Source organism: Bradyrhizobium sp. JR3.5 (assembly GCF_054057015.1).
In genome coordinates this window covers 856,772-1,760,981 of the sequence record NZ_JBSRYV010000001.1, presented here as the reverse complement: position 1 = coordinate 1,760,981, position 904,210 = coordinate 856,772, and the positions used below count along the sequence as shown (strand labels likewise).

Annotated in this window: 828 protein-coding genes, 14 tRNA genes, 104 pseudogenes and 5 riboswitches (2 of these 951 cut by a window edge); of the genes and pseudogenes, 386 read left to right on the top strand and 560 right to left on the bottom strand. The window is 64.2% G+C overall.

All coding sequences use genetic code 11. The features are described from left to right. Window positions 1-48, top strand: the 3' portion of a protein-coding gene (locus tag ACVWW1_RS08910) for a hypothetical protein (RefSeq protein ID WP_456655540.1). 192 nt of this gene lie to the left of the window's left edge; the window shows 48 of its 240 coding nt (coding positions 193-240); the start codon falls outside the window, past its left edge; it ends in the stop codon at window positions 46-48. 1 nt (window position 49) lies between these two features. Here the strand turns inward: ACVWW1_RS08910 and ACVWW1_RS08905 are convergent. Further along, window positions 50-126: transfer RNA gene (locus ACVWW1_RS08905), tRNA-Asp, on the bottom strand. 332 nt (window positions 127-458) lie between these two features. On the opposite strand from ACVWW1_RS08905, the pseudogene ACVWW1_RS08900 reads away from it, so the two are divergent. Next, window positions 459-759, top strand: a pseudogene (locus ACVWW1_RS08900) (HU family DNA-binding protein). Between the two features lie 162 nt (window positions 760-921). Further along, a complete protein-coding gene (pepT, locus tag ACVWW1_RS08895) occupies window positions 922-2,178 on the top strand; it encodes a peptidase T (protein ID WP_456655539.1) in 1,257 nt (418 codons plus the stop codon). On the opposite strand, the gene ACVWW1_RS08890 is transcribed toward pepT, so the two are convergent. Genes ACVWW1_RS08890 through ACVWW1_RS08880 form a run of 3 tightly spaced genes read right to left on the bottom strand, consistent with a single transcriptional unit; the run spans window position 2,179 to window position 3,685 of the window. After that, window positions 2,179-3,030 carry a class I SAM-dependent methyltransferase gene (locus tag ACVWW1_RS08890; protein WP_456655538.1) on the bottom strand — a complete coding sequence of 284 codons (852 nt, stop codon included), beginning with the start codon at window positions 3,028-3,030 and terminating at the stop codon, window positions 2,179-2,181. 33 nt (window positions 3,031-3,063) lie between these two features. Then, entirely contained in the window at window positions 3,064-3,369 is a 306-nt protein-coding gene (locus ACVWW1_RS08885; protein ID WP_456655537.1) for a YciI family protein, read from the bottom strand. A 22-nt stretch (window positions 3,370-3,391) separates the two neighbouring features. Continuing rightward, a complete protein-coding gene (locus ACVWW1_RS08880; RefSeq protein ID WP_456655536.1) occupies window positions 3,392-3,685 on the bottom strand; it encodes a hypothetical protein in 294 nt (97 codons plus the stop codon). Between the two features lie 512 nt (window positions 3,686-4,197). On the opposite strand from ACVWW1_RS08880, the gene ACVWW1_RS08875 reads away from it, so the two are divergent. Further along, window positions 4,198-4,377, top strand: coding sequence for a hypothetical protein (locus tag ACVWW1_RS08875; protein ID WP_456655535.1), 180 nt, complete (start codon window positions 4,198-4,200; stop codon window positions 4,375-4,377). Between the two features lie 341 nt (window positions 4,378-4,718). Then, the gene (locus ACVWW1_RS08870; protein WP_456655534.1) at window positions 4,719-4,940 is read left to right on the top strand and encodes a hypothetical protein; all 222 of its coding nucleotides are present in this window, start codon (window positions 4,719-4,721) and stop codon (window positions 4,938-4,940) included. Between the two features lie 989 nt (window positions 4,941-5,929). Here ACVWW1_RS08870 and ACVWW1_RS08865 read toward each other — a convergent pair. Further along, window positions 5,930-7,129, bottom strand: coding sequence for an IS256 family transposase (locus ACVWW1_RS08865; RefSeq protein WP_456655533.1), 1,200 nt, complete (start codon window positions 7,127-7,129; stop codon window positions 5,930-5,932). A gap of 57 nt (window positions 7,130-7,186) precedes the next feature. Between ACVWW1_RS08865 and ACVWW1_RS08860 the strand changes: the two genes are divergently transcribed. Then, complete coding sequence (locus ACVWW1_RS08860; RefSeq protein ID WP_456655532.1) at window positions 7,187-7,453, top strand: hypothetical protein; 267 nt, start codon at window positions 7,187-7,189, stop codon at window positions 7,451-7,453. 381 nt (window positions 7,454-7,834) lie between these two features. Further along, complete coding sequence (locus ACVWW1_RS08855) at window positions 7,835-8,041, top strand: hypothetical protein (RefSeq protein ID WP_456655531.1); 207 nt, start codon at window positions 7,835-7,837, stop codon at window positions 8,039-8,041. Between the two features lie 32 nt (window positions 8,042-8,073). On the opposite strand, the gene ACVWW1_RS08850 is transcribed toward ACVWW1_RS08855, so the two are convergent. Then, window positions 8,074-8,319, bottom strand: a complete 246-nt coding sequence (locus ACVWW1_RS08850; protein ID WP_456655530.1) for a hypothetical protein — start codon at window positions 8,317-8,319, stop codon at window positions 8,074-8,076. A gap of 90 nt (window positions 8,320-8,409) precedes the next feature. On the opposite strand from ACVWW1_RS08850, the gene ACVWW1_RS08845 reads away from it, so the two are divergent. Further along, on the top strand, window positions 8,410-8,880 hold the full coding sequence (locus tag ACVWW1_RS08845) for a hypothetical protein (RefSeq protein ID WP_456655529.1): 471 nt from the start codon (window positions 8,410-8,412) through the stop codon (window positions 8,878-8,880). Between the two features lie 160 nt (window positions 8,881-9,040). Here ACVWW1_RS08845 and ACVWW1_RS08840 read toward each other — a convergent pair. Next, window positions 9,041-9,117: transfer RNA gene (locus ACVWW1_RS08840), tRNA-Val, on the bottom strand. Window positions 9,118-9,209: 92 nt separating this feature from the next. Next, the gene (locus ACVWW1_RS08835; RefSeq protein ID WP_456655528.1) at window positions 9,210-9,614 is read right to left on the bottom strand and encodes a GFA family protein; all 405 of its coding nucleotides are present in this window, start codon (window positions 9,612-9,614) and stop codon (window positions 9,210-9,212) included. Between the two features lie 190 nt (window positions 9,615-9,804). Here ACVWW1_RS08835 and ACVWW1_RS08830 point away from each other — a divergent pair, with 190 nt between their 5' ends. Together ACVWW1_RS08830 and ACVWW1_RS08825 are read left to right on the top strand one after the other, a co-directional pair. Further along, window positions 9,805-10,473 carry a GntR family transcriptional regulator gene (locus ACVWW1_RS08830; RefSeq protein ID WP_456655527.1) on the top strand — a complete coding sequence of 223 codons (669 nt, stop codon included), beginning with the start codon at window positions 9,805-9,807 and terminating at the stop codon, window positions 10,471-10,473. A 1-nt stretch (window position 10,474) separates the two neighbouring features. Continuing rightward, window positions 10,475-11,686, top strand: a complete 1,212-nt coding sequence (locus ACVWW1_RS08825) for an MFS transporter (RefSeq protein WP_456655526.1) — start codon at window positions 10,475-10,477, stop codon at window positions 11,684-11,686. Window positions 11,687-11,707: 21 nt separating this feature from the next. On the opposite strand, the gene ACVWW1_RS08820 is transcribed toward ACVWW1_RS08825, so the two are convergent. Continuing rightward, a complete protein-coding gene (locus ACVWW1_RS08820) occupies window positions 11,708-12,358 on the bottom strand; it encodes a TetR/AcrR family transcriptional regulator (RefSeq protein WP_456655525.1) in 651 nt (216 codons plus the stop codon). Between the two features lie 106 nt (window positions 12,359-12,464). Here ACVWW1_RS08820 and ACVWW1_RS08815 point away from each other — a divergent pair, with 106 nt between their 5' ends. Further along, the gene (locus tag ACVWW1_RS08815) at window positions 12,465-13,430 is read left to right on the top strand and encodes an MBL fold metallo-hydrolase (protein ID WP_456655524.1); all 966 of its coding nucleotides are present in this window, start codon (window positions 12,465-12,467) and stop codon (window positions 13,428-13,430) included. A gap of 153 nt (window positions 13,431-13,583) precedes the next feature. Here ACVWW1_RS08815 and lon read toward each other — a convergent pair. The 5 genes and pseudogenes from lon to ACVWW1_RS08790 all read right to left on the bottom strand — a co-directional run bounded on the left by lon (window position 13,584) and on the right by ACVWW1_RS08790 (window position 20,518). After that, window positions 13,584-16,019: pseudogene (gene lon / locus ACVWW1_RS08810) on the bottom strand (endopeptidase La). 319 nt (window positions 16,020-16,338) lie between these two features. Then, window positions 16,339-17,614 (bottom strand): annotated as a pseudogene (clpX, locus tag ACVWW1_RS08805) (ATP-dependent Clp protease ATP-binding subunit ClpX). A gap of 454 nt (window positions 17,615-18,068) precedes the next feature. Then, a complete protein-coding gene (locus tag ACVWW1_RS08800; protein ID WP_092114669.1) occupies window positions 18,069-18,704 on the bottom strand; it encodes an ATP-dependent Clp protease proteolytic subunit in 636 nt (211 codons plus the stop codon). A 206-nt stretch (window positions 18,705-18,910) separates the two neighbouring features. Beyond that, window positions 18,911-20,269, bottom strand: a complete 1,359-nt coding sequence (tig, locus tag ACVWW1_RS08795; RefSeq protein WP_092114670.1) for a trigger factor — start codon at window positions 20,267-20,269, stop codon at window positions 18,911-18,913. A gap of 164 nt (window positions 20,270-20,433) precedes the next feature. Then, window positions 20,434-20,518 (bottom strand) — tRNA-Leu (locus ACVWW1_RS08790). A 135-nt stretch (window positions 20,519-20,653) separates the two neighbouring features. On the opposite strand from ACVWW1_RS08790, the gene ACVWW1_RS08785 reads away from it, so the two are divergent. From ACVWW1_RS08785 to ACVWW1_RS08765, 5 genes are all read left to right on the top strand, one after another. Then, entirely contained in the window at window positions 20,654-21,985 is a 1,332-nt protein-coding gene (locus ACVWW1_RS08785) for a multicopper oxidase family protein (protein ID WP_456655523.1), read from the top strand. Between the two features lie 31 nt (window positions 21,986-22,016). After that, on the top strand, window positions 22,017-22,202 hold the full coding sequence (locus tag ACVWW1_RS08780) for a hypothetical protein (RefSeq protein ID WP_456655522.1): 186 nt from the start codon (window positions 22,017-22,019) through the stop codon (window positions 22,200-22,202). Continuing rightward, window positions 22,135-23,103 carry an enolase C-terminal domain-like protein gene (locus ACVWW1_RS08775; protein WP_456655521.1) on the top strand — a complete coding sequence of 323 codons (969 nt, stop codon included), beginning with the start codon at window positions 22,135-22,137 and terminating at the stop codon, window positions 23,101-23,103. The genes ACVWW1_RS08780 and ACVWW1_RS08775 overlap by 68 nt, the downstream gene beginning before the upstream one ends. A 355-nt stretch (window positions 23,104-23,458) precedes the next feature. Beyond that, window positions 23,459-24,061 carry a hypothetical protein gene (locus ACVWW1_RS08770; protein WP_456655520.1) on the top strand — a complete coding sequence of 201 codons (603 nt, stop codon included), beginning with the start codon at window positions 23,459-23,461 and terminating at the stop codon, window positions 24,059-24,061. A 103-nt stretch (window positions 24,062-24,164) separates the two neighbouring features. Next, window positions 24,165-24,875: a hypothetical protein gene (locus tag ACVWW1_RS08765; protein ID WP_456655519.1), complete on the top strand. Its 711-nt coding sequence runs from the start codon at window positions 24,165-24,167 to the stop codon at window positions 24,873-24,875. A 33-nt stretch (window positions 24,876-24,908) separates the two neighbouring features. Here ACVWW1_RS08765 and ACVWW1_RS08760 read toward each other — a convergent pair whose 3' ends face one another. From ACVWW1_RS08760 to ACVWW1_RS08750, 3 genes and pseudogenes are all read right to left on the bottom strand, one after another. Then, the gene (locus ACVWW1_RS08760; protein WP_456655518.1) at window positions 24,909-25,127 is read right to left on the bottom strand and encodes a hypothetical protein; all 219 of its coding nucleotides are present in this window, start codon (window positions 25,125-25,127) and stop codon (window positions 24,909-24,911) included. 130 nt (window positions 25,128-25,257) lie between these two features. Beyond that, window positions 25,258-25,701: pseudogene (locus ACVWW1_RS08755) on the bottom strand (tetratricopeptide repeat protein); the annotation flags it as partial. Between the two features lie 194 nt (window positions 25,702-25,895). After that, window positions 25,896-26,861, bottom strand: a complete 966-nt coding sequence (locus ACVWW1_RS08750) for a LysR family transcriptional regulator (RefSeq protein ID WP_456655517.1) — start codon at window positions 26,859-26,861, stop codon at window positions 25,896-25,898. A 101-nt stretch (window positions 26,862-26,962) separates the two neighbouring features. Here ACVWW1_RS08750 and ACVWW1_RS08745 point away from each other — a divergent pair. Next, window positions 26,963-27,791 (top strand): annotated as a pseudogene (locus tag ACVWW1_RS08745) (oxidoreductase). 103 nt (window positions 27,792-27,894) lie between these two features. Here the strand turns inward: ACVWW1_RS08745 and ACVWW1_RS08740 are convergent. The 3 genes and pseudogenes from ACVWW1_RS08740 to ACVWW1_RS08730 all read right to left on the bottom strand — a co-directional run bounded on the left by ACVWW1_RS08740 (window position 27,895) and on the right by ACVWW1_RS08730 (window position 31,595). Then, entirely contained in the window at window positions 27,895-29,487 is a 1,593-nt protein-coding gene (locus ACVWW1_RS08740) for a B12-binding domain-containing radical SAM protein (protein WP_456655516.1), read from the bottom strand. A 168-nt stretch (window positions 29,488-29,655) separates the two neighbouring features. Further along, window positions 29,656-30,075, bottom strand: a complete 420-nt coding sequence (locus ACVWW1_RS08735) for a GNAT family N-acetyltransferase (protein ID WP_456655515.1) — start codon at window positions 30,073-30,075, stop codon at window positions 29,656-29,658. Window positions 30,076-30,094: 19 nt separating this feature from the next. Next, window positions 30,095-31,595: pseudogene (locus tag ACVWW1_RS08730) on the bottom strand (NAD(P)H-hydrate dehydratase). A gap of 230 nt (window positions 31,596-31,825) precedes the next feature. On the opposite strand from ACVWW1_RS08730, the gene ACVWW1_RS08725 reads away from it, so the two are divergent. The 3 genes from ACVWW1_RS08725 to glnA all read left to right on the top strand — a co-directional run bounded on the left by ACVWW1_RS08725 (window position 31,826) and on the right by glnA (window position 33,849). Further along, window positions 31,826-31,963, top strand: coding sequence for a hypothetical protein (locus tag ACVWW1_RS08725; RefSeq protein ID WP_171947603.1), 138 nt, complete (start codon window positions 31,826-31,828; stop codon window positions 31,961-31,963). After that, on the top strand, window positions 31,950-32,288 hold the full coding sequence (locus ACVWW1_RS08720) for a P-II family nitrogen regulator (protein WP_011441447.1): 339 nt from the start codon (window positions 31,950-31,952) through the stop codon (window positions 32,286-32,288). Before ACVWW1_RS08725 ends, ACVWW1_RS08720 begins: the two co-directional genes overlap by 14 nt. Window positions 32,289-32,439: 151 nt before the next feature. After that, window positions 32,440-33,849 (top strand): type I glutamate--ammonia ligase, encoded by a 1,410-nt coding sequence (gene glnA, locus ACVWW1_RS08715; protein WP_456655514.1) that lies wholly within the window; start codon window positions 32,440-32,442, stop codon window positions 33,847-33,849. 389 nt (window positions 33,850-34,238) lie between these two features. Here the strand turns inward: glnA and ACVWW1_RS08710 are convergent, their stop codons facing one another. Beyond that, entirely contained in the window at window positions 34,239-34,880 is a 642-nt protein-coding gene (locus tag ACVWW1_RS08710) for a TetR/AcrR family transcriptional regulator (RefSeq protein ID WP_176530986.1), read from the bottom strand. 155 nt (window positions 34,881-35,035) lie between these two features. Here ACVWW1_RS08710 and ACVWW1_RS08705 point away from each other — a divergent pair, with 155 nt between their 5' ends. From ACVWW1_RS08705 to ACVWW1_RS08665, 9 genes and pseudogenes are all read left to right on the top strand, one after another. Then, window positions 35,036-36,403, top strand: coding sequence for an aminotransferase class III-fold pyridoxal phosphate-dependent enzyme (locus tag ACVWW1_RS08705; protein WP_456655513.1), 1,368 nt, complete (start codon window positions 35,036-35,038; stop codon window positions 36,401-36,403). Between the two features lie 41 nt (window positions 36,404-36,444). Further along, on the top strand, window positions 36,445-37,554 hold the full coding sequence (locus tag ACVWW1_RS08700) for a class II histone deacetylase (RefSeq protein ID WP_456655512.1): 1,110 nt from the start codon (window positions 36,445-36,447) through the stop codon (window positions 37,552-37,554). A gap of 140 nt (window positions 37,555-37,694) precedes the next feature. Next, complete coding sequence (locus ACVWW1_RS08695; protein WP_456655511.1) at window positions 37,695-38,990, top strand: ABC transporter substrate-binding protein; 1,296 nt, start codon at window positions 37,695-37,697, stop codon at window positions 38,988-38,990. Window positions 38,991-39,077: 87 nt separating this feature from the next. After that, a pseudogene (locus ACVWW1_RS08690) lies at window positions 39,078-39,818 on the top strand (ABC transporter ATP-binding protein); the annotation flags it as partial. Beyond that, window positions 39,811-40,539, top strand: coding sequence for an ABC transporter ATP-binding protein (locus ACVWW1_RS08685; protein ID WP_456655510.1), 729 nt, complete (start codon window positions 39,811-39,813; stop codon window positions 40,537-40,539). The pseudogene ACVWW1_RS08690 and the gene ACVWW1_RS08685, both read left to right, overlap by 8 nt. Before the next feature lie 4 nt (window positions 40,540-40,543). Continuing rightward, on the top strand, window positions 40,544-41,428 hold the full coding sequence (locus ACVWW1_RS08680; protein WP_456655509.1) for a branched-chain amino acid ABC transporter permease: 885 nt from the start codon (window positions 40,544-40,546) through the stop codon (window positions 41,426-41,428). Between the two features lie 7 nt (window positions 41,429-41,435). Continuing rightward, window positions 41,436-41,621, top strand: a pseudogene (locus ACVWW1_RS08675) (branched-chain amino acid ABC transporter permease); the annotation flags it as partial. A gap of 76 nt (window positions 41,622-41,697) precedes the next feature. Beyond that, window positions 41,698-42,474 (top strand): branched-chain amino acid ABC transporter permease, encoded by a 777-nt coding sequence (locus ACVWW1_RS08670; RefSeq protein WP_456655508.1) that lies wholly within the window; start codon window positions 41,698-41,700, stop codon window positions 42,472-42,474. A gap of 15 nt (window positions 42,475-42,489) precedes the next feature. Next, a complete protein-coding gene (locus tag ACVWW1_RS08665) occupies window positions 42,490-44,076 on the top strand; it encodes a GMC family oxidoreductase (RefSeq protein ID WP_456655507.1) in 1,587 nt (528 codons plus the stop codon). A gap of 123 nt (window positions 44,077-44,199) precedes the next feature. Here the strand turns inward: ACVWW1_RS08665 and ACVWW1_RS08660 are convergent, their stop codons facing one another. Beyond that, a complete protein-coding gene (locus ACVWW1_RS08660) occupies window positions 44,200-44,463 on the bottom strand; it encodes a tautomerase family protein (protein WP_456655506.1) in 264 nt (87 codons plus the stop codon). Between the two features lie 128 nt (window positions 44,464-44,591). On the opposite strand from ACVWW1_RS08660, the pseudogene ACVWW1_RS08655 reads away from it, so the two are divergent. The 3 genes and pseudogenes from ACVWW1_RS08655 to ACVWW1_RS08645 form a co-directional block, all read left to right on the top strand. After that, window positions 44,592-45,095: pseudogene (locus tag ACVWW1_RS08655) on the top strand (DJ-1/PfpI family protein); the annotation flags it as partial. Window positions 45,096-45,201: 106 nt separating this feature from the next. After that, window positions 45,202-45,594 (top strand): helix-turn-helix domain-containing protein, encoded by a 393-nt coding sequence (locus tag ACVWW1_RS08650; RefSeq protein WP_456655505.1) that lies wholly within the window; start codon window positions 45,202-45,204, stop codon window positions 45,592-45,594. Between the two features lie 199 nt (window positions 45,595-45,793). After that, window positions 45,794-47,023, top strand: a complete 1,230-nt coding sequence (locus ACVWW1_RS08645) for an ABC transporter substrate-binding protein (RefSeq protein WP_456655504.1) — start codon at window positions 45,794-45,796, stop codon at window positions 47,021-47,023. Window positions 47,024-47,060: 37 nt separating this feature from the next. On the opposite strand, the gene ACVWW1_RS08640 is transcribed toward ACVWW1_RS08645, so the two are convergent. Beyond that, complete coding sequence (locus ACVWW1_RS08640; RefSeq protein WP_456655503.1) at window positions 47,061-48,128, bottom strand: ABC transporter substrate-binding protein; 1,068 nt, start codon at window positions 48,126-48,128, stop codon at window positions 47,061-47,063. Between the two features lie 461 nt (window positions 48,129-48,589). On the opposite strand from ACVWW1_RS08640, the pseudogene ACVWW1_RS08635 reads away from it, so the two are divergent. Then, window positions 48,590-49,935 (top strand): annotated as a pseudogene (locus ACVWW1_RS08635) (IS1380 family transposase). A 158-nt stretch (window positions 49,936-50,093) separates the two neighbouring features. Here ACVWW1_RS08635 and ACVWW1_RS08630 read toward each other — a convergent pair. Continuing rightward, window positions 50,094-52,106 carry a PAS domain S-box protein gene (locus tag ACVWW1_RS08630; protein ID WP_456655502.1) on the bottom strand — a complete coding sequence of 671 codons (2,013 nt, stop codon included), beginning with the start codon at window positions 52,104-52,106 and terminating at the stop codon, window positions 50,094-50,096. 214 nt (window positions 52,107-52,320) lie between these two features. Between ACVWW1_RS08630 and ACVWW1_RS08625 the strand changes: the two genes are divergently transcribed. Next, the gene (locus ACVWW1_RS08625) at window positions 52,321-52,509 is read left to right on the top strand and encodes a hypothetical protein (protein WP_456655501.1); all 189 of its coding nucleotides are present in this window, start codon (window positions 52,321-52,323) and stop codon (window positions 52,507-52,509) included. A 369-nt stretch (window positions 52,510-52,878) separates the two neighbouring features. Here ACVWW1_RS08625 and ACVWW1_RS08620 read toward each other — a convergent pair whose 3' ends face one another. Next, on the bottom strand, window positions 52,879-53,649 hold the full coding sequence (locus ACVWW1_RS08620) for a gamma-glutamyl-gamma-aminobutyrate hydrolase family protein (protein WP_456655500.1): 771 nt from the start codon (window positions 53,647-53,649) through the stop codon (window positions 52,879-52,881). 317 nt (window positions 53,650-53,966) lie between these two features. Between ACVWW1_RS08620 and ACVWW1_RS08615 the strand changes: the two genes are divergently transcribed. After that, window positions 53,967-55,094, top strand: a complete 1,128-nt coding sequence (locus ACVWW1_RS08615) for an AI-2E family transporter (RefSeq protein WP_456656642.1) — start codon at window positions 53,967-53,969, stop codon at window positions 55,092-55,094. Here ACVWW1_RS08615 and ACVWW1_RS08610 read toward each other — a convergent pair. From ACVWW1_RS08610 to ACVWW1_RS08590, 5 genes are all read right to left on the bottom strand, one after another. After that, complete coding sequence (locus tag ACVWW1_RS08610) at window positions 55,087-55,323, bottom strand: hypothetical protein (protein ID WP_456655499.1); 237 nt, start codon at window positions 55,321-55,323, stop codon at window positions 55,087-55,089. The genes ACVWW1_RS08615 and ACVWW1_RS08610 overlap by 8 nt on opposite strands. A 44-nt stretch (window positions 55,324-55,367) precedes the next feature. Further along, window positions 55,368-56,585: a GGDEF domain-containing protein gene (locus ACVWW1_RS08605; protein WP_456655498.1), complete on the bottom strand. Its 1,218-nt coding sequence runs from the start codon at window positions 56,583-56,585 to the stop codon at window positions 55,368-55,370. 246 nt (window positions 56,586-56,831) lie between these two features. Further along, complete coding sequence (gene rpsI, locus ACVWW1_RS08600; RefSeq protein WP_092114692.1) at window positions 56,832-57,308, bottom strand: 30S ribosomal protein S9; 477 nt, start codon at window positions 57,306-57,308, stop codon at window positions 56,832-56,834. Continuing rightward, window positions 57,308-57,772 carry a 50S ribosomal protein L13 gene (rplM, locus tag ACVWW1_RS08595; protein ID WP_050405657.1) on the bottom strand — a complete coding sequence of 155 codons (465 nt, stop codon included), beginning with the start codon at window positions 57,770-57,772 and terminating at the stop codon, window positions 57,308-57,310. Before rplM ends, rpsI begins: the two co-directional genes overlap by 1 nt. A gap of 152 nt (window positions 57,773-57,924) precedes the next feature. Beyond that, window positions 57,925-58,353 carry a PaaI family thioesterase gene (locus ACVWW1_RS08590; protein WP_456655497.1) on the bottom strand — a complete coding sequence of 143 codons (429 nt, stop codon included), beginning with the start codon at window positions 58,351-58,353 and terminating at the stop codon, window positions 57,925-57,927. Window positions 58,354-58,423: 70 nt separating this feature from the next. Here ACVWW1_RS08590 and ACVWW1_RS08585 point away from each other — a divergent pair. The 8 genes and pseudogenes from ACVWW1_RS08585 (at window position 58,424) to nadC (ending at window position 66,351) form a co-directional block, all read left to right on the top strand. Continuing rightward, window positions 58,424-59,253 (top strand): annotated as a pseudogene (locus ACVWW1_RS08585) (enoyl-CoA hydratase). A gap of 110 nt (window positions 59,254-59,363) precedes the next feature. Next, the gene (locus tag ACVWW1_RS08580) at window positions 59,364-59,948 is read left to right on the top strand and encodes a CoA-binding protein (protein ID WP_207829848.1); all 585 of its coding nucleotides are present in this window, start codon (window positions 59,364-59,366) and stop codon (window positions 59,946-59,948) included. A 148-nt stretch (window positions 59,949-60,096) separates the two neighbouring features. Beyond that, window positions 60,097-61,378, top strand: a pseudogene (locus ACVWW1_RS08575) (O-acetylhomoserine aminocarboxypropyltransferase). A gap of 156 nt (window positions 61,379-61,534) precedes the next feature. Beyond that, window positions 61,535-61,939, top strand: coding sequence for a hypothetical protein (locus tag ACVWW1_RS08570; RefSeq protein WP_176530966.1), 405 nt, complete (start codon window positions 61,535-61,537; stop codon window positions 61,937-61,939). 14 nt (window positions 61,940-61,953) lie between these two features. Then, complete coding sequence (locus ACVWW1_RS08565; RefSeq protein ID WP_456655496.1) at window positions 61,954-62,913, top strand: NUDIX hydrolase; 960 nt, start codon at window positions 61,954-61,956, stop codon at window positions 62,911-62,913. A gap of 54 nt (window positions 62,914-62,967) precedes the next feature. Then, window positions 62,968-63,954: a quinolinate synthase NadA gene (nadA, locus tag ACVWW1_RS08560; RefSeq protein ID WP_456655495.1), complete on the top strand. Its 987-nt coding sequence runs from the start codon at window positions 62,968-62,970 to the stop codon at window positions 63,952-63,954. Continuing rightward, window positions 63,951-65,503, top strand: a pseudogene (locus tag ACVWW1_RS08555) (L-aspartate oxidase). Before nadA ends, ACVWW1_RS08555 begins: the two are co-directional and overlap by 4 nt. Next, entirely contained in the window at window positions 65,500-66,351 is an 852-nt protein-coding gene (gene nadC / locus ACVWW1_RS08550) for a carboxylating nicotinate-nucleotide diphosphorylase (protein WP_456655494.1), read from the top strand. The pseudogene ACVWW1_RS08555 and the gene nadC overlap by 4 nt, the downstream one beginning before the upstream one ends. Window positions 66,352-66,355: 4 nt before the next feature. Here the strand turns inward: nadC and ACVWW1_RS08545 are convergent, their stop codons facing one another. Continuing rightward, window positions 66,356-67,441: a COX15/CtaA family protein gene (locus ACVWW1_RS08545; RefSeq protein ID WP_456655493.1), complete on the bottom strand. Its 1,086-nt coding sequence runs from the start codon at window positions 67,439-67,441 to the stop codon at window positions 66,356-66,358. Window positions 67,442-67,634: 193 nt separating this feature from the next. On the opposite strand from ACVWW1_RS08545, the gene ACVWW1_RS08540 reads away from it, so the two are divergent. Next, window positions 67,635-67,844: a DUF2842 domain-containing protein gene (locus ACVWW1_RS08540; RefSeq protein ID WP_050400909.1), complete on the top strand. Its 210-nt coding sequence runs from the start codon at window positions 67,635-67,637 to the stop codon at window positions 67,842-67,844. Here the strand turns inward: ACVWW1_RS08540 and ACVWW1_RS08535 are convergent. Then, a complete protein-coding gene (locus ACVWW1_RS08535; protein ID WP_456656641.1) occupies window positions 67,841-68,869 on the bottom strand; it encodes a polysaccharide deacetylase family protein in 1,029 nt (342 codons plus the stop codon). The two genes, ACVWW1_RS08540 and ACVWW1_RS08535, sit on opposite strands and share 4 nt — an antisense overlap. A gap of 168 nt (window positions 68,870-69,037) precedes the next feature. Here ACVWW1_RS08535 and ACVWW1_RS08530 point away from each other — a divergent pair, with 168 nt between their 5' ends. Then, window positions 69,038-70,231, top strand: a complete 1,194-nt coding sequence (locus ACVWW1_RS08530) for a GNAT family N-acetyltransferase (RefSeq protein WP_456655492.1) — start codon at window positions 69,038-69,040, stop codon at window positions 70,229-70,231. A gap of 3 nt (window positions 70,232-70,234) precedes the next feature. Here the strand turns inward: ACVWW1_RS08530 and ACVWW1_RS08525 are convergent, their stop codons facing one another. After that, entirely contained in the window at window positions 70,235-71,173 is a 939-nt protein-coding gene (locus ACVWW1_RS08525) for a LysR family transcriptional regulator (protein WP_456655491.1), read from the bottom strand. Window positions 71,174-71,497: 324 nt separating this feature from the next. Between ACVWW1_RS08525 and ACVWW1_RS08520 the strand changes: the two genes are divergently transcribed. Then, complete coding sequence (locus ACVWW1_RS08520) at window positions 71,498-72,835, top strand: MFS transporter (RefSeq protein ID WP_456655490.1); 1,338 nt, start codon at window positions 71,498-71,500, stop codon at window positions 72,833-72,835. 88 nt (window positions 72,836-72,923) lie between these two features. On the opposite strand, the gene ACVWW1_RS08515 is transcribed toward ACVWW1_RS08520, so the two are convergent. Further along, window positions 72,924-75,260, bottom strand: coding sequence for a GumC family protein (locus tag ACVWW1_RS08515; RefSeq protein ID WP_456655489.1), 2,337 nt, complete (start codon window positions 75,258-75,260; stop codon window positions 72,924-72,926). A 175-nt stretch (window positions 75,261-75,435) separates the two neighbouring features. Between ACVWW1_RS08515 and ACVWW1_RS08510 the strand changes: the two genes are divergently transcribed. From ACVWW1_RS08510 to ACVWW1_RS08495, 4 genes are all read left to right on the top strand, one after another. Further along, a complete protein-coding gene (locus ACVWW1_RS08510) occupies window positions 75,436-76,074 on the top strand; it encodes a polysaccharide biosynthesis/export family protein (protein WP_456655488.1) in 639 nt (212 codons plus the stop codon). A 3-nt stretch (window positions 76,075-76,077) separates the two neighbouring features. Next, on the top strand, window positions 76,078-77,217 hold the full coding sequence (locus ACVWW1_RS08505; RefSeq protein WP_207829865.1) for a glycosyltransferase family 4 protein: 1,140 nt from the start codon (window positions 76,078-76,080) through the stop codon (window positions 77,215-77,217). Window positions 77,218-77,332: 115 nt separating this feature from the next. Beyond that, the gene (locus tag ACVWW1_RS08500) at window positions 77,333-78,874 is read left to right on the top strand and encodes an undecaprenyl-phosphate glucose phosphotransferase (RefSeq protein WP_456655487.1); all 1,542 of its coding nucleotides are present in this window, start codon (window positions 77,333-77,335) and stop codon (window positions 78,872-78,874) included. Window positions 78,875-79,016: 142 nt separating this feature from the next. Further along, the gene (locus ACVWW1_RS08495; protein ID WP_456655486.1) at window positions 79,017-80,285 is read left to right on the top strand and encodes an O-antigen ligase family protein; all 1,269 of its coding nucleotides are present in this window, start codon (window positions 79,017-79,019) and stop codon (window positions 80,283-80,285) included. On the opposite strand, the gene ACVWW1_RS08490 is transcribed toward ACVWW1_RS08495, so the two are convergent. After that, window positions 80,257-80,730: a MarR family transcriptional regulator gene (locus tag ACVWW1_RS08490; RefSeq protein WP_456656640.1), complete on the bottom strand. Its 474-nt coding sequence runs from the start codon at window positions 80,728-80,730 to the stop codon at window positions 80,257-80,259. The two genes, ACVWW1_RS08495 and ACVWW1_RS08490, sit on opposite strands and share 29 nt — an antisense overlap. A gap of 148 nt (window positions 80,731-80,878) precedes the next feature. Here ACVWW1_RS08490 and ACVWW1_RS08485 point away from each other — a divergent pair, with 148 nt between their 5' ends. Beyond that, window positions 80,879-82,078 carry an FAD-dependent monooxygenase gene (locus ACVWW1_RS08485; RefSeq protein ID WP_456655485.1) on the top strand — a complete coding sequence of 400 codons (1,200 nt, stop codon included), beginning with the start codon at window positions 80,879-80,881 and terminating at the stop codon, window positions 82,076-82,078. 139 nt (window positions 82,079-82,217) lie between these two features. On the opposite strand, the gene ACVWW1_RS08480 is transcribed toward ACVWW1_RS08485, so the two are convergent. The 3 genes from ACVWW1_RS08480 to ACVWW1_RS08470 form a co-directional block, all read right to left on the bottom strand. Further along, window positions 82,218-83,393: a saccharopine dehydrogenase family protein gene (locus ACVWW1_RS08480; protein WP_456655484.1), complete on the bottom strand. Its 1,176-nt coding sequence runs from the start codon at window positions 83,391-83,393 to the stop codon at window positions 82,218-82,220. 93 nt (window positions 83,394-83,486) lie between these two features. Continuing rightward, entirely contained in the window at window positions 83,487-84,272 is a 786-nt protein-coding gene (locus tag ACVWW1_RS08475; RefSeq protein WP_456655483.1) for a DUF169 domain-containing protein, read from the bottom strand. A gap of 92 nt (window positions 84,273-84,364) precedes the next feature. Further along, complete coding sequence (locus ACVWW1_RS08470; protein WP_456655482.1) at window positions 84,365-85,159, bottom strand: YdcF family protein; 795 nt, start codon at window positions 85,157-85,159, stop codon at window positions 84,365-84,367. Between the two features lie 66 nt (window positions 85,160-85,225). Between ACVWW1_RS08470 and ACVWW1_RS08465 the strand changes: the two genes are divergently transcribed. The 4 genes from ACVWW1_RS08465 (at window position 85,226) to ACVWW1_RS08450 (ending at window position 88,971) form a co-directional block, all read left to right on the top strand. Further along, complete coding sequence (locus tag ACVWW1_RS08465; RefSeq protein ID WP_456655481.1) at window positions 85,226-86,167, top strand: acetamidase/formamidase family protein; 942 nt, start codon at window positions 85,226-85,228, stop codon at window positions 86,165-86,167. A gap of 87 nt (window positions 86,168-86,254) precedes the next feature. Continuing rightward, window positions 86,255-88,081, top strand: a complete 1,827-nt coding sequence (locus ACVWW1_RS08460; protein WP_456655480.1) for an AMP-binding protein — start codon at window positions 86,255-86,257, stop codon at window positions 88,079-88,081. 173 nt (window positions 88,082-88,254) lie between these two features. After that, a complete protein-coding gene (locus ACVWW1_RS08455) occupies window positions 88,255-88,455 on the top strand; it encodes a hypothetical protein (RefSeq protein ID WP_016844973.1) in 201 nt (66 codons plus the stop codon). Between the two features lie 48 nt (window positions 88,456-88,503). Then, a complete protein-coding gene (locus ACVWW1_RS08450) occupies window positions 88,504-88,971 on the top strand; it encodes a GcrA family cell cycle regulator (protein WP_176530946.1) in 468 nt (155 codons plus the stop codon). Between the two features lie 140 nt (window positions 88,972-89,111). On the opposite strand, the pseudogene ACVWW1_RS08445 reads toward ACVWW1_RS08450, so the two are convergent. Beyond that, window positions 89,112-90,075, bottom strand: a pseudogene (locus ACVWW1_RS08445) (SDR family oxidoreductase). Between the two features lie 238 nt (window positions 90,076-90,313). Between ACVWW1_RS08445 and ACVWW1_RS08440 the strand changes: the two are divergent. Then, window positions 90,314-90,445 (top strand): hypothetical protein, encoded by a 132-nt coding sequence (locus ACVWW1_RS08440; protein ID WP_456655479.1) that lies wholly within the window; start codon window positions 90,314-90,316, stop codon window positions 90,443-90,445. Window positions 90,446-90,587: 142 nt separating this feature from the next. Here the strand turns inward: ACVWW1_RS08440 and ACVWW1_RS08435 are convergent, their stop codons facing one another. Next, window positions 90,588-90,800 (bottom strand): hypothetical protein, encoded by a 213-nt coding sequence (locus ACVWW1_RS08435; RefSeq protein ID WP_456655478.1) that lies wholly within the window; start codon window positions 90,798-90,800, stop codon window positions 90,588-90,590. 408 nt (window positions 90,801-91,208) lie between these two features. Next, window positions 91,209-92,746: pseudogene (locus ACVWW1_RS08430) on the bottom strand (porin). Between the two features lie 453 nt (window positions 92,747-93,199). On the opposite strand from ACVWW1_RS08430, the pseudogene ACVWW1_RS08425 reads away from it, so the two are divergent. Beyond that, window positions 93,200-93,713, top strand: a pseudogene (locus ACVWW1_RS08425) (MarR family winged helix-turn-helix transcriptional regulator). A 63-nt stretch (window positions 93,714-93,776) separates the two neighbouring features. Here the strand turns inward: ACVWW1_RS08425 and ACVWW1_RS08420 are convergent. From ACVWW1_RS08420 to ACVWW1_RS08390, 7 genes and pseudogenes are all read right to left on the bottom strand, one after another. Continuing rightward, a tRNA-Pro gene (locus ACVWW1_RS08420) sits at window positions 93,777-93,854 on the bottom strand. A gap of 98 nt (window positions 93,855-93,952) precedes the next feature. Beyond that, window positions 93,953-94,547, bottom strand: a pseudogene (locus tag ACVWW1_RS08415) (MerR family transcriptional regulator). Window positions 94,548-94,670: 123 nt separating this feature from the next. Next, entirely contained in the window at window positions 94,671-95,006 is a 336-nt protein-coding gene (locus ACVWW1_RS08410; protein WP_021079083.1) for an integration host factor subunit alpha, read from the bottom strand. 130 nt (window positions 95,007-95,136) lie between these two features. Beyond that, a complete protein-coding gene (locus tag ACVWW1_RS08405; RefSeq protein ID WP_456655477.1) occupies window positions 95,137-96,114 on the bottom strand; it encodes a beta-ketoacyl-ACP synthase III in 978 nt (325 codons plus the stop codon). Beyond that, window positions 96,111-97,172 carry a phosphate acyltransferase PlsX gene (gene plsX / locus ACVWW1_RS08400; protein ID WP_092114721.1) on the bottom strand — a complete coding sequence of 354 codons (1,062 nt, stop codon included), beginning with the start codon at window positions 97,170-97,172 and terminating at the stop codon, window positions 96,111-96,113. The genes ACVWW1_RS08405 and plsX overlap by 4 nt, the downstream gene beginning before the upstream one ends. A gap of 325 nt (window positions 97,173-97,497) precedes the next feature. Then, window positions 97,498-98,085 (bottom strand): YceD family protein, encoded by a 588-nt coding sequence (locus tag ACVWW1_RS08395; protein ID WP_456655476.1) that lies wholly within the window; start codon window positions 98,083-98,085, stop codon window positions 97,498-97,500. Beyond that, window positions 98,082-98,633, bottom strand: coding sequence for a ubiquinol-cytochrome C chaperone family protein (locus ACVWW1_RS08390; RefSeq protein WP_456655475.1), 552 nt, complete (start codon window positions 98,631-98,633; stop codon window positions 98,082-98,084). The genes ACVWW1_RS08395 and ACVWW1_RS08390 overlap by 4 nt, the downstream gene beginning before the upstream one ends. 191 nt (window positions 98,634-98,824) lie before the next feature. Between ACVWW1_RS08390 and ACVWW1_RS08385 the strand changes: the two genes are divergently transcribed. Both ACVWW1_RS08385 and ACVWW1_RS08380 read left to right on the top strand, forming a co-directional pair. Then, window positions 98,825-99,250, top strand: coding sequence for an outer membrane protein assembly factor BamE (locus ACVWW1_RS08385; protein ID WP_224924451.1), 426 nt, complete (start codon window positions 98,825-98,827; stop codon window positions 99,248-99,250). Window positions 99,251-99,402: 152 nt separating this feature from the next. After that, window positions 99,403-100,411: pseudogene (locus ACVWW1_RS08380) on the top strand (Bug family tripartite tricarboxylate transporter substrate binding protein). A gap of 138 nt (window positions 100,412-100,549) precedes the next feature. Here the strand turns inward: ACVWW1_RS08380 and ACVWW1_RS08375 are convergent. The 9 genes and pseudogenes from ACVWW1_RS08375 to glyA form a co-directional block, all read right to left on the bottom strand. Beyond that, window positions 100,550-100,702, bottom strand: a complete 153-nt coding sequence (locus tag ACVWW1_RS08375) for a hypothetical protein (RefSeq protein ID WP_456655474.1) — start codon at window positions 100,700-100,702, stop codon at window positions 100,550-100,552. Window positions 100,703-100,869: 167 nt separating this feature from the next. Then, window positions 100,870-102,991: pseudogene (locus ACVWW1_RS08370) on the bottom strand (sodium-translocating pyrophosphatase). A 223-nt stretch (window positions 102,992-103,214) separates the two neighbouring features. Further along, window positions 103,215-104,216: a thiamine-phosphate kinase gene (gene thiL, locus ACVWW1_RS08365; protein ID WP_456655473.1), complete on the bottom strand. Its 1,002-nt coding sequence runs from the start codon at window positions 104,214-104,216 to the stop codon at window positions 103,215-103,217. Between the two features lie 177 nt (window positions 104,217-104,393). Next, entirely contained in the window at window positions 104,394-104,888 is a 495-nt protein-coding gene (nusB, locus tag ACVWW1_RS08360; protein ID WP_092114726.1) for a transcription antitermination factor NusB, read from the bottom strand. Between the two features lie 2 nt (window positions 104,889-104,890). Then, window positions 104,891-105,382, bottom strand: coding sequence for a 6,7-dimethyl-8-ribityllumazine synthase (gene ribH / locus ACVWW1_RS08355; RefSeq protein WP_092114727.1), 492 nt, complete (start codon window positions 105,380-105,382; stop codon window positions 104,891-104,893). 207 nt (window positions 105,383-105,589) lie between these two features. Then, complete coding sequence (locus ACVWW1_RS08350; RefSeq protein ID WP_456655472.1) at window positions 105,590-106,198, bottom strand: riboflavin synthase; 609 nt, start codon at window positions 106,196-106,198, stop codon at window positions 105,590-105,592. Then, window positions 106,198-107,358 (bottom strand): bifunctional diaminohydroxyphosphoribosylaminopyrimidine deaminase/5-amino-6-(5-phosphoribosylamino)uracil reductase RibD, encoded by a 1,161-nt coding sequence (ribD, locus tag ACVWW1_RS08345; RefSeq protein WP_456655471.1) that lies wholly within the window; start codon window positions 107,356-107,358, stop codon window positions 106,198-106,200. Before ribD ends, ACVWW1_RS08350 begins: the two co-directional genes overlap by 1 nt. Next, a complete protein-coding gene (nrdR, locus tag ACVWW1_RS08340; RefSeq protein ID WP_176530931.1) occupies window positions 107,355-107,837 on the bottom strand; it encodes a transcriptional regulator NrdR in 483 nt (160 codons plus the stop codon). Before nrdR ends, ribD begins: the two co-directional genes overlap by 4 nt. Window positions 107,838-107,863: 26 nt before the next feature. Further along, the gene (gene glyA, locus ACVWW1_RS08335) at window positions 107,864-109,177 is read right to left on the bottom strand and encodes a serine hydroxymethyltransferase (RefSeq protein WP_456655470.1); all 1,314 of its coding nucleotides are present in this window, start codon (window positions 109,175-109,177) and stop codon (window positions 107,864-107,866) included. A 603-nt stretch (window positions 109,178-109,780) separates the two neighbouring features. On the opposite strand from glyA, the gene ACVWW1_RS08330 reads away from it, so the two are divergent. Then, on the top strand, window positions 109,781-112,060 hold the full coding sequence (locus ACVWW1_RS08330) for a TonB-dependent siderophore receptor (protein WP_456655469.1): 2,280 nt from the start codon (window positions 109,781-109,783) through the stop codon (window positions 112,058-112,060). Window positions 112,061-112,316: 256 nt separating this feature from the next. Here ACVWW1_RS08330 and ACVWW1_RS08325 read toward each other — a convergent pair whose 3' ends face one another. The 4 genes and pseudogenes from ACVWW1_RS08325 to ACVWW1_RS08310 all read right to left on the bottom strand — a co-directional run bounded on the left by ACVWW1_RS08325 (window position 112,317) and on the right by ACVWW1_RS08310 (window position 115,709). Then, the gene (locus tag ACVWW1_RS08325) at window positions 112,317-112,598 is read right to left on the bottom strand and encodes a hypothetical protein (protein WP_456655468.1); all 282 of its coding nucleotides are present in this window, start codon (window positions 112,596-112,598) and stop codon (window positions 112,317-112,319) included. 145 nt (window positions 112,599-112,743) lie between these two features. Continuing rightward, window positions 112,744-114,243, bottom strand: coding sequence for a tripartite tricarboxylate transporter permease (locus ACVWW1_RS08320; protein WP_456656639.1), 1,500 nt, complete (start codon window positions 114,241-114,243; stop codon window positions 112,744-112,746). Continuing rightward, on the bottom strand, window positions 114,243-114,743 hold the full coding sequence (locus ACVWW1_RS08315) for a tripartite tricarboxylate transporter TctB family protein (protein WP_456655467.1): 501 nt from the start codon (window positions 114,741-114,743) through the stop codon (window positions 114,243-114,245). Before ACVWW1_RS08315 ends, ACVWW1_RS08320 begins: the two co-directional genes overlap by 1 nt. Then, a pseudogene (locus ACVWW1_RS08310) lies at window positions 114,740-115,709 on the bottom strand (Bug family tripartite tricarboxylate transporter substrate binding protein). The gene ACVWW1_RS08315 and the pseudogene ACVWW1_RS08310 overlap by 4 nt, the downstream one beginning before the upstream one ends. Before the next feature lie 409 nt (window positions 115,710-116,118). On the opposite strand from ACVWW1_RS08310, the gene ACVWW1_RS08305 reads away from it, so the two are divergent. From ACVWW1_RS08305 to ACVWW1_RS08280, 6 genes and pseudogenes are all read left to right on the top strand, one after another. Continuing rightward, window positions 116,119-116,352 (top strand): hypothetical protein, encoded by a 234-nt coding sequence (locus ACVWW1_RS08305; protein WP_456656638.1) that lies wholly within the window; start codon window positions 116,119-116,121, stop codon window positions 116,350-116,352. Window positions 116,353-116,463: 111 nt separating this feature from the next. Beyond that, the gene (locus ACVWW1_RS08300; protein ID WP_207829893.1) at window positions 116,464-116,853 is read left to right on the top strand and encodes a PRC-barrel domain-containing protein; all 390 of its coding nucleotides are present in this window, start codon (window positions 116,464-116,466) and stop codon (window positions 116,851-116,853) included. A gap of 669 nt (window positions 116,854-117,522) precedes the next feature. After that, window positions 117,523-117,903 (top strand): hypothetical protein, encoded by a 381-nt coding sequence (locus ACVWW1_RS08295; RefSeq protein WP_456655466.1) that lies wholly within the window; start codon window positions 117,523-117,525, stop codon window positions 117,901-117,903. A gap of 149 nt (window positions 117,904-118,052) precedes the next feature. Further along, window positions 118,053-118,301 (top strand): annotated as a pseudogene (locus tag ACVWW1_RS08290) (transposase); the annotation flags it as partial. A gap of 190 nt (window positions 118,302-118,491) precedes the next feature. Beyond that, a complete protein-coding gene (locus tag ACVWW1_RS08285) occupies window positions 118,492-118,695 on the top strand; it encodes a hypothetical protein (protein ID WP_456655465.1) in 204 nt (67 codons plus the stop codon). A gap of 10 nt (window positions 118,696-118,705) precedes the next feature. Continuing rightward, the gene (locus tag ACVWW1_RS08280; protein ID WP_275948955.1) at window positions 118,706-118,828 is read left to right on the top strand and encodes a hypothetical protein; all 123 of its coding nucleotides are present in this window, start codon (window positions 118,706-118,708) and stop codon (window positions 118,826-118,828) included. A gap of 936 nt (window positions 118,829-119,764) precedes the next feature. Here ACVWW1_RS08280 and ACVWW1_RS08275 read toward each other — a convergent pair. The 4 genes and pseudogenes from ACVWW1_RS08275 to ACVWW1_RS08260 form a co-directional block, all read right to left on the bottom strand. Next, window positions 119,765-119,986, bottom strand: a complete 222-nt coding sequence (locus ACVWW1_RS08275) for a hypothetical protein (protein ID WP_092114742.1) — start codon at window positions 119,984-119,986, stop codon at window positions 119,765-119,767. Between the two features lie 20 nt (window positions 119,987-120,006). Continuing rightward, complete coding sequence (locus tag ACVWW1_RS08270) at window positions 120,007-120,237, bottom strand: hypothetical protein (RefSeq protein ID WP_176530919.1); 231 nt, start codon at window positions 120,235-120,237, stop codon at window positions 120,007-120,009. A gap of 187 nt (window positions 120,238-120,424) precedes the next feature. Further along, window positions 120,425-120,943, bottom strand: a complete 519-nt coding sequence (ldtR, locus tag ACVWW1_RS08265; protein ID WP_018271925.1) for a transcriptional regulator LdtR — start codon at window positions 120,941-120,943, stop codon at window positions 120,425-120,427. A 664-nt stretch (window positions 120,944-121,607) separates the two neighbouring features. Further along, window positions 121,608-122,070 (bottom strand): annotated as a pseudogene (locus ACVWW1_RS08260) (DUF6163 family protein). Between the two features lie 208 nt (window positions 122,071-122,278). On the opposite strand from ACVWW1_RS08260, the gene hemB reads away from it, so the two are divergent. Further along, window positions 122,279-123,343, top strand: coding sequence for a porphobilinogen synthase (gene hemB / locus ACVWW1_RS08255; RefSeq protein ID WP_456655464.1), 1,065 nt, complete (start codon window positions 122,279-122,281; stop codon window positions 123,341-123,343). A gap of 5 nt (window positions 123,344-123,348) precedes the next feature. Here hemB and ACVWW1_RS08250 read toward each other — a convergent pair whose 3' ends face one another. Beyond that, window positions 123,349-123,987: a DUF6151 family protein gene (locus tag ACVWW1_RS08250; protein ID WP_456655463.1), complete on the bottom strand. Its 639-nt coding sequence runs from the start codon at window positions 123,985-123,987 to the stop codon at window positions 123,349-123,351. Window positions 123,988-124,144: 157 nt separating this feature from the next. Here ACVWW1_RS08250 and ACVWW1_RS08245 point away from each other — a divergent pair. Further along, window positions 124,145-124,703 (top strand): annotated as a pseudogene (locus tag ACVWW1_RS08245) (RDD family protein). 86 nt (window positions 124,704-124,789) lie between these two features. Next, a pseudogene (locus ACVWW1_RS08240) lies at window positions 124,790-125,568 on the top strand (arginyltransferase). 11 nt (window positions 125,569-125,579) lie between these two features. Here ACVWW1_RS08240 and ACVWW1_RS08235 read toward each other — a convergent pair. Beyond that, window positions 125,580-126,963 (bottom strand): annotated as a pseudogene (locus tag ACVWW1_RS08235) (Nramp family divalent metal transporter). 121 nt (window positions 126,964-127,084) lie between these two features. Between ACVWW1_RS08235 and ACVWW1_RS08230 the strand changes: the two are divergent. The 4 genes from ACVWW1_RS08230 to ACVWW1_RS08215 all read left to right on the top strand — a co-directional run bounded on the left by ACVWW1_RS08230 (window position 127,085) and on the right by ACVWW1_RS08215 (window position 132,174). Beyond that, a complete protein-coding gene (locus ACVWW1_RS08230; RefSeq protein ID WP_456655462.1) occupies window positions 127,085-128,215 on the top strand; it encodes a PspA/IM30 family protein in 1,131 nt (376 codons plus the stop codon). Continuing rightward, entirely contained in the window at window positions 128,212-128,850 is a 639-nt protein-coding gene (locus tag ACVWW1_RS08225) for an OB-fold-containig protein (protein ID WP_456655461.1), read from the top strand. Before ACVWW1_RS08230 ends, ACVWW1_RS08225 begins: the two co-directional genes overlap by 4 nt. A gap of 27 nt (window positions 128,851-128,877) precedes the next feature. Then, entirely contained in the window at window positions 128,878-130,632 is a 1,755-nt protein-coding gene (locus ACVWW1_RS08220) for a flotillin family protein (RefSeq protein ID WP_176530912.1), read from the top strand. Between the two features lie 300 nt (window positions 130,633-130,932). Then, entirely contained in the window at window positions 130,933-132,174 is a 1,242-nt protein-coding gene (locus ACVWW1_RS08215) for an MFS transporter (protein ID WP_456655460.1), read from the top strand. 105 nt (window positions 132,175-132,279) lie between these two features. On the opposite strand, the gene ACVWW1_RS08210 is transcribed toward ACVWW1_RS08215, so the two are convergent. Next, entirely contained in the window at window positions 132,280-133,533 is a 1,254-nt protein-coding gene (locus ACVWW1_RS08210) for an adenylate/guanylate cyclase domain-containing protein (protein ID WP_176530910.1), read from the bottom strand. 176 nt (window positions 133,534-133,709) lie between these two features. Between ACVWW1_RS08210 and ACVWW1_RS08205 the strand changes: the two genes are divergently transcribed. Next, window positions 133,710-133,901 (top strand): hypothetical protein, encoded by a 192-nt coding sequence (locus tag ACVWW1_RS08205; RefSeq protein WP_176530909.1) that lies wholly within the window; start codon window positions 133,710-133,712, stop codon window positions 133,899-133,901. Between the two features lie 45 nt (window positions 133,902-133,946). Here ACVWW1_RS08205 and ACVWW1_RS08200 read toward each other — a convergent pair. From ACVWW1_RS08200 to rpoZ, 12 genes and pseudogenes are all read right to left on the bottom strand, one after another. Further along, a pseudogene (locus ACVWW1_RS08200) lies at window positions 133,947-134,751 on the bottom strand (N-acyl homoserine lactonase family protein). Between the two features lie 146 nt (window positions 134,752-134,897). Continuing rightward, entirely contained in the window at window positions 134,898-135,860 is a 963-nt protein-coding gene (locus ACVWW1_RS08195; RefSeq protein ID WP_456655459.1) for a cation diffusion facilitator family transporter, read from the bottom strand. A 115-nt stretch (window positions 135,861-135,975) separates the two neighbouring features. Beyond that, a complete protein-coding gene (gene parC / locus ACVWW1_RS08190) occupies window positions 135,976-138,231 on the bottom strand; it encodes a DNA topoisomerase IV subunit A (protein ID WP_176530907.1) in 2,256 nt (751 codons plus the stop codon). A gap of 72 nt (window positions 138,232-138,303) precedes the next feature. Beyond that, window positions 138,304-139,053, bottom strand: a complete 750-nt coding sequence (gene recO, locus ACVWW1_RS08185; protein ID WP_456655458.1) for a DNA repair protein RecO — start codon at window positions 139,051-139,053, stop codon at window positions 138,304-138,306. Window positions 139,054-139,194: 141 nt separating this feature from the next. Beyond that, window positions 139,195-139,575: a hypothetical protein gene (locus ACVWW1_RS08180; protein ID WP_092114758.1), complete on the bottom strand. Its 381-nt coding sequence runs from the start codon at window positions 139,573-139,575 to the stop codon at window positions 139,195-139,197. 44 nt (window positions 139,576-139,619) lie between these two features. After that, window positions 139,620-140,543 (bottom strand): GTPase Era, encoded by a 924-nt coding sequence (gene era / locus ACVWW1_RS08175; RefSeq protein ID WP_207829925.1) that lies wholly within the window; start codon window positions 140,541-140,543, stop codon window positions 139,620-139,622. Then, window positions 140,536-141,357 (bottom strand): ribonuclease III, encoded by an 822-nt coding sequence (gene rnc, locus ACVWW1_RS08170; RefSeq protein ID WP_456655457.1) that lies wholly within the window; start codon window positions 141,355-141,357, stop codon window positions 140,536-140,538. The genes era and rnc overlap by 8 nt, the downstream gene beginning before the upstream one ends. Then, window positions 141,354-142,115 (bottom strand): signal peptidase I, encoded by a 762-nt coding sequence (gene lepB, locus ACVWW1_RS08165; RefSeq protein ID WP_456655456.1) that lies wholly within the window; start codon window positions 142,113-142,115, stop codon window positions 141,354-141,356. Before lepB (ACVWW1_RS08165) ends, rnc begins: the two co-directional genes overlap by 4 nt. Before the next feature lie 283 nt (window positions 142,116-142,398). After that, on the bottom strand, window positions 142,399-142,815 hold the full coding sequence (acpS, locus tag ACVWW1_RS08160) for a holo-ACP synthase (protein WP_207829929.1): 417 nt from the start codon (window positions 142,813-142,815) through the stop codon (window positions 142,399-142,401). Continuing rightward, window positions 142,812-143,585 (bottom strand): pyridoxine 5'-phosphate synthase, encoded by a 774-nt coding sequence (locus ACVWW1_RS08155; protein WP_456655455.1) that lies wholly within the window; start codon window positions 143,583-143,585, stop codon window positions 142,812-142,814. The genes acpS and ACVWW1_RS08155 overlap by 4 nt, the downstream gene beginning before the upstream one ends. 94 nt (window positions 143,586-143,679) lie before the next feature. After that, entirely contained in the window at window positions 143,680-145,971 is a 2,292-nt protein-coding gene (locus ACVWW1_RS08150) for a RelA/SpoT family protein (RefSeq protein ID WP_456655454.1), read from the bottom strand. A 216-nt stretch (window positions 145,972-146,187) separates the two neighbouring features. After that, window positions 146,188-146,580 carry a DNA-directed RNA polymerase subunit omega gene (rpoZ, locus tag ACVWW1_RS08145; RefSeq protein ID WP_016844003.1) on the bottom strand — a complete coding sequence of 131 codons (393 nt, stop codon included), beginning with the start codon at window positions 146,578-146,580 and terminating at the stop codon, window positions 146,188-146,190. Between the two features lie 360 nt (window positions 146,581-146,940). On the opposite strand from rpoZ, the gene ACVWW1_RS08140 reads away from it, so the two are divergent. Together ACVWW1_RS08140 and ACVWW1_RS08135 are read left to right on the top strand one after the other, a co-directional pair. After that, window positions 146,941-147,573, top strand: coding sequence for a LabA-like NYN domain-containing protein (locus ACVWW1_RS08140; protein ID WP_016844002.1), 633 nt, complete (start codon window positions 146,941-146,943; stop codon window positions 147,571-147,573). Further along, window positions 147,554-148,214: pseudogene (locus ACVWW1_RS08135) on the top strand (uracil-DNA glycosylase). Before ACVWW1_RS08140 ends, ACVWW1_RS08135 begins: the two are co-directional and overlap by 20 nt. A 41-nt stretch (window positions 148,215-148,255) precedes the next feature. Here the strand turns inward: ACVWW1_RS08135 and ACVWW1_RS08130 are convergent. The 4 genes from ACVWW1_RS08130 to dapA all read right to left on the bottom strand — a co-directional run bounded on the left by ACVWW1_RS08130 (window position 148,256) and on the right by dapA (window position 150,765). Then, on the bottom strand, window positions 148,256-148,852 hold the full coding sequence (locus ACVWW1_RS08130; RefSeq protein WP_207829933.1) for a peroxiredoxin: 597 nt from the start codon (window positions 148,850-148,852) through the stop codon (window positions 148,256-148,258). Between the two features lie 49 nt (window positions 148,853-148,901). Further along, a complete protein-coding gene (gene smpB / locus ACVWW1_RS08125; RefSeq protein ID WP_173642523.1) occupies window positions 148,902-149,375 on the bottom strand; it encodes an SsrA-binding protein SmpB in 474 nt (157 codons plus the stop codon). Window position 149,376: 1 nt separating this feature from the next. Continuing rightward, window positions 149,377-149,790 (bottom strand): large conductance mechanosensitive channel protein MscL, encoded by a 414-nt coding sequence (gene mscL / locus ACVWW1_RS08120; RefSeq protein WP_173643155.1) that lies wholly within the window; start codon window positions 149,788-149,790, stop codon window positions 149,377-149,379. Between the two features lie 84 nt (window positions 149,791-149,874). Continuing rightward, window positions 149,875-150,765 carry a 4-hydroxy-tetrahydrodipicolinate synthase gene (gene dapA / locus ACVWW1_RS08115; protein ID WP_176530895.1) on the bottom strand — a complete coding sequence of 297 codons (891 nt, stop codon included), beginning with the start codon at window positions 150,763-150,765 and terminating at the stop codon, window positions 149,875-149,877. A gap of 306 nt (window positions 150,766-151,071) precedes the next feature. On the opposite strand from dapA, the gene ACVWW1_RS08110 reads away from it, so the two are divergent. The 6 genes from ACVWW1_RS08110 (at window position 151,072) to ACVWW1_RS08085 (ending at window position 156,206) form a co-directional block, all read left to right on the top strand. Then, entirely contained in the window at window positions 151,072-153,573 is a 2,502-nt protein-coding gene (locus ACVWW1_RS08110) for a lytic transglycosylase domain-containing protein (RefSeq protein WP_456655453.1), read from the top strand. A 251-nt stretch (window positions 153,574-153,824) separates the two neighbouring features. Continuing rightward, a tRNA-Ser gene (locus tag ACVWW1_RS08105) sits at window positions 153,825-153,918 on the top strand. 198 nt (window positions 153,919-154,116) lie between these two features. After that, a complete protein-coding gene (locus tag ACVWW1_RS08100; protein ID WP_456655452.1) occupies window positions 154,117-154,398 on the top strand; it encodes a hypothetical protein in 282 nt (93 codons plus the stop codon). 101 nt (window positions 154,399-154,499) lie between these two features. After that, window positions 154,500-154,727, top strand: coding sequence for a DUF3606 domain-containing protein (locus ACVWW1_RS08095; protein WP_456655451.1), 228 nt, complete (start codon window positions 154,500-154,502; stop codon window positions 154,725-154,727). A gap of 492 nt (window positions 154,728-155,219) precedes the next feature. After that, the gene (locus tag ACVWW1_RS08090) at window positions 155,220-155,792 is read left to right on the top strand and encodes a hypothetical protein (RefSeq protein WP_456655450.1); all 573 of its coding nucleotides are present in this window, start codon (window positions 155,220-155,222) and stop codon (window positions 155,790-155,792) included. Between the two features lie 132 nt (window positions 155,793-155,924). Then, window positions 155,925-156,206, top strand: coding sequence for a hypothetical protein (locus tag ACVWW1_RS08085; RefSeq protein ID WP_456655449.1), 282 nt, complete (start codon window positions 155,925-155,927; stop codon window positions 156,204-156,206). Between the two features lie 50 nt (window positions 156,207-156,256). Here ACVWW1_RS08085 and ACVWW1_RS08080 read toward each other — a convergent pair whose 3' ends face one another. The 3 genes from ACVWW1_RS08080 to ACVWW1_RS08070 all read right to left on the bottom strand — a co-directional run bounded on the left by ACVWW1_RS08080 (window position 156,257) and on the right by ACVWW1_RS08070 (window position 158,159). Then, complete coding sequence (locus ACVWW1_RS08080) at window positions 156,257-156,481, bottom strand: hypothetical protein (RefSeq protein WP_456655448.1); 225 nt, start codon at window positions 156,479-156,481, stop codon at window positions 156,257-156,259. A 195-nt stretch (window positions 156,482-156,676) separates the two neighbouring features. Continuing rightward, window positions 156,677-156,901 (bottom strand): hypothetical protein, encoded by a 225-nt coding sequence (locus ACVWW1_RS08075; RefSeq protein ID WP_456655447.1) that lies wholly within the window; start codon window positions 156,899-156,901, stop codon window positions 156,677-156,679. A 352-nt stretch (window positions 156,902-157,253) separates the two neighbouring features. Continuing rightward, complete coding sequence (locus ACVWW1_RS08070; RefSeq protein WP_456655446.1) at window positions 157,254-158,159, bottom strand: DMT family transporter; 906 nt, start codon at window positions 158,157-158,159, stop codon at window positions 157,254-157,256. A 111-nt stretch (window positions 158,160-158,270) separates the two neighbouring features. On the opposite strand from ACVWW1_RS08070, the gene ACVWW1_RS08065 reads away from it, so the two are divergent. Further along, the gene (locus ACVWW1_RS08065) at window positions 158,271-159,044 is read left to right on the top strand and encodes an AraC family transcriptional regulator (RefSeq protein WP_224924456.1); all 774 of its coding nucleotides are present in this window, start codon (window positions 158,271-158,273) and stop codon (window positions 159,042-159,044) included. Here ACVWW1_RS08065 and gcvA read toward each other — a convergent pair. Beyond that, window positions 158,989-159,972, bottom strand: coding sequence for a transcriptional regulator GcvA (gene gcvA, locus ACVWW1_RS08060; RefSeq protein ID WP_456655445.1), 984 nt, complete (start codon window positions 159,970-159,972; stop codon window positions 158,989-158,991). The two genes, ACVWW1_RS08065 and gcvA, sit on opposite strands and share 56 nt — an antisense overlap. A gap of 195 nt (window positions 159,973-160,167) precedes the next feature. Between gcvA and ACVWW1_RS08055 the strand changes: the two genes are divergently transcribed. From ACVWW1_RS08055 to ACVWW1_RS08040, 4 genes are all read left to right on the top strand, one after another. Beyond that, window positions 160,168-160,674, top strand: a complete 507-nt coding sequence (locus ACVWW1_RS08055) for a PaaI family thioesterase (RefSeq protein ID WP_456655444.1) — start codon at window positions 160,168-160,170, stop codon at window positions 160,672-160,674. Further along, complete coding sequence (locus ACVWW1_RS08050) at window positions 160,671-161,933, top strand: MFS transporter (RefSeq protein ID WP_456655443.1); 1,263 nt, start codon at window positions 160,671-160,673, stop codon at window positions 161,931-161,933. Before ACVWW1_RS08055 ends, ACVWW1_RS08050 begins: the two co-directional genes overlap by 4 nt. A gap of 86 nt (window positions 161,934-162,019) precedes the next feature. After that, entirely contained in the window at window positions 162,020-162,724 is a 705-nt protein-coding gene (locus ACVWW1_RS08045; RefSeq protein ID WP_456655442.1) for a helix-turn-helix domain-containing protein, read from the top strand. 73 nt (window positions 162,725-162,797) lie between these two features. Next, window positions 162,798-163,577, top strand: a complete 780-nt coding sequence (locus tag ACVWW1_RS08040; protein ID WP_456655441.1) for a sulfite exporter TauE/SafE family protein — start codon at window positions 162,798-162,800, stop codon at window positions 163,575-163,577. Window positions 163,578-163,674: 97 nt separating this feature from the next. On the opposite strand, the gene ACVWW1_RS08035 is transcribed toward ACVWW1_RS08040, so the two are convergent. The 7 genes from ACVWW1_RS08035 to gatC form a co-directional block, all read right to left on the bottom strand. Continuing rightward, on the bottom strand, window positions 163,675-163,941 hold the full coding sequence (locus ACVWW1_RS08035; RefSeq protein ID WP_097673415.1) for a hypothetical protein: 267 nt from the start codon (window positions 163,939-163,941) through the stop codon (window positions 163,675-163,677). A 1,516-nt stretch (window positions 163,942-165,457) separates the two neighbouring features. Next, entirely contained in the window at window positions 165,458-166,948 is a 1,491-nt protein-coding gene (gene gatB, locus ACVWW1_RS08030; protein WP_456655440.1) for an Asp-tRNA(Asn)/Glu-tRNA(Gln) amidotransferase subunit GatB, read from the bottom strand. A gap of 118 nt (window positions 166,949-167,066) precedes the next feature. Next, window positions 167,067-168,428 carry a patatin-like phospholipase family protein gene (locus ACVWW1_RS08025; RefSeq protein WP_456656637.1) on the bottom strand — a complete coding sequence of 454 codons (1,362 nt, stop codon included), beginning with the start codon at window positions 168,426-168,428 and terminating at the stop codon, window positions 167,067-167,069. Window positions 168,429-168,605: 177 nt separating this feature from the next. Continuing rightward, the gene (locus ACVWW1_RS08020; RefSeq protein WP_456655439.1) at window positions 168,606-168,884 is read right to left on the bottom strand and encodes a hypothetical protein; all 279 of its coding nucleotides are present in this window, start codon (window positions 168,882-168,884) and stop codon (window positions 168,606-168,608) included. Window positions 168,885-168,887: 3 nt separating this feature from the next. Next, on the bottom strand, window positions 168,888-170,363 hold the full coding sequence (gene gatA / locus ACVWW1_RS08015; protein ID WP_456655438.1) for an Asp-tRNA(Asn)/Glu-tRNA(Gln) amidotransferase subunit GatA: 1,476 nt from the start codon (window positions 170,361-170,363) through the stop codon (window positions 168,888-168,890). Beyond that, window positions 170,360-170,602, bottom strand: a complete 243-nt coding sequence (locus tag ACVWW1_RS08010; RefSeq protein WP_456655437.1) for a hypothetical protein — start codon at window positions 170,600-170,602, stop codon at window positions 170,360-170,362. Before ACVWW1_RS08010 ends, gatA begins: the two co-directional genes overlap by 4 nt. Window positions 170,603-170,626: 24 nt before the next feature. Further along, on the bottom strand, window positions 170,627-170,914 hold the full coding sequence (gene gatC, locus ACVWW1_RS08005) for an Asp-tRNA(Asn)/Glu-tRNA(Gln) amidotransferase subunit GatC (RefSeq protein ID WP_092114784.1): 288 nt from the start codon (window positions 170,912-170,914) through the stop codon (window positions 170,627-170,629). 361 nt (window positions 170,915-171,275) lie between these two features. Here gatC and ACVWW1_RS08000 point away from each other — a divergent pair, with 361 nt between their 5' ends. Next, the gene (locus tag ACVWW1_RS08000; RefSeq protein WP_456655436.1) at window positions 171,276-171,452 is read left to right on the top strand and encodes a hypothetical protein; all 177 of its coding nucleotides are present in this window, start codon (window positions 171,276-171,278) and stop codon (window positions 171,450-171,452) included. A 29-nt stretch (window positions 171,453-171,481) separates the two neighbouring features. Here the strand turns inward: ACVWW1_RS08000 and ACVWW1_RS07995 are convergent, their stop codons facing one another. The 3 genes from ACVWW1_RS07995 to ACVWW1_RS07985 form a co-directional block, all read right to left on the bottom strand. Next, the gene (locus ACVWW1_RS07995; RefSeq protein ID WP_456655435.1) at window positions 171,482-171,796 is read right to left on the bottom strand and encodes an NIPSNAP family protein; all 315 of its coding nucleotides are present in this window, start codon (window positions 171,794-171,796) and stop codon (window positions 171,482-171,484) included. Window positions 171,797-171,922: 126 nt separating this feature from the next. Then, complete coding sequence (locus tag ACVWW1_RS07990; protein WP_456655434.1) at window positions 171,923-172,999, bottom strand: NAD(P)H-dependent flavin oxidoreductase; 1,077 nt, start codon at window positions 172,997-172,999, stop codon at window positions 171,923-171,925. Window positions 173,000-173,017: 18 nt separating this feature from the next. Continuing rightward, the gene (locus ACVWW1_RS07985; RefSeq protein ID WP_456655433.1) at window positions 173,018-173,998 is read right to left on the bottom strand and encodes an NAD(P)H-dependent flavin oxidoreductase; all 981 of its coding nucleotides are present in this window, start codon (window positions 173,996-173,998) and stop codon (window positions 173,018-173,020) included. A gap of 117 nt (window positions 173,999-174,115) precedes the next feature. Between ACVWW1_RS07985 and ACVWW1_RS07980 the strand changes: the two genes are divergently transcribed. The 3 genes from ACVWW1_RS07980 (at window position 174,116) to ACVWW1_RS07970 (ending at window position 176,603) form a co-directional block, all read left to right on the top strand. Beyond that, window positions 174,116-175,006 carry a LysR substrate-binding domain-containing protein gene (locus tag ACVWW1_RS07980; protein ID WP_456655432.1) on the top strand — a complete coding sequence of 297 codons (891 nt, stop codon included), beginning with the start codon at window positions 174,116-174,118 and terminating at the stop codon, window positions 175,004-175,006. A 185-nt stretch (window positions 175,007-175,191) separates the two neighbouring features. Then, complete coding sequence (ruvX, locus tag ACVWW1_RS07975) at window positions 175,192-175,674, top strand: Holliday junction resolvase RuvX (RefSeq protein ID WP_207829961.1); 483 nt, start codon at window positions 175,192-175,194, stop codon at window positions 175,672-175,674. 2 nt (window positions 175,675-175,676) lie between these two features. Beyond that, complete coding sequence (locus ACVWW1_RS07970) at window positions 175,677-176,603, top strand: AEC family transporter (RefSeq protein WP_456655431.1); 927 nt, start codon at window positions 175,677-175,679, stop codon at window positions 176,601-176,603. Window positions 176,604-176,649: 46 nt separating this feature from the next. On the opposite strand, the gene ACVWW1_RS07965 is transcribed toward ACVWW1_RS07970, so the two are convergent. The 7 genes from ACVWW1_RS07965 to ACVWW1_RS07935 form a co-directional block, all read right to left on the bottom strand. Further along, window positions 176,650-177,861 (bottom strand): ABC transporter substrate-binding protein, encoded by a 1,212-nt coding sequence (locus ACVWW1_RS07965; RefSeq protein ID WP_456655430.1) that lies wholly within the window; start codon window positions 177,859-177,861, stop codon window positions 176,650-176,652. 67 nt (window positions 177,862-177,928) lie between these two features. Continuing rightward, on the bottom strand, window positions 177,929-178,852 hold the full coding sequence (locus tag ACVWW1_RS07960) for a hypothetical protein (protein ID WP_456655429.1): 924 nt from the start codon (window positions 178,850-178,852) through the stop codon (window positions 177,929-177,931). A 157-nt stretch (window positions 178,853-179,009) separates the two neighbouring features. Beyond that, window positions 179,010-179,783 (bottom strand): CPBP family intramembrane glutamic endopeptidase, encoded by a 774-nt coding sequence (locus ACVWW1_RS07955; protein WP_456655428.1) that lies wholly within the window; start codon window positions 179,781-179,783, stop codon window positions 179,010-179,012. Between the two features lie 10 nt (window positions 179,784-179,793). Then, window positions 179,794-181,437 carry an acyl-CoA dehydrogenase family protein gene (locus tag ACVWW1_RS07950; RefSeq protein WP_456655427.1) on the bottom strand — a complete coding sequence of 548 codons (1,644 nt, stop codon included), beginning with the start codon at window positions 181,435-181,437 and terminating at the stop codon, window positions 179,794-179,796. A 131-nt stretch (window positions 181,438-181,568) separates the two neighbouring features. Further along, window positions 181,569-182,021 (bottom strand): hypothetical protein, encoded by a 453-nt coding sequence (locus tag ACVWW1_RS07945; protein WP_456655426.1) that lies wholly within the window; start codon window positions 182,019-182,021, stop codon window positions 181,569-181,571. 35 nt (window positions 182,022-182,056) lie between these two features. Then, on the bottom strand, window positions 182,057-182,470 hold the full coding sequence (locus ACVWW1_RS07940) for a hypothetical protein (protein WP_207829975.1): 414 nt from the start codon (window positions 182,468-182,470) through the stop codon (window positions 182,057-182,059). Between the two features lie 130 nt (window positions 182,471-182,600). Then, window positions 182,601-183,359: a M15 family metallopeptidase gene (locus ACVWW1_RS07935; protein WP_456655425.1), complete on the bottom strand. Its 759-nt coding sequence runs from the start codon at window positions 183,357-183,359 to the stop codon at window positions 182,601-182,603. A gap of 242 nt (window positions 183,360-183,601) precedes the next feature. On the opposite strand from ACVWW1_RS07935, the pseudogene ACVWW1_RS07930 reads away from it, so the two are divergent. From ACVWW1_RS07930 to plsY (ACVWW1_RS07920), 3 genes and pseudogenes are all read left to right on the top strand, one after another. Next, window positions 183,602-184,556 (top strand): annotated as a pseudogene (locus ACVWW1_RS07930) (aspartate carbamoyltransferase catalytic subunit). Window positions 184,557-184,560: 4 nt separating this feature from the next. Further along, the gene (locus ACVWW1_RS07925; RefSeq protein WP_456655424.1) at window positions 184,561-185,862 is read left to right on the top strand and encodes a dihydroorotase; all 1,302 of its coding nucleotides are present in this window, start codon (window positions 184,561-184,563) and stop codon (window positions 185,860-185,862) included. Between the two features lie 226 nt (window positions 185,863-186,088). Beyond that, window positions 186,089-186,685, top strand: a complete 597-nt coding sequence (plsY, locus tag ACVWW1_RS07920; RefSeq protein ID WP_207829979.1) for a glycerol-3-phosphate 1-O-acyltransferase PlsY — start codon at window positions 186,089-186,091, stop codon at window positions 186,683-186,685. Between the two features lie 7 nt (window positions 186,686-186,692). On the opposite strand, the gene ACVWW1_RS07915 is transcribed toward plsY (ACVWW1_RS07920), so the two are convergent. Beyond that, a complete protein-coding gene (locus ACVWW1_RS07915) occupies window positions 186,693-187,931 on the bottom strand; it encodes an amidase (protein WP_456655423.1) in 1,239 nt (412 codons plus the stop codon). Between the two features lie 101 nt (window positions 187,932-188,032). Here ACVWW1_RS07915 and dprA point away from each other — a divergent pair, with 101 nt between their 5' ends. Continuing rightward, window positions 188,033-189,148 carry a DNA-processing protein DprA gene (gene dprA, locus ACVWW1_RS07910; RefSeq protein WP_456655422.1) on the top strand — a complete coding sequence of 372 codons (1,116 nt, stop codon included), beginning with the start codon at window positions 188,033-188,035 and terminating at the stop codon, window positions 189,146-189,148. Between the two features lie 146 nt (window positions 189,149-189,294). Here the strand turns inward: dprA and ACVWW1_RS07905 are convergent, their stop codons facing one another. Then, on the bottom strand, window positions 189,295-189,693 hold the full coding sequence (locus tag ACVWW1_RS07905) for a winged helix-turn-helix transcriptional regulator (RefSeq protein ID WP_456655421.1): 399 nt from the start codon (window positions 189,691-189,693) through the stop codon (window positions 189,295-189,297). 99 nt (window positions 189,694-189,792) lie between these two features. Between ACVWW1_RS07905 and ACVWW1_RS07900 the strand changes: the two genes are divergently transcribed. Then, window positions 189,793-190,401, top strand: a complete 609-nt coding sequence (locus tag ACVWW1_RS07900) for an FMN-dependent NADH-azoreductase (RefSeq protein ID WP_456655420.1) — start codon at window positions 189,793-189,795, stop codon at window positions 190,399-190,401. Between the two features lie 57 nt (window positions 190,402-190,458). Here ACVWW1_RS07900 and ACVWW1_RS07895 read toward each other — a convergent pair whose 3' ends face one another. After that, on the bottom strand, window positions 190,459-190,623 hold the full coding sequence (locus ACVWW1_RS07895; protein ID WP_207829992.1) for a hypothetical protein: 165 nt from the start codon (window positions 190,621-190,623) through the stop codon (window positions 190,459-190,461). Window positions 190,624-190,780: 157 nt separating this feature from the next. Next, window positions 190,781-191,554, bottom strand: a complete 774-nt coding sequence (locus ACVWW1_RS07890) for an SDR family NAD(P)-dependent oxidoreductase (protein WP_456655419.1) — start codon at window positions 191,552-191,554, stop codon at window positions 190,781-190,783. 109 nt (window positions 191,555-191,663) lie between these two features. Between ACVWW1_RS07890 and ACVWW1_RS07885 the strand changes: the two genes are divergently transcribed. Beyond that, the gene (locus tag ACVWW1_RS07885) at window positions 191,664-192,140 is read left to right on the top strand and encodes a winged helix-turn-helix transcriptional regulator (RefSeq protein ID WP_456655418.1); all 477 of its coding nucleotides are present in this window, start codon (window positions 191,664-191,666) and stop codon (window positions 192,138-192,140) included. A 400-nt stretch (window positions 192,141-192,540) separates the two neighbouring features. Here the strand turns inward: ACVWW1_RS07885 and ACVWW1_RS07880 are convergent, their stop codons facing one another. Both ACVWW1_RS07880 and ACVWW1_RS07875 read right to left on the bottom strand, forming a co-directional pair. After that, the gene (locus ACVWW1_RS07880; protein ID WP_456655417.1) at window positions 192,541-193,581 is read right to left on the bottom strand and encodes an IS110 family RNA-guided transposase; all 1,041 of its coding nucleotides are present in this window, start codon (window positions 193,579-193,581) and stop codon (window positions 192,541-192,543) included. Window positions 193,582-193,814: 233 nt separating this feature from the next. Next, complete coding sequence (locus ACVWW1_RS07875) at window positions 193,815-194,054, bottom strand: hypothetical protein (RefSeq protein ID WP_456655416.1); 240 nt, start codon at window positions 194,052-194,054, stop codon at window positions 193,815-193,817. Between the two features lie 229 nt (window positions 194,055-194,283). Here ACVWW1_RS07875 and topA point away from each other — a divergent pair, with 229 nt between their 5' ends. From topA to ACVWW1_RS07855, 4 genes and pseudogenes are all read left to right on the top strand, one after another. Further along, the gene (gene topA, locus ACVWW1_RS07870; RefSeq protein ID WP_456655415.1) at window positions 194,284-197,061 is read left to right on the top strand and encodes a type I DNA topoisomerase; all 2,778 of its coding nucleotides are present in this window, start codon (window positions 194,284-194,286) and stop codon (window positions 197,059-197,061) included. Beyond that, window positions 197,062-199,423 (top strand): annotated as a pseudogene (gene rnr, locus ACVWW1_RS07865) (ribonuclease R). Then, window positions 199,414-199,851 (top strand): DUF983 domain-containing protein, encoded by a 438-nt coding sequence (locus tag ACVWW1_RS07860; RefSeq protein ID WP_176530854.1) that lies wholly within the window; start codon window positions 199,414-199,416, stop codon window positions 199,849-199,851. Before rnr ends, ACVWW1_RS07860 begins: the two are co-directional and overlap by 10 nt. A gap of 36 nt (window positions 199,852-199,887) precedes the next feature. Further along, the gene (locus ACVWW1_RS07855; protein WP_456655414.1) at window positions 199,888-200,637 is read left to right on the top strand and encodes an NUDIX hydrolase; all 750 of its coding nucleotides are present in this window, start codon (window positions 199,888-199,890) and stop codon (window positions 200,635-200,637) included. A gap of 530 nt (window positions 200,638-201,167) precedes the next feature. On the opposite strand, the gene ACVWW1_RS07850 is transcribed toward ACVWW1_RS07855, so the two are convergent. Continuing rightward, complete coding sequence (locus tag ACVWW1_RS07850) at window positions 201,168-202,325, bottom strand: IS110 family RNA-guided transposase (protein WP_456655413.1); 1,158 nt, start codon at window positions 202,323-202,325, stop codon at window positions 201,168-201,170. Window positions 202,326-202,560: 235 nt separating this feature from the next. Here ACVWW1_RS07850 and ACVWW1_RS07845 point away from each other — a divergent pair, with 235 nt between their 5' ends. From ACVWW1_RS07845 to ACVWW1_RS07835, 3 genes are all read left to right on the top strand, one after another. Continuing rightward, complete coding sequence (locus tag ACVWW1_RS07845) at window positions 202,561-203,886, top strand: LLM class flavin-dependent oxidoreductase (protein ID WP_456655412.1); 1,326 nt, start codon at window positions 202,561-202,563, stop codon at window positions 203,884-203,886. A gap of 128 nt (window positions 203,887-204,014) precedes the next feature. Then, complete coding sequence (gene rpmG / locus ACVWW1_RS07840; protein WP_018271988.1) at window positions 204,015-204,182, top strand: 50S ribosomal protein L33; 168 nt, start codon at window positions 204,015-204,017, stop codon at window positions 204,180-204,182. Window positions 204,183-204,291: 109 nt separating this feature from the next. Further along, window positions 204,292-204,822: a hypothetical protein gene (locus ACVWW1_RS07835; protein ID WP_176530851.1), complete on the top strand. Its 531-nt coding sequence runs from the start codon at window positions 204,292-204,294 to the stop codon at window positions 204,820-204,822. Here ACVWW1_RS07835 and ACVWW1_RS07830 read toward each other — a convergent pair. From ACVWW1_RS07830 to ACVWW1_RS07820, 3 genes are all read right to left on the bottom strand, one after another. Further along, window positions 204,819-204,947: an inositol phosphorylceramide synthase regulatory subunit KEI1 gene (locus tag ACVWW1_RS07830; RefSeq protein WP_244549481.1), complete on the bottom strand. Its 129-nt coding sequence runs from the start codon at window positions 204,945-204,947 to the stop codon at window positions 204,819-204,821. The two genes, ACVWW1_RS07835 and ACVWW1_RS07830, sit on opposite strands and share 4 nt — an antisense overlap. A gap of 72 nt (window positions 204,948-205,019) precedes the next feature. Further along, the gene (locus ACVWW1_RS07825; RefSeq protein ID WP_456655411.1) at window positions 205,020-206,414 is read right to left on the bottom strand and encodes an ammonium transporter; all 1,395 of its coding nucleotides are present in this window, start codon (window positions 206,412-206,414) and stop codon (window positions 205,020-205,022) included. A gap of 498 nt (window positions 206,415-206,912) precedes the next feature. Beyond that, window positions 206,913-208,145, bottom strand: coding sequence for an MFS transporter (locus ACVWW1_RS07820; protein WP_097673379.1), 1,233 nt, complete (start codon window positions 208,143-208,145; stop codon window positions 206,913-206,915). 133 nt (window positions 208,146-208,278) lie between these two features. Between ACVWW1_RS07820 and ACVWW1_RS07815 the strand changes: the two genes are divergently transcribed. Both ACVWW1_RS07815 and ACVWW1_RS07810 read left to right on the top strand, forming a co-directional pair. Further along, the gene (locus ACVWW1_RS07815; protein WP_456655410.1) at window positions 208,279-208,881 is read left to right on the top strand and encodes a TetR/AcrR family transcriptional regulator; all 603 of its coding nucleotides are present in this window, start codon (window positions 208,279-208,281) and stop codon (window positions 208,879-208,881) included. 128 nt (window positions 208,882-209,009) lie between these two features. Next, the gene (locus ACVWW1_RS07810) at window positions 209,010-210,215 is read left to right on the top strand and encodes a serine hydrolase domain-containing protein (RefSeq protein WP_456655409.1); all 1,206 of its coding nucleotides are present in this window, start codon (window positions 209,010-209,012) and stop codon (window positions 210,213-210,215) included. A gap of 143 nt (window positions 210,216-210,358) precedes the next feature. On the opposite strand, the gene ACVWW1_RS07805 is transcribed toward ACVWW1_RS07810, so the two are convergent. After that, window positions 210,359-211,732, bottom strand: coding sequence for a PleD family two-component system response regulator (locus ACVWW1_RS07805; protein ID WP_456655408.1), 1,374 nt, complete (start codon window positions 211,730-211,732; stop codon window positions 210,359-210,361). Window positions 211,733-211,747: 15 nt separating this feature from the next. Next, entirely contained in the window at window positions 211,748-212,113 is a 366-nt protein-coding gene (locus tag ACVWW1_RS07800; RefSeq protein ID WP_057845669.1) for a response regulator, read from the bottom strand. Between the two features lie 228 nt (window positions 212,114-212,341). On the opposite strand from ACVWW1_RS07800, the gene ACVWW1_RS07795 reads away from it, so the two are divergent. Next, entirely contained in the window at window positions 212,342-212,641 is a 300-nt protein-coding gene (locus tag ACVWW1_RS07795) for a DUF3572 domain-containing protein (protein ID WP_050425563.1), read from the top strand. After that, a pseudogene (locus ACVWW1_RS07790) lies at window positions 212,620-213,937 on the top strand (DNA polymerase IV). The gene ACVWW1_RS07795 and the pseudogene ACVWW1_RS07790 overlap by 22 nt, the downstream one beginning before the upstream one ends. Before the next feature lie 168 nt (window positions 213,938-214,105). On the opposite strand, the gene ACVWW1_RS07785 reads toward ACVWW1_RS07790, so the two are convergent. Further along, complete coding sequence (locus ACVWW1_RS07785) at window positions 214,106-214,507, bottom strand: RidA family protein (RefSeq protein WP_092114816.1); 402 nt, start codon at window positions 214,505-214,507, stop codon at window positions 214,106-214,108. A 125-nt stretch (window positions 214,508-214,632) separates the two neighbouring features. After that, a complete protein-coding gene (locus tag ACVWW1_RS07780) occupies window positions 214,633-215,496 on the bottom strand; it encodes a cell envelope integrity EipB family protein (protein WP_456655407.1) in 864 nt (287 codons plus the stop codon). Window positions 215,497-215,759: 263 nt separating this feature from the next. Between ACVWW1_RS07780 and ACVWW1_RS07775 the strand changes: the two genes are divergently transcribed. From ACVWW1_RS07775 to ACVWW1_RS07760, 4 genes are all read left to right on the top strand, one after another. Beyond that, entirely contained in the window at window positions 215,760-216,227 is a 468-nt protein-coding gene (locus ACVWW1_RS07775; RefSeq protein WP_456655406.1) for a RidA family protein, read from the top strand. Between the two features lie 3 nt (window positions 216,228-216,230). Beyond that, window positions 216,231-216,983: a glycerophosphodiester phosphodiesterase gene (locus ACVWW1_RS07770; RefSeq protein ID WP_456655405.1), complete on the top strand. Its 753-nt coding sequence runs from the start codon at window positions 216,231-216,233 to the stop codon at window positions 216,981-216,983. Window positions 216,984-217,161: 178 nt separating this feature from the next. Beyond that, complete coding sequence (locus ACVWW1_RS07765) at window positions 217,162-218,412, top strand: GNAT family N-acetyltransferase (RefSeq protein WP_456655404.1); 1,251 nt, start codon at window positions 217,162-217,164, stop codon at window positions 218,410-218,412. Window positions 218,413-218,465: 53 nt separating this feature from the next. Further along, the gene (locus ACVWW1_RS07760; protein ID WP_456655403.1) at window positions 218,466-218,891 is read left to right on the top strand and encodes an HIT domain-containing protein; all 426 of its coding nucleotides are present in this window, start codon (window positions 218,466-218,468) and stop codon (window positions 218,889-218,891) included. A 105-nt stretch (window positions 218,892-218,996) separates the two neighbouring features. Here ACVWW1_RS07760 and tsaA read toward each other — a convergent pair. From tsaA to ACVWW1_RS07730, 6 genes and pseudogenes are all read right to left on the bottom strand, one after another. Beyond that, a pseudogene (gene tsaA, locus ACVWW1_RS07755) lies at window positions 218,997-219,489 on the bottom strand (tRNA (N6-threonylcarbamoyladenosine(37)-N6)-methyltransferase TrmO). Between the two features lie 3 nt (window positions 219,490-219,492). After that, window positions 219,493-220,092, bottom strand: coding sequence for a Bug family tripartite tricarboxylate transporter substrate binding protein (locus ACVWW1_RS07750; RefSeq protein WP_456655402.1), 600 nt, complete (start codon window positions 220,090-220,092; stop codon window positions 219,493-219,495). A gap of 14 nt (window positions 220,093-220,106) precedes the next feature. Next, complete coding sequence (locus ACVWW1_RS07745) at window positions 220,107-220,475, bottom strand: Bug family tripartite tricarboxylate transporter substrate binding protein (RefSeq protein ID WP_456655401.1); 369 nt, start codon at window positions 220,473-220,475, stop codon at window positions 220,107-220,109. A gap of 60 nt (window positions 220,476-220,535) precedes the next feature. Further along, window positions 220,536-220,880 (bottom strand): AzlD domain-containing protein, encoded by a 345-nt coding sequence (locus tag ACVWW1_RS07740; RefSeq protein ID WP_176530835.1) that lies wholly within the window; start codon window positions 220,878-220,880, stop codon window positions 220,536-220,538. Beyond that, the gene (locus ACVWW1_RS07735) at window positions 220,877-221,629 is read right to left on the bottom strand and encodes an AzlC family ABC transporter permease (RefSeq protein WP_456655400.1); all 753 of its coding nucleotides are present in this window, start codon (window positions 221,627-221,629) and stop codon (window positions 220,877-220,879) included. Before ACVWW1_RS07735 ends, ACVWW1_RS07740 begins: the two co-directional genes overlap by 4 nt. 206 nt (window positions 221,630-221,835) lie before the next feature. Beyond that, window positions 221,836-222,942, bottom strand: coding sequence for a transglycosylase SLT domain-containing protein (locus ACVWW1_RS07730; RefSeq protein WP_456655399.1), 1,107 nt, complete (start codon window positions 222,940-222,942; stop codon window positions 221,836-221,838). A 91-nt stretch (window positions 222,943-223,033) separates the two neighbouring features. On the opposite strand from ACVWW1_RS07730, the gene ACVWW1_RS07725 reads away from it, so the two are divergent. Continuing rightward, complete coding sequence (locus ACVWW1_RS07725) at window positions 223,034-223,963, top strand: glycine/sarcosine/betaine reductase selenoprotein B family protein (RefSeq protein WP_456655398.1); 930 nt, start codon at window positions 223,034-223,036, stop codon at window positions 223,961-223,963. A 150-nt stretch (window positions 223,964-224,113) separates the two neighbouring features. On the opposite strand, the gene ACVWW1_RS07720 is transcribed toward ACVWW1_RS07725, so the two are convergent. Continuing rightward, window positions 224,114-225,196 (bottom strand): bile acid:sodium symporter family protein, encoded by a 1,083-nt coding sequence (locus ACVWW1_RS07720; RefSeq protein ID WP_456656636.1) that lies wholly within the window; start codon window positions 225,194-225,196, stop codon window positions 224,114-224,116. Window positions 225,197-225,223: 27 nt separating this feature from the next. Between ACVWW1_RS07720 and ACVWW1_RS07715 the strand changes: the two are divergent. Together ACVWW1_RS07715 and ACVWW1_RS07710 are read left to right on the top strand one after the other, a co-directional pair. Further along, a pseudogene (locus tag ACVWW1_RS07715) lies at window positions 225,224-225,565 on the top strand (LysR family transcriptional regulator); the annotation flags it as partial. An 85-nt stretch (window positions 225,566-225,650) separates the two neighbouring features. After that, on the top strand, window positions 225,651-226,076 hold the full coding sequence (locus tag ACVWW1_RS07710; RefSeq protein WP_456655397.1) for a LysR substrate-binding domain-containing protein: 426 nt from the start codon (window positions 225,651-225,653) through the stop codon (window positions 226,074-226,076). Window positions 226,077-226,405: 329 nt separating this feature from the next. Here ACVWW1_RS07710 and ACVWW1_RS07705 read toward each other — a convergent pair whose 3' ends face one another. Continuing rightward, a complete protein-coding gene (locus ACVWW1_RS07705; protein ID WP_456655396.1) occupies window positions 226,406-227,458 on the bottom strand; it encodes a phenylacetaldoxime dehydratase family protein in 1,053 nt (350 codons plus the stop codon). 35 nt (window positions 227,459-227,493) lie between these two features. Then, window positions 227,494-228,506 (bottom strand): annotated as a pseudogene (locus tag ACVWW1_RS07700) (carbon-nitrogen hydrolase family protein). 209 nt (window positions 228,507-228,715) lie between these two features. Here ACVWW1_RS07700 and ACVWW1_RS07695 point away from each other — a divergent pair. The 3 genes from ACVWW1_RS07695 (at window position 228,716) to ACVWW1_RS07685 (ending at window position 231,729) form a co-directional block, all read left to right on the top strand. Further along, entirely contained in the window at window positions 228,716-229,672 is a 957-nt protein-coding gene (locus tag ACVWW1_RS07695; RefSeq protein ID WP_456655395.1) for an AraC-like ligand-binding domain-containing protein, read from the top strand. Between the two features lie 151 nt (window positions 229,673-229,823). Beyond that, window positions 229,824-230,177, top strand: a complete 354-nt coding sequence (locus tag ACVWW1_RS07690; RefSeq protein WP_456655394.1) for a PilZ domain-containing protein — start codon at window positions 229,824-229,826, stop codon at window positions 230,175-230,177. A gap of 130 nt (window positions 230,178-230,307) precedes the next feature. Beyond that, a complete protein-coding gene (locus ACVWW1_RS07685) occupies window positions 230,308-231,729 on the top strand; it encodes an MFS transporter (protein WP_456655393.1) in 1,422 nt (473 codons plus the stop codon). Between the two features lie 84 nt (window positions 231,730-231,813). Here the strand turns inward: ACVWW1_RS07685 and clpA are convergent. Together clpA and clpS are read right to left on the bottom strand one after the other, a co-directional pair. Continuing rightward, window positions 231,814-234,220 (bottom strand): annotated as a pseudogene (clpA, locus tag ACVWW1_RS07680) (ATP-dependent Clp protease ATP-binding subunit ClpA). 259 nt (window positions 234,221-234,479) lie between these two features. Continuing rightward, window positions 234,480-234,815 (bottom strand): ATP-dependent Clp protease adapter ClpS, encoded by a 336-nt coding sequence (clpS, locus tag ACVWW1_RS07675; RefSeq protein ID WP_456656635.1) that lies wholly within the window; start codon window positions 234,813-234,815, stop codon window positions 234,480-234,482. A 576-nt stretch (window positions 234,816-235,391) separates the two neighbouring features. On the opposite strand from clpS, the gene ACVWW1_RS07670 reads away from it, so the two are divergent. After that, window positions 235,392-235,820, top strand: coding sequence for a Tad domain-containing protein (locus ACVWW1_RS07670; RefSeq protein WP_456655392.1), 429 nt, complete (start codon window positions 235,392-235,394; stop codon window positions 235,818-235,820). Further along, window positions 235,711-237,216 carry a TadE/TadG family type IV pilus assembly protein gene (locus ACVWW1_RS07665; protein ID WP_456655391.1) on the top strand — a complete coding sequence of 502 codons (1,506 nt, stop codon included), beginning with the start codon at window positions 235,711-235,713 and terminating at the stop codon, window positions 237,214-237,216. The genes ACVWW1_RS07670 and ACVWW1_RS07665 overlap by 110 nt, the downstream gene beginning before the upstream one ends. 71 nt (window positions 237,217-237,287) lie before the next feature. On the opposite strand, the gene ACVWW1_RS07660 is transcribed toward ACVWW1_RS07665, so the two are convergent. Then, window positions 237,288-237,623, bottom strand: a complete 336-nt coding sequence (locus tag ACVWW1_RS07660; protein ID WP_021078275.1) for a phasin family protein — start codon at window positions 237,621-237,623, stop codon at window positions 237,288-237,290. Between the two features lie 424 nt (window positions 237,624-238,047). On the opposite strand from ACVWW1_RS07660, the pseudogene ACVWW1_RS07655 reads away from it, so the two are divergent. Beyond that, a pseudogene (locus ACVWW1_RS07655) lies at window positions 238,048-239,842 on the top strand (serine hydrolase). Between the two features lie 245 nt (window positions 239,843-240,087). Here the strand turns inward: ACVWW1_RS07655 and ACVWW1_RS07650 are convergent. After that, window positions 240,088-240,807 (bottom strand): DnaJ domain-containing protein, encoded by a 720-nt coding sequence (locus tag ACVWW1_RS07650; RefSeq protein WP_456655390.1) that lies wholly within the window; start codon window positions 240,805-240,807, stop codon window positions 240,088-240,090. A 130-nt stretch (window positions 240,808-240,937) separates the two neighbouring features. Between ACVWW1_RS07650 and ACVWW1_RS07645 the strand changes: the two genes are divergently transcribed. After that, window positions 240,938-241,345, top strand: coding sequence for a DUF302 domain-containing protein (locus tag ACVWW1_RS07645; protein ID WP_092114840.1), 408 nt, complete (start codon window positions 240,938-240,940; stop codon window positions 241,343-241,345). Window positions 241,346-241,358: 13 nt separating this feature from the next. Here ACVWW1_RS07645 and ACVWW1_RS07640 read toward each other — a convergent pair whose 3' ends face one another. The 5 genes and pseudogenes from ACVWW1_RS07640 to ACVWW1_RS07620 form a co-directional block, all read right to left on the bottom strand. After that, a complete protein-coding gene (locus ACVWW1_RS07640; protein WP_456655389.1) occupies window positions 241,359-242,099 on the bottom strand; it encodes a VWA domain-containing protein in 741 nt (246 codons plus the stop codon). Window positions 242,100-242,197: 98 nt separating this feature from the next. After that, window positions 242,198-243,139: an alpha/beta hydrolase family protein gene (locus tag ACVWW1_RS07635; RefSeq protein WP_456655388.1), complete on the bottom strand. Its 942-nt coding sequence runs from the start codon at window positions 243,137-243,139 to the stop codon at window positions 242,198-242,200. 343 nt (window positions 243,140-243,482) lie between these two features. After that, a pseudogene (locus ACVWW1_RS07630) lies at window positions 243,483-243,677 on the bottom strand (MmyB family transcriptional regulator); the annotation flags it as partial. A gap of 94 nt (window positions 243,678-243,771) precedes the next feature. Beyond that, window positions 243,772-244,899, bottom strand: coding sequence for a serine hydrolase domain-containing protein (locus ACVWW1_RS07625; protein ID WP_456655387.1), 1,128 nt, complete (start codon window positions 244,897-244,899; stop codon window positions 243,772-243,774). Window positions 244,900-245,026: 127 nt separating this feature from the next. After that, a pseudogene (locus ACVWW1_RS07620) lies at window positions 245,027-245,952 on the bottom strand (division plane positioning ATPase MipZ). Window positions 245,953-246,238: 286 nt separating this feature from the next. Here ACVWW1_RS07620 and panC point away from each other — a divergent pair. Then, window positions 246,239-247,090 carry a pantoate--beta-alanine ligase gene (panC, locus tag ACVWW1_RS07615; protein ID WP_456655386.1) on the top strand — a complete coding sequence of 284 codons (852 nt, stop codon included), beginning with the start codon at window positions 246,239-246,241 and terminating at the stop codon, window positions 247,088-247,090. 67 nt (window positions 247,091-247,157) lie between these two features. Then, window positions 247,158-247,904 (top strand): hypothetical protein, encoded by a 747-nt coding sequence (locus tag ACVWW1_RS07610; protein WP_456655385.1) that lies wholly within the window; start codon window positions 247,158-247,160, stop codon window positions 247,902-247,904. A gap of 43 nt (window positions 247,905-247,947) precedes the next feature. Here ACVWW1_RS07610 and ACVWW1_RS07605 read toward each other — a convergent pair whose 3' ends face one another. From ACVWW1_RS07605 to ACVWW1_RS07585, 5 genes and pseudogenes are all read right to left on the bottom strand, one after another. Beyond that, a complete protein-coding gene (locus ACVWW1_RS07605) occupies window positions 247,948-248,388 on the bottom strand; it encodes a DUF1489 family protein (RefSeq protein WP_028336418.1) in 441 nt (146 codons plus the stop codon). Window positions 248,389-248,507: 119 nt separating this feature from the next. Continuing rightward, a complete protein-coding gene (locus tag ACVWW1_RS07600) occupies window positions 248,508-249,455 on the bottom strand; it encodes a hypothetical protein (protein ID WP_207830075.1) in 948 nt (315 codons plus the stop codon). Between the two features lie 153 nt (window positions 249,456-249,608). Continuing rightward, window positions 249,609-249,812 (bottom strand): hypothetical protein, encoded by a 204-nt coding sequence (locus ACVWW1_RS07595; protein WP_092114848.1) that lies wholly within the window; start codon window positions 249,810-249,812, stop codon window positions 249,609-249,611. Between the two features lie 216 nt (window positions 249,813-250,028). Continuing rightward, the gene (locus ACVWW1_RS07590; RefSeq protein WP_176530795.1) at window positions 250,029-250,397 is read right to left on the bottom strand and encodes a YidB family protein; all 369 of its coding nucleotides are present in this window, start codon (window positions 250,395-250,397) and stop codon (window positions 250,029-250,031) included. Between the two features lie 116 nt (window positions 250,398-250,513). Then, window positions 250,514-251,168: pseudogene (locus ACVWW1_RS07585) on the bottom strand (glutathione S-transferase N-terminal domain-containing protein). Window positions 251,169-251,285: 117 nt separating this feature from the next. On the opposite strand from ACVWW1_RS07585, the gene ACVWW1_RS07580 reads away from it, so the two are divergent. Further along, a complete protein-coding gene (locus ACVWW1_RS07580; RefSeq protein WP_456655384.1) occupies window positions 251,286-251,963 on the top strand; it encodes a DUF599 domain-containing protein in 678 nt (225 codons plus the stop codon). Window positions 251,964-251,976: 13 nt separating this feature from the next. Here ACVWW1_RS07580 and ACVWW1_RS07575 read toward each other — a convergent pair whose 3' ends face one another. From ACVWW1_RS07575 to psrA, 14 genes and pseudogenes are all read right to left on the bottom strand, one after another. Continuing rightward, complete coding sequence (locus tag ACVWW1_RS07575) at window positions 251,977-252,870, bottom strand: hypothetical protein (RefSeq protein WP_456655383.1); 894 nt, start codon at window positions 252,868-252,870, stop codon at window positions 251,977-251,979. Window positions 252,871-253,047: 177 nt separating this feature from the next. After that, complete coding sequence (locus tag ACVWW1_RS07570) at window positions 253,048-253,878, bottom strand: aldo/keto reductase (protein ID WP_456655382.1); 831 nt, start codon at window positions 253,876-253,878, stop codon at window positions 253,048-253,050. A 72-nt stretch (window positions 253,879-253,950) separates the two neighbouring features. Next, window positions 253,951-255,270, bottom strand: a complete 1,320-nt coding sequence (locus tag ACVWW1_RS07565) for a cytochrome-c peroxidase (protein WP_456655381.1) — start codon at window positions 255,268-255,270, stop codon at window positions 253,951-253,953. Between the two features lie 36 nt (window positions 255,271-255,306). Then, complete coding sequence (locus ACVWW1_RS07560) at window positions 255,307-257,004, bottom strand: phospholipase C (RefSeq protein ID WP_456655380.1); 1,698 nt, start codon at window positions 257,002-257,004, stop codon at window positions 255,307-255,309. A 286-nt stretch (window positions 257,005-257,290) separates the two neighbouring features. After that, window positions 257,291-258,202, bottom strand: a complete 912-nt coding sequence (locus ACVWW1_RS07555) for an alpha/beta fold hydrolase (RefSeq protein ID WP_456655379.1) — start codon at window positions 258,200-258,202, stop codon at window positions 257,291-257,293. A gap of 29 nt (window positions 258,203-258,231) precedes the next feature. Continuing rightward, window positions 258,232-259,645 (bottom strand): annotated as a pseudogene (gene hydA, locus ACVWW1_RS07550) (dihydropyrimidinase). Then, window positions 259,645-260,410: pseudogene (locus ACVWW1_RS07545) on the bottom strand (aspartate/glutamate racemase family protein). The pseudogenes hydA and ACVWW1_RS07545 overlap by 1 nt, the downstream one beginning before the upstream one ends. Then, window positions 260,407-261,165 carry a GntR family transcriptional regulator gene (locus ACVWW1_RS07540; RefSeq protein WP_456655378.1) on the bottom strand — a complete coding sequence of 253 codons (759 nt, stop codon included), beginning with the start codon at window positions 261,163-261,165 and terminating at the stop codon, window positions 260,407-260,409. Before ACVWW1_RS07540 ends, ACVWW1_RS07545 begins: the two are co-directional and overlap by 4 nt. Before the next feature lie 68 nt (window positions 261,166-261,233). Further along, window positions 261,234-262,010 (bottom strand): maleate cis-trans isomerase family protein, encoded by a 777-nt coding sequence (locus ACVWW1_RS07535; protein ID WP_456655377.1) that lies wholly within the window; start codon window positions 262,008-262,010, stop codon window positions 261,234-261,236. A gap of 53 nt (window positions 262,011-262,063) precedes the next feature. Continuing rightward, complete coding sequence (locus ACVWW1_RS07530; protein ID WP_342728600.1) at window positions 262,064-263,368, bottom strand: MFS transporter; 1,305 nt, start codon at window positions 263,366-263,368, stop codon at window positions 262,064-262,066. 439 nt (window positions 263,369-263,807) lie between these two features. Further along, a complete protein-coding gene (locus ACVWW1_RS07525; RefSeq protein WP_456655376.1) occupies window positions 263,808-265,124 on the bottom strand; it encodes an MFS transporter in 1,317 nt (438 codons plus the stop codon). A gap of 97 nt (window positions 265,125-265,221) precedes the next feature. Continuing rightward, the gene (phnY, locus tag ACVWW1_RS07520) at window positions 265,222-266,670 is read right to left on the bottom strand and encodes a phosphonoacetaldehyde dehydrogenase (protein WP_456655375.1); all 1,449 of its coding nucleotides are present in this window, start codon (window positions 266,668-266,670) and stop codon (window positions 265,222-265,224) included. 24 nt (window positions 266,671-266,694) lie between these two features. After that, the gene (gene phnA / locus ACVWW1_RS07515; RefSeq protein WP_207830102.1) at window positions 266,695-267,939 is read right to left on the bottom strand and encodes a phosphonoacetate hydrolase; all 1,245 of its coding nucleotides are present in this window, start codon (window positions 267,937-267,939) and stop codon (window positions 266,695-266,697) included. Window positions 267,940-267,967: 28 nt separating this feature from the next. Continuing rightward, complete coding sequence (gene psrA / locus ACVWW1_RS07510; RefSeq protein ID WP_456655374.1) at window positions 267,968-269,098, bottom strand: iron-containing alcohol dehydrogenase PsrA; 1,131 nt, start codon at window positions 269,096-269,098, stop codon at window positions 267,968-267,970. Between the two features lie 80 nt (window positions 269,099-269,178). On the opposite strand from psrA, the pseudogene ACVWW1_RS07505 reads away from it, so the two are divergent. Together ACVWW1_RS07505 and ACVWW1_RS07500 are read left to right on the top strand one after the other, a co-directional pair. Beyond that, window positions 269,179-269,640, top strand: a pseudogene (locus ACVWW1_RS07505) (LysR family transcriptional regulator); the annotation flags it as partial. Between the two features lie 4 nt (window positions 269,641-269,644). Continuing rightward, window positions 269,645-270,088, top strand: a complete 444-nt coding sequence (locus tag ACVWW1_RS07500) for a LysR substrate-binding domain-containing protein (RefSeq protein WP_456655373.1) — start codon at window positions 269,645-269,647, stop codon at window positions 270,086-270,088. Here ACVWW1_RS07500 and ACVWW1_RS07495 read toward each other — a convergent pair. The 4 genes and pseudogenes from ACVWW1_RS07495 to ACVWW1_RS07480 form a co-directional block, all read right to left on the bottom strand. Next, the gene (locus ACVWW1_RS07495; RefSeq protein WP_456655372.1) at window positions 270,057-271,223 is read right to left on the bottom strand and encodes an MFS transporter; all 1,167 of its coding nucleotides are present in this window, start codon (window positions 271,221-271,223) and stop codon (window positions 270,057-270,059) included. The two genes, ACVWW1_RS07500 and ACVWW1_RS07495, sit on opposite strands and share 32 nt — an antisense overlap. After that, a pseudogene (gene arsC, locus ACVWW1_RS07490) lies at window positions 271,220-271,646 on the bottom strand (arsenate reductase (glutaredoxin)). The gene ACVWW1_RS07495 and the pseudogene arsC overlap by 4 nt, the downstream one beginning before the upstream one ends. Continuing rightward, complete coding sequence (locus tag ACVWW1_RS07485; RefSeq protein WP_456655371.1) at window positions 271,643-272,329, bottom strand: aquaporin; 687 nt, start codon at window positions 272,327-272,329, stop codon at window positions 271,643-271,645. The pseudogene arsC and the gene ACVWW1_RS07485 overlap by 4 nt, the downstream one beginning before the upstream one ends. Then, window positions 272,329-272,688, bottom strand: a complete 360-nt coding sequence (locus ACVWW1_RS07480) for an ArsR/SmtB family transcription factor (protein ID WP_176530759.1) — start codon at window positions 272,686-272,688, stop codon at window positions 272,329-272,331. The genes ACVWW1_RS07485 and ACVWW1_RS07480 overlap by 1 nt, the downstream gene beginning before the upstream one ends. 49 nt (window positions 272,689-272,737) lie before the next feature. On the opposite strand from ACVWW1_RS07480, the gene ACVWW1_RS07475 reads away from it, so the two are divergent. Then, window positions 272,738-273,265, top strand: coding sequence for a DUF6428 family protein (locus ACVWW1_RS07475; protein WP_176530757.1), 528 nt, complete (start codon window positions 272,738-272,740; stop codon window positions 273,263-273,265). Window positions 273,266-273,304: 39 nt separating this feature from the next. On the opposite strand, the gene ACVWW1_RS07470 is transcribed toward ACVWW1_RS07475, so the two are convergent. The 3 genes and pseudogenes from ACVWW1_RS07470 to mgtE form a co-directional block, all read right to left on the bottom strand. Continuing rightward, window positions 273,305-273,514 (bottom strand): hypothetical protein, encoded by a 210-nt coding sequence (locus tag ACVWW1_RS07470; protein WP_176530756.1) that lies wholly within the window; start codon window positions 273,512-273,514, stop codon window positions 273,305-273,307. A 193-nt stretch (window positions 273,515-273,707) separates the two neighbouring features. Then, window positions 273,708-274,028 (bottom strand): helix-turn-helix domain-containing protein, encoded by a 321-nt coding sequence (locus tag ACVWW1_RS07465; RefSeq protein WP_173642426.1) that lies wholly within the window; start codon window positions 274,026-274,028, stop codon window positions 273,708-273,710. Between the two features lie 94 nt (window positions 274,029-274,122). Beyond that, a pseudogene (gene mgtE / locus ACVWW1_RS07460) lies at window positions 274,123-275,545 on the bottom strand (magnesium transporter). A gap of 99 nt (window positions 275,546-275,644) precedes the next feature. Here mgtE and ACVWW1_RS07455 point away from each other — a divergent pair. Together ACVWW1_RS07455 and ACVWW1_RS07450 are read left to right on the top strand one after the other, a co-directional pair. Beyond that, window positions 275,645-276,484, top strand: coding sequence for a polysaccharide deacetylase family protein (locus ACVWW1_RS07455; RefSeq protein WP_456655370.1), 840 nt, complete (start codon window positions 275,645-275,647; stop codon window positions 276,482-276,484). 95 nt (window positions 276,485-276,579) lie between these two features. Then, window positions 276,580-277,956: a polysaccharide deacetylase family protein gene (locus ACVWW1_RS07450; protein ID WP_176530750.1), complete on the top strand. Its 1,377-nt coding sequence runs from the start codon at window positions 276,580-276,582 to the stop codon at window positions 277,954-277,956. Between the two features lie 262 nt (window positions 277,957-278,218). Here ACVWW1_RS07450 and ACVWW1_RS07445 read toward each other — a convergent pair whose 3' ends face one another. Together ACVWW1_RS07445 and ACVWW1_RS07440 are read right to left on the bottom strand one after the other, a co-directional pair. Next, window positions 278,219-279,211 (bottom strand): Csu type fimbrial protein, encoded by a 993-nt coding sequence (locus ACVWW1_RS07445; protein ID WP_176530748.1) that lies wholly within the window; start codon window positions 279,209-279,211, stop codon window positions 278,219-278,221. Window positions 279,212-279,300: 89 nt separating this feature from the next. Further along, entirely contained in the window at window positions 279,301-281,079 is a 1,779-nt protein-coding gene (locus ACVWW1_RS07440) for a fimbria/pilus outer membrane usher protein (RefSeq protein ID WP_456656634.1), read from the bottom strand. Between the two features lie 142 nt (window positions 281,080-281,221). On the opposite strand from ACVWW1_RS07440, the gene ACVWW1_RS07435 reads away from it, so the two are divergent. After that, on the top strand, window positions 281,222-281,422 hold the full coding sequence (locus tag ACVWW1_RS07435; RefSeq protein ID WP_456655369.1) for a hypothetical protein: 201 nt from the start codon (window positions 281,222-281,224) through the stop codon (window positions 281,420-281,422). Window positions 281,423-281,526: 104 nt separating this feature from the next. On the opposite strand, the gene ACVWW1_RS07430 is transcribed toward ACVWW1_RS07435, so the two are convergent. The 5 genes and pseudogenes from ACVWW1_RS07430 to ACVWW1_RS07410 all read right to left on the bottom strand — a co-directional run bounded on the left by ACVWW1_RS07430 (window position 281,527) and on the right by ACVWW1_RS07410 (window position 285,088). Continuing rightward, window positions 281,527-282,027: an SGNH/GDSL hydrolase family protein gene (locus tag ACVWW1_RS07430; RefSeq protein ID WP_456655368.1), complete on the bottom strand. Its 501-nt coding sequence runs from the start codon at window positions 282,025-282,027 to the stop codon at window positions 281,527-281,529. Between the two features lie 154 nt (window positions 282,028-282,181). Next, window positions 282,182-282,517 carry a hypothetical protein gene (locus ACVWW1_RS07425; RefSeq protein ID WP_456655367.1) on the bottom strand — a complete coding sequence of 112 codons (336 nt, stop codon included), beginning with the start codon at window positions 282,515-282,517 and terminating at the stop codon, window positions 282,182-282,184. Window positions 282,518-282,629: 112 nt separating this feature from the next. Next, window positions 282,630-283,542: pseudogene (locus tag ACVWW1_RS07420) on the bottom strand (IS630 family transposase); the annotation flags it as partial. Continuing rightward, window positions 283,539-283,979: a 5'-nucleotidase C-terminal domain-containing protein gene (locus ACVWW1_RS07415; RefSeq protein WP_456655366.1), complete on the bottom strand. Its 441-nt coding sequence runs from the start codon at window positions 283,977-283,979 to the stop codon at window positions 283,539-283,541. The gene ACVWW1_RS07415 and the pseudogene ACVWW1_RS07420, both read right to left, overlap by 4 nt. 107 nt (window positions 283,980-284,086) lie before the next feature. Beyond that, window positions 284,087-285,088: a metallophosphoesterase gene (locus ACVWW1_RS07410; RefSeq protein ID WP_456655365.1), complete on the bottom strand. Its 1,002-nt coding sequence runs from the start codon at window positions 285,086-285,088 to the stop codon at window positions 284,087-284,089. A gap of 528 nt (window positions 285,089-285,616) precedes the next feature. Between ACVWW1_RS07410 and ACVWW1_RS07405 the strand changes: the two genes are divergently transcribed. From ACVWW1_RS07405 to ACVWW1_RS07390, 4 genes are all read left to right on the top strand, one after another. Next, window positions 285,617-286,150, top strand: coding sequence for a hypothetical protein (locus ACVWW1_RS07405; protein WP_456655364.1), 534 nt, complete (start codon window positions 285,617-285,619; stop codon window positions 286,148-286,150). 80 nt (window positions 286,151-286,230) lie between these two features. Beyond that, entirely contained in the window at window positions 286,231-288,042 is a 1,812-nt protein-coding gene (locus ACVWW1_RS07400; RefSeq protein ID WP_456655363.1) for a GMC family oxidoreductase, read from the top strand. A gap of 86 nt (window positions 288,043-288,128) precedes the next feature. Beyond that, window positions 288,129-289,142: a thermonuclease family protein gene (locus tag ACVWW1_RS07395; protein WP_456655362.1), complete on the top strand. Its 1,014-nt coding sequence runs from the start codon at window positions 288,129-288,131 to the stop codon at window positions 289,140-289,142. A 63-nt stretch (window positions 289,143-289,205) separates the two neighbouring features. Further along, window positions 289,206-289,640, top strand: a complete 435-nt coding sequence (locus tag ACVWW1_RS07390; protein ID WP_456655361.1) for a hypothetical protein — start codon at window positions 289,206-289,208, stop codon at window positions 289,638-289,640. 78 nt (window positions 289,641-289,718) lie between these two features. Here ACVWW1_RS07390 and ACVWW1_RS07385 read toward each other — a convergent pair whose 3' ends face one another. Together ACVWW1_RS07385 and ACVWW1_RS07380 are read right to left on the bottom strand one after the other, a co-directional pair. Further along, window positions 289,719-290,312: a sensor histidine kinase gene (locus ACVWW1_RS07385; protein WP_456655360.1), complete on the bottom strand. Its 594-nt coding sequence runs from the start codon at window positions 290,310-290,312 to the stop codon at window positions 289,719-289,721. A 234-nt stretch (window positions 290,313-290,546) separates the two neighbouring features. Further along, window positions 290,547-291,503 carry a transcriptional regulator GcvA gene (locus ACVWW1_RS07380; RefSeq protein WP_456655359.1) on the bottom strand — a complete coding sequence of 319 codons (957 nt, stop codon included), beginning with the start codon at window positions 291,501-291,503 and terminating at the stop codon, window positions 290,547-290,549. A gap of 266 nt (window positions 291,504-291,769) precedes the next feature. Here ACVWW1_RS07380 and ACVWW1_RS07375 point away from each other — a divergent pair, with 266 nt between their 5' ends. The 3 genes from ACVWW1_RS07375 (at window position 291,770) to ACVWW1_RS07365 (ending at window position 293,119) form a co-directional block, all read left to right on the top strand. Next, window positions 291,770-291,871, top strand: coding sequence for a DUF1127 domain-containing protein (locus ACVWW1_RS07375; protein ID WP_456655358.1), 102 nt, complete (start codon window positions 291,770-291,772; stop codon window positions 291,869-291,871). Between the two features lie 25 nt (window positions 291,872-291,896). Beyond that, window positions 291,897-292,592 (top strand): glutathione S-transferase family protein, encoded by a 696-nt coding sequence (locus ACVWW1_RS07370; RefSeq protein WP_456655357.1) that lies wholly within the window; start codon window positions 291,897-291,899, stop codon window positions 292,590-292,592. Window positions 292,593-292,828: 236 nt separating this feature from the next. Beyond that, on the top strand, window positions 292,829-293,119 hold the full coding sequence (locus tag ACVWW1_RS07365) for a hypothetical protein (protein ID WP_456655356.1): 291 nt from the start codon (window positions 292,829-292,831) through the stop codon (window positions 293,117-293,119). Here the strand turns inward: ACVWW1_RS07365 and ACVWW1_RS07360 are convergent, their stop codons facing one another. The 9 genes from ACVWW1_RS07360 to ACVWW1_RS07320 form a co-directional block, all read right to left on the bottom strand. Then, window positions 293,120-293,932, bottom strand: a complete 813-nt coding sequence (locus ACVWW1_RS07360) for a hypothetical protein (protein ID WP_456655355.1) — start codon at window positions 293,930-293,932, stop codon at window positions 293,120-293,122. Between the two features lie 23 nt (window positions 293,933-293,955). Next, the gene (locus ACVWW1_RS07355; RefSeq protein WP_456655354.1) at window positions 293,956-295,347 is read right to left on the bottom strand and encodes a hypothetical protein; all 1,392 of its coding nucleotides are present in this window, start codon (window positions 295,345-295,347) and stop codon (window positions 293,956-293,958) included. Between the two features lie 37 nt (window positions 295,348-295,384). After that, window positions 295,385-296,566, bottom strand: coding sequence for a chromate efflux transporter (gene chrA, locus ACVWW1_RS07350; RefSeq protein WP_456655353.1), 1,182 nt, complete (start codon window positions 296,564-296,566; stop codon window positions 295,385-295,387). Between the two features lie 98 nt (window positions 296,567-296,664). Further along, window positions 296,665-296,931 carry a hypothetical protein gene (locus ACVWW1_RS07345; RefSeq protein WP_456655352.1) on the bottom strand — a complete coding sequence of 89 codons (267 nt, stop codon included), beginning with the start codon at window positions 296,929-296,931 and terminating at the stop codon, window positions 296,665-296,667. 23 nt (window positions 296,932-296,954) lie between these two features. Then, a complete protein-coding gene (locus ACVWW1_RS07340) occupies window positions 296,955-297,110 on the bottom strand; it encodes a hypothetical protein (protein WP_456655351.1) in 156 nt (51 codons plus the stop codon). Between the two features lie 48 nt (window positions 297,111-297,158). Continuing rightward, window positions 297,159-298,103 (bottom strand): DUF1259 domain-containing protein, encoded by a 945-nt coding sequence (locus ACVWW1_RS07335; protein WP_456655350.1) that lies wholly within the window; start codon window positions 298,101-298,103, stop codon window positions 297,159-297,161. 66 nt (window positions 298,104-298,169) lie between these two features. Beyond that, window positions 298,170-298,520 carry a hypothetical protein gene (locus ACVWW1_RS07330; protein WP_456655349.1) on the bottom strand — a complete coding sequence of 117 codons (351 nt, stop codon included), beginning with the start codon at window positions 298,518-298,520 and terminating at the stop codon, window positions 298,170-298,172. A 37-nt stretch (window positions 298,521-298,557) separates the two neighbouring features. Next, the gene (locus ACVWW1_RS07325; RefSeq protein WP_456655348.1) at window positions 298,558-298,791 is read right to left on the bottom strand and encodes a hypothetical protein; all 234 of its coding nucleotides are present in this window, start codon (window positions 298,789-298,791) and stop codon (window positions 298,558-298,560) included. Window positions 298,792-298,856: 65 nt separating this feature from the next. Further along, a complete protein-coding gene (locus tag ACVWW1_RS07320) occupies window positions 298,857-299,651 on the bottom strand; it encodes a chromate resistance protein ChrB domain-containing protein (RefSeq protein ID WP_456655347.1) in 795 nt (264 codons plus the stop codon). Window positions 299,652-300,181: 530 nt separating this feature from the next. Here ACVWW1_RS07320 and ACVWW1_RS07315 point away from each other — a divergent pair. Together ACVWW1_RS07315 and ACVWW1_RS07310 are read left to right on the top strand one after the other, a co-directional pair. Then, on the top strand, window positions 300,182-300,760 hold the full coding sequence (locus ACVWW1_RS07315; RefSeq protein ID WP_456655346.1) for a c-type cytochrome: 579 nt from the start codon (window positions 300,182-300,184) through the stop codon (window positions 300,758-300,760). Between the two features lie 68 nt (window positions 300,761-300,828). Further along, window positions 300,829-301,041: a hypothetical protein gene (locus ACVWW1_RS07310; RefSeq protein WP_456655345.1), complete on the top strand. Its 213-nt coding sequence runs from the start codon at window positions 300,829-300,831 to the stop codon at window positions 301,039-301,041. 211 nt (window positions 301,042-301,252) lie between these two features. On the opposite strand, the gene ACVWW1_RS07305 is transcribed toward ACVWW1_RS07310, so the two are convergent. Then, window positions 301,253-301,852 carry a family 16 glycoside hydrolase gene (locus ACVWW1_RS07305; protein WP_456655344.1) on the bottom strand — a complete coding sequence of 200 codons (600 nt, stop codon included), beginning with the start codon at window positions 301,850-301,852 and terminating at the stop codon, window positions 301,253-301,255. 483 nt (window positions 301,853-302,335) lie between these two features. On the opposite strand from ACVWW1_RS07305, the pseudogene ACVWW1_RS07300 reads away from it, so the two are divergent. From ACVWW1_RS07300 to ACVWW1_RS07290, 3 genes and pseudogenes are all read left to right on the top strand, one after another. Continuing rightward, window positions 302,336-303,374: pseudogene (locus ACVWW1_RS07300) on the top strand (Cj0069 family protein). 3 nt (window positions 303,375-303,377) lie between these two features. Then, window positions 303,378-303,974: an ABC transporter ATP-binding protein gene (locus ACVWW1_RS07295; protein ID WP_456655343.1), complete on the top strand. Its 597-nt coding sequence runs from the start codon at window positions 303,378-303,380 to the stop codon at window positions 303,972-303,974. Further along, window positions 303,971-304,765 carry an ABC transporter permease gene (locus ACVWW1_RS07290; RefSeq protein WP_456655342.1) on the top strand — a complete coding sequence of 265 codons (795 nt, stop codon included), beginning with the start codon at window positions 303,971-303,973 and terminating at the stop codon, window positions 304,763-304,765. The genes ACVWW1_RS07295 and ACVWW1_RS07290 overlap by 4 nt, the downstream gene beginning before the upstream one ends. 123 nt (window positions 304,766-304,888) lie before the next feature. Here the strand turns inward: ACVWW1_RS07290 and ACVWW1_RS07285 are convergent, their stop codons facing one another. The 3 genes from ACVWW1_RS07285 to ACVWW1_RS07275 all read right to left on the bottom strand — a co-directional run bounded on the left by ACVWW1_RS07285 (window position 304,889) and on the right by ACVWW1_RS07275 (window position 305,885). Next, a complete protein-coding gene (locus ACVWW1_RS07285) occupies window positions 304,889-305,119 on the bottom strand; it encodes a hypothetical protein (protein ID WP_456655341.1) in 231 nt (76 codons plus the stop codon). A gap of 343 nt (window positions 305,120-305,462) precedes the next feature. After that, window positions 305,463-305,547, bottom strand: a tRNA-Leu gene (locus tag ACVWW1_RS07280). Between the two features lie 92 nt (window positions 305,548-305,639). Next, window positions 305,640-305,885: a FliM/FliN family flagellar motor switch protein gene (locus tag ACVWW1_RS07275; RefSeq protein WP_021080574.1), complete on the bottom strand. Its 246-nt coding sequence runs from the start codon at window positions 305,883-305,885 to the stop codon at window positions 305,640-305,642. Window positions 305,886-305,945: 60 nt separating this feature from the next. Here ACVWW1_RS07275 and lipB point away from each other — a divergent pair, with 60 nt between their 5' ends. Next, entirely contained in the window at window positions 305,946-306,674 is a 729-nt protein-coding gene (gene lipB, locus ACVWW1_RS07270) for a lipoyl(octanoyl) transferase LipB (protein ID WP_456655340.1), read from the top strand. 3 nt (window positions 306,675-306,677) lie between these two features. Here the strand turns inward: lipB and ACVWW1_RS07265 are convergent, their stop codons facing one another. Beyond that, window positions 306,678-307,103, bottom strand: coding sequence for a tautomerase family protein (locus tag ACVWW1_RS07265; protein ID WP_456655339.1), 426 nt, complete (start codon window positions 307,101-307,103; stop codon window positions 306,678-306,680). A 115-nt stretch (window positions 307,104-307,218) separates the two neighbouring features. Here ACVWW1_RS07265 and ACVWW1_RS07260 point away from each other — a divergent pair, with 115 nt between their 5' ends. Next, a complete protein-coding gene (locus tag ACVWW1_RS07260) occupies window positions 307,219-308,076 on the top strand; it encodes a LysR family transcriptional regulator (RefSeq protein WP_456655338.1) in 858 nt (285 codons plus the stop codon). A gap of 21 nt (window positions 308,077-308,097) precedes the next feature. Here the strand turns inward: ACVWW1_RS07260 and ACVWW1_RS07255 are convergent, their stop codons facing one another. The 4 genes from ACVWW1_RS07255 to ACVWW1_RS07240 form a co-directional block, all read right to left on the bottom strand. Continuing rightward, window positions 308,098-308,460: a hypothetical protein gene (locus ACVWW1_RS07255; RefSeq protein WP_456655337.1), complete on the bottom strand. Its 363-nt coding sequence runs from the start codon at window positions 308,458-308,460 to the stop codon at window positions 308,098-308,100. A 73-nt stretch (window positions 308,461-308,533) separates the two neighbouring features. After that, window positions 308,534-309,970 (bottom strand): TIGR01777 family oxidoreductase, encoded by a 1,437-nt coding sequence (locus ACVWW1_RS07250; protein WP_456655336.1) that lies wholly within the window; start codon window positions 309,968-309,970, stop codon window positions 308,534-308,536. Beyond that, window positions 309,967-310,632, bottom strand: coding sequence for a DUF4166 domain-containing protein (locus tag ACVWW1_RS07245; RefSeq protein ID WP_456655335.1), 666 nt, complete (start codon window positions 310,630-310,632; stop codon window positions 309,967-309,969). Before ACVWW1_RS07245 ends, ACVWW1_RS07250 begins: the two co-directional genes overlap by 4 nt. 26 nt (window positions 310,633-310,658) lie before the next feature. Then, window positions 310,659-311,216, bottom strand: coding sequence for a GbsR/MarR family transcriptional regulator (locus ACVWW1_RS07240; protein ID WP_176530732.1), 558 nt, complete (start codon window positions 311,214-311,216; stop codon window positions 310,659-310,661). Window positions 311,217-311,455: 239 nt separating this feature from the next. Between ACVWW1_RS07240 and ACVWW1_RS07235 the strand changes: the two genes are divergently transcribed. After that, entirely contained in the window at window positions 311,456-312,268 is an 813-nt protein-coding gene (locus ACVWW1_RS07235; RefSeq protein ID WP_456655334.1) for a class I SAM-dependent methyltransferase, read from the top strand. A 7-nt stretch (window positions 312,269-312,275) separates the two neighbouring features. On the opposite strand, the gene ACVWW1_RS07230 is transcribed toward ACVWW1_RS07235, so the two are convergent. From ACVWW1_RS07230 to ACVWW1_RS07215, 4 genes and pseudogenes are all read right to left on the bottom strand, one after another. Further along, window positions 312,276-312,575, bottom strand: a complete 300-nt coding sequence (locus ACVWW1_RS07230) for an acylphosphatase (protein WP_176530729.1) — start codon at window positions 312,573-312,575, stop codon at window positions 312,276-312,278. Further along, the gene (locus ACVWW1_RS07225; RefSeq protein ID WP_456655333.1) at window positions 312,572-313,438 is read right to left on the bottom strand and encodes an isocitrate lyase/PEP mutase family protein; all 867 of its coding nucleotides are present in this window, start codon (window positions 313,436-313,438) and stop codon (window positions 312,572-312,574) included. The genes ACVWW1_RS07230 and ACVWW1_RS07225 overlap by 4 nt, the downstream gene beginning before the upstream one ends. A 124-nt stretch (window positions 313,439-313,562) precedes the next feature. Further along, a pseudogene (locus ACVWW1_RS07220) lies at window positions 313,563-315,579 on the bottom strand (acetyl-CoA carboxylase biotin carboxylase subunit). Between the two features lie 166 nt (window positions 315,580-315,745). Beyond that, window positions 315,746-315,952 carry a hypothetical protein gene (locus tag ACVWW1_RS07215; RefSeq protein ID WP_016840474.1) on the bottom strand — a complete coding sequence of 69 codons (207 nt, stop codon included), beginning with the start codon at window positions 315,950-315,952 and terminating at the stop codon, window positions 315,746-315,748. A 342-nt stretch (window positions 315,953-316,294) separates the two neighbouring features. On the opposite strand from ACVWW1_RS07215, the gene ACVWW1_RS07210 reads away from it, so the two are divergent. Continuing rightward, the gene (locus ACVWW1_RS07210) at window positions 316,295-317,092 is read left to right on the top strand and encodes a thermonuclease family protein (protein WP_456655332.1); all 798 of its coding nucleotides are present in this window, start codon (window positions 316,295-316,297) and stop codon (window positions 317,090-317,092) included. Between the two features lie 91 nt (window positions 317,093-317,183). Continuing rightward, a complete protein-coding gene (locus tag ACVWW1_RS07205) occupies window positions 317,184-319,652 on the top strand; it encodes a PAS domain-containing protein (protein ID WP_456655331.1) in 2,469 nt (822 codons plus the stop codon). Window positions 319,653-319,671: 19 nt separating this feature from the next. Here the strand turns inward: ACVWW1_RS07205 and ACVWW1_RS07200 are convergent, their stop codons facing one another. The 4 genes and pseudogenes from ACVWW1_RS07200 to ACVWW1_RS07185 all read right to left on the bottom strand — a co-directional run bounded on the left by ACVWW1_RS07200 (window position 319,672) and on the right by ACVWW1_RS07185 (window position 324,081). Further along, entirely contained in the window at window positions 319,672-319,968 is a 297-nt protein-coding gene (locus tag ACVWW1_RS07200) for a septal ring lytic transglycosylase RlpA family protein (protein WP_224924462.1), read from the bottom strand. 107 nt (window positions 319,969-320,075) lie between these two features. Then, window positions 320,076-322,788, bottom strand: a pseudogene (locus ACVWW1_RS07195) (bifunctional diguanylate cyclase/phosphodiesterase). A gap of 132 nt (window positions 322,789-322,920) precedes the next feature. After that, the gene (locus ACVWW1_RS07190; RefSeq protein ID WP_456655330.1) at window positions 322,921-323,439 is read right to left on the bottom strand and encodes a hypothetical protein; all 519 of its coding nucleotides are present in this window, start codon (window positions 323,437-323,439) and stop codon (window positions 322,921-322,923) included. Between the two features lie 147 nt (window positions 323,440-323,586). Next, entirely contained in the window at window positions 323,587-324,081 is a 495-nt protein-coding gene (locus tag ACVWW1_RS07185) for an ArsI/CadI family heavy metal resistance metalloenzyme (RefSeq protein WP_456655329.1), read from the bottom strand. A gap of 94 nt (window positions 324,082-324,175) precedes the next feature. Between ACVWW1_RS07185 and ACVWW1_RS07180 the strand changes: the two genes are divergently transcribed. From ACVWW1_RS07180 to ACVWW1_RS07155, 6 genes and pseudogenes are all read left to right on the top strand, one after another. Then, entirely contained in the window at window positions 324,176-324,403 is a 228-nt protein-coding gene (locus ACVWW1_RS07180) for a hypothetical protein (protein ID WP_097675156.1), read from the top strand. Between the two features lie 74 nt (window positions 324,404-324,477). Beyond that, window positions 324,478-324,642: a hypothetical protein gene (locus ACVWW1_RS07175; protein ID WP_456655328.1), complete on the top strand. Its 165-nt coding sequence runs from the start codon at window positions 324,478-324,480 to the stop codon at window positions 324,640-324,642. Continuing rightward, a complete protein-coding gene (locus tag ACVWW1_RS07170) occupies window positions 324,639-324,851 on the top strand; it encodes a hypothetical protein (protein ID WP_456655327.1) in 213 nt (70 codons plus the stop codon). Before ACVWW1_RS07175 ends, ACVWW1_RS07170 begins: the two co-directional genes overlap by 4 nt. Window positions 324,852-324,964: 113 nt before the next feature. Then, window positions 324,965-326,188, top strand: a complete 1,224-nt coding sequence (locus tag ACVWW1_RS07165) for an efflux RND transporter periplasmic adaptor subunit (RefSeq protein WP_456655326.1) — start codon at window positions 324,965-324,967, stop codon at window positions 326,186-326,188. Beyond that, a pseudogene (locus ACVWW1_RS07160) lies at window positions 326,181-329,422 on the top strand (efflux RND transporter permease subunit). Before ACVWW1_RS07165 ends, ACVWW1_RS07160 begins: the two are co-directional and overlap by 8 nt. A 139-nt stretch (window positions 329,423-329,561) precedes the next feature. Beyond that, window positions 329,562-331,403, top strand: a complete 1,842-nt coding sequence (locus tag ACVWW1_RS07155; RefSeq protein ID WP_207830169.1) for an alkaline phosphatase family protein — start codon at window positions 329,562-329,564, stop codon at window positions 331,401-331,403. Window positions 331,404-331,442: 39 nt separating this feature from the next. On the opposite strand, the gene ACVWW1_RS07150 is transcribed toward ACVWW1_RS07155, so the two are convergent. Further along, window positions 331,443-332,024, bottom strand: a complete 582-nt coding sequence (locus ACVWW1_RS07150; protein ID WP_092114902.1) for a hypothetical protein — start codon at window positions 332,022-332,024, stop codon at window positions 331,443-331,445. Window positions 332,025-332,412: 388 nt separating this feature from the next. On the opposite strand from ACVWW1_RS07150, the gene ACVWW1_RS07145 reads away from it, so the two are divergent. Together ACVWW1_RS07145 and ACVWW1_RS07140 are read left to right on the top strand one after the other, a co-directional pair. Next, window positions 332,413-333,072, top strand: a complete 660-nt coding sequence (locus tag ACVWW1_RS07145; RefSeq protein WP_176530709.1) for a peroxiredoxin — start codon at window positions 332,413-332,415, stop codon at window positions 333,070-333,072. A gap of 21 nt (window positions 333,073-333,093) precedes the next feature. Beyond that, window positions 333,094-334,557 (top strand): cryptochrome/photolyase family protein, encoded by a 1,464-nt coding sequence (locus ACVWW1_RS07140; protein ID WP_456655325.1) that lies wholly within the window; start codon window positions 333,094-333,096, stop codon window positions 334,555-334,557. Window positions 334,558-334,565: 8 nt separating this feature from the next. Here the strand turns inward: ACVWW1_RS07140 and ACVWW1_RS07135 are convergent, their stop codons facing one another. After that, a complete protein-coding gene (locus tag ACVWW1_RS07135) occupies window positions 334,566-335,438 on the bottom strand; it encodes a DMT family transporter (RefSeq protein ID WP_456655324.1) in 873 nt (290 codons plus the stop codon). 102 nt (window positions 335,439-335,540) lie between these two features. Between ACVWW1_RS07135 and ACVWW1_RS07130 the strand changes: the two are divergent. After that, a pseudogene (locus ACVWW1_RS07130) lies at window positions 335,541-335,884 on the top strand (YkgJ family cysteine cluster protein); the annotation flags it as partial. Between the two features lie 30 nt (window positions 335,885-335,914). Here the strand turns inward: ACVWW1_RS07130 and ACVWW1_RS07125 are convergent. After that, window positions 335,915-336,391 (bottom strand): hypothetical protein, encoded by a 477-nt coding sequence (locus tag ACVWW1_RS07125; RefSeq protein WP_456656703.1) that lies wholly within the window; start codon window positions 336,389-336,391, stop codon window positions 335,915-335,917. On the opposite strand from ACVWW1_RS07125, the pseudogene ACVWW1_RS07120 reads away from it, so the two are divergent. Both ACVWW1_RS07120 and ACVWW1_RS07115 read left to right on the top strand, forming a co-directional pair. Further along, a pseudogene (locus tag ACVWW1_RS07120) lies at window positions 336,281-336,760 on the top strand (IS91 family transposase); the annotation flags it as partial. The gene ACVWW1_RS07125 and the pseudogene ACVWW1_RS07120 sit on opposite strands and share 111 nt — an antisense overlap. A gap of 417 nt (window positions 336,761-337,177) precedes the next feature. Beyond that, window positions 337,178-338,120 (top strand): IS630 family transposase gene (locus ACVWW1_RS07115; RefSeq protein WP_456655323.1). Its coding sequence is split into 2 segments (ribosomal slippage): window positions 337,178-337,513 and window positions 337,515-338,120, totalling 942 coding nucleotides; the frame shifts between segments, so codons are not numbered across the junction. A gap of 287 nt (window positions 338,121-338,407) precedes the next feature. Here the strand turns inward: ACVWW1_RS07115 and ACVWW1_RS07110 are convergent. Together ACVWW1_RS07110 and ACVWW1_RS07105 are read right to left on the bottom strand one after the other, a co-directional pair. Then, window positions 338,408-338,530, bottom strand: a complete 123-nt coding sequence (locus ACVWW1_RS07110; protein WP_256459054.1) for a hypothetical protein — start codon at window positions 338,528-338,530, stop codon at window positions 338,408-338,410. A 233-nt stretch (window positions 338,531-338,763) separates the two neighbouring features. Next, window positions 338,764-339,210 carry a hypothetical protein gene (locus ACVWW1_RS07105; protein WP_223967421.1) on the bottom strand — a complete coding sequence of 149 codons (447 nt, stop codon included), beginning with the start codon at window positions 339,208-339,210 and terminating at the stop codon, window positions 338,764-338,766. A 222-nt stretch (window positions 339,211-339,432) separates the two neighbouring features. Between ACVWW1_RS07105 and ACVWW1_RS07100 the strand changes: the two are divergent. The 3 genes and pseudogenes from ACVWW1_RS07100 to ACVWW1_RS07090 all read left to right on the top strand — a co-directional run bounded on the left by ACVWW1_RS07100 (window position 339,433) and on the right by ACVWW1_RS07090 (window position 340,898). Beyond that, a pseudogene (locus tag ACVWW1_RS07100) lies at window positions 339,433-339,718 on the top strand (hypothetical protein). Window positions 339,719-339,803: 85 nt separating this feature from the next. Continuing rightward, window positions 339,804-339,880 (top strand) — tRNA-Arg (locus ACVWW1_RS07095). A 160-nt stretch (window positions 339,881-340,040) separates the two neighbouring features. Further along, a complete protein-coding gene (locus ACVWW1_RS07090) occupies window positions 340,041-340,898 on the top strand; it encodes a sterol desaturase family protein (protein WP_456655322.1) in 858 nt (285 codons plus the stop codon). Here the strand turns inward: ACVWW1_RS07090 and ACVWW1_RS07085 are convergent. Then, window positions 340,895-341,905, bottom strand: a complete 1,011-nt coding sequence (locus tag ACVWW1_RS07085; protein ID WP_456655321.1) for a helix-turn-helix domain-containing protein — start codon at window positions 341,903-341,905, stop codon at window positions 340,895-340,897. The genes ACVWW1_RS07090 and ACVWW1_RS07085 overlap by 4 nt on opposite strands. 175 nt (window positions 341,906-342,080) lie before the next feature. Between ACVWW1_RS07085 and ACVWW1_RS07080 the strand changes: the two are divergent. Continuing rightward, a pseudogene (locus ACVWW1_RS07080) lies at window positions 342,081-343,248 on the top strand (alkane 1-monooxygenase). On the opposite strand, the gene ACVWW1_RS07075 reads toward ACVWW1_RS07080, so the two are convergent. After that, entirely contained in the window at window positions 343,245-343,730 is a 486-nt protein-coding gene (locus tag ACVWW1_RS07075) for a hypothetical protein (RefSeq protein WP_456655320.1), read from the bottom strand. The pseudogene ACVWW1_RS07080 and the gene ACVWW1_RS07075 overlap by 4 nt on opposite strands. 119 nt (window positions 343,731-343,849) lie before the next feature. Here ACVWW1_RS07075 and ACVWW1_RS07070 point away from each other — a divergent pair, with 119 nt between their 5' ends. After that, window positions 343,850-344,143, top strand: coding sequence for a hypothetical protein (locus tag ACVWW1_RS07070; RefSeq protein ID WP_456655319.1), 294 nt, complete (start codon window positions 343,850-343,852; stop codon window positions 344,141-344,143). 40 nt (window positions 344,144-344,183) lie between these two features. On the opposite strand, the gene ACVWW1_RS07065 is transcribed toward ACVWW1_RS07070, so the two are convergent. The 5 genes from ACVWW1_RS07065 to ACVWW1_RS07045 all read right to left on the bottom strand — a co-directional run bounded on the left by ACVWW1_RS07065 (window position 344,184) and on the right by ACVWW1_RS07045 (window position 347,241). Continuing rightward, window positions 344,184-344,555 (bottom strand): hypothetical protein, encoded by a 372-nt coding sequence (locus tag ACVWW1_RS07065; RefSeq protein ID WP_223967410.1) that lies wholly within the window; start codon window positions 344,553-344,555, stop codon window positions 344,184-344,186. A gap of 136 nt (window positions 344,556-344,691) precedes the next feature. Next, window positions 344,692-344,985 carry a hypothetical protein gene (locus ACVWW1_RS07060; RefSeq protein ID WP_095735203.1) on the bottom strand — a complete coding sequence of 98 codons (294 nt, stop codon included), beginning with the start codon at window positions 344,983-344,985 and terminating at the stop codon, window positions 344,692-344,694. A 215-nt stretch (window positions 344,986-345,200) separates the two neighbouring features. Further along, window positions 345,201-345,623 (bottom strand): zinc-ribbon domain containing protein, encoded by a 423-nt coding sequence (locus tag ACVWW1_RS07055; protein ID WP_456655318.1) that lies wholly within the window; start codon window positions 345,621-345,623, stop codon window positions 345,201-345,203. Window positions 345,624-345,774: 151 nt separating this feature from the next. After that, window positions 345,775-346,125: a MaoC/PaaZ C-terminal domain-containing protein gene (locus ACVWW1_RS07050; RefSeq protein ID WP_456655317.1), complete on the bottom strand. Its 351-nt coding sequence runs from the start codon at window positions 346,123-346,125 to the stop codon at window positions 345,775-345,777. Window positions 346,126-346,377: 252 nt separating this feature from the next. Then, window positions 346,378-347,241 carry a bifunctional 5,10-methylenetetrahydrofolate dehydrogenase/5,10-methenyltetrahydrofolate cyclohydrolase gene (locus ACVWW1_RS07045; RefSeq protein ID WP_456655316.1) on the bottom strand — a complete coding sequence of 288 codons (864 nt, stop codon included), beginning with the start codon at window positions 347,239-347,241 and terminating at the stop codon, window positions 346,378-346,380. A gap of 15 nt (window positions 347,242-347,256) precedes the next feature. Beyond that, a riboswitch (ZMP/ZTP riboswitch) is annotated at window positions 347,257-347,336 on the bottom strand. A 217-nt stretch (window positions 347,337-347,553) separates the two neighbouring features. Between ACVWW1_RS07045 and ACVWW1_RS07040 the strand changes: the two genes are divergently transcribed. Beyond that, window positions 347,554-347,970 (top strand): hypothetical protein, encoded by a 417-nt coding sequence (locus tag ACVWW1_RS07040; RefSeq protein WP_173642391.1) that lies wholly within the window; start codon window positions 347,554-347,556, stop codon window positions 347,968-347,970. Between the two features lie 123 nt (window positions 347,971-348,093). Here ACVWW1_RS07040 and ACVWW1_RS07035 read toward each other — a convergent pair whose 3' ends face one another. From ACVWW1_RS07035 to ACVWW1_RS07025, 3 genes are all read right to left on the bottom strand, one after another. Then, window positions 348,094-348,612: a hypothetical protein gene (locus tag ACVWW1_RS07035; RefSeq protein ID WP_456655315.1), complete on the bottom strand. Its 519-nt coding sequence runs from the start codon at window positions 348,610-348,612 to the stop codon at window positions 348,094-348,096. Window positions 348,613-348,829: 217 nt separating this feature from the next. Then, complete coding sequence (locus tag ACVWW1_RS07030; RefSeq protein WP_456655314.1) at window positions 348,830-349,060, bottom strand: hypothetical protein; 231 nt, start codon at window positions 349,058-349,060, stop codon at window positions 348,830-348,832. A 67-nt stretch (window positions 349,061-349,127) separates the two neighbouring features. Further along, window positions 349,128-349,469 carry a hypothetical protein gene (locus ACVWW1_RS07025; protein ID WP_456655313.1) on the bottom strand — a complete coding sequence of 114 codons (342 nt, stop codon included), beginning with the start codon at window positions 349,467-349,469 and terminating at the stop codon, window positions 349,128-349,130. A gap of 267 nt (window positions 349,470-349,736) precedes the next feature. On the opposite strand from ACVWW1_RS07025, the gene ACVWW1_RS07020 reads away from it, so the two are divergent. Further along, window positions 349,737-350,120: a VOC family protein gene (locus ACVWW1_RS07020; RefSeq protein ID WP_173642388.1), complete on the top strand. Its 384-nt coding sequence runs from the start codon at window positions 349,737-349,739 to the stop codon at window positions 350,118-350,120. A 15-nt stretch (window positions 350,121-350,135) separates the two neighbouring features. On the opposite strand, the gene ACVWW1_RS07015 is transcribed toward ACVWW1_RS07020, so the two are convergent. Beyond that, window positions 350,136-350,567: a hypothetical protein gene (locus tag ACVWW1_RS07015; RefSeq protein ID WP_375789532.1), complete on the bottom strand. Its 432-nt coding sequence runs from the start codon at window positions 350,565-350,567 to the stop codon at window positions 350,136-350,138. Window positions 350,568-350,805: 238 nt separating this feature from the next. On the opposite strand from ACVWW1_RS07015, the gene ACVWW1_RS07010 reads away from it, so the two are divergent. Then, window positions 350,806-351,156 (top strand): GrlR family regulatory protein, encoded by a 351-nt coding sequence (locus tag ACVWW1_RS07010; RefSeq protein ID WP_092114933.1) that lies wholly within the window; start codon window positions 350,806-350,808, stop codon window positions 351,154-351,156. 163 nt (window positions 351,157-351,319) lie between these two features. Here the strand turns inward: ACVWW1_RS07010 and ACVWW1_RS07005 are convergent. From ACVWW1_RS07005 to ACVWW1_RS06960, 10 genes and pseudogenes are all read right to left on the bottom strand, one after another. Then, window positions 351,320-354,002, bottom strand: a pseudogene (locus tag ACVWW1_RS07005) (PAS domain S-box protein). 274 nt (window positions 354,003-354,276) lie between these two features. Next, window positions 354,277-355,158 (bottom strand): DMT family transporter, encoded by an 882-nt coding sequence (locus tag ACVWW1_RS07000; protein WP_456656633.1) that lies wholly within the window; start codon window positions 355,156-355,158, stop codon window positions 354,277-354,279. A 35-nt stretch (window positions 355,159-355,193) separates the two neighbouring features. Next, the gene (locus tag ACVWW1_RS06995) at window positions 355,194-356,138 is read right to left on the bottom strand and encodes an alpha/beta hydrolase (protein ID WP_456655312.1); all 945 of its coding nucleotides are present in this window, start codon (window positions 356,136-356,138) and stop codon (window positions 355,194-355,196) included. A 119-nt stretch (window positions 356,139-356,257) separates the two neighbouring features. Then, window positions 356,258-357,055 (bottom strand): NUDIX hydrolase, encoded by a 798-nt coding sequence (locus tag ACVWW1_RS06990; RefSeq protein WP_456655311.1) that lies wholly within the window; start codon window positions 357,053-357,055, stop codon window positions 356,258-356,260. Further along, window positions 357,055-358,014, bottom strand: coding sequence for a dihydrodipicolinate synthase family protein (locus ACVWW1_RS06985; protein WP_456655310.1), 960 nt, complete (start codon window positions 358,012-358,014; stop codon window positions 357,055-357,057). The genes ACVWW1_RS06990 and ACVWW1_RS06985 overlap by 1 nt, the downstream gene beginning before the upstream one ends. Before the next feature lie 144 nt (window positions 358,015-358,158). Next, window positions 358,159-359,041: pseudogene (locus ACVWW1_RS06980) on the bottom strand (SDR family oxidoreductase). Between the two features lie 186 nt (window positions 359,042-359,227). Next, window positions 359,228-360,088: a MaoC/PaaZ C-terminal domain-containing protein gene (locus ACVWW1_RS06975; RefSeq protein ID WP_456655309.1), complete on the bottom strand. Its 861-nt coding sequence runs from the start codon at window positions 360,086-360,088 to the stop codon at window positions 359,228-359,230. A gap of 253 nt (window positions 360,089-360,341) precedes the next feature. Further along, window positions 360,342-360,731: a Zn-ribbon domain-containing OB-fold protein gene (locus ACVWW1_RS06970; RefSeq protein ID WP_456655308.1), complete on the bottom strand. Its 390-nt coding sequence runs from the start codon at window positions 360,729-360,731 to the stop codon at window positions 360,342-360,344. Beyond that, window positions 360,731-361,888: a thiolase domain-containing protein gene (locus tag ACVWW1_RS06965; RefSeq protein WP_456655307.1), complete on the bottom strand. Its 1,158-nt coding sequence runs from the start codon at window positions 361,886-361,888 to the stop codon at window positions 360,731-360,733. Before ACVWW1_RS06965 ends, ACVWW1_RS06970 begins: the two co-directional genes overlap by 1 nt. Before the next feature lie 279 nt (window positions 361,889-362,167). Then, window positions 362,168-365,664: pseudogene (locus ACVWW1_RS06960) on the bottom strand (indolepyruvate ferredoxin oxidoreductase family protein). A 234-nt stretch (window positions 365,665-365,898) separates the two neighbouring features. Between ACVWW1_RS06960 and ACVWW1_RS06955 the strand changes: the two are divergent. Continuing rightward, entirely contained in the window at window positions 365,899-367,125 is a 1,227-nt protein-coding gene (locus ACVWW1_RS06955; protein WP_456655306.1) for a cytochrome c, read from the top strand. Window positions 367,126-367,129: 4 nt separating this feature from the next. Here ACVWW1_RS06955 and ACVWW1_RS06950 read toward each other — a convergent pair whose 3' ends face one another. Continuing rightward, complete coding sequence (locus ACVWW1_RS06950) at window positions 367,130-367,771, bottom strand: trimeric intracellular cation channel family protein (protein WP_456655305.1); 642 nt, start codon at window positions 367,769-367,771, stop codon at window positions 367,130-367,132. Window positions 367,772-367,929: 158 nt separating this feature from the next. On the opposite strand from ACVWW1_RS06950, the gene ACVWW1_RS06945 reads away from it, so the two are divergent. Further along, a complete protein-coding gene (locus tag ACVWW1_RS06945) occupies window positions 367,930-368,343 on the top strand; it encodes a hypothetical protein (protein ID WP_456655304.1) in 414 nt (137 codons plus the stop codon). A 68-nt stretch (window positions 368,344-368,411) separates the two neighbouring features. On the opposite strand, the gene ACVWW1_RS06940 is transcribed toward ACVWW1_RS06945, so the two are convergent. From ACVWW1_RS06940 to ACVWW1_RS06930, 3 genes are read right to left on the bottom strand one after another with little or no spacing between them, the layout of a single operon-like run. Next, window positions 368,412-369,230 (bottom strand): isocitrate lyase/PEP mutase family protein, encoded by an 819-nt coding sequence (locus tag ACVWW1_RS06940; RefSeq protein ID WP_456655303.1) that lies wholly within the window; start codon window positions 369,228-369,230, stop codon window positions 368,412-368,414. A gap of 56 nt (window positions 369,231-369,286) precedes the next feature. Next, window positions 369,287-369,637: an antibiotic biosynthesis monooxygenase family protein gene (locus ACVWW1_RS06935; RefSeq protein WP_176530680.1), complete on the bottom strand. Its 351-nt coding sequence runs from the start codon at window positions 369,635-369,637 to the stop codon at window positions 369,287-369,289. Window positions 369,638-369,669: 32 nt separating this feature from the next. Continuing rightward, on the bottom strand, window positions 369,670-369,978 hold the full coding sequence (locus ACVWW1_RS06930) for an NIPSNAP family protein (RefSeq protein ID WP_456655302.1): 309 nt from the start codon (window positions 369,976-369,978) through the stop codon (window positions 369,670-369,672). A 93-nt stretch (window positions 369,979-370,071) separates the two neighbouring features. Here ACVWW1_RS06930 and ACVWW1_RS06925 point away from each other — a divergent pair, with 93 nt between their 5' ends. Both ACVWW1_RS06925 and ACVWW1_RS06920 read left to right on the top strand, forming a co-directional pair. After that, complete coding sequence (locus ACVWW1_RS06925; protein ID WP_456655301.1) at window positions 370,072-370,767, top strand: ArsR/SmtB family transcription factor; 696 nt, start codon at window positions 370,072-370,074, stop codon at window positions 370,765-370,767. A gap of 311 nt (window positions 370,768-371,078) precedes the next feature. Beyond that, complete coding sequence (locus ACVWW1_RS06920; RefSeq protein WP_456655300.1) at window positions 371,079-371,348, top strand: GCG_CRPN prefix-to-repeats domain-containing protein; 270 nt, start codon at window positions 371,079-371,081, stop codon at window positions 371,346-371,348. Window positions 371,349-371,417: 69 nt separating this feature from the next. On the opposite strand, the gene ACVWW1_RS06915 is transcribed toward ACVWW1_RS06920, so the two are convergent. The 3 genes from ACVWW1_RS06915 to ACVWW1_RS06905 all read right to left on the bottom strand — a co-directional run bounded on the left by ACVWW1_RS06915 (window position 371,418) and on the right by ACVWW1_RS06905 (window position 374,171). Then, window positions 371,418-371,729 (bottom strand): twin-arginine translocation signal domain-containing protein, encoded by a 312-nt coding sequence (locus tag ACVWW1_RS06915; RefSeq protein ID WP_456655299.1) that lies wholly within the window; start codon window positions 371,727-371,729, stop codon window positions 371,418-371,420. A 424-nt stretch (window positions 371,730-372,153) separates the two neighbouring features. After that, window positions 372,154-372,501: a hypothetical protein gene (locus ACVWW1_RS06910; RefSeq protein WP_456655298.1), complete on the bottom strand. Its 348-nt coding sequence runs from the start codon at window positions 372,499-372,501 to the stop codon at window positions 372,154-372,156. Window positions 372,502-372,638: 137 nt separating this feature from the next. Beyond that, window positions 372,639-374,171, bottom strand: a complete 1,533-nt coding sequence (locus tag ACVWW1_RS06905; RefSeq protein ID WP_207830234.1) for an acyl-CoA carboxylase subunit beta — start codon at window positions 374,169-374,171, stop codon at window positions 372,639-372,641. A gap of 157 nt (window positions 374,172-374,328) precedes the next feature. Here ACVWW1_RS06905 and ACVWW1_RS06900 point away from each other — a divergent pair, with 157 nt between their 5' ends. Beyond that, window positions 374,329-374,727, top strand: a complete 399-nt coding sequence (locus ACVWW1_RS06900; protein ID WP_456656632.1) for a DUF4260 domain-containing protein — start codon at window positions 374,329-374,331, stop codon at window positions 374,725-374,727. Here the strand turns inward: ACVWW1_RS06900 and ACVWW1_RS06895 are convergent. Further along, a complete protein-coding gene (locus ACVWW1_RS06895; RefSeq protein ID WP_456655297.1) occupies window positions 374,720-375,523 on the bottom strand; it encodes a PilZ domain-containing protein in 804 nt (267 codons plus the stop codon). The two genes, ACVWW1_RS06900 and ACVWW1_RS06895, sit on opposite strands and share 8 nt — an antisense overlap. A gap of 211 nt (window positions 375,524-375,734) precedes the next feature. On the opposite strand from ACVWW1_RS06895, the gene ACVWW1_RS06890 reads away from it, so the two are divergent. Continuing rightward, the gene (locus ACVWW1_RS06890; protein WP_456656631.1) at window positions 375,735-376,688 is read left to right on the top strand and encodes a dienelactone hydrolase family protein; all 954 of its coding nucleotides are present in this window, start codon (window positions 375,735-375,737) and stop codon (window positions 376,686-376,688) included. Between the two features lie 96 nt (window positions 376,689-376,784). Here ACVWW1_RS06890 and ACVWW1_RS06885 read toward each other — a convergent pair whose 3' ends face one another. After that, window positions 376,785-377,711: a DMT family transporter gene (locus ACVWW1_RS06885; RefSeq protein ID WP_456655296.1), complete on the bottom strand. Its 927-nt coding sequence runs from the start codon at window positions 377,709-377,711 to the stop codon at window positions 376,785-376,787. 54 nt (window positions 377,712-377,765) lie between these two features. Continuing rightward, a complete protein-coding gene (locus tag ACVWW1_RS06880) occupies window positions 377,766-377,951 on the bottom strand; it encodes a hypothetical protein (protein ID WP_456656702.1) in 186 nt (61 codons plus the stop codon). On the opposite strand from ACVWW1_RS06880, the pseudogene ACVWW1_RS06875 reads away from it, so the two are divergent. Beyond that, window positions 377,866-379,224: pseudogene (locus ACVWW1_RS06875) on the top strand (aminotransferase-like domain-containing protein). The gene ACVWW1_RS06880 and the pseudogene ACVWW1_RS06875 sit on opposite strands and share 86 nt — an antisense overlap. 63 nt (window positions 379,225-379,287) lie before the next feature. Here ACVWW1_RS06875 and blaOXA read toward each other — a convergent pair. The 4 genes and pseudogenes from blaOXA to ACVWW1_RS06855 all read right to left on the bottom strand — a co-directional run bounded on the left by blaOXA (window position 379,288) and on the right by ACVWW1_RS06855 (window position 382,918). Beyond that, window positions 379,288-380,100 (bottom strand): class D beta-lactamase, encoded by an 813-nt coding sequence (gene blaOXA / locus ACVWW1_RS06870; RefSeq protein WP_456655295.1) that lies wholly within the window; start codon window positions 380,098-380,100, stop codon window positions 379,288-379,290. Window positions 380,101-380,232: 132 nt separating this feature from the next. Further along, a complete protein-coding gene (locus ACVWW1_RS06865; RefSeq protein WP_456655294.1) occupies window positions 380,233-380,496 on the bottom strand; it encodes an EscU/YscU/HrcU family type III secretion system export apparatus switch protein in 264 nt (87 codons plus the stop codon). Beyond that, window positions 380,493-382,068: pseudogene (fliK, locus tag ACVWW1_RS06860) on the bottom strand (flagellar hook-length control protein FliK). The gene ACVWW1_RS06865 and the pseudogene fliK overlap by 4 nt, the downstream one beginning before the upstream one ends. Window positions 382,069-382,132: 64 nt before the next feature. Then, complete coding sequence (locus ACVWW1_RS06855; RefSeq protein WP_456655293.1) at window positions 382,133-382,918, bottom strand: ATP12 family chaperone protein; 786 nt, start codon at window positions 382,916-382,918, stop codon at window positions 382,133-382,135. Between the two features lie 70 nt (window positions 382,919-382,988). On the opposite strand from ACVWW1_RS06855, the gene ACVWW1_RS06850 reads away from it, so the two are divergent. The 7 genes from ACVWW1_RS06850 to ACVWW1_RS06820 all read left to right on the top strand — a co-directional run bounded on the left by ACVWW1_RS06850 (window position 382,989) and on the right by ACVWW1_RS06820 (window position 389,558). Continuing rightward, a complete protein-coding gene (locus ACVWW1_RS06850; protein ID WP_456655292.1) occupies window positions 382,989-383,444 on the top strand; it encodes a hypothetical protein in 456 nt (151 codons plus the stop codon). A 417-nt stretch (window positions 383,445-383,861) separates the two neighbouring features. Beyond that, the gene (locus ACVWW1_RS06845) at window positions 383,862-384,053 is read left to right on the top strand and encodes a hypothetical protein (protein WP_456655291.1); all 192 of its coding nucleotides are present in this window, start codon (window positions 383,862-383,864) and stop codon (window positions 384,051-384,053) included. A 26-nt stretch (window positions 384,054-384,079) separates the two neighbouring features. Further along, the gene (locus ACVWW1_RS06840; protein WP_456655290.1) at window positions 384,080-385,600 is read left to right on the top strand and encodes a multicopper oxidase family protein; all 1,521 of its coding nucleotides are present in this window, start codon (window positions 384,080-384,082) and stop codon (window positions 385,598-385,600) included. A 186-nt stretch (window positions 385,601-385,786) separates the two neighbouring features. Beyond that, entirely contained in the window at window positions 385,787-386,884 is a 1,098-nt protein-coding gene (locus ACVWW1_RS06835; RefSeq protein ID WP_456655289.1) for a hypothetical protein, read from the top strand. Then, on the top strand, window positions 386,808-387,776 hold the full coding sequence (locus tag ACVWW1_RS06830; RefSeq protein WP_456655288.1) for an alkaline phosphatase family protein: 969 nt from the start codon (window positions 386,808-386,810) through the stop codon (window positions 387,774-387,776). The genes ACVWW1_RS06835 and ACVWW1_RS06830 overlap by 77 nt, the downstream gene beginning before the upstream one ends. A gap of 139 nt (window positions 387,777-387,915) precedes the next feature. Further along, window positions 387,916-388,374 carry an N-acetyltransferase family protein gene (locus ACVWW1_RS06825; RefSeq protein WP_456655287.1) on the top strand — a complete coding sequence of 153 codons (459 nt, stop codon included), beginning with the start codon at window positions 387,916-387,918 and terminating at the stop codon, window positions 388,372-388,374. Between the two features lie 152 nt (window positions 388,375-388,526). Then, on the top strand, window positions 388,527-389,558 hold the full coding sequence (locus ACVWW1_RS06820; RefSeq protein WP_456655286.1) for an MBL fold metallo-hydrolase: 1,032 nt from the start codon (window positions 388,527-388,529) through the stop codon (window positions 389,556-389,558). Window positions 389,559-389,572: 14 nt separating this feature from the next. Here the strand turns inward: ACVWW1_RS06820 and ACVWW1_RS06815 are convergent, their stop codons facing one another. Beyond that, window positions 389,573-390,787, bottom strand: coding sequence for an amidohydrolase family protein (locus ACVWW1_RS06815; protein WP_456655285.1), 1,215 nt, complete (start codon window positions 390,785-390,787; stop codon window positions 389,573-389,575). Window positions 390,788-390,910: 123 nt separating this feature from the next. Beyond that, window positions 390,911-392,107 carry an RluA family pseudouridine synthase gene (locus tag ACVWW1_RS06810; RefSeq protein ID WP_456655284.1) on the bottom strand — a complete coding sequence of 399 codons (1,197 nt, stop codon included), beginning with the start codon at window positions 392,105-392,107 and terminating at the stop codon, window positions 390,911-390,913. Between the two features lie 580 nt (window positions 392,108-392,687). On the opposite strand from ACVWW1_RS06810, the gene ACVWW1_RS06805 reads away from it, so the two are divergent. Then, window positions 392,688-393,188, top strand: coding sequence for an alpha/beta hydrolase (locus ACVWW1_RS06805; RefSeq protein ID WP_456655283.1), 501 nt, complete (start codon window positions 392,688-392,690; stop codon window positions 393,186-393,188). A gap of 263 nt (window positions 393,189-393,451) precedes the next feature. Here ACVWW1_RS06805 and ACVWW1_RS06800 read toward each other — a convergent pair. Further along, window positions 393,452-394,788, bottom strand: a pseudogene (locus ACVWW1_RS06800) (replication-associated recombination protein A). Then, entirely contained in the window at window positions 394,785-396,143 is a 1,359-nt protein-coding gene (locus ACVWW1_RS06795) for a DegQ family serine endoprotease (protein ID WP_456655282.1), read from the bottom strand. The pseudogene ACVWW1_RS06800 and the gene ACVWW1_RS06795 overlap by 4 nt, the downstream one beginning before the upstream one ends. A gap of 344 nt (window positions 396,144-396,487) precedes the next feature. Here ACVWW1_RS06795 and ACVWW1_RS06790 point away from each other — a divergent pair, with 344 nt between their 5' ends. Then, window positions 396,488-398,083 carry an OprO/OprP family phosphate-selective porin gene (locus tag ACVWW1_RS06790; RefSeq protein ID WP_456655281.1) on the top strand — a complete coding sequence of 532 codons (1,596 nt, stop codon included), beginning with the start codon at window positions 396,488-396,490 and terminating at the stop codon, window positions 398,081-398,083. Window positions 398,084-398,155: 72 nt separating this feature from the next. On the opposite strand, the gene ACVWW1_RS06785 is transcribed toward ACVWW1_RS06790, so the two are convergent. Further along, window positions 398,156-398,536 carry a winged helix-turn-helix transcriptional regulator gene (locus tag ACVWW1_RS06785; RefSeq protein WP_176530658.1) on the bottom strand — a complete coding sequence of 127 codons (381 nt, stop codon included), beginning with the start codon at window positions 398,534-398,536 and terminating at the stop codon, window positions 398,156-398,158. A gap of 118 nt (window positions 398,537-398,654) precedes the next feature. Here ACVWW1_RS06785 and ACVWW1_RS06780 point away from each other — a divergent pair. The 3 genes and pseudogenes from ACVWW1_RS06780 (at window position 398,655) to ACVWW1_RS06770 (ending at window position 402,236) form a co-directional block, all read left to right on the top strand. Further along, a pseudogene (locus tag ACVWW1_RS06780) lies at window positions 398,655-399,669 on the top strand (zinc-binding alcohol dehydrogenase family protein). A gap of 297 nt (window positions 399,670-399,966) precedes the next feature. After that, entirely contained in the window at window positions 399,967-401,046 is a 1,080-nt protein-coding gene (locus ACVWW1_RS06775; protein WP_176530656.1) for a phosphotransferase, read from the top strand. 62 nt (window positions 401,047-401,108) lie between these two features. Further along, window positions 401,109-402,236, top strand: coding sequence for a hypothetical protein (locus ACVWW1_RS06770; RefSeq protein ID WP_456655280.1), 1,128 nt, complete (start codon window positions 401,109-401,111; stop codon window positions 402,234-402,236). On the opposite strand, the gene ACVWW1_RS06765 is transcribed toward ACVWW1_RS06770, so the two are convergent. The 33 genes and pseudogenes from ACVWW1_RS06765 to rpsL form a co-directional block, all read right to left on the bottom strand. Continuing rightward, on the bottom strand, window positions 402,233-402,529 hold the full coding sequence (locus ACVWW1_RS06765) for a DUF1330 domain-containing protein (RefSeq protein ID WP_456655279.1): 297 nt from the start codon (window positions 402,527-402,529) through the stop codon (window positions 402,233-402,235). The two genes, ACVWW1_RS06770 and ACVWW1_RS06765, sit on opposite strands and share 4 nt — an antisense overlap. A gap of 9 nt (window positions 402,530-402,538) precedes the next feature. Then, on the bottom strand, window positions 402,539-403,333 hold the full coding sequence (locus ACVWW1_RS06760; protein ID WP_456655278.1) for an SDR family NAD(P)-dependent oxidoreductase: 795 nt from the start codon (window positions 403,331-403,333) through the stop codon (window positions 402,539-402,541). Window positions 403,334-403,626: 293 nt separating this feature from the next. Continuing rightward, window positions 403,627-404,043 carry a 50S ribosomal protein L17 gene (gene rplQ, locus ACVWW1_RS06755; RefSeq protein ID WP_456655277.1) on the bottom strand — a complete coding sequence of 139 codons (417 nt, stop codon included), beginning with the start codon at window positions 404,041-404,043 and terminating at the stop codon, window positions 403,627-403,629. Between the two features lie 209 nt (window positions 404,044-404,252). After that, window positions 404,253-405,284, bottom strand: coding sequence for a DNA-directed RNA polymerase subunit alpha (locus tag ACVWW1_RS06750; protein WP_092114981.1), 1,032 nt, complete (start codon window positions 405,282-405,284; stop codon window positions 404,253-404,255). 118 nt (window positions 405,285-405,402) lie between these two features. Next, the gene (gene rpsK, locus ACVWW1_RS06745) at window positions 405,403-405,792 is read right to left on the bottom strand and encodes a 30S ribosomal protein S11 (protein WP_006021048.1); all 390 of its coding nucleotides are present in this window, start codon (window positions 405,790-405,792) and stop codon (window positions 405,403-405,405) included. Window positions 405,793-405,907: 115 nt separating this feature from the next. Continuing rightward, a complete protein-coding gene (gene rpsM, locus ACVWW1_RS06740; protein WP_176530651.1) occupies window positions 405,908-406,276 on the bottom strand; it encodes a 30S ribosomal protein S13 in 369 nt (122 codons plus the stop codon). Between the two features lie 191 nt (window positions 406,277-406,467). Continuing rightward, window positions 406,468-407,382 carry an adenylate kinase gene (locus tag ACVWW1_RS06735; protein WP_456655276.1) on the bottom strand — a complete coding sequence of 305 codons (915 nt, stop codon included), beginning with the start codon at window positions 407,380-407,382 and terminating at the stop codon, window positions 406,468-406,470. A 71-nt stretch (window positions 407,383-407,453) separates the two neighbouring features. Next, window positions 407,454-408,788 (bottom strand): preprotein translocase subunit SecY, encoded by a 1,335-nt coding sequence (gene secY, locus ACVWW1_RS06730; protein ID WP_176530649.1) that lies wholly within the window; start codon window positions 408,786-408,788, stop codon window positions 407,454-407,456. 158 nt (window positions 408,789-408,946) lie between these two features. After that, window positions 408,947-409,432 carry a 50S ribosomal protein L15 gene (gene rplO, locus ACVWW1_RS06725; protein ID WP_207830283.1) on the bottom strand — a complete coding sequence of 162 codons (486 nt, stop codon included), beginning with the start codon at window positions 409,430-409,432 and terminating at the stop codon, window positions 408,947-408,949. A 21-nt stretch (window positions 409,433-409,453) separates the two neighbouring features. Then, on the bottom strand, window positions 409,454-409,645 hold the full coding sequence (gene rpmD, locus ACVWW1_RS06720) for a 50S ribosomal protein L30 (protein WP_092114985.1): 192 nt from the start codon (window positions 409,643-409,645) through the stop codon (window positions 409,454-409,456). A gap of 39 nt (window positions 409,646-409,684) precedes the next feature. Continuing rightward, the gene (rpsE, locus tag ACVWW1_RS06715) at window positions 409,685-410,260 is read right to left on the bottom strand and encodes a 30S ribosomal protein S5 (RefSeq protein ID WP_028349043.1); all 576 of its coding nucleotides are present in this window, start codon (window positions 410,258-410,260) and stop codon (window positions 409,685-409,687) included. A 58-nt stretch (window positions 410,261-410,318) separates the two neighbouring features. Further along, window positions 410,319-410,678, bottom strand: coding sequence for a 50S ribosomal protein L18 (gene rplR, locus ACVWW1_RS06710; protein WP_029081760.1), 360 nt, complete (start codon window positions 410,676-410,678; stop codon window positions 410,319-410,321). Between the two features lie 11 nt (window positions 410,679-410,689). Next, window positions 410,690-411,223, bottom strand: coding sequence for a 50S ribosomal protein L6 (gene rplF, locus ACVWW1_RS06705; protein ID WP_092114986.1), 534 nt, complete (start codon window positions 411,221-411,223; stop codon window positions 410,690-410,692). Window positions 411,224-411,237: 14 nt separating this feature from the next. After that, window positions 411,238-411,636, bottom strand: coding sequence for a 30S ribosomal protein S8 (rpsH, locus tag ACVWW1_RS06700; protein WP_021081651.1), 399 nt, complete (start codon window positions 411,634-411,636; stop codon window positions 411,238-411,240). Window positions 411,637-411,652: 16 nt separating this feature from the next. Further along, window positions 411,653-411,958: a 30S ribosomal protein S14 gene (gene rpsN, locus ACVWW1_RS06695; RefSeq protein WP_092114988.1), complete on the bottom strand. Its 306-nt coding sequence runs from the start codon at window positions 411,956-411,958 to the stop codon at window positions 411,653-411,655. Between the two features lie 46 nt (window positions 411,959-412,004). Beyond that, complete coding sequence (gene rplE, locus ACVWW1_RS06690) at window positions 412,005-412,562, bottom strand: 50S ribosomal protein L5 (RefSeq protein WP_097675079.1); 558 nt, start codon at window positions 412,560-412,562, stop codon at window positions 412,005-412,007. Beyond that, window positions 412,555-412,869, bottom strand: coding sequence for a 50S ribosomal protein L24 (rplX, locus tag ACVWW1_RS06685; RefSeq protein WP_050402253.1), 315 nt, complete (start codon window positions 412,867-412,869; stop codon window positions 412,555-412,557). Before rplX ends, rplE begins: the two co-directional genes overlap by 8 nt. Next, window positions 412,869-413,237: a 50S ribosomal protein L14 gene (rplN, locus tag ACVWW1_RS06680; RefSeq protein WP_011473865.1), complete on the bottom strand. Its 369-nt coding sequence runs from the start codon at window positions 413,235-413,237 to the stop codon at window positions 412,869-412,871. Before rplN ends, rplX begins: the two co-directional genes overlap by 1 nt. Before the next feature lie 75 nt (window positions 413,238-413,312). After that, entirely contained in the window at window positions 413,313-413,561 is a 249-nt protein-coding gene (gene rpsQ, locus ACVWW1_RS06675) for a 30S ribosomal protein S17 (RefSeq protein ID WP_092114991.1), read from the bottom strand. Window positions 413,562-413,571: 10 nt separating this feature from the next. Then, entirely contained in the window at window positions 413,572-413,778 is a 207-nt protein-coding gene (rpmC, locus tag ACVWW1_RS06670; RefSeq protein ID WP_021081654.1) for a 50S ribosomal protein L29, read from the bottom strand. Window positions 413,779-413,783: 5 nt separating this feature from the next. Next, on the bottom strand, window positions 413,784-414,197 hold the full coding sequence (rplP, locus tag ACVWW1_RS06665) for a 50S ribosomal protein L16 (RefSeq protein ID WP_016843752.1): 414 nt from the start codon (window positions 414,195-414,197) through the stop codon (window positions 413,784-413,786). A gap of 30 nt (window positions 414,198-414,227) precedes the next feature. Continuing rightward, window positions 414,228-414,929 carry a 30S ribosomal protein S3 gene (gene rpsC, locus ACVWW1_RS06660; protein WP_018272135.1) on the bottom strand — a complete coding sequence of 234 codons (702 nt, stop codon included), beginning with the start codon at window positions 414,927-414,929 and terminating at the stop codon, window positions 414,228-414,230. Between the two features lie 20 nt (window positions 414,930-414,949). Then, window positions 414,950-415,336, bottom strand: a complete 387-nt coding sequence (gene rplV, locus ACVWW1_RS06655) for a 50S ribosomal protein L22 (protein ID WP_018272136.1) — start codon at window positions 415,334-415,336, stop codon at window positions 414,950-414,952. Window positions 415,337-415,346: 10 nt separating this feature from the next. Further along, window positions 415,347-415,625 carry a 30S ribosomal protein S19 gene (gene rpsS, locus ACVWW1_RS06650; RefSeq protein ID WP_018272137.1) on the bottom strand — a complete coding sequence of 93 codons (279 nt, stop codon included), beginning with the start codon at window positions 415,623-415,625 and terminating at the stop codon, window positions 415,347-415,349. 12 nt (window positions 415,626-415,637) lie between these two features. Continuing rightward, a complete protein-coding gene (gene rplB, locus ACVWW1_RS06645) occupies window positions 415,638-416,471 on the bottom strand; it encodes a 50S ribosomal protein L2 (protein WP_021081655.1) in 834 nt (277 codons plus the stop codon). 12 nt (window positions 416,472-416,483) lie between these two features. Continuing rightward, complete coding sequence (locus ACVWW1_RS06640; RefSeq protein WP_092114992.1) at window positions 416,484-416,783, bottom strand: 50S ribosomal protein L23; 300 nt, start codon at window positions 416,781-416,783, stop codon at window positions 416,484-416,486. Then, window positions 416,780-417,400 (bottom strand): 50S ribosomal protein L4, encoded by a 621-nt coding sequence (gene rplD / locus ACVWW1_RS06635; RefSeq protein WP_173637158.1) that lies wholly within the window; start codon window positions 417,398-417,400, stop codon window positions 416,780-416,782. The genes ACVWW1_RS06640 and rplD overlap by 4 nt, the downstream gene beginning before the upstream one ends. Window position 417,401: 1 nt before the next feature. Next, window positions 417,402-418,121: a 50S ribosomal protein L3 gene (rplC, locus tag ACVWW1_RS06630; protein WP_429033509.1), complete on the bottom strand. Its 720-nt coding sequence runs from the start codon at window positions 418,119-418,121 to the stop codon at window positions 417,402-417,404. Window positions 418,122-418,176: 55 nt separating this feature from the next. Then, entirely contained in the window at window positions 418,177-418,485 is a 309-nt protein-coding gene (rpsJ, locus tag ACVWW1_RS06625) for a 30S ribosomal protein S10 (protein WP_002712302.1), read from the bottom strand. Between the two features lie 94 nt (window positions 418,486-418,579). After that, a complete protein-coding gene (gene tuf, locus ACVWW1_RS06620; RefSeq protein ID WP_176530645.1) occupies window positions 418,580-419,770 on the bottom strand; it encodes an elongation factor Tu in 1,191 nt (396 codons plus the stop codon). 40 nt (window positions 419,771-419,810) lie between these two features. Beyond that, window positions 419,811-421,885: pseudogene (gene fusA / locus ACVWW1_RS06615) on the bottom strand (elongation factor G). Window positions 421,886-421,915: 30 nt separating this feature from the next. Further along, window positions 421,916-422,388 (bottom strand): annotated as a pseudogene (gene rpsG / locus ACVWW1_RS06610) (30S ribosomal protein S7). Between the two features lie 15 nt (window positions 422,389-422,403). Beyond that, window positions 422,404-422,775 (bottom strand): 30S ribosomal protein S12, encoded by a 372-nt coding sequence (gene rpsL / locus ACVWW1_RS06605; protein WP_028168167.1) that lies wholly within the window; start codon window positions 422,773-422,775, stop codon window positions 422,404-422,406. Window positions 422,776-423,475: 700 nt separating this feature from the next. On the opposite strand from rpsL, the gene ACVWW1_RS06600 reads away from it, so the two are divergent. Next, entirely contained in the window at window positions 423,476-424,684 is a 1,209-nt protein-coding gene (locus ACVWW1_RS06600; protein WP_456655275.1) for an FAD-dependent oxidoreductase, read from the top strand. A 105-nt stretch (window positions 424,685-424,789) separates the two neighbouring features. Here ACVWW1_RS06600 and ACVWW1_RS06595 read toward each other — a convergent pair whose 3' ends face one another. The 13 genes and pseudogenes from ACVWW1_RS06595 to ACVWW1_RS06535 all read right to left on the bottom strand — a co-directional run bounded on the left by ACVWW1_RS06595 (window position 424,790) and on the right by ACVWW1_RS06535 (window position 445,652). Next, window positions 424,790-426,844 carry an ABC transporter ATP-binding protein gene (locus ACVWW1_RS06595; RefSeq protein ID WP_456655274.1) on the bottom strand — a complete coding sequence of 685 codons (2,055 nt, stop codon included), beginning with the start codon at window positions 426,842-426,844 and terminating at the stop codon, window positions 424,790-424,792. A 224-nt stretch (window positions 426,845-427,068) separates the two neighbouring features. After that, a pseudogene (locus ACVWW1_RS06590) lies at window positions 427,069-429,131 on the bottom strand (FAD-dependent oxidoreductase). Between the two features lie 182 nt (window positions 429,132-429,313). Then, a complete protein-coding gene (rpoC, locus tag ACVWW1_RS06585) occupies window positions 429,314-433,516 on the bottom strand; it encodes a DNA-directed RNA polymerase subunit beta' (protein WP_176530640.1) in 4,203 nt (1,400 codons plus the stop codon). A gap of 127 nt (window positions 433,517-433,643) precedes the next feature. Next, entirely contained in the window at window positions 433,644-437,765 is a 4,122-nt protein-coding gene (gene rpoB, locus ACVWW1_RS06580) for a DNA-directed RNA polymerase subunit beta (RefSeq protein ID WP_456655273.1), read from the bottom strand. Between the two features lie 441 nt (window positions 437,766-438,206). Continuing rightward, entirely contained in the window at window positions 438,207-438,584 is a 378-nt protein-coding gene (gene rplL, locus ACVWW1_RS06575; RefSeq protein WP_050420389.1) for a 50S ribosomal protein L7/L12, read from the bottom strand. A gap of 53 nt (window positions 438,585-438,637) precedes the next feature. Further along, window positions 438,638-439,156 (bottom strand): 50S ribosomal protein L10, encoded by a 519-nt coding sequence (gene rplJ, locus ACVWW1_RS06570; RefSeq protein WP_456655272.1) that lies wholly within the window; start codon window positions 439,154-439,156, stop codon window positions 438,638-438,640. 580 nt (window positions 439,157-439,736) lie between these two features. Further along, window positions 439,737-440,690: a 2-hydroxyacid dehydrogenase gene (locus tag ACVWW1_RS06565; RefSeq protein ID WP_456655271.1), complete on the bottom strand. Its 954-nt coding sequence runs from the start codon at window positions 440,688-440,690 to the stop codon at window positions 439,737-439,739. Between the two features lie 195 nt (window positions 440,691-440,885). Further along, window positions 440,886-441,578, bottom strand: coding sequence for a 50S ribosomal protein L1 (gene rplA / locus ACVWW1_RS06560; protein WP_029081784.1), 693 nt, complete (start codon window positions 441,576-441,578; stop codon window positions 440,886-440,888). A gap of 6 nt (window positions 441,579-441,584) precedes the next feature. Beyond that, entirely contained in the window at window positions 441,585-442,013 is a 429-nt protein-coding gene (gene rplK / locus ACVWW1_RS06555; RefSeq protein WP_066499365.1) for a 50S ribosomal protein L11, read from the bottom strand. Window positions 442,014-442,143: 130 nt separating this feature from the next. After that, window positions 442,144-442,677, bottom strand: a complete 534-nt coding sequence (gene nusG, locus ACVWW1_RS06550) for a transcription termination/antitermination protein NusG (protein WP_044538613.1) — start codon at window positions 442,675-442,677, stop codon at window positions 442,144-442,146. A 20-nt stretch (window positions 442,678-442,697) separates the two neighbouring features. After that, complete coding sequence (gene secE / locus ACVWW1_RS06545; RefSeq protein WP_092115004.1) at window positions 442,698-442,889, bottom strand: preprotein translocase subunit SecE; 192 nt, start codon at window positions 442,887-442,889, stop codon at window positions 442,698-442,700. Window positions 442,890-443,220: 331 nt separating this feature from the next. Then, window positions 443,221-444,834: an acyl-CoA synthetase gene (locus ACVWW1_RS06540; RefSeq protein ID WP_456655270.1), complete on the bottom strand. Its 1,614-nt coding sequence runs from the start codon at window positions 444,832-444,834 to the stop codon at window positions 443,221-443,223. A gap of 53 nt (window positions 444,835-444,887) precedes the next feature. Beyond that, a complete protein-coding gene (locus ACVWW1_RS06535; protein ID WP_456655269.1) occupies window positions 444,888-445,652 on the bottom strand; it encodes a FadR/GntR family transcriptional regulator in 765 nt (254 codons plus the stop codon). A gap of 175 nt (window positions 445,653-445,827) precedes the next feature. Between ACVWW1_RS06535 and ACVWW1_RS06530 the strand changes: the two genes are divergently transcribed. After that, complete coding sequence (locus tag ACVWW1_RS06530) at window positions 445,828-447,033, top strand: ABC transporter substrate-binding protein (protein WP_375775255.1); 1,206 nt, start codon at window positions 445,828-445,830, stop codon at window positions 447,031-447,033. Between the two features lie 64 nt (window positions 447,034-447,097). On the opposite strand, the gene ACVWW1_RS06525 is transcribed toward ACVWW1_RS06530, so the two are convergent. Next, window positions 447,098-447,173, bottom strand: a tRNA-Trp gene (locus ACVWW1_RS06525). 169 nt (window positions 447,174-447,342) lie between these two features. On the opposite strand from ACVWW1_RS06525, the gene ACVWW1_RS06520 reads away from it, so the two are divergent. Next, a complete protein-coding gene (locus tag ACVWW1_RS06520) occupies window positions 447,343-448,566 on the top strand; it encodes a serine hydrolase domain-containing protein (RefSeq protein WP_456655268.1) in 1,224 nt (407 codons plus the stop codon). An 82-nt stretch (window positions 448,567-448,648) separates the two neighbouring features. On the opposite strand, the gene ACVWW1_RS06515 is transcribed toward ACVWW1_RS06520, so the two are convergent. Together ACVWW1_RS06515 and ACVWW1_RS06510 are read right to left on the bottom strand one after the other, a co-directional pair. After that, entirely contained in the window at window positions 448,649-449,416 is a 768-nt protein-coding gene (locus ACVWW1_RS06515) for an SDR family NAD(P)-dependent oxidoreductase (RefSeq protein WP_092115009.1), read from the bottom strand. Between the two features lie 74 nt (window positions 449,417-449,490). Then, the gene (locus tag ACVWW1_RS06510; protein ID WP_456655267.1) at window positions 449,491-450,198 is read right to left on the bottom strand and encodes a histidine phosphatase family protein; all 708 of its coding nucleotides are present in this window, start codon (window positions 450,196-450,198) and stop codon (window positions 449,491-449,493) included. A 140-nt stretch (window positions 450,199-450,338) separates the two neighbouring features. Between ACVWW1_RS06510 and ACVWW1_RS06505 the strand changes: the two genes are divergently transcribed. Next, on the top strand, window positions 450,339-451,124 hold the full coding sequence (locus tag ACVWW1_RS06505; protein ID WP_176530632.1) for an SDR family NAD(P)-dependent oxidoreductase: 786 nt from the start codon (window positions 450,339-450,341) through the stop codon (window positions 451,122-451,124). 137 nt (window positions 451,125-451,261) lie between these two features. On the opposite strand, the gene ACVWW1_RS06500 is transcribed toward ACVWW1_RS06505, so the two are convergent. Beyond that, entirely contained in the window at window positions 451,262-451,414 is a 153-nt protein-coding gene (locus ACVWW1_RS06500) for a hypothetical protein (RefSeq protein WP_456655266.1), read from the bottom strand. Window positions 451,415-451,444: 30 nt separating this feature from the next. Continuing rightward, window positions 451,445-451,570 (bottom strand): hypothetical protein, encoded by a 126-nt coding sequence (locus ACVWW1_RS06495; protein ID WP_456655265.1) that lies wholly within the window; start codon window positions 451,568-451,570, stop codon window positions 451,445-451,447. A gap of 168 nt (window positions 451,571-451,738) precedes the next feature. Here ACVWW1_RS06495 and argE point away from each other — a divergent pair, with 168 nt between their 5' ends. Next, the gene (gene argE / locus ACVWW1_RS06490) at window positions 451,739-452,908 is read left to right on the top strand and encodes an acetylornithine deacetylase (RefSeq protein WP_456655264.1); all 1,170 of its coding nucleotides are present in this window, start codon (window positions 451,739-451,741) and stop codon (window positions 452,906-452,908) included. A 38-nt stretch (window positions 452,909-452,946) separates the two neighbouring features. Beyond that, complete coding sequence (gene lepB, locus ACVWW1_RS06485; protein WP_456655263.1) at window positions 452,947-453,705, top strand: signal peptidase I; 759 nt, start codon at window positions 452,947-452,949, stop codon at window positions 453,703-453,705. 85 nt (window positions 453,706-453,790) lie between these two features. Here the strand turns inward: lepB (ACVWW1_RS06485) and ACVWW1_RS06480 are convergent, their stop codons facing one another. The 3 genes from ACVWW1_RS06480 to ACVWW1_RS06470 all read right to left on the bottom strand — a co-directional run bounded on the left by ACVWW1_RS06480 (window position 453,791) and on the right by ACVWW1_RS06470 (window position 457,478). Beyond that, on the bottom strand, window positions 453,791-454,705 hold the full coding sequence (locus ACVWW1_RS06480; protein WP_456655262.1) for a DMT family transporter: 915 nt from the start codon (window positions 454,703-454,705) through the stop codon (window positions 453,791-453,793). A 346-nt stretch (window positions 454,706-455,051) separates the two neighbouring features. After that, a complete protein-coding gene (locus tag ACVWW1_RS06475) occupies window positions 455,052-456,110 on the bottom strand; it encodes a phosphotransferase family protein (protein ID WP_456655261.1) in 1,059 nt (352 codons plus the stop codon). A 135-nt stretch (window positions 456,111-456,245) separates the two neighbouring features. After that, a complete protein-coding gene (locus ACVWW1_RS06470; protein WP_176530625.1) occupies window positions 456,246-457,478 on the bottom strand; it encodes an acyl-CoA dehydrogenase family protein in 1,233 nt (410 codons plus the stop codon). Between the two features lie 271 nt (window positions 457,479-457,749). On the opposite strand from ACVWW1_RS06470, the gene ACVWW1_RS06465 reads away from it, so the two are divergent. Further along, window positions 457,750-458,439, top strand: coding sequence for a TetR/AcrR family transcriptional regulator (locus ACVWW1_RS06465; protein WP_176530624.1), 690 nt, complete (start codon window positions 457,750-457,752; stop codon window positions 458,437-458,439). A gap of 11 nt (window positions 458,440-458,450) precedes the next feature. Here ACVWW1_RS06465 and ACVWW1_RS06460 read toward each other — a convergent pair whose 3' ends face one another. Continuing rightward, window positions 458,451-458,846, bottom strand: a complete 396-nt coding sequence (locus tag ACVWW1_RS06460) for a RidA family protein (RefSeq protein WP_456655260.1) — start codon at window positions 458,844-458,846, stop codon at window positions 458,451-458,453. A gap of 196 nt (window positions 458,847-459,042) precedes the next feature. Further along, window positions 459,043-460,269 carry a CaiB/BaiF CoA transferase family protein gene (locus tag ACVWW1_RS06455; protein ID WP_456655259.1) on the bottom strand — a complete coding sequence of 409 codons (1,227 nt, stop codon included), beginning with the start codon at window positions 460,267-460,269 and terminating at the stop codon, window positions 459,043-459,045. Window positions 460,270-460,555: 286 nt separating this feature from the next. Between ACVWW1_RS06455 and ACVWW1_RS06450 the strand changes: the two genes are divergently transcribed. Beyond that, window positions 460,556-460,801: a hypothetical protein gene (locus ACVWW1_RS06450; RefSeq protein WP_456655258.1), complete on the top strand. Its 246-nt coding sequence runs from the start codon at window positions 460,556-460,558 to the stop codon at window positions 460,799-460,801. Window positions 460,802-460,851: 50 nt separating this feature from the next. Here the strand turns inward: ACVWW1_RS06450 and ACVWW1_RS06445 are convergent, their stop codons facing one another. Then, window positions 460,852-461,685, bottom strand: a complete 834-nt coding sequence (locus tag ACVWW1_RS06445) for an amidohydrolase family protein (RefSeq protein ID WP_456655257.1) — start codon at window positions 461,683-461,685, stop codon at window positions 460,852-460,854. Window positions 461,686-461,810: 125 nt separating this feature from the next. Here ACVWW1_RS06445 and ACVWW1_RS06440 point away from each other — a divergent pair, with 125 nt between their 5' ends. Continuing rightward, entirely contained in the window at window positions 461,811-461,975 is a 165-nt protein-coding gene (locus ACVWW1_RS06440; RefSeq protein WP_456655256.1) for a hypothetical protein, read from the top strand. Here ACVWW1_RS06440 and ACVWW1_RS06435 read toward each other — a convergent pair. The 3 genes and pseudogenes from ACVWW1_RS06435 to nirB all read right to left on the bottom strand — a co-directional run bounded on the left by ACVWW1_RS06435 (window position 461,951) and on the right by nirB (window position 467,578). Then, a complete protein-coding gene (locus ACVWW1_RS06435; protein WP_456655255.1) occupies window positions 461,951-464,770 on the bottom strand; it encodes a molybdopterin-dependent oxidoreductase in 2,820 nt (939 codons plus the stop codon). The two genes, ACVWW1_RS06440 and ACVWW1_RS06435, sit on opposite strands and share 25 nt — an antisense overlap. Before the next feature lie 21 nt (window positions 464,771-464,791). Then, window positions 464,792-465,121 (bottom strand): nitrite reductase small subunit NirD, encoded by a 330-nt coding sequence (gene nirD, locus ACVWW1_RS06430; protein WP_176530618.1) that lies wholly within the window; start codon window positions 465,119-465,121, stop codon window positions 464,792-464,794. Then, window positions 465,118-467,578: pseudogene (nirB, locus tag ACVWW1_RS06425) on the bottom strand (nitrite reductase large subunit NirB). Before nirB ends, nirD begins: the two are co-directional and overlap by 4 nt. Before the next feature lie 113 nt (window positions 467,579-467,691). On the opposite strand from nirB, the gene ACVWW1_RS06420 reads away from it, so the two are divergent. From ACVWW1_RS06420 to ACVWW1_RS06405, 4 genes are all read left to right on the top strand, one after another. Continuing rightward, complete coding sequence (locus ACVWW1_RS06420) at window positions 467,692-467,892, top strand: hypothetical protein (RefSeq protein WP_456655254.1); 201 nt, start codon at window positions 467,692-467,694, stop codon at window positions 467,890-467,892. Between the two features lie 321 nt (window positions 467,893-468,213). Beyond that, on the top strand, window positions 468,214-469,473 hold the full coding sequence (locus tag ACVWW1_RS06415; protein ID WP_176530615.1) for an MFS transporter: 1,260 nt from the start codon (window positions 468,214-468,216) through the stop codon (window positions 469,471-469,473). A gap of 33 nt (window positions 469,474-469,506) precedes the next feature. Further along, window positions 469,507-471,210: a protein kinase domain-containing protein gene (locus ACVWW1_RS06410; protein ID WP_456655253.1), complete on the top strand. Its 1,704-nt coding sequence runs from the start codon at window positions 469,507-469,509 to the stop codon at window positions 471,208-471,210. A 76-nt stretch (window positions 471,211-471,286) separates the two neighbouring features. Then, window positions 471,287-472,372 (top strand): IS5 family transposase, encoded by a 1,086-nt coding sequence (locus tag ACVWW1_RS06405; RefSeq protein WP_456655252.1) that lies wholly within the window; start codon window positions 471,287-471,289, stop codon window positions 472,370-472,372. Between the two features lie 234 nt (window positions 472,373-472,606). Here ACVWW1_RS06405 and ACVWW1_RS06400 read toward each other — a convergent pair whose 3' ends face one another. Continuing rightward, window positions 472,607-473,827, bottom strand: coding sequence for an ABC transporter substrate-binding protein (locus tag ACVWW1_RS06400; protein WP_456655251.1), 1,221 nt, complete (start codon window positions 473,825-473,827; stop codon window positions 472,607-472,609). A 36-nt stretch (window positions 473,828-473,863) separates the two neighbouring features. Then, the gene (locus ACVWW1_RS06395; protein ID WP_456656630.1) at window positions 473,864-475,633 is read right to left on the bottom strand and encodes an acyl-CoA dehydrogenase family protein; all 1,770 of its coding nucleotides are present in this window, start codon (window positions 475,631-475,633) and stop codon (window positions 473,864-473,866) included. Window positions 475,634-475,946: 313 nt separating this feature from the next. Between ACVWW1_RS06395 and ACVWW1_RS06390 the strand changes: the two genes are divergently transcribed. Next, entirely contained in the window at window positions 475,947-476,885 is a 939-nt protein-coding gene (locus ACVWW1_RS06390; RefSeq protein WP_456655250.1) for an IclR family transcriptional regulator, read from the top strand. Window positions 476,886-476,928: 43 nt separating this feature from the next. On the opposite strand, the gene ACVWW1_RS06385 is transcribed toward ACVWW1_RS06390, so the two are convergent. The 4 genes from ACVWW1_RS06385 to ACVWW1_RS06370 all read right to left on the bottom strand — a co-directional run bounded on the left by ACVWW1_RS06385 (window position 476,929) and on the right by ACVWW1_RS06370 (window position 480,752). Then, complete coding sequence (locus ACVWW1_RS06385) at window positions 476,929-477,555, bottom strand: hypothetical protein (protein WP_456655249.1); 627 nt, start codon at window positions 477,553-477,555, stop codon at window positions 476,929-476,931. Next, window positions 477,552-478,094, bottom strand: a complete 543-nt coding sequence (locus tag ACVWW1_RS06380) for a c-type cytochrome (RefSeq protein ID WP_456655248.1) — start codon at window positions 478,092-478,094, stop codon at window positions 477,552-477,554. Before ACVWW1_RS06380 ends, ACVWW1_RS06385 begins: the two co-directional genes overlap by 4 nt. Window positions 478,095-478,173: 79 nt before the next feature. Then, complete coding sequence (locus tag ACVWW1_RS06375) at window positions 478,174-479,946, bottom strand: PQQ-dependent dehydrogenase, methanol/ethanol family (protein ID WP_456655247.1); 1,773 nt, start codon at window positions 479,944-479,946, stop codon at window positions 478,174-478,176. 143 nt (window positions 479,947-480,089) lie between these two features. Then, window positions 480,090-480,752: a copper chaperone PCu(A)C gene (locus tag ACVWW1_RS06370; protein WP_456655246.1), complete on the bottom strand. Its 663-nt coding sequence runs from the start codon at window positions 480,750-480,752 to the stop codon at window positions 480,090-480,092. On the opposite strand from ACVWW1_RS06370, the gene ACVWW1_RS06365 reads away from it, so the two are divergent. Continuing rightward, the gene (locus ACVWW1_RS06365; protein WP_456655245.1) at window positions 480,705-481,736 is read left to right on the top strand and encodes a phosphotransferase; all 1,032 of its coding nucleotides are present in this window, start codon (window positions 480,705-480,707) and stop codon (window positions 481,734-481,736) included. The genes ACVWW1_RS06370 and ACVWW1_RS06365 overlap by 48 nt on opposite strands. Window positions 481,737-481,739: 3 nt before the next feature. Here ACVWW1_RS06365 and ACVWW1_RS06360 read toward each other — a convergent pair whose 3' ends face one another. Further along, complete coding sequence (locus ACVWW1_RS06360) at window positions 481,740-482,447, bottom strand: NUDIX hydrolase (RefSeq protein WP_456655244.1); 708 nt, start codon at window positions 482,445-482,447, stop codon at window positions 481,740-481,742. A gap of 184 nt (window positions 482,448-482,631) precedes the next feature. Here ACVWW1_RS06360 and ACVWW1_RS06355 point away from each other — a divergent pair, with 184 nt between their 5' ends. Continuing rightward, on the top strand, window positions 482,632-483,675 hold the full coding sequence (locus ACVWW1_RS06355) for an SPFH domain-containing protein (protein WP_456655243.1): 1,044 nt from the start codon (window positions 482,632-482,634) through the stop codon (window positions 483,673-483,675). Then, complete coding sequence (locus ACVWW1_RS06350; RefSeq protein ID WP_456655242.1) at window positions 483,659-484,594, top strand: sugar kinase; 936 nt, start codon at window positions 483,659-483,661, stop codon at window positions 484,592-484,594. The genes ACVWW1_RS06355 and ACVWW1_RS06350 overlap by 17 nt, the downstream gene beginning before the upstream one ends. A gap of 27 nt (window positions 484,595-484,621) precedes the next feature. Here ACVWW1_RS06350 and ACVWW1_RS06345 read toward each other — a convergent pair whose 3' ends face one another. The 3 genes from ACVWW1_RS06345 to ACVWW1_RS06335 form a co-directional block, all read right to left on the bottom strand. Continuing rightward, window positions 484,622-484,783 (bottom strand): hypothetical protein, encoded by a 162-nt coding sequence (locus ACVWW1_RS06345; RefSeq protein WP_456655241.1) that lies wholly within the window; start codon window positions 484,781-484,783, stop codon window positions 484,622-484,624. A gap of 77 nt (window positions 484,784-484,860) precedes the next feature. Next, on the bottom strand, window positions 484,861-485,316 hold the full coding sequence (locus ACVWW1_RS06340; protein ID WP_456655240.1) for a cupin domain-containing protein: 456 nt from the start codon (window positions 485,314-485,316) through the stop codon (window positions 484,861-484,863). Window positions 485,317-485,423: 107 nt separating this feature from the next. Beyond that, window positions 485,424-485,939 carry an N-acetyltransferase family protein gene (locus ACVWW1_RS06335; RefSeq protein WP_456655239.1) on the bottom strand — a complete coding sequence of 172 codons (516 nt, stop codon included), beginning with the start codon at window positions 485,937-485,939 and terminating at the stop codon, window positions 485,424-485,426. A 198-nt stretch (window positions 485,940-486,137) separates the two neighbouring features. Here ACVWW1_RS06335 and plsY (ACVWW1_RS06330) point away from each other — a divergent pair, with 198 nt between their 5' ends. Then, window positions 486,138-486,824, top strand: a complete 687-nt coding sequence (plsY, locus tag ACVWW1_RS06330; protein ID WP_456655238.1) for a glycerol-3-phosphate 1-O-acyltransferase PlsY — start codon at window positions 486,138-486,140, stop codon at window positions 486,822-486,824. A 91-nt stretch (window positions 486,825-486,915) separates the two neighbouring features. Here plsY (ACVWW1_RS06330) and ACVWW1_RS06325 read toward each other — a convergent pair whose 3' ends face one another. The 17 genes from ACVWW1_RS06325 to ACVWW1_RS06245 form a co-directional block, all read right to left on the bottom strand. Further along, a complete protein-coding gene (locus ACVWW1_RS06325; RefSeq protein ID WP_456655237.1) occupies window positions 486,916-487,743 on the bottom strand; it encodes a cysteine hydrolase family protein in 828 nt (275 codons plus the stop codon). A 44-nt stretch (window positions 487,744-487,787) separates the two neighbouring features. After that, window positions 487,788-488,711: an ABC transporter permease gene (locus ACVWW1_RS06320; protein WP_456655236.1), complete on the bottom strand. Its 924-nt coding sequence runs from the start codon at window positions 488,709-488,711 to the stop codon at window positions 487,788-487,790. After that, a complete protein-coding gene (locus tag ACVWW1_RS06315) occupies window positions 488,708-489,802 on the bottom strand; it encodes an ABC transporter permease (protein ID WP_456655235.1) in 1,095 nt (364 codons plus the stop codon). The genes ACVWW1_RS06320 and ACVWW1_RS06315 overlap by 4 nt, the downstream gene beginning before the upstream one ends. A 7-nt stretch (window positions 489,803-489,809) precedes the next feature. Then, window positions 489,810-491,363: an ABC transporter ATP-binding protein gene (locus ACVWW1_RS06310; protein ID WP_456655234.1), complete on the bottom strand. Its 1,554-nt coding sequence runs from the start codon at window positions 491,361-491,363 to the stop codon at window positions 489,810-489,812. Window positions 491,364-491,365: 2 nt separating this feature from the next. Further along, window positions 491,366-492,355, bottom strand: a complete 990-nt coding sequence (locus tag ACVWW1_RS06305) for a BMP family protein (protein WP_456655233.1) — start codon at window positions 492,353-492,355, stop codon at window positions 491,366-491,368. Window positions 492,356-492,456: 101 nt separating this feature from the next. Further along, on the bottom strand, window positions 492,457-493,902 hold the full coding sequence (locus ACVWW1_RS06300; RefSeq protein ID WP_456655232.1) for an oxamate carbamoyltransferase subunit AllG family protein: 1,446 nt from the start codon (window positions 493,900-493,902) through the stop codon (window positions 492,457-492,459). After that, entirely contained in the window at window positions 493,902-495,500 is a 1,599-nt protein-coding gene (gene fdrA, locus ACVWW1_RS06295; protein WP_456655231.1) for an acyl-CoA synthetase FdrA, read from the bottom strand. Before fdrA (ACVWW1_RS06295) ends, ACVWW1_RS06300 begins: the two co-directional genes overlap by 1 nt. A 206-nt stretch (window positions 495,501-495,706) precedes the next feature. Then, window positions 495,707-496,087 (bottom strand): amino acid kinase family protein, encoded by a 381-nt coding sequence (locus ACVWW1_RS06290; RefSeq protein ID WP_456656629.1) that lies wholly within the window; start codon window positions 496,085-496,087, stop codon window positions 495,707-495,709. Beyond that, the gene (locus tag ACVWW1_RS06285) at window positions 495,972-496,667 is read right to left on the bottom strand and encodes a hypothetical protein (RefSeq protein ID WP_456656701.1); all 696 of its coding nucleotides are present in this window, start codon (window positions 496,665-496,667) and stop codon (window positions 495,972-495,974) included. Before ACVWW1_RS06285 ends, ACVWW1_RS06290 begins: the two co-directional genes overlap by 116 nt. Before the next feature lie 4 nt (window positions 496,668-496,671). After that, complete coding sequence (gene fdrA / locus ACVWW1_RS06280; RefSeq protein WP_456655230.1) at window positions 496,672-498,180, bottom strand: acyl-CoA synthetase FdrA; 1,509 nt, start codon at window positions 498,178-498,180, stop codon at window positions 496,672-496,674. Beyond that, a complete protein-coding gene (locus ACVWW1_RS06275) occupies window positions 498,177-499,124 on the bottom strand; it encodes a DUF1116 domain-containing protein (protein WP_456655229.1) in 948 nt (315 codons plus the stop codon). Before ACVWW1_RS06275 ends, fdrA (ACVWW1_RS06280) begins: the two co-directional genes overlap by 4 nt. A gap of 5 nt (window positions 499,125-499,129) precedes the next feature. Beyond that, window positions 499,130-499,429: a hypothetical protein gene (locus tag ACVWW1_RS06270; protein ID WP_456655228.1), complete on the bottom strand. Its 300-nt coding sequence runs from the start codon at window positions 499,427-499,429 to the stop codon at window positions 499,130-499,132. Window positions 499,430-499,439: 10 nt separating this feature from the next. Further along, the gene (locus ACVWW1_RS06265) at window positions 499,440-499,628 is read right to left on the bottom strand and encodes a hypothetical protein (RefSeq protein ID WP_456655227.1); all 189 of its coding nucleotides are present in this window, start codon (window positions 499,626-499,628) and stop codon (window positions 499,440-499,442) included. A 205-nt stretch (window positions 499,629-499,833) separates the two neighbouring features. Further along, the gene (locus ACVWW1_RS06260) at window positions 499,834-500,775 is read right to left on the bottom strand and encodes an oxamate carbamoyltransferase subunit AllH family protein (protein ID WP_456655226.1); all 942 of its coding nucleotides are present in this window, start codon (window positions 500,773-500,775) and stop codon (window positions 499,834-499,836) included. A 15-nt stretch (window positions 500,776-500,790) separates the two neighbouring features. Then, window positions 500,791-503,325 (bottom strand): branched-chain amino acid ABC transporter ATP-binding protein/permease, encoded by a 2,535-nt coding sequence (locus tag ACVWW1_RS06255; protein WP_456655225.1) that lies wholly within the window; start codon window positions 503,323-503,325, stop codon window positions 500,791-500,793. Then, window positions 503,322-504,197, bottom strand: coding sequence for a branched-chain amino acid ABC transporter permease (locus ACVWW1_RS06250; RefSeq protein ID WP_176530589.1), 876 nt, complete (start codon window positions 504,195-504,197; stop codon window positions 503,322-503,324). Before ACVWW1_RS06250 ends, ACVWW1_RS06255 begins: the two co-directional genes overlap by 4 nt. Window positions 504,198-504,237: 40 nt before the next feature. Continuing rightward, window positions 504,238-505,440, bottom strand: a complete 1,203-nt coding sequence (locus ACVWW1_RS06245) for an ABC transporter substrate-binding protein (RefSeq protein ID WP_456655224.1) — start codon at window positions 505,438-505,440, stop codon at window positions 504,238-504,240. Window positions 505,441-505,582: 142 nt separating this feature from the next. On the opposite strand from ACVWW1_RS06245, the gene ACVWW1_RS06240 reads away from it, so the two are divergent. The 3 genes and pseudogenes from ACVWW1_RS06240 (at window position 505,583) to ACVWW1_RS06230 (ending at window position 508,685) form a co-directional block, all read left to right on the top strand. Beyond that, window positions 505,583-506,566, top strand: coding sequence for a polysaccharide deacetylase family protein (locus tag ACVWW1_RS06240; RefSeq protein ID WP_456655223.1), 984 nt, complete (start codon window positions 505,583-505,585; stop codon window positions 506,564-506,566). Between the two features lie 17 nt (window positions 506,567-506,583). Then, a pseudogene (locus tag ACVWW1_RS06235) lies at window positions 506,584-507,805 on the top strand (amidohydrolase family protein). A 142-nt stretch (window positions 507,806-507,947) separates the two neighbouring features. Then, window positions 507,948-508,685: a TetR family transcriptional regulator gene (locus tag ACVWW1_RS06230; RefSeq protein ID WP_456655222.1), complete on the top strand. Its 738-nt coding sequence runs from the start codon at window positions 507,948-507,950 to the stop codon at window positions 508,683-508,685. 52 nt (window positions 508,686-508,737) lie between these two features. Here the strand turns inward: ACVWW1_RS06230 and ACVWW1_RS06225 are convergent, their stop codons facing one another. The 5 genes and pseudogenes from ACVWW1_RS06225 to ACVWW1_RS06205 all read right to left on the bottom strand — a co-directional run bounded on the left by ACVWW1_RS06225 (window position 508,738) and on the right by ACVWW1_RS06205 (window position 515,141). Next, window positions 508,738-510,330 (bottom strand): gamma-glutamyltransferase family protein, encoded by a 1,593-nt coding sequence (locus ACVWW1_RS06225; RefSeq protein WP_456655221.1) that lies wholly within the window; start codon window positions 510,328-510,330, stop codon window positions 508,738-508,740. 151 nt (window positions 510,331-510,481) lie between these two features. Beyond that, a complete protein-coding gene (locus tag ACVWW1_RS06220) occupies window positions 510,482-511,369 on the bottom strand; it encodes a 2-hydroxy-3-oxopropionate reductase (RefSeq protein WP_456655220.1) in 888 nt (295 codons plus the stop codon). Window positions 511,370-511,495: 126 nt separating this feature from the next. Then, complete coding sequence (gene hyi / locus ACVWW1_RS06215; RefSeq protein ID WP_456655219.1) at window positions 511,496-512,281, bottom strand: hydroxypyruvate isomerase; 786 nt, start codon at window positions 512,279-512,281, stop codon at window positions 511,496-511,498. Window positions 512,282-512,320: 39 nt separating this feature from the next. Next, window positions 512,321-514,109 (bottom strand): annotated as a pseudogene (gene gcl / locus ACVWW1_RS06210) (glyoxylate carboligase). A 192-nt stretch (window positions 514,110-514,301) separates the two neighbouring features. Next, window positions 514,302-515,141, bottom strand: coding sequence for an IclR family transcriptional regulator (locus tag ACVWW1_RS06205; protein WP_456655218.1), 840 nt, complete (start codon window positions 515,139-515,141; stop codon window positions 514,302-514,304). Between the two features lie 237 nt (window positions 515,142-515,378). Between ACVWW1_RS06205 and ACVWW1_RS06200 the strand changes: the two genes are divergently transcribed. The 6 genes from ACVWW1_RS06200 to pyk all read left to right on the top strand — a co-directional run bounded on the left by ACVWW1_RS06200 (window position 515,379) and on the right by pyk (window position 521,771). Beyond that, entirely contained in the window at window positions 515,379-515,792 is a 414-nt protein-coding gene (locus ACVWW1_RS06200; protein WP_456655217.1) for a CBS domain-containing protein, read from the top strand. 85 nt (window positions 515,793-515,877) lie between these two features. Then, window positions 515,878-516,894 (top strand): 2-dehydropantoate 2-reductase, encoded by a 1,017-nt coding sequence (locus tag ACVWW1_RS06195; RefSeq protein ID WP_456655216.1) that lies wholly within the window; start codon window positions 515,878-515,880, stop codon window positions 516,892-516,894. Window positions 516,895-516,899: 5 nt separating this feature from the next. Next, window positions 516,900-517,682, top strand: a complete 783-nt coding sequence (locus tag ACVWW1_RS06190) for a fumarylacetoacetate hydrolase family protein (protein WP_456655215.1) — start codon at window positions 516,900-516,902, stop codon at window positions 517,680-517,682. A 65-nt stretch (window positions 517,683-517,747) separates the two neighbouring features. Continuing rightward, the gene (oxlT, locus tag ACVWW1_RS06185) at window positions 517,748-519,067 is read left to right on the top strand and encodes an oxalate/formate MFS antiporter (RefSeq protein ID WP_456655214.1); all 1,320 of its coding nucleotides are present in this window, start codon (window positions 517,748-517,750) and stop codon (window positions 519,065-519,067) included. Continuing rightward, entirely contained in the window at window positions 519,057-520,352 is a 1,296-nt protein-coding gene (locus tag ACVWW1_RS06180) for a glycerate kinase type-2 family protein (RefSeq protein WP_456655213.1), read from the top strand. Before oxlT ends, ACVWW1_RS06180 begins: the two co-directional genes overlap by 11 nt. Before the next feature lie 3 nt (window positions 520,353-520,355). Then, a complete protein-coding gene (gene pyk / locus ACVWW1_RS06175; protein ID WP_207830423.1) occupies window positions 520,356-521,771 on the top strand; it encodes a pyruvate kinase in 1,416 nt (471 codons plus the stop codon). Between the two features lie 468 nt (window positions 521,772-522,239). On the opposite strand, the gene ACVWW1_RS06170 is transcribed toward pyk, so the two are convergent. The 4 genes from ACVWW1_RS06170 to ACVWW1_RS06155 all read right to left on the bottom strand — a co-directional run bounded on the left by ACVWW1_RS06170 (window position 522,240) and on the right by ACVWW1_RS06155 (window position 524,304). Then, on the bottom strand, window positions 522,240-522,389 hold the full coding sequence (locus ACVWW1_RS06170; RefSeq protein WP_171947620.1) for a hypothetical protein: 150 nt from the start codon (window positions 522,387-522,389) through the stop codon (window positions 522,240-522,242). A gap of 668 nt (window positions 522,390-523,057) precedes the next feature. Further along, entirely contained in the window at window positions 523,058-523,240 is a 183-nt protein-coding gene (locus tag ACVWW1_RS06165; protein WP_456655212.1) for a hypothetical protein, read from the bottom strand. A gap of 136 nt (window positions 523,241-523,376) precedes the next feature. Continuing rightward, window positions 523,377-523,631 carry a LysR substrate-binding domain-containing protein gene (locus ACVWW1_RS06160; RefSeq protein WP_456655211.1) on the bottom strand — a complete coding sequence of 85 codons (255 nt, stop codon included), beginning with the start codon at window positions 523,629-523,631 and terminating at the stop codon, window positions 523,377-523,379. Then, window positions 523,621-524,304, bottom strand: a complete 684-nt coding sequence (locus ACVWW1_RS06155; protein ID WP_456655210.1) for a LysR family transcriptional regulator — start codon at window positions 524,302-524,304, stop codon at window positions 523,621-523,623. Before ACVWW1_RS06155 ends, ACVWW1_RS06160 begins: the two co-directional genes overlap by 11 nt. On the opposite strand from ACVWW1_RS06155, the gene ACVWW1_RS06150 reads away from it, so the two are divergent. The 3 genes from ACVWW1_RS06150 to ACVWW1_RS06140 all read left to right on the top strand — a co-directional run bounded on the left by ACVWW1_RS06150 (window position 524,295) and on the right by ACVWW1_RS06140 (window position 525,899). After that, window positions 524,295-524,684, top strand: coding sequence for a DUF1127 domain-containing protein (locus ACVWW1_RS06150; protein ID WP_456655209.1), 390 nt, complete (start codon window positions 524,295-524,297; stop codon window positions 524,682-524,684). The genes ACVWW1_RS06155 and ACVWW1_RS06150 overlap by 10 nt on opposite strands. Window positions 524,685-524,710: 26 nt before the next feature. Beyond that, window positions 524,711-525,400 carry a glutathione S-transferase family protein gene (locus ACVWW1_RS06145; RefSeq protein WP_456655208.1) on the top strand — a complete coding sequence of 230 codons (690 nt, stop codon included), beginning with the start codon at window positions 524,711-524,713 and terminating at the stop codon, window positions 525,398-525,400. A 208-nt stretch (window positions 525,401-525,608) separates the two neighbouring features. Then, a complete protein-coding gene (locus ACVWW1_RS06140) occupies window positions 525,609-525,899 on the top strand; it encodes a hypothetical protein (protein WP_456655207.1) in 291 nt (96 codons plus the stop codon). On the opposite strand, the gene ACVWW1_RS06135 is transcribed toward ACVWW1_RS06140, so the two are convergent. From ACVWW1_RS06135 to ACVWW1_RS06090, 10 genes and pseudogenes are all read right to left on the bottom strand, one after another. After that, window positions 525,900-526,646 (bottom strand): hypothetical protein, encoded by a 747-nt coding sequence (locus ACVWW1_RS06135; protein ID WP_456655206.1) that lies wholly within the window; start codon window positions 526,644-526,646, stop codon window positions 525,900-525,902. It lies immediately after the preceding gene. 91 nt (window positions 526,647-526,737) lie between these two features. Next, window positions 526,738-528,156: a hypothetical protein gene (locus tag ACVWW1_RS06130; RefSeq protein WP_456655205.1), complete on the bottom strand. Its 1,419-nt coding sequence runs from the start codon at window positions 528,154-528,156 to the stop codon at window positions 526,738-526,740. Window positions 528,157-528,166: 10 nt separating this feature from the next. Beyond that, a complete protein-coding gene (gene chrA, locus ACVWW1_RS06125) occupies window positions 528,167-529,351 on the bottom strand; it encodes a chromate efflux transporter (RefSeq protein WP_456655204.1) in 1,185 nt (394 codons plus the stop codon). Continuing rightward, window positions 529,351-529,539 (bottom strand): hypothetical protein, encoded by a 189-nt coding sequence (locus ACVWW1_RS06120; RefSeq protein WP_456655203.1) that lies wholly within the window; start codon window positions 529,537-529,539, stop codon window positions 529,351-529,353. Before ACVWW1_RS06120 ends, chrA (ACVWW1_RS06125) begins: the two co-directional genes overlap by 1 nt. A gap of 220 nt (window positions 529,540-529,759) precedes the next feature. Then, a complete protein-coding gene (locus tag ACVWW1_RS06115) occupies window positions 529,760-529,939 on the bottom strand; it encodes a hypothetical protein (protein ID WP_456655202.1) in 180 nt (59 codons plus the stop codon). Window positions 529,940-529,961: 22 nt separating this feature from the next. Then, window positions 529,962-530,911: pseudogene (locus tag ACVWW1_RS06110) on the bottom strand (DUF1259 domain-containing protein). A gap of 69 nt (window positions 530,912-530,980) precedes the next feature. Beyond that, window positions 530,981-531,322: a hypothetical protein gene (locus tag ACVWW1_RS06105; protein ID WP_224924472.1), complete on the bottom strand. Its 342-nt coding sequence runs from the start codon at window positions 531,320-531,322 to the stop codon at window positions 530,981-530,983. Between the two features lie 7 nt (window positions 531,323-531,329). Then, on the bottom strand, window positions 531,330-531,563 hold the full coding sequence (locus tag ACVWW1_RS06100; RefSeq protein WP_456655201.1) for a hypothetical protein: 234 nt from the start codon (window positions 531,561-531,563) through the stop codon (window positions 531,330-531,332). A gap of 48 nt (window positions 531,564-531,611) precedes the next feature. Next, a pseudogene (locus ACVWW1_RS06095) lies at window positions 531,612-532,431 on the bottom strand (chromate resistance protein ChrB domain-containing protein). Window positions 532,432-532,678: 247 nt separating this feature from the next. Then, complete coding sequence (locus ACVWW1_RS06090) at window positions 532,679-532,822, bottom strand: hypothetical protein (RefSeq protein ID WP_456655200.1); 144 nt, start codon at window positions 532,820-532,822, stop codon at window positions 532,679-532,681. 204 nt (window positions 532,823-533,026) lie between these two features. Between ACVWW1_RS06090 and ACVWW1_RS06085 the strand changes: the two genes are divergently transcribed. Genes ACVWW1_RS06085 through ACVWW1_RS06075 form a run of 3 tightly spaced genes read left to right on the top strand, consistent with a single transcriptional unit; the run spans window position 533,027 to window position 535,461 of the window. Beyond that, window positions 533,027-534,058, top strand: a complete 1,032-nt coding sequence (locus ACVWW1_RS06085; RefSeq protein ID WP_456655199.1) for a Cj0069 family protein — start codon at window positions 533,027-533,029, stop codon at window positions 534,056-534,058. 3 nt (window positions 534,059-534,061) lie between these two features. Continuing rightward, window positions 534,062-534,658 (top strand): ABC transporter ATP-binding protein, encoded by a 597-nt coding sequence (locus ACVWW1_RS06080; RefSeq protein WP_456655198.1) that lies wholly within the window; start codon window positions 534,062-534,064, stop codon window positions 534,656-534,658. Further along, window positions 534,655-535,461 carry an ABC transporter permease gene (locus ACVWW1_RS06075; protein ID WP_207830449.1) on the top strand — a complete coding sequence of 269 codons (807 nt, stop codon included), beginning with the start codon at window positions 534,655-534,657 and terminating at the stop codon, window positions 535,459-535,461. Before ACVWW1_RS06080 ends, ACVWW1_RS06075 begins: the two co-directional genes overlap by 4 nt. 12 nt (window positions 535,462-535,473) lie before the next feature. Here ACVWW1_RS06075 and ACVWW1_RS06070 read toward each other — a convergent pair whose 3' ends face one another. From ACVWW1_RS06070 to ACVWW1_RS06055, 4 genes are all read right to left on the bottom strand, one after another. Further along, entirely contained in the window at window positions 535,474-538,713 is a 3,240-nt protein-coding gene (locus tag ACVWW1_RS06070) for an efflux RND transporter permease subunit (protein WP_456655197.1), read from the bottom strand. A gap of 1 nt (window position 538,714) precedes the next feature. Continuing rightward, complete coding sequence (locus ACVWW1_RS06065) at window positions 538,715-539,908, bottom strand: efflux RND transporter periplasmic adaptor subunit (RefSeq protein ID WP_456655196.1); 1,194 nt, start codon at window positions 539,906-539,908, stop codon at window positions 538,715-538,717. Between the two features lie 39 nt (window positions 539,909-539,947). Beyond that, window positions 539,948-540,226 (bottom strand): metal-sensing transcriptional repressor, encoded by a 279-nt coding sequence (locus tag ACVWW1_RS06060; protein WP_456655195.1) that lies wholly within the window; start codon window positions 540,224-540,226, stop codon window positions 539,948-539,950. Between the two features lie 254 nt (window positions 540,227-540,480). After that, entirely contained in the window at window positions 540,481-540,888 is a 408-nt protein-coding gene (locus ACVWW1_RS06055; protein WP_456655194.1) for a hypothetical protein, read from the bottom strand. 240 nt (window positions 540,889-541,128) lie between these two features. On the opposite strand from ACVWW1_RS06055, the gene ACVWW1_RS06050 reads away from it, so the two are divergent. Together ACVWW1_RS06050 and ACVWW1_RS06045 are read left to right on the top strand one after the other, a co-directional pair. Continuing rightward, window positions 541,129-542,079: a helix-turn-helix transcriptional regulator gene (locus ACVWW1_RS06050; RefSeq protein WP_456655193.1), complete on the top strand. Its 951-nt coding sequence runs from the start codon at window positions 541,129-541,131 to the stop codon at window positions 542,077-542,079. A 195-nt stretch (window positions 542,080-542,274) separates the two neighbouring features. Beyond that, window positions 542,275-543,216, top strand: a complete 942-nt coding sequence (locus ACVWW1_RS06045; protein ID WP_456655192.1) for a catalase — start codon at window positions 542,275-542,277, stop codon at window positions 543,214-543,216. Window positions 543,217-543,228: 12 nt separating this feature from the next. Here ACVWW1_RS06045 and ACVWW1_RS06040 read toward each other — a convergent pair. Then, a pseudogene (locus ACVWW1_RS06040) lies at window positions 543,229-544,162 on the bottom strand (helix-turn-helix domain-containing protein). Window positions 544,163-544,593: 431 nt separating this feature from the next. On the opposite strand from ACVWW1_RS06040, the gene ACVWW1_RS06035 reads away from it, so the two are divergent. The 12 genes and pseudogenes from ACVWW1_RS06035 to ACVWW1_RS05980 all read left to right on the top strand — a co-directional run bounded on the left by ACVWW1_RS06035 (window position 544,594) and on the right by ACVWW1_RS05980 (window position 556,071). Next, on the top strand, window positions 544,594-545,544 hold the full coding sequence (locus tag ACVWW1_RS06035; RefSeq protein ID WP_207830464.1) for a helix-turn-helix domain-containing protein: 951 nt from the start codon (window positions 544,594-544,596) through the stop codon (window positions 545,542-545,544). Window positions 545,545-545,645: 101 nt separating this feature from the next. Then, window positions 545,646-545,933 carry a hypothetical protein gene (locus ACVWW1_RS06030; RefSeq protein ID WP_456655191.1) on the top strand — a complete coding sequence of 96 codons (288 nt, stop codon included), beginning with the start codon at window positions 545,646-545,648 and terminating at the stop codon, window positions 545,931-545,933. A gap of 116 nt (window positions 545,934-546,049) precedes the next feature. Next, window positions 546,050-547,255, top strand: coding sequence for an NAD(P)/FAD-dependent oxidoreductase (locus ACVWW1_RS06025; RefSeq protein WP_456655190.1), 1,206 nt, complete (start codon window positions 546,050-546,052; stop codon window positions 547,253-547,255). A gap of 78 nt (window positions 547,256-547,333) precedes the next feature. Further along, entirely contained in the window at window positions 547,334-548,134 is an 801-nt protein-coding gene (locus tag ACVWW1_RS06020) for an acetoacetate decarboxylase (RefSeq protein ID WP_207840133.1), read from the top strand. 32 nt (window positions 548,135-548,166) lie between these two features. After that, window positions 548,167-549,345: a DUF3734 domain-containing protein gene (locus ACVWW1_RS06015; RefSeq protein ID WP_456656628.1), complete on the top strand. Its 1,179-nt coding sequence runs from the start codon at window positions 548,167-548,169 to the stop codon at window positions 549,343-549,345. A gap of 30 nt (window positions 549,346-549,375) precedes the next feature. Next, window positions 549,376-550,522: pseudogene (locus tag ACVWW1_RS06010) on the top strand (HlyD family secretion protein). Window positions 550,523-550,557: 35 nt separating this feature from the next. Next, window positions 550,558-552,168: an MDR family MFS transporter gene (locus ACVWW1_RS06005; RefSeq protein ID WP_456655189.1), complete on the top strand. Its 1,611-nt coding sequence runs from the start codon at window positions 550,558-550,560 to the stop codon at window positions 552,166-552,168. A gap of 28 nt (window positions 552,169-552,196) precedes the next feature. Beyond that, the gene (locus ACVWW1_RS06000) at window positions 552,197-552,661 is read left to right on the top strand and encodes a carboxymuconolactone decarboxylase family protein (RefSeq protein ID WP_456655188.1); all 465 of its coding nucleotides are present in this window, start codon (window positions 552,197-552,199) and stop codon (window positions 552,659-552,661) included. 37 nt (window positions 552,662-552,698) lie between these two features. Then, window positions 552,699-553,481 (top strand): 3-hydroxybutyrate dehydrogenase, encoded by a 783-nt coding sequence (locus ACVWW1_RS05995; protein ID WP_456655187.1) that lies wholly within the window; start codon window positions 552,699-552,701, stop codon window positions 553,479-553,481. Window positions 553,482-553,530: 49 nt separating this feature from the next. Next, window positions 553,531-554,028, top strand: a complete 498-nt coding sequence (locus tag ACVWW1_RS05990; RefSeq protein ID WP_456655186.1) for an SDR family NAD(P)-dependent oxidoreductase — start codon at window positions 553,531-553,533, stop codon at window positions 554,026-554,028. A 68-nt stretch (window positions 554,029-554,096) separates the two neighbouring features. Beyond that, window positions 554,097-555,182 (top strand): threonine/serine exporter family protein, encoded by a 1,086-nt coding sequence (locus ACVWW1_RS05985; RefSeq protein WP_456655185.1) that lies wholly within the window; start codon window positions 554,097-554,099, stop codon window positions 555,180-555,182. 766 nt (window positions 555,183-555,948) lie between these two features. After that, complete coding sequence (locus ACVWW1_RS05980; RefSeq protein ID WP_456655184.1) at window positions 555,949-556,071, top strand: hypothetical protein; 123 nt, start codon at window positions 555,949-555,951, stop codon at window positions 556,069-556,071. Between the two features lie 32 nt (window positions 556,072-556,103). On the opposite strand, the gene ACVWW1_RS05975 is transcribed toward ACVWW1_RS05980, so the two are convergent. The 10 genes from ACVWW1_RS05975 to ACVWW1_RS05930 form a co-directional block, all read right to left on the bottom strand. Then, window positions 556,104-557,108, bottom strand: a complete 1,005-nt coding sequence (locus ACVWW1_RS05975) for a formate dehydrogenase subunit gamma (RefSeq protein WP_456655183.1) — start codon at window positions 557,106-557,108, stop codon at window positions 556,104-556,106. 31 nt (window positions 557,109-557,139) lie between these two features. Further along, window positions 557,140-557,736 (bottom strand): formate dehydrogenase FDH3 subunit beta, encoded by a 597-nt coding sequence (gene fdh3B, locus ACVWW1_RS05970; RefSeq protein ID WP_207830490.1) that lies wholly within the window; start codon window positions 557,734-557,736, stop codon window positions 557,140-557,142. A gap of 13 nt (window positions 557,737-557,749) precedes the next feature. Further along, window positions 557,750-560,695 carry a formate dehydrogenase subunit alpha gene (locus tag ACVWW1_RS05965; RefSeq protein WP_456655182.1) on the bottom strand — a complete coding sequence of 982 codons (2,946 nt, stop codon included), beginning with the start codon at window positions 560,693-560,695 and terminating at the stop codon, window positions 557,750-557,752. 11 nt (window positions 560,696-560,706) lie between these two features. Beyond that, entirely contained in the window at window positions 560,707-560,916 is a 210-nt protein-coding gene (locus ACVWW1_RS05960; RefSeq protein WP_456655181.1) for a twin-arginine translocation signal domain-containing protein, read from the bottom strand. A 26-nt stretch (window positions 560,917-560,942) separates the two neighbouring features. Continuing rightward, window positions 560,943-561,719: a Cro/CI family transcriptional regulator gene (locus ACVWW1_RS05955; RefSeq protein WP_456655180.1), complete on the bottom strand. Its 777-nt coding sequence runs from the start codon at window positions 561,717-561,719 to the stop codon at window positions 560,943-560,945. A 119-nt stretch (window positions 561,720-561,838) separates the two neighbouring features. Beyond that, the gene (locus ACVWW1_RS05950; RefSeq protein ID WP_456655179.1) at window positions 561,839-562,498 is read right to left on the bottom strand and encodes a DUF3306 domain-containing protein; all 660 of its coding nucleotides are present in this window, start codon (window positions 562,496-562,498) and stop codon (window positions 561,839-561,841) included. Further along, window positions 562,495-563,010 (bottom strand): DUF3305 domain-containing protein, encoded by a 516-nt coding sequence (locus tag ACVWW1_RS05945; protein WP_456655178.1) that lies wholly within the window; start codon window positions 563,008-563,010, stop codon window positions 562,495-562,497. Before ACVWW1_RS05945 ends, ACVWW1_RS05950 begins: the two co-directional genes overlap by 4 nt. After that, window positions 563,007-564,014, bottom strand: a complete 1,008-nt coding sequence (locus tag ACVWW1_RS05940; RefSeq protein ID WP_456655177.1) for a DUF6352 family protein — start codon at window positions 564,012-564,014, stop codon at window positions 563,007-563,009. The genes ACVWW1_RS05945 and ACVWW1_RS05940 overlap by 4 nt, the downstream gene beginning before the upstream one ends. Then, a complete protein-coding gene (locus tag ACVWW1_RS05935; protein ID WP_207830509.1) occupies window positions 564,011-564,547 on the bottom strand; it encodes a DUF6505 family protein in 537 nt (178 codons plus the stop codon). The genes ACVWW1_RS05940 and ACVWW1_RS05935 overlap by 4 nt, the downstream gene beginning before the upstream one ends. After that, window positions 564,544-565,485, bottom strand: coding sequence for a biotin/lipoate--protein ligase family protein (locus ACVWW1_RS05930; RefSeq protein WP_456655176.1), 942 nt, complete (start codon window positions 565,483-565,485; stop codon window positions 564,544-564,546). Before ACVWW1_RS05930 ends, ACVWW1_RS05935 begins: the two co-directional genes overlap by 4 nt. On the opposite strand from ACVWW1_RS05930, the gene ACVWW1_RS05925 reads away from it, so the two are divergent. Together ACVWW1_RS05925 and ACVWW1_RS05920 are read left to right on the top strand one after the other, a co-directional pair. Then, window positions 565,460-567,430, top strand: coding sequence for a 4Fe-4S binding protein (locus ACVWW1_RS05925; protein WP_456655175.1), 1,971 nt, complete (start codon window positions 565,460-565,462; stop codon window positions 567,428-567,430). The genes ACVWW1_RS05930 and ACVWW1_RS05925 overlap by 26 nt on opposite strands. Before the next feature lie 36 nt (window positions 567,431-567,466). Next, window positions 567,467-567,784, top strand: a complete 318-nt coding sequence (locus ACVWW1_RS05920; protein WP_456655174.1) for a hypothetical protein — start codon at window positions 567,467-567,469, stop codon at window positions 567,782-567,784. Between the two features lie 17 nt (window positions 567,785-567,801). Here ACVWW1_RS05920 and ACVWW1_RS05915 read toward each other — a convergent pair whose 3' ends face one another. Together ACVWW1_RS05915 and ACVWW1_RS05910 are read right to left on the bottom strand one after the other, a co-directional pair. Next, window positions 567,802-569,094, bottom strand: a complete 1,293-nt coding sequence (locus tag ACVWW1_RS05915; protein WP_456656627.1) for a hypothetical protein — start codon at window positions 569,092-569,094, stop codon at window positions 567,802-567,804. A gap of 543 nt (window positions 569,095-569,637) precedes the next feature. Beyond that, on the bottom strand, window positions 569,638-569,853 hold the full coding sequence (locus tag ACVWW1_RS05910; RefSeq protein WP_456655173.1) for a hypothetical protein: 216 nt from the start codon (window positions 569,851-569,853) through the stop codon (window positions 569,638-569,640). 609 nt (window positions 569,854-570,462) lie between these two features. Between ACVWW1_RS05910 and ACVWW1_RS05905 the strand changes: the two genes are divergently transcribed. Further along, on the top strand, window positions 570,463-571,149 hold the full coding sequence (locus tag ACVWW1_RS05905) for a hypothetical protein (RefSeq protein ID WP_456655172.1): 687 nt from the start codon (window positions 570,463-570,465) through the stop codon (window positions 571,147-571,149). Window positions 571,150-571,230: 81 nt separating this feature from the next. On the opposite strand, the gene ACVWW1_RS05900 is transcribed toward ACVWW1_RS05905, so the two are convergent. Continuing rightward, on the bottom strand, window positions 571,231-572,064 hold the full coding sequence (locus ACVWW1_RS05900; RefSeq protein WP_456655171.1) for a DUF1194 domain-containing protein: 834 nt from the start codon (window positions 572,062-572,064) through the stop codon (window positions 571,231-571,233). Window positions 572,065-572,934: 870 nt separating this feature from the next. Here ACVWW1_RS05900 and ACVWW1_RS05895 point away from each other — a divergent pair. Further along, window positions 572,935-574,782 (top strand): caspase family protein, encoded by a 1,848-nt coding sequence (locus tag ACVWW1_RS05895; protein WP_456655170.1) that lies wholly within the window; start codon window positions 572,935-572,937, stop codon window positions 574,780-574,782. A gap of 152 nt (window positions 574,783-574,934) precedes the next feature. Here ACVWW1_RS05895 and ACVWW1_RS05890 read toward each other — a convergent pair whose 3' ends face one another. The 3 genes from ACVWW1_RS05890 to ACVWW1_RS05880 form a co-directional block, all read right to left on the bottom strand. Beyond that, window positions 574,935-575,579, bottom strand: coding sequence for a DUF4384 domain-containing protein (locus ACVWW1_RS05890; protein WP_456655169.1), 645 nt, complete (start codon window positions 575,577-575,579; stop codon window positions 574,935-574,937). Window positions 575,580-575,599: 20 nt separating this feature from the next. Beyond that, the gene (locus ACVWW1_RS05885) at window positions 575,600-577,378 is read right to left on the bottom strand and encodes a caspase family protein (RefSeq protein ID WP_456655168.1); all 1,779 of its coding nucleotides are present in this window, start codon (window positions 577,376-577,378) and stop codon (window positions 575,600-575,602) included. 140 nt (window positions 577,379-577,518) lie between these two features. Beyond that, complete coding sequence (locus ACVWW1_RS05880) at window positions 577,519-579,243, bottom strand: hypothetical protein (RefSeq protein WP_456655167.1); 1,725 nt, start codon at window positions 579,241-579,243, stop codon at window positions 577,519-577,521. Between the two features lie 282 nt (window positions 579,244-579,525). Between ACVWW1_RS05880 and ACVWW1_RS05875 the strand changes: the two genes are divergently transcribed. Together ACVWW1_RS05875 and ACVWW1_RS05870 are read left to right on the top strand one after the other, a co-directional pair. Continuing rightward, window positions 579,526-579,681, top strand: a complete 156-nt coding sequence (locus ACVWW1_RS05875; protein WP_456655166.1) for a hypothetical protein — start codon at window positions 579,526-579,528, stop codon at window positions 579,679-579,681. Window positions 579,682-579,712: 31 nt separating this feature from the next. Next, window positions 579,713-580,741 carry a DUF4424 domain-containing protein gene (locus ACVWW1_RS05870; protein ID WP_456655165.1) on the top strand — a complete coding sequence of 343 codons (1,029 nt, stop codon included), beginning with the start codon at window positions 579,713-579,715 and terminating at the stop codon, window positions 580,739-580,741. Window positions 580,742-580,749: 8 nt separating this feature from the next. Here ACVWW1_RS05870 and ACVWW1_RS05865 read toward each other — a convergent pair whose 3' ends face one another. The 11 genes and pseudogenes from ACVWW1_RS05865 to ACVWW1_RS05815 form a co-directional block, all read right to left on the bottom strand. Beyond that, window positions 580,750-582,093 carry a protein kinase domain-containing protein gene (locus ACVWW1_RS05865; protein ID WP_456655164.1) on the bottom strand — a complete coding sequence of 448 codons (1,344 nt, stop codon included), beginning with the start codon at window positions 582,091-582,093 and terminating at the stop codon, window positions 580,750-580,752. A 107-nt stretch (window positions 582,094-582,200) separates the two neighbouring features. Continuing rightward, a pseudogene (locus ACVWW1_RS05860) lies at window positions 582,201-582,458 on the bottom strand (protein kinase domain-containing protein); the annotation flags it as partial. 98 nt (window positions 582,459-582,556) lie between these two features. Then, complete coding sequence (locus tag ACVWW1_RS05855) at window positions 582,557-583,333, bottom strand: PP2C family protein-serine/threonine phosphatase (RefSeq protein WP_456655163.1); 777 nt, start codon at window positions 583,331-583,333, stop codon at window positions 582,557-582,559. A gap of 6 nt (window positions 583,334-583,339) precedes the next feature. Further along, window positions 583,340-584,041 carry a type VI secretion system-associated protein TagF gene (tagF, locus tag ACVWW1_RS05850; protein WP_456655162.1) on the bottom strand — a complete coding sequence of 234 codons (702 nt, stop codon included), beginning with the start codon at window positions 584,039-584,041 and terminating at the stop codon, window positions 583,340-583,342. Continuing rightward, window positions 584,038-587,590: pseudogene (gene tssM / locus ACVWW1_RS05845) on the bottom strand (type VI secretion system membrane subunit TssM). The gene tagF and the pseudogene tssM overlap by 4 nt, the downstream one beginning before the upstream one ends. Before the next feature lie 44 nt (window positions 587,591-587,634). Continuing rightward, complete coding sequence (tssL, locus tag ACVWW1_RS05840; RefSeq protein WP_456655161.1) at window positions 587,635-588,849, bottom strand: type VI secretion system protein TssL, long form; 1,215 nt, start codon at window positions 588,847-588,849, stop codon at window positions 587,635-587,637. Between the two features lie 305 nt (window positions 588,850-589,154). Then, complete coding sequence (gene tssK / locus ACVWW1_RS05835) at window positions 589,155-590,492, bottom strand: type VI secretion system baseplate subunit TssK (RefSeq protein WP_456655160.1); 1,338 nt, start codon at window positions 590,490-590,492, stop codon at window positions 589,155-589,157. A gap of 48 nt (window positions 590,493-590,540) precedes the next feature. After that, window positions 590,541-591,911: a type VI secretion system-associated FHA domain protein TagH gene (tagH, locus tag ACVWW1_RS05830; protein ID WP_456655159.1), complete on the bottom strand. Its 1,371-nt coding sequence runs from the start codon at window positions 591,909-591,911 to the stop codon at window positions 590,541-590,543. Window positions 591,912-591,923: 12 nt separating this feature from the next. After that, window positions 591,924-592,169 (bottom strand): DUF6931 family protein, encoded by a 246-nt coding sequence (locus ACVWW1_RS05825; protein WP_456655158.1) that lies wholly within the window; start codon window positions 592,167-592,169, stop codon window positions 591,924-591,926. A 58-nt stretch (window positions 592,170-592,227) separates the two neighbouring features. Beyond that, window positions 592,228-592,488 (bottom strand): annotated as a pseudogene (locus tag ACVWW1_RS05820) (DUF6931 family protein); the annotation flags it as partial. Between the two features lie 4 nt (window positions 592,489-592,492). Continuing rightward, complete coding sequence (locus tag ACVWW1_RS05815; RefSeq protein WP_456655157.1) at window positions 592,493-594,361, bottom strand: type VI secretion system Vgr family protein; 1,869 nt, start codon at window positions 594,359-594,361, stop codon at window positions 592,493-592,495. 351 nt (window positions 594,362-594,712) lie between these two features. Here ACVWW1_RS05815 and ACVWW1_RS05810 point away from each other — a divergent pair, with 351 nt between their 5' ends. The 11 genes from ACVWW1_RS05810 (at window position 594,713) to ACVWW1_RS05760 (ending at window position 609,813) form a co-directional block, all read left to right on the top strand. Continuing rightward, complete coding sequence (locus ACVWW1_RS05810) at window positions 594,713-596,026, top strand: type VI secretion system protein TssA (protein WP_456655156.1); 1,314 nt, start codon at window positions 594,713-594,715, stop codon at window positions 596,024-596,026. Between the two features lie 123 nt (window positions 596,027-596,149). After that, window positions 596,150-596,677 carry a type VI secretion system contractile sheath small subunit gene (tssB, locus tag ACVWW1_RS05805; RefSeq protein ID WP_456655155.1) on the top strand — a complete coding sequence of 176 codons (528 nt, stop codon included), beginning with the start codon at window positions 596,150-596,152 and terminating at the stop codon, window positions 596,675-596,677. Between the two features lie 17 nt (window positions 596,678-596,694). Next, the gene (gene tssC, locus ACVWW1_RS05800) at window positions 596,695-598,197 is read left to right on the top strand and encodes a type VI secretion system contractile sheath large subunit (protein ID WP_429020778.1); all 1,503 of its coding nucleotides are present in this window, start codon (window positions 596,695-596,697) and stop codon (window positions 598,195-598,197) included. 52 nt (window positions 598,198-598,249) lie between these two features. Next, window positions 598,250-598,735, top strand: a complete 486-nt coding sequence (locus ACVWW1_RS05795) for an Hcp family type VI secretion system effector (RefSeq protein ID WP_163153143.1) — start codon at window positions 598,250-598,252, stop codon at window positions 598,733-598,735. A gap of 67 nt (window positions 598,736-598,802) precedes the next feature. Continuing rightward, window positions 598,803-599,351, top strand: a complete 549-nt coding sequence (gene tssE / locus ACVWW1_RS05790) for a type VI secretion system baseplate subunit TssE (RefSeq protein ID WP_456655154.1) — start codon at window positions 598,803-598,805, stop codon at window positions 599,349-599,351. Window position 599,352: 1 nt separating this feature from the next. After that, entirely contained in the window at window positions 599,353-601,320 is a 1,968-nt protein-coding gene (gene tssF, locus ACVWW1_RS05785) for a type VI secretion system baseplate subunit TssF (RefSeq protein WP_456655153.1), read from the top strand. Continuing rightward, window positions 601,284-602,348 carry a type VI secretion system baseplate subunit TssG gene (gene tssG / locus ACVWW1_RS05780; RefSeq protein ID WP_456656626.1) on the top strand — a complete coding sequence of 355 codons (1,065 nt, stop codon included), beginning with the start codon at window positions 601,284-601,286 and terminating at the stop codon, window positions 602,346-602,348. Before tssF ends, tssG begins: the two co-directional genes overlap by 37 nt. Window positions 602,349-602,447: 99 nt before the next feature. Next, entirely contained in the window at window positions 602,448-605,084 is a 2,637-nt protein-coding gene (gene tssH, locus ACVWW1_RS05775) for a type VI secretion system ATPase TssH (protein ID WP_456655152.1), read from the top strand. A 5-nt stretch (window positions 605,085-605,089) separates the two neighbouring features. Further along, window positions 605,090-606,988 carry a methyltransferase regulatory domain-containing protein gene (locus ACVWW1_RS05770; protein WP_456655151.1) on the top strand — a complete coding sequence of 633 codons (1,899 nt, stop codon included), beginning with the start codon at window positions 605,090-605,092 and terminating at the stop codon, window positions 606,986-606,988. 524 nt (window positions 606,989-607,512) lie between these two features. Further along, window positions 607,513-608,391: a hypothetical protein gene (locus ACVWW1_RS05765; protein ID WP_456655150.1), complete on the top strand. Its 879-nt coding sequence runs from the start codon at window positions 607,513-607,515 to the stop codon at window positions 608,389-608,391. 39 nt (window positions 608,392-608,430) lie between these two features. After that, window positions 608,431-609,813, top strand: coding sequence for a hypothetical protein (locus tag ACVWW1_RS05760; RefSeq protein WP_456655149.1), 1,383 nt, complete (start codon window positions 608,431-608,433; stop codon window positions 609,811-609,813). Window positions 609,814-610,429: 616 nt separating this feature from the next. On the opposite strand, the gene ACVWW1_RS05755 is transcribed toward ACVWW1_RS05760, so the two are convergent. The 5 genes and pseudogenes from ACVWW1_RS05755 to ACVWW1_RS05735 form a co-directional block, all read right to left on the bottom strand. Next, entirely contained in the window at window positions 610,430-611,158 is a 729-nt protein-coding gene (locus ACVWW1_RS05755; RefSeq protein ID WP_456655148.1) for a M91 family zinc metallopeptidase, read from the bottom strand. 1,495 nt (window positions 611,159-612,653) lie between these two features. Continuing rightward, window positions 612,654-613,037 carry a DUF7736 domain-containing protein gene (locus ACVWW1_RS05750; RefSeq protein ID WP_456655147.1) on the bottom strand — a complete coding sequence of 128 codons (384 nt, stop codon included), beginning with the start codon at window positions 613,035-613,037 and terminating at the stop codon, window positions 612,654-612,656. A 219-nt stretch (window positions 613,038-613,256) separates the two neighbouring features. Beyond that, window positions 613,257-613,694: a hypothetical protein gene (locus ACVWW1_RS05745; RefSeq protein WP_456655146.1), complete on the bottom strand. Its 438-nt coding sequence runs from the start codon at window positions 613,692-613,694 to the stop codon at window positions 613,257-613,259. Beyond that, window positions 613,691-614,038 (bottom strand): hypothetical protein, encoded by a 348-nt coding sequence (locus ACVWW1_RS05740; RefSeq protein WP_456655145.1) that lies wholly within the window; start codon window positions 614,036-614,038, stop codon window positions 613,691-613,693. Before ACVWW1_RS05740 ends, ACVWW1_RS05745 begins: the two co-directional genes overlap by 4 nt. Window positions 614,039-614,155: 117 nt before the next feature. Continuing rightward, window positions 614,156-614,677 (bottom strand): annotated as a pseudogene (locus ACVWW1_RS05735) (type IV secretory system conjugative DNA transfer family protein); the annotation flags it as partial. A 679-nt stretch (window positions 614,678-615,356) separates the two neighbouring features. On the opposite strand from ACVWW1_RS05735, the gene ACVWW1_RS05730 reads away from it, so the two are divergent. Beyond that, entirely contained in the window at window positions 615,357-616,601 is a 1,245-nt protein-coding gene (locus ACVWW1_RS05730; protein WP_456655144.1) for a hypothetical protein, read from the top strand. 72 nt (window positions 616,602-616,673) lie between these two features. Here the strand turns inward: ACVWW1_RS05730 and ACVWW1_RS05725 are convergent. Continuing rightward, window positions 616,674-616,747, bottom strand: a tRNA-Gly gene (locus ACVWW1_RS05725). A gap of 492 nt (window positions 616,748-617,239) precedes the next feature. Here ACVWW1_RS05725 and ACVWW1_RS05720 point away from each other — a divergent pair. Next, window positions 617,240-617,626, top strand: coding sequence for a YciI family protein (locus ACVWW1_RS05720; RefSeq protein ID WP_176530530.1), 387 nt, complete (start codon window positions 617,240-617,242; stop codon window positions 617,624-617,626). Between the two features lie 6 nt (window positions 617,627-617,632). Here the strand turns inward: ACVWW1_RS05720 and ACVWW1_RS05715 are convergent, their stop codons facing one another. Then, window positions 617,633-618,040 (bottom strand): hypothetical protein, encoded by a 408-nt coding sequence (locus tag ACVWW1_RS05715; protein ID WP_176530529.1) that lies wholly within the window; start codon window positions 618,038-618,040, stop codon window positions 617,633-617,635. Window positions 618,041-618,128: 88 nt separating this feature from the next. Continuing rightward, the gene (locus tag ACVWW1_RS05710) at window positions 618,129-618,926 is read right to left on the bottom strand and encodes a lytic murein transglycosylase (protein WP_176530528.1); all 798 of its coding nucleotides are present in this window, start codon (window positions 618,924-618,926) and stop codon (window positions 618,129-618,131) included. A 300-nt stretch (window positions 618,927-619,226) separates the two neighbouring features. On the opposite strand from ACVWW1_RS05710, the gene ACVWW1_RS05705 reads away from it, so the two are divergent. Next, window positions 619,227-619,727, top strand: a complete 501-nt coding sequence (locus ACVWW1_RS05705; protein WP_456655143.1) for a MerR family transcriptional regulator — start codon at window positions 619,227-619,229, stop codon at window positions 619,725-619,727. Then, window positions 619,663-619,989, top strand: a complete 327-nt coding sequence (locus tag ACVWW1_RS05700) for a VOC family protein (RefSeq protein ID WP_210284217.1) — start codon at window positions 619,663-619,665, stop codon at window positions 619,987-619,989. The genes ACVWW1_RS05705 and ACVWW1_RS05700 overlap by 65 nt, the downstream gene beginning before the upstream one ends. Window positions 619,990-620,057: 68 nt before the next feature. On the opposite strand, the gene ACVWW1_RS05695 is transcribed toward ACVWW1_RS05700, so the two are convergent. Together ACVWW1_RS05695 and ACVWW1_RS05690 are read right to left on the bottom strand one after the other, a co-directional pair. Further along, window positions 620,058-620,285 (bottom strand): hypothetical protein, encoded by a 228-nt coding sequence (locus ACVWW1_RS05695; RefSeq protein ID WP_021081740.1) that lies wholly within the window; start codon window positions 620,283-620,285, stop codon window positions 620,058-620,060. Between the two features lie 155 nt (window positions 620,286-620,440). After that, complete coding sequence (locus ACVWW1_RS05690) at window positions 620,441-620,737, bottom strand: hypothetical protein (protein WP_173637265.1); 297 nt, start codon at window positions 620,735-620,737, stop codon at window positions 620,441-620,443. Between the two features lie 427 nt (window positions 620,738-621,164). Here ACVWW1_RS05690 and ACVWW1_RS05685 point away from each other — a divergent pair, with 427 nt between their 5' ends. Together ACVWW1_RS05685 and ACVWW1_RS05680 are read left to right on the top strand one after the other, a co-directional pair. Next, window positions 621,165-621,560, top strand: coding sequence for an NUDIX hydrolase (locus ACVWW1_RS05685; RefSeq protein WP_092115072.1), 396 nt, complete (start codon window positions 621,165-621,167; stop codon window positions 621,558-621,560). Between the two features lie 171 nt (window positions 621,561-621,731). Continuing rightward, window positions 621,732-623,045, top strand: coding sequence for a chloride channel protein (locus ACVWW1_RS05680; RefSeq protein WP_456655142.1), 1,314 nt, complete (start codon window positions 621,732-621,734; stop codon window positions 623,043-623,045). Window positions 623,046-623,053: 8 nt separating this feature from the next. Here the strand turns inward: ACVWW1_RS05680 and ACVWW1_RS05675 are convergent, their stop codons facing one another. The 3 genes and pseudogenes from ACVWW1_RS05675 to ACVWW1_RS05665 all read right to left on the bottom strand — a co-directional run bounded on the left by ACVWW1_RS05675 (window position 623,054) and on the right by ACVWW1_RS05665 (window position 627,050). Next, window positions 623,054-624,253 carry an adenylate/guanylate cyclase domain-containing protein gene (locus ACVWW1_RS05675; protein ID WP_456655141.1) on the bottom strand — a complete coding sequence of 400 codons (1,200 nt, stop codon included), beginning with the start codon at window positions 624,251-624,253 and terminating at the stop codon, window positions 623,054-623,056. Between the two features lie 163 nt (window positions 624,254-624,416). Then, window positions 624,417-625,662 (bottom strand): annotated as a pseudogene (locus ACVWW1_RS05670) (amidohydrolase family protein). Window positions 625,663-625,694: 32 nt separating this feature from the next. After that, window positions 625,695-627,050 carry an MFS transporter gene (locus ACVWW1_RS05665; RefSeq protein ID WP_456655140.1) on the bottom strand — a complete coding sequence of 452 codons (1,356 nt, stop codon included), beginning with the start codon at window positions 627,048-627,050 and terminating at the stop codon, window positions 625,695-625,697. 116 nt (window positions 627,051-627,166) lie between these two features. On the opposite strand from ACVWW1_RS05665, the gene ACVWW1_RS05660 reads away from it, so the two are divergent. Beyond that, window positions 627,167-628,084: a LysR family transcriptional regulator gene (locus ACVWW1_RS05660; RefSeq protein ID WP_456655139.1), complete on the top strand. Its 918-nt coding sequence runs from the start codon at window positions 627,167-627,169 to the stop codon at window positions 628,082-628,084. Window positions 628,085-628,106: 22 nt separating this feature from the next. Here ACVWW1_RS05660 and ACVWW1_RS05655 read toward each other — a convergent pair whose 3' ends face one another. Continuing rightward, window positions 628,107-629,567 (bottom strand): purine-cytosine permease family protein, encoded by a 1,461-nt coding sequence (locus tag ACVWW1_RS05655; RefSeq protein WP_456655138.1) that lies wholly within the window; start codon window positions 629,565-629,567, stop codon window positions 628,107-628,109. A gap of 300 nt (window positions 629,568-629,867) precedes the next feature. On the opposite strand from ACVWW1_RS05655, the gene ACVWW1_RS05650 reads away from it, so the two are divergent. Together ACVWW1_RS05650 and ACVWW1_RS05645 are read left to right on the top strand one after the other, a co-directional pair. Beyond that, a complete protein-coding gene (locus ACVWW1_RS05650) occupies window positions 629,868-630,539 on the top strand; it encodes an FMN-dependent NADH-azoreductase (protein ID WP_456655137.1) in 672 nt (223 codons plus the stop codon). Between the two features lie 36 nt (window positions 630,540-630,575). Further along, on the top strand, window positions 630,576-631,460 hold the full coding sequence (locus tag ACVWW1_RS05645) for a polysaccharide deacetylase family protein (protein WP_456655136.1): 885 nt from the start codon (window positions 630,576-630,578) through the stop codon (window positions 631,458-631,460). Here ACVWW1_RS05645 and ACVWW1_RS05640 read toward each other — a convergent pair. Further along, the gene (locus ACVWW1_RS05640) at window positions 631,441-632,370 is read right to left on the bottom strand and encodes a LysR substrate-binding domain-containing protein (RefSeq protein ID WP_456655135.1); all 930 of its coding nucleotides are present in this window, start codon (window positions 632,368-632,370) and stop codon (window positions 631,441-631,443) included. The genes ACVWW1_RS05645 and ACVWW1_RS05640 overlap by 20 nt on opposite strands. 24 nt (window positions 632,371-632,394) lie before the next feature. Next, entirely contained in the window at window positions 632,395-633,006 is a 612-nt protein-coding gene (locus ACVWW1_RS05635) for a DUF1989 domain-containing protein (RefSeq protein WP_456655134.1), read from the bottom strand. Window positions 633,007-633,145: 139 nt separating this feature from the next. Here ACVWW1_RS05635 and ACVWW1_RS05630 point away from each other — a divergent pair, with 139 nt between their 5' ends. Beyond that, on the top strand, window positions 633,146-633,985 hold the full coding sequence (locus ACVWW1_RS05630) for a LysR family transcriptional regulator (RefSeq protein WP_456655133.1): 840 nt from the start codon (window positions 633,146-633,148) through the stop codon (window positions 633,983-633,985). A 194-nt stretch (window positions 633,986-634,179) separates the two neighbouring features. Here ACVWW1_RS05630 and ACVWW1_RS05625 read toward each other — a convergent pair. After that, a tRNA-Tyr gene (locus ACVWW1_RS05625) sits at window positions 634,180-634,265 on the bottom strand. A 193-nt stretch (window positions 634,266-634,458) separates the two neighbouring features. Between ACVWW1_RS05625 and rlmB the strand changes: the two genes are divergently transcribed. Then, window positions 634,459-635,283, top strand: a complete 825-nt coding sequence (gene rlmB, locus ACVWW1_RS05620; protein ID WP_456655132.1) for a 23S rRNA (guanosine(2251)-2'-O)-methyltransferase RlmB — start codon at window positions 634,459-634,461, stop codon at window positions 635,281-635,283. Between the two features lie 61 nt (window positions 635,284-635,344). On the opposite strand, the gene ACVWW1_RS05615 is transcribed toward rlmB, so the two are convergent. The 4 genes from ACVWW1_RS05615 to ACVWW1_RS05600 form a co-directional block, all read right to left on the bottom strand. After that, complete coding sequence (locus tag ACVWW1_RS05615; RefSeq protein ID WP_456655131.1) at window positions 635,345-635,773, bottom strand: hypothetical protein; 429 nt, start codon at window positions 635,771-635,773, stop codon at window positions 635,345-635,347. A 90-nt stretch (window positions 635,774-635,863) separates the two neighbouring features. Further along, complete coding sequence (locus ACVWW1_RS05610; protein ID WP_456656625.1) at window positions 635,864-636,337, bottom strand: hypothetical protein; 474 nt, start codon at window positions 636,335-636,337, stop codon at window positions 635,864-635,866. A 171-nt stretch (window positions 636,338-636,508) separates the two neighbouring features. Next, window positions 636,509-637,222: a HoxN/HupN/NixA family nickel/cobalt transporter gene (locus tag ACVWW1_RS05605; protein ID WP_456655130.1), complete on the bottom strand. Its 714-nt coding sequence runs from the start codon at window positions 637,220-637,222 to the stop codon at window positions 636,509-636,511. Window positions 637,223-637,292: 70 nt separating this feature from the next. After that, a complete protein-coding gene (locus ACVWW1_RS05600) occupies window positions 637,293-638,009 on the bottom strand; it encodes a dienelactone hydrolase family protein (protein ID WP_456655129.1) in 717 nt (238 codons plus the stop codon). Between the two features lie 148 nt (window positions 638,010-638,157). Here ACVWW1_RS05600 and ACVWW1_RS05595 point away from each other — a divergent pair, with 148 nt between their 5' ends. From ACVWW1_RS05595 to ACVWW1_RS05580, 4 genes are all read left to right on the top strand, one after another. After that, the gene (locus ACVWW1_RS05595; RefSeq protein ID WP_176530509.1) at window positions 638,158-638,589 is read left to right on the top strand and encodes a hypothetical protein; all 432 of its coding nucleotides are present in this window, start codon (window positions 638,158-638,160) and stop codon (window positions 638,587-638,589) included. 164 nt (window positions 638,590-638,753) lie between these two features. After that, a tRNA-Thr gene (locus tag ACVWW1_RS05590) sits at window positions 638,754-638,828 on the top strand. 178 nt (window positions 638,829-639,006) lie between these two features. Continuing rightward, window positions 639,007-639,321 carry a DUF5658 family protein gene (locus ACVWW1_RS05585; protein ID WP_224924475.1) on the top strand — a complete coding sequence of 105 codons (315 nt, stop codon included), beginning with the start codon at window positions 639,007-639,009 and terminating at the stop codon, window positions 639,319-639,321. Between the two features lie 102 nt (window positions 639,322-639,423). After that, window positions 639,424-639,606 (top strand): hypothetical protein, encoded by a 183-nt coding sequence (locus tag ACVWW1_RS05580; protein ID WP_456655128.1) that lies wholly within the window; start codon window positions 639,424-639,426, stop codon window positions 639,604-639,606. Between the two features lie 6 nt (window positions 639,607-639,612). On the opposite strand, the gene ACVWW1_RS05575 is transcribed toward ACVWW1_RS05580, so the two are convergent. Beyond that, complete coding sequence (locus ACVWW1_RS05575) at window positions 639,613-639,903, bottom strand: hypothetical protein (protein WP_456655127.1); 291 nt, start codon at window positions 639,901-639,903, stop codon at window positions 639,613-639,615. Window positions 639,904-640,368: 465 nt separating this feature from the next. On the opposite strand from ACVWW1_RS05575, the gene ACVWW1_RS05570 reads away from it, so the two are divergent. The 4 genes from ACVWW1_RS05570 to ACVWW1_RS05555 all read left to right on the top strand — a co-directional run bounded on the left by ACVWW1_RS05570 (window position 640,369) and on the right by ACVWW1_RS05555 (window position 641,901). After that, window positions 640,369-640,557 carry a hypothetical protein gene (locus ACVWW1_RS05570; RefSeq protein WP_176530505.1) on the top strand — a complete coding sequence of 63 codons (189 nt, stop codon included), beginning with the start codon at window positions 640,369-640,371 and terminating at the stop codon, window positions 640,555-640,557. A gap of 86 nt (window positions 640,558-640,643) precedes the next feature. Further along, entirely contained in the window at window positions 640,644-640,823 is a 180-nt protein-coding gene (locus tag ACVWW1_RS05565; protein ID WP_456655126.1) for a hypothetical protein, read from the top strand. A gap of 191 nt (window positions 640,824-641,014) precedes the next feature. Next, window positions 641,015-641,215 carry a hypothetical protein gene (locus tag ACVWW1_RS05560; protein WP_456655125.1) on the top strand — a complete coding sequence of 67 codons (201 nt, stop codon included), beginning with the start codon at window positions 641,015-641,017 and terminating at the stop codon, window positions 641,213-641,215. A 134-nt stretch (window positions 641,216-641,349) separates the two neighbouring features. Further along, complete coding sequence (locus tag ACVWW1_RS05555) at window positions 641,350-641,901, top strand: hypothetical protein (protein ID WP_456655124.1); 552 nt, start codon at window positions 641,350-641,352, stop codon at window positions 641,899-641,901. A 35-nt stretch (window positions 641,902-641,936) separates the two neighbouring features. On the opposite strand, the gene ACVWW1_RS05550 is transcribed toward ACVWW1_RS05555, so the two are convergent. The 4 genes and pseudogenes from ACVWW1_RS05550 to ACVWW1_RS05535 all read right to left on the bottom strand — a co-directional run bounded on the left by ACVWW1_RS05550 (window position 641,937) and on the right by ACVWW1_RS05535 (window position 644,451). Then, window positions 641,937-642,650, bottom strand: a complete 714-nt coding sequence (locus ACVWW1_RS05550) for an SRPBCC family protein (protein WP_456656624.1) — start codon at window positions 642,648-642,650, stop codon at window positions 641,937-641,939. 76 nt (window positions 642,651-642,726) lie between these two features. Continuing rightward, window positions 642,727-642,993, bottom strand: a pseudogene (locus ACVWW1_RS05545) (DUF2652 domain-containing protein); the annotation flags it as partial. A 244-nt stretch (window positions 642,994-643,237) separates the two neighbouring features. Beyond that, a complete protein-coding gene (locus tag ACVWW1_RS05540; protein ID WP_456655123.1) occupies window positions 643,238-644,086 on the bottom strand; it encodes an alpha/beta fold hydrolase in 849 nt (282 codons plus the stop codon). Continuing rightward, window positions 644,083-644,451 carry a hypothetical protein gene (locus tag ACVWW1_RS05535; RefSeq protein ID WP_456655122.1) on the bottom strand — a complete coding sequence of 123 codons (369 nt, stop codon included), beginning with the start codon at window positions 644,449-644,451 and terminating at the stop codon, window positions 644,083-644,085. Before ACVWW1_RS05535 ends, ACVWW1_RS05540 begins: the two co-directional genes overlap by 4 nt. Before the next feature lie 497 nt (window positions 644,452-644,948). On the opposite strand from ACVWW1_RS05535, the gene ACVWW1_RS05530 reads away from it, so the two are divergent. Beyond that, the gene (locus tag ACVWW1_RS05530) at window positions 644,949-645,200 is read left to right on the top strand and encodes a hypothetical protein (protein ID WP_456655121.1); all 252 of its coding nucleotides are present in this window, start codon (window positions 644,949-644,951) and stop codon (window positions 645,198-645,200) included. A 63-nt stretch (window positions 645,201-645,263) separates the two neighbouring features. Here ACVWW1_RS05530 and ACVWW1_RS05525 read toward each other — a convergent pair whose 3' ends face one another. The 4 genes from ACVWW1_RS05525 to ACVWW1_RS05510 all read right to left on the bottom strand — a co-directional run bounded on the left by ACVWW1_RS05525 (window position 645,264) and on the right by ACVWW1_RS05510 (window position 647,762). Beyond that, complete coding sequence (locus ACVWW1_RS05525) at window positions 645,264-645,503, bottom strand: DUF6719 family protein (protein ID WP_050402822.1); 240 nt, start codon at window positions 645,501-645,503, stop codon at window positions 645,264-645,266. A gap of 196 nt (window positions 645,504-645,699) precedes the next feature. Next, window positions 645,700-646,416, bottom strand: a complete 717-nt coding sequence (locus ACVWW1_RS05520) for an outer membrane protein (protein WP_456655120.1) — start codon at window positions 646,414-646,416, stop codon at window positions 645,700-645,702. A 366-nt stretch (window positions 646,417-646,782) separates the two neighbouring features. After that, on the bottom strand, window positions 646,783-647,223 hold the full coding sequence (locus tag ACVWW1_RS05515) for a hypothetical protein (protein WP_456655119.1): 441 nt from the start codon (window positions 647,221-647,223) through the stop codon (window positions 646,783-646,785). A gap of 218 nt (window positions 647,224-647,441) precedes the next feature. Further along, window positions 647,442-647,762, bottom strand: a complete 321-nt coding sequence (locus ACVWW1_RS05510; protein WP_456655118.1) for a His-rich protein BRANT — start codon at window positions 647,760-647,762, stop codon at window positions 647,442-647,444. A 303-nt stretch (window positions 647,763-648,065) separates the two neighbouring features. On the opposite strand from ACVWW1_RS05510, the gene ACVWW1_RS05505 reads away from it, so the two are divergent. Then, on the top strand, window positions 648,066-648,602 hold the full coding sequence (locus ACVWW1_RS05505; RefSeq protein WP_456655117.1) for a tetratricopeptide repeat protein: 537 nt from the start codon (window positions 648,066-648,068) through the stop codon (window positions 648,600-648,602). Between the two features lie 129 nt (window positions 648,603-648,731). On the opposite strand, the gene ACVWW1_RS05500 is transcribed toward ACVWW1_RS05505, so the two are convergent. The 15 genes and pseudogenes from ACVWW1_RS05500 to ACVWW1_RS05430 form a co-directional block, all read right to left on the bottom strand. Next, window positions 648,732-649,001, bottom strand: a complete 270-nt coding sequence (locus tag ACVWW1_RS05500; protein ID WP_207830601.1) for a hypothetical protein — start codon at window positions 648,999-649,001, stop codon at window positions 648,732-648,734. A 141-nt stretch (window positions 649,002-649,142) separates the two neighbouring features. Continuing rightward, window positions 649,143-649,892 carry a cation transporter gene (locus tag ACVWW1_RS05495; RefSeq protein WP_456655116.1) on the bottom strand — a complete coding sequence of 250 codons (750 nt, stop codon included), beginning with the start codon at window positions 649,890-649,892 and terminating at the stop codon, window positions 649,143-649,145. Window positions 649,893-650,056: 164 nt separating this feature from the next. Further along, on the bottom strand, window positions 650,057-650,353 hold the full coding sequence (locus ACVWW1_RS05490) for a copper-binding protein (protein ID WP_176530494.1): 297 nt from the start codon (window positions 650,351-650,353) through the stop codon (window positions 650,057-650,059). Window positions 650,354-650,382: 29 nt separating this feature from the next. Next, window positions 650,383-650,844 (bottom strand): cupredoxin domain-containing protein, encoded by a 462-nt coding sequence (locus ACVWW1_RS05485; protein WP_456655115.1) that lies wholly within the window; start codon window positions 650,842-650,844, stop codon window positions 650,383-650,385. Between the two features lie 56 nt (window positions 650,845-650,900). Continuing rightward, window positions 650,901-652,257, bottom strand: a pseudogene (locus ACVWW1_RS05480) (multicopper oxidase family protein). Between the two features lie 12 nt (window positions 652,258-652,269). After that, a complete protein-coding gene (locus ACVWW1_RS05475) occupies window positions 652,270-653,688 on the bottom strand; it encodes a TolC family protein (RefSeq protein ID WP_456655114.1) in 1,419 nt (472 codons plus the stop codon). 9 nt (window positions 653,689-653,697) lie between these two features. Beyond that, window positions 653,698-654,009, bottom strand: a complete 312-nt coding sequence (locus ACVWW1_RS05470; protein ID WP_456655113.1) for a hypothetical protein — start codon at window positions 654,007-654,009, stop codon at window positions 653,698-653,700. A 66-nt stretch (window positions 654,010-654,075) separates the two neighbouring features. Beyond that, on the bottom strand, window positions 654,076-654,534 hold the full coding sequence (locus tag ACVWW1_RS05465; RefSeq protein WP_456655112.1) for a hypothetical protein: 459 nt from the start codon (window positions 654,532-654,534) through the stop codon (window positions 654,076-654,078). A gap of 94 nt (window positions 654,535-654,628) precedes the next feature. After that, window positions 654,629-657,832 (bottom strand): efflux RND transporter permease subunit, encoded by a 3,204-nt coding sequence (locus tag ACVWW1_RS05460; protein WP_456655111.1) that lies wholly within the window; start codon window positions 657,830-657,832, stop codon window positions 654,629-654,631. Continuing rightward, a complete protein-coding gene (locus tag ACVWW1_RS05455; RefSeq protein WP_456655110.1) occupies window positions 657,829-659,292 on the bottom strand; it encodes an efflux RND transporter periplasmic adaptor subunit in 1,464 nt (487 codons plus the stop codon). The genes ACVWW1_RS05460 and ACVWW1_RS05455 overlap by 4 nt, the downstream gene beginning before the upstream one ends. Continuing rightward, entirely contained in the window at window positions 659,289-659,696 is a 408-nt protein-coding gene (locus ACVWW1_RS05450) for a FixH family protein (protein ID WP_456655109.1), read from the bottom strand. Before ACVWW1_RS05450 ends, ACVWW1_RS05455 begins: the two co-directional genes overlap by 4 nt. Window positions 659,697-659,796: 100 nt before the next feature. After that, complete coding sequence (locus tag ACVWW1_RS05445; protein ID WP_456655108.1) at window positions 659,797-660,156, bottom strand: hypothetical protein; 360 nt, start codon at window positions 660,154-660,156, stop codon at window positions 659,797-659,799. Between the two features lie 115 nt (window positions 660,157-660,271). Continuing rightward, entirely contained in the window at window positions 660,272-660,541 is a 270-nt protein-coding gene (locus ACVWW1_RS05440; RefSeq protein WP_456655107.1) for a hypothetical protein, read from the bottom strand. 117 nt (window positions 660,542-660,658) lie between these two features. After that, window positions 660,659-661,300: an NrsF family protein gene (locus ACVWW1_RS05435; RefSeq protein ID WP_456655106.1), complete on the bottom strand. Its 642-nt coding sequence runs from the start codon at window positions 661,298-661,300 to the stop codon at window positions 660,659-660,661. Beyond that, window positions 661,297-661,854: a sigma-70 family RNA polymerase sigma factor gene (locus ACVWW1_RS05430; RefSeq protein WP_456655105.1), complete on the bottom strand. Its 558-nt coding sequence runs from the start codon at window positions 661,852-661,854 to the stop codon at window positions 661,297-661,299. Before ACVWW1_RS05430 ends, ACVWW1_RS05435 begins: the two co-directional genes overlap by 4 nt. 243 nt (window positions 661,855-662,097) lie before the next feature. Here ACVWW1_RS05430 and ACVWW1_RS05425 point away from each other — a divergent pair, with 243 nt between their 5' ends. Beyond that, a complete protein-coding gene (locus ACVWW1_RS05425; RefSeq protein ID WP_176530486.1) occupies window positions 662,098-662,316 on the top strand; it encodes a GDCCVxC domain-containing (seleno)protein in 219 nt (72 codons plus the stop codon). A gap of 135 nt (window positions 662,317-662,451) precedes the next feature. Here ACVWW1_RS05425 and ACVWW1_RS05420 read toward each other — a convergent pair whose 3' ends face one another. The 6 genes and pseudogenes from ACVWW1_RS05420 to coxB all read right to left on the bottom strand — a co-directional run bounded on the left by ACVWW1_RS05420 (window position 662,452) and on the right by coxB (window position 668,000). Then, on the bottom strand, window positions 662,452-663,360 hold the full coding sequence (locus tag ACVWW1_RS05420; protein ID WP_456655104.1) for a heme o synthase: 909 nt from the start codon (window positions 663,358-663,360) through the stop codon (window positions 662,452-662,454). Window positions 663,361-663,460: 100 nt separating this feature from the next. Further along, window positions 663,461-663,868, bottom strand: coding sequence for a cytochrome C oxidase subunit IV family protein (locus ACVWW1_RS05415; protein WP_176530484.1), 408 nt, complete (start codon window positions 663,866-663,868; stop codon window positions 663,461-663,463). Between the two features lie 9 nt (window positions 663,869-663,877). Then, a pseudogene (locus tag ACVWW1_RS05410) lies at window positions 663,878-664,601 on the bottom strand (heme-copper oxidase subunit III family protein). A gap of 17 nt (window positions 664,602-664,618) precedes the next feature. Next, entirely contained in the window at window positions 664,619-665,323 is a 705-nt protein-coding gene (locus ACVWW1_RS05405) for a cytochrome c oxidase subunit 3 (RefSeq protein ID WP_456655103.1), read from the bottom strand. Next, window positions 665,320-667,095 (bottom strand): cytochrome c oxidase subunit I, encoded by a 1,776-nt coding sequence (gene ctaD, locus ACVWW1_RS05400; protein ID WP_456655102.1) that lies wholly within the window; start codon window positions 667,093-667,095, stop codon window positions 665,320-665,322. Before ctaD ends, ACVWW1_RS05405 begins: the two co-directional genes overlap by 4 nt. A gap of 71 nt (window positions 667,096-667,166) precedes the next feature. Further along, a complete protein-coding gene (gene coxB / locus ACVWW1_RS05395; protein WP_456655101.1) occupies window positions 667,167-668,000 on the bottom strand; it encodes a cytochrome c oxidase subunit II in 834 nt (277 codons plus the stop codon). Between the two features lie 567 nt (window positions 668,001-668,567). On the opposite strand from coxB, the gene ACVWW1_RS05390 reads away from it, so the two are divergent. Beyond that, complete coding sequence (locus tag ACVWW1_RS05390; RefSeq protein ID WP_176530479.1) at window positions 668,568-669,464, top strand: DUF2189 domain-containing protein; 897 nt, start codon at window positions 668,568-668,570, stop codon at window positions 669,462-669,464. 227 nt (window positions 669,465-669,691) lie between these two features. On the opposite strand, the pseudogene ACVWW1_RS05385 reads toward ACVWW1_RS05390, so the two are convergent. Both ACVWW1_RS05385 and ACVWW1_RS05380 read right to left on the bottom strand, forming a co-directional pair. Then, window positions 669,692-671,870: pseudogene (locus tag ACVWW1_RS05385) on the bottom strand (molybdopterin cofactor-binding domain-containing protein). A gap of 3 nt (window positions 671,871-671,873) precedes the next feature. Further along, window positions 671,874-672,335, bottom strand: coding sequence for a (2Fe-2S)-binding protein (locus ACVWW1_RS05380; RefSeq protein WP_456655100.1), 462 nt, complete (start codon window positions 672,333-672,335; stop codon window positions 671,874-671,876). Window positions 672,336-672,517: 182 nt separating this feature from the next. Here ACVWW1_RS05380 and ACVWW1_RS05375 point away from each other — a divergent pair, with 182 nt between their 5' ends. Next, window positions 672,518-673,399, top strand: coding sequence for a LysR substrate-binding domain-containing protein (locus ACVWW1_RS05375; RefSeq protein ID WP_456655099.1), 882 nt, complete (start codon window positions 672,518-672,520; stop codon window positions 673,397-673,399). Between the two features lie 355 nt (window positions 673,400-673,754). Here ACVWW1_RS05375 and ACVWW1_RS05370 read toward each other — a convergent pair whose 3' ends face one another. Beyond that, window positions 673,755-675,338: a S10 family peptidase gene (locus tag ACVWW1_RS05370; RefSeq protein ID WP_456655098.1), complete on the bottom strand. Its 1,584-nt coding sequence runs from the start codon at window positions 675,336-675,338 to the stop codon at window positions 673,755-673,757. Between the two features lie 162 nt (window positions 675,339-675,500). On the opposite strand from ACVWW1_RS05370, the gene ACVWW1_RS05365 reads away from it, so the two are divergent. From ACVWW1_RS05365 to ACVWW1_RS05355, 3 genes are all read left to right on the top strand, one after another. Further along, entirely contained in the window at window positions 675,501-676,280 is a 780-nt protein-coding gene (locus ACVWW1_RS05365; protein ID WP_176530474.1) for an NAD kinase, read from the top strand. A gap of 108 nt (window positions 676,281-676,388) precedes the next feature. Further along, window positions 676,389-676,934 (top strand): response regulator, encoded by a 546-nt coding sequence (locus tag ACVWW1_RS05360; protein WP_092115128.1) that lies wholly within the window; start codon window positions 676,389-676,391, stop codon window positions 676,932-676,934. 9 nt (window positions 676,935-676,943) lie between these two features. Beyond that, window positions 676,944-677,522 carry an Hpt domain-containing protein gene (locus ACVWW1_RS05355; protein WP_456655097.1) on the top strand — a complete coding sequence of 193 codons (579 nt, stop codon included), beginning with the start codon at window positions 676,944-676,946 and terminating at the stop codon, window positions 677,520-677,522. 54 nt (window positions 677,523-677,576) lie between these two features. On the opposite strand, the gene ACVWW1_RS05350 is transcribed toward ACVWW1_RS05355, so the two are convergent. The 4 genes from ACVWW1_RS05350 to folE form a co-directional block, all read right to left on the bottom strand. After that, window positions 677,577-678,758, bottom strand: a complete 1,182-nt coding sequence (locus ACVWW1_RS05350) for a DUF2336 domain-containing protein (protein WP_207830650.1) — start codon at window positions 678,756-678,758, stop codon at window positions 677,577-677,579. Between the two features lie 160 nt (window positions 678,759-678,918). Then, window positions 678,919-679,923 (bottom strand): transglycosylase SLT domain-containing protein, encoded by a 1,005-nt coding sequence (locus ACVWW1_RS05345; protein ID WP_456655096.1) that lies wholly within the window; start codon window positions 679,921-679,923, stop codon window positions 678,919-678,921. A gap of 107 nt (window positions 679,924-680,030) precedes the next feature. Then, window positions 680,031-680,459 (bottom strand): phosphoribosyl-AMP cyclohydrolase, encoded by a 429-nt coding sequence (hisI, locus tag ACVWW1_RS05340; protein ID WP_456655095.1) that lies wholly within the window; start codon window positions 680,457-680,459, stop codon window positions 680,031-680,033. Window positions 680,460-680,487: 28 nt separating this feature from the next. Next, window positions 680,488-681,168, bottom strand: a complete 681-nt coding sequence (gene folE, locus ACVWW1_RS05335; RefSeq protein ID WP_456655094.1) for a GTP cyclohydrolase I FolE — start codon at window positions 681,166-681,168, stop codon at window positions 680,488-680,490. A gap of 240 nt (window positions 681,169-681,408) precedes the next feature. Between folE and ACVWW1_RS05330 the strand changes: the two genes are divergently transcribed. Then, window positions 681,409-681,855, top strand: a complete 447-nt coding sequence (locus ACVWW1_RS05330) for an iron-sulfur cluster assembly scaffold protein (protein WP_029080129.1) — start codon at window positions 681,409-681,411, stop codon at window positions 681,853-681,855. Window positions 681,856-681,876: 21 nt separating this feature from the next. Here ACVWW1_RS05330 and ACVWW1_RS05325 read toward each other — a convergent pair whose 3' ends face one another. After that, complete coding sequence (locus tag ACVWW1_RS05325) at window positions 681,877-682,794, bottom strand: hypothetical protein (protein ID WP_456655093.1); 918 nt, start codon at window positions 682,792-682,794, stop codon at window positions 681,877-681,879. A gap of 282 nt (window positions 682,795-683,076) precedes the next feature. On the opposite strand from ACVWW1_RS05325, the gene yidD reads away from it, so the two are divergent. After that, the gene (yidD, locus tag ACVWW1_RS05320; RefSeq protein WP_176530467.1) at window positions 683,077-683,388 is read left to right on the top strand and encodes a membrane protein insertion efficiency factor YidD; all 312 of its coding nucleotides are present in this window, start codon (window positions 683,077-683,079) and stop codon (window positions 683,386-683,388) included. 100 nt (window positions 683,389-683,488) lie between these two features. Beyond that, the gene (locus ACVWW1_RS05315; protein WP_171947627.1) at window positions 683,489-683,656 is read left to right on the top strand and encodes a hypothetical protein; all 168 of its coding nucleotides are present in this window, start codon (window positions 683,489-683,491) and stop codon (window positions 683,654-683,656) included. 72 nt (window positions 683,657-683,728) lie between these two features. Here ACVWW1_RS05315 and ACVWW1_RS05310 read toward each other — a convergent pair whose 3' ends face one another. Together ACVWW1_RS05310 and ACVWW1_RS05305 are read right to left on the bottom strand one after the other, a co-directional pair. After that, complete coding sequence (locus ACVWW1_RS05310) at window positions 683,729-684,865, bottom strand: MFS transporter (RefSeq protein ID WP_456656623.1); 1,137 nt, start codon at window positions 684,863-684,865, stop codon at window positions 683,729-683,731. A gap of 120 nt (window positions 684,866-684,985) precedes the next feature. Beyond that, window positions 684,986-686,299 (bottom strand): ATP-dependent Clp protease proteolytic subunit, encoded by a 1,314-nt coding sequence (locus tag ACVWW1_RS05305; RefSeq protein ID WP_456655092.1) that lies wholly within the window; start codon window positions 686,297-686,299, stop codon window positions 684,986-684,988. Between the two features lie 230 nt (window positions 686,300-686,529). Here ACVWW1_RS05305 and thrS point away from each other — a divergent pair, with 230 nt between their 5' ends. Together thrS and ACVWW1_RS05295 are read left to right on the top strand one after the other, a co-directional pair. After that, window positions 686,530-688,578 (top strand): threonine--tRNA ligase, encoded by a 2,049-nt coding sequence (gene thrS, locus ACVWW1_RS05300; protein WP_456655091.1) that lies wholly within the window; start codon window positions 686,530-686,532, stop codon window positions 688,576-688,578. Between the two features lie 84 nt (window positions 688,579-688,662). Further along, window positions 688,663-689,226 carry a nitroreductase family protein gene (locus ACVWW1_RS05295; protein WP_456655090.1) on the top strand — a complete coding sequence of 188 codons (564 nt, stop codon included), beginning with the start codon at window positions 688,663-688,665 and terminating at the stop codon, window positions 689,224-689,226. 107 nt (window positions 689,227-689,333) lie between these two features. Here ACVWW1_RS05295 and ACVWW1_RS05290 read toward each other — a convergent pair whose 3' ends face one another. Together ACVWW1_RS05290 and ACVWW1_RS05285 are read right to left on the bottom strand one after the other, a co-directional pair. After that, window positions 689,334-691,832: a putative bifunctional diguanylate cyclase/phosphodiesterase gene (locus tag ACVWW1_RS05290; protein WP_456655089.1), complete on the bottom strand. Its 2,499-nt coding sequence runs from the start codon at window positions 691,830-691,832 to the stop codon at window positions 689,334-689,336. 282 nt (window positions 691,833-692,114) lie between these two features. Then, window positions 692,115-693,185: a hypothetical protein gene (locus ACVWW1_RS05285; protein WP_176530460.1), complete on the bottom strand. Its 1,071-nt coding sequence runs from the start codon at window positions 693,183-693,185 to the stop codon at window positions 692,115-692,117. 272 nt (window positions 693,186-693,457) lie between these two features. Here ACVWW1_RS05285 and ACVWW1_RS05280 point away from each other — a divergent pair, with 272 nt between their 5' ends. After that, window positions 693,458-694,489, top strand: coding sequence for a patatin-like phospholipase family protein (locus tag ACVWW1_RS05280; RefSeq protein ID WP_210284215.1), 1,032 nt, complete (start codon window positions 693,458-693,460; stop codon window positions 694,487-694,489). Between the two features lie 3 nt (window positions 694,490-694,492). On the opposite strand, the pseudogene ACVWW1_RS05275 reads toward ACVWW1_RS05280, so the two are convergent. Beyond that, a pseudogene (locus tag ACVWW1_RS05275) lies at window positions 694,493-694,923 on the bottom strand (CBS domain-containing protein). A 188-nt stretch (window positions 694,924-695,111) separates the two neighbouring features. Further along, a complete protein-coding gene (locus ACVWW1_RS05270; RefSeq protein WP_456655088.1) occupies window positions 695,112-695,909 on the bottom strand; it encodes a rhomboid family intramembrane serine protease in 798 nt (265 codons plus the stop codon). A 476-nt stretch (window positions 695,910-696,385) separates the two neighbouring features. Here ACVWW1_RS05270 and ACVWW1_RS05265 point away from each other — a divergent pair, with 476 nt between their 5' ends. Further along, on the top strand, window positions 696,386-696,520 hold the full coding sequence (locus tag ACVWW1_RS05265) for a hypothetical protein (RefSeq protein WP_456655087.1): 135 nt from the start codon (window positions 696,386-696,388) through the stop codon (window positions 696,518-696,520). 311 nt (window positions 696,521-696,831) lie between these two features. Here ACVWW1_RS05265 and ACVWW1_RS05260 read toward each other — a convergent pair whose 3' ends face one another. Both ACVWW1_RS05260 and ACVWW1_RS05255 read right to left on the bottom strand, forming a co-directional pair. Next, window positions 696,832-697,143 (bottom strand): c-type cytochrome, encoded by a 312-nt coding sequence (locus tag ACVWW1_RS05260; RefSeq protein WP_207830678.1) that lies wholly within the window; start codon window positions 697,141-697,143, stop codon window positions 696,832-696,834. Between the two features lie 273 nt (window positions 697,144-697,416). Continuing rightward, window positions 697,417-697,719, bottom strand: a complete 303-nt coding sequence (locus ACVWW1_RS05255; protein WP_456655086.1) for a hypothetical protein — start codon at window positions 697,717-697,719, stop codon at window positions 697,417-697,419. A gap of 338 nt (window positions 697,720-698,057) precedes the next feature. Between ACVWW1_RS05255 and ACVWW1_RS05250 the strand changes: the two genes are divergently transcribed. From ACVWW1_RS05250 to ACVWW1_RS05225, 6 genes and pseudogenes are all read left to right on the top strand, one after another. Next, a complete protein-coding gene (locus ACVWW1_RS05250; protein ID WP_456655085.1) occupies window positions 698,058-698,225 on the top strand; it encodes a hypothetical protein in 168 nt (55 codons plus the stop codon). A 45-nt stretch (window positions 698,226-698,270) separates the two neighbouring features. Next, a complete protein-coding gene (locus ACVWW1_RS05245; protein ID WP_176530452.1) occupies window positions 698,271-698,576 on the top strand; it encodes a hypothetical protein in 306 nt (101 codons plus the stop codon). 1,125 nt (window positions 698,577-699,701) lie between these two features. Beyond that, window positions 699,702-700,257: pseudogene (locus tag ACVWW1_RS05240) on the top strand (PAS domain-containing protein). Window positions 700,258-700,392: 135 nt separating this feature from the next. Further along, window positions 700,393-702,126 (top strand): adenylate/guanylate cyclase domain-containing protein, encoded by a 1,734-nt coding sequence (locus ACVWW1_RS05235; protein ID WP_456655084.1) that lies wholly within the window; start codon window positions 700,393-700,395, stop codon window positions 702,124-702,126. A gap of 455 nt (window positions 702,127-702,581) precedes the next feature. After that, window positions 702,582-703,106, top strand: a complete 525-nt coding sequence (locus ACVWW1_RS05230; RefSeq protein WP_456655083.1) for a tetratricopeptide repeat protein — start codon at window positions 702,582-702,584, stop codon at window positions 703,104-703,106. Between the two features lie 147 nt (window positions 703,107-703,253). Continuing rightward, a complete protein-coding gene (locus ACVWW1_RS05225; RefSeq protein ID WP_456655082.1) occupies window positions 703,254-703,676 on the top strand; it encodes a cupin domain-containing protein in 423 nt (140 codons plus the stop codon). Window positions 703,677-703,715: 39 nt separating this feature from the next. Here the strand turns inward: ACVWW1_RS05225 and ACVWW1_RS05220 are convergent, their stop codons facing one another. Further along, window positions 703,716-704,873 carry an acyl-CoA dehydrogenase family protein gene (locus ACVWW1_RS05220; protein ID WP_456655081.1) on the bottom strand — a complete coding sequence of 386 codons (1,158 nt, stop codon included), beginning with the start codon at window positions 704,871-704,873 and terminating at the stop codon, window positions 703,716-703,718. 142 nt (window positions 704,874-705,015) lie between these two features. Here ACVWW1_RS05220 and ACVWW1_RS05215 point away from each other — a divergent pair. Together ACVWW1_RS05215 and ACVWW1_RS05210 are read left to right on the top strand one after the other, a co-directional pair. Next, window positions 705,016-707,374, top strand: a pseudogene (locus ACVWW1_RS05215) (Orn/Lys/Arg family decarboxylase). 18 nt (window positions 707,375-707,392) lie between these two features. Continuing rightward, window positions 707,393-707,951: pseudogene (locus tag ACVWW1_RS05210) on the top strand (N-acetyltransferase family protein). Window positions 707,952-708,154: 203 nt separating this feature from the next. Here ACVWW1_RS05210 and ACVWW1_RS05205 read toward each other — a convergent pair. After that, on the bottom strand, window positions 708,155-708,376 hold the full coding sequence (locus tag ACVWW1_RS05205) for a dodecin (RefSeq protein ID WP_456655080.1): 222 nt from the start codon (window positions 708,374-708,376) through the stop codon (window positions 708,155-708,157). Between the two features lie 241 nt (window positions 708,377-708,617). On the opposite strand from ACVWW1_RS05205, the gene ACVWW1_RS05200 reads away from it, so the two are divergent. After that, window positions 708,618-709,199: an HdeD family acid-resistance protein gene (locus ACVWW1_RS05200; RefSeq protein WP_456655079.1), complete on the top strand. Its 582-nt coding sequence runs from the start codon at window positions 708,618-708,620 to the stop codon at window positions 709,197-709,199. A gap of 110 nt (window positions 709,200-709,309) precedes the next feature. On the opposite strand, the gene ACVWW1_RS05195 is transcribed toward ACVWW1_RS05200, so the two are convergent. Beyond that, window positions 709,310-709,696, bottom strand: a complete 387-nt coding sequence (locus ACVWW1_RS05195) for a COG4315 family predicted lipoprotein (protein WP_207830710.1) — start codon at window positions 709,694-709,696, stop codon at window positions 709,310-709,312. A 145-nt stretch (window positions 709,697-709,841) separates the two neighbouring features. After that, window positions 709,842-710,582 (bottom strand): bestrophin-like domain, encoded by a 741-nt coding sequence (locus ACVWW1_RS05190; protein WP_176530442.1) that lies wholly within the window; start codon window positions 710,580-710,582, stop codon window positions 709,842-709,844. Between the two features lie 166 nt (window positions 710,583-710,748). Here ACVWW1_RS05190 and ACVWW1_RS05185 point away from each other — a divergent pair, with 166 nt between their 5' ends. Next, window positions 710,749-711,693, top strand: coding sequence for an ornithine cyclodeaminase family protein (locus ACVWW1_RS05185; RefSeq protein WP_456655078.1), 945 nt, complete (start codon window positions 710,749-710,751; stop codon window positions 711,691-711,693). Between the two features lie 112 nt (window positions 711,694-711,805). Here ACVWW1_RS05185 and coaA read toward each other — a convergent pair whose 3' ends face one another. The 4 genes and pseudogenes from coaA to ACVWW1_RS05165 all read right to left on the bottom strand — a co-directional run bounded on the left by coaA (window position 711,806) and on the right by ACVWW1_RS05165 (window position 716,512). Continuing rightward, window positions 711,806-712,744, bottom strand: coding sequence for a type I pantothenate kinase (gene coaA, locus ACVWW1_RS05180; protein WP_456655077.1), 939 nt, complete (start codon window positions 712,742-712,744; stop codon window positions 711,806-711,808). A 163-nt stretch (window positions 712,745-712,907) separates the two neighbouring features. Beyond that, entirely contained in the window at window positions 712,908-715,166 is a 2,259-nt protein-coding gene (locus ACVWW1_RS05175; RefSeq protein WP_456655076.1) for a xanthine dehydrogenase family protein molybdopterin-binding subunit, read from the bottom strand. Further along, a complete protein-coding gene (locus tag ACVWW1_RS05170; protein WP_207830721.1) occupies window positions 715,163-715,645 on the bottom strand; it encodes a (2Fe-2S)-binding protein in 483 nt (160 codons plus the stop codon). Before ACVWW1_RS05170 ends, ACVWW1_RS05175 begins: the two co-directional genes overlap by 4 nt. 4 nt (window positions 715,646-715,649) lie before the next feature. After that, window positions 715,650-716,512 (bottom strand): annotated as a pseudogene (locus ACVWW1_RS05165) (FAD binding domain-containing protein). 286 nt (window positions 716,513-716,798) lie between these two features. Between ACVWW1_RS05165 and ACVWW1_RS05160 the strand changes: the two are divergent. Then, a pseudogene (locus tag ACVWW1_RS05160) lies at window positions 716,799-718,411 on the top strand (ABC transporter substrate-binding protein). Between the two features lie 398 nt (window positions 718,412-718,809). Here ACVWW1_RS05160 and ACVWW1_RS05155 read toward each other — a convergent pair. The 5 genes and pseudogenes from ACVWW1_RS05155 to ACVWW1_RS05135 form a co-directional block, all read right to left on the bottom strand. Beyond that, window positions 718,810-720,819, bottom strand: coding sequence for an SPFH domain-containing protein (locus tag ACVWW1_RS05155; protein ID WP_456655075.1), 2,010 nt, complete (start codon window positions 720,817-720,819; stop codon window positions 718,810-718,812). A gap of 419 nt (window positions 720,820-721,238) precedes the next feature. Then, on the bottom strand, window positions 721,239-721,394 hold the full coding sequence (locus ACVWW1_RS05150; RefSeq protein WP_198964709.1) for a hypothetical protein: 156 nt from the start codon (window positions 721,392-721,394) through the stop codon (window positions 721,239-721,241). A gap of 524 nt (window positions 721,395-721,918) precedes the next feature. Beyond that, window positions 721,919-723,059, bottom strand: a pseudogene (locus tag ACVWW1_RS05145) (amidohydrolase/deacetylase family metallohydrolase). A gap of 60 nt (window positions 723,060-723,119) precedes the next feature. After that, entirely contained in the window at window positions 723,120-725,066 is a 1,947-nt protein-coding gene (locus ACVWW1_RS05140) for a cyclic nucleotide-binding and patatin-like phospholipase domain-containing protein (RefSeq protein WP_456655074.1), read from the bottom strand. 122 nt (window positions 725,067-725,188) lie between these two features. Further along, a complete protein-coding gene (locus tag ACVWW1_RS05135; protein WP_092115162.1) occupies window positions 725,189-726,340 on the bottom strand; it encodes a zinc-binding dehydrogenase in 1,152 nt (383 codons plus the stop codon). Between the two features lie 235 nt (window positions 726,341-726,575). Between ACVWW1_RS05135 and ACVWW1_RS05130 the strand changes: the two genes are divergently transcribed. From ACVWW1_RS05130 to ACVWW1_RS05115, 4 genes are all read left to right on the top strand, one after another. Next, window positions 726,576-727,103, top strand: coding sequence for a hypothetical protein (locus tag ACVWW1_RS05130; protein ID WP_456655073.1), 528 nt, complete (start codon window positions 726,576-726,578; stop codon window positions 727,101-727,103). A gap of 423 nt (window positions 727,104-727,526) precedes the next feature. Further along, window positions 727,527-729,083: an FAD-dependent monooxygenase gene (locus ACVWW1_RS05125; protein ID WP_456655072.1), complete on the top strand. Its 1,557-nt coding sequence runs from the start codon at window positions 727,527-727,529 to the stop codon at window positions 729,081-729,083. A gap of 149 nt (window positions 729,084-729,232) precedes the next feature. Next, the gene (locus ACVWW1_RS05120; protein WP_456655071.1) at window positions 729,233-729,850 is read left to right on the top strand and encodes a PilZ domain-containing protein; all 618 of its coding nucleotides are present in this window, start codon (window positions 729,233-729,235) and stop codon (window positions 729,848-729,850) included. A gap of 332 nt (window positions 729,851-730,182) precedes the next feature. After that, a complete protein-coding gene (locus tag ACVWW1_RS05115) occupies window positions 730,183-730,797 on the top strand; it encodes a transglutaminase-like cysteine peptidase (protein ID WP_092115167.1) in 615 nt (204 codons plus the stop codon). Between the two features lie 129 nt (window positions 730,798-730,926). Here the strand turns inward: ACVWW1_RS05115 and ACVWW1_RS05110 are convergent, their stop codons facing one another. After that, complete coding sequence (locus ACVWW1_RS05110; protein WP_456655070.1) at window positions 730,927-731,379, bottom strand: hypothetical protein; 453 nt, start codon at window positions 731,377-731,379, stop codon at window positions 730,927-730,929. A gap of 133 nt (window positions 731,380-731,512) precedes the next feature. Between ACVWW1_RS05110 and ACVWW1_RS05105 the strand changes: the two are divergent. The 4 genes and pseudogenes from ACVWW1_RS05105 (at window position 731,513) to ACVWW1_RS05090 (ending at window position 734,910) form a co-directional block, all read left to right on the top strand. Beyond that, window positions 731,513-732,857, top strand: a pseudogene (locus ACVWW1_RS05105) (IS1380 family transposase). A 206-nt stretch (window positions 732,858-733,063) separates the two neighbouring features. After that, window positions 733,064-733,693, top strand: coding sequence for a TetR/AcrR family transcriptional regulator (locus tag ACVWW1_RS05100; protein WP_456655069.1), 630 nt, complete (start codon window positions 733,064-733,066; stop codon window positions 733,691-733,693). Window positions 733,694-733,726: 33 nt separating this feature from the next. Further along, window positions 733,727-734,258 (top strand): annotated as a pseudogene (gene fabA / locus ACVWW1_RS05095) (bifunctional 3-hydroxydecanoyl-ACP dehydratase/trans-2-decenoyl-ACP isomerase). A gap of 160 nt (window positions 734,259-734,418) precedes the next feature. Further along, the gene (locus tag ACVWW1_RS05090) at window positions 734,419-734,910 is read left to right on the top strand and encodes a hypothetical protein (protein ID WP_176534970.1); all 492 of its coding nucleotides are present in this window, start codon (window positions 734,419-734,421) and stop codon (window positions 734,908-734,910) included. 387 nt (window positions 734,911-735,297) lie between these two features. On the opposite strand, the gene ACVWW1_RS05085 is transcribed toward ACVWW1_RS05090, so the two are convergent. The 3 genes from ACVWW1_RS05085 to ACVWW1_RS05075 all read right to left on the bottom strand — a co-directional run bounded on the left by ACVWW1_RS05085 (window position 735,298) and on the right by ACVWW1_RS05075 (window position 736,603). Then, complete coding sequence (locus ACVWW1_RS05085; RefSeq protein WP_176530426.1) at window positions 735,298-735,447, bottom strand: hypothetical protein; 150 nt, start codon at window positions 735,445-735,447, stop codon at window positions 735,298-735,300. A 203-nt stretch (window positions 735,448-735,650) separates the two neighbouring features. Continuing rightward, window positions 735,651-736,136, bottom strand: a complete 486-nt coding sequence (locus ACVWW1_RS05080) for a hypothetical protein (protein WP_456655068.1) — start codon at window positions 736,134-736,136, stop codon at window positions 735,651-735,653. Window positions 736,137-736,291: 155 nt separating this feature from the next. After that, window positions 736,292-736,603: a hypothetical protein gene (locus ACVWW1_RS05075; RefSeq protein ID WP_176528434.1), complete on the bottom strand. Its 312-nt coding sequence runs from the start codon at window positions 736,601-736,603 to the stop codon at window positions 736,292-736,294. Window positions 736,604-736,690: 87 nt separating this feature from the next. Here ACVWW1_RS05075 and ACVWW1_RS05070 point away from each other — a divergent pair, with 87 nt between their 5' ends. Further along, entirely contained in the window at window positions 736,691-736,945 is a 255-nt protein-coding gene (locus ACVWW1_RS05070) for a hypothetical protein (protein ID WP_173637351.1), read from the top strand. Window positions 736,946-736,949: 4 nt separating this feature from the next. On the opposite strand, the pseudogene ACVWW1_RS05065 reads toward ACVWW1_RS05070, so the two are convergent. Then, window positions 736,950-737,481 (bottom strand): annotated as a pseudogene (locus tag ACVWW1_RS05065) (gamma carbonic anhydrase family protein). A 136-nt stretch (window positions 737,482-737,617) separates the two neighbouring features. Continuing rightward, entirely contained in the window at window positions 737,618-737,947 is a 330-nt protein-coding gene (locus ACVWW1_RS05060) for a DUF6949 family protein (protein WP_092115175.1), read from the bottom strand. Window positions 737,948-738,166: 219 nt separating this feature from the next. Between ACVWW1_RS05060 and ACVWW1_RS05055 the strand changes: the two genes are divergently transcribed. After that, window positions 738,167-738,883, top strand: coding sequence for a hypothetical protein (locus tag ACVWW1_RS05055; RefSeq protein ID WP_456655067.1), 717 nt, complete (start codon window positions 738,167-738,169; stop codon window positions 738,881-738,883). A 108-nt stretch (window positions 738,884-738,991) separates the two neighbouring features. Here ACVWW1_RS05055 and ACVWW1_RS05050 read toward each other — a convergent pair whose 3' ends face one another. Together ACVWW1_RS05050 and cysE are read right to left on the bottom strand one after the other, a co-directional pair. Further along, window positions 738,992-739,210: a DUF3126 family protein gene (locus ACVWW1_RS05050; RefSeq protein ID WP_050406403.1), complete on the bottom strand. Its 219-nt coding sequence runs from the start codon at window positions 739,208-739,210 to the stop codon at window positions 738,992-738,994. Between the two features lie 138 nt (window positions 739,211-739,348). After that, window positions 739,349-740,177, bottom strand: a pseudogene (cysE, locus tag ACVWW1_RS05045) (serine O-acetyltransferase). A 183-nt stretch (window positions 740,178-740,360) separates the two neighbouring features. Between cysE and ACVWW1_RS05040 the strand changes: the two are divergent. Next, window positions 740,361-741,752 (top strand): annotated as a pseudogene (locus ACVWW1_RS05040) (hypothetical protein); the annotation flags it as partial. A 27-nt stretch (window positions 741,753-741,779) separates the two neighbouring features. Here ACVWW1_RS05040 and ACVWW1_RS05035 read toward each other — a convergent pair. Together ACVWW1_RS05035 and ACVWW1_RS05030 are read right to left on the bottom strand one after the other, a co-directional pair. Beyond that, window positions 741,780-742,532 carry an alpha/beta fold hydrolase gene (locus ACVWW1_RS05035; protein WP_456655066.1) on the bottom strand — a complete coding sequence of 251 codons (753 nt, stop codon included), beginning with the start codon at window positions 742,530-742,532 and terminating at the stop codon, window positions 741,780-741,782. 77 nt (window positions 742,533-742,609) lie between these two features. After that, window positions 742,610-743,743: a hypothetical protein gene (locus tag ACVWW1_RS05030; protein WP_456655065.1), complete on the bottom strand. Its 1,134-nt coding sequence runs from the start codon at window positions 743,741-743,743 to the stop codon at window positions 742,610-742,612. Between the two features lie 249 nt (window positions 743,744-743,992). On the opposite strand from ACVWW1_RS05030, the gene ACVWW1_RS05025 reads away from it, so the two are divergent. Both ACVWW1_RS05025 and ACVWW1_RS05020 read left to right on the top strand, forming a co-directional pair. Next, window positions 743,993-744,238, top strand: coding sequence for a zinc-finger domain-containing protein (locus tag ACVWW1_RS05025; protein WP_092115185.1), 246 nt, complete (start codon window positions 743,993-743,995; stop codon window positions 744,236-744,238). A 7-nt stretch (window positions 744,239-744,245) separates the two neighbouring features. Further along, window positions 744,246-745,448: an FAD-dependent monooxygenase gene (locus ACVWW1_RS05020; protein ID WP_456655064.1), complete on the top strand. Its 1,203-nt coding sequence runs from the start codon at window positions 744,246-744,248 to the stop codon at window positions 745,446-745,448. A gap of 151 nt (window positions 745,449-745,599) precedes the next feature. Here the strand turns inward: ACVWW1_RS05020 and ACVWW1_RS05015 are convergent, their stop codons facing one another. Both ACVWW1_RS05015 and ACVWW1_RS05010 read right to left on the bottom strand, forming a co-directional pair. Next, window positions 745,600-745,944: a twin-arginine translocation pathway signal gene (locus ACVWW1_RS05015; RefSeq protein WP_456655063.1), complete on the bottom strand. Its 345-nt coding sequence runs from the start codon at window positions 745,942-745,944 to the stop codon at window positions 745,600-745,602. Between the two features lie 193 nt (window positions 745,945-746,137). Next, complete coding sequence (locus ACVWW1_RS05010) at window positions 746,138-747,151, bottom strand: LacI family DNA-binding transcriptional regulator (protein ID WP_456655062.1); 1,014 nt, start codon at window positions 747,149-747,151, stop codon at window positions 746,138-746,140. 118 nt (window positions 747,152-747,269) lie between these two features. Here ACVWW1_RS05010 and ACVWW1_RS05005 point away from each other — a divergent pair, with 118 nt between their 5' ends. The 5 genes and pseudogenes from ACVWW1_RS05005 (at window position 747,270) to ACVWW1_RS04985 (ending at window position 751,076) form a co-directional block, all read left to right on the top strand. Then, window positions 747,270-748,172, top strand: coding sequence for a dioxygenase family protein (locus ACVWW1_RS05005; protein ID WP_456655061.1), 903 nt, complete (start codon window positions 747,270-747,272; stop codon window positions 748,170-748,172). 8 nt (window positions 748,173-748,180) lie between these two features. Further along, complete coding sequence (locus ACVWW1_RS05000; protein WP_456655060.1) at window positions 748,181-748,936, top strand: SDR family NAD(P)-dependent oxidoreductase; 756 nt, start codon at window positions 748,181-748,183, stop codon at window positions 748,934-748,936. Between the two features lie 10 nt (window positions 748,937-748,946). Continuing rightward, a complete protein-coding gene (locus ACVWW1_RS04995) occupies window positions 748,947-749,855 on the top strand; it encodes a 3-keto-5-aminohexanoate cleavage protein (protein ID WP_456655059.1) in 909 nt (302 codons plus the stop codon). A 9-nt stretch (window positions 749,856-749,864) separates the two neighbouring features. Continuing rightward, window positions 749,865-750,888: pseudogene (locus tag ACVWW1_RS04990) on the top strand (quinone oxidoreductase family protein). A 2-nt stretch (window positions 750,889-750,890) separates the two neighbouring features. Beyond that, window positions 750,891-751,076: a cupin domain-containing protein gene (locus tag ACVWW1_RS04985; protein ID WP_207830765.1), complete on the top strand. Its 186-nt coding sequence runs from the start codon at window positions 750,891-750,893 to the stop codon at window positions 751,074-751,076. Between the two features lie 116 nt (window positions 751,077-751,192). Here the strand turns inward: ACVWW1_RS04985 and ACVWW1_RS04980 are convergent, their stop codons facing one another. Then, a complete protein-coding gene (locus tag ACVWW1_RS04980) occupies window positions 751,193-751,975 on the bottom strand; it encodes an alpha/beta hydrolase (protein ID WP_456655058.1) in 783 nt (260 codons plus the stop codon). 144 nt (window positions 751,976-752,119) lie between these two features. Between ACVWW1_RS04980 and ACVWW1_RS04975 the strand changes: the two genes are divergently transcribed. Together ACVWW1_RS04975 and ACVWW1_RS04970 are read left to right on the top strand one after the other, a co-directional pair. Next, entirely contained in the window at window positions 752,120-752,566 is a 447-nt protein-coding gene (locus ACVWW1_RS04975; RefSeq protein WP_456656622.1) for a MarR family winged helix-turn-helix transcriptional regulator, read from the top strand. Window positions 752,567-752,752: 186 nt separating this feature from the next. Continuing rightward, a tRNA-Leu gene (locus ACVWW1_RS04970) sits at window positions 752,753-752,839 on the top strand. On the opposite strand, the gene ACVWW1_RS04965 is transcribed toward ACVWW1_RS04970, so the two are convergent. The 3 genes from ACVWW1_RS04965 to ACVWW1_RS04955 all read right to left on the bottom strand — a co-directional run bounded on the left by ACVWW1_RS04965 (window position 752,808) and on the right by ACVWW1_RS04955 (window position 754,500). Beyond that, the gene (locus tag ACVWW1_RS04965) at window positions 752,808-753,767 is read right to left on the bottom strand and encodes a hypothetical protein (RefSeq protein ID WP_456655057.1); all 960 of its coding nucleotides are present in this window, start codon (window positions 753,765-753,767) and stop codon (window positions 752,808-752,810) included. The two genes, ACVWW1_RS04970 and ACVWW1_RS04965, sit on opposite strands and share 32 nt — an antisense overlap. Window positions 753,768-753,774: 7 nt before the next feature. Further along, window positions 753,775-754,017: a hypothetical protein gene (locus ACVWW1_RS04960; protein WP_456655056.1), complete on the bottom strand. Its 243-nt coding sequence runs from the start codon at window positions 754,015-754,017 to the stop codon at window positions 753,775-753,777. Between the two features lie 195 nt (window positions 754,018-754,212). Continuing rightward, window positions 754,213-754,500, bottom strand: a complete 288-nt coding sequence (locus ACVWW1_RS04955) for a PilZ domain-containing protein (protein ID WP_456655055.1) — start codon at window positions 754,498-754,500, stop codon at window positions 754,213-754,215. A gap of 280 nt (window positions 754,501-754,780) precedes the next feature. Between ACVWW1_RS04955 and ACVWW1_RS04950 the strand changes: the two genes are divergently transcribed. After that, a complete protein-coding gene (locus tag ACVWW1_RS04950; protein ID WP_456655054.1) occupies window positions 754,781-755,095 on the top strand; it encodes a hypothetical protein in 315 nt (104 codons plus the stop codon). Window positions 755,096-755,179: 84 nt separating this feature from the next. Here the strand turns inward: ACVWW1_RS04950 and ACVWW1_RS04945 are convergent, their stop codons facing one another. Further along, entirely contained in the window at window positions 755,180-756,799 is a 1,620-nt protein-coding gene (locus ACVWW1_RS04945; protein ID WP_456655053.1) for an ABC transporter substrate-binding protein, read from the bottom strand. Between the two features lie 269 nt (window positions 756,800-757,068). Here ACVWW1_RS04945 and ACVWW1_RS04940 point away from each other — a divergent pair, with 269 nt between their 5' ends. The 12 genes from ACVWW1_RS04940 (at window position 757,069) to ACVWW1_RS04885 (ending at window position 771,517) form a co-directional block, all read left to right on the top strand. Beyond that, on the top strand, window positions 757,069-758,199 hold the full coding sequence (locus ACVWW1_RS04940) for a M20/M25/M40 family metallo-hydrolase (protein ID WP_456655052.1): 1,131 nt from the start codon (window positions 757,069-757,071) through the stop codon (window positions 758,197-758,199). 92 nt (window positions 758,200-758,291) lie between these two features. Beyond that, window positions 758,292-758,397, top strand: a riboswitch (glycine riboswitch). 3 nt (window positions 758,398-758,400) lie between these two features. Further along, window positions 758,401-758,514: riboswitch (glycine riboswitch) on the top strand. 65 nt (window positions 758,515-758,579) lie between these two features. Continuing rightward, window positions 758,580-759,887 (top strand): D-amino acid dehydrogenase, encoded by a 1,308-nt coding sequence (locus ACVWW1_RS04935; protein WP_456655051.1) that lies wholly within the window; start codon window positions 758,580-758,582, stop codon window positions 759,885-759,887. Between the two features lie 126 nt (window positions 759,888-760,013). Then, window positions 760,014-760,211 (top strand): hypothetical protein, encoded by a 198-nt coding sequence (locus ACVWW1_RS04930; protein WP_456655050.1) that lies wholly within the window; start codon window positions 760,014-760,016, stop codon window positions 760,209-760,211. Continuing rightward, window positions 760,208-761,506 carry an ArgE/DapE family deacylase gene (locus ACVWW1_RS04925; protein WP_456655049.1) on the top strand — a complete coding sequence of 433 codons (1,299 nt, stop codon included), beginning with the start codon at window positions 760,208-760,210 and terminating at the stop codon, window positions 761,504-761,506. The genes ACVWW1_RS04930 and ACVWW1_RS04925 overlap by 4 nt, the downstream gene beginning before the upstream one ends. A 263-nt stretch (window positions 761,507-761,769) precedes the next feature. Then, window positions 761,770-762,711 (top strand): ABC transporter permease, encoded by a 942-nt coding sequence (locus ACVWW1_RS04920; RefSeq protein ID WP_176530409.1) that lies wholly within the window; start codon window positions 761,770-761,772, stop codon window positions 762,709-762,711. Between the two features lie 3 nt (window positions 762,712-762,714). Beyond that, window positions 762,715-763,602 carry an ABC transporter permease gene (locus ACVWW1_RS04915; protein ID WP_092115207.1) on the top strand — a complete coding sequence of 296 codons (888 nt, stop codon included), beginning with the start codon at window positions 762,715-762,717 and terminating at the stop codon, window positions 763,600-763,602. A gap of 189 nt (window positions 763,603-763,791) precedes the next feature. Beyond that, window positions 763,792-765,441: an ABC transporter ATP-binding protein gene (locus tag ACVWW1_RS04910; protein WP_456655048.1), complete on the top strand. Its 1,650-nt coding sequence runs from the start codon at window positions 763,792-763,794 to the stop codon at window positions 765,439-765,441. Window positions 765,442-765,703: 262 nt separating this feature from the next. Continuing rightward, window positions 765,704-767,224 (top strand): M81 family metallopeptidase, encoded by a 1,521-nt coding sequence (locus tag ACVWW1_RS04905; protein ID WP_456655047.1) that lies wholly within the window; start codon window positions 765,704-765,706, stop codon window positions 767,222-767,224. 7 nt (window positions 767,225-767,231) lie between these two features. Further along, window positions 767,232-768,404, top strand: coding sequence for a M20 aminoacylase family protein (locus ACVWW1_RS04900; RefSeq protein ID WP_456655046.1), 1,173 nt, complete (start codon window positions 767,232-767,234; stop codon window positions 768,402-768,404). Then, window positions 768,397-769,815, top strand: a complete 1,419-nt coding sequence (locus tag ACVWW1_RS04895; RefSeq protein WP_456655045.1) for an amidase — start codon at window positions 768,397-768,399, stop codon at window positions 769,813-769,815. Before ACVWW1_RS04900 ends, ACVWW1_RS04895 begins: the two co-directional genes overlap by 8 nt. Window positions 769,816-769,952: 137 nt before the next feature. Then, window positions 769,953-770,843: a crotonase/enoyl-CoA hydratase family protein gene (locus ACVWW1_RS04890; RefSeq protein ID WP_229169103.1), complete on the top strand. Its 891-nt coding sequence runs from the start codon at window positions 769,953-769,955 to the stop codon at window positions 770,841-770,843. Next, window positions 770,840-771,517 carry an esterase/lipase family protein gene (locus ACVWW1_RS04885; RefSeq protein ID WP_456655044.1) on the top strand — a complete coding sequence of 226 codons (678 nt, stop codon included), beginning with the start codon at window positions 770,840-770,842 and terminating at the stop codon, window positions 771,515-771,517. Before ACVWW1_RS04890 ends, ACVWW1_RS04885 begins: the two co-directional genes overlap by 4 nt. 161 nt (window positions 771,518-771,678) lie before the next feature. Here the strand turns inward: ACVWW1_RS04885 and ACVWW1_RS04880 are convergent, their stop codons facing one another. From ACVWW1_RS04880 to ACVWW1_RS04870, 3 genes are all read right to left on the bottom strand, one after another. Continuing rightward, a complete protein-coding gene (locus ACVWW1_RS04880) occupies window positions 771,679-772,650 on the bottom strand; it encodes an NADPH:quinone oxidoreductase family protein (RefSeq protein ID WP_456655043.1) in 972 nt (323 codons plus the stop codon). Beyond that, a complete protein-coding gene (locus tag ACVWW1_RS04875; protein ID WP_456655042.1) occupies window positions 772,650-773,261 on the bottom strand; it encodes a DsbA family protein in 612 nt (203 codons plus the stop codon). Before ACVWW1_RS04875 ends, ACVWW1_RS04880 begins: the two co-directional genes overlap by 1 nt. 149 nt (window positions 773,262-773,410) lie before the next feature. Further along, on the bottom strand, window positions 773,411-774,115 hold the full coding sequence (locus tag ACVWW1_RS04870) for a glutathione binding-like protein (protein ID WP_456655041.1): 705 nt from the start codon (window positions 774,113-774,115) through the stop codon (window positions 773,411-773,413). 99 nt (window positions 774,116-774,214) lie between these two features. Between ACVWW1_RS04870 and ACVWW1_RS04865 the strand changes: the two genes are divergently transcribed. Next, window positions 774,215-775,237, top strand: a complete 1,023-nt coding sequence (locus tag ACVWW1_RS04865; protein ID WP_456655040.1) for a methionine synthase — start codon at window positions 774,215-774,217, stop codon at window positions 775,235-775,237. A 16-nt stretch (window positions 775,238-775,253) separates the two neighbouring features. On the opposite strand, the gene ACVWW1_RS04860 is transcribed toward ACVWW1_RS04865, so the two are convergent. The 3 genes from ACVWW1_RS04860 to ACVWW1_RS04850 form a co-directional block, all read right to left on the bottom strand. After that, complete coding sequence (locus tag ACVWW1_RS04860; protein WP_456655039.1) at window positions 775,254-775,877, bottom strand: hypothetical protein; 624 nt, start codon at window positions 775,875-775,877, stop codon at window positions 775,254-775,256. Window positions 775,878-776,058: 181 nt separating this feature from the next. Continuing rightward, window positions 776,059-776,586, bottom strand: coding sequence for a xanthine phosphoribosyltransferase (gene gpt, locus ACVWW1_RS04855; protein ID WP_092115219.1), 528 nt, complete (start codon window positions 776,584-776,586; stop codon window positions 776,059-776,061). Window positions 776,587-776,592: 6 nt separating this feature from the next. Continuing rightward, window positions 776,593-777,345 (bottom strand): competence/damage-inducible protein A, encoded by a 753-nt coding sequence (locus ACVWW1_RS04850; protein ID WP_456655038.1) that lies wholly within the window; start codon window positions 777,343-777,345, stop codon window positions 776,593-776,595. Window positions 777,346-777,572: 227 nt separating this feature from the next. On the opposite strand from ACVWW1_RS04850, the gene ACVWW1_RS04845 reads away from it, so the two are divergent. The 3 genes from ACVWW1_RS04845 to ACVWW1_RS04835 all read left to right on the top strand — a co-directional run bounded on the left by ACVWW1_RS04845 (window position 777,573) and on the right by ACVWW1_RS04835 (window position 780,941). Next, window positions 777,573-778,991 (top strand): circularly permuted type 2 ATP-grasp protein, encoded by a 1,419-nt coding sequence (locus tag ACVWW1_RS04845; protein WP_207830822.1) that lies wholly within the window; start codon window positions 777,573-777,575, stop codon window positions 778,989-778,991. A gap of 8 nt (window positions 778,992-778,999) precedes the next feature. Then, entirely contained in the window at window positions 779,000-779,944 is a 945-nt protein-coding gene (locus tag ACVWW1_RS04840) for an alpha-E domain-containing protein (RefSeq protein WP_176530395.1), read from the top strand. Window positions 779,945-780,104: 160 nt separating this feature from the next. Further along, window positions 780,105-780,941 (top strand): transglutaminase family protein, encoded by an 837-nt coding sequence (locus ACVWW1_RS04835; RefSeq protein WP_456656621.1) that lies wholly within the window; start codon window positions 780,105-780,107, stop codon window positions 780,939-780,941. A gap of 20 nt (window positions 780,942-780,961) precedes the next feature. On the opposite strand, the gene ACVWW1_RS04830 is transcribed toward ACVWW1_RS04835, so the two are convergent. The 3 genes from ACVWW1_RS04830 to pdhA are packed head-to-tail and all read right to left on the bottom strand — an operon-like array spanning window position 780,962 to window position 784,168. Continuing rightward, window positions 780,962-782,077, bottom strand: coding sequence for a dihydrolipoamide acetyltransferase family protein (locus ACVWW1_RS04830; RefSeq protein ID WP_456655037.1), 1,116 nt, complete (start codon window positions 782,075-782,077; stop codon window positions 780,962-780,964). Window positions 782,078-782,097: 20 nt separating this feature from the next. Continuing rightward, window positions 782,098-783,078 carry an alpha-ketoacid dehydrogenase subunit beta gene (locus ACVWW1_RS04825; RefSeq protein ID WP_456655036.1) on the bottom strand — a complete coding sequence of 327 codons (981 nt, stop codon included), beginning with the start codon at window positions 783,076-783,078 and terminating at the stop codon, window positions 782,098-782,100. Further along, window positions 783,071-784,168: a pyruvate dehydrogenase (acetyl-transferring) E1 component subunit alpha gene (gene pdhA / locus ACVWW1_RS04820; RefSeq protein WP_456655035.1), complete on the bottom strand. Its 1,098-nt coding sequence runs from the start codon at window positions 784,166-784,168 to the stop codon at window positions 783,071-783,073. The genes ACVWW1_RS04825 and pdhA overlap by 8 nt, the downstream gene beginning before the upstream one ends. Before the next feature lie 513 nt (window positions 784,169-784,681). On the opposite strand from pdhA, the gene ACVWW1_RS04815 reads away from it, so the two are divergent. After that, a complete protein-coding gene (locus tag ACVWW1_RS04815) occupies window positions 784,682-784,975 on the top strand; it encodes a GYD domain-containing protein (RefSeq protein ID WP_224924489.1) in 294 nt (97 codons plus the stop codon). Window positions 784,976-785,113: 138 nt separating this feature from the next. On the opposite strand, the gene ACVWW1_RS04810 is transcribed toward ACVWW1_RS04815, so the two are convergent. Beyond that, window positions 785,114-786,724 carry an ABC transporter substrate-binding protein gene (locus tag ACVWW1_RS04810; protein WP_456655034.1) on the bottom strand — a complete coding sequence of 537 codons (1,611 nt, stop codon included), beginning with the start codon at window positions 786,722-786,724 and terminating at the stop codon, window positions 785,114-785,116. 296 nt (window positions 786,725-787,020) lie between these two features. Between ACVWW1_RS04810 and ACVWW1_RS04805 the strand changes: the two genes are divergently transcribed. Together ACVWW1_RS04805 and ACVWW1_RS04800 are read left to right on the top strand one after the other, a co-directional pair. Continuing rightward, window positions 787,021-787,782, top strand: coding sequence for a peptidase (locus tag ACVWW1_RS04805; RefSeq protein ID WP_456655033.1), 762 nt, complete (start codon window positions 787,021-787,023; stop codon window positions 787,780-787,782). A gap of 14 nt (window positions 787,783-787,796) precedes the next feature. After that, window positions 787,797-788,558, top strand: a complete 762-nt coding sequence (locus ACVWW1_RS04800; protein ID WP_456655032.1) for an SDR family oxidoreductase — start codon at window positions 787,797-787,799, stop codon at window positions 788,556-788,558. Window positions 788,559-789,049: 491 nt separating this feature from the next. Here the strand turns inward: ACVWW1_RS04800 and ACVWW1_RS04795 are convergent, their stop codons facing one another. Further along, window positions 789,050-790,273: an MFS transporter gene (locus ACVWW1_RS04795; protein WP_456655031.1), complete on the bottom strand. Its 1,224-nt coding sequence runs from the start codon at window positions 790,271-790,273 to the stop codon at window positions 789,050-789,052. A gap of 116 nt (window positions 790,274-790,389) precedes the next feature. On the opposite strand from ACVWW1_RS04795, the pseudogene ACVWW1_RS04790 reads away from it, so the two are divergent. Beyond that, window positions 790,390-791,648, top strand: a pseudogene (locus ACVWW1_RS04790) (NupC/NupG family nucleoside CNT transporter). Between the two features lie 196 nt (window positions 791,649-791,844). Here ACVWW1_RS04790 and ACVWW1_RS04785 read toward each other — a convergent pair. Then, window positions 791,845-792,423, bottom strand: coding sequence for a cupin domain-containing protein (locus ACVWW1_RS04785; RefSeq protein ID WP_456655030.1), 579 nt, complete (start codon window positions 792,421-792,423; stop codon window positions 791,845-791,847). A 111-nt stretch (window positions 792,424-792,534) separates the two neighbouring features. Continuing rightward, window positions 792,535-792,825, bottom strand: coding sequence for an usg protein (locus ACVWW1_RS04780; protein WP_092115230.1), 291 nt, complete (start codon window positions 792,823-792,825; stop codon window positions 792,535-792,537). A 392-nt stretch (window positions 792,826-793,217) separates the two neighbouring features. Here ACVWW1_RS04780 and ACVWW1_RS04775 point away from each other — a divergent pair, with 392 nt between their 5' ends. The 4 genes from ACVWW1_RS04775 (at window position 793,218) to ACVWW1_RS04760 (ending at window position 796,334) form a co-directional block, all read left to right on the top strand. After that, a complete protein-coding gene (locus tag ACVWW1_RS04775; RefSeq protein WP_176530387.1) occupies window positions 793,218-793,532 on the top strand; it encodes a co-chaperone GroES in 315 nt (104 codons plus the stop codon). A 42-nt stretch (window positions 793,533-793,574) separates the two neighbouring features. Continuing rightward, a complete protein-coding gene (gene groL / locus ACVWW1_RS04770; RefSeq protein ID WP_342728235.1) occupies window positions 793,575-795,215 on the top strand; it encodes a chaperonin GroEL in 1,641 nt (546 codons plus the stop codon). 665 nt (window positions 795,216-795,880) lie between these two features. Continuing rightward, window positions 795,881-796,096 carry a hypothetical protein gene (locus tag ACVWW1_RS04765; RefSeq protein WP_016840464.1) on the top strand — a complete coding sequence of 72 codons (216 nt, stop codon included), beginning with the start codon at window positions 795,881-795,883 and terminating at the stop codon, window positions 796,094-796,096. Between the two features lie 40 nt (window positions 796,097-796,136). Next, entirely contained in the window at window positions 796,137-796,334 is a 198-nt protein-coding gene (locus ACVWW1_RS04760) for a hypothetical protein (RefSeq protein ID WP_176530385.1), read from the top strand. 17 nt (window positions 796,335-796,351) lie between these two features. Here ACVWW1_RS04760 and ACVWW1_RS04755 read toward each other — a convergent pair whose 3' ends face one another. The 4 genes from ACVWW1_RS04755 to ACVWW1_RS04740 form a co-directional block, all read right to left on the bottom strand. After that, window positions 796,352-797,146: a Crp/Fnr family transcriptional regulator gene (locus ACVWW1_RS04755; protein ID WP_456655029.1), complete on the bottom strand. Its 795-nt coding sequence runs from the start codon at window positions 797,144-797,146 to the stop codon at window positions 796,352-796,354. A 303-nt stretch (window positions 797,147-797,449) separates the two neighbouring features. After that, the gene (locus tag ACVWW1_RS04750; protein WP_456655028.1) at window positions 797,450-797,851 is read right to left on the bottom strand and encodes a hypothetical protein; all 402 of its coding nucleotides are present in this window, start codon (window positions 797,849-797,851) and stop codon (window positions 797,450-797,452) included. Continuing rightward, window positions 797,794-800,823 carry an adenylate/guanylate cyclase domain-containing protein gene (locus ACVWW1_RS04745; protein WP_456655027.1) on the bottom strand — a complete coding sequence of 1,010 codons (3,030 nt, stop codon included), beginning with the start codon at window positions 800,821-800,823 and terminating at the stop codon, window positions 797,794-797,796. Before ACVWW1_RS04745 ends, ACVWW1_RS04750 begins: the two co-directional genes overlap by 58 nt. Before the next feature lie 185 nt (window positions 800,824-801,008). After that, a complete protein-coding gene (locus tag ACVWW1_RS04740; protein WP_456655026.1) occupies window positions 801,009-801,839 on the bottom strand; it encodes a DUF3313 domain-containing protein in 831 nt (276 codons plus the stop codon). A 274-nt stretch (window positions 801,840-802,113) separates the two neighbouring features. Here ACVWW1_RS04740 and ACVWW1_RS04735 point away from each other — a divergent pair, with 274 nt between their 5' ends. After that, window positions 802,114-802,725: a TetR family transcriptional regulator gene (locus ACVWW1_RS04735; RefSeq protein ID WP_456655025.1), complete on the top strand. Its 612-nt coding sequence runs from the start codon at window positions 802,114-802,116 to the stop codon at window positions 802,723-802,725. A 69-nt stretch (window positions 802,726-802,794) separates the two neighbouring features. Here the strand turns inward: ACVWW1_RS04735 and ACVWW1_RS04730 are convergent, their stop codons facing one another. From ACVWW1_RS04730 to ACVWW1_RS04715, 4 genes are all read right to left on the bottom strand, one after another. Further along, window positions 802,795-803,946 (bottom strand): SPFH domain-containing protein, encoded by a 1,152-nt coding sequence (locus ACVWW1_RS04730; RefSeq protein WP_456655024.1) that lies wholly within the window; start codon window positions 803,944-803,946, stop codon window positions 802,795-802,797. A gap of 334 nt (window positions 803,947-804,280) precedes the next feature. Further along, window positions 804,281-804,347: transfer RNA gene (locus ACVWW1_RS04725), tRNA-Leu, on the bottom strand. Between the two features lie 5 nt (window positions 804,348-804,352). Further along, a tRNA-Phe gene (locus ACVWW1_RS04720) sits at window positions 804,353-804,421 on the bottom strand. 337 nt (window positions 804,422-804,758) lie between these two features. Continuing rightward, window positions 804,759-805,595 (bottom strand): LysR family transcriptional regulator, encoded by an 837-nt coding sequence (locus tag ACVWW1_RS04715; protein WP_456655023.1) that lies wholly within the window; start codon window positions 805,593-805,595, stop codon window positions 804,759-804,761. Window positions 805,596-805,723: 128 nt separating this feature from the next. Here ACVWW1_RS04715 and ACVWW1_RS04710 point away from each other — a divergent pair, with 128 nt between their 5' ends. Next, window positions 805,724-806,317, top strand: a complete 594-nt coding sequence (locus tag ACVWW1_RS04710) for a cysteine hydrolase family protein (RefSeq protein ID WP_456655022.1) — start codon at window positions 805,724-805,726, stop codon at window positions 806,315-806,317. A gap of 9 nt (window positions 806,318-806,326) precedes the next feature. Continuing rightward, window positions 806,327-806,956 (top strand): annotated as a pseudogene (locus ACVWW1_RS04705) (glutathione binding-like protein). A 57-nt stretch (window positions 806,957-807,013) separates the two neighbouring features. Here the strand turns inward: ACVWW1_RS04705 and ACVWW1_RS04700 are convergent. The 10 genes and pseudogenes from ACVWW1_RS04700 to ACVWW1_RS04655 all read right to left on the bottom strand — a co-directional run bounded on the left by ACVWW1_RS04700 (window position 807,014) and on the right by ACVWW1_RS04655 (window position 818,109). Beyond that, window positions 807,014-808,511, bottom strand: a pseudogene (locus ACVWW1_RS04700) (AMP nucleosidase). 209 nt (window positions 808,512-808,720) lie between these two features. Beyond that, a complete protein-coding gene (locus ACVWW1_RS04695; protein WP_456655021.1) occupies window positions 808,721-809,071 on the bottom strand; it encodes a DUF779 domain-containing protein in 351 nt (116 codons plus the stop codon). Between the two features lie 87 nt (window positions 809,072-809,158). Continuing rightward, window positions 809,159-810,676 carry an aldehyde dehydrogenase gene (gene adh, locus ACVWW1_RS04690; RefSeq protein WP_456655020.1) on the bottom strand — a complete coding sequence of 506 codons (1,518 nt, stop codon included), beginning with the start codon at window positions 810,674-810,676 and terminating at the stop codon, window positions 809,159-809,161. Between the two features lie 420 nt (window positions 810,677-811,096). Continuing rightward, a complete protein-coding gene (locus ACVWW1_RS04685; protein WP_456655019.1) occupies window positions 811,097-812,053 on the bottom strand; it encodes a GAF domain-containing protein in 957 nt (318 codons plus the stop codon). Between the two features lie 193 nt (window positions 812,054-812,246). After that, window positions 812,247-813,375 (bottom strand): annotated as a pseudogene (locus ACVWW1_RS04680) (tlde1 domain-containing protein). Between the two features lie 425 nt (window positions 813,376-813,800). Continuing rightward, complete coding sequence (locus tag ACVWW1_RS04675; protein ID WP_456655018.1) at window positions 813,801-814,496, bottom strand: DUF899 family protein; 696 nt, start codon at window positions 814,494-814,496, stop codon at window positions 813,801-813,803. Window positions 814,497-814,575: 79 nt separating this feature from the next. Continuing rightward, window positions 814,576-816,078 carry a glycosyltransferase family 39 protein gene (locus ACVWW1_RS04670; protein WP_456655017.1) on the bottom strand — a complete coding sequence of 501 codons (1,503 nt, stop codon included), beginning with the start codon at window positions 816,076-816,078 and terminating at the stop codon, window positions 814,576-814,578. A gap of 7 nt (window positions 816,079-816,085) precedes the next feature. After that, window positions 816,086-817,219 carry a glycosyltransferase gene (locus ACVWW1_RS04665; RefSeq protein ID WP_456655016.1) on the bottom strand — a complete coding sequence of 378 codons (1,134 nt, stop codon included), beginning with the start codon at window positions 817,217-817,219 and terminating at the stop codon, window positions 816,086-816,088. A gap of 247 nt (window positions 817,220-817,466) precedes the next feature. Beyond that, entirely contained in the window at window positions 817,467-817,670 is a 204-nt protein-coding gene (locus tag ACVWW1_RS04660; RefSeq protein ID WP_456655015.1) for a hypothetical protein, read from the bottom strand. Window positions 817,671-817,737: 67 nt separating this feature from the next. Next, a complete protein-coding gene (locus ACVWW1_RS04655; RefSeq protein WP_456655014.1) occupies window positions 817,738-818,109 on the bottom strand; it encodes a hypothetical protein in 372 nt (123 codons plus the stop codon). Between the two features lie 141 nt (window positions 818,110-818,250). Between ACVWW1_RS04655 and ACVWW1_RS04650 the strand changes: the two genes are divergently transcribed. The 3 genes from ACVWW1_RS04650 to ACVWW1_RS04640 all read left to right on the top strand — a co-directional run bounded on the left by ACVWW1_RS04650 (window position 818,251) and on the right by ACVWW1_RS04640 (window position 820,614). After that, window positions 818,251-819,078, top strand: a complete 828-nt coding sequence (locus ACVWW1_RS04650; RefSeq protein ID WP_456655013.1) for a DUF72 domain-containing protein — start codon at window positions 818,251-818,253, stop codon at window positions 819,076-819,078. A gap of 10 nt (window positions 819,079-819,088) precedes the next feature. Further along, window positions 819,089-819,550, top strand: a complete 462-nt coding sequence (locus ACVWW1_RS04645; RefSeq protein ID WP_456655012.1) for a DUF488 domain-containing protein — start codon at window positions 819,089-819,091, stop codon at window positions 819,548-819,550. Between the two features lie 300 nt (window positions 819,551-819,850). After that, window positions 819,851-820,614, top strand: a protein-coding gene (locus tag ACVWW1_RS04640; RefSeq protein WP_207832802.1) for an IS5 family transposase whose coding sequence is annotated in 2 segments (ribosomal slippage) — window positions 819,851-820,186 and window positions 820,189-820,614 — 762 coding nt in all. Because the reading frame shifts where the segments join, the coding sequence is not laid out codon by codon here. A 13-nt stretch (window positions 820,615-820,627) separates the two neighbouring features. On the opposite strand, the gene ACVWW1_RS04635 is transcribed toward ACVWW1_RS04640, so the two are convergent. The 9 genes from ACVWW1_RS04635 to ACVWW1_RS04595 all read right to left on the bottom strand — a co-directional run bounded on the left by ACVWW1_RS04635 (window position 820,628) and on the right by ACVWW1_RS04595 (window position 829,598). After that, window positions 820,628-821,545: a PhzF family phenazine biosynthesis protein gene (locus ACVWW1_RS04635; RefSeq protein WP_456655011.1), complete on the bottom strand. Its 918-nt coding sequence runs from the start codon at window positions 821,543-821,545 to the stop codon at window positions 820,628-820,630. 141 nt (window positions 821,546-821,686) lie between these two features. Continuing rightward, window positions 821,687-822,586 carry an amidohydrolase family protein gene (locus ACVWW1_RS04630; protein WP_456655010.1) on the bottom strand — a complete coding sequence of 300 codons (900 nt, stop codon included), beginning with the start codon at window positions 822,584-822,586 and terminating at the stop codon, window positions 821,687-821,689. A 15-nt stretch (window positions 822,587-822,601) separates the two neighbouring features. Beyond that, window positions 822,602-823,846, bottom strand: a complete 1,245-nt coding sequence (locus ACVWW1_RS04625) for an MFS transporter (protein ID WP_456655009.1) — start codon at window positions 823,844-823,846, stop codon at window positions 822,602-822,604. 44 nt (window positions 823,847-823,890) lie between these two features. Further along, window positions 823,891-824,619: a GntR family transcriptional regulator gene (locus ACVWW1_RS04620; protein WP_456655008.1), complete on the bottom strand. Its 729-nt coding sequence runs from the start codon at window positions 824,617-824,619 to the stop codon at window positions 823,891-823,893. Window positions 824,620-824,691: 72 nt separating this feature from the next. Then, window positions 824,692-826,005 carry an adenylate/guanylate cyclase domain-containing protein gene (locus ACVWW1_RS04615; protein WP_456655007.1) on the bottom strand — a complete coding sequence of 438 codons (1,314 nt, stop codon included), beginning with the start codon at window positions 826,003-826,005 and terminating at the stop codon, window positions 824,692-824,694. Between the two features lie 112 nt (window positions 826,006-826,117). Then, a complete protein-coding gene (locus ACVWW1_RS04610; protein WP_456655006.1) occupies window positions 826,118-827,281 on the bottom strand; it encodes an ABC transporter permease in 1,164 nt (387 codons plus the stop codon). A 6-nt stretch (window positions 827,282-827,287) separates the two neighbouring features. Beyond that, window positions 827,288-828,247 carry an ABC transporter ATP-binding protein gene (locus ACVWW1_RS04605; RefSeq protein WP_456655005.1) on the bottom strand — a complete coding sequence of 320 codons (960 nt, stop codon included), beginning with the start codon at window positions 828,245-828,247 and terminating at the stop codon, window positions 827,288-827,290. After that, a complete protein-coding gene (locus ACVWW1_RS04600; RefSeq protein ID WP_456655004.1) occupies window positions 828,244-829,041 on the bottom strand; it encodes an HlyD family secretion protein in 798 nt (265 codons plus the stop codon). Before ACVWW1_RS04600 ends, ACVWW1_RS04605 begins: the two co-directional genes overlap by 4 nt. Continuing rightward, entirely contained in the window at window positions 829,038-829,598 is a 561-nt protein-coding gene (locus tag ACVWW1_RS04595; RefSeq protein ID WP_456656620.1) for a TetR/AcrR family transcriptional regulator, read from the bottom strand. The genes ACVWW1_RS04600 and ACVWW1_RS04595 overlap by 4 nt, the downstream gene beginning before the upstream one ends. Here ACVWW1_RS04595 and ACVWW1_RS04590 point away from each other — a divergent pair. Then, on the top strand, window positions 829,573-829,776 hold the full coding sequence (locus tag ACVWW1_RS04590; RefSeq protein ID WP_456656700.1) for a hypothetical protein: 204 nt from the start codon (window positions 829,573-829,575) through the stop codon (window positions 829,774-829,776). The two genes, ACVWW1_RS04595 and ACVWW1_RS04590, sit on opposite strands and share 26 nt — an antisense overlap. A gap of 306 nt (window positions 829,777-830,082) precedes the next feature. On the opposite strand, the gene ACVWW1_RS04585 is transcribed toward ACVWW1_RS04590, so the two are convergent. The 10 genes from ACVWW1_RS04585 to ACVWW1_RS04540 all read right to left on the bottom strand — a co-directional run bounded on the left by ACVWW1_RS04585 (window position 830,083) and on the right by ACVWW1_RS04540 (window position 838,148). Continuing rightward, window positions 830,083-830,493, bottom strand: a complete 411-nt coding sequence (locus ACVWW1_RS04585; protein ID WP_456655003.1) for a DUF2000 family protein — start codon at window positions 830,491-830,493, stop codon at window positions 830,083-830,085. A gap of 32 nt (window positions 830,494-830,525) precedes the next feature. After that, a complete protein-coding gene (locus ACVWW1_RS04580; RefSeq protein WP_224924881.1) occupies window positions 830,526-830,882 on the bottom strand; it encodes a DUF4189 domain-containing protein in 357 nt (118 codons plus the stop codon). Window positions 830,883-831,164: 282 nt separating this feature from the next. Next, window positions 831,165-832,769 carry an NTP transferase domain-containing protein gene (locus tag ACVWW1_RS04575; protein WP_456655002.1) on the bottom strand — a complete coding sequence of 535 codons (1,605 nt, stop codon included), beginning with the start codon at window positions 832,767-832,769 and terminating at the stop codon, window positions 831,165-831,167. Next, window positions 832,766-833,467: an XdhC family protein gene (locus ACVWW1_RS04570; RefSeq protein ID WP_456655001.1), complete on the bottom strand. Its 702-nt coding sequence runs from the start codon at window positions 833,465-833,467 to the stop codon at window positions 832,766-832,768. Before ACVWW1_RS04570 ends, ACVWW1_RS04575 begins: the two co-directional genes overlap by 4 nt. Window positions 833,468-833,469: 2 nt before the next feature. Further along, window positions 833,470-833,793, bottom strand: a complete 324-nt coding sequence (locus ACVWW1_RS04565; protein WP_021077800.1) for an XdhC family protein — start codon at window positions 833,791-833,793, stop codon at window positions 833,470-833,472. Between the two features lie 29 nt (window positions 833,794-833,822). Beyond that, window positions 833,823-835,025 (bottom strand): vWA domain-containing protein, encoded by a 1,203-nt coding sequence (locus tag ACVWW1_RS04560; RefSeq protein WP_456655000.1) that lies wholly within the window; start codon window positions 835,023-835,025, stop codon window positions 833,823-833,825. 141 nt (window positions 835,026-835,166) lie between these two features. Continuing rightward, window positions 835,167-836,072 carry an AAA family ATPase gene (locus ACVWW1_RS04555; protein WP_021077802.1) on the bottom strand — a complete coding sequence of 302 codons (906 nt, stop codon included), beginning with the start codon at window positions 836,070-836,072 and terminating at the stop codon, window positions 835,167-835,169. 114 nt (window positions 836,073-836,186) lie between these two features. After that, window positions 836,187-836,993: an FAD binding domain-containing protein gene (locus ACVWW1_RS04550; protein WP_456654999.1), complete on the bottom strand. Its 807-nt coding sequence runs from the start codon at window positions 836,991-836,993 to the stop codon at window positions 836,187-836,189. 37 nt (window positions 836,994-837,030) lie between these two features. Next, window positions 837,031-837,516 carry a (2Fe-2S)-binding protein gene (locus tag ACVWW1_RS04545; protein ID WP_021077804.1) on the bottom strand — a complete coding sequence of 162 codons (486 nt, stop codon included), beginning with the start codon at window positions 837,514-837,516 and terminating at the stop codon, window positions 837,031-837,033. 185 nt (window positions 837,517-837,701) lie between these two features. After that, window positions 837,702-838,148, bottom strand: a complete 447-nt coding sequence (locus ACVWW1_RS04540) for an SRPBCC family protein (RefSeq protein ID WP_456654998.1) — start codon at window positions 838,146-838,148, stop codon at window positions 837,702-837,704. Window positions 838,149-838,357: 209 nt separating this feature from the next. Here ACVWW1_RS04540 and ACVWW1_RS04535 point away from each other — a divergent pair, with 209 nt between their 5' ends. From ACVWW1_RS04535 to ACVWW1_RS04525, 3 genes are all read left to right on the top strand, one after another. Next, a complete protein-coding gene (locus ACVWW1_RS04535; RefSeq protein WP_456654997.1) occupies window positions 838,358-839,713 on the top strand; it encodes a 3-carboxy-cis,cis-muconate cycloisomerase in 1,356 nt (451 codons plus the stop codon). Window positions 839,714-839,737: 24 nt separating this feature from the next. Continuing rightward, entirely contained in the window at window positions 839,738-840,520 is a 783-nt protein-coding gene (gene pcaD / locus ACVWW1_RS04530; protein ID WP_456654996.1) for a 3-oxoadipate enol-lactonase, read from the top strand. Window positions 840,521-840,630: 110 nt separating this feature from the next. Beyond that, the gene (locus ACVWW1_RS04525; RefSeq protein ID WP_456654995.1) at window positions 840,631-841,023 is read left to right on the top strand and encodes a carboxymuconolactone decarboxylase family protein; all 393 of its coding nucleotides are present in this window, start codon (window positions 840,631-840,633) and stop codon (window positions 841,021-841,023) included. Here the strand turns inward: ACVWW1_RS04525 and ACVWW1_RS04520 are convergent. Continuing rightward, window positions 841,003-841,530, bottom strand: a complete 528-nt coding sequence (locus tag ACVWW1_RS04520) for a hypothetical protein (protein ID WP_456654994.1) — start codon at window positions 841,528-841,530, stop codon at window positions 841,003-841,005. The two genes, ACVWW1_RS04525 and ACVWW1_RS04520, sit on opposite strands and share 21 nt — an antisense overlap. Window positions 841,531-841,723: 193 nt before the next feature. Between ACVWW1_RS04520 and ACVWW1_RS04515 the strand changes: the two genes are divergently transcribed. Together ACVWW1_RS04515 and ACVWW1_RS04510 are read left to right on the top strand one after the other, a co-directional pair. Continuing rightward, on the top strand, window positions 841,724-842,089 hold the full coding sequence (locus tag ACVWW1_RS04515) for a hypothetical protein (RefSeq protein ID WP_456654993.1): 366 nt from the start codon (window positions 841,724-841,726) through the stop codon (window positions 842,087-842,089). A gap of 207 nt (window positions 842,090-842,296) precedes the next feature. After that, complete coding sequence (locus ACVWW1_RS04510; protein WP_456654992.1) at window positions 842,297-842,455, top strand: hypothetical protein; 159 nt, start codon at window positions 842,297-842,299, stop codon at window positions 842,453-842,455. Between the two features lie 90 nt (window positions 842,456-842,545). Here ACVWW1_RS04510 and ACVWW1_RS04505 read toward each other — a convergent pair whose 3' ends face one another. Next, window positions 842,546-842,689 carry a hypothetical protein gene (locus ACVWW1_RS04505; protein ID WP_176530348.1) on the bottom strand — a complete coding sequence of 48 codons (144 nt, stop codon included), beginning with the start codon at window positions 842,687-842,689 and terminating at the stop codon, window positions 842,546-842,548. A 278-nt stretch (window positions 842,690-842,967) separates the two neighbouring features. Between ACVWW1_RS04505 and ACVWW1_RS04500 the strand changes: the two genes are divergently transcribed. The 8 genes and pseudogenes from ACVWW1_RS04500 (at window position 842,968) to ACVWW1_RS04465 (ending at window position 853,357) form a co-directional block, all read left to right on the top strand. Next, window positions 842,968-843,885, top strand: coding sequence for an ABC transporter permease subunit (locus ACVWW1_RS04500; RefSeq protein WP_456654991.1), 918 nt, complete (start codon window positions 842,968-842,970; stop codon window positions 843,883-843,885). A gap of 10 nt (window positions 843,886-843,895) precedes the next feature. Further along, a complete protein-coding gene (gene livM / locus ACVWW1_RS04495; RefSeq protein ID WP_456654990.1) occupies window positions 843,896-845,221 on the top strand; it encodes a high-affinity branched-chain amino acid ABC transporter permease LivM in 1,326 nt (441 codons plus the stop codon). Beyond that, on the top strand, window positions 845,218-846,051 hold the full coding sequence (locus tag ACVWW1_RS04490; protein WP_176530346.1) for an ABC transporter ATP-binding protein: 834 nt from the start codon (window positions 845,218-845,220) through the stop codon (window positions 846,049-846,051). The genes livM and ACVWW1_RS04490 overlap by 4 nt, the downstream gene beginning before the upstream one ends. Beyond that, window positions 846,048-846,798: pseudogene (locus ACVWW1_RS04485) on the top strand (ABC transporter ATP-binding protein). Before ACVWW1_RS04490 ends, ACVWW1_RS04485 begins: the two are co-directional and overlap by 4 nt. A 166-nt stretch (window positions 846,799-846,964) precedes the next feature. Beyond that, a complete protein-coding gene (locus ACVWW1_RS04480) occupies window positions 846,965-848,083 on the top strand; it encodes a branched-chain amino acid ABC transporter substrate-binding protein (RefSeq protein ID WP_176530344.1) in 1,119 nt (372 codons plus the stop codon). A 275-nt stretch (window positions 848,084-848,358) separates the two neighbouring features. Continuing rightward, a riboswitch (glycine riboswitch) is annotated at window positions 848,359-848,468 on the top strand. Window positions 848,469-848,471: 3 nt separating this feature from the next. After that, window positions 848,472-848,588, top strand: a riboswitch (glycine riboswitch). A 258-nt stretch (window positions 848,589-848,846) separates the two neighbouring features. Next, complete coding sequence (locus tag ACVWW1_RS04475) at window positions 848,847-850,457, top strand: ABC transporter substrate-binding protein (protein WP_456654989.1); 1,611 nt, start codon at window positions 848,847-848,849, stop codon at window positions 850,455-850,457. A gap of 148 nt (window positions 850,458-850,605) precedes the next feature. Continuing rightward, on the top strand, window positions 850,606-852,165 hold the full coding sequence (locus tag ACVWW1_RS04470; protein WP_456654988.1) for a GMC family oxidoreductase: 1,560 nt from the start codon (window positions 850,606-850,608) through the stop codon (window positions 852,163-852,165). Window positions 852,166-852,361: 196 nt separating this feature from the next. Further along, a complete protein-coding gene (locus ACVWW1_RS04465) occupies window positions 852,362-853,357 on the top strand; it encodes a P1 family peptidase (protein WP_456654987.1) in 996 nt (331 codons plus the stop codon). A gap of 127 nt (window positions 853,358-853,484) precedes the next feature. Here ACVWW1_RS04465 and ACVWW1_RS04460 read toward each other — a convergent pair whose 3' ends face one another. After that, a complete protein-coding gene (locus ACVWW1_RS04460) occupies window positions 853,485-854,312 on the bottom strand; it encodes an EF-hand domain-containing protein (protein WP_456654986.1) in 828 nt (275 codons plus the stop codon). Window positions 854,313-854,563: 251 nt separating this feature from the next. Between ACVWW1_RS04460 and rpe the strand changes: the two genes are divergently transcribed. Then, window positions 854,564-855,265, top strand: a complete 702-nt coding sequence (gene rpe, locus ACVWW1_RS04455) for a ribulose-phosphate 3-epimerase (protein ID WP_028339914.1) — start codon at window positions 854,564-854,566, stop codon at window positions 855,263-855,265. Between the two features lie 99 nt (window positions 855,266-855,364). Here rpe and ACVWW1_RS04450 read toward each other — a convergent pair. From ACVWW1_RS04450 to ACVWW1_RS04420, 7 genes and pseudogenes are all read right to left on the bottom strand, one after another. Then, a pseudogene (locus ACVWW1_RS04450) lies at window positions 855,365-856,845 on the bottom strand (serine/threonine protein kinase). Between the two features lie 5 nt (window positions 856,846-856,850). Further along, complete coding sequence (locus tag ACVWW1_RS04445; RefSeq protein WP_456654985.1) at window positions 856,851-857,591, bottom strand: metallophosphoesterase family protein; 741 nt, start codon at window positions 857,589-857,591, stop codon at window positions 856,851-856,853. 108 nt (window positions 857,592-857,699) lie between these two features. Continuing rightward, entirely contained in the window at window positions 857,700-858,293 is a 594-nt protein-coding gene (locus ACVWW1_RS04440; RefSeq protein ID WP_173637448.1) for a TetR family transcriptional regulator, read from the bottom strand. Further along, entirely contained in the window at window positions 858,290-858,424 is a 135-nt protein-coding gene (locus tag ACVWW1_RS04435) for a hypothetical protein (protein ID WP_275948961.1), read from the bottom strand. The genes ACVWW1_RS04440 and ACVWW1_RS04435 overlap by 4 nt, the downstream gene beginning before the upstream one ends. A gap of 609 nt (window positions 858,425-859,033) precedes the next feature. Then, window positions 859,034-859,642 (bottom strand): hypothetical protein, encoded by a 609-nt coding sequence (locus ACVWW1_RS04430; RefSeq protein WP_176530337.1) that lies wholly within the window; start codon window positions 859,640-859,642, stop codon window positions 859,034-859,036. Continuing rightward, window positions 859,635-860,306, bottom strand: a complete 672-nt coding sequence (locus ACVWW1_RS04425) for a hypothetical protein (RefSeq protein WP_456654984.1) — start codon at window positions 860,304-860,306, stop codon at window positions 859,635-859,637. The genes ACVWW1_RS04430 and ACVWW1_RS04425 overlap by 8 nt, the downstream gene beginning before the upstream one ends. Continuing rightward, the gene (locus ACVWW1_RS04420) at window positions 860,303-861,097 is read right to left on the bottom strand and encodes a MotA/TolQ/ExbB proton channel family protein (RefSeq protein ID WP_456654983.1); all 795 of its coding nucleotides are present in this window, start codon (window positions 861,095-861,097) and stop codon (window positions 860,303-860,305) included. The genes ACVWW1_RS04425 and ACVWW1_RS04420 overlap by 4 nt, the downstream gene beginning before the upstream one ends. 220 nt (window positions 861,098-861,317) lie before the next feature. Between ACVWW1_RS04420 and ACVWW1_RS04415 the strand changes: the two genes are divergently transcribed. The 4 genes from ACVWW1_RS04415 (at window position 861,318) to ACVWW1_RS04400 (ending at window position 866,205) form a co-directional block, all read left to right on the top strand. After that, on the top strand, window positions 861,318-862,688 hold the full coding sequence (locus ACVWW1_RS04415) for a sensor histidine kinase (RefSeq protein ID WP_456654982.1): 1,371 nt from the start codon (window positions 861,318-861,320) through the stop codon (window positions 862,686-862,688). Window position 862,689: 1 nt separating this feature from the next. Further along, window positions 862,690-863,373 carry a response regulator gene (locus ACVWW1_RS04410; RefSeq protein WP_456654981.1) on the top strand — a complete coding sequence of 228 codons (684 nt, stop codon included), beginning with the start codon at window positions 862,690-862,692 and terminating at the stop codon, window positions 863,371-863,373. 163 nt (window positions 863,374-863,536) lie between these two features. After that, window positions 863,537-864,844: an adenylosuccinate lyase gene (gene purB / locus ACVWW1_RS04405; RefSeq protein WP_456654980.1), complete on the top strand. Its 1,308-nt coding sequence runs from the start codon at window positions 863,537-863,539 to the stop codon at window positions 864,842-864,844. A 188-nt stretch (window positions 864,845-865,032) separates the two neighbouring features. Next, entirely contained in the window at window positions 865,033-866,205 is a 1,173-nt protein-coding gene (locus ACVWW1_RS04400; RefSeq protein ID WP_456654979.1) for a M20 aminoacylase family protein, read from the top strand. Window positions 866,206-866,371: 166 nt separating this feature from the next. Here ACVWW1_RS04400 and ACVWW1_RS04395 read toward each other — a convergent pair whose 3' ends face one another. Next, complete coding sequence (locus tag ACVWW1_RS04395; protein ID WP_456654978.1) at window positions 866,372-866,935, bottom strand: cytochrome b; 564 nt, start codon at window positions 866,933-866,935, stop codon at window positions 866,372-866,374. Between the two features lie 171 nt (window positions 866,936-867,106). Here ACVWW1_RS04395 and murI point away from each other — a divergent pair, with 171 nt between their 5' ends. The 6 genes and pseudogenes from murI to ACVWW1_RS04365 all read left to right on the top strand — a co-directional run bounded on the left by murI (window position 867,107) and on the right by ACVWW1_RS04365 (window position 872,377). Beyond that, a complete protein-coding gene (gene murI, locus ACVWW1_RS04390; RefSeq protein WP_456654977.1) occupies window positions 867,107-867,904 on the top strand; it encodes a glutamate racemase in 798 nt (265 codons plus the stop codon). A gap of 102 nt (window positions 867,905-868,006) precedes the next feature. Next, the gene (locus ACVWW1_RS04385) at window positions 868,007-868,741 is read left to right on the top strand and encodes an HpcH/HpaI aldolase family protein (RefSeq protein ID WP_456656619.1); all 735 of its coding nucleotides are present in this window, start codon (window positions 868,007-868,009) and stop codon (window positions 868,739-868,741) included. A gap of 302 nt (window positions 868,742-869,043) precedes the next feature. Continuing rightward, a pseudogene (locus ACVWW1_RS04380) lies at window positions 869,044-869,433 on the top strand (cupin domain-containing protein). A 117-nt stretch (window positions 869,434-869,550) separates the two neighbouring features. Then, window positions 869,551-870,332: pseudogene (locus ACVWW1_RS04375) on the top strand (acyltransferase). 267 nt (window positions 870,333-870,599) lie between these two features. After that, entirely contained in the window at window positions 870,600-871,217 is a 618-nt protein-coding gene (rpsD, locus tag ACVWW1_RS04370; protein ID WP_176530327.1) for a 30S ribosomal protein S4, read from the top strand. 92 nt (window positions 871,218-871,309) lie between these two features. Beyond that, window positions 871,310-872,377: a threonine aldolase family protein gene (locus ACVWW1_RS04365; protein WP_456654976.1), complete on the top strand. Its 1,068-nt coding sequence runs from the start codon at window positions 871,310-871,312 to the stop codon at window positions 872,375-872,377. Between the two features lie 17 nt (window positions 872,378-872,394). Here ACVWW1_RS04365 and ACVWW1_RS04360 read toward each other — a convergent pair. The 4 genes and pseudogenes from ACVWW1_RS04360 to grxD all read right to left on the bottom strand — a co-directional run bounded on the left by ACVWW1_RS04360 (window position 872,395) and on the right by grxD (window position 875,876). After that, window positions 872,395-873,679: pseudogene (locus ACVWW1_RS04360) on the bottom strand (serine hydrolase domain-containing protein). After that, window positions 873,660-874,946 carry a serine hydrolase domain-containing protein gene (locus tag ACVWW1_RS04355; RefSeq protein ID WP_456654975.1) on the bottom strand — a complete coding sequence of 429 codons (1,287 nt, stop codon included), beginning with the start codon at window positions 874,944-874,946 and terminating at the stop codon, window positions 873,660-873,662. Before ACVWW1_RS04355 ends, ACVWW1_RS04360 begins: the two are co-directional and overlap by 20 nt. A gap of 49 nt (window positions 874,947-874,995) precedes the next feature. Beyond that, window positions 874,996-875,547 (bottom strand): O-acetyl-ADP-ribose deacetylase, encoded by a 552-nt coding sequence (locus tag ACVWW1_RS04350; protein WP_456656618.1) that lies wholly within the window; start codon window positions 875,545-875,547, stop codon window positions 874,996-874,998. Beyond that, complete coding sequence (gene grxD, locus ACVWW1_RS04345) at window positions 875,544-875,876, bottom strand: Grx4 family monothiol glutaredoxin (protein ID WP_028336765.1); 333 nt, start codon at window positions 875,874-875,876, stop codon at window positions 875,544-875,546. The genes ACVWW1_RS04350 and grxD overlap by 4 nt, the downstream gene beginning before the upstream one ends. 292 nt (window positions 875,877-876,168) lie before the next feature. On the opposite strand from grxD, the gene egtB reads away from it, so the two are divergent. The 3 genes and pseudogenes from egtB to ACVWW1_RS04330 all read left to right on the top strand — a co-directional run bounded on the left by egtB (window position 876,169) and on the right by ACVWW1_RS04330 (window position 878,870). After that, a complete protein-coding gene (gene egtB, locus ACVWW1_RS04340; RefSeq protein ID WP_456654974.1) occupies window positions 876,169-877,422 on the top strand; it encodes an ergothioneine biosynthesis protein EgtB in 1,254 nt (417 codons plus the stop codon). Between the two features lie 53 nt (window positions 877,423-877,475). After that, window positions 877,476-878,445: pseudogene (egtD, locus tag ACVWW1_RS04335) on the top strand (L-histidine N(alpha)-methyltransferase). 29 nt (window positions 878,446-878,474) lie between these two features. Next, a complete protein-coding gene (locus ACVWW1_RS04330; protein WP_456654973.1) occupies window positions 878,475-878,870 on the top strand; it encodes a DUF4345 domain-containing protein in 396 nt (131 codons plus the stop codon). A 9-nt stretch (window positions 878,871-878,879) separates the two neighbouring features. Here ACVWW1_RS04330 and ACVWW1_RS04325 read toward each other — a convergent pair whose 3' ends face one another. Both ACVWW1_RS04325 and ACVWW1_RS04320 read right to left on the bottom strand, forming a co-directional pair. Beyond that, on the bottom strand, window positions 878,880-880,061 hold the full coding sequence (locus ACVWW1_RS04325; protein ID WP_456654972.1) for a low temperature requirement protein A: 1,182 nt from the start codon (window positions 880,059-880,061) through the stop codon (window positions 878,880-878,882). A gap of 30 nt (window positions 880,062-880,091) precedes the next feature. Beyond that, window positions 880,092-880,328, bottom strand: a complete 237-nt coding sequence (locus ACVWW1_RS04320) for a BolA family protein (RefSeq protein ID WP_021077843.1) — start codon at window positions 880,326-880,328, stop codon at window positions 880,092-880,094. 210 nt (window positions 880,329-880,538) lie between these two features. Between ACVWW1_RS04320 and ACVWW1_RS04315 the strand changes: the two genes are divergently transcribed. Continuing rightward, a complete protein-coding gene (locus ACVWW1_RS04315; protein WP_176530318.1) occupies window positions 880,539-880,898 on the top strand; it encodes a DUF427 domain-containing protein in 360 nt (119 codons plus the stop codon). 116 nt (window positions 880,899-881,014) lie between these two features. On the opposite strand, the gene ACVWW1_RS04310 is transcribed toward ACVWW1_RS04315, so the two are convergent. Continuing rightward, window positions 881,015-881,188 (bottom strand): DUF1328 domain-containing protein, encoded by a 174-nt coding sequence (locus ACVWW1_RS04310; RefSeq protein WP_021077845.1) that lies wholly within the window; start codon window positions 881,186-881,188, stop codon window positions 881,015-881,017. 184 nt (window positions 881,189-881,372) lie between these two features. Between ACVWW1_RS04310 and ACVWW1_RS04305 the strand changes: the two genes are divergently transcribed. Both ACVWW1_RS04305 and ACVWW1_RS04300 read left to right on the top strand, forming a co-directional pair. Further along, window positions 881,373-882,557, top strand: a complete 1,185-nt coding sequence (locus tag ACVWW1_RS04305) for an acyltransferase family protein (protein ID WP_456654971.1) — start codon at window positions 881,373-881,375, stop codon at window positions 882,555-882,557. A 214-nt stretch (window positions 882,558-882,771) separates the two neighbouring features. Continuing rightward, window positions 882,772-883,032 carry a GlsB/YeaQ/YmgE family stress response membrane protein gene (locus ACVWW1_RS04300; protein ID WP_456656617.1) on the top strand — a complete coding sequence of 87 codons (261 nt, stop codon included), beginning with the start codon at window positions 882,772-882,774 and terminating at the stop codon, window positions 883,030-883,032. Between the two features lie 110 nt (window positions 883,033-883,142). On the opposite strand, the pseudogene purL reads toward ACVWW1_RS04300, so the two are convergent. Beyond that, window positions 883,143-885,363: pseudogene (gene purL / locus ACVWW1_RS04295) on the bottom strand (phosphoribosylformylglycinamidine synthase subunit PurL). Between the two features lie 186 nt (window positions 885,364-885,549). Here purL and ACVWW1_RS04290 point away from each other — a divergent pair. The 4 genes and pseudogenes from ACVWW1_RS04290 to ACVWW1_RS04275 all read left to right on the top strand — a co-directional run bounded on the left by ACVWW1_RS04290 (window position 885,550) and on the right by ACVWW1_RS04275 (window position 888,617). Next, the gene (locus tag ACVWW1_RS04290) at window positions 885,550-886,041 is read left to right on the top strand and encodes a PaaI family thioesterase (RefSeq protein ID WP_456654970.1); all 492 of its coding nucleotides are present in this window, start codon (window positions 885,550-885,552) and stop codon (window positions 886,039-886,041) included. A gap of 342 nt (window positions 886,042-886,383) precedes the next feature. After that, a pseudogene (locus ACVWW1_RS04285) lies at window positions 886,384-886,896 on the top strand (alkaline phosphatase family protein); the annotation flags it as partial. Window positions 886,897-887,647: 751 nt separating this feature from the next. Further along, window positions 887,648-888,028 (top strand): annotated as a pseudogene (locus ACVWW1_RS04280) (alkaline phosphatase family protein); the annotation flags it as partial. Between the two features lie 133 nt (window positions 888,029-888,161). After that, a complete protein-coding gene (locus ACVWW1_RS04275; protein WP_456656699.1) occupies window positions 888,162-888,617 on the top strand; it encodes a hypothetical protein in 456 nt (151 codons plus the stop codon). Window positions 888,618-888,690: 73 nt separating this feature from the next. On the opposite strand, the gene ACVWW1_RS04270 is transcribed toward ACVWW1_RS04275, so the two are convergent. Continuing rightward, window positions 888,691-889,404 carry a glutathione S-transferase family protein gene (locus ACVWW1_RS04270; RefSeq protein WP_456654969.1) on the bottom strand — a complete coding sequence of 238 codons (714 nt, stop codon included), beginning with the start codon at window positions 889,402-889,404 and terminating at the stop codon, window positions 888,691-888,693. Window positions 889,405-889,510: 106 nt separating this feature from the next. Here ACVWW1_RS04270 and ACVWW1_RS04265 point away from each other — a divergent pair, with 106 nt between their 5' ends. Together ACVWW1_RS04265 and ACVWW1_RS04260 are read left to right on the top strand one after the other, a co-directional pair. Continuing rightward, window positions 889,511-889,873, top strand: a complete 363-nt coding sequence (locus ACVWW1_RS04265) for a winged helix-turn-helix transcriptional regulator (RefSeq protein ID WP_456654968.1) — start codon at window positions 889,511-889,513, stop codon at window positions 889,871-889,873. Between the two features lie 146 nt (window positions 889,874-890,019). Next, window positions 890,020-891,000, top strand: a complete 981-nt coding sequence (locus ACVWW1_RS04260; RefSeq protein ID WP_456654967.1) for a DMT family transporter — start codon at window positions 890,020-890,022, stop codon at window positions 890,998-891,000. A gap of 8 nt (window positions 891,001-891,008) precedes the next feature. Here ACVWW1_RS04260 and ACVWW1_RS04255 read toward each other — a convergent pair whose 3' ends face one another. The 5 genes from ACVWW1_RS04255 to purC form a co-directional block, all read right to left on the bottom strand. After that, on the bottom strand, window positions 891,009-891,989 hold the full coding sequence (locus tag ACVWW1_RS04255) for a tripartite tricarboxylate transporter substrate-binding protein (RefSeq protein ID WP_456654966.1): 981 nt from the start codon (window positions 891,987-891,989) through the stop codon (window positions 891,009-891,011). Window positions 891,990-891,994: 5 nt separating this feature from the next. Continuing rightward, complete coding sequence (gene purQ / locus ACVWW1_RS04250; protein ID WP_456654965.1) at window positions 891,995-892,696, bottom strand: phosphoribosylformylglycinamidine synthase subunit PurQ; 702 nt, start codon at window positions 892,694-892,696, stop codon at window positions 891,995-891,997. Between the two features lie 4 nt (window positions 892,697-892,700). Beyond that, window positions 892,701-893,012, bottom strand: coding sequence for a hypothetical protein (locus ACVWW1_RS04245; protein ID WP_456654964.1), 312 nt, complete (start codon window positions 893,010-893,012; stop codon window positions 892,701-892,703). Window positions 893,013-893,294: 282 nt separating this feature from the next. After that, window positions 893,295-893,537 carry a phosphoribosylformylglycinamidine synthase subunit PurS gene (purS, locus tag ACVWW1_RS04240; RefSeq protein ID WP_029083848.1) on the bottom strand — a complete coding sequence of 81 codons (243 nt, stop codon included), beginning with the start codon at window positions 893,535-893,537 and terminating at the stop codon, window positions 893,295-893,297. 11 nt (window positions 893,538-893,548) lie between these two features. Beyond that, window positions 893,549-894,316, bottom strand: coding sequence for a phosphoribosylaminoimidazolesuccinocarboxamide synthase (purC, locus tag ACVWW1_RS04235; protein ID WP_016843454.1), 768 nt, complete (start codon window positions 894,314-894,316; stop codon window positions 893,549-893,551). A 347-nt stretch (window positions 894,317-894,663) separates the two neighbouring features. On the opposite strand from purC, the gene ACVWW1_RS04230 reads away from it, so the two are divergent. After that, window positions 894,664-894,987: a DUF1476 domain-containing protein gene (locus ACVWW1_RS04230; protein WP_456654963.1), complete on the top strand. Its 324-nt coding sequence runs from the start codon at window positions 894,664-894,666 to the stop codon at window positions 894,985-894,987. A gap of 34 nt (window positions 894,988-895,021) precedes the next feature. Here ACVWW1_RS04230 and ACVWW1_RS04225 read toward each other — a convergent pair whose 3' ends face one another. Then, complete coding sequence (locus tag ACVWW1_RS04225) at window positions 895,022-895,966, bottom strand: LysR family transcriptional regulator (RefSeq protein WP_456654962.1); 945 nt, start codon at window positions 895,964-895,966, stop codon at window positions 895,022-895,024. A gap of 113 nt (window positions 895,967-896,079) precedes the next feature. Between ACVWW1_RS04225 and ACVWW1_RS04220 the strand changes: the two genes are divergently transcribed. Then, on the top strand, window positions 896,080-896,904 hold the full coding sequence (locus ACVWW1_RS04220; protein ID WP_456654961.1) for an isocitrate lyase/PEP mutase family protein: 825 nt from the start codon (window positions 896,080-896,082) through the stop codon (window positions 896,902-896,904). A gap of 216 nt (window positions 896,905-897,120) precedes the next feature. Next, complete coding sequence (gene purB, locus ACVWW1_RS04215; RefSeq protein WP_456654960.1) at window positions 897,121-898,551, top strand: adenylosuccinate lyase; 1,431 nt, start codon at window positions 897,121-897,123, stop codon at window positions 898,549-898,551. A gap of 59 nt (window positions 898,552-898,610) precedes the next feature. On the opposite strand, the gene cynS is transcribed toward purB (ACVWW1_RS04215), so the two are convergent. From cynS to ACVWW1_RS04185, 6 genes are all read right to left on the bottom strand, one after another. After that, window positions 898,611-899,099 (bottom strand): cyanase, encoded by a 489-nt coding sequence (cynS, locus tag ACVWW1_RS04210; protein WP_092115321.1) that lies wholly within the window; start codon window positions 899,097-899,099, stop codon window positions 898,611-898,613. A gap of 20 nt (window positions 899,100-899,119) precedes the next feature. Next, a complete protein-coding gene (locus ACVWW1_RS04205) occupies window positions 899,120-900,037 on the bottom strand; it encodes an ABC transporter ATP-binding protein (protein WP_176530303.1) in 918 nt (305 codons plus the stop codon). A gap of 2 nt (window positions 900,038-900,039) precedes the next feature. Then, window positions 900,040-900,879: a nitrate ABC transporter permease gene (gene ntrB / locus ACVWW1_RS04200; protein ID WP_456654959.1), complete on the bottom strand. Its 840-nt coding sequence runs from the start codon at window positions 900,877-900,879 to the stop codon at window positions 900,040-900,042. Between the two features lie 181 nt (window positions 900,880-901,060). Next, a complete protein-coding gene (locus ACVWW1_RS04195) occupies window positions 901,061-902,452 on the bottom strand; it encodes a CmpA/NrtA family ABC transporter substrate-binding protein (protein WP_456654958.1) in 1,392 nt (463 codons plus the stop codon). A 106-nt stretch (window positions 902,453-902,558) separates the two neighbouring features. After that, window positions 902,559-903,437, bottom strand: coding sequence for a sulfurtransferase (locus ACVWW1_RS04190; protein ID WP_207831010.1), 879 nt, complete (start codon window positions 903,435-903,437; stop codon window positions 902,559-902,561). 47 nt (window positions 903,438-903,484) lie between these two features. After that, window positions 903,485-904,210, bottom strand: the 3' portion of a protein-coding gene (locus ACVWW1_RS04185) for an acyl-CoA dehydrogenase family protein (protein WP_207831013.1). Its footprint extends 402 nt past the window's final position; only the last 726 of its 1,128 coding nucleotides appear in the window; the start codon falls outside the window, past its right edge; its stop codon occupies window positions 903,485-903,487.

Below are 904,210 nucleotides of genomic sequence, written 5' to 3'. Positions count from 1 at the left end.
CAAGAAATACTCTTGGGAACCGACATTTCTGCTAAGTCATTGAAATAAATGGCGCGAGAGACGGGACTCGAACCCGCGGCCTCCGCCGTGACAGGGCGGCGCTCTAACCAACTGAGCTACTCCCGCGGATGCCGATCATCGGATTGATCCGCGCAGGAACGAGGGCATAAAGGCCCGCATCCCGATAGTCAAGCACGTTGCGGAGCCCTGCACAGCGCGGGCATTTTCGCGCCACCGGCGCGAGTTGTCGCCTGTTTTCAGGGGAAACGGCGTAGTCAGCAAAGCCCCGAATCAAATAAGGCCTGATACGTCTGGGTTTCCTGTGGCCGGGCCCGGCGCTGCCCGTTCCCCAGAACCGGCGGTTTCAGGACTTTTCCGGACGCATTTTCCCGACGCGAACGGCGCGCCATTCGCGTGAAAGCAGCAATCCAGCCATTCAGCAACGAGGAGGGCCACACATGGCGAAGAAAGCAGCGACCCCGGCGACGATCACGCTGAAGCACCTGGCGGCGGCCATCGCCGAAGAGCAGGAGCTGTCCAAGAAGCAGGCCGAGGCGATCCTGACCGACATGGTCACCCGGATCACCAAGCACCTCAAGAAGGGTGAGCGGATTCGCATCGTCGGCCTCGGCATCCTCCAGGTTCGCAAGCGCGCCGCCCCGCATGGGCCGCAACCCGGCGACCGGCGAGCAGATCCACATCAAGGCGAGCAAGAAGGTCGCCTTCCGCGCCGCCAAGGAGCTGAAGGAAGCCGTCTAAGGCTCTTAGCCTTCCCGGTTTGATACCAGGCGCCATTCCGGCTCGTGACGCGGCCCCGGAATGGCGCCTTTCTGTTATAGAGTTGTCTTTCGATGCGCTTTGCTGCCCGAACCAACTTCGCCTGAGCGTCTTATTCCCGTTCTCCATCCTTGCGCGGTCTTCATGCTGGCACCGGCTCTCGACTTCAAGCACACCGTCACCGAGCGCTTCCTGCGCTATGTCGTGATCGACACCCAGTCCGATCCGGATTCGCCGACCACGCCCTCCACCGAGAAGCAGAAGAATCTCGGCCGCCTGCTGGTCGCCGAGCTGCAGGCGATGGGCATATCCGATGCGCACCTCGATCCACACGGATACGTCTATGCGACGATCCCGGCCAACACCGACAAGACGGTGCCGGTGATCTGCTTCTGCTCGCACATGGACACCTCACCCGACTGCACCGGCAAGAACGTCAAGCCGCAGCTCGTGAAGAATTATAGCGGCGGCGACATCGTGCTGCCGGCCGATGCCTCGCAGGTGATCCGCGCCGCCGAGCACGAGGCGCTGGCCGACCAGATCGGCAACGACATCATCACGACCGACGGCACCACCCTGCTCGGCGCCGACAACAAGGCCGGCCTCGCCGAGATCATGGACGCCGCGCATTTCCTGGTCACCAACCCGCAGGTGAAGCACGGCACCATCAAGATCCTGTTCACGCCGGACGAGGAGATCGGCCGCGGCGTCGACAAGGTCGACATCAAGAAGTTAGGGGCCGATTTCGGCTACACCATGGACGGCGAGACCGCAGGCCACATCGAGGACGAGACCTTCTCCGCCGACGGCGCCAGCATCATCATCGAAGGCGTCGCGACCCATCCGGGCTTTGCCAAGGGCAAGATGGAGCACGCGATCAAGATCGCGGCCGCGATCGTCGACCGCCTGCCGAAGGACACCTGCTCGCCCGAGACCACCGAAGGCAAGGAAGGCTTCCTGCATCCGGTCGCGATGTCGGGCGCGCTGGAGAACGCGCGGATCGACTTCATCGTGCGCGATTTCACCGAGCAAGGCCTGAAACAGAAGGAAGCGCTGCTCGAGAAGATCGTGCAGGACGTCATGAAGGGATATCCGCGCTCGACCTACCGCATGGAGGTCAAGCAGCAATACCGCAACATGAAAGAGGTGATCGATCGTCACCCCCAGATCGTCGCCTATGCGATCGAGGCGATCGAGCGCGCCGGGCTATCGCCGGTGAAGACCTCGATCCGCGGCGGCACGGATGGCTCGCGGCTTTCGTTCATGGGCCTGCCCTGCCCGAACATCTTCGCCGGCGAGCACGCATTTCATTCGCGGCTCGAATGGGTCAGCCGCCAGGATATGGAGAAGGCCGTGCAGACCATCGTCCACCTGGCGATGATCTGGGAAGAGAAAGCCTGATCAGGCCCGCGCCGTTACGATCCAGATCGCGCCCGGCAGCGGCACGGAATCGCCCTTGACGAACGGCGCCAGCGCCTCGCGCATCGACGCGATGGCGGCGGAGCGAACCTCATCCGGGTGCCCTTCCAGCGCGCGGCTGGCCGGCCCGATCTCGAGCGCGCCCTGGATCGCCGCATCGATGCCGCGCCCGGTCGCAACATCGAGTTCGACCCGGCACGGCTCCATGGCAATGTCGGAGAAGCCGGCTTCACCGAGGATCCTCTTCACCCGGGCTTCGGACGCGAATGAGAACGGACCGGGGTCTTCGGGACCAAGCTGCGGCAGCTTCGGCACGTGCTTGTAGACCGCCTGCAGCGGCGCCATGAAGAACGGGTTTTCGCGCGGCTCCTGCCAGCAGGCGAAGGCGAGCCGGCCCGACGGCTTCAGCGCCTTGTGCAGATTGGCGAACGACACCGCCGGATCGGCAAAGAACATCACGCCGAAGCGCGACGCCAGGAGATCGAAGCTTGCGGGATCGAACGGATAGACCGTGGCGTCGGCAAGCGCATAGGTGACCGGCGCATCCTTCGGCGTGCTTTGCCGTGCCCGCTCCAGCATCGGTCCAGAGACGTCGACGCCGAACACATGGCCTGACGGCCCTACCTTGGTCGCAAACCCATTCGTCGAGGCGCCGCTGCCGCAGCCGACATCGACGATGCGCTCGCCGGCCTTCGGCGCGGCGCGATCGATCAGCAGGTCGAGCACCGGCTGCAGCACGATATCCTGCGCGGCCTGCCTTGAGGCCCAGCGCTGACCGCCCGGCCCGTTCCAGTATGCAATCTGATCGGCGTTTTGCGGATGGCCTGCGTTCATGCGATCCAACCTTGTTGAGAACTTCGGGCGATCCTAGCAAGTCTCGCGCGTCGCAGCGCGCAGCATCGGCATCACCTGATAGGTGAATCCGGCATTGGCCTTGCAGACGGGATCGTTGGCGACGATCTCCTGCGGATCGGCATCGTCAGCCAGTTGCAGCACGCCCAGTCCCCAGACGCCGGCGGGATCGGCCACCGGCCCGAAGATCAGCGCCTTGCCGGCTTGCAGCAATTCGCCGCAATAGGCGACATGCGCCTGCATGATTGCCGCTTCCTGCGGCGTCATGTCCTGCGGGAAGGTCGGGCGCGGTCCGGTCAATTTGCAGACGAAATATCTCATCGACCTGGTCCGCTCTCTCGGATTACTTGGCGGCAGCGCTCGTGGGCTTGGCCGGCTTCGGCGCAGGCGTCTTCGCCGCATTGCCCTTCGGGGCGGCCGTTCCGTCATTGCTGCGCGCAATGCCCCAAGGGTCGGTGGGCTTCTGGTCCGGCACGCCGCTGAGCGCGCGCTGGTAGGCGCGCTGCTGCCGTGCCTCGTTGGCCACATCCGACGGCGACTTCTCGATCTCTTCGCGATAGCGCTGAACATGGTCCTGCTGCGCCCATGCCGGTCCGGCAATCATGGTGAGAAGAAAAATCGCGGAGAGTTTGCGCATGCATCAAGTTCCCGGTTAGACGCAGAGAATAGCATCGCAGCGGCGTCGGCATCAAACCTGAGCGGCAAGAATGATGATGAAGGGAGTCATAGTTTTGTCCGCCTCGGCTCGTAGCTCGCGGGGAACAGCAGCAATGGGATTTTGAACCGGTCCGCCTTCGCTCTTCGAGCTTCGGCGAGACAGCCTTCGCCCTGCCGCACCGAATGAATTCATCCACAAGGGCTGGCTTGCCCAGCCGTAGCCCGCAGGGCGAAGGCTGGTAGGCGGCGAGAGATTCGAACTCCCGACCCTCTCGGTGTAAACGACAAGATCAAAGCTGGTAGCATTGAATTTATTGCGATTTTCGCGAACGTCTGTTGTGCGCTTCGCTGTTCGTTCACGCCGTATCGTTGCCGTGCATTGCCGTGAACGCGGAATGTTCTTGCGCGGCGGCTTGCGCCCAGTCCCGTCCCTGGGAACAAGATTTCACAGTGCGGCGTTCTCGGTTGAGGCAGGCTGAATAGGACGTTTCGATGCACGGTTACACAGCGTACGTGCTCAGCCCCGATAATCGCATTTTGTGGCGGGTTGACCTGTTCTGCGGCAATGACGATGACGCACGCGAACAGGCCCAGAAACTGGCTCCCGATCAGCCGGTGGAGCTATGGGACGGCGCGCGGAAAATCGGAAAATTCGCGCCCCAACTGAATTGAGCCGCGTGCCATTGCCGCTACCGGGCGTTCTCGTTTCGCCCTATTTTGCCGCTTGGTAACTGTCCGTATTTGAGCCCCAGTGTCCCAAGTTGATTTTGGGAGTGTCCTAATTCAGATTAAGCAAGCGGAAACCGAGGCTTAGCCGTTCTTCTCGGTAGGACTACTGAGAAGTCCATTGGATGTTGCTGCCCGATCCACCCTTGACCCATTTCAAGGAATTTTATCCTCGTAGAACGAACAGCGAAGCCTAGGCCTCGTGGTCATCCGGGCGTGAACGGAGTTCCCGTGCTATAAGTGGAACTTGGCTTAGTTGCGCCAGTGAGCTGCTGAGGGCTGGAACAATGCCAATTAATCAGTTGCTGAAAGGCTGCGAACGCACGCCTGAGGAAATCGAACTTCTGAACAAGGCCTTCGACCACGCCCTACACTTGTTAGGCGTGCTTGACCGTGACGACCCACTTTGCAGGATGGTGGCTCGCGACGTTATCGACATCTGCGCAGCCGGCACCAACGATCCGCGCAAGATCGCGAAAATCGCCGTAGAGCGGATGGGCCTCCGGTGAGGTGTCCCCATCGGACGCTATTCGTTCTTGATCCAAATCAACGAGCGGCGCGGCAACAGCTTCAAGCGTTCACAGGATGAAATGGGACGCGATAACGATAGCCGGTTGCGCCACAATCGCACTTTCCGTGCTGATCCTGATTGTCGTCTTCACGATGTAGCCAAGAGTTCCTTGCGTGAAGCGCTTATTTTAAGTCGCGGGCATGATCTGTTTTGCTCAGGACGAGCCTTACCGCGCCTGATCTGGTCGAGCGATGTTCACAGCAACAGAATGCCGAGAAAAGGCAAATGCGAAGATAGCCCAAGCCGAGCGCAATATTGGGCACCGCCAGAAGAGGCTTCAGCGCGACGCGGAAGCGTGGCTGGTCCTTGCGGCTCTAATGGAAGACTGCCCGAAAGACTCAGTTGGCGGCCTCTTCCGGACAGCGCCGGGCGTGCAACAAACGGCTCGCTTCATTCCTGGTCCTAAGTGATTGCCTCGCAAACGTCCGGCATAGCCAGTTTGGGCGTTTCCCCCGCCTCGCGCTCGCTAATGTCTCTCGGGATTTTACGTTTTCCCTCCAGGACTAGAACCAGCGCCGTCTGCTAAAATTTTCAAGTGGGCGGCGTTATGTTGTGCTGTCCTAATTCCCTGTCGCGAGCGCCCGGAATCAAAAAGGGCCGCATTAGCGCGACCCCCGTGCCGGTAAAAATCTGTTCGGAATGAAATCCAGCCCCGGCAAGAGTCAGACTAGGGTTTTCCACAACCTTGTGGGATTGCGGGAGACTACGGTGTTTCGCTATTGGAACTAAACCGCCGTTTGTGAAGGAACGCGCTCAAATCCTACCGCGTTCTATTATCCGGGCAGGCCAGGCATGGGAGCCAAAACCATGCAGCGCCGTCGCTTCAAATATCTGTGGTCATTAGTCGACCGCCTTCGCCTGATCGTGCCCCGTGATGTGGTGTAGCTGGCGGCGGGTGACCGCGTTCGCCGGCGAGAGCCGGGCTGGTCAGCTGGCGATAGCCGTGAGGCTGACGTTGGGATCATCGCTCAATGGCGCGATTGTTTCCAGCGTCATGTAGCGAGCGCGTTGGACCGCCCATTCGTCGTTCTGTTCGAGCAGGATCGCCCCGATGAGGCGGACGATGGCATCTTCGTTGGGGAAGATGCCGACCACTTCGGTCCGCCGCTTGATTTCGCCGTTGAGGCGTTCGATCGGGTTGGTGGAGTGCAGCTTGGTCCGATGCTGCGGCGGGAACGTCATGTAGGCGAGCACGTCGGTCTCGGCCTCGTCGAGGAAGCAGGCCAGCTTTGGCAGCTTGGGGCGCAGCTGGTCGGCAACCTTACGCCATTGGGTGCGGGCGGCTTCGGCATCGTCCTGAGCAAATGCGGTGGCGATGAAGGCGGAGACGACGCGCCGGCCGCTCTTGCCGGCATGCGCCAGCGCGTTGCGCATGAAGTGGACACGGCACCGCTGCCAACTGGCGTTGAGCACCTTGGCCACGGTGGCCTTGATGCCCTCGTGGGCGTCGGAGACGACGAGCTTGACGCCGCGCAGGCCGCGGCGGGCGAGCTTGCGCAGGAACGCGGTCCAGAACGTCTCGGCTTCGGACGGTCCAATATCCATCCCGAGAACCTCGCGCCGGCCGTCACTGTTGACGCCGACCGCGACGATCACCGCGACAGATACGATACGGCCGTTCTGGCGCACCTTCACATAGGTGGCGTCGATCCACAGATACGGCCAGTCGCCCTCGATCGGACGGGCGAGGAATGCCTTCACCTTGTCGTCGATCTCCGCGCAGAGCCGGCTCACCTGGCTCTTGGAGATCCCGCTCATCCCCATCGCCTGCACCAGATCGTCGACCGAGCGGGTCGAGACGCCCTGCACATAGGCCTCTTGCACCACGGCGGTCAGCGCCTTCTCGGCCATCCGGCGCGGCTCCAGGAAACCCGGAAAGTAGCTTCCCTTGCGCAGCTTGGGGATGCGAAGCTCGACCGTGCCGGCCCGGGTCTCCCAGGTCCGGTCGCGGTAGCCGTTGCGCTGGGCCAGGCGCTCGGGATTCTTCTCGCCGTAGGCTGCCCCGGTCTGGCCTTCGACTTCCATCTCCATCAACCGCTGGGCAGCAAAGCCGATCATCTCGCGCAACAGATCGGCATCAGGGGTCTTCTCCACGAGCGTGCGCAGGTTCATCATGTCGTCGGTCATCGGTGGTTCCTCGGTTGCGTTGGCGTGTCGCAACCCGATCCTACCGGAGAACTGCCGGTGACCACCGCAAAGCCGCCCGCCCGCTACGGCGCTATTGGAGGCGCGCGTCCGGGCGGCTTTGCTCTACCGAGCTACACCACCTCCGGGGACACGACCCTTCGCCTGACCAAAGAGGCCAAGCATCTTCGAGAGAAGGCGGAGAAGCTACCACCCGGTGAGGAGCGCGATACCCTGTTTAAGAGGGCTCGCCGAAAGACCTTGCAGGCGGATGCGTTGCGCCCAAACAAATGGCTTTCATCACGGGAATTGCAGCCACCAAAATAACCCCCCGATTGAGCTAGTTACATTTTGCGTGGTCCTAACTGATTGCCCCGCAAACGTCTGGCCGGGTTTAACCCAGTGGCCCGCTGACGTTTGGTCATTCATGGCTACGCCCGGCGGAACTTTTCTTTCTCTCGGGCTTTTTGAATCTGTTTTTGTGGCAACGCCAGCTTTTGGAGAGGGAGCCATGAAGCGACGGCGCCGGGTTGAGCAGACTATTCCGCTTGAAAGACGCCTTGCCCAAGAAGCCGAAGAGTTTCGCCAACGGGCAAAAGAGCTTCCCCCCTGTCGAGAGCGAGAGGACTTGCTAAGGAAGGCGCGCCAGGACGAGGCCGTCGCCCATATGACCGAATGGCTAACCTCACCCGGCCTTCGGCCACCGCAATGAGCCAGAAGCAGCCTTTGATTATCATCAACGTATCGAACCCGGCCGCTTTCTCCGGGAAAGGAAGCCTTATTGTTCTCGAATACACCGATGAGGATGCCGCAAAGAAGGTGGCCCGAAAGATCGCTCTAGAGACGGGCCGATCCGTGACGATATGCGACGACGACATGCGCCTGATCGAGATAATCCCAGTCACGACCCATTGAAGTCGTTTCGAAGCCGCCCAGTCTCTCCTCGCTCAGATTTTCCGCGCAGCACCGGCCCGATCGAAGACGGGCGTCTCTTCTTCGTCGTCAGGTGCAGCACCGGTCGGCGTATCTTCTGTCGCGTGTCGCAACAACTCGGTGTCAGCGTCGAGCCCGTCAACGGTTTCGTTTGCCTGACTGCCCGAGTCGCGCCGCCGAGCGGGAACCTGTGCCGCGCCGGAACCAGTAATGGCATCAATTGCGCCCGACCGACGTGGCATCCAATTCTTCCGTGTCATTGGAACCTCCGTGACGAGTCAATCTTTTCGCTCGCTCCGCGTTCCACCGGTCTAGTCAAACCCGGCCCGCAGCACCCGGGCACTCATTAAGTGCTGCAATCGACCCGGAATTATCCGGCCATCAACCGTCGCGTTAGCGGCGGCCTTTACACCTATCAACAACAGAAAATGAAAATGATTATGAACGACAAAGACGCTTGCGTTGAATCGATCACCTCTTTCGAGAAGGAGCAGGGACGGCCGTATGTCGACGTTGAAAACGGTCTCTTCCATCGCACGTGGCTTGGAGAAAACGTGCCAGCGAACAAGCGGGCGCCTGTGCAACGCATCCCGGCCCGCCTTTTGGCGCACCTGAGGCGTTGGCGTCGGCTGGGCACGCGATACGTCTGCGAATATCAGGGGCGCGCCGCTGACCCTAAGAAGGCCTTTGGAAGGTTTGCTAGGGCCGTCTTTCCGGATACTGACATGAAGGTCGTCCGGCACACCTTCCGCCACACGGCGGCAACGTGGCTGATGCAGCGGCGGGCAGACAAGTTCGAAGCTGCGGATATCTGGGAATGACGATGAAGACCCTAGAGTCGACGTACGGACACCATCACCCGGATCATCAATCGAGTGTAGGCGACGCATTCTCGAAGAAGAGAGGCAAGGCGGCGTGAGGTTTCGTTGCCGTTATCGTTGCCGTAGCGAAATCAGCACTTCGCTAAGCTATTGAAAGTATTGGTAGGCGGCGAGAGATTCGAACTCCCGACCCTCTCGGTGTAAACGAGATGCTCTAACCAGCTGAGCTAGCCGCCCGTACCTGCGCGCCTCTTTAGCCTCGCCCGCCCCTCGGGCGCAAGATAGCCAGGGTCGCAAAGCCTCAATCCGTAGGCCTCAATCCCTGGGCTTCAATCCTTGGGCCGCGCCGGCAATCCCTTGAGATCATTGATCCAGGGCGCGGCGGAGCGGCACCAGACTTGGCGTCGCGGGGTCAATTCGCCGCGCTGGCGAATGCTGCCCCAGCGGATGCCCCAATCGTCAGGACCGCCGTCCTCGCCGCTCGTGAACAAGGGGGAACCACAGTCGCCGCAAAAATGCTGGAAGCGGATCCGGCCGTTATCGCCCCGCTTGCCGTAAATCTTCGGCGCACCTGCGGTCAGCCGGACCTGCTCGGCGGCGCAGATCACCGTGACGCGATAGGGTGAACCAGTCAGCGCCTGACAGTCCGTACAATGGCAAATCGACACCCGTTCGGGATCGATGTCGGCCTGATAGGTCACGGCCCCGCAATGGCATTGCCCGTCGATCCGCATCTGCGTTCTCCCAATTCGGCGTCGTGCAACAAGGCGGTCGCCAAGAGGTCGTTCCCGGGGATGCGGCCAGCAAGGTCTCCGGAACACCGTCGGTGCCCCGTTGAGACAATACTGGCATCCCAAAACGGGATTGTTTGGGATACCAATCTGGGATATGTCGGCATGACCGTCCTCCCACCGGCAGACCGCCATGTCGCAGATGCTTCAGATCCACGACCAGCTCCGGGAGATGATCCTCTCTCTCGACCTTGGCCCCGGCGAGCGGCTGACCGAGCGCTGGCTCGAGACCCGGTTCGAGGGATCGCGCACACCGATCCGCGCCGCGCTGGTGCGGCTCGAAGGCGAAGAGCTGGTCCGCCGCGACGGCCGCAACTGGATCGTCGCACCGATCGACCTCGGTGAGCTGGAGGCGCTGGCCGAGTTCAGGATTCCGCTGGAGACGACGGCCGTCCGCCTCGCCTGCGCGCGGGCGAGCGCGGCCGACATCGCCGGCGTCGAAGCGACGCTGGATGCCTGCCAGTCCGGCGCGCCGCGCGAGGAATGGCACCGCGTCGGCACCGATTTCCATGTCGAGATCGCGCGTCTCTCCGGCAATCCCTTCATCGTCAAGGCGATCGCCGGCGCCATGACCCGGCTGTCACGGGCACGCTGGCTCGAAGTGTGGACCGAACCCTCGCGCGAGCAGGCCTGGCGCGAGCACCGGCGCATTCTCGGCTTCATCAAGGCCAACGATCCGGATTCTGCCGCGCGCGAAGCCGCCAACCACATCACCGATACCCGCGATCGGCTGCTGCGTTCGCTGAACGAAGATCGCCGCGGCCTGCGTGCGCGCGGCTTCGCCGTCATCGGGCTGCGCTGACATGAACATGGAGATCGATCGCGAAGCAGCGCTCGACGCCGGCCCCTGGAAACGCAACCTCATCGTCTGCGTGTTCGGCTCCTTCACCACCATCGTGGGGATGACGCTGCTGCTGCCGTTCCTGCCGCTCTATGTCGAGCAGCTCGGCGTGACCGATCATGCCGCCATCGTGCAATGGTCGGGCGTCGCCTATGGCGCAACCTTCTTCAGCGCGGCGCTGACGGCGCCGCTGTGGGGACGGCTCGCGGATCGCTATGGCCGCAAACTGATGCTGATCCGCGCGAGCCTCGGCATGGCGGTTGCTATGTCGCTGATCGGCATGGCGCACAACGTCCATGAGCTGGTCGGCCTACGGCTGTTGACCGGCCTGCTCGGCGGCTACGCCTCGGGCTCGACCGTGCTGGTCGCGTCGCAGACGCCGAAGGCGCGGTCCGGCTGGGCGATCGGCGTGCTGTCGGCCGGCATCATGGCCGGCAGCCTGGTCGGTCCCTTGATCGGCGGCGTGTTGCCGGGCCTGATCGGCATCCGCGCGACCTTCTTCCTGATCGGCGGCGCCATCTTCATCACCTTCCTCGGCACGACCTTCCTGATCCGCGAGGATGCGCGTCCGAAGACGGCGAAAGACGCCAAGGCGCGCGGCGGCTGGTCGCTGGTTCCAGACAAGCGACCTTTGATCGCGATGTGGGGCACCGGCCTGCTCTTGATGATCGCCAACATGTCGATCGAGCCGATCATCACGGTCTACGTCGCGCAACTGGTCGAGGCGCCGCAGGTAACGTTCGTCGCCGGCCTCGTGATGTCGGCGGCGGCGTTCGGCAGCCTGCTGTCGTCGTCGCATCTCGGCAAGCTGGCCGATCGCGTCGGCCATTGGCGGATCATCACCGTCTGCCTGGCTGCCTCGGCGCTGCTGCTGATCCCGCAGGCCTTCGTGGCCAGCGGCTGGCAGCTGATCGTGCTCCGCTTCCTGATGGGGCTCGCGCTCGGCGGCCTGTTGCCCTGCATCGCAAGCGTGATCCGGCACAACGTGCCCGACACGGTCACCGGCAGCATGCTGGGCTATTCGATCTCAGCGCAATATGCGGGCCAGGTGATCGGCCCGCTCGCCGGCGGATTCATCGGCGGCCATATCGGCATGCGCGCCGTGTTCCTCGGCACCAGTGTGCTGATGGCCCTCGGGGCGATCGGCAATTTCGTCATCGAGAAGAAAGAGTAGTTCCGGGAGCGAGCAGCTCGCTCACGCTTTAGCTTCCGGCATGTCGCTCTGATGCGCAGCCAGATATGAGCGGAACATGATCGTGAGCTGCCTTTCGGCCTCAGCGCCATCAGCGGGGGTCAAGACCCGGTGGCAGAACGCCGGCACCGTCCCGTAAAGGGCTGCGGTCAGGGTTTGAGCGAGCAAGCTCGGATTGGCGAAACGGCCACCACCGGCATTGGATAGCATTGTCTCGATGGCCTTCGCACTCCGCCGAGACGCCAACTCAATCAACTCTCGCGCGTCGAGCTCCATGCCGATGCGATAAAGGGCGGGAGAAATCTCGGCTTGCGCCATCTTCGCCTGAAGATACGCGCTCACCACGGTCTCAGCGATCTTCTCTTTCGTAGAGCACGGGTTGTCGCCGCATGCTTTCTCTATGGCGCCCGCAAGCAGCGCGAGGTGTTGCTCCAGCACCGCGAAGAGCAAGGCCTCCTTGTTCGGGAAGTACTGGTACAGCGTTCCCACTGAGACGCCTGCACGGTGCGCCACGCGCGTGGTGGTGAGACGCATCAGACCATCGCCCAGCAAAACCTGAATAGTTGCCTCGAAAATGGCGTCGACGGTGGCAATCGCGCGCCCCTGACGCGGTGTTTTTCGGGGGTTTAGCGATGGCGCCGAACCGGTTCCCATAAGCGAATCCAAAACCTGAAAGATCCTTCATATCTAACTTATGTTCCCGTCGCTCCAGCATCAATGCGGTTCACGTCGGGACCGTTCACGACAACTGGAGACCAATATGGGTATCACGCTTCGCAAATCTCTCTTCGCCGCCGGTTTTGTCACCCTTGCGCTTTCTGTTGCTGCTTTCGCCACACTTCCCGGCTGGTCGCAGACGACCCATCCAACGGTGCGGTCCAGCCTCGGGACGCCGGTTAGCTCATCGGCCATGGAGGCTTTGATCGATAAGCCAGGACCGATCGAGGTCAGGACGGTCGCGAGTTCGGATTGGAAGGCTGATCTATCGGGACTGATCAATCTGAAGGATCCGAAAGCCATTCAGGCGGGGCTCGTGGATCACGAAGAGCCGATCCAGATCTATACGCATCTCGTGCGGCACCCGACGAAGGGATTTTTCATGATCGATACGGGTGTTTCAAGGCAGTTTGCCGAGGATCCGAAGAGCGTTGATGTCCCGTGGGTGCTGAGGAACTTTGCAAAGATGGACAAGCTTCAGGTCCGGGAAGATGCGTTGTCGGCCATCAAATCTGAAGGTGCTCCGCTCAATGGCGTCTTCATGACCCATCTCCATTTCGATCATATCTCGGCCATGCCTGATGTTCCCAAAGACGTTCCGTTTTACACGGGTCCCGGCGAAGCCGAGGAGAAGAAGTTCGAGAACGTCGTCGTTCAGGGCATGGAGGATCGCTTCTTCGATGGCAGGCCCGCAATCCAGGAGCTTCAGTTCACGAACGACCCGGATGGGAAGTTGGAGGGAGCGATCGATGTCTTCGGCGACGGTTCGTTGTTTGCAATCCTGACGCCGGGACATACGGCGGGCCACATATCGTTTGTCGCCCGCACACCAACGGGCCCTGTGCTCTTCACCGGCGACGCGTGCCACACGCGCTGGGGTTGGGAGCATAGTGTCGAACCCGGAAGTTTCACATTCGAACGGCAAAGCGAACGAAAGAGTTTGCTCCAACTGAAGGCGTTGAGTGAACGTCACCCGAAGATGATTGTGAGATTGGGTCATCAGCCGTAACTCGTCGGAAGCGCAGGACCGACAGCTTCGACAAGGCGAAGGCGCGGACCTCATCAGTAAACTCAATTGGGAGATCGGCTGTGAGCCTCGCTCGCATCCCAAAACAAAACGGCGCCCGAAGGCGCCGTTTCATTATTTCGATTGGAGCTCGCTTCAGTGCGCCGTCAGGCCACCGGACGCTTCATCCGAAGCGTCGGGCTTGACGTCGACCTTGCTGGTCTCCTCTTCCCAGACGATCGGCACAGGCACCCGGGTCAGCGCCTTGGCAACGACCTCATCCAGCCGCGAGACCGGAATGATCTCCATGCCGCCCTTGATCGCATCGGAAATCTCCGTGAGATCCTTGGCGTTGTCCTCGGGGATCAGCACCGTCTTGATGCCACCGCGTGCGGCAGCCAGAAGCTTCTCCTTCAGACCGCCGATCGGCAGCACGCGGCCGCGCAGCGTGATCTCGCCGGTCATCGCGACATCGTGGCGGACCGGGATGCCGGTCATGACCGAGATAATCGCGGTGGCCATCGCCACGCCGGCGGACGGACCGTCCTTCGGCGTTGCGCCCTCCGGCACGTGAACGTGGATGTCGCGGCGATCGAACATCGGCGGTTCGATGCCGTAGACGATCGCGCGCGAGCGGACGTAAGACGCCGCCGCCGAGATCGACTCTTTCATCACGTCGCGCAGATTGCCCGTGACGGTCATCTTGCCCTTGCCAGGCATCATGACGCCTTCAATGGTCAACAGCTCGCCGCCGACATCGGTCCACGCCAGACCGGTGACGATACCGACCTGATCCTCGTCGTCGATTTCGCCGAAGCGATACTTCGGCACGCCGAGGAACTCTTCGATGTTCGCCTCGGTGACCTTCACCGACTTCTTCTTGGAGATCATCAGCTCCTTCACCGCCTTGCGGGCGAGTGTGGAGAGCTCACGCTCCAGATTACGCACGCCCGCTTCGCGGGTGTAGCGGCGGATCATCAAGAGCAAGGCCGCGTCATCGATCGACCATTCCTTGGAGTCCAGACCGTGCTTCGAGAGCGCGCTCGGGATCAGATGCTTGCGCGCGATCTCGACCTTCTCGTTCTCGGTGTAGCCGGCGATCCGGATGATCTCCATGCGGTCCATCAGCGGGCCCGGAATATTCAGCGTATTCGCGGTCGTGATGAACATCACGTTGGACAGGTCGTAGTCGACCTCCAGGTAATGATCGTTGAAGGTCGAGTTCTGCTCGGGGGGGGTCCAGGACCTCAAGCAGCGCCGACGACGGATCGCCGCGGAAATCGGCGCCCATCTTGTCGATCTCGTCCAACAGGAACAGCGGGTTCGAGGTCTTCGCCTTCCGCATCGACTGGATGATCTTGCCGGGCATCGAGCCGATATAGGTGCGGCGGTGACCGCGGATCTCGGCCTCGTCACGCACGCCGCCGAGCGACACACGCACGAACTCACGGCCGGTCGCCTTCGCGATCGACTTGCCGAGCGAGGTCTTGCCGACGCCGGGAGGCCCGACCAGGCACAGGATCGGTCCGGTCAGCTTGTTGGCGCGCGACTGCACCGCAAGATACTCGACGATACGGTCCTTGACCTTCTCGAGCCCGTAGTGATCGGAGTCCAGCACCGCCTGCGCGGCCTCGAGGTCCTTCTTGACCTTGGACTTCTTGCCCCACGGGATCGACAGCAGCCAATCCAGGTAGTTGCGTACGACGGTCGCTTCCGCGGACATCGGCGACATCTGGCGCAGCTTCTTCAGCTCGTGTTGGGCCTTCTCGCGCGCTTCCTTCGACAGCTTGGTCTTGGAGATCTTCTCCTCCAGATCGGCCAGCTCGTCGCGACCTTCGTCGTCGCCGAGCTCCTTCTGGATCGCCTTCATCTGCTCGTTCAGGTAATACTCGCGCTGGGTCTTCTCCATCTGGCGCTTGACGCGCGAGCGGATGCGCTTCTCGACCTGCAACACCGAGATCTCGCTCTCCATCAGGCCGAGCACCTTCTCCAGGCGCTGCGTGACGGACAACGTCTCCAGGATCGCCTGCCGATCGGCAATCTTGACCGCGAGATGCGAGGCAACGGTGTCGCCGAGCTTGGCGAAATCGGTGATCGCTTGAACCACGCCGACGACTTCGGCGGAGATCTTCTTGTTCAGCTTCACATAGCTTTCGAAGTCGGACACGACCGAACGCGCCAAGGCCTCGGCTTCGACCGAGTTGGCGTCAGTGTCGGCGAGCGCGACCGCGGTCGCTCCTCGTAGTACTCGCTGCGGTCGGAATATTTCTCGACACGCGCGCGCTCGAGGCCCTCGACCAGTACCTTGACGGTGCCGTCGGGCAGTTTCAGGAGCTGCAGAACGCTGGCGAGCGTACCGGTCTCGTAGATTGAATCGGGAGCCGGATCGTCATCGGACGCGTTCTTCTGCGTCGCGAGCATGATCAACGCGTCGTTCTTCATCACCTCTTCGAGCGCGCGGATCGATTTCTCGCGGCCGACGAAGAGCGGCACAATCATGTGCGGGAAGACGACGATGTCGCGGAGCGGCAGCACCGGATAGGAATGGCTTTCGCCGTGGACGATCGTTGGCCGGGGTTTTGAAGTCGTCATGGCCTTATCCTTTTGTTTTGCCCCCTTGCACGCAGTCCGCCTGCTTGCGCAACCGCCACAAGGTGCCTTGGTGATCCGGAATTAGATTGCAGTTAGTAGCCGCATATTCCGCATCGAAAAGCGACGAATCTCAACGCATGAGATCCCTCACCGATAGCATTAGGTGGCTATCAGGCGGGGGGGTGTCAAGTCTGAGAAGTGCCGGGAAATATAGGCTAAACAGGCATTTACTGCGACGCGAAAATGACCTGCTGCTGCGCCGCAACGGCCGCCGGATCGCCCGGCAGCCGCATGAATTGCGACGACAGAAAGTTGCGCCTTACGCGCTCGCGCTGCTCTCGACGGCGCGGTCGGAACGATCCGCGTAGATGTAGAGCGGACGCGCCGTGCCCTCGACGACCTCGCGCGAGATCACGACTTCCTCGACGCCTTCGAGACCCGGGAGGTCGAACATGGTCTCGAGCAGGATGCTCTCCAGGATCGACCGCAGACCGCGTGCGCCGGTCTTGCGCTCGATCGCCTTGCGGGCGACCGCGCCAAGCGCCTCGTCGGCGAAGGTCAGCTCGATGTTCTCCATTTCGAACAGTCGCTGGTACTGCTTCACCAGCGCGTTCTTCGGATCGGTCAGGATCTTCTTCAGCGAGGCCCTCGTCGAGGTCCTCCAGCGTCGCGACGACGGGCAGACGGCCGACGAATTCCGGGATCAGGCCGTACTTCAGCAGATCCTCCGGCTCGACGTGACGGAAGATCTCGCCGGTACGGCGATCCTCCGGCGCCAGCACCTGCGCCGCGAAGCCGATCGAGGTCGAACGGCCGCGCGCGGAGATGATCTTCTCGAGGCCCGAGAACGCACCGCCGCAGATGAACAGGATGTTGGTGGTGTCCACCTGCAGGAACTCCTGCTGCGGATGCTTGCGGCCGCCCTGCGGCGGGACCGAGGCCACCGTGCCTTCCATGATCTTCAGCAGCGCCTGCTGGACGCCCTCGCCCGACACGTCGCGGGTGATCGAGGGATTGTCCGACTTGCGGCTGATCTTGTCGATTTCGTCGATATAGACGATGCCGCGCTGCGCGCGCTCGACGTTGTAGTCGGCGGCCTGCAGCAGCTTCAGGATGATGTTCTCGACGTCTTCACCGACATAGCCGGCTTCAGTCAGCGTCGTCGCGTCAGCCATGGTAAACGGCACGTCGAGGATGCGGGCCAGCGTCTGCGCGAGCAGCGTCTTGCCCGAACCGGTCGGACCGATCAGCAGGATGTTCGACTTCGCCAGCTCGACGTCGTTGTGCTTGGTCTGATGGTTAAGCCGCTTGTAGTGATTGTGGACGGCGACCGACAGCACCTTCTTGGCGTGGCTCTGACCGATCACGTAGTCGTCCAGGACCTTGCAGATTTCCTTCGGCGTCGGGATGCCGTCGCGCGACTTCACCAGCGAGGATTTGTTCTCCTCGCGAATGATGTCCATGCAGAGTTCGACACACTCGTCGCAAATGAAGACAGTCGGTCCGGCAATCAGCTTGCGAACTTCATGCTGGCTCTTGCCGCAGAACGAGCAATATAGCGTGTTCTTGGCGTCGCTCGTGCCGACCTTACTCATTCATTATCTCCGTCCGCCGTTCGACCTCGTTTGCCAGATCGACCCAATCCGGCACAAAACCGGAGTATTGGGTAGATAGAGCAAATTCCGTACCAAAAAAGACCCTACGCAATACTGACCGTGTGGATCACGGTTTATTCGAATCTCCGCGATCATAGCCGATGCATTACAGCCAACCATGCTGGCACCCGACTATCAAGAATTCGCTAATCGGAAGGCCGGCTCAAGACCGTGACAATACCGTGATTTTCCACGATCGCACGCGGAATACGCGTCGAAATCCACGAAACGTTGCGGGATTACCACGCCAGGCCATGAGCACGAAAGCGGAACTTTCTGCCCCCACATATGCGCTTGCGGGGTACTCCGCCGTCCTGCTTTGCCGACTATGTGAGGCGTCAATGTGGGGATCACACCGACGCCTCAGGTCGCCTGTCCAGATCAGGCAGCTTTGTTAGGCCGCCTTGGCCGCCGACGGGTCTTCCGGCCGCTTGTCGATGACCTTGTCGACGAGACCAAACGCCTTGGCGTCCTCGGCGGTGAGGAACTTGTCGCGCTCGAGCGCGTCCTCGATCGCCTTGTAGGTCTGGCCGGTGTGCTTCACGTAGATCTCGTTGAGGCGCTTCTTGAGATTCAGTATCTCCTGCGCGTGCAGCATGATGTCGGTCGCCTGTCCCTGGAAGCCGCCGGACGGCTGGTGCACCATGATGCGGGAGTTCGGCAGCGTGAAACGCATGTCCTTCTCGCCGGCTGCGAGCAGCAGCGAGCCCATCGAGGCCGCCTGCCCCGTGCACAGCGTCGACACCGGCGGACGGATGAACTGCATCGTGTCGTAGATCGCAAGGCCCGACGTCACCACGCCGCCCGGCGAGTTGATGTACATCGAGATTTCCTTCTTCGGATTCTCGGCCTCGAGGAACAACAGCTGCGCGACGGTCAGCGTCGCCATGCCGTCTTCCACCGGACCGGTGACGAAGATGATGCGCTCTTTCAGCAGGCGCGAGAAAATGTCGTAGGCGCGTTCGCCGCGATTGGTCTGCTCGACGACCATCGGCACGAGGTTCATGTAGGTTTCAACGGGATCGCGCATGAAAGAACCCAAGGGTTAGGGGTGATGCAGAACGTTAAGGCTTAACCCAGATATGGACCAATTTCCGGCCGACAAGACCGGCACTGGCCGTACTAGCCACCTGGGCAGGACGCAGAAGTTCAAGCCGATTCGCGTCGGCACGCCTAGCGACGGGGACCCGCCGCGGGCGTGCTTTCGCGGTTCATCATTAACGCGAGGTGCCGCAATTAGGCGGCAGTCTGCTCGGCGTCTTCATCCTTGAACAGCTCATCCTTGGAGACCTTCTTCTCGGTCACGTTGGCGAGCTCCAGGACGAAGTCGACGACCTTGTCCTCGTAGATCGGAGCGCGGAGCTGGGCCAGCGCCTGGGCGTTGCTGCGGTAGTAATCCCAGACTTCCTTCTCGCGGCCCGGCATCTGGCGTGCGCGCTCGATCACGGCGCGCGAGACCTCGTCGTCGGTCACGGTGATCTTGTTCTTCTCGCCGATCTCCGACAGCACGAGGCCGAGGCGGACACGGCGGTCGGCGATCTTCTGGTACTCTTCCTTGGCCGCATCCTCGGTGGTGTTCTCGTCGGCGAAGGACTTGCCGGTCGAGTCCATCTCGGCCTTGATCGAGTTCCACATCAGGTTGAACTCTTCGGCGACAAGCGACGGCGGCGCCTCGAATTTGTGGCTCTCGTCGAGCCGGTCGAGCAGCGCGCGCTTGACCTTCTGACGGGTCGCGCCGGCGAACTCGGCGGTCAGGCGCTCGCGCGCGGCTTCCTTCAGCTTGTCAAGCGACTCGAGGCCGAGCGTCTTGGCGAACTCGTCGTCGATCGTGGCCTCACCGGGCGCCTCGATCAGCGTCGCGGTGGTCTCGAACTCGGCCGGCTGGCCGGCGAGCTTGTCGTTCAGGTAGTTCTTCGGGAAACCAACCTTCAGCGTGCGGGTCTCGCCCGTGCCGATGCCGATCAGCTGCTCCTCGAAGCCCGGAATGAACTGGCCGGCGCCGATCACGACCTGGATGCCCTCGCCGGTGCCCCCCTCGAAGGCTTCACCGTTGATCGTGCCCTTGAAGCTGATGGTGACGCGGTCGCCCTTCTCCGCCGCACCCTCGGTCTTGGCGCTGTACGGGCGGCTGCCTTCGGCGATGCGCTTGATGGCATCGTCGACGTCGGCGTCGGAGACATCGACCACCGGCTTCTCGACCGAGAACGACTTGAAATCGGCGAGCTGGATCTGCGGCACGACCTCGATCGCGACGGTGTAGGTCAGGTCGGTCTTGCCCGACAGCAATTCCTCGACCTGGTCCTTCTCGGTCGGCATCGTGATCTTCGGCTCGCCGGCGAGGCGGAAGCCGCGATCTTCGAAAATCTGCCGGTTGGTGTCGCTGATGGTCTGGTCGATGGTCTCGGCCATGACAGACCGGCCGTAGATCTTCTTCAGGTGCGCCACCGGCACCTTGCCGGGACGGAAGCCGTTGAGACGGACCTTGTCCTTGAGGTCGACCAGCTTGGCGCCCGCCTTGGCATCGAGATCGGATGCCGGAACGCTGATCTTGAATTCGTGCTTCAGTCCCTCGTTGAGGGTCTCGGTGACCTGCATGGTATCAATCTTCTTCCGCTTTTGCCGCGGCCCGAGCGGCCGTGGCAGTGTCAATCTGTTCGACGGTGAGCCTTGCGGCCTAACGTCTGTGGGTTCGGCGAACCCTCGTCCCCTTCGGGGCCCAAGGTTCTCCAAGGAATCGTCATGCAAACGCTGTAAGCGCTTGGTGCGGGCGGAGGGACTCGAACCCCCACAACTTTCGTCACTGGAACCTAAATCCAGCGCGTCTACCAGTTCCGCCACGCCCGCGCGAAAAGCATCCAGTCCGGCCGCGATGCCGCGGGCGGCCGGGCTTATAACATGCGCCCACCGGTTCGCAGCAAAAAAATGGCCGCTGGAGAGCCCGCCCTGCGACCGATCGCGACTGGACAGGTACACTTGAAAATGGTCCGCATCGGCCGGATGGCAAGCCCCCCAGCAAGTCCCCAATTTTCCCTCACCCGGCGCGACCTGATCGCCGGCCTCGGCGCCGCGGCGCTTTGCCCCGCTTGGCCGGCCACCGGCTCGGCGCAGGGCCGGACGGCGGTTACGCTGCAGGCCAAAGCCGACCGCATCCTGCTTCGTCCCGACGGACCGGAGACCCCGGTCTGGTCGCTCGGCAGCGGCGATCTCCGCTTCAAGCGCGGCGAGGTCCTCGACGTGACGTTCGGCAACGAGCTGCCGGTCGCGGCCGCACTTGATTGCCGCGGGCTCGATGGCGTCCCAGCCGCGGAGCCGCTGGCCTCCCGGGCGCCCCTTGCCACGGGGGCAAAGGATACCTTCCAGCTGCCGCTTCGGCATGCGGGTACCTTCCTGTGCGAGCCGCTGTTCGGAGAGGGCACGGCGCCGGCGCGGCCGCGCCCGCTGATCGTGACCGGCACCTCGCCGGTCGCCGTCGATCGCGACGAGGTTCTGCTGATCGAGGAGTGGCGCCTGCAGCCCGATGGAACCGCGATCCCGCCTGGGAACGACCCAAAAGATTCGATGCAAATTCATACAATTAACGGCAAGACTTCATACGATATCTCGGCACCGGCCAATGCCCGCCTCAGACTCCGCTTTATCAATGGCAGCCAACGCAGCGTGCTGGCGGTCAAGCTGGACAACCTCGACGCCCGGGTGATGGCGATCGACGGCCAGCCGGCCGAACCGTTCCCGGCCCGCAACGGCGCGCTGGTCCTGGCTCCCGGAAGCCGCACGGACGTCTTTGTCGATGCGGCCGGTCCGGCCGGAACGAGCTTCCCGATCCTGCTGCACGACGGCAAGCAAGCCCGTCCGGTCGGCAAGCTCGCCGTCTCGAACGAGCCGCCGATCCGAACGGCGCCGTTCCCGCCGGCCCCACCGCTGCCGGGCAATGACATGCCCGCCCAACTCGACCTCAAGAGCGCTACGCGATTCGATCTGGCGCTCGGCGCGCCCACCGATTGGGTCCATCCGGCGGATTTCAAGCCGTCAGCGGCTCCGGCCTTTCAGGCCAAGGCAGGCCGAACCGTCGTGCTGGCCCTGACCAACCAGGCCACGATCGCCAGCGTCTTTCACCTGCACGGCCATCACTTCCGTCTGCTTGACCGGCTCGACGACGGCTGGAAGCCGTTCTGGCTCGACACGCTCGCGGTCGAACCGGGCCAGACCCAGCGCATCGCCTTCCTCGCCGAATATCCGGGCCGCTATCTGATCGAGCAGGTCGCGACCGATTGGACCGCGCCGCGGCTGCTGCGATGGTACAGTGTCCAATAACAAGAAGTGGTAACCGCCTGAGGAAACACCGATGAGCCAGACAGTTGCAGCGATTCGCGGGGTGAAGGCACGAAGCGTCGTGGTACCGCTCAAGCGTCCTGTGAAGACCGCGTTTGGCGTGATCGATTCCGGTCCGCTGGTGCTGATCGATGTCGAGACCGATCAAGGCGTTACCGGTCCGCACCTACATCTTCGCCTACAGCAAGCTCACACTTAACCCTCTCTGCTATCTGATCGAAGAAATCGGTCGCGAGCTAATCGGCAGGCCGGTCGCCCCGTTCGATCTGATGAAGGCGATGGACGCCAAGTTTCGGCTGCTCAGCGCGCAAGGTCTGGTCGGGATGGCCGTGTCGGGCCTCGACATGGCCTATTGGGATGTGCTCGGCCAACTCGCCGGCCGGCCGCTGGTCGAACTGCTCGGCGGCTCGGCGAGGCCGATCAAGGCCTATGACAGCTACGGCGCGGTCGATCCCGTTGCGGACGAGCGCGCGCTGCGCCGCTCGCTCGACCAAGGCTTCAAGGGCATCAAGATCAAGGGCGGCGACGGCGATGCCGCCAATGACGAGCGCGTCGTGAAGGGCGTGCGCGCCCTGCTCGGCCCTGACATCGCGCTGATGCTCGATTTCAACCAGTCGCTCGATCCGGCGGAAGCCACCCGTCGCATCGCCCGGCTTACGCCCTACGACCTGCACTGGATCGAGGAGCCGGTACCGCAGGAAAGCCTGTCCGGCCACGCCAGGGTCCGCGCGACCTCGCCGACGCCGATCCAGGCCGGCGAGAACTGGTGGTTTCCGCGCGGCTTCGCCGAGGCGATCGCGGCCGGCGCATCCGACTTCATCATGCCCGACGTGATGAAGGTCGGCGGCGTCACCGGCTGGATGCAGGTCAAGGGACAGGCCGACGCCGCGTCGATCCCGATGTCGAGCCATCTGTTCGCGGAAGTCAGCGCGCATCTGCTCGCGGTGACGCCGACCGCGCACTGGCTCGAGTTCCTCGACTTCGCGGGCGCGATCCTCGCAAGGCCCGCCGAGATCATAGACGGCGCAGTCACCGCCCGCGGTCCCGGGCTCGGCATCGAATGGAACGAGCCGGCGGTGGCGAAGTATCTCGTGAGCTAGCGCCTCGCCAGGTCAAGGGAGGAGCCCAAAGGTCGTGCCAGTTTCCCCGCGCATTCTGACCACCCCTTTCGGCGATTTTCCGTCGTTTCCGGGCCTTGTGCTGGCCTGTTTCATCGGCTCATGCTTGGCTGGACCAGCGTTCGGCAAAGATCGCGACGACGACAGCGGCGCTCCGCCAAATATCTATCTCGATTTGCGAACAAGCTACGCAACGGTGCCGGCCGGCGCTTTGCCAGTAGGTTTCGGCAGCCCGGCTCTGTTTAGCGCGCTACAGTCGCTTACGCTCGCGAACGGCAGCTCGCTTCCGACAAGCGTCTCCTTGCCGTCCCGGCAATCCCTCGCCGTCGATCTTCCATTGACGGTAGACGTCACCGATGCGGTCTCGCTGTATGCCGGCATTTCCGGAACGACGAGCTATGGCCCCGCGCAGGGGTGGTCGGCCTTCGACGTCACCAGCTGGAACGTCGGCTTTCAGGCGGACCTCTACAGCCAGAATGGTGGCTCAATCCCGACCATCACGTGGCAATCGACAATCACCCAGGCAATCCCGAACGGGCCGACTGGGTCGACGACCTTCAACAACATTCTCGAGTTCGACTATTCCTTCGACAAGGATGGAACGCGCGGAATCCTCGCGGGCATCCAGGACGCCCGCGTCGAGGTAGCGGCCGATCTCGCCCGGATCCACCCAAATATCATCGGCTATGTCGGCGGCTATTATCAGTGGCCGAGCAACTGGAAATTCACCGGCCGCGTCGGAGTACAGCATTTCGGCGGCGCGCAGCTCCTGAACTTCACGCCAATCCAGTCCTTCACCGGGCCCATCCTCCGGCTTGACCTCGATCGGATGGATGACAACGACAATCGACTGTTCGGGGTCACGGCCCAAATCATCTGGGTGCCGAAGCCATCCTATCAGCTGACGCTGAGAACGCCGCTCTATCTTGTGCGCAATTGATGGAGCCTGCCGACCGCCCTTGCAATCTGCCGATCTTGCGCCTGATCGTGAGCTTCACCTTTGCAACGCATTCATGTAGGTCATCACGGCATCGGAGTGCCCAATGTCCACCAACAGCAAACTGACGCTCAAATTTCGCTGTCCGACGGAGCTTGAGGGACTAATTCCGGCCCCCATCCCGGCGGCGCAGGGCGTTCCCGACTGGCTCAAGACAATGCCTGCGACGGCCTTCTCTTCGATCAACCTGCACGACGAGGACACCATCAAGCGCTGCCCGCCCTTCGTGGACGCGATGACCTGCGGGTTCCTGCTGCCACTGGTCTGCGATCTCAGAGTCGAGAACGGCGAAATCACCTGGGATCACGACCTGCCGCCCGGAGGCACACCCGAATTTCCGCGCTCGCCGATCGGATTTCACGACCCGGGTCAGGTCAGCGGCACGCCGCTGTTCGAAGAGGGCCGCTTCTTTCTCAAATTCCACAATCTGTGGACCGTCGAGGCACCCGAAGGCTACGCGATCTACTTCACCCATCCCGTCAACCGCTTCGACCTGCCGTTCACGACGCTCAGCGGCCTGGTCAATTCGGACCTCTATACCGACAACTGGGTGCACTTCCCGGCGTACTGGCACGACCGGAATTTCAGAGGTGTCCTCCCCAAGGGGACTCCCATCGCGCAATGCATTCCGGTCAAGCGAGACGACTGGACTGCGCAGACATCCTCGTTCACCGCGGATGAAGCCAAGCGCGTCGGCCAGTTCCGGGGTGAGCTCAGGCGGCAGCCCAACCTCTACCGGAGAAACTTCAGGGCGTGAGGCGCGACGAGATTTCGTCCAATGCGCCCGGCCTCACTCTCCACCGAGGAATTTCGCAACGTCGCGCTGGGAGAAGAAGAAGCGACCATGCGATGTCGCGGCCATGACGAATGCCGCGCGTCCCAGCAGCTGGGGCTGACCACGAATGATGGAGCGCAGCGCCGCTTCGGCAGCGTCGCGCTCACCCTGCTCGAACAAGGATGTGGCGAGATAGGCGCGGGTCGAGCGATCGTCCGGATAGAGCGCGAGCACGCGGCGGAAAGCGTCCGCGGCTGCGGCGTAGTCGCCAATGAAGGATCAGGACCCGCCCGAGCTGGTTAAGAATGTCCGGGCGTCCCGGCGCAGCATCACGTGCGGCGGTCAGGACACTCGCAGCCCGCGCGAAGTCATTGGTATCATGCAACAGCCGCCCGAGATCGAGCTTCAGATCGACGCTGCCGGGGGCAAGCGCGAGGCCGGCCTCGACCGTGCTGATCGCCTCGTCGTATTGACCGGCCTTGGCAAGCTGCCCGGCGAGTTCCTGAAACGAAGGGAGATATGGTGGGCGGCGTGCCGCCGTGCGCCGAAGCTGTGCGAGGCCGTCCGTGGCGCGCCCTGCACCGCACAGCAATGCGCCAAGCAAGGTCTCGACCTCGCCATCGTCGCCGCGGCGTGCAAGCCGCTCGAGCGGTGCAATCGCCTCGCCTCCCCGCTTTTGCCCCATCAGGGCATGCGCCAGCAGAAGCGCGGCGTGTCTGTCCGAGCGGTTTGATTTCAGAATGTTGGTGGCGATCTGCTCGGCTTCAGCAAACTGCCGCGCCCGCAATGCCAACACACCTTGTTGCATCGCCTGCGCGAGGAAATTGTTCTGCCTGCCGCTCACGAGAAAGCTTCCGGAGGATGCGAGGGAATATCATGCGCCTTTATCTCGCAATTCCCCACGCGTCCACCAAAAGTGTCGTGACGCAGCCATGGCGGGACCGACGCAGTCGCGTCCACGCCGGCGAAGCCATCGGCCGAACACCGGGTGGCCACGACGGCTCACGCGCGCTTGCGACGATCGCCCGATCGTTTGGCCCGGGGCGAGTGGACCTCCCCGCCCCTGGCAGCCACCTTCGTTTCCTCCCGCACCATGTCGACGAAAGCACGAAGCCCAGCCGTCATGTGCCGGTGCCGCGGATAGTAGAGGCGCAAGCCGGGAAATGGCGGCGTCCAGTCGTCCAGCACGGCGCGCAGGGTGCCGGCGGCGAGATGCCCCGCTACCCAAAAATCGCTGACGAACGCCAGTCCCACGCCTTCGAGCGCGGCTTCGACCATCAGACTGTCATTGTCGAGGGTCAGCCTGCCCCTGACATCCACCACCATCTGCTCGCCGCCGCGCTTCTCGAACTCCCAGTGATACAGCTTGCCGCTGGGCATCCGCCTGCGAATGCACTCATGGGCGAGCAGATCGAGCGGAGACCGCGGCACCGAACAGCGCGCGAAATAATCGGGCGCGCCGACGACAATGAAGCGCGTGTCCGGGCCGCAGGGGATCGCGACCATGTCCTGCGGCACGGCTTCGGCCAACCGGATACCGGCATCGAAACCTTCCGCGACGATATCGATGGGACGTCCCTCCAGGGTCAGTTCGACGTTCATGTCGGGATAGCGCCGCAGAAACTTTGCGACGACCGGGCGGAGGATCTGGTGCGCGGCGCGCTCCTTCAGGTTGATGCGCAGCGTTCCCGCGGGCGTGTCGCGAAACTCGTTCACATCCTCCATCGCGCCGGCAATCTCGCGCAGCGCGGGACTGACCCTGGCGAGGAAACGCTCTCCCGCTTCCGACAGCGCGACGCTGCGCGTCGTCCGATTGATGAGGCGCACGCCCAACCGCTTTTCCAGCGCGGCGATCGCATGGCTCAACGCAGAGGGCGAAATGCCGAGTTCAGTCGCGGCCGCGCGAAAGCTGCGATGCGTTGAAATCGCGACGACGGCGTTCAGCTCGAAAAGGCCAGCATGCTGCATTGTTCTATTATCTGCATTAGGTCATGCCACTCTATGCCGATTATTGCACTAATCATATCGCCTATATCGAGCCCGCGATCTCAATCCAAAGGACATCTCCTATGGCAAAGACCTTCCTCATCACGGGCGTTTCGTCCGGCTTCGGCCGCGCGTTGGCCGAAGCAGCATTGGGCGACGGCCATACCGTCGCCGGCACCGTGCGCAACGAGAATGACAAGCGGACATTCGAAGCGCTCGGCGCCGGCGGGCACGCGTTGGTTCTTGACATCACCAACACCGAGGCCATCGCGCCCGCCGTCGCCGACGTCGAGCACAGGATCGGCGCGATCGACATTCTGGTGAACAATGCCGGCTATGGCCACGAGGGCATTCTGGAGGAATCATCGATCGACGATCTGCGACGCCAGTTCGAGGTCAACGTCTTCGGCGCGGTGGCGATGATCCAGGCGGTGCTGCCCTTCATGCGCAAGCGGCGCGCCGGGCATATCCTCAACATCACGTCGATGGGCGGGATCATCACGATGCCCGGCCTCAGCTACTACCATGGCAGCAAGTTCGCGCTGGAAGGGATATCGGAATCCCTCGGCAAGGAAGTCAAGGATCTCGGCATCAAGGTCACCGCGGTCGAGCCGGGCGGCTTTCGCACCGACTGGGCCGGACGATCGATGGTACGGGCGGAGCGGTCGATCGGAGATTATGACGCTGTCATCGATCCAATCCGCAAACGTCGCATGGAACTGAGTGGCTGGCAGGTCGGCGATCCCCAAAAGGCCGCGCAGGCGATGTTGAAACTCGCACTGTCGGGCCGATCCGCCGGCGCATCTGCTGCTCGGCAGCGATGCTGTGCGGCTGGTCGAGGAAAAAATGAAACTGCTGCAAGCGGAATTCGATGCGTGGAAGAGCGTTTCGCTTTCCACCGACGTTGCCTGAGTAGCGTCATGCCGTCCAAACAAAACGCCAGAGCATCGGTTCTGATTCACTCAGAACCGATGCTCTGGCGAACTTTGCCATCTATCAAGACTTGATGAAATCACTAAGCAAGCGCCGTGGCCCTCATCGGAGGCCCAGCGTCCAACTCGGCAATCCGGCGATCAATCTCGCCGATCACGTATTTCGAGAACGGCCCGAAGTGCAAGTACAGCGCCATCAGCATCACGATGTAGCGCAGCGCGCCTGGATTGGACTTGGCGACCTCGACGAAGGTCTTCCAGAACGGCTCGCGAACCTCCGGCAACGCACTTATGACCTTGTGTACGCCTTCGATGCCGCCAAGCCTCTTGCGCATGTCGCCATCCGGCAGGTCGCGGCGCCGGTCGGAGCGGTCGAGCATGGCGGCAAGCCGCGACAGCCGTCCTGCATATGCCGTCGGGCTGTAGACGTGCCCAAGCACAGCCCTGTAATCCGTGAGGATGTCGCGAAGCGGACGCTTGGTGTCGAAATTACAGCCGAGCGTGCATTGGTCGCCCGCCTGCTCGACCTTCATCAGATCATGGCCCTCGTGCAGACGGCCTTCCTGGGCCAGCCGCCGCGTCAGCTGTGTGCCGGGCAGCGCATAGAGCAGCCCGACCATGCAGACTGGAATGCTCGCCTCCTCGATGAAGTCGATCATCGCCTGCGCCATCGAGACCTTTTCGGTATCGAATCCGACGATGAAACCCGCGGTGACGAACATGCCATAGTCGTAGATCTTGTGAACGCTCTCGGCGATGTTGCGCCTGGTGTTCTGCTTTTTCTTCATCTGCACGAGCGTCTCCGGATCCGGACTCTCTATGCCGACGAAAATTCCGAAGAAGTTCGCGTCCTTCATTGCCTGCAACAGCTCGCTGTCATCCGCGATATTGATCGAGGCTTCGGTCGAGAACTCGAACGGATAGTCTCGCTCTTCCAGCCAGGCTTTGAGCCGCGGCAGCAAGAGGCGGAGGTTCTTCTTGTTGCCGATGAAATTGTCGTCGACGAAATCGACATGCCCACGATAACCATGATCGTAGAGCGCTTGCAGCTCAGCGAGAATCTGATCGGGGGTCTTGGTACGCGGCACGCGCCCATACAGCTCAATAATATCGCAGAACTCGCAGGTGAACGGGCAGCCACGCGAATATTGCACGCCAATAAAGAGATAATGATCGAACTTGATCAGATCGTAGCGGGGCATCGGGCTTAATGTGACGTCGATCTTGAATTTCTCGGCGACGAACACGCCTTTGCGCGCGCCGCTTTCCCAAGCCGCGATGAATTCCTCGATGATATGCTCGGCCTCGCCGATCACCTGGAAGTCCGCGTCGGCGTAAAGGTGCGGGCTGGAGGAGACGTCGGGCCCGCCGACACATACCGGCTTGCCGTGCCGGTGGGCGAGATCGATCAGGTGGAGAAAATCAGGCTGTTGGTTGAGCATACCGCCAATCATGACAAGATCGGCCCAGTCAAGGTCCGCGTCGGTCGAAGACTCGGTGTTACGGTTGACGAGACGAATCTCCCAATGCTTCGGCAGCATGGCGGCGACGGTGATCAGTCCGAGCGGCGCCGCCGGATACTTCGCGCCGACGAGTTCGCAAGCTTCCGTATAGTTCCAGAACGAGTCCGGAACGAACTTCGGATAGATCATTAGAACGCGGCAGGGACTCGTCATGTTGCTCCGGTCCGTACCACGCGGCTTCGAGGCTCAAGGGTACTTTCGCTCGTCGATACAGGCATTAAGTGCTCAAATGGTGGCCGATTGCCAGATGATCTTTCGCCCCGCCGTGAGCCCCGTCCTGTTCCCCGGATCCGCCTGGGGTCAGTCAATCCGATCAATATGTCATCCGCCGGCCCTGCGTGCCCAGAGATAGCGCACGTCCGGCTCCCTCTCCTCATTGCGGCCGCCGTCGGTTTCCTCGACCGCGGCAAAACCGCGCGCCTCGTAGAAGCGGCGAGCCCGCGCGTTGCGCTGGAAGGTCCAGAGTTGCAGCCGGTCCGCACCCTGCTCTGCGATCTCGAGCAGCGTGCCGCCGATGCCGCGGCCCTGCGCGGCCGGCAGCACGTAGAGCTGTTCGATCCAGTCGTCGTGGAACGCGATGACGCCGCTCATCGCCTCGCCGTCGAACGCGCCCCACAGCGTACAGGTCGCAAACATCCGCTCGCGATAGAACCACCGATCTTCGTCCGGCGTGTGCTGGCCCGCGAGCCACGGCAACGCTTCGTCGAACGCCGCGCGGTGCACGCGTGCGGCGGCATCCATGTCGGAAAGCTGGAGCCGCCTAATACTCAATCCCGAATTCATCATAGAGCCGGCGGAACACGGCCGGCAGCACTTCGGTCAGATCTTCCGCGATCAGGCCGGGCCCCGCCTCGCTGGCCCCTTCACCGTGCAACCACACGCCGATGCTGGCCGCCTCGAATGCCGCCACGCCCTGCGCCAGGAAGCCGGCGATGATGCCCGCCAGCACGTCGCCGGCACCGGCGGTGGCAAGCCATGGCGGCGCGTTGGCGGCGATGGTGGCGCGGCCGTCCGGAGACGCGATCACCGTATCAGCCCCCTTCAGCAGCACCACCGCGCCGGAGCGCTCCGCCGCCGCGCGCACGCGCTCGAGCTTCGAGCGGCCGGGATGCTTGTTGGAGATATCGCTGAACAGCCGCGGAAACTCGCCCTCATGCGGGGTGAGCACCACCCCAAGACCGTCGGAGGCCTTGATCGCCTCGAACAGCCGATCCGGCGAACCGGCAAAGCTGGTCAGCGCGTCGGCGTCGAGCACGAGATGCCGCTGCGCCGACAACGCGGTGTGAACGAAGTCGCGGGTGCGCGCGCTGACGCCCGCGCCAGGGCCGATCAACGCAGGCGTTGAGACGCTTGTCGTCGAGCAGTTCGGCGAATTGGATCGGATTGTCGACCGCGCGCACCATCACCGCGGTCAGCGCCGCCGCGTTGACCGCGAGCGCATCGCGCGGCGAGGCCAGCGTCACGAGGCCGGCGCCGGCCCGCAGCGCCGCGCGCGCAGCGAGCCGCGCCGCCCCGGTCGAGGCAATGTCGCCGGAGACCACGACGGCGTGGCCCCTCGCATATTTGTGGCCATCGATCCGCGGCACCGGAAACGACCAGCGCCAGGCCTGCGGCAAATTCTCCGCGGTCAGCGGCTTGATCTCGTCGAGCACCTGCGCCGCGATGCCGATGTCGGCGACGCGCACCCGGCCGCTATACATCCGGCCCGGCAGCAACAGATGCGCCGGCTTCTTGCGGAAGAAGGTGACGGTTTCGGTCGCCTGCACGGCCGCCCCCATGACGGCGCCCGACGTGCCGTTGATGCCGCTTGGCAGGTCGACCGCCAGCACCGGCGTACCGTTGGCGTTGATGGCCGCGATCATCTCCAGCGGGTCACCCTTGACCGGGCGATTGAGCCCGGCACCGAACAGCGCGTCGATGATCAGCGCCGGCTTGCCCAGCGCCTGCGGGTTGAACGGCAGCACCGGATATTTCCAGCCCTTCGCCGCCAGCGCCGCGTCGCCCCGCAGGCTGTCGCGCTCGCAGAGCAGGATCACCGACACCTCGCGGCCGCGCGCGGCGAGCTCGGCGGCGGCGACAAAGCCGTCGCCGCCATTGTTGCCGCGGCCGGCGACGACGACGATCGGCCCCTGCTCGACCAGGTCCATTGCGGCTTCAGCGACGGCCTGGCCGGCGCTCATCATCAGCGCGAAGCCCGGGGTACCGGCTGCGATGGTCAGCCGGTCGGCGCGTTCCATCTCGGTGGTGGTCAGAACGTCCATGCCGAATCCTCAATCGCTTCGCCTTTTCGAGAGGCAATTCCTGTGACGTTCGCGGGGTTTCTACTGGCCGACTGCATACGGATTGATCTATTTGCCTATTTGTTGAGCTTGGATATCATGACCCATGTGGTTCGATACCAGCCGACTGCCTGTTAAAAGGCTGATAACATTCCGAAATCGGGGACCTTAACAACTTGGCATAGACCCTGCTTTTGAGGAAGCCGCGTACAATGCCGCTCGATGCGACCATTGCGCGTGTTTCCGGCCACCCGCCGGAAGGCTTAAGACCAACCAGACTGCGCCCCACGCGCATCGAACTCGACCCTGCAATCTGCAATGCCCGGGAGGCGCTCAGTGAAGAAGATTGAAGCCATCATCAAGCCCTTCAAGCTCGACGAGGTGAAGGAAGCGCTCCAGGAAGTCGGACTGCAAGGCATCACCGTGACCGAAGCAAAGGGATTTGGCCGCCAGAAGGGCCACGCCGAACTGTATCGCGGTGCGGAATATATCGTCGACTTCCTGCCCAAGGTGAAGATCGAGATCGTGATCGGCGACGACCTGGTCGAGAAAGCGATTGACGCGATCCGCCGCGCGGCCCAGACCGGGCGGATCGGCGACGGCAAGATCTTCGTCTCCAACATCGAGGAAGCCATCCGCATCCGGACCGGCGAATCCGGGCTGGACGCTATTTAAGCCCGGTGCTATCCGGATTTTCTGACGGCAAAAGAGAAAAAAGGCTGCTTCGGCAGCCTCATTTCGTTTCAGCAGTCACACGAACTCGCCAAAAGCGGGAATAACGTCCCTCTCCGCTGGAAACCGACCCGCACATCCATAAGGGGTATTCATGAAGACCGCCAAAGACGTCCTGAAATCGATCAAGGACAACGACGTCAAATACGTCGACCTGCGCTTCACCGATCCGCGCGGCAAGTGGCAGCACGTCACCTTCGACGTCGGCATGATCGAAGAGGACACCTTTTCCGAAGGCCAGATGTTCGACGGCTCCTCGATCGCCGGCTGGAAGGCGATCAATGAATCCGACATGTGCCTGATGCCGGACCCGGTCACCGCGACGATCGACCCGTTCTTCGCCGAGACCACCATGGTCATCACTTGCGACGTGCTCGAGCCGACCACCGGCGAGCCCTATAACCGCGACCCCCGCGGCATCGCCAAGAAGGCCGAGGCGATGGTGAAGTCGATGGGCGTGGGCGACACCGTGTTCGTCGGCCCCGAGGCCGAGTTCTTCGTGTTCGACGACGTGCGCTACTCGGCCGAACCCTACAATACCGGCTTCCGCCTCGACTCCTCCGAGCTGCCGATCAACTCGGCCACCGAATATGAAGGCGGCAACCTCGGCCACCGCATCCGCACCAAGGCCGGCTACTTCCCGGTGCCGCCGCAGGATTCGGTGCAGGACATGCGCTCCGAGATGCTCGGCGCGATGGCCAAGATGGGCGTCAAGGTCGAGAAGCACCACCATGAAGTCGCTTCGGCCCAGCACGAACTCGGCATGAAGTTCGACACGCTGACGCTGATGGCCGACCAGATGCAGATCTACAAATACTGCATCCACCAGGTCGCCCACATCTACGGCAAGACCGCCACCTTCATGCCGAAGCCGGTCTATGGCGACAACGGCTCGGGCATGCACGTCCATCAGTCGATCTGGAAGGACGGCAAGCCGACCTTCGCCGGCAACAAGTATGCCGACCTGTCGGAGACCTGCCTGCACTACATCGGCGGCATCATCAAGCACGCCAAGGCGATCAACGCCTTCACCAACCCGTCGACCAACTCCTACAAGCGTCTGGTCCCGGGCTATGAGGCGCCGGTTCTGCTCGCCTACTCCGCGCGCAACCGCTCGGCGTCCTGCCGCATCCCCTACACGGCGAACCCAAAGGCCAAGCGCGTCGAAGTGCGCTTCCCCGATCCGATGGCCAATCCCTATCTCGGCTTCGCCGCGATGCTGATGGCCGGCCTCGACGGCATCAAGAACAAGATCGATCCGGGTCCGGCGATGGACAAGGACCTCTACGATCTGCCGAAGGAAGAGCTGAAGCAGATCCCGACCGTGTGCGGCTCGCTGCGCGAGGCGCTCGAGAGCCTCGACAAGGATCGCGCGTTCCTCAAGAACGGCGGCGTGTTCGACGACGACTTCATCGACGCCTATATCGAGCTGAAGATGACCGAGGTCGCCCGTTTCGAAATGACCCCGCACCCGGTCGAGTTCGAAATGTACTACTCGCTGTAAGCTTCACGGCAGACACGATGCGAAAGGCGCTTCCACCGGAAGCGCCTTTTGTTTTGGGTGAACGCTGTGTGGATGGGTCGAGAAGTGCGAAGGATGGGTAGAGCGAAGCGAAACCCATCGCGCCTTGCGCAAGCGTCGACATGATGGGTTTCGCTTTGCTCTACTCATCCCACGGCTTGCCTCCGCAGGGGCGCACCGCCAAAACATCGAAAACAACCCCATGCAAAGGAGCCGGCGGCGTACCGGCATTCGACACGGCACGTTGACATGTCGGGCAAATCAGCGGCATAATTCTATTATTCGGAAATCGTGCAGGCGCACGTCGCCCCCGTGCTACGAGACGTGGCCGTAGCCATATGCGATTGCCGATCCCGCGCGCCTCCACACACTTATCTTCGCGCCTTGCGATCATTCGACACCCTGCTTGCGAATCCCTGGGCTGCCGCGATCAGCGTCTCGATCGCCCGTGACGACCGCGCCTTGTTCGGCTTCGCCAGCTCCTGCAACAGCAAGCCGTCGATACCGGCCAGCATGAAGCGGGCAACGTCGGCGCATCCCGCCGCATCTAGCTCACCGGTTCGAACCGCAACGCCTTGCAGGATGTCCTGATAGACCCTGACGTAGGCGTCATACTGATAGGCTGCGAGCCCAGCCGCATCGTCACGGCGCAGCGCGTACAGCGTCAGTTCATACTGCACGATCTGCAGCTCGAGCGTTCGCGTGAGATAGCGCCAGCCGGCGCGCAGGGATTCGCGGATACAGCTCGCGACGTCGGCGGTATCGCTGGTTTCCTCTCGCAACGCCGCGGTCGTCTCGTCGATCAGATATTCGAGCACCGCCAGCAGCAACGCGCTCTTGCTCTCGAAGTGATAGTGCAGCGTGGCGAGGCGAACGCCGGCGCCAGCCGCGATGTCCCGAGTCGTCGTTGCGGCGACGCCCCCGGTTCGCAGCGCTTGCAACGCTCCCTCGATGATCTGGCGTCGCGTTCGTTCGCCCTTTGCGCCGACCTGTTCACGTCCTGCAGTTGTCATCCGTCTCTCCGGTGCGCGCGACGATTGTCCATACCGTGCCGCACAAATTTGCATGTTGCACAAAATTGGTCATTTGACCAAATTTATCGCCTGTGTTTATCCTTGACGCAACGACACCGGGTTCCCGGGGGAAACAAAAATCGAGAGGAACGAGAATGACCGTAGCAGCCGCTCGAAACAACGACACGCTCACTCGTCACGTCGTCTACCCCTTCGCCAATGCCAACTTCCTTGCCGAGAACCCGCCAATCTGCATCGAGGGCGGTGAAGGTGTCTATGTCTCGGACGGCCAGGGTGGGCGCTATCTCGACGGACAGGCGGGGCTTTGGAACGTCAATGTCGGGCATGGTCGCGCCGAGATCAAACAGGCGATCGTCGAGCAGCTCGATCGTCTCAGCTTCTATTCAACCTTCGGCAACACCACCAACAGCCCGTCGGTAGCCCTTGCCGAGGAACTCTGCCGACTGGCCGCGCCGGAAGGCATGGTCCGCGCATTCTTCTCGTCCGGCGGATCGGAGGCCAACGAGGCCGCGATCAAGCTCGCCAAGCAGTATTGGCGGCTCGCCGGCGAGCCGCTGCGCACCAAGATCATCTCGCTGCGCGGCGCCTATCACGGCGTCACGCTGGGCGCGCTGTCGGCAGGCGGCGTCAATGTCTACAAGGAGCAGTTCGCGCCGCTGCTGCCTGGCTTCTTCCAGGTCGAGACGCCGCACGTCTACCGCAACCCGTTTACGTCGGATCCGGAGGCGCTCGGCCGGCTCTGCGCCGAATTGCTCGAGCGTGAGATCATCTATCAGGGACCGGGCAGCGTTGCGGCGTTCATGGCCGAGCCGGTGCAGGGCGCCGGCGGCGTGATCGTGCCGCCCGCGAATTTCTGGCCGCTGCTGCGCGAGGTCTGCGACCGCCACGGTGTGCTCCTGATCGCCGACGAGGTCGTCACCGGCTTCGGCCGCTCGGGCAGCATGTTCGGCAGCCGCGCCTGGGGCGTCAAACCCGACATCATGGTGTTCGCCAAGGGCATCAACAGCGGCTACATCCCGCTCGGTGCGACCCTGATCAATGCGAAGGTGGATGCGGCCTTCCAGTCCGACGACAAGTCCCAGTTCACGCCCCGCGCTTTCATGCACGGCAACACCTATGCCGGCCATCCCCTCGCCTGCGCGGCCGCGATCGCCAATCTACGGATCGTCGAGCGGGAGGAACTGCCGGCCAATGCCGGCAAGGTCGGCGCCTATCTGCTGGCGCGGCTGAAGGACATCCAGAAGCGCCACCCCAACATGGGCGACGTGCGCGGCAAGGGGCTGATGATCGGCATCGAGCTGGTCGCCGATCCCGAGACCAAGCGGCCGTTCGACCTCGCGGAGAATTTTGGTCAGCGGATCTGGGAGCGCTGTGTCGCCAAGGGCATCCTGATCCGCAACCTCGCCGACACCTTCATCATATCCCCGCCGCTGACCTTCACGACCGAACACGCCGATAGGATCGCGGACACCTTCGACGAGGCGATCAGGGCGGTCGAATAGATCAACACGAGTTCGGGCCGCCAGGACAAGGGATTGCACGCATGGCTACTGGGTTCGTCTGCCATGAACTTTACATGTGGCACAACACCGGCAACTGGGCCCAAGTGTTTCCGCCGGGCCTGACGATCCAACCCGGAACCCATGCCGAGAATCCGGAGACCAAGCGCCGCTTCCGCAATCTGATCGAGGTCAGCGGCCTGCTCGATCATCTCGTACATATCAAACCGCGCCCAGCAACGGTGGCAGAGCTCGCCCGCGTCCACACCTCAGATCATATCGCCCACATCAAGCGCCTCAGCGACGCCGGCGGCGGCGACGCCAGCACCCTGACGCCGCTCGGCGCCGGTAGCTACGAGATCGCGCTGCTCGCGGCCGGCGGCGCCATCGCTGCCGCCGAAGCGGTCGCATCGGGCGCGGTCGAGACAGCCTACGCGCTGATCCGCCCGCCGGGGCATCATGCCCGGCCCGACCTCGGCATGGGCTTCTGCCTGTTCGCCAACGCAAGCATTGCGATCCGTCATTTGCAGGCCACGGGGCAGGTCTCGCGCGTCGCCGTCGTCGATTGGGACGTGCATCACGGCAACGGCACCCAGGCGGTATTCTATGAAGACCCGAGCGTGCTCACGATCTCTCTGCATCAGGACAATCTGTTTCCGCCCGACTCCGGTTCACTTGCCGAGAACGGCGCCGGCGCAGGCGACGGCTACAACATCAACGTGCCGCTGCCGCCCGGCTCGGGCATCGGCGCCTATCGCTCGGCGTTCGAACGCGTCGTGCTGCCGGCACTGCATCGTTTCACACCTGACATGATCGTGGTGGCGTCCGGCTTCGATGCGTCCGGCGTCGATCCGCTCGGCCGCATGATGCTGTCGTCGGCGGCGTATCGCGAGATGACGCACATGCTGCGCGCTGCTGCCGAGACGTTGTGCAACGGCCGCATCCTGATGACGCATGAGGGCGGCTACTCGGAAATGTACGCACCTTATTGCGGGCTCGCGGTGCTCGAAGAACTATCCGGCATCAAGACCGATATCGCGGATCCCTGGGAGCCGTTGATGGCCGCGTGGGGCGGCAATGAATTGCAGCCGCATCAGGCCGCGGTGATCGACGCGGCTGCCGCGCTTGTCACTCGGCTGCCTGCTGCGCGTTGACGATGGGATTGCTGAAAGCGATTGCCGGATGCCATGGCACGGTTCGTGCAGCAGCCGCTGCAACAGCCGCGGCCGTGCATCTCCTGCTTTAAAGGGAGGCGTCGGATAGTCCGCGCCGGAGACGAAGGGTACTGACGATCATGCTCGACCGACGTTCACTTCTCGGCGGCGTCGCCGCCGGCGCAGGTTCAATTGCAATGCTGGCGAGCTTGAACAGCGGCGCGCGCGCCGCGGGCAGCCCGGTCAAGGTGGGCTCGGCCTTGCCGATGTCCGGCTTTGCCGCCGCTGACGGCATCGAGTTCAAGAACGGCCTCACGCTCGCCGCCGAAGAGATCAACGCCGCCGGCGGCATTTTGGGACGTCCGATCCAGATCGCGATCGAGGATACCAAGGAGATGGGCGCCGACATTGTGACCCAGGCGATGCAGCGCCTGATCGATCGCCATTCGGCGAGCGCGATCATCAACGGCTACAACGTCGGCACCAACATGGTGGAGATGGACGTCGCCGCCGACAACGACGTGATCTTCGTGCACTACAACACGCTGATCTCGCACAACACCAAGTTCCTGAGCGATCCGCAGCGCTATTATTCCTGCTTCCAGGGTGATCCGCCCGAGTTCTACTACGGCCCCGGCTTCCTGCTGTTCCTGAAATCGCTGATCGACAATAAGCAATGGAACCCGCCGAACAAGAAGATCGCGATCATCCCCTCGGCGAACGAATATTCGATCGTGATCGCCAACGCGATCCGCGACCGCGTCAAGGAATTCGGCTTCGAGCTCGGTCTCTACGAGACCGTGCCCTTCCCGACCAACCAATGGGGGCCGACGCTCGCCAAGCTGCGCCAGGATCCTCCGGCCGCGATCGCGGTGACGCACTTCCTGCCGCAGGATCTGGCGCAGTTCATGACCCAGTTCCTGCCGGAGCCGACCCAGAGCCTGGTCTACATGCAATACGGGCCCTCGCTTCCGGCGTTCCGCGAGATCGGCAAGGAAGCCATCAACGGCGTGATCTATTCCACCGTGATCGGCTGCCTGCCCGATGAGTTCTCCGCGGCCTATCGCAAGGCCTATCGTGAGAAGTTCGGCGCCAACGCCGCCTTCATCACGGGATCGCAGACCTATGACGGGCTCTGGCACTACGCGCTGTCGGCGGCGATCGCCGGCGGCGCCAGCGAGCCCGGCAACAAGGAGCAAACCCGCAAGATCTCGGAAGCGATGAAGCGGCTGATCTACCGCGGCGTCAACGGCATCTACCACGCCGATCCCAAGGGACAGTCCGCCTTCTGCTATCCGACCCAGGTCAAGGATCCCTCACTCGGCATGGCGCATCAGTTCCTACAGCACCAGGACTACCGAACCGATCCCAAGCTGATCGCGCCCGCGCTGTATGCAACCGATACGATGAAGCTGCCGCCCTGGATCAAGGCATAAGAGGCGCGCGCGGTGATCTCTTCCGACCAGACGAACGGCCCGCTGCTGATCTGCCAGGGGGTGACCAAGACGTTCGGGTCGCTCCGGGCGGTGGACGGCCTGTCGTTGACCGTTCGGCCGGGCGAGGTGGTCGGTCTCGGCGGACCGAACGGTGCCGGCAAGACGACGTTCTTCGATGTGGTCACCGCCGTTACCCCGATCACCGATGGCCGGATTCTGTTTGCGGGGCGCGATATCACCCGACTTGCGGCGCACGAGGTGTGCCGCGCCGGCATCGCCCGCACCTTTCAGCTCAACGCGGCATTCGACAGCCTCTCGGTCGAGGAGAATATCGAGATTGCTGCGCATTTCGGCGACACTGATCGCCGCTTCCCGGGCTTTTCGATCAGCCGCGCCGCCCGGCAGCGTGCCGCCGCTGCGCTCGATCTGGTCGGCCTCCCCGGCCGGCAGCGCATCGCGCGCGACCTGCCGGTGCTGGACCGCAAGCTTTTGATGATCGCAGGCGCCGTCGCGACCTCGCCGCGATTGCTGCTGCTCGACGAGCCGGTCGGCGGCCTCAGCCCGTCGGAGGTCGATCGCATCGCCGACGTCGTGAAGCGGCTGTCGACATCCGGGGTCGCGATCCTGCTGATCGAGCATGTGATGCGCTTCCTGCTCTCGCTGTCGACGCGCGTGGTGATCATGCACCATGGCAAAGCGATCTTCGAAGGCGCGCCCCCGGCGGTCGCCGACGATCAGACCGTGGTCGAGACCTATCTGGGCAAGGCCGCAACCAGCCGGCTCAAGGCCTTTTTCGTCAAGCAGCCGGAGCTGAACGCGCATGGCTGAACCGTCAAACCCGCCCTGCCTTGTCGTGAACGGTCTCGTGACCGGCTATGACGGCCGCAACGTGCTGACCGGCGTGTCGCTGTCGCTGAATTCAGGCGAGCTCGTCACGGTGGTCGGACCAAACGGACACGGCAAGACGACGCTGCTGCGCACGATCTCCGGCCTGCTTCCGGTCCGCAAGGGATCGGTGTCCTTGAACGGCCGCACCATCTCGGGCCTGCCCGCGCATCGCGTCGCCGCGGGCGGCGTGATCCACGTGCCGCAGGGCGATCTGTTGTTCGCAGGCATGAGCGTGCTCGAGAATTTGTTGATGGGCGCCTATCTCGATGCCGACCAGGCGGCGGTGACCCGGCGTCTCGACGAAGTGTTCACGCTGCTGCCAAAACTTGCGGAGCGGCAGACCCAGATCGCCGCAAGCCTCTCCGGCGGCGAACGACGGATGGTCGGCATCGGCCGCGGCCTGATGATGAAGGGCACGGTGATGCTGATCGACGAGCCGTCGCTCGGCCTCGCACCGATCGTCATCGAGCAGATCTACGAGGTGATCGCGCGGCTGAAGGCGAGCGGCCGCACCATCCTGCTGGTCGAGGAGAACCCGGCCCGCGTCGCCGATATCGCCGACCGCATTCACCTGCTCGACAACGGCGCCTTCGTCTGGTCGGGCGAACCGTCCGTCCTGCTGCAGCGCGACGAGTTGCTCGCAACCTATCTCGGAGGCTGATGACGTGGAGATCATAGGACCGGTCATCGTCTCCGGGATTACCACCGGCGCCTTGTATGCGCTGGCGACCCTCGGCCTCTCGCTGGTCTGGGGCTCGCTCGGCATGCTGAACATGGCGCATGGCACGCTGTTGACGCTCGGCGGCTACGCGGCGTTCACGGCTGCCGGCCAACTCGGCTTGCCGGTCCCCGCAGCGGTGCTTGCCGCAGCCGCGGTCGGCGGCGCGATCGGTGCGCTGATCTTCATGCTGGTCGCCTATCCGCTGTCACGCCGCAGCCCCGAGACCTTCGAGACCACCATCATGATCGCGACCTTCGGCGTCGCGCTCACCCTCGAGAATGTCGTGCTGCGGCTCTATGGCGGCCAGCCGCTGGGGCAACCGCTCGCGGTGGGCGGCTCGATCAATCTCGGCGGCTTCGTGCTGCCCTGGCAGAACCTCGTCATCATCGTCAGCGCCGTCGCGCTGATGGGGGCCACCGCCTTGTTTCTCACCCGGACCAGGGCCGGCCGCGCCATTCGCGCGACAGCCCAGAACCCCGACGCCGCGAAGCTGATGGGCGTGCCGGTGGCGCGGGTCTATCTGCAGGTCCTGATCCTCTCCGGCATGCTCGCCGGCGTTTGCGGCGTGCTGGTGTCGTCGATCACCCAGCTTTCGCCGGCGCTCGGCGCCGATCCGATGCTGAAGGCCTTCATCATGTGCGTGGTGGCCGGGCTCGGCAACCTGCCCGGCGCGATCATCATCTCGTTCGGCCTGGCGATTGTCGAGGCGCTGGTTCAGTTCCTGGCCGGTGCGCGCTGGGGCTTCCCGGCTCTCTTGGCCATCGTGATCCTGGTGCTCATCCGCCGGCCCGGCGGATTGTTCGGCCGGGTCGAAGTGCGACGCCTGTGAGGTCGATGTGAAACGCCAGGATCTCGCCAACCTCCTGATCGGTCTGTTCGTGCTCGCCGCGGCGATCGCGCTGCCTTTCTATGTCGACAGCCGCTACGTGATCGGTCAGGTCACGCTTGGCCTGTTCTATGCCATCGTCGCCTCGCAGTGGAACCTGCTGTTCGGCTTTTCCGGCGTGTTCTCGCTGGCGCAGATGGCGCTGTTCGGGTTCGGGGGCTACGCCACCGCGATGCTGTGCTCTCTATTTCGGCCTCAACGTCTGGGCCGCCATGCCGTTCGCGGCCATTGCGACCGTGCTGTTCAGCCTGGTGATAGGTGCGGCGTGCCTGCGTCTCAGCGGCGCCTATACCGCGCTGCTGACGCTCGCGGTCGCACAGGTGATGTATCTGTTGATCGTCACCGACACCGACTGCTTCGTCATGGTTGGCACGCAGTGCCGGCAACTGACCGGCGGCGCCGTCGGCTTTGCCCGCTTCGGCGATCTCGGCACGCGCGCGATGTTCAAGGCCAAATATCTGGTGGCGGACTACGCGCTGGTGGTGGCCCTGTTCGCGGTGACGATGCTGTTCACCTGGGCCATCATCCGCGGCCCGATCGGGCTCGCCTTCCGCGCGCTGCGCGACAATCCCGGCTGCGCCATGGCCCGCGGCATCAGCCGCTTCCAGATGCAGCTGCTCGTATTCGGCCTCTCGGCATTCTTCACCGGGCTCGCCGGCGGGCTCTATGCCGCGCATTTCAATGCGATCGGACCGGGCGTGCTGTCGTTCTCGCAGCTGTTCTTCATCATCGCGATGGTGGTGGTGGGCGGCATTGGCCGGCTCTGGGGGCCGCTGGTCGGCGCCATCGTGCTGGTCGCCGCCGATGAAGCGATGCGCGAGATCGGCGAATTTCGCTCGCTCGGGCTCGGCATCATCATCGCGGCCGTGATGGTGCTGATGCCGAACGGCCTGATCGGCCTGTTTGAGAGCATTTGGGCCAGATTGCGCCGGCTGCGCACACGCAGTCCCGCGATGACGGCAGAAGTATCCGGCGACACGCCGGCGTGACCAGTGGAGTGACAGATGTACGATACGATCATCGTGGGCGCGGGCTCGGCCGGCTGCGTGCTGGCCAACCGGCTCTCGGCCGATCCCGCCCGCAAGGTGCTGGTGCTGGAGGCCGGCCGCGCCGCTCCGCTGGCGTCCGATATTCCATCGGACTGGCCGACGATGTTCAACACCGCGGTCGATTGGGGCTACTACACCGAGCCGCAGGCCGGTTGCCGCGGCCGCCGCATATTCTGGCCGCGCGGCAAGATGGTGGGCGGCTCCGGCGCAATGAATGCGATGATCTACATCCGCGGCCTGCCCTCCGACTATGACGGCTGGGAGAAGGCCGGCTGCACCGGCTGGGGCTGGCGCAGCGTGCTGCCGGATTTCATCGCCTTCGAGAACAACGCCGACTTCACCGACAGCCCGCTGCACGGCACCAATGGGCCGCTTTATGTCGCCCATGTTCCGTTCATCGATCCGCATGAGGAGCTCTGGCTGGAAGCGGCGAAGGCCGCCGGTCATGCGCACAATCGCGACTTCAACGGCGCGAGCCAGGAGGGCGCAGGATTCTTCCAGTTCGTGATCAAGCAGGGCGAGCGCTTCGGCACCGGCAAGGCCTATCTGCGTCCCGCGCTGGAGCGCAGCAACCTGACGGTCAAGACCGGTGTCCGCGTGATCCGCGTGATCGTCGAGAAGGGCCGCGCCACCGGCGTCGCGTATCTCGAAAACGGCCAGCTGAAGACGGCACACGCAGCCGGCGACGTCGTGATGTCGTCAGGCGCGATCGGCACCGCACAGCAATTGCTGCTGTCCGGCATCGGCCCGGCCGACGAGCTCCAGGCCGTCGGGGTGACGCCGGTGCACGACCTCCCCGGCGTCGGCAAGGATCTGCAGGACCACATCAACATTCCGATCACCTTCTACACCAGGGAGAAAATCGGCGTCGGCGCCTGGACCGACGAGAGCCTCGAGGCCAGCCTGAAGCAGTGGCAGGACAGCCGCAGCGGTCCCCGCTCCTCGCCCTGGGTCGCGGCCGGTGCCCATGTCCGCAGCCGCCCCGATGTCGAGCCCGATCTGCAGCTCTATGGCGCCATCAGCCCGCACCGCGACTATGTCCGCTTCCTGTCGTCGAAGCCGGGCATCACGCTGCATTCGACCTTGCAACGGCCGAACAGCCGCGGCGAGCTGACCCTGCGCTCGGCCGATCCGCTGGAATATCCAGCGATCGACCCGCGTTACTTCGCGTCCGATCCGAGCGGCCGCGACATCGCAACGCTGGTCGAGGGCGTGCGGATCAACCGCCACATTGCCGCCCAGTCGCCGCTGAAAGAGCTGATCGAGGGTGAGATCACGCCGAGCGTGGAAGCGACCAGCAACGCCGACATTGCCGACTACGTCCGCGGCCATTGCACGACGCTGTATCACGCGTCCTCGACCTGCCGGATGGGCAACGACAGGATGGCGGTGGTGGATCCGCAAACCTTCAAGGTCCATGGCCTCGACAGTCTCCGCGTCGCCGACGCCTCGGTGATCCCGATCATGATCTCGGGCAACATCCAGACGCCGACGATCCTGATCGCCGAACGCGCCGCCGCCGCGATCGGGGGAGCCGCGTAATCCTGCGCCGCATCCGCCGTTGCGCGGAGCGAAGCGACGAAGCAATCCATGCCTCCGCGTGCGCGGTGAGATGGATTGCTTCGCTTCGCTCGCAACGACGAAGGAGTGAAAGCAGGCTTCTTCTTATACCTTCGCCTTGGCGATCCGCTGCCCGCCGGCGTCGAGCGGCCCGAATTTGCCCGCGATCATGTCCGGCGTTGGCATCATGCCGCCGAGCGACCAGCTCGCCGGCTCGCCCTCCTCGATCTTAACCCAGACGTTGCGGCGGAAGTCCGGGTCACCCTGCCCCTCGATCTCGACCATGAGATCGGTGACGCGCTCGAGCAGCGCCTTCTTCTGCGCCACATCGAAGATGCCGCGGACGGTGGAAATGGTGATGTAAGGCATGGTCTCTCTCCATTGCTGAGGTTGTAACAACGCAACGAAGATGGCCTGCCACGGCGAACTCAGGCAGTGGCCGATCGGACAGAGATCGGGCAATATCTGCCATGGCCTGATCGCACCGATCGGCTAGGATGACGGCAAATTCCGGAGGTCCCATGAAGCTTGCGATCCTCGCCGTGGAAGGCTGCATGCAATCGGCGATCGCCGGCATCGCCGATATCCTCACGCTCGCCAACCACGTGATGCAGCTGCGCGGCAGCAAGGCACGCTTCAGTTGGCAAACGCTCTCGCTCGATGGCAAGGCGGTCCGCGCAGGTGGCGGGAAGTTGCTCGCCGTCGATGGTGCCGTCGGCAAGCGGACCGCATGCGACGCGATCATCGTTCCCGGCAGCCTGGTCGATCATCTCACTGCCGAGCGCCTGCAACCGCAATATGACCGCGCCGGCGCCTGGCTGCGCCAGCAACATGCCTGCGGCCGGTTGATCGGCGCGTTCTGCAGCGGCGTGCTGCTGCTCGCCAATGCCGGCCTGCTCGATGGCCGCCGCGCCACCATCACCTGGTGGCTGCAAAGCGAGCTCCGCCGCCGCCATCCCCGGGTCGACCTCGCCAGCGATGCCGTCATCACCCAGGCCGATCGTTTGGTCTGCGCCGCTGGACCGATGTCCTGGGTCGATCTGCTGCTGCGGCTGATCGAGCTCGTCGAAGGGCCCGGAGGTCGCGAAGGTCTGCGCCGACTACGCCGTGATCGACACCGCGCAGCGCACGCAAGCGATCTTCATGCCGCTCGGCTACATGCTCGGCCAGGACCCGCTGCTGATCAAGGCGGACATGCTGGTGCGCCGCACCGGCAAGGCGCCGATCACCGTGCGCGGCCTCGCGCACGCGCTCGGCCTGAGCGAACGCACGCTGAACCGCCGCTTCCGCGAATTGACCCACGAGCCGCCGCAGGCCTTCATCACGCGCCGCCGCGTCGAGCGCGCCCGCACGCTGCTGGAGACGACCGCGCGGCCGATCAAGGCGATCGCCCGCGCCACCGGCTATGAGGACGAGAGCAGCTTTCGAAAGGCGTTCCGCAAGCTGACGCTGCTGTCACCCCAGGCGTATCGCGCACAACGGGCGATGCGCGCGGCGTAGGTGCAAGCTGCCCGCAAGACTACGGTCAGCAATACTGACGAACCCAATGACGTGACGCGAGCCGACACGCGAAAGCGCGATGTTCGGAATCGACAACGTGTGGAGTCGGGTGTTCACTTGCGGCAAGGACTCAAAAGCGGTCTCCGATAAAACAGGCACATTCATACAGACACATTCATTTCGCATGGGGAGAAACGAGATGTCTTTCGTCGCGCGACGAATGGCGGCGCTTTCGACCGCCGTCATCATCCTCGCTGTCGGTATAGGCAGCGCATTTGCCCAGAAGAAATACGACACCGGCGCCAGCGACACCGAAATCAAGATCGGGAACATCATGCCCTACAGCGGGCCGGCATCCGCCTATGGCACCAGCGGACGGGCCCAGGCGGCCTATTTCCGCAAGATCAACGCCGAGGGTGGCATCAATGGACGAAAGATCACCTTCATCTCCTATGATGACGGCTACAGTCCGCCTAAGACTGTCGAGCAGGCGCGCAAGCTGGTCGAAGGCGACGAGGTCTTGCTGATCTTCGCCGCTCTCGGCACGGCCTCCAATGGCGCGATCCAGAAGTACATGAATGCGAAGAAGGTGCCGCAGCTGTTCATCCAGACCGGTGCGACCAAGTGGAATGATCCGCAGAACTTTCCGTGGACCATGGGCTGGCAACCCAGTTATCAGAGCGAGGGACGAATCTACGCCAAGCACATCCTGAAGGAAAAGCCGGGCGGCAGGATCGCCGTCCTCTACCAGAATGACGATTACGGAAAGGACTACCTGAAGGGCCTGAAGGACGGCCTCGGCGACAAGGCGGCGTCGATGATCGTGATCGAGGATGCCTATGAGGTGGCCGAGCCGACGATCGACACGCATATCGTCAAGATGAAGTCGATGAATGCCGATGTATTCGTCAACATTGCCACACCGAAATTCGCAGCACAGGCCATCAAGAAAGCCGCCGAGATCGGCTGGAGGCCGTTACACATCCTCAACTCGGTCGGCTCCTCGCTCGGCGCCGTGATCCAGCCTGCGGGCCTCGAGAACGCACAAGGTATCATTTCGGTGGCCTACCTGATGGATCCGCTCGATCCGCAATGGAAGGACGACCCCGGCATGAAGGCATTCGACCAATATCTCTCCAAGTATTTCCCCGAGGGCAATCGAGCCGATAGCCTGGTGGTAACTGGCTACAACGCCGCCCAGACGCTGGTTCAGGTGCTGAAGCAGTGCGGCGACGACCTCACGCGCGCCAACGTGATGAAACAGGCCGCCAACCTGAAGGCCTTCCGGACCAACAACCTGCTGCCCGGAATTACGATGAACACCAGTCCGATCGATTTCGCGCCGATCAAGCAGATGCGGCTCAGACGGCTCACGGGCGAGCGATGGGAGCTGTTCGGGCCAATGCTCAGCGCAGAAGTCGGCGGTTAGCGCGATCTGTAGGGTAGGTCGAGCCAACGGGCCGCGCTCACACCCGAAACAGCTTCGCGTAGCGCGCCTTGATCTCCTCGCTCTGCGCCTGCACCTGGGCCGGATCGGCCTTCAGCATCTTCAATTTGTCGAGCGGCACATGGCCGGCCTTTTCCTTCACCTTGGCGTGGAACGAACGGTGCGCGAACTCGTCGGCCAGCATCTGCTGGGTTTCGGCGCTGAAGAAGTAGCTCTGGAACAGCCGTGCCGCGCTCGGGTTCGGCGCGCTCTTGAACACGCCGCTCGGCACGATGATCAGCGGCGCGCCCTCAGTCGGATAGACCACCTCGACCGGCTTGCCCTGATCCCTGGCCAGCACGAGATTGTAGTCGTTGCCGTCGGCCATGACCGCGCGCTCGCCGAGCAGGATCTTCTTCGGCGGATCGGCTGCCGATTGCACCTGCATCACGCGCTGCTGCGCCAGCTTTTCCAGATACGGCCAGCCGAGATCGCGCGCCAGCACGAAGGTCGCGGTCAAGATCGCGCCGGAGTAGCCCGGGTGGCCCTTGACGATCTTGCCGCGCCATTTCGGATCGAGCAGATCGGCGTAGCTCTTCGGCGCCTCCTCGCGCTTCACCTGCTCGGTGTTGTAGCCGATCACCTCGAACCAGGCACAGGATGTCGCCGAAGTGCCGTCGGGATCGATCTGATCGGCCGGAAAATGCCTGGCGACGTCTTCCGGCAGATAGGCCGCGAGCCAGTCGTTCTTCTTCCAGTCGAGGTAATGCGCGGGATCGGTCGAGTTGGCGACGTCGACGGCATGGATGCCGCTGCCCTGCTCCTGGGCGATGCGCTGGAAGATGCGTTCGGCGCCGGAGCGCTCGACACGGACACTGATCCCCGGATACTTCTGCTCGAAGTCGCGCGCGAGACGCTCCGCCGTGTTCAGTTCGAGTGCACTGTAGAACGAGATCTTGCCTTCCTTCTTGGCGGCCGCGATCAGCTCCGGCGTCACGGCCTCAGCCGGCGGTGGCGCCGCCCGCAACGGTTCGGCGAACACCATGCCCACGGCCGTCGCCGCCGTCACCTTGAGCCAGTCGCGTCTCGACCATTCGCGGTCCTGCATTCCACGCTCCCTGAATCGGGCCGCTAACCGGCCGCGCCGTTGTTGTGCAACCGCAATAGATCACGATCGACGGAAAGAGTGCAGCGATTTTCACCGCCAGCCAATTGTCGAACGCGATCTTGCGCAACGTGACCTCATCGAAGCCGTCCGCGCGCAAACCCTGGATCAAGTTCGGGAGGTGGCTTGCGGTCCTTCAACGGAACGGGCGTGAGCGCGCCATCGCCCGCCTTCCCGGTATTCAGCGAGGTGCTGAGCCGCGTCATTATGGCCGTCGAAGATCGCAACCTTGCGGCCTTATCGTGTCGGGGCTTGCGAAAGCGATGGGTCCACGCTGTGGACTAGCCCGTCTTATTCATCAGCGGCTTGTTGAGAGGCTGGCGAGCGTGGCGTAAGCCGCTGAGATGGCGTAGGATTCGGTTGCTGACACCCACCCTCCGCGCATCCGGGCCGCCACACTCGCCATGACCGACGATACGAGTCTGCCGTTCTCATTTCCAGCCGTTTCCCGCAAGAAGATCACAGCCTCGTTCGACGGCGGCAAGCTGACGTCGGATGGCGGCGTCATGCTTCTGGCCATGGCGGACCGGCGCCTCGGCTTGGCCGCGAAGTTGTCCTGCGTATTCCCCGAGCGGCGCGATCCGGGACGCATCGTGCACAGCCTTGCGGATATGATCCGCGCCCGCATCTTTGCCATCGCGTGTGGCTACGAGGATGGCAATGATCTCGATCGTTTACGCGGCGATCCGGCGTTCAAGCTGGCTTGCGGCCGACTGCCGGACACTGGCCGGGATCTGTGTTCGCAGCCGACCCTATCGCGCCTGGAGAATGCACCACACCTGCGCGAGGTGATCCGGCTGAGCTCTGTGCTGGTTGACCTATGGATGGACAGCTACGCGCGAGCGCCGAGCGCAATCACGCTCGACATCGACGACACGGTCGACGTGGTGCACGGCCGTCAGCAACTCTCGCTGTTCAACGCCCATTATGATGAACACTGCTTCCTGCCGATCCACGTCTACGACACCGAGCACAGCCGGCCTGTGTTGCGGTCATCCTGCGCCCCGGCAAGACGCCGAGCGGCCGCGAGGTGCGGGCACACCTGCGCCGCCTGGTTCGGCGCATTCGCCGGCGCTGGCCCGATACGCGTATCACCTTCCGCGGCGACAGCCATTACGCCGGCCCCGAGGCGATGACTTTTTGCGAGCAAAACGGCGTCGATTACATCTTCGCGCTAGCCGGCACGAAGCCGCTCGCCAGAAAGGTCGACGAGGTCTGTGATGCAGTTCGAACCGAACGTGCGATCGAGAACAAGATCGTGGTTCGCGGCTACACCGAGACCCGCCACGCGGCCGGCTCCTGGCATCGTGAGCGCCGCGTCGTCGCCCGCATCGAGGCAACCCAACAAGGGCTCGACGTCCGCTACGTCGTCACCAGCCTGGATATCGGCTCGGCTGAGTGGATCTATGACAGCCTCTATTGCGCTCGCGGACAGGCCGAGAACCTGATCAAGCTGCACAAGACCCAGCTCGCCTCCGATCGCACCAGTTGCCGCTCGGCGCTCGCCAACCAGGTCCGCCTCGTCTTCCACACCGCCGCCTATTGGCTCATCCTCGCCGTGCGCGATGCCATCCCAAAGCCGCGCGATCTGGCAACGGCCGAGTTCAACACGATCAGGCTCAGGCTTCTCAAGATCGCAGCCCGCGTCATCGAGACCGCCACCCGCGTCCGTCTCGCCTTCGCTGCGGCGTGCCCCGACGCCGACCTGTTCCGCGGCTTGGCAAACGCTCTCGTCCCGCAAGCACCCTGACGCGCGGGGCATGAGCCCCCGGTCACCCCGCTGCCGTCCTCCAACGCGTTCACGAAGTCGGGTCGAAAAGCGGCGAAAAAGCCGAAGCGTTCGCGCGCGCCTTCACCCCGACCGGAAATGTTCCAGCTGCCCCGCCCGGCAATCATGAATAAGACGGGCTAGTTCTTCTGAGGCGGGTTCTCGCGCAGGAAGCGTTCCAGATCGGGCTGCACGGAGTAAGGCTGCGGAACCGGATCGCCCTGAAAGTCGACCTGAAGATCGAGGCAGCGCCGCAGCATCCGCGCCAGCTCGCCGCGCCGATAGGGCTTGGTCAGCAGCGGAATGCCATGGCCGCCACGTCCCTGTTGCGCCGGCAGCGCGCCATCGCTGTAGCCCGAGGTGAACAGCACCCGCAGCGCCGGTCGCCCGGCCATCAGCGTCTCCGCCAATTGCCGGCCGTTCATGCTGCCCGGCATTACGATGTCGGTGAACAGGAGATCGAACGCGGTGCCGCGGCTGACGATCTCGAGCGCGGCATCTGCGTTTGCCGCGACCAGCAACTTGTAGCCGAGGCTTTCGAGCTGGCCCGTGACGTAGTCGCGGATCGTCGGGTCGTCCTCGACGCACAGGATGGTCTCGTTGCCGCCCCTGACCGGCAGATCGTCCTCCTCGATCGCGCCCTGCACCGTGCCGTCCGCCTTGGGCAGATAGATCCTGAAGATGGTGCCGCGCCCCTGCTCGCTCTTGACCTCGATCCCGCCGCCGCTCTGCTTGACGAATCCGAACACCATGCTGAGCCCGAGCCCGGTGCCCTGCCCGACCTCCTTGGTGGAGAAGAACGGATCGAAGATCTTCTCCAGATGCGACGGCGAAATTCCGGTACCGGTGTCGGTCACCTCGATCACGAGATGATCGCCGGCGCGCTCGACGCCGTGCGCGACGGCATCGGGAATCCCGAGCTGCATGTTGCGGGTCGCAAAGGTCAGCGTGCCGCCCTCGGGCATCGCATCGCGCGCATTGATGGCGAGATTGACCAGCGCGGCGCCGAGCTGACTGCGGTCGACAAAGGCGAGCCAGGCGTTGCGGCCGAGCTCCGTGCTGATCTCGGTCTGCGACCCCAGCGTCTGCGACAGCAGCCGGACCACTTCGCCGATCAAGTCGTTGACGTCGGTCTCGGCGGGCTGCAACGGCTGCTTGCGCGCGAATGCCAGCAGGCTCGAGGTTAGTTGCGCGCCGCGATCGGCGGCATCGCTGATCAGCTTGGCGATCGCGGCAAGCTGCGGGTTATCCCTGACGCCGTCGGCGAGGATCTCGATCGTGCCGGTGATCACGGTCAGCATGTTGTTGAAGTCGTGCGCGATACCGCCGGTCAACCGCCCGAGCGATTCCGTCTTCTGCGCCTGGATCAACTGCTCTTCGGCGCGCCGGCGCTGGGTGACGTCCCTGACGAAGGAATTGATGATCCAGCCATCGCCGCGGCGCAGCGCATTGAGCGAAACCTCGACATAGAACCGGTGGCCGTCGCGGTGCACGGATGCGGTTTCATAACGCATGCCCATGCCGCCGGCCGCGGTCTCCTGCAGGAAGCGGGTGATCCGCTGCCGGTGTGCAACCCGCAACTCTTCCGGAAAAACCAGTTCGACCACGCGCTGGCCGACCGCCTCGGAGCGCGTCCAGCCGGTCAGCGCCTCGGACTGCGGGCTCCAATCGAGCACGATGCCGTCCTGGTCGGTCTGAACGAAGGCGTCGAGCGCGGTCCTGACGATGGCCTGCGCCATCTGCTCGCTCTCCACCAGCGCCTGATGCGCCTGACGCTCCGCGGTGACATCGCGCAGCACGATGACCGCGCCGCGCAAATTGCCGGCATCGTCGCGCAGCGGCCTGGCGTTGGCGACAAGGCAGACAGCCGGTTCCGCCCGCAGGGGTTTGACGATCAGTTCGCAATCGTCGACGTCATCGCCGCGCAGCGCACGCGCCATCGGCGTCTCCGCGATCGGCATCACAGTCGTGCCGTCAGCATAATAGTTCTGAAAGGTGCGAACGCCGGTCAGGGTGTCAAAACCGGGTTCGACACGGTACAGCCGCCGCGCCGCGGCGTTGACGATCACGATCATCGCATGCTCGTCCGCGACCACCACCGGATCGCGGATGCTCTCGACGGTCTTCTCCAGCAGGTGCTGCCTGCTGCCCAATTGCGCGGACAGTTCGGCAAGCGTCGCAGCGAGCTGAGCGGCCTCGTCGTCGCCACTCGGGCGTTATCGAGACGGGCTCGCCGCGCGACAGCGCCTCCGCCGCCCGCACCAACTGGGCGGGCGTTCTGGACTGCGACCTCGCAATCATCTCAGCCGTCATCAACACCACCGAAACCACACCACCGGCGAGCAGAATGCCCGGCCAGGCGACGCCATGGATAAAGCCCAGCGCGAGCAGGAGTGTGACGACGGGAAGCACCATCCCGGCCGCCAGTCGGCCCGACAAATTCATCCCGACCAACTCACCGTGAGCAGTTGCACCGGAAAATGGAAAAGCAAAACAATATCGGAAAGGATTGTCGGCGCCGGGGCAATATCGGGTGGCTTGCGCCTTCTTGCTTAGCCGAGTCCGGCTCCGCAATCCGCCACTTTCGTATCCGTACAAGTACGGAGAAGGGTCGGTTAGGCGCGGAGGCCGGCGGGGTCGCGTCTCAGATTGAATTTTGTGGCATCAACGCGCCGATCCGGGCCAGCAAAGCCCTAAGTCGCTCCGCTCGAACGCCAGCAGAGCTCGGACGATTCGTGTCGCGAGAATGCGGAAGTGTGACTCATAAACGGTGCCACGCATTCAGCGTCGTGCCTGCGAAAGCAGGGATCAATAACCACCGATGGTCATCGTTGAGCAGCGTTGGAACGACGAGTCCTTTCCACAGCAACCGCCGCGGAGTATGGGTCCCTTGCTTTCGCAGGGACGACAGCGGTGCGGAGGTGCCTACGCCGCCCGCCGGCGCTCGCGCAGTGCGTCGCCGAACGCCTCGAACAGGGCGCGGTTGATCGGATTGCGCTGCGGATCGTATTCGGCGTGCCATTGCACGCCGAGCGCAAAGCCCGGCGCATCGGCGATGCGGATCGCCTCGATGGTGCCATCCTCAGCGATGCCCTCGATCACGACGCGCCTGCCGGGCTCGAGGATGCCCTGGCCGTGCAGCGAATTGACCCGAATGGTCTCGCAGCCGAGGATCCTTGCGAAGGCGCCGCCCGGCGTCAGCGCGACGTCGTGACGGTCGGCGAACACCACGGTGGGATCGGGATGGATCTCGCCGTTCTCCAGCCGCGGCATCCGGTGGTTCATGCGGCCGGGGATCTCGCGGATCTCTGGATGCAGCGAGCCGCCGAACGCGACGTTCATCTCCTGAAGGCCGCGGCAGATACCAAAGATCGGCACGCCGCGCGCGACGCAGGCCACCGACAGCGCCAGCGCGACGTCGTCGCGGTGGATGTCGTAGGGCTCGTGGGCCGCGCACGGTTCGGTGTTGAAGCGGGTCGGATGAACGTTGGCACGGGCCCCGGTCAGCACCACGCCGTCGACCACGTCGAGCAAGGCGCCGACCTCGGTGATTTCGGGGCTGCCCGCGAACATCAAGGGCACGGCACCCGACACCTCGGCAACCGCGCGAAGGTTGCGCTCTCCGACCATTTGGACTGTGAAACGATTTTCAATGCGATGGGCGTTTCCGATCACGCCGACCACGGGCCGTCTCATTATTGAAGTCTCGCGCAATGATTATTCTAAGCTTGCGACTTTGCGGAGACGATCATGCCTTCGAGTTCCTCCCGGATCAACTGCCTATATCTGCACAGGGGACCTTGCAGTCCTGCACAGATTCGCAGCCCTCGGGGCCCCAATCGGCCGGCTGCCCGGCGGTCATGCCCGGTGCCGTGCCGCGTCAGCGGCAAACCGGCACGGCCCGCCCAGCTTGATCCCGGCGGGATTTTCGCCAAAGACTGCCAGACACCGTCGCGAAGGGGGAATCACCCGTGACAGACTTGGCTGACAATCGCCTGCAGGCCCGCAACGACATGGCGTGGGCGATCGCCGTCGGCGGCATCGGCATCGTGTTGTTCGCCGCCCTGTTGACCTTCGCCTGGCAGTTCGCCGCGACCCTGTTCCTGCTGTTCGCGGGCATGCTGCTCGGGGTCGCCCTCAATGCCATGACCACCCTGCTCGGCCGGCTGACCGCGCTGCCTCACGCATTGCGGCTTGCGATCGTCTGCCTGGCGATGGCGGGACTGTTGTCCGGCATCGTGTTCCTCGGCGGCGCCACCATCGCGCAGCAGGCCACGGTGTTGAGCAACACGATCAAATCGCAGCTCGGCAGCGTCAAGGAGTTCCTCGAGCAGCATGGTGTCGACACCAGCTATCTCGATTTCACCAACGCCGCTGGCGAGACAAAGCCGGAAGGCACCGCCGTGACGACGACAACAACGACGCCGGCAGCGCCCCAATCGCATGGCATCCCCGGCGCCGGCGCGCTGGCTTCCAGCGGCGGCGCGATCATCAGTCAGACGCTGAAGGTGCTGCTCGGCACCGTCAGCGTCGTCGGCAATTTCTTCATCGTGCTGTTCCTCGGGCTCGCCTTCGCGGCCCAACCGAGCATCTACCGCGCCGGATTGCTGTTCATCGCGCCGGCCAAATACCGCGCCCAGGCGACCGTCATCGTCGACCGCATCGGCGAGACGCTTGAGCGCTGGCTGATCGCGCAGATCATCACTATGACCGCGGTGTTCCTCGTCACCTGGATCGGGCTTGCCATCATCGGAATTCCGAGCTCGTTCATCCTCGGCATCCAGGCCGGCCTGCTCGCCTTCATCCCGACGGTCGGCGCGATCCTTGGCGGACTGATCGTGGTGCTGGCGAGCCTCGCCACGGGGTGGATCGCGGCGCTGTCGGCCTTCATCCTGTTCCTCGGCGTCCACGCGCTGGAAAGCTACGTGCTGACGCCGATCATCCAGCGCCAGGCGCTCGACATCCCGCCGGCAACGCTGTTCGCGTTCCAGATCCTGCTCGGCGTCGTGTTCGGCATCTGGGGGCTCGCGCTGGCGCTGCCGCTGATGGCGATCGCCAAGGTGATGATCGACCACTTCAAGGCCGAGGATCAGGCGCCGGCGCAGACGCCCGCTCCGTCGAACGTGCCGCAGCTCAGTTGAAGAGCAGGATGGTACCGACAACCATCCGCACCACGCCGACCAGCATCACGATCGGCCAGCGGCGCCTCGGCGGTTGGTATCGTCCCTGCGCGCGGCGTTCGGCGATCAGCGCGGTCTCGTATTCATCGGAGTCCGAGAACAGGCAGGCGAAGCCGCCGCGCGCCGAAGCCGCGTCGGCTTCGAGCGACATCAGGGCTGATTGCGGATTGCGGGTGCTGATCGACTCCATGCCCGAAAGCATGGGATCGAACGGTTAACCAGTCGTTACTGCGCTCACGCACGGGCAGGCGCCGGCTTTTGCCGCGCCGATGCCGGCAGGCCCGCGGTCTTGCGCCGCCAGTTCTCCAGCGACAGCGGCAATTCTTCCGCGGCCTCGACGCGGTTGCGGCCGCCGCGCTTGGCCTGATAGAGCGCGGTGTCGGCCGAGGCCAGCAGCACCTCGAGCTCGGTCCCGGCGGGTCCACCGGCCACGCCGATGCTGACCGTGGTGTCGACCGCGCCGTCCTCGCAGGTGATGTTGCTGTTCTCGAACGCCTCACGCACGCGCTCGGCGACCAAGACGCCCTCCTCCAGCGAGCAAGGCAGCAGCGCCGCGAATTCCTCGCCGCCGATCCGGCCCGACAGATCGCTGATCCTGAGGCTGTTGACCACCACGGCGGAGAACAGTTTCAGGATCTCGTCACCGGCGGGATGGCCGAACCGGTCGTTGATCGACTTGAAGTGGTCGATGTCGAAGATCATCACGGTGACGGGCCGGCCGGCAACGGCCTCCCGCTCGATCACCCGCGTGCAGGCCTCGGTGAAGCCGCGGCGGTTGAGCATGCCGCTCAACGGATCGATCGACGCGGCCGTCTTGTGCACGGCGACCGCGCGGTCCGACACCATCATGAAGATCACGAACACCGTGCCGATCGCGTACAGCACGAGTTCGATCGAGAACAGCGTGACCCAGAAGCTGCTGACAAAGTTCTGGCCGTTTAGTCGCAGCACGTCGCCGACTAGGATCGGCAGCATCAGGACGCAGCCATGAGCGACCGGGATCGCGATCGCAATCCAGCGCCTCTGCATCGCGCGGCGGCGCTCGCTCCAGAGTTCGGAGGCGGTCAGCGCGGCGTAGATCGCGACGATCCCGGCGCCGATCGTCAGGCGCATCGCCGGATCCGCGACTGATGTCACGGCGCCGATCCACACGATCGGGCCGAGCACGAGACCCGGCAGGTTGGCCTTGCGGCCGTGGAAGATGCGCGCGGCATTCCAGACCATGCCGCAGGCGGCGAAGCCGATCGCATTGAGACCCAGCAAGACGAGCGGATCGAGCGTCGAGCTGCCGACCGTCCAGAGCGCGACGGAGGCCGCGCCGAGCAGATAGGCGGTGCCCCACCATTTCAGCGCGGCGATGTTCTCCTGCCTGCCAAACAACCAGAGCATGGCGCCGAGCATGCCCGCAACCATGGTGGCGAACAGATAAAGCGTCGATGGATCGAACGACATAGTGTCACCCCAGCCCGGTGATGCAACGTTCGCAGGCGCAAATAATACGGTGATGCAGCGCCAGTGCGAGCCCGCAAGCTAGAAGGCCCGAGTTCCAATTTCGTTTGCACGCACACGCAAGTTTTCATGAAAAACTGCGCTAATTCGCGTCGAAGCACGCCAGGCTTGGCGCAGCAAAAAGGGCGCCTCGCGGCGCCCTCTGCAACTCGATGCACGCGGCAATTGCCGCGAATTTGACAACCCGAATTAGCGCTTCGAGAACTGGAAGGACTTGCGGGCCTTGGCCTTGCCGTACTTCTTGCGCTCGACCGTACGGGAGTCACGGGTCAGGAAGCCGCCCTTCTTGAGGACGCCGCGCAGCTCGGGCTCGAAGTTGGTCAGCGCCTTCGAGATGCCGTGGCGGACCGCACCGGCCTGGCCGGAGAGACCGCCGCCGGCGACGGTGCAGATCACGTCGTACTGGCCGTTACGGGCGGCAGCGACCAGCGGCTGCTGGATCATCATGCGCAGCACCGGGCGGGCGAAGTAGATTTCGATGTCGCGGGTGTTGACCGAGATCTTGCCGGCGCCCGGCTTGATCCAGACGCGGGCGACCGCGTCCTTGCGCTTGCCGGTGGCGTAAGCGCGGTTGAACTTGTCGACCTTCTTGACGTACTTCGGCGCGTCGGGAGCGGCCGGCTTGACCTGCGAGAGCTGATCGAGGGACTGCAAAGTATCGGACATTATGCGGCCCTCGTGTTCTTGCGATTCAGGGAGGCGATATCGACCTTCTCGGGGCTCTGGGCCTCATGCGGATGCTCGGCACCCGGATAGACGCGCAGATTGCCCATCTGCATGCGGCCGAGCGGACCGCGCGGGATCATGCGCTCGATCGCCTTCTCGACGACGCGCTCGGGGAAGCGACCCTCGAGGATCTGCTTCGCAGTGCGCTCCTTGATGCCACCGATGAAGCCGGTGTGCTTGTAGTAGACCTTCTGGTCGCGCTTGCGACCGGTCAGCACCACATGCGCGGCGTTGACGATGATGACATTGTCGCCGCAATCGACATGCGGGGTGTAGGTAGGCAAGTGTTTGCCGCGCAGGCGCATCGCGACGAGCGTGGCGAGACGACCGACGACCAGACCCTTGGCGTCGATCACGACCCACTTCTTCGTCACTTCGGCGGGCTTGGCCGAGAACGTGCTCATGTGTGAAATCCGTGAAAAGGAAATCGGCGCCGTATGCGCCGAACTGGCGGCTTTCTAGAGAAGGTGCGGCCGCGCGTCAACGTCGGCGCGCGCGATTTATATCAACGAAAACAATAGCTTGAAAATATGGTGCGATAATACCGGAAAAAAGCCTATTGAGTTGGAATGGAATAGGTCGCCGTGACATGGGCGATCGGATCGGGCGAGGTGCCGGACAGCAGGTTCACTTCACCGACCGCAAGCCGCTTGCCGAGCTTGAGCAGCTTGGCGACCGCGAGCACGTCCTGCCCCGGCTGCCCCTTGCGCAGGAAGTTGATGTTGAGGTTGGTGGTGACGGCAAGGCCGATCGGCCCGATGGCCGACAATAGCACCACATACATCGCGAAATCCGCCAGCCCCATCAGGGTCGGTCCGGACACCGTGCCGCCCGGCCGCAGCATGCGCTCGCTGAAACGCTGGCGCAGCAGGGCCGTCTCGCCGTCGGCGCTTTCGATCCTGATGTCGTCGTGGGTGAACGCCTGCGGAAATTCCTTGCGCAGAAACTCCTCCAGATCAGCCACGCTCATTTTCGCAATCGCCATGCCGCCCCTGCCCTCGCTTCAGCCTGCCTGTTACATTAAGTTGTCATACAGACCAAAGTGGAATTTCACCATGTCCGCCCAAGCCGCCCGCGCAGAAGCGCCGCAAGACCATCCGATCCTGCTGCGCGAGACCGTCGGCAGTATCGCGCTACTGACGCTCAATCGCCCCGCGGCCCGCAACAGCCTCTCCGAGGGCCTGATCGGCGAGTTGCACGCGGCGCTGAACGATATCGGCGCTGACAGGAGCATCCGTGCCGTCGTGCTCGCCGCCAACGGCCCGGCCTTCTGCGCCGGCCATGACCTCAAGGAGCTCACCGCGCGCCGCACCGATGCCGACCGCGGCCGCGCCTATTTCGCGGAGATCATGAACGCCTGCAGCGCGATGATGCAGGCGATCGTGCACCTGCCAAAGCCGGTGGTCGCCTCCGTTCAGGGCATCGCCACCGCGGCGGGCTGTCAGCTCGTCGCGAGCTGCGACCTCGCGGTCGCCTCCGAGGCGGCGGCGTTTGCGACGCCGGGCGTCGACATCGGGCTGTTCTGCTCGACGCCGATGGTGGCGCTGTCGCGCAACGTGCCGCGCAAGCAGGCGATGGAGATGCTGCTGACCGGTGAACCGGTCTCGGCGGCAACGGCGCAGAGCATCGGCCTCGTCAACCGCGTGGTATCGGCCGGCACCGAACGCGACGCCGCGATCGCGTTGGCCGAGAAGGTCGCGCTGAAATCGGCCTACACCGTCAAGCTCGGCAAGGAGGCATTCTATCGCCAGGCCGAGATGAGCCTCGCGGACGCCTATCGCTTCGCGCGGCCGAGGTGATGACCGAGAACATGATGGCGCGCGACGCCGAGGAAGGCATCGGCGCCTTCATCGAGAAGCGCGACCCGAAGTGGCAGGACAAATAACCTTCGTCATTGCGAGCGGAGCGAAGCAATTCACCTTTCCATGCGACGATAGAACGGATTGCTTCGTCGCTACGCTCCTCGCAATGACGTCACCGGACAATTGATCAGAAATGAACCACGACGCCTACGACGACAACTACATCCGCAGCATCCTGAACAACGTGAAATCGATCGCGATGGTCGGCGCCTCGCCGGTCAATGTGCGGCCGAGCTACTTCGCGTTCAAATATCTGGCGCAGCGCGGCTACGACATGATCCCGGTCAACCCCGGCCATGTCGGCAAGGCGCTGATGGGCAAGCCGTTCGTCGCATCGCTCGCGGACATCGATCGCCCGATCGACATGATCGACATCTTCCGCAATTCGAGCCACATCATGCCGGTCGTCGAGGAGGCGCTGAAATTGTCGCCGCTGCCGAAGGTGATCTGGATGCAGCTCGGCGCACGCGACGATGCCGCCGCCGAGAAGGCGGAAGCCGCGGGTCTCAAGGTGGTGATGAACCGCTGCCCGAAGATCGAGTATGGCCGGCTGTCGTCGGAGATCTCCTGGATGGGCGTCAATTCGCGCACGCTGAGTTCCAAGCGCGCGCCGATCCCGACGCAGGGCATGCGGCTGTCGCTCAACCGCATGAGCGTCGGGGGCGGCCAGACTGCGGCATCCGACCGCGCCGCAAAAAACAAAACCGAGACGAGCTGACGTTCAGCGGAATAATCGTCGCGATCATCCGGTCAAGCGCAGCACACCCGTTTCAAACCGCGGCGCGCGCGCCGACGCAGCTTGACGGCGAGCGTCGTCGCCATCAGCATGCCGCGCGTTTCGACCAGGCCACAACAGGACACAAAGAATGACCGATCGCCTTCCGGGATTTTCCACCCTCGCCGTGCACGCCGGCGCACAGCCTGATGCCCACCACCGGCGCGCGGGCGACGCCGATCTACCAGACCACGTCATTCGTCTTCAACGACGCCGACCATGCGGCTTCGCTGTTCGGCCTGCAGGCATTCGGCAACATCTATACCCGCATCGGCAACCCGACCAACGCCGTGCTCGAGGAACGCGTCGCAGCGCTCGAAGGCGGCACGGCGGCACTTGCGGTTGCCTCCGGCCACGCCGCGCAGCTCGTCGTGCTGCAGCAGCTGATGAGGCCCGGCGACGAGGTGATTGCGGCACGCAAGCTCTACGGCGGCTCGATCAACCAGTTCACCCACGCCTTCAAGGCGTTCGGCTGGAACGTGGCCTGGGCTGATCCCGACGATATCGCTAGCTTCGAACAGGCGGTGACGCCGCACACCAAGGCGATCTTCATCGAATCGATCGCCAATCCGGCCGGCAGCATCACCGACATCGAGGCAATCGCAGCCGTCGCGCGCAAGGCCGGCGTGCCGCTGATCGTCGACAACACGCTGGCCTCGCCCTATCTGATCAAGCCGATCGACCACGGTGCCGACATCGTCGTGCACTCCCTGACCAAGTTCCTCGGCGGCCACGGCAACTCGCTCGGCGGCATCATCGTCGACGCCGGCACCTTCGACTGGTCGAAGGACAACAAATATCCGATGCTGAGCGAGCCGCGCCCGGAATATCACGGCATCCGGATCCAGGAGACCTTTGGCAATTTCGCCTTCGCGATCGCCTGCCGCGTGCTCGGCCTGCGCGACCTCGGTCCCGCGCTGTCGCCGTTCAACGCCTTCATGATCCTCACCGGAATCGAGACGCTGCCGTTGCGCATGCAGAAGCACTGCGACAATGCCAAGGCGGTGGCGGAATTCCTCTCCACCCACCCGGCCGTGTCGGCCGTGAACTATGCCGGCCTGCCTGGCGACAGGTACAACGCCCTGCAGCGCAAATACGCGCCGAAGGGCGCCGGCGCGGTGTTCACCTTCAGCCTCAAGGGCGGCTACGACGCGGGCGTCAACCTGGTGTCGAACCTGAAGCTGTTCTCGCATCTCGCCAATGTCGGCGACACCCGCTCGCTGGTGATCCACCCGGCCTCCACCACCCATAGCCAGCTCGACGACGCCGCCAAGGTGAAGTCGGGCGCGGCGCCCGAGGTGGTGCGGCTGTCGATCGGCATCGAGGACAAGGAAGACCTGATCGCGGACCTCGACCAGGCCCTGCGCGCCTGATCCCGACATTGGTTCCGGAGCGGTGCACCCGCATCGCTCCGGCAACCTTGCCCGAACGACCGTCTCGTTAACGCTTAATACCGACAGGTCTCTCGTTAACGCTCAATCCGGCATAAAGTGGCAGTGATAGGCTCCGGATGATTCGGGAGACCATTGATGCTGCGCTGGATATTGCCGCTCGCGATCGCGCTGTTTGCGATTTCGTCTGCTGACGCCGCCGACGGCCCTGTCGTCACCAAACGCGCCACCGTCAAGGCCGCGCGCCAGCTGCCGGCCGGCCTGCCGCGCCGGCACTACGCCTACCGCACCACCATCACGCAGCCGACCTATGTGCGGCGCGGACGCCAGCTGGTGGTCGTCGAGCCCGAAGTGATCCCGCTCAACGCAGAGCCGTATATCCCGTTCGTGCCGGGCGAACCGCTGCTGCCGGGGTCATCGTCGCTGCCCGGCTATTACGGCAACTGGCATTCCTACAACTATCTCGGCCCGTATTACGGCGGCGCCTATGTCGACTACTGGGATCGCCTGCCCTACGCCTGCGGCGTCTACGGCTACTGCTAGCCCGGGACGCGCGCGTGGCCAGATCGCCGCAGAAGAAAACCAGCGCACCGGCTTCGGGCAACGCGGTGACCGCCGACCTCGTCGCGGTGCTGGTCGCCGTGACCGACGGCACGCCGAAGATCATGACCATCGCCGGCGGCTCCGCGCTGCCGAGCGGCCCGTTCGAGTTCACCCACCGTTCGCTGCAGACCGCGTTGCGGGCGTGGGTCGAAGCGCAGACCGGCCATCCGCTCGGCTATGTCGAGCAGCTCTACACCTTTGCCGACCGCGGCCGGTCCGGCGACGCCAGGACGCCGCATAGCGTCTCGATCAGCTATCTCGGCCTGACCCGCGAGGACCAGGTCGGCGAAGGTTTCGAGGCACATTGGTCCGGCTGGTACGACTATTTCCCCTGGGAGGATCATCGCGCCGGCGCGCCGGTCTGCCTTGCAAAGATGATCGCGCCGAAGCTGAAGACGTGGGCGAAGTCGGCCCCGTCACCCACGCTGCAGCGCGAGCGCTGGCAGCGCTGCGCGATCACCTTCGGTCTCGATGACCGCGACTGGAACGAAGAACTTGTGTTGCAGCGCTACGAATTGCTGTACGAGGCGTTGCTGATCTCGGAAGCTGGACGCGCGCATGACCGCGAGGCGCCAATCGTGCCGGGCAAGCCGATGACGGCGGATCATCGCCGCATCCTCGCAACCGGGATCGCGCGGCTGCGCGCCAAGATCAAATACCGCCCGGTGGTATTCGAGTTGATGCCGGCCGAGTTCACCCTGCTGCAACTGCAACGCAGTGTTGAAGCGCTCGCAGGCCGGCTGGTCCACAAGCAGAACTTCCGCCGGCTCATCGAGCAGCAGGAACTCGTTGAAGAGACTGGTGCAATGGCCGCCGATACCGTCGGACGGCCGGCCAAGCTGTTCCGCTTCCGCCATGCCGTATTGGCCGAACGGGCCGTCGTCGGCACCAAGCTTCCGCTTTCGCGCTCTTGACACGCCTTATGCTCAGGATAAGTATAAGCCATCTTATGCTCAAGGAGAGTATAAATGGTTGCACTCGATACCGATCTGCTCACCCGCACCGCGCCGCTCTATGAGCGCGTCAAGCGCGTCGTCCCACCGTTCGAATGGGCCACTTTCGCCGAGGATGTCGATGCGATCCTCGACCTGAAGCGCCGCCGCAACGCGGTGGTGCTGGCGCACAACTACCAGACGCCGGAGATCTTCCACGGCGTCGCCGACATCGTCGGCGACAGTCTCTTGCTCGCGCGTGAAGCGACCAAGGTCGACGCCGACATCATCGTGCTCGCCGGCGTGCACTTCATGGCCGAGACAGCGAAGCTGTTGAACCCGGCCAAGACCGTGTTGATCCCCGACCTCAAGGCCGGTTGCTCGCTGGCGGATTCCATCACGGCACAGGACGTGCGGCTGATGCGCGCGCGCTACCCGGACGCGCCTGTTATCGCCTATGTCAACACCTCGACCGCGGTGAAGGCCGAGTCCGACATCTGCTGCACGTCAGGCAATGCGCTCAAGGTGGTGGAATCGCTCGGCGCCGAACGCGTCATCATGCTGCCGGATGAATATCTGGCGCAGAACATCGCCAAGCAGACCAGCAAGAAGATCATCGCCTGGAAGGGCCATTGCGAGGTGCACGAACTGTTCACCGCCGATGACGTGCGCCAGCTGCGTGAAAATTATCCCGACGTCACCATCCTGGCGCATCCGGAATGCCCGCCCGAGGTCGTCGCCGAAGCGGACTTTTCGGGGTCGACGGCTGCGATGCAGTCTTTTGTCGAGACCAAACGTCCGCCGCGCGTCGTGCTGCTGACGGAATGCTCGATGAGCGACAACATCGCGGCCAGCAATCCCGATGTCGACTTCGTCCGCCCCTGCAATCTCTGTCCGCACATGAAGCGGATCACGCTGAAGAACATCCGCCACGCGCTGGAGACCAATCAGCACGAGGTCACGATCGACCCCGCGATCGCCGCGCGCGCGCGCGAGAGCGTCGAAAGGATGCTGGCAATATGAGGACCGATATCTCCGATCTCAACGGCCGCCCGGTGATCATCGGCGGCGGCGCCGCGGGACTGATGACCGCGCTTCAGCTCGCGCCCGAGCCGGTCGTGCTGCTGTCGAAATCGCCGCTCGGCGCCGAAGCATCCAGCATGTGGGCGCAGGGCGGTCTCGCCGCGCCGGTCGGCGCGGATGACACTCCTGCCCTCCATCTCGCCGACACGCTTGCGGCCGGCGCCGGCCTCTGTGATGCGGCCGCAGCATCCCGGATCGTTCATGCCGCGCCTGCCGCCGTGGAGCATCTAGCCGAGCTCGGCGTCGCCTTCGACCGGCGCGCCGACGGCAGCTGGCGCCTCGGGCTCGAGGCCGCGCACGGCCGCAACCGCATCGTGCACGCCACCGGCGACGGCACCGGCCGCGAGATCATGCGGGCGCTGATCGCCACGGTCCGCCAGACGCCGTCGATCACCTTGCTGGAAGGCGTCGAGGCGCGGCGGCTGCTGGTCAAGGACAATGCGGTCAGGGGCGTGCTCGCAGCCAGCGACCGCGGCGCGTTGACGATCGCGACCAACCGCGTCGTGATCGCGACCGGCGGCATCGGTGGGCTGTTTTCAGACAGCACCAACCCGGGCGGATGTTTCGGCCAAGGGCTCGCGCTCGCGGCCCATGCCGGCGCAAAACTGTCGGATCTCGAATTCGTGCAGTTTCATCCGACCGGCCTTCGATGGGCCGTCACGGCCGATGCCACTGTTGACCGAGGCGATCCGCGGCGATGGCGCGACCCTGATCGACGAGACCGGCCGACGCTTCATGGCCGATCAGCCCGACGCCGAGCTCGCGCCACGCGACATCGTCGCGCGCGCCGTCTGGCACCATCGCGCCGCAGGACACCGCACCTTCCTCGATGCGCGCAAGCATCCGGGCGCGGACTTCGCGCAGCGCTATCCCGTGATCAGCGCGTTCTGCAAGATGGCGGGCATCGATCCCGCCAATGATCCGATCCCGATCCGACCGGCGGTCCACTACCACATGGGCGGCATCGCGGTTGACGGCCATGGCCGCAGCACGGTGCAGGGCCTGTGGGCCTGCGGCGAGGCCGCGCGCACCGGGCTGCACGGCGCCAACCGGCTCGCCAGCAACTCGCTGATGGAAGCGATCGTCTGTGCGCGCTGGGTCGCCGAAAGCATCGAAGGCGTCAGCGCAGGTCCGCGCGCGATGGCTGAGCGACGACCCGCTGTCGCCCGCCGCCGATCCTTCCGCCGTGCGTCCGATCCTCACCCAGGGGCTCGGCGTGCTTCGCGACCACGACGGCATTGCACGCGCGATCCGCGGCCTCTATCCGCTCGCGCGTAGTCCCGGTGGGGCATCCGACGCAGCATTGGTCGGACTGATGATCGCGGTTGCCGCCATCAGGCGCGAGGAAAGCCGCGGCGGTCATTTCCGCACCGATTTCCCGCACACCGCTTTGTCGGCGGCGCCGTCTTCCCTGACCCGTGCCGAGGCGCTCGCCGCCGTGCACGACATCGTTGAATCCAAGCTACCAGCCAGGAGTGCCCGCTCATGACCCTCAATCCCCTGTTGCCGCTGCTGTATGAGCCGATCGTGCAAACCGCCTTGCGCGAGGATCTCGGCCGCGCCGGCGATATCACAGCAGACGCCATCGTGCCGGCCAGCCAGCAGGCCCGGCTGGTGATGCGGGCGCGGCAGCCCGGCGTGATCGCCGGGCTCGACATCGCACGGTCAGCCTTCCAGACAGTGTCGCCGGCGATCGAGCTCCGTACCGAGCGGCCTGACGGCAGCGCGGTCGAACCCGACCAGGTGATCGCGATCATCGACGGTCCGGCGCGCAGCCTGCTGACCGCGGAGCGCACCGCGCTCAACTTCCTCTGCCATCTGAGCGGCGTCGCGACCGCAACCGCCACGCTGGTCAAGGCTGTCGCAGGTACGCGCGCGCAGATCGTCTGCACCCGCAAGACCACGCCGGGGCTTCGTGCGCTGGAGAAATATGCGGTGCGCGCCGGCGGCGGCGGCAATCACCGCTTCGGTCTCGACGACGCCGTGCTGATCAAGGACAACCACATCGCGCTCGCCGGCGGCATCCGCCCCGCGATCGAACGTGCCAAGGCCAATACCGGTCATCTTGTGAAGATCGAGGTCGAGGTCGACACGCTGGCGCAGCTTGAAGAGGTGCTGGCACTCGGCGTCGACGCGGTCCTGCTCGACAACATGACGACCGAGCAGCTCAGCCAGGCGGTGGCGATGGCGCGCGGCAAGGCGCTCACCGAAGCCTCCGGCCGCATCACGGCTGCGACCGCCGCGGCGATCGCCGCCACCGGCGTTGATTTGATCTCGGTCGGCTGGGTGACCCACAGCTCGGCCGCGCTGGATATCGGGCTCGACTATTTGTCCTGACGGACTAAAGCGACTGGCCGACCGGAACGAGGGTCGGCTGGTCCCGTTCGGTCCGGCGCGCAGCGAGGCGCTCGGCCTGCAACACCGCCAATGTCAGCACGACGATCGCGACCGCCTGGTGCGTCAGCGCCAGATCGATCGGCACCTGATGCAGCAGCGTCAGGATGCCGAGCGTCGCCTGCAGCGTGATCGCCGCCACCAGCCACCATGCGCCCGCTATCACCGCACTTCCGGCGCGCACACCCACCGCATCGATCGCATGCGCGATCGCCAGCGCGAACAGCAGGTAAGCGGTCATGCGATGCTCGAACTGCACCGTCAGCGTGTTGTCGAACAGATTGCGCCACCACGGCGTCTCGAACCACAGCCGGTCAGCCGACGGAATCAAGCCACCGTCGATCTCAGGCCAGGTGTTGTAGACCCGGCCTGCGCGCAGGCCCGCGACCAGCGCGCCGAAATAGAGCTGAACGAAGGTCAGCACGAGCAGCACGGCGCTCGTGATCTTCAGCCTGAGTGGCGCAATCACGGATGGACGATCCGTCAAGCGCCGCAGCGTCCAGACGATCGCCGCGAAGATCAGGAGCGCCAGCACCAGATGCGTCGCCAGCCGATATTGCGACACCTCGACGCGCTCCGAGAGGCCGGACGCCACCATCCACCAGCCGACGCCGCCCTGCAGCGCACCGAGACCGAAGATCACCCACAGCCGCCGGCCGAGCTCGCCGCTCACCGCGCCGCGCCACAGGAAATACAGGAACGGCAGCAGATAGGCAGCGCCGATCACCCGGCCGAGCAGCCGGTGGCTCCACTCCCACCAGAAGATCGTCTTGAACTGATCGAGCGTCATCCCGGCGTTGAGCTCGCGATATTGCGGGATGGTCTTGTAGCCCTCGAAGGCCTTCGTCCACTGCGCCTCGGTCAGGGGCGGCAGCGCGCCGGTCACCGGCTTCCATTCGACGATCGACAGGCCGGACTCGGTGAGTCGCGTGGCGCCGCCGACCAAGACCATCAGCGCGATCAGGGCCGCGACCGCGATCAGCCAGACCCTGACGGCGCGGAGCTGCGATGGTTGTGCGGAAATACCGGCCATTTCGCCCTGACTTGATTGGATTTTCGGGCCCCTTATAGTCCGGCCCGCAAGCGGCGCAAGCGCCGCCTGAGGCCTCGTTCCGATCGGTCGGAACGAGGCCTCAGCAATCTTTTGTTTTGACGCGTTTTCTTTGCGCGAACCGGTGTCCGCTTCGCTCGAAAACGCTCTGGATCACGAGTCATACATATCCGCCATGGCCATACGCACCCGCAAATTGCTCGGAACCATCGCCCTGCTCATCCTGGTCGTGGTGTGGTCGCTGCTTGGTATGACGGTGGCCCAGACCCCGTGGCTCGCCAATTCGGGGCTGCTGCAGGCGATCTTCTACGTCGTCGCGGGCCTCGGCTGGGTGCTGCCGGCGATGCCGATCGTCTCCTGGATGTCGCGGCCCGACCGCGCCTAGATCGCGCCCTCGTCGCGCGCACGCCGCGTTGGCCGCACCGGTGCGAACATCACACCCGAGAGCAGCACGCGCATCATCCGCAGCGAGCGCACGCGGCCGTCCCATGCGATGCGCGGCAGTGCGTGGAGGTTGGTGCGCCCTTGCGCCTCGACCACACCTGATATGGTCGACACCGCGCTGGCGAAGCCGGCCTCCTCGGCCATCACGACATGCGGACGGCGGAACGCGTCGCGGTCCCCGAACGGGAATGCGAAATGCTTGATCGGCCGCCGCAGCGCGCTCTCGGCGACCGCCTTTCCCATCGCCATCTCGCGTTGCGCGTCGGCATCCCTGAGGCTCGACAGGACGGAATAGTTCACCGTAGCGCTGCCGAACGTCACGTTCGGATCAGCCGCAAGCTTCGCCAGATCCGTCCAGTCGAGCGACGCGCCGCGTGACAATTGCGCCGCATCGGCCGAATAGCGCCGGCCGAGATCGTTCACCGCATAGGACAGATCGGACGGCGACAGCTTGCGCAGCCAGCCGGACAGGAAATCGAACAGCTCGTATTTGTCCGACAGGCTCGAGACCACGAAATGCCGCTCCCTGCCATCGATCATCAGGCTGATGCGGCTCTCGCGCGCGATGATGTCCTCAAGCACCAGCCACCACGCCGTGCCCACGCCGTCCGGGAAAGCCGTCGGCAGATAGAGGGTGAAGGGGACGCGGTGCCTGGCGAGCACGGGATAGCCATGCGTGACGAAGTCCTTGGTCGCACCGTCGAAGCTCAGGCAAACAAAGCGGCGGCGCTCCGGCAGGGTCACCGCGCGGCGGCAGGCCTCGTCGATCCCGACGATGTCGTACTTCCAGCGCTTCAGCGCGCGGAGCGTGCGATCGAGGAAGGCAGGCGTGATCTCCTGGGATTTCAGCGGCTGAAACCGGCCCCGGCGCGCAGGACGGACGCGCGCGAAGCGCAGGATCACCCCGGCGCCCCCGGCCTCGTGTTCCCGCAGCCTGAAGGCGCCGCTGAAATAGGCGAGCTCCATCCGGGCCCGCCGCAAAATCCCGTTGTCCGGCGTCAAGATCCCCGCCTCTGGCCGGCGGTTCCCACACCCCGCCGCGGCATTGTTATTACTCTTTGTTGACATTTCCCTGCGAAGGTCGGCCGCAGCCGAGACCTGTAAATTAATACCTTAAAAAATTTGGGCTCCGAGATGATCATGGCGGCGGCAGTTGAAGGCCAGACGGCGGGGACGCGACCATGGCCGAACGCAATCCGCGTCGCCGGCGTCGACATCTTTCATGACCTCACTGCGGCCGAGGCGACCTGGCGCAGTCTCGAGACACCGCAACACAGCTACACGCCCTATCAGCGCTTCGATTTCCTCGCCAACTGGCAGCGCCGGGTCGGCGAGCGCGAGGGCCTGCGGCCCTTCATCGTCGTCGCTCATGACAGCGAACGCCGGCCGCTGCTGCTGTTGCCGCTCGCCGTCGAGCAGCGCCTGGGCGCGAGCTGCGCGGGCTTCATGGGCGGCAAGCATGCAACCTTCAACATGGCGCTGTACGACAAGGACTTCGCCGCCAACGCAACCGAGGCCGACATCACGGCGCTGACCGGATCGATCGCCGAGCGGTCTCGCGTCGACGCGCTCGTGCTGTGTCAGCAGCCGCTGCGCTGGCAGGACCAGCCCAATCCGCTGGCGTTGCTGCCGCACCAGGCTGCGGTGAACGACTGCCCGCTGCTGATCATCGAGCCCGGCGCGGCACCCGCGGCACTGATCAGCAACTCTTTCCGCCGCCGCCTCAAGGGCAAGGAGCGCAAGCTGCAGGCGCTGCCCGGCTACCGCTACCATGTCGCAAGCGACAGCGCCGACGTCTGCCGCCTGCTCGACTGGTTCTTCCGCGTCAAGCCGCAGCGCATGGCCGAGCAGAAACTGCCCGACGTGTTCGCCGAGCCCGGCGTCGAGCAGTTCATTCGCAGCGCCTGCCTTGCGCCGCGCGCCGACGGCAAGGGCTACGCGATCGACATCCACGCCCTGGAGTGCGACGAGGAAGTGATCGCGATCTTCGCCGGCGTCTCCGACGGTCATCGGTTCTCGATGATGTTCAACACTTACACGATGTCGGCGAATTCCAAGTTCAGCCCCGGCCTGATCCTGATGCGCGACATCATCGATCGCCACGCCGGCCTGAACTACCGCGCCTTCGACCTCGGAATCGGCTCGGACGAGTACAAGCGGCTGTTCTGCAAGGACGACGAAGCGATCGTCGACAGCTTCATTCCGCTCAGCCTGCGCGGCAAGCCGGCGGCAAGCGCGCTGTCGGCCATCAGCCGCGCCAAGCGCGCCGTGAAGCAAAATCCGGCGCTGTTCGAAATCGCGCAGAACCTGCGCAGCATGTTCCGCTGAGCCTCAGCTCGCCGCTTCACCCTGCTCTGCGCCGCCACTCGGTACGCCGAGCCGCCTCATCGCGTCGAATAGCAGCGCCGCGGCAGGTGACAGCGCACGCTTGCGCAGCTTGATCAGGCCATAATTCTCCAGCAGGAGCCGGTCGCGAAGACGCAGCATCTTGAACCGCTGCGGGTCGACCAGATCGAACACCAGCATGGGAACCGGCACGATCGCGTCGATGCCGGCGGCGATTCCAACCGAGGCAAAGAACGACTCGGTGTTGATCACCCGGCGCGGCGGCGTCACGCCGCGGCTCATGAACAGCCTCTCCAGCGCCTGGCGCATGAAGGATTCCCGCGGCTGGCAAATCCACTGCTGGTCGGCCATGTTCTCCAGCTCGACGGTCTCGCGGCCGGCCAATGGATGCTCGGCACGAACCAGCAGCACCGCCTCTTCTGCGCCGATCTCATAATAGTCGAATTGCCGGGGGTCGATGCCGGCCGGAATCCTGGCGACGACGAAGTCGAACTCGAGCGCGAGCAGACGCGTGATCAATGGCGGGCTGGTGCTGACATCGAGCGAGATGTTCACCCGGTTCAGCTTCTCGCCCAGATACTGGATCACGTCGACGACCAGGTCGATGCTGGGCTTGGCGACTGTTCCGACGGAGACGGTGCCGAGCTCGCCGGACTTGTAGCCCGCGAACTCGTCGGTGACCTGGTCGAGATCGGCCAGCACGCTCTTGCCGCCGCGAATCAGGATCGAGCCATAGGCGGTGGGCTCGACGCCGCGCGCCGTCCGCTCAAACAGGGGAACCCGCGCCAGCGCCTCGATTTCGGCGAGCATCTTCGATGCCGCAGACTGGGTGATGTTCAACCGCTCGGCCGCCAGCTGCAGCTTGCGCTCATTGTCGAGAGCGACCAGCAGGCGCAGCTGGCGCAATTTCAGGTTATTGATCACGGCCTGCTACCATCCTGCCCGGCAAGGGCCTCTTCGTTCCGATTAGATCGGAACGGGGCTCCAGATTCTGTCTTGACGCGTTTTCCTGCCGCGAACCGGTATCCACTTCGCTGGAAAACGCTCTGGGGTTCCCGCGTTTATACCGCGGTGCATCATGACAGTTTCGCCGTGGCTCCATTCCCAAATGCCATTAGCCACGCGGCTGTCGATTACACAACAATGAATGCAATACTTGCAAGGGCAAGGCGACGGACCGCTGCGGGTGCACCAAGTGCCACCCCGGGCAGCGCGATTACCGTGCGCCGAATCGAAAAACCGGAAGGGATGGGAACGATGAGCGACGATGTCGAGAAGCGCGCAATCGGAAAGATGATGCGGCGGCTGATTCCGTTCCTCATCCTGTGTTACTTCGTGGCCTATCTCGATCGCGTCAATGTCGGCTTCGCCAAGCTGCACATGAATACGGCGCTTGGCCTCAGCGAAGCCGCTTACGGGCTCGGCGCGGGCCTGTTCTTCGTCGGCTACTTCTTCTTCGAAGTGCCCTCCAACATCCTTCTGGAACGGTTTGGCGCGCGGCGCTGGATCGCCCGCATCATGATCAGCTGGGGTATCGTCTCAGCGGCATTCGCGTTCATCCCGCAGATGTCTGCGGCGAGCGGTCTCTCGAGCGAGTGGATCTTCTACTTCCTTCGCCTGCTGCTCGGCGCCTGCGAGGCCGGCTTCTTCCCCGGCATCATCTTCTATCTGACGCTCTGGTTCCCGACGATCTATCGGGCCCGCGTCATCAGCCTGTTCATGCTCGCGATCCCGATCTCGAGCATCATCGGGGCGCCGATCTCGGGCCTGCTGCTCAACCTGTCCGGAGGCGGCCTGACCGGGTGGCAGTGGCTGTTCATCTGCGAAGCGCTGCCGTCGGTCCTGGTCGGCTTCGCGGTGCTCGCCCTCCTGCCCGACTTCCCGCGTCAGGCGACCTGGCTGCAGCCCGACGAGATCAAATGGGTTCAGAACACCCTTGAGATGGAGCGGCAGAAGAAGGAAGCGGTGGAGCACATCTCGGTGCTGCAATCGCTCACCGATTCGCGCGTGCTGGCCTGCGCCTTCGTCTACTTCTGCCTCAACGCAGCGAGCTACGGCGTCGCGTTCTTCCTGCCCACCATCATCAAGGCGTTTGGCGTCACCGACACCCAGACCGGCCTGATCGCAGCGCTGCCCTTCGTGTTCGGCGCGGTCGGCATGGTGCTGCTCGGCCGCCATTCCGACAAGACTGGTGAGCGGCGCTACCATGTCGCCGGCGCACTCGTGCTCGCCGCCGTCGGCATCGGCCTGGCCGGACTGGTCTCTAGTCCCGTGCTGATCATCGGCCTGCTCTGCGTTGCGCAGATCGGCGTTTCGGCTGTGCCGCCGATGTTCTGGCCGATGCCGGCCAGCATTCTGAACGGCGCCTCGGCCGCGGCCGGCATTGCCGCGATCAACTCGCTCGGCAATCTGTCGGGCTTCGCGGGCCCGTTCGCCATGGGCTATCTGAAGGATCTGACCGGTGGATTCACAGCAGGCCTGCTGCTGCTCGCGGTCGTCGGATTGATCGGCGCGCTGGTCACGATCAGGCTGCGGATCGATCCGGTCCTCGAGCGATCGATGCGCGAGCCGATGATGGCGCACTGAGGCGCCATCAGGAAGCATGTGAAGCGGCCTCCCAAAGCGAAGCGCGAATGACGTCTCAATCTGAGCTCATCGCGCCTTGGGGGTCCGGTCAGGCCGCCACCACGCGCGGACCCGCCACGACCGTTTCCGACGGCGCGCAGGGCTGGCTCAGCATCGTCACCTCGGAGAAGCCGACGGCCCTGAGCTGATCGACCATCGAGCGGCGGGCATCCTGCGCCATGCCGGCGTCGGGCACGACGACAGCTTGCGCCTTTGCGGTCAGCAGCTCGGCCGGCAGGTCGACGGCCGTGCCGGCGTCGAGCAGCACGTGGTCGTAGACCCGGAGCAGCGCGTCGATCGCAAGCGCCAGCCGCGGCGATTGCAGATGCGAGCGATCGAAGCCCGGACGCCCGGCGCTGACGATCTGAACCCGCGACTGCCGATCCTTGGTGATGATCTGTGCGAACGTCGCCTCGCCTTGCATCAATTCAGCAAGGCCGGGCGCGCCGGGATCGACCGTGGCCGCCGTCAGCGCCGGCGAGGACGCGACAAGATCGACCACCACGACCTTGGCCTGACGCGCCATCAGACGGGCCAGCGTCAGCACAGTCAGCGTGACGCTCTCGGCGGCAGCCGGGCCGAGCACCGTGACCTTGTGGGCGGCGGGACCGGCCGCGACCAGACGCTCGGCCAGCTCATCGATCTCGTTGGCCGTCCGGGCGGGCGCGGGCTGCGGCTCGCTGACGACCGGCTCATATGCAACTGCGGGGTCGGGCCTCAGATCAGGCTCGGGCGACAGGCTGGGCGCGAGCGGCGACGCGAGCTCAGGTTCAGGCGGCAGCGTCAGTGCCGGCTCGTCGACAGTTGCGGTTTCCATGACCGGTTCACGGCGCCGGATCACCGCGGCGGCCGGCGCGAAAGCACGACCCACCGCGCCGGGCGCGGAGATGCGCAGCAGCTCGCCGGTGATGATGATGCCGGCCGACAGCAGCAGCGTCGCCAGCGTCGCGATCAGCACGATCGGCAGCTTCTTCGGATAGGCCGGCGTGTTCGAGACCGTGGCGCGCGAGATGATGCGGCCGTCGGTCGGCGCGGCCTCGATGTTCTCGCGTGCGGTCGCCTCGCGATATTTTGCGAGATAAGCTTCCAGCAGATCGCGCTGCGCCTTGGCTTCACGCTCGAATCCGCGCAGCTGGACGTCCTGGCTGTTGCTCGACGACGCCTGCTTCTTGGATTGATCCAGGCCCACTTGCAGCGCCTGGACCCGGCCATCGGCGACGCGGGCGTCGTTGTCCAGCGAGCGCGAAATCTTGCCTGCTTCCTCGCGCAATTGGCGGTCGAGGTCGGCGATCTGCGCCTTCAGTTCTTTGATGCGCGGATGGTTGTCGAGCAGCGTCGACGACTGCTCGGCGAGCTGTGCGCGCAGCGTGCCGCGCTGTTCGGCGAGCCGGCGGATCAGCTCGGAATTGAGCACTTCCGTGGCCTCGATCGGCTTGCCGCCCTGAAGCATTTCGCGGATCAGGCGCGCCTTGGTCTCGGCATCCGCCTTCAGCGCGCGGGCATTGTTGAGCTGCGTGTTCAGCTCGCCCATCTGCTGGTTCGACAGCGGGATGTTGTTGGTGCCGACGAACAGGCTCGACTTGGAGCGGAATTCCTCGACCCGCGAATCCGCTTCCGCGACCTTGCTGCGCAGCTTGTCGATCTCGCCCAGCAGCCAAGTGCTGGCGGACTTGGCCTGGTCCTGCCGCGCCGCCTGCTGCAGCACCAGATAACCGTCGGCAATCGAGTTGGCGACGCGCGCCGCAAGCTCGGGATCCTCCGACTGGAATTCGATCACCATGACGCGCGACTTGTCGACCGCATAGGCCTGGAAGCGCTCGTAAAAGGAATCGAGCACCCGCTCCTCCGGCGTCAGACTGAACGGGTCGCGGCCGATGCCGAACAGCGCCAGCAGCGACTTCAGCGGGGAAAAGCCCCGCAGCACCGGATCGAACTCGGGACGCTCGGCGAGCTTGTTCCTCTTGATGATGTCGCGGGCGAGATCGCGCGACAGCAACAGTTGCACCTGGCTGGTCACGGCCTCGGCGTCGAGCGAGGTGCGCTCGAGGTCGCGCTCGCCGTTCGGGCGCAGGAAGGCGTTCTCGCGATTGTCGATCAGGATTCGCGCCTCCGACTTGTAGCGCGGCGTCACGACGTTGACTGCGGCAAGCGACACCGCAAACACGAGCACGGTCGGCACGATGATCCAGCTTCGCTTGCGCGCCAGCGCGCGTCCGAGCACATGCAGATCGAGATCTGTCGCCTCCGCTGGACGCGCCGGCTTGTCAGGAGCTGATGTCGGCGAAGCCGGCCTCGCAACGGCTTCGGCGGCAACGGGCGCAGACTTCGGCAACGCCCGTTGCACCGCAGTCTTTTCCTTGCCTCTACGCCAGAATGCAAAACGCATAACCAACTCCCGCGGACGCCGCGATTCCATCTCAATGGCGACGATTACAGTCCATTAAGGTTGCTGCTGGGTTAATCGGCGCGGTTGACGGATGCGGCGGCCACCACCACTCCGTCATCGTTTGTTAACCATGAGTATCGTTAATCGACGCCGATATTGTTGCGGGATTCCTCACATGCGCGATCTGCGCGCTCCCCTCGTTTGTCTGATTGCTGCGCTCGCGCTGTCGGGCTGCATGGGCCGGACGTCGCCGGTTGCCGGCGACCCGGCCCTCGATTCGATGGCGTATGGGCAGCAAGGCTTCGCTGCGCCCGCGCCGATGGCCGTGGCCTATGCCGATCCCGCGCCGACGCGTGAGGCCTATAATCTTGGCCCCGGCGACAAGCTTCGCGTCGTGGTCTATGGCCAGGAAGGCCTGACCAATTCCTATGCTATCGATGCCGCCGGCGCGATCACCATGCCGCTGATCGGCTCGGTGCCGGCGCGCGGCCGCACTCCTGCCGGACTCGCCGCCGAGATCACGGGACGGCTGCGCAACGGCTACATCCGCGAGCCTTCGGTGGCGGTCGAGATCGAGGCCTACCGCCCGTTCTTCATCCTCGGTGAGGTCGCAGCCCCCGGCCAATATCCGTATGTACCCAACATGACGGTCGAGAGCGCGGTGGCGATCGCCGGCGGCTTCTCGCCGCGCGCCCAGCGCGACCAGGTCACCCTCACCCATACCGATGCATCGGGCGCCGGCCGCTTTGTCGTTCCCTTGGGCACGCCGATCGGGCCCGGCGACACCGTCTTCGTCGGCGAACGCTGGTTCTGATCGATGACACAGGATCAAAATCAGGAACGGCCGCTCCGCATCCTGCATGTCGTCCGTGCCCCGGTCGGCGGGATCATCCGTCACATCCTCGATGTCGCCAACGGCCAGATCGAACGCGGTCACCATGTCGGCATCGTCGCCGACAGCCTGACCGGCGGCACGCGGGCTGACGCGGTCCTCGCCGAGATCGAACCGCGCCTCAAGCTCGGTGTCCACCGGGTGGCGATACGCCGCGAGCCGCGCTTCGCTGACTTCATGGTCTGGGCGCATATCGCCGGCCTGATCCGAAAACTGAAGCCCGATGTCGTACATGGTCATGGCGCCAAGGCCGGCGCCTATGTCCGGCTGCGGCGGCGCTCGAACAAGGTGATCCGGGTCTACACGCCGCACGGCGGCTCGCTGCACTATCCGCTCGACACCTGGAAGGGCCGCTTCTACAGCCAGCTCGAGCGCACGCTGATGAACAGTACCGACCTGTTCCTGTTCGAGAGCGCGTTTGCCCGCGACACCTATCAGCGCACCGTAGGCAAGCCCTCAGGCCTCGTCCGCTGCGTCTTCAACGGCGTCACGTCGGAGGAATTCGAACCGGTCGCCAAGGCCGACGACGCCTCCGACGTGGCCTATGTCGGCGAATTCCGGCGCATCAAGGGTGCCGACCTCCTGATCGACGCGGTCGCCAAGCTGCGCGCCGACGGCAAGCCGGTGACGCTGACGCTCGGCGGCGACGGCGAGGAGTTCGAACGGCTCAAGGAGCAGGTGAAGCGGCTGTCGCTCGGCGACGCCGTCCGCTTCATCGGCCACGTCAAGGCGCGCTTCGGCTTCTCGAAGGGCAGCGTTCTGGTGGTTCCTTCACGGGGCGATTCGATGCCTTATGTGGTGATCGAGGCCGGCGCGGCGGGAATTCCGATGATCGCCGCCAATGTCGGCGGCATCCCGGAGATCTTCGATACCCACACCGACGCGCTGTTCGCGCCCAGCAACGCCGGCGCGATGGCCGACGCCATCAAGGCCGCACTCGACAATCCCGCCGCGACCGCGGCGCGCGCCGAGCAACTGCGCGAACGGATTTCCGAACATTTCTCGCAGGGTGCGATGGTCGAGGGCGTGCTGGCCGGCTATCGCGACGCATTTGCCAAACATTAACCATTTCTTACACACGTAACCGTTTCTTCCGATTTGTCCCCTTAAGTCACGTCCGGGGGATTTTCGCTGTTGCGCGCGGATGCCCATCTGCTCGCGCAGGAATGGACGTGGACTCGTGGAACCGTTTAACGCACGCTCGATGCTAGATGCCGCTGCGTCTGCGACGGCTGCTCAGCCGCAGGTCGAACGACGCCGCCGCCTGTCGCCGGCCGCGCTCGCCGTTACCAATCAAAAAGTTCGCGGCGCCTACTCACCGGTCGTAATCGCCGGCGTGGTTCGCCTCGCCGATTTCGTGCTGCTCAGCCTGGTCGGCGTCGGGCTCTATCTCGCCTATGTCAGGCCGCTCGCAGGCGGCATCCACTGGGGATACATCGGTTCGATCCTCGGCATGTCGGCTGCGGCGGTCGTCTGCTTCCAGGCCGCCGACATCTATCAGGTGCAGATCTTCCGCGGCCAGCTCCGCCAGATGACGCGGATGATCTCGTCATGGGCCGTCGTGTTCCTGCTGTTCATCGGCGTCTCCTTCCTGGCCAAGCTCGGCGGCGAGGTGTCGCGGGTCTGGCTGTCGTCGTTCTTCTGTGTCGGCCTTGCGGTGCTGATCGCCGAACGGCTGGCGCTGCGCTCAATGGTGCGCGCCTGGGCCCATGACGGCCGGCTCGACCGCCGCACCATCATCGTCGGCGCCGACCAGAACGGCGAGAAGCTGATCGAGGCGCTGAATGCCGACGACGACACGGACATCCACGTGCTCGGCGTGTTCGACGACCGCAATGACGCCCGCGCCATGGAGACCTGCGCCGGCTCACCGAAGCTCGGCAAGGTCGACGACATCGTCGAGTTCGCCCGCCGCACCCGCGTCGACCTTGTGCTGTTTGCGCTGCCGATCTCGGCGGAGACCCGCATCCTGGAAATGCTGAAGAAGCTCTGGGTGCTGCCGGTCGACATCCGCCTGTCGGCCCATACCAACAAGCTGCGCTTCCGCCCCCGCTCCTATTCCTATGTCGGCAAGGTGCCGACACTCGACGTGTTCGAGGCGCCGATCACCGACTGGGATCTGGTGCTGAAATGGCTGTTCGACCGCGTGGTCGGCGGCCTGGCCTTGCTTGCGGCACTGCCGGTGCTCGGACTGGTGGCGCTTGCGGTAAAGCTCGATAGCCCCGGCCCGGTGCTGTTCCGCCAGAAGCGCTTCGGCTTCAACAATGAGCGGATCGACGTCTACAAGTTCCGCTCGCTCTACCATCACCAGGCCGATCCGACCGCCTCCAAGGTGGTGACCAAGAACGATCCGCGCGTCACCCGCATCGGCCGCTTCATCCGCAAATCCTCGCTCGACGAATTGCCGCAGCTGTTCAATGTGGTGCTGAAGGGCAATCTCTCGCTGGTCGGCCCGCGTCCGCACGCCGTGCAGAGCAAGCTGGAGAACCGCCTGTTCGACGAGGCCGTCGACGGCTACTTCGCCCGCCACCGCGTCAAGCCCGGCATCACCGGATGGGCGCAGATCAACGGCTGGCGCGGCGAGGTCGACACCGACGAGAAGATCCAGAAACGCGTCGAATACGACCTCTATTACATCGAGAACTGGTCGGTGCTGTTCGACCTCTACATCCTGCTCAAGACCCCGTTCTCGCTGATGACCAAGAGCGAGAACGCGTACTGAGAATTGAACTAGCCACCGTCTTTGCGAGCGAAGCGAAGCAATCCATATCGTAGCTCGGGATAGGTGGATTGCTTCGTCGCTTCGCTTCTCGCAATGACGAAGCAACTATTGTGTGTTTTGTACCGCGTTGCGTGAGTATCCGATGGCCTATGCGGCGACAGCCGGGACGTCCCAATCGCCGACATCAGCGCCGCCAGGCGTGCTGGCGCTGCAGCGGGCGCTGGTGTGGCTCGCCGGGGCCTCGATCGCCATCGTGTTCATCGAACCGAGCCCGTATGAACTCGTCACGCTGACCGCCTGCGTGCTGTTCTTTGGTACGGGCCTGCGCATGCAGCTCGTGTTCATGCCGCTGTTGTTCGCGCTGATCGTACTCAATGTCGGCTACAGCATCGGCGCGGTGCCGTTCCTCGACAAGCCGGAAGTGGTGAACTGGGTCCTCACCTCCTGGTACATGGCCGTCACCGTCATCTTCTTCGCGATGGTGATGTCGGAGGATACCGAAGCGCGGCTCGACATGCTGCGCCGCGGCCTGATCGTCGGCGCGATGATCGCCTCGCTTGCGGGCATCGCCGGCTACTTTCATCTGGTGCCCGGCGGCTACGATCTGCTGACGCTGTATGACCGCGCCCGCGGCACCTTCAAGGACCCGAACGTGCTCGGCGCGTTCCTGATCCTGCCGGCGCTGTTCACGCTGCAAAGCGTGGTCACCGACCGCTTCGGCAGGGCGTTCCGCAACGCGATCGCCTTCGGCATCATCTCGCTTGCGATCCTGCTGTCGTTCTCCCGCGCCGCCTGGGGCGGCCTGATCGTCACCGCGGCCTTCATGCTGGCGCTGATGGTGTTCACCAGCCGCTCGCAGGCGCACCGCTCGCGCATCATCGTGATGACCCTGATCGCCGCGATCCTGGCCATTGCGCTGATCGCGGTGCTGCTGTCGATCGGCTCGGTCGCCGACATGTTCAAGCAGCGCGCGAGCTTCGACCAAAGCTATGACGAAGGCCGCTTCGGCCGGTTCGGCCGCCACATCCTCGGCGCCCAGATGGCACTCGAATTGCCGTTCGGAATCGGTCCGCTGCAATTCCACACCTACTTCCCCGAGGACACCCACAACTCCTTCCTCAACGCCTTCATGTCAGGCGGCTGGATCTCGGGCATCTGTTATCCTGCGCTGGTGTTCGTCAGCGCGATCATCGGCTTCCGCTACGTCTACAAGCGGCTGCCGTGGCAGCGCGACTATCTCGCGATCTTCTCGGCGTTCCTCGGCATCGTCGGCGAGAGCTTCATCATCGATACCGACCATTGGCGGCATTTCTGGATGATGCTGGGCACGATGTGGGGCATGTATGCGGCGGCCGAGCGCGCCCGCGCGACACCGGCCGAGGTCAGCGACGAGACTTCGGCGGCAGCTTGAGCTCGGCGCGCTGCTCCGGCGGCATGTCGATCACCGCCTTCAATGCGCCGGTCGCTTCCAGCACGCCCTTGTAGCCGTCATTGGCGAAGCGCAGCAGCAGCCGCAGTTCGTCGTCGGTGTAGCGGCTCCAGAGCTTGAGCATCGCCTCCTGCATCGGCACGTAGAACTTGCCGATCTCCGCCGCCTTCTCCTCAACGACCGAAATGAAGACCTTGCGGCGGTCGCTCTCGTCCCGCTCGCGGCGCACGTAGCCCGCCTTCTCCAGACGATCGACCACGCCGGTGATCGCGCCGGTGGTCAGCCCGGTGACTTCCGCGAGACGTCCCGCGGTCACGCGTCCTTCAAGGTGGAGGATGTCCATGCATTCCATGTCGGAATTGGAAATTCCGGCCATGTTTGCAACGGCTTGGCCGTACATCACGCCCTGCGCGGATGACCGGCGCATCGCCTCCTCGAGTTCCTGCATCAGCGCTGCGCGCGACTTCGCACTTGACAAAGCTGCTCCTGTATCTTACTCGCCTAATATCTTATTTTCTAAGATAATTAGCAAATGACCTTTCGTAGGTATCCCACACGGATGCATGGAGCAAGGCATGACCTCACGTCCCCGTAAAGCTCTGATCATCGGCGCCGGCATCGCAGGTCCGGTGACCGCGATGTTCCTGACCCGCGCCGGCATCGAGGCCGAGCTCTATGAAGCATGGCCCTACTCCACCGGGATCGGCGGGGGCTTGCAGATCGCGCCGAACGGCATGCATGTGCTGGCGGAGCTCGGCCTCGCCGACGAACTGATCCGCAGCGGCTCGATCGCGGAGTCCTTCGATTTCTATTCGCAGGCCGGCAAGAAGCTCGGCTCGCTCAACCAGAACATGCAGCAGCGTTTCGGCCAGCCCGCGGTGAACATGTGCCGCGCGACCCTGAACGAGACGCTGATCGACAAGGCCTGGGCCTCCAACGTCTCGGTGTTCCTCGAGAAGAAGCTGGTGAAGATCGAGGATCGCGGCGACCAGCCGGTCATCGCCTATTTCAACGACGGCACCACCGCCGAGGGCGATTTCGTGATCGGCGCCGACGGCGTGCATTCGGCGGTGCGGCGGCACGTGATCCCCGACGGCCCGACGCCGTTCGACACCGGGCTGATCGGCTTCGGCGGCTTCGTGCCGCGGGCCATGTTCGAGCGCCTGGCGATCGGCCAGAAGGTGGAGACAACGTTCGGGCAAAGCGGCTTCTTCGGCTACGGCCTGTGCAGCCCCGATCCGGACACGGGTGGAATGTGGTGGAGCACGCAGCCCTCGCACGGCATGACCGCGGCCGCCTACCGCCTGCAAAGCCAGGACGCGATCAGGCAGCATCTGCGCGATTTCCACGCCGGCTGGCACGCGCCGATCCCCGAGATCATCGAGGCCGCCGAGAATATCGTGGTGACCGACACGCTCGACGTCGCGACGCTGCCGACCTGGTCGCGCAAGCGCACGCTCCTGATCGGCGATGCCGCGCACGCGACCAGCCCGCATGCGGGCCAGGGCGCATCGCTCGCACTGGAAGATGCGATGCGGCTCGGCATGCTGATGCGCGACGGCCAGGAGCTCGGCATGACGTTCCAGGCGTTCGAGCACGAACGGCGGCCGCGCGCCGAGAAAATCGTGGCGATCGCCCGGCGCAACGGCAACAGCAAGCGCGAGTTCGGCCCGACCGGCGCCTGGCTGCGCGATCACATGCTGAAGCTGCTGCTGCCGGTGTCGTCCAAGGGAATGGATTTCATGTACGCCTATGATCCGCGCGCGGCGGCGTAGGCCCCCGCCGTCATCACCCGCTTTCGCGAATGCGGGGGATCCAGTATTCCAGCGACGTCCGTGCTTGAGCCGAGAAAGCCGCGGAGTACTGGATCGCCGGGTCGAGGCGGGCGATGACATCGAGCGTTGTTGCGAGAACTTACTTCTCGACCTCAAACGTCAGGCCAGCGTGATCGACCAGGCGCTTGATCAGCTTGTGCTGCATCGCCGCTCCCGGCGTCCAGAAGCCGGCGGCGACGTCGGGCGTATCGCGCAACAGGCAGATCGCGCATTCCGAGATCATCTTCGAGGTCGAGCCGTAGCCGGGATCGCGATCGCCCTTGATGCCGGCGCGGACCATGCGGCCGTCGGGCGCGACCGCGAGATAAAGCAGATCGTAGCGGCCGTTCTCGCGCTCTTCCTTCGACGGTCCCTCGCCCGGCTTCGGCGCGCCGGGCCCGGTTTTCTCCGAATTCAGCGCCATCACCCGCTTGGCATTGGCCTCGCCCTTCTCGCCGGGACCGGTCAAAACCATCTCGTCGTAGACGAAGTCCTTGCCGTACGGAAAGCCCATCAGCATGTTGGAGCGATGGACGTTGCGCGTGTTGATCAGCGCCATCATGAACGGCGCGGTCCATGAGTGCAGGTCGTCCTCATAGGCCGGCTTGCTGCCGCGCGGCTGCTTCGGCCCCTCGAAGCCCGGCGTCAATGCAAACGGGTTGTTGAGGATCGCGACCAGGCTCAGATCCTTGGCGACTGCATCGAAGGTGGCCTTGGCGCTCGCGACCGTGCCGCCGGACAGCGTGCCGCGCATGTCGCGCACGCGGCCCTTGACGCGCTGCGCCGGCGCACCGAACACTCGCTTGGCTTCCTCCTGGACGAAGAAGGCCCCGAGTTCGAACGGCACCGAGTCGAAGCCGCAGGAGAACACGATCCGCGCGCCGCTGGCCTTTGCGGCGGCCTCGTGCTTGTCGATCATCTGCCGCATCCAGACCGGCTCGCCGCAGAGATCGAAATAGTCGGTGCCGCTTTCCACGCAGGCCGCGATCAGCTCATTGCCATAGAGCTGATACGGACCGACCGTCGAGATGACAGACTTGGTCTGCGCCAGCATCGCCTTTAGCGATGCGGCATCGCCGGCATCGGCAACGATCAGCGGCGTGTCGGCGGGCGCGCCGATCGCATCACGAACCGAGGCGAGCTTGTCCTTGCAGCGCCCGGCCATCGCCCATTTCAGGCCGCCGTCGCGATAATGCGCGGCGAGATATTCGGCGACGAGCTGGCCGGTGAAGCCGGTCGCGCCATAGACGACGATGTCGAGTTTCGACGAGGACATGGATCGGGCTCCCTGCGCAGCAAAATGGGCGCCCCTTTTGTCATCGCGGGCGCGGCGACGCAATCAGCTATTTCTTGCAGCTATTTCTTGCAGCTATTTCTTGGCATAGGACACGCCCATGCCGGCGCGGACGTCGGCCTGGATGCCATAGGGTGCGATCGGGTAGCGCAGGCCGTTCTTGGCGAGCTGCTTCATCCCCGCGATCGCCTTCACCAGATAGGCTGGCGGCAGCGCCATCAGCATCTCCTCGTCGGGCACGCCGCCATAGCGGCGCTCGGCGAAGCACGGCAACGACAGGCTCGGCTCGCCGGTCTTCAGCGCCCGGCCCCACGAGTCGGCGCACGCGGTTTCGCCGACCACGCCCCACTCGAACTTCTTGTAGCCGGTATACTGCAGCCCGTTGATCAGGATGATCATCTGCCCCGGCGTCGCATAGACGAGGCAGATGTCGGGCGGATTGAGGCGTCCGCTGGTCAGCGGGCTCACCGCCATCGCCTGATACTGACCGTAAGGCACCACGTCGAGCGCCTCCTGGCGCTTGCGCGCGTCTTCGGCCGTGCCGTGCCAGACGCCGACATAGTTCTCGCCGGCAAGCCACGTCTCGTCCTGCGGCGCGAGCCCGATCACCGCGCGGCATTGCGCGCCGACCAGATCGTCGCCGGTGATGCCGACGGTCCAGCCGAGCCGCGAGGCCATGCTGACGATCTGGTCCGTGGTGTGGACCGCCGATGGGCGGCGGATCTTCGGGATCGCCTCCATCTCCTCGACGCGCGCGAACATCTTGATGCCGATGACCGTGGTCTTCAGCCGCAGCAGGTTGTTCAGATCGGCCACGATTGCGGAGAGGTCGAACTGTTCCGGCGGTGTCTGCTGTTGCATGGCGAAAACTCCCGTGATCGGCGGCTTGGCGCCGCCTGTTGATTTGATGTTAGCCGGATTGGCCGGAGGAAGCGACAAGCTCGTGGTGCGGCTCAACGTGCGGCCGGTCCCGGAAGCAAATCGTCGGTCTTGCCCGCCAGATGATAGGCAACCAGCCCGATCCACTCCCGTGTGCCGAGATCGGTGCGCGACAGGCCGTCGATCGCAAGCGTCGCGAAACTCATGACATTGCCGACGCGCCAGTCGACCGGATAGGCCTCGACATTGAATCCCGCCTTGCGGAACAGCCCGACCGACCGCGGCATGTGATAGGCCGACGTCACGAGCAGCCAGCGCTCACCCGGCTTGGGATCGACCAGCGCCCTGGAGAACTCGGCATTCTCGACCGTGTTGCGCGAGCGGCGCTCGATGGTCAATCGCGATTTGGCAATGCCGAGGCTCTCGAACATCTCGGCGGCATAGTCGGCTTCGCGCGCGTCGTTCGAGATCAGGTTCGCGCTGCCGCCAGTGAACACGAGGCGCGCGTTCGGATATCTGCGCGCGAGCGCCGCCGCCGCGACGACGCGATCCGCCGCAGTGCGCACCACCGGCGTGCCATGCGCAACCGACAGATCGGCATCGATCGAGCCGCCGAGCACGATGATGCCGTCGGGCGCGCCGCGCGAGGCGTCCCATGGCGGGAAGCGCTGCTCCAGGGCGGAGATCAGGACATTGCCGAGCGGCGAGAAGCCGCAGATCGCGAGCAGCAGCGCTGACGCCACCATCAACCTGCGGCCGAGCCGAGCAAACCGCGTCAGCAGCAGAACGGCGCCGATCACGCCGATACCGATCAGGAAATTGATCGGCAGCAGTATGATGCCGAGCGTCTTGGAGAGCACAAAAAACAAGCGAAGCCTCTGCGAAGTTCTGCTACAGCGTCATACGCTGCCCGAAGCGCAATCAAAAGCCGTCACATGACCCATCATCATCTGAAATCCAGTCCCGAAACCTGCCATTGGGGCTTCTTCGAAGCAAAGCTGAAACCGGTCCTGACCATCGCGAGCGGCGACGAGGTCACGATCGAGACCGTCAGCGGCGGCCCCGACGTGGTGCCGGACCGCGGCAAGTTTTATGTGCCGCCGGAGCTCGACGACATTCATGCGAAGTGCGAGCGGATGGTGCCCGGGCACATCCTGACCGGCCCGATCGCGGTCAGCGGCGCCGAACCCGGCGACGTGCTCGAGGTCGATATTCTCGACGTCCAGCTCCGGCAGGACTGGGGCTATAATCTGATCAAGCCGCTGTCCGGCACCCTGCCCGACGACTTCCACGAGACCCGCATCCTCAACATCCCGCTCGATCGCGAGCGCATGGTCGGCCGCATGCCGTGGGGGCTCGACCTGCCGCTGAAGCCGTTCTTCGGCGTGATGGGCGTGTCGCCGCCGCCGGCCTGGGGGCGCATCTCCTCGCTGATCCCGCGCGCGATGGGCGGCAATCTCGACAACAAGGAGCTCGGGGCCGGCGCCAAGCTGTATCTGCCGGTGTTCGTGCCGGGCGCGCTGTTCTCCTGCGGCGACGGCCATGGCGTGCAGGGCGACGGCGAGGTCTGCGTCACCGCGATCGAGACCGCGCTCACCGGCCGCTTCCGCCTGACCCTGCGCAAGGATCTCAAGCTCGCCTATCCGCGCGCCGAGACCGCCGACCACTACATGACCATGGCGATGGATCCCGATCTCGACCAGTGCGTGGTGCGGGCGCTGCGCGACATGATCGTGCTGCTTGGCGAGAAGCGCAATCTGTCGCGCGAGGACGCCTATATGCTGTGCAGCCTGGCCGCCGACCTGCGCGTTACGCAGACGGTCAACGGCTCCAAGGGCATTCACTGCATGATCGCCAAATCGGTCGTTCACGGCTGACGGCCGGTCGATAAGCCGCACTTGTGTTCCGCAAGCGCGGCTCGATACAATCCCGCTCCCAACGAACAAAAATGGACGGGGACGGATATGCTGAAGGACAGGCTTTCGCCGGCCGACGAGGCTGCGCGCGACCAGGAGATGCAGGAAACGCTCGCCGCCTGCCCGCGCATCCTCGATCTCATTGCCCGTGGTCCGCAGGGCGCGCCTGAGGCAGAAGCCGCGATCTATCTGCGTTCGCCGCTCGATCCCAACCCGGTCGTGATCTCGAACGATCATCTGATGGGATGCATCAAGGCGGCCGAGAACTATTTCCGCAGCCAGGGCATCGGCAAGGACGACGCGGTCGCCGTCCTGCTCCCGGCCTGCCCCGCGACCGTGGTCGCGATCTTCGGCGCAGCCGCCTGCGGTGTCGCCGAGCCGCTCAACCTGCTGTTCACACGCGAGGCGATTGTCGCGCAGCTCAACGCCATCAAGGCAAAATTGCTGCTGGCGCCGCCGCCAGGCATGCCGGGCGGGCTCTATGAGCGGGTCGAAGGGTTGCAGCGCGAGGTGCCGTCACTGCAGCACATCGTGATCGTGCCGCTCGACGGCAGCATCGCGTTCGACGGTGAGGTGCTGCGGCCCGATCCAGCATGGCGCGACGACTACGGCAAGTCCAAGGATATGAGCGAGGCCGACCGTGTCGCCGTGATGCTGCCGACCGGCGGCACAACAGGTCATCCCAAGGTGGCGCGGCTCACCAACCGCGCGATGGTCGCCTCCACCGTATCCTCGCGCATGGCGCTCGATTTCCATCGCGGCGAGCGCGCGATGATCACGCTGCCGCTGTTCCATGTCGGTGGCTTGTTCTGCACGACGGCCAATTGCCTTTCCGCCGGCACGACGATTTTCATCCCCGGCCCGGCCGGCGCTCGCGATCCGGCGCTGATCACGCATTTCTGGAAGATCGTCGAGAAATACCGCGTCAACATCTCCGGCAACGTGCCGACCACGCTCGGAGCGCTGGCCGACATCCCGGTCGCGGACAGCGACATCTCGACCCTGCGCGTCACCGCCACCGGCGCCTCGATCTGCCCGCCGGAAATCGAACGGCGTTATCTTGCGACCTGGGGCGGTGCCTGCATCCAGCAGCTCTACGGCATGACGGAGCTCGCCGGCGCCATCACGCACGACGTGCACGGCGTCAAGCCGCGCGCCGAGAGCGTCGGCACCCGCAATCCGCTGGTCGAGCTCGCGATCCTCGACGGCGGCAAGCTGCACACCGGACCGTGGCCCTCGCCGGTCGGCGAGCTCCTAACCAGGGGCCCGCAGGTATTCGCCGGTTACGTCGACAAGAAGCAGACCGAAGAGGCGTTCCGCGACGGCTGGCTGCGCACCGGCGACATCTGCCGGATTGACGCCGACGGCTTCGTCTACATCCTGGGCCGCGCCAAGGACGTCATCATCCGCGGCGGCCATAACATCGACCCGCGGGCGATCGAGGATGCCGCGCTGGCGTTTCCGGGCGTGGCGCTGGCCGCGGCCGTCGGGCGTCCCGACACCTATGCCGGCGAAGTGCCGATGCTGTTCGTCTCGGCGCAGCCCGGCGCCCATATCGATCCGAACGCGCTCGCCGCTTTCGTGCAGGACAACATCCTGGAGCCGCCGGCGCGGCCGCGCATGGTCTCGGTGATCCCCGAGATGCCGGTCACGCCGGTCGGCAAGATCTTCAAGCCAAAGCTGCGCGAGATCGCCGCCGGCGAAGCCGCGCGCGAGCTGCTGGCTCGAGAAGGCTTATCGGGCGAGGTCAGTGTCGAGGCCATCACCGACCCATCCCGCGGGCTGTACCTGAGCGTGAGCGCGCCTGCGGACAAGGCCGAAACCGCTGAGCGGCTTCTCAAGAAGTTCCCAGTCAAGGTCGAATTGCGATCCTAACACACTCATCTGTCTAGTAAATTTGTCATCGATGGCGCGCCGGAACCAGCTTCCGGCGCGCGCGAGCGTGCGCGTCCAGTTTCGCCGCTCATGGCTTGACGGACCGTCAGATTCCTAAATAGACTCTAAATAGATACTTTTCAGTACAGGCGTTCAGGGTTAAGCGTTTTCTCATGGCTACAGAAAAGGCCGAAACCGACCGCGTCCCGGTCACGTTGGCACTCTCGACCATTGGTTACCTCGAGAAGCTGGTGAGACAGGGCACCCACGGCACGAGCGTCCCGGGCGTCGCACGGACATTGATCGAGGAAGGCATTCGGCTCGCCATCAAGGACGGGTTGCTTGCAATCCGCGACAACGGACGCACGCCCTGACGACGTGTGCGTCGGCGCGGCGGTTCAACAGAACGTGGAACCGTCAAAATGATTACCATCGAGCCGACCTGGACGCCCGAGCGCGTCGACCAACTCAAGATCTACTTTGAAGCCGGCCTCTCCTGCCGCGACATCGCCGTGAATATCGGCGTCAGCCGCAATGCGGTGATCGGCAAGCTGTCGCGGCTGAACCTCACGCGCACGACGCCGGACGAACGCCGGGCAAGGCGGAAGAAATCCAACGCCCATGCCGCGCAACGGGCGACCGCGAAGCAGCAGCTCCGGTTGCTGCAGGCGGTCTACGAACAAGAGCCCGACGATGCGCCGATCGTCAGCGCCAACAACTGCTCGCTGTTCGAGCTGAGCGAGCAACGTTGCCGCTGGCCGATCAGCACGCCGGGCGCCGATGATTTCTGCTTTTGCGGCAACACGCCGCTCGGCGGCATGCCCTATTGCTCCGGGCATTACCGCCTCGCCTATCAGGCGGGATCGCGACAGCGCGCGATGCGCGGGTAGTTTCGACTGCGTCGCAGAGCGTAGATCCGTGCAGTTCCGTCATTGCGAGGAGCGACAGCGACGAAGCAATCCATCGTTCCGTTATCCGAGCATGGATTGCTTCGCTTCGCTCGCAATGACAAGGTCAGTTGCACGCGAAGTCACCCGACCTTCCAGCCGGTCGCCGCCACGATGCCCTGGTAGAACTCCGACGTGTAGGCCTGCTCCGGGGTCTTGCGCACACGCTCGTCGAGCAGATGCGCGTCGTCGCCGACCAGGATACGCCAGCGATCGGCCTTCACGCCGTCGAGGATGATCTTGGCGGCGGCAGCCGCCGAGGTCGGTGCCTCGTCATGGAAGATGCGAGCGCGGTCGAGCGCGAGCTGCTGGATGTCGGCATCCGACATCTTGGCGACGTCGATGCCCTGCCCTTGCAGACGCTGGCGGGCCTGCTTGAGCTCGTCGGGATTGAGCTGATCAGCGCCGTTCTGCACCTTGCGCGAGTTCGACACGATCGAGGTGCCGATGTGACCTGGCATCACGACCGAGCATTTGACATGCGGCGCGTTGAGGCGGAGATCGTTGACCATCGCCTCGGTGAATCCCTTCACCGCGAACTTCGCCGCGCTGTAGGCGGTGTGCGACACGCCCATGCCGACCGACGCCCAGAAGCCGTTGACGCTCGAGGTGTTGACGATGTGCGCCCTCGTCGGCCTTCACAAGCAGCGGCAGGAAGGTGCGGACGCCGAGATAGACGCCGCCCCAGCAGATGTTGAAGGTGCGCTCCCACTGCTCGCGCGTGTTGGTGAACAGGCTGCCGCCACCGCCGATGCCGGCGTTGTTGAACAGCAGATGGATCTTGTCGGTCGCCTGCTGCTCGATCAGCTCATCGCGAAAACGCTTGTAGTGATCCTCGATCGAGACGTCGGCAACGTGGGTGGTGATTCGCAGGCCCTGCGGCAGCTTCTCGACCTCGCAGAGCCGCTTGGTCTCGGCCATCGCCTCGACCGAGACGTCGCACATCGCGACATTGCATCCTTCAGCAACGAGCTGCCGCGCCAGCTCGCGCCCCATGCCCGTGCCGCCACCGGTGATGACGGCAATCTTTCCGGCGAAATCCTTCATGTGAGATCCGTTCCTTCCTTGATTCTTCCTGCCTGCTTGTTCTTGGTTTCGGCTGGAGCGCGGATCGCAGCCCCAGCCGCTCGGCTGCGGCACTCTACATCACCGAATTATCGCGCAGCAACGGCGCCCGCCCTTCACGCGCAAGTGTGCCGCCAGCAGCAGATCAAGGCAGCCGGCGCTGTAACGAATTCATTCCGCGCAGCGAACAATCCGATATCGACAAGCGGAGACAACGATCGTGCAGATCCTGAACAGATTGGTCGCAACGACGCTGATGGTGATCGCGGCCGGCATTGCCGCTGCAGCCGCTGCAGCCGAGGTCACACCGCCGAAGCCGCGCGACGGCGCCTGCGCCGACGGCTCACGCTGATCAGATCAGACAGGCGCAGAAGCGGCGTGGCACAGTCCATCGTCATCGCATGCGCGCTCTCAGATGTCGGGATGATGTCGCTCGATCTCGAACGCTTGTCCGCGCCCCGTGACGCCAGGTCGGAGCGCGGGACCGCTCCGCGCTATTCGGCTGTCTCGATCTGCACAGGCGCGCGCCGCCGCAGAACGCTGGTGGCAACGCTCAAGACAAGCTTGAGCAGGCCGCGCCACGAGAAGTCGATGACCACCTCATGGTGCCGCAACCCCTTGCCGCCCTTCACCAGCCCGAGATCCCGGATCAAGCAGTAATGGCCGCTGCTCATCCGAGCCAGACGGCTGTTCTTGAAGCGTCGCATGAATGACGAGAATGCACTGCGGATCGATTCCGTCAAATCTTGACGACATCGAATCGGCCAGACGATGTCGGCCGTGCTTGCGATCAACTGTTTGCGACGGCCGCGCGCGTCACGATCGTCGGAGGCGGCCTGCGCCTTGAATCAAAAACCTCCGGCAGGGCATTGCCGGAGGTTTGGGAGGCTTAGCATGAGCTAAGAGCCATCATTCAATGTGTTGGCCGCCACCTATATAGTTTAGTAGATCAGGTAAGTAAATAAATTTGCCGCGAATGAATCGCATGGCACGTCTTCGTTGTTCGCCTGGACCGAAATGACGCAGCCAATCTTCCGCTACCTATTCCAGTCGAAGAAAAACCCCCGGCAGTTGCCTGCCGGGGTTCTGTAGGATCGTGATCAGATCAACCGGTATTACCAGTTGCGCTGAGCACGGAAGAGCATCTGGACAGTGTCCTGATCCTTCAGCTCGTAGGTCGCGGTCGGCTTGCCGATACCAGCCGACGAAGTGGTGATCGTGCCGGCATACTTCTGATCGAGATGGACGTAGGTCACGTCGGCCGAGAAGGTCAGGTTCTTGACCGGGGTCCAACGCGTGATCACGCCGATCTGCGAGATGTTGTAGTCGGGGTTGCAGCTGGTCACGCCAGCGCCGCCACCGAAGGCGGTGCGGAACGTGCCACCGACGCCGCCAACGCCGCAGATGAGCGACTTGGCCGTGTCGTTGTACATGACCGCAGCGAAGGCACCGTACAAGCTGGTGTTCCAGTAGGGATCCCAGTTGTGGGTGTACGCACCACGGAAGCCCCAGGTCTTGATCGACTGCTGCTGACCGTTCAGACCGAACACCGTGTCGGGTGCCGTGCCGAAGCCAACGCTTTGATAGACGCCGGGCAGGTTCGAACCGCCGTAGATGGCGACCGAGCTGAACTGGCTGGCCAGTTCCTGGATATTGTAACGGGTCGCACCGTCGGTGTAGACGCCCTGGACGTTGATGGTGTCGCCAGGTCCGGTCGGGATGTTCTTGATCGACAGGGCCAGTGCACCAGCCCAACCCCACTTGTCGTCGGGATGACCGGTCAGCTCCGTACCGCCGTAGTAGGCAGCATGGTTGTCATGCGCGGCGACCGACGCCTGGAAGATACCCCAAGCCTGGTCGACCTTGAGTGCGGCGACGAAGTCCGGCGCGATCGTGCCGGCATAGTCGCTCGAACCGTAAGCGCCACCGACCGAGAGATTGTTCACGCCAGCCTGCATGTACGCAACCTGGTCCTGTGCCGACAGGGCCAGCGACACGCCGTTGCCGAACTGCGCGGTGTAGGTGAACTGGTTGATGCCGTTGGTGGTGCTCACGCCACCGACGAGAGACCGTCGTAGTTGTTGCCCGGATAACCGTTCCAGGGAGCAGCGAACTGCGAGACCGCCTTACCCATGGTGAAGCCGGCAAACTGGATGAAGGCGTAGTAGACGCCGACCGTACCGGCAGCAACGCCGCCAGAGCTAGCGTTGTTCGGCGCCGCAGCAGTGCCGATCGCCGAATAGACCGACGAGCCGTTGCCCTGACCGGTGTAGGTGTCCGAGGTCCAGGTGAACACCGCATCGAAATAGGTGCGGACCACGCCGTACTCGGTCGCGGTGCGCGTATCGATGTTGAAGTCTTCACGCGAACGCCAGGTGTAGCCGTTGGTGAAACGGTTGTTGGCACCGCTCGCGCCGTTGACGTTCGGGCCGTAGACGCTGTTGCCGTTCACAACGACGTCGGCACGAACGAAGCCGCCCAGCTTGATGCAGGTGTCGGTGCCGGGAATGTAGTAGAAGCCCGGACCATAGAGCGAGCAAACCTTCACGTATTCGACCGCTTTGGCCTTAACGGGAAGATCGGCTGCCTGTGCCCCGCCGACCGCGACCAGCGCGGCGGCCGAGCCCAGAATAAGGCTCTTCGCCAATTTCATATTAAACCTCCAAGTTGCTCATACGCGTAGAGTCCGGGTCGCGAGCGCCCCGTGATCCTCCCGCATTGTCCAAGACCGTTTTCCCCAAACCTCGCACCCTCAGATCAATCTGTGGTGTGCGACGGACTTGAACGATCACCGCAACGGGACGATCGAGATTCCCCTACCGCCGGGTTCAATATGCATGGGCGAGTTGCCCAATCAAAATAGTTTATAAAGTCAGGAATGCGAATGCGGCCACACTGTGTCTCGCCGGCAACGCTCGACTTAAGCCCCTTACGTGCATGGGCAAATTTGTCGCACCCCAAATAGCCGAACCGTCACATACGCATCATAATTGCTTTACGTTCACTTGCCTTCCTGAGCGACTTACTAGAAAAAATGTCCCGCCGACGCGGGAATCAAGAAATAAATCAGCACAAAGCTGAGTCGGCACCTAGGGAAGGGGAAGCTGTGTCAGTGATCAGGAAGGACCAGGCGCGCCTGCGCGCCATCGAGAATCTCGACATCATCAAACGCTTTACGCTCGAGATCTCGTCCATCAACTCGCATCTCGAACGGGTTCGCCAGCTCTGGGGCAAGGCGCTTGGCGTCAGCGGTCCGCAATGGATGATCCTGATCGCGATCTCGGACCTCGACAAGGATGACGGCGTGCCGATCAACGTGGTGTCGAAGCTGCTGCATGTCGATCCGTCGTTCGTGACCACGCAGTCCAAGCTGCTCGAGCAGAAGGAGCTGCTGCGGCGCGCGCCCTCCCCGGCCGATGCGCGCGTGGTCCGCCTGTCGCTGACCGACAAGACCCGAAAGCATCTGGCGGGTCTCTCCGGCCAGCACAAGGCATTCAAGAAGACCGTGTTCGAGGAATTCAGCGAGTCTGAACTCGCCGAGTTCACGGCCAAGCTTGCGATGCCTCAACAACCGCCTGGAAAAGGCCTGCCTGATCGCCGCGATGGATTACGAGACCTGACGATGATCGCATCGGGGCGTAAACAACGCCCGAATGCACTCAAACACCGCATGCTTTGAAAAATGGTCGGAGCGAGAGGATTTGAACCTCCGACCCCTAGTCTCCCAGACTAGTGCGCTAACCGGGCTGCGCCACGCTCCGATGCCGTTCCATTAGCTGCGATCCTGCGTTCGCGCAAGGCGGAGCAGGCCCTTTAAGCGCTGCAATCCGGGCCCGGTTCCCATGGCAGCTTCCCTGGCTCAGCCGTCCTTCATCGCCGCATCGATCAGCTGCCGGCAGGCGACCAGCTCCTGCAGCACGCGTTCGAGCCGCTCCCGATCGACTGGCGGAACGGTCGGGCGCATCGGCGGCGCAGCCGACGCCTTGCCCGGGTGGGCGTGCGCCTTGTAGGTCGACAGAATCGGATCCACGTCGGGATCGACGAATCGGTAGTCGATTCCCCCCCTCGTCGCCGTCGCCCTCCTCGCCGTCGAAATCGAGGCCGTCATTGCCCTCGAGATCGTCGGGCTCGGCCATGCTGTTGCCAACCGCCTCCTCGACCGCGCCGAACGAGACGGCGGCGGTCTGGTCGGCGATGCCCTGCACCGACTTGATGCCGTGCTCTTTCAAGATCCGCTGCACGCCGCGGATAGTGTAGCCCTCGCCGTAGAGCAGCCGGCGGATACCTTTGAGCAGGTCGACGTCGTCGGGGCGATAATAGCGGCGTCCGCCGCTGCGCTTCATCGGCTTGATCTGCGCGAAGCGCGTTTCCCAGAATCTCAGCACATGCTGGGGAATATCGAGCTCATCTGCGACTTCGCTGATGGTACGGAACGCATCCGGCGCCTTGTCCAAATGCCCGCTCCTCTGGCTTCAATGCCTGGAGCCCTTTCCGTTCCGATCGAAACGGGGCTCCGGATTCTGGTTTTGGCGCATCTTCTTCACGCGAACCGGGTATCCACTTCGCTTGAAAACGCGCTAGTCGGCCTTGCTGCCGTCGCCATTGGTGACGGCATGGCCATTGATCCGCTGCTTCAGGATCGCCGACGGCTTGAACACCATCACCCGCCGCGGCGAGATCGGCACCTCGGTGCCGGTCTTTGGATTGCGCCCGATACGCTGGCCCTTCTTGCGCACCATGAAGGAGCCGAATGAGGACAGCTTCACCGTCTCGCCCTTTTCCAGGCAATCGGTGATCTCCTTCAGCACCAACTCGACAAACGCCGATGATTCCGTGCGTGACAGACCTACCTTTTGGTAGACCGCCTCACACAAATCGACGCGCGTCACTGTTTTTCCGGTTCCCGTGGTCATCGCCTGCCCCGCACTCTCGGCGAACAATTTCTTGACTGAAATTAAAAGCTTAGCGCGCAATGGTCAACAGTGACCAGCATCCGGGCGCTGGAAAGATGCCGGCAACCTACCGATACTCTTTGGCGATGCGCTACCAGCGCACGAGCGCCGAACCCCAGGTGAAACCGCCGCCCATCGCCTCGAACAGCACCAGATCGCCCTTCTTGACGCGTCCGTCCCTCACGGCAACCGATAGCGCGAGCGGGATCGAGGCCGCCGAGGTGTTGCCGTGCTTGTCGACTGTCAAGACCACCTTCTGCGGCGCAATATGCAGCTTGTGGGCCGAGGCATCGATGATTCGCTTGTTGGCCTGATGCGGAATGAACCAGTTGATGTCGTCGGCGGTGAAGCCAGTGGCGTTGAACGCATCGACGATCACATCGGTGATCATGCCGACGGCGTGCTTGAATACCTCGCGGCCCTCCATCCGGAGATGGCCGACCGTCTTGGTCGAGCCGGGACCGCCATCGACGAACAGCTTCGACTTGTGGCGTCCGTCCGAGCGCAGATGCGTCGTCAGCACGCCTGGATCGTCGGTCGTGCCGGAATGCTGCTGCGCTTCCAGCACCACCGCGCCGGCGCCATCGCCGAACAGCACGCAAGTACCGCGGTCGTTCCAGTCGAGGATGCGCGAGAAGGTTTCGGCGCCGATCACCAAGGCCCGCTTGTGGGCCCCGGCGCGCAGGAAATTGTCCGCGGTGGTCAGCGCAAAGACGAAGCCGGAGCACACCGCCTGCAGATCAAACGCGACGCCGTGGTTGATGCCGAGCCCGTGCTGGACTGCGACCGCGGTCGCCGGAAACGTGTTGTCGGGGGTCGAGGTCGCCAGCACGATCAGGTCGATCGACAGGGGGTCGATCTTGGCATCGGCGAGCGCGGCGCGCGCGGCATTGATGGCGAGATGCGAGGTGAACTCGTCATCGGCGGCGATGTGCCGCTCGCTGATGCCGGTGCGCTGCACGATCCAGTCATCGGACGTGTCGATTCGGCTCGCCAGTTCGGCATTGGTCAAAACCCGCTCCGGCAAATATGAGCCGCAGCCGAGCACTACCGAACGTATCGCAGTCACGAGACAGCCTCCTGCGCGGTCTGCGCCTTTACCAGGGCGCCGCCATCGCGGTTGAGCATCTGATTGATCTTGGTGAGGAGATCGTAGTGCGCCATCTCATAGCCAACATCCACCGCATAGGCAAAGCCTTCCGCGTTGATGCCGCCATGGCTCTTGACCACCACGCCGTTCAGGCCGAGCAGCAGGCCGCCATTCGACTTGTTGGGATCGAGCTTGTCGCGCAGCTTCTGGAACGCGCCGCGGGCAAACAGATAGCCGATCCGCGCCAGCCAGCTCGACGACATCGCCTCGCGCAATAGCGTGAACATCTGGCGCGCGGTGCCCTCGGCGGCCTTGAGCGCGATATTGCCGCTGAAGCCTTCCGACACGATCACGTCGGCGAGCCCCTTGCCGATCGCATCGCCCTCGACAAAGCCGATATAGTTGAACTGGGGTGCGTTCATCGCGCGCAGCATCTCGGCGGCCTCGCGGATTTCCCCGTGACCCTTGATCTCCTCGGACCCGATATTGAGCAGGCCGACGGTCGGCCGTTCGAGGTTGAACAGCACGCTCGCCATGGCGCTGCCCATCACCGCGAGCGTCGCCAGATGGCGGGCGTCGCCGCCGATCGAGGCTCCGAGATCGAGCACCACTGAATCGCCTCGCAGCGTCGGCCACGCCGCAGCGAGCGCCGGGCGGTCGACGCCCGGCAACGTCCGCAGATTGATGCTGCCCATCGCCATCAGCGCGCCCGAGTTGCCGGCGGAGACCGCAACGTCGGCCTCGCCGTGCTTCACCGCATCGATCGCCAGCCACATCGACGACGCCCTGCGGGTCCGCCGCAGCGCCTGGCTCGGCTTCTCGTCATTCTTCACCGCGACGTCGGTATGGATCACCTTCGATACCGCCTTCAGCGCCGGATGTTTCGCAAGCTCCGGCTCGATCTGGGCCCGGTCTCCGACCAGCAGGAATTCGCTGTCGGGATGACGGCTCAACGAGATCGCGGCGCCGGGAATGACCACCGATGCGCCGACATCGCCCCCCATGGCGTCAAGCGCGATTCGAACCTTATGAGGCATGCACGTCCCGGAAGCCTGCTCTCCCACAGCCCTTCAGATGAAGACCGCGAGCTTGAAGTCACCGCCGTCAACGGCGCGCGGCGAAACGCCGGGCCGCGACAATAGCGTGTCCGCGGTCCGACACAACCTCTTGACCACAAACAAGCGAGGCGCCGAACCGTCACGCAACACATCAAGACATACCAGAAATACATGATATTTCAAACTATTATGACGCTTACTTGAAGTAATCGGAAATCCCCCTCGCGCAGGCCTGCAGGCAAGCCATCCCCTCAAATGTTGGAGCAAACTGCCCTCAAATTCCGTCAGCTCCCCTCAACTCCCCTCAACTTCCCTTGGGCTTCTTGCCGTCAGCCTTTTCCTTCAGCGCCTTGAGCGCGGCGAAGGGATGATTTTCCGGATCAGGCGCTTCAACCTCTTGTTCAAAGACCGCATCCGCCTTGCGCGGATAGGGGTCGATGCCGAGAAACAGCGCATCGGTGGCGAGCCGGCCGATGTCGATGAAGCCGCCGACGATCGGCTCCGGCGGATCCGGCGTCTCCTCATCACCCTGCTCGGCGTCGTCGACGAGGTCGGCCATCTCCGGGATCTGCTCGGGCGGCGCGAACAACACGTCGATCGGCTCGTCGATCTCGTTCTCGATCGGATCCAGCGTCACCACGCAGGTCTGCCCGACCCTGGCCCAAACCCGGCCGGTGACGTGGCAGCTGCCGTCGCGCTTGGGCTGCAGATCGAACGCCGCCCGCGCGGAGACGACCTCGCGCAACTCGCCGACCTCGGCGATCGCCTTGCGCGTGGCCTCGTCGGCCACGATCTCGCGATGCAGCCCGGTATCCGGGATCTGCCCGACGTTGACGAGAACACGCCAAGGGTCCCGCGCGGCATCGGGCCGTCCTGTGCTGCCGCCGCTCATGCTGTGGTCCTCGCAGCCTGCGGCGCCGGGAAGCGCCATGCCCCCTGGGTCAGCGCCGCGAGGTCCGCGCGCGCCAACACCGCCATTGCCTCTCTGGCATAGACGGCCAGTTCGCGGGCCTTGTCGATGTTCTGACCATTGAGGATGTTCTTGCAGAGCGACTGGGCCAGGGCCTCGTCGCTGTCGGTCAGCGCCAGATCATAGGCCGCGGTGCGGCCGTAGAAGGCCTCGCCGAACGCCTGCATGCGCTTCGGCACCGTCAGGTCGCCGACGCCCATTTCCCTGAGATTGTCATCCATGTCGATGCAGAAATGATCGAACAGGGCCTGCGACAGCCCCGCGCCGCCTTCCGCGGATTTCAATCGCCGCAGTACCAGCCACAGATGCATCAGAAGCAGGTCAAAACGGCCATTAACCGTGTCCGGAACGCCCAAGTCACGGTAAAACAACGGTTCTCGCGCCTGCGTCACGATCATGCCATAGATGGTCTCAATGGTGCTGCGCGCGGGCACCCGGGGTCTTCTGAAGTGATTGAACGGCCAAAGCATGACGGGTTCCGGCTGCCGGCCCCCCAAAGGACGCCTGTTGAGGGTTCGCCCATTGGAGCTCGGCATGATTGCAATCCATTGAGCTGCCCGGTACGTCAATGCTCCCGCCGATGCAAGGGGACGGATCAGTTCCGCCGATGAACCACACTCTTCCAAGACAGTCTCGCACGGCTTCCGCGCGCGGGTTCTTCATGCGCTTCCGCGCCATCGCGGTCGTTGGTCTGTTCTGCGCTGCCGCGCTCGGCGGCTGCGCCGGCGAGCAATTCCAGAAGGGCTACATCCTGCCCGATGGAGCGCTCGAGCAGATTCCGATCGGAGCGAGCCAGGATCAGGTGCTGATCGTGCTCGGCACCCCCTCGACGGTCGCAACGCTGGACGGCGAGGTGTTCTATTACATCTCGCAGCGGACCTCGCGGCCGGTTGCCTTCATGAACCAGCGCGTGGTCGACCAGCGCGTCATCGCGGTCTATTTCGACAAGAACCGCCAGGTGCGCCGGCTCGCCAATTACGGCCTGAAGGACGGCAAGATCTTCGACTTCGTCAGCCGGACCACGCCGACGTCGGGCCAGGAAATGTCCTACCTGACACCGCTCTTCAAGCTGCTGAGCTTCAACTAGGGCATGATCCGGAAAAGTGCGAAGCGGTTTTCCGAAAAGATCATGCTCAAAAAATAAGGCCTGAAGGACTGCGCCAGTTTGTCGCTTGCCCCACGGGCAAGCGGTCCCCTACGCTTGCTCGCAAACAAGAAGCCTGAGCAGGGGGTAGGCGCGTGAGTGCCAAGAGATTTTCCCGTCGTACGCTATTGTCGAGCACGGCCGCATTGTCGGCGGCGGCGATCCTGCCGCGTGCCAGTCTCGGTGCGGGCGACTGGCGACCGTCCGAGACGGTCCGGATCATCGTGCCGGCGGCGGCCGGTGGCTCGACCGACGTGATGGGGCGGCTGCTGGCGGCGCATTTGCAGCCGCTCTGGGGCCAGTCGGTCGTGGTGGAGAATCGCTCCGGCGCCGGCGGCACCATCGGGCACCGCGGAGGTCGCGCGCAGCAAGGGCGACGGCCACACCATCCTGATCGGCAATCCCGGCCCCAACGCGATCGCCTTCAGCATCTTCAGGAACCTGACGTACAAGGCCGACCAGCTGCAGGCGGTCTCCAACATGATCCGGATCCCGAACATCGTCTCGGCGCATCCGTCGACCGGCATCAAATCGATCCCCGAATTGATCGCCTATCTGAAGAAGAACCCCGACAAGCTCACCTACGGCTCGTCCGGCACCGGGCAGAGCCCTCACCTCACCGGCGCCTGGTTCCTGCAACTCACCGGGCTGAAGATGACGCATGTGCCGTTCCGCGGCGCCGGCCCCGCGCTGCAGGCCGGGCTCGCCGGCGACATCCAGATCCTGTTCGACAATCTCTATCCGTCGCTGCCACAGGTGCAGGACGGCAAGCTGAACGGGCTCTGCGTCACCACGGCCGAGCGCAGCGAATCCGCGCCCAATCTGCCTGTGATGCGCGAGGGCGCGCCGGAGCTCGCCAAATTCGACGTCGCCTCATGGTTCGGCGTGTTCCTGCCGAAGACGGCACCGGCGCCCGTGGTCGACGAGCTGAACCGCCAGATCAAGGCGATGCTGGAGCGCGACGACGTCAGGAAGAACATCGGTGGCATGGGCGCGCGCGCCGACTACGGCACGCCGCAGCAATTCTCCGACTTCGTCAGCGCGGAGACCACAAAGTTCGCCGCCATCATCGAGAAGGAAGGCTTGCAGATGGAGGTCAAGTGACGGCGCAGCCGTCATTCCGGGGCGATGCGAGCATCGAACCCTGAATCTCGAGATTCCCCGGTGCGCAATTGCGCACCTGCGGTTCAGTTCTGCGGACCGCCCCGAAATGACAGGAAGAGCACGGTGCGGCTCACACTACTATGACTTGTTGATCTTCTTGATCTTGGCGTCGGTTGCTTCCATCGACGTCGCCAGTTGCAGGATCGCCTGCGACAACAGCTCGATGGCCTCCTTCTGATCCTGCGACTTGGAGGCGCGGAGCGCGTAGTTCCGTGCGGATGAGAGCGACATCGATTGATCTCCGTGTCGTTCGCGTCTGGTGCTCGGCGGATCTCGTTGGCGGAAGGCCGAACAATCCGGCAGTACACCGAACCAAGTCCCTGCAAAACAAAAACCCCGCGGCTTGCACCGCGGGGTTTTGCATTCGTTCGTTTCGCGCCGCTCAGTGCGCCAAGAACTTAGTGCGCCAGGATCGCCAGCAGCAGCAGCGCCACGATGTTGGTGATCTTGATCATCGGGTTGACCGCCGGGCCCGCCGTATCCTTGTAGGGATCGCCGACGGTGTCGCCGGTCACCGCGGACTTGTGAGCGTCGGAGCCCTTGCCGCCGTAGTGGCCGTCCTCGATGTACTTCTTGGCGTTGTCCCAGGCGCCGCCGCCCGATGTCATCGAGATCGCGACGAACAGGCCGGTGACGATAACGCCGAGCAGCATGGCGCCGACCGCGGAGAACGCCGCCGATTTTGCCGGCCGCGCCGCCGCCCGCGATCGCATAGATCACGAAGTAGACGAAGATCGGCGACAGCACCGGCAGCAGCGACGGGATGATCATCTCCTTGATCGCTGCCTTGGTCAGCAGGTCGACCGCCTTGCCGTAGTCCGGCTTGTCGGTGCCCTGCATGATGCCGGGCTTCTCGCGGAACTGACGGCGCACCTCTTCAACGATCGCGCTGGCGGCGCGTCCGACCGCCGTCATACCCATCGCGCCGAACAGATACGGCAGCAGGCCGCCGAACAGCAGGCCGACCACGACGTAGGGGTTGTTGAGCGAGAAGTCGGGATTGACCCCCTTGAAGTAGAGGTGGTTGGCGGAGTCCGCGATGAAGAATTTGAGGTCCTCATTATAGGCCGCAAACAGCACCAGCGCACCGAGACCGGCGGAGCCGATCGCGTAGCCCTTGGTCACCGCCTTGGTGGTGTTGCCGACTGCGTCGAGCGCGTCGGTCGACTTGCGCACCTCCTTAGGCAGACCCGCCATCTCGGCGATGCCGCCGGCGTTGTCGGTGACCGGGCCGAAGGCGTCGAGCGCGACGATCATGCCGGCCAGCGCCAGCATGGTGGCGGTCGCGATCGCGATGCCGAACAGGCCGGCCAGGCTGTAGGTAACCAGGATGCCGGCGATGATGACGAGCGCAGGCAGCGCGGTCGCCTCCATCGAGATCGCCAGGCCCTGGATCACGTTGGTGCCGTGACCGGTGACCGAGGCCGCCGCAATCGACTTCACCGGACGGTAGTCGGTGCCGGTGTAGTACTCGGTGATCCAGATGATCAGGCCGGTGACGACGAGGCCCACCACGCCGCATTCGAACAGCGCCATGCCGGTGTAGTCGACGCCATCGAGCTTGCCGAAGCCGATCAGCCAGTTGATCACAGCCGCGACGCCGACCAGCGACAGGATGCCGGTGGCGATCAGGCCCTTGTACAGGGCACCCATGATCGACTGGCTGGCGCCGAGCTTGACGAAGAAGGTGCCGATGATCGAGGTGATGATGCAGATGCCGCCGATCGCGAGCGGAAGCGTCATCATGTTCACCAGGATCGGCGTCTTGGCGAAGAAGATCGCCGCGAGCACCATGGTGGCGACCGCGGTCACCGCATAGGTCTCGAACAGGTCCGCCGCCATGCCGGCGCAGTCACCGACATTGTCGCCGACGTTGTCGGCGATGGTGGCCGGGTTGCGCGGATCGTCCTCCGGGATGCCGGCCTCGACCTTGCCGACGAGGTCGCCGCCGACGTCTGCACCCTTGGTGAAGATGCCGCCGCCGAGACGGGCAAAGATCGAAATCAGCGAGGCGCCGAAGCCGAGCGCCACCATGGCGTCGACCACGGTGCGGCTGCCCGCTTCCAGCCCCATGAACTTGACCAGCACCATGAAGTAGATGGTGACGCCGAGCAGCGCGAGACCGGCAACCAGCATGCCCGTGATCGCACCCGCCTTGAAGGCGAGCTCGAGGCCGCCGGCCAGCGAGGTGGTCGCCGCCTGCGCGGTGCGGACGTTGGCGCGCACCGAGACGTTCATGCCGATGAAGCCGGCCGCCCCCGACAGGATGGCGCCGATCGCAAAGCCGATCGCCACCAGAAGGCCAAGGAAGTAGGCCAGCACCACGAAGATCACGATACCGACCATGCCGATCGTGGTGTATTGCCGCCGCAGATAGGCTTGTGCGCCCTCGCGCACCGCGCCCGCGATTTCCTGCATGCGGGCATTGCCCGCATCCGCGTTCAAGACCGACTGCGTCGCCCAGATCGCGTAGACGATGGAAAGCGCCCCGCAGAGCACAATCAACCATAAAGCTGTCATTGAATGTTGCCTCAGATCCTTGATGTAACCCCCGCGCCTTCCTTGTGCCGCTAGGGGGCGGCAGGCGCTTATTTTGCGAGGACAATCCTCCCCAAAAACGGATTGCCTCAAATCGGGCGCGACCTTGCCAAAATCGTTACCGCTGTGCAACGCCACCTACGGCCGAAAACGCCGATATCGGCAGCAATTTAGAAGGAAAGTCGGCGCGTTTCGGCCGGACGTTCTAGAAATGGCTGTAGGACAGCCGCTTCAGCGCCAGTTCCCTGCCCTGTCCGTCGAGAAAGCTTGGCGGTGACAAGCCTGCAATGAGACCGCCAATGGCGGTGACCGCGACCTTGGCCTGCCGTGCCTCGCGCACAAAGGCGTCCGCGCGATCGCCCGGGACCGCGCACAAGAGTTCGTAGTCATCGCCGCCAGCCACCAAGGTCTCGATCCCGATCGCCTTGCGCGCGAGCAGCCCCGCGGTCGCAGGCGACAATGGGACGCTCGGCACATTGATCACGGCTGTCACGCCGCTGGCCGCGCAAAGCTTGGCCAGATCGCCGGCGAGACCGTCGGACACGTCCATCGCCGCGCTAGCGTAGTTGCGGACGGCCTTGGCAAGGGCGTTGCGCGGCTGCGGAACTCGGTAGCGCGCGGCAAGAAAATCCCGGCCGACGGCATCGCCCGCCAGCGCCGCCGCGACCGGGCCGCCCCGGAGCACATCGAGGCCGAGCGCGGCATCCCCGATCGTGCCGGTCACGAACATGCGGTCGCCGGCCTTTGCGCCCGCGCGGTGCACCATCTTGCCCTGAGGCAGCCGCCCGAACGCGGTAATCGAGATCATCAGCGGCCCCGGCGTCGAGACCGTGTCGCCGCCGAGCAGCGGGCAGCTGTAATCGCCGGCATCCTCGCCGAGCGCCTGGGCGAACGGCTTTAGCCAGGCCTCCTCGGCGTGGCGCAGCGCCAGCGTCAGCACGAAGCCGGCCGGCACAGCTCCCTTGGCCGCGATATCGGAGAGGTTCACCCGCAGCGCCTTGCGCGCCAGCGTGTCGGGCGGATCATCGGCAAGGAAATGCACGCCCTCGACGATGGCATCCGTGGTGACCACGATGTCCTCGCCGGCCGCCCTCAGCGCGGCGGCGTCATCGTCGAGCCCGAACGCGCCCGGGTCGGTCGCAAGCGGCCTGAAATAGCGCGCGATCAGGGCATCTTCGCCGGAGGTCGGTTTGCTTGCTTCGGTCATCAACCCGTCATCCTGAGGTGCGAGCGGAGCGAGCCTCGAAGGATGCACGGCCCCGATGCGACCACAACGCCACGCCGCCGCCCTTCGAGGCCTCCGCTTCGCTACGGCACCTCAGGCGTGAGCGCTTTGCGCTCATCGCCGGGGTGACGGCTACCGTGAGGGACGGCATCGCGGTATCTAACCCCGCACAAACTCGTCGCCGCGGAACTGGCGCGCGATCTGGTCGAGCACCGCGTTGACCATGCCGGTCTCGTCCTTCTCGACAAAGGCGTGCGCGACGTCGACATATTCGGAAACCACGACGCGGCCCGGCACGTCCCGGCGGTGCTCGAGCTCGTAGGACCCTGCCCTCAGCACCGCGCGCAGGATCGCGTCGATCCGCTTTAGCGGCCAACCCTTCGACAGCGCCTCGTCGATCAGGGGATCGAGCTTGGCCTGGTCGCGCACCACGCCGGAGACGACGTCGCGGAAGAACGCCGCTTCCGCCGGCAGGTATTTCTCGCCCTCGACCTCGTTACCGAGCCAGTGGCTCTCAAACTCGGCGAAGATGTCGTTGATGCCCGCGCCGCCAATGTCCATCTGGTACAGCGCCTGCACGGCGGCGAGCCTTGCCGCGCCGCGCCGGTTGGCTTTCCTGTCAGGGGCTTTCGCAGGCTTCTTGTTGTCAGCCATGGTCAGGCCTTTGCCAGGCGGCGTTTGATCCGCAGCATCGCGATCGCCGCGCGTGCGGCGTCGCCGCCCTTGTTCAGCTCGCTGGCGCGCGCCCGCGCCCAGGCCTGCGCCTCGGTGTTGACGGTGAGGATGCCGTTGCCGAGCGGGAATTTCCGGCTCACGGCCAGATCCATCAATCCGCGCGAGGACTCCTGTGAGACGATCTCGAAATGGATGGTGTCGCCGCGCACCACGCAGCCGAGCGCGATCGCCGCGTCATAGGGCTTGCCGTTTGCCGCCGCGGCGTCGATCGCAATCGCGATCGCGGCCGGAATCTCCAGGGCGCCCGGCACCGTGATCACGTCGTGGCTGGCACCGGCCGTCTTCAGCTCGGCGAGCGCGCCTTCCAGCAGCGCATCCTGGATGTCGTCATAAAACCGGGCTTCGACGATCAGCACGCGTGCGCCGGTGATGTCGGTCTGGTCCTTGAGGGGTGCGCGCCGCGCGTCAGCCATTGCAATACCAATCGGAACTTGGGGAGGAGTTGTGCTGCGTTTTAGGCGCAGCAGGCGGTAAAGCCAAGGGCAATACTGGCCCGGATGTCACCGCGATCAGCCTGATTTTTCAGGTCGGCTTAGCCCGCAATGCATAAGCCATCCGGCTGGAAGCCGCCCGAGGCGAACAGGCAGATAAAGATGTCTGTCTCCGCCGCAATGCCGAGGCTATTTCATCTCCGACAGCCGCGCGGCATAGCGGGCCATCAGATCGACCTCGATATTGACCTCGCTGCCGGCCTTCCAGCCGCTCAGGGTCGTGACGGACAGCGTGTGCGGGATGATCAGCACCGAAAAAGTGACGTCGTCGACCGTATTCACGGTCAGCGACACACCGTCCAGCGTGATGGATCCCTTCGCCGCAATGAAACGCGCGAGTTCGCGGCTGGTTCGCAGCTCGAAACGCGCCATGTCGGGCAGATCATCGCGCTTGACGATGGTGGCGATCCCGTCGGCATGCCCGGCCACGATGTGACCGCCGAGCTCGTCGCCGATCTTGAGCGCACGCTCGAGGTTGAGCCGGCCACCCTGCGCCCAGTGCTTGGCGGTGGTCATGCCGAGCGTCTCGGCCGCGGCATCGACATCGAACCAGGTCTTGCCGTCAGCCGTGCCGGAGGCGACCACGGTGAGACAGACGCCGTTGCAGGCGATCGAGGCGCCGTCGGCGATCGTGGTCTGGTCGTAGTCGCAGGCAATCCGCATCCGGTGCAGCTGCCCCTGCGCCACGGGCTTCAGGCTGGTGATCTCACCGATATCGGTGACAATTCCGGTAAACATTACGCACGCTCGTAGATCATGAGACTGTCGTTATCGAGGGTTTCGCTAGCACGAAGGCGGAAGGCGGGCGACTGCGTGATTGCGGCCAGCGGCAATGCGTCCAGCGCGGGAACGCCATCGGCACCGATCGGTTCAGGTCCGCGCAACAGCCAGATTTCATCGACCAGGCCGGCTGCCACGAAAGAATTTGCCACGCGTGCGCCGCCCTCAACCATCAGCCGTGTGACGCCCTTCTCCGCCAGCGCATGCAACACCGCCGGCAGATCGAGCCCCGGCTGCGCGCTGGACGCAACGCGGATCACCTCTGCCCCGGCAGCACCGAGCTTCATCGCGGCCGGCGCCTCGGCAAGATCCGATGTCATCACCCAGAGCGGCGTCTCGCGCGCCGAATGCACCAGGCGGCTGTCGCCGGAGATCCGCAGTGCGCGATCGAGCACCACCCGCACCGGCGAGCGTGCCGCCATGCCGGGCAACCGGCAGGTCAGGAGCGGATCGTCGGCCTTCACCGTGCCGATCCCGACCAGGATCGCATCGCTCTGCGCGCGCAACAGATGCACGCGCCTCTGCGCAGCCTCGCCGGTAATCGCTACCGGCTTATGGCCACCCGCTGCAATCTTGTCGTCGGCGGACACCGCGAGCTTGAGGATCACGTGCGGGCGCTTGTCCGTGATACGGCGAAAATGCCCGGCATGGTCGCGCGCGGCCTCGGCCGCACACAGCCCGACATCGACCGCGATGCCGGCGGCGCGCAGCTTGGCGTGCCCCTTGCCACCGACCTCCGGATTGGGGTCCTCGATCGCCGAAACCACGCGGGCGAGCCCGGCCGCGACGACGGCATCCGCACAGGGCGGCGAGCGGCCGAAATGCGAGCAGGGTTCGAGCGTGACATAGAGCGTGGCGCCGCGCGCCGCGTCACCCGCGCGCCTCAATGCCTCGACCTCGGCATGCGGGCGGCCGCCGGGCTGGGTCCAGCCGCGGCCGACAATCACGCCATCCTTGACAATGACGGCGCCGACCGCCGGATTGGGCCAAGTGCGCCCGAGCCCGCGTCGGCCGAGCGCGAGCGCAAGCTGCATGAAGCGCAGATCGGCGGCCTTTGCCGTTTCCTTTGCCTCTTTGGCTTTCTGCCCGAGCTGCTCTTCCAGAATGCGGAAGATCATTTTCGCAACGTCGCGATCCGCGGGTCGTCTTCGCCGGTCAGCTCGTCGAGCACGGCTTCAAAGTCCTTGGCCTCGCGGAAATTACGATAGACCGAGGCGAAGCGCACATAGGCGACGTCGTCGAGCTGGCGCAGATGCTCCATCACGATCTCTCCGATCGCCTCCGAGGAGACCTCCGCCTCTCCGCCGCTTTCGAGCTCGCGGACGATGGTGGACACCATCTTCTCCACCCGCTCGGATTCCACCGGGCGTTTGCGCAGCGAGATCTGCAGCGAGCGCACCAGCTTGTCGCGGTCGAACGGCACGCGGCGGCCATTGCGCTTGATCACGGTCAGCTCGCGCAGCTGCACCCGCTCGAAGGTCGTGAAGCGGAAGTTGCAGGCCATGCAGACGCGCCGCCTGCGGATAACCGCGGAGTCCTCGGTCGGACGCGAGTCCTTGACCTGCGTATCGAGAGAATTGCAGCTCGGGCAGCGCATCCGACGAGACCTTTACGAGCGAACGGCTACTGGTAGATCGGGAAGCGATCGGTCAGCGCCTTGACGCGTTCCTTGATCGCGGCCTCGACCAGCGGCGCCTTGCCGTCCGGCGACTGCGCCAGCGCGTTCAGCACTTCCGCGATCATGCCGCCGACCTGCTTGAACTCGGCGACGCCGAAGCCGCGGGTGGTTGCAGCCGGCGTACCGAGACGCAGGCCCGAGGTGACGAACGGCTTCTCGGGATCGAACGGGATGCCGTTCTTGTTGCAGGTGATCGCAGCGCGCACCAGCGCCTTCTCGGAGATGTTGCCCTTCAGGCCCTTCGGCCTGAGGTCGACCAGCATCAGATGGTTGTCGGTGCCGCCGGACACGATGTCGAGGCCGTGGCCGCGCAGCGTCTCCGCCAGCGCCTTGGCGTTCTCGACCACGTTCTTGGCGTAGACCTTGAAGTCCGGCCGCAGCGCTTCGGCGAACGCGACCGCCTTGGCCGCGATGACGTGCATCAGCGGGCCGCCCTGCAGGCCGGGGAAGATCGCCGAGTTCAGCTTCTTGGCGAGCGTCTCGTCATTGGTGAGGATCAGGCCGCCGCGCGGACCGCGCAGCGATTTGTGCGTCGTCGTGGTGGTGACGTGCGCATGCGGCACCGGCGAGGCATGCACGCCGCCGGCAACGAGGCCCGCGAAATGCGCCATGTCGACCAGGAGATACGCGCCAACCGAGTCTGCGATCTCGCGGAAGCGCTTGAAGTCCCAGGCGCGCGAATAGGCCGAGCCGCCGGCGATGACCAATTTCGGCTTGACCTGCTCGGCCTGCTTCTGGACTTCGTCCATGTCGATGATCTGGTCCTCGCGGCGCACGGTGTAATGCGCGGCCTTGAACCACTTGCCGGACATGTTGACCGGCGAGCCGTGGGTGAGATGGCCGCCGGCCGCGAGGTCGAGACCCATGAAGGTGTCGCCGGGCTGCAGCAGCGCCAGAAACACCGCCTGGTTCATCTGGCTGCCGGAGTTCGGCTGGACGTTGGCGAAGCCGGCGCCGAACAGCTTCTTGGCGCGCTCGATCGCCAGGTTCTCGGCGACGTCGACCCATTCGCAACCGCCGTAGTAGCGCGCGCCCGGGTAACCTTCCGCGTATTTGTTGGTCATCACCGAGCCCTGCGCCTCCAGCACCGCGCGGCTGACGATGTTCTCGGAGGCGATCAGCTCGATCTCATGGCGCTGCCGGCCGAGCTCGCCCTTGATCGCGGCAGCGATCTCGGGATCGGCCTCGGCAAGGGTTGCCGTGAAGAAGGAATCGGGCGCGGAAGCGGACGTTGCAGCGGTCTTGGAGGATGAGGTCATCGGCGAAATATCTCCACCGCCGCAAGCCTTTACACGGGATGCGGACGGTCACGAGTGGCGGTCGAAGCTGGTTTCAGAGGGTTATCACATCACCCCAAAATGGCCAAGCGGTTGCGGTCCGCGGCGGTCAATTATGCCAGATATGGTGGGGATGCCGGGGATTGCCAGCCGGCGGGGCCGGCCCCTCGCCGCCCCGGTTCCGGGCCTCCCGCAGGCCATAGCTGCCGGGGCCCGCGGGGGCGGATGGGACGCCCCTTCCCGATCGCGCGACCAGCCGAGGCTGACGCCTCAAGGCGAGCCGCGCCCTCGAACTTCACCAGAGCGCCCCCAATCACCCGACGTCCGTCTCTCTCGATCGTCACGCGCGCGATCATGACGCTCGAGTCACGAGATGATTTTGAATCGTTCGATTTTTGAATCGTTCAACACTGGATCGATTCAAGCCTCTCACGCGATGCGTGCAATTGTGCGTCGTACTCCGTTGTCTCTCAGTCACACACACCGGCTTTGCGTACAGCTTCGATAGCTTCTAACCGCGCGCGGGCTGTTCGCGAAAATCGCCGTGATAACGACGCCGAAGACAATTCTCTTTGGGGGCGTTGAATGACGGACGGATGGATTCGGCCGCAGCGGTTTGCTGCTTCGGCTCTGGTGGTGCTTTCGGTTGCTGGTCCGGACGAGGTCTTCGCGCAGACGCAATTGCCGTCAGTGACGGTCGATGCGCCGTCGCACCGGCAAGCGGCGCGATCGCAGCAGCCGTCGCAGCGGACCACGCGCGCACGCAGCGCCGCGCGCCGCGCAACGGTCGCGCCGGCAGGAGCGCAGCCACAGGCAGCACAGCAGGCTGCAGGCGCCGGCGCTGGGCACGAGCGCGCCAACGTCCCGGTCACCGGCTACCTGGCGCGGCAGAGCGCCAGCGGCACCAAGACCAGCACGCCGATCATCCAGACGCCGCAATCGGTGACTGTGATCAGCGCCGAGCAGATCCGCGACCAGAAGATCGTCAGCAAGTTCGACGAAGTGCTACGCTACACGCCGGGCGTCATCGGCGGCACCTACGGCGCGGATTTCCGCAACGACTGGTTCATGATCCGCGGCTTCCCCGCGCAGAACGAGTCGCTGTTCCTCGACGGCCTGCAGCTGTTCTATACCTCCTATGCGAGCTGGAAGCTGCAGCCCTTCAATCTCGAGCGCGTCGAGGTGCTGCGCGGTCCGTCCGGCATCCTGTATGGCGGCTCGGCGCCGGGCGGCCTCGTCAATGCGGTGAGCAAGCTGCCGCAGGCGGAGCCCATTCGCTACATCGAGACCGGCGTCAATAATTTCGGCAACGCCTATACCCAGTTCGACATCGGGGGCGCAGCGGCGCAGCCCGGCGGCGGCCAGGTGCAATATCGCCTGGTCGGCCAGGCCCAGGGCGGCGGCACCCAGACCGACTATGTCTACGACAACAACTTCTTCTTCGCCCCGTCGGTGACCTGGCGGCCCGACGCCGACACCAGCCTTACCGTGTTCGGCATGGCCTCGCACAGCAACACCCGCGCGCTGAACTTCCTGCCCTATGTCGGCACCGTCACCAACGCGCCGTTCGGCCGGATTCCGACCAGCCTGTTCGCCGGCGATCCCAGCGTCGACCAGTTCCGCCGCGACCAGGAGATGGTCGGCCATCAGTTCCAGAAGAGCGTGACTGATAACGTCGACTTCCGCCAGAACGCGCGCATGGCGCATGTCGACGTCTATTACGCCGGGCTCTACGGGCTCGGCTACGCGACGACGCCGGCGGCCGCCGACATCTCCCGCGGCAATTTCTACTCCCGCGGCATCGCCACGCAGCTCAACCTCGACAATCAGCTCGAATATCGCTTCTCAACCGGCGCGCTGCAGCACACCGCGCTGGTCGGCGTCGATCTGAAATATTACGGCATCGACGACCGGCAGGGTTTTGGCATGGGCACGAATCTCAACGTGTTCAATCCGGTCTACGGCAACAACCTGCCGTATGGCGGCCCGCTGTATCAGAACGCCTATCTCACCCAGGGCATGGCCGGACTCTATCTGCAGGACCAGGTCAAGCTCGACCGCCTCACGGTCGTGCTGTCGGGACGCCAGGACTGGGTCGATCTCACCAACAACAACCGGATCGGCGCCGATCAGAGCCGCGACGACAGCAAGTTCTCCGGCCGGGTCGGCGCGATCTACAATTTCGACAGCGGCGTCGCGCCCTACGTCTCCTACATGACCGGCTACAATCCGGTCATCGGCACCAATGCGGCGGGCCAGTTGCTGCTGCCGGAGACCTCCGAGCAGACCGAGGTCGGCGTCAAGTACGAGCCGGTCGGGCTCAACGCGCGGTTCGGCGTCGCGCTGTTCGACCTCAAGCGCAAGAACGCGCTGACAACAGATCCGAACAATACGCTGTTCCAGACCCAGAATGGCGAGGTCACCTCGCGCGGCGTCGAGCTCGAGGCGGTGGCGAACGTCACGCGGGATTTCAAGCTGGTGGCGAGCTACACCAACTACGAGCTGTTCGTCAGCAAGGACCTCAATCCCGCGCTGATCGGCACCGTGCCGACCAACACCCCGCGGCAGCTCGCCTCGGTCTGGACCGACTACACCTTCCGCGACGGCCCGCTGAGCGGCTTCGGCTTCGGCGGCGGCGTCCGCTATGTCGGCTCGTCCTTTGCCGACATCGCGAACACCGCGCGCGTCCCCGGAGTCGCGCTCGGCGACCTTGCCCTGCACTACGAATGGGACAACAACTGGCGCGCCGCGCTCAATGTCGTGAACGTCACCGACAAGATCTACGTCGCGAGCTGCGCGACCATCAATTCCTGTTACTACGGCGATCGCCGGCGCATCACGGCAAGCCTCGCCTACAAATGGTGAGCGTGCCGCGAAACATTTCGTTCACAAATCCATCATCGAGACAGAGGGGCGGCGTTCAGCCGCCTCTCCATTTTTTTGATGCCGTCAGGCTGGTGTCAGCATGTCGCGCTAGGTTCGCGGCGCGGCTACAGTTGCCGCGCCCAGACTGGCCCGCTCCGAATTGCGAGCCCCGGAGCGGGCCTTTTAGGTGACGAAGGTTTCCCGCGGCAACCCAAGGGCATCCGAGCCCGTCGCGCCGGCCGCCCGCGGATCGATATCAGAATGCACTCCTGAACTGCGCGACGTAGTCGGGGCTGCCATAGACCCACATGGGCTCGTCGCATTGTCGTGAGCCTGTGTCGTTCATGCAGGCCGAACTCCACGGCGGAGCCGCGATCTGACGACCGACGATCCCGTATCCCTGCAGTCCGTTGCCGATTGTCGGTCCTGTGCCGACATGCGTTCGATCGCTGCCTTTGCCGGTTCGCGCATGAGCGAAGGCCTGAGTCGCAAGAGATGGCGCCAGCACGAGCGCCGCCAGAAGGTAGATCATCTTCATCGTTCAGCCGCCTTGATAGCGCCTCGCGCGGGCGAGGCATGTGCGTTGCTGAAAGGAAGACCGAGATCGGAGCATGGATATTTCCCGATCACGCAAATGTTGGCAGCGTTACCGTCCGTCTCGACGCGGCCGATGGATTCACGTCCTAATCTTCGTTCGCCTTGAAACGCCCCAGTCCCCTAAGCACGAACGGTGCAGGCATCGCGATCAGCGCGATGCCGAGCAGCGCAGCCGACATCGGGCTTTGCAGCAGCACCATGGGATCGCCGAGGCTGATCGCCAGCGCGCGGCGCAACTGGCTTTCCGCGATCGGCCCGAGGATCAATCCGATGACGACGGGCGCGATCGGGAAATCGAACCGCCGCATCAAAAAGCCCATCACGCCGACCGCCGCCAGCATCGACAGCTCGACGACCGACGGCTTCGCCGCGATCGTGCCCATGGTCGCGAACACCAGGATGCCGGCATAGAGCCATGGCTGCGGGATCGCGAGCAGCCGCACCCACAGCGCGACCAGCGGCAGATTGAGCACCAGCAGCATGCCGTTGGCGATGAACAGGCTCGCGATCAGGCCCCACACCAGATCGGGCCGCTCCGCGAACAATAGCGGCCCCGGATTGAGCCCGTATTGCTGGAAGCCCGCAAGCATCATCGCCGCGGTGGCCGAGGTCGGCAGCCCAAGAGTCAACAGCGGCACCAGCGTGCCCGCGGCGGACGCGTTGTTGGCGGCTTCGGGTCCCGCGACGCCCTCGATCGCGCCCTTGCCGAATTCCTCCGGATGTTTGGTCAGCCGCCGCTCAGTTGAATAGGACAGGAAGGTCGGGATCTCCGCGCCACCGGCCGGCAGCGCCCCGATCGGAAAGCCGAACAGCGTGCCGCGCAGCCACGGCTTCCACGAGCGCCGCCAATCCTCCCGCGTCATCCACAGCGAGCCGCGCACCGGCTCGAGCTTCTCCTCGGCGTGATGCCGGTGCGAGGCGACATAGAGCGCCTCCCCGACCGCGAACAGGCCGACCGCGAGCGTCGTCACCTCGACGCCGTCGAGCAGTTCGGGGATGCCGAACGCAAGCCGCGCCTGGCCGGTGAGCTTGTCGATGCCAACCAGCCCGAGCGTCAAACCGATGAACAGGCTGGTGAGCCCACGGATCGGCGAGTCACCGAAGGTCGCCGATACCGTGACGAAGGCGACGCACATCAGCGCGAAGTAATCCTCCGGCCCGAACCGAACCGCGACGTCGACCAGCCATGGCGCGAGGAACGCGAGGCCGATGGTGGCGATGGTGCCGGCCACGAACGAGCCGATCGCCGAAGTCGCCAGCGCCGGGCCGCCGCGGCCGGCCTTGGCCATCTTGTTGCCTTCGAGCGCGGTCGCCATCGACGCGCTCTCGCCCGGCGTGTTGATCAGGATCGCGGTGGTCGAGCCGCCATACATGCCGCCATAATAGATCCCGGCGAACATGATCAGCGAGCCGCCGGGATCGAGCTTGTAGGTCACCGGGAGCAGCAGCGCGACCGTCAGCGCCGGACCGATGCCGGGCAGCACGCCGACCGCGGTGCCGAGGAACACGCCGATCAGGGCATAGAGCAGGTTCATCGGCTGCATGGCGACCGCCATGCCGTGCGCCAGCGCGGCGAAGGTGTCCATCACAGCAGTCGCTCCAGCGGGCCGGCGGGCAGGCTCAGCGTCAACAGTTTGTCGAACGCGAGATAGATGAGTGTCGTGATCACGAGCGCGATCGCGGTGTCGGCCGCGACGGCGCGTCGGCCGAAGGCGGTAGACGTCGTGACGAACAGCGCCGAGGTGGCGAGGATGAAGCCGCCGCCGAGGCCGATAATGGCGATCAGCAGCGCCAGGCCGCCGATGATCAGCCACACCGGCTTCGGATCCATGCTCTCGCGCGGCGGCAGCTTGCCGCGCAGCGCGTCGATCAGATTGCCGGCCGCGAGGATGACAAGGCCGATCGCGACGACAACCGGCATCGCCTCCGGCCCCATGCCGTACATCGTGGTGGACGGCAGCTTGCCCGCGTCCCAGACCAGCACCGCGGCGAGCCCGGCAAGCGCGGCGGCGATCGCGACGCCGGCGCGATCGACGCGCCGTGCCGGCGCGCGCGGGAGATTTTCCGAAGCCGTGTCCGGCGTCATGACTTCACGAGGCCGACGGACTTCAGCACCTCGGTCACGCGCGCGATCTCCTTCTTCAGGAAATCGGCGAAGGCATCGCCGCCGAGATAGGCGTCATCCCAGCCCTTCTGCTTCAGGATGTTCTTCCAGGCATCGGATTTCGCCATCTTCTCGACAGCGTCGCTCAGCACCTTGCGCTGCTCCGGCGTGATGCCGGGCGGTGCGACCACCGAGCGCCAATTGGCCAGCACCAGCTCGATCCCCTGCTCCTTGAAGGTCGGGATGTCGACGCCGGGCAGACGCTGCGCCGAGGTCACGCCGAGCGCGCGCAGCTTGCCGGCCTTGATCTGGCCTTCGTACTCGCTGAGGCCGGAAATGCCGGCCGTGACCTTGCCGCCGAGAATGGCGGCGAGCGACTCGCCGCCGCCCGAGAACGGAATGTAATTGATCTTCTTCGCATCGGCGCCGACCGTGCCTGCGAACAGCGCCGCCATCACGTGGTCGACGCCGCCGGCCGAGCCGCCGGCAAAGGTCACCTTGGCAATATCGGCCTTGAGCGCGGCGGCGAGGTCCTGCGCCGTCTTGATCGGCGAACTCGCCGGCACCACGATGACCTGGGTCTCCTCGGTGAGGCGCGCGATCGGCGTCACCTGGTCCAGCGTCACCGGCGACTTGTTCATGGCGAGCGCGCCCACCATGACGAAGCCGTTCACCATCATCTGGTTGCCGTCGCCCTTGGCGCCGTTGACGAACTGCGCGATGCCGACGCTGCCGCCGGCACCGGGCACGTTGGTGACCTGGACGCTGCGCGCGACACCGGCGGCGACCAGCGCCTGCTGCATCGAACGTGCGGTCTGGTCCCAGCCGCCGCCGGGCGCTGCGGGCGCCATCAGCTTGAGCTCGAGCTGCTGCGCGGGACGCCGGACCGTTCGCCCCAAGCAATAGCGCGACAACCGCGCCGAACAGGCGCATGTGGGACGAGATCATGAGGCTTCCTCCTGGATTTTCAGACGCGGCTTGCCGATCGCCGGCTGCGTCCAGTCGCGTGGTCGCATCGTCGATCGAAACGCGCGGTCCCTCGGGTTTTGGAATCGCGCGCCGAGCTCGCGTCTGCGCGTTCTTAGCGACCATTAGCCACAGCCTTCGGCAAGCCCGACGCCACAACCAGGCCGTGCTGCATATCGCCGCACCTCGACAGTCGGTTTTCGCTTGCCTTGATTCGAGCCGGGAGCCGGCCGGCTCGCTCGAAGTCGGAATAGCTAATGTCGCTGATCAAAAAATTCCGTCGCGGCAGCGCGGCGCGCAGCACGGTACTGCCGGTGGTTCAGCTCTAGGAACCATTGCTAGTTCTTCCCGTTCCACCTCCGCCGATAGATACGGCATTGGAGGAGAGAACATGAACGTTAAAACGATTGTCGCGGCAGCGTTGCTTGCCGCTTTTGTCACGCCTGCATTTGCAGCGGACGAATTCTACGTCGTGCAAGACGTGAAAACGAAGAAGTGCACGGTCGTCGATCAGAAGCCGGTCGACACGACGACCACCGTCGTCAGTCCGTCGGGCACGATCTACAAGACGCGCTCCGAAGCCGAGACCGGCATGAAGACTGTCAAGGTCTGCACGTCCGACTAATGGGCGCCGAGCGCGCCAGTCACCATACTTTGGGCCGTGCCGGCAGTCGTCATCCTGGGTGACGGCATCTGCCGGATCGGTCATCTCCACTGAAGGCGAGGAGTTTCCCTTATGAAGAAGTTTGCTATCGGCTGCATCTTGGCTGCGGCGTTCGCTACCGCCGCGCATGCGGCGACCACGATGCCCGCCGCCCCGACGGACAGCTGGACCATCACCAACTATTACAAGCAGAATGTCTATGATCCGAAGGAATCCAAGATCGGGACGATCGACGACGTGCTTGTCGACAAGGCGGGCAAGGTCACCGGCCTCGTCGTCGGCGTCGGCGGCTTTCTCGGCGCCGGCGAGAAGGACGTGATCGTGCCGTACACGGCCGTCAAATCGCAAAAGAAGGACGACAAGTGGTGGCTCACGCTCGACGAGACCAAGGACAGCCTGAAGGCTGCACCGGGCTTCAAGTACGATCGGGCCAGTACGACCTGGATCCCAGAGAACAAGTAACACCGAAAGTCCGTCTGCTCGGCGATGCATTGCCGATCACGCAGGTTGACGAGCAAAGCGGAAACACGAGCCCCGGCGCATTCCCGCGCTGGGGCTTTTGCTTGCACCTCGAACTTCGCCGCAGCCGGGCGAACAAGAGGCAGTGAAGCCGGATTCCCCGCGTTGATGACGATACCGCTAGCGGAAGGCAACGAACACGCGACAACCGACCAACCCACCGACCAACCCTTGGACGTGTTTCGGTTTCAAGATTGCTTGCTTGATCCGCAAACCAACGATCCCCGGGCGCCGGAGGTTTCACAGCGCCGGGGATCGCTACTCCCGGAGGGCTTGGGGGCAAAGGCCGGGAGCTGCGAGTCTACTCTGTCGATTTTTGTTGGTTCCTCGACAGAACAAGGGCCACGGACCGTCAGGGATCAGCGGCTGTGCTGGGTGTCGATCGGTTTGGATATGTGTCCCTCGCCCGCTGCTCGGGCGACTCGTGAGCGACCTCGCCAAAGGCCAGACTGGTCAGGCGAGGCTCCGGTAGCTTCCCGTCTTTCTCTTCAGACCGGGCAAAGCCGTCGTCCGGCAGTGGGGCGGCCGCGCGCTCAAGAGGGCGCGCAGGAACCATGCTCCTCGGGGTCGGTTGTCGGAAAGCATCCATCCATCCACGCACAAAGTATTGTCATGTCGTCACGACTGCTTTCGCTCATGGGTTTTGCGCTTCTGCTTGTTCTGAGCGGTTGTGGCGATCAGCTCGCGTGCGATTCGATCGACACCCGAAAGGCCGTGCTCCAGGCCATTGCCGATGACCATCGCAATCCGCTGGTCAACTACGCCGCCAGGGAGTCGACGGCCAAGCCCGATCCGCAAGACTTTCAACCACAATACCTGCTCGGTGAAAGAATCGTCACGACTTCGACGAGCAAGGACAAGCGAACCCTGCAGTGCAGCGGCGCGATTTCGGTATCCGTCGGCGACGTCAGGGCGTCAAAAGAGGTGGAGTTCACCGCGCAAAAATCAGCCGACGGAAAATTGTCCGTTTCGGTCGCACCATTTCAGTTTTGACTTCGAAGCGGCGGCGCGAAGCCCGCCAATATGACGGCGGATCGCATCGACCGTCGCTTTGCCAGGAACCAGAACGGCAAGCACAGAGTTGTCTGTCATAGTCGGGAGCGCGGAGAAAATTCCGTCCCGGCAATTTTCAATTCGAAAAGCTGGGCCGCTTCATTCATTCGCGCTCGCATCGCGAAGGGACGGTTGTGCATGCCGAGGAAGCGGCATCATGGGATAACCGACATGAGCGTTTCGAGATCAAGGGAATCAACCATCAGGAGGCACACAGCCTCGATGGCACGAGCATTGACATGGCTGAAGAATACCTTCCCCGCCTGCGACGGGCCGGGACCGGAGCTCACCGCCACATCGCCGGTGCGTATCTCCCCCGATCCGCGCCGCGGTCCACCTGGCGTGAGGACAACCGCCGGATCTCGAACCGGGGTCAGGTGAACGGGATTGCGCCGACGCGCGGCAACGCTCTTCCCGCACGCATTGGAGTAATGGAATTGGCTGCTGAAGGAGCTTTGAGCTTGGAACCTTACGGTATCCCGACAATTGGGCTCTTGTTCCGGGCAGGAACCGATAAAGGGAAAATGCATGGGACAAATCCGCCGCCGCGTGAAGCAAGCCGATGCGCTCGAAATCCGGTTCACGCAGGGAGCGAAAGAACTTCGCGACCGTGCCGGGCAACTTCCCGGCGGTCGAAACCGTGACGCGCTACTGCAGCGAGCGCAGCATAATGAAGCCGCCGCGCACATGTCGGAATGGCTGATGTCCCCAGGTCAACGGACGCCCATCTAGGAGGGCGACGATGCAGGCGAACCATCACCGCAACCATCACCATTTCGACGGCGTGGAGCTTGCCTTTGTCTGCGCGGCGGTGGTGTCGCTGATGGGCCTGCTTGCCAGCGTGGCGTGGCTTCTGCTGCGGTGAGCAATCCAATCGAAAAGGACCGTCACATGGACGGTCCTTTTCTGCCGGTTGGAATGGATCTGTAAAAACTCAAAAGTTAAGAAATGCTCGGTAAAAAAAAGCAGTGCCGGCAGAGTTGTATTACGACCATCCTGGCTTTTGATGAAATCCGGATCAGTACGGTGTTCCGGCGGCGGAACCGGGCCGGCGGCGTTTCCGGGACACACCAAGAGCCGCACAAAACAAGCCGCGTGCTTGCACGGCACCGCCTCCCCGCGACGTGCGGCAAACGACCCGACGGGCAACTCAGCAAAACCTGTGAACCGCCTCGCGCAAAATTGATTCGCTTTATCCGAAATATAACTCAATGTATGGTTTGCCCATCTCACCCGATCGCGGGGCGCTGCGCATCGTCACGGGTGCTGCGGTGAGATGCGGTGGACGCTGATCGCGCAGTCGACGAATGCGCGTGATGCGGACGGTGAAGTCGTTTGGTCCTGACGCCCTAGCGGCAGGTGTCTTTTCACAAAACGCTGACGCGTCTTGTGAAGGCGGTGACAAGCAAGCCCAGTCTCGCCGGGGAGAGCACGAAATAAGCCGTAACCCATCGCGCAGGGAAAGCCGGATTGCTCCGGTTACACCTGTGGTCCTACCCCCGAGCTTTCTACCCATTGCTCGGGGCCCATGGGTGCGATCGGCACCCGGCTTTCCCTGCGCCCTCTGATCCAAGAGAGGGTGAAACGAAGAGCAAGACTCGGACAATTCGTATCGCGAGAATACGAAGCTACGTCCCCACCGACACTGTCATCACCCGGCTCGACCGGGCGATCCAGTACGCCGCGGCCTCTCGGCTCAAGCACAGGCGTCTCTCGAATACTGGATCACCCGCATGCGCGGGTGATGACACCGAGTGGCTGTTTGACAATTGAATCTCGCAGGGACGACAAAAAGTACGCCCTACAGCCCGGTAAACCCGGCCTTCACATGGTCGGTGCTGCCGTCGAGCTGGCGCAGATAGGTCAGCCCGCACACGGTCAATCGATGCGTATCGCGCTCGCCCGCCTCGAACAGCGTCTGCACGTACTCTGTCACCTTCGCCCGTGCTTCGTCGCTTGCAGCGGACGTGCGGTTGAGCAGCAGATCATACGTCTGCATGATCCGATCGATCGCGGCTTCCATTGATGTCTCCGGGTTGACGCTCAGGCGACCACCAGCGTCTCGGCCTCAAACTTCGCGATCGCCTTGTTGGCGAGGCGGAGTCGGTTCAGCTCACCGCGCTGGAACAGCTTCACGACGATGCCGAGCAGGCGCTCATTGGTGGCGAAAGTGTCAGGAATGGCGCCGGATTTGCGCAGATAATTCGAGGCGATCGCGTAGGCGTCACCGACGACCTCGACATTCAGCACCTCAATCCCGCGTTCGACCAGCATATCCCTGCCTCTCCGTTGGGAGACGGGATAAAGCGCAGGAAGCGGCTTGGTTCCTCGCCGGACCTATTTATTTTCGCAGGTGCAGCATGAAAAACGCATCGGCCGGGCATGACCGATGCGTTGACTGGAGGGAGGCTGCCGGTCTTCTCAAGCGGCCGGCTTGGCCATCAGGCAAGAAGAGGAAGGCTCAGAGGCGATACAGGATCTGGTCGGTCCAGAAGCGCTCGAGGCGGTGCAGCGACTTGTTTAGGCTCGCGAACTCCTCGTTCGAGATGCCGCCGACCTGCTCGACCGTCTTGACGTGCTTCTGATAGAGCGCATCGACGATCTTGCGCACTTCCTGGCCCTGCGGGGTCAGACGGATGCGGACCGAGCGACGATCGACACGCGAGCGCTGGTGATCGAGGAAGCCGAGCTCGACGAGCTTCTTCAGATTGTAGGAGACGTTGGAGCCGAGATAGTAGCCGCGGGTGCGCAGCTCGCCGGCGGTCAGTTCCTTGTCACCGATATTGTAGAGGAGCAGCGCCTGCACCGAGTTGATGTCGGCGCGACCACGACGATCGAATTCGTCCTTGATGACGTCGAGGAGCCGGCGATGCAGCCGCTCCACCAAAGTCAGGGCTTCGAGATAGAGCGGCTGCACCGGAGCTTGACCGGTAGCGCGATCAGCGGCATCCGCCGCCGTTGTCGCAACGGCTTTCATCATGACACTTCCCCTGTTTGTCGTTTTTATCGACTTTATTTCGACGAAACTTGTGTCCCGCCTGATAGGTCCAACGTAAGGGGGCCGTTTGAATATCCGCTTAAATAAGAGAATAAAGAGATCATGAATTTAAGACAGTGAATCGTGGATTAAGCCCATGGATCAAGGACTTTTCGCAACTGTTCATTGACGGTGGCGGGCCCCTGTTCACGCTTCGTGTGCCTCACCTGTCACATTCGGAAACAGCAGCGTCCGAATTCGAAACGGTGGCGTAACGGGTATGAGGGAACCCTTTACGGTGACCGATCGGTTACCGGAAAATTCTCCGAAAATTTTATGGGAGTGCATCGGGGCGGGACGCGTGGGATGCGCGCAAGCGGCCCCCGTTCATCGCCGCGGCCAGATCGGTTCCGCCGTCGGCCCGCGCAAAGCCGGCCGGCACACGCGCCGAGATCCGGTGAAATGGGTCCCGACGGCAGGTCCCGCAAAGGCGCTGCCGCGATGGGACGCCTTAAATGGGATGCGATCTGAGGCATCCACCTAGCAGAACCAACGACGCTGTCTTCTCGTTGCGCGCACGACCGCGATATATTGTCAGTCATCGTGAGCTAATCGCCGCGCTGTCGCAGCCGGGCAACAGTGCATTAAGCCATTGCAGCGCGCGGGCCTATGGCGGGCGTTCGCGCGCCGACATCCATGGCGAGCGCAAGATAGGCCGCGAGCATCAGGGCCTCGAGCCCGACCACGGTGAGGCTGCCGCCATAGATGCCCGGAAACATCAGCTCGATGACTGCCATCGACACCACAGTGGTCAGCCAGACCACGGCGCCCCACGGCGTCGCGAGCCAGAGCCCGACAGCGGCGACGAGCTCGATGACGGCGAAATAGATCGTGGCGGTCTGCCAGGCCATCGACTGGTTCTCGAAGGCCTCCTCCTCACCGCCGACAAAGCCCGTCACCTGGGCCCAGTGATAGAGGCCCTTGGCGACCGAGACGACGGCCATGATGCGCAGGAAGATGACGAGGCGCCGCGTCCACGCATTGTCGTCCGGCTCGATCCGGTCGGACGAGATCGCGCTCACCGAGATGGCGTTGTCCCGCGCCTGATCGCGTGCAGAGGTGTCAGACATCCGAATCGCCGAATGGCGGCTGCAAAATGGGGTTCATGGCGCAGTCTTGGCCCGCCCGGGGGCCAAAAATCAATCGCCGTTGCGGCAAATCAAGGGCGCCAAGAATGCAACAGGGGTGCAATAGCGGCGCAATGACGGCGCCCCTGACAGGTGCTAGAAGCGGACTTATATCAAGTCCAGACCAGCCGTCCGTCGAGGAGAACAAGACATGGCGATCAAATTCGGGCGTCCGATCGAACTGCGCGATGCGCCGCGGCGCCAGACTGATGCCCTCGCCTCCCCCTCGCTCGACCTCACGATCCGGATGCGCCGCAATCGCAAATCGGAATGGGCCCGCCGCCTGGTGCGCGAGAACGTGCTGACTACCGACGACCTGATCTGGCCGATGTTCGTGGTCGATGGCCACAACGCCCGTACGCCGGTGGCTTCGATGCCCGGGGTCGATCGGCTCACGGTCGACCAGATCGTCCGCGACGCCGAGCGTGCCGCAAAACTCAATATCCCCTGCATCGCGCTGTTCCCCTTCACCGAGCCGGCCCTGCGCGACGAGCAAGGCTCGGAGGCCCTCAACCCCGACAATCTGGTCTGCCAAGCGGTGCGCGCGATCAAGAAGGAATTTCCCGACATCGGCGTGCTTTGCGACGTCGCGCTCGATCCCTTCACTAGCCATGGCCACGACGGGCTGATCGAGGGCGGCAAGATCCTCAACGACGAGACCGTCGCGGTGCTGGTCAAGCAGGCGCTGACCCAGGCCGAGGCCGGCTGCGACGTGATCGCGCCGTCGGATATGATGGATGGCCGGATCGGCGCGATCCGCGAGGCGCTCGACGACAACGGCTTCGGCGACGTCCAGATCATGTCCTATGCGGCAAAATATGCTTCCGCCTTCTACGGTCCGTTCCGCGACGCGATCGGCTCGGCCAAGACGCTGACCGGCGACAAGCGCACCTATCAGATGGACAGCGCCAATTCCGACGAGGCGCTCCGCGAGGTCGAGCTCGACATCGCCGAGGGCGCCGACATGGTGATGGTGAAGCCGGGCATGCCCTATCTCGACATCGTCCGTCGCGTGAAGGACCATTTCGCGATGCCGACCTTCGTGTACCAGGTGTCGGGCGAATACGCGATGATCGCAGGCGCCGCCGCCAATGGCTGGATCGACGGCGAGCGCGCGATGATGGAGAGCCTGGTCGGCTTCAAGCGCGCCGGCGCCGACGGTATCCTCACCTATTTCGCGCCGCGGGCCGCCGAGAAGATCAAGGCGGAATCGTAAGGGCGCTACACCGGTCCAGCCGGCGCGGTTGGACGTGGACCGCAGAGCGGGCGCAGCGCCTCGCGCTCGTCCTGCGACAGCACCCTCAGCGGGTAGATCGGCTCATTTGTCTCGCGCTTGAAGAACGGATGCGGCCAGGCCTTGCCGCGCAGGCGCCAGCCCAACACCTTGCCGATCGCGCGCAGGATCAGCGGCAGGTTGAAGCCGGTCGATCCCTTCGGGGCTTCGCCGATCGCATATTTGCCGAGGATTGCGCCGGTCGGCTTGCCGAACACCTCGTCCACGCGCGGTGCGCCGCCGTCGAAAGCCTGCGCCACGATTCCGACGAACGGGACGACAGGTGTCAGCGAGTTGCCCACCGGCGAATTGCAGCAGGTGGTGTGCCATCGGTACAGTCCTTTGGGCGTCAGCCGCAGCCCGGCGATCTTGTCATGCCCCTGCACGAAACTGAGCGACGCCGGGGCGACCTGGACGATGTCGGTACCGCCGTGGACATCGAGGAGATCGGCCCGGCCCACCCGATGCAGGAACGCCTGGCAGTCGTCGCAGTAGCAGACGACGCGGTTGACGGCCGCCGGCGCGGCGTTCGTGACCACACCCCGAACCTCTCCACAGCGGCAGCGCAACCCGATCTGTGTGCCCATATGTCCCCCGCCGTCACGCAACCTCCAGCCTACACCGAGGCGGGCGCTTTCGGCCGCCGAATCGCCGGAATATTTCAGCTAGTTAATGTTGGCGCAGCCTTGGCAGGCACACCTCGTGCTCCCATGTCCTGCGCGGGACTTTCATCGGAGATTGGTCATGTCCGACGGCAATGACGGTGGCACCTGGCGCAGGGAAGCCTGGCGCAACGACGGCGGCGTTCCCCCGCATGCGTTCGATCCGTTGATGCAGCCGGAGCTGTTCCGCGGCGTGCTGACGCGGCGCGTGTTCGCGTTCCTGATCGACCTCTTCGTGCTGTCGGTGCCGGTGATCCTGGCGGTGATCTTCATTGCGGTGTTCGGCCTCGTCACGCTCGGTCTCGGCTGGGCGCTGTTCTGGCTGGTGTCGCCGGCCTCGATCGTCTGGGCGATCGTCTATTACGGCGCCTCGATCGGCGGCCAGCACTCGGCGACCATTGGCATGCGGATGATGGATCTGGAACTGCGCACCTGGTACGGCGCACGCGGCTATTTCGTGCTCGGCGCCACCCACGCGGTGCTGTTCTGGGTGACGATCTCATTCCTGTCGCCGCTGGTGCTCCTGGTCGGCCTGCTCAACGGCCGTCGCCGGCTGCTGCACGACATCATCCTCGGGAACCGTCATTATCAACAGTTCGGTCCGGACCCTGGTCACCCCGGCTGCGCGGGCCTCCTATTAGGCCCGCCTAAACCATTTGACCGTTAGCCTCCGGGGGGCGATGCTAGCTCGGCTGCCTGTATTGTTTGTGGAGCCCGACGATCTGACGTGACCCAGCACTCGCGTGATACCCCGCAGTTCTATCTGACGGCGCCCTCTCCCTGCCCGTATCTGCCGGGCCGGCACGAGCGGAAGGTTTTCACGCACCTGGTTGGCGACAAGGCGGGCGATCTCAACGACTTGCTGACCCATGGCGGCTTCCGCCGCAGCCAGTCGATCGCCTACCGCCCGGCCTGCGATGCCTGCCGGGCCTGCGTCTCGGTCCGGGTGGTCGCCAACGAATTCCGCCCGTCCCGCAACTTCCGCAAGGTGCTGGCCCGCAATGCCGACATCATCGGCGAGCAGCGCACGGCGGTCCCGACCTCGGAGCAATATTCGGTCTTCCGCGCCTATCTCGAGACCGCCGCCACCGCAACGGCGGCATGGCCGACATGACCGTGCTGGACTACGCGATGATGGTCGAGGACAGCCATGTCGAGACCCGGATCATCGAGTACCGCAAGCGCAATGCCGACAGCGCCATCACCGGCCGCGGCGACGAGCTGATGGCGGTGGCGCTGACCGACGTGCTCAGCGACGGGCTGTCCATGGTCTATTCGTTCTTCGAGCCGGGGCTTGAAGCCCGCTCGCTCGGCACCTTCATGATCCTCGACCACATCGCCCGCGCCCGCCGGCAGGGCCTGCCCTACGTCTATCTCGGCTACTGGATCGAGGGCTCCAAGAAGATGGACTACAAGGGCCGCTTCCTGCCGCAGCAGCGACTCGCGCCGTCGGGCTGGCTGCGCGTCGACGCGTCAGGCGAGGCGCTGGCCGAGCCGCAGGACTAGCGCATCTTCAGTCAGGCGCTCCAGGTGCCGAAGATCGTATCGATCAGCAGCTTCACGTTCAGGATCACGATCAGGCCAGCGACGATCCATGCTGCCACCGCAACGGGGCGCGAAATCGCGAACGCACCCATCTTGCGCTTGTCGGACACGAAGCGCACCAGCGGGATCACCGCGAACGGCAGCTGCATCGACAGCACGACCTGGCTGAACACCAGCAGCTGCGCGGTGCCTCTCTCGCCATAGAGCGCGGCGACCACGATGACCGGGACGATCGCGATGCCGCGCGTCACCAGCCGCTGCAACCAGTCGGGCAGCTTGAGGTCGAGAAAGCCCTGCATCACGATCTGGCCGGCCAGCGTCGCCGTCACGGTCGAGTTGAGACCAGACGCCAGCAGCGCCACGGCAAACAGCGTCGAGGCGATGCCGAGCCCGAGCAGCGGCGACAGCAGCTCGAATGCCTGATCGATCTCGGCGACGTCAGAGTGGCCGCTCTTGTGGAAGGTCGCGGCCGCCAGCACCAGGATCGCGGCATTGACGAACAGCGCCAGCATCAGGGCGATGGTGGAGTCGGTGGTCGCCCATTTGATCGCATCGCGCCGGCCCTCCTCGGTGCGCGGATAGGCACGGGTCTGCACGATCGAGGAGTGCAGATAGAGGTTATGCGGCATCACGGTGGCGCCGATGATGCCGATCGCGATGTAGAGCATCTCCGGATTGGTGACGATCTCGCGCGAGGGCATGAAGCCGCCGATCACGCCGGCAATCGGCGGCGCGGCGGCGGCGATCTGGACCACGAAGCAGACCGCGATGACGATCAGGAGCGCGATCACGAAGGCCTCGAGGAAACGGAAGCCGCGGTTCATCAGGAGCAGCAGCAGGAATGCATCGAGCGCCGCAAGCAGCGCGCCGCCGATCAGGGGAATGCCGAACAATAGCTTCAGCGCGATCGCGGTGCCGATCACCTCGGCGAGGTCGCAGGCGATGATCGCGGCCTCGCAGGCGAGCCACAGCAGCAAATTCACCGGCCGCGAATAGGTCGCCCGGCAGGCCTGCGCCAGGTCGCGGTCGGTGGCCAATGCCAAGCCGGGCCGAAAGCGCCTGCAGCAGGATCGCCATCAGGTTGGAGAGTAAGATGACCGACAGCAGCGTGTAGCCAAACTTCGATCCGCCCGCGAGATCGGTCGCCCAATTGCCGGGGTCCATATAGCCGACCGAGACCAGATAGCCCGGCCCCGCGAAGGCCAGCAGTCGCCGCCACCACACGCCTGTGCTCGGCACCGCAACGGTCGCGTTCACCTCGGGCAGGCTGCGCGCATGCCCGGCGTCGCCCCGCCAGCCATCTGGCACGGTATCGGCAACAGAAACGGGAGACATTTCAGGGGTACGAGCGTCCATCCGAGAAGCATGACCGATCCTTCCCGTTATTGCAATTCATTTGCAACTGCATCTAGGTTCACGAAAATGATACCGAATGCCTGCCTTGTAAAGTACTGAGGAAGTGCTTTACGTTGGATGCATGATCAAGCTGCCCGTCGAGATGCCAACCGCAACGCTGCGCTACGCCCTCGCCCCTGACCCGTCGGGCATCGAGGCGATCGAGGCGACCTTTGCGGCCTATGACCGGATGATGGCGATCCTCGCCGAGGTCGCACCGGTCGGCGCCAACCTGGTCTCGCTGCACGCCCAGGCCTACGAGAAGATCCGCAAGGAGACCGGCCTGCCCGCAAGGCTGGTGACGCTCGGCCTGCGCGACCGCGCCAACTACATCGCAGGCGCCGCCGTCCGCCGGATACCGCTCGACGACAAGTTGTTTGCGATCAAGGGCCCAACTTCACTGACCATTAGCACTGTCAGCGGACGCGTCTTGGTGCCGTTCGACGTGCCGGGATATGTCTCGGGCTGGGAAAGCCCCTTCCCGGCGCATTTGATCTCGGATGGACGCGGCTACGAAATCCACATCGCCGTCAAATCGAAATCAGCACAACCGGAGGAGAAGACCATGCTTCACGAAGGCATCCTTGCGCGCATGGGCCGGCTTCTTGCCGCCATCGCGAGTCAGACCATCGACAACGTCGAGAGCAACAACAAGGTCGCGCTGGTCAAGCAGGCGATCCGCGAGATCGACGCCGGCGCCGACGAAGCGCGCTACGCGCTCGGCAAGTCGCGCGCCGAGGAATTCCGCTTGAAGAGGCGGCGCGAAGAACTGGATACCGAGACGACTGCTCTGAACGAGAAGATCCGTCTCGCACTTGCGGAAAGTCGCGAGGATCTCGCGCGCGCCGGTGTCGCACGACAAATTGACCTGGGGTCGCAGGTGATCGCGCTGGAACGCGCGATGGATTTCATCGAGCTCGAGATCGACGAGCAGACCAAGGCGCTGCAAGCCATGCTCGGCGCACGCCGCGAGGCAGAGGCGCGACTAGCCGATCTCGAACAAAGTCTGATCCGCGAGGCCAAGGACGAAACCAGCCGGGGCCCATCGACGACCAATACATTGAGTGCTGAGCGCGCCATGGCGGCGATCGCCCGGGTCACCGGTGTTCCCGCCTCCAGCGTGCTCGGCGACAAGGAACTCGACGAACTCGATCGCCTGCACCGCGAAAAGGAAATCGCGGCGCGGCTTGAAAGGATCAAGTCAGAAAAATGAGTGCAGTTGGCGACATTCTGCTCGCCCCGGACGTGCGGCCCTTCGCGGTCGCGGCTGCGATCATGGTGGCACTTGGCGGTATCGAGCTGCTGACCACCATGGTCGGACTTTCGATCAGCGAACTCGTCGGCAAGGATTTCGCGATCGAGGCCGAGAGCCACAACGCTCTCAGTGGCCTGTTTCTCTGGATCAACGCCGGGCGGCTTCCCCTCCTGATCCTGATCATCCTGATACTTGGCATATTCTCGATCGGAGGCTTCCTGCTTCAGGGACTGGCGCATGCCGCAGGCACCGCCATTCCGGTCTCGATTGCCGCGGTGGTGGCTGCCGCCGGCAGCGTCCCCGTGATCAGAACTACGAGCCGCGGCCTCGCCCGCATCATTCCGCGCGACGAGAGCTATGCGGTCAACGACAGCGACTTTGTCGGCAAGGTTGCAACCGTGTCGGTCGGCCCGCTCGATCAGGGCCTGCCCGGCAGGGTCCGTCTCAAGGATGTCTTCGGCAACTGGCACACCTTGTCGGCGCGGGCCAGCGCAGAGTCCGAGGCATTGCCGGTCGGCGCCAGCGTGTTGCTGGTCGACCGCGATGCCAAAGGATTCATTGCGATCGCCGCTCCTTCCGACCTCATTGAATAACAACAATCTTCCAACAGGGCATAACATATGTGGGAACTTGCTGTACCCGTCGCCATTGGCGTCCTCGCTATCCTCGTCATTGGCCTGCTTTTCGCAAAACTCTACAAGCGCTCGACTCGCGATGAGGCCTATGTGCGCACTGGCCTCGGCGGTCAGAAGGTGGTGCTCGACGGCGGCTCGCTCGTGCTGCCGATCTTCCACTCCACCGCCGCGGTGAACCTGAAGACGCTGCGGCTCGAGGTCGCGCGTGGCGGCCCGGACTCGCTGATCACCAAGGACCGCATGCGTGTCGATATCGGCGCCGAGTTCTATCTGCGCGTCAAACCCGACTCTTCGTCGATCGCGCTGGCCGCGCAGACGCTCGGCAACCGCACCAATGACGCGGCCGAGCTCCGCGAGCTGGTCGAGGCCAAGTTCGTCGACGGCCTGCGCTCGGTCGCCGCGACCATGAACCTCGAGGAGTTGCAGGAGCAGCGCGCGACCTTCGTCAAGGCGGTGCAGGACGCGGTCGGCGCCGACATCCAGAACAACGGTCTCGAACTCGAGTCGGTGTCGCTGACGCGGCTCGACCAGAGCGACATCAAGCATTTCAACCCGAGCAATTTCTTCGACGCGCACGGCCTCACCACGTTGACCAAGATCACCAAGGAGCGTGAGCAGGAGCGCAACCAGATCGTCCGCACCACCGAGGTCAATATCGCACAACAGGACCTGGTGGCGCGGCAAACCACGCTGACGATCGAGAGCACCAAGCGCGAGGCCGAGCTGGCACAGCAGCGCGACATCGCCAACAAGACCGCCGCGATGCGCGCGCAGACGGCGCAGGTCGAACAGACCGCGTTGCAGAACGAAGCCGAATACCGCATCCAGCAGGAGCTCGCGGTCGCCAACAAGCAGACTGAGGCCAACCAGGCCCGCGATACCCGCAAGATCGAGGCCGATCTCGCCGTGAAGCGCCGCACCACCGAAACCGACCGCGAGCTGCAGATCGTGGCGCAGGAGGCCGCGATCGCGGTCGCGACCAAGAGCAAGGAGCAGTCGGAAGCCCAGACCATCGCCGAGACCGCACGCGCACTTGCGATTGCAGCCGAGGAAAAGGTCACCACCGCCCGCGCCACCGAGGTCGCCGAGCGCGACAAGATCATCAATGTGATCGCCGCGCGCAAGGTCGCCGAGACCAACGCGATGCCGATCACCGTGATGGCGGAGGCCGAGAAGCAGGCTGCGGCCAACAAGGCCGAGGCCACCAACGTGCTGGCGAAAGCCGACGCCAACGCCGCCACCACCCGCGCCGCCGGCGTCAAGGCGCTCGGCCAGGCGGAAGCCGAGGTCGCAACCTTGAAGGCGGAAGCGCGTAACAAGCTGAGCGCCGACATGATCGCCTACGATCTCAACCTCGCGCGGATCAACGTGATCCCGAGCGCGCTCGCCGAGGCGGTGAAGCCGATCGAGAAGATCTCCGACATCCGGATCTTCGACACCGGCAGCATGCTCGGCCGCGGCGGCGCCAACGGCCATGCCAACGGCAATGGCGGCCTCGGGCTCGGCGACGGCCTCGCCGCGCAATTGCTGTCGGTTTCGGCGTTCAAGCCGATGATCGACAAGATCCTCGCGGAGGCAGGCTTCCCGGCCGGCCCCGACGCGCTCACCAGCCTGACCAGCGCGCTGGCGCAGCGCAAGACGGAGGTCGCCGAAACACCGGCAGTGAGCGTCGAAAGCGCGCCAACCGCTCTGGTCGGGACCATCAGCGGCCAACTTACTCCGGCTGCCAAACCGCTGTGACGCGGTCTGACGGCAGATGCGCTTCACCTCTCCCGCTTGCGGGGGAGGTCGGATCGCATCGAAGATGCGATCCGGGTGGGGGCGCTCTCCACGATGCGACTCGCGGATAGACCCCCACCCTAACCCTCCCCCGCAAGCGGGAACGCACGTCCGATGCGGTTGCAGAGCGAATTTCGTTGTCCAACGAAAAGCCCGCCTCTCACGGCGGGCTTTGTTTTTGGCGTTGTCGGGAAACGGGTGGGATCGGGCGTCTTCCAACCACACACTATGGCCAGATCGAATTTCCCTGAGGATTCTGCCATGTCCGCCGATACGCCGCGCCTGCCCGCCACCTTCAACCGCCTGGCCTGGTCCAACCTCGCCGCGCAATCGGCCGAGCAGATTGCGCTTGCGGCCGCGCCCATCGTCGCCGTGCTGGTGCTCGGCGTCGGCGAAGGCCAGACCGGCCTGTTGCAGACCGCGCTGACGCTGCCGTTCATCCTGTTTGCGATTCCCGCAGGCCTGCTGGCTGACCGCGTGTCGCGGCGCTGGGTGATGGCGGGCTCCGAGGCGCTGCGCGCCGCCGCCCTTGCCGCGATCCTGCTGTTGTTGTGGTTCGGCGCGATGACCTTGCCGTTGCTCGCTTTGCTCGGCTTCATCGCAGTCTGCGGCACGGTCGCCTACAGCGTCGCAGCACCTGCGCTCGTCCCGTCGCTGGTGACCTCGCAGCAATTGCCGGCCGCGAATGCCCGTATCGAACTTGCGCGCACCGTCGCTTTCGCCAGCGGACCCGCGCTCGGCGGCGTGCTGGTCGGCTGGGTCGGCGCTGCGCCGGCATTCGGCTTTGCCGCGGCGCTGTCGGCGATCGCGGTCGTGCTGCTCGCCGGCATCTACGAGCCGGCACGCCAGCCTGCCCCGCGACGTCATCCGATGCAGGACATCAAGGAAGGCGCTGCCTTCGTGATGCATCACGCCTTGCTGCGGCCGGTGTTCATCACCCAGTTCATCTTCAACACTGCGTCCTTCCTGCTGCTCGCCGTGTTCGTGCCGTATGCGGTGCGCCATCTCGGGCTCAGCGCGACCGGCGTCGGTACGACGCTCGCGATGTACGGGGTCGGCATGGTGGTTGGCGCGCTGTTCGCAACCCGCGTGATGAAGCGGCTGGCGTTCGGCACCGTGATCGGGCTCGGCCCGGTCACCGGTCTCGTGGCCTCACTCGTGATGGCGCTGACCATCTGGATTGCAACGCCGCTGCTCGCGGGCCTCGGCTTCTTCCTGCTCGGTGTCGGCCCGATCCTGTGGGTGATCTCGACCACCACGCTGCGGCAATCGGTGACGCCGCCGTCGCTGCTCGGCCGCGTCTCCGCGATCAATATCATGAGCTATGGCGCCCGCCCGCTCGGCTCCGCGCTCGGCGCCGTCGTCGGTGGCCTCTACGGCGCTGAAGCCTGCCTCTACCTCGCGGCCGCGATCTTCGCTGCCCAGGCGCTGGTGATCCTGATGTCGCCCGCAGTGTCGCTCAGGCGTCAGCCCGACATGGTCGGCGAACCCGCGCGCTGCTGAACCGCCCCTCACGTCATTGCGAGCGAAGCGAAGCAATCCATTCCCCCGCTTGTGGGAACATGGATTGCTTCGTCGCTGTGCTCCTCGCAATGACGGGGAGAGAGATCAGCTCGCCAGGTACCGTTCATATTTGCCGCCGACGACCTCGTCGACGGTAACGGCCGGATCCAGCGTATAGAGATCCTGGGCATGGCTGATGCCGCGCAAGACGAAGCGGCCGGTGGAGACCAGATAGTTGCGGCCGGCGGCGTCGATGCCGGTGCGGAAATCGGTCGAGGTCAGCAGTTCGCGGTCGACCGAAGCGCACATCGAGGCGATCCGGCTGACCTCGTTGACGGCGGGCCCGACCACCGTGAAGTCCAGCCGGTCCTCGCTGCCGATATTGCCATAGAAGACCTCACCGACATGGAGGCCGACATAGGCCGTGGTGGTCGGCCGGCCCTCGTTCTCGCGGCGATCGTTCAGCACGCGGATGTTATGGCGGAATCTGTACTCGGCGCGCAACGCCGCGCGCCTGGCGCTTGCCATGTTCTCGCTGGTGAACATCGCCAGCACGCCGTCGCCGATCAGTTTCAGCACCTCGCCACCGGCATCATGGATCGCATCGATCGAGGCCTGCGCGTAGTCGTTGAGGAACGGAATGATCTCGTCCGGGCCGATGCGCTCGCTGATCGCGGTCGAGCCGCGCACGTCGGAATACCACAGCACGGCCTTGATCTTCTCGGTGATGCCGCGCTGCATGCGCCCGCGCAGCACCTGCTCCGCCGTCTCGCGGCCGAGATAGACCCGTCCGAGCGTGCGGGCGATCTCGACCTGGGCGGCCGACTTGATCGCGAGCCCGAGCACCGGCACCAGGTCGCGCAGCGCCGACATATGGTTCTCGTCGAAGCCGTCCGAACGGCGGGTGGTGTAGTAGGAGTAGAAGCAGTCCATCTCGCCGATCGTGCCGGCCTCGCCGAAGCGGTGCACGAACGCGGCGAAATGCTTGTGGCCCTTCTCGGCGAGGTCGCCGATCATCGAAAAATCGTGCGAGCCGTTGAGATCGATCACCATCTCGTCATGGCCGTTTTCGAGCATGTGATGGAACGCCGACCGCCGCCAGTTCTGGCTAGCCTCGCCGCTGCTGGTCGAGCCGTATTCGAAGATGTCGGCCTCGTTGCTCTCGCCGTCGTTCCAGCGGAAGCCGCGGCCCTCGAAGATCGGATGCAGGGTGTCGATGAAGACGATCGCCCGCGACAGCGGCATGCCGGCGGCCCGGCAGCGCTCGCAGAAGCCGCGCAGCAGGTCGTTTTCCGGCAGGCCGGTCAGACCCTGGCGGACCAGCCAATTCATCAGGCGCAAACGGGGCGTCAGTTCCATACGTAGGATTATGCCGGGCAATTGGTGCGGGAGGAAGGGCTGGTCGTCGCGTGACAGATGCGGACGCCAGTCCAGCATTGCAAGGCCGCCGCGCCTCACCATTTTCGGGCGGAACGACGCCACCGAATGCCGGCGATTCCGCTTCCCTTTGCCCCGGCCTTCGCGCAAAAGGGCGCATGGATAACCACGCCGGCCAGCCGAACCCGATCCGACGCCTCATGCAGTGGGCGATCACCCCGCCGCAATCCTATGGGGTCTATCTGGCCGGCATCATCCTGGTCTACGCGCTGTCGTTCTACGCCGGCACGATGAAGCCGAAGCACGCGCCCGCCCCGTCGGTGACCGCGCCGTCCGCCCCGCACAACTGATCAGGCCGGTCGGGGCTGGGCGAAAGCGCGCGGTCCCGAAGCCGCTCAATCATAAAAGTCCGGCGACAGCTTCAGCCCGTCGCGCTGGGCCTTGTCGTGGTTGATCCAGAGCTGCGCCTTCTCCTTCGTCAGAGTGTCGGCGATCTTCTGCATCGAAGCCAGCGTCTGCTCCTTGCTGGCGTTCAGGCTCGGCACGCGCCGATTGTCCCAATTGTCCCTGAAGTGAACCGCATCGCGCGGTCAGCACGACCGCGCCGGTCTTCGGCAACTTCACCAGCAGCGACTGGTGGCCGGGCGTGTGGCCCGGCGTCGACAGGATGGTGACGCTGCCGTCGCCGAACACATCGCGGTCGCCCTCGAGTTTCGTGACGGGATGCTCCGGCTTGAAGCGCGGCGCGTTGTTGGCGCCGGGCCATTCATACTCCGCCTTCTGCACATACAGCATCGCGGCCGGGAACAGCTCGACATTGCCGATGTGATCGGGATGGGTATGCGAGACGGCGATCGCCTTGATGTCCGACGGCTTCACCCCGAGCTGGTCGAGCTGCGCGGCCAGCGTCTTCGGCCGCCGCCAGGTCACCGCCTTGGGATCGGGAGGCGCAAGGCCGTTCGGCATCGCCGCGACCGCGTCGGGAATGCCGGTGTCCCACAGGAACCAGCCCTGCGCGTGCTTGATCAGATAGCAATTGTCGACGAAATCCATCGACTTGCCTTCATTGACGCCGGGCGACCAGCGTGAAATGTCGCCGGCAACGCCTTCGCCGCAGTTGAGGATGTAGAGCCGCTCGACGCCTGTTTTCGCCGGCTGGGCGTCTGCCTGCGGCACGGCGCCCACGAGCCACAGCAACATCGCAAGACCGATTGCCTTCTTCACGTTGCCCTCCATTGATCGCGCCCGCTCAACGCGCGGCCGCAATGTGCCGCCTCATCGGCGGCCGTGGAAGACACGGACGTGGGTCGATCGATCAATTGAACGCGAGTGAATCTCGCCGCGGGCTAGACCATTTCCGCCGGCGCCAGCCGGCAGGTCTCGCTGCTGATCTCGACCTGCAGGGTCGCGTGGTGGATGCTGAATCGCTCCGACAGCTCGGCGCAGACGCGATGCAGGAAGACATCGTCATGTCCGCCGGGCCGCACCAGGTGTGCGGTCAACGCCGTCTCGCTCGTGCTCATCGCCCAGATGTGCAGGTCGTGCACCTCGGTGACGCCCTCGAGCGCGCCGAGATAGTCCCTCACCTGCTTGAGATCGATGCCCCTCGGCACCGCGTCGAGCGCGAGGTTGACGCTGTCGCGGGCAAGCTCCCAGCCGCTCAGCAGCACCACCACGGCAATGACGAGGCTGATCGCCGGGTCGAGCCACTGCCAGCCGGTCGCCATGATCAGCAGCGCGGCGATCACGACGCCGAACGAGACGCCGGCGTCCGCCGCCATGTGCAGATAGGCGCCGCGCACATTGAGGTCGCTGTCGCGGCCGCGCATGAACACCAGCGCCGTGCCGCCATTGATCAGGATGCCGAGCGCCGCGACCCAGACCACGGTCCAGCTCGCGACTTCGGCCGGCTCGCGGAAGCGGTTGATCGCCTCGACCGCGATGCCGCCGACCGCGATCAACAGCAGCCCGGCATTGAACAACGCCGCCAGGATCGAGGCACGACGATAGCCGTAGGTGTGGGTGTCGGTCGGGCGCCTGCCGGCCAGCCACGCCGCGCCCCAGGCCAGCAGCAGCGCGATGACGTCGGAGAGATTGTGAACAGCGTCGGAGACCAGCGCCAGCGAGTTGGCGGAATAGCCGAAGATCAGCTCGGCGATGACGAAGGCAGTGTTCAGCGACGCGCCGACCGCAAAGGCCGTACCGAAACTGTCCGGCGCGTGGCTGTGCCCGGCATGGGAATGCCCGGCGTGGGAATGTCCGTGAGAATGACCGCTGTGGTCATGGTCGTGGTCGTGATTGTGCGCCATGGCAACCGTCGCCCGATACCGTCGGCGACGGTTATAGCGCGGCGAAATGTGGATACTATCACACCACGGCTGTCGAACGGCGGGTTACGGCTTGCGCCCAACCCGCCCACCGCAACTACTCCACGCCGCGATTGAACTTGTTCGACTTCGGCAGGCCATGGGCGAGCCGACCGGCGTCGGCGCGGTTGCCGCGCCAGTCGGCCAGTTCCTTCAAGGTCATGCTGTGCTCACGGCCGGCGGAGTCCTTCCATGTCAGGCCGGCCTTGGCGTCGAACACCGCGACATCGGACAGCTCCGAGCTGCTGTATTTCTGCAGCCGAACGCCGCGGCCCCGCGCCATCTCCGGCACCTGGTCGAGACCGAACAGCACCATCTTGTGGTTGGTGCCGATCACGGCAACGGTGTCGCCATTCACGGTCGTGATCGCACGGGCCTCGTTCGGCATCTCGACATTGAGCACCTGCTTGCCCTTGCGGGTGTTGCCGACGCAGTCCTCTTCCTTGACGACGAAGCCCTGTCCCTCGCTGCTCGCGATCAGGAATTTGCGCTCGCCCTTGTTGACGAACAGCGAGATGATCGCGGCGTCCTGCTCGAGGTCGATGAACATGCGGATCGGCTCGCCATGGCCGCGGCCGCCCGGCAGCTTGGCGACATCGAGCGAGTAGAACTTGCCGTTGGTGGCGAACAGCAGCAGCTTCGAGGTGGTCTCGGCAAAGAACGAGTGCTCGAGCTTGTCGTCGGTCTTGAAGGCGAGCCCCGACAGATCCTCGACATGGCCCTTCAGCGTCCGCACCCAGCCCTTCTCGGAGATCACGACGGTGCACGGCTCGCGCTCGACCAGGGCTTCCTCGATCGCGGCGAGATCATGCTCGGGCGCATCGGCGAAGGTGGTGCGGCGCTTGCCGAGCGGTGTCTTGGGCCCGAAGATATCGCGGACCTTGCGGACCTGATCGCTGACCTTGGCCCATTGCTCGGTCTCGGAGCCGAGCAAGCCCTCGATGCCCTTCAGCTCCTTGCGCAGCTCCTTGTCCTCGGTGCGGATCTCCATCTCCTCCAGGCGACGCAAATTGCGCAGGCGCATGTTGAGGATGGCGTCGGCCTGGACGTCTGTGAGGTTGAAGGTCTTCATCAAGACCGGCTTCGGTTCGTCCTCGGTGCGGATGATCTTGATCACCTTGTCGAGATTCAGATAGGCGACGAGGTGGCCGCCCAGCACTTCCAGGCGGTGCTCGATCTGCGTCTTGCGGAAATTGGAACGGCGGACCAGCACGTCGCGCAGATGGTCGAGCCATTCGCGCAGGCACTCGGCAAGGCCGACCACCTTCGGGATGCGGCCCTTGATCAGCACGTTCAGGTTCAGCGAGATCTTGCTTTCCAGCTCGGTCAGCCGGAACAGCGATTCCATCATCAGCGCCGGATCGACGGTGCGCGACTTCGGTTCGATGACGAAGCGGACGTCCTCAGCGGATTCATCGCGCACGTCACCGACCAACGGCAGCTTCTTCTGGTCGAGGAGCTCCGAGATCTTCTCGTGCATACGCGACTTCTGCACCAGCCACGGGATTTCGGTGACGACGACGACCCAGGCACCGCGGGCACCCTCCTCCACCGACCAGCGCGCGCGGGTGCGGAACGAGCCGCGCCCCGTCGTGTAGGCCTCGACGATCGCTTCCTTGGAATCGACGACGATGCCGCCGGTCGGGAAGTCCGGTCCCTTGACCCATTTCAGCAGCGCCTTCGACTTGGCGTCGGGCTTCTCGATCAGGTGCAGCGCGGCGTCGCAGAGCTCGGCGGCGTTGTGCGGCGGGATCGAGGTCGCCATGCCGACCGCGATGCCCTGCGCGCCGTTGGCGAGCAGGTTCGGGAAGCCGCCCGGCAGCACCACCGGCTCTTTCGACTGGCCATCGTAGTTGAGGCGAAACTCGACGCCGTCCTCGTCGATACCGTCGAGCAGGAGCCGCGCGACTTCCGTCATGCGGGCTTCCGTGTACCGGTAGGCGGCCGGATTATCGCCGTCGATATTGCCGAAATTGCCCTGGCCGTCGACCAGCGGGTAGCGCGAGGAGAAATCCTGCGCGAGGCGCACCATGGCGTCATAAATCGCCTGGTCGCCATGCGGATGGAACGAGCCCATCACGTCGCCGACGATCTTGGCCGACTTCTTGAATGCCGCGCGCGGGTCGAGCCCGAGCAGGTCCATGCCGTAGAGGATGCGCCGGTGCACCGGCTTCAGCCCGTCGCGGGCGTCCGGCAGTGCACGATGCATGATGGTCGAGAGCGCATAAGCAAGATAGCGCTCCTCGAGCGCATCACGCAGCGGCACGTCGTGAATTTCGGCCGGCTTTTCCGGCGGAACCTGTCGTTTTCCCATGAGGAGGCGTTAAACCTTGGCGGTGAATCGGGCAAGCCGCGAATCACCGGGAATTTAGGGCCCGAATCGGCCTTACGGAACCGCCGTTCGGCTTCGCGGCTTGGTCACGGCGTTGATAAAGCCGTCGCGGGCGTCGGAATGGCCCTGCCCTCGCGGCTCCAGCACGTGGCGGAGCAGGAACAGACCGGTGATCTGGAAGCCGTCGCGCAGGTCCTGCTCCGACCAGCTGTTGGCGCCGCTCTCGCCTTCGCGCAGGAACGCCGGCAGCGGCAACAGCCGGTCGCGCCACGGCTCGCCAGCGGCGCGGGACACGGCGCCGCCGGATTTCGGCGACACGTAGATCAGGTCGGAGGTCTCTCCAGTCGCCGCGCAGTTTTCCAGGTCAAGCCCGAAGCCGAGCTCGGTCAGCATGGCCAGCTCAAACCGGATCAGGTGGACCGCCGCGACGTCGGCATCGTCGAAATCGTCGAGCGTCCCCTGCAGCATCTCGTAGATGTCTTGATGCGGATCGCGCTCCGGCAGCAGCCGCGCCAGCGCCGCCAGATGCGTCACGCCATAGACCGCGTGCGACGAAGCGAGCAGCGTCGCCGCCCGCAACCGCGTGCCCTCCAGCGCATACATGCCGAGATGCTCGTCGAGCCGCGCCCGCCACACCGCCGTGACGCTGTTGCCGGGCTGCAGCAGCGGCCGCATCCGCGAGCCGGCGCCGCCGCGCACCAGGCCGAGATGGCGGCCGTGCTCGCGCGTCAACAGTTCGACAATGGCGGAGGATTCGCCATGCCGCCGCACGCCCAGCACGATGCCTTCGTCGGTCCATTCCATGGCTGCAAAAGTATCATGTAGGGCGGATTAGCGCAGCGTAATCCGCCGATATCGCCAGGAAGTTACGCGGCGGGTTACGCCGGTAGTCTGTCATCGGGCCGCGCTGGCGCGGACCCGTTGGGCTAACCCGCCCAACGCAGCCTACGCGTTGAACCAGCCCTGCGCGTCGCCGGTGAAGGAATAATACAGCCCGGCCGTGGTCAGGATGCAGGACACCACCTCGATGGCGCTGTCGAGCTCCAGGCCCTTCTCGCCGATCACCTGCACCAGCGAGATCACCGACAGCACCAGCATCGCGCCCAGCGCCCAGCGCGGCCAGTTCTTGCGGTGCTGCGCGGCGAGCCGGACGAAATACACCAGCAGCAGGATCATGCAGCCGGCGGTCAGCGTCTCGCCGGTGATCATCTGATCAGTCCTCACGTCGGTCGGCGTGCGGTCCTGGAACGCCACCGACAACGCATCGAGCGTCAGCGACAGATAGAGCAGCACCTCAAACCACAGCACATTTCTGGGCACGTTCATTGCTTTGGGCACGCTCACTGCTCTGGGCACATTCAGGCGCCGGCTCATTCCTTGGGGAAGTCCAGTCCCATTTCCTTGTAGCGGTCGGGATCGTCGCCCCAGTTCTCGCGCACCTTGACGAACAGGAACAGGTGCACGGGAACGCCCATGATCTCGGCGATCTCGGCACGCGCCTGCGCGCCGATCGACTTGATGGTGGCGCCGCCCTTGCCGAGCACGATCTTGCGCTGGCTCTCGCGCTCGACAAAGATCGTCTGCTCGATGCGGATCGACTTGTCCTTGCGGTCGGTCCAGCTGTCGGTCTCGACCGTCGACTGGTACGGCAATTCCTGATGCAGATGGCTGTAGATCTTCTCGCGGGTGATCTCGGCCGCCAGATGCCGCATCGGCGCATCCGACATCTGGTCCTCGGGATAGAGGAACGGTCCCGCGGGCACCAGCTTGGCCAGCGCCTGGCGCAGATCATCAACGCCATCGCCCGACAGCGCCGAGATCATGAAGGTGTGCTCGAAGCGCATCCGCTCGTTGGCGGCCTGCGCCAGCGCCAGCAGCTTCTCGCGCTGCACGAGGTCGACCTTGTTCAGCACCAGGATCTTCGGATGCGCGACGGTTTCGAGCTTGGCGAGGATCGCATTGGCCTCCTCGTCGATGCCCGACTTCGCATCGAGCAGCACACAGACGAGATCGGCGTCGTGGGCGCCGCTCCAGGCGGTCGACACCATGGCGCGGTCGAGCCGGCGCCGCGGCGCGAAGATGCCGGGCGTGTCGACCAGGATGATTTGCGCGTTGCCCTCGATCACGATGCCGCGGATCAGCGCGCGCGTGGTCTGCACCTTGCGCGAAACGATGGTGACCTTGGAGCCCACCAGCGCATTGACCAGCGTCGACTTGCCGACATTGGGCGCGCCGATCAGCGCGACGAAGCCACAGCGCGTCGCATCCCCCTGCCCTTTGGCTTCGTCAGTCATTGGTACCGACGCCTTCACGCTCGATCATCGCGGATGCTGCTGCTTTCTCGGCCGCGCGCTTGTTGCCTCCGAGGCCCTCGGCGGAGGCGAGGCCCGGCAGGTCAACCGCAACGCGGAATTGTGGATCGTGGTGCGGGCCGGTGCGTTCGACCTCGCGATAGACCGGCGTCGGCAATCCCTTGCCTTGCGCCCATTCCTGCAACACGGTCTTGGGATCGCGCAGCGGCCGGCGCAGCTTGTGCATCCGCTCGGTCCAGTTGCGCTCAACGAACTGGCGCGCCGCCTCGTAGCCGCCGTCGAGAAAGATCGCCCCGATCACCGCTTCGCAGATATCGCCGAGCACGGATTTGCGCAGCCGCGCGCCCTCGACCGCCTTCACCATGCCGAGCTTGATGTCCTCGAGCAGCCCGAGCGACTTGGCGACGTCGGCGCAGCTTTCCTTGCGCACGAGATCGGCGAGCCGCTTCGACAACTCGCCCTCATCGGCCTTCGGGAACGCCCGGAACAGCATGTCGGACACGATCAGCCCGAGCACGTGGTCGCCGAGGAATTCCAGCCGCTGGTAGCTGTCGGCGCGGTTGCGGGTGGCGGGCTTCAGTGCGGAGACGTGGGTGAACGCGGTGGTCAGCAGCGCGGCATCCGAGAACGTATACCCGATACGCGCCTCGGTGCCGGCGATCGCGGCCTTCTCTTCAGCCGCCTTGGCGGCCTTGCTGCGCCGCTTCTTCGGCACGGCCGTGCTTTCGGCGGCGGGCGTCTGGCTCGGCTCGCCGGTCGGCGCTTGGTCGTTAATGGCTGCGGTATCGTCGTTCATCGCACGATGGAGAATAGGCGGTTCCACCGCACGGCGAACGGCCAGCGCCAGATCATCCAGGCCTGCTCGCCCTCGGCGATCGAGAAGAAGATCATCTGGGCCCGCCCGATGATGTTCTCGAACGGCACATAGCCGACCTGCGACAGGAAGCGGCTGTCGGTGGAGTTGTCGCGGTTGTCGCCCATCATGAAGAGGTGCCCGGGCGGAACGGTGTAGACGATGGTGTTGTCCATGTAGCTGTTGTCGGTGCAGTCGAGCGACTCATAGCTGACGCCGTTCGGCAGCGTTTCCTTCCAGCGCTTGACCCGCGCGGTGGCATCCGCCGAGCCGCAGGGATCCTCACCGACGAAATCGCTCAGCCGCTCGCGCTTGATCGGCTCATCGTTGATGTAGAGCAACCCGTTCCGGACCTCGATGCGGTCGCCCGGCAGTCCGATGACGCGCTTGATGTAGTCGGTGGAGTCATCCCGCGGCAGGCGGAACACCACGATGTCGCCGCGGTTCGGCTCCGAGCCGAAGATGCGCCCCGAGAAAATGTTCGGCGAGAACGGGATCGAATAGTGGCTATAGCCATAGGAATATTTCGAGACGAACAGGTAGTCGCCGACCAAGAGCGTCGCCTTCATCGACCCCGAGGGGATGTTGAACGGCTGGAACAGGAAGGTGCGGATGACGAGCGCGATCAGAAGGGCATGGATGACGACGCGGATGGTCTCGCCCACGCCGCTCTCAGATTTGGTCCCGGTGGTCGCGCTCATTGCTTTCCCAATTCCCGCAGGGCCCTGATGCCCACGCGGTGGCAGAACGTTCTCTCCACGCGAAGCGTTCGACCCCCGCGTGAGGAAAATGGCCTTGATTCTGATCTTGAGGGCAAATTCCAGCCTAAACTTGGAATCCGCGTCTCGCTCGATACCCTGCGGCGTTTTAGACGGTTGTTCGCAGGGGCGCAATCAATCGCCGCCTCAAAACTTCGCAATTCATTGAAATGTCAATGATTTTTTAGTTTGCTGAAGTTTTCTGGCAAATTCCGGCGCCACGCGCTCATCTGGCGGGAGCAACCGCCGAAATTATGACGAAGGCCTGCGCCAGCGGCCAATCGTCGGTGATCGAAAGGTCGATCTGCGCCTGCATGCCCTCGGGTGTCAGCTCCTGGAGCCGGGCCAGCGCCCCGCCGGTCAGCAGCATCGACGGCCGTCCTCCCGGCAGGTTCACCACCCCCATGTCCTTCCACCACACCCCGCGCCGGATACCGGTGCCGAGCGCCTTGGAGCAGGCCTCCTTCGCGGCGAACCGCTTGGCGTAGGTTGCGACCACCATCTTCTCGCTGTTGGCCCGGCGCACCGCTTTGGCGCGCTCGGCGTCGGTGAAGATGCGATCGAGGAAGCGCTCGCCGTGCCGCTCGATCACCTTCGCAATCCGGGTGATGTCGATCAGGTCGGAGCCAATGCCGATGATCATGCGCTGGCGGCACCTTGCGCCCTGGCACGGCCGTGGTTCATTGCCGCACGCATCTCGCGCACCGTTGCGGCGATGCCGACGAACAGCGCCTCGCCCATCATGAAATAGCCGATGTTGAGCTCGCGGATTTCGGGCAGCGCGGAGATCATCTCCGCGGTCTCGTAGTCGAGCCCGTGGCCGGCATGGACCTCGAGCCCGGCCGCCTGCGCGAGCTTGGCGCCGGCGACGATGCGCTTCCACTCGGCCTCCGCCTTGTCCTTGTGACCGTCGACCACGGCGTCGCACCAGCCGCCGGTGTGGATCTCGATCACGGGCGCCTTCAGCTGCGCGGCCATCTCGATTTGCCTGGGATCGGCGGCAATGAACAGCGAGACCCGGATGCCGGCATCATTGAGCCGCGCGATGAACGGCGCCAGCGCATTGTGCTGGCCGACCACGTCGAGGCCGCCTTCGGTGGTGAGCTCCTGGCGCCGTTCCGGCACCAGACAGACGGCGTGCGGCTTGGTGGCGAGCGAAATCCGCAGCATGTCGTCGGTCGCCGCCATCTCGAAATTCAGCGGCTTGGATATCTCGGCCTTGAGCCGCGCCATGTCCTCGTCGCGGATGTGACGGCGATCCTCGCGCAAATGCGCCGTGATGCCGTCGGCGCCGGCCTCGATCGCGGCAAGCGCCAGCCGCACCGGATCGGGCCGCGCCCCGCCCCGCGCATTGCGCAGGGTCGCGACGTGATCGACATTGATACCGAGACGGAGCGGAGCAGCCTTTGACATGTCTCTAACCTGCAATTCTAGCCTGTCATGCGCGGGCATAGCCGTCCGAAGGGAAGGCGTCGCTTCCGCTCGCCTATGCCCTGCGCATGCGTCTTTACCCATTGACGCGTTCGACCCGTGCAACGACGGCCTTGGCGCGCAACTGCGCTATGATAGCGCTGAGATGCTTGAGGTCATAGACCTCAAGATCGATTGTCAGCTCCGTGAAGTCAGGCGATTGGCGCGACATGTGAATGTTGTCGATATTGCCGTCGTGCTCGGCGATCACGGTCGCGATCTGGGCGAGGCTGCCCGGCTCGTTGACATTGTGGACCAGGATGCGCGCGGGGAAGCGCTGCGGCATGGTCTCGTCGATGTCCCAGCGCACGTCGAGCCAGCGCTCCGGCTCCTCCTCGAAATCCTTCAGCGCCGGCGACTGGATCGGGTAGATCGTGATCCCCTCACCCGCCGTGACGATGCCGACGATCCGATCGCCCGGCACCGCGCCGCCGTTCGGCGCGAACTTCACCGGCAGGTCGGAATTGATGCCGCGCACCGGGATCACCGAAGTGGCGCGCGCCGGATGCGGCGGGGTCTGCGTCTTCAGCTTGGCGGCGAGCCCCTTCTTGGCGCCATAGCGCACCAGCCGCTCTTCCTTGTAGTCGGGATACATCGCGCGCGCGACGTCGGAGGCCTTGATCTCGCCGCGTCCGACGGAGGCCATCACGTCCTCGATCGAGGTGCGGGCGAGCCGCGGCAAGGCGCCCTTCAGCTTGTCGTCGGCATATTCGATCTTGGCGCGGGCAAACAGGCGGTCGACGATGCGGCGGCCGAGGCCGGCATACTGGTCGCGCACCGCATCGCGGGTGGCACGCCGGATCGCGGCGCGCGCCTTGCCGGTGCGGGCCAGCGCTTCCCAGGCCGACGGCGGCGCCGACTGCGCCTTCGAGGTCAGCACCTCGACCTCATCGCCGTTCTGCAGCTCCGAGGACAGCGGCGCGAACTTGCCGTTGATCTTGCAGCCGACCGCGCTGTTGCCGACGCCGGTGTGCACGGCATAGGCGAAATCGATCACGTTGGCGTTGCGCGGCAGCGCGATCAGCTTGCCCTTCGGCGTGAAGCAGAACACCTGGTCGTGGAACAGCTCAAGCTTGGTGTGCTCGAGGAATTCCTCGGGATTGGAGCTCTCCGAGAGGATGCCGATGGTGTGGCGCAGCCAGGCGAACGCGTTCGACTCGTGCTTCAGCCGCTCATGCGGCGAGCCCGCCCCTTCCTTGTAGAAGGCATGCGCGGCGATACCGAACTCGGCGATCTGGTTCATCTCCTCGGTGCGGATCTGCAGCTCGACGCGCTGCTTGCCCGGCCCGATCACGGTGGTGTGGATCGACCGGTAGTCGTTCTGCTTCGGGGTCGAGATGTAATCCTTGAAGCGGCCCGGCACGACCGGCCAGGTGGTGTGGACAATGCCGAGCGCGCGGTAGCAGGCGCCGACATCATCGAGGATGACGCGGAAGCCGTAGATGTCGGAGAGCTGCTCGAAGCCGACCGACTTGCGCTCCATCTTGGTCCAGATCGAAAACGGCTGCTTGCGGCGGCCGAACACCCGCGCGGTGATGCCGTTCTTCTGCAGGTTCTTGGAGAGCTGGGCTTCGATCTCGCCGATCAGGTTGCGGTTGCGCTCGGCCAGTGAATCGAGCCGCTGCTTGACCACTGCATAAGCCTCGGGATCGAGCACGAAGAACGACAGGTCCTCCAGCTCCTCGCGCATCTCCTGCATACCCATGCGGCCGGCCAGCGGCGCATAGATATCCAGCGTCTCCTCGGCGATGCGGCGGCGCGAGGCCGGCGGCACGAATTCCAGCGTGCGCATGTTGTGCAGGCGGTCGGCGAGCTTGATCAGCAGCACGCGGACGTCGTCGGCGATCGCCAGCAGCAGCTTGCGCAAATTCTCGGCCTGCTTGGCCTCGCGCGACACCAGCTCCAGCCGCTTCAGCTTGGTCAGGCCTTCGACCAGCGCGCCGATCTCATGGCCGAACACATGGTCGATCTCGGCCCGCGTCGCCTCGGTGTCCTCGATCGTGTCGTGCAGCAGCGCCGCCACGATCGTGGCGTCGTCGAGCTTGAGGTTGGTGAGGATCGCGGCGACCTCGAGCGGATGCGAGAAATAGGGATCGCCGGAGGCGCGCATCTGCGTGCCGTGCGCCTTCATGGCGTAGACGTAGGCGCGGTTGAGCAGGTCTTCGTTGGTGTCGGGGTTATAGGACCGGACGCGTTCGACAAGGTCATATTGTCGCATCATTCGGGTCCGCGGCCTGGCTGGCCTTTCCGCCGTGGACGACGCCGGCGCGACCGCGACCGTTTCGGTTGCAGCCTGCATCTGGATGGAACTGCGGCGTCGATACGCCATGAACTCGCTGCCTCTCGCGGGACCGGAACGTCCCTTCTTCCTCAATCTAGTGCGCTTTCGAACGAAGCGGCACCCCGCGCGGGCCCTGGAACCATTCAATTTCGCGCGCCCGCATAGGACGCACCGTAACAGCAAAATTGTCAACAAAAGCAAAGGCCCGGAGCAATGTCCGGGCCTTTGGCAAATTGATCCGAGATGCGGAGCCGAATGACGAGCTTACTCGTCTTCCTCGGGCTGCTCTTCCGGGGGCGCCAGGCCCTCGAGGCCCTTCAGCAGCTCTTCCTCGGTCATGCGCTCGACCGCGACCTCGGTGTCGTCGGCGTCGACGCTGGCACCGGCGGAACCGATCAGCGGCACAGTGTCCGGCTCAGGCTCGTCGACCTCGACGAACTTCTGCAGGGAGTGCACGAGTTCCTCTTTCAGGTCCTCCGGCGAGATCGTCGAATCGGCGATCTCCCGCAGCGAAACGACCGGGTTCTTGTCGTTGTCGCGATCAACCGTAAGTTGCGATCCCGACGAGATCATCCGGGCACGATGCGCAGCCAACAGGACGAGGTCGAAACGATTGTCGACCTTATCAATGCAATCTTCGACGGTGACGCGAGCCATCTCGAGGCGCTCCGTGGTAAAAGGGACCGAACATGTAGGTTATGAGGGTTAGTTATAGGGCTAGTCCCCGTTTCGCAAGGCAAAATTTGTGATTTGCCTTCCCAACAGGCTCTGATAACCCCCTCTGCCGGGGCCAGAAGGGCCGGAGCGTCTGACGACATGGCTAGGTTGCTGTCCCAGGCAAGTAAATCTCTTCATTGCAATGTCAAAGGTCTAGGCTTTTTGCCCTCGCCTCACCATAATTGCGGTGGTGACTGTCGTGGGGAAAGATTCACAGAACTTTAGGCAGCAACGCCGGAAATTACGCGCGGTTGATCACCGCCGCGCTAAGAACACTAACAACCACGCGAGAACACTTTGATGTCGTCACCTGTTTCCAACAAGATCGCGCTCTTCATCGATGGAGCCAATCTTTACGCAACCGCAAAGACGCTCGGCTTCGACATCGACTACAAGCGCCTTCTCAAGGAATTCCAGAGTCGCGGCACCCTGCTCCGTGCGTTCTACTACACGGCGATCATCGAGGATCAGGAGTATTCGTCGATCCGTCCGCTGATCGATTGGCTCGACTACAACGGCTACACCGTAGTCACCAAGGCGACCAAGGAGTTCATCGACGCCAGCGGCCGCCGCAAGGTGAAGGGCAATATGGACATCGAGCTTGCCGTCGATGCCATGGAGCTGGCTGAGCACATCGACCAGATGATCCTGTTTTCCGGCGACGGCGACTTCCGCTCGCTGGTCGAGGCCGTGCAGCGCCGCGGCGTCCGCGTCACCGTCATCTCCACCATTGCCAGCCAGCCGCCGATGATCGCCGACGAGCTGCGCCGCCAGGCCGACGTCTTCACCGACCTCGTCGAGCTGCAATCCAAGCTTGGCCGCGATCCGTCCGAACGTCCGGCCCCGCGCGAACCGCGTCACCACTCCCCGCAATTCCTGCAGCGCGCGACCACCATGGCCCCCCGGGGAGCCGATGACGATTTCGACGAGTAATCTCGTCGCCGCACCCACGCGCCCCGACAGCAACTGTCAGCTCTGTGTCAGGCTGGCCGACTTTCGTGCACAGGCCCGCACACTCCACCCGGACTGGTTCAACTCGCCGGTGGAATCGTTCGGCGATCCGAATGCGCGGCTGTTGATCGTCGGGCTCGCGCCGGGCATGCAGGGCGCCAACCGCACGGGCCGTCCCTTCACCGGCGACTACGCCGGCGATCTGCTCTACGCGACCTTGCTCGAATATGGCTTCGCCAGCGGCGTCTATCAGGCGCGGCCGGACGACGGCTTAAAGCTGGTGGACTGCCGGATCAGCAACGCGGTGCGCTGCGTGCCGCCGCAAAACAAGCCGCTGCCGGCCGAGATTAACACCTGCCGGCAATTCCTCCGCGCAACCATCGCTACGATGCCGAAGCTGCGCGCGATCGTGCTGCTCGGGCGAATCGCACACGAATCAACGTTGAAGGCGCTGGATGTTCGTCTGGCTAACGCGCCCTTTGTGCACGGTGCAGTGCACAGCGCCGGAACATTCAAGCTCTACGACAGCTACCACTGCTCGCGCTACGAATACGAACACCGGCGTGCTGACGACCGACATGTTCCGCAAGGTCTTCGCGACCGTGCGCAAGGAGCTCGGCTAGAGCCCTTCTCCCGGTATCCACTTCGCGAACCGGTATCCACTTTATTTGGAAGCGCTCTCATCTTTCCGCGGATTGGCCTGCAGCCATTCCAGCACGTCGCCGGCATTCCGGTCAGGCGGGAACACCGGATAGAACACGTGCGTGATGCGCGCATCGTCGATGATGAGCGCTAGCCGCTTGATCAGCGTCAGGCCCGCCACCGACATCGTCGGCAGTCTCAGCGCGTGTGTCAGTTCCAGCGCTTCGTCGGACAGCACCGGGAACGGCAGGTGCAGACGCGACGCCATCTCGGTCTGGTACGCATTGCTCTGCGTCGACAGCCCGAACACCTGGGCGGCACCGGCCGCCTTCAGGTCGGCGAACAGGTCGCGGAAGGCGCAGGTCTGCGGCGTACAGCCGCGGGCCCCCGGGATCATGTCCCAATCGTCGACCAGCCCGATCTTGCCGGGCTCGCCGGTTCGCGGATAGGCGAACACCACGGTGCGGCCCTCGAGCGCCGACAGCGCCACCGAGGTGTCGTCGGTGGCGCGCAGCCTGACCGGCGGGATCGTCATGCCGGTCAGATGCGCCGCGCCGCCATCGTCGGTGGGTGCCGGGATCTTGCTCCAGTCGACGTCGGTGAGGCTGCTCTGGTTCATCGGACCAATCTCCATCCGCCGTCGTCGCAGTGGCGGCGCTCCGGACACCCTAGCCCCGCGCCCGCATCAGGCGGCCCTTTTCGCGGCCCCAGTCGCGCTTCTTCTCGGTCTCGCGCTTGTCGTGCAGCTTCTTGCCCTTGGCGACCGCGAGCAGCAGTTTGGCACGGCCGCGCTCGTTGAAGTACAGCTTCAGCGGAATGAGCGTCATGCCCTCGCGGTCGACCGCGCCGAGCAGCTTGTTGATCTGCTTGCGATGCAGCAAGAGTTTTCGCGGCCGCTTCGGCTCGTGGTTGAAGCGGTTGGCCTGCAGATATTCCGGGATATTGGCGTTGATCAGCCATATCTCGCCGTTCTTGGAATCCGCATAGGACTCCGCGATCGTGCTCTTGCCGCTGCGGATCGACTTCACCTCGGTGCCGGTCAGCGAAATGCCGGCCTCGACCGTATCCTCGATGGCGTAGTTGAAGCGGGCCTTTCGGTTTTCAGCGACAACCTTGATCGGACGTTCGTTCTTGTCGGCCACGTTAGCCCTTCTTGAGGAGGTCGCGGATTTCCGTTAGCAGCACGACCTCGTCGGACGGCTTCGACGGCTCGGCAGGCTTGGCCTCTTCCTTGCGCTTGAACTGACTCATGAGACGGACGACCATGAACAGCACGAAGGCAACGATCGCGAAGTTGATCGTCAGCGTCAGGAAGTTGCCCCAAGCGAGCACCGCACCTTGCTTCTTGGCATCGGCGAGATTTGTTGCGGTGACGTTTTTCGACAGACCGATAAAGTAATTAGAGAAGTCGAGGCCACCGATAGATCCGATGATCGGCATGATGATGTCGCCAACCAGCGAAGTCACGATGGCACCGAAGGCGCCGCCGATGATGACGGCGACGGCAAGGTCGACGACATTGCCCTTCATCGCGAAATCACGGAACTCCTTGAGCATTTGGGAGCCCTTCTGTTCAGCGTCACGTAGCGCCATGGCGGTCACTTCCAAAATCTGGCTGCGATGGGGTTAGCTTGAAGAGCTTCAGTTGATCAGGCCGGCATGCACCATGGCGCTGCGGACGGCCTGGCGGGTCGATTCAGAGACCGGCACCATCGGCAAGCGCAGCTTCTCGTCCAGCTTGCCGAGCAGCGACATCGCATACTTCACCGGCGCCGGATTGCTCTCGATGAACAGGTTGGTGTGCAACGGCATCAGCTTGTCGTGGATTTTCAGCGCCGTGGTGACATCGCCCTTCTGCCAGGCGGTCTGAAACTCCGAGCACAGCCGCGGCGCCACGTTCGAGGTCACCGAGATGCAGCCATGGCCGCCATGCGCCATGTAGCCGATGATGGTCGCGTCCTCGCCCGACAGTTGATTGAAGTCCTCGCCCATCGCAGCGCGCTGCTGCGACACCCGCACCATGCTCGCGGTCGCGTCCTTGACGCCGGCGATGTTCTTCAGCTCGAACAGCCGCGCCATGGTGTCGACCGACATGTCGATCACCGAGCGCGGCGGGATGTTGTAGATGATGATCGGAATGCCGATCGCATCGTTGATCGCCTTGAAGTGCTGGTACATGCCTTCCTGGGTCGGCTTGTTGTAGTACGGCGTCACCACCAGCACCGCATTGGCGCCGGCCTTCTCCGCGTGCTCGGCGAGCTCGATCGCCTCCTTGGTCGAATTCGAGCCGGCGCCGGCGATCACGGGCACCCGGCCCTTGGCCTCCTCGATGCACCACTCGACCACGCGCTTGTGCTCGTCATGGCTCAACGTCGGGCTCTCGCCCGTGGTGCCAACCGGCACCAGGCCGTGCGTGCCCTCGGCGATCTGCCAGTTCACGAGACTGCGGAATGCCGCCTCATCCACCGCGCCGTTTTTGAAGGGCGTCACCAAGGCAGTGAATGATCCCCGGAATTTTGTCTTGGCTGCCATGGACTTCCTCCAAACGCTTCAGGCTAAAGGCTAGGTCGACGGACCCTTGTTATTGTCGTGCTTCACGTCCGTGCAACCGGCACCCGGTTGATGCGAAACGCCATGAAGGGCAATTCATATCGGGTCTGACCCGCAGGCGAAAGGGCCGTACCGAACCTATTCCCAGCCGGTTCCAGCCGCGATTTCGCCGTTGTGCTGGCGCAAACAGCCGCACCGGCAGGCTTCTTAGTATTTTGTCTACGTTTTCAATCAAATAAGAACCCATGGCCCAACCGACCAGATGATTCGGGGCCGCAGAGGACTTCTGTGATCCGTTCCGCCCGCGCAGGCACTTTGCGATCGACGGCGCTGGCGACGAGCCTGGCGCTCGTCGTCGGCCTTGCCGCCATCACGGCCGACGCATGGGCCGCCGAGGATGTTCCAGCCGCGAAGCCGGCTGCCCAGGATGCTGCTTCCAAGACAGCTGCCTCGAAGAATGCGGCTTCCAAGGGCGCTTCCAAGACCGACGCCTCCAAGTCCGGCACCTCGAAGGCACACGCTTCAAAGCCAGCCGACGCCAAGAACGGCGACACCAAGACCAGCGCTGCCAAGGCGGATGCCGCCAAGACGACCTCTTCGAAGTCCGGCGCGGCGAAGACCGACGGCGCCAGGGCCGCGCCTTCCAAGACTGACGCTTCGAAGGCCGCCGCGTCAAAGAGCAGCACGTCCAAGACCACTACGACGAAGCCCACTGCGGCAAAGACCACCGCGTCGAAGCCCGCTGCTCCGGCTGCGACAGGAAGTCTGCCGAACAAGCCGGCGCCCATCCGTGCCGCCGCCCCCGCGCTGGTTCCGGCGACCCGCCAGCATGCCGCGCCGATCGCGCGCAAGCCGGTGCTGCCTGCGGCGGTAGCTGCGACATCGTCGACGTCGCAGTCCGACAAGGAAGCGCTCGCGAGCGTCGTCGAGCTGTTGCGCAAGCGCAAGCCGGCGGACGCCACCGAGGCCGAGGCTTCGATCTCCGATCCGGTTGCGCGCAAGCTTGCCGAGTGGCTGATCCTGCGCAGCGAGGACAATGGCGCCTCGGTCGAGCGCTACCGCGCCTTCCTTGACGCCAATCCGAGCTGGCCCTCGCAGACCTTCCTGCGCCGCCGCATCGAGGCCTCGCTATGGGACGACCATCGCGACGATTCCGCGGTGTGGGCCTGGTTCCAGAATGAATCGCCGGTCTCGGCCAAGGGCCGGCTTGCGCTCGCCAAGGTGATGATCGGACGCGGCGACCGCGGCAATGCCGAGCGCCTGGTGCGCGAAGCCTGGCGCAACGATCCGATGAGCGAGGACACCGAAACCACCGCGCTCGATCTGTTCGGCTCGTTCCTGACCGCCGGCGACCACAAGGCGCGCATGGACACCATGCTCTACGGGACGGACAACGAGGCCGCCGGCATCCGCGCGGCCAGGCGTCTCGGTTCCGGCTATCTGGCGCTCGCCAAGGCGCGCATCGCGGCCAACCGCAAGGGCTCGAACCTGCGCGCGCTACTCGAAGAGGTGCCGCGCGAACTCTCCGGCGACACCGGCTATTTGTTCGCCAAGATCCAGCTGCTCCGCCGCGAGGAGAAGTTCACCGAAGCCGCGCAGCTGATGCTGAGCGCGCCGAAGGACGCCGCGCGGCTCTTCAACGTCGACGAATGGTGGGTCGAGCGCCGCCTGCTGGCGCGCAAGATGATCGACGTCAACGAGTTTCGCACCGCCTATCTGATCGCGCGCGACGCGGCGCTGCCCGCCCGCGACATCTACAAGACCGAGCAGGAATTCACCTCGGGCTGGATCGCGCTGCGCTTTCTCAACGACCCCGCCCTCGCCGCCCAGCATTTCGCGCGGATCGGCGTCGGCAGCGCCAACCCGACCGCGCTGGCGCGTGCCGGTTATTGGCAGGGCCGCGCCGCGGAGGCCGCCGGCCGCGGCCAGGAGGCGCGCACCGCCTACGCACGCGCAGCCGAGCAGTCGACCAGCTATTACGGCCAGCTCGCGCGCGCCAAGCTCGGCCTGCCGCAGATCGAATTGAACAGCGCGCCGCGCGGCCGCGGCGCCGATCGGCTGGAAATCGTGCGCGCGGTCGGGCTGCTCTACGAAATCGACGCGCGCGAGCTTGCGATCCCGATCTTCGGCGACATGGGCGACAATGGCGATCCGGAAGCGCTGGCCGGCCTCGGCGAGCTCACCGCGCGCCACGGCGATGCCCGCGGCATGCTGCTGATGGGCAAGGCCGCGCTCAATCGCGGACTGCCGTTCGACCACTACGCATATCCGGTGAACGGCATTCCATCGTTCCGCCAGGTCGGACCGGAGGTCGAGCAGAGCGTCGTCTACGCGATTGCGCGCCAGGAGAGCGCGTTCAATCCGGCGGTGGTGTCGCCGGCCCAGGCCTACGGCCTGATGCAGGTGACGCCGGACGCCGGACGCTACGTCTGCAAGCGCGCCGGCATCGGCTTCGACCTCAACCGGATGAAGACCGACCCGGTCTACAACGCGATGCTCGGCGCGGCCGAGCTCGGCGGCCTGCTCGAGGACTATCGCGGCTCCTACATCCTGACCTTCGCCGCCTACAATGCCGGCCGCGGCAGCGTGAAGAAGTGGATCGAGCGCTACGGCGACCCGCGCGATCCCAAGGTCGACGCGGTCGACTGGGTCGAGCTGATTCCGTTCTCGGAGACGCGGAACTACGTCCAGCGGATCATGGAGAACCTGCAGGTCTACCGCGCCCGCTTCGGCGGCGGCACCAGATTGCAGATCGACGCCGACCTGCGCCGCGGCGCCAGCGTGGAATGAGCCGGCGCGGCCGGTTTTCAACAGCCTTGCGAGGGGCCGCGGTTAGCCCTGCGCAGATCTCGACCTAAACTTATTGTTATGGCTTGCATTTCCTGCGCTCACCTGAGCCATCGCACCGGAATCGGCGCGCAATATAAAGGCTCAGTGCCCGCTCCCGGGCCGCCGGCGGCACAGCTGCCACCAAATCACCTTGCCGCAAACTGAATCTGCCGCTTGCGGCTTAGCGCCCTCTCGGGCATATCGGCGCCATTGGAGACGTGGCCGAGTGGCTGAAGGCGGCGGTTTGCTAAACCGTTATAGGCTTGTAAAGGCCTATCGAGGGTTCGAATCCCTCCGTCTCCGCCAGTCTCATTGACATCATTGAAATTTCTGGAAAATCGCTGTTCAGCGCACGAGCGGCTGCACAAGCCGCCTTTGGCCTGAACCGGCAGTCACCTCCGCGTGAACGAAACATCATTCCCGGCACGTTGAAGCGAGCGCGAAACAAACCGCGCGCAGCATCGCCTGAGTTGTTCATCACCTGAATATTTCCGGAGTAAAGCCATGCAGCAGGACAGCGGCATTCAATTCCAGGATATCGACCAGGTTTTGCGTAACGCCCAGCTTCGCCGATCCGCCGATTTGACTCCCTGGTTACGGCAGCGCTTCTCATCCAAGGCAGGCAGGCTCGTCATCGCAACTTCGCTGGCTTGCCTGGTTGTCGTGCTGGCGATCGTCGCCGCCCCACGGCCCGTCTCGAGCGCTACGCTTGGCAGCGATTGGCAATGTAGCAAGGCAGCGTTTGTCTTGACGACCTGTCGTCAAACCGATCCTGCGCGCTCATAGCAAGGGGCCTCATCGTTGAAGGAACGTTGCCCCTGGCCGGGCGTTGCGTAGACGGCGACGGCACGTTCGCGAGGGCAACCGGTCCCATCGTCGACCGATCGATGTCGACGCAATGCCGCAACATCGCGAGCAACATGTCCTTTGCGAGCCAAGTTCCCATGAACAAACGCAGGCAAACCTATCTTCGCAATTCGCTGGATCTGCGCGACAAGGTCCAGGTCAAAGTATTGAGGAAGCGCCTCAAGGTCTCCGATCAACAATTTGCTTCAATCGTTCGAAAATCGGGCCCCTCGATTGCCGCCATCACCAAGGAAGCAAAGGTGATCTGATCCAACACCTCGAAGCGGCCGGACGGTCGCGACGGCAATTGGCTGGCGAAACCATTTGGCTGGCGACGCCGTAGCTCGACAGCTGGCCCATTCTTCCATTTTGGCACCGCGGGCCGGCTGAGGCCGTTCGGTCTATCCCAGTCACGAACGGCCTCACTTTTGAGTCCATCAATGAAATGCGTCAGCGGCTACGCGATCGATGATCGAGCCTTGAGGCTTGAGGTGATTGTGGCGGCTGGCGTAGCCACGGTGCCGGTTGAGGGTTAGAGCCGAGGTGGAAGTCGCAGCTTCCCCTCGGCTTGATTATTTGGCATCAAATAGTCATGAAGCCCGCACGAAGTATCCGCCGGCTTGTCGAGATCGGGCTGAAGGCGAAGAAATAAGATGGATGGCCCGAGTCGCGGTCTCAGGTTAGCGGTCTCCTTCGCACTGGCTATTGTCCTGCCTGCTGCTCAGACGCCGCCAACAGTGCATTCGCGGGACGCGCGTCGCGTGGTTGACAAGGAATGTCGCGATGTCTTGCCCGCGCAGGCAAAGATACGGGCATGCCTCAACCTCCTGAGCGATCGACGACTGTCGACTGCCTATATCGCGCCGATCAACAACGAAATATCGAGCACCTTCCAAAGCCTGCGCGACTACGACAACGCCATCAAATACAAGAAGATCGAAATTGAACGCGCACAGAGCGCGGCGAAGCAGCCTGCTTCTTCGGCCGAAACACTTCCCGCAAGTTTCGGCGCGATGTCTCAACGGTACACGGAGCTCGGAACACTCCAGGCGCTCAATCGCCTGGCCAACATCGACAGTCAATCGGATGATGCGCGCCGAGGCGCCACTGAGGAGCAAAGCAACTACACCCTGGCGCTTCAGTACAACCCAATGAACTACAGGGCATATCGATACCGGGCTGAAATTCACAGCCTGTTCTGCGATAGCGCGTCTGCCTCGCAGGACATGGAGGCCGCGGTCAGGTTTGCGGAAGAATCCGGAGATCAGAACGCCGCTCGAGACTACAGGCGCGTCACGCTAACCGCTTGCATTCCGGCTTGGCGCCGAGAATAGCAAGACCCATCAGACTTAGGCCCGACCGTATTCTTACGGACCCGCTCCTGGCAGGCGACTTGCGATGTATCCGTGAATAGTTCGGCGCCAGCTGTTCACGGTGTGCCGAACTCGGACATTCGGAGCACGCACATGAACATGCATCATCGTTTTGAGACAGCTCGCGCGAGCACCGGACGAGAGTCGACGGTCAGGAAGATGCTGTCCGATCTTGTCCTGGCCTGCCAGCAGATCGAAGCCGACATTGCGACCGAAGAAGCCCGCGCGGGAATTTATGACCGATCGAACCCAAGGTATCCGATCTTGGCAAGGTCGCTCCATGAGCGGCACGACAATCTCAAGGGAACCATCGCCACGCTCGAAATGCGTGCCATCGAGAGACCTCAGCACAAGCTGGTCACCGGCGCAGCGTAGCTCGGTCCCCGAGAAGCAAAGGGGCCCGCTGGAAGCGAGCCCCTGGCTGCTTACTGCACCGGGAAGCACTGCCGCTTGCTGTTGTTCGGGCAGTAGAAGCAGACCTTCGAGGAACAGCCCGACAGGTCTCCAGCCTTGTTCAGGGTATAGTTGCATCCTGCGGTTCTGTCGCACGCCTTCAGGACTGCTCCGATGGGGGCGGCAAAAGCCGACTGACCGAACGTGAACAGAGCAATCGCAGTTGCGACGGCGAAGCCCAGTGAAATTGCACGCATGATTTACCCTCCTCCACAATTGGGCTGACGCACCATTGCATCGCCTTGGTCGAAACACTCGCAGAACGGCTCCAGAAGTGATGTGAGGCGGGTCACTCAGGTACGCCGGAGCAGCCCTGGAACGATCACCCTCGCCACCGAAACGCCAGCGCGGGCAGCGTGATCGACGTGATGGAGCTGCGGCGCCGACCGACGTCAGCCGCTACCACGTGTGGATGGATCGAGATTTCGGTTCTCGCCCGGCGGGATCGGCCCGAAGCCGGGATATCTGTACCCGCCCGGCACGACCACCTCTTCGCTCGGACGGATGATGAAGTGCTGTCGCACGCGCCGGTGATGCGCAGCGGCCGCGTCGGCAACCGCACTCCACAGGATCACAAGAGGCAACGTCAAGACCAAGGCAACACGCATGGCGATCACTCCGTTTCACCGAACAAGTGACCGCCGACCGCGGCGTTCTATTCTGCCCCGGCCTTTCACATGTGATCAAAACCGCGAGATCGTCGATGTAGAGCCTGCGCGTGATCACGCAGCGTGAGCCCGCCCGCCGGACGGCGTACGCCCAAGCTGGGCAACGATAATGTCCCCTCCAACGTAGTTCGCGATGAAGACCCTGTCGCAGAAGGCCGAATAGAGCACGGCCGTTGGACTCCAGACAGGCAGTTCGACGTCGATCTCAAGCGGCGCCGCGGTGCAGTTATGCGGGCACGATGTCGCGACGCCAGCCCGGCGAGAAATAGATCAGACATCGCTTTGACGATAGGTCACATGCTCAGGCACGCTGCACTCGCAACAGCGGCCGCGGAAAGGCCTGCGCGCAGGCGACGCCGAGCAGCGCGAGGCCGCCGCCGATGACGTGAAACGTCCTGACCGGCTCACCCAGCAGCACGATCGCGGCCGCGGCCGTCAGCACCGGCAACAGGTTCATGAAGATCGCGCAGCGGTTCGGGCCAAGCTGCGCGACCCCGCGGATCCACAGGAACGGCAGCACCACCGAGGCCAGCGCGCCGGCATAGACGATCAGCGGCCAGGTCTCGGCGTTGACCTGCCGCAACGGCGCCGGCGTCGCGAGGAAGGCGGGAAACATCACGGCCAGCGCGCACAGCGCCTGCATGTAGGTCGATTGCCATCCGGTGATCGGCAAATTCCAGCGCTTCAGGAGCACGCCGTACAGCGCGTAGACGATCGCGGCGAGCAGCATCAGTGCGTCGCCAGCATGCACGCCGTTCTGCAGCAGCGACGACAATTCGCCGCCGCTGACGAGATAGACGAGGCCTGCGAACGACAGCGGCGCGCCGCAGACCATGCCAAGCGTCGGCTGCTCGCCGAGCAGCGCGGCGCTGAGCGCGACCGTCAGTAGCGGCGTCAGTGCGGTGAACACGGCCATGTTGGTCGCAGTCGTGGTCTGGGCGGCGAGATACGACAGGCTCTGGAACAGACACATCGCAAGGAAGCCGAGGATCGCGAGCGGCCCGAGATGCGGCCAGATCGCGCGGCGATTGCGCCAGGCAGCGCGTGCCACGAACGGAGACATCAGCAGCACCGCGACCAGCAGGCGATAGAAGGTGATCGCCTGCGGACCGATCGTGCGGGCCGACAGACGCGAGACAATGACGTTGCCGGCCCACAGCACGATGGCAACGAAGGGATAGAGAAGTGCAGCATTCTTCTTGAGCATGACCTGGCAGCGCATTGGTGAAGGACACACCAGCAACTACTTGTCGCGCCGAAGTCCGTCTCACGCTAGAATGACCTCACCTAGCGAGATTGGGACATGCGAGACTAAGACGTGTTGGACGAGCTGATCACACGGCACCTCGATTATCACGCCACGGCGCGGCCGATGGCGGCGATGGAAATCGACTATCCGAGCGGCACATCGACCGGCCTGCATGCGCATCCGCGCGGCCAGCTGCTCTATGCGATCGAGGGCGTGATGATCGTGCGCTGCGCCGAGGGCACCTGGGTGGTGCCGCCCAATCGCGCGGTGTGGCTGGTGGCCGGTCTCGCGCACGAGGTCCGGATGTGCGGGGCGGTCAAGATCCGCACTGTGTTCGTGGACAGCGACGCGGCTCCCAATCTGCCGCAGACCAGCTGCGTGTTCACGGTCTCGCCGCTGCTGCGCGAATTGTTCGTCGCCGCGATGGGTGTGCCGCTGGATTATGCGCCTGCGACGTCCGACGAGCGCCTGATGCGCGTGCTGCTCGACCAGCTGCGCGAAATCGATGTGCTACCGCTGCATCTGCCGATGCCGCGCGACGAAAGGCTCGCGCGGATCTGCGCGGCGCTGGTGGCCCGCCCCGACGACGCCTCCACCGCCGAGCACTGGGCGCGCCGGCTGAAGCTGACGTCGAAGACGATCCATCGTCTGTTCCCGCGCGAAACCGGCATGACGTTCGGCGAGTGGCGTCAGCAGGCCCGCTTGCTGTTCGCGCTGGAACGCCTCGCGCGCGGCGCGCGGGTGGTCGATGTCGCGCTCGATGCCGGCTATGCCAGCCAGAGCGCCTTCACCGCGATGTTCCGCAAGCATTTTGGTGTGCCGCCGAACGCGTTCTATCGGTAGGCCGTCGCGGCGGCGGCGAGATAGCTAGCGCTCCGCAGGCACTGACTGCGCCACCGGCCCCAATATCCATTCCCTGAACGCCGCGATCTTCGGAAGACCCCTGCCGGTTGTCGGGGCAGACGAGATAGTAGGCGAACTCCTCCAGATGCGCGGTGTCAAGCAACTGGATCAGCTCGCCGCTCTCGATCTCGTTTGCGACCATCGCCGCCGGCAGCAGGCCTGCGCCCTGGCCGGTCAGCACGGCTTTCAGGAGCAGACCGCTGTCGTCGAACGAGGGACCACGCGGTGTGCGCACCTCCGTGATGCCGTTGGCCTGAAACCACAGGCTCCACCCCTTGCGATCGGCATCATGCACCTGCGGCCAGCCCGCAAGCTCTGTGGGAGATGCGGGCCGCCCGAGACGCGCAACCAGCGACGGCGAGGCGACCGCCACCATCTCGACTGTGACGACGCGGTCGCTGCGCAGCCCCGGATAGCGGCCGAGGCCGTGGCGCACCGCGACGTCGATTCCGCTGCGCGAGAAATCGACCAGCGTGTTGCTGGTGACGATCTGCAGATCGATCTCGGGATGCGCGCCCTGAAACGACGCCATGCGCGGCACCAGCCAGGCCGACGCAAAGAACGGCGTGACGCTCACCGTCAGCGTACCGACGTCGACCGACGCAGCAACGCGGCGCGAGGCCTCCGCGATCTGGCGAAACGCATTGCGGATCGACGGCAGATAGTCGCGCCCGGCGTCGGTGAGATAGATGCCCCGCGGCACCCGCTCGAACAGCTTGACGCCGAGATGGGCTTCCAGCGTCTTGAGCATCTGGCTGACTGCACCCGGCGTCACGCACAGCTCCTCGGCCGCGAGCTTCACCGAGAGATGGCGGGCGGCGGACTCGAACGCCTTGAGCGCGTTCAGGGGTGGAAGCCGGCTCTCCATGATTTAGATATTCTAATCTCAATCGCGCAGCAAATCTGGTTTGCCAATGGCGCCTTCCTGGCGCTCAATCAGCCTATTGTAACGCTGAGAGCCGCGTCAACTCAGAGAAATCCGGGCCAATGGAGTTAGTTTTTCTAATCTTTTCCACAGCTCGCGACAGCGGCTCCCGGTTCCCTGATGGAGCCAGGACAGGACATGACCGAGGTCCCAAATAGACTCGCCCTGCACGGGACCGGTGCAGGCAGCGATATCCGCCAACGCGTCGACCGCATCAACGCGTCGCAAGCCGGCAGCCTGCCCGGCCTGCTGGACTTTCAATGGCTCGAAGCCGAACGCGGCCTCATCCGCGGCCGCTTCGAGATTGCCGCGAAGCACTTCTCGCCGCACGGGCTCTTGCACGGCGCAAGCATCGTCGCGCTGGCGGATAGCGCCTGCGGATTCGGCTGCCTCGCCTCCCTGCCGGACGGCGCGATTGGCTTCGCGACCGGCGAGTTGAAGACGAACTTCATCGGCGCCACGCGCGAAGGCGGCGTCAGCTGCGAGGCGCGCCTCGTTCATGCCGGCCGCACGACCCAGGTGTGGGATGCCGAGATCCGCAGCGAGGCGACCGGCAAGGCCATCGCGCTGTTTCGCTGCACGCAGATGCTGCTCTATCCGCCGGCCAAGGCGGGCGGCGGCGCATCACAGGGAGAACGATCATGAGGAACGCCGTCATGCACGCCGGTTATCGGAGAGCAAAGCCGTTCTATGGCTGGTATGTCGTCGCAGCCGCCTTCGTCGTGACGCTCGTCGGCTTCGGCAGCGCCTACACGTTCTCGTCCTTTGTCGAGTCGTTGCAGCGGGAGTTCGGCGCCTCGCGCGGCTCGGTCTCGCTGGTGTTCTCGTTCGCGGGCTTCCTGTATTTCGGACTCGGCATCGTCTCCGGCCCGCTTGCCGACCGCTGGGGCGCCCGCAGGCTCGCTGGCCTCGGAATGGCGCTGGTCGGTCTCGGCATGGTGCTGGCGGGACAGGCGCAGACCATCCTCCAGGTCTATGCCGCCTACAGCATCGGCATCGGTGCCGGCGTCGGTTGCGCATACGTTCCGACCTTGGGCGCCGTGCAACGCTGGTTCGTCAGGCGGCGCGGTTTTGCGTCAGGCCTCGCCGTCAGCGGGATCGGGGTCGGGACACTGGTGATGCCGCCGCTCGCGACCTGGCTGATCACGAGCCTCGGCTGGCGCGAAGCCTACGTCGTGTTGGGCGTCGTCGCTGCCGTCGCCGGGATCGGAGCATCGCTACTGATCGCCGACGATCCGCGCCGCCATGGCACCGGACCGGATGGCGATCCGCTCGAAGCAGTCTCGGGCGCGCCGCTCCGTCAGGGCGTCTCGATCCGCGGCGCGGTCAAGACCGCCCGCTTCGCCGGGCTCTATGCGGCCTGCCTGATCAGCGCGTTCGGGGTGTTCGTGCCCTTCGTGCACCTGGTGCCCTTTGCCGTCGACCATCAGGTGGCGCCGACGCTTGCCGTGCTGCTGCTCGGAATGATCGGCGTCGGCAGCACCGCCGGCCGGTTCTTCCTCGGCGGCATCGCCGATCGGGTCGGCCGCGATGCGTTCCTGATTGCGATGTATCTCGGCATGGCCGTCTCGCTGGCGATCTGGGCAATCGCCGGCAGCTTCTGGTCGCTCACGGTCTTTGCGCTGCTGTTCGGTGTGTTCTATGGCGGCTGGGTGGCGATCCTGCCTGCTGTGGTCACCGACCATTTCGGCGGCCGCAATGTCGGCGGCATCATCGGCATCCTCTACACCAGCGTCGCCGTTGGCACGCTGCTGGGCCCGAGCGCTGCCGGCTTTGCGTTCGACGTCAGCCACAGCTATTTCATCCCGGTGGCGATCAGCGCAGCCGCCAACCTCGTCGCCGCCGTCATCGCCGTCGCGACGATGCGAACGGCCTCGCCGATGGCTTCAGTCGCGCAGAGGTGACGTCCCATGACAGTCGGTGACCCCCGTGCTACGTTCGGGGATCACCCACCCATCGGTTCGAGACCTCTGTGATCACCCGGTTCGCCATGACCAATGCCTGGAACTACCGGCGCGCCACCAACGACGACATCGTCGAGCTGGCGTCGTGGCGCGGTGCCGGCTCGCTCGCCCTCAGACCGCACTTCCATGACGAGAGCCAGATCGTGCTGGTGCTGTCGGGATCGCGCGCCTTTCGCATCGACGGCGCGACCGTCACGGTGCCGGCGGGCCATGCCGCGCTCATCCCGGCGGGAATGCTGCATACACCGATGGCGACACCGGGCGCGGAGACGGTTTGCCTGAATGCCTATGTTCCGGCGGGCCGCGCCTGCTCGTCGCTCCGGATCATCAATGTCGGGGACCGCTGGCGGAGCATCGACGAGATATCGCCCAAGCATATCGGCGAGATCGCCAACGACACGCTGTCGCGCGAGCCGTCACGCCCGGCCGGTTGCATCGATAGAGCGAAGCTCGGTACCGCCTTGACGGAGAGCGTCGAGCCGATCGGCGAGATTGCCGCGAGCTTCGGGCGAAGCCGCGAAGGGTTCAGCCGCATGGTGAGGCGCGAACTCGGCGTTGCGCCGCATACCTTCCGCCTGCTCGCCCGGCTCAATCTTGCCCGACATTTGCTGCGCGCCGGCGAGCCGATCGCAGCCGTTGCGGCGGATGCGGGCTTTTCCGACCAGAGCCATCTCACCCGCCTGTTCCGCCACACCTTCGGCACGAGGCCGGGCGTCTACTGGCGCGATTGAAGCGGCGTCACAGACGTTCCAGACCGGCCGGCGCTCGGCCCGCTAGGCTGCTCACCCTGCAAAGGGGTGAAGGATGGATACCGGAACAAGTCTTCTGCTGCTCGCAGCCGGCGGCGCGGGGGGCATCATCAATGCATTGGCGGGCGGCGCGACGCTCATCACCTTTCCGGCGATGCTCGCCGCAGGCTTGCCCGCCGTCATCGCCAATGCATCGAATGCGGTGGCGATCTCGCCGGGGCATTTGATCGCAGCCCTCGCCGATCGCGGCAAGCTGCCGCCGCCGACGCGGCGCACGATCAGCTTCGTCGCCGCCTCCACGCTTGGCGGCGCGGCCGGTGCCGGCGTCCTTTTGCTGCTTCCCGAGCGGTTGTTCGTCCTGCCGGTGCCGGCCCTGATCGCATTCGCAACGCTGCTGTTTGCCTTCGCGCCACAGATCCAAGCATCGCAGATCCAAGCATGGACCGTCGGGCACCAGAAGGCAGCGGCTCTGCCCTCGACCGGCGCGAGCAGTGCCGTGCTCGGATTGGCGTGTGTCTATGGAGGGTTCTTCGGTGCCGGGCTCGGCGTCATCTTGACCGCGGTGCTCTCGATCACGGAACCCAACGACATCAGGGCGGTCAAGGCATTGAAGAACCTGCTGGCGACCTGCGTGTCGCTCGCCGTCACACTGATCTTCATCGTGCAGGGAGCGGTACGGTGGCCGGAGACCTCTGTGATGCTGCTCGGCGCCATGATCGGCGGCTATACAGGAGGCCACCTGATCCGGATCCTGCCTGGTCGCATCGTCCGGCAGTTCGTCATCGCCGCCGGAGCATTGATGACCGTGATCTACGCGGCGCGCTACTGGTTCTAGATGGAGCGAGGGAGCCGAGGCTCCCAGCTCGAGCTGTGCGTTTTCGAGCGACGTGGATTACCGGTTTCGCGTGAAGAAAACGCGTCAAAACGAAAACTTAGTGCGTCGTCATCCAGGCGCGGGCTTCGCGCTGGGCGGCAGCGATTTCGACGTCGGACATCTGCTCGGCGACTTCGCGGCGGTGCGCGATCGCGTCGGTACGTCCCTTGAGCGCCGCCAGGTTGAACCATTTGTGCGCCGCGACGAGGTTGACCACGCCGGAGCGGCCGCTCGCCCAATACATGCCGCGCTCGAACAGCACGTCCTGGATTGCAGTCGCAGCAACCGGGATAGCGCTTTCCTGATCGATGACCCCCTGAAACATTGTCGTCATTCCCCTTTTTGTTGTTGGCCGCCCTCCCCCGAGCGCGGCCCCCGTCCACTGTTAAGCTACCCTGTCATTCCCGGGCTGATCCTTGGGATCATGCCCCGCGCTGATCCCTGGGATCACCGCGCGCCGTTTGCCGGCTTGTTGGGGGTGATCATGGCCCATCAAATTTGAAGAGCGGTTTAAGTATCGCGATGAAACGGGATGTAAATCGGGCCCGCCGGGAGCGCTTCCCGGAATCGCAGAAGTGCCTGTGCCGCAGGCATTTCCGTGCATTCGTGAACGCCGGTTTACCCTGGTGTTTCGGAAAACGATAACCATGGCGGGCAATGGCCGCGGGCATCGGCCGGTCCCGGCCGCCGGCGCATGTGATCAATCGATGAGTTGACGGCGCGCTGGCAGGCCTGGCGGACGGTCCACGGAGCCGCGGTACGGTCGCGCGCGCAAAGGAACGCGAGGCCGTGAGGCCCGACGTCGATCCAGAAAATGGGATGTGGAAAGTGGCTGCCGGGCGCGGACTGCGCGGGCCGCCGGAACGAGGGGGTCGGCGAACACGTCAGGACCAGATTTCAGCTCGGCATTGTCGCCGGTGAAATTGCGGAACCAAGCGGGCTCCGCACCGAACGAAGAAATCTCTGTTTCTTCTGCCGGACCGCTTTTGGGAAGGTTGCCCTCTCCGAAATTCGATCCAGCCGTTTGACCTGATGTCTCGCCGACACCCTCTTTCGTCAGCCAGAGCCTTGGGGTGGGATGTGCCTCTCAGCAGTCCGTCCGCTGGCTCTCGCGACGTGCCGGCATCAAGCCGCCGGCAATCCTCTCAAGGCGAGAGGCTTACTTCTTCTTGGCGACCTTGCGGGTCTTCTTCGCAGTCTTCTTCACTGCGCTCTTCGCCTTCTTCGCCTTCTTCGCCTTCTTTGCCTTCTTAGCCATGTTGCCCTCCAGTATGTGAGATGGCTCTCGCTGCGTGCACTCGGGAATCGATATGCACTACTTCCCGAATACACCAACAGACCAAAAAAAACAGTGTCCCGCTTAAGGAAGTGTTGACGCAGCGGTGGCAGTGCGCACAGCGCGCGGCGCCGATCAAATCGGCATTGCATTCACGCGACGATACAAGAAATGCAGCAACGGCCGACATCGGCATTTGTCAACGTTGCAGGAAACGCCTGTATTGCAGCCATTTCTTGAATTCGCATTCCGAACGATCGACGCGCGATCGTCATTGCGTCGAGTCGCAAGCTGTGACGAAAAGCGGCGCGTCGCGAACGCCGAGTCGTAATTTTTGGCAACGAAAAAATTTTCGTGGGTAAGACCGCTTTTGCCTCGTTTGAGGTCACCGGGACCGGATTCGCGAACGAATCGCAGCTTCGCCGATTCGGCGCGCGGAAGGCGTCAGCGCGACCGTCGAGGGAGGGTGTGAGGCAAGATCACGCCGCGTTCACGCGCGCGCGACGGCGCGGGAGCATGATCCGACTGGATCATGCGCCAAGGACAACATCATTGTCCTGTTCGTTTAGACGCCGAGCTTGGACTTCAAGAGCTCGTTGACCGCCTTCGGGTTCGCCTTGCCGCCCGACGACTTCATCACCTGACCGACGAACCATTGAAGGGCTGCTGGCTTCGCCTTCGCCTGCTCGACCTTGTCGGGATTGGCCGCGATGATGTCGTCGACCACCTTTTCGATCGCGCCGAGGTCGGTGACCTGCTTCATGCCGCGCGCCTCGACGAGCGCGCGCGGATCGCCCCCCTCCCGCCAGACGATCTCAAACAAGTCCTTGGCGATCTTGCCGGAAATCGCTCCCTCGCCGATCAGATCGACGATCGCAGCAAGTTGCTCCGCCGACATCGGCGAGGCTGCGATCGCGACACCTTCCTTGTTGAGACGGCCGAACAGCTCGTTGATCACCCAGTTGGCGGCAAGCTTGCCGTCGCGCGCTTTGTCGGCGAGACGAGCGAGCACCGCCTCGTAGAACTCCGCGCTCTCGCGCTCGGCGACCAGCACGCTCGCATCATAGGGCGACAGGCCGAAGCCCGTAATAAAACGGGACTTCTTCTCGTCCGGCAGTTCCGGCAGCTGCGCCTTGAGTTCGTCGACGAAGGCCTGGCTGAATTCGAGCGGCAGCAGATCGGGATCGGGGAAGTAACGGTAGTCGTGCGCCTCTTCCTTGGAGCGCATCGAACGCGTCTCGCCCTTGTTCGGGGGGTCGAACAGCCGGGTTTCCTGGTCGATCGAGCCGCCGTCCTCGATGATCTCGATCTGGCGCCGCGCCTCGTACTCGATCGCCTGGCCGATGAAGTTGATCGAGTTCATGTTCTTGATCTCGCAGCGGGTGCCAAGCGCGGTCTCGCCGTAACGGCGCACCGAGACGTTGACGTCGGCGCGCAGATTGCCCTTCTCCATGTCGCCGTCGCAGGTGCCGAGGTAGCGCAGGATCGAGCGCAGCTTGGTGACGTAGGCCTTGGCCTGCTCGGCATCGCGGATGTCGGGCTTGGAGACGATCTCCATCAGCGCGACCCCGCAGCGGTTGAGGTCGACATAGGACATCGTCGGCGACTGATCGTGCAGCAACTTGCCGGCGTCCTGTTCCAGATGCAGCCGCTCGATCCCGATCGTGACGCTGCGGCCGCCATCGAGCTCGAGCACCACCTCGCCCTCGCCGACGATCGGCGACTTGTACTGGCTGATCTGGTAGCCCTGCGGCGAGTCCGGATAGAAATAGTTCTTGCGGTCGAACACCGAGCGCAGGTTGACCTGCGCATTCAGCCCGAGACCGGTGCGCACCGCCTGGCGGACGCACTCCTCGTTGATCACGGGCAGCATGCCCGGCATCGCGGCATCGACCAGCGAGACGTGGGAGTTGGGCTCGCCGCCGAACGCGGTCGACGCGCCAGAGAACAGCTTCGCGTTCGAGGTGACCTGGGCATGGACCTCCATGCCGATCACGACCTCCCAATCGCCGGTGGCGCTCTTGATTAGCTTGTGAGGGGCGGCAGATGCGGTCATGGATCTCGGTTTCCGGACAAGTGATATCTGGGATGGATTGGGCTTCGCGCAACCGATCGCGCCAGTCAAGCCGCCTTGCAGTCCCCTTGCAGCCCGTACCGGCGCATCGGGGCGGAGATCAGAGACCGCGCCGGAACTGCTGGTAGGCCTTGCTCGAGCGCAGCGCGTCCGCGCCGCCGGTGGTCAGCTGGTCGACCTGCTCCGGCGGCAGCGAAAGCCGCGTCGGGATGGCGTTCAGGATGCCGGCGCGCTCCGGTCCGAGCCGGTCGAAGCCGAGCCGCTCGACATAGATCGCGACGTCGCCGCACTTCCAGCCGGCGCCGACGCCGAGCCTGGCGCGATCCGCCGCCGACAGGCCGCAGCGCCAGTGCTTCAACTTGCCGGACCAGTCGTTGGCGAGCGACGTGAAGGCGGCGTAGCTCGAGCGCACGCTGGCATCGATCGCGGTGTCGGCGGCCGCGGACACCAGCTCGACACCACTCGGCCCTTCGAGCGTCTGCACGAAATCGCCGGAGATGCCGCGGCCGGCATCGACCACCAGGAACAGGATGCGCCTGAGCTTGGCCGCCTGCCGTTCGCTCAGCGGCTCGTAGGGACGTTGCGCGGCAAGCAGGCCGATGCTCAGCCCCGACAAGCCGTAATTGTCGACGAGGCCGCCATCGAGCAGCTTGACGTAGCGCATCGAGCCGCCGCGGTAACGCGCCTGGGCCTCGGCATAGGAGCGCAGCAGCGGCTGCGCGTTCGGATCGTTGCGCACCCGATCGAGCCAGGACGGCAGCGGCGCCGCGCAGCCGCCGGGATAGGTTTGCAGCACGATCGGGGCGAAGGCCAACGGCACCGCGGCGGACGCCGCCACCGCTTCGGCGACACGATAGGAGCGGATGTCGCTGCACAGCGCATCGAACGACGTCTTGCCGAACACGAACGGCGTGCGGTTGTAGATGTCGGACGCGTTGATCCACACCCGCGGCCGGCGGTCGTCCGGCAATGCCTCGAACCGCGCGCCGTCGAACAGGTTTTGATCGAGCCAGTCGGTGAACTGGCTGTCGTTGACGCCGCCGCCCAGCGCGCGCCCGATATTGCCGAGCGAGATCCTGGTTTTCAGTCCCTCCTCGGCATTGCGCAGCAGGAAACGCTCGCGGAAATCGTCGAGCGCCGCACGCCGCTTCAATCCGAAATAGGCCGCGGTGACCGATCCGCCGGAGACGCCGGAGACGAAGTCGACGCGGTCGAGCAGCGTCTTGGTGCCGGCGGCGCTGGAGCGCACACGGTCGAGCTCCTCCAGCACGCCGAACGAAAACGCCGCCGCGCGCGTGCCGCCGCCGGAGAACGACAGCGCAAGCAGCAGATCGTCTTCATAAGCCGGAATATCGCTGACACCGTTGGTGTCGGCAGCCGCGGCGCCGAGCGGCACATTGCCCGGGAGATTGTAGACGGTTGCGCAGCCGGCCAGGCCCACCGCCACCGCAGCCACCAGCAACGCTGACAGCCATCCCCCTATGCCCGACCCACGCACGAATACTCTCTTTGCCGCTGGCCCCCGCCCGGTTCCACCAGCCTATCACGGCCAATCTGGGCGGCGGCATGGCGGCCGAAACAGGGTTAATGCTCGCGGTGCCAAGACACCGCACAAGACACCGCACTTGGCACCGGTATTTCAGACCAGCGCGGAGACGATCCGCTCCCACTCGGCCTCAACAGTATCGCTCGCGACGGGTTGGCCGGCCCGGCGATACCAGTAGCCGGCATTGCCGAGATCGCCCTCGACGCGATGCAGATAGGCATGCACCCAGGCCGAATTTGCGTCGCCCTCGTCCTGCACGATCTTGTGCGCCTGATCCCAATCGCCCTTCCTCGCCCACCATAACGCCGCGAGCGGCGGCGACAGCGCCGCATCAGGCGCAGTGTCAGCGAGACTGGCGCGGAAATCCGCCATCGCTCACCACCATTTGGGCGCCGCGAACCGGCCGGCCGCCTGTTCGATCACCGCGCCGAGCGAGAACAGCGTCTCCTCGTCGAACGGACGGCCGATCAGTTGCAGGCCGAGCGGCAGGCCTTGCGTGTCCTTGCCCGCGGGCACGGCGATGCCCGGCAGGCCGGCCATGTTTACGGTCACCGTGAAGATGTCGTTGAGATACATCTCGACCGGATCGGCGCCGCCCTTCTCGCCGATGCCGAACGCCGCCGACGGCGTCGCCGGCGTCAGGATCGCATGCACGCCCTTGGCGAAGCAGTCTTCAAAGTCCTTCTTGATCAGCGTCCGCACCTTCTGCGCACGCAGATAATAGGCATCGTAGTAACCGGCCGAGAGCACATAGGTGCCGATCAGCACGCGGCGGCGTACCTCGTCGCCGAAGCCGTCGGCGCGGGAGTTCTCGTACATCTCGATGATGTTCTTGGCCGGCTCGCGCAGCCCGTAGCGCACGCCGTCATAGCGCGCGAGGTTCGATGAGGCCTCCGCCGGCGCAACGATGTAATAAGCCGGCAGCGCGTATTTGGTGTGCGGCAGCGACACCTCGACGAGCTCCGCGCCGGCCGCCTCCAGCCACTGCGCGCCCTCGCTCCAGAGTTTTTCGATCTCGGCCGGCATGCCGTCGAGCCGATACTCCCTGGGAATGCCGATCTTCGTGCCCTTCACGGACTTGCCGATCGCGGCCTCGTAATCCGGCACCGCGATGTCGACTGACGTGGTGTCCTTGGGATCGTGACCGGCCATCGAGCGCATCAGGATCGCGGCGTCGCGTGTCGTGCGCGCGATCGGGCCGGCCTGGTCGAGCGAGGATGCAAACGCCACGATGCCCCAGCGCGAGCAGCGGCCGTAGGTCGGCTTGATGCCGACGGTCGCGGTGAACGCCGCCGGCTGGCGGATCGAGCCGCCGGTGTCGGTCGCGGTCGCGCCCATGCAGAGCAGTGCCGCCACGGCCGACGCCGAGCCGCCGGACGAGCCGCCCGGCACCAGCGTGGTGTTGGACCCTTCGCGCCGCCACGGGTTGGTGACCGGGCCGAAGCACGAGGTCTCGTTCGACGAGCCCATCGCGAACTCGTCATTGTTGAGCTTGCCGAGCAGCACCGCGCCGTCGCGCCACAGCTGCGAGGTCACCGTCGACTCGTAGGGCGGAATGAAATTGCCGAGGATCTTGGAGCATGCGGTGGTTCGGATATCGCGGGTCGCGAACAGGTCCTTGATGCCGAGTGGGATGCCGGCCAGCGGGCCACCCTCGCCTTTGGCAATTTTCTCGTCGGCCGCCCTGGCCATCTCGCGGGCGCGGTCCGGCGTCTCGAGGACATAGGCATTGAGCACGCGCGCGGCCTCGATGGCGGCAAGATGCGCGTCAGTCAGTTCGCGGGCGGTGAAAGACTTGCTCGCCAGGCCCTCGCGGGCGTCGGCGATCGTCAGCGATGTCAAATCGGTCATTTATTGATCGGGCTGCAGAAGAACGGAGACAGGGTCTTGTCGTTGGCGGGATCGTCTTGCCGGGGGCTCATATTTCTCTGGGCATTTTCCCTGGCGCGGGCGGCATCGAGCGCCTCGAGATGGTCGAGCACCGCGTCCATCGCCGCATTGGGGTCGGCGACCTTCCCCTTGCGCTCCATCGCATCGAGGAAGTCCATATAGGCCTTGTAGGCCTTCTCATCGTCGCAGAGCAGACACATCGCCATCGTCCCAGAACAGAGAAACTACTCGACCACCTTCGGCACCAGGAAGAAATGGTTGGTCGTATCGGGCGCATTGCGGACGATGTCGTCGGCGATCTCGCCGTCATTGACCACGTCGGCGCGCTTCTTCATCTCCATCGGCGTCACCGAGGTCATCGGCTCGACGCCGTCGATATTCACCTCCGACAGCTGCTCGACAAAGGCCAGCATTGCGTTCAGCTCGCCCTGGAGATGGGGAACTTCGGCGTCGCTGACCGCAATCCGCGCCAGATGCGCGATGCGGCGGACGGTCGTGGCGTCGACGGACATTATATAGGGCCTCGGGGCTGAAAGGTCAGCCCGCCGTATAGCAGAGGCCGGTTTTGCGCCGCAACCGCGCGAATCCCTCAGCCCCGGGGCTTCGGCACCCTGCCGGGCACCCGGGCGAGACATTCCGGCGCGCATTCAGGCCGCAAAAGCCTGCGACGAAACCACTTTGCGGCTGCCACGAAGTGGTGGCGAAACATTCAGGGCGCCTACTCGCTCCAAATAGAAAAGTTCGGAGTGCGTCATGCAAACGCTGGAACGCCGCCCCCGGTCGGAGGGCTGGGATCCCGCCCTGTGGTCGATCGGCACGGTGCTGGGGATCGCGATCCTCTACGTGGCCTGTCTGGTCTGAGCGAGGCGAACGATGGCCATGTCCCAGGCAAAAGCTCTGCAGGAAAAGGCCGAGATGTTCGAGCGCCGCGCCGAGAGCGCCGCGGATCCGATCTCCCGGCAACATTACAAGGAAATGGCCGCGCATTATCGCAGGCTCGCGACCGAGCACCTGGAGATCAACCGGAGCGAGCCCGCGCGTCAGGCCTGAGAGAGGGCTATCCGGCCTGCCACGGTCGGCTAGGTCGGCTTCGGCAGCAATGGCCGAAAGAACGACCGCTCATAGCGGACGAAGCAGCGTGTCTCCCTCGCGAAGGCGATCGCCTTCTGAACGTCCGGATCGAGCGCTGAATCCTTGCGGTACTGTTCGTAGGCTGCAAGGCTCGGAAAGCTGAAAATTGCCAACGCGACGTCGCTTGCTCCCTCGGAAGGCAGGAAATAGCCGTGATGAATGCCGCCAAACCGCGGCACCAGTTCCAGCCACATCGCACCATAGGCCTCGAATTCGGCGAGCTTGTCCGCGCGGACTTCGTATCGCAGATAACAGGTGATCATGCCGTGGTGCTCCTGCGCCAGGTGGTGGGCCAAGTGATGCGACAAGTGAACTGCCGCCTCTCCATAGCCGGAAATCCGAGGCGGCAGTCCTGGGCATCCACCGAAATTGCGCTGGCGGAGGTGAAATCAGCCCGCCATCTTGCCCATCCGCGCCAGCGCGGCGCCGGCCAGCGCGCGGGTCAGCTCGGCGGCCGGCATCTCCTTGCCCATCCGCACCGCCTGCCCGGCCCAGAGATTGGTGAAATCGACCTTGCCCTGTTTTTCGGCAGCCACCTTCAGCGGCCCGAGGGCGGTCGCCGCGTGCGGAAACGCCGGCGCGTCCGGTGAGATCGGGCCGACCTCGCGCATCACGCGGTTGGCGACACCCCGCGCCGGGCGGCCGGTCATCACATTGGTGATGACGGTCGATTCATCGCTCGCTTGCGCCAGCGCCACGCGGCCCGCCGCGCTGACCTTGGATTCCGGACAGCGCAAGAACGCCGTGCCGATCTGCACACCGGATGCGCCGAGCGCAAAGGCCGCGGCGATCCCGCGTCCGTCGGCGATGCCACCGGCCGCGACGACCGGCACCTTCACCGCATCGACCACCTGCGGCAGCAGCGAGAACGTGCCGGGCTGCTCGGCGATATCATCGGTCAGGAACATGGCGCGATGGCCGCCGGCGTCGGCGCCTTGCGCGATGACGACGTCGGCACCGTTCTCCTCGAGCCAGATCGCTTCCTTCACTGTCGTCGCCGACGACATCACGATGGCGCCCGCGGCCTTCACCCGCTGCAACAGTTTTGGCTCCGGCAGGCCGAAATGGAAGCTGACGACCTCGGGCTTCAGCTCCTCGACCACGGCGCAGAATGCCGCGTCGAATGGCGCGCGGTTCGCCGCGCTGATCGGCGCATCCGGATCGAGGCCGTGTTCGCGATAGTAAGGCCCCAGCCGCTGCCGCCATTGCGCCTCGCGTGCCGGATCGGCGTCGACCGCCTTGTGGCAGAAGAAGTTGAGGTTGACCGGCGCGGACACGCGCTGGCGGATGATCTTGACCTGCTCACGCGCCTTCTCGGCCGAGAGCATCGCACATGGCAGCGAGCCGAGCCCGCCGCCCTGCGCCACCGCAATCACAAGCTCCGCATCCATCACGCCGGCCATCGGCGCCAGCACGATCGGGAATTCGGTCTTGAAACGATCGATCAATCGACGGTCCGGCCACATGGTCTGTCTCGCGCTTGTTCAGGACAAAGAGGAAAGAGAGTTGCGCCGGCCCCGCAGCGACTGCTCGGCCTCGGCGACGATACGGCCGATGATCTCGGCCGCGGGAACGATATCATGGATCAGCCCGACGGACTCGCCGGCGAACACCGCGGCAACGTCGAAATTAGCCGCGGCCCTCGCGGCGGCGTATTCCTCCGCGATCTCGTCCGCGCGTTGCATCAGCTCGATCTCGCGGCCGCTCCAGCGCCGCAGATGGTCGTTGGAGAGCGAGCGCGCGGTGAATGGCGCCGGCCACATCAGCTTGCGCGACCAGTCGAACACCACGCCGCGCACCGTTTCGCCGCTCTTCGCCGCGCAGATCAGCTGCTTCGCCCGCTCGGGCGCGTCGGCTTCGACGCTGGCATAGAAGCGCGTTCCCATCAGCACGCCGGATGCGCCGAGCATCATCATCGCTGCGAGGCCGCGGCCATCCGCGATGCCGCCGGCTGCGACGACCGGGACGCGCCCTGCCGCGAAATCGATGATCGCAGGCACGATGTCCAGCGTGGTGCGCGAGGCGCCGTGACCGCCTGCCTCCGTGCCCTGCGCAATCAGGATGTCGGCGCCGCAATCGAGCGCTTGCTGCGCCATGTCCTCACTTTGCACCTGGCAGATCAGAAGCGCGCCCGCAGCCTTGATCTTGGCCGCGAACGGCGCGGGATCGCCGAATGACAGCATTACCGCGCGCGGCCGCGCCTCCAGTGCGATATCGATCAGCTCGGGCTGCCTGGCGAGGCTCCAGGTGATGAAACCGATCCCGAACGGGCGGTGATATCCGCTGAGCACCGCAGTCTCCACCTCGAGCCAGGCCCGATCTCCATAGCCGCCGCCCAGAATGCCGAGGCCGCCCGCGTCGCTCACCGCCATCACCAGCCGGCTGGCCGTGATCATCGCCATCGGCGCCAGCAGGATCGGATGCGCGATGCCCAGACGAGCCGTCAATTCGGTGCCGATCGGCATGCGTTGCTCCCTGTTCTGGACTTGCTGTTCTGGACTCGCAGCCTAAGCGGGCCTAACATTCTCGGAAAATGAATACTAGAGAACGTTACCATCTCTAAAATGAAACGGTGGTCCCAGATGGAATTGACCGACCTGCTCACCTTTTCCACGGTCGCCCGGCTCGGCGGCATCACCCGGGCCGCCGACGAGCTGAACACCGTGCAGTCCAACGTCACCCAGCGCATCAAGGCGCTGGAGGCCGAGATCGGCACTGCGCTGTTCGAGCGGCACAGCCGCGGCATGTCGTTGACCGGCGCCGGCCGCCGCCTGTTGCCCTATGCGCAGCGCATGGCGGCGTTGTCGCGCGAAGCGGTGCTCGCCGCGCGCGACGATGGCGAGCCGAAGGGGCCGCTGTCGATCGGATCGATGGAGACGACAGCCGCGGTGCGGCTGCCGACGCTGCTTGCCGAGTTTCATCGCCGCTATCCGGCGGTGCGCCTGACCTTGCGCACCGCGCCGACCGCCGATCTCGTCGCCGCCGTGCTCGACGGCTCGCTCGATGGCGCCTTTGTCGCCGGTCCGATCGAGCACGCCGAACTGTCAGCGACATCAGCCTTTACCGAAGAACTGGTGCTCGTCACCGCGCAGCGTTGGAAATCGCTCGCGGCCTTGCGCGCCGGCACGCCGGAGTCGGGCCCGACCGCGCTCGTGTTCCGCACCGGCTGCACCTACCGGCAACGCCTCGAACAGGTGTTCACCGAGTTCGGCTGGCCGTCCGCCGCCCGCTTCGAGCTCGGCACGCTCGACGGCATGGTCGGCTGCGTCGCCGCCGACATGGGCGTCACTTTGCTGCCGCGCGCGGTGGTCGAGCGCGACCACGTCCAGCGCGACGTCAAGATCCACAAGCTTAGTCCACAGCACGCGCATGTCGAGACGCTGTTCATCCAGCGCCGCACCGCACATCAATACAGCGCGTTGCAGGGACTTGCGGCGTGCCTTGGCGGCGACGATCGGGTGATCGCCGCGTGAGGCGACTTCAATCTTACCTCTCCCATCGGGAGAGGTCGGCGCATCGCGCCGGGTGAGGGGTTACGGTCCCTCGATGGAGCGCAGCCCCTCACCCGAATTGCTTCGCAATTCGACCTCTCCCCAATGGGGAGAGGTGAAGCAAGAGCTTTGCCTCGGCGCGCAGGTGCGTGCTAAGCGCTAGCGCCATGCCCGCCCCCATCCTTCCCCTGATCGAAGCCGCGCCGCACTGGCCTGACCGGGGCGCGCTGGTTGGCCTCGACCTCGGCACCAAGACCATCGGCGTTGCCGTCTCCGATCCGTACCGGCGGCTCGCGACCGGCGTCGAGACCATCCATCGCAAGCAGTTCAAGGCCGACGCCGCACGGCTGTTCACGATCGCAGCCGAGCGCAACGCTGTCGGCTTTGTGCTGGGCCTGCCGATCAACATGGACGGCAGCGAAGGCCCGCGCGCGCAATCGACCCGGGCCTTTGCCCGCAACCTCGCAGGCCTCACTGCGCTTGCGATCGGGCTGTGGGACGAACGGCTGTCGACCGCGGCCGTCGAACGTGAGCTGATCGGGATGGACGTCAGCCGCGCCCGCCGCGCCGAGGTGATCGACGAGCACGCCGCGATCTTCATCCTGCAGGGCGCGCTGGACCGGCTGGCGAAGCTGCGCGGAGACCGCTGACGATGGCCGTGGTGATCGCGGCGCTGTTGCCGGTGTTTTTGCTGATCGTGCTCGGTTTCGTCCTGAGACGCACGCTGATGCGGCTCGACACCCAATGGCATGGGCTGGAACAGCTCACCTACTACGTGCTGTTCCCGGTGCTTTTGGTACAGACGCTGGTGAAGGCCGATCTGACCAAGGTGCCGGTGGCGGGCGTCGGCGGCGCGTTGCTGCTCGCCGCGCTCGTGATGTGCCTGCTGTGTCTTGCGCTGCGCGGCCCGCTCGCCCGCGCCGGGGTCGACGGCCCCGCCTTCTCCTCGATCTTCCAGGGCGCCACCCGCTGGCAGACCTATGTCGGGCTGTCGGTGTCTGGCAATCTCTATGGCAAGGTCGGACTTGCGCTGGCCTCGGTCGCGATGGTCGCGATCATCCCGCTGGTCAACGTCTTCAGCGTCGCCGTGCTGGCGAAATATGCCTCATCCGGGAAGCGCTCCGCGGGCGCCATCGTGATGACTGTGGTGAAGAACCCGCTGATCTGGGCCTGCGTCATCGGGCTCGCCATCAACGTCACGCATGTCCCGCTGCCGAAGATCTGGCACGACGTCGCCGACGCGCTCGGCGGCTCGTCGCTCGCGATCGGCCTGCTCGTGACCGGCGCCGGACTGCATCTGAAAGGCATCTTCCGCCCCAGCCTCGCCGCCAGTATCGCGCTGGTCCTGAAGCTGGTCGCAATGCCCGTCCTGACCGTCGCGCTCGCGGTGTGGTTCGGCGTCACCGGCGCCAACCTCGCCATCGTCGCGGCCTGCGCCGCGGTGCCGACCTCGCCGTCAGCCTATGTGCTGGCGCGCCAGATGGGCGGCGACGCGCCGCTGCTCGCCCAGATCATCACACTGCAGACGATTTTGGCCGCGATCACGATGCCGATCGTGATCGCCGCCGTTGGGCCGTAGCACGCGGCATGCGCTTGCGCTGGCCGGCTCGTTGCGCTGATCGTCGCTATTTTCCGGACGAACCGGTGAACGCCGTATCAAGCACCTCACCGATCGGCTGCCAGCTGCGGCCATCAAACTGCAGCAACCGCAACTGCTCCACCGGTCGGAACTGCGCGGTGTTGATCTTGATGCCGGGGAGCAAGGCGGATGCCTGATAATCCCTGAGCGCCGCAGCCTGCTTCATGACGTTTTCGCGTGACAGATCGTTGCCGCATTGCCTGAGCACCTGGACCATCGTTTCGGCGGCGGCATAGCCGTAGACTGCGGCAGCGTCGTCCTTGCCGCCGGCTTTCGTATACTTGTCGAGGAAGCTGCGCCAGGCGCCCTGATCTTCCCTCCAGGCCGGATCGCTCGCATCCTTCAGGAAGGCGGCGGTGATGACGCCGGTCGCATTCTCCGTGCCGGCCGGCTTGAGCACCGTCTCGATCGATGACGCCATCTGGTTCACGACGAACACCGGCCGCCAGCCGTGCTCGGCCGCGGCCCGGATCACCTTGGTGGCATTTTCCGGCACTCCGGCAAACACAAAGACCTCGGCGCCCGATTGCTTCAGGATCGAGATGTGGCCGTCCAGATGCTGGTCATCGACATCATAGGCGATGTCGACCCTGATGTTGTGGGCGACGTCACCCAGCCCCTGCACCAATCCCTTGAACAATTCCCGGCCAAACTGGTCATTCTCCCAAAGCGCCACGATCTTCTTTCCAGGATAGAACGCCTGGATGTAATTGGCATAGATGCGCCCCTCCTCGCGGTATGAGGGCTGCCAGCCCATGGTCCACGGATAGACCGAGGGCTCGCTGAGGTCCTGATCGCCGGAGGCAACAAAAAGCTGGGGGACCTGCCGTTCGTTGAGATACTTCCGCACGGCGAGATTCTCCGGCGTGCCGAACGAACCGAACATCAAGAGCACATTGTCGGTCTCGACGAGAATGCGCGTGAGGTCCATGGCGTTGGAAACATCCGACAGATCGTCGTAGGACATGAAGCGGATCTTGCGGCCATTAATGCCGCCGCGTTCGTTGATCATGTCAAAATACGCGGCTTCCGCCTTGCCGATCTGACCGAAGATTTCCAGCGTGCCGCTATACGGCATCAGATTGCCGATCCGGATTTCGGTGTCGGTTACGCCCTGGTCGCGCACCTGCTGCGTGATGGCGCCGAGGGACGCCAGCGCGACGACGCTGGCCAGGAGCGTTCGGATTAACCTAGCCATGACAAGAGCTCGCACGATGGCAGCCGCCGCTGCCTGGTTTCGGTCCGGCCCGCGCTCGTTCATTGATCTAGATCATAGCACTCGAAGGGGGCATTGGCATCCCGTCTGTCAACCTCCTGAGCGGACGGCGACGCGCCGCTACGGGTTCCGCATCATCACGCTGCAGACGATCTTCGTCGCGATCACGATGCCGATCGTGATTGCCGCGGTCGGGCTTTAGGCGCGCCATCACAAATAGCGGCGCTCTCCAGCCCGGACCCAATGCTTTTTCTTCGAAACGATCAGGCACCGTGGGGACACGGAGCGGCATACTCAGCGCATCAGAGATTGCAATCTCGCAACGTTCTGAGCCGTCAGTATACACAAGCGTCCCTTGCGAAATCCGCAGCGTGACTCGCGAATCCGGCTGTTGTTCATCGGACCACCGATCCAAGGCCGCCTTGCTTTCGGGCGTCGCAAAACCTTGGAACGCCTTCATCTTGGGAATGAGGTGCTTCGCCCCGAGCGTGCTCCAAAAAATCGCTGCAGCAAGCACTGGAACCCAAACATCAGCCTCGCTCGTCAGGTCTCGCACGCGCTTCGCCAATTTTTGAAGATGTCTCAGGCCACCATCCACCATGCGACAGAAATTTGGGGGAAACGGCGAGAACAGCAGATACCCCGGCAAATCGTAGCGCATGTTGCCGCCGTGCGTTCGCCGCCATGGCCAAGGGCACTCCTGGCCAGCATCGGTTGATCGAATGTAGAGCGCACCTTTTGCTTCGCGGATCATCGGCCAGAAATTTCTCGCGGGCGATCGGCGGATCGCATCGTGAAGATCTGCGATGGCAAGGGCAACGGGGGCCGCCTTGGCCAACTCATCGACGGCCATCGACAGGTAATGACTGTGCTGGCTTATGTACTCCTCCGCCAAGACGCGATTCAAGCGATGAAGATGGTGGCGATAGGTCAGCATGTGCGCGTTGAACGCGTCGGGGGTTTGATTAGACATCAATCGTCCATTTTCCGAAACGCGCACGCTTACTGGAGGAGCGCCCTTATTATATCCCCGTCATTGCAAGCGAAGCGAAGCAATCGATCTCTCCGTTCGCTGAGACATGGATTGCTTCGTCGCTTCGCTCCTCGCAATGAGGGCGGAGAGAGACCGTCTACGATCCCGCCAGCCACCAGGTCTGGAGCGTCGCCGCAAAATTGTTCAGCCCGTGCAGCAGGATGGTGAGCCAGGTCGAGCCGGTGCGGAAGCGCAAATAGCCGAACAGGAACCCGATCGACAGCACCTCACAGAGGAAGAACCAGTCGTACTGCAAGTGCATCACGGTCCAGACGATCGACGACAGCAGGATCGCGCCATAGGGGCCGAGCGAGGTCTCCGACCAGCCGCGATAGAGCCAGCCGCGCGCGAACAGTTCTTCCCAGAGCGGCGCGGCCACGGCGAAGGCGATCACCAGAAGCCACAGCGCGCTGTGCTCCTGTGCCGATTTCAGCACGTCGCCCATGAAGCCCGGCGTCACCTCGCGGCCGGCCGCGCGGGATACCATGTCCCAGGCGCCGACCAGCACACCGAGTGCGACGACGCCGATGATCACGTTCTTCCACGACGTCCCGCGCAGCCCGAGGTAATCGGCGAACGGGATCCCGGTGCGGCGGATCGCGAACCACAGCACCAGGAGCACCATCGGCAGGCCCGCGAGGACCGAGAGCGAGATCGTCAGACCGTCGGCGACCACATGGGTGATGCCGGCCGCCGACAGTTCGCCGCCCTGCGCAATGATGCGGTAGACGATCACGGCAACCTGGCCGAGGAACATCGCGGCGAAGATCAGAAGGCCCCACAGCGAGGTGCCCCAGAACCTCCACACCCGAGGGGGACGTGGCGGCGGTTCGATGGTGGTCGGCGGAGTATCGGGATTGAGTGCGTCCATCAGATAACCTTCATGGCAGCGCCCGCGCCAGCAGCGCGCGCTGATCGGCATCGGAGAGGTCCACAGCGCCGTACATGCCGGCGTGGCGTTCGGCAAGCCGTGTCGCCGCGAACAGTTCGGCATTTTTCGGCGAGAACTGGTTGAGCACCGCGGTGGCAGCCAAGAGCGCCAGCTTCTCGACTGCAAGCCGTGCGATGCGCTCGCTGTCCGGGCGGCGGAACGATTGTCCGATCGACGCAATAGCCTCAGCGGCGCCCGGCAGGCCCCTGGTCTCGTCGGCGAGCGTACGCAGCACAGCGAGCGCGGCATCGGCCTCGCGGCCGAGCGCGCGCAACACGTCGAGGCACATCACGTTGCCTGAGCCTTCCCAGATCGCGTTGACCGGCGACTCCCGGTAATGGCGCGCCAGAATGCCCTCCTCGACATAACCATTGCCGCCGAGGCACTCCATCGCCTCGTAGAGGAAGCCGGGTGCGCTCTTGCAGGTCCAGTATTTGATCGCCGGCGTCAGCAGCCGCATATAGGCGGCCTCGCCCGTATCGGTTGGCGCGCGATCGAAGGCGCGGCAGAGCCGCATCACCAGCGCGATCGACGCCTCGACATGCAGCGCCATGTCCGACAGCACCGCCTGCATCAGCGGCTGGTCGGCAAGATGCTTCTGGAATACGCTGCGGTGCCGCGCATGATTGAGCGCGTGCGCCAACCCCGAGCGCATCAGGCCGGTGGAGGCGATCGCACAATCCTGCCGCGTCAACTGCACCATCTGGATGATGGTGCGGATGCCCTTGCCCTCCTCGCCGATCAATTCGGCATGGGCGCCGTGGAATTCCACCTCCGAGGAGGCATTGGAGCGGTTGCCGAGCTTGTCCTTCAGCCGCTGGAAGTGGATCGCATTGACCGTGCCGTCGGGCGCAAAGCGCGGCATGAAGAAGCAGCTCAGGCCATCCCTGGTTTGCGCCAGCACGAGAAACGCGTCGCACATCGGCGCCGACATGAACCATTTGTGCCCGGTGATGCGCCAGGCGCCGCCGTCGCGCTCGGCGCGCGTCATGTTGGCGCGCACATCGGTGCCGCCCTGCTTTTCCGTCATGCCCATGCCGAGCGTCATGCCGCGCTTGGTCCACCACGGCGCAAAGCCCGGGTCATAGGCGCGCGTTGAGATGACCGGCATCGTCTTCGCCAGAATGTCCGGCTGCGAGGCCAGCGCCGCGACCGAGGCGCGCGTCATCGTGATCGGGCAGAGATGACCGGTCTCGACCTGGGACGCGATATAGAACCTCGCCGCGCGCACCACCTCGGCCGCCCCGCCAGCCGGCTTGCCGTCGGCGGTCCAGGTCGAGTTGTGCACGCCGGCATGGGCCGAGTGCGCCATCAGCTCGTGATAGGCCGGATGAAACTCGACCTCGTCGCGGCGATTGCCCCTGGCATCGAAGGTTCGCAGTTTCGGCGTGTTCTCGTTGGCGACCCGGCCGCGCTCCGCCATGACGGCCGATCCCCAATGCTTGCCGAAATCCGACAGCTCTGCGCTGGCTGCCGCCCCGCCGTTGGCGACGACGGCCGCGACGAGTGGCGCGTCCGCCGTGAAGAGGTCGATGTCCTCAAAGGGCGGCGACTGGTTGAGGACGTCGTGGGTGGCGAACGGAGCCTGCGTCATGGTCTCCCCGGCGATTGGTCGCTCTGCGCGCGATGCCCGGACAACGGTCTTTGGCGGCGGCAGCGCCGTAACTGGAATCGGCGGATCATAAGCCTGCGAGCCGGCGCGGGGCAGCGAAAAGTACACGTCCGCTAGATGCTTCCCTGCTTCGGCACATGGCGGCCGAGCCAGCGGTCGACCCAGTCGTTGGCGCGGGTCCGGTTCGCCTCCCTCCTGGACGCCTGGACCGGAAAGATGTCGCCGCTGTTCAGTTGCCGGTTATCGGGATATTCAGCCAATTGCAGGTTCGATTCATGCGCGGCGCCGTCCACCGGAGAGATGTAGGCAAACCGGATCTCGATCTTGCGCTTGATGTCGGCGCCCTGCCATTTCGGATGGTGACGCGCCAGAAGCTCGACAAGCTCGCACGGCAACAGATCGGAGGTCGAGCTCCGATTGCCCTCGGTCTTCTCCATGTAGCATTGCTCCTTGACGCTGCTGACGCGCGCGTCGATCGGCCGGAAGTTCACCCGCTTGTCGAGCTCGCCGTAGACATAGAACCCGGCAACGCCGATCGCGATGATGCCGTAGAGCCCCAGACGCATGGTCGAACTCCCATCCTTCCGGACCGCGGTGACGGTCAGATCGTGCGCGTCTTCTCCGCCTTACTCTTGGAGGCCAGCACCGGAAACACGTCCCCTGCCCGCAGCGGCTTGCCGTTGGGGAAGTAGGACATCTGCAGGCTCGACTGGTGCGTGGCGCCGTCGACCGGCGAGACATACACGACCTTCACCTCGATCTTGTGCTTCAGGTCATAGCCCTGCCACTTCGGGTGCTCCTTGCGCAGCAGCTCGGCGATTTCGCAACGGGTCAGGTCGGAGGTCCACGTCGTCTTGGTGATGACGCCGCGCTCGACCTTTTCCAGATAGCACTGCTCGCTGACGCCGCTGATGCGCGCATCGACGCGCTGGTAATTCGCGCTCTTGTCGTATTGGTCGTAGATCGCAATGCCGGCAGCGCCGACGACAATAATGGCAATGGCTCCGAAACGCATGCTTCGTGCTCCCGTAAATGGCCGCACTTCATCCGGCCACAATTAAGGAGTGTTGAACGTGCATTCGGCTACTTTTGCGATGGCAAGCCTTGTCTTGCGAAAATGCCCCGGATTTGAAGAAAATCCTGCACTAGCGCGCCCGGGTGATCGGGAAATCATAGGCCGCCCCGCCGGCCCCCGGCAGCGAGAAGTGCCACCATTCCTTTGAATAGTTGGCAAACCCCTGCCGGGCCATCGCCGCGACCAGAAGGTTGCGCCAGCGTCGCTGCGCCGGCGAGATCGCCGCTGAGGCAGTATGGCCCTTCGCATCAGAGCAGTCGTAGCCGGTGCCCATGTCGACGCTGCCCTCCGGGGCGCGCGCTGCGACCGGCGCGGTGCAGTCGGCATAGTCGTTGGCCGGATCGAACTTGCGCGAATTGTCGGCGCGAAGATCGACCAGCGTAAGATCGACCGCGGCGCCGGTCGAATGCCCGGAATGGGTGGCGATATAGCCGAGGCGGAACAGATCGGCCTTCGAGAAGGCCGGGTTGTAGCGTCGCTCGGCGGCGGTCTCCTTGCCGTTCCTCGACCACGCCACCATGTCGGCAACCGCGCGGGCCGGCCGGTAGCAATCGAACATTTTCAGCGACAGGCTTTGCCGCGCCAGTTCCTGCTGCACGGCCTTGAGCCGCAGCCCCACCTCCCGCTTCACCACGCATTCCGCCGCGCCGTAGCCCGCGATCGGCCGCCCCATGAAATTATTGGAGGTCGCGTAGCGGATGTCCTGGATGATGGTCGGATCGATGTCGCGGAGGAACACGAAGTCGCCGGGCAGGCTCTGAGCGAAGGCAGACGAGATCGACCCTGAGATCAACTCGATGGCCAGCAGTGCGATCACGGCAATTTTCACGAGTCCTCGCTCCGCTGTCCCGGCTGCATGGCCGTCCAAGGCATCACCTCGCCTCCGCTCCGGCGAAGCCCGGTCGTCCACGTCTTGTTCCGGAAAGACCAGCAAAAGCAAGGCGCGGACAGCTTGCAATAGGCCCGGGCATGATGGCGGACAAACCCAGCCCCATCTTACTCGGGGAAAACTCCTCCGGGCCCTCTTCGCGCTTGCCCCACCGGCCATCCGCGCCTATAGCTCTCGCTTTAATGACCCCATCATTAAAATCGACTTTTGTCCTCGGTCACCGGCATCTGCTGGGCATCGAAGGCCTTTCCGCTGACGACATCACGGGCCTGCTCGACCTCTCCGAGGAGTATGTCGAGCTCAACCGCCAGGTCGACAAGAAACGCGCCAGTCTGCGCGGCCGCACCCAGATCAACCTGTTCTTCGAGGCCTCGACCCGGACCCAGTCCTCGTTCGAGATCGCCGGAAAACGCCTGGGCGCCGACGTCATGAACATGTCGGTGTCATCGATGTCGACCCGCAAGGGCGAGACCTTGATGGACACCGCGGTGACGCTGAACGCGATGCACCCGGACATCCTGGTGGTGCGCCACCACGCCTCCGGTGCGGTCGAGCTGCTGGCGCGCAAGGTTGACGGTTCCGTGATCAACGCCGGCGACGGTGCCCACGAGCACCCGACCCAGGCGCTGCTCGACGCGCTGACGATCCGGCGCAACAAGGGCCGGCTCGAGGGGCTGACGATCGCGATCTGCGGCGACGTGCTGCATTCCGCGCGTGGCGCGTTCCAACATCTTCCTGCTCAACACCATGGGCGCCCGCGTCCGCGTGGTGGGCCCCTCCACGCTGCTGCCGCGCGGCATCGAGCGGATGGGCGTCGAGGTCGCGCGCGACATGCGCGAAGGGCTGAATGGCGCCGACATCGTGATGATGCTGCGGCTGCAGCGCGAGCGCATGAACGGTTCCTTCGTGCCTTCGAGCCAGGAGTATTTCCACTATTTCGGCCTCGACCAGAAGAAGCTCGCTTACGCCAAGCCCGATGCGCTGGTGATGCATCCCGGCCCGATGAACCGCGGTGTCGAGATCGACACGTTCGTCGCCGACGGCGCACAGTCGCTGATCCGTGAACAAGTCGAAATGGGTGTGGCGGTGCGCATGGCAGTGCTCGAAGCGCTCGCCCGCAACCTGCCGAACGCGTGACGCCATGCTGACTGACCGCCGCCCCATCCTGCTCGCCAACGCCCGCGTCATCGATCCGTCCCGCGACTTCGACGGTCCGGGCGACGTCCTGATCGCGGACGGCGTGATCCGTGACGCCAAGCGCGGCATCGGAGCCGCCGGCGTCCCCGAAGGCACCGACATCGTCAATTGCGCCGGCAAGATCGTGGCCCCCGGCCTGATCGACATGCGCGCCTTCGTCGGCGAGCCCGGAGCCAGCCACCGCGAGACCTTTGCATCCGCCAGCCAGGCCGCGGCCGCCGGCGGCATCACCACCATCATCTGCCAGCCCGACACCTCGCCGGCGATCGACAATTCGGCGACCGTCGACTTCGTGCTGCGCCGCGCCCGCGACACCGCGATCGTCAACATCCACCCGATGGCGGCGCTGACCAAGGGCATGCAGGGCCTGGAGATGACCGAGATCGGCCTGTTGAAGGCCGCCGGCGCCGTCGCCTTCACCGATGGCGACCGCAGCGTCACCAATGCCCAGGTGATGCGGCGCGCGTTGACCTACGCCCGCGATTTCGACGCGCTGATCGTGCATCACACCGAGGACCCGCATCTGGTGGGCGAAGGCGTGATGAACGAGGGCGAGTTCGCCACGCGGCTCGGCCTCGCCGGGATTCCGACCGCCGCCGAGTCGATCATGCTCGAGCGCGACATGCGGCTCGCGGCGCTGACCGGCGGCCGCTATCACGCGGCCTCGCTGACCTCGATCGAGTCGCTGGAAATCCTCAAGCGTGCCCGCGATAACGGCCTCAACGTCTCGGCCTCGGTCTCGATCAACCACGTGACGCTGAACGAGAACGACATCGGCCCCTACCGCACCTTCCTCAAGCTGGCGCCGCCGCTGCGCACCGAGGAGGACCGCAGGGCGCTGGTCGCAGCCCTCGCCTCCGGCCTGATCGACGTCGTGATGAGCGATCACAATCCGCAGGACGTCGAGGTCAAGCGGCTGCCGTTCGCGGAAGCGGCGAGCGGCGCGGTCGGCCTGCAGACCATGCTGCCGGCGGCGCTGCGGCTGATCCACAATGGCGAGATGGAGTTCAAGACGCTGATCCGGGCGATGTCGACGCGGCCGGCGGAACTGCTCGGCCTGCCCGGCGGCACGCTGCGCGCCGGGGCCCCCGCCGATGTGATCGTGATCGACGCCGACACCCCCTGGGTGCTCGATCGCGACGATCTCAAATCGCTGTGCAAGAATACGCCGTTCGACGACGCCCGCTTCTCGGGCCGCGTGACGCGGACGATCGTCGGCGGACGGACGGTGTACGAACACGTCTGAATTGGCGTGGAACTCAGCGTACCGCGAGTTGCGACATCGCTTCCATCGTCGTTCCAACGACGATGGCCGCGACGTAAACCACAAAGAAAACCTGCTCCAGCCGCCTGCGAACAGAAGCCATGATAAGCTCCCTCATTTCCAAGGCCATGGTGCGGATTGATGGTTAATATTTCATTGACGGGATTACCAGAAATGGACCGGATCGACCGTCCAGGGAACCACCGCGATGTCTGCTGACGCGCTGCTGCTCGCCGCCTTCCTGATCGGCTATCTCCTGGGCTCGATCCCGTTCGGCATGATCCTCACCAGGCTCGCCGGCACGCAGGATCTGCGCACCATCGGCTCCGGCAATATCGGCGCCACCAACGTGCTACGCACCGGCCACAAGGGCCTCGCCGCGGCGACGCTGATCGGCGACATGCTCAAGGGCACCGTCGCCGTCATCATCGCGGGCTCGATCGACGGCCCGAACGCGGCAATGCTGGCGGCGCTCGGCGCATTCCTCGGCCACCTATTCCCGGTCTGGCTCAGATTCCGCGGCGGCAAGGGCGTCGCGACCTATATCGGCGTGCTGCTCGGCCTGTTCTGGCCCGCGGCGCTGATCTTTGCCGTGATCTGGATCGGCACCGCCACCACCACGCGCTACTCGTCGCTATCGGCGCTCGTCGCCGCGTTCGTGACGCCGCTGTTCCTGTGGTGGTTCGGCCACAACGCGCTCGCCTCGCTGTTCGCCGTGCTGACGCTGCTGTTGTTCTACATGCACCGCGAGAACATCAAGCGGCTGCAGGCCGGCACCGAAGGCAAGATCGGCGAGAAGAAGTAGCGCGTCGCTACCGCTTCAGCGCGTCCTCGACAAAGCTCGCCGCCGCCAACGCCTTTGCATCGCTGCCAAAGCCCGCGATCACGGTCACGCCGACCGGCAATCCGCCCTCGGCGATCAGCGTCGGCACGTTGACGCAGGGCACGCCCATCAGCGTCCAGAGCCGGTTGTAACGGGGATCGCCGGTCGAGGCCAAGCCGTTCGGCGCGGCGCCCGGCGCCGACAGCGTCAGCAGCACATCGACCTCGCCAAAAATCGCGGCCAGCGCCTGCCGCGCGCGCAGCGTGACGTCCATCGCCGCATCATATTCGGCGGGCGTGCCGCCCTTGCTCTCGTCGAGCCGGCCGCGCAGCAGCGGCGGCATCGCATCGTAGTTCTGGCCGTATTCCCAGGCGAACGACTGATGCGCCTCGAACTCCTGCACCACCGGATGAATCCGCCACGCCTCGGCGATGACCTCAGGCATCGCAAGCTCGCGCACGGTTGCGCCCGCCCGCTCCGCCGCCCGCGCCGCCTTCTGCAACGCCTCCGCGCCGGATAGTTCGGGCGCGCCGGCAAATGCCTGCGTCACGACGCCGATGCGCGGTGCCGCGACCTCGGACGGCACGACAAGCTCAGGACGCCTGGTCATCGCAGCCAGCCCCAGCGCGACATCGCGCACGCCGGCGCCGAACAGCCCGACGGTATCGAGCGTCCAGGAGAAGCACTTCACCCCGACGGTCGGCAGCAGCCGGTAGCTCGGCTTGATCGCGGCGACGCCGCAGAACGAGGCCGGCCGGATCACCGATCCGCCGGTCTGCGTGCCCAATGCCAGCGGGATCATCCCGGCGGCGACCGCGGCCGCCGAGCCCGACGACGAGCCGCCCGGCGTGTGCGCGTGATTGTGCGGATTGAGCGTTGCGGTCGGATCGTTCGCCGCGAACGCCGTCGTCGTGGTCTTGCCGACAATGGTCGCGCCGCCCTTCTTCAACGCCATCACCACAGGCGCATCGGCGCGCGGCTGATAGCCGCGGTAGATCGCAGCCCCCATCTCGGTCGGGAAACCGGCAGTATCGATGATGTCCTTGATGCCGACCGCAATCCCGCGCAGCGGCCCGGCATCCTGCGCACGCGCCTTCGTGTCGTGGCGGACGAAGGCGCCGATCGTCTTCTCCTGCGCATCGATCGCCTGCAGCGATTGGCTGATGGCCGCTTCAGGCGACAGCGCGCCCTGTTCGATACGCGCTTGGAGGTCGGCAAGTGAGATCATGGGCGGCTTCCTCGAATTGGCGACCGCTTGTAGCGCGTCACGCCTAGTCCGCCAATGTCGCGGTTGATCACAATCCCAGGTTGGGCGAAGCTACACCCCGCATGCATGACCGGTCACCCAGCACCACTGAACTCACCGACACGGAACGGCTCAACCGCCTGCGGTTGATCCGCTCCGACAATGTCGGCCCGCGCACCTTTGCATCGCTGCTCCGCCATTTTGGCGATGCGGCGCATGCGCTGGAGCGCCTGCCCGATCTCGCGCGCCGCGGCGGCGCATCGGGACCCGGGCGCATCGCGAGCGAGGCCGATGCGGCCGCGGAGCTCGCGGCCTGCGCCAAGTTCGGCATCGATCTCGTCGCACCGGAGGAGGCCCACTATCCGGCGCGGCTTGCCACCATCGACGACGCGCCGCCGCTGCTCGGCGTGCGCGGCGCGCGCGATACGCTGATGCGGCCGATGATCGCGATCGTCGGCTCGCGCAATGCGTCCGGCGCCGGGCTGAAATTCGCAGGCCAGCTGGCGCGCGATCTCGGCGACGCCGGCTTTGTCGTGATCTCCGGCCTTGCCCGCGGCATCGACCAGGCGGCGCATCGCGCGACGATTGCAAGCGGCACGGTCGCCGTGCTGGCCGGCGGCCACGATAGGATCTACCCGCCGGAGCACGAGGATCTGCTGGCCGCCCTGCTCGCGCGCGGCGCGGCGATCTCGGAGATGCCGCTCGGCCACGTGCCACGGGCGCGCGACTTCCCCCGCCGCAACCGGCTGATCTCGGGCGCATCGCTCGGCGTCGTGGTGGTGGAGGCCGCGCACCGCTCGGGCTCGCTGATCACGGCACGGATGGCCGCCGAACAGGGCCGCGAGGTGTTCGCGGTGCCGGGCTCGCCGATCGATCCGCGCGCCGCCGGCGCCAACGATTTGATCAAGCAAGGCGCCACGCTGGTCACCGAAGCCGCCGACGTGATCAGCGCGGTCACGCCGATCATGGAGCGGCCCGTCATGCTGTCCGCGCGCGAAGACGACGAGCCGCTGGATTTTGCCACCGATGCGTCCGATCGCGCCCGCATCATCAATCTGCTCGGACCGAGCCCGATCAGCCTCGACGATCTGATCCGGATGGCCGATGTCTCGCCCGCTGTCGTTCGCGCAGTGCTGCTGGAGCTCGAGCTTGCCGGCAGGCTCGAGCGTCACGGCGGGGGGCTGGTGTCGATGATCTAACGCGGCGGCTGGTGGCTTACTCCAATCCGTCACCGTCATCCTGAGGAGCCTGCGCAGCAGGCGTCTCGAAGGATGCACGGCCCGGCTGGTGGCCGTCGCCCCTTCGAGACGCGCTGCGCGCTCCTCAGGGTGACGGATAACACTCCCTACTCGTTGCGTCCGTCAAACCGTGTCCGCGCGCCCTCGATCTCCGGCAGGTGCGCGAACGCCCATTCGCCGAGCGCCTTCACGGGCGCGGCCAGACCATGGCCAAGATCCGTGAGCTCGTAATCGACCCGCGGCGGAATGGTTGGAAACACCGTGCGCGTGACCAGGCCATCGCGCTCCAGCCCGCGCAGCGTCAACGTCAGCATCCGTTGCGAGATGCCGTTGATCATCCGCTTCAGCTCGTTGAAGCGCTTTGGCCCGTCGGTCAGCATCATGATCACGAACACGCTCCACTTGTCGCCGACCCGCGCCAATACGGAGGCAACCGCGCGGCAATCGCTGTGATCCGGGTCAGGCAGGGGCGGAAGGGCAGGCACACGGATGTGCTCGGGTTTCATTGCTGTGCTCGGGTTTCAAAAATGTGCGTTCTTGCGGACATTTAGGACGGTCACTCATATAGCGCCAGTTACAAACCTATACCAAAGGTGACCCCTGCCATGAAGCTTCTGCACATCGACTCCTCGGTCCTCGGCCCCCACTCCGTCAGCCGCCAGGTCTCCGCCGCCGCCGTCGAGCGGCTGCGCCAAGCCAATCCCGGCCTGGTCGTGAGCTACCGCGATCTCACCCAGACCCCGCTGGCCCACCTCTCCGGCCTGCACCTCGCCGCCAGCCAGGGCGCGGCGCCGGACCCGTCCGTGCGCGACGACATCGCAACCGGCCAGGCGGTTCTCGACGAGTTCCTTGCCGCCGACATCGTCGTGATCGGCGCGCCGATGTACAATTTCACCATTCCCTCCCAGCTGAAGGCCTGGATCGACCGCGTCGTGGTCGCGGGCAAGACCTTCAAATACGGCGCCGCCGGCGTCGAGGGGCTGGCCGGCAACAAGCGCGTCATCATCGCGATCTCGCGCGGCGGCTATTACGGCGCCGACACGCCGATGGCCGCGCTCGAGCATCTCGAGACCTATCTGCGCGGGGTGTTCGGTTTCATCGGCGTCAAGAATCTCGAGCTGATCCCCGCCGACGGCATCCAGGTCGGTCCCGAGCATCGCGAGAAGGCGGTCGCAGGCGCGCTGCAGGCCGCCGGCAGCCTGAACGCCGCCTGACGCGATCATATTTCTGCCGTCACCTCGGTGGCGGCAGGTCGTTTCAGGCGGATGAAGTCAGAACCAGACGCCTTGAATGCCGAAGATGACGGCGACGAGCGAGATCAACAAACCGACGCCGGAAAACAGCGCGACCGTCACAAATTGTGCTGTGTCTGAGTTTTCATTTTCGGAGGTAGACGAAACCGGGATCGGCGTCGAAATGCGGGCTGCTTTCGGCATGAAGGAACTCCAAAATGATTCCGTGGTGAAAAAAATCCCCGCCCATTCAGGAGTCCGGCGAGTACGTCAAAGGTTCAATACAAGCCATGATAGTCTCGTACAAAATCGGCCGGTGTGAACTGCTTCACACCGGCCGTTCTCTACAATGCGAAACAAATTAGCCGCGATAGATCGGCGCGCCGGCGGGAGATGCCGTTGCACCGCCATCGATGAACAGTTCCTGCCCCTGCACATGCGCACCGTCGTCGGACGCCAGGAACAACACCGTCTTCGAGATGTGATCGGGTTCACCGATACGTCCGAGCGGCGTGGACTTCCCGATCCGCTGCTCGAACGCTTTCTCGGCCTCGGGCGTTGCGATCGCAGCGCCCCAGATCGGCGTACGCACGGCGCCCGGCGCCACCACGTTGACGCGGATGTTGCGCGGCGACAGTTCTGACGCCATCACCCGCGCCATCGCGCGCACGCCGGCCTTGCTCGCGGCATAGGCCGAGTAGCCGGGATTGCCGAGCACCGAAATTACCGAGCCGTTGAGGATGATCGAAGCGCCGTCGTTGAGATACGGCGCGACCGCCTGCACGGTGAAGAACACGCCGGTGAGATTGGTGCGGATCACATTTTCGAATGCAGCGAGCGTGGTGCCGCCGACCGGCGTCTGGCCGGGAATGCCGGCATTGGCGAACAGCACGTCGTACTTGCCGAACTTCTCCGCGCCCTGCTTCACCGCGGCTTCCAGCGCTGCGACATCGGTGGCATCGGCCACCACCGCGAGCGCGTTCGGTCCGAGTTCCCGCGCTGCGGCCGCGAGCGTCTCCTTATTGCGCCCGGTAATGACGACCTTGGCGCCTTCGGCGACGAACAGCTTTGCCGTCGCAAGCCCGATGCCGCTGTTGCCGCCGGTGATCAACGCCGTCTTGTTTGCCAGTCTCATGTCCGCCTCCAGTTGGTTGCATTATTAAACTTCGTTGCCTAGCTAGGGCATCAGGTTTAATATTGCAACCACACAAGACCGTGATGGCCCAACTTTCGGAGCGTGCGTCGTGAAACGAACCAGCCTTGCAGGCGACAGCTGTCCGGTGGCACGCGCACTCGACGTGTTCGGCGACTGGTGGTCGCTCCTGATCATCCGCGACGCCAGCCTCGGCCGGCGCCGTTTCGGCGAATTCCAGGCCAGCCTCGGGCTTGCGAAGAACATCCTCACCACCCGGCTGCGCACGCTGGTCGAGCGCGGCATCCTGAAGATGGTCCCCGCCTCCGACGGCAGCGCCTATCAGGAATACGTCCTGACGCCGAAGGGCCACGGCATCTTTCCGATCCTGGTTGCACTCCGGCAATGGACCGAGGAATTCGACGACCATCCGGACGAGATCGCGACCATCATGGTCGACCGCGACAAGGGCAAACCGGTCAAGAAGCTCGCACTGCTTTCGCAGGACGGACGCGTGCTGGGGGCGGCCGACACGACGTTGAAGCCGCGGCCTGCAGCAAAGCGCGCGCGACGTCACGCGACTGCGTAGGATGGGTGGAGCGAAGCGATACCCATCCTACGGCGCAGATGGTGGCGAGCCGGGCGATGACACCGAGATGAAGTACGCAATGACGGTGCGTCGCATCGTGCGAGCACCATCCTCATCGTCGTCCCGGCGCAGGCCGGGACCCATATGTGGACGGCCCCCGTGGCACAAGAGCCTTTTGGCAAGATCGGATCGCGTGCATCCATATGTCCGGCCTGTTGGGTGCGATCGCGTAGACCGCTGGCCAAGATGGTTTGCGCGATGCGAGTTCCAAACAACTCCGCGACCTGTTGACGGCCGATGGGTCCCACGGATTGTCTCGCATCGTTGCTCGATCGATCGCTCCATCTGCTCTTGCAGCTCCGGGTCGGCTGACGAGCGAGCCCGCCAGCCGGCCAATCTGTTAAGCGGTACCCGTCGTCGCGGCATTCAGCCGTGCGGCGTCATAACTCTCACCCGTCACCATCAGCTTCCAGACGATGCGCGCCACCTTGTTGGCGAGCGCTACGGCCGCAAGCTTCGGCGGCTTACGCTTGATCAGCGCCAGCAGCCAGCGCGAGTGATGACCGCGCCCCCGCCTGGCCTGCTGGATCACCGCCGTGGCCCCGACGACCAGCAGACGGCGCAGGTCCTCATCGCCCGCCCGGGTGATCTTGCCAAGCCTGGTCTTGCCTGCGGTGGAGTGGTCCTTGGGTGTCAATCCCAGCCAAGCCGCAAAGTGACGACCGGAGCGGAACGCGCCCGGATCAGGTGTCTTCATCACCAGCATCGTTGCAATGATCGGACCGACCGAGGGGATCTGAGCCAGGCGCCGGCCCGTGGCATCGCCGCGGTGCCAGGCCATCAGCCTGGCCTCAACCACCTCCAACTCGCCCTCGAGCCTGACGCACTCCCGGCCCAGCACGACAAACAGCTCGCGCGCCAGAGCGGGAAGCGTCTCGTCCTGCGCGATCCGCGCCAGCAGTGGTTCGATCGCCTCCAGTCCCTTGGGCGCGATCAGGCCATACTCCGCCGCATGGCCGCGGATCGTGTTGGTCAATTGGGTGCGCCGGGCGATCAGTCCGTCGCGGACCCCCATCAGCATCAGCGCAGCCTGCTGCTCGGCCGTCTTCACCGGCACAAAGCGCATGCTCGGCCGGCTCATCGCCTCACACAGGCCTTCTGCATCACGCCCGTCATTCTTGTTCCGCATCACGTAGGGCTTCACCAATTGCGGCGCCATCAGCTTCACCTCATGGCCCAGCCTGGAAAGCTCGCGCGCCCAATATTGCGAAGCTCCGCATGCCTCCATCCCGATCACCGTCGGCGGCAATTTGGCGAAGAACTCCAGCACGAGTTTGCGCGAAAGCTTCTTGCGTAAGACCGGCTGCTCGGACGCATCAACCCCATGCAGCACAAAAATATGCTTCGACGTATCCATCCCAATACGGATAATCTCTCTCACGGACGGTCTCCTTGTCTGAGATTTACAACAACCTCATTCTGGCACACTGATGCCGTAGGGGGCCGTCCACACCATCATATCCAGCGAAGGTGATTGTTGAGCGACGCTGGGGCCACAGCCCTCTTCAGGACGCGCCACACATTCGGTGTCGTCCTGGCGAAAGCCAGGACCCATTACCCCAAATCTCAATTGTTGCGCGACGCTGGGGCCGCGATCACGCCCATCACCGAATCTCACGACAGCTTCCTTCGGCTGCGCGCGCGCAATTGCTCGTCGGCCTCCAGCCGGGTCATCGCGAGCAGATGGTCGAGGACTTCGAATTTGTGGCGCTGGGCGAGTTTGGCGAGCTCGGTCGCGGCCGCTGCGATCAGGACCAGGGCGTCATCCGGGCCGCCCTCCCCACCTGGCTCGTCGCCTTCCGGTCGCCGTCGGCCGGACGGCTTGGGCTTCCGCCCACCCCCTGTGCTGCTCAAAAGGCCTAACCCGATTCCCACCCTATATATAAAGAGATACGCCGTTTCCGGCCGCAACTCTAGGACGCATTTTTCAACCCTGGGGATAGGAACTCCACAGCTTGAGCCCTCCCTTCAATATCTGGCGATTTGACAGGGACCGCCCCAGCACCCATGTTCGCCCCGACACGGCGGGCCGCGAGTCTAGCGGAACCCGCCTTCAAGTTTTCCCATAAGCCATTGGAATGACATGAATATCGTCATTGTGGAGTCGCCTGCCAAGGCCAAGACGATCAATAAATATCTGGGGTCCTCCTACGAGGTCCTGGCGTCGTTTGGCCATGTTCGCGACCTCCCGGCCAAGAACGGTTCGGTCGATCCGGACGCCAATTTCCAGATGATCTGGGAGGTCGATGCCAAGGCCGCCGGCCGGCTGAACGACATCGCCAAGGCGCTCAAGGGGGCCGACCGCCTGATTCTGGCGACCGACCCTGATCGCGAGGGCGAAGCGATCTCCTGGCACGTGCTGGAGGTGATGAAGGAGAAGCGCGCGCTGAAGGACCAGAAGGTCGAGCGCGTCGTGTTCAACGCCATCACCAAGCAGGCGGTCACCGACGCCATGAAGGCGCCGCGCCAGATCGACGGCGCGCTGGTCGACGCCTATATGGCGCGCCGCGCGCTGGACTATCTGGTCGGCTTCACCCTCTCCCCCGTGCTCTGGCGCAAGCTACCCGGCGCCCGCTCCGCCGGCCGCGTGCAATCGGTCGCGCTGCGGCTGGTCTGCGACCGCGAGCTCGAGATCGAGAAGTTCGTGCCGAGGGAGTACTGGTCGCTGGTCGCGACGCTGCTGACGCCGCGCGGCGAAGCCTTCGAGGCCCGGCTCGTCGGCGCCGACGGCAAGAAGATCGCACGGCTCGACATCGGCTCCGGCGCGGAAGCCGAGGACTTCAAGAAGGCGATCGAGGCCGCGCTGTTCAGGGTCGCGACCGTCGAGGCCAAGCCGGCCCGGCGCAATCCGCAGGCGCCCTTCACCACCTCGACCCTGCAGCAGGAAGCCAGCCGAAAGCTCGGCTTCGCGCCGGCGCACACCATGCGCATCGCGCAGCGGCTATATGAGGGCATCGACATCGGCGGCGAGACCACCGGTCTCATCACCTATATGCGAACCGACGGCGTGCAGATTGATCCGTCCGCGATCACCCAGGCCCGCAAGGTGATCGGCGAGGATTACGGCAACGCCTATGTGCCGGATGCCCCGCGCCAATATCAGGCCAAGGCCAAGAACGCGCAGGAAGCGCACGAAGCGATCCGCCCGACCGATCTGTCGCGCCGTCCGGCCACCATCGGCCGAAGGCTCGATACCGATCAGGCGCGGCTCTACGAATTGATCTGGAAGCGCACCATTGCGAGCCAGATGGAATCGGCCGAGCTCGAGCGCACCACCGTCGACATCGAGGCCAAGGCCGGCGCCCGCGTGCTGGAGCTGCGCGCCTCCGGTCAGGTCATCAAGTTCGACGGCTTCCTCGCGCTCTACCAGGAAAGCCGCGACGACGAAGAAGACGAGGACTCACGCCGCCTGCCCGCGATGAGCCAGGGCGAGGCGGTGAAGCGCCAGAGCCTTGCCGTCACCCAGCACTTCACCGAGCCGCCACCGCGCTTCTCGGAAGCATCATTGGTGAAGCGGATGGAAGAGCTCGGCATCGGCCGCCCCTCGACCTACGCCTCGATCCTGCAGGTGTTGAAGGACCGCGGCTACGTCAAGCTCGAAAAGAAGCGGCTGCACGGCGAGGACAAGGGCCGCGTCGTGGTCGCGTTCCTGGAGAATTTCTTCTCGCGCTACGTGGAGTACGACTTCACGGCCGATCTCGAGGAACAGCTCGATCGCATCTCCAACAACGAGATCGCCTGGCAGCAGGTGCTGCAGGACTTCTGGCGCGGCTTCATCGGTGCGGTCAACGACATCAAGGACCTCCGCGTCGCTGAAGTGCTCGATGCGCTCGACGAGATGCTCGGCCCGCACATCTATCCGCCGCGCGCCGATGGCGGCGACGTCAGGCAGTGCCCGACCTGCGGCACCGGGCGGCTTAACCTCAAGGCCGGCAAGTTCGGCGCCTTCGTCGGCTGCTCGAACTATCCGGAATGCCGTTACACCCGCCCGCTCGCGGCCGACAGCGCCGAGAGTGCCGATCGCGTGCTCGGCACCGATCCCGACACCGGGTTCGACGTCACGGTGAAGGCCGGCCGGTTCGGCCCCTACATCCAGCTCGGCGAGCAGAAGGATTACGCCGAAGGCGAGAAGCCGAAGCGCGCCGGCATTCCCAAAGGCACCTCGCCTGGCGATGTCGATCTTCAACTGGCGCTGAAGCTGTTGTCGCTGCCGCGCGAGATCGGCAAGCATCCGGAAACCGGGCAGCCGATCACCGCCGGCCTCGGCCGGTTCGGGCCGTTCGTGAAGCACGAGAAGACCTATGCCAGCCTCGAGGCCGGCGACGAGGTCTTCGATATCGGCTTGAACCGCGCCGTCACGCTGATCGCGGAGAAGATCGCGAAGGGCCCGAGCGGCCGCCGCTTCGGCGCCGATCCGGGCAAGCCGCTCGGCGATCACCCGACGCTCGGCGCCGTCGCGCTGAAGAACGGCCGTTACGGCACCTATGTCGCGGCCGGCGGCGTCAACGCGACAATCCCGAGCGACCGCACCCCGGACGAGATCACGCTTGCGGAAGCGATCGCGCTGATCGACGAGCGCGCGGCCAAGGGCGGCGGCAAGAAGACCAAGAAGGCGAAGGCGGAAAAGCCCGCCAAGGCCAAGAAAGCCAAGTCCGAAGCGACCGAGACCGAGACCGACGGCGACGCCGAGGCCAAGCCCGCCAAGAAGGCTGCGTCGAAGAAAGCCGCGGCGAAGCCGAAAACGGATGCGACCAGCAAGGCGCGCGCGCCGGTCGCCTCCGGTGCCAAGACGTCGCCTGCAAAGTCATCGGCACCAGCGAAAGCGCCCGCGAAGAAGAGCGCCGGCAAGGCAAGAGGATAAGTGAAACGAAAACCCGACCATGGCTTTCCGGGCCGGGACGCCATCGTCGCCTTCATCCGCGCCAATCCAGGCAAGGTCGGCACCCGCGAGATCGCGCGCGAGTTCGGCCTGAAGAACGCCGACCGCATCGAGTTGAAGCGGATCCTCCGCCAACTCGCCGACGACGGCACGGTCGCCAAGCGCCGCCGCAAGATCCACGAGCCGGCGGCGCTGCCGCCGACCCTGCTCGCCGACATCACCGGCCGCGACAGCGACGGCGAGTTGATCGCGACGCCCGCCGAGTGGGACTCCGAAGACGGCGCCGCCCCGAAAATCCGCATCGAGACGCCGCGGCGGCCGAAGCCCGGCACCGCCGCCGGCGTCGGCGACCGCGCGCTGCTCCACGTCGAGGTGACCGACGAGCACGACGGCACGCCCTATCGCGGCCGCGTCATCAAGGTGATCGATCACGGCCGCACGCGCATCCTCGGCATCTTCCGCAAGAACCCCGATGGCGGCGGGCGCCTGATCCCGGTCGACAAGAAGCAGGCCGGCCGCGAGCTCAACATCGCCAAGGCCGACAGCGGCGACGCCGAGGACGGCGACCTCATCAGCGTCGACTTGATCCGCACCCGCGGCTATGGGCTCGCCTCCGCCCGCGTCAAGGAACGGCTCGGCTCGATCGCGAGCGAGAAGGCGATCAGCCTGATCGCGATCAACACCCACGATATCCCGCAGGTATTCTCCGCCGCCGCCGTGCGCGAATCCGAGGAAGCAAAACCCGCGACCTTGCAGGGCCGCGAGGACTGGCGCGACGTGCCGCTTGTCACCATCGACCCGCCGGATGCCAAGGATCACGACGACGCCGTTCATGCCGAGGTCGATTCCGATCCGAACAACAAGGGCGGCTTCATCGTCCATGTCGCGATCGCCGACGTCGCCTTCTATGTGCGGCCCGGCTCGGCGCTCGACCGCGACGCGCTGCAGCGCGGCAACTCGGTGTATTTCCCCGATCGCGTCGTGCCGATGCTGCCCGAGCGCATCTCCAACAATCTCTGCTCGCTGGTGCCGGGCGAACCGCGTGGTGCACTCGCCGTGCGCATGGTGATCGGCTCTGACGGCCGCAAGCGATCGCACACCTTCCACCGCGTGCTGATGCGCTCGGCAGCAAAGCTCAATTACGCGCAGGCGCAGGCCGCGATCGACGGCAGGCCCGATGACACGACGGGTCCCCTGCTCGATCCGATCCTGAAGCCGCTGTGGTCGGCCTATGAGCTGGTCAAGCTCGCACGCAACGAGCGCGACCCGCTCGATCTCGATCTGCCCGAGCGCAAGATCCTCCTGAAACCGGACGGCACCGTCGATCGGGTGATCGTGCCGCAGCGACTTGATGCGCATCGGCTGATCGAGGAGTTCATGATCCTCGCCAACGTCGCCGCCGCCGAAATGCTGGAGAAGAAGGCGCTGCCGCTGATCTATCGCGTGCATGACGAGCCGAGCCAGGAGAAGGTCCACAACCTCCAGGAATTCCTGAAGACGCTCGACCTGCCCTTCACCAAGCAGGGCGCGCTGCGTCCCACGCAATTCAATCGCGTGCTGGCGCAGGTTGCCGGCGAGGATTACGAACCGCTGGTCAACGAGGTGGTGCTGCGTTCGCAGGCGCAGGCCGAATACTCCGCCGAGAACTACGGCCATTTCGGCTTGAACCTGCGCCGCTACGCGCACTTCACCTCGCCGATCCGCCGCTACGCCGATCTGATCGTGCATCGTGCGCTGATCCGCGCGCTCGGCCTTGGCGAAGGCGCCTTGCCGACCGACGAGAGCGTGGAGACGCTGGCCGAGATCGCCGCGCAGATTTCCGTCACCGAGCGCCGCGCGATGAAGGCGGAGCGCGAGACCACCGACCGGCTGATCGCGCATTTCCTCGCCGATCGCATCGGCGCTTCGTTCCAGGGCCGCATCTCCGGCGTCACGCGAGCCGGCCTGTTCGTGAAGCTCGACGACACCGGCGCCGACGGCCTGATCCCGATCCGCACCATCGGCAGCGAGTATTTCAACTACGACGAAACTCGCCACGGCGCTGATCGGCACGCGGAGCGGCACCATGTATCGGCTCGGCGATGTCGTCGACGTACGGCTGGTCGAGGCCGCGCCGGTGGCGGGCGCACTGCGCTTTGAGCTATTATCCGACGGTCAGACAATTCCGCGCGGCAGAAAACACGACGGCGTCGGAACCGAGCGCCGCAGCGCTGGATTTGGCAAGGGGCCCAATAAGGGATCCGGCAAGAAAGCGCACAAGGAACGGAAGGCACGCAAGAAGAAGGACAGCAAGCCGGCGAAGCCGACATCCGGCAAATCGAAGCGAGGCAAGTCATGGAAGTGACACCGCCCACGGTGGTCTGGACCCGCGACGCAGCTGAGCCAGAGAAGCGCGACGTGTGGACCGCGATGAAGCGCGGGTTCCTTGGCCGCTGCCCACGCTGCGGAAAAGGCAGGCTGTTCCGCAAATTTCTCAAATGCGACGGCCATTGCCCGGTCTGCGATCTCGATTTCACACCGCATCGCGCCGACGATCTGCCCGCCTATCTCGTCATCGTGATTGTCGGCCATATCGTGGTACCGACCGCGCTGTGGATCGAGACCAACTATTCGCCGCCGGTGTGGCTGCAACTTGCGATCTATCTGTCGTTCACGCTGTTCGCATCGCTGGCGCTATTGCAGCCGGTGAAGGGAGCCGTGATTGGATTGCAATGGGCCCTGCGCATGCATGGCTTTGACGAGAATCCCCCTAGCGACATCCCGCCGGTCTAGCTAAACCGGGTACCAAGAAGAAATGAAAGGGATGAAATGACTGAAGCTGCCGCCCCTGCCGCCGCCGTCCACCAGGGCGAAAAGGAAGCCGATCATCACGCATACTTCCGGCCGAAGGATGCGGCGACGCTGATCCTGATCGATCGCTCCGGTGCCAAGCCGAAGGTGTTGGTCGGCAAGCGCCACGACAAGGTCGTGTTCATGCCGGGCAAATTCGTTTTCCCCGGCGGCCGCGTCGACAAGGCCGACAACCGCGTGCCGGTCGCAGCCCCGATCACACCGGAGCTGGAAGCCAATCTATTGAAGGGCAGCCCGAAGATCACGCCCGGCCGCGCGCGCGCGCTCGCCAATGCCGCGATCCGCGAAGCCTGCGAAGAGACCGGGCTCTGCCTCGGCCGCAAGGTCGAGAAGACAACGAAGCTCGACGGGCCCTGGGCGCCGTTCGCCGACGCAGGACTCCTGCCCGATCCGTCCGGCCTGTTCCTGATCGCGCGCGCGATCACGCCGCCCGGCCGCGTCCGCCGCTTCGATACGCGCTTCTTCACCGCCGATGCCTCGACGATCGCGCATCGTGTCGAAGGCGTGGTGCATGCCGATGCCGAGCTGGTCGAGCTCGTGTGGGTCGAGATCGGCTCCGAGCCGCTCGCGGACGCGCACGCCATGACCAAGAACGTGCTCGCAGAGCTCGACCGCCGTCTCGCCACCGGCCCGCTCCGTCACGACGCGCCGGTGCCGTTCTTCCATTTCTACGGCGGCAAGATGCAGAAGGATGTGCTGGGGGCGTAGGAGACGCTCGATTCCCGCCATTGCGAGCGAAGCGAAGCAATCCATCTCACTGCTTGCTGAATTGTGGATTGCTCACATGGGGATTTGGTGTGTCAAGATTTATGGTCAGCTCTTTGTTCGATTTTCGGGCCAGCTCTTCGTCCCGACCATGGGCCGGTTTGGAAGGCGCGCGCAGATCAGGTCAAGACCGGCCCGGCAGGGCCGCCGCGAAGCGGCTTGGTCTTGAGCTGAGCGAGCACGCCTTCAGGCTCGTCGGGTCGGGAAGTGCGGCGTGAACTCCTCCTATGTTCGGCGATCCAAGGGTCGAGCCAGTTCGGGCAATCTGGTTTGCATGCCAGATCAAACTCACATTCGGTCGTCGCTCGGTGGCGACTGCACCAACATTCCGCTTGCGGCGGGCAGGCTCGAGAGGACGGGACCATTCTTCGTTGCGGCGTTTGAAGCCATGCAATCCATCGGTTCGTCCGCCCGGATCGGCCGAGGCTGATCAACCTCGGCAGATTGGTTTTAAGCTTGCAGGAAGCCACGCATCAGGCGGCCTTCATCTCGGCCCCCTCGATCACGACGCCGGCGGTCACGTATTTCCACAGTGCCACGAGCAGCTTGCGGGCCAGCGCCACGATCGCGCGCTTGCGGCCGCACTGCGCCTTGAACCATTGGGTCAGCGCCGATTGCGGCTGGTGGCGCACCCAGAGCCAAGCGAGCTGGATCATCGTGGTTCTCAGGCGCGGATTGCCGGCTTTCGACACGCCTTGCTCGCGCTCGATCCCACCACTGCGCCAGGGCGTCGGCGCAAGTCCGACATAAGATGCGACCTGACGGCGGTTGGCGAACTGCCGCCAGAAGGCTTCCGACCACAGAACGGCAGCGAAGTTCGAGCCCAAACTCTTCAGACCGAGCAGCATCGCAACCGGGGTCGATGCAGCCTTCCCGCCCGACGGCTTGCTCGCGGCCAGCAACGCATCCTGCTCGCGCTCCACCGCCGCAATCTGCTCCAGCAGCAGTTCGAGCCGGTCGAGCTCACGGTCGATCTGCGCCTTCAGATGCGGCAGTAATGCGCGCCCGTCTCCAGTCCGCAAGGCCTCCAGCCGCTTCCGTCGATCCCGCCGCAACGGCGCATAACCCGATATCCCTTGCGCGAACAGAAGACCCTTGATCCGGTTCACATGCTCGACCCGCTCCGCGATCAATGTCCTCCGTTCGCGGCACAGCCGGCGGCGATCCTCCTCTTCGGGAGAGGGAGCAACAACCATGGCGCAGACCCGAGGCTCGCCGCGCTTGTAGGCCAGAAGCGTCCGCAACAGTGTCTCCCCATCCAGCCTGTCCGTCTTGGCTCGCTGGCGCCGGCGCGGCGTCGCAATCGAGGCCGGATCCACCACATGGCTCTCAATGCCTTCCTGCTGCAGGGCCCGGTGAAGCCAGAACCCATCCAGCCCCGCCTCCTGGATGGTGATGATCGGATAACTCTCGCCCGTGCGCGCCTGCGCCTTGCGCTTCAGCTCCGCGAACAGCTTCAGCAGTTCCGCAAGATCGCCGGCCACCACGCTGTGTTTGGACATCTTCTCGCCTTTGCCCGGCGAAAGCGAGGTGACCAGCCAAGTCGAACGGCTCAGTTCCAATGACGCGAAAATTGCGCCAAACTGAGTGCGGATAGCGGCCAGTTTGTCGGAAGGATGATCGAGCAACATCGTCGTCTCCAGGTTGAATGGGTGCAACCTCAGTCTGGCCTCAGACTTGGTCGCTATCCACTCCCCATGGAATCTTCGTCGCTGGCGCTCCTCGCAATGACGACCGTGAGACGAACGCGGACTTATCCTCCAGCCGCGCCTCAAATTGCAAAATTCTTCTGCCGCCGTTGGGATGGCGTGCCGCGAAACGCCTCCCTATCTGTTCCGCTAACGACAACAACGACGGAACGGGGCAATGGCGAAGCGTCAACTCAAGCTCGGCGCATTCATGCGGCCGATCAGCATCCACACCGGCGCCTGGCGCTATCCCGGGGCCTGGCCCGACGCCAATTTCAACTTCGACCATATCAAGCAGCTGATCCGAAAGCTCGAGGCCGGCAAGTTCGACGCCTTCTTCATGGCCGACCATCTGGCCGTGCTGAACATGCCGATCAACGCGCTGAAGCGCAGCCACACCGTGACCTCGTTCGAGCCGTTCACCCTGCTCTCGGCGCTCGCGGCCGTCACCGAGAATATCGGCCTGATCGCGACCGGCTCGACCACCTTCGACGAGCCCTATCACGTCGCCCGCCGCTTCGCTTCGCTGGACCACATCTCCGGCGGCCGCGCCGGCTGGAATATCGTCACCACGTCCAATCCGGACGCCGCCTTGAATTTCGGCCTCGACGATCACATGGAGCACGCCGAGCGCTACAAGCGCGCCCGCGAGTTCTACGATGTCGTCACCGGCCTGTGGGACTCCTTCGCTGACGATGCGTTCGTGCGCGATGTCGAGTCCGGGCTGTTCGTCGATCCTGACAAGATGCATGTGCTCAACCACAAGGGCAAATATCTCTCGGTGCGCGGCCCCCTCAACATCGCCCGCCCTGTGCAGGGCTGGCCGGTGATCGTGCAGGCCGGCGCATCCGACGACGGCAGGCAGCTTGCGGCCGAGACGGCGGAAGCCGTGTTCACCGGCGGCGGCAGCCTTGCGGACGGACAGAAGCTCTACGCCGACATCAAGGGCCGCATGGAAAAGATCGGCCGCGATCCCGAGCACCTGAAGATCCTGCCCGGCGCCTTCGTCGTGGTCGGCGACAGTGTCGACGAAGCCAAGGAGAAGCGCGCGCTGCTCGACAGCCGCGTGCATTACGACAGCGCGATCGCCTCGCTCTCGGTGATCCTCGGCACCGATGCGTCCGCCTTCGATCCCGACGGGCAATTGCCGCCGATCCCGGAAACCAATGCCAGCAAGAGCGGCCGCCAGCGCCTCGTCGATGTCGCGGCGCGCGACAAGCTCACCGTGCGCCAGCTCGCCCAGCGCGTCGGCGGCTATGGCGGGCTTGCCTTCGTCGGCACGCCGCAGACCATCGCCGACCAGATGGAAGAATGGCTGACCGGCCGCGGCAGCGACGGCTTCAACATCATGTTCCCCTATCTGCCGCAGGGCCTGTTCGAGTTCGTCGACAAGGTGGTCCCGGAACTGCAAAAGCGCGGGATTTTCCGCACCGAGTACGAAGGGCGGACCCTGCGCGAGAATTTGGGCCTGCCGCGACCCAAAAATCAGTTCTTCGGGGGGTAATCGGCCCGGAATCGGGGTGGTTTTGGCTCGGAAATCCTTGACTTTGGGCGGTTTCTGGCTAGTTTCCCGGCCAAACGCGGGCCGATTTGGCCGGCTCCCGATATCCCTGCAGTTTCGAGGTTTTGCACATGGCCAAAGCGGTCACCATCAAGGTCAAGCTCGTGTCGACGGCCGATACCGGCTTCTATTACGTCGCCAAGAAGAATTCGCGCACCATGACCGACAAGCTGGTCAAGAAGAAGTACGACCCGGTCGCGCGCAAGCACGTCGAGTTCAAGGAAGCCAAGATCAAGTAAGATCGCTTGCTTCCGACGTTTCGAACGGGGCCCTCGCGGCCCCGTTTTTGCTTTGTAGGCCTGCGTCATCCCGCATGATTCCCGGACAAGTCCCGGGCGCAGGGCTCAGATGATCGCAAGCTTGGACGAGGGAAACGCAGGCGGCTACTCGGTCGCCTACGGCCGCGAGGACATCTACTTTCCGGTCTATGTCACGGCCGCTTTGGCCGCGATCTTCCTGACCGCGAGCTGGATCACGGGCGAGATCTATTGGCTGGCGCCGGCGGCCGCGGCGGGCGGCTTCACCTACTACAACATCCCTCTGCTGGAGGCCGGTCGTCCGACCATCGGCGCCAACCAGTACGGCATTTTCATCCAGGCCTTCGGGCTGATTCGCTGGCGCGCCATCACGCGCATCGATCTCGTCGAGATCGCCGAGCGCGCGATGACCGTTCACGAGTTGCAGATCGCGCTCAACGGGCCGCTCGGTAGCGCACTGGTGGCCGATTGGCGCAAGCGGCCGGCCTATCGGCTGCTCATGCGCTTGCCGTGGCGCATGGACCATCGTGGCGTGGTCCGCGTCAGTCTCGAGCCATTCGACCGGACGCCCGACGAGATCCACCGGACGTTCCTCAGGATGTGGCGCTACTACCGGAGCTAGCCCTTGAACGCCTCGTCACGCAGATGCGCGTCCGCGATACGCGCATCCGGATTGTGTGTGATAGTCATGAACCAAACAAGGCTGAAGAACAGCGACCACGCTGTGTTCCAATAGAACCAGTTCATCGGATCACCTCGAACAGCTTTGATCCGCGCCAGCCGGCTGACATCGCCGGCTGTGCGGAGTGCCGCCAAAGTCTACTGCACGACCTCGCCGTGCAGTGCCAGATCCAACCCTTCGCGCTCGATGTCTCGCGTCACGCGAAGCCCGACGAAGAGATTGATCACGAACAGGATGATCAGGCTCACCACCGCATCATACACGAAAACCGTCGCGACGCCGATGCATTGATTGAGGAACTGCCCGGGATTTCCCTCCAGAACGCCCGCCGTTCCACCATATTGCTCGACCGCGAACACCCCGGTCAGCAGTGCCCCGACGATGCCGCCGAGGGCATGGACGCCGAAGCAGTCCAGCGCATCATCGTAGCTGAACAAGCGCTTCAAGCCGGTGCATCCCCAGTAGCAGCAGACGCCGGCGGCAATGCCGATGGCGAAAGCGCCGACCGGCCCGACGAAACCGGAGGCCGGCGTGATCGCAACGAGGCCCGCAACGGCACCCGAGCAGATGCCGACGACGGTCGGCTTGCCCTTCAACGCCCATTCCACCAGCATCCAGGTGAAGGCCGCCACTGCCGTGGCGATCTGGGTCACCAGCATGGCCATGCCCGCCTGCATTCCCGCCGTGACGGCGGAGCCGGCGTTGAAGCCGAACCAGCCGACCCACAGCAGCGAGGCGCCGATGAAGGTCAGCACCATGTTGTGCGCCGGCCCCGTCTCGACGCGCTTGCCAAGCATGATGGCGCACATCAGCCCGGCCACGCCGGCATTGATGTGCACGACGGTGCCGCCGGCGAAATCGAGAACCTTGACATAGGCGGCATCGTTACCCGCCGAGAAGATCCCGTCAGGACCCCAGACCCAATGCGCGATCGGCGCATAGACGAAGATCGCCCACAGCCCGATGAACCAGAGCATCGCCGAGAACTTCATGCGCTCGGCAAACGCGCCTGCAATCAGCGCCGGCGTGATGATGGCGAACGTCATCTGGAAGCAGATGTAAACCGACTCAGGGATGGTCGCGGCAAGCGGATTGGGATTGCCGATGCCACCCTTGCCGATGTCGCTCAGGATGTCCTTGAGGAACATGCGATCCAGACCGCCGATAAACGGCGTGCCGGCACGAAACGCCAGGCTGTAGGTCAGGACGGCAAACAGGATCGTGACCAGGCAGGTGACGGCGAAGCTGGTCATTACGGTGTCGCCGACATTCTTCTTGCGCACCATGCCGCCATAGAACAGGCCGAGCCCCGGGATCGTCATCATCAGGACGAGCGCGACGGACGTGAGCATCCAGGCGGTGTCGCCGGAATTCGGCGTGCACTTCTCGAGAATCTTGCCGCCGCAGGCCGGCGGCGCCGCATCCTCAGCCAGCGCGAGGTCGCTGAACAGCAGGCAAAGAAGCGCCACTCCCAGCAAGGCAGCCACGATTCTCACGAGCTTCTGGCGCGTGTGTGTCCCAGACTCCATCATCGTCCTCCCTTCACAAGAAATGCTGCTGTTCGGAACGGGCGCGGCGCGTTCTGCGCGAGCGAAGGGCGACCTGCGCGCTCGGTTAGGGTGATGTCTCGAAGCGCCGCGGTACGGGTGGCGGGATGCAGCGAAGTCGCTGCGATATGAGGCCGGACGTAAGGCACAAAGGCCACCTGCTCGGCGGCGCGGCGGAGGCCGTGGGTGCGCGGATGGCTGGAGAATGACGGCGACTAGCCTCATCGCGGCCAGCCCTTCCCATAGGTCCCCAGGCCGGAACCGCAGCGACGGCTTCCGGCACGATTTCTAGCCAAATTCAATCAAGATTCGTGCCACCGACGCGTGCGGCGTAACACATTGAAGACACTGTGACTTTAATCCGCGTACCGAACGGCTTCGCGCTCCGCTGCACGTTCTCGTAGCAAGCGATCGATGAAAAAATAGGCGGCAACCGGCGACTGCCTTCGCACGGGGCAGTCGCCGTCTGGCCGGGATCGGAAGCTAGGCGGCCTTGAGCAATGGCGGTTGCGCCGGCCGGATCAGCGCGAAGGCGACCTGGATGATGCCGCCGGCAAGACCGAGCGCGACGCCGATCCGCCAGGCCATGGTGTAGGAGCCGAGCGAGTCGTAGATCACCCCTCCTCCGTAGGCGCCGAGGAAGCTGCCGACCTGGTGGCTCATGAAGGCAAGGCCCTGGATCATCGCCTGCCAGCGCAGACCGAACATCTCGGCCACCGCGCCCGCGACCAGCGGACCGACGCCCATCCAGAGGAAGCCCATGATAGCGCCGAACAGCAACGTCGAGCCCGGCGTTGCCGGCAGCATGAAGTACCAGGCGAGCGCCAGCGAGCGCAGGATGTAGATGCCGCCGAGCAGCGCGAGCTTGTTCCAGCGCTGACCGGCCCAGCCGAAGAACAGCGAGCCCAGCACGTTGAAGCCGCCGATCATGCCGAGCGTCTGCGCGCTCAGCATCGGATCGAGGCCGCAGATCGCCAGATACGACGGCAGATGCGTGGTGAGGAAGACGAGCTGCATGCCGCAGACCATGTAGGCGCAGGTCATCACCACGAAGGATGCGTTGCCGAACGCGGTCTTGGCCGCGGTCGCCGCTGTGGCGTTGCCGATGTCATCGGCTGCGGGCTTCGGCAGCGGAATCTTGTCGACGCGACCGGCGTACAACGCGGCCGGAATCATCCCGATCGACAGGATGACGAATCCGGCAAGCCCGACGCGCCAGCCGAACCCCTCATTGAGCATCTGGCCGATCGGCGCCGACAGCAGTGCACCGAGCGAGCCCGCGGCGGAGACCATGCCGAGCACGGTCGAGCGCACCGTCTCCGACACCGCGCGCGCCGCGACCGACATGGCGATCGCATTCGCGGTGCAGGCGAGCGAAAGGCCGATCAGCACACCGGCGCCGATCATGATGGCGACGAGGCCATGCGCCGTCGTCATCAGCACGAGGCCCGCGATGTAGGCCAGCGCACCGACCACCATGATCGGGCGGAAGCCGTAACGCACCGTCATCGCGCCCGCGAACGGCTGCAGGAAGCCCCAGGCGAGATTCTGCACCGCCAGCGCCAGCGTGAAATGCGACACCGAGATGCCGATGTCGTGCGTCAGCGGCTGCATGAAGATGCCGAGGCTCTGCCGCAGCCCCATGCTCAGCGTGAGCATGATCGAGGCGCCGATCAGAATGGGAAGCGTGGGACGCAGGACCTGCAACAGGGGCATTGTTCTTATTCTCCCATGACGGCGCGGCACGAGTGCCACGGCCTGCGATTCACGCATGTTTTGGTTACACAGACCTGTGTACTTAGGCTATACAGGGGGCCACCTGTCAAGCGAAGAGGATCACGGCCGGCGCATGGCTTCCCCGCCTCCCAAACAGACCATGAAAGAGCGGATCCTCGAGACCGCCGACAAGCTGTTCTACCTGCAGGGCATTCGCGCCATCGGGGTCGACACCATCGCGGCCGAGATCGGCATCAGCAAACGCACGCTCTACAATCACTTCCCGTCGAAGGACGCGCTGATCGAGGCATATCTGCAGCGCCGCTTCGTGCAGCCCCGCCCCTCCGACAAGCCGCCGGCCGAGCAGATTCTCGCAACCTTCGATTCGCTGGAGCGGCGGTTCTCGGCGAAGGATTTTCGCGGTTGTCCTTTCGTGAACGCGGTCGCGGAGCTCGGGCCGGACGACGAGGACCGCACCGTGCGCAATATCGCCGTCGCCTTCAAGGAAAGCCGCCGGGTCTGGTTTCGCGATCTGCTGCGGCAGCTCGGCGTCGCAGATGCCGAGGCACTTGCGACCCAACTGACGCTGCTGGTCGACGGTTCGATCGCGCAGGACCTGGTGCGCGACGATCCGGCCATGGCGCGTGCGGCCAAGGAAGCCGCCCGCGTGCTGCTGGCGAATGCGGGCGTCAAGGTCGGCGGCGCCGCGGCTGCGGATAACAAGCGCACTGGATAAATCCGGTTGCGTCCACAAATCCGGTTTGGTTGGTAGCGTGACGGAACGCGACGGCATACCCGATTGGATATTCCGTCCGGCGAGATTGACGACCGCGCGACAACCTGCGGCACAACTGGGGAACGACCATGGAAGATCTGAAGGTGACGGCCACCGGCTACGATTTCGCGCCGGCGCGCGCCGCCATGCAGCGCTATATCGACAACAATCTGCTGTCCGGAATCTCCTGGTCGGTTCTGGTCGGGCGCGACATCGCCGACACGGGCTGCGTCGGATGGGCCGACAAGGAAGCGCAGACCCCGCTGCGCACCGACCATATCTTCCGGGTGTTCTCCAACACCAAGCTGATCACCTCCTGCGCGGCGCTGCTGTTGTTCGAGGACGGCCGTTTCCGGCTCGACGATCCGATCGAGACCTTCATCCCGCAGCTCGGCAACCGCAAGGTGCTGCGGCCGGGCGCGACCTCGATCGATGACACCGAGCCGGCGCAGAGCTCGATCACCATCCGCCAATTGCTGAGCCACAGCGCCGGCTTGAGCTACGGTTTCTTCGATCCCGGCACCGTCATTTTCAATGCGCTCAACGAGCGCGGCGTGCACAATCCCAACACGACTTTGGCTGAGATGGTCGACGTGCTCGCCGGTCTGCCGCTGATCTATCAGCCGGGCACGTCGTGGGAATACTCGCTCGCGATCGACGTGATCGCACGTCTGGTGGAAGTCGTCAGCGGCCAGACCTTCGACAGGTTCATCAAGGCGCGCATCCTCGATCCGCTCGGCATGGTCGATACCGGCTTCGTCGTTCCGCAACAGGATCACGGGCGCCTTGTCGCGTACTACGCAGGTGCCGATCTGATGGAGCCGATGAAGCCGGGCCTTACCCGCACCGACAATGCGCCCTTCCCCGGCGCCTATCTGCGGCCGGTCGCAAGGCTCAACGGCGGCGGCGGGCTGGTGTCCACGCTGCCGGACATGGTCGCGCTGATCCGCAGCCTGCTGCCGGGCGGACCGACGCTGCTGAAGCCGGACACGATCGCCATGATGATGTCCAACCAGTTGCCCGAAGGACAGTGGATCCGCTTTGCGATGATGGGCGAGCAACCCGGCAAGGCGCACGGGCTTGCCGGCGGCCTGATCCTCACCCCCTCGCCGATCGATCATCCCGGCGCTGCCGGCGAGTGCTACTGGGGCGGCGTCGCGGGCACGCAGTGGTGGATCTCGCCGAAGACGGGCATCGCCGGCGTCATGATGGCGCAGCGCCAGATGGCGTTCGTCCATCCGTTCTCGTTCGAGTTCAAGCGGCTGGCCTATGACGCGGTGAAGCGCGGGCGATAGGTTCATTTCCTCTGTCGTCACCCGCGCAGGCGGGTGACCCAGTATTCCAGAGGCGGTGTCGTCTCAGACGAGAGGCCGCAGCGTACTGGATACCCCGCTTTCGCGGGGTATGACGACGGATGACACGGAAGGTATAACGCGCGTTACGCCGCCGCTGAAACCACGCGGTTGCGGCCATCGTGCTTGGCGCGATAGAGCGCGGTGTCGGCGCGCTTGAGCACGTCGGTGACCTGCTCGCCCTTGCGCTCCAGCGTGGTCAGCCCGATCGAGATCGTGACCGTGATCCGCTTGCCGCCCTTCTCGACGGCAAACGGCTCGCCCGCGATCGAGCGGCGCAGCCGCTCGGCGACCATGCCGGCGACATGCAGATCCGTCTCCGGCATCACGATCACGAACTCCTCGCCGCCATAGCGGCAGGCGAGATCGATGCCGCGGATCGACTTGCGGATGCGAACGGCGAATTCGCGCAGCACGTCGTCGCCGGCATCGTGGCCGTAGGTGTCGTTGATCGCCTTGAAGTAGTCGATGTCGAGGATCATCAGCGCCAGCGGCTTGCCGCGGATCGATGCCTGCTCCGCCAAGGTCGCGAGATGGCTCTCCATGTAGCGCCGGTTGTTGAGGCCGGTCAGCGCATCGGTGATCGCCATCTCGATCGAGTTCTGCACGTTGTCGCGCAGATGATCGGTGTAGCGGCGGCGGCGGATCTGGGTGCGCGCCCGCGCCAGCAGTTCGTTCTTGTCGACCGGCCGCAGCAGGTAGTCGTTGACGCCGATCTCGAGCCCGCGCATCAGCCGCGCGTTGTTGTCGGCGTCCGAGACGGCGAGGATCGGCACCTGGCGCGTGCGCTCCAGCGAGCGGGCCTGGCTGCACAGCCGCAGGCCGTCGAAATTGTCGAGGCTGAGCGACACGATCAGGAGGTCGTAATTGCCCTCGGCGGCGTGAAACAAGGCTTCCGCCGGATTGGTCTCGACGTCGACGGTGTGCTCGGCGGAAAGGATCGGCGCCAGCTTCTCGTAGGACGACGGCCTATCGTCGACCAGCAGGATACGGCCGCCGGTACCCCGGTCGGCGATCGCGCTGCGCTCGGGCGCCTGCATGCCGATCTCGAGCGAGGTGATTGCGCGCATGCGCAGCTCATCGGTCATCATCTTCAGCCGCGTCAGCGAGCGCACACGTGCGATCAACACGACGTCGGACACCGGCTTGGTCAGGAAGTCATCGGCGCCGGCTTCAAGGCCGCGCACACGATCGGCAGGACTGTCGAGCGCAGTGACGATGACGACGGGAATGAAATGGGTCGCCGGATTCGACTTCAGCCGGCGGCAGACCTCGAATCCATCCATGTCCGGCATCATGACGTCGAGCAGGATGATGTCGCATTCCGCGCGCGTGCAGATGTCCAGCGCCTCGGTTCCGTTGGACGCGGTCAGCACATCGAAATATTCGGCTGACAAACGGGCTTCCAACAGCCTGACGTTCGCCGGAACGTCATCGACGACGAGGATACGCGCGGACATGGCACCACAACTCCCCTATCCGATAAAGCGTCGGACAGTCTCAATAAATTTGCCGACCGAGATCGGCTTGGACAAATAGGCTTCGCAGCCGCCCTCGCGGATGCGTTCTTCGTCGCCCTTCATGGCGAAGGCGGTGACCGCGACCACCGGAATCGTGCGCAGTTCGGGATCGTCCTTGATCCAGCGCGTAACCTCGAGACCGGAAACCTGGGGCAGTTGAATATCCATCAGGATGAGGTCGGGGCGCAGCTTGCGGACGAGATCGAGCGCTTCGAAGCCATTGCTGGTGCCCGAAGTCTGATAGCCATGCGCTTCCAACAGATCGCGAAAGAGCTTCATGTTGAGCTCGTTGTCCTCCACGATCAGGACGGTTTTGGCCATCCCGTCCCTCCCAGACTTAGGAAACAGGCCCGGCTGCGGCACCTCACGCACCGCGCGCGGAGCGCGTCGAAAATGTGAATTCAAACTAGCGCCAGAATCGCTCTAACCCGTTAACCCGATATCCAACTTCCGCAGCGTGGTTTCCGTTGCTTGAACACATGCGGAAGACTCGGGCATGATGGGCCTCTCATTAGAGACCATAAGTTAACGGAAAGGCAAACCGGCGCGTTGAAAAAGCCTGTTCACAACCCCCGGGAAGTCGCTGAAATCGTTGCGATTCAGGCGCTCGGCTTCATTGCCGGCGATCCCGAGCGGCTGGGCTTGTTCCTGGCCGAAACCGGAATCGGTCCGGAGACGCTGCGGAACGCTGCGTCCAATCCTCAATTTCTTGCGAGCGTGCTCGATTTCGTGATGCGCGACGATGCCACCGTGAAGGCGTTCGCCGCCGCCTCCGAACTGCACCCGACCAACATCGCTGCCGCCCACCAGGTGCTGGGCGACCCGAAATGGGAGCGCGACGTGCCGTGACGACGGCGGCGCCAGCTACCGACGGCCCCCTCAGTTTCTGCCGAGACTGCCTCGGCGACCTCGATATCAAGGTGAAGCGATGCAGCCATTGCGGGTCGCCGCGGCTGGTCCGCCACCGCACACTGCCTGCGTTGGCGCTGGCGCATATCGACTGCGACGCGTTCTATGCCACCGTCGAGAAGCGCGACAATCCCGAGATCGCCGACCGTCCTGTCATCATCGGTGGCGGCAAGCGCGGCGTGGTGTCGGCTGCCTGCTACATTGCGCGCACCTACGGCGTCCGCTCGGCGATGCCGATGTTCAAGGCGCTGGAACTCTGCCCCGATGCCACCGTGATCCCGCCCGACATGGCGAAATATGTCCGGGTCGGGCGCGAGGTGCGCGAGGCCATGCAGGCGCTGACGCCGCTGGTCGAGCCGCTGTCGATCGACGAAGCCTTCCTCGATCTCTCCGGCACGCAGCGCGTCCACGGCAATGATCCCAGCCAAGGTGCTCGCCAAATTCGCCCGCGACGTCGAGCGCGATATCGGTATCACCGTGTCGGTCGGGCTGTCCTGCAACAAGTTCCTCGCCAAGATCGCCTCCGATCTCGACAAGCCGAGGGGCTTCGCCACGCTCGACCAGGACGAAGCGCGCGAGATGCTGGCGAGCAAACCGGTCGGCTTCATCTACGGCGTTGGCCCTGCGACCCAGGAGAAACTCGTGCAGCGCGGCTTCCGCGTCATCGCCGACCTGCAGCGCGCCGACGAGAATGAGTTGATGAAGCAGTTCGCGAGCGAAGGCCGCAGGCTGTGGCGGCTGGCGCGCGGCATCGACGACCGCAGCGTGGTCCCCGATCGCGGCGCCAAGACGATCTCGAGCGAGACCACCTTCGAGACCGACATCCGCGATTTTGCAATCCTGGAAAAACTGCTCTGGAAGCTGTCAGAGAAGACCTCGGCGCGGCTGAAGAGCAGCGACCTCTCGGGCTGCACCATCACGCTGAAGCTGAAGACCGCTGATTTCCGCCAGCGCACCCGTTCACAATCGATCCAGACGCCGACCCAATTGGCGGCAAAGATTTTTGCGGTGACGCGCGAGATGCTGGCCAAGGAAATCGACGGCACCGCCTTCCGCCTGATGGGCGCCGGCGTCAGCGCGCTGCGCCCGGGCTCGCAGGCCAACGATTCCGACATGCTCGACCGTCGCTCGGCGCATGCCGAACGCGCGATCGACAATCTGCGCAAGAAGTTCGGCAACGCCGCCGTGATCCGGGGCATTGCCTATGAGGGGCCGGGAAAGCCGGCGGAGGATTAGCTCTCAGTTGACGTCATCCCCGCGCAAAGGCTTCGCCTTTGTCGCTGGAGATGCGAGCGGAGGGAGCCTCGAAGGATGTGCGGAAAGACTCGGGCCGTCGCCCTTCGAGACGCGCGCAAGTGCGCGCTCCTCAGGGTGACGGTTCCTTCAGCAGCGCCATGAGAGTCCTCAATCCGCGACGGCCACCGCCTCGATCTCGATCAGCCATTCCGGCGCCGCGAGCGCGGTGACGCCGACGAGGGTAGAGGCCGGCGGCTCCATGCCCTCGAAAAACGCCGAGCGCGCCTTGCCGATGATCGGGCGAAGCTCCGGTCTGTAGCCGACGACGAAGGTCGTGATCTTGACGATGTTGGAATAGCTCGCCCCGGCGGCTTTCAACGCCATGCCGAGATTCTGCATCACCTGCGTGGTCTGCGCGGCGAGATCGCCGGCGCCGACCACCCGGCCCTCCTCGTCGGTGGAAACCTGTCCAGAAATGTAGATCGTGCGCGCACCCGAGGCGACCACGACGTGGGAGTAAGCCGGATTGTGATGCAGGCCGCTGGGGCGCAGATGGTCGAGCTTGCTCATGATGTGCCTCCCTGACACGCGTGTTTTGGGAAGCGTACTCGTGTCGGACGGATCCGGCCAGTGTGGTCTCGCAGAGGGCTCAGGCTTGCTCCGTCCTGGCCGCGTATGCCGAGAGGGGCAGCCTCTCACTTGCAGGGCTTGGAATCCCTGACGTCAAACTTGTCCAACGCGCCCGAGATCACGAAATCGTTGTAATCCAGGACCAGCGCGCGGGAGACGCCGTTCTCATAGAGTTCGAACGACATCGCGTAGACCGGCGTCTGCTCGCCATCCTTGGCCCGCGCGTCGCTGTCGTAGTAGCTCACCGTTACCGGCCAGCGGGTCATGGTTTTCATCGCGTCGCTCGCGGTCGACGGATCGGGCGATGACGGCGCGCGGTCGCCGGCGATCGGCCGGCCGATCACGGTCAGCGTGTTGTAGACCTTCTCGCCATTGTCGGAGCCGTCATAGACGGTCTGTTCGAGCACCGATTTGCCGTCGCGGGCGGCGGCGATGATGTGCTGGATCTGCTCGGTCGGGAACACGATCTTGCCGTCGAGATTGAACATCTTCTTCACCGGCTGGGTCAGCTTCACGGTGATATGATCGCCCACGCGCTCGGCGATCCCGTCGACCGGCGACGATTCACTGTCGTTCATCCGGGTGTCGATCTTGAAGCGGTAGCTCTTGCCCGACGCGTCCTCCCAGGACGAGGAGCGCAGATCGGACAAAGTCACCTTGCCCTCGCCGCTGTCGAGTTCGGACACCTGGCGGAATTCGGAGGTATAGCCTTCGCAGGAGCTGCCGGAGAAATTGTACAGGATGCGCCCGCGCGCATCGCTGACCGAATTGGAGCCGCGCGATTTCACGAGGCTCAGATCGTACAGCGCCTGATGCGCCAGAAAAGGCCCGCCAGCCGCAGCGGCCGCCCCATGCACCAGACCGGTTCCTGCGGCAACGGCGATCGTGAGCACCAGGGCACGCGACGGATTCCGAAACGGCAAGGTCATGGTTTTTCCTCGATGAGGCAGGGATTCGCCACAATAGTGACGGTGGTATTGCGCCGCAACTGGGGCAAGTCTGACAAAATAGCAATGTAAGGCGCGAGTTTGCCGTCATTCTTGGCAGTTTTCCCTGCGATTGCGCACGTCACGGCCGCGCTGCCCTCACCTTACCGTCGCTTGCAACCGGCGGCACGATGCGCGAAACAATCGAAACAAACTTGGCCCTGACCGCGTTTCAGGCTTCGAGCAAATCCAATTGGGGAAAAAAAATGGCGGGTACCGTCGAACAGAAACTGGCGTCACAGGGCATCACACTTCCGGAGCCGACCTCCCCGGTCGCGAACTATGTCCCCTTCGTCCGCAGCGGAAACCTGTTGTTCGTCTCGGGCCAGGTTTGCTTCAACGCCGAAGGCAAGCTGATCGCCAAGGGTAAGCTCGGCGCCGGCGTCACGATCGAGCAAGGCACCGAGGCGGCACGCGGCTGCGCGATCAACCTCTTGGCCCAGGTCAAGGCCGCGCTCGGCGATCTCGACAAGGTCGTGCGCGTGGTGCGGCTGGGCGGCTTCATCAACTCGGCGCCGGACTTTTTCGACGGACCGAAGGTGCTGAACGGCGCTTCCGACCTGATGGTTGCTGTGTTCGGTGACAAGGGCCGCCATGCCCGCACCACCGTCGGCGTCGCCTCGCTGCCCGCGGACGCCGCGGTCGAGGTCGAAGGCGTGTTCGAAGTCTCCTGATCGATGCGCGCCCCTGATTGGCTGACCAAACGGCCGGTCGCCCATCGCGGCCTGCATGACGCCGCACGCGGCGTCATCGAGAACATGCCGGCCGCGGCCAGTGCCGCGGTCGCCGGCAATTTCGCGATCGAGTGCGATATCCAGCTCACCGCCGATGGCGAGGCGATGGTGCATCACGACGATGCGCTCGGCCGCCTCACCGAGGGTTCGGGCCTGCTGTCGGCCAAGACCGCGGCCGAGCTGAAGGCGGTGAAATTCAAGAACACCTCCGAGCAGATGATGACGCTCGGCGACCTCTGCACGCTGGTCGCCGGCCGCGTCCCGCTGGTGGTCGAGGTGAAGAGCCATTTCGACGGCGACCGCAAGCTGGTTCGGCGGATGGCCGAGGTGCTGTCGTCCTATTCCGGCCCTGTTGTCGGCATGTCGTTCGATCCCGACCAGGTGCTGGCGTTGCACGAGACCATGCCGAACCTGCCGCGCGGCATCACCGCTCAGCGCACCTATGACGACAGTTCCTGGACCAAGCTGACGCCGGCCCAGCGCGACGGCATGCTGTATCTGCGCCACGGCTTCAAGACCGAGCCGCATTTCGTTGCCTTCTGGGTCAACCAGCTGCCGGCGCCGGCGCCCTGGATCGCCCGCAATGTGTTCGGCTGCCCGCTGCTGGCCTGGACCGTGCGGACGGCGGAACAGCGCGAGCGCGCGGCCCGCTACGCCGACCAGATGATCTTCGAGGGGTTTGTGCCGGGAACCTGACATGTCCCGGACAGGCCCTTTGCAGTCTTGAACTCGTCGCTGCGACGCACGATCTTGGCAAGGGTTGGTCAAAGCGTTGGTCGTCATCGGCGATGGCGGAATGCGGAGCATGATCCGGAAGTGGAGCCAGCTGTTCCGGAAAGATCATGCTCAAAAGAGGCACCGGTCTTCACTCTCGATGGCGTCGTCTGAAATCACCCTAGAGGCTGTAGCTGACATCGGCGGCATTCCGGCCGCGGAATGGGATGCCTGCGCCAATCCGAAGGCCGACGCGGACAGCATCCACAACCTCGACACGCTGGCCTCGCAGGCTGCCGCAGGCGATTGCCAGACGACTGCAGCTTCGAGCTATAACCCATTCGTTTCACATGCTTTTTTCGCCGCAGCCGAGGCCTCCAATTCGGCCTGCCCGCGAACCGGCTGGGGCCCCCGGCATCTGATCGCGAAGCTTGATGGCCGGATCGTCGGCGTCGTGCCCTGCTATCTGAAATCGCACTCGCAGGGCGAATACGTGTTCGACCGCGGCTGGGCCGAGGCCTATCACCGCGCCGGCGGCAGCTATTATCCGAAGCTGCAGGTCTCCGTTCCCTTCACGCCCGCGACCGGGCCGAGGCTTCTGATCCGCGACGGTGTCGACCGCGAGGCGATCGGCTCGGCGCTGGCGCGGGGCCTCCGGGCGCTCTGCAACGCCACCGAAGCCTCCTCCGTGCACGTCACCTTTGCCCGCGAGGACGAGGCAAAGTTCTTGGGTGCACACGGTTTCCTGCAACGGACCGACCAGCAGTTCCACTGGCACAATGAGGGCTACAAGAGCTTCGACGATTTCTTGGGATCGCTGAACTCCCGTCACCGCAAGGGCATCAAGCGCGAACGCCGCGAGGCCGTGACCGCCGGGATCACCATCCACTGGCTGACCGGCTCGGATATCACCGAGGATGCCTGGGACGCGTTCTTCGAGTTCTACATGGAGACCGGTTCGCGCAAATGGGGCCGGCCGTATCTGACCCGGGAGTTCTTCTCGCTGATCGGCGAGAGCATGAGCCGGGACGTGCTGCTGGTCATGGCCAAGCGCAACGGCCGCTGGATCGCCGGCGCGATCAACTTCATCGGGTCGGACACGCTGTTCGGCCGCAACTGGGGCGCGATCGAGCACCACCCGTTCCTGCATTTCGAGGTCTGCTACTACCAGGCGATCGATTTCGCGGTTCAGCGCGGGCTCAAGGTGGTCGAGGCCGGCGCGCAGGGCGAGCACAAGCTGGCGCGCGGCTACCTGCCGCAGACCACCTATTCGGCGCATTTCATCGCCGATCCCGGATTGCGCCGGGCGATCGCCGATTACCTCAAGCGCGAGCGCGACTATGTCGCGGAGGTCGGCCGCGAGCTGACCGAGGCCGGACCGTTCCGGAAGACAGCCGACGACGACGCTTGACGTTTGGACCGCGACCAAGACATTAGCGTTCTAAAATCCGAGGAGCCGCCGCCATGCCCGCCGCCTATGACAACAACAACCCCTTCGCAAAAATCCTGCGCGGCGAGTTTCCCTCCTACAAGGTCTACGAGAACGAGCACGTGCTCGCCTTCCTCGACATCATGCCGCGCTCGCCCGGGCATACGCTTGTCATCCCGAAGGCCCCTGCCCGCAACATCCTCGACATCAAGGCGGACGACTACGCCCACGTCGCGCGTGCCGCCCACAAGATCGCGGCCGCCGCGATGAAGGCGTTCGAGGCCGACGGCATCACCGTGCAGCAATTCAACGAGCCCGCCGGCGGTCAGGTCGTGTTCCATCTCCACATGCACGTGATGCCGCGCAAGGACGGCGTGGCGCTGTTGCCGCCCGCCAGCCACAAGGAAGACGGCAAGGTGCTGGAGGCGAATGCGACGAAGCTGATCGCCGCGTTGAAGTAGCGCTTCTTCGTCATTGCGAGCGAAGCGAAGCAATCCATCGTTCGGCATATGTGGAGCGATGGATTGCTTCGTCGCTCCGCTCCCCGCAATGACGGCGGTGAGACTTCACTCCGTCTCGAAATCCCCGGCCTGCGGCGGGGCCAGCGGGGTGAACTCGCAGCGGTCGGGCTTGACGTCGATCAGCGGCGTCTCGTCGAGGCAGTCGAGGCCGCGCACCCAGATGAACGTTGTCCTCGACGCCGACCAGCTTCACGATCGAGGTGCCGATCGGGTTCGGGCGCACCGGCGAGCGCAGCGAGAAGGTGCCACGGGTGCTGCCGTTGTTCTTCGGGCTTTGCAGCACGATGTCGCGGCGCGACTGGTGCAGCCAGTACAGCACTTCGAGGTTCGAGTAGAAATCGACGCCCTTGATCGCGGCGACCCACGGCTCGAAGATCTCGAGCCGGCACACCGGACCGTCATGCCGCCCCTGCCGCGGCGTCGCCAGCCGCGAGGTCCAGGGGGTGCGGATGCGACCGATGAAGACGAGCCCGGCGTCGCGCGCCGTCGGCATGTCGACGGCGACCTCGCCCTGGCGCAATTCCATTTCACGTACCATGTGTCAGTCCAACGATATGTTCAGCGCCTTGACCACGCCCGCCCACCGCGCGCGATCGGTGTCCACGAATTTGTCGATCTCGGCCTGGCTCTTTACGCGCAGCGGCGGAAAGCCGATCCGGACCAGAGAAGCGCGAAACGCCTCGTCGTTCAAGGCCCGGTCCAGGCTCGCCTTGATCCTGTCGGCGATCTCGTCAGGCACTTTCGACGGCGCCGCAATACCATACCAGACGCTGACCGCATAATCGGGGTAGCCGCTCTCGGCAATCGTCGGCAGATCGGGCAAGTCGGGGATGCGCTCGGTCGAGCTGACGGCGAGCGCGCGCAGCATGCCTGACTTGACCGGCGGCAGCGCGGTGCCGAGCGTGTCGAACATCAGCTGGATGTTGCCTGACAAGAGGTCGGTCAGCGCGGGTCCGGCGCCCTTGTAGGGCACGTGGGTCATCTCGACGCCGGCCATCTGCTTGAACATCTCGCCGGCGAGATGAACGGTGCCGCCGGTGCCGGCCGATCCGAAATTGAGTTTGCCGGGATTCTTCTTGGCGTAGGCGACGAACTCCGCGATCGTCCTTGCCGGGACGGACGGATGCACCTCCATGATCATCGGCGCATCCGTGATCACGGAGATAGCAGGCGGAAATCCCTGGCCGGATCGTAGGGCAGCTTCTTGTAGAGCAGCGGATTGAGCACGAAGATCGAGGCGGCCGTCACGAACAGCGTGTAGCCGTCGGGATCGGAACGCGCCACCGCTTCGGCGCCGATCGCGCCCTGCGCGCCGGCCTTGTTCTCGACCACGACCACCTGCTTGAGATCGTGCCCGAGATATTCGCCGACGATGCGGCCGAGCACGTCGGTCGGGCCGCCCGCGGCGTAGGGCACCACGAGCTTGATCGGACGTGACGGATAGTCCGCGGCACGCGCAGGCAGCGCTGCTGCCAGCAAGGCAGCCAGAGCCACGATGAAGACCGATGATGCGCGCCGCCGCATGACGTTCCCCCGTTATTGTTTCTTGGAGAGCGAGAGTAACGGATAATGCGGTTGCCGCAATCAGCCGAGCCAGTATTTGCCTGACAGCATGACGATTTCGCCCACGATCACGCCGGCGAAGATCGATTTCCTCGCCAGCATGAACGCGACAAAGCCTGCGGCAACGGCGCCGTAACGCAGCCAGTCCGGCACGCTGGCGAGCGCGCCCGGCGGCTGCACGACGATCTGCGCGATGATACCGGCGAGGATCGCGGTGGCGACCGCCCTCACCCAGACCAGAAGCTCGGAGTTCTCGTCGATGCCGCCGCCGAACCACAGGCCAAGCATGCGCCAGATCTGGTTGGGGATGACGCCTGCCACGAACAGGATCGCGAGCGCGTGCCAGTCGCCGATGAAGCTGCTCATGCGCCCGCCCTCACGATGCCCGCCCTCGCGCGGTGCACGCCATAGGCGATGGTTCCCGCAACGACGCCGCTGACCAGGATGTCAACGCCGCTGTTCAGCATCGCCGCCAGCGGGAACAGCAAGAGCCCAAGCACCAGCGCGATGACGTCGGCGAGCTCGCGGCAATTGCGCGCGGTGGAGAACAGAAACGCCAGCGGCGTCAGCATCAGCATGCCGGCGGCCAATAGCGGCGTGAGGTTAGCCGCGAGAGTGTAGCCGATGGTATTGGCGATCAGGCAGACCGACACCAGCCCGCACCCGAGCCCGTGGATGAAGGCGATCCGCCGGTTGCGCGGCACCTGCGGCAGGAAGCGGAAGCACTCGACCCACAGCGTCACGGCTGTCAGATGCGCCACCAGGATCAGATGCCGGCGCTTGGTGTTTTCGGTGCGCATCATCGGCAACACCGACACCACCATCGGAAACAGCCTGATCGCGCTGACGGTGACCGCGATGGCCGATTGCAGCACGGTGGCGCCGGAGCCGAGCGTCGTGATCACGATAATCTGTGCAGGCCCCGCCCAGACGAACGCCGTGCTCGCCAGCGTCCAGCCCAGCGAGAAGCCGGAATCATGCGCCAGCGCACCGATGCCGAGATAGGTCGCAAACAGCACGAGCGTGAGCACAGTCGCGCCGATCGACCGCGCGCCCCACAGGAAGGCGCGGAACGAGGTCTGCCATTGCGGAGAATCGAGCGGAGGAAGCGCCACGGGGAGCCGGATGGTTTTGCAATGGCGGCGGCTTAGGGCGCGGTGCTCAATAGGTCAAGCAAGCGGCTGCACAGCACTGCCATGCGACGGTGGCAGCCCCAGTCGTCATTGCGAGCGAAGCGAAGCAATCCATTCCTCTGCATATGCGGACGGATGGATTGCTTCGTCGCTGCGCTCCTCGCAATGACGCGGAGAGGTCCGTGCCCTCACGCCCGGTTCTTCAGCACGAAGCACGCCCCGCCCGCCTTGCGGATGCGGTTGCACAGGCCGTCGGCCTCGGGGCGCGTGTCGGCGCCGATGCGCACCTGGTAGAACATCGCGCTGCCGCGGCTGCGCAGCCGCGAGCCGAGCAGGCTCGGATCCTGATCGCCGATCACGCTCGACAGCCGCTTGATGGCACGGGCATACATCGCAAGCGCCTTGTCGCGGCTGAAGCCGGCGGCGAGCTGTACGCCCCAGACCTTGGCCGCCGACAGCGTGATGTGCTGCTCGAGCCCGGCCACGAACGGATTGGGCGCGCGCTTCAACAGCGCCATGAGCTCGCGGCAACTCGCAGTCGGCCTGCGCTCCGGCATCTTGCCGTTGCGGCCGGCGGCGGCCCAGTCGTCGACGCTGGAGCCGGTGATCGCGGAGACGTAGTTGCGCGTCTCCTGCGGCATGTAGCCGGAGCCGGCGAGCCAGTCCTGGATCCGGCGCGGGCCGGCATTGTAGGCGGCGGCCGCGAGGCCGAGATTGCCGAACTGGTTGCGCAGCTCGCTGAGGAATTCGGCCGACTTCGGCAGCGCCTGCACCGGATCGAGCGGATCGAGCAGCCCGCGCTCGCTGGCGGTGCCCGGCATGAACTGCGCGATGCCCTGCGCACGCTGGCCGCTCCGGGTCACGGGCCCAACCGCATCGGCCTGGAAACGGCTCTCCTGCCAGATCACGCGCGCGAAGAATTCGAGCGGCAGGTCGTTCGCCCGCGCCGCCGACTCGATCATCAGGCACATCGCCTCGCGGGTGTCGCTCTCGCGCGCGTCGTCTGCGGGCTTGTCGGTTGCGGCCGCGGGCTTCTCGGCAGGTGGCGCGGGCGTGTCTGGCTGAGGTGCGGGAGGTTTCCCGGCCGATGGTGCGGCCTGCTCTCCCGGCGGCGGCGCAGGCTGCTCCGCCGGCGCGGCCGCGGGTTTCTCGGCGGGCTTGTCGCCGGGCGGCGTTGGCTGCTCGGGGCTTGGCGGCGTCGCCGGTACTGCGGCAGGCGCGTCCTCCGCGCCGGCGCCGGCCGGCGACACCAGCAACACAAGCATGACCCATGCGGCGCAAAGACCTGTTCGCATCGCAAATCTGTTCCCGCGCGGCGCGGCTTGACACCGCAGGCTCGTGGTCTAGCTATGGACTGAAATGATGGCGCGCAAAAGGGAGCGCAAAATGGCCGCAGCCTCAGATGATCAAACAGGCTTTGCCCCCGACGACGACGCCCCGATCGGCTACATGAAGCGGACCCGCGATTATTACGCGGCGATCGGCTACACCACCCCCTACCGCTGGGCGCACTACACGTCCGCCCCGTTCCAGCCGTTGAAGAAGCCGCTGAGCCAGTCCCGCGTCGCCATCATCACGACGGCGGCACCGTTCGATCCAGCCAGGGGCGACCAGGGCCCGGGCGCAAAATACAATGGCGGGGCAAAATTCTATTCGGTCTATGACGGCGACACGTCGCAGCCACACGACTTAAGGATTTCGCACATCGCCTATGACCGCACCCACACCACGGCGACCGACAGCGGCACCTGGTTCCCACTGGCGCAACTCAAGCGCCTCGCCGCGGCCGGCAAGATCGGCGAGGTCGCGCCGCACTTCTTCGGCGCCCCGACCAACCGCAGCCAGCGCGTCACCATCGAGACCGATGCGCCCAAAATCCTCAGGCGCTGCCGCGACGACAGGGTCGACGCCGCGGTGCTGGTGCCGAACTGCCCGGTCTGCCACCAGACCGTCAGCCTGGTGGCGCGGCATCTCGAAGCCAATGGCATCCCGACCGTCGTGATGGGCTGCGCCAAGGACATCGTCGAGCACGCCGCGGTGCCGCGCTTCCTGTTCTCCGATTTCCCGCTCGGCAACTCCGCCGGCAAGCCGAATGACGTGGCTTCGCAGGCATTCACGCTGGAGCTCGCGCTGCGCGTGCTGGAAACTGCACCCGGTCCGCAGACCACCGTGCAATCGCCGCTGCGCTGGAGCGAGGACGCGTCCTGGAAGCGCGATTACAGCAATGCCGAAGCGCTGAGCGCGGAGGAGCTGGCGCGCCTGCGCCGCGAGTTCGATGCGCAGAAGCAAATCGCGAAGGGCCTGCGCGTCGCATAGCGTCAGGCGCTGTTACTTGCCAAGCTCACGGTGTCATCGGCCGGCTCGACCGGGCGACCCAGTGTTCCGGAGACACCAGTTGGTCACGGAGAAGCCGCGGCGTACAGGGTCCCCCGGTCAAGCCGGGGGACGACAGCGAGGGCGAAATGCCTACGCGTGCACCGGGGCGGCATCATGTGACGTCCCTTCCTCGCCGCCCGCATACCGGCGCGCCAGTGCGGCGCAGGTCATCAGCTGGATCTGGTGAAACAGCATCAGCGGCAGCACGATCAGGCCGACTGACTGCCCGGCGAGCAGCACGCTCGCCATCGGCAGCCCGCTCGCCAGGCTCTTCTTCGAGCCGCAGAACATGATGGCGATGCGGTCGGCACGCGAGAAGCCGAGCAGCTTGCTGCCGAAACTGGTGACCAGCAGCACGACCACAAGCAGCAGCGCATCGAGGCCGAGCACGATGGCCATCTGCGTCGCATTGACCTGATGCCAGATGCCGTGGCTGACGCCGTCGCTGAACGCGGTGTAGACGATCAGGAGGATCGAACCGCGGTCGACCAGGCCGAGCATCGCATGATGCCTGGCAACCCAGCGGCCGATCATCGGCCGCGACAATTGCCCTGCCACGAACGGCAGCAACAGCTGCACGACGATGTCGAGCGCGGCGTTGCCGGAGAACCCGCCATGGCTCGACAGAAGGAAGCCCGCCAGCAGCGGCGTCGCGACGATGCCGAGCAGATTGGAGGCGGTCGCCGAGCACAGCGCCGCCGACACATTGCCGTGCGCGATCGAGGTGAAGGCCACCGACGACTGCACGGTCGACGGCAGGATGCAGATCAGGATCACGCCCGCCCATAACGCCGGCGTCAGCAGATGCGGCGCCAGCGCATGGGCTGCGAGCCCGAGCAGCGGGAACAGGGCAAACGTCGACAGGAAGATCACGAGATGCAGCCGCCAGTGCCGGGCGCCGACCAGCGCCTCCGTGGTCGACAGCCGGGCGCCGTGCAGGAAGAACAGCAGTGCGATCGCCGCATCGGTGGCATAGCCGCCGATCACGGTGCCCTGCCCATGCAGCGGCAGCAGCGTGGCGAGGCCGACCATACCGACGATGGCGGCGATGTAGGGGTCGACAGGCACGAATGAACGCAGGCGGCTGATAGTCCATGGTGGCTTCCTTTCCTTGACCGGAAAATGGCGCTCCCCATGTCGATTGTGAACTGCGCTTACCGATGTTATTGTCATGACGTTACGTAATGACGGATCGCCGCCATGCTCGACCCGGCCCAGCTCGAAACCTTCCTCACGGTGGTGCAGACGCAGAACTTCACCGAGGCCGGCCGCCGCCTCGGCCTGAAGCAGTCGACCGTGAGCCAGCACATCCGCAAGCTCGAGGCCGCCGCCGGGCGCCGGCTGTTCGTGCGCGACACCCATTCGGTGGTGCTCACCGCCGACGGTGAGGCGATGACGGGCTTTGCGCGCCCGATCCTGGAGGCCAATGCCCGTGCCCGCGATTACTTCGCGGGGTCGCAGGTGCGCGGAAAAGTCCGGTTCGGCGCCGCTGAGGATTTTGCCAGCTCGCGCCTGCCCGATCTGCTGCGCGACTTCGTCCGCCGCCATCCGCAGGTCGATCTCGAGCTGACGATCGGCCTCAGCGCCGTGCTGTTACCAGCAACTCGATGCCGGCGAGCTCGACCTCGTGCTGGGCAAGCGGAGGCCCGGCGACGCGCTGGGACAGCTGGTGTGGCAAGACCGCCTGGTGTGGACCGCCGCGCCGGGCATGCGGCTCGATCCCGAACAGCCGCTGCCCCTGATCCTCTACGCGCCGCCGAGCGTCAGCCGCAGCGTGGTGCTGGAGGCGATGGAGCGGTTCGGACGGCCCTGGCGCATCGTCTGCTCCAGCGGCAGCCTCAGCGGCCTGCACGCCGCGGCGCTCGCCGGTCTCGGCATCACCCCGCAGGCGCAGGGCCTGATCCCGGATGGACTCGAAGCGATGCCGGCATCGGGCCTGCCGCCGCTCGGCAGCGTCGAGTTCGTGGTCCGCACCGCCCGCCGGACCAGGCGCGGCCCGGCGGTCGAACTGGCGCAGGCGATCACGGAACGCGGCGGGCGGCTCCGGCCTTAGGAGTACAGCGATGTTTGGCTGGAATGGTCTGACGCCGCGCTCGTTGCACCTCTCCCGCTTGCGGACAGTGCAATCGCATCACGATTTCTGAATAATAGAACAATACCGCTGATTTGCCCGACGAGTCAAGTTGCCGTGTCCGCCGGCAGCCACCGGCTCCTTTGCATGGGGTTGTTTTCGATATTTTGGCAGTGCGCCCCCTGCGACGGCGGGCTATCGCATCCGGCTATGACGACGTGGACACGTCGGCGCCATGCGATAGCCCTGCCCGCAAGCGGGAGAACGAACGCAGCTTCGATGCGGCCCCTGCTCGGACCAGCCGCCCCGCGTCAGGCGGACCGCGCCGCCGCGAGTTGCACCGCGTTCAGCATGCCGGTCCGTTCGTGGCAGCCGAGATATTCGAAGAACTGCTCGTCGGCCGCGGCAACCGTGACCTCGTGATACAGCCTGAGTTTCGCAGCGGGTCCCAAGGTCGACAGATACTTCATCGCCGCGCCGAAGATCCGGACATGGGTCGGATGCGACTCCGCCCAGCGCTCCAGCGCCGCGAGAGACTTCCACCAGCTCTGGCCGTAGGACTTTTCCGTCAGCCTTCCATCCGCATCGACGACGCGCATGTAGCGGTTGGCGTAGCAGCCGATCGGCACGCCATCGTCGCGCAGGAATTCCATGCCCTCGCGCAGCACCGGCTCGACATCGTCGAGATACATCTTGCGCTCCGACGCCTCGGTGTCGCTCCAGTCCTGACCGGAGCGGATCAGGCACAGATTGTCATGCGCGACCACGCGGATGCGCGCCCCGTCGCGGATCACGCGCGGCTCGCCGCCGGGCATCATCGCGTCGGTCTGCGACAGCGGGATGCGGTCGCGCATGCCGCCCCAATAGGCGTGTTCCTGCACTTCGCCGCTCATGCCGTCGGCAAGAACCGCGACGCCCTCCGGACGGCCGAGCGACGAGAACAGCGTCTCGTAACGCGCAACATGCGGCCGCAGCACTTCGATGAAGCGGCCAATACCATCGGTGGCGCCATTGCCGGTCCACGCCTCGCGCGCGCCGGCGAACCAGGCATCGAAGCGCCCGGCATCGTCCCAATAGGCGACCGAGACGACGTTGGTGTAGCCGGCCTGGTCGACATATTGCGCGCGATCCCAATGGGTCGGGCCGTTCTCACCGGCAAAGCGTGTTGCGATCGATGCCAGCGCCTCGGCCACCGGTCCGGTCGGCTCGCCGCGAACCTGCACCCCGAAATAGGCCATGATGACGCTTGCGACCGCGGGCTTGTGGCGCGCGACGAACGAGGGATAAGGCGGCGCGTAATCGTCGGGCACGCGACGATGACGGGAGCGCGCTGTTTGCAGATGAGAGGGAATCGCGGATTCCATGGCAGTCGCCTCCGGTTAAATGTTGCCTGATGCGTTCAGCTCGCGGCCGCGTCGAACTCCTCAAGACTGTCGAGCGGCAGCGCGAAATGCTCGACGCGCTTCGAGGGCTTCTTGTTCAGCAGCAGACGCGTGACGTCGGGCCGCGAGTAATGCCCGGGCCGGGTCGGCGGCGTTCTTGGCGATCCCGATCGCGCCGAGATCGATATCGGCGAGCAGCAGCCCTTCCTGGTCGGGCGGCAGTTTCTCGGCGATCGAGCTACCGTCGGGCCCGTAGATCGCGGCGTGTCCGCCGCCGACATGCAGCAGCGCGTGCTTGTCGTCGCGGTCGCACATCTCATCGATCATCGCCTGCGAGACCGTGGCGCAGGGCGCCAGCACGAAGCACGAGCCCTCCACCGCGTAGACCCGCGAGGCCGCGTTGTTGACCTCCCAGCCGAGCGCCGGCGCGAACGGATCGTACAGCGAGAAGCTCGGCCAGGCCGCGACATGCACCTGCTCGTTCTGGGCGTACATCGCGTATTTCGAAAGCGGCTGCAGATGCTCCCAGCAGCACAGCGCGCCGAGGCGGCCGATGCCGGGACGGTCATGCACTGCAAGGTCGCTGCCATCGCCCTCGCCGTAGACGGTGCGCTCGGCGTGGGTCGGCCGCAGCTTGCGCCCGCTTCGCAATGGTCTCGCCGTCGGGCCCGATCAGCCATTGCGCCAGATAGAGGCTGCCGCCGTCGCGCTCGGACAGGCCGAGCACCGCGGTCATGCCGGCCTTCTTCACGGCCAGTCGCAGCTTCTCGGCCTGCGGACTGTCATAGCTCAGCGAGTTGTCGAAATAGCGCTGCACAAAACCGCGCCCGATCGCCCAGGCCGGCGAGTCCAGCCAGATATACCAGGGATAGCCGGGGATGAAGGCCTCGGGGAACGCGATCAGTTTGGCACCCTTGGCGGCGGCCTCCTCGATCAAGGCAATGCTCTTGGCGATGGAGGCGTCGAGGTCGAGCCAGGCTGGCGCGGCCTGCACCACCGCAACGCGATATTTCGGATGTTCGATGCCCATGATGTCCTCCTCGTGGCCGGCGATGCTGGCCGGTTCGTACTTGATCGGCCGCAGCCGCTTCTGACATCATGCTGCCCCGGGACCGCCAGCGCCGTTCGACCAGGACGGAATGGAAAATTCGACTGCGGAGGAGATTCCCCAAGCCGTCCCCGGTACGAAGCTTGCTTTGTTTGCGTGGCCAGCGTTTGCACTCGTGAAGGGAGGAAATCATGCCGGCCCTGTTCACCACGGAAGGCGCGCCCACGCATCGGCGCCTCGCGCTCTGGCGGGACATCGTCTGCGACGTGTTCGTGCAACTCGACTGCAAGTCCGATCTCGGCACCGCCTTCCACGGCGCCATCACCAGCGCGCAACTCGGCGCGGTGAAATGCTCCGTCGTCTCGTCGGGCCGGCAACGGGTGCTCCGCACACCGTCACGGATCGCACGCACCAGCGAGGATTTTGTTCTGTTCGCCCTCGGCCAAAGTGGCGCGGGCGGCGTGGTGCAGGACGGCCGCGAGACCGTGATCCGACCAGGCGAGTTTGCGTTCTACGACACCACCCGGCCATACGAACTGCGCTTCGACGACGACTTCACGCAGGCCATCTTCCAGGTGCCGCGCGCGATGCTGCACCGGCGCTTTGCCGGCACCCAGGGCCTGACGGCGACCACGTTCACATCGGATCGCCCGGTGCAGCGGCTCGCCTGGCAGTTCATCAGCGGGCTGTCCGAGATCGCCGACAAGCTCGATCCTGATAATGCGATTCGCCTCGCCGATCAGGCCGCCGACCTGCTCGCGATGGCGATCAGCGAGCGGCTCGGCGGCGTGGCGCTACAGGCCTCGACGCACCGCTCCGCCCTGATCTACCGGTTGAAGGCGCATGTGCTCGCGCATCTGCCGAACCCCGAGCTCAGCCTCACGGAAACCGCCGCGGCGCTCGGCATCTCGCCGCGCTACGTCAACAGCCTGCTTGCCGACGAGGATACCTCGTTCCAGCGCTTCGTGCTGGCGCAGCGGCTCGAGCGCTGCAAGCGCGACCTCGCCTCGCCGGCCCACGCGCATCGCCACATCGGCGAGATTGCGTTCGCCTGGGGCTTTAACGATCTCTCGCATTTCGGCCGCGTGTTCCGCGACCATTACGGCCTGTCGCCGCGCGATTGGCGACAAAGCCGGGTGCCGAACTAGTTTCTCGGGTGGTTTGCGGCGCAAAATAGCCGGGAATCCTGACCTTCACAGATGCAAACAATTTACGCTAACTCCAGCGGGTTCCGTTCGTGCCCTTCTTTTCGCAGGTCCGGACCGGTACAGTCCTGCCGTTGATTTAGGAGGATTTCCCATGCAGGACCGGCGCCAGAGCCCACGTGACAAGGTGTTTTACGGTGCGGTTGCGGAGATCAATGAGCACGGCTCGACGATGGATTGCGTCGTCCGCAACATCAGCGAAGGCGGCGCCTGCGTCGAATTTGGTGATGCCACGCGACTGCCCGAAGAGATGAATCTCAACGTCGCGCGCAAGGGCCGCTCGTTCCTTGCGCGCATGATCTGGCGCCAGGCCAACAAGGTCGGCCTCGCGTTCCGGATCATGACGTCGGATACCCCTGCGAGCGATCTTGACGAGCGGGTCCGCCGCAGCGAGATCAAGAAACGGCAGTTGCAGCGGCGGATCAAGGAACTGCTCGGCCAGGGCTGAGCGTCCTCCCGCAGCTCCCCGGCCGCGTTTGGATCGCGGCCGGTATCTGTCGTTTCGGGGGTTGCAAAGGCCAGGTTAATCCAGCATCCGGTAAGCCCGCCAATGCTGGAACCAAAGGCCATTTCACGACATGTCGTCCGCGATCATTGAGCATCCCGACGGGCTGCCGCAACCGCAGCGTAATTGGGCCATTCTCACGATCGCGCTCGGCCTCGTGATGGCGGTCGTCGACGGCTCGATCGCCAATGTTGCACTGCCGACCATCGCGCGGGATCTTGACGCCAGCCCCGCGTTCTCGATCTGGATCGTCAACGGCTATCAGCTGGCGATCACGATCTCGCTGCTGCCGCTCGCCTCGCTCGGCGAGATCATCGGCTATCGCCGCGTCTATCTGGCGGGGCTGTTGCTGTTCACGCTGGCGTCGCTGTTCTGCGCGCTGGCGCATACGCTGCCGCTGCTGACCATCGCCCGCATCCTGCAGGGGTTCGGCGCCGCCGGAATCCTCAGCGTCAACACTGCGCTGGTCCGCTTCATCTATCCGCATTCGCAGCTCGGCCGCGGCATCGGCGTCAACGCGCTGGTCGTTGCGATCTCGGCTGCGGTCGGCCCGACCATCGCCTCGTTCATCCTGGCGGTCGGGACCTGGCCGTATCTGTTCGCCATCAATGTCCCGCTCGGCATCGTCACGCTGGCACTGGGCTGGCGCTTCCTGCCGCATACCAGGCCCGCGGTCCACGCCTTCGACTGGCAGAGCGCCGCGATGAGCGCCATCGCATTCGGATTTGGCATCAGCGCGATCGACAGCGCCGGCCATGGCGAGGCGCTGTATCTCTGCGCGCTGGAATTCGCGATTGCCGCGGTCGCTTCCCATCTGCTGTACCGGCGGCAACAGCATCTGCCCTCGCCGCTGCTACCAGTCGACCTCTTACGGATTCCGATCTTCGCGCTGTCGATCGGCACGTCGATCGCCTCGTTCTGCGGCCAGATGCTGGCCTTCGTCGCGATGCCGTTCTATCTCGAGAACCACTTCGGATATTCGGCGGTGCAGATCGGCCTGCTGATCACGCCGTGGCCGATCGCGGTCGCATTCGCCGCGCCGATCGCGGGCTGGCTGGTCGAGCGCTACCCGGCCGGCCTGCTCGGCGGCGTCGGCCTGCTGCTGTTCGCGTTGGGATTGGGCACGTTGGCGTTCATGCCGGCCCATGCGACGCCGATCGACGTGATCTGGCGCATGGCGCTCGCCGGCGCAGGCTTCGGCCTGTTCCAGACCCCGAACAACCGCACCATGATCGCCGCCGCGCCGCGCGAGCGCTCCGGCGGCGCCAGCGGCATGCTCGGGACCGCGCGCCTGCTCGGACAGACCATCGGTGCCGCCTTGGTGGCGATGCTGCTGGCGCGCTATCCGGCCGACGGAACCAGGATCTCGCTGATGGTCGGCGTCGGCTTTGCCGTCGTGGGCGCTGTGCTCAGCACGCTGAGGCTGTCATCGGCCGGCAGCCGCGGCGCCGAGCAGGTGCGGGTCCATGAGGGCCAGCGGCTGAAGGGCGAGTGACACTGCGCGGCAGCGCCCCTCAGTCGTCCAACAAAAAGGCCGGCTATTTCAGCCGGCCCTTTCATTTGGTTGTTCGCTCGCGCCTCAGGCCTTGACCATCGGACCCTTTGAGGCCGGCCCCTTGGTGCCGCCACCGCCGCCACCCGGACCGCCCTTCGGCGGCTTGCGCTTGCGCGGCGGCAGGTTCTCGGGCTTCGGGGTGACCGGGCCCTCGACATATTCGAAGCCGATCTTGTCCTTGGCGGTCGCCTCGTCCTTGACCAGGACGACGCGGACGTGTCCGCCGCCCTTGAGCTGGCCGAACAGCACCTCATCCGCGAGCGGCTTCTTGATGTGCTCCTGGATGATCCGCGCCATCGGACGCGCGCCCATCTGCTCGTCATAGCCGTGCTCGATCAGCCAGGCCTTGGCGGGCTCGGACAGCTCGATCGTGACGTCGCGGTCGGCGAGTTGCGCCTCGAGCTGCAGCACGAACTTCTCGACCACCATGCCGATCACCTCGGCATTGAGGTGCGCGAAGGAGACGATCGCATCCAGCCGGTTGCGGAACTCCGGCGCGAACTGCCGGTTGATCGCCTCGTGATCATCGCCTTCCCGCTTCGAGCGGGTGAAGCCGAAGGCCTGCCGCGCGAGGTCAGCCGCGCCCGCGTTCGTGGTCATGATCAGGATCACGTTGCGGAAGTTGACCTGCTTGCCGTTATGGTCGGTGAGCCGACCATGGTCCATGATCTGCAACAGCACATTGTATAGATCCGGATGCGCCTTCTCGATTTCGTCGAGCAGCACGACGCAATGCGGATGCTGATCCACGCCATCGGTGAGCAGGCCGCCCTGGTCGAAACCGACATAGCCGGGAGGCGCGCCGATCAGGCGCGACACGGTGTGCCGCTCCATGTATTCGGACATGTCGAAGCGTAGCAGCTCGACACCGAGTGACGCCGCCAGTTGCTTGGCCACCTCGGTCTTGCCGACGCCGGTCGGACCCGAGAACAGATAGCTGCCGATCGGCTTCTCCGGCTCGCGCAAGCCGGCACGCGCCAGCTTGATCGACGCCGCCAGCGACTCGATCGCCTTGTCCTGACCGAACACCGTGCGCTTCAGGGTCTGCTCGAGATGCTTCAACACCTCGGCATCGTCCTTCGACACGCTCTTCGGCGGGATCCGCGCCATGGTCGCGATCGTGGTTTCGATCTCCTTGATGCCGATCGTCTTCTTACGCTTGCTCTCGGCGACCAGCATCTGCGCCGCGCCGGACTCGTCGATCACGTCGATCGCCTTGTCGGGCAGCTTGCGGTCGTGGATGTAGCGCGACGACAGCTGCACCGCCGCCTCGATCGCCTCATTGGTGTATTTCAGCCGATGGTAATCCTCGAAATAGGGCTTGAGGCCCTTGAGGATCGCGATCGCGTCTTCCACCGTCGGCTCGTTGACGTCGATCTTCTGGAAGCGCCGCACCAGCGCGCGGTCCTTCTCGAAGTGCTGACGGTATTCCTTGTAGGTGGTCGAGCCCATGCAGCGGATCGTGCCCGAAGCCAGCGCAGGCTTCAGCAGATTGGACGCATCCATCGCGCCGCCGGAGGTGGCGCCGGCGCCGATCACGGTGTGGATCTCGTCGATGAACAGGATTGCGTTCGGATGCGCCTCCAGCTCCTTCAGGACCTGCTTGAGCCGCTCCTCAAAGTCGCCGCGGTAACGGGTGCCCGCAAGCAGCGTGCCCATGTCGAGCGAGAACACGGTCGCGGCCGCCAGCACCTCCGGCACATCGCTATCGACGATGCGCTTGGCGAGGCCTTCGGCGATCGCGGTCTTGCCGACGCCGGCTTCGCCGACGAACAGCGGGTTGTTCTTCTGGCGGCGGCACAAGACCTGGATCGCACGGTTGATCTCGGCATTGCGGCCGATCACCGGATCGATCTTGCCGTCGCGCGCCTTCTTGTTGAGGTTGACGCAATAGGTATCGAGCGCCTCGCCCTTCTTCTTGGCGTCCTCGTTGCCCTTGGTCTCGGTCTCCTCGTCGACGCCGCGCACCGGCCGCGCCTCGGAGACGCCGGGCCGCTTGGCGATGCCGTGGCTGATGTAGTTGACGGCGTCGTAGCGCGTCATGTCCTGCTCCTGCAGGAAATACGCGGCATGGCTCTCGCGCTCGGCGAAGATCGCGATCAGGACGTTGGCGCCGGTTACTTCCTCGCGACCCGACGACTGAACGTGAATCACCGCGCGCTGGATCACGCGCTGGAACCCGGCGGTCGGCTTCGCGTCGTCGGCGCCGTCCGTCACCAGGTTTTCGAATTCGGTCTCGAGATAATTGACGAGGCTGGTCCTCAGCTTGTCGAGATCGACGCTGCAGGCCCGCATCACCGCCGCCGCATCCGAGTCATCGATCAGCGGACAGCAGAAGGTGTTCGAGCGTCGCGTATTGATGGTGACGCTCGTTCGCGATCGCCAATGCACGATGCAAGGATTGTTCTAGGCTTTGGGAAAAAGTAGGCATTCGCGTCCTCTATGGCCCCCGGCCATCATGATCGCCATTACCGGGTCAGGCAATAACAACCTTCGTGATCGCCATTGATATAGTTACGACGGATCGTGGCGAAAGACCGGTCCCGCGATGATGGTTTTCTTCTAAATTCGGGGCACCGGAACGTTGTCCGGCGGCGCCCCGTGATCATACGGGAACGCCGTTCGCTGCCTTCAAAAACGCGATGCAAGACCCGTTCCGCTTCCCGCGGCAGGTCAATCGTTCCCGCGAACTACTTCTTTTCCATCACACATTGCAGTGGATGCTGATGCTTGCGCGCGAAGTCCATGACTTGCGTCACCTTGGTCTCGGCGATCTCATAGGTGAACACGCCGCACTCACCGATCCCGTGATGGTGAACGTGCAGCATCATGATCTTGGTCGCCGCCTCGGCGTCCTTGTTGAAGAATCGTTCCAGCACGTGAACCACGAACTCCATCGGCGTGTAGTCGTCGTTCAGGATCAGGACGCGATACAGATTCGGGCGCTTGGTCTTCGGCTTGACCTTGGTGATGACCGAGGTCGACGGGCCGCTGCCCGCTCCATTGCGGTTGTCGTCATTGCTCATTTTCGGCACCGGCGCGGCGGACACCGCGGGCATGGCCGAAACCGGCTCGGAGATCGGGACTGTCAACGTGTATCGCAGCATGGCTCAGGCGTTCGAATTCCCCAGGGGAAACCGGTTGGCGATTGGAAGGTGGTCGCGATTGCCGCAAGACTGATCGCGGAACCCCCAGCAATGCTTTCCAGATTGCCGCTCCCGGTCCGATCCGGCGGCCGGATCGACCTCCCGAATATGGGCCTCACGACGCCCTGCCGCAAGCGCAGACCCGCCGCAGCCCACCGGTCCGATTCCCGGCGCGGCAACCGTCGAAAGGTTAATCATTTCTGGCTGATTTGACAAAGGACTAGGGCGTCCAATTTAGACGGCATTCAGGATAGCCCGCGCTTTTGCCCCGCTTTTGAGCTTCCGCCGGGCCGCCCACAGGGTTTCCCCGGCCCGATTCACCATCTGTTTAGCCGCGCACGTGGAGATGGCCGCGCAATCCATTTTCACGAGAGTGCCATGCTTGGTTCAGCCATTTCCAATCGCGTCCGCGCGGCTCTCCGCCGGTTTTCCGGATCGACCGACGGCAATGTCGCGGTGATCTTCACCTTCGCAATGCTGCCGATCCTCGCCTTCGTGGGAGCAGCGGTCGACTATACACGCGCCAACAATGCTCGCACCGCGATGCAGTCGGCCCTCGATTCCACCGCGCTGATGCTGTCCAAGGATCTGACCATGGGCACCATCACGGCCGCGCAGATCCCGAGCAAGGCACAGACCTATTTCAACAGCCTCTTCACCAACAAGGACGGCCAGGGCATTGCCACAGAATATCTCGGCCACCTATACGACCCCGACCTCGAGCGCTGCCGCGACCATTCTCCTGAGCGGGTCCGGCTACATCAACACCTATTTCATGAAGTTTGCCGATCTGTCCGGCGGCAATTTCCAGAAAATGAATTTCGGTACCTCGACCACCACCACCTGGGGCAACGTCAAGATGCGCGTCGCCCTCGCCCTCGATAACACGGGATCGATGAGCCAGAACGGCAAGATTACCGCGCTGCGAAATGCGGTGGCCGGAACCGGCGGCCTGATCGACCAGCTCAGCGCGCTCAGCAAGAACAACGGCGACGTCTACATCTCCGTCATCCCGTTCGCCAAGGTCGTCAACCTCGGCGCCAGCAACTATACGCAGAACTACATCGACTGGACCGACTGGCTCAATCCTCCGACCGCGCAGCCCAACAACGGCAGTACCCGGGCAACGCTGCCTATGAACTGGCACGCGGTGGGACCGGGTGCACGATGCCCCTGGACCAACAGCAACGGCGGCTTCACCTGCACGAAGGGCCCGACCAGTTCGTCCAACACGACCTACATCCCCTCGAGCGGGACCTATTCGGGCTACATTTGCCCGAGCGTCGATTACAATTCGCACACGAAGTACAATGGCTGCTGGGTCAGCACGCCAGCCGGCACTGGCGTATTTTGCACCGGCTCGAACTCGTGTGCATGCCCCACGGACTCCACGGGCAGTCCTGTGAGTGGCTGCAGTTGCGGCACCAAGAACGGGGTCTACTCGTGCACCGGCAATTTGTATACCCATGACTGGACGCAGCCGGGCCCCAACGACACGGTCGACAACAAGAACCAGCCCCGGGTCACCGCCGTCGTCGGATGGACCAACAACCAATGGACGTCGACCAACCAGACGCCAACCGTGGTGAACAACTGGCAGCAACCCTCCACCAACCCGATCAGCACATGGACAGGCTGCATCACCGACCGCACCCAGCCGAACGATGCGACCGGCGTACTACCGAATACATCCGACGTTACCACGCTGTTCCCAGCCAACGAGTACTATGAAAACAGCACGGCCTATTGCAACAGCAGCGTCTCGACGCCGCTCGAGCCGATCATCCCCCTGAGCTACAACTGGAGCGCGCTCAAGACTGCGGTCAACGCCATGCAGCCGACCGGCGGCACCGACCAATCGGTCGGCCTCGCCTGGGCGTGGCAATCGCTTCTGGTGGGCGGTCCGCTGAACGCGCCGGCGGAGGACTCCAACACCACCTACAACCGCGTCATCATCATTCTTTCCGATGGTCTGAACACCGAGGACCGCTGGCCCGACTATGGCGACGGCAGTTCGCAGGCCTCGGGCAATCCGATCGATGCACGGCAGGCCCTGCAGTGCCAGAACCTGCAGAACGCGAGGGATGCCAACGGTGCGCCGATGTACACGATCTACACCATCCAGGTGAACACCAGCTCGCCCGCCGATCCGACCTCGACCGTCCTGAAGAACTGCGCCAGCAGCCCCGACAAGTTCTACATGCTGACCAGCTCGACCCAGATTCTGACGACGTTCAACACGATCGGAACTGCTCTCAGCAAGCTGCGGCTGGCGAAATAGCCGCCGCTTCAGGCGCAACAAAAAAGCCCGGCCGAAACGGCCGGGCTTTCGTTTGTCTTGGTCAGGAGCGCTTACTGAGCGGGCGCGAACTTGGAGACCAGGCCCTCGTAGGGCTTGAAGGTCTGCTTGGCGCAGTCGCTGTACAGGCCGGCGATCTTCTGCGATTCCGCGACGAAGGTCTCGTAGGACGAGCGCAGGTACTCGGTCTGCGCCTCGAGCGCCTTGTCCAGCGACTTCACGCCCGACAGCTTCTCGACGAACGACTTGGTGTCCTCAAACGACTTCTTGGCGTAGTCGCCATAGGCGGTGGCGATCGCCTGGACGCCGCTCTGCAGGTTGTTCGCAGACGCAGTGACGGACTCGAAATGCTCTTTGCCGTAGTTCTGAATGTCTTCGATCTTGACCATGGATTGGAATTCCTTTTCCCAGACTTGAAGGCGCAAATTCCCATTGCCGGGAAGCTCCCGGCCCCCTGACAACCATTGGAATATCGCATCGCACAATAAAGTCAATGAATATTGTGCGACGCACAACGACATTTGCCCGAATCCTGAGCATTTGCGATAAACCCCGGGGGACTACGCAACGGTTGCTTAATCTTTTGGAAACTCGGTCCGCCTAACCTGATTCCCGGACTTTGTTCGCCTTCCGACAGGCAGCCTTGAAAGCTGTTTGTGAACAACACCTTAGCTAGAAGAGCGACCTGAGCCGCCACGAGGGCCGATGGTTCTGCCCGAAGTGGTCTGTTGCGCAGGCAAGGATCGATGGCCGCCGGGCACAATTTCGCCTCACGAGCCAGTGATCTAGATAGAAATTGGGACGGGGAAGTAGATGCTTCGAACAACCTTGGCCTCCTCGCGGGCGCTGCGAGTTGGCGTTCTTGGGCTCGTTACCGTCACGACGGCGATCCTGATCACCAGTGATAGCGCGGAGGCGCGCCGTCACCGGCGTCACACCGCCCGTCACCACCACAGCGAGGCCGCGCGCGAAAGCTACAGCCCGCAATTCGCGTCGATCGTCGTCGACGGCAACACCGGCTCGGTGCTGACGTCGAACAGTCCCGACGGCCTGCGGCACCCCGCCTCGCTCACCAAGATCATGACGCTCTATCTGCTGTTCGAGCGCCTCGATTCCGGAAAGATGAAGCTCGACACCGAGATGCCGGTTTCCGAGCACGCCTCCGAGCAGGACCCGACCAAGCTCGGCCTGCGGCCCGGCCAGACCATCAAGGTCGAAGACGCCATCAAGGGTCTCGTCACCCGCTCCGCCAATGACGCCGCGGTCGTGATCGCCGAGGCGATCGGCGGCAGCGAAGACGACTTCGCCCGGATGATGACCCGCAAGGCCCGCGCGCTCGGCATGAGCCGGACCACCTATCGCAACGCCTCGGGCCTGCCCAACGACGAGCAGATCACCACCGCGCGCGATCAGTCGACGCTCGGCCGCGCCATCCAGGATCGTTTCCCGCGCTACTATCGCTACTTCTCGACCACGGCGTTCAATTTCCGCGGCCACACGATCACCGGTCACAATCGCCTGCTCGGCAGCGTCGAAGGCGTCGACGGCATCAAGACCGGTTACACCCGCGCCTCCGGCTTCAACCTCGTGACCTCGATCCACCGCGGCAACCGCTTCCTGGTCGGCGTGGTGCTCGGCGGCCGCAGCGGCGGCTCCCGCGACGCCATCATGCGCAACCTCCTGGCCGAGAACATCGGCAAGGGCGCGACCACCCGCACGGCCGCCGCGATCACCGAGCGCAACCCGGCCGATGCCAATGTCGAGGTTGCCGATGCCGACAACGCCCGCAGCGCGGACACCGCGCCGGTCGCGGCGTCGGAGCCCGCCGCGGCAGCCATCGCAGTGCAGGCGCCGCGCCCGGCCAGCAAGCCCTCGCTGATGGCGGCCGTCGCCGCCGCGCTGCCGCCGCCCCCGGCGAAGCCTGAGCCGCAGGCCAAACCCGAGCCGGCCCCGCTGACCTCAGGCGTGATCCAGACCCAGCCGATCGCCGCGATCCCCGGCTCGGCCGAACCGATGAAGCCGGTCAAGGTGAAGACCGTGCAGGTCAAGGCCGGCCCGATCAAGCTTGCCGCCGCCGGCCCAGCACAGTCCGCGCCCCCGATCACCAGCACCATCCCGTCGCGCGGCGAAGTTCCCGAGACCTCCAATGCGATGATGGCGCGGGCTGCCGAGACCTCGAGGCCCGAGATGCCGCCGCAGCCGGCCAATTTCGGCACCGGCAACGGCATCCTCGGCGTGCTGCCGGCCTCGTCCGTCCATGCACCGGCCGCGGCCCCGGCACCGCAGGCCGTGGCCTCGATCGAACCGACCCGCAGCCTGCAGGCCGCGCCGCAGACCAGCGGGGTCAAGCCAGGGGCCGCGCATTCCGGCTGGATCATCCAGGTTGGCGCGCTTCGAGTCCGAAGGCGAGGCCAACAAGCGCATCGACCTCGCGCGCAGCTCGGCCCGCGGCCTCCTCAGCAAGGCGGACCCGTTCACCGAGGTCGTGGCCAAGGACAATCGCAAGCTCTACCGCGCCCGCTTTGCCGGCCTCGAGCGCGATCAGGCCGAAGCGGCGTGCAAGACGCTGAAGCGCGCCGAGATCTCCTGCATCACCGTTCGCAACTGATCGACGCGATCGTCTGATTTCAAAGGGCCGGCGCCGCAAGCGCCGGCCCTTTTGCTTTGCAGGCCGCCGCGCGAACGACCGGCCTTTCCGCGCGCGGCGCAACAATGAAACTTCTCGTCAAGCTTTTACGGTTAAGTTTTCCCGAAAGAACGATCGGCCACGCCGGACAGCGGCGGGCCTGACGGGGCATCAATCAGAGAAACGGAAGGCAGCTCTCGGCTGTGGCGTCAGTAGCGTTGCCGGAGTTAGAGATGCGTGCGAAGCAGAGTATCCTTGGCCTCGTTCACTCGGGCAGCGAGATACGTCGAGCCCCCCTGGTCGGGATGGAGTTTCTTCATCAGGGTGCGGTGAGCCCGGCCGATGTCGTCACGCGACGCTCCCGGCTGCAGGCCAAGGATCTGATAGGCCTCCTCGTTCGTCATTTTGCCGGTCGCCGCCGCGCGGCCCTGCCCCCCTGTCCGGTCGCCCTGTGCGTCCTGACGCCAGGCGGGAAAGCGGCGATCCAGATAGCTTTCAAGTAGCGCGACGCTTTCGGCGTCGAAGCTCGGGACCATCGCCAGAAGCTGCGACAGGTCGAACTCGTCGAGCATGTGGCCGGCCTGCGGTCCCGCCACGATCTGGCCCTTGAGCACGCCGCTGTCGTGATCGAGGCTCATGTCGAGATATTGCGAGCGCACCCGCGAGCTTTGTCCCCGATTGCGCGAACCGCCGAACATGCCGCCGAAATTGGGAAAGCCGGTGCTCCCGAACGGCGACCAGCCGAGCAATCCGGCGCCGAAGATGCCGAGCGGGATTGCGACCGCCAGTTCGCCCCGCACGCCGGTGAAGGCCGCAACGGCAAGCGCAAGCACCCCGCCCACGATCTTGATCGCACGCGCAAGCACGGCCGGATTGGCCGCACGAAACATCTGCAGCGCGGAATAAAGGATGACAACGGCGACGACGCCGGCGATCAGGGTTGGCATGCGCGGAATATAGGCGACCCAGCGGCAAAAAGCATGCGAAGCTTCGTCTCACTGGAGCGTGAAGCGCCCTCGCGTTGGCGCCGCCCCCTGCGATCGAGTAGCTTGCGGCAATCGCGCTGGAGGAAGCCTGATGGCGATTGACGGACTGATCAGCCTTCGCAGCCAAGTCGGGCCGAAGCAAACCGCCGACCGGCTCAAGGCCGAACTGCAGGCGCGCGGGCTGACCTTGTTCGCGCAGATCGATCATGCCGCGGGCGCCGCCGGCGCCGGTCTTGCGCTCCGTCCCACCGAGCTGTTCGTGTTTGGCAACGCGAAGGGCGGCACGCCGTTGATGCAGGCTGCGCAGACGATCGGGATCGATCTGCCGCTCAAGGCGCTGGTCTGGCAGGACGAAGCCGGCGACTGCTGGTTCTCCTACAATGATCCGGCCTGGCTCGCCGAACGGCACGGCGTCGCGGAAGCGACCGGACAGGTCACGGCCAACATGTCGGCGCTGCTCGGCGCTATTGCCAAAGCCGTGACGTCGGGCGGAGCCTGACGCGCCAAGCGGCCTATTTCATCTGGCCGATCAGCCTGGCCGCGCCGCTCGTCGTCTTCGCCAGCTGCAGCAGCGCCTCGCGGCCGCCGGCAGCATAGGCTGCGGCGGCGCGCAGCAGCTCGCGGAGCTGTGCCGCCGCCCCGGGATCGAACCTGCACCATGCGCCGCCGGTCAGCCGCGCGATCTCGCGAAACGTCTGCTCGGCAGTTGCGTCCGCGCCCTCCTGGAACATGAAGACAGGCACCTTGAGCAGGCCGAGCTCACCGGCGCTTGCGCACAGCGCGTCGGCGTTCTCCTCCATCGCGTCGCCGACGAACACGAGCGCGCGCACACCTGCCGCAACCGCCTCGCGGCGGGTCTCCGACAACACCTTGCCGATCTGGGTATTGCCGCCCTGGCAATCGATCTTGCTCATCAGCCGCGCGAGCGCCGCGCTGTCGGAGATCCAGCCCGACGCGCGGCACTCGTTGAAGCCGCGATAGTAGACGAGGCGGATATCGAGACTGCCGAGCGAGCCGGCCTCGCGGAACATGTCCGCCTGCAGCGTGCAGGCCATGTCCCATGTCGGCTGCCGGCTCATCGTGGCGTCGAGCGCGAACACCAGCCTGCCGCGTGCGCCGGCGCGATGCGGCGACATCGCGCGCGCCTTCGCCACGAACGCGGCGATGTCATTGGCGCTCGACGCCGGCACGCCAGGCGCATCGGCCGGGCGCACGTCGCTTCCGGATGTCGGTTTGATCGTCTTGCCAGCCATCAGCGCTTGCCTCGTACAGCAAACACTATGTGGGCCGCGGCATCGGATTGGTCAACGTGACGCGCCCGCCTGCCCGGATCGAATCCCGGGCCGCATCGTCAGTTCGTGACCGACGGATCCTTCTTGGTCTCGGTCTTGGTCAGCGAGAGCGATTTCTTGACCTTCTCGCCGAACGTCTGAGGCTTCTCGACCGGCACGTAGACCGAGACGGGACCCGGCTCCAGAATCTTCGGCGGCGAATTCCTGGTGTCGACCGCCGCGACATCGCTGTCGGTGTCGGCCAGGAATTTATCGAGCATCGCCTGGATCGAGTCCTTGGCCTTCTCCGGCCCGGTGTCGCGCATGTCGTTGTGCTGGAAGTTGGTGTTCACAACGGTGATGCCGGCCTTCTCACACTCTTCCTCGTCCGGCACCACGCCGGGATCGGGCTTGAATTGCTGATCGTGCGACCGGAACGAGAGGATCTTGAACTTGCCGTCGGTCATGAACGGCACGCGCAGATTGTCCAGCGTAACGACCTTCTTGATCTCGTCAGGATACTGCTTGGCGAAATACATCGCGATGTCGCCGCCGTTGGAATGGCCGACCATCGTCAGCTTGCTGTAGTCCGCGTTCGGCTGACGCTTCTTCATCTCCTCGATCGCGAATTTGATGTTGGTGATGCCGCGCTGATACTGCGGCAGGCGCCCGACATAGAGCTCGCCAGCCTTGGTCACCATCGGTCCATCCGACGGCAGGTCGTTCTGAATGCTGACGGTCAGATAGCCGCGCGCCGCGAACACATTCGCGAGGAAGGAATATTCGGTGAATTTGACGGTATTGCCATGATTGAGGATCGCAACCGGGAGCTTGATCATGCCGGCGTCGGCCTGCATCTCCTTGTCGAAGCGCACCGCGACGTCGACCGCGACCGGCCGCTCATCGCGGGTCGGATCCTTGAACATGAGAGTTTCGTGACGGATCGCCCACTTGCTCGCAGTGAAATACGCACCCGTGATCACTACGGAGAGCGAAAGCAGAACGAGAATTCCACGCTTCATGACGTCCTCGAGGTGCCCGCCTTTACAGGGCGATTTTGGCCGGAGGCTCTTCGGCCTCCTTTTGAGAATATATGTCACAGCGCCGTGACAGGAAGTCCAAATATTGTGGCTTCGGTGGCATAACGTTGTGCGTTGCACCTATAGTTTGTGCAGATGCACACGCCTTACCGCGACGGCTCGTGCTCTCCTCTACTCTTTGACGTGAGTTCCCAGGGTTTCGTTCAAGCCCTGGATCGCCCTTGGATCGCTCCTCGGACCGACGTTCAGGAGAAACGGAATTTCGGCTGCTTTGTTCCGGCTTTTTGGCCGTGGTGTGGCCGAAATCACCGGAAAACCACGGATTTCAACCGATTTCGGTGTAGATGATCAGCTTCAGGCCGGGATCGTCGTTGGCCTGGAAGCTGGCGTACTCAAAATTGAGCCGGCCGCGCCTGGGATGGCTGAGCACCTTCCGTCCGGCGACGCTGCTGCTGACGTCATGGGTGTCCCACCAGGCCTCGAACTCGGGACAGCCCTGGCGGAGCCTCACCTGCAGGTCGACGAAGCGTCTGCGCGCAGATCAGGCTGAAAGCAGATCAGACTGAAATAAGCATCAAAAGCGCGATGACGATTCAACCCAATCTCATTGCGCTTTAGGCCGGAGGCGAAATCCCTTGCAGGACATCCTTGAAGACGCCGTACTGCGCTTGAAACGCCTGCGGGCTGTAGTCCTGATAATATCCCGCGGTCACCACGACAACGAGATCGAGCTCAGGGACGATGCGGATCGACTGCCCGCCTCGTCCGAGCGCGCCAATCCAGTCGACCTTGCGCCCGTTGAGCCGAGACTGGCCGAGCCACCAGAGGTATCCATAGGATTGATGCTCCGTGGCCTTGAGTTTCGATTCCGTCGAGGTCTCGATCCATGCCTTTGGGACGATCTGGCGATCGTTCCAGCGGCCGCCTGCGAGGACAAGCTGGCCGATCTTTGCCATGTCGCGCGGTCGCAGGCGCAACCCGCCACCGGCATCGCTATCCCCTTTGACCCGGCTCCATTCGAAGCTGGTAATGCCCAGGGGCTCGAACAACGCAGTGCGCGCAAATTCGTCGAGCGGATGTCCGGTCGCCTTGCGGACGATGGCCGACACCAGCGTAAGCGCGCCGGTGTTGTAGAGGAACGCCTGTCCCGGCGGTGCCGTTGCCGAAAGACCGAGGACGTAACGGCACGGATCCGACGCCCGATGCATGCGCACCTCGTCGTTGTCGTCTCCCGTCGCCGGGGTCGCCTCCACCCACGCCAATCCCATCGACATGGTGAGGGCGTGCATGAGCTGGATGCGGTCCTTTTCGGGGGACCGCAGATCTGACAATTCGGGGAAGAAGCTGAAGATCGGTTCGTTGATGCTGCGGATCAGCCCGCGATCGATCGCGATCCCGACGGCGAGTGAGGCGACACTCTTCGAGACCGACTTGATGTTGTGCAGCGTATCGGCATTAAACGCGACGTCTTCGACCCGGCTGCCATAGAAGCGGCTGGGAACCTCGTCGTGCCCCCTGAAGTACCGCTCGAACACCAGTTTGCCGCTGCGAACGACCAGCACGGAATGGATGTTGCCATCGCTCGCGGCGGCAATCCGATCAGCCATCTTGCACAGCGCGGCGCGGTCGGCGAGCTTGTCCTCAGTGATGGAGGCGACGGACCAGCCGTCGTCCCGCGCGATTGGAACACCACAGGCGTCCGACGGGTCCGCGTAGGCCGGTGAGGTGGCGAGCGGTGCCAACGCAGCTCCTCCGAGAAGGGACATGAACTGGCGCCGTTCCATTCGATCCACCGTTCATCGCCTACGACCACCACACTAATCGTTTGGAGAATCTGCCCGATGCCGGGCCGCCACCGGGATTGCCGGCCTAGCTGCCGATGATATCGTCGACTTCCAGCGGCTTGTCGACCTGGCTGAACCATTCGGCCCGATTGGCGGCGCGGCGGCGGCCGCGCTCGTCGAGCGGCAGCTTGAGCTGGCGCAACAGGCCCATCACCTCCTCGCGGGCGGTGACGTGCCCGAGGCTCGGGCGGGTGCCGAGCGTCGCCTCGTCGATGTCGTCGAGCGCCGTCAGCCCGCGCGGGAAGAATTCGCGGTAGACCACCCGCTCGGCAAAGCCGTCGACCGAACGGAACCCGAGCCGCAGCGACAGTTGCTTCAAGCCGTCGGCGACCAGCTGCTTGTTGCGCGAGCCGAGCATCGACAGCCGGTTGCGCACCACGATCCAGTCGGTCGAGGCGCCGTCGAGTTGGCGGCGCTTGCGTCTGGTGTCGCGCACCATCTCCGCGTAATGGCTCTCGCCGATCACCGCATAGGTCGCGGGGTCGACCGTGCCCAGCACGTCGAAATCGAGGAAGCTGTCGTTGATCGGCGTCACCAGCGTGTCGGCCATCGAATGCGCGAGCCGCATCAGGTAGCTGTCCGAGCCCGGGGTATCGATGACGATGAAATCATAGGCACGTTCCACACCGCGCTCACGGCGGCCATGAACTGCTGGAATTCGGCGTTCTCGTTCTCCTCGATCTGCATCGTCTCGCCGTACTTGATGCAATAATGCGCGGGGAGTTCGAGATCGAGCCCGAAACGCCGCGCCCAGGCCTGGCGATTGCTGATGTAGCGGGTGAAACTCTGCTGGCGGCAGTCGAGATCGATGCTGGCAACGCGCTGTCCGGCCTTCAGGAGCGCAACGGCGATATGCAGCGCGGTGGTCGACTTGCCCGAACCGCCCTTCTCGTTGCCCAGCACCACGACATGTGCGGAGCCGGATTGACCCTGACTAGCCTGCACCAACATGATTCAATCCCCGCAATGATCTTCAAATCGCGCACGGCTGCGGTCAAGTGAAATGCATCACTGCGACAGGAAATCAATTGCAGCCGTCCTTAATGATGAATCGAACGCGCAAGCCGGCTGCGATCGGCGGCACGCGGCCTGCGATCCATGCGCGTGCGAGATCGGGTAATGCTTGCCGCGGCAGTTTGCCGATTGCGGTTCGGACTTGGTAAGCTCCGCCACCTGCCGAACGCCAAACGTTCCACCTGACTTCCCCCACCCAGCTTGTCCCACGAGTCGAGACCAGATGCCGAGAAATCCCACCGTCGTCCGTACCGTCCCCGCCCTTCGTCGCGCCGTCGACACCCTGCGCGCCAAGAAGGCGACCGTCGCGCTGGTCCCGACCATGGGAGCGCTCCATGACGGCCATGTGTCGCTGGTGCGGCTCGCCAAGCGTCGCGCCAAGCGGGTCGTCGTTTCGATCTTCGTCAACCCGACCCAGTTCGCGCCGACCGAAGATTTCGGTTCGTACCCGCGCACCTGGAAGGAAGACGTCGCCAAGCTCGCCGCCGAGGGCGTCGACCTGATCTGGCACCCCGAAGTGAAGGCGATGTACCCGGACGGCTTCGCCACAAGGATCGTGCCCGAGGGACCGGCCACCGCTGGACTCGAGGATCGCTTCCGGCCGCACTTCTTCGGCGGCGTCGCCACCGTGGTCGGCAAGCTGTTCACCCAAGTCCGGCCCGATGTTGCGATCTTCGGCGAGAAGGACTTTCAGCAGCTTCGGGTCGTAACCCAGATGGCCGCGGACCTCGACCTCGGCGTCAAGGTGATCGGGTCGAAGACGGTGCGCGAACGCGACGGCCTCGCGATGTCCTCGCGCAACGTCTACCTCTCGACGGAGGAACGGCGCGCGGCCCCCGAGCTCAACCGGGTAATGAAGCAAGCGGCAGGCCGCCTGCGCGCCGGCGAGGACGCCGCGACCGCAATGGCCGACGGGGCCGCTGAGATCACCAAGGCCGGCTTCGTGCTGGATTATCTCGAGGTCCGCCACGCCGCCTCGCTGGCGCCGATCGGCTCGCTGAAGGACGGTCCGATGCGGATGCTGGTGGCGGCAAGGATCGGCGGCACGCGCCTGATCGATAACATCGCGGTCTAGCCATGTCGGGTCGGGCTTGCGCCGCCGCCGCGACGCGGGATGATCGCGCCTTTCAGAGGCGATCGGAATGAACAGTTATTTCAGGCGAGGTATTGCTCTCGGCATCGCGCTGTTGGCCGCCGTCGCGGCGCAGGCGCAGACCCGGCCGCCGGTCGGCGGGGTCATTTCCGCACCCGGCGCGATGATCTTCTACGTTGCGCATGGTGCGCCCGATGCCTGCGGTCCGGGCTGCTCGGACTGGATCGCCGCCGAGGGCGTCGTGCAGTGGGACACCTACAAGCGCTTGCTGGCGATCCTCGACCGGCAGAACGGACGCAAGCTGCCGGTCGTGATCAATGTCAAGCAAGGGTCCGACCTCACTGTCGCTGCCAGCCTCGGCCGGATCCTGCGCGGTCGCGGCATCGATGCGGCGGTGGCGGCGACCGAGGTCGAGGCCTGCATTGGGAAATCCGATGAGGACTGTTTTGCCCTGAAGCGGCCCGGCGGCCCGCTGGATGCGAAGGAAAAGCTCTCTGGTGTCGCCTGCGAGCTGGCCTGCGTGTTGATGCTTGCAGGCGGCGTACATCGCATCCTGCCGCCCGGCAATCGCGTTATCCTGACCGCCAGAATGCAGATCTACGACCGGCTCGCGCCCAACGTCTCGGCCGAGCACCGGGAAGGCCTGACCTCGATCTTCACCGACCAGTTCCGGCGATATCTCGGCGAGATGGGGATCGACCATGAACTGCTCGACGTCACCGTCGACAAGGCGGGCGGCCGCTATGTCGAGATCCCGGCGTCCGAATGGGGCCGGCTGCATCTCGTGACGCAGTGATCGGCGCCAGCCGTCTTCCGATTGCTCACAGCAATCCGATTGCTCAGAGCAATCCGAGGTCGCGCAACTCGCGGCGCATGGGCTCCGGCATCGACGCCACACTGGCCGCGCTCGACTTGGTGAGATCCGCGGGCGCGGAGTCCGCGGTCAGGTAGCGCCAGCCCTGGAACGGCCGCATCGGCCGCGGCGAGACGGCGATCACCTTGGGCTGCATCACCAGCCGGCAGCGTCCGATGCCGTCCTTGTCGCGGAACGGCTCGATCGCGATGATCTTCTCGCGCGCGGCGATCTCGCCACGGATCACCCAATACAGCGAACCGCCGGCGAGGATCTCCTCCTCGCGTTTCGGCGTCATCCGCGTGATGTGGACGTGACGGAGCGGCAGGCCCTTTTTCTTCGCGGTCGCCATCCGTTCGGCGACCCAGCCCTTGAGTTCCTTGACCGAGTCGCAACCGACGGCAAGCTTGATGAGATGAAGCGGCATGCGCCGGATGTAGCGGCCGGCGCGCGCTTTGGAAAGGGAGCGATAGCAGCGGCAGTGGATATCGGGATTTGCTGCCCGGAACAGTGTGATGACGACGGCTCAAGCCGCCGTCATCACACTCATTCCTGGTTCGCGGCCGCCGGCGCGCTTGCCGCGGCAGGCGGCGGCGCCGCCGGCGCAGGAGCCGGCGCGATCTGGACCGGGCGCTTCGGCGCGGGCGGCCGCTTCGGGGCAGCGGGCGGCGCGGCGGCGGCGCGTGCGGCCGGCGGCTGGGCCGCAGCGGCCGGCTTCGCCGGTTCGGGCGTCATGATACTGACCGGCGGCGTCGAGGACGCGCTCGGAAACTCCGCATTGGTCGGCTTGCCGGTGGGCATTGACGGCGGCAACGCTGCGATCAGGCCGTTGGCAGCCGACGCCTGCGCGCCCGCCGGTGCGTTCCAGGACGCGGCGTAGCGCGTGACCAGGTTCTCGTAGGTCCGCTCGTTCATGTTATTGATGATCTGATGGTTGTCGCCCAGCGAGCGGAACGCGGGGCACGCGGTCGGCGTGCAGTGGTCTCGCGCCATCAGTGCGTAGGCCACCAGACCGTAGCGGTCGTGCTCGATGGCGCGGCGCAGCGCCTGCAACTCGGTGGTCGAATTGCGCTCTGCGGTTGCCAGGTCGCCGAGCGCGGTCAGGCGCGAAATCTGCGCCGCCGCATAGCTGACCGCCGCCGCTGCTGTGTCAGACGAACCGAACAGCACCTTCTCGCAGGCATTGAGGACGGCGTCTCCGGCAAGGTCGTCGATGCAGGCCAGCGCCGGCGCGGTCTGGCTGGTGAATTGCGCCGTCCGCGTGTCGGCGGGCGCCGCCTGCCCGCCCGGCCCGAAGCCGCGGATCGTGGCGGCGACCGCAACCGCGATCGACAGCAGCGTGATGACGGTCAGCGCACCGTTGGCGACGGACTTTTCCGCGCGCAGCAGCGTGACCAGAACGACGATCCCAAAGAAGCCCGCCGCAGCCAGCGTCAGCCACATCGGGAAGGTCGGTGAGCGCCAGATCTGATCCAGCGAGGAAGCCCAATTCATGCGCGATGTCCCTCAACACAGCGTAAGCACAGCCGGCGACGGCGAACGCCGCCATCCCGACGTCCAACCTTCAGCACAATGGGTCTGCGAACAGGGCCTTTTGACGGCGACGGCGCGGAACCCGCTCCAGCCACCGGCTTGCGCACAACGCGTTCAGGACAGCGCGAGCTGACTCTCCTTGGCCACCCGTTCGAAAGCTTCAGTCGAGCTCTTGATGCGATACTGGCAATCGTCACCGTCGGTCGGCAGCAGGCGGATCACCTCATAGGTGCCGCTCGCAGCGGGGCGCGCCACGTTGCTGGCCGTGAAATAGACGATCTCGCCAATCGAGTACTTATGCTTCAACGCCCTCTCCATTTTCTTAGAGATTGCTGGCTGAGCTGACAGTCCCGATAGCTCAAGCCGGCATTTTGAGAACCCTGCGGCAACCTAGCACATCGCACCGCCCCAAATCCAGCAAGATTGGGGCATGGCGAAGGTGCGATTTTGCAGGTTTTTCAGGGCGATAGGCAGCAATTTACGTGCCACCCGGAAACTGCCCGCCGACCTCGGCCGGAACCCGGTTCCACGGCCTCAGGCGGTATGCGGCAACTTTCCGTTGGGGCTCGCGCCGTCGACCGCAGCCGGAAGTTGCTGGGCCAGCACCTTGGACAACTGGTCGACCGGAATGTTGAACTTGGCGGCGAGCTGCTTGACGGTGTCGCTGCCCAGTACCTCCTGGAGCTGCTCGGCGGTGATCGGCAGGTTCTGGCCGGTACCGATCCAGGATTTGACCTGTTCGCCGAGGCCGGCCTGCTCGAGCTTGGCCACGATCGCCGACAAGCCGCCCTGCCCGCCATTGCCCATCACCTGACCCAGCACGACGGGGATGACGGCCGCCCCGAGCTGGCCAAGCATGCCTTTCAGCTCCGGTGAGTTCTCCAGGGAATCGAGAATGCCCATGGTCTAAGTCCTTTCACGACTTGCAAAACCGGTCTTTCGGATTCGACGCCTTCGGCCCCGCGGCGTCAAGCCGCGATCTTTGCCGCCGCTGTCACAATTCGGCAGCGCAGGACCGGTCAGGCGTCCTCGAATCGCTCGATCCGCAGCGTCTCGGCCAGGCCGTCGCTGGTCCATTGCTGGAACGCCGGAAGCTGCATCATGGCATCGACATAGTGCTGCGCCTCGGCCCTTCACCGGGATCGCATAGGTGCGGAAACGATGCACCACGGGCGCGTACATCGCGTCCGCCCCGGAGAATGCGCCGAACAGGAACGGACCCTGCTTGCCGTAGCGCGCGTGGCAATCGGCCCAGATCTCCTCGATCCGCGCCACATTGGCCCGCGCATCGTCCGACAGCGCGACGGCGCGGATTGGCCGGTGCAGGTTCATGCCGCATTCGCTGCGCAGCGGCACGAAGCCGGAGTGCATCTCCGCCGAGATCGCGCGGGCATGCGCGCGCGCGGCGCGATCCGACGGCCAGAGCTTCGCTTCGGGAAACTTCTCGGAGAGATATTCGATGATCGCCAGCGAATCCCACACCGTGACGTCGCCGTCGATCAGCGTCGGCACCTTGCCGGCCTTGCTGAAGCTGAGGATGCGGTCCTTGTCGGCCTGGTCGGTGTAGAGCGGAACGAAGATTTCCTCGAACGGAATGTCGTTGGTGCGCAGCGCCAGCCAGGGCCGCATCGACCATGACGAATAGTTCTTGTTGCCGATGACGAGCTTGAGCATGCCTGTGAATCCTGTTGCCACGCCAGTTTGCCATAGTGCATTGCACGCGTTCAACCTGTACATGACGCGGATGCAGCGCGGCGCGGACCTGCCGCGCGTTGACGAAGGAAGGCACCAATGACCGGCTATTGGGTCGACGTCCTGGCCGTCGGCTTCTTCGCGCTGGAATGGCTGGTCTATGCCATCACGCTGGAGCACACCGCCTACGGACGCGACAGCCTGTCGGCGCGGATGCATGTCTATCGCGAGATCTGGGTGCGGAATCTGCTCAACCGCGATGCGCGGATGGTCGACATGCAGATCATGGCCAGCCTGCAGAACGGCACCGCGTTCTTTGCCTCCACCAGCCTGATCGCGATTGGCGGCGCGCTGGCGCTGCTGCGCGCGACCAGTGACGCGCTCGCGGTGCTCGGTGCGCTGCCGGTCAACCTGACGCCCTCGCCCGCTTTGTGGGAGATCAAGTGCATCGGGCTGATCCTGATCTTCATCTACACGTTCTTCAAATTCGCCTGGGCCTATCGCCTGTTCAACTATGTTGCGATCCTGTTCGGCGCGATGCCGCCGGCCGGCCAGCGCGATACACCGGAAGCCGAGGCGCATGTGATCCGCACCACGCGGCTGTTCGAGACCGCGGGCCGGCACTTCAATCGCGGCCAGCGCGCGTTCTTCTTCGCGCTCGGTTATCTCGGCTGGTTCGTCAGCCCCTGGGTGCTGTTCGCCACCACCGCCGCGGTCGTCATCGTGATCTGGCGCCGGCAGTTCGCCTCGAATGCCTGGCAGGCGATGGGAAGCTGAGACTTGCCTCGGCTCACGATGCGAAATCGCGCGGCGTGAAGTCGAGGTCGAGCACCTTCCATTCGCCGTAGCGGTCCCGCGGCAGCATCGCATAGGGCTGGCAGGCCTGCAGCGCCTCGGTCGCGCTCTTGAGCAGCAGCGGCCCCTTTTCCGATGCGGTAGCCTCGATCAGCAACGGCGATGCGCCGAGCTTGCCATCGGGCTTCATGAACACCCTGAGCTTGATCCTGACGTCATCGCCGGTGCTCAGCGTCGCCGGGAGCTTCATGCAGCTCTTCAGATGACGGCGGAATTCGGCGACCACGCTGGAGCCGACGTCGGCCTGCTCGGTGGCGGCGGCGTCGAAATTGTCCTTGCCGGGACCGGGGCCGTGCGGAGCTTCGGCCGGCGGCTTGATGGGGATGTCGGGCGGCAAACCGAGCATGACATTGTATTTGACGGACAGGTCCGGCTCGGGCTGCACATAGGCGGGTGGCGATGGCGTCGCTGCTTGCTGCGCCATTGGCTGGGGCATCGGCGGCGTCTGGGGTGCCGGCGTCCGCGGTGCCGGCGGCTCGACGGCAGCATGCTGCGGAGCCGGGCTGGGCTTGGGCTCCGGCGGCGTCGCCTGCTTCTGCGGCGGTTGCTGCTGGGCCTGCTGCGGCTGTGCTGCCGGCGCTTGCGCCGGTGGTTCGGACTTGGCCGTGTCCACGGGCTTGTCGAGCGATGGTAACTGCAGCTCCGGCGTCGGCGACGGGCTTGGCACCGGATCGGGCTTGATCTCGCTCTTGATCTCGCTCCTGGCGACCTCCTGCGGCGTCACGATCTCGACCGGCACCGTGTCAGCGGCGACCGGATCGAACTGATGCACCTCCGAATACAGGAAAATCAGCGCGAGCAGCATCAGGTGCACGAACACCGATGCCATCAGATCCGCGTTTGGCCGAAACTTCATCCCACTCGATCACATCAGTGTCGTCTCCCCGCCGGTCACAATACCGGGTGGAACCCGCCTGCCTCAATCCCCATTCGGTGCAAAACCGCAATCGGCCAGCGCGCAATAGCATGGTCCGGACCGCTGCCCAGCCATTTTCCGCGCGGCGATTCACAGGCAAGGACCCAACGCGCCATGGGCGTTCAGATGGGCCGTCAGCGCGCGGCCGTGCGCCCGATTGCCGAAATTCTCGCGCATGTCCTCATCCGACAACTCGAAGTCGAAGATGTCGAGATTTTCCTGGAGCCGCTCGAGCTTCGAGGTGCGCGGGATCGCGGAGACATTCTGCTGCACCAGCCAACGCAGGCAGACCTGGGCAGCCGTCTTGCGATAACGGTCGCCGATCCGCGCCAGCGCGCGGTCGCCCTTGACGCGTCCTTTCGCGATCGGGCTGTAGGCGACGAATGCCATGCCATGGCGCGTGCACGCCTCGATCACGTCGGCCTGGCCCAGATAAGGATGGTACTCGACCTGATCGCAGGCGAGCGGCTCGGGGCACGCCGCCACCGCCTCCTCGATCAGCGCCACGTTGAAGTTCGAGACCCCGATATGCCGCGCCAGTCCCGCCTGCTTGACCCGCGCCAGCGCACCGAGCGTCTCGGCAAGCGGCACGTGCGGATGCGGCCAGTGCAGCAGCAACAGATCGACCTCGGCCATACGCAGCCGCGCCAGGCTCTCTTTGGCGGAACGTTCGAGATCCTTCGCCATGAAATGTGTGGTCCAGACCTTGGTGGTCAGGAACACATCGTCGCGCTTGATGCCGGAGGCGCGCAGCCCCTCGCCGACCTCGCGCTCGTTGTCATAGATCTGGGCGGTGTCGATGTGCCGGTAACCGAGCCGCAGCGCCTGCTCGACGATGCGGGCGCAGGTCCGCCCGCGCAGCTCCCAGGTGCCGAGCCCGATCGCGGGAACTCTGGCACCGTTGCCTTCTACGACATTCATGGGCCCATTATGCGCGCATGACGAGGACCTGCCAACTCACGCATGGGTTCCACGATGAGCCGTCGCGACCGCTCACCGCTCCGGCTGGTAACCATCGGTCAGCGTCTTCAGGAAGGCGATGATGTCGGCTTCATCCTGCGCCGTCATCGCGGGCGTGTCGCCGAGACGGCGCTCGAACGGCGGATCGGCGACGTCGACATTGCCGTGATGTTTTTCCGGCAGATCGTCGTATTTCCGCACTGTACCGTCAGCCGCACGCGGGTAGACCTTCTCCGGATTGGTATCGCGGAAGTTATAGAAATCCAGCACCTGCTCGAGGCTCGTGAAGACGCCGTTGTGGAAGAACACGTGGCGGGTTGCGGTGTTGCGCAAGGTCGGCGTCAGAAACATCCCGCAATATTGCGTCTGCTCGGCAATGTCGGTGCGATACGGGCCGCAGGCCCCGAGATCGAAATAGTTGGGATCGCGGTTGCTGGCGAGCGCGGCGTTGCGTGGCGCGCCGAGCGCCTCATACTGATGGTCGGTGAATAGCGGCGGCAGGCCGTCGCGGGTCGGCGACGAAGTATGGCAGCCGGCGCAATTGGCCTTGTCCGGATCGTTGAACAGTTGCAAGCCGCGCAACTCGCTCTCGCTCAGCCGCGCCTTGCCTTCCAGCCAGTAGTCGAACTTGCTGCTGTAGGGATGGAAGCTCGGCTCCTCGACCTGATAGCGCGCGACCGCGAACATCGCCTCGGCGACCAGCAGCCGCGTATTGTCGAAGACCTGAGCGCCGAACAGTTCGGCAAAGCGCGGCGCATAGCTCGCCTGGCGCAGCTTCTGCGCCAACACCTCGATGCTGCCGCCGTCCATCTCATTGGGATCAAGCAGCGGGAAGATCGCCTGGTCCTGCAGCGTATCGGCGCGGCCATCCCAGAACAGCCCACCCTGCGGAACGATGTTGACCGCCGACGCCGCGGTCCCGGTCGCGACCTTTTTCGCACGCGCAGCCTGCTGGCCTGCCGCGGCCAGTTGCGCGAAGTCGACGAGATTGTCGTCCTCGTCCTTCTCGGGTCCGATGCTGAAATTCGGCTGGCGTTCCAGATAGGTCAGTCCCGGAACGGCGCGCGTCCCCTGCCGCGATTGCGCGGGGCCGCCGAACATGACCGCCGCATCGTTGGGCGGCCCGTAGGCGTGATCTGGACTGTGACAGGAGCCGCACGACAATGCGCCTGACGAGGACAGCGACGCGTCGAAGAATATCTTCTGGCCGAGCTGCGCCATGCCGGACAACGGGGCGACGGGCGGACGCCTGAGCTGCACCGGGCTCGGATTTGTCCCCGGAAGTCCTTGGGTCTCGACTGCCGCAACGGCGCCGGCCATGCAGAGCAGGCCGGCGCCGAGAAGCCACAACATGCGGCCGTTCATATGACGTCCAGTGATCCCAGAGCGTTAGTGATGGTGATGATCATCAGACGGGCTGACGATGACCGTGCCGGCCGTCGGATCGAGGAACAGCTTGTTCTCCTGATCGTCGCGGTCGTGATCATGGCCATGATCGAAGTCGAACATGTCCGTGATCGATTCGACGCTGTCGTCGAACGCGCCGCCGCCGAGACGCTGGCCGTGCAGCCAGTTGTCTTCGATGAAGCGCACGACGGACGCCTGCGAGATGCGCGTGTGGCTGACGAAGTTCTTCTTGGCGTAAGGTGAGATCAGCAGGAACGGGATCCGCGTGCCGGGACCGCAGCGGCCGTTCACCGGCTGACCGTTCAGGCCCTTGGGCTGCGTCTGCTTGCCGATACCACGGCCGCACTGGCCGGGACCGTTGACCTGGTCGGCGGTCGGATCATACGAGGCGCTGATCGGCGCAATGTACTGGTGGTCATACCAGCCGTCGGAGTCGTCATAGGTGATGATGACCGCGGTCTCGCGCCACTCCTTCTGCTTCTGCAGGAAGTTGATCAGCTCGACATTGCCCACCTGCTCGTCGAGCGGATCGGAGTTGCCGGGATGACCGTCCTGATAGGCCGGCATCTTGATGTAGGAGACGGCGGGGAAGTTGCCGGCCTTCACCGAGGCGTAGAAGTCCTCGAGATCGTAGGCGTGATTGGCCGGATCGAGCGTCTTGCTGCCGGGCACATAAGTGTGGCCGATCGCGTCGACCGAGCTCGGCCGCGCATGGGTCGGGTTGGCGGTCGACTTGTAGTACTGGAACCAGGCATGGTGCGGGATGTAGTCGACGATGCTGCCGTTGACGTTGCTCGAGAAGGTGCTGCGGGCGCAATTGGTGGTGCCGTTGCTGTTCTTGAGCGTCAGGTCGAAGCCGCCCATGAAGCTGCCCCAGCTGATGTGCTCGGCATTGAGGAGGTCGCCGATGTTCTTGCTGGTCATCAGGACCTGGCTGGTCGTGCTCGAGCAGGAGTCGTAGGCAGGGTCGGTATCACCGATCAACGTCAGGCCGCCCTGGCCGTCGGCGATCGACGATGACGTGCCGACGATGTTCTGCGCACCGTTGGTCTGGCCCGCAACCACCTCGAGTGCGCCGGGCGTCGACGGACCGAAGGTGTCGGTCCAGCTATTGTCGCTCATCGCGAAGTTCTGTGCGTAGTTCCAGAACGCGGTGACCGTGTTGCCGTCGAAATAACCCATCACCTGCCCGTTGGTGCCGAAGGCACCGACGCCGCCGGCGGTGCCGCGACCGGTGAATTTCGGAAACAGGTCTTCCTTGCCGTTGTCGACCGCCTGCTGCTCGGGCGTGTAGGCGTGATTCTGCGAGCGCGTGTTGGCCTGCGTGCGGTCGAGGCGGAACGGATTGGTCGCGCCCGTGCCGTTGGCCGGATTGGTGTTCGGGTTGTTGGTCAACAAATTGGCGTTGGCGAGGTTATTGACCTTCGGCGTATGCGGCTTCGCAACGAACGGAATCGAGCCGGTCGGATTGGCCGCATTCGGGTAGGTTGCGAAATAATGATCGAACGAGCGATTCTCGTTGAAGATGATGACGAGATGCTTGATCGGCGTTGCGGTGTGGATGTCGTTCGGATGACGATGATCGTGATCTCTATCATCGTCGTGAGCCGCGGCGCTGCACACAACTGCAGCAGCAGCGACCAGACAGACTCCGACCGTTGAAAGGAATTTCGCCTTCACTTCTTGCCCCATTTTTTAAGGATTTATGACGTCGACATGCGGCACATTAGCCAGCGCGCGTAACAGCTCTGTGTCGGTTTTGCGATTGACGTGTCATCGCGACGTGATCGTCACGCGTTCGATCTCACGCGGCGGTTGCGGCGCGCGCGAACGGATATTGCATCGATGTCATCGAATCGATCGCGAACTCAATGACGCCGGCACGCGCGTCGTGATGTGACCTACATCCGCGCGTACCACGTGTTCATGCACGCACGGTCCGAGACGATTCCTGTAGTCGCACAATTCAACGTGACGTATCTGGCCGAGCCAACTCGTCCTTCATCCCCGTGATCGAAGCACTCACCGCTCTCGGATCGCGCTGCTGCCAGCGGCCGCTTTCGACCTGCGCCAGGAACTCGCCGACGATCCGGTTGTATTCGTCGGGCTCCTCGATGTTGATGGCGTGGCCGCAGTTCGGCATGACGGCGAGCGCGGCCGACGGAATGCTCTGCTTCATCAGAATGCCCGGCAGCAGGCACGGCCAGTCCTCGTCACCGGTGATGATCAGCGTCGGCACCGTGATGCGCTTCATTTCGTCGACCAGCGTGTAGAGCGAGGGTCGCTCCTTCTGCACACCCTGCTGAGTGTTGGCCGATCCCACCGCCGAGTGCTCGGCCAGCATGGTCTTGAACTCGGCGTGGCCGCGCGGGTCCTTGTTCTCGTATTGCACGCGCGTCGGCCCGTAGGCGTAGCGCTCGGCGAAGGCCGGCATGCCGTCGTTGCGGATCATGCCCGCGATCACGTCGGCCTCGGCGCGAAACGTCTCGCGCTTGTCGAGCTCGGCGCCATAGCCGCAGCCGCCGATGCACAGCGACAGCGCCCGCGCCGGATGACGCAATCCGAAATGCAAGGTCGCAAAGCCACCCATCGAGAGGCCGATGATATGCGCCCTCGGCGCGCCGATGTGATCGAGCACGGCAAGAATATCGTCGGCTGCGCGTGCCTGCGAATAGGACGCGACCTGCTCGGGCACATCAGACGGCGGAAAGCCGCGCGCATTATAGGCAATGGTCCGGAAACGCTTGCCGAAATGCCGCATCTGCGGCTCGTAGCTGCGCAGGTCGCCGGCGAATTCATGGACCAGGATCACCGGATGGCCGGATCCGGTCTCCTCGAAATAGAGCCGCACGCCGTCGTCGGTTGTCGCGTAGGGCATGGTGGTCTCCTGCCTTCTTGCTTTGGGTGTTAGGAAATGGTTGCCCCCGCCTGGGGTTTGGCGCGCGGCAAATATGTGCCGTGCTCCTTGCTGCCGACCAGGGTGCCGTCGTCGACGACCACCTTGCCGCGCACCATGGTCAACACCGGCCAGCCGGTGACCTCGAGCCCTTCATAGGGCGTGTAGTCGGAGCCGTCATGGATCAGCTCGTGGCGGATCGTCACCTTGCGCTTGGGGTCCCACAGCGCGATGTCGGCATCGGAGCCGACCGCGATCGTGCCCTTGCGCGGATAGAGGCCGTAGATCTTGGCGTGATTGGTGGCGCTGAAGGCGACGAAGCTGTTGAGGTCGATGCGCCCCTTCACCACGCCCTCGGAGAACAGGATCGGCAGCCGCGTCGCCACCCCCGGGATGCCGTTCGGCACCCAGCGGAAGCTGGTACGCCCCTTGGGCGCGAGCTTTCCTTGCGGGTCGTCGTAGCGGAACGGACAATGGTCCGACGAGAACACCGAGAACACTTTCTGCTGCAAGCCTTCCCAGCACGCCTGCTGGCTGGCGACATCGCGCGGTGGCGGCGAGCAGACGTACTTTGCGCCTTCCATGTTGAGCTGGTCGAGATCCTTCTCGGTCAGGACAAGGTATTGCGGACAGGTTTCGCCCATCACCCGCAAGCCCCGCTGCTGCGCGCGCCGGATCTCGTCCATCGCCTCGCGGTTCGACACATGCACGATCATGATCGGCACGTCGACCAGCTCGGACAGCGAAATCGCGCGATGGGTGGCCTCGCGCTCGACCGGGATCGGCCGCGAGGTGGCGTGGAAGCGCGGCGCAATGTTGCCGGCGCGTTCCAGCCGGTCGGTCAGGAAGCGGATGGCGTCGAAGTTTTCCGCATGCACCATCAGCATCGCGCCGGTCTCGCGCGCGACCGACATGGTCTCGAGCAGCTCGCGATCCGACAGCGCCAGCCCCTCATAGGTCATGAAGACCTTGAGCGAGGTATAGCCGTCCTCGACCAGCGCCGGCAGCTCCTGGCCCAGCACGTGCTCGGTCGGATCGGTGACGATCAGATGGAAGGCGACGTCGACATGGCATTCGCCGTCCGCCAGCGAATGGTAGTGCTTGAGCGCCTCGCGCAGCGTCTGGCCCTTCTCCTGCAGGCAGAACGGCAGCACGGTGGTGTTGCCGCCGAACGCCGCCGAGCGGGTGCCGCTGGCAAAACCGTCCGCCATCACGATGCCGTCGCCCGACGGCTGGGCGAAGTGGACGTGGCTGTCGATGCCGCCCGGCAGCACGAGCCGGTCGGTGGCGTCGATGATCGTGGCCGCATCGCCGAGATCGCGGCCGAGCGCCGTGATCTTGCCGTCACGGATTCCGACATCGCAGGCAAAGGTGTCGGCAGCGGTGACGACGGTGCCGCCGCGGGATGATGGTGTCGAAGGACATCAGTCTGTCCCCTCTTTCGGTGAGCGATGTTCGATGATTGCAGCAAGCGGCTCCGCCAGTCCGAGCGTTGGTTTCGGATCAGGCCGCCGGAAGGTGCCGGCGACCGCCTTGCGCGGCTTGAGCACGGCAAGCGTCTCCGCCTGGCGCACAGCGGCCGCGACCGGATCGACCACGGGCACCGGAATACGGTCGCGGACCCTTGCGGCAAGGCCTGCGAGCGGCGCGCCCGACAGAATGACAACGTCGGCGCCGTCCTGTTCGACCGCCTGGTTGGCGAGCGCGACCAGCAGCTCTTCCTTCTCGGCCTGTACGCCGGAGATCGACTGGAAGCCACCGTCGAGCGTGCGGATGCCGGCGCAGCGTGAACTCAGCCCGTGCATGGCGACGCATTCCTCGTACCAGGGCGCCAGCGCGCCGGCGAAGGTCACAATGGAAAACCGCCGGCCGAGCATGCAGGCGGTGAGCATCGCAGCCTCGGCCCAATCCCACCACCGGAAACGCGAACAGCTCGCGCGCGCCGAACAGTCCGGGATCGCCGAACGCGGCGATGATGGCGGCATTGATGCCGCCGCCGGCCTCGGCCAGCATCTCCAGCGCGATCGCGCCGCCGATCTGGGCCTCGGCGCGGGTCGCGATATAAGGCACGCCGCGCGCGGCGGTCGCGGGCACGAGCTCGGTGCCGGCTGAAGCCACCTTGCTGCCGGCGGCATGGAGCAGATCCGTGACCGCCACTGTCGTGTTGGGATTGAGCAGCAGGATCTTCATGGCGCAACGTTCCTCGTCTTGCGGCCGCGCGGCTTTGCGGGAGTGTCCGGTACCGCGGCGTCATCCGCCTCGTCGTTCAGTGCCTTGCCATCCAGCGTCTCGGCGACGATCTCGCCGGTGCGGCGCACATGGTGGGCCAGCATCTGCCCGGCCCGCGCCGCATCGCGGCGCCTGAGCGCGGCCAGGATATCCTGGTGCTCGCGCACCGATTCATCCCAGCGCCCGAGCACCGAGAGCGCGAAGAAACGCGCCCGTTCGGCCCGCGCCAGCAGCGCCTCATGCGTCGCCTTCAGCACCGCGTTGCGGGCGAAGCCGACGATCGCCGAATGGATCTGCTGGTTCACTAGAAAATAGTCGCGCAGCTCGCCGCGGCCGTGGTGCCACTCGATCTTGTCCTGCAACGCGTCGAGCCGTTCGAAGTCGGCGTCCTCCATGCGCAGCGCGGCGAGTTCGGCGGCGCAGCGCTCGATGCCGCTGACCGCCTCGAACAATTCGGCCAGCTCGGCGCGGCGGAACGGCGCCACCACGGCGCTGTGGTTGAGCCGCAGCTCGACCAGGCCTTCGTTCGCCAATTGCTTCAGCGCTTCGCGCAACGGAGTCCGCGAAATGCCGAGCGCGTCGGAGAGGTCCGCCTCCCCCAGCGATTGCCCCGGCGCCAGCTCGCCGCGCACAATCATGGTGCGCAGCCGCGCCGCCGCCTGCTCGTGCAGTCCGACCCGCGGCACGCGCAGCCGGCGCCGCTGCAGCGCCGTCATCGCACGCTTGGATTCCTTGCTCCGTCTGCTCGTCTTGGCTTCAGTCTTGGCTTCAGTCTTGGCTTCGGTCACCGCACGCCTTTATCGTCATGATCGGGGATCGCGGTCGCTGCGCGCAGATCGGGGTTCGTGAACAGGCTGCCCCAGCCGTGCACGCGCGACGGATCGCAGCCCACAGCTGTGAGACACGCCCACAGCGTCACCGCGATCGAATCCAGCACCGGCACGCCAAAACCGCGCTCCAGCCGCTCGGCGGCGCCGGCGCCGCGCATGTTGGTGCAGAGCACGACGGCGACATCGCAGCCCTCGCGCACCACTTCCTCGATCAGGCCTGCGACCTCGACCTCGCTGACCTCGGCAAAGGAGAAATTGTCCTGCAGCGACAGATGCCGCTCGGCAAAACAATGCAGCCCGGCCGAATTCCAGTTGGCGATGATCTTGTCCTGCACATCCCTGCGATACGGCGTCACCAACCCGATGCGTTGGGCGCCGATCCGCCGCAGCAGGTCGCGATAGGCCAGCACCGTGGTGCAGGCCTTGATCCCGGTCGCCGCCGTGATCTGCTCGCACAGGCTCTCGTCGCGATCGAAGCCGAGCCAGCTTGCCGAGGTGCCGTTCCAGGCGATGACGTCGACCTTGGCATGGGCGAGCAATTCTGCCGCGCGCAGAATCTCGCTGGCGTCGAACTGGCGCAGCGCCTGCTCCGACAGCGCGATCTCCGTCACCTTGAAGCGCGAGAAATGCGCTGAGACGTCGTCGACGCCGGCCAGCATCGCGCAGGTGATCGGCTCGAGGGCGGTATTCGACGACGGCGTCAGCATGCCGAGCCGGACGGGAGGTGTCATTCGCTTGCCTCATCAACCGGCCGAACCCTTGGCAGGATTCGGCCGTCCTCGTTTCAGACCGGGAGCTTGCGGCTGTAATCGATCAGGGTCGAGCAGATCAACAGCGCAATGCCCGCGGCGGCAAAATACATCAGCGCGAGGAAGTAGGAGCCGGTGGCCTGCACGATGAAGCCGACGATCAGGGGCGTCGTGATGCCGGCGATGTTGCCGCCGAGATTCATGCAGCCGCCGAGGAAGCCGGACTTGCCGCGGCCCGCCAGCGCCGACGGGATCGCCCAGTACATGCCGCACCATCGCAGGAAGAACAGCGTCGTCGACAGCAGCACCACGACCACGACCGCGTTGGTGACATAGGCGACGAGGAAGATCGACACGGTCGCCATGATCGCCGCGATGCCGAACAGGGTGCGGAACACCGTGTTGGGCGCCCCGCCCCGCGCGCGCCAGCCATCGCCGATCCAGCCGCCGACCAGTTCGCCGACGAAGCCCGCGAAGAAGATGATGAAGGATGCGCCGCCGAGCGCCTTGATATCGAAGCCGTGCACCTTGAACAGGTAGGTCGGCATCCAGGTCAACAGCCCATAAAACGTGGTGTTGAAGAACATCCAGCCGAGGCACATGCACCAGACCGAGCGGAAGCGGAAATAGGCCATCCCGCTTGCGCCGGACGACGGCGGCGTCGCTGCATCCTCGATCGCATGCGCCTCCTCGAGATAGCGCGCCTCCGCCTCATTGACTGACGGATGCTCGCGCGGCGCGTTACGGATGTAGTACCAGGCCCACAGCCCGCACAGCATGGTGCCGATGCCCGCGACAACGAAGGCGACGCGCCAGGAGCTGAAGGCCGCCATCAGCCACGCGATCACGATCGAGCCGAGCGCAGCACCGAGCGGCGCGCCGCCGTCCAGCAAGGTGGCGCCGCGGCCGCGCTCGGTCTGCGTCATCCAGATCGCGTTGAGCTTGCCGCCGGCCGGATAGATCGGCGCTTCCGATGCGCCGAGCCCGAGCCGGGTCAGCAGCAGCAGCATCCAGCTGGTGGACAGCGCCGCCAGCGCCTGGAAGAAGCCCCAGAACAGCGTTGCAAGGGCGATCACGATCCTCGGCTTGAAGCGATCGGCGAGCATGCCGCCCGGCACCTGCATCAGCGCGTAGGTCCAGAAGAACGAACTCAGGATCAGGCCCTGCATCGCCGGATCGATGTCGAACTCCTTGGCGATCACAGGCATCGCGACCGACAGCGAGGCGCGATCGATATAGTTGATCGAGATCAGGAACAGCATCAGCAGGAAGATCTTCCAGCGCACGCCGGAAGGCTTCGCCGTATCTGCCATTGCGATGGTGGACACCTGATCGCTCATTGCTCGCTCCTCTGCCGGCAGATTGTTTTTGCCCCGCGCGACCTTCGTCATCGAAGGTCATCGGCCCTCTCCTGCCCCGCGCAAGTCTGCTTCAAGCCGCGCGAGGCGACAAGCACATTTTGTATTCTGCATGCAACTTCATATATCATATTGATCTTACATAATATTATCTCTATTACGCTTTGTTGTTAGTCAGCCCGTGATGAGGAATTGGGCGTCAGTTCGCCGGCGCGGCCAGGCGGTTTCAGCGAATTGGCGCAATGTTTGGGCTCGAGCGTTCGCGCGCGGCTGCGTTCCGCTGGCTGCAAAAAGGCGTAGCCCGCATGAGCGAAGCGACATGCGGGAACCACGGCAACCCGGACATCGCTTCGCTCATCCGGGCTACAAGATGCCCTGACGGCGGCGTCCCGGGCAGATGCCCAGAACGCATGTGAATGAACTAGCGGCGGATGAAGGCTGCCACCACCGCGCTGGAGGTCGCGCAGATCGCGACGACGAGGAACACCAGCGACGTCTGGTTATGCTTGTCCATGAAGTGGCCGATGATGGGCTCGCCGAGACCTGCGAACAGATAGGCAAAGGAGTTCATCACCCCGGTCGCGGTCCCTGCCCGCTTGTGGCCGACCAGGTCCGGGCACAGCGCCCAGAACGAGGATTGCGGGCCGTAGGTAAAGAAGCCGCACAGGAACAGCACCGTCATGCCGAGATATATCTCGGTGGTCGGGATCGCATACATGCACAGCGCGGTGACCGCGGCGAGCACCATATAGAGCACGATGGCGAGGTAGCGCCGCGAGCCGAACACCTTGTCCGAGACCCAACCGTTACTGAAGGCGCCGACAGCCATGCCGACCGGCAGCGCGATGCTGATCCAGCGCGGATCGATTACCGAGGTGGCGCCGGCCTTGGCCCAGTTGCTGCCGAGGAAGTGCACGGGCACCCAGACCAAAAGGCCGTAGCGCGCCGCGTTCTGGAAGCCGATCGAGACGCCGGCGACCAAAAGGCGCCAGTTCGACAGCACCGCCTTGTAGCGCGCGAGCGAGCCCTCATTGGCGTCGACCGCGGCTTCGGTTGCGGTGACGTCGTCGGCCTCGTCATGCGGCGAGGCAAAGCCCATGTCCTCGGGCTTCTCGCGCGCGATCAAATAGAACGCGATGCCGCCGAGCAGCAGCAACACCACCGGGATGCGGAAGATCCAGCGCCAGTCGAGCTGGAAATAGCCGACCACCACCAGCGACGTGACGAACGACAGCACCGAGGCGAGACCGGCCGCGAACGTGTAAAGCCCATAGACCGTGCCGCGCTCGTGGCGACCCCACCAATTCGACAGCAGGCGGCTGCCCGGCGCCCAGCCCATCGACTGGAAGTAACCGTTGATGCCCCAGAACGCGGTGAGGCTGACGATGCCGGTCGAGAGGCTGGTGGCCCAGTTCATGATGAAGGAGAGGATCGCGCCCGCGCTCATCACGCGGCGGCCGCCGAACTTGTCGCCGAGATTGCCGTTGATGGCCTGCCCGACCGCGTAGCACCACAGCAGCGCCGCGCTGGCCCAGCCCAGCGCCTCCTTGGTGACGCCGAACTCGGCCTGGATGCCGGGAATGGCGAAGCCGAAGGTTTGCCGTCCGGTGTAGAAGAACAGATAGCAGAACATCGCCGCGAACAGCATCCGCCACTGCGCGCGGCGGAACGATGTCGCAAGCTCCGGATTCTGGACTCCGACCGAGCCGACGCTCGCCGGACTGAACGTGATCGACATTGCAGCCTCCCCTGATGATTGTTTTGTTGTTCACCCTCGGGCCGCCGCGCTGTTGTTGTTGCGCGCGTGCGGCCTCCCTTCGGATCGACGCGCGTCCCTACACCGGCCAGGGCAGCGAATAGGTCTTGACGTTGGTGAAGCTCTTGATCGCCTCCTGCACGCCTTCCTTGTAGCCAAGGCCGGAGTCCTTGATCCCGCCGAATGGCGACATCTCGATCCGGTAGCCCGGCACTTCCCAAACGTTGACGGTGCCGACATCGAGCTCATTGACGAACCGCGTGATGTAGTCGAGCCGGTTGGTGCAGACGCCCGACGACAGGCCGAATGCCGTCGCGTTCGAGATCCGGATCACACTCTCGATATCGTTGGGCACGCGGATGATCGGGATCACCGGACCGAAGGTCTCCTGCATCACCAGCTCGCTGGTGTAGGGAATCCGGTCGACCACGGTCGGCGGATACAGCGCGCCTTTGCGGTCGTTGCCGTGCAGGAGCTCGGCGCCGTCGGTGACCGCAGCGTTGACGCGGCGCTCGAATTCCCTGGCCGCGCCCTCATGGATCACGGTGCCGACGTCGACCGTCGGGTCCATCGGATCGCCGCACTTCAGGGTGCGCGCCTTCTTCAGCACGAGATCGGCGAAATCGTCGGCGACCGCCTCGACGCAGAGGATGCGCTTCACGGCCGTGCAGCGCTGGCCGGAATTCTTGGTCGCGCCGGTGACCGCAAGCTCGGCCGCCTTCTCCAGGTCGGCGTCCTCCATCACGATCAAGGGATCGTTGCCGCCGAGCTCGAGCACCAGACGCTTGTAGCCGGCTTTGTCGGCGATGTGCTTGCCGACCCTGACCGAGCCGGTGAAGGTCACGAGATCGACGTCGGGATCGGTGATCATCGCATCGCCCATCGAATGCGGATTGCCCGTCACCACCGACAGCATCTCGGGCGGCAGCCCGGCTTCGTAGAGCACGTCGGCGAGCGCGAGCGCGGTCAGCGGTGTCAGCTCGGTCGGCTTCAACACCACGCGGTTGTTGGTGGCGATCGCCGGCGCGATCTTGTGGCTCACCATGTTGAGCGGATGGTTGAACGGCGTGATCGCCGAGATCGCGCCGAGCAATGGCGTCCGCGTCGTGAAGATCTTGCGCGCCTTGCCTTGCGGGCTGATGTCGCAGGAGAACGTCTCGCCGTCGTCCTTGATCGCAAGCTGCCCAGCAAAGGAGTAGACGTCGTAGGCGCGGCCGGCCTCGTAGAGCGAGTCCTTCCAGCACAGCCCGGACTCCGCGGTGATCAGCCGCGCGAATTCCTCCTTGCGGCCCGCCAGGATCTCGGCGGTGCGCAGCAGGATGCGCTGGCGCTCGTAGCGCGTCAGCTTCGGCTTGAACGCCGTCGCCTTGGCAAAGGCGTTGCGCACATGCTCGGGGCGCGCCGCCGGCACCGTGCCCACCACCTTGTTGGTGTAGGGATTGAAAACCTCGACATGCTCGTCGGTGTCGACGAGGCTGCCTGCGATGCGCATCTGCTCGTGGCGAACTGCCGGGCTCTGGATGTTCATGGTGGTGTCCTTAAGGTCCGGATGTCACTGGATGCGGTTGAGCGCGACGTCGAAGACGTCGAAATTGCGCAAGGCATGACCGGCCGGCAGTGCGATCTTGCGGTTGGCGATCAGCGGCACCCGCTGCTCGGTCAGTCCGCCATGCGAGCGCAGCGGCTCGGTCAGGCCGGACAGATCGTGGCGAGACTCGCTGGTGCCAAGCACCTTGTGCCTGGTCGAGATCACGACGATGTCGCCGATCCGGTCGGGCGGCAGCTCGAACCGGGCGCAGGCGTCGTTGCGCGGCAGCGCCACCTCGATACCCTTGATGTCGCGTAGCCGCATCAGCAGCGTGTCGACGTCGGCGCCCTCGGGCGTGTAGATCGTCGCGAACGAGCCGAGCGAGCCGTGATGGGCGACATAGGGATCGGTGATCGGCAGGATCACGCGCGCGGCGCCTGTACCCGTCCAGTCGTCCATGACGTCCTGGAGGTAGATCACGTCGGGCCTGCCGTCGGGCAAGAACTTGTCGTTCATGCCGTGGTCGGCGGTCGCCACGACGTTGCAGCCGAGCGCATCGAGCCTGGCAAGATAGCCGTCGATCATCGCGTAAAAGTCGTTGGCGATTTTGGTGCCGAGCCCGACCTTGTGCTGGATGTAGTCGGTGGTCGACAGATACATCAGGTCCGGACGATGCCGCTCGACCAGCTTGACGCCGGCCGCGAACACGAAGCGCGACAGATCCGCCGAATAGACCTCGGGCAGCGGCAGGCCGACGAAGTCGAGCACATTGTCGATGCCGTTGGCGGCCCTGGTGGCCTGGTCGGCTTTCTCCGACGAGAAGGCGATGGCACGGCCGCTCGCATAGTCGAGCCCATAGGCCAGCAAGGTGCGCAGCTTGTCCTTGGCGGTGACGGCGGCGACCTTGTAGCCGGCGTCATGCACGCCGGCCAGGATGGTCGGCGCGCGCAGGAATTTCGGATCGTTCATCATGACTTCGGCGTCGTTTGCCGTGTCGTAGAAATAATTGCCGGCGATGCCGTGCACCGCGGGCGGCCGTCCGGTGATGATCGAGAGGTTGTTCGGATTGGTGAAGCTCGGGATCACGCTCGCGGCATGCACATGCGCGCCCTCCTTCATGAAGCGCGCGAAGGTCGGCGCGACGCCGGCCTCGATCGCCTGCTCGATATAGCCGGGCTCTGAGCCGTCGAGGCAGATCACGACCGTTGGCCGCGTCGGCGCGTCGTAACGGCGTCCGTTGACGGTGATGGTTTTGCGATTGTCTTGCACTGTATCTCTCCGTGTCGCTATGCCGTCGTCACGCGCTTGCCGCGCTCGGCATCCGCAGCGTCTGCGATGCCTCGATCAGCCGTTCCTTGGATCCCAGGAAGTTGCGGCCGCGCTCGCCCTGCAGCGAGTCTGCGATCAGCGCGTGCCATTCGGCGCGCTCGATCCTGTAGGCCGCCGGGTTGCAGGAGATGCCGAGCCGCGCCATGAAGTCCTCGAGATCGTCGGCGGCGCGCGCCAGGTCGGCGCCGAAGATCTGCTTGAGGCTGTCCTCGCAGAGCCCGCCCGCCCCCTTGACGCTGCGCAGCACCATCGGCAGCGAGAACGAGCAGGCAATGCCGTGCTGCACGCCGTGCCGCAGCGTGATCGGATAGGACAGCGAATGCGCGATCGCGGTCTTGGTGTTGGAGAACGCCAGCCCTGCGAACAGCGCCGCCTGCGCCATCCGGCTGCGCAGCTCGAGATTGCAAAGGTCATTGGCGAGCTTCGGCAGCACGTCGAGAACGCCGCGCGCCGCCGCCACCGCATGGTTGGCCGACACCGGGTTGTTGTTGACGTTCCAGATGCTCTCGAGAGCATGCGACAGCGCGTCGAGGCCGGTGCTGATGGTCAGAAGCTGCGGCTTGCCGAGCATCAGGCGCGGATCGATCACCGCATGGGTCGGATAGAGCGACGGCCGCGCCAGCGAATATTTCTTGCCGTTGGCCTCGTCCCACACCGTGCCCCAGCACGTCACCTCGCTGCCGGTGCCCGCGGTGGTCGGCACCGCGATGATCGGGATGGCTGAAAGGCGATCTGCGCCCTGCTGCGTCTCCAGATAGGTTTTGACGATCGCGAAGTCACCGCCGGCAGCCGCGAACACCTTTGCGGAATCGATCACGGAGCCGCCCCCAAGCGCGACGATCACCTCGGGCTGCCTGGTGAGCCCGGCAAAGCGCGCGGTCTGCTCGGTGAGCAAGCGGTAGTCCGGATTGGGCGCGACATCGCGGATGGTTAGAACCGAAGCCCCCGCCGCAGCGCGCAGCCGCCGCTCGAGCTCGGCGAAGACCGGCTCGCCATAGGTCACGAGCGCATAGGCGCGCTTGCCGATCAACGCCTGCAGCTTGTCGAAGCTGTCGGCTCCGAATTCGACTCTTACCGGGTTGGAATAACTCCAGTCCATCCGCGCGTCCTCCGTTTGGCGCGAAGGTACGGCGCCGGCTGCTATTGACAAATTCATTCTTCGGATGCGTTCTATTGATTATGTCAATAGTGTTCAGCCAGCTGCGTGCCTTCCATGCGGTCGCCGCTCATGGCGGCTTCACCGCGGCCTCGCGCGTGCTCAATGTCGGGCAGCCGACGCTCACGATCCAGGTCAAGGAGCTGGAGGAGACCTACGGCGTCGAGCTTCTGATCCGCAAGCCGCGGCACACCGAGCTCACCGAAGCCGGCGCCGCGCTGTTCGAGATCACCCGCGGCATCATGACGTTCTGCGACGAGGCGCACGAACTCTTGGCCGCGCATGGCAAGGCAACCAAGGGGCATCTACGGGTTGCGACCGTCGGGCCGTTTCATGCCACCGAGATCATCGCCGCGTTCAAGCGCGATCACCCTGAGGTGCAGATCTCGACCCTGCTCGGCAACTCCGAACGCACTCTTCGTCACATCGTCAATTTCGAGGCCGACGTCGCGATCCTGGCGGAGGTGCCGGGAAGATCCGCGCGTCACCATGATCCCCTATCGCACGCACCGCGTGATCGTGTTCGTCAACCGGGATCATCCCTGGTTCAAGCGGAAGTCGGTCAGGCTGCGCGAGCTTGCCGACCAGCCCATCGTGCTGCGCGAGCGCGGTTCGACCACCCGGCGCGCCTTCGAGGCGACGATGCAGGCCGAGGGCATCAGGATCGAACCGGTGTTCGAGATCGAGAGCCGCGAAGGTGTGTGGAAGGCGGTCGAGCGCGGGCTCGGCATCAGCGTCGTCGCCGACTTCGAATTCGTGCCGCATCCGAACCTGCGCGCGCTCGAGATCAGCGACCGCACCATCAAGACCCAGTACAGCATCGCCCATCACAGCGGTCGTGGCCACTCCCCGATCATCAAGGCGTTCATCGATACTGTTCGGCGAATGAAAGGTCGCGACGCTACTGCGAAGGGCTCTTCGGTTCGGCCTTGAGTGCGAACAGCGCAAGGAGCGCAGCGAGACTGAGAGCCGACGTGACCGCGAATGTATAGCCGCCGAGCGGTGAGATCAGAAATCCGAATACCAGCGGCGCGATCGCTTGGGACAGTCGCGACGGCGCGCCGAGCAGCCCCAAGCGGTAGCCGTAATCCTTTGGACCGAATATCGCCAGCGGCAGCGTGCCACGCGCGATCGTCAGGATGCCGTTTCCGGCGCCGTGCAGCAGCGCGAAAATCCCGGCAAAGCCACCGCCAAACAGGCCGATGACGCAGGCGCCCAAGGGGTGCGTGATGCAGGCCAATCGCGCCGACCATAGCGGATGGAAGCGCTTGAGCAGGCTCGCTTCGACAATCCGTGCCGCCACCTGCGCCGGGCCGATCAATGCGCCCGCCGCGATCGCCTGTGTCTGCGTCGCGCCCAACGCCTCCAGAATTCGCGGCAAATGCACCGCCATCGCGGACGTGACGCTCCAGGCGGCCGCGAAGGCAAAGGCGAGCAGCACCATCGCGCGGTCGATCGGAATATGCGGCTTTGGCGTGTCGGCTGCGATCCGATGCTCGCTCTTCAGTCTGGGCATCACGAACGCGTTGAGCGGCAGGCAGATCAGAATGTGCGCCGCCGCCCAGCCGAAGCAGGTCCAGCGCCAGCCGATGGTTGCGAGGCCCCACGCGGTGAGCGGCCAGCCGATCGTGCTGGCAAACCCCGCGATCAAGGTGATGCCGGTGATGGAGCGGCGCGCGGAGTTGCCATAGATGCGCCCGAGCGCCGCAAAGGCCGCATCATACAGGCCAAGGCCCATGCCGACACCGAGCAACAGCCAGCTTGCGGCCATCAGAACGGTGCCCTGCGAAAGCCCGAGCAGGATCAGGCCGGACGCCAGAATCAGGTTGGACGCGCAAAGCACTTCGCGCCCGCCCATGCGGTCGATCTGGCGGCCGACGCGCGGACCGAGCAGTCCTGATATCACGAGCGCCATCGAGAACGCGGCGAACAGCCAGTTCGTGGATATGCCGAGGTCCCGCGCAATCGGGTCCGCGAGAATGGCCGGCAGATAATAGCTCGACGCCCAGGCCAGGGTTTGCGTGGTGCCGAGCGCGACGATCAGGAGGTTATCTGCACGGCGGCTCATTCAGCGCGCGCACCCGGCGTCCTCGGCGAAATCACTTCGCCGTCTTCCTTGACGAACCGGCCGATGTCGGCAACGGCGAGGAGATCAAGGACGGCCTCGGACGGCCGGCACAGCTTCACGCCTTTCGGCGAGACGACGATGGGCCGATTGATCAGGATCGGATGCGCCATCATGAAATCGATCAATTCGTCGTCGCTCCATTTTGGATTGGCGAGATCGAGCGCGGCATAGGGCGTGCCCTTCTCGCGGAGCAGCGCGCGCGGTGTCATGCCCATGGCAGCGATCAGCGCGATCAGCTTGTCGCGCGAGGGAGGCGTCTTGAGATATTCGACGATCTCCGGCTCCTCCCCGCTTTGGCGGATCATGGCCAGGGTGTTGCGCGACGTTCCGCAATCGGGATTTGTGGTAGATCGTGATTGTCATCGGATTGCTTCCTTGGTGGGTTCGGCGCCCCGCAGCAGCCAGGTCATGAATGCCAGCGCGACCATGGCACCCAGAACCTCGGCGACGATGAATCCCGGCAGATCCTGCGCGCGGATGCCGGAAAACGTGTCGGTGAACGATCGCGCGATGGCAACGGCCGGATTGGCGAAAGACGTGGATGCGGTGAACCAGTACGCGGCCGTGATGTAAAGCCCGACCAGCCATGGAATTGCGGCCTCACGAAACCGGAGGCCACCGATGATCGTTGCGATCAGTCCGAACGCGGCAACGAATTCGGCAAACCATTGCGGAAATCCCGTCCTTGCCTTGGCCGAGAACTCCAGGAGCGGCAGGCCGAACATGGCGTGCGCGACCATTGCGCCGAGGATTCCCCCGAGCACCTGCGCCGCGACGTACTGCGCGGCATGCGGTGGACGGAGTTCGCCCTTGAGCATGAACACCAGCGTGACCGCCGGATTGAAGTGCGCGCCTGATATTGGTCCAAGGATCGTGATCAGCACCACCAGGATGGCGCCGGTCGGAAGCGTGTTGCCGAGCAGCGCCAACGCCACGTCCTTGGTCAAGGTCTCGGCCATGATTCCGGAGCCAACGACGGTGGCGACCAGCAGCAAGGTACCGAGGCCCTCGGCCACCAGGCGCCGCGGCAGGTCGAAGCCGCGCATCAGGCTCGCGCCTTCTTCTTGGCGGTGGACGGCCCGCACCGGGCATCGGCGAGCGCCGGCGCGCAGATTTCCGGGTGGCCCGCGCAGCAATCCTTCATCAGGAAGGCAATGAGGTCGCTCAAGCCGGTGAAATCCGCCGAGTAGATGATTGAACGCGCCTCGCGACGCGGCACGATCATGCCGGCATGCTCGAGGTCCTTCAGATGAAACGACACGTTGGATGGCGATACTTCGACCGCCTCGGCAATCGCCCCTGCAGCCATGCCATCCGGGCCGGCCTGGACCAGCAACCGCACAATCCGCAGCCGCGTTTCCTGCGACAGCGCGGCGAAGGCGGTTCGGGCTTGACGCTCCTCCATCTTTTGATAATCCTACAATTCAAGAATCATTGAAATGAGGATAGCAGCCATGGATACGCTTGCCAATACCCGATCGACCGTCGGCGCCCTGCTGCCGGTGGAAGAGCTCTCGTCCGCAACGCTGCTTTCCAGCCTCGAGGCACACAAGGAGAAGCCGCTGATCTTCAGTTACGACGGCCGGGATGTCCGCCCCAGCTACCACGTGACCGAGGTCAAGACCGGCTCATTCAGAGGGCTCGATTGCGGCGCGAACCCCGAGAGCTGGAGCGAGACCTTCATTCAGCTCTGGGACATCGAAGAGGAAAACCGGGGCCACATGCCGGCCGGCAAGTTCCTTGCGATCATCCGCAAGGTCGACGAGGCGGTCGGCTTCGATCCGCAGGCCAAGCTGACCTTTGAGGTCAGCGACGGCGTACGGCCGATGCAAATCTATCGCGCGGAACGCATGGATGCCGGCGACGCCGCGATCCGCGTCTATCTCTCGGCACGTCCATCGAGCTGCAAGCCGCGCGACCGATGGCTGCAGGAGCAGCAATCCTGTTGCGCGCCGAAAGCCACGCAACCGTGCTGCGGCTGATCGTCAGACGACCAGCCGGCCTGACGTTCCGGTCGCAAGCTATCCGTGCTCGTCGAAGCGAGCCAATGCTCCCTCGATGAGCTCGATCTCCTCGGCGAGGGTCTCGTTCACGACCGATGGCCTGAAACCTGGGACGCTGTGGGTTCGAACATCGTCCAGCAGGTGTTGGCGGTGGTCTCTGAGCTGTTCCAGCGCTTGACGGTTCTTCAGTGACACGTAACCGGCAATGATCTGCTCGATGGCCTTCATGGGAAATCCACGCTTCAAAATAAGAACGTACTGCAATGCTTCGATTAAAGCGGCCAAACCGCCTTGCTGGCAAGCCCCATGACGCGGTGCCGGGAGCGAAGGCCCCGTTGCCGTCTCCCCGCACGACACCGGTGTTGTGGCCGGCATGCGCGATCAATTGGCCGACAATGAACGCCGCGCGCTGCGTATCAGTTCACGCCGCCGTCGGCTCGCTCGACAGCGCGGCGAACACCGTCTCCGGCGAATGAGCGATCACGGCGAGCAGCGCGCGGGCGGGTCCCCGCGGGGCGCGCTTGCCCTGCTCCCAGTTGCGGATGGTCTCCACCGGTACGCCGAGCTTGGCGGCGAATTCGAGCTGGGTGAGCTGGGCCCGGCGGCGCAGATCGCGCACGGCCGGTTGCGAGGCCGAAGGCTGCATCGCCGCCTCGGCCGGATGTGCGGGCGCGAGCGGGATTTCCTGCCCGTCGCGCAATTCGACGATCCGTCCGTCCGCCTTGAGCCGCAAGCGCTGCATGATGGCCCCCGTGATGGCCCCTCTGGAGATAGGAGCATCATCCGCCAACCCCGTTAAGGCGCGATTAACGATAAACGCGCCCGCCGGCGCCAAACTACTTCAAGCCGAACCACAGCGTGGCGATGCCGAGAAACGAGAAGAAGCCGACCACATCGGTGACGGTCGTGACGAAGGTGCCGGAGGCAACCGCGGGATCGGCGCGCACCCGTTCCAGCACCATCGGAATCAGGATGCCGCCGAGCGCGCCGGCAACCAGGTTGCAGATGATGGCGAGCCCGATCACGATGCCGAGGCCGGGGATCCTGAACCAGGCCACCGCGGCGATGCCGGTGATGACGGCAAAGGCGAGGCCGTTGACGAGCCCGACCATGGTCTCGCGCAGCACCACGCGCGTCGCGTTGAATGCACCGAGCTCGCGGGTGGCGAGCGCGCGCACCGCGACCGTCATGGTCTGGGTCGCGGCATTGCCGCCCTGGCTCGCCACGATCGGCGCCAGCACCGCGAGCGCCACCATCTTCTCGAGCTGCCCCTCGAACAGGCCGAGCACCGAGGAGGCCAGGAACGCGGTGGCGAGATTGACCAGCAGCCAGTTGAAGCGGCCGCGGGCGATGGTCCAGACCGTGTCGGACAGCTCTTCGGGATGGGTAACGCCGCCCAGCGCCTTGAGGTCCTCGTCGGCCTCCTCCTCGATCACGTCGACGACGTCGTCGATGGTGATCACGCCGACCAGCCGCTCGGTGGTGTCGACCACGGGAGCCGCGACCAGATTGTACTTGCCGAACATCCGCGCGACCTCTTCCTGGTCTTCCAGCGCGGAGACCCGGCGACGGTCCTCCTCGATCAGGTCCTTGACCGGAACCGGGCGGCGCGTGCGCAGCAGCACGTCGAGCGGCACCGCACCGAGCAGATGCTTGTCGGCGTCGACCACATAGATCTCGTAGAAGCGGTCCGGCAGATCGGGCGTGTCGCGCATGTAATCGATCGCCTGCCCGACCTTCCAGTCCGGCGGCACCGCGATGAATTCGGTCTGCATCCGCCGGCCGGCGGAATTCTCCGGATACAGCAGGCTGCGCTCGATGTCCTCGCGTTCGGCCGCCCGGCAGCTTCTCCAGGATCTCTTCCTGGTCCTCCTCGTCGAGGCTTTCCAGCAGCTCGACGGCGTCGTCGGATTCGAGCTCGCGGACGCCCTCGGCAACGGTCTCCGGCTCGAGTTCCTCGAGGATCTCCTCGCGGACCGTCTCGTCGACCTCGTTGAGCGCCGAGAAGTCGAAGTCCGTACCCGTGATCTCGACCAGGGTGACGCGGTCGTCCGGCTCCAGCGCCTCGATCAGGTCGCCGAGATCGGCCTCGTGCAGTTCCGCCACCACCTCGCACAGCAGGGGCCGGTCGGCGGCGCGAATGGCCCGGGTGATCTCCGCGACGAATTCGGGGCGGAGCTGGCCCTCCTCGTCCCGCATCGGCATCCGGGCGAGCGGATTGGCCTCGGCGGGTTCGACAACGTCGATATTCTCGGCCATGCCGTGATTCGCCGGTTTGACAGGAGGGGAAAAACTGCTCTGATGAGTGCGGAACGGATTACCTAATCGACGGTGCCGAGTGCAATGAAAAATATTGCAATGAGAAACATGTCGAGCGGCCCACGGTCAATCGTCACCGTCCTCGCGACGCTGCTCGCGCTCGCGCCTGTTGCGCTGATCCCGACCGCGCCGCTTGCGCTGATCGGCTCGGCACAGGCTGCCGAATGCCCGCGCAAGGACGCGCTCGGCACCTCGCGCGTGCTCGAGGTCGATCCTGCGACCTATCCGCGCGTCGGGCTGAAGAGCTTTCCGCAGACCCTGCCGCTCCGGGATGGCGAGGTCGTGCTGACCTTCGACGACGGGCCGACACCTGGCGTCACCGACAAGGTGCTGACGGCACTTGCAACCGAATGCGTGCAGGCCACCTTCTTCATGGTCGGCCGCAATGCGGCCGATCATCCCGACATGGTCCGCAAGATCGCGCGCCTCGGGCACACCATCGGCTACCACACGTGGGACCATCCACATTCCAACAAACTCTCGACGGATCAGGCCGAAGCGAACATCAATCGGGGGATCGAAGCGGTCCAGACGGCTTTGCGCGGCACCGCGAGCACGGTCCCGAGCACGCCGTTCTTCCGGTTCCCCTATTTCGAGTCGACCCCCGCCCTGCTCGAGCGCCTGGAAAAGCGCGGTATCGCGGTGTTCGGCGCCGATTTCTGGGCCAGCGACTGGAACAAGATGACCCCCGAGGAGGAACTCAAGCTGCTCACCGGGCGGCTGGAGGGCCATCGCAAGGGAATTATCCTGCTGCATGACCCGCAAATGCGAACAGCCGAGATGCTGCCGGCCTTCCTAAGGTACCTGCAGGAGCATAATTATCACGTCGTCCACATCGTCCCGGCGGCGTTGAAAACCGTGTCTGACCGGACACATTGAACCCGGGACCCAAGGTGGATTACAGACCGTTAAGGCGGCATTCATGGGGCCCCACCTAAGGATTCGACAGTGCGTTTGGAATGCGGCCGAGATTGATGATTGCAGACGTCCTGGTGATGATCCGGAAGCGGTCGTGGACCGTGATCGGCGCGGCGCTGCTGGGCTGCTGCTTGATGACGCCGCAGGCCGGCCTCGCCGCGGATTGCCCGGGTAACCCCAACGCGCTCGGCACCTCGCGGACCATCGTCGTCGATCCCAGGGAACATCCGCGGATCGGCACCATGCAGTATCCGGAGACACTGCCGCTCGCCGATCACGAGGTGGTGCTGACCTTCGACGACGGGCCGCTGCCGAAATACAGCAACCAGGTGCTGGCGATCCTCGCCAGCCAGTGCGTCAAGGCGACCTTCTTCACCATCGGCTCCCAGGCCCGGTTCAATCCGGAGGGCGTGCGCAAGCTGGTCGCCGCCGGGCATACCGTCGGCACGCACACCCAGAACCATCCGCTGACGATGAACAAGATGCCGCTCGAGCGCGTGCGGCAGGAAGTCGACGACGGCATCGCCTCGACGCTCGCCGCCCTCAACGGCGACAAGAGCAAGCTCGCGCCGTTCTTCCGAATCCCCGGCCTGATGCGCGCCGATATCCCCGAAGCCTATCTGGCGTCACAGGGCATCCAGGTCTGGAGCGCCGACTTCCCAGCTGACGACTGGCGCCACATCTCGCCGCAGCGGGTCTACGACCTCGCGATCCAGCGGATCGAGGCCAAGCACAAGGGCATCCTGCTGCTGCACGACATCCAGCCGCGCACCGTCGCGGCGCTGCCGCGCATCCTCAACACGCTGAAGGAGCGCGGCTACCGCATCGTCCATGTCGTGCCCGCGACAGCGGACCGCCCGGCGACGCCGACCGAGCCGCAGCAATGGTTCATGCGTCCGCCGACCGAGACGGTCGCAATCACGCGCTGGCCCAAAATTCCGAACTTCGTCTTCACCGCGACGCGGACGCTGCCGGCCCCGGTGTTTGCCGACATGGATTGGCGCGATGCCGACATTCTCGATCACGCGCAGCGCGCGCGCGTCGGCGCATCCGTCCGCACGCTGTGGCCGCAGCCGCAGTTCACCCAACTCGCGTCAGTTTCGACATTGCCGATCCCAGCGGCTGACGTGTTTCGCGTCCCCGAAGCGCTGGACCTGACCCTTCTCGCGGCCCGCTCAGCGGCCGATCGCCGTCTCGCACAGCACGCGACAGCGGCCTCCGGAGTTGGCGCACCGCGTGCGCAGGCGATCTCGGCGCGCCAGGCCAGCCACCAGAAGCAGGCCGCGCATCAGTTCCCCGCTCCGGCGCACGGCCGGCTTCACGCCGCGCCGCTGCGTGTCGCGCCGCCCGCCGCAAGCAATGCGTCGGTCCACGTCGCCAGGCGCACCCCGCGCGCCGAGGCCTCGGCGGCCAGCAAGCGCGTGCCTGACTAGACGAATCCACATTCAGCGGAGCCAAATGCAGATTGCGGCGAGGTGGACGAATGCGAGGAAGTCGTCTGCCCGTCGGTCATATCGCGTGGCGAAGCGGCGGAAGCGTTTGAGCTTGTTCGTTGCGTCTCGGTGAGCTCGTTTCTGCTCCGAAACCGGTGCGGTCATCGGCTGTCGAAATTGAAAGAGTTGGACATTTGCGGCGATCGGCATCGTGTCGATTTTGATTTTCGGATTCTCAAACCGCTAATCCGGCAAGATCGCGCTAGAAGGTCACGGTGACGATGATGGTGTCGGCGTAGACTCCTGGAGGGGGTGAGGTTTGCGGCGGAACGCGCCCATAGACTGAAACGTTCTGGTTCAACGCTGTTCCTGTGCCAAGCACGCAGGTGTTGGCACCGGACGTACAGGTTGTAGCGGATGTCGTACTTGTCCAGGCGCTGGTCCGGGCCGCGTCCGTATAGAGATTGTAATTGATGAAGCTGGAACCTGCCTGCATGCGCCGCTGGCTGCCGTTTACGTGTAGTCCATTGTCGAGGCCGATCGAGTACGGGGTCGTATTGGTGCACTTCACTGAAATCGTCCCAACGCCGTCAACATTCGACGTCAACAGCGAAGCGTTACCGAAGTTGAGTGGCGTGGTCGAAACAATGCAATTTCCGGCGATTGTCGCTGTCCAGGGCGACGAGCCTGCATTTGTCGTCGTTCCCGGGTTCGACGAACAATTCGGGCTTGCAAGAAGATAGGCCGCGTAGGCGACGACCGGAGAGGTCGTACTCCAGACGTAGGTCCCGGGTATCGTTGCCTGCTGATTGGCGAGGAAGCGCCCATAGACGGTTAGAGTTTGTTGCGCGGGCCCACCCAAAAGAGGAAGACTGAGATTGATGCTGACGCCGCCGGAGCCATACGCGGTGGTTCCGTATCCCCAGGATCCCCAGACCTGCGTGCGCCCGGAATCCGTGTAGAGCTCGTGTATTGCCGTATTCGCACCACTTCCCAGTGATCGAACCGAACTGCTGCTGTTGGGCGCCCCTTGGTTGAATTGCACACACGCATTGACCGTGCAGCCGAGCGCGCAGCCGCTGCATGTTACGGTAAATGTCGAGGTCGTATCGACGGCGCTGCCGGCCAGAATGTCGACAGATCCGTAGTTGCCGGACGCCGAGGTAACGGAGCAGCTTTGAGCGTGGGCCGAAAACGATGCCGCAAGTTGCAGCAGCAAAGCAAAGAGCAGGGTTCGCTTTGGGCCGATGACCACGATTTCGATCTCGCAATGCGGGTTGTTCAGAAGGGATGATCGAGGAAATTGATGTACGAAGGAACTGTTTTACGTCGGACATGACTACGTCATCGGCACACGACCCCGGGGATCCGGACCTGTTCGCCGGGCCTCGGAACAAACGCGAACGTGGCGTGGCAGCGCGCGCCAGCTAACTCGATTTCGGCTTCGTTCATTGACGATAGCCCCCTGATATAGGCCTGTCCGTCGTAGCCTACGACAAACTCGCCTCCGCCGGTCATGTGGCCGACGGCCCCCGCCGGCAGAACGCGATTGTCAGGCCCGATAAAAGTAACCAGCGCAGCCGTCGTCTCCTTGCGGACGTCGAATCTGACGAGCATCCCGGCGCGATCGGCCGGAGCGACGATGTCATGCGTCGTTGCTGCTTCGTCGTCGACCGGAAGATTCGTCGGGTCGATCGCAATCTTGTTCTTCTGGTAGGACCGGAGCGTCGGGATCAACAGCATGCCCCTGGAATCGGTGACACCCGCCCGGCGGTTCTCGCTGAGGACCTCGACATCCGGCACGCCAGTCGCGACCACCGCGAAACTGTCGTCGATCCAGTTCGAAAGGAAAACACCGCCTCCCATGGTGGTGATCGAACCGCGCAATTCCAGCGATCCCGCGCTGCCGGATCCGGCCTGGCTTGCGCCTGCCTGGATGGTGCCGTAGCTCGACCTGTAGGAAGCTGTTGCCTCCCGGTACTTCGATGAGCCTTCGGAATCGTGGACGCGCCAGCCGTAGCTGCCGGGCTCCGGCCCAAGCGACTTGACGGCATCAACGCTACCGGTCGTACCGCCCCGTCCGCTCGAAACCCCGGTCGTGATCGAAGCAGAGTCGCCGAAAGGGATGCTCAAACCGGCAAACATGCCGGTATTCTTCTTGGTACGGAAATCGTGGAAGACGGTGGAGAATATCGACGCATTGTAGGGCAACGAACGCGAATAGGAGGCCGTCACAATATTGGACCGATGGCCCGAGTCATCGCGCAGATCGACAAAGCTTGCACTCAGGCTGGCCCGGGGGTCGAACGGCATCGGAGCGCTGAAAGTGATGCGATCGAGTGCGACCGGCGCACGGGCGCTGCCATAGATGCCCGTCACATAGGCAAACGAGTTCGACAATGAAGCGATACTGCCGGGCAGGTAATTGAACAGACCGTTCAGATTTTGCAGGCCGCCGTTCAACGCCGCGATGTTTTGCAATCTTGCGGTGGCGGAGGCAAGGTCGTCATAGGTGCCGAAGGTGTGTTGCGAACTCGCCGAAATGCTCACGCCGAAGAGCCGGGTCTCATAGGATGCGTAGCTCTGCAGACCGCGGTTCGTGCCGCTTCCGCTGCCTGCCAAGGCCACGGCGGCGACACCGATCGTCCCGGTCCTGAAGACACCACCGATGCCACCGTTGATGACGCCGGCTCCGCCTTCGACGTGCGCCTCTGCTGTCAAGCCGTCGTAGATACCTCGTCGCAGGGTTGCAGACCCGACAGGCGAGCCGACATAGACGTCACTGCTCGAGCCGTAGGACAGCCGCGGCAATCCGCCCTCCACCGACCAGCTGCTCAGCCCGGGCGCAAGCAGGCTCGAGGTCGCATAAAACGGCGCCGACGTCTGGATTTCGTGACCTGCCGAATCCCGCACCACGAGTTGCGTCGTGCCGGCGCCTGAAATCAGCGGTATATTGTTCACGCTGAAAGGACCGGACGCGACGTCCTGAGAAAACGTCTTGATGTTGTTGACATAGACATCGACGGTTGACGGCACTGCCGCGCTACCACCGATCGTCGCGAGCGGCGCGGTAATGAGATCGGGCCGCAGGGCAAAATCGCGTTGAGCCTGAAGGCCGCCGATCCTGATCGGCCGCGACCAGGCCAGTCCGCCGTTGATTGTATCCCCAGCAACGTAGCCGATTACGCACTATGACGGCGTGGGACCGACCGACGATGTCTCGCCAGAGCGTGTGAGATTGTATCGGGAGACGAAATCAATTTTGATGCGGCTCTCGACCGCGATCGTCGCTCCGATCGCACATCACCTCATTCAAACCCTCGAAACGTTCATTCCAATCGAACCGTCGGAGGTCTTCGCATTGATTGCTCAGGCTGTGAAATCGGCCGAGCAAGGCGGATATAGCAACGAGCAGATGGCGTCGGATCTCATCGTTCGGATCGTTCAGCGGTACTTGGCGGATTGACCAGATAAAGTTTGTCCTTTTCGCCGCCGAATGCTGCGGGATAAAGCTCGGAGTGCAAGAGTTTGTTGCGGATGTCTGAACACCAGTCGAAATGCTCGATCAGGCTATCTACAAACTTCAGTCGATCCGGATCCTTCTCGTAGCTCTTGAAGACCGTGCGGATATTGCAGGTCCATGAGAATGAGGTCGGTCTTGCATCCACGAAGACGGTCGCACCCTCGAAACACCGCTGCCTGAACATCATCCAGAAAATAGTCCTTCCAAGCTGCATTTGTGCCAAGCTGCCAGACGACGAGCGAAGGGTTTTTGGACAGCACATCGTTCTTGAAACGCGCGGCTTCATCGGGGGCTTCCTGTCCTCCGACGCCGGCGTTGACGACATCGAACTTTCGATCGGGAAATCGGGCTGCCAATCCAACCGCCAGGCGGGCGGGGTATGATGCATCTCGGCGACTGGCGCCATGCCCTTCGGTCGAGGACGATCCGACGGCCACGATGCGGACGGTATCCGACCCGGACATCGCCCTGGAGAAATTCGGAAGCTCTTGTCCGTGCGCGAGGAACTCGCGCGGAATATAACAAGGAGATGTCATTAGATCGTCCATGTGACCGATCCCTCCGAGCTAAACTGCAATAGGACTTCGCCCTCCTGCGGACGAGAGAAGACGATCCTGACTCGCCAGCATTAGACGCGGTTGGCGTGCCGTCGTCGTGATACCCCCTAAATCATTTCGAGAAGAAGAAAACTCCCCGTCCAATCTATTGCGAAGGCGGTGTGTGAGCAGCCCAGCGTCCATCCATGTTGGGCGCGAACGTCACCGGAGCCGCCTTCATCGCATCCTTCATGGTCTCGCGCACGATGCCGATGTCCCTGATCAGAGGAGCGTCGCTTAACATGACGTAACCTGATCCGCCTGCGGCAAGAAAATCCAATGTAGCAACGGTCAGCAGCGGATCCTCGCTCCCCGCGGCGGGTACCCCCGTTGCCGTATCGAGCAGCACCTTGCCGGCCAGCGTTTCAACGTGAATGAGCTTGGCATTCGGATCGGTTCCGAGCTTGCCGGACGGCGGATTGCAGTCCTTTTGCAGGACCACTTTCAGCCCACTCTGCATCAGGGCGCCGTAATCCCCGCATGCCTGGGCCGATCGGGTGAGCGCGCTTAGAGCATGATGTGTTTATACGGAAACGTACCCTGAATGTTTTGAGATAGTTGGCGCACTCCTCCTTGGAGAAGACGTCGAGGAGTTCGCCGACCTTGCGCCAAGTCGCTTCGACATCACGCGGCTGCGCGGCTCGCATCAGGTGTTTGAGCTTGGCGAAGACCTGCTCGATCGGATTGAGGTCGGGGCTATAGGGCGGCAGGAAGAGCAGATGGGCTCCTGTGGCGCGGATGGCGTTGCGCGCCGCCTTGCCCTTGTGACTGCCGAGATTGTCGAGAATGACGAGTTCACCCTTTGCGAGGGTCGGCGCCAGCACCTGCTCGACATAGAGGGTGAAGAGCTCGCCATTGATGGGGCCGTCGATGACCCATGGCGCGCTGATCCGGTCGTGGCGCAGCGCCGCGATGAAGGTCATGGTCTTCCAATGGCCGAAAGGCGCAGACGCCTGGAGACGTTGCCCACTCGGTCCCCAGCCTCGCAGCGGCGCCATGTTGGTTTTGATCCAGGTCTCGTCGATAAAGACCAGGCGCGAGGCGTCGATCCTGCCCTGATGGGTCTTCCAGCGCGTCCGTTTACGCGCGATATCGGGACGATCTTGTTCGGCCGGCAGGATCGTTTTTTTTGAAGCTCAGCCCTTCGGCATGGACGAACGTCCACACTGCCCGCACGTCGGTCTTGATCCCGCGCGCAGCCAGTTCCTGCGTCAGCTTCCGCAAAGTGAATGGGCCGGAGCGAATGCGTTTGCGCAGCCAGTCGGCATCGGTGCCGGACAGAACCGGCTTCTTGTGACCGCCGATCTTGCCGGGAGAAACGCCTCCGGTCTCCCGCCGCAGATTCTTCCACTTTGTCACACAGGAAGGACTGATCTGAAGCGCTTCTGCAATCGAACGCACGGTCTCGCCCGCGTCAGCCCGCGCCAGAGCGAGTTCACGAAGATCTTCCGAATAGGGTCGCGTCATCCATGCTGGCCCCCGTTCCAGCATGGAGTTTGAATCAGAAATTGTCCCTTCTGGGAATCCCGATTCCGGCAAAAAACAACATGCTCTAGCAACACCGAGGCCCGCATCGGACCGATCACCACCCCGTGGTTATTGAACGGAAACACCCGGAAAAGCTTCTCATAGGTCACTTCCCCCATCTCAAGCGGCGCGCGAATCCCACCGGTGTTGATCAGGGCCACATCGGTCGAGGAGATCGTGCGCAAAATGTCGGTGAGCGCATCGGCAAGAGCGCTCTCTTCGGTGTAATTGGTCTCCACCTTGCCTGTTGCCTTGCCCAGAACTTGCCCCGCCAGCGGCGCGATCGCCTGCCTTTCCCTGGCAGCGAGTTGGACAATGGCGTCGTCATTCTGAAACGGCTCGCCCTCGTAAAGCACGGCATAGGATGCCGAATCCACGGTGCAGTAGTCCTTGGCCTTCAGGGCGCATTTGTTTTGGAACGTCTCGATGCCGGCGTACAGCTTGGTCTTGGCCTGGTCGACACCGCCAAGCCTGCGATCGAAGGTCAGATCGATCCGGCCATAGGCCTTGCCGTTGGCGCGCCTGATTGGATAATCGGGACAGGGCCAACCATGACCTCATCGATGAAGTGCGTGTGACCTGAGACAACGGCATCGACTACCGCTCCATGCGCCGCACTTGGCGACGACAGCAAGGTATTGACCATGTCTGTCAAATCATGTGTGTTGGCGTTGCCGTTGTGGATAAGCAACACGAATACGTCTGCCTTGCGGTCCAGTTGCGCACGCACTCTCAGATACGCCTCAGCTTCGCGCTCGAAACACAGGTCCTTCACGTTAGCCGGCGTCGTCGTTACGGGAGTTGTCATGTTGTCGATGCCGATGATGGCGACGCGAACACCTGCAACATCCCTGATCAGGTATGGCTTCAGGAAATCGAGGGTCGCCGCTTTGTCCCAGTCGATTTGGGGCACCGGCTGCCCAGCGGCAACAATTGGCTCACAACCTTCCGGCTTCACCTCTATCTGATTGCCGGCCGAATCCTTTAGCGATGCACGCAGGAAGGTGTTGGCGGAGATCAACGGAAACTGCGCATAGGGAAGCGCAGCTCTAAGTGCAGCGCGAGAATCCTGGTCCCCGGTCGCCGTGTCGACCAGCCAACCCACCGGACCAAAGTCATAATCGTGATTGCCCGTGATGACCGCGTCATAGCCGACTTGGCTCATCGCCTGGAAAAGAAGCCTGCCTTCGTTGAAATTGCTGATCAGCGTTCCCTGAAACTGATCGCCGGCGTCCAAAACCAGAACGCCAGCCTGATCGCCAAACTTTCTCTTCAAGCCCGCCTTGATGGCTCGAACAGTGCCCGAGAACGCCGCCAGGCCGCCCTCCTTGCTTCCGTCTCCGAGTTGATTTGGTTCGATACCCCCATGAATATCGTTCGTGGCCAGGATGGTGATCTGCGCCTGCTGCGCCGTACAGGCGGAAAACGCCAAGGCCGCCATACAGCCCGTCAGCATCGCAACAAGTCGTCTCCAGCCATTGGCCATCGTCAACTCCACGTTGCGTTAAAGGACGCAAAGCTAACCTCTCTTCCTCGCGAGGAAAAGGCCCTCACAAAATACATCCGATGAATTTCTCGTTCGACGAAAAAGTAGCGGGCGTGTGAACCAGATCATCTTTCGTGGCGTGCGGTTGTGATGATCTTCGCATGACGCCTCAAGGGTTGACGGCAACCAAAGCCATCGGCCGCCGGTCAGCCACACAGGCAATGGGTAAATTTCATCTCAATTCTTGATTGCATTTTAATGATAATTCGCTTGTCGAGGATTGGAACCTGCTGCATGCTCGCTGGCCTCGCCAGCGCATTTGTCACCTTTCGTACGGCCCATACTGGCCGGTTCAACGGAGAAGGCCATGACAAGCAGTTCGCGATGCGGAAATCCACCCGAAGATACTGACCTGGCCCGGCGACGGTTCCTAGAGCGACTTGCCGTTGCTGCCGGTACCGCGGCAGTGCTGTGGCCGGGGGCATCGGCCGGCGCCGTCATGGAATTGTGGGAGGAAGGCGATCCCTTGTGCAGGGCGTGCACTACGACGCGCTGCCGAAGCCGGACGGATACGATCTCGATCTCAGCTATCTGGAAAGCTTTATTGGCGTGTCAGCAATGCTGACCGGTATACCCAAGTTCGATCGGCATTTGGCGAACCAGTACATGGAGCGCTACGCCACGCATCCGCAGCTCTCGAAGAATCTGGACCTCCTCATTCGCGCCTACAGGACTTTGCCCGCCAATCCAAGCGATGACGACATTCGCAAGAACATCGTGATGTCGTCCGACGGCGCGGTCCGAGCCGGCGCGAAGCAACTGATTTATCTCTGGTACATTTCCGCCTTCTATATCCCGCTCGATATTTCTCCGGGCCCAAAGTCACCCCTGCAGGACGATCCGGCGGACCCCCGGAAGAAGATCTGGGTCTATGGCACGCCGGAACAGTATGGCCGCGGCCTGATCTGGCAGGTCATGCATGCGCATGCGCCGATGACACCGGGCGGCCCTGCGAATTACTGGGCAACCCGGCCGAAGCGTCTAGCGCTCGTCAAGCGATAGAGGGTCCGCGGACGCAGTTCGATCTGCCGAACCGGAAGGATCCCGCCATCACCGATCACTCGTTGCTGGGAGTGACAACCATGAGACCAATTCTTGAATACGCCGAATATGACGTCGTCGTTGTCGGTTCCGGAATCGCCGGCGCAATGGCTGCATCTAAGCTCGCCGAGGGCGGCTTTCGGGTCATCATCCTCGAGGCCGGCGGCGTTCCTGCCGATTCTCTGGGCCGCTGGGCAATGGTACACAACTTTACCAACTCGCCGTCCAAAGCGCCTGACTCGCCATTCTGTGGCGACGACGTGCTGCCAATCGACCCCAGTGTCAATCCCAACACCGCTCCGGGAACGTATCGCTTTGTCCAGCCAAACCCAATCGAGGATGGTGGAAAGAACTATTACGACTACGATGCCGACTCCATCACCAAGAAGCGGTTCTTCAAGAGCTACTATGAGCGCATCGTGGGCGGCTCGACTTGGCACTGGCAGGGCATCTACATCCGCATGCTGCCGAACGATTTCAAGATGAAGAGTCTTTACAAAGTCGGCTTCGACTGGCCGATCTCCTATCGGGATATCGAGCCCTGGTACGTCAAGGCGGAATACGAAATGGGCGTCGCCGGCAGCGACGAAGAGAACGAGTATTACTACGATCGCAAATTCGGCGCCTACCGCAGCAAGCCCTTTCCGATGCCCGCGCTGGTGCCGAGCTATCTCGACAAGCAGCTTGCCCGAGCAATCAACGACAAGCAGGTCCCAAACCATGGGCTGCGACTGAAGGTCAACACTGTTCCCCACGCCATCAACTCCAAATTTTACCAGGGCCGCCCCCCGTGCGACGGGCATACCTCCTGCGTACCGCTGTGTCCGACCAAGGCGAGGTACGAGGGCATCATTCACGTGGAAAAAGCACTTTCGGCGGGCGCTGTGCTGCGGACGCAGGCTGTCGTCACCAAGCTCGATATCGACAGCGAGAAGAAGTGGGTGTCTCGCGTCTGGTACAAGCGGCCGGACGGGACCACGGACCGTGTGTCGGGCCGGATCGTGATACTTGCGGCGAACGGCATCGAGAACCCGCGAATCCTGCTGTCCTCCGGCGCCGCCAATTCCAGCGACAAGGTTGGACGGTACCTGATGGATCATCCGATCAAGCAGTCATTCGCGCTGGCGCCGCAGCCGTTGTTCCCCTTCCGTGGACCGCAAACGACCTCCGACATCGCGGCGTTCCGCGACGGCGATTTCCGGGCGCGCTTTGCCGGCTTCAAGACCTCCATCAAGAACGACGGGTGGGCGAGCACCAAGACCAGCTCGCCGCGCGGCAACCTCATTCCGCCCAAGGATCCCTCCGGCAATCAGAATATGAACGGCACAATTCTGGACTTCGTCGAGAACTGGAGCCTTTTCGGCAAGCCGCTTCGCGACAAGATCAACAATCACGCGACGCGGCAGATCACCCTGAACAGCGCATGCGAACAGCTGCCGCGTGAGAACAACCGCGTCACGCTCTCGAGCAAGAACGACGGGATCGGCATCCCGAGACCAATGATCCGCTACAGCCTCGATGACGACGATTACGTCCGGAATTGCTTCAAGACGGTCATCGATGTCCACAAATTCATCTTCGATCAACTCGGGGCGACTGACCGGGTGATGCAGCCGGATACTCCGGATACCATGATCTACGGCGGTTCCGGCCATATCATGGGAACGACGCTGATGGGCGGTGATCCCAAGGTCTCCGTGGTCGACAAGGATTGCCGAACGCACGATCACCCGAACCTGTTCATCCTCGGAAGCAGCGTATTTCCCACCAGCGCGACGGCCAACCCGACCTCGACGGTCGCCGCGCTCGCACTGCGAGCGGCCGAAACCATCAAGCAGCAGTTGAGGAGTTAAAATTGGAATAACCACCAGACGCTCCGCTGGCGCGTCGGGTTCGACCTCATTTTTTGTCCCACAACCGTTTGTGAGAGGAATATCCTATGCCCGCAGGCATGCTGGAAGTCGCAGGCTCAATCGACGTCAATCAGTTCTGGCCAATGGGGCGATCCGACGCCGATACAACCAAGCTGCTTGTGAAGGTCGGCGGCGGCGCGATCCAGTTTCGCAAAAATGCCGCGGCGCCCTTCCAGGTGACCCACGTGTTTGAGAACGCACTCGTCAAGGGACGAACCACCAAGCCGCCCATCAAGAACGGGCAATTGATCATTCGCTTGCAGGGCATCGATGCGACTGAACTTCATTTCCAGCCGTCTCCGCTGTCGCCGACGGAGAAGAAAGGTCTGAGCAAGGCGAAGCTCGATGCATATCACGCGGTCGTGCATCCGTACCGGCAGTTCCTTGGTGCGACGTCGACCAAGACCTTGCATGACTTCCTCGCTTCGACCGGGAAGACAACGCTTGATTGCCGGGTCTTCACTCAGGTGGACCACCCCAACGAGGTGTTTGACACCTATGGCCGGCTGGTCGGAGACATCGAGGTCAGCATGCATGGCCAGACGATCAACTTGAACCACTGGCTGGTCGAAAAGGGCTGGGCGTTCCCGACCTTCTACACCTCAATGACCAACGATGAGATCAAGGCAATTCTGGATCTGGCAAAGACCGCGCGCGCGAACAAGACGGCGGACTGGAAAAACCTGAGCAAGACCATCGGACCATTCGATTTTAATCTGCGCGAACCGAAGAAGGGCGATACCGCCGTCCTGGCGACGGACAAGGGACCTGTGATTTTCCCGAAATTATATCGCCGGTACGCAAATTGGTCGGCACGAAACAAGGCAAAAATTACCCCCCAGAACTTCCAGAAATTCCTCGCTGCAGGTACTGGCGGCAAGCCCGATTTCTGCTTCGAGACGCAAGACTTCCTCACTCACAGTGTGAACTCCGCCGATCCGCGAAGGTTTGACGAGTTCGTCGTCGGCGGAAAGACCATCAAGTTCCAGCCGGACGGCTTGGTCTTCAAGGAAGCGGCATCCCCTGCTGCTCGGACCTGACAAGAAGCCCGTTCTGCACTTCTAGTCGACTGATCCTGCACTTTACGGAAGGAGGAGCGACAAATGGCGATTAGTCAGGATAGCGCTGAAAAGCGCGCTTCAACGGTGAGGGCTATGATTTCCTGCCTCCGCAACGGCGAGGAGCGACAATATCACGTCGGCCTGACGGGGTATTACATTGAGGGCGTATTTTACTCGGCGTCCGGTCTCAGTGTGGATCGCTCGGCCACGCCAGATATCGCCGAAACTGACAAGGGTTTCATCTGCACGGCTATGTACCCGCCGCATCTCCTGTCTCGAAATACGGTTGAGGAAAATGGGATTACAACGATCGATGCCAACGGTAGGGTCGTTGAACTCGTCAAGGTGCAGCTTGAAGTGATACTCGAAGACGTCTGGGCGGTGGCTGAATTCATCGAAGGCATTCAGTGTGATCTCTTTGTGGATGCCGAGGCGCTGGACTCAGGACTGAAAGATATTGGCGCTAGCCGGCACTAGATCTAAGCAAATCGGCGACCGGCTGACGCTCGCGCGAGCACTGAGCGGCCGGGGCGCACACTAATTGATCTGAGGTTCTTAATAGGTTGCGGCGATGCAATTTAGCGGCGTTGCGTGGGGCTCGGCCAGTCGCAGGCGAAGGGTGAAGGCCGCGCCGCCAGGAGCATCCGCACGTTCGATCGATCCGCCGTGCGCGGCGGCAACCTGGGCGACGATTGTGAACCCAAGACCTGCGCCCCGCCCCTGGGCTGCTCGTCCACGCCAGAAGCGCTCGAAAATGCGCGATCGGTCCTGCTCGGGAATTGCAGGTCCGTAGTCAGCAATGGGGACCGCTCCCTTCGTTAGCACGGTCACCGTGACTTCGCTTCGCGGCAGCGAATAGACGACGGCGTTGTCGATCAGATTGCGCAACGCGTCTTCAATCGCATCGGTTTTACCGGAAACCCAGACCGGGTGGTCCGGCCCATCGAGACCTATCATGCGCTCTTGTCCGATCGCCCAAGGATAATCGCTGAAGGAAAGGTGGATATGATCGCATTCGGCCGCCACTTCATTGCCAATCCGGATACAAGGCTTTTGCACGCAGAAACAGGCGCGCGAGAGTGTACGACGGCCCGCAAACGCAACGGGTTGGGTGAAGTGAATGGGTTCGGTGAAGTGACGGACGTCCAAGCGCAATCTCCTCGAAACGCCGAGTGCTGCGCAAAGCTTGGACGGAGCGCCGTCTATCGGGGAGCCTACATGTCCCCTACTCCGAAAGCTATCAACGTCGCGCGGTCACGGCAAGATACGATACGGCAGAATTTCGTCCGGCGATGGTCGATCGCACTACGGTCGAAGCCCCGGCTCTGAACGACTAGGTCGTTGCGATCGGCCGCGCCCCAAAAACCATCGCCAGCCACAACGTCACTGGTGACTCTGTTGGCGGCATTGACTTCTCTCTGAGCGGGTCGCGCCGAACTTCTTAAGCTGGCGTAAGTCGCTCGCCGCCTCCGAGAGTAGCCAGTCGCGAAACGTCACGATCTTCGGCTGGTTCGCGGTCGCCTTCGGGCAGATGATCCAGTAGCTCTTCGACAACGGCAGCGACAGAGGAAAAGGCCGCACCAGATGGCCGTTAATGAGGTCCCATGCCGCCAGCGTGATGCGCGCCAACGCGATGCCTTGCGCATTGATGGCAGCATCGATCACCATGCTGGCGCGGTTAAGGACGGGACCGTGTGTAGCTCCGATCTCGCTAAGGCCCGCCTCCTGCAGCCAGTTGTTCCAATCCGTGCGGCTGTCCATATGGATCAGCGGAAACTTCAGGATATCCGCCGGTTTGCTCAGGCGTCGCTTGCCGGACAAAAGCTTCGGGCTACACACTGCAAATAGCTGCTCGGGGCTCAGCCGCACCGTGTCCAGCCCCGGCCAGTTGCCGTCGCCATGGCGTACCGCAAGATCCACTTCCTCGCGCGCGAAGTCCACGTGATGCAGCGTGGCGGAAACGCGCAGGTCGATGCCGCTATGCGCCTCCGCAAAATGACCGAGCCGATGCACCAGCCATTTTGCGGCAAAATCCGGCGATGTCGAGACAGTGAGCACACCTGCATTCTGCCGCTGCAGCAACCGTTCGGTGCCGATGGCGATGCGGTCGAGGGCATCGCGCACGACTGTGAGATAATCGCGCCCGGCTTCGGTGATAATCAGTCGCTGCCGCTCGCGGTTGAACAGCTTTATTGCGAGCTCCGCTTCCAACGCCTTGACCTGGTGGCTCACCGCGCCCTGCGTGACACAAAGCTCTTCGGCTGCGCGCGTGAAGCTTTCATGCCGCGCGGCGGCTTCGAAGGCTTTCAGGGCGTTGAGCGGCGGCAGACGCGGGCGCATCGCATGACTTCATGAGAAAAATTGGGCCAAGCACGAGAAATGATGCTTTGCGGGGAATTCCCCAGCAGCACTATTGAACAGCTCCAGTAAGGTAATTCAAGCGATTTGGAGCCTTCGATGCCCCAATCCTATTAACCGATACTTGGTCAATCCCGCCGGCGCATGCCGCCGACCCGTCCACCCCATATCATCAATCCAGCTCAGGAACGTCACCAGGCGCTCGCCGGCCCGGATGGTGGTTCTGGCTCGATCGCCCGCTTCAGCGCATGGCGCTGCGCGAGATCGCCGACGACCCGCATTTGCTCAGGGATATCGGCCTAACCCGCGATGAAGCGCTGCGCGAGGCCGTAAAGCCGTTCTGGCGCTGAAAAAAATTCAGAAAGGAGGAGAACGATGTCCGATCCGATCGTGTATGGTTTTCCACGCAGCACCTTCGTCAACATCGTCAGACTGATCCTGACACACAAGGACATCGCTTACCGCTTCCATGACCTCGAGTCGGTCATGGGCAAGCCGGATCATCTGGCGCTGCACCCGTTCGACCGTGTCCCGATCCTCACACACGGCGATCTCACCATCTATGAGACGAGCGCTATTGCCGCCTATGTGGACGAAGCATTTGGCGGCACATCGTTGACGCCAAAAGACATCAAGGCGCGGGCGCGCATGAACCAGTGGATCAGCGCGGTCAATTCCTATTACTACCCTTACATGATCTACCACGTGACTCATGAACGTCTGGTTTTCCCCGAACTGGGCATCGCTTCTGACGAGAAGGTCGTCGCGCATGCGCTGCCCAAGATCGAGACCGGGCTTGCGATCGCCGAACGCCAGCTTGCCCACGGCAAGGACTTTCTGCTCGGGGACCAACTCTCGATTGCGGATCTCTATCTGCTACCGAGCACATTCGCCTTCAGCCTCACCTCCGAGGGGCAGTCGATGTATCCGAGATTCCCGGCATTCTGCCGTTGGCGAGAGCGCATGGACAATCTGCCGGCGACGCAAAAGGTGCGCGCGTCCGTGCTACGCGTGCCGATCGAACACGCGCGCGATTGGGCCACTTCGCACCGGCCGAAATATGGACCCTAAGGAACCTTGCCGCAGCGGATATCGGCGGCCGGGCTTCATTTCCCGGCGAGACAAGCGCTTACCGAATAAATTGCCGCGCCCCGCGCAACAGCGCATCTCAGGGAATCCGGTCACGATTCGCGTACTGCGGAACGCTCGGTTCCCACCGCTAGACTAGGTGCTGGTAAAATACGCTTGTTTTCCGAACAAAGCTGACGACGGTGAGTCAATGCATAGCAAGAGGAAGGGACAACACCATGAAAAAATCTACATCGGTCGCGTTCATCTCCGCTGCCGCGCTGACCTTCGCATTCGCCGGAAGTGCTGCAAAAGCGCAGTCTACGCCCGTACAACAGGCGCAGCCGCCCCAGCAGTCGGAGCAAACCCGCGAGCAGGACCGCAGTCGCGCCGAAGACGTCAAGATCGGGCGTGATTGGAAGGCCCAAGGCGGCGAGAACGACCACGCCGGCCAGGCAACACCCGACGACAGCCATCAGACGGTCGGTCAAGATTGGCGAGCCCGTCCAGAGAACCGGGATCACCAATAGTCAGCGAGGCGGCATTGACGAGGATTGGTGCGTGGCGCGACCTTCGAAAAAGGACAGTGGAAAGCCGAAGGTCAGGCCCGCACGAATCTCGTTCACCGGATGCCTGCCGGTGAGCGCATGCCTGACTGCGACGTCGAAGCTGAGATCGTCCCGCACGCGGTAGATCAGCCCGACCAGTCCCGAGAACGTCTCCTCTTTGCCGAACTCGTTCTCGTAGAATATCTCGGCGACGGGGCGAACGGTCCACGTCGCCGGCCCCTCGACGATTGCGCCGAGGAAGACGTCGCCATGATGGTCGCGGGTCACGGCGGTCTCGGCATTGAGATGGATGGTGCCCCAATCCCAGCGCTGCGAGACGATCGCGGCGAAGCTTGCGCCAACGCCTGAGTTGCCGGTGCTGTCGGGCAGAAGGACGCCAAATTCGGTCGCGACGCTCGGGCCGGTCTTGTCCTGCAGGCTGCCGGGCACGACGACATGCTTGAGGAAGGCTCCGGCTGCCGTCAGCGTGGTCGGCCCGGGCGGAGAAAGCGATGTCTGCCCTTGGCCTTCGAAGACGGCCTCCCAGGTCTCGCTTAAGCCGTAATTGATGACCCAGGCCGGCGCTATCAGGCTCGCACCGCTCTCATCGCGCAAACGTCCGGCCGGCTGCAGCTCGATTTCCATCTCGCCCTTTTTGGCGACGGCAGCATCGGTGCCGTCGAAGGGGCGATAGGCTGCCGCCGGAGCGGACAAGACGACGAGGCCGGCCGCGACCATGGCGCCACGCACCGAATATCGCGGGAAGCTGCGAATGACTCGGCCAGGTCCGCACATGCGCCATCCCCTCCAAACCGACTTCAAGGCATTGGCTTGAACACCCAAATTGCCGCAGGCCCGGCCGGGCCCGCACGCACTGCCACCAGCAAACGGTCCATCTCGGGCACGAAGAGCGACGTTCGTGCGCCCGTTGCCGTCGGCTGCCGAGCGATCCGGCGATAGGCTGATCCATCGATTTCGAAGACGTCGAGATACCCGGCGCCACAACTCACATAGATACGGTTGCGCTTTGCATCGATGAAGAGGTCGTCGACGTCGCCGCAGGTCTCCGCATTCGCGATCGACTTACCTTCCATCGAAAGAACGGCAAGTTCGGCGGAACTTCGATACGCCAGAAGAACGCGGCTGCGGTCGTGATCGACGGTCATCGCGAAGTTGCCGCCCTTGTCCAATCGCCAGCTAGCCAGTTGCTTTCCTGAACCGCCGTCGACCACCACGACCGCCCGCGCGTCAGGCAGGTTGACAAAGATGCGCCCTCCGTCGGGCTCGAGCTGGAAGCTTTCCGGATGCGCCTTCAGCGGTATGCTCCGCACCTTGGCGCGGGTGAATGGGTCAAGGATCGCCAGACCACCATCGCCATAGCCGACCACGACGCGCTTGGCCGCGGTGTCGATCCGGATGTTGTCGGCATCGCTGCCGAGTTCGATCCGTCCGGTCGCCTTATAGGCATCGGCCTCGAACAGCTGCACCGATCCGTCCCGGGCATTGGCGACGTAGAGGGTGTCCGTCGATGGCTCATAGCCGACGCCCTGGGGCTCGTTCAGCCCCGTCAAGGTTCGGAGCAGGCTGTGAGCGGCCAGGTCGACGACGCCGACAGTGTCATTGCCGAGCTCGGCCACGAACAATCGCTGCCGTTTCAGGTCGACGGCCAGATGATCGATCCGGCCGCGCACGTCGCCGAGCAAAATCTTCGCTTCGAGCAGGAGGGGCCCCTTGTCGTCGGCTGATTGAGCAGCTGCCATCAGCGTTGGAATGAGCGTGTCGATCCGCTGCACGATCTGGTCGCGGGTGGCCTCATAGTCATCGATCCCCAAGGGAATGCCGGACCAGTAGGTCACTTCGGCTCGCCCTCGCTGCTCCGCCGGGATCTGGTCAAACGACACGACCCGCCCCGCTGCGACGGTGTCGTCCACGGTCAGCTGTTGTGGCGTGTTGGCCGCCTCCAGGCCATCGAGCGCAAGACCGTCCTGGACGCGCACCGGCACCGACCGATAAAGGTCGATGCCGCGCGACACCGCCCTGAATGGCACTCCGCGCTCCTGAGCGGCCTTGTTAAAATAGGCCGCGGCCATCTGGCTGTTCACCACCCCGTGCTGGCAGACAAAGACGATGGTCTGCGGTTCATCCGCCAGTGCAGGTGGGGCTGGTGTCATCAGGAGCGCAAGCAAAGCAGCCGCAACGTGCAGCCACACCCGAGCCCGCCTTTCGCATGTCCGCGTCCCCGTCATCTCATTTCAACCCCGTGAGCACCCATGTCGGCTGCAGGATCGGATAGGCCACGAGCCCGACCACCGCGGTCGCGGCGATGAGCAAGGGATTGCTGACCTTCCAGCGGAACAGGATGGCAAGCGATACGATGCCGACGAGCGCGGTCAGCCAGTCGCCAATCGCGATCTTGCCGAGCAGGAAGCAGGCACCGAGGATGGTCCCGATCGCCGCCGCGTAGGCGCCTTTCACAAAACCCTGCACGTTCGGATTCTTGCGATGCCGCGCCAGCAAGGGTGCCACGATCAGAACCAGAAGGAACGACGGCAGGAAGATGCCGACCGTGGAAACCAGCGAGCCCCAGAATCCAGCCACCAGATAGCCGACGAAGGTGGCCGTGATCACGACCGGCCCGGGACTCATCATTCCGATCGCCACTGCCACCAGGAATTCGCGCTCGTTCAGCCAGCCATATTGCTGCACCAACCCCTGCTCCAAGAATGGAACGATCACAAGGCCGCTGCCGAACGTCAGCGAGCCCGCCTTGAGGAAGAACAGCAGCAGCTTGCCCAACGTCGATCCGGTCGCCGCCGGCGCGATTGCGGGCGCTGTCGCGGGGATCACAGCGATTTGGAGAGCGACCGGCGGACGTTTGATATTGCCGTAATAGATGATGCCGACGATGCCGGCCCCGATGAACAGCAGCGCGACCTCGGCCTGCAAAATCACGGTCACGGCCAGGCAGACCGCGGCGATCACCCATTGCAGCCAGTCTTCCATGCCGAGCTTGGCGAGCCGATAGCAGGAATGCAGGATCAGGGCGATCACGGCGGGACTGACGCCATAGAAGATGGCGGTGACCGGCTGCAGATCCCCCCGGTGGACAAAGAGCGCGCCGAGGGCTGCAACGATGACGAAGTTCGGCAGAATGAAGGCCCAGCCACCGGCCCACGCGCCCCAGAATCCGCAACGCAAATAGGCAATGTAGATGCCGACCTGGATCGCGAGCGGACCCGGGAGCGACTGGCAGATGGCGATAGCTTCGCGCATCTGCTCCTTGGTCAGCCACTTCTTGCCGTCAACCAACTCGCGCTCCATCTGCCCGACCAGCGCGACAGGGCCGCCGAAGCCGAGGAAGCCCAGTCTCAGAAAATAGCGGATGAGTTCGCCGATTCCGCTGCGCTCGCTTGTCGTCGCCGTCGTCACAGTTCTACCCCCTCAATTTTGGTCTGCGGGTTCGACGATCCCGTCGAACGCCAGCCCGAGCCCCGATGGCACTAATTCAAAACGTTCGCCCCTGAGCGTCACGCGTAGCAACCGTCATCATTCTCTCCCAGCCGGAGACATAGTTCGTCCTTTTCGACGGACCATTTTCCGACCTTCGTCGTGCCCATCGAATAGCTTCTCAGCGTTCCGTGGCGCTCATAGACATAGCGATAATGCACCTCGTCCGTGAGCTGCATTCCAGCAAGCTTGGCCCTGATCTGAGCGCCGGAGAGCTTTCGGGCCTCTGCGGCAGCCACGTAGTCAACCTCCAGCGACGTCAGACCTGACGCGACGACAACCAACATGCCTATTCGTACTGACGTTCGTGTCATTTCTTGCAGGACTTCACGCACATCCGGTACTCGGACTTGCAGGTCGGTCCGGCATAGTTCTTCATGCACGCCTTCTGCTGATCGGCGCAGACCTTGCAACTGGTCTCGCCGATCGCCGCGTCCACGCTCACGATCATTCCGACCGCGACCATGAACGCAATCGCACCCCCTTCGCATCGCTTGATTCCCCCTGTTTAGAGTTAGCCTTTCGCGCTCGCGGTCTTGTCGAGCGCGGCGCGCAGGCCCTTGGCGAGCTTGATCGCATCGTCATTAGCCCAGAAGTGCATGAAGAACAGTCGTGGTTGCTCGTCCAGCATATGACTATGGAGCGCCGTCACCTCGATGCCATTCGTGCGCAACGCCTTGAGCACCGGATTGACCTCATCGCTTGTCAGAACGAAATCGCCTGTGATGGCGGCCTTGCCGCCGCCGGTTGGCTGGAAGTTGATGGCAATCGCAACACCCATCGGCCCGACCGGCGTCAGCAGCATCTCGTCTTCCTTGATCGGGTCGGTCCGCTTCACGTTGAACTGGTAGACGCCGCCATTGGCCTGCCCCTTGGTGCCGATGATCTGATCGAGCTGCGCCGTGTCGAGATCAACCGCCGGCGGCGGGCTGGACGGCACAGCGACCGTCAACGGTGTCTTGCTTTCGGCGAGCGCGTCACGAATGGTGGCCGCGATCTTGGCGGGATCACCGTGGCCGGCGACGTGCATGTAGAAAGTTGCCGGGTTCCCGCGAAGCAGGTGATTATGAATGGCCGTGATCTCAAGCCCGCCCGCGATCATCTTGGCCATCACCGGATTGACCTCGGTCTCCAGCAGCACAAGGTCGCCCATCGCCATGACGCCGCCATGAGCGGGCTTGAACGCTACCCAGCCGCCCAGGGCGAAAGCCGGTTTGATGGCGACTCCGTCAAGCGTCACAGAGAGGTCGGAACGCGCGAAGCCGTAGCGGTGCACGTCATCCGAGACGGCGGGCTTGCGGCCTAGGATTTCGTCCACCTTTGACCAATCGACACTTTGGGCGCGGGCAGAGGCAATGAAGGGCTCACTGAATATCTGCCAATTAAAGTTCTGGGCGACGGCAGAGCCGGCCAGCAGGCAGGCGCCGACACCGATCAACGCCGAGATGGTTTTTCGCATAGGATGACTCCTTGAACTTGATTGCCGATAGCTGCTTCGCGCAGCGGTCAAGCCCCCCGACTCGTCCTACTCCTTCAGCAGGCGCACGATGGTCCGCGCGCCAGAGATGTTTTGCACCGAGATCTGCACGGGATCGCCGAAACGGACTGCATCGAACATCAACCCGTCCTGCACCTTGAATTGCTCCGTGTTGTCCGCAGACAGCCGAACCTTGATTGTATCGGTCGCTTGATCCGTGCTGTCGACGACACCGCGCAGGGTCTCGGTGGCTGGCGGGCGTGTCACAACCGTGGTTTGAATCAGCGTAGCGATTTCGTCCCCTCCGGGGGTCACCTGGTGAATGTCCGCTTGCGATGCGGCCATCGCCGCAGCGGGCAAGACAAAGATTGCCAATGCAATCGCTTTGATCGTACGCATAAGTTCCGTCGCTCCTTCCAGTCGGTCCCTGGACATTTCAACGCTGTTCCTTGACCTGCCCACTGCTATCGACGACGAGCCGCACCGGCTTGCCGTCCTTCGCTGCTTTGGCCGTAATCCCCTCGGCCGTCGACTTGACGTCGCTGACCTCCGAGTAGCCGGCGGCTTGAATCCGGGCGATGAGTTCCTCCTGCGTTAGGGCCTGTGCGGAGGAAGGTCCGCCCATGGCCGCAAACATCAGGATCGCAAACAAGACTGGTGGTTTTCGCATGGTCGTTCTCCTGGCTTGTCCCTGCCCCAGGATTCTTCTGCTCACGGCCTCACCTTGTTGGTGGGTCAGTTATGTGTTTCCTTGGTCGCATCGCGGCACCAGCGGTAGAACGCGTCGTAGAGCAGCATCCCGGCGCTGAGTTGTTCGAGGTCGTCGTCGTACATGCGCGAGAGACCAAGCGAGGCTGCAAGCAGGCCAGGTGCTTCCGGCGAGAGATCAAGTCGCGCGGTATCGGCGGCACGCACCATCGTCGCCAGCCGCTCGAGCGCAGGCGTCAAAAGCCCGAACTCCTTCACCATCACGTCGAAAGTGCAGAGTTCGCCACGATGGCTCCAGAATACGTTTTCGATATCGAACGGCGTTGCGCCAAAGCGTTCGGCGACCTCCTCGACCTCGGTGGCCGTCACATAGAGGAACTGGGCAGCTGGATCGACGAAACGGCGGATGAGCCACGGACACGCAATGCGATCGATCTTTGGACGCGAGCGTGTGACCCAGACCGTGCGCCCCCTTCCGTCACGCTTGGGAATTCTGTCGGCAGGAACGGTGGGCAATTCCGCGGCGGCCCAGCCACGGTGGCCGCCTTCGAGGACCTCGGCTGCTACGCTGCTGCACCGCAGCCAGGCGGCCGTTCCCTCGCTGAGCTTCTGGCCCTTGTTGCAGACGACAACCACGGATTGACCCGTCATGCGTGAGGACCAATCCTGCACATCGAGGTGCGACCGGCGGACGGCGCCGGGTATCAGCCGCGGGTCCGCGGTGAAATCTTCGTCGATCCGAACGTCGATGAGCATCGGCGCGTTCGCCGTGCCGATGAGCCGTGATAATTTTTCAGAAGAAATCGAGGTGTAGGATGACATGCTGCGCCCTTGGTGATCAGGACGCGATTCTTGGGCATGTCGCCTCGCGGGGAGATCGCATTTCCCCGTGTTCTGAATTAAGGCCTTGCTGCTTGCGATGTCAACTGCCGCGGCGCTGCGGGGAACCCAGACAATTCCGAGTGAGCGCCTATCCTTTTAGGCGCCGCCGTGGCCCGGGAAAACTGCAGACAAACTTCAACTCAACTCCCGCCGTGAGGTCAAAGATTCAAAGGCTCGCCCCAGGAACGCCTGTTGTTCATGAACCGCTGTTCCGAACCGGCATCGCGATTTCTTGACCGATTCCGGGAACGCCGGGTCATCCGATCCCGTTGACACAAGAGTTGCGGTCGGTTTAGTCCGAGTCACTGGGGAAGCGATCTCCCCACGAGGCGACATGCCCAAGAATCGCGTCCGATAATCACCAAGGACGCCGCATGTCTGTCATCGACCTCTCACCTCGAATCCGGCTTTTCATCCGCGGGCGCGGCGCTGCCGCTGCATCGTCACGTCCTCCGATAGCGCGATGGAGAGTGCTCGCAGTTCTCGTTTCTGCACTGGCGATCGGAGCGGCATCGCACGGCCTTGCCGCGGACTCCGTACAGAACAAGGCGGAAGCCTGTACGCCATGTCACGGCGACAACGGCGTCTCCACGACCGAGAACACACCATCATTGGCGTCGCAGCCCGACCAGTTCCTGCAATGGCAACTCGTGTTCTTCCGCAGCGGTGCGCGGAAGAACGAGGTGATGGACCCCATCGCCGAACAGCTCAGCAACGATGACATTCGCGCCCTCGGCGGTTATTTCGCCTCGCTCAAGGCAGCTGACGCAACGGCGGCAAAAGCACCAGACGATCATCCCGATCTCACCGAAGCCGGCAAACAGGCGGCAGTCGCCGGACGTTGCGCCGCCTGTCACGGCGATGATTTCGCCGGCAGCAAGGCTGTCGCCCGCGTCGCCGGCCAACGCGAGGAATACCTCGTGAAGGCGCTGCACGACTACAAGGCGGGCGTTCGATCCGGCGGCGGCGTCGCCGCGATGGCGGAGGTCGCCTATCCCTTGAGTGACCAGGATATCGCGGCACTGGCGCACTTTCTGTCGCGTCTCTGACGAAATCAGCGACGCAGATGCCCGATCAGGGGGCGTTGTCTTCAGGGGTGAAATCAAGGAGAAGCTCGATGACACGAAAACTGCTGTGGGTCATCGCCGGCCTGCTGATGATCGGCATTACAGGGATCGCCGTGGTGACGGCGGGGCCGGGCAAGGGCCCCGAGTTCATTGCAGGCGACCAGCCTGTCACCGAGGATCAGGTGCGTCAGAAACTGCAGTCCGACGGCTGGTCCAACGTGCAGATCGTCCGCGAGGGGCGATACATGGAAGCCATCGGCTAGAAGGAAGGCAAAACCAGCAAGGTCGTCGTCAATGCGCAGAACGGCCGATTACGCGCAGCCGACGATGATGATGATGACGACGACTGATGCCCGCGGCGAAGCGATGAATCTCTAGCGACCTGTGGCGACCAACGTCGCCGCGGGCCGGCCCCCCGTCGTTGTGGGCAATGCGCTGGTCGGCACCTCACTTCCCCGACGCCGTACGAGTAGATCACCGTTGCACTTCGCCAAAGGTGATTTGATCGAACAGCGTCACGCTGTCGGCCTTGGTCCACAACCCGACCTTGCCGGCGTCGGCGAACGTGGAGTCTTCGACCTCGAACAGTTGCTTGCCGTTGAAAGACACGCGGAAGCGGGAGCCGCTGAAGTCGACGCGCAGGCTATGCCAGATGTCGGACGGAACCTTAACGTTCGTCCCATACCCTCCCTTCCGGCCGACAATATCGAGCGGGCTGCGGACGCCATTGACGGTCTTGTAGAGAACGACATTGTCCTCAAGGGCATTTGCCCTGGTCACGTAATAGTTGTTCGCATCCCTTGCCCGCCAGACGATGCCGGCGGCGCGATCCTGTGATCCTGCAACGGCCTTGAACTTGATCTCGACAAAACCGTCCTTGATGCTGCTGTCGTTCTTCAGCAGTAGGGGGTAGGTCGCGCGACCGGATTGTTTGAGAACCTTTGACTTCGATGGTGCGGTCTCGTCGCTTTCGACCGTCCATCTTGGATCGCCTACCCCCGTGAGGGTGGAGGTCCAGCCCTCGGGGGAGGCACCCGTCCGCGTGCTCTCGAAACTCATCGCATGGTTTGACATGGCACTTGCTCCCGTGAACAAAAGTACGGCTGTGATAATGGCCCTTCGGCATTGCGGATGAGACATGGACAGCCCTCCTCTGACATCGAACCGCGCCCTGGCCGCGCCGATGAGACGAGAGAGTTTGTCGGATGGGATTGAGGAATATGATGACATGCTGCGTCCTCGGTGATCAGGACGCGATTCTTCGGCATGACGCCTCGCGGGGAGATCGCACGTCCCCGACGCCCGAATACAAGCCCTCGACGTCCGAGCTGTCAACCCGCGATCACTTGAGCTTCCCTCGAAACTATCGACCACTCATTTGGAACGAAGTCGATCGCACGAGAACCTCATCGTCGGGTCGAACTTGGCAGTACACCGAAAATAGTAGACTTGAAATATTCAGAATGTCTCAAGTAGAATGGCGCAGCGGGATCAAGCAGGCTCCCGATGAGACTTCGGTCCAAGCTCTGCGCAGCACGCAACACGTGGAGCTTGCGCATGGATACCGAACGACAGTCACCTCATAGACATTCCGTCGCAATTCTTTCGCGAGGCGACGCAGTCGCGCGTCGGGACGCAACCGTGCAAAGCAGCCGGTTCGTTCGCGTCTTCGAGGCTCTGGCCGCCGTCGGTATTGAAGCGCACCCCGCGATCTACGACGAGGGGTTCGACGACGCGGTTCGCGAGCAACTACTCTCGGTCGACGGAGTGCTCGTCTGGGTTAACCCAATTCAAGACGGCCGAAGCCGCGCCAGTCTCGACGCCCTGCTACGCGACGTCGCCTCGCGGGGGCGTGTGGGTCAGCGCTCATCCAGACGTGATTCTCAAGATGGGCACCAAGGAGGTACTTTATCGCACCCGCTCGATGGGCTGGGGTAGCGACACGGCACTATATCAAACCGCGGAGGCAATGCGCGCGGAGTTGCCGGCACGGCTCGCCACCGGTCCGCGCGTGATCAAGCGCAGCCGGGGTAACGGCGGCCAGGGTGTCTGGAAGGTCGAGAAGTTACCAACTTCGCCCATGATAAGGGTGCTCGACGCGACTAAGGACGCGTCCGAGACACTGACGCTGGATGATTTTCTCCGTCGCTGCGCGGAGTATTTCGAAAGCGGCAGCGTGATCGATCAACCATTCCAGCCTCGCTTAAGCGAAGGTGTGGTGCGCTGCTATATGGCGGGCGATCGCTGCGCTGGCTTCGGTCATCACAAAGTCAAAGCGCTGGTCGAAGCTCCTGCCGCACGTTCCGAGGCAGGACCGCGGCTCTACACGTCCAATGCAGACCCGCGTTTCCCCCAGCGGCTGCGTCGGTTGATGGAAGACGAGTGGACACCACAGCTAACCGCGTTGCTGGATATCGCGCGAGGTGACCTGCCCATGATCTGGGACGCCGACTTCATGCTCGGCCCGGTGCAGACGGACGGGAGCGATAGCTTCGTGCTCGGCGAAATCAATGTCAGCTCGGTGCATCCTTACCCGGACGAGGCGCCGGCGGAGATTGCCAGGCGGGTCGCCGATCGGCTGCAACTCACGCTTTGACACATGCTGACGATCAGCGCGCTCAAGCGCTTGCATATCTCTGTTTCGTTCGACTTGCAGGACGGCGAGTGCGTCGCCCTGCAAGGACCTTCGGGCGTCGGGAAGACCCTGCTTCTTCGCTCCATCGCAGATCTCGATCCCAACGAGGGAACGGTCAAACTGGACGGAACACTCAGGGAGGCGATGCCAGCCCCCGTCTGGCGAAAGCGAGTGACCTACCTCGCTGCCGAGCCGGGCTGGTGGTCGGACACAGTGCAGGAGCACTTCGGCAACTGGGACGACGCGCTACCGCTGGTCGCACGATTGGGATTGTCGCCCAGTTGCGGAGCCTGGCCGATCCAAAGACTTTCCAGCGGAGAGAGGCAACGGTTAGGGCTAGTGCGTGCGCTCATGCTGCGATCGCGGGTACTTCTGCTGGACGAACCGACTTCGGCGCTCGACGCGGCATCAGCTGCGGTCGTGGAATCCTTGATCGCTGAACGCATTTCGAATGGAACGAGCGTCCTTTGGAGCACGCACGATGGCGCCCAGGCTGGCCGTGTCGGGTCAAGGATTTTCATGATGAACACCGATGGTGGCATCGAGGAAAATCGGCCGTGACTTACATCCAACTGGCCTACAGTGATTTGGTTCTACCCGCGCTACTTGTCGTCATGGACGGTGCTATCTCGCTTGCCCTCCGCCTCAAGCTTGAGAGGCAACTGGCCATCGCGACCGTGCGGATGGTGCTTCAGTTGGTGCTCGTTGGATACGTATTGACCTTCTTGTTTGCCGCAGTCTCGCTGCTCTGGACCGCCTTTGCAGCCTTCATCATGGTTATCTTCGCATCACGGGAAATCGTGGCGCGGCAGAAGCGGCGCCTCCCAGGCATTTGGAGCTACGGATTGGGAGCCGGGTGCACGCTGCTCGCGGCCGGTACCGTTACGATGTTTTCGCTCCTAACCGAGCTACGCCCCGATCCCTGGTATCACCCGCGCTACGCGCTGCCCCTACTGGGTATGATCCTCGGCAACACCATGACCGGGATAAGCCTGGGCTTGGACGTGCTGACCAATAGTTTGGTGCGTGAGCGGGCCGCCGTAGAGGCTTGCCTTGCGCTTGGCGGTACCCGGTATCAGGCGCTGTTGCCAGTCGTACGGGATGCAATGCGGAGCGGATTGATGCCGACCATCAATTCGATGGCTGCGATCGGCCTTGTCTCTTTGCCGGGGATGATGACGGGTCAAATCCTTGCGGGCGTCGAACCAATAGACGCGGTCAAGTATCAGCTCATGATCATGTTCTTGATCGCTGGAGGAACAGGATTGGGGACGCTCGCTGCTGTGATGGGAGGCGCTCGCCTTCTCACCGATCATCGACATCGATTACGCCTCGATCGAATTTCCCGCTGACCGCCTTCACGCTGTCAGAAACCACAGGGGCATAGCACCAGCCCTCCCGTGTGGCCTTGTGCCGGACTTCATTTAGCTCCGTCAGGAATGGTGACCGGTCTCGCTCGTCGTCGAACCATCTTCTCACCAGCTCCGGCCTCCCAGTGCTTTGGGCTTCGGCTTGGGCAATTCTTTCTTGAGCTGGTCGCGTTGAGCACAAAGCCCGTCGATCTTTTCAAGCATCCGATCGAGCAGTGCTTCGGCCGCTGCAGTTGGGATACCCGCCCGCTGAAGAGTCAGGATCTCCTTCCTTTGCCGACCGACCTGGACGCGCATGCGCTCGATCTCGCCTCGGATGTATTCAAGATCCGGCATCTTTCAGCCCTGCGAGTGAAGATGCTTGACTAGAACAAAAAGCGAACAAGAAGTCGAGCCCGACGTTGCGAGAGAAGCAGCTTCGCGTAATCGATCAAGCATCTCGAAAGGCGGTGATCCGATCATCGGGAAGGCGGTCGTCACAGCTAGGATCGCTGCCGTCGCACCGAGGCATCAGATCGCTCACCGCGAATCGAGAGCACCGGACTCTGTGGGACTGAAGAAGAGCTCTGCAGGTGCTGGAAGCGAACAGCATGCGAACATGGCTCGCGAACGGACGGGTAACATTCCCGGGTAACATCCGGAAAAAAGTCCAATGATTTCAAAACCAAATGTGGGTTTATGGTGCGCTCGGAGGGACTCGAACCCCCACGGTGTTACCCACTGCCACCTCAAGGCAGCGCGTCTACCAATTCCGCCACGAGCGCTAAGGATGTCGGATGGAACCCTAAGGCGCCGCCGCATCGAGGGGGCCATGTAACAAATCACGGATGCAGGGACAAGGCGCTTGATGCGTGAATTAACTGCGAACCCCGGGAGATTTCGGCAGCATCTGCTTGACCTCGACTGCAATCCGGTTGCGGTCGACCAGGACGACACCGCTGGCCACCGGCAGGTTGTTGGCGAGGATCTTGACCTCGTCGGCCTCGGTGGCATCCAGTTCGATGATGGCGCCGCGGGACAGCCGCATGACCTGGTGAATCGGCATGGTGGTCGTGCCGAGGACCACCATGAGATCAACGCTGACTTTATCGAGGGTGGGCACTTCTGAACCGCCGAACTGGAACTAAATTGTGGATTCACCTGACCACGTTAGGGTTAGCTAATGGTTAACGACCGCCAAAGCCTCGATTTGACGACCTTTGCCCGCCCTTCGGGCGGCGAAGCGGTCGAATGGCGGATCTCGGACCGTCCGGTGCCCTACCCCGATTCTCTCGCCGAGATGGACGCAAGGGTAGCGGCGATCGCCGAGGGCTCGGCGCCTGAACTGGCGTGGCTGCTCGAGCACCCGCCGCTCTACACCTCCGGCACCAGCGGCAAGGCCGACGACCTGCTGGCTCCGCGCTTTCCGACCTTCCAGAGCGGCCGCGGCGGCCAGGTCACCTATCACGGCCCGGGCCAGCGCGTTGCCTATGTGATGCTCGACCTCAAGCGGCGCCGGCCGGATGTGCGCGCCTATGTCGCCTCGCTCGAGGAATGGATCATCCGCACGCTCGCTGCCTTCAACGTCCGCGGCGAGCGCCGCGAGGACCGCGTCGGGGTTTGGGTGCGGCGCCCGGACAAGGGGCCGGGCCATGAGGACAAGATCGCCGCGATCGGCGTACGGCTGCGCCGCTGGGTCTCGTTCCACGGTATCGCGATCAATGTCGAGCCCGACCTCTCGCACTTCCAGGCGATCGTGCCCTGCGGCGTGGTCGACCCGCGCTACGGCGTCACTTCGCTGGTCGATCTCGGACTGCCGGTCACGATGGCGGATGTCGACATCGCGCTCCGGCAGGCGTTTACCGAGGTGTTCGGGGACACCGCAGCGCGCCTGCCGGAAGCAACGGTGTAGGGCTTACGCCGCCTTCTGCGGCGCCACCTCGAGCTTGCCGGCGATGTAACGGCGCTCCTGGGTCAGCCCGCCGAAGCCGTAGGCATCGCCCCTCACCTCGTCGACATGGGCGTAGCTCTCGGTGTGGAGCGGCCCGAGCAATTCGCCCATCCGCTTGAACAATGCCGCGAGATAGGCCGCCTTGTCGTCCTTGGTGTTGGTGCCTTCGGTGACGTGGATGTCGAGCCAGTAGCTCGCGAGCCCCTGCTCGGCGAGCGACTTGCCGCCGGCGAACCAGTCGGCCGCGTCGGCGGACTTCACGATGATTGCGGTGACCTTGGGGTCCTTGTGCAGAATCCCTGCGGTCAGGTCCGACACGGCCGCGGCGATGTCGGACTTCAGCGACGGCCTCTCGCGGGAGGTCGCATAGGTGACGGTGACGAGCGGCATGATCGGTCTCCTTGAATTCGGTTGGCGCGGGTCAATCGCGCCTCCTCCAACTAGACCTTTGCGTATCATCTTGATATCTTATCTATATGGATAGCAATGATAACGATTGTTGATCATGACGGCGACGCTCGATATCGACACCGTGCAGGCCTTCCTCCTCGTCGCCGAGCTGCAGGGCTTCACCCGTGCCGCCGAGGCGCTCGGCACCACGCAGGCCGCGATCAGCATGAAATTGCAGCGGCTGGAAACCGTGCTCGGCAAGCGCCTGGTCGAGCGCTCACCGCGCGCGGTGCGGCTGACCGCCGATGGCGCGGCCTTCCTGCACCACGCCCGCGCGCTGATCGAGGTGCATGACCGTGCGGTGTCCGGCGAGACACCGGCGCGGCAGCAGTTGACGCTCGGGATCAGTGATCACGCCGCAGGCCCGGAGCTGGTGCCGCTGCTGGAGCGGCTGCACGCGATGGCCTCGCAGCTTGCGCTCGCCGTCACCATCGGCTTCTCCCGTGAAATGCTCGACGCCTACGATGCGGGCGAGCTTGACGCCGTGATCGTGCGCCAGGAAGGCAGCCGGCGTGGAGGCGAGAAACTGACCGAGGACGAATTCGGCTGGTTCGCCGCCAAGCGCTTCGTCTGGCCGCGCGACGACGCACTGCCGCTCGCTACGCTCGCACCGCCCTGCGGCGTGCGCGCCCTTGTCGTGCGCGCGCTCGACAAGGCCGGCATCGCGTGGACCGAAGGCTTCGTCGGCGGCGGCGTCATCGCGGTGGTATCAGCCGCGCTCGCAGGCCTTGCTGTTGCCCCCCTCGTCCGCCGCATCGCGCCGCCCGGCTTGATCGACATCGGACCAACCCACAAGCTGCCGCGGCTCGGCCCGTCAAAGGTGATGCTGCATTCGAAGGTCAGCGATCCCGCGAAGCTCGCGGCGTTGCGCACCCTGGCAGCGACGTTCCGGAGTGTGGCGTCTGCAGCGTAGTGCGGGCACCGCTCTGCCGCATCACAAGGAATGCTGGGCGGCTTCCAGCTCTCTCACGACAAACCAGTAGGTCAGGCCTGCGACAAATCCGGCGGCGGCGAACAGACAGACAAGTCCGGATGTCCAGACGGCCGGAGACCGCAGCAGCACCGTGATGCTCAACGCACCGATCGCAGCACCTGCACCGGCGAAGAACCCCGCGGATCGGATTTCGAACTCCTCGCTCAGCCAGATCACGACCGCTGCGGGAATGGCGGTCAGCACACATGTGACGACGAAGATCACGGCCGAGGGCAGCATGAGCACAACGATTCCATACAGCAACCGGGCGAGATCGCCGTGCGAAGCAAACATGAGCACGGTCTGTCCGATCGCCGCAATCACAGCCGTTGCGGCTCCGCATCCAGCGAGCCAACCTCCAAATGCACGGCAACCGTCATCAGGCATCTCGCCCTCCTCACAAGATCGCCTCGAACGCGCTGCGCAAGGTCTCATGCCGGAACACAAAGCCGTTGCTGAGCGCCTTGTTCGGCAGCACACGCTGGCCGCCGAGCAGCAGCTCGTTGGCGAAGTCGCCGCCGACGGCGCGGAGCAGCGCGGCAGGCACGCGGAAGATCGCGGGCCGGTGCAGGCGGCGTCCGAGCTCCTCGGTGAACTTCGTGTTGGTCACCGGGATCGGCGCGGTGGCGTTGATCGGGCCTGAGAGCTCCGGCTTCGCGATCACATGCGCGATCAGGCGCACCAGATCGTCGCGCTCGATCCATGACATCCACTGCTTGCCCGAGCCGAGCGGGCCGCCGAGACCAAATTCGAAGGGCGTCAGCATCCGCGTGATGAAACCGCCGTCGGTGCCGACCACGAGACCGATCCGCAAATACGCGACGCGCACGCCGTGACCGGCCGCGGGCTTCGCCGCATTCTCCCAGGCCTCGCACAGTTCATGACTGAAGCAAGCGTGGGGTTTCGCCGACTCCGTCAGCACCTGGTCCTGCCAGAGACCATACCAGCCGATCGCGGAGCCGCTCACCAGCACCGACGGCTTGCGTTCGAGCCGCGCGATCAACCTGACGACCTCGGCCGTCATGTCGACACGCGAAGCGATGATCTTGCGGCGCTTGGCTTCGGTCCAAAGACCGTTGCCGATCGGCTCGCCCGCGAGATTGACGACGGCGTCGATCCCGGTATCGGCGGGCAGTTGGTCGAGGCTCGTGATCAGCGTCACCGGCGGCGGCAGCATCTCGGCCTTCGCCGGGTTGCGGATCAGCGCAATCACGTGATGGCCGGATGCGGTGAGGCTTGCCGCCAGACGGCTGCCGACGAATCCGGTCGCGCCGGTGATGAGCACGGTCTGCCGCGCCGGCAATTTCTCGACCAATGTGGCGGCCGGCCCGCTGACCATCCGTCCCAGCCGCCTGGCGGCGGCGAAGTCGCGCGCACCGAACAGCGCCGCGCCGAAGGCCGCGGCGGTTGCGAACAGGCTTAGCAGGCCCGCATAGGCCGGCACGACAGCCGTCGGCAGCATCGCCCAGCCGATCAGCACCGGCACCAGCAGCACGAGGATGGCGCCGTAGTTGATCGCGAGCAGCGTATGATTGATCCGCTCGCTCGGCGGCAGCTTTCGGCTCAGATCCTCCTCGACGAAATCCATAAGCGTGATCACGACCTCGACGACCAGCACGGCCATGATGCCGATCGCGAGAATGCCGTGCACCTGAAGCCAGCCGAGCGCAAGAAACAGCAGCGCGTAGAGCATGTTCCGTACGCTGTGCAGCTGCAACTCATGGCGCTGCGAGGGACGCCAGGCCAGCCGCTCGGTGAATTCGTGGTGATAGAAGGTGTCGAACGCGCCCATCGCGATCTGGATGGCGACTAAGGTCCACAGCAGCGGCGTCATGACGAAGCCTCCCTGAATACGGCGGACTGACGGATCAGCCGGCCAAAACGCGGGTGGATGATCTCCAGCGTGAAGCGGAAGTCGCCGCAGCCGAGATCGGAATGCGTGACGGTGAGATCGCCTGGCGTGAGCCATTCGGGCAATTGCATCCGAAACGGCCCGAGCCGCAGCGAATAGCCAACGCTATGAAACACCAGCGCCTCGTGCTCGACCGCGATCCGCAACGCCATGCTGACGCCGAATCCGACATACTCCTCGAGCCCGGTCGACCCGGCAAAACGCTTGGCGGAATGAATCACCTGCGGAAAGCCGTCGCGGCGCGCGCAGATGCGGGTCCAGATCTGGCCGCCGCTCGCGGCGTCCTCGGTAACGGTGACGATCATCGGCACGCCGATCTCGGTGCCGGTCGGAAGCGGTCCGCCGATCAGCCGCGCGGCCTGTGCCAGCCACCAGCCGGCGCGGCTGCTCGAGGCTTCCTCGACCTCGCCGACATAGACGACGGTGTTGCCGTCCTCGAACCGCTTCGAGAAGCGCCGCCAGATCGCAACCGGCAGGCGGCCCCAATCCTCGTCCGACAACAACGCGCGGAAGCGATGGTCGTCGAACAGTTTCGTATCGGAAGCCGGCGCTGTCTTGAAGGTGGATATCCTTGCTGACGCCATCGCACACTCCCGTTACGCCGCCGCCCCTATTTGGCTCTGCCTGTCGGCAGGAAACTCACGATCTTCTCGCCGAGCTTGATCAATGCGACCAGGCGTGGCCGCGGCACGTTCAGCATCTGCGTGTACCAGCGGTCGACCAGCTCGGTGAATGTCAGCATCTCCTTCAGCCGCTTGCTGGCGAGCGGACTGATGGCGGGATCGTCGGCCGCGTCGGAGACGCAAGCGCGCAGCGCCGCCAGCGCGGGATCGATCTCGCGCTCCTTGCGCCCCGCCGCAATCTTCGCCGCGACCTCCCAGATATCGGTCTCGGCCTCGAAATGGTCGCGACGGTCGCCGAGGATCGGCACCCGCCGGATCAATCCCCAGGACAGCAATTCTTTGATCGAATTGGAGACGTTGGAGCGCGCCATGCCGAGCGTGTCGGCGATGTCCTCCGCGGTCATTGGCGCCTCGGCGAGGTAGAGCAGCCCGTGGATCTGGCTGACCGAGCGGTTGACGCCCCATTCGTCGCCCATGTCGCCCCAATGCAGGATGAAGCGCTCGACGGCGGCGGGAAGTTTTTTCTTGGCGGTTATTTCTGTCATGACAGAAATATCAGATTGTTCGGAGCAGAAGTCAAGGGTCATCGATGCCGCCAGGGACGCCGCATGACGCAGCGTGTCCCTCTCGCCTGTGTGACCCCAGCGAGGTGATTCATCACAGATGACGAATTTTCCTTTGTCGCGACCGACGTCTTCGTCCAAGCTGATCCGGGTGGACGATTTTTCCGCCGGATCGCGGGCTGTCGACATGAGCCAGCTTCACGGCCAACAAGGAGCTTGCGATGCCCGCGTCCGACAAGGAGTTCGTTGGGTCCATTCCAGAACTTTACGACCGGCTCCTCGTGCCGATGATTTTTGAACCCTACGCACGCGATCTCGCACAACGCGCCAAGGCCATTGGCCCGCGCGACCTGCTTGAGACGGCCGCGGGCACCGGGGCCGTGACCCGCGCGCTGTCGGCAGCGCTCGGCCGCGACACCCGCATCGTGGCGACCGACCTGAATGAGCCGATGCTCGAACGGGCGAAATCGCGGATGCCGGACGCGGCTGATATCACGTGGCGGCAGGCCGACGCGCTCAACCTGCCGTTCGGCAGTGCGAGCTTCGATGTCGTCGCCTGCCAGTTCGGCGCGATGTTCTTCCCCGACAAGCCCAAGGGCTATTCGGAGGCCCGCCGTGTCCTGAAGCCGGGCGGCCGTTTCCTGTTCAGCATGTGGGATCGCATCGAAGAGAACGAGTTTGCCGACGTGGTGACCCAGGCATTGGCAGAGGTCTTCCCGGCCGAGCCGCCGCGATTCCTCGCGCGCACGCCCCATGGCCACTACGCGGCAGACCCGATCCGGGCCGATCTTTTGGCCGCGGGCTTCAGCAAGATCGAGATCGACACCGTCCGGGAGCAGAGCCGGGCGAACGCGCCGCACGATCCGGCGATCGGTTTTTGCCAGGGCTCACCGCTGCGCGGCGAGATCGAGGCGCGCGGCGGGATCGGCCTCGACGCCGCGACCGAGCACGCTGCATCGGCGCTCGCGCGGCGCTTCGGCAAGGGCGCGATCGAAGGCCGCATTCAGGCGCTGGTGATCACGGCTGTTGCGTGACCACGCGTCATACCGTCGGCAGGACCGAGAACCGCTCCCCTGCCCGTCGCAGGTTCAGAAGATCGGAATTGCCTGATACGGCGTGCACACGGTCGACGCGCGCCGAGAACGGTCCGCGGCCGCAGGCCGCGATCATGTCAGCGACGACGACCTCGGGGCCAGCGAACACCGCCTCGACGCTGCCGTCGCGGCGATTGCGGACCCAACCCTCGAGGCCGCGCGAGTTCGCCTGCTCGTCCACCCAGGCACGATAGCCGACGCCCTGCACCCGGCCGCTGATCGTGACATGGCGGATCACACCGCTCATTTCTTCAGGCCGAGGAACTCGCCGCTGCGCGCCCTGGTCTCCGCCTCGCGCATCACGCGGCTGGTCAGTTCGGACGAGGCGATGCCTTTCAGATTCTTCGGCGAGGTGCCTTCGCGCAGCGCCTTCAACGTTTCGTAGACGGCCTGGGTCGCGGCCGCGAACGGCGCGTGGCCCTGCAGCGCGATCCTGACGCGCTGGCTTGCCAGATAATCCAGCGCGGTCATCTCCTCCGGCGCGCCGCCAAGCACGATCGGCAGCGTCGTGGCGGCCGAGAGCGCCTCGAGCTCCCCGCGCGACGTGATGCCGGTGAAGAACAGTCCATCGACGCCGACCGCCTCATAGGCCCTGGCGCGTGCGATCGCGTCGTCGAGATCTGTGATCGAGACGGCCCCGGTCCGGCCCAGGATGACGAGCGACGGATCGCTGCGGCCGTCAAGCGCGGCCTTCATCTTGCCGACGCCTTCCTCGAGCGAGATCAGCTGCGCCTTGGCCTGGCCGAACGCCTGCGGCAGCAGCGTATCCTCGATGGTGAGGCCGGCGGCACCGGCAGCTTCGACCTCCTGGACCGTGCGGCGAACGTTGAGCGCATTGCCGTAGCCGTGATCGGCATCGACAAGCACCGGCAAGGTCGACGCCCGCGACATCCGGCGCACCTGTTCAGCGAACTCCGTCAGCGTGATCAGCGCAATATCGGGATCGCCGAGCACGGCGAGCGACGCCACCGAGCCGCCGAACATGCCGAGTTCGAAACCGAGATCCTCCGCAATCCGGATCGAGGTCGCGTCATAGACCGAGCCCGGGCGAATGCAGGTTGATTCGTTGAGAATCGATCGCAGTGCTTCGCGGCGCTTGCGAAAGGCCATTTGCTATGTCCCCATTCTCGGTCATTCCGGCGCAATGCGAACCACTGAACCCTCAGGTGCGCAACTGCGCACCGAGAATCTCGAGATTCCGGGTTCTCGCTTCGCGAGCCCCGGAATGACAATTTCAGGCGAACTCCAGGATCAGTGCATCGACCGCGAGCGTGGCACCGGCGGCGGCGTGGATCTTCTTGACCGTGCCGTCGCGCTCGGCGCGCAGCACGTTCTGCATCTTCATGGCTTCCACCACCGCGAGCGTCTCGCCGGCCTTGACCTCCTGGCCCTCGGTCACCGCGATCGACACCACGAGCCCGGGCATCGGACACAGCAACTTCTTGCCGGTGTCGGCCGCCGAGGTCACCGGCATCAGCCGCGCCGAGGTCGCCTCGGTCTCGGTGAAGACATAGACCGGCACCTCATAGCCTTGATGCGCGAGGCGGAAGCCGTTGTTGATCGCCCGCACCTGCACGGCGACAAAATTGCCGTCGATGGTGCCCTGCCACACCGGCTCGCCCGGCGCCCAGCTCGACACCAGATTGTGCGGATTGCCCGGCAGCCCATCGGCGCCGATAAAGCGCACCGCGATGGCGTCATCCTCGCGCGCGACGTCGAGCGCGATTTCGGCGCGATCGAGCCACACCGCGCGACGGCGCTCACGCTGGACCACGCGGCCGCCCATCTGGCCGGAAATCTGCCGCTTGCGCTCGCCCAGCACGTGATCGATCGCGGCACCGACTGCCGCGAGCCGCCGCGCGATCTCGCCCTCGGGGGCGCGCGCGGAGAATCCCTTCGGGAATTCTTCCGCGATGAAGCCGGTCGAGAGCCGGCCCTCGCGCCAGCGCGGATGGTTCATCAGCGCCGACAGGAACGGAATGTTGTGCCTGATGCCGTCGACATAGAACGCGTCGAGCGCGGTCGCCTGCGCCTCGATCGCGGCGGCGCGCGACGGGGCATGGGTAACGAGCTTGGCGATCATCGGATCGTAGTGGATCGAGATCTCGCCGCCCTCCTGCACGCCGGTGTCGTTGCGGATCGTGATGCCGTCATGGCTGGCCTCGGCCGGCGGACGGTATTTCACCAGCCGGCCGATCGAGGGCAGGAAGTTGCGGAACGGATCCTCGGCATAGACGCGGGACTCGACCGCCCAACCGGTCAGCGTGACGTCCTTCTGCGCGAGTGCAAGCTTCTCGCCGGCGGCGACGCGGATCATCTGCTCGACGAGGTCGATGCCGGTGATCAGCTCGGTGACGGGATGCTCAACCTGCAGACGGGTGTTCATCTCCAGGAAGTAGAAGCTCTTGTCCTGGCCGGCGACGAATTCCACGGTGCCGGCAGAATCGTAATTCACCGCCTTGGCCAGCGCGACTGCTTGCTCGCCCATCTTGCGGCGGGTCTGCTCGTCGAGCAGCGGCGACGGCGCTTCCTCGATGACCTTCTGATTGCGGCGCTGGATCGAGCACTCGCGCTCGCCGAGATAGATCACGTTGCCATGCTTGTCGCCGAGGATCTGGATCTCGATGTGCCTGGGATCGACGATGAATTTCTCGATGAAGACGCGGTCGTCGCCGAACGACGACTTCGCCTCGGCCTTGGCGAGGTTGAAGCCTTCGGCAACCTCCGACTTCGAATGGGCGATGCGCATGCCCTTGCCGCCGCCGCCGGCGGAGGCCTTGATCATCACGGGGTAGCCGATCTCCGTCGGCGATCTGGACGGCGTGCTTGTCGTCCTCGATGACGCCGAGATGGCCGGGCACGGTCGAGACCTTGGCCTTGGCCGCGGCCTTCTTGGATTCGATCTTGTCGCCCATCGCGGCGATGGCGCCGGGGTTCGGGCCGATGAAGACGATGCCGGCGGCTTCCAGCGCGCGCGGAAAGGCCTCGCGCTCGGACAGGAAGCCGTAGCCGGGATGCACGGCCTGCGCGCCGGTCTTGCGGCAGGCGTCGACGATCTTGTCGATCAGAAGATAGCTCTCGGCCGCGGCCGGCGGGCCGACCAACACGGCGTCGTCGGCCATCTCGACATGCAGCGCGTCGCGGTCGGCCTCGGAGTAGACGGCAACCGTCTCAATCCCCATACGGCGCGCAGTCTTGATGACCCGGCAGGCGATCTCGCCGCGGTTGGCGATCAGGATTCGTTTGAACATGCTCTTCTTGCTTGGGCTTTGGGCAGGATTCCTCCCCGCGCAATCCGGCACGGGCGATTGGCGTAACCACTCCGTGGTACAGCAAAATGCCCCGGAGGCAAATGCAGACCGGGCGCGGCGCCTGGCCGGTCCTTGGCCGGTTCTTGGCGGTAGCCGGAGGGGTATTTCAGCCCGAATAAGTCTTGAAGCGGCCGCGCGAATGCGCTTTCGCGACGGCCTTCATCAGCTCGCTGACCTCATTCTCCAGGAATTCATTGGCCACGATCAGCGCCCGGATGGTCGCGCGCAAATTGCCGCCGCACGCGGAAATGGCCTGATCGACAGCCGCTTCCAGCCCGTCATCGTCATCAGATTCGGGCCGTGCAGACATCATGGGGCATCCGGGATTCAGGTGGCACATCATGTTCCTATTTTGTTCTCATGAAGTCAATCGGATCTTTGCTCGGAAGCCGTCTGCCGAGGCGCATCTAGCTTCCGCCGCCGGCGCGCGAGACATTGCAGGGTCCAGATGTCGGTGATGACATCCCCGCAATGAGGTTGATGATGAACTCGGCCATATCAGCATCCCTTCGACAGCAATGTCCGGCCGTTCTACGTCGCGGAATGCCGATCAGGATGTGACGGCGCGCACGCATCGCGTGCGAACAGTCCTTGGTTGGATCGTACCTGCCTGTGCTAGAAGTTCGGCTGCCCGCCAAAGATCTGAAGTGAGAAAATGCGGTTTCGGAATCCGGTCATCAAGACGCTTCTCCTGACATGCCTGTCCGCGAGCCCTGTCCTGTCTGCGACGGCTGCCCTGTCTGCGACCGGTGGCCCCGCCGCCACGGCGATCGTCAAGGACGCCGCCACAATTCAGCTCGGCAACACGGTCTATCGGCTCGACGGCATCGACGCGCCGGCGGCCGACCAGCTCTGCATCGACGAGCACGCCGACGTCTGGACCTGCGGGATTGAAGCGCGCGACCAGTTGACCAGACTGATCGGCGGCAAACCAATTCATTGCGACGACATCGGCGTCGATCCGACCTTCAAGAAGCGCCGCCTCGGCGTCTGCAAGCTCGAGGGCGACCCGACCAGCCTCAGCCAGGTGATGGTTCAGAAGGGCTACGCCCTCAACGTCGAGACATCGGCCACTGGCCGATTCAAGCCGGATCAAGCCACCGCCACGGACAGTCGTGCGGGGCTGTGGAAGGGCTGCTTCGTGGCGCCGCGCGATTTTCGTCTCGGCAAGAAGGACGGCGCCCTGCTCGGCAACGCCTGCCCGGCCGACCGCGACACGCAGATCCGCAATGCGCTCTTCCCTGACGACCTGCCGATGCCGGCAAGCTGCAACATCAAGGGCAAGTATGCCGTACGCGCCCGCGTCACCGGCAATGTCGGCATCTATCACCTGCAGGCGTGCCGCAGTTACCCCGGCCTCGGCAATCCGGATCGCTGGTTCTGCTCCGAGGAGGATGCGCAGGCCGCCGGGTTCCGCAGGGCCTATAACTGCCGCCCGCCCAAAGGCAAATGAAGGGCAAGTGACAGGCAAGTGATCGCCGCAAATCACGCTGGAAAAGCCGCCTCGTCCTGTGTGAAACTGCGCCGAGAGGTTGCCGGCGCGTATGACACCACCCGATCCCGCTGATGTGCTTCCCGAAGCTGCGGCAGCCGAACGGCTGCGGCAGCACCTTGAGGAGATCGCGCGCGAACGCGACCGCGCCCATCGCGAGCTCCAGGAGCGCGAGGCCGAGCTGGCACGGATCCAGCGCATCGCGCGGGTCGGCGGGCTCGAGATCGATTTCCGCGACGGCGTGCGCAACCGCCGCTCTCCCGAATATCTGCTGGTGCACGGCCTGCCGCCCGAGGAGGTCAACGAGACCTATGAGAACTGGATCGCGCGCATCCACCCCGATGATCGCGAACGAACCATCAAGCACCTGTTCGGCGTGCTCAAGGCCGGCGGCGAGGATTACGCCGCCGAATACCGCATCATCCGCCCGAACGACGGCGAGAGCCGCTGGATCCGTGTCGTCGCCAAGATCGACCGCGACCGCAGCGGCCGTGCGCTGCGGCTGGTCGGCGCCGATCTCGACGTCACCGATCAGATGCTGGCGCAGGAAACCCTGCGCGAGAGCGAGGAACGCTTCCGCCTGATCGCCGACAGCGCGCCGGTGCCGATCTGGGTGACCAAGCTCGACCGCACCCGCTCCTTCGCCAACCAGGCCTATCTGGATTTCCTCGGCCTGCCGTTCGAGGAAGCCGTCGTGTTCGACTGGCGCAAGGCGCTGCATCCGGATGATTTGCCGAACATCCTGCAGGAGCAGATCACCGGCGAATTGTCGCTCAAGCCGTTCGTGCTCGAGGCACGCTATCGGAACGCGGCGGGCGATTGGCGCTGGCTGCGCTCGGAATCGCAACCGCGCTGGGACCCGAACGGCAAGCATATCGGTTTCATCGGCGTCGCCCACGACATCACCGCGGCCAAGGAAGCCGAGATCGAACTGCGCAAGCTCAACGAGTCGCTGGAGCGGCGCATCCTGGAGCGCACCGCACAGCTCGAATCCCGCGAAGCGCAGACCCGCGCGATCCTGGAAACCAGCCATCAATATCAGATGCTGCTCAACCGGGATGGCGACCTGCTCTACACCAACCAGACCGCGCTGGCCGGCATCCGCGCCGAGGCCACCAACGTCGTCGGCAAACCGTTCTGGGACACGCCATGGTTCACTGCTACCGACGGCATGCCGCGCGTGATCCAGAATGCCTTTGCGACCGCGATGCGCGGCGAGGAGGTCAAGATCGAGCTGCAATTGCAGCTGCCGATCGGCGAGCGCTATTTCGATTTCGCGATGCGCCCGTTGCAGGACCAGCACGGCACGATCGTCGGCGCGGTGCCGGAGGCCGTCGACATCACCGAGCGGCGCCGCGGCGAGGAAGCCCTGCGGCAGTCGCAAAAGATGGAAGCGGTCGGCCAGCTCACCGGCGGTGTCGCGCACGACTTCAACAATCTGCTCACCATCATCCGCTCGGCGACCGATTTCCTGCGCCGCCGCGAGCTGCCGGACGAGCGGCGACGCCGCTACATCGATGCGATCTCGGAGACCGTGGAGCGGGCCTCCAAGCTCACCGCGCAGCTCCTGGCATTTGCGCGCAGGCAACCGCTCAATCCCGAAGTGTTCAATGTCGGGACGCAGGTCGATAGCGTGGTGCAGCTGATCCGTCCGCTGGTCGGCGCGCGGATTCACATCGAGGTCAGGATCGACGATCCCGACTGCTTTGCGATCGCCGATATCGGCCAGTTCGAGACCGCGATGATCAACCTTGCGGTCAATGGCCGCGATGCCATGAACGGCGAAGGCCAGCTGACGATCGGCGTGAGGAAGGTCAAGCACATCCCTGCCCTGCGCGCCCAGGCCTCGCGCAGCGGTGATTTCGTGACGGTCTCGATCCAGGATACCGGTACCGGCATCTCGCCGGAAAATCTCGATGCGATCTTCGAACCGTTCTTCACGACCAAGGAGGTCGGCAAGGGAACGGGCCTCGGGCTGAGCCAGGCGTTCGGTTTCGTCAAGCAATCCGACGGCGACATCGAGGTGACCAGCACGCCCGGGCACGGCGCAACCTTCACGATCTATCTGCCGCAGGCGATGCGCCCGGCGGACGCCAAGGTCGCGGCCAGCGCTGGCATCGAGCAGGCCTCGATCGGCCGCGGCTATCGCGTCCTCGTGGTCGAGGACAATGACGATGTCGGCCAGTTCTCCACCGAGCTGCTCGAGGATCTCGGCTATTCGGTGAAGCGCGCGGCGAACGCCAACGCAGCGCTGTCGATCCTCTCCGAGAACGAGTTTGCCGCCGACCTCGTGTTCTCCGACGTGATCATGCCCGGCATGAATGGCGTCGAGCTCGCCGGCCTGATCCGCGATCGCTTTCCCGGCCTGCCGGTGGTCCTGACCAGCGGCTACAGCAACGTGCTCGCCGAGAATGCGCATAGCGGCTTCGAGCTGATCCAGAAACCCTATTCGGTCGAGGCGCTGTCGCGCACGCTCCGCAAGGCGATCGCCGAGCAGCGGGCGACCGCCTCAAAACCCTGATCCCGCCGCCGGCCGCGCGCTACTCGATCACCACATGCGCGACGCCGAGCTGAAGGATGCCGAGCGCGCGCGCCGCCGTGGTCGAGACATCGATGATCCGTCCGCGAACGAACGGTCCGCGGTCGTTGACCCGGCACCGGATCGATTTCCCGTGGTAGGACACGGTGACCATGCTGCCGAATGGCCGCCTGCGATGCGCGCAGGTCATCTCGGCACCCCTGCCGATGCCATGATAATAGGACGCAAGGCCACTCTCTGCGTTCGCCATGCATGAGGTAAACAGCAGCATGGCCGCGGACGTTACTGCGGTCTTCATTGATTGCCTGCCGGTCGAGCCCCGCAATGGAACGCGGTTCCACCGTTTCGGTTCCGCGCCCGACACGTCGGCAGGTCGATTTTTTGGAACTTTTCAGCGAGAGCCGCTCAGGCGGCGTCCTCGACGCTATCGGCCGCGAGCAGTGTCCGGAGATCCTGCGCCGGAACCGGCTTGCTGAACAGATAGCCCTGCATCTGCGTGCAGCCGAGCATCTGCACCGTGTCGCGCTGCTGATCGGTCTCGACGCCCTCGGCGGTCGTGATCATGTTGCGGTCGGCGGCGATCGAGACCACCGCGCGAATGATCGAGGCCGAGCTGCTGTTGCGGGTCACTTCCTTGACGAAGCTGCGGTCGATCTTGATCTTGTCGAACGGGAAGCGCTGCAGATATTGCAGCGACGAGTAGCCGGTGCCGAAATCGTCGAGCGCGATGTGGACACCGAGAGCGCGCAGCTGGCCGAGCGTGACAAGCGCCGCATCGTCGTCGGCGATCAGCACCGCCTCGGTGATCTCGAGTTCGAGCCTGCGCGGGTCGAGCCCGCTCTCGGCGAGTGCGCTCGCTACCTTCAGCGCCAGCGTCTCCGACTTGAACTGGATCGGCGAGACGTTGACTGCCAGGCGCACATGCGCCGGCCAGGCCGCCGCCTCGATGCAGGCGGTGCGCAACACCCACTGCCCGATCTCCTCGATCAGCCCGGTCTCCTCGGCGACCGGTACGAACTCCGCCGGGGAGATCATGCCGCGCACCGGATGGCGCCAGCGCAGCAAGGCCTCGCAGCCGGTCACCTCGTCGCTGCGCAGGTCGACCAGCGGCTGATAGTGCAGCTCGAAGCGGTCCTCCGCCAACGCACTTCGCAGATCGGCCTCCAGCGCGCGGCGCAGGTTGGCCTGCTTCTCCATCGCCGGATCGAAGAAGCGGTAGGTCCTGCGGCCGGCGGCCTTGGCCGCGTACATGGCGAGGTCGGCGCATTTGAGCAGGCCGAACAGGTCGGAGCCGTGTCGCGGGGCGATCGCAATGCCGATGCTGGCGTCGCTCGACAGCCAATGACCGTGGCAGTCGAACGGCGTGCGCAGAGACTGATAGACACGCGCAACCAGATCGCTGACGTCGTCGTCCGACATGATGTCATGCTGGACGATCGCGAACTCGTCGCCACCGAGGCCGTGCGATGAAGTCGTTCGACCCGACCGACTGGCGCAGCTTCTCGGCCACGCGCCGGAGGAATTCATCGCCGATCGGATGACCCAGCGTGTCATTGATCCGCTTGAACTCGTCGATATCGATGTAATGGATCGCGAATTCGCGGACGGTAGCCTCGCGCAACAATTCTTCCGCGTGACGCTGGAACAGCGTCCGGTTCGGCAGATTGGTCAGGGCATCGTAGTGCGCGAGATACTCGATCTGCGCCTGCGCACGCCGCCCGTCGGTGACGTCCTCGAGCGTGGTAGCCCAGCCGCCGTCAGGTGCGCGTTTGTAGATCAGGCGGATGCTGCGGCCGTCGGGCGTCATGATCACCGAATCCCGGATTTCGTCCCCCCTGGGATTGGTGAACCGCGCACAGTATTCGTCGACATCGCCGACGAATGAACCGAGCGCCTGGCGATGCAGGATCAGATCCCGCAGATGGCAGCCGGGCCTGGCGATATCGGGCGACAGGCCGAACATGTCGATGTATCGCTGGTTGCAGATCACGAGCCGCGCCGAGGCGTCGAACAGCAGGAGCCCCTGCGTCATGGTGTTGATCGCGGTGTCGAGATGCTGGCTCTTCTCGGACAGCCGGCGCTGCGCCGCATCGTGCTGCCGCTGCATCTGGCGGACGATCAGGAAGACCGCGAAGCTGATGATCAGTACCGCCAACACGGCCGCGCAGAATTGCAGCTTGGTCTGGGCGCGCCAGTCTTCCAGCGCGCTCGAGGTCTTCGTGGTGGCGAGGATCAGGATTGGAAAATGCGACAGCGATTTGACCGCACCGACATTCTCCTCGCCAGAAGCGCCAACGAACCGTCCCGACGTGTTGCCGCCGAAGCTGATGACCTTTTGGAACACCGGCTGGTCGATGATGTTGCGGCCGACCACGCCGGCATCCTGCGGATAACGCGCGATGATCGTTCCGTCGCGATGGATCATCGAAATCACGGTGTCGCCGTCCAGCGCCAGCGAGGCCACGAAATCCTCGAAATGGCTGGGCTCGACGCCGCGGCTCGCAAAGCCGATGATCTCGCCATTGCGCCCGGTGATCTTGCGGGCAAAGATCGTGGTCCAGTTGCCGGTCACCTTGCTCATGGCGGGCTCGACGATCACCGGCGACGTCGGTCGTCCCGAGGTGAACTCCTGGAAATAGCGCCGTTCGGCAATGCTGACGTCGGGCACCGGCCACATCTCGGACGAGTTGATCAGCCATCCCTTGGCATTGAATAGATTGAGCCCGCCGACATGCGGCAACGCGGCCAGCCGCGTGCGCAGCATCTCGTGCGCGCTCAAAAGCGACATGTTCTTTTCGAACTGATCGGCGGTCTCAACCTGCTCCGACCGCAGGTAGTTCACGATGTCGTCGTGGACATGCTGGAGGTCGCTGAGCTGCTGATCGAAATGCCGCGACAGCAGCAGCGCGGTGTTGTTGAGCTCGCGTTCGGACATCTCCAGCGCGCGCTCGCGAAACTGCAGCGCGAGATAGCCGGTGCCAAGCGTGATGGCGAGCACCAGCAGCGCGGCGCTCAGGACGAGCCACTGAATGGCACCCATCCTGGTGGCGCGCAGCACACCCTTGATCGACAGCCGCCGGTGCTCCGGCTTCACGCTGTTCGTTGAGATAACCGACATTTTCCTGCCCCTGCGAGTGCCCTTGTACGGGAGCACAACCCAAGGGCTCGTTAGGAAAATCAGTTATCGGACTGTTAAGGCGGATGAGTAGCCGAGCGCGATCAGCGCGGGAATCCTCGGGACGCGACCGTATCAGGCGACCCCGGTCGTCTCCTTCAGGCTGCACTCGATCAACGCGCCCTCAATGCTGAATTTCGAGAATGGAGAGAACGGCGTCGCGGCCTTGAGCGCGGCGAAGAATTGCGAGTCGCCCGGACTCTTGAGGAGAAAACGGATGTGGCTGGCCGCCAGCGCATCACGCGACAGCCAGACGACGCCGGAGAACAGCGCCACGAGCATCTGCGCGTAATCGCTGACATCGGCGAGGCCGAGATCGTAGATCGGAGACACATTGATGAAACGCGCGCTGAGAGCCGGCGACGTATATCGGCTCATCAGGAGCCGCCTGACCTGGCAGACGGCGTGGACCCGTTCGCCGTCGGTCAGGTGATACAGCCCCTGACCGTCACCTTCCTTGGCGGTCAGCGCTTCAAAGGCACCGATGCCGCCAAAGGTGGCAAAATCCTCTCCGACGCCTTCAGCGTCCTTCTTCCATTGTGCCTTGATATGACGCCAGGATCGCTCAGGATCCTTGATTGGCAAAAGCCGCATGGTTAGGGGGCTGTTAGCACGGAGGGGAGTCGTCGCTGGGATAATATGTCGCAGGCATTAAGCCTTTGCTTACAGCGGTAGCCGGCTGCGCCGACATGACGACTGCCCGGCGACGTCTTGGCGTCGGTATGCGCGACCGCCCCGAGCTCACGATCTGCAGCACGCCGAAGCCTCGGGCGGCGCGGCCTGGGGCTGTGGCGCACAACAGGCGCTGTGCTGCCCGTCCAGCTTCTCGTGCGCGACGCGCGCGGTCCGCTCGCCGCTGCCGTCGCCATAGACGATGCTTTCACCCGTCGTATGGAAGGTCTCCCACGCAATCCCCGCAGGATCGTCGATCCACGACTTCTCGGAATTGGCATAGCAGCACACCGTCTGTCCCTGCTCGATCACCTCGCCGCCCGCCTTGCGCAGCCGGCCATCGACCTCGCCGAGCTCCTCGGCGCTCTCCACCTGAATGCCGAGATGATCGAGCCCTGGCTCCCGGCCGCGGGTCGAGATCGCGAAATTGACGCGGGGATCGTCGAGCATCCATTTGGCATAGTCGGATTTCACGACCGTCGGTTCGGCGCCGAACAACGCCGAGTAGAATCCGACCGATTGGTGGATGTCCTTGACGGCGACGTGAACATGCATGCGCTTCATGGGGGCAATCCTTTCGGGCGGCGACGCTGGATGGATATTCCAGCCCAAGCATGCTCAGATATCAACAGCGTTACAACAGGGGTCCTGCTGCGGAATGGATGCACTCACGCTGTTCGGTTTGTTCGCCGTGACGATGATGCTCGTCTGCTACGCAGCCGAGGATCGCAGCCCGTGGTTCATCCTGGCTTTCGCGGTCTCCTGCGCGCTCGGCTCGGCCTACGGCTTCCTGCAGGGCGCCTGGCCGTTCGGACTGGTCGAAGCGATCTGGGCTGTCGTCGCAGCGCGCCGCTGGCTGATGCGCCGAACCGCTGAGAGCGTGTAACGTTATAGTATCCGCGGCAATTCTGTCGCGGCGTCGAACTTGAATGCGCGCGGTCGCGGCGCTAATTAGGGGCCATGGACGCTTCGCGCACCATGATTCAGAATTCCGCTCATGCAACAGGATCGCGCCGCTGGCGCAGCCTGCTTGCGGGGCTGATTTCGCTTGCGCTGGTGCTGTCGTTCTTCCACGGCTGGGCCTTCGACGGCGATGACGATGCAGTTCCCCCTCCGGTTTCTTGATCGCACAGTCGATCAACGACACCGGCGGCAAGGCTCCCGCGCATCCGGCCTCACTGCATGGCGATCACTGCCTGACCCACGTCGCCTCCGTGACGCCGCAGGAGACGGCATTCCCGATCGCCTATGCGCCGCATAGCTATGGCGACGGCAGCATCGGGCTGCCGGCTTCGGCCGATCGTCTCTCCCCCTTCAAACCACCCCGCGCCTGATCCGGTAGGCATGACCGGCCGTGCGCCGCTGCCATCCGGTAGCGCGCACGCTTCCGCACAGATCGATGTCGCGACAGCGCAGGGCCATCGGCATGCGCTGCGGAGAGGCGCATATGAAACGGGTTGTTCTATTTTTCGCCGGCGTGGCTGCCGGCATTGCACTGATCATTCTGGCGGCCGGATGGATCGGCTGGCCGGTCAAGTTCCCGGCCACGATGCATGAGACTGCGACCGCAGATCCACCGAGGGCCGAGGCCAGGCATGAGGCCCCCGGACATATCGAGCTCAGCGAAGACCAGATTCGTGAATCTGGCATCACGCTCGCACCGGCCAGCGGCGGCATGCTGAAGCGACATTTCCTCGCGCCGGGATCGCTGATTCCTGACGCCGATCATATTGGCCGCGTCTCGGTCCGCGTGCTCGCGACAGTCACGGAACTGCGCAAGCGTCTCGGCGACGTGGTCGAGAAGGGCGAGATTGTCGCTGCGATCGAAAGCCGTGAGGTTGCCGACGCCAAGAGCGAATACCTCGCCGCGCGGCTCACCAACGATCTGCAGCAAACCCTCTATGCCAGGCAGAAGACGCTGGTCGAAACCCGGATCGTCTCGGAAAACGAGTTCCTGCGCACGCGGCTGACCGCGAATGACGCCCAGATCAAGCTCGACGGCGCGCGGCAGAAGCTGTTTGCGCTCGGCCTGTCGGAAAGCGAGATCGCCGATCTGCCCAGCCAGCCGCCCGAAAGCCTGCGGACGCAGTTCCTTCGCGCGCCGATCAGCGGCCGGGTGTCCGAACGGCGCGTCGACCTCGGCGGACTGATCGGGCGCGAGGGCCAGGAAAGCGAGCTCTACGTCATCGTCAATCTCGACGACATCTGGGTCGATCTGGCGGTCTCGCCGGAGGACATCAGCGCAGTTCGCGAAGGCGTGTCGGTCAAGATCCGTGCCATCGGCACCGAGGATGAAGCCAGTGCCGGCGTGATCTTCGTCAGCCCCCTGCTCGACCGCGAGACCCGCAATGCCCGCGTGATCGCGACCCTGCCCAACAAGGATCACCGCTGGAAACCGGGCACCTTCGTGACCGCGGAGGTCCCGCTGTCTGGCGCGCCGTCCACCGTGATGGTCACCAAGAAGGCCATCCAAACCATCAAGGGCACGCCGACCGTATTCGTGCGTGATGCCGACGGCTTCGAGGCGAGGTCGGTGCGAACCGGCCGTGAGGACGACGACGACATCGAAATCGTCGCGGGTCTTACCGCCGGCGAGACCATCGCGGTGCAGAACACCTTCACATTGAAGGCCGAGATCGAGAAGGACGAAGCGGAGCACGGCCATGATTGAGCGCATCATCGGTCTTGCGATCCAGCGGCGCTGGGTGGTCGTCACATTAGCGGCGATCCTGATGTTCCTCGGCGGCCTCGCATTGACCAAGCTGCCGATCGACGCAGTGCCCGACATCACCAACAAGCAGGTCCAGATCAACACCGTCGCCCCGGCGCTGTCGCCGGCGGAAATCGAGAAGCAGATCACCTTCCCGATCGAGACGGCGCTGGCGGGCGCGCCAGGGCTGGAGAGCACGCGGTCGCTCTCGCGTAACGGCTTCTCGCAGATCACGGCGGTGTTCAGCGAAGCCACCGATATCTATTTCGCCCGCCAGCAGGTCGGCGAACGCCTGACCGAAGTTCGCGCGCGCCTGCCGCAAGGCATCGAGCCGCGCATTGGCCCGACCACGACCGGTCTTGGCGAAATCTACATGTGGACCGTCCATTACTCCGGCCAGAAGGTGCAGAGCGACGGCGCGCCGGGCCTGCAGAGGGACGGCCGCTTCCTCACGGCGGACGGCCAGGTGCTGCAAAGCGAGGTCGAAAAGGACGCCTATCTGCGCACGGTGCAGGACTGGATCATCAAGCCGCAGATCAAGATGGTGCCGGGTGTTGCCGGCGTCGATTCGATCGGCGGCTATCTCAAGCAGTACCAGGTCCAACCCGATGCAGCGAAGCTGATCGCGCTCGGTCTCACCTTTGCCGACGTCGCCAAGGCGATCGAGAGCAATAATGTCAGCCGCGGTGCGCGCTATATCGAGCGCAACGGCGAAGGATTCGTGGTGCGGTCCGGCGGTCGCCTCGAAAACATCGAGGAGCTCGGTGCCGTCGTCGTCACCACCCGCGGCGGCGTCCCGGTCCGGATCCGCGACCTCGCCTCGCTCTCGATCGGCGGCGAGACGCGCACCGGCAGCGCCAGCGAGAACGGCCGCGAGGTCGTGGTCGGCACGGCGCTGATGCTGATCGGCGCCAACAGCCGCACCGTGTCAGCCGCGGTCGATGCCAAGCTGCGCGCGATCACGCCATCCTTGCCGGCGGGCGTCGCAGTCGAGACGGTGCTCGATCGCACCCAGCTGGTCGATGCGACGATCGGCACCGTGGCGCGGAATCTCAGCGAAGGCGCGCTGCTGGTGATCGCGGTGCTGTTCGTGCTGCTCGGTAATTTCCGAGCCGCGCTGATCACGGCGCTGGTGATCCCGATCGCGATGCTGATGACGGCCATCGGCATGTGGCAGGGACGCATCAGCGCCAATCTGATGAGCCTCGGCGCGCTGGATTTCGGCCTGATCGTCGACGGCGCCGTCATCATCACCGAGAACAGCCTGCGTCATCTCGCCGAGAAGCAGCATGCGCTCGGCCGCGTGCTGACCCGCGACGAACGGCTGGCGACGGTACGGGCCTCCGCCGTGGAAATGGTGCAGCCGAGCCTTTACGGCCAGGCCATCATCCTGCTGGTCTACGTGCCGCTCCTCACCTTCACCGGCGTCGAAGGCAAGATGTTCGAGCCGATGGCGCTGACCGTGATCCTCGCGCTTGCGGCGGCCTTCGTGCTGTCGCTGACGCTGGTTCCGGCGCTGATCGCGATCAGTATCACCGGCCGCGTGCAGGAGAAGGAGAACTGGCTCGTTGCCGCATTGAAGCGCGGGTACAGCCCGCTGCTCCGGCGCGCGGTTGCAACGCCCCTGCGCGTCATCGCCGTGGCGGTCGTGTTGTTCGCGACCGCGCTGTTCGGGTTCTTCCGGATCGGCCAGGAGTTCATCCCCTCGCTCGACGAGAAGAACATCGCCATGCACGCGCTCAGAATTCCGAGCACGGCGCTGTCGCAGTCGCAGGCGATGCAGCTTTCGGTCGAGAAGGCCGTCAGCCGCTTTCCCCAGGTGTCGTTCGTCTTCTCCAAGACCGGCACCGCGGAGGTAGCGAGCGACCCGATGCCGCCGAACGCGTCCGACACCTTCATCCCCCCCCATCATCCCCCCCCATGAAGCCGCGCGCCCAGTGGCCGGATCCATCGCTGACCAAGGAGCAGTTGATCGAGGAGATCTCGAAGGCGGTCGGCCGGCTGCCCGGCAACGTCTATGAATTCACCCAGCCGATCCAGATGCGCTTCAACGAACTGCTCGCCGGCGTTCGCGGCGATATCGCGGTCAAGGTGTTCGGTGACGAGTTCGAGCCGATGCAGAAGGCCGCCAACCAGATCGCCGCAGCGCTGCGCGGCGTGCGCGGCGCGACCGACGTCAAGGTCGAACAGGCCGGCGGCCTGCCCGTGCTCGAGATCAAGGTCGACAAGGCGGCGATCGCCCGGCGGGGCCTGAGCGTCTCGGAGGTCCAGGACGTGATCGGTGCCGCGGTCGGCGGCCAGGATGCCGGCGTCGTCTACGAGGGCGATCGCAGCTTCGACATCGTGGTGCGCTTGCCGGAGAGCGTCCGCTCCGATCTCGAGGCGTTGAGTAATTTGCCGGTCGCCTTGCCGAAGGCAACGCCGAGTTCGCCCGTGCAGAGCCTGCCGCTCAACCGCGTCGCGCAGTTCTCCTTCACCGAGGGGCCGAACCAGATCAGCCGCGAGAACGGCAAGCGCCGCATCGTGGTGACGGCAAACGTCCGCGGCCGCGATCTCGGCTCGGTGGTCGAGGAAGCTCAGGCAAAGGTCACGCAATCGGTGCAGCTGCCGCCCGGCTACTGGATGACCTGGGGCGGCCAATCGGAAAATCTCGCCGCGGCGCGCCAGCGCCTTGCCGTCGTGGTGCCGGCCTGCTTTGCGATGATCTTCCTGTTGCTGCTGGCGGCGATGGGATCAGTGCGCGATGCGCTGCTGGTGTTCAGCGCGGTGCCGCTGGCGCTCACCGGCGGCGTCGCGGCGCTGTGGCTGCGCGGCATGCCGTTCTCGATCTCGGCGGCGGTCGGCTTCATCGCGCTGTCGGGCGTTGCGGTGCTGAACGGGCTTGTGATGCTGAGCTTCGTCAGGCAATTGCGCGAGCGCGGCGTGCCGATGCGGGAGGCCATCGAGCAAGGCGCCCTCACCCGGTTCCGCCCCGTGGTGATGACCGCGCTGGTGGCCTCGCTCGGTTTCGTGCCGATGGCGTTCGCCACCGGCACCGGCGCCGAGGTGCAGAAGCCGCTCGCGACCGTCGTGATCGGCGGCCTGATCAGCGCGACGCTGCTCACGCTTGCCGTCCTGCCCGCGCTCTATGCACGGTACGGGCATGCCCGCAGCGCTGCGCGCAATGAGAGAACCGCGGTTCAGCCCGCGGAATGACGGCCTGCTGACCGGCCGTCGCCAAGAAAAATCCGGCAGTTACAGCGCCCGGCAGGCGCTGTAACATTTCTGTCATGTGGCAAAACTAAACGAAAGCTGCGGCGGGCTGCCGCGGGGCTTCATCAGGGGGAATAACAAAATGCGCCATGCCATTACACTACTGTCCGCGAGCATGATCGCGCTTTCAGCCGGCGCCGCTTCCGCGCAGAATGCAAGACCCCGCAACCTCATCCTGTTCGTCCCCGACGGCCTGCGCGGCGGCATCGTAAACGCGGAGACGGCGCCGACGATGACCGACATCCGCGACAAGGGCGTCCACTTCAAGAATTCGCACTCGCTGTTCCCGACCTTCACGATGGCGAACAGCTCGGCGCTGTCGACCGGCCACTATCTCGGCGACACCGGCACCTTCTCCAACACGATCTATACCGGCTACACCTCGGTCCCTGCCGGCGACACCGTGGTCCCCTTCATCGAGAACGACGCCGTGCTCGCCGATATCGACGATCACTTCAATGGCGACTACCTCAACGAGGAAACGCTGCTGAAGATGGCCCGCGGCCAGGGTTTTAGCACCGCGGCCATCGGCAAGGTCGGCCCGACCCTGCTGTTCGACCACACCGATCGCGGCAAGAACACGATCGTGGTCGATGACTCCACCGGCGGCAAGACCGGCGTGCCGCTCTCCGACGAGATGAAGGACGCGCTGACCAAGGCGGGCCTGCCGCTCGCCACCCCGAGCCGCGGCGACAACGCCAAGGCCGGTGACGCCAAGACGGCAGGCACCACGGTGGCCAACGTCCCACAGCAGGCCTACATGGCCGATGTTGCGACCAAGGTCGTGCTGCCGATGTTCAAGGCGCGCAACAAGCCTTTCGTGCTGGTGTTCTGGTCGCGCGATCCGGACGGCAGCCAGCACAACACCGGCGACAGCCTCAACACCATCACGCCCGGCATCAACGGCCCGACCTCGATGGCCGGCATCAAGAATGCCGACAACAACCTCGCCCAGCTCCGCAAGGCGCTCGACGAGCTCGGGCTTTCCGCCAACACCAACATCATGGTCTCCTCCGACCACGGCTTCTCGACGATCTCGAAGGAGAGCAAGACCAGCCCCTCGGCCAAGATCGCCTATGACGACACGCCGAAGGATTTCCTGCCGATGGGCTTTCTGGCGATCGATCTCGCCAAGGCGCTGAACCTGCCGCTGTTCGACCCCAACGACAAGAACGCCAAGGTCGCCGACAACGCCCATCCGAAGGCCGGCAACGGCGTGCTCGGCCAGGACCCGACCAAGCCGGATGTCGTGATCGCGACCAATGGCGGCTCGGACCTGATCTATCTGCCGAACCGCGACAAGAAGCTCGCCGACCGCGTGATCAAGGCGCTGCTCGAGCAGGACTATGTCAGCGGCCTGTTCGTCGACGACAAGCTTGGCACCTTCCCCGGCACGCTGCCGATGTCGAACCTCAATTTGAAGGGCAAGGCGGTGACGCCGAACCCGTCGATCGTGGTCAACTTCCGCTCCTGGTCGAGCGGCTGCGAGATCCCGACCAACTGCTCGGTGCAGGTCGCCGACACCGTGCTGCGCCAGGGCCAGGGCATGCATGGCAGCTTCAGCCGCGGCGACACCTTCAACTTCACCGCCGCGATCGGCCCCGACTTCAAGACGGGCTATGTCGATCCGCTGCCGGTCAGCAACGCCGATGTCGGCATGACCGCGGCCCAGCTGCTCGGCCTGCGCGCGCCGAACAATGGCGGCTTGATCGGCCGGGTGATGTCGGAGGCGCTGCCGAACGGCATCGTGCCGAAGATGGCCGAGGGCACCATCATGTCGAAGAAGCCTTCGGCCAACGGCCTGCGCACCGTGCTGAAATTCCAGCGCGTGCTCTCGACCCGCTACTTCGACGTCGCCGGGTTCCCGGGGCGGACGCTCGGGCTCGAGGAGACCGGCGGCAAACAGAAAACGGCGGGGAAGTGATCCCCGCCGCTCTCGCCTGAAGCCATTGGTTCGGGATGATTACATCATCCCGATGTCGAACACGTTGGGCAGTTGCGCCGCGAGCGGCAGCGCGGTCGCGCCGACCAGCGTCGCTACCATCGCCGCGAGCGCGCGACCGGTGCGGCGCTGACCGCGCATCCGGCCCGCGATCCATTCCAGAACCTTGGTGTCCATCTTGGTGCCCTGCGTCGGCGCCCAGCGATCGATGTTCGTATCCGGCGACAGCGCCACCGTCCGCGGCGGCACCGGCAGGCCGGACTCGGACGCGGCATGATGGGCGATCGCCTTGGCGAGCAGATCGTCGAACCGGCCGCCATCGCTGCGCTCGGCAGCAGCCTCGTTGATCGCGAACAGCGCCTCGATCTCGGCCCGGCTGACCGGCTGATGCTCGACCGCGGCCGCCGTCAGGATGCGCGCGCACCAGGCAGCGTCATCGGCATCGAGTGACCGGGAGAAATGGATACGGCCCTTGGTGGTGGGGCCTTCGCCGGTGATCACGCCATCGCGCACGATGGTCAGCGCATGGGCGGCGGTCTTGCGGCAGGATGGATGCAAAGCACCGCTGAGAGCCTCAGCGGTCTTGGTACTTGGGGTAGACATTGTGGGAGCTTTCAATTCCTATCTGAGGCCAGCTTTTCCATGCGGGCGTAAACGAGTGGTTAATGATTCGGAACTTGGGTTCCGAGATTTTTAGATGGTTGCTATTTGGTCGATTTAAACGCTGTCACGGTTCAGTCCTATAGCAGCCGGTGCCGGCGTGATGACGGCGATAAGCGGCTTTATCTGGGCATTTCCAAGCTTTTGTGCCGCAGCTGATATTTCGTCGCAGGAGTACAGATCAAAACAAGTTGCTTGGAATTCCACCCTCAAGGAGAAATGTCTCACCTTTTTTCAGAACCCGTTCACTTAAGCCTTTCTGCGTCCTATACTGGAACAGACCACCTCAAATACAAATTTAGATGCAACTTCAAAGAGATGAGGTAAAATCATGGCACTTCAGATTGGCGCCGTCGCCCCCGACTTCGAAGCCGAGACCACCGAAGGGAAGATCAAGTTCCACGACTGGATCGGCAATAGCTGGGTGCTTTTGTTCTCCCATCCCAAGGACTTCACCCCGGTCTGCACCACCGAGCTCGGCGCGCTCGCCCGCCTGAAGCCCGAATTCGACAAGCGCGGTGTCAAGCTGATGGGCCTGTCGGTCGATCCAGTCGATCGTCACGCCAAATGGTCCGAGGACATCAAGGAAACCCAGGGCGCGGCGCCGAACTATCCGATGATCGGCGACACCGATTTCAACGTCTCGAAGCTCTACGACATGCTGCCGGCCTCGACCTCGGGCGATCCCCTCACCCGCACGCCGGCGGACAATCAGACGGTCCGCAACGTCTTCATCATCGGGCCCGACAAGAAGATCAAGCTGGTGCTGGTCTACCCGATGACCACGGGGCGGAACTTCCAGGAGATCCTGCGCGTCATCGACTCGCTGCAACTCACCGCCACGCACCGCGTCGCCACCCCTGCCGACTGGAAGCAGGGCGAGGACGTGATCATCGCGGGCTCGGTCAGCAATGACGAAGCCAAGACGATCTATCCGCAGGGCTGGAAAGAACCCAAGCCCTACATCCGCATCGTGCCGCAGCCGAAGTAACGGCCGGCACGCAGCGTCCGGGTGGCCCGCGCACAGCCTGTTATCGTCTGGTTCCGCGACGATCTGCGGCTGTCGGATCACCCGGCCCAGCATGAAGCGGCCAGCCGCGGCGCGCCCGTGGTTGGCCTTTTTATCCGCGACGACGAAAGCCGTGCCTTGAAACCTCCAGCCGCCCGCTCCCTCGGGGGCGCGACGCGCTGGTGGCTGGCGCAGTCGCTGCGCGCACTTCGCAGGAATCTTGAGGCCATCGGCGGAACGCTGGTGCTGCGGACGGGACCGGCCGCTTCCGTAATCGCCACGCTGGCGCGCGACATCCATGCGGACGCCGTGTTCTGGAACGACATCGCGCAGGCGCCGCATCAAGCAATTGCCCGAGACGTTGCATCCGCGCTCGCAAGCGACGGTATCTCTTCGCAGATTTTCCCTGGTGACCTGCTCGTCGACCCCAAGTTCATCCGCAACAAGGACAATCGAGGCCTGCGCGTGTTCACGCCGTTCTGGCGGCGTGTGCAGGGGCTTGGCGATCCGCAAAAGCCGTTGCCGGCACCGAGGAAGCTCACCTCCATCGGCGACATCACGAGCGAGGCCGTCGACGACTGGAATCTCGAACCGACCCGGCCGGATTGGGCCGGCGGCCTGCGCGAGATCTGGACTCCGGGCGAAGCCGCGGCACAGGCCAGGCTGAAGGCATTCCTCGACGAGAATATCCGCGGCTATGCCGGCGATCGCGACCGGCCCGACCGCGACGGCACCTCGCGCCTGTCCCCGCATCTGCGCTTCGGCGAGATCAGCCCGCGCCAGGTCTGGCATGCGGCCCGCTTCGCCGCCGCCGAGCACCCGCGCCTCGCCGGCGATATCGACAAGTTCCTCAGCGAGCTCGGCTGGCGCGAGTTCTGCCGCCATCTGCTGTTCGATGTCCCCGACCTGGCCGTACGGAACTTGCAGGAGCACTTCGACGCCTTTCCGTGGAAGTGCGACGCGCGCGCATTGAAGGCCTGGCAGCGCGGTCTGACCGGCTATCCGATCGTCGATGCCGGCATGCGCGAGCTCTGGCACACCGGCGTGATGCACAACCGGGTGCGGATGGTGGTCGCCTCGTTCCTGGTGAAGCACCTGCTGATCGACTGGCGCGCAGGCGAACAATGGTTCTGGGACACTTTGGTCGACGCCGATGCCGGCTCCAATCCGGCGAACTGGCAATGGGTCGCCGGCTCCGGCGCCGATGCCGCGCCCTATTTCCGCGTCTTCAATCCGATCCTGCAGGGCGAGAAGTTCGATCCGGACGGTGCTTATGTCCGGCGCTGGGTGCCGGAGCTGGCGCAGCTCCCCAACGACCTGATCCATCAGCCCTGGACCGCAACACCGATCGAGCTCGCAAGCGCCGGCGTCGAACTCGGCAAGACCTATCCGCCGCCGATTGTCGATCACAAGCAGGCCCGCGAGCGCGCGCTTGCGGCTTATGCAAAAATCCGCAGCAGGGATTAGAGCAAGGATTAAGCGCGGCGGTTGACCACCAGCACCGCGGCGGCGCAGGCGGCCATGCCGGCGATCGATACCGGATCGAGCCGCTCGCCGAACAGGATGTAGGCCATCAACGCGGTTACCGCCGGCACCAGATAGAACAGGCTCGCGACCGAGGTCGCGGCATGGTGACGGATCAGCCAATACAGCAGCCCGATCGAGCCGATCGACAGCGCGAACACCAGCCAGGCGATCGCCAGCACGAACTCGCTGGTCCAATGCACGACGTTGGTCTCGAACAGCCAGGCGCCGATGCCGAAAAAGATCGTCACCGCGACGTACTGCACGAGATTGCCGGCGCGCCAGTCGATCTGGTTGCAGTAGCGGCGCTGGTAGAGCGTGCCAAGCGTGATGCTGATCAGCGAGACGCCCGAGGCAAGCCAGCCCCACCCCGCATCGCCCGTCATCGGCCGGTTGTGCAGGATCAGCACGACGCCAGCGAGACCGAGCAGCAGTCCGCCCCATTGCAGCGGCGTGACGCGCTCGCCGAGCCAGCGGTTGGCGATGGTCGAGGTCAGGATCGGCTGCAGGCCCGGGATCAACGCCGACAGGCCCGCGGGAATCGAATGCGCGATCGCAATCGCGGTGCCGCCGAGATAGAAGCCGTGCACCAGGATGCCGGCCACCGCACTGTGGAAAACGCCTGTCCGGTCGGGCCATTTCGGCCGTGCGACCGCGGCGATGACCGTCATCACCATCACCACGAACGCCATCCTGATCGCCAGATAAGTCAGCGGCTCCGCATTGTTGATGACGTATTTGGTGCCGATGAATCCCGTGCTCCACAGCACGACAAAAATCGCCGGCGCCAGGCGAGCGGCAGTTTCCTCGAAGCCCTTGTTCATTGCAGGCCGTCATTGCCCGAAGATCAGGCAGCGGGCAATCGCGAATTTCCATGGCGTTGCTGGGTGCCACCCGAAGAACGGTGTCATCACCCGCGCATGCGGGAACTATCGCTGAAGGGCCTCAGGGTGAGTGAAGGGCGGCCGTATGCCACCCTCGTCATCGTCGGTCACGACCGCTATTGCTGCTCGGCCGGACTATCGTGCCCGATCCAACGCTGTTCGGCACCGCCTTCGTGCCGATCACGTTCGATACTTTCCGCTACTGGAAGGCCAGCTCGAACGAGCATCTGCAGCGGTTGAACGATCGGGTCATGGAGATCCACCGCATTCAGCAGGAGTTCGGCTATTGCGCCATCCCTGACGACGACGATGACGATCCCTCCCCGCCCTACCGGACGGCTCTTCTCCAGCGGTCGAAGGAACTGGGCGTGATACCGACGACGTGACGGCACGCGGAGACAGCGCACGTCAGATCGTCATCTGAGGTGATACTTCCTGCCGTTCGTGTTCGGGTCGGTATTGTCGCTTGTCGAGAACATCAAGGCCGGCCCGAAATAGCCCCAGCGATCCCGGTAAAGTCCGAATCGGCCGGCGCCCTTGTCGATGATCTCTTGCTGGGTGCTATTCGCCGGGCCGAGAAGCCTGTCATCTTCATACAGCCGGGCAGTCTTGATCTCGCCATCCACGTATTTGACGGGCACGAAAAACGCGTGCCCCTGATAAAAGTGAAAGGTGCCGCGCAGCAGTTGCCGGTCGATCGGGCTCGCCGGAACCAGATAAAGCAATGCAGTCGACGCCAGCGCAAAAAGCGTCGATCCGATCACGATGCGCGTATTGGCGGATACGCCAAGCGGCGCTTCGGCGGACCCGCACAGGTCCTGGCCTATCTCGGCCGCTACACCCATCGCGTCGCGATCGCCAACAGCCGGCTCGTCGCACTCGACGACGATCATGTCGCCTTCTCATGGAAGGACTATCGCCAAAACAGCGCGACAAAGATCATGAATCTCAAGCCCGATGAGTTCATTCGCCGTTTCCTGCTTCATACGCTGCCTGACGGCTTCCACCGCATCCGCCACTTCGGCTTCATGGCCAACCGCCATCGCGCTGCCAAGCTCGCCCTTTGCCGCGAACTTCTCGATCATGAGCGAACAGCCCCAAACGATGGCCAGCCGTCGCCTGTGGATTCGGAGGCTCAAACCTGGGCCGAGGTTCCTGCCTGTCCCGATTGTGGTGGCGTCATGCGCATCATTGAGCGCTTTCGACATAGCTTCAGACGCCCCAGCCCTCGAACATCACCGTTCCGATGCGACACATCGTGAGCCAAGTCATGTCGTGCACGACGATCATCATTCGTCATTTCGCTCCCAGCGTCTCGATCATCGCGGACGATGTCGAATCCGTGCTGTCACACTGCGCGACAACAACCGTCCGATGCAGCAAAAGGCCTATCGCGATCTCAGGCGAAGCGCGTCTGATCTCAACTCTTCCAGGATGCGCACTCCTGTGTCTCTGCCTCACGCGCCGAGCCAGCAGATCGGGCATGGCGATCTCGAACAATCCCCATAGCTGCAAAACCGCGAATAGCCTCCCGCGCCTTCGTTCAATCCGGCTTCAATGAGGTCGCGTCATAAGCGCCTGCCGCGCCCTCGCGTGAGCGCGACCTCACAGAACCCTCCAGATTCCCAGAAGGGACAATTTCTGATTCAAACTCCATGCTGGAACGGGGGCCAGCATGGATGACGCGACCCTATTCGGAAGATCTTCGTGAACTCGCTCTGGCGCGGGCTGACGCGGGCGAGACCGTTCGTTCGATTGCAGAAGCGCTTCAGATCAGTCCTTCCTGTGTGACGAAGTGGAAGAATCTGCGGCGGGAGACCGGAGGCGTTTCTCCCGGCAAGATTGGCGGTCACAAGAAGCCGGTTCTGTCCGGCACCAATGCCGACTGGCTGCGCAAACGCATTCGCTCCGGCCCATTCACTTTGCGGAAGCTGACGCAGGAACTGGCTGCGCGCGGGATCAAGACCGACGTGCGGGCAGTGTGGACGTTCGTCCATGCCGAAGGGCTGAGCTTCAAAAAAAACGATCCTGCCGGCCGAACAAGATCGTCCCGATATCGCGCGTAAACGGACGCGCTGGAAGACCCATCAGGGCAGGATCGACGCCTCGCGCCTGGTCTTTATCGACGAGACCTGGATCAAAACCAACATGGCGCCGCTGCGAGGCTGGGGACCGAGTGGGCAACGTCTCCAGGCGTCTGCGCCTTTCGGCCATTGGAAGACCATGACCTTCATCGCGGCGCTGCGCCACGACCGGATCAGCGCGCCATGGGTCATCGACGGCCCCATCAATGGCGAGCTCTTCACCCTCTATGTCGAGCAGGTGCTGGCGCCGACCCTCGCAAAGGGTGAACTCGTCATTCTCGACAATCTCGGCAGTCACAAGGGCAAGGCGGCGCGCAACGCCATCCGCGCCACAGGAGCCCATCTGCTCTTCCTGCCGCCCTATAGCCCCGACCTCAATCCGATCGAGCAGGTCTTCGCCAAGCTCAAACACCTGATGCGAGCTGCGCAGCCACGTGATGTCGAAGCGACTTGGCGCAAGGTCGGCGAACTCCTCGACGTCTTCTCCAAGGAGGAGTGCGCCAACTATCTCAAAAATTCAGGGTACGTTTCCGTATAAACACATCATGCTCTAAAGATCGCAAATGCGTGATCAGGCGCCACCACCGGTTGCCTTCATTTGGGCACGTATCGGGAACAGGCTGTGGAACCAGGACGCAAAGGCGGCCGCCGCAGGGGGTGCCTGCAATTGACGTATCGATCCCACAGCAGCTGGCAGGACGTGGATCTGCGCAATCTCGTTCGGGTCATCTCGGCCTGCACCCTCGGACTCTGGGCATTTGCGGCCGGCCTCCTGATCGGGACCTTCCTGTTTTCATGACTGGCTTGGTGGACGCGCCGCCCGGTCTACCCGCCGCTCAGGTGATGTGCGGCGACGAACAGGACGAGCGCGCTCAGCACCAACGCTGACGCGGCGCCGGCAACGCCGCGGGCGAGTTCAGCCTTCGAAAGATTGGACCTGGTTGCCATCACAACCTCCTGCGCGTGCGAGCTAAGGCCGGTCCGTTCCGACGGTGAGGCTCGCTCTCGCTGCTCGGACCACAATCGCATCATGAGGATGAACACATCATGAGCAAAACGAATGGCCCGTGCTGCCGGTTCCAAATTCCGACCGCAGGGTTTCGGGTCGCGGGCACCGGCCGCACGCGGCAAGCGGGCAAAGCCGCGTAGGAAGAAGGTCCGGAGCGCGCAAGCGTCCGCGCCTACCACTCTTCCGGACAGGGATCGACGATCTTCCAGAGATCGACGCCGTTCTTGATCTTCTTCATCTCGGTGGTGAGCCCGCCATTGCGGCGGATCCAGTCCTTCACCGTGTCGGGATAGTAGGACATCAGGTCGGAGGTGCCCTCGAGGCTGGTGACCTTGATGCCGAAGGTGAAGGCCTTGTCGTAATAGGCCTGGTGGAAGCCGATGCTCGCCTTCGGCGTCACGCAGATCTTGTTCAGCGGCACGATGCCGAACACCAGCGTGCAGGCCGAATTGCAGATGCCGTCGATCACGACCCGCTCGCGGCGCTCGCGGATCTGCTTGTACTTGGCCTTGTACTCCTCGACATAGCCGCCATGGTCGCGCGTGATGTGCAGAACGGCCCGCGCTGGCGTGACCGCCAGAACCGAGAGCAGCAAAGCGACAAGGGGCGTGATGCGCATGGAATGTTCTAAACCGAGGGAGAGGCGGCCCGGGCGGACCTGACCCCAAGACTCTGGCCGGACTGTGTTGGCAATCCGTTAAGCATCCCCAAAAAGGCAAAATTTGGCGCGCTGTGACCGATTTCCCGCAGCTTTCGGCCGGATTCCGGGTTAAATGAAGTGCTAGAGGACCTTGGACCGGCTGGAGAAGCCGATTCCCGCGTGAATGCCCGGAGGCCGCCAATGACCAAGACCAAGCTTTTCGCCGCCCTCGCCGTGACCGTTTCCCTGGCCATTCCGGCCCTCACCCCGGCTGCAGCGGCCGACCTCTCGGCCACTCCGCGCCACCACCGGCATCACCACCATGCGCATTGGGGCCTGCCCTACCACATCAGCTATCTGCACAATTACGGCCCGGGCCCGGCCGCCGGCAGCTTCGCCTATTACGACGGTCCCGTCGACCAACACGTGCTACCAGGGCTCGGCCGCCTATATCGGCCAGGATCATCGCCGGCATCCCTGCTTCTGAGCTCAAGGCAAGGCCGGCGGGATGCGCGGACGCCGCGCCGTCCCTGCTGGCCCCGACAGCCCAAGTCTGATAATCGACCCGCAACGCGCTCGTAGCTCAGCTGGATAGAGCATCGGATTTCGATTCCGAGGGTCGGGAGTTCGAATCTCTCCGAGCGCGCCACTGGCGCACCACCCAAATCGATTGGACTTGCCTGGTTTCTGACGCCCCCGGCGACATGGAACCGGGCCGATTAACGCTCCCGCGGTTTGGGCTTCCCTTCCCCTTGACGCTGTTGGGCGCCGGGGTGATAGGCTACCGGCATTTCAAACGGCCATTTTGAATGAACGATTTATCGGGATTGAAGCAGCTTTTGCTGGTGGTTTTGATCTTCGTGCCTTTCGAGCGACTGCTCGCCGCGAGGCCTCAGAAGATTCTCAGGCGTGGCCTGCTGACCGATATGGCCTTCCTGTTTCTCAACGGGTGGCTGGTGGTGGGCGGCGTGATCGCCATCATGACGACGGCCGTTCTGGTCAATCAGTCGATCCTGCCGGCAGCGGTGACGCAGACGATCGGCGATCTTCCGTATCTGGTGCAAGTGCCCATCGTGATCCTGATCGCGGACCTCGGCGTCTACTGGACGCACCGCATCCTGCACGTCGTGCCTGCCATGTGGCAGATCCATTCCGTTCATCACGCGGTCGAGGAACTGGATTGGCTCGCTGCGGTTCATCAGCACCCGCTCGACGTCATCTTCATGAAGGCCGGGGCGCTGTTTCCGCTTTACGCACTCGGTTTCTCCGCGGAAGCGATCGCCACTTACCTTCTGATCTACTTCTGGCAGACTTGGCTGGTTCACGCCAATGTCCGCCTGAACTACGGACCACTGCGACACATCCTGGTGTCGCCGGAATTTCACCACTGGCACCACAGCAGCGAGACGGAAGCCAGGGACAAGAACTTCGCCGGACTGTTCTCGTTCTACGATGTGCTGTTCGGGAGCGCCCACCTTCCGAAGGGGCAGAATCCCAAGACATTTGGCGTCGATCATCCAATGCCTTCCAGCTATCTGGCGCTCCTGGCCTACCCGATCGTCGCGTGGACCTCGAAGCGCAAGCGCAACGACCCGCCAGCCGCCCAACCTCACATGCCAAGTGGTGGCGAGCCTGCGCAGCCGCGCCAGAGCGCGCCGCTGAGCTAACTCCGCAGGCTCTTGTCGCCGAACCAGCGCCGGCAGGCGCGGCTGAAGCTCGTTGCGTCGGTGTAGCCGAGCGCGGCCGCCATCTCGTCGCGCGATTGCGTGCTCGCCGCGAGCATTGTCCGGGCGCGCTCGCGCAGCACGCCGTCGAGCAGCGGCCGGAAGGCGCAGCCCGCCTCCGCCAGCCGCCGCACCAGCGTCCGCCGCGAGGTGCCGACGAGGCGCGCGGCCTCCTCCTCGCCGAGCCGCTGCGGCAGCCGCGCCGCAATCAGGCTCTCGACGATCCGCGCCAGCGCCGCGGTGTCCGACCGCGGCTTCTCGATTTCCTCGAGCGCTTCGATGGCCTTGGCGTGCAATTCCGGATCGGCAAACGGCGAAGCCCGCGCGCATAGCTGCTTGGGCACGTCGAAGATGAAGGCGGCGGCGTTGAACTTCACGGCGCAGGAATAATGCTGCATCAGCCGCTCCGCGCCCGCAGGCGGCGGCCAGGGAAACTGCAAGGTCGCCTGATCGATCGCATCCTCGAGCAGCTGCGCATAGACCGCATGCACGTTGAGGCTGACCGCCAGCGCCACGGCGCGCCACAGCGCGCCTTCCATGGCGACCGCAGGAGAGATTTCAATCTGGATCGAGCGCGGCGTTGTGCGCAGCCGGTTGCGGATAAAGGGCGCGCGGGTCGACCCGAAGCGCGCGCCGGTGTTGAGCGCATCCGCGATGGTCGGTGCCGTCCTGGTCGCGACGTCGAGCGCGCCCTGCAGCGACGTCGACCAGACCGCCGCGGCCGACAACGGCCACAGCTCGCCATGCCGGCGGGTGATGTTGGCGGCGAGGATCACCAGCGACGACACCGGCATGTGAGCGCCGGGCTGGTCGAGCACGTCCTGCTCGATTGCGGTGCCATGCAGCAGCTCGTCGCGTTCGCCCCGCGTCTTACCGAACGCCCGCACCAGCGCCCGCGCATAGCTCACGGACACCGGCGTGCGAAGGACATCGGCCTCCGATCCCTGCATTGCCTTGGCGCCCTCCCTCGCGAGCGTCCAGCCGAACGGACCTGATGGAACAGGCCTTGGCGCAAAATGCCACAAAATTGGCCTGTTGGGAACTGGCGGCGCAGGCCCGCCTAGCGGCATCCTCTCTGCGACAACGGCGAACGCCGCCTCGACAAGAAATGCTGGAGGGAATGCGATGATCTTCACGGGCACCAATGCCGCTGGCGAAACGATCACCTACCGGGACGGCAAGCGCTATCTGTGGATGCTCTCGTTCATCCCGCCGCTGATCCCGCTGTTGTCCTACTGGCTCTTCCTGCGGACGCACGATCCGCTGGTGACACTGATTCCGTTCGTCTTCATCTTCATCCTGATCCCGCTGCTCGATGTGCTGTTCGGCGAAGACACCCACAATCCGCCGGCGGAAGTGGTCGCCGCGATGGAGGCCGATCCGTATTACCTGCGGCTGGCGCGCATCACCGTGGTGTTTCCCTGGATCAACTACGTCGCCCTGATCGCCTTCTTCGGCACGCAGGAGCTGCCGTGGTGGTCGTATGTCGCCCTGCTGCTCGGCGTCGGCACCATCAATGGCGGCGCGCTCCTGATCGGGCATGAGCTCGGCCACAAGGCAGACCGGCTCAACATCTTCTTCGGCATGCTCGCCAACTGTGCGGTCGGTTACGCCCATTTCCGCGTCGAGCACAATCGCGGCCATCACACCTGGGTCGCGACGCCGGAAGATCCCGCCAGCGCGCGGTTTCGGTGAATCGATCTACGCCTTCGCGACGCGTGAGCTGCCGGGCGCGTTCAGGCGCGGCTGGCGCAATGAGGCCGAACGGCTGACCCGGCGCGGCGAGCCGGTCTGGTCGGTCAACAACGAGATCCTGCAGGGCTTTGCGCTCACGCTCGTCGTCGCGGCGATTCTGATCGCGCTGTTCGGCTGGAAGGTCGCGCCGTTCATCGTCGCGCATCATTTCCTCGGCTGGTATGCGCTGACCCAGGCCAATTATGTCGAGCACTACGGATTGCTGCGCGAGAAGTTGCCGAACGGCCGCTACCAGGCGGTCGAGCCGCGCCACTCCTGGAACACCAACCACATCGTCTCGAACCTAATGACGTTCCATCTGCAACGTCATTCCGATCACCACGCCAACCCGATGCGCCCCTACCAGTCGCTGCGCGATTTCGACGACATCCCGCGGCTGCCGAACGGCTACACCGGCATGTTCGGTCTTGCCGCGATCCCGCCGCTCTGGTTCCGCGTGATGGACCCGAAGACACTGGCGTGGGCCGGCGGCGACAAGAGCAAGCTCAATCTCGGCGACCGGCCGGTGAATGCATGTCGCGACGGGCGCCGCTTCTAGGTCTGCCCGGACCGCCGCTTCATCGCGCCGATGCCGAGGAACGAGCCGTTCACGGACGGATACTGGCTGGTGAGTTCGAACGCATCGAAGCCAGGTGCTTCGAATTCCTTCAGGGCTTTCCAGAGCAGCGTCGTATCCGGACAGGCCTGGGAGTGGATGTCGTGATGTACGATGATGCTGGCGTGGGAGCGCACCAGCAGGTGATCCTGCATCGCACCGCGCAGACTGTGATCGCCGTCGATGAAAACGAAGTCGGGCCTCAGCCGATCGACATGGGCACCGACCAGCGGTGACGTCGAATAGGCCTGGAGATAGACCGGCTCGATCGAAGCCTGCTCCTGCAGCAGCTCGAAATAGGTCGCGATGGAGGGCGTCGGCGCGATCGGATCGAGCGCGATCACGGTCTTCAGGTCGGCGCCGCTGTGCCTCAGCCACTCCGCAACCAGGACGAACATGCCGCCCCAGCGGCAGCCGATTTCCATATAGGAGGAAATGCCGGACGCGTTGCGCGCGAGCCAGGCCAGATAGGGCGCGAGCTGGTTCGGGTACTGCCAGAGGTGGAGGCCTCGCCGAAGCTCGGTGCAAGCTCCGGCGGCTGCTCGTGAAGCAGTTCGTCATTGAGCCCCAGCGCGGGAATGAATTCGCGTTCGAGGAATTCCACATCCAGCCGCTGCGCCGTGCTCAATGCGGCGATGGTGCCGATCGCGTCACGAACGAACGGCGCAAGATCGGCGAAACGCTGGTATCGGTCATCTGGAGCTTGAACTTGCTGGGCGTTGAGCATCGGTGCGATCGGGCCGGACGGTTGGATGGGAGACTGCTGGCGGTCAGCCTCATCCTCCCTCAACGGCGCGAGCGCCCTTCCCGAGCGGAGAATCTTGCCCTCCGCCGCTGATCGCGCGTCGGTCCACGGCGCGTCTTGCCGCCACCCGTTCTCACCCGCTCGGGATCTTCCGGCGTACGGCTTCCACGCCGGCATCGGTGACGCGATATTTCCGCCCCATCTCCGGCAGGATCCAGCCCTTCTCGATCATTCCGGCAATGGTGCTCGGGCCGACACCCGCGGGAAACGGCCGGCGATGTCGGATCGCATCGATCGCGACCCGCTCCAGATGGGTGGCGACATGCGAGGGGCGCGCGCGAAACGCCTTTGCCATGATAAGGACCGACAGCACTTCGGCGCGCCGGCGCACGGCCGACGCGCTGCGGGTCAGTTCGTTGCTGATCTCGAGAGCGTTCTTGCCGGCCCTGGCGAGTTCTCTGAGCTTCTCGTCCTCATCAGAGCTCCAGCGCCGCACGATCCCCATCTGGCCCTCACCGCCTGGATACCCATCTCGAACCGATGCATACGCAGGCGGCGCCGATTTGCCATGTGACTTTCGGCACCTCTTGATGTGACGTTGGAGACTGTCGCCATCAGGAAGGCCGATTTCGAAAACGCTCCTAGTGCTTGCTGGGTTCAAGCGTGATGAGCACGCCGGTCGGTTCGGGCTCGTGCGGCCGCAGCGACGTCAGCTCCGGATCGCTCCACTCGGCAAGGCTCACCACCTCGCCGGTCTGCCCCGGCATGTCGGAGCTCTGGGCGGGTTCGAGCACCTTGAGCCCGCTAGTGTCGACGAAGAATGTGTGCTCGCCGAACACGCTGTTCAGCTGCGCCACCGCCGGATGATCATCCGGAAGCACCTGCGCGTTGAGTTGCGTCATGGTCTGCTTGACTTGCGTGGAATTAAGCTTCATCCGCTGCTCCTTGTTGTTGGTTCCGGCCTGAGTGGTTTCCTTCAATGGTTTCCCTGGCTGGTTCCTCCCCGCCCGCGCCCGTCGCCGCGGGCTTCGAAGTCTCGAACCGATCAGGCCACGAAACGTTCCGCACGCGCGACGCATTGACCGCGTGCGCGCGGGTTCCAGATCCGTCGCTATGTGAAGTGTGGCGCGACGTCCGGCGCACCCGCTCGCTACGTGGCGGACGGCTTCTTCCTGGCGAGCCCTTCCAGATGCACGCGGCGCGCAGCGGATTTGCGTGCGCGCGCCCTGGTGCGGCAGGCCCGGCAGCGCACGGCCTTGGTGAACACGTCGCCCTTGGCGGTCTCGTACCACCATTTCTGCTGCAACGGCGTCCAGACCTCGGCAACGCCGCAATCCTTGCAGACAAAGGGCTCGGGCCGATAGGTTCCGCGTTCGACGAAATCAGGAATCGAATAGCTGTTCGAGGCGGCGAGCTGGCTCGTGACCACCGCAACCTCGTCGCGCGCCAGCGCGATCTTGTAGTCGCGCAGGCGCTGCCGTTCGGCGGCGCGTTGCGCCAGCGTGCGACGCCATTCCTCAGCCTTGCGCTGTTTGGCTTCGATCTCGCCGCGCGTCTGCTTGCTCCGCTTCACGCCCATGCCATCCGTCTTGCACCGTATCGACGAACTTGCCGTCCGGCAGCCCGGCCGTATCAAGACGACGTCATTGATCCGCTGCAGGTCGGCGCAGGCTTGCCATGGTAGCCGCAGCATCGCGGGGCGGCCAGATCGATCCGGGCGGAGGTTACGTCCGCCCCTGCTCCGCCGGTCGCATGTGGATCAGCGCATCGAGAACCAGGACAAGCACGGGACGCTGCTCGTCGTTGACGAGCTCGGTCTTGAAGATCACGACGGCGTCGCGCCGCTCCGACCTGATGGTGATTTTCTGGATCCGGGATTGGCCGGTGAGCGTGGCTCCCGGGCGAACCGGGCTCGGCAAGCGGATCTCGAAGCTCCGCCCGACGATGCCCGCCACCTTGGTCCAGATCGCCTCCACGACGAGCCGCTGATAGATCGCAATGGTGTTGAAGCCGCTTGCGATCAGGCCGCCGAACGGGCCCGCCGCAGCCGCGACGGGGTCGGTATGGATCGGCACCGGATCATATTTGCCGGGCGAACTCCAGGATCTCGGCTTCGCCGATCGTGTAGGTGCCGAGCTGGAATGTCTGGCCCTCGGTGAGATCTTCCGCATACAGCATCGCGCGCCTCCGTCTGTCGCGCGACGATAGACCAATGCTGCGGGCTTTCCATGACCCCCGGGGTCATGAACTTCGCGCACCGGGCTCCGGGCGCGCGGAAACGACGCGAGCGGCACCCGCCGCCCGCGTCTCGCTACAAGCCCCCGCGGCTATTGCAGCCGCGCCGCCCTCGCCTTCGCGGCCTTCACCGTGTTCTCCATCAGGCAGGCGATCGTCATCGGGCCGACGCCGCGCGGCACCGGCGTGATCGCGCCGGCGACCTGCACCGCTTCGTCGAAGAAGACGTCGCCGCACACCGCGTAGCCGCCGTCCGGCTTCTCGACGCGCGTGGTGCCGACGTCGATCACGATGGCCTGCGGCTTGATCCAGTCGCCGCGCACGAGCCCAGCCTTCCCCACCGCGCTGACCAGGATATCGGCCTGACGGCAGATCTTGCTGATGCCGTGGGTGTGGATGTGGGTTTGCGTCACGGTCGCCTGCTCCTGCAGCAACAGCGCGGCCATCGGCTTGCCCACGATGTTGGAGCTGCCGATCACCACGGCATGAGCGCCGGTGAGATCTCGCCGGATCGACTTGATCAGCCGGAGACAGCCGAGCGGCGTGCACGGCACCAAGGCATCGTCGCCGTGAAACAGCCGGCCTGCATTCAGCGCGTGCAGGCCGTCGACATCCTTAGCGGGATCGACCGCCGCCATCACGCGCAAGGCGTCGATATGCGCCGGCAGCGGCAGCTGGATCAGGATGCCGTCGACATCGTCGCGCGCATTGAGCGCGTCGATCCTGGCAAGCAGATCGGCCTCGTTGGCGTCATCCGGCAGGCGCTCGACCTCGCCGCGCAGGCCAATCCGCTCGGCCATCCTGACCTTGCTCTGTACGTAAATCTGGCTCGCCGGGTCACAGCCAACGAGCACGACCGTGAGCCCGGGCGCGCGGGGCAGCCGGTCCAGTTCGCTCGCAACCTTGTCGATGACAATTTGGGCATGTGCATGCCCATCAAGAATGTTCGCCGTCATGGCACCTCCGTTTCGAAGCGGTGCCCAGGCGCGCGGCGTTCAGTCTCTGCGCTCCCCGATGGTGGTCCATCCAAGCGCCAGTCGCGCAGATGCCGCCGTCATAGCCGCCCGGCCCGGCAAACGCAAATCACGCTCGCTTGCGGCCGAACCGGCGACGAATTGCCCCTGTTTTTGCCGGTGGATCGGTGCCGGGCGGGGCCCCTCCGGGGGTAGGATTCGGGCAGAACTTGCGATAAGCCTCGGCGCTTGCCGGACTTTTCCGATCCCCGGCGCCATCCTTCCGGTCATCACGCCACTTCGGACATTTTCACCATGAGACATATCATCCTCGCGCTGGCGCTCCTCTGCCCGGCTGCCGCGCTTGCTCAAGGCACCGCTCCAGCCACCACGCCACCGCCCGCCGCTGACAAGCCGGCGGCGGCCTCGCAGCCGATGGTCGGCGACAAGCCGCTGGTCCAGGTCGGCAAGAAATCGGCGGCCAAGAAGGGCGAGAAGGCCGCAGCACCCGGCAAGCCGCAATCGGTCGCGCAGAAGCTCCAGGCCTGCCAGGACATCGACGACGCCACCAAGGAGCGACTGATGTGCTACGATGAGATCTTCAAGCCGCAGCCCAAGCCGAAGGCCGCCCCTGCCAAGGGCGTCGCCGAATGCCGGTTCGTCAAGGAGGAGGACGAGCGGCTGACCTGCTACAACGGCTTCGCCGACAAGATTCCGCGCCTGCCGCGCTAACCGGTTCCGGCCACCCCGGGCGCCTTCCCGCAACCGGTTACCCGGCTGGCATCGCGGACACGAAAACGCCGCCGCAAAGTGTTTGCGGCGGCGTATCGATTGCCGATTGCGGCGTGTCCGTGCCTACCAGGTACCGAAGCCTCCGAAGAAGCCCATGCGCGGCTGCTGCTGCGCGACACGGTAAGGCTGATACATTCCGGGCTGGGCCAACCGCATCGGCTGCTGGGAATGGGTATGGCTGCGCGCAATCTTGCGCTTCTTCGGCGCCTGCACCGGCTGCTCGGCCGGCTTCGCCTCGGCCACGACCGGCCCCTTGCGCGCGTCAGCCTTCTCCGGCGGAATGAACTGGGCGAACGTGTCACGGACGCGGGCCTGCGCCGACGCATCGCTGGCAGCCGCCGGGGTCGCTGCGGCGACCGCGTTCACTTGCGACGGAACGATGGTCGGCAGGTTGGTGTCATACACCACCCGCTCCGGCAGCTTCTGGGTCGACTTGATGCGTACCATGGTCTTGCTGTCGACGCCGGGCGACGACAGGCCCTGGCTGGCGACTACGGCCTCCTGCGGTACGATGGCATTGACGATGAAGAGCAGCGCGAGCAGCACGCCACCAACGAACAGGAAATAACGCGCCACAGGCATTTTGGTAGCTCCCCCCGCGCTACGGGCGCGGTTCAACTCGACGCGACGACATCTTGTCATCGCGCAACGAATTCATCGTCTGCGCATGATCACCCGGACAGACGCCATCCGCCCTCCCGGGTCGTTCTCTAACGGTCGGCTTATTAGTTAGTTCCTGCCTGGCCGTTACGGTTCACCCGGCAAGTCAATTCCCGGTCACTTTTTCGGGATGCAGGGTTTAGGCGCGGCTGGCGGTCACGACCGTGCATTTCGCCTTGTTTGCGTTAACATTTACGAACCCGATCAGCATCGGCGGGTAGGTCTTGCGGCTCCTCATGGCGATGGTGTCCGGGATCAGCCGCTTGCGTTCGGTCACGGGGCTGCCGTCGCCGCGGATGAAGGCGCAGGCGATCTCGATATCCTTCACCGCGAAATCATTGGCATTGCGCAGCGTCAGGGTGACCAGCACCTTCGAGCCCAGCCCGCCGCGCCGCCAGGATTGCGAGGCGATCCGCAGCCTGTCCAGCGGCGATCTTTCAGTACCCGGCTCGGGACGCTTTGGCCGCTTCGGCCGGCTGCGCGGCGGTGGCCACGCCGACTGTGGCCGGCTCAGCTGCCGGTGCGGCTGGCGTGTCCTTTCCAGCTTGATTTGTGATTTGGCCGGGCTGCACCCCGGTCGATGCATCCTGCACGGTGCGGATGACGGCGGAAGACACCCGCCAGACATCCTGGTCTCCAGCATCGCTCGGCTCGGGGAGCATGAACCACGCCGCAATTCCGGCGACCGCGATCACCGACAGCAGCAGGCTGGCGTAAAGGCCGCCCTCACCGAGACGTCCGGCGCCAAATCTTCGAAACGACGCCAAGCCGATCCGCATCGTCGTGCCCTCACCCTCGACGCCCGATCAAGCCGTCACCCAGCACAGAAGCCGCAGGCATCGCAGCGTGCGGCATCCGGGACGGCCGCAGGTCGAGCGGCCACGCAAGATCAATCACCGACCGCCGGAATGGTTTCATTCCGGGACGACAATCTTGCGGCTGGCATCACGGAGGCATGGTATCCCAACGGACCGATCGCTAGATTTGCGCCGCCCGAGAGCGAGTGCCGCGCCCCAAGCGCGCGCGAGAACAACAAGGAGATCGCAATGCCTGTCGTCACCTGGGACCACGTCCATCTGCGCAGTCCCGATCCCGAGGCCACCGCGACCTGGCTGCGCGACATTCTCGGCGGCGAGATCATCCGCGGCCCCGGCCGCATCGACGTCCAGCTCGGCGGCGCCAAGGTGTTCATCGCGGAGGTGACGCAAGGCGACGGCGTCAACGCCCCGCCGGTGACGCCGTATCAGGGGCTCGATCATTTCGGCCTGACCGTGAAGGACATCGACGCGGTCGCGGCCGAGATCAAGGCCAAGGGTGTCGAGTTCACCAAGGAGCCGACCACGATCCGCCCCGGCGTGCGGATCTGCTTCATCCGCGGCCCGCAGGGCATCTCGATCGAACTGCTCGAGCGCGACCAGAAATACGCGTGAGCGAAGACCGATCCGCTACGTCATGCTGCCGGGCATGAAGCAGCGGATCGTCACGCCCATGTAGCTCTTGATCGGCCAGACCATCGCGCGGCCGACCCGATTGGGCTCGGTGACCACAGCCTCGTCGGGGACGTCGACCCAGGCCCCATCGAGGCGCACGCGGTAGTGCCCGTCCTTCGACTCCCAATCGACATCGCTGACCGCGCTGCCGTCGGCATCCGAGCAGCACGGTCCCTTGCCGCTGCGCAGACCGTCGAACCATTCCTTGAGCGGCGAATTGGCGTAGCGGCCGTCGGGATCGCGCGCCCGCGCGATTTGTACGGCCGCCGCCAACACCAGCATCATCAGCCCGAGAGACACCATCACACGGCCCGCACGACGGGCCCAAGTTCCATTGGCATTGCGAGGGCGCGCCAAACGGCCGCCCGATTCAATCCAGTCTGACATGTGTTCGCTCCAGCACTCACCGGCCAGTGCAACCAGAGCTATGCATTTCGCGGGCCAGTTCGATTCGCGCGCACGGTCCGCTGTCATCGCGCCGTCACACCGCCTGGCAGGAACCGAGGGTTCACGGTCAGCCCGGATACCCCCGGAATCAACCTGCCGCATTGCACGAGGTTGCTCGCTTTGGCATAAAAAACCAATCCGGATTGCTGCGGGCGCGACAGCCGGTACATGGGACGTTATGAAGAACGGGCTGTACTCAATCCACGTCACCCTGCTGGACGGACGCGTCGGCAAGGGCAGCGGAGTGATTCTTTTCCGCGACGGGCAAATTCTCGGCGGCGATGCCTATCTCTATTACACCGGCAGCTACACGGTGAAGGGCGACGCGTTCAAGGGCGAGGTCCTCGTGCAGCGCCACACCACGCCGCGCGAGACCGACAACCCATTGTTCGGCGGGCCCGCGCCGGTGGGCATCGGCGTCTCCGGCACCTTCACCGACACCCGCGGCACCATGAGTGGGACCGCGCTGGTCGGCAAGGCGAGCCTGATCTTCGGCGCCACGCTGCACAAGCTCGCGGATATCAATTAGGTCATCGCACCGGCATCTGACCCGTCATCCTAAAGTGCGAGCGTAGCGAGCCTCGAAGGATGCACGGCCCGGTCGGTGGCCGTCGATCCTTCGAGGCTCGCTGAAGAGGCTCGCACCTCAAGGATGACGGAGCTAAAGCTGGCGCCACCGACTCATCGCTCACCTACTCCGCCGCCTGCTCCAGCGGTGCGATGCGCGGCAGGATCATCTGGATGCGGGTGCCGTTGCCCGGCGCGGAATCGAGCGAGAGCCGGCCGCCGAGGCGATTGGTGACGATGCTGTAGACGATGTGCAGCCCGAGCCCGGTGCCGCCCTGGTCGCGCCGCGTCGTGAAGAACGGATCGAAGGCGCGGCGGCGCACGTCGAGGCTCATGCCGCAGCCATTGTCGGCGAAGATCACCTCGACATAGTCGTTGCCGGAGGCGTGCACCTGGATCTCGACCTCGCCGGCCTTGCCGTCCGGGAACGCATGCGCGACCGCGTTGAGGAACAGGTTGGTCAGCACCTGGCCGTACGGTCCGGGATAGGAATTCATGATCAGGTTCGGCTCGCAATCGACGTTGAGCGTCAGATTGTGCTTGCGCAGGCCGGGCCGCAGGCTCATCACCACCTGCTCGGTGAGATCGCCGAGATCGAAGGTCCGCTGGTCCGAATAATTGCGGTCGGCGGCGACCTGCTTGAACGACTGGATCAGCTCGGCGGCGCGGTTCAGATTGGCGACCAGCTGCGAGGAGGCATCCCGCGCCGTGTTCAGGAAGTCGTTGAGGCTCGAGCGGCGCAGGTCGCCGCGCTCGACCTGGGTCGCGAAGTTCGCGGTCTTGCGCTCCAGCGCCGAGGCCACCGTGAGGCTGATGCCGACGGGATTGTTGACCTCATGGGCGACGCCGGCGACCAGGCGGCCGAGCGCGGCGAGCTTCTCGGCCTCGATCAGCGAATTCTGGGTTTCCCGCAGATTGCGCAGCGCCGCCTCCGCGGAATCCCTCGCCCTTGCGCATCTCCTGTTCGGAGCGCTTGCGCTCGCCGATGTCGAGCGCGACCGTGACGATGTTCTCGATGTCGCCCTGGGCATCGAGGATCGGCAGCTTGTTGACGAGCCATTGCCGCATGTTGCCGGCTGCGTCCTTGTACTCTTCCTCATAGAAACCAAGCTCGCGGCGCGCCGACAGGACGCGCTTGTCGTTCTCGTCGGTCTTGGCTGCGCCGTAGCGCGACATCAGCTCGGCGGTGGTCTGGCCGATCGCGTCCTGCGGCTCGATGCCGAAGATACCCGCCATGTAGCGGTTCATCAGCACGTAGCGCAGGTTGCGTTCCTTGACGTTGATGACGGCGGGCACCGTGTCGATGACCATCTGCAACAGCCGGCGGCCTTCGGCGATGGCGTCCTCTGCGCGCTTCTGGTCGGTGATGTCGCGCACCGTGCCCTCGTAGCGGACCACCTCGCCCTCGTCGTTGCGTACGACGGTCGCGGAATCGGACAGCCACAGCACGGTACCGTCGCGCGAGCGCACCTGATACTCGTAGTCGCGCACCGTGCCGTCGCGCCGCATCAGCTGCTGGTACTGCTCCCGTGCCGCCGGATCGACATAGACGGTAGAGGCGATGTCGCCGATGCCGTTGATCAGGTCCTGCGGCGTGGCATAGCCCATCATCCGCGCCAGCGCCGGATTGGCGTTGAGCAGCGCGCCGCCCGGCGTCGTGACGTAGATGCCGTCGACCGATGCCTCGAATAGCTTGTGGTAGCTCTCCTCGGCGAGCCGTTGCTCGGCAAGCGCGCGCAGTGCAGCCTCGCGCGCGCTGTCGGCATCGACCAAGGTCTGGCGGAACACTTCGGCGGCGCGCGCAATGTCGCCGATCTCGTTGTCGAGATCGGCGCCCGGAATGAACGCGCTCTTCTCGCCGCCCGCGACCTTGCGGATCGATCCGGCGATCCGGGCGAGCGGGCGAACGGTGCGGCGAACCACCAGCACCGAAGCGAACAGGCCGATCAGCACCCCCGCCGTGCCGAGCACGATGCTCTGCCATTTTGCCTCCGCCAGCGTGCGCGCGAAATCGCGCGACAGCACATGGCCGCGGCGGGAGCTAAGCTCGCGCAGTAGCTCGGTGACCTTCTGGATCAGGCGGCCTTCGGCGCCGAGTACCTCGCGGTCGATGTCGGCGATCTGGCCCTCGCGGACTGAAATCGCGCTGATCGCCTCGGCATAATTGTCGACCGCGCCGCGCAGGGCGGGTTCGGCGATGGTCATCGCCCGCATGCTTTGCGCGGCCTGCTCGGCGGCCGACGTGTTGTGCGCCAACAGCGCGGTGGCGATGCGGCTCTGCGCCTGCGACAGCGTGTTGGCCAGCGCCGCATCATCGCTCGCGGCGACCGCCTTGTCGAACGCATCGCGCAGCGGCGGCAGCCCGGCGACGATCTCGGCACGGCGGCTGAGCAACGCCGAGATGCGCTCGATCCCGCTGCGATAGGTCGCCAGCCGCTGGGTGACGCCGTCGATCATGTCCTGCTGCTCGGGCGCCAGCTCGATCCGGGTCTTCTTCAGGATCTCGCTCAGCGACTGGGCCGCCTCTGCGACCTGGGCCGACTGGTTTCCGGGCTCGGTGACGAAGTCCCGCGCCGCCAGCCGCAGCTCGTTGGTGCGACGATCGATGTCCTCGGCGATGTCGCCGACGCTTTGCAGCCGTTGCAGCTCGGCGAAGGTCGTATCGATGTGCCGGATCGCGATCACGCTGGCCGTGGACGTGATGATGATCACAGCCAACACCAGCAGGAAGCTGCCGAACGTGAGCTGGCCAATGGAGAGGGAGAACGCACGCGGCGCTTGCGAATTCGGCGGCAATTCAGCGGTCATGTCATCAAGGCCGGGGTCCAATGCGCCCCAATATACGGGAAATTACGGGCTTTGGGGAAACATGCTGAAGCCCCTCGCCGGCCGGCGGTGTGACCCGTGTCACCCGGGGGGCCGTCGGTGGCCGATTCCGGCACAGGGTGGACGTCAGGCCTCGTCCGACGGGATGCCGGCCTCCTTGACGCATCCGGGGACATCCAGCCGGCAGCCGGTTTCGGGAGACAGGACATTAGCCGCGGCGTTCCTCCGCGCCGGGATCGTCATCGCGGCGATGACCTCAGGCCGTGGTGGTCCTTCGTGCCGGAATCGTCATCGCGGCGACGCCGATCACGACGCAGGCGAGCCCGATCCACGCCGTCGGGCTCAGCCGTTCGTCCAGAAAGGCGACGCTGAGCGCAACTCCGATCGGCACCCGCAGATAGGCCTGCGCGGTGGTGCCGACCGAACCCAGAGTCTGGATCAGGCGGAAGTAGATCACGAAGGCGATCGCGGTCGAGAACACCGCAAGCGCCAGCAAGGCGAGCAGCGAACTGGTCGATGGCGTCAGCGTCCAGGGCCGTTCGACGGCAAGGCTGAGCGGAATCAGCACCGCGGCGCCCGCAATCAGGGAGCCCGCGGCCGGCGCCATCGGGTCGAGCCCCTTGAAGCCGCGGCTGAAGATCGCGGCGCAGGCGTAGCAGATGGTGGCGACGACGATCGCGACCTCGGCCACGATGCCCTCCCCGAGATCGCGGAACGCATCGACGCCGACGATCAGGCAGATGCCGGCCATGCCGGCAATCACCCCGAACAGCTTGCGCGGGCTCGCGGCCTCATGACGGGTGATCGCGGCCGTGAACAGGAAGGTGAAGATCGGCGAGGCCGAATTGAGGATGGTGGCGAGGCCGGCATCGACGAAGCGTTCGCCCCAGGCGATCAGCGTCCACGGGATCACGCTGTTGAGCCAGGCCTGGAAGATGAAGCGGCGCGAGGTCGCGCCGTCCATCGGCATCGTCACGCCGCGCATCCGCATGATGACGAGCAGCAAGAGCCCCGCGATTGCAGTGCGCGCCGCGATCAGCGTGATCGGCGGAATGGTCGCGACGCCGAGCTTGATGAAGATGTAGGAGCCGCCCCAGAGGGTGGCGAGCGCGAGCAGCAGCGCCAGCTCGAAGCCCATAGGGGGCTGGCGCGCGTCGCCGGTCGCGGGGCCGCTCACGACGCGCCCCCTGCGAGCCAAGCGGTGGTTGCCGCAAACAGGCCTTCCCGCCCGTGTTCAAGATGCATCAAATGCGTAGCGCTCGGCACGACGACATCGGCCTTCTGCGACGCGCCCAGCGCATGTGTCAGCCAGGCGGCGTCGGCATCCTGGCAAAGGTTGTCCCATTCACCGCGGACGATCAGCGTCGGCGCCTGGACGCGGCGCGGGTCGTAGGGCAGCCGTCCCGACATCGCGGCGATGATGTCGGCCTGCGGCCCGTTTGGAATCCGGACCGCCGGCGGATTGCGTCCGGCCGCGCCGGCATCGCTCGCCAGATAGGCCGGCCCCCACTCGGCGAGGTCAGGCTCGATCAGCACCGGCGGATGCGACGGCGGGACGTCCTCGACAAATCGTTTCAATTGATCCGCGATGGAGACCTCGCGCCATGCACCGATGCTCTCGGGGCGTGGCAGCCCCTCCAGCTCGCGCCGGACGATCGGCCCGAACAGCACGAGGCGGCCGACGGCATCCGGACGATCGGCCGCAAAACGGCCGGCCGCCATCGTGCCCCATGAATGCGCGACGATATGAACCGGCACACCGGCGCGCACCTTGCGGATGTGATCGACCACCGCACCGACCTGATTGGCGGCTTCCGGCGCACGGCCGAGCGGCGCGACCCCGCTCGCGGGCATCGACATTTGCCGCGCCCTGCTCGAGCCGCCGAAGCCTGTGAAATCGAAACCCCAGACGTCGAAACCACGAGCGTTGAGATCGTCCGCCCAGGAACGCCCGCCAAAGCGATAGCCGACCGACAGCGCTGAGGGAAACGTCGCGCCGTGAACGTACAGCACCGGATCGCCCGCGCCCGGCCAGTGCCGCAGCAGCAGCGTGTGATCGCTGCCGGGCAGCGTCAGGTGGGCTTCGAGAGATATTGCCGCTTCGAGAGATGTTGCCACGTCGGGGTTCCTTTGCGCCGGGCCGTTCGCCCAGCGCGGTGATTGACGTGGTTATAGCGAGCTTCTGGCGACTATATTTCGATGCCCGCCGAAGTATCGTGGCCCGGATCCGCGAGAGTTCAGCCCATCGCGCCGACGTCGAACACCTCGCCGTCGTAGTCAGCTTCCTTGGGGATGCGGAGCTGGCGGCCGGTGGCGGTCTTGGTCATCACGGGCATCACCGTGACGATCGACTTGCCCTTGCTGTCGGCGAGCGCGGCACCGACGCTCGGCTGCTTGCCAAGCCGGATCAGGTTGCGCGTGGTCGGGAACGGCAGCTTGAAGCGGCCGCTCTCGCCGCCTTCCAGCGCCTCGCGCGTCGATACCCAGATCGAGTCGGTCGACTCCTTGCCGTCATGGGCGCCGAGCTGCTCGGGCGGCGCGGCGGCGAGGAAGAACCAGGTGTCGAAGCGCTTCGGCATGCCTTCCGGCGTGATCCAGTGCGCATACGGCACGAGCTCGTCGAGCGCGAGCACCATGCCGTTGTCCGTGAGCACCTTGAGGAAGGTGATCTTGCCTTCGTTCAACGCCGCACGATGCGCGGTCGCGATGTCGTTCGCGCGCCTGGCGTCGACCAGATCCTTCGACCCCCGCGGCCGCGCCAGCAGGATGCCGCTCTCCTCGAAGGTTTCGCGGATCGCGGCGATGCGGAAACCGAGCGCGTCGCCGTCGAGCCCTTCCCCGCCCGAATAGAGCGCGGGATCGGCGGCGATCTCCTTGTCGTTCTTGTCGACGCTGCCGCCCGGAAACACCAGCGCACCCGAGTTGAACTCGATCTGGTGATGGCGGACCATCATGAAGACTTCAATTTCGGACGACGTTCCGTCACGCAGCAGCAGCACGGTCGACGCAAGGCGCGGGGCAACAATCTCGGTCATTACTGGCCTGCTGCACTGGATTGCGGTTGCAGATTGGCACGACGGTCGACGCGCGCCACGCGGGAGAGCAGATAATCGACCTCCGCCCTCGCCTGTGGCGTGATGACAGCACCGGGCTTGCGCTGGGCGCTGGAGGAGATGATGCCGCGCTTCTGCAGCACGTATTTGCGCACGGTCAGGCCAACGCCAGGCTGCTGTTCGTAGCGGATCAGCGGCAGATGCGCGTCGAACAGATCATGCGCGGCATCGCGCTTGCCGGCCTTCGACAAATTGACGACGTCGATCAGGAGCTCGGGAAAGGCATAGCCCGTCATCGCGCCGTCGGCGCCGCGCTCCATCTCGAAATCGAGGAACAGGCCGCCATTGCCGACCAGGATCGACAGCGGCCGCAGCGAGCCGTCCTTCTGGAAGTTGCGCAAGGCCGAGATCTTCTCGAGGCCCGGCCAGTCCTCGTGCTTGAGCATCACGCAGGACGGCGAATCCATCACGATCTTGCGGATCACCGCAGGCGTGAACACCACGGTGAGCGTCAGCGGATAGTCCTGCAGCACCCAAGGAATATCGTCGCCGATCGCCTCCTGCGCCTGCTTGAAATAGCCTGTTATCTGGTCGTCGGTGCGCAGATGCGGCGGCGGCGCGATCATGACGCCGGCGGCGCCGGCATCCATCGACTTCTTCGCCAGCGAGCGCATCGTGGCAAAGCCCGGCGCCGAGACGCCGACGATCACCTGAAGCTTCTTGGCGCGCTTGACGAAGCGCAGCGCGACCTGCTCTGCCTCCGCGGCATCGAGCTTCGGTGCCTCGCCCAAAATGCCCAACACGGTGACGCCGTCGCAGCCGACGTCGGTGTAGAAATCGGTCAGCCGGTCGATCGATGCCTCGTCGATGCGGCCGTCGTCGTGGAACGGGGTCGGCGCGATCGCAAAGGTTCCTGCGGCCTGGGCGGTGAGTTTGGTCATGGGTGCCTCATCTGTTTCCGCCTCTATACAGCGTCATTTCCCACCGCGCCATTGCGCATAGGGAAGCCCCTCCCTACCCTTGGCCGCGGGTCATCCATTCCGGCCCGATGCCGCGCATCGCACCGGAATGGCATCCGTTTGTCTTTACTTGAACCGCCGCGCCGACTTCTTGATCTCCTCCTCGGAGAAGAAGATCTCCTTGGCGTGGGTGACGATGTCCTCCGACTTCCATCCCGTGAACGGCGGCGTCCAGCCCTCCATTTCCATCATCCGCATCTCGCGGACGCCGCGCGGGCCCGAGACGCCGAGCACCTTGCCGGTCTGGTCGCCCGAGAGATCGCTCACCATGTAGAGCACCGCCGGCGCGATGCCGTCCGGGCCGAGCGCCGCACCCGGATTCTCCTTGTAGCGGGGCAGGTCCGCGGTCATGCGGGTCAAGGCCCCCGGCGCCAGCGTCCATATCCGGATGTTGTACTTGCGGCCCTCGATCGCCAGCACGTTGGAGAGGCCCCAGATGCCGCCCTTGGCCGCGCCATAATTGGTCTGGCCGAAATTGCCGATCAGGCCCGAGGTCGAGGACGTGTTGACGATGACGCCGCCGCCATTGTCGCGCATCCATTTGAAACACCGGCTGGGTGCAGCAGAAGGTGCCCTTCAGATGCACCTTCATCACCCTGTCCCAGTTGGCTTCCTTGGCCTTGTGGAAGGTCTCGTCGAGCAGGATGCCGGCATTGTTGACCAGGATGTCGGCGCGGCCGAAATGCTTGATGGCGTCGTCGAACACCGACTGGCCGCCGGCCAAGGTCGAGATGTCGGCGCCGTTGGCGACTGCGCGGCCGCCCTCGGCCTTGATCGCATCGACCACCTTGTCGGCCATCGACTTGTCGGAGCCGGAGCCGTCGCGCGGGCCGCCGAGGTCGTTGACCACCACCGCCGCGCCCTCGCGCGCAAACAGCTTTGCGTAGGCTTCACCAAGTCCGCCGCCGGCGCCCGTGATCAGCGCCACCTTGCCGTCGAGTAATCCCATGGTCGTTTCTCCGTTTTGTTCTTTCTTCTTCACCTCTCTCCGCTTGCGGGGAGAGGTCGGATCGCCCTCGCGATCCGGGTGAGGGGGTACAGGTCTCTCCCGCTGTCACAGTTCGCGGAGAAAGCCCCTCACCCCACCCTCTCCCCGCAAGAGCGGGGCGAGGGAGCCGACGGCCTCGACGTGTAGCTACGCCAGCACCGTCTTGCCGCTCTTGATCACGGTGACGCCGCGCGACTTCACCTTGGCTTCGAACGACACCACGTTGCCGTCCTTCCACAGCTCCATCGTCACGGTCTCGCCGGGAAACACCGGCGAGGAGAACCGCGCCACGTGCTGCTTGAAGGCGGTCGGATCGTAGTCGGCATAGGTCTGCAGCACGCCGCGGCAGGTGATGCCGTAGGTGCACATGCCGTGCAGGATCGGCCGCGGGAAGCCGGCCTTCTTGGCGAACGCGGGATCGGAGTGCAGCGGGTTGCGGTCGCCGCAGAGCCGGTAGATCAGCGCCTGGTCGGGCCGCGTCGTGATATCGACCACCTTGTCGGGCGCGCGCTCCGGCACCTTGTGCGGCTCGGGCTGGCCGTCGGAAGGTCCGCCGAAGCCGCCATCGCCGCGGGCGAAGCGCGAGGCGACCAGCGTGGCGAGCTTGTCGCCCTTCTCGTCCTTCAGCACGGTCTGGTGGCGGATCACCGCGCCCTTGTCCTTGCCCTTGTCGAACACGTCGAGCACCGTCGAGTCGGCCGTGATGTGGGCCGCCGTCGCGAACGGCTTGTGGAAGGTGATGTCGCGCTCGCCGTCGACCACCATCACGCGGTTCAGATTCATCTCGCCGGGGCCGGCGCCCCAAGCCGCGACCGACGCGAACGTCGGCACCACCTTGAGTGGGCGCGGCGTCAGCACGCCCTCATTGACAAAGGCGAGCTCGTTCTCGTCCATCGGATCGGCGCCGAGGCCGATGCCATAGGCATAGAGCATCACGTCGCGATCGCTGTAGCCGTATTTCTGGCCGAGATTCTTCAGGGCCATCAGCTGTTCGTACACGATTGGCATTGTTGTTTTCTCCCCGAACTCTTTTGTCGACGGTGCCTATTGAAGCGCCCTCCTCTCCCCTTGCGGGAGAGGGCTGCACCGGCATCAAACGCAAACTCGTTTGGGAGGGGGGTTATCTCCACAAACACGTCTCTCGCGGAGAGACACCCCTCTTCCGGCAGCTTCCATAGCCGATGCAAGGCATCGGCGTTAATTAGTACGGCGGCCGAAGGCCGCCTACGCACCTTCCCCCGCAAGGGGGGGAAGGTACTTCTTAGGCCGGCGTGAAGAACGGCAGCGGCGCGCCGTCGGTCGGCTTCCACACCACCTTGACCTTCTGGCCGATCTTCACCTTTTCCAGATCGCAATCGACGATGTTGGTCTGCAGCGACGGACCTTCCTTCAGCGTCACATAGGCGATCGCATACGGACCGGTCGGCGATTTCCGCATCAGGCTGTAGGTGTAGACCGTGGCCTCGCCGCTCGACTCTTCCCACACCGTCTTGTCGGAGAAGCAGAACGGGCAGATCGCGCGCGGGAAGTAATGCGCTTCGCCGCACGTGATGCAGCGCTTGATCATGAACTTGCCCGCCTTCGCCGCTTCCCAGAACGACGCGGTCTCCGGATTGGTCACCGGGGCATTGTACTTCTTGGCTTCAGACATCACGCACGCTCCAGAATGCAGGTTGAGGCAGCGTGGCGAACGCCGAGCAGACCGCCGGTGCCGTGGGCGATCGCGAGGTCGCAGTTCTTCACCTGCACCTTCGGATGCGCCTCGCCGCGCAACTGGCGCACCGCCTCGAGGATCTTCGTCATGCCGCCGCGATTGACGGGATGATTGCTGCACAGGCCGCCGCCGTCGGTGTTGAACGGCAGCTTGCCGACGCCCGAGATCAAATTGCCGTCGGCGACGAACTTGCCGCCCTCGCCCTTCTTGCAGAAGCCGAGGTCCTCGAGCTGCATCAGCACCGTGATGGTGAAGCTGTCATAGATCGAGGCGTATTTGATGTCCTTCGGCGTGACGCCCGCTTCTTCGAAAGCACGCGGGCCGGACCACACGCCAGCGGAATAGGTGAGATCGAGATCCTTGCCGCCGCGCGGGCCCTTCATCGCTTCGCCATGGCCGATCAGGCGCACCAGCGGCTTCTTCAGGCTCCTCGCAATCTCCGGCGTGGTGACGATCATCGCGCCGCCGCCGTCGGTGACGACGCAGCAGTCCATTCGATGCAGCGGATCGGAGATCATCGGCGAGTTCAGCACGTCCTCGACGGTGACGACCTCCTTCAGCATCGCGTGCGGATTGTATTGCGCGTGATGCGAGGCCGCGACCTTGATCCAGGCGAGCTGCTCGGAGGTGGTGCCGTAGTCGTGCATATGGCGCATGGCACACATGCCATAGGCATTGTGCGTGGTAGCCCCGTAAGCCAATTCGAAGTCCGCCTCGGCGCCGGAGGCGCGCGGCGGCATCGGGCCGGTGCGCGGCTTGCCTGCGAGCGTGACCAGCGCGACCGAGCATTTGCCCGCGGCGATCGCCTCGGCGGCGTGACCGAGATGGATCAGATAGGAACAGCCACCGGTCTCGGTGGAGTCGACGTGACGCAGCTTCTTGGTGTCGAGGCCGAGATAATCGACCATCGGCCACAGCCCCCCCGGCGCATCGCCGGCGCAGAAATAGCCGTCGATGTCGTCCTTGGTGAGCCCGGCATCCTCGATCGCACCCTTGGCGACCTCGGCGTGGAGCTGTGCTGTTGATTTATCGGGTGCATGCCGGGTGGGATGCTCGTAGATCCCGGCAATGTAGGCCTTGCCCTTGATGGTCAAATCGCTCTCCGCTGGCGTTTCTCGCTCCAGCGTTTTTCTGAACCGACGGCGCGACCTTGGCAAGCGCGGAAATATTCCGTCAGGCGAGACTGCGACAAGCGCACAATATGCACGCCGCAAAACAGGTGTCGTCCCGGCGAAGGCGGGGACCTACCCATAACCACTAGGCTGCGCTGCGAGATAAGGCAGTGGCCCCAGCATCGCGCAACAATGAAATGCGGTCGTTATGGGTCCCGGGTCGCGCTTCGCTTGCCCGGGACGACACTGAATATGTGGCACCTACTCCGCCGCCATCTGCCGCGGCGCGGGCGGCGGGTTGGCGAGATCGGCGGCGAGTTGCGCGTAGCGAACCTTTGCCTCCTTGATCGCCTTGTCCTTCACCGGGCCGTAGCCGCGGATGCGGTCGGGCAGCGACAGCAATTCGACCGCGATGTCGTGATTGAGCGGCGACAGCAGGGTCAGCACCGTCGCGACATCCTTCTCGTAGCCCGCGATCAGATCGCGCTCGAGCTTGCGGTCGGCGTTGTAGCCAAAGATATCGAGCGGCGTGCCGCGCAGGAAGCGGAATCGCGCCATCACCTTGAACACCGACATCATCCACGAACCGAACGCCCGCTTCTTCGGCCGGCCCTGCGCATCGAGCCCGCCGCCGAGGATCGGCGGGGCGAGATTGAAGTTGAACTTGAAGTCGCCCTCGAACTGGTCGCGCAGCTGCTTCTCGAAGCGGCCGTCGGTGAACAGCCGCGCCACCTCATACTCGTCCTTGTAGGCGAGCAGCTTGGCGTAGTTGATCGCCACCGCGCGCGGCAGCGCCTCGTCATAGCCGCCCTTGACGGCGATGTCGCGGACCTGGTCGACCAGCTTGCGGTAGCGTTTTGCCAAACGCGCGTTCTGATAGCCGGTCAGAAGCGCCATGCGGTGGGTGATGATGTCGTCGAGCGACATCGCATCCAGCGACTTGACCGGTGCGACGTCGTCGTCCTGCCCCTTCATCATCGCGGCGAGCCGCGCCGGATCGGCCGCGGCCAGGCGCCCGAGCTGGAACGCCTGCGTGTTCATCTTGATCGAGACCCCGTTGACCTCGATCGCCTGCAGGATCGATTCCGCCGACAGCGGCAGCAGCCCGCGCTGATAGGCAAAGCCCATCATCATGATGTTGGTGGCGATGGAGTCGCCGAGCAGCGTTTCGGCCGGCTTGGTGAAGTCGAAGAAGGCGGAGTCCTTGCGCAGCTCGGTCTCCAGCACGCTGTTGACCTTGCGGCTCTGGAAATTGAAGTCGCGGTTGAGGATGAAATCCGCGGTCGGGATGATGTGGCTGTTGATGATGCCGACGGTGCGGCTCGCTTCGCACAGCGTGATGGTCTCCTTCGACACCGCCACGACCTCGTCGGCGGCAAGGACGAGATCGGCCGTGCCGGTCACGATGCGCGAACAGGTCACATCTGCCGTGTGCTCGGAGAGCCGGACATGGCTGAGCACCGCACCGCCCTTCTGCGCGAGCCCGGACATGTCGAGGATCATCGAGGCCTTACCCTCGATGTGCGCGGCCATGCCGAGCAGCGCGCCGATCGTGAGCACGCCGGTGCCGCCGACGCCGCCGACCGCGATGTTGTAGGGCCGGTCGAGCGCGGGCTTCGAGGCCGGCTCCGGCAAGGCGCCGATATCGCCAAGCTCGGTCGGCGCGCGACGCTTGAGGGTGCCGCCATCGACCGTGACGAAGGACGGGCAAAAGCCCTTCACACAGGAATAATCCTTGTTGCAGGTCGACTGGTTGATGGTGCGCTTGCGCCCCAATTCCGTCTCCAGCGGCTCGACCGAGATGCAGTTCGACTGCACCGAGCAGTCGCCGCAGCCTTCGCAGACGGCCGGATTGATCAGCACGCGGCGCGCCGGATCCTCCATCAGGCCGCGCTTGCGGCGACGGCGCTTTTCCGCGGCGCAGGTCTGCACGAACACGATCGCCGAGGTGCCCTTGGTGTCGCGGCACATCTTCTGGACGTTCTCGAGCTCATCCCGATGGAACAGCTTGACGCCCGGCGCGATGGTATCAGCCGGATAAGAACCCGGATTTTCCGAGACCAGGTAGATCTCGCGGATGCCTTCGGCGTGGAGCTGGAAGGTGATCTTCTGCGGCGACAGATCGCCGTCGTGGTGCTGGCCGCCGGTCATGGCGACGGCGTCGTTGTAGAGGATCTTGTAGGTGATGTTGGCCTTGGAGGCGATCGACTGGCGGATCGCCAGAATGCCGGAGTGGAAATAAGTCCCGTCGCCGAGATTGGCGAAGATGTGGTTCTCGTTGGTGAACGGCGCGATGCCGACCCACGGTACGCCCTCGCCGCCCATATGGGTGAAGGTCTCGGTCGAGCGGTTCATCCACAGCGCCATGAAGTGGCAGCCGATGCCACCGAGCGCGCGGCTGCCTTCAGGCACTTTGGTCGAGGTGTTGTGCGGGCAGCCCGAGCAGAAATACGGCGTGCGGCTGACGGGTGCGGTCGCCTGCATCTGCGACGACTGGCGGCCGTTGAACCAGTCGGCCTTGGCGCGCAGCATCTCGGCGATTTCAGGATTGAGATTGAGTCGAAGCAGCCGTTCGGTGAGCGAGCTTGCAAGCGAGGCCACGCTGAGCTCGGCGGCGAAGGTCAGGAAGCGCTTGTCGTGATCGTCCATCTTGCCGACGATGCGCGGGCGCACGTCGTCACGCCAGTTGAACAGCTCCTGCTTGACCTGGTTCTCGACGATCTCGCGGCGCTCCTCGACGATGAAGATCTCCTCGAGGCCGACGGCGAAATTGCGTACGCCTTCCGGCTCCAGCGGCCAGGGCATGCCGATCTTGTAGAGGCGGATGCCGATCTTGGCGGCGATCTCGGGCGTAATGCCGAGCTCGCGCAACGCCTGGCGGATGTCCTCGTAGCTCTTGCCGGAGGCCATGATGCCGTAGCGCGCGTTCGGCGAATCCATCGTGACGCGGTTGACCTTGTTGGCGCGGGCAAAGGCGATCGCGGCAAAGCCCTTGTAGTCCTGCAGCCGGCGATCCTGCTCGAACCGGTCGTCGGGCCAGCGGATGTTGAGGCCGCCCGGCGGCAGCTCGAAATCGGCCGGAATGATGAAGGGCGTCATCTCGTCGGTGAGGTCGATCTCGGCCGTGGTCTCGACCGTCTCGGTGATCACCTTCATGCCGACCCAGCAGCCGGAGTAGCGCGACATCGCGATGCCCAGCAGGCCCATCTCGATCATTTCATGGATGCTGGAGGGGTAGAGGTAGGGCATCAGCGCGGAGATGAAGGCGTGGTCGGACTGATGCGGGACGGTGGAGGACTTTGCGCCATGGTCGTCACCGGCAAGGCAGAGCACGCCGCCATGCTTGGCGGAGCCCGCCGCATTGCCGTGGCGGAAGACGTCGCCGCAGCGGTCGACGCCGGGGCCCTTGCCGTACCAGATGCCGACCGCGCCATCATATTTGGCGCCGGGTGACAGGGCGAGCTGCTGCGAGCCCCAGATCGCGGTGGCCGCGAGGTCCTCGTTCACGCCGGGCTGGAATTTGATGTTGTACTGCTCGAGATGCTTGCGGGCGGCGAACAGCTGCTGGTCGTACCCGCCGAGGGGGGAACCGCGATAGCCGGAGATGAAGCCTGCCGTGTTGAGGCCTGCGGCGCGGTCGCGTCTGATCTGCGCCATGGGCAGGCGCACCAGCGCCTGGATGCCGGTCATGAAGACGTGGCCGGTGCCTTGGGTGTATTTCTGGTCGAGGCTGATATAGGCCCTTGGTTGATTCCCATTTAGCCCTCTTTGCGCTGGTCGCGACGCCTGCTTTTTAGCTAGTCATCCGAACTTGTTAGAACCAGTCTATGTCGGATTTTCCGGCCGGCGCAGCACAATTCTGGGCGACCAAGCCCGTCGCTCGAAAATCGCAATTTCGTGCCGGGAATATTGCAGGGCCGTTTCGGTTTCTGTCGCAGGACGGGCCCGCGGCGAAACGGCGTGACGCGTCGTGTGGACCGGAAGGTGAATGGATGCGGCGACGACGTCGAACGACGAGGGCGATTCTGGCCGGTGTGCTGTTGTGCGGTGCGTTCGCGGCTCACGAATGCACCGCCGCACCAACCGACGACGTCGTCGCCCGCGGTCAGGCGCTCACGATCGCCGGCGACTGCGCGAGCTGCCACACGGCCGACCCGGCAAAGCCCTTCGCCGGGGGCAAGCGGATCGACACGCCATTCGGCACAGTGTTTTCGCCAAACCTGACGCCCGATCGCGATACCGGCATCGGCGGCTGGAGCGACGACGATTTCGTCCGCGCGCTGCGCACCGGCGTCTCGCCGAACGGGAAGCATTATTATCCGGCCTTCCCCTACCCCTCTTTCACAAGACTGATCCGCGACGACATCCTGGCGATCCGCGCCTATCTCGCGACGCTGGCGCCGGTCAGCAACAGGGCGCCGCCACCGCGGTTGCGCTGGCCGTATTGCTACCGCGTGCTGATGCGGGCCTGGAATGCGCTGTTCTTCACGCCGGGCATCATCCAGCCGGACCAGAGCAGGACCGCGGAATGGAATCGCGGCCGCTACCTCGTCGAGGCCCTCGCCCATTGCGGCGCCTGCCATACGCCGAAGAATGCCTTCGGCGCCGACAAACGCGACCGGGCGTTCGGCGGCAACATGGTGCAGGGCATGTTCGCGCCCAGACTCGACGGCGCAGAACGCAGCGGGCTGAAATCATGGAGCGCAGGCGACATCGCCGAATATCTGCAGAGCGGCCGCAACGGGCACAGCCATGCCGGCCCATTGATGTCCGAGGTGGTGGTCAATTCGACCTCGAAGATGAGCGACGCCGATGTGCGCGCGATCGCGGTCTATCTGAAGAGCCTGCCGGCCGGCGCGCCGGACCCTGCGGTCATCCCGCCCTCGCCCACGCAGATGAGCAACGGCGAGCGCATCTATCGCGGGACCTGCGTCGCCTGTCATGAGCTCGATGGCTCCGGTAGCCCACGGATCTATCCGCCGCTGCCCGGCAACGCCAATCTGCAATCGGCTAGTCCTGCGAGCACGCTGCGCATCATCCTCGACGGCGCGCAGACCGTCACCACGCCGCGCGCGCCGAATGCAGGCTCGATGCCGGCCTATCCAAAACTCACCGACCAGGAGGTCGCCGATGTCGCGACCTATATCCGCAATGCCTGGGGCAATGCGGCGCCGGCCGTCAGCGCGGACGAGGTCGCGAAGGCGCGGACGGCGAAATAGCCGTTCAGCGCTCCTCGCCGCTAAACACGAATTTCGGCATCTCCCATTTATAGCGGATCGCCAGCATCCGGAACGTCAGGCCAAGGGCGAAGGTCAGCAGGGTCCAAACCGGTGGGTTGAGGTTCAGTCCGAACGCGGTCGCATAGAACAGCCCGGTCACCACGGAGACGCTGGCGTAGAGCTCGCTGCGAAACAGCAGCGGCACCTCGTTGCAGAGGATGTCGCGCAGCACGCCGCCGGCGCAGCCGGTGATCATGCCGGAGACGATCACGATCGGCAGCGAGGCGTCGACCTGCCAGGCCACGTCGCAGCCGGCCATGGTGAACACCACGAGCCCGATCGCATCGAGCACGAGGAAGGCAAGATTGAGCCTGACCACCAGCCGCGCCAGCAGGATGGTGGCGAAGGCGCCCGCCGCCGCGATCGCAAGGTAGATCGGTTGTGCGACCCAGAGCAGCGGATAATGGCCGAGCAGCACGTCGCGGATGGTGCCGCCGCCGAGCGCGGTGATCGCCCCTAACATGCAGACGCCGGCCCAATCCATGCTGCGTCTGCCGGCCGCCAGCGCCGCCGTCATCGATTGCGCCGCAACGGCAATGAACGAGAGCACGTGCAACACCGAATCGGTGGGCGGCATGGTCCACATTGAAAAAGCCTCATGAAACAGGTTCGGAACCCTGGGGATCGACGGTTCCAGCATGAACAGGTTGCAACATTGGCGCGGAACATCCGCACGCGCCAACCATTGTCTCCAGCGTTTAGCCTACGCGCTTAGCCTTGGGGGGCTAACGGAGGAACTTTGAAATGGCTTACAACCCTGACGATCCGTATCGCGCCAACCTGACCGATGACGAAATCCGCCGTCAGGCGCGCTTGAACAGCCTGGACAACGAGCTGCAGCCGGATCCGGAACTCCAGGAGGGACCGGCCAGCAGCACCAAGATCGCGATGTTCGCAGTTGCGGTGGCCGTGGTGCTCGGCGCGCTGTTCTACGGGTTGAACAACACATCGGTGCACGAGGCCGGCACGACGCCGTCGACGCAGACCGCGCAGACGCAGCCGGTCAACCCGGCCGCGCCGCCTCCGGGCATGCGTGACGTGACGCCGAAGCCGAACAGCCAGCCCGGCGTGACCACGGGCGCGGCGCCGGCCGGCCCGGCAAACCCGCCGTCTGACATGAACAAGTCGGCGGCCCCGCCAGCGGAGAATGCGAAGTAACGCGTGGCGACACTGACCAGGCGCAAGCGGCGGGCCCAAGCGGCCCGCCGCTTTTTTGCGCGCGAAGTCTACTTGAACATCTTGTTGAGCTCGCCGCCGGGATAGCCGTTGGCGAATTCGGTGAAGGTGCCCTTCTCGGCCATTTCCTTGGCCACCTTCATGACGCCGGCCCAGGCCATCCGCGCCAGCGCGCCGCCGACGCTGATCCGGCGCACGCCGAGGTCGCCGACAGCCTGCAGCGTCAGGTCGGACGCGCCGCCGATCAAGAGATTGACCGGCTTCGGCGCCACCGCCTTCACGACCGCGGATATCTCTTCTTTGGTCGAGATGCCCGGCGAATACAACACATCCGCCCCGGCTTCCGAATAGGCCTGCAGCCGCTCGATCACCAGATTGAGGTCCTTCTTGCCCCACAGGAACGCCTCGCAGCGGCCGGTGAGCAGCACGCCGCTGTGGTCGGCATCGATGGCTTTGCGCGCCGCCCTGATGCGCTCGACCGCGAGCTTGTGCTCGAACAGCGGATTGGCCGCGTCTCCCGTGGAGTCCTCGATCGAGAGGCCGGCAACACCGGTCTTGACGCCGCGCGCGACATTGACCGCAACCTTGTCCGGCTCGACCGCGAAGCCGCCCTCGAAATCGGCGTTGACGGGAATATCGACCGCCGCGCACACCGCGGTGAGGTGGTCGCAGACGTCATCGACGGTGACGCGGTTGTCGGCCTTCGCGATGGTCCAGGCAAAGCCGGCGCTGGTCGAGGCGAGCGCCTTGAAGCCGAGATGCTGCAAGGCGCGGGCGCTGCCGACATCGAACGGGTTCGGAATGATGAAGCACCCGCTGTCGTGCAGCTTCTTGAAGGCGGCTCGTTTGTCAGCAGTTGGCAGTGGCATTGGTCGCTCCCTAGAGTCATTGGCCGCGCAGAGATAGGCACGCACACTCCGCGGTGCTAGTGCGGCTCGTGCACTGCGCGGCTGTCCTTCGGCGCCTGATCGCGTTCGTTCAGGCCGTAGTCACGCATCACGCTCGCGACCCGCAGCCGATAATTCTCGAAGATCCGCGCGCGGCCCTTGGCCTGGGTGCGGCGGTGCTCGACCGTGTTGCGCCAGGCTTCTACCGCAGCCTCGTCGCGGAAGAATGACAGCGACACGAACTTGCCCTTCTCGGTCAGGCTCTCGAACCGCTCGACCGAGATGAAGCCGTCGATCTCCTGCAGGATCGGCTTCAGCTCGGCGGCTAGGTCAAAATAGAGCTCCCGGTGCTCAGCCTTCGGCCAGACTTCAAAGATCACGGCAATCATGGGCGCCTCCGCGCGTTGTCGTTATGGAACGACTATAGCTCGACCTTGCGCAGAAATGTTCGTTCCTCGGCGAGGATGAAGCGGCCTTGTTCCGCGAAGTTGAAGTTCGCCACGCCCTCGCCGTCCTGGCGCAGCCGCGCGCGGTAGGCCTCGTAGGCGGCGAGGCTTTCGAACGAGATCAGCGCGAAGGCGATGTTGTTGGTGCCCTCGTGCGGCATCCAGTAGCCGAGCAGATCGCCGCCGCAGCGCGGGATGATCGAAAGCCAGTTCCGCGAATACTCCTCGAACATCGCGCGCTTGAACGGATCGAGCTGGTAGCGGATGAAGACGGTGACGGTCATTGATGGCCTCCTGGTGTTTTCGTCATTGCGAGCGACGGGCATGATCGACACTACCGCCTTGCCCGACCTCGATGCTTCGGCTATCATCGAACTATGAAAGCAGGACCCGACATCTCCCGGATCGCGGCTCTGGTCGGCGACCCCGCACGCTGCAACATGCTGACCGCGCTGATGACCGGCCGCGCGCTGACCGCGAGCGAGCTGGCGCAGGAGGCCGGCATCACGCCGCAGACTGCGAGCTCGCATCTCGCCAAGCTCGAGGCCGGCGGGCTGATCGAGCCCGAGAAGCAAGGCCGCCACCGCTACTACCGGCTCTCTGACCCCGACGTCGCCGACGTGCTCGAAGGCCTGCAGGGCATCGCCGCCCGCGCCGGCCATATGCGCGTGCGCACCGGGCCGAAGGATCCGGCGCTGCGCCGCGCCCGCATCTGCTACGACCATCTCGCCGGCGATCTCGGCGTGCAGATGCTCGACAGCATGAGGCGGCAGAAGCTGGTGCGCCAGAGCAAGCAGGCGATCGAACTCACCGGCGAAGGCAAGCGCTTCATGGCCGAGGAGTTGCAGATCGACGCCGATGCGCTGACGCATCCGCGCCGTCCGGTGTGCAAGGCCTGCCTCGACTGGAGCGAGCGGCGCCACCACCTCGCCGGCACGCTCGGCGCTGCCATGATGGACCGCTTCACCGAATTGAAATGGGCCGCGCGCGATGTCGCACCGGGCAGCCGCGTGGTCAATTTCTCGCGCAACGGCGAGAAGCGGTTCGCAGCACTGTTCGGCGCGGGCGAGTAACATCGCGCGTTGAATTCGGCATCGGCGCGGTCATTCGCGACCCCATTGTCTTGCTTGTCTCGCTCTCCGATGCAATTTGTATCCTCGTGACGGCGCGTACTGCTCTCGCGCGTGCGAAATGTTTCAAATCAATGCTGAGCTTGCTTGCGGCGCACTGACGCAGCTGTGACGCGCAACATTCATGTCGCGTTCAGCCCGCAACATTATGGTCGACGACATCGGGCACGGCTTCTGCAATGATCCGGCCGGGCGAATCGGTAATCAAAAGTTTGTTGTGGTGCCGCAGCGCGGCCGAATTAAAAGGAGAAGAAATGAAGTATCTTTTTGCAGCAGCAGTTTTGGTGACGACCGCATTCGCCGGCATCAGCGCGGCTGATGCTGCCGGTGGTTGCGGCCCCGGCTGGCACCACGGTCCCTATGGCGGCTGCGTCAGGAACCGTGGTCCCGTCGTCGTCGCTCCCGGCCCGGTCGTTGTTGAGCGCCCCGTCGTCGTCGCACCCGGCGCGGTCGTGGTGGCGCCGCGCGTTCGCGCTTGCCCGTACGGTTTCGCCTGGCGCTATGGCCGCTGCCGCCCGATCTGATCGCGGCACACCTGGATAAACAAAACCCCGCCTAGCGCGGGGCTTTTCTTTTTTGAGGTGGTGCCGATGTCACCAGCGGCGCCAGTGATGATGACGCCAGTGATGCCTGCGCCAGTGGCGGTGGCGCCAGCCCCAATGCCGGTGATGCCAGCGCCGGTGATGCCAACCGCGATGACCGTGATGCCAGCGCACCTCCTCGGGCTTCAGGCGACCGACCTCGTCGCCGGTGGTGACGGCCGGATCCGCATCGTTGCCGGCCGGCGCGCGGGCATCCCCCTTGAGCGGAAGCGGCGCGAGCGGCGCCGCCCGGGCGGTTGCTGCAAAAGTCGCCACACCGGCGGCGACACCGAAGGCCATCTTCAGAAAATCCCGGCGTTCCATCAGAGTTTCCCTTTGTTGCTGAGTTGGACCAACTGCGTCAGCCAGTTTTTTCGCCGCGACCTGAACGCTCGGTGAACCGCGCATTCACGTTTCAGGGAATTCGACGCCGCGCGGCCGCGTTTGCGTTCGCGTGACGTCACACAACCATCACGACGCTGCCTCCTCGCGTTCTACCGGTCATACCGATTCCGACCCTTTCGCGAACAGCCGAACGGAACTAGCATCGCCCGTCGGGTTACTATGCCGCAGCCGGCGCGAGCAGGTTTTATTTGCGCGACTGGTAAGTTAGCCGTGTAGCCCGCATGAGCGGAGCGATATGCGGGAACGATACCATACGGATAAAGCGGCCCCGGATGTCGCGGAGCCTGTCATCGGGCGCGCGTTCGCGCGACCCGTTGGCTCATCCGGGCTACGAAGTATGGCCTCACATCAGCTTCAACGGCGCATCGTGAACCAGCCGAAGATCGATGTTGCCGATCAGTCGCGCACGGCGCGCCTCGGCGCTGCTGATCGCGGCCTCGGTCTGCCGCAACGTGCTGACATTCGATCCGAGCGACACGATGCCGCCAAGCACCAGCGCGATTGATCCGAGTGCTGCGGTCTCACCAGAACTGAACAGGCCGAGCAGCGCAGCGAACAACAACACGAACCCGCCGGCGATTGCCACCTTCGAACCGAGAATAATCCTGCGAGACCGTTCGGCACTCTCGGCAAGCTCCTCGATCTCCGCCTCGATCTGGGAAATCTCGTCGGTCGGCTCGTCTTCAGTCATCAGGTTCGAACCTGTAGGGCGGGTTCGGCCGAGCCGTAACCCGCCGCGGATCGCGCGGAACCAAGATGGCGGGTTACACTTCCGCCTTCGCTCTTCGAGCTACGGCGGACAAGTCGCTAATCCGCCCGACGCATTCCTCACAACGGCAGATTGTCGTGCTTCTTCGCCGGGATCTCGACCTTCTTATCCCTGAGCATCGCCAGCGCCCGCGCGATCCGGCGCCTCGTCGAATGTGGCATGATGACGTCGTCGATGTAGCCGCGTTCGGCGGCGATGAAGGGCGACAGGAAGCGGTCTTCGTATTCCTTGGTGCGCGCGGCGATCTTGTCGGGGTCGCCGATGTCAGAGCGGAAGATGATCTCCACCGCGCCCTTGGCACCCATCACCGCGATCTGGGCGGTCGGCCAGGCGTAGTTCATGTCGGCGCCGATCTCCTTCGACGCCATCACGTCGAAGGCGCCGCCATAGGCCTTGCGCGTGATGATGGTGACGAGCGGTACTGTGCACTGCGAATAGGCGAACAGGAGTTTCGCGCCGTGCTTGATCAAGCCGCCGTATTCCTGCGCGGTGCCCGGCAGGAAGCCCGGCACGTCGACGAAGGTGACGATCGGGATGTTGAAGGCATCGCAGAACCGCACGAAGCGTGCGGCCTTGCGCGAGGCATCACTGTCGAGCACGCCCGCCAGCACCATCGGCTGGTTGGCGACGAAGCCCACGGTGCGGCCGGCGATGCGGCCGAAGCCGGTGACGATGTTCCTGGCGAAGGTCTCCGATATCTCGAAGAAGTCGCCCTCGTCCACGACCTTCAGGATCAGTTCCTTCATGTCGTAGGGCTTGTTCGGATTGTCGGGGATCAGCGTATCCAGCGACATGTCGACCCGGCCGATATCGTCGAAGCTCGGCCATTCCGGCACGCCGTCGGTGTTGTTCGACGGCAGGAAGTCGATCAGCCGGCGCATCTGCAACAGCGCATCGACATCGTTCTCGAACGCGCCGTCGGCGATCGAGGAGCGCGTCGCGTGCACCGAGGCGCCGCCGAGTTCCTCCGCCGTGACCACCTCGTTGGTGACGGTCTTCACGACGTCAGGGCCGGTGACGAACATGTAGCTGGTGTTCTTCACCATGAAGATGAAGTCGGTCATGGCAGGCGAATAGACGTCGCCGCCGGCGCACGGGCCCATGATGACCGAGATCTGCGGGATCACGCCCGAGGCCTGCACGTTGCGGCGAAACACGTAGGAATAGCCTGCGAGCGCGGCGACGCCTTCCTGGATGCGCGCCCCGCCGGCGTCATAGAGGCCGATGATGGGCGCCCTCGCCTTCATCGCCATGTCCTGAAGTTTTGTGATCTTCAGCGCATGGGTTTCCGACAGCGAGCCGCCGAACACCGTAAAATCCTTGGCGAACACGAAGGTCTTGCGGCCGTTGACCGTGCCCCAGCCGGTGACGACGCCGTCGCCGGGGATCTTGCTCTTCTCCATGCCGAACTCGATCGAGCGGTGCTCGACGAACATGTCGAATTCCTCGAACGAGCCCTTGTCCAGCAAGAGCTCGATCCGCTCGCGGGCGGTCAGCTTGCCGCGGGCGTGCTGCGCCTCGATGCGCTTTTCGCCGCCGCCCAGCTTGGCGCCGGCGCGCCGCTCTTCGAGGGTGTCGAGGATGTCTTTCATTTGTTTCCGCCCGTGTTAGCTACAGTCCGCGTCCCGGCGCGAGGTGCCGGTCTGCGGAATGGCTTTAGCACGGTCATTTCGGAACCGGAAAGGCGCTTGTGGGCGGGTTCGGGCGCAAAAACGGTAGGATTTTCCGACATCTGGGGAGACAGCGATGATTGATGCGACCACGGCCGAGACCGGCGCCGCGACCGGCGGGGTGCGCACCCTGCTCCGACTGGAGGGGCTGGTGCTGTTCCTCGGGATGACCGTGCTCTACTACAAGTGGGAGGGCTCCTGGCTGGTCTACGTCCTGCTGTTCCTGGTGCCGGACATCAGCTTTGCCGCCTACCTGATCAGCCCACGGGCCGGCGCCATCGCCTACAACGCCGCCCACACCTATCTGGCGCCGGTGGCGCTGATGACGCTGGGTTTTGCCGGCGAAGGACCGCTGGTGCTCTCGATCGCGATGATCTGGCTCGCCCATATCGGGATCGACCGCGCGCTCGGCTACGGGCTGAAATATTCCTCTGGCTTTGGCTTCACCCATCTCGGGCGGATCGGAAAGCTCAGCTGAACTGGACGCCGATCCGGCCTTTCCTGCGCCAGATCACGCGGCAATGCCGCTCGGTCGTCTCCATTTCCAGCACAAGGCGGAAGCTGTCGGGGATATCGGCGGGATTCGTAGCCTCGACCGCGGCGCCGGTCGCGGAGAGGTTGCGCACGATGCAGGTCATGCTGCGCCGGGCAAAGCTGATCCGCGCCGCGCGCGCAACGTTGCGCCTGAGAGCCCTGCGCTGGTCGCCAGCGGCCTCGCTGGTCGCGCCGGTCGAGAAGCCGGAGCGGATCCTGCCTTGCAGCCGCACGTCCGCCTGCATGTCGAAATGCTTGAGAATGCGTGGCCGGCTTCCGACCACGGTCAATTGCAGGGACGCCAGCAGATGCTCGACCTTCTCGCCGTCGCTGCCGAACGGAAGGAGCAGCCGCTCGCAATCGACCTGCTGGTCGTTCGCATCGACGGTGGAGAACACCATGTAGACCGCGCAACCACTCTCGGCGCACTCCTTCGCCGGCCTCAGCGTGATGCGCCGGAGCGACATCGAGACCACCTGCTCCATGGTCTTGCCGGCCCAGGCGGAATTGAATGCCTCGGCGACATGCTCGCCCTGATACATCGCGCGGAATTTGCGCAGGCGTCCCTCGCCTTCGACCGCCCATGCGACGAGTTGCCGGGGATCGTGCGTCGCGGGATCCGGCTTCAACTCGGCGAATGCGGGAAATGGCCGGCCGGCGGCCAGTTGATCCCACTGCTCCAACAGTGCGCGCTGGCTTGCCGACCTGATCGCGTCAGGCGCAATGAACCTGAAGGTCATCTGCCCCTCTGATGTCGCGTCAGCGCGCAAGGTGGGCAGCTCCGCTTAAGGATCACTGAAACACGATCCGTAACAGTGCGGGGCCGTGCCGCCGACGGGGTGAATTAGCGCTTGGCATGGTTAGCGCGCGCTTTACAATTCGGCCGAGTCAGAGGGGGAAATCATGCTCACCTACGGCCGATCGGCAGCCATTGGAGCGGTGCTTCTCAGCATGCTGCTGTTCGCCTGCATCGAGACCAGCGCGCAACAGATCCCGAAGGAGATCGCGGCCCGCACCGAGATCTACGCCATCCCCTCGCTGACGATCTCCGACCACCAGTTCCTCACCGGCGACAGCAACGGCAAGCCGGTCACCGTCGGCGGCGAATTCCGCATCGCGCAAGGCAGCGGCCGGCTCCCGGTCGTGGTGCTGATGCACGGCTCGAGCGGTGTCGGCGCCGGGATGGACGGCTGGGTCCGCCACTTCAACGCCATGGGCATCTCGACCTTCGTGATCGACGGCTTCTCCGGCCGCGGCCTGACCGCCACCGGACCGAACCAGGCGCTGCTCGGCCGGCTCAATCTGATCGTCGAAATCTACCATTCGCTCGAGATCCTCGCCAAGCATCCGCGGGTCGATCCCGAGCGCATCGTGCTGATGGGATTTTCGCGCGGCGGCCAGGCCACGCTCTATGCGAGCCTCGACCGCTTCAACAAGCTCTGGAACAAGTCCGGCGTGCAGTTCGCGGCCTACATCCCGATCTATCCGGACTGCTCGACCAGCTATCTGACCGACACCGAGGTCGCGGCGCGGCCGATCCGGATCTTTCACGGCACGCCCGACGACTACAATCCGGTCGCGAGCTGCAAGGCCTATGTCGCACGCCTCGAGGCCGCCAAGCGCGACGTGGTGCTGACCGAATATCCGGATTCCGCGCACGGCTTCGATGTCGGCCTGATCGGCAACAACATGGTGGTGGAGGCAACGGGATCGCAGATCGTGCGCCATTGCACGATCAAAGAAGGCGAAGGCGGCGTGCTGATGAACGCGGCGACGCAGGCGCCGCTCAGCTACAAGGATTCCTGCGTCGAGCTCAGCCCGCATGTCGGCGGCAATCCGGCCACCGCGATCGAGGCCCGCAAGGCGGTCAGCGATTTCCTGCAGACGCTGTTCAAGCTGAGCTAGAGCATGATCCGGAAAAGCGTGTAGCGGTTTTCCGAAAAGATCATGCGCAAAACAAAGGGCTAGAGCGGGATGATGGAAATCATCCCGCTCTAGCCGTCACGCGAAGCGGCGCGCGAACACGACGCAGGCGACGACCAGCATGGTCGCAGCGATCATCGACCAGCGTACCTGCTCATGCAACAGCAGCCCGGCCAGCGCGAGGCCGAAGAACGGCTGCAACAGCTGCAACTGGCCGACGCTGGCGATGCCGCCGAGCGCAAGGCCGCGATACCAGAACACGAAGCCGACCAGCATGCTGAAGATCGAGACGTAGGCGAGCCCGAGCCAGGCCGGTGCGCCGATGCCCTGCCAGCTCGGCGGCAGTGTCATGATGGTCATCACGAGCACCACCGGCACCGAGAGCACCAGCGCCCAGGAAATCACCTGCCAGCCGCCGAGCCGGCGCGACAGCGCCGCGCCTTCGGCATAGCCGAGGCCGCAGACGATGATGGCAGCAATCATCAGCAGGTCGCCGGTCAGCGACGCCGATCCGTCGCCCGACAATGCAAAGGCGCCGACCGTCGCGCTGCCGATGCAGGAGAACAGCCAGAACAGCGGCTTCGGCCGCTCGCCGCCGCGCAGCACGCCGAACACGGCGGTCGACAGCGGCAATAGCCCGATGAACACGATCGAATGCGCCGAGGTGATGTGCTGCAGTGCCAGCGCGGTCAGCAGCGGAAAGCCGATCACGACGCCGAGCGCGACGATGGTCAGCGACACCAGGTCCTTGCGCTGCGGCCAGGGCTGCCGCAGCAGCGCGAGCAGTGCCGCGCCGAGCAGCGCTGCGATCGCCGCACGTGCCGAGGTCAGGAACAGCGGCGAGAACCCGGCGACCGCGACGCGGGTGGCCGGCAGCGAGCCGCTGAAGATGATCACGCCGAGGAGGCCGCTGCCCCAGCCCTCCAGCGAAGCGCTGCTGCGCCCCTCACCCGCCCAAGACTTCCCCGACCAAGACTTCCCCGACAATGTCTTCGAATCGCTCATCGCACACCTCAACGTTCGCAGGCGAGGATAGCGGCGACGGGCTGGCCAAGGCAGTTACGGATCAATACAATATCGCCAAACTGTATGGGTAAAGGTAGACATACACTTGCGGCAACCATTCAATGCGCCAAAGGCGACCCGGACCACCGGCGTGATGAACGCGATCCGCGCCAGGATCGCGAGCCGCGCGCTCGCCGCCGACGACCGCCTGCCCTCGATCCGCAGCTTTGCCGCGACCATGGGCGTCTCGCCCTCGACGGTGGTCGAGGCCTATGACCGGCTCGCCGCCGAGGGCCTGATCCGGGCGCGGCCGGGCTCGGGCTTCTATGTCTCGTCCGCGGCGCTGCCGCCGCTGGCGCTGGCCAACGACCAGCCGCAGCACGACCGCGCCGTCGATCCGTTCTGGGTGTCGCGGCAATCGCTCGACGCCGGCGAGCGGCGCGCTGAAGCCGGGCTGCGGCTGGCTGCCCGCCGACTGGATGCCGACCGAGGCGCTGCGGCGCGCGTTCCGCGGCCTGGCGCGGGCCGACGACGCCGTGCTCGCCGATTACGGCGCGACGCGCGGCTCGCTGGCGCTGCGCCGGATCCTGATGGCGCGGTTCGCCGACGAGGGCCTCGAAGTGTCGCCCGAGCAGGTGCTGCTCACGATGTCCGGCACCCAGGCGGTCGACCTGATATGCCGCTTCCTGCTGCGGCCCGGCGACACCGTGCTGGTCGACGATCCCTGCTATTTCAATTTCCGGGCGCTGCTGCGCGCCCATCAGGTCAAGCTCGTCAGCGTGCCCTACACCCCATCGGGGCCCGATGTCGCAAGCTTCGAGGCGGTGCTCGAAGCCGAGCGGCCGCGGCTCTACGTCACCGTGTCCGGTCTGCATAATCCGACCGGGGCGACGATGTCGCCGCAGACCGCGCACCGCGTGTTGAACGCGGCTCTGCAGCCTTCGACCTCACCATCGTCGAGGACGACATCTTCGCCGATTTCGAGCCGGAGCCGTCGGCGCGGCTCGCGGCGCTCGACGGGCTGAACCGCGTGATCCGGATCGGCAGCTTCTCCAAGACGCTGTCGGCGTCGTTGCGCTGCGGCTTCATCGCGGCGCGCGCCGACTGGATCGAGCAACTGGTCGATCTGCAGGTCGCGACCGGGTTCGGCGGCCCCTGTGCGGTCGCTACCGAAATCATCGCGAGCGTCTTGGCGACCGGCTTCTACCGCAAGCATGTCGAGGAGTTGCGCCGGCGGCTGGCGCGCGCCCGCCGCGACGTCGGCGAGAAGCTGCAGCGCATCGGCATCGAGCCGTGGCTGATGCCGCGCGGCGGCTTCCAGCTCTGGTGCCGCCTGCCCGACGGCTGCGACTCCGCCGACGTGGCGCGCGCGGCGCTCGCCGACAACATCGTGCTGGCGCCGGGCAACGTGTTCAGCACCACGCAATCGGCCACCGGCTTCATGCGCTTCAACGTCGCACAATGCCGCGACCCGAAGCTGATGCCGGCCTTGCTGCGCGCGATCGGGCGCTGAAGCGCGCTGCAAGGCGTTTGCGCGGACGACAGACGCAAAGGCGTTTGCGTAGCGATCAGCTCGTCACAGCGCGACGATATCGGTGAGGCATTGCTGCGTGACGCTCATCCGCGCATCGATCTGCGCCTGCGTCTTGCAGTCCATGTTCATCGCGAACACGGTGACCTCGCTGCCCTTCTCGGCCCAGCCGACGAGCCAGCCGAGCGCGCCGTGCTCCTTGTCGGTCAGACCGGTCTTGGCGCGAATGACGGCGTCGCCGACTTTCGTCACCGGGAGAATGTCGCACACCAGCTCTTGGCTGCGCTTGCCGACCGGCAGCACGCCGCGGCGCAGCCGGTCGAGGAAGTCGATCTGCTGCACCGGATCGATGCGCAGATTGCCCGTCACCCAGAACTGGTCGATGCCGCCGCCGATGTCGCGGTTGCCGTAGTCGATGACGTCGAGATACTTCTGCATCCGCTCCGCGCCGATGCGGCGGGCGATCTCCTGGAACACCGGGAAGGCTGACACCGCGAGCGCCGAGCGCAGCGTGTGGTCCTTGTTCCAGGCCTCGATGCTGCGCGTCGTGCCGTCCCACTTGAAGACGTCCTTGTCGGGATCCTGCACCACGCCGGTCTCGAGCGCGATCAGCGCGTTCGGGATCTTGAAGGTCGAGGCCGGCAATTTGCCTTCGCCCGAACGAACCTTGTCGCTCGCGATGATCAGATAGTCGTCGACCTTGTAGCCGACGAAGGTGCCCTCGGTGCCGAGATCGAAGAACCGCTTTTGCAGGTCCTCACGAAACTCGCTGCGCTGGTAGGACACATTGGCGAAGCTGCGCGACGGCAGGATGCTCGCGGCAGCAAGCAGACCGAGCGCATGGCGGCGATGGATCACGACGGGACCTGAGCTGGTTCGGGTTGACGACGATGCTGATGCCATCGTGGTGAAAGGATGGCAATGAGACTCACTTGTTTGACGCGTTTTCTTCACGCAAACCGGTGCCCGCTTCGCTTGAAAACGCTATCGCTACCGCGCCCGGCCCGACAGCCGCAGCACGAACACCAGCACCTCGGCGACGGCCTTGTAGAGCTCGGCCGGGATCTCGTCGCCGAGCTCGACATTCGAGAGCGCGCCGGCCAAGACCTCGTTCTCCTCGATCGGGATGTCGTTGGCCTTGGCGACCTCGATGATCTTGGCGCCGATCGCGCCCTTGCCTTTCGCGACCACGCGCGGCGCGCCGGCGTGATCGTAATGCAGCGCGACCGCGAGCTGGTTCTGCATCTCGCTCATGATGCGCGGTCCAGGAAATGGCCGGCGCGCGCGGGCGCCGGCTGCGGCGGACTGCCGTCGCGGATCTCGATATCGCCGGGCGTGAGCTCGGCCCTGGTCAGCGCCTGGCTCAGCTCGGAGGCGCCGGCACGCAGCTGCGCAGCGGTCGAGGGACGCTCGGCCCACATCCGCACCGAGGTGCGCTCGCCGTTCAGCGAGACCAGCGCGTGCACCGGACCGGCCGGCTCGACGTCGAGCGTGAAGCGCGCCCGCCACACCCGCCTGGCGGCTTCGACCTCGTTGCCGCCGCCGTCGCGGGAAATCTCGAACTGCGCCATCGCCGTGCCCTGCTGGGTCAGGAACGGAATCTCGAAATTCCAGCGCGGCACCATGGCGTCGAGCTGCGAACGCGTGCCGTCGCCGCGATCCGGCAACGAGGCGATCTGCAGCAGCGTCTGCCGCGCCAGTGCCGCGTCGGTGTTTTCCAAGAGGCGGTGGGCGGCGGTCGCAAGCGGCGTGCCGGGAGCAATCGACGGCCCCGCAACGGCCTGGGCCGACGGCAGCGCGCCGTGAAACGGCGGTGGCGGCGTGCTGCCGCGTGCGGGCACGTCGCCGGGCAGCATCTCCCTCGGCGCGGCGCCCTGCCGTGCCGGGTTGCCGAGCTCATGCAGCGCTTCCTGAATGAGATTGAGCGCGCCGCCCGATGACGGGCCGGCATCGAGCGCATCCGCGAGAGCGCCGGCAAGGTGGGTGGCGCCGCGGGTGAGATCCTCGGCAACCGGCACGCGCGCTTGCGGCAGCAAGATCTCCTGAACCTCGAGCTCGGGCATTGCCGGCGGCACAATGCTCGGGGCCGTGCCGGCACTGGCAAGCGCCGGCTGCTGCAGCGGCGTGGACGCGGCCCTTGTGGCATCGCCGGCGCCGAGCGAGGTCAGCGCCTGCCGCAGCACGATCAGCGCGGCCTTCAGATCGGGCATGCTGCCGCTCACCGGCGCAACGCCCGAGGCAAGGGTCGCCTCCAGCAGCAGGCCGGATTTCTGGAAGCCGCCCTTGACGGCATCGCCGCTCAAATTCTCATTGAGGCCGGTCTGCTGCGCCAGCACCTGCGCGATCGCGGCCTGCAGCTTCGGCGGCAGATTGGCCGCGGCGACCGCCGTGAGGTTGGCAAACCAGCGGCGCCTGGCTGCCCTGCACCGCCGCCGCATGCTGTGCCGTCGCAGTGATCGTGACGCGCTCGAGCGGCGACAGCACAGCCTTCGGCGCCGTGGCGACGGGTTGCGGAGCGGTGCTGGCGTTGGTCGCGCCCGGCGACAATTGCACGGCATCGCCCGCGTCAGCGCCCGCCAGTTGCAGGCGGATGCCGTCATTGGTTTGCGAGACCGCAAGCTGCAGGTTCTGGCCCTGCTGCAGCGGCACCTCGGTCTGAACGTCGATCGACAGGCTCGCGATCGCGATCCGCACCAGATCGGCCGAAAGCACCTTCAAGACTTGCGCGTTGACGACGCTGCCGACCTCCAGCGTGAGGTCCGGCGCAACGCTGTCCGCCTCCTTCGAGGCAAGCACCGGCAGCACGGGATTGACGGCGATAGCCATGTCGGAGGTCTCGGCCAGGCGGCAGGATCAAGCCGCAGGCTAGCCCGGCGCCGTAAAGGTCTCGTTAACCGGCAGCCGGCCCGAACTCCCTCAGGACGCCGGCGGCGGCCCTGAAATCGACCTGCCGGGCAGCGCGACGCGCAGCGACCTCCTCGTCGACGCCCCACTTCTCGATGTTCCAGTCCTCGTCGACATGGGCGGCGGCCCAGACCTGGTCCTCGTCGCGGACGCCATGGGCGAGCGCGAGCGCCAGCAGCACCGAGCCGGTCAGCGTCGTCACCACATGGAGCGCCGCGACCGACCATCGATCGGTCGGGAACGCCGCACGCGCCGCCTTGATCGCGGGCTCGGGCTGGCCGACATGCATGACCCCCTCGGCCATGACGAAATGGGCGCCGAGCGTATCGGCGGCCCAGAACAGGATCGGGTCCCAGTGCCTGGCCTCGCGCGCCACCAGCGTGTCGGGATGGCCGGCGCGATAGAAAAGCAGGTCGCTGCCGAGGAATTTTGCCGCATCGTCGGCGACCTCGTCGACGCGATCGATCACCCCCTCGATCACGCTGTTGGCCAGGCGCGTCAACGGCATGGTCATGGGATCGATGGTCTCGCCCTGTGCATTCCATTCGGCCGCGACCGCATCCGCAATCGCACGGCTCGGCACCACGATCGGCTTGCCGGACGGCGAGCGGATCTGCTTGCCGTCGAGCGTGATGGAAAATCCGCCATCAGCCTCGGCCACGCCGGCGCTGGTGTAGAACCGCTTGCGCTGCGGCCTGCGGATGTGGCGGCGCACCGCCTCCTGCGGGTCGAGCGGGGATTGGTCTGGGACGTCGTCGAAGAGTTCGCGCATCGCGCCGGCTGGCTTTCGTTCGGAAGGATTTCCCTGCAAGATACGTCAGCGGCAACGGCAAATAAAGCTGATGGGACGCGGCAAATTCCTCGCGGGTTTTTCACTGGTGGCGACGGTTTTCGGAGCCGCCGCCACCGACGCCGGGTTCCGCACACCGGAATCGCTGATCCGCAACGTCTACGCCCATTATGGCAAAGGCAGCGCCGCATTTTCGAATGGGCTGCCGCGCGACGACGAAACCGCCCGCCAATTCTTCGATTCCAGCCTGCGCGGCGCCTGGACCGCCCTGCACGACGCACCCTACGATTTCCTGGTGCAGAGCCCGACCTGGCGGCTCGGCCCGATCTCGGTCGCAATTCCGCGCCGGCAGTTCGACAGGACCGATGTGACGGTCACGTTCGACAATGAGGGCCGCACGGTCACGCTCAACTTCATCGTCGTCAACGGTCCCGACGGCTGGGTGATTGCGGACGTCGAGAGCCCGCACGATTCGTTGCGGATGTTTCTGGCGCAGTTCAGGCGTTGATCCCGATCGTCAACACGACAGCGCGCGATGCGATCGGCGACGCGCAAGAGAAAAATATCTGACGGTTGCCTGCGCGTCCTGCTTTTTCCGCAATTCGGTCCGCGAATGGTGCATCCGATTGATCGCTCAGCAAGTTTGAACGTCGCGCGCACTTCCGCGTCGAAGTGCCGCAAGGCGCCGTCATCTGCGCGTTAAAAACCTGACCAGATTCCGGCAACAACGCGCGGCTAACCTCGCGACACCAAACAGAAGCATTGGTCGACCATCGCGGTCGCAAGACGTGGACCGGCGTCACGCGTGGCGTCCGTGCGCGCTTGCGCGCCGGTGGCGGCGTATTGGCGGGGCGGCGTGGCAGGACGACTTTCGACCGTTTGTTGTGCCATCGCCGCGGCGTGCCTCGGGCTTGCCGTGAGCGGCATGACGGCCTGGCTCGGCGCAACGGGCTTGCCGGAGTCGCCGCGGACGCAGCAGGACATCTGCGCCCGGCCCGAGCCCGGAAGCGCGATCGAGGAACCCGCCGAATTGCGCAGCCGCGACGGCGTGCTCGAAACCGACCTCAGCATCCACGATCAGAAGCTGCCGGATGGAACGAGCCGCTTTGCTATCTGACGCCGGACAGCAAGCCGTCGCCGACCTTGCGGCTGAAGCCGGGCGATCAGCTCGTCATCCATTTCAAGAACGACCTCGTCGACCTCGATACGGCAGCACCTGCGATCGACCGCCCACTCGCCGGCGCGCCGATCTGCACGACGCGAAAGCAGGCCGATGTTTGCGAGAGCGGCGCGATGACGCCGATCTCGACCAATCTGCACTTCCACGGGCTGACGGTGCCGCCGGTCTGCCATCAGGATGACGTGCTGAAAACCTCGATCCAGCCCGACGACGCACCGTTCGAGTACCGCCTGCGCATCCCCGACGATGCACCGCCCGGCCTGTATTGGTATCACCCGCATCTGCACGGCTTCAGCAAGACGCAGGTGCTCGGCGGCGCCTCGGGCGCCATCATCATCGAAGGCATCGAGCGCGCCGATCCACAGCTCGCTGGCCTGCCCGAGCGCGTGCTCGTGATCCGCGACCAGGATCTCGTCAATCCCGACGCGCCGCCGTCGAAATCCGAGCCGGTCATGACCAAGAGCCAGCTCGATAATGACGGCGACGTCGCCAACTCCGGCACCGGCTTCGGCAAGCCGTCGAAGGATCTCTCCGTCAACTTCGTGCCGGTGCCCTATCCGAACTATCCGCCGGCCCGGCTCACGATGAAGCCGGGCGAGCGGCAGCTCTGGCGGGTCCTGAACGCGTCCGCGATCACCTATCTCAACCTCGCGCTGCTGGTCGGCCGCTCCCCGCAGCAGATCGGGATTGTGGGGCTCGATGGGGTGCCGTTGCAGTTCCAGGGCAGCCCGTCGCCATCAGTGCAATGGGTCAACCATATCGGCCTGCCGCCGGGCTCGCGCGCCGAATTCATCGTCGAGGGACCGCCGGCCGGCAGCTCGGCCCTGCTGGTGACGCGCGCGGTCGACACCGGGCCCGCCGGCGAGAACGATCCCAACCGCGCGCTGGTCGCGATCACGTCCTCGGTCAATACAAGCGAGCCGCAGGCCGCGCTGCCCGCTCACGCCGAGCCGCTGCCGCGACCGGAGCGACCGTGGGTCGGCAACGTCGCGCCGGTGCGCGTCAGGAAGCTGTTCTTCTCCGAGCAGCCGGAGAACCCGAACGACCCGAACAGCCCGACCAAATTCTTCATGACCATCGACGGAGAGACGCCGAAACCGTTCGATCCGCAATCGGACATTCCCGACATCACCGTGAGGCAGGGCGACGTCGAGGACTGGATCATCGAGAACCGCTCGATGGAGCTGCATGATTTCCACATCCATCAGCTGCACTTCCAACTGCTCGACTGGTCCGGCGTCGCCGTCAACGAGCCGTTCCTGCGCGATACCGTCAACGTCCCCTACTACAACACCCGGATGCTGAAATATCCGAGCGTGCGCCTGCGCATGGATTTTCGCGATCCCAACATCGTCGGCACCTTCGTCTACCACTGCCACGTCCTCGAGCACGAGGACGGCGGCATGATGGGACGCATCAGGGTCGTGCCGCGAGACACTGCAAGTTCCACCAAGCCGCTCAATCAGCAAAAAGGAGAGCTTTAATGCGCGACAAGCACAGGTCACGTTGGCTGCAAGGTTGCCGCCTTACCCCTCAGCGCGCTTGCGCTGGGTCAGTTCACCGCCGGCCCGGTGCTAGCGGAGGACTGGAATCACCACGGTGGACACGAAACGCGGTCGCCGATCAAGCACGTGATCGTCATCATCGGCGAGAACCGCAGCTTCGACCATGTGTTCGCGACCTACGTGCCCGAACGACGCGACCAGAGCGTGTTCAACCTGCTCTCGCAGGGCATCGTCAAGCTCGACGGCAACAAGAACGCGATCCCCGGGCCGAACTTCGAGAAGGCGCATCAGCAGGCGGCGACCGATACCGGCCTGAACGATGCGTTCCTGCTGAGCCCGCCGAAGCAGAACTTCCCCAAGGATCAATTGCCGGCTCCACTGGTCGGCGGCCCCAAGGTCTCCTACATCCCGAACAAATGCGGCAGCTCGCCAATCACCACCTGCGAGGCGTCGCTTGAGTTGGCGCAGCAGTCGGAATCCGACCTGCCGTCCGAGTACTACCAGTTCCTCCTGAGCGGCGGCACCGGTCAGACCTCGCAGACCCCCGACCAGCGCATCACCAATGTCAGCGCGCTGCCGGCCGGTCCGTTCCAGCTCACCAACAGCGATGCGATGCCCTACGACACCTATTCGGCAAGTCCGGTGCATCGCTTCTACCAGATGTGGCAGCAGCTGAACTGCAACCACTCGGCGGCCAGCCGTGACAATCCGTCGGGCTGCGGTGGCAACCTGTTCGCCTGGGTCGAGGTGACCGTCGGCGCGGGCGCCAACGGTGCGGCGCAGCCCTCCAACTTCTCAACGGACTACTCGCCGACGGCAACGACCACGGGCGAGGGTTCGACGGCGCTCGGCTTCTACAACGTGCAGAAGGGTGACGTGCCCTACTTCACCTCTCTCGCGCAGAAATACGCGATGAGCGACAACTTCCACCAGTCCGTCAACGGCGGCACCGGTGCCAACCACATCATGTTCGGTCATGCCGACATGATCTACTTCAGCGACACCTACGGCAACGCCGCGGTGCCGCCCGAACGGCACGCAGGTGTTCGGCGGCACGCCCGACGCCGGCATCGTGCATCAAATCGAGAATCCGAATCCGGCTGCCGGCACCAACAACTGGTACACCGAGGACGGCTACGGCGCCGGCGGCAATGGCGGCTTTGCGCCGCTCTACCAGACGAGCCCGGTGTCCGGCGGCGGCTCCTACAGCGACTGCTCGGATCCGAGCCAGCCCGGCGTCAAGCCGATCCTGGACTATCTTAAGGGGGCCCACATCAACGCAAACTGCGAACCGGGCCACTACTATCTCTTGAACAACTACAATCCGGGTTACTTCGGCAACGGCAAGAACGCCTACACCGACACCAATCCGTCCAACACGCCGTTCACGATCCCGCCGTCGACCCGCAAGAGCATCGGCGACAGCCTGAACGAGCGGAACATCTCCTGGAAGTACTACGGCGACCAGTGGAACAACTACGTCAACGATCCCTATCAACTCAACTGGGGTGTGGCTGGTCCGACCGCGGACGAGTACTGCAACATCTGCAACCCGTTCCAGTACGACACCTCGATCATGTCGCACCCGGACCAGGTCGCAGCCCATATCAAGGACTCGGTTGATCTGTACTCCGACCTCTCCAAGCACGCGCTGCCGGCGGTCTCGATCGTCAAGCCGAGCGGCTTCACCGACGGTCACCCGTCGTCCTCCAAACTCAATCTGTTCGAAGGCTTCACCAAGAAGATCGTCGACCAGGTCCAAGCCTCGGACTATGCGAAGGACACCGCGATCTTCATCACCTTTGACGAAGGCGGCGGCTACTTCGACTCCGGCTATGTGCAGCCGCTCGATTACTTCGGCGACGGCACCCGTATTCCGCTGATCGTGGTGTCGCCGTTCGCGCGGCACGGCCATATCTCGCATGAATATGCCGATCACGTCTCGATCATCAAATTCATCGAGCGGAATTGGCGCCTGGAGCCGATCACGAACCGCAGCCGCGACAACTTCCCGAATCCGGTTGCCGCGCCCGGCAATCCCTATGTTCCGGTCAACAGCCCGGCGCTCAGCGATCTGTTTGACTTCTTCGACTTCGACGACGGCGGCCATCACCATGGCGGCGGCTGGGATCATGACGGCGGCTGGGATCACTGACCACCGCACCTCGCGACATACCGATCCGCCGGCCCGAAAGGCCGGCGGATTTCGTTTGCGTCCAGCGGATGTCCATAGCCTGCGCGAGCCTGTAACGTGTCCGGCGACACCGTTCTCCTCTCCATGGAAATTCAGTTCAATGACATCAGTCGCTTTCCGCCAGGCACAACCCGCCGACCTTCCCGCGATCATCGCCCTGCTCGCCAACGATCTCCTGGGGAAACAGCGCGAGGATCCGAGCTCGCCGCCGAACCCACGATACGTCGACGCTTTCAAAGCCATCCTCGCCGATCCCAACCAATTGCTGGTCGTGGCGACCCTGGACGACGAGGTGATCGGGACCCTTCAACTCAGCTTCATTCCCGGAATGGCACGCCTGGGCGCCTGGCGCGGGCAGATCGAGGCGGTCCGAATTGCCGAGGCACACCGCAGCTCCGGCGTCGGGCAGCAGATGTTCGAATGGACGATCGCGCAATGCAAAGCGAGAGGCTGCGATCTCGTGCAGCTGACCACCGACAAGGCGCGCCCCGACGCGCACCGCTTCTATGAGCGATTGGGATTCGTCGGCAGCCATCTCGGCTACAAGCTGATGCTTTAAGCTTGCCGCACCGTGCGGCGAGACCAACCGGCCACAACACCTCGATGCGGCGCGGCCGAGCGTTGTGATATGGCGCCGGCTTTGGCAGTCTCCCTGATCACCGGAACGACGCGGGAGCGGACGGCATGCGGCACTTCATTCTTCCGACATCCTTGCTGGCCGCCATCTGGCTGCTGCTGCCGCTTCCCGCCCAATCGGCGCCCTGCCTGCTCGTCACCCTGACCGGCACCATGAGCGGTCCCGCCTTGCGCAATGGTGTCGCGGGCGCCGGCACACTCGTGCGCTATGGGGAGGACAGTGCCGATTGCGGCACGCTGAAGCTGCAGTTCGACGCTGGCCGCGGCACCGAACTAAGGCTGTCACAACTGAACGTCGAGCCCGGCCAGATCGACGCCGTCTTCCTCACGCATATGCACTCGGATCACACCGAGGGCCTCGTCGACCTGCTGCTCGCGCGCTGGAACTGGAATTCCGGCGGGGCCGCGCTCGATGTCGTCTGCAGCAGCGATGCGCCCTCGCCGCTCGGCTTCACCCTGAGCTGCGGCAAGTTTGTCGCGCATATCGGCGACGCCTTTGTTCAGTCCGGCGAAATCGCACAGCGGGTTTCAGAGGACAAGAGGCGGTTGGCTGGCGGACCTGCCGAGCTTGTGCATCTCATCACATTCGAGCCGACGGACGAGCCACAGGTGATCTGGTCGAAGGGCGGGGTCCGGGTGAGCGCGATCCGCTCGACCCACATCGCGGGCCATGCCTCCTATCGCGTCGACACGCCGGCCGGCAGCGTCGTGATCGGCGGCGATGCCAGCAATGACAGTGCCGCTCCGCCGCGTCCGACGTCGACGTCGGCGCAAGTCGAGAAGTTGGCACAAGGCGCCGAGGTGATCGTGCACTCGACCATGCATCCCATCATGGGTCCGGAGCGCGACAGCGGCATGCCGCCGCCCGTCTTCTACCGCCAGAGCCTGGCGCCCGACCTTGGCGCCATGGCAAAGCGCGTGGGCGCCAAGTATCTTATGCTGACCCACCTCGCGCCGCAGGTTGGGGCGACGCACCACGGCCCCTACAAGGTCCCCGGCGGCGCGCTCACCGAAGCGGACTATCGCGCCGCCGCCGAGGCAGGCGGATTTACCGGCACGACGATTGTCGGCTCGGATCTCGCCACCTTGCGCCTTCCCGCCAGATAGGCCGACGCAGCCGTTCACGGCTTCTGATAGATCACGCGACCTGCACGGATGGTGATGCTCACTTTCGCGAGATTGCTGACGTCGCTGAGCGGATCACTGTCGAGCACTACGAGATCGGCGTCAAAGCCCTGCTCCACCTTGCCCTTCTTCGCGGCCTTGAAGAACCGCGCCGGATTGGTCGTCAGCGAGGCCAGCACCTGGCGTTCCGACAGCACGCGATGCATCAGCTGGAATTCCTGCGTGGTGTCGTACAGCGTGGTGAAGCCGACATCGGTGCCGAACAGCACCGTGCCGCCGTTCTCCGAGAACTGCTTGAGCTGGTTGACGGTCGCGGCCACCAGGCGGTTGGTGACGTTGGGGTCGAGAAGCACCGTCGTGAACAGCGACAGCGTCGGGATCAGCGCAGTCCCCTGCGCCTTGAACCGCGCAAGTTGATCATCCGTGTAGCTCCGCTCGCTGGGCGTCGTGTGCGCGAGCACGTCGACGTCTGCTGCGATCACCGTCTCGACGCCGATCTTGTTCTGCGGATGCGCGAACACCGGCCTGCCCTGTGCATGCGCGACGTCGACGGCCGCCTTGGCGATCGCCGGATCCATGTTGATGACAGGTTTATCGCCCATGAACGCGCCGGTGAACAGCTTGATGCCGTCCTCGCCCATCGCGAGCCAGTCGCGCGCCCACTTCGCCGCCTCCTCAGGCGTCGCGGCTTCAGGAAGCTGGATTTCGGGCGGCAGGTAGACGGGATGCCCGCCCTTGGGAAACACGTTGCCGGCGAGCAGAATGTTGGGACCGGCGACCTCATTTGCTGCGATGCGCTTGCGCAGCGGCAGCGTGTTCCGTGGATCGGAGCCGAGATCCCAGACCGTGGTAAAACCCCATCGGGTCAGCATCTCCTGCATGTGCTGCGTCAGCGGCGCGGCCGGCGCCTCGCCGGCGTTGTGCCAGACATGTTCCGTGAAATGCACATGGCTATTCCAGAACCCGGCAACAACAGACTTGCCGCTGCAATCGATCAGGCGCGCATCCGACGGCAGCTTGACGTCGCCGGACTTGCCGACCGCGCTGATGACGCCGTCCGTGATCACGATCGCCGCATCCGGCAGCGCAGCCGCATCCGCCGATGCGTAAAGCGTGCCGCCGCGGAGCACCACGGTCTCGGCATGCGCCGCCGCAGTGGCGACAGCCGAGCCAATGAGAAGAAGCGCGACGCGTAACCAGGTCCCGGTCATGGACAGCCTCTCTGATGGTTGCATGCCGGCGGTGCCCGGCGCGCGGCAACATAGCCGCGGCGCAGTGAGCCGCTTTGATCGTTCTTGCTGTCCGCGACGGATATCGGGAGGCGGCGTCCGCCGTCACTCCTCGGGCGCGTTCTCGATCGGGTCGAAGCGATCGGCCTCGAGCCCGAGCAGATTCCAGGATTGCAGCATGTGCGGCGGCAGCGGCGCCGTCGCGTCGATCACGCCGCCGCGCGGGTGCGGAATCACGATGCGGCGCGCGAGCAGATGCAGCCGGTTCTGCAGGCCGCCCGGCAGCTGCCAGTTCTCCTTGTTGAAGTATTTGGGGTCGCCGACGATCGCGTGATCGATATGCGCCATGTGGGCGCGCAATTGATGGGTGCGGCCGGTCACCGGCTTGAGCGAGACCCAGGCGAGCTTCGTCGCCGAGGTCTCGACCACCGCATAGTAGGTCACGGCGTGGCTGGCGCCCTCGTCGCCATGCGCCGCAATCCGCATGATGCTGTCCTCCTCGCTCTCCTCCTTGGCGAGATAGGTCGAGATACGGCCCTGCTTCGGCTTCGGCACGCCGGCGACCAGCGCCCAGTAGATCTTGCGCGCGGAACGATGCCGGAACGAGCCGGTCAGAGCGGTCGCGGCAAAGCGCGTCTTGGCGATCAGCAGGCAGCCCGAGGTCTCGCGGTCGAGCCGATGCACCAGCCGCGGCTTCTGCCCCTTGGCGTCGCGCATCACCTCCAGCATGTCGTCGACATTGCGCGTGATGCCGGAGCCGCCCTGAACCGCCAGGCCTGCGGGCTTGTTCAGCACCATCACGTCGGCGTCCTCGAACAGGATCATGTCCTTGAGATCCTGGAGGGTCTTCTTCGCCGCTTCGGACAGGCTGGCGGCCGCCTTCGGCGTATCGAGCCGCAGCGGCGGAATGCGGACGCTCTGCCCTTCTTCCAGCCGGTCCTTGCTGTCCGCACGCTTGCCGTTGACGCGCAACTCGCCCTTACGAACGATACGCTGGATGTGGGAAAACGACAGGCCGGGGAAACGCGCCTCGAGAAAGCGGTCGACGCGCATGTTGTCCTCGTCCGCCGTCACCACCACGGTCTGCACCTTGGTCGGCAGCGGCGACGGCTCGGCGACGCTCTTCTCCGGCTCGGGCACGAATGGCTTGGGCGCCCGCTGCTTGTCGCCGAGGCGCACCGCTGTTGACTTGCCGCCCGCACGATGCGCCGGCCCCCGCTCGGCGGCCGCGCCGCGACGGGGACGCGCGCCTTTGGCGCGGTCGGCGGCTGGGCGGAGAGGTCTCTTGACGCGGCGGCTCATGGGGTTGCAACTCCGAAGTTAAGCCCGTGGGTAGCGCAAATGCCGCGAATCGTCACGGCGAAATCGGTACAAATCCGGCACAACATTGGCCATGTTTGGCTGCATGCGGCAATCGACGGGAGCCGTGGAAGGAGCTTTGGAATGAGACTGGCGGTATCGGCTTTGGCGGCGGCCCTGATGCTCTCCGGACCGGCGCTGGCTCAGCAAGGCCCGATGCCGGAGGATCTCGCCTGGAAGCTCCTGGAACTCGGCCGCGTCATCGACTCGCCGAAAACGGCCGCGCTCTACGCACCGCTGCAGCAGAAGGAGCCCTATCAGGGCGTCAAGGTCGAGCGCGACGTCAAGTATGGCCCTGCCGACCGCCATCTGCTCGACGTCTTCACGCCGGACCCGGCGGCGACGCCCCGGCCGGTGCTGATCTACATCCATGGCGGCGGCTTCATTGCCGGCAGCAAGCGCAACCCCGGCAGCCCGTTCTACGACAACGTCATGCTGTGGGCTGCCAAGAGCGGCTTTGTCGGCGTCAACGCCACCTACCCGCCTGGCGCCGGCCTTTCCATGGCCGGCAGGCGCCGAAGACATGGGCGCGATCGTGCAATGGGTCGCGGAGAACATCGCGAGCCGCGGCGGCGACCCCAGGCGCATCTTCATCATGGGCCAATCGGCCGGCGCGATCCATGTCGCGAGCTATGTCTCGCACAGCGAATTCCACAAGGTGACGGGCGGCGGTCTTGCCGGCGCGATCATGGTGTCGGGCATCTACGATCTGACCGCTTCGCCGGCGGGCGATGCCGAGCTCGCCTATTACGGCTCCGACCCGTCGCGCTACGCCGAACGCTCCTCGCTGCAAGGCCTGCTCGCAAGCCCGATCCCGTTTCTGATCACCGCCGCCGAGCTCGATCCGCCGCGCTTCGTCGAGCAGTTCGAGCTGTTGAAGCAGGCCAGTTGCAAGCGGCCGAGCGGCTGCGCGCGCAGCTTCATGCTGCCGCAGCACAGCCATACGTCGGAGGTATACGCGATCAACACGCCGGACACGCGGCTGACGGATGAGATTTTGGAGTTCGTGAAAAGCGTGAAGTGACGCGCTAGAGCCATATGAAGTTATGGGCCGTCGCAGCGGGCGCTGCCAAAATATCGAGAACAACCCCATGCAAAGTAGCCGGCGGCGGCCGGCGTTCGACCAAGCAACTTGACATGTCGGGCAACTCAGAGATATATTTCTAATATTCCGAAGTCACACAGGCTGCATATGGCATTTGCGGGCTTCTGCAACTGACGCTCCCGCGCCGCAGGCGGGACGGGAACACGCGCGTTATTCGCGGTCGCAGCCTGATCTCGTCTTGTCTAGCTCCCACCCCGCTCCTTGCGCAGCCTGTTCCAGTAATCCAGCCGCTTGCGGATCTCGCGTTCGAAGCCGCGGTCGGGCGGATCGTAGAAGGTCTGGCGGCCGAGCGCTTCCGGGAAATAGTCCTGGCCGGAGAACGCGTCGGGCGCGTCGTGATCATATTGATAGCCGGAGCCGTAGCCTTCCGACTTCATCAGCTTGGTCGGCGAATTCAGAATGTGTTTTGGCGGCAGCAGCGAGCCGCCCTGCTTTGCGGTCCGCATCGCAGCGCCGAACGCAGTGTACACCGCGTTCGATTTCGGCGCGGTGGCGAGATAGACCACGGCCTGTGCGATCGCGAGCTCGCCCTCCGGCGAGCCCAGGAAATCAAAGGCATCCTTGGCGGCGTTGCAGACCGCCAACGCCTGCGGATCGGCGAGACCAATGTCCTCAACGGCCATGCGCACCACGCGCCGCGCCAGGAACAGCGGGTCCTCGCCGGCATCGAGCATGCGCGCGAGATAATACAATGCCGCATCCGGATCGGAGCCGCGCACCGACTTGTGCAGCGCCGAGATCAGATTGTAGTGACCATCGGCCGATTTGTCGTAGATCGGCGCGCGGCGCTGCAGGATGGCCTGCAACTGCTCGGCGTTGAACACCTCGCCCTTGCGCGCGGCGCGCCAGACCTCTTCGGCTAATGTCAGCGAGGCACCGGCCGTCACCGTCGGCCATCCGCACCAGCACGGCGCGCGCTTCCGCATCGAGCGGCAGGGCCTTGCCCTCGATCTTCTCGGCATTGGCAAACAGCCGTTCGATCGCAGCGGTATCGAGCGAGTGAAACACCAGCACGCGAGCCCGCGACAGAAGCGCCGCGTTGAGCTCGAACGACGGGTTCTCGGTGGTGGCGCCGACCAGCACCACGGTGCCGTCCTCCATCACCGGCAGGAAGGAGTCCTGCTGCGCGCGGTTGAACCTGTGCACCTCGTCGACGAACAGCAGCGTCCCCTTGCCGGTCTCGCGCCGGGCCCGCGCGGCATCGAACGCCTTCTTCAGGTCGGCGACGCCGGAGAACACCGCGGAGATCTGCTCGAAATGCAGCTCGGTGGCGTCAGCGAGAAGCCGCGCCACGGTGGTCTTGCCGGTGCCGGGCGGTCCCCAGAACACCAGCGAGCCCAGCGTGCGCGTCTCCAGCATGCGGGTCAGCGCGCCGTCGTGGGCCGAGGATATGATCCTGGCCGACGACGTCGGCCAGCGTGCGCGGGCGCAGCCGGTCCGGCAGCGGGTGCGGCGCGTCCTGCTCCATCCCCGCCGCGGCAAAGAGATTGCTGGCTTCGTGCGGTCTCTTCGGGCTCATCCGCCGAGCGTCACGTTGATCTGCTGGCCGCCGCGCACCAGCGTGATGCGCCAGATCCGTGACCCCGCCTTCGACACCTTGTCGAGGTCGCTGGTGCGCACGATCTTCTCGTTGTTGACGGCGAGGATGATGTCGCCCTTCTGGAAGCCGACATTGGCGGCCGTGCCGTCATCGGCGAGCTCGGTGACGACGACGCCCTCGGCGCCGGCGTCGAGATGCAGCTCATCGGCCAGCGCCGGCGAGATGTTGGCAACCTTGGCGCCCTGGAATGGCGAACGCGCGGTCAGCACGATCTCGTCGCGGTTGGTATCGGGCGCGGTCTCCAGCGGCACGGTGAGCTTCACCGGCTTGCCGGCGCGTTGCACCTCGATCTCCGCGTTGCCGCCGAGCGGACGGGTGGCGAAGCGGTAGTCGAACGCGTTGGGATCGTCGATCGGCGTCCCGTCGATCCCGACGATCAGATCGGACAGTTTGAGTCCGGCCTTCGCCGCCGGGCTGTTCGGCGCGACATTGGCGACCAGCGCGCCGGTCGGCAGCTTCAGCCCGAGCGTCTCTGCGATCTCCGGCGTGACCGCCTGCAGCCGCGCACCGAGCCAGGGCCGCTTCACCGCCTTGCCGCCGCTCTTGGCGGAGGCCACCACCACGCGCACCATGTTGGCGGGGATCGCGAAGCCGATGCCCTGCGAGCCGCCGGAGCGCGAGAAGATCGCGGTATTGATGCCGGCGAGCCGGCCGGTCATGTCGACCAGCGCGCCGCCCGAATTGCCGGGATTGATCGCCGCGTCGGTCTGAATGAAGAATTGATAATCCGTGATCCCGACTTGAGTGCGCGCCAGCGCCGAGATGATGCCGTGTGTCACGGTCTGGCCGACGCCGAACGGATTGCCGATCGCCAGCACGACGTCGCCGACCTGCAGCTGGTCCGAATTGGCGAAGTCGAGCGTCGCGAACTTCTCCTTGTTGGTGCCCTTCAGCCGCAGCACCGCGAGGTCGGTGCGGCCGTCCTTCAGCACGATCTCGGCCTCGTATTCGCGCTTGTCAGCGAGCGAGACCTTCACCTGGTCGGCGCCCTCGATCACGTGATTGTTTGTGACCACGAGGCCGGAAGCATCGACCATCACGCCGGAGCCGAGCGAGCGCTGCATCTGCTCGGGCTGCTGCCCCGGGACGCCGAAGAAGCGGCGGAAGATCGGATCGTCCAGAAACGGATTGCGGTTCTGCACCGTCTTGGCCGCGTAGACATTGACCACCGCCGGCTGCACCCGCTGCACGATCGGCGCATAGGACAATTGGAGCTCGGCCTGTGAGGACGGCACGCGGCGGTCCTGGGCCGCGGACGGGGACAGATTCCCCATGAAAGCCAATGTGCACAGAGCGGATATGGCAGCGAAGCGGACGGGTCGGAGCATTCTCACCTCTCGTGGAAACGCCGGAATATAGGCGTGTTCGCCGGGCAATTGAAGGGCGCCCGGCCGGATAACTGGCCCCCGCCGGACCGGTGCAAAACCGGCGGCAGCCGCGTTGAAGCGCGCCGCCAAACTTCTATGATGACTGTCATCTCACTGCGCCGCTCCGCTTGTTGCCTGCGGACAACAAGCGGAACTGCGATGCCCGGAAGCCCTGTCGTGCGTCAGTCACGATCAACTCCTAGGACGTTTCAGTGAGTGAGTGGGGAATTCAAACACAACAGGGGTGCACGATGGCTGCGACAAAAGTTGGTGCAATCGCCATAGGGCTGGCAGGGGCGCTCGCCGCCTCGCCGGCCTATTCGCAATCGGCCGGAGGCGGCAGCGACGCGGAGATCGCGCTGCTGAAGCAGCAGCTGAAGATGCTCGAGCAGAAGCTCGACAGGCTGCAGAAGCAGACCAATGCCAATACCGCGACCGCAGCCAGCGCGAACGCCAACGCGAAGGCGGCGGATGCCAAGGCCGCGCGGGCAAGCGCCAACGCCGCGATCCCGGTCAAGGGCCCGGTCGCGCCGTCGGGCGTCGTGGTGACGCTGCCGAACAACCGGCCGACGATCTGTACTGCGGATGAACAGAACTGCGTTGCGATCACGAGCCGCGTGCACTGGGATGTCGGCGGCTACGACTATCGTCCGAACACCGCAAGTACCTCGCCGCAGAAGCTCGACAGCGGCGAGAACCTCCGCCGCGCCCGCATCGGCATCGTCGGCAAGTTCTTCGGCGACTGGAATTACGCGCTGATCTACGACTTCGGCGGCTCGTCCGACGGCTTCGGCGGCGCGGCACCGGGATCGCTGCCTGGCGGCGGCACCTCCGGCGTCGAGAATGCCTATCTGAGCTACACCGGCTTCAAGCCGTTCGGGGGCAAGATGGCGATCGAAGGCGGCATCATGGACATCCCGTGGACGCTGGACGAATCGACGAGCTCCAACGACATCCTGTTCATGGAGCGCGCCTCGGTCGGCATCATCGCACAGAACATCGCGGCCGGTGACTTCCGTTCGGGCGCCGGCACCCGATGGTGGAACGACCAGCTCTGGATCGGCGGCTATGTCACGGGACCGACGACGGGCGCGATTCACTCCGCGTCGTCAGCCGCGCCGGCCGGCACGTCCGAGCAGTATGGCGGTGTCATCCGCGTCGCCGGCAATCCGATCAGCGGCAAGAACTACTCGGTGCATATCGGCGCCGATGCGGAATGGCTGGTCCAGCCGCCGCGCAACCAGCTCACCCAGGCGCAGACGCTCACGCTGAACGACCGGCCCGAGCTGCGCATCGACCCGACGACGCTGATCTCGACCGGTGCGATCGCCAACGTCTCTGGCGCGCAGGTCTACGGCGTCGAGGCGGCAGCGACCTACGGCCCGTTCATCGCACAAGGCGAGTACTATTGGTTCAATGTCGACCGCTCTGCGAATACCGGGCTGCCGCCGTTCGGCGCGCCGAGCCTGAAATTCGACGGCGGTTACGCGCAGGTCGGCTACGTGCTGACCGGCGAGAACCACGCCTACAATCCGGCAACGGCCTCCTATGGCGGTATCAAGCCGCACGATCCGTTCTCGCTTGCCGGCGGCGGCATGGGCGCGTGGGAAATCGCCGGCCGCGTCAGCACGATGAACCTCAACGACCAGGTCGGCCAGGCCGTCGGCATCGCGGGCGGACGGCAGACCGTCTACACCGCCGCGCTGAACTGGTACGTCAACAACAACGTCCGCTTCATGCTGAACTACCTGCACGGCGACATCGCCAAGCAGGCCTCGGCGACCTCGCCTGTGGATGCCGGCTCGAAGTTCGACGCGGTCGCGCTGCGCACGCAGGTTGCGTTCTGACGCAATCTGATCAGCGCCGACAACAAAGGCCAGGAGCGACACACCGCTCCCGGCCCTCTTCATTACAAATTGTCAGGCCGCGCGCTTCGACTTCTTCACAACGACTTCCGGCGCCGGCGCACAGGACAGCCGTTCCTGATGGCCCTCGCCCCAGGCTTTCAAAATATCGATCACCGGGCGCAGGCTCTCGCCGAGTTCGGAGAGCGTGTATTCGACCCGCGGCGGCACCTCGGCGTAGACCTTGCGGGTCACGAGGCCGTCGTCCTCCAGCGCCCGCAGCTGCTTGGTCAGCATGCGCTGGGTGATGCCGGGCATCCGCCGCCGCAGCTCGCCGAAGCGCTGGGTGCCGGCCTGCAGGTGATACAGGATCACGCCCTTCCATTTGCCGTCGATCAGGTCGAGCGCCGCCTCGACCGCGCAGCCCGGCCGGCGCGCGAAATTCTTCCGTTTCATCGGTAATTTCCCAATAGTATACAAACAGGGACTAGTTCCCTGATTTTACAGTACTTGCCAAAACGACGCCAGCGCGACAGGTAAGACGGCAGGCAATCGCCCACCACGGAGACCAGACATGAAGGCCGTCGGATACCAAAAATCGCTGCCGATCGAGGCGGCGGATTCGCTCGTCGATTTCGAAATCGCCAAGCCCGAACCGAAGGGGCGCGACGTCAGGGTCGCGGTGAAGGCGATCTCGGCCAACCCGGTCGACTACAAGGTGCGCAAGCGCGCGGCGCCGTCCGACGGCAGCTACAAGATCCTCGGCTTCGACGCGGCCGGCGTGGTCGACGCCGTCGGGCCCGACGTCTCGCTCTTCAAGCCCGGCGATGAAGTGTTCTACGCGGGCTCGATCCAGCGCCAGGGCACCAATTCGGAATTTCATCTGGTGGACGAGCGCATCGTCGGCAACAAGCCGGCATCGCTCTCGTTCGCGCAGGCCGCCGCCCTGCCCCTCACCTCGATCACCGCATGGGAGCTGCTGTTCGATCGGCTCGGCGCCGTGCCGGGCAAGAGCCTCGATCCACGCACGCTGCTGATCACCGGTGGCGCCGGCGGCGTCGGCTCGATCCTGATCCAGCTCGCACGCCGCCTCACCGGGCTGACCGTGGTTGCGACCGCGACGCGGCCGGAGTCTCAGAAGTGGTGCCGCGATCTCGGTGCGCATGCGGTGATCGATCACTCGCAGCCGATGAAGGAGCAGATCGAGAGCTTGAGGCTGCCGCCGGTCGGCCTCGTCGCCAGCCTCACCTTCACCGACCAGCACTACAAGTCGATTGCCGACTTCATCGCGCCGCAGGGCAAGTTCGGCCTGATCGACGATCCCGCCGAATTCAACGTCGCCGTGTTCAAGGGCAAGGCGGTGTCGGTACACTGGGAATCGATGTTCACGCGCTCATCGTTCCAGACGCCTGACATGATCGCGCAGCACCATCTGCTCAACGACGTTGCCGACCTGATCGACAAGGGCGTGCTGCGCACCACGCTCGACCAGACCTTCGGCACCATCAACGCCGCCAACCTCAAGCGCGCCCATGCGCTGCTGGAAAGCGGCAAGTCGCGCGGCAAAGATCGTGCTGGAGGGCTGGTAGGAGTCGCTGCGTAGGGTGGATTGGCAGGCAGCGTCCGTCGAAGCTCAACGAGCGAAGGCGGAAGGCGTAATCCACCATCCCACCAGCAGAAGCGGCAGGTTACGCTGGCGCTAACCCGCCCTACGCACCGACCAACTCGCGAGATATCCCCACAGGCCGGCGCGTGGCTTTTGCCAAAGCCATGACATCGCCTGTATGATTTGCGCAACGATCACCCCGTCCTCAATCCGGCCGCGCGAGACGCGGCCGGAACGGTGGTGACGCCCCAAGGGGATACCCGGGGATGGGAGGAAACCGATGAGTTTGCTCACGGCCGATCCGTCGCGGATCGATCCGGAGTGGATGACGCAGGCGCTGCGCGAAGCCGGTGCGATCGACCAGGTGAAGGTCGTCGAACTCGTCTGCAAGCCGGTCGGCAATGGCCTCGTCGGCGACAGCTATCGATTTCATCTGACCTATGACGGCGATGAGCCGAACGCGCCCTTAAGCGTCGTCGGCAAATTCCCGGCCGCAGATCCCGACAGCCGCCGCTCCGGTTCCGCGCACACGCTCTACATCCGCGAGGTCGCGTTCTATCGCGAGCTGGCGGCCACCGTCGACATTCACACCCCGCGGCCGATCCTCGCCGAAATCGATCCTGCCACCGACGACTTCACACTGATCCTGGAAGATCTGGCGCCCGCACGCCCGGGCGACCAGCTCGCCGGATGCGCGATCGCGGACTGCCTGACGGCGATGGCCGAGGCCGCCGCGCTGCATGCGCCGCGATGGAACGACCCGACGCTCGACGCGGTGCAATGCTTCGTGGTCGCCGCAAGCCGGCGCAGGGATCTTCGCGCGGTGCTGCCCGCCATCATCGGTCACTACAAGGAGCGATATCACGGCGTAATCGAACCGGAATTCCTGGATCTGATCGACAGGCTTCCGGACGCGATACCGCGCTACCAGTCCGATCGATCGGTGCCGCGAACGCTGCAGCACGCGGACTTCCGGCTCGACAACATGCTGTTCGAGGTGCGCGGCAACACACGTCCGATGGCCACGCTGGATTGGCAGACGCTGACGGTGGGGCCAGGCATCGTCGACGTTGCCTATTTCCTGTCGGCCGGTGTCGATCCGTCCGAGCGGCGGCTTCATGAAGCCGATCTGGTGCGGTTCTATCATTCCGAGCTGATCCGGCGCGGCGTGCGGGACTATGGCTGGGATGATTGCTGGCGGGATTACCGGCGCTACACGCTGCATGGCATCATGATGGGCGTCGTCTCGGCGCTCAGCGTCCAGCGCTCCGAGCGGGGCGACGCACTGTTCCTGAAAATGACCCGTGGCGCCTGCGCGCAAGCGCTGGACCACGACAGTTTTTCATACTGGCAGGACTGAAGCGCGATCGGGCGAAATGGTTCCCGTGAAGACAACGCGTCAAGACAGCGAAAGGGATCGGCGTGCTCAACAAACTGGACGACTTCCCCATCCACCAGACGCCGGAGCCGATCGCGGTTCCCTCGACCAGCGACCGCAATGTCTATGACCGAACCTGGTTCAACGGCTACACCGCCGACGGCGCGTATTATTTCGGCATCGGCATCGCGATCTACCCGCACCGCAAGATCCTCGATTGCGCCTTCAGCGTCGTGGAGCGTGGTGGACGGCAGCATTGCTTCTACGGTTCGCGGCGGGCGCCGCTCGAGCGCACCGAGATGCAGGTCGGCCCGTTCAGGCTGGAGGTCATCGAACCGATGCGGCGGACGCGGGTCGTGCTCGACGACAATGCGACGGGTCTCGCCTGCGATTTGACCTTCTCCGCACGCACGGCCGCGATCCAGGAAGCACGGCAGACGCTTTGGTCCGGCGACCGCCGCGCGATGGACTCGACCCGGTTCGACCAGTTCGGCCGCTGGAGCGGCGTCGTGCGCCACCCCGATGGCGAGATCAAAGTCGACGATCACACTTGCTACGGCACCAAGGATCGCTCCTGGGGCGTTCGCAATGTCGGCGAACGCGATGTCGGCGGCGTGCCGATGCCGCCGCCGAGCGTGTTCTTCCTCTGGGCCCCGTTGGTCTGGGACGACCACATCTCGCACGCCATCTTCTTCGACGGGACGCAGGGTGAGGCGCTGGTCCGCGAGGGCATCACCGCGCCGCTCTACCGAAGCGAGGCCGAGATCCCCGGGGTCGTCGATGGGCGCGACCGCCGCATGGCGACCGCGCGGCACCGTGTCAAATACGTGCCGAACACCCGGCTGGCGCAGTCCGCTGAAATCGACCTGGTCGATATCGACGGCCACACCTCGACCATCGCGCTCGACCCGATCCTGAAATTCCAGATGAAGGGCCTCGGCTACGGTCATCCGCAATGGGGCCAGGGCATGTGGAAGGGCGAGCTCGAGATCGGCGGCGAGTCGTTCGACCCCGTCACGCTCGATCCGCTGGCCCGCGAGAACGTCCACGTGCAACAGGTGGTGCGCGCTCGCCAGGGCGACCGGACGGGTATTGGCGTCCTGGAGCAGATATGCTTCGGCCCCTACCGTCCGGCCGGCTTCAGCGAGTTCCTCGACGGCGCCAAGGGTTAGCTCGGCGGCACGCCTTCGACGAAGATCAGCCGGCGGTCCAGCGCGGTCCGCCGATGCTTGAGCGCCTCGGCATATTCCGGCGATGCGTACCACTCGCGCAGCCGCGTCATCGACGGGAATTCGACGACGATGATGCTCTTCGGCGGCGGCCCGCCTTCGACCACGTCGGCCGCACCGCCGCGCACCAGATAGCGCCCGCCGTACCGCACGATGGCCTTGGCGGCGATGGTACGATAGGCCTCGAAGCCTGCGGCATCCTTCACGTCGACCTCGGAAATCACATAGGCTGACATCGCCGCACCTCAGGCGATGGTATTGACGATGCCGCCCTCGGCGCGCAGCGCCGCGCCGTTGGTCGCGGAGGCCTGCTTCGAGCAGACATAGACGACGAGATTGGCGATCTCCTCGGTGCTGGCAAAGCGCTGCAACAGCGAGGTCGGCCGGTGCTGCTTGACGAAGTTGGAGGCGGCTTCCTCGACCGACTGGCCGTTCTGCTGGGCGAGATCCTTGACGAAGGTCTCTACGCCCTCGGACATCGTCGGTCCGGGCAGCACGGAGTTGACGGTGACCGCGGTGCCGCGGGTCAGTTGCGCGAGCCCGCGTGCGATCGCAAGCTGCGCAGTCTTGGTGGTGCCGTAGTGGATCATCTCGGTCGGGATGTTGAGGCCGGATTCCGAGGAGATGAAGACGATGCGGCCCCAGTTGCGCTTCAGCATGCCCTGCATGTAGCCGCGCGACAGCCGTACGCCCGACATCACGTTGACCTCGAAGAAGCGGCTCCAGTCCTCGTCGGGAATGTCGAAGAACGGCTTCGGCTCGAAGATGCCGGCATTGTTGACGAGGATGTCGACCTCGGGCAGCGCGGCGAGCAGCGCCTTGCAACCGGCCGACGTCGAGACGTCGGCGGCGATGCCGCGGACTTTTGCGCCCGCCACCGCCTTGACGATCGCAGCAACCGCTGCATCGACCTTGGCCTGGCTGCGGCCGTTGATGACGACATCGGCGCCGGTCTCTGCCAGCCCCCTGGCGATGGCGTTGCCGATGCCCGCGGTCGAGCCGGTCACCAGTGCAGTCTTTCCGGAAAGGTCGATTTTCATTGCTTCATCTCCATTGATGCTGACCGAGATATCGGGCGCGGCATCATGCATCGCAATTGCATCTCACCGACGCGTGAGGGAGCCAATGACGCCGTCGTCTTGGCGAAAGCCAAGACCCATTGCCACGAGCCCGCGCTTTGGCGCAACGCCGTCACCTCCAGCCGTCGCGATAACGTCCGCTTGGGGTTATGGGTCCCGGCTTTCGCCAGGACGACGACCGGGGTGGAGCGCCGCCGCAAATAAAAACGGCGCCCGAGGGCGCCGTTTTCAAAACCTTCGCTCGATAGCCGGGCTTACGCCGCCTCGGCTTCCTTGCCCTGGGCCGGACCGGAGTCCTGGCCCTTGGCGTCGACGTCGCGGTCGACGAACTCGATCACGGCCATCGCCGCGTTGTCGCCGTAGCGGAAGCCGGCCTTGATGATGCGGGTGTAGCCGCCCTGGCGGTCCTTGTAACGGGTCGCCAGCGTGTCGAACAGCTTCCTGACCTGGTCGAGGTCGCGCAGCTCGGAGATCGCCTGGCGGCGCAGGGCCAGCCCGCCCTTCTTGCCGAGGGTGACGAGCTTCTCGACGATCGGCCGCAGCTCCTTGGCCTTCGGCAGCGTGGTGACGATCTGCTCGTGCTTGATCAGCGCGGCCGCCATGTTGGCGAACATCGCACGCCGGTGCTCGGCGGTGCGGTTGAGCTTCCGATGAACCTTGCCGTGACGCATTGACTTCTTCCTTCTTCAATTCTGCCGCGGTGGTTCAGCGACAAGTTTTGCAGGTGGGCATCCTGCGTTCGCCCGCAAAAGCGCCTTAGCGCGCTTTTGCTATCTCGTTTGAGCATGATCCTTCCGGAAAGCCGCTCCGCACTTTTCCGGGATCATGCTGCGCAAAAAATCGTGGCCGGAGATGCTCCGGCCACGACGGTGAAATCGGATCAGTAGTGATCCTCGAAGCGCTTGGCGAGCTCGTCGATGTTCTCCGGCGGCCAGCCCGGCACTTCCATGCCGAGGTGCAGACCCATCTGGGCCAGCACTTCCTTGATCTCGTTCAGCGACTTGCGGCCGAAGTTCGGGGTGCGGAGCATTTCCGCTTCCGACTTCTGCACGAGGTCGCCGATGTAGACGATGTTGTCGTTCTTCAGGCAGTTGGCCGAACGCACCGACAGCTCGAGTTCGTCGACCTTCTTGAGGAACGCCGGGTTGAACGCGAGATCGGGGATGATCTCCTGCGTGACTTCCTTGCGCGGCTCTTCGAAGTTGACGAACACGTTGAGCTGATCCTGCAGGATGCGCGCAGCGTAGGCCACCGCGTCCTCCGGCGTGATCGCACCGTTGGTCTCGATCGTCATGGTCAGCTTGTCGTAGTCGAGGATCTGGCCCTCACGGGTGTTCTCGACCTTGTAGGAAACCTTGCGGACCGGCGAGAACAGGCTGTCGACCGGGATCAGGCCGATCGGCGCATCCTCAGGCCGGTTGCGCTCGGCGGCGACATAGCCCTTGCCGGTCGCGACCGTGAACTCCATGCGGATCTCGGCGCCATCGTCCAGCGTGCAGAGCTGCAGGTCGGGATTGAGCACGGTCACATCGCCGACGGTCTGGATGTCGCCGGCGGTGACGGCGCCCGGGCCCTGCTTCTTCACGACCATGCGCTTCGGGCCTTCGCCCTGCATCTTGATCGAGATGTCCTTGATGTTGAGGACGATGTCGGTGACGTCTTCACGGACACCGGCGATCGAGGAGAACTCGTGCAGCACGCCGTCGATGTGCACCGACTGCACCGCCGCGCCCTGCAGCGAGGACAGCAGGATGCGGCGCAGCGCGTTGCCGAGCGTCTGGCCGAAGCCGCGCTCGAGCGGCTCGGCGACCACGGTGGCGAACCGGCTCGCGTCCGAGCCCGGCGTCACCTGCAGCTTGTTCGGTCGAATAAGTTCTTGCCAATTTTTCTGGATCGTCACTTGTTCACCCATGGGCCAGTCGTCGGGCCCGTCGAATGGCCGAACCTGGCGTTGGAGATCGCGGAACAGTCCGCGCGGTCAATTCCAAAAACGATCGCAGGGCGGCTGGAGGCCGCCCGCGACTTACAGATCAAACGCGCCGACGCTTGCGCGGACGGCAGCCATTGTGCGGGATCGTGGTCACGTCGCGGATCGAGGTGACGGTAAAGCCCGCAGCCTGCAGCGCACGGAGCGCCGACTCACGGCCCGAACCCGGGCCGGCCACTTCAACCTCCAGCGTGCGCATGCCGTGTTCCTGCGCCTTCTTGGAGACGTCTTCGGCCGCGACCTGCGCGGCATAGGGGGTCGACTTGCGCGAGCCCTTGAAGCCCATCGTGCCGGCCGACGACCAGGCGATGGTGTTGCCCTGCGCGTCGGTGATGGTGATGGTCGTGTTGTTGAACGACGAATTCACGTGCGCGATGCCGGAGGCGATGTTCTTGCGTTCGCGGCGACGTACGCGGGTGGCTTCCTTGCCCATTTCAAACCTTTCCTGTGATCTCAAGCGCCGCCGTAGTGCCAGCGGCTACACCTCAAAACGCAAATGGCGAGCAGCGAATTTTGATTCGCTGCTCCCCACCTGCAATTCGCGAAACTTACTTCTTCTTGCCGGCGATTGCCTTGGCCGGACCCTTGCGCGTGCGCGCATTGGTGTGGGTGCGCTGGCCGCGCACCGGCAGACCACGGCGATGGCGCAGGCCGCGATAGCAGCCGAGGTCCATCAGCCGCTTGATGTTGATGCCGACCTCGCGACGGAGGTCGCCCTCGACCATATAGTCGCGGTCGATGACTTCGCGGATCTGCAGGACCTCCTGGTCGGTCAACTGGCTGACGCGACGGTCCGCCGGGATCTTGACCTTCTCGATGATGTCGGCCGCGTTCTTCTGGCCGATACCATGGATGTACTGAAGCGCGATCAGCACGCGCTTGTTGGTAGGAATGTTGACGCCGGCAATACGGGCCACGGACTTCTCTCCTGTCGCCGCTCCATCACGGATGCGGGCTTCTCAAGTTCTTGCTCTCTGCGGGCTTGTGTCCACAAACGCGAACACGACGCCCTTCCCCTGATGTCCTTCGGGGCCCGGCATCGTCATCAAACTATCCAACTTGGATGCGGGGCTTATTAAAGGATTCATGTCGGTTTCGTCAACCGCTCCTAGCGTTTAGCTCGCTTTTTCGTGAGCCTTTTTGCTGCCTTTTTGGCGGCCTTTGCCCCCTTCCGGGCATTCGCCGTACGGGCGGCCTGCTTTGCGGCCTTCTTCACGGTCTTCTTGGCCGGTTGCTTCGCCGTTTTCTTGGCAGCCTTCTTGGCAGCTTTGACCTTGGAGGCCGGCTTTGAGGCTCCCTTGGCGGCCTTCCGGGCCGGTTTGGCGGCCTTACTGGCCGATTCGGCTGCCTTCCTGGTCGCCTTCGTCGCGGTCTTCTTAGCCGTCTTGGACGCCTTCGAGGCGCTCTTGGGCTCCTCGTGCTCCTTCGGTTCCAGCGCGCCGAGCGCGGTCAGGATCCGGTTGATCTCGCGGGTGACGTGCTCGATGGTCATCATGCCATCGACCGTCAGAAGCTTCCGCCGCTCCGAATAATAGTGAATCAGCGGTTCCGTCAGCGAGCGGTACTGCGCCAGGCGCCTGGTCAGCACTTCCGGTGTATCGTCGAGGCGCACTTCCTCGCCGCGCGCGCGGGTTTCCTCGGCACGCTTCTCGACGCGGGCGAGCAGCGCACTCTCGTTGACGCGCAGTTCGACGACGGCGTCGAGCTTGAGGTGCCTTTTCCGGAGCAGCTCGTCGAGGGCCTCCGCCTGCGGCACGGTGCGCGGGAAGCCGTCGAGAATGAAGCCCTTCTTGGCGTCGGGCTCCTCGATCCGGTCGGCGATGATTCCCACCACGACCTCGTCAGGAACCAGGCCGCCGTTGGCCATGATCTCCTTGGCCTGCAAGCCGACCGGGGTGCCCGCGGCAGCGGCTGCGCGCAGCATCTCGCCGGTCGAGAGCTGAACGATGCCATGCCGGTGCACCAGCCGCTGTGCCTGGGTTCCCTTGCCCGAGCCCGGCGGCCCCAAAAGGATTAATCTCATATCTGTTTCGCCCCCCGGCTAGGTGGGCGACGTCCGCACACCCGAGTTTTGAGTTTGAAGCCGCACCGCGATCAGCGGCGGCGGCCTCCCCTGAGCTTCGACTTCCTGATCAGCCCTTCATACTGATGGGCGAGCAGATAGCCCTGAACCTGCGACACCGTATCCATCGTTACACTGACGACGATCAAAAGCGAGGTGCCACCAAAGTAGAATGGGACCGAGGCGTAGGAAATCAGAATTTCGGGGATCAGGCAGACGATCGCGAGATAAATCGCACCGAGCACCGTGATGCGCGACAGCACGTAGTCGATGTATTCGGCGGTGCGCTCACCGGGCCGGATGCCCGGGACAAAGCCGCCATGCTTCTTCAGATTATCCGCGGTCTCGGTCGGGTTGAACACGATCGCGGTGTAGAAGAACGCGAAGAACACGATCAGCGCGAGATACATGAGCAGGAATAGCGGCCGGCCATGGCTGAGCTGGGTGGTGAGCCACTGGAACCACTCCGGCCCCTTGCCGGCGTTGAAGTTCGCAACCGTGGTCGGCAGCAGCAGCAGCGACGAGGCGAAGATCGGCGGAATCACGCCCGAGGTGTTGAGCTTGAGCGGCAGATGCGAGGACTGGCCCTCGAACATCTTGTTGCCGACCTGGCGCTTTGGATACTGAATCAGCAGCCGGCGCTGCGCACGCTCCATGAACACGATGAAGGCGATCACGGCGACCGCCATCACGATGACGATGAGGATCAGGCCGGTCGACATCGCGCCCTGGCGGCCGAGTTCCAGCATGTTGGCGAGCGCCGACGGCAGCTCGGCGACGATGCCGGACAGGATGATCAGCGAGATACCGTTGCCGATGCCGCGCGAGGTGATCTGCTCGCCGAGCCACATCAGGAACATGGTGCCGCCGGTCAGCGTGATCGCGGTCGAGATCCGGAAGAACATGCCGGGGTCGCTGACGACATTGCCGGCGCCTTCGAGGCCGATCGCAATGCCGTAGGACTGGAACAGCGCCAGGATCACCGTCAGATAGCGGGTGTACTGGTTCAGCGTCTTGCGGCCCGCCTCGCCTTCCTTCTTGAGCGCCTCGAGTTGCGGCGACACGGTGGTCAGCAGCTGGACGATGATCGATGCCGAGATGTACGGCATGATGTTCAGCGCGAAGATCGCCATGCGGTGGATGCCGCCGCCGGCGAACATGTTGAACATGCCGAGGATGCCGCCGGACTGGCTGCGGAACACCTGTTCCCAGATGTTGGGATCGATGCCCGGCAGCGGGATGTAGGTGCCCAGCCGATAAACAAGCAGCGCACCCAGGGTGAACCAGATGCGCTTCTTCAGCTCGTCGGCTTTCGCCAGCTGTCCGAAATTGAGGTTTGCGGCAAGTTGTTCGGCTGCTGAGACCATGTTCGGCTTTCTCCCGGAGCCCGCTTCGCCGACGCCCCCAAGAAACTCGTTCTCTCGGGCCGTCGGCAGACACCGGACATTATCTGGTGCTCGGCCTCGATAAGTCCATCATTCGATCTGCGGATTGCCCGCGCAGGCCGCGGGCAATGACGCAGATGTTACGCCGCCTCGCCTTCGTCCTTGGCGGGGGCCAGGATCTTGACCGAGCCGCCGGCCTTCTCGACCGCAGCAATGGCCGACTTGGAAGCGCCGTGCGCTTCGATGGTCAGCTTGGTCTTGATCTCGCCGCGGCCGAGCAGCCGCAGGCCGTCCTTGGCGCGGCGCAGCACGCCGGCCTTCACCAGCGACTCGACGTTCACCGTCGCGCCCGCATCGACCAGCTTGTTGTCGATCGCTTCCTGCAGACGGTCGAGGTTGATCTCGGCGAAGTCGAGCCGGAAGATGTTGTTGAAGCCGCGCTTCGGCAGACGGCGATGCATCGGCATCTGGCCGCCTTCGAAACCTTTGATGCGGACGCCCGAACGCGCGGTCTGGCCCTTGCCGCCGCGGCCCGAGGTCTTGCCCTTGCCGGAACCGATGCCACGGCCGACACGCATGCGCTTCTTGCGCGAGCCGGCGTTGTCGGCGATATCGCTGAGCTTCATCGCCCTTCTCCTTATCTCTGCTTACTCGCCGACGACGCGGACGAGATGCTGAACTTTGCTGATCATGCCGCGAACTTCAGGGGTATCCTGCAGCTCGGCAACCCGGCCGATCTTGTTGAGCTTGAGGCCGATCAGCGTCGAACGCTGCGAGTGATGGCGGCGGATTGCGCTGCCGATCTGCTCGACCTTGATGGTCTTGCTGGCCTGGGCCATGACAGTAACTCCGAATAGCGCTTCGAGAAGCGCGCGTTGTTATTCCGCCACCACTTCGGCGTCACCGCCGACGCGGCGCGACTGCAGGGTGGAGACCTTGATGTTGCGGCGCGCAGCCACCGAGCGCGGCGAATCCTGATGCTTCAGCGCGTCGAAGGTTGCGCGAACCATGTTGTAGGGATTCGACGAGCCGATCGACTTCGCCACCACGTCCTGGATGCCGAGCGTCTCGAACACCGCGCGCATCGGGCCGCCGGCGATGATGCCGGTACCGGCCGGAGCGGCACGCAGATAGACGCGGCCGGCGCCGTGACGGCCGGCGATGTCGTGATGCAGCGTGCGGCCTTCGCGCAGCGCGACCCGCGTCAGGTTGCGCTTCGCCGATTCGGTCGCCTTGCGGATCGCTTCCGGAACTTCGCGCGCCTTGCCGTGGCCGAAACCGACCCGGCCCTTCTGATCGCCGATCACGACCAGCGCCGCAAAGCCGAAGCGCTTGCCGCCCTTGACGACCTTCGCCACGCGATTGATGTGGACGAGCTTGTCGACGAACTCGCTGTCGCGCTCCTCGCGATCCCTGCTCCGTTCGCGTCCGCCGCGTTCGCGTTCACCTGCCATGGTGTTTTCCAATCTCTAGGAGGCCTGACGCCTCTATCCTGGTAATCGTTCGTAAAGTTTAGAAGCTCAATCCGCCTTCGCGCGCCGCATCCGCGAGCGCCTTGACACGCCCGTGATAGATGTAGGCGCCGCGATCGAACACGACTTCCTTGACACCCTTCTGCGCCGCGCGTTCCGCCAGCAGCTTGCCGACGGCCTTCGCCGCATCGATGTCGGCGCCGGTCTTGCCGGCGTCGCGCAGGTTCTTCTCCAGCGACGAGGCGGACGCGAGCGTCTCGCCCTTCTGGTCGTCGATGACCTGGGCGTAGATGTGCTTGGACGAGCGGAACACCGACAGCCGCGGACGGCCGCCTGCCGAGCGGCGAAGCGCAAGGCGGACGCGCTGCTTGCGCCGGGCATTCGTAACCTTGAGTGACATGACCGGCTCCGTTACTTCTTCTTGCCTTCCTTGCGGAAGATGAATTCGTTGGCGTACTTCACGCCCTTGCCCTTGTAGGGCTCCGGCGGACGGTAGGCGCGGATCTCGGCGGCGACCTGGCCGACGCGCTGCGGATCGTTGCCGGTGATCGTGATCTCGGTCGGCTTCGGCACCGCGATGGTGATGCCTTCCGGGATCGCGTAAACCACGTCGTGGCTGTAGCCGAGCGCGAGCTGCAGGTTCTTGCCCTGCATCGCGGCGCGGTAACCGACGCCGGTGATCTCGAGCTTCTTCTCGAAGCCCTTGGTGACGCCCTCGACGAGGTTAGCGACCTGCGCGCGCGCGGTGCCGTACATCGCCTGCGCGCGGTTGGTCTTGACGCGCGGGGCGACCTTGACCTGGCCGTTCTCGAACTTCACCTCGACGTCGTCATGCACGACGAACTGAAGCTGGCCCTTCGGCCCCTTCACCTTCACCGTCTGGCCCTCGACGCTTGCCGTCACACCCGACGGGATCGCCACCGGCCTCTTGCCGATACGTGACATCGTAAAATCCTTCCTCAGAACACCGTGAAGAGAACTTCGCCGCCCACGTTGGCGTCGCGCGCCTCGTGGTCAGCCATGATTCCCTTCGGCGTCGACAACACCGAAATGCCGAGACCGTTGTTCACGCGCGGCAGGTTCTTCACCGAGGCGTAAACGCGGCGGCCCGGCTTCGACACCCGCTCGATCTCGCGGATGACGGGCTCGCCGTCGAAATACTTCAGCTCGATCTCGAGCTCGCTGCGGCCCGAGGCATGCTCGACGCTGGCGTAGCCGCGGATGTAACCCTCGGACTTCAGCACTTCGAGCACGTTGGCGCGCATCTTCGAGCCGGGGCTCGAGACCTTGGACTTCGAACGCATCTGCGCGTTGCGGATGCGGGTGATGAGATCGCTGATCGGATCGTGCGTAGACATTGTTCCGACCCTCCCCTTACCAGCTCGACTTCACGAGGCCGGGAACCAGGCCCTTGGAGCCGAGTTCACGCAGCGCGATGCGCGAGAGCTTATTCTTGCGATAGATCGAGCGTGGACGCCCGGTCAGCTCGCAACGGTTGCGGATGCGCGTCGGCGACGAGTTGCGCGGCATCTCGGCGAGCTTCAGCGTCGCCGCGAAGCGCTCTTCCATCGGCTTGGTCTTGTCGGCGATGATCGCCTTCAGCTTCTCGCGCTGCGGGGCAGCGTTCTTCGCCATCCGCTTGCGCCGGTTGTTCTTCTCGATCGAACTCTTCTTTGCCATGCTTGGCTCCTGGGTATCCGCGTTTGAGTGGCTTTGGCTCAGCTACTCACTGCCGGAACGGGAAATTGAAAGCGGTCAACAAGGCGCGCGCCTCGTCGTCTGTCTTGGCGGTGGTGCAGACCGTGATGTCCATGCCACGCGCTTCCGAGACCTTGTCGAAGTCGATCTCGGGGAAAATGATGTGTTCCTTGATGCCGAGCGAATAGTTGCCACGGCCGTCGAAGCTCTTCGGGTTCAGGCCGCGGAAGTCGCGGACGCGGGGCAGCGCCACGTTCACCAGGCGGTCGATGAACTCGTACATATGGGCCTTGCGCAGCGTGACCTTGCAGCCGATCGGCTGGTTCTCACGCAGCTTGAAGGTCGCGATCGCGATCCGCGAATAGGTCACGATCGCCTTCTGGCCGGCGATCTGGCTCAGCTCGGCAGCGGCGGTCTCGGCCTTCTTGCGGTCGTTGACGGAATCGCCGACGCCCATGTTGAGCACGACCTTGTCGAGGCGCGGCACCTGCATCACGTTGGCATAACCGAACTTCTCGGTCATCATGCCGCGGATCTTCTTGTCATACTCCGCGCGCAGGCGCGGCGTGTAAGCTGTCTCAGCCATCGATCTCTGCTCCCGAGCTCTTGGCAACACGAACCTTCTTGCCATCGGCCTGAATCTTGAACCCAATGCGGGTCGGCTTTCCGTCCTTGCCGACATACGCAATGTTGGACAGGTCGATCGGCATCTCCTTGGAGATGATGCCGCCTTCCTGGGTCTGGCTCTGCTTCTGGTGACGCTTCACCATGTTGATGCCGCGAACGAGAGCCTTGTTCTCGTCCGGACGCACCTCGAACACCTCGCCGGTGCGACCCTTGTCGCGGCCGGTGAGCACCATCACCTTGTCGCCCTTGCGGATCTTGGCAGCCATCACAGCACCTCCGGCGCAAGCGAAATGATCTTCATGTGGTTCTTGGCGCGCAGCTCGCGCGGCACCGGCCCGAAGATACGGGTGCCGACCGGCTCGGACTGATTGTTGATCAGCACGGCGGCGTTGCGGTCGAAACGGATGACCGAACCGTCGGCGCGGCGGATGTCCTTGCGGACCCGGACCACGACGGCCTTCATCACGTCGCCCTTCTTCACCTTGCCACGCGGAATGGCTTCCTTGATCGACACAACGATAACGTCGCCCACGGTGGCATAGCGGCGCTTGGAACCTCCAAGAACCTTGATGCACATGACACGGCGTGCGCCTGAATTATCGGCCACGTCGAGGTTGGTCTGCATCTGAATCATTGATGCACCTCGTCCTCTTTCTGCGCTTTAGCGCGCCCAAAATTTCCCTGAATGTCTTCGGCCAGGCCGAAGTAATCAGGCCGTTTTCTTGTGTTCGCCCCGGACCACGGTCCAGCGCTTCAGCTTCGAGATCGGCTTCGATTCCTCGATCCAGACCATGTCGCCCGGCTTGAACTGATTGTCCTCGTCGTGCGCGTGGTAGTTCTTGGAACGGCGGATCGTCTTCTTGTAGATCGGGTGGGTGAAGCGGCGATCGACGCGCACCACCACGGTCTTGGCTTGCTTGTCGCTCACGACCACGCCCTGCAGAGTACGTTTCGGCATAGCTGGCCCCTTACTTCTTCTTCGCGCGCAGCTGCGCGGCGATGGTCTTGATACGAGCGATATCGCGGCGGGCTTCCCGCATCCGCGACGTGTTCTCCAGCTGCCCGGTGGCGCGCTGGAAACGCAGGTTGAAGCGTTCCTTCTTCAGGTTCAGGACCGCATCTTCCCGCTGGTCGTCGCTCATCGCGCGAATGTCTTCAACTTTCATCTCGGCCATGGCGTTTACTCCGCAATGCGCGCAACGAAGCGCGTCTTGATCGGCAGCTTGGCGGCGGCGAGCGACAGCGCCTCCTTGGCGGTCTGCACCGGCACGCCGTCGATCTCGAACATCACGCGGCCCGGCTTGATCCGGACCACCCACAATTCAGGCGCACCCTTGCCGGAGCCCATGCGGACTTCGGCGGGCTTCTTCGACACCGGCACGTCCGGGAACACCCGGATCCAGACGCGGCCGGCGCGCTTCATGTGACGGGTCAGCGCGCGGCGGGCGGCTTCGATCTGACGGGCGGTGACGCGCTCAGGCTCCATCGCCTTCAGGCCGAACTGGCCGAACGCCAACGTCGCGCCAGAGGTCGCAACGCCGTGGATACGGCCCTTATGCGCCTTCCGGAACTTCGTCTTCTTAGGTTGCATCATGGCTTTAAGCCCTCAAATTCCTGCTTTGCCTCAAGCGGCGTCGCGGCGCGAACGCGGCGTGTTGTCGCCCTCGGCCATCTTCTTGTCCTGGGCCATCGGATCGTGCTCGAGGATCTCGCCCTTGAAGATCCAGACCTTGACGCCGCAAGTGCCGAAGGTCGTGAATGCGGTGGCAACGCCGTAGTCGACGTCGGCGCGCAGCGTGTGCAGCGGCACGCGACCTTCGCGATACCACTCCATGCGCGCGATTTCGGCGCCGCCGAGACGGCCCGAGCAGTTGATGCGGATGCCCTCGGCACCGAGACGCATCGCCGACTGCACGGCGCGCTTCATGGCGCGGCGGAACGCAACGCGGCGCTCAAGCTGCTGGGCGATCGATTCAGCGACCAGGGTCGCATCGAGCTCCGGCTTGCGGATTTCGACGATGTTAATCACGACGTCCGACGAGGTAATGTCGGCAACCTTCTTGCGCAGCTTGTCGATATCGGCGCCCTTCTTGCCGATCACGACGCCCGGACGGGCCGAGTGGATCGTCACGCGGCACTTCTTGTGCGGGCGCTCGATCACGATGCGGGCGACAGCCGCCTGCTTGAGCTCCTTGTGCAGGATCTCGCGGATCTTGACGTCCTCGTGCAGGAGCTTGCCGTATTCCTGCTTGCCGGCGAACCAACGGGAGTCCCAGGTCCGGTTGATGCCGAGACGCAGCCCGATTGGATTGATCTTTTGACCCATCGTCTTCTCCTGCGCCCTTCTTAGGCGCTTGCCTCGGCCTCGACCTGACGAACCACGATGGTCAGGTGCGAGAACGGTTTGAACACACGGCCCGAACGGCCACGGCCGCGCGGAGCAAAACGCTTCATCACGATGCCGTTGCCGACATGCGCCTCGGCAACGACGAGATCGTCGACATCGAGGTCATGGTTGTTCTCGGCGTTCGCGATCGCCGATTCCAGGCACTTCTTGACGTCGACCGCGATCCGCTTGCGCGAGAACTGCAGGTCGGCGAGCGCAGCCGATGCCTTGCGGCCGCGGATCAGCTGCGCCACCAGGTTGAGCTTCTGCGGGCTGACGCGCAGCATGCGGGCGACGGCCTTGGCCTCATTGTCCGCGAGGCTACGTTCGCGCTTTGGTTTGCTCATCGTCTATTCCTCAAGCCTTCTTGGCTTTCTTGTCGCCCGAGTGGCCGTGGAAGGTCCGGGTCGGCGAGAACTCGCCGAACTTGTGACCCACCATTTCCTCGTTGATCGCCACCGGCACATGCTTCTGGCCGTTGTAGACACCGAAGGTCAGGCCGACGAACTGCGGCAGTATGGTGGAGCGACGGCTCCAGATCTTGATGACGTCGTGACGGCCGGACGCGCGCGCGGCATCTGCCTTCTTGAGCAGAGAACCCTCGACGAACGGGCCTTTCCAGACTGAACGAACCATGTCCGGCGTTCCTTACTTCTTCCGCTTGTGGCGGCTGAGGAGAATGAATTTGTTGGTCGACTTGTTGGTGCGGGTCTTCTTGCCCTTGGTCGGCTTGCCCCACGGAGTGACCGGGTGACGACCGCCCGAGGTACGACCTTCACCACCGCCGTGCGGGTGATCGATCGGGTTCATGACGACGCCGCGGTTGTGCGGACGCCAGCCGAGCCAGCGGGTACGACCGGCCTTGCCGATCGAGATGTTCATGTGATCCGGGTTCGAGACCGCGCCGATGGTGCCGCGGCAACGGCCGTGCACGAGACGCTGCTCTCCCGAGTTCAGGCGGACGATCACGTAGTCCTGGTCGCGGCCGACGATCTGGGCATAGGTACCGGCGGAGCGCGCCAGCTGGCCGCCCTTGCCGATCTTCAGCTCGATGTTGTGCACGATCGTGCCGACCGGCATGTTGCCGAGCGGCATGACGTTGCCCGGCTTCACGTCGACATAGTTGCCGGCGACGACGGTGTCGCCCGCCGCCAGACGCTGCGGCGCCAGGATGTAGGCCAGCTCGCCGTCCTGATACTTGATCAGCGCGATGAACGCGGTGCGGTTCGGATCGTACTCGAGCCGCTCCACGACCGCCGGCATGTCCACCTTGTCGCGGCGGAAGTCGACGGTGCGGTAGGCCTTCTTGTGGCCGCCGCCGCGGAAACGCACGGTGATGCGACCGGTGTTGTTGCGACCGCCATTGCCGAGCTTGCCCTCGGTCAGGGTCTTCACCGGCTTGCCCTTGTAGAGCGCCGAACGATCGACCATGACCAGCTGGCGCTGGCCCGGCGTCGTGGGATTGTAGGTTTTCAATGCCATCGTCGTTGCGCCTTATAGTCCGGTAGTCACGTCGATGCGGTGGCCCTCTTCAAGGGTCACGATCGCGCGCTTGGAGTCCGACTGCGAGCCGAGATTGCCGCGGAACACCTTGGTCTTGCCCTTGCGAACGAGAGTGTTGACGCTCTTCACCTTGACGTCGAACAGCTTCTCGACCGCTTCCTTGATCTGCGGCTTGGTCGCCTTGCCGGCGACCTTGAACATAACCTTGTTGTGCTCGGAGGCGAGCGTCGCCTTTTCCGTCACGACCGGCGAGATGATGACGTCGTAGTGGCGCGGATCGATGTTCTTCATTTGAAGCGCGCCTCCAGCGCATCAACCGCAGCCTTGGTCAGCACCAGCTTGTGGCGGCGGAGAATGTCGTAGACGTTGATGCCCTGGATCGGCAGCACGTCGATGTTCGGGATGTTGCGGGCCGCGGTCGCGAAACCGTTGTGCAGCTCCGCACCGTCGATGATCAGCGCGTTGGTCAGGCCGAGGCCCGAGAAGTGACCGAGCAGCGCCTTGGTCTTGGCGGCCTCGAGCTGCGCATTGTCGATCACGATCAGCCCGCCGTCCTTGGCCTTGGCCGACAGCGCATGCTTCAGCGCGAGCGCCCGCACCTTCTTCGGCAGGTCGGTCGCATGGGAGCGAACTACCGGACCGAACGCACGGCCACCGCCGCGGAACTGCGGCACGCGGGCCGAGCCGTGACGGGCGCCGCCGGTGCCCTTCTGCTTGTACATCTTCTTGCCGGTGCGCCAGACGTCGGCGCGGCCCTGGGCCTTGTGGGTACCGGCCTGGCGCTTGTTGAGCTGCCACTGCACGCAACGCTGGATGATGTCCTTGCGCGGCTCGAGACCAAAGATCTCGTCCGACAGCTGAACCGAGCCGGCGTCCTTGCCTTCAAGGGTGGTGACTTTCAGTTCCATCTCACACGCCCTCCTTCTCGGCCGCAGCCTCGGCAGCTTCGCCGCCGGCAACCTTGAACTTGCCGGGCTTCGGGGCTTCCTTCGGCAGCGGCTTCTTCACCGCGTCGCGCACCGAGATCCAGCCGCCCTTGGAGCCGGGAACGGCGCCTTCGACAAGGATCAGGCCGCGCTCGACATCGGTCGAAACCACGCGCAGGTTGAGCGTGGTGATGCGGTCGACGCCCATGTGACCGGGCATCTTCTTGTTCTTGAAGGTCTTGCCCGGGTCCTGACGGCCGCCGGTCGAACCGATCGAACGATGCGAGACCGACACACCGTGGGTGGCGCGCAGACCGCCGAAATTCCAGCGCTTCATGCCGCCGGCGAAGCCCTTGCCGATCGAGGTGCCGGTCACGTCGACGAACTGGCCGACCACGAAATGGTCCGCCTGGATTTCCGCGCCGACCGGGATCAGCGCGTCCTCGGACACGCGGAACTCGGCGACCTTGCGCTTCGGCTCGACCTTGGCGACCGCGAACTGGCCGCGTTCGGCCTTCGGCATGTACACCGTCTTGCGGGCACCCGAGCCGAGCTGAAGAGCGACATAGCCGTTCTTCTCGGTCGTGCGGTGGCCCAGCACCTGGCAGTTGCCCAACTTCAGCACGGTCACAGGGATATGCTCGCCGGTCTCCGTAAAGACCCGCGTCATCCCGACCTTTTGTGCGATCACTCCGGAGCGCATCGGCGTGCTTCCTGTCTTTTCTGTCCGCAAGCGGCGGACGTAAAAATCCAAAACCTTAGAGCTTGATCTCGACGTCGACACCGGCGGCCAGGTCGAGCTTCATCAGCGCATCGACGGTCTGCGGGGTCGGGTCGACAATGTCGAGGAGGCGCTTGTGAGTGCGCATCTCGAATTGCTCGCGGCTCTTCTTGTCAACGTGCGGCGAACGGTTGACGGTGAACTTCTCGATGCGGGTCGGCAGCGGAATCGGTCCGCGAACCTGCGCACCGGTGCGCTTCGCCGTGTTCACGATCTCACGGGTCGACGTATCGAGGATTCGATGGTCGAACGCCTTGAGACGGATGCGAATGTTTTGGCCGTTCATTGCCGTATCTCTTTCTTCGTCGCGCAATTAGCGAATAGCGAGTGGTGAGCTGCGGGTGGGCAAACCCACCCGCTGCAAACTGACTGATCCACCCTTACTCGATGATGGCGGCGACGACGCCGGCGCCGACGGTGCGGCCGCCTTCGCGGATCGCGAAGCGCAGCTTCTCTTCCATCGCGATCGGCACGATCAGGTGCACTTCCATCGCGATGTTGTCGCCCGGCATCACCATCTCGGTGCCTTCGGGCAGGTGCACAACGCCGGTCACGTCGGTGGTGCGGAAGTAGAACTGCGGGCGGTAGTTGGTGAAGAACGGGGTGTGACGACCGCCCTCTTCCTTGGTGAGGATGTAGGCCTCAGCCTTGAACTTGGTGTGCGGCTTGACCGAACCGGGCTTGCACAGCACCTGGCCACGCTCGACTTCCTCGCGCTTGGTGCCGCGGAGCAGCGCACCGATGTTGTCGCCGGCCTGACCCTGATCGAGCAGCTTGCGGAACATTTCGACGCCGGTGACGATGGTCTTCTGGGTGTCGCGGATACCGACGATTTCGATTTCCTCGCCGACCTTGATCACGCCGCGCTCGACACGGCCGGTGACGACGGTGCCGCGGCCCGAGATCGAGAACACGTCTTCAACCGGCATCAGGAACGGCTGGTCGATCGGACGCTCCGGCTGCGGGATGTATTCGTCGACATTGCGCATCAGCTCGAGGATGGCGTCGTGGCCGAGCGTCTTGTCCTTGTCTTCGAGGGCGGCGAGCGCCGAGCCCTTGATGATCGGGATCTTGTCGCCCGGGAATTCGTACTTCGAGAGCAGCTCGCGGACTTCGAGCTCGACGAGCTCGAGCAGCTCCGGATCGTCGACCATGTCGCACTTGTTCAGGAACACGACGAGCGCGGGCACGCCGACCTGGCGGGCGAGCAGGATGTGCTCGCGGGTCTGCGGCATCGGGCCGTCAGCAGCCGACACGACCAGGATCGCGCCGTCCATCTGGGCGGCACCGGTGATCATGTTCTTGACGTAGTCGGCGTGGCCGGGACAGTCGACGTGGGCATAGTGACGGTTCTTCGTCTCGTACTCGACGTGAGCGGTCGAGATCGTGATGCCGCGCGCCTTCTCTTCCGGCGCCTTGTCGATCTGGTCGTAGGCGGTGAACGTCGCGCCGCCGGTCTCTGCAAGCACCTTGGTGATCGCTGCGGTCAGCGAGGTCTTGCCATGGTCGACGTGACCGATGGTGCCGATGTTGCAGTGGGGCTTGTTACGCTCGAATTTTGCTTTGGCCATTTGACTCTCCGTTCAGTCGTTAGTTGCTAACCAACGACAATCAAGCAAACTTTTTCTGGACTTCAGCCGACACGTTCGCCGGTGCTTCGGCGTAGTGATCGAACTGCATTGTGAAGGTCGCGCGACCCTGGCTCATCGAGCGCAGGTTGTTCACGTAACCGAACATGTTCATGAGCGGCACCATCGCATTGATGACGTTGGCGTTGCCGCGCATGTCTTGACCCTGGATCTGGCCGCGCCGGGAATTCAGGTCACCGATGACCGAACCGGTGTAGTCTTCCGGGGTCACCACCTCGACCTTCATGATCGGCTCGAGCAGAACGGACTTGCCCTTCGTCAGCGCCTCGCGGAACGCAGCCCGCGATGCGATTTTCGAACGCCAGCGCCGACGAGTCGACGTCGTGATACTTGCCGTCGACCAGCTGCACTTTGACGTCCACCACCGGGAAGCCGGCAACGACGCCGGAGCCCATCACGCTGTTGAGGCCCTTCTCGACGCCGGGGATGTATTCCTTCGGCACCGCACCGCCGACGATCTTCGATTCGAACTCATAGCCCTTGCCGGGCTCGTTCGGCTCGACGACGATCGACACTTCGGCAAACTGACCGGTACCGCCAGTCTGCTTCTTGTGCGTGTACTTGACTTCGGCCTTCTTGGTCACGCGCTCGCGGAACGCCACCTGCGGCGCGCCGATGTTGGCATCGACCTTGTAGGTGCGCTTGAGAATGTCGACCTTGATGTCGAGATGCAGTTCGCCCATGCCCTTGAGAATGGTCTGGCCGGACTCCTGGTCGGTCGACACGCGGAACGACGGATCTTCCGCAGCGAGCTTGGCAAGCGCCACGCCGAGCTTTTCCTGGTCGGCCTTCGACTTCGGCTCGATCGCGATCTCGATCACCGGCTCCGGGAATTCCATCTTCTCGAGGATGACCGGCTTGTCGGGATCGCACAGCGTGTCACCGGTGCGCGCTTCCTTCAGGCCAGCCAGCGCGACGATGTCGCCGGCATAGGCTTCCTTGATGTCTTCGCGGTTGTTCGCATGCATCAGCAGCATGCGGCCGATACGCTCTTTCTTCTCGCGGGTCGAGTTCACCACGCCGGTGCCCGACTGCAGGATGCCGGAATAAATGCGGCAGAAGGTGATGGTGCCGACGAAGGGGTCGTCCATGATCTTGAACGCGAGCAGCGCCAGCGGCTCCTTGTCGTCCGCATGGCGCACGACTTCGTTGCCGTCATCGTCGGTGCCCTTGATCGCGGGCACGTCGACCGGCGACGGCAGGTAGTCAACGACAGCGTCGAGCAGCGGCTGCACGCCCTTGTTCTTGAACGCGGAGCCGCACAGCACCGGATAGAACGCGCCGGTCAGCACGGCCTTGCGGATCAGGCGCTTCAGGGTCGCCTCGTCCGGCTCCTTGCCGTCGAGGAAGGCAGCCAAAGCGTCGTCGTCGAGCTCGACGGCGGCTTCCACCATCTTCTCGCGGTATTCCTTGGCCTGCTCGACCAGATCTTCCGGGATGTCGACATAGTCGAACTTGGCACCGAGCGATTCATCGTTCCAGACGATGCCCTTCATCTTCACGAGGTCGACGAGACCCTTGAAGTTGTTCTCGGCACCGATCGGAAGCTGGATCGCGATCGGCTTGGCGCCGAGGCGGTCGACGATGTCGGACAGGCACTTGAAGAAGTCGGCACCGGTCTTGTCCATCTTGTTGGCGAAGACGATGCGCGGAACCTTGTACTTGTCGCCCTGGCGCCAGACGGTCTCGGTCTGCGGCTCGACGCCCTGGTTGGAGTCGAGAACGCAAACGGCGCCGTCGAGCACGCGCAGCGAACGCTCGACTTCAATGGTGAAGTCGACGTGGCCGGGGGTTGTCGATGATGTTCAGGCGCTTGCCGTTCCAGAACGCGGTGGTCGCAGCCGAGGTGATCGTGATGCCGCGCTCCTGCTCCTGCTCCATCCAGTCCATCGTCGCGGCACCTTCGTGCACTTCGCCGATCTTGTGGCTCTTGCCGGTGTAATACAGAATGCGCTCGGTGGTCGTGGTCTTGCCGGCGTCGATATGCGCCATGATACCGAAGTTGCGGTAGTCCTCGATGGCATGTTGGCGGGGCATGAGACTGTTCCTTAAATTCCGTTGATCGCCTTACCAGCGATAGTGCGAGAAGGCGCGGTTGGCTTCCGCCATCCGGTGCACGTCCTCACGCTTCTTGACGGCGTTGCCGCGATTGTTCGAGGCGTCGAGCAGCTCCGCCGACAGACGCTCCGTCATGGTCTTCTCGTTGCGCTCACGGGCCGCCGAGATCAGCCAGCGGATGCCGAGCGCCTGACGGCGCACCGAGCGGACTTCCACCGGCACCTGGTAGGTCGCGCGCCGCCGACGCGGCGGGAACGGACCTCGATGGTCGGCATCACGTTCTCGAGCGCCTGCTCGAACACGCCGAGCGGGGGCTGCTTGGTCTTGGCCTCGATCATGCCGAGCGCACCGTAGACGATGTTTTCGGCGACCGACTTCTTCCCGGCGTACATCACCGAGTTCATGAACTTCGTAATGATGATGTTCCCGAACTTCGGATCCGGAAGAACTTCACGCTTCTCAGCAGAATGGCGACGCGACATCTGATCGTTTCCCGCTTACTTCGGACGCTTCGCGCCGTACTTCGAACGACGCTGCTTACGGTTCTTGACGCCCTGGGTATCCAGCACGCCACGGAGGATGTGGTAGCGCACGCCCGGCAAGTCCTTGACGCGGCCGCCGCGGATCATGACCACCGAGTGCTCCTGCAGGTTATGGCCTTCACCCGGGATGTAGCCGATCACCTCGAAGCCGTTGGTCAGGCGCACCTTGGCGACCTTACGAAGCGCCGAGTTCGGCTTCTTCGGGGTCGTGGTGTAGACGCGCGTGCACACGCCGCGCTTCTGCGGCGACTGCTGCAGCGCCGGCACTTTCTTGCGCGACTTCTGCACTTCACGTGGTTTTGCGATCAGCTGGTTGATCGTCGGCATGCAGCCTTCACCCTTTAGTTCGCGCGAAAGCCTTGAATGGCTCCGCAAATTTCTTCTCAGGACTAGCCGTCCCGTACGGCCCGCTCGACGCGGAACAAGCAACCGCGCAAAGCGAAATCGCGCCAACCACTCATCACTGAGCGGAAAGCGCATCGACGCCACAGAGGACCGCGATCCCGAACCGTTCAGCGCTCGCTGTCCGGTCCGCCACCGAGGTCATGCATCCGAATTCACCCTCAAGAGGACGTGCTCAAGAGAACTAAAATCGTCCTGGCATTGCCTAGCTATCATCGACAGCGTTTGAGCGGCATTCGTCGAGGTTGGTGCCCGTCCGGCGCCTGAAAAAGGGCCCTAGGGTGTTCCGTTCCGACGCTAGCGTAGCTCACCGCCTGTCGTTAAGTGAGCGCCTTGTATAATCGAGAGATAGTGAAGTCAAGTAAAACGACAACCAAAGAAACGCCTCTGGCGCTTGCAGATTTCGCATTTCGCAGTGCTCGTCGGGCGACGAAATCTGACAGCCTTCGCGCCTCCCCTCGCCCGAATCCGAATCTCCGGCACGTCAGCGGAATCATATTATATCCGGGTAAAATATGATTAGAAACAATTCTCCCCAACTTGGATCTGAAGGCGAATTTCGAAACTAAGCCTTTATTTGCCATTCGCAGCGCAAAAATTGCGGTCTACGGCCACGGAAAACGTCATGCGGTACACCGACATCGCGATCATCGGCGGAGGTCTTGCGGGCTCGACCGCAGCCGCCATGCTCGGCCGTGCCGGGATACCGACCGTCCTGATCGACCCCCATCAGGTCTATCCGTTCGACTTCCGCGTCGAAAAGATCGGCGGCGACCTCCAGCTCGCGCGATTCGCCCGCACCGGGATTGCCGAATCCGTGCTGCGTTCGGCGACGCTCGACGGCGAGAACTGGATCGCGCGATTCGGCCATCTGCTCGACCGGCAGCCGAGCCGGCAATACGGCATCATGTACGACGCGCTGATCACTGCGATTCGGGCCGAGATCGCCGGGCCGGCGGAATTCATCCGCGACAAGGTCGTCGATGTCGCGACCAGCTCCGAGCGGCAGCGGCTGGTGCTCACGGGCGGCGAGGAGATCTCGGCGCGCCTCGTGGTGCTCGCCAACGGCCTGAATGTCGGGCTGCGCCGGATGCTCGGCATCGAGCGGCTGGTGACCAGCTTCTGCCACTCGATCTCGATCGGCTTCGATTTCGTCCCCGTCGGCCGCCCCGCCTTCCCGTTCGCGGCCATGACCTACTTTTCGGAGCGGCCGAGCGACCGCATCCCTTACATCACGCTGTTTCCGGTCGGAAACCGGATGCGCGCCAACCTGTTCACCTACCGCCAGGCCGACGATCCGTGGCTGCGGGCGATGCGGCGCAATCCGGTCGAGACGCTGAACGCCGCGCTACCGCGGCTGCGCCGGCTCACCGGTGAGTTCGACGTCGCCGGCGACATCAAGATCAGGCCCGCCGACGTCTATGTCAGTACCGGCTATCGGCAGGCCGGCGTCGTGCTGGTCGGCGACGCTTTCGCCAGCACCTGCCCCGTCACCGGCACCGGGACCGACAAGGTGTTCACCGACGTATCCCAGCTCTGCAACGTCCATATCCCGGCCTGGCTTGCGACCGACGGCATGGGCGAGGAGAAGATCACGGCGTTCTACGACGATCCGGTCAAGGCGGAGTGCGACGCCTGGTCGAATGCCAAGGCATTCAACTTCCGCGAGGTGTCGATCGGCAGCGGGCCCTACTGGCAGGCCCAGCGCTGGGCGCGCTTCCTCGGCTATCTCGGCCGGGGCACGCTGCGCCGGCTGCACGGCCCGCAGGCAGCGTCAGCGGCACGGTCCGCCAATCACTTCCGGCGGCGTCCGCACGCCGCAGACAGGGCGTAGAGGCGTGATCAGCAGGAGCGTTTTCGAGCGAAGTGGGTACCGGCTCGCGTAAAGAAAACGCGTCAAACAAGATTCTAGCGCCCGGCCGGCGACGCGGCGCGGGACTCACGCCTCGTCTTCGTCCTCATCCTCGTCGTCTTCATCCTCGTCATCTTCATCATCGTCCGCGTCGTCGTCATCCTCGTCGTCCGCGTCGTGATGGACATGCCCCTGGTCGTCCCACAGCTTGCGGTAGACGCCATTCAGGGCCAGCAGTTGCTCGTGCGAGCCGCGTTCGATCGCCCTGCCGCCGGAGATCACGATGATCTCGTCCATCTCGACCACCGAGGCCAGTCGGTGCGTCGACCAGATCATGGTGCGACCCTTGGCGACCTTGAGCAGCGTGCGGTTGATCGCCGCCTCCGTGGTCTGGTCGAGCGCCGAGGTCGCCTCGTCGAGCAGCAGCACGGACGGGTTGCGGATGATCGCGCGCGCGATCGCGATGCGCTGGCGCTGGCCGCCGGACAAGGTGTCGCCGCGCTCGCCGACCGGCGTGTCGTAGCGCTGCGGCAGGCTCATGATGTAGCGATGGATCTCGGCCTTCTTCGCGGCGTCCTCGACCTCCGCGTCCGTGGCCCCTTCCTTGCCGAGCCGGATGTTCTCGCGGATCGACATGTTGAACAGCATGTTCTCCTGGAACACGACCGCCATGCTGGCCCGCAGCGACTCGCGCGTGACCCGGCGGATGTCGACGCCGTCAATGGCAACGCGGCCCTCGTCCGGCACGTAGAGCCGCAGGATCAGGTTGATCAGCGTGCTCTTGCCGGAGCCGCTGGGACCGACGATCGCAATGCTCTTGCCGGCATTGAGCTTGAGGCTGAGATTGTCGAGCACCGGCGTCTGCGCCCCCTCATACTGGAAGGTGACGCGGTCGAAGGAGATGTCGTTGGTGATGCGCGGCAGATCCGGCGCGCCGGGGCGGTCGGCGCCGCGGGTCGGCTCGTCGAGCAGCTCCTCGATGTGCCGCACTGCCGCCGCAGACTGGATCGATACCGGGATGAAATGCATGAGATGGGCGATGTTGTACGACACCTCCCAGAATGCACTCTCGAAGGTCACGAAGGTGCCGACCGTGATCTGCCCCTTGGTGGCGAGATAGGCGCCGATCGCCAGCACCACGAGGTGAAGCAGCAGCACCGAAATGGTGACGGTGCGCTCCACCATGGTCGACAGGAACATGGCTGACGCGGCCTTGGCCCGGACGTCGCGGTTGCGCAGCGTGAACCAGCCGAGCGCCCGGCGCTGCAGGTTGAACGCCTTCACCACCGCCTGGGCAGCGACGTTCTCCTGCACCATGCCGAGCAGCGCGGCTTCGTTCTGCTTCTGCTCGTAATTGGCCAGCACCGCCTTCGGCGTCAGGATGCGCGGCCCGATCAGCGTGATCGGAAACACCAGCAAGGCGACCACGGCAAGCTGCCAGTTCAGGAACAGCATCAGGATGATGCCGGCGATCAGCTCGAGGCCCGGCAGCGCCGCGCTGTTGGCGAAGGTCTTGACCGAGCCCTCGAAGGCCGACAGATCGATCGAGAAACGCGACAGGATCTCGCCGCGCTTGGTGCGGGCGAAATAGGCTGACGGCAGGTTCTGGACGTGGTCGAAGATGCGGGTCCGGACGTCGGCGATGATGCCCGCGCCAAGCCGCGCATCCCAGCGCTCGTACCAAACCGCGATGATCGAGGTGACGATGCCGGCGACCGCGAGCACGCCGAGGATCTTGTAAAGGGCCTGGAAATCCTCCTCGCCGAGCGCGTCGTCGATCAGGAATTTCAGGCTGAGCGGCATGATGACGTTGAACAACGTCTCGACCAGCACGCCGATCGCGACAAAGGCGAGCGGCTTCTTGTAGTTGGTCAGGATCGGCTTGACGAAGCTGAAGATCGTGGAGAGCGCGCCGGCGGCTTCCCTGGCGGTGAAGACGACGAGGTCCTCGTCATCATCGTCGTCGAGCTCGAACTCGTCGTCCTCGTCCTCATCATCGTCGTCATCGGCCGGCGCGGCGGCGGGCTTGGCGGAGGCCGTTGCCGCAGGCGGACCGGCCGCGGCCGCAGACTTCTTCTTCAGCGCGGGATCGTCGGCCGCCGATCGATTCGGATCGTCTGATGCAGGAGGTCTTGGCGCCATGAAACCAACCGTTGCTCCACGGCCGGCATGACCGCAAATCGAAACCGCAGCGGCGAATGCTGCCAGTACAATCCTATGCGATCACAACGAATTCGGCAAAGCGTTTGGAACGGCGCGGCGCGCGGTCCCGTGGATTCGGGATCACGGCACGGCCGCCTTTGACGTTGGTTGACGGGGCCGCTCGCCTTGCGCAAGACCGCGAGGGGTGCCGTCACTCGCTGCCGCTAGTCGTCGTGATCCGCCTCGACCTTGTCGAAGAAGGAATAGCGCAGGCTGTCGGAGTCGGCGTACCACTGCCCCGGCCCTTTGTTGGCGGCAAGTGTCAACGTCCACAGCGCATCGGTGCAGTCGCGGCGGTGCATCGACAGGTCGAAGCCGTTGCCGAAGAACAATTCCGACCATTCCCACCAGGTGCCGAGCTTTTTCACCCCGCGCAGCAGGTCGTAGCGATCGATCACCGCCGGCGCCATGTCCGAGGTCACCGACGCGAACACGACGCCGGTCTTGACCACGCGGTTGAGCTCGCGCACCCCGCGCACGACCTGCTTCTCGCCGAGATGGCACAGCGAGGTCTCGAACACGAAGTCGAACTCATTGTCCTTGAACGGCATGTCGGCGATCGAGCCGAGCTTGTTGTACTTCTTGAGCGCCTTCGGCGTCTTGCCGTGGATGTAGCGGTTGTTCTCGATGCCCCAGGCATCGATGCCGCGCTCGCGCAGCGCGCCGACCAGCTCGCCGCTGGCGGAGCCGGCGATCAGCAGCTTGTAGCCCTTCGACCTGCCCCACACCGTCTTGATCAGGTCGGTCAGATAGGCCGGGTCGGTGAAGTTGCGCCAGACTTCGCTGTAGGGACCGGCGCCGCGATAATTCTCGAAATAGTTGCGGTCGATCTTGTCGGACAGCGCGCCTTCGTCCTGCGCACGGGCGCGGCGCAGCCGCATCATCTCGGTGACGATGATGTCGGTCGCGGCATCGGAGGAATCGAGCAGCCCGTTCAGCGTCGAATCGAACAGATAGTCGCCGACCACCACGATGCCGGGGTGCTGCTTCGGATCGGGACGGTGGTTGGTCATGACGTCGCGCACCGGCAGGCCGCCCGGCAGCGCGTTGACCGACGACAGCCAGCGATGGGTCTTGCCCTCGAGGAAGTGCGCACGCGCATCGCCGAGCGAGGCCGGCAGCGACTTCAGCGCGGCGTCGATCAGTTCCTCATCGCTGAGATTGGCGAAGGCGAGCGCGTCGGAGCCGGCGATCAGCCAGTTCAGCACGCCGTGCTTGCCGACATCGTGGCGCGCGCCCCCTCATTGTAGACGCAGCAGCCGCCGAACGCTTCCGACATGAACCAGGCGCCCGGGATCTTCTCGCCCCAGAACGGCTCATCGAACAGGATCGAGACGCGCAGATAGTGCGCCGGACGATCGAAATAGGCGACGTGCTTGACCATCGACTTGCGCAGCTGCTCGCCGTCCCAGCGCATGGTCGCGAGCCAGGAATGTGGCAGGCAGACCAGCACGAGGTCGAAGTCGCGCGTCTCCGGCCCCTTGCCGTTCATCATGTTGAGCTGGTAGCGGCCGCTTGCGGTCTTGCCGACCTTGAGGACGCGATGGTTGAGCTGGATGTCGGCGCTGACCTCCGAGCGCAGGCAATCGATCAGCTGCTCGTTGCCGTTCTGGATCGAATACAGGCCGATATAGCCGTCGACATCCATGACGTAGTTCTTCAGCGCGTTGAGGCCGTTGGTGTTGTGGCTCTCGGTCGCGAGGTCGGAGCGCGCCATCACCTTGAAGAACCGCTTGGCGGTCACGTCCTCGACCTCTTCGTCGAGGATCTGCTCGGCGGTCTTGTAGGCCCACGGATGTTCGTTGTCGTGGGCGCCGACGCCCTCGTAATACTCGATCGGCGACACCAGCTCGCTGCAGCGCTTGCGGAACGCCTCGATCGCGGCCGCGGTCTTCGCGCCGTATTTGCGGCGCATGCCGGGAACGTCGGCCAGCAGCTCGCCGTCGAGCTGCACCTGCTCGGCATCCATCGGGATCGTCTGCAGGCCGAAATGCTGGATCAGCTCGCGCAGCGGGTCCGGGCCCGTCATCGAGTAATCGTAGATCTCGGCAACGCCGGCCTCATACATCGCAGGCGCGGTGTCGAATTTGCGCGTGGCGATCTTGCCGCCGAGGCGATCGGACGCCTCGAAGATGGTGATGCGGCAGAGGTCGCCGAGTTTGCGCTTCAAATACCAGGCGCTCATCAGCCCCCCGGGGCCGCCGCCTACAATCGCCAAGTCGAGCATATGGATTCCGTGTCGTCTCCGGCACGAGCCAAACAGCCGGTCTAAGTCACCCTAGCAAAGGCACTTTTTTGCCTGAAGGAAAGATGAACAAACTGCGTCCCTGCACCGCAGCAGGGAAAGAAAGCAGCAAAAAGGCCGGCTAAACGCCGGCCTTCTCGTCGTACCCGTAGTCTTGCGGATGCCTATTCCGCGGGCGGCAGCGCCAGCGGCTCCGCTTCCGGAGCCGTCGGCACGATCGCCGCCTGCTGCTTCTCGCGCTCGTCGAGGATCAGCTTGTCGCGCTTGACCGCGACTTCGCGGATCCGCGCCATCGAGGCGCCGGTGCCGGCCGGAATCAGGCGGCCGACGATGACGTTCTCCTTGAGGCCTTCGAGCGGGTCCACCTTGCCGTTGACGGCAGCTTCGGTGAGCACGCGCGTGGTCTCCTGGAACGACGCCGCCGAGAAGAAGGAGCGGGTCTGCAAGCTCGCCTTGGTGATGCCGAGCAGAACCGGCGTACCTGTGGCGGGCTTCTTGCCCTCCTCCTTGGCCTTGGTGTTGAGCGCGTCGAACTCGATCTTGTCGACCTGCTCGCCCGAGATCATGTCGGTGTCGCCCTGATCGGTGACTTCGACTTTCTGCAGCATCTGACGGACAATCACCTCGATGTGCTTGTCGTTGATGAGCACGCCCTGCAACCGGTAAACCTCCTGGATTTCGTTGACCAGATAGGCAGCGAGTTCCTCGATGCCCTTGATCGCCAGGATGTCGTGCGGCGCCGGGTTGCCTTCGACGATGAAATCGCCCTTTTCGACGATGTCGCCGTCCTGAAGGTGGATGTGCTTGCCCTTCGGGATCAGGTACTCGCGCGGCTCCTCGGTCTTGTCCATCGGCTCGATCGAGATGCGGCGCTTGTTCTTGTAATCGCGGCCGAAGCGGATCGTTCCCGCGGTCTCCGCGATGATCGCCGCATCCTTCGGCTTGCGAGCCTCGAACAGTTCCGCCACCCGCGGCAGACCGCCGGTGATGTCACGCGTCTTGGCGCTCTCGGTCGAGATACGCGCCAGGATGTCGCCGGGCATCACCTTCGCGCCGATGTCGACCGACAGAATGGCGTCGACCGACAGCATGTAGCGGGCATCGCCGCCACGCGCGAGCTTCATCACCTTGCCGTCCTTGCCCTTGACCACGATGGCCGGACGCAGGTCCGAACCGCCGCGCGTCGTGCGCCAGTCGATGACCACGCGCTTGGCGATACCGGTCGACTCGTCGAGCGTTTCCGAGATCGACTGGCCTTCGACCAGATCCTCGAAACCGATCGTGCCCTCGACTTCGGTGAGCACCGGGCGGGTATAGGGATCCCACTCCGCGATGCGCTGGCCGCGCTTGACCATGTCGCCTTCGTCGACGTGCATCTTCGAACCGTACTGAATACGGTGGGTTGCACGCTCGGTGCCGTCAGCATCGACGATCGCAACGACCATGTTGCGCACCATCGCGACCAGGTTGCCTTCGCTGTTGCGGGCGATCGCCTTGTTCCTGATCACGATCTTGCCGTCGAAGTTCGATTCGACGAACGACTGCTCGTTGAGCTGGGCTGCGCCGCCGATATGGAACGTGCGCATCGTCAGCTGCGTGCCGGGTTCACCGATCGACTGCGCCGCGATGACGCCGACGGCCTCACCGTGGTTGACCGGGGTGCCGCGGGCCAGATCGCGGCCGTAGCACTTGGCGCAGATGCCGTTGATCAGCTCGCAGGTCAGCGCCGAGCGGATCTTCACCTCCTGGATGCCGGCCTGCTGGATCGCGTCGACATGGGTCTCCTCCATCAACGTGTCGCGCTTGACGACAATCTCGTTGGTGGCGGGATCGCGCACGTCATCGCAGGCCGTACGGCCCAGGATGCGCGAGCCGAGCGAGGCAACGACCGTGCCGGCATCGACGATGGCGCGCATCTTGATGCCGAGTTTGGTGCCGCAATCGGTCTGCGTGATGATGCAGTCCTGCGCGACGTCGACCAGACGGCGGGTCAGGTAGCCGGAGTTCGCGGTCTTCAACGCGGTGTCCGCGAGGCCCTTGCGGGCGCCGTGGGTCGAGTTGAAGTACTCGAGCACCGACAGACCTTCCTTGAAGTTGGAAATGATCGGCGTCTCGATGATCTCGCCCGACGGCTTGGCCATCAGGCCGCGCATGCCGGCGAGCTGGCGCATCTGGGCCGGCGAACCACGCGCACCGGAGTGCGCCATCATGTAGATCGAGTTGATGTCGGCATCCGCGCCCGCCGCCGTCTTCTTGGTGGACGAGATCTCCTTCATCATCGCCTTGGCGACTTCTTCACCGGCCTTCGACCAGGCGTCGACGACCTTGTTGTACTTCTCGCCATGAGTGATCAGGCCGTCATTGTACTGCTGCTCGAAATCCTTCGCCAGCGTACGGGTCTGGTCCACGATCTTCCACTTCGACGCCGGCACGACCATGTCGTCCTTGCCGAACGAAATGCCCGCCTTGAAGGCGTTGTAGAAGCCGAGCGCCATGATGCGATCGCAGAAGATCACCGTCTCCTTCTGACCACAGTGACGGTAGACCTGGTCGATCACGCCCGAGATCTCGCGCTTAGTCATCAGCTTGTTGATGATGTCGTACGAGATCTTGGTGCTCTTCGGCAGCAGGTTGCCGAGCATGACGCGGCCGGCGGTGGTTTCGATCCACCGCTTGGACATCTTGCCTTCCTCGTCGAGGCCTTCCCACCGGTACTTGATCTTGGTGTGGAGGTGGATGACCTTCGAATGCAGGGCGTGCTCGAGCTCGGCCATGTCGCCGAAGATCTTGCCCTCGCCGGGCAGGCCTTCGCGCATGATCGAGACGTAGTAGAGGCCGAGCACGATGTCCTGCGATGGCACGATGATCGGCTGGCCGTTCGCCGGATGCAGGATGTTGTTGGTCGACATCATCAGGACGCGCGCTTCCAGCTGCGCTTCCAGCGACAGCGGAACGTGCACGGCCATCTGGTCGCCGTCGAAGTCGGCGTTGAAGGCGGCGCAGACCAGCGGATGCAGCTGGATCGCCTTGCCCTCGATCAGCACCGGCTCGAACGCCTGGATGCCCAACCTGTGCAGCGTCGGCGCGCGGTTGAGCAGCACCGGATGCTCGCGGATCACCTCGTCGAGGATATCCCAGACCTCCGGACGCTCCTTCTCGACCAGCTTCTTGGCCTGCTTCACAGTGGTGGACAGACCCTTGGCGTCGAGCCGCGAGTAGATGAACGGCTTGAACAGCTCGAGCGCCATCTTCTTCGGCAGGCCGCACTGATGCAGGCGCAGCTCGGGACCGACCACGATCACCGAACGGCCCGAATAGTCGACGCGCTTGCCGAGCAGGTTCTGGCGGAACCGGCCCTGCTTGCCCTTCAGCATGTCGGCGAGCGACTTCAGCGGGCGCTTGTTGGCGCCGGTGATGACGCGGCCGCGGCGGCCGTTGTCGAACAGCGCGTCGACGGCCTCCTGCAGCATGCGCTTTTCGTTGCGGATGATGATGTCGGGCGCACGCAGCTCCATCAGCCGCTTCAAGCGGTTGTTGCGGTTGATGACGCGGCGATACAGGTCGTTGAGGTCCGAGGTCGCGAACCGGCCGCCGTCGAGCGGCACCAGCGGGCGCAGGTCCGGCGGAATCACCGGCACGACCGTCATGATCATCCATTCCGGCTTGTTGCCGGAGACGCGGAAGGCCTCGACGATCTTCAGACGCTTGGCGAGCTTCTTGTGCTTGATGTCGGAGTCGGTCTCCGCCATGTCGGCACGCAGCGTCGCCTCGAGCTTCTCGAGCTCGAGCCCCTTGAGCAGCTCGCGGATCGCCTCAGCGCCGATCATGGCGGTGAAGCTGTCCTGACCGTACTCGTCCTGCGCCTTCAGATACTCGTCTTCCGACAGCAGCTGACGGTCCTTCAGCGCGGTCAGACCCGGCTCGAGAACGACGTAGTATTCGAAGTACAGGATCCGCTCGAGATCCTTCAGCGTCATGTCGAGCAAGAGGCCGATGCGCGACGGCAGCGACTTCAGGAACCAAATGTGAGCGACCGGCGCCGCCAGCTCGATATGGCCCATGCGCTCGCGCCGGACGCGCGACAGCGTCACTTCGACCGAGCACTTCTCGCAGATGATGCCCTTGTACTTCATCCGCTTGTACTTGCCGCACAAGCACTCGTAGTCCTTGATCGGCCCGAAGATGCGCGCGCAGAACAGGCCGTCACGCTCCGGCTTGAAGGTGCGGTAGTTGATGGTCTCCGGCTTCTTGATCTCGCCGTAGGACCAGGACAGAATCTTCTCCGGAGACGCGATCGAAATCCGGATCTGGTCGAAGACCTGAGCCGGCGTCGTCGGATTGAAAAGATTCATAATCTCTTGATTCATGGTCTTCTCCTCGCGTGCCGATCGTCACCGGCAGCAAATTCGAAACTTTTATTCAACGCGCGCCCCACTCAACGTCCGAGCGGAGCGCGAAGGCCCGGCGCTTTCGCGCCGGGCGTAAATCATCGCGTTACTCGGCCGCTTCCGACGTCGGCGCCGGTCCCACCTTGGAATTGTGCAGGTCGACGTTGAGGCCGAGCGAGCGCATTTCCTTGACCAGCACGTTGAACGATTCCGGAATGCCGGCCTCGAAGGTATCGTCACCGCGCACGATCGCCTCGTACACCTTGGTACGGCCGGCGACGTCGTCCGACTTCACGGTCAGCATTTCCTGCAGCGTGTAGGCGGCGCCGTAGGCTTCCAGCGCCCAGACCTCCATTTCGCCGAAGCGCTGGCCGCCGAACTGCGCCTTGCCGCCCAGCGGCTGCTGGGTGACGAGCGAGTACGGACCGATCGAACGCGCGTGGATCTTGTCGTCCACGAGATGGTGCAGCTTGAGCATGTAGATGTAGCCCATCGTCACCTTGCGATCGAACGCATCGCCGGTGCGGCCGTCATAGACGGTCGACTGGCCGGAGGCGTCGAAGCCCGCGAGCTTCAGCATCTCCTCGATGTCGGCTTCCTTGGCGCCGTCGAACACCGGCGTTGCGATCGGCACGCCGTGGCTCAGATTGCGGCCGAGTTCGACCAGCTCGTTGTCGTTCAGCGACTTGATGGTTTCATCCTCGCCATAGATCTTCTTCAGGGTCTCGCGCAGTGGCTTGAGATCCTGCTTCTGATAGTAGGCGTCGATGGTCTGGCCGATGCGCTTGCCGAGGCCGGCACAGGCCCAACCGAGATGGGTCTCAAGGATCTGACCGACGTTCATGCGCGAAGGCACGCCGAGCGGATTGAGCACGATGTCGGCGTGCGTACCGTCCTCGAGGAACGGCATGTCCTCGATCGGCACGATCTTCGACACCACGCCCTTGTTGCCGTGACGGCCGGCCATCTTGTCGCCGGGCTGGATCTTGCGCTTCACCGCGACGAAGACCTTGACCATCTTCATCACGCCGGGCGGCAACTCGTCGCCACGCTGCAGCTTCTCGACCTTGTCGAGGAAGCGCTGCTCGAGGCCCTTCTTCGACTCGTCGTACTGCTTCCGCATGGCCTCGATCTCGGCCATCAGCTTGTCGTTCGGCGAGGCGAACAGCCACCACTGCGACTTCGGATACTCGTCGAGCACCGCACGGGTGATCTTGGTATCCTTCTTGAAGCCCTTCGGGCCGGCGATGCCCTGGCGGTTCTCCAGCAGCTCGGCGAGGCGGTTGTAGACGTTGCGGTCCAGAATCGCCTGCTCGTCGTCGCGGTCCTTGGCCAGACGCTCGATCTCTTCCCGTTCGATCGCCAGCGCACGCTCGTCCTTGTCGACGCCGTGGCGGTTGAACACGCGGACTTCCACGATGGTGCCCTGCACGCCCGGAGGCACGCGCAGCGAGGTGTCGCGGACGTCGGAGGCCTTCTCGCCGAAGATGGCGCGGAGCAGCTTCTCTTCCGGCGTCATCGGGCTCTCGCCCTTCGGCGTGATCTTGCCGACCAGGATGTCGCCGGCGCGAACTTCCGCACCGATGTAGACGATACCGGCTTCGTCGAGGTTCTTCAGCGCTTCTTCCGAAACGTTCGGGATGTCGCGGGTGATTTCCTCAGGACCGAGCTTGGTGTCGCGGGCCATCACCTCGAATTCTTCGATATGAATCGAGGTAAACACGTCGTCCTTCACGATCCGCTCGGAGAGCAGGATCGAGTCTTCGAAGTTGTAGCCGTTCCACGGCATGAACGCGACCAGCACGTTGCGGCCGAGCGCGAGCTCGCCGAGATCGGTCGACGGACCGTCCGCGATGATGTCGCCCTTTTTGACAATGTCGCCGACCTTCACCAGCGGACGCTGGTTGATGCAGGTCGACTGGTTGGAGCGCTGGTACTTCATCAGCCGGTAGATATCGACGCCCGACTTGGTCGGATCGAGATCCTCGGTGGCGCGGATCACGACGCGGGTGGCGTCGATCTGGTCGATCACGCCCGAGCGGCGCGCGGCGATCGCCGCGCCCGAGTCACGGGCGACCACACCCTCCATGCCGGTGCCGACGAACGGCGCCTCGGCGCGAACCAGCGGCACCGCCTGGCGCTGCATGTTCGAGCCCATCAGCGCGCGGTTGGCGTCGTCGTTCTCGAGGAACGGGATCAGCGCCGCGGCGACCGAAACCAGCTGCTTCGGCGACACGTCCATATAGTCGACCTTGTCCGGCGTCACCGGCAGCACTTCGCCGGCATGACGGCAGACCACCAGGTCGTCGGTGAAGCGGCCCTTGGCATCGAGCGGCACATTGGCCTGCGCGACGCGGTAGCGGCCCTCTTCCATCGCCGACAGATAGACCACCTCGTCGGTGACCCGGCCGTCCTTGATCTTGCGATAGGGCGTCTCGACGAAGCCGTACTTGTTGACGCGCGCGAACGTCGCCAGCGAGTTGATCAGACCGATGTTCGGACCTTCCGGCGTTTCGATCGGGCAGATTCGGCCGTAATGCGTCGGATGCACGTCGCGGACTTCGAAGCCGGCACGCTCGCGGGTCAGACCGCCCGGGCCAAGCGCCGACAGGCGCCGCTTGTGGGTGATCTCCGACAGCGGGTTGGTCTGATCCATGAACTGCGACAGCTGCGAGGAACCGAAGAACTCGCGCACCGCGGCAGCCGCCGGCTTGGCGTTGATCAGGTCCTGCGGCATCACGGTGTCGATATCGACGCTCGACATACGCTCCTTGATGGCGCGCTCCATGCGGAGCAGGCCGATCCGGTACTGGTTCTCCATCAGCTCGCCGACCGAGCGCACCCGGCGGTTGCCGAGGTGGTCGATGTCGTCGATCTCGCCCTTGCCGTCGCGCAGGTCGACCAGCGTCTTGATGACCGCCAGGATGTCTTCCTTGCGCAGCGTGCGATGGGTGTCGGGCGCATCGAGCTCGAGGCGCATGTTCATCTTGACGCGGCCGACCGCTGAGAGGTCGTAGCGCTCGGCATCGAAGAACAGCGACTGGAACATCGCCTGCGCCGAATCCAGCGTCGGCGGCTCGCCCGGACGCATCACGCGGTAGATGTCGAACAGCGCGTCCTCGCGCGTCAAGTTCTTGTCGGCCGACAGCGTGTTGCGGATGTAGGCGCCGACATTGACGTGGTCGATGTCGAGCAGCGGCAGGTCCTTGTAGCCCTGCTCGTTCAGCACCTTGAGCGACTTCTCGGTGATCTCCTCGCCGGCTTCGGCGTAGATTTCACCGGTCTTCGGGTTGACGAGATCCTCGGCGAGATAGTTGCCGACGAGCTCCTCGTCCGACATCCGCAGCGCCTTGAGGCCCTTTTCCTGCATCTGGCGCGCGCTGCGCACGGTCAGCTTCTTGCCGGCCTCGAGCACCACCTTGCCGGTGTCGGCGTCGATCAGGTCGTTGATGGTCGAGTAGCCGCGGAAGCGGTTGGCGTCGAACGGCACGCGCCATCCGTCCTTGGTCCGCTTATAGGTGATCTTCTTGTAGAAGGTCGACAGGATCTGCTCGCCGTCGAGACCGAGCGCGTACATCAGCGAGGTCACGGGCAGCTTGCGGCGGCGGTCGATGCGCGCGAACACGATGTCCTTGGCGTCGAACTCGATGTCGAGCCAGGAACCACGGTACGGAATCACGCGCGCGGCAAACAAGAGCTTGCCGGACGAATGGGTCTTGCCCTTGTCGTGGTCGAAGAACACGCCGGGCGAACGGTGCATCTGCGAGACGATGACGCGCTCGGTGCCGTTGACGACGAAGGTGCCGTTCATCGTCATGAGCGGGATATCGCCCATGTAGACGTCCTGCTCCTTGATGTCCTTCACCGACTTGGCGCCGGTTTCCTCGTCGATATCGAACACGATGAGGCGCAGCGTCACCTTGAGCGGCGCAGCGAAGGTCATGCCGCGCTGGCGGCACTCGTCGACGTCATACTTCGGCTGTTCGAACTCGTAGCGGACGAATTCGAGCATCGAGGTGCCGGAGAAGTCCGAGATCGGAAATACCGAGCGGAATACCGCCTGCAGGCCCTCGTCGAGGCGACCGCCGGCCGGCTCGTCAACCCTTATCAGGAACTGGTCGTAGGATGCCTTCTGAACCTCGATGAGGTTCGGCATCTCGGCGACTTCCTTGATGTGACCGAAAAACTTGCGTACGCGTTTGCGACCGGTGAATGTCTGCTGCGCCATCGTGGCCTCTCATTTTCGTCGCCTTTGTGGGGCGAACCTTCCGGGACGCGATTGCCATCGCCCCCGGGTTGAATTTCGAATCGTCCCGAAGGAACGAAGCGCAAAGTCAGGAATTAAATCCCCGGCCCGGCCCCATCACCTCCAGAACGCAAAACGACGCGCGAGGCGCATCACTGCACCCGCTCGTCCAAACGCTCCGCTTTACGGACTGAAAAAGCCCGAAATCTGACTGTCTCCCAACGGCTTCCGCCGGGTGCCCTGCCGCCCCCGCCGCCTACCGTGTTTTTCTGCTGCCAACCCGATATGGGATGGCAATAAAGGAGATTCGAGGGTTAAGTCCACGGATCCCCACACTTTTTTGTGTCCGGCGCGCCACGCGACAACCTGTCGCACGCCGTTTGCATGGCCCGGGAGCGCCCTGCGGCGCTCCCGGATCGCGCATTACTTGAGCTCGACCTTGGCGCCAGCCTTCTCGAGCTGGGCCTTGATCTTGTCGGCTTCGTCCTTGTTGACGCCTTCCTTGACGGGCTTCGGAGCGCCTTCGACGAGGTCCTTGGCCTCCTTCAGGCCCAGGCCGGTGATGGCGCGGACTTCCTTGATGACTTCGATCTTCTTGTCGCCGGCGGCAGCCAGCACGACGGTGAAGTCGGTCTTCTCTTCAGCCGGAGCAGCGGCAGCACCGCCGGCAGCCGGACCGGCAACCGCAACGGCGGCAGCGGCGGACACGCCCCACTTTTCTTCGAGGAGCTTGGCGAGTTCGGCGGCTTCGAGCACGGTGAGGCTCGAGAGGTCGTCGACGATTTTCTGCAAGTCAGCCATTGATCTGTTTCCTTAAACGTTTGGTTCGAACCAGGTTTGAGATTAGCGAAGGGTCAGGCCGCTTCGCTCTTTGAGGCATGAGCCTGAATGACGCGTGCGAGCTTGGCCGCAGGCGCGTTCGACAGCTGAGCGAGCTTGGTCGCCGGCGCCACGATGAGGCCAACGATCTTGCCGCGCAGTTCGTCGAGCGACGGCAGTGAGGCAAGCGCCTTCACGCTGTCGACATTCAGGACGGTTTTACCCATCGAGCCGCCGAGGATGACGAACTTCTCGTTCGCCTTGGCGAATTCGATGGCAACCTTTGGCGCCGCAACCGGATCGTTCGAAGTAGCGATCACGGTCGGTCCCTTCAGCAGGGAGCCGATGGCAGCGACGTCAGTGCCTTCAAGAGCAATTTTGGCGAGACGGTTCTTCGAGACCTTCACCGACGCACCCGCCTGCTTCATCTGCATGCGCAGCTTCTGCATCTGGGCCACGGTGAGGCCGGAATAATGAGCAACGATCGCAACCGACGTGGTCTTGAAGACCTCGTTGAGTTGTTCGACCGACTCTCTTTTTGCCGCTCGTTCCACAGCAAGCTCTTTCCGGTTGGCGGCCTTTCCGCGAAGGCAGGACCGCCGGGTTGCACCCATCGTCCCGCCCTAAACCTGATCCGTTGGGCGCAAGACCCCTTCGGACATGCCGGGCAAGACGACATCTAGAAGCCTGCCCTCCCAGAGCCTTGCGGCCATGGGCTGTCGAGGTTCGAACCAAACCAGCCTCCCAGCCGCGAACAGGCCGCGACGTGGAGCACAAAATCCGGTCTTCACCCGTCTATGCAGGCCATACGATTAAGCCGTTGAAAACACGAAGTTCTCGCGGGCGCCTGCAGTCTCGGACAGGATCGGGCTATCGGCCGGAGCCGAACGCCCTGCTCTCATTCCGTTGGAGGCGACGGGTTTCCTTCCTTTCGAGCATCCTTGCGGACATGCGGAAAGGAATGATCTCCTATCACCTCAGGTTTTCGGAATGCGAGCACGGACATGCCAGCAAGTGCCAGCACGCCCGGAAGCCGCTATGTAACCGGTCCCGCCCTGCTTGCCAAGAGCAAATTTCAGACCAGTTTCACATGGCGGCCGGGGAACCGGTTCCGAGGTCGGAACCGCCAGCCGCTCAGGCGCCCCTTACCTCAAACGGCAGCGGCTTGCCGGCGAAGAACGCCTCGAGATTGGCGAGCACGCAGTCCTGCATCGCCACGTGCGATTCCAGGGTGTGGCCGCCGATATGCGGCGACAGCACGACGTTCGGCAGCGCCGTCAGTTCGTCCGGCGCGTGGGGCTCCTTGGCGAACACGTCGAGGCCGGCGCCGGCGATTGCGCCATCGGTCAGCGCTGCGACCAGCGCCTTCTGGTCGATGACGGAGCCGCGCGAGATATTGACCACGATCCCGCTGCTGCCGAGCCGGCCTAGGATGTCGGCATTGACGGCGTGAACCGTGTCCGCGCCGGCGCGCACCGCGATCATCAGCACGCTGCACCAGTCGGCGAGCGCCTTGAGGCTCGGAAAGTGCTGATACGGCACGTCCTGCCGTGACCGGCTGAAATAACCGACCTCGGTCTCGAACGCAGCGACCCGCGCCGCGATCTTGCGGCCGATCTCGCCGAGACCATACACGCCGACCTTGCGGCCGCGCATGCCGGCCTGCGGCCGCATCATCGGCGACGGCTTGGCGGCGATCCAGTCGCCGCTGCGGACGTAATTGTCGGCGACCGGCAGGCGGCGCGCAGCCGCCAGCATCAGCGTCACCGCGATGTCGGCAACCGATGCGGCATTGGCGCCGGGGCTGTGGCCGACCGCAATGCCGCGCTTCGCGGCGGCGGCAAGATCGATCCCCTCATAGCCGGTGCCGTAGCAGATGATCGCGCCAAGCTTCGGCAGCATGTCCATCGCCTCGCCGCCGAGTGTCGTCCCACCCGATGTGATCATGGCCCGGATCTCGCCGAGCTCGGCCGCCGGAAACATCTCGGTCGGCCGTTTGCCCGCGGCATTCAGCAGTTCGTAGCGCTCGCCGAAGCGCACCAGCTCGTTTCTGGGAAAGCGCGAATAGACCAGCACCTTATCGGGCATTGTTGTTTCCTGCGAGCGGCTTCACCTGGAGCCTTTTCCGTTCCGATTGAATCGGAACGAGGCTTTGGATTCTCGTCTTGGCGGGTCTTCTTCACGCGAGCCGGTAGCCACTTCGCCCGAAAACGCTCCGGCAAAACAAAGGGCGGAACCGGTTGCCCGATCCCGCCCCTCTTTATTTCGTCACGACGAAAGACCTCAGCCGAGGATCGTGCCCGGCTCGACCTTCACGCCCGGGCCCATGGTGGAAGAAACCGCCACGCGCTGGATATAGGTGCCCTTGGAACCCGCCGGCTTCGCCTTGGAGACCGCATCCGCGAGCGCCTTGACGTTCTCGACCAGCTTGTCCTCGGAGAACGAGGCCTTGCCGATGCCGGCCTGCACAATGCCGGCCTTCTCGACGCGGAACTCGACCGAGCCGCCCTTGGCGCCCTTCACGGCGTTGGTGACGTCCATGGTCACGGTGCCTATCTTCGGGTTCGGCATCATGCCGCGCGGACCGAGCACCTTACCGAGGCGGCCGACCAGCGGCATCATGTCGGGAGTAGCGATACAACGATCGAAGTCGATCGCACCGCCCTGCACCTTCTCGACCAGGTCTTCGGCACCGACGACGTCGGCACCGGCGGCCTTGGCTTCCTCAGCCTTGGCGCCGCGCGCGAACACGCCGACGCGCAGCGTACGGCCGGTTCCGTTCGGCAGGTTGACGACGCCGCGGACCATCTGGTCGGCATGGCGCGGGTCGACGCCGAGATTGATCGCGATCTCGATCGTCTCGTCGAACTTCGACTTGGCGCGCTCCTTGACCATCTTGATGGCGTCCGCGAGCGGGTAGAGCTTCTCGCGATCGACACCCTCGCGGGCCTTCTTCAAACGCTTTCCGATTGCCATGGCCCGTTACCCCGCAACTTCCAGACCCATCGAACGGGCAGAGCCCTCGACCATCTTCATGGCCGATTCGATGGTGTCGCAATTCAAGTCCTTCATCTTCTTCTCGGCGATCTCGCGCACCTGCGCCTTGGTCACCTGGCCGGCCTTGTCACGGCCCGGCGCCTTCGAGCCGGACTGGATCTTGGCAGCCTGCTTGAGGAAGAACGACATCGGGGGCGTCTTCATCTCGAAGGTGAACGAACGATCGGCGTAGATCGTGATCACCACCGGGATTGGGGTATTCTTCTCTTCCTTCTGGGTCTGCGCGTTGAACGCCTTGCAGAACTCCATGATGTTGAGACCGCGCTGACCAAGCGCGGGGCCGATCGGGGGCGAAGGATTCGCCGCACCGGCCGGGACCTGAAGCTTCAGGTATCCGGTCACTTTCTTTGCCATTTATCACTCCTGTTGTGCCGGACGGTGCCGGCGGTTTCAGGTTCCGTGGTTCGGTTGAAGGGGCTGGCGACCGCCTCCTCCCTCCCACGGCCTCTCACTTGACGGGGGGCGTATACCCCACGCCGTCCGGTCAGACCACCTTTTCGACCTGACCGAATTCCAGTTCCACGGGGGTCGCGCGGCCGAAGATCGACACCGCGACCTTCACGCGCGAGCGCGCCTCGTCGATTTCTTCCACCACGCCGGAGAACGAGGCGAACGGGCCGTCGGCCACGCGCACGTTCTCGCCGATTTCGAACGATACCGACGCCTTGGGACGCTCCACGCCCTCCTGCACCTGGTGCAGGATCCGCATCGCCTCGGATTCCGAGATCGGCATCGGCTTGTTTTCAGCGCCCAGGAAGCCGGTCACCTTCGGGGTGTTCTTGATCAGATGGAACGCCTCGTCGGTCAGCTTCATCTTCACCAGCACATAGCCCGGGAAGAACTTGCGCTCGGCGTCGATCTTGCGGCCGCGGCGCACCTCGGTGACCTTCTCGGTCGGCACCAGCACCTGCTCGAACAGCTCTTCCAGCCCGCGCTGCTTGGCCTGCTCGCGGATCGACTCCGCGACCTTCTTCTCGAAATTCGAATAGGCGTGAACGATGTACCAGCGCTTGTCCATCAATTGAGTTCCCATGCTCATCAGTGGATGCCCAGTACCAGGGTGATGAGGTAGCGGATGACCTGGTCCGCGGCGAAGAAGAAGATCGAGGCCAGCGCCACCATCACGAACACCATGATGGTCGTGATGGTCGTCTCGCGGCGTGTCGGCCAGGTGACCTTGGCGGTCTCCGAGCGCACTTCCTGCAGGAATTTGAACGGGCTGAAAGCCATCGTGAGATCCACGTCCGTCTCCGGACGATTGCAACGTTTCAAGGAATCCGAACAGCCGACCTTGCGGACCCAGCCCTCGTTTGGAAGGTTGAGCCGATAAACGAGCTCGAATGTTCGGGGAATTAGGCCGCGCCGGATATCCGCGATCAAAGCGGGCCGGCTGCGAGTGCCGGGTATCTACTGCGAGACCGGCCAAAGGTCAAGGTCGGCGGGGTCGCGCCCCACCCCGGCCGCGCCCGCGGCGGATCGGAACGGGGCCCCTCGAATCAAAGACTTAGGCTGATGGTACGAGGTCCGTTGCCCCGGCCGCCCACCGCGGCGACCGGCTGGATCACCCGGCAAAGCTCTTCTGCACCACCTGATCCAGCGTGGCGCCGCCGACATAGCGCTGGCGCAGTTCGCGCTTGAGCAGCTTGCCGCTCGGGTTCTTCGGCAGGGCATCCACGAAGATGACCCGCTTCGGCACCTTGAAATGGGCCATCGACGCCGCGCAGTGCTTGATCACCGCCTCGGCATCGAGGCTCTCGCCCGCCTTGGCCACCACGATCGCGGTCACTGCCTCGATCCAGCGCGGATCGGGCAGCCCGACCACCGCGACCTCCGACACCGCGGGCAGCCGGTAGATCATCTCCTCGACCTCGCGGCTTGCCACATTCTCGCCGCCGCTCTTGATCATGTCCTTCACGCGATCGACGACGGTGATGTAACCGTCGGCATCGACAGTCGCGAGATCGCCGGAATGAAACCAGCCGCCGGCAAACGCCGCAGCGGTCTTGACCGGATCGTTGTAGTAGCCGGACAAGAGATGCGGCGAGCGGTGCACGATCTCGCCGACCTCCCCGACCCCGACGTCGGTCATGTCCGGCTTCACCACTCGCGTCTCGACATTGATCGCGGGCTTGCCGGCAGAGCCTGCCTTCGGCAGCTGGAGCTCCGGCGCCAGCACGGTCGCGAGCGGTGCGATCTCGGTCTGGCCGTAGAAATTCCAGAACTTCGCGTCGGGCAACCGCCGCTGCAGCTCGAGCAACACCTCGACCGGCATGATCGAGGCGCCGTAATAGCCTTTGCGCAGGGTCGAGAGATCAGTGCGATCGAACGCGCCCGAGCGCAGCATCGCGATCCAGATCGTCGGCGGCGCGAAGAACGCATTGATCTTGTGGGCTGCGATCAGCGCCAGGACGTTGTCGGGCACCGGCTTGCCGGTAATGAGACTGGTGGCGCCGAGATAGATCGCGGGCCCCAGGAAGACGTCGAGCTGCGCGCAGTGATAGAGCGGCAGCGCGTGCAGCACGGTGTCGTCGGTCGCCATGCCGCCGTCGATGATGCAGCTGACATACTGCCACATCACGGCTTCATGGGTGAGGATCGCGCCTTTCGGCAGCGACTCCGTGCCGCTGGTGTAGATGATCTGGGCGGGATCGCGGCTGTCGACCGAGGCATCCGGCGCCGAGGCGTCGCCGTGCAGCAGGCTGTCAAACGTCGTGATGCCGTCGGGCGCGGTGGCCGGATCCTCGCCGGGCAGCCAGATCAGGGTTTCGACCGCCGAGCCCTTGGCGGCCGCAGCGTGCGCCGTCTCCACGAAATCGGGCCCGACCGCGAGCAGCTTCGCACCGGAGTTGGCGAGGATGAAATTGATCTCGTCGGGATTGAGCATGAAGTTGATCGGCACCAGGATCGCGCCGATCCGCGCCACCGCGAAGCGCAGCGCGGCAAAGCCATGCGAGTTGCGCGACAGCACTGCAACACGATCGCCCTTCGCAATGCCCAGCGCAAGCAAGCCGCGTCCGAGCCGATTGCAGATCGCGTCCATCTCCGCGAAGGTCCAGCTCACCTCACCGCAGATCAGCGCGGCCTTGTTGGGGTAGCGCTTGGCCGACCGGCGCAGCAGATCGCCGATGCTGTGCTCGCGGGCGCGCTGGATGGTTGCTGCGATGTCTCCGCTCATTAGTCCCTCCCGAATGTGCTTTTTGTCGTTGTCTTGTCTTCGCCGCGCCGTCGCTATTGCCGGGCGGCGTAGGCGTGTTCCATGTAGGTGTGCTCGACCGAGCGATCGAGCGAGGCGATCTTCTCGAAGCCGCGCCGCCAGTCCTGCAAATGCCGCCGCGTCCACAGCACGCCGGCCTCCTTGTCGCGCCGCGTGACCGCATCGAGGATGTGGCGATGCGCCTCGACGAGGCGCGCGCCGCCCTCCGGCACGCCGCCGACAATCATCTCGGTGGTCGGAAAGAACAGCTGCGCGGCAGGCTCGCGGGCGAGTTGCAGCACGCGGTTCTGTGAGGCCTTGGCCATCAGCACGTGGAATTCCGCATCGAACTCGGCGAGATCAGCGGGATTGCCGACCACGGCCGCACTGCGCTCGAGATTGCCGGCGAGTTCGGCGAGGTTCGCCTCGGTCGCGCGCTCCACCGCACCCTCGACGCTCGCGACCTCCAGCGTCATCGACGTCTCGAACAATTCGCGGAACGTCACCTCGTGCAGGATCAGCGCGCGGGACAGCCGCGTGGCGAGCTTGTTGTAGCGCGGCAGGCAGGCCTGCAAGCGGCGGCTGGAATCGCGGCGGATCAGCCCGCCCTCCTCGAGCACGCGAATGCCTTCGCGCACCGTCGAGCGGTTGACGCCGAACTGCGCGACCAGTTGCTGCTCGGTGCCGATCGGCTCGCCCGGCTTGATTCGGCCGTTGACGATCTCGCGTTCGATCGCGTCCGCGACCTTCTGGTAGGCCGGCGCGACATCGATGCGCCGAAACAGCGGCGTGGCAGTCACCCTGGGCTCTCCATTGTTGTTTGTCGGACAAAGGATAGGCGAAGGCATCTATAGCGTCAAATCGGCTATTGTCGGCCGGATTGTCGCACCCGCCCGGCACGAATTGACACCGGAACCGGGCAAATCTAGCTTTGTCGGACAAACCGATAAGAACATCCTGGGGAGGTGCATCACCATGAAATCCATCGTCACGAGTCTGTCCGCTGCCGGCCTGATCGCGGCCGCGCTGGCGGGGCCCGCTCTCGCGCAACAGACGCCGCTCAAGATCGGCGTGCTGACCGATTTCCAGTCGGTCTATTCGGACATCGGCGGCGCCGGGAATGTCGAGGCCACCAAGATGGCGATCGAGGAGTTCGGTGGCTCGATGTTCGGCAAACCGATCGAGCTCGTCACCGCCGACGCCCTCAACAAGGCCGACGTCGCCGCCACCATCACCCGCAAATGGTACGAGGCCGAGAATGTCGACATGATCATCGACATGCCGACCTCGGCGACCGCGCTCGCCGGCATGGAGATGTCGAAGCAGTTCGAGAAGATCATGATCGTGACGGACGCGGCGAGCTCCGACATCACGGGCAAGTCCTGCTCGCCCTACACACTGCACTGGACCTACGACACCTACGCCAACGCCCACACCGTCGGCAGCGCGATCGTCAAGAACGGCGGCGACAGCTGGTTCTTCATCACCGCCGACTACGTGTTCGGCCACTCGATCGAGCGCGACACCGGCGACGTGGTCCGCGCCGCCGGCGGCAAGGTGCTCGGCAGCGCCCGGCATCCGCTCAACACGCCGGACTTCTCGTCGTTCCTGCTGCAAGCGCAGTCGTCGAAGGCGAAGATCGTCGGTCTCGCCAATGGCGGCGGCGACACCATCAACGCGATCAAGCAGGCCGCCGAGTTCGGCATCGTCGCCGGCGGGCAGAACCTCGCCGGCATCGTGATGTTCATCTCGGACATCCACAGCCTCGGGCTGAAGCTCGCGCAGGGCCTGATCATCACCGAGGCCTACTACTGGGATCTCAACGACCGCACCCGCGCCTTCGGCAAGCGCTTCTTCGAGCGCATGAAGCGGATGCCGACCATGAACCAGGCCGCGACCTACAGCGCCACCCTGCACTACCTCAACGCGGTGAAGGCCGCCGGCACCAAGGAGACCAAGCCGGTGCTGGCGAAGATGCGCGCGACCCCGGTCCGCGACGCCTTCACCGACAACGGCGTGGTGCGCGAGGACGGCCGCATGGTGCACTCGATGTTCCTGTTCGAGGTCAAGAAGCCCGAGGAATCGAAGGCGCCGTGGGATTACTACAAGGTGCTCGCCGAGGTGCCCGGCGACCAGGCGTTCCGGCCGCTGAAGGACGGCGGCTGCCCGCTCATCAAGTGAGTGAATACGATCATGGCCGGGGTCCAGGACCTCGGCCAACACCTTCAAATGATTGGGTAAAATCTGGCAGGAGTGGCAGGGCTCGAACCTGCGACCCCCGGTTTTGGAGACCGGTGCTCTACCAATTGAGCTACACTCCTGCAGGGAACCAGCGTCGCCGCCGGTTCGCGCCGTTTCAAGCACAGGGCATGGCCGGTTTGCAAGGGCGAAGCGGTGAAGCTTCTGTTCATTGCAAAACTTCTGCGCCAGACTTCGGCCATCACTCCACGTCGGCGCTCCGCCGCAAGAATCAAGAACCCGGGAGAGACCATGAACGCCCAGACCGCCACCAAGCACGCCGCCAGCCCAACCACCCCGTCCCTCCCGCTCGCCAAACCCGAATCGATCGGACTGTCGAGCACGCGGCTGCAGGCACTGTCCGACACCTTCAAGCGCGAGGTCGACAAGGGAACCGCGCCCGGCTTCACGGTGCTGGTGGCGCGGCGCGGCCAGATCGGCTGGTTCGATGCGATCGGCCGGCAGAGCCCGGCGGCGTCGGCGCCGATGACGCATGACACGATCTTCCGCATCTTCTCGATGACCAAGCCGATCGTCTCGGTCGGCATCATGATGCTGCTGGAAGACGGCCACTTCCTGCTCAACGACCCCGTCGCGAAATTCATTCCCGAATTCGCCGAGACCAAGGTCGGCGTCGAGCACAACGGCAAGCTCGAGCTGGTCCCGGTCCAACGGCAGATGACGATCCAGGACCTGCTGCGCCACACCTCAGGCTTGACGTATGACCACACCGGCAACGGCCCGGTGCAGCAGCTCTACCAGCAGTCGCGGCTGCGCAGCCGCAAGATCACCAATGCCGAGCACGCCACCATGCTCGCCGGCATGCCGCTGATCTGCCAGCCCGGCGCCGAGTGGAACTACAGCCGCTCCACCGACATCCTCGGCCGCATCATCGAAGTCGTCAGCGGGAAGACGCTCGGCGAATTCCTCGCTGAACGCATCCTCTCGCCGCTGCAGATGAACGAGACCGCCTTCCACACCCCGGAAGCCAACGCCGGCCGGCTCGCCGAGGCCTTTGCCAATGATCCCTGGACCAACGAGAAGGTGCAGCTGTTCAACATGCTGGAGAAGCCGGCGATGGAATCCGGCGGCGGCGGACTGGTGTCGACCACGATGGACTATGCGCGTTTCGCGCAGATGCTGCTCAACGGCGGCTCGCTCGACGGCACCAGGATCATCGGCCGCAAGACGCTCGAATTCATGGCCTCCGACCACCTCGGCGCCCGCGTCAAGATCCAGGGCACGCTGGTGTCGCCCGGCCACAGTTTCGGCCTCGGCTTCGCCGTGCGCATGCAGCAGGGCATCGCGCCGTTCTCCGGTTCGGTCGGCCAATACTTCTGGAGCGGCATGGCCGGCACGTTCTTCTGGATCGATCCGCGCGAAGACCTGATCGCGGTCTTCATGATGCAGGGGCCGGGCCAGCGCGAATATACCCGCTCGCTGGTGCGCAACGGCGTCTACGCGGCGGTGGAGTGACGTCATTGCGGCTCGAGACCCCCGATGCGCAATTGCGCATCGGGGGTTCGCGCTGACGCGCGCCCCGGGATGACGCTTCGCGTCAGCTGATCGTCGCGCCGCCGTCGATCACGATGGTCTGGCCGGTGAGGAAGTCGCCGGCGCGCGAGCCCATCAACACGGCGGCGCCGGCGATCTCGTCAGGCACGCCGATCCGCAGCAGCGGCGAGCGCGCGGTCGAGGCCTTCAGCGTGTCCGGATTGTCCCACAGCGCCTTGGCGAAGTCGGTCTTGATCAGGCCCGGCGCGATGCAGTTCACGCGGATATTGTGCTTGCCATATTCGCAGGCGAGGTTGCGTGCGAGCTGCATGTCGGCGGCCTTCGAGATCGCGTAGGCGCCGAGCACGGTCGAGCCCTTGAGGCCGCCGATCGAGGACACGATGATGATGGAGCCGTCCTTGCGCTCGATCATCTGCGGCACCACCATCGAGATCAACCAGTTGTTGGCGACGATGTTGTTGTCGAGGATCTTGCGGAACTGATCGTCGGAGATGCCGGCAAGCGGACCGTAATACGGGTTCGACGCCGCGTTGCAGACCAGCACGTCGATCTTGCCGAAGGCGCGATTGCTCTCGTCGACCAGATTTTGCAGGTTTTCCTTCGACGAGATGTTGGCGGCGATCGCGACCGCGGTGCCCTTGCCGAACTTGCCGTTGATGTCGCCCGCGACCTGCTCGCAGACGTCGGCCTTGCGCGAGGAGATCACGACCTTGGCGCCGTGCTCGGCCATGCGCTCGGCAATGGCGAGCCCGATGCCGCGCGTCGAGCCGGTGATGACGGCGACTTTTCCCTTCATGTCGAACAAGGTCATGTTTCTCTCCCTGATGTAAGGCGTTGAATTCTGTGTTCAGCTTAGGCAGCGTTCCGGTGTTGCGATAGCAGCAATCACGCAAGCTTGCTCGCCGGCCGGACTTCAGGTCCGGACGGCTGATGCATCGCGGCGTGCCTGGGATCGGCGATCCAGGGCTGCTGGTTCACCATCGGTAGCCGCCAGGTCGACAGGCCGATGCCTGCGATGTGATCGAGCCGCGTCACCGAGACATTGTCGATGTCGAAGGACAGGCCCCGGTCCGGCTGGCCGCCGAGCGCAAGACCGACCGCGGCCCGGATCACGCCGCCGTGGCCGACCGCGATGATGTTCTTGCCCGGCTCAGCAGCCGTGATCCGCACGATCGTGCGGCAGACCCGTGTGTAGAGATCCATGAAGCTCTCGCCGCCGGGCGCGGGCTCGTTGACGTCGGCAAACCAGCTTCTGCCGGGGGGCTGGCGCGCGAGCAGTGCGGCCCGGTTCATGCCCTGCCACTGGCCGAGATGCTGTTCGGCGAAGTCGCGTTCCTGCGTCATGTTGGCCGGTTTCGGAAAACCTGCGGCCCAGATCGCTTCCGCGGTCTTGTGCGTGCGCTTCAGATTGCTCGAATACCAGACCGCATCGCGTGGCAGCATCTTGGCGACTGCCTCGAACACTTCGACGTCGCCGGTGTCGCAGTCGATATCCTCTTGTCCGTAGATGTTGCCGCCGTCGCTGCGCACCGGCGCGTGGCGAACCCACCACCACCGCGTCACCGTCACGTGAGGCTTGTCTGGATTGGACATCGGATGAGCCCTTCAATACTGTCCCGTCTCGCTGTACGTCACGCCGCACATCGTCTCAAGTGCTTCGGACGTTTGAAATTTTGTTTGAATTCCGTCGCGCGGCAGACGCGCCACGGACCATGTGAACAGGGAGAAAAACCATGGGCCGCCTCGAAGGCAAATCCGTCATCATCACCGGCGCTGGAAGCGGCATCGGCCGCGCCGCCTCGCTGCTGTTCACCAAGGAAGGTGCCAAGCTGATCGCGGTCGATCGCAGCGAGGGCGTCAACGAGACCGCCAAGCTGGTGCGCGATGCCGGCGGCACGGTCGAAGCCGTCACCGCCGATGCCGGCTCGGAGAGCGACGTGAAGGCGTTCATCGACAAGGCGCTGTCGACGTACGGCAAGCTCGACGCGATCTGGGCCAATGCCGGCGTCAGCGGCGGCCTCGTGCCGCTGGCCGACCAGACCCCGGAACATTGGCAGGAAGTGCTGCGCGTCAATCTGATCGGGCCCTTCCTCGCGATCAAGCATTCGATCCCGCACATGACCAAGCAGGGCTCCGGCTCGATCGTCTGCACCGCCTCGGTCGCAGGCCTGAAGGCCGGCGCCAGCGGACATCCCTATGGCGCGAGCAAGGCCGGCGTGATCAGCCTGGTGCAGACCACCGCCTACTCGCTCTCCGGCACCGGCGTGCGCATCAACGCCGTCTGCCCGGGCCTGATCGAGACCGGCATGACCAAGCCGGTGTTCGATCGCGCCAAGGAGCGCGGCACCCAGGACAAGATCGGCCAACTCAATCCGCTGAAGCGCCCCGGCCAGCCGCACGAACTCGCCGCGATGGGATTGTTCCTGGCGAGCGACGAGGCGTCCTACGTCAACGGCCAGGCCATCCCGGTCGACGGCGGCCTCACCGCGTCGATGCCGTATACGGGCAAGCCGATTTAGCAACGGCATTCTCCTCCGTTCGCGGCGCGAGTCTGCATGGTGCGATGACGGCGCCACATCCACCACCGTCGTCCCGGCGAAAGCCGGGACCCATAGCCACAGGGTTGTGTTGTTGGAAACAAGCCGTGGCCCCAGCGTCACGCAACAATGCGCATTTGTGGCAATGGCCCAACCATCGGGCCGTGCTCGGCATGGGTGACCCGCTTGATCTCGCTCCATTCGGGATCGGCCATGAATAACGCCCATTGCGCGATCTTGGTCGCCTCGTCGGGCCATTCGAGCAAGTACACGAACTCGGTGCGGTCACCGATTTTCGTTTCCTACATGCTTGCGAATTTGAACCCGTAACGCCCCGTCATGATCCGCGCCGCGTGATCGCGGAACCGGGCGTGAAACGCGGCCTTGTTCTTCTCGAATATCTCGTAGATGCGCAATTGCTGGATCATGCGATCTCCCGGTCGTTACATGGGGCGACGGAAGCGGACCCGCAATAACGTCCCGCAGCGGCCCGAATATTGCTTGGCCCCGGCAGGCAAACCAGCTGTTATACTTTGCTGGCAGGATCGCCGGTACATCAGCAATTCCTCGCACACTCCCTCGCACACGAACAGGCAATGCAAAATCAACGCCCCGACCGTATCCGCAAGCTCTTGGCCGACCTCGTCGCGTTCGGCACCATAAGCGACCGCAGCAACCTGCCCCTGATCGACTACATCGAGCGCTACCTCGCCTCGCTTGGCGTCAGCGGACAGCGCATCGTCGATGACACCGGACAGAAGTCCTCGTTGTGGGTCACGGTCGGCCCCGAGGACAAGGCCGGGCTGGTTCTGTCGGGGCATACCGATGTCGTGCCGGTTGCGGGACAGGACTGGAGCCACAACCCGTTCGAGCTCGTCGAGCGTGACGGGCGGCTGTACGGCCGCGGCACCACCGACATGAAGGGCTTTGTCGCGGTCTGTCTTGCGATGGTTCCGGAAATGCTCGCGGCCGATCTGAAGACGCCGATCAATCTTGCGATCTCCTATGACGAGGAGATCGGTTGCGTTGGCGTGCGCCCGATGCTGCGCGACGTCGCACGCAAGCCGATCAGGCCGCTCGGCTGCTTCGTCGGCGAGCCGACCCAGATGCAGGTGATCATCGGCCACAAGGGCAAGCACGGCGTGCGCGCCACGTTCCGCGGGCTCGCCCGCCACTCCTCGATCGCGCCTGATGGCGTCAACGCCATCGAATACGCGGCCGACCTGATCACCGAAATCCGCCGCCGCGCCGCGCTGCTGGCCGCGGATGCCGAGCGAGCCAGCCTCTACGACGTCCCGCACTCGACCCTGCTCACCAGCATCGTGCATGGCGGCGCCGCGCTGAACATCGTGCCTGACAGTTGCGTGGTGGAATTCGAATGCCGCGGCATCGGCATCACCGAGTCCCGGCAGGTGACGGACGCGATCATCGCCTGGGCCAAGGCTGAAATCGAGCCTGCCATGCGCAAGCGGCACCCGGAGTGCGGAATCGATTTCGAGGAAATCCTCGACTACCCCGCACTCGACACCGCAGCGGACGCGCCCATCGTCACGCTCGCCAAGCAGCTCGCCGGCCGCAACGACCACGCCAAGGTCGCGTTCGGCACCGAGGCGAGCCTGTTCGTCAGCATGGCCGATGTGCCGTCGGTGGTGGTCGGCCCCGGCTCGATCGCGCAGGCGCACACGCCGGATGAGTTCGTCGAGATGTCGCAGCTCGCGGCTTGCGGCGATTTCATCGCGCGGCTGATCGCGCATTGCGCGAAGTGATGTGGTCATGCGTAGGGTGTGAAACAGGAACCGGGACCATGTCGACCGAAAAGCAACGTCAGCAAGGTGGGATCGCGGAAACTTTCCGCGTGGCCGTGCAGGCGCTGATCATCGCGCTAGTCATCCGCACCTTCCTGTTCCAGTCCTTCAACATCCCGTCGGAGTCGATGGAATCGACGTTGCTGGTCGGCGACTACCTTTTTCTCTCGAAATACAGCTACGGCTACACCCACTATTCCCTGCCCTTCTCGCCGCCGCTGTTCTCGGGCCGCATCTTCGGCTCCGAACCCAAGCCCGGCGATGTCGTGGTGTTCCGGCTGCCGAGCGACGACTCCGTTGATTTCATCAAGCGCGTGATCGGCCTGCCCGGCGATCGCATTCAAATGATCGACGGGCAGCTGTACATCAACGGCACCGCGGTGAAGCGCGAGCGGGTCGATGACTATGTCGATCGCGACGAGGGGCCGCGCCCGGTCCGCGTCAAGCGCTGGCGCGAGACCCTGCCGAACGGGGTCAGCTACGACACGCTCGATCGCATCGAGCGGTCCGAATACGACAACACGCCGGTCTATGTGGTGCCGCCGGGGCATTTCTTCGCGATGGGCGACAACCGCGACAACTCGGCCGACAGCCGCGTGCCGCCCGCGCGCGGCGGCGTCGGCTACGTGCCGTTCGAGAACCTGATCGGGCAAGCCAAGATGATCTTTTTCTCGATCGGCAACGAAGCGCCGGCATGGCAAGTGTGGCGCTGGCCGTCCTCGGTGCGCTGGAACCGGCTGTTCACCGGCATTCACTGATGTTCCGAGCGCAGGGCGGGTTAGCGAAGCGTAACCCGCCGCACCGTCGGCGGATTACGCCTTCGGCTAATCCGCCTACACTGCATCACAACCCGTCCGGCGGCAGGCCGGGCCCCGTCGCGGCCGGGCGGAGCTTGTCGCGCTTGCGCTCGCGGTAGAAGGCGTAGAGGCCGGAGGCGACGATGATCGCAGCGCCCGCGAGCATCTGAACGTCGGGCTGGTGGCCGAAGGCGAGATAACCGAGCAGCATCGCCCACAGTAACGCGGAGTAGCGGAACGGCGCCACCGCCGAGATGTCGCCCGTGCGCAGCGACACGATGATGCATTGGTAGCCGATCAGGATCAGCACCGCGGCCAGCACGAGCAGGCCGAGGGCGTGGCCGGACGGCGGTTTCCAGCCGCCCAGCGGGACAAGAACAGCAGCGCCTGCCGTCGTCACCGTCACGGTGGTGAGCAGCGTGATGAACACGGTCGGCAGCGCTTTCGGGATGCGGCGGGTGGCGAGATCGCGCACCGCGCAGAAGCCGACCGACGCCAGCGCCAGAAGCGACGCCTGGCTGAAGCCCTCCGCCCCCGGCCGGACGATGACCAGTACGCCGATGAAGCCGGCGGCGATCGCGAGCCAGCGCCGCCAGCCGACCGGCTCGCCGAACACCAGCGCCGCGCCCAGCGTGATCACGAGCGGCAGCGCCTGGAAGATCGCCGACGCATTGGCGAGCGGGATCTGCGAAATCGCCGAGAGATAGGTCAGCGTGCCGCCGATCTCGCCCATCACGCGCAGTCCGACCGGCCAGATCAGCAGTGCGCCAAAACTGCGTAGCGCGTCGCGGTACCAGGCGAGTGCTGCGACCAGCACCATCGCGACCAGACCGCGGACCAGCAGGATCTCCCCGATGTTGAGCTCCGCCGACACCGCCTTGGTGATGGCGTCGTTGGCCGTGAAGCTGGCCATGGCCGCAGCCATGAACAGGCTGCCGCGAAGATTCGAGGAAAGGGCCAAAGTGAAAATGTCCGATCAGGACGAGGGCGGGCGTTGACCGGACTGACTTGCCAAAGCGGCGCAGCGAACTCAAGTCACAGATGGCTACAATACGGAAACATGCCGCAGTTCGCAGAAGCGGCGCGAACTCTGGTGGATCGCCGCCGGCCCTGTGCTCCCTCGCCCCGCTCTTGCGAGGAGAGGGTTGGGGTGACGGGCTGCCTCGGCAAACTCGGTGAAAGACGGACTCGCGGAGAGTCCCCCTCACCCGGATCGCATCTTGCTATGCGATCCGACCTCTCCCCGCACGCGGGGCGAGGTGAAGCGGAAGCAGAAGCGGCGCGAGGGATCGCGCCGCGTTTCCTCATCAGGTTGCACCGGCCTTCTGCGCGTATTCCCATGACGCCTGCGACAGCGGCACGGTGCGCTTGGCCGACTCGAGGGCCTTGGCATTCGCGGCGGTGCCGTCGCGGACCCGGCCCGCAATGCCCTGCGTGATGCCGGCGAGGCGGAACAGGTTGTAGGAGAAGTACCAGTTCAGATCCGGCACAGCCATGCCGGTGACGTCGCAGTAGATCTGCGCGGCCTCGTCCTGGCTCGGAATGTTCAGCGCCTTGAGGTCGGCATTGGCGAGACCCGGCATGGTCCACTGCATCAACAGATAGGTGAAGTCGGCCATGGGATCGCCGAGCGTCGACAATTCCCAGTCCAGCACCGCCTGCACCCGCGGCTCGGTGGCGTGGAAGATCATGTTGTCGAGGCGATAGTCGCCGTGCACGATCGAGACGCGCTTTTGCTCCGGCACCGTCTTCGGCAGCCACTCCGCCAGCTTCTCGAATTCAGGAATGTGCTGCGTCTCGGACGCACGATACTGCTTGGTCCAGCGGTCGACCTGGCGCGCAAAATAATTGCCGGGCTTGCCGAAATCGCCGAGGCCGATCTTTTCGGGATCGAGCATGTGCAGCTTCGCCAGCGTCTCGATCTTGCTGGTGAAGATCTTGCGGCGCGCGTCGGGCTGCTGGCTCGGCAGCGTCGGATCCCAGAACACCCGCCCCTCCTCCATCGACATGATGTAGAAGGCCGAGCCGATCACCGCATCGTCGGTGCACAGCGCGTAGGCTTTCGCGACCGGGAAATTCTGCTTGCCGAGCGCCGCGATGACGCGGAACTCGCGATCCACCGCATGGGCCGACGGCAACAATTTACCGAACGGACGGCGCCGCATCACATAGTTGCGGCCGGGGGTCTCGAGCTTGTAGGTCGGGTTGGACTGGCCACCCTTGAACTGCAGGACCTTGAGCGGGCCCTGATAGCCCTCGACGTGTTCCTGCATCCAAGCCGCGAGGTTCGCCTCGTTGATACGATGGCGCTCCTCGACTTCCCTTGTGCCGGAAAATTCTTCGTCTTTCCTGACGCCGTCCGCCACGATGACGCTCCCTCAACTCATTTTTCTCGGCAGCACCGCCGGGCGCCGCCGCGATCAGGCTGGCACGCCAGCCTGATTTCTCTTTTTCATTCTGAGCACGATGTCAGCGCGAACGCCATGCGTTCCGCATCATGCTCAGTGCGACGTGTTTGCATACTTCCGAAGTTCAAGTCTGGCAATGGCGCGATTGTGCACCTCGTCCGGACCGTCGGCCAGCCGCAGCGTACGGATATGGGCATAGTCTTTGGCGAGCCCGGCCTCGTCGGAGACGCCGCCGCCGCCATATGCCTGGATCGCGTTGTCGATGATCCTCAGTGCCATGTTCGGTGCGGTGACCTTGATCATCGCGATCTCGGCCTGCGCGGTTTTGTTGCCGACCTTGTCCATCATGTCGGCGGCCTTGAGGCACAGCAGGCGATTCATCTCGATGTCGGCGCGGGCCTCGCCGATGCGCTGCTCCCAGACCGAATGCTCGATGATCTTCTTGCCGAACGCGGTGCGCGAGGCGAGCCGCTTCACCATCTTCTCCAGCGCCTCCTCGGCCTTGCCGATGGTGCGCATGCAGTGATGGATGCGGCCCGGGCCGAGACGGCCCTGCGCGATCTCGAAGCCGCGGCCCTCGCCAAGCAGGATGTTCTCCTTCGGCACGCGGACGTTTTCGAGCAGCACCTGGGCATGGCCGTGCGGCGCATCGTCGAAGCCGAACACCGGCAGCATCTTCTCGACCTTGATGCCGGGAGTGTCGAGCGGCACCAGGATCTGCGATTGCTGCTGATGCTTGGCGGCGTTGAAGTCAGTCTTGCCCATCAGGATCGCGATCTTGCAGCGGGGATCGCCGACGCCCGACGACCACCATTTGCGGCCGTTGATGACGTAGTGGTCGCCGTCGCGCTCGATGCGGGTCTCGATGTTGGTGGCGTCAGACGAAGCCACGGCCGGCTCGGTCATCAGGAAGGCGGAGCGGATCTCGCCGTCCATCAGCGGGCGCAGCCATTTGCGCTTCTGCTCCTTGGTGCCGTAGCGGATGAACACTTCCATGTTGCCGGTATCGGGAGCGGAGCAGTTGAACACTTCGGATGCCCAGGAGATACGGCCCATCTCTTCCGACAGCAGCGCGTATTCGAGGTTGCTCAATCCCGCGCCGTGGAATTCGTCGTCCTCATGCGAGGACGGCGGCATGAACATGTTCCAGAGGCCCTCGGCCTTCGCCTTCTTCTTCAGATCCTCAAGGATCGGGATCACCTTCCAGCGCGGGCCTTCAGCATCCTGCTTGTCGTAGATCGGCACCGCCGGACGAACATGCGTCTTCATGAAGGCCTGAACGCGCTCAAGCCATTCCTTCTGCCTGGCCGACAACGTGAAATCCATGGGACGCTCCTCGTTTCCTAGACTTGGGCTTTGGACCAGGCCTTGAGTTCGGGCCTTGGCCTTTTGGGCAACATTGTTGACCTCGCCTCCGCGGCCCGCAAGGGCGTTCACGGAAACGGCGGCGGTGGTGTGCCAGAACGCCGCCCCGCGATCAGCGGATTGACATTTCCGGTTCTTCAAACGATAGTTTCATACAAATGTTTGAAATGCAACTCCCTGTCGTCTTCGTCATTCCCCGGCGCACCGCGGAATAACGGAAAGGCTCTCAGCCATGGCCAGCGACCAGACCCGATCCGCCATTCTCGCCGCCGCCGAGCGGCTCTATGCCGACCGCGGCTTCGGCGACGTCACGCTGCGCGACATCGTCGCGGAGGCAAACGTCAACCTCGCGGCGGTGAACTATCATTTCGGCTCCAAGGACGAATTGATCGCGGAGCTGTTCGTCACCCGCAGCATCCAGACCAACCGCGAACGTCTCAATGAATTGAAGGCGGCCGAGGAATCAGGCGGCGGACGCGCCTCGATCGAGGACATCATGCGCGCCCTCGTCGGCCCGACCCTGCGCGGCTGCCTCGGGCCGGATCGCGAGGGCTCGACCGCGGCGCGCTTCATGATCCGCGCCTCGATCGAATCGGTGCCGCCGATCCGCCGTATCAAGAACCGCGAGGTCGATCATTTGCGCAAATTCGCCGCGGCGATGCGCCGCGCGATGCCGGGCCGCGACGACACCGAGCTGTACTGGGGCCTGCACTTCGCGCTCGCGATGGCGCATCACACCATCCGCGAGAAGGAACGCCTGCTGCGGCTATCCGAAGGCAAATGCGACCTCGACGACGTCCGCGCCATCATCGATCGCGTGGTCACGGTCTCGGTGATGGCGCTGACGATGGGCGACGTGCCGAGCAAGCCGGCGCTGCGGCCGGTCGTGGTGCACGGCCGACTGACGCGCCAGGATCTGTAGGGTTTTCCGCGCTACACTATCGCGATGCAATCGATCTCGATATCGAACGGCCCAGTCCATTCCGGGATGCAGACGAAGATCCGCGCCGGCAGATCGTCCGCAAAGTATCTCCGGTAGATCGCGTTGAAGGTCGCGAAGTGTTTTGCCGAGGTGCAGAAGATGTTGCACTTCATCACGTTGTCGAACGACGCGCCGGCGGCCTCCAGGCACTGCCTGAGCTGCTCCATCACCAGCTCGCTCTGCCGCTCGATCGAGGCGCCGGCCGCGATCTCGCCGGTTGCCGGATCGAACGGCGGCAGGCCGGACACAAAGACCATGTTGCCGGCACGGGTGACTGCCGACGCCGGCGCCTTCCAGCGCTCCAGCCAGCTTGAGATCGGTTCGACGCGCACCACTTCCCGTTTCATGATTGGCACCCTCGATAAGGGATCGATGGCGCCAATCTAGCAGGCTCGTGTCAAGAATGCTTCGATACAGATCGAAGTGTTGTAGCGCAGTAGACCGTCATCCTGAGGTGCGAGCTCTTGCGAGCCTCGAAGGATGAACGGCCCGGCCGGTGGCCGATTCATCCTTATCGGCTAACGGCTGTTGGCGCACCAGCGCCTACAGGATCCCCTGCGCCTTCAGTCCTTCGACCTTGGCGTCGTCATAGCCGATGGTCGCCAGCACGTCCTTGGTGTCGGCCCCGAGCAGCGGCGGGGCGCGGTATTCGGTGATCGGCGTGCCCGAGAAGGTCAGCGCGTTGCGGATCAGCGACAGATTCGGCTCGAAGGGGTGATCGACCTTCACCCGCATGCCGCGCGACTGCACATGCGGATCGCTGAACACCTGCTCGAAATTGTTGATCGGGCCCGACGGCACGCCCGCCTCCTCGAGCTTCTCCAGCCAGTAGGCGACCGGATGCTTCAGGAACAGGCCGGCGAAGATCGCCATGATCTCCTTGCCGTGCACGACGCGGTCGTTGTTCTTGATGAAGCGCTTGTCGTTGGCGAGCTCGGGTTCGCCGAGCACGGCGCAGGTGCGCTGGAACTGGCCGTCATTGCCGACCACCAGCATCAATTCGCCGTCGGTGCAGCGGAACACGCCGGCGGGCATGCCGCCATTGCCCCAGGTGCCGCGGCGCGGCGGCATGTTGCCGTTGACGAGATAGATCTGCAGCCAATGTGACAACGAGGCGATCACCGTATCGAACAGGCAGACGTCGACATGCTGCCCTTCGCCGTTGTTGGCGTCGCGATGGTACAGCGCCGACAGAATTCCGATCGAGGTGTTCATGCCGGTCATGTAGTCGACGATCGAGGGACCGACCTTCATCGGGCCCGCGCCGGGCTCGCCGTCGATATGGCCGGTGACGCTCATCAGGCCGCCCATCGCCTGCAGGATCGCGTCATAGCCGGCGCGCGTGGCATAGGGACCGGTCTGGCCGAAGCCGGTCACCGAGCAATAGATGATGCCGGGGTTGAGCTGCTTGATGGTGTCGTAGTCGAGGCCGTAGCGCTTGAGATCGCCGACCTTGTAGTTCTCCATCATCACGTCGACCGACTTGGCGAGCTCGCGGATGATCGCCTGCCCTTCGGGCTTGGCGATGTTGACGGTGACCGACTTCTTGTTGCGGTTGGCGCAGAGGTAGAACGAGTTGTTGTTGTTCGCCTTGCCTTCGGGATCGGCGAGATAGGGCGGGCCAAAGGCGCGGGCATCGTCGCCGCCGCCGGGCCGCTCGATCTTGATCACCTCGGCGCCGAGATCCGCCAGCATCTGGGCCGACAGCGGGCCCGCGAGCACCCGCGTGAGGTCGAGAATCTTGATGCCCGAAAGTGGCAGAGCCGACATGAACGTTCCTCCGAAATCTCGCTAAATCTTGATTATCCGGCGCCGGACCGTGTCTTGCCCGTTTCTTGCCCGTCTCCTGGGCGCGCCAGAGCTTGCCGATACACCATTTTGCTGCCGCGAGCACTGCATTGTCGGCATGAAGCCATCCCCGTGTGGCGCAGCGGCGGGGGTCCTTCGGGAACCCGCCGCGAGTATCGGGCCGATTGCCGCCACGCGAAATTGTGAAGTTGGCCGACACCGATTTGCCGCAGCATCAGCGGTATTTTACCGCGACGAGGAGGACATCATGCGGACGATCGCAACAGTCGGACTGCTGCTGACCCTGGTTGCGGCCGCAATACCGCCGGCGGATGCGCGCGGCGGCCACGGCCATGGCGGCGGCTTGCACGGCATGCATGCCGGCGGCGTAAGTCGCGGTGGCGGATTTGCCGCCGACAAACGCCACGCCGACGACCCCTACACCAAGGCAGCCTCCGAAGAGGAGGACCGCCTGCTCAACAACAAGCTGAAGAGCATCTGCCGCGGGTGCTAAAGCGTGTCGTGATAATTCCGCAATGGGCCAGAGGCGGCAGCAAACCTGGTTCACGTCCAGCGAAGCCGCGCCAGGATCGCGCGGCCCATGATCCAGTCCTTGTCGCTTTCGGTGAGGAACGGAAGCTCCTCTGTGAATTGCGTCACGCGCTGCCGGTAGGTGGCCCGGGCGAATGAATTGGTGACATCGGTTCCCCAGTGGCAGCGCTCCGGTCCGTAGGCGTCGAATAGGCGGTGGATATGCGGGATCACGTCACGGAATGGATATGGCTCAGTCGAAATCAGCGGGACTGACGACAACTTCACCGACACATTGGCATACTTTGCGAGCGCGACCGCCTGGGCAATAGCTTCCGGCACCGCGTTGCTGCTTGTGGAATCCGATGAATCATGACGAGGGCGTAGGCCTGCGCCGACGCCCATGTGGTCGATGATGAGCGTCAGTTGCGGGTGTCGCTCGGCGATGCGGGCGAACAGCGATGTCTGGCCCGACGTCAGAAACATCACAGGTAGGCGGGCCTTCTCCGCCGCCGGCCAGAACCAGTCCGCGGTTCCGTCGGTCAGCCACGCCGCTTCGCCGGGGCCGAAGTTCAACCTCACACCCAGCACGCCGGGCTGGTCGCGCCAGGTCGCAAGCCGTGCCGCGCGGTCGGGCTTGTCGAGGGCGACACGCGCCATGATGGCGAAGCGGCCGGGGTACCGTTTGACCGCCTCTTGGGCATAGTCGATGCGCTCGCCTTCGAGCGACACTGGCGGAACGATGACGACGCGGTCGACGCCAGCCTCGTCCATCAGTGGAATTATTCGCTCAATGGTGAAGGGCTCCGGTAGCTGCGCGGTTTGGCACCGGGGAGCCAGGGTCTTTCCGGCGTGCTCGCGGGCCACAGGTGAACCTGCGAATCAACGATCACTCGCTCTTGCTGCGCGACTGTTGCCGGCACGTACTGCATTGACAGCGCGACACCGGTCGCGACCGTGCCGGTCAGAAAATGACGGCGTGAAGGCATGTGATGTCCTTCCTGTTCTATCGTTTTGGTCACGACATGATGGTGATCGACACGACGCCCCTGAGCAGAGGTGACAGCAAACTGGCTCGCAATATTGAAAGATCACATCAGAAAATTGCGATCATAGAAATGGGGTTTAAAGGTCAATTTGCGTCGCAACAACCTTGAACCGCGCGTGTCCCGGTTGGGTCAAGGCCGGACGCACTCAAGGTGGGTATGACGAATCCGCTTATGGGCGGATAGCGCCCCAATTGCACGGCTTGCGCTTCGCCCTGGCGCCGCCGCGACGCGCGGAAACTCAGGATGCGATCGCCTGTCGCGACTGCGTCGTCGGCGCCGACCAGCTTGCCGATCTCGGGCTTGCAGCCGCCGCAATTGGTGCCCGCCTTCAGGCAACGGCCGATCGCCTCGACGCTGCCGGCGCCCTTCCTAATCTCGGCCGTGATCTGGTGCCGTCCGACGCTGAAGCAGGAGCAGACGATCGGACCGACATCCTCGCCGGCGCCGAACGGCCGCCCGGCGAGCAGCGCCATCCGCGCATTGGCCGACAATTGTTGCTCCGCGAACAACCCGGCGAGCCAGGCCCGCGACGGCAGCGCGTGATGGGGCGCGATGAACACGCAGCCCTCGAGCCGGCCGTCGCGCACCGCCGCGTAGCGGAAACGGCCAGCGGCCGGATCGCGATAGGCGATCCATTCGATCTCGATACCTTCGAGGCCGAGCTGCGCGCGCGCCCAGTCGCGCCAGCTCTCCGGGCGGGCGTCGAGCGCAAGCTCCAGCCGCGTGCAATCGCCGGCCTTGCCGTAAACCCAGTAGCCGGTTGCCGGACGCTTGATCGCATCGCGGCTTAGGATAAAGGCGTGCCATTTCGGCGCGTAGGGATCGGCCTTGACCGGCGTGTGCTTGGACTCCGGCTGGCCGGACAGCGGATCGACCGCCGGATTGACCAGCGCGTTGACGCGCCCCTCACCGGCAAATTCCTCGTTCCAGTGCATCGGCACGAACACACAGCCGCGGCGCTGGTCGGGGCTGACCACGACGCGCGCAATCATCTCGCCCCAGCTACTCGTCAGCCGCACCAGCCCTTCATTCTGCAGGCCGGCCTGCCGCGCATCCTCGGGGTGAAACTCGGCATAGGGCTCGAAGATATGCGACAGCAGCCGACCGGTTTTCCCGGTCCGGGTCATGGTGTGCCACTGATCTCTGATCCGGCCGGTGTTGAGCACCAGCGGAAAATCGCGGCTGGTGGCATGCCGCGCCGCGCGCGGCACGACCGGCACGAAACGCGCCTTGCGGTCCGGCGTGAAGAATTGCTGGCTCTCGAACATCCGCGGCGTGCCGGCCGGATGGTCACGCGTCACCGGCCACTGCACCGGCGCCAGCGCGTCATAGGCGCCGTCATCGAGCGCAGCCAGCGCCGAGATGTCGAAATCGCGCTGACCGTTATTCTCGAAGCCCGACAGTTCGGCGTGCTCGCGGAACACCTCTGCGGCTGACGCGTAATCGAAGCCGGGATAGCCCATGCGGGCAGCAACGTCGCAGATGATCCGCCAGTCGGCGCGCGCCTCGCCGGGTGCGGCGAGGAACGGCCGCTGCCGCGAAATCCGGCGCTCGGAATTGGTGACGGTGCCGTCCTTCTCGCCCCACGCCAGCGCCGGCAGCAGCACGTCGGCATGGCGCGTGGTGTCGGTGTCGCGCATGCAGTCCGTCACCACGACGAGCTCGCAGGCGTCGAGCGCGGCGCGCGCACGGTCGGCATCGGGCAGGCTCACCACCGGATTGGTCGAGATGATCCACACCGCCTTGATGCGGCCGTCGGCGATCGCATCGAACATGTCGACAGCTTTCAACCCGCCCTTCTCCGCAATCACAGGCGCGCGCCAGAACCGCTGCACCAGATCGCGATGCGCCGGGTTCTCGATCTCCATATGCGCGGCAAGCTGGTTGGCGAGCCCGCCGACCTCGCGGCCGCCCATCGCGTTGGGCTGCCCGGTCAGCGAGAACGGCCCCATGCCGGGACGGCCGATGCGCCCGGTCAAGAGGTGGCAATTGATGATGGCGTTGACCTTGTCGACGCCGCTCGACGACTGGTTGATGCCCTGCGAATACAGCGTGACGACGCGCTCGGTCCGGGTGAACCAGTCGAAGAACAGTCCGACCGCGCCTTCGCTCAGCCCACACGTCGCAGCCGTCTGCGCCAGGGTCTGGCCGGCCACCTGCTTGAGGGCGTCGACGATCCCCGTCGTGCAATTGCCGACAAAGCCGCGATCGACCGCATTGCTGCCGGCGAGGAACGCGAACAGCCCGTTGAACAGCACGCTGTCGCTGCCCGAGCGCAGCGGCAGATGCAGATCGGCGCCCTCGCAGGTCGCGGTGCGGCGCGGATCGATCACCACGATCTTGCACGCCGGGTTCTTTTCCTTCGCCGCCAGCATCCGCTGATGCAGGATCGGATGGCACCAGGCGGCGTTAGAGCCGACCAGCACCAGAAGGTCGGCCTGCTCGAGATCCTCGTAACAGCCCGGCACGGTGTCGCTGCCGAAGGCGCGTTTGTGACCGGCGACGCTGGAGGCCATGCACAGACGCGAATTGGTGTCGATATTGGCGGTGCCGACAAAGCCCTTGGCGAGCTTGTTGATGACGTAATAGTCCTCGGTCAGGAGCTGGCCGGAGACATAGAACGCGACCGCGTCGGGCCCGTGCTCGCGAATAACGCGACTGAAGCCATCGGCGACACGATCGAGCGCGTCATCCCACGCCGCCGGCGCGCCGTCGACGACAGGCGCGAGCAAACGCCCGTCGAGATCAATGGTCTCGGCGAGCGCCGAGCCCTTGCTGCAAAGCCGGCCGAAATTGGCCGGATGCTGGTTGTCTCCCTCGACCCGGACGGCGCCCGCCGCGTCCCTCGACGCGATGACGCCACAGCCGACACCGCAATAGGGACACGTGGTCTTGACGGACATGGCTCGCCAATCCTTGCCCGCTCAGCTCACCGCAGCCGCCTGCCGCACCGACAACCAGACAACGCCGTTCTCGACCTTGGCCAGATGAGTATGCGTGCAGCCTTCGTCGGGCGCGACCGCCTGCCCGCTCGCCAGCTCGATGACGAAATTATGCAGCGGACAGGTCACGCGCTTGTTGTGCACGATGCCTTGCGATAGCGGCCCGCCCTTGTGCGGGCAGCGGTCGTCGAGCGCGAACACCTCGTCGCTTTCGGTCCGGAACACCGCGATGTTGCCGCCTGGCGTGCGCACCACGCGCGAGCCGAGCCGCGGAATGTCCTCGAGCGCGCCGATTTCGATCCAGCTGGTCATGCGAGCTCCAATTCGGCGAGAGGCGCGAACTCGTTGCGGTCGACGCCGCGGCTGGCGCGCTCGGCCCACGGATCGGTCTGCGCGAACTGCTGCGAATGGGCAAAGCGGGCGAACAGCGCCTTGCGGTTCGCGATGTCGTCGACCACCCGCTTCCTGATCTGCTCGAGACCGACGCGGTCGCACCATTTGTACATGCGCTCCAGATACCAGCCCTCCTCGCGGTAAAGCTGGGTCAGCGCCACGATCACCTCGAGCGTCTCGTCCTCGGTCTCGACCTTGGTCAGGAACTCGGTGCCCTTGATGTGCAAGCCCGCGGCGCCGGCGAAATGGATCTCGTAGCCGGAATCGACGCAGACCACGCCGACGTCCTTGCAGGTCGCTTCCGCGCAGTTGCGCGGGCAGCCCGAGACGCCGAGCTTGACCTTGGCCGGCGTCCACGAGCCCCACATGAACTTCTCGAGCTTGACGCCGAGGCCGGTGGAGTCCTGGGTGCCGAAGCGGCACCATTCGGAGCCGACGCAGGTCTTCACCGTGCGCAGGCCCTTGGCGTAGGCATGACCCGACACCATGCCGGCGTCGTTGAGATCGGCCCACACCGCCGGCAGGTCCTCCTTCTTGACGCCAAGCAGGTCGATGCGCTGGCCGCCGGTGACCTTCACCGTCGGGATGTTGAATTTCTCGGCGACGTCGGCGATGGCGCGCAGCTCGCTCGGCGTGGTGACACCGCCCCACATCCGCGGCACCACCGAATAGGTGCCGTCCTTCTGGATGTTGGCGTGGACGCGCTCATTGATGAAGCGCGACTGCTGGTCGTCGCGATACTCGCCCGGCCAGGTCGCGAGCAGGTAGTAATTGAGCGCCGGACGGCAGGAGTGGCAGCCGTTGAGCGTCTTCCACTCCATGAAGCGCATGACGGCGGGAATGGTCTTGAGCTGCTGCTCGACGATGACGCGGCGAACGTCGTCGTGGCTGTGATCGGTGCACTTGCACAGCGGCTTGACCTTCGGCGCCGCCGAATTAGTCGCCGCCGAGCGTGAACGCCAGCACCTGCTCGACCAGGCCGGTGCAGGAGCCGCAGGAAGATGAGGCCTTGGTATGGGCGCGGACGTCGTCGAGTGTGAACAGCTTCTTCTCGGAGATCGCCTTGACGATCGCGCCCTTGCAGACGCCATTGCAGCCGCAGATCTCGGTCTCGTCGCTCATCGCGGCAACCGAGTTTTGGCCGCTGACTCCGCCCTCGCCAAGATTGGCGGCGCCGAACACCAGGCGCTCGCGCATATGCGAGACGTCGGTGCCGTCGCGCAGATGCTGGAAGTACCAGGGGCCGTCGATGGTGTCGCCATAGAGCACGGCGCCGACGATCTTCTTGTCCTTCAGGATGATGCGCTTGTAGACGCCGCGATTGGCGTCCTGCAGCACGATCTCCTCCTTGTCCGGGCCCGGCGCGAAGTCGCCGGCCGAGAACAGGTCGATGCCGGTGACCTTCAGCTTGGTTGAGGTGACCGAGCCGTCATAGGTGGCAAAGCCCTTCATCGCGAGGTGGTTGGCGCAGACCTTGGCCTGGTCGAACAGCGGAGCGACGAGACCGTAGGTCTGGCGGCGGTGCTGCACGCATTCGCCGACCGCGTAGATGCGGCCGTCATAGGTCTGCATGGTGTCGGAGACGACGATGCCGCGCTCGCAGTAAAGCCCGGCCTTCTTGGCGAGCTCGAAGTTCGGGCGGATGCCGACTGCCATCACCACGAGATCGGCCGGCAGCTCGGTGCCGTCGCCGAAGCGCACGCCGGTGACGCGGTCCTCGCCCAGGATCGCCTGGGTCTGTGCCGGCATCTTGAACACCATGCCGCGCTCTTCCAGCGACTTGCGCAGCAGTCCGCCGGCCACCGGATCGAGCTGGCGCTCCATCAAGGTGTCGAGCAGATGCACCACCGTGACGTTCATGCCGCGCTTCATCAGCCCGTTGGCGGCTTCGAGGCCCAAGAGGCCGCCGCCGATCACGACCGCGTTGCGATAGTCGGTCGAGGCCTTGATCATGCGGTCGACATCATAGATGTCGCGGAAGCCGATCACGCCCGGCAGGTCCTTGCCGGGCAGCGGCAGCATGATCGGATTTGAGCCCGTCGCGATCAGCAGGCGGTCATAGGGAACGCGCTCGCCTGCCTCGGTGACGACTTCACAGGTGCGGCGATCGATCATGCTGATCGTCTCGCCCTTGCGCAGCGTGATGTTATTGTCCTCGTACCAGTCGACGGTGTTGAGCATGATATCGTCGACGGTCTTCTCGCCGGCGAGCACCGGCGACAGCAGGATGCGGTTGTAATTACCGTACGGCTCGGAGCCGAACACCGTGATGTCGTAGAGATCGGGGGCGCGCTCGAGCAGCGCCTCCACCGTGCGGATGCCGGCCATCCCGTTGCCGATCACCACGAGCTTCTGCCTGGTCACTTTGTCGAGCATGGTCTGCCTTTCAATTCCGACGGCGCTGCGCAGCGACGCGATGTGCGTCGTTGATGGGCACCGATAAAGGTTGGAGTTGTAGGAAGCCCAGCCGCGGGCGCAGACCGTCTTCGATGACGACCGATGTTCCGTTACTGACTGATATTCAAAACGCGTGCCAACTCGGGGCGGACGAATCTTACAGCAGAATCAATACGTTTTCGGCGACCGCGCACCTGCCCAATGATGCGCCGCGCGGCCGGCTGGCCGAATTTTTAGCCACGGCGATGATCTCTTGTGCAGCACAGCATCGCCGGCCGCGATCGCAATCGTGAACCCGTTATTGATACGCCATGGCGCGCTCGTGGCGCGTCGCACAAGAAAGCATCAGCGTGCGCGTTTGCGCGGCGGCACTTGCTGCAAGCCACGCCAATTCCGATCGCCGAACTTGGTTCGGGATCTCGCGGCAACGTCTTGCGACTGCAAGGCAAAGCGACGCGATCGATTCGATGGCACGCAAATTGCTGACCTGAACTCTTGACGGAGTGCGCCTCAACGACGAGCGCGCACACGCATTCACCCACATTCGATTTATCAGCGCCCGAGAGAACCGTACGTGTGCGGCTATCTCCGCCGCATCACCGCGAGACGTTGCGATGAAGCTAGCCGAGTTCAAGAAGGCAGGTCACTGGCCGACCCTGCTCGCCGCGTTCCTGTATTTCGACATCAGTTTCATGGCGTGGGTCGCGCTCGGACCGCTGATCGTCTACATCGCGCGCGACATGAACCTGGCCGTGAACGAGAAGTTCACCCTGGTCGCCATTCCCGTTCTCGCCGGGGCGCTGTTGCGCGTGCCGATGGGCATTCTCGCCGACATCATCGGCGCCAAGCGCACCGGCATCATCGCCCAACTCGTCGTGATCGTTGCGACCGCATCGGTCTGGCATTTCGGGCTGACCAGCAAGCTCGCGATCGAGCTGTTCGGGCTTGCGCTCGGCGTCGGCGGCGCCTCGTTCGCGGTCGCCCTGCCCCAGGCCAGCCGCTGGTATCCGCCGCAATATCAGGGCGTGGTCATGGGGATCGCCGGTGCCGGCAATATGGGCGTCGTGCTCGACACGCTGCTTGCACCGAGCATTGCCGAACATTGGGGCTGGCAGGCCGTGTTCGGCTGCCTCTTGATTCCGATGCTGATGGTGCTCGCCTATTACGCGTTCGCGGCCAAGGACGCGCCGGGCGAGCGCAAGAAGATCTCGCTGAAGGCCTACGGCGCGCTGCTGAAGGATTCCGACAGCCGCTGGTTCATGTTCTTCTACTTCATCACCTTCGGCGGCTTCGTCGGCCTCGCCAACGCGCTGCCACTCTATTTCACCGTGCAGTATCACGTCTCGGGCGTGGCGGCCGGCATGCTGGTCGCGCTGATCGTCGCGTTCGGTTCGGGATTCCGCCCGGTCGGCGGCATGATTGCCGACCGCATCGGCGGCATTCGTTCGCTGTCGATCCTGTTCGGCGTCGTCGTCGCGGCCTATCTCGTGATCGCCTTCATGCCGGAAGGCCCGACGGCGCCGGCTGCGGGCGGCTGGGCGTTGACCGAGTTGCCGCGCATCGCCTGGATCTCGGTGCTGCTGTTCTCGATCGGCGTGCTGGCGCTCGGCATGGGCAATGGCGCGGTGTTCCAGCTGATCCCGCTGCGCTTCCGCCACGAGATCGGCCTGATGACCGGGCTTGTCGGCTGCGCCGGCGGCATCGGCGGCTTCTTCCTCGCCCAGACGCTCGGCTTCGCCAAGGGCATGACCGGCGGTTTCGGCGCCGGCTTCCTGTTCTTCGGCGCGCTGGCGTTGCTTGGGTTCATCGGACTTGCCATGGTCAAGGTCCGCTGGCGCACCACCTGGGGCGCGGTGTCGGGAGCGCGCGTCTGACGGCCCGCTCCCCGGGGAGAGGATAGCTCGGACGTGGCGAATGGCGCGCAACCGGATTTGGGCGTTCGCGTCGGCTTCGCCAGCGAGACCGGCAAGCGCGCCGCCAATGAGGACTATGTCGCGACCTGCCTCGGCCAGCCGGGCTCAGTGCACCGCGACGTCGTGGCCGCGGTCGCCGACGGCGTCGGCGGCCACAAGGGCGGACGCGAGGCCGCGGAGGTCGCGGTCCGCAGCTTCATCGACGCCTATTATTCGCTGCCCGAGACGCTCGGCGTCCGCCGCCGCGCCGCGCGGGCGCTGGAAGCCGCCAACAGCTGGATCTACGGCCAGGGCCGCGTCGATGCCGCGCGCAGCGGCATGGCGTGCGCGTTCTCCTCGATCATCCTGTCGCGGCGGCAATGCCATGTGATCCATATCGGCGACACCCGCGCCTACCGCCTGAGCGACGGACGGCTGGAGCGCTTGACGCAGGACCATATCGCCGGCCGCGGCGACCTCGCCCACATGCTCAACCGCGCCATCGGTTTCGAGGAGTTCGCCCGCTTCGACTATACCTCGGTCGGGCTGCGGCAGCATGACCGTCTCGTGATCTGCAGCGACGGGGTTCACGGCGCGCTCTCCGATTCCCGCCTCCAGCAACTGCTGGAGGAGCGCACGCCGCCTGACGAATCGGCGCGCAGCATCGTCGATGCCGCGCTCGCGGCCGGCAGCAGCGACAACACGACCGCGCTGGTGCTGGACGTCGTCGACCTGCCGCCGGCGGATCGCGACGATCTCACCCACGCGATCGCGACGCTGCCGATCCTCGACTTGCCGGAGAGCGGCGACACGATCGACGATTTCGCGCTCCACGACGTGCTGTCCGACGGGCGCTACAGCCGCCTGTTCAAGGCGACCGACAAGCGCGCCGGCCGCGAGGTCGTGCTGAAGTTTCCGCATCCGCGGGTCGCCAGCGAAGGTTCCTACCGCCTCGCCTTCGTGCGCGAGGCCTGGGTCGCCGCGCGCGTCCGCAGCCTCTGGATCGGCGAAATCATCGAGGTGCCGGCGGAGCGGCAGACCAGGCTCTATTCGGCAATGCCGCTCTACGCGGGCGAAACGCTGGAGCAGCGGCTTGGCCGCGCGCCACGGCTGTCGCTCACCGAAGGCATTGCGATCGCAACCAAGCTGGTGCGCGCGGTCACGGCGCTGCACCGAGCCGGCATCATCCATCGCGACATCAAGCCCGACAATGTGATCCTGCTGCGGGACGGCGGATTGCGCCTCGTCGACCTCGGCGTCGCGCGCGTGCCGCTGCTGGAGGATTTCCCCGCCGAGGATATTCCGGGCACCGCGAGCTACATGGCGCCCGAACTGTTCGGCGGCAAGGCCGGCGATGAGGCCTCCGACCTGTTCGCGCTCGGCGTGACCGTCTACCGCATGTTCACCGCGAACTATCCGTTCGGCGAGATCGAGCCGTTCTCGCGGCCACGGTTCGGCAAGCCGGCGCCGCTGTCGCGCTACCGGCCGGACTTGCCGGCCTGGCTCGATGCCGTGATCGGCAAGGCGCTCAGCGTCGAGCCCGCGCAGCGCTTTGGCGACGCCATCGAGTTCGCGCACGAGCTCGAAAACGGCGCCACCTGGGCCGGGCCCGCGGTCACGGCCCGCAAATCGCTGCACGACCGCGATCCCGTGACTTTCTGGAAGGTGCTCTGCGCCATCCTGGTCCTGATCATCGTGGTGCTGCTGGCACGGCACTAGCAGTCTGCTGAAAAAGCCCTCGCAAAGGGCTGCGGTTGATGATTCAATTATCTATCATGAATCGTCGGGGGCTCGCATGCGGGGCGATTTTGCGGATCAAGGCGGGTTGTTTTCGTACATCTCGCCGGAGGCACGGGTACCTCCGAACCATCCGCTGAGGAAGATCCGAGGGCTCGTCCGCGATGTGCTGGGCGAGATGAACCGTAACTTGGGGAAGCTTTACGCGAGCGAAGGACGGCCCTCGATCCCTCCGGAGCAATTGCTGAGCGCAATGTTGCTGCAGGTGTTCTACGGCATTCGATCGGAACGCCAGTTGATGGAGCAACTGGACTACAATCTTTTGTACCGCTGGTTCGTAGGACTTTCGCCGGACGCCCCCGTCTGGGACCCGACCACCTTCACCAAGAACCGCGACCGGCTGCAGAACGGCGAGGTGTTTGCGACGTTCATGAACCGGCTTCTGAACCATCCGCAAGTCAAGCCACTATTGTCGGACGAGCATTTCTCGGTGGACGGAACGCTGATCGAAGCCTGGGCATCACAGAAGAGCTTTCGCCCCAAAGACGGCAGCGGTGATGACGACGACGGCGCTAACTTCCACGGCCAGAAGCGCAAGAACGACACCCATGCGAGTACCAGCGACCCCGACAGCCGGCTCTATCGCAAGGCTGCCGGGCGGGAGGCGAAGCTCTGCTATATGGGCCACGCCACCATGGAGAACCGGCATGGGCTGGCGGTAGCCGGCATGGTCACGCACGCCAATGGCACCGCCGAACGCCGAGCCTCGGAGATCATGCTGAAGGCGAGAGGCAAAGTTGCCGGCTGCCGCATCACGGCCGGTGAGGACAAAGCGTACGATACGGTCGATCATGTGGCCAATCTTCGCGCCATCAACGTGACACCGCATGTGACGCAGAACCAGGCCGTCACCAAAACCGGCAAGACCCGCAACAGCGCCATCGACCAACGAACCACGCGGCATCCGGGCTATGGCATGTCGCAATCGCGCCGGGCGATGATCGAGTGCATCTTCGGCTGGGGCAAGCAGCACGGCACCATGCGCAAGACCAAACATCGCGGCATCGCTCGGGTCGCTGCCGACTTCATGCTCAATCTGATCGCCTACAACCTGATCCGCATCCCCAAACTGGTTGCAGCGTAGCCAACTTGGCGTTCAGACCACCAAAGCGCTTCAAACTCTCAAACAAATCATCCCAAAAATGGCACCCGCGACAGAACAAACGCCCAATTCCTTGGATTTTTCAGTAAACTGCTAGAGCATTTTCGGTTCTGATTGAATCAGAACCGAAGCTCCAGATTCTTGTTTTGACGCTTCTCTTTACGCGAACCGGCGTCCACCTCGCTCGAAAACGCTCGAGCGCTGCGAACGCAAACATCACTGAGCCTTCGTCACAAGCGGACAACCGCCTTCCGCGAGCGGCCGCCAGGCTTCGTCCGGCGAAATCGTCGCGATTACCTTTTCGTAGTCCCAAGGCTCGCGCGATTCGGATGGCGATTTGGCCTGGACCAAATACATCGAACGCATCACCTGCCCATCCTCGCGGATCTGTGCATTCTGCGTCATGAAATCGTTGACCGGAAGCTTGCGCATGGCGGCGGCTACGGCGCCAGCATCGTCGGTTCCGGCCGCCTGCACTGCCTTCAAATAATGCATCACTCCACTGTAGACGCCGGCCTGGATCATGGTCGGCGCCTGCCCGTGCCGACGCGCCATGAAGCGATGACCGAAGGTCCGGGTTGCCTCGTTCTGGGTCCACGAGAACGACGTCGCGTAGATGATGCCCTGCGCCGCCTCAAGGCCGAGCGAATGCACGTCCGTGATCAACATCAGAAGAGCAACGATGTTCTGGTCGGCAGATTTTCCGATGCCGAACTCCGAAGCCTGCTTTAGGCTGTTGACCGTATCGCCGCCCGCGTTCGCCAATGCAATGACTTTCGCCTTCGAGTTCTGTGCCTGAAGCAGGAACGACGATAGGTCCGACGCACCGAGCGGATGGCGAACCGAGCCAACGACCTTGCTCCCCGCGGTCGTGATGAAGCTTGATGCGTCACGCTCCAGCGCATGGCCGAAGGCGTAGTCCGCGGTCAGGAAGAACCACGTATCCGCGCCCTTCTTGAGCATGGCCTTGGTGACGGCAGAGGCTTCAGCGTAAGTGCTATAGGTGAAATGAAACCCATAAGGCGAGCACTGCTTTCCGGTAAGATCGGAACTACCGGGCCCAGAAATCACAAAGATGCGCTTCTTCTCGCGGGTGATGGCTTGAATGGCCAGCGCCGTCGCCGAATTGCCGCCATCGGCAATCAGATCCACACCGTTCTCGTCGATCCAACGACGCACGATGCCGGAGGCGATATCGGGCTTGTTCTGATGGTCGGCGGACATCAGCTCAACCTTCTTTCCGAGCACGGTCGGGCCAAAATCCTCGATCGCGAGCCGGGCCGCTTCGACCGACCCCTCGCCCCCAAGATCGGAATAAAGTCCCGACATGTCGTTGATGACGCCGATGCGCACCACGTCGCCGGACACCTGCGCGCGCACGGACCCAACCGCAGCCAGACACAAGACCGCCGTGAGCGCGGCCGCAATCGATCGCATAGAGACCTCCCCGCGATGTTTTTTGTTCTCTTGTGGTCAGGCTGTCAGGGACCTGACCGCTTGACCGAATGTGACCGGCGCATCGCTCAGCATCAGATCGATGGCGTCGCGCTCCCATGCATCGGCGGCCGGCGCCAGCGGGTCCTTCGCGGTCAGGCGATGCTCGAGCACGAATCGCGACAGCAACAGCCGCCTTGCATCGACCTCCGGCTGGGATCCTTCCCATGCAAGCGTGATGGCCGAGGTGGCATGGTAGAGCGCGCTCGCCGCCAGCCGCACCGTGTGCTCCGATTGCCGATCGGCCGCGACCTGCTCGGCGAAGCTGATCGAACGATCGAGCGCTGTCCGAAGGCGCTTGCGGAACGGCTCGGGCAACACCTTCGCCTCCTCAAGGCGCGACTGAAGGACAGCGGCAAGCGCCCGGTGCGCGCCGCTCTTGCCAACGGCGCGCGAAATGATGTCGAGCGCGTTGATGTTGCTGGTGCCCTCCCAGAGCACGCCGACATGAGCATCGCGCACCAGCCGCGGCTGCACCCATTCCTCGATATAGCCGTTGCCGCCGCGCACCTCCATCGCACCGGTAGCGATCGGAATGTTGTCGCGGCAGGCGCGGTACTTCAACAGCGGCGTCAGGATGCGCAGCAGGTCCCTCGCCTGCGCCGAACCGGCATTGGCATCGTCCATCGCGCGCGCGGCCACCAGCATCATCGACAGCGCCTGCTCGGTCGGCACGATCAGCTTCATCAGCTGACGGCGCAGCAGCGGGAAATCCATGACGCGCTGGCCAAATGCCACGCGCGACGAGGCGCTGACGACAGCTTCGTTGACGCAGCGCCGCATCATCGCGGCGGCGCGCACGCCGTGCGACAGGCGCGAGAGGTTGACCTGCTCCATCATCTGCTTGAGGCCCTGCGCCGGATCGCCGACCAGATAGGCAACCGCGTTGTCGAGCCGGATCTCGCCCGACGCCATCGATTTGGTGCCGAGCTTGTCCTTGAGACGGACGATCCGGTAGCTGTTGCGCCGGCCGTCCTTGAGGTGGCGCGGCAGCGCGAACAGTGCGAGCCCCCTGGTGCCATCGGGCGCACCTTCCGGCCGCGCCAACATCAGCGCGACGTCGGCATCGGCGTGCGAGCAGAACCATTTGTCGCCGGTCAGACGCCAGACGTCGCCATCCCGGCGCGCAACGGTCTCGACGGCGCCGACGTCGGAGCCGCCGGCGCGCTCGGTCATGAACTGGGTGCCCTTCCACAGCGTCGCCATGTCGTCCGACAGCATCTTCGGCAGCAGATAGGCCTTGAGCTCGTCCGAGCCGAATTTGCGGATAAGGTGCGTCGAGGTATCGGTGACGCTGATCGGGCACATCAGCCCGAACTCGGATTGCACGAACAGATACTGAAACACGTATTTGGCCACGGCCGGCAGCGGCCGGTCCATACCGAGCACACCGGCGCGATGGCTCATGGCGTGAAACTGGAAATCGCCGAACGCGATCGCCTCCATCTCGCGGTAGGCCGGATGATAGTCGATCCAGTCCTCGTCGCGGCCGTAGGCGTCCCTCGGATTGAGCACCGGGGCATGCTTGTCGGCGATCCGCGCCAGCCGGTCGAGCCTGCCGCCCGCCAGTTCGCCGAGACGCTTGAAGTGCGGCTCCAGGCGCTCGCGATCCTCGCGCGACAAATAGAGCCCCACAAGGCCGCGAAGTCCGCGATCGAGGTCATAGAAGTTGAGGCCTGCGCAATCATGCGAGATATGGCGGGCCGGATCGGCGGCATCGTTGGAGCTGCAAAGGTCGCGCGCGCTCATCTGCATCGGGGCTCTCCTTGTTCGACATGACGTCGCAGCAGCCGTGCCGGTGCGCGATGTCATCGCTCGGTGTTCAAACTTCGCCTGCAACATCGGGAACGATCGCTACGAAGTCTACTAGCGGACGCCCGCGCGAGAATAATTTCAGATACGTGGAAGAAATGCCGTCCGCGCGCTGATAGTACGTCCGGTCATGCTGCACCGCGGACTCTTGACCTTCACTGGTTTCGCTGCACATTCGACAGCAGAAGGCGACAAAGAATGTTGCAGCGCACCAGGCTTGCGCTGCGTTCAAGGACACGGGCGGCCAGAGATGAAGGGAGTTCGCTCCGATACCCAGCCCCCGTCCCGGCGGGGCCGCAGGCGCATCGTCGCCGACCGTGTGCGCACGCAAGCGGACGATCTCGCGGCGATGGTGATCGAGGCCAACCGGCATGACGAGTTGTTTCGCGCCGCCGACGGCAGCCCCGATCCGTCAATCGTCAAATCGGCGCATCGCGTGCTCCGCATCTTCGAGTATTTTGCCGAGATCGAACGGCCGGCGGCCATGACCGAGATCGCGCGCCGGTTGAACTATCCGCCGTCGAGCACGTCAGCACTGCTGAAGAGCCTCGTCGAACTCGGCTATCTCGACCACGATCGGCAGGCGCGCAGCTACGTGCCGACCATCCGCGTCGCCCTGCTCGGCGGGTGGCTCAAGAGCCAGACGCTGCCGGGAGCGACGCTCGATGCCATCACGCGCGAGCTGCATGAGGCGACGCGGCTGACCACCTTCGTGGTGGCGCGCAACCAGCTCTACAGCCAGTATATCCGCGTGCTGCAGGGCACGACGCCAGTGCGCTATTATCTCGAACCCGGTGCGCGGCGGCTGCTGACCCATTCGACACCGGGCCGGGTGTTTCTCAGCCTGATGAACGATGAGGATGCGCGGCGGATCGTGCAGCGGATAAACGCCGAGGAAGCCCCGTCATCCGCCGTCCGATTCGGCGATATCCAGAATGCGCTGGCGACGATCCGCCGGCAGGGCTTCGCCTATACGCGCGACATGGGAACCCCCGGCCTGAGCGCGATTGCGATGCGACTGACCGAGGCCGACCAGACGCCCCCGCTCGTCATCACCGTCGCAGGCCCGAGCTCGATTGTCTCGGCGGAAGGCAATGCGATCATCGGAAAGATGCGCGAGCTGGTCGAACGGCAGTCGCCCGGCCTGTTGCCGCAGATCGACACCGACGCGCCACCGATCGAGACTTGAGATCGGGTGGGCAACTCGGCGCAAATGCGCCCGATCGATGTTCCTACGACCCCGCGCGGCGAATCGTGATCCGGGTCTCGTCGGTCATGTCCTTGAGTTCCTTGTTCGGCTCACGATAGAGGTGACGCTCGATCTCGACAGTTCTACCATCCGTGGTCTTGCTGCACGTCTCGTCGACGAATACGCCGCCGACCTCCTGCTTGTCGGCGCCCGGCTTCGCCTCCGAGCAGGTCCAGCCATCCTCGCCGTAGCGTGACTTCGCCTGCAGACCAAGCAGGAACGCCTTCTTGCGCAGATAGAGCCGCGCCTTCGGATCGGTCTCGATCGTCAGCGCCGCGATCCTGGCGTCCTTGTCGATCATGACGGTCAGGATCGCCGGATGGCCGCCGACCATGGTGCCTTCCCGCGCGGTCGCGCGGTCATACTCGAAGCGGATGCCGCGCAGCTGGTCCGGCCCGGCCGGGCAAGCCGCCCACTGCGCCCATTCCGCCAATCGGTGCGTCTTCTCACCGACGCAGGTCAGGTTGATGTATCCCGCGTCGGGAATGCTGCTGATTTCCATGCCGACATTGATGTCGCGCAAGTCTCCCGCCGTCGCCATCGCCGGCACCGCCGCGGTGACTGACGCGGCGAAGACCAACCCGCGGATTGCCGATCCCTGCTTGCTCATGGCTTTGCCTTCTCGCTCTGGTCGGGCGACGCGGCGGCGTGGCCGGCCTCCTTGTAGATATTGCAGACACGCGAGCCATCGCCGAAGAAGGCGATGCATTCGTCATAGTTCGGCTCACCCTTGCCCTTGACGTGGGCGAGCACGTAGTCGGCGACCGCCTCGATCTCGTTCGGCCGCAGGAACACATTCGCCTCGGGCGGCATGCGATCCGCGACATCCTGCCGGGTCATCTCGTAGCATTTCGTGGTGTCATAGGTGCCGCGCACGAAGAACGGCATGCCGGTGCCCGGCCGTCCGCACGTCACCGTCTCGATGATCTGTTCGCGGGTCAGCTCGGTCTTGCGCAGCGACAGCGCGTCGCCGCCATAACCGCCGCCGCCATTGCCGTGCCATTTGTGACAGCCGACGCAATTGCCGCGCTTGAACACCGCCTTGCCCGCATCAGTCGGATCGCTCGCCGACTGTGCCTGCGCCGCACTCACAAATCCCGTCACCAACGCGCAGCCGAGCCACACGCCAACCAGCCATGTTTGTTTCATTTGTCTTGTTTCTTGTCTGATTTCTCTCGGCCAGATCGACGCGGGAGGCTTCGATGTGAAGCCTCCCGCGCTTGCGATGTCAGAGCGCGAACACGTAGAGCATCGAGCCCGGCTGCATCCGCTTCAGCTCGGGCGTGGCATCGATGAACCACTTGTCCCAGGCACCGCCGAGGCCGACCAGGATCGCGACATACTGCTTGCCGTCCACCGAGAACGTCATCGGAGGCGCATTGACGCCACCGCCGGTGTTGAACTGCCAGAGCTGCTGTAGCGACTTCGCGTCGTAGGCGATCACCTCGCCGGACGGCTGTCCGGAGAACACGAGGTCGGGCGTCGCCAGGATGCCGCCGAGGTTCGGGAATTGCGTCTCCGCCTTCCCTGCCACCTTGCCGGTGGTGACGTCGATCGCGGTCACGCTGCCGGTGATCTTGACCGGCTGGCTCGGTCCGCCGCCGGTGAAGAACTCGCGCGCCTTGACCTTGTCCGGCGTCATCTCCTCGACCTTGATGTGGTTGCAGCTCTCGATGACGGGAATGTACCAGAGCTTCAGGTTCGGATTATACGCGGTCGGCGGCCAGTTCTTGCCGCCCATGTTGCCAGGGCAGATATCCGTCTCCTTGTTGGTCCGGCTCGGCGTCACCGACGCATTGTACTTCTGCACGCCCTGCTTCGGATCATACTCCACCGGCTTGCCGGACTCGGGGTCGAGACCCTTGGTCCAGGTCACCTTCTTGACGAAGGGCAGACCCCAGATGAACTTGCCGCTGTTGCGGTCGACCGCATAGGCAAAGCCGTTGCGGTCGGCCTCGAGCGCGAGCTTCAGCGTCGTGTTGTTGGGTCCGGGAACGTCGACCAACACGTTCTCCGCCACGCTGTCATAGTCGTAGGGATCGTTCGGCGTGTGCTGGTAGTGCCACTTGATCTTGCCGGTGTCGGCATCGAGACCGAGCGACGAGTCGGTGTAGAGGTTGTCGCCGGGCCGGTATTCATTATCCCAGTCCGGTCCGGGATTGCCGACGCCCCAGACGATGGTGTTGGTCGACGGGTCGTAGCTGCCGGTGACCCAGGTCGATCCACCACCGCTCGCCTTGGCGTTCTTATCGTCCTTCCAGGTCTCGGAACCGGGCTCGTCCTTGCCCGGGATCGTGTGGGTACGCCAGACTTCCTTCTGGCTCTTCAGGTCGGTCGCGGCGATCCAGCCGCGAATGCCGTATTCGGCGCCAGCGACGCCCGTGATCGCCATGCCCTTGACGATCAGTGGCGCGCCGGTGATCACCTCACCCTTGTCGGGATCGGCGACCTGACGCTGCCAGGCGACCTGCCCGGTCTCCTTGTTGGTCGCGATCAGGCGGCCGTCGAGCGTGTGCGAGATCACGAGGTTGTCCCACAGCGCGACGCCGCGGTTGTCGACGCCGCAGCAGGCGACCGCGCCGGCCCAGTCGTGGTCGGTCTTGGGATCCATCTTCCAGAGCAGCACGCCTTTGCCGCCGTGCGCGTCGATCTTGTAGACCGAGCCCCAGCCGTCGGTGACGTACATGAATCCGTTCTCGACGATCGGAGTTCCCTCCAGGCCGCCGTGCCCCCAGATTCCGCCGCCCTCGACGCCGCCGAGATGCATGGTCCAGGCGACCTTCAGGTTCTTGACGTTGTCCTTGTTGATATCCGCCAGCGACGAGAAGCGGGTCGCCGAATAGTTCTTGTGGTGGTGCAGCCAGTTGCCTGCTTCCTTGTCAGCATTGAGCAGGCGATCCTGGTTGACATCGTCGGCGAGCGCGAACGAGCCCGCCAAGGTCGCAGCGGATGCTACTGCCGCCGCAAGCATATGCGATCTAACCCAATTCAACCTTGTCATCAGTTCATTTCCTCCGGATCCAGCGTTCTTCATTGATCGAACCTCCCGTCATACACGGGCAGTTGCGCGAGAAGCCTTGAGTCCCGGCGATCGGCTGTGCCGCCCGCCGCCTTCCTTAGTCACTTGTCTTCACTCGTCTTGGGTCACTTCTGGACCTGCACCTCCGTCTCGATAGTTCCAGCTTTCTGAAAAACGATCGCGCATTTGAACGTCTCGCCGGGAGCGAGCGCCTGACGCAACTGCAGCAGCATGACGTGATAGCCGTCGCGCTTCAGCTCGAGCGTCGCCTTGGCCGGGACTGGTATATTGGATATCGAGCGCATGGCGGGCGCGCCTTCGCCGCGATCGACGATGTGGCGCTCGGAAAAATTCGCGACCGGGCAGCGGACACGGAGCAGCGCGTCGGCGCTGTCGGCCTCGTTCTTGATCGTCATCGTCAAGGGAAGGTCCCCGCCCGCTTTGTCGACCGCCGGTACACGCGCATCCACGATCGCCAAGGATTCGTTCGCGACGGCGTCATGCATTACTCCGAACGTGCTGATCAGGCAGAATAATGGCAACGCGATCCATGATCTGCACTTCACGATCCTGCACGCAACGGCGCAATGCAACCCCCGCTCGAACGACATCAAGTTTCTCCCGACATGATTTTTGCGGCATTGTTTCATGCTTCGTCGCGCGCGACCAGCAATTGAGGATCGGGAACCCAACATCAATGCGATTTCGGTACGCATAGCCGTCATGCTAACTTTTTGTGCATGAGTGATCTCGATACACTTCCACCGGAACAGCGCGATGCAGCGCATGCTGCGTTGCGTGAGGTGATCGGCAGGGTAACGATCGACGCCATGACGCAGATCTCAGGCGGCACGACGGGGGCGCGGCTGTTCCGAATCGATGCGGGCGGCCGCTGCTATCTGTTGCGAGCGGAGGGGCTGGTCAGTCCACTGCAGCGATTGCGGATCGAGGGACCAGCGAGCGCGCTGCAAAATCCGCATCAATATACGTCGCTGCGCATCGCCGCAGAAGCCGGCGTTGCACCAAGGCTCTACTACGCCGACGAAGGCTCGCGCATTGCCGTGATGGACTTCGTCGCGCGGCAACCGCTGGGCAGCTACGCTGGCGGATTGCCTGCGTTGGCAACGGCACTCGGCGAATTGCTGGCGCGGCTGCACGCGACGCCGGTCTTTCCACATCTGCTACGCTATTCGGATATCGTGGGCTGGCTCTGGTCCCACGTCTGTCGTACCGGCTTGTTTGCTCCTGGCACGCTTGATCGATACAGCGAACATTTCGAGCATATCCGCGCGGCCTATGTTTGGAATGATGCGAATTCGCTCTCCAGCCACAATGATCTGATTCCCGCCAACATCCTGTACGACGGCAAGCGGCTCTGGATGATCGACTGGGAGTCCGGCTATCGCAACGATCCGCTGGTCGATATCGCCATCATCGGCGACAGCATCGCGCGGTCGGCGGAGCTCCAAGATGACCTGCTGCGGTCATGCCTCGGCCGCGCGCCGGACGACGCTGTGCGTGCCCGGCTTCGGCTCGTGCGCGCCCTTAGCCGACTTTATTACGCCAGCGTCCTGCTCAGCGCGTCGGCAATGGCGCCAAGCGCGGCACCTGACACAGAAATGACAGCGCCCACGCCAACGGAATTCAAGGCGGCCATCCGAAGCGGCTGGCTCAAGGCCCGCACGCCCGCGGCCAGGCACGTACTTGGAAAAATGTTCCTGGCCTCGTTCTTGACCGACGTCGCGACGCCCGGCTTCGATCTCTCGGTATGACGTTCAACCCGGCGGATTGAACGTGCGCGCAAAGAACACCGGCGCCCTGGCCTTCTTCAACCGATAGAGCTGCGCCGGCCGGTTCGGTCCCTTGCGCATCTTCGCGACCGGTTCGATCAGGTCGGCGGCGAGCATGCGGGTGCGGAAGGCGCTTTTCTCCAGCGGACGATCGAGCACGATCTCATAGGTCCGCTGCAATTCCGGCAGCGTGAATTCCGGCGGCATCAGATAGGCGGGCAGCGACGTGTACTCGACCTTGCTGCGCAAACGCTGCACCGCGGCCTGCAGGATCCCGGCATGGTCGAAGGCAAGCTTCGGCCTTACCTTCTCGCCGTCGACCGCGAACCACTGCGCATCCGCGGCCAGCGCGCCGCCCGCGGCATGCTCCGGCAGCAATGCGAAGTAGGCATGCGTCGCAGACCAGCCGCGCGGATCCCTTGAGGCGCTGCCCCAGCTGCCGAGTTGCTCCAGATACGGACTGACCACGCCGGTCTTGTCCTTCAACTTGCGCGCGGCGCAGGCTTCGAGGTCGCGATCGCCGGCGATATCGACGAAGCCGCCGGGCAATGCCCAAGACCCTGGAAACGGTTCGGTTTCCGCCTTCGGGCGTTGAACCAGCAGGACCTGAAGCGCGTCTGACCGGATGGCGAAAATGACGACGTCGACCGTCGTCAGCGGCCTCGGAAAGTCGAGTTCCGGCTTCTCGGACATGTTCTCCCCGCTTCTCCTGAGCTTCTTGTCTCGACGCGTTTTCTTCACGCGAACCGGTGCCCACTTCGCTCGAAAACGCTCTGCTGGCGTGAACCTTTTCACGGCACCGCTTGACAATAGCATGCTTAGTTGTACAGTACAACTAACTTAGTTGCCTAGACATACTTACTCAGGAGTACACGCCATGTTCGGTCTCCGCTTCATCAAGGCCCAGCCGACCACCTATCTCATGAAGTACCGCCGTGGCGCGGTGACCCAGCAGGGCGCCGGCCTGTCCGGCTTCTATTATGGGCCGGTCACCTCGCTGGTCGCGGTGCCGATCGGCAGCCGCGACGCCGCCTTCATCTTCCAGCAGATCGCGCGCGACTTTCAGGCGCTGACCATCCAGGGCCATGTCACCTACCGGATCAGCGAGCCGCAGAAGGCCGCCGCGATGCTCAACTTCACCCTCAAGGCCGACGGGAAGACCTACGAGTCCGACGACCCGGAGCAGCTGGCGCAGCGGATTCTCGCGACCGTCGAGGTGCTGGCGCAGCAGGCGGTGAAGGAACTGACCTTGAAGGAGGCGCTGCAAGCCGCCGATCGCATCGCCGGCCTGATCGAGGGCGGACTGCGTGCCCGCGCCGATATCGCCGCCCTCGGCCTCGAGATTCTCGGCGTCTCGATCCGCGGCGTGAAGCCGACGCCGGACACCGCCAAGGCGCTGGAGGCCGAAGCGCGCGAAGCGATCCTCAAGAGCGCGGACGAGGCGATCTTCGCGCGGCGCAATTTTGCCGTGGAGCAGGAACGCGCCATCCGCGAGAGCGAGCTCGACACCGAGATCGCCGTCGAGCAGAAGAAGCGCTCGATCCGGGAGACCCAGATGGATGCCGAAGCGAGCGTCGCGGCGAAGCAGGCCGAGCTGCGCGAGGCCGGCATGGTCGCCGACATCACGCTGGAGAGCAAGCGCAAGGATTTCGTCGGCCTCAACGCCGAGAACACCCGCACACTGGCGGATGCCGAGGCCTATCGGGTCGGCGCGCTGATGAAGATCTTCGAGGGCGTCGACACCCGCGTGATCCAGGCGCTGGCCGCAGCCGGCATGCAGCCGGGACAGCTGATCGCGCAAGCCTTCAGCGGCATCGCCGAAAAGGCCGAGAAGATCGGCCAGCTCAACGTCTCGCCCGATCTGCTCAACACGCTGCTGGACAGGCCCGTTGTGGAGGCTCCCCGTGCCCGCCGACAATGACCGCAAGATCGTCCTCGTCACCCGCAAGACCCGGCTCGAGGAATTGATCGCAAAATACCTGACGGCGGCGCAGGCGCGATTCTATGTCGAGCATCTCGGCGCCGACTTCTCCGATTACCAACGCGAGCACGATGTCTACCAGGCCGAGCGCCGCGTCACCGTGCAGGCGCTGGAGCAATGGGGCCGTTACCAGGTGATCGAACGGAGCTTTCTGCCGAACTTCATCTTCGGCCCCTCCGACATCGTGGTGGCGCTCGGCCAGGATGGCGTCGTCGCCAACACGATGAAATATCTCGACGGCCATCCGCTGATCGGACTCAATCCGGATGCCAGCCGCTATGACGGCATCCTGCTGCCGTTCGTGCCGCGCGACCTCCCTGCCCTCCTGCGCGAGGTCGCAGGCGACAGACGCGGCCACAAGGCAGTGACGATGGCCAAGGCCGCGCTCACCAACGGTCAGATCCTCTATGCCGTCAACGATCTCTTCATCGGCGCGCGCACGCATACATCGGCCGTCTACGAGATCGTCCTCGCCGATCAAAAGGAGCGTCAGTCCTCGAGCGGCCTGATCGTCGCGACCGGTCTCGGCTCAACCGCCTGGTTCAAGAGCATCGTCACCGGTTCGCTCGCAATCGCAGGCAGCTTCGGCGGCGGCGCCGGCAGCCCGCCTTATCTTCCCCAGGCCTGGGACGCCGGCGCGCTGCGCTTTGCGGTGCGCGAGCCGTTTCCAAGCCGCACCTCGCAGGTCACTCTCGTCTGTGGCAGCATCGAGCGCGCCGAGCGCCTCAGCGTCCGCTCGCTGATGCCGGAGAACGGCGTCATCTTCAGCGACGGCATCGAGGCGGACCGGCTCGACTTCAACTCGGGAACGGAAGCCCAGATCACGGTCGCGGACCGCGAAGGACGGCTGGTGGTGTGAGGCGGCCGCACGCTCTTGCGGCGCAGCTCACTGCGGCACCGGATGCAGCCGCGCCAGCTGATCAAGCGACAACGCGGCTTCGCGCTCCATCAAGGGAAAGCGGACAATGATGTCCTGGCGCGCAAGCTGCCCCCACAGCGCGTCTGACGACCATTTCTGCGGCTCAGGTCCGCGCGGACCATCAACCAAATCTCCCTGACTGGAAGATTGGTCCTTCGCCGGCCAATCTGCAACGCCGGATTTCGCGCCGGCCTGCGGTTCAGGGCCTATTCGTACGGCCGGCCGTCCTTGTGCAGAAAGCGGCCGTCGGTGCTCGGGCTCATCATGTCGATGTCGGAACAGGTGATGACGTCGGCACGCGAGCGCGAGCCGACCTCGAGATAGGTCGCCGTCATCTGCGACCTATTGATCATATGGTGCCCGTTGCCGGAATTCTTCGGGAACGCCGCGCAATCGCCGGCGCGCAGCACCGTCTCGCCGCCGTCCTCGATCAGCACCACCTCGCCCGCGAGCACATAGACGAACTCGTCCTCGTCCGAATGCCAATGGCGCTGGCTCGACCAATTGCCCGGCGGCAGCTGCATCAGATTGACGCCGAAATCGGCGAGCCCGCCGGCGTCGCCGAGACGCTGCCGGATTCGTTCCGCGCACCGTTCGGCGAACTCGGCCGGATAGCCGGTCCCCTTGCGTTCCGGTACCTTTGTCAGATCGATCTTCGGCATGGAAGCGTCCCCGAGGCGATGACAGCAAGCGGATGCGTGACGTTAAGCGTGGATATGCGGCTATCGCAATGGGCCGCCGGAATTGTGACGGTTCACTTTGTGCGACGTCAGTCGCGCCCGAGCAGGTCCTTCGCCATCAGGATGTCGTCGTAGTAGCGGCCGTCGATCTTCAGGGCATGCCTCTCCAGCCCGTACTCGACAAAGCCGGCGCGCCGGTAGAGCCCGCAGGCCGGCTCGTTACCCTTCACCACAGCGAGCTGCACCAGCTCGACCGATTGCGCGGCGAGCTCGAGCACAGCATCGACCAGAAGCCGGCCGACACCGGCGCGTCGCGCCTGCTGCCGCACATACATCGCGACCAGCATGCCCTTGTGCTGCTGTTTCGGCCCCTGCGCCGCGATGAAGCCGACGATGCCGGCGAGTTCGCCGCCGCGAAACGCCCCAATTATCGCCGCCCCGTGCGCGAGCCTCTCCGCGAACCAGCCGACGCGATGAACGCTCTCCGTCTCATACGCGCTGCCGAACGCCTCGGGGCTCAAGCGCAGCGCCTCGATACGGATGTCGCGATAAAGCGCAGCGTCGGCAGGCAAGAGGCGGCGAATCTCGATTGATTGCGTCGTCATTCCGTGTCCTGTCTCCGTCGCGGCAGTATCGCCGATCGATCGGCATGTCGATCGCAGTATCTATCGCAAGGCCAGCCTATTCCAAAGGGGATTGGAGCGGGTAAAGGAATCGCGCCCTCGTATCCACGATATCGGCCGTCGCATAGAGGTAGACTCCGGATGACGCTTGCCTGACACTGGCGCATCGAGGAGAGGCCTATGATTTTTTGGATCGCGAGTGCGGCTGGATTGGCGACGGCCTACCTTCTCGGTTCCATACCCGCGGGCTATCTCGCCGGGAAATTGCTCAAGGGCATCGACATCCGAGAGCACGGCTCCAGGTCCACCGGGGCCACAAACGTCTTGCGTACCCTGGGCAAGTGGCCCGCGTTGGCGGTCCTGCTGGTCGATGTGCTGAAGGGCGCGGGAGCGATCGCGTTTGCCCGCTGGTTCTATCCCTGGCTCGGGACATTACTGTCGGTCACGCCACCGACGGCGATCGATCTGCAAACCTTGCTGCCTTGGGCGGTCTGCCTGGCCGGACTTGCGGTATTGTTGGGACACAGCCGTTCGATCTGGCTGAATTTCACGGGTGGCAAATCCGCCGCGACGGGGCTCGGCGTGTTGCTGGCGCTGTCCTGGCCGGTCGGTTTCGGCGCCGCTGCAGCCTTTGGCGTTGTGCTGGCAATTTCCCGGATTGTCTCCCTGAGCTCAATGTTGGCGGCGCTCACTGCGATCGCACTGGTCTGCGCCCTGGAGCAGCCATTGCCCTATCGGCTGCTGGTGATCGCAGGTGGCCTTTACGTGATCGCGCGCCACCGCGCGAACATTCAGCGGCTGCTTGCCGGGACCGAGCCGCGCCTGGGATCAGCTGGACGAGAATCGCAAGCGGCGTCACAAGGCTAGTGTGTGCACTCGGAGGCGGCCGACGTCGCAAGCGGCGGCCCGCCACAGGTCGTGTCGCGCCGTTGCAGTACCAGCAGCGTGCCCAAGTCCGTCACGCCGTCGAATGCGCTCCTGAAATGGCCTCGATGACGTTTGACGAATGCGTCACAAAGCCGAAGCACTTCTTGACGTTGAAAAGGGTTGCTTCAACGCAGTAGCCCGGCGACGTCGTTGCGCAGCAGTCCTCGACCAGAAGGCAACCGTAGCCCAGGAAATTCGCGTCGGTGAGCGAATGCAGCACGCATTGATCGGTGTTGACGCCGGCAAACAGGATCGTCTTGGTTCCGAGATTGCGCAGAATGCTGTCCAACGGCGTGTCCCAGAAGCCGCTGATCCGGTACTTGTCGACGTAAATGTCCTCGGGCTCCTGCCTCAATTCATCGACAACGGCCGCGGCCCAGCTGTCCTTCTGTAGCACGCGCGCGCCACTGCCCGGCAACGGCTCGCCAAGGCCGATGCCGACGCCCTTCGGCTTGTAGAGATGGAGCTGGTTGGGCGCCATGTTCTTCAGATCGGGCCGATTGCCCCAGTTCAGCCAGATGACGTGCACGCCGGCGTTCCGCAACACCGGGAGAAGCTTCTGCAGCGGCTCGATTGGTGCCCGATCCGGCGTATGATCGAGGCCGAGATGGTCGACCCATCCCCCCTTCGCGCAGAAGTCGTTCTGCATGTCGACGACGATGAGGACGGTGCGGTGCAGATCGACCGTCACGGTTTGCGGCTGCGCGTCGATCGTGACCGCCCTGGGCGGCGGCAGCGCCATCGCCATGTTGACGTTGTTGTCGTCGACCAGCCATTTGTAGCCGGGAGCAGACCCAAGAGGATTGGCGGTGCCGGGCGCGGCGGATTCCGCGGCCTTTGCTAAATTGGAACTCGTCATCGGACTTTCCTCCCTTGCCTGTGTTTTCTTGAAGTCTGTTATGGTCAGCCGCCGCGTTCGAACGGAATGGTCAGGGCCGAGGGCTGTCTGCTCTTTCCGACGAAGCCGGCGATAGCGACCAGCGCCAGCAAATATGGCAGCAGCAACAGCAGCGCGACCGGCACATCCAGCTGCAACGCCGGCACAAGGAATTGCAGCGCAGTCGCAAAGCCGAACAGCAGGCACGCCGCCAGCGTATACCAGGGATTCCAGCCGCCGAAGATCACGGCCGTGATCGCGAGATAGCCCGCGCCCTTGGTCATGTTCTCGGTGAACGTATTGCTGTCCGCAACCGACATGAAGGCGCCGCCGAGGCCCGCCAGGATGCCGGCGTAGAGCACGCCGAGATAGCGCGTCCTGGCGACGCTGATGCCCGCCTTGTCCGCGGCGCGCGGATCCTCGCCGACCGCCCGCACTGCCAGCCCGAACGACGTGTACTTCAGGATCAACCACGTCACGACGACCATCAGGATGCTGACATAGGCAAGGCCGGTCTGGTTCGCCAATGCCGGCCCGATCACCGGGATACTGGCGAGCCACGGCAGATTGAGCTGCGCGAAGCCGGGAATCGGATCGCGCGACAGCGGCCCGAAGATCTCACGGTAGAGAAACGTGGTTGTTCCCAGCGCCAGGAGGTTGAATCCGATCCCCACCACCAGTTGATTGGCGCGCAATGTCACGCTCAGCACGGCCTGGACCGCGGCAACCGCCATCGCGACCGATACGCCGGCCGCTACGCCGAGAAGCGGCGAGCCGGTCGCCCACGATGCCAGCGCCGCCGTGAAGGCCGACATCAACATCATGCCATCGAGGCTGAGATTGAGCACGCCGGCGCGCTCGCTCAGCATCTCGCCGGTTGCGGCGAAGATGATCGGAACCGCGAGGCGAAGTCCGGAACCGATGAACACGGCCATCTGTTCGTCAATCATCGGGTCACCTTTCGGTTGGTGAGGATCGCGGAGCCTGCAATGACAATGACGATCAGGCCCTGGCAGATCAGAACGACGGCGGACGGGACGTGCGCCGAGATTTCCATGTTGATGGATCCCGATCGTAGGAAGCCGAACAGCAGCGCGCCGATCACCACGCCGACGGCCGAGCCGCGCGACAGCAGGCCGACCACCAGGCCGTCAAATCCGTAACCCGACGAGAAATCGCTCGTCAGATAGAATTGCTGGCCGAGGATCATGATGGCGCCGCCGAGACCGCCCAGGCCGCCGGAGACCGTCATGGCCAGGATCACGTAGAAGCTCGTCCGCATGCCGGCACGGCGGGAGGCGGTCGCATTCAGGCCGACGGCGCGCAGCCGCAGGCCGAGCGTGCTGTGCTTGAGCACCAGCCACACCACGACGACCGCGATCGCTGCGATCAGCAACCCGATGTGGAGCGGCGATCCATTGTCCGGGAACAGCAGCGGCAGCTTGGTCGTGTCAGGAATCTCCGCCGATTCCGGCAGCGACGACACGTCGCTGATCGGCTTGCGCAGCAGGTGAAAGGATTCGACTGACCAGTACACCAGCGGCAGCGCAATGAAGCTGAGCAGCAATGTGCTGATGACCTCGTTGGTGCCGCGTGCCGCCTTGAGGAAGCCTGCGAGGCCGCCCCAGACGGCGCCGGCGACCGTTCCCACGGCGAGCGGAACGATGAACGCCAGTCCCAGCGGCAGGCCGCCGGCGCCATGCAGGGCCGCGGCCGTCGCGAACATGCCGCCCATCGCGATCTGCCCCTCGCCTCCCACATTGGTCAGATTGGCACGGCTGGCGAAAATGAAGCCGAGCCCGACCAGCGCGAGGCTGATGGCGCGATTGATCGAAGCACCGATGTTGAAATCGCTTCCCGCCATGCCGTCCCAGAACGCTTCGATCGCCTCGAGGACGGAGGCGCCGGTGGCGGCGATGATGAGCAGGCCGATCCCGAGCGCGACAAGGGTCGATACCACCGGAACCAGAACCTGCAACGGCACGAGCTCGAGTTTCGCGCCCTGCGCGACCCGCGCAAGCTTCGGATTTTTCATAACCATGGCCAATCTAGACATGCGCGTGCCCCGACATCATCGCTCCGATCGCCTCGCGGCTGAACGACCCGGCCGCGAGCTCGCCAACCAGCTTTCCGCGGTAGATCACCGCGATCCGATCCGACACAGCCATCAGCTCCTCGAGCTCGCTGGAGATCAGAAGCACCCCGAGGCCGTCATCGCGCGCGGCACGGATCCGATTGTAGACGGCCTCGATCGCACCGACGTCGAGGCCGCGCGTCGGCTGCGCGGCGAGCAGGAACACCAGCGGATCGAGCGACAGCTCGCGCGCGAGCACCGCCTTCTGCTGATTGCCGCCGGAGAGGCTCGCCATCGAAACATCCGGGCTGCTCGCCCGCACGTCGAAGTCGCGCATCATCGCCTCCGCCGCCTTGCGCCGCGCCGACTTGTCGAGCAGGCCGAAGCGGCTGAATTTTCCGATCGCGCCGAGAAACAGGTTCTCGGCAACCGACAATTCCCTGATGCAAGCCACCGCATGGCGATCCTCGGGAACGATGCCGACACCCGAATCCGTGATCTCTTGCGGCGTGCAACCGCCGACCTGTGTCCCGCCGACCACGATCGCGCCGGCGCTTGGCGTGGCGAGGCCGGCCAGGATCAGTCCGAGCTCGGTCTGGCCGTTGCCCTCGACGCCCGCGATCCCGACGATCTCGCCGGTACCGACCGTGAGGCTCAGGCCGTCGAGCCTCGGCACGCCATGCGGGTCGCGATACACGAGGTCGGAGATCTGCAGCACCGCCTCGCCCGCCGACACCGGACCGGCCGCGTCTGAGGGTTTCGCCGGCGTCTTGCCTTCGATGTCGACCGCCGCAGCGAGCACCGAACCTGCCGACTGAACGTCGCGGCCGACCATCGAGCGCACCAGCGACCGGATGTCGGCGCCGTCCATCGCGACGGTCTCGATGATCCGGCCCTGCCGCAGCACCGTCGTGCGATCGGCTACACGGCTGATTTCGCCCAGCTTGTGCGTCACGAGGATCACGGACTTGCCGCGCAGCGCCACCTGACGGCAGATCGCCAGCAGCGCATCGATCTCATCCGGTTGCAGAACGGCAGTCGGTTCGTCGAGCACCAGCAGCTGCGGATCGCCGAGCAGGCATTTGATGATCTCGACCCGCTGCCGCTCGCCGACCGAAAGCTCATCGATCCGCGCCTCGGGGTCGATTTCGAGCCCGTATTCCGCTGCGAGCTGCTCCATCCGCACGATGATATCCTGCGGCTTCAGCACCGCGCTGGCGCGGCCGAGCATCAGGTTCTCGGCCACGCTCATGTTGGGCACCAGGCTGAAATGCTGATGCACCATGACGACGCCGCGCTGCAGCGCTTCCGCCGGGCCGCGCGGATCGAACGGCTCTCCGCCCAGCGTCATCCCGCCGGCATCCGGCCGGTGCACCCCGAACACCAGATTGCACAATGTCGACTTGCCGGCGCCGTTCTCGCCGAGCAGGCAGTGCACCTCGCCGCGCTCGATCAGCAGCGATATGCAGTCGAGCGCGGTAAAAGCCCCGAAGCGCTTGGTCAAGCCAGACAGTTCGAGAAGAGCCACGGTCAACCCACCTTGACTTTGATCTTGTTCGACAGCAGGTCGTCCTTGAGTTCCTTGATCTTGGCCTGGATCTCGGGCGTTGCGCCGGCGCAGATCTCGATGTCGGCCGAACGTGGCCCCATGGCGAGGCCGAACTGCTTGTACTCCGGGTGCCACGTTCCGGCGACGGCTTGGTCGATGGCATATTCGACCATGAAGCCGATGCCGCTGACCGTGTAGGCGATGTAGAGCGGATTGTTGTCGGAGCAGTAGTTGGTATAGCTCCCGATCATCCTCGTGCCCTTCTCGCGCGCCGCCTGCTCCATTCCGCGCACGCCGAGATTGAGGATGTTGTAGTGGACGTCCGCCCCCTGCGCGATCGCGGCAAGGGTCGCTTCCTTCGCCTTGGCGACGTCGTCGAAGTCACCGGTGTAGGTCACGAAGCATTTGGTGTCCGGCTTGACATGCTTGGCGCCGTTCGCGAATTCCGTTCCGGTGTTGACGATGGCCGGAATCTCAAGCCCGCCGACGTAACTCACCGCGCCGTTCTTCGACATCATCGCGGCGAGCGCGCCGGCGATGAAGCCGATCTGGGCCTGCAGCACGTCGTATTGCGCGACGTTTTCGGTCGGTTGTCCGGTCGGGCCGACGATAGAGAACTTCACCTTCGGGAAGCGCTTGGCGACCTTGAGCACCGATGCCTGGGTCTGCCCCGCGGCGCCGATCACCATGTCGTTCTTGCTCGCGAGCGTGACGAGCGCCTGCTCCATGTCGGCGAACTTGACGTTCTCGATCGACGTGATCACGACCTTGCTGCCGTGGCGTTGCTCGGCCGCCTTCATGCCGTTGTAGGCCGACTCCATCCAGCCGTGGTCGGCCCGCGACCCCGGAATGAGAATGCCGATGCGAAGCGGCTTCGCAGCATCGTCGGCGAAGGCGAGCCGGCCTGATGAACTGATCCAGGCTGCCGAGAGCAGGCCTGTTTGCAGAAATGCACGACGGGTACCGTTCATCTGTTTCCTCCTGTTCGTTCCCGGTGTTGCCGCATTGTTTGCTGCGGCGTTTTTTGCATCGGCGGCGCGCCCGCGCCGTCGTCCTCAAAATCGCAGCAACGTCATCTCGCGGCCATCGTCGCCAATGCTCCGACGGCGTCGACGAAGCACTTCATCGGCGCCTGTACGACGCCGGCGCCGATGATGCCCATGCCCGGCTCCTTGTGCGCCGTTGCGGTGTTGATGACCGGCCGCCTGCTCTCGTCCACGACCTTGCGGATGTCGATGCCGACAGGCGCTCCGATGAAGTCGAGCATCGGCAGGGTGAAGCCGGGATTGCGGCCGATCGTGACGTGCGCCATCTCGCGCGAGTATCGCAGGGCGTCCTGCGGCGTGCCGCCGACGAACTGAACCATCGCAGGAGCCGCCGCCATCGCGAACGCGCCGAGCCCCGCAGTCTCGGTGATCGCGCTGTCGCCGATATCGGGATTGGCGTCGGCCTCGCTGAAGCCGGGCAGAAACAGGCCGACCGGAATATCAGCCGGACCGACAAACCATTGCCCATCCAGGCCGCTGACCCTGATCCCGACATTCACGCCGTTGCGCGCCATCGCCGTGACGATGCTGCTGAACGGCACGCCGTGCGCGGCATCCATGGTCGCCTTGCACGCCGCCATCGACAGGCTGAGGAAGAACATGTCGTCCGCTCCGATCGTCCGCAGTGTCTCATGAACGAGATCGCGTGAGATCGAGGATGTGAGCAGCGACTCCGTGACGGCGCGATACAGCAGCAGGGTCGCCGCCGTGTTGCGATTGTGGACGTCGTCGCCCATGTGCAGTGACTGTGACATCAGCGGCTTCAACGGCAATCCACCGTCGATGCCGGCGACCGCGGCCTTCAGGCATGGCGCCAGCACATTCTCGATCAGCTTGAGGCCTGCGATCACCTCGGGCGCGAAGGCACCGAAGCGCAGGGTCTTGGCGCCGCCGGATTCCATCATCGGCGCATAGGCGCGGTTGCCGGTGGTCTGGTTCTGCACCACGAACAGCGGCATCGAGGGTGAGATGATCCCGGTCATCGGCCCGACCGCGCCGAATTCATGGCACGGCGCGAAGCGGATGCCGCCTGCCGCGACGAGTTGCTCGGCCTCCTGCTGGGTCGCCGCCCATTTCTCGTAGAGAATTGCGCCGACGACCGCCCCCTTCATCGGGCCGCACATATCGTTCCAGGCGATCGGTGGACCGGCATGGAGCAGCGTCCGTCCCATGTCCGGCCAGACTTCGGACGCGTGGGCCGCGACGTCGACCCATACCGGCTGTGCAGTCAGGATGCGCTCGAGCACTTCCGCATTGGCGCGATCGATCCGTGATCCGAGGCAGTCCGCATCGCCGGCGTCGCCGACCAGTTGCGCGAGGCTCCAGGCGACTTCGGGACTTCCGTCGCCGACCGGCTGCCACTGCAGACGCACCAGCGGGGCACCACTGCTTTCGACGCCGCGATCGAGGCCGGAGGCGCCAAGGCTGATGACCGATGTCTTGTCCTGGAGCGCGGAAGAGGCTGCGTTCATCATCGTTCTCCACCTTGCATCGCGCGACGCCCCGTGGCGTTGTCGTCCGCGGCCATGCGGCTCGCGATGGCTTGTGCGGAAAGCGCTGCGCCCGTGCTGCTGCCGACAATCTCCGCGCCGGCGTCCGCCAACATGGCTTTCTGGGTCTCGTAGGGCTGCGGATCTGAATCCGTGCCGCAGACGAAGCAGACCACGGGAAGCTCCCGCCCCTGCGCTCGCGCCGCGGCCTTCGCCCGGCGGATCGCCGGGGCCAGGATCTCAGCCGGATTGGGGTGGCTGCCGTAGCCGAGCACGACGTCCAGGACGATGCAGGCAACGGTCGGATCGTCCGCTTCCTCCAGCAGCCGTTCGATCCGCACGCCATAGTCGATCATCGGATGCGGACGTCCCACCGTGAATTCGTCACTGCCCAGATCGATCGCCGTGTGCCCGTGGCTCTCTTCCACGTCGGCCAAGCGGTGTGCGCCGGCAAGCGGCGCGTTCGACCGGGCACGAATGCCCGCCGCCCGCCAAATGGTCTGGGCTTCCGAGCAGAACGTTCCACCGGAGTAGAGACCGCGCAGGTAGCGCTGCGACGGCGCCAGCGACGCACAGACCCGCGTTGCCAACGCTTCGATGGACAGTTCATCGCTCCCGGGTTGGCGCGCTCCCGCAAGCGCGACCGCCTGCCGCGCCGTCTCCTCGAGCGACGACGTGCGGTGAACATTGCCGGCGGATGCTGCCGGCTCGCCGCCGAGGAAGCAGATCACGACCGGCTTTCCGATTGCGCGAGCGCGCTCGATCACCCGCTTCTGCACATCGGGCGCAGGAGGCTTGGAGACGATGGCGACAACTTTGGTCTTCGCGTCGGCGGCCAGCAGCTCCAGGCCCTGCAACATGGTGATGCCGCCGACCTCGCTTGAAACGTCGTGGCTGCCGGTGCCGATCGCCTGCGAGACGCCCTGGCCATGGCGATGGATCTGGCACATCACCTCTTGCAGACCTGTGCCGGACGCTCCAACGAGCCCGATCGCGCCGCGCCGAACGACGTTGGCAAATCCAAGCGGCACGCCATTGATGATGGCCGTGCCGCAATCCGGTCCCATCACCAGCAGGCCCTTCTGCGCCGCAACGCGCTTGATGGCCTGCTCCTGTTCGATCGGCACATTGTCGCTGAACAGCAGCACGTTGAGGCCCTGGCGCAGGGCCTTCAGGGCTTCGGCAGCGGCATAGGGGCCCGGCACCGAGATCAATGCGAGGTCGGCATGATCGGCAATCGCAACGCCGCCGGAGATCGAGCGCGGCGGTGCTTCCGCCGCTGCCTCATTCGACCCGCCCTTCGGTTTTTCGCCGGCGATCAGCGAGTGGATCTCCCGCTCCGCGGCGGCGAGCTTTTCGGGCGCATCGTCCGCCACGACCATCATGATATCGCCCGGCTTGGCGCTCTCGAGCACCGGGCTCATCAGCCCGGCCTGCTGCAGGAACTCCTTGTTGCTGCGCGTTCCCATCAGCAGCGTGACCCGCTGCACGCCGGTCCGCGCGACCGTGACCTGCGAGATCCGCATCAACGACACGGAATCCTTGTAAAGGTTCGCCTTTATGCTGGATTGAATGGCCATCGCCTTGTCGTTCCCTTGAATCCCGCAGGCTGCTTGTCTGTCTTGCATGTGTGAGCTTGAGCCAGCGGCCAGCTCGATCGCCTGATCAGAATGAGGCGCAGATGCGCCCCAACTGCTTCAACTCGGTGAGCGCGGGCCCATCCTGCTCGACGCTCGAATGCAGATTGGCACGGGCGAATGTCCCGCCGATGCGCCAATCCCGGTGGTTACTGAACGACGTGCGTCCCGGTCTCGCCCCGCAGCGCCGCCATGGCACAGTCGAGGTGACTGATGATCGCGCGTTTGCCGCCGCCCTCGAGAAACCGGATCGCCGCATCGACCTTGGGTCCCATGCTTCCCGGAGGAAAATGTCCTTCGCGGTGGTAGGCCTTGATCTCCTCGAGGCTGACCTGGTCCAGATCCTTCTTGTTCGGCTTGCCGAAATTTACTGCAACGCGCGGGACCGCGGTCAGGATCAGCAACTCTTCGATATCAAGCACATTGGCGATATGAGCTGACGTCAGATCCTTGTCGATGACCGCCGGCACGCCGGTGCGCACGCCCTTTGCATCTCGAACCACGGGAACGCCGCCCCCGCCTCCCGCAATGACGATCGTCCCCCGCTTGACCAATGCGTCGACCAGCGAGATGTCGCAGACAATGCTTGGGCTTCGGCGACGGCACGACATGACGCCAGCCGCGCCCTGAATCCTCACGCATCGCCCAATTGAGCTCCGCGCTGATCTTCTTCGCCTCGTCCTCGGAAAAGAACGGTCCAACGAACTTCGTCGGATTCTTGAACGCGGGATCGTCCTTGTCCACCTCGACCTGGGTCAGCAGGCTTGCCACATGTCGCTGGTTGCCCTGCTCGCGGAGGGCATTCTCGATCGCCTGCATCAGGAGATAGCCGATGCCGCCCTGGCTGTGCGCGACGCAGATGTCCATGTCCATCGGCGGGATTCGGCTCATCGTCAGCATCTGGCGCATCATGATCTTGCCGACGACCGGGCCGTTGCCGTGCGTGATGACCAGCTCATTGTCGAGTTGCGCAAGCGGCAGCAGCGCTTCCGCAGTGATCCGCGCGACGGACTTCTGCTCCTGGGAAGTGCCCCTGATATCCTCGGGGTGAACCGCATTGCCACCGATCGCGACCACCAGGCGACGCGGCACGTCATTGAGCGTACGCATTTCCTTACCTCCCGGCATTCTGGACGATGGCAACCGCAAGCTCGCACGCCTGCGCGTTCGACGGCGCAACGAGGATTCCGGCCTGCTCCAGTTTCCTGACCTGCGCGGAGCGCCCTTGCGGATCCTGCTCCGTGCCGACGACGGACGCGATCAACGCTGGCGCATCTTGCTCGCGATCGGCGACGATATTCGTCAGATGCTCGGCGGGATCTGCATGCGCGCCATAGCCGAGCACAAGATCGAGCAGGATCACCGAAAGATCGCGGTTCTTGAGCGCAGCACGCAACGCATCGTCGCGCACTGACGGGTCGATCATCGGGTGCGGCCGGCCACGGGTATATTCGTCGTCGCCGAGGTCGATCAGCCGATCCCGTCCGGAGTTCGGCTCGACGCCGAGCTTGACCACGCCGGGGATGGCGGCGTTCGACGCCACCTTCCGACCCGCGGCAGCGAGGATCACCTGAGCTTCGGCACACAGCGTTCCGCCGGCAAACAAACCCTCGATCCCGCCTCGGCCGCTCCGCGGAAGCCGTGATGCGACAGCATTCGCATCGAAGCCCGTGCCGATCTTCTTGTCTCCCAGTGCCAGCTCCGCGGCGCCCTTCAGCGTCGGCGAGAAGCGGGCGTTCGGTGGCAGCTCGATCTCCGAGGCACCGATGAAACACACGGTGTACGACTTCCTGCTTCTGCCGATCCGCTCAAGGACGGATTTGGCGACATCGGGATGCGGCGGCTTCGAGATCAGCACCACGTGATCGGTTTCCGGATCGGACTCGAATGCATCGATCGCCATCAGCGTGGTGATGCCGCCAATATCCTTCTTCAGATCGCGCCCGCCCACCCCGATGGCATGGGAGATCCCCGCGCCGGCTTCCGAGATCAGGCATGAGACCTCCTGCGTGCCGGTCCCTGACGCGCCGATGATGCCGATCCTGCCGCGCCTGATCTTGTTGGCGAACGCCAGCGGCGCGCCGCCGATCACGGCCGTTCCGCAATCCGGCCCCATCATCAGGAGGCCGGCCGCCCGCGCCTGCTGCTTGAGCGACAATTCATCCTCGAGGGACACGTTGTCGCTGAACATCAGGACATGCAGGCCGCGATTGAGCGCCTTGCGGGCCTCCGCGGCGGCGAACTCGCCGGGAACAGAAATCAGCGCAAGATTGATCTCCGGCCTGGCCTTGACGGCCGCGGCGATCGAGTGCGGCCGCCAGGCAGCCTGCGTCTCGCCCTGGGTCTTCGGCTTGTCGAGCGACTTGATCGCATTGTCGAGGGCTTCGCGGGCAGCGGGCTCCGACTCGGCCTTGACCGCGATCACGAGGTCATTGCCCTTCACGGCAGTGCCCTCCTCCAGCAGCCCCGCATTGCGCATGATCGCAGCGTTCGACGGAGTTCCCATCATCAACGCCGCCTCGATCACGCCGGGCGAGCCGGCCACCTCGCGCGACAGCCGCATCAGCGCGACCGAGTCGAGATAGAACCCCTTGCGGACCTCGTTCAGGACAACGACGTTCATGACACACCCAAATCCTTGGCGATCGCGACGATCGCCTGCTGGAAGCACGCCAACGGCGCCTTGACCACGCCGGCACCGACCTGCCCGATGCCGGGCTCGCGATGCGCGATGCCGGTGTTGATGACGGGCACCACGCCGGAATCGACGACCAGGCGGATATCAATGCCGGTCGGCACGCCCGCGAAGTCCATTGCGGCGATGGTCCATTCCGGATTCTGCGCAACCGTGATCTCGCCCATCGAGCGGGTGAAGTTGCCGGCCTCGGACGGCGCCCCGGCCCCCACGAAGCCTGCGACGGCCGGCGCCGCCGCCATCGCGAATCCGCCCAGACCGATCGTCTCGACGATCGCGGAATCACCCATGTCCGGATTGGCGTCCTTCTCGGAATAGCTGGCAAAGTACAGCCCTTCCGGCATTTCGACCGGTGCGGTGAACCATTGTTCGCCGAGCCCGCTGACGCGGATTCCGAAATCGGTGCCGTTGCGGCACATCGTGGTGACGATGGTCGAGCCCCGGATGCCGTTGGCCGGATCGGTGATCGCCTTGCCCATCGCCATCGCGATGTTGAGGAAGAACTGATCGTTCTGCCCGATGAATGCGAGGCATTCGGCGAGAACGGCGTTGTCGGTCGAGGTTCGCGCCATCCAGGGTGCGATCTCGCGAAGGAAGACGCTCGAGCAGGCCAGATTGCGTTGATGCAACTCGTCGCCCATCGACAGGCCCCGCGCGACGATCGATTTCAGGTCGATGCCGCCGGCGGCACGGATCGCCTTGCCGAGCGTCGGCCCGAACACGTCGCGCAGCCAGGCGAGCCGCTTCAGCACGCTGGCGTCGTTGCCGCCGAAGCGCATCACCTTGCCGAGCCCCTCGTTGATCGCGCAATAGGCGCGGTTGGCGAAGCGCGCGTTCTCGACCACGAACAGCGGCATCGACATCGTCGTCATGCCGGTCATCGGGCCGCGACTGCGCCGAAGTGGTGGTTCGGGTGAAATTCGATCTCGCCGTTGGCGGCGAGCTTGGTCGCGGTCGGCAGATCCTGCGCCCATCCCTCGAACACGATGGCGCCTGCGACCGCGCCGCGCATCGGGCCGCACATCCTGTCCCAGGAGATCGGCGGTCCGGCGTGGAGGATCATTCGTTCGCGCAGGCCCGGGATCAATTCGCGGGCGGGAACGATGTCGATCAGCCGCGGCTCCCCTTCGAGGATCCGGGCGAGCACCTGCTGGTTTGCGTCTTCGATCAGCTTCATCGGTGCGCCCTCACACACCGAGCTTCGCGAGCAGGGCCGCCATCTGCGGATCTCCGCCCGCCGACGGCTTCCAGTCGAGGTGAACGACGTCGATGCCGCAGTCGCGGAGGTCCTTCACGAACCCCTCAAGCCCGACATTCACGACTTCGACCTTGCGCGCCAGCAACTGCTGATACTGCGGCCTATCCTGATCCGTCATCGTCTCCGCCCTAACCAAGTTCGTTTTCGTTGTGTCGAGTTAATAAGAAAACACTTACTTCGTCAAGACCGGATTCTTGAAGAATGCGAATTTCCGTACCCGCGCGAACAGCGGACCGGTCGAAGCGCAATAGCGCCTTAAAAAAAGAGCTCCGAACTTCGTTCGGAGCAGTCTGGGAGAACTCGAAATTTGATCTGCAACGGCGTCACCGCTCGCGCAAGGCGTGGCGTAGGACGATCAGACTGCCGGCAAATGCATCCAGCCCGGATGAATGCCCGATCGCGGTGAGGGCCGTGAGGGCGCGATGAAATCCGGCGGCCTCGCCGCTCATCGTTGCATGGATGGCTGCGTGCAGTGCCGCCGCGCCGTAGCCCAGCGCCGCCGCGCGCAGATGGATTCGGCTGATGTCGTTGGTGCCGTCGAGCAGCGCGCGGCAATGGTCCCACAATGCATCGCGACATTCGATGCGTCCGAGCGCTGCCAGCGCGATCAGCGCACCGCCGATCAGATCGTCGCCGGACGGCGTAAGCCCCGGCCCGAGACCGACCAGGCTGGCAAGCCCGGACTCTCGATCCGCATCGTCATCCGGGCCTGCGAGGATTAGCTCCAATGCAGCGAGGCCGGGCATGGCAGCCCGAACCAGCGCAGAGCCGTCGCCCGGAGCATGTCCGGCCCCGACCACGGCGAGGCCCTCCGAAGTCAGATCACCGCCCCACACCTCGTCGACGGTATCAAGGCCGCGTCGCAGGCTGGCCGTCGACCAGTGTGGTGCAGCGGGCGGCGCCCAGACCGACCGCGCGGCCAGATTCGCGAGCGACGTCGCTCCGATCCACAGAATGGAGTCCGCGACCCGCACGGGATCGCCGACCACAAGGCCCGGCCATCGGAAGTCGCCGACCACATGCAACGGACCCGATCCGATGCCGATCCGTCCAACGCAGATCCAGATCCCGTCGATCACGGCGTAGAACGAACGTTCGAACACGGCTACGACCTGGCCCGCGGCGCGATCGCGAAGCGCCCTGTCGGCGAGGAGCCCCACTTCCACATCGGCACAGACCGTCGCTGCGGATTCGGGACGCCGCTCGTCCGGCGCGCCCGCGCGACCCGACTGCCTTCCGTCCGTTTCGCGGCCTTCGACCAACATCCGCCCTCGCCTCCCTCAGCGTGCCTGTGCCGCGAGCCGTTGTGGCGCGCCGGCCTGGGCCTCGCCACCCAGATAGGCCGCCTCGAGCAGCGGATCCTCGGCGATGATGTCGGCGGCGCCGCTCTTCAGGATCGCACCCGTTTCCAAAAGATAGGCCCGGTCGGCCAGCGCGAGCGCGTGGCCTGCCATCTGATCGACCACGATGATGGTCGTGCCCTCGCTGCGCAGCCGCTCAAAGGACGCGAACAGTTCATCGACCACGAGCGGCGCCAAACCGAGCGACGGCTCGTCCAGCATGTAGATCTTCGGCCCGGTCAGAAGCCCACGCGCCACCGCGAGCATCTGCTGCTCGCCTCCGGACAGCAGGCCGGCGCGCTGATCGATGCGCTCCTTCAGCCGCGGGAAGCGCACGAACATCGCCTCGATCTCGGCATCGAGGTCTATTCCCTTGCGCGCATAGGCTCCGAGCTGGAGATTCTGCTTCACCGTCAGCTCCGGAAACACCTGCCGCCCTTCCGGCACCAGCACGACGCCATGGCGGGCACGAACATGTGCGGGCATCCGGTCGATGCGCGTCTCGGCGAGCCGCACTTCGCCCGTGGAGCGCGGCGGCTCGAGTCCGGCGATCGACCGCATCAGGGTGGTCTTGCCGGCGCCGTTGGCGCCGAGCACGGCGACCGCCTCGCCGGGAGCGACCACCAGATCGATCCCGTTCAAGGCGCGTGACAGCCCATAGAACGAATCGAGCGTCTTGACCTCGAGTGCGGTGCCCTGCCGCGCCGGCCGCGGCGCGCGGCTCTTCTCGCCGGGCGTCGCGTCGCCGAGATAGGCCTTGCGGACCAGCGGATCGTTGCGGATCGCCGCCGCATCGCCGATCGCGATGCGCTTGCCGCCGTCGAGCACGACGATGAGATCGCTCAGCGACATGATCATCGGCATGTCGTGCTCGACGATGATGACGGCGATCGCGAGATCGGCGATCCGGCGCAACAGCGCGGTCAGGCGCTGCTTGTCGCCCTTCGAGAGGCCGGCCGCGGGCTCGTCGAGCAGCAGGATGCGGGGCCGCAAAGCGAGCGCGCGCGCGATCTCGACCAGGCGCTTCTCGCCATGGGACAGCGAATCCGCAAGACGATCGACATCGCCGTCGACACCGGCAAAGCGCAGCAGGAACCGGGCGAAACTCTCGGTCTCCGCGTTGCGCAGCGCGGAGACAACGCCGCCGAGACGGCCGACCCGCTCGGCCAGCAGGATGTTTTCCAGGATCGTGAGCGACCCGAACAGCTGCGTGGTCTGGAACGTGCGCGCCACGCCGACCCGCGCCAGCAAATGCGACGTCATGCCCGTGACATCGCAATCGCCGAGCTTCACCGTCCCCGCCTGCGGCCGGTAGAAGCCGCAGAGCAGATTGAGCGCGCTCGTCTTGCCCGCGCCGTTGGGACCGATGATGCTGGTGACGGCACCGGGCGCCGCCTTGAACGATACGCCCTGGACCGCGCGCACGCCGCCGAACGAGATCGAGAGATCCGTCACGTCGAGCCCCGCCGCGTTGTGGGTCTTGAGGATCGCCGCATCAGTTTCCGCCGCGGCGATCGCGGGCCCGGCCACCGGCTTGCGTGCCGGCAGGACTCTTGCCGCGAGTTGCTCCGCGAGGCCGACGATGCCGGAAGGCGCGGCGCGCAGCACGACGAACAGCAGCACGCCGAAGGCCAGTAGGCGATACTCGGCGAGATCCGACAGCACTTCCGGCAGCAGCACCACCAGCGCGGCGCCGATCACCGGGCCGAGCACCGAGCCGGCGCCGCCGACCATCACGGCGAACAACAGCAGCACCGATTGCAGGAACGGGAACGAGCTCGGGCTGATATAGCCCTGCAGCGGCGCGAACAGCGCGCCGGCCAGCGCCATCGCGGCCGCCGAGATCACGAAGGCCACGGCGCGGACCTGCACCAGATCGATGCCGAGCGAACGCGTCGCGACCTCGGTATCGCGGGCAGCACGCATGGCATAACCCCAGCCGCTGCGCTTCAGCCGCTCGAACAGGATGAGGCCGGCAAACACCAGCGCGACGCCGGCGATGGCAAGCGAACGCTCGGACAGCGCATAGCCGAACACGCTTGGCGGCGCGCTCAGCATCAGGCCGTTGCCGCCGCCGGTGAGATCGCGCCACTCGATCGTGACATGCTCGACGATGAAGCCAAAGGCAATCGTCACCATCGCCAGATACGGCCCGCGCACGCGCAGCGCCGGCATCGCGAGCAGCCCGCCGACGATGCTGACCAGCACGATGGCCCCCGCCGTCGCGGCGAGGTAGGGCCAGCCGGCCTTCTCCATCAGCAGCACGGTGGTGTACGCACCGATCGCCATGAAGCCGATATGGCCGAGCGAGATCTGGCCCGCGAGGCCGAGCAGGACGTTGAGGCCGATGCAGCCGATCGCCGTCAGCGAAATCGTCGCGATCAGGAACACCGAATAGCTGTCCGCGACCGCGGCATAGCCGATGGCAATGGCGAACGCCGCGAACGCGACGAGAAGGGAGGCGCGCGAGGTCATACCTTCTTAACTCCAGCTCGGCCGAGCAGCCCGTGCGGCATGACGACGAGGATGACGATGACGGAAGCGAACGTGATGATCTGGGTGTAGACCGACCCGAGATAGTTGGTCGCGAACACCTCGATCAGGCCAAGGCACAATCCAGCCAGCATGACGCCCCAGGCGCTGGCGAGACCGCCGATGATCGCGGCGGCGAACGCCTTGATGCCGAACAGCGTGCCCATCTCGGACGAGACGTTGAACAGCGGCGCGATCAGCAGCGCGGCGACGCCTGCCAGCATGGCCGACACCGCATAGCTCGCGGCAATGGCGCCGCTGACATTGATGCCCATCAGCCGCGCGGCATTGGGATTCTGCACCACCGCAAGCATCGCGACGCCATGCCGCGTGCGGCGGGTGATCAGATGCAGCGCCAGCGCAAGCAACAGCCCGACCACGGGAATCAGGAGCTGCAGCGGATAGACCCCTGCCCCCTCCACGATCTGGATCGGCTTGGCCGCGAGCATCGACGGGAAGCTGCGCGGCTCCTTGCCGAACACGAACAGCATCACATTGTCGACGATGATGCCGACCGCAACGGTCGCCATCAGCCAGTTGTCCGACCCGCGCAGCACGAACGGACGAACCGCGAAGCGTTCAATCAGGACGCCGTAAACCGCGCAGACCAGCAGCACCGCGGGGATGCCGATCGCGGCCGGCCAGCCCCACACGATGAGGAAGAAGTATCCGGCAACGGCTCCCAGGGTCATCGAGCTGCCCTGCGAGAAGTTGACCGTGCCGGATACGGCGTACGTGACGTGAAAGCCCAGCGCGAGCAGACCGTACATGCTCCCCAGCGCCATTCCGGTTATTATCGCCGAAAGAAACGACATCGATGATCACCCCGATCTGCTTGCTGGACGACCGCTGCCGTCAGTTCTTGAACGGCAAAATGTGGTTGTCTTCGAAGTGGGCCCAGATGTAGTCCTGCGCCGTCAGCGCATCGTGCTTGTCCTGGGCGAACGGCTTTTCATAGGTCTTGATCAGGCCTTCCAGCCGGTCGATTCCGTAGAAGCCGTCACGGACGGCGGTCGGATCAGTGCTGCCGGCCTTCTGGATCGCGCCGGCGATCACCAGGACGCTGTCATAGGCGTTGGCGAAGCCGACCGCAGGCGTCACGTCCGCCGGGCCCTTGATGTCCGGATACTTCGCCTGCAACTCGGCGAGCACGCGCTTGCCGACCGGCGAGAGGTTGCCGAAGAAGCTGTAGGTCTGGACGAACACGACGCTCTCGGCACTCGGCCCGGCGAGCTCGGTGAAGCGGCCGCCGGCCGGTCCCCAATGCGACACGATCGGCGGCGCCCAGCCCATCCGGTCGAGCGATTTCACGACCTGCGAGGATGGACCGACATTGCCGACCAGGAACAGGGAGTCGGCGCCGGCCTGCTTGAGCCGGGACAATTGCGCGACCACGTCGACATCGTTCGCCTCGAACTTCTCGACACCCGCCGGTTCGATCCCGGCCGCCTTCAGCGCCGCGCGAAGGCCATGCTCGTTCGATTCGCCCCAGGGATTGTTGACCAGGATGAGGCCCGGCTTCTTGGCGGCGAAGGTCTTGCCGGCAAACGCAACGATCGCCTTGTCGACCTCGTCGTCCATCGCCGAGACGCGGAACACGTAGTTGGAGGCGGCGCCGTTCTGCGTGATGTTGGTTCCGGCGGCCCAGGGCACCACGAACGGCATCTTGACGTTGTTGACGAACGGCACGATCGCGAGCTGGACCGGCGTATCGAGACCGCCGAGCAGCACCGCGACCTTCTCGCGCTGGATCAGTTCGCGCGCGGCGGTCAGCCCCTTCGCGGGATTGCTTTCATCGTCACGGCGCACCAGTTCCAGCGGACGGCCGAGCACGCCCCCTTTCGCGTTGATCTCCTCGATCGCGATGGTGGCGCCGCGGGTCAATGCTTCGCCGGCGCGCGCCGACTGGCCCGACAGCGCAGTGACCAGGCCGATCTTGATCGGCTCGGCGGCCCGCGCCCGCTCCGCAAGTGGCACAGAGCCGATGAGAATGGCGAGCGCGCCCTGCAAGACAACGCGGCGGCACAACCCGGTGATGGGGGTACAAGCGTAGCTCATTTCTGCAATTCCTCCCGCTCCGACGGCTCCCGAGCCGCCTCTGGTCCGCTGCCGCCGTCTCCGCGGCCTTGACGGAAGTAAAAACTTTCTTCACAAATTGACGAATGTCAAGCGGCTGATCGCGCGCCGAATGGAGATTGCAATGCAACGGGAGACTCGAGCAGAACCGGAGCGGGCCACCTCACGTGGCGTTCTTGGCGGTGCAACATCCGCACAAGCGGCGGATCCAGCGCGGGGTCTCATCTCTCATGACCGCTACAGCTACAGCGCGATCACGCGCCGCCCCGACTTCGTATGGCCACACGGAAAGCGGCTCGCGGTCTACATCGCGCTCAACCTCGAGCATTTCGCTTTCGGCTATGGACTTGGCGCCGAACTCTGTCCGGGCGGTCCGCATCCGGACGTCCTCAATTACGCTTGGCGCGATTATGGCAACCGGGTCGGTGTGTGGCGGCTCATCGATCTGTTCAACGAGCTGAAACTGCCGGTCTCCGTGCTCGCGAACAGCAGCATCTATCACTACTGCCCGGAAGTCATGGACGCATTTCGCGCGCGCGGCGACGAGGTCGTCGGCCATGGACGGACCAATTCCGAACGGCAAGGCGTACTCTCACCGGCCGAGGAGCAGCGACTGATCGAGGAGGCGACCGATGTCATCGCGCGTGCCGAGGGACGGCGGCCGCTCGGCTGGCTCGGTCCATGGATCTCGCAATCCGCGGTAACGCCGGACCTTCTCGCCGAAGCGGGCTACCAATATCTGCTCGACTGGTGCATGGACGACCAGCCGGTGTGGTTCTCGACGAGGGCTGGCGGGCGGATCCTGTCCGTCCCCTATCCACAGGAACTGAACGACATCCCCTCGATTGTCGGGCGCAAGGACAGCGGCGAACAGTTTGCGACCATGATCACGGACACATTCGAGGAGATGCTTACCCAATCCGCCAAGCAGTCGCTGGTGATGGGCATCGCGCTGCATCCATACCTGGTCGGCCAGCCGCACCGGTTGCGGCCGCTGCGACGCGCCCTGCAGGCGATCGTCGCAAGGCGCGAGGACATCTGGATCACCACCGCCGGCGAGATCGCGGCATTTTCCCGCGCCCTGCCCGACCGCATCGTCCCGACATAAAAAACTGGAGACTCGAATTGACTGCCATCGACACACTCTTTCAGAACGCGCGGCTCACCGACGGCCAGCTGGTCGAAATCGCCGTCCGCGGCGGCAAGATCGTGGCGATCGCGTCGTCCCCGCAAAGCTACGGCGCAGTCGGCGAAAGGCGCGACCTTGGCCGACGCCTGGTGCTGCCCGGCATGGTCGAAGGTCACATCCACCTCGACAAATGCTTCATCGGCGACGACTGGAAGCCGCATCGGCCCTGCACCGCCGGCTTCAGCGTGCGCGAGCGCGTCAAATTCGAGAAGGAAGCGCTCGCCGGCGCCAAGCCGATCCCGGTTCGGGCTGCGGCCCTGATCGACCTTTGCGTCTCGCAGGGCACCACTCACATGCGCAGCCATGTGGATGTCGATGCCGAGGTCGGTCTGCGACATTTCGAGCCGATCGCCGCCGCGCGGGAGGCGCACCGGGAGAAGGTTTCGATCCAGATCGTCGCGTTTCCCCAGAGCGGCATCCTGACATCGCCCGGAACGGCCCAATTGCTCGAGGAAGCCGTTCGCGCCGGCGCCGATCTGGTCGGCGGGCTTGATCCCGCAGGCCATGATGGTGACGTCGCCGGGCATCTCGACGTCGTCTTCGGGATCGCCGAACGGCATGGCGTCGGCATCGACATTCACCTGCATGACGGCGGTTTGCAGGGCATCTCGGAGATCGAGGAGATCGCGCGACGCACCAAAGCGTCGGGTCTTGGCGGCAAGGTCACGATCAGCCATGCCTACGCGCTCGGCGAAGTGGCTAGCGACGTGGCTCAGCGTACCGCGCAGCAGCTTGCCGAGGCCGGCGTCGCCATTTTAACCAATGCTCCGGGCGCACACGCATTTCCGCCCGTGTTGCTGCTTCGCGATGCCGGTGTCACCGTGTTCTCCGGCAACGACAACATCCGCGATTCCTGGTGGCCCTACGGCGACGGCGATCTGCTCGAGCGCGCAATGATGGTCGGCTATCGCTCCGGCTTCAACACTGACGATCAATTGGCCGCGGCCTTTGACATGGTGACGACCAACGCAGCGCGCGCGCTTGGCCTCAAGGGACTACGGCCTCACGCTCGGCGGGACGGCGGATTTCGTCGTGCTGGACGCCCGGCATGTCCAGGAAGCCGTGGTCGCTCGTCCCAAGCCCCGCGATGTCTACAAGGCTGGCCGGCTCGTCGCGCACGCCGGCGCGATGGTGGCAGCCGGCGCCCGGAAGCAGTGAACATGGAGGAATCGCACTTGACGAACAGTCGCAATGCCGATCTCAATCCCAGCTGCTTGCGCCGGGAACCGGTCCGCTGCCCGATGTGGCCTGATGCGGACGTGCCCTGCGTGAATACCCGAGCCCAGTCAAGGTTGACGCCGTGACAGAGACGACAGCACCGACCAGCCCCACCCGCACCACCACACGCGGAAAGCGGCCTCGCGACTCCGCGCTCACCAAGGAAGCGATCCTGCGCGCCGCGACCTTCGAGTTCTGTCACAATGGCCTCGGCGGCGCTCGTGTCGAGGCGATTGCGCAGCGCGCCAAGGCCAACATGCGCCTGCTGTACGCCTATTTCGGCGACAAGAACGGGCTCTACATTGCCGTCCTCGAGGACGTCTACACCGAAATTCGCGCGGCCGAACAGCGGCTGAAACTGGATGATCTCGAGCCGATCGCCGCAATGAGCGGGTTGATCGATTTCACGTTCACTTTCTTCGGGCAGCACCAGAACTACATCGCCCTGATCAACACCGAGAACCTTCAACGCGGACGCAATATGCGCAAGTCGCGCAAGATTGCCGAGCTCACCTTGCCCCTGGTTGCAAGCATCGAAAGCATTCTGCGGCGAGGCGTGGCGGCGGGCCTGTTTCGCGATGACGTCGATCCCATCCAGCTCTATGTCTCAATCACCGCGATGAGCTATTTCCACGTTTCCAACCGGTACACATTGTCGGCGATGTTCGACAAGGATCTCGGCGCGTCGGACTGGCTAGAGCTGCGCCGCAAGCATGCGCAGGACATGATCTTGACCTGGCTGACGGCCCCTGTCGGGGATCGCAAGGACAAGTCGGCAGGATCGAAGGCGACGGCGCGCCTCAGCAAGCCGTCCCGCTAGCGGGGCAAGCCGCACGACGCAATACGTGCGGATCGAGAGCAGCGAATGCCCCTCAGCGGGTCGCAACGACGCCGTCGCTGCGCGGATCGCTGGCCCCTTCCATCAGGCCGTCCGGATGCCAGACGATTGCGCCGGCATGTCCCATGACCTCCTCGAACGGGCCAGTCACCTGAATGTCGTGGCCGAGCGCGCGCAGCCGATCGATGATCGCGGGATCGAAGCGGGATTCGATCTTCAAATTGTTGTTTTCCTCGCCCCAGGTGCGACCGAGCAGCCAGCGCGGCGCCGTAATCGCCGACTGCAGCTCCCGGCCGTGCATGGCGTAGCGGGAGAAGATGGCGGCCTGGGTCTGCGGCTGCCCTTCTCCGCCCATCGTGCCGAAGGATATCAGCCGCCCGTCGCCGAGTTCGGCCATCGCCGGCTGGATCGTGTGGAACGGCAGGCGTCCCGGATCCAACCGATTGGTATCGGTCTCGTTTAAGCTGAAGCTCGTTCCGCGATTTTGCCAGGTGACGCCGCTTTCGGGCAGGATGACGCCCGAGCCAAATTCCCAGTAGACGCTTTGAATGAAGCTGACGCTGAGCCCGCTGCGATCGGTCGCAGCGAGCCACACCGTATCGCCCTGCTTGGACGGATCGGGCCACGGCGCGGCGCGGCGGTCGGAGACGGTTTCGTGAAGCGCGGCGAGCGATTGCTCGGACAGGAATTCGGCGGCCGGGCGTTTCATGTAGTCGGGATCGGTCACGTGGCCGTTGCGGATACGGAACGCAGCTTTCGTGCATTCGACGAGCCTGTGCAGATGATCGACGCCGTCGGCTTCGCCAGCGATGCGCCGGGCATAAAGCGCCAGGATCAGGAGCGAGGCCAGCCCCTGCGTCGGCGGAGGCATGTTGAAGACCTTGTGTCCGGACACCTCGACCGACAGCGGCGTCACCAGCGATGCCTGATGCCGCTCCAGATCAGCCAATCGCAGCGGGCTCCCTACCCGCTCGAGGTCGACCGCCAACGAGCGCGCCAGTTCGCCGCGATAGAAATCAGCCAGCCCGGCCTTGGCCAGACGCCGCAGCGTCGCGGCGACACGCGGCTGCCGCAGGCGCGCACCGACCGCGAGCGGGGTGCCTTGCGGCAGATAAACCTCGGCGTAGCCGGGCACGTTTTCGAGCTCATGCCACTTCTTGCGGATGTTCTCGTGCAGCGTGCTGGTAACGGCCACGCCCTCCTCGGCATGCCGGATTGCGGGCTCAAGCAGCCGCGCCATCGGGAGCCGACCGTCGTGACGATCACGGCTGAGCTCATAGGCCTTCTGCCAACCGTCGACCGTGCCGGCGACGGTGAGCGCGGCGAGCGGGCCGCGGCCGGGAATGCTTCTGCAGCCACGCTCGCGATACCAGCTGCGATCCGCTGCCATCGCAGCCCGTCCGCAAGCCTGAATTCCGACCGGCTTCGAACCGGCGCGGCCGACCAGCCAGAAGCTGTCGCCACCAAGGCCGTTCATGTGCGGATAGGCCACGGCAATCGTCGCGGCCGCGGCGATCATCGCCTCGATCGCATTGCCACCTTCCGACAGGACCGCGAGCCCAGCCTGCGCCGCGAGGTGGTGCGGCGCGGTCACCATGCCGCCATAGCTTCGTTTTGTCTGCAACATCAGCCGTCTCTCCCAAGCACGGTATGTAATAATATTTTTACTTACCGTGTCAAGGCGCCAGAGATCGGTCTTTGAGATACGGGTGCCGGGCCGTCGAGCTCGTCATCAGGACCGGCCATTGCAGTTCGGCACCGTGATCCTTGCATGAAGCTCAGGCAGCCGCCACCTCATGACCCGCCATGACTTCCAGCGCCCTCAGAATTGCGGAATGATCCCAGGCCTTGCCGCCGAGGGCGGTACAGGCGTTGAACAGCTGCTGGGCTGCTGCGGTGCCCGGCAGCGACAAGCCGAGCGCCCGCGCACCTTCCAGCGCGAGGTTGAGATCCTTCTGATGCAGCTCGATGCGAAAGCCCGGATCGAAATTGCGCTTCAGCATGCGCTCGCCATGCACCTCGAGGATCCGGGACGAGGCAAAGCCGCCCATCAGCGCCTTGCGCACCAGCGCAGGATCGGCGCCCGCCTTGGACGCGAACAGCAGGGCCTCGCTCACCGCCTCGATGGTCAGCGCCACGATGATCTGGTTCGCAACCTTGGTGGTCTGGCCGTCGCCATTGCCGCCGACATGCGTGACATTCTTTCCCATCGCGTCGAACAGGGGCTTCATCGCGTTGAACGCCCGCTCCCGCCCGCCGACCATGATGGTCAGGCTTGCCGCCTTTGCGCCAACCTCGCCGCCGGAAACCGGCGCGTCGAGATAGTCGGCTCCGAGCGCATCGATCTTGCGCGCAAACTCCTTCGTCGCCAGCGGCGAGATCGAGCTCATATCGACCACGATCATGCCTTTGGAGACCCCCTCCGCAACGCCGCTCTGACCGAACAGCACGGCTTCCACATGCGGCGTGTCCGGCACCATGATGATCACGGCGTCTGCTTCCTGCGCCACCTGCCTGGCGGACTCGCAAGCGATGCCGCCGGCCGCAATCAGCTCTGGCGAAATGGGTGCGACGTCGTGCAGGAACAGGCGATAGCCGGCAGCCAGGAGGTGGCTCGCCATCGGACGTCCCATGGTGCCGAGCCCGATGAATCCTATGTCTTTCATTTGTCGTCGCTCCTGTCAGCCGGATTGGGATGTTTTCCAGCGAAGCGGATTCCGCTTCGCGTGAAGAAAACGCGTCAAAACAAAAATCCAGAACTCCATTCCGATTCGATCGGAACGGAAACAGCTCTAGGTCACGAAGGTCTGCGCGGCGTGCCAGGCGAGGCTCTCGAGTGTGGTCGTCCGCGGCTTGTATTCGCATCCGATCCAGCCGCGATACCCGATGCTGTCGAGATGCTTGAACAAATAGGGATAGTTGATCTCGCCGGTCCCCGGCTCGTAACGGCCAGGATTGTCGGCGAGCTGGACATGCGCGATCCGGCCGAGATGCTTTTGCAGGGTCCGCGCCAGATCACCTTCCATGATCTGCATGTGATAGATGTCGTACTGGATGAACAGGTTGGATGAACTCACGTCGGAAATGAGCTGCACCGCCTGTTCCGTTCCGCTCAGGAAGAAGCCGGGAATATCGAGCGTGTTGATCGGCTCGATCAGGAGCTTGATCCCATGCTGGCCAAGCGCGCCGGCGGCGAAGCGCAGATTCGACACCAGGACTTCGCGCAGCTCTGCGGCATCAGCGCCGGCGGGAGCGATACCGACCAGGCAGTTCAGCTGCCGGCAATCCAGCGCCTTCGCGTAGTCGATCGCGCGCACCACGCCGTCGCGAAATTCATCGACCCGATTGCGCAGGATCGCAATGCCCCGCTCACCGGCGGCCCAATTGCCGGCCGGAAGATTGTGCAGCACCTGGGTCAGCCCACAGCGCGCCAGCTCCTCCCGCAACGCGCCCTTTTCGAAGTCATAGGGAAAAAGATACTCGACTGCGTTGAAGCCGGCGGCCTTGGCGGCTGCGAACCGATCGAGGAACGGCAGCTCGTTGAAGAGCATGGTGAGGTTGGCGGCAAATTGAGGCACGGGTGGTATCTCCGCTTGGGGCAGCGCTGAATGAGGTCGTCAAGCCGGCAATAGCGTGCCGGATCGTTGTGCGCTCGGCACGTCATCGAGCGGGAGATCGAGCACCTCCTCGAATTCGACGATGTTGTCGATCTCCGTTCCCATCGCAATGTTGGTGACGCGCTCGAGAATGAACTCCACCACCACGGGCACCCGATGCTTCGCCATCAGCTCGCGCGCGGTCGCGAACGCGGCCTGTGCCTCGTTCGGATCCGTCACCCGGATCGCCTTGCAGCCCAGCCCCTCCGCGACGGTCACGTGGTCGACGCCGTAGGCGCCGATCTCGGGTGCGTTGATGTTCTCGAACGAGAGCTGGACGTGATAATCCATGTCGAAGCCGCGCTGCGCCTGCCGGATCAGCCCGAGATATGAATTGTTCACGACGACGTGGATGTAGGGCAGATTGAACTGCGCCCCGACCGCGAGCTCCTCGATCAGGAACTGGAAGTCGTAATCACCCGACAGCGCGACAATGTCGCGGTCCGGATCGGCGGCGCGCACGCCGAGCGCGGCGGGCAACGTCCAGCCGAGCGGACCGGCCTGCCCGGCGTTGATCCAGTTGCGCGGCTGATAGACGTTGAGGAACTGGGCACCCGCGATCTGCGACAATCCGATCACCGTCACGTAGCAGGTATCGCGGCCGAACGCCTTGTTCATCTCCTCGTAGACGCGCTGCGGCTTGATCGGGATGTTGTCGAAGTGGCTCTTGCGCAGCATCGAGCGCTTGCGGTCGCGGCAGGCCGCAGGCCAGGCCTGCCGATCGCGCAACTTGCCGGACTTCCGCCACTCCCGGGCGATGGTCACGAACATTTCCAGCGCGGGCCTTGGCGTCCGACACGATGCCGAGGTCCGGATTGAAAACCCGTCCGATCTGCGTCGGCTCGATGTCGACATGGACGAATTTGCGACCCTTGGTGTAGGTCTCGATCGAACCGGTATGCCGGTTGGCCCAGCGGTTTCCGATGCCGAGCACGAAATCGGATTCGAGCATCGTGGCGTTGGCGTAGCGATGGCTGGTCTGCAGGCCGACCATACCGGCCATCAGCGCGTGATCGTCCGGAATGGCGCCCCACGCCATCAGCGTCGGGACGACCGGAACGTTGACCGCTTCGGCGAAGGCGACCAGGAGCTCGGACGCATCGGCGTTGATCACGCCGCCGCCGGCCACGATCAGCGGCCGATCCGCGGCGTTGAGCATGTCGAGCGCCTTCTCGATCTGCTTGCGCGTCGCCACAGGCTTGTAGACCGGCAGCGGCGAATAGGTCTCGTCGTCGAACTCGATCTCGGCCAGTTGCACATCGAGAGGAAGATCGATCAGCACCGGTCCCGGCCGCCCCGACCGCATGACATGGAAGGCCTGGCTGAGCACGCGCGGCACCAGCGCCGGCTCGCGCACGGTGACGGCCCATTTCGTCACCGGCTTTGCGATCGCCTCGATGTCGACGGCCTGGAAATCTTCCTTGTAGAGCCGCGCCCGCGGCGCCTGACCGGTGATACAGAGGATCGGAATCGAATCCGCAATCGCCGAATAGAGGCCGGTGATCATATCGGTTCCGGCGGGGCCCGATGTGCCGATGCAAACGCCGATATTGCCTGCTTTCGCCCTGGTATAACCTTCCGCCATATGCGAGGCGCCTTCGACGTGGCGCGCCAGAATGTGCCGGATCGAGCCGTTGCGCTTCAGCGCGGAGTAAAGCGGGTTGATCGCGGCGCCGGGAACGCCGAACGCGCAGGTGATCCCCTCGCGTTCGAGAATGCGCACTGCTGCATCCACTGCTCGCATTTTCATCTGATGATCCCGCTTCGCTATGAGTTGGCCTGAGCATGATCATCAGGCCCGCGATCATCGATCTCAACGCAAACGATTGGATTTTCCGCGCTATGGCAACGCTTGTGATTTCTTGCATGTCTCCAAGTGATTAGCGCGTGCGAAGGAATGGAAACCGGCACAGGCGGGAACAGCCGCGGGCCTTGCGCCCTGCTACGGCGTGCAGCTGCTCCCGCGAAGCTCTGCGGAGAGCTCGGCTGCGATCTGATGCACGATGGCGCCGATCTCCGGCAAGCGCTCGTCGGTCAGCCGATCCGCCATCCCCGATACCGAAACCGCGGCGAACGGCTCGCTGCAATCGTTGAAGACGACTGCGGCCACGCAGCGCAGGCCGAGCCGCGCCTCTTCATCGTCCACCGCATAGCCCTGGCGTCGCACGGTCTCCAATTCTCGAAACAGCTCGCCCGGCCGAATGATCGACTTTTCCGTCAGGCGCGGCATGCCGCGGCGACGGATGATCGCGTTGATATCGGCATCGGAATACGCGGCCAGCACCGCCTTCCCCACGCCCGAGGCAATCAACGCCACGCGTCCGCCGACCTTGGTCAGCGAACGCATGATCTCCCGGCTTTCGATGCGGGATACGACGATGATGGAATCATCATCGACCACTGCAAGATTGGCGGTTTCCCTGGTCTGGTCGCGCAGCTTGCGCAGATAGGGCAATGCCCGCGCGGAAAAATTGCGCCGGCGCATGAAGGTCGAGCCGACCACGAAGCTTTGCGCGCCGATGTGCCATTTGGACTCCTCGCGGTCGAACTGCACGAACCTGCGGTTCTCCAGCGTCGTCAGCAGCCGGTGAGCCGTCGACGGCGGCAAGCCGATGCGGATCGCAAGATCGGTCAGCCGATAGCCTTCGTCATCCTCTGCAAGCGCTTCCATGATTTGCAGCGCGCGATCGACCGATTGAACGCCGCCGTCTCGCGCGTCCTGATCCGGTTGCGCGCGAAAATCGGGATCGGACGGCTTGCGCCGGATCGGCTCTCTTTTCATCACGACCTGCCCCTAACCGGTTGCGGTTCAGAACGAAATTGCTCGCCGATAACGAGCGTCACGATTGGCATATGGCATACCAAAAGACGCTTAAGTCAAGATCGCGGAATTTGAGAACGGGTCAGTATTTTTGACATTTTCTTACGTAACGCGGCAATTCTTTTGTTTGACTTCTGGGATAATGTATACCACGATTGCTTCTTAACGACCCAATGATGCAACCGGGAGGACCAAGCCATGTATGTCGGGGACATCCTTCGCACCAACAGTGCGCACGTGGTGACGATCGGCTCGAGCGAAACCGTGAGCATTGCAGCGAACCTGATGTACGCGAGCAATGTCGGCGCACTCGTGGTCAGAAACGCCTCGCGCAGCGTCGACGCCGCCGTGGTCGGAATGTTCAGCGAGCGCGACGTCGTCGCTGTGATCGCCGAGCGCGGCACGGGTGGTCTTGCCGCGAAAGTCGCGCAGTTCATTTCGCCGCGGCCGCTGGTGTCCTGCAATTCGCAAGACGCGCTCACCGATGTCGAGCGACTGATGGTCCGTCACGACATCCGCCATATTCCCGTCATCGACAACGGCCGGCTCGTCGGCGTCGTGAGCATGCGGGACATCGGCTTGGCCCTGGAGGAAGCCGCCTGCGCGGCCTGACGGATTTTCCCGAGGCCATTGCCACGCAATTCGGTTCGAGCCGTTGCGGCTCATGCTGTGTCCCTACTCTGCTCGCGAGGATTTCATGAAGGTCTGCATCTACGGCGCCGGTGCCATCGGCGGCTATCTCGGTGTCGAACTTATGCGCGCTGGCGCCGATGTCAGCCTGATCGCGCGGGGCGCGCATCTCGCCGCGATGCGGCAGAATGGCCTGAAGCTCCTGATCGGCGAAGAGGAGCGCGTGGTGCATCCTCGCTGTACCGATAATCCCGCTGAACTCGGCGAACAGGATTTCGTCATCATCTGCCTCAAGGCGCATTCGATCACCGGCGTCATCGAACCGATGCGCCCCCTGCTGGGTGAGCGGACCCGCATCGTCACCGCCGTCAACGGCATTCCCTATTGGTACTTCTACAAGCATGGCGGACGGCACGAAGGATCGGCGCTCGAGAGCATCGATCCCGGCGGACGGCAGTGGAACGAACTCGACCCCGCGCGCGCCATCGGCTGCGTGGTCTATCCCGCCACCGAAATCGAGGCGCCCGGCGTGATCCGCCACGTCTACGGCAACAGCTTTCCGCTCGGCGAACCCTCCGGTGAGATCACACCTGATGTCGAGCGGCTTGCCGCCCTGTTCGCGGCAGCGGGCATGAAGGCGCCCGTCCTCGACCGCATCCGCGACGAGATCTGGCTCAAGCTGTGGGGCAATGTCTGCTTCAACCCGATCAGCGCCCTCACCCACGCGACCCTCGACGTGATCTGCAGCAATCCCGGCACGCGCGCGCTGTCCAGGGCGATCATGCTGGAGGCCCAGGCGATCGCGGAAAGCCTCGGCGTCAAGTTTCGGGTCGATGTCGAACGCCGCATCGAGGGCGCACGCAAGGTCGGCGCGCACAAAACCTCGATGCTGCAGGATCTCGAGCGCGGACGTCCCGTCGAGATCGATCCGCTGATCACCGTGGTGCAGGAGATGGGCCGGATGACGGGGATTGCGACGCCTGCCCTCGACGCGGTGCTCGCGCTGGTCGCGCAGCGCACCAGACTGGCGGGCCTCTATGACGGGGCGGCCGGCGTCGAAGCCCAATCGCTTGCGGTGGCGTGATCGCGGTGGCCAATGTGACGCGCTGGGTCCGCTTCCGCCACCATGCCGAAATCGGCTTCGGGCAACTCACCCCGTCCGGCATCTCCGTGCATGCAGGAGAGATGTTCGGCGACACACGACCGACCGGACAGACGTTGGCGCTCGACGATGTCGAGCTGCTCGCGCCAACCGAGCCGAGCAAGATCATCGCGCTCTGGAACAATTTCCACGCGCTGGCCGAGAAGCTAAAATCACCTGAGCCTGCCGAACCGCTCTACCTGTTGAAAGCGCAAACCAGCGTGACCGCGCCTGGCGCCGTTATCACGCGCCCCCTGGGCTACGACGGCAAGACGACCTACGAAGGCGAGCTCGGCATTGTCATCGGCAAGAGCTGCACGGCCATAGCCCCCGAACAGGCCGACGGCTTCATCTTCGGCTACACCTGCACCAACGACGTCACTGCCGCCGACATTCTCAATCGCGACCCGACCTTCCCGCAATGGGCGCGGGCCAAGGGCTTCGACGGATATGGCCCCTTCGGTCCCGTGATTGCCTCGGGCCTCGACCCCGCACGCCTTGTGGTGCGCACCATCCTCAACGGGGTGGAGCGCCAGAACTACCCGATCGCCGACATGATCTTCAGCGCGCAGGCGCTGGTCAGCAAGATCTCACACGACATGACGCTGTTGCCGGGCGACCTGATCTGCTGCGGGACATCGATCGGCGTCGGGGTGATGAAGGAGTCCGTCAATACGGTCACCGTCGCGATCGACGGAATCGGCGAGTTGACCAACGAATTTCGTCAGTAGGCGGCGGCAGGACGACAGCCCGACGCAGCCGGACCAAACGACCACCACCTCTTTTGGGAGCGCACATGATCTCCAGCACGAAAGCGGCATCGTCGCCCGGCGGCTTCCGCTGGCTCCAGCTCGCGATCGGCATCGTCTGCATGGCGATGATCGCCAACCTGCAATACGGGTGGACGCTGTTCGTTGATCCGATCGACGCCAAGTTTCACTGGGGCCGTCCGGCCATCCAGCTCGCCTTCACGATCTTCGTGATGACCGAGACATGGCTGGTGCCGGTGGAGGCCTGGTTCGTGGACAAATACGGCCCGCGCATCGTCATCATGTTCGGCGGGCTGATGATCGGATTGGCCTGGGTGCTGAACTCATACGCCTCTTCTCTCATCATGCTCTACACAGCAGCTATTGTCGCGGGCATCGGCGCCGGCGCCGTCTACGGCACTTGCGTCGGCAACGCGCTGAAATGGTTTCCGGACCGGCGCGGCCTCGCCGCAGGCGCGACCGCCGCAGGCTTTGGCGCCGGCGCAGCCCTCACCGTCGTGCCGATCGCCAACATGATTGCCGCCAGCGGCTACCAGAGCACCTTCCTGACATTCGGAATCGGGCAAGGCCTCATAGTCCTCCTGCTGGCCTGGTTCGTCCGCCCGCCGCATGGCGTCGAGGCCCCGAGGAAAAAGCAGCTCAATCTGCCGCAGAGCGCAATCGACTACACGCCGCCTCAGGTCCTGCGCACGCCGATCTTCTGGGTCATGTACCTGGTGTTCGTCATGGTGGCTTCCGGCGGGTTGATGACCGCGGCGCAAATCGGGCCGATTGCCCATGACTTTAAGATCGCGGACACGCCGGTCACCCTGGCGGGCTTCCAGATGGCGGCGCTGACCTTTGCCATCTCGCTCGATCGTGTGTTCGACGGGTTCGGCCGTCCGTTCTTTGGCTGGGTCTCCGACACGATCGGCCGCGAGCACACGATGTTCATCGCGTTCGCGACTGCGGCGCTGATGTTGCTGACGCTGTCCACCTACGGCCACATACCGGTTGTCTTCGTGCTGGCCACGGCGATCTATTTCGGCGTCTTCGGCGAAATCTACAGCCTGTTTCCGGCGACGTCGGGCGACACGTTCGGCGCCAAGTACGCAACCACCAACAACGGCATGCTCTACACGGCGAAGGGCACCGCGGCACTGCTCGTACCGCTTGCGAGCATCATCTCCTCGCAGCTCGGTTGGCAGGCCGTGTTCATCGTCGCGGTTGCGCTCAATGCGACCGCAGCTCTCACGGCCTTGCTGGTGATCAAGCCGATGCGGCGCGCCTTCATTCTCGGCAGTGAGACGACAGCAAAGGCCGCGATCGCGCCGGCACCTGGCCGGAGTGCGGCGATTGAACACTGATTGGACGGACTTGCGGGCTCGGACGGCGCTCCGGAAGATCTTCGATGCTGCCATCGCCAGCTGCGATCCAAAGATAACCATTGCGCGCGCCCTGCCGGCAAAGCCGAAGGGCAGATGCATCGTCGTCGGCGCGGGCAAAGCTTCAGCCGCGATGGCGGCAGGCCTCGACGCGGCCTGGCCCGATGTCGACCTTTCAGGTGTCGTGGTGACGCGCCACGGCCATTCAGTTCCCGCGGGCCGCGTCGAAGTGCTCGAGGCGTCTCATCCCGTGCCGGACGACTCGAGCAAGACGGCCGCCGTTCGCATGCTCAGCGCCGTTCAGGGACTTTCAGCTGACGATCTCGTCATCGCCCTGATGTCCGGCGGAGGCTCTGCCCTGATGACACTTCCCGCATCCCCGATGACCCTCGCCGACAAGCAGGCGGTCAACCGTACCCTGCTTGCAAGCGGCGCAACCATTGCCGAGATGAACGTCGTCCGCAAACATCTGTCCGCGATCAAGGGCGGACGGCTGGCGCTCGCCGCCCGTCCCGCCCACGTCACGACCCTGGTGATCTCGGATATTCCCGGCGACGATCCCGCGGCGATCGGCTCCGGTCCCTCGCTGCCGGACAGCAGCACAAAAGCCGATGCGCAGGAGATCGTGCGCCGGTTTGCGATCGACCTGCCGGACGCGGCGCGGCTCGTGCTCGCGCGAGCCGACGAGACCCCGAAACCTGGCGAGATCGAGGCCGATGTCCGCATCCCTGCCGCGCCGTTCCACGCGCTTGATGCTGCGGCGAGGGCCGCACGGGATGAAGGCTTGACCCCGATCATCCTTGGAGACGCGATCGAAGGCGAGGCGCGCGAACTCGGAACCGTGATGGCGGGCATCGCCCGGTCGGTCGGGAGACATGCGCAGCCCGGCCCTGCTCCTGCCGTGCTGCTCTCCGGCGGCGAGACGACGGTGACGATCGGACGCGGGCCGGCGGGCCGCGGCGGCCGCAACACCGAATTCCTGCTGGGGCTTGTCATCGCCCTGTCCGGTACGTCCGATATCTGGGCGATTGCGGGAGACAGTGATGGTATTGATGGAACGGAAGATGCGGCCGGAGCTTTGATCAGTCCGGATACGCTACGGCGCGCCGCCGCCAATCGCCTCGACGCACGGGCCTATCTGGCAGCCCATGACAGCTACACGTTCTTCGACCGCCTTGGAGACCTCGTACGCACCGGCCCGACGCTTACCAATGTCAACGATATCCGCGCCGTGCTGATTGCGGCCGGCAAGCCAGCAATGAGGTGACCCATGCGTCGTCATCGACGAGCCAAGATCGTCGCAACCGTCGGCCCCGCCAGCAGTTCCCCCGAGATGCTCAAAGCGCTGCTGCTGGCCGGCGTCGATACCTTCCGTCTGAACTTCAGCCACGGAACCCAGAGCGACCACGCGAGCATCCATGCCGCGATCCGAAAGCTGGAACAGGAAGTCAGCCGTCCGATCGGCATTCTGATGGACCTCCAGGGTCCCAAGATCCGCGTCGGCACCTTGCGCGATGGCAAGATTGCCGTGGCGGCCGGCGAGACCATCCGGTTCGTGCTGTCCGGATCGGACGGCGACCGATCCTCGATTCCGCTCCCGCACCGGGAAATCTTTGCCGCCGTGGCCCCCGGCCACGACCTTCTCATCGACGACGGCAGGGTCCGGGTAAGCGTCGCCGGGCTCGGTGACGATTTCATCGAAGCCAAGGTGATCGTCGGTGGCACGATCTCGAACCACAAGGGCGTCAATCTGCCGGGGACGGTGCTCGACCTTTCGCCGCTCACCGCCAAGGACCGCCTCGATCTGGAGTTCGGTCTGAACCTCGGCGTCGACTGGGTCGCCCTGTCATTCGTGCAAAAGCCCTCCGACGTCATCGAGGCGAGAGGCCTGGTCGGCGACCGCGCCGGCCTGATGGCCAAGATCGAGAAGCCGGCAGCACTCGAGCGGATCGACGACATCATCCAGCTGTGCGACGCCATCATGGTTGCGCGGGGTGATCTCGGCGTCGAAATTCCACATGAGGACGTGCCCGGGCGCCAGAAGGAGCTGGTGCGAGCTTGCCGTCTCGCGGTGAAGCCCGTGATCGTCGCCACGCAAATGCTGGACTCCATGGTCGCCGCGCCGACACCGACGCGCGCGGAAGTCTCCGACGTTGCGACGGCGATCTATGACGGCGCAGATGCTGTGATGCTGTCGGCGGAATCCGCGACGGGCCGCTATCCGCGCGAGGCCGTCGAGATGATGGATCGCATCATCCGCAGCACAGAACAGCACAAGATGTACCGCTCGATCGTCGAGGCGACCCAGCCCGGCGAAGAGCAAACGCCGCCGCATGCCGTTGCAACAGCCGCCGCCGACCTCGCCTCCGTCATTCACGCCGCGGCCATCGTGGCCTACACGTCGAGCGGCACCACGGCCGCACGCGTCGCGCGCAAGCGGCCGAGCCTGCCGATCCTCGCCATCACCCCAAGCCGCGAAGTGTCGCGCCGCTTGTGCCTGCTCTGGGGTGCGCACAGCGTTCTTTCCGACGACGTTCAGAGCTATGAGGAGATGGTCGAGCGCGCGACGGCTCTCGCGCATGCAGAGCAGTTTGCATCAAGCCGGGACCTGCTGGTCGTTGTCGCCGGCATTCCCTTCGGGCAGGCGGGAAGCACGAACAACCTGCGAGTCGTTTCGCTCCCCTGACGGAGCCATCGCCCAGCCCCGCGATCCGGATTTTCTCGGGCGCGTTGCGCGGGCGCCCTAGTCTCACGGCATGGCGCCAAACCAGATCACGAGCGCGAACATCACCAACAAGGCGACGGTGATGATCGCTTCGCTCGTGGGCATTCGCTTCATAGGCCGCCTCCGCCGCGGGAGCGGGATGCTGCGACGGGGCGGTAGTTCGCATCAGCCCAACACCGCCCGCTTAAAATGCATGCGGACGGCGTCGGCTCCAGCCCCAGGAAGGAAATGCAAAATCCCGGCAGACATTAGGTCTACACACCTGGGCAGAAGGTTCACGTGACGATCGGCATACTCCAAAGGGTGTAGGATCGCCGAGCTTAATGGACGCCATTGACACCCATCGCTGGCACCCTCGGCCGCATGACGATCTCACCACGAGCATGGGTCAGGTGTGGCGCCGGCAGCACCTGTCGTTCGACGCCGCCCTTAGCGCCACGACCCGTCCGGCCCAAGCGGCAAAGTCGGGTGGTCGCGGTTGTTCTCGTCCGGCTTGACCCTGAAACCCTGTCGAAACGCGAACCAGATAAAGCCGCCCAGTGCGACCACACAGATCGGCGCGAGAATCCAGTCGGGCATGTCGTGGTCCTCCAGTCTACCGACAATTGGTCGCCGCTATCTTGGGCCGAGTTCAATACGGATGCCGCGCGCCGTTGCAGCGCGCTCCCTCCAGCGCTCGGCGTGATCCTACCGGCACGAGGAAACGCCGCGCGAACAAAAGCGCGGATTTTTTCGAAGGAGCAGCTGTGCCCTTGTCCGAATGGAGTCGAGGCAGTGCCGCAAGTGATTGAAAACATTGGAGCGGGTGAAGGGAATCGAACCCTCGTATTCAGCTTGGAAGTCAAATTGCGCTACTATCCGCGAGCTTCACTGAGCGTCATTTTCGTTCACATTTCAACACTTTAGACCAAAAACAGACTTCACTCAGAATCACGCAAAAACACCCCCAATCTGGGAATTCTGCGCCCAATGAGCGTCCGAGAATCTGGGTAGAAAGACACATCCGTACGCTCGATCCTGCCCCATTCGCGACGTCGGCCCTGACTCGCTTTCAAGCAAAGCCCTCATTGGCCCCAGAGCTATTGGGATATGCTAGAGAATACCCATGAAAGGTGAGGTCTTCCTTGATCATTTGCTCCGCGCGAGTTCTCACTGCCGTGAGTTCACAACGAAGGTTGTCGTTGACGCCCTTCCAGCGACATATGCTTTTTGGGTCATGTTAAATTGTTCATATGATCTGAATCCCCCTAGCAGATGGCCTGGTCGTTTTTCCCGATGATGTACTTGCGCCCCGACGGCGTCCTTATCGGTGAAGAGTCGGGGAGTTCGTGGACCAGAAACTGGGCGATCACCAACAATCGGCTCTGCATGACGATGCCGAGCAGTACATCGGCTGACTGCAATGAAGTCTGGATGTCGGGAACGTTCATCAGACTTCGGGCGAACCAAAATCAAGAGACGCTCGATGCCACCGTCATGGCGCATCGCGCAAAACGGTGAGACTGCTTTTCCAGTAGTAGTTCGAGCCACTCTTCCCGTCGATCGACGTCAGGGGCCGCTTCAACATCACTCTCGCTTGGGTGCGCCGAGCTTCTTGAGCCGGCTTAGGTCGCTTGCGGCCTCCGAGAGCAACCAGTCGCGAAACGTCACGATCTTCGGCAGGTTCGCAGTCGCCTTCGGGCAGATGATCCAGTAGGTCTTTGACAACGGCAGCGACAGCGGAAAGGGCCGGACCAGATGGCCGTTAATGATGTCCCATGCTGCCAGAGTGGTGCGAGCCAACGCGATCCCCTGCCCGTTAATTGCGGCGTCAATCACCATGCTGGCGCGGTCTCAGTAGCGGACCATGCGTAACTCCGACTTCGTCGAGACCCGCCTCCAACAGCCAGTTGCTCCAGTCAGTGCGGTTGTCCATGTGGATCAGCGGAAATTTCAGGATGTCAGCGGGTTTGCTCGGGCGTCGCTTGCCAGAAAACAGCTTCGGGCTGCACACCGCAAACAGTTGTTCCGGGCTCAGCCGCACCGCGTCCATTCCCGGCCAGTTGCCGTCGCCATGGCGCACCGCGAGATCTACTTCCTCGCGCGCGAAGTCGACGTGGTGCAACGTCGCGGAGACGCGCAGGTCGATGCCGCTACGCGCCTCGGCGAAATGGCCAAGCCGGTGCACCAGCCATTTGGCGGCGAAGTCGGGCGAGGTCGAGACCGTGAGCACACCGGCATTCTGCCGCTGCAACAACCGCTCGGTGCCGATGGCGATGCGGTCCAGCGCGTCGCGCACGACCGCAAGATAATCGCGCCCGGCCTCGGTGATGATCAGACGCTGCCGCTCACGGTTAAACAGCTTTACCGCAAGCTCCGTCTCCAGCGCTTTCACCTGATGGCTCACCGCGCCTTGGGTGACACAAAGCTCTTCGGCTGCACGCGTAAAACTCTCGTGGCGCGCAGCGGCCTCGAAGGCCTTCAGGGCATTGAGCGGAGGCAGACGTGGGCGCATCGGACCGACTTCATGAGAAAAACTATGGCAGGCACGAGAAACGATGCTTTGCGAGGACGCATCCCGCATCATTATTGAACAGCTCCAGCATAGAATTTCAAGCCATTTTGGAGCCGTCCATGTCCATCCTGCTAGCCGACGCCCTGTCGATCTCGCCCGTGCAGGCCGCTGATCCGGCCATTCCACTTCATCAATCCAGCTCAGGGCTCTCACCGCCCGTTCGCCGGAACGGATGGTGGAGTTGGCTCGACCGGCAGCACGAACGCAAGGCCCTGCGCGAAATTGCGGATGACCCGCATCTGCTCAAGGACCTCGGGCTAACTCGAGAACAGGCGCTACGCGAGGCAGCCAAGCCGTTCTGGCTCTGGTTCTTGCTCTGATCGACAAGCGCAAAAGGAGAAAACGGATGTCCGGTCCGATCGTCTACGGTTTTCCACGCAGCACTTTTGTCAACATCGTCCGACTGATCCTGACGCACAAGGACGTGGCCTACCAATTCCATGACCTTGAACCGGTCATGGGCAAGCCCGATCACCTGGCGCTGCACCCGTTCAACCGCGTGCCGATCCTTAGCCACGGCGATCTCACGATCTATGAAACGAGCGCCATCGCCGCCTATGTCGATGAGGCCTTTGGCGGCGTGGCGCTGACGCCGAAAGACATCAAGGCGCGGGCCCGCATGAACCAGTGGATCAGCGCGGTCAATTCCTACTATTACCCCTACATGATCTACCACGTGACGCATGAGCGTCTGGTATTCCCGGAGCTCGGCATCGCCTCTGACGAGAAGGTCGTGGCGCATGCGCTGCCCAAGGTCGAAACGGGGCTCGCGGTGGCCGAACTCCAGCTCGCGCATGGCAAGGACTTCCTGTTAGGGGACGAACTCTCGATGGCGGATTTCTATCTGCTGCCAAGCACGTTCGCCTTCAGCCTGACCGCCGAGGGGCAGTCAATGTATCCAAAGTACCCGGCATTCTGCCGCTGGCGCGAACGTATGGACAATCTGCCTGCAACGCAAAAGGTTCGCGCAGCCGTACAGCGCCTGCCGATCGAACACGCGCGCGAATGGGCCAATACGCACAGGCCGAAATATTGACCAACAGGAACCTTGCCGCGGCGATTGTCCCTGGCCAGGCTTCCTTCACGCGAAACATGGGCTCCCCGACGGACGGCTGCACCGTCCAAGCCTTCGCAAGAGCTCGCATTTCCCGGCCCCATCGCGGCGTAGATGAAAACCTGCTCGTTTACGAACAATGCGCGTTCCGGCGAGTTAGTACGCAGTTCTGATAAGGAAGGGAGCCACCATGAAGAGCTCTACATCGCTTGCTGCGTTATCCGTTTTCGCGCTGATCTTCGCATTCGGCGAAGCCGGCGCGCAAGCGCAGTCCACCCCTGTCCAAGAGGCACAGCCGCCCCAGCAGTCGGACCATTCGCGCGAGCAGGATCGCAGCCGCGCTGAGGACGTCAAGATCGGACGCGACTGGAAGGCCCAAAGCGGCGAGAACGACCACGCCGGTCAGGCAACGCCCGACGACAACCATCAGACGGTTGGCCGAGACTGGCGAGCCCATCCAGAGAACCAGGATCGCCAGTAGCTATCGAGGCGGGATTGGCGACGCCGCGCGTGCGGCGTGGCCTTCGAAGAAGGACAGCGGAAAGCCGAAGGTCAAGCCGGCGCGGATCTCGTTCACCGGGTGCCTGCCGGTGAGTGCATGACGGACTGCGACGTCGAAGCTCAGATCGTCTCGCACCCGGTAGATCAGGCCGACCAAACCGGAAAACGTTTCCTCCTTCCCAAACTCGTTCTCGTAGAAGATTTCTGCGACGGGGCGCGCTGTCCAGGTCGACGGCCCCTCGATAATCGCGCCAAGAAAGACATCGCCGTGATGGTCGCGGGTAAGGGCCGTCTCAGCGTTCAGATGGATGGTGCCCCAATCCCAGCGCTGCGAAATAATGCCGGCCAGGCTTAGGCCGACGCCTGAATTGCCGGTGCTGTCCGGGAGAAGAACGCCAAATTCGGTCGCAATGCTCGGGCCCGTCTTGTCCTGCAGGCTCCCGGGCACAACCACATGCTTGAGAAAGGCTCCGGCTGCGGTCAGACTGGTTGGTCCGGCTGGAGAAAGCGGTGTTTGTCCCTGCCCCTCGAAGACGGCTTCCCAATCTTCACTTAAACCATAGTTGATGACCCAGGCTGGCGCGATCAGGCTTGTCCCGCTCTCATCGCGCAAACGCCCCGCCGGCTGCAGTTCGATCTCCATCTCGCCCTTCTTTGCGACGGCGGCATCGGTGCCGTCGAATGGGCGATAGGCGGAAGCTGGAACAGACCAGGCGACCAGCGCCAAAGTGACCGCAACCCGTGGCACAAAGCATCTCGGGGAGCTGCGAAAGCCTCGGCTACGTCTGCACATGCGCCGCCTCCCTACGAAATCGATCTCAGGGCATCGGTTTGAACACCCAGATCGCGGCCGGCCCAGCCGGCCCCGCCCGGACGGCCACAAGCAAACGGTCCATCTCCGGCACAAAGAGGGACGTTCGCGCCCCCGTTGCCGTCGGCAGGCGTGTGATCCGGCGGTAGACCGATCCATCGATTTCAAATACGTCGACGTATCCTGCGCCGCAGCTCACATAGACACGGTTGCGCTTCCCGTCGATGAAGACGTCATCGACGTCGCCACAGGTTTCCGCATTCGCGATCGGCTTTCCATCCGTCGAGAAGACGGCAAGTTCGGCGGGACTGCGGTACGCCAGAACGATGCGGCCACGGTCGCGATCGATCGCCATCGCGAAATTGCCGCCCTTGTTCAAGGGCCAAGTGGCGAGCTGTTTCCCGGAAGTTCCGTCAACCACCACGACCGCGCGCGCATCCGGTAGGTTGACGAAGATACGTCCACCGTCCGGCTCAAGTTGGAAGCTTTCCGGATGCGCCTTCAGCGGCGCGCTGCGAACCTTGGCGCGGGTGGCCGGGTCAAGGACCGCCAGACCACCATCACCATAGCCGACGATAACGCGCTTGGCCGCAGCATCAATCCGGATGTTGTCCGCATCGCTGCTGAGCTCAATCCGTCCGGCCGCCTTGTACTCATTGGCCTCGAACAGTCGCACCGATCCATCGCGGGCATTGGCAACATAGAGGGTATCGGTCGATGGCTCATAGCCGACACCCTGGGGCTCGTTCAGCCCGGTGAGGGTCCGGAGCAGGCTGTGAGCAGCCAGGTCAACGACGCCGACACTGTCGTTGCCGAGCTCGGCCACGAACAATCGCTGTCGTTTCAGATCGACGGCCAGATGATCGATGCGCCCGCGCACATCGCCGAGCAAGATTTTCGCTTCGAGCTCGAGGGGGGCCTTGTTTTCTGCCGGTTGAGCTGCCGCCGCCAACGTCGGAATAAGCGCGTCGATACGCTGGACGATCTGGTCGCGGGTCGCCTCGTAGTCGTCGATGCCCAAGGGAATGCCAGACCAATAGGTTACATCGGCGCCCCCTCGCCGCTCCGCCGGAATCTGATCGAATGCCACCACCCGGCCCGCCGCGGTGATGTCATTCACGCTCAGTTGCTGCGGCGTGTTGGCCGCTTCCAGTCCATCGAGCGCAAGGCCGTCCTGGACCCGCACCGGGACCGATCGATAAAGATCGATGCCCCGCGAGACGGCCCTGAACGGCAGCCGGCGCTCCTGCGCGGCTCTGTTGAAATAGGCCGCGGCCATCTGACCGTTCACTACGCCGTGCTGGCAGACGAAGACGATCGTCCCGGCCTCGTCTGCCGACGTGGGCGCGGCCGCTGCCATCACGATCGCGAGGGCAATGGCCGCAAGGCGCAACCACGGCCGAGTCACCTTGCTCTGTGTCCACATCGTCAGCCTCTCATTTCAGCTCGGTCAGCACCCATGCAGGCTGCAGGATCGGATAGGCGGCAAGCCCGACCACGGCGGTGACGACGATGAGCAAGGGATTGCTGACCTTCCAGCGGAACAGCACGGCGAGCGAGACGACGCCGATCAGCGCTGTCAGCCAGTCACCGATCGCGATCTTGCCGAGCAGGAAGCACGCGCCAAGAATCGTTCCGATTGCCGCTGCATAGGCGCCTTTCACAAAACCTTGCAGGTTCGGATTCTTGCGGTGCCGCGCCAGCAACGGGGCCACGATCAGAACGAGCAGGAATGACGGCAGGAAGATGCCGATGGTGGAAACCAGCGAGCCCCAGAATCCCGCGACGAGATAGCCGACGAAGGTTGCCGTGATCACGACCGGCCCGGGGCTCATCATGCCGATCGCGACAGCCACCAGGAACTCGCGCTCGTTGAGCCAGCCATATTGCTGCACCAACCCTTGCTCCAGAAAGGGAACTATCACGAGGCCGCTGCCGAAGGTCAGCGAACCCGCCTTGAGGAAGAACAACAACAGCTTCCCCAGCGTCGAGCCGGTCGCGACCGGCGCGGCTGCGGGCGCGGCCGCCGGGATCACCGCGAGCTGCAGGGCGACCGGAGATCGCCTGATGTTGCCGTAGTAGATGATGCCGACGATACCAGCGCCGATGAACAGCAACGCGACTTCGGCTTGCAGGATCACGGTGACGGCTAGACAGACCGCGGCGATCGCCCATTGCAGCCAGTTTTCCATGCCGAGCTTGGCCAGCCGGTAGCAGGAATGCAGGATCAGGGCGATCACCGCGGGGCTGACCCCATAGAAGATCGCGGTTACCGGCTGCAGGTTGCCGAGATGGACGTAAAGCGCGCCTAGCGCAGCCACGATGACGAAGTTCGGCAAGATGAAGGCCCAGCCGCCAGCCCACGCGCCCCAGAAGCCGCAGCGCAAATAGGCGATGAAGATGCCGACCTGGATCGCGAGCGGCCCGGGCAGCGATTGACAAATGGCGATGGTCTCGCGCATCTGCTCCTTGGTGAGCCACTTCTTTTCGTCGACCAGTTCGCGCTCCATCTGGCCGACCAACGCCACCGGTCCGCCGAAGCCGAGAAAGCCCAGGCGCAGGAAATAGCGTACCGTCTCGCCGATTTGTCCTCGCCCGGTGCTCGTTGTTGTCGTCGTCATCACTTGTCCCCGTTGCCGTGACACGCCGGCTGCAAAATCCCATCGAGCGCGCCGCCGAGCTCCACCGGCGTCAATTCGACCTGCTCGCCGCTCCTCGTCACCTGGAAGCAACCGTCGTCCGTCTCTCCGAGATACAGGCAAAGCTCGTCCCTCTCGACGATCCATTTGCCGACCTTCCTCACGCGCATCGAGAAGCTTCGCAGCGTGCCGTCCGGCTCATAGACAGGACGATAGTGAACCTCGTCTGTGAGCTGTTTTCGGCAAAGCCAGTTCTAATCTGCGTACCGTTCAGCTTCCGAGCGCCTGCGGCCGCGAAACAGCTGGCATCGAGGACAACCGAGCCCCCGACGCCGGTTGGCGAGTGCCGCGATGAGACATCTCGCAAGTAGGCTTTTCGGTACCCCGTTCTCACTTTTTACAGGACTTCATGCACATCTGATACTCGGACTTGCAGGTCGGTCCGGCATAATTCTTCATGCACGCCTTCTGTTGATCGGCGCAGACCTTGCAACTGGTATCGCCGACCGCAACGTCCATGCTCGCCAGAACTCCGACTGCAATCATGAACGAAATCGTGAATGTTCGCATCGTCTGATCCCCCTTTATCGCATCAGGTTTTTGTGCTTGCCGTCTTGTCGAGCGCAGCCCGCAGGCCCTTGGCGAGCTTGATGGCATCGTCATTGGCCCAGAAGTGCATGAAGAACAGCCGCGGCTGCTCGTCGAGCATGTGGCTATGCAGCGCGGTCACCTCGATGCCATGCGTGCGAAGCGCCGTGATCACCGGGTTGACCTCGTCGCCGGTCAGCACGAAATCACCAGTGATGGCTGCCTTGCCACCACCGGTCGGCTGGAAGTTGATGCCGGTCGCGACGCCCATCGCACCAACCGGGGTGAGCGGCATGCCGTTTTCCGAGATCGGGTCGCGCCGCTTTACGCCGAACTGATAGACGCCGCCATTGGCTTGCCCCTTGGCACCGATGATCTGATCGAGCTGTGCCGTATCCAGATCAACCGCGGGAGGCGGGCTTGCGGGAGGCGCACTCGTCAACGGTGTCTTGCTTTCGGCGAGTGCGTCACGGATTGTGGCGGCAATCTTGGCGGGATCGCCATGGCCGGCGACATGCATGTAGAAGGTTGCTGGACTCGCGCGCAGCAGGTGATTGTGGACCGCCGTGATCTCGAGTCCTCCCGCGATCATCTTGGCCATCACCGGATTGATCTCGGTCTCCAGCAGCACCAGATCGCCCATCACCATGACACCACCATGCGTCGGCTTGAACGCTACCCACCCGCGCCAAGAGCCAAAGCCGGCTTGATGGTGACGCCATCCAGGGTCACCGTGAGGTCAGAGCGCGCAAACCCATAGCGATGCACGTCGTCCGAGACGGCCGGCTTGCGGCCCAACGTTTCGTCGATCTTCCGCCAATCGACACTTTGAGCCCGTGCCGACGTGATGAAAGGCTCGCTGAATACTTTCCAGTCGAAGGTCTGCCCGATGGCAGTCGACGCAAACAGGCAGCAGCCGGCGCCAATAAAAGCCGAGATCGTGTTTCTTCGCATTGAATTGCTCCTTGAGGTGGTTCGGGAGCCGCGGCGCGTTCTCCGCGGCGGCGAAAAGCCCCCGCCTTCCTATTGCTTCGAGAGGCGCACGATGGTTCGTGCGCCGGAGATGGTTTGCACGGAAATCTCGACGGGGTCGCCAAAGCGGACCGCGTCGAAGATCAGGCCGTCCTGCACCTTGAAGAACTCCTCCCTGTCTTGAGACAGCCGTATCTCGATCGTGTTGCGGCCCTGGTCGATGCTGTCGACCACACCACGCAACGTTTCGGTCGCGGGCGGCCGAGTGATGGCTGCACCGAGGGTCAGGGTGGCAATCGAGTCATGTTCCACCAGCGGTTCGTTAGCCGGTGCCGACATAGCTGCTCCCGGCAGCAGGATAGCCGCACAGACGATCATCCTCAGTTTCATCATTGTGAACTCAATCCCGCTGCTTGATCTGGCCGCTGCTGTCGATGACGAGATGAACCTGCTTGCCATCCTTGATCGCCGTCGCAGTCATGCCCTCGGCGGTCGACTTGATGTCGCTGACCTTCGAGTAGCCCGCCGCCTCGATCTTGGCGACGAGCTCATCCTGGGTGAGCGCATAGGTGGGCGCGCTGCCGCTGGCGATGGTCAGCAGCAGCGCTGCAGACAAGACTGCTCGATTCCGCATGATCGTTCTCCTGGTTGTCCCTGCCCCAGGCGAAGTGATCGGCACCGGTCACGACCGCGCCTTGTTGGTCGGCAAGTTGTGCGTCTCCTTGGTCGCGTCGCGGCCCCAGCGGTAGAACGCGTCGTACAGCAGCATGCCAGCGCTCAACTGCTCGAGATCGTCGTCGAACATGCGCGACAGTCCGAGCGAAGCGGCGAGCAAACCGGGCGCTTCTGGAGAAAGTTCGAGCCGCGCCGTATCGGCGGCGCGCACCATCGTCGTCAGTCGTTCGAGTGCTGGCGTCGAAAGCCCGAACTCCTGAACCATCACATCGAAGGTGCAGAGATCACCGCGATGGCTCCAGAACACGTTCTCGATGTCGAACGGGGTCGCGCCGAAACGCTCGGCGACAGCCTCGACCTCCGACGCCGTCACATAGAGGAACTGGGCCGTTGGATCGACGAAGGGGCGAATCAGCCAAGGACAGGCGATGCGATCGATCTTGGGGCGCGACCGCGTGACCCAGACCGTACGGCCCCGCCCGTCGCGCTTCGGAATCTTGTCGGCCGGGACTGCGTGCAATTCCGCGGCAGCCCAGCCGCAGGTGTCCGCCTTCGAGAACTTCGGCAGCCACGCTGCCACAACGCAGCCAGGCGGCCGTCCCTTCGCTGAGCTTCTGGCCTTTGTTGCAGACGACGACCACGGATTGGCCAGTCATCCGAGAGGCCCAATGCTGCACATCGACGTGCGAATGGCGAACCGCGCCGGGGATCAGCCGCGGATCGGCGGCAAAATCTTCAGCGATGCGCACATCGATCAGCGTCGGCGCGTTCGCCGTGCCGATCAGCCGTGCCAATTTTTCAAAGGAGATCGAGGTATAAGATGACATGCTGCGCCCTTGGTGATCCAGGACGCGATTCTTGGGCATATCGCCTCGCGGGGAGATCGCACATCCCCGAACCTCGAATAAAAACCCTGACGGCGAGGCTGTCAACGGGGGGCTTTGTCAGGCTCGATCAAGCCCCTCGTCCAAGTGCGTCACAAAGAATTCATTCTGCCTTAGGAACCACCCCGAGAGCGGTCGCGCGTCATACGAACGCGCTCAATCTGAACCGTGGTGCGATTACGGCGCGGGCTCATTGGAGGTGCTGACGGAGCTTTTTAATGATCTCTCTAAGGTCCTTCGCGTACTCCTCGATAATCTTAAGAGCTTCCTCCAGCCGCGAAGGCTTAGGCTCGGGAATCTCGTTTTCTTGTCCTGGTTCGCCAGCCATTTTCATGGCTCACGATCCGACGTGGGCCGACGAAGTCCTTTTGCGCTGGATCAAGGGTCGACGGCACAGCAGCAGACATGGAATGAGCACCATTACCGCCGGCTTGAACCGTTAGAAGGATTTCCGTAGGATGTTTTAGAGGGGACAAGCAGACTCCCCGTGAGACTTCGGTCCAAGCTCTGCGCAGCACGCAACACGTGGAGCTTGCGCATGGACCCCGAACGACAGCCTTTTTCACCTTCAATAGCCATTCTCTCGCGAGGCGACGCCGCCGCGCGGCGGGATACGACCCCGCAGAACAGCCGCTTTGTCCACGTCTTCGAGGCGCTCGCCGCTGTGGGCATCGAAGCACGCCCGGCGATCTACGATGAAACTTTCGCCGAGGAGGTCCGCGAGCAGTTGCTCGCGGTGGACGGCGTACTCGTCTGGGTAAACCCAATTCAAGACGGTCGAAATCGCGCTGGCCTCGACGCCCTGCTGCGCGACGTCGCCGCCCGCGGCGTGTGGGTCAGCGCTCATCCGGACGTCATCCTCAAGATGGGTACCAAGGAGGTACTCTATCGTACCCGCCCGATGGGGTGGGGATGCGACACGGCGCTATATCAAACCGCCGAGGCGATGCGCGCCGAGTTGCCGACACGGCTCGCCGCCGGTCCACGCGTGATCAAGCGCAACCGGGGCAACGGTGGTCAAGGCGTCTGGAAGGTCGAGAGACTGCCGACCGCCCCCATGATCAGAGTGCTGGACGCGACCAAGGACGCGCCCGAGGAACTGACGCTGGATGATTTTCTCCGCCGCTGCGCTGAGTATTTCGAAAGCGGCAGCGTGATCGATCAACCGTTCCAGCCGCGCCTGAGCGAAGGCGTGGTGCGCTGCTACATGGCAGGCGATCGCTGCGCCGGCTTCGGCCATCACAAAGTCAAAGCCCTGGTCGACTCGCCGGCCGCGCGTTCCGAGGCCGGAGCGCGGCTCTACACGTCGAACGCAGATCCCCGCTTCCAGCGGCTGCGTCGGTTGATGGAGGACGAGTGGACGCCACAGTTAACCTCGCTGCTGGACATCGCGCGAGGTGACCTGCCCGCGATCTGGGACGCCGACTTCATGCTCGGCCCCGTCCAGGCAGACGGGAGCGACAGCTACGTGCTCGGCGAGATCAATGTCAGCTCGGTGCATCCCTACCCGGACGAGGCGCCGGCGGAGATCGCCAGGCGCGCTGCCGATCGGCTACAACTTAAGCTTTGACGCATGCTGACGGTCAGCGGACTCAAGCGCTTGCACATCTCCGTGTCCTTCGACTTGCAGGACGGCGAATGCGTCGCCTTGCAAGGGCCTTCTGGGGTCGGGAAGACTTTGCTGCTTCGCTCCATCGCAGACCTCGATCCCAACGAAGGGACGGTCGAGCTTGACGGAACGCTGAGAGAGGCGATGCCCGGCCCCGCCTGGCGAAAGCGAGTGACCTACCTCGCCGCCGAGCCCGGCTGGTGGTCCGACACCGTGCAAGAGCACTTCACGGCCTGGGGTGATGCCCTACCGCTGGTCACGCGCCTGGGGCTTCCGGACGACTGCGGACCATGGCCGATCCAAAGACTTTCGACCGGCGAGAGACAACGTTTGGGGCTTGTGCGGGCGCTCATGCTGCGATCGCGGGTGCTTCTGCTGGACGAGCCAACTTCGGCGCTCGACCCGGCATCCGCCGCCACCGTCGAATCCTTGATCACCGAACGCATTGCGAATGGAACGAGCGTCATCTGGAGCACCCACGACAACGCTCAAGCCCGCCGCGTCGGGTCAAGGATATTCGCGATGGGCCCCGACGGTAGCATCGAGGAAAGCCGGCCGTGACCTACATCCAGCTTTCGTACAGTGATCTGGCCCTACCCGCGCTCCTTGTCGCCATGGACGGCGTTCTCTCGCTTGTTCTCCGCCTCAAGCTTGAGAAACAACTGGCCATCGCGACCGTGCGCATGGTGGTTCAGCTCGTCCTCGTTGGATACGTGCTGACGTTCCTGTTTGCCGCGGTGTCGCCTCTTTGGACAGCCCTTGCAGCCATCATCATGGTTCTCTTCGCCTCGCGGGAAATCGTCGCGCGGCAGAAGCGGCGCCTTCCGGGCGTTTGGAAGTACGGTTTGGGCGCCGGATGCACACTTCTCGCCGCCGGTACCGTCACGATGTTCGCGCTCCTGACGGAACTACGCCCCGATCCTTGGTATCATCCGCGCTACGCGTTGCCTTTGCTGGGCATGATCCTGGGTAACACCATGACCGGAATAAGCCTGGGCTTGGACGTGCTGACAAATAGCCTCGTGCGGGAACGAGCCGCCGTAGAATCTTGTCTCGCACTCGGCGGCACTCGATACCAAGCCCTGCTGCCAATCATACGGGACGCGTTGAGAAGCGGTTTCATGCCGATCATGAACAGCATGGCGGCGATCGGCCTCGTTTCCTTGCCGGGGATGATGACTGGCCAGATTCTCGCGGGCGTCGAACCGGTTGATGCGGTAAAATATCAATTGCTAATCATGTTCCTGATTGCCGGCGGGACCGGGCTGGGAACGCTGGCCGCCGTCCTGGGTGGGGCGCACCTGATGACCGATCATCGGCACCGGCTACGTCTCGATCGAATTGCAGCAGAAAGGTCAGAATAACCAAGCTACCAATCATTCGGCCGCCCGTTGCATGCCGTTTCCTTCATTGGCTCGCTTGAGCACCGTCTGCCTGGCGAACCTAGCATAGAGTGCCGGCAATACCACAAGCGTCAATACCGTCGCGGTCAGCAGCCCGCCGATCACGACGGTGGCAAGCGGCTTCTGCACCTCGGCACCCGTCCCGGTGGCCAACGCCATCGGCGCGAAGCCAAGCGACGCGACCAGCGCGGTCATCACGACCGGACGGAAGCGCGTCAAGGCCCCCTCGCGGATCGCCCGAGCAATAGGCGCGCCGCCATCGATCAGCGACCGAGTCTGGGTCAACATGACCAGACCGTTGAGCACCGCGACGCCCGACAAGGCGATGAAGCCGACTGCAGCGGATATAGAGAACGGCATACCGCGCAGCCATAGCGCGGCGATTCCGCCGGTGAGCGCAAGCGGCACGGCGCTGAAGACTAGAAGCGCATCCCGCGCCGACCCCAGGGCCCCGAAGAGAAGCACGAAGATCATAGCGAAGCATGCTGGGACGACGATGGCGAGCCGCTGGCGCGCGACCGAGAAGTTCTCGAACTGTCCGCCCCAAGCCAGATAACTCCCCGGCGGCAGCTTCACCTGTTCCGCGACCCTCGCCTGTGCTTCAGAGACCAGCGATCCGATGTCCCGGCCGCGGACCTCGGCGGTGGTGACGACGCGCCGCTTGCCGTTCTCGCGGCTGATCTGGTTGGCCCCTTCCGTTTGCTCGAACGTTGCGACGGCGCTCAGGGGCACGGTCGCCGCCGGCGCATTCGGATTCGAATGCGGCAATGGCACCGGCAGGCTTTCCAGTGCGGAGATGTCGCTACGCAGTGCGTCGTTCAACCGGACCACTATGTGGAAGCGCCGGTCGCCCTCGAACACCAGTCCCGCTGTGCGGCCGCCGACAGCGGTCTCGACCAGATCCTGGATGTCTGCGAGATTGAGGCCGCGCCGCGCGATCTCGGCCTTGTCGATCCGGATCTCCAGGAACGGTAGCCCGCTGGTCTCCTCCACTTTCACGCTTTCGGCACCATCGATCTTTCTCAGGACGTCCGCGATGCGGGATGCCGTCCGCTGCATCTCCGAGAAGTCGTCGCCGAACACCTTGACGCCGAGGTCCTCGCGGACCCCTGCGATGAGCTCGTTAAAGCGCATCTCGATCGGCTGCGAGAATCCCACCTTGTTGCCGGGAAGCTTGGTCGCCTCTGCCTCGATCTCCCGAATGAGATCGTCCTTGGTCATCGACGGATCGGGCCATTCGCTTTGCGGCTTGACGATGATGTAGGTATCAGATGCGCTCGGCGGCATCGGATCGGCCGCCAGGTCCGGCGTACCGGTGCGCGAGAATACGAACGCCACCTGTGGGAATTTGCTGATTACCTTCTCGATCTCGAGCTGCATGGCCTGGGCTTGGGCGAGCGCCGTGCTCGGCACGCGCTTCACCTCCATGACGATGTTCTTTTCGTCGAGCGTCGGCGTGAATTCCTGCCCCAGGCGCGAGAACACGGCGAGCGAGGCTGCGAAGAGGACGGCTGCCGAGGCAACGACCAGGCCGGGATTTGCGATGCTTCGCGACAGGATCGGTGCATAGACGTCCTTCAGCTGGCGGACGAGGAGGTTCTCGCTCTCCCTCACCGGCCTGGTCAGGGCGATCGCGGTCGCCGCTGGAACGAAGGTCAGCGAGATCACGAAGGCCGTGGCCAGCGCGATCATCACCGTCAGGGCCATCGGCTCGAACGTCTTGCCTTCCACGCCGGTAAAGGCGAGCAGCGGCACGTAGACGATGATGATGATGAGCTGGCCGTAGACTGTCGGTCGGATCATCTCAATCGCGGATTCCGTGACCGTCTTGAGGCGTTCGTCGCGCGTCAGGGCGCGCCCCAAGGCGATCTGACGCTCGGCGAGGTGCCTGAGGCTGTTCTCGCAGACGATCACGGCGCCGTCGACGATCAAGCCGAAGTCGAGCGCCCCAAGGCTCATCAGGTTCGCGCTGACTTGCCCACGCAGCATGCCCGTCGCGGTCATTAGCATCGTGATTGGAATGACGCAGGCGGTGATCAGGGCTGCCCGGAAGTTGCCCAGCATCAGGAACAGCACGGCGATCACCAGCAGCGCGCCTTCGGCGAGATTGGTCGCGACCGTGTGGATCGTGGCGTCAACGAGCTGCGTCCGGTTCAGCACGGTGCGGGCCTGGATGCCCGGCGGCAGCGTCTTGCCGATCTCCTTGATCTTGGCGTCCGCTGCGGCGGCGACGGTACGGCTGTTCCCACCGATCAGCATCAGGGCCGTCCCAAGCACGACCTCGCGCCCGTCGACGCTGGCGCTGCCCGTTCTCAACTCCTTGCCGATGGTGACGTCGGCAACGTCCTTGATCCGCACTGGCACTCCATTGCGGGTTGAGACCACGATCTGTCCGATGTCCTCGACGTTCTCGACACGTCCGGCGGCGCGGACGACGTACCCCTCACCGTTCTGCTCAATGTAGTTGGCGCCCCTGCTGGCGTTGTTGGCTTGGATCGCCTCAATGACTTGCTTGAAGGAGAGGCCGTAGCCAACGAGCTTCGCAGGATCAGGCTGCACCTGATACTGCTTGACGAAACCGCCGATCGCGTCCGCGCCCGCCACACCGGGCACCGTCTTCATCTGCGGACGGACGAGCCAGTCCTGCACGGTCCGCAGGTAAACTGTCCGGCGGAAGTCGTCCGCTAATCTCTCGCCCTCCGGCGTGAGGTAGGTGCCGTCGGTCTGCCAGCCGGGCTCGCCATCACGGATGGGCGCGGTGGCGCCGGGCTTTTCGTATTCGACGGCCCACCAATAAATCTCGCCGAGACCCGTCGAGACTGGTCCCATCTTCACCTCAACCCCCGGAGGAAATGAGGATTTGGCATCGTTGATGCGCTCGGCAACGAGTTGCCGCGCGAAGTAAATGTTCGTTCCGTCGACGAAGACGACGGTCACCTGCGCGAACCCATTCCGCGAGAAGGAGCGCGTCGACTCCAGGCCGGGTATGCCGGCCAGCGCCGTCTCCAGAGTGACGGTGACCTGCTTCTCGATCTCGACCGGCGTGAGCGCCGGCGCCACCGCGTTGACCTGTACCTGGACGTTGGTTACGTCGGGGACCGCGTCGATCGGCAGCCTGGTCAGCGACCACAGGCCGGACGCGGCAGCGACCAGCACTACCAGCAGAACCAGCCAGCGACGCCTGACGGAGAAATCGACGATGCGCGCGATCATCTTACTCCTCGTCGCCCGGCTTGGAGAGTTCCGCCTTCAACGGGAAGGTGTTCGAGGCCGCGATCGTTTCGCCGGCGGAAAGCCCGGACATGACCTCGACGATCCCGTCGTCGCGACGACCGAGCGCGACGTCACGCTTTTCGAACCCCTCCGGCGTTCGCACGAACACGACCTTGCGTCCATCCACCGTCTGCACGGCGGCCGCCGGGACTGCCACCGGGACTTGGCGCGAATCTACTGCGATCGCCGCCGTCACGAACGATCCGGGACGCCACACGCGATCCGGATTGTCCAGGGCGGCGACAACGCGCGCGGACCGAGTTTCCTTGTCCAGCAGCGGGCTGACGAAGATGATCTTGCCCATACCTGCGCTGCTTCCGCTACGGATCGACACGGCGACGCTCTGCCCTTCCCGGACCGCCGGTAGGTCGGACGAGTTGACCGTCATCTCGATCCAGACTCGGCTGAGGTCGATGATGACGAAGAGCTCGGTCTCGAGATTATCCCGCCCCACTGCGGTCCCGAGTTCAACCTTGCGCTCCACAACCCGTCCGGAGATCGGCGCACGGACGTTCTGGAGCCTCAGCGTCCCTTCGGGCGCCTGCGGAATCGCGGCAATCTCGCTTTCGTCGCCCCCCAGAGCGAGCAGCTTTTGCCGAGCGATGTCGAGACGCATCGCCGTCTGCGACGCTGCGTTGCGCGACTTGATGTATTGCTGCTCGGGTATCGCCTTGCTCTCCCAGGCCGCCTTGTCGCGGGCCGCCAGGTCCTGCTGCAAGTCCTTCGACAGTCGGGCGGCCATGTATTCGCTCTTTGCATCAGCGACTTCGCGGCTCTCCAGCGCTCCGAGAACTTGGCCTTTCTCGACCTCGTCGCCGATGTTCTTGCGCAGCTCGGCAACGGTTCCCGACAGCTTCACCGACACGTGCGCAACGCGATCGGCGTCCGGCGCGATCACAGCCGGGACAGACAGACGCATGGCAAGCGTCGCAGGGACAGACTTGGCCTGCTCGATCTTTGCCAGCGCGATCCGCTCTTCGTCCATCCGGATGACGGGCTTACGCTCCTCCGCCGGCGGCTTGGCTCGCTGCGGCGGCTCCGCCGAGGCGATGTCCGCCGTCTTGCGCAGCGCCGACACGCCCGGCCCCCTGACCGCGAATGCCCCCACCACGACCATGGCGACCAGCCCGAGCATCCATATGAACTTTCGAGAAAACATTGGCCGGCTTCCAGATCAGAGGTAGCGTGAGATCGCCTTAAATTCGGCGAGCACGGTCTTAGTGGGCTTCGAGCCGCCGTTGGCCACGACGTCGAGACAGTTGTCGACGTGATCGTGAATGAGCGTCCGCTTCGCTTCCGTGATCGCCTTCTCGACCGCGTGAAGCTGTTGTGCCAGATCCAGACACGAGCGGCCGTCGTCGAACATCTCGATGACGCGGCGAAGGTGGCCCTCCGCGCGCTTCAAGCGCTTGACGATCTGGCCATGGCTTTCGTGGACGTGCTGTTTCGTCATTCGACCATCCTATCCCCTGGGAAGGGATACTCTAATGCGGATTGGACCCAACTACGACCCCAATCTTGCGGTTGACTCCTATAGGAATTCCCCAATGCCACCTACTGACGCGTTCTGAGCGCGTCACGTGCGACGCCGAACGATTGACTTCGTCGAACTCGGGCACCGTTTGGTCGCCGGCTAATGCGTATATCTGCTAAGCGGCCAAGCGGCGCTCATCGTCGATTGACCCTGGGTCCCCAAGCGAGGCGCTTTCAAGAAGCGGGCCAGAGCTGCTTTCCGCGAGTCGCGATCCTAACCTGGTCGCCAGGTCTTGCGAATCCGGCGCCATCGATTGCCTTGGCCCAAACCGCCTGGGCTTTGATGTTCGGGTCGACCTTGTTCTTCCGCATGTGCTTAGAGCCGGTCACAATCTCTCGGCAAACGCCCAGCGCGTCGCAGTGCGGAACGACAGCATCCTGGAATTTCTCAAGGCCCCTCTTTATGCCGGTAGGGGTTTCCTCAAACACAAACTGAAATTTTGTGGCCAGCTTGATGCGTAGCTCGGGACTGTATTGCCAAAGCCAATCGGTGACGTGCCAAACGGTAATGGCGGTGTTGAAAGCATGAAACAGCGGTTCTGGGGCCGCCTCATTGTCCTTCCAAACCGACATCGAGTTCATGAGAGCGTTTAGCTCCCAAGCAAGCTTCGTAAACATGTGTTGTGGGTGGCGACGACGACATGCGGTAAGCAGCAATCGCTCTGCAATTAGATCAATCACTCTGGGGTAGGCCGGCAAGAGGTTCGGCTAGATCATTGCAGGTCAAGCGCACACCCAAGGGCAGCCAGTAGCGTCGGCTTCGCGCCGGCCGCAAGTCACGCCGAGCACGCAAGTCCTGGTCCGCAATGCGAGCACACAGCCATGAGCAAGCCGATCCCGAACGATCCTTTGAGGGCTCCGCTAGTCGCGCCTAGCGAGCGCGAGACTGAATTGCCGGTCGCCGACCGGCGTCCCGCCGATCTAGAAATGGCACGTGTCCTCAAGACCGCACCGCTTCGCATCGCTTCGGACGCCTCCAATAGCGCCATCGCGCACTGGAAACATGGAGCTCTGCACGATGTTGTCGAGCCCATGACCGATCACGTCATCATGGCGTACAACGGCTCGATACAGTGCGTGGAGCGGCGGTCAGGAAGATCGCTTGCGACTGGAACGTTTCGTCGCGGGGTCGTGATAATCATTCCATCCGGATCAAGCTCCCGGTGGGATATTCCGAAGCCTGTTGATGTTGTTCAGCTCTATCTTCCTCGATCAACACTGAAGCGCGTGGCCGACGAAGCCGAGGCCGCCACATCGATCGATCTCCTGGAGCGAACGGCCCATCCCGACCCAATCACTTCCCGGTTGCTCCTGAGCGCAGCCGATGTGCTGGAGGGCAATGGGACCCTGGATTTGCTGTTCAGGCATCAGCTGACAGACCTCCTGGCCACGCGCCTCCTGGCTGCGCACACCGGCTCGCCAACCACGCTCCAGCCAACCGCGGGTGGGCTCTCACCGACCACCTTGCGCCGCACCATCGAGCGCCTGCGATCCGATAGCGACGCGGACGTCTCTCTCGCCGCGCTCGCTTCGGATGCTGGTCTGTCACGCTTTCACTTCTGCCGTGCCTTCAAGGAGAGCACTGGGTTTTCACCTCATGCCTGGTTGCGCCAACACCGGCTCGAGCGGGCTATGAACATGCTGCGCGACACCGATGCATCAATCGCTTGGGTGGCAGCGGAGCTTGGTTATGCCTCTCAGACCGCCTTCGCCGCGGCGTTCAGGCGATTGACCGGCGAAACACCGAGCGATTGGCGGCGACATATGCGGTAGCCGCAATCGCTCTACAGGTACAGCAATTGCTCTGGCGCAATCGCAGCTCCGACCAGCTAGATGATCAGTGTCCCTAAACTTCCAAAAGATGGAGACAAACAATGACCTCCCAATCGCCCTGCAATCAGATCAATCACTCTGGGCTAGGCCGGCAAAAGGTTCGCTAGATCATTGCAGGTCAACCCAAGACCCGCCATGTCCCAATTCCGGGTCGGTACCACCACGCCTGAGTTGATTGTTGACGCCCTGACAGCGGCAGCCGGCAATCCCGCAAGGGTACGCGCGAGCTTTGCCAAGGGCCAATGTGTCCACGGGACCTACCTCCCGTCCGATCGCGCGGGCGAAATCACGATATCCAGGAGCTTCACGAGACCGTCACGCGTGCTGGCGCGCTTCTCGATCGACGGTGGCGATCCAGGACTGGCCGACACCGACAACCTCGTGCTGCGCGGCTTTAGTTTCAGGCTTGGGGGCGGTCGCTCTCGCTCGGATATTCTCACGCAAAGCGCACCGGTGCATTTTGCGAGAACCCTCGACCAAATGCTGGCTTTCCTGAGCGCTCGCATTCCGGGACCCGACGGACGACCGGATCTGGAGAAAATCAAGGCGTTCTCCGCCGCCAATCCCGAGACGCTTCATCAGGCCCACTACATCGCGGCGCTTCCGCCGCACGCGAGTTTTACTGCCACGACCTATTGGGGCGTGCACGCCTTTCCAGCAACGAATTCGATGGGGGTGACACGGTTCATCAAGTTCAAGGTCGTCCCCGTCGGCGGAGATGCCGCGCCGATAAAGGGGATCAAGACGAAGTCTGCAGACTTCCCCCACGATGAACTCGAAGACCGAATTGCGGCACGCGACGCCCGCTTCAGTGTGCTGGCGCTGCTGGACCGTCCCGGTGATCCCACTGTCGACGTGACTCTCCGATGGCCGGACGAGGACAGTCGGGAAGAGGTTCGGCTGGGAACAATCGTGATCACCGGTGTCGAGCCAAACAAGGCGTGCGACGCGGACTTCTTCGATCCGACAAATCTCGCCGAAGGTATCGGTCATCCGCCGGACGAGATTTTCGCGGCGCGCCGCGCCGCCTACGCCATCTCGCTGGCGAAGCGTCGTCTATCAGGCCGATCGCCCTGACATTGCCCTGGACTACGTCTCGCCGTCCCACGCGCCATGTGTTTCGCGGCGCCAAACGCCCGGACTGACGCCGATCGCGGCCGAGAACACACGCGTAAAGTGGCTTTGATTGGCAAAACCGGCCGATAGTGCGATCTCGGCCAGCGGCAGATCGCGGACCGTCATCAACTGCTTGGCCGCCTCTAGTCGCCGACGAAGCAGCCATTGGTGTGGCGGCAGCCCGGTGGAGATTCGAAATGCGCGTGAAAAATGGCTGACCGAGAGATCGAATTCAGCCGCGATTTGCTGCAGTGAGAACTTCCCACCCAGATCGGAGTCGAGCTTTTCACAGGCTCGTTTCACCTGCCACGGGGCAAGACCGCCGCGAGACGGTTTTGTGATGCGCTGGAGCCCTCCATAGGATTGGGCAATGTGCGCGCTGAACGCCAAGCATCATGTGATCGACGAAAAGCTGGTTGGGCTCGTCCGGCCGACGCAGCCCTTGTAGCAGCGACGCGCCGATCTGACGCACGACCTCGTCGTCATGGCTAACGCCGATCCGACAGTCGAGTTCGCCGATGCGCGGCGCGCCGGACTGCTCCACGATGCCGTCGAGTGCAGAGCGCGGAAGATAGAAAAAGAGGGAATGGAACGGCTTGTTGATAACGTAGCGCGGATCGCGCTTGAGATCGTACAGATATGTTGTCCCTGCCCGGACATCCGCCTTCATGATGCACCTGCCGCGCTCCCAGAGCTCGCAGTCCGGATAATCGTGAAGTTTCAGGCTGACGAGAAAGGCGTCCTCCGCGATCAGCGAGCCGGAAAGACCCAGCACGGGGTTATCATCCCGGGTCTCTGTGACCGCGAGCTCGACGCTGCGCAGTGAACGCGTGATAAGCGAGGGAGGCGCACCCTTCAGGTGCAAGAACTGTCCGAGCCTCTGTCCGAAGGCTGCCGCCTGTGCCATGCGGGTCGATCTCATCGGTGGGAGTCGGAGCAGGCGATGTTCGCCTTTCGAAGTGGCATTTTATTACCGGAGGTCAGGCTCGGCCGTCTAGGCCGTCCAATGGAGCGAGGTGTGGTTCCAGCAGCTACCGGATCAATCTCCGCAAAGTCATTTCAAGAGCAATTTCAAAGTGATTGGGCTCGCCAGCAAAGACGTCCGCTCAATCTTTCAGCAAGTCCCGGTCGGTTCCATCGAGCGTTTGTGAAGGCGCCGAACCGCCCATCCCCACCGCGCCAGATCGACGACCTCAGTCGCTTGGCGCTTGCAGCGGCTTTTGGCGGAATCAGGCAAAGCACGGTCGCTTCGGGAAAGCCCCCGTAGTTCTACGCGCCTACTACTCGCATCGAAATTTTGCGGCCCTTAGACGCACACCCCGATGCGAGCACACAACCATGAGCAACCCGATCCCGCACGATCCTCTGAAGGCTCTGCTAGTTGCACCTAGCGCGCACCAGAGCGACCTGCCGGTCGACGACCGGCGTCCCGCCGATGCGGAAATGTCCCGCGTACTCAAGACCGCACCGCTTCGCATGGCTTCAGACCCGTCCAGCGGCGCGATCGCCTATTGGCAACATGGCGCTCTGCACGACGTCGTCGAGCCCATGGCTGATCATGTCATCATGGCCTACCCTACCGGGGTGCAGCGGCTGGAGCGGCGCAACGGAAAATCCGTTGCGATTGGTACAGCGCGTTCGGGCGTCGTCACGATCATTCCGGCCGGCTCAAGCGCCCGATGGGATATTCCCGGGCTCGTCAACGTCGTCCAGCTCTATCTTCCTCACAAGACGCTTGAGCGGGTGGCGCGCGAAGCCGACAAGGACGGCCCCGGCGCACTCTTGGAGCGAACGGGACATGCCGATCTCATCACGTCCCGGCTGCTCCTGAGCGCGGCAGATGCCCTCGAAGGCAACGCGGCTCTGGATGCCTTGTTCAGGCATCAGCTGACGGATCTTCTGGCAACGCGTCTGTTGGCTGCGCACGCGGGCGCGCCGACCACGTTCCAGCCAGCGCTGGGCGGATTGGCGCCGACGACACTGCGTCGCGCCATCGAACGCCTGCGCTCGGATAGCGATGCTGACGTTTCTCTTGCTGCGCTGGCTGCGGATGCCGGCCTGTCGCGCTTTCACTTCTGCCGTGCCTTCAAGGAGAGCACAGGACTTACGCCTCATGCCTGGCTGCGCCAATACCGGCTCGAGCAGGCCATGAACATGCTGCGCGACACCGATACATCGATCGCCTTGGTGGCGGCGGAGCTTGGCTATGCCTCGCAGACGGCCTTCGCCGCGGCCTTCAGGCGATTGACCGGTGAAACGCCGAGCGATTGGCGACGACGCCTGCGGTAGCCGCAATCACGCGACAGGGGCCGCAATCGCTCTGGCGCAATCGCAGCTCGGGTCCGCTAGATCATCAGGGTCCCTAAGCCTCCAACAGACGGAGACAAGCGATGACCCCGAAGACCTTCATCCCCCTTCTTGCAATCGTGCCGCGACGGAGACTTGTCGCAAGCACCATCGTGTACGGACTTTCGCTGGCGGTTCGCTTTACCTCGGCAACCGGCGAGCAAGTGGAAATACCGGCGCAGTACGTACAAGGCACAGATCCGGTGATGACCATCATGAACAGGGATGGCGCTTCGCTTCCCTATGCCGACTGGAGCCTGAACGCCACTGAGCAAGTCCTCTTTCGTCAGCACTGGCCGCGGCGGATGGCTCCGAGCTGCTCCTCTCCCTGAGAGCTAGCGAATCCGCTTCACGTCTTCGCGTCGTCGACCACAACGAACCGCCACGCGAGGAGCGGCGGCGATGACGCGCCTATGCTCGAAAAAATCAAACCACAGGAGAAAATCACATGAGACTCGTCATCATCGGCGCCGGCTTCGCCGGCATGTACGCTGCCCTTTCCGCTGCCCGCCTCCGCGATATCCAGGGCGTTTCGTCCGAGGAGCTCGAGATCGCGCTGGTTGCACCGGAGCCCACACTCGTGGTTCGCCCGCGGCTCTACGAACGCAAGCCCGAGACCCTGACGGCACCTCTCCGGGAGGTCCTCAAGGCCATCGACGTTGTCTACGTGCAAGGCAGCGCAGAAGCGATCGACAACAAGTCTCGCGCGGTGGACGTCGCCACTTCGGAGGGCACGCGACAGAAGCTCTCCTATGATCGGCTGGTCGTGGCCACCGGCAGCCGGCTCTTCCGCCCGAATATTCCCGGCCTCGCCGAACACTCCTTCAGCGTCGACCAACTCGACGATGCGATCGTCCTCGAGAAGCATCTGCACAGCCTCGCCGGTCTGCCGGCAAGGAACGGACGCGACACGGTGGTGGTTGCCGGCGGCGGATTCACGGGCATCGAGACGGCCACGGAGATGCCTGCGCGGCTCCGTGCGATTTTCGGCAAGGACGCCAAGCCCCGCGTTGTCATCGTCGATCGCAACAATGCGATCGCTCCTGATATGGGCGCAGGTCCCCGCCCGGTCATTGAAGATGCACTGCGCAAGCTCGGCGTGGAGACCCGACTCGGTGCCGGCGTCGCGGCGCTCGACAAATCGGGGGTCACGCTCTCCACCGGCGAACACATCGAAACCGAGACCGTGATCTGGGCGGCGGGCATGCGCGCCGCTCCCTTGACTGCGCACATCCCCGCCGAGCGCGACAATCTGGGTCGGCTGCTTGTCGATCGCGACCTCCGCGTGCACGGGGTCGCCGGCGTCTTTGCCACCGGCGATGCCGCCAAAGCAGCGTGCGATGATCTCGGCAATTACGCTTTGATGTCGTGCCAGCACGCCACGCGAATGGGGGCCTTCGCCGGCAACAATGCCGCCGCTGAGCTCCTGGGAGTCCCGGCCAAGCCGTATCACCAAAGGGCATACGCGACCTGTCTCGATCTGGGAGAGGCCGGTGCGATCTTCACGCGAGGCTGGGATCGGAAGCTCGAACTCGTCGGCACCGAGGCGAAGCAGACCAAGCAGCAGATCAACACCGTGTGGATCTATCCGCCCCGGGCAGAGCGTGCGGCCGCGCTGGCCTCGGCCGATCCGGAGCACGTCGGCGAAGTGTAGGCACCTTGCGCGAAACGGGCCGCGCTGGCCACGCAACAGCACGGCCCGATCACCATCAACCAACTGGAGCCGACCATGATGAAGCACGAGACCGTGCGCGCGACAGCGTTCGCCATGCCACTGACAAACCCGGCTTTTCCACCGGGCCCCTATCGCTTCACCAACCGTGAATACTTCATCATCCAGTACCGGACAGATCCGGAAGCGCTGCGCCGGATCGTACCGGCGCCGCTCGAGGTGACCGAGCCGGTTGTGAACTACGAGTTCATCCGCATGCCGGATTCCACGGGCTTCGGCGACTACACCGAAAGCGGCCAGGTCATTCCAGTGTCCTACCAGGGACAGGCCGGCAGCTTCACCCATCAGATGTTTCTCAACGATCATCCGCCGATCGCAGGGGGGCGCGAGCTCTGGGGCTTTCCCAAGAAGCTGGCGCAGCCGAAGCTCGCCGTCGAGATCGACACGCTGGTCGGCACCTTGAACTATGGCTCGGTTCGTATCGCGACGGGCACGATGGGCTACAAACACCGTGCCCTCGATATCGAGCTGGAAGCGAGGAAACTCGCCGCGCCCAACTTCCTGCTCAAGATCATCCCGCATGTCGACGGCACCGCACGCGTCTGCGAGCTCGTGCGCTTCCACCTCGAAGACATCACCGTGCGGGGTGCATGGACCGGGCCGGCCGCACTGGACCTGTATTCGCATGCTCTCGCCCCGGTCGCCGAACTGCCAGTCCTGCAAGTGCTGTCGGCCAAGCACCTCGTTGCCGACCTGACCCTCGGACTCGGCGCCGTGGTCCACGACTACCTGTCACCGGGCGCGGCCGCACAACGACGCTCATCCAGGTCCGGAATCCCTATCGAAGCGAACGCAGGTTGACCGGATCAGCCATAACATCGGGAGTTTTGGAAATGCTGAATGTCATGCGCGGTCAAACCAATGCTGTACCGAAGGAAAACAGGCCATTGCCATACGACGTCGTCGCCTTGGTTCTGCAGGGCGGCGGCGCTCTTGGAGCCTACCAGGCCGGAGTCTACGAGGGGCTCCACGAGGCCGGCATCCGGCCGAACTGGTTGGCCGGCATTTCGATCGGTGCGCTCAATGCAGCCATCATTGCCGGCTCGCCCGAAGATCAGCGGGTCGAGCGGCTGCGCGAGTTCTGGGAAACCATCTGCGCCGGTCCCGTGGGGGGGTGGCCCGCCGGCGAAGGGCTGGCCGATGGCTTGCCATTCGCTTTTGATGTTCGCTCGATGCACAACGCGTTTGCCGCGATGCGAGCCTTGTTCCATGGCCAGCCCGGCTTCTTCAAGCCGCGCTTCCCATCGCCGCTTTGGTCGCCTTTTTCAGGAGATTCAGCCACAAGCTTCTACGACACATCGCCGTTGAAGCAAACGCTGGAGCGACTCGTCGACTTCGATCGCTTGAACTCGGGCGAGGTACGCGTCAGCGTTGGCGCAGTCAACATCCGCACCGGCAACCTGACTTATTTCGATACGACCGAACGTAAGCTCGGACCGAAGCATTTCATGGCTTCCGGCGCGTTGCCGCCGGGCTTCCCCGCAGTCGAGATCGACGGCGAACACTATTGGGATGGCGGCGTCGTCTGGAACACTCCTCTCTCGCGCGTGCTGTCTAGCGAGCCACGTAACACGCTGACCTTCCAGATCGATCTCTGGTCGGCCAGGGGCCGCGTCCCCCACGACATGATGGAGGTGTCGAGCCGGCAGAAGGACATTCAATATTCGAGCCGCACGCGCGCCATCACGGACCAGGCACTACGGATGCAGAAGATGCGCCAGGCGTTGCAGCGGACGATCGAAAGGTTGCCGGAGAGCGCCAAGCAAGATCCGGAAATCCGCGCCATCGCAGACATGGCCCGCCATCGCTCCTGCAACATCATCCATCTGATCTACCAGTCCAAGATCTATGAAGGCCAGTCCAAGGACTACGAGTTTGGGCTGAGCGCAATGCGCGCTCACTGGCAGAGCGGACTGGACGATATCCGCCGCACGCTGGCGGATCCACGGCGATTGGACCCTGCGGCACCCGAGCTCGGCATCGTCACACATGACGTCCATCGCCGCGATTGAGATTTGACCCCACAGGTTTCGGAGAACGCCATGTCGACTCTTTCTTACGCCCCTGAACAGAAGGCCAAATCCCGTCTTGCTCCGTCGCGTCAGGCGATCCGGCGGGCAGCGCTTGCCCTCGCCGCCGCCCTCGGCGTCGCCGGAGCCACCTCTTTCGGCCACTACTATATCGCGACCGGCCGCTACCTCGAAACGACCGACGACGCCTATGTGAAAGCCGACTCCACGATCATCGCGCCGAAGGTTTCCGGCTACATCGCCGAAGTGCTGGTCGCGGATAACGAGCCGGTCAAGGCCGGTCAGCTGCTGGCACGGATCGACGACCGCGACTTCAAGACCGCGCTGAACCAGGCCCGGGCCGACGTTGCGGCTGCGGAAGCCGCGGTCAAGAACCTCGACGCGCAGATCGAATTGCAGCAGCCCCTCATTCAACAACAGGCGGCCGAGGTCGACGCGACCGAAGCCAATCTGAAGTTCGCGCAGCAGGAGCGCGCCCGCTACGACGACCTGATGAAGTCGGGCTCGGGAACGATCCAACGCGCCCAGCAGACCGACGCGGCGCTGCGCTCACAAACAGCACAGCTGGAGCAGGGCAAAGCTGGCCTGATCGCCGCCGACAAGAAGATCGAGGTCCTCTCCACCCAGCGCGCCCAGGCGGTCGCCCAGCTACCGCGCACGCGCGGTCGAACTGCAGGCTGCTTTGAACCACTCTTACACGCAGATCACGGCGCCGGTCGACGGCACGGTCGGCGCGCGATCGCTCCGGGTCGGCCAATACGTACAGGCCGGAACGCAGTTGATGGCGGTGGTTCCGCTCGATCAAGTCTATGTGGTCGCCAATTTCAAGGAGACCCAGCTCACCCATGTCCGCAATGGCGCGCCGGTCGAGCTGCGGGTCGACAGCTTCCATTCCACGAAGCTGAAGGGCCACGTTGACAGCCTGTCGCCAGCAAGCGGCCTGGAGTTCGCTCTGCTGCCGCCGGACAACGCGACCGGCAACTTCACCAAGATCGTACAGCGCGTGCCGGTCAAGATCCTGCTCGACGACGAGAGGCTGAAGGGCTCGCTGCGCCCGGGCATGTCGGCGGTGCCGACCGTCAACACCAAGTCGGCTGTGATCGCCGAGCGCGAGGCCGACAAGCAACTCGCCTCGCGCGGCGGCGCGCCCCGCAGCTGAACACTGCATCCTCCTTTGTACGCGAGGAGACGACCATGACCACACTGCAAACGACCATCGGTGCCGCTCCCGCGACCGAAGATCTGCCGTCGGTCGCGGCTCCCCCTGTCTCCGCAAAAACCTGGATCGCGGTGATCGGCGCCACGCTCGGCGCGTTCATGGCGGTGCTCAACATCCAGATCGTCAATGCCTCGCTTGCCGACATTCAAGGCGGCATCGGCGCTGGCATCGATGACGGCGGCTGGATCTCGACCTCCTACCTGATCGCCGAGATCGTGGTGATCCCGCTGTCCGGCTGGCTCGCGCAGGTGTTCTCGGTGCGCATCTATCTGCTCACCAACGCGTTCCTGTTCCTGGTATTCTCTGGAGCCTGCGCGCTGGCGCAGGACCTGCCACAGATGATCGCGCTGCGCGCCGTGCAGGGCTTCACCGGCGGCGTGCTGATCCCGATGGCATTCACGCTGATCATCACGCTGCTGCCGAAGGCGAAGCAGCCGATCGGGCTCGCGCTGTTCGCCGTCTCCGCGACATTCGCACCCGCCATCGGTCCGACCATCGGGGGCTATCTCACCGAGAATTTCGGCTGGGAATACGTCTTCTATGTCAACGTCGCGCCCGGCGCGATCATGATCGCGATGCTGTTCTTCTCGCTGGAAGCGACGCCCATGAAGCTGTCGCTGCTGCGCGAAGGCGACTGGGCCGGCATCGCGACCATGGCGATTGGGCTTGCCGCACTTCAGACCGTCCTGGAAGAAGGCAACAAGGACGATTGGTTCGGCTCGCCCTTCATCGTTCGGCTGGCCGTGATCGCCGCGATTGCCTTGACGCTGTTCCTCTTGATTGAGCTGACCGCGAAGAAGCCGCTCCTCAACCTGCGCATTCTGTTCCGCCGCAATTTCGGCTTCGGCGTGCTCGCGAACTTCCTGCTCGGCGTCGCGCTGTATGGCTCCGTCTATATCCTGCCGGTCTATCTGTCCCGCATCCAGGGCTACAACTCCGAGCAGATCGGCATGGTGCTGGCCTGGACCGGCCTGCCGCAGCTCGTTCTGATCCCGCTGGTGCCGCGACTGATGCAGCGCGTCGACCCGCGCCTCGTGATCGGCATTGGTTTTGCGCTGTTCGCCGCCTCCAACTTTATGAATATCTATATGACAAACGATTACGCGGCTGACCAATTGTTTTGGCCGAACGTTGTCCGTGCCCTTGGTCAGGCCCTCTGCTTCGCGCCCCTCTCAGCGGTCGCGACCGCCGGAATCGAGCAAGAGAACGCTGGATCCGCATCGGCCTTGTTCAACATGATGCGCAACCTCGGTGGCGCGATCGGCATCGCCGCGCTGCAGACGCTGCTCACCAAGCGCGAGCAATATCACTCCAACGTGCTCTCGCAGCAGGTCACGTTGTTCGAGCAGGCGACCCGCACCCGGCTCGATCAACTCACGCAGTATTTCATGAGCCATGGCGTGATCGACCGCGTCGACGCCGTCCACCACGCCTACGTCGCGATCGGCAAGGTCATCCAGAAGCAGGCCTTCATCCTCGCCTTCAGCGACACCTTCTATCTGCTCGGCGTCTCACAGGTCATCGCCCTGATCGCCGCGCTGATGCTGAGCAAGCCGGGTCAGCTCAACGCCGGCGGCGCCCACTGACTACCTTCAACCCTAGAGGAGTACGACCATGAAGGCCCGCATGAACTTCTACCAGGCCGCGCCTGAGAGTATCAAAGCGTTAACCGCCGTGGAGACCCAGATCCAGTCATCCGGCCTCGAACAGTCGCTGATCGAGCTTGTCAGAACCCGCGCCTCGCAGATCAACGGCTGCGCCTTCTGCATCAACATGCACACGCAAGATGCGCGCAAGCACGGCGAGACCGAGCAACGGCTCTATTTACTGAACGCCTGGCGAGAGGCGCCGCTCTACACGGATCGCGAACGTGCAGCGCTGGCTTGGACCGAGGCGGTGACGCTGATTACCGAAACACATGCGCCCGACGATGTCTATGAAGAGCTCCGCAAGCACTTCTCCGAAGCCGAGACCGTGAACCTGACTATCCTGATCGGAACTATCAACGCATGGAACCGGCTCGCGATCTCCCTCCGCGCGGTCCCTTCGGCCAAAGCAAAGGCGGCGACGGCCGCCTGATTTTCATACCCTCACTCAAGCTCTGAAAGGAATTCCCATGTTGAAGGGCAAAGTAGCAATCGTCACCGGATCGACCAGCGGTATCGGACTGGGCATCGCGAAAGAATTGGCCACGCTCGGCGCCGACCTGGTGTTGAACGGCCTCGGTGATGCCGGCGAGATCGAGGCAATCCGCAGCGGCATCGAACGTGAGCGCGGCGTGCGTGTCATCCACGACGGCGCCGATATGTCAAAGGAACGGGCCGTTCGCGGATTGATCGCCAGAACGGTCGAGAAGTTCGGACGCCTCGACATCCTGGTGAACAACGCCGGCATCCAGTTCACCGCGCCGGTAGAGGAGTTTCCCACTGCCAAGTGGAATGCGATCCTTGAGATCAATTTATCGGCTGCGTTCCACGGCATTGCAGCAGCGGTGCCTCAGATGAAAAAGCAGCGCTGGGGACGGATTGTCAACATCGCCTCCACCCATGGCCTCGTCGCATCAACCCACAAAGCCGCCTACGTCGCGGCCAAGCACGGGCTGGTCGGCCTGACAAAGGTTGTCGGCCTGGAAGCCGCGGGCAGCGGCGTAACTTGCAACGCCGTCTGTCCCGGCTGGGTGCGAACGCCCTTGGTCGAAAAGCAGATTAGCGACATCGCCGTGCAAAGAAGCATCAGTCAGAAGGAAGCAACGAAGGAACTCCTGGCTGAGAAGCAACCGACCCTGGAGTTCGTCTCTCCAGAACAGCTCGGCGGCACCGTGGCGTTCCTGTGTTCGCCCGCAGCAGACCAGATCACTGGCACGGCGATCTCCGTCGACGGCGGCTGGACCGCACAGTAGCAAAAGGCGGCGGTTGCCGTCGTCTTAACAGACATCATGGAGGCCCATCATGGCTGCAGAGCAGAAAGTCGCTATCATCACCGGCGCGTCGAGGGGTATCGGCGAAGCCTTGGTCAGGGGATTTCGCGATCACGGTTTCCGCGTTGTCGCAAATTCCGGCTCGATCAGGCCGTCGTCTGATCCGGATATCCTGGCCGTCGCCGGCGATATCACCGATCCCGAGATCACGACCAGTCTCGATGAACACGCGACGAGCAGGGTGCCGTCGGTGCTGGCAGCCCTGATCAAGGGCGGATTGAATGCGGCAACGAAGTCGCTCGCGATCGAATACGCAAGCAAGGGAGTTCGCGTCAACGCTGTGGCGCCCGGTGCGATCAAGACGCCGATGCATGGACCTGAAACATACGAGTTCCTGGCCAGGCTGCATCCAGTCGGACGGATGGGAGAGGTGCGCGATATTGTCGATGCAGTGCTGCACCTCGAAGGAGCCACGTTCGTCACCGGAGAGATCCTCCATGTCGACGGCGGACAGAGCGCTGGATACTAAGAATCGGGTATCGCGCGGCCTGCATCGGTCGCGCGAGCCGGCATCCGGAATTTCGAGGCAGACTTGCAATGACGAGCATCTTTCGATTGTCGCTTGATGAGTTCGAACCTCCGGCGCGCGAGGCCGCGCTGGACATTGTCGCGCTGACAGCCGCCCTGCTGTTTGCTCACGGGCAGACCACGGAGCGGACGGTGGTCACCGCCGAACGCCTCGGGCTCGCTCTGGGCATGCCGGCGAGCGTGCTGCCGGATTGGGACAAGCTCACGGTCGAGATCGAAGGCGCATCCTTGTCCCAGATCGTTCCGGCAAAGCCGCTCGGCATGGACATGAACAGGGTGCTGGCCATTACGGCTATTGTGGATCGGCTGTGCGCGGGCACGCTACGCGCAGAGGAAGCACGGCCGGCACTGTTGATGGCAGGAAGCTTGCCACCGGTCTCCACGCTCCACTTCACGTTGTTCGCAGCCATCGGCGCGGCGTCGCTCGGGGTCATCTTCGGCGCGCTCGACATCACGAGCTTGACACTGATCGCAGCGAGCGCCGCCCTCGGCGCGCTCGCCCGCCGCTGGCTATCGACGTTCAGCCGCAATCCGTTCGTCCAGCCGCTTTGTGCCGCCCTCATCGCCGGCGTCCTGGCGGCCGTCTCTGCCATCAGCCTGCATCGGCCGATCCCAACAGCTCTCGTCGCATTCTGTCCCTGCATGGTGCTCGTGCCCGGCCCGCACCTCCTAAACGGCGCGATCGATCTCTTACGCACGCGAATCGCACTTGGGATCGCTCGCCTGACATACGCCGGCCTCGTCGTGCTGATGATCTGTTTCGGCCTGCTGCTTGGCTTCACCGCCGGCGGCGCCGCCCTCCCCGCCGCAGGGCCTTCCGTGCCCGTGCCAATCCTGGCTGACGTGATTGCTGCAGGATGGGCGGTCGCCTCCTTCGGCACCTTCTTCTCGATGCCGTGGCGCATGCTGCCGCTACCGATTGCAGCGGGCATGCTCGGACATGCGGCACGCTGGGCGCTGATCTCGCTCGCGGGAGCGAATGTCGCGACCGGAGCGCTCGTTGCTTGTATTCTGGTCAGTATCGTGGTCGCACCGGTCGTGGACCGCCTGCATCTCCCCTTCGCTGAACTGGGCTTTCAGCGGTCGTTTCGATGATGCCAGGCTTCTTATTATTCGAGGCCGCGAGCGCCGTCGTCGAGTTGGTCTCGCTGGGGCCGCATGCTCCGGTAACTCTCCTGACGAGCATCGCGGCCAATGGTGCCACGGCGTTTCTGGTCATTTTGGCCATGACCTTCGGGCTGATCTTGCCGCGGATGCTGCTTGAGCACTTCCTCACCCCCGACTGTCTGAGCGCCGCGGGGACATCGCGATATCGTTCGAGAATGGAACGGGTATCCAATACTTGTTCGAGCAAACCGCTGCCACATGTCCGCGTTGCGCGCCAAAACTCCGACGCCGCCTCTGGCGCTGGGCTATCAGCGGCAACCAAGTCGCAGCGCACGGACGCTCGCGCGTCCCGATCGTGTTTGGAGTTGCGGCAATCGCGCAGTGAAGGAGCGACGCTTTCCAGATCCGGGACTGCTCGTCAGCGCTCGCCTATCCCCTACAATCGGAACTTTTTGGTCGTGCACCTGCGCTCGTCCAAGGCGGCGCCCCACTCAGAGGACATGCGTACGCTAGCTGTGGTGAGAATTTCTTTGATCTCCCGGCGCACACGTCGTGCACACACAGCCTTCTAACCAACTGACAAACTTGAACTCTCGCTCCGATCCATCATGGGCAAGTTTGAGCTAGCTCAAGCAATCGAAATCCAACGAGCCTGTTTCTTGCCGAAGGGAATGCCGGGGTTCGACGGCGCGTCTGTCCGTGACGATCCACTTTGTGTAATCTCCCTGCACTCGACCTCTTTGGGAGGATTGCCATGAGAGCCTTCCTGCTCGCCTGCGTAGCCGCTGTCGTCGTCGCGGGATTCGGCGCCGCGGTCCTTGACCGCGTGCAAGAGCCGGTCGCAGAGGCCTTTGCAACGACGGCCGTGCGGCTTTAGCGATCTCGCCCCCGGGGGAGGCGGCGTTGCTCCTACTCTGCCGCCGTGGCGGCCGGCTTCGAGCGCGCATCCTTGGCTGCGGCGCGCGTCTCCTCCTCCTCCAGCCACAGGCTGTGGTGCTCTTTCGCCCAATTGACATCCACGATGCCACTGCCCATCGCCTCGAAGGCGCCCTGCATACCGATGGTGCCGATGTAGATGTGGGCCAGCATCACCGCGACGAACAACACCGCCACAATCGCGTGGACCACCGCGGCCATTTGCATTCCTTCGATGCCGGACAGATAGAACGGGAACATCAGCTCATATCCGGTGATCGCAACGGCAGCGCCGCCGATCACAACGATCCAGTAGACCGCCTTCTGTCCGGCGTTGAAACGATAGGCCGGCGGATGATCATGACCCACGATACCGCCGCCGCGCTTGATCCACTCGACATCGACCTTGTTCGGGATATTGCCGCCGAGCCACATCAGGAAGATCAACATCACCCCGATGGTGAACGGGAAGCTCAAATAGTTATGCGCGTATTTCGCCCATTGCGACCATTCGGAGAATGCTTCGTGGCCGATCAGCGGCAACAACAGCGGACGGCCGAAGGTGATGTTCAGTCCAGAGATTGCCAGAATGATGAAGCATGTCGCAGTCATCCAGTGCGCGAAGCGCTCAAAGGCGCCGAAGCGCACGATCGTGCGCCCCGATCTCCCGGCCTGGAGGCGGACCATGCCTCGGATGAGATAGAAGGCGACGAGCGCCACGAGCATGCCGAGGATGGCAACTCCGCCGATCCAGCGCAGGGTGACGTTGCGAAATTCGCGCCACTCGCGCCCCGCCGGCTGCTCCAGCACGCCTGACCGTTGATCCGGAATACTGACACGTCCCTGGATCCGGTTGAGTTCCTGCAGAAGCTGTTGCTCCTTCACCGCGCTAGCGGTCGGGTTGATTTGTTGGGCGATGGACGGGACCGACGCCGTGATCATCAACGCGAGCGCCCATGCGCCCAGGGCGAGGCGGATGTGTTTTGCAAGAGACGCCATGAGCTCCTCCCGGTATTTGCGCGAGCCCGCCTCAGGATTCGATCGTCTCGCGATAGGCGGTTTTCCAGCCCCAGGCGCCCGAGCCGTAGCCGCGCTTCACCACACGTTCCCTGTAGATCTGAGCGATGATCTCGCCATCACCGGCGAGTAACGATTTTGTGGAGCACATCTCGGCACAGAGCGGCAATTTCCCCTCGGCGAGGCGATTCGCCCCATACTTCTCGTACTCCTCCTTGCTGCCGTCGGCCTCGGGGCCACCGGCGCAGAACGTGCACTTGTCCATCTTGCCGCGGGAGCCGAAATTGCCGATCTTCGGGTATTGCGGCGCGCCGAACGGACACGCGTAGAAGCAATAACCGCAGCCGATGCACAGATCCTTGGAGTGAAGTACGACGCCATCGGCGGTAGTGTAGAAGCAATTTACCGGGCATACGGCCGCGCAGGGCGCATCGGTGCAGTGCATGCAAGCCATGGAGATCGATCGCTCTCCGGGCTTGCCGTCGTTGATGGTAACAACGCGGCGCCGGTTGATGCCCCAGGGCACCTCGTGCTCATTCTTGCAGGCGGTCACGCAGGCATTGCACTCGATGCAACGGTCGGCGTCGCAGAGAAATTTCATCCGAGCCATGTGCGTTGCTCCTCTAGGCTGCGACGATCTGGCAAAGGGTGACCTTGGTCTCCTGCATATTGGTCGCAGGATCATAGCCGTAGGTCGTGATCGTATTGGCGCTTTCGCCAAGCACGATCGGATCGGTCCCCTTTGGGTAATTGCCGCGAAGGTCCTTGCCCGCGAGCCAACCACCGAAGTGGAAGGGCATCCAAGCAACGCCCTTCCCGACCCGTTCGGTCACCAACGCCTTCATTCTGGCACGCGAGTTGTTTTCAGCACCGCTCACCCAGACCCAGCCGCCATCCTTGATGCCGCGATCGGCGGCATCGGCGGGGCTGATCTCGATGAACATGTCCTGTTGGAGTTCGGCGAGCCACGGATTGGTTCGCGTCTCTTCGCCGCCGCCCTCGTATTCGACCAGGCGGCCCGAGGAGAGGATGAGCGGGAATTGCTTGGCAATCCCCTTCTCCACCGCGGCCTTCTGCACGGAGAACCCGATGTTGGGCATGCGGAACTGCTTGGCATCGGGAAGCGTCGGATATTTGGCAATCAGATCGACGCGCGGCGTGTAGATCGGCTCGCGGTGAACCGGAATGGGATCCGGCAAGCCGAACGCGTTCATGCGCGCCTTGCCGTTGCCATAAGGCACGCAGCCGTGCATCAGCGCCACGCGCTGAATGCCGCCCGAAAGGTCGAGCGACCACGACACCGCGTCCGGAGTGGCCGGACTGATCCTGTTGATCGTGGCCACCTCCGCTTCCGTCAGATCCTTGTCCCAGCCGAGCTTCTTCAGGCTCGCCAGCGTGAATTCCGGATAGCCGTCCTTGATTTCCGAATCCTTCGAATAGGACCCGTCGGCGAGCAGACTGACCTTCCGTGTCGTGCCGTCGGCCAGCTTCTCCTCGCGTTCGATGCCAAAGCGCGGCCGGAACGTTCCGCCGCCATCCATCACGCCGAGATTTGTGTTGTAGAGAAGCGGCGTGCCCGGATGCCTGACCTCCGGCGAGCCCCAGCACGGCCAGGGCAGGCCGTAATAGTCGCCGCCGACTTCCGGATCGTCTTTCGGAGCCCGCATCGTCAGCATGTCGAACTTCGCCTGGTTCTTCATATGGGCCTTGAGACGCTCGGGCGATTGCCCGCAATAGCCGGTCGACCAGCTGCCGCGATTCATTTCGCGCAGGATGTCCTCGGCTTCGGGCAGATTGTTCTCGACCTTGATGTTCTTGAACATCTTGTCGGCAAAGCCGAACTTCTTTGCCAGAAGATAGGTGATCTCGAGGTCGTCCTTGGATTCGAAGATCGGCTTCACGATCTGCTCGCCCCACTGCAGCGAGCGGTTCGAGGCGACACGGGACCCCTTGCACTCGAATTGGGTGGCGACCGGGAGAATGTAGAGACCGTCCTTGCGCCCGGCCTCCACCGCGAGCGAGGTCCAGGTGGTCGGATGCGGGTCGGCGATGACAAGCAGGTCGAGCGCCTTCAGACCCTTCAGGGATTCCGGAATGCGGGTGATGCTGTTAGACGCGTGTCCCTGCACGAACACCGCCCGCACATTGTCTTTCTGGGCGACCTGGTCTTTCGGCAGCGTCACGGCCTCGAACCAGCGGGTTAGCGGGATGCCGGGCGCTTCCATGATCTGCTTGGAGTCGAAGCGCGACTTCAGGAAGTCATAGTCGACCTCCCAAACGCGCGACCAGTGCTTCCACGCGCCCTCGGCGAGCCCGTAATAGAACGGCAGCGTGACGATATCGAGTCCGACGTCGGTTGCTCCCTGAACGTTGTCATGGCCGCGGAAGATGTTGGCGCCCATGCCCGGTCCGCCAACATTTCCGGTCATCAGGAGCAGGATGCAACTCGCCCGCACGTTGGCGGTGCCGACCGTCTTCTGAGTCTGCCCCATGGCCCAGATCAGCGTCGACGGCTTTTCCGTTGCGAACATCTTCGCGACACGCTTGAGCTGTTCACCGGGAATGCCGGTAACGCGCTCGACCTCCTCCGGATTCCATTTTTCGACCTCCTTGCGAAGATCGTCGAAACCATAGACGCGCTGCCGGATGAATTCCTTGTCCTCCCAGCCGTTCTGCAGGATGTGCCACATCATACCGTAGAGCACCGGAATGTCGGTGCCTGGCCGCATGCGGACATACTCAGTCGCGTGCGCCGCGGTTCGCGTCAGGCGCGGGTCGATGACGATAAAGTTGGCCTTTTGCAGCTCCTTGCCCTCGAGCAGGTGCTGCAACGACACCGGATGCGCCTCGGCCGGATTGCCGCCCATGATCATCTGGGTTTTGGCATTGCGGATGTCGTTGAAGCTGTTGGTCATCGCGCCGTAGCCCCAGGTGTTGGCCACGCCGGTGACGGTCGTCGAATGGCAGATGCGCGCCTGATGGTCGGTGTTGTTGGTGCCCCAGAACGCGCCAAGCTTGCGGAATAGGTAGGAACCCTCGTTGGTCATCTTGGCCGATCCGAGCCAATAGACGGAATCGGGACCCGACTTCTCGCGCACGTCCAGGAGCTTGTCGCCGATCTCGTTGATCGCGGCCTCCCAGGAGACCCGGGTCCACTGCCCGCCCACCAGCTTCATCGGATAGCGCAGCCGCCGCTCACTGTGCACGAGTTCGCGCACGGAGGCGCCCTTAGCACAATGCGATCCGCGATTGATCGGGGAATCCCAGGTCGGCTCCTGGCCGATCCATACACCGTTCAGCACTTCCGCAGTCACGGTGCATCCAACCGAGCAATGCGTACAGATGCTCTTGCGCGCCGTCGCTCCCGCGGTCAGCGGCCCGGCGGCGGCAGCCTCCGCCTCGCGAACGCCACCGAGGGGCAGCGTGCTGAGCGCAGCGAGCGCACCGCCGGCCAGACCGGACCGACGCAGGAATGTGCGGCGGTCGAGGCCGCCGGTCTGGCCGGACAGGAGGGTCGCGACGGATCCATGTCCGTCGCAATCGGAACGCTGTGTTCTCCTGATCAGCATGGCCGCCTCCCTCAACGTGGATAGCGATTGACGCGATAGTACGCCTTCACGTGGTCGGTTTCCTTGTAGCGGGCCTTGCGCTTCTCAGCTTCGGTCTCGCTGTCGGCTTGCGCCGGCGCGATCAAGGGGGGGGCCAGCGCGGCGCCTGCACCAACGGTGCCGATTCCGACCTTGCGAAGGAAGTCGCGGCGGCCTGCCATCATTTTCTTCTCATCGCTCATTGCACCTCTCCTGGACGGGCACCCCGTCAATTGGCGAACTTGAAGGCCTCTGTTTCAATCTCCAAAAACACGCATCCCAGCGTCCCGACCGCTCGATAGAACTTGGCGCGTTCGGCCTTCGCCATGTCAGCGAACAAACGTCCGATCCAGCGCGAAACATGCTTCTCGAAGAAGGCGCGCTGTGCTGCGAGCGACGCCGGGAAACGACCAGCCACAAGGCCCGCCATGATCTCGCATAGCGTCGCCGCATGGTCCTCGGGTTCTGGATTGCTCTCCACCCGCTCGATGCCAAGCGCGGCCAGATCGTCACGAAGTCGCGACAGCGGGCGCTCATTAAGGAAGCCGGTCAGATAGTAGGACGCGTAGGGCAGCAGCTCGCCGCGCCCAACGCCAACGAACAGGTCAAAATATTCGCGCTCGACCTCGGTTGCGACCGCGATCGAAGCGGCCTCCGCAAGAGCGGAGTGGGCGCGACCAAGCGGCGTCCCATCGCCGTTCAGTTGCGCGATCTTCTCAAGGAAGTCTTGCGACGGCGCCGACGAGAGCAGGGTCGCAAGCAGTGCGTATTCCTGCGCGCGTCCGGCTTCGATCGGATCGAGCATGTCCGATATCGCAAGCTCGCTATAGAGATCGGGACGAAGAATTTTTCGCGAGATGCCCGTCGCGATTTCGACTGCAATCACGCGTTGCGCCGGCACCCGGTTCCAGTTCGACACCGAGGGCTGGGCAATACCGATTTTCCGGGCTAGCTGCGCTACACCGCCCGCAGCATCGATGGCACTTTCAAGGCCCGCATCGCGCACGCCGCCCTCCCATCCTCGGGGCCAAGCGCTTGATTGCGTTTGCTTAACAAAGACTATTCGGGAGCTGGGAAGCGGTCAATCGATGCGCATAGCCTACGGCTATAGCATTTGGTCGCAGCCTATCGAGGTAGCGCGCCACCATGTGTGCGCCGCCGAACGGCAGTCTCGTCGCCCGGGCCTAGCAGTTGCGGTGCAGCAGAGCTTGGGGGCAATTCCGCGGTTGCGGACTCATCGGACAGTGGGAGATCCGGGCGCGCCTTTACCGGATTTGATGCTTGCGCCAAATCGTCGACCGCAGCGACGGCCGGTCGCGTGGCGTCTTCGACAGTCCCTTCGATCGGGTTGGTCGCGTTCTCGGCGGCCTGCACGAGGTCCCCGACAACGCGGCGGACGAGCGCGTCAACCTGCTCGGCCGAATAGTCCAGCGGACCGAAGCCAGGCATGGCAGTCGGGTCGTTGAAGTCCCAGGCGTTTTCCGCCAGCCCCATGAAATCGCGAATGGCAGGATCGGCGCTCCAGGCCCGGCGAAGCGCGGCACGGCTCAATTCCTGAGGAATGCCCTTGCGAAGGAAGGCCGAGACGTCGGTCGCGGCATCAATCGATTCAATGGACGGCAGGCTCGACAAGTCCAACTCGGTCGGACAGGGCTCCGCCACGTCAGGGCCGGCCGCCGCCGGCGCATTCGCCTCGGCGGGTTGTTCGGGCCTTGGTTCGGCGTGGCCGTCCCTCGCGGCCTGCTTGCGTCGCGACCAGCGCGCCAGAAAGTCGTCTTCGCTCATTCGTGCTCACCTTCATGGCGCCGTTGCGCCAGCGCTTCCGGATCGGCGCGGCTCCGCTCGCGCTTGAAGAACTCCTTTTCGACGTGGTGCTCGGCGATGAAATCTTCAATCGCCTGGCGCAGCACCTCAGGCATCGGCACCGCTTCGACGAGATTGGCACCGGCCCCCGTGAACGCTTCCCCTTCGGCGGGATCGGCCGTGACCGCGGAAAGGAGGTAGGGCGAGGCTCTCTCGGCAGGGCTCAACACGATCCAGATGCTGGGCACGCCGGAGGTGAGATTGTCGCGGTAGCGATCGGTTTCCGAGCGGTAGAGATCGACTGTCGCACTGCCGGCGTAAAACAGCGTCACTCCATCCTGCTCGCGGATCACCGTCCACGGCGTCATCTCCGGCTCATCCGGCAGCACCCCGACGCCGCGCCAGACGACGTCGATCCACGGAGAATCCGCTCTGCGGCGCTCGACCACGACGCCGACGGAGATACGGACCAGCGGCTCGACGACGGGGCTCACGTCACGGCCTCCAGATGCTTGATTGGCAACCCCGTTAGCAAGTTCTGGGGTTTCATCCGGACGACCTGATCGGACGTCATTGCGAGGATCAGATAGGCCGGCATGCGCCCCGCGGCGTCAACGATCAGGCCGGGATCCGCAAAGCTCAGCCGAAACAGCGCCAGCACGCGCCCCGCGATGCGGTCGTCGAGGGATTCACCCTGCCAAAGCCAGTCACCGATGCGGGTCGCCTCGGAATCCAGGCCCACATACCAGGTGAGTTCCGCGTTGCGCAGTTCGGCCAGCGGCTCGATCGTCACAGCGATCCCGAGCAGATGCAAGATCCAGCGCCGCATCGCGCCGGCCAGCGCGACCTGCCCTCGCCCTCGGCCGGTCAGATCAAGCGCCATATCGAACTGGTCACTACGTTGCCAATAGCCGTCGGCGTTCTCCTCGCTGAGAACGTCGAGTTGGGTATCGTTCGTCGCGCCCAGCATGGACATCAGCGACAGCACCGGCGTCGGGCTACGCCCGCCAAGGATTTCATCGTCGCCCAGGAGCAGCAAATGCTCGTGCGACAGGATCCGTTGCGGCCGAAAAAACAACTCGGCCGCGCGCAGCTGAAACGGATCCTCGCAGCGATCAAGCGCATTGCGCAGGATCACATGCACCAACTGGTTCATGAACAGCGGCGGCAGATTGACCGAACCTGAACGAACCGTCGCGAGATAGGCCGCCTCCAGCGTCGGATGGCGCAGCAGGAGGTCACGAAATGCCAGCACGAACCGCCAGTTTTCCTGCGCGTCGGCATCGCCGATCGCGGCCACCTCCGCGTCTCCGACCGGGAGGCGCGGATCGGCCAGCAATTGCCGGTGCAAGCGACGCTCGACCGCGCACGCGTTGTCCGGCGGCATCAGCTCGGGGCGCGCGAAATACGCCTTCAGGTATTCATCGGTGACAACGAGCGCGCCGCTCGCGTTGCGGTCGAGCAGATGGTGGCCGCAGGCGATCCAGAAGTCCTTCATCTCTCTGGCTCCTTGGTCATCTCGGCAAGATTGAGATCGCCGCCTCGTTCGACGTCATCCTCCACTTCCATGAACGAGAACGCCTTGCCGTGCCTCTGCCCCTCGCGCAGCCGCAAGCTTCGGAAGGACTCGCGGACCTCGCCATCGCGCACCGAGCGGTGGACGGCAATCAGCGTGCTAACCGGATGGGCACAGAGCGATTGCGCAAAGGCAACCTCCTCTTCTGCCGCCCCGCGCGCGGTTGCAAGATCCGGCGCACCGAACCGTTCGACCAGCCGCTTCGCAAGGAGTTCCACCAGCGCGCGGCGATCGTCCGCGGTCGCTGGAACGATCTGCGTCAGCGTCGACCAACCCCAGGATTGCACTCCGAGAAAACCGCCGCGGAACGCGGAACGGTCCTTACCGTCCAGTTGCGCCAAATCTCGATCAAGGAAGCGGAACGCGCCCGGCACCGCCCATTCGCCGGGCTCCGCCGGCACGTCGAATACGAACGTGTCGGACGGATCGAGCGCAATGGTGCGCAAGAGCTTCACGGGCGCGGCCCTCCGAGCTTCGGATCGAGCCACGAGGACGATAGGAGGGATTTCCTCAAATCGCGCCGCTCGGTTCCATCTGCTCCGACCCGGCGCACCAGAAGATCGCCGTTGTCAGCGATCGCGCGAGAGGTCTGCGGTTCGTCCGTCAGCCGGCTCAGGAATTCGCGGGCGACTGCGTCAAAACCGTCGACTTGCCAGGTTTCGGTCGCGAGCATCAGGTGCCGCGCAAAGCTTTCAGTGATCTGAACCGCGCCGGCCTCGCCAAAGCCCTCCTGGTCGAGCGCCGAAGCGAGCGGATGGACGGCCGCGTCCGCCTCGGTCATCGCAACCGTCCGGATCATGGCGCCGAACACCAACCAACGCGGCGGCTCATCCTCTTTCGCGGACGATGGCCAGCCAAGCTGGCCGCCACCGACGAGCCCGCCGTCGACACGGACCGCATCCGGCCAGTCGATGGCGACCTGCTTGTTCGGCGGTGCATAGGCGCGCAAGGCGTCGGTCAATGCCACCATGGCGGCATAGAAGGCCCGGCGCGCGGTGCACAAGGGCTCGCCGGGTTCGAGCACGACGGCGAACTCAGCAAGATCGAAGCGCCCCACATAGGTCAGTGTACCTGCCCCGCTTTCCTCCGCGATACCGATGGCATGGGCGAAGGCATCACGCGTCTCGCGCAGCCTCACCAGCGTGAACGGCGGAGGCAGGTCAACGGGCTCCAAGATCGATGAGCACGTGCGGACGGTCGGCGACAGACGGACCTCCAGCTTCCATTTCTTCCCGTGTGATAATAGCTTATCCGAGCAAGGGGGACGGCGCGAGTCCGCCCCTCGTCCTCCGACCGCTTTGGGAGGTGAATAGCCGCGTATGCCGGATTCGCCGAAGACGATCCTGATCTGCTCGTGCGAAGACACGATGCGTCTCGACACCGCAACGATCAAGCGAGGATGTCGCAACAGCGAGATCGCCGAATTCCGACAGCTGTGTCGAGCCGAGCTTAATCGGTTTCGCGATGCAGCGAAGGTCGCGGCGCCAATGATCATTTGCTGCACCCAGGAGGCGCCGCTGTTTGCCGGTGCGATGGAGGGCCGCTCGGAAAGAACGGAGTTCGTCAACATCCGGGAGACCGCAGGGTGGTCCCTGGCAGGACGACAGGCGGGGCCGAAAATGGCAGGGCTGCTCGCTGCAGCGTCCGAGCTCGCGCCGCCCTACCCGTTTGTCACCTTGTCGAGCGAGGGCGTGATCCTGATCTATGGCCGCGACGACATCGCGGTTGAAGCGGGCCAACTGCTGGCAGATCACCTCGACGTAACCGTCATGATCATGGGGCCAGCGCAGATTGCACCGCCGGCGACAACGTCGTTCCCGATCGTCAGGGGAACGATTCGCAACGCCAAGGGACATTTGGGCGCCTTCGAGCTTGTGATCGACGACTATGCCGCGCCTCGCCCCTCCTCGCGCGAGGCGCTGCTGTTCGAGGCGCCGCGCAACGGCCTGACGTCGCGCTGCGACCTCGTGCTGGATCTTTCCGGCGGAACGCCGCTTTTTCCCGCGCATGACCTGCGCGAAGGTTATCTCCGCGCCGACCCGAGCGATCCGCCCGCGATGCTGCGCGCGGTACTCAAGGCGCGCGATCTCGTCGGCAGTTTCGACAAGCCGCAGTACGTCAACTTCACCGCAGAGCTCTGCGTGCATTCGCGATCGAAGCTGACCGGTTGTCATCGCTGCCTCGATCTTTGCCCGTCCGGGGCGATCACGCCGGATGGCGATCACGTCAGGATCGATGCGGAGGTCTGCGCCGGATGCGGCCAATGCGCCGCCGCCTGTCCGACCGGCGCGGCAACCTATGCCCTGCCGCCGGCCGACGCGCTGTTGCACAAATTGCGCGCGATGCTTTTGTCCTATCACGCAGCCGGCGGCGCCAATGCCGTCGTCCTGTTTCACGATAGCCAGCACGGCACTCCGCTGATCGATGCGCTCGCCCGTCATGGCGACGGGCTTCCGGCCAGCGTGCTGCCCCTCGCGGTGAACGAGGTGACGCAGGTTGGACTCGAGGCCGTCGTCGCTTCCTTCACCTATGCTGCGGCCGGGATACGTTTTCTGCTTCGCGCAAAGCCGCGGCATGACGTCGCTGGCCTCTTCAAGACGATCGCGATGGCCGATGCGATTATCTCCGGACTTGGGTTGAAAGGACGCAGGGTCGAAGCAATCGAAACCGACGATCCCGACGCACTGGGCAAGGCGCTCTGGTCAATCGAGCCGGCGCCGACCGTCGAGCATCCCGCGAGCTTCCGGTCCGTCGGCAAACAGCGCGAGTTGCTTCGCGTCGCGCTTCACGAGTTGCACCGCCTGGCGCCTTCGCCGGTCGACGTCATCGCGCTGCCTGAAGGCGCACCACTCGGCGCGATCAGCGTCAATGTGGAGGGATGCACCTTATGTCTGTCGTGCGTATCGGTCTGCCCGACCGGCGCGCTGCGCGACGATCCCGAACGTCCTGTGCTCAAATTCGTCGAAGATGCCTGCGTGCAATGCGGATTGTGCCAGAGCACCTGCCCCGAAAAGGTGATCACGCTCAGACCGCAGATCGACTTCCGTGCCGCCAGGGCTCCTGCGACGATCATCAAGGAGGAAGAGCCGGCGCTTTGCATCCGCTGCAACAAGCCGTTTGGCGTGAAGAGCACGATTGAGAAGATCGCAGCGAAACTCGAGGGCCGGCACTGGATGTATCCCGCCGGCGACAAGCGGCTCGATACGGTACGAATGTGCGCGGATTGCCGCGTGATCACCATGAGCGAGCAGCAGTTCGACCCGTTTGCCGGCGTGCCACAACGCGCGGCGCCTCGCACGACCGACGATTATCTGCGCGAACGGGAAACCAAGAACTAGAACCAATTGGGAGCAGCACACTTGGGAAGGCGCACCATGTCTCATCTCACCAAAGCTCATTTTGCGTTCATTGCCGTTGGAGTTGCCCTTGGCGCAGCGATGATCCCGGCGCCCGTCGAAGCCGCGCGCCTGTCGAACGCCGACAAGGTCGCCCTGAAACAGGCGATCGTTGCCTGCAAGGCGCAGGCGAAGGGCAGGAAGGTCAAATTGGCTCGCGCGCCGGAAGTACGTGAACAATTGCGTCTCCGAGGCCCTGAAGGAACATCCAAACGTCGACATTGTTCGCTTGATCAAGGAGCATCCAAACCTAACGAACCTCCCGATAGAGAAATGGCCCGGCTTCTAGCTGCATAAAGCTGCGTAACGGCCCGCTATCGTCGCCCCAACGTGGCACGCCCCAGGAAATCCGTGAGCGCCTTGCGGTCCTCGACCGACCCGATCCGCTGCTCCGGCATTTTTGTACCCGGCGTATAGGTATTCGGACCGAGCTCGAAGAGCCTTGCCACCGTTTCGGGAGTCCAGACGATATCCATTTTCGTCAGCGCGTCGGAGAAGCGATATCCCGGCAACGACGCGATCCTGCGACCATACAAGCCATCGAGCGTGGGGCCGGCGCGCTGCGGCTCCACCGCGGACAGCGTGTGACACGCAACACACGCCCTAAACACCACGGCGCCACGATCTCCGGCATAGGCTGCTAGGGGATCGCTTTGCGCGGCCTGTGGCGACGAGCCGACGGGATCGCCCGTCTGCGCGTTCCAGCGCCGGATCCTGCCGTCCGCGCCGCCCGTCAGCAACGTTGCGGTGTCGGGCAGGAATGCCACTGCCCAAACCGGCGCTCCCTGAGTGGCGAGCGATTGCACGATGCTCCGCGCCTTCCGGTCGATGACGGAAATTCTTCCGCCAATTTCCGCTGCCGCGATCAACGTGCCGTCCGTGGACATCGCCAACGCGACGATCGGGGTCGACCCGGCTAGAATCTCGCCGGTCTCATGCCCGCTCGACGTCAGAAACCGTACTTTTCCGTCGCCCCCGCCCGTTATGATCTCGCCGTCGGGCGCGACTGCCACGGCGTTGAGAGGCGACGGAAGCAGGGCGACATCCGGCGTTGCCGCCACCATCGGCCAGATCCTCAACTCGCGGTCGTAACCGACGCTGACCAGCGATCGTCCGTCCGCAGTAAAGGCAACTCCGTTCACGTTCTGCGTATGCCCTTTCAGTATCTGCGACGCGCCGCCGATGAGTGACCAGACGCCCACCGTATGGTCCCACGATGCCGTAGCGAGCTTGGTTCCGTCCGGCGAGACGGCGAGCGAAACGATTGGCGCGTGATGGCCCTCGAAGACCTGATCCGGCTGCTCCCGACCGGGTGTCCAGATCGCGATCAGCGCGTCGGCTCCGGCTGTCGCCATTCGTCCATCCTTCAGGAACGCGACCGCATTCACTGCATCGGAGTGAAAGCGAAGGACTTGCTCCGCGGATTCGGTCTTGAGTGACCATCGAATTGCTGATGTGTCGAAGCCGCCTGACAGAGCACTGTTGCCATCGCTCGAGATCGCAATCGCCCGAACGGGCCCGCCATGACCCGCGAGTTGACCTTGCGCCGGCGTTGAATCAAATGCCCATAGAGCGGTAACGACGCACAGATTTGAGAGCCAATTCATCGGCGGCTCACGGGTCGGCTCCGGCACGTTGCCGTTGCCTTGCAGGATAGCATGCACGCGCTTGACCCGGGTCAACCACGAGGGCCGTGGTTGGGTTTCCATGCTGCGCCGCGGAATTGGAACGGCCTCCGCTACTCAATGCCGCAATGGCGTCTGATCGGCTTGAACCGAGGGTCGTCGGCTCCTATGCTGAACCCGAAGCGTCAAGGATGACGGCATGCAAATACGATCCAAAACGTATCTGCATTTCATTTCGCTGTGGCGATCACTTCGTAATTCGATTTCGCCACACGATGGCGACGTGCCCCTTGAGACGTCACCATCGCTCATTTTCGTCGCGGTCGTGCTGACGTTTCTCTTGGCCATCTTGGAAGTTGATCTTCATCGAGGTGAGTTGGAATCGCTTGGCCTGCTCCGAAACCACGACTCACCTCCAGCCGCCTTCCTAGGTCCATAGCGTTCGTCGTCCGACCAGGTTTCAATATGAAGCGCGCCCTCAGCGTTGATCCTGGCTGCGGGTCGCTTCGCCCGACAGGTGGTCGTCTAGCGCGTCGTCTCTCTCGGAAAGACCAGCGACCGGTCGTCAAAGTCCTCGGCCGGCAACTTGGCTGCGCTGCGGGCGCCTTGCAGTTCTTGCAATGTTGAACTGCTTGCCAAATCGGCCCGCCCGACCGCCGGGACCGAGTGCGATCGCGGGATGCCGAGCACCGCGGTAAGAAGCGCAAAAGCGGTGATGACCGCTACCATCAGACCCTTCATGCGAAATCTCCGTTCGGTTGGAGCTGTCCCCGAAGAAGTTTTGCAGAGATCTGATTAGTGCTGACCGCAGCGTCGCGATGTGAACCGCCTCACATGCCCTGGAAATTTTCCCCGAAGGGCCTTTCGGGTTCCGCCCGATTAAAGTCGACGGCAAATGGCCTCGGACGCCAGGACGCGGTCGACAAGAACGATGCTCAAATTGCTGGCGCCTTACACGCAATCTCGGCCGCGCGCAAAAATACTGGACTCAGATTGGGCGCCTAAACCCGCATTTTGGCAGCAGTTCGGGATGAAGTTCCGGAGTCCACCGGCACGCCGGTCTCATTGGTCATGCCCGCAGGAAACTGCATCGACCTCCGACTAGACGAGCTGCCATTTCCCGGCGATCGTATCAGCTCCAATTCGAGCACAGGCGCCCGATGATGCTGCCTAGACCCGGGACTTCATCCCCGCCAAAACGGCTCAGTATGTTCATGGCTGCGGCAATCTGACACACTGCTACAAGGCCAACCGTTGTCAATCGAGCGGGGACGAATCTTTCAGCGCGCCTCGTCTGACCGCCGCTACAAGAGGTCGCAAAGCCGCCGCAGCAGTAAATGGAGGGTCTCCATGTCCGACGCCCATACCCGCGACCCCTCGTGGAAAACCGACCTGATCTGGCACTATTTCCACAGCGTCACGACCGCGGCAAAGGCGCCCGCCGCCTATCGCAAGTTCTACAGCAACCAAGACCCCGGCGATGAATTGGACAACCGCCATCGCGTTTATGAAATGTTGGTGGACGAACCGCTTAACACCCGTCCCGTTCTGCTGGCGACCGCGGACGAGTCGATGGAAAACTACAAGAAGAGCAAGCTGCCATGGAACCAGAACAATGCCGGCTTCCTGAAGGCAGTGAGCAATGAATATTGGTGCGGTTCGATCCTCAAGATCGTATTCGTCCGCTACATGGGCTGGAAAATGGTCGAACCGACGGCTCGCGACCAGGTGAGCGCGGGTCGCGATCCCGGCAAAGCGGTTGATTGGACAATCAAGAACCTCGAAAACAAGGTGCCGGTACGAGCCTCACTCGGCGGTGCCCACTATGTCGGCATCGTCGGCCACCGCACTGCAGGAGCCGACGACAAAGTCACAGAGTTTCTGTGCCTCGACCCCTGGGCCTACGGCATCGACGGCGGCAACATGGGCATGAAATATGCCGGTACAAAGACCGCGTTTCTCGGGATTAGCAAACGCGACGGTGCGATATGGACTTATAGCAACAAAGCCGTCGCCTTCGTTGAACGGCCATCCTAGGGCAGCGGGTTGCCATCATTCTCACGCGCCTCCCCTCAGACCCGCTCGTGAATGCGGAACAGGCTAAGAATCATAGAGATCCTACCGCCCCCAACGGTCTTGCCAAATCTTCTCTCCAATCCAGCAGGGTACGCGCGGCTCATTCTCTATAACTGGAACGACCAACCGCTCGGGCGTGCGACCCGCCACCTCAAAGACTAACTTGCTTCGAATTGCCTCTTTCATCTCGTCGCGCAACTTGATGGAGACCACAAACGAACCCGGCCCTCCAATCACGCAGTCCTCATAGTACCAATCGAGATTATTGATATCCATGGCGTTAGTCGACGGTTCCTTGATCATGATCGGGAGGCCATTGATGGCAATGCCTTTCTCAATTGCGGCATCACGTGCAATGGTAACAGGAATGCCATTGTTATTGGGACCGTCACCAGAAATGTCGATCACGCGTCGCGACCCCAAAAACCGATTCTCGTCGAACAGCGGAACGGCGAAATTAATCGCACCAGAGATTGATGTACGTGAACCTCGGTGCAATGGGGCTTTCATGATTTCATCCGCCACCGCGCCAGCGGATTCCGGCCCATCAATCACACGCCAAGGAATAATAACTTTCTGGTCGCTCGACGCCGACCACTCGAAGTATGTGACAGCTAACTTGCTAGTCGGTCCTTGCTTGAGGGCCTGAAGAAATTCCTTTGAGGAGATCGCCTCGGCATACCCTTCGCGCTGAACGGCCAATTCGTCCAAATCCATCGAGTAAGAAACGTCAACAGCGATAACAAGCTCAAGATCCACCGATACGGAAGCTTCCCTGCCGTCGCTTCGTTGAGAGCCGAGGTTTCTCGGTCCGGCCGCGCCCGCCGAGATGGCCCCGACGACGAGCATAGCTCCGATTGACATGGTCCAGCGCATCTCGACCTCCAGTACGGACCAAAGTTGACACGGATGGCGGAGCCATTCAAATCCGCCGTAAGGGAAACCCGACCTTCAAGTAATGTCTGTCCGGTGTGTCGCTCTCAAGACCGAATAACTCAGAAGAGACTTGCTAACCCCTGCCCCAGATCCAAACCTTGACGAGCACAGGCGTGTCGGTCGGCGAAATCATCGCTACATTATTTGGGGAAAGCCTGCCGGCTCAGGACTCTTTGAAGAACTCAGCTACCGCTAGCCGAGAAATTGACGACCAATTGTCGAGATATGGAGCAAGTTGTCAGGAACATGCCTCAGGACATCCAGCATGCGGTAATCATTGTTGCGCGCTCAGCGTACGACAGACGTCCGCGGGTGCGTCAAAACGGTTGAGACATACCAACGAACCGTCTCATCGTTACCCGATAAGCAGCGCCATTCTCTCAAACTCAGCGGCCGTCTATGCCGGACGCGAGCGCATGGATAGATAGGATGAGACCGACGTTGATCCACGGTCTAGATGCTGATGCGCACTTAAGTTGGGCTTCGCTACCAAGGGGATGGAACTTCGCTGGCGAACCGGATCTGACGCCAGCACAGCCAGCCACTGCGCTAACAGCCGGAGCAGAAACTATAACTATTTCAATATCTTCCTTTTCACCCCCGCATCGGGCAGGCAGAATCGTGACCTACACTCTTCCGTGTGCGGTTGAACGTCTTCGCCACCCTGAACGACAATACTAGGAATGGATTGAACCTAAGATTGGTACTTGTACTGGAGAAGGCCTTCCCACGCTCGCAGAGCTTGACGCGACCGAGTTTGTCCGGGGCCAACTTCGATAAAACTAGTTCGGGCGATTTTGGACGGTAGCCATGAGCTTGTACACCCACTTCAGAGTTCTTGTTCTTCTCGCCGCTTTAGCTCTTCTTGCTTCGCAGCCTGCATGGGCAACGAAGCGCGTGGCTTTGGTAGTCGGAAATTCGAGCTATCAAAATGCGCCCTTACTTCCGAATCCTGCCAATGATGCCACCGCCATCGCCGCGACCCTGAAGAACGCCGGGTTCGATTTGGTGGAGTCTCGTCTCAACCTGACCTCGAGCGACATGCGGCGGGCACTGAGGGATTTCGCCGATCAAGCTCGCGATGCCGACATCGCCGTCGTCTACTATGCAGGTCACGGAATCGAGATCGACGGGACGAACTATCTGATTCCGACGGATGCCAGACTTGAGCGCGACACTGATATCTATGATGAGGCCTTCTCGCTCGATCGCATCCTACTAGCAATTGAGCCCGCGAAGCAGCTGCGCGTCGTGATCGTTGACGCTTGTCGCAACAATCCATTCGCCGACACGATGAAACGGACCCTCGCTTCGCGCGCGATCAGCCGCGGGCTCGCCCGGGTGGAACCCGCGATATCCAATACGCTGATCGCATTTGCGGCCAAAGCCGGACTGACCGCACTCGACGGCAACAGCAAGAACAGTCCTTACGCGACAGCGTTGGTCAAGTATATCGCAAAGCCGGGACTCGACTTGCGTCGGGCTTTCGGCTTTGTTCGCGATGATGTCTTGCAGGCTACCGGTAATCGACAGGAGCCATACGTTTATGGTTCGCTGGGCGGCGAAGACGTCGCGCTCGTACCAAAGGCAGAGGAGCCGGTGCCACCGCCGCCGGCTAACGCCTCGTCGGAGATTCGTCGTGACTACGAATTGGCCCTGCAACTCGGCAACAAGGCCGCTATGAACGCGTTCCTCGCCCAGCATCCCGACGGATATTACGCAGATCTGGCCAAGCTTCAGCTCAATCAAATCGACGCCGAAGACGCGCGCGTTATCGCAACCAAGAAAGCGCAGGAAGCGGAGCAGCAGAAAGCTCGGCTTGCGTCCGAAGGTGCCCAGCGAGCCGAACAGGAAAAAGCGGCCGCAGATTTCAAGGCCGCGGAGGATGCCCGTATCGCGGCGGAAAGGTCAAAGCAGATTGCGCAGGAACAAGCGATCGAGGCCGAACGGAAGCGGACTGCATCGCAATCCTCAACGGTCGCCATGCTTTCCCCGAATGGCCCCGTAATCGACGGCGCCAAGGCGGACAATCTTGCAATCGCCGCCCCATCCCAGAATAGCGAGGGAGCGAAGGTTGCCGCCTTGAACGCGGCACCGCCGCAGGAGGATCTTGCCAAATCAGTCCAGAGCGAATTGAGCCGGGTCGGCTGCTTCACCGGCTCCATCGACGGTGAGTGGAACGCAGCCTCGCGTCGCTCCCTGAGCCTGTTCAACCGGCACGCCGGGACCAAATTTGACGTCAAGCTTGCAAGCCTCGATGCGCTCGATGCAATCAAGCTGAAACCGGCCCGGGTTTGCCCGTTGATCTGCGAGCGCGGCTATAAAGCGGACGGCGATCAGTGCCGCAAGATCACTTGTGCCGAGGGCTCGTTTCTGAACGACGATAACGAATGCGAGAAGCGCCGCGGGAAAAAGCCGCTGGCGAGGCGCAACATAGATGAGCGCCCGCCGCGCGCGGATCGTCCGGTACGCGACAGCTCCGAGCCGCCAGCCGATTTCCCCAAGCGAAAGCAAGCGACCGCTAGGCCCGCTGGTGGCAGCGGCCAGATCGTGTGTGACGCTTATCTATGCCGCCCGGTCCGTCACGGCTGTCATCTCGATTACCGTGGCGGCGGAGGTCCCGGCGGCGGTACCGGCAATGTTGAAGTCTGCAACTAGGACAGCATGCACGGCGGCGCGCTCGAGCTCGTGTACGGGCCGCCGTCTCCTCCGCAATTGACAATGCTGGCGGCAACAGAGCCAAAGCCGCAGGACCTTGGACAGACCACTCCTCAACCGCCCGAGTAAGCCGTAAAAGCGCGAACGCTTGCCTACTTGATAGAGTATGATTTGATGTCGAACGACCAATTGTTCGGCACCAGCTTTCCGCTGCCGCTGTCCGTTACACGCAGCTGACGTGTCCAATCCGACAGATAGCTCAACGTATCGGCCGGCCCCTGAATCTTCCGTTGAATGTCTGGCAAATCAAGCAATTGCACACGTCGCTCGCTCAGGATCGCAACGATCACAGCGGACCCGGCCGGCGGCGCGACGACATACTCAAATCCACGTTGCTGTGCTGCAGGAGTCGGGACAATAAATTGGACGCCAGGCTTCACACGATTCATGTCCCGTTCGATCGACTGCGCCAATAGCTCGGCAGTTGGAAAGATCTGGGACATCCGCCCTTCCGCATCAACATCCACGAGTATCAGATAGCCAGGCTTTTTGGCGGTTACGCCGAATGACACCTTGCCGCCAATGTTAACAGTTGGACCCGGCAGGATTTCAAGCGACACGCTGGCAGCGTTTGCCGAGCCGCGGGGCGCCTGTACATGCCAGAGCAATGGAGTATCTCTCGCGGCAGATGGAAATGCCGATGGCAACGGCGCGGCGCTCGCGATCCCGCTTCCCGCCAGCGAGAACACCAGCGCGAGCCATGATTGCTTCTGGAAAACCAGCTTCGCTGACGACATGACCTGCAGTCACAGTATTGTCAGGGAACGCTGAACAAGCCGATAGACGCGATCCGCGCGTCCGCCGGCAGATAGCGCTCCAGACTCTTGATCATCTGCCCCGAAGCGCGGCGCCGGTTGAGCTGCATCAAGACCCTCTCCAGATCAACCATCCGCTGTTGCGAAGTCACCGCAACGATCTGCTCGGCACCGAACGGCTCGCCCACCCGAAGAGGCAGCCGCAGATTTGCTGATCGAGCAAGCGCGGCATCGGAACCCACCGGATACAGCATTTGGATAGTTCCATCTCCGGACACGTTGAACAGCAGCACCGCCCGCGAACCGACGTCGGACAATTCGACCTCGACGGTCTGGCCGCTGCGCTGCTGTCGATCATCCGGCCAAATACGCATCGCCTGCGGCGACTGCGTCGCCATGCGCTTGAGCTCCCGAATTGCCGCAGTTCTGTTGACCACCGTCGTCAAGCCGTCAACGTCAACACCATAAGCGACGACATCGCCCCACGCGATTACGTCATGCGACACGGGGTCCCAGATCAGGTCGGGATTATCAGTTGGTTGAACGGCCTGCACACTGGCGTCCTGCGGTTTGACGTTCGTGAAATAGCTGATCTTGCCGTCAAGCGCCGCCAAACGGATCGGTGATACGAGACGGAAGGGCGGCAGCGCGGCACCGGGCGCGGCCGAGCCGGTCGCGGCGACGCCGGCCGCAGCGGTTTGCGAAGCGGCCGCAACGGCTGGCGGCGCTGGGGTTTGTTTCTCGACAGGCGGGACGGCAGGAACCTGACCGGGAGCAGTTCTCGCGGCCGCCCCTTGGATCAGCACTACGCCGCGCGTCAATTCGAAAGCGACCTCGGTCTCCGGCATCTGCGCCGGCGACGATACCGTCACGATGTTCTGACGTTGGTCGGACAACTGATAGACCACCTGCCGAACATTGCTGAAAAGCTCTTTCAGCGTCACTTTTCCATCATGATTGATGTCCGCGTTGCCCTCCACGGCTCGCGCAACGGCATAACTCAAAGCGCCGCGCAAGCCATCGATCCCGGGAATCCGCACTTCCGGCGCCTTAGTGTAACGATCGACCGCGGCGATGAACGCAGTGTGGTCGAGATCGAGTTCGGACTTCGGGTCGTCGCTGCTCGACACTGGCTTCAATTCATCGACCAGCAGTGTGTAGCGCGGCACCTGTCGAAAGCTCATCTCCGCCGCACGCGGATCGATATCGCGCACCATTCCGCCGCCGTGGCAGGTATCCGCAACGAAGATCACCTTTGCGCCGCGCAATTCGAATTGCCGGATGAAGTGGTTGAATTCGCTTCCTAGAATCCGCTCGGCCGATCCGGCCGGCGTGGTAGCAAAATCGGGCAGCAGGAACACGTTCTCCATTCCGTCCGGTTCGGAGCCCTTGACGCGCTCCGGCTCCTGCGTGCCGTGACCTGCGATCGAGAGGAAGATGAGATCGTTGTTCCTTGTCCGCTCCACCAGTGAGCTGATCTCACGCAGCACGCTTGCCCTATCAGCCTGCGCATTGGTCAGCTCGACCACATCGCTGACGCCCATAGTCCGCAAGCTGGACACGATGTCATTGGCATCTGCGACCGCGCCCTTCAATTTGCGGACATGCTGGTAGTCGTCGATGCCGATGACGAGCGCCCGGAGAGCCGCGCCGTCGGGATTGCTTATCGACAGTTCACCCGCCGCATGCGCGCGCTGGGGTGGCAGGCCGATCAACGCAGCAAGCAGGATGGCTGCACAGAGCCAACCGGCCCTTTGATCAAAGCCCTTGAGCCTTCGCATTGTGATCCACCTCGATATCAAGCAGGTCCGCCCTGGAACTGCACCGGCATGGTAGAGCGTCAGGATGCCGTCCTGATTTCTAAAACCAGCGCACAGGCGGTGACTCCATGTTCATCTGTAGCCTCAGGGAGACCACAGGTTCAGCGCCGCTTGTTCGCCGCCTTGCGGCCCGTCGGCGCCTCGGTCTCCTGATAGGCGTTCGCGGAAACAGTGGTCTGATCATCTGCGAACGCGCGAAAGCGGACCGGAACGTAACCGCGTGCGAGCAGGCTTGCGAGCGGATAGACGTTGCGGCAGACCCTGCCGTTGCAGCCGCCCGTCGAGGATTCCATGACCTCCGCCTTGCGATCCGGCGTGAACCGCAGGAACAACATCACGTGGGAACCCGGCTTGTTCAGGGCGTCACCGGGCTTGAGGTCCCAGGGGTTGGTCACGGGTGCGGCGATCGCGGGGATGGCGGCGGTCGTATAGTGGACGGAAAGTCCCCATGTGGCGCTGACGAACGCTGAGCAGTCGACGCCGGCCACGTCCGGCCGCGGCTCGTTGCGGGTGCAGACATTGCCCGCAAGCGTCCCGCTTTCGATTCGCTGCCGGAAATTCGCGAGCGAACCATGGCAACCCCAGCAATAGGGCACGCCCCGCACTTCCTGGTTTACCTTGCCCTGCAGATACCACGGCCGGCGAATCCGGCTGAAACCGGAGCATTGGCTGTCGGGATCGCTGCCGTAGTTCGCCGGTGTCAGCTTCCACTGAATGCCCTCAAAGGCGAAGGCCGTCTCGATCGCCTGCTGGCGATTGGACGGCCGTACGGCGGCGGTCGCGTTGAACTTGAAATCCGGCTGCGCCGCCGGCGCGCCCGCCGTGCGCGACGGCCTGACGTCAATGATGGACATTTTCCCCAGTGGCCGGAAGCCGACACCAACCACCTCAACACCTTCCGACTTGGTGCGCAGAAAATAGACATCGCCGTCGCCCGAGATGGTGACGAACCGGCGGGTCAACGGCGTGTTCTCCAGCGGTAACTCGTAGATACCCTCAAGGCGTCCGTTCGCGGCATAGCGTGCCACGAATGTGGTGGCATTCTTGCCCGATGGAGGAATGTCCTCGGCCAGCACATAGAAGCGGTCACTGTTGTCGATCTCAAGAAACTCCACGGTGCCGAGCTGGTTGCGGACGCGCAGGCCAAGCTGACCTATGGTCTCGTTGGAGACCATGGTCTGGATTTCCACCCGAACGCTGTTATTCCCTTTGTCGGGACTAATGATATCGGCGATCACCGATCCCTTGCTGCGCGAGGCGATATACTGCCGGTCGGGCTGCCGCGTCGTCCTCACGATAGCCGCACGCGTATTCTGATCGAGCAAGTCGGTCGGGCTGCTCAACGCCTGCGAGCCCATCTGTGCGAAGGCCGAAATGGCGACCTGGTCGTCCGTTCCGCGGGATGAGACTTCCTCCAGCTGAATCACGTCTCCGCCGAGCCCGCGGGTAGACTGTCCTGGTGCTGCCTTCAGCATCCTCACGCCTCCGTCCCAAACCATGATGTCGTCATTACGAACGACGAGGTCGGTAGGCTGGACATCGCTTGGCATCTTCAGGATGTCAGGAGCCGCGTTTGGCTGTTTAGGGTCGAACTGCAGAATGCGGCCGTTGATCTGATCAAGCACGAACAGGTTTCCCTGTCCGTCCGCGGTGAGCGCTTGCGGGCCTGCGAGTTCGACGTCCTGGCCGGCCGGGACGATCCCGACCATGGATGCAGCCGAACCGCTGGCAAAGCTTCGCACGACGGCATCGTCGGCCCTTGCCCCGCTGGTAACGATGATCGCGCCGACGATAGAGAGCCAGATCCTGCTAGATCGACGAAGCATATCCGCCTCAATGTAACCGAACCGAATGCAGCGTCAGTCCGACTAATCCAAGACTATGCGAGTGCAGCATCAATTAGTGACGAGCAACCCCAATCCCGTTCAACTCTCTCACTGGACGGTGATAGTTCTAATTCCTTCAGCTTGCAGTGCAAAATCATGGCCAGAAATAGATTTGAGCAAGTCAGCGAAATCCAGCCCGACGCGATCACTCTAGTCTTGAGGCGCGACGACGGGGGCGCCTCCGGGTCAATTGTATTGCCAGCCGCCGCAAGCGGGGGACGCTTGAGCGGCGACCAGGTCAGCTCCCAACTACCTGCCCAGGATGCCTTTCGCGGCGCGATCCGTCTCGCCAATGACATGAAGCTCGCGATCGTGGTTTGCGACCCGGATGGCGTCTGGAAGCCGGAATGGGGAGATCTTTACCAGGCGATCGATTGATCCCACGCTGCGGCGCCACATGGAGGCCGGCATGGCAAATGGAGCGTTAAGCGGGCCGTCATTGAGATCGCAAGCCCTGATGATCGCCCTGTTGGCCGCAACCGGTTGGCCCGCGCAGGCGAACGACTCCGCGGCGGAATTGTCCATCGGCGGGCTGCAATTCGTTCGCACGAAGGATGTGGCCATGGCGAGCGAGGAGCTTCGTATCGGGTTGGACAGGGTCAGCGTTCGCTACCAATTCGTCAACCAGACGAGCAAGCCGGTTGCACTCACTGTCGCCTTTCCGCTGCCCGACATCGATTTGTCCGAAGCCGAGAACATCGCTTTTCCATCGAGCAATCCGGTCAACTTCGTCGAGTTCGAGACCAAGATCGACGGCAACGCGGTGCCGCTGACCATCGACCAGCGCGCCATGGTCGGCAGCAAGGATGTGACCGCCCTCCTCCGTCAATTTAAGCTGCCTTTGCTGCCGCTCGGCGATCGGGATATCCGGATCGCCGACCTGCCCGTGGCAACCCGAACCAAGCTGATCGATGGCGGCCTTCTTATGCCTGCCGGCATGAACGACAACGGTCGCCAGCAATACATGCCTGGCTGGATAACCAAGACTTCGGCCGTTCGCGAGCAAGTGTTTCCTGCGGCGCGTACCGTCATCGTCGAACATCAATACCGCCCGAGCGTCGGCTCCAGCCCTGACACGGTCTTGCGCTCGGGTCTGCGTCGCAGCGCAGCGCTGGGTCCCGAGGTCGAGCGATACAAGCGAGACTATTGCATTACGGATGCGTTCCTTGCCGAATTGGACAAGCGCACAGGTAGCGGCCAGGCGAACACCGCAATGCTGCAGGAGCGGCGTATTTCCTACGTGCTCAAGACGGGTGCGAACTGGGCGGGTCCAATCCGGTCCTTCAGGTTGACGATCGATCCCGGAAGCGACGACCATTTGGTCAGTTTTTGTCTCGGCCGTCTCAAGCCGTCTGCCGCCAATAACTCGCATCAATTCACGGCAAGCAACTTCACGCCGAATGGCGACCTGAAGATCTTGATGATCGGCAAGTTCTGAAGAGCAGCTTAATCCGTGAGCATTACATAGCGCGCGGCCGCAGTGATGGTCACGTTGCCACGCTGAGCTTCGCTCGTCGCCTGCAGGAAGAATGTGTCGGCAGCCATCGGTCGCGGCTGGCGCAACGAATCCAGAACCCGCGGGGCCGCGACGACCAGCAGCAGTTGCGGGCCGGTCGTCCGCTCCATCGGCAGGGCAAAGGAAAGCGAGTCGATGCCCGGCTTCAGGAGATAGGACAGGCTCCGCACCTCGCCGCGATCCGAGACCATGAGCAGTTCCACCACCCGGTTGGCAAAATTCTCCACAGTCCCATTGAGGGTCTCGCCGGCCTTCAGCTCCGTCGCGGACAGGCTGATGCGCGGGGCACGCGCTTGGTCGCTTCCGACCTGGCTCAGGAATTTGACGGCCGGACATTGGGCCTGATTCACCTGCCTGACGCCGACCGAGGCCTCAAATCCCTGTTCCTTTCGAAACGCCTTGTCGAAGGTATCGAACGGCGCGGTCGAAGCGCCGAAGCCTTCGATGACGGCTGCGCTAGAACTCACGGCAACAGGCAGGATGAAGAAGCAGTCGCCGCCGACATACTGGGCGACATATTTGCGGATGCGCTCGGCTCGACCCGGCCCATCGGGCGACGAAGACGGCGTCACCGTCGGCTGAGACGGCAGCTTCACCGGCCCCTGACGTGCTGGCTGTGGCAGAGCAGGTTCAATCCTCGGCGGCGCGGGCGTCGCGGCGAGTTTGGGAGGTGGCGGCAAGGCCGCTACGCCCGATGTCGACCAGACAAATTTATAGAAGCTGTACCCACCGCCCCCCAGCAGAAGCAGCAGCGCCGCGACGCTGGCGCCGAGCCAGACGCCGCGAGAGTTCCGCGGGGTCGATGGCGCCCGCTCCTGCTGCGGAGACGTCCCGGCTTCCGGCTTCCCCAATGGATCGAAGCCGTAGAGTGGCGCGGCGGACGGCTGAACCGAACCCGCCGGCGCCCAGTTGGCGACCTCCGCCATGGTAGGGCGCAAGGCCGGGTCTGGCTGCAGCATCCTCTCGAGCAGGGGCCTGATACGCAAATCCACTGCGCCGAGATCGGGCGCACGCCGACGTTTCTCGACCAGTTGAAACTGGCTTCCACCCATATCGAGCTTCTGTCCGGTCAAGGCATGGAACAGCACGAGACCAAAGCTGTAGACATCGGACTTCGCGGTGACATCATTGCCGTACAAGCCGACCTGTTCCGGCGAAGCGTAATTATCCTTGCCGGCGAAGCCGGAGCCAATAATGGTCTTGTCACCCATCTGGGTGGACCGAGCGATACCAAAGTCAATGATCTTCGCTCGCCTGACATCGTCGAGCGGCACGATGATATTGTCGGGTGAGACGTCGCGATGGACAATGCCGTGTTCTCGTGAGCGGCCTGCAGGCCCGATGCGACACGCTGCATCAACTTGATCAGCGCTTCGAAGGTCAGCGGCCCATCGTCGAGCATGTTCGACAGCGACCGCCCATTCACGAATTCCATCGCGAGATACGGGCGCTGCAGCACGGGTTCGACCGTGAACAGGAAGTAGCGAACGATCGCTTCATGCGGAAGGTTGTGAAGTGCGGCCGCCTCCCGGCGGAACAGCGCAAGTGCCGCCTCGTTGTCGACCATGTCGGGCAACAACATCTTGACGGCAACTGGCGATCCGGTCTGGATCTCGCGGCATCGGTAGACTTCCCCCATGCCGCCTGCCCCGATAATCGCTTCGATCTCGTAAATGCCGTTGAGCCGGGTGCCGGCCGGCACACCGCGGTAGGACGATCGAAACGGATCGTTCGCGGTCATGATCGCGGCTCCCGATCGAACGGCGTCCTCGTGGGCTCTGAGGGTCGTGGCGCGAGCAGCCGCACGATCACGATCGTCACGTTGTCGAGCCCGCCGCGATCGAGCGCAAGCGCAAGCATGTCGTCGCAGGCTGTCTGCGCGAGGCGAGTGGCCGCGTGCTGCTGAATCTCGTCATCCTGCACGTGTCGGGTCAAGCCGTCGCTGCAAATCACGAAGACGTCTTCCGGTTCGGCCGGACCGGTCACCACCTCGAACTCAGGGTCGGCGACAACGCCGACAGCCCGGGTGATGGCATTGTTCGGCCAATCCTGGACCTCTTCGCGCGATAGAGCACCGCCAGCGATCAGTTCCTCCAACTCGCTATGATCATGCGACACCTGTGTAATGCCGCGATGGTTGATCAGGTACACCCGGCTGTCTCCCGCCCAAATGCAGGCGTAATGGCCGTCGCGTACCAGCAAGACCGCCGTTGTGGTCCCGACAGTGGCACCCTGCCTTGCCTGGCTGAGTGCCAAAATCTGCTGGTTGGCGCTAAACAGACGCGCCTCGCACTGCGCCAACAGGTCCGCCGCGGAGGCAGGCGCGGCGATCGCATCAAGCGACTGTACCACGATGAGGCTGGCAAGATCGCCCGCCTCATGACCGCCCATGCCGTCAGCGACGGCCCATAGGCCGATGTCGGTTCTTACCAGGCAAGAATCCTCGTTCCGCGCCCGCACCCGTCCGGCATGAGTGACGCTACCGACATCGAACAGGGATGGGACGTGTACCATCGCTCGTCATCCCGTCCCGGATACCGGGCGGCCAACGTTGCCGGTCAGCAGCGTGGAATAGTGAAACGGATCCGGCAATCCGCGGCAGCACAGTGCGATCGGCGAGAACCCTTCGCCGCCGGCGGTCCACCAAAAACTGGCCGCGGCATAGACTTGCGGGTTGGCGCCGCAGAGCGTGCCGAATGACTCGCCAAACCCATCGACCGTCGAAACCATTCCCAGCATCGCGTCATTCATCGTCACGATTGGCGATCCATCGGTCCCCAGCGTCCGCAGACGTGGGAACGCGAGACGATCCAGCGCATCTGAGATCTGCTCAAACGTTGCGGCCCGGTCCAGGGTCGATAGCAGGAACGTCTCCACCTGCCCGAACCACTCGTCCTGCGGATCGATGTGCGGCGGCTGCAGTGCGTCGGCGCCGTCCGATACCGCATGCAGCGTCAACGGGTAGTATCGCCCCACCCCGTCAAGCGACGGCATGATCGCTCCCGCGACGGTGGTCCCGCAGATTGCGGCGCCAAGCCAGAAGCGCCAAACTGGCGCCGTCAGGAATGCTCCCTGCCAGGCGGCACCGAGCTGATGGCGGCTCGCGGAAATAGCAGCCTGCACCCACGGCTCCCAGACCTCCAGGAAGCTGCGCGGCGTCGCGATCGCGATGAAATCGCGCTTGGCGCCGATCTTGCCGAATAAGCCGCATCGCATGGTCATATTCCGGTCGGGCAACGAAACTCGCGGAGCACTGACAGGTTTAGCGGATTGCGCAACGATCCGGTCGAAATCTGATAGTTGAGCTCACGTCCGGCAACAACAATGAACGTGGCGCTGGCGGTTTCCGCCTTGGCGACCAGCGAGCCAGCCTCCAGCATGCGGAACAATGACCAGGGGCCGATGCGCTCAAGCACCGATGGCGAGCCGGTCTCGTTGCTGACCGAGATTGCCGTCCGCGGCGATGGGCCCGGCCAGAGCACGGTCGTCGGTGAATTGCTCTGCGGCGGCGACGGCGCAGCGGGTTGCGGCGCGCCAAACATAGAGGGAGTTGCGGCTGGTCCTGGCGTAATGGGGCTGGTGATCGTCGTGCCGCCGATCTCAGTCTTGACCGTGATGCCCGGTCCGGCCGCGGGCGGCGGCCGGATCGCAAAGGACACCGCCGGCACACCGCCGCCAGTCTGGAAAAAGGCATCGCGGATATAGGCGGCATTCTGAAACTGCTTCAATGTGTCGGGCGAGAACGATCGACCGACAGGACTCTCCTTTCGCCAAACCCAGTCCGAACGCGACGTATCTGCATAGGGCGCCAGAAATTGAGTGAAAGAACTTGTCCATGATGCCGTTCGGGCTGAACAGCTTGGCGAAATCCGCGAGCGGCACTTCCTGACCGCTGCTCCGTACAAACGGATAGCGGTTGGTCACCGTCTGCTGGCAGACCGGCGTGACTTGATCGCGCAACGACTGCAGGATCTGACCGGCCGTGGAGGCGGCGATACTGCCTTCGAACTCCGCGGCCGCTGCCCGCAGCATATCGGAAAATGGTGGCGGCATGCGCGAGGCGTTGTTGCGCAGCGCTGCAACCTGGGTCTGAAGCCCCGCAGTTGCCTGCGCCGTCAGTTGCGGATTCTCGACCATCAACGTCAGAGTCTGCGCGATGTCGTTGAGATTTGCGATCGTCGAGTCGATTGGCCGGCGGGTGCTCTCCCCTTCGAGCACCGCATGGTAGGGCTTGAACTGCGACTCGATCGCCGCACCCGGCGTGCCATCCTGGGCATTGTTGAACAGCGCAGGCGTGGTCACCGCAGGCGGCACCGCCGGCGTACCGGCACTTGCCGGCTTCCGGCGTTCCTTGGTCAGCATCGTCTCATCACGCACCGATTCCAGGATTTGCCGCATCGGCGAGGTCGGCGCCGAAAGCGCCCTCAGCACCTCGTATTTCGGCTTGTCCGCGAGCAATTTCTTCAGACGCAGACTGCCAAGCGCAGCACGCCACGCCGTTACAAAATCATTGGAGTAGATGCTGAGCAGATCGCCAGCCAGGTTGTCATACTGCTGGTCAATGGCCGACTGCTGGCCAGCGTCACCCAACACCCATCGCTCCCGCTTCATGCGCTCCGACAAGCCGGGCAGTCGAGCGATGAACCTCTCCTGGAACCCGTTGTAAGTGAAGAACTCGGGCACCCGCACGTTGTCCAAGGGCTGCCCGGTCGTGGTTTCGAACACAACTGCTACGTCCGGACCGCCTCGGCGGCCGACGACCCAGTCGCCCGCGGTCGATCCGCGAGCCTCCGACTTCAAGAACTCGTAGGCACGTTGCGACACGCTGAGGCGCGCCAGCGAATTCTGGGCCTGTTTGATCAGCCGGCCGTCAAGCCCAACCAGCGGCGGCTGCTCGGTTTCGAGGTCGAACATTGCAACAAGATTTTCATCGAGCAGACGCCGTCCTTCCGCATTGGTCGCGCCGGGATAAAGGTTGTCCGCCCAGTCGCGCTGCATCCACGAGCGGATCAACTCCCGGTCCGGGGATTGCAGGCCGCCAAGCATCAAGTAGACCTTCAGCGCCTCATAGACGAAGGCAGGCTCATTGATACGCGCATTAAGCTGCTCTTCCAAACGGTACAGCAAGCGAGGCCTGAACATGCGCTCGAGCGCAGTGTGATAGGCTGCCTTCGCGGGCGACAGCAGGCGCGCGTGCTGACTGAGCCCGTAGCGCGCCGAGAGCGCAACCGCCTCATTCCGTGATGCGTAGCCGACGGGCGCGTTCCGCAGTCGATAGAGCAGCGGCAGCACCTTGTCGAGATCGTGATCGGTGATCAGCGTTTGCTTGATGAGCGGCGCCCCGGCGGCCGCATACTCCCTGTCCGCCTGCAAGCTCTGCTCGATGAGGTCGGAGTTGCGCTTGTAGCTTGTCAGCCAAGCACCGATCAATCCGATCGCCACCAAACCTATCACCGACAGCGCCGCGGTCTTGAGGATCAGGGCACGGCGCACCGCAGCTTGGTCGGTCGAAACCCAGTCGGCCTCGCCGATGATGACCTTCGAAATCAAATCGGCAAGGAAATAGCTCTTGCCGGTTCCGGAGTATGATCCGGCACCGACTTCCTCCGCGCCGAACGTACGCGCCAGCGATCCGATCAATTGATCGATCGGCGTACCCTGCTGAGTGCCGGAGGTGAAATAGAACCCACGCAGGCTGGCGTTCACGTGATACCGCGTCGGCTCAAAAATCTGATTGAGGAAATCGTGGATTTGCGGCTTGAGCCGCGCCATCTGTGCCGGGAAGCCGAACAACTGCACCCGGTGCTGCGGCGTCGGCTCGTCCTGGAGACGGTCGAGCGTTTCCTCGCTCAGGCGCTCCAGGAGGCGATCGAATTCGCCCGGGACCTGCCCCACCAGATTCTGGGTCTTGTCGGCGGTCTGGAAGGTGGCGCCCCAGACCTGGCGCCGGCCGGCCTCGCCGAGATAGGCGAAATATTCGGTGAAACCGGCAACGAGATCGGCCTTGGTGAACAGAGCGTAGACCGGGAAGCTCACCTTCAGCCGTTGATGCAGTTCAAGCAGACGCATCCTGATGGCATCTGCATGAAGCGCGAGTTCCTGCTTCGGCAGCGTCAGAACGTCTTCCAGACTGATTGCGACGAGAACACCGTTGATCGGCTGGCGCGACCGATTCTTTTTCAGGATGTCCAGAAAAGACAGCCAGCTTTCCTTGTCGGCCTTGCTGTTTGAATCCTGGGTCGTGTAGCGACCGGCAGTATCGATCAGCACCGCTTCCTCGGTGAACCACCAGTCACAGTAGCGAGTGCCGCCGACCCCGGCGATCGCCGCCGGCGTTGCCCCTCGCGCGAGCGGAAACTTAAGCCCCGAATTCACCAACGCCGTGGTTTTTCCTGCACCGGGCGGACCGATGATGACGTACCAGGGCAGATCGTAGAGATAACCGGACTTGTTGCCGCTCGCGGTCTTGAGCGTTGCGAGCGCGTCCTTCATGCGCTCCTTGAGCACCGGCTCGTCGCTGACGGCCTGATCCGCACCGCTGACGCCGTCAGCTATTTCCTTCGCGTTCTTGCGTCTCCTGAAGAAATGAAGACCGGTGACACCTGCCGCTGCGGCGCCGAGCAGCAGGATCGCGATCTGGCGAATGATGTGATTTTCCAATGGATGCCAGTCGCCGAAAGCAATGAAGGGACCGGCAAGGTAGATCACCGCCCCAAGCGAGCTGAGCCCGACTCCATAGAGAACGATGCGTAGAATGTCCTTGGCAAGCATATTTACCGGTACCTGTCGCTTACGCGTGAACTTGTGGCGTCCGCCTATTCGCTACGTTCGATAAAGATTTCGACCCGACGGTTCTTGGCGCGCCCCTCGGGTGTCGAATTGCTGGCAATCGGTGAATCCGATCCCTTGCCGTCGACGTCGATGCGCGAACCATCCGCGAGGCCGGGTTTCAGCGCGGCGGCAACCGCCTTGGCGCGCTCGACCGACAATTCGAAATTCGAGGGAAAACGCACGGTGCGGATCGGCGAGCTGTCGGTGTGGCCAACCACTCGGATGCGGCCGGGCTCCTTGTCGAGCGTCGCCGCAACGCGGGCGGCGATCGGCTTGAAGCCATCCAGGATGGTTGCCTGGCCCGAGGCAAACAATGCGAGATCGCAGACCCTGATCACGATGAAGCTCGCCGTCTGATCCGCCGTCATGGCGCAGGCCGTCTTCTCCTGCGCAAGCGCGTTGCGAATGCGCTGCAGCTGGGTAATACGATCTGGGGGTGGCGGCGGAGGTGGAGGTGGCGGCGGCGCAACGACGCGGCGCTTGAGCTCGATTGGATCTCCGGGATGCAATGCCAGCGCTGCTTCCGCGGCATTCTCTGCGCGGCCAGCCAGCAATGTCCGCAGCACAAAATAGGATCCCGTCAGCAGCGCGGCGACCACGGCCGCCACCAGCCAAACGGGCATATGCAAGTGCTTCCGCCGACCGGCCAAGGCCTGTCCGCGCCAGTGCGGCGACAAATCGTTGGTCGGCTTGGGCCGAACCCGGCGCAGCGTTTCATAGAGGTTACGCTGGATCTCCTGGAGGTTCAAAAGCCCGCCCGGCGACGTCCGGTGAATGCCCTGGAACCCGAGCGCAAGACAGGCGTGCTGCAGTTCGAGCACTGGATAGTTGACCAGCGGATCAGTCTTCAAATGGTCGAGAATCTCGAAAAAGCGTACGCCGCCCACACGTTCGCCGAAGAACCGGCTGAGCATCGAGTACTGCGCCCAGACGTGTCGATCGTCGGTCGGAATGTGCTGCACAATATCATCGGCGGTAGCGCACAGGATGTACTTCGCGGTATTGGCCTGGTGCTCGGAAATGCCGGCCGAGCGGATATCCTTCTCGAAGAATTTGATGGCGTCGGCGACCTGCTCCATCAGGCTCGCGAATGACGCCCTCATCAGCGCTACTCGCAGCCGGCCAAGCAACTGCAGTAAGGGGCCTCCGGCGCGCATCACCGGATTGGCGTTTGGCGCGACCAGATCGTCGACGCGCAATGGCGCTCCCGGCGGCAAGATCGGTTGCTGCGCCGGAGCCTGCGGCGGTGTCGAAATCCACTCCTCCGACGGCTGGCTGGTCGGCGGGGCGGCGTAGCTTGCGCCCTGCGGTACGGGAGAAAATGACGGCGACGAAGGAGCACCAGGCCCAGCCACGGGCGATGGCGAGTACGCTGGACGGCTTGCAGGTCCCTCGCCCGCTGGAGATTGAGGAACCGGAGCCGGCGGCATCTTCCCGCCGGGGTTCGGACGGATGATGGTCCGCTCACCCCGACCGAAAGGATTAACCGGCTTGTCCCTGTCGGTCATGGCCGCTCTTCCAGGATGGCCCAAAGGTACAACTCAAGCTCCGGCCAGTCGCCGGAGAAGTGCATCCCGATCGAGGCCGCAGTACTGAACTCGGGCCACAGCGGCGACTTGCGATCGAGGTAGAAATAAACGTGGTCTGTAATGGCCCGGATGTGCGGTGGCGGCGTCGGCAAATGCACCAAGGTCAAACCCGGCAGGTTTGCGTGCACGATCTCAGTCATCTTCGTGTTGGGTCCGACCTTGAACAGGTGCGGGAATTCATTCTGGATCTCGACGAGAGGCCGCCGCGCGGCAACCTCCAGCACCAAGGTAGCATTTCGGAACAACGCGCGATCGCGAATCGGCGATACAAATGCGTTCTGGGCTCGTTCGATGATCTCCAGACGGATCGCCCGCCTGCCCAGCCGGGCGCTCAGGAAGTCCTGGATGTCGCGCACCAGGGGCGTGAAGACGTATTCGAGATTGTCGTGATCGTACGCCGGGTAGTCCCGTGCGCGTCGTTCAGTGGTCGCGAAAGTCGCAAGCTCACCGGCAAACCTCAGCAGTTCTTCGTACAGCCGCTCGGGATGCACGCTACCGGACCGCTTGAAATGAGTCAGCACGGGAATGGTCCGGTTCAGCACCTGCAGCACCAGGTAGTCGACACTCTGCAAGCCGCCGCCGGACGATGGATCGACCGCGTAGCGTGCAAGCTCATCGAGTTTGGTCTCAACCCAGCCAATAATTCGATTGAGCCAACCATCGACGACCGCATGTGCGGCGCAAACCAGCATCGGCGGCACAAACTTGTCGTCGAACAGGATGTTCTTGTCGCGTACTTCGAGGATGCGGGCGATGCCGAGGCCCATGTATCCCGGCTTGCTGGTCTTGCGTAGCTCGAACGACAGCCGCGGATAGACGATATCGATCTCTTCCTCGATGCGCAGCGCCGAGGTTGAATCGATAAACGTTTCGGAAGTCCGAACGTAACGACTTGCGCTGTCAGTGCGATCCTCATCCACCTCCCGCGTATTGGGCGCAGCGACCGGCATCATCAGCCAGACGATCTGGCCTGCGGCCGAATCTGGCACTTCGATGGCTTCCGGAATCGGACTGTCAGCAGGGATATCGAACGGCGTTCCATCGGGCATGACACCGGTCGCTCTGCGCACGGCGAATTTGCTCTGTTGAGTAAGATCGTTATCGATCTCGAGCTGGGCAAAGCCCCATGGGTACGGTGTTGTGTAACGAACGCGCTTTTCCAGCAGATGCTCGAGATAGCGATCGTTCTGCTGCAGATGATGCGGCCGCAGAAACAGACCTTCCGACCAGAATACTTTGCTGTACCAGGACATTCCTGCATCCACTTGGCAATGATCGGCGACGGCATCGTCACCAACAGTTCACTTTGACCCCGACTTGTCTGCGCGGTCGTAATATTCAGAGAAATGCAGCATGAAGGTATCGATCGGCGCGCTTTCGTCGCGACCGAGATGCGCCTTCCAGCGCGTCAAGAATTCATCCCACAACTTACTCTTATTCGAGCCGAAAAAGGATCTTGCGCCGCGCTGAAGCTCGAGCTCACGCGCCATCAGCGTCGGATCGATACTGGCGATCAGCCCCCTGACGGCATGCTGCATTGCCGCATAGGTCTTCAATTGATGGGATTTGAGATCCTTGAAGCCCTGCGCCAAGGCATGCGGCGCATCGAGATAACTGCGCGTCGGCGGCCCGAACAGGATACGCATCGCGTCTTCCGCGGTCGGCGAGAATTTAAGCGGATTGTTCTCGATGGCCTGGATGGTGGTTTGACCGGTGCTGCGCGTCAGCTGCTTGGCCTGGGTCCGTGCCTGCAGCAGAGCCATTAAGTTGTCCACGGTCATGCGCAGTATGACGCCCAGCTGCTCCGCGAGTTCGGCCTCGGTCTTGTCGGCGAAGAAATTCTCCGGCAGTCCGGCAGCACGTGCCACCAAGCGCGCAAATTCGGGATTGCCGATCGGCGCGGCCGTAGCCGGTGCCGGCTCGGCCACCCGCGGCCGCGGCGCTTCCGCATGCCCTGCCGGTGGCGGCGCCGGCGGTGGCGGGACAGCCGCTTCATCGTCGGCCCAGACCGATGGTCGGCGCGGCGTCGGCATCGCGTGCAGCATGTCGACCGGCGGGTTTGGCGTGGCGACTGGACCGGCTGCCCAGCTCATGTCGTCGTGCAGAGGCGTCTCCCGTTGAGGCATCTGCGGCCGGACGGGGTCGACGCCCGCCGGCGGAACGCTCGCCGCCCAATCAAGGAATTCCGCATTGACGGGCCGCGCTGCTTCGCGCGGCCTTCTCAACTGCTGGGGGTCGATTGGCGGCGGCACGTCGCGATCGGGAACCCAAAGTTCCTGATAATCGGCGTGCTGCTGCGCGGGAGGAGCTTGCTGCTGCGCGCCATGGCTCGGGGTGCCCTCGGCACGCTCGTCCAGGTCCAGCGAAACGCCAATGACATAATGGCCGATGACGAGCCGATCGCCATTGCGTAGCCGATGCGCTCCCCGCATGCGCTGGTCGGCACCGTTGAGAAAGGTGCCGTTGGTCGAGACGTCGTGCAACCAGTAGCCACCGTCGCGATAATGGATCTCGCAATGCTTCCCCGAAATCATCCGAGACGGATCGGGCAATGTCCAATCGAGATGACGATCGCGGCCTATGTCGACCGAGCGCCGGCCGGTGACCGTAAATGACACAGGTCCGCCATCGGGGAGGTTGGGCTCGTTCTCGATGTTGAAGCGAAGCACCATCACATCGTCTCGTCAGCGCAGAGGGCGCGGTTCGCCGCGTGCCAATTGAATACCATCCTCCAGGCAGGCCGTCATTATCCGGTCCCTGGACTCACGGGTAAGCCGGCAAAGCCCGATCAAAAGAGCCGCGCGAACCGCCCGCGCCGTCTGATCTGGCTTGGCTTCGACCGGGGCAAATTCCGCAGGGACGACGCTCCCGCCAGACCAGCCCGCCGCCAGCGCCAGCCAAGTCCGCCGGCTGCTCGGGATCGTTGGCATTGCCGACCGCCAACGCCTTGTTACGCGATTGCTCGTCTGGCTGCCGGACCCAGGTCTCGGCAAAGTTGAGTGACCTGCCTTCGTTGCCGTCGAAATTATCGAACATCTGCCGCAACGAGCGACATCCCCAGGCGACGGCCACGCGCCTAGGGAGCAGGTACGCGCAAAAGGATACAGCCTGGTGCCAGTTGCCTGCATCAGCGGCCTCCTGCAGGAAATCCAACGACAACTTGTCCGGGGCGGCATTGCCGACGTCGTAGCGCGCCAGCGGATAGGCTTCAAACAGATCGCGGACTGTGCTGAACCGAACTTGACCCATGGCGTCAGCCGACAATGGTTGGTGTGCCGTGGGCAACCAATGGGCCGCCGGCCGCGAGCGCCATGGCGGCCTGCGCGGTCATGGTGATGGTCGGTGCGTTGATGACGATTCCGGCGGGGGACAGGATGATCTGGCTGGGACCAACTTGGAGGGTGATGTTGACATTGGCCGTGAGGGTGATGCTCAGCCCCGCATTGACGGACTGATCCATCGCCAGCTTGATGTGCTGACCGCCCAATTCGATATCAAGCTTGTCATTGCCGTTCTTGAGCGTGGTCTTGCGGGTATCGCCGCCGAACGCTGCTTCACCGATGGTCCTGGTCTCGGTGTCGCGGACCGTCACGTCGTAGTCCTTTTCGGCGTGCAGGGTGATCTTCTCGGACCCTTTCTTGTCCTCAAAGTTCCATTCGTTGTAACCGCCCCCTCCCTTGGTCGAGTCGGACTTCAATCCCGCGATCGTCTTCTTGGACGGCAAATCGTAGGGCAGCTTGTATTCATCGTTATACACCGTGCCGATCACCAAGGGCCGGTCGGGGTCTCCTTCCAGGAATTCCACGACGACTTCCTGCCCGACGCGCGGGATGATCTGACCGCCCCAGCGCTTGCCGGACCAGACTTGGGCCACGCGCAACCGGCACGATCGCTTCTTCTTTCGATCCCAGAAGAAGCGAACATAGATTTCGCCCAACGACTCGACGTCGATCTCCTCGCTCGAATTGTCGTCCTTGGTGACGACCTTGGCCGTCTGGATACCATTGATCCTCGGCTTCGGCGTCATCATGGGAGATCGAAACGGCCGATCGCTTGGCAGAAATTCATAGCTGCCGAAGTAGACGTGCTGTCCGCCGTCGCCGGGCCCCCCAGTGCGGTAGGACTCGATGGAAAACGAGTGAGCTGCTCGTACGACGAGATATTCAACGTTCTGCGAGTCTTTCGAGTGCTTCTCGAGCTTGGTTAGTCCGCCGGGGAACAGGTTGACTGCGTCGCCGTTGCCGCGACGGCGCCGATCCATCGCCTGCTCGGCCTGGAGCTGGATCTTGGCGTATCGCTCGCCGTCGGATTTCTCCTTGAACTTGCCGGGATAGTCGTAGAACTCCATCTCGGATCGCGTGTAGTGCTCGGAGCCCTTGGCGTCGCTGATCATCTGCGCGTTGGGTTTCTGGTAGTTGTAGTCGTTGAGCTCGAACTTGCCGGTGCGAAACCGACGCTCGGAAACCCATTCATAAATATGCTGCTCCTCGCGGCGGTCGGATCCGGTCAGCGGGACATAGGGGATCTTTGCGAGACCGTTGATTGGGCTGTGCGAGGACTTGGAGTCAGCCAGCACCAGCGTATGCTTGCCACCCTCATGCTTGAAGAAGTAGTAGATGCCGTGCTGCTCCATCAGCCGGCATACGAAATCCAGATCGGTCTCGCGATACTGAACGCAGTACTCGAGCTTTGGACAGGAGCCCTCTTCGGTAAGCTTGGACTCATAATCCGTGAAGCCGCGCTCGTTGAAGACCTCCTTGATGATGTCGGGCGCCTTCTTGTCCTGAAAAATCCTGCAATCGGTGGTGCGCGACAGCAGCCATAACCAGGGTCTCAGCACGATCCGGTAGCTGAAATAGTCGTTCTTGACCCCGAGCCACTGCGCTTCCGTGAGAATGCCGCTGAACTCGCGCTCCTTCCCGTGCAATTTGATGGTGAGCGTGCACTGCTGGCCGATCGCGCGATCGAAGTCGAGATCGGCGTCCTCGCTGAGGCCCTCGATACGATATTCGAACAGTTCACTCAGACCTTCAGAGGCCTCGAACCTGACAAAAACCAGAACGTCCTTGCCAAGGGGGGTCTTGAGCTCGCAAAGGCGGGTATCCTGGGTAAGCTGGCCCATGTGGGCGTTAAACTCCTTCGCTGGCCGAACGGTTCGCGCAACCGGCGCATCAGGTCGTCAAGCACGAAACAACTGAAATCCGAGCCAGCCATCGGTAGGATGACCGACAAATCCGCCCGGTGTCCTCTCTTGGCGCGCCAAAGTACGCGCCCGATGGAACTATCCTGGCACTCATGTAGTCGGCTCCAAGAGCTTGTTGGTTCACGCGAAACGGTCGTGGCCGCCGGGAATGAACCAAGGCCATCGTTAAGCTGACCTAACAGACAATCGGATCATGATCCCCTGCCTGATCCGTCACTTGTGACGGACTTGGCAATAGGGGCCAGGGCCCCGCCGACGGACCATCTTTGCATGCTCGATGTCACATCCCTGACCCAACCCATAGCCCCGGACGATCCCTGCGGGCCAGACCTGGATGCGGCCGGGGATGTCCAGTACCTGAACTTCTTCGCAGCTGCGGAATCACTGCTTCCGATGTCGTATTTCGAGGTCGTCAACGCCAACGGAGAGCGCGGACGCTTCGACCCAAAGGCCATCGACATTGCCGGCCAGTTCGCCGCTGCGCAGCCGCTCTTGGCACGCACTCGCGATCTGCGCCTGACCATGCTGCTCGCCAAGTTCGCCATCCTGAACCGCGATCTTGACGGCTTTCTCAGCTGCCTGAAGGCGACCACCCTGCTGCTTCGTGAACAATGGGAAGCGGTTCACCCGAGGGGCGAGGACGGCGACTATGCTTTTCGCGCCGTCACCGTCGAGGCGATCGACGTGTTTCCGACGGTGATCAACCCGCTCCAATTCCTTCCCCTGATCGAAAATCGCAGGCACGGCAGCCTCAACTACCGTGCCTATCAGATTGCCAAGGGCGAAATTCCCGCCGCTGACGCCGACGTCGACATGCCCGATCTCGGAACCATCGAGCGCATTGTCGGCGAGACCGATCTCGACACCCTCAAAGCGGTGAGCGCCCGCTGTTCCGCGGTCGCGGCCGAGATTGCCGACATCAAATCGGTTTGGCGCGAAAAGTTGAACTCGGGGCAACCCATCAGCCTCGACAGGCTTGCGGTTGTCGCGAACGGCATGGCCAACTGGCTCGCGGCTCTCGTCACCGCACGCGATCCAGCCGCACTTGCCCCATCCCGGGACGAAACTGCTCAAAACGACCAGCAGCTTCCCATTGAAACGGCCGGCGCCGTGACCTCACCGGGACAGGCATCCGCTGCGCTGGCGGCGGCTGCCGACTATTTCGCGCGAAAGGAACCGTCGAGCCCGGCGCTCTTGCTGGTGCGGCAGGCGCAGGGCATGGTCGGCAAATCGTTTATCGAGGTGATGCGGATGCTGATGCCCGCCCACGTCGAAAGTGCCGCCATCAATATTGGTCGCGACAAAGTTTTCGACCTGCCGATCGAGCGCATGGCGGAATTCGCCACATCGCTCCCATCCACGGCCGAAAATAGCGCTCAAGATGCTGTTATTTCAGCAGAAAACAGAGCGCAGGCGTTGGATTTACTGACCAAAGTTGCTGCTTTCTTCCGCGCCGCGGAGCCATCCAGCCCGATCCCGTTCCTGGTCGATCGAGCGCGCGAACTCGCACAACGAGATTTCCTCAGCCTGCTGAGTGACGTCCTGCCTGAGGGCGCTCTGAAGGCGATCGACAAATCGAATTGAACCCGCCTTCGATTCGACGGGACTAAGAGAGAAGGAAGCTCCGCTGACGAAGGACCGAGGCACTTCCCCAGCCTGCGTCGCGCAAGTCGGCTTCCGCACAGATTTTGTGAAGAGGGCAACCCAATGGCAACCGACAGCGGTCAAAAATTCATTCGCCGAAACCGCGCACCGCGCGTGCACATCACTTACGAAGATCCGTACGACGCCGAGCGGCTAATCGAACTGCCGTTTGTCATGGGCGTCCTGTCCGATCTTTCGGGCAACAACCCCGGCGTCGAGAAGGCGAAGGTCGAGGAGCGCAAGTTCCTCGAGTTCGACATGGACAATTTCGACAACCGCATGGCGGCGATCCAGCCCGGCGTGACGACACGTGTCGCCAATCGTCTCAACGATGGGTCTGACGAAAAGATCTCCGTCAACCTGCGCTTCAATAAAATGTCGGACTTCACGCCGGTGGCGGTCGCCCGTCAAGTGCCGGCGACAGCCAAGCTGCTCGAAGCGCGCGAACAGCTCGCCAACCTGCTGCGCTACATGGATGGCAAGGTGGGCGCCGAGGACCAGCTGAAGAAACTCCTTGCTGATCCTCAACTGATGGCCGCGCTGCGCGAGCGCGCGACCAGCCAGTCCACCGAAGCCGATACCAACAGCTAAGCGAAGGAATGGGGACCATGGCAAAAGAAGCTACCCATAAAGAGACGACCACCCAAGTCGGGACCGTTGAGGCTGACGAGTTTGCTGCCCTACTGAAGCAAAGCTTCAAACCGCGCACCGAACGTGCGGCGACCGAAGTCGAGAACGCGGTGTCGACGCTGGTTCAAGAGGCGCTCAAGGACACCAGCGTCATCAAGTCGGACGTGCTCGACACCATCGAGGAGATGATCGCGCGGATCGATCAGAAGCTGACCGCGCAGATGAACGAGATCCTGCACACACCCGAATTCCAGGCGATCGAGAGCGCCTGGCGCGGCCTCCACTATCTCGTTTTCAATTCCGAGACCGACGCGAACCTCAAGATCCGAGTGATGAACGTCTCCAAGACCGAGCTGTACCGGAACCTGCGGCTTTATCCCGATGCCCGCTGGGATCAGAGCCCGCTGTTTAAGCAGATCTACGAGTACGAATTTGGCCAGCTGGGCGGCGAGCCATTCGGCTGCCTGATCGGCGACTATTACTTCAGCCACCTGCCCACCGACGTACAGTTGCTCCGTGATCTCAGCAAGATCGCGGGCGCCGCCCATGCCCCCTTCTTCAGCGGGGCCGAGCCTACGCTGATGGGAATGGACTCGTGGACCGAACTGTCCAACCCTCGTGACATCGGCAAGGTGTTCGACACGCCGGAATATGCCGCATGGAAGGGACTGCGCGACCAGGACGACTCGCGCTATCTCGGCCTTTGCATGCCGCGTGCGCTGGGCCGCCTCCCCTACGGCGCCAAATCGGAGCCCGTGGAAGAATTCGCCTTCGAAGAGGAGACGGACGGACACACCGGTGACAAATACGGCTGGATTAACGCCGCCTATGCGATGGCAGTCAACATCAACCGCGCCTTCAAGGAGTTCGGCTGGTGCACGCGCATCCGCGGTGTGCAGTCGGGCGGCGAGGTCATCAACCTGCCGACGCACACATTCCCGACCGACGACGGTGGCGTCGACCTGAAATGCCCCACCGAGATCGCCATCAGCGATCGCCGCGAGCACGAGCTTGCAAAGGCGGGCCTTATCCCGCTGATCCATCGCAAGAACACCGACAAGGCCGCCTTCATCGGTGCCCAGTCGCTCTACAAGCCGAAGAAATACTTCGGCGAGAAGGGTGTGGACGCAACCGCATCCGACAACCTGTCGTCACGTCTGCCTTACATGTTCGCAGTGTCCCGCTTTGCGCACTACCTGAAATGCATGGTTCGCGACAAGATCGGGTCCATGAAGGAAAAGGATGAGCTGACGGTCTGGCTGCAGACCTGGATCAACGAGTACGTTGATGCCAATCCGGCCTTATCGTCAGAGGCGCAGAAAGCGCGCAAGCCGCTGGCCGCTGCGAAAGTCGAGGTCATAGCAAACGAGGAGAACCCGGGATACTACAACGCGCGCTTCTTTCTCCGTCCACACTTTCAATTGGAAGCGATGGACGTCGGCCTCAGCCTTGTTTCGCGCCTGCCAGGCCCGAGCTCCTGACGCCGCGTTATCGCAACCGTCACTCATCCAGGTTTTTTGAAAGGGCTATAGTATGGCTGTCGATATCTTTTTGAAACTCGATCCGATCAAGGGCGAGTCGCTTGACGACAAGCACAAGGACGAGATCGACATTTTGAGCTGGTCCTTTGGCGAGAGCCAAAGCGGCACCTTCCACAGCGGGTCAGGCGGTGGCGCCGGCAAGGTCAACGTTCAGGATCTCCACTTCACGCACTTCGTCGACAAGGCGACGCCTGAACTCTTCAAGGTCTGCGCCAACGGCAAGCACATCGACACCGCGATCCTGACTGTCCGCAAGGCCGGTGAAAATCCGCTGGAGTATCTCAAGATCGAGATGAAGCACGTCCTGGTCTCCAGCGTATCGACCGGCGGATCGCATGGCGAAGATCGTCTCACCGAAAATGTGAGCTTGAACTTCGCGAAGGTGAAGATGACCTACAAGACCCAGACGGAAAAGGGCGGCGCCGGCGCATCGCCGACCTTCGGCTGGGACGTTCCGGCCAACAAGGAATGGGCATGATCGTAGCTTCCTGTCTGGCGCCGGCTGCCGAGAATGGCAATCGGCGTCGGCGGTACGGAGATCGTCAATGACTGTTACGCCAAAGAAGGACCGGCTCTCTCCACCATTGATGCTGGCCTTTCGTGCGGCTTATGACGCGCGTGATGCGCGCAAGCCACTCGAACTGCGCGATCAGTTCGGTGAGCGGGTCATAGCGGGACGGCGCAGCACTGGTCGTTTCCCGATCTCGGAGACGCTGCTAAGGCGGGAGGTTTCGCATGACGTCGAAACGCTCCTCAATACCATTGCCCTCGAATCGACGCTCGACCTGACCGGCCGCGGCTGCGTCCGCACCTCGATTTTGAACTATGGTTTCCCCGACATCGCAAACCGTTCGGTCGACGAGGTCACGGACGAAGAGCTCAGCGACGCCCTGCGCATGTCGCTTACGACGTATGAGCCACGACTCGATCGCAAGTCCATCCGGGTGCGGCGCGACACCTCCGTAAGCCCCGAACAGCTCAAGCTGCGCTTTGTCGTGCAGTCCGACCTGAAGTGCGAGCCGCTCAACGTGCCCGTGGAATTCGTCGCGGACGTCGACCTCGACAGCGGCGACATCCAGATCAATCGACTATAGCATGAACCGCGAGTTCCTCGATTTTTACAACCGTGAACTGTCTCTGCTGTACGAGCATGCGGAAGACTTTGCCAAGGAATATCCTGGTATCGCGGAGCGCCTCGGGGGGCTGATCCGCGATCGCTCAGATCCGATGATTTCGGGCTTGCTCGAAGGCGCCGCATTCCTTGCTGCTCGCGTTCAGCTTAAGCTCAAGCACGAATTCCCGGAGTTCACGGCAAACTTGCTTGAACAGCTGGTTCCGAACTATCTCGCGCCAACTCCGTCTGCCATGCTGGTCAAGGCACAGCCAACCTATGCCGATCCGGCATTGCGCGACGGCAGGAAAATCGGCCGGGGCGCCTACTTCGATGCGAGCTATCGCGAAAGGGAACGGAGCCTCGCCTGCCGATTCCGGCTGTGCCGCGATATAGTGCTTTGGCCCTTCGACGTCACCGGCGCCGAATATTTTGCCACTGCGGGCGCATTGCAGGCCCTCGGGATTCCGGTCGGCGGAGAGGTCATTGCGGGGCTCAGGCTTTCCCTGACTCACCGGACCGCCGCGCGGCTCGACGAAGAGCCGGCAGACGCGGAGGCTCGCAACAAGCCGGAAACCTGGTTCGCGGGTTGCCGCACCAGCGAATTGCCCATCTATCTGACCGGCGCCGAATCCGACGCTATCGCACTCTACGAACAGCTGACTTCGAACTGCATCAATGTCTACTTTCGCTATCTCGACGATTTCGGCGATCCGGTCGTCATCCGGGCCCCGAACGACTGTGTGCAACAAGTCGGCTTCGGCGAGAACGAATCCCTGTTTCCTAACGATAACCGGGTCTTTCGCGGCTCGGAGCTGTTGCGGGAGTATTTCGTGTTTCCGCGCAAGTTCCTTGGCATCAATCTGACGGGACTTCGCGCTGTGATGCCGCGGCTGCGCGGCAAGTCAATCGATATCGTCTTCGCGTTCGATGAGCACAACTCACGGCTTGCGGCCTCCGTCCGAGCAGAGACTTTCAGTCTCTACACTGCCCCGGCAATCAACCTGTTCGAGAAGACCACTGATCGCATCCCGGTCAAATCAAATACGCACGAATACCACGTGGTGCCCGACCGAAGCCGCTATCTCGAATACGAGCCGCACCAGGTGCTGGAGGTTTACGCGCACTTTCCCGCAGAAAAAGACAAGCGGCACGTGCGTCCGCTGTACTCCGCCGCAGTCGACCGCACGGCCGCATCGATCGAGGGACTTTATTTTACAGTTCGTCGGCTACCACGGCGCCGCACCGTCGAGGAAAAGACATATGGCACGGCCTCCGACTACACCGGGACGGACATGTTCCTTTCGCTGCTCGAGCCCCGCGACCTGAGCGGCGACGGATCCGCCGCCGAACTGAGCGTCCGGGCGTTGTGCTCCAACCGGCATCTCACGGAACATCTGCCGGTCGGCCAAGGCGGAGCCGACTTTCGCCTGCTGGATGACACCTCGCTCGAGCTGATGTGCATAGCAGGGCCCACCAGGCCACGCGAGCCGGTGGTGGCGCAGTTGCGCAGTCGCAGCGAAATCGCCAATAGCGGTGTTGTCAGTTGGCGCCTGATCAACATGCTGAGTTTGAACTATCTCGGCCTCGTAGAACGCAGCGGCGGCAAGAACGCGGGAGCACTGCGGGAGATGCTGTCATTGTTCGCCGACCAGTTCGACGACGCTACGGAACGAAAGATTCGCGGTGTGCGCAGCGTCGAGAGCAGGCCCGTGGTGCGGCGGGTGCGTGAGCGTACCGGCAGTGGCGCAGCGCGCGGCCTGGAGATCACCGTCACACTCGACGAGAAGGCATTCGAAGGCAGTGGCGTGTTCCTGCTCGGGGCTGTGCTGGAACGCTTCTTCGCCGACTATTCGGGCTTCAACACCTTCACCCAAACGGTCATATCGACTTCGGAACGCGGCGAGATCATGCGCTGGCCGGCCCGCATGGGCACAAGGAGGCCGCTGTAATGCTGATCGACCAGATGAAGGCCGAGCCCTGGCGGTTCGATTTCTTCCAGACGCTACGCCAGCTAGAGCGATCCAACCCGGATCGGCCGAGGATCGGCGACAGTGCCGCGCGGCGCGAGGAATTTGTTGACCTTGGTCAATCTCCCTATCTGGAATTTCCCGCGTCCAATCTGAGCTCAGTCGACGACCGCGATGGCAGGCTCAGAATCCTGGTCAAATTCCTCGGTCTGCTCGGGCCCCAAGGCGCACTGCCTCTGGCCACCACAGACGAGAGCGTCGGCTGGCAGTTGATGCGAGACGACGCCTTTCCGCGCTTTCTCGACCTTCTCAATGGACGCTTTCTGCAATTGTTCTTTCGTGCCTGGGCGGACGCACGGCCGATCGCGCAGCATGACAGGCCATCGGATGACCGCTTCATCGCCTATGTCGGCTCCTTTGCCGGCCTTGGCTCTGATATCTTTGCTAATCGAGACACGATACCAGACATGGCGAAGCTCAGCTTCGCTGGACTGATCTCACCAAGGGCGAAATCCGCGTCACGACTGGCCCGGCTACTGCAGGGGCTGTTCGACGTCAGGGTCGAGATCGACGAATTTGTCGGCACCTGGCTCCCGTTCGAGGCGAGCCATTGCAGCCGCCTCGGCGCGGCGCACGCCAGGCTCGGCCACGACGCGCTTCTGGGCTCGCGGGTGTTCAGTGTCGAAGACAAGATCAGGGTTCGCGTTTTCGTGAAGGATTTCGCTCAATACGAGCAGTTCCTGCCCACTGAAGTGCCTAACCTGTCCGAGCCCCTGGCTGACGCCGTGTACTTCTATATCGGCGACGAACTCGAGTGGGAGGTGGAACTCGCCATTCCGGCGGGAGCAGTCGTCCCGATGAAGCTTGGACAGAGCGGGCGCCTTGGGTGGACCAGCTGGGTTTCGCCGAACTGGGCCTCGACCGAGGAATATCGCCGCGATGCTCGCTTTCACCTTGCCGAGCGTCTGAGAGCCCGGCGAAGCGCCGCGACAGATGCCCCGCCGATTTGAACCAATGCACCGGTCCAATTGTCCTAACATCATGGAATTCGCGCTAATTTCCACGATGGCGGGACATCGCCCGGGGGGAATTGAGCAGGAGGCCCCACCGTGACCGACATCAGCCTCGAGGCCGTGACTGGAAAGCTGAATCGCGCTGGCTACGATGCCTTCATACAGGCCCTGCGCCACGCCAAAAGCGCCAGCAACCGCAACATCGAGCTTGCACACTGGTTGTTTCACATTCTGCAACAGGAGCGGACCGACCTCAGCCTATCGGTGGATCACTACAAGCTCGACCGCGCGCGGCTGCTATCGGACCTCGCAGGCGTCATAAACGGCTTCCGCAAGAACGAGACCGACATGCCGGGGGTCGCCAATTCGGTCATCGATATTCTCGACCGTGGCTGGCACTACGCCACGCTGTTCTTCGGCGAGACTCAGATCCGCACCGGCCATCTCCTGGTCGCCGGACTGAAATCGAATGAGATCCGTCGTGCGCTCAACAACATCTCGCCGGAATTCGCCAAGATAAACGCAGACGCATTGGCCGCGGAGCACCGCGCCGTATGGGCAGGCTCTGAGGAAGAGACCATGCGTCCGATGGACGGCTCCGGCTTGGCCGGTGCCGGCACTGACGGCGCGGACCGGGCAAGTCCCAAGGGAACAACACCGCTCGACCGGTTCTCCCAAGATCTCACCGCCAAAGCCAAGTCGGGCCAGATGGACCCGATCCTCGGTCGAGACGACGAAATCCGCCAATTGATCGACGTGTTGATGCGCCGGCGGCAAAACAATCCAATTCTCACCGGCGAAGCTGGCGTCGGCAAGACCGCCGTAGTCGAGGGATTTGCGCAGCGCATTGCCGCTGGCGAAGTGCCGCCGCCACTGCGCAACGTCAGGCTCTGCGCGCTCGACATCGGCCTGATGCAGGCCGGCGCCTCGATGAAGGGCGAGTTCGAGCAGCGCCTGCGCTCGGTGATCGACGAGGTACAGAATTCCCCTACCCCCATCATTCTGTTCATCGACGAAGCTCACACGCTGATCGGGGCTGGTGGCGCGGCCGGCACCGGTGACGCGGCCAATCTGCTTAAACCTCCACTCGCCCGCGGCACGCTGCGTACGATCGCTGCCACCACCTGGGCGGAGTATCGCCAGTACATCGAGAAGGACCCCGCACTCACACGACGCTTCCAGCCGATCCAGGTCGATGAGCCGGATGTCGAGACCTGCTGCATCATGCTGCGCGGCCTCCTCGGCCCGATGGAGAAGCATCATGGCGTTCGCATTTCGGACGCCGCGATCGTGACCGCGGTCAACCTGTCGCATCGCTACATTCCATCTCGACAGCTGCCGGACAAGGCGGTCAGCCTGTTGGACACAGCCTCGGCGCGGGTAGCCATCAGCCAGAGCGCGACGCCGGCCCTGATCGAGGACGCTCGCGTCGCTATCGCGGCTCGCGAGGCCGAACGATCAGTGCTGGTCAACGATGGTGACCTCGGGGACGAGAACAGCGAGCGCATTGCCGAGGTCGACGGCGACATAGCTGCGCTGAAGGAAAAGCTGACTGGCCTTGAGGCCGACTGGGCCAGGGAACAGGAACTCGTCAAGGACATTCGCAGCATTCGCGAGATCCTCTCCGAGAACGGAGACGAAGATCAAGCAGCGAAACGCGTGGAGTTGCGCGGCAAGTTCGAGACACTGGAGGGCATCAATCCAGAAAAGCGGATGATCTATGCTCATGTCGACCAGCAGTCGGTCGCCTCTGTCGTGTCTGACTGGACCGGCATTCCGACCGGCAGAATGATGCGTGACGAAATCGAGACGGTCCTGAAGCTACCAGAAATTCTCAATCGCCGCGTGGTCGGCCAGTCCCACGGGCTGACGATGATTGCGAAACGAATCGAGACGAGCCGCGCCAAGTTGGACAACCCGTCCAAGCCGATTGGCGTTTTCATGCTGGCCGGACCGTCCGGCGTGGGCAAGACAGAAACCGCCCTCGCGCTTGCCGAAACCCTTTATGGCGGCGAGCAGAACATGATCACGATCAACATGTCGGAGTTCCAGGAAGCGCACACGGTCTCGACTTTGAAAGGCGCGCCTCCGGGTTATGTCGGCTATGGTGAAGGCGGTCGGCTCACCGAAGCGGTCCGCCGCAAGCCCTACAGCGTTATCCTGCTCGACGAAGTGGAGAAGGCCCATCCCGACGTCCATGAGATCTTCTTCCAGGTGTTCGACAAGGGGGTCATGGAGGACGGCAACGGCCGGCGAATCGACTTCAAGAACACACTGATAATTCTGACCACGAACGTCGGCACTGATTTGATCATGGGACTGGCGCGCGATCCCAAGTATCGCAACGAGCCGGAAGAGCTCGCCAGGCTGCTACGGCCAGAGTTACTGAAGGTATTCCCTGCCGCGTTGCTTGGGCGCATTGTCTCGATCCCCTACTTTCCGCTTTCAGACGAGATGCTTGCGGGAATCGTCAGATTGCAGCTCGACCGGATCGGACAGCGCCTCCGCGACAGTCACAAGGCCGCCTTCGGCTATGACGATGCGGTCGTTGAGCACATCGTATCCCGTTGCAACGATCCGGACTCCGGCGGACGGATGATCGATAACATCATCACCAACACTCTGTTGCCCGAACTGTCGCGTGAATTTCTCAGGAAGTCTCTCGCCAAGGAAGAAGTCAAGCAGACGCGCGTCTCGATCGTGAACGACAAGTTTGTCTACTCGTGGAACTGACTGCGATGAACATCCAGACCGAGCACCGCCAGCCGCCCACCGGTGCCACACCATATGACGAGGTGTATTATCCCGGGCATGTCTACGGGCTCACTCACCCGAACCATCTAGCAACGATCGCGGCCGTCTACGGCATGCGGCCGGCTCCAGTCGAGCGCTGCCGGGTTCTGGAGCTCGGCTGCGGCGTTGGCGGCAATCTGTTGCCGATGGCATTCCAATATCCGGACAGCGAATTCATCGGGATTGACCTGAGCGGTGTGACGATCGAGCGTGGGCGGCGAAACATCACCACATTGGGCTTGAGCAATATCGAGCTTTTGCATTGCGACATCATGGATGTCGACGCTGCCTTCGGACAGTTTGACTACATCATCGCTCATGGCGTGTATTCATGGGTAGCGCCGATCGTTCGTGAGAAGATGATGGCTATCTTCAAGCAGAATTTGGAACCACAGGGGCTCTGCTACGTCAGCTATAACGCGCACCCGTTCTCGCATCTTCGCGATATGGTCCGCGACATGATGCGCTACCACACCCGGAGCATCACCGGGATGAAAGAGAAAGTTGGACAAGCTCGCGCCATCGTGAAATTTATCAGCGAAGGATCGAAGTCCAGCTCAGTGCACGGTGCGGTCATGCGCGATCAGTGCAACCGCGTCCTCAATGCTCCGGACGAATTGCTTTTTCACGACGATCTCGATCAGGGCGCGACAGCCTTCCTTTTGCACGAAGTCGTCGAAGATGCCGGCCGACACGGCCTACAATATCTGAGCGACGCCGATTTCTCGCGTCGCAATCTTGCCGGTTACACCGAAGAGGTCCGCGCCACGCTGCAGCGCTTTCCCGAAAGCGAGTTCATGGCGCGCGATCAGTATCAGGACTTCATTGACGGCAACGGCTTTCGGCGTACGTTGCTCTGCCACGAGGACATCTCTCTTGACCGCCGGGTGGATCTCGACTTCGTCACCAGGTTCTATCTGCTAAGCACCTCCAGCCCACGTCGACCCGACGCCTGCTTGACCGACGATTCCGAGATGGAGTTTGAAAATCAGGACGGGAGCCGAATCACGGTGACCGATCCGCTCCTGAAGGCTGCACATCTTTGTCTTGGCCGGGCCTGGCCGCGCGCACTCTCGTTCACCGAGCTGCTACATCGCGCCCGAGCGCTGCTGGTGGGCCGGCAAACAGGCGACGACCAACGGAAATTGACGGAAGCGCTCTATATCCTGGCTCGCAGCGGAGAGGTCTCCTTTCTGAAATCACCGCCCTTTCTCGTGACAGAAGTCACGGATCGGCCCCATGCGAGCCTGCTCGCCCGCAAACAGGCGCAGACCGGCCCGCTGGTCACCAATCTGCTCCACCAGACGGTGCAATTGGAGGACGACAGGACGCGTCACTTCCTGCAGTTACTCGACGGCTCTCGGACGATCGAGCAAATTACGGCCGAAATGACTGAACTCTTCGGACCAACCATCCAGGTCAAACAAGTGGATGAGGCCGGGCAGGCCGCCGAGCCATTGCAGCTCTCGACCCGAGACAGCGTTGACCGTTCGCTGGCGGACGGTTGGAAAACTGGGTTTGCTGGTGGCCTGACGCTCAACGACGTCTACCTCAGTAAGGAACTCGCGGCAGCGAGCAGGGCCGCTGGTTTGTGGAGCGGACGCGGTCCCGTCCCATCAGCCGTCGTGGGTGTACTGTTGGCCGAGGAGCCATCCGGTGAGAATGCCGCCAGGTCCGCTAGCATAGACCGAATTAAGGCCCACACCGGCGCGCAGCATCCGCCATTCATGTTCGCCGACCCACGGAATGCCGGGATCACCCTTCTGATATTGCGACAGCAGCGTTCGGGCGACCTCGGCGGCATTGGCGTAGATCGGGCCGTTCGCCCAGCGGGGTCGCGGTAGACCTGTCATGCGGCAATAAAGCGCAGTACAGACATAGGCGGACGACTCCTCCGCATTGGCGTCAAGGCCGGTGCGCAGCAGATCGTAAGCCGCATGCAAGGCCTCATGGACGATATAGGCTTCGTCCATCCGCCCCGTTGCCGACACCACCTCCAGAGTATTCGCCGCGACGACGGTACCGTCCGCTCGCGTTCGCGCGACATCGTTATATTGCGCCGCAACACCTACCGCGAGGTCCGTCGGAACCCTGACACTGACCTGTCCCAACCGGATCGCGCGTGCGACGTGATGGAAAGTTTGCGGTGCAATCGTCACGTGGCTACCACGGATCGGAAACCGGAAGCGCATGCGCGCGACCGCCGGGCCGTTCAGCACATCTAGCACCCTGCTCCGAAGCGACATCGGATCGTCCTTGTCACTGCTCCACGAATAGTGGTCGGCCTCTCCGCTCGGGAGGTTCAGTTGAACCCGACCGCGTTCGGGCCAGACCAATCGGAGACAGGCTTTGGCTCTGAGGACGGCCCGTGACGACCACCGACCCGACCACGACCGACACCTACCGGAAGATCGCCGCCCGGCTAACCATGCTTCGGCCACAGATCGATCTGTCGAAATATTTCGCGGGGCCGAATCCCAATGTCCGCCTCTACGACGAAAAGGCCTATATCCGACGTCAATTGGAGAAGTACGGCGTAGCGGCCGCGACGAACACGCTCGACGGCGTCACGTTCCTGCCAAAGGATTGGGAAGATCTGATCAAGGTGCTTCGGATTGCCAAGACGTCGGATGGATTCGACGCCTTCGCCGAAGGGAAAAGCCCGGAGAAACCGTCGCACTGGGCGCTCGATCTGTCGATGGCAGCCACGATCGGCAAGGGATTTCGGGAAATCTGGCGCCCAAAGCTGTCCGACCGACCGCTCTCGACGCGAGACCTTCCGGGCCGGCACGGCTTCGGGCTTGGGCGCGGCCGAGGGCAATGGAGCGACGACTACAGTGCGCAGTTCGGCAAGGACCCGCAGCCGCAAGACATCACATCGCTACATTTCGCGGTAGCGCCCGACCGCGTCAACGTCCACATCGACGAGACGGGCTTCGTGTTCGAGGGAGCGGACGGCGCCCTCACGGTCGGACCGAATTTCGGCCATCACGCCGTCAATGAGCTGTTCTGGAAGAGCAACCCCAATTTGCCGCGCTGGGCGATCGATCACATCGACCTGATCCTGCCGAACAGCGCCAATGACTTTTCGCGATTTGGCATATCGGTCGACCTGTATCAGCGCAAGGACCTGCGCGTCACCGTCACCGGTTCCTGCGGAATTTTCGGGGGCTTCGAGTGCTCGGGAACGTTGAGCGTCAGTGGGACGCACGATTTGCTCGGCTCCAAGCCGAGAGGCTCGCGCTGACGCGGACCGTAGATCTGCGGTTCGGATCTGGGAGGCGATATGCCGCAGTTGAAAGACAAGGTCGGTCGGTTTGCGGCGACGGGTCGCAGCTGCCAGAACTGGAAGCAAGACCAGGAGCTGGTCATCTCGCTGCTCAACAAGATCGCCATTTCCGACGGGGGTGCGGAGACCACGCTCAAGCCGCAAGTGGTCGTGACAGGTCATGCCAGCGACAGCCTCTACACCTCAATTCTGTATTTCCAGCAAAAGAACTTCCCGGGCACGCCTGACGGCTATATTCGGCCTGGCGGGCCAACTTTCAGTAGGCTCGTTGACCTCTCGACGAAGGCGGCCGCCAAGCCTCCCTCTCCAAAAGGTCAATGGGATGGAATCACGACCCCATCCGTCGATGCAGCGCTTCGCAAGGGTTTGATCGACGATTCAAAGCTAGATTACGCGGAAGTAGTTGACATCATCAGGGCGACCGTCGCGGACGGCACGGTCACTGCATTCGAGCTGGACGACCTGATGACCATTGCGAGCACCTCCAGAACGCTCTCGCCGACTTCAAAAAAGCTCATCACGCTCTTCGTCGGCGACGAAAAGAAGAAGTGGCTCGGGGTTGGTCCGTACGACCTCAATTCGGATCAAAAGAAGCTCGCCGCGGAGATGGTCTGCGATTTCCTGAAGAACACGAGGACGACGTTCTTTCCGAAGCTCGACCCGCACCGCGTCGGGATAGGCATTCTCAGGCGCATTGCGAAGCCGAGCCTCATCGATCAGGATCAGGCAAGCCTATGCGGACCGTCCGCGCTGATGTTCAGCTACGCATCCGACAAGCCGGGGCAGTATGCGCGGTTCGCCATCGACCTGTATCAAAAGGGGCAAGCGAGCCTCGGCCGCCTGCTGATCAAGCCTGGAAAGGACGTGAAGAACTACACGCCGCCCTACTCGCTGGACCACGTTGATTGGCTGACATGCGCCTCCATCCGCGACTCCGAAAATTGGTTCCTCGATTTTGACGACACCGGCAGAATAAGCGATGTCGCTGGAATCACCGTACCGAGCGAAATGGAGCAATGGTTCCGCAAGGCTGGATATCAGGACGTGCGCGAGGAGACCAATCTGAAATTTAGCAAGGGCATCGACAACGTCATGGAAGCCAACGCCCTGCTCGCCGGCGGATACCGCGTATGCCTATTCATAAGCGCCAACATGATCGAATATGACGACCAGTCTGACGAAGGCTCCGTGCTCACGCGGCACTGGGTCGTCTTGCGCGACAAGGTTCAAGTGTCGAACGGAAACGTGACGACAACGATCTTCACCTGGGGCAAGGGAGACTACGCGATCCCGCACCCGAGCAAGGGCGGGGCTCTAAAGCCCCTGCCCCTTGCGGATTTTCTGATGAATTATTACGGCTACGTTGCTGCCAAGGCGTAAGCGGCGCTCGCTGGCATTCGCCATCTACCGAGACGATTCCCTCAATCGTCCAGGCCTCTACAGGTGACATCGGATTCGCCGCGTAGCGCGGCGTCAGACCTGCTGATCGGCAGCCTTGGTCGACGGCTTCCAGCCCGCGTGACGAGCCAATGGCCCGTTCATGTTGGAATCAGTCTTGCCGGGATCGCTCGGCCATGAACTCGCCGTCAACGTGGTGGCCCGGAGCGCCGTGACATTGCGGCTTCGATGAGAGATTTTTTCACGGTCGACCGACCATCGGCATGCGCGGCCGCGTCCGTCCTTTGATCCGGATTTGGTCGTACCCGTAAATCCAATTGTACTTCCTTACCAACCCGCCCATGGGTGGCAGATGGGCGAGCCTTCAGTACAGGTCGGGCTGGCTGAGCCTGAACCGCTCGATTAGCTGCACAGGCGATGGAGATGTGTTCTGCGGATTATCAAGGAAGACAGCCGCTTCCCACAACGCATCATCGGGCGCAGGATCCTTGCCTTTATAGGGGCCTTCGGTCGACCATAGAACGCTCTGAAAAGTGGGGGCCCGCCTTTGTCGGACACGTATAATCGTCAAAATGACTGCGAGATACTCTTCAGAATCCTAGTACCAATGGTCTGCTGAGGCAAAGTTCATCACGCCGGCTATCATTCGTGAGGCGCGAACGAGTTCGTGGTACAGCACCTCGTCGGTTGCAATCGCGGGGGCGTGGCCATGGTGAGCCTTCTTGAATTTCTTTCGAAGAAGCTCTGCTTTCTCGGGCGAAAACAGGACATCACGATTTGCGCCTCCGCCTTTCCCGACGACTTTGAACAGGTCCTTTTTCTTTGGATCGGCACTTAGGCGGGCACCGCGGGCAATAATGTATTGCTGTTGATCAAGGTCGTCGGCCACCGTCAGTGCGTTGGCGTCATCCAGGTTATATGGGCGAATTCTCGCGAACGATGGTTTGCTGGTGCCGAATTCGTCAAGCAGGGCCCGGCCGGTCGGGAGGCTTTGTATTTGTTTCAGGAGACCGACAATCTGACGCCTGTAGCTGTTCTTGGCCGCCAAGTATTTCTGCTCCAGCGAATCGAATTTGCCGGCATGGCTGTCGGCAGTCTCATGGTTCACCACCATCCACGATCCCATGCTTCGGAAGGCTATGAGAATGCCGTTCGGCAGTCCTTCATCAACCACGGGATCGCCTAGATCCCACTGCAACATCGAAGCATCGAGTGGCGATGCATGCTTCGCGATATATTTGTTGAACTTTTTGTACTGCTCGTTCTGCTGAAAGGTAAAACCAAAGAAATCGTAATCCAGCTCCGTAAGATCAACATCGTCGGCCATGAGGCTCCCCATATTATGCTTTCGACAACGCGATGCCCACCGAGCTACGCTGAGTAGTCGCAAAGCAGATAAGAACGGTTCCTCCGCACACGAACACACGACCGTGATACGTAGCGACGCGGTTCGACGTCGGGTTGAACCAATTTGAGCAAGGGCGAGACATATACCTCAAGGACCTTGTATCGACCTTCTACGGGGGCCCGCATCGTGGCATGTACAGAACCGGAGATAACGCCTTGGCCCGAACGGGTCCGGCGCGCGGGAGAATTAAAGATATTCCCTGGGCCAAGCTTCACCCCAAGCGTTTGGGTCAATGATCTCGATACAGCGATCACGACGATTAACGAGCTTCTCAAGCAGAACGGCGTCTATCTTGCGTTCAGAAAGGCTGACGGTGCAGCTGGCAGCCCGATCGTGGCCGAAACGTATCCGGGTTCCGGCCTCCACGGCAGCGCCGTACAGACCGTCGTCGACTCGCGCAGTGGCCCCTCGATGAGTTCAGTGAAGCTGCGAGTGCCTGCGACTCCGAAAATCGGCCGCGCTGAAGCTGGCCAAGCAATGCGCCTCCATATCCTTGTGCACGAACTCGTCCATTGCATTGGACTTTCGAATTGCGCACATAGCAACGATGACGTCTTCATAGGGACATTAGTCATCGACAGCAGCGGTACGGTCCCACCCCCAAAGCTAGGCGGGCACACGATATCAAGAATAAAGAAGGCGTGGCCAGAGACGTGGGTCAGCGTGCAAGGCGGTGCTCTCGCCAAACAATCAGCCGACGAGCTGAGAAAATCGATGGAAGGAATCAAACTCTAGTAGGAGTCACCGGTTCTGAGCTCGATGGCGAATTGGTACAGAGCAGCGTGCGGTCGAGGCTGCCCGAACCGGCAAAGCGACGGGCCTGAATGCGCATCAATCACGAGCTTAACGATAGGATCGGGCATGTTGAAGAACGGCAAGCCGATTGAGAGATCTCGCTAATTCCGCGACAACTTTGGCCTCGGTTTGACCTGCGACGCGAGCCGCGTCAGCGATCAGAGTTTGCAGAGCGGTTCATCGAGGAGGAAAGCGCAGAACCGTTGACGAGGGCGCGCCAATGAAACTCGTTGCGCTATGCTGCCCGGCACCGCAGCAATTTGCGCAAGCGGAGGCCCGGCGAGCGCTCCCTTGTCTCGACATGGCCATCGCGTTGCCTTGCACGGATGGAAGTCGCGGGCGACAAAGGGCTTGTGCGATCTTTTACGCAAGTGCGCTTCCCATTCCAGCTTGGCAGCTGCATTGTGGGTTTTATGGTGCAGTCGGAGGACATATGGGGGAACGATCGACCCGCTGACCACTAAGATCGCTCAGGCTCTCCTCCAGAGGGGTGCTTGGCATGGCAGGCCAAATGATGGCGGGCCGTTAGTGCGCTTCTGGATGAGATAAAGACACCGAACCAACTGCCAAGCTATCGGGGGCGGTCAAACTGTGGCCGTCACTTATAGACATGTTTGTCTTACGAACGCTGTGAGGGCACTTCGACTATTATTGTGCGGCCGTTCAGGCGCTCCGGAATGCCATCGGTCGGAAGCATCGCGGTGAGACCGTCGCCTTTTCTGATTTTGACCGCCTTGCCGATTTCAGCCTCGAGCTTCACGACGAACCCAAGATAGTTGGTGGCATCGATCCCGGGGGCGGCATCAGTTGGGATGCCGGGACACTGCTCGAGGACCGTGCGCTGCATCTCCTTCCAGATATCCCGGCTGCCGAAATGATGGGTGCAGATCGGATGTCCCATCAAGAACTCAGCCGCGTCATGCATCTCCTCGAACTTGCAGAGCAGCACGCCGGTCGACAATGAAGCGATGACGATAGTCGGGAAATCGCGTGTCTCGGTCATCAAATCTCTCCATGCTTATCGTGATGCATAACGCTGTAGATCCATGCCGGCCGATCGAACACCGAGTCTGGACCATGTTGCGCTCGATAACGACCTTTCTTGAGCAGATTCCGCCCATGCTCTTGCGGCATTTCCCGGGCCGAATTGGCTTCATCTTCTTGCCAAGGATGCGTTGCCTGTTCACGACTGGCAAAGTCTACCACTCGCGAAGCGCCCCGCTCAAGACGCCTTCTTGTCGATGCGGATCGGCCCATCTCCATCGCGCCGCCGGAACAAGATCGATGGCCCGTCGAATGCGGCGAAGACATCGCATCCCCTGTTCGTATCATCCAAGGTAGGAATGTTATCCGGTGTTCTCGGTGGGTGAACAACGCTTCCAGTGGAACCAGAAACCATCTTCCCGCGTAGGTCGCGGTGGAGATGCCCGGCACAGAAATCGGCCGCTTGAAGCGCCATGGTCGTCTTGTCGCTTCTGAATATCGGATAGTCGCTCAGAAGAGGCCTCACATTGGGCGGCGCAGACTTGAGAAGCCGAGGCCACGAGGCGCTTACCGCTTCCTCTTGGCCCTTCTGTTCGTCGAAGATGAATTGAACCTTCCCCTTGTAGCCAGTCTTCTCAAGCCAGAAGCCCATGCGCGAAACCAGGTCATGAATCATAAAGAAATAGGGGTACGCGAGAACCTGTCGGGGTTCTTGCCGAACACCTCGAAATAAAGCTTCGTCGGCACCGCCGAAATCAGGCCGAACAGGTTGTGGTCGGCGATTATCCTCACAAGCAGATGCAGTCTATCCGCGAAGGACTGGTCGCTCCAACCCGCAAACTCGCCCGAGCGCCCATTCGCCTCGGTTTCCTTGAAGTAGGTCAGGCGCGGCGACATCCCCAGCGCGGCTGACCATTCCTTCTCGAAGCTGGCCCATGTCTCTTCGTTCGCCACCCAGCCGGCTAGCACGTAGACCGGCTCAACCCCCACATTGCTATCGTCGATGTAGACCTTCAGCATCGGCTGCGATTCACGCGGAAACGTTGCTACGGGCGAGAGTTCGACTTACCCTAATTCATCATGCCGACTTAGTTCCCACTGTTCTTGCTGCCAAATATGCGTCGCGGAACACGCGACCCGGGCGGATGAGCGCACCGACCCCATCCAATTGTCAGGGCGTGCGGCCGGCCGGTCGGCATATGCGTCGCCCGTCAAGGACGGCGGCTTACGCAGGCGGCTGACGAAGTTTGCGTCTTCGTAGTGCCGCAGCTTCATCGCCCGGACCGGCGCAAGGCCGGAGACCAGGACGATGGCCTGATCAGGCGGAAACTGCATCACTTCGCCGGGCGTCAGCAAAGGACGCGCAGTCTCCTGACGGCTGACCATCACATGGCTAAGCCAGGGAGCCAGCCGATGACCGGCATAGTTGCGCTGGGCCCGCAGCTCGGTCGCGGTCCCCAGCGCGTCCGAGATTCGTTTGGCGGTGCGCTCGTCGTTGGCGGCGAAGGCAATGCGGACGTGGCAATTGTCCAGGATCGCGTTGTTCTCGCCATACGCCTTTGCGATCTGGTTGAGCGACTGCGCGATCAGATAGGCGCGGATTCCATAGCCGGCCATGAACGCGAACGCGCTTTCGAAGAAGTCGAGCCGTCCGAGCGCGGAGCTGTGGCGTAGAAATGGCGGAGAGAGTGGGAGTCAAACCCACTATCTTCGATCATTCGACTTCGAGCAACTGAAACTGCCCGTAAACACTCGCCCACTTCCTGCCCTCGGAAATTCAGGCCGTGTCCATCCACCACTCACGCTACCTGTGACAGGACTTTTCTTGATCTCCCGGTGCACACGTCGCGCACACGCAGCCCTCTAACCAACTGAAAACCTTAAACTCTCGCTCCAATCCATCATTGGGGAAGTTTAAGCTACCTTCAGCCATACAACAGCGACGAGGTCCAACTTCACTTCACCGCTTTTACTATCTCAACGAAATATGATCGTTAGCCTTTCCTTTGATCGATCTTCCTTACTTCGAGTCTAAAACCCTTCAGGTGCTTCACCACGCACCAAGCTTCTTCTACTTTCAGTGGAGCAACCACTGCGGGTCATGATTGAATGAACTACCAACTGCGCCTTCGCTTCCGTACCCACCGCCTTGGATGTCGAGAGTCCGATTTACTGAAGCAGACATTAAGCGCGCTGTTAGAGGTGTCCTCGCCAGTGGTGGCAAAGTCGCGCGCGTCGAGATTTGGCCTGACGGACGCATTTCCGTGTTGATACGGGAAGAAAGATCGATTCCAATAGACCCTGAGGACGATCCGGAGGTGTCCAGGAGTTTGCTGTGATGAGGATGGGACGCTCGGCGCTGCCGCTGCCTCGCTACACAAGGCGAAAACGCCTTCAGAAAGGGAGCCTCGCGTATTTTTTTGACGTGCCAACGTGGGCACGTAAAAAAGGTTGTCCAGTCAAGAACGAACCGCTCGGCACCGATTACCAGTTGGCTGTGCAGCGCGCCGAGAAGATCTTGCTGCCTGCGTTCGACAGCTGGCTGACGGGTGGCGATTATGCAAATCCCGTGGGCATTGGAGTAGTGATCGGAACGCTGGACTGGATGTTTCACGAGTATCGTCGAACGTGGAAACAGAAAACAGCGAAGCGTTTGCAGCCCTTGAGCCCGGGTCAATGTCGCGTGCATGAAACCGGCATCAAGATGATCTGCGAATACCTATTGAAGGACGGAAGGCGCCTGGGCACGCGGCGCGTTTCGAGCATCGATACGGCGTTTGCGGACGATCTGTTCGGGAAGCTGCTCTACAAAGATGTCGACGGCGAGAAGGTTGAACGCCGCACGACCGTGAACCACGCGATGAAGACCGCTCGCGGCGCATGGAACACGATCTCAAGGGCACACCCCCATCTGTTTCCGGCGAAGAACCCATTTGAGAGGATGGGCCTGCAGTCGACCTCGCGCGAAACACCCCATGCTAATTTTGACGAGCTTGCAGCGTTCCGTGCGAAAGCGATCGAGTTGGGCTATCCGTCGTTGGCAACGGGTGTCCTGATCGGTTGGGAATGGCTGCAGCGCAAGGCTCATATCTTCATCCGATTCATGGCGGAGCACTATCGGCCGGAAAGCCGCCCGAACCACCTCTATGTCATCAACTACAAGACGAGCACGGGCTCATGGGAGCCGCTCTTCGATAACAAGGGTAAGCCGCTCTATCCCCTGCTAATGGCAGAGCTTGACGCCATGAAAGCATTGCGGCCGACGGGCGGCCTGATGCTGCGCCGAGATGGTAGTAGTTTGCCGTGGAGCGGCAAGGGCGAAATGCTGACTCAGGTCGAGCGCATTTCGAAGAAGATCATTCTGGGCGCGGGCTTGCGTCCTGAGCTCACGTTCACGTCGTTCGGCCGGCATGGCGGCACGACGGAAGCGAGCACATCCGGCCTCACTGAAACGCAACTGATGAAGAAGGGCCAATGGTCATCGACCAAAGCGATGGCGCACTACCTTCATCATGACGACGAGGCCAAGCAGGACGCACAGATGAAGCGCATCAAGCGGCGCAAGCAGACGGCCAGAAAGTGAACATTTGTCGGAATGGATTCAGCCGTCTTGTCGGAATGGAAATCAAGAAATCCGATAAGTGATTGAAAACATTGGAGCGGGTGAAGGGAATCGAACCCTCGTATTCAGCTTGGAAGGCTGCTGCTCTACCATTGAGCTACACCCGCATCGAGCGATCACCTAACACGGCCGGACGGCCGTCTCAACTGCCTCGGCGGGCGTCCTTGTGCGCCGGTAAACGAGAATATGTTCGCGCAATGCGGCCGGTTCCTGGCCCGGATGGGACGGACGGCGGTCTTAACAGCGGCAGATTCGCCACCTATATTGCTGGTCCCATCAACAAAGAAAGGAGGTGATCTAGTGTCTTGTCTCAAGCGCTGTCACCTCGCTGGGATCGCCCGCTAGGCTCTGAGTAATCAGCCTGGCATCGGGGCGCTCTCAGCCCTGACCAGCGAGACAACAAATCCGGGGGCGCGGCGGAAGCGATTCCGCCGCGCCTTTTTTGCCTGTCCAGGCCGCGGGATTCGCCGCCGCCATGCCGCCGGCGGAATACCTTATCGCAGCACAAAAACCGGCCGGTCCGCTACACATGAAATGTCGGCGTGGCTGGCTCAGGGCCGTCCTTGGGCCTGCCGCAACAGAAATGAGGAGCTCACGAGATGCTTTATGCCATCCTGGCCTATCACGTCGAAGCCGAGGTCAAGTCGTGGAGCGCCGATGAGGACGCAGCCGTCATGGCAGGTCTGCGCGAGGTCCATCAACGGTTGAAGGGGCGGCTCGGCCCGGCTGCACGGCTCGGCGAGACCCGCAACGCCAGCACCCTGCGCGGGCCCGGCCACGGCATCGTGATCGACGGCCCGTTCTCGGAGACCAAGGAGCAGTTGCTGGGCTTCTACGTGATCGATTGCGCCGATGAAGCAGAAGCGATCGCCGCGGCACGCGACCTGCGCAGCGTCAACCCGTCGGCGGTCTACGAGATCCGCGCGCTGAAGCTCTACATCCCCGGCGCGCCGTTTCCGGAGACCGCGGGCCCGAGCGACGCATAAAGTTGCTCAGCGACTCGAGCGCTTCGGCAGCTTCGGCAGCTTGCTCGGATCGAACTTCGGCAGCGGCGGATCGGGCGGCGGTGTGGGCGCCACCCCATTGCTTGGAATCAGCGTCACCTCGAAGGCGAGATCGGGCACGGCATCCGCCCTGCCCGCGGCCGTCGCGATCGCGCCGCTCCAGACGCCTTCGAGCCGCACCACGAGGTCGTCGGTGCCGAACACGGTCGCATGTCCCTCGGAGTGCCGCCTGGCGGTGAGCACGGCGGAGAAGCGCTCGCCGTCGACCTCATAGGTGCCGTCGTAAAGCATGATGGCATCGCTGCCCCACAGCCTGCCGTCGGCCATGTGCACGATGCCGGTGCCGTCAGCGAGCGACGTCCGAAACCACGCCGCATAGGTGCCGTTCTTGAGCATGGAGCCTGTCTCCATCTGCTCCGTTTCACAGCAAACGATCTGGGCACCGTTGCGTTAACAGGGGATGAAGGAACCCCCGGCCCTGCGCTCATTGGCCGTCGATCTGCCGTCCCATGATGGCAATCGCCTTCTGATAGACCTGCGCTGCATTCCATGCCTCGATCGCGGCAAAGTTGGGTTCCCCGGGCTGATAACCGGCGCCGGCGCGCCAGCCATGGGCGTGCAGGAAGTTCGCCGTCGAGCTCAGCGCGTTGGCGGCGACGTCGAGATTGCCGGTGCCATAGGCGAGGACGTTCTTCGGCATGAACTGGGTCTGGCCGATTTCGCCATGCATCGAGCCGCGCGTGCTTCCGGACAGAGTGCCGCGGTCGATCAGCTTCAGCGCGGCATAGAGCTGGTCGGTGAAGAAGTCCGGGCGGCGGCAGTCATAGGCAAGCGTCGCGATCGACGACAGCATGTTCTGGTTGCCGCGCTGGCTGCCGAAGCCGCTCTCCATGCCCCAGATCGCGATCAGCGGTCCCGGCGGCACGCCGTAGCGCTGCTGGATCGAGGCGAACATGGCCGCCTGCGACTGCTTCAGCGAACGGCCGCGCGCCACGATGGTCGCAGATCCCCGCTTGGCCATGAACTGCTCGAGCGACAGGCCAAAACTGCGCTGGCCGCGATCCGCGGCGATCGTCGCGCTGGCGTAATGTGCCTGCATCAACGCGTCGATCGCGGTGGCACCGACGCCCTTGGCCCTCGCCTCGCCGGCAAACTGCTCCTTCCAGGCTTCGAATCCGCCTGGCCCGTTGCCGCACTGCGCCGCGTTCGCCTCTGCGCCCAGCGTTGCAACCATCACGACGATGGCGAGCGCCGACGTCGCAATCTGCCAGCCCCTGATCATCCGAAACCTCCTCCGAAAAATGTGCCGCCGCCCCTCGCGGGCGCGGCGCTGACGATGGCCTGATGTAGATGACCCGACGATGAACGATCCGCCTCAGATTCGGCCGCGGACCGTCACGATATGTCGCCGGCAGCGGATTGGCCATCCCGGCCAGATCAGGCAGGCCGGGACATTTGGCCCCTGCGTCCGTGTCAGCGGATTGACGGAGTTCAGCGGCGGCGCCCGGCGCGCCCCGCAACACGGCGCTTGACATTGACATTAATGAGAAGGTGCTAGGCCGACCCTCGACAGGAGATCGCGATGCGGATTCAGGAGGCGGCACACCATCTTGGCGTGAGTGCACGGGCGCTTCGGCATTATGAGGCGGCTGGCCTGATCGTGCCGCGCCGGAATTCGAACGGCTATCGAAGCTACTCCGCGTTGGAGATCGAACGGGCTGCGTGGGTGAGAGACCTCATCGCCGCAGGCTTCTCGACCCGCGAGCTTCGCAATCTTCTGACTGCGCTTGAAGACGGCCGGCGCGGCGCGCGCGTGAACTGCTCGGCAGTGATGCAGGAGAAGCTCGACCAGATCGATCGAGCGATCGCGGCGCTGCGCAAGCGGCGGCGCGCCTTGTCGCGTCGTCTGGCTGGGCCGGATGGCGGTCGCAGCAATATGAGAACATCAGGACGTGGCGATGAAGATACTCAATATCCTGGCGAGACGTTACCTGCCGCTCGAGGGCCTGGACGAGGCCGTGGCCTTCCACGAAGCCCTGATCGGCCAGCCGGCGCGGCTTCGGTTCGACTATCCCGAATATGATCTCAGGCTGGCGCAGGTCGCCTCGATCCTGTTCATTGCAGGGACGGAACAGAGCCTGAAGCCGTTCACGGCGACGCATCTGACGTTTCTGGTCGACGACATCGACGCATTCGCCGCGCATCTCCCCGGCGTCGGCGCCACGATACTGGAGGCCCCCAAGCCGGTCCCGACCGGCCGCAACATGCTGGTGCTGCATCCGGACCAGACCCGCGTCGAATATGTCGAGCATCGCGACAAGCATCCCGCCGACGTATTGCCTTGAGCTCGTCAACCACACGGCGGTGCTGACCGCAGCACCAGCTCGCGAAATGCCGTACGCGATGCTGCGTTCTACGGCACCTCGCCTCGCCGCAGCGGGCCGACGGTCTGCGGGCGGTTGAGGAAGAATTCGCGATTGCCAAGCGCGGCCTCCGCATACTGGTCGATCGCCACGATGATCGCCTGCACGTGGTGAAAGCACCAGCCTTCCCGCGTCGCCATGTGCCGGACCTCGGCCAGCGCCTTGATCCAGGGCGCATGATCATCGCTGTCGTGGAAATACCGAAGCGGCTCTCTCATCTTTCCTCCGGCAGATCACGTCCTCCAGCTCGGCGCGCTTGCGCGACAGCAGAAGCTGCGCCGATGCACTATCGCGTCCGGCCTGCCTCAGCCGATTCACGGATGCGTCGAGCTCGCGCAACTCGGTGCGCAGCCGTTGCATCCTAGGTGCGTCATCAGGCACGCGCTTCGCCGGCGACGAGCTCCCGCTTCGCCGCGCGAAGAAAGATCGGCGTCGCGGCACGGCGGCGCGGAGCAACGCTCGCGTGCACGATGATCGGCTCGCGGTCGCCCAACATGCCCCGCTCTTCGACCAGACGGCTCATCACCAGGCGCATCTTCAGGAGGTCTCCGGCCACGAAGGCGCAGTCCTCATCCCGGTTGATCTGCTGTCGCATGATGGCCTCGGCCTCGAGCATGCTGACGCGCAGCGCCCTGATCTGCCTGCGAATTTCGCTGATACGGTTGTCCATGGCGGCCTCCTATTCACGGTGGAGGCGATTAGAACAAAACAAGAACATTGAGTCAAGCGGCAGAGCTGCCTGCCACGGACTTTTGTCATCGAAGGCCGCGCCAGTTCCTGCTACGGGAACCAAGAGTACCTCATTCTCACGAACTCAACGTGAGGATGTTCGATGAAGCGAGACCACGCCCGGGCGCACGGCGAACGTGTGCAAGCGTTTCCGCGGTGAAACCGCGACAGACCGTCACAGCCGGCCGCCTCTTCACTTGCCGCTCCTCGTACGAGGATGCGCGTCGTCAGGATTTTCTCAGTGCTCAGGCGATCCGTGGCTGACAAACAGCCGACACATGACTGTGGAACAATTCGCCCTTGGAACTTGTCTACTCAAATAGACAAATTAGAATGGGGTCGATTCTGTTTCGGTCATTGCGCAGTACATGACGAAGTCTTCCAAACTGGTTGCCGCGAAGCGCGGCAAGGTCCTTCTGGTCCGACGTCGATCCGACGGGCTGTGGATGTTCCCCGGCGGACGCAGGCGTGCGCGCGAGACCGGCAAGGACTGCCTGAAGCGTGAGATCAAGGAAGAGCTGCCGAAGCTCAAGCTCGGTAGGCTCAGCCTGTGGAAGGAAGTGACGGCCAAGAACAAGCGTTCCGGCCGCAGAATGAGCGATGCGATCTTCATCGCCAAGAACGCCAAGGGACGGCTGGCGATCGGCGACAAGAAGGAGATCGACCGCGCCGCCTGGCAAAAGCCCCGCGGACTTCGCCTGACGCCGACCTCGCGCTACATCCGCGATCGGCTGTTTCCAAGGAAGCAGCGGCGGCGGAGATAGACGGTGGGATATCTGCTGCCCGCGGCAAAAAGCACAGATTTCGGCTTCGGCATCTGGCGGCTGCGCGGGCACGCCTTGCTGATTTGTTGAGCTTCACCCACCACCGACGCGTGCTAGGAATGACGTGATCCGTCCGGACCGGACCACGACATCAGCCGGAATTGCGTCAGAATGGGCTTCCCCTCCAACCGCCAGAGGCGGCTGTTCAGAATCGTTTCCGCGCGTTGGCAGCGCCGGGCCATCTTCCTGCTGGGCGGCATTGCGGTCGGTGCGGCGGCTGTCGCGCTCGCACAGCTCGCGGATCTGGCGCAGGTCGCCTTCTCCGCACTGGTGTCGCATGTCCGTTACGCCTCGCTGGTGCTGACGCCCGCAGGCTTCGCGCTGTCGGTCTACCTGACCAATCGCTTTTTTCAGAACGCGCAGGGAAGCGGCATCCCGCAGGCCATTGCCGCACGCCATCTGACCGACCAGACCGCGCGCGAAAGCCTGGTTTCGCTGCGCATTGCCGCCGGCAAGATTCTGCTGACCCTGTTCGGCCTGCTGTGTGGCGCATCGGTCGGGCGCGAGGGACCGACGGTGCAGATCGGCGCGTCGATCATGTTTGCGCTCGGCCGCTTCTCGCCCCGGCGTCAACCGGGCTTGATCCTTGCCGGTGCGGCGGCGGGCGTCGCGGCAGCCTTCAACACCCCGCTGGCCGGGATCGTGTTCGGCATCGAGGAAATGAGCCGTGCCTTCGAGACGCGAACCTCCAGCCTGATCATCGGCGCGGTGATCGCCGCGGGCCTGACGTCGCTCGCTCTGATGGGCAACTACACCTATTTCGGCACCAGCGCGACGGCCCTGCGCAACGGCACCGACTGGCTCGCGGTCCCGCTCTGCGGCCTGGCCGGAGGTCTGGCGGGCGGCCTGTTCAGCCGCATCCTGATCGCAATGGCGCGCGGATTTGCCAACCCGGTTGGACGCACGATCAAGCGCTATCCGGTCGGCTTTGCCGCGATCTGCGGATTTGCGGCGGCGATTTGCGGAATTGCTTCCGACGGCGCGATCTACGGCACGGGATATCAGCAGGTCAAATCCGCGCTCGAAGCCGGATCGCAATTGCCCGCGAGCTTCAGCGTCTGGAAATTCCTGGCCACCACGTTTGCCTCGATCAGCGGCATGCCGGGCGGCATCTTCGCGCCATCCCTCGCGGTCGGCGCCGGGCTCGGCTCCAACATCGCGCCGCTGTTCCACGGCGCGCCGCTTGCGGCCATCATGCTGCTCGGCATGGTCTCGTATTTCGCCGGCGTGGTTCAGGCCCCGATTACGGCCTTCGTGATCGTCACCGAGATGACCGACAATCACGCCATGGTGGTGCCGCTGATGGCCGCGGCCCTGATCGCGCATGCGAGCTCGCGCCTGATCTGCAAGGAGGGCGTCTATCACGCCCTCGCCAAGGGATTTATCGATCGGGCTTCGCCGGCGCAAAAGGCGACGCCGGCCTGAAGATTTCTTCAGCCGTTATAGGCGAACAGCTCGATCGGCTCGCTGAAGCCGCGCACCGGGTGCTCGCCGACATGTTCGAGCGCGAAATCGTGCTCGACGAGATCCGCGAAGGCGCGGGACAGCAGCACCGTCTTCTTCAACTGCTTGGTGAGAGCTTCGAGGCGCGACGCCATGTTCACGGCGGGGCCGATCACGGTAAAGTCGAGCCGGGTGCGCGATCCGATATTGCCGTACATGACGTCGCCGACATGGACGCCGATGCCGTAATTCATCGGCGCACGGCCCATCATGCCGTTCCTTTCGCTGAGCGCCGCCATCGCCAGCCGCGCCTCGGCTACCGCATGCAGCAGGTTGGCGCAGGCCTTGGGTTCGCTGAGCGGGAAAATGGCGAGCAGGCCGTCGCCGATGAATTTCAGGATTTCCCCGCCATGCCGCGCAATCGGCTCCGACATCGCGTCGAAATAGTCGTTCAGGAGATCGATCACGTCATCGCGCGGCCAGGAGTCCGAGATCCGGGTGAAATCCCGCAAGTCGCAGATCATGATCGCGGCGCTCACCGTCGTGCCGCTGCCCCGCCGCGTCGCGCCGGCCAGGATCATCTCGCCGGCGTGCGAGCCGACATAGGTCTCGAGCAGCGTCCGCGCCAGGCGGTTCTTCATCCGGATTTCGCTGACCAGCGCCAGCACCGGCAGCACCGTCTTCAGGCTGGCGATATGCGCATCATCGAAACCGCCGGCACGGTCGGTCGCGAAGGTCACGACATGCCGCTTGCCGAGCGTATGCAGCAGCGGCCAGGCCACATAGTCGGTCAGGCCCTGCGCGCGCATGTCGTCATAGAGTGCGTGCTTGCGGCCCTGTGACGGGTCATGTTCGAGCTTCTCGCGCACCTCGTCGGCACCCTGATGGATTTCGTAGACCGGACTGCCGATATATTCTGATCGCTGCTGGACATCGTAGTCGACCCGCGTGATCTCGGCCTCGCGCTTGCCGTCGGCCCAGATGATCCGGGCGCCGAGCCATTGCGGATGCTGGATCAGGAGATTCATCGTCGCCCGCTTGAGCGGAATGCCCGTCCGCTGCAGCCGGATGCACAACTCGGCGAAGATATTGTCGATGAAGCGCTGGTCGCGCGTCTCGTTGGTCAGCCAGCTCACTACGTCGCCGTCGGACTGCGGCGTGACGTGATCGATGTTGGGGGGCGCGTTCATGGCTGGCTCCGGAGCGGCGGGTGGGGTCGGCACGCGATATGTCGTGCTTCCGCGCGGCCGCGTCAACGCTGCCAGCGGTAACGTGAACGAGCAAATCGGCCCGGCCTGCCTCCGTGTGACGCCGTGAGGACGAGCGCTTTGCCCGCGAGCGTGCTTAGGTGGCTCACCCGCCCAGCCGGTCGACTTCGGCCTTGCCGGCCTTCATCACCAGCGGGATGTGCTCGCCCTGGCCCAGCAGGCACGTTACATCGCGCAGCGGATTGCCCTCCACCACCAGCAAATCGGCGAAAGCCTCCGGCGCGATGCGGCCGAGCTTGCCTTCCATGCCGAGCACCTCGGCGCCGACAATGGTCGCGCTCGCGATCACCGCCTGCGGGCCCCAACAATTCGGCGCGGATCCGGAACTCCCCGCTCTGCAAGCGCTGCGACGGCCCGAGCAGATCGGTGCCGAACCCCATCTTGACGCCGGCCTCGCGATAGATCGCGAGCGAGCGCAGGCCGGCATCACGCACGTCGGCGACCTTGGCGACGCTTGCGGCAGGGAGGCCGTATTTGGCGCCTTCGGTGGCCAGCGCCTCATAGGTGACGAGCGTCGGCACCGCATAGGCGCCCTGCTCGGCCATCAGGCGCGCGGTCGGAAGGTCGACCAGATTGCCGTGCTCGATGGTGCGCACGCCGCAGCGCACCGCGCGCTCGATCGCCTCCGCGGTGTAGGCATGCGCCAGCACATAGGTGTGCCGCGCCTTCGCCTCCGCGACGATGGCGCGGATCTCGTCCTCGGAATAGCCGAATGCGCCGATCGGATCGGTGGGCGACGCAACGCCGCCGGACGCCATGATCTTGATCTGGTCGGCGCCCATCTGCAGCTCCTCGCGCACCGCCTTGCGCACCGCATCGACGCCGTCGACGACGCGCGCGATCGCGCCGACCCGCACACAGCAGGAGCAGGTCGGGTCGCTCAGATAGTCCGAGCGGCCGCGCCCGTCGCCATGGCCGCCGGTCTGGCTGAGCGCGCGGCCGGAGACGAACAGCCTGGGCCCATCGGTCAGCCCGGTGTCGATCGCCTGCTTGAGCGCATGGCCGGCGCCGCCGGCATCGCGGACGGTGGTGAAGCCGCGCTTCAGCATGCCCCGCAGCAGCATGGTCGAGCGCAGCGTCACCAGCACGTTGGCCATCCGAGCCTGCTGCGACAGGTCGAGCTCGACGGCGACCGCATGCACATGCAGGTCGATCAGGCCGGGCATCAGGGTCTTGCCCTTGAGGTCGATGACGCGATCGGCCGAGGCCTCGATCGGCCGATCGGACACCTCCTTGATCAGGCGATCCTCGACCAGCACGTGGTGCCCTTCGAGCAAATCGGATCGCAACGGATCAAGCAGCGCAGCATTCTTGAAGAGGATCGTGGACATAAAGGTCTCCTGTCAGGATGCGGCCCACGTGATCACGCGGCTTCGCTTGCGATGTCTTCCAGCGATCGGCCGCGCGTCGGCACGCCCATCAGCACGACCGTGACGGCACCGATCAACAGCACCGTCGTGGTGACGCCGAACACGCCGGCAAAGCCGAACTTCGGGTAGAGATAGCCGACCAGGATGGGTGCAATGATCGCGCCGATGCGGCCGATCGCGGACGCGAGCCCTGCCCCCGTGGTCCGGATCGCCGTCGGAAACACTTCGGCCGTGTAGGCATAGACGCCGGCATAGGTGCCGTTCATGAAGAACGACAGCAGGAGGCCGGCCGCCATGATCTGCCCGTCGCTCGCGGCAAAGGCGAGCCCGAGCGCACTGGCGCCGCCGAGGATCATGTAGGACGCGATCGTGGACTGCCTGCCGATCCGCTCATTGAAAAAGGCGGCGGTGAAATAGCCCGGCACCTGCGCGCAATACATCGCGAGCGAATAGCCGAAACTCTTGGTGATGCTCATGCCGTTCTGCACCAGCAGGCCGGGGATCCAGACGAAGAAGGAATAATAGCTGAACGTGATCGACAGCCACATGATCCAGGTCATGGTGGTGATCCGCGCCTGGCGGCCGGCCAACAGCGCCGCAAAATTGCTCAGCAGCGTTCCTGACGATACGGCCGGCACAACGGGCTCTGCGACCGGCGGTGGCAGCACGCGGCCCTCGCGCGCGAAGCTCGCCTCGACTTTATCGAGCACCGCCTCGGCTTCCTTCACCCTGCCGCGGCTTTCCAGCCAGCGCGGCGATTCCGGCAGCGACCGGCGCCACCACAGCAGCATCACGACAGGTATGGCCGTGATCACGAGCACGATGCGCCAGCCGTTCTCGTAGGCCGGCACGATGAAATAGCCGAGCAAGGCGGCGGCGACGAAGCCGAACGAGAAGAAGCCGGCGAGCGCGCCGGTGAAGGCGCCGCGGTAACGCCGCGCCACGAATTCCGCGAGATATGGCGCGATGATCGCGCTTTCCGCGCCGGTGCCCATGCCGGCGACGACGCGCGCGGCGAAGAACGCCGGCCAGCTATCCACCGTCGCGCTCACCAGCGAGGCCACACTGTAGAGCGCGAGCGCCGACATCATCACCGCACGGCGGCCGATCAGGTCGCCCAGCGTCCCCGCGAGCAGTGCGCCGAACAGATAGCCGACGAAGGTGCTGCTGCCGAGCACGCCGGTCTCGACATTGCTGAGCCCCCAGGCGGTGCGCAGCACCGGCAGGATGAACGCCAGCACGGCGGCGTCCATCGCGTCGAACAGATAGCCCAGGCCGCCCATCAGCAGCAGGTGCACATGGAAACGCGCGAACGGCAGGCGCTCGATGCGCGCCGAAATCATCGACATGAATATCCCCCTGAGCCACGGCCCGGCGCCCGTGTTCGGGGGAATGATAGACAAACCTCAATTATCGCAATAATTTATAATTATGATCTAGTATATCACCAGCATGAATGTCGCCAATGCCGTTTCGCACGCTCGACCTCAATCTCCTGAAAGTCTTCGAGGCATTGATGACGGAGGGCAGCGTCACGCGCGCCGCGAACGCGCTCAAGATGACGCAGCCCGCGGTCAGCAATGCGCTGGCACGACTACGTGACGCGCTGAGCGATCCCCTGTTCGTCAGATCCGGCACGGGAATCCGCCCGACCCAGCGGGCCGTGGCGCTGTGGGATCCGATCGGCGGCGCGCTGGAGAGCATCCGCGGCGCACTCGACGAGGAGGTCTTCGATTCACGCCGTGCGCAGACCGAGTTCAGCCTGTCGATGTCGGACTACGTAGCGGCTCTGGTGATGCCGCGGCTATTGAACCGCTTCGCCGAAATGGCGCCGACGGCGCGCATCCGCACCGTGCCGAACACCATCATCGGGATCGCGGACCAGCTCGAGGACAACCGGGTCGATTGCGTGCTGAGCGTTTATGTCAATGAGGCGCTGCATCAGGGACTGATCCGTTCGCGCTCGCTGTGGACGGTGGACTATGCCTGCTTCATGCGGCGTGATCACCCGCTTGCGGGCAGGAAGCGGCTGAATGTGCGCAGTTTCCTCAACGCCAAGCATGTCGATGTGAGCCTGGCCGGCCGAACTTTGCCGACCTATGACCAGTTTCTCGGCTCTCGCGGGCTGTCGCGCAACCTCGTCGCCATCGTCAATCATTACAACGCCGCCTACGAGATCGTGCGCCAGTCCGACCTGATCGCCGTGCTGCCGCGCGACCTCAGCGCGCAGTCCCGCCAGGCGCCCCATCTGCATGCGGTGCCGGTGCCGCTGCCGGCGCCGCCGCGCATCGTCAGCCTGTTCTGGCACCAGCGCAACGACACCGTGGCCGCGCAGCGCTGGCTGCGCGAGACGCTGGTGGAGATATTCGCGCGGATGGAGTGAGCAGGCGCAAGGCGTGCCCCTGTCAGGTCGATGTGGGCGCGGGCTCGACCGACGCAGCGTCCACGGCCGGCGACGGGACGCTCCGCGCCAACGGACGCTCAAGCAGCCGATGCAGCGCAAGGTAGCTCGCCATCGCAACGCCGATGCCGGTGAGCCACGACAGGTCGACCCCGCCGGTCGCCAGCGCCAGCGGACCTTGCATGGCCTTGATCGTGCCCATCTGGAAAGCCCACGCCGCCACGAAGCCGGCCGCAAAGGCGATCAGCCCGGCCCAGTTGAAATCACGATCCCCACCCGCCTCCTCGTAGAGCGATGCGACATCGATGCGGCCGCGTCGCACCAGGTAGAAGTCGGCGAGCGTCACGCCCGCCCATGGGCTGATCCAGACGATCAGGGCGACCATGAAATTGTCGAAGGCATGAGCGAAATCACCCGACTGCAGGAAGGCGTACAGGATCGCGGAGGCGATCAGGCCGGAGATCACCGAGATCACCCATCGAGGCCGCCGCAGATCGAGCGCGAGCGACGACAGCGCCGCCGAATAGATCACGACGATGTTGGTCGCGATCGGACCATGAAGCAGCACCAGCAGCACCGGCAACGCCATCGCACCGAAAGCTGCGATGATCAGCTTCGACGGATCGGAACCGGCGCCGGCTGACGCAATGGCCGCACCGAGGAAGGCGAGCCAGACCGTCGGCAGGAACATGCCGAGGAATGTCGCCCGAAACACCTTGGCGGCGCCGAGCGAGGGCCTGGTGAAGCGCGTATAGTCGGAGGCATAGGTCAGCCACGAAATACCCCAGCCGATGCCGATCGCAGTCATCAGTTGCGTCGCCGCGGCGAAGGCCGGCATGCCGGTCACGGTCGCGGACCGCCACTTGATATCGACGCGCAGGAAGGCCAGCGCGGTCATGACCGCCATGATCAGCAGGATGAACGGCATGGTGTAGCGCTCGAACACCTTGATGGCATTGAAGCCCCAGGCCGCGATGCCGATCTGGAACAGCATCACCAGCACCGCGATCGCGTATTTGAGCTCGACGCCGCCGCCAATGCCCATCCGCTCCAGCGCCGCCATGCAGAGATCGAGCACGATCCAGGTGTTGATCGCGACCCACCCCATCGGCATCAGGACCTGCGCCAGCGCCGGCAGATAGGCGCCGCGGCGGCCGAACGCCAGCCGGCCCAGCACCATCTGCGGCACGCCGGTGCGATGTCCCATCAGGCAGAAGGCGGCAAACAGCGCGGCGCCGAACAGATTGCCGACGACGATGACGGCAAGCGTTTGCAGCAGGCTCAGGCCGAGCTGGATGCCGAGCGCGCCCAGCACCCAGTTGATCGGCGCGATGTTCGCGCCGGTCCAAATCCAGAACTGATCTGATGGTGACGACGTGCGGTGCGCCGCCGGCACCGGTTCGATTCCGTGGGCATCGAAGCCGGCCTCATCCTGCGCCGGAAGCTGTGTCTGTTTGAGCAGCATGTTTCCCCCGTTTGTCCGGCGCATTGGTTGGGCCGGGATGGGGTATCAGAGCAGCAGGCAGCCGTGAGGCGATAATGAGAAATCCTCAAGCCGGGTTGAGACGAGATCGAGAGTGAAGTTTGCGTGCTGAATGGCGACAGATCCCGCCGCGATCACGCTCGCAGACCGCGTCACCATGGCGCCCCGCTTCACTGTTGAGATTTTCTCAACTCAGCTGCCGGATTCGTCAATCACGCCGACCGAGGCAACCGGGTCATTGTGCGGCCGACGCATTGCTGCTCAACCGGCCGAGGTCCCCGAATGACGACACTCCTGCATATCGATGCCAGCCCGCGCGGCGACCGTTCGGTCAGCCGGAAGCTCTCCAGGTCGTTTGTCGAGCACTGGCTGACGCACGAGCCCGGCGCCACGATCATCTCGCGCGACGTCGGCCGCAACCCGCCGCCACTCATCACGGAGGCGTGGGTGGCCGCCGCCTTCACCGCGCCCGGCGACCGCACGGCGGAGCAGCACGACGAGCTTCGTCTCTCCGATGCGCTGATCGACGAGCTTGAACGCGCCAACGTGATCGTCATCGGGGCGCCGATGCACAATTACGGCATGCCGGCGGCCTTGAAGTCGTGGTTCGACAAGGTGATCCGGATCGACAAGACCTTCAGCTTCGATCTCGCCCGCGGCGACTTTCCGCTCGAACCGATCATGCGCGGCAAGACGCTGGTGGTGCTGAGCTCGCGCGGCGAATTCGGCTTTGGCCCCGGCGGGGTGCGGGAAACCATGAACCATCTGGAGACCCACATCTTCACCTGCGCGCACTATCTCGGGGTTCAGGAGAGTCACCTGATCGCGGTCGACTACCAGGAGTTCAATGATGAACGCTACCGCCGATCGCTCGCCGACGCCTTTGCCGCGATTCCCGTGCTGGTCCGGCAGTGTCTTGGAATCGACGGGCCTGTTAATGTGGCGGCGGAATGATGCACCGCTGTCCGCCGGCTGCACGAGGATGATCCGATGATCCGCAATCCCATCCCCTGGCCGAACGGCGCGCGTTGCGCCTGTGCGATCACGTTCGACGTCGACGCCGACAGCCTGATCCACATCGCGCGCCCAAAGGACTCGTTCGACCGGCTCTATCCGATCACGATGGGACGATACGGGCCGACCGTCGGCGTGCCGCGGATCCTGGAGACCTATCGCCGCCTCGGCCTGAAGCAATCGTTCTTCATGCCGGCCTGGACCATGCAGCGCTATCCGGATGCGGTGGAGGCGATCCTCAGGGGTGGCCACGAGATCGGCCATCACGGCTACATCCATGAGGATCCGACGGAGATTTCCTCGGTGGAGCAGCGCGAGGCCTTCGAACGCGCGCTCGGCATCCACGTCGCGATGACCGGGCGCAAGCCGCGCGGCTACCGTGCGCCGGTGTACAACGCCAACCAGACCACCATCGATCTCCTGATCGAGCACGGCTTTGTCTACGATTCGTCGCTGATGGCCGACGACATCCCTTACCAGATGCGCACGGCGCGCGGATCGCTCTACGAGATGCCGCCGCACTGGGGATCGGACGATTGGCCGCCCTTCGCCCATTACGCGGAGATCGGCTACATGATGCCGGTCAAATCGCCGAGCGAGGGCCTTGCCGCCTCGTTCGAGGAGTTCGAAGCCGCCTATGAGGCCGGCGGATTCTGGATGGGGATCTGGCATCCGTTCCTGACCGGCCGGCTTGCCCGCTGGCGCGTCGTGGAGCGCTGGCTCGAGCAGGTCGTCGCCGAACGCAAGGTCTGGTTCGCATCGCTCGAGGACACCGCCGCCCATCTCGACGGCCTGGTCAAGGCGGGCACCTACCAGGTCCGCGTCGAGACCCTGCCCTACTTCACGCGGCCCGTGTCATGACCTGTTCGGGAGCTGCACGAAAGGTGGCCGCCTCTGCCCGCAGCCAGTCGATGAACGCCGTCACCGATTTGCGCCGGGCAGCGCTCGGCGCATCGACGAGACGATAGGCAAAGCCCGCAAGCGCGGGACCGTCGAGCCGGCGCAGCGTGCCCTGACGCAATTGCTCGTCCACCAGCGCATCGCTGCACAACAGCGGTCCGAGCCCGCGCTCGGCGGCGTGCAGCGCCAGCGGCTCCTCGCTGTACCATGAGATGCGGAAGTCCCGCATGGGATCGTGATCTACGCCCGCGAGCCAGGCCGACCACGCCGGCGAATCCAGCGTGGCATTCTTCCAGCGGTAGGCCAGCAGCGAGCGCGAACGGACGTCGTCGATGGCAAGACGGGCGTCGGGCGGACAGATCGCGCTCGCCGCGACCGCGATGTAGCGATCGCTGAACAGCACCGATGTCTCGCCGGCACGGTCAGCGCGTCCGTAGCGGATGGCCAGATCGACGCCGTCTGCGCCCGGCGTCCGCACCTCTTCGGTCGCATCGATGTGGACGACGAGGTGCGGAAACGCCGCGTTGAAGCGCGCGAGCCGCGGCATCAGCCAGCGCTCGGCGAAGGCGCGCGTGGTCGATACCGTGATCGCATCGCCGTCGGCCGGCGGACGGATCGCGGCGAAGGCGCTCGCCATGCGGTCGAAGCCGTCGCGCAGCATGGGGAACAGCGCATGGCCCTCCGCGGTCAGCACGACCGCGCGGCCGGAGCGCTCGAACAGCTTGTGGCCCAGAATCGCCTCGAGTTGCCGGACCTGGTGGCTGATCGCCGTCACCGTGACACAGAGTTCATTGGCGGCGGCGGTGAAGCTCTCATGGCGCGCCGCGGCTTCGAACGCGCGGACGGCATTGAGCGGCGGCAGCTTGCGCATGATTGGTTCTCCGCGCTGACAGTATCAGGCGATGAGAAAGTGAGCGTCGGTCGGCCGCATGTCGTTCACCGGCACCATGTCCTGCGGACAGGCGGAGAACACGATGACGAGGTCCATCTCCGCACGCAGCGCCACATACTGCCCCGCCTCGCTGACGGGCGACTTGAAGTCCAGTTGTCCATTGTCGGTGACGGGTACATTCATGAACAGATTGAGCGGAGCCGGCGTTACCGCAGCCGACAGGCCGACGGTCTCGAGCGCGTGCGCCAGATTCTGTGTGCAATTGTCGTGGTGGCCGACCGCACCGAGCTGGCGATAGCGGTGAATGTCGCAGGCCGCGATCAGCGTGTCGTGGATTCCCGGCGTCGTGTCGGCGACGAAGGTGAGGATCGCGCGGCGCCTGTTGGTGGTCAGCGTGTCGCCCACGCGCGGAACAAGCCGCAGCATCGATGCGCGGCTGTGCTCCATCGACATGAACTCGCCGGTGTCGCGGGCATTGAAGGCCCAGGTATCGACCACCTGCTTGCCATGGGTGTTGACGACCATGACCGTCTCTCCCGCATCGAGGCGAGCCGCCACGCCATTGCGGGCTGGAATTAGACGGGCGCGGGTCAGATCGATGGTTGCTGCGGTCATTCGGTGCCTCCTCAATGGCTCGTTGCGCCATTGGAGCACCGCCCGTCATGTAATTCTAATAATATTAATTGTATCCATTATAGCAGATTCGTATAGTCGCGCATGCGCCTCAGACAGCTCGAATGCTATCCGCGCCCTGATGCTCCACGGCACCATGACCCGGGCGGCCGAGCTGCTCGGCATGTCGCAGCCCGGCATCAGCACGATGATCGCAGGCCTCGAGCACGAGACCGGCCTCAATCTCTTCCTGCGCCGCGGCGGCCGCCTGCAACCGACCCCGGAAGCCAAGCTGTTCTATGTCGAGGCGGCGCGCGCCCTCGAAGCCGCCGAGAACGCGGCGCGTGTTGCGGCCGAGATCAGGTCCGGGCGGCGCGGTCACCTCGCGATCGCGGCCTATCCGAGCATCTCGATCAACCTGCTGCCGCGCCTGCTGTCGCAGTTCGCCAGGAACAAGCCCGAGCTGCAGATCAAGATCATCACCCGCAATTCCGCGACCGTCCGCGAGCTGATCTCGACACAGCAATTCGATCTCGCGGTCGCCGAGCTGCCGCTGGATTATCCGACCTCGCACATGGAGGTGTTCTCGTATGAGTGCGTGTGCATGCTGCCGCATGCGCATCCGCTCGCGAAGCTGAAGCAGATCACCCCTGATGACTTGGATGGCGTCCCGTTCGTCACGCTGTTTCGCGGCGATCCGATCTACCAGCAGCTGGCATCCGCCTTCTCCGAATATGGCGCGCGCTGGAACGTGGTGGCAGAGACCGAGTTTTTTTCGACCGCGTGCCAGCTCGTCGCCGAGGGCCGCGGCGTCGGCATCGTCGATCCGGTGGTGAGCAAGCCCTTCACCGAGGGCCTCGCCATCCGCCCGTTCAAGCCGAAGATCCAGTACCAGATCGCCATCCTCTCCCCGACGCATGAAGCCCCGTCGCTGATGGCGCAGGATTTCGCGAAACTGCTGCGGCGTGGTTTGCGGGGGTGAGTCGTGGTGGCGGCGCGAGACGCCTTGTCGGCATGCCCAGCGAAATGGGAGTAACGTGTCGAATTGAAGTTCGTGGAAGCGAGGCCCTTGGCCAGTCCGTCTTCGCTTTCGCTGGCGCTCAAGCTACGCCGGACACGCTTTGCCCTGACGGGTCAGGCGTGGCTCCGCCACGCGTAGCCCGTCAGGGCGAGGCGTGGTGGGGGAGGCAGGACTCGAACCTGCGAAGCCATGAGGCGGCTGATTTACAGTCAGCTCCCTTTGCCACTCGGGACACTCCCCCGTCCAACAGCATCAGACCGGCCGCGCGAGTGGCGGCGGACCGGTCATCGAAATGACGCTGATAACCGGCCGACCCGAAGCGGGTGCGCGGTCGGGCGCGTTTATGGGCGAAGGCGGTCCCCAAAGTCAACCAAGCGGGCGCGCAATTTGCCGGTTAAATTGCCAATATTCGGGAGCCGTGACACAAGCCTCACATGAGCGATCGCGACCGCAAACCCAATTTCCGAGGCAAGGGCGGTAAACCCTTCCAAAAAGGGCCGAAATTCGGCCGCCCGCGGGCCCGGCGGGAGCTCGAATCTGGTTCCGACGGGCCGGTGATTCTATATGGCTGGCACACGGTGGCGGCCGCACTCGCCAACCCGGACCGCCATATCCGCAAGCTTTATCTCACCGAGAACGCCGCCAAGCGCCTTGCCGACGAAAACATCGCGACCCGGGTCACCCCGGAGATCGTTCGGCCCGGCGATATCGACCGGCGCCTCACCCCCGATGCCGTTCATCAGGGGCTTCTGGCGGAGGCCGATCCCCTGCCCTCGCCCGGCATCGACACGCTGCCGCAAGAGGGCATCGTGCTGGTGCTCGACCAGATCACCGATCCGCACAACGTCGGCGCCATCCTGCGCTCGGCCGCGGCGTTTGCGGTGAAGGCGATCGTCACCACCGCCCGCCACAGCCCGGAGGCGACCGGCGTGCTGGCGAAGTCCGCCTCCGGCGCGCTCGAGCTGGTGCCTATGGTCACCGTGCAGAATCTGGCGCGCGCGCTGAACGAACTGAACGATCACGGCTTCCAGACCGTCGGCCTCGACAGCGAGGGCACCGAGGATCTCGGCAAGGTTCAATTGCAGCAGCCGCTCGCGCTGGTGCTCGGCGCCGAAGGCAAGGGCCTGCGGCAATTGACGCGCGAGACCTGCCGCGTCGTCGCCCGCCTCGACATGCCCGGCGAGATCAAGAGCCTCAACGTGTCGAACGCCGCCGTGCTCGCGCTCTATATCGGCGCCAGCCGGCTCGGACTGATGTGAGCGAAAACGCCCGCTCGCTTGACGCGAACGGGCGCTGATATCTCTTCGACCGATCGTCGGATCAGTAGTAGCGGCGCAGCACCGGATGGCCGTAGCGATGCGGCGCATATCCGTAGCGATAGCCGTAGTGCGGACGGTAGGGCCGATAGTGATGGCGGTAGCCGTAGTGGCGATAGCCGTAATACGGACGACCATAGCCTTCGCGGTAGTACGGACGCGGCGCCCAATTGCCCGGGCCGGTGTAGCTCGGTCCCTGGTTGACGTAGTAGTACTGCTGCGCTGCGTCGGGATAGGCCGCATCCGGGTCAGGCAGGCGCTCGACCGCGCCGTAACCGCCATAGCCATAGCCGTAGCCGTAGCCACCGCAGCCGCCGCAGCCGTAATTCACGACGGGCGCGGAATAGCCGCAAGGGTTGAAACCGCACGCCATTGCGGGCGCGGTCACCATGACGGCCACGGCCGCAATCAGTCCTTTGATCATTTGACGCATTACTCTCTCCTGATGGTCTCTCTGTTCGTCGCGTAGCTCTTGGTGGCTATGAAGGCGCCCGCGCGGGGCTGTTGATTTGGGGCAGTTGATTTAGGGTCCTCGTGGACGCGGTGGCCGCGGGACCGGTCCCGGCAGCGGCCGCGGCCCGTTGAACTGCGGCGCGTAGATCACCGGCGGCGGATCGACCGGCACGCTGGACTGTGCCGGGAGCGGCGCGGATTGCGCCCCCCACGATTGATGATAACTCTCGGCCGGCTGCGGCAGGCGGCGGTTGGCCGGCGGCTCGATCTCGAGGCGGCCGTAACCCGGCATGCGGCCGAGGCTCGGATAATAATGGCCGACATTCGGCTCGGGATCGATCGGGCGGCCGCCATAGACGGTCGGCACCATCGAGTCGTTGCGGGCCAGCCCCATCGCACTTTCGACCACGGCGTAGGAGGCGTCGACGCCATTGATGATGATGGGCACGCCGGGGCGATTGGGCACGACGATGTCGAAACCGCCGCCGGCCAGCGCCGTCGAGGTCATCGCAGCCAATATCGCCAGCGCAAGACTTCCGCGCATGTTCACCCAGCGTCCCGAATTGTTCCACCCGCAGCCTAATCCAACGGCTTGGCGGAAGGGTTAAGGCCGCGGGCCAAACTGGCGGTAAGCCTAACGCGTAAGCATCGGCATCCGGTCAATGCGGCCGTGCGGGCTCAGGAATCGTTAACGGCGGCTCTGGGTGCGTATGCGTCAGGTGAACGCGTTCTCGATGATCGAGTGGACGCCGATCGCAATCGTGACAGCGCCGACCGCCATTTGCAGGCCGCGATTGGCCCAGGTCAGCCAGCGCGCGGAGGCCGCGAGCGGCACCGCAATCACACTGGACAGCACGCCCATCCCGATCATCGAGCCGACGCCGAACAGCGCGACATAGCCGAGCCCGATCACCGGGTTCGGGGCCTGCGATACCGTCAGCACCAAGAGCGCCGCCGAGCCCGCCATGCCGTGCATCAGGCCGACCAGCAGCGTGCGCCAGCGGAAGCCATGGGCGTGGCTGTGCGCCGCGCGGACATGCGGGCTGGTGGACGCGCGCGCCACGGTTTCACCGGCATGGCTGTGGGCGTGGAAATGCGTCATGCCGTCGCCATGCGAATGGGTGTGGAAGTGCACGCGATCGCGCCACAGCCGCCACCACACATGCGCGCCGAGGCCGACCAGCATGACGCCGACCGTGGTCTCGATCGGCTGCGCGACCGTCTCGGGGATCGCGTGCCCGAGCAGGATCGCGGCGCCGGCGAAGACGAACAGCGTGAGCGTGTGACCGAGGCCCCAGGTCAGGCCGTGCTTGACGATGTCACCGACATGGGTACGGCGCGCCGCGATGCTCGATACCGCCGCGATGTGATCCGGCTCCAGCGCATGCTGCATGCCGAGCAGAAAGCCAAGACTCAAGATTCCGAACATCAATCCCCCGCGCCGGCGCGTGACGGCAGATCAAACACCACATCGCCGATCTTGTCAGGCCGGCACCTCGTCAAACCAGCACCTCATCAAACAGGCCTTGCATCGCCGCCCAGGAGCGGCGGTCAGCCCGCGCATCGTACATCGCCGACTTCATGATCGAGCCGTCGGCGGCCGGGTTGGCAAAACCGTGCAGCGTGTTGCCGTAGCTGATCACCTGCCAGTCGGCAACCTTGCCGGCGCGCATCTCGTTCTCGAATGCCGCGACCTGGTCGGAAGGCGCCAGCGGATCGTCGGCTCCGGTCAAGACCAGCACGCTCGCCCTCACCGCCCCCGCTGCCGCAGGCTGCGTGGTCGAGAGCATGCCATGGAAGCTGACGACGGCCTTGAGGTCAGCACCGTCGCGCGCAAGCTCGAGCACGACCGTGCCGCCGAAGCAGAAGCCGATCGCCGCGCAACGGGTAGCATCGACCTCGGGCGATGCCGCGAGGGTCGCGAGCGCGGCGCGGGCACGTGCGCGGAGCGTGGCGGGATTGGTGCGCAAATGACCGATCAGCGTCATTGCCTGCTGCAGATCGGCGGCCTGCCGCCGCTCGCCGAACATGTCGGCGGCGAACGCCACATAGCCACGCTCGGCAAGCCTGCGTGCCCGCTCCATCGCGAAGTCGCCGAGCCCGAGCCCTTCGTGGAATACCAGCACGCCGGGACGCTTTACGCCGCGGTCCTTGAACGCAAGATAGCCGCGCAAATTGGCGTCGCCGGCGGCGTAGTCGATGTCACCAGTGTGCATGCAATTCTCGTCAAGACAGCATCATCCGGAACGCATCATGCGCGAGAGTTACGGAACTTCACACTGGTTTGAACGCAGGCCAAGGCCGCATCGGAACAGGCACGGCGCGGCGAGATTAGCTCGTCACAACGACGAGAGGAGACCTTGCATGACACAGCTCAAGATTCGCTGCGCCACCGTTGGCGCAGCAGCCCTGCTCGCTGCGACCCTGGCCGGCTCCGCGATGGCGCAGCAGACCATCGGTACCGCCGCGCGCTGCTCGAATGACGATCCCGATGCCCGATGCCAGACGATGACGCCCGGCACCACGCGCACCGCCTATCGCCACCACACCTATCGGCGGGACCGCGACTGGCAGGGCAGCTACAACCGCTATGACCCCGGCCCCGCCGGCGTCGCGGCCGGTGTGGTTGGCGGCGCGGTCGGCACCGCAGCCGCGATCGCGACCGCCCCGTTCGGCGGCCCCGACTATGCCCGCACCCCGATCGGCGGCGAGGAATATGCCCGGCAGAACGGCTTTGTCTGCACCCCCGGCACCTGGTTCCGCGGCAGCGACGGCCTGCGACATCCCTGCCAGTAGCTCGGGCGAACCGCTGACGCGCAAAAGGCGGCCGTCGGGCCGCCTTTTTTGCCGCCTGGCCGGTGGAGGCGAACGGCCGATCCGGACCTCCCGGGTTCTGGCCTTCAGGTTCTGGCCCTGCCCCGCCAAGTCTGCTATGCGAGCGCGCAAATCATACCCATGTCGCCGGCTTAGCTCAGCGGTAGAGCAGCAGTTTTGTAAACTGAAGGTCGGGGGTTCAATCCCCTCAGCCGGCACCATCTTTTCACGAAATCAACGGGACGGGTCGGTTGGCCGTGCCCCGGTACGGGATGCCCAACCTGGTTGGTTTGGGGAGCGTGGCGTTGGACAACCGGGTCGTGGGGGGTTGCACTCGCCGAAAACATCCCGCAAAATTGCTCAACAGGGAGCCACAAGCGGATTTCGGGCAGGCACCGGATGACGGAAAAGCAGTTGCGGGCGAGGACGTCGTTCCTGAAGGCAATGCTGCTGGTCTGCGCCTTGCTGATGGGCTACTCGGATCTGATCACCACCAACGAGATCTTGCAGCGGGGAATGGGCGAACTGAACCCGTTCATGTGGCTCACCCAGGAGTGGCTGGGAGAATGGTGGCTTATTGCCAAACTGGGCCTAACCTACCTCGTGATATGGTTGCTCTGGCACGGCAACAGCGAACGCCAAGTGGCTTATGTGGTCGCCTTCATTGCACTGCCCGTCTACAATAATCTGTTTATCCTGGCGGGCGCCAATTGAGCTGACCTTGCGGTGATGCTGGCGAGCCGCCGTTAGCGCTGCCTGGCACAGTTGCCGAGGCTCGCTGTTTCACAATGGACACTGCCAGGCGCGGTTCTGACTATGGACTGGTCCTACTATCTCGTCGGCGTTGCTGTGGTCCTGCTCCTCCTCGCCTATCGCCTGCATGGCGGGCTGTTCAGGAAGGACACGCTGCGAGACGAGAGACTGAATCGATTGATCGATCAACGCATCGATCGCATGGACCTGAAGCGCGACAAAAAGCACGAGCCGTCCGAGCTATGAAGACTGTCAGCCACGCCTCGTCGCGCGCAGCTTCAATCGGTCGAGATCGACCGTCGACCGCAGCAGCCCCGCCAGCTCGTAGGAGAATACGGCAGCTCCGAGCATGGCGAAGCGGGCTTTGATGCCAGCGAACTGACCGAAGCACGATTCTTCGACGCAGATGCCGCCGCGGTCCGCTGCTGCAAATCTCTTGATGATCCCGTGAACGTCGACCGTCCCGCCGGCGATGTCGCCTTCAAACCGAAGTGCCTGGGCATCGAGTCCTCCATCCGGATCTACATGGCTTGCGCCGCGCATTGTCCTTGATCCAACCCGAGCATGTATTCGCGGCTCAATCAAAGAGCCTCACTTGGATTACCCACAACGTTTAACGGAAGCCGTAGTCTTCCGGGCTCCGCTCACACCGCCGACAGGACTTGCGCGCAAGGCAACGGTGACTCATCGAAGGAGCCCTGCTCGGCAGGCACGCAAGCAATGATGTCCGTCATCTCAGTGCGCTTTGCGAAACGCAACTCGTAAGCCTGCCGCTGGACGCCAACGGCGGACAGCTGACCTATCAAGCTTGCGCCGGTCAAGCGCGTCTCGGATATCGGCGATCATCCGGCGTAGCTGGTCATGTCGACAGCGGTCGGGAACCAGCCGGACACCCTGCTCCCTGGCAGGAATCGTGGGATCATCCCCGTAGCATCACCCATCCCTTGCCTTGTTTCTGTCCTTGCGACCCGAATTGGGGTATGCAGAATGCGGGATGGGACTCAGCCAATGACCTATTTGATCCTTGCCCGGGATGGCACCAGTCAAATCGTGCTGAAGCGCGACAGCGAAGACGCGGCCGAGAAGAAGGCGCGCGAGCTGAAGGAGATGGGTTGGTTCGAGGTCGAGGTCCGCGAGGACAAGGCCGGCCACCCGGTCGCGGCTACGGCGACCGATCGGTCCAACACCCTTCAATAACGCCTGCCCTTCAAGACGTCTTCCCTTCAATGACGTCTTGATGAACCTTTGCCGGACGGTCCTTACACATGTGTGAGGAGCCTACGATGTCCGACACAGCCCATTATCGCTTCCAATCCGATCAGGCGCGACGGCTGGCCCGCCAGGTCACCGACGCCGCGGTGCGTGAAAAGCTGCTCGAAATGGCCGAGGAGTATGGCCGCTACGCCGACCTGATCGAGGCCCGCAGCGCCGAACCGGTAGCTGTCGAGGCGATGGCTCACTAGGCTGAACGCGCCCGCTCCAGCCGGCACACCGGGCCGGTGGACTCGCGACTTGAGCTTTCAGGTCTGCTCCTGCCGCACTTTCTCAAGCTCGAGGCCAAACCGCGAGAAAACGCCTGAGGATTTGTTCGGAACATTATGCCCCCTCACGCGATTTTCCCCGCATGAGGGTACGCGAGACCAACCGAAATTTGATGCTTCTGGGCAGCTTCACGCTGCTGAGCGTGGCCGCTGCCGGCATCGTCGCCCTGCTCGATCCGGCGCCCGCGCCGGCCAACGCGGCGCCCCGACCGGCCGCGAATCAGGCGCCGGTCCCAAGCCAAGCACTGGCCCAGCCGCCGGTCCGGATCGTCGGTACCCCGTTCGTCCCGAACACCAATCCCCGCCAGCGCTGACCGTCCCTCGCGCCCACGCACGTCACAATTTTGTCACCGTGCCTGCAAAACAGGCGTCTTCGTCAACCATCATGATGGCGAGTGCTTGCTTCCGCGGGGTTGCTCTGATGCAATCCGCGCGCTCAAGGTGCGCCATGAAGTGGATGAAGGAACGCGATCTCCTGATCGCGCAGACAATGGCTTTCGTACAGTCGGTGAAGGGCAAGCTGCCCGACGCCGAACTGCCGACGCCTGCCCCCCCGCGGACGGTGACGCCGCCTGCCGCCCAGCCGACCGCCACGCCACCCGCCGCACCAGTTGCACCCGCTGCCGCGTTGCAGACCGCCGCTGAACAGGCCTTGGTCGAGGCCATCGCCACGCTCAGCGTCAAGCCTGAGGCTGAGGTGCAAGCTGCACTCATGCCGCCACCGCTTCCGCTGCCGACCGTGATCGAAGGCCTGCCCCCCGCTCCACAGCCTTTAGCTGTGACCGTCGTCGAAGTCCCGCCGCCGCCGGCGCAGCCGCCGCAATTTGCCAAGCTCGACATCAGCGGCGATTTCGGATCCGAGGTGCGGGAGCGTGTTGCCAATTTCCGCGCGCAGCAGCAGCGCTTCCTGAGGGAGCGCGAGGAATACTGCACCACGACCATGGCCAAAGTCCGCGCCGCGATCCGCGACAACAGCGAGCTGCCGCGCTCCGGCAAGTAACCGGCCCCTTTAATCTCCGAATCGTTCGCTGACCTTCAGCCGCGCGCGCCCGGTTTCACCGGCTCGCTCAGGAAGCGCCCGCTCGATCGCGCCAGCGTCGGCTCCTCCATAGCGTCAACGGCATGCTGCTTGCCTTCCACCATTGATCGGAGGCCGGCCACGGCCTGGGTCATCCGTTCGGCGAATTTGGCCGCGGCGCCATCGAGGAACGCCCTGTCTTTCGGCTTCGGCTTGGCGATCCGCAGCTCGAAACGGGACGTTCCGTTTGCGCCGTCGAGAACGGCCCGGGTCATGATGATGCGCGGGGCTCCGGGCATCGGCAGCGTGATCCCGACCGTGAAGTAATCGACCGGACGCCAGTCGAGCGTCTCCTCGACGTTGGTATGGTTGCCGTGCGCGCAATGATTCTTGGTGCCGATACCGCGTCGCCCCTTGCCTGACTCCTCGACGATGTCGTCGGCGTCCCACCATTTCTGCCATTGCCCGGGCACGGTGATGAACTCCCACACCGTTTGCCGCGGCGCGGCGATGTCGAACTCCAGTATCGCGTAGGCGTCTTCGCGCGTCACCTCCAGCCGCGTTTGCGCGTCGTCCTGCTGCCACGCCGCCTCGAGATCGCGCGCCCACAGCGTCACATCGCCGATGATGTCGATGGTTTCCTGATGCGGGATCAGACCTTGTGCCACCGGGTCGACGCCCCGGGGGACGCATGGCACGGATCGCTGCGTCGCTGTAGAGCGCGTAGGCACGCCCGCCAACCTTCTCGCCAACCGTGTTCTTGAGCAGCCGGTGGACCAGAATCACGTCGCGCCCGGCGAGCTCTTCCCTGCCGCCCATCTTCTGCTTCACCATCTCGCCGTGATGGACGACGAATTTGAAATCGAGATCGCCCATCGCGACGCAGGCCTTGCACTCGCAGGTCGAGGCCTGGCGGACGTCGCGCAGGCGCCGGCGGAATTTGAAATAGGCGCCCTCGATCGCGTCCTGCAGCAGCGAGCCGTCGATTGTCCCGGTCGAGTAGACGAAGGCGGCGTCGCCCTCGAACTTGGCGAGGCGAAATGGCGGGCGCAGCCCTTTCACCACCACGTCCATGAAATCGGCGATGATGTCCTGCGCGTGGTCGAGCTCGACCGCCGCGAGGAAGTTGGTATAGCCGGAAATATCGGCAATCGCGAAATATGCCGCTTCAGCCTTCGGAAGCATGGAGACCTCCCGCGTAACCTTTTCGTGCGATGACGCAGTCTGTCACACCGCGCCATACGAGGTCGAGAGTGGCGACTCTTGTTCTGACGCGTTTTCTGAGCGCGAACCGGTATCCAGTTCGCTTGAAAACGCTCTAGCCGCCGCCGACCTTCTCCAGCACCGGCAGCAGATGCTTCAAGAACTCGCCCGGGTTCTCGCTCATCGGGAAATGCCCGAGGCCCTTCATAATGGTGGCCTCACTGCCGGCAATGCTGTTCGCCACCGCCAGCGTCTCCTCCGGCGTGCAGGAATAGTCGTACTCGCCCGACAGCAGGAACAGCGGGCAGCGTTTGGTGTCGATCTCGGCGACGCGGGCGCGGATATCGCCGTCGATCTTGTAGAAATAGAGGTCGCCCTTGAACACGCCGGGCCCGCCCTGCATGTAGTGCCACAGCGTCTCCCACCGGTCTTTGTCGGGCGCGTCCGGCCCGACCAGACCCGAGACGATGGCGGCCGCGACCTCGCCGCCATGCACGTCCGGCCGATGCAGGAAATTCAGGTCGTAATAGGGATCGACATGCGCGCCGGCCTGCAGACCGATGATCGCGCGGAAGCGTTCGGGATGCTCGAGCGCGAGATGCAGCGCGATCCGGCCGCCGATCGAGCAGCCGATCACGATCGGCCGGTCGAGATCGAGCGCCTCCATCACGGCGAGGATCATCGCCATGTATTGCGCCGAGGTGAGCTGGTATTCCTCGTCGTGCCAGCCCTGGGGCGGCGACGACTTGCCGTGCCAGGGCATGTCGAACGCGATGACACGATGGTTGCGCGTGACGCTGACATCGTTCATCAGGCCGCGATATTGCCGACCGTCGGCGCCCGCGGTGTGCAGGCAGAGCAGCGGCGTGCCCTCGCCCGCCTCCTCGACATAGACGCGGTGCGCCCGGCCTGACAGCTCGAGATGCATGTAGCGACCGATGATCGGTTCGAATTTGGCGCTCATGCGGCCGCTCCCTCGCGGCGCAGCTTGCCGAGCGCCTCCTTGAAGTAACGCAGGTTTGCCATGAAGATCTGCAGCTCGCCCTCGGCCCTCAGCACGCGGCGCTTGAGCAGCGCCATCAGGTCGTTGGAGCCCGGCGGCGGCCGCTTTTCGCAGAACCTGTCCCATTCCTCGTCCGAGGTGCGCAGTGCAAACGACGACGACGGCATCACGAACGGGCCCTTCGTCACCGCGACGATGCGGCCCTCATGGATCGCGATCAGCCAGGCGGCCTTGCCGATCTCGAGCAGGAACGTCGTGGTGAGGTAACGGCCGCGCCGCACCAGGCCGGCGTCGCAATTGACCCGTTCCTTCAGCATCTCGATCATGACAGCTCCACCCCGATCGCGGCCCGCCCGCGCAGGCCGCGTCGGGCACTTGTTCTGCCGGCAATGATGGAAGGAATGGCCGGCCCGTCAATCGGTGCCGGGGTCGCGCGGCCACGGCGTTTTCGCGTGGGCCGCTACATACAGGTTTTAGCTTGAGCCAAGTTTCCCTAGAGCCACGACCAGACCAGCGCCACGTTGGCGGCACAGGCTGTGAGCAGCACAACCGCAAGCGCGAGCTGCACGCGTTCGTAGGGGGGCTGGTGGATCGCTCTCATGGCTCGGAGCATCCGGCGATTCTACCCGGGGAGTCCCGGGGATTCTTTTTTCCGGGGTTTACCGCTCATTAAGGACTCAGGCTCCTCCGGCAAAAAGTCCCAAATGACTCATATTTTCAGATGCTTGCCTGAATCCAGCTCACGGTTCCGTGATCGGAACGGCGATCTCGTGTGAAACCCGGGACGGGCCTTGGCGTTGTCGGTTGTTTGGGGAAACGACGAATGCCGTACGCGCTATTCTATCAAGACGCCAAGCTGAGCAAGGCCTACCCGACCGAGGCCGATGTCTGGAAGCTTGCCCGGCAATCGGGCCTGGTGGTGGATACCGTCTCCGAGGAAGAGAAGTCGTCGCCGCACCCGGTGCTGGACAATGACTACGAAATCCGGCCGTGCCAGCCCGAGCCGAACGAGGACCCGGCCAAGAACATGGCCGATGCCGAACGCGAAGCGCGTCTGGAGCCGCGGTTGAACTGAGGTACAGTCGGTCGTCCGGTGCGCATAGGCGGACCGGATGCCGATGCAGCCGTCGTGCTGCCGCTACGGCGTCGCCGTCGCCAGCGACGCCTGTTCGGCGGCGAGCGAGACGCAGATTTTCCGCCGATGCAGACCGCGGATCGACCCGGTCACCTTGAGCACCTTGCCGGCCGTGCAAGAGGCGTCCTGCACGAATACGACCTCGTAAGGCGCGAGTGCCAAGGGTTCGGATTTCAGGATGGTCTGGGCAAAGCACGGCACAGAGACCGCAGAGATGATCAGCCCTAACGCAAAGCTACGCATGTTTGTTTGTCCACCAGCCCGGCGATCCCACAATAGCGCATCACGATGAAAGTTCCGTGCAATGCAGGAATTATTTTTTGCATTGCACGATCAGGCCTGAACATCGGGTGAATGTGGGAGCGCGGGCACGCGGCAGGCCAACAAAAAAGGCCGCCCCGAAGGCCGGCCTTTCGATGTCGATGATACGACGACGCGATCAGTAGCGGGAGCCCACCGGACCGCCCCAGCCGAAGCGGTAGTTGACCCCGAGCTTGACGGTATGTTCGTCGTTCCGGAAGCTCGCACCGACAATGTCGGCCGGACCGCTGGTGAAAGTGGTCTTGCCGAAATTGTAGTACTGGTACTCGGCCTTCGCCGACCAGTTCGGGGCGAACATGTATTCGAGGCCCGCGCCGACCGTGTAACCGTCCTTGTGACCACCATCGGTGGTGAAGGCCGCCGGCACGCCGCCGACCGACGCCGTGATGTTGTTGTTGTCGCGCCAGGCGTAGCCGCCTTTGGCGTAGAGTAGCGCCGGACCCCAAGTGTAGCCGAGGCGGCCGGTCACCGAACCGAGCTGGTCGGTATTGCCGGTCACGACCGTTCCGGCAGGGAACGTCAGGCCATTGTTCGAGGAGCTCGGCAGCCAGGAGTACTGCGCCTCGATACCCATCACCCAGTTCGGCGCGAACTGATAGTCGAAGCCGCCCTGCACGCCACCCATGAAGCGCGCGTCGCTGCCCATCAGGTTGGTGCCGTCGGTGAACGCGCCGCCGACATGGCCGCCGATATAAAAACCGGTCCAGTTGTAGACGAGCGCCGGGGCGGTATAGGGCGGCGGTGCCTTGGTATAGGTGCGGGCCGGCATGTCAGCCGCAAATGCCGGGCCCGCAAGGGCGGCCAGCGCGACTGTGCCGAGCAAAAACTTCTTCATCTCTGATCCCCGTTACGAACGCTGCGCTGTTAAGCCAAACAACGTGACGCCAATTAGGTTGCTTTGGGGCAATGCCTGACCTGTGATGTTTCCGAGCTGTGACAGGGTCGCAACAACGCCCGTTTGTTCCTTGGCAGAGAAGGTTTTTTCACCAGTTAAGCAGCCGTATTTCGGCTGTATGTAAGTCGCAAACGGCTAAGTTGAAGTTCAGCGCTCCCCGAAAAGTGATCGGAGTTCGCTAACGAACTGCTCAGGCTTGCTGCTGCGACAAGCCGCCGCGTCCCAAAGCGCGATCAGATCGCGCCTTGGCTCATTGTCTGGGCATGATCTTGTCGGAAAACCGCTTCGCACTTTTCCGGATCATGCCTAGCGCGCCATCTTTTCCAGATCCGGAAATGCCGCGTAGGACGCGCCGGCGCAGGGCTCGGCGGCGTTGTCGAGGATGCGGTCGAGCCGGCCGTCGACGAACAGGACGCCGCGCTCCCGGGCCGGGCGGTAATTGCCGTCGGTATCCTTTGCGCTGTAGCGCAGGCAGACCACGTAGCGCAGCCGGCCGCCGACCGTGCGCTGCACCGGCTCGGCAATCCCGGCTTCGCGGACCCCGACCGGATTGTTCAGGTAGGTCCGCATGAAGGCCAGGATCTGGTCGCGGTACCTGTCCGGAAACGGCTGGTTGGCGACGCCGCGATCGTCGGCAAAGGTGGTCGAGCTGCCGCCGTCGTCGCTGGTGAGGCAGCCGGCAAGTGGCATCGAGAGCAGCAGGATCGCCGCCAGTTTTGATGAGGTCCGCAAACGACGCTGTTTCATGAGTCCCCGGCCGCGTCTCATAAACCGCCAGGCGGGGAATTCGCAACTCGGTTGTTCCCGCCGAGCTGGCGCCCAGCCTCGCAACGGAAGCCCCGACGCACTCCGGCCCGCCGCCATTGGGGAAGCAATGGACGGACGGGCCGGTTCTGCATCCCAAGGGCGCAGCGGGGCAATGTGGATCGAACGACGCCCTTCGGATCAGGCTCAGCCGCGCTTGATCAGCCGCGCTTGGCCGGCGCGACGTGCTTGGTGGCGACCTTCGCATGGATGTGCTTGGTCGCATGCTTCGGCGCCTTCACCTTCAGCATGCCCATGTGCTTGTGGTGGCGGTGATGGCGATAGTGCTTGTGGTGCATCTTGGCGTTGGCGTTGCGCACCTTCGACGGCAGCTGCTCGCTCTTGATGACGGGGGCGGCCTTGGTCGCCGGGGCGGTCGTGGTCACCGGGGCGGGCGTTGCGGCCTTGCCGGCCTCAGCGGCGAGCGCGGGCGCTGCGATCACGGACATGGCGAGCAGCGCGGCGGAAATCGTCTTCAACATGGTGGTCTCCTCTGCGGGATCGAGAGGTCTCCGGCCGGATGGTCGGCCTCACCGATCAATGCACGTGACCTTATGGGCCGCGCGCTGAACCCGTTCTGAAGGGCGCTGACGGTATTCATTCATGTGAATGACATCTTGGTCATGTTGGCCGCCCGCTGCCGGCGGGGATCACGCAATCGTGGACCCGGGCGGGAATGTTCTGCACCCTCGGGTGTTCAAGTCAGCAGGCTTGGGTGTAGGATTACCGAGCACGATCAGGAACGATCAGGAGCAACCAGGAATGAGCAAGTCGCCGAAGTTTCTTTGGAAGTTTTTGGGCCTCGCAGTGCTCTCGATGACCCTCGCCGGGCCGGGCCGGTCATCTCGGCCTACGCCGCAGGCGGCGACAATCCCTCCCCGCCGGCTTCCGACAGCGGCAGCAAGGGCAAGAAGGCGAAGAAGGACAAGAGCTCCGCGATCGACGATCAGAAGTTCCTGGCCGGCTATCACGCCGCCTATGCCACGATCTACGACAAGCACGACTATAGCGCCGCGATCGAGCAGCTGAAGGCGCTCGGCCAGGATGACCGTGCCGACGTCGCCAACCTGATCGGCTATTCCTATCGCAAGCTCGGCGACTACAAGGTCTCGCAGATCTGGTACGAGCGCGCGCTCAAGGCCGACCCGGCCCATGTGCGCACCTGGCAGTATTACGGCCTCTGGCAGGTCGAACAGGGCAACCGCGATCAGGCGCAATACCACCTGAACCGCATCGCCCAGCTCGCCGGCACCAGCAGCGACGAATATCGCTCGCTCGCTGCCGCGCTGGAGAAGCCCCCGGGCACCGGCCTGGTTTACTGAGCAAGCGAACCGTTCAAACATCAAGCCGGTGTAGTCACAATGACCGCGCCGGCTTTTTGCTGATCGATATCGCTGCGATAGGATGGGTAACCCATCCTGGAGCTGATTGCTTTGCTTGGGCTCCGCAGCCTACGGGTAGTGCTCGAGGCGCCGGTCGGGCTTTTGCGGACGGCTCGCGCCGACCGTGCTGCCGTCAGCTGGCTTCGCCGGGTGCGCGGCCGTCGCGATCGGCGGGCCGCTGTCGCCGGTCTTCTTGCTGGTGTTCAGCGCCTGGCCGGTGGTGGTGACGTTGGCGGCCTGCCCGGCTCCCGCTGAGCCGGCCGACGGACCGGAGCTCTGCGCCAACACGGTCCCCGACAGCACCAATGCCGCCATCAGTATTGCCGCGTTGACTGTCATGAAGGGGGCCTTCTGCGCACGAATGATGCACAGCAACGCGCCGCTGCCACGGACGTTCCCCCGGCGCCATCATTTAAGGTAAATGCAAGGCGAATTCCCGCGCACGCCTCCGGCAGCAGCACACGGTCAGGTGCGGCTCAATCAGCCATGCGCCGCCGTCGGGCTGCGCAGCGCCGCCTCGCGATACTCGGCCCACGCCTGCCGCAGGATTTGCACCGACGAGGTGAGGAATATCATCGCCATCACCGCGGCGACCGCGAGGTCGGGCCAGGCGGTGGCGGTTCCCCAGACGCCGAGCGCGGCCACCATCACGATGAGGTTTCCGATCGCGTCGTTGCGCGAGCAGAGCCAGACCGAGCGGACATTGGCGTCACCGTCCTTGTAGGGCAGCAGAAGCAGAACGGACGACAGATTCGCCGCAAGCGCCAACGTCCCTATCGCGCCCATCACCTCGGCCTTCGGCACACCGAGAACGAGAGTTTGGTAGACCGTCGAGCCGACGACCCAGAGCGCCATCAGGCTCAGCGAAGCACCCTTCAGCAGCGCCGCCGACGCACGCATCCGCAGGCCGGCGCCGATCACCGCAAGGCTCAGCCCATAGGTGACGGTATCGGCAAGGAAGTCGAGCGCATCCGCCTTGAGCGCCTGCGATCCGGCAAGCTGACCCGCGATCATCTCGGTCAGGAACATCGCGCCATTGATGGCAATGACGGTCCAGAGCACGCGCTTGTAGCGCGGATCGAGGCCGTCAAACACCGGAACGCCGCCCGAGCAGCCGCACGCATCAACCGTGCGATTGCGGTCCGCTGTCGGCGCAGCAGCCTTCATCGGCAGCGTCAGCGGCGGTGGCGCACAGCATTCGGACGTCTTCTGCTCGCAGCAATCGCTCATCGCTTGTCCTTCCAGACCACAGGATAAGGCCACCCGCGCAACGCATTCAAGCCGATCCGCCTGGAACCAGCATTGCTTTGACGATCATGTCTTGCGCTCGCTGGGGCTGCCGGTTGCGCTTCAGCCGACAGCCCATCGCGCGGGGCGACGAGACGGGTGTCGCCTCACTTCGCCTTCTGGATCGCGGTGACGGTGTAGCCGCCGTCGCCCTCCTGGGCTTCGAACTTGACCTTGTCGCCGACCTTGACCTGTTTGAGCAGCGCGGGATCCTTGACCCGGTAGACCATCGTCATCGGCTCGTCCATGCCGAGGCTCCTGGCCGGCCCGTGCTTGAGCGTGATCTTGCCTGCGCCCTCGTCGATCTTCTTGACCTCGCCGTTGATGGCTGCGGCCTGCGCGAAAGCGCCGCCCAATGTCAGCGCCAGCGCAGCTGCGGCTGCAATCCGGATCATCCTGTTCATCGTGGTCGTCCTTTCTCTCGTTGCTGGTTTCATTTCACGATGACGCGACCGGTCATCCCGTAATCGCGGTGATCGGGGATCAGGCAGGAATATTCGAATGTTCCGGCCTTGGTGAACTTCCAGACGATCTCCGCGGTCTTCTTGGGCGCGAGGCGGACGCCGTTCGGATCGTCATGCTCCATATGCGGATGCTTCTTCATGACTTCGGCATGCTTCAAATTCTCCTCGGTGGTCGCGAGCAGGAATTCGTGATCCTCGGTGCCGGCATTCTTGATCACGAAACGGATCTGCTCGCCGCGCTTGACCTCGATGCGGAATGGCGTGAACTCCATCTCCTTCATCTCGACCTCGACCGTGCGCGACGGCTTGCTCGGATCGCCGGGCTCGCCGGCCGAATAGGATTGGTGACCGTGTTTTTCGTGACCGCGCGACGGCGCCGCGGTGATCGACAGCGCAACGAGGGCGATGCCGATCGTGGTGCGGTGATTCATTGGATTCTCCATTCTGAGTTTGTTGCTTGCTTTTCGTTGGACGGCACGTCGATCCGCTACATCTTCATTCCCTTCATCGATGGCTTGGCTTTTCGCTCAGGCGCCGCCGGCGGCTGCCGCGCGGGTTCGGCGGCGGGCGCGTCGACCTCGTAGGCCACGGTGCCCGGCGGATAATTGTAGGGACCGGGATCGGCGTAATCGTCGCGGCCGAGCCCCTCGCGGATCTTCATCACGGTGAACATGCCGCCCATCTCGATCGGCCCGAACGGCCCCGTTCCGGTCATCATCGGCAGCGTGTTGTCGGGCGCCGGCATCTCCATGTTGCCCATCGCCATGCCGGTCGATCCCATCACCATGGCGTCGGGCGCGAGCTTGCCGACCGCCTTGGCCAGATCCTTGCGCGACACGCCGATAAAGTTGCGCACGTCGTGGCCCATCGCGTTCATGGTGTGGTGCGACTTGTGGCAGTGAAACGCCCAGTCGCCCGGATTGTCGGCGAGCATGTCGAACGCCCTCACGGCGCCGACCGGCACGTCGGTCGTGGTCTCCGGATATTGCGCGCTCTGCGGCACCCAGCCGCCGTCGGTGCAGGTCACCGCGAAATTATGTCCGTGCACATGGATCGGATGATTGGTCATGGTCAGATTGCCGATCCGCACGCGGATCCTGTCGCCGAGCCGGATCGGCATCGGATCGATGCCGGGATAGACGCGGCTGTTCCAGGTCCACATGTTGAAATCGGTCATCTCGTTGACCTTCGGCAGATAGGTGCCGGGGTCGATCAGGTAGCTGCTCATGATGAAGACGAAATCGCGGTCGACGGGACGGAACGCCGGATCGCGCGGATGCACGATGAACATGCCCATCATGCCCATCGCCATCTGCACCATCTCGTCGGAATGCGGGTGGTACATGAAGGTCCCGCTGTGCTTCAGCTCGAACTCGTAAACGAAGGTCTTGCCCGGCTTGATGTGCGGCTGGTTGAGGCCGCCGACGCCGTCCATGCCTGATGGCACGATCATGCCGTGCCAGTGCACCGTGGTGTGCTCCGGCAGCTTGTTGGTGACGAAGATGCGGACCTTGTCGCCTTCAACCGCCTCGATCGTCGGGCCCGGCGCCTGGCCGTTATAGCCCCACAAGTTCGCCTTCATGCCGTCGGCGAATTCGCGCACCACCGGCTCGGCGACGAGATGGAATTCCTTCCAGTCGCCGTTCATCCGCCACGGCAGCGACCAACCGTTGAGCGTGACGACGGGCCGGTAGTCGAGGCCCGCTTGTCGGATGCAGCGGCGGCTGCATCACCGCTCTGTCCATGGTCGGCGCCTCCGGAATCGCGGCAGCCTGGACGCGGCCGCTGACCGCGCTTGCCGCGACCAGCGCCGCGCTCCCCAAAAATCCTCGACGTGAAAACATCTACGTCTCCTCTCAATGATCGCCGGCCGCAGGCGCGGTCGAGGCGATGGCGGATGGTGTCGATGGCGCGGCCGCCGGGCCGCCGCCGTTGATGGCGGTCTGCAGGTCGGATTGCGCCAGCCAGAAGTCGCGTTTGGCATCGATCGTTGCGCGCAGCGAGCCGAGCCGCTGCCGCGCTTCGGTCAGCAGTGCGAACACGTCGACCTGCATGCTGGAGAAGCGCAGCTGCATCTCCTCGGTGATGATCTGCCGCAGCGGCAGCACCTCGCGCTGGTAGTGGCTCGCGATGTCGTAGGTCGAGCGGTAGACGCGGTAGGCGTCGCGCGCCTCGGAGCGGACATTGATGGCCTTCTCGGTCAGCCGGTTCATGGCCTGCCGGTAGGTCTCGGCCGCCTGACGCACCCGCACCTCGCCGCCGTCGAAGATCGGAATCTGGAACTGGACGTCGAAGCCGCGCTCCCTGAACGGCGGGCCTTCAGGATCGCGCGTCCGCCTGTCGATGCCGGCGACATCGAGCAGCGTGACGAAGCGCGTCGCCTCGGTGAGATCGAGCGCCTTGGCAAGCGCGACAATCTCCATCCGTGCGATCTGCAGATCGACGCGATGACCAACCGCGGCGACCTCGATCGACGGCTGTTCCAGTGGCCGCTTCGGCAGCAATGGCAACTTGCTGGGGAGTCGGAAGCCGAGATCGCCGTCCCAGAGCCCGAGCAGACGCGCGAGCCGCTCGCGCGAACTCGCCGCATTCTGCCGCGCGCTGGCGAGGTCGGCGGTGATCTCGGCGTAGAACACCTGCTCGCGAGCCTGGTCGAGCTTGTTCATGCCGCCGGTCTCGCCGAGTTTCTTGGCGAGCTGTGCCGTCGATTCGGCGGTCGCCTTAGCATCCGTCAGCAGCGCGACCATCTCGTTCGCGGCGACAGCCGCGACGTGGCTGCGCCGCACCTCGGCGGCGAGCCGCAAGGTGGCCAGCGCGGCCCTGAGCTGCGCCTGGCGGAAGCGCTCGCGCGCGATTTCGGAGCGCGCCGGCAGCGTCGCCAGCGCCAGGATGTCGCCGACCACCTGCCGCTCGACCTCGCTGGCGCCGTTGCCGGTGATGCGCGAGACCGAAAAGGTCGGGTTCGGCGGCAGGCTGTCGGCAACGAGATCCGTCTCCGCTAACGCCAGCTCGTTATAGGCGGCCTGCAAACCCTTGTTGTTCAGCAGCGCGAGCTGGACGGCGGCATCCGCGGTCAGGTTGCGCGCCAGCAGCCGCTTCACCGCGGCGTCGACGGTCGTGGCTTCGTCTTTGGTGCGAACGAAAGCAACGTTCTTGCCGATCGCCTGCTCGGTGACCTCGGAGACGGCGCCCATGCCGCTGTCGGGCGAGAACGACGCGCATCCCGCGAGCGCGGATGTCAGCAGCAGGATCGGCACGATGGCCAGATGTCGCATGGCGCCCTCCTACCGATTCGACTTGGTCGGCGGCGTCACGCCGTCGTTGCGCTCGCGCCAGGGCAGCGGCGTTGCCGGACGCAGGCTGCTGTAGGGCGCGATCGTCGAGCGGTAGCCGACGCTGGTGCTGCCTGCCGACGGGTTCGCCGGATCGCCTGCGACGGCAAGCGGCCGGCCGTCGGCCATGCAACCGGCGAGCGGCGCAACTGCGAGGATGGCGGCGGCGATCCGCGACACGAATGTGGATGGCGCGCGCCAGCCAAGCCGGTTGCCAAGCCGTGTGGCCACGGCGGCGAGCCTCGCCCCGAAATGCGAATACATGGGTCTGTCCCGATCGTCAGATGAATGACAGGCATGCGCACGCGAGCGCGCGGCGCAGCCACGATGTCAGCTGAGGATCAGGCGATGGGGGGACGATAGAGCTCGCGCGGGCGCCTCGCTGTGCAGGCTCTGAAGAGCCTCGGCGAGACGGGTCGCGATCGGGCGCAAGGGAGCAGTGACGGACGGAAGATCGGCCGGCAGCGCCGACACGCACATCATCGCGCAGCACGGCCCCGGCGCGTTCTTGCCGTCGTGGCTGTGCTTGGCAGGAGGTTCAGCGCCATCGGCGGCGTGATGCATATGCATGCCGCCATGATCGTGGGCGGCATGATCGTGCGCGGCGCCATCGGCCTGCGCCATCGAGGCATCATGCACCCGCACCGCGGCGGCCGGCTGGACCTCATCGGTCAGGCACGGAAACGGCGCCCCGAACGCGAGCGCGACGGACGGCGCGAGGACGCAGAACAGATAGGTCAGGATGATGGAACATCCCGCCCGCACCCGCCCTGACCTCGTCAACCGCACCAACACCTGCGTGATCGCCCCGAACTCACCTGACCGCACCCCGGCTGCAAATCAGTCGGCCGCGAACCGCCATCGTCTATACCCCCTCAGGGTATCATTCAATCCGGTTTGAACCAGCCAACGGATTCCCTGCCCCTGCTACACGCTGTCGCACGACCGGCGCAACGACATCCGCTCCCGGCATCCTCACGCGAAGCCCCATGCCCTTCACGACGGCGAAGATAGCGGGAATCACGATCAGCGTCAGCAAGGTCGACGAGATCATGCCGCCGATCATCGGCACCGCGATGCGCTGCATGATCTCGGAGCCGGTGCCGGTGCTCCACATGATCGGCAATAGCCCGGCCATGATGGCAACCACCGTCATCATCTTCGGCCGCACCCGCTCGACCGCGCCCTCGATGATCGCGTGGTTGAGATCGTCGCGACCGATCGTGCGGCCCTCGGCGACGCGACGCGCGGTGACCTCGGCCAGCGCATGGTTGAGATACATCAGCATCACGACACCGGTCTCGGCGGCGACACCGGCGAGCGCGATGAAGCCGACCGCGACCGCAACCGACAGGTTGAAGCCGAGCGCCCACATCAGCCAGAGCCCGCCGACCAGCGCGAACGGCAACGACAGCATCACGATCATGGTCTCCGCCACCGAGCGGAAGTTGAGGTAGAGCAACAGGAAAATGATCAGAAGCGTCACCGGCACCACGATCTTGAGCCGCGCCGCGGCGCGTTCGAGATATTCGTATTGCCCGCTCCAGATCACATAGGCTCCTGGCGGAAACTGCACGGCGGCCTGCACCGCGCGCTGCGCATCCGCGACATAGCCGCCGAGATCGCGATCGCGGATATCGACATAGATGTAGGTCGCAAGCTGCCCGTTCTCGGTCCTGATCGTGGTCGGCCCGCGCGCCGGCGTGATATCGGCGACCTCGCCGAGCGGCACCGCGCCGCCCGCCGGCATCGGCACCAGGATGTCGCTGGCGATCGCGCCCGGATTGTCGCGCAGGTCGCGCGGATAGCGCATGTTGACCGTGAAGCGCTGGCGTCCCTCCACCGTCGTCGTGACGGTCTGGCCGCCGAGCGCGGTCGCGATCGTGTCCTGCACGTCCTGCACCGCGATGCCGTAGCGCGATAACGCCTCGCGGTTCGGCGTGATCTCGAGGTAGTAACCGCCGAGGCCGCGCTCGGCATAGGCCGACGAAGTGCCGGGCACGCCTTTCACGACCTGCTCGATCTGGCGGGCGAGCTTGTCGATCACGGCGAGATCGGGGCCGATCACCTTGACGCCGACCGGCGTTCTGATCCCGGTCGACAGCATGTCGATGCGCGCCTTGATCGGCATGGTCCAGGCATTGGAGACGCCAGGAAATTGCAGCGCCTTATCCATCTCGGCGATCAGGCCGTCGAGTGTGAGGCCCTTGCGCCATTGCTGTTTCGGCTTGAGGTTGACCACGGTCTCGAACATCTCCGACGGCGCCGGGTCGGTCGCGGTCGCGGCGCGGCCGGCCTTGCCGTAGACCGAGACGACCTCGGGAAAGCTGCGGATGATGCGGTCCTGCATCTGCAGCAGCTCGGCCGCCTTGGTCACCGAAATCCCCGGCAGCGTGGTCGGCATGTAGAGCAGCGTGCCCTCGTTGAGGTCGGGCATGAACTCGGTGCCGAGTTGCCGGGCCGGCCAGACGGTCACGGCGATCGCACCGAGTGCGAGCAGGATCACCAGCGTCTTCGCCCGCAACACGCCGTTGATGACCGGACGGTAGATCCAGATCAGGAAGCGATTGATCGGATTCTTGTGCTCGGGGACGATCCTGCCGCGGACGAAGATCACCATCAGTGCCGGAACCAGCGTCACCGACAGCAGCGCGGCTGCCGCCATCGCAAACGTCTTGGTGAAGGCGAGCGGCGAGAACAGCCGCCCCTCCTGCGATTCCAGCGTGAAGATCGGCATGAACGACACGGTGATGATGAGCAGGCTGAAGAACAGCGCCGGCCCCACCTCCGCCGCGGCCTCGATCAGGATCGCGACCCGCGACCGGCCGGGCTCGGCCCGCTCCAGGTGCTTGTGCGCGTTCTCGATCATCACGATCGCCGCATCGATCATGGCGCCGATCGCAATCGCGATGCCGCCGAGACTCATGATGTTGGAACCGATCCCGAGCAGCTTCATCGCGCCGAACGCCATCAACACGCCGACCGGCAGCATCAGGATCGCGACCAGCGCGCTGCGGACATGCAGCAGGAACACGAAGCAGACCAGCGCGACCACGACGCTCTCCTCGAACAGCGTGCGCTTGAGCGTGTCGATCGCCGCATAGATCAGGTTGGACCGGTCATAGACCGGCACGATCTCGACCGACTTCGGCAGGCTGGTCGCGATCTCCTTGAAGCGTTTCTTGACGTTTTCGATCACGTCGAGCGCATTGACGCCGAAGCGTTGCAGCACGATGCCGCTCGCCACCTCGCCCTCGCCGTTCAATTCGGCGATGCCGCGCCGCTCGTCGGGGCCGAGCTCGACGCGGGCGACGTCGCGCAGCAGCACCGGCGTGCCGTTGTCGGTCTTCAGCACGATGTTGCCGAGATCGTTGATATCCCTGAGATAGCCCTTGCCGCGAATGACATATTCGAACTCGGAGAGCTCGACGGTGCGGCCGCCGACATCGGCATTGCTGGCGCGGATCGCATCGCGCATCCGCTGCATGGTGATGCCGCGGTCGCGCATCCGCTGCGGATCGAGGATCACATTGTACTGCTTGACGAAGCCGCCGACGCTCGCGACCTCGGCGACGCCTTCCGCTCTCGCCAGCGCGAATTTCAGGTTCCAGTCCTGGATGGTGCGGGTGTCGGCAAGATTCAGCTCTTTCGACATCACGGCATACTGGTAGACCCAGCCGACGCCGGTCGCGTCGGGACCGATGGTCGGCGACACGCCGGCCGGCAGCCGCGACGCCGCGCCGTTGAGGAATTCGAGCACGCGCGAGCGCGCCCAGTAGATGTCGGTGCCGTCCTCGAAGATGACATAGACGAAGGAGACGCCGAAGAACGAGAAGCCGCGCACGACCTTCGATTTCGGCACCGTCAGCATCGCCGTGGTCAGGGGATAGGTGACCTGGTCCTCGATCACCTGCGGCGCCTGGCCGGGATACTCGGTGTAGACGATGACCTGGGTGTCGGAGAGATCGGGGATCGCATCGAGCGGCAGATGCAGCAACGCGTAGAGACCCGCGGCGGCCGCAAAGCCGGTGCCGAACAGCACCAGCAGCAGGTTGCGCGCCGACCAGGCGATGACACGCACGATCATGGCCGGCCTCCGTCCGTCGTCTGGCCGTCGGCCGTTGCCGCTTGCGCAGCGCCGGCCTCGGCAAAGCCCTTGATCGCCGCCTTCAGGTTGCTTTCGGCATCGATCAGGAAGGTCGCCGACGTGACGACCGCATCGCCCTCCGCGATCCCGTCGCGGATCTCGACATAGCCGTCGCCGCGCCGCCCGAGCTTGACCACGCGGGGCTCGAACCGCCCGTTGCCCCGGTCGATCAGCACGGTCTGCCGGCTCCCGGTGTCGAGGATGGAGTTTTCCGCCACCGTCAGCACCGGCGCCGCGCTGCCAATGTCGATCTCGGCGTCGACATACATGTCCGGCAGCAGCGCGAGATCGGCATTCTGCAATTCGATCCGCACCCGCGCGGTGCGCGTATCCTTGTTGACCTGCGGATAGATCACGCTGATCTGGCCCATGAACGTGCGGCCGGGATAGCTGCGGGCCCGCACCGCGACCTTCTGGCCGACCACGATATTGCCGAGGTCGCGCTCAGCGACGTCGACCAGTGCCCACACGACAGAGACGTCGGCGATCCGGAACAGCACGTCACCGGGCTGGGCGCGCATGCCCTCGATCGCCGCACGCTGCAACACGATGCCGTCGCGCGGCGACAACCACTGGATCGCGAGCGGCACCGTGTGGCTTTTCTCCATCTCGGCGATGACGGTCTCGGGAACGTCGAGATTGGTCAGCCGCTGCTTGGAGCCGCGTCCGTAGGGCTCGATATTCGCGATCGCTTTCGAGGTCATGGTCGCGACATATTCGGCCGCCGCGGACGACACCGCCGGGCTGTAGATCTCCATCAGCGGCTGCCCCTTGGTCACCCGGCTGCCGGTCGTGATGTCGGCGACCTTCTGCACATAGCTCTCGGCACGCATCGCGATGACGGAGACCCGCCGTTCGTCGAGCTGGATCGTGCCGGGGGCACGGACCAGCGTGCGGATGCGGCGCAGCTCCGCCGCTTCGGATTTGACGCCGGTGCGCTGGATTTTTCCCGGCGACAGCGTGATCGAGCCGCCGTCGCTGTCCTCGCCGTCGTAGACGGCGATGTAGTCCATCCCCATGGAATCCTTCTTCGGCACCGGCGAGGTGTCGGGAAGGCCCATCGGATTGCGATAATATTTGACCTTGCGCTCGCCCTTGGCGGCCGTGGCGTTGTTGTCCGCCGGCATCGCCATTGGCGCGTCCGCCTCGTCGAAGCTGAGATCTGCGCCGGCGGCAACCGGCTGGTAGTCGCGGCCGTCAGGCGTCTTCTTCGGTGTCAGCGAGTAAGACGGCTTGCCGTCCGGATCGCGGAAATAGATCGGCGCGCCAGCTTCCGCCGCTTGCGCGGCGGAGGCGGCAAGATTTGCGCCCGGCCACGGCGGCAGGCCGCGACCGGGATATACGACGCCTGCCGCTGCAACGATCGCAGCGGCAACGCCTGCCAGAGCGAGCCGGTTCATTTTCCGGCCGTGACGACGAGCTTGCTTTCGACCGTGCCGGTCTCGCCCTGCACCTTCGCACCGACCGACAGCTGCCAGCGCCCGGCCATGCCGAAGTTCGCCTTGAACCGATAGGTGCCGGGTTCGATCCCAGGCATCGGCGTGACCTTGGTGGCCATCTCCTGCATGCCGTCCGGCGCCATGTCGAGCCGCGTCGCGAAGATCACGGCGTCAGGCACGGCCTTGCCGGTCTTCTTGTTCATCAGCCGAACGGTGACAACCTTGTCCGGACCAGCCTGGACGGTCTGGTCGACGAGCTGGAATTCGTAGTCCTTGATGTCGGCGAGCGCGACAGTGGCGGTGCCAGTCAGCGCCAGGCCGATGAGCGCGGCCGCTACGGCACGCGACGTATTGAACGACGTCATTTCGTTTCACTCCTCGATTGGATTTGGCCTGCCGCTTGCGCGGCATGCGACGTCCACGCGCCAGAAGGTCGCGCGGCAGCAACGGCGCTTGCGGCGCCAGTCAGACCAAATGTCGAGGAGGATGGTCGGGCGGCGGACGGACCAGCCCGTCAGCGACCAGATCGTCATGCGGATGCAATTGCAGCTGCGTCGCCGGCCTCACCGCGAGACCGAACGTCGATGGTCCCTCGTGCAAAACCTTCAACATGCAGATCGCAACCAGCGGACAATCCCGGCAATCATTGCTCTTCTGCTTGTCGGGGCAGCACGGCATATCGGCCGTCATGTCCGACATGTCCGCCATCTGGCTCATACCGGTCAACGAAGATCCGGCCGCCGCGGGCGTCGCCAGCGGCGCAATTGTCAGGCCTGCCGTCACGAGGACGGCGAGCAGCAATCTGAACAATTGGCGAACATTCATGTCGCGACAGTCTCACAAAGGACGGGTGCTGAAAAGGTCACCCTGTTCACAACTGCACCAGCGGGAGCTTGGGTGGTTAATCGTTCATGCCGGCCTGGCGGCCTGCACGGAGCACCTATTGAGACTTCGGGCCGCCGTGATAGCGCCACGGCGTCCGCGCAGCGTCCGGGACACTCGCCGGCTGCAAGTGTGCCGCTCCCTGATCGTAGCCGAATGCAGACATCGGGTCGCGTTGCACGTCAACGGTACCCGCCGGTGCGGTTTCTGCGGCCTCATTGGGCAGGTATCTCCTGTCGGAGGCCGTCAGGCCCGCTTGCGCGGTTGCCGACGCCACCACCAGCGGCGCGAGGATTGAGAAGGCAAGAAGGCATTTGTTGATCGACATCAGCGGCTCCATCATTTTCCTGAAGCGCATTGATTTGCGCTTCTGATCATGAGTTCGGAGCCAATAGTTTTCCCGGTTACACGCTCACGCCGACGTGAGAGGTCGGATCGCTGCGTTTCACCAGCGTAGCAATCGCGGTCCCAATGCCGCGCCTGCAAGTGTGCACAGCACGATCGTGCCGCCGTACCACAGCGCGACAAAGGGCAACGAGTCATCGGTGCAGTGGAGTGCATAGGCGACGGCGCTCACGCCACCTGCGACAAGGCCGCCGAATGCCCCCGCCTGCACCAGATTGGTCGGCGCCGCCTTTCTGACCGCCCAGATCACCACGGCAAACGGCACGATCGCGATGATCGGAACAGAGATGAGGCATTCGAGCCATTGGTCTCCCATGACCATCCTGTTCCAGTGGGAGCTGGGCGCCTGTCCGAGGCTGATGGCGGCAAGCAGCATGATCGCCCCGAACGGGAGTGCGGCAAGTCCAAGCGAGATCTTTCGCTCGCCGCCCGGCCGCGCCAGCCGGGTCAGATAGACCGACGCAGCGCCGACAGTGCCGAGCGCGAATGCGAGCTTCAGAAGAAGAAAGGTCACGGCACGCGGCGTGGTCAGGTCGGCGCGAACGCCGAGCCCGGCAAGCACGAGGCCAAGCGCTGCAACCAGCCCCAGCCCAAGCGCAATGGCCACGGCCCGGCTGACCAGCCGGCGATCGACCGGCTCGACATTGTTGCTCAGCGCCGCGATGAGGTCATCCGTCTTCATGGCTCCGTCCTCCCGGCGATCAACGCGGCCAAAGCCTTCAGCCCGCGATGAATGCTGACCTTCACACTGGATTCCGACATGTCGCATCGCTGCGCCGCTTCTGCGACGCTCAATCCATCGAGCTTTACGGCCGCGATCGCGCACTGCATGTTCGCCGGCAATTGCTTTAGCAATCGCCTGAGGTCAAAGCTGCTCTCGGCGCCGATATGATCGTCATGGGCTGTGATGTCGTCGGCCTCATCGATCGGCACGTCGGCGCGCGAGGTCCGCGTGCGACGCAGGAAATCGATCAGCTTGTAGCGCGCGACCGCGTGCACCCACGGCGTCAGCTTCTGTGCCGGGTCGTAGGTGTGCCGCTGGAGGTGAATTGCCAACACGGCCTCCTGCACCAGGTCCTCCGCCTCCGCCGCGCCGCGGCCGCTCCTCGCAAGCTTGCTCTTGTAGTAGGCACGCAAATGCCGGCTCAGGCGCTCCAGCAACGCCCGGTGGGCCGCCGCATCGCCATCCTGGCTGGCAAGCATCAGTTGCTTGAGCTCGTGTTCCGCGGTCGTCATGCAGCGCATCTATGATCTGGTTCGCTCAAGCGGCCGGTTTGGTTACACCCCGATCGGCCGGACGATGAATATTTTTGATGCCGTGACGGGTTCGATTCGCGCGTAATCGACGTCAGTTCGCGAGTTCATCGCGCCTGGATAAGCCCGTCTTTGGCGACCGCCGATCACAATCCTGCCAGACGGGGCCTTGACCTGTGCAATCGCCCAAATGACATAAGGGGCTGACCAACGGACCCGCGGCCTATGCAACTCGTGTCGACCCTGACCTGTCCGGCCTGCGGATTCGCCGCGACCGAAACCATGCCGACCGATGCCTGCCAGTTCTTCTACGACTGCCGCGGCTGCGGCACCCGCCTCAAGCCGCTTGCCGGCGATTGCTGCGTGTTCTGCTCTTACGGGACTGTCCCCTGCCCTCCGGTGCAAACGCGCGGCGAATGCTGTGGCGGGTCAACGCCGGCCTGAACGCCCTGCCATTGATTTGCCCTGCGGCGCAGGCCGCCGCGGCGAAAAAATTTCGGTTTGTCGGAATAGACAAGCCCGGTCTCGCCGGGGACAGCACGAAGTAAGCCCTGCGGCTGTCGATTCGAATGCGTCGCGTTAGTAGGACTGAGCGTAGGGTGCAGCATCCATCAGCAGCACACCAAAAAGAAGCACCAGATAGAGCATCGAAAACACGAACAAGCGACGAGCAGGCCGCCTTTCCTTGTCGTGGCTTCGACGTACTTGCCATGCGAGAAAGATCATGATCGCTCCCAGCATCGCGGCGGCCGCGCCATAGATGCCCCCCGCGAATCCCAGTGCATAGGGTAGCAGCGAGATCGGAACCAAAAGCACGCTATAGAGAAGAATCTGGCGCTTTGTTTCGGTCTTGCCGGCGACGACGGGCAACATCGGCACACCGGCGCGGGCATATTCTCCAGCAAGATTGAGCGACAGTGCCCAGAAGTGGGGTGGCGTCCAAAGGAAGATGATCAAGAACAGGATGAGCGGCTCGAGCCCGACGTTTCCGGTGACCGCGACCCAGCCGATCACCGGAGGGAGTGCACCGGCGGCACCGCCAATGACGATATTCTGCGGTGTTCGGCGCTTCAGCCATATCGTGTAGACGACGACGTAGAAGAAAATCGTGAAAGCAAGGAGAGCAGCAGCGGCCATATTCAGCAAAGTGCCGAGGGCCAGGACGGCGCACGTCCCGAGCATCAATCCGAAAACCAATGCTTCCGAGCGCGATACACGGCCGCCAGGGATTGGACGGATGGCGGTCCGCGCCATCACCGCATCGATGTCGGCATCGTACCACATGTTGAGCGCACCTGCGGCGCCAGCTCCCGCAGCTATGCAAGCAAGAGCAACGACGCCGGTCACGGGATCGATGCCGCCTGGTGCGACCATAAGACCGACCAGTGCGGTAAAGACGACCAGCGACATGACGCGCGGTTTCGTCAAAGCGACGTAGTCTCCGATGTTCGTGTAGCTCCGGCGAAGAATTGAACGATTGATTTGCACGAGATTGATTCCTCGTCAGTTCGATACTCTAGAGGCCATCGGTTGAAGGCCTTCTTCGCAGAGTCCCAGATGACGTGGCGAGTTCTCAGCCGTCTTGCCTCTAGCTCGCTGACGCGAAAAACATGACCCGAAGCAGATGCGTATAGTCGGATTCGAACACCATGATCCCCACAAAGACCAGCACGAGCACCGGCGGCAACAGGATGGCGTAGGCCAACGCCAACCGCTCCCAGGCCATGTGCATGAACACGGCAACGATCAGGCCGGCCTTCAGCACCATGAACAGCAGGATCAGTGACCAGCGGAGATGGCCATGGATGCCGAAGAAGTCGACGAGGTATGAGCAGGTGCTGAGCACGAACAGCCATCCCCAGACCACGAGATAGAGCTTGATCGGATGCTGCTGGCCCTTTGCGTGCGTGGCTCCCGATGCGACTGCGTCGTGCACATACGCGTGCAGCCCATGTTGAGTTGCCTGCCCTTCCACATGTACCGCTGCGTTTGTCATGCGCCAACCTCACCAGAGATAGAAAAAGGCAAAGATGAATACCCACACCAGATCGACGAAGTGCCAGTACAGGCCCATGATTTCGACGATCTCGTAATACCCCCTCCGGCTCGTGAAAAAGCCACGCCGCTCGACGTCGAAGTCTCCCCGCCAAACCTTTCGCGCGACGGCGATCAGGAAGATCACACCGATGGTCACGTGGGTGCCGTGGAAGCCGGTGATCATGAAGAAACAGGCGCCAAAATTGCGGCGCGCCCCACGGGTTGCCCCACGGCCGCACGCCCTCCATGATCAGCTTGGTCCATTCGAAGGCCTGCATTCCGACGAACGTCGCGCCAAATGCTGCGGTGGCCAGCATCAAGGCTGCCGTTTTGGCGCGATCCCGGCGGTAACCGAAGTTGACGGCCATCGCCATCGTGCCGCTGCTGCTGATCAGGATGAAAGTCATGATCGCGATCAGGATGAGCGGGATGTGCTTGCCGCCGAGATTGAGCGCGAAGACTTCGCTGGGATTGGGCCACGGCACGGTCGTCGACATTCGCGCCGTCATGTACGACAGCAGGAAGCAGCTGAAGATGAAGGTGTCGCTCAGAAGGAAGATCCACATCATGGCCTTCCCCCAGGACACGTGCTTGAAGGCACGCTGGTCCGAGGCCCAGTCGGCGGCGATGCCGCGCAATCCGGGTATCGTTCCGGGCGACGGCTTGGGGGTTGCAAGTGTGGTTTCCGTCATCGCTTCCCGCCCCCTCGCTAGGTGAGCAACTGGCGACAGATGTCGACCAAATTGTCGGTCCAGCCCGTCATCAGACCGAGCAAGATCAGCCAGACCAACAACAGGAAATGCCAATAAATGGCGCAGAGCTCCACGCTCAAGCCCATCTGCATCATCGGCGCGCCACGCCACACATTGGCGGTCGTCCTGCCGAGCGCCACCAGACCGCCCATCAGATGCAGTCCGTGCACCGCGGTGATCAGGTAGAAGAAGGAATTGGCTGGATTGGACGCCACGAAATAGCCGGCGACCTTCAGCTGCTGCCAGACCAATAGCTGCCCGGCCAGGAAGGTCACGGCGGATGCTCCGCCGATCAGCAGGCCGACGATCAGGCCGTCAATTTCGTCGCGTCGCGCGGCCATGTACGCCCATTGCAGCGCCACGCTGCTGATGACCAGGACGCCGGTATTGAACCACAACAGCCTGGGCAGGGGCAGTTCCCGCCAGTCCACCATGCTGTTGCGCATGGAGTAAGCACTGATCAGGAGCGCGAACAACGAGCCGACGACCGCGAGAAACACGCCCAGTCCGATCTTCGCCGTCGGCACGGACGAACCGCGCTCACCGCGAAGATCGACGGCCACACCCTGCTCCAGCCACGGCTTGGCAGCCAGCCGTTGCTGCGAGAGCCACCATCCCGCGATCGCTGCAATTGTAGCAATGAACAGGATGATGGCACTCACGGATGGGCTCCCTGCGTCGCCAATCCGGCCGGCGGTTCATTTTGCGGCACAAAGTCCCCCGCAGCGCCCGGCACGCTGTAATCGTAGGCCCAGCGATGGACGATCGGGAGGTCCTTGCCCCAGTTGCCATGTCCGGGCGGGGTTTCCGGTGTCTGCCACTCCAGCGAGGCGGCTCCCCAGGGGTTGCTGCCAGCCTCTTTTCCCTTGAACAGGCTCCAGATGAGATTGAACAGGAAGACAAGCTGGGCGAAGCCGACAATCAGCGCCGCCACACTCATGAACGCATTGAGGTCGTGGGCGGATGCCGGGACAAAGGCTGTCTCGCCGATGTCGTGATAGCGGCGAGGCATCCCGAGCAGGCCCAGATAGTGCATCGGGAAGAAGACCGCATAGGCCCCGATGAACGTCACCCAGAAGTGGAAGCGTCCAAGCGCCTCATTGAGCATGCGTCCGGTGACTTTCGGATACCAGTGATAGAGTCCACCAAACACGGCCATGATCGGCGCGATACCCATCACCATGTGGAAGTGCGCGACAACGAACATCGTGTCCGACAGCGGAACGTCCACAACCACGTTACCGAGAAACAGTCCGGTCAGGCCGCCGTTCACGAACGTGATGATGAACGCGAGCGCGAACAGCATCGGCACCGTGAGATGGATGTCGCCGCGCCACAGCGTCAGCACCCAGTTGTAGACCTTGATCGCAGTCGGGATGGCGATGATGAGTGTCGTGGTGGCGAAGAAGAACCCGAAATACGGGTTCATGCCGCTCACATACATGTGGTGCGCCCATACAACGAAGCTGAGCGCACCGATCGCCACGATCGCCCAGACCATCATGCGATAGCCGAAGATGTTTTTTCGCGCGTGGACGCTGATCAGATCGGAAATGATGCCGAAGGCCGGCAAGGCCACGATGTAGACTTCGGGGTGGCCGAAGAACCAGAACAAATGCTGGAACAGGATCGGGCTGCCGCCGCCATACTTCGTCAGCTGGCCCATCTCGACCAGCGTCGGCATGAAGAAGCTGGTTCCCAGGAGGCGGTCCAGCAACAGCATCACCGAGGCGACGAACAGCGCCGGGAAGGCCAACAGCGCCATCACGGTAGCCGTGAAGATGCCCCACACCGTCAGGGGCATCCGCATCAACGTCATGCCGCGCGTGCGGGCCTGCAGCACCGTCACCACATAATTGAGCCCGCCCATCGTGAAACCGATGATGAACAGGATCAGCGAGGCCAGCATGAGAACGATGCCCCAATCCTGCCCGGGGGTGCCGGAAAGAATCGCCTGTGGTGGATAAAGCGTCCAGCCGGCGCCGGTCGGCCCACCGGGCACGAAGAACGTCGCGACCAGCACCAGCACGGCGAGCAGGTAGACCCAGTAGCTCAGCATGTTCACGTAGGGGAAGACCATGTCCCGCGCGCCAACCATCAGCGGGATGAGGTAGTTGCCGAAGCCGCCGAGGAACAACGCCGTGAGCAGGTAGATCACCATGATCATGCCGTGCATGGTGATGAACTGAAGGTACTGATTGGCATCGATGAAGGAGAATGTGCCGGGAAATCCCAGTTGCAGCCGCATCATCCACGACAGCACCAGCGCAACCATTCCGATGGACATCGCCGTGATCGAGTACTGGACGGCGATAACCTTGGCGTCTTGCGAAAAGACGTACCTCGTCCACCAGCTGTGCGGGTGATAGAGCTCGACCTCACCTACTTCGGCGGGCGGGATGCCTGCGACCTCATCAAACGGGATATCGACCATCGGAATAGCCTCCTTGGTCTTCCGCTCAGCGACGAGTTCACCTCATATCCGGCTGATCCTCGTCGGCATGTTCATTCGCTACCAGTCTTGTACGCGGCCTTCGCGACGTCGTGCTGGCCTGACAACCCCGCAAACGTCCGCTGCCTCTCGAGCCACGCGTGATATTCTTTCGCTTCCTGCACGACGACCCTGCTCCGCATCTGCGCGTGCGCGGTACCACACAGCTCCGCACAGAGGACGTCGAATGTTCCGGTGCGGGTGGGCGTGAACCAGTAATAGGTCACCGAGCCCGGTATCATGTCCATCTTGGCCCGGAACTCGGGCACGTAGAAATCATGCAGAACGTCGATTGAGCGGAGCAACACCTTCACCGGCTTCCCAACCGGCAGATGCAGATCGTCGCTTTGAACGACGATGTCGTCCTGTCCGTTCGGATCGTTGGGATTCAACCCCAGAGGATTGTCGGGACTGATCAGGCGCGCATCTGACGTGCCGAGCCGGCCGTCTTTTCCCGGAAGCCGATAACTCCACATCCACTGTTGTCCAACGACCTCGACGTCGGTCGCGTCGTCGGGAACGGTGACGAACTGGTGCCAGACGACCAGGCCGGGCGCCAACATGGCGGCGACGCCGACTGCCGTCACGATGCTGAGCCACCATTCGAGCTTCTTGTTTTCGGGATTGTAGGCGGCCCGCCGTCCCTCCTTGTGGTGGAAGCGGAACACACAGTAAGCCATGAACGCGATGACCGCGCAGAACACCGCACCGGTGATCCAGAACGTCAGATTGATCGTGTCGTCGATGTAGCGCCAGTTTGAGGCGATCGGCGTCCACCACCACGGGCTGTAGATGTGAAACAGCACCGAGGCGACGGCAACCAGGAGCAGTACGAGCGCGACAGCCATCCCTCATTCCTCCTTGCCATTGAAGGCTACGGAGACGAACGAAAGGGCGGAGCTCACGTCAAAGGTATGGTGTCAAAGGTATGGTGTCACGTACACCATCACCGCGCCTTTTGCCTCGCCCATTCTGCCGGTCGGGACGCTGGGACATCATGACAAAGGGTCAACGTCCCGGCCGCAATCTCATCGGAGCTTGGGGGCGTTCAGTGCATTGAAGATGGTACTCGTCGAGCCCGGCGTCAATAGAGGAGTATGTCCCGCCTCTGTCCGGCGCGCGTTAGCGCGAATGCATCGCGTGCCGGAGGGCACCGATCGGCACCCGTCATCAGATGGTGCATCGCAAAACCTGGCCTGTGCGATTGCACAATTCTCCCGACCGCGTTCGCCATCTTGCTTCTGCTGCGTATCGGACTAGTTTGATTGGACCGGTTGCGACAGATGTCGTCCGGCAAGCTCCTTCTGGTTGAATCTGATTTGCCGGACTCAGTCGCGATTTTCGCGCATGAGGCGGATGTGCGTGTGTTGATGGCGCTCCGTTCCCCTGCGGGCACAAGCAAGGAGACCGGAACCATGACCACCGTATTCGCACGACCCAAACTGCAATTGTTTGGCGTCTCGACCGCCTTTGTCGTTCGCAAGATCAGCCTTTCCGACCTCGGCGACGCGCTGCGCCTCGGCTGGGAAGACTTCAAGGCCATCCCGACCCACGCCATCGTCCTGTGCGTGATGTACCCCGTCCTCGGACTTGTCCTGTTCAGACTTGTGATCGGCTATTCGGTTCTGCCGCTGCTGTTTCCGCTCGCCGCCGGCTTCGCCCTGATCGGTCCTTTCGCCGGATTAGGCCTCTACGAACTGAGCCGCCGCCGCGAGCGGGGAGAGGAGCCAGGAGCCTGGGATGCAATGCAGGTGCTGCGCGCGCCGTCGTTTGGCGCCATGCTCGAACTTGGCATTCTCCTGTTCGTTCTGTTCGGGGTCTGGATCGCCGCCGCGGACGCGATCTACATTGCGACTTTCGGCTATGCTCCGGCTGCGAGCATCCCTGATTTCGCAGAGCGCGTGTTGACGACGCCCGAAGGCTGGTCGCTCATCATCGTCGGATGCGGCGTCGGCTTCCTTTTCGCCCTGGCTGCCCTGTGCGTCAGCGTCGTCTCGTTTCCACTGATGCTCGACCGCCATGCCACAGCGATCGATGCGATCCGCACCTCGATACGGGCCGTGATGATGAATCCAATTGAGATGGCGGCGTGGGGATTGATCGTTGCGGTATTGCTGGCCGTGGGTTCACTGCCATTCTTCGTCGGTCTCTGCGTCGTTCTGCCGGTGCTTGGTCATGCGACCTGGCATCTTTACAGGAAGGTGGTCGAGCCTGACCCGAATCCTCCGCAAGAAGAGCCCCGCCCGCCGATCGGTCACCGCTACGCGGCCGATTTCCCGGCCTCGCTCTTCCCGTGGAGCCGTGAGCGTTAGTGACACGAGGGGCGGACTTGAGATTGGCGAACCGCCTCGCACGGATCAATGCAAGGCGCAAATCCCCGGCTTCACGATCGAGCCGGCATTCCGTCATGCCCGGGCATAGCCGTCCGAAGGACGGTGTCGCTTCCGCTCGCCTATGCCCGGGCATCCACGTCTTCACTCCAATCGAATAAGAAAGGACCTGGATGGCCGGGACAAGCCCGGCCATGACGGCCGGTAGCTTACGTCTGCTTCAACACCGCCGGATCGACCGGCATCTTTCGCAGCCGCTTGCCGGTCGCCGCGAAGATCGCATTGCTGATCGCAGGCACGATTCCCGATGTCCCGGTCTCGCCCATGCCGCCGGGCGGCTCGGTGCTCGGCACGATATGGACCTCGATGGCCGGCGCCTGGTCGATCCGCAGCATCTGGTAGCTGTCGAAATTGCTCTGCTCGATGCGACCGTCCTTCAGCGTGATTTCGCCATAGAGCGCGGCGGTGACCCCGAAATTGATGCCGCTCTGCAACTGCGCCTGCACGGTGTCGGGATTGACCACGGTGCCGCAATCCATCGCGCAGACGACGCGATGCACACGGACCGAACCGTCCTTGGCAACCTCGACCTCGGCGACCTGTGCGAGGTAGCTGCCGAACACGAATTGCAGCGACACGCCGCGGCCGCGCCCGGCAGGCAGCTTCCCGCCCCAACCGGCCTTGGCCGCCGCGAGCTCGAGCGCCGCCTTGGCGCGCGGAGACTTGCCGAGCAGCGCCTTGCGATATTCGACCGGGTCCTGCTTGGCGGCCGCCGCCATCTCGTCGATCATGCTTTCGGTGACGAACACATTGTGCGAGGGCCCGACGCTGCGCCAGAACGCGGTCGGAATGCCGGGCGGCTCGACCCGGACATATTCGACGTGGAAGTTCGGAATGTCATAGACGAGATCGATCGCACCCTCTGTCGTGTCGGGGTCGAGACCGTTGCGGAACGCCGGCGGCGCCCACCGCGCAATGACGGAAGAACCCGCGAACCGATTGTTCCAGGCCACCGGCTTGCCCGATGCATCGAGACCGACCGCAATCCGGTCGCACCAGTACGGCCGGTACATGTCGTGCTGGATGTCCTCCTCGCGGGTCCACACCACCTTGACCGGCGCGTCGGACCTGTTTTGCGATCTGTACGGCGCGAATGACACCATCGACCTCGAGCCTGCGGCCAAAACCGCCGCCGAGCAGGTGATTGTGCACCACCACCTTCTCCGGCGGCAGGTCCAGCATCTTGGCGGCCACCGCCTGCACGCGCGAGAGCGCCTGGTTGCCGACCCAGATTTCGCAGCCGTCGGCGCGAACATGCACGGTGCAGTTCATCGGCTCCATCGTTGCATGGGCGAGGAACGGCAGCTGATAGCTTGCCTCGAGTTTGGTCGCCGCGTTCGCCATTGCCTTGTCGGCGTCGCCGATATTCTGCGCGACCGCGCCCGGCTTCGTGGTGGCGGCTTCGAGCTCGCGCGCGATATCTGACGTGGCGAGCTTGGCGTGAGCCCCCTCGTCCCACTCGATCGTGAGCGCCGCGAGACCTTTCTTCGCCGCCCCCATGTGATCGGCCACCACGGCGACCGCGTCATCGAGCTTCACGATCTGTCTCACGCCGTTGACGGCCTTCGCCGCCGCATCATCCACGCGCTTGACCCGCCCGCCGAACACCGGCGACTGCGCCAGCGTCGCGACCTTCACGCCGGGCGGCCGTGCATCGATGCCGTAGACCGCCGAGCCGTTGATCTTGGAGGGCGTATCGAGCCGCTTGGCCGGCGTGCCGATCAGCTTGAACTCGGCCGGGCTCTTCAGCGTCACGTTCTCCGGCACCGGCATCTGCGCCGCGTCGGCCGCCAGTTCGCCGTAACCGAGCTTGCGTCCCGTCGCCCCATGAAGCACCTCGCCGTTCTCGGCGCGGCACGAGCCGGGTTCGACGTTCCAGCGTTTCGCCGCTGCCGCGACCAACATCGCCTTCGCGGTGGCGCCGGCTTTGCGCATCGGCTGCCAGGCGCCGCGCATCGCATTCGAATTGCCGGTGGCCTGCACGCCGAGCAGCGGGTTGGCATAGAGCTTGTCGCTCGGCGGCGCATGCTCGAGCTGCACCTGCGTCAGGCCGATCTCGAGCTCCTCGGCGATCAGCATCGGGATCGAGGTGTAGGTGCCCTGCCCCATCTCGACATAGGGCATGGTGAGCACGACCTTGCCGTCGCCGCCGATCCGAATGAAGGCATTCGGCGCGAAGCCACCGGAGGCCGCGGCTTCGCCCTCGCGGCTCGCGAACGGCAGGCTCACGCTCAGCAGCAGGCCGCCGCCTGCGATCGCGCTGGCGCGGAGGAAATTGCGCCGCGACAGGTCGGCGGCGCGCTCAGACAGATGGTCCATCAGTGTCATGGCTCAACCTCCCGACTGCGCGGCTTGCTTGATGGCTTCGCGAATGCGCACATACGTGCCGCAGCGACAGATGTTGCCCGACATCGCGTCGTCGATATCCGCATCGGTCGGCTTCGGCTTGCTTGCGAGCAAGGCGGAGGCGGACATGATCTGCCCCGACTGGCAGTAGCCGCATTGCGGCACCTCGTGCGCGAGCCAGGCGTCCTGGATCTTCTTGCCCGCCGGCGTCTTGCCGACCGCCTCGATGGTCGTGATCTTGGAGTCGCCGATGCTGTCGATCGTCGTGATGCAGGAGCGCACCGCGCTGTCATCGAGATGCACCGTGCAGGCGCCGCACAGCGCCATGCCGCAGCCGAACTTGGTGCCGGTCATGCCGAGCACGTCGCGCAGCACCCACAGCAGCGGCGTATCGCCATCGGCATCGACCGCATGACTGGTCCCATTGATCATAATCTGGAAAGGCATCCTGACACTCCTGTCCTGGTTCGAGACCCGTCCGGACTGCGCCCCTCCGGGCGCAACCGCGACATTCCAAAGCGATCGAGCGCGCATTCGCGCCGATTGCTCACTCGTGGTAATAAATCCAATTCCAACGCTGCATAAGCGGCGCGATGATGCGCAATGAAATAACCATTGGTTTATAATCCATGGACCGACTGACCAGCATGGCCGTGTTCGCCCGCGTCGCCGATCTCGGCTCCTTCACCGCGGCGGCCAAAGAGCTGCGGATCTCGCCGACCATGATCGGCAAGCATATCCGTTTTCTCGAGGACCGGCTCGGCTCGCAATTGATCAACCGGTCGACGCGGCGGCAGGGCCTCACCGAGCTCGGCCGCAGCTATCTCGATCACTGCAAGCATTTGCTGGAACAGGCCGAGGTCGGCGATGCGCTGGTCGAAGAGGCGTTGAGCGCGCCGCGCGGCAAGCTCCGCGTCGCGACCTCGGTCGCCTTCGGGTCGTACAGCCTGGCGCCCGCGCTGGTCCGCTTCATGAAGAGATATCCGGAAGTCTCGGTCGACCTCGTGCTCAGCGACAGGATGGTCGATCTGCTCGAGGAAGGCCTCGACGCCGCGATCCGCGTCGGCACGCTGACCGACTCCACCATGATGTCGCGCTCGTTGTCGCCCTACACGGCCGTGCTGTGCGCGGCGCCGAGCTATCTCGCCGAACGCGGCACACCAACGCATCCGGGGGATCTCATCCACCATGAATGCCTGCGCTATCCCGGCTGGTCGGACGGGCAGCGATGGACCTTCGTCGGACCGGAGGGCGAAGTGCATGTCGATGTCACAAGCCGCCTCTTCATCAACAGCGCGTTCGGCATCCGCTATGCAGCGCTGGCCGGCGCCGGCATCGTGCTGATGCGCGACGAGCTGCTGGCCGACGATATCGCCGCGGGCCGGCTGCAGGTGCTGCTGCCGAACTACTCGACGCAAGCCCGCGCGCGCCAGATCCTGTGGCCGAAGAACCGCAAGATGACGCCGAAGCTCCGCGCCCTGATCGACTTCATCGTGGAGACCTATGGCTGAGATGAATTGACCCGGTGCAATTCGGAAGCGTGGAATCGGAGGATGGGTGGAACGAAGTGATACCCGTCAAATAGCGCCGGCGCCCGCCGGCAAATTCGGCTTTTCAGAATATTCTCCAAATCAGATGTTCAATGCACCCGTCTCACCCGATCGAGGGGGCGCTCGCGGTCGTCACGATCGTTGGTCGAGATGCAGTGGACGCCGAGCGTGGTGCTGACGAGAGCACGCAAAGCGGACGGCGAAGTCGTGTGGTCCCAACGCCGCCGCGGCGTATGGGTCCGGCTTTCGCCGGGACGACGTGGGAAACAGATCACGCCCCGTCCACTACCCCACTTCGATCGGCAGCGGCCACCCCTCACTTTACCAGCGCCTCGACCTCCTTGCGGAATGCCTGGCGCGAGCCGTCGCGGGAGTAGAACATGTGGCCGCCGGGATAGACCGCGAGCCTGGTGCGGCTCGGAGCCGCGAAGGCCGGCAGCTGGTCGAGGATGATCTTCGAGGCGAAGTACGGCGTCGCGAGATCGAACAGGCCGTGACCGATCAGGAGCTTCAGCTTGGGGTCGAGCGCCAGCATCTGGCGCAGCTGCGTCACCGATTCCGGCGGGCTGATGCCGTGGCCGAACTCCCAGCCCTTGTTCACGCTTTCGCTGAGCAGATGATAGGAGCCGTCCGGCCGCCAGTTCAATCTGCGCGTCGTGAGATCGACGGCGGCGCTGGTCAGCGGCGCCATCAGCGGATCGCCGGACGGATCGTTGAAGCGGAAGGAGCTGGAGTCCGGATAGGGATCGAAGCCTTCGACCGAGGCATCGTAGCGGCCGGTCACCTTGCCGTTCTTGCGATCGAACTCGCGGCGGAATTCGCCGATGTCGAAGCGGCCGGCGAGCCTGCGGCTCACCGCCGGATCGATGCCGGTCAGGCTCGCGACCTTGTCGGCGAGCCGCGTGGTGGCCTCGGTATCAGCCTGCCCTTTGACGAGATCGAGCAGGAAGTCGCCGCGCGCGTAGCTCTCGACGTCGGCAAGATCCTCGCGCGTCACCGGGCCCTTCGCCTGTCGCGCGACCGCCGTCATGGTCGGAAGGCTCGCAACATATTGCAGGATACTGGAGCCGGTATAGTCGCGGAAATCGAGCACCGGCGAGATCAGGATCAGGCCGCGTACGCCGACACCCTGCTGCATTTGCAGATTGCGCACTACCTTGGGCCCGCGAATGCCGCCATAGCTTTCGCCGGTGACGTATTTCGGCGAGGTCAGCCGGTCGTATTTCTCCAGCCAGCGGCGGATCACCAGCGCGACCGAATTGGCATCGCCATCGACGGTGAAGAAGCGCTTGCGCGCATCCTCCGAGGTGGTGACGAAACGGCTGTAGCCGGTGCCGACCGGATCGATAAAGACAAGATCGGTAAAATCGAGCCAGGTGTCGGCATTCGGCTGCAGCTCCGGCGAGGCCGAGGACACCGCTCCGTCGAACGGAAGTCGCCACGGCCCGACATTGCCGAATTGCAACCAGGCCGACGCGGACCCCGGCCCGCCGTTGAACAGGAACGTCACCGGGCGGCTCGCCTTCTCGGCGCCATCGAGCTGATAGGAGGTGTAGGCGATGTCGGCGAGCGGCTCGCCCTTGTCGTCGAACACGCGGATCGAGCCCGCGGTCGCGCTGAAGGCGAGTGTCCGGCCGGGCAGCGCGACCGATTGCTTGGTCGTGGAATCCGGCGGCAGGCGGTGCTGCTCGGCGGTCGACGCATTGGCCGCAGCGCTGGCGCCGGAGCCCGTCTCGCCGCGCCCTGCCCGTCCCTTCTGGCCGCTTAGGTTCTGACCGCTTGGGGCCTGCGCGCTCGGCGACGGCGACGGCTGCGGGGTCTCGTCGTCGGCCCGCACCGCGGTTGCGAGGCAGGCCACCAGCAACGCCGCGGTGAGCTGTGTCGCAAAACTGTTAGCCATGCCGTTCACTCCCTGGGCCGACATTTACGCATATCACTAGCGAACTGCGCTAGTCTGGCGGCACCCGTTGGGCATCGGGTCTCTCACGGGACCATCTCGACAAGGCCGCCCGGGATGTATAGACGAGCGCGGCGTGTTCCGTGCCAAACGAGTTCGTGAGCGATGGCTAGCTCCAAGCGGTATGACAAGATCGCCTTCGTCGCCAGCGCGAGCGCGGAAGCGCAGACCGCGCTCGAGCAGCTGACCGCGATGTACGGCAACCATTCGGCCGCCGATGCCGACGTCGTGGTTGCGCTCGGCGGCGACGGATTGATGCTGCAGACGCTGCACGCCAACATGCGCAGCGGCAAGCCTATCTACGGCATGCATCGCGGCACCGTCGGCTTCCTGATGAACGAATATTCGACGCACGATCTGCGCACGCGGTTAGCCGCCTCGCGGGAGTCGCTGATCAATCCGCTCCTGATGCGCGCGACCGACATCCACGGCGCGGTGCATCTACATCACGCCATCAACGAGGTCGCGCTGTTCCGGCAGACCTACCAGGTCGCGAAGCTGCGCATCCTGATCGACGAGCATGAGCGGATGCCCGAGCTGATGGCCGACGGCATCCTGGTGGCAACGCCGGCCGGGTCGACCGCCTACAATCTCTCCGCCCAGGGGCCGATCCTGCCGATCAACGCGGCGCTGCTGGCGCTGACCCCGATCAGCGCATTCCGGCCGCGGCGCTGGCGCGGCGCGCTGCTGCCAAATTCCGCCTTCGTGGTGATCGAGGTGATCGAGGACGAGAAGCGCCCGGTCGCCGCGGTCGCCGACCATGACGAGGTCCGCGACGTCCGCCGGGTCGAGGTGCTCTCCGACAAGACGATCGCGATGCGGATGCTGTTCGACCCCGGCCATTCGCTCGAAGAGCGCATCCTGCGCGAGCAGTTCGGCTACTGACGGCGTACCGCCCCACCCTGCCCGGCAACCAATCATTAACCGCGGGCGGGATATGGTTAACGCTGGGTAATACCGCATTGGCCCGGTATGCCCGTTCGGGACCGGACCATGTATCGCATCGATTTCAACAAGCTGCGATTTTTGATTTGCGACGACAATCCGCACATGCGCCGCATTCTGCGGACGCTGCTGCATTCGTTCGGCGCGCGCGAGGTCTATGAGGCCGAGGACGGCGCCACCGCGCTCGAGATGTACACCCACTATGTGCCCGACATCGTCATCACCGACTGGTCGATGCCGATCTTCGACGGCCTCGAGCTCGCGCAGATGATCCGGCAGCCGGAATCCAAGGGCAATCCCTACGCGCCGATCATCATGCTGACCGGACATTCCGAGAAGCGCCGCGTCACCGTGGCGCGCGATGCCGGCGTCACCGAATTCCTGGCCAAGCCTATCTCGGCCAAGGGCCTCTACCAGCGCATCATGAACGTGGTCGCCAACCCGCGCCCGTTCATCAAGACCAAGACCTATTTCGGTCCCGACCGCCGCCGCAACACCACCAATACCTATATCGGCCCCGAACGCCGCGGCAGCGGCGAGGTCGAAATCCTGCAACAGCCGTCGCTGCTCGAGAAGGCGCGCTCGACCATTTAGGATATCGCCATGGCGAAAGACAAACCCGGGACGATCGAGGTGAAGAGTTTCGGCACCCATCATGTCATCACGCAGCCGAACCCGCTGCGCAAGGTGCTGCTGCGCGTCCCCGAGAGCGATCTCGACGATCCGGTCGGCCGCGCCGAAAAGGCGCTCGCCGGACTGTCGGGCGAGTTCAAGGAGTGGATGACGATCGAGGCCGACCGCCTCTCCGCCGCGCACGCCACGGTGCAACACGAGGGCTTCAACGACAAGACGCGCGAGGAGCTGTTCCGCGCCGCGCACGACATCAAGGGCGACGCCGCAACGTTCGGTTATCCCTCGGCGGCGGCGGCGGCCGAGAGCCTGTGCCGCATCATCGAGCACGCGCCCGACCTCGCCGCGGTGCCGCAGCAGCTGATTGCGCACCACATCAATGCCGTGCAGGCGATCGTGCGGAACCGCACCAAGCTCGACACCGCGGTCGTGGCCGGCGTGTTGAGCAAGCAGCTCCGCGGTATCGCCGATGAATTCCTGACCCACGCCAACCGCGACCGCCCCGAGCATCTCGAGGCCATCCTCGCGCCGAGCATCGCACCTGGCGAATAGCCGCGCGCCGCGGCGGCCACGGCTTCAATCATCGTCAATATGGAAACGCGGCCTTCAGGCCGCGATCAGATCGTCGTCGTAAGGCAGCACCGCGACCGCGTCTTCCGCGGCGAGCTCCTCGCAGAACATGCGCGCATCCTCGCGGGCCGATTCCGTCGCAAAGCGGCGCAGCAGGACCAGCAGCGGCTCGGCGGCCGAATGATCGGTCTCGCAATGGGTCAGCACGCGCTCGACCATGCGGCGATGCAGCCGCGCGGCACCGTCGCCGCTGTCGACATAGCCGACCTCGTGGCTGGCCTCGAGCGCGACGCGGAACGCCGCGTAGGTGGATTCCGGCAGGCCGGCGCGACGCAGCAGCGCCTGCAGGCCGTTGCCGCCGCGGTCGTTCAACAGCGCGGAAACCCGGCCATAGGGCAGCCCGGACAGTTCGGCGAGCGCAGCCCCGAACAGGTCAAGATTGCCCGACAGCAGCGCGCGCAGGATCAGCCCGGCGGTGAGCTGGCCGGTGGCGCGCAGATGCGTGATCAGGTTCTGCATGTCGTCGCCGAAGGCACGCGCGGCGATGTTCACCGTGGAGCGCTCCTTCGCCTCGCCGGCGATGCGGTCGGCGCGGTCGGCGCCGAGCCAGTTTCGCGCGACGACGAACTGCGCCAGCGTGTCGGAGAGCTTTGCGACCAGCGCGAGCCGCGTCGCCGACGGCAAATCTTCCAGCTGCAGCATCGATTCCCGGATGGCCGCGAGATGACCGTGGCGCTCGACGATGCGGTCCCAGGAGAATGGCGCAAGCCCGGCGTAGGGATTCTCGATCAGCTCGAGCGCGGCCGCCGCCGAGCCGACCTCGGCGATCGCCGCCGCCACCGAGGCGGGCAGATTGGCGCGGCGCGCGATCGCGCACTGCATCTCGTCGGAGCCGGTCGCGACGATGTCAACGAGGTCGGCATCGATCAGCAGCGGTGAATGCTCCAGCACCGGCAGCGCGATCGCCGGCTGGTCGGCCGACAGCGCCTGCACGATCGTAGCCGGCGCCTCCGCGCTGTATGCAAACACCTCGGCCATCGCCTGTCGCACCAGCGGCGACGGGTCGTCGAGCAGCATCAGCAGCGCGCCTTCGGCTGCGATGCGGTCGTCCTCGGTGAGATCCGAAATGAGCCAGGCCCGGGCCAACGCCCGCGTCGCCTCTGCCCGCTCGCCTGCCGGAGCGGTCCTAATCCAACTAATGAACTGCCGAACGATCATGGTCCTGCCGGCTTACGCAACGAGACGGCATCGACATACGACGCCACTACAAGGAAAAATAAACCATGACGCTTAATAAAGGGTTCACCATAAACGTTTGGGATTATTGACGTTTCGTTAAGACAGCCACAGCGCGCCAAGCACCTGCGAAGCCAGCAATCTAGCCGCTGCTGTAAGTGCCGTTCGGATCGCTGAACAGATCAAGCCGCCCGGGCGCGCGGACCTTTGGCGTCGCCGACGTGGTCAGCGAGGCGGAATTGCCCCACAGTTCCTGCACCGCCGGCGAGATCGGCTCCGAACGGTCGCCGCCCTGGTAGAGCGAGCGGAAGGCCGGCGCCGGCTGCGCCGATGCGACGGCCGAGGTCGCACCGGCTGATGAGGCCGCGCGGGCATTCGGGAAGGTCGAAAGATAGGACGCGGTGTCCATGGTCAGCGCTGGTGTCGGTGTCGCGCTTGCGATCGCGTAAGGCGACATGGTGTCGCCGCCCGCCGCGGCAAACGCCGTGCGCGTGTCGTTCGAATTCGCAGCCGCGGCGTAGCGCGTGGTTAGCACCGAATAGACTTGGCTGACGCTGCGCGCGCTGCCCGACTTGTCGTAGAAGATCGACTGGTTGGCGGCCGCCGCTTTCGGAAACATCGCGGCGGCATTGGCGCTCGGACTGTCCTCGGCGCTCGAGATCAGCTTGCCGGCGCCGCCGACGCCCATGAAATGCGCCATATAGAGCTCGGCATCGGTCGGACGACGGCCGAGCGTGCCGGTGAGCTTGAAGCTGTTGGATTGCGTCAACACCGCCGCCATCGACGACGCCGCATCGGGATCGTCGCGTAGCTTCATGACCGCGCTCCGCGCTGAGGGATCGCTGACCGAATAACTGCCGTCGGAATTCTTGGTGATGGCGTCGGCATACTGGCCGTAGCCCAGTTGGCTTCCGGCCTCCTTGACGGTGCCGAGCCAGGTCTGGTCGATGAATTGATAGAGTCCATGCGCCGACGAGGTCGTGGCACCGGCCCGCGGATTGAAATTGGATTCCATCTTCGCGGTCGTGAGCAAATATTCGAAGCTCGTGCCAGTAGTCGCGGCCGCCTGCTTGATCGAACCGGCGACCTTCAGGCGCGAAGCATCAACACCTGCCGAAGCCGTCGCATTGAAGAGGTCGACCGCCATCTGTCCGGGTGCCTTGCCGGGCGCCGGCAATCGGCACCCATGTCCCGACAACCTGCCGCAATTATGGTTAACGGCACGTTAAGATCCAGAGAGCCCAGCAGGACCCGCTATTTGCCGTAGACCTGCGCCGGATCGAACAGCCGCTCGGCGTCGACAAAGGACAGGCTGACATTGCCGCCCTCGCGCTTCACGGCGCGATAGAAACAGGAGCGCCGTCCGGTGTGGCAAGCCGCGCCGATCTGCTCGACCTTGATCCACACCGCGTCCTGATCGCAATCCATCCGGATCTCGATCACGCGCTGGGTCTGGCCCGAGCTCTCGCCCTTGCGCCACAGCGCATTGCGCGAGCGGCTGAAGTACCAGCCCTCGCCGGTCGCGATCGTCTTGCGCAGGGCTTCGTCGTTCATATGCGCGACCATCAGCACGTCGCCGGTCGCGGCATCGGTCGCGACGCAGGTCACAAGACCTGTCGCGTCGAATTTGGGCTGGAAGTCCAGCCCTTCTTCGCGGTCGTGATCGTGGGTCGATGCGGACACGGCAAACCTCGCTTGGGAAAATGCGAGGTTACCGGTTCGGTCCTCGCACCAGGGACAGGAAACGCTGCTGCTCCGCCGGATTGTCGCGGAACATGCCGGTGAAGCGGCTGGTGAAGGTCGATGCACCATGCTTGGCGACGCCGCGCACCGACATGCAGGTATGCTCCGCCTCGATCAGCACGGCAACGCCACGGGGCTTCAGCACCTCGTCGATCGCGGCCGCGACCTGCGCGGTGAGATGCTCCTGGGTCTGCAGGCGGCGAGCGAAGATATCGGTCAGCCGTGCCAGCTTGGAGAGACCCACGACGCGCTCCACCGGCGTGTAGGCGATATGCGCCCTGCCGTAGAACGGCATCATGTGATGCTCGCACTGCGAGGTGAATTCGATGTCGCGGACCAGGACGAAATCGTCGTAGCCGGCGGTCTCGCCGAAGGTACGGTTCAGGACCTCGGCCGGGCACTGATGATAGCCCTGATAGAGCTCGTCATAGGCCTCGACGACGCGGCGCGGCGTGTCGAGTAGGCCCTCGCGGCCGGTGTTCTCGCCGATATAGGCGAGCAGCGTCTTCACGGCGTCCTCGGCCTCCGCCCGCGACGGGCGCGGCTGGTCGGCACGGACGGCCGCCGACAGGAATTCTGAGGGGTCGAGCTCGCTGGCCTTCGCATCGGCCGGCTTGTTGGGGCGAATCGATTTGATCAAGGCGTCCATGTCTTCTCCGTTCGACCGGCCAGGCATTTGCCTTTGGGCCGGATGTGTCACCGGGCAGACGGGGCGGATCGTCGAACCGCCGGGCGCCTGAGTCCCCATCTTTGTAGCACCGCCGCGGCGCAAGTGGCCCGCGGTGGAAGCATAGCCGGGCTATGTTTCGGACGATGCCGTTCATATATAGGACGGTGAGACCCAGCCGCCAAGAGCGCCCGGCGCAGCCGGAACCAGGCATCTACCCCCATGCTGAACGACATTTATAACAAGCGGATCATTGAGTTGGCCGGCAATATTCCGCGCCTCGGACGACTGGCCGAGCCGGACGCCAGTGCCACCGCTCATTCGAAATTGTGCGGTTCGACCGTCAAGGTCGACCTCAAGATGGACGGCCCCGTGGTGACGGACTTCGCCCATGACGTGAAGGCCTGCGCGCTCGGCCAGGCCTCCTCGTCGATCATGGCGAGCCATGTGGTCGGGTCGACCGCGGATGAGCTGCGCGAATTGCGCGAGACCGTCCGCAAGATGCTGAAGGAAAATGGCCAGCCTCCGCAGGGCGGCAAATGGGCCGACATCGCGCTGCTCGAGCCGGTGCGCGACTACAAGGCCCGCCATGCCTCCACGCTACTGACCTTCGACGCCGTGGTCGATGCGATCGGCCAGATCGAGGCCAAGGCAAAGCAGCCGGCGTAAGCCCGACCGCCAGCCTCAACCTTACTGCGACGGCTGGACCGGCGCCGGGGCGGCGGTGCCGCCGGTCGGCACTACAGCCTCGGCGGTCTTGGTCGCCTTCGCGGCTTGCGGCAGCGCCTCGCCTTGCATCGCGCTGCTGACGAAGCGATCGGCGTTCTTCGGCTTCGCCTCGGCGACCGGGATTGCGTTGTCCTGATGCGGCAGCACGTCGGCGACTGCATCGGTGGTAACGAGATTGGTCAGCCGCAATTCGGCCGCCGACAATTCGTGCAAATCTTCCCACGGCGGAACGCTGAGTGCGAGCGACAACAGCTCACCCGCACCACCCATATCGAAGGTGTATTTGGCAAGACGGCCGATATCGCGCTCGACGATCATCAGGTCCTGCGCGGTGTAGCTGGCGGCCTTGGCGTCATCGGCACGATCGCCCATCCAGATTTGATGCACCCGGATGTGCGCGGCCGGTGGCACATAGCGCGTCTTGCCCGACAACAGCAGGAACACGCACATCGACTCGCAATAGGCATCCGGCAGCACGCTGGCGCGGTCGCCCTGCGCGGCCGCATTGACGACGCTGGTGCCGACCGTGGTCAGCGCGCCGAGACCGCGGAAGCGGCGGCCGAGCGCGATCGCGTCGTTGACCGAGCCGCCGCTGGAGTCGAGCACGATGGTGGCGCCGCTGAGCTGGCGGCTGCGCGCGAACTCGTCGAATTCCTTGGGGCTGTCAGCCGTGATGATGCCGACCGCCGACACCCAGCCGCGGCAATTCGGCTGGCAGGCGATCCAGCTGAACTTCATCGGCAGCTTGCGTTCTTCGAGGGTCGAGCTGGTCTGCGTGGAGTTACCCGCCCATGTGGCGGTGCCGGAAACCGCAAGGCAAAGGGCAACGGCGCCGGTGAGCACCCGATTGCGCAATGAAAGCGAGTTCGCGAGCCTCAATTTGGTTCCTTCCCCCAAGCCCTTGGTGATGCGAGCGGTGGCAATGGCCCCATGGCAATGCGCCACGAATCTGTCATCGGCGCGCAATGGGAACGGTAGCGTTGCTGACCTGGACCGTCCATAGAGCTCTTGCTGCAGCGCCACTGGTGCCGTGCAATAGTAGCCAACTGTGGCGTAAATATCTGCAATTGAACAGTTCCTTAGCTTGGAACCCCCGCAAGATTACGTACATACTTGCGTATGTCACCGACCGATCGTTCAACGACACACCATTCGCAATGCATGGACTGTGCCACCACCATGCGCCGCATGCCGCGCAACCTTGGCCGCGCCTTGATCTGGATCTACCGGCACACGCTGTCGCCGCTGGTCGGCTACAACTGCCGGCATCTGCCGACCTGCTCGGTCTATGGCGATGAAGCGATCGAGCGCTTCGGACTCTGGGCCGGCGGGTGGATGACGCTGGCAAGGTTGCTGCGCTGCCAGCCCTGGGGAACCTCCGGCATCGATAATGTCCCACAGGCGCGGCCGCCCGGGGCACACTGGTATCTGCCCTGGCGCTACGGCCGCTGGCGCGGCGTCAACGACGCTTGATCTGTTGCGGCGCTCCCAAACGCCACGCGCATTGCTGTCCGACGGAACTGTGGCGACAGTTGGCGCATTGTTTCATTGCCCCCTTGGGGAGGAAACAAAAATGCGCTGGAAACCCAGCCACAACGGGCACGATCCCCGGCAGATCGATTTGCTGGCCGTGCTTGCCTTGTTCGTCGTGATCGTTGCCGCCTACGGCTACTTCACCCACAATCCGAACAAGCCGAGCACGACGGCATTCATCGTGCCGAGCCAGAGCGTGAAGTGGTGACGCGCAACGCGTCTCTCGCGGACCGTTATTCACTTCGCTCGAAAACGCTCTCGAGCGCGTCAAGCGCGAGGCTCACTCGGCTGCGGCAGCGCGCACCGTCTGTCGCGGCCGCGTCATGACCACGACCGCAAGGGCCGCCGCGACCAAGGCCGTGGCCACATAGCCCGCGCTATAGAGCCATTCGCGCGCGAACAGCAATCCACCGATCGCCGAGCCGATCGCCTGGCCGATATACAGCACCGAGGTGTTGAGCGAGACCGATGCCGACGCGAGCGTCGGCGCCGCGCCGACCAGACGCACCTGCTGCATCGAATTGGTGGACGCAAAGCCGAGGCCCCACACCGCAACCGAGGCGGCCATCAATGCGTAGGCACCGGCGCTCAGCGCCCAGCCGGCCACGCCGGCGAGCAGCAGCACCGTGAACAGCACCGACGTCTTCCACGCGCCCCAGGAATCCACGATGCGGGTCGCGATCGCAATGCCGACGAACCCGAAGATGCCGTACAGCGCGAACACGATCCCGACGGCGTCCGCGTTGGCGCCGGTCAATTTGCCGAGCAGCGGCCCCATGAAGGTGAACACCACGAACTGGCCGGACATCTGCAACGTCGTGATCGAGAGCAGCAGGATGACGGTCGGATTGCGGCCGAGATCGGCCCAGGTCCTCAAGTCGACCGGCGCGCCATGCAACCCGCCGGGCAACCGCCACCACAGCAGCAGGCAGCTCACGAGCCCGGTCAGCGCGATCGCGCCATAGGTCACGCGAAAACCGTAACGGCTTGCGATGAAGGCGATCAAGGGCAGCCCGATCGCAGCGGCGAGCGACCAGCCGAGGAAGATATAGGCGATCGCGCTGCCGCGCTTCTCCACCGGCACGATCAGCGCCGCGGTGCCGGCCGCCTGTGGCGTGTAGAGGACACCGACCGCGAGCATCACCAGGCGGATGATCAAGAGGCTGTCGTAGTCCGGCGCGAAGGCCGATGCCGCGTTGGTCAGCGTCAGCACCAGGAGCGTCGCCGTCAGCAGCGCGCGCCGTTCGAACCGGCTGGTCAGCCACGCCGTCACCGGCGAGCCCACGCACAGCACGATCGCGCCGAAGGTGATCAGGAGACCCGCGGCGTGGATCGTGACGCCGAGCCCGTTGGACAGCTCCGACAGCATGCCGGCCGGCGCCAGCACCGAACAGCCGGTGACGATATTGCCGAGCATCAATGCGGTGGGAGCGAAGCGTTTCACGCCGCGTTGATAGCAGACCCCGAAATCAATGCAACTGCATCTAAATGCATAGCACGTGATCGACGGCACGTGATCGAACAGCGCCTGTTGCGCTCATGGCGACGGCGACGCGGCCGGCACCGCGCTTACGCTCGGCGACACGGCGGCCGGCAACGGGCTCGCAGGCTTCGGGCCGGCGCTCGTTGCCGGGCACGACGCCAATAGCTGCGTCCAGCCCTGCTCCAGCCCGGTCGTTTCGATATCGAATGTCGCGAAGTCAGGCTTGAGATCGGACTTGATATCAGACTTCGGATCCGACTTGGGATCGGACTTGCCGTCCGACGGCGGCGTGCTTTCGCCGATTTGCAGATGCGGGACCGCCAGCATGGCCTTGACGGTGTCCGCCCCCACCGGGTCGCTCCAGACCTCGTATTTGCCGAACCGCGCCGGCAACCTGCCAAATGCGATCGCCTTAGCGGCGCCGGCCATCATCACGACCGTGCTCTTGCCGGCGGCGCCCTCGTCGAACTCGCGCACGAACATCAGCCGCCCGCGATCCTTGTTCTCGCAGAACAGCCGCCACTCCATCATGCGGAACGCGCCGCCGTCGCCCTTTCTCTGCTGCGCGATCTTGCGGACATAGGGCCGGGTTTCCTTCTCCACAGCCCACAGCGTTTCCGGCAACGGCCGCGTATCGATTCCAAATCGATAGAGTTCCGGCCGCGTCAGCACGTGCAGGTTCTCGAACTTCACGGTCCGGATCAACTCGCTGAGCTCGTGGCTGATCCCCATCGCCGCGAGGAACAGGTTGCGGTCGCGATCGGCGCTCACCATCTCGCGCCGCCTGAAATCCGCGACGACCTGCGGCGACGGATTCCCATGGACCACGAACATCAGCCTGGAGTTATGCACCGCGAGCACCGAGTCGGGCGCCACTTCGCGGTCGGTCGCGCCCAGGAACAGATAGGCACAGGCCGAAACGCACATCGCGTTGCGCGTGGTGAGTTCGGCCTCGACTTCTCCCTTCGCAGCCTTGACCTTCAGGCAGGCAGCATCGGTCTGCGTGCCCGTGAAACAGGCCGGCACGGTGGTGCGGCCGACCCGGGCAATCGCCTTGTGTGCGCGCAGAAACCGCGCGATCGCGTAGGACTGCTCGACGTTTCCGCCTGGCGAATGGAGGTAGATCGGAAGGTGCCTGTCCTTGATGGGAAAAAGGAAGGTGCGAATCCGCTGCGCGGCTTCCCGATCGATCTCGCCTTCGATCGCGATCCAGCGATCGCAACCGGCGCCGCAGGCGTTCGCCGGGCCCTTGGCGAGGTAGATGGTCAGCTTTTTCGCAAAGCCGGCCTTCTCGACCGGTGCTTCTTCCGCCCGCAAGGCGCCCGGGACCAGAAGCAACGCCACGAAAAGCAGGAGACGGGAAAACATGAACCTTGCGGATCGCGCGATGGCGGGAAAGTGGACTTTCGACGTTAAACGATGATCGGCAACGTCGCAACGCTTGGTGCCATCAGCTGCAGGCGAGCTTCTCTCGAATCGGTACGGCCGGAGGTCCATTTTCTTGATATTGCCGGATTGCAGGCGTCAAATCCCCTGCTATACCGCTGCTTTCCCGCTTACCTGCGCTCGTTCGCAGGAGTGAGCTACAGGAGCCTTCAATGTCCGACACGCCGCCCAAATCCGAGTCCGGATTCCAGTACAGCCTCTCTAACCTCAAACCCGCAGAACCCGTGAACAAGATCGCCCTCACCTTCCCTGATGGAGCGAGGCGCGATTTCCCGAAAGGGACCACCGGCCTCGACATCGCCAAAGGCATTTCGCCTTCGCTCGCCAAGCGCACCGTCGCGATGACGCTCGACGGCACACTCGCCGATCTCAATGATCCGATCGAAGCCGACGCCAAGATTGAGTTGATCGGCCGTGAAGACCCCCGCGCGCTGGAACTGATCCGGCACGATGCCGCGCACGTGCTCGCCGAAGCCGTGCAGTCGCTGTGGCCCGGCACCCAGGTCACGATCGGCCCGGTGATCGAGAACGGCTTCTATTACGACTTCTTCCGCAACGAGCCGTTCACCCCGGAAGATTTTGCCGCCATCGAGAAGCGGATGCGCGAGATCGTCGCGCGCGACAAGCCGTTCACCAAGGAAGTCTGGGATCGCGAGAAGACCAAGCAGGTGTTCCGCGACAAGGGCGAGGCCTTCAAGGTCGAGCTGGTCGACGCGATTCCCGGCAACGAGCCGATCAAGATCTATTTCCAGGGCGACTGGTTCGATCTGTGCCGCGGCCCGCACATGACGTCGACCGGCAAGATCGGCAACGCCTTCAGGCTGATGAAGGTGGCCGGCGCCTATTGGCGCGGCGATTCCAACAATCCGATGCTGACCCGCATCTACGGCACGGCATTCGCCAAGCAGGAAGACCTCGACGCTTACCTCAAGCAGATCGAGGAAGCGGAGAAGCGCGACCACCGCAAGCTCGGCCGCGAGCTCGACCTGTTCCACTTCCAGGAAGAAGGCCCCGGCGTGGTGTTCTGGCACCCGAAGGGCTGGACCATCTTCCAGCAGCTGATCGCCTATATGCGGCGCCGGCTGCTCGGCGACTACAGTGAGGTCAATGCGCCGCAGATCCTCGACAAGGTGCTGTGGGAGACCTCGGGCCACTGGGACTGGTACCGCGAGAACATGTTCGCGGCGCAGTCCGCAGGTGACGAGGCCGAGGACAAGCGCTGGTTCGCGCTGAAGCCGATGAACTGCCCCGGCCATGTGCAGATCTTCAAGCACGGGCTGAAGAGCTACCGCGACCTGCCGTTGCGGCTCGCCGAGTTCGGCGTCGTGCATCGCTACGAGCCGTCGGGCGCGATGCACGGCCTGATGCGGGTGCGCGGCTTCACCCAGGACGACGCCCACGTGTTCTGCACCGAACAGCAGCTCGCCGATGAGTGTCTCAAGATCAACGAGTTGATCCTGTCGACCTACGCCGATTTCGGCTTCGACGGCGAGCTCACGGTCAAGCTCTCGACGCGGCCCGAAAAGCGGGTCGGCACCGACGAGATGTGGGATCACGCCGAGCGCGTGATGGCGACCGTGCTGTCGGAGATCAAGGCCAAGGGCAGCAACCGGATCCGCACCGAGATCAACCCGGGCGAAGGCGCGTTCTACGGGCCGAAGTTCGAGTACGTGCTGCGCGACGCCATCGGCCGCGACTGGCAGTGCGGCACGACCCAGGTCGACTTCAACCTGCCGGAACGGTTCGGCGCGTTCTACATCGATCACGACGGCTCGAAGAAGGCGCCGGTGATGGTGCACCGCGCGATCTGCGGCTCGATGGAGCGCTTCATCGGCATCCTGATCGAGCACTATGCCGGCAACTTCCCGCTCTGGCTGGCGCCGACCCAGCTCGTGGTGACGACCATCACCTCCGAGGGCGACGAGTACGCCAAGGTGGTGGCGGCCGCGGCGCGCCGCGCCGGCCTCCGCGTCGAGATCGACCTGCGCAACGAGAAGATCAACTACAAGGTCCGCGAGCACTCGCTGGCCAAGATCCCGGCCCTGCTCGTCGTCGGCAAGAAGGAAGCCGAGACGCATTCGGTCTCCGTCCGCCGCCTCGGCAGCGAGCGGCAGACCGTGATGCCGACCGATGAGGCGATCGCCGCGCTGGTGGATGAAGCGACACCGCCGGACGTGAAACGGGCGCGATCGGTCGCCTGATCTTCACAATCGGTCTAAACTGGCTTTCGTCGGCTTGGTCGTGCCCCCATCTTGGGGGCACGACTCCACTTGAAGGACATTTCCGTGCCCGATGCCATTGAACTCCTGAAGACACGCCGCTCGATGAAACCGCGCGAGATGACCGGCCCGGGCCCGTCCGCGGCCGAGCTCGAGACCATCCTGACGATCGGCGCGCGCGTGCCCGACCACGGCAAGCTGGCGCCCTGGCGCTTCATCGTGTTCGAGGGTGAGGCCCGCGCCCGCGCCGGCGACGTGATCGCAAAGGTGTTTGCCCGCAAGAATCCCGGCGCGCCCGCCACCGACATCGAGGTCGAGAAGAAGCGCCTGACCGATGCGCCGCTGGTGATCGGCGTGGTCTCCTTCACCAAGCCGCACCCGAAGGTGCCGCCGTGGGAGCAGGAATTGTCGGCCGGCGCGAGCGCCATGAACATCGTCACCGCCGCGAGCGCGCTCGGCTATGGCGCCTGCTGGCTGACCGGCTGGTTCGCCTTCGACCGCGACGTGCTCGACGGTCTCGGCCTGAAGCCGGACGAGAAGCTCGCCGGCCTGATTCATATCGGCACGCCGACCAAGCCGAGCGAGGATCGCCCGCGCCCGGTGCTGTCGGATATCGTGACGCGGTTCTGAAACCGTAGATCTGTCATTGCCGGGCTTGACCCGGCAATCCATCTGCCGAAAGATTCTTCTGAAGACTGATGGATGGCCGGGTCAAGCCCGGCCATGACGAGTGAGAGTCACGCCGCCTTCGAGGCGCGCTCCGCAAAGCCGCGCAGCAAGGCCGCGATCTCGTGCCCGGGCCGCGCCGCGCTGAACAGGAAGCCCTGCACTTCGTTGCAACCTTCGGCGCGCAGCCAATCGAGCTGGTCTGTTGTCTCGACCCCTTCCGCGGTCGTAGTGATCTTGAGGCTGCGGCCGAGGCCCGAGATCGCGCGCACGATCGCCAGGCAGTCGGAGCGCCGCGCGAGGTCCTTCACGAAGGAGCGGTCGATCTTGATCTTGTCGAACGGGAAGCTGCGCAAATAGCTCAGGCTGGAATAGCCGGTGCCGAAATCGTCCATCGAGATGCTGACGCCGAGCTCGCGCAGCTGATGCAGGATCGCGAGGTTGGCCTCGGTCTCCGCCAGGAACACCGACTCGGTGATCTCGAGCTCGAGCCGACGCGCCGACAGGCCGGAATGCGCCAGTGCCGAGATCACGGCCTGGACCAGATTGCGGCTGCGGAACTGCACCGGCGACAGATTGACCGCGACCTTCACGTCGGCAGGCCACTTCATCGCCTCGGCGCAGGCTTCGCGCAGCACCCATTCGCCGAGCGCGACGATCAGGCCGATGTCTTCCGCAACCGGGATAAACTCCGCGGGCGAGATCATGCCCTTCTGCGGGTGCTGCCATCGCAGCAGCGACTCGAAGCCACTGATGCGGTCGGCGGCGATGTCGACCAGCGGCTGGTAGTGCAGCTCGAATTCGCCGTTGCTGAAGGCGGCGCGCAGATCGCGCTCCATGTCGCGGCGCTTCTGCGCCTGCTGATCCATCTCCGGCTCGAAGAAATGATGCACGCCGCCGCCCTCGGACTTGGCGCGATACAACGCCATGTCGGCATTGCGCATCAGGTCCTCCGACGTCGTGCCGTCGCCCGGCGACAGCGCGATCCCGACGCTGGCGCCGACCACGACCTCGAGCCCGTCGATCTTGTAGGGCGCGCTCAGGGCATCGATCAGCCGCTCGGCGAAAGCGCTCGCTTCGTTCGGCGAGACATCCGCGGCTAGCACGATCGCGAACTCGTCACCACCGAGACGGGCCGCCACGTTGTCGTCGCGGACCACCTCGCGCAGCCGCTCCGCCACCAGCTTGAGCAGCCGGTCGCCCATCGGATGCCCGAAGGAGTCGTTGACGTTCTTGAACAGATCGAGATCGATGCACATCACCGCGACGCGCCGATTGCCGGAGCGGCCGCGCTCCAGCGCCTCGCGCAGGCGCTCCTGGTAGAAGTCGCGGTTCGGCAGGTTGGTCAGACCGTCATGGTGCGCCATGTGCGCGATCCGCGCTTCGGCGGCGCGGCGTTCGGTGATGTCGACCACTGCGACCAGATAGCCGTCGCGGCCCTCGAACGCCACCCTGCGTCCGAAGGTCAGCACATGGATCTCGGTGCCGTCGGCCTTGATGTGCCGCCAGTCGCGGCTCGATTGATAAACGTCGCCGACCTCGCGCAAGGCGGCGCTGTGCATGGCCCACTCATCCTCCGGCCAGATCTGGCGCAGCGTCATGCCGAGGAATCTCTCCCGGCTGTACCCATAGTGCTGAACCGCAGCGTCATTGACGCTGAGGAACTCCATCGTGCCGGCGTCGAATACCCACATCGGCATCGGGTTGTTCTCGAACAGCAGGCGGAACGACTGCTCGCGCTGCTTCAGCGCGGTGACGTCGGAGACGGTCAGCGACAGCATGTCGCCGAACGCCGTGACACCAAGACGCAGGCAGCGATCGCCGCTGTCGATCTCGAACTGGCCGCCAGGACCGTTGCCGACGAATCCGCTTCCGACGAATCCGCGCAGGCGGTTCATCACCGCCGGCGCCGCCAGCGGATTGCCGCCGGCGCCGAGCCGGCGCCACAGCAATTCGGTCGCGGGCTGCATCAGGAGCCTTGCGGCGCCCTGGTTGAGATGCACGATCTGGAAGTCGGTCGCCTCGCCCCGCGCGTCGCGGATCGCGGCGAGCGACAGCACGCCCTCGTCGGTGGCCGAGAAGATCGTATCGAGAAGATTGTACTGCGCATTGCGCTCGTTGACATAGACGCCGACCAGGATGCCGCCCCAGCGCGACCGCGTCGGCAGCGCCAGCACGTCGAAGGTCCGCACCAGACCGTCGCGCACGCAATGCGCCGACGCGAGATAGGGCCGGCAGTTCTCGCGCGCATTCGCGGCGGCTTCGGTCAATGTCGTCGCGCAGTCCGGCGGCAGCGCGCTGAGCGGAATGTCCCAGCGCTCGTCGTTCAGCCAGGTCTGGACATAGCGGCCGGTGTGCGAGACGCTGAGCACGCCGTCGACGTTGCGCAGCAGCACGATGTGATCCGCGAGCCGGCCGAGACTGCCGAGCATCACGTCTTCATAATGCGGCAGCTTTTCACCGGGACGGACTGCTGCCTGCCACTTGCGTTGCAGAACCGGAACGTCGGCGAACATCTCGGAATTGAACTTGGCCGAAGCCTTTGCTGATTTCTTGTTGGCCATGATCATGGCACGCCCCGTTCACGCAAACGCCGGAGCATGATCCGGAAAGTGCGAAACAAGCTTTCCGAAGGGATCATGCTCAAGCAAAAAGCCAAGGCGCGATGACGACACAATTTGAACTCAGCGCGCTTTAGTCCCCGTGGCATCCAAGTCATGCCGCGGCTTAACGCCATGTAAAAATAGCGATGCCTTGCGTCGCCGCCAGCGATTATGACAGCTCAAATTGGCGCGATGGTTAGTTCACGTTAGAGACTATGACGGCTGCATGAAATGCAATTCGGTCGGGCGTCAGCGCGCCACGACCTCGACTTCGCCGTCGACGCCGTTGACGACGTTGAAGGGACGCTCGAACACCTTGCCCTCGTTCTTGGCGATCGCGCGATACTCGCCTTCGGAGAGCACGACGCGCGGGAACGCGCCGATCGATTCCTTGATCACGTCGCCGCCCGGCGTGATCACCGACCACGCGGTGTTGGCGAGTGCTTCGCCGCCCTTCTCGCTGACCAGCTTGAGGGTGATGACGGCCGCGCGATGCGTGACGGTGACGTCGGTGAGCTTGCCCGCCGCGACGCGAATGTCGGAGCGCACCACCGAGTTGGCGTCACCATAGTTGGAGACGATGTAGTAGGTGCCCTCCGGCAGCAGCGCGACGTCGCCGGCGGACACGTTGGGCACCAGCGGGCCACGGTCCGAGCCGTCGAACTGGCTGCCCTTGTAGATCGCGAACGAAATCTGGTTGGCCGGGATCTTGCTGGAGCCGACCCGCCCTTCGATCCGCAGGCCCCCGGCCGGCAGCACGAAGGACTCGCGGTCCGTCTCCGACTTCAGGCTGACGGCGCGGACCGCGCTGACGAGGCCGAGCGCGACATGGACGACATAGTTGCCGGGCGGCAGCACGACGTTGGGCGTCGCCCCGCGCTCCTCGCGGATCAGCTTGTAGGTGCCGTTGTCATCCGGCTTGTCGGCGAACACCCGCCACACCAGCCCGGCATTGATCACCGGCAGGTCCTTGCCGTATCGCGCCGTCAGCGACAGCACCGCCTGCCCGGCGGTCGGCGAGCCGGCCGGCGGCGTCACCGGAGGCACGGTCGCGATCGACGGCTGGACGATGGTCGGCTGGGTCAGCGGACCGGGCAGAACCGGCCCTGAACCGGGCCCGGACGGCGGCGCCAAATTGAGCGCCGGGCCGGACGGTACGTCCGGAACCGAGGCAGGCGGGATCGGCGGTGGCCGGTCGCTGAAGAACTGCGCCGACACGGAAGTCGGGATCAGGGCCAGCAAAAATGCCGCAAGCGTCAATAGCGGAAGGAGCCGCATGCCCCGCCCGCATCCGCCGATGCCGTTGCCCCTCGAAGTCATCACCATGCTTTTCAACGAAAACGCGGCAAATTCAAGCCTTCGTCCAATGCTTTGTCACAGTCCCGGGGGCGTCGTCCCCGGTTTGGAACCGCTCGATCAAGCCGATGTTAGTCCCATCGTCGCGGTCAAGTCACATTCCCTGCCTACCGCGGTCCACCCGGGGCATGAATCATGCCTGTGGGGAATAACCATGAAACCGGACGACGCTGGCGCAGCGATGCCGCGCGGCCTAGTCTCGCGCTGGCAGGAGATTTGCCGTGTTGGATAGCTGGATGGGCCGAGGCCAAAAGAGCTCCGACGGCCCCGACAAGGTAGGACTGGGACCGGTTCGCCGGCCGGTGATCGGGCTCGCGCTCGGCGGCGGCGCCGCGCGCGGCTTTGCCCATATCGGCATCATCAAGACCCTGCTCGCCCATGGCATCGTCCCCAATGTCGTGGTCGGAACCTCGATCGGCTCCGTGGTCGGCGGCGCCTATGCGGCCGGCCATATCGACAAGCTGGAGCAATGGGCCCGCAGCCTGCAGCCACGCAGCGTGCTCGGCTACCTCGACATCCGCCTCAACGGCTCCGGCCTGATCGGCGGCGCCAAGCTCGCCGCCGAGATCGAGGCCGCGCTGGGCCAGGTCATGATCGAGGACCTCGCGGTCAAGTTCGCCAGCGTCGCAACCGAAGTCCGCACCGGGCACGAGATTTGGCTGACCCAGGGCCGTGTGGTCGACGCAATGCGCGCCTCCTACGCCCTGCCCGGCATCTTCGCGCCGGTGCTGATCGGCGACCGTTGGCTGGTCGACGGCGCGCTGGTCAATCCGGTGCCGGTTTCGGCCGCCCGTGCCCTCGGCGCCGAGATCGTCATTGCAGCGAACCTCTCCAGCGACGTGTTCGCGCACTCGACCACGATCTACAATCACGGGCCGTCCGCCGCGCCCGAGGTGACGGTCGCGGTGACTGCCGAGGCAGAGATCGAGCCAGAACCGCCGAAACGGCGGTTCGGCCGCTTCTTCTCCGCCGAACGGACCGTGAAGCGGGAGTTTTTCGGCAGCGCCAGCCGGCCCGGAATCTCGAGCGTCATGGTCGACGCCTTCAACATCATGCAGGACCGTATCACCCGTGCGCGCCTCGCCGGTGATCCGCCCGACATGCTGATCTCGCCGCGCGTCGGTCAGATCGGCTGGTTCGACTTCCACCGCGCCGACGACCTGATCGCACACGGCATCCGCGCGGCCGAACGCGCCATCGGCGCGATCGAGGAAGCGATCGAGATCCTGGTGCCGCCGTCAAACGGCACGGGCACCACCGGGAAATAGCGCTCAGGCGGTCTTGATGTAGTCGCGCAGCGCTTCCTGCTCGTGCTCATATTCCTGCACGCGGCGCTTGACGACGTCGCCGATCGAGATCAGCCCGACCACCTTGCCGCGTCCTCGACGACAGGGAGGTGGCGGAACTTGCCGGTGGTCATCATCTCCATCAGGCCGCTGACGGTATCGGACTCGCGGCAACTCACGACCTTCTTGGTCATCACCGCGCTCACCGGTTCGTCCAGCACGCCCGCGCCGCGCTCTGAGAGCACGCGCACGATGTCGCGCTCCGACAGGATGCCCTCCATCCGGCCCTGCTCCATCACCAGCACGGCGCCGATCTTGCGCTCGCCGAGCAGTTTGATCGCCGCCGAGAGCTTCGCGCCGGGCGCGACGCTCATGACCTGATGGCCCTTTGCATCGAGAATGGAACGTACCGTCATTGCCGCCTCCCTGAATCCGCTCGCGCCCGCTTCAGCGGGGTCGAGCCTGTTCGCCAGAGTCTTCAATCAACAGTTCCGCGCCGATTTCGGTTCCGGGGCGCGGTCGGTAGCTGGGCTCGATGTGTCGGCCCGCTTTGTCCTGTGTCGCAAAGATGATGGAGGAATTCGAACCGAGCCGCAAGCGGCGATCAGACGCGGCCGGACTGGTCCAGCGACGACGCATCCGCAGCATCGTCTCGCGCGCGCGGAATCGGATCGAACAGCGAGAACAGCAACAGCCCGGCGAGGAAGCCGCCGATATGCGCCTGCCAGGCGACGCTCGCGTGCTCGGCACCGAGCGACAGCGAGGTCGCGCCGAACAGGATATTGACGCCGAACCAGATCGCCAGGAACGCGAGCACCCGCCCGTTGCGCAGCGCCCGCCACAGCGACAGCGCGGGCACCTTGGCGGCCGCGTCGGCATCGCCGCGGCTGAACGACAGGAAGCTGCCCTTCACAAAGGCGAAGCGCATCGCCGCCGCCATCGTCCCCGACACCGAGGCCGACGCACCGATCATCGGCGCAATGGCGTGCTCATGGGTCAACAGATGCGCGAGCGCGCCGGCGGCCGCTGTCACCGCCATGAAGACAAAAAACCGCACCGCGCCGAAGCGCCGCGCCAGCGCGCTGCCGAACGGCAGCAGCCACAGCACATTGAAGCCGATATGGGTGAGGTTCGCGTGCAGCAGCGAATAGGTGACGAAAGTCCAGACCTTGGCGCCGTCTCCGCCCGGGAAGGTGATGTCGAGCAGCGTCGAATCGTAGCGCTTCGGGATGAAGCCGAAGACGTCGATGGTCCAGTTTTCCATCTCCGGCGGCAGCAGCACCCGCAGATGGATCACCGCGATCAGGAGGATGTAGGCGGTGAGCGCCGGCGGCAGGATCAGGATCGGCTCGCGCGGCGCCTCCGGCGGCGGCTCGAGCGGGGATTCGGGATGGGAGTCCAAGGGGTCGGCGACCTCGCACGCGGCTGTGCATCCCAGATAGGCGGCTTTCATACCGCTGTGCAAGTGCACAATCCCGAAATCGGACATCTCTCGTGTCCCGGATGCGTCGCAGCCACGCAGTGTTGCGATGCAGAGCCGGGACCCATCGAAATTGGCAATGCTCCCTGAGCTTGCGAGACTTAAGACGCCTTCCGCATCCATTTGATGCAAGATGAACGCGCAATTCTTTGTTTACATCCTCGCGAACGGGCGAAGCGGAACGCTGTATGTGGGCGTGACCAAGCCGCTGGGCGGTGTCACCGAGGCCGAATTCAGCTCATCGACGCCGAGGCGCAGGCGACCCGCAAGGCCGGTGAACGTCCCGCGACCGCCTTCGACCGCTACTTCATTGTTGCCACCGCTTCGTACCTACTGTGGTGTAGCGCCCAGCTTGAGGCATGGCGACACATCAAGGCAATTGCCTCGATATGACGATCATGGCCACGTTCAAAGATTTGGTGATCCAGCAGGCTGGAAGGATCAAAGCCAAGGTGATGCGTGGAGATGACGAGGTGCGTTTAGGAAATCTTCTCGTAACGTTACACCCAGAAACGATAGAGGCCGCCAACTGAGGCGGCCTCTGATTGAGCGACCCCAGCAACCATTGGGGGCCTATGACGGAGGCTGGTTGCTGGGGCCATCTACCGGCCCGATGCGCCGAGCCAGATTGCGGTCACTCCACGTACATGACGACGCCGATGATGACGAGCGGGCTTAGCCCGAGGAGCACGATGCAAACGCTTTCGAGTATGTCACGGCCCATGACACAACCCCTACAGTTGGGGTTGAAGCCTACGCCCGGGAACCGACCGCACCAGTGCAGATTGTGCCAAGCCGTAGAATCACGGTGATGGGGCCGGCTGCCTATAACCTCGCCTCTGCGCTATTTGCGCAGCGACGCGACGTAAGCGGCGATATCCGCTGCTTCGGCTCGGTTCAGCGGAAAATTTGGCATCTTTGGATGCGGGTCGAGCAGGAAAAACGCCAGCTTCTCGGGACTAAAATCTGGGTTACGCGCAACTGCAGCAAATGGCGGCACATCGGCGACTGCCTGCTTCTGATCGTCGCTCACCACGTGACAGGTGGCGCACCATCGTTTTGCCAGCTCCGCCCCGTGGTTTGCATCCGCAGCAAGGGCCGCCGATCCGGTCAGTTCAAACGCGACAGCGAAAATCGCTGCATGACAGATTTGCATTGAGCAAGATTCCTACTCGACGGATCGCTTGTACCGCTGATCGGCCACGGCTTGAAGGGGGCAGATGATCGCGATACTCTCGCGCCGCATTGCAGCACGGCCGTATGTCCCTTGTGGGATCGGGGTCGGATCAACTTGGTCGGTGATTGGACGCCTATCCGGATGCCTGAAGAGATCGCGAACGCCAACATTGCGCACTTCAAGACGCTCCTTGAGACGGAAACGGACGCGGAGAGGCGCGCCGCCATCGAACGTCTACTCGCGGAGGAGGAGCTAAAGGTCGCCGCCTTGCGCAATGCCCGGACCGAGCACAACAAAAAGCGCTGAGTTGGAGGCCTGCCATTCGCGCCAATGGGTTGGATGAATGGCCACGGGGGCCGCCGTCTCCGCGCTTACCCAACCCCGAAGCACACGGCGGCACGGAAAGACAACCGCGTGGGTTTCTCCAGCGTCGAAAACCGCGACTTCGAGATCACGGTCGAACGGTGCGCTCGCTATAGTCTGCCAGTCCATAGCAAAATGGTCTGGCAGTTCCTTGGCAGCGTCTTTGACCTTCATCAATTCAAGCTTGATCATTGTCGTCGGACACCGCTAACGGACACTCTTTGGCCCGAGCATCCTGACCTCATCGAGCATCATCTAGCCCGAAGGAGCCCGTGTTTAAAATTCAGGTGGTGTACGTAAGGGGTTTCCCGGATCGGGGGGTATTCGAGTCCGCCCATACCTCGCTGCGCAAGTGCTTGCAGGCCGTCCACTTTGATGGCGTCCAGCAAGCATTTGCACTTGGGGGGCTCAGTTTCGATTTTGGGAGTGGCCTTTAGGTTCATATTTGTCGGGTAGCCGACATTTGACTCGCTATTTGCGTTTCCGAGGCGCAGCATAACGAACCTTGGCTCAACCAAAGGAAGTGAGCCATGCTGAATTTCATTTTTCAGGCGAACATCGCTCACTACAAAGAGCTACTGGCGACCGCGACCGACGCTAGGAAGATCGCCATGCTCCACAAGCTGTTGGCGGAGGAAGAAGCCAAGCTGGCCGACTTCCATATCAAGCAGGCGAGAGAGAAGGCGGCGGCCTCATGAAGCCGAAGCTTCGGATTCTGCTGTCGGAAACCGTCGGAGTTGAACATGGCGCTCCTCAGACGCGAGTTGTACCGCCAAGTTAGAGGCCCTGAGGTCACCCACGCGGATCGTTGCGCGCTGGTCTTCGATACGGACACCAAAAGCTTGTATGTCGAGCGGGAGGTGGCGCATTTGGACGCACGCGTCAGCGGTACGATTGAGATCCAAACTGCCGCAATGGATATCGCGGATTATCTCAAGCAAGGTGGCCAAACAGCCGGGCACCGCGAATTGTGGCGGCTGCTGAGGACACTCTTCAAAGACACTGATGATACCGAAGAGATGATCGGTTACGTGCGCGCGCTCCGATAACCGCCATCTTACGGGCACGCTTCGTCGAGGTCCTTATCGATCTTTTGACTTGCGAGCGTAGGTTAAAAGCCGGGGCCGCTTGGCACCCCGGCTTTTCCGCGCCCAGGTCCGGGCGCATTTTTGGCCATCATCCCATTCTTCGCCTGCTCAGCCATCATGCTGACCACGCGAATGCTCCTCTACCTTTCGGCGAGCGTCCTTTATGCCGCTTGCAAATGTTGCTTCCGGGATCGCAGCCATCTTACGGGCGCGAGGGTGATGGGCCTTTCGGAAACGGAGGGTTTTTCTGCAACCCGCCGTTTAGCTGCAGCGACTTGCGCTTCGTCCATCTGCCGCGCCCTGCGCTTTCGGCTAGGGTGCAGGCTTCGGTTTCGGCGGGGGCGGCGGTTCGTCGTCGGGGGTCATACCGGAATCCTCTCGCGACGAGATGAGGGACGCGTTGCGGTGGATCAGAAGGAGACGGCTGTCCCGAACTGGAAATGCAGTGCGCCATAGAATCGGGGATAGATAGTCCAAACGTCCCGCGCGCGAGCCCGTCGGATCGACCCGGAAGCGGCCCTCGGCCGCCGCTCCGACCGCCCGTCCTGACACGCAGCGCGGCTGTCCGGTAGCGTTTTCAGGCCCGTCCGGCCCTCCCGGTCGCTGACCATGCTGCGACGCCCGCGCTGCGGCTGAAGGCGCGCCCGCTGCATTGACCAGGCCAAGGGCTGAATAAGGGGCGGAGCTTAAAAAACCGGAAAAACGTCAACAAAAACAAACAAGGGAGGGCGCTGAGAACGCCCTCCCTGATCGGCTGGTCTTCTCGTGCCCCAGAGGGATCGGGAGAACATCCCCACCCCTCCCCGCACGGTGACCAAACTGTTTGACGCCACCTGTGTACCAACCACGCCGGCGCTTGGGGCAGCCGGCGAACGGGAACGCGCGGACCCTATGCGCAGGTTCCACCGACGCCAAGGACATAGTTAAATTTACGTTAACAACACAAAGCTGCCGATAAGCCGCCCAAACCGCGGCCACGGCATGGACGCTGCACAGCCTTCCCTGCACAACAGAGAAGGGAAGGCGCCTGAGCAAAACCGGGACAGATGTGTCCCGCCGAGCCAGGTGCCGGGCAAGGTTCTTTAGATGAAACACAGCTCCAGCCGCGAATTCTTCGCCTATTGGAATGCGAAGCGCGGCACTGCGCGTGCACCCGACCGGAGCGAATTCGAACCGTCCGCGGTGCGCGAGCTGCTGTCCGACATCTTCGTGCTGTCCTATGACGGCGAGACCCGCTTTCCGTTCCGCGTCGCCGGCACCCGCACCTCCGCCCTGCTCGGCTGCGACCTCAAGAACCGCAGCTTTTCCGCCCTTTTCACCGACGAGAGCCGCGGCGAGATCGAAGACATCATCACCTGTGTCGTCGAAGAGACCCTGCCCGCCATCGCCGGTGTCACCGCCACGACCGAAACCGGCTCCAAGGCGCACCTTGAATTGCTGCTGCTGCCCTTTACCGCCCGCGTCCATATGCCAGCGAGCCTGACCTGGCCTGCTCGCCCCGTTCGAGGATGAGGTCACCCGGCTGCACGACCTCGTCCTGACCTCGTGGCGCTACCTGCATCCCCAGGAGCGGCTGGTGCCGCGGACCCTGCGCAAGCTCGCCATCGCGCGCGGCCTGATGGTCTACGAAGGGCTGCGCTAACCCCTGACGCCTGCCCTCGTCCGGCGGCGAGACCGGCCGCGCCGGTCGCTTGCACCGCGGGCCGCGGAACTCTATTAGCTGTTTCGCCGCCATGGCGGGGGTGATCCGCTTATTGCAGCTGCGGCGGGGCTGGGCATGTTTCGCAATTCGATCAGGCAGAAGATCGTCGGCATCGCCGCGGGACTCATCGTCCTCGCGGTGATCACCTCGCTGCTGTCGATGGTGATGGCGGGCCAGGTCGGCCATCTCCTGGATGAGCTCACCAACCGCTACATCCCCGCCTATGGCCATCTCGCCCGCGTCAACATCCGCTCGCTGGAGCGGTCCCTGGCGATGCGCCGAATGATGATGGCGAAGATGCAGGCGCCGGGGGAAGCCAGCGGCTACGACGCGGCGCGCAAGACGTTCGACGAGGTCGAGCCCCAGATCAAGCGCGAGGCCGACGCGGCGCGCGTGCTGATCGATTCGATCATCGCCGATCCCTCGACCCCGTCGGACAACGCCGCCCTCGGGCGCCTCGATGACCGCATCGACAATGCCGTCAACGACCTCTTGATGCGCCTGAACGCCGAGAACAAGACGCTGCTCGACCAGCTCGACGCCCAGGACTTCGCGGCAGCGAAAGCGACCACGCTCCGCGCCGACGTGCTGCGCGACGACTTCAACAACAAGATCGAAGGCATTCGTACCGACATGCTGGCGCAGGTCGCTTCGGCCGCAGCGAAGGTGATGAGTGCCCAGCAGCGGGCGATCATCATCTCCGGTGTCGTGACCGCGATTGCCGCGATCCTCGGCTTCGTGTTCGCGATGCTGGTCGGCAGCGGCATCACGCGCCCGGTGATGCGGCTGCTGGAGGGCACCCGCGAGGTCGAGGCGGGCCGCCTCGACGGCACCATCGCAATCACGACCCAGGACGAGATCGGCCAGCTCTCCGCCGCCTTCAACCGCATGATCGAGACGCTGCGTCACAACCAGCGCATCCGCGAGACCTTCGGCCGCTACATCAACCCGCGGATCGCCGAGGGCCTGCTCGAGCAGCCGGCGATCGCCGCCACCGAAGGCCAGCGCCGCATCATGACGGTGATGTTCTGCGACATGAAAGGCTTCACCCGCCTGAGCGAAGGCGTGACGCCGCGCGGCCTCGTCAAGATCATGAACCTGTATCTGTCGACGATGTCCGCGCCGGTCCATGCGCATCGCGGCATCATCGACAAGTATATCGGCGACGCCATCATGGCCTATTGGGGCGCCCCCTTCGTCGAAGAAGCCGAGCAGACCCATCTCGCCGCGCTTGCCGCCATCGACATGATCGGCCAGGTCAACCAGCTGCGCAAGGATCTGCCCGAGCTGCTCGGCGTGCGCGCCATCCCGGCCGATTGCGACATCCGGATCGGGATCGCCACCGGTGAAGCGCTGGTCGGCAGCATCGGCTCGGAATTCATGATGAGCTACACCGTGCTCGGCGACACCGTGAACCTCGCCTCGCGGCTGGAAGGCGCCAACAAGTTCTACGGCAGCCGCAGCCTGATCTCGGAGGCCACCGCGAGCGCCTGCGCCGCGACCATCGAGCTGCGCGAGATCGACCGCCTCGTCGCCGTCGGCCAGACCCAGCCGGTCGCCGTGTTCGAGATCCTCGGCAAGAAGGATCAACTGACGCCGGCGCAGACCGAGTTGCGGCAGCGCTACGCCGATGGTCTCGCCGCCTATCGCGACCGCCGCTGGGACGACGCCGAGCAAGCTTTCGCGGCCGCGCTGGCTGCGGCGCCGGGCGACGGACCGTCGATCGCCATGAAGGCGCGCGTCGCAGCGTTCAGGCAAAATCCGCCGGCGGCGGATTGGGACGGCGCCTGGCACCTGGAGCAGAAGTAGCGACACTTGCGGCCCGCATGAGCCAACGGCTCGCGCGAAATGCGCGCCCGATGACGGGCTCCGCGATATGCGGAACGAAAGATCCCGGATATCGCTTCGCTCATCCGGGCTACACGCATTGACGCTGACCTGCCCTTCACACTGCCCTTGGGCGACCGGCGCGATTCTAACACCGATGTTAGTTTCTGCGCCGTCGTTCGATGGCGCGAACAAGACATTCGGCGCACGTGCAAGCACGAGCTCCGGAAGCGACAGTGCGATTGCCGCATCGGCAAACAATTTTTCAGAACGCGCGGAATGTCTCTCTCGATCGGGAGTTAGTGCTTCAGATCAATGACTGTCCACGTCTAGTCGGGAGGTGCGCATGATCAAGTCACCGATGAAGCTCGCAATGCTTACGGCATTTCTGGCAGCACCGATCATCCTGTTTCCACCGCACACTGTCCTCGCCGCCGGTGGAGGTGGCGGCGGCGGCCGGAGGAGCAGGCGGCGGAGACTTCTACGGGTCGAGCTACAGCACGCCTGCGCCGGCCTATCCCCAGCAGAAGGACAGAAAGACCACGCACAGGGTCAGGAAGCCGATCAAGCAATCCGGCTTCGATGATCCGGCATTCCGCGACGGCTATCGCGCGGCCTATGCGACGATCTACGAACGCAACGACTACGCCGCCGCGATCGATCAGCTGCGCGCGCTCGACCGCGATGATCATCCGAACGTTGCGAACCTGATCGGCTACTCCTATCGCAAGCTCGGCGACTACAAGCAGTCGCAGGTCTGGTACGAGCGCGCGCTGAAGGCCGATCCCAACCACGTGCTGACGTGGAACTACTACGGCCTGTGGCAGATCGAACAGGGCAACCGCGACCAGGCGCAGTATCATCTGCAGCGGATCGCCGAGATCTGCGGCACCGACTGCGAGGAGTATCGCACGCTGGCGGCCGCACTGGAGAAGCCGCCGGGCACGAACCTCGTCTACTGAGCGCACCGGCGCTGAGCCGGCATAAGGGGAATGCGGGATCACGAGATCCGGCCCGGACATCGCATCGCGCGTCCGGGCTGCACGCGCCGTTGGCTTCCTTCGGCGCCGTCCGCTATCGTGGGCACCCGAACCATTCGCGAGCCCGTCATGCCCGACCTGATTGATTTCGGTACGTTGCAGCTCAAATTCCTGCAGAGCAAGGAGACCACCGGCGGCAGCGTCGATCTGTTCGAGATGACGCTGCAACCGAATGCCCGGATGCCGATTCCGCACTATCACGAGAGCTGGGACGAGACGATCTACGGGCTTTCGGGCGTCTCGACCTGGCGGGTCGACGGCAAGGAGATCGACATCGCGCCCGGCGAGTCGGTGTTCATCAAGCGCGGTGTCGTGCACGGCTTCACCAACCGCTCGAACGGTCCGGCGACCTGCCTCTGCCTCCTCAGCCCCGGCGTGCTCGGACTGCAATATTTCAAGGACATGGCGGCCCTGATGGCGGGGGGTGCCCCCGATCCAGCCAGGATCAAAGAGACGATGCTGCGCTACGGCCTGGTGCCGGTCGCTTCCTGACCGCTCGACGTAAGAAACCTGCACCGCCGGCGGCGCTGCTCAAAACCGCGTCGTGCCGAGCGGCAGGCCGAGTTTTACGCGGCCAACCAGCCCGTAGCTGATCGGGGTCATCGCGACATGCTTGATCGCGGCCTGGACGTCGCGGATTGACCGTTCGAGCGTACCAGTCTCAAAGATCGCGGCCGTGCCGGCGTATGCCGCGATCATCTCGACAACGCGCGCGGCGGTTTCGCCGGCGTTGGCACAGGCGATCCGGTGCAGCAACCGCGCTTCGATCAGGCGCTCGCCTCCGGCCTCGCTCGCCGCCATCAGCTCCGTCATGTCCTCGACCAGCAGCGCCCGCGCCGACCGCAGCGCCGTTTCGGCTCGGCCGACCATCGACTGGACCAGCTCGCCGTCGCGGAGCTGGCCGACGCCACCGAGCCGCGGCTTCTTGCCCGCGAGCGCGATGAAGGCGTCGAGCGCGCCGCGCGCGATCCCGAGCGGCACGACCGAGACCGTCCAGGAAAACGCCGCCAGACCCGGCAGCCGGTACGGGATGCCCGGCTGGGTCGGCTTGAAGTCGACCAGCGGATGGGTGTGGCTGTCAGGCACGAAGCAGTCCTGCATCTCGAAGTCGCAGCTCCCGGTGGCGCGCAGACCGGACACGAACCAGGTGTCGTGGAGGCGGACGTCGGCGCGATCGACGTAGCAGCAGATCGGCGGGCCATCCTTGCCGTCGGGCCCCTTGACGCTCGCCAGCCCCATGAACTTGGTGGCGTGGGGCGCGCCGCTGCCGAACGGCCAGCGTCCGCTGACGCGATAGCCGCCCTCGACTTCGACCGCCGTCCCGATCGCCCCGGTGGCGCTCGCGATGAAGGCGTGCGGATCGGCGAACCAGCCGCGCACCACCTCCTCCGGCAGATAGCCGCCGGCCCGGCTCATCCCGCCGCCATTGCCGACCAGCCAGCCGACCGAACCGTCGAGCGCGGCGGCCGCCTCGACGATTGTCATGAAGTCGAGCGGCGACAATTCCGGCCCGCCCAGCGCCTTCGGCAAATACAGCCGAAACAATCCGGCCTCGGCCAGGGCGCGGACCACCGCGTCGGGAAGCCGGCGCTCGCGGTCGAAATCCGCCCGTTGCTCGGCAATCAGGGGAGCAAGCCGCTCGAGCGCGGCCAAATGATCGGCAACAGCGGGGTTTGCAGGCTGGGGCATGGCGCCTTCCTTTTGCGAAAGCTGGCAATATCGGGAGTTGGCGACGCGGATTTGGCCATGGCACCTGGCGTCGCAGAGGGACCGTCATCTCTTTGTCATGAATTGTGCAGACAGGTTCAGCGGACCAGTTTCGGGGACATGCATGGACTATTTCAAACGCTTCAACTTCCTGTTCGCGGCGCCGGTTTTCGAGGCCGACGACCTCGAAGGCATCCGCTTCAACCAGATCATCACCGAGATTGAACGCTCCGGCTTCGAAGTGGTCCGCGCCCGCAAGCTGGAAGATGCCGAGATCGCGGTGCAGACCGATGCGGCGATCGGCTGCATGGTGGTCGACTGGGGCAAGAAGGGTCTCGAGGGCAAGACCGCGGCGCTGATCAACCTGATGCGCCGGCGCGGCCTCGACTTCCCGATCCTCCTGCTGATCCGCCGCAAGCGGTTCGAGGACCTGCCGGTCGAGGTGCTCGATTTCATCGACGGCTACGTGTTCCTGTCCGAGGAAACCCCGCCCTTCATCGCCAAGAACCTGATCTCCAGGCTGAAGCAATATGCCGAGAACCTGAAGACCCCGTTCTTCGGGGCGCTGGTCGACTACGCCGAGGAAGGCAACCAGCTCTGGACCTGCCCGGGCCACAATGGCGGCGTGTTCTACAGCCGCAGCCCGATCGGCCGGGTGTTCGTCGAGCATCTCGGCGAGGCCGTGTTCCGCGACGACCTCGACAATTCCGTGCTCGATCTCGGCGACCTTCTCACCCATGAGGGGCCGGCGCTGCGGGCGCAAAAGGAAGCCGCCAAGATCTTCGGCGCCGAGAAGACTTATTTCGTGCTCAACGGCACCTCGACCTCCAACAAGGTCGCGCTCGGCTCGCTGGTCACCGACGGCGATCTCGTGCTGTTCGACCGCAATAACCACAAGGCCGCGCATCACGGCGCGCTTCTGATCGGCGGCGGCATCCCGGTCTATGTGCCGACGGTGCGCAACGCCTGGGGCCTGATCGGCCCGATGCGCTGGGACCTGCTCGACGAGGGGAGCTTGCGCGACCAGATCCGCAAGCACCCGCTGGTCAAGGACGAGAACGCCTGGAAGAAGGAGCGTCCGTTCCGCGTCGCCGTGGTCGAGCAGTGCACCTATGACGGCACCATCCACTCCGCCGAGATGATCCTCAAGCGGATCGGCCACCTCTGCGACTACATCCTGTTCGACGAGGCCTGGGCCGGCTTCATGAAGTTCCACCCGATCTATTCCGGCCGCTTCGCGATGGGGCTTTCCAACCTCAGCCCCGAGGCGCCCGGCATCATCGCCACCCAATCGACCCACAAGCAGCTCGCGAGCTTCTCGCAGGCCTCGCAGATCCACATCCGCGACCGCCATATCAAGGGCCAGAAGCGCCGAGTCGAGCACCGCCGCTTCAACGAAAGCTTCATGCAGCACGCCTCGACCTCGCCGTTCTATCCGATCTTCGCCTCGCTCGACGTCGGCGCGCAGATGATGAAGGGCCGCTCCGGCGAAGTGCTGTGGGACGACACGATCCGGCTCGGCATCGAACTGCGCAAGAAGATCCGTGCAGTGAAGCGCGAGTTCGAGGAGAAGGAGACGCGCGCGGAGCGGCGCTGGTTCTTCGAGCCGTTCGTGCCGGACCGCGTGATGATCCCCGACGTCGCGCGCGAGAACGGCGTGCACAATGTCGCATGGGAGACGATCTCGACCGATCAGCTCGCGACCAATCCGTCCTACTGGCAGCTCAGCCCGGGCGAAACCTGGCACGGCTTCCCCGAGCTGACCGCGGGCTTTGCCATGACCGACCCGAACAAGCTTACATTGCTGACGCCCGGGTTCGATCACGCCACCGGCGCCTATGCCGACCACGGCATCCCGGCGCCCGTCGTCGCGCAATATCTGCGCGAGAACCAGATCGTCGCCGAGAAGAACGACCTCAACTCCCTGCTCTTCCTGCTGACGCCCGGCGTCGAGGCCAGCAAGGCCGGCACGCTGGTGTCCGGGCTCGTCGCCTTCAAGAAGCTGCACGACGACAACGCGCTGGTCGAGGACGTCATCCCCGAATTCTTCCGCCGCCGCCCGCAACGCTACACCGGCGTGCGGCTGCGCGACCTCTGCGGCGACATGCACCGCTTCTTCCGCGACGGCGGCGTCAGCACGTTGCAGGCAAAGCAATTCCTGCCCGAACATCTCCCTGAGATCGCGATGTCGCCGCGCCAGGCGGCGCAAATATCTGATCCGCAACGATGTCGACTATCTGCCGATCGACCAGATCTTCGGCCGCATCGCCGCGACGCCGTTCGTGGTCTATCCGCCCGGCATCGCCACCATCGTGCCCGGCGAACGGCTGTCGGAACGCAGCAAGCCGATGATCGATTACTTGCGGATGTTCGAGGCGAGCTTCAATGCGTTCCCGGGCTTCGAGGTCGAGGTCCAGGGCATCTACAAGGAGATCGACGACGCCGGCCGCGTCCGCTTCTACACCTATGTCGTGTCCGAATAGGCCAGCGGACGCAACACAATGGAGAATGATCAAAAGATCACCGTCCGCCCCTCGCGCGACAGCGACGTCGATGCGATGCTGTCGATCTACCGCTATCACATCCGCCACGGCATCGAGGAGAGCGTCGACGATTCCGGCACGCCGGAGCCCGACGACCTGCGCGACCGCCGCAAGAATCTGCGCAACACCCGCCTGCCGCATCTGGTCGCTGTGCGACGGCGAGGTTGTCGGCTACGCCTATGTGGTCCAGTTCCGCAAGCGCCCGGCCTATCGCTACACGGTGAAGCATTCGATCTATATTCACCACCGCTTCACCGGCAAGGGCGTCGGCGGCCGGCTGTTGCAGGAACTGGTCGACACCTGCGCGGCGGCCGGCTTCCGCCAGATGATAGGCTACATCGACAGCGACAATGCCGCGTCGCTGGCGCTGCACGAGCGGTTCGGTTTCGCCCGCGTCGGCCATCTGCCCGGTGTCGCCTATCGCTACGGCCGCTGGTCCGACACCGTGATGGTGCAGCGCTCGCTCGCCGCCGGCTCGACCGCCCCGCCGCCGCCCGCGCCGCTGTCGCGGCGGTGATGGAGGACCACACACCATCCGTCGTCGTCCCTGCGAAAGCAGGGACCCATACTCCGCGGCGGACGTCGTGACCGGGACTCGTCATTCCACCATCGCACAACAATGCCTGTCGGTGGTTATGGGTCCCTGCTTTCGCAGGGACGACATCGAACTATGTTGCACGGCCCCGGAGTCACACGTCCGCATTCTCGCGACCGTGCGCCCTACTCCAGCGTGAAGCCGACCCGCAGCGTCACCTGATAATGCGCGACCTTGCCGCCTTCGATATGGCCCCGGCTCTGCACCACCTCGAACCATTTCATTTCCCGGATCGTCTTCGACGCGCGGCTGACGGCGTTCTCGATCGCCGCCTCGATACTCTTGTCCGATGATCCGACCAGTTCGAGGATCTTGTAGACGTGGTCCTTGTCGTGCGCGGTGGGCATGTCGACCTCCCTGGGGTGGTTGCGCGATCCGGACAATTTGCACTCCGATCCGGACAGTCCGTCGTCCGGTACGGGCTGTCGTCAAACCACGAATGCTGCGCAGCAACACACCGGTTGACTTGAATCAACGGGTTGCGGCGCCTTTGGTGCCAGTATGCATTTGGTGCCAGCCGGGCGCCTGCCCTTGTCGGCGCCGTGACCTATGGTAGCATGGTTTGATCAAGTATTCGGGAGCGATACGATGTCCACCGCGTCCAGCTCACCCGTCACACCTCCTCACAGCCTCGGATCCGGGCTTGCCCATCTTCGCGCGAAGTGGGGCTGGATCGTCGCCTTGGGCGTGATCTACCTGATCGCAGGCGTGTTCGCCTTCGGCAGCGTGTTCTTCGCCACCGTCGTCAGCGTGCTGTTCGTCGGCGCGATGATGATCGTCGCCGGCGTTGCCGAGATCATCAACGCGTTCCAGTTCAAGACATGGGGCAAGTTTCTGTTCTGGCTGCTGCTCGGCGCGCTCTATGTCGTCGCGGGCTTCGTCACCTTCGAGAATCCCCTGCTCGCCGCGGCGACCCTGACGCTATTCCTCGGCATCGCGCTGGTAGTCTCCGGCATCGTCCGCATCTTCCTGGCGTTCGGCATGAACTCGGCGGCGCCGTGGGGAATGGTCGCGATCTCCGGGCTGATCACGCTGGTGCTCGGGGCCATGATCCTGGCGCGCTGGCCGGTGTCGAGCCTCTACGTGCTCGGCATCTTCCTCAGCGTCGACCTGATCTGCGCCGGCGTCAGCTGGATCAGCATGGGCATGGCGCTGAAGCAGCGAGCGTGAAGCGAGAATGTGGGGCGGATTAGCGTCAGCCTAACCCGCCGCAAATCTCGTACGCGGAGAAAGGGTGGGTTACGCTTGCGCTCACCCGCCCTGCGGTCCTCCGCAACGCCTCAGGGCTGCGCGAGGTGCCAGGCGCCGTTGAGAAAGCCGTCGCCGGTGATGTCGCCGGCCTTCTGGTCCTTAGCGAAGGTATAGAGCGGCCTGCCCTTGTAGGCCCACTGCTTCGAGCCGTCGTCACGCGAGATGATGGTGTAGCCGCCTTCGGCCTTGTCGCTGGCTTCCGCCTTCAGCACCGGCCAGTTCGTGGCACACGGGCCGTTGCAGGCCGACTTGCCTTCGGTGTCCTTGTCGAAAGTGTAGAGCGTCATGCCCTTGGCGTCTGTCAGGACCGAGCCCTTCGCCGTAGTGCCGGTCTTGGTCGGCGGCGCAGCAAAGGCGGCAGACGCGAGTGTGAACGAAGCGGCAGTGGCGAGCGCGAGTGCGAGCGTTGTCTTCATGATGTCTCCCTTTCGAATGCAAATGGCTTGCATGCGTTAGGACGCGCGAAGGCCTCCACTATTCCTCTGGCGGCGCGGAAACAATTTCGGGCCGAGCGACGGGCGTGAGGGGAATAAAGCCGAGAGCGCGTGCCAATACCGGCAGCTACCGCCTGATCTCCTCGGCCGCGCGCACCAGCGGGCGGTCGGAGAGCTGGATCGGGCCGGAAAAGGGCGTGCTCATTTCGAGTATCAGATAGATCGCGGCCGAGATCAGCGCCGCGGCGGCGATGGTGGTCGAGACCACGACCGCATTGCGCGGCGCGCGAAAACCCAGCGTCGCGAACATCAGCGTCAGCCACCCGACCAGGATGCAGATCAGCGGCGAAGGAAACGAACTGTCGGACTGCTCGGCAAAGGTCCAGCGCTGCTGCACCGCCTGCCGGTAGACCGACCGGGCGTCGTTCCACAGCGCGACACTCTGCTCGTCGTCGAACTTCAGCTCGCGGATGCTGGTGCCGACCTCGTCGAGCAAATGTTCGGACACTTCGTTCGCGCGCGAGATCGGGGCATCCTTGAGCGCCTGCTCGACATAGGCGAGTAGCCGCCGGCGCGGCTCGTCGGCGCTGGGGCCGAGCGGCCGCAGGCTGCGGTCGAGCAGGATGAGGTCGGTGGCGAAGACATGCAGGTTGCGGTCAACCGCCACATAGGTGTTGGCCGAATTGTTCATCATCAGGCCGAGCAGCAGCGACGGCATGGTGACGAACAGGGTGGCGACCAGGCGTATCGAGGTATTGGTCTCGTCGCTGCGGTGATGGTCCTTGAGCCGGCCATGGATCGCCATGGTCGCAAGCGCGGCGCCGCCGAGCAGCATGAAGATCAGGATGGCGACGACGACTGCAACCACGGCTTGCAAAGACCTGCGAGAGAATCAGGTGTGCAGGATAGCAAGTGCCGCGCGGCGGCGCATGTCCGGTTGACTGGCCCTCCCCACGCGCTATCCAGTCCGGACCGCTTTTTGGGCGTCCGGCGCGCCCGAGGCGGAGCGCAAGGGCGCCCTGGGAGAGCAACACGTGCATATTGTCGACGACCGCGAGGTCAACCGCGTCCTGACCTTTCCGATCCTGATCGAGGCGATCGAGGCCGCGCACCGGCGGCCGAAGATCGCCGTCAAGGACGGCTATCTCGGCGACGACAGGGGCCAGCAGCTGGTGACCCGCAGCGCGGTCGATGCCGGCCGCTTCATGATGACCAAGCTGTACACCAGCTTTCCGGGCAACCTTGCGCACGGCAAGCTGCCGGCCGTGCAGGCGGTCTGCGTGCTGTTCGACGGCAATGACGGGCGGCCGCTGGCAGTGATGGACGCCGCCGAGATCACCCATTGGAAGACCGCCGCCGACTCCGCGCTCGGCGCCAAGCATCTGGCGCGGCCGGATGCCGAGACGCTGCTGGTGGTCGGCGCCGGCGAGATGGCACGCTGGCTGGTGCGCGGCCACCGCACGGTTCGGCCGCGGCTGAAGCGGGTGCGGATCTGGAACCGGACCGTCGCGCGCGCACAGGAGCTCGCCGGGCTGCTGGAAAGCGACGGCATCGCCGCCGACGTTGTCACCGACCTCGACGCCGCGACCCGCGAGGCCGACATCATCACCACCTGCACCCGCTCGCGCGAGCCGCTGGTCAAGGGCGCCAACTTGAGGCCCGGCACCCATCTCGATCTGGTCGGCGGCTTCACACCCGACACCCGCGAGTCCGACGACGAGGCGGCGCGGCGCGCGCGCATCTTCGTCGACCGCCGCGAATCCGCCTTTGACGGCGTCGGCGACATCCTGCAGCCGATCGCCAGCGGCGCCATCCGCGAGAGCGACGTGCTCGGCGATCACTACGACCTCGCGACCGGCAAGGTCGCCGGCCGCCTGTCCGCCGACGACATCACCTTCTTCAAGAACGCCGGCGGCGGACATCTCGATCTGATGACCTGCGAGACGGTGCTTGCCCAATTGGGGAAGGAGTTGCGGTGAGCCACGAAAACGTAGGGCGGGTTGGCGTCAGCGTAACCCGCCGCCACGCGATGCATGGACAGACGGCAGACGACGGCTTCGACTAACTATGCCGCCCTACGCCGAGACGCGGCTACACCTCCCGCAACCAGACCTCGCCGATCGAATGGTCGGATCGCTTGCGCAGCACGACGTCGGCGCGCGTCCGCGTCGGCAGGATGTTCTCTCTGAGATTGGCGCGGTGATGCTCGCGCCACAGCCGGTCCGCAACCTCGCGCGCGTCGCCGGGCGGCAGGTCTCTGTAATGGTGGAAATAGGAGGCGGGGTTCCGGAACGCGGTTGGCTGCAGCCTGAGGAAGCGTTCGACATACCAGGACTGGATGTCGGCCTCGTCGGCATCGAGGTAGATCGAGAAGTCGAAGAAGTCTGACACCACCACCGGCGCGGTGCCGCGCGCCAGCAGCACGTTGAGGCCCTCGAAGACCAGGATATCCGGCTGGCGGATGACCTGGTGTTCGGACGGCACGATGTCGCCGATCAGATGCGAGTACACGGGCAGCTCCAGCTCGGCTTCGCCCGCCTTGGCCGCCGCGAGAAACCGCAGCATGCGCGGCAGATCGTAGCTTTCCGGAAAGCCCTTGCGCCGCATCAGGCCGCGCTCTTCGAGAACAGCGTTGGGATGCAGGAAGCCGTCGGTCGTCACCAGCTCGACGCGCGGGTGATCTGCCCAGCCGGCCAGCAGAGCACACAATACACGGGCAAAGGTGCTCTTGCCGACGCCGACGCTGCCGGCCAACGCCACAATGTAGGGCGAACGGCGCGCCGGCCGGCCGAGAAACTCCGCCTTGACCTGCATCAGATTGCGCGCCGCCGAGAAATGCAGGTTCAACAGCCGCGTCAGCGGCAGATACACATCGCTGACTTCGGCTGAAGTGATCGGCCCGTTCAGGCCGCGAAGCGCCGCGAGATCGGCGTCCGACAGCGTCAGCGACGTGCTGGCGCGCAACGCCGCCCAATCGCTTCGGCTGAAGATCATGTAGGCGGACAGCTCGTCGGGGTGGGTCATTCTCATCCGTCACGGTGAGCCTGATGCATGCGATCGATCTTGCCGAGGCGAAGACTGCCAGGTCAATGGCCCAGACCCGTAGGGCGGGTGAGGCGAAGCCGTCACCCGCCGTCTTTCAGTTGGTGGAGTGGGCGGCGAGTTACGCTAGCGCTAACCCGCCCTCCGCTCCCTACTCCGCGGCCTGCTGCGCCGGTGCGTCCAGCGCCGCCGACACCTTCGGCGGCGACATCGGCAGGCTGTAGAAGCGTTTGCCGAGTGCGTTATGCACCGCGTTGGCGACCGCGGCCATGACGGGGACCAGCGGCACTTCGCCGACGCCCTTGACGCCCTGCGGGTGCTTCGGGTTCGGCACCTCGACCAGCGCGCAGTCGAGCATCGGCAGGTCGGAGCAGACCGGCATCCGGTAATCGAGGAAGCCCGGATTATCGACCTTGCCGTCCTTGTTGTAGATGTACTCCTCGTTCAACGCCCAGCCGATGCCCTGCGCGACGCCGCCCTGCAGCTGGCCCTCGACATAGCTCGGATGCACGGCGCGGCCGACATCCTGCACGGCGGTGTAGCGGATCACGCGCACGATGCCGAGATCGACATCGACCTCGACGTCGCAGATATGCGTGCCGAAGCCGCCCTCCGCGCCTTGGGTGTTGAGCTGCACGCTGGCGCCGATCGGGCCGCCCTGCGACGGCGCCTTCTCGGCAAGGTCGGCGAGCGTCAACGGCTCGAACTGGCCGGCATTCGGGCTCACCGGATGCGCGGCGCCGTTCTCCCATTTGACCGCCTCAGGGTCGATCTCCCAGATCTTCGCGGCGCGCTCGCGCAAGGTCGCGATTACCTTGTCGGCCGCCTGCGTCACCACCATCGAGGAGGCGAACAGCACGCGGCTGCCACCGGTGAGGTTGGAGAAGCCGATCGTTTGGGTATCGCCGATGATGACGGAGACGCGCTTGTAGTCAATGCCGAGCAGCTCGGCGCAGATGTTGGCGATGCCGGCGCGCGAGCCGCCGATATCAGGGTGGCCCGTGGTGACAACGACGTTGCCGTCCTCGGTGATGTTGACTTGTGCCGAGGATTCACCGCCGGCGTTGAACCAGAAGCCGGAGGCGACACCCCTGCCCTGATATTTGCCGAGCGGCGCGGCATAGTGCGGATGGTTCTTCGCGGCCTCCAGCGTCTCGATATAGCCGATGCGCGGAAACACCGGGCCATGCGCGGCCTTGGTGCCCTCCTTGGCAGCGTTCTTCAGCCGCAGCGCCAGCGGATCCATCTTCAACGCTTCGGCCAATTCGTCGAGCACGCATTCCACCGCGTAAGCGCCGATCGGCGCGCCGGGCGCGCGATAGGCCGCGACCTTGGAACGGTTGGAGCAGACGTCGAACCCTTCGGACAGTACATGCGGAATGTCATAGGGCGCAAAGCTGCAACCGACCGCACCGCGGATCGGCGAGCCCGGAAAGGCGCCGGCCTGCAGATAGAAGCTGCCGTGGGCGGCGACGATGGTGCCGTCCTTCTTCGCGCCGATCTTCACCGTGCTCTTCGAACCCGAGGTCGGCCCCGTCGCGCGCATCACCTCCTCGCGGGTCATCACCATCTTGACCGGACGACCGGATTTTTTGGCGAGCAAGGTCGCGAGCGGCTCGAGATAGACGATGGTCTTCCCGCCGAAGCCGCCGCCGATTTCGGCGGGAATGGCGCGGATATCGTTCTGCGGGATGCCTGTGAGCATCGAGGTCATCGCGCGTACCATGAACTGGCCCTGGCTCGACGACCAGATCGTGGTCTTGCCGTCAGCGGCGACCGAGATCAGGCAGGCATGCGGCTCGATATAACCCTGGTGCACCGGGCGCGTGGTGAAGGAGCGCTCGACGACGATCTCGGCATCCTTGAAGCCTTGCGCGATGTCACCCTTCCTGGATTCGATGCGGCCCATGATGTTCGAGGGCTTGCCGTCGAATCTGTTGAACTCGTGCAGGATCGGCGCATCAGGCTTGAGCGCGTCGTCGATCTCGATCGCCCAGGGCAGCACCTCGTAGTCGATCTCGATCAGCTTGCAGGCTTCCGCCGCGATCGCCTCCGTGGTCGCGGCAACGGCGGCGACGGGATGGCCGGGGAAAAGCGCCTTGTCGCGCGCCATCACGTTGCGGCACATCCAGCGCATGTCCTGGATGCCGAGCATCACGGCGCCCTTCTCGATCGTGAAGTCGACGATGTCGCGCGAGGTGACCACCGCCTTGACGCCGGGCAGCGCCTCTGCCTTCGCGGTGTTGATCGACTTGATGCGGGCATGCGGATGCGGGCTGCGCAGCACCTTGCCCCAGATCATGCCCGGCATGGTGGTGTCGGCGGCGAACGCCGCGCGGCCGGTCACCTTGTCGACGCCATCGGGCCTGATGGTGCGCTGACCGATCCATTTGTTGTTGACGACGTTCATGGCCTCATCTCCCGCATTTCAGCGGCGGTCTCCATCACCGCGCGGACGATCTTGTCGTAACCGGTGCACCGGCAGAGATTGCCGGCGAGCCAGAAGCGGACTTCCTCTTCGGTCGGATTGGAATTTCTGGCCAGCAGCGCCTCGGAGGCCACCAGCATGCCCGAGGTGCAGATGCCGCACTGGAGCGCGGCATGCTCGAGGAATTTCTGCTGCAAGGGATGCAGCTTCTCGCCCTTGGCCATGCCCTCGATGGTCCGGATCTCGTGGCCCTCGGCCTCGGCCGCGAGCATCAGGCAGGAGCAGATCAGCCGGCCGTCGAGCGTGATCGAACAGGCGCCGCAATCGCCGGAGGCGCAGCCCTCCTTGGAACCGGTGAGCCCCAATTGCCCGCGCAAGGCGTCGAGCATGGTCTCATACGGCTCGCACAGGAATTCGACCGGCTCGCCGTTGACGGAGGTGGTGACGTGCAGTTTCGGCATGGTGCTAGTGTCCTCCGGCGCGCTGGGCGGCGATCGCGGTGGTGCGCTTGAGCAGCACGCCGGCGGTCTTGGTCCTGTAGGCGATGGTGCCGCGCTTGTCGTCGATCGGACGGCAGGCGGCGCGGCATGCGGCGCTGGCCGCTTCCAGCGCGGCGTCCTCGAGCTTCGAGCCGATCAGCGCCTTTGCCGCCGGTTCAACCAGCAGCGCGGTCGGCGCCACCGCGCCGAGGCCGACGCGGGCCGCGGTGCAGACGCCGTCCTGCAAGGTCAGGCTGACGCCGATGCCGACCACCGCGATGTCCATCTCGGTGCGCGGGATCATGCGCAGATACGCATCGCCCGAGCCCTTGGGCCGCGGCGGGAGCGCAAAACTGACGAGGATCTCGCCCGGCTTGAGGTTGGTCCGTCCCGGCCCGGCCGGCACGTCCTCGACCTTGAGCTCGCGGCGGCCGTTCGTGGGCCCTGCACGGTGACGACGGCGCCCGCCGCAATCATCGCCGGCACGCTGTCGCCGGCCGGCGAGCCGTTGCAGAGATTGCCGCCGGCGGAGGCCCGGCCCTGCACCTGCTTGGAGCCGATCAGGTTCACGGCCTCGAGCACGCCGGGCCAGACCTTGCCGAAGCGCGCGTGGTCTGCGAGCTCCATGCCGGAGACGGCAGCGCCGACGCGGAAACCGCCATCGGCGGCCTCAGAGATCTCGGTCATCTCGCCGATCTTCTTGATGTCGACGATCAGTCCCGGCCGCACCAGGCCGGAGCGCATTTGCACCAATAAGTCGGTACCCCCTGCCATAATGCGGGCGGCACTCCCGGCGGCAGCAAATGCGCCAATCGCTTCATCAAGCGTGCGCGGTGCTACGTATCGGATATCGGTCATGACGGTTCTTCTGGTCTCCCTCGGCTGCTTGTTCCCTTAAGAATGTGCGGGATATGGCCTTATTGCTGGCCGGCAGACCGCAAGCCTACACGGCGGATCGCCGTCCGAACAGCCTGCGAGGTGCGGCAGGAAGCGCGGGCTCCTATGCAGGATGCGCGCTTGCGCGCCTTGCGGGATTGGCGGCACGGCGCTTGCTTGATTTGCTGATCGGATTGGTGAAGCATGCGGGTCGCTGCGGCCTGCGTGCCGGCGCAACGACAAAATCGGGGGACGGCGAATGGTCGATGTTTCGCGCAGAACGCTCCTCAAGCTCGCGGCCAGCGTGCCGCCGGCGATCGCGGCCCCGGCTCTCCTGTCATCGAGAGCCATCGCCGCCGGCAAGGGCAAGACCATATCAGCGGTGATGCACTCGGACCTGCGCATCATCGATCCCGGTTTCACCACCGCCTACATCACCCGCGACCATGGCTACATGGTCTACGACACGCTGCTCGGCATCGATTCAAGCTTCAAGGTCCGGCCGCAAATGGCGGACTGGACGATCTCCGACGACAAGCTCACCTACACCTTCACGCTGCGCGACGGCTTGAAATGGCATGACGGTGCGCCCGTCACCGCGGAGGACTGCATCGCCTCGCTGAAGCGCTGGACCGTCGTCGACGGCATGGCGCAGAAGCTGGCCGAGTTCACCGCCTCCCTCGAGGCCGGCGGACCGAAGACGATCGTGCTCAAGCTCAAGGAGCCGTACGGCCTGGTGCTGGAGTCGCTGGCAAAGCCCTCCTCCTATGTCGCCTTCATGATGCCGAAGCGGCTCGCGGAGACGCCGCCAGGCAAGCAGATCGCCGAGCAGATCGGCTGCGGGCCGTTCAAGTTCGTGCAGGCCGAATTCCAGCCGGGCGTGAAGGCAGTCTATGAGCGGAACGCCGACTACGTGCCGCGCAAGGAAAAGCCGGATTGGCTGTCGGGCGGCAAGGTCGCGAAGGTCGATCGCGTCGAATGGATCACGATGCCCGACGCGCAGACCGCGATCAACGCGCTGCAATCCGGCGACATCGACTTCCTGGAACAGCCGTCGATCGACCTGGTGCCGGTGCTCGAGGCCAATTCCGACCTCACCGTTGCCGTGCTGAACAAGTTCGGCTTCCAAATCGAAGGCCGGATGAACTTCCTGCACCCGCCGTTCGACAATCCCAAAATCCGCCGCGCGGCATTCCTGGCGATGAACCAGAAGGACGTGCTCGACGCCACCGTCGGCAACGCAAAGTACTACGAGATCTGCGGCTCCTATTTCGCCTGCGACACGCCGCTCGCCAGCGACGCCGGCGCCGAGACGCTGATCAAAGGCAACGGCATGGCCGAGGCGAAGAAGACACTGGCCGCCTCGGGCTATGACGGCACGCCGGTCGTGATCATGATCCCCGGCGACGTGCAGACGCTGAAGGGGCCGCCGACCGTCGCGGCGCAGCTGTTGCGCGCGGCCGGCTTCAATGTCGACGCGCAGGTAACCGACTGGCAGACTGTGGTGAGCCGCCGCGCCAGCCAGAAGCCGCCCAAGGAAGGCGGCTGGAACCTGTTCTTCACCACTTCACGGGTGCGACCGAGGTGATGAACCCGATCGTCAACAACCAGATCGCCGCGAACGGCAAGCGGGCCTGGTTCGGCTGGCCCGACGACGCCAAGCTCGAGCAAATGCGCGACACCTATGCGCGCGCCACCTCCCCTGAAGACCAGAAGAAGCTCGCGATGGAGATTCAAAAGGAAGCCTACGAGCAGGTGATCTATGTCCCGCTCGGCCAGTTCCGCTTGCCGAGCGCCTGGCGCAAATCGCTCACCGGCGTGCTGGAAGGCCCGGCGCCGCCGGTGTTCTGGAACGTCGACAAGACGGAATAGGATCGGCGGCGCTTCTGCGCGCTGCCAAAATATCGAAAACAACCCCATGCAAAGGAGCCGACGGCCGCCGGCGTTCGACCGGGCAACTTGACACGTCGGGCAAATCAGGCATATATTTCCAATATTCCGAAATCGTGCATGCACCCCTCGCCCGCAATGGCGAGGCTATCGCATATGGGCTCGATCTCCCCCACGAACGCGTCATGCCCGGCCTTGTGCCGGGCATCCACGTCTTGGTCTCCGCGCGAGAAAGCCGCGGATGGCCGGGACAAGCCCGGCCATGGCGACTCGGGAAACGGCAATCCCAAGCTTCTCGCTGCCATATGCGAGTGCCCCCCGGGAGAGGGAGCACAGCATCTTTGCGGTCGCTCGCTCGACGGCATCGCACGATCGCCGTGTCACTGGCCGTTGGTGCGGCGCGCGGCCTTCGGCGCCTCGTCCTTCAGCTTCTCCAATGCGCCGGGCATCATCTGCCCGAACATCGAGCTCAGCATCGCGGTCGGGATCAGGCCCGCATTGCCTCCTTCACCCGCCTGCCCGCCCGACATCAGGAATTGCGGCACCAGCGGCTGGTTGATCCGCGTCAGCGCATCGGCGAACTTCGCGAAGTTCTGCTCGGCAAGCCGGTACTCCGGCCCGCCATAGGCATCGACCGACAGCTTGGTCGCCTGCGCGTTGGCCGTGCCGACCGCGAGCACCCGGTCGGCCTCGCCCTGGCCTTCCAGCCGCGACTGCTCGCCGACTGCGGCTGCGGTCACCTTCCTCGTCTCGGCATCCTTCTGCGCGCGGGCGAGCGCAGCCGCGCCCTCGTTCTCGTGGACCTTGACCTGGATCAGCGACTGCGTCAGTGCCGTCTGCGCTGCCGCCGTCGCCTTGGCTTCGTTCAGCGCGCGCTCCTGCACCGCGGCCTTCTCCTGCTCCTGATAGGTCTCGATCTGCTCGCGTGCGATCTGGCGCGAGCGGAGCTGAATCAGGATGTTCTCGATGGTGTGGTCACCGGGGGCCGCGCGCGGCGTGCCGATCAGGACCTCCTGGAGGTCGAGCGAATAGCCCTCGAACTTCGCCTTCATCACGCGCGCCGATTCTTCCTGGATCGCTGCGCGGTTCTGCAACAGCTCGATCAGCGTCATCTTCTGCGCGATGTTCTTGAAGAACGCGCTGACCATCGGATCGAGCGTCTGCTCGACCAGCTTCTTTACGTCGCCGAAGCGCTGGATGATCATCGGCGCCTTCTTGTAGTCGATATGCATCACCACCGAGAGCGGCAGCGTCGGCTCGAACGCGTCCTTGGTGATCAGCGAGATCTCCGACAGGTTCTCGTCGAGCTTCATCGCGCCGACCTCGCCGCGCACCCATTTCAGGATGAAGTTGACGGTCGGGATCACCTCGATCTTGCCGGCATAGGTGTTGAAGGCGTACTTGCCCGGCAACAGCGGGTCCTTCCAGACGCCGCGGCTGCCGTTGAGCACCAGCTCGCCATGGCGATACTGCTCGCCCGAGACGTCGTCGGTGCGCGGGCCGGTGTAGAAGATGACGACGCCGACATTGCCGACCGGGATCACCGTCTTCGGTACCGCCTCGACGGTCGCGAACAGGCGGTTGATGTACCAGGTGCCCTCGACGATGACCTGGAGCTGGCGGCCGCGATAGCCGCCGGCGTGCAGGAATTTCTCGGGCTCCTGGAAATTGTTGTGAAAGGTCGCAGCATCCCGCAGCTCGATGCCGACTTCGGGCGCGATGATCTCGCCCGGAGGCAGCGACGGGCCGTCATGCACGGTGACGATGCCGACCAGATCGTGATCGGCCGCCAGCACCACCGGCGCAAAGCCCCAGCGCTCGGTGATCGTGAGCTGCATGCTCTCGAGCACGCCGCGTTCCCGCTCGCTGAGCGCATGACCGTAGACGCGCTCATCGGTGATGATCGCGAACTGCGTGGTGTTGATCGCATAGGTACCTTCGCGCAGGACCTTGCGCTGCGGCCCCTTCTGGCCGCCGCCGAGCAGGAAGCGGCGCGCGTCCTGGAAGTCCGACTTGTCTTCGGTGTCGTTGGCGCCGAGCACTTGCGAAGGCTCCAGCGCCGCGCCATCGCGCGCGAACACATAGGCGATCTTGCCCTGGCCGACGGTCACGAGATCCGAGCGGTGGATCCGGTACATGAAGGGAAACATCACGTGCAGGCCGCCGCGCAGCACTTCCGGCTCGTAGCCGGCCTCACCGTTCAGCGCGATGAAGCCGTCCTCGATCGAGCCTTTGATCGCCCACAACTTCTCGACGATGCCGACCTGATTGTTGGGAATGTAGCGAAATACGTTCGATATGCGCAGCAGGATCACACATGCGACCGCTGCAGCGATCCAAATAGCAGGCTGGGTTAAACCTGAACCATTAAGAAAACCGAGGAAGTCCATAGTCCATCTCCACAATTCGCAACCGGGCGGTTTGGGAACCCAAACCTGCACCGAAGAATTGCGGTGCGGAGATGTGGTCGGCGGCCCAGGGGCCGCAAGGCGCGAACATTATTCGCACTGCCAATCTTTTTTTGATGACAGCATGAACCGCCGGACTGATCGCGCGACATCGATCGGCACGAACAATCTGCTGCGATTGCACATCATTCGCAGCAGACCCGCCTTGCGCGATGACTGGGGCGTGAACTGGTAAAGGTACCGTGGAAGGTCGTCCAGGTTCCTGCGCAGGATAACGGCCGGTTCTGGTTGAACGCGAACCACACGACATCTGTCTTTGGTGACCGGGTTCGGTCGTATCACCAGTTGCCGCGCATGCGAGATCGCAACGGCGCGAGCTGTGTGAGGCGTAGCGGCTAGAATCAGTCGCGTTCGAAAATCTTGGCGCCCGGGTAGACTCGTCGGGCGTACGCGACGACGCGCGCTCGCTCCTGGGTCTCCAGGAACGGGGTTTGGATTTTGCACGACCCGACGATGAGGTGCCACAGGCCATTAAGCTTCTGAATGTTGATGATCATTTGGGTGTTCCTCGAAGAACCCGCGATCCTTAGACGTCCGAAGGTGTAGTAGTAGGAGTGCGTTGCTTGAGCCCGGACGACCGTTGGCATCGCGTCCATATTGGTCCATCTGCGCTTGGTCTGCTTCTTCTAGCGTTTCCCTTCTGCCCGGCTTTTGTCGGGAGCGCTATTCCGGCCGACTACGTTCGGGGAAAGTACGTAAGGTAGATGCACCCGCACTAGCTCACGGCCAGTATCGACCCATCGGCTCGCGTGGCTACAATTCGATGCAGTTGATAGGAAAGCAAAAACCCGGCAGCCTCTAACAGGCCGCCGGGTGGGCTTAAGTAATGTCTTGGGGATGAAATGTGTCTGTCTTTTGCCTGGTTTTGGTCGGGCGCGCTATCCGGGCGACTACGTTCGGGGAAAGTACGTGGCTTGGCGAAGCCGCGGCACGACAACTGATCATCTGGATCACGTCGCGAGGGCGGCAATCCGCGTGGTGGATCATCATGCCGCGCACGCCGGATGCGTGAGTAACGGCGCTATCTCGGATGCCACCAGCGTCCGCCGATCACGACGCCTTCGGATGCGATCTTGCGATCGCCGGTCAGGTGTTCGCCGACCACGTCGACATAGTCGAACTGCCCTTGCCTGATCGAGAGCAGCGTGGCGTCGCCGACGCTGCCCGGCTTGAGGCTGCCGAGCTCGGGACGCCGCAACGCCATCGCGGCGTTGACGGTGGACGCCGCGATCACGTCCGGCAGCGACATCCCCATGCAGAGGAATTTCGACATCGTCGTCACCTGGTCGAAGGCTGGACCGTCGATGCAGAGCTGATGGATGTCGGAGGAGATGGTGTCAGGGTAGAAGCCGTTGGCGAGCATCGCGCGTGCGGTCTTGAAGGCGAACGAGCCCTTGCCATGGCCGATGTCGAACAACACGCCGCGCTCGCGCGCCTCCAGCACCACCTTCTTCACCGTGCCCTGCGCGGTCGCCGGCGTGTTGGGGAACGGTCGGAACGCATGCGTCAGCACATCGCCCGGGCGCAGGCGCGCGAGCACCTCCTCGTAGCTCGGCGGCGGATGGTCGATATGCGCCATCAAGGGCATGCCGACCTGCTCGGCAACCTCGAGCGCGATCTCGAGCGGCACCAGCCCCGAGGTGCCCGAGGCGTGCAGTCCGACCCGCACCTTGATGCCGACGATGAGGTCGCGGTTCTCGTCCGCCAACGTGCGCCGCATCGACCGGATTCATCAGCCGCAATTCCTCGCTCTCGCCGACCATCACGCGGTCGGAGAAGCCGAAGATGCCGGCATGCGAGACATGCAGATAGGCGAGGATGCGAACCTGGCTCGGCTCGATCACATGCTTGCGGAAGCCGGCGAAATTGCCGGGCCCGGCGCTGCCGGTATCGACCGAGGTGGTGACGCCGGAGTTGCGGCAAAATTCCTCCGCGTCGATGCCGAGCGAGGTGCCGCCCCAATAGACATGAGTGTGCAGGTCGATGATCCCCGGCGAGACGATCAGCCCGGAGACATCGCGGACCTCGGTCGCGGGATCGGCTTTCAGCTCCCGGCCGACCGCCGCGACCTTGCCGGCGGCAAAGGCGACATCAGTCACCGCATCGAGCTTTTGCGACGGGTCGATCACCCGTCCGCCGCGTAGAATCAAATCGAAAGGCATCATCATCTCCGGATTTCAGTCCGGCACGATGGTCGACTTCGGCGTGCGCCTGCAAGACGTTCAGCCGACGCGGGCCTGATGGGAAATGGGCGCGGTCACTGTCGTCGTCTGATCCGCGCTGTTGTCTGTGGCGATGTCCGCAGCCTTGTCCGCCCCTTTCGCCGACGCGATGATCGCTGCAATGGCTGGATGATGCGCCGCCTCCGAGGCGGCAATGGTCTCTTGCGCCCAGCGGTACGAGGATTCGAAAATTTCCTGATGGCGGTCGAAGTCGGTGACGTCGACGCCGTCGGGCGTCGGCGGGCGCATCACCAGGTCGAGCGGCGTGGTCGGCAGCGTGTCGTAGCGCTGATGCGCGACGAGGCTGCGCCACAGCACATTGACGGCGCTCGGCGCGGCCGGCAGCGCTTTCCTCCGGAACGGTGTCAGCAGCGACGCGAGCAGCTCGAACCTTCCCGGCAGCGCGGCATAGTCGACGTCGAACATCTCGGTCGCCGGCTCGCCGAAATGGACCACCAGGTTCGGCCCGCTTTTCATCTGATGCATTTGCGCCAGCGGAACGTTGTCGACGAGACATCCGTCGACCAGCATCGAGCCGTCTTTCGTGTAGAATGGCGGCAGCAGGCCGGGGATGGCGCTGGATGCCCGCACTGCCTGCCAGATCAGGCCGGTCCGGATCAATTCGAGATTGTGCGTCGACAGATTTGTCGCGACCGCCGCGAACGGCCGCCAGCAATCCTCGATCCGGCAATTGTGGCCGTACTGATCGGCAAGCGCCCGATCGAAGGCCTTGTGGTCGAGCAGCGCGTAGCGCGGCCAGGTCGGGCGGCGGAAGCTGCGGCTGGAGACGAAGATTTCATGGGTGCCGCGCTCGAGATGCTCGGCGTCGTAGTTCTTGGCAAAGCCCGCCGCCATCGCCGAACCGACGCTGGTGCCGACGAAGATGTCGAACATCGCGCCGCGCTCGCGAAACGCCTTGTAGACGCCGACATGCGCGGTGCCGAGGCTGCCGCCGCCGCCGGCGACAAACCCGACGGCGCGGCCGCACAGGAAACGAACCAGGCTCTCGATATCGATCTGGTCCTCGAGCGCGACATGGTGATGCATGAAGCAAGGCAGCCGAGCCAGCCAGGCCGCGGTGCCGCTGACCTCGTGTTGCCTGATATCGTGAACACGAACCAGGCGCCGCGCCGACGCCGGATGCACTCCGCAGGCGAAGCTCTCGATCTCGGTGAGAACCGGCGGCGGAGCATCACCGCGGCAGGCGAACACCACGAGGTCGGCCTGGCGAATGGTCTTGCGCGCCCATTCGGATGCTTCCGCACCACCGAAATAAGCCACCAGCGGCGCGTCGTACTCGATCCGGTTGAGCCAGTCGGCGACCTCGGACGAGTCCAGCGCGCGGCCGGGAAACATCGCCTGAATGCGCGCGAGATCGACAATCTCGGCGCCTGCTGCGGCAAGGCTCAGGCGCAGCCTTCGTTCAAAGTCGTCCGGCACCGGCTCCCGTCCGCCTGCAATCAGCGCGACGGTGCGCGCCTTTGGTGACGCCCGGACGGGCAACAGGCGCGCGGTCTGGATGGCAAACCGCTGCGCAAGCGCGGCAAGCAGCGCCTCGACGATGCCAGGCGCTTCCTGCACCAGCCTCGCATAGGCCGCCCGCGTCAACACCAGCACGCTGGAATCGCGGATCGCGATTACGTTGGCCGTGCGCGGGATGTTGGCGAAGAAGCCGATCTCGCCGACCAGCTCGCCGGCGCGAAGCTCCGCGATCGGTTCGGGATGATCGATCCGGTGCACCGCGAGCGCGCCGTGCAGCACCAGGAACAATGCGTCCGAGGCGCCGCCCTGCTCGACCAGCAGTTCGCCACGCACCAGGTCGCGCCTGGTCATCGCGCCAAAAGCGATCAGCCGCTGCTCCGCGCTGAGCGTTCGGAACAGCGCGAAGTCCTCGGACAGGTTTCCCCACGCAAACGTTGCGCTCGGCGGCACACGGTTCGATTGCATGGGCGGATGTTAGCGCCGGGCCGCCGTCCCGGCGAGCGATATCAGGCCGGTCCTAACGGCGCCCCGGCCCGCATTCCTTGGGAGCACTGCAACAGGAATAGCGACGCTTCCATTGGCCTGCATCACCCGACCAGCTCCGGCCACGGCACGATGGTCGACTTCACCGTCTTCATCGCCATTGCGTCCGCCACCGCGCGTGCGACGCCGTCCTCGGTGAACGGATAGATCGTCTGCATGTCGAGCCACGGATATTTGTTGCGCGTGCGGTAGAGCATGTCGACGCCAAGCGGCAGGTCGTTGCCGGTAAAGCCCCAGGAGCCGAGCACGTTGAGGTCCTTGGTGCAGATGCGGTGCCACGACGTATTGATCGAGCCGGCGTCGGTGAACTGGCCCATCTCGACATAGGTGCCGCCGTCGCGCAGCATCTCGATGCCTTCGGGGCCGGCGGTCGGGTGGCCCGAGCAATCCATCACGAGATCGGCACCGAAGCCGCCGACGATGTCGCGCACCGCCTTGATGCGCTCCTCCGGCGTCTTCAGCTGCTCGATATCGACGGTCGCCTCGGCGCCGAACTTGCGCGCCAGCGCCAGCCGTGGCGTTTCCGGCGCGCCGACGCAGATCACGCGCCCTGCTCCCATCTCCTGCGCGGCCGCGACCGCCAGGATGCCGATCGGCCCGGAGCCCTGGATCACCACGGTGTCGCCCCAGCTGAAGCCGCCGGCGCGGGTGGCGCGGTTGAAGGCGCGAATGCAGGACGTCAGGGGCTCCGACAGCGCGCCCAGCCGCAGCGACATGTCGTCGGGCAATTTGTAGATCTTGGTGCCGGGCAGCATGTCGAGATCGACATAGACATATTCGGCCCAGCCGCCCCACATGTGCGGCGCCTTGTCGAAGCCGAGATAGCGGCCGTAATACACCGGCGTCAGGCACTTGTTGGCGCTCTCGGGATAATGGATGCAGTAATAGCAGCGGCCGCACGGCATCAAGGGCGGGATCATCACCTTCGATCCCACCTGCAGCGGCTTGCTCATGAAGTCTTCGGTGAATTCCGGGCCGCATTCGACGATCACGCCGCCGAGCTCGTGGCCGAGCGTGAACGGCCATGGCAGCGGCTTCGGCCAGTGTCCCTTCAGGATGTGCAAGTCGGTTCCGCAAACGCCGCAGGCGCCGACCTTGATCAAGGCCGCCTTTTTGCCGACATCCGGCCATGGCACGGTCCGGATTACAGGCTTGGCTCCAGGTCCATCATGCGTGCAGACGCGGATCTGCTCCATCGGTTCGCTCTCCCTGTCCTTGTCATTGGGCCGGGTTCGGCCGCACCGACTTTAGGTCAGGACAATCGGGATGTCATGAACGCCTGTCATGAAGGCCTTCATGACAGACCCTGGCGGGACGACGCGCTTCAAGTCTTGACGGGAGTATTTTTCCGCAAGGAAGCATCGCAAAGAACCGTTGATTGTGAACGCAACTGAGGGCCAATAGGCTGGTAGCATTGCGGGGAACGACACCATGAATCCTGGTATCGAAGGTATCGTTGGCATGTACGTCAAGCTGGGCGAGCTGGACACGCTGCAACGAATGAAAGAGCATCGGCAGAATCTGCTCGACCAATGTGTCGACACCGCGCATTTCAGCTTCGACGTGACGCGATCGATCTACAAGAGCGACCTCGAGGTGATCGAAGCCGGCATCGAGAGCCTCTCGGGCGAGGTCACCGGCCATGTCGACGTCTTCAACGAGAACAGGATCGCCGGCTGGGCCTTGTACGACCAGCACCCCGACAAACGAGTCACGATCGATATCTATTTCAACGGCGATCATGTTGCCGAAGTCGTCGCCGATCAGTTCCGCAAGGATCTTCTCAAGCTCAACAAGGGCGATGGGCACCACGGCTTCATGTTCGAACCGCCAGCCGGCTCCTATCAGCCGCCTTTGCAGCTCGAGATCCGTGCGGCGAAGCGCAAGGTGCTAAAGGCCGTGACTGTTGAACCACCGGCGGAGTCGGCCGAACCGGCCATGGACGCCGAAGCCAAGTAGCCCGCCGCGTCGCCTGCGCACGGAGATCGTCGGGAAGGCCCACGATGTGGTCGGAGTGCAGATGGGTGATGAAGTGCGCCGTGATCGCGCCGATCGAGATCTTCTTCTGGAACAGGTGGATGGTCGAACCGCGCCCGACGGTCATCGCGGCCGTGCGTTGTTTCCATAACCTGCACGCACAGATCGCCATTGCCGAGCTGTCGCGATGCCGCTATATCGCCCCTGTCGGAAAAGGCAGACTTGGTTTGGTAAGCCCAAGTCCTTTCGAAACGAAGTCCCTTCGGAATCGAAAGCTCTGGTCTCCCGCCTCGTGCATGAGATCCCCACGACGAACACCGGACGCCGTCGAAGCGTCCATTGTTCGTCCGTGTGGTTCTCAACCCGACGAACCGCTCCGGTCGAACATCGACAAAGGAGTAGTTCGTGCACAACCACCGCCCCCTTCCCCATGATGCCGTAATCGCCGGCGCCGGCCCGGTCGGCCTGCTGCTCGCTTGCGAGCTGCGGCTCGCAAAGCTCTCAGTCCTGGTGCTCGAGCAGACCGCGGACCCGCGCTCGCCGTTGAAGCGGCTGCCGTTCGGCATGCGCGGCCTCTCGGCGCCCACCATCGAGGCCCTCTATCGTCGCGGGATGCTGGACGACATCGCAGCGCCGCAGCGTGCGAAAGATGGCTCGGGCAGCAATGCGTCGAACGGCGCGCATTGGATGCAGCAGCCGCGCCGCCCGGCGGGCCATTTCGCCGGCATCCAGTTTCATCACGACGATATCGACAGTTCGAAATGGTCCTATCGCCTGCCGGGTCCGGCCGGCACCAGCATGGCGGTCGACATGGAGTCGCTCGAATCCGCGCTCGCCGCGCGCGCAATCGCGATGGGCGTCGAGATCAGGCGCGGCGCGGGCGTCGAGGCGTTCGATCAGTCGGATGACGGCGTGATCGTTCGCGCCGGCGGCGAGACCTTTCATGGACGCTGGCTGGTCGGTTGCGACGGCGGCCGCAGCACGGTGCGCAAGGCCGGCGGCTTCGAATTTGTCGGCACCGATCCCGAGTTCACCGGCTATTCGGTCGAGGTCGAGATTGCCGATCCGGACACGCTCTGCCCCGGCCGCCACTACACGCCGACCGGCATGTATACCTACGCGCGTCCCGGCACCATCGCGATGGTCGATTTCGACGGCGGCGCCTTCCACCGCACCCAAGCAATCACGCGCGAGCATGTGCAGGCGCTGTTGCGCCGCGTCTCCGGCACCGACGTGTCGTTGACGGCCCTCCGGCTTGCCACCACCTGGACGGATCGCGCCTGTCTGGCGACGGCTTACCGGAAGGGACGCGTGCTGCTCGCCGGCGACGCCGCGCACATCCATTCTCCGCTGGGCGGCCAGGGGCTCAACCTCGGGCTTGGCGATGCGTTGAATCTCGGCTGGAAGCTCGCCGCCACGATCCGCGGCGACGCGCCGGCCGATCTGCTCGACAGCTATTGCAGCGAACGGCATCCGGTGGGCGCGCAGATCCTCGACTGGTCGCGCGCCCAGGTCGCGCTGATGCGGCCGAGCCGGAGTTCGCGTGCGCTCGAAGCCATCATCCGCGATCTGATCGCGACACCCGACGGCGCGACATATTTTGCCGAGCGCGTGTGGGGCGTTTCGCTGCGCTACGATCTTGGCGGCGGCCATCCGCTGGTGGGCCGCAGCGCGCCCGACTTCGCGCTCGCCAGCGGGAAGAGGCTCGGCGACCTGCTCAGAGACGGGCGCGGCCTGCTGCTCGACTTTGATCCGCGCTCTCCCCTGCGCGCGCTGGCCGAGCGTTGGCGCGGGCGGATTGGCTATGTCGCAAGCGATGCCGGGGATCGGCTGGGTTTGAACGCGGTGCTGGTGCGTCCCGATGGGTTTGTGGGTTGGGCCACAGACATCGAACCGGATCTGGAGGAGACTGCTCAGGCCGCAGCGCGATGGTTCGGAGAACCTGACGCGGCATCTGCATGAGCCTAACGCCCCTGGGTGCGGCGCACGTGAACTTCGCTTGTCGCTCTCGTTCCGTGTCCGGGTTCCCTTTCACAACCGTAACGCCCCGTTAACCCTATCAGCCTTAGGGTCGTCGGGGCTCCGAATGGATGGTGGCCGGGTTTGTTGTGATGTCGTTTGCACAGAAGAAAACTACCGCCGTCCCCGTTGCCGAGGAGCGGCGACGCTTCCAGCGCGTCAAGGTGCACCTGCTCGGCCGCTACATGCTGCCCGACCGGCGCGAGTTTCCTTGCCAGATTATCAACATGTCCCCGGGCGGCCTCGCGCTGCTTGCGCCCGGCATCGGCAATGTCGGCGACCGCGTGATCGCCTATCTCGACCATATCGGCCGGGTCGAGGGCCGCATCACCCGCATCATCGACAACGGCTTTGCGATGACGATCGGCGCCACCGCGCGCAAGCGCGACAAGCTAGCCGCCCAGCTCACCTGGCTCGCCAACCGCGACATCCTCAATCTGCCCGAGGATCGCCGCCACGATCGTATCGTGCCGCGCAACCCGATCGCGCTGCTCACCCAGGAAGACGGCTCGCGGATGACCTGCCGCATCATCGACCTCTCTTTGTCCGGTGCTGCGATTGCCGCGGAGAACCGCCCGCCGCTGAAGTCGCTGGTGATGCTCGGCAGGGTGCAGGCCCGCGTGGTGCGAAATCTCGAGGAAGGCTTCGCGCTCGAGTTCGTCCACGAGCAGTCGGCGGAAACGCTCGAAGAGAGCGTTACCGCGAGGTAAAGCGAAAAACCGCTCAAGACCCCGTTTTCGGCCCGCGAAGGCGGCCTCCGGTGCACCGGTGGCCGCCTTCGGCGCGTTTGGCGCAGTAAAATCGGCGGTTAACGGCCAGGGCGTTTGAGGCAACAAACCGTGCAGGCGCAGCGCTTGCCGCGTTAATAGATAAAATTTGAATCAATTGCAGGTGTTTCAAATTTTACGCGAATTCGATTCAAGTAAAGATCGAATTCGCCGCAGCTTTTACCAGTATTCGCGTCAAATCTACTTCGCGCACTTAGCGGCGGCGCAAAAGCTTTGTGCGAAACGTGGTCCCAACAAGAAGAACGGGGGCCACGATGTTTGGGTTCAGGGGACAGGGGAAAGGTTTGGCGGTTGCCGCCATTCTGTTTGCGACGTGCGTGTCGGCCAAGGCCGGCGACGTGGTCTACGCCAGCCTGGGTGACGTTGCGCGTTCGCCGATCGGCTGGGTCGAATTCTGCGCCGACAATCCCGCCGAGTGCCGCGGCGGCAAGACGCAACCACGCGACATCGTGTTGTCGCAGACCGCTTGGCGCGACCTCGTGCGGGTCAACAAGTGGGTCAACGAATCCATCAAGCCGATGACCGACATGGATCATTGGGGCGTGATCGAGAAATGGTCGCTGCCATCAGACGGCTACGGCGACTGCGAGGACTACGTGCTCCTGAAGCGCAAGATGCTGATGGACGCCGGCTGGCCGCGCGAGGCGCTGTTGATCACGGTGGTCCGCGACAAGAAAGGCGAAGGCCACGCGGTGCTGACGGTGAAGACCGACAAGGGCGAATTCGTGCTCGACAATCAGAACGAGAGCATCGTCGCCTGGACGGAGACCGGCTACCGCTTCGTCAAGCGGCAATCGCAGAGCGATCCCAATGTATGGGTCTCGCTCGGCGACAACCGCCCGGCAGTTTCAACCGCAAGCTCGCGCTGAGCGGCAACAAGGAATCGAGTTCGCGACCCGGTCACATCCCCACCCCTCCCCGTCCCAGACCGGTTCGCGCGCGGCCAGGCTTCCCCCAAAGCCTGGCCGCAACCTTTTGAGGGGCACGGCGGCGACCGATCAGAAGAACCGATCGAGGAACGCCGCCGTCTCGTCCGAGATGCCGACGATCTTGTTGGTGGCTTGCCGATAGAGCTTGAAGTTGAGCTCGGTCTCGGGCCGGCCGTCGTCCCAATCCTTGAAGCGCTTGAGCGCGTCGCGTCCCAGCGGCCGCTTCACCAGCGCAACACGCCTGACCGCGATGCTGACACGCGGCGTTTGCCTGGCGACATCCAGCTTGCGCGGCACCGGTTCGGCTGAGGTCACCACCGCCCGTGCGATCAGGCCGTTGCCGCCCTCGTTCTCGCTCGCGAACACGAACACGATGTCGTCGGCCGCGATCAGCTTGCCGCCGTACATGGTCTTCTGCGCGGTGAAGATGAACGCCTTCGCCCGCGGTTCCCCAATCTCGGTCTTGATCGCAAACGCCATCGCATCCCCTGCGCCGGTACGCTCGGCCAGCCGGCGCCCCAAGCTTGACATCCTAGCCCGTCTTATTCATCAGCGGCTTGTTGAGAGGCTGGCGAGCGTGGCGTAAGCCGCTGAGATGGCGTAGGATTCGGTTGCTGACACCCACCCTCCGCGCATCCGGGCCGCCACACTCGCCATGACCGACGATACGAGTCTGCCGTTCTCATTTCCAGCCGTTTCCCACAAGAAGATCACAGCCTCGTTCGACGGCGGCAAGCTGACGTCGGATGGCGGCGTCATGCTTCTGGCCATGGCGGACCGGCGCCTCGGCTTGGCCGCGAAGTTGTCCTGCGTATTCCCCGAGCGGCGCGATCCGGGACGCATCGTGCACAGCCTTGCGGATATGATCCGCGCCCGCATCTTCGCCATCGCGTGTGGCTACGAGGATGGCAATGATCTCGATCGTTTACGCGGCGATCCGGCGTTCAAGCTGGCTTGCGGCCGACTGCCGGACACTGGCCGGGATCTGTGTTCGCAGCCGACCCTATCGCGCCTGGAGAATGCACCACACCTGCGCGAGGTGATCCGGCTGAGCTCTGTGCTGGTTGACCTATGGATGGACAGCTACGCGCGAGCGCCGAGCGCAATCACGCTCGACATCGACGACACGGTCGACGTGGTGCATGGCCGTCAGCAACTCTCGCTGTTCAACGCCCATTATGATGAACACTGCTTCCTGCCGATCCACGTCTACGACACCGAGCACAGCCGGCCTGTTGCGGTCCATCCTGCGCCCCGGCAAGACGCCGAGCGGCCGCGAGGTGCGGGCACACCTGCGCCGCCTGGTTCGGCGCATTCGCCGGCGCTGGCCCGATACGCGTATCACCTTCCGCGGCGACAGCCATTACGCCGGCCCCGAGGCGATGACTTTTTGCGAGCAAAACGGCGTCGATTACATCTTCGCGCTAGCCGGCACGAAGCCGCTCGCCAGAAAGGTCGACGAGGTCTGTGATGCATTTCGAACCGAACGTGCGATCGAGAACAAGATCGTGGTTCGCGGCTACACCGAGACCCGCCACGCGGCCGGCTCCTGGCATCGTGAGCGCCGCGTCGTCGCCCGCATCGAGGCAACCCAACAAGGGCTCGACGTCCGCTACGTCGTCACCAGCCTGGATATCGGCTCGGCTGAGTGGATCTATGACAGCCTCTATTGCGCTCGCGGACAGGCCGAGAACCTGATCAAGCTGCACAAGACCCAGCTCGCCTCCGATCGCACCAGTTGCCGCTCGGCGCTCGCCAACCAGGTCCGCCTCGTCTTCCACACCGCCGCCTATTGGCTCATCCTCGCCGTGCGCGATGCCATCCCAAAGCCGCGCGATCTGGCAACGGCCGAGTTCAACACGATCAGGCTCAGGCTTCTCAAGATCGCAGCCCGCGTCATCGAGACCGCCACCCGCGTCCGTCTTGCCTTCGCTGCGGCGTGCCCCGACGCCGACCTGTTCCGCGGCTTGGCAAACGCTCTGGTCCCGCAAGCACCCTGACGCGCGGGGCATGAGCCCCCGGTCACCCCGCTGCCGTCCTCCAACGCGTTCACGAAGTCGGGTCGAAAAGCGGCGAAAAAGCCGAAGCGTTCGCGCGCGCCTTCACCCCGACCGGAAATGTTCCAGCTGCCCCGCCCGGCAATCATGAATAAGACGGGCTAGCATCCGCCCTGTTGAATTGAATTCAATTCAGCCATGGACAAACGATGGGCGCGACGAGCCAGGGGACACGCGATCGGCTGCTCGCCGCAGCCCAAGAGGAGCTGATCGAAGGCCAAGGGCATCTCGAGATGCAGGCCGTCGCGAGACGGGCGCAGGTCTCGGTCGGGCTCGCCTATCACCACTTCGGATCGAAGGCCGGCCTGATCGCGGCCGTGGTCGAAGACTTCTATGAACATCTCGATGAGGCCGCCTTCGGCGGCGCCAAGCTGTCCGCCAGGAACTGGGCGGACCGGGAGAAGGCGCGGATCGGCGCCTATGTCGCCTTTCACTATGAGCACCCGTTTGCGCCGCTGGTGATCGGACCGCTGAGCCGGGCGCCCGAAGTGCTTGATGTCGAGACCGCCTTCACCAGCCGCCAGCTTGCAGCAGGAGCGCGCATGCTGGAGGCCGCGCAGCGCGATGGGATCGTACCCGGTGACCTCGACCCTCACCTCACCATTGCGCTGATGATCGGCGGCATCCGCCAGGCGCTGATCGGCGCGCTCACGGCCGGCCGGCGGCCGGATCCGGCAAGGCTGACCGGCGACATCTGGGCCTTCATGGCCGCGGCGCTGCGCCTGACCGCGAAGTCCCCGCCGGTGAAGCCAAAAGCCGCGCGGCGCAGCCGCTTCTAATGTTCAACTATAACCCCAAGGTCGGTGGCCATCTTGTTCAACCCGCATGATTTTCACACGCCGCAATCGTCCTACAGCAAGCCGGATCTGCTGCGCTCGAGCGCGGGCGGCTATTTCGGCCCCGGCAATGCGCAGCTGCCGGCGCCTCCGATGCTGATGATGGACCGCATCACCGAGATCGGCATCGACGGCGGCGCCTTCGGCAAGGGCCGCGTCGCCGCCGAACTGGACGTTGCACCGGACCATTGGTTCTTCGCCTGTCACTTTGCCGGCGACCCCGTGATGCCCGGCTGCCTCGGGCTCGACGCGATGTGGCAGATCATCGGCTTCTGGCTCGGCTGGTCGGGCTCACCGGGCAAAGGCCGCGCGCTCGGGGTCGGCGAGGTCAAGTTCAGGGGACACATCACCGCCGGACGTCAGGCTCGTGCGCTACGAGGTCGACCTGCGCCAGGTCAGGCGCGGCCGGCTGGTGCTGGGCATCGCCGACGGCCGCGTGCTCGCCGACGGCGCGTGCGTCTATCTGGCAAAGGACATGAGGGTCGGGCTGATCGCGCCGACGGACTGAGCCACGGACGCGCGCCGGACAGTCCCGTTTTGAGGCAGCAGCCGCGGAATTTGCGGCGAGTTTTGCACTCTCCGCGCCACCTGCTTGAATCCCCGGGGGTTTTGCCCGCATCGCGGTTGTGCTATGCGAAACCTTTCAATTGATGTCCGGTTCTGGTCGCATGGTCGAACTTGCCCCCCGGAATGCACAGGCCAGCAGCCTGATCGGCGTGCAGCCGATCGCGATCGGCGCCGTGGCGCTGGTGCTCGTGCTGTTCGGGATCGGCTCGATCGCGCTGTGGCGCGCCTTCAGCGGCAACGTGCCGGAGACCGACCGGATGGTCGCCGCCCGCCAATTGCAGGCGCGGACCGCACAGGTCTCCGAGGCCCTGGTGGAAAAGACCAAGGGGATGGAGGTGACCCAGCAGGAATCCATCGACCAGTTGCAGGAAGTGCAGGACCAGCTGTTGGCGATGCGCAAACAGTTCGCCGCGCAGCAGGCCGACGCCAAGAAGCTCTCCGACCAGGTCGCCGCACTGACTGAACAGGTCGAGGGCTTGCGCCAATCGCTCGCGAGCGCGCAGGCCAATGAGCCGGCCGCCGAGCCCGAGCCGCGCAAGCGGTCGAAGGCCACCCGCAGCGCCAACCGGAAGCGCCACAGATCGCGCGGCTGACGACCGAAGACGCCGGGCGCCGTCACCAGCGCGGCCTTCAAAATGCGCCAAATCCCGAACAACATCAGGACCTAAGGTGGAATTTTCCGGCTCCAGGCCTGCCGGGTAGCCCCGTATGAGTGCCCGTTAGCGTGAATTAATCCGGAACTTTGTGAACTGGTTCACATATCCGACTTCGAATCCGAGTCATCCTTAATCACCGGATGGCGTGAGCCGATTTCAATATCCGGGGCTGGCAAGGTCGTTGACGGTATACTACGTCGACGGCCTTGTTTTTTGTGACCGTGAGTCCCGGGACTGCCCACCCCGAAAACGCGGCGTGCTCGGATGACGGCTCTGCACGCGCGACATCGCTGCAGCTGAAGCCGCAGCAATCCGCGTTGCCGCCTACTTGGTGCGGTCGCGCAGGACGCGATCGCTTCGCTGCCGCAGCCGTGCAAGCTTCGGCTCGAGCTCGTGGAGCATGTAGACGAATGCGATGGCGAGGCCCGAAACAACAACCATGAACAGCAATGTCAGATCAGGAATGGTCAGCATCTCTGATATCCTCTGAGGCCCGGCTCCAATCGCAGCCGGACCGTTTGTTTTCGCGACGCGTTCACACACAGACTGCTGCAATGCGCTGCAAGCAGCGTACCAATGCGCGACGGCCCCGGCATCAAGACACCGAGGCCGCGCCGATCATTCCAAGAACCATCAGCATGGCGATCCGATGGACCGGCCATGCGTCAGCAGATATCTCAGTTGCAAACCTGCACCGGTCGCACCTGCCAGCCATACGGCGTCAGCATGCGACGGCGCACGACATAACAACCGCCGTCACCGTAACCATAGCCGTAGCCATACCCGTCGTCGTAGCCGTAGCCGGCGTAGTACGGGTTGCCGTAGTAGCCGTCATAGTAATCGTAGGCGCCGTAGCCCAGACCGAAGCCGATCGCGGCCGCCGCGAACGGATAGCCCCAGCCGCGCCGATGCCAGCCTCCACCATGCCAGCCGCCGCCATGCCAACCGCCGCCGATCGCAGCCGACCGGAAGCCACCGCCCGCGCCCATGGCGCGGAAAGCGCCGCCGCCAAATCCGCCGCCGTGGAAGCCGCCGCCACCATGGAAGCCACCGCCACCGTGGAAGCCGCCCCCGCCGAAGCCACCGCGCGCCGACGCGGGGTCGACCGTGAACAGGCCGACCGAGGCCGTCGCCAGCAAGGCAATCATCGTTTTACGCAACATCACCCGTTACTCCTCTTTCCAAGGCTTTGCTTTTCAAGCCTCCTCCGCCGCGTCCCGCGCATGCTAACCCAATGTAGGACCGCGGCTTCGACCGCGCGCCTATGCCGCGCTCACTTCTGCGCGACCCGCGTTCATCAAGGCGCAGCCGTCAAAAGTTAACAGCCGCGGCAGATGCCATTGACGCGGCGGTCGACCGTCCTGTTCTCGTCGGCGATCGCCTTGTCGAAGCTTTCGCTCGACGCCGAGCCGGTGGTGACGCCCTCACCGGTGTTCAGCCGACCGGAAGACTGAGCCGTGCCGGCGCTGTTGGTGCCGGGCGGCGGTGACGCGACTTGCGGCGATGCCGAGCTGGCTGACGAGGGGCTGCCGCTCCCAGTACCGCTTCCAGTACCTTGGGCGACGGTAACCGTGGGCGCCAGCAGAATGGCGATTGTCGCTGACGCGACGGTGACGGATAATTTGCGCATGGCAATTCTCCCTTGCGGACATCAACGGGTCCGCAAAACGCCGGTTCCCACAGGCGTTGGGGCAATACAGTTTGGGAGCAATGCAATTTGCGCAAGCTGATCGAATTTGACGACGACACTTTCGACAAGCTGAAGCAGCTTGGGCGCGACCGGATGGCGACGCTGCAGGAGCTCGCGGACGAGGCCTTCGCCGACCTCCTCAAGAAGCACGGTATTCCGATCGACCTGAAAGACGCGCTGCGCAAGAGCGCGAGACTTCAGGAGACAGCAAGACTCCAGGAGGCGGCAAAGCCAGGCCCCGCAACACCGAAGGGCGCACGCAAGCAGGGCCGGAAGCGCTGAGGTTTCAGCCGATCTTCTTCAGTCCGGCTTTGTACTGCGGTCCCCGGATCGCGTAGGACTTCGCCGGCCGCGACAACGCCTCCGCCTGCGCGGCATCAAGTGTGCGCACCACGCGCGCGGGCGCACCGATGATCAGGGAATTTTCCGGAAACTCCTTTGCCCTCGGTGATGACGGAGCCGGCGCCGACGACACTGCCGCGCCTGATGCGCGCGCCGTTCATCACGATCGATCCCATCCCGATCAGCACACCGTCTTCCAGCGTGCAGCCGTGCACGATCGCATTGTGGCCGATCGTAACGTTGTTGCCGATGGTCAGGGGAAAGCCGGGATCGACATGCAGGGTCGAATTGTCCTGGACGTTGGAGCCTTCGCCGATCTCGATCCACTCGTTGTCGCCGCGCAGAACGGCGCCGAACCAGACGCTCGCCGCGGATTTGAGGCGCACCTTGCCGATCACGACGGCATTGTCGGCGATGAAGTAGCTGCCGTCGGCGGGAAGATCGGGCCCCTGCCCGTCGAGTTCGTAGATCGCCATAGAGGTCTCCCTGGAGCGTTTTCGGTTCTGATTGATCAGAACTGAGGCTCTCGTCAGGACGACCTTGGCACAGCGGCCGACATGGTTTCAAGCAAGCGCGATCATGATCCGGACACGGATCAGGAGCCGGCGCGGATCACCCGATCACGCCGGCAGCGCGCAGCGTCATCACGAAGAAGGTGCCCGACATCAGGCTCCAGAAGCCGGAGATGACGGTTGCCATCATCACGAACTCGAACCGGCGGCGCTCGATGCGCGCACCACGCAGCGTGTTGCGCATGATGATGAACGGTGCGGCGAAGACGAGAAACGGGACCGCGGCAAAGGTCCTCGGCGCCACGCCCTCCTGCAGCAGGCCGAAGCCGGCCGGACGCTCCGCCATCGCCTGATAACCGCTGGCCAATGCGCCGGCGAGCGCGAAGCCGATGAAGAGCGAGAACAGGGAATTCAAGGTATCAGGCGACATCGGAACTTCCGCTACGCAACAGGCCACTCACCCTGCTTCGCAGAATTGGCGGCGAGCCGCCACATCATCCTTAAGGAAAGGTTAACCGGCGGCGCCCGGCGCGGCGTTTGCGCATGGCCATTCGCTCCGGGATTCCATTGGAATCGTACGGAAATTCCGCATCACGTGGCATATTCGGCAGGTGATTCGGCCACTCCCGACCTGCACTTTGCCTCGCCCATGACGCTACTCTCGACCGCCCAGCATCTCGCCCGCGACACCCGCCGCAATCCGCGCGCGCATCTCGTTCCGATCATCGCCTCGGCAGTCATCGCGGCCGGTGCGATTGCGCTCGTCGCCTATCTGCTGTGGCCGACCTATACGACCATCCCGCCCAGCGATCCGTCGCGACTGCCGGTGAGCGTCGGCGGCACGCTGTTCAACGTGCCGACCATGGCGGTGCGCATGAAGATCCAGCGTCACTCCGGGCCGCAGGAGCGCGTCGACCTGAGCTTCCTCTATCCGTCGCTGGAGGCGCCGGCCGCGCCGAAGCACTACAGCGCCGAGACGGTCGAGGACAAGGTGCAGCCGATCGACAGGATCTTCGTGTCGATCGCGGCACATCACGATTCACTCGCACCGGACATGCGGCTGCGCACGATCTATCCGCGCTATCTATCTCGCGACGAGCGCGCGAATACCGATGACGGCTTGACGGCACGCGCGTTCCGCGACGGCACGCCCTATGGCGGCGAGGACCTGTTCACCGCGACCGAGCCGCAATTGATCGCGCGCTGCACGCGCGATACGTCGACGCCCGGCATGTGCCTGAGTGAGCAGCGCATCGAAGGCGCCGACCTGACCTTCCGCTTTCCACGCAGTTGGCTTGCGCAATGGCGCGACATCGCCACCGCGATGAACCGCCTCTCCGCGCAGATGCATAGCGCGAAGGGGTAGCTCCTCGTCATTGCGAGCGAAGCGAAGCAATCCATCGAGCCGCTAACGCGGAAATATGGATTGCTTCGTCGCTTCGCTCCTCGCAATGACGCGCCGAGACCAGGCTGTTCAGCCCTGCTCGCCCAGATCTTCTTCCAGGATGGCCATCTGGAACTGGAACGAGCGATCATCGTCCTCGTCGTCGACGAACAGCACGCCGATGAACTCCTCGCCGATATAGACCTCGGCCGAGTCGTCCTTCTTGGGCCGCGGCACCACGCGGATCTTGGGATTGCTGAACACGCGTTTGAGATACGCGTCGAGCTTCCTGACTTCCTGAACGTCCACAGCCGTCTCCAATCGGGTCGATGATTTTCGGGGGAGTTTTAGGACGAGACGGCAAAGACCGCCAGAGCCTTTTCAGGCTTTGGTGACGTGATGTTGCGCACACGCTAAAGCGCGGTACCGATCAGAAAGCGAGTGAAATCAAAGCCCGATCGCGTTGAGCATCTGGTCCATGGTGCGCGACGGCTCGGCACAGCCGGCCTCGCCGACGATTTTCGCCGGCACGCCCGCGACCGTGACGTTGTGCGGCACGGGCTTGACCACGACGGAGCCCGCCGCGATCCGCGCGCAATGACCGATCTCGATATTGCCGAGGATCTTGGCGCCGGCGCCGATCAGCACGCCGTGGCGGATCTTCGGATGGCGATCCTCGTTCTCCTTGCCGGTGCCGCCGAGCGTGACTACCATGCAGGATCGAGACATCGTCGTCGATGACGGCCGTCTCGCCGCAGACGAAGCCGGTGGCATGGTCGAGGAAGATGCCGCGGCCGATCCTGGCCGCCGGATTGATGTCGGTCTGGAACACTGCCGACGAGCGGCTCTGCAGGTAGAAGGCAAAATCCTTGCGGCCCTTCTGATAGAGCCAGTGCGCGAGACGATGGGTCTGCAGCGCGTGGAAGCCCTTGAAGTAGAGCAAGGGATCGATGAAGCGCGAGGTCGCGGGATCGCGATCATAGACGGCGACGAGATCGGCCCGGAAGGCGTTGCCGATATCGGGCTCATCGCGCAATGCCTCGCCAAAGGTCTGGCGGATCAGGTCGCCCGACAGCGCGGCGTGATCGAGCCGCTCGGCAATGCGATGGACCACGGAATCTTCCAGGCGCTCATGATGTAGCACGGTCGCATAGATGAAGGATGCGAGCTCCGGCTCGCGCCGCAGGATGTCTTCCGCCTCACCGCGAATTCGATCCCAGATCGGATCGAGCGCCGCCAGCTTTGCCCCCTGCGGATTGACCTGATGAACTGCCATAGCTGCTCTCGCAATTCGGTTGTTCTGATGTGCGTTATAGCACGGTGACCCCAGCGCGTCCCGGGAAGGCTCGGTACGGTAAACCCCAGCCGAACGCCCTCCGGGCCGACGTCTAGGGGAGTTGGTCGGGATTTTGCCGAAATCAAGCCGTGCTTCTGCAACTATTGGCGGATTTCGTCCCGAGTGTGGTTTTGGGCATGGTCGGCCCCAATAAAAAGGGGAAACATCATCAATACCCAGACGTTACGTGGGCGCCTGACCGACGCACGGTCGGTCTGGATTGCCACCATTGCCATTCCCCTCCTCCTGCTCGCGCCTGCCTTCTGGAACGGCTATCCGCTGCTCCAATGGGATACCGGCGGCTATCTGGCGCGCTGGTACGAGGGCTATCTGGTGCCGAGCCGGTCCACGGTGTTCGGCATCTACCTCCATGTCGGTGAGACATCGGGCTTCTGGCTCAACCTCGGCATCCAGACCCTGGCGACGCTGTGGATCCTGCAACTGACCCTGCGCATGCTCGAGCTCGCCCGGCCGGCCCGGCTGATCGCGATCAGCCTCGCGCTGATCGCCGCCACCGCCCTGCCCTGGCTCGCCAGCATGCTGCTGACCGACATCTTTGCCGGCCTTGCGGTGCTCGCGCTCTACGTCCTCATCCTGCATAGCGACGGGATATCGACGCTGGAGAAGGCGGTGCTGTTCGGATTCACAGCGTTTTCCGCCGCCACGCACAGCGCGACGCTCGCGGTGTTGCTTGGGCTCTGCTGCGTCGGCTGGATGCTGCGTCCGTGGCTCGGCCGTCGCGTCCCGGTCGCGGGCCTCATGCAAGGCAGCCTGACCATCGTCACCGCCGCCGTGATGCTGCTGGCGGCGAACTTCGCGCTGTCGGGTCAGCTTGCCTGGACACCCGGCGGCTATGGCGTCGCCTTCGGCCGCATGCTGCAGGATGGCATCGTCGCGCAATATCTGCGCGATCATTGCGCCAAGGAGAACCTGAAGCTGTGCCCCTATCGCGACGCGTTGCCGCCGACCGCCGACGACTTCCTGTGGGGTCACAGCATGTTCAACACGCTCGGCCGCTTTCAGGGATTGAATGACGAGATGGGCCACATCGTGGTGCGTTCGCTGGCCGAATATCCGGGATGGCAGGCCAGGGCGGCGCTGAAAGCAACCGCCGACCAGCTGTTGGATGTCGCGACCGGAGAAGGCTCCTCGGGCTGGATCCCGCATACCTACGGCATCATCGAGCGCTATATTCCCAAGCAGGTCGCGCCGATGCGCGCCGCGCGGCAACAACAATGGGCCCTCGACTTCACCGCGATCAATCGCATCCACGTGCCGGTCGCGCTGGCCTCGATGCTCCTGGTCGTGATCCTGTTCGGCCGCGGACTGTGGCAGCGTCGACTCGACGATTTGACGCTGCTGGCGGGCACGGTGACGCTCGCTCTGCTCGGCAATGCCGCCGTCTGTGGCGTGATCTCGGGGCCCCACGACCGCTACGGCGCGCGCATGGTGTGGGTCGCGACCTTCGTGGTGCTGATCGCGGCGACGCGCGCCTTCGCCAAGAACGATGCCGAGGACGATGCCGAGAACGACGCCGACGAGCTATTTTCGCCGCGACAGGAAGTCGATGACGCCGGTCTTGTAGACCTTGTCACCGACCGCCCGCATGTGGTCGCGGTTCGGAATGTCGAGCACCTGCGATCCCGGAATGATCCGGCCGAGCGCTGACGCCGAGCCCGCGATCTCGTCCTTGCTGCCGACCGCGATCAGAACCGGCACGCGGATGCCGGCGGCCTCCTCGCGCGTCATCAGGCGGCGCGAGCCACGCAGGCAGGCGGCGAGCGCGCGGCGGTCGGAGCGGGTCTGATCGGCGAAGGCGCGGAACGTGCGGCCGACCGGATCGGTGACGTCGTCGAGCGACGGCACCTCCAGCGCCAGCGCGACGGCCTCGCCGGGACCGCCGCCCTCGATCAGCCCGATGCCGATGCCGCCGAGGATCGCCGAACGCACCCGATCGGAATTCTCACGCGCCAGGATCGCCGTCATCCGCGAGCCCAGCGAATAGCCCATGATGTCGGCGCGCGCGATTCCGAGATGATCCATCAGCGCGATCACGTCGCTTGCCATGGTTGCGATCTCGTACTGCGCGGCGTCGTAGAGCTTGGCGGATTCACCGTGGCCGCGATTGTCGAGCGCGATGACGCGACGGCCGGCCTTGACGAGCTCCGACACCCAGGTCGGATAGATCCAGTTGACGTTCTTGCTCGACGCAAAGCCGTGCACGAGCACGATCGGCTCGCCCGCGCCTTCGTCGATATAGGCAATTTCAACATCGCCGTGATGGAAACTCGGCATCATCGATTCCGTTTTTTCTTGGGACTTTGGGATTTGGGATTGGCGATCGACCGGCGACCGCAAGCTTAGCGTGAAACCTAGCCCTGGGCGGGCATACTCGCCAGCGCGGCCTGCGCGGTCATCTGCCGCTTCAGGCGCAGCGCCTTGCTTCGTCTGAGCCACCACGCCGTGGTTCGCTCGGTGGCGGCCTTGATCGACGACAGGAAGCCGAACAGCGCAAGCAGCGCGCCGAACAGCCACACGGTGAGATCGAACGTGCCGGCCACGAGCAGCAGCGCGCCGCGGCCGAGCAGCTTGATGATCGCGCGGGTCTGGCCGCCCTTCACGTCCGCGATGCGGGCCGCGCGCGCGATCTCCTGCGGGTTCTCCGCGACCTTCAGCGTGTCTCGCGCGGCACGAACCCCGGCCGCCTCGCCGATACGCCCGACGTCCTTGGCGACGCGCACCAGCGCGCCGGCTTTCTCGGCGCGGAACGCCGCGCGGATCGCGGTTGCAGTTTCCGCCGGCCGCAGCACCGAGCCGGACGCGACCGCCTCGCGCAGCGCCGGCTGATCGACCACCTCGCGGGTCGAGCGCCCGGCCCATTCGATCATCCCCTCACTCAGCCGTCCGGCCTTGCGCGTATCCTTGACCAGCGTCAGTCCGGCGCGCAGCGGCGCGGCTCCGCCGACCGACACATAGGTGGCCGCAGTCACGGCGAGCCCGGCGGCGGCAAGGCCAAGCACCAGCTGATCGGTGTCCTCGCCCATCACGAGGTGCTTGCCTTCGCACACGACGTCCCTGACGTCACCGAACACGAACAGATCGCCGGCGACGGTGCCGGACAGGCTTGCGACATCGTCGGCATTGCCGGTCACGAGACCGGTGGCAAATCCCTTGGCGAAATGCGTGGTGGACGATTGCTCGGCGCGCGCGTCGTCGACACGCCTTGTGAGTTCATCACTGAGCGCGATGTTCTTCTCGCTTGCGAGCGCGACGAAGCTGGTCGCAAGATCGGCATCTCCGGAGGCGAGCGCCGCCTCGATATTGTCCGATATCAACGCCGGGTTGTTGCGCAGGACGGAATTGAGCCTGAGGTCGGCGAGCGCGGCCGGATCGTTCCGCGCTGACAGCACCATGCCGGCGTTCCGGGCGTGCGGCCAAATGGCCGCGCCCACGGCAGCGCTCGCTGCCAGGCCGGCCACCGCAAAACTGAGGCGCACCCCGTTCATTCCGCTGAAAACCCCTAGTTTTATTCGCCTTGTTCAGTTGGCCTTGGAAATAGTGTACCGTTTTTGCGACACAACGGCTCCGACCAAAGAAGGGCTTCTCTGGGACGACAAGATTGTGTCGAATTTGCATGAGCACATGAGCCATCGGGGCTCTAGGAATCAACTGTTCCCGTCAGTATGGTGCGCGGCATTTCGCGATGCCGCATGCTGTTGATTGCGTTTGCCCATCGTTGCCACCAAGGTGAGAATATGTCCGACCACGTCGTCCCGCACTTCCATAACGATGCCGGTGTCTCGGTGATCGAGATCGGGTCGCAGGAGTTCATGTGCGTGGGCGCCAACCCTCCGTTCGACCATCCGCACGTGTTCCTCGACCTCGGCAACGACAGCGAGATCATCTGCCCGTACTGCTCGACGCTCTATCGCTTCGCGTCCGACCTCGCGGCCGGCGAAGCGCGGCCGCCGGAATGCGTGCTGAAAGACAAGGTCGCCTGACCGCTCCGTGGCGCTGACGCGAACCGTCATCGTTGCCGGCGCCGGGATCGGAGGACTGACGGCGTCGCTGACCTTGGCGTCACAGGGCTTTCGCGTCGTCGTGCTGGAAAAGGCCGAGCGGCTCGAGGAAGCCGGGGCCGGCATCCAGCTCTCTCCCAATGCCAGCCGCATCCTGGTCGAGCTCGGGCTCAAGGAACCGCTGGCGCGGCGTGCGGTCACGCCGGAATCCGTCAACATCCTGAGCACGCGGGCCGGTGGCGAGATCGCGCGGATGCCGCTTGGCCGGGCCGCCGAGTTCCGCGCCGGTGCCCCCTATTGGGTGATCCACCGCGCCGATCTGCAGGCCGCGTTGGAGGCCGCCGTCAACGACCATCCCGATATCGATCTGCGGCTCGGCTGCCAGTTCGAGGATGTGACCAAGCACGCCAAGGGGCTGACGGTGGTGCAGCGCCGCGGCAACGCGCGGCAAGAGGAATTGGCGGTTGCGCTGATCGGCGCGGATGGCATCTGGTCGTCGGTCCGCGGACATTTGTTTCCGGATGTACAACCGCAATTCTCCGGCCTGATCGCCTGGCGCGGCACGCTCGACGCGACCGCCCTGCCGCGTGAATACACCGCGCCGCGCGTGCAGCTGTGGATGGGGCCGGACGCGCATCTCGTGGCCTATCCGATCTCGGCCGGACGCCAGCTCAACGTGGTCGCGATCGTGTCAAGCACCTGGAACCGGCCGGGCTGGAGCGCGCCCGGCGACATCAACGAGATCAAGGGTGCGTTCGCTACCGCGCGCTGGCCCGCCACGGCGCGGATGCTGATCGGCGCGGTCGATGGCTGGCGCAAATGGGCGCTGTTCACCCTGCCCGACATCGGCCGCTGGAGCGAAGGCGCGGTGACGCTGCTCGGCGACGCCGCGCATGCGATGCTGCCGTTTGCCGCGCAAGGCGCCGGCATGGCGATCGAGGATGCGGCCGTGCTCGCCAAGGCCCTCGCCGACTGCACCGGCGAAAACACCGCAGGCATTCCCGCCGGGTTGAAGCGCTACGCCGAGATGCGGCGCGAGCGCGTGCTGAAGGTGCAGCGCATGGCGCGGCAGCAGGGCCGCATCTATCATTTGAGCGGACCCCTGGCGATCGCCCGCGATCTCGCGATCCGCGCCATCGGTCCGCAGCGCATGCTGGCGCGGCAGGACTGGATCTACGACTGGCGCGCCTGAGAGATCAGGTGAACGCGGCTTGCGTGCGCGACCGGCAATCGGCTCATCGCGAAGTGCTTTTCAGTGAACGAGGCCTCGCGGCGCGCGCGGGCCCGTTGCCCCCGGTGCAGGCGCCGCGGGTGCGGCCGCCGCCGGCGTATCCGGCGGGCTCTCATGGCAACTTGTTGGCGCGCCAGGCCTGATCCGCAAGCCTCTGCTGAGCGTGGATCGAGATCAGCTCGTTGCGATAGACCATCTCGGAGACCACGGTACCGCCGACGCCGGTCTCCGCCTTGGCCATCAACTTTTCCTGATCCGTCGCGCGAGACGTGAGATTCTTGCGCTCGGTCTCGAGCTGCTTGCAATCATACAGATCGTATTTGGCGGGATCGGCGAATGCCGACGGCACGCTGTCGCCGATCTGCGCGCAGCCGGAAACGCCCGCAGCCGAGCCGAGCAGCGCAACGATGGCTGCCGCGCGCGACAGATTTGGGCGGCGTGAGGGACGAACAGACATTCAGCTTTCTTAGTCCGACAGTGTTGAGATTGCCTAAAGCAGCCGCCGGTGTCCGGATTGAGGCTCAATCGCGGCGGCGCGCTGCTTATCCCAATGCTCGGCCGCTGAAGCAAATGGAATTGCAAGCCGCAGGTTAGGCCTGAGGTCGCGGACCGGACACAAGCGTACGACCGCGTTGAAGACGTGCGCATGTCTAGGCCGCCGGTTGCGTGGATTTCCTGACGACCAGTTCGGGAGGAAGTACGACGTGCCGGATCTCGGCCGACCTGCTCTGGAGCATTTCGATCAGCATCCTGGCAGCGATCCGCCCCATCTCGCGGTGCTCGATGCGCACGGTGGTGAGAGGCGGCGAGACGACATCCATGAATGGCATGTCGTTGTGACCGACGAGCGAGAGATCCTCCGGGCACCGCAGGTGCCGCTCCTTCAGAGCGTCAAGGGCACCGATCGCCAGCAGGTCGTTCGCGGCAACGATCGCAGTCACCTGATGCTGCCCACCGACGAGATACGCCGCCGCCAACGCACCCCCTTCGCGCGTGTATCCCGCGGCTTCACGTATGACCCCGGTCAATCCGTGCCGCGCCATCGCGCGCTCGAAGCCGTCACGCCGCAGCGCGCCGGTTGAAGTCGACAGCGGCCCTGCGATATGCGCAATGCGGCGGTGTCCGATATCGACGAGATGATCGACGGCGAGACGCATTCCCATTTCGTCGTCCGAGACGACTGAGGAGACGCGATCGCGCGCTTCCGATCGATTGACCAGGATCACAGGAACGCCGCGCCGGATACAGAAACCGACGAGTTCGTCATCCTGCGAAACCGTCGCCAGGATCAGACCGTCGACCCGCTGGCTGAGCAGTCTCTCGACAAAGGAGATCTGCTGCGACGATATATTCCCGGCGTCCGCGACGATCGGTGCGTAGCCTTCCGCAGAGAGAACCTCCGTAATGCCGCCAAGGATCGGAGCGAACACCGGATTGGTGATGTCGGGCAGCAGCACACCGACGAGATCGGATCGCCCCAGTCGCAGGTTGGCGGCCAGCCGGTTCGGTTGGTAGCCCAGCGCCGCCGCCTGGGCGGAGATCCTCCTGGCGACGTCGTCCGCGACCAAATGCCGTTTCTTGGGATCGAGGGCCCGCGACACCGTCGAAGGGTGAACGCCAACGGCGTCCGCGATCTGCTTGATTGTCGTGACGGCTCGATTCACCCAGCGATTCCTGCTGCTTAGCTCGTTTGCGAAATGAGCATAGCGGTTCCCTTGACTCATTGCAATCGATTGCAATATCTCATGCAAACGATTCCAATCAACCATTGGGAGCCCGCCGATGTCTCACGGCATTATCGAAAAGCTCGAGGACGTGACGCCGACCGTGTTGCGGGCGCTGGCGTCGACCGACAACGCGCGGCTTCGAACGGTGATGGAAGCCTTCGTCAGGCACCTACATGCCTTCGCCCGCGAGGTGAAACTCAGCGAGGCGGAATACGATCTCGGCATCGATTTCCTGAACCGGATCGGACAGGCCACCCACGACAGCCACAACGAGGGCATCCTCTTCGCGGATGCGACCGGCTTCTCGACGCTGGTCTGCCTGCTGAACAACGGCAACGCCGGCGCGACCGAGACCGCGGCGGCATTGCTGGGCCCGTTCTGGCGGGCCAATTCTCCCCGAACGGAAAACCGGGCATCGATCGTTCGTTCTGCGACGCCCGGCCCCGAACTCTTCGTCGCGTGCGAGGTCGTCGACATCGCGGGCAAGCCCCTCGCCAATGTCGAGGTCGACGTCTGGCAATCCTCGCCTGTCGGCCTCTACGAGAACCAGGACGAAACGCAGGCCGACATGAACCTGCGCGGCAAGTTCACCACCGACGCCTCGGGTCGATTCTCATTCAGGTCGGTCAAGCCCGCCGGCTATCCCGTGCCGACGGATGGCCCGGTCGGCGACATGCTGCGCGCCCAGAACAGGCATCCCTACCGGCCGGCACACATGCACTTCCTGGGCTTCAAGCCCGGCTACAAGACGCTGATCACGCAGGTCTTCGTCGACCACGATGAACACCTGAACAGCGACGTGGTGTTCGGGGTGACGCGCACGCTGGTCGGCGACTATCGCCGGCATGACGACGGCGATCCACCGGCGCCCGGGGTCCGCGCCCCCTGGTACACGCTGAACTATCGCTTCACCATGGAAAACGGTGAAGCGATCCTCCCCAAGCCACCGATCAAGTGAGGCTGACGATGAATCGATCCATGAAGGACAAGGTCGTGCTCGTCGTCGGCGGCGCCGGCAGCATCGGGGCCGTGTCCGCCAAGCGCTTCGCCGAACTCGGTGCCCGCATCGCAATCAGCCACCGCGACGTTCGGGACGAGACCGCCGCTGCGGCAACGGTGGTGCAATCCCTGCCTGGAGACGGCCACGCCGCGTTGATCGCCGACGTCGCGCAGACGGCAACCCTGACGGCACTGCGCGCCGAGATCGAGCGGCGCTTCGGCCGGCTCGACATCCTCGTCAACGCCGCCGGCTTTACCAAGCCGGTGCCTCACGCCGATCTCGACGCGCTGGACGACGACCTGATTGACCGGATGTTCGCGGTCAACTGGCGCGGACAATTTGCGGCGATCCGCACCTTCGCTCCGCTCCTGAAGGCATCCGGTGACGGCCTCGTCGTTTCGATATCATCGATCGCGGGCACCAACGGGATCGGGTCCTCGATTGCCTATTGTGCCGTCAAGGCCGGCATCGACGTCATGACGAAATCGCTCGCCCGCGTGCTGGCCCCCGAGGTGCGGGTGCTCGCGGTCGCACCCGGCGTGGTCGACACCGGCTTCGTTCCGGGGCGCGGCGCGGACTTCAACGCCAAGACCGCGACGACGACACCGCTGAAGCGGATCGCGACCGCGGAGGACATCGCCTCGGCCATTCTCGCCTGTGCAACCCAACTCGGCTTCGCGACCGGAACGACTTTCGTGGTCGACGGCGGCCGCTCGCTCTGAAGGAGCCTCCATGCGATCTCCCCGCGAAAAGGCCATCATCACCTGCGCCGTCACCGGCAACCTGACGACACCCGAGCAGACCCCCCATCTTCCCATCACGCCGGCGCAGATCGCTGACGCCTGTCTCTACGCCGCCGATGCCGGCGCGGCCATCGTCCACATCCACGTTCGAGACCCGCTTACCGGTCGTCCCTCGATGCTGCTCGACCACTATGTCGACGTCGTCGAGCGCATTCGCGCGCGCAACCCCGCGTTGATCCTCAACATCACGACCGGACCGGGCGGACGCTTTGTTCCATCCAAGGACGATCCGAAGGTGGCCGCCGAAGGCACGACCCTGATGGCGCCGGAGAAGCGGGTCGAGCACATCGCCGCGCTGCGACCGGACATCTGCACGCTCGATCTCAACACCATGAACTCCGGAGGCGAGGTCGTGATCAATACGCCGGCGAACGTTCGCCGGATGGCGAAAGTGATCGCGGACGCCGGCGTCAAACCGGAGATCGAACTGTTCGATTCCGGCGATATCGCCTTGATGTGCGATCTCTTGGCCGACGGCTCCCTGCAAGGGCCAGTCCTGTGTTCCTTCGTGATGGGCGTTCGTTACGGCTTTCAGCCTTCCCCGGAAACCGTATTGTACGCGCGCGGCCTGCTACCGTCGGACGCGGAATTCACCGCGGTCGGCATCGGCAAGGCCGCATTCACGACGGTTGCACAATCCTATCTTGCGGGCGGTCACGTACGGATCGGCCTGGAAGATGCGGTCTATCTCACACGCGGCCAGCTCGCGACCTCCAACGCGGAAATGGTCACAAAGGCGCGCCGCATCGTCGAGGATCTCGGAGGCGCCGTCGCGACGATCGAGGACAGCAGGCGGATCGTCGGCCTGCCCTCGCCCACGAAGACAATCAAGGCTTAGGAGCGAGCTATGAATGCCATCACCAGATCGGGGATCGATGTCGTCGTCGAGGCGACCTGCGTGCGGCTCAATGCCAAAGCCGCCGATGCGGCGGCGATCGCGCCGTCCATCGAGAAACATTCGCTCACGCGGCAACCGCACGAAGTCGTGGTTGCGATCGAAGCCGCAGGCGTCAACCCGTCGGACGTCAAGGCCGCCACGGGATTGATGCCGTATGCGGTGTTCCCAAGAACCCCGGGCCGTGATTTTTCCGAGGCGGGTGGTCGAAGGGCCGGACGCATTGATCGGAAAAGCTGTGTTCGGTTCGTCGGGCGACCTCGGAATCCGCCGCGACGGTACGCACGCCAGCCATGTCGTCGTCGAGGCCGCGGCCCTGGTCGAAAAGCCGGACGGAATTTCAATGGATGAGGCTGCAGGGATCGGCGTACCGTTCGTGACAGCCATCGAAGGCTTTCGACGAGCCGGCGCGCCGAGACCCGGCGAACATGTCCTCGTCATGGGCGTCAACGGCAAGGTCGGGCAGGCTGCGGTCCAGCTTGCGACCTGGCAAGGCGCCAGGGTGATCGGCGTGGTGCGCAAGGACGAACCCTACGAAGGCCACGCCAACGCCCCGATCCAGATCATCAATTCCTCGGCGACCGACGTCGCGGAACGTGTGCGCGAACTGACCGACGGCCACGGAGCCGATATCGTCTTCAACACGGTCGGGGATCCCTATTTCGACGATGCGCATCATTCGCTTGCAAAGGCCGGGCGGCAGATCCTGATCGCCACGACCAACCAGACGGTCAAATTCAACATCCTGGAATTCTATCGCGGACGGCACACTTATCTCGGCGTCGACACGCTTGCGTTTTCTACGATCGAAAGCGCAGAGCTGCTGCGCAGCGTGCTACCTGGGTTCGCCGGCGGCTTCCTGCGCCCCTATCCGATCATCCCGTCCTCGATCTACCCGCTTGCTGAGACGAAGGCGGCCTACACCGCCGTGATCGGATCATCGCGCAACCGCGTCGTACTGCGACCGGGAGCCTGATCATGAATGTCGTTCGCTTCGGCGAGGCGTGCGCCTACGCGGCGCCCGGACACCACGACATGGCCATGGTGCGTCTGCAAGGGCGCGAGGCTGGCCCCTCGTCCGACCTCCGGATCGGCGTTTCGGTGATCGCCCCCGGCGGGCGGCACGACGGACAGATTGTCCACGCACACGAAAACAAGGCTTGAGGCCGGCCAACCATCAGGCCGGCCTCATCACTCCCGCTCGGCGTTCATCGCGGTCTTGATGAGCTGAACGGGCATCGCTTGAGCCCGATCGGGAAGCTCGGTCACGGACGGCTGCGTTACTTCTGCTTGTCGCCGACGCCCTTCGCGGCTTGCTCGATGACCTTTGCCACTGCCTCCGGCTTCGAGACATACACGGCGTGACTGCCGGCCTGATCGACGGTCTTGGCACCGGCGCGCTTGGCCATCATCCGCTGCGCGTCGACCGGGATCATCTTGTCGTTGGTCGCCACCAGGTACCAGCTCGGCTTGCTCTTCCAGGCCGGCGCGCTCACCTCGCCATTCAAGGCGGCGACACCCCAGGGCACCTGCGAGTCAGCCATGAATGCCGCGACATCGGGCTTCACATCGGCTGCGAACGCGGCGGCGAACTTCGCGTGATCGAGCGACAGGAAGCCGTCCTTCGGCGGCAGGATCGGCGGCACCGGCGCACCGGGAGGAGGATTGGCGATCAGCTTGCCGACCGATTCACCCTGGTCGGGCGCGAACGCCGTGATGTAGACCAGCCCCGCGACCTTCGGATCGCTGCCCGCTTCGGTGACGACGACGCCACCATAGGAATGGCCGACCAGAATGACATTGCCTTCGGCGGCGGCGATGGCGCGCTTGGTGACGGCGACGTCGTCCGCCAGCGTGGTGGTCGGGTTCTGGACGATGCTGACCTTGTAGCCGTCCTTCTTCAGGATCTTGTAGACGCCTTCCCATCCCGAACCGTCGACGAAACCGCCATGGACGAGGACGATCGATTTGACCGGGGCGGACTGGGCCTGGGCCGCGGGGATCGTCGCGGTGGCGAGGCCCAGCGACGCTGCGGCGGCGAGCAATTTGGTGGCAACAGACATTGAAGTTCTCCTGGATGTTTATTTCGCGATAATCTTTATCGCGATAATCATCGTATAATTGCCCTCGATTTGCTTGTCCAGATATTTTTTATCGTGATAACGATTTTCGTGGTACATTGGCAAACCACATCGAAAGGGCCCCCCATGCCAAATCCGGGACCGATTCCGCTGGATAGCCAGCTTTGCTTCTCGCTTTACGGGACGACCATTGCGATCAACCGTGCCTACAAGCCCCTGCTCGACCGCCTCGGCATCACCTATCCGCAATACCTCGTTCTCAGCGTGCTCTGGGAAAAGGACGGACAGATGATTTCGGCAATCGCCGACCGGCTCGCCCTCGAGCCCAGCACCATCACGCCGCTGGTCAAGCGGCTCGAAAGCGCCGGCTTCGTGGTGCGCCGGCGCAGTGTGGAGGATGAACGGCAGGTCGGAGTTCACCTGACCGACAGCGGCAAGGCGATGCAATCGCGCACCGGCTGTCTGACCGACACCTTGCTGGAGCGGTCCGGCCTGACGGTCGACGAACTCATCTCACTCAACAAGCGCGTCCAGGCGCTTCGCAACGCGTTGACGAATTCAGGAACGGACTAACGGACAAACCGCGCCGTTCACACCTGCGATAGGTTATCCCGGCGTTTGCCCGGCTGACGACGAAGAGCTAGAAGATGCGCCCGCCGGGGTTTTGTCCGGAGCGGAACGAAACCAGATTTGGAAAACCGCCGAGGGATCTTGGGAAGTCTCTCGGTCTAAATTGCGAAAACTCAATAAAATCAAGATGCGGACGTGGCGGAACTGGTAGACGCAAGGGACTTAAAATCCCTCGACGGCAACGTCATGTGGGTTCGAGTCCCACCGCCCGCACCAGCCTGTTGCGCACCGCTCTTACTTCTTGGCCTTCGCCTTTCTTTGCCTTGGCCTTCTTCGTCGTCTTGGCCTTTGTTTTCTTTGCCTTTGCCGGCTTGCTGGCCTTCGCTTTCTTCGCCGATGTCTTGGCTGACGTCTTGGCGGCTTTCTTGGCCGATTTCTTCGTGGCTTTCTTGGGGGTCTTCTTGACGACTGTCCTCGCCGACGCCCCGCTAGCCGCACTTGGCTGTTGCGCCGCGCCGCCACCGCCTCCGCTGCCCGCCGGACGGGGCGGCACCGGCTCCTCCATCCAGAAATCCAGCTCTTGCTCCTTGTCGCCGACCGAAACGATGTCGCCGCTCTTGCTGGCCATCATGGTCGACACCACGCCGCGGACATAGATGTCGTTCTGCTGTGCACGGACCAACAGGGCATCCAGCAGCGGCGATTGACCCGGCATGAACATCAGGAAGAGCGCGCCGTCCTTGGCGTTCTTGATCAGGTCCAGCGCCGGCTTGAACTCCGCCTCGCCGTTGGTCGCGGCGAAGAACACCGAAATGTTGCTGTCGCTGGTCGGGCTGGAATTCGACGCCTTGAGCGCGGGCGGCATGGCGTTGCCCGCGGCGACCAGCTTGCCCCATTGATCGAGATAGCGCTTGGCGATCACCGCATTCTCGATGATCAGCACGTTGTTGAGCTGCGTGCACAGCCCGGTGGTGGTCCAGTTCGTGCTGCCGGTCAGCACGCGGATCGCGTTGCCATGCGCGTCGCTCTCGACCACGAACTTGTTGTGGACGCTGGGCGACGACCCGCCTGCATTCGACAGATCGCGATGCTTGACCGTCAGGCCGGCGCCACTGAGCTCGCCCGCGATGTTGGGCTTGGTCGCACTGCCATTGCCGAGCAGGACGTTGCCGCGGCTGCCGAACGGTTTCAGCGCGCCGACCACTCGTCATTCATCTCGTAGATGGCGGCATGGACCTGGCTGCCGCGGAGATCGGCATCGTGCAGAAAGGCCAGGATCTTGTGCAGGGCGTCGCCTGATTCGGCGGAATGCGGTTGGAGAGCACGGTCGTCTGCTGCGTGATGTTGTTGCGCCGCTCGAGCTGGAATCCGACCCAGTCGTTCGACCAGGTGTCCGGCTGCCAGGCGATCAGGATATCATCGGCGTTCGCATAGGCTTTGACATTGATGGTCATCACAATTTCCCCGAGGCTGGGTGAATCCGCAGGAGCGAAACAATGGACGCCACCCTTGCACGGTGAGAGCGTGCATCCTGGAGCGGCACCGATATCGACCCGTCGGACAATACGCCGGTAACCTTGGGTAGTTTGTGAAATAGACGACAACTGTTCGCGCAAATCGGCGCGGCGTGGTGCGCCGGGCTTCGAGCCCTAATCGAACGCCAGTCCCAGCCGCTTCTGCTTCTTCCATGCGATGCGGCACGGCCACCGCTGGCCGTCGACGGCGAGAGTGAAGCGGTCGGGAAACCACAGCGGAGAATTGACTTCGATGCAGGCGCCCTGAGGCGAGAGATTCCGGACCGTGCAGGCGATCGCTTCATTGCCGAATTCGATCGCTCCCGACTTGAGGACGCGGCGGCGTGCGCCGGCACGGCGCTTCTCGGTCGGCAGTGGCTGTTGCGCGCTGGCCGGTGCGGGCCTGCTATGGTCGTCGGCCATGGGCCCGTCGCGGTAGGTACACAAGTCGGCGGTCAGACTACGATGCAATACTGACGGGAACCTTAAAGCCGCCGCTATCCAAATTGGTATGCCACGCGCCCGCCCACAGCTTGAGCAGGCAGCCGCGGCGTCACGATGCTTGCATCACCGCATCGCGTTTTGCGGGTGTGGCAGGGTTCACATGCAGAGATCGTCACGTGGTGTAACGTCGTCGCATTGGAAATTCCGGCTGCACATTTCGCGGGCCCACATTTCGAGATCAATGAGTTGGAGATAGGCGATGACGATTGCGGATCGCAATCGGATTGCTGATCGCAATCGGATTGTCGGCAATACCGCGCCCGATCATGGCGCTTCCGTCCTCGAGCACGGCGACGACGCAGCCCATTGCAGCAACGGGCTCAACGCACAGAAATTCCTTGATGCGCCCCCCGACGAGCGCGCGATCTACCGGCGCTGGATTCGCAGCGCGATCGTGCTCTACGGATTGTTGGCGTTTGCCGCGGGAGCGATGGTCTGGATGAACGGTGCCGGCGTCGGACAGACAGAGCTCACGAGCCTGTCGAGCACGAGCAACGCGAAATCAGGTCACTAGATTAGCCGCCGTCGCGGAGCGACGGCGCGAAACGAAAATGGCCGGGACAGGTCCCGGCCATTTGTGTTGCGTGCAGCCTGAAGCCTACTCGGATTTGTCGATATTCCAGAAGATCGGCGTTGCCGGACCATCGAGCACACCGGACAGCGACTTCCGCCAGGCGCTTGGACCCTGATACTGACCGAGCGGAATGTAGATGACCTGATCGTAGGCTTCCTTCTGGATATCGGCCGCGATCTTCTTCTGCTCGTCGAGCGACGGCGCGCGAACGAAGGCGTCCTTCAGCTGTTCGATCTTCGGATCGTCGGCCCAGCCGAACCATCCGCCATTCTTGCCCTGGCCGCCGATCGAGAGGTTGGCGATCGGGTTGGAGACGTCGGCACTGACCCAGTTCGTGAAGAACATGTTCCAGCCGCCATCCTTCGGCGCCTTCTGGCTGGCGCGGCGAGTCACCACGGTCTGCCAGTCGGTGGCCTGCAGGTCGACCTTGAAGCCGGCGTCGCGCAGTTGCTGGGCGACAACAACCGGCTGCGCCTTGAGCGTGGTGACGTCGCCCGGCGCCATGATGACGACCGGCGTGCCATCATAGCCCGACTCGGCAAGCGCCTTCTTGGCCGCCGCCATGTCGCCGCCCTTCAACAAGGTCTCGCCGCCGACCTCGGACGCGAACGGTGTGTCGCAGATGAAGAAGGAGACGCAGGTCTTGTAATACTTGGGATTGCCGACCAGCGCGTCGAGCACCTGCTTCTGGTTGATCGCCATCAGCGCCGCCTGGCGAACCTTGATGTTGTCGAATGGCGGATAGAGGAAGTTCATGCGGCCGAGCGTCTGGAAGCCGAACTTGTTCAGCGTCTCGACCTTCAGGTCCTTGTCGCCTTCCAGGATCGACAACGTGTCGAACGACGGGTTCTCCAGGAAATCGATGTCGCCGGACTGCAGCGCGTTCATCGCAGTCTGCGCGTCGGCCATCGTGACCCACTCGACGCGGTCAACCTTCACGACCTTGCCGCCCGCGGTCCAGCTTGCCGGCTCCTTGCGCGGCACGTAGTCCGTGTTCTTGACATAGACCGCCTTCACGCCCGGCTGGAATTCAGCCTGGACGAACTTGAACGGACCCGAGCCGATCTGCTCCGGGATCGGCTTGTCCGGCGGCGTTTCGGCCAGCCGCTTCGGCATCATGAAGGCGACGCGCGACGACGGCTTGCCGATCGAATCCAGCACCAGAGCGTAGGGCTCCTTCAGCTTCAGCGTGATCGTCTTCGCGTCGGTGGCCTCTAAGCTCGCCGTAAAGTCCATCAGCTTCTGGCCCATGCCGTCGACCTTGGCCCAGCGCTTCAGCGAAGCAACGCAGTCTTCCGCGGTCACCGGCGTCCCATCGTGCCACTTGAGACCGTCGCGCAGCGTGAACGTGTAAGTGAGCTTGTCGTCGGACACCTTCCAGTCGGCCATCTGGGGCTGGATCTTGAAGTTGGAGTCGGTTGCGACCAGCGTGTCGTAGACCATGTAGCCATGGTCTCGCGTGATATAGGCGGTGGTCAGGATCGGATCGATGACGCGCAGATCCGAATGCATCACCGCGGTGATGGTCTTGCCCGCGGCCATGGCCTGCGGCGCAAAGGACAATTCCTGCGGCGCGAACGACAGCGCGAGCGCCGTCAACGCAGCCGCTAGCGTGCGGTGCTTCCAACGCGAGATAGGGAACATGCAATTTCTCCTGACGTGTAACTGGTCAAAGCCGGCTTATTCGTTATGCATGCGGTTCGTTATTTAGGCGAACTAACATGCTGTATGGCTTGTGAAATCGAGACTTGCATCAAGCGCAATGCGCGTCAATCGGTTTCCGGCAGGATCGAATGTATACGAACGAATGAACCGCTGGTGCAGCGCATTTGACTTTACAAAGTCGTCTTCCGAGCTTTTCGTACGGCACGCGAACGCGTATCGGCGCGCACAAACAACAAGAGAGAAAAGACATGAACCCCGCCAATCTTCCTTTTGATTCCGAAGCGATGCTGCAGGGGCTGCGCAGCTGGGTGGAATGCGAGAGCCCGACATGGGACGCGGCCGCAGTCGAGCGCATGCTCGACCTCGCCGCGCGCGAGATGGCGGTCATGGGTGCGACGATCGAACGCATCGCGGGACGCCAGGGCTTCGCCGGCTGCGTCCGCGCCCGTTTTCCCCATCCGAAACAAGGCCAGCCGGGCATCCTCATCGCCGGCCATCTGGACACCGTGCACCCGGTCGGCACCATCGAAAAGCTGGCGTGGCGGCGCGAAGGCAACAAGTGCTTCGGGCCCGGTATCTTCGACATGAAAGGCGGCAACTATCTGTCGATCGAGGCGATCCGGCAGTTGGCACGCGCGTCCTTTACGACACCGCTGCCGATCACCGTGCTGTTCACGCCCGATGAAGAGGTCGGCACGCCGTCGACGCGCGACATCATCGAGGCCGAAGCCGCGCGCAACAAATACGTGCTGGTGCCGGAGCCCGGCCGGCCGAACAACGGCGTCGTCACCGGCCGCTACGCGATCGCGCGCTTCAATCTGGAAGCTGTCGGCAAGCCGAGCCATGCCGGCGCGACACTCTCCTCGGGCCGTTCCGCGATCCGCGAAATGGCCCGGCAAATCATTGCGATCGACGGCATGACCACCGAAGACTGCACCTTCTCGGTCGGCATCGTGCATGGCGGCCAATGGGTCAATTGCGTCGCAACGACCTGCACCGGCGAAGCGCTCAGCATGGCCAAGCGCCAGGCCGATCTCGACCGCGGCGTCGAGCGCATGCTGGCGCTGTCGGGCACCGCCAACGACGTCACCTTCAGGGTGACGCGCGGCGTCACCCGCCCGGTATGGGAGCCGGATGCCGGCACCATGGCGCTCTATGAAAAGGCCAAGGGCCTTGCAGCGGCGATGGGCCTCGATCTGCCGCACGGCAGCGCGGGCGGCGGATCGGACGGCAACTTCACCGGTGCGATGGGCATCCCTACCCTCGACGGCCTCGGCGTTCGCGGCGCCGATGCGCATACGCTCAACGAGCACATCGAGATCGAGAGCCTCGCCGAGCGCGGCCGCCTGATGGCGGCGCTGCTGGCGACGCTGGACTGACACCGATTTGCACTGCACAACACGTTGGCAAAGCCGGACCGAAATTTAGCCTTGTCCAATTTTGAGGCTTCGCCTACGGTCCGGCCGTCCAACGCGACGATGCGGGAGAGATCGAAGCCACAACATTCTTGTTGTTGCTTCGGCGCCGACGGAGCAACCGCCCCGGAAACTCTCAGGCAAAAGGACTGTATCGTCAGGACGATCTGGAGAGAGACGGACACGACCGCATCAAGGGCCGTGACGTCCACCGAAGGGGATAGTCTGCCATCGGGCCGAGGCCCGATGCGGATCAAGCTCTCAGGTACCGTGACAGATGGGGCGCCGACGCCGGTTTCACCGGTGGTTCGGCGACTCTAACCCACGGGAGCCTGAAGACCACCATGCCTCACATCGCAATCATTGGCGCCGGCATCACCGGCGTGACGACGGCCTATGCCCTGCTCGAACGCGGCTATCGCGTGACTGTCCTCGACAGGCATCGATACGCCGCGATGGAAACCTCGTTCGCCAATGGCGGACAGCTTTCCGCCAGCAACGCGGAAGTGTGGAACAGCGCCGCGACCATTCTCAAGGGGTTGCGCTGGATGCTTCGAAGCGACGCGCCGCTGCTGATGAATCCGAAGCCGAGCTGGCACAAATATTCCTGGATCGGCGAGTTCGTCGGCCACATCGGCCGCTATCGCACCAACACCATCGAGACGACGCGGCTCGCGATCGAAGCGCGCAAGCATCTGTTCTCGATCGCACAGCGCGAGAACATCGCCTTCGATCTCGAACGCCGCGGCATCCTGCACGTCTATCACGACAAGGCCGGCTTCGAGGCGGGCCTGCGCGTCAACACGCTGCTGCAACAAGGCGGGCTCGACCGCCGCCCGGTGACGGCGGACGAAATCCGCAGCATCGAACCCGCGCTGCAGACGACCTGCTATGGCGGCTTCTTCACGCCGTCGGACGCGACCGGCGATATCCACAAGTTTACGCGCGGGCTCGCCGACGCCTGCATCCGTCGCGGCGCGAGCTTCGTCCATGAAGCCGACGTCGATGCGATCGCGCGCGGCGGCGACGGTTTCCGCATCAGCTGGAACGAAGCCGCTTCGCACGATGCTGGCGTCGCGACGCGACATGAGTTGCAGGCGGACGGCATCGTCATTTGCGCCGGCGTCGCGAGCCGGCACTTCGCAGGCCTGCTCAACGACCGCGTCAACGTCTATCCGGTGAAGGGCTATTCGATCACCGTGCAGCTCGATGCGCCGCAAAGCCGGGACGCTGCGCCAACCGTCAGCCTGCTCGATGAGGCGGCGAAGATCGTCACCAGCCGGCTCGGCGCCGACCGCTTCCGCGTCGCCGGCACGGCCGAGTTCAACGGCTTCAACCGCGACATTCGTGCCGACCGCATCCAGCCGCTGGTGGATTGGGTGCGGCAGCATTTTCCCGGCGTCGACACGTCGAGGGTAGTGCCGTGGGCCGGCCTGCGCCCGATGATGCCGAACATGATGCCGGTGGTGCGCGCCGGACGGTTTCCGGGCGTGTTCTACAACACCGGCCATGGTCATCTCGGCTGGACGCTGTCGGCTGCGACGGCGCAGATGGTGGCAGGCGCGATCGATGACTGGCGCGACCTCGACACGCCCTCGATGGTGCCGTCGCAGGTCGATGCGACTGAGACCGCCCGCGCAGCTTTCCCCTAATTATCTGGCCGACGAGGAAGAATATGAGCGTATTTGCGTGTGGCCAAGTCGGAATTCGCTGAGAAACACCGCATGACAACGACTAGCGTCATACTGGGGAAAAGCGCTTCAGCGCGGGAGGGGACAATGCGCATTGGGGTGGCGGACACGCATGGCATGGCGGTCCGGCGCGGGATTCCGGACGGCAGGTGTGCCGGCGGCAATCTCTTCGGCGGACCGATACGTAACCTCGCCTCCAGCACGCGCACCAACTCGGTGCGCCGCCTTTCCGAAACGGTCAATGCTCAGGCCTCTGCACTGGGCTCCACGAAAGGCGCGACATGACAACCGAGACGTTGACCAGGCCGGATCAGATTGCCGCGGAGCTGTGCGCGGCCGTCGATCGAAACTTCGACGATCAGATCGCGTTCCTGTCGCGCATGGTGCAGTTCCGCAGCTTGCGCGGACAAGAAGCGCCGCAACAACGCTGGTTGGCCGAGCAATTCGCAAAGCGCCGCTACGACGTCGATGCGTTCAGCCTTGCCGACGTCAACCTGATGAGCCATCCGAAGGCTGCGCCAATGGACGGCATCGATCTTGCCGGATCGCAGCAGGTCGTTGCGACGCTCAACAGCAAAGGCAGCGGGCGCAGCCTGATCCTGCAAGGTCATATCGACGTGGTGCCGGAAGGCCCCGCTGACCTCTGGGAGCAACCTCCGTTCGCGGGCGCCGTGCACGACGGCTGGATGTACGGCCGTGGCGCGCAGGACATGAAGGCCGGTGTCTCGGCAATGATCTTCGCGCTCGATGCTTTCAGCGACGCCGGCTATGCCCCGGGCGGGCGCGTCCATCTGCAGACCGTGACCGAGGAAGAGAGCACCGGCAACGGCGCACTGTCGACGTTGATGCGCGGCTATCGCGCCGACGCCTGCCTGATTCCAGAGCCGACCGGACACACGCTCACGCGCGCCCAGGTCGGCGCCGTCTGGTTCCGCCTGCGCGTCCGCGGCACGCCGGTGCATGTCGCCTATTCCGAGGCCGGTACCAGCGCGATCCTGTCGGCGATGCATCTGGTGCGCGCGTTTCAGGATTACACCAAGGCACTCAATGCCCGGGCGCTCGACAACAGCTGGTTCCGCAGCGTCAAGAATCCGATCAAGTTCAACGTCGGGATCATCAAAGGCGGCGATTGGGCCAGTTCGACCGCGGCGTGGTGCGAGCTGGATTGCCGGCTTGGTCTCTTGCCGGGCGAAACACCGCAGCAGGCGATGCGTGGCATCGAGGAATGCCTGACTGAGGCGCACAAGGCCGACGACTTTCTGTCCGACAATCCGGCCGAGCTCGTGTGGAGTGGTTTTCAGGCGGACGCAGCGGTGTGCGAGCCCGGCAGCGAAGCGGAAGCAGCTCTGTCTGCCGCCCATCACTCCGTCTTCCAGGCTCCAATGCAGGAGCGCCTGTCTACCGCCGTCAACGACACCCGCTACTATTGCGTCGACTACGGCATCCCCGCACTTTGCTATGGTCCTTACGGTATCGGCCCGCATGCGTTCAACGAACGGGTCGAGCTCGACAGCCTTCGCAAGACGACGCAGAGCATCGCACTGTTCGTCGCCAATTGGTGCGGCGTGATGCGAGCGTGAATGGACTTGTCGTTTCAGGTCGGTGGCGCATTGCGCCATGTGCAATTCGAAATAGCAGCTTCAGACCAAGGGAGGCTTCCAACGGCCTGAACCGCGCCTTGATATAACATCGCCATTGGCACAGTATTTGCCTGCAAATTCATCACGTTCGCGCTAGCCTTGAGACAAGACGCAGAAGCGCATGAGACACATCACGGGGACACCATGAGTATGATGCGGCCCAGCCTTCGCTTCGCACCATCTGACGGCAGGAGATAGCAACGATGCTCGGCTATCTCCTCCGCCGCATCCTCGCCGCCATTCCCGTAATGGGCGTGGTGGCTCTGTTCGTGTTCCTGTTGCTACGGCTGACGCCGGGCGACCCGGCCGCCATTCTCGCCGGCGACAATGCGACACCGGAACAGCTCGACCGCATCCGCACCTCGCTTGGTCTCAACGAGCCGATCTACATCCAGTTCTATACCTGGGTCGCCAAGCTGCTGCACGGCGACCTCGGCGTTTCCCTGATCTCGAACAAGCCGATCCTCGAGATGATCGGTCCGCGCCTCGAGCCCTCGATCTCGGTCGCGCTGGCCACCATCGTCCTCTCGATCCTGGTGGCGGTGCCGCTCGGCGTGATCGCGGCGTGGAAGCACGGCACCTGGATCGACCGCTGCGTGATGGGGCTTTCGGTGCTCGGCTTCTCGGTGCCGGTGTTCGTGATCGGCTATGTGCTGATCCAGGTGTTTGCGATCGATCTGCGCTGGGTTCCGGTGCAAGGCTTCAAGAGCATCTCGGCCGGCTTCGGTCCGTTCTTCGAGCGCATCATCCTGCCGACCTGCACCCTCTCCTTCATCTATGTCGCGTTGATCGCGCGCATGACACGGGCCTCGATGCTCGACGTGCTGGGTGAGGACTACGTGCGCACCGCCCGCGCCAAGGGCATCGGCGAGACCGGCGTGCTGCTGCGCCATGCGCTGCGCAACGCCGCGGTCCCGGTCATCACCGTGATCGGTTCCGGCTTCGCCCTGCTGATCTCGGGCGTCGTCGTCACCGAGAGCGTATTCAACCTGCCCGGCATCGGCCGCCTCACCGTCGATGCGGTGCTGGCGCGCGACTATCCGGTGATCCAGGCCATGATCCTTTTGACATCGGGTATCTATGTCGCGGTCAATCTCTTGATCGACCTCGCTTACACCCTGCTCGATCCTCGTATCCGGTACTGAGCAATGGCGATCGAAACCCTTCCCGAATCCTCCATCCCCGTCACCCGGCCGTTCCGCGTCAAGTTCGGCTTCCTGGCGTCGACGCCGATCATCGCGGTTGCGACGATCTGCCTCGTCCTGATCATCCTGATGGCGATCTTCGCGCCGCTGCTCGCGCCGCACGATCCGCTGCTGCTGACGCCGGCGCAGCGGCTGAAGCCGTCGAGCGCGCAATATCTGCTCGGCACCGACGCGTATGGACGCGACCTGCTGTCGCGCGTCATCTATGGCGCACGGATCTCGCTGTTGATCGGGCTCGGCGCCGCCGTCTGCTCGATCGCCATCGGACTCTTGATCGGCCTCGTCGCCGGCTTCTTCCGCTGGGTCGATGCCGTGATGATGCGCGTGATGGACGGCTTGATGGCGATCCCCGCCATCCTGCTCGCGATCGCCGTGGTGTCGCTGTCCGGCGCCAGCATCTGGACCGTGATGGTCGCGATTACCATCCCCGAGATCCCGCGCGTGGCGCGGCTGGTGCGCTCGGTGGTGCTGACCGCGCGCGAGGAGCCCTATGTCGAGGCCGCGATCTCGCTCGGCTCGAGCCTGCCGAAGATCATGTGGCGGCATTTGATGCCGAACACGATCGCGCCGCTGATCGTGCAAGGCACTTACGTCTGCGCATCCGCGATCCTGACCGAGGCGATCCTGTCGTTCCTCGGCGCCGGCATCTCGCCGGAAACGCCGACTTGGGGCAACATCATGGCCGAGGGCCGTGCCTATTTCCAGGTCAAGCCGTCGCTGATCTTCTGGCCGGGGCTGCTGCTCTCGATCGCCATTCTCAGCGTCAACCTGATCGGCGACGCCGCGCGCGACGCGCTCGATCCCCGCATGAAACAGCGTGAGGGCAAGTGATGGCTTCAATGCCAATTGAAGCCATCATCCCGGGGCGGTGCGAAGCACCGAACCCCAATGCGCACTCGCGCATTGTGGGATCTCGAGATTCCACAATTCGCAATTGCGAATTGGGGTCTGGTGCTTGCGCACCATCCCGGAATGACGGTGACGGCCCCATCGTGCCCCCTCGCAACACGAGACCCTGACATGACCAACGTCGTCCTCGACATCAACAATCTCGTCGTCGGTCTCGGCCGCAAGGCTGACGCGCACCGCATCATCGACGACCTGTCGCTGCAGGTGCGCGAGGGCGAGACGCTCTGCCTTGTCGGCGAAAGCGGCTCGGGCAAGTCGGTGACCTCTTTGACCACGATGGGCCTGCTGCAGAAGGGCACGCTGGTGCCGTCCGGCGGCAGCGTCAAACTGGTCGGCGAGGAACTGCTTACCGCGACCGACCGGCGGCTGCGCCAGTTGCGCGCGACGCGGATGGCGATGATCTTCCAGGAGCCGATGACCGCGCTCAATCCGGTCGTGCCGGTCGGCCGCCAGATCGACGAGGTGCTGCGCGCCCATACCGATCTCGACTCCCGCGCGCGGCGTCAGAAGATCCTGGCGATGATGGAGCATGTGCGGCTGCCCGATGTGGAGCGCATCTTCTCGTCCTACCCGCACCGCCTGTCGGGCGGACAGCGCCAGCGCATCATGATCGCGATGGCGCTGGTGCTGGAACCGAAGCTCCTGATCGCGGACGAGCCGACCACCGCGCTCGACGTCACCACCCAGAAGCAGATCCTCACGTTGATCCGCGACCTGCAACGCGACCACGGCACAGCCGTCCTGTTCATCACCCACGACATGGGCGTGGTGGCCGAGATCGCCGACCGCGTCGCGGTGATGCGGCACGGCCGGCTGGTCGAGACCGGCGAGCTGCAAGATGTGCTGCGCAACCCGACGATGGAGTACACGCGCAACCTGCTGTCCGCGGTGCCGAGCCTGGTGCCGCGCGCGCCACGCCCAGAGACGAAGGAGCCGGTGGTGCTGGAAGCCAACGAGCTCAGCAAGGTCTACCGGGAGCGATCGCTGTACGGCAAAGCGCGCGAAGTCGCCGCCGCCAGCAACGTCACCCTCACTTTGCGCAAGGGCCGCACGCTCGGTATCGTCGGCGAAAGCGGCTCCGGCAAATCGACGGTGGCGCGCTGCATCGTCCGCCTGATCGATCCGACCTCGGGCGGGGTGCGCCTCGTCGGCCGCGAGATATCCGACCTGTCGCGCCGGCTGTTGCAGCCGCATCGGCAAAAGATCCAGATCATCTTCCAGGACCCCTACCGCTCGCTCAATCCACGCGTCACCGTCGGCGAGAGCATCGCGGAAGGCCCGGTCAATTACGGCATGCCGCGCAAGGATGCGCTGGCGCGGGCCCGCGAGCTGCTCGAGCTCGTCCACCTGCCGCCCGACGCGATCTCGCGCTACCCGCACCAATTCTCCGGCGGCCAGCGGCAGCGCATCGCGATCGCGCGCGCGCTGGCACTCGATCCCGACGTGCTGGTGGCAGATGAGGCGGTGTCCGCGCTCGACGTCTCGGTGCAGGCGCAGGTTCTGAATCTGCTTGACGAAATCCAGCGGCGGCTCGGCATCGCGCTGTTGTTCATCACGCATGATTTGCGCGTCGCCGCACAAATCTGCGACGACGTCGCGGTGATGCAGCATGGCCGCGTCGTGGAACAGGGGCCGGCGGCCGAGGTGCTGACCAATCCGCAGCAGGCCTACACCCGTGCGCTGCTCGAGGCTGCGCCCGGGCGCGGCTGGGATTTTGCGAATTTCCGCCCGGTTTCGGAAGGCATTGTAGCAACGGTCTAAGCCTTTAGCCGTAACCTCAGTCTCAGCCTTGATCTCAGGCTTTGGTGTGCCTTGGGCCTTTACGCCCATAGGGCATGCAAATCCGGAAGTGCTCGACGGCTTGCGCTTGGCGCGACGACACGCTTAACGTCGCGCGCTAGAGCGTGGGCCGGAAGGTGGACACCAGTTCGCCGGAAGATCGCGCTCAAACCAACGAAACGAGATCGTGGCGCGAACCGTTCCGTTCGCATCATGATCGAAGAAGCGTATCGAGACCAACTTGATGACCCGCATTGCCGTTGGCGGCTTCCTGCACGAGACCAACACCTTCGCACCGACGAAGGCAACCTATGACGACTTCGTGCACGGCGGCGGCTGGCCGTCGATGACGCATGGCACCGAGGTGCTCAAGGTCATGCGCAAGATCAATGTCGGCCTCGCCGGCTTTGTCGAGGCCGCGGAAGCCAATGGCTGGGAGCTCGCTCCGACGGTTGCGGCCGGCGCGACTCCATCGGCCCATGTCACGAAAGATGCCTTCGAGCGGATCGTCAGGGAGATTGTCGACGGCATTGCCGCTGCGGGGCCGATCGATGGCGTCTATCTCGACCTGCACGGCGCCATGGTGACCGAGCACTATGACGACGGCGAGGGCGAGATCCTCGCCCGCGTGCGCAAGGTGGTCGGCAAGGACATTCCACTGGTCGCGAGCCTCGACCTGCACGCGAACGTCTCGCCCGAAATGATCGCGCATGCCGATGCACTGATCGCCTACCGCACCTACCCGCATGTCGACATGGCCGACACCGGCCGGGCCTGCGCCAGGCATCTGGCCTTGCTGCTCAAGTCCGGTGAACGACTGGCAAAGGCGTTCCGGCAGCTGCCGTTCCTGATCCCGATCAGCTGGCAATGCACCAACGATCAGCCGGCGAAGAACATCTATCAGCAGCTTGCGTCGCTCGAGAGCGACGCGGTACCGACGCTGTCGTTTGCGTTCGGCTTCCCGGCTGCCGACTTCAGGGACTGCGGCCCAAGCGTGTTTACCTATGGCCGGACGCAGGCCGATGCGGATGCGGCCGCCGACCGGCTCGCCGCATTGGTCGAGGGCCATGAAAACGATTTCGACGGCCGTATCTATTCGCCCGACGACGGCGTGCGGTTGGCGATGGAACTGGCAGCATCGGCGACAAGGCCGATCGTGATCGCCGACACCCAGGACAATCCCGGCGCTGGCGGCACGTCCGACACCACTGGCATGCTGCGGGCGCTGGTGCGCAACAAGGCCAGCGCCGCCACCGGCGTGATCTTCGATCCGCAGTCGGCGAAGGCAGCGCATGAAGCCGGTGTCGGGGCTAGCGTCACGCTCCATCTCGGCGGTAAATCCGGCATCGCCGGCGACGCGCCGTACCGCGAGACCTTCGTCGTCGAAAAACTCTCGGACGGCAGGTTTGTCGCGCCTGGGCCATTCTACGGCGGCCGCGACATGGATATGGGCCTCTCGGCCTGCCTGCGGGTCGGCGACGTCCGCGTCGTCGTCGGCTCCTACAAGGCCCAGCTTGCCGACCAGTCGATGTACCGTTATGTCGGCATCGAGCCGACCGCGCAGAAGATCCTGGTCAACAAGAGCTCGGTGCATTTCCGCGCCGATTTCGAGCCGATCGCCGAGAAACTGCTGATCTGCGCCGCGCCCGGCGCAATGCCGGCCGATACCGCCACACTGCCGTGGAAACATTTGCGTCCTGGCATTCGTATCAAGCCTAACGGCCCCACTTTCACCCCCTCCTCCCCATCACGCACAAACGGATAGAGAGATCATGCCGACCATTGAGCGCATCGACAGTTTTGCCGACGAACTCACCGCCATCAGACGGGATCTGCATGCGCATCCCGAGATCGGCTTCGAGGAGGTCCGCACCTCCGGCATTGTCGCCGACAAGCTCACGAGTTGGGGCATCGAGGTGCATCGCGGCCTCGGCGGCACCGGCGTGGTCGGCGTGCTCAAGGGCAAGGGCAATAGCTCAAGGAAGATCGGCCTGCGCGCCGACATGGACGCGCTGCCGATGGAAGAGAACACCAATCTGAAGTGGCGCTCGACGATCCCCGGCCGCTTCCACGGCTGCGGCCATGACGGCCACACCACGATGCTGCTCGGCTCGGCGCGCTATCTCGCCGAGACCCGCAATTTCGACGGCACCGTGCACTTCATCTTCCAGCCGGCCGAGGAAGGCCTCGGCGGCGCGCGCGCCATGATCAAGGACGGCCTGTTCAAGCAGTTCCCCTGCGATGAGGTCTACGGCCTGCACAACGCGCCCGACCTCAACCATGGCGAGATCGCGATCCTGCCGGGCCCGGCAATGGCCGCAGCCGACTTCTTCGACATCAGGATCCAGGGCTACGGCGCGCATGGCGCGATGCCGGAGCGCTCCAAGGACGCGGTCGTGATCGCAATGACGCTCGGACAAGCGTTGCAGTCGATCGTCAGCCGCAACGTCGATCCGCTGCAGGCTGCGGTGCTGTCGATCACGCAGATCCATTCCGGGTCGGCGTACAACGTCATTCCCGGCGAAGCCTGGATGTGCGGCACGGTGCGCTGCTTCTCCGACGAGATCCGTGAGCTGATCCGCAAGCGGATGCGCGAAATCGCCGCCGGCTTTGCGGCGGCCTATGACGCCGAAATCTCGGTCGATATCCGCGACGGCTTCAGCGTACTGGTGAATCAGGAAGAGCAGTCCCGCGTCGTCGAGGAGGTCGCGCGCACCGTCGTCGATCCGGCAAAGGTCATCACCCGCTCGACGCCCAAGATGGGCAGCGAGGATTTCGCCGACATGATGCAGGCCATTCCAGGCGCGTATTTCTGGGTCGGCCATGACGGTTCGGTGCCCGTGCACAATCCCGGTTACGTTCTCGACGACAAGATCCTGCCGATCGGCGCCAGCATGTTCGCCCGCATCATCGAGAAACGCATGCCGGCAGGTGCGCATGCATAAGCCGAAAGGGGACGCCATCACGTCGCTGCACGATCTCTCGGCCGTCGACCTGCTCGCCGGCTACCGTGCAAAGCAGTTCTCGCCGTCCGAAGTGCTCGAGGACATCATCTCCCAGGTCGCGACCTGGGAGCCGCACATCAAGGCGCTGTATCTGTACGACCCCGAAGGCGCGCGGAAGGTAGCCAAGGCCGCGACTGAGCGTTGGCAGCAGGGCGAGCCGGTCGGCACGCTCGACGGCGTGCCAGTCACCATCAAGGACAACGTCGCGACCAAGGGACAGCCGGTGCCGCTGGGTGCCGCCAGCGTCAAGCTCGCGCCTGTGGAAAAGGATGCGCCGCCTGCCGCGCGGCTGCGTGAAGCCGGCTGCGTGATCTTCTCCAAGACCACGATGCCGGATTACGGCATGCTGTCGTCGGGGCTGTCGTCGTTCCATCCGCTCACCCGCAATCCCTGGGATGTCAGCAAGAATCCCGGCGGCTCGAGCGCCGGCGCGGGCGCGGCCGGTGCTGCCGGCTACGGCCCGCTGCATCTCGGCACCGACATCGGCGGCTCGGTGCGGCTGCCGGCCTCCTGGTGCGGTCTCGTCGCCCTGAAGCCAAGTCTTGGCCGCGTGCCGATCGATCCGCCCTATGTCGGCCGCGTGGCGGGGCCGATGACCCGCACCGTCGACGACGCGGCGCTGATGATGAGCGTGCTGTCGCGCCCTGATCGCCGCGACGGCATGAGCCTGCCGGCACTCGAGGTGAACTGGAAGGCGCTGGAGAAGTCGCCGCGCAAGCTGCGCATCGGGCTGATGCTCGATGCCGGATCCGGCCAGAAGGTCGAGAAGGAGGTTCGCGAGGTCGCCGTCAAGGCAGCGAAGGCGTTCGAATCCGCCGGTGCCGTCATCACCGAGATCGACGGCATCCTGACGCCTGAGATGCTCGAGGGGCTCGACAATTTCTGGCGTGCGCGGACCTGGGACGAACTGTCGAAACTGTCGCAGGCCGACCGCGGCAAGACCCTGCCCTATATCCTCAACTGGGCCGAGGCCGGCGCCAAGCTCTCCGGCGTCGATGTGGTGCGTGGCTTCAACCAGACGATGGCGATCCGCGCGGCCGCCGCAAAGCTGTTCTGCGAGGTCGACTACGTGATCTCGCCGGTGTCGCCGGTCGTGAACTTCCCGGCTGAATTCGCAGCACCCCTCAACGACCCCGCAAAGCCGTTCGAGCACATCTGCTTTACCGTGCCGTGGAATATGTCGGAGAACCCGGCGCTGTCGATCAACGGCGGCTACGACAAGAAGGGCTTTCCGATCGGCGTCCAGATCATCGGCCGCCGCTTCGACGACATCGGCGTGCTCGGCATCGGCAAGGCGTTCGAAGGCCTGCGCGGCCCGCAGAAGCCGTGGCCCGCGCCGCCGAAGAAGTAGCGCCTCAACGCAAGTCAGGATGCGCGGAGCCGAGCCTCGCGCATCCGACTTCTTCACAAGGGATGATTGCCGGGTTAACTGGATGGAGACGCGCGCCAGCGCCGTTCATTCAAGAAAACCGAGAGGAAATCATCCCCATGGCGTATGAGACGATCAAGTACGAGGTCGCCGAGCAGATCCTGACCATCACGCTGAACCGGCCCGACAAGCTCAACGCCTTCAACGCCACGATGCAGCAGGAGCTGATCGACGCGTTCGACAAAGCCGACAAGGACGACGACGTCAGGGCGATCATCGTGACCGGTGAAGGCCGCGGTTTCTGCGCCGGCGCCGACCTGTCGTCCGGCGCCAACACCTTCGACCGCGATGCGCGGCGCGGCCCGGTCAAGCGCAATGCCGACGGCAGCGTCGACTACAGCGATCCGCAGGTGCGCGACGGCGGCGGCCAGGTGACGCTACGCATCTTCAAGTGCCTGAAGCCTGTGATCGCCGCGGTGAACGGCCCGGCAGTCGGCATCGGCGTCACCATGCAGCTTGCGATGGATATCCGCATTGCGTCGGAGGCCGCGCGCTTCGGCTTCGTGTTCTCCCAGCGGGGCATCGTGCCGGAGGCCGCCTCGAGCTGGTTCCTGCCGCGCATCGTCGGCATCTCGCAGGCGCTCGAGTGGTGCTACTCAGGCCGCGTCTTCCCGGCGCAGGAAGCGCTTGCCGGCCGGCTCGTCAGCAAGGTGGTGCCGCCGGAGGATCTGCTGCCGACCGCGCGCGCGCTCGCCAAGGAATTCGCGGCCAAGACTGCGCCGGTATCGGTGGCGCTGATCCGCCAGATGATGTGGCGCATGATGGGCGCCGACGATCCGATGGAGGCGCACAAGGTCGACAGCCGCGGCATCTATGCCCGCGGCCGCTCCGAGGACGTCAAGGAGGGCGTGGTGTCGTTCCTGGAAAAGCGCCCAGCACAGTTCAAGAACAAGGTGTCGTCGGACATGCCCGACTATTTCCCGTGGTGGCAAGAGCGCGACTATAAGTGAGCGAACGGCGTCCCGCGGCGTCCACTCCTGAGGGCGTCGTCCTGCTGCACGGCATCAGCAGGACGGCGCGCTCGTTTCGCAGGATGGAGCTGGCGCTCAGGGATGCCGGTTTTGCCGCCCTCAATCTCGACTATGACAGCCGGCGCAAAGGACTCGATGCGCTGGCGGAGGACATCCATCCGGCCATCGATCTGTTCGAGCGTGGTCTCGACGGCGCCTCCATGCACTTCGTCTGCCACTCCATGGGCGGCCTGCTCGCCCGCGTCTACCTCGCACGACATCGCCCGGCGCGGCTCGGCCGCGTCGTAATGCTGGGCACGCCGAACGGCGGCAGCGAGATCGCCGACCGCCTGAAGCACCTCGCGGCCTATCGCGCCTTCTTCGGCCCGGCCGGCCAGCAGCTCGTCACCCGCCGCGATGCCGCGACCAGCGCGCTGCTGCCGACGATCGATTATTGCGCCGGCATCATCGCCGGCAACCGCTCGGTCTATCCGATCACGTCGATGGGACTGCCGCGGCCGCATGACGGCCGCGTGTCGGTTGCCAACACCCGGCTCGACGGCATGGCCGATCATATCGTGATCCGCACCTCGCATCCCTGGCTGGTACGCAACCGCGAGGCAATCGCGCAGACGCTTGTGTTTTTGCGGAATGGGAAGTTCGCAAAGGCGTAACCGTCATTGCGAGGAGCCAACGGATCCGGCCTTCGGCCGGCCCGATGATAAACTCCGCGACGAAGCAATCCATACCTTCCACACGGTGAGCATGGATTGCTTCGTTGAGCCTGTCATCGGGCGCGCCTTCGCGCGACCCGTTGGCTCGCAATGACGAACTACTACATCATCAACGCCACACGGCCGATCGCCTTGCGCTCAATCAGGAGCCGCATCGCCTTCGCGTAGTCCTCCAGCGGCAGCCGGTGCGAGATATTTGGCCGCACCCGGCCCGCCTCGGCCCATTCGTTCAGCGCCTTGACCCTGACCTCGCCGAGCGCGGGGTCCTTCCGCACTGCCTCGCCGGCGCGAACGCCGAGCACGCTCGCCCCCTTGATCATCAGGAGGTTGGTGCGCGCAAGACCGATGCCGCCAGTGAAGCCGACGACGAGAATGCGCGCGCCCCAGTTGATGCAGCGCATCGAGTTCTCGAACACCTCGCCGCCGACGGGATCGAACACGACATCGGCGCCGCGGCCGTCGGTGAGACGCTTGACCGCATCGCGGAACGGCTCGCGCGCGTAGAGCACGAGATGATCCGCGCCACGCTCTTTGGCAATCGCAAGCTTCTCCTCGCTCGAGGCCGCAGCGATCACGGTCGCGCCGAGCAGCTTGCCGATCTCGACCGCAGCAAGCCCGACGCCGCCGCCGGCGCCATGCACCAGCAGCACCTCGCCCGGCTTGATCTGCCCGCGGTCGATCAGCGCGTGATACGCCGTGCCGTGCGCGGCAAGGAAGGTCGCGCCTTCCGCATAGTCGAAGGTCGACGGCACCGGCACGAGCTGCGACGGCGTCGCGACGGTCTCATCGCAATAGGCGCCAAAGCGCATCTTGACGATCACCTTGGCGCCGATGGCGACGCCGGCAGCTTCATTGACCTCGACGACATCGCCGGCAGCCTCCGAGCCCGGCGTGAACGGCAGCGGCGGCTTGAGCTGGTACTCGCCGGCGGCCATCAGGATGTCGGGAAAATTGATCCCGGCGGCACGGATCGCGACGCGCACCTGCCCCGGCTGCAAAGGCACCGAGGCAAAATTCTCGAGCTGAAGGCGCTCCGGCGGGCCGAGCTCACGGCAAACGACGGCTTTCGGCATCAGGCGGCTCGTGCCTTGAGGCGGGCCAGCGCCTCGCGGATCAGCGGCAGGCGATCGTTGCCGAAATACATGTCGGTCTTGTCGAGATAGATCGTGGGCGAGCCGAAGCCGCCGCGCGCCATCACCTCCTCGGTGTTGGCCTTTAGCTGGTCCTTGATCGCCTGGTCGCCGATGCCGGCCAGGAATTGCGCCGGATCGATCCCGACCTTGCTGCAGATCTCGGTCAGCACCGCATCCTGCGAGATGTCCTTGTCGTCACCCCAATAGGCCTCGAACACGGCGCGGGCGAATGGCACCATCTTCTCGTTGCCGAGCCAGATGCAGCCGCGCATCGCCTTGACGCTGTTCACCGGGAACACGGTCGGCGGCATCTTGATCGCAAGGCCGGCCGAGCGCGCCCAGTCGGCGAGATCCTTTTTCATGTAGCGCGCCTTCAGCGGCACCGGCTTCTCGCGCTGCGCGTAGACCGACGGATTGACGGTGTTGAAGATGCCGCCGACCAGGATCGGCCGCCAGGTGATCGGCGCACCGAACTCCTTCGCGATCGGCTGGATGTTGTGCCAGGCCAGATAGGTCCACGGGCTGGAACAGTCGAAGAAGAATTCGATCATTGGCGTTTCCCTTTGTTATCGTGTTTGCAGCGTTGTATTTTCCCGTCATCCTGAGGTGGCCGCTTCTTCAGCGGCCCTCGAAGGATGGACGGCCTCCGGCTCCGCATCCTTCGAGGCTCGCAAGGGCTCGCACCTCAGGATGACGATACCTACTTCCTCTCCACCAACTCCTTCGCACGCTGGCCGAACATGTTCTTGCGTGATTCCTCGTCAAACGGCTCCTTGACGAATTTTCCGATCGCAAGGCCCGCCTGCACCTGCGGGCGGGCGCGCACGGTAGCGTACCAGCGCTTGATGTTCGGGTAATCGTCGAGGGTAAAGCCCTGCGCCTTGTGGGTCATGGTCCAGGGGAAGCAGGCGATGTCCGCGATCGAATAATCATCGCCGGCGACATAGGCGCCGGTCTTGCCGAGCTGGCGGTCGAGCACGCCATAGAGCCGCGCCGTCTCGTCGCGGTAGCGCTCGATCGCGTAGGGAATCTTCTCAGCGGCATAGAGCGCGAAATGGCCGTGCTGGCCGAGCATCGGCCCGAGGCCGCCCATCTGCCACATCACCCATTGGATGACGTTCGACCGCGCACGCAGCTCCCGCGACAGGAAACGGCCGCTCTTGTCGGCGAGATAGATCAGGATCGCGCCGGTCTCGAACACCGAGAACGGACCGCCGCCGTCGGCGGGCGCATGGTCGACGATCGCAGGGATACGATTGTTCGGGCTGATCGCCAGGAATTCGGGCCGGAACTGCTCGCCGGCGCGGATGTTCACCGGGATCACCTGATAGGGCAGCCCCAGTTCCTCCAGCATGATCGAGATCTTCCAGCCGTTCGGCGTCGGCGCGTAGTGCAGGTCGATCATCGGCGTCCACCTCCCCGTCACAAAGACTTTTGTTGTTCTGTACGTCCACCTTAGGACATGGCACACAGGCGCTCAATCAGAACCCACCGGGAGGCACCCATGCTGTTTCCAACCACGATCGCGGGCTCCCTGCCGAAGCCGGAATGGCTCGCCGAGCCGAACATGCTGTGGGCGCCGTGGAAATCGGAAGGCGCCGAACTCGCCCGCGCCAAGCGCGACGCCACGGTGCTTGCGGTCAAGCTGCAAGAGGATGCCGGCGTCGACATCGTCACCGAAGGCGAGCAGGCGCGCCAGCACTTCGTGCATGGTTTTCTGGAGCGGATCGAGGGCATCGATTTCGCCCACAAGGTCGAGATGGGCATCCGCAAGGACCGCTATAAGGCCATGGTCCCGCAGGTGGTCGCGCCGCTGCAGCTCAAGGGCCGCGTCCATGAAAGCGAGGCGCGCGCGGCGCGCGCCCACACCAGGAACAGGCTGAAATTCACCCTGCCCGGCCCGATGACGATCATCGACACCATCGCCGACAAATATTATGGCGACCGCGTGAAGATGGCGTTCGCCTTCGCCGAGCTGTTGAACCAGGAAGCCAAGGCTTTGCAGGCCGACGGCGTCGACATGATCCAGTTCGACGAGCCTGCCTTCAACGTCTACATGGACGAGGTCCGCGACTGGGGCATCAAGGCTTTGGAGCGCGCCGCCGAAGGCCTGACCTGCGACACCGCCGTACATATCTGCTACGGCTACGGCATCAAGGCCAACACCGACTGGAAGCAGACGCTCGGCGGCGAGTGGCGGCAATATGAAGAGACCTTCCCGGTGATCGACAAGAGCACGATCCAGCAGGTCGCGATCGAATGCCGCAACTCGAAGGTGCCGATCGAGCTGCTCGCCGCGCTCCCCGGCAAGATCGTGCAGGCCGGCGTGATCGACGTCGCCAGCGACGAGGTCGAGACCGCGGAAGATGTCGTCAAGGTAATCGAGGCCGTCGCGAAACACGTGCCGAAGGGCAACATCATTGCGACCACCAATTGCGGCATGGCCCCAATGCGGCGGGACATCGCCGAAGCCAAGCTGATCGCGCTCGGCGACGGCGCGAAGCTGGCAAGGCAGCGGCTGGCCTAAGCTCAACGCCGGCGGTTCAGCCCAAAGCAGCTATCGCGCTCGGATGCAGCACCGGACGGTAGCCGGCCTGAAACGCACGGACGGTCGATGGCGGCGTCAGCAGCATGGCGGGAGAGGTCACGTCGGACCGCTCGTAACCCGCGAACGACCAGCGCAAGGTCTCGCCACCGGCAACGAGGTAGCTCTCGCCGTTCGCCTGCACCATCGCGCCGTCAGGTAGCGCGGCGAGCGGCATCGGCAGCGGATGCAGCCGCTTCTTGCCACGGTCGAGCCGCTCGGCATGCAGCCCTGCATCCATCGCCTTGGCGCTGAGATCGCTGACGCCGTTGCCCTGCTCCCACGCGGCACGAAACCGCTTGGCGTCGTCGCGGCGACAGTAGAAGCAGGGCCGGTGGCCGGCCGCGAATGCGGTCGCTTCATCGAGGAAGAACAGCTCGGTCCAGCTCTGCCGGCTCATCACCTTGCGTCGTCGTCCCCTAAACTCGCAGACGCAGGTGAGCCAGGCCGGGCTCGACCAGCGCTTGTTCAGCAGTGTGCGGGTCGCCGGATCGTGGATGATGCCGCGATTGCCGGTGAAGGTGCCGCGATGTTCTGACGCGACGATGTCGCCTGTCGGGGTGACGCGGTTTTGCAGGGGCATGCTTCTGACTTCCCCCTCGCCCCGCTCTTGCGGGGAGAGGGTCGGGGTGAGGGGCTGTGTCCGCAAAGATAGTGAGAGATGAACTCGCGGTGAGTCCCCCTCACCCGGATCGCATTGCGCTGCGCTGCATGCGATCCGACCTCTCCCCGCAGGCGGTCCGCAGGCGGGGCGAGGTGACTCTTTAGGCCGCCCCGTCGCGGATCGGCGGCTGGAACGACAGCGCGGTGTCCCAGGGAAAGAAGATCCAGGTGTCCTGCGACACCTCGGTGATGTAGGTGTCGACCAGCGGGCGGCCCTTGGGCTTTGCGTACACCGTTGCGAAATGCGCATCGGGCAGCATCTCGCGCACCAGCTTGCCGGTCTTGCCGGTATCGACGAGGTCGTCGACGATCAGCAGCCCCTTGCCGGTGCCGCCGCCGAGCTTGGCGGTCTGCTCCGAAATGCCCTTGAGCACTTTCAGGTCGCCTTGCTTGTCATGGTCGTAGCTGGCGACGCAGACGGTATCGATCACCCGCAAGCCGAGCTCGCGCGCCACGATCGCCGCCGGCACCAGCCCGCCGCGGGTGATCGCGATCACCGCGTGGAACGGGCCGACCTCGTTGAGACGCCAGGTCAGCGCCCGGCAATCCCGATGGAATTGATCCCACGAGACCGGGAACGGCCTGCCGGCCCGATCCTGCGCATTCTGTTCAGAATTTCGTTCAACCATGTCGCCTCAACTCGCCGGCTTCTTCTGCGCGGCCTGCACCTGCTTCAGCATCTCCTTCACCGCGGCCATCGCCGCGGCGAGCTTCTCGGGATCGCGCGAGCGCACCACCAGATTGGTGTTCGGCTTCTGGTTCTCGTCCTGGAACGGATAGCTGCCGATGATGGTGTCGGGATTGGCTTCCGCGATCGCCCGCAGCGGGCCGCCGATGTCGCCTTCCCTTGCGTCGGCGCGGACCGAGTCCGACAGCATCCGCACACCGGATTTCAGGGTCGGCGCCACGATGTCCATCATCGCCTGCATGATGGTGGGGATGCCGGCCATCACGATGACGTTGCCGAGCTTGAAGCCCGGCGCCAGGATGGTCGCACTCTGGATCAGCTCGGCGCCATCGGGCACCCGGGCCATCCGCAGCCGCGCCTCGTTGAGGTCCTGCTCGGTCCAGCGCTCCCTGAACCGCGCCACCACATCAGGATGATGGTGGATCTCGACCCCGAACGCCTTCGCCACGCTGTCGGCGGTGATGTCGTCATGGGTCGGCCCGATGCCGCCGGTGGTGAACACGTAGGTGTACCTATGCCGCAGCGCATCAAGGGCGGACACGATGTCAGCCTCGTCGTCGGCGACGACGCGGACCTCCTTCAGGTCGATGCCGATATTGGTCAGGTATTCGGCGATGAAGCCGATGTTCTTGTCCTTGGTCCGGCCGGACAGGATCTCGTCGCCGATCACCAATATCCCCGCCGTGACGATCTCGCTCATGGTCTCATTTCCTTAAACTTGATCCCCTGACATTGCCGTTCCAATGCCTTGAAGTCACGGGGTTTTGCCGCCGAATTAAGCAGACCTCAGCCGGTTTTTCGGGCAGGCCTTCCGCCTCCCCCTTAGCAAATGCCACAAGCCAATGCATATCGCGCTGGCCCGCCCCTTGCTACCATCCCATCAAGTCATGCACTGTGTCACATGGCTTGGGAGGGCAATCGGGATATATGGCAGTCGCGTTCGATGAGATGAACGGCCTCGGCGAGGATCTCCGCCCGGCCTACCAGGAGCTCTCCCGCTGGCTCAAAGAGACGCCGCCGGATGCGCTCGAATATCGACGCCAGGAAGCGGAGCTGCTGTTCCGCCGGATCGGCATAACCTTCGCGGTCTACGGCGATTCCGAGGCCCAGGAACGGCTGATCCCGTTCGACGTCATTCCGCGGATCATGTCGGCGACCGAGTGGACGCTGCTGGAGAAGGGCCTGAAGCAGCGCGTGCTCGCGCTCAACATGTTCCTCAAGGACATCTATCACGGCCGCGACATCCTGCGCGCCAATGTCATCCCTGAAGACCTGATCTTCCAGAACCCGGTGTTCCGTCCGGAGATGAACGGCCAGGACGTGCCGCACGACATCTACGTCCACATCGCCGGCATCGACATCATCCGCACCGATCCGGATAATTTCATCGTGCTGGAGGACAATGCACGGACGCCGTCCGGCGTCTCCTACATGCTGGAAAACCGCGAGATCATGATGCGGCTGTTTCCCGACCTGTTCGCGCGGCACCGGGTTGCGCCGGTCGAGCGCTATCCGGATGAATTGTTGTCGGCGCTGCGCTCGGTGGCACCGCACAGCGCCTCAGCCGAGCCGACGGTCGCGCTGATGACGCCCGGCGTCTACAACTCGGCCTATTACGAGCACTCCTTCCTGGCCGACAAGCTCGGCATCGAGCTGGTCGAGGGACGCGACCTCATCGTCAAGAACGACGAGGTGTTCATGCGCACCACCGAGGGGCTGAAACGGGTCGACGTGATCTACCGCCGTGTCGACGACGATTTCCTCGATCCCCTCACCTTCCGTCCGGATTCCGCGCTCGGCGTCCCCGGGCTGATGTCGGCCTACGCGGCCGGCAACATCACGCTCGCCAACGCGGTCGGCACCGGCATCGCCGACGACAAGGCGATCTACTCCTACATGCCCGATATCGTGAAATTCTACCTCAGCGAGGAGCCGATCCTGAAGAACGTGCAGACCTGGCGCTGCCGCGAGGCGCAGGACCTGTCCTACGTGCTCGACAACCTCGCCGACCTCGTCGTCAAGGAGGTGCACGGCTCGGGCGGCTACGGCATGCTGATCGGCCCGGCCGCCACCAAGGCAACCATCGAGGCGTTCCGCGACAAGCTCAAGCGCGAGCCGGAGGGCTTCATCGCCCAGCCGACGCTGGCGCTGTCGACCTGCCCGACCTGCACCGACAAGGGCCTCGCGCCGCGCCATGTCGACCTCCGCCCGTTCGTGCTGACCGGCTCTAGCCACACCACCATCGTGCCCGGCGGCCTGACCCGCGTTGCGCTGAAGGAAGGCTCGCTCGTGGTCAATTCGAGCCAGGGCGGCGGCACCAAAGACACCTGGATACTGAGCGAGTAGTTGAAAGCATGCTGTCGCGCACCGCCGAAAACCTGTTCTGGCTGGCCCGTTATGTCGAACGCGCCGAGTATCTCGCGCGCACGATCGACGCCACGCTCCGTGTCACCGCATTGCCCGCGGCCTATATCGGCAAGACCAATGAGTGGGATTCCGCGCTGCTCACCGCCGGTGTCGGCGCGGCCTTCTACGACCATTACGAAGAAGCCAACGAGCGGAACGTCGTCGAGTACCTGTCCTTCTCGTCGGAGAATCCCTCTTCGATCAAGAACTGCATCGAGGCTGCACGGCTCAATTCGCGTTCGGTGCGCACCGCGCTGACGTCGGAGATGTGGGACACCATCAATTCATCGTGGATCGAGCTGCAGGCAGTCTGGAACAAGGGTCCCGCCAACCGCGAGGAGCTGGCAAAATTCCTGCGCTTCGTGCAGGAGACCTCGCTGCGCTTCGACGGTTCGGCCTACCGCACCATGCTGCGCAACGACGCCTACTGGTTCTCGCGGCTCGGCGTGCATCTCGAGCGCGCCGACAACACCGCCCGCATTCTCGACGTCAAGTATCACATGCTGCTGCCCGAGGAGGAGCATGTCGGCGGCCCGCTGGATTACTACCAGTGGACCTCGATCCTGCGCTCGGTGTCGGCAACGACCGCCTATCACTGGGTGTACCGGGAAACCCTGAAGCCCTGGCTGATCGCCGACCTCCTGATCCTCAACGACACGCTGCCGCGGTCGCTCGCCAGCTGCTACAGCAACCTGGTGCGCAATCTCGACCAGATCGGCGTCGCCTATGGCCGCCAGGGCGCCGCCCAGCGCCACGCCCGCGGCATCAGGAACCGGCTCGAGCACAGCCATATGGACGATATCTTCCAGCACGGCGTGCACGAATTCATCCAGGAATTCCTTGCGGATAATTCGCGGCTGGGTGAGATCGTCGCCAAGCAGTATTTGATGTGACCGCCGCGGCAGGAAAAGTGCTCAAAATGTCGTCATATCCGGGTCTGTCCCGGTTAGCCATGTCTTGCTTTCGCGGCCGATTAGGGAGAAAGACGTGGGTGCCCGGGGCATGACGTTCCTGCCCCAGAAGACCGACTGAACTCCGGTTGAGCCATGCGCCCTGCGGATTGCCCACACCACCACCTATCGCTACGAGCCGGCGGCCTCGGGTGTGATCCAGATTCTGCGGATGACGCCAGGCAGCCATGACGGCCAGTATGTCGCCGATTGGCAGATCGACGTCTCGACCGATTCCCGGCTCGACACCCATGAGGACGCGTTCGGCAACGTCACCCATGTGCTGACGCACGGCGCGATCACCGATCTTACGATCCATTGCGAGGGTCTGGTCGAGACCCAGGACACCGGCGGCGTGCTGAAAGGCACCGACGAGCGGTTTCCGCCGAGCCTATTCCTGCGCGCCACGCCGCTGACGGACCTCAACCCGGCGATGACGAGTTTCGTGCGCGAGCTGCGTGCGGAGGCCGGCGCCGACGTGCTCGGCTTCCTGCACGCGGTGATGGTGCAGATCTACGAGCACATGACCTTCGACGAGGACCCGACCAACAGCGCCACCTCGGCGTCCGAGGCGTTCGCGTTGAAGCGCGGGGTCTGCCAGGACTACGCGCACATCCTGATCGCCTGCGCGCGCGCCGGCGGCGTTCCGGCGCGGTTCGTCTCCGGCCACTTCCTGCGCTCCGACGGCATGGTCAACCAGCAGGCCGGCCACGCCTGGGCCGAGGCCTTCGTGCCCGACCTCGGCTGGGTCGGCTTCGACGCCGCCAACGGCATCTGCACCACCGACGCCCACGCCCGCGTCGCGATCGGTCTCGATTATCTCGGTGCCGCCCCGGTCCGCGGCACCCGCTATGGCGGCGGCAACGAGACGCTGACGGTCGCGGTTAAGGTCGACCAGGCCGGCCGCCCCGGGCAGTGGCAGAGCCAGACGCAGTCGTAAGCCGCCGCCAGCGTTCTCTCTCATTCTGAGGAGCCGCGAAGCGGCGTCCCGCGCTCAAGGTCGGATTTGAGGACAACCAGGAAACGCGCCGCTTCGCCGCCGGTCACCACCCGATGGTCGAAAGTGAGCGATAGCGGCAACGTGCGTCTGACCGCAACCTGGCCCTGATGCGCGACCACGCGCTCCGAAATCCGCCCGGCGCCGACGATCGCCGTCTGTGGCGGCACGATGATGAGATTGGCGAAGCGGCCCCCGATCATTCCGAAGTTCGAAAGCGTGATCGTCGCACCACGCAGCTCTTCCGGGGGTATCGCACGCGCGATCGCGTCGGCGCGCAGGCGATCGAGCCCAGCCCGCAGGTCCGATACGGTTCGCTCCGCGACATTGCGCAGCACGGGAACGATCAGGCCGCCGCCGGTGTCGACAGCGATGCCGAGATCGATGCGCTCGATCAGACGCCGCTCTCCCGAGCCGGAATGATACCAGGCGTTGAGCGCGGGCTCTGCCTTGCATGCAGCGGCGATCGCACGCACCAGACGGATTGTCACGTCCTCGTCCCGGCGCCAGTCGTTGATGTCGGCTTCATCGGTGACCGTCGCAGGCACGATTTCCGCATGCGCCGCCGTCATGCGCTGGGCCATCGCGCGGCGCAGGCCGCGCAGCGGCTCGGCGGGTCCGCGGTGAGACATCCGCTTTGCCGCCCGCTCGACATCGGCCCGAATGCCGCCGGGCCCCGTCGCCTCGACGAGATCGAGCGCGACGTCAAGCTTGCGCGCGAGGGCGCGCACCGCCGGAAACACCTGAGCGCCCTCCCCGCCGGGCGGCGTCGAAGCAGCTGCTGCCGCCGGCGGTTGCTCGCCGGTGCCGAGTTCGCCCACAATCGTGCCGGTATCCTCCTCGGCGCCTTCGGCAAACTCCACGAGCGGCGCGCCGACCTTCACGATATCGCCCTTGGCACCGAACAGACGCGCGATGCGTCCGTTCGACGGCGCCGGTATCTCGACAACCGCCTTGTCGGTCTCGACCGAGACGAGCGGCTGGTCGGTCACGACATGGTCGCCCTCGTTGACGTACCAGGTGACGATCTCCGCTTCTTCTAGACCTTCACCAAGATCCGGCAGCGTGAACTGGTGCATGGGACAAGATCCGTCGGTGTTCAGTTGTACTGGCAGGTCTTTCGGGCTGCCATCACGATCCGTCCGACCGACGGCATGTAGCGTTGCTCGAGGCGGGCCATCGGGATCACCGTGTCGTAGCCGGTGACGCGGATCACGGGTGCGAGCAGCGAGGACAGTCCGCGCTCGGCGATCATGGCTACGATCTCCGCGCCAAATCCGCCAGTGTGTGCCGCCTCGTGCACGATGACGCAGCGCCCGGTCTTTGCGACCGAACCGAGCACGGTGTTTTCATCGTAGGGCTTCAGCGTGGCGAGGTCGATGACCTCGGCGGCGATGCCGTCATCGGCAAGCGTGTCCGCTGCGGCCAACGTTTCTTTCAACATCGCGCCCCAGCTGATCAGCGTGATGTCGCGCCCCTCCCTCAGGACAAAGGCGTGATCGAGCGGCAAGGCTTCGCCATTGTCCTCCACATCGCCTTTCGCCGCGCGGTACAGCCGTGTCGGCTCCAGGAATACCACCGGATCGGGATCGCGGATCGCGGCTAGGAGAAGTCCATAGGCCCGCTCCGGCGACGAAGGCACGACGACACGCAAGCCCGGAATGTGGGCGAGCATCGCCTCGGTGCTTTCGGAATGATGCTCGGGCGCACGAATGCCAGCTCCATGCGGCGTGCGCAGAACCATCGGACAGGTGAGCCGTCCCTGGGTACGGTTGCGCATTCGTGATGCGTGGTTCACCAGCTGATCGAGACAGGGGTAGATGAATCCCATGAACTGGATTTCGCCGACCGGTTTCAGCCCCTGCGCGGCCATGCCGACACAGAGCCCGCTGATCAGGAGTTCGGCAAGCGGCGTATCAAGGACGCGCTCCGGACCGAAGCGCTCCTGCAAGCCAATCGTCGCGCGGAACACTCCGCCATTGACGCCGATATCTTCGCCGAGCAAGACCACATCGGGATCGTCAGCCATCGCGCGGCCGAGCGCCAGATTGACGGCTTCGACCAACGTCACTTCAGGCATCGTCCTCTCCCGCGAGTTCGCGACGCTGCGCGGCATAGGCGTCGGGCAGCTCGGCATAGAGGTTGTCGAACATAGTTTCTGGCCGGCGCGGCGGCGTCGTCAGATAGCGCTGCACCGCCGCCTCGATGCGCTCATGGCACTCGGCCGCAAGCCGCTCCTCGTCCGCCTTGGTCCACATCTTCTGACCCACGAGATAGGACCTGAGGCGCGCAATCGGCTCTTCCTTCCAATGCGCCTGGACTTCTCCGGCCGAACGATAGCGCAACGCATCATCTGACGTCGTGTGATCGCCGAGCCTGTAGGTGACCGCTTCGATAAAGTGCGGGCCCTTGCCGTCGCGGGCAGCGGCAATGGCCTCCTCGGCCGCGGCGCGCATCGCCACCACGTCGCACCCATCTACCTGCTCGCCGCTGAACCCGGCCGCGATAGCCTTCTGGGCCAGCGTTTCAGAGGCGGTTTGCAACCGCAGCGGCACCGATATGGCCCATTGATTGTTGGTGACGACGAACACGAGCGGCAATTTGTGAACGCCGGCAAAATTCATGGCCTCGTAGACGTCGCCTTTCGAGGTAGCGCCGTCGCCGAACAGGCAGACGGCCACACGCGGCTGCTTGCGCAGCTTCAAGGCATAGGCCACGCCGGCGGCATGGGGCGCCTGCGATCCGACGGGAACGCAGAATGGAAAATCATGGACTGGACCGGAGAATTGATTGCCCCGCTCATCGCCGCCCCAGAACAGCAGTATCTCCTCGGGCTTGACGCCACGCCAGAGCAACGCGCCATTGTCACGATAGGAAGGCAGCAGAACGTCTTCTTGCCGCATCGCACTCGCAATGCCGACCGACACGGCTTCCTGGCCGAGCGATACGGCATAGGTTCCCAGCCGACCGGTGCGCTGCAACGCAACAGCCTTGCGGTCAAACAGCCGCAACAGCACCATCGACCGGTAGAGTTCGATCAGCAGCTTGGCATCGCGGGCGCAGGAGGGAAGCGGCCGGATGATTGCGCCGTCCGGCGCGAGGTAGTTGCGGCGGCGCACCTCAAAGCGTGCAATGATGGGGAGCTCTTCGTTTGCTCTTTTGCTGGCCACGCTCACTCTCCTGGAGCGGTTCTGCCTGCCACGTTCAGCTATTTGGTGTTCGCGCCGCGACGATGCAATACCGCCGTAACTTCGCTCTGGGTGCAGGCCCAGCTGACTTGCGCCCGATGACTTGCGCCTGACGACCTGCACCAGGTGGCTGCCCGGCAGGCGAAAGCCTGCTGTGGCCCTCATCCTTGTGCAGAGCGTGTGATCTCGATGCAGTGTTTTCGCTTACGTGAATTTCGTGCGAACACCTTGCCTTGCCACTGCGTTTGCGATCACAACGCGGCGAGCCCTCTTTCTCGGGCGAGCGACATGGCGTAGTCTGCGCCGAGCTGCCCTTTGAAGCGGGACGGGCCGACGTCTCCGTTTGACGGAACGGGCAGCGGTCAGGCCGTCGGCAGGCATCTCAGTCTGAACGCAGCGCCTGCCTTATGTGGCGCTCCCTCAACTTCAACATGAAGCAGGTTGGCCTGCCGCAGACGCGGCAGACAAGGGAATGCGTAACCCTTGGAGGACGACATGGCGACATTCATAGTGAGGATCGACTGGACCGACCAGGGAATTCGTAACGTCAAGGAAGCGCCCAAGCGCAGCCGAGCGGCGAGAGAACTCGCCAAGACGCTCGGTGTCGAAATCAAGGAGGTCTATCTCACCTCCGGCGAGCATGACATCCTTCTCCTCGCCGAAGCGCCTCTCGGCGACAACATCACAAAGCTCGCGCTTGCCCTCAGTTCTCAGGGAAACATACGGACCTGCACCTCCCGGGCCTGGCCCGAGGCCGAGTGGACCAAGCTGATCGCCGAGCTTCCGTAGCGGCTTCGGATGCTCTGACGGATCTCTGCGCGGCCTGACCGACGGGTGCCGTCGCTGTTCGGCCCCCCGGCGACCTGTGCGAGCTCTGCGTGCGCGCAAGGCGATGGCTCACGTCGTCGTCAGCGGGAACTGCATGCATCATTTGTCCAGCCAGACATCCTCGAAGCGCAGATTGTTGTACTGGCTGTTGTCGTGCGGATGAAAGTTCCTCACATAGGGCTGCCAGCAGTTGCCGGCCGATGAGTGCAGGATGACCGGCCGCGCCGCATCGGCGACCAGCAGGCGCTCGATGTCGAATACAATTTTGCGGCGCTTGTCCTTGTCGACCTCGCGCGACTGCGCGACGAGCAGCTTGTCCACCTCTGCATTGCAATACTGGGTGTAGTTGCGCTCGGAGTTGCAGGAATAGTTCTCGACCAGATTGCCGTCGGGATCGTCGACGCTGACGCCGGTGACATTGAGCCCGATCGTGTAATCCTTGCGTTGCAGCCGCGAGTACCAGCGCGGCGTGTCGAGGATATCGAGCTCGGCAACGATATAGATCTTCTTGAGCTGGTCGGCGAGGATCACGGCCGGGTCGCGATAGGTCGGCAAATTGCGGGTCTGGATCTTGATCGACAGCGGCTTGGCGTCGCTGTAGCCGAGCTTCTGCATGATTGCCTGCGCGTCCGCGAGGTTCTTCTCGGTATCCGCGCCGTAGCCCATCAGCGTCGACAGGATCTCCGGCGGCATGCCCCACTCGCCTTCCGGCTTGGCCTGCATCGCACCGCCGAGCCGCCCGGTGCCCTCGAACAGGATGCTGTTGAAGGCCTTGCGATCGAGCGCCAGCGACATGGCCTTGCGAATCTCCGGATTGTCGAACGGCGGATTGACGCGGTTGACCAAGAGATTGATCTGCAAATTGGTCGACGTCATCTCGCAGATCGCGTTCGGCGCCCGCGCCTTGACGTCCTTCATCAGGGGAATGCTGACATCGGACGGAAAGGTGATGTCGTAGTCGCCGGTCGCGAACGCCAGCATGCGCGTGGCGCGGCTGTCGATCGAGCGCACCGTGATCTCGTCGAGATACGGCCGGTCCTTCTTGAAGTAATCTGGATTACGCACCAGGCGGATCGAATCCCCGCGCCGGAATTCGACGAATCTGAACGGCCCGGTGCCGATTGGCTTGGTGCGCATCACCTGCTGCGGCACGTGACACGGATAGACCACCGAGAAGGCGCTGGCGAGCAGCGCCAGCAGGCCGGGCTGCGGCTCGGTCAGCTCGAAGGTCGCCTCATCGTCGCCATTGACGCTGACATCCCTGAGTTTCGAATACCAGACCTTGCGCGGATTGCGCTTGAAGTCCTGGGTTTTGGAGTCTTGGGTCTCGCTCTTGCCGATCAGCATCCGCCAGGTGCACTGCACGTCCTTCGCCGTGAACGGCTGGCCGTCATGCCACTTTACGCCGTGCCTCAGCTTGAAGGTGAGCTTTGTGTTGGTGGAATCCCACGACCAACTCTCGGCAAGATCGGGGATCACGGTGTCGATGCTTTCGTGCACCTTGGCCGGATCGAACACCACGAGGTTGTTGAAGACCGCCGCGAACGGCATCACCGAGGCGATGGTGGATTCCTCGAGCAGCGAGGTCGAGGGCGGATTGTCGTTGTGATAAAGCCTGAGCGTGCCACCCTTCTTCTGCGCCGATGCCGGGCTCGCGGCCATCACTGCTGCGCCCAATGTCATGATGTACGTGGCCAGTTTGAACGACATTCTCGCCTCCCGGAATTTCTTGTTGTTGTCGCTTTCGGGCAGTCGACCACAACGCCAGGTGCCTCGCAATGAGACGGGGCGCCGATCATTGCCGGCTGCGCGCAACGCAGAACGAGGCCGGGGCAAGCACGGGATTCTCAGGCGGCCAGCGGCGGAAAAGGGCCTCACACGGACCGTCGCCGGACCCCTCCTGACCGGCCATCGCATGTCCCGTCACGGGGAATTGGGGTTGGATGCGACCTCGAAATTGGCTACACGTTTGGCGCCGAGAAACTCGGACCGTTTGAGGACTGCAAATGACCTATTGCTGCGGAATTCTGGTGCGCGACGGCCTCGTCATGATCGCCGATACCCGCACCAATGCCGGTCTCGACAACGTCTCGACCTTCCGCAAGCTGCACATCTTCGAAAAGCCCGGCGACCGCATCATGGCGATCGCCAGCGCCGGGAATCTCGCGATCAGCCAGTCGGTGCTGTCGACCCTGACCGAGGGCATGGAAGACCCGCACACCGGCGAGCTCGAGACACTGATGAACGCACCGACCATGTTCCAGGCAGCGCAGCGGATCGGCCGCGCCATCCGGTCGGTGCATGCCACCGAGGGCGATGCGCTGCGTTCCGAAGACATCTCCTTCGACGTCTCGTTCCTGTTCGGCGGCCAGATCAAGGGCTCGCGGATGCGCCTGTTCATGGTCTACACCGCCGGCAACTTCATCGAATGCACCACCGACACGCCGTATTTGCAGATCGGCGAGCACAAATACGGCAAGCCGGTGCTCGACCGCGCCATGCATTACGACGTCGAGCTCTACGAGGCCCTGAAGACCGGGCTGATCTCGATGGATTCGACGATGCGCTCCAACCTCGGCGTCGGCCTGCCGATCGACGTGCTGGTGGTGCGCACTGACGCCTGCGAGGCCGATCTCAATCACCGCATCGAGGCCGGCGAGCCCTATTTCCACGACCTGCGCTCGCGCTGGTCGGCAGCGCTGCGCGCGGCGCACCAGAACATTCCACGCCCACCCTACAAGAACGAAACCGAAGCAAAAGCCAGGTAAGAGGAAACTGAGAGATGACCGAAGCAAACAGCAAGATCGCGCTCGTGACCGGCGCCGGCACCGGTGTCGGACGTGCAGCATCGCTCGCTTTGATGGACAAGGGCTATACCGTGGTGCTCGCCGGGCGCCGTCTGGAGATGCTGGAAGAGACCAGCAAGCTCGGCCCCGCCGGCAAGAGCCTGTGCGTCACCGCCGACATGGCCAACCCGGCCGCGATCGCCGCGCTGTTCGACAAGGTGAAGGCGACCTACGGCCGGCTCGACGTTCTCTTCAACAACGCCGGCATGGGCGCGCCGCCGGTCAATTTCGAGGATCTGCCGCTCGAGCAGTGGCAGGCCGTGGTCAACACCAACCTCACCGCACCGTTCCTGTGCACCCAGCACGCCTTCCGCATCATGAAGGACCAGACGCCGCGCGGCGGCCGCATCATCAACAACGGCTCGATCTCGGCGCACGCGCCGCGGCCGTTTTCGGCGGCCTACACCTCGACCAAGCACGCCATCACCGGCCTCACCAAGGCCTCCAACCTCGACGGCCGGATGTATGACATCGCGGTCGGCCAGGTCGACATCGGCAACGCCGCGACCCCGATGACCGATCGCATGGTCAACGGCCCCGGCGTGCTGCAGCCGGACGGCACCACCAAGCACGAGCCGCGCATGGACGCCAAGGCGGTCGGCGACGCCGTCGCCTACATGGCCGGCTTGCCGCTCGACGCCAACGTGCTGTTCATGACGGTCATGGCAACCAAGATGCCGTTCGTGGGACGGGGCTGATCTTCTTCTCCCTGCTTGCGGCAGGACGATCACGTCGGCATGGCCGGGCATAGCCGTCCGAAGGATGGCGTCGCTTCCGCTCCGCCTATGTCCCGGCCATGCCGTTCCAAGGGCGCACTGCCAAATATTGAAAACAACCCCATGCAAAGTAGCCGGCAGCTGCCGGCGTTCGACACCGCAACTTGACACGTCGGGCAAATCAGCGATATTTTTCCATTATTCCGAAATTTGTAAACCCCTCGCCCGAAGCGAACGCCAAGGCGGGTCCGCGGCGCCGTTGCCGGCATACCGCTCGACGCGAACGAGCTGTTAGGGCTTGCGCTCGGTCTGCTCCCTCGCCCCGCTCTTGCGGGGAGAGGGTTGGGGTGAGGGGCTCTCTCCGCGAGCAAGCCGCGCGCTGAGACCTGTACCCCCTCACCCGGATCGCATTCCGCTTCGCTGCATGCGATCCGACCTCTCCCCGCAAGCGGGGCGAGGTAAGTGACGCGCTCCTACTCCAGCTTCTCGACATCCCGCAGCGTCGGGAACAGCTTCATCCAGAGCAGCGCGACCGCGACGGTGGCGACGCCGCCGAGTACGGCTGACGGCACGGCGCCGAGCAATGCGGCGGTGACGCCGCTCTCGAACTGGCCGAGCTGGTTGGACGCGTTGATGAACAGGAAGTTCACCGCGCCGACGCGGCCGCGCATCTCGTCGGGGGTGGCAAGCTGCACCAGCGAGAAGCGGATCACGACGCTGATCGTGTCCGCAGCGCCGAGCACCGCGAGCGCCAGCGCCGACAGCCACATCCATTGCGACAGCGCGAACACCACCGTCGCGACGCCGAACACGATCACCGCCTGGAACATGCGCATGCCGACGCGGCGGTTGATGGTGTGCCGCGCCAGCAGCATGGTCATCAAGAGCGCACCGACCGCGGGCGCGGCGCGCAGGATGCCGAGGCCGAGCGGGCCGGTTTGCAGGATGTCGCGCGCATAGATCGGCAGCAGCGCGGTGACGCCGCCGAACAGCACCGCGAACAAATCGAGCGAGATGGTGCCGAGGATCGCCGGATTGCTGCGCACGAAGGTGACGCCGGCATACAGGTCATCCGACACCGCCCCGTTCTTCGCCGCCGCCTGCTGCAGCCGGCCGATGCCGCCGGTGAGGAGCGCGCCGAACAGCCAGAACACCATCATGATGCCGTAGGGCGCGCTCGGCATCAGCGCATAGGCGAAGCCACCGAGCGCGGGTCCGGTAATGGTCGCAACCTGGGCCGCGCCGCTCGAGATCGCGGTCGCCCGCTGCAGCGACCCTTGCGGCGCGATCAGCGGCAACAGCGCGGCAGTCGCCGGGCTCTCGAACGCGCCGGCGATTCCGAGCACGAAGGCCGCAGCGAAGATCTGGATCTCGGAGATGGTGCCGGCAAATGTGCTTCCGGCGAGAAACAATACAGTCAGCGCTTCCGCCACCTGGCAGGCCTGCACCACGCGCTTGCGCTCGAAGCGGTCGGCGGCGTGGCCGGCGACGAACACCAGCAGCGCCGTCGGCAGGAATTGCACCAGACCGACCATGCCGAGGTCGAACGCGCTGCCGGTCAGATCATAAATCTGCCAGCCGATCGCCACCGCGCCGATCTGGCTGGAGAAGCGCGACAGGCTGCGCGACGACAAGAAGAACAGGAACGGTCTGTGGCCGAGCAGTTCGCGGGCACCGGCCGGCGTGGCAGAGGACATGCATGATTGCGTGACTGAGCCCCTGCAACTTGTCAATGGATTCGGGATGAACGCGTAACAGCATTGCGCTGCGTGGGGCCCCTGCTCATAATCGCTCGAAGGTTCTTGGGGGCGTGATGCTGCAATTGCAATCGGCGTTCGGCGTGGTGGCGTTGCTCGTGATCGCCTGGGCGTTGAGCGAGAATCGCTTGAAGGTGTCGCTGCGGCAGGCGGCGATCGGGCTCGTCGTCACGGTCGTCACCGCGCTGGTGCTGATCAAGGTGCCGCTGGTGACGCAGGCCTTCGGCGCGATCAACGATGCCGTCGGCACCATCGCGGCCGCGACACGCGCCGGCACCGCCTTTGTGTTCGGCTATGTCGGCGGCGGCCCGGCGCCGTTCGATCCCAAGGTGCCGGGTTCGGATTTCATCCTCGCCTTCCAGGCGCTGCCGATCGTGCTTGTCATGAGCGTGCTGACGACGCTGTTGTTCTATTGGCGCGTGCTGCCGCCTGTCGTGCGCGGCATGGCCTGGATGCTGGAACGCACGCTCGGTGTCGGCGGCGCGGTCGGGCTTTCCACCGCCGCCAACATCTTCCTCGGCATGGTGGAAGCCCCGCTCTTCATCCGCCCCTATCTGGCGCAGCTCACCCGCAGCGAATTGTTTCTGGTGATGACCGGCGGCATGGCCGGGATCGCCGGCACCGTGCTGGTGCTCTACGCAACGCTTCTTGCGCCACTGATTCCCGATGCGGCCGCGCATTTCGTCATTGCCTCGGTGCTCGGCGCGCCGGCCGCGATCCTGGTCAGCCTGATCATGGTGCCGGAAACGTCGGACCAGCGCACCGGCGGGGTCGCTCGACGATCCCGATGTTCAGGTGTCATCGACAATGGACGCCATCGTGAAGGGCACCGCCGGCGGCCTCGAGCTGCTGATGAACATCATCGCGATGCTCTTGGTGCTGGTCGCGCTGGTCTATCTGGCGAATGCAATCATCGGCCTGCTGCCGGAAATCGGCGGCGCGAAGATTTCGCTGCAACGGCTGCTCGGTTACGTCATGGCGCCGGTGTGCTGGCTGATGGGCCTGCCATGGCCGCAGGCGATCACGGCCGGAAGCCTGATGGGCACCAAGACCGTGCTGAACGAGCTGATCGCCTATGTCGACCTGTCGAAGCTCGGCCCCGACGCGCTCGATCCGCGCTCGCGGCTGATCATGCTCTACGCAATGTGCGGTTTTGCCAACTTCGCGAGCCTCGGCATCATGATCGGCGGCCTCGGCATCATGGCGCCCGGGCGGCGCGACGAGATCAACGCGCTCGGGCTGAAGTCGATCGTCTCGGGCACGCTGACGACCCTGCCTGATGGGCGCGATCGTGGGGATGATGACAGCGCCGTAGCCCGGATGAAGCGCAGCGCAATCCGGGGCCGTCCGACTGCGGGCACGAGCCCCGGATTTCGCTGCGCTCCATCCGGGCTACAAGATCTCACCCGGCTCGTCATGCCCGGGCTTGACCCGGGCATCCATCGATCAGCGAAGACACTTGCGAAGCTGGATGGATGGCCGGGTCAAGCCCGGCCATGACGCAGCGAGGCTTACGCCTTCAGCTCCACCGTCTTGAACTCGGCCGGCAGGATCACCTCCAGCAGTTCGACGTCATCGGAGTAGTCCAGGATCATGTGCCGGATGCGCGGCGGCTGGGTCCAGGCGCTGCCCTCTTTCATCAGCGTCTCGCCCTCGCCTTCCATGTAGGTCTTCACCCAGCCCTTGAGCACATAGACCATCTGGAACTCGACGTCGTGGAAGTGCAGCTTCGAGACCTCGTCCGGATTGCACGGTCCCTGCAGCCGGATGACATGCGCCTGCGCGAGACCATGGGATGCTGCGGCAATGCCGAGGTCGCGGTACTTGGCGTAGGCGCGCAGCCCGTCGGCCTTGAAATCCTCTTCGCGGTGATGGCTGATGGCGACGCGCTGCTTCGGCCGTGCCTTGGTTGCTGTCTTGGTTGCTGTCTTGGGCGCGCTCTTCTTGGCTGCGGTGACGCGGCCCTTGGACTTAATGGTCTTGCGCGCGGACGATTTCGCCGACGATTTCTTGGCGCCGGCGCCGAGCCCCGACCATTTCTTCTTCACCGCGGTCTTGGCTGCGGATCTCGATGCCGTCTTCTTGGCCATTGTTCGCCTCCCGTCTTTTTGTGACGGGCGAAGGCTAACACAAGTCGCGCCGCGCGAGGTGGGCAAAGGCGCAGGCCGCGCCTCGCCCCCTTGCCTTGCCCCCTTTGCGGATCAATGCAGCCGGAACACGCCGTCGACGGCGCGCAGTTCGGCCGGCTTGACCAGCTTGGAATGCGCCACCGTCACCGAGAACAGCGGGCCTTCGAGCTTCTCCTGCCAGAAGGCGAGGAAATCCCGCAGCGCCGGAAATTTCGGAAACAGGTCGTAGTTCTGCCAGACATAAGTTTGCAGCAACGAGGGATGGTCCGGCATCCGATACAGGATTTGCGCCGTCGTCAGTCCATACCCCAGCAACTGCTTCCGGAAATCGTCGGAAACAACCCCACCAACTCGCGAGACCATGCCAACCTCCTGTGACGGAGCGCATTCACATGGCGGCCGACCCCCGCCGGACCACCGGCAATGGATGCGCTCACATGAGAGAAATGTGACGCACGCGACTAACCCATCTCAAGCCCAAATGTTTAATAGGTTGTTGAAATTTCTTGCGTTAGCAGCAGCTTACCGCATCTGCTAATAGCCCCGGCGACCCCTGCGGGGCGGCATTAAGGATGCCGAAATGATCTCGAAATGATCCTGGCAGCCGTCATTCGCGAGTGCCAATTTTTCTGCTAGAGCCACTTGCCCGCCGCCAAGGCTTGGCCTATCTCCTGCTCAGTTAGTCTGGCACTCGCTGGGCTGGACTGCTAACACTCCAAAAATCTACAGCATATGCAAACGTTTAGGAGGACTGCATGAAATTCCGTCCGCTTCACGACCGCGTCGTGGTCAAGCGTATCGACGCCGAAGAGAAGACTGCTGGCGGCATCATCATTCCGGACAGCGCCAAGGAAAAGCCCTCGCAGGGCGAAGTCATCGCCGTCGGCCCGGGCGGCCGCGACGAAGCTGGCAAGCTGATCCCCATCGACATCAAGGTCGGCGACCGCGTCCTGTTCGGCAAGTGGTCGGGCACCGAGGTCAAGATCGACAGCGAAGACCTGCTGATCATGAAGGAAAGCGACATCATGGGCGTGCTCGACGTCCCCGCTTCCAAGAAGAAGGCGGCCTAAGCGCCTCTTTCCCTCCCAGGTAAATCTCAAGGAAAAATTCAGATGGCAGCTAAAGAAGTCAAATTCTCCGTCGATGCGCGCGACAAGATGCTGCGCGGCGTCGACATCCTCGCCAATGCGGTGAAGGTCACTCTCGGCCCGAAGGGCCGCAACGTCGTGCTCGAGAAGTCGTTCGGCGCTCCCCGCATCACCAAGGACGGCGTCACCGTCGCCAAGGAGATCGAGCTCGAGGACAAGTTCGAGAACATGGGCGCCCAGATGGTGCGCGAAGTCGCTTCCAAGTCCGCTGACGCGGCCGGCGACGGCACCACCACGGCCACCGTGCTCGCCCAGGCGATCGTGCGCGAAGGCGCCAAGTCGGTTGCCGCCGGCATGAACCCGATGGACCTGAAGCGCGGTATCGACCTCGCGGTCGAAGCCGTCGTTGCGGACCTCCAGAAGAACTCGAAGAAGGTCACCTCGAACGAGGAGATCGCCCAGGTTGGCACCATTTCGGCCAACGGCGATGCCGAGATCGGCAAGTTCCTCGCCGACGCCATGAAGAAGGTCGGTAACGAGGGCGTGATCACGGTCGAGGAAGCCAAGTCGCTCGAGACCGAGCTCGACGTCGTCGAGGGCATGCAGTTCGATCGCGGCTACATCTCGCCCTACTTCGTCACCAACGCCGACAAGATGCGCGTTGAGATGGACGACGCCTACATCCTCATCAACGAGAAGAAGCTCTCCTCGCTGAACGAGCTGCTGCCGCTGCTCGAGGCCGTGGTGCAGACCGGCAAGCCGCTGGTCATCGTCGCTGAAGACGTCGAAGGCGAAGCCCTCGCCACCCTCGTCGTCAACCGCCTGCGTGGCGGCCTGAAGGTCGCGGCCGTCAAGGCTCCGGGCTTCGGCGATCGCCGCAAGGCCATGCTGCAGGACATCGCGATCCTGACCGGCGGCCAGGCCATCTCGGAAGACCTCGGCATCAAGCTCGAGAACGTCACGCTGCAGATGCTCGGTCGCGCCAAGAAGGTGATGATCGACAAGGAAAACACCACGATCGTCAACGGCGCCGGCAAGAAGGCCGACATCGACGCCCGCGTTGCCCAGATCAAGGCGCAGATCGAGGAGACCACCTCGGACTACGACCGTGAGAAGCTGCAAGAGCGTCTCGCCAAGCTCGCAGGCGGCGTCGCGGTGATCCGCGTCGGCGGCGCGACCGAAGTCGAGGTGAAGGAGCGCAAGGATCGCGTTGATGACGCGATGCATGCGACCCGCGCGGCTGTCGAGGAAGGCATCGTCCCGGGCGGCGGCGTCGCCCTGCTCCGTGCTTCCGAGCAGCTCAAGGGCCTGCGCACCAAGAACGACGACCAGAAGACCGGCGTCGAGATCGTGCGCAAGGCGCTGTCGGCTCCGGCTCGCCAGATCGCGATCAACGCCGGTGAAGACGGTTCGGTCATCGTCGGCAAGATCCTGGAGAACAAGGCCTACAATTACGGCTTCGACTCCCAGACCGGTGACTATGCCGACCTCGTCAAGAAGGGCATCATCGACCCGACCAAGGTCGTCCGCACCGCGATCCAGAACGCTGCCTCGGTTGCCGCGCTGCTGATCACCACGGAAGCGATGGTTGCCGAGCTGCCGAAGAAGAACGCCGGCGGCCCTGCGATGCCTCCGGGCGGCGGCATGGGCGGCATGGACTTCTGAGTCCAGCCTCTCGGGCAATTTACGAAATGCAAAACCCCGGCAGCGATGCCGGGGTTTTTGTTTGGGGTAGGCTCGCCGGGCTACTTACCGCAGCGCGGCCAATGCAAATACCTTGCACAACCTCACGCTGATGCAGGGGCCTCACGCGGCTCTCAGCATGCACGTTATGCACAACACTCTCCGTAAATATACGTTGGTCTGAGTTGACAATCTCAAAAAAATTTCGTGCGAGAGTCGCAAACCGAACCGACACTGTCGCCTTCGTCTCGCACAGTAAGCTCGGGACGAGATCGAACTTCACTCTCAAAAATCTGAATCGAGCACGGAGCGTCAGCTCCCGTGACGCGAGCAAGCGTCGCGGAGAATGCTCTCACTTGCGAGGGAGGCTGTGCGGTGGGGGAAAGCGAAGAGGTTCTCTGCCAAGCCGCCTGAAGAAGCGGCGTTGAAGTCACATCGAGGATTCGTTCAAGGAGGGACCTGGCCGGTTGGAAGAAGCCCAGTGACGAGAGCGTGCAGCCCCCACTGCCGATGCTCCGTCAAACGCCGCAGGTGTGCGATGCCACCCAACTACCCCGCGCACCGATCTGGGGCCAATCCAACCGGCCGGACTATTTCTGCAAGGCAAAAGGCAAAAAAGCAAAAGGCGATATGGGAGGGAGGCGCTCATGGGCATGGTAATGGTCAGATGTCCGCAAACCGGACACGCGATTTCCACCGGAATCAAAACCGATCGCGAGAGCTTTCGACGCAGTACCGTGTTCTTCGCGCGCACGCCCTGTCCGTTTTGCCGCGCGGATCACGCCTGGTTTGCGCGGGACGCCTGGGTCGATGAGCCGAGCATCCGCGTGCGGCGACGCCGCGGCGGCGGTTCACCGGCCTGACAATGGTCACCGCTATTGACGACCGCGATGGAGGGACACCATGGCGCAGGTGCAGATCTCGACGGAAACGTCTGCCTGGCTGCTGCAGGCCAAGGACTTTCTCGATGAAGCACGACGGCTGAAGCCCGGTCCGAAGCGCAATCAGTTGCGCGAGACCGCAAAGGTGCTGCGCGAGATCGCGAAGCTCGAAGGGGTATCCTCGCCTGCACGGGAGCTTGATCGGCTGCCTGGAAGCTGATTCGACCAGGAACGCGCTCACACGGCGTCGTCCGCCTCGATTTCCGGGATGCGCGGATCGTTAGCCGGCGCCATTCCGCGCGTTCGAACCTTGTCGCCCGAGAAGATCTCCTCGGCCTCGATACGCATGACGCGATGGCATTCGCACGCCGCCGCCAAGAGCCGCGCCTGGTCAATCTCGATCCGGCCTCGTTGATCCGACCTGATCGCACCGCGCTTGCGCAGATTGCCCATCAGCAAGGTCACCGTTGTTCGTCGTACGCCGAGGATTTGCGACAGCGCGTGCTGGGTCAGCGGGAGGACGTCGCTGTCGACGCGGTCGCGAAGCTGAAGCAGCCAGCGCGCCATCCGCGCCTCGACCGGGTGGAGCGCATTGCAGGCGGAGCCGAGCTGAAACTGGATCAGCATCGATCTGACGTGCTTCTGGATCGCCTGCCGAATCCCGGGACTGCGGCCGAAAGCGGCATGAAAGCGCGGCGCCGGGATCCGGGAGGCGGTACCAGCCGCACGAACGACGGCGGTAATGCCCGACGGCGAGGCTCCAAGGACCGAAAGACTGCCCACGGCCCCTTCGCATCCGACCACACCGGTCGCGACCGTCTGCCCATCCGCCATGTCGATCATCAGCAGGATCGCGCCGCTGTGAGGAAAGAAGACGTAGTCGATCTCGTCACCGGCGCGCGCCAGGACCGCATCCTGTTCGAGCGCGACAGTCTCAAGTTCCGGTTTCAGGAGGTCCAGATCCGCCGGCGACAATGTCGCGAGAAGGCGATTACGAGTTCCGCCGGAAATGCTCACCTGCGGGAACGTCATCAATGGTCGCACAGCTTACTCACTCGAACACAGGATCAAAAACAAATTCCAAACGATTGACCGCAAGGTGGAATTCTCCGCGGCAGCGTCCTTAAAGTTAGATGCAAATGCGCCGTCGGACGCAATAGCAAAATGCGCATCGTCGCACCGTAGAACTTCGGGAACCCAAGAACTTCGCCGAGCCCAAGAGTTCCAGTTTCGCACCGCAAGCGCCGCGCGCGACATCCGAACCTGCTCTTTCACCACTTGCGCGGGCTCAGGAAGATGGGCGGACGTGATGTGACTGCTCCACTGCGGCACCCGTCAGGACGCGCGCGAGTGGCGATCCGGCCACGCTCGCATGAGCAGTTCCTGCGCGTCCTTGATTTCGGCAAGATCGAGCGCCGCATCGAAGCCGGCGAGCAACGGTGCCAACAATTGAGATATCTCCTCTGCCCGGCCGCTGCGGCTGTAAAGACGTGCAAGTCCCAGCGCGCCGCGCAGCTCGAACGTCCTGGTCCGTTGCCTTCGCGCAATCTTGAGGGCGCGGTGGAAGGCATCCTCGGCGCCGGAAATGTCGGGGGTGTCGCGACGCGACCGCAGCTCGCCCAATACACGGTACAGCTCGGCATCCAGCCAGTGCTGCCCGGACTGCTCCGTCGCGTCGATCAGCTCGTTGATGATGTCGAGCCCCGCCTCGACATGCCCTGCCTCCGCGTTCGCCACCGCGATATGCAGTCCCCAGAAGGGATCACAGAGGTAGCAGTCGTTCTCGTGAAGCAATGTCCAGCCGCGCTGCATCTCCGCGAGACCTGCCACGAGGTCGCCGGCACGCCACTTCGCCAAACCATTGAGATAGGTGCCGGCGGCGACATACAGCGGCATCGTGTGATCCTGCGCCAGTCCGAGGGCAAGGATCGTCTCGGTCTGCCGCAACCGGCTGCCGCACAGCCCGTCGAAAACGGCCTTGTGAACCACAGCGCATTGGCGCGCGCGAGCGCGCGCTGTTCTCCGGAGACGCTCACCGCTGCGCCCGCGAGCTGCCGGGCTCGATCGATCTCGCCACGCGGCCAGAGCACGAGCGCCAGAAATCTCATGATGACGAACGGCAGATCGAGCGTCGACGCCTTGAACGTTGCCGGATCCGGCTCGGTCGCATAGGCAGCGAACGCCTTCTCGAGATGGATGGCCGCGCTCAGATAGTCGCCCGCAAACCAGCAGGTCACTCCGCTGGTCCAGCCCGCGACGATCGTCGCCACCGGCGATTCCGGATGCCGTTCCGCCGCGCCCATGATCGCCTCCGCCAACTCCCGCATCGGCGCGAGCTCACCGTGGGTCAAGCAGGCGTTGAAGAGGCCCGACTGGATCGGCGCCAGTTCGATTGGATCGTCAATGTCAGAGGCGAAGCGCCGGGCTCGCGTCCAGGCGGCCACCGTCTCGGGGGCGCTGTGCCCAAGACTGCCCCGCAGCGCGCGGCCGTAGGCGATTTGCAGATGGAGCCGGCCGATCATCCGACCCCGCTCGTCGGGCAGTTCATCGGCGATGGCGACCGCCTTGCCGAGATGTGCGATCGCCTCGCAATAGGCCGAGCGCTTCAGCGCCTGCTGACCGGCTTTGCGCCACCACGCCAGCGCAGTCTGGCCGAGCCCCGCCTCGGTGAAATGATACGCAACGACTTCCGGCTCGATCTCGGCGATCTCGGCAAACTTGGCGCGCAGCACATCGCCGATCTGCTTGTGGAGCAATTGCCGGCGGCTCTTGAGCAAGCTCTCGTAAGCCGCTTCCTGGACCAATGCGTGCCTGAAACTGTAGCTTGAATCCGGCGGCGTGCCCCGACGCAACAGCAACTCCGCCTCCTCGAGCTGGGCGAGCGCCGCGGCAAGCGTCAGATCATCGCGACCGGCCACGCTGCGCAGCAGCGCGTATGAGAACTCACGGCCGATCGCTGCGCCGATCTGCGCCACCTCCTTGACCGGCGCCAGGCGGTCGAGCCGGGCCATCAACGAGTCCTGCAGCGTCGCCGGGATCGCCAGCGGCGGCAGCGGATTGTCGAGGCGGTAGCGTCCGGCATTCTCGACGAGCAGCCCCGATTCCATGACCATCTTGGTCAGCTCCTCGACGAACAGCGGGACACCATCCGTCCGCTCGATGATCTGTGTCATCATCTCGCCGGGTAGCAACCGGCCGACAGTCACCTGCTCGATCAGCGCGCGCGTGTCCTGTCGGTCGAGCCGATCGAGCCGCAACAGGCTGACATTGGCAAGCCCTGCCCATGGCGGCTCGAACTCCGGCCTGAACGTCATCAGCATGAGGATTGGCAATCCCCTGATACGGTCGACCGCGAGATCAAGCAGTTCGAGCGACGTGGCGTCGGCCCAATGCATGTCTTCGCAGACGACAAGCACCGGCTGCTGCCGGGCGAGGCCCTCGAGCTGGTCGAGCAGCGCGGCGAATGTCTGCCGCCGCTGCTGCGCCGGGCTCAGGCCGAGCGGCGGATAGCGGTCACCGGTCGGGATCGACAGCAGCGCCGCGATCAGCGGTGTCACGGTGGGCACGTGCTGGGTACCGAGCGCCAGCATGGCTTCGAGCTTGTCCAGCTTCTGGTCCGAAACATCTTCCGACCTGATGCCGGCGGCACGCTCGAGCTGGGCGACAAAAGGGTGCAGCGCGCTGTTGGTGTGATAGGGCGAGCATTGATACCGCACACGGCGGTGTGTCCCGGGCGCGAGGCTGTCGGACAGCATCGCCACGATGCGCGATTTGCCGATACCCGCTTCGCCCGATATCAGCACTGCCTGGCCTTGGCCCTGCCACGCCAGTTGCTGGCGCGACAATGCAAATTCGATCTCCGCCTTGCGGCCGACAAAGCCGATCGAGCGCGCGGTCCGCACCGCCTCGAAACGGCTTTCCGACGCCGGCTCGCCTTCGACGGCCCACACCGCGATCGGCTCGGAGATACCCTTCACCTCGCGGCGACCGAGGTTGCGAAGCGTGAACAGATTGCCGAGCAGCCGGCGTGTCGTGGAGGCCACGACGACCACGCCCGGCTCCGCCAGGCTCTGCAGCCGCGCCGCGATGTTCGGCGCATCGCCGACCAGCGCCTGCTCCTCCGATGCGCCGCCGGAGACGAGGTCGCCGACCACGACAAGCCCGCTTGCGATCGCGATCCGTACCGCAACTCCCCCTTCCGCGCGGGTCTCGAGCTTGCCGATTGCGGCGATGACATCGAGGCCCGCGCGCACCGCGCGCTCCGCGTCATCCTCGTGGGCACGGGGATAGCCGAAATAAGCGAGGATCCCATCGCCGATAAATCTGGCAACGACGCCGTCGTATGTCGTGATCACCCGTGCACAGGCTGCGCGATAGGCGCGGATCACCTCCCACATGTCCTCGGGATCGAGACGTGCCGACAATGCCGTCGAGCCGACCAGGTCGCAGAACATCACAGTGAGGTGGCGACGCTCGGCATCGTGCGGTCGCCCCTTTCCCCGTGAAACCGGCGCGGCGATCAGTTCGGCTTGATTGAAATCGGCGATCGCACGCAGCATCTTGCGGCGGTGGCCGAGCAGGACCCCGAGCCTGTCGAAGTCTTCATCCGTCAATTCGGGAAGAACGCCAAGGTCGATCCCGTTCTCGGCAAAACGCAGCGCGTATTGCCCAAGCCCCAGCTTCTCGAGCCATTCCGCAATCTGTTGCATTGGCACCACCGACGGGCTGACGGCTGGCCGAATTCCGAACTACGGTAAACTGACGTTACCGCAATCTGTCCGGGGTGGCACTCTGTTTTGCGCTCGTCCGCCCGGAGCAGGATATGCGAATTGTGCCTTGGCGGTGCCCCGTTACAGCCGTGTGCATGCGAACATTCGTAAGCGTGCCGGCCGCCTCACTCCACCTTCGCTGCAACCGGTCCCTTGTCGGTCCAATCCGGCGGCACGCCGGCGCTGTCGCCGACCATGCCGACGAGACCCGGCGCGCGTCCGAACGCTTCGCAGGCCGGATATTTCGGCGCGCCGCCGAGCAGGAAGCCCAGCCGCTGCATCGAGGGCATCGATGGCACGCCGCCGAACGGCGTCACGCCGGTGACCAGCATCTGGCTGAAATCGCCGCCGAACGATGCCGCAAGGCCGTACGCATCGCCCTCCTCCGACATCCGGCCGCTGTCGAAGGCATTGGCCGCGCGGCCCCAGACCATCGCCGCCTTCTGCTGTCCGGCCGGATCGCGCGCCTCGGCTTCAAGCGACAGGCTGCCGAGCCCCACTGGAATCCGCGGAACGGGCACCGGCACGCCGGGCAACAGAATCGTCTTCGCCACCGACACACCTTTGGAGACGCCGACTGCCGTCGGATCGGTCGGCACCACATGCGTGATGACGGCGTGAACGGTCAGATCGGCGGGCTCTGACGCAACCACGTAGAAGCGTTCGCTCAGGCCCGCACACAATGCGCGGTCGGCGGCGTTGGTGACGAGCCTGCGCTGCGCAGCCGTGAAGGGCACTGCCGTTCCGTCCGAGAACACGGTGGGCACGATCCTAATTGTCTTCGCTGCCAGCACCTCTTCCTTGCTCACCCGCAGCTTCGAACGAGTCAGCATCCCGTCCGATTGCTCCATATTGTCGTAGGAGCGGAGTGAACCGGCCTGATCCAGCGTCGCCGTCGCGCAGCCCGAGACCAGCAGACCGAGCAACGTCGCCGCCGCCCAGCCCCGCAGTTGCACCCCCCGCCCGTTCGCGAATCCATTTGCCTCCGGAATCGGTTTGATCCGGCCTACGCGCGAGCAGGTTGTCATTGGAGCCCCACTGAATTACACTTGGTGTAATTATTACACTTGGTGTAATTATCGTGTTGGGCGGTTTTATGGCCGCGACCGCCGGCTGCGACCGGAAGACGCATGTCGAACCGCGCCGCACCGCGCGTTGACGCCGACGGCCGCGCGAACCCGAGGCCACGGAGTGCTTTGCCCTGATTGCCTGTTCATGAGAAAGCGGCCGATGCCCGAGACACTGACGAAAACCCAGAAGCCTGCAAAAACAGAAGGTCTGCGCGAGCGAAATCGCCGCGCGACGCTGCAACGCATCGCCGATGTCGGCATGGAGCTGTTTCTGGCCAACGGCTTTGATGCGACGACGCTGGATGAAATCGCGGCGGCGGCCGGCATCTCGCGCAGAACCTTTTTCTACTATTTCAGGAGCAAGGACGACATCCTGCTCGCCCATATCGCCGGCTACGACGATGCGCTCAGGGCATCGATCCGGGACCACACCTCCGCCGGCGAGCCGATCGACGTCGTCCGCGAGGCTCTGCTGGAAATGTCCGCCCGCTTCCAGACGTCGCGAACGGTTGCGATTTCGCGCCTGATCCGCGAGAGCGAAGTGCTGAGCTCCCGCAAGCACCGCAACGATCTGCACCGGGAGCAGGTCGTCTACGAGACGCTGTGCGAATTATGGCCGGGCAAGGACCGCCGCGACCGCCTCCGTCTTGTCGCGATGGCCGCGAGCGGCGCACTGCGCATCGCGGTCGACGCCTGGCTCGAGCAAGGCGGCAAGCGCCAGCTCACCAAATACGTCCAGGACGCCTTCGCCAATCTGAAGGCCGCGATCTGATCGCGCGCTATCGCTGTCACGATCACTCCCGGAAAAGCGAAGGGCCGCCCGTGGGCGGCCCTTCCTGCCTTACGCGCTCTCGGGCGCCTTGAGGCGGACCAGCTTGGTCAGGAGCGCATCGAGACCCTGACCGTCGCCCGCATGCAGGTCGATGCGGCCGACCTTCTCGACCAGACGCTCGAGCGACTCCAGCTCCTTGAGCCGCAGCAGCAGAGGGTTCTCCTCCATCAGCTTGGCGGTGTTCAGGAGCGAACGCGTCGCCGCAGTCTCCTCCTGCCGGCGGATCAAGTTGGCCTTCGCCACCCGCTCCGCCTCCACCACCTTGTTGACCAGCTCGCGGATCTCGCCGGGCAGGATCACGTCCTTGACGCCGAGCTCGGTGACTTCGACGCCGGAATCCGCGACACGGGCGCGGACATAGTCGCGAAGCTCCTCGTCGAGCGCCGTCTTCGCAGACAGCACCTCGTCCAGCGTGCGGCCGGCCACCGCCTCGCGGATCGCGAACTGCACCAGGCGGTACAGCCACGCATCCACGTCGGGCACCGTTGCCACGACCCGCTCGGGATCGACGATCCGGCGGAACGCGGTCAGCGTCAGGCGCAGCGCGATGCGATCCTTGGTCAGCATCTCCTGCGCCGTGATCTCGATCGCCTGAGGACGCAGGTCGAGGCGCTTGACCTCGATCTTGCGGCCCGCGATCCAGAACGCGTGCCGGCCGGGTCCGAGCCGCTCGACCAGCTTGCCCTCGACCGTGAGCAGACCGGCCTCGTGGTTCTCGACTACCGCCTCGGTGATGACGCCGGCCCGGTTGGGTTGGATCATCGCGAGGTGGCGTGCGGTCACGCGGGGATCGCTGGTCACGTCGATGCGCTCGACGTCGACCGACGTCGCGACCTTCCAGTAGACGCGCGTCTGCCAGGGCGTCATCAGTGGCACGGGACGGCCGTCGAGGCTGACGATCGCGATCTCGTTCGCGCGGGTCTCGACCGCCTCGAACAGCTCGTCGGCGAGATCAGGCCGCGCAGCCTTGATCACCGCGTAACGATCCGCAGGGAATTCCGTCCGCACGACGCTGAACAGCTCGGCCTTGAGCTGATGCAGGGGATCGAACAGGCGGTGACGTCCAGGCGCGAGCACCTGCTCGAGCCGGCCGTCGCGCGTCAGCAACGCGCGCTCGCCATCCTTCACCGTCAACGTGGTCGTCAAGAAATGCCAGGTCATGGCAGCCTCCATTATTGCCATCCGGCCCGTGGGCCGGAGAGCGGGTTTCAATTTGCAAAGGACGTGAGGACGCGAACGCGGCTTCCTGTCAGCCAAGCGGGCCGTGGCTTGAGCCTGCGCGATGACGGGCGCACGCGCGCGTTCGCGCGACAAATGTCGCGCGGCCGAGCCGAGCTACCCGGCATCAGCGCAAGCGGTATCCACCGCGGCGCAAAGCCGGTCTCACAGTGTCGATGTTCGGACGAAGAGCCTTGCGGCAGGACGGCCGGACTGCGACTGAAGCGCGCGTCCGGTCCCCTTCAGAGGTATCAGCTGTTCAGGCTGAACGGAGCGCTTGGAGCGGGAGTTGAACCCGCGACACGATGATTCTGAGTCACCTGCTCTACCTAACTGAGCTATCCTTTGATTGAGAGACCGGAATCGAACCGATACCTTCGGGGTTTCATCCCCGATGCTCTCCATGAGCTACATCTCGCGATCTTCATTTCGGCGGAACACGACACCGCAGAGCGGCTCGCGCCAGTCGGGATCTCAACGAGCCCGAGCCCGTGGCCAAAGCGAAGGAGCGGGCTAATAAACGAAGCACGTCCGGGTTGCAAGAGGGCTGCGTGTGATTTTTTCATGACGAGACGCGTTGTGGCGCCCGCTCACCTCGTCATTCCGGGGCGTGCGAAGCACGAACCCGGAATCCATCGAGCCGCAAGCTTTGCTGAAAAATGGATTCCGGCTCGGCACTGCGCGCCGCCCTCAGGTGCGCAATTTGCGCACCGGGGAATGACCGAGGGTAAGTCCGTCTCCCTGTCCCCACCTCGTCAGCTGCGCGCGACGTCCTGGAAGCAGGCGCGCAGCCAGTCGATGGTGACGCGCGTTGCCGCATCGCGCTTGAGATGGCTTTGCACCAGAAGCCAGACGTCACGCCGCTTCGGCAGCAGCGTGGCGCGCAGACGGCGATCGGTCAGCAGGTCCACGCAACTATGCTCCGGCAGCACACCGACTGCTTGATGCGACTGGACCAGCTTGTGGATGATGCGGACATTGTCGGTGACGCAGCGCGCACGAAGCCGCCTTGCGCGCAAAAACTGCATTTCCGGAATCCCTCCGAGCTCATCGGGATAGGCGCACGTCACTGCTTCGCCCGCTGTCGTCGCGGCCGGCTCGAAGAAATACAGCCTGACCTCGGCGAGCTTCGAGATCGCAAAGTCGCCCTTGTCGGGCTTGCGCAGGCGGATCGCGAGATCGGCCTCCCAGCGCGAGAATTTGACGTTCTCGCTCGACGTCAGAAACTGCAACGTCAGGCCCGGATGGGCGCGCAGCAATTCGCCGGTGCGCGGCGCCAGCACCTCCTCCGCGATCGCGTTGGTGGAGGCGATGCGGAGCCGGCCGACCGGGCCGGGCAGGCTTTCGCCGATCCGGCCGATCTCCTCGGCATGCGCGGCCATCGCCTGGATGTGCGCGAGCACCACGTCGCACTGCCGGGTCGGCTTGCGGACGCCGTCGGCAGCCTCGAACAAACGTAGCCCGAGCGCGCGCTCGATCCGCGCCAGCCTGCGGCCGACCGTGGTCTCGTCGATGCGCAGCCGCGCGCTGGCGCCGGCATAGGTGCCCTCATCCCTGACGGCCGCGATGATGCGAAGGTCGTCCCAGTTCATGGCCTCAGGCTACATCGCGTCCGGCCCACCTGCAATAACGCAGCCACCGGCTGCAATATCCCTGCATAACAGCAGGCCGGTCCGCGGCTATATTTTCGCAAGACGCATCCTCTGGAGTTCTCGGGACCATGACCGCAGCCAAAACGCTGATGCAGCTTGCCGGTATCGACCTCACCCCGCCCCGCCTCGGCGACAGCTGCCTGGTGCTGATCGATATCCAGAACGAATATCTCGCCGGTCCCCTGGCCCTGCCCGACGCCAGCCCCGCGATTGCGCGTGCCACCGCATTGCTTGCCCGCGCGCGGGAAAGCGGCGCTGCGATCATCCACATCGCGCACAAGGGAGCGCCGGGAAGCCTGTTCGATCGCACCGCCGAGCGTGGCGCGATCGTCGCGCCGCTTAAGCCACTGCCGGGTGAGAGCGTGATCGAGAAGCAATTGCCGAACGCATTCGCCGGCACCGACCTCAACGCGCAGCTTGCCGCGACCGGCCGCAAGGAGCTCGTGCTCGCCGGCTTCATGACGCATATGTGCATCAGCTCGACCGCCCGCGCCGCGCTCGATCTCGGCTTCCGCACCACGATCGATGCCGACGGCTGCGCCACCCGCGACCTGCCCGACGGCACAGGCGGCACGATCGCCGCCAAGCTCATTCACGACGTCGCCCTCGCCGAACTGTCCGACCGCTTCGCGATCATCGCGCGCGGCAACGCCCTCGCCTGAGGATGCAATATGCTCCAGCTCTATTTCTTTCCCATGGCCTGCTCGCTCGCCAGCCGCATCGCGTTGATGGAAGCCGGCATCGAGGCGCGTTACCACCTGGCCCATATCTGGACCAAGAAGGTGCTGGACGACGACAGCGATTTTCGCGTGGTGTCGCAGAAGGGTGCGGTGCCGGTACTGGTTCTTGAGAACGGCGAGCGGCTGACCGAAAGCGCGGCCGTGCTGCAGTATATCGCCGATCGGAAGCCCGAGCTCGGTCTCGCGCCGCCGCCGGGCGACCTGGACCGCTATCGCCTGCAGGAATGGCTGAGCTTCATCGGCACCGAGATCCACAAAGGCTTCCTGTTTCCGACCTTCTGGTACAAGGACGATGCATCGAAGGCCAGCGCGCGCGAACGGATCGGGCAAACCGTTTCGGTCGCCGCCGCGCGCCTCAATGGTCGCGACTATCTCGTCGGCGACCGCTTCACGGTCGCCGACGCGCATCTCACCTGAGCCTTGATGCTGCTTCGCTCTGCCGGCGTCGATATCGCGCAGTGGCCCGAACTCGTCGACTATCTTGCTCGAATGCAGGCGCGCCCGCACGTGAAGGCCGCCGTCGGCATCGAGACGCAGCTGTGGAAGAAGATGGCGGCGTGATCGCCGGGGGGCGCTCCCTCTCCAGCGAGGGCTTACGAGCGCATCGACCGTGATCGGCTACTGGAACGCGACCTCGGCGAAGCTGCGCAGCTTGCGCGAATGCAGCCGTTCGGATTCCTGCTGCTTGAGCCGCTCCAGCGCCTTCAGGCCGATCTGAAGGTGCTGGCCGACGCGCTGGCGATAGAATTCGCTCGCCATGCCCGCCAGCTTGATCTCGCCATGCAGCGGCTTGTCGGAGACGCACAGCAGCGTGCCGTAGGGCACGCGGAAGCGATAGCCATTGGCGGCGATCGTCGCCGATTCCATGTCGAGCGCGATGGAGCGCGATTGCGACATCCGCCGGATCACCTGCGGCCCGCTGATTTCCCAATTGCGATTGTCGACGCTCGCGACCGTGCCGGTGCGCATCAACCGCTTGAGCTCGAAGCCAGTGAGCCCGGTCACCTCGCCGACCGCCTCCTCGAGCGCGACCTGCATCTCCGCAAGCGCGGGGATCGGTACCCAGAGCGGCAGCTCGTGATCGAGCACATGATCCTCACGGACATAGCCATGGGCCAGCACATAGTCGCCGAGCCGCTGCGTGTTGCGTAAGCCGGCGCAATGCCCGATCATCAGCCAGGCATGCGGCCGCAGCACCGCGACGTGATCGGTGATGTTTGCGCGCGTTTGATGGACCGATCCCGATATTGATCAGGGTGATGCCGCGATAGCCGGGTTCGACCAGATGAAACGCCGGCATCTGCGGGACGCGATCCGAGGCCGTCCCGCTCACGCCGCCGCCTGCCAGCGCGTTGCGTGTGACCACATTGCCGGGCGCGACGAAGGCCTCGAGGCCTTCCTCACCCGAAACGAGGCGCTGAAGGCTCGATTGCGCGAAGGCGTCGACATAGAACTGGTAGTTGGTGAAGATCACGAAATTCTGGAAGTGCTCGGGATCGGTGCCGGTGTAGTGATAGAGCCGGCGCAGCGAGTAATCGACGCGCGCGGCACGGAACAGGGCGAGCGGCTCGGGTGTGCCCGGCGTCAGTTCAAACGTTCCGTCGGCGATCGCATCGTCCATCGCGGCAAGGTCGGGCGTGTCGAACACGTCGCGCAGCGACCTTGTGAAGGCCGAGCTGTCGGCGACGGTCAGCGCCGCCTCGATATTGATGTCCCGCCGGTAGGCGAAATGGATCGGAATCGGCTCGTTCGACTCGCCGATCTCGACCGCCACGCCATGGTTCTTGATCAGGAGCCCGATCTGCTCGGTGAGATAGGTCCGGAAAATGTCCGGCCGCGTGATGCTGGTCTCGTGGACACCGGGTCCCGCGACAAAACCGTAGGCGAGACGGGAATCGAGCCGGGCATGCGACGAGGTCGTGATGCGCACGAACGGGTAGTGTGCCCGCACCCGCGTCGTGCACGGCACCCCGTTGACATAGGCCTCGAAGCGACTGCGCAGGAATCCGGTGTTACGCTCGTAGATCTCTTCGAGACGGGCAACGGCGGCGCTCGCATCGACGAACGCTTCGGTCGTGATCGGCGGCGGAGTTTCGATGGGAGGCGTGGGAGACATGTTCGCTTTGCACCCGATCCGTTGCCGAGTTGGGACTCGCCCTGGATCAGCGCAGTATAACGACAATGGCCTCCAGTTCCAGATCGGCGCCGGTCGCGCCAGGCCGTTCTAAAGCGCGATGAAATCAGGCTGAATCGTCATCGCGCTTTAGAATCTTGTTTTAGCATGATCTTTTCGGAAAACCGCTTCGCACTTCTCCGGATCATGCTCTATTCCGGCTCGCGCGGCGGCAGCGCGCAGATTTCGGACCTGGTCAGGAACCGGCGTTCGCGCCCGTTGTCGAGCGAGAACATGCTGCCGCGGCCGGGAACGACGTCGATGATCAGATCGGTGTGCTTCCAGACGTCGTATTGCGCGCCGCTGATGTAGAACGGCGCCCCGCCGATCTCGCCGAGCTTGACGTCATGATCGCCGATCAGGAAGTCACCTTGCGGATAGCACATCGGCGACGAACCGTCGCAGCAACCACCCGACTGGTGAAACAGCACCGGCCCATGATCGGCGACGATCTCGGCAATCAGCGCCAGCGCAGCCGGCGTCGCGGTCACCTTGTCAGCCATCTCGGCCTCCGTGATGGAGGCTCCGGCGGGACATCCCGCCGAAAGCCTGTCGTCTTCGTCCCCCTGAACGCGGGGGCAGCCGGAATATCAGAAGAAGCCGAGTTTCTTCGGGCTGTAGCTCACCAGCATGTTCTTGGTCTGCTGGTAATGGTCGAGCATCATCTTGTGGTTCTCGCGGCCGACGCCGGACTGCTTGTAGCCGCCGAACGCCGCATGCGCTGGATAGGCGTGGTAGCAGTTGGTCCAGACCCGGCCGGCCAGGATGGCCCGGCCGAATCGGTAGCAGCGATTGACGTCGCGGCTCCAGATGCCGGCACCGAGGCCGTAGAGCGTGTCGTTGGCGATCGAGAGCGCGTCCTCATCGTTCTTGAAGGTGGTCACGGACACCACGGGCCCGAAGATCTCCTCCTGGAAGATGCGCATCTTGTTGTGGCCCTTGAACACGGTCGGCTTGACATAGTAGCCGCCCGAGAGCCCGCCGCCGAGATTGTTGCGCTCGCCGCCGGCGAGCACCTCGGCGCCTTCCTTCTTGCCGATGTCGATGTAGGAGAGGATCTTCTCGAGCTGCTCGGAGGACGCCTGCGCGCCGATCATCGTGGTCGGGTCGAGCGGGCTGCCCTGGGTGATCGCTTCGACGCGCTTCAGCGCGCGCTCCATGAAGCGGTCATAGATCGATTCGTGGATCAGCGCGCGGCTCGGGCAGGTGCAGACCTCGCCCTGATTGAGCGCGAACATCACGAAGCCTTCGATCGCTTTGTCGAAGAAATCGTCGTCCTCGGCGCAGACATCCTTGAAGAAGATGTTGGGCGATTTGCCGCCGAGTTCGAGCGTCACCGGGATCAGGTTCTGCGAGGCATATTGCATGATCAGCCGGCCCGTCGTGGTCTCGCCGGTGAAGGCGATCTTGGCGATCCGGTTCGACGAGGCCAAGGGCTTGCCGGCCTCGAGGCCGAAGCCGTTGACGACGTTCACCACTCCCTTGGGCAGGAGATCGCCGATCAGTTCGAGCCAGACCAGGATCGAGGCCGGCGTCTGCTCGGCCGGCTTGATGACCACGCAGTTGCCGGCGGCGAGCGCGGGCGCAAGCTTCCAGGTCGCCATCAGGATCGGGAAATTCCAGGGAATGATCTGGCCGACCACGCCGAGCGGCTCGTGGAAGTGATAGGCGATCGTGTCGTGGTCGATCTCCGAGATCGAGCCTTCCTGTCCGCGGATCGCGCTGGCGAAGTAACGGAAGTGATCGATCGCCAGCGGCATGTCGGCGGCCATCGTCTCGCGGATCGGCTTGCCGTTGTCCCAGGTCTCGGCGGTGGCGAGCTTTTCGAGATTGGCCTCCATCCGGTCGGCGATCCTGTTGAGGATCAACGAACGCTCGGCAACGCTGGTCTTGCCCCAGGCGTCCTTGGCTGCGTGTGCGGCATCGAGCGCGGCCTCGATATCCGACGCGTCGGAGCGCGGGATCTCGCAGACCGGAAGGCCGGTCACCGGCGAGATGTTCTCAAAATACTTTCCGGAGCGGGGTTCGCGCCATTCGCCGCCGATGAAATTGCCGTAGCGCTTGGCGAACGGCGCCTTGAGCACGGACTGCATGTCAACCTTGTTCATGTGTTCCTCCGTTGGCACGCCGATGCACACGGCGTTGGCCGGAACGCTCGGTCAAATCAGGCGGACAGAACAGGAGCCTGCCCCAAGGGCCGCGGGGGACTGTCGCAAATCTGAGACAGAGTGCGCCGCAAATTGGCACAGATGCGTCAGCGCTCCGGACGCCGGTAATGAGCTTGCGGAAATGTCCTAGAGCATGATGAGATTAGGTTGAGCTGGAACGGCGTCGAAAGTTCACCTCTCCCTTGGGAGAGGTCGATTTGCGCAGCAAATCGGGTGAGGGGTTACGGTCTATCGAGAGAGCAAGAGCCCTCACCCGGATTGCACCGGACGATGCTTCGCATCGCCGAGAGCAATCCGACCTCTCCCCAACGGGGAGAGGTGAGACCGCGCCAAGCCGATTCAACCAAAACTCGTCGCGCCTTAGCGATGCAAGCCGAGCTGCTTGAGCTTGCGGTGCAACGTGGCGCGGGACATGTCGAGATCCTTGGCGGCTTTCGACACATTGCCGCCGGCGCGCGCCAGCGCACGCTGCAACGCTGCACGTTCCGCGGCGGCCAGGCCGCCGTCGTCGCGCGTCTCGCCGATCAGATCGGCCGCCGGCAATGGCCGCGCCAGCGACGCCGCGTTGAGGCCAAGCGCGCGGCGCGCGGCGCGCGTTGCACCGATCACGAGATCGTCGCGATCGACCGCGAGCAGCGAGTTGACGGCGCGCTCGCTTCGCGGTGTCAGCAGAATTCGTGCATCGGGAAACGCCCGGCGAAAGTTCTCGGCTTCGATCGCGCGCGCGGCGTCCGTCACCGTGGTCGCAATCAGCCGGGAAAATCCGTCGGTCAGGTCTGCCCGGCAGGACGACACATCGAGCGCTGCGGCAAGCTCGCCATGCTCGTCGAAGATCGGCGCGGTGGTGCAGAACAGTCCGGAATTGCGCGTGAAGAAGTGCTGCCCACGGTCGATCGACAGCGGGCGCTTCTCGACGATGCAGGTGCCGATGCCGTTGGTCCCCTCGTACTTCTCGCTCCAGACCGCACCGGTCCAGAGCCCCCAGGCGTCGAACGTCGCATCATCGGCGCCCGCGCCGCGCCGGTCGACGACGACGCCGTCGCGGTCCGCCAGCAGCACCGAGCAGCCGACCCCGCCCACGGAAAGGAACAGCCGGTCGAGCGTGCGCTGGGCGACTTTCAGGAATTCGCCGAGGCGCTGCTGCGCAGCGGCGATCTCAGCGTGGCCGAGACGATGCGACGGCAGGCGGCTCGCCGGATCGAGCGCATGCAGATGGCCGGACCGACGCCACGACGCCGACAGGTCGGATGGCGTCCCGCCTCCGGCCAGCACGTCGAGAACCTTGTCCGTGTGCATGACGCCTGGCGACCGGCTCATGCTTCCCTCCCCTGCTCCGCGGGTCCTGTGACCCTCGCAAGCGCGGCGCTGTTGGCCCTGGCATCCTTGTATTTCGCAGGATATAGCGCTCCCAGCGGCCTTTCAAGGGATGGGACTGCGACCTTCGGACAGGTCCGGGGGCGGCATTGCGTCGTTCACGCCGTGGGGACAGCGCCCCCAAGGAGGACGGCGCTTACTGAATCCTCGCCAACACCGCGAGGCGGCGGATGCCCTTGTTACGGTAGGCATCGAGGAACGCGTAATAGTCCTTGAACGAGACGCAACCGTTGGAGTCGCCGTTCGGGCCGAGCATGAAGGTGTGCGCGAGCAGGCCGTCGCGGTTGAAGATCTTGCCTTCGCCGCCGATCGGATTGAGCCGCAGCGCCGGCACGCCGTGGAACAGCGCCTCGCGTGGCTTGAGTTCGTAGATGTGCGGCGGCGTCACGCCGACCATCTTCATATGCGAGGACCTGGGGTCGTCGAGCCGGGAGCCGAGGCCGGAATGCGCCTCGAGCCGCGTGCCGTCGGGCAAATACACGGTCTTGGCCGAGATATCGTAGACCGCGGTCTGGCGGTCATAGGGCGGCGAGCCGCCGAGCATGGGGTTCTGGTCCAGCGTCGAGGGAATGCTGCCGGTGACATTGGCGTCGGCGGAGGCGAAGGAGAGCAGCCCGCCGCTCGACTCGCGCTTGCCCCACAGCTTCTCGACCATGGTCTGCCGCTCGCTCGATGCGATCGACAGCACCGCGGCCTTGGCGCGCGCGGCCATGTCACGGACGCCACCAGACTTGGTCGCCTGCTTCGCCTCAGGCGCCTTCTCAGTTCCCTTGGACTCAACCGTCGCAGCGGGATCGTTGAGTGCCACCTTCAGATTGGCGGCGGCTTGCTTCTTGGCGGTCTCGACCGATTTCGGCGCCGGCAACGGCTTCGATGTCTCGGCGAGCTCTGCCGTCGCCACCGCCCTCGCCGCTACGGCGACCTTGGGTTCAGCGGCCTGCTTGATCGGGTCGATCTGCGGTGCGGCGTCAGCCACGACGCTGGACGCGACGCCCTCGGGCGCGGGCGGCCGCAAACCGATCGTTAAACATAAGTGACGGTGTCGGGGCTTCCGACTTCGCGATCTCGGTCTTGGCGGGCGCCGCCGGCGCGGGCGTCAAGGACGCGAACACCTCGTTGAACGCGGGTGCGGGCCGCGCGGCGACCGCGACGGGCCGCTTCACCACCGGCGCTTCAAACGACGCATTGCCGACTGACGGATAGACGCTCGCCGCAAAGATGTTGGCATAGACGGTCCAGGCGCAGCCAAGCACCAGCCCCGCCACCGCGGCGCTGCCGAGGAAATGCTGTGGGAGGATTTTTCGGGAGGTTTTCTTGCGGCTTGGCGCCCCAAGAACATACGCACTCGCACTCGTACCCATACGCCCGGCGCTCAAAACAGGTCCACCTTTGTCCCTCACCCGACGCATCGTCGAACGATGTTCGGCTCAACGTCGCGCGGGGGCACAGACGGCCATTAAGGCGACTTTTAGTTAAATGCGACTTAACCGGATGCGATCCCCTGCGGCGCGGGAAGTGCCTGTGCCGTAGGGCTTTTTTAAGATGGCAACGGACCGGCAAAACGGCTTTTTTGTCCCATGATGGGACACTCCGGCACGCGGCTCCGCCGCCGCATGCCGAGATAAATCCTAGGGAGAATTTCCTTGCCGACGGCCCCGTAATCGCGCGGGGATCGAGCAAAATCCATCTCTCAATAGCTGAGCTTCGGATACCAGTCCGCGCCGCGCCCCTCGCGCGTGGTGTCGAGCAGGGTCCAGAGCGGATCCAGATCCGGCGCGCCGCGCGGGTCTTGGCCGGGGTCGACCGTGCCGGCTCCCATTTCGCCGGCCCAGAAATGCCGGATCACGCCGCTCTGGCGCGTGAAGACATTGTAGCCGGGCACGTCGCTGTCATCCCTGCTGACATAGTCGCGCGTGTAATCGCCCGACGCATCCGAATAGACCTTATGACGCGTCCAGCCGCGCGCCTTCTTCGCCTCGATCAGCCGCGCGATCGGCGAGCGCGCCACGAAAACGAACGACACGCGCTGCCCGATATCGGGCAGCTTCTCCTCCCATGTGCCCATGAACGATGTGCACATCGGGCACGGCTTCTCGCGCTGTGGGCCGAACATGTAGCTGTAGATGATGAGCGTCTGCTTGCTACCGAAGAGATCGGCGAGCGATGCTGCGCCGGACTCGCCCGTGAACTCATAGGCCCTGGTCACCTCGCCGCCCGGCGGCAAGGCGCGGCGCAGCTCGGCGACGCGCGCGATGTGCCGGCGCAGCTCGATCTCCTCGACGAGCAGCGCCTGGCGCGCCCGACGATATTCGGCGCTCTCATTGGGAAAGCGCCTGTTATTGGTGTTGGCAAGTTCAGCGGCGGGCTTGAGGACGGAACTGGTCATGGTTGGAACCTCGCGGGGTTGACGGGCTCCCTGGAAGACGAGCCGGACCCGGACGATCCGACATGCGCGAGTGACAGTTTTATTGCAGTTCCGGCGGCGGCGAACGGTCGAAGACCTCGCCTTTCGCACCGTCCAGCAGATCGAGCGCGTAAGTCTCGATCACCAACGGCCCGCGCATGCGTTCGACCTCGGCCACCGTCTCGACACGGGCGAAATTGTCGCGCACCGAGGCCGGCATCGCCTGCTCGACCTCATGCACATACAGCAGCTTGCCGGCCAGCTGCGCCGGGCTCGGCTCGGGCATGTTGACCCAGCGAATGCGCTGGCCTTGTTGCGCGACGCAGCTGCCCTTGGGGAGATAGAAGGCCAGCCAGCCGGTGGTGCCGTAGTCCGGCGACAGCACGCAGCTCGCGCCGGACCGTGCGCGCACCGCCTCGATCTCGCCCGCGAGCTCCTGCCAGCCGACGCCGACGCTGCGCACGGTGGCGTCGCGGCGGTAGCCCGAGAGCATGCCGGTATTGGCCTGCACGATCAGCAGAGCGAACAGCACGACGCCAGTGGGCGCGGCCCAGCGGCGGCAGAAATCGATCGTGCGCTGCTCGCGCGGCGCCCACTGCACCTGGATCGCCGCGACCGCGGCCGCCACCGCAAAGGCCGGATAGACCGGCGCGAACCAGTTGGCCTCGACCCGCGCATGCAGCGCGTGCCAGGTGAAGTAGACCACGATGGTCCAGAACATCGTGTTGACCAGCACGCGCGCGGGCATCGCGCCGGCGCGCCGCCGGGAGAGCGCGTAGAGGCCCATCACACCGAGGATGAAGACCAATGGCGTCGCGAACGCAAACTGCGTCGGGATCAGCTCGGCAATGTAATTCGGGCGGAAGTCCTCGATCCGGGCGCGGCCCATCTGCTTGATGAACGACACCCAGTGGTGATCGGCATTCCAGAGGATGACCGGCGCAAACAGGCCGGCCGCAACCAGGCCGCCGAGATAGAGCCAAAGCGAGAGATACCAGCGCCGCAGCTTCGGCACCATCGCAAGCCAGATCAGGATCGCGGGTCCAAAGAACAGCGCCGTGTATTTCGACAGCAACGCCAAGCCTGCGCTGACGCCGACCGCAAGCCACCAGGCGCCGCGGCCGCTCTCCAGCACCTTTGCGAGCGAATACAGCAGGAAGCTCGCGGCAACCAGCAGCGGCGCATCCGGCGTCACGATCAGCGTGCCGACGGCGGCCATCAGCGTGACATTGAGCAGGATTGTTGCGCTGGCGGCGATGCGCTGGCCGCCGAACAGGATCTCGGTCGCCCGATAGATCGCCCAGCTCATCGGCAGCGCAAGCAGAATCGACGCCAGCCGCACGCCGAACGCCGTGTCGCCCGCGATCATGGTGCCGAGCCGGATCACAACCGCCACCATCGGCGGATGGTCGTAATAGCCGCCAGCAAGCGCCTTCGACCACATCCAGTAATAGGCTTCGTCGAAGGTCAGCGGCGTCCATGCGGCGGCGGCCAGCCGCAACACGACCAGCGCGCACACCGCAAGAGCGGTGTTCCGGGCCAGCCGCGCCTCGTTCGCGTTCATGCCACCGTCATCGCTTGCGCCAGACGAACAGCCCGGACATCGCGTAGTTCCACACCACGCCCATCAGCGCGCCGGCCGCGCCCGCAAGCCACCAGATCGGCTCCTGGTCGTAGACCGAGAACGCGACGCCGACATTGGCAAGCAGGCCCACGCTGCAGACCAGATAGAACAGCAGCAGGCCGCGCAGGATGCCGAAGCCCTTCAGCCGCTGGTCGCGATAGGTGAGGAAATTGTTGAGGATGAAGTTGCTGGTCATGGCGACGATCGCGCCGGTGGCCTGGGCCTCCGGGAATGGCACCTTGAACAGCTCCAGCGCGATGAACAGCACGCTGAGATGCACCAGCAGGCCGAGCCCGCCGACCGCTGCGAACAGAATGAAGCGCAGCGAGATCACGTCGTTGGTCAGCTTCGCCAGCACGAGACCAAGGAAGTCGAGCGCGACCATCGAGTCAAGCTTGCTCTCGCCATGCTGGCGGGCACCGAATGTGTAGGGAATCTCGACCGCGCGCAGCTTGCCTTCCGCCGTCGCCACGACATCGAGCAGGATCTTGAAGCCCTGGGTCGAGAGCTGCGGCGCAAGCTGCTCGAAACGGTCGCGGCGGATCATGAAGAAGCCGCTCATGGGGTCGGCGATCTCGACCTTCAACGAGCGGCGCGCGATCTCGGTGGCAAAGGCGCTGGCGCCGGCGCGCTGCTTGTTGAAGCCTTCGGTCTTGTAGCCCTCGATATAGCGGCTGCCGACCACGAGTTCGGCCTCGCCGCTCTGCAGCAGCGCGACCATCTTCGGGAGCTGGGTCTCGTCATGCTGGAGATCGGCGTCCATGACCGCGGCATAGGGCGCACTCGACGCCAGGATGCCCTCGATGCAGGCGCCGGACAGGCCGCGCCGGCCGATTCGGCGGATGCAGCGCACGCGGGAATCCTTCCGCGCCAGGGCGCGCACCACGTCCCAGGTACCGTCAGGCGAATTGTCATCGACGAAGATGACCTCCCAGGACACGTCCTTCAGGGTCGCGTCGAGCCGGCGGTACAGCACCGTGACATTGTCGCGTTCGTTGAAGGTCGGGACGACCACCGAGAGCTGCGGCAAACTTGCTGCCTGCGAGGAGGTTTCGGGGCCTAGTTTGATGGCGTCATTCATGAGCGCCAGCGTATAGCCGCAGCCTCCCCCGCTGCCAAGGCGGGCCGACCCAAACGCTGTCTCGGAAAGCGGGAAAACGGGGCAAAATACCCCTGAAAATGCCAACGACCACGAACAAGGGGCGCGCGTACATCCGGCGCAGCCAAACAATGTCGTGGTCGTCCCAGCGCCGGAGCCCTTAAGCTGCAACGTCGCCGTTGAATGCTAGATGGGAAGGCCCCAAGCGGTCCGCAAGGGGGCGGTGGCACTAGTTGTTCGGGACTTCCCGGATCACCGGACCGCGTGGCACCGGGGCCGCCGGCGCGGCTTCGGCGGCGGGAGCCGCCTGCACGGCTGCGGGCTGGGTCGGGTTACGGAGCTGGCTCAGCGACGGCCCGTAGATGAACGCCGCCGCCAGCACGATGGCTGCGACCACTGCGCCCAAGAAGCCTGCCGTCGATTGTGATCTCATGCCGATCATCCCCTTGCCTGCGCGGATTGATATCAAAAATCGGCCGGCCGCAACAGGATTCGGGAACCTATTTCGCCGCGGCCCTGCGGCGGGTGAAGGCGGTCACGATGTCCTTCTGCGCCAACTCGATCGCGCGGTTGGCCGTCGTCAGATTGACGTCGGCATCCTGCTTGGGAAACTGCAGCGACAGGAAGTCGATCAGCGACACCCGGAAGTTCTGCCGCTCTGAGGGACAGACATTGGCGATCAGCGAGGTGAACTCCTGGTCGGACATCGCCTTGTTGCTGTCGCGGGGATATTCGCGGGCGAGACAATTCCAGTAGGCGTCGCGACCGGTGATCGCGAGCTTGTGCGCATCGTCGACCTCATCGGCCATCGCAGCGGACGATATGGCAGCGGAGGACGTGATCAAGAGGGCGGCCGCAACCAGCATGCGCATGTGTTGTTCTCCATTTTGGCGCATCGTAGCGAAGAGCGAGAGCGACGATAAGCACCGCCGCGCCAATCTGGCAAACTGGCCAATCACGATTATTTTGACTACTCTCGATCCCTGTTCCCCCTCCTCGCGATGAGTGCAGTCGTGGCCAAAGCTCCCACCAAGGCGACCAAGACAGACAGAGGCAAAATCTATATCGGCATCGGCGGCTGGACCTTCGAGCCGTGGCGCGGGGTGTTCTATCCCGAGAAGCTCACGCAGGCGAAGGAGCTGTCCTACGCCGCCTCCAAGCTGACCTCGATCGAGATCAACGGCACCTATTACGGATCGCAGAAGCCGGAGAGCTTTCGCAAATGGGCCAGCGAGGTGCCCGACGGCTTCATCTTCTCGCTGAAGGGGCCGCGCTTCGCCACCAACCGCCGCGTGCTCGCCGAGGCCGGCGATTCGGTGAAGCGGTTCTATGATTCGGGCGTGCTGGAGCTGAAGGACCGGCTCGGCCCGGTGCTCTGGCAGTTTGCGCCGACCAAGAAATTCGACGGCGCCGATTTCGGCAAATTCCTCGAGCTGTTGCCGCGCAAGCTCGACGGCCGCGCGCTGCGTCATGTCGTCGAAGTGCGTCACGACAGCTTTTGCGTGCCGGAATTCATCGCGCTGCTGCGGCAATTCGAGGTACCCGTGGTGTTCGCCGAGCACGGCAAATACCCGGCGATCGCCGATATCGCCAGCGACTTCGTCTATGCCCGGCTGCAGAAGGGCAATGACGAATTGAAGACCTGTTATCCGCCGAAGCAGCTCGACGCCTGGGCCAAGCGGTTTCAGGACTGGGCCCGCGGCAGCGAGCCGGACGACCTGCCGCGGGTCGACAAATCAGCGCCGAAGAAGACGCCGCGCGACGTGTTTGCCTACGTGATCCACGAGGGCAAGATCCGCGCGCCCGCGGGCGCGATGGAGCTGATCGAACGGGTGAAGTGAAGGTCTGGCGATGGCGAAGGCGAAAAAGCTGTTCACCATCGGCTACGAGCAGACGCCGTCGAAGGCCGTGCTCGATGAGCTGCAGCACGCCGGCGTCAAGCTGCTGGTCGACGTCCGCGCGGTGGCGTCCTCGCGCCGCCCCGGCTTCTCCAAGACCCAGCTCGCCGCGGGCCTCGACGAGCGCGGCATCGGCTACGTCCACCTGCGCGGCCTCGGCACGCCGAAGAGCGGACGGGAGGCGGCGCGCAGCGGGCAATATGCGCTACTGCACAAGATCTACTCGGCGCACCTCAAGACGGTGCAGGCCAAGGAGGAGCTCGACGAGCTGTCGGCGCTGGTGAAGAAGTCGGGCCCGGTCTGCATCCTCTGCTACGAGCGCGACCACGAGCACTGCCACCGCCGCTGGATCGCCGAGATCATCGAGGAGCGCGACGGCGTCAAGATCGAAAACCTGGCAGCGCCCCAGGTCTAAGGCCTGATGAGATCAGGTTGAGCTGGAACGGCGTCGAAAGTCCCTTGGGAGAGGTCGATTTGCGCAGCAAATCGGGTGAGGGGTTACGGTCTATCGAGAGAGCAAGAGCCCTCACCCGGATTGCACTGGACGATGCTTCGCGTCGCCAGGCGCAATCCGACCTCTCCCCAACGGGGAGAGGTGAACCGAGACCGCGCCAAGCCGATTCAACCAAAACTCATCCCGCTTTAGGTGGTGTGGACTCTAAGGATTCCCTTTTAGGCGCAAATCAGATTCAAGACTGCTTTTGGGGAGGCAGTCTTGGGTGTGATGGACCGTTTGGTATTGAGCGACGCGGCTTGGGAGCGCATGGCGCCGCTGATCATAGGTCGCCCCGACCAGAAGGGCTCCACTGGGCGCGACAATCGGATGTTCGTGGAAGGTGTACTTTGGATTGTTCGCACGGGCTCTCCCTGGCGTGATCTCCCGGAGGCGTTCGGGGATTGGAACAGCGTGTTCCGGCGCTTCAGTCGGTGGAGCATCAAGGGCGTCTGGTGGCGGATCTTCGAGGCGATGTCCGATGATCCGGACTTCGAATATTTGATCGTCGATTCCACCATCGTCCGGGCGCATCAGCACGCCGCCGGGGCCAAAAAAGGGGGTCTGAAGATCAGGCGATCGGCCGCTCGCGCGGTGGCCTGAGCACCAAGATACATATGGCCGTTCGTGGCTTGGGATGTCCCGTACGGTTCGCGCTGACCGCAGGCCAGAAGGGCGATGCACCGCAAGCTGCCGCATTGATCGAGGGACTACCTGCCGAGGTCGTCATGGCCGATACGGCCTATGACGCCGATCATTTGCGCCAAGCCATCGCCGCCAAGGGCGCGCTCGCCGTCATCCCCAACAACCCGTCACGCGCACTCAAATACCCGCTGGACAAGCACCTCTATGCCCAGCGTCACCTCGTCGAATGCTGCTTCTCAAAGCTCAAGCAGTTCCGACGCGTCGCAACCCGCTTCGAAAAGACCGCCCGAAATTACCTAGCCGTCGTCACTCTCGCAGCCATCGTCCTTTGGATGCGGTAAGTGTCCACACCACCTAGCCTTCGTTCCCCGCGATGCTCAACGTCCCCTCCATCATCTGCACACAGGCCCCGCCGACATGTGCGGATAGGACTGCGCCATCCTGCTTGCGCACGCGGGTCAGCAGCAGGCTCGGCCGGCCCATGTCAAAACCCTGGCCGACCGTCAGCTTCAGGTCGCCGTCGCGCAACGGATCGAGCGCGGCAAGCAGCGCGGCCGCGGCGACCGTGGCGCTGCCGGTGGCCGGGTCCTCGATCAGGCCGCTTGATCCCGGAAAGAACATCCGTGCCTGCAGATCGCAAGGCGCCTCCGCGACGGGGACGTCGCGCGTGTAGAAATACGCGGAGAATGCTCCGTCACGCGGGAAGAAGCGCGCGAACGCCGCCGCATCCGGCTTTGCTCGCCGGACCGCATCGCGCGATGCGACCTCAAAGACCAGGAACGGCGTTCCCACCCCAACCACCTGCGGTGCCTGGCGATCCGTCCTGACGTCGTCTGCCGTGAGCGAGATCAGGCTCGCGACCTCACCGGCGGAGAACTGCGACAGGCGCGACAGCGGCCGCGGGGCGGTCAGTTCAGTGGCAACGACCCTGCCGCCCTCGCGCGCGATATCGACCGGGACCAACCCCGCCTTCTCCTCGAAGATCAGACGCGGCTTCGGCTCCTTCGCCAGCTGCGCCAGCACGAAGGCGGTCCCGACATTGGGATGCCCGGCAAACGGCAGCTCCCTGACCGGCGTGAAGATGCGAACCTGCGCGTCGTTGGCCTTGTCCTGCGGCGGCAGCACGAAGGTCGTCTCGGAATAGTTGAACTCGGTCGCGATCGACTGCATTTGCGCGGTCGACAGCCCCTGGGCGTCGAGCACCACGGCGAGCGGGTTGCCGCCGAAGGCGCGATCGGTGAAAACGTCGACGGTGATATAGCGGCGCTGCATCTTGCGTGTCCTTGTGCCGGTCGTTCCGATGGCGTCATCGTAACACAGCAGCAACGACGCCCTTCAGAGCACTCGGTACAATCGCGCTCCTTGTTTGAGCATGATCTCCTCGGAAAGCCGCTTCTTTTTCCGGATCATGCTTTAGAAGCGAAACAGCTCGCGCGGCGATGCGAGCACGCGGGCGCGCTCATCAGCGTCGACGATAAGCTCGTCAAGAAATTTGCGATTCCTGGCGTAGCTCTGCGTCGCCTCGAATTGCGTGTGCGGCCAGTCGCTGCCCCACAGCAGCCGGTCGACCCCGTAGGCATTGCGCAGCAGCGGATAGGCCTGCTTCGCGAACGCCTCGCCGGCCGCGCCATTGCGATAGGGCGCGGAGATCTTGACCCAGACATTTCGCGTCGCGCCAAGCTTGAGGACCGACTGGAATCCGGGATCGTCGATGCCGAGCTTTGGATCGGGCAAGGCGAAGTGATCGAGCACGACTTTCACGCCCTGGTCGAGCAGCTGTGGCGCGAGCGTCGCGAGATCGCCGGCGTTGCGCTGGATCTCGACCTGCCAGTCGAGCGTTCTGATCTGTGCCAGCAGCGCCGTCCAGTCCGGCGACGTCAGATCGGGCAGCTTCTGGCCGACCAGATTGAGACGGATGCCCGCCACCCCGACGCGATCGAGCGTGCGAAGCTCCTCGGCGGCAACGGCAACGTCGACCACGGCGATGCCGCGCAGGCGGCCATTGGTCGCCTTCAGGCATTCGACCAGATAGGAATTGTCAGTGCCGAGAAAGCTCGGCTGCACCAACACGCCATTGGTGATGCCGTTCTGGTCGAGCTGCTGCAGATAGAGCGCGAGCGGCGCGTCGTAGTCGGGCGCGTAGCGCCGGCCGGGGGCGAGCCTCAGCCCGCGATGAAAGACGTGGGCGTGCGTATCGATCGCCAGTTTCGGCACCTCAGCCCTCACTTTGCTCGCCAATCCGCCTGCCGACAGCGCAGCAACCACTCCCGCGGCAAACCGGCGCCGCGTCAACCCATGTTCGTACGATGTCATCATCATTCCTCATCATCACGCGCGCGTGGCGGCGGCCTGCTCGAAAACCTTGCCGCGGGTTTCCGGCAGCATCAGCACCGCGACCAGCACCAGCGAATAGGCGAACGCCGCGTCGATCCCGATCGCAGCACCGAGGCCGATGTGATCGCTGAGATAGCCGACCAGGAAGGGAAACGCCGCGGAGACGATGCGGCCGAAATTATAGCAAAAGCCCACGCCAGTCCCGCGCACGCCGGCCGGATAGAGTTCGCTGAACAACGCCGCCATGCTGGCGGGAATGCCCGCCGAGAAGAAGCCCAGCGGGAAGCCGAGCACCAGCATCTGCGAATTGGAGAGCGGCGCGAAGATGTAGACCAGCACCGTCACGACGCAGGCGGCTGCGAACAGCGTCACGTTGGCGCGCCGCCCGATCCGGTCGCTGATGATCCCCGACACCACGCAGCCGCAGAAGAAGGCGACGATGATCACGGCGAGATAGGCGCTGGAGCCGAGCACCGAGAGATGCCGCACCTCGCGCAGGAACGTCGGCAGGAATGTCGTCAACGCCGCATAGCCACCATGGGCACCGATGCCGAACAGGCCGCCGATCAAGGTCGAGCGCAGTACGTCGCGGTGAAAGATTCCGGCAAGCGTCGCGAAGAACGGCGGCTCGGCCGCGCGCGCTGCAACGCGCGGCGGCTCCTTCAGCCCGCGGCGGATATACAGGATCAGCAGCGCCGGGATCAGGCCGACCGCGAACAGGATGCGCCAGGCGATATCGGCGGGCGCATAGGTGAAGACCAGGGCCGAGAGCAGCACGGCAGCGCCCCAGCCGACCGCCCATGCGCTCTGCACGGCGCCGAGCGCCTTGCCGCGATGCTCGGCGCGAATGATCTCGGCCATCAGCACCGCGCCGCAGGCCCATTCGGCGCCGAAGCCGATACCCTGGATCGCCTTCAGGATCACGAGCTGGCTGTAGTTCATTGCGAAAGCCGAGGCGAAGGTCGCGAGCGCAAAGGTCGCCACCGTGATTTGCAACGCCTGCACCCGACCGAAACGGTCGCCGAGCGCGCCGCCAAGCCAGCCGCCGAACGCGCCGAAGAACAGCGTGACCGAGCCGAGCAACCCTGCGTCGGCCTTGCTGATCCCGAAGGCTGTAATCAGCGCCGGAATGGCGAGGCTGAACATCTGGACGTCGAGCGCATCTAACCCCCAGCCGCCAAAACTTGCCCAGAAGGTGCGCCGCTCGAGCGGCGAGCATTCGCTGTACCAGTTTGCCATCATTCCTCCCGTGATTTTGTCTGTTGTTCTGTTTTGATGTCGCGTTATCTGATCTCGGCGTGGTAGCGGAAGCGATCCGCCGGCCCGCGCGAGCGGCGCCATTCGATCGGCCGCCGCTCCAGATCGAAGGCCAGGCGCTCGATCACGATCAACGGCGCGTTGGCCTCGAGCCGCAGCAGGCGCGATTGCATCTCATTCGCGATCTCGACAGTGAGGATTTCGTCGGCGGAGACCACGACCTGGCCGCAACGGTCCTCGTAGAGCGGATACAGCAAGTCGCCGAACTCGGAGGTCGCGAGCGCGAGCAGCGCCTCGAAGCGTGACCTCTCGAGCCAGATCTCCTCGGCGAGCAGCGGCACGTTGTCGATCAGCCGCAGGCGCGACAGGCTGATGACGGGCTCGCCGACGCCGATGCGCAGCGCCGAGGCGACAGCCGAGGTCGCCGGCATCGCCTTGCGCCGAAGGATACGGCTTTGCGGCACGCGGCGCTCGCCGCTCTCGGACTGGAAGCGGAAGAAGCGGAACAGCGACGAATTGAACCGCGCGCGGCGCACGAAGGTGCCGCGGCCCTGCTGGCGCTCCAGCACGCCGTCGCTGACGAGTTGGTCGATCGCCTTGCGCACGGTGCCGATCGCGACGCCGTAATGCGCGCCGAGCTCGGCCTCGGAGGGAATCAGGTCTCCGGGACGCCATTCATTGCGATTGATGCGCGCCGCGAGGTCGTCGCGGAGACGCTGGTAGCGCGGCAGGCGGTCGTCGAGGGTTGAATTCATATAGTCATCTATATGAGTATATGACGCCACGTCAATCGCTACCTTATTACCTCAAATCTGGATGGCCGCGGCCTACCCCAATTGCCAGACGGGCACCGGGTGCTCGTAACCCCGCACCGGGATCTCGCCGCGCGAGACGGCGTCCGGGCACGCGTCGCCGAGCGCCTCGCGCACGGCAGAGGAGATCAGAAATTGCGAGCCGAGCTCCTTGTTGAGCGCCTCGAGCCGCGCGGCAAAATTCACGGTGTCGCCGATCACGGTGTATTCCTTGCGCCGCGGCGAGCCGATGTTGCCGGCGACGACCTCGCCGATATGGATGCCGATGCCGATGCGCAGCGGCCAGTTCGCCCCGGCGTTGAACCGATCATTGGCCGCGAGCATCTCACGCGCGGCGGCGACCGCCTGATGCGCGGCGTCGCCGGCCTCGAACGGCGCACCGAACAGCGCGAGAAAGCCGTCGCCGAGAAACTTGTTCACGATGCCGCCATGGCGATCGAGGATATCGACCAGCACTGCGAACGCGCCGTCGAGCCGATCGACCACCTCCTGCGGCGAGCGTGAGCGCGCGCCCGCGGTGAAGCTGCGGAAATCGACGAACATCACGGCGACACGGCGGATGTCGCTCGCGGTAGAGGCCCCCTCTGCCATCAGACGTTCGACCACCTGCGGCGAGACGTGCTGGCCGAACAGGTTGGTGATGCGATCGCGCGCGGTGGCAGCCATGATGCTGGCGCCGAACTGCCGCCGCAGCTGCATGCCGACGGTGCCCGCGAGCACGCCCGACACCAGGACCACCACACTGCGCGCGCAGTGATAGAAGAAATCCGGCGCGGGATCGAGCGTCCCGTCGGGACGATAATACATCGCCATCCAGAACAGCTCGGAGGCCGCGACAAAGCCGGTGAAGGTCGACAGCCAGAAATCCAGCCGCAAGGTCGAGGCGATGATGAAGATGAAATAGACCAGCGGTGCGACCCAGCCGAGCGCGGCGACCGGGCCCATGCTGTCGATATGCAGGCCGAGCGCAACCGTCGGCATCGACGTCTCGATCAGGGCGCCGATATAGCGCCTGATAATCGGCAGGTCGCGCCGCTGCTTTTGGTGCCTGATGATCGCGCTATGCACCCACAATTCGAACAGGATGAACGGCACAATGACGGAGTAGAGATAGGACGGCTTGAAATTGCCATGCCACACCCGCACCAGCGCATCGGGAGCCGTGAAGTAGATCACCGAACTGATCATCGAGAATACCACGGCGATGCCGATCAGCACCTTGATCCGCAGCAGCTCGGTGGTCATCACCTCCTGCATCAGAGCGTGATGGAAGTCCGCGGATACGGTGGTGTCCTGTCCCGTCTTCTCTTCGTCCCGGAATCCGGCCATTCCCCTGCTCCCGTCGTTCCGGGGCGCGAAGCGAGCCCGGAATCTCGTCATTCCGGGTTCGGTGCTGCGCGCCGCCCCGGAGTGACGATCATTGACGGCATCCATCCTAGCCTCAATCGAGCGTGCGGCGGAAGCGCGTCACGGCGACTGTCATGGCGAATAGCATCAGGGCGGCGAGCGCAATCGTGTCATATTGCAGGTTCGGCATCGCCGCGCCCTTCAGCATGACGGCACGGACGATGCGGATAAAATGGGTCAGCGGCAGGACCTCACCGATATATTGCGCCCAGACCGGCATGCCCGCGAACGGAAACATAAAGCCGGACAGCAGGATGCTCGGCAGGAAGAACATCATCGAGAGCTGCATGGCCTGCAGCTGATTCTGCACGATGGTCGAGAAGGTATAGCCGATCGACAGATTGGTGGTGATGAACAGCGTGGTCAGCAGCCCCAGCAATGCAAGGCTGCCGAGCACCGGTACGCCGAACAGCAACACGCCGATGCCGATGATCAGCCCGGCCTGGATGAAACCCACCATCACATACGGGATGATCTTGCCGAACATCACCTCGACCGGCTTGATCGGCATCGACAGCAGGCTTTCCATCGTGCCGCGCTCGATCTCGCGCGTCACCGACAGCGCGGTGAAGATCAGCATGGTCATGGTGAGAATGGTCCCGACCAGGCCCGGCACGATGTTGAGGCGGGATTCCGCCGCCGGGTTGTAGCGGGCATGGGCGCGGATCTCGAACGGCATTTCGGGCGGATCACCGATATGCAGGTCGTGCGCCAGCGCCGACTGCACCAGCGGCCCGAGCGCGCCGAGCGCCGAGCCTGCAGCGACCGGGTCGGTGGCGTCGGCCGCGACCAGCAGCGCCGGTTTGTCGCCGCGTCGCACCGCGCGCTCGAAGCCGCGCGGGATCTCGACGCCGAACAGCACCTTGCCGGATTGCAGCAGCTCATCGAGCTGCTCGACGGTATGCACCTCGCGCGTGAAATGGAAATAGGCGGTATTCTCCATCGCCTTCAGGATCGAGCGTCCGAGATCGGAATCCTCCTGCAGCAGCACGGCGGTCGGCAGATGACGCGGCGTGGTGTTGATCGCGAAACCGAACAACAGCAACTGCATCACCGGGATGATGATAATCATCGCGAACGACACGCGGTCGCGGCGAAGCTGGATGAATTCCTTGACCAGCATCGCGTAGCTGCGCCGCCAGAAGCCGAATGCCGGCTCCCTCTCCTCATCCTTCTGGATCGTATCCGTCGCGCTCATCGGAAGTCATCCCTGGAAGTTGTCTTTAGAGCGCCCCATCAGGTCGATGAAGACGTCTTCGAGCGATGGCTCACTCGCCTGCCAATGCCACTTCGCACTGCCGCGATACGGCGCAATGGCACCCTCGAGCGCCGTCTTGTCACGGCCGGAGACGTGCAGGCTGGTGCCGAACGGCGCCACCATGTCGACGCCGGGCTTGCCGGTGAGCTCGGCCATCAGTCCGTTGAAATCCTCGCCGGTGACCGTCCAGGTCGACAACTCGGACTTCGCGATCACCTCATCCACCGTGCCATGCGCCAGGAGATGGCCGTAGGCGATGTAGGCGATCTCATGACAGCGCTCGGCTTCGTCCATGTAGTGGGTCGAGACCAGCACGGTGAGGCCTTCGGCGGCGAGTGCGTGAATCTCGTTCCAGAAATCGCGCCGCGCCTTTGGATCGACGCCGGCGGTGGGTTCGTCGAGCAGCAGCAATTGCGGATTGGGCAGCGTGCAGGCGCCAAGCGCCAGTCGCTGCTTCCAGCCGCCCGACAATTCGCCGGCGAGCTGCTCCTCGCGCCCCTTGAGGCCGATGCGCGCGATCATGTCGCGCGCGGCGCCGCGCGCGTCCGGCATGCCGTAGAGCCGCGCCACGAATTCCAGGTTCTCCCGTACGGACAGATCCTGGTAGAGGCTGAAGCGCTGCGTCATGTAGCCGACCTTGCGCTTGATCTTGTCGGCATCGCGCCGGATGTCGTAGCCGAGGCAGGTGCCCTCGCCACTGTCGGGCGTCAACAAGCCGCACAGGATGCGGATGGTCGTGGTCTTGCCGCTGCCGTTTGGACCGAGGAATCCATAGATCTCGCCGCGCTTGACCTGCATCGACAGGTCGTGGACCACCTCGCGCCCATTGAACGATTTGGTCAGGCCCTTCACATCGATCGCGATGGACGATGCGTTGGAGCGGGCGTTGGTCGGACCGCCTTTCATCTGCGTGCCGCCATTGGCATCTTCGAGTTAGTCTTGGGATTGAGGTAGATGCTGATCGGCTGGCCGACACGCAGGACATCGGGCCGGCTCGGCCGCGCCTGGATCAGATAGACCAGCTTGTTGCGCTCATCGAGGCTGTAGATGACGGGCGGCGTGTACTCCGCCGTGGTCGCAATGAAATAGATCTTGGCGGTGAGGTCGGCGGCGCAATTGTCGCAGGTGACCCTCACCTCGTCGCCAAGCGCGAGCTTCGGCAGCTCGGTTTCCGGCACGAAGAAGCGCAGCTTCATGTTGCCGGGCGGCATGATCGACAGCACCGGCCGCTGCGCCTGCACCATCTCGCCCTCGCGGAAATAGATCTGCTGGATCGAGCCCGCGATCGGCGCAAAGCCCTTGCGGCGGTCGAGCCGCGTCTGCGAGGTGACGACGCGCGCTTCCGCGACGCGCAGCGCCGAAACGGCGGAATCGAGATTGGCCTGGGTGCCGGCGCCGGTGCCGCGCAGCGAGGCCGCGCGGTCATAGCTCTGCTGCGCGTTCGCCAGGGTCGCATTGTTCTGGTTGAGATCGGCGCGCTGCAGATCGTCGTCGACCGAATAGAGCAGATCGCCGGGCTTGACCTCGTCGCCCTCGCGCACGTTGAGCTTGATGACGCGGCCGGATTCATCCGGGCTGACGAAGATCATGTCGGCCTCGACCCAGCCCTGGAAGCCGGGGTCGCGCTTCTCCTTGCACCCGGCCAGCGCCGTCGCCAGCGCGACGACCGTGATCAGCTTCATCATGCGCGAAGCGGTCATGTCTTCCTCCGTTCGCCGAAGATCAGATCGAGATGAACCTTGAACATCGCGAGCCCGTCGAGCGGCGCGTGCCGGGCAAACAGGCTCTGCCAGATCACCGCGACGATCGCGGGCGCGACGACCAGCTGCGGGAAATCCCCGAGCTCGCGGTGCTTGATCTCGCCGCGCGTGATCGCGAGCTGCACCAGTGCCTTCATGCCGGTCAGGCCCTTCGACACCACCTCGCGGAAATAGAAGTCGGCGATCGCCGGAAAGCGCGGCCCTTCGGACACGATCAGGCGGATGATGTCGCCGCGCCGGGTCGCCACGACCTCGCGCATGAAGGTCTCGGCAAATCCCTCCACCGCGTCGCGCACGGGACCGGTGATGGTGGGCAGCGCGGTCAAGCGGCCGATCAGCGGCACCAGCGCGGTGCGGATCAGCTCCTCGAACATCGTCTCCTTGTCCTTGAAGTAGAGATAGAGCGTGCCCTTGGCGACGCCGGCCCGCTTGGCGACGTCGTCGAGCCGCGTCGCGGCAAAGCCGCGTGCGATGAACTCGTCCATCGCCGCCTCGATGATCGCCGCGCGCCGCTCCGCGGATTTCCCGGCGCGGTTTGAGGCGGGCCTCGCCTCAGGCAGTTTGGCTGAGGTCACCTTGGGGATCCTCGCCGAGGCGGCCCGGGTCGCGGACCGGCGTTTTGCAGGCTGGGTGCGGGTCGATGTTTTCATGCGCTCGGTCATGGTCAGAATATGACTGACTAGTCAGTCATTGTCAATTCGGCAGAAGCAACGCGCTTCCTTACGAAAGACTGGCGTTCGACGGCTTGAGCGCGATCAAACGGCGACGCTTCTATTTGCTGCGGAGTTTCGCGCCGTCGGCAACCCAATGATACCGCGCAGCCTTTTCCTCCCGTCATTCCGGGGCAGCCCGAAAGGCTGAGCCCGGAATCCATCCGGCAGCTAAGCAAGTGGTGGAATGGATTCCGGGCTCTCGCTACGCGAGCCCGCAGGTGCGCAATTGCGCACCGGGGAATGACGACGACGGCGGGAGCCGGCCCGACTACGTGTGAAACTTCAGCCCATCGAGGATCTTGTCGACCACCTTCCGCTCGGCGCGGATGGCGAGGCCGACCAGGTTGAGATCGCTACGTGCCACTGCCCTCACCACCTCGCGATTGGCGGCGTCATGCGTGGTCTCGAACATATCCTCGGTGTAGAGCGCCGGCCGCACGTCGCGCGCCAGCGCGCGATCCAGCGCGCGCGACAACTGCGCGCGATCGGCGCCGTAGATCAGGATCGGTTGGCCGATCAGGGACAGATACTTCGTCCCCGAGCCGTCCTCGTAATTCTCGCCGATGCATTCGGGAAAGGAAGCTGCGATGCCACCGGCCAGAAACGACGCCACGTTGAGCTTCTGCCAGACTTCCAGGTCGGTGCGGATCACGACCGCGATCTTGGTGTCGAACTGCATGGTGCGAGCTTATCCGCAGTATGCCGTGCCGCCTACCCCTTGGCGTCGCAGGCCCAGGCGCGGATCACGCATTCCTTGCCGCCGTAGTCGTAGCACTTCTTGGTCGCGGCATTGAGCGAACTCGAGATCCTGGGCGCCACCGCATAGCCATGCGCGCCGCAAGGATTCTTCATGTCGATCGCGAGCGCGGCACAGGCGCGCTTCATGGTGACGGTGGTGCAATCGCCCTTGCATTGCTTCAGCGCCGCGACGCGCGCCGCGCCCTCCGCCGGATAGTCGTAGGCCTGGCCATACGCCCCGCATTTGCCGACCGCGAACGCGCCGGCGGCGTGAGCCTTGGGGATGAAGGTTTCCACGGAGAAACGCGTGGCACCGAGCAGCAATGTCAGGACGAGAATCGTCAGCGCGCGGCGCTGCGCGGCGGCGGTCGAAATGATCAAGCGGAAATCCCCCAAAGTCCGGCGCGGACTGTACGCAGGGGTCGTTTCCAGATGGTGAATGACGGGTTGCGAGGAGTTCTATCCGCTGGTCGTCCCGGCGAAAGCCGGGACCCACAACCACCGCCTTGTGTGATCGAATTCGCTGGGGCCGCCAGCGTCGCACAACAAGTGCATCCTGTGGTTATGGGTTGCGGCTCGCGCTTCGCTTGGCCGGGACGACGGCGGATGGAGCTAGCCGCGCCGCGCGGCTTCCAGCGCCTGCGGCGTGTCGATGTCGAGGAAGGCACTGTTGCCTTCGACGGGGACCTCGGCAACCACCTCGGAATGCTTGGCGATCAGATGACGCGCGCCGATGTCGCCATCGAGCGTCATCAATTCCCTGAAGAAACGCCGCGACCACAACACCGGATTGCCGCGGCGGCCCTCGCTGACCGGCACTGCGATCAGATGGCCGCGATCGGGCTCGAAGGTCTCGATCAAACGATCGATCAGCTTCGCATCGATCAGCGGCATGTCGCCGAGGCAGACGATCGCGCCGTCCGCCTTGTCGGACACCGCCGCAATGCCCGCCTTCACCGAGGTGGCGAGTCCGCCGGCGAAATCCGGGTTGCGGACGAACTTGACCTTGAGTCCATCAAGCGCCTGCTCGACCAGGTCGGCCTGGTGCCCGGTGACGACAATCACCTCCGATGCCTTCGAGGCCAGCGCCTGCTCGGCGACGATGCGCGCGAGCTTCTTGCCGTCGAGTTCGGCGAGCAGCTTGTTCGGGCCGCCCATCCGGGTCGAGCGTCCCGCCGCGAGCACGATCGCCGCGACGTTGCGGTTGCCTTCGGTGTCCGGGACGGTGCGCGGCTGCGGCCGCGTCACGATCTCCATGAGAAGACCGCCGACGCCCATGCCGGTGAGATCCGACCGCGTCACCTTGATGCCAGCGAGCAGCCGCATCAGCACCCAGTCAAAACCGTTCTCGACCGGCGAGCGCGCGCAGCCCGGCGCGCCCAGCACCGGCACGCCGCCGGCGCTGCCGATCAGGAGCAGGTTGCCGGGATCGACCGGCATGCCGAAATGCTCGATGGCGCCGCCGATCCCGGTGAGGGCGGCCGGGATCACGTCGCGGCGGTCGGCGATCGCGGACGCCCCGAAGACGATGACGAGCTCGGCCCCCAAGCCGAGCAATTCCTTGATCGAGGCCGCGAGCACGGTCTCGTCATGCGGCACCCGGCGCTCGGCGATGATGGTGGCGCCGGCCGGCGCCAGCCGTTCGGCGGTGACGCGCAGCGTCTTGTCGATCACTTTCGGCGCGAGGCCCGGCAGCAAGGTCGAGACCACGCCGACCTTCCGGATCACATAGGGCGCGATCCGCAGCGTGTCCTTGCCGGCGACAGCCACGGCCGCGTCGCGCAGCCGGCCTTCGACGCCGAACGGGATCAGCTTGACGGTCGCGATCATCTCGCCTTCGACCACCGGCTTGAAAGCCGCCAGGGTCGCAAAGGTGATCGCCTCGTCGACGCCGTTGATGCGATCGACCGCGGCGCGGTCGACCACCAGCACGCCGGGGCGCGCCGCGAACAGGTTGGCGCGGCCGGTGAAGGCGCGCTCGACATTGACGCCCTCGCCCGCCACCGCCTGCGCGATGCTGGCGGCAGCGACGTCTTCGGAGACATCGCCCTCCTCGAGCCGCACCACGACGACGTCCTTGACGCCGGCCCTGGTCAGCGCCTCGACCTCATCCGGGCCGATCGTGGTGCCCTTCTTGAGCACCAGCGTGCCCTGGCGGAGCGTATGCACGGTGACGCCGCCAATCGCGTCGGCCGGACTGGCGGGACCGAACTTCATGCCGCTTCTTCTTTTTCTTTGGGAGGCAAACGCAGCTGCGCGGTGATCTCGGCCATGATCGCGACCGCGATCTCCGACGGCGACACCGCGCCGATGTCGAGCCCGATCGGCGCGTGGATGCGCGCGATGTCGCTGTCCCGCGCGCCTAGCGCTCGCAACCGCTCGGCGCGCTTGGCGTGGGTCTTCCGCGAGCCGAGAGCGCCGATGTAGAAGCAGTCGCGGTCGAAGGCGTGCAGCAGCGCCGGATCGTCGATCTTGGGATCATGCGTCACCGCGACGAACGCCGTGTAGTGATCGACATTGAGCGGCGGCAGCGCGACGTCGGGCCATTCGGCGACCAGCGGCACGTCGGGGAAACGCTCCGGGCTTGCAAACGCCGTGCGCGGATCGACCACCGTGACGTCATAGTCGAGCGAGCGCGCCAGCGGCGCCAGGGCCTGGCTGATATGGACCGCGCCGATGATCACGAGCTTTGCGGTCGGCGCGTAGACGTTGAGGAACAGCTTTTTTCCGCCGGCCTCGACATTGCCGCTCTTGCCCATCCGCAGCTGTTTGGCGAGCTCGACGCGCAGCGGATCGGCGGCGATGTCTTTCGCCTTGACCAGGCGCTGCTCGCCATTGGCGGTGTCGGTGACGATGATGACCGGGCGGCGCGCGGCGCGCTCGGCGTTGAGCTCTTTCAGGATCTCGAGCTTCACGGCTAACCGACCTTCTCGACGAACACGCGGATGGTGCCGCCGCAGGACAGGCCGACATTCCAGGCCGTCTCGTCGGCGACGCCGAATTCGAGCATTTTTGGCTGGCCGCTCGCGATCACGTCGAGCGCTTCCGTCACCACCGCGCCCTCGACGCAGCCGCCAGAAACGCTGCCCAAGAACGTGCCGTCGTCATTGATGACGAGGCTCGAGCCGGCCGGGCGCGGCGCCGAGCCCCAGGTCTCGACCACAGTGGCGAGCGCCACGCCATGGCCCTGCTTCTGCCAGGTCTCGGCGGCCTGAAGGATGTCTTCGTCGCGGTTCAGCATGGTGGCCTCCTGCTATCGGGTCAGGCTTCTTAGGCTACAGAGCGGATCAGGCTGCGGTGGTGCGCCGGCGGCGGGGACGACAGCGCCCCGATCAAGCCCTTGATGGACGTCAAGTTATGCACCGGGCGAAATTCGTCAACGTGGGGCAGCATCATTTTGATGCCCTGGGCCTTGGCCTCGAAGCCGGAATAGCGCAGCAGCGGGTTGAGCCAGATCAGGCGGCGGCAGGAGCGGTGCAATCGGTCCATCTCGAAGGCCAGTTTGGCATCGGCCTCGCGTTCTAGTCCATCGGATATAAGGAGGACGATCGCGCCCTGCCCGAGCACCCGGCGGGCCCAGAGCTGGTTGAAGGTGTGCAGCGAGGTCGCGATCCGCGTCCCGCCCGCCCAGTCCTCGACCGAGGACGTGCAGCTCGCCAGCGCCTCGTCGGGGTCACGTGCCCGTAACGCGCGCGTCACATTGGTCAGGCGGGTGCCGAACAGGAACACCGAGACCCGCTTGCGGTAGTCGGTGATGGCGTGCAGGAAGTGCAGGAACAGGCGGGTGTACTCGCTCATCGAGCCGGAGATATCGAGCAGCGCCACGATCGGCGCCGGCTTCTCGATCCGGCCGAGCTTGCGGATGTCGATGATCTCGCCACCGGTGCGCAGTGAGTTGCGCACGGTGCGGCGCATGTCGAGCCGCAAGCCGCGTGCATCCGGCTGGTAGCGGCGGGTCACGAGTTCGGCCTGCGGCAGCCGCATCCTGGCAATCTCGCGCGTCACCTCGGCGATCTCCGCCGCGGTCATCTGCGCAAAATCCTTCTTCTGCAGCACCTCCTTGTCAGAGACCGAGAGCTTCAGCTCCTGCTCCTGGGCCTGCGGCCGCTCCTCGCTCTTCGCCGGCTGCGTCATCGCCTCCTGGACGCGGCGCGAGGCCGGCGGCGGCTTCTTCCTGGCGTGGTCGGGCAGCGGGACGGAATCCAGCATGCTCTTCCACTCCTCGGCGGCGCGGAAGAACAGCTCGAAGGCCTGGCGGAAGATCAGCGCATGCTCATGGCGCTTGACGAAGATCGCCTCCAGCGTGGCGTAGAAGTCGGAGCGATGTCCGACCTCGATCAGCTGCAGCGCATCGAGCGCATCGATCACCGAGCCCGGCCCGACCGGGAGCCCAGCCGCCCGCAGCGCGCGGGCAAAGCCGATCACGTTGTCGGCCATGTGGCCGGTCGGAGGCGCGAGGTGGTTGATCGGCATCGAACTATCCACTCCCGTCATTCCGGGGATCGCGAAGCGAGAGCCCGGAATCCATAACCACGATCGTGAGTATGGATTCAGGGCTCGCGCCAAGTGGCGCGCTCCCAAATGACGAACGATGTTGTAACGCGCGCGACCCAGTTAGTCGCTCGTCGCTTCCTTCAATGTCTTCTGCAACGCATCGCCCTGCATGCGCGCGATGTCGTCCTGGTACTTCAGGAGTGCGCCCAGCGTGTCGCCGACCACCTGCGGCGTCAGCGAGCGGGCGTCGAGCTCGGACAGCGCCGTGGCCCAGTCGATGGTCTCGGCGACGCCCGGCGACTTGTAGAAATCCTGGTTGCGTAGCGCCTGCACGAAGCGGACCACCTGCTGCGACAGCTTCGCGGAAATGTTCGGCACCCGCGACTTGACGATCGCGAGCTCGCGCTCCGCTGTGGGATAATCCACCCAGTGATAAAGGCAACGGCGCTTCAGCGCGTCGTGGATCTCGCGGGTGCGGTTCGAGGTAATGATCACGATCGGCGGCGCCGGCGCCTTCACGGTGCCGAGCTCGGGGATCGTGACCTGGAAGTCGCTGAGGATTTCAAGCAAATACGCTTCGAACGCCTCGTCGGCGCGGTCGAGTTCGTCGATCAGCAGCACCGGGGGGCCAGCGACGTCGGGCTCAAGCGCCTGCAGCAGCGGCCGCTTGATCAGGAAGCGCTCGGCGAAGATGTCGCTCGCAAGCTGGTCGCGATCGGTATCGCCCGAGGCCTCCGCGAGCCGGATCGCGATCATCTGCGCCGCGCTGCTCCACTCATAGACGGCGGAGGCGACATCGAGGCCTTCATAGCATTGCAGGCGGATCAGCTTGCGCCCGAGCGCCGCCGACAGGACCTTTGCGATCTCGGTCTTGCCGACGCCGGCCTCGCCTTCGAGGAACAGCGGCCGGCCCATGCGCAGCGCGAGATAGGTCACGGTCGCCAGCGAGCGTTCGGCGAGATAGCCGCGCGACGTCAGCAGCTCCTCGAGCGCATCGACGGAAGTGGGTAACGCCGATGCACTCATGGAATAGCCAGTCTTCGAACAGGGGTTAGCAAAATCACGACCGTGGATTTGGTTCTTGGATCTAGACCTTGCGATCTAGATCTTGGGATCTAGTGCCTTTTCGGTCCCTTGGATCTAGTCCTTGGCGTTGGCGGCTTCCACCGCCCTGCGCGTCAGAACTCCGATCAGATGCGCGCGGTATTCCGCGCTGCCGTGCAGGTCGCTGTTCAGCCCGTCGGGGGGAACCGCGATGCCGTCGAGCACCTTGTGCGAGAAGCGCTTCTTCAGGGCCTCCTCGAACGCGGCGACGCGGAACACGCCGTCGGAGCCCGCACCGGTGACCGCGACACGTACGTCGGACGGACGCTTGGCCACGAACACGCCGACCAACGCATAACGCGAGGCCTGGTTGCGGAACTTGACATAGGCCGCCTTCTTCGGCAGCGGGAACATCACCTTGGTGATGATCTCGTCGGCCTCGAGCGCAGTCGAGAACAGGCCCTGGAAATACTCCTCGGCCTTCAGGCGGCGCTTGTTGGTGACGATGGTTGCGCCCAGCGCCAGCACCGCGGCCGGATAGTCGGCGGTCGGGTCGTTGTTGGCGAGCGAGCCGCCGATGGTGCCGCGGTGGCGCACGGCAGGATCGCCGATCATGCCGGCGAGCTCGGCCAGCGCCGGGATCGCCTCACCGACGATCGCGGAGTTCGCGACCTCGGCGTGCTTGGCGGTGGCGCCGATCACCAGCGAGCGGCCCTTCATCTCGATCGTGTCGAGACCTTCGATATGGGAGAGGTCGACCAGATGCGGCGGGCTCGCGAGCCGCTGCTTCATGACCGGCACCAGCGTGTGACCGCCGGCGATCAGCTTGGCGTCCTCGTTCTTCACCAGCAGATTGGCGGCCTGCCGCACGGTCCCGGGACGATGATATTTGAATTCGTACATTGGAATGTCCTGATCGCTTGTCGCGACGAATTGCTGATTAGGCGAGGTCCGATTTGGCCATCGCCTTGGCGCCGGCGGCGATCGAAGCAACGATGTTCTGGTAGCCGGTGCAGCGGCACAGATTGCCTTCCAGCTCTTCGCGGATCACCTCGTCGGAGAGGTCGTGGCCCTTGCGATGGACCAGGTCGACGGCGGTCATGATCATGCCGGGCGTGCAGAAGCCGCATTGCAGGCCGTGATGCTCGCGGAAGGCCTCCTGCATCGGATGCAGCGGCGCGCCATCGGCCGCCAGCCCCTCGATGGTCTTGACCTCATGACCGTCGGCCATCACCGCGAGCGTCGTGCAGGACTTCACCGCCTTCCCGTCCAGGTGCACGACGCAGGCGCCGCACTGCGAGGTGTCGCAGCCGACATGGGTGCCTGTCAGCCGCAGGTTTTCGCGCAGAAACTGGACCAGAAGGGTACGGGGGTCGACATTCGCGTTCACGGGGTTGCCGTTCACGATCATTGAAATCTTGGCCATCAGCACTCTCTTATCTGCGCCACCGCATATCGGCGAAGCAGGCGGTTTAAAATCATTCCAGACGGCATAATATGGGCGCGCCCCGCGATGGGCAACCTTTCGAGCCCCCCACCCAGGACATAACGGCAAGACACAGCGGGGCCTGAATGATCCGGCCCGCCTGCGGGGTTACCCCTGCATCGCCTTCAACCTTGTACCGCCTTGGCGAAATTTGCAAAAAATTCGTCCGCCAGCTTCTTGGCGGCGCCGTTGATCAGGCGCTGGCCGAGCTGGGCGAGCTTGCCGCCGATCTGCGCCTCCACGTTGTAGCTCAGCAGCGTGCCGCCATCCTTGTCGGCAAGGCCGACAGTGGCGCCGCCCTTGGCGAAGCCGGCGACCCCGCCCTCGCCTTCGCCTGAGATCTTGTAGCCGTTCGGCGGATCGAGATCGCTCAAGGTGACCTTGCCCTTGAAGCGGGCGGAGACCGGGCCGACCTTCATCTTGGCGGTGGCGCGGAAGCCGCCCTCGTCGGTCTTCTCCAGCTCTTCGCAGCCGGGAATGCAGGCCTTCAGCACCGCGGGATCGTTGAGCTTGTCCCACACAGCCTGGCGCGGCGCTGCAAGCTGGACTTCGCCGGTCATCGTCATGGCCATGGGGGGACCTCCTCGATCGCAAGAACCTTTCCCCCAAGTAAAGCAGCCGGGGCGCAAAGGAAAGGGCACCTTCGGAGGATGAGCGATGCATATTCGCACCGCAGCAAGACGCGTCCGCTGTTCACAAAATCGCGCGATCGGCGCTGTCGAAATCAGCGGCAGCGCCGGGGCATTGGCAGGAGCGCGCGACAGTGGTTAGGTCGCGCGCCATGAGCACAGCCCTCTCCCCCCTGCTTGCGCCGATGCTGTCGAGCGCCGCGATGCGCGCGGTCTGCGACGACGCTGCTACCCTGCAAAACATGCTGGATTTCGAGGCCGCGCTGGCCGGGGCCGAAGTGGCCTGCGGCGTAATCCCGCACGAGGCGTTCGGCCCGATCGGCGCCGCCTGCAAAGCCGAATCATTCGACCTCGCCGCGCTGGCCGATGCCGCGACGCGATCCGGCAATCTGGCGATCCCGCTGGTGAAGGCCCTGACCGCCAACGTCGCCAAAGAGGACGCCGAGGCGGCGCGCTACGTGCACTGGGGCGCAACCAGCCAGGACGTCGTCGACACTGCCACTATGCTGTCGTTGCGCGCCGGCATCGACGTTCTGCTGGCCGATCTCGACCGCGCCGTTGCCGGCTTTGCCGGGCTTGCCCTTGCCCATCGCAACACCGCGGTGGTGGCGCGGACCTGGCTGCAGCATGCGCTGCCGATGCCGTTCGGGCTGAAGCTCGCCGAATATGCCGCAGCCCTGCATCGCTCCCGCAAGCGCTTGCTGCGCCTGCGCCGCGAGACGCTGGCCGTGCAATTCGGCGGCGCCGCCGGCACGCTCGCCGCGCTCGGCGACAAGGGCCTCGCGGTTGCCGAAGCGCTTGCGAAAGAGCTCGACCTGCCGCTGCCGGATGCGCCCTGGCACACCCACCGCGACCGCATCGCGGAGGCCGCGTCGGTGTTTGCGATCCTCGCCGGCAGCTGCGGCAAGATCGCGCGCGACGTCTCGCTGATGATGCAGACCGATGTCGGCGAAGCCTTCGAGCCCGCGGGCGCCGGCCGCGGCGGCTCCTCGACCATGCCGCACAAGCGCAATCCCGTCGCCGCCGCGAGCGCGCTGGGGGCTGCGACCATGGCGCCGAACCTCACTGCCACGATCTTCGCCGCGCAGGTGCAGGACCATGAGCGCAGCGCCGGCCCATGGCATGCGGAATGGCCGACCCTGCCGGCCCTGATGCTGGTGACCTCGGGCGCGCTCGCCGCGATCGTCGATCTCGCCGAAGGCCTCGAGGTCGATGCGGCGCGGATGCGCGTCAATCTCGATGCGACCCACGGGTTGATCATGGCGGAAGCCGTCACATTTGCGCTGGCCGAAAAGATCGGCAAGAGCGACGCCCATCACCTGATCGAAGCCGACAGCAAGAAAGCGGTCGCGGAGAAGAAGCATTTGCGCGACGTGCTGTCGGCCGATGCCAAGGCCACCGCGCATCTCGATGCCAAGCGCATAGCAGAACTGTTCGAGCCGATGGCCTATCAGGGCGCCTCACAGGCGCTGATTGACCGGCTGCTGGCTTCACTGGATGACAAGTAGCGGGATGACGAGAGGGACAAGACGATGCCGATGATCAACGCCGACGGATGCCTGCTCAACGTCCAGGTGGATGGCCGCGACGGCGGACCGACCTTGATGCTGTCGAACTCGCTCGGCTGCACCTTGCAGATGTGGGAGCCGCAGATGCGGGCGCTGACGCAGATGTTCCGCGTCATCCGCTACGATCGTCGCGGCCACGGCAAGTCCGGCGTGCCGGCCGGCCCCTACGCGATGGAGCGGTTCGGCCGCGACGTGCTCGCGATCCTCGACGACCTCAACATCGAGAAGGTGCACTGGTGCGGCCTGTCGATGGGCGGCATGGTCGGGCAATGGCTCGGCGCCAATGCGCCTGAAAGATTCGGCAAGATCATCCTCGCCAACACCGCCTGCTACTATCCCGATCCGACCAACTGGCAGAACCGCATCAAGGCGGTGAAGCAAGGCGGCATCGCCGCCGTCGCCGATGCCGTGATCGCGGGCTGGCTGACTGCCGACTTCCGCGAGCGCGAGCCGGAGACCACGGCACGCATGAAGGCGATGCTGCTGGCCTCTCCCGTCGAGGGCTATCTCGCCTGCTGCGAGGCACTGTCGACGCTCGACCAACGCGCGCTGTTGCCCAGGATCAAGAGCCCGACGCTGGTGATCGCGGGAAAGCAGGACATGGCGACACCGGTGTCGGCGGGCGAGATGATCCGCAGCGGCATTCCCGGCGCCAGCATGACGCTGCTCGATGCCGCGCACATCTCCAATGTCGAGCAATCGCACGCCTTCACCGAAGCCGTGGTCGGCTTCCTGACGCAACGTTAATCCGCAACCACAAACGTCATTGCGAGGGGACAGCGACGAAGCAATCCATGCCTCCGCAAGTGGTGAAATGGATTGCTTCGCTTTGCTCGCAATGACGGGAGGAGACACCGATGGACGACAATCAGCGCCGTGACGACGGCATGACGCAGCGCCGCAAGGTGCTGGGCAATGAATGGGTCGACAAGTCGATCAAGAACCGCAACCCGTTCAACACCGACTTCCAGGACCTGATCACGCGCTATGCGTGGGGCGACATCTGGACCCGGCCGCATTTCGATCACCGCACGCGCCGCGTGCTCGTCATCGGCACCATGGTCGCGCTCGGCCAGTGGGACGAGTTCCGCCTGCATGTGCGCGCAGCGCTCAGCGAAGGCGGCTTCACGCCCGAGGACATCAAGGAGATCTTGCTGCAGCAGGCGATCTATTGCGGCGTGCCCGCAGCCAATCACGCCGTCAAGGAAGCCGGCGCGATCATCGCCGAACTAGGGCTGCTGAAGGGATAGCTCGCTCGCCGGTGCGCTGGTCTCGACGGCCGGCGCCTTGGCGACGGACTTCGGCGAGGTCTCGAACAGCATCACGATCGCGGTGCCGAGCAGCATCAGAAGCTCGGCCGCATGCATGCGCAACGCTTCGATCTCGCCGACTTTGGATGCCATCATCATGCTGGCAAAGCTCAGCACGCTGCCGAGGCAGAGCGCGACCGCCAGCGCCTCGTCGGCGCCGCTGCTGGTCTTGCGCAACGGCGAAAAGGCCGTCATCGCGAGGAAGACCGCGAAGAACGCCACCACCGTGATCCGCGCCAGCGCCAGCAGCCATGCCAGCCGCACCGTCGCCATCTTGCCGAGGTGCAGATAGTCGCTGGCGTAGAGCGCGATCGACACGCTCGGCCGCTCGTAGAGGCCGTGGACCGGCGACACCATGATGCTGAAGGCGATGATGGTCCAGACCGGAATGAAATAGGCCGCAAGCAGCGCGCCGTTGAAGGAGCTGATCCGCCAGTTGCTCGACATTACCGCTTCCCGCTTCTCTCCGGCGCCTTTTGGATCGGCGACGGTTCAGCCTGCGAGGTAACGCCGATCGATTGCCGGCAGCAATTTAAACCCTTTGTTAAGGTTAAGCGCGGTGCGATGGTTCCGGATCGATGCGATCGGGCCAGGCCAGGATCTGCCCAGCACCTGCGCCGGCCGGGATAAAGGGGGTAAAATGAGCGAAAGAACCCGCATTTCCGTCGCGACGCCCTGCTTCGGCGGCGACCTTAAGATGGCCTATGTGCTGTCTGCCCTGAAGCTTCAGGCCGTGGCCACTGCCCGGGGCATCGACATCCAGTTCCACCTGATAGGAAACGAATCGCTGATCGTGCGCGCCCGGAACGAACTGGCCCACCAATTCCTTGTATCCGGCGCCAGCCATCTGCTGTTCATCGATGCCGATATCGGTGGACTGCGGCGCCGATGTTTCGGCCGCAGCCTACCCGCTCAAGCACATCGATTGGGAAAAGGTGCAGCGGGCTGCGGACGCCAAGCGCAAGAACCTCTCGTCATCCTCGCTGGACTATGTCGTCACATGTGAAGGCGACCAGATCACGGCTCGCGGCGATGGCTTCGCCAAGGTCCGATATGCCGGAACCGGCTTCCTGATGATGAAGCGATCCGCCCTCGTCAGGCTGTGCGATGCGACGCCCATCCCGAGCTCAAATATCGGGCGAACCACAAGAGCGACTTAAACACCGGCGACCTGGTTCGCGCCGACCTCGGCCGCGTCTCGCTGTTCGAATGCATGATCGACAAGACGACCGGCGAGTATTTGTCCGAAGATTACGCCTTCTGCCGGCGCTGGCTCGACCTCGGCGGTGAAATCTGGCTGGACCTTCGAAGCGAGCTTACGCATTTCGGTTCATATGCCTTCCGCGGCCGCTTCGCCGATCAGCTGGCCTGAGCAACACAGGCAGAAGCGGAAGAAGTCCCGAACAAAAAGGCCTCGCCGTTCGGCGAGGCCCTTTGGTTGAATCTGCTCAATTGCGCCGAACTAGCGCTCCGGATTGGGCTTCTGGCCCTGCCGGCCGGGATCCTGCTGCTGCTGGCCAGGCTTCTGGCCGCCGCCCTGCTGCTGACCGGGCTTCTGACTCGGGTTCTGGTTCTGCTGGCCGGGGTTCTGGTTCTGATTGCTCATTCGCTTAACTCCCTTTGCTTTCATCAAGCTCGGGACAACGCACCGTCAGGACCGCGGTTGCTCGGGGAACACGGGTTCCGGCGCGATCATTGCAAGGCAACGAGGTGTCGACCCTGTGACATCGGAACCGCACCCGCCGAAGTAGTTATGTACAAGCCCTCGTCTGCTGCTGCCACGCTGTTGCCGCCGCCGGGGTTCCACTGTTAGAAAATACCACGACGCGACGGATCAGGCTGCCGGGGGCCCTCGGCGCGTCACCCCTCGAGTTACGGCAGCGCATGGATTATTTCGCCCAGCAACTGATCAACGGCCTCGTGCTCGGTTCGATCTACGGCCTGATCGCCATCGGCTACACGATGGTCTACGGCATCGTCGGCATGATCAACTTCGCCCATGGCGACATCTTCATGATCGGCGGCTTCATCGCGCTGATTTCGTTCCTGGTGCTGGTGTCGCTCGGCCTCACCGCGATCCCCCTGATCCTTCTGATCGTGCTGCTGGTCTCGATGGCGATCACCGCGCTCTATGGCTGGACCATCGAGCGCATCGCCTACCGGCCCTTGCGGCATTCGTTCCGCCTGGCGCCGATGCTGTCGGCGATCGGCATGTCGTTCGTGCTGACCAACTTCTCGCAGGTGTCACAGGGTGCGCGCGTCAAGCCGGTGCCGCCGATCATCACCGGCGGCTACACGCTGCATGAGGGCTCCGAAGGCTTCGCCGTGCAGCTCTCCAACGTCCAGATCATGGTCGTGCTCGCCACCATCGTGGTGCTGGCGCTGTTCACCTGGCTGGTGTCGCGCACCCGGCTCGGGCGCGACATGCGCGCCTGCGAGCAGGACCAGACCATGGCCGCACTGCTCGGCGTCGACGTCGACCGCACCATCTCGATGACCTTCGTGATCGGTGCCGCGCTCGCCGCCGTCGCCGGCATGATGTACCTGCTGTATTATGGCCTGGTCGATTTCTTCATGGGCTTCGTCGCCGGCATCAAAGCGTTCACCGCCGCCGTGCTCGGCGGCATCGGCTCGCTGCCGGGCGCGATGCTCGGCGGGCTTGCGATCGGTCTGATCGAGACGTTCTGGTCGGCCTATTTCTCGGTGGAATACAAGGACGTCGCCGCGTTCTCGATCCTGATCGTGGTGCTGATCTTCATGCCGACCGGCCTGCTTGGCCGTCCCGAAGTCGAAAAAGTCTGACAGGCACTTCGTGAGCGCGACCTCAGCCCGCCCATCGCCCGCCGCGCAGCCCTTGGGCAGCGCCTTCATCCTCAAGAAAGCCCTGATCAGCGCATTGGTCGCGCTGGTGCTGTTCTCGCTGATGATCGGCGTGCGCACCGAGGCCGGACCGCAAGGCGGCCTGATCTACTGGACGCGGTTCGGCGACCTCGCCGCGATGGTCGCGATCGTATTTGGCGGCAGCATCATCGTCGAGCTGTTGCGGCAATGGTGGGGCCCGGTCGACAAGGTGCGCATCGTACCCAAGCCGGTGCAAACCACGCTTGCATTCGCAGGCCGCTGGCTTGCGACGGCGCTGCTTGTGTTCACCTTCCTCGTCCCCGTGATCTTCTACGATCAACGCTACATTCTCGATCTCGGGATCCTAGTCCTGACCTATGTGATGCTGGGTTGGGGCTTGAACGTCGTGGTCGGCCTCGCCGGCCTGCTCGACCTCGGCTATGTCGCCTTCTATGCGGTCGGCGCCTATTCCTACGCGCTGCTTGCGACCAATTTCGGCTTGTCGTTCTGGGTCTGCCTGCCGCTCGCCGGCATCCTGGCGGCGTTCTGGGGCGTGCTGCTCGGCTTCCCGGTGCTGCGGCTGCGCGGCGATTATCTGGCAATCGTGACGCTCGCTTTCGGCGAGATCATCCGCCTCGTCATCATCAACTGGCAGAGCCTGACCGGCGGCCCCAACGGCGTCTCGGGGATTCCGCGCCCGACCATGTTCGGCATTCCGCTGACGCCGGGCGACGACGGGCTCGCCGCCAAGCTCGGCATCGAGTTCTCGCCGACCCACCGCCTCGTCTTCCTGTTCTATCTGATCCTCGCGATGGCGCTGCTCACCAACTGGGTGACGATCCGGCTGCGGCGGCTGCCGATCGGCCGCGCCTGGGAGGCGCTGCGCGAGGACGAGGTCGCCTGCCGCGCGCTCGGCATCAACACCACCACCACCAAGCTGACGGCATTCGCGACCGGTGCGATGTTCGGCGGCCTCGCCGGCGCGTTCTTCGCCACGCGGCAGGGCTTCATCAGCCCGGAATCCTTCACCTTCCAGGAATCGGCGCTGGTGCTGGCGATCGTCGTGCTCGGCGGCATGGGCTCGCAGCTCGGCGTCGCGCTTGCCGCGCTCGCCATGATCGGCGGCTTCGAATTGTTCCGCGGCCTCGATCAATACCGCATGCTGGTGTTCGGCATCGCGATGGTGCTGTTGATGATCTGGCGGCCGCGCGGACTGATCGGCCATCGCGCGCCCACCGTGTTCCTGGAGCGCAACCAGGCGATCTCCTCCGACCTCGTCAAGGAGGGCCACGGATGAGCGGCGACCACATCCTCACCGTCGACCGCCTGATGATGCGCTTCGGCGGCATCGTCGCGGTCAACGAGCTCTCCTTTGCGGCCGAGCGACGCAAGATCACCGCGCTGATCGGGCCGAACGGCGCCGGCAAGACCACCGTCTTCAACTGCATCACCGGCTTCTACCGGCCGAGCGGCGGCGCGATCCGCCTCGCCCATGACGACGGCCGCACCATCCAGCTCGAGCGGCTGAACGATTTCCGCATCTCCAAGCAGGCCAAGGTGGCGCGCACCTTCCAGAACATCCGGCTGTTTCCCGGCATGACCGCGCTGGAAAACCTGATGGTCGCCCAGCACAACGCACTGATGCGCGCCTCGGGCCTGACCCTGCTCGGCCTGCTCGGCCTGCCGTCCTGGCGCGAGGCCGAAGCGCGCGCCATCGAGCTGGCGCGGACCTGGCTCAACCGCGTCGGCCTGCTCGACCGCGCCGACGACGCGGCGGGCAATTTGCCGTATGGCGACCAGCGCAGGCTCGAGATCGCGCGCGCGATGTGTACTGAACCCGCGCTGCTCTGCCTTGACGAGCCCGCGGCCGGACTGAACGCGCGCGAGAGCGGCGGCCTCAACGAACTGCTGTTGTCGATCCGCAACGAACAGGGCACCTCGATCCTGCTGATCGAGCACGACATGTCGGTCGTGATGGAGATCTCCGATCACATCGTGGTCATGGACTACGGCGTCAAGATCGCCGAAGGCACGCCGCAGGCGGTGCGCGACGACCCCAAGGTGATCGCCGCCTATCTCGGCGCCGACGAGGAAGAGGCGATCGCCGTGATGGAGAGCGGCACGTGAGCGCGGCAGCGGCAACCACACCCCTGCTCGCGGTGCGCGGCGTGCGTGCGGCGTACGGCAAGATCGAGGCGCTCAAGGGCGTCGACATCGAGATCAATCGAGGGGAGATCGTCGCCCTGATCGGCGCCAATGGCGCCGGCAAGTCGACGCTGATGATGACGATCTTCGGCCGGCCGCGCGCCCGCGCCGGCCGCATCGAATTCGACGGCCACGACATCACCGGCGTGCCGACCCACGAGATCGCGCGGCTGCGCATCGCGCAATCGCCCGAGGGCCGGCGGATCTTTCCGCGCATGAGCGTCGCGGAAAACCTGCAGATGGGCGCCGATGCCACCGAATGCAGCGAGGCCGAGCGCGAAGCCGGGCTGGAGCGCGTGTTCGCGCTGTTTCCGCGGCTGAAGGAGCGCGTCGCACAACGCGGCGGCACGCTGTCGGGGGGCGAGCAGCAGATGCTCGCGATCGGCCGCGCCCTGATGAGCCGGCCGCGCCTGTTGATGCTGGACGAGCCTTCGCTCGGCCTCGCGCCGCTGATCGCGCGCCAGATCTTCGATGCCATCCGGCACGCTGAACCGGCAGGACGGCCTCACCGTGCTGATCGTCGAGCAGAACGCCAACCATGCGCTGAAGCTCGCCCATCGCGGCTACGTGATGGTCAACGGCCTGATCACGCTGGCCGGAACCGGCGCCGAATTGCTGCAGCGCCCGGAAATCCGCGCCGCCTATCTGGAAGGCGGCCGCCGCGGCTAGCTCACCCCTGAGCGCCGCCCCGTGCAGCGGGATGCGGCTGATGCAGCGTCGATTTGCCTGAAAATTGCCGGTGACTTCGCTGCGAAATCAGCCGAGAATGCCCGCGGTTTTGGGGCCCGGCGTGCCGGGCCCTTCCGCAAGAGGCAACGACCACGAGGGACGTCTCATGAAATCACTGAAGCTGATCGGCCTGGCACTGGGCGCTTCGTTCGCATTATCGGCGAGCGCGTTCGCGCAAGACATCACCATCGCAGTCGCGGGCCCGATGACGGGCTCCGAATCCGCTTTTGGCCGGCAGATGAAGAACGGCGCCGAGCAGGCAGTCGCCGACATCAACGCCGCCGGCGGCGTGCTGGGCAAGAAGATCGCGCTGGAAGCCGACGACGATGCCTGCGATCCGAAGCAGGCGCGCTCGATCGCGGAAAAGATCGGCTCCGCGAAGATCCCGTTCGTGGCCGGCCATTTCTGCTCGTCGTCCTCGATCCCGGCCTCCGAGGCCTATGCCGACGCCAACGTGCTGCAGATCACCCCGGCCTCGACCAACCCGCTGTTCACCGAGCGCAAGCTGTGGAACGTGGCGCGCGTCTGCGGCCGTGACGACCAGCAGGGCCTGGTCGCCGCCGACTACATCATGAAGAACTTCAAGGGCAAGAACGTCGCGATCCTGAACGACAAGACCACCTACGGCAAAGGCCTAGCCGACGAGACCAAGAAGGCGCTGAACAAGGCCGGCTTCCAGGAGAAGATGTTCGAGTCCTACAACAAGGGCGACAAGGACTTCAACTCGATCGTCTCGCGCCTGAAGCGCGACAATATCGATCTGGTCTATGTCGGCGGCTACCATCAGGAAGCCGGCCTGATCCTGCGCCAGATGCGCGACCAGGGCCTGCAGACCGTGTTGATGGCGGGCGACGCCATGAACGACAAGGAGTTCGCCTCGATTACCGGCCCCGCCGCCGAAGGCACGCTGTTCACCTTCGGCCCCGATCCGCGCAACAAGCCGACCGCGAAGGCGATCGTCGAGAAGTTCAAGGCCAAGAACATCGATCCCGAAGGCTACACGCTCTACACTTACGCCGCGATGCAGGTGTGGACGCAGGCCGTCGCCAAGGCCGGCACCACCGACGCCAAGAAGGTGATGGACACCATCAAGGCCGGCGACTGGGACACCGTGCTCGGCAAGATGGGCTTCGACGCCAAGGGCGACATCAAGGCGATCGACTACGTCGTCTACAAGTGGGACGCCAAGGGCAACTACACCGAGATCAATCCGAAGGGCTCCTGAGCCTCTCGCGTCTTGATCCCATCCGAGACACGAAACGCCCCGGTCAGCCGGGGCGTTTTTTATTGGGGCAGGATCGCGACGCCCGGCCTGTCGCGCGACGCCTCGCAGACGGAAATACCGCTTCTGTTTCCGCAGCTCCAATTGCGAATTGCACGACCACGCAGTTGACGGAGCCATCAGCCCCGCAGGACTGATCGCATATGATGTGGGCAGATCCCGATTGAAGTTTAGTCTTGCCTGGCTTGGGAGCGCACAATATCGTTTTGACAGTCCAACGCGACGATGCGGGAGAGATCGAAACGAAAGCGAGCACGTCGTTTTCGTGTTCGGCGCCGACGGAGCAACCGCCCCGGAAACTCTCAGGCACAAGGACCGTGTCGTCAGGACGATCTGGAGAGAGACACCGTATCCTTGATGCGGTGTCCACCGAAGGGGATATCCGTCATCGAGCCATTGCATTGAGCATCGGCTGCAACGGATCAAGCTCTCAGGTACCGGGACAGATGGGGCGCCTCCACCGGTTTGCGCCGGCGGGGCGACTCTAGCGTCCGGGAGCCTCTTCAAGACATGCCCTTCATTGCACTCGTCGGCGCCGGCCTCACCGACGCAACGACCATCCGTGTGACGCGGACGCGCGATTGCCTTCGACGGATGTCTCGACGCCGCGACAAAGGCATCCCGAACCGGCGGGCGGCTTCCATTCAACCATTGCGCTCTTCAACGCGCCGATCAAAGTCCGTTCAGCGTTCATCCGAGGAAAATGATGTCAGCCACCCCGCGAGCCAGAAACACCCCGATGTCAATGAAAACCGCGTTACGCGGGCTGCTGCTCGCCACCGCTCTCGTATGGCCCGGCCTGTCTCACGCCAAGACGATCAGGGCAGTGATGCATTCGGACCTGCGGGCACTCGATCCGATCGTTTCGTCAGCCTACATCACGCGTGACCACGGCTATATGGTCTACGACACGCTGGTGGCGATGGACTCCAGCTTCACGATCCGGCCTCAAATGGCGGACTGGAAGGTGTCCGACGACAAGCTGACTTACACGTTCACGCTGCGCGACGGCCTGAAGTGGCATGACGGAACGCCGGTGACCGCGGACGACTGCATCGCGTCATTGAAGCGCTGGGCTGCCGTCGACGGCATGGGCCAGAAGCTGATGGACTTCACCGCCGGCCTTGAGGCCCCCGACACCAGGACGATCGTGCTGAAACTCAAGGAACCCTACGGCCTGGTGCTGGAGTCGCTCGGTAAGCCATCCACGCTGGTGCCTTTCATGATGCCGAAGCGCCTTGCCGACACACCGTCGGATCGGCCGATCCCCGAGCAGATCGGCTCGGGACCTTTCAAGTTCGTCCCGGCGGAATTCCAGCCCGGCGTGAAGGCCGTCTACGAGAAGAACAAGGACTATGTGCCGCGCGCCGAGCCGCCAAGCTGGACCTCGGGCGGCAAGGTGGTGAAGATCGATCGCGTCGAATGGATCACGATGCCCGACGTTCAGACTGCAACCAGCGCGCTTCAGTCCGGCGACATCGATTTCCTGGAGCGGCCGTCATTCGACATGCTGCCGATCCTGCAAGCCGACAGGAATTTGACGTCGCGCCCTTTGAGCGGTCTAGGCTTCCAGACCATCGGGCGGATGAATTTTCTCTATCCGCCATTCGACAACGTCAAGGTGCGCCGGGCTGCCATGATGGCGCTGAGCCAGAAGGACATACTCGACGCCATGGTCGGGGATCCGAAGCTCTATAAGATTTGCGGCGCCGTTTTCGGCTGCGACACACCGCTCGCCTCCGATCTCGGATCGGGCTCTCTCGTCAAGGGCGGCGGCATGGCCGAGGCCAAGAAGCTGCTGGCCGAATCCGGTTACGACGGCACGCCGGTCGTGATGCTGGCACCGACCGATGTGGTGACCCTCAAGACGCAGCCCATCGTCGCGGCGCAGCTGCTGCGTCAGGCTGGCTTCCAGGTGACGGTCCAGTCCATGGACTGGCAGACAGCGAACATGGTCTTCGCAAGCCAGAAGCCGCCGAAGGATGGCGGTTGGAACATGTTCTTCACCAACTGGGGCATTGCCGACATCATGAATCCCGTCGTCAGCGCTCCCCTGAACAGCAGGGGTCGCAAGGGCGGATGGGTCGGCTGGCCGGACGACCCGCAAATGGAGAGCCTTCGCGATGCCTTCGCCCGCGCCGGCTCGCCCGAGGCACAGAAGAAGATCGCGGCGGAGATTCAAGCGCGCGCGCTCGACCGTGTGACTTACATTCCTCTGGGCCAGTATTTTGCGCCAAGCGTGTGGCACAAGGAGCTGACGGGGATACTCGATGGTCCTGCCACGCCGCTGTTCTGGAACATCGATAAACCCGAGTAGTCTCAACCCGCATGATTCTGATCGACGCGGGCGGCTACCGGGACAGGCCGAAGCCTCCACCACGCGATGAAACGAGAAACATCAGAGATGTCGGGATGTCATCTGATGTCCTTTGTTTGAACTTTCCGACGCAGCAAGGTTTGATGCCATGTCACTTGATACCACGTACGATGTGATCGTCGTCGGCGGCGGCTCTGCCGGCGCTGCCATTGCCGCCCGATTGTCCGAGGATCGAAAGCGGCGGGTGCTGCTGCTGGAAGCGGGCCTCGACTGGCGTGCCGATGAAGCACCCTGGGAGATCAGGACGCCCAACCCGATTCCCATCATTCACCAGCGGGAATTCCAGGAGAAGTGGCAGTGGCCCGACCTCCTGACCCGCCGCATCGCGGGGCAGGAACCGCGCTTCTATTGGCGCGGCAAGGGGCTGGGCGGCAGCTCGATGATGAACGGCCAGATCGCCATTCGCGGCGTCGCGGACGCTTTCGACGAATGGGCCGCGCTCGGCTGCACCGGCTGGTCCGCGCGCGAGATCATGCCGTTTTTCTCTGACATCGAGGACGACGAGGAATTCGGCGACACCAACGGACATGGACGCGGCGGTCCGCTGCCGGTCTATCGCGCGCCGCTAGAGACGTGGGGGCCGATTGATCGCGGCCTGCGCGATGCAGCTCTCGCCAGCGGCTATCCGTGGTGCGCCGATGTCAACGGCCCCGATGGCGAAGGCGTTGCCTGCTATCCGATCAACAGCCGCAACGGTCGTCGCATAACAACCAACGAAGGCTATCTCGAGCCGGCGCGTGGCCGCGCCAATCTGGAGATCCGTGGCAAGGCGCTGGTCGACCGGGTCCTGATCCGCGACGGCAGGGCGACCGGCGTCCGGGTCCATATCGACGGCCAGGGCACCAGCGAGATCGACGCACGCGAGATCGTGCTGTGCGGCGGCGCCATCCATAGCCCCGCAATTTTGCTGCGCTCGGGCATTGGCCCGGCGGCCGAACTGCAAGCCATGGGGATCGCGGTCGAGCGTGATCTGCCGGTCGGCCGTAATTTCTTCGATCATCCGCTGTTTCGCATGACGATCCAGCTGCGTGAGGATCTGCGGCCCACTGATCCGGATACGCGCCACACCAATTGCTGCGTGACCTATTCATCTGGTCTCGCCGACGGCGGCAAGCGCGATATGATCATGATCGGTTTCAACCATCGCGGTATCGGAAATCCCGGAGCGATCGGCGCAGGACTGTTCAATGCCTATTCGCGTGGTCAGCTGAAACTGGCTTCGCCCGATCCGATGATCGATCCGATCGTCGAGGAGAACATGCTGGCCGATCAACGCGACATGCTTCGCATGACCGATGCGGTGAAGCGGTTCGCCGTCCTGGCCACGCAGACGGCACTGGCCGGCATATCGGACTGGATCCGCCTCGGAGATACCGAGCTGACCCTGCCGGCCGCCGCAGCCTTGCCGACAGCCGAGCTCGAGGCGGTGTTGCGACGGGAGACCGGCGATATCCAGCATGCAGCCGGCAGCTGCCGGATGGCCGGCGTCAACGATCCCGCGGGCGTGGTCAATCCCGACGGTACGGTGAGGGGCATCGGCGGCCTGCGGGTCGCCGACGCATCGATCATGCCGTCCGATTGCCGGGCCAATACGCACTTCACAACGGTTGTCATTGGCGAAGCCATTGCCCGGATGATGAGGTCGTAAACCAGGCCGTCAACGCGCCTCTAGGCATTTTCGGTTCTGATTGAATCAGAACCGAAGCTCTAGATTCTTGTCTTGACACGTTTTCTTCACACGAACCGGTGTCCACTTCGCTCGAAAACGCTCTGGCCGGGCCCGCCGCAGCTGCTATACCGGTTCGAGCAGCCAAAGCTCGGACAAGGCGCAGACGGACTCAATCGTGAAAAACCTTCTCACCGATGTTGCCGGCGTCAGCGTCGGCCACGCCGACGACGCCGTGATCGCCTCGGGCGTCACCGCGATCCTGTTCGAGCGGCCGGCGGTGGCCTCGATCGATGTCCGCGGCGGCGGTCCGGGCACCCGCGAGGACGCGCTGCTGTCCCCGCATAACGTCGTCGAGGCGATCGACGGCATCACGCTGTCCGGCGGCTCCGCGCTCGGGCTTGACGCGGCCGGCGGCGTGCAGGCCTGGCTCGCCGAGCGCGGCCGCGGCTTTCGCATCCGCGATGCGGTGATCCCGATCGTGCCGGGTGCGATCTGCTTTGATCTGCTCAACGGCGGCAACAAGGCGTGGGGACGCTTTCCGCCCTATCGCGATCTCGGCTACGCGGCGGCGAATGCCACCTCCGACAATTTCGAGCTCGGCAGCGTCGGCGCCGGCATGGGCGCGACCACCGCCAATTTGAAGGGCGGCCTCGGCTCGGCGTCGGCCGTCACCGACGACGGCGTCAAGGTCGCAGCGCTCGCGGTGGTCAACGCGGTCGGCAGCGTCACGGTCGGCAGCGGCCCCTGGTTCTGGGCGGCGCCGTTCGAGGTCGATAGCGAGTTCGGCGGTCGCGGCCTGCCGCCCGCGTTCACGCCGGACATGCTGAAGCTGCGGCTGAAGGGCGGCGCGGACGCTACCGCCGCCGAGAACACCACGCTCGTCGTTGTCGTGACCGATGCGCAGCTGACCAAGCCGCAGGCGAAGCGCCTTGCGATTATCGCGCAGACCGGCATGGCGCGCGCGATCTATCCCGTGCACGCCCCGCTCGATGGCGATGTGGTATTTGCCGCGGCCACGGGCGCCAAGCCGGTCGATCCGCTGTTCGGGCTGACCAAGCTCGGCGCGATCGCCGCCAACACAGTGGCGCGCGCCATCGCGCGTGGCGTCCATTCAGCCACCGCCCTGCCCTTCCCCGGCGCGCTACCGAGCTGGCGGGACGAATTCGATTAGGTCAGCGCTCTACCGGTTCTGCCGTCATTGCGAGGAGCGGTAGCGACGAAGCAATCCATCTGTCCACGCGTGCGGACAGATGGATTGCTTCGCTTCGCTCGCAATGACGGCTAGGAGCAAATCCGAATTAGGCGCTGACCGATAGCGACGACGAGGCCTGGGCCGATATCGCCTGCGACTGGCGCTGGATCAGCTGCTCGATGAAATTGTAGGACGAGGTCGCGTTGCTGCCGGCAGAGGACGAATTCGCGCTGCTGGTGGTCGACGACGTGGCCGCCGACGTCATCGACACCTTGGAGCCGTCGGCATAGGTCGTCGTCGTGGTGGTCGAGCCGTCGCTGTTGGTCACCGAGGTCGAGGTGGCGCCGTTCAGCGCCTGCATCAGCGGATCGGAGCTCGATCCACCCGAACCACTGCTGGCGCCAGATCCATCGGTCGCGCCGCCGGCCGCGTGGTGATGGTGATGGCCGCCGCCCTTGTGGCCCTGCAACGCCTGCGACATCTCGTCGAGGCTGACGCTGCCGTCGCCATTGGCATCGAGCTTGGAGAACACGTCGTCGGCCTGCGCGATGTTGGTGCCGCCGGCGCCGAGCGCATTCTCGAATTCGGTCTTGGTGATCTGGCCGTTGCCGTCGGCGTCGATCTGCGAGAACAGATCCTTCAGCGCATCCGACCGGCTGGTCGGGGTCGCGCTCGTCGAGGCCGTGGTCTGCGACTGGCTCTGCGCGTCGAGCAGCGCGCTCATGGTCAGCGGCGAAATCTGCGTGGAGCTACTGCTGCCCGAGCCGGTAGCCGTGCTGCTGCTGGTCGACATCGAGGTACTGGTCGAGGCCGAGAACAGCCCGGTCGACTGATTTCCCTGCGTGGAGCTGCCGGTCTGTGTCGTCGACTTCGACGACATCAGCGAGCTCAAAAGATCAATGGCGGATGACGCAGCGCCAATGGCAAATAACATGGCAATACTCCAACAAAGCCGCGCCTGGCGGCTCAAACGCTTGCCAAAGGCGCAGCAAGGGGCGTGCCATGGCAAAAACTCAATAAAACCAGGCCTTAGCGCATCGATGCGAGTTCCGCGCACCCGGCAAGAGCTGCCGCCGGCGGCAGAATTTTCCGGCTCCAAGGTGCCGTCCGCTCGCATTGCCCGCCACGCGTCCGCGTGTTAGGCGGGTTCACCCGTCGCCCCCTGAAGCCTTTCGGAACTGCGCTATGACTCAGTCATTCACCCCGCGTCCCCTCGTCATCGCTCCGTCGATCCTGGCGTCGGATTTCTCAAAGCTCGGCGAGGAGGTCCGCGCCGTCGACCAGGCCGGCGCCGATTGGATCCATCTCGACGTGATGGACGGACACTTTGTTCCAAACATCTCGTATGGCCCCGATGTCATCAAGGCGATGCGGCCGCATACCAAAAAGATCTTCGACGCCCATCTGATGATCTCGCCCTGCGACCCCTATCTCGAGGCCTTCGCCAAGGCGGGCTGCGACCACATCACGGTGCATGCCGAGGCCGGTCCGCATTTGCATCGCTCGCTGCAGGCGATCCGCGCGCTCGGCAAGAAGGCCGGCGTCTCGCTCAATCCGGCAACGCCGGCAAGCGCGATCGAATATGTGCTCGACCTGATCGACCTCGTGCTGGTGATGTCGGTCAATCCCGGCTTCGGCGGCCAGGCCTTCATCCGCTCGGCGATCGGCAAGATCTCTGACGTCAGGGCGATGGTCGCGGGGCGCCCGATCGACATCGAGGTCGATGGCGGCGTCGCGCCCGATGTCGCGGGCCAGCTCGCCGCCGCCGGCGCCAACGCCTTTGTCGCGGGCTCCGCTGTCTTCAAGGGCGGCACCGTCGAGGCCTACAAGACCAACATCGCTGCGATCCGCCATGCGGCCGCCGAGGCGCGCGGCGAAGCGATCTGACAGAGCGTTTTCGAGCGAAGTGGATACCGGTTCGCGTGAAGAAAACGCGTCCAAACAAGAATCCAGAACTTCGGTTCTGATCCGATCAGAACCGAAGTTCTAGAATAATGCGGGCGGCGTGACCGCGGCACCGGCCGCCGGGTCCGCCGCGCCGTCGCCGTCTTCGGCCTCCGTCGCCGGCGTCAGCCGCGACGGCCGCACCACGGTCACCGTGCACGGCGCTTCCCCGGCGACCTTGGCGGACACGCTGCCGAGCAGCGCGCGCCGCATCGAGTTCTGCCGCGCGCCGATGATGATGTGGTCGACCAGATTGACCGCGGCGAATTCCAGGATCGCGGCGGCGGGATCGATCGCCTCCAGCACATGCACGGTCAGCCGCCCCTCCTCGAGCCTGAACGGCCGCGCCCAATGCTGGAGCGCCACCAGGCGGTCGACATGCTTGTTCTGGCCCTGCTCGTCATGGGTGCGGTCGATCGCCAGGCGATTGAGCTTCAGCACGTTGACGCAGGCGAGCCGCGCCGACGGCGACGTCGACAGCACCTGCTCGGCCGTGACGCGGATGGTCTCGTTCAGCGCCTCGGTCCCCTCGCCGAGATCGAGCGCGACGGCGACGATCGGGCTCGAGGCGAGTTGCGCGGCGACATCGGACTTCGGCTGCGGCGGGGCCGCGCCGAGATTGAAGCGGCGGCGCCACACCGCGCCGAGCGGATCGCGATCGAGCCGCTGCGCCCGCGCCGTCAGCTTCACCTGCTCGGGGTGGCCGAGATCGAACGCGAGCTGCGCCGCGGTCGGATAGCGCGCCGCCGGATCGATCTCCAGACAGCGCAACACGATCTCCTGCAGCCCCAAGGCGGATAGTCGGGCTTCAGCTTGCGCGGCGGATACGGGTCGCGCCACAGCCGCCGGCGCATGCCGCGCAGGGTCTCGGTCTCGCCGAACGGGCGGACCCCGGTGGTGAAGAAATAGAGCAGCACGCCGAGCGAAAACAGATCGCTGCGCGGATCGTCGCGCACGCCGAGCAGGCGTTCCGGCGCCATGTAGGGCGCGGTGCCGTAAGGCAGCCGAAACTCCTCCTGCAACAGGTCGGGCAGATGCTTGTGATGCGAGAGACCGAAATCGATCAGCACCGCCTCGCCGCGCTCGCGGAACATGATGCTGCTCGGCTTGATGTCGTGATGGATGACGTTCTGCCGGTGCAGGCTGGCGAGCGCGGTCGCGACCTTGCCGCCGATCACCCTTACCTCCTCATACGGCATCGGCAGGGCGTCGAGCCGCTTGTAGAGCGTCTGGCCGGGGATGCGCTCCATCACCACGTAGGCCTGACGCTCGAAGTCGCCGGTGCCGAAACAGGCCGGCACGTGCGGCCCCGACAGCCGCGGCAGGATCATCTGCTCCATCTCGAAGCTGACGATCGCGGCCGGATCCTCGCCCTCCGAGGTGAGCGGCACCTTCATCAAAAGCGGCACGGTGATGCCCGGGTGGGTGACGGTCCACAGCGTCGCCATGCCGCCGCGGTGCACCCGCTCGCCGATGGTGAAGCCATCGATCTCGGCGCCCGCCTGCATCGTCAGCGCCGCCATCTGCATTACCTGCCGATCGGCAGGCGGTCGGCGAGCCAGAGCGGCAGGCCGCTGGCCTTGATCCGCGCCGCGGCAGTCGCGACGTCGTAGGGCACGCGGTGATAGGTGATCTCGCGGCTGATGGTGTCGAACATCGCAAACGAAGCCGCCGGATCGCCGTCGCGCGGCTGGCCGACCGAGCCGAGCACGGCGAGCCAGCGCCGCCCCGTCAACAATTGCACCGCGACGCCCGCGGTCGGAACGAAGCTCGTCATCTTCGCGGTCGAGGACATCGAGTAGAGGCCCGGACGATGGATATGGCCGCAGAAGGTGATCTGCAATTCGGTTGCCATCATGCTGCGCGCGGCGTCGGAGGTGTCACGGACGTAGCGCCACTTCGCGGGGTCTGATGCCTCGGAATGCACGTAGAGCCGGTTGTCCTCTTCCCGCGACATCGGCAGCTCGGCGAGGAACTCCTTCTGCCCGGCGCTGAGCCGGCCACGGGTCCAGTCGATGGCGGCCTGCGCATCGGCATTCATGCTGTCGCTCGGCACGCCGATCGCATTGTCATGATTGCCGCGCACCGCAATCGCGCCCTTGGCGACGAGGTCCATCACCGTATCGACGGCCCATTCGGGATCGGCGCCGTAGCCGACGATATCGCCGAGGCAGATCAGCCGTTCGGCGCCGCGCGCACGCGCAGCATCGAGGCAGGCCGCGAAGGCCTGCCGGTTGGCATGAATATCGGCAAAGAGTCCAAGCCGCATCGTGGTCCGTGCTGCTGATCCCGTACCCGATATCAAGCACACGCGGCCCCGGGCTCGCAATCGGGCCAAAGGCATCAGATGATCAGGGTATGTCGGAAGAACGGTCGGTTAGTGCTTGCACACCCGCACGCCCCGCAGCAGCAGGGCGATCAGGGCGTCGATCCGCGACGGGCATTCGGGCTTGGCCCATTCCTCGGCATGCGCCGGGTGGTGGTAGCGGACGGTGGCGTCGAACACGGCCCGCGCGGTCGCCTTCACATTGTCGACCTCGAATACGCCCTGCGCGACACCGTCGGACAGGATTTTCGCGATCAGATCGACCTGCTTGTCCTTGTAGGCTTCCACTACTTCGCGCGCATCCTGCGCGAGTGCGAGGTAGGTCGCGAACATCTCGGGATCGTCGCAGACCTTCTTCTGCTTGATCGTGAAGGCGGTGCGCAGCCATTTCTCCAGCCGTTCCGGCGCAGGGCCATCGCTTGCCGCGAGCTTGCACAGCGGCTCGTTGGCGCGGTCGAGCCAGCGTTTGGCGACCGCATCGCGGAGCGAGGCTTTGCTGGGGAAATGGCGGTACACGCTGCCGTGGCTGACATCCAGCGCACGGGCAACGTCGACAACGGTGGCCTTGGCGAGCCCGAAGCGCCTCAAAACATCCTCGGTTGCTTCAAGGATCCGCTCGGGTGTCAACACCACCGCCTCGTTCATGCGTTTACCGTCTGGTTAGCGCTGTCCTGCCCGCGGCTGAACTTGGCAGCCTGGGCTGCCAGATGGCGGGCGACGCGAAGATTGAGCCACTGTTGAATCTGGGCGGTCAATTGAAAGATTTCTATCGTCATGGAGGTAGTCCTTCGAGGTAGTCAAATTAAGTACGGCTCCCCGGCCAAATGCCGGAACAGCCACTGGGCGCCCTCCTCCCTTGGGCTCGTGAGTATATAGACCATCCCGCTGACAGATTTCAATATCTGTCAGACAAACTTTGCGAGATGACAGGTATGCGATCCAGACGGGCCCCCTGCGGCCCGGCCCGTGCGGCGCACTACACCGTTCCGTGAGCGGTTGGGGCGACTAGCCAGTCCGTGCCTATGTACCCCTCAGGGCTACCCGGGAGAGGTTTGCATGGACCGGCCGATGACCTTCAAGGAGATCGCGAAGATCACCGCGGGCGCGGTGGTCTCGCTCGTTATCGTCGGGTGGCTGATGGTTCTCACGATCGCATTCCTGACAGTGCTCTGAGGCACTGGAACCGGGCTCCGGAATCGAAAGGGGCCGCTTCACGCAGCGGCCCCTTTGCCGGGAAAATGGCTTGGGGATGAAATCTAGCCCCGGTTAGCCCCAAGACTACACGGTTCACGGAATTGAGGAATTCCGGATGACTACTGTCCACCCGGCTGACCGATTATTGGCGATCCCTATTTTTATGCCATCCTCGTGTTGGTTGCATCCAGCTATTGTTGCTCGTCCTTGGGCGGCATCCGGGGCGGTGGCAGCGGCGTGAAAACTGATCCTTGCGCGCCGGCCGGCGGCGGCACGAAGGTCCCGGTGGTGGAATCGCCACCGGTGGTCTCCAGAAGCGTCTTCGGCGTGATGTACTCCCTGACGAAATCCATGATGGTCCCGTCGCCGCCGCCGAAATCCGCTGCCCGCCCGCCCTGCGGATGCCCGGCCTTGATCTCGTTGTCGGCGGTGTGGGTCTGCTCGGCCAACGCGTCGCTATAGGGAATCCGGAAGGCGCGTGGCACGGCGCTCGGCCGGTTGTCTTCATCAAGCTCCTCAACCCAGAGATAGATCGAGCCCGGATCCCCCTCCAGCGAATGCGGCTCCACGATCCGCGTCGACAGCAGCTTGAAATTCGCCGGCAGCTTTTCCGCGGAGGCCCAGCCGAGCAGGCCGCGCATGCCGCCGAAGCTGACGAAATAGAACGCGCTGGTCACGACGATCACGATCGCCTTCAGCGACCAGTGCAGCCGCGCATAGACCAGCACGATCAGCAGCAGCGCGCCGACCGCCGCGTAGGCGACCGCAAGCGTGAGAATCACTGATTGCAGACTAATCACGGCGCATCCTCACCCCGGTCTTCGGGTCGAGATCGGCGCCGTTGGCATGGACGTTACGAAACGTCTCCAGCAGCGATTTCGGTCGCTGGTCGACGTTGATCACCTTGCCCTCGGCGTCGATGCGAAACCTGACCGCGGTCTTCTCGTCGCCGGTGTGAGTGACGGTCAGCTTGTCGTCGAAGATGACCTGCGCCGTCGGATTGAGCTTCTGCACCTTCACATTGGCCTGCACCGGCTCGCCGGTCGTCGCCTGGAAATGCGAGACGTTGACGGTGTATTCGCCGGCGACGATGCCGCGCAAGGTGACGATCTCCTCGCGGATCGGCGACGCGATCTTCTTGCCGTTGACCACGATGAAGTCGTTGGCGCCGCCGCGATCGTCGCGATCGAGCGTCAGGAAGCCGGCCTCGCGATGCCGGTACCAGGCGATGTTGCCGGCCGGGTCCTGCACGAACAGGTCGAGATCGTCAGGATGGTTGTCCGGCCAGTCCAACGTGATGATGAACTCCGCCTTGGACTCGATCTTGCCTTCCTTGGAATCCGGCGACACCGCGAGCAGCGCGAGGAAGAACAGGAAGGCGACGACCTGCAGCGCCTTGAACAGCATGACGCCGAGGGGATCGAATGCTTCCTCGCGCGGATAGAGCCCGAACTCGTCCATCATGGCGGCGTTCCAAGGGGCGAACCAAGCCGACGCTCCAACGCCGGGGTGACGTGCGTCTCGGTCAGCACGACCGCATCGGAGAACACCCGCTGGGTCGCGGAATCCAGCATGTAGTACTGGATCCGGACCAGGATCGATCCGATCAGCCCGGCCAGCGTCGTGTACATCGCGACCGCCATGCCGTCGCTCATCAGGCCCATCGACGATTTCATCGCGACCTTGTCGGCGGCATCGAGGGAGGCGATCGGCGCCAGCATGATGATGAAGCCGATGATGGTGCCGAGCAGGCCGAGCTTCATCAGCGTGTCGGAGACGAAGGCGCCAAACCCGTTCGAGCCGCGCAGGCGATCGGCCAGCGTCCGCAGCAGCAGGGTCTGGTCGATGCGGCCTTTGGCTTGCGCGTCCGCTTTCTGCACCAGGCTCTTGATGTGATCGGTGACGAGGCCACGGGGCAGGCCGCGCGCATCCGGTGCAAGCGCCTCTGATACAAGCAGCTTGGCACCGTCGGGCGCGGCGAGGATGGCGCGGCAGCCGCGCGCGACCTCGCCTTCCCGCGCAATCGCCCGCGTCCGCCAGAAGCAATGGATGCAGGTGACGATGTAGAGCACGGCGATGACGCTGGAAATGTAGGTGCGATCGGAACTGACCATGAGGCGGATCAGCCCGTAACGCCAGAGCAGGAAGGCGGCGAACACCGAAAGGCCGGTAAAGATCATCCAGAGCAGCAGGACGCTACGCTCCGCCGCATCCGTGCCGGCCGATGCGGCCGCGGCGCCGACGTTGGCATTCATGCTGCGTGATCTCCCTGTGACGATTGTTCCATGAGACTCCGCGGTGGCCTCGCCTCCCGTTAGAGCAGAGCCTGCGGGCGCCGTCCAAAGACATCTGCCCAAGTTTCGTCGGGCAAATTTCCCGACCTGCATCGCTGGGCATGCTTGCACTTGCCGGGAACGGGGTTGCTGTTACGCTTCCCCCTCTTTCTGCATCCTGCTCCGGCCGTGGAGTGATCGCATGCGCCTCGTGCTTCAACTGGTCGCCCGCCTGCTCGTCATCGTCGCGCTGTGCCTCGGCGCGGCCACCGTCTGGGCCACGATCGATGCCTATCGCAGCGTCGATCGCGCCACGTCGGCGTCCGCTGAGCGGGTCTCGCAGGCGCTTGAAGCCTTGTACTGGCGCGAATTGCTGCTGCGCAGCAACCGGATGCGCGAGCAACTGCTGCCGGCGCCGGACTGGCGCACCATCGAAACCATGGGACTGATCGCGCCGGGGATCTGCGTGCAGTTCGAACCGGCCGGCGCCTTCGAGAAGCCGCTCTGCGGCCAGAGCAAGGGGATCGGCAAGTCCCCGCCGCGCTGGTTCGCGGCAACCGTGCAGACAGTGCTCGGCGATCACGCCACCGTCGAGCGGCCGATCAGCGCCCGCACTGCCACCGCCGGAACCGTCCGCGCCGTCTCCGATCCGGACGCCGCGATCGCGCTCGCCTGGCAGCACATCCAGGACAACATCCATGTCGCACTTCTGATGGCGCTCGCCATCGCGCTGCTTGCCTCGCTCGCGATCGCGCATACGCTGGCGCCCGCCCACTCGATCGTGTCGGCGCTGCGGCGCATGGCCGAGGGCGAGTACCGCACGCCGCTGCCGCGCGTCCGCTCGATGGATCTCGCGATGATCGGACGCGCCGTCGGCGATCTCGGCGACCGCCTCGCGCAGGCCGAGGAGGAGCGCACGGTGCTGACGCGGCGGCTGCTCGAAATCCGCAGCGACGAACGCCGCGCGCTGGCCCGCGAGCTGCACGACGAGTTCGGGCAGAATCTCACCGCGATCCTCGCCTTCGCCACCACGATCGAGGCAAGCGCCGGCGACAAATACGCCGCCAGCACCGAAATTGCGCAGGATGCACGGATGATCTCGCAGGCCACGCGCCGCATCATCGCCTGCCTGCGCGATACGTTGAACCGCCTGCGCCATCCACCGGCCGAGGAGCTCGGGCTCGAGGCAAGCCTGGTCGATCTGGTCGACAGCTGGCGATCGCGCACGACGCAGCCGATGATCCAGCTCGATTTGCAGGGCGATCTTGCCGACATCAGCGGCACGGTCGCCGCGACTGCCTATCGCATCGCGCAGGAGTGCCTGACCAATGCGCTGCGCCACAGCGCCGCGCGCGAGATCGTGCTGCGGATCGAGCGGCGCACCGGAACCGAGAACGCGCTCTTGGTGCGGGTCGAGGACGACGGCGGCGGCGATGCCGCCAAGGTGGCGCAGTCGGCCGGCTTCGGCCTCACCGGCGTCAGCGAGCGCGTCGCAGCCCTCGGCGGTTCGCTGTCGATCGCGGCTGCCCGCCGCGGCCTCTCGGTCGCCGCCACGATCCCGCTCGCCGCCTAAGATGACGACTGCAAAGACGATGGCCGCAAAGACGACGACCGTGAAGAGTCGCGGCATCTCGATCCTCTTGGTGGACGATCATCCCGTCGTCCGCCAGGGCTACCGGCGCGTGCTCGAGCATCAGGACGATTTCAGCGTGGTCGCCGAGGCCGACAACGCCGCCAACGCCTACCGCGCCTTCAAGTCGCACCAGCCCGATGTAGTGGTGATGGACATCTCGATGCCCGGCGCGAGCGGACTGGAAGCGATCCGCAACATCCGCGCACGCGATGCCGACGCCCGCATCCTGGTGTTCAGCATGCACAGCGAGGCCGCCCAGGTGAAGGCGGCGTTCGGCGCCGGCGCCAGCGGCTTCGTCACCAAGGGCAGCGAGCCGGCCGAGCTGATCGCGGCGATCCGCTCAGTGGCGCGCGGCGAGCATGCGATGAGCGACGACGTCGCCCGGGTGCTCGCGCTGGAGAGCCTGGTGCCGTCCAAATCGGCCCTCGACCAGCTCGGCGAGCGGGAGATCGAGATTCTCCGGCAGTTCGCGGCCGGCAGCACCAAGGAACAGATCGCTGTAAACCTCAACCTCAGCACTAAGACCGTGCAGAACTATCACTATCTGATCAAGGCCAAGACCGGCATGCGGACCGACGCCCAGCTGGTCCGCCTAGCGGTCGAATGCGGACTGGCGAATTTGTAGCCGCCTTGTCGCCCGGGTGAGCGCAGCGCCCCCGGGATCGGCCGCGCGGCCTCGGATATCGCTGCGCTGATCCAGGCTACGGCCACCACGCCGGCTATTTTGGCCGGTTTTCCGCACTATATTCCCATGTGAGTGGCCCCGCCCGCTCGATTCGGAGTGCGCAATGATTCCCCGTTATTCCCGCCCGGAAATGGCTTCCATCTGGGAGCCGCAGACGCGTTTCAAGATCTGGTTCGAGATCGAGGCGCATGCCGCCGACGCGCTGGCCGAGCTCGGCGTGATCCCTAGAGAAGCCGCCAAGACGATCTGGGCCAAGGGCAAGGACGCCACCTTCGACGTCGCGCGGATCGACGAGATCGAGCGTGAGACCAAGCACGACGTCATCGCCTTCCTGACCCATCTCGCCGAGATCGTCGGCCCCGAGGCGCGCTTCGTGCACCAGGGCATGACCTCTTCCGATGTGCTCGACACCTGCCTCAACGTCCAGCTCAAGCGCGCCGCCGACCTCTTGATCGCCGATCTCGACCGGGTGCTGACGGCGCTGAAGACGCGCGCCTTCGAGCACAAGATGACGCCGACCATCGGCCGCTCCCACGGCATCCATGCCGAGCCGGTCACGTTCGGCCTCAAGCTCGCCTATGCCCATGCCGAGTTCGCGCGCGCTCGCGCCCGCCTGGTCGCGGCGCGCGACGAAATCGCGACCTGCGCGATCTCCGGCGCGGTCGGCACCTTTGCCCAGATCGACCCGCGGGTCGAAGAGCACGTCGCGAAAGCGATGGGCCTGCGGCCGGAGCCGGTCTCGACGCAAGTGATCCCGCGCGACCGCCACGCAATGTATTTTGCCACCCTCGGCGTGATCGCCGCCTCGGTCGAGCGGCTCGCGGTGGAAGTGCGCCATCTGCAGCGCACCGAGGTGCTGGAAGCCGAGGAATTCTTCTCCGAGGGCCAGAAGGGCTCGTCGGCGATGCCGCACAAGCGCAACCCGGTGCTGTCGGAGAACCTCTCCGGCCTGTCGCGCATGGTGCGCGCCTATGTGACGCCGGCGCTGGAGAACGTCGTGCTGTGGCACGAGCGCGACATCTCGCACTCCTCGGCCGAGCGCATGATGGCCCCCGACGCCACCGTCACGCTCGACTTCGCGCTGGTCCGGCTCGCCGGCCTGATCGAGAAGCTCCTGATCTATCCGCAGAACATGCAGAAGAACCTCGACCGGCTCGGCGGCCTGGTGCATTCGCAGCGAGTCCTGATCGCGCTGACCCAAAAGGGCGCGAGCCGCGAGGACGCCTACAAATTCGTGCAGCGCAACGCGATGCCGGTCTGGCGCGGCGAAGGCGACTTCCAGACGCTGCTGAAGCAGGACGCGGACGTGAAGAAATACCTGACGGATGCCGAGATCGACGAAAAATTCGACCTCGGCTATCACCTCAAGCATGTCGACACGATCTTCAAGCGGGTGTTCGGGGAAACGTAACGCTCCTCCCCGTCACTCCGGGGCGATGCGAAGCATCGCACCCGGAATCTCGAGATTCCACAATTCGCAATTGCGAATTGGGGCTCGCTCTTCGGGCGCGTCGGAATGACGGTCGCTTTCGCGTGACAAGTCGGCGGGTTAGGCTACGCTGCCCGCCTTACAAAGCTCACAAGAAACGGACGCTCCCCATGCCCATCGTCAATCGCGTTGCCGCCCTCTCGGATGAAATGGCCGCCTGGCGCCATGACTTCCACGAGAACCCCGAACTGCTCTACGAGGTGCACCGCACCGCCGGCATCGTTGCCGACAAGCTGCACGAGTTCGGCTGCGACGAGGTGGTGACGGGGATCGGACGCACCGGCGTGGTCGGCGTGATCCGCGGCCGCAAGTCCAATTCGGGCAAGACCATCGGGCTGCGCGCCGACATGGACGCGCTGCCGATCGCCGAGGCCTCGGGCGTCGCCTACGCCTCGAAGATCCCCGGCAAGATGCACGCCTGCGGCCATGACGGCCACACCGCGATGCTGCTGGGCGCCGCAAAATATCTCACCGAGACCCGCAATTTCGACGGCACCGCGGTCGTGATCTTCCAACCTGCCGAGGAAGGCGGCGCCGGCGGCAAGGCGATGGTCGACGACGGGCTGATGACCCGCTGGGGCATCCAGGAGGTCTATGGCCTGCACAACATGCCCGGCCTGCCCGAGGGCTATTTCGCGACGACACCCGGCCCGATGCTGGCCTCGTCGGACACGTTGAAGATCGTCGTCCGCGGCAAGGGCGGCCACGCCGGCGCGGCCCCGCACGAAGCGGTCGACAGCGTCCTGATCGGCGCCCAGATCATCAATGCGCTGCAATCGATCGTGTCGCGCAATGTCGATCCGCTCAAATCGGCGGTCATCTCGATCACCATGTTCGAGGCCGGTAATGCGTTCAACGTGATCCCGGAGACCGTCACGCTGGGCGGCACCGTGCGCACGCTCGATCCCGGCGTGCGCGATCTGGTCGAGCGCCGGATCGGCGAGGTCGCCTCCAGCATTGCCAAAGCCTATGGTGGATCGGCCGAGACCGACTATGGGCGGATGTATCCGGTGACGCTGAACCACGCGCGCGAGGCCGGCATCGCCGCCGAGGTCGCCCGTGACGTGGTCGGCGCCGATCGCGTCAACGACAATCTGGTACCGGTGATGGGCGCCGAGGATTTTGCGTTCATGCTCGAAGCGCGTCCCGGCGCGTTCGTCTTCCTCGGCATGGGCGACGGCCCGATGTGCCACCACCCGGCCTACAAGTTCAACGACAACATCCTCGGCCACGGCGCCTCCTACTGGGTGCGGCTGGTCGAGAAGCAGATGCCGGCGGGTTAGCACCGCCCACGCGCCGTTGACGAACATGACGCCGGTCGCGATCAATTCGCGCCGGCGTCATCATTTTCACGAGCGCGGCTGCTGTTGCGTCATCCAGTGAATGCCGCCCGCCGTCGGCAGCGATGCCGTGACTTGGCGATCGTCCGCTCGTCCTGAGCGCGTGAGCCTAACGAGCGCCGTCCACCTCACCGGCGCCCATCATCCGCGCGGCGACGCGGCCGCGCTTGACGAAACGATGGAAGGCGACCGCGGCGAGGTGCAGCACGATCAGCCCGAGCAACACATAGGCGAAGAAGATGTGGCGATACTCAAAGGCATCCGCCGCCGCCTTGTCGGGCGAGGTGATCTGGGGAACGTGGAGCAGGCCGAAGAAGCTCGAATAGTCCTGGTCGCGGGATCCGGAATGCGCCCAGCCCAGCATCGCGACCAGGATGGTGACGGCATAGAGCGCACCATGGTTGACGCGGGCGGCGATCCGCTGCCAGGCGGGCATGTCGGCCGGCAGCGCCGGCGTCGGATTGACGCCGCGCCAGAGCAGCCGCAGCACGGTCAGCAGCAGCACCAGATAGCCGATATCGGCATGGATCGACCGGTAGAAGAACTTGTCCGCCCGCGCCGGGAAGTGGTTCATCCACCAGCCATAGGCCAGCATGCCGATGATGGTGATGCCCAGCACCCAGTGGAACGCGCGGGCGAGCGAGCCCCAGCTCGCGGTCGTATTGCGGATCATGGTCGAGTTGCCCCGTTTGGATTTCGCACGTCGCAGCAATAGTTTGCCGTGATACTTGCAGGGATCGGTCAAGGCCATTGAAATTCCCGCCTTCACCGCCTTTTGTCGGCCGCAGAGGCCGGCTAGCCAAAACAACTGAATGGTAACCCTGCCTCGGATAGACTTGTCACCGTGTCCACTCCCCCGACCATCCTCGTCTTCGATTCCGGCCTCGGCGGCCTCACCGTGCTGCGCGAGATCGTCCGCGCCCGGCCCGACGCGCACTATGTCTATGTCGCCGACGACGCCTTCTTCCCCTATGGCCACCACACCGAGGACGAGATTATCGCCCGGATGGTGCCGCTGGTCGGCGAGCTGATCGAGGCCCATGCGCCCGACCTCGTCGTGATCGCCTGCAACACGGCATCCACCCTGGTGATGTCGCATTTGCGCGACGCCTACCGCCTGCCCTTCGTCGGCACAGTGCCCGCGATCAAGCCGGCCTGCGCCTCGTCGAAAACCAGGCGCGTCTCGGTGCTCGGCACCAGAGGCACCGTGAAGCGGGAATATACCCGCAAGCTGATCTCGGATTTCGCGCAGGGCTGCGAGGTGACTCTGGTCGGTTCCGGCGAGCTCGCCTCGCTGGCGGAAGCCGCGCTCAGCGGCGACAGCGTGCGCGACGAGGATATTGCGGCCGAGCTCGCACCCTGCTTCGTCGGCGATGGCGCCAATGACCCCGCCCGCACCGATACCGTCGTGCTCGCCTGCACGCACTATCCGCTGCTGCTGGAACGCCTGACCAGGCTCGCGCCCTGGCCGGTCGACTGGATCGATCCGGCGCCCGCGATCGCCCGCCGCGTCGCCGATTTGCTCGGTCCAGCCGGCATGGAGAGCGATGGGGCCGGCGCCGAGATGATCTTCACCTCGAAGCGCCCGCATGCGCTGACAGAGGCGCTGACGCCGTTCTTCGGCGGCCGCGTTCCGGCCTGATCCTTTTCGCCGTCACCATGTGCTGCTAGCTTCCCCTCGCCTCATCGAGGGAGCACTGCATTGACCTCAGCACCGCTGACGCCGCTCAACCGCCTGCGCAAGATGTGGCGCGACAAGCGCCCGACCTTCGGCGCGATCGCGACCATTCCGAGCATCCAGACCGTGCAGATCATGGCGCAGTCGCTGGACTGGATCATCGTCGATCTCGAGCATGGCCCGATCGATCTCGGCACCGCGCATGCGATGATTGTGGCCACCTCAGGGACGCCGTGCGTGCCGATGGTGCGGATCGCCGCCAACGAGCCGCACCTCGCCAAGGCGCCGATGGACATCGGCGCGCTCGGCATCAACTTTCCGATGATTTGCAACCGCGGCGACGCCGAGAAGGCCGCGCGCAGCGTGCGCTATCCGCCGAAGGGCGACCGGCTCTGGGGGCCGTTCCATGCGCCGTTCCGCTGGGGCGTCTCGATGAACGACTACATGGCGACCGCCGACGACGACATGATCTGCATGATCACGATCGAGCATGTCGATGCCGTGAACCGGATCGACGAGATCATGGCGACACCCGGCATCGACCTCGCGGTGATCGGGCCCGGCGATCTCGCCACCTCGATCAACAAGCGCGGCCTGCCTGACGACCCCGAAGTGGTCGCGCTGATGCAGCGCGCCGAAGAAGGCATCATGAAGAGCGGCGTGCCGATCGGCGGCGTCGCGCGCACCGCCGAGCAGGCCAATGCGATGATCGAGCGGGGTTACCTAGCGCTCGCGCTCGGGTTCGACTGGTCGCTGTTCCAGCGCGGCATCGCCGCCGCGTTCGCCGGGATCAAGCGGTAGGCGTGACGCGTGGCTGACAGCGCGCTTCGCGCGCTCACCTGCCGACGCGCGAGTTCCGCTCACGTCATCGAGGAGCCACGGCGACGCTCAGCGGCGCGCGTTCAGCATCGTGCCTGTGGGTGAGCACGGCAATTGCCCAAACAGCTTGTAAGCCCCGCGTAAGCAAGGCCGCACAGATTCCACGACAGCCTGCGCTATTGGATGAACGGACTAATCCCAATGTCGAAACCACAGATCACACAACGCTTGCTTTCCGCCGCGATTCCGCACTGCTAGACTTTCGCGCCTTGCGAGGAAAATGCATGTTCAGGAAATTGCTGCTTGGTCTCACCGTGGTTGCCTTTGCCGGTGCCGGCGCTGCCCTTGCGCAGCAGAGCGGCATCAAGCGGACACCGCTGCGGAAGGTCGATTTCCCGGCGGGCTACAACACGGTTACGGCGATTGCCGAGGTTTCGGCGGGGGGTGCGTCGGGTCGTCACAGCCATCCCGGCGCTGAAACCGGCTATGTGCTCGAAGGCGAGGTGGAACTTGTGATCGACGGCAAGCCGCCGCTGAAGCTGAAGGCGGGCGGTTCCTACTAGATCCCGGAAGGTGCGGTGCACGACGCCAAAACTTCCGGCGACAAACCGCTCAAGGTGCTAGGGGTCTACGTGGTCAAGGCCGGCGAGCCCTTGGCCAAACCGGCGCCGTGAGCCGAACCTGTCGGCCTCCGACCAGTTGGTTCATGTTGGCTTCAGGTGCGGCGAGCAACCATTCGAGCTCGCCGGGCCTTTGTTTTTTGCCTGATTGCAGGGATATGAACCGAACAGATGGGCGGTAAATTTCGTCGGATTTCACTGCCGCGCCGTCTCGTCGCCGATCTGATGTACGCGTCCGCCGGCCTGCCGTTCGTCTCCCTGACACGCTCGCTGAACGTTCGTGCGGTGGTCGAGGCCCGCGCACGCGCGGCGCAGGCGCCGGGCTGGGCCTCGATCTTCGTCAAGGCATTCGCGCTGGTCGCCAAGAGCCGACCCTGCGCACGCTGGACGTCAAATGGCCGTGGCCCTGCCTCTACGAATTGCCGCGCAGCGTCGGCATGGTGGCCGTTGCGCGCGTTGAGAAGGGCGAGGACTGCGTGCTGTTCGAGCGCGTCTGCGCAGCCGACGAGATGGCGCTCGGCGATGTCGATGCGCTGATCCGGCGCGCCAAGACCGCGCCGCTGCACGAGATCCCCTCATTCCGCAAAACCCTCTGTGTGACGCGCCTGCCGTTTCCGCTGCGCCGCCTGGCATGGGCGATCGGGACGAATTTCGGCCGACAGCGCGCCAATTTCTGCGGCAGCTTCGGCGTCACCTCGGTTGCGGCCTATGGCCCGGGCGAGTTGCACGCGCTGAGCCCCGGGCCATTCCTGCTGAGCTATGGCGTGATCAAGCCGGACCACACCATCGATGTGGTGCTGCGCTGGGACCATTTGGTCTGCGACGCCGCCCTGATTGCGCAGACCCTGACCCGGCTCGAGCAGGTGCTCGGCCGCGAAATCGCCGCCGAATTGGGCGCGATCCGGCCGCAAGCCGACGCCCGGCCGGTCCGAGCCGCCGGAACCCGGCTTTGAGCGGCGAAAGGGGCGATTTTGACGCCGATTCGGCCCAAATCGCCCCGCGTTTTGTTTGACAGAGCCCGACTTTCTCCTTAAGACCACCCTTGCTCGCGGGCCGGTTTCGGCCCGCGATGCGTTTCGCGACCCGTGGTTCTCCCCGAGCTTTCGAGGCGAACCTGTCGGTACGGGCCTTTTGGCCGGTACACAGGAGGGCGCGTCTCCTCAAACCTGAAACTGACAAAACGCCGGGCGCTTCGTGCGACGGCTATCAAAGAGGACGCGATGACAAAGCGCAGCGAGGCGAAGTACAAGATCGATCGCCGCATGGGCCAGAATATCTGGGGCCGCCCGAAGAGCCCCGTGAACCGCCGCGAATACGGCCCCGGCCAGCACGGCCAGCGCCGCAAGGGCAAGCTCTCCGACTTCGGCGTGCAGCTCCGCGCCAAGCAGAAGCTTAAGGGCTACTACGCCAACATTTCCGAGCGCCAGTTCCACGGCATCTATGTCGAGGCCAGCCGCCTGAAGGGCGACACCGGCGAGAACCTGATCGGCCTGCTCGAGCGCCGTCTCGACACCGTGGTCTATCGCGCCAAGTTCGTCGCCACGATGTTCGCCGCGCGCCAGTTCATCAACCACGGCCATGTCAAGGTGAACGGCCGCAAGGTCAACATCGGCAGCTACAAGCTGAAGGTCGGCGACACCATCGAGGTCAAGGAATCCTCCAAGCAGCTCACCCCGGTGCTGGAAGCCGCCCAGTTGCCCGAGCGCGACCTGCCCGACTTCCTCGAAGTCGATCATGGCAAGATGACCGCGAAGTTCGTCCGCATCCCGGCGCTCGGCGACGTGCCGTTCCCGGTGCAGATGGAGCCGCATCTGATCGTCGAATTCTATTCGCGCTGATCACAACAGCGTTGCGAGATCCGAAAGGCCCCGGTTTTGCCGGGGCCTTTTTGTTTGGCTACAGTCGCGGCACCTCGACCGAGAGAAACATCATGCACTACACCCCTGCCCGGCCCGATCCCAAGGCGCCCGCCGTCCGCATCAATCTGTTGTCGGACACCCAAACCAAGCCGACGCCGGCGATGCGCGAGGCGATGGCGAGGGCGGAGGTCGGCGACGAGCAGGTCGGTGACGATCCGACCACCAACGAGCTCTGCGCCCGCGTCGCCGATCTGCTCGGCAAGGAAGCCGCCGTCTTCATGCCGTCGGGCACGATGTGCAACGTCGCGGCGACGCTGGCCTATTGCAGCCCCGGCGACGAGATCCTGGCGCACGCGACCGCGCATATCATCGCCCGCGAGGGCGGCGCGCATGCCGCGCTCGGCGGCTTCCAGATCACGCAGCTGCCGGGCGATGACGGCCAGTTCACGCCGGAGACGTTTCGCGCCGCGCTGCATCCGCGCACCCGCTACCAGCCGCCGCAGGTGCTCGTCAGCGTCGAGCAGACCGCCAATATCGGCGGCGGCACGATCTGGAAGAAGACCGCGCTGGACGAGGTCGTGCGCATCGCCAAGGAGCACGGGCTTGTGACCCACATGGACGGGGCGCGGCTGCTGAATGCGACGGTCGCCACTGGCATCTCGCCGCACGACATGACGGCGGGCTGGGATTCCGCCTGGATCGATTTCTCCAAGGGCCTCGGCGCGCCGATCGGCGGCGTGATCGCCGGCACCCGCGCCTTCATCGACGACGTCTGGCGCTGGAAGCAGCGGCTCGGCGGCTCGATGCGGCAGTCCGGCGTCTGTGCCGCCGCCTGCATCTACGCGCTCGATCACCATGTCGATCGCCTCGCCGACGACCACGCCAATGCGCGGGCGCTGGCGCGCGGGCTGTCGCAGATCAACGGCATCGCCGTGCAGGCGCCCGAGACCAACCTCGTGTTCTTCAAGCCGGACGGCGCCGGCGTGTCGGGCGACAAGATGGTCAGCGAGTTGCGCAAGCGCGGCGTGACGCTCGCGATGATGGACGACCGGATCAGGGCCTGCACGCATCTCGACGTCACGGCCGCGATGATCGAGGAAGCGGTCGGTCACGTCAGGGACATCGTGCGCGGGGCGTAGCTACGTAGCCCGAGCGTCTACCGCCCCATCGCTTGATAGATCAGCGTCTTCAGCTCCTGCTGGATCCGGCCGCGCTGTGACGGCGTCTGCACCATGAAGATCCCGAACAGATCGTCGGCGGGATCGATGAAGAAGAACGTGCCGCCGACGCCGTCCCAGCGATATTCGCCGAGCGGCCAGGACGTGTTCGGCGGCACCGAGATACGGACCGCAAAGCCGAGGCCGAAGCCGGAGTTCGGGCCCGGATAATAGTTCTTGTCGCGCACGACACCGGTTTCGGGACCGATGTGATCCGAAGCCATCAGCGCGATGGTTTCCGGTTTCAGATAGCGCTTCCCCCCATAGCTGCCGCCGTTCAACAGCATCTGCGAGAAGCGTGCATAGTCGCCGACGGTGCCGACCATGCCGCCACCGCCGGACTCCCAGCGCAGCGGCTTGCGCGGGTCGCGAACCTCGGCCACCGGGCTTATCCTGCGATCCTTCGGCATCGGCTCGGCGATCAGCGGCCATTTCGCCCGGTCGGCAACATAGAATGCGGTCTCGTTCATCCCGAGCGGGCCGAGCAGCCGCTCCTTCTCGACCTGGAACAGGGGTTTCCCCGAGATTACCTCGATGACGCGGCCGAGCACGTCGGTGGAATGGCCGTAGTCCCATTGCGTGCCGGGTTGTTCGGCGAGCGGCAGCGCCGCGAGCCGCGCCGTGAATTCGGCATTGTCGGGATCGTTGTCGAACAGGCCGGCATCAGCGTAGGTCTTGTTCACGACACCGCCGCCATAATAGCCGTAGGGCAGTCCTGCCGTGTGGCGCATCAGGTCTTCGATCGTCACCTGACGCTTGAGCGGCTCCAGCGTCATCGTCGCCTTGCCCTCATCACCGCGCTTTTCGACGCCGACCTTCATCTCGGCAAAGGCCGGGATGTATGTCGACACCGGGTCGGTGAGCGCGAGCTTGCCCTCCTCCACCAGCATCATGGCGATGACTGACGTGATCGGCTTCGACATCGAATAGAGCCGGAAGATGGTATCCGCGCTCATCGAGAGTTCGGTTGCGACGTCGCGAACCCCGAAATTCTCGTAATAGACCGGCTTGCCGTGCTGCTGCAGCAGCAGGATCGCACCGGGGATCTTCCCGGCCGCGACCTCGTTCCTGACAAAGTCGGAGACCTTGGCAAGGCCCTCCGCCGAGAAGCTATGCGCGGCCGGCCCCGCGGAGCCGGCCTGCGCAACCGTTGGCGACGAGAGCGACCGCGAGTGCCGCGACGAACGCGCGGCACTCGTGCATATCAGTTTTCCATGGCTTCATAGACGAGTTGCTTCAGCATCCGCTGGATGGGCTGGCGCTGGCTCGGTGTTTGCTCCAGCAGGATGAAGAACATGTCCTGCTTGCGGTCAATCACGTAATAGCAGCCGCTTGCTCCGTCCCACTTCAGTTCACCGAGATCGCCGGGCGGCGGCGGCTTCGCAGTGCCCGGATCGGTACGCACCGCGATGCCAAGCCCGAAACCGAAGCCGTCGCCGGGGAAGTAGAAAAAGTCGCGCGCGACGCCGGAGCCCGGGCCGACGCGGTCGGTCGTCAGTTCCTTGAATGTCTCGGGCTTCATGATGGTCTTGCCGTCGAGGGTGCCCCCGTTGAGGAGCATTTGCGCGAAGCGCGCGTAATCCGCCATGGTCGAGACCATGCCGCCGCTGGCGGATTCCCATTTCTTCACCTTGGTTGGATCGTTGACCCGGCCGACCCGGAAGTCGCTGTCGTTCGGCATCGGCTCCGCCATCAGCTTCTGCTTCTCGGGATCGGTGACGAAGAAGCCGGTGTCCTTCATCCCAAGCGGGTCGAGCAGCCTTTCGCGCTCGATCGTCGAGAGCTTCTCGCCGGTGGTCACCTCCATCACGCGTGCCAGGATGTCGGTGGAATGGCCGTATTGCCAAAGCTCGCCGGGCTGGTTGTGCAGCGGCAGCTTGGCGATCCGCTCGGCGAATTCGGCGAGGTCGAAATCGCCGCCATAGATGTTGGCTTCCTTGTAGGCCTTGCGGACCAGGCTGTCGCCATAGAAGCCGTAGGTGATGCCCGACGTATGCGTCATCAAATCGAGGATCGTGATCGGGCGCTGCGGCGGCACCAGTTCGAGCGTCTTGGTGCCGTCCTCGGCCTTCTTCTCGACGCCGACCTTCACGTCGGCAAAGGAAGGAATGTATTTCGAGACGGGATCATCGAGCTTGTATTTTCCCTCCTCCAGCAGCTGCATCGACACCACGGCGGTGATCGACTTGGACATCGAAGCCAGCCGGAAGATGGTCTTGTCGGTGATCGGCGCCTTGCTGACCACGTCCTGCACGCCGAAGGCCTCGTGATACACCGGCTTGCCGTGCTGCTGGATCAGGACGATGGCGCCGGGAATCTTTCCGGTTGCGACCTCGTTCTTGAAGAACTCGCTGATCTTGGCGAGCTTGTCGGGGTTGAAATGCGCGCCCGCCGGAATCTCGTAGGTGCCCTCGGTGTGCGCGTACGCCAACGATGCCGCCAGCAACACCGCGCCGGCTGCGGCGGCGCACGTCAAACGAAGTGAATGCATTTGATTGATCCCTCCCCGGAAATCACGGGGAAGTGTAGCGGCGGTATCATCAGGCACAAGGGCTACCGAAGGCGTCCAGCACCTCCTGATGAAGCTCACCGCTCTGGGCCGAGAAGCAGCAGAAAACCACTTGCGTGACACTTGGGGCTGACGACAGGGCATCGACGACAGCTTTGACGGCGATTTTGGCGGCCCGATCAGCCGGGAAGCGGTAGATGCCGGTGGAGATCGCAGGGAAAGCGACAGACTGAAGCCCGTGCTTTTCACAGAGCTCCATCGAGCGGCGATAGCAGGATGCAAGCAGACTGTCCTCGTCGAGCTTGCCGCCATTCCACACCGGACCGACCGCATGGATGACGTGCTTGGCAGGCAGCCGATACCCTTTGGTGATCTTGGCCTCGCCAGTCTTGCAACCGTGAAGCACACGGCATTCGGCGACCAGATCCGGCCCGGCAGCGTCGTGAATCGCGCCGTCGACGCCGCCGCCGCCAAGCAGCGACGAATTGGCCGCGTTGACGATGGCGTCAACGCGCAGGGTCGTGATGTCGGTAACGATGACTTCGAGCCGCGCCTTGCCGATCTGGCGCGCCGTCAAGGTCAGGCAGCCACGTCGACCGGGATGCCCTTGTCGGCAAACAGCTGCTGCAATTCACCGGCCTGGAACATCTCGCGGATGATGTCGCAACCGCCGACAAACTCGCCCTTCACATAGAGCTGCGGAATCGTCGGCCAGTTCGAATAGACCTTGATGCCGTCGCGCAGCTCGGCCGATTCCAGAACGTTGAGGCCCTTGTAGCCGACACCGATGTGGTCGAGGATTTGCACGACCTGACCGGAAAACCCGCACTGCGGGAATTGCGGCGTGCCCTTCATGAACAGCACGACGTCGTTCGACTTCACTTCGTTGTCGATGAATTGCTCGATGCTCATTTTCGCTTCCTTCGGGGGCGGCGCTCTCAAGCCTTGCGGGCCGGCCCACCCTTCTAACCCGTGACTGGCTATATATGTAGCTCAAACCATTGTGCATCCAAAGCAAAATGGCGGAAATCTGGCATGCGGCGCGGGCCGGACGGCACCGCAAAAAGGGCCGGGATTATCTGACGGGCCCAATATCATCATGGGGGAGGCTTTTTTCCCGTAACGGAGCCCCTATCTAGGACGAACTGTCCGTCTGGAACCAGTTTACCGAAGCAACGTTCTCCCCTTGAATCGGAGACCATCGTTGACGAAACCAGCCTTTGCCCCGGCCGCCATTCCCGGCACCTCCCCGTCATTGTCCTCCGAATCCGGTTCGCTCGCGCAGCGGCTGGTGGACGCCTATCGCGCGGTCCGCGAGGAGACCGAGCGCCGGACCGCGCCGCTGTCGGCGGAAGACCAGCTGATCCAGTCGATGCCGGATGCGAGCCCCGCCAAGTGGCACCGCGCCCACACGACCTGGTTCTTCGAGCAGTTTCTGCTCGGCGAGCACGTCAAGGGCTACACGCCGTTCCACCCAGACTACGCCTATCTGTTCAATTCCTATTACGTCAGCGCCGGCCCCCGCCATGCCCGCCACCAGCGCGGCCATCTGACCCGTCCGACCGCCGACGAAGTCACCACCTACCGCCGCCATGTCGACGCCGAGGTGGTGAAATTCTTCCAGACCGCCCCGACGGACAAGCTCGCGGCGCTGGTGCCGCTGGTCGAGGTCGGGCTCAATCACGAGCAGCAGCATCAGGAGCTGATGTACACCGACATCCTGCATGCCTTCGCACAGAACCCGATCCCGCCGGCCTACGATCCGGCGTGGCGCTTCCCGGCATCGCAGCGCGGGCCCGAGGAATGGGTGACGCTCAACGAGGGCATCCACACCGTCGGCCACGCCGACGACAGCTTCCATTTCGACAATGAGAAGCCCGCGCATCGCGCGCTGGTCGGCCCTGTCAAGCTCGCCAAGAAACTCGTCACCAATGCCGACTGGCTCGCCTTCATGAAGGACGGCGGCTACTCCACCGCCACGCTGTGGCTGATGGACGGCTTCGGCACCGTGAGCAACGAGGGCTGGCAGGCGCCGGGCCACTGGCGCGAGATCGACGGCGAATGGAAGATCATGACGCTCGGCGGTCTGCAGCCGATCGATCCGCAGGCTCCCGTTTGCCACGTCAGCTACTACGAAGCCGACGCTTTCGCCCGCTGGGCCGGCAAGCATCTGCCGACCGAGATGGAATGGGAGGTCGCGGCCCGCGCCGGCCTGCTCAACGACGCCTACGGCATCGTCTGGCAATGGACCCGCAGCGCCTATTCGCCCTACCCGGGCTACCGCGCGATCGAAGGTGCGCTCGGCGAGTACAACGGCAAGTTCATGGTCAACCAGCTCGTGCTGCGCGGCTCGTCGCTGGCGACGCCTGCCGGTCACAGCCGTGTCACCTACCGCAACTTCTTCTATCCGCACCATCGCTGGCAATTCACGGGGTTACGCCTCGCCGACTATGCCTGATTGAGTCCTGTCGACATCGATAACGCGTCGGTAAGCGCGTTCGGGAGAGTATCATGAATGTGCATGCCGCCGCTTTGGCCAAAGCGTATCCGTTCGACGAAGCGACCTCGGCGTTTGCCGGCGATGTGATCGGCGACCTCGCCCGTCACCCGAAACGGCTGTCGCCGAAATATTTCTACGAACGCCACCGGCTCGGAGCTATTCGAGCAGATCACGGTGCTGCCGGAATATTATCCGACGCGCACCGAGCTCGGCATCCTGCGCGACCGCGGCAACGAGATCGCCGCGATCATTCCGGACGGCGCAGCGCTGGTCGAGTTCGGCGCGGGCGCGACCACCAAGGTGCGCCTCTTGCTCGAGCACTGCGAATTCGCCGCCTATGTGCCGGTCGATATTTCCGGCGATTTCCTCAAGGCCCAGGCCGATGGCCTGCGCCGGGATTTTCCGGGTCTCGGCATCTATCCGGTCGCGGCCGATTTCACCACGCCGTTCGCACTGCCCGAAGCCGTCGCCGCCATGCCGAAGGTCGGCTTCTTCCCGGGCTCGACGCTCGGCAATTTCGAGCCAAGCGAGGCCTTGGCCTTCCTGCGCAGCGCGCGCAAGATCCTCGGCCACGGCGCGCAGATGATCATCGGCGTCGACCTCGAGAAGGACGAGCGCGTGCTGTACGACGCCTATAACGACGCGGCCGGCGTCACCGCCCGCTTCAACCTCAATGTGCTGGTTCGGATCAACCGCGAGCTCGGCGGCAATTTCGACCTGTCGGGCTTCACCCACCGCTCGATCTACAACCGCGACCGCCACCGCATCGAGATGCACCTGATCAGCCGCAAGGCGCAGACCGTGCGCATCCTCGGCAACACATTTGCGTTCCGTCCGGGCGAGAGCATTCACACCGAGAACAGCTACAAATACTCGCTCGAGCGATTCACCGCGCTCGCCCGCAGCGCGGGCTGGACGGTGCGCGACAGCTGGACCGACGCCAACACCATGTTCTCGGTGCACGCGTTGGTCGCGGACTAAAACCAAAACCGGGGGATGGGGCAACAATCATGGGCCGGCGTGCGCTGCAGATCGCGACGGCCCTGCTCGCCCTCGTCCCGATCCTGACCGGCATCATCACCATGCTCGGCGTGAGCGATCCGCTCTACGCCTCGTCGGGCGTTCCGGCGCTGCCGGTGCTCGACAGCAATCTGCGCTTCTTCGGCGGGGTCTGGCTCGGTCTCGGCCTCGCTTTGCTCTGGCTGGTGCCGCGCATCGAAACCGAGAGCGTGCTGTTCCGCGTGGTCTGGGGCGGCATCTTCCTCGGCGGCATCGGCAGGCTGCTGTCGATGGCGATGGTCGGCCCGCCGCCGCTGCCCTTCGTGGGCTTCACTGCGCTCGAGGTGATCGGCGCCCCGCTGTTCGTCTATTGGCAGCACCGCGTGGCCACCGCCGGTCGCAGGTAGCGACCCGCGCTATTCTTCCTCCCCGCTCGACCGCAGCGAGATCGATTCCCACGCCGCGACCACGATCATGATCGCGGTGGTGACGATCGAAAGCACCAGCGGCGACATCTCGCGGGCGAAATAGGCCGTGATCGCAAGTGCCACGATGCCTATGCCGTGCGAGAGCTGCAGGAAGTTGCGGATCACGTATTTGAACAGGATGGTCCCGACCAGGAACAGCGCAGCGCCGCCGACCGAGCTCACGATGGTCTTCAGGTCGGAATGGCCGGACGGGTGCTTCAGCACCAGTTCGTCGGCGACTGCGGTGAGGATGATGCCGCCGACGATCGGCATGTGCAGATAGGTGTAGGCGATCCGCGCCACGCGGCCGGATTCCTCGGACTTGGAGATCATGTCCGCGCCGGCCTCGGCGCCCTTGTGGAAATAGATCCACCACATCGCGATGCTGCCGACCAGCGCCGAGATGAATGCGGCGACATTCTCCAGCGTCCAGGTCAGATCGGCAAAGGTCGCGCCGTCGACCACGATGGCCTCGCCGAGCGCAATGATGATGAAGCCAGCGCAGCGCTCGGCCATGTGGCCGCCCTCGACCGACCAGGCCTCCATCGAGGAGAAGCCGAGCCCAGGGGTCCAGAACCGCAGAGCCGGCGCGACGTACTCGATGGCAAGCGCCGCGATCCAGAGCCACATCCGCGTCTCGTGCTCGGCGAAGCCGCCGAGAATCCAGAGCACTGCCGAGCAGGACAGCCAGGTCAGGATGCGGATCGCGTTGTGGCGCACCGCGGTCCGGAGCCGCGGCGTCGCCAGCAGCCAGAACGCGGTACGGCCGACCTGCATCGCCGCATAGGTCCCGGCAAACCACAGCCCGCGGCCCTCGAAGGCGGTCGGGATCGACGTCGACAGCAGCAGCCCGCCCAGCATCAGGACGAACAGCAGCAGGCGGACCGGCGTCAGGTCGGGATTGAGCCAGTTGGTGACCCACGTCGTGTAGACCCACACCCACCACACCGCGAGGAACAGCACCGTGACCTGCACCGCGCCGAGCGGGGTGAAGTGGTGCAGCAGCGTATGCGACAGCTGCGTGACGGCGAAGACGAAGACGAGGTCGAAGAACAGCTCGGCATTGGTGACGCGGCTGTGCTGGTTCGGCACGATGACGCGAAACATCGCGCCGCGCGGATTGTCTGCCATCGCTTGGGGCCCCGCCCGCTGGCCGGAGCTCTAGCCTTCCGGCACGCCGGTCTGCAGGGCCAGCGCGTGCAGCACGCCGCCCATCTGGCCCTTCAGCGACTGGTAGACGATCTGGTGCTGCTGAACGCGGGACTTGCCGCGGAATGACTCGGAAACGACAGTGGCCGCGTAGTGGTCGCCGTCGCCGGCCAGATCACGGATCGTCACCTCGGCATCAGGGATCGCTGCCTTGATCATCGATTCGATATCACGGGCGTCCATCGGCATCCCAGTCCACCTCCGTCAGGTCATTCGAATCAGGGCCGATTCGGCCAGGAAAACTAAGACGAAACCTAGGATAAAACCTCAGACAAAACCTAGCGCTTGAGGTCTTCTAGGTCATCCTGGGGCACACTATATTCCCATTCCCAGCGATTTAAACCTGCATCAATCGGTCACAAGCCATCACGCCGAAATGACCAGAAGAGGCGCAGAATCATGAAGCTCCCCGGCCCCGACCATCCGATCACGATCACGCCCAATGCCAAGCGTGTCCGCGTCACCGCCGACGGCGTCGTCATCGCCGAGACCACCCATGCGCTGACCTTGAAGGAAGCGAGCTATCCGGCCGTGCAATACGTCCCCCGGCAGGACGCCAACATGGAGCTGTTAACCCGCACCGAGCGGACCACGCATTGCCCCTACAAGGGGGACGCGAGCTATTTCAGCATCAAGGCCAACGGCAAGACGCTGGACAATGCGATCTGGACCTATGAGGCGCCCTTTCCGGCCATGACCGAGATCGCCGGCCACCTCGCCTTCTATCCGGACAAGGTGAAGATCGAGGAAGTCGCCTAGACCACCGCGCCTGCCGCACGCGCCGGGCCTCGCCCGGCCGCTTCGTCGTGTGTCCACCCAGCCTGAAAAAGCGGAAATGCCCGGGCGAGGCCCGGGCATGTTCGGCCGGATCGCCGCTAGACCCTGAATATCGTGAGCCCGAGGATCAGCAGCACCAGGAAGATCACGACGAACACGTAGAACAGGAAGCGCGCGATGTCGGCGGAGGCGGCGGAAATGCCGGTGAAGCCGAGCAGGCCCGCGATGATCGAGACGACAAGGAAGACCAACGCCCATTTCAGCAGTGTCATTGCTTGCTCCACAAACCGCGCGCGCTCAGCGCGTCCACCCGACAACGCCCGCCACCGACCCCGGTTCCAGAACGAAACAATCACTGAAATGACCGACCTCGACACCTCGGAATCGGGACGATTGGGCCTTGCTGAATCGGGTTCCCGATTGCAACATCCGGCTGCAGACCCGGCTGGGGGCACCATGAAATCGATTGCTCACGCGGCTCCGGCCGTCGATGTCCAGGCAGCACCGAAGCTCCACAAGCGCAACGTCGCCCTGGACCGTGCACGCACCTTCCTGACGCTGGTCGTGCTGCTGCATCACGCGGTGATCCCCTACACCCATTTCGGCCACACCGACCCGACGTCCTGGATCGGCTTCGACTGCGTGGTGCTTGCCACCGACAGCTTCTTCATGGCGATGTTCTTCTTCCTGTCGGGGCTGTTCGTCTGGCCCGGGCTCGGCCACAAGCCATGGCTGATCTTCCTGCGCGACCGGCTGCTGCGGCTCGGCCTGCCCTTCGTGGTCTGCGCGTTCACCGTGATTCCGATCGCCTATTACGCGATCGCACTGCGCGCGACGCCGGACCTGACCTTCTCCGAATTCTGGTGGAGGACCATGATTTTCGGACCCTGGCCGAGCGGCCCGGTCTGGTTCGTCTGGGTCTTGATGACCTTCGACGTGACGGCGAGCGTGCTGTACCGGGTGTCATCGCGCCTGCTCGAGCCGATCAACCGTCTGTCGATCAAGGGATTTGAACGTCCCTCGAAGTTCTGGCTGTTCCTCGTCGTCGTCAGTGCCGCAGCCTACCTGCCGATGCTGGTCCATTACGGCCAGAACTACTGGTTCGAGCTCGGACCTTTCTCGGTGCAGGCGAGCCGGGTGCTGCTGTATGCGTCCTACTTCTTCATCGGTGCAGGGGTTGGAGCGGCAAACCTCGAGGGCGGCCTGCTCAGCGCGCACGGACGGCTGACTGAGCGGCGCTGGTTCTGGACCGGCATCACGGTGATCCCCTACTGCTTGATGTGGGTGATGATCTACATCAAGCGCGAGATCATCGGTAACCCCGATCCGCTGCCGGGCTGGTATCTCACGTCCTACGGCACCTTCTACGTGCTGTTCAGCGCCTCGATCCTGTTCGCGATCCTGGCCTACTTCCTGCAATCGAAGGCGCAGGGACCGACGCTGCTCGACCGCATGCAGGGCGACGCCTACGGCATGTTCCTGGTGCACTATCCGATCGTGCTGTGGCTGCAATACTGGCTGTTCGATATGGAATTGCCGGCGATCGCCAAGGCAGCGATCGCGTTCTTCGCCACCGTGGCGCTGAGTTGGGCCGCCACAGCCGTGCTGCGCAAGCTGCCGGGCGCCAAATACGTGCTGTAATTACGCCGCACGTAGTATTCGCGACGTCGAGACTGCGCTCCCTCTCCCGCTTGCGGGGCAGCGCCAGGGTGGAGTCTCTCTCCGCGCATCCCACCTGGGGAGCGCTGACGGCAAGATTGCGGCCAACAAGTTGCGCACAACCTGCCATTGGTCACATGTGGCCATGTGATTCTCGGTTATGCTGGCCGGACTGCTGACCCTAGGGAGTCCTGAGATGAACGACCCTCAAGTTGGATGGATCGCCGCAATTATCGTCGGCGGATTGGCCGGCTGGCTCGCTGAGATGTTCATGAAGACCGGAACCGGCATCTTCATGAATATCATCCTCGGCATCGTCGGCGCCGCGCTGGCGAACTGGCTGTTGGGTCTGCTCGGCGTGTCGCTCGGCGGCGGATGGATCGGCTTTCTCATCGCCGGCTTTATCGGCGCAGTGATTATCATCTTTGCCTGGCGCGCGATACGCGGCGCCACCTAGCGCTTGATCCGAAGGGATCGCGCCTGGACACAAGACAATAGCGCGATGATGGGTTCATCGCGCTATTGAGACCTTGTTCGCTCGGCGTTGCAGCGACCGATCCGTCTGGATCAGGCGGCAGCGCCGTGCATGTAGTTCGGCAGCCAGTGCTCGAAGGCGTGGGACAGGCTTTCGATCGTCACAGGCGGCTCGCCGGCGACCGCAATCGCCTCGCCGCCGGTGGTGCCGATGCGCGCACAGGGCACGCCGGCGCCTTTCATCTTGGCGAGCACGAGGCCCGCGTCGGCCGCGGGCACACTGACGATGTAGCGCGCCTGATCCTCGCCGAACCAATAGGCATGCGGCACGATCGAGGACGGCGCCGCCAAGAGCTGCGCGCCGATGCCGCTTGCGATCGCCATCTCGGCGAGCGCGATCAGGAGCCCGCCGTCGGAGACGTCATGCGCCGCACTCGCGGTGCCAGCGTGGATCATGCCGCGCACCACGTCACCGTTGCGCTTCTCGGTGGCGAGATCGACCGGCGGCGGAGCGCCCTCCTCGCGGCCGCAGACATCGCGCAGGTAAACCGACTTGGCCGAGCCAGCCTTGCGTGTCGCCGACCAGCAGGATCGCCTCGCCCGCCGCCTTGAAGGCCAGGGTCGCCGACTTGGTGAAGTCGTCGAGCAGGCCGACGCCGCCGATCGAGGGCGTCGGCAGGATACCGCGGCCATTGGTCTCGTTGTAGAGCGAGACGTTGCCGGACACGACCGGGAAGTCCAGCGCGCGGCAGGCTTCCGAAATGCCCTTCAGGCAGCCGACGAACTGGCCCATGATTTCGGGCCGCTCCGGATTGCCGAAGTTGAGATTGTCGGTGATGGCGAGCGGCCGGCCGCCGACCGCGGTGATGTTGCGCCAGGCTTCGGCGACCGCCTGCTTGCCGCCCTCGAACGGATCGGCCTCGCAATAGCGCGGCGTCACGTCGACGGTGAGCGCGAGCCCCTTCGGCCCGTCCTCGACGCGGACCACGGCGGCGTCGCCGCCGGGGCGCTGCACGGTATTGCCGAGGATGACGTGGTCGTACTGCTCCCAGACCCAGCGCTTCGAGCACAGTTCGGGCGTGCCGATCAGCTTGGTCAGCGCCTCTGCGATGCCGAGCGGCGGCTTGACGTCCTGCCCGCGGATCACCGGCAGCGCAGTCGATACGACGTGCGGGCGGTCATAGACCGGCGCCTCGTCGCCGAGCTCCTTGATCGGCAGATCGGCCATCACGTCGCCGCCATGCTTGACGACGAAGCGCTTGCTCGGCGTGGTGTAGCCGACGATGGCGAAATCGAGCCCCCATTTGCGGAAGATCGCTTCGGCCTCTTTCTCCTTCTCGGGCTTGAGCACCATGAGCATGCGCTCCTGGCTCTCCGAGAGCATCATCTCGTAGGCGCTCATGCCGGTCTCGCGGGTCGGCACCGCGTCGAGATCGAGGTCGACGCCAAGATCGCCCTTGGCGCCCATCTCGACCGCCGAGCAGGTCAGGCCGGCCGCGCCCATGTCCTGGATCGCGATCACGCAATCGGCTTCCATGATCTCGAGGCAGGCTTCGAGCAGCAGCTTTTCGGCGAAGGGATCGCCGACCTGCACGGTCGGGCGCTTCTCCTCGGAGGCGTCGTCGAATTCGGCCGAGGCCATCGACGCGCCGTGGATGCCGTCGCGGCCGGTCTTGGAGCCGAGATAGACGATCGGCATGTTCACGCCGGAGGCCGCCGCGTAGAAGATCTTGTCGGCGTCGGCGAGGCCGACCGCCATCGCGTTGACCAGGATGTTGCCGTCATAGCGGGTGTGGAAACGCACCTGGCCGCCGACCGTCGGCACGCCGAACGAATTGCCGTAGCCGCCGACGCCCGCGACCACGCCGGACACCAGATGCCGGGTCTTAGGGTGCTCAGGGGCGCCGAAGCTCAGGGCGTTCAGGCAGGCGATCGGGCGGGCGCCCATGGTGAAGACGTCGCGCAAGATGCCGCCGACGCCGGTGGTCGCGCCCTGGTAGGGCTCGATGTAGCTCGGGTGGTTGTGGCTCTCCATCTTGAAGACCACGGCCTGGCCATCGCCGATATCGATCACGCCGGCATTCTCGCCGGGGCCCTGGATCACCCAGGGGGCCTTGGTGGGCAGCCCGCGCAGATGGATGCGCGACGACTTGTACGAGCAATGCTCGTTCCACATCGCCGAGAAGATGCCGAGCTCGGTGAAGGTCGGAACCCGCCCGATCAGCTTCAGGATGCGCTCATACTCGTCCGGCTTCAGCCCGTGGGCAGCGACGAGTTCGGGGGTGATTTGAGGCTCGTTCTTGGGCGCGGTCATGGGACCCTTATTAGGTAGATCGAACGGGGGCGAAAAGGCCTTTTACGGCCCATTTCCGGCCTGTCCAGAGCTTTGCGGCGGTTTGGCGCGGCCCGGGATTTGCGGCCCGGAATTGCACCTGGGATTTGCACAATGGGGATGGATCGGATTTAAGGTCCCGAACCCGATAATTGAAGGCCAGATTACGTGAACGAGCTCGCCAAGACCGCACTCACTACGGCATTCAACCGCCGCCCCGACCTGCACGTCGAGACCGAAGGCGAATTCGCCGGCTGGCGAACCTGGACCCGGGACAGTTTCGAGACCCATACCGGCCCGTTTTACCACCGCATGGACGAGAACAGCCGCATCGCTTGCGCCTTCCGGGTCGGCCCGAAGCACCTCAACGGCTCCGGCAACGTCCATGGCGGCTGCCTCATGACCTTCGCGGATTACTGCCTGTTCGCGCTCGCCTCCCCGGTGCTCCAAGGCCCCGGGGTCACGGTCTCGTTCGCTTCGGAATTCCTCGACGCCGCCCGCGAGGGTGCCTTGATCGAATGCAGCGGCGAGGTCACCCGCGCCGGTGGATCGCTGATCTTCGTGCGCGGCATGCTGACATCGGCCGAGCGGCCGCTGTTCAGCTTCTCCGGCGCCATCAAGCGGACGAAGCGCAAGGCGCCGGCGGCGACGACAGCGTAAAGCGCGCCGGAGGCCGCTCCGATTGAATCGGAACGGGCTCCGGATTTTTCGTCGACGCGTTTTCTTCACGTGAACCGCTACCTTCGCGCGAAAACGCTTCGCGTCTGTGGACACACACTGTCATCCAGCCGTTACATCGCCGCGGGTTGAATCGACAGCACAGCGCTAGCGCGTTGTGTTCACGCGCGTTTGTCGCGTGAAGCCACGCACACGCCGGCTGTGACGCGACGACATGCTGTCGTTGCGTCGTCGCGCGCGCGTCACATGCACGTCAGCCAAGCCCCCGAAGATTGCTGAACGGTTTCTGTTTGTGCATTCGCGCAGCGAGGTTGGGGCATTCTCATGAAATTGAAGACGTTTGCTTCCGTCACGTCGGTGATGTCGCTTGTCGCATCGCTGGCGTGCGTTGCAACTCCGGCGCGCGCCGGCCAGGACGGCGACAATGGCGATCGCGGTGTCGGAGAGTCCCGCGATCAGGATCAGGATCAGGACCATGACGGCGAGCATCATGGCCGCAAGCCGCGCGTGGTGATGATCTCGCTCGATGGTGCCAAGCCCGATTTCATCCAGAAATTCATCGAGGAAGGCGTGCTGCCGCGCGACGGCGGCCTCGCCCGGCTCAGCCGGCGCGGCGCAGTAGCACTGCAGAACGTGACGGCGTCACCGTCGCTCACCGCGGTCTCGCACATTGCGATCGCGACCGGTTCGACGGCGGTCCATAACGACATCCCTTCCAACACTTTCGAGCCGATCGTCGGCCCGATCTCCAGCAGCATCAGCGGCTTCGCTGCGCCGATCGGCGGCTACAACGAAAGCCCGCTCGGGCCGTCGGCGCACCCGACGGCACAGCCGCTCTGGGTGCAGCTGCGCCAGCAGGGCAAGAAGGTTATCACCGCGACGTGGCCCGGCGGCGACGGCGCCGACATCTCGATCAACAAGACCGTGGTGCAGCCGGCCCAGCCGACCCGCGTGACCGACTTCACAGTGCCGTTCGGCGCATTCGGCGGCATCGGGGCCCAGGGCTTCTCACTGTCGCGCAGCGACTTTACGACCGATCCCGGCAAAATCGTCGCGACGCTGCAGGCTGCCGGCCGTTTCTCGTTCAGCCCGGTGCTGGTGACCTCGGCGCCGATCGAGACGTTCTCATGTTCCGCGGCGGCGACCGCGACCTGCACCAACGCCTCGACACTCGACGTCAAATATTCGATCCGCGTCGCCGCCATCGACACCACCAACGACCGCAAGGTGAACTACGACACGCTGGTGTTCTTCGATGCCAACCGCGGCATCACCGCAGGACCGTTCCACGCGCCGTCGACCGGCCCGGCCTACGTCAAGTTCGGCGGCGAGAACGCCCCGTTCTTCTTCGAGGGCAGCGGGGCGAAGGTCGGCGCCGCGTACTTCGTCTCGGCGCTGTCGCCGGACCTCTCGGTGGTGCGCTTCGCCCGCTACAGTGCCAACTTCATCCCGCGCAACACGCCGGTGCTGGCCGACGTCGACGACATCAACAACAACATCGGGTTCTGGCGTCCACAGGCCGACTTCCGGATTCCGGAGCGGCTGAGCCCCCGGCTTCACCAACTTCCCCGACGTCGAGATCGAGACGATGTTCGAGGACATGGTGAAGACCTTCGTGCGCTACCAGGCCAATATCGGCGAGCGCGCGATCAAGACCCATCCCGACGCCGATCTCGTCATGGTCTATATCGAGCAGCCCGACGGCTCCGAGCACCAATTCCTGCTGACCGATCCGCGCCAGGGCACCAGCCCGATCGACCCGAATTCGATCGGCGCCAACCAGGATCCTGCCAAGGTCAAGCGCTACGCATCCTACATTCGCTTCGCCTACCAGACCGCGGATAAGGCAGTGAAGCAGATTGCCGACGCGGCGGGCCGCGACAGCAACGTCGTCGTGGTGTCGGACCACGGCTTCGCGCCGTTCCATACCTCGGTCAATCTCACCAACATCCTCCGCAACGCGGGTATCGACGCCAGCAAGGTCGGAATCCGCACCTCCGGCCCGGCCGCCGGCATCTACGTCAACCTGCAGAACCGCGAGCTCGGCGGGCACCGTCGATCTGGCGACCTATCGTACCCTGGTCGCGCAGATCACCGACGCGGTGAAGAACGCGGTCGACCCCAATGCGCGCTTCAACTACTCGCTCAAGGATCAGCGCATCTTCACCGTCGTCGAGATCCGGCCGCTGCAATGCGACGCCGGTACCGGACAGTGCACCAGCAAGACCGTCGGCCAGGACTATGGCGACGTGTTCGCGCTGATGGCCCCCGGCTACAATTTCGACGGCATCCAGAACCCCGGCGTCGCGCGCCAGGGCGATGCGCCGTTCAATTCGGCAACCACCGCGCTGTCGATGCCGAACTTCTACGGCGCCCACGGTCACGACCCCGAGCTTCCCGTGATGAGCGCGACGTTCATCGCCGCGGGGCCGCAGATCCGCAAGGACACCGTGGTCAGGCACATGCGCAATATCGACGTGGCGCCGACCATCATGCGGCTCCTCGGCGCCACACCGCACCGGGTCGACGGCGAGGTCCTGAGCGAGGTCCTGCGCTAGGATCCTTCGGCAAATTCAGTGCGGTGGACGCCGGCTGGCGTCCACCGCCTCCCCGATTTGCGGCCCGGAATCATCACGCGCGCGGCGTGCCGAAACGCACGATCACCTCGGCAAGCGGAATGTGACCGACGCAGGCTCCTGACCCCGGACTGCTCTCGCCCTTCTCCAGCGCCGTCGCGTAGATCACGGCCGGATCGGCCTCCAGCCGTGCGCGGAGTGCGGCCAGTTTCGGCCAGCGATTGCGGCCGGCGACGGCGTGGAAATCGAGCCAGCGCGCGACACCGATCAGCAGCCCATCCGCCAAACTCGGGTGGTCACCGAGCAGGAACGGCGCATCGCCGATCAGCTCCTCGAGCCTGTCGTGCCGCTGCACGACATTGCCCTGCCCCCACTGCCGCAACGCAGACTGCATCGCGGGATTCGGCGTCTGCATCTCCAGCGCCGCCCACAGCGGACTGAACGCCGCGGTGAAGCCGGTGTTCACGAAAGCCATCAGCTGACGCATCCGGTCCGCCTGCGGCGACAACGGGTCGAAGCTGATGCGGCGCTCGGTATCGCGTGCCGCGAGCCAGCTTGCGATCGCCATGTTCTCGGTGAGCACACCGCCCTGGTCTGTGACGAAGGCCGGCGTCTCATGCCGCGGATTGATCCGCGCATAGGAGGGATCGCGCATTTCGCCGAGCATGTCGACGCGGCAAAGGCGATAGGGCTTGCGTAGCCATTCGAGAGCTGCAACGAGCCCCATGGAGCTTCCGAGCGGGAAGCCATAGATGAGGATAGGTTCCATGATGTGTCTCCGGTGATGTCTGACGATCACGCTGCGCAGCGGAGCCGGACCCTATTCGCCACATCCGTGAAGTAAATTACGCACCTTTTTGTAACCACGAGCCGCCATGAAATCTCTCGTCTCCCGCTGCCCGATCGAGGAAGTGATGCAGATCCTGAGCGGCCGCTGGCCGACGCTCTTGATCTATTATCTGAAGCAGGGCACCAAGCGCTTCAGCGACCTGCGTCGCGACAACCCGACCATCTCGCACAAGATGCTGACCCTGGAGCTTCGCAAGCTGGAGGACGCCGGCATCGTCGAGCGCACCGAATTCGAAGGCTATCCGCTGCGCGTCGAATACCAGCTCACGCCGGCCGGCCACCGGCTCGTGCCGCTGATCGACGCTCTCGGAGACTGGTGGGAAACAACGTCGGATGCCGGTGTCGCTAGCAACGAACCGGCCGTTTCGAAGACCGTCGTGCGTGACTGAACGACGCGAAACGCCGCACAACTTGGCTCTGGCCTCGGGTAAGCTCCCGCAGTATCAGTTTTGATGCACGGGGAGCCAATCAAGGTGCCGAAGAGCACAACCAGAGCATGATCCGGAAAAGTGTGAAGCGGTCTTCCGAAAAGATCATGCTCAAACAAAGAGCTAAGACGGGCGGCGTGACGGCTCCCGCGATCACGCCCACTTCGACCACCGCGCCGGGTGCGCGCGGCTGGCGCGACTATACGCTGCTGTTGGCGCTGGCCTGCTGCTGGAGCTCGACCTATCCACTGACCACGATCGGGCTCGGTTCGATCCCGCCGATCACCTTCATCTCGGCGCGCTCGCTGGTCGCAGCCGCCTTCCTGCTCGTGGTGCTGCGGATCCGCGGCATCCGCATCCCGACCGACATCAAGGCCTGGAAGCTGTTCGCCTTCCAGCAGACCATCAACTCGACGATCCCGTTCCTGGTGATCACCTGGGCGCAGCTCTACGTGCCGGCATCCAATACCGTGGTGCTGGCATCGACGACGCCGATCTTCGCCTTCCTGATCACCTGGGCGATCACGCGGCACGAGCCGGCCTCGCCGCTCAAATTCGTCGGCGCGATCCTCGGCCTCGCGGGCACGGTCGCGATCATCGGCCTCGACGCGCTCTCGGGCTTCGGCAAGGAGATTGTCGCCGAGATCGCGATCCTGCTCGCCACCATCTCGTTCGCCTGCGCCACGATCTTCGGGCTTCGTCTCTCCGACTATGACCCCATGGTGGTGGCCGCCGGCTCGCTCTTGTTCGGCGGCACCGTGCTGCTGCCGGTCGCCCTGATCGTCGACCATCCCTGGACGCTGCACCCGACGCCGCAGGCGCTGGTCGCCACCGTCGTGATGGGCATCTTCTCCAGCGCGTTCGGCCTGATGCTGTTCTACATGTGCCTGACGCGGCTCGGCACACTCACCACGAACGCGCAAGGCTATTTGCGGATTCCGATCGGCGTCGCGTTGTCGGTGATCCTGCTCGCGGAATCCGTGCCGTCGAACCTGGCGCTCGGCCTCTTGCTGGTGATGGCCGGCGTCGCCGCGATGACGGTGCCGGCCGAGGCCGTGAAGCGCTGGCTTGGCAGGTTGCGAGGATAGCCTTCCGGCTATTTCTTGTCGTCCGCCAGCAGCGCGCGGTACTTCGCGACGTCGCGGGTCACGAGTTGCTGCAGCACTTCGGGTGCGAGCTCATCGGCGTCGGGCGCAACGGTCGACAGCTCGACGAAGCGCTTCTTCACCGCCTCGCTCGCGACCGCGGTGCGCGCGGCGGCGTTGAGCTTGGCGATGATCTCGCCCGGGGTGCCCTTCGGCGCGAACAGGCCGTTCCAGCCCTGCGCCTCGAACTCGGCTAGGCCGGCCTCGGCCGAGGTCGGCAGTTCCGGCAGCGAGGCGAGCCGCACGGTCGAGCCGACCACGACCGCCTTCACCAGTCTGTCGTCGATCGCCTGCGACACCGAGGCGGCTGCATCGCAGACGCCGTCGATCTGGCTGCCGATCGCGTCCGTCAGCGCGAGCGCCGCGCCGCGATAGCCGACTAGCTGCACGTCGATCCCTGCGGCATGCACGAAGCTCTTGCAGATCAAATAGTTCGACGAGCCGACGCCGGCATGGCCGAGATTGACCTTGCCCGGATTCTTCTTCGCGTAGTCGATGAATTCCTTGAGGTCCTTGGCCGGAAAATCCTTGCGCAGCGCGACGATGCCGAAGGTCTTGGCGACCACGGCGATCGGCGCGAAGGAGTCGGGCGTGAACGACAGCTTCGGATAGATCGCGTAGGTCGCGGCATTGGTGCCCGCGTTGCCGATCGCGATCGTGTAGCCGTCCGGCTCGGCGCGCGCGGCGCGGGTCAGCGCGGTCGAGCCGCCGGCGCCGCCGACATTCTCGATGATGATGGTCTGGCCGAGCGCCGCGCTCATCTGGTCGGCGACCGCGCGCGCGATCACGTCCGAGGTGCCGCCGGCCGTGAACGGCACGATCATCGTGATCGGACGCTTCGGGAAGTCCAGCTTCGAGGTTTCTTGGGCGTGCGCGACCGTCGCAAGCAGCAGCAATGCGGCTGCCGCTGCGGTTAAGCACCTTCCAAACATAATGGTTACGCCGCTTTTTCGAACTGCTGGGCCAGGCCTGCGAACAGGCCGCGGCCGTCGGTGCAGCCCATGATCTCTTCGACGTGGTTTTCCGGATGTGGCATCATGCCGAGCACGTTGCCGCGCTCGTTGAGGATGCCGGCGATCGAATGCGCGGCGCCGTTGAAGTTCGAGGTCTCGTCGACCACGCCCTCGGCGGAGCAGTAGCGATAGAGCACCCGCCCGTCGCCCTCGAGCCGCTTCAGCGTCTCCTCGTCCGCCTCGTAATTGCCTTCGCCATGCGCGACCGGCACGCGGATCACCTGGCCGGCATTGTAGCCGCGGGTAAACGGCGTGTCGGAGCGTTCGATGCGCATATGCACGTCGCGGCAGACGAATTTCAGCCCGGCATTGCGCATCAGCACGCCCGGCAACAGCCCGGATTCGCAGAGGATCTGAAAACCGTTGCAGACGCCGAGCACCAGCCCGCCCTTTGCGGCGAAGTCGCGCACCGCGTCCATGACGGGCGCGCGGGCCGCGATCGCGCCGCAGCGCAGATAGTCTCCGTAGGAGAAGCCGCCGGGCACCACCACGAGGTCGGTGCCTTTGGGCAGCGCAGTCTCGGCGTGCCAGACCATCGCCGTCTCATTGCCGGATGCGAGCTTGAGCGCGCGCGCCATGTCGCGCTCGCGATTGATGCCAGGGAAGACGAGGACGGCTGATTTCATTGCATCACCTGGTTTTGGGCGCCAGCACGAGCTTAACTGCGGCGGCAAACTTTGCGTAATTATCGTTGCTGGCCTTTTCGTCACGCGCCGAGCTGATCAGGCTGGCGGAGCCTTGTCCGCCAAGCAGCAAGCCGCTGACTTGATACTCGCTCGCGCCGTTGGCTGTCACGGTCAGGCGCCGTGCCTTGAACATGCGCGGCCCCGCGGTGCCCTTATCGCCATCAACGCCGAGCAGCGTAATGTGCTGCCCCGGCGTCCGCTGCTCCAGCGCCTTGATGATCTGCTCCTGCCCCTCGCGGAACTGGTCGAGCGTCATCTGTTTTCCGCCGGTATAATACCGGTAGCTCACCTTGGAGCCCGCACCGCAGGACGATTGCGCGCAGCGGAACATATGCACATCGGTGCCGCGGCGCTCGTAGCTCCATCCGCTGACCGCGAACGGCGGCGCCTGCGTCGTCGCGGCAGGCGCTGCCGACGTTGGTTGAGCCGAAGCCCCGCCGATTCCGGCTGCGGTCAGCAGGCCAACCAATAGCGCCCGGATGAAGATTCGGTCATTGCGAGCAGCGGCGGGAGCGGCTGTTATCATTTGGCGCGCTCGCTAGCTCAGAACCTCGACCCGATAGTTCTCGATCACGGTATTGGCCAGCAGCTTGTCGGCGGCGGCCTTCAGCGCCGCCTCCGCCTTGGCCTTGTCGGTCGCGGCAAGCTCGATGTCGAACACCTTGCCCTGGCGAACGCTGGCGACGCCGTCGACGCCGAGCGATTTCAGCGCGCCCTCGATCGCCTTGCCCTGCGGATCGAGGATGCCCGACTTCAATGTCACAGTCACACGTGCCTTCACGTCAGCCTCTTTCAGCTCTTCACCAGCACCGGGCCGCTGCCGGCCGGCCGCTCGTTCTCGATCAGAATGCCAAGCCGCTTCGCGACCTCGGTGTAGGCCTCAAGCAGGCCACCCAGATCCCGGCGGAAACGGTCCTTGTCGAGCTTCTCGTTCGACTTGATGTCCCACAGCCGGCAGGAGTCCGGCGAGATCTCGTCGGCGACGATGATCCGCATCATCTCGTTCTCGAACAGCCGCCCGCACTCCATCTTGAAGTCGACGAGGCGGATGCCGATGCCGAGGAAGAGACCGGTCAGGAAGTCGTTGACGCGGATGGCGAGCGCCATGATGTCGTCGATCTCCTGCGGCGTGGCCCAGCCGAAGGCTGTGATGTGCTCTTCCGACACCATGGGGTCGTTGAGCTGGTCGTTCTTGTAATAGAACTCGATGATCGAGCGCGGCAGCTGGGTGCCCTCCTCGATCCCGAGCCGCTGCGACAGCGAGCCGGCGGCGACGTTCCGCACCACCACCTCGAGCGGCACGATCTCGACCTCGCGAATCAGCTGCTCGCGCATGTTGAGGCGGCGGATGAAGTGGGTCGGCACCCCGATGTCGTTGAGGTGCTGAAACAGGTACTCCGAAATCCGGTTGTTGAGGACACCCTTGCCCTCGATCACCTGGTGTTTCTTGGCGTTGAACGCGGTCGCGTCGTCCTTGAAGTGCTGGATCAGGGTTCCCGGCTCGGGGCCTTCGTAAAGGACCTTGGCCTTGCCTTCATAAATACGGCGTCGACGGCTCATTGGGATGTACCGTGTTTTGTTGAAATCCATGGATTTGGGTGCTCCGGATGACTTGGGGTTACGACCCACGACGGAGCTGCCGCGGAGGCCTGGAACCTGGGCAATCCAACTGGAAACAGAACAAGAACCATGCCTGTGGGCAACCTATCCGATTGGCCCATCCAGCACAATCGATAGTGCCCCGTTCAGGGCACTTATACCGCCCTATCAAAAAGGCCCGATTCCGCCTGTTTTGCCTGCGGCTTAACGGCTCGTTGTCTTGCCGATTCCTCCCAATTACTTAAGCAAGCATCGGGGCTGCCGCAACGAGCATCAGCCCGCATTCAGCAGGGAATTGGAACTTCGGCATGAACGAATTCAACAAGCGCGAGGAAGGTTTCGAGAAGAAGTTCGCCCTCGACGAGGAGCAGAAGTTCAAGGCCGAAGCACGCCGGAACAAGCTGCTCGGCCTGTGGGCCGCCGAGAAGCTCGGCATCTCGGGCGATGCCGCCAACGCCTATGCCAAGGAAGTGGTGGCCGCCGACTTCGAGGAAGCCGGCGACAATGACGTGCTGCACAAGGTTCTGAGAGACCTCACCGCCAAGGGCCAGGCCGTCACCGAGCGCGACGTCCGCGCCAAGATGGACGAACTGCTGGCCGTGGCTGCGGCGCAGGTGAAGGCGGGAACCTAAGTTTCTCGCGCCGCCTGAGCTCCAATTCGACTTTTTACGCGCGCCGGACACCGTTCCGGCGCGACGTGTTTGTGCCCCTCGCTTTGGTAAAGTCGGCCCGGATGATCTCGAGCAAGCGCCGCGACGCGGCGCTGAGGAAGCCGCCATGCCGCGTCACCGCGACGACCTCATGACTTGCGGTGAGATTGCCGACACGAATCGTCGCGATCGAGGAGGCACGCAGCTCCTCCGCCGCATTGCTTCGTGACAGCAGCGCGATCCCGAGCCCGGCCTCGACCAGCCGCTTCTGCGCCGTGAGGCTGTCGACCGGTGTCCAGTCGACCTCGCCGAGCCCGTGCGTCAGGAAGAGGGCGAACACGTGCGAGGCGGTGATCTCGCGCCGTCCGGGCACCTCGGGAAAGGCGATCCAGCGCTCGTCCCTGAGATCGGCAAGTCTGCCGACCCGGCGTCCCGCCAGCGGATGGTCCGGCGCGCAGACGACCCCGAGCGGCTCGGCGAACAGCACCTCGCAATCGAGATCGCCCGAGCGGTCGCGGTCGTAACGCAGCCCGATCGTCGCCTCGCCGCGCCGAATCAGATCGCTGACCTCGGCACTGGTCGCGGTGCGCAGCGTCAGCGCGACATCAGGATGCCGGCGGGTAAAGCGCTTCAGCACTTTCGACAGCCGCTCGCCCGCAAGCGTGCCCGTCACCGCCAGCGCCACCGGGCCGGAATTGTCGCGCAGCAGCGCCCGCACCGCATTCTCGGCATCCTGCGCCGCCGCCACCGCGCGTTCGGCATAGGGCACCATCACCCGCCCCGCATCGCTCAGCCGCGTCTTGCCCGCGATCCGCTCGAACAGCGGCACGCCGAGCTCCTGCTCGAGCAGCGCGATGCGCCTGGAGATCGCCGGCTGCGAGCGATGCAGCGCCTTCGCGGCATTCGAGATTCCGCCGCGGCGATGCACCACCAGGAACGTGTTGAGCGCGTCGCTGTCCATTCCTCACCTCATGCAAAAAGATGATGATATTGAGAGAAATAACAAATTTGTCTGATGGCCGAAACCGCCCTATCGCCTGAGCCAGTCGCTTTTTCCGATCATCAGGAGTTCACATGCGCACCCAGGCAGACAAGGCAGCACGGTTTCGCGAGCTGCATCAGCGCCCCGGCGCCTTCATCATCCCGAATCCCTGGGATGCCGGCACGGCGAAGCTGCTCGCGGCGATGGGTTTCGAGGCGCTCGCGACCACGAGCCTCGGGCTCGCCAACACGCTCGGCAGCGCAACCGTCAGCCTCGATGCCATCATCGAGAACTGTCGGGTGATCGCCGCGGCCACCGACCTGCCCGTCAATGCCGATCTGGAGAATTGCGGCGCGGATAATCCGAGGACCGCGGCACTGGCGATCACTCGGGCCGCCGAAGCCGGCGTCGTCGGCGGCTCGATCGAGGACTCGACCGGCGATCCGCAACATCCGATCTACGACTTCTCGCTCGCGGTTGAACGGGTTCAGGCCGCCGTCGAGGCTGCGCGGGCGCTGCCGTTCCCATTCACGCTGACCGCCCGCGCGGAGAACTTCCTGCACGGCCGCAAGGATCTCGACGACACGATCAAGCGGCTGCAGGCGTTCGAGGCCGCCGGCGCCGACGTGCTGTATTCGCCCGGCCTGTATGACATCGGCACCATCAAGACGGTGGTCGCGGCCGTGAAGCGGCCGTTCAACCTCGTGATGGGCTTTGCCGATCCGACCTTGAGGGTCGAACAGCTCTCCGCCGCCGGCGTCAAGCGCATCAGCGTCGGCGGCGCGATGGAGCGTCACGCGCTGGCCGCGTTCCTGCGCTGCGCCCGCGAGATGAAGGATCAGGGCACGTTCAGTTTCGTGCGCGACATGGCGCCGGTGAAGGCGATAAGGGATATGTTTGCAGCTGGTCAGGCATGACCTAACCGCCGACGGTCATCGCAGGGCCGCTGGCGACGAGCCGTTGGCCCCCGCGAGGCATGCCGGCGCCGCCCCGGATCGCCAGGGGCGGCGGCTGCAGGGATCTGGTATGGTAGCGCCAACACCGCAAGTCCGGCCAAGGCGCTATCAGACCTGACGATTCATGACAGGTCGCGACTTGCAGGCAGCCTCAGGCAATGCCAAGAGAGCGGGATCATGTCCCAGGATCACATTTCCAACGTTCTCGCTGAACGTTATGCCTCGCCCGCCATGCGCGCCATCTGGAGTGGCGAGGGCAAAGTTCGCCTCGAACGCGACTACTGGATCGCCGTGCTGAAGGGCCAGCGCGATCTCGGGATTCCGGTTCCGGACGGCGTGATCGAAAGCTACGAGCGCGTGAAGGACCAGATCAACCTGGCCTCCATCATGCAGCGTGAGCGCGTCACCCGCCACGACGTGAAGGCGCGCATCGAGGAGTTCTGCGATCTGGCCGGCCATGAGCACTTGCACAAGGGCATGACCAGCCGCGACCTCACGGAGAACGTGGAGCAATTGCAGGTCTACCGCGCGTTGCAGCTGGTCGAGACCAAGAGCATCGCCGCGCTGATTCGGTTTGCGAAGCGCGCCCAGCAGTTGCGCGACATCCCGTTCACCGCACGCACCCACAACGTGGCCGCGCAAGTCACGACACTCGGCAAGCGCATCGCCATGTCAGGCGAGGAGATGCTGCTGGCGCATCAGAACCTGGTCAATGTGCTGCAGACCTACCCCGCGCGCGGCCTGAAAGGCGCAGTAGGCACCCGTCTCGACCAGATCACCCTGTTCAATGGCGATGCCGGCAAGGCGCGCGCGCTCGAGGAACGCATCCTCGTTCACCTCGGCTTGCCGAAAGCGCTCGACGCCGTCGGCCAGGTGTATCCGCGCAGCCTCGACTTCCGTGCGGTCAGCGTGCTCACCGAGCTCGCCAGCGGTCCCGGCAACTTCGCCAAGACCATCCGCCTGATGGCGGGCCATGAACTCGCCAGCGAAGGCTTTGCCAAGGGCCAGGTCGGTTCCTCGGCCATGCCGCACAAGATGAACAGCCGCTCCTGCGAGCGCATCAATGGCCTGCATGTGATCCTGAAGGGCTATCTCGCGATGGCCGCCGGGCTCGCCGGCGATCAGTGGAACGAGGGTGACGTCTCCTGCTCCGTCGTCCGCCGCGTCATGCTGCCCGATGCCTTCCTCGCCACCGACGGCCTGCTCGAGACCTTGCTCACCGTGCTCGATCAGATGGAGGTGTTCGAAGCCGTCGTCGAGACCGAGCTCAACCGCTACCTGCCCTTCCTGCTGACCACCACTGTCATGATGGAAGCGGTCAAGAAGGGCGCCGGCCGTGAAGGCGCCCACGAGGCGATCAAGGAGCACGCCGTCGCCGCCATTGGCGACCTTCGCACCGGCAAGATCGTGCAGAACGATCTGCTGCAGCGTCTCGCCGCCGATCAACGGCTTGGCTTGAGCGAAGCCGAATTGCAGCTCGTGCTCGCGCAAGGTCGCGCCAACTCTGGCGACGCCGGCGCCCAGGTCGATTATTTCGCCCAGCAGGTCGATGCTCTCGCCCGGGCCAAGCCCGAAGCGGCGAGCTACGCGCCGGGCACGATCCTGTGATGTCATTCGCCAATGGCGAGTAGCGATTCAATTCGCTACTCGCCATTCGCTCCGTCGTCTCACTCTTCCTTGAAGCCGTATTCCGGCACGTTGCCGCTGGCGCCGTAATATTTGTACGGCAGGAACTTGCCGCTCATGGTGATCTTGACGCGGTCGCCCTTCGGATTAGCGACACGCTCCATCGCCATGTCGAAGTCGATCGCCGACATGATGCCGTCGCCGAACTCCTCCTCGATCAGCGCCTTCCACGCCGGGCCGTTCACCATCACCATCTCGTAGAAGCGGTAGATCAGCGGATCGGTCGGCGGCATCGGCGTGCCGGCGCCGCGCATCGGCACCTCGTTGAGCATAGCGGTCTCGGCCTTCGACAACCCGAACAGCTCGCCGGCATTGGCCGCCTGCGGCTTGGTCAGCTTCATCTGGCCGAGGATCGCGCCCACGATCAGCACTTCGGAATACCCTCCGATCTTCTCGCAGATATGCTTCCAGCTCCAGCCCTTCTCGCGCTTGATGTCGAGCAGCTTCTCGGTGAGGTCTTCGCGTTTCATGGGGGTTTCCTCCTCAGGCTTCAGCGCGCAACGCTCTGCGCGGGATTGGGTTCAACGACGCGCGGCGGCGAGACGATCACCGGCTCGCCGACACCGGGCCGCACCGTCGGCACGTGGCGCGGATCATGATCGGTCACCTCAGCGGCAAAGCTCTTGCTGCGGCTGACCAGGAAATCGACGATATGGTTGCGCAGCGCATAGTAATAGGGATGACGGTGCAGGTCGATGCGGCCGCGCTCCTTCGGCAGCGGGTTCTCGACGATCTCGGCCAGCACCGCGCCGGGCCCGTTGGTCATCAGGAAGATCTTGTCGGCGAGGAAGATCGCCTCATCCACGTCGTGGGTGATCATGAAGGTGGTCTGCCCGGTCTCCAGGCAGATGCGCCGCACCTCGTCCTGCAGCGTGCCGCGGGTCAGCGCGTCCAGCGCCGAGAACGGCTCGTCCATCAGCATGATCTTCGGCGTGATCGACAGCGCCCGCGCAATGCCGACGCGCTGCTTCATGCCGCCCGACAGCTCCGACGGATGCTTGTGCTCGGAGCCGGTCAGCCCGACGAGATCGATGAATTTCTGCGCGTGGGCCCTGACCCGGGCGCGGTCCCATTTGCGCCATTTCGAGCTCACGGCATAGCCGACATTGCCGAGCACCGTGCGCCACGGCAGCAGCGCATGGCTCTGGAAGATCACGGCGCGGTCGAGGCTGGTGCCCTCGACGCCCTGGCCATCGACGATGACAGTCCCCCCGCTCGGCTCGTCGAGTCCGGCGAGGATGTTCAGCACCGTGGTCTTGCCGCAGCCGGAATGGCCGATCACGCAGCCGAACTCGCCGCGCGTCATCGACAGCCAGAAGTCCTCGAACACAGTGGTGGTGGTGGTGCCGCCGCCAGCGCCGGGATAACGCCGGGCGATTCCCTCGATGGAGATGAACTTGTCGGTCATCGCTACTCCGGAAACGTCACCATGCGCGTGAAGCGCGCCAGCACCTGGTCGAGCAGCATGCCGACGAGGCCGATCAAAAGGATCGCGATGATCACATTGGTGATCGACAGATTATTCCACTCGTTCCAGACGAAATAGCCGATGCCGGTGCCGCCGACGAGCATCTCGGCGGCGACGATCACGAGCCAGGCGATCCCGATCGAGATCCGCATGCCGGTCAGGATCGTCGGCGCCGCCGCCGGCAGGATCACGGTGAAGGCGCGCCTGATGGTGCCGACCTCGAGCGTCCGCGCGACGTTGATCCACTCCTTGCGCACGCCTGCGACCCCAAACGCGGTGTTCAACAGCATCGGCCACACCGAGCAGATGAAAATGACAAAAATCGCCGAGATCGAGGAATCCTTGATGGTGTAGAGCGCGAGCGGCATCCAGGCCAGCGGCGAGATCGGCTTCAGCAGCTGGATGAAGGGATCGAGCGCTCTGCTGATCAGGGGCGACATGCCGATCATGAAGCCGAGCGGGATCGCGACGATGACCGCAATGAGATAGCCGAGCCCGACGCGCCCGATCGAATAGGCGAGCTGGATGCCCAGCCCCTTGTCATTCGGCCCATTATCGTAGAACGGCCGCTTCAGGTGCTCCCACAGCTTGGCGCCGACATCGAGCGGTCCGGGCATCGCCGACTTGCCCTGCGTCGCGGTCAGCCCCATCAGCCTGGCGTATTCGGGGCTCATGGCCGCCGCCGTGCCGCTGCTGCGTGTGGCAAGGTGCCAGGCGCCGAGGAAGGCGGCGAATAGCACGATCGAGACGATGGCGGCGCGGAGGCGGAGCGAGAGCGTCATTGCGCCAACTCTCTCGACCCGTCGTCCAGGCCTAGTGCGCGGTTGCGCACCGAGCCGGGACCTATACGCCGCGCTCGCGCCGTGAGGCACGCGGGGAGACGTCGTGCCCAATCACTGGCGGTAGTGGTTATGGGTCCCGGCCTTCGCCGGGACGACATGGATAGGTCGTCGGCGCGCCCCCTCACGACGACTTCCTGATCTTGAAGCTCGCGAGATAATCGTCGGGCTTGGCCGGATCGAAACTCTTGCCCATCACCGAGAATGACTTGTACGAGGTGGCGGGCGGCGTCAGCCCCATCTCGGCCATCACCTTTTTCGTGTCGGTGGCGAGATAGACCTGCTCGGCGACCGCCTTGTAGTCGACGTCGCCCTTGATCTGGCCCCAGCGCTTCATCTGCGTGAGCATCCACACCGCAAAGGACTGCCAGGGGAACGGATCGAAGTCGACGCGCTTCGGATCGGTCTTCACGCCGCCGAGGCCGTCGGCGTAGGTGCCGGTCAGGACCTGCTCCAGCACCGTCACTGGCGCGTTGATGTAGTTGGCCGGCGCGATCGCCTCCGCGATCTGCTTGCGGTTCTCGGCCTTCGCAGCAAAGCCGGTGGCGTCCACGATCGCGCGGGTCAGCGCCGCGAAGGAATTCGGCGCCGTCGTGATGAATTCGCGGCTTGCAGCAAAGCTGCAACAGGGATGGCCGTCCCAGATCTCCTTGGACAGGATGTGCAGGAAGCCGACACCGTCATAGATCGCGCGCTGGCAGATATTGTCGGGCGCGAGGAAGCCGTCGATGTTGTCGGCGCGCAGATTGGCGACCATCTCCGGCGGCGGCACCGAGCGGAGCTGCACGTCGGTATCAGGATCGAGCCCGTGCTCGGCGAGATAATAGCGCAGCAGATAATTGTGCATGGAGTAGTCGAACGGAATGGCGAACTTCATGCCTTTCCAACCCTTCGGATCACGCTTGTCCTTGTGCTTGATGGCAAGCGTGATGCCCTGCCCGTTGATGTTCTCGATCGCGGGCACGGTGAAGGGTATGGCGTTGGCGCCAAGCCCGAGCGAGATCGCGATCGGCATCGGCGCCAGCATGTGGGCGGCGTCGTATTCCTTGTTGATGGTCTTGTCGCGAATGACGGCCCAGCCGGCGGTCTTCACCACCTCGACGTTGAGGCCCTGCCTGGCATAGAAGCCGAGCGGCGCCGCCATGATGATCGGCGTGGCGCAGGTGATCGGGATGAAGCCGACCTTCAAGTCCTTCTTCTCCGGCGGTCCGGCGTCGGCGAACGCCTCGGTCGCCGCCTTCAGCGGAAAGAACTGCGACATCGCGGCGAGCGCGGTCGCGGCGCCAACCGATTTCAGGAAGACGCGGCGCGCGACATCCTGCGGAAACACGGCCCGCATCACCGCCGACGCGACGATGCCTTCGTAACGCTTCTGTTCGCTGAGATCGGCGACCGGCTCGCAGCGCAGCGTGCGCGCGGCATGCGCATGCTCGGCGGCCGGGCGATGCCGGCCACAGGCGCAGCCATATCGCACGAGCGCGCGGTCGGCGTCGAAGGGATCATCTGACGTGGACATGCTGCGCCCCATTGTCGCACCGAACTACGGAGAGCTCCGCGATCCGGTGCATTGATCGGCGTCCGGCCGCGTTTTGCGCCGCCGGACGCCGACAAACATGCAGGTTCTATGCCGCCTTGTCCGTGACGACGGCCGCGGTCGGCAGACCCTCGTCGATCGGCAGCGCCGGGTCGCGCGACCACTCGTTCCAGGAGCCGAAGTACATCCGCACGTCCTTCACGCCGGCGTTCTTCAGCGCCAGGAAGGTGTTCGAGGCGCGCGCCCCCTTGAAGCAGTAGAGATAGACCGGCGTGGTTTGCGAGATGCCGACGGTGGCACATTCCGCCAGGATCTCGTCCTTCGACTTGAAGCGTGGGCCCTCCGCGGTCGGCTTCATCATCCGGTACCATTCCAGCCAGACGGCGCCGGGGATGCGGCCCTTGCGCGGGCAGAAATCCTTGCCGTAGGGCGAGGAGCTTTCGCCGATCCACTCGTCGACATCGCGCACGTCGAGGATCGCGACGCCGGGCTTGCCGACCGCCGCCAGCATCGCCTTTGCGTCGATCATGATGTCGCCGGCCTCCGGCACGATCGCAAAGGAGGCCTTCGCCGGAACCGCAACGTCGGTGGTGACAGGCAGCTCCGCCGCCTTCCATGCATCGAAGCCGCCATGCAGCACCTTGATCTTGGGATAGCCCAGCATCGTGAGCAGATAGTAGCCGCGGCAGGACTGGCCGAAGCCGGAATTCATCGACTGTTCGTAGATCACCGCGGTCTCCTTGCCGGAGAGACCGGCGGCGCCGAACGCATCCGCGAACTTGGTCTTCAGCTCGTGGATGCCTTCCGGCGTCGAGGTCGCAAGGAATGTGAAGATGTCATGCACATTGACGGCGCCGGGCAGATGGCCGGCCGCATAGGCATCCGGATTCCGCGTGTCGATGATGACACATGGTTCTTTCTTGACGAGCTCGGCAAGTTCGCCGGCGGTGATCAGAACGTCCGTCATGACTCTCTCCTGTTTGTGGTTGCAGTTGTGGTGGTCCCGAACTCTCATCACCCGTCCGCCAGCATCTTGCGCAGCTGCTTGGTGGCAGGCGTGACGATGGCGACGAAATAGGCCTCGCGCAGCCTGCGCTGGGCGCGGTGGCTCATCAGATAGCCGCGCGCGCCGCAATGGAGCATCGCGGCATGCGCGACCGCGACGCTGGCATCGCCGATCCGCAGGCGCAGCGCGACGACACGGCGCCAATAGCTGTCATCGGTGTTGTAGGGATCGCTTGCCAGCGTCATCGCCTCCTTCTCGAACTCGGCATAGAGCTCGCGGAATTGCAGCGGCTGCTGCGGCAGATAGCGGTTGACGTGACCGAGCGGTGCATGGACCTCGTCCATGATGTTGATGCAATCCTTCATCAGGCCGAGGCCCATGCCGGCCTGCAGCAGGATGAAGCCGGCGCGGATCTTCTTGACGAACGGCGCAGCCGGCTCGGCCAGGATCAGCTCGTCCGGCACGAACACGTCGCGGAACTGGACGCCGTAGGTGCCGGTGCCGTCCATCGCCAGAAACGGCTTGCACGGCGTCAGCGTGATCGCGGGGTCGGAGCAATCGGCAAGGAACATCACGGTGCTGCCCGGCTCGCCCTTTGTGCCCTCGTCCTCGCGCTCGAAGATCGTGCCGAAGTAATGGTCGGGCCCGAGATTGGACACCCAGGGCAGCGCGCCGCGGACGATGTAGCCGCCATCGACCTTGCGGCCCTTCAGCTTCAGCCGCTCGATGCCGAA

Coding starts and splice junctions, on each gene's coding strand:
- pepT (WP_456655539.1), top strand. CDS start 922: ATGCTGGCACCGGCTCTCGACTTCAAGCACACCGTCACCGAGCGCTTC.
- ACVWW1_RS08890 (WP_456655538.1), bottom strand. CDS start 3,030: ATGAACGCAGGCCATCCGCAAAACGCCGATCAGATTGCATACTGGAAC.
- ACVWW1_RS08885 (WP_456655537.1), bottom strand. CDS start 3,369: ATGAGATATTTCGTCTGCAAATTGACCGGACCGCGCCCGACCTTCCCG.
- ACVWW1_RS08880 (WP_456655536.1), bottom strand. CDS start 3,685: ATGCGCAAACTCTCCGCGATTTTTCTTCTCACCATGATTGCCGGACCG.
- ACVWW1_RS08875 (WP_456655535.1), top strand. CDS start 4,198: ATGCACGGTTACACAGCGTACGTGCTCAGCCCCGATAATCGCATTTTG.
- ACVWW1_RS08870 (WP_456655534.1), top strand. CDS start 4,719: ATGCCAATTAATCAGTTGCTGAAAGGCTGCGAACGCACGCCTGAGGAA.
- ACVWW1_RS08865 (WP_456655533.1), bottom strand. CDS start 7,129: ATGACCGACGACATGATGAACCTGCGCACGCTCGTGGAGAAGACCCCT.
- ACVWW1_RS08855 (WP_456655531.1), top strand. CDS start 7,835: ATGAGCCAGAAGCAGCCTTTGATTATCATCAACGTATCGAACCCGGCC.
- ACVWW1_RS08850 (WP_456655530.1), bottom strand. CDS start 8,319: ATGACACGGAAGAATTGGATGCCACGTCGGTCGGGCGCAATTGATGCC.
- ACVWW1_RS08835 (WP_456655528.1), bottom strand. CDS start 9,614: ATGCGGATCGACGGGCAATGCCATTGCGGGGCCGTGACCTATCAGGCC.
- ACVWW1_RS08830 (WP_456655527.1), top strand. CDS start 9,805: ATGTCGCAGATGCTTCAGATCCACGACCAGCTCCGGGAGATGATCCTC.
- ACVWW1_RS08825 (WP_456655526.1), top strand. CDS start 10,475: ATGAACATGGAGATCGATCGCGAAGCAGCGCTCGACGCCGGCCCCTGG.
- ACVWW1_RS08820 (WP_456655525.1), bottom strand. CDS start 12,358: ATGGGAACCGGTTCGGCGCCATCGCTAAACCCCCGAAAAACACCGCGT.
- ACVWW1_RS08815 (WP_456655524.1), top strand. CDS start 12,465: ATGGGTATCACGCTTCGCAAATCTCTCTTCGCCGCCGGTTTTGTCACC.
- ACVWW1_RS08800 (WP_092114669.1), bottom strand. CDS start 18,704: ATGCGCGATCCCGTTGAAACCTACATGAACCTCGTGCCGATGGTCGTC.
- tig (WP_092114670.1), bottom strand. CDS start 20,269: ATGCAGGTCACCGAGACCCTCAACGAGGGACTGAAGCACGAATTCAAG.
- ACVWW1_RS08785 (WP_456655523.1), top strand. CDS start 20,654: ATGGTCCGCATCGGCCGGATGGCAAGCCCCCCAGCAAGTCCCCAATTT.
- ACVWW1_RS08780 (WP_456655522.1), top strand. CDS start 22,017: ATGAGCCAGACAGTTGCAGCGATTCGCGGGGTGAAGGCACGAAGCGTC.
- ACVWW1_RS08775 (WP_456655521.1), top strand. CDS start 22,135: ATGTCGAGACCGATCAAGGCGTTACCGGTCCGCACCTACATCTTCGCC.
- ACVWW1_RS08765 (WP_456655519.1), top strand. CDS start 24,165: ATGTCCACCAACAGCAAACTGACGCTCAAATTTCGCTGTCCGACGGAG.
- ACVWW1_RS08750 (WP_456655517.1), bottom strand. CDS start 26,861: ATGCAGCATGCTGGCCTTTTCGAGCTGAACGCCGTCGTCGCGATTTCA.
- ACVWW1_RS08740 (WP_456655516.1), bottom strand. CDS start 29,487: ATGACGAGTCCCTGCCGCGTTCTAATGATCTATCCGAAGTTCGTTCCG.
- ACVWW1_RS08735 (WP_456655515.1), bottom strand. CDS start 30,075: ATGGATGCCGCCGCACGCGTGCACCGCGCGGCGTTCGACGAAGCGTTG.
- ACVWW1_RS08725 (WP_171947603.1), top strand. CDS start 31,826: ATGCCGCTCGATGCGACCATTGCGCGTGTTTCCGGCCACCCGCCGGAA.
- glnA (WP_456655514.1), top strand. CDS start 32,440: ATGAAGACCGCCAAAGACGTCCTGAAATCGATCAAGGACAACGACGTC.
- ACVWW1_RS08710 (WP_176530986.1), bottom strand. CDS start 34,880: ATGACAACTGCAGGACGTGAACAGGTCGGCGCAAAGGGCGAACGAACG.
- ACVWW1_RS08705 (WP_456655513.1), top strand. CDS start 35,036: ATGACCGTAGCAGCCGCTCGAAACAACGACACGCTCACTCGTCACGTC.
- ACVWW1_RS08700 (WP_456655512.1), top strand. CDS start 36,445: ATGGCTACTGGGTTCGTCTGCCATGAACTTTACATGTGGCACAACACC.
- ACVWW1_RS08695 (WP_456655511.1), top strand. CDS start 37,695: ATGCTCGACCGACGTTCACTTCTCGGCGGCGTCGCCGCCGGCGCAGGT.
- ACVWW1_RS08685 (WP_456655510.1), top strand. CDS start 39,811: ATGGCTGAACCGTCAAACCCGCCCTGCCTTGTCGTGAACGGTCTCGTG.
- ACVWW1_RS08670 (WP_456655508.1), top strand. CDS start 41,698: ATGCCGTTCGCGGCCATTGCGACCGTGCTGTTCAGCCTGGTGATAGGT.
- ACVWW1_RS08665 (WP_456655507.1), top strand. CDS start 42,490: ATGTACGATACGATCATCGTGGGCGCGGGCTCGGCCGGCTGCGTGCTG.
- ACVWW1_RS08660 (WP_456655506.1), bottom strand. CDS start 44,463: ATGCCTTACATCACCATTTCCACCGTCCGCGGCATCTTCGATGTGGCG.
- ACVWW1_RS08645 (WP_456655504.1), top strand. CDS start 45,794: ATGTCTTTCGTCGCGCGACGAATGGCGGCGCTTTCGACCGCCGTCATC.
- ACVWW1_RS08640 (WP_456655503.1), bottom strand. CDS start 48,128: ATGCAGGACCGCGAATGGTCGAGACGCGACTGGCTCAAGGTGACGGCG.
- ACVWW1_RS08625 (WP_456655501.1), top strand. CDS start 52,321: ATGGATAAAGCCCAGCGCGAGCAGGAGTGTGACGACGGGAAGCACCAT.
- ACVWW1_RS08620 (WP_456655500.1), bottom strand. CDS start 53,649: ATGAGACGGCCCGTGGTCGGCGTGATCGGAAACGCCCATCGCATTGAA.
- ACVWW1_RS08615 (WP_456656642.1), top strand. CDS start 53,967: ATGGCGTGGGCGATCGCCGTCGGCGGCATCGGCATCGTGTTGTTCGCC.
- ACVWW1_RS08610 (WP_456655499.1), bottom strand. CDS start 55,323: ATGGAGTCGATCAGCACCCGCAATCCGCAATCAGCCCTGATGTCGCTC.
- ACVWW1_RS08605 (WP_456655498.1), bottom strand. CDS start 56,585: ATGTCGTTCGATCCATCGACGCTTTATCTGTTCGCCACCATGGTTGCG.
- rpsI (WP_092114692.1), bottom strand. CDS start 57,308: ATGTCCGATACTTTGCAGTCCCTCGATCAGCTCTCGCAGGTCAAGCCG.
- rplM (WP_050405657.1), bottom strand. CDS start 57,772: ATGAGCACGTTCTCGGCCAAGCCCGCCGAAGTGACGAAGAAGTGGGTC.
- ACVWW1_RS08590 (WP_456655497.1), bottom strand. CDS start 58,353: ATGGCGATTGCGAAAATGAGCGTGGCTGATCTGGAGGAGTTTCTGCGC.
- ACVWW1_RS08580 (WP_207829848.1), top strand. CDS start 59,364: ATGAACCACGACGCCTACGACGACAACTACATCCGCAGCATCCTGAAC.
- ACVWW1_RS08570 (WP_176530966.1), top strand. CDS start 61,535: ATGCTGCGCTGGATATTGCCGCTCGCGATCGCGCTGTTTGCGATTTCG.
- nadA (WP_456655495.1), top strand. CDS start 62,968: ATGGTTGCACTCGATACCGATCTGCTCACCCGCACCGCGCCGCTCTAT.
- nadC (WP_456655494.1), top strand. CDS start 65,500: ATGACCCTCAATCCCCTGTTGCCGCTGCTGTATGAGCCGATCGTGCAA.
- ACVWW1_RS08545 (WP_456655493.1), bottom strand. CDS start 67,441: ATGGCCGGTATTTCCGCACAACCATCGCAGCTCCGCGCCGTCAGGGTC.
- ACVWW1_RS08540 (WP_050400909.1), top strand. CDS start 67,635: ATGGCCATACGCACCCGCAAATTGCTCGGAACCATCGCCCTGCTCATC.
- ACVWW1_RS08535 (WP_456656641.1), bottom strand. CDS start 68,869: ATGGAGCTCGCCTATTTCAGCGGCGCCTTCAGGCTGCGGGAACACGAG.
- ACVWW1_RS08530 (WP_456655492.1), top strand. CDS start 69,038: ATGATCATGGCGGCGGCAGTTGAAGGCCAGACGGCGGGGACGCGACCA.
- ACVWW1_RS08520 (WP_456655490.1), top strand. CDS start 71,498: ATGGGAACGATGAGCGACGATGTCGAGAAGCGCGCAATCGGAAAGATG.
- ACVWW1_RS08515 (WP_456655489.1), bottom strand. CDS start 75,260: ATGCGTTTTGCATTCTGGCGTAGAGGCAAGGAAAAGACTGCGGTGCAA.
- ACVWW1_RS08510 (WP_456655488.1), top strand. CDS start 75,436: ATGCGCGATCTGCGCGCTCCCCTCGTTTGTCTGATTGCTGCGCTCGCG.
- ACVWW1_RS08505 (WP_207829865.1), top strand. CDS start 76,078: ATGACACAGGATCAAAATCAGGAACGGCCGCTCCGCATCCTGCATGTC.
- ACVWW1_RS08495 (WP_456655486.1), top strand. CDS start 79,017: ATGGCCTATGCGGCGACAGCCGGGACGTCCCAATCGCCGACATCAGCG.
- ACVWW1_RS08490 (WP_456656640.1), bottom strand. CDS start 80,730: ATGCGCCGGTCATCCGCGCAGGGCGTGATGTACGGCCAAGCCGTTGCA.
- ACVWW1_RS08485 (WP_456655485.1), top strand. CDS start 80,879: ATGACCTCACGTCCCCGTAAAGCTCTGATCATCGGCGCCGGCATCGCA.
- ACVWW1_RS08480 (WP_456655484.1), bottom strand. CDS start 83,393: ATGTCCTCGTCGAAACTCGACATCGTCGTCTATGGCGCGACCGGCTTC.
- ACVWW1_RS08475 (WP_456655483.1), bottom strand. CDS start 84,272: ATGCAACAGCAGACACCGCCGGAACAGTTCGACCTCTCCGCAATCGTG.
- ACVWW1_RS08465 (WP_456655481.1), top strand. CDS start 85,226: ATGACCCATCATCATCTGAAATCCAGTCCCGAAACCTGCCATTGGGGC.
- ACVWW1_RS08460 (WP_456655480.1), top strand. CDS start 86,255: ATGCTGAAGGACAGGCTTTCGCCGGCCGACGAGGCTGCGCGCGACCAG.
- ACVWW1_RS08455 (WP_016844973.1), top strand. CDS start 88,255: ATGGCTACAGAAAAGGCCGAAACCGACCGCGTCCCGGTCACGTTGGCA.
- ACVWW1_RS08450 (WP_176530946.1), top strand. CDS start 88,504: ATGATTACCATCGAGCCGACCTGGACGCCCGAGCGCGTCGACCAACTC.
- ACVWW1_RS08435 (WP_456655478.1), bottom strand. CDS start 90,800: ATGCGACGCTTCAAGAACAGCCGTCTGGCTCGGATGAGCAGCGGCCAT.
- ACVWW1_RS08410 (WP_021079083.1), bottom strand. CDS start 95,006: ATGACCACGGGAACCGGAAAAACAGTGACGCGCGTCGATTTGTGTGAG.
- plsX (WP_092114721.1), bottom strand. CDS start 97,172: ATGCCTCATAAGGTTCGAATCGCGCTTGACGCCATGGGGGGCGATGTC.
- ACVWW1_RS08395 (WP_456655476.1), bottom strand. CDS start 98,085: ATGAGCGGCGGCAGCACAGGACGGCCCGATGCCGCGCGGGACCCTTGG.
- ACVWW1_RS08390 (WP_456655475.1), bottom strand. CDS start 98,633: ATGCTTTGGCCGTTCAATCACTTCAGAAGACCCCGGGTGCCCGCGCGC.
- ACVWW1_RS08385 (WP_224924451.1), top strand. CDS start 98,825: ATGCGCTTCCGCGCCATCGCGGTCGTTGGTCTGTTCTGCGCTGCCGCG.
- ACVWW1_RS08375 (WP_456655474.1), bottom strand. CDS start 100,702: ATGTCGCTCTCATCCGCACGGAACTACGCGCTCCGCGCCTCCAAGTCG.
- thiL (WP_456655473.1), bottom strand. CDS start 104,216: ATGACCGAAGCAAGCAAACCGACCTCCGGCGAAGATGCCCTGATCGCG.
- nusB (WP_092114726.1), bottom strand. CDS start 104,888: ATGGCTGACAACAAGAAGCCTGCGAAAGCCCCTGACAGGAAAGCCAAC.
- ribH (WP_092114727.1), bottom strand. CDS start 105,382: ATGGCTGACGCGCGGCGCGCACCCCTCAAGGACCAGACCGACATCACC.
- ACVWW1_RS08350 (WP_456655472.1), bottom strand. CDS start 106,198: ATGTTTACCGGAATTGTCACCGATATCGGTGAGATCACCAGCCTGAAG.
- ribD (WP_456655471.1), bottom strand. CDS start 107,358: ATGATCTTCCGCATTCTGGAAGAGCAGCTCGGGCAGAAAGCCAAAGAG.
- nrdR (WP_176530931.1), bottom strand. CDS start 107,837: ATGCGCTGCCCGAGCTGCAATTCTCTCGATACGCAGGTCAAGGACTCG.
- glyA (WP_456655470.1), bottom strand. CDS start 109,177: ATGACCTCATCCTCCAAGACCGCTGCAACGTCCGCTTCCGCGCCCGAT.
- ACVWW1_RS08330 (WP_456655469.1), top strand. CDS start 109,781: ATGACGGACGGATGGATTCGGCCGCAGCGGTTTGCTGCTTCGGCTCTG.
- ACVWW1_RS08325 (WP_456655468.1), bottom strand. CDS start 112,598: ATGAAGATGATCTACCTTCTGGCGGCGCTCGTGCTGGCGCCATCTCTT.
- ACVWW1_RS08320 (WP_456656639.1), bottom strand. CDS start 114,243: ATGGACACCTTCGCCGCGCTGGCGCACGGCATGGCGGTCGCCATGCAG.
- ACVWW1_RS08315 (WP_456655467.1), bottom strand. CDS start 114,743: ATGACGCCGGACACGGCTTCGGAAAATCTCCCGCGCGCGCCGGCACGG.
- ACVWW1_RS08305 (WP_456656638.1), top strand. CDS start 116,119: ATGAACGTTAAAACGATTGTCGCGGCAGCGTTGCTTGCCGCTTTTGTC.
- ACVWW1_RS08300 (WP_207829893.1), top strand. CDS start 116,464: ATGAAGAAGTTTGCTATCGGCTGCATCTTGGCTGCGGCGTTCGCTACC.
- ACVWW1_RS08295 (WP_456655466.1), top strand. CDS start 117,523: ATGTCGTCACGACTGCTTTCGCTCATGGGTTTTGCGCTTCTGCTTGTT.
- ACVWW1_RS08285 (WP_456655465.1), top strand. CDS start 118,492: ATGGGACAAATCCGCCGCCGCGTGAAGCAAGCCGATGCGCTCGAAATC.
- ACVWW1_RS08280 (WP_275948955.1), top strand. CDS start 118,706: ATGCAGGCGAACCATCACCGCAACCATCACCATTTCGACGGCGTGGAG.
- ACVWW1_RS08275 (WP_092114742.1), bottom strand. CDS start 119,986: ATGGAAGCCGCGATCGATCGGATCATGCAGACGTATGATCTGCTGCTC.
- ACVWW1_RS08270 (WP_176530919.1), bottom strand. CDS start 120,237: ATGCTGGTCGAACGCGGGATTGAGGTGCTGAATGTCGAGGTCGTCGGT.
- ldtR (WP_018271925.1), bottom strand. CDS start 120,943: ATGATGAAAGCCGTTGCGACAACGGCGGCGGATGCCGCTGATCGCGCT.
- hemB (WP_456655464.1), top strand. CDS start 122,279: ATGGCGATCAAATTCGGGCGTCCGATCGAACTGCGCGATGCGCCGCGG.
- ACVWW1_RS08250 (WP_456655463.1), bottom strand. CDS start 123,987: ATGGGCACACAGATCGGGTTGCGCTGCCGCTGTGGAGAGGTTCGGGGT.
- ACVWW1_RS08230 (WP_456655462.1), top strand. CDS start 127,085: ATGATCAAGCTGCCCGTCGAGATGCCAACCGCAACGCTGCGCTACGCC.
- ACVWW1_RS08225 (WP_456655461.1), top strand. CDS start 128,212: ATGAGTGCAGTTGGCGACATTCTGCTCGCCCCGGACGTGCGGCCCTTC.
- ACVWW1_RS08220 (WP_176530912.1), top strand. CDS start 128,878: ATGTGGGAACTTGCTGTACCCGTCGCCATTGGCGTCCTCGCTATCCTC.
- ACVWW1_RS08215 (WP_456655460.1), top strand. CDS start 130,933: ATGTCCGCCGATACGCCGCGCCTGCCCGCCACCTTCAACCGCCTGGCC.
- ACVWW1_RS08210 (WP_176530910.1), bottom strand. CDS start 133,533: ATGGAACTGACGCCCCGTTTGCGCCTGATGAATTGGCTGGTCCGCCAG.
- ACVWW1_RS08205 (WP_176530909.1), top strand. CDS start 133,710: ATGGATAACCACGCCGGCCAGCCGAACCCGATCCGACGCCTCATGCAG.
- ACVWW1_RS08195 (WP_456655459.1), bottom strand. CDS start 135,860: ATGGCGCACAATCACGACCACGACCATGACCACAGCGGTCATTCTCAC.
- parC (WP_176530907.1), bottom strand. CDS start 138,231: ATGGGAAAACGACAGGTTCCGCCGGAAAAGCCGGCCGAAATTCACGAC.
- recO (WP_456655458.1), bottom strand. CDS start 139,053: ATGGAATGGACCGACGAAGGCATCGTGCTGGGCGTGCGGCGGCATGGC.
- ACVWW1_RS08180 (WP_092114758.1), bottom strand. CDS start 139,575: ATGAACGTGCCCAGAAATGTGCTGTGGTTTGAGGTGCTGCTCTATCTG.
- era (WP_207829925.1), bottom strand. CDS start 140,543: ATGACTGACGAAGCCAAAGGGCAGGGGGATGCGACGCGCTGTGGCTTC.
- rnc (WP_456655457.1), bottom strand. CDS start 141,357: ATGAACGACGATACCGCAGCCATTAACGACCAAGCGCCGACCGGCGAG.
- lepB (WP_456655456.1), bottom strand. CDS start 142,115: ATGAGCGCGACCACCGGGACCAAATCTGAGAGCGGCGTGGGCGAGACC.
- acpS (WP_207829929.1), bottom strand. CDS start 142,815: ATGATCATCGGCATTGGCTCCGACCTGATCGACATCACCCGGATTGCG.
- ACVWW1_RS08155 (WP_456655455.1), bottom strand. CDS start 143,585: ATGTCAAAGGCTGCTCCGCTCCGTCTCGGTATCAATGTCGATCACGTC.
- ACVWW1_RS08150 (WP_456655454.1), bottom strand. CDS start 145,971: ATGGCGTATCGACGCCGCAGTTCCATCCAGATGCAGGCTGCAACCGAA.
- rpoZ (WP_016844003.1), bottom strand. CDS start 146,580: ATGGCTCGCGTCACCGTCGAAGATTGCATTGATAAGGTCGACAATCGT.
- ACVWW1_RS08140 (WP_016844002.1), top strand. CDS start 146,941: ATGTCGTCACCTGTTTCCAACAAGATCGCGCTCTTCATCGATGGAGCC.
- ACVWW1_RS08130 (WP_207829933.1), bottom strand. CDS start 148,852: ATGAACCAGAGCAGCCTCACCGACGTCGACTGGAGCAAGATCCCGGCA.
- mscL (WP_173643155.1), bottom strand. CDS start 149,790: ATGCTCAAGGAGTTCCGTGATTTCGCGATGAAGGGCAATGTCGTCGAC.
- dapA (WP_176530895.1), bottom strand. CDS start 150,765: ATGGCAGCCAAGACAAAATTCCGGGGATCATTCACTGCCTTGGTGACG.
- ACVWW1_RS08100 (WP_456655452.1), top strand. CDS start 154,117: ATGCAGCAGGACAGCGGCATTCAATTCCAGGATATCGACCAGGTTTTG.
- ACVWW1_RS08095 (WP_456655451.1), top strand. CDS start 154,500: ATGTCGACGCAATGCCGCAACATCGCGAGCAACATGTCCTTTGCGAGC.
- ACVWW1_RS08085 (WP_456655449.1), top strand. CDS start 155,925: ATGAACATGCATCATCGTTTTGAGACAGCTCGCGCGAGCACCGGACGA.
- ACVWW1_RS08080 (WP_456655448.1), bottom strand. CDS start 156,481: ATGCGTGCAATTTCACTGGGCTTCGCCGTCGCAACTGCGATTGCTCTG.
- ACVWW1_RS08070 (WP_456655446.1), bottom strand. CDS start 158,159: ATGCTCAAGAAGAATGCTGCACTTCTCTATCCCTTCGTTGCCATCGTG.
- gcvA (WP_456655445.1), bottom strand. CDS start 159,972: ATGGAGAGCCGGCTTCCACCCCTGAACGCGCTCAAGGCGTTCGAGTCC.
- ACVWW1_RS08055 (WP_456655444.1), top strand. CDS start 160,168: ATGACCGAGGTCCCAAATAGACTCGCCCTGCACGGGACCGGTGCAGGC.
- ACVWW1_RS08050 (WP_456655443.1), top strand. CDS start 160,671: ATGAGGAACGCCGTCATGCACGCCGGTTATCGGAGAGCAAAGCCGTTC.
- ACVWW1_RS08045 (WP_456655442.1), top strand. CDS start 162,020: ATGACCAATGCCTGGAACTACCGGCGCGCCACCAACGACGACATCGTC.
- ACVWW1_RS08040 (WP_456655441.1), top strand. CDS start 162,798: ATGGATACCGGAACAAGTCTTCTGCTGCTCGCAGCCGGCGGCGCGGGG.
- ACVWW1_RS08035 (WP_097673415.1), bottom strand. CDS start 163,941: ATGTTTCAGGGGGTCATCGATCAGGAAAGCGCTATCCCGGTTGCTGCG.
- gatB (WP_456655440.1), bottom strand. CDS start 166,948: ATGACCGCATCTGCCGCCCCTCACAAGCTAATCAAGAGCGCCACCGGC.
- ACVWW1_RS08020 (WP_456655439.1), bottom strand. CDS start 168,884: ATGGCGGATTTCCGCGCCAGTCTCGCTGACACTGCGCCTGATGCGGCG.
- gatA (WP_456655438.1), bottom strand. CDS start 170,363: ATGACCGATTTGACATCGCTGACGATCGCCGACGCCCGCGAGGGCCTG.
- ACVWW1_RS08010 (WP_456655437.1), bottom strand. CDS start 170,602: ATGTGTCTGCTCTGCGACGATGAGAAGGCCTACAAGGCCTATATGGAC.
- gatC (WP_092114784.1), bottom strand. CDS start 170,914: ATGTCCGTCGACGCCACGACCGTCCGCCGCATCGCGCATCTGGCGCGG.
- ACVWW1_RS08000 (WP_456655436.1), top strand. CDS start 171,276: ATGGCCATGTCCCAGGCAAAAGCTCTGCAGGAAAAGGCCGAGATGTTC.
- ACVWW1_RS07995 (WP_456655435.1), bottom strand. CDS start 171,796: ATGATCACCTGTTATCTGCGATACGAAGTCCGCGCGGACAAGCTCGCC.
- ACVWW1_RS07990 (WP_456655434.1), bottom strand. CDS start 172,999: ATGTGGCCGGACCGTCGATTGATCGATCGTTTCAAGACCGAATTCCCG.
- ACVWW1_RS07985 (WP_456655433.1), bottom strand. CDS start 173,998: ATGCCGATCGGCACCGAATTGACGGCTCGTCTGGGCATCGCGCATCCG.
- ACVWW1_RS07980 (WP_456655432.1), top strand. CDS start 174,116: ATGGAATTGACCGACCTGCTCACCTTTTCCACGGTCGCCCGGCTCGGC.
- ruvX (WP_207829961.1), top strand. CDS start 175,192: ATGCCCGCCCCCATCCTTCCCCTGATCGAAGCCGCGCCGCACTGGCCT.
- ACVWW1_RS07970 (WP_456655431.1), top strand. CDS start 175,677: ATGGCCGTGGTGATCGCGGCGCTGTTGCCGGTGTTTTTGCTGATCGTG.
- ACVWW1_RS07965 (WP_456655430.1), bottom strand. CDS start 177,861: ATGGCTAGGTTAATCCGAACGCTCCTGGCCAGCGTCGTCGCGCTGGCG.
- ACVWW1_RS07960 (WP_456655429.1), bottom strand. CDS start 178,852: ATGTCTAATCAAACCCCCGACGCGTTCAACGCGCACATGCTGACCTAT.
- ACVWW1_RS07955 (WP_456655428.1), bottom strand. CDS start 179,783: ATGGACGCACTCAATCCCGATACTCCGCCGACCACCATCGAACCGCCG.
- ACVWW1_RS07950 (WP_456655427.1), bottom strand. CDS start 181,437: ATGACGCAGGCTCCGTTCGCCACCCACGACGTCCTCAACCAGTCGCCG.
- ACVWW1_RS07945 (WP_456655426.1), bottom strand. CDS start 182,021: ATGCGTCTGGGGCTCTACGGCATCATCGCGATCGGCGTTGCCGGGTTC.
- ACVWW1_RS07940 (WP_207829975.1), bottom strand. CDS start 182,470: ATGCGTTTCGGAGCCATTGCCATTATTGTCGTCGGCGCTGCCGGCATT.
- ACVWW1_RS07925 (WP_456655424.1), top strand. CDS start 184,561: ATGCTGACTGACCGCCGCCCCATCCTGCTCGCCAACGCCCGCGTCATC.
- plsY (WP_207829979.1), top strand. CDS start 186,089: ATGTCTGCTGACGCGCTGCTGCTCGCCGCCTTCCTGATCGGCTATCTC.
- ACVWW1_RS07915 (WP_456655423.1), bottom strand. CDS start 187,931: ATGATCTCACTTGCCGACCTCCAAGCGCGTATCGAACAGGGCGCGCTG.
- dprA (WP_456655422.1), top strand. CDS start 188,033: ATGCATGACCGGTCACCCAGCACCACTGAACTCACCGACACGGAACGG.
- ACVWW1_RS07905 (WP_456655421.1), bottom strand. CDS start 189,693: ATGAAACCCGAGCACATCCGTGTGCCTGCCCTTCCGCCCCTGCCTGAC.
- ACVWW1_RS07900 (WP_456655420.1), top strand. CDS start 189,793: ATGAAGCTTCTGCACATCGACTCCTCGGTCCTCGGCCCCCACTCCGTC.
- ACVWW1_RS07895 (WP_207829992.1), bottom strand. CDS start 190,623: ATGCCGAAAGCAGCCCGCATTTCGACGCCGATCCCGGTTTCGTCTACC.
- ACVWW1_RS07890 (WP_456655419.1), bottom strand. CDS start 191,554: ATGAGACTGGCAAACAAGACGGCGTTGATCACCGGCGGCAACAGCGGC.
- topA (WP_456655415.1), top strand. CDS start 194,284: ATGAATATCGTCATTGTGGAGTCGCCTGCCAAGGCCAAGACGATCAAT.
- ACVWW1_RS07860 (WP_176530854.1), top strand. CDS start 199,414: ATGGAAGTGACACCGCCCACGGTGGTCTGGACCCGCGACGCAGCTGAG.
- ACVWW1_RS07855 (WP_456655414.1), top strand. CDS start 199,888: ATGACTGAAGCTGCCGCCCCTGCCGCCGCCGTCCACCAGGGCGAAAAG.
- ACVWW1_RS07850 (WP_456655413.1), bottom strand. CDS start 202,325: ATGTTGCTCGATCATCCTTCCGACAAACTGGCCGCTATCCGCACTCAG.
- ACVWW1_RS07845 (WP_456655412.1), top strand. CDS start 202,561: ATGGCGAAGCGTCAACTCAAGCTCGGCGCATTCATGCGGCCGATCAGC.
- rpmG (WP_018271988.1), top strand. CDS start 204,015: ATGGCCAAAGCGGTCACCATCAAGGTCAAGCTCGTGTCGACGGCCGAT.
- ACVWW1_RS07835 (WP_176530851.1), top strand. CDS start 204,292: ATGATCGCAAGCTTGGACGAGGGAAACGCAGGCGGCTACTCGGTCGCC.
- ACVWW1_RS07830 (WP_244549481.1), bottom strand. CDS start 204,947: ATGAACTGGTTCTATTGGAACACAGCGTGGTCGCTGTTCTTCAGCCTT.
- ACVWW1_RS07825 (WP_456655411.1), bottom strand. CDS start 206,414: ATGATGGAGTCTGGGACACACACGCGCCAGAAGCTCGTGAGAATCGTG.
- ACVWW1_RS07820 (WP_097673379.1), bottom strand. CDS start 208,145: ATGCCCCTGTTGCAGGTCCTGCGTCCCACGCTTCCCATTCTGATCGGC.
- ACVWW1_RS07815 (WP_456655410.1), top strand. CDS start 208,279: ATGGCTTCCCCGCCTCCCAAACAGACCATGAAAGAGCGGATCCTCGAG.
- ACVWW1_RS07810 (WP_456655409.1), top strand. CDS start 209,010: ATGGAAGATCTGAAGGTGACGGCCACCGGCTACGATTTCGCGCCGGCG.
- ACVWW1_RS07805 (WP_456655408.1), bottom strand. CDS start 211,732: ATGTCCGCGCGTATCCTCGTCGTCGATGACGTTCCGGCGAACGTCAGG.
- ACVWW1_RS07800 (WP_057845669.1), bottom strand. CDS start 212,113: ATGGCCAAAACCGTCCTGATCGTGGAGGACAACGAGCTCAACATGAAG.
- ACVWW1_RS07785 (WP_092114816.1), bottom strand. CDS start 214,507: ATGAGCAAGCTCGACCATCTGCGCCCCAGCGGCCTGCATCACAATCCG.
- ACVWW1_RS07780 (WP_456655407.1), bottom strand. CDS start 215,496: ATGACCTTGCCGTTTCGGAATCCGTCGCGTGCCCTGGTGCTCACGATC.
- ACVWW1_RS07775 (WP_456655406.1), top strand. CDS start 215,760: ATGGCGGGTACCGTCGAACAGAAACTGGCGTCACAGGGCATCACACTT.
- ACVWW1_RS07770 (WP_456655405.1), top strand. CDS start 216,231: ATGCGCGCCCCTGATTGGCTGACCAAACGGCCGGTCGCCCATCGCGGC.
- ACVWW1_RS07765 (WP_456655404.1), top strand. CDS start 217,162: ATGGCGTCGTCTGAAATCACCCTAGAGGCTGTAGCTGACATCGGCGGC.
- ACVWW1_RS07760 (WP_456655403.1), top strand. CDS start 218,466: ATGCCCGCCGCCTATGACAACAACAACCCCTTCGCAAAAATCCTGCGC.
- ACVWW1_RS07750 (WP_456655402.1), bottom strand. CDS start 220,092: ATGATCATGGAGGTGCATCCGTCCGTCCCGGCAAGGACGATCGCGGAG.
- ACVWW1_RS07745 (WP_456655401.1), bottom strand. CDS start 220,475: ATGCGGCGGCGCGCATCATCGGTCTTCATCGTGGCTCTGGCTGCCTTG.
- ACVWW1_RS07740 (WP_176530835.1), bottom strand. CDS start 220,880: ATGAGCAGCTTCATCGGCGACTGGCACGCGCTCGCGATCCTGTTCGTG.
- ACVWW1_RS07730 (WP_456655399.1), bottom strand. CDS start 222,942: ATGCGAACAGGTCTTTGCGCCGCATGGGTCATGCTTGTGTTGCTGGTG.
- ACVWW1_RS07725 (WP_456655398.1), top strand. CDS start 223,034: ATGGCCGCAGCCTCAGATGATCAAACAGGCTTTGCCCCCGACGACGAC.
- ACVWW1_RS07720 (WP_456656636.1), bottom strand. CDS start 225,196: ATGACAATAACATCGGTAAGCGCAGTTCACAATCGACATGGGGAGCGC.
- ACVWW1_RS07705 (WP_456655396.1), bottom strand. CDS start 227,458: ATGGAATCCGCGATTCCCTCTCATCTGCAAACAGCGCGCTCCCGTCAT.
- ACVWW1_RS07695 (WP_456655395.1), top strand. CDS start 228,716: ATGCCGGCCCTGTTCACCACGGAAGGCGCGCCCACGCATCGGCGCCTC.
- ACVWW1_RS07690 (WP_456655394.1), top strand. CDS start 229,824: ATGCAGGACCGGCGCCAGAGCCCACGTGACAAGGTGTTTTACGGTGCG.
- ACVWW1_RS07685 (WP_456655393.1), top strand. CDS start 230,308: ATGTCGTCCGCGATCATTGAGCATCCCGACGGGCTGCCGCAACCGCAG.
- clpS (WP_456656635.1), bottom strand. CDS start 234,815: ATGAGCAATGACGACAACCGCAATGGAGCGGGCAGCGGCCCGTCGACC.
- ACVWW1_RS07665 (WP_456655391.1), top strand. CDS start 235,711: ATGAAGTTTGCCGATCTGTCCGGCGGCAATTTCCAGAAAATGAATTTC.
- ACVWW1_RS07660 (WP_021078275.1), bottom strand. CDS start 237,623: ATGGTCAAGATCGAAGACATTCAGAACTACGGCAAAGAGCATTTCGAG.
- ACVWW1_RS07650 (WP_456655390.1), bottom strand. CDS start 240,807: ATGCCAACCCTGATCGCCGGCGTCGTCGCCGTTGTCATCCTTTATTCC.
- ACVWW1_RS07645 (WP_092114840.1), top strand. CDS start 240,938: ATGGCGATTGACGGACTGATCAGCCTTCGCAGCCAAGTCGGGCCGAAG.
- ACVWW1_RS07640 (WP_456655389.1), bottom strand. CDS start 242,099: ATGGCTGGCAAGACGATCAAACCGACATCCGGAAGCGACGTGCGCCCG.
- ACVWW1_RS07635 (WP_456655388.1), bottom strand. CDS start 243,139: ATGAAGCGTGGAATTCTCGTTCTGCTTTCGCTCTCCGTAGTGATCACG.
- panC (WP_456655386.1), top strand. CDS start 246,239: ATGCCGAGAAATCCCACCGTCGTCCGTACCGTCCCCGCCCTTCGTCGC.
- ACVWW1_RS07610 (WP_456655385.1), top strand. CDS start 247,158: ATGAACAGTTATTTCAGGCGAGGTATTGCTCTCGGCATCGCGCTGTTG.
- ACVWW1_RS07605 (WP_028336418.1), bottom strand. CDS start 248,388: ATGCCGCTTCATCTCATCAAGCTTGCCGTCGGTTGCGACTCGGTCAAG.
- ACVWW1_RS07600 (WP_207830075.1), bottom strand. CDS start 249,455: ATGAATTGGGCTTCCTCGCTGGATCAGATCTGGCGCTCACCGACCTTC.
- ACVWW1_RS07595 (WP_092114848.1), bottom strand. CDS start 249,812: ATGGAGAGGGCGTTGAAGCATAAGTACTCGATTGGCGAGATCGTCTAT.
- ACVWW1_RS07590 (WP_176530795.1), bottom strand. CDS start 250,397: ATGGGCATTCTCGATTCCCTGGAGAACTCACCGGAGCTGAAAGGCATG.
- ACVWW1_RS07580 (WP_456655384.1), top strand. CDS start 251,286: ATGACCGGCTATTGGGTCGACGTCCTGGCCGTCGGCTTCTTCGCGCTG.
- ACVWW1_RS07575 (WP_456655383.1), bottom strand. CDS start 252,870: ATGGCATCGGTGTTCGTGCACCTGATGCTGCTCGCGCTGATTTTCCTG.
- ACVWW1_RS07570 (WP_456655382.1), bottom strand. CDS start 253,878: ATGAATGTCGTAGAAGGCAACGGTGCCAGAGTTCCCGCGATCGGGCTC.
- ACVWW1_RS07565 (WP_456655381.1), bottom strand. CDS start 255,270: ATGTTGTGGCTTCTCGGCGCCGGCCTGCTCTGCATGGCCGGCGCCGTT.
- ACVWW1_RS07555 (WP_456655379.1), bottom strand. CDS start 258,202: ATGCCCTACGCGACAACCGACGACGGCGTGCGGCTCTATTTCGAGGAG.
- ACVWW1_RS07540 (WP_456655378.1), bottom strand. CDS start 261,165: ATGACGGCGCTGCAGCGGCGCCGGCTGCGCGTGCCGCGGGTCGGACTG.
- ACVWW1_RS07535 (WP_456655377.1), bottom strand. CDS start 262,010: ATGACACCTCCCGTCCGGCTCGGCATGCTGACGCCGTCGTCGAATACC.
- ACVWW1_RS07530 (WP_342728600.1), bottom strand. CDS start 263,368: ATGAGCGATCAGGTGTCCACCATCGCAATGGCAGATACGGCGAAGCCT.
- ACVWW1_RS07525 (WP_456655376.1), bottom strand. CDS start 265,124: ATGTCGATCACGTTCAGTCCGGCGAGCGTCGGCTCGGTCGGAGTCCAG.
- phnY (WP_456655375.1), bottom strand. CDS start 266,670: ATGAACATCCAGAGCCCGGCAGTTCGCCACGAGCAGATGCGCATCGCA.
- psrA (WP_456655374.1), bottom strand. CDS start 269,098: ATGGACTGGAGTTATTCCAACCCGGTAAGAGTCGAATTCGGAGCCGAC.
- ACVWW1_RS07500 (WP_456655373.1), top strand. CDS start 269,645: ATGATCCCCTATCGCACGCACCGCGTGATCGTGTTCGTCAACCGGGAT.
- ACVWW1_RS07495 (WP_456655372.1), bottom strand. CDS start 271,223: ATGAGCCGCCGTGCAGATAACCTCCTGATCGTCGCGCTCGGCACCACG.
- ACVWW1_RS07485 (WP_456655371.1), bottom strand. CDS start 272,329: ATGCGCGGCTTCGACCTGCCGCGGCGCCTGGTGGCCGAGGGCCTCGGT.
- ACVWW1_RS07480 (WP_176530759.1), bottom strand. CDS start 272,688: ATGGAGGAGCGTCAAGCCCGAACCGCCTTCGCCGCGCTGTCGCAGGAA.
- ACVWW1_RS07475 (WP_176530757.1), top strand. CDS start 272,738: ATGGATACGCTTGCCAATACCCGATCGACCGTCGGCGCCCTGCTGCCG.
- ACVWW1_RS07470 (WP_176530756.1), bottom strand. CDS start 273,514: ATGAAGGCCATCGAGCAGATCATTGCCGGTTACGTGTCACTGAAGAAC.
- ACVWW1_RS07465 (WP_173642426.1), bottom strand. CDS start 274,028: ATGCAGCGCTTGCGGCTCAAGGCGGACGGACGGATCGTCGAATTGCGC.
- ACVWW1_RS07455 (WP_456655370.1), top strand. CDS start 275,645: ATGAGAAACATGTCGAGCGGCCCACGGTCAATCGTCACCGTCCTCGCG.
- ACVWW1_RS07450 (WP_176530750.1), top strand. CDS start 276,580: ATGATTGCAGACGTCCTGGTGATGATCCGGAAGCGGTCGTGGACCGTG.
- ACVWW1_RS07435 (WP_456655369.1), top strand. CDS start 281,222: ATGCGGCTCTCGACCGCGATCGTCGCTCCGATCGCACATCACCTCATT.
- ACVWW1_RS07430 (WP_456655368.1), bottom strand. CDS start 282,027: ATGGACGATCTAATGACATCTCCTTGTTATATTCCGCGCGAGTTCCTC.
- ACVWW1_RS07410 (WP_456655365.1), bottom strand. CDS start 285,088: ATGGCCAATGGCTGGAGACGACTTGTTGCGATGCTGACGGGCTGTATG.
- ACVWW1_RS07400 (WP_456655363.1), top strand. CDS start 286,231: ATGAGACCAATTCTTGAATACGCCGAATATGACGTCGTCGTTGTCGGT.
- ACVWW1_RS07395 (WP_456655362.1), top strand. CDS start 288,129: ATGCCCGCAGGCATGCTGGAAGTCGCAGGCTCAATCGACGTCAATCAG.
- ACVWW1_RS07390 (WP_456655361.1), top strand. CDS start 289,206: ATGGCGATTAGTCAGGATAGCGCTGAAAAGCGCGCTTCAACGGTGAGG.
- ACVWW1_RS07380 (WP_456655359.1), bottom strand. CDS start 291,503: ATGCGCCCGCGTCTGCCGCCGCTCAACGCCCTGAAAGCCTTCGAAGCC.
- ACVWW1_RS07375 (WP_456655358.1), top strand. CDS start 291,770: ATGGCGCTGCGCGAGATCGCCGACGACCCGCATTTGCTCAGGGATATC.
- ACVWW1_RS07370 (WP_456655357.1), top strand. CDS start 291,897: ATGTCCGATCCGATCGTGTATGGTTTTCCACGCAGCACCTTCGTCAAC.
- ACVWW1_RS07365 (WP_456655356.1), top strand. CDS start 292,829: ATGAAAAAATCTACATCGGTCGCGTTCATCTCCGCTGCCGCGCTGACC.
- ACVWW1_RS07360 (WP_456655355.1), bottom strand. CDS start 293,932: ATGTGCGGACCTGGCCGAGTCATTCGCAGCTTCCCGCGATATTCGGTG.
- ACVWW1_RS07345 (WP_456655352.1), bottom strand. CDS start 296,931: ATGTTGGTTGTCGTCGCGTCAGGTCTGACGTCGCTGGAGGTTGACTAC.
- ACVWW1_RS07340 (WP_456655351.1), bottom strand. CDS start 297,110: ATGGTCGCGGTCGGAATGATCGTGAGCGTGGACGCGGCGATCGGCGAG.
- ACVWW1_RS07335 (WP_456655350.1), bottom strand. CDS start 298,103: ATGCGAAAAACCATCTCGGCGTTGATCGGTGTCGGCGCCTGCCTGCTG.
- ACVWW1_RS07330 (WP_456655349.1), bottom strand. CDS start 298,520: ATGCGTACGATCAAAGCGATTGCATTGGCAATCTTTGTCTTGCCCGCT.
- ACVWW1_RS07325 (WP_456655348.1), bottom strand. CDS start 298,791: ATGCGAAAACCACCAGTCTTGTTTGCGATCCTGATGTTTGCGGCCATG.
- ACVWW1_RS07320 (WP_456655347.1), bottom strand. CDS start 299,651: ATGTCATCCTACACCTCGATTTCTTCTGAAAAATTATCACGGCTCATC.
- ACVWW1_RS07310 (WP_456655345.1), top strand. CDS start 300,829: ATGACACGAAAACTGCTGTGGGTCATCGCCGGCCTGCTGATGATCGGC.
- ACVWW1_RS07305 (WP_456655344.1), bottom strand. CDS start 301,852: ATGTCAAACCATGCGATGAGTTTCGAGAGCACGCGGACGGGTGCCTCC.
- ACVWW1_RS07295 (WP_456655343.1), top strand. CDS start 303,378: ATGCTGACGATCAGCGCGCTCAAGCGCTTGCATATCTCTGTTTCGTTC.
- ACVWW1_RS07285 (WP_456655341.1), bottom strand. CDS start 305,119: ATGCCGGATCTTGAATACATCCGAGGCGAGATCGAGCGCATGCGCGTC.
- lipB (WP_456655340.1), top strand. CDS start 305,946: ATGGTTAACGACCGCCAAAGCCTCGATTTGACGACCTTTGCCCGCCCT.
- ACVWW1_RS07265 (WP_456655339.1), bottom strand. CDS start 307,103: ATGCCGCTCGTCACCGTCACCTATGCGACCTCCCGCGAGAGGCCGTCG.
- ACVWW1_RS07260 (WP_456655338.1), top strand. CDS start 307,219: ATGACGGCGACGCTCGATATCGACACCGTGCAGGCCTTCCTCCTCGTC.
- ACVWW1_RS07250 (WP_456655336.1), bottom strand. CDS start 309,970: ATGACGCCGCTGCTGTGGACCTTAGTCGCCATCCAGATCGCGATGGGC.
- ACVWW1_RS07245 (WP_456655335.1), bottom strand. CDS start 310,632: ATGGCGTCAGCAAGGATATCCACCTTCAAGACAGCGCCGGCTTCCGAT.
- ACVWW1_RS07240 (WP_176530732.1), bottom strand. CDS start 311,216: ATGACAGAAATAACCGCCAAGAAAAAACTTCCCGCCGCCGTCGAGCGC.
- ACVWW1_RS07235 (WP_456655334.1), top strand. CDS start 311,456: ATGCCCGCGTCCGACAAGGAGTTCGTTGGGTCCATTCCAGAACTTTAC.
- ACVWW1_RS07230 (WP_176530729.1), bottom strand. CDS start 312,575: ATGAGCGGTGTGATCCGCCATGTCACGATCAGCGGCCGGGTGCAGGGC.
- ACVWW1_RS07225 (WP_456655333.1), bottom strand. CDS start 313,438: ATGGCCTTTCGCAAGCGCCGCGAAGCACTGCGATCGATTCTCAACGAA.
- ACVWW1_RS07215 (WP_016840474.1), bottom strand. CDS start 315,952: ATGATGTCTGCACGGCCCGAATCTGATGACGATGACGGGCTGGAAGCG.
- ACVWW1_RS07210 (WP_456655332.1), top strand. CDS start 316,295: ATGCGGTTTCGGAATCCGGTCATCAAGACGCTTCTCCTGACATGCCTG.
- ACVWW1_RS07205 (WP_456655331.1), top strand. CDS start 317,184: ATGACACCACCCGATCCCGCTGATGTGCTTCCCGAAGCTGCGGCAGCC.
- ACVWW1_RS07200 (WP_224924462.1), bottom strand. CDS start 319,968: ATGAAGACCGCAGTAACGTCCGCGGCCATGCTGCTGTTTACCTCATGC.
- ACVWW1_RS07190 (WP_456655330.1), bottom strand. CDS start 323,439: ATGCGGCTTTTGCCAATCAAGGATCCTGAGCGATCCTGGCGTCATATC.
- ACVWW1_RS07185 (WP_456655329.1), bottom strand. CDS start 324,081: ATGAAGCGCATGCATGTTCACGTCGCCGTCAAGGACATCCACCAATCG.
- ACVWW1_RS07180 (WP_097675156.1), top strand. CDS start 324,176: ATGGATGCACTCACGCTGTTCGGTTTGTTCGCCGTGACGATGATGCTC.
- ACVWW1_RS07175 (WP_456655328.1), top strand. CDS start 324,478: ATGGACGCTTCGCGCACCATGATTCAGAATTCCGCTCATGCAACAGGA.
- ACVWW1_RS07165 (WP_456655326.1), top strand. CDS start 324,965: ATGAAACGGGTTGTTCTATTTTTCGCCGGCGTGGCTGCCGGCATTGCA.
- ACVWW1_RS07155 (WP_207830169.1), top strand. CDS start 329,562: ATGCGCCATGCCATTACACTACTGTCCGCGAGCATGATCGCGCTTTCA.
- ACVWW1_RS07150 (WP_092114902.1), bottom strand. CDS start 332,024: ATGTCTACCCCAAGTACCAAGACCGCTGAGGCTCTCAGCGGTGCTTTG.
- ACVWW1_RS07145 (WP_176530709.1), top strand. CDS start 332,413: ATGGCACTTCAGATTGGCGCCGTCGCCCCCGACTTCGAAGCCGAGACC.
- ACVWW1_RS07135 (WP_456655324.1), bottom strand. CDS start 335,438: ATGAACAAGGGCTTCGAGGAAACTGCCGCTCGCCTGGCGCCGGCGATT.
- ACVWW1_RS07125 (WP_456656703.1), bottom strand. CDS start 336,391: ATGATCGTCGTCGAGTGCGACGAGCCGGCTGTTGGCGATCGCGACGCG.
- ACVWW1_RS07110 (WP_256459054.1), bottom strand. CDS start 338,530: ATGGCAACCAGGTCCAATCTTTCGAAGGCTGAACTCGCCCGCGGCGTT.
- ACVWW1_RS07105 (WP_223967421.1), bottom strand. CDS start 339,210: ATGCGCATCACGCCCCTTGTCGCTTTGCTGCTCTCGGTTCTGGCGGTC.
- ACVWW1_RS07090 (WP_456655322.1), top strand. CDS start 340,041: ATGAACGATTTATCGGGATTGAAGCAGCTTTTGCTGGTGGTTTTGATC.
- ACVWW1_RS07085 (WP_456655321.1), bottom strand. CDS start 341,905: ATGCAGGGATCGGAGGCCGATGTCCTTCGCACGCCGGTGTCCGTGAGC.
- ACVWW1_RS07075 (WP_456655320.1), bottom strand. CDS start 343,730: ATGGAAATCGGCTGCCGCTGGGGCGGCATGTTCGTCCTGGTTGCGGAG.
- ACVWW1_RS07065 (WP_223967410.1), bottom strand. CDS start 344,555: ATGGGGATCGTGCGGCGCTGGAGCTCTGATGAGGACGAGAAGCTCAGA.
- ACVWW1_RS07060 (WP_095735203.1), bottom strand. CDS start 344,985: ATGAAGCTTAATTCCACGCAAGTCAAGCAGACCATGACGCAACTCAAC.
- ACVWW1_RS07045 (WP_456655316.1), bottom strand. CDS start 347,241: ATGACGGCGAACATTCTTGATGGGCATGCACATGCCCAAATTGTCATC.
- ACVWW1_RS07040 (WP_173642391.1), top strand. CDS start 347,554: ATGAGACATATCATCCTCGCGCTGGCGCTCCTCTGCCCGGCTGCCGCG.
- ACVWW1_RS07035 (WP_456655315.1), bottom strand. CDS start 348,612: ATGCCTGTGGCGCGTTATTTCCTGTTCGTTGGTGGCGTGCTGCTCGCG.
- ACVWW1_RS07025 (WP_456655313.1), bottom strand. CDS start 349,469: ATGCGGATCGGCTTGGCGTCGTTTCGAAGATTTGGCGCCGGACGTCTC.
- ACVWW1_RS07020 (WP_173642388.1), top strand. CDS start 349,737: ATGCCTGTCGTCACCTGGGACCACGTCCATCTGCGCAGTCCCGATCCC.
- ACVWW1_RS07015 (WP_375789532.1), bottom strand. CDS start 350,567: ATGTCAGACTGGATTGAATCGGGCGGCCGTTTGGCGCGCCCTCGCAAT.
- ACVWW1_RS07010 (WP_092114933.1), top strand. CDS start 350,806: ATGAAGAACGGGCTGTACTCAATCCACGTCACCCTGCTGGACGGACGC.
- ACVWW1_RS07000 (WP_456656633.1), bottom strand. CDS start 355,158: ATGGGCTTCGAGCTGGCGCTGCTGCTCGCGCTCGCCACCCTCTGGGGC.
- ACVWW1_RS06990 (WP_456655311.1), bottom strand. CDS start 357,055: ATGACCGAGATTGTTGCCCCGCGCCTTGCGTCGACCGTGCTGCTGCTG.
- ACVWW1_RS06985 (WP_456655310.1), bottom strand. CDS start 358,014: ATGACCAAACTCACCGCCCAGGCCGCAGGAACCTTTGCGATCGCGCCG.
- ACVWW1_RS06975 (WP_456655309.1), bottom strand. CDS start 360,088: ATGCCAATCGTGTACGAACAGCTGATGGCCCTGAAGAATCTCGGCCAG.
- ACVWW1_RS06970 (WP_456655308.1), bottom strand. CDS start 360,731: ATGTCTGAAGCCAAGAAGTACAATGCCCCGGTGACCAATCCGGAGACC.
- ACVWW1_RS06955 (WP_456655306.1), top strand. CDS start 365,899: ATGCGGCGACGACGTCGAACGACGAGGGCGATTCTGGCCGGTGTGCTG.
- ACVWW1_RS06950 (WP_456655305.1), bottom strand. CDS start 367,771: ATGTGGACCATGCCGCCCACCGATTCGGTGTTGCACGTGCTCTCGTTC.
- ACVWW1_RS06945 (WP_456655304.1), top strand. CDS start 367,930: ATGGCTTACAACCCTGACGATCCGTATCGCGCCAACCTGACCGATGAC.
- ACVWW1_RS06940 (WP_456655303.1), bottom strand. CDS start 369,230: ATGCCACTGCCAACTGCTGACAAACGAGCCGCCTTCAAGAAGCTGCAC.
- ACVWW1_RS06935 (WP_176530680.1), bottom strand. CDS start 369,637: ATGATTGCCGTGATCTTTGAAGTCTGGCCGAAGGCTGAGCACCGGGAG.
- ACVWW1_RS06930 (WP_456655302.1), bottom strand. CDS start 369,978: ATGACCGTCACCGTCTTCATCCGCTACCAGCTCGATCCGTTCAAGCGC.
- ACVWW1_RS06925 (WP_456655301.1), top strand. CDS start 370,072: ATGAAAGCAGGACCCGACATCTCCCGGATCGCGGCTCTGGTCGGCGAC.
- ACVWW1_RS06920 (WP_456655300.1), top strand. CDS start 371,079: ATGAAGTATCTTTTTGCAGCAGCAGTTTTGGTGACGACCGCATTCGCC.
- ACVWW1_RS06915 (WP_456655299.1), bottom strand. CDS start 371,729: ATGGAACGCCGGGATTTTCTGAAGATGGCCTTCGGTGTCGCCGCCGGT.
- ACVWW1_RS06910 (WP_456655298.1), bottom strand. CDS start 372,501: ATGACTGAAGACGAGCCGACCGACGAGATTTCCCAGATCGAGGCGGAG.
- ACVWW1_RS06905 (WP_207830234.1), bottom strand. CDS start 374,171: ATGAAAGACATCCTCGACACCCTCGAAGAGCGGCGCGCCGGCGCCAAG.
- ACVWW1_RS06895 (WP_456655297.1), bottom strand. CDS start 375,523: ATGACCTTCAGGTTCATTGCGCCTGACGCGATCAGGTCGGCAAGCCAG.
- ACVWW1_RS06890 (WP_456656631.1), top strand. CDS start 375,735: ATGCTGCTGTTCGCCTGCATCGAGACCAGCGCGCAACAGATCCCGAAG.
- ACVWW1_RS06885 (WP_456655296.1), bottom strand. CDS start 377,711: ATGAGCGATTCGAAGACATTGTCGGGGAAGTCTTGGTCGGGGAAGTCT.
- ACVWW1_RS06880 (WP_456656702.1), bottom strand. CDS start 377,951: ATGGTCGCGGCAAAGCTGCGGATCGAGGGCAGGCGGTCGTCGGCGGCG.
- ACVWW1_RS06865 (WP_456655294.1), bottom strand. CDS start 380,496: ATGAGCGAGATGCAGAACCAGCTCGCGGTCGCGCTGCATTACGATCAC.
- ACVWW1_RS06855 (WP_456655293.1), bottom strand. CDS start 382,918: ATGCGCGAACTCTTCGACGACGTCCCAGACCAATCCCCGCTCGACCCG.
- ACVWW1_RS06850 (WP_456655292.1), top strand. CDS start 382,989: ATGGGACGCGGCAAATTCCTCGCGGGTTTTTCACTGGTGGCGACGGTT.
- ACVWW1_RS06845 (WP_456655291.1), top strand. CDS start 383,862: ATGACGGCCTGGCTCGGCGCAACGGGCTTGCCGGAGTCGCCGCGGACG.
- ACVWW1_RS06825 (WP_456655287.1), top strand. CDS start 387,916: ATGACATCAGTCGCTTTCCGCCAGGCACAACCCGCCGACCTTCCCGCG.
- ACVWW1_RS06815 (WP_456655285.1), bottom strand. CDS start 390,787: ATGACCGGGACCTGGTTACGCGTCGCGCTTCTTCTCATTGGCTCGGCT.
- ACVWW1_RS06810 (WP_456655284.1), bottom strand. CDS start 392,107: ATGAGCCGCCGCGTCAAGAGACCTCTCCGCCCAGCCGCCGACCGCGCC.
- ACVWW1_RS06805 (WP_456655283.1), top strand. CDS start 392,688: ATGGGCGCGATCGTGCAATGGGTCGCGGAGAACATCGCGAGCCGCGGC.
- ACVWW1_RS06795 (WP_456655282.1), bottom strand. CDS start 396,143: ATGGGGAATCTGTCCCCGTCCGCGGCCCAGGACCGCCGCGTGCCGTCC.
- ACVWW1_RS06790 (WP_456655281.1), top strand. CDS start 396,488: ATGGCTGCGACAAAAGTTGGTGCAATCGCCATAGGGCTGGCAGGGGCG.
- ACVWW1_RS06785 (WP_176530658.1), bottom strand. CDS start 398,536: ATGAAACGGAAGAATTTCGCGCGCCGGCCGGGCTGCGCGGTCGAGGCG.
- ACVWW1_RS06775 (WP_176530656.1), top strand. CDS start 399,967: ATGAGTTTGCTCACGGCCGATCCGTCGCGGATCGATCCGGAGTGGATG.
- ACVWW1_RS06765 (WP_456655279.1), bottom strand. CDS start 402,529: ATGTCAGCCTATGTGATTTCCGAGGTCGACGTGAAGGATGCCGCAGGC.
- ACVWW1_RS06760 (WP_456655278.1), bottom strand. CDS start 403,333: ATGAAAATCGACCTTTCCGGAAAGACTGCACTGGTGACCGGCTCGACC.
- rplQ (WP_456655277.1), bottom strand. CDS start 404,043: ATGCGTCACGGCAAGGTTCATCGGAAGCTCAACCGCACCGCCGAGCAC.
- ACVWW1_RS06750 (WP_092114981.1), bottom strand. CDS start 405,284: ATGGGTGAACAAGTGACGATCCAGAAAAATTGGCAAGAACTTATTCGA.
- rpsK (WP_006021048.1), bottom strand. CDS start 405,792: ATGGGCAAGGAAGCCACCCGCGTACGTCGCCGCGAACGCAAGAACATC.
- ACVWW1_RS06735 (WP_456655276.1), bottom strand. CDS start 407,382: ATGAGATTAATCCTTTTGGGGCCGCCGGGCTCGGGCAAGGGAACCCAG.
- secY (WP_176530649.1), bottom strand. CDS start 408,788: ATGGTCTCAGCAGCCGAACAACTTGCCGCAAACCTCAATTTCGGACAG.
- rplO (WP_207830283.1), bottom strand. CDS start 409,432: ATGAAGCTCAGCGATATCGCCGACAACGCCGGCTCGCGCAAGAAGCGC.
- rpmD (WP_092114985.1), bottom strand. CDS start 409,645: ATGGCCCAGGCCAGCAAGACCATCAAGGTCGAGCAGATCGGCAGCGCA.
- rpsE (WP_028349043.1), bottom strand. CDS start 410,260: ATGGCAGGTGAACGCGAACGCGGCGGACGCGAACGGAGCAGGGATCGC.
- rplR (WP_029081760.1), bottom strand. CDS start 410,678: ATGTCACTCAAGGTTACGAATGCCCGGCGCAAGCAGCGCGTCCGCCTT.
- rplF (WP_092114986.1), bottom strand. CDS start 411,223: ATGTCACGTATCGGCAAGAGGCCGGTGGCGATCCCGTCGGGTGTGACG.
- rpsH (WP_021081651.1), bottom strand. CDS start 411,636: ATGTCTACGCACGATCCGATCAGCGATCTCATCACCCGCATCCGCAAC.
- rpsN (WP_092114988.1), bottom strand. CDS start 411,958: ATGGCAAAGAAGAGTTCGATCGAGAAGAACAACCGGCGCAAGCGGATG.
- rplE (WP_097675079.1), bottom strand. CDS start 412,562: ATGGCTGAGACAGCTTACACGCCGCGCCTGCGCGCGGAGTATGACAAG.
- rplX (WP_050402253.1), bottom strand. CDS start 412,869: ATGGCTGCCAAGATCCGCAAGGGCGACAAGGTGATGGTGCTCACCGGC.
- rplN (WP_011473865.1), bottom strand. CDS start 413,237: ATGATTCAGATGCAGACCAACCTCGACGTGGCCGATAATTCAGGCGCA.
- rpsQ (WP_092114991.1), bottom strand. CDS start 413,561: ATGCCGAAACGTACTCTGCAGGGCGTGGTCGTGAGCGACAAGCAAGCC.
- rpmC (WP_021081654.1), bottom strand. CDS start 413,778: ATGGCCGAGATGAAAGTTGAAGACATTCGCGCGATGAGCGACGACCAG.
- rplP (WP_016843752.1), bottom strand. CDS start 414,197: ATGATGCAACCTAAGAAGACGAAGTTCCGGAAGGCGCATAAGGGCCGT.
- rpsC (WP_018272135.1), bottom strand. CDS start 414,929: ATGGGTCAAAAGATCAATCCAATCGGGCTGCGTCTCGGCATCAACCGG.
- rplV (WP_018272136.1), bottom strand. CDS start 415,336: ATGAGCAAACCAAAGCGCGAACGTAGCCTCGCGGACAATGAGGCCAAG.
- rpsS (WP_018272137.1), bottom strand. CDS start 415,625: ATGGTTCGTTCAGTCTGGAAAGGCCCGTTCGTCGAGGGTTCTCTGCTC.
- rplB (WP_021081655.1), bottom strand. CDS start 416,471: ATGGCATTGAAAACCTACAATCCCACGACGCCGGGCCAGCGCCAGCTG.
- ACVWW1_RS06640 (WP_092114992.1), bottom strand. CDS start 416,783: ATGAAGAACATCGATCCGCGCCACTACGACGTCATCATCTCGCCGGTC.
- rplD (WP_173637158.1), bottom strand. CDS start 417,400: ATGGAACTGAAAGTCACCACCCTTGAAGGCAAGGACGCCGGCTCGGTT.
- rplC (WP_429033509.1), bottom strand. CDS start 418,121: ATGCGCTCCGGAGTGATCGCACAAAAGGTCGGGATGACGCGGGTCTTT.
- rpsJ (WP_002712302.1), bottom strand. CDS start 418,485: ATGAACGGCCAAAACATTCGCATCCGTCTCAAGGCGTTCGACCATCGA.
- tuf (WP_176530645.1), bottom strand. CDS start 419,770: ATGGCCAAAGCAAAATTCGAGCGTAACAAGCCCCACTGCAACATCGGC.
- rpsL (WP_028168167.1), bottom strand. CDS start 422,775: ATGCCGACGATCAACCAGCTGATCGCAAAACCACGTGAAGTGCAGAAG.
- ACVWW1_RS06600 (WP_456655275.1), top strand. CDS start 423,476: ATGCGGTACACCGACATCGCGATCATCGGCGGAGGTCTTGCGGGCTCG.
- ACVWW1_RS06595 (WP_456655274.1), bottom strand. CDS start 426,844: ATGGCGCCAAGACCTCCTGCATCAGACGATCCGAATCGATCGGCGGCC.
- rpoC (WP_176530640.1), bottom strand. CDS start 433,516: ATGAATCAAGAGATTATGAATCTTTTCAATCCGACGACGCCGGCTCAG.
- rpoB (WP_456655273.1), bottom strand. CDS start 437,765: ATGGCGCAGCAGACATTCACCGGTCGCAAACGCGTACGCAAGTTTTTC.
- rplL (WP_050420389.1), bottom strand. CDS start 438,584: ATGGCTGACTTGCAGAAAATCGTCGACGACCTCTCGAGCCTCACCGTG.
- ACVWW1_RS06565 (WP_456655271.1), bottom strand. CDS start 440,690: ATGCCCGATAAGGTGCTGGTCTATTCGCGCTTTCCCAGAAACGAGCTG.
- rplA (WP_029081784.1), bottom strand. CDS start 441,578: ATGGCAATCGGAAAGCGTTTGAAGAAGGCCCGCGAGGGTGTCGATCGC.
- rplK (WP_066499365.1), bottom strand. CDS start 442,013: ATGGCAAAGAAAGTGACCGGATACCTGAAGCTTCAGGTCCCGGCCGGT.
- nusG (WP_044538613.1), bottom strand. CDS start 442,677: ATGGACAAGCGCTGGTACATCGTTCACGCCTATTCGAATTTCGAGAAG.
- secE (WP_092115004.1), bottom strand. CDS start 442,889: ATGGCTTTCAGCCCGTTCAAATTCCTGCAGGAAGTGCGCTCGGAGACC.
- ACVWW1_RS06540 (WP_456655270.1), bottom strand. CDS start 444,834: ATGAGCGGAGACATCGCAGCAACCATCCAGCGCGCCCGCGAGCACAGC.
- ACVWW1_RS06530 (WP_375775255.1), top strand. CDS start 445,828: ATGAAATCCATCGTCACGAGTCTGTCCGCTGCCGGCCTGATCGCGGCC.
- ACVWW1_RS06520 (WP_456655268.1), top strand. CDS start 447,343: ATGAACGCCCAGACCGCCACCAAGCACGCCGCCAGCCCAACCACCCCG.
- ACVWW1_RS06515 (WP_092115009.1), bottom strand. CDS start 449,416: ATGACCTTGTTCGACATGAAGGGAAAAGTCGCCGTCATCACCGGCTCG.
- ACVWW1_RS06510 (WP_456655267.1), bottom strand. CDS start 450,198: ATGTCCAATCCAGACAAGCCTCACGTGACGGTGACGCGGTGGTGGTGG.
- ACVWW1_RS06505 (WP_176530632.1), top strand. CDS start 450,339: ATGGGCCGCCTCGAAGGCAAATCCGTCATCATCACCGGCGCTGGAAGC.
- ACVWW1_RS06495 (WP_456655265.1), bottom strand. CDS start 451,570: ATGATCCAGCAATTGCGCATCTACGAGATATTCGAGAAGAACAAGGCC.
- argE (WP_456655264.1), top strand. CDS start 451,739: ATGCAAAATCAACGCCCCGACCGTATCCGCAAGCTCTTGGCCGACCTC.
- lepB (WP_456655263.1), top strand. CDS start 452,947: ATGTCGACCGAAAAGCAACGTCAGCAAGGTGGGATCGCGGAAACTTTC.
- ACVWW1_RS06470 (WP_176530625.1), bottom strand. CDS start 457,478: ATGGATTTCACGTTGTCGGCCAGGCAGAAGGAATGGCTTGAGCGCGTT.
- ACVWW1_RS06465 (WP_176530624.1), top strand. CDS start 457,750: ATGGCCAGCGACCAGACCCGATCCGCCATTCTCGCCGCCGCCGAGCGG.
- ACVWW1_RS06460 (WP_456655260.1), bottom strand. CDS start 458,846: ATGAAACGGGAAGTGGTGCGCGTCGAACCGATCTCAAGCTGGCTGGAG.
- ACVWW1_RS06455 (WP_456655259.1), bottom strand. CDS start 460,269: ATGTCGGCTCTGCCACTTTCGGGCATCAAGATTCTCGACCTCACGCGG.
- ACVWW1_RS06450 (WP_456655258.1), top strand. CDS start 460,556: ATGCGGACGATCGCAACAGTCGGACTGCTGCTGACCCTGGTTGCGGCC.
- ACVWW1_RS06440 (WP_456655256.1), top strand. CDS start 461,811: ATGTCCTTCCTGTTCTATCGTTTTGGTCACGACATGATGGTGATCGAC.
- ACVWW1_RS06435 (WP_456655255.1), bottom strand. CDS start 464,770: ATGTCCGTCAAGACCACGTGTCCCTATTGCGGTGTCGGCTGTGGCGTC.
- nirD (WP_176530618.1), bottom strand. CDS start 465,121: ATGACCAGCTGGATCGAAATCGGCGCGCTCGAGGACATTCCGCGGCTC.
- ACVWW1_RS06420 (WP_456655254.1), top strand. CDS start 467,692: ATGACGACCGATGTTCCGTTACTGACTGATATTCAAAACGCGTGCCAA.
- ACVWW1_RS06415 (WP_176530615.1), top strand. CDS start 468,214: ATGAAGCTAGCCGAGTTCAAGAAGGCAGGTCACTGGCCGACCCTGCTC.
- ACVWW1_RS06405 (WP_456655252.1), top strand. CDS start 471,287: ATGCGGGGCGATTTTGCGGATCAAGGCGGGTTGTTTTCGTACATCTCG.
- ACVWW1_RS06400 (WP_456655251.1), bottom strand. CDS start 473,827: ATGCGATCGATTGCGGCCGCGCTCACGGCGGTCTTGTGTCTGGCTGCG.
- ACVWW1_RS06395 (WP_456656630.1), bottom strand. CDS start 475,633: ATGAGCGCGCGCGACCTTTGCAGCTCCAACGATGCCGCCGATCCGGCC.
- ACVWW1_RS06390 (WP_456655250.1), top strand. CDS start 475,947: ATGAAGGGAGTTCGCTCCGATACCCAGCCCCCGTCCCGGCGGGGCCGC.
- ACVWW1_RS06385 (WP_456655249.1), bottom strand. CDS start 477,555: ATGAGCAAGCAGGGATCGGCAATCCGCGGGTTGGTCTTCGCCGCGTCA.
- ACVWW1_RS06380 (WP_456655248.1), bottom strand. CDS start 478,094: ATGAAACAAACATGGCTGGTTGGCGTGTGGCTCGGCTGCGCGTTGGTG.
- ACVWW1_RS06375 (WP_456655247.1), bottom strand. CDS start 479,946: ATGACAAGGTTGAATTGGGTTAGATCGCATATGCTTGCGGCGGCAGTA.
- ACVWW1_RS06365 (WP_456655245.1), top strand. CDS start 480,705: ATGAGTGATCTCGATACACTTCCACCGGAACAGCGCGATGCAGCGCAT.
- ACVWW1_RS06370 (WP_456655246.1), bottom strand. CDS start 480,752: ATGCGCTGCATCGCGCTGTTCCGGTGGAAGTGTATCGAGATCACTCAT.
- ACVWW1_RS06360 (WP_456655244.1), bottom strand. CDS start 482,447: ATGTCCGAGAAGCCGGAACTCGACTTTCCGAGGCCGCTGACGACGGTC.
- ACVWW1_RS06355 (WP_456655243.1), top strand. CDS start 482,632: ATGTTCGGTCTCCGCTTCATCAAGGCCCAGCCGACCACCTATCTCATG.
- ACVWW1_RS06340 (WP_456655240.1), bottom strand. CDS start 485,316: ATGCCGAAGATCGATCTGACAAAGGTACCGGAACGCAAGGGGACCGGC.
- ACVWW1_RS06335 (WP_456655239.1), bottom strand. CDS start 485,939: ATGACGACGCAATCAATCGAGATTCGCCGCCTCTTGCCTGCCGACGCT.
- plsY (WP_456655238.1), top strand. CDS start 486,138: ATGATTTTTTGGATCGCGAGTGCGGCTGGATTGGCGACGGCCTACCTT.
- ACVWW1_RS06325 (WP_456655237.1), bottom strand. CDS start 487,743: ATGACGAGTTCCAATTTAGCAAAGGCCGCGGAATCCGCCGCGCCCGGC.
- ACVWW1_RS06320 (WP_456655236.1), bottom strand. CDS start 488,711: ATGATTGACGAACAGATGGCCGTGTTCATCGGTTCCGGACTTCGCCTC.
- ACVWW1_RS06315 (WP_456655235.1), bottom strand. CDS start 489,802: ATGGTTATGAAAAATCCGAAGCTTGCGCGGGTCGCGCAGGGCGCGAAA.
- ACVWW1_RS06305 (WP_456655233.1), bottom strand. CDS start 492,355: ATGAACGGTACCCGTCGTGCATTTCTGCAAACAGGCCTGCTCTCGGCA.
- ACVWW1_RS06300 (WP_456655232.1), bottom strand. CDS start 493,902: ATGAACGCAGCCTCTTCCGCGCTCCAGGACAAGACATCGGTCATCAGC.
- fdrA (WP_456655231.1), bottom strand. CDS start 495,500: ATGGCCATTCAATCCAGCATAAAGGCGAACCTTTACAAGGATTCCGTG.
- ACVWW1_RS06285 (WP_456656701.1), bottom strand. CDS start 496,667: ATGCGTACGCTCAATGACGTGCCGCGTCGCCTGGTGGTCGCGATCGGT.
- fdrA (WP_456655230.1), bottom strand. CDS start 498,180: ATGAACGTCGTTGTCCTGAACGAGGTCCGCAAGGGGTTCTATCTCGAC.
- ACVWW1_RS06275 (WP_456655229.1), bottom strand. CDS start 499,124: ATGACGACGATGTCGATGCCGCTGTTCGTGGTCGAGAACGCGCGCTTC.
- ACVWW1_RS06270 (WP_456655228.1), bottom strand. CDS start 499,429: ATGAAGCTGATCGAAGACGCAAACCAGCAGGTGCTCGCCCGGATCCTC.
- ACVWW1_RS06265 (WP_456655227.1), bottom strand. CDS start 499,628: ATGACGGATCAGGATAGGCCGCAGTATCAGCAGTTGCTGGCGCGCAAG.
- ACVWW1_RS06260 (WP_456655226.1), bottom strand. CDS start 500,775: ATGTTGGTCGAAGGCCGCGAAACGGACGGAAGGCAGTCGGGTCGCGCG.
- ACVWW1_RS06255 (WP_456655225.1), bottom strand. CDS start 503,325: ATGACCTCGCGCGCCTCCCTTCTCGTCGCGTTCGCGGCGTTCGCCATT.
- ACVWW1_RS06250 (WP_176530589.1), bottom strand. CDS start 504,197: ATGTCGTTTCTTTCGGCGATAATAACCGGAATGGCGCTGGGGAGCATG.
- ACVWW1_RS06245 (WP_456655224.1), bottom strand. CDS start 505,440: ATGAGCTACGCTTGTACCCCCATCACCGGGTTGTGCCGCCGCGTTGTC.
- ACVWW1_RS06240 (WP_456655223.1), top strand. CDS start 505,583: ATGCAACGGGAGACTCGAGCAGAACCGGAGCGGGCCACCTCACGTGGC.
- ACVWW1_RS06225 (WP_456655221.1), bottom strand. CDS start 510,330: ATGTTGCAGACAAAACGAAGCTATGGCGGCATGGTGACCGCGCCGCAC.
- ACVWW1_RS06220 (WP_456655220.1), bottom strand. CDS start 511,369: ATGAAAGACATAGGATTCATCGGGCTCGGCACCATGGGACGTCCGATG.
- ACVWW1_RS06205 (WP_456655218.1), bottom strand. CDS start 515,141: ATGAAAAGAGAGCCGATCCGGCGCAAGCCGTCCGATCCCGATTTTCGC.
- ACVWW1_RS06200 (WP_456655217.1), top strand. CDS start 515,379: ATGTATGTCGGGGACATCCTTCGCACCAACAGTGCGCACGTGGTGACG.
- ACVWW1_RS06195 (WP_456655216.1), top strand. CDS start 515,878: ATGAAGGTCTGCATCTACGGCGCCGGTGCCATCGGCGGCTATCTCGGT.
- oxlT (WP_456655214.1), top strand. CDS start 517,748: ATGATCTCCAGCACGAAAGCGGCATCGTCGCCCGGCGGCTTCCGCTGG.
- pyk (WP_207830423.1), top strand. CDS start 520,356: ATGCGTCGTCATCGACGAGCCAAGATCGTCGCAACCGTCGGCCCCGCC.
- ACVWW1_RS06170 (WP_171947620.1), bottom strand. CDS start 522,389: ATGCCCGACTGGATTCTCGCGCCGATCTGTGTGGTCGCACTGGGCGGC.
- ACVWW1_RS06165 (WP_456655212.1), bottom strand. CDS start 523,240: ATGAACGTTCCCGACATCCAGACTTCATTGCAGTCAGCCGATGTACTG.
- ACVWW1_RS06160 (WP_456655211.1), bottom strand. CDS start 523,631: ATGGTGATTGACGCCGCAATTAACGGGCAGGGGATCGCGTTGGCTCGC.
- ACVWW1_RS06155 (WP_456655210.1), bottom strand. CDS start 524,304: ATGCGCCCACGTCTGCCTCCGCTCAATGCCCTGAAGGCCTTCGAGGCC.
- ACVWW1_RS06145 (WP_456655208.1), top strand. CDS start 524,711: ATGTCCGGTCCGATCGTCTACGGTTTTCCACGCAGCACTTTTGTCAAC.
- ACVWW1_RS06140 (WP_456655207.1), top strand. CDS start 525,609: ATGAAGAGCTCTACATCGCTTGCTGCGTTATCCGTTTTCGCGCTGATC.
- ACVWW1_RS06130 (WP_456655205.1), bottom strand. CDS start 528,156: ATGTGGACACAGAGCAAGGTGACTCGGCCGTGGTTGCGCCTTGCGGCC.
- chrA (WP_456655204.1), bottom strand. CDS start 529,351: ATGACGACGACAACAACGAGCACCGGGCGAGGACAAATCGGCGAGACG.
- ACVWW1_RS06120 (WP_456655203.1), bottom strand. CDS start 529,539: ATGCGCGTGAGGAAGGTCGGCAAATGGATCGTCGAGAGGGACGAGCTT.
- ACVWW1_RS06115 (WP_456655202.1), bottom strand. CDS start 529,939: ATGCGAACATTCACGATTTCGTTCATGATTGCAGTCGGAGTTCTGGCG.
- ACVWW1_RS06105 (WP_224924472.1), bottom strand. CDS start 531,322: ATGATGAAACTGAGGATGATCGTCTGTGCGGCTATCCTGCTGCCGGGA.
- ACVWW1_RS06100 (WP_456655201.1), bottom strand. CDS start 531,563: ATGCGGAATCGAGCAGTCTTGTCTGCAGCGCTGCTGCTGACCATCGCC.
- ACVWW1_RS06090 (WP_456655200.1), bottom strand. CDS start 532,822: ATGAAAATGGCTGGCGAACCAGGACAAGAAAACGAGATTCCCGAGCCT.
- ACVWW1_RS06085 (WP_456655199.1), top strand. CDS start 533,027: ATGGACCCCGAACGACAGCCTTTTTCACCTTCAATAGCCATTCTCTCG.
- ACVWW1_RS06080 (WP_456655198.1), top strand. CDS start 534,062: ATGCTGACGGTCAGCGGACTCAAGCGCTTGCACATCTCCGTGTCCTTC.
- ACVWW1_RS06070 (WP_456655197.1), bottom strand. CDS start 538,713: ATGATCGCGCGCATCGTCGATTTCTCCGTCAGGCGTCGCTGGCTGGTT.
- ACVWW1_RS06065 (WP_456655196.1), bottom strand. CDS start 539,908: ATGCTCGGGCTGGTCGCCATGGTCGTGGTGGGGGCATTCGCGGTCAGG.
- ACVWW1_RS06060 (WP_456655195.1), bottom strand. CDS start 540,226: ATGACGAAACAGCACGTCCACGAAAGCCATGGCCAGATCGTCAAGCGC.
- ACVWW1_RS06055 (WP_456655194.1), bottom strand. CDS start 540,888: ATGAACTCGATGTCGGTTTGGAAGGACAATGAGGCGGCCCCAGAACCG.
- ACVWW1_RS06050 (WP_456655193.1), top strand. CDS start 541,129: ATGAGCAAGCCGATCCCGAACGATCCTTTGAGGGCTCCGCTAGTCGCG.
- ACVWW1_RS06045 (WP_456655192.1), top strand. CDS start 542,275: ATGTCCCAATTCCGGGTCGGTACCACCACGCCTGAGTTGATTGTTGAC.
- ACVWW1_RS06035 (WP_207830464.1), top strand. CDS start 544,594: ATGAGCAACCCGATCCCGCACGATCCTCTGAAGGCTCTGCTAGTTGCA.
- ACVWW1_RS06030 (WP_456655191.1), top strand. CDS start 545,646: ATGACCCCGAAGACCTTCATCCCCCTTCTTGCAATCGTGCCGCGACGG.
- ACVWW1_RS06025 (WP_456655190.1), top strand. CDS start 546,050: ATGAGACTCGTCATCATCGGCGCCGGCTTCGCCGGCATGTACGCTGCC.
- ACVWW1_RS06020 (WP_207840133.1), top strand. CDS start 547,334: ATGAAGCACGAGACCGTGCGCGCGACAGCGTTCGCCATGCCACTGACA.
- ACVWW1_RS06015 (WP_456656628.1), top strand. CDS start 548,167: ATGCTGAATGTCATGCGCGGTCAAACCAATGCTGTACCGAAGGAAAAC.
- ACVWW1_RS06005 (WP_456655189.1), top strand. CDS start 550,558: ATGACCACACTGCAAACGACCATCGGTGCCGCTCCCGCGACCGAAGAT.
- ACVWW1_RS06000 (WP_456655188.1), top strand. CDS start 552,197: ATGAAGGCCCGCATGAACTTCTACCAGGCCGCGCCTGAGAGTATCAAA.
- ACVWW1_RS05995 (WP_456655187.1), top strand. CDS start 552,699: ATGTTGAAGGGCAAAGTAGCAATCGTCACCGGATCGACCAGCGGTATC.
- ACVWW1_RS05990 (WP_456655186.1), top strand. CDS start 553,531: ATGGCTGCAGAGCAGAAAGTCGCTATCATCACCGGCGCGTCGAGGGGT.
- ACVWW1_RS05985 (WP_456655185.1), top strand. CDS start 554,097: ATGACGAGCATCTTTCGATTGTCGCTTGATGAGTTCGAACCTCCGGCG.
- ACVWW1_RS05980 (WP_456655184.1), top strand. CDS start 555,949: ATGAGAGCCTTCCTGCTCGCCTGCGTAGCCGCTGTCGTCGTCGCGGGA.
- ACVWW1_RS05975 (WP_456655183.1), bottom strand. CDS start 557,108: ATGGCGTCTCTTGCAAAACACATCCGCCTCGCCCTGGGCGCATGGGCG.
- fdh3B (WP_207830490.1), bottom strand. CDS start 557,736: ATGGCTCGGATGAAATTTCTCTGCGACGCCGACCGTTGCATCGAGTGC.
- ACVWW1_RS05965 (WP_456655182.1), bottom strand. CDS start 560,695: ATGCTGATCAGGAGAACACAGCGTTCCGATTGCGACGGACATGGATCC.
- ACVWW1_RS05960 (WP_456655181.1), bottom strand. CDS start 560,916: ATGAGCGATGAGAAGAAAATGATGGCAGGCCGCCGCGACTTCCTTCGC.
- ACVWW1_RS05950 (WP_456655179.1), bottom strand. CDS start 562,498: ATGAGCGAAGACGACTTTCTGGCGCGCTGGTCGCGACGCAAGCAGGCC.
- ACVWW1_RS05940 (WP_456655177.1), bottom strand. CDS start 564,014: ATGAAGGACTTCTGGATCGCCTGCGGCCACCATCTGCTCGACCGCAAC.
- ACVWW1_RS05925 (WP_456655175.1), top strand. CDS start 565,460: ATGCGTCTCGACACCGCAACGATCAAGCGAGGATGTCGCAACAGCGAG.
- ACVWW1_RS05920 (WP_456655174.1), top strand. CDS start 567,467: ATGTCTCATCTCACCAAAGCTCATTTTGCGTTCATTGCCGTTGGAGTT.
- ACVWW1_RS05915 (WP_456656627.1), bottom strand. CDS start 569,094: ATGAATTGGCTCTCAAATCTGTGCGTCGTTACCGCTCTATGGGCATTT.
- ACVWW1_RS05910 (WP_456655173.1), bottom strand. CDS start 569,853: ATGAAGGGTCTGATGGTAGCGGTCATCACCGCTTTTGCGCTTCTTACC.
- ACVWW1_RS05905 (WP_456655172.1), top strand. CDS start 570,463: ATGTCCGACGCCCATACCCGCGACCCCTCGTGGAAAACCGACCTGATC.
- ACVWW1_RS05900 (WP_456655171.1), bottom strand. CDS start 572,064: ATGCGCTGGACCATGTCAATCGGAGCTATGCTCGTCGTCGGGGCCATC.
- ACVWW1_RS05895 (WP_456655170.1), top strand. CDS start 572,935: ATGAGCTTGTACACCCACTTCAGAGTTCTTGTTCTTCTCGCCGCTTTA.
- ACVWW1_RS05890 (WP_456655169.1), bottom strand. CDS start 575,579: ATGTCGTCAGCGAAGCTGGTTTTCCAGAAGCAATCATGGCTCGCGCTG.
- ACVWW1_RS05885 (WP_456655168.1), bottom strand. CDS start 577,378: ATGCGAAGGCTCAAGGGCTTTGATCAAAGGGCCGGTTGGCTCTGTGCA.
- ACVWW1_RS05880 (WP_456655167.1), bottom strand. CDS start 579,243: ATGCTTCGTCGATCTAGCAGGATCTGGCTCTCTATCGTCGGCGCGATC.
- ACVWW1_RS05870 (WP_456655165.1), top strand. CDS start 579,713: ATGGCAAATGGAGCGTTAAGCGGGCCGTCATTGAGATCGCAAGCCCTG.
- ACVWW1_RS05855 (WP_456655163.1), bottom strand. CDS start 583,333: ATGGTACACGTCCCATCCCTGTTCGATGTCGGTAGCGTCACTCATGCC.
- tagF (WP_456655162.1), bottom strand. CDS start 584,041: ATGACCATGCGATGCGGCTTATTCGGCAAGATCGGCGCCAAGCGCGAT.
- tssK (WP_456655160.1), bottom strand. CDS start 590,492: ATGTCCTGGTACAGCAAAGTATTCTGGTCGGAAGGTCTGTTTCTGCGG.
- tagH (WP_456655159.1), bottom strand. CDS start 591,911: ATGGTGCTTCGCTTCAACATCGAGAACGAGCCCAACCTCCCCGATGGC.
- ACVWW1_RS05825 (WP_456655158.1), bottom strand. CDS start 592,169: ATGCCAACGATCCCGAGCAGCCGGCGGACTTGGCTGGCGCTGGCGGCG.
- ACVWW1_RS05815 (WP_456655157.1), bottom strand. CDS start 594,361: ATGGGCCAGCTTACCCAGGATACCCGCCTTTGCGAGCTCAAGACCCCC.
- ACVWW1_RS05810 (WP_456655156.1), top strand. CDS start 594,713: ATGCTCGATGTCACATCCCTGACCCAACCCATAGCCCCGGACGATCCC.
- tssB (WP_456655155.1), top strand. CDS start 596,150: ATGGCAACCGACAGCGGTCAAAAATTCATTCGCCGAAACCGCGCACCG.
- tssC (WP_429020778.1), top strand. CDS start 596,695: ATGGCAAAAGAAGCTACCCATAAAGAGACGACCACCCAAGTCGGGACC.
- ACVWW1_RS05795 (WP_163153143.1), top strand. CDS start 598,250: ATGGCTGTCGATATCTTTTTGAAACTCGATCCGATCAAGGGCGAGTCG.
- tssE (WP_456655154.1), top strand. CDS start 598,803: ATGACTGTTACGCCAAAGAAGGACCGGCTCTCTCCACCATTGATGCTG.
- tssF (WP_456655153.1), top strand. CDS start 599,353: ATGAACCGCGAGTTCCTCGATTTTTACAACCGTGAACTGTCTCTGCTG.
- ACVWW1_RS05770 (WP_456655151.1), top strand. CDS start 605,090: ATGAACATCCAGACCGAGCACCGCCAGCCGCCCACCGGTGCCACACCA.
- ACVWW1_RS05760 (WP_456655149.1), top strand. CDS start 608,431: ATGCCGCAGTTGAAAGACAAGGTCGGTCGGTTTGCGGCGACGGGTCGC.
- ACVWW1_RS05755 (WP_456655148.1), bottom strand. CDS start 611,158: ATGGCCGACGATGTTGATCTTACGGAGCTGGATTACGATTTCTTTGGT.
- ACVWW1_RS05750 (WP_456655147.1), bottom strand. CDS start 613,037: ATGACCGAGACACGCGATTTCCCGACTATCGTCATCGCTTCATTGTCG.
- ACVWW1_RS05745 (WP_456655146.1), bottom strand. CDS start 613,694: ATGATTCATGACCTGGTTTCGCGCATGGGCTTCTGGCTTGAGAAGACT.
- ACVWW1_RS05740 (WP_456655145.1), bottom strand. CDS start 614,038: ATGCTGAAGGTCTACATCGACGATAGCAATGTGGGGGTTGAGCCGGTC.
- ACVWW1_RS05730 (WP_456655144.1), top strand. CDS start 615,357: ATGAGGATGGGACGCTCGGCGCTGCCGCTGCCTCGCTACACAAGGCGA.
- ACVWW1_RS05720 (WP_176530530.1), top strand. CDS start 617,240: ATGCTTTATGCCATCCTGGCCTATCACGTCGAAGCCGAGGTCAAGTCG.
- ACVWW1_RS05715 (WP_176530529.1), bottom strand. CDS start 618,040: ATGCTCAAGAACGGCACCTATGCGGCGTGGTTTCGGACGTCGCTCGCT.
- ACVWW1_RS05710 (WP_176530528.1), bottom strand. CDS start 618,926: ATGATCAGGGGCTGGCAGATTGCGACGTCGGCGCTCGCCATCGTCGTG.
- ACVWW1_RS05705 (WP_456655143.1), top strand. CDS start 619,227: ATGCGGATTCAGGAGGCGGCACACCATCTTGGCGTGAGTGCACGGGCG.
- ACVWW1_RS05695 (WP_021081740.1), bottom strand. CDS start 620,285: ATGAGAGAGCCGCTTCGGTATTTCCACGACAGCGATGATCATGCGCCC.
- ACVWW1_RS05690 (WP_173637265.1), bottom strand. CDS start 620,737: ATGGACAACCGTATCAGCGAAATTCGCAGGCAGATCAGGGCGCTGCGC.
- ACVWW1_RS05685 (WP_092115072.1), top strand. CDS start 621,165: ATGACGAAGTCTTCCAAACTGGTTGCCGCGAAGCGCGGCAAGGTCCTT.
- ACVWW1_RS05680 (WP_456655142.1), top strand. CDS start 621,732: ATGGGCTTCCCCTCCAACCGCCAGAGGCGGCTGTTCAGAATCGTTTCC.
- ACVWW1_RS05675 (WP_456655141.1), bottom strand. CDS start 624,253: ATGAACGCGCCCCCCAACATCGATCACGTCACGCCGCAGTCCGACGGC.
- ACVWW1_RS05665 (WP_456655140.1), bottom strand. CDS start 627,050: ATGTCGATGATTTCGGCGCGCATCGAGCGCCTGCCGTTCGCGCGTTTC.
- ACVWW1_RS05660 (WP_456655139.1), top strand. CDS start 627,167: ATGCCGTTTCGCACGCTCGACCTCAATCTCCTGAAAGTCTTCGAGGCA.
- ACVWW1_RS05655 (WP_456655138.1), bottom strand. CDS start 629,567: ATGCTGCTCAAACAGACACAGCTTCCGGCGCAGGATGAGGCCGGCTTC.
- ACVWW1_RS05650 (WP_456655137.1), top strand. CDS start 629,868: ATGACGACACTCCTGCATATCGATGCCAGCCCGCGCGGCGACCGTTCG.
- ACVWW1_RS05645 (WP_456655136.1), top strand. CDS start 630,576: ATGATCCGCAATCCCATCCCCTGGCCGAACGGCGCGCGTTGCGCCTGT.
- ACVWW1_RS05640 (WP_456655135.1), bottom strand. CDS start 632,370: ATGCGCAAGCTGCCGCCGCTCAATGCCGTCCGCGCGTTCGAAGCCGCG.
- ACVWW1_RS05635 (WP_456655134.1), bottom strand. CDS start 633,006: ATGACCGCAGCAACCATCGATCTGACCCGCGCCCGTCTAATTCCAGCC.
- ACVWW1_RS05630 (WP_456655133.1), top strand. CDS start 633,146: ATGCTCCACGGCACCATGACCCGGGCGGCCGAGCTGCTCGGCATGTCG.
- rlmB (WP_456655132.1), top strand. CDS start 634,459: ATGAGCGATCGCGACCGCAAACCCAATTTCCGAGGCAAGGGCGGTAAA.
- ACVWW1_RS05615 (WP_456655131.1), bottom strand. CDS start 635,773: ATGCGTCAAATGATCAAAGGACTGATTGCGGCCGTGGCCGTCATGGTG.
- ACVWW1_RS05610 (WP_456656625.1), bottom strand. CDS start 636,337: ATGCGCGGAAGTCTTGCGCTGGCGATATTGGCTGCGATGACCTCGACG.
- ACVWW1_RS05605 (WP_456655130.1), bottom strand. CDS start 637,222: ATGTTCGGAATCTTGAGTCTTGGCTTTCTGCTCGGCATGCAGCATGCG.
- ACVWW1_RS05600 (WP_456655129.1), bottom strand. CDS start 638,009: ATGCACACTGGTGACATCGACTACGCCGCCGGCGACGCCAATTTGCGC.
- ACVWW1_RS05595 (WP_176530509.1), top strand. CDS start 638,158: ATGACACAGCTCAAGATTCGCTGCGCCACCGTTGGCGCAGCAGCCCTG.
- ACVWW1_RS05585 (WP_224924475.1), top strand. CDS start 639,007: ATGACGGAAAAGCAGTTGCGGGCGAGGACGTCGTTCCTGAAGGCAATG.
- ACVWW1_RS05580 (WP_456655128.1), top strand. CDS start 639,424: ATGGACTGGTCCTACTATCTCGTCGGCGTTGCTGTGGTCCTGCTCCTC.
- ACVWW1_RS05575 (WP_456655127.1), bottom strand. CDS start 639,903: ATGCGCGGCGCAAGCCATGTAGATCCGGATGGAGGACTCGATGCCCAG.
- ACVWW1_RS05570 (WP_176530505.1), top strand. CDS start 640,369: ATGACCTATTTGATCCTTGCCCGGGATGGCACCAGTCAAATCGTGCTG.
- ACVWW1_RS05565 (WP_456655126.1), top strand. CDS start 640,644: ATGTCCGACACAGCCCATTATCGCTTCCAATCCGATCAGGCGCGACGG.
- ACVWW1_RS05560 (WP_456655125.1), top strand. CDS start 641,015: ATGCTTCTGGGCAGCTTCACGCTGCTGAGCGTGGCCGCTGCCGGCATC.
- ACVWW1_RS05555 (WP_456655124.1), top strand. CDS start 641,350: ATGAAGTGGATGAAGGAACGCGATCTCCTGATCGCGCAGACAATGGCT.
- ACVWW1_RS05540 (WP_456655123.1), bottom strand. CDS start 644,086: ATGAGCGCCAAATTCGAACCGATCATCGGTCGCTACATGCATCTCGAG.
- ACVWW1_RS05535 (WP_456655122.1), bottom strand. CDS start 644,451: ATGATCGAGATGCTGAAGGAACGGGTCAATTGCGACGCCGGCCTGGTG.
- ACVWW1_RS05530 (WP_456655121.1), top strand. CDS start 644,949: ATGCCGTACGCGCTATTCTATCAAGACGCCAAGCTGAGCAAGGCCTAC.
- ACVWW1_RS05525 (WP_050402822.1), bottom strand. CDS start 645,503: ATGCGTAGCTTTGCGTTAGGGCTGATCATCTCTGCGGTCTCTGTGCCG.
- ACVWW1_RS05520 (WP_456655120.1), bottom strand. CDS start 646,416: ATGAAGAAGTTTTTGCTCGGCACAGTCGCGCTGGCCGCCCTTGCGGGC.
- ACVWW1_RS05515 (WP_456655119.1), bottom strand. CDS start 647,223: ATGAAACAGCGTCGTTTGCGGACCTCATCAAAACTGGCGGCGATCCTG.
- ACVWW1_RS05510 (WP_456655118.1), bottom strand. CDS start 647,762: ATGTTGAAGACGATTTCCGCCGCGCTGCTCGCCATGTCCGTGATCGCA.
- ACVWW1_RS05500 (WP_207830601.1), bottom strand. CDS start 649,001: ATGACAGTCAACGCGGCAATACTGATGGCGGCATTGGTGCTGTCGGGG.
- ACVWW1_RS05495 (WP_456655116.1), bottom strand. CDS start 649,892: ATGAGCGATTGCTGCGAGCAGAAGACGTCCGAATGCTGTGCGCCACCG.
- ACVWW1_RS05490 (WP_176530494.1), bottom strand. CDS start 650,353: ATGAACAGGATGATCCGGATTGCAGCCGCAGCTGCGCTGGCGCTGACA.
- ACVWW1_RS05485 (WP_456655115.1), bottom strand. CDS start 650,844: ATGAATCACCGCACCACGATCGGCATCGCCCTCGTTGCGCTGTCGATC.
- ACVWW1_RS05475 (WP_456655114.1), bottom strand. CDS start 653,688: ATGCGACATCTGGCCATCGTGCCGATCCTGCTGCTGACATCCGCGCTC.
- ACVWW1_RS05470 (WP_456655113.1), bottom strand. CDS start 654,009: ATGTATTCGCATTTCGGGGCGAGGCTCGCCGCCGTGGCCACACGGCTT.
- ACVWW1_RS05460 (WP_456655111.1), bottom strand. CDS start 657,832: ATGATCGTGCGTGTCATCGCCTGGTCGGCGCGCAACCTGCTGCTGGTG.
- ACVWW1_RS05455 (WP_456655110.1), bottom strand. CDS start 659,292: ATGAACCGGCTCGCTCTGGCAGGCGTTGCCGCTGCGATCGTTGCAGCG.
- ACVWW1_RS05450 (WP_456655109.1), bottom strand. CDS start 659,696: ATGACGTCGTTCAATACGTCGCGTGCCGTAGCGGCCGCGCTCATCGGC.
- ACVWW1_RS05445 (WP_456655108.1), bottom strand. CDS start 660,156: ATGAATGTTCGCCAATTGTTCAGATTGCTGCTCGCCGTCCTCGTGACG.
- ACVWW1_RS05440 (WP_456655107.1), bottom strand. CDS start 660,541: ATGTCGATCAACAAATGCCTTCTTGCCTTCTCAATCCTCGCGCCGCTG.
- ACVWW1_RS05435 (WP_456655106.1), bottom strand. CDS start 661,300: ATGAAGACGGATGACCTCATCGCGGCGCTGAGCAACAATGTCGAGCCG.
- ACVWW1_RS05430 (WP_456655105.1), bottom strand. CDS start 661,854: ATGACGACCGCGGAACACGAGCTCAAGCAACTGATGCTTGCCAGCCAG.
- ACVWW1_RS05425 (WP_176530486.1), top strand. CDS start 662,098: ATGCAACTCGTGTCGACCCTGACCTGTCCGGCCTGCGGATTCGCCGCG.
- ACVWW1_RS05415 (WP_176530484.1), bottom strand. CDS start 663,868: ATGACAAACGCAGCGGTACATGTGGAAGGGCAGGCAACTCAACATGGG.
- ctaD (WP_456655102.1), bottom strand. CDS start 667,095: ATGGTCGATATCCCGTTTGATGAGGTCGCAGGCATCCCGCCCGCCGAA.
- coxB (WP_456655101.1), bottom strand. CDS start 668,000: ATGGCTGTCGCGCTCGTACTGCTCCTGGTTGCCGTCGCCTCGGTGCTG.
- ACVWW1_RS05390 (WP_176530479.1), top strand. CDS start 668,568: ATGACCACCGTATTCGCACGACCCAAACTGCAATTGTTTGGCGTCTCG.
- ACVWW1_RS05380 (WP_456655100.1), bottom strand. CDS start 672,335: ATGCCTTTCCAGATTATGATCAATGGGACCAGTCATGCGGTCGATGCC.
- ACVWW1_RS05375 (WP_456655099.1), top strand. CDS start 672,518: ATGGACCGACTGACCAGCATGGCCGTGTTCGCCCGCGTCGCCGATCTC.
- ACVWW1_RS05370 (WP_456655098.1), bottom strand. CDS start 675,338: ATGGCTAACAGTTTTGCGACACAGCTCACCGCGGCGTTGCTGGTGGCC.
- ACVWW1_RS05365 (WP_176530474.1), top strand. CDS start 675,501: ATGGCTAGCTCCAAGCGGTATGACAAGATCGCCTTCGTCGCCAGCGCG.
- ACVWW1_RS05360 (WP_092115128.1), top strand. CDS start 676,389: ATGTATCGCATCGATTTCAACAAGCTGCGATTTTTGATTTGCGACGAC.
- ACVWW1_RS05355 (WP_456655097.1), top strand. CDS start 676,944: ATGGCGAAAGACAAACCCGGGACGATCGAGGTGAAGAGTTTCGGCACC.
- ACVWW1_RS05350 (WP_207830650.1), bottom strand. CDS start 678,758: ATGATCGTTCGGCAGTTCATTAGTTGGATTAGGACCGCTCCGGCAGGC.
- ACVWW1_RS05345 (WP_456655096.1), bottom strand. CDS start 679,923: ATGGCGGTCGACCTCTTCAATGCGACGGCTTCGGCAGGTGTTGATGCT.
- folE (WP_456655094.1), bottom strand. CDS start 681,168: ATGGACGCCTTGATCAAATCGATTCGCCCCAACAAGCCGGCCGATGCG.
- ACVWW1_RS05330 (WP_029080129.1), top strand. CDS start 681,409: ATGCTGAACGACATTTATAACAAGCGGATCATTGAGTTGGCCGGCAAT.
- yidD (WP_176530467.1), top strand. CDS start 683,077: ATGGACTGTGCCACCACCATGCGCCGCATGCCGCGCAACCTTGGCCGC.
- ACVWW1_RS05315 (WP_171947627.1), top strand. CDS start 683,489: ATGCGCTGGAAACCCAGCCACAACGGGCACGATCCCCGGCAGATCGAT.
- ACVWW1_RS05310 (WP_456656623.1), bottom strand. CDS start 684,865: ATGCTCGGCAATATCGTCACCGGCTGTTCGGTGCTGGCGCCGGCCGGC.
- ACVWW1_RS05305 (WP_456655092.1), bottom strand. CDS start 686,299: ATGTTTTCCCGTCTCCTGCTTTTCGTGGCGTTGCTTCTGGTCCCGGGC.
- thrS (WP_456655091.1), top strand. CDS start 686,530: ATGTCCGACACGCCGCCCAAATCCGAGTCCGGATTCCAGTACAGCCTC.
- ACVWW1_RS05290 (WP_456655089.1), bottom strand. CDS start 691,832: ATGATCATGGCCAACAAGAAATCAGCAAAGGCTTCGGCCAAGTTCAAT.
- ACVWW1_RS05285 (WP_176530460.1), bottom strand. CDS start 693,185: ATGACTTCGAGGGGCAACGGCATCGGCGGATGCGGGCGGGGCATGCGG.
- ACVWW1_RS05280 (WP_210284215.1), top strand. CDS start 693,458: ATGGGCCGAGGCCAAAAGAGCTCCGACGGCCCCGACAAGGTAGGACTG.
- ACVWW1_RS05265 (WP_456655087.1), top strand. CDS start 696,386: ATGGCCACGTTCAAAGATTTGGTGATCCAGCAGGCTGGAAGGATCAAA.
- ACVWW1_RS05260 (WP_207830678.1), bottom strand. CDS start 697,143: ATGCAAATCTGTCATGCAGCGATTTTCGCTGTCGCGTTTGAACTGACC.
- ACVWW1_RS05255 (WP_456655086.1), bottom strand. CDS start 697,719: ATGATCAAGCTTGAATTGATGAAGGTCAAAGACGCTGCCAAGGAACTG.
- ACVWW1_RS05250 (WP_456655085.1), top strand. CDS start 698,058: ATGCTGAATTTCATTTTTCAGGCGAACATCGCTCACTACAAAGAGCTA.
- ACVWW1_RS05245 (WP_176530452.1), top strand. CDS start 698,271: ATGGCGCTCCTCAGACGCGAGTTGTACCGCCAAGTTAGAGGCCCTGAG.
- ACVWW1_RS05235 (WP_456655084.1), top strand. CDS start 700,393: ATGTTTCGCAATTCGATCAGGCAGAAGATCGTCGGCATCGCCGCGGGA.
- ACVWW1_RS05225 (WP_456655082.1), top strand. CDS start 703,254: ATGCCCGACCTGATTGATTTCGGTACGTTGCAGCTCAAATTCCTGCAG.
- ACVWW1_RS05220 (WP_456655081.1), bottom strand. CDS start 704,873: ATGCCCCAGCCTGCAAACCCCGCTGTTGCCGATCATTTGGCCGCGCTC.
- ACVWW1_RS05205 (WP_456655080.1), bottom strand. CDS start 708,376: ATGCCCACCGCGCACGACAAGGACCACGTCTACAAGATCCTCGAACTG.
- ACVWW1_RS05200 (WP_456655079.1), top strand. CDS start 708,618: ATGTCCACCGCGTCCAGCTCACCCGTCACACCTCCTCACAGCCTCGGA.
- ACVWW1_RS05195 (WP_207830710.1), bottom strand. CDS start 709,696: ATGAAGACAACGCTCGCACTCGCGCTCGCCACTGCCGCTTCGTTCACA.
- coaA (WP_456655077.1), bottom strand. CDS start 712,744: ATGAGAATGACCCACCCCGACGAGCTGTCCGCCTACATGATCTTCAGC.
- ACVWW1_RS05175 (WP_456655076.1), bottom strand. CDS start 715,166: ATGAACGTCGTCAACAACAAATGGATCGGTCAGCGCACCATCAGGCCC.
- ACVWW1_RS05170 (WP_207830721.1), bottom strand. CDS start 715,645: ATGCCGAAACTGCACGTCACCACCTCCGTCAACGGCGAGCCGGTCGAA.
- ACVWW1_RS05155 (WP_456655075.1), bottom strand. CDS start 720,819: ATGGACTTCCTCGGTTTTCTTAATGGTTCAGGTTTAACCCAGCCTGCT.
- ACVWW1_RS05150 (WP_198964709.1), bottom strand. CDS start 721,394: ATGATCATCAACATTCAGAAGCTTAATGGCCTGTGGCACCTCATCGTC.
- ACVWW1_RS05140 (WP_456655074.1), bottom strand. CDS start 725,066: ATGCAATCGAACCGTGTGCCGCCGAGCGCAACGTTTGCGTGGGGAAAC.
- ACVWW1_RS05135 (WP_092115162.1), bottom strand. CDS start 726,340: ATGGAGCAGATCCGCGTCTGCACGCATGATGGACCTGGAGCCAAGCCT.
- ACVWW1_RS05130 (WP_456655073.1), top strand. CDS start 726,576: ATGAATCCTGGTATCGAAGGTATCGTTGGCATGTACGTCAAGCTGGGC.
- ACVWW1_RS05120 (WP_456655071.1), top strand. CDS start 729,233: ATGTCGTTTGCACAGAAGAAAACTACCGCCGTCCCCGTTGCCGAGGAG.
- ACVWW1_RS05115 (WP_092115167.1), top strand. CDS start 730,183: ATGTTTGGGTTCAGGGGACAGGGGAAAGGTTTGGCGGTTGCCGCCATT.
- ACVWW1_RS05100 (WP_456655069.1), top strand. CDS start 733,064: ATGGGCGCGACGAGCCAGGGGACACGCGATCGGCTGCTCGCCGCAGCC.
- ACVWW1_RS05090 (WP_176534970.1), top strand. CDS start 734,419: ATGGTCGAACTTGCCCCCCGGAATGCACAGGCCAGCAGCCTGATCGGC.
- ACVWW1_RS05085 (WP_176530426.1), bottom strand. CDS start 735,447: ATGCTGACCATTCCTGATCTGACATTGCTGTTCATGGTTGTTGTTTCG.
- ACVWW1_RS05080 (WP_456655068.1), bottom strand. CDS start 736,136: ATGTTGCGTAAAACGATGATTGCCTTGCTGGCGACGGCCTCGGTCGGC.
- ACVWW1_RS05075 (WP_176528434.1), bottom strand. CDS start 736,603: ATGCGCAAATTATCCGTCACCGTCGCGTCAGCGACAATCGCCATTCTG.
- ACVWW1_RS05060 (WP_092115175.1), bottom strand. CDS start 737,947: ATGTCGCCTGATACCTTGAATTCCCTGTTCTCGCTCTTCATCGGCTTC.
- ACVWW1_RS05055 (WP_456655067.1), top strand. CDS start 738,167: ATGACGCTACTCTCGACCGCCCAGCATCTCGCCCGCGACACCCGCCGC.
- ACVWW1_RS05035 (WP_456655066.1), bottom strand. CDS start 742,532: ATGCCGAGTTTCCATCACGGCGATGTTGAAATTGCCTATATCGACGAA.
- ACVWW1_RS05030 (WP_456655065.1), bottom strand. CDS start 743,743: ATGAACGGGGTGCGCCTCAGTTTTGCGGTGGCCGGCCTGGCAGCGAGC.
- ACVWW1_RS05025 (WP_092115185.1), top strand. CDS start 743,993: ATGTCCGACCACGTCGTCCCGCACTTCCATAACGATGCCGGTGTCTCG.
- ACVWW1_RS05015 (WP_456655063.1), bottom strand. CDS start 745,944: ATGTCTGTTCGTCCCTCACGCCGCCCAAATCTGTCGCGCGCGGCAGCC.
- ACVWW1_RS05005 (WP_456655061.1), top strand. CDS start 747,270: ATGTCTCACGGCATTATCGAAAAGCTCGAGGACGTGACGCCGACCGTG.
- ACVWW1_RS05000 (WP_456655060.1), top strand. CDS start 748,181: ATGAATCGATCCATGAAGGACAAGGTCGTGCTCGTCGTCGGCGGCGCC.
- ACVWW1_RS04995 (WP_456655059.1), top strand. CDS start 748,947: ATGCGATCTCCCCGCGAAAAGGCCATCATCACCTGCGCCGTCACCGGC.
- ACVWW1_RS04985 (WP_207830765.1), top strand. CDS start 750,891: ATGAATGTCGTTCGCTTCGGCGAGGCGTGCGCCTACGCGGCGCCCGGA.
- ACVWW1_RS04980 (WP_456655058.1), bottom strand. CDS start 751,975: ATGTCTGTTGCCACCAAATTGCTCGCCGCCGCAGCGTCGCTGGGCCTC.
- ACVWW1_RS04975 (WP_456656622.1), top strand. CDS start 752,120: ATGCCAAATCCGGGACCGATTCCGCTGGATAGCCAGCTTTGCTTCTCG.
- ACVWW1_RS04960 (WP_456655056.1), bottom strand. CDS start 754,017: ATGACCATCAATGTCAAAGCCTATGCGAACGCCGATGATATCCTGATC.
- ACVWW1_RS04955 (WP_456655055.1), bottom strand. CDS start 754,500: ATGGCCGACGACCATAGCAGGCCCGCACCGGCCAGCGCGCAACAGCCA.
- ACVWW1_RS04950 (WP_456655054.1), top strand. CDS start 754,781: ATGACGATTGCGGATCGCAATCGGATTGCTGATCGCAATCGGATTGTC.
- ACVWW1_RS04945 (WP_456655053.1), bottom strand. CDS start 756,799: ATGTTCCCTATCTCGCGTTGGAAGCACCGCACGCTAGCGGCTGCGTTG.
- ACVWW1_RS04940 (WP_456655052.1), top strand. CDS start 757,069: ATGAACCCCGCCAATCTTCCTTTTGATTCCGAAGCGATGCTGCAGGGG.
- ACVWW1_RS04935 (WP_456655051.1), top strand. CDS start 758,580: ATGCCTCACATCGCAATCATTGGCGCCGGCATCACCGGCGTGACGACG.
- ACVWW1_RS04930 (WP_456655050.1), top strand. CDS start 760,014: ATGCGCATTGGGGTGGCGGACACGCATGGCATGGCGGTCCGGCGCGGG.
- ACVWW1_RS04925 (WP_456655049.1), top strand. CDS start 760,208: ATGACAACCGAGACGTTGACCAGGCCGGATCAGATTGCCGCGGAGCTG.
- ACVWW1_RS04920 (WP_176530409.1), top strand. CDS start 761,770: ATGCTCGGCTATCTCCTCCGCCGCATCCTCGCCGCCATTCCCGTAATG.
- ACVWW1_RS04915 (WP_092115207.1), top strand. CDS start 762,715: ATGGCGATCGAAACCCTTCCCGAATCCTCCATCCCCGTCACCCGGCCG.
- ACVWW1_RS04910 (WP_456655048.1), top strand. CDS start 763,792: ATGACCAACGTCGTCCTCGACATCAACAATCTCGTCGTCGGTCTCGGC.
- ACVWW1_RS04905 (WP_456655047.1), top strand. CDS start 765,704: ATGACCCGCATTGCCGTTGGCGGCTTCCTGCACGAGACCAACACCTTC.
- ACVWW1_RS04900 (WP_456655046.1), top strand. CDS start 767,232: ATGCCGACCATTGAGCGCATCGACAGTTTTGCCGACGAACTCACCGCC.
- ACVWW1_RS04895 (WP_456655045.1), top strand. CDS start 768,397: ATGCATAAGCCGAAAGGGGACGCCATCACGTCGCTGCACGATCTCTCG.
- ACVWW1_RS04890 (WP_229169103.1), top strand. CDS start 769,953: ATGGCGTATGAGACGATCAAGTACGAGGTCGCCGAGCAGATCCTGACC.
- ACVWW1_RS04880 (WP_456655043.1), bottom strand. CDS start 772,650: ATGCCGAAAGCCGTCGTTTGCCGTGAGCTCGGCCCGCCGGAGCGCCTT.
- ACVWW1_RS04875 (WP_456655042.1), bottom strand. CDS start 773,261: ATGATCGAATTCTTCTTCGACTGTTCCAGCCCGTGGACCTATCTGGCC.
- ACVWW1_RS04870 (WP_456655041.1), bottom strand. CDS start 774,115: ATGATCGACCTGCACTACGCGCCGACGCCGAACGGCTGGAAGATCTCG.
- ACVWW1_RS04865 (WP_456655040.1), top strand. CDS start 774,215: ATGCTGTTTCCAACCACGATCGCGGGCTCCCTGCCGAAGCCGGAATGG.
- ACVWW1_RS04860 (WP_456655039.1), bottom strand. CDS start 775,877: ATGCCCCTGCAAAACCGCGTCACCCCGACAGGCGACATCGTCGCGTCA.
- gpt (WP_092115219.1), bottom strand. CDS start 776,586: ATGGTTGAACGAAATTCTGAACAGAATGCGCAGGATCGGGCCGGCAGG.
- ACVWW1_RS04850 (WP_456655038.1), bottom strand. CDS start 777,345: ATGAGCGAGATCGTCACGGCGGGGATATTGGTGATCGGCGACGAGATC.
- ACVWW1_RS04845 (WP_207830822.1), top strand. CDS start 777,573: ATGGCAGTCGCGTTCGATGAGATGAACGGCCTCGGCGAGGATCTCCGC.
- ACVWW1_RS04840 (WP_176530395.1), top strand. CDS start 779,000: ATGCTGTCGCGCACCGCCGAAAACCTGTTCTGGCTGGCCCGTTATGTC.
- ACVWW1_RS04830 (WP_456655037.1), bottom strand. CDS start 782,077: ATGCACCAGTTCACGCTGCCGGATCTTGGTGAAGGTCTAGAAGAAGCG.
- ACVWW1_RS04825 (WP_456655036.1), bottom strand. CDS start 783,078: ATGCCTGAAGTGACGTTGGTCGAAGCCGTCAATCTGGCGCTCGGCCGC.
- ACVWW1_RS04815 (WP_224924489.1), top strand. CDS start 784,682: ATGGCGACATTCATAGTGAGGATCGACTGGACCGACCAGGGAATTCGT.
- ACVWW1_RS04810 (WP_456655034.1), bottom strand. CDS start 786,724: ATGTCGTTCAAACTGGCCACGTACATCATGACATTGGGCGCAGCAGTG.
- ACVWW1_RS04805 (WP_456655033.1), top strand. CDS start 787,021: ATGACCTATTGCTGCGGAATTCTGGTGCGCGACGGCCTCGTCATGATC.
- ACVWW1_RS04800 (WP_456655032.1), top strand. CDS start 787,797: ATGACCGAAGCAAACAGCAAGATCGCGCTCGTGACCGGCGCCGGCACC.
- ACVWW1_RS04795 (WP_456655031.1), bottom strand. CDS start 790,273: ATGTCCTCTGCCACGCCGGCCGGTGCCCGCGAACTGCTCGGCCACAGA.
- ACVWW1_RS04785 (WP_456655030.1), bottom strand. CDS start 792,423: ATGGCCAAGAAGACGGCATCGAGATCCGCAGCCAAGACCGCGGTGAAG.
- ACVWW1_RS04780 (WP_092115230.1), bottom strand. CDS start 792,825: ATGGTCTCGCGAGTTGGTGGGGTTGTTTCCGACGATTTCCGGAAGCAG.
- ACVWW1_RS04775 (WP_176530387.1), top strand. CDS start 793,218: ATGAAATTCCGTCCGCTTCACGACCGCGTCGTGGTCAAGCGTATCGAC.
- groL (WP_342728235.1), top strand. CDS start 793,575: ATGGCAGCTAAAGAAGTCAAATTCTCCGTCGATGCGCGCGACAAGATG.
- ACVWW1_RS04765 (WP_016840464.1), top strand. CDS start 795,881: ATGGGCATGGTAATGGTCAGATGTCCGCAAACCGGACACGCGATTTCC.
- ACVWW1_RS04760 (WP_176530385.1), top strand. CDS start 796,137: ATGGCGCAGGTGCAGATCTCGACGGAAACGTCTGCCTGGCTGCTGCAG.
- ACVWW1_RS04755 (WP_456655029.1), bottom strand. CDS start 797,146: ATGACGTTCCCGCAGGTGAGCATTTCCGGCGGAACTCGTAATCGCCTT.
- ACVWW1_RS04745 (WP_456655027.1), bottom strand. CDS start 800,823: ATGCAACAGATTGCGGAATGGCTCGAGAAGCTGGGGCTTGGGCAATAC.
- ACVWW1_RS04735 (WP_456655025.1), top strand. CDS start 802,114: ATGCCCGAGACACTGACGAAAACCCAGAAGCCTGCAAAAACAGAAGGT.
- ACVWW1_RS04730 (WP_456655024.1), bottom strand. CDS start 803,946: ATGACCTGGCATTTCTTGACGACCACGTTGACGGTGAAGGATGGCGAG.
- ACVWW1_RS04715 (WP_456655023.1), bottom strand. CDS start 805,595: ATGAACTGGGACGACCTTCGCATCATCGCGGCCGTCAGGGATGAGGGC.
- ACVWW1_RS04710 (WP_456655022.1), top strand. CDS start 805,724: ATGACCGCAGCCAAAACGCTGATGCAGCTTGCCGGTATCGACCTCACC.
- ACVWW1_RS04695 (WP_456655021.1), bottom strand. CDS start 809,071: ATGGCTGACAAGGTGACCGCGACGCCGGCTGCGCTGGCGCTGATTGCC.
- adh (WP_456655020.1), bottom strand. CDS start 810,676: ATGAACAAGGTTGACATGCAGTCCGTGCTCAAGGCGCCGTTCGCCAAG.
- ACVWW1_RS04685 (WP_456655019.1), bottom strand. CDS start 812,053: ATGAGCCGGTCGCCAGGCGTCATGCACACGGACAAGGTTCTCGACGTG.
- ACVWW1_RS04675 (WP_456655018.1), bottom strand. CDS start 814,496: ATGACCAGTTCCGTCCTCAAGCCCGCCGCTGAACTTGCCAACACCAAT.
- ACVWW1_RS04670 (WP_456655017.1), bottom strand. CDS start 816,078: ATGAACGCGAACGAGGCGCGGCTGGCCCGGAACACCGCTCTTGCGGTG.
- ACVWW1_RS04665 (WP_456655016.1), bottom strand. CDS start 817,219: ATGAATGACGCCATCAAACTAGGCCCCGAAACCTCCTCGCAGGCAGCA.
- ACVWW1_RS04660 (WP_456655015.1), bottom strand. CDS start 817,670: ATGAGATCACAATCGACGGCAGGCTTCTTGGGCGCAGTGGTCGCAGCC.
- ACVWW1_RS04655 (WP_456655014.1), bottom strand. CDS start 818,109: ATGCGCATGCTGGTTGCGGCCGCCCTCTTGATCACGTCCTCCGCTGCC.
- ACVWW1_RS04645 (WP_456655012.1), top strand. CDS start 819,089: ATGGCGAAGGCGAAAAAGCTGTTCACCATCGGCTACGAGCAGACGCCG.
- ACVWW1_RS04635 (WP_456655011.1), bottom strand. CDS start 821,545: ATGCAGCGCCGCTATATCACCGTCGACGTTTTCACCGATCGCGCCTTC.
- ACVWW1_RS04630 (WP_456655010.1), bottom strand. CDS start 822,586: ATGACATCGTACGAACATGGGTTGACGCGGCGCCGGTTTGCCGCGGGA.
- ACVWW1_RS04625 (WP_456655009.1), bottom strand. CDS start 823,846: ATGGCAAACTGGTACAGCGAATGCTCGCCGCTCGAGCGGCGCACCTTC.
- ACVWW1_RS04620 (WP_456655008.1), bottom strand. CDS start 824,619: ATGAATTCAACCCTCGACGACCGCCTGCCGCGCTACCAGCGTCTCCGC.
- ACVWW1_RS04615 (WP_456655007.1), bottom strand. CDS start 826,005: ATGGCCGGATTCCGGGACGAAGAGAAGACGGGACAGGACACCACCGTA.
- ACVWW1_RS04610 (WP_456655006.1), bottom strand. CDS start 827,281: ATGAGCGCGACGGATACGATCCAGAAGGATGAGGAGAGGGAGCCGGCA.
- ACVWW1_RS04605 (WP_456655005.1), bottom strand. CDS start 828,247: ATGAAAGGCGGTCCGACCAACGCCCGCTCCAACGCATCGTCCATCGCG.
- ACVWW1_RS04600 (WP_456655004.1), bottom strand. CDS start 829,041: ATGACCGCTTCGCGCATGATGAAGCTGATCACGGTCGTCGCGCTGGCG.
- ACVWW1_RS04590 (WP_456656700.1), top strand. CDS start 829,573: ATGAACTCGTCCATCGCCGCCTCGATGATCGCCGCGCGCCGCTCCGCG.
- ACVWW1_RS04585 (WP_456655003.1), bottom strand. CDS start 830,493: ATGCAGTTCGACACCAAGATCGCGGTCGTGATCCGCACCGACCTGGAA.
- ACVWW1_RS04575 (WP_456655002.1), bottom strand. CDS start 832,769: ATGAAGTTCGGTCCCGCCAGTCCGGCCGACGCGATTGGCGGCGTCACC.
- ACVWW1_RS04565 (WP_021077800.1), bottom strand. CDS start 833,793: ATGCTGAACCGCGACGAAGACATCCTTCAGGCCGCCGAGACCTGGCAG.
- ACVWW1_RS04560 (WP_456655000.1), bottom strand. CDS start 835,025: ATGCCGATCAACCACCTCGCGCCTCCGACCGGCCACATGGCCGACAAC.
- ACVWW1_RS04555 (WP_021077802.1), bottom strand. CDS start 836,072: ATGAGTGCATCGGCGTTACCCACTTCCGTCGATGCGCTCGAGGAGCTG.
- ACVWW1_RS04550 (WP_456654999.1), bottom strand. CDS start 836,993: ATGTACGAATTCAAATATCATCGTCCCGGGACCGTGCGGCAGGCCGCC.
- ACVWW1_RS04545 (WP_021077804.1), bottom strand. CDS start 837,516: ATGGCCAAGATTTCAATGATCGTGAACGGCAACCCCGTGAACGCGAAT.
- ACVWW1_RS04540 (WP_456654998.1), bottom strand. CDS start 838,148: ATGGCCATGACGATGACCGGCGAAGTCCAGCTTGCAGCGCCGCGCCAG.
- ACVWW1_RS04535 (WP_456654997.1), top strand. CDS start 838,358: ATGAGCACAGCCCTCTCCCCCCTGCTTGCGCCGATGCTGTCGAGCGCC.
- pcaD (WP_456654996.1), top strand. CDS start 839,738: ATGCCGATGATCAACGCCGACGGATGCCTGCTCAACGTCCAGGTGGAT.
- ACVWW1_RS04525 (WP_456654995.1), top strand. CDS start 840,631: ATGGACGACAATCAGCGCCGTGACGACGGCATGACGCAGCGCCGCAAG.
- ACVWW1_RS04520 (WP_456654994.1), bottom strand. CDS start 841,530: ATGTCGAGCAACTGGCGGATCAGCTCCTTCAACGGCGCGCTGCTTGCG.
- ACVWW1_RS04515 (WP_456654993.1), top strand. CDS start 841,724: ATGAGCGAAAGAACCCGCATTTCCGTCGCGACGCCCTGCTTCGGCGGC.
- ACVWW1_RS04510 (WP_456654992.1), top strand. CDS start 842,297: ATGATCGACAAGACGACCGGCGAGTATTTGTCCGAAGATTACGCCTTC.
- ACVWW1_RS04505 (WP_176530348.1), bottom strand. CDS start 842,689: ATGAGCAATCAGAACCAGAACCCCGGCCAGCAGAACCAGAACCCGAGT.
- ACVWW1_RS04500 (WP_456654991.1), top strand. CDS start 842,968: ATGGATTATTTCGCCCAGCAACTGATCAACGGCCTCGTGCTCGGTTCG.
- ACVWW1_RS04490 (WP_176530346.1), top strand. CDS start 845,218: ATGAGCGGCGACCACATCCTCACCGTCGACCGCCTGATGATGCGCTTC.
- ACVWW1_RS04480 (WP_176530344.1), top strand. CDS start 846,965: ATGAAATCACTGAAGCTGATCGGCCTGGCACTGGGCGCTTCGTTCGCA.
- ACVWW1_RS04475 (WP_456654989.1), top strand. CDS start 848,847: ATGTCAGCCACCCCGCGAGCCAGAAACACCCCGATGTCAATGAAAACC.
- ACVWW1_RS04470 (WP_456654988.1), top strand. CDS start 850,606: ATGTCACTTGATACCACGTACGATGTGATCGTCGTCGGCGGCGGCTCT.
- ACVWW1_RS04460 (WP_456654986.1), bottom strand. CDS start 854,312: ATGTTATTTGCCATTGGCGCTGCGTCATCCGCCATTGATCTTTTGAGC.
- rpe (WP_028339914.1), top strand. CDS start 854,564: ATGACTCAGTCATTCACCCCGCGTCCCCTCGTCATCGCTCCGTCGATC.
- ACVWW1_RS04445 (WP_456654985.1), bottom strand. CDS start 857,591: ATGCGGCTTGGACTCTTTGCCGATATTCATGCCAACCGGCAGGCCTTC.
- ACVWW1_RS04440 (WP_173637448.1), bottom strand. CDS start 858,293: ATGAACGAGGCGGTGGTGTTGACACCCGAGCGGATCCTTGAAGCAACC.
- ACVWW1_RS04435 (WP_275948961.1), bottom strand. CDS start 858,424: ATGACGATAGAAATCTTTCAATTGACCGCCCAGATTCAACAGTGGCTC.
- ACVWW1_RS04425 (WP_456654984.1), bottom strand. CDS start 860,306: ATGATGGACGAGTTCGGGCTCTATCCGCGCGAGGAAGCATTCGATCCC.
- ACVWW1_RS04420 (WP_456654983.1), bottom strand. CDS start 861,097: ATGAATGCCAACGTCGGCGCCGCGGCCGCATCGGCCGGCACGGATGCG.
- ACVWW1_RS04415 (WP_456654982.1), top strand. CDS start 861,318: ATGCGCCTCGTGCTTCAACTGGTCGCCCGCCTGCTCGTCATCGTCGCG.
- ACVWW1_RS04410 (WP_456654981.1), top strand. CDS start 862,690: ATGACGACTGCAAAGACGATGGCCGCAAAGACGACGACCGTGAAGAGT.
- purB (WP_456654980.1), top strand. CDS start 863,537: ATGATTCCCCGTTATTCCCGCCCGGAAATGGCTTCCATCTGGGAGCCG.
- ACVWW1_RS04400 (WP_456654979.1), top strand. CDS start 865,033: ATGCCCATCGTCAATCGCGTTGCCGCCCTCTCGGATGAAATGGCCGCC.
- ACVWW1_RS04395 (WP_456654978.1), bottom strand. CDS start 866,935: ATGATCCGCAATACGACCGCGAGCTGGGGCTCGCTCGCCCGCGCGTTC.
- ACVWW1_RS04385 (WP_456656619.1), top strand. CDS start 868,007: ATGTGGCGCGACAAGCGCCCGACCTTCGGCGCGATCGCGACCATTCCG.
- rpsD (WP_176530327.1), top strand. CDS start 870,600: ATGACAAAGCGCAGCGAGGCGAAGTACAAGATCGATCGCCGCATGGGC.
- ACVWW1_RS04365 (WP_456654976.1), top strand. CDS start 871,310: ATGCACTACACCCCTGCCCGGCCCGATCCCAAGGCGCCCGCCGTCCGC.
- ACVWW1_RS04355 (WP_456654975.1), bottom strand. CDS start 874,946: ATGCATTCACTTCGTTTGACGTGCGCCGCCGCAGCCGGCGCGGTGTTG.
- grxD (WP_028336765.1), bottom strand. CDS start 875,876: ATGAGCATCGAGCAATTCATCGACAACGAAGTGAAGTCGAACGACGTC.
- ACVWW1_RS04330 (WP_456654973.1), top strand. CDS start 878,475: ATGGGCCGGCGTGCGCTGCAGATCGCGACGGCCCTGCTCGCCCTCGTC.
- ACVWW1_RS04325 (WP_456654972.1), bottom strand. CDS start 880,061: ATGGCAGACAATCCGCGCGGCGCGATGTTTCGCGTCATCGTGCCGAAC.
- ACVWW1_RS04320 (WP_021077843.1), bottom strand. CDS start 880,328: ATGCCGATGGACGCCCGTGATATCGAATCGATGATCAAGGCAGCGATC.
- ACVWW1_RS04315 (WP_176530318.1), top strand. CDS start 880,539: ATGAAGCTCCCCGGCCCCGACCATCCGATCACGATCACGCCCAATGCC.
- ACVWW1_RS04310 (WP_021077845.1), bottom strand. CDS start 881,188: ATGACACTGCTGAAATGGGCGTTGGTCTTCCTTGTCGTCTCGATCATC.
- ACVWW1_RS04305 (WP_456654971.1), top strand. CDS start 881,373: ATGAAATCGATTGCTCACGCGGCTCCGGCCGTCGATGTCCAGGCAGCA.
- ACVWW1_RS04300 (WP_456656617.1), top strand. CDS start 882,772: ATGAACGACCCTCAAGTTGGATGGATCGCCGCAATTATCGTCGGCGGA.
- ACVWW1_RS04270 (WP_456654969.1), bottom strand. CDS start 889,404: ATGGAACCTATCCTCATCTATGGCTTCCCGCTCGGAAGCTCCATGGGG.
- ACVWW1_RS04265 (WP_456654968.1), top strand. CDS start 889,511: ATGAAATCTCTCGTCTCCCGCTGCCCGATCGAGGAAGTGATGCAGATC.
- ACVWW1_RS04260 (WP_456654967.1), top strand. CDS start 890,020: ATGCTCAAACAAAGAGCTAAGACGGGCGGCGTGACGGCTCCCGCGATC.
- ACVWW1_RS04255 (WP_456654966.1), bottom strand. CDS start 891,989: ATGTTTGGAAGGTGCTTAACCGCAGCGGCAGCCGCATTGCTGCTGCTT.
- purQ (WP_456654965.1), bottom strand. CDS start 892,696: ATGAAATCAGCCGTCCTCGTCTTCCCTGGCATCAATCGCGAGCGCGAC.
- ACVWW1_RS04245 (WP_456654964.1), bottom strand. CDS start 893,012: ATGACGCTCGACCAGTTCCGCGAGGGGCAGGAGCAGATCATCAAGGCG.
- purC (WP_016843454.1), bottom strand. CDS start 894,316: ATGAGCCGTCGACGCCGTATTTATGAAGGCAAGGCCAAGGTCCTTTAC.
- ACVWW1_RS04230 (WP_456654963.1), top strand. CDS start 894,664: ATGAACGAATTCAACAAGCGCGAGGAAGGTTTCGAGAAGAAGTTCGCC.
- ACVWW1_RS04225 (WP_456654962.1), bottom strand. CDS start 895,966: ATGGACAGCGACGCGCTCAACACGTTCCTGGTGGTGCATCGCCGCGGC.
- ACVWW1_RS04220 (WP_456654961.1), top strand. CDS start 896,080: ATGCGCACCCAGGCAGACAAGGCAGCACGGTTTCGCGAGCTGCATCAG.
- purB (WP_456654960.1), top strand. CDS start 897,121: ATGTCCCAGGATCACATTTCCAACGTTCTCGCTGAACGTTATGCCTCG.
- cynS (WP_092115321.1), bottom strand. CDS start 899,099: ATGAAACGCGAAGACCTCACCGAGAAGCTGCTCGACATCAAGCGCGAG.
- ACVWW1_RS04205 (WP_176530303.1), bottom strand. CDS start 900,037: ATGACCGACAAGTTCATCTCCATCGAGGGAATCGCCCGGCGTTATCCC.
- ntrB (WP_456654959.1), bottom strand. CDS start 900,879: ATGACGCTCTCGCTCCGCCTCCGCGCCGCCATCGTCTCGATCGTGCTA.
- ACVWW1_RS04195 (WP_456654958.1), bottom strand. CDS start 902,452: ATGTCCACGTCAGATGATCCCTTCGACGCCGACCGCGCGCTCGTGCGA.
- ACVWW1_RS04190 (WP_207831010.1), bottom strand. CDS start 903,437: ATGACGGACGTTCTGATCACCGCCGGCGAACTTGCCGAGCTCGTCAAG.